The sequence below is a fragment of the Candidatus Erwinia haradaeae genome (genome assembly GCF_900698995.1).
GTDB lineage: Bacteria > Pseudomonadota > Gammaproteobacteria > Enterobacterales > Enterobacteriaceae > Erwinia_E > Erwinia_E haradaeae_C.
Genome location: NZ_LR217735.1, coordinates 288,357 through 1,040,040 on the forward strand (window position 1 = coordinate 288,357; position 751,684 = coordinate 1,040,040).

The 751,684-nt window shown below is 30.4% G+C and carries 438 protein-coding genes, 31 tRNA genes, 3 rRNA genes, 3 other RNA genes and 11 pseudogenes (1 of these 486 running past the window's edge); 262 read left to right on the forward strand and 224 right to left on the reverse strand.

What is annotated here, in order from left to right:
* The 7 genes from yfhb to thiL form a co-directional block, all read left to right on the forward strand.
* On the forward strand, positions 1 to 557 hold the 3' portion of the coding sequence (gene yfhb / locus ERCISPPA3004_RS00865) for a phosphatidylglycerophosphatase C (protein WP_157990669.1). Its footprint begins 82 nt before the window's first position; only the last 557 of its 639 coding nucleotides appear in the window; the start codon falls outside the window, past its left edge; it ends in the stop codon at positions 555 to 557.
* Between the two features lie 2,185 nt (positions 558 to 2,742).
* Positions 2,743 to 5,178 (forward strand): glycerol-3-phosphate 1-O-acyltransferase PlsB, encoded by a 2,436-nt coding sequence (gene plsB, locus ERCISPPA3004_RS00870; RefSeq protein WP_157990255.1) that lies wholly within the window; start codon positions 2,743 to 2,745, stop codon positions 5,176 to 5,178.
* Between the two features lie 212 nt (positions 5,179 to 5,390).
* Positions 5,391 to 6,404, forward strand: coding sequence for an NAD-dependent epimerase/dehydratase family protein (locus tag ERCISPPA3004_RS00875; protein WP_157990256.1), 1,014 nt, complete (start codon positions 5,391 to 5,393; stop codon positions 6,402 to 6,404).
* 1,523 nt (positions 6,405 to 7,927) lie between these two features.
* The gene (ribD, locus tag ERCISPPA3004_RS00880; protein WP_157990257.1) at positions 7,928 to 9,046 is read left to right on the forward strand and encodes a bifunctional diaminohydroxyphosphoribosylaminopyrimidine deaminase/5-amino-6-(5-phosphoribosylamino)uracil reductase RibD; all 1,119 of its coding nucleotides are present in this window, start codon (positions 7,928 to 7,930) and stop codon (positions 9,044 to 9,046) included.
* A gap of 72 nt (positions 9,047 to 9,118) precedes the next feature.
* On the forward strand, positions 9,119 to 9,589 hold the full coding sequence (ribH, locus tag ERCISPPA3004_RS00885; protein ID WP_157990258.1) for a 6,7-dimethyl-8-ribityllumazine synthase: 471 nt from the start codon (positions 9,119 to 9,121) through the stop codon (positions 9,587 to 9,589).
* A 20-nt stretch (positions 9,590 to 9,609) separates the two neighbouring features.
* Positions 9,610 to 10,029, forward strand: coding sequence for a transcription antitermination factor NusB (gene nusB / locus ERCISPPA3004_RS00890; protein WP_157990259.1), 420 nt, complete (start codon positions 9,610 to 9,612; stop codon positions 10,027 to 10,029).
* A 49-nt stretch (positions 10,030 to 10,078) separates the two neighbouring features.
* Complete coding sequence (thiL, locus tag ERCISPPA3004_RS00895) at positions 10,079 to 11,101, forward strand: thiamine-phosphate kinase (RefSeq protein WP_157990260.1); 1,023 nt, start codon at positions 10,079 to 10,081, stop codon at positions 11,099 to 11,101.
* 461 nt (positions 11,102 to 11,562) lie between these two features.
* Here thiL and serS read toward each other — a convergent pair whose 3' ends face one another.
* The 4 genes from serS to map form a co-directional block, all read right to left on the reverse strand.
* Positions 11,563 to 12,855, reverse strand: coding sequence for a serine--tRNA ligase (gene serS / locus ERCISPPA3004_RS00900; RefSeq protein WP_157990261.1), 1,293 nt, complete (start codon positions 12,853 to 12,855; stop codon positions 11,563 to 11,565).
* A 679-nt stretch (positions 12,856 to 13,534) separates the two neighbouring features.
* A complete protein-coding gene (gene asd / locus ERCISPPA3004_RS00905; RefSeq protein WP_157990262.1) occupies positions 13,535 to 14,641 on the reverse strand; it encodes an aspartate-semialdehyde dehydrogenase in 1,107 nt (368 codons plus the stop codon).
* 1,136 nt (positions 14,642 to 15,777) lie between these two features.
* The gene (gene gmhB / locus ERCISPPA3004_RS00910) at positions 15,778 to 16,341 is read right to left on the reverse strand and encodes a D-glycero-beta-D-manno-heptose 1,7-bisphosphate 7-phosphatase (protein WP_157990263.1); all 564 of its coding nucleotides are present in this window, start codon (positions 16,339 to 16,341) and stop codon (positions 15,778 to 15,780) included.
* Positions 16,342 to 19,088: 2,747 nt separating this feature from the next.
* Positions 19,089 to 19,877, reverse strand: coding sequence for a type I methionyl aminopeptidase (gene map, locus ERCISPPA3004_RS00915; RefSeq protein WP_157990264.1), 789 nt, complete (start codon positions 19,875 to 19,877; stop codon positions 19,089 to 19,091).
* A gap of 1,292 nt (positions 19,878 to 21,169) precedes the next feature.
* Here map and rpsB point away from each other — a divergent pair.
* The 16 genes from rpsB (at position 21,170) to tldD (ending at position 42,741) form a co-directional block, all read left to right on the forward strand.
* On the forward strand, positions 21,170 to 21,856 hold the full coding sequence (gene rpsB, locus ERCISPPA3004_RS00920) for a 30S ribosomal protein S2 (protein WP_157990265.1): 687 nt from the start codon (positions 21,170 to 21,172) through the stop codon (positions 21,854 to 21,856).
* Positions 21,857 to 22,110: 254 nt separating this feature from the next.
* Entirely contained in the window at positions 22,111 to 22,965 is an 855-nt protein-coding gene (tsf, locus tag ERCISPPA3004_RS00925; protein ID WP_157990266.1) for a translation elongation factor Ts, read from the forward strand.
* Positions 22,966 to 23,133: 168 nt separating this feature from the next.
* Complete coding sequence (pyrH, locus tag ERCISPPA3004_RS00930; protein ID WP_157990267.1) at positions 23,134 to 23,859, forward strand: UMP kinase; 726 nt, start codon at positions 23,134 to 23,136, stop codon at positions 23,857 to 23,859.
* Positions 23,860 to 24,001: 142 nt separating this feature from the next.
* Positions 24,002 to 24,559 (forward strand): ribosome recycling factor, encoded by a 558-nt coding sequence (frr, locus tag ERCISPPA3004_RS00935; protein ID WP_157990268.1) that lies wholly within the window; start codon positions 24,002 to 24,004, stop codon positions 24,557 to 24,559.
* Between the two features lie 109 nt (positions 24,560 to 24,668).
* The gene (gene ispC / locus ERCISPPA3004_RS00940) at positions 24,669 to 25,868 is read left to right on the forward strand and encodes a 1-deoxy-D-xylulose-5-phosphate reductoisomerase (RefSeq protein ID WP_157990269.1); all 1,200 of its coding nucleotides are present in this window, start codon (positions 24,669 to 24,671) and stop codon (positions 25,866 to 25,868) included.
* 166 nt (positions 25,869 to 26,034) lie between these two features.
* On the forward strand, positions 26,035 to 26,778 hold the full coding sequence (uppS, locus tag ERCISPPA3004_RS00945; RefSeq protein WP_157990270.1) for a polyprenyl diphosphate synthase: 744 nt from the start codon (positions 26,035 to 26,037) through the stop codon (positions 26,776 to 26,778).
* A 134-nt stretch (positions 26,779 to 26,912) separates the two neighbouring features.
* A complete protein-coding gene (locus ERCISPPA3004_RS00950) occupies positions 26,913 to 27,776 on the forward strand; it encodes a phosphatidate cytidylyltransferase (RefSeq protein ID WP_157990271.1) in 864 nt (287 codons plus the stop codon).
* A 1,433-nt stretch (positions 27,777 to 29,209) separates the two neighbouring features.
* On the forward strand, positions 29,210 to 31,621 hold the full coding sequence (gene bamA / locus ERCISPPA3004_RS00955) for an outer membrane protein assembly factor BamA (protein ID WP_157990272.1): 2,412 nt from the start codon (positions 29,210 to 29,212) through the stop codon (positions 31,619 to 31,621).
* A 189-nt stretch (positions 31,622 to 31,810) separates the two neighbouring features.
* On the forward strand, positions 31,811 to 32,308 hold the full coding sequence (locus ERCISPPA3004_RS00960; RefSeq protein ID WP_415017141.1) for an OmpH family outer membrane protein: 498 nt from the start codon (positions 31,811 to 31,813) through the stop codon (positions 32,306 to 32,308).
* A 3-nt stretch (positions 32,309 to 32,311) separates the two neighbouring features.
* Entirely contained in the window at positions 32,312 to 33,340 is a 1,029-nt protein-coding gene (lpxD, locus tag ERCISPPA3004_RS00965) for a UDP-3-O-(3-hydroxymyristoyl)glucosamine N-acyltransferase (RefSeq protein WP_157990274.1), read from the forward strand.
* Between the two features lie 161 nt (positions 33,341 to 33,501).
* Positions 33,502 to 33,957 (forward strand): 3-hydroxyacyl-ACP dehydratase FabZ, encoded by a 456-nt coding sequence (gene fabZ, locus ERCISPPA3004_RS00970; RefSeq protein ID WP_157990275.1) that lies wholly within the window; start codon positions 33,502 to 33,504, stop codon positions 33,955 to 33,957.
* A 3-nt stretch (positions 33,958 to 33,960) separates the two neighbouring features.
* Positions 33,961 to 34,749: an acyl-ACP--UDP-N-acetylglucosamine O-acyltransferase gene (gene lpxA / locus ERCISPPA3004_RS00975; protein ID WP_157990670.1), complete on the forward strand. Its 789-nt coding sequence runs from the start codon at positions 33,961 to 33,963 to the stop codon at positions 34,747 to 34,749.
* 3 nt (positions 34,750 to 34,752) lie between these two features.
* Positions 34,753 to 35,898: a lipid-A-disaccharide synthase gene (lpxB, locus tag ERCISPPA3004_RS00980; RefSeq protein ID WP_157990276.1), complete on the forward strand. Its 1,146-nt coding sequence runs from the start codon at positions 34,753 to 34,755 to the stop codon at positions 35,896 to 35,898.
* Positions 35,899 to 36,462: 564 nt separating this feature from the next.
* Positions 36,463 to 39,945 (forward strand): DNA polymerase III subunit alpha, encoded by a 3,483-nt coding sequence (gene dnaE / locus ERCISPPA3004_RS00985; RefSeq protein WP_157990277.1) that lies wholly within the window; start codon positions 36,463 to 36,465, stop codon positions 39,943 to 39,945.
* Between the two features lie 12 nt (positions 39,946 to 39,957).
* Complete coding sequence (gene accA / locus ERCISPPA3004_RS00990; protein WP_157990278.1) at positions 39,958 to 40,926, forward strand: acetyl-CoA carboxylase carboxyl transferase subunit alpha; 969 nt, start codon at positions 39,958 to 39,960, stop codon at positions 40,924 to 40,926.
* A gap of 369 nt (positions 40,927 to 41,295) precedes the next feature.
* Positions 41,296 to 42,741: a metalloprotease TldD gene (tldD, locus tag ERCISPPA3004_RS00995; protein WP_157990279.1), complete on the forward strand. Its 1,446-nt coding sequence runs from the start codon at positions 41,296 to 41,298 to the stop codon at positions 42,739 to 42,741.
* Positions 42,742 to 42,965: 224 nt separating this feature from the next.
* Here the strand turns inward: tldD and ERCISPPA3004_RS01000 are convergent, their stop codons facing one another.
* Positions 42,966 to 44,339, reverse strand: a complete 1,374-nt coding sequence (locus tag ERCISPPA3004_RS01000; protein WP_157990280.1) for a UDP-glucose dehydrogenase family protein — start codon at positions 44,337 to 44,339, stop codon at positions 42,966 to 42,968.
* 1,697 nt (positions 44,340 to 46,036) lie between these two features.
* On the opposite strand from ERCISPPA3004_RS01000, the gene rsmH reads away from it, so the two are divergent.
* The 5 genes from rsmH (at position 46,037) to dapD (ending at position 55,283) form a co-directional block, all read left to right on the forward strand.
* Positions 46,037 to 46,972, forward strand: a complete 936-nt coding sequence (rsmH, locus tag ERCISPPA3004_RS01005) for a 16S rRNA (cytosine(1402)-N(4))-methyltransferase RsmH (protein ID WP_157990281.1) — start codon at positions 46,037 to 46,039, stop codon at positions 46,970 to 46,972.
* A gap of 3 nt (positions 46,973 to 46,975) precedes the next feature.
* Entirely contained in the window at positions 46,976 to 47,272 is a 297-nt protein-coding gene (gene ftsL / locus ERCISPPA3004_RS01010; RefSeq protein ID WP_157990282.1) for a cell division protein FtsL, read from the forward strand.
* A 764-nt stretch (positions 47,273 to 48,036) separates the two neighbouring features.
* Positions 48,037 to 51,486, forward strand: coding sequence for a transcription-repair coupling factor (gene mfd / locus ERCISPPA3004_RS01015; RefSeq protein WP_157990283.1), 3,450 nt, complete (start codon positions 48,037 to 48,039; stop codon positions 51,484 to 51,486).
* 1,076 nt (positions 51,487 to 52,562) lie between these two features.
* Positions 52,563 to 52,650: transfer RNA gene (locus tag ERCISPPA3004_RS01020), tRNA-Ser, on the forward strand.
* A gap of 1,808 nt (positions 52,651 to 54,458) precedes the next feature.
* The gene (gene dapD / locus ERCISPPA3004_RS01025; protein WP_157990284.1) at positions 54,459 to 55,283 is read left to right on the forward strand and encodes a 2,3,4,5-tetrahydropyridine-2,6-dicarboxylate N-succinyltransferase; all 825 of its coding nucleotides are present in this window, start codon (positions 54,459 to 54,461) and stop codon (positions 55,281 to 55,283) included.
* Between the two features lie 903 nt (positions 55,284 to 56,186).
* Here dapD and murA read toward each other — a convergent pair.
* The 7 genes from murA to ERCISPPA3004_RS01060 form a co-directional block, all read right to left on the reverse strand.
* The gene (gene murA / locus ERCISPPA3004_RS01030) at positions 56,187 to 57,446 is read right to left on the reverse strand and encodes a UDP-N-acetylglucosamine 1-carboxyvinyltransferase (RefSeq protein ID WP_157990285.1); all 1,260 of its coding nucleotides are present in this window, start codon (positions 57,444 to 57,446) and stop codon (positions 56,187 to 56,189) included.
* Positions 57,447 to 57,527: 81 nt separating this feature from the next.
* Positions 57,528 to 57,797 carry a BolA family protein gene (locus tag ERCISPPA3004_RS01035; protein ID WP_157990286.1) on the reverse strand — a complete coding sequence of 90 codons (270 nt, stop codon included), beginning with the start codon at positions 57,795 to 57,797 and terminating at the stop codon, positions 57,528 to 57,530.
* 1,252 nt (positions 57,798 to 59,049) lie between these two features.
* On the reverse strand, positions 59,050 to 59,352 hold the full coding sequence (gene mlaB / locus ERCISPPA3004_RS01040; protein WP_157990287.1) for a lipid asymmetry maintenance protein MlaB: 303 nt from the start codon (positions 59,350 to 59,352) through the stop codon (positions 59,050 to 59,052).
* Positions 59,349 to 59,984: a phospholipid-binding protein MlaC gene (gene mlaC, locus ERCISPPA3004_RS01045; protein WP_157990288.1), complete on the reverse strand. Its 636-nt coding sequence runs from the start codon at positions 59,982 to 59,984 to the stop codon at positions 59,349 to 59,351. The genes mlaB and mlaC overlap by 4 nt, the downstream gene beginning before the upstream one ends.
* Positions 59,985 to 59,995: 11 nt before the next feature.
* Positions 59,996 to 60,547, reverse strand: coding sequence for an outer membrane lipid asymmetry maintenance protein MlaD (gene mlaD, locus ERCISPPA3004_RS01050; protein WP_157990289.1), 552 nt, complete (start codon positions 60,545 to 60,547; stop codon positions 59,996 to 59,998).
* Between the two features lie 6 nt (positions 60,548 to 60,553).
* Positions 60,554 to 61,336, reverse strand: coding sequence for a lipid asymmetry maintenance ABC transporter permease subunit MlaE (gene mlaE, locus ERCISPPA3004_RS01055; protein ID WP_157990290.1), 783 nt, complete (start codon positions 61,334 to 61,336; stop codon positions 60,554 to 60,556).
* Positions 61,337 to 61,338: 2 nt separating this feature from the next.
* On the reverse strand, positions 61,339 to 62,148 hold the full coding sequence (locus ERCISPPA3004_RS01060) for an ATP-binding cassette domain-containing protein (RefSeq protein ID WP_157990291.1): 810 nt from the start codon (positions 62,146 to 62,148) through the stop codon (positions 61,339 to 61,341).
* 686 nt (positions 62,149 to 62,834) lie between these two features.
* On the opposite strand from ERCISPPA3004_RS01060, the gene paeA reads away from it, so the two are divergent.
* From paeA to ruvX, 4 genes are all read left to right on the forward strand, one after another.
* Positions 62,835 to 64,148, forward strand: coding sequence for a polyamine export protein PaeA (paeA, locus tag ERCISPPA3004_RS01065; protein ID WP_157990292.1), 1,314 nt, complete (start codon positions 62,835 to 62,837; stop codon positions 64,146 to 64,148).
* Positions 64,149 to 65,245: 1,097 nt separating this feature from the next.
* Entirely contained in the window at positions 65,246 to 66,196 is a 951-nt protein-coding gene (gene gshB / locus ERCISPPA3004_RS01070) for a glutathione synthase (protein ID WP_157990293.1), read from the forward strand.
* A gap of 95 nt (positions 66,197 to 66,291) precedes the next feature.
* Complete coding sequence (locus ERCISPPA3004_RS01075) at positions 66,292 to 66,855, forward strand: YqgE/AlgH family protein (RefSeq protein WP_157989035.1); 564 nt, start codon at positions 66,292 to 66,294, stop codon at positions 66,853 to 66,855.
* Complete coding sequence (gene ruvX / locus ERCISPPA3004_RS01080; protein ID WP_415017144.1) at positions 66,855 to 67,286, forward strand: Holliday junction resolvase RuvX; 432 nt, start codon at positions 66,855 to 66,857, stop codon at positions 67,284 to 67,286. The genes ERCISPPA3004_RS01075 and ruvX overlap by 1 nt, the downstream gene beginning before the upstream one ends.
* A 159-nt stretch (positions 67,287 to 67,445) precedes the next feature.
* Here the strand turns inward: ruvX and htpX are convergent, their stop codons facing one another.
* The 7 genes from htpX to tamA form a co-directional block, all read right to left on the reverse strand.
* Positions 67,446 to 68,354, reverse strand: a complete 909-nt coding sequence (gene htpX, locus ERCISPPA3004_RS01085; protein WP_157990295.1) for a protease HtpX — start codon at positions 68,352 to 68,354, stop codon at positions 67,446 to 67,448.
* A gap of 2,533 nt (positions 68,355 to 70,887) precedes the next feature.
* Entirely contained in the window at positions 70,888 to 71,523 is a 636-nt protein-coding gene (gene grxB, locus ERCISPPA3004_RS01090; RefSeq protein WP_157990671.1) for a glutaredoxin 2, read from the reverse strand.
* A 582-nt stretch (positions 71,524 to 72,105) separates the two neighbouring features.
* On the reverse strand, positions 72,106 to 72,627 hold the full coding sequence (fldA, locus tag ERCISPPA3004_RS01095) for a flavodoxin FldA (RefSeq protein WP_157990296.1): 522 nt from the start codon (positions 72,625 to 72,627) through the stop codon (positions 72,106 to 72,108).
* A gap of 482 nt (positions 72,628 to 73,109) precedes the next feature.
* On the reverse strand, positions 73,110 to 73,328 hold the full coding sequence (gene infA / locus ERCISPPA3004_RS01100; protein WP_072666130.1) for a translation initiation factor IF-1: 219 nt from the start codon (positions 73,326 to 73,328) through the stop codon (positions 73,110 to 73,112).
* Positions 73,329 to 74,983: 1,655 nt separating this feature from the next.
* A complete protein-coding gene (gene hemE, locus ERCISPPA3004_RS01105) occupies positions 74,984 to 76,051 on the reverse strand; it encodes a uroporphyrinogen decarboxylase (RefSeq protein ID WP_157990297.1) in 1,068 nt (355 codons plus the stop codon).
* A gap of 1,167 nt (positions 76,052 to 77,218) precedes the next feature.
* Entirely contained in the window at positions 77,219 to 81,034 is a 3,816-nt protein-coding gene (gene tamB, locus ERCISPPA3004_RS01110) for an autotransporter assembly complex protein TamB (RefSeq protein WP_157990298.1), read from the reverse strand.
* Entirely contained in the window at positions 81,031 to 82,782 is a 1,752-nt protein-coding gene (gene tamA / locus ERCISPPA3004_RS01115; RefSeq protein ID WP_157990299.1) for an autotransporter assembly complex protein TamA, read from the reverse strand. The genes tamB and tamA overlap by 4 nt, the downstream gene beginning before the upstream one ends.
* 2,044 nt (positions 82,783 to 84,826) lie before the next feature.
* Between tamA and mrdA the strand changes: the two genes are divergently transcribed.
* The 3 genes and pseudogenes from mrdA (at position 84,827) to ychF (ending at position 90,147) form a co-directional block, all read left to right on the forward strand.
* Positions 84,827 to 86,686 carry a peptidoglycan DD-transpeptidase MrdA gene (gene mrdA, locus ERCISPPA3004_RS01120; RefSeq protein WP_157990300.1) on the forward strand — a complete coding sequence of 620 codons (1,860 nt, stop codon included), beginning with the start codon at positions 84,827 to 84,829 and terminating at the stop codon, positions 86,684 to 86,686.
* A 91-nt stretch (positions 86,687 to 86,777) separates the two neighbouring features.
* Positions 86,778 to 87,884: pseudogene (locus tag ERCISPPA3004_RS01125) on the forward strand (FtsW/RodA/SpoVE family cell cycle protein).
* Positions 87,885 to 89,052: 1,168 nt separating this feature from the next.
* Positions 89,053 to 90,147 (forward strand): redox-regulated ATPase YchF, encoded by a 1,095-nt coding sequence (ychF, locus tag ERCISPPA3004_RS01130; protein WP_157990301.1) that lies wholly within the window; start codon positions 89,053 to 89,055, stop codon positions 90,145 to 90,147.
* A gap of 793 nt (positions 90,148 to 90,940) precedes the next feature.
* On the opposite strand, the gene hemH is transcribed toward ychF, so the two are convergent.
* Both hemH and ERCISPPA3004_RS03400 read right to left on the reverse strand, forming a co-directional pair.
* The gene (gene hemH, locus ERCISPPA3004_RS01135; protein ID WP_157990302.1) at positions 90,941 to 91,903 is read right to left on the reverse strand and encodes a ferrochelatase; all 963 of its coding nucleotides are present in this window, start codon (positions 91,901 to 91,903) and stop codon (positions 90,941 to 90,943) included.
* 678 nt (positions 91,904 to 92,581) lie between these two features.
* Entirely contained in the window at positions 92,582 to 92,707 is a 126-nt protein-coding gene (locus ERCISPPA3004_RS03400; protein WP_269472393.1) for a hypothetical protein, read from the reverse strand.
* Here ERCISPPA3004_RS03400 and pgi point away from each other — a divergent pair.
* Entirely contained in the window at positions 92,706 to 94,355 is a 1,650-nt protein-coding gene (gene pgi, locus ERCISPPA3004_RS01140) for a glucose-6-phosphate isomerase (RefSeq protein ID WP_157990303.1), read from the forward strand. The genes ERCISPPA3004_RS03400 and pgi overlap by 2 nt on opposite strands.
* 301 nt (positions 94,356 to 94,656) lie before the next feature.
* Here the strand turns inward: pgi and ERCISPPA3004_RS01145 are convergent, their stop codons facing one another.
* On the reverse strand, positions 94,657 to 95,637 hold the full coding sequence (locus ERCISPPA3004_RS01145) for a polysaccharide deacetylase family protein (RefSeq protein WP_157990304.1): 981 nt from the start codon (positions 95,635 to 95,637) through the stop codon (positions 94,657 to 94,659).
* Between the two features lie 345 nt (positions 95,638 to 95,982).
* On the opposite strand from ERCISPPA3004_RS01145, the gene ispA reads away from it, so the two are divergent.
* The 7 genes from ispA (at position 95,983) to ERCISPPA3004_RS01180 (ending at position 105,319) form a co-directional block, all read left to right on the forward strand.
* The gene (ispA, locus tag ERCISPPA3004_RS01150; protein ID WP_157990305.1) at positions 95,983 to 96,882 is read left to right on the forward strand and encodes a (2E,6E)-farnesyl diphosphate synthase; all 900 of its coding nucleotides are present in this window, start codon (positions 95,983 to 95,985) and stop codon (positions 96,880 to 96,882) included.
* 17 nt (positions 96,883 to 96,899) lie between these two features.
* Positions 96,900 to 98,765 carry a 1-deoxy-D-xylulose-5-phosphate synthase gene (gene dxs, locus ERCISPPA3004_RS01155; protein WP_157990306.1) on the forward strand — a complete coding sequence of 622 codons (1,866 nt, stop codon included), beginning with the start codon at positions 96,900 to 96,902 and terminating at the stop codon, positions 98,763 to 98,765.
* A gap of 735 nt (positions 98,766 to 99,500) precedes the next feature.
* Positions 99,501 to 99,746 carry a ubiquinone biosynthesis accessory factor UbiK gene (ubiK, locus tag ERCISPPA3004_RS01160; protein ID WP_157990307.1) on the forward strand — a complete coding sequence of 82 codons (246 nt, stop codon included), beginning with the start codon at positions 99,501 to 99,503 and terminating at the stop codon, positions 99,744 to 99,746.
* Between the two features lie 507 nt (positions 99,747 to 100,253).
* Positions 100,254 to 100,745 carry a CvpA family protein gene (locus ERCISPPA3004_RS01165; protein ID WP_157990308.1) on the forward strand — a complete coding sequence of 164 codons (492 nt, stop codon included), beginning with the start codon at positions 100,254 to 100,256 and terminating at the stop codon, positions 100,743 to 100,745.
* Positions 100,746 to 100,780: 35 nt separating this feature from the next.
* Positions 100,781 to 102,298 (forward strand): amidophosphoribosyltransferase, encoded by a 1,518-nt coding sequence (gene purF, locus ERCISPPA3004_RS01170; protein WP_157990672.1) that lies wholly within the window; start codon positions 100,781 to 100,783, stop codon positions 102,296 to 102,298.
* A gap of 735 nt (positions 102,299 to 103,033) precedes the next feature.
* A complete protein-coding gene (locus ERCISPPA3004_RS01175; RefSeq protein WP_157990309.1) occupies positions 103,034 to 103,597 on the forward strand; it encodes a UbiX family flavin prenyltransferase in 564 nt (187 codons plus the stop codon).
* Between the two features lie 1,059 nt (positions 103,598 to 104,656).
* A complete protein-coding gene (locus ERCISPPA3004_RS01180; protein ID WP_331905061.1) occupies positions 104,657 to 105,319 on the forward strand; it encodes a DsbA family protein in 663 nt (220 codons plus the stop codon).
* Positions 105,320 to 106,025: 706 nt separating this feature from the next.
* Here the strand turns inward: ERCISPPA3004_RS01180 and folK are convergent.
* The gene (gene folK, locus ERCISPPA3004_RS01185) at positions 106,026 to 106,514 is read right to left on the reverse strand and encodes a 2-amino-4-hydroxy-6-hydroxymethyldihydropteridine diphosphokinase (protein ID WP_157990310.1); all 489 of its coding nucleotides are present in this window, start codon (positions 106,512 to 106,514) and stop codon (positions 106,026 to 106,028) included.
* A gap of 1 nt (position 106,515) precedes the next feature.
* Entirely contained in the window at positions 106,516 to 107,946 is a 1,431-nt protein-coding gene (pcnB, locus tag ERCISPPA3004_RS01190; protein ID WP_157990674.1) for a polynucleotide adenylyltransferase PcnB, read from the reverse strand.
* 6,307 nt (positions 107,947 to 114,253) lie between these two features.
* On the opposite strand from pcnB, the gene glmU reads away from it, so the two are divergent.
* Both glmU and glmS read left to right on the forward strand, forming a co-directional pair.
* Entirely contained in the window at positions 114,254 to 115,627 is a 1,374-nt protein-coding gene (gene glmU / locus ERCISPPA3004_RS01195; RefSeq protein ID WP_157990311.1) for a bifunctional UDP-N-acetylglucosamine diphosphorylase/glucosamine-1-phosphate N-acetyltransferase GlmU, read from the forward strand.
* A 153-nt stretch (positions 115,628 to 115,780) separates the two neighbouring features.
* Positions 115,781 to 117,610: a glutamine--fructose-6-phosphate transaminase (isomerizing) gene (glmS, locus tag ERCISPPA3004_RS01200; protein WP_157990312.1), complete on the forward strand. Its 1,830-nt coding sequence runs from the start codon at positions 115,781 to 115,783 to the stop codon at positions 117,608 to 117,610.
* A gap of 154 nt (positions 117,611 to 117,764) precedes the next feature.
* On the opposite strand, the gene fumC is transcribed toward glmS, so the two are convergent.
* On the reverse strand, positions 117,765 to 119,153 hold the full coding sequence (fumC, locus tag ERCISPPA3004_RS01205) for a class II fumarate hydratase (protein ID WP_157990313.1): 1,389 nt from the start codon (positions 119,151 to 119,153) through the stop codon (positions 117,765 to 117,767).
* 1,663 nt (positions 119,154 to 120,816) lie between these two features.
* Here fumC and ERCISPPA3004_RS01210 point away from each other — a divergent pair.
* From ERCISPPA3004_RS01210 to orn, 42 genes are all read left to right on the forward strand, one after another.
* Positions 120,817 to 121,419: a peroxiredoxin C gene (locus ERCISPPA3004_RS01210; protein ID WP_157990314.1), complete on the forward strand. Its 603-nt coding sequence runs from the start codon at positions 120,817 to 120,819 to the stop codon at positions 121,417 to 121,419.
* A gap of 365 nt (positions 121,420 to 121,784) precedes the next feature.
* Positions 121,785 to 122,714 carry a bifunctional riboflavin kinase/FAD synthetase gene (gene ribF, locus ERCISPPA3004_RS01215; protein WP_157990315.1) on the forward strand — a complete coding sequence of 310 codons (930 nt, stop codon included), beginning with the start codon at positions 121,785 to 121,787 and terminating at the stop codon, positions 122,712 to 122,714.
* A gap of 943 nt (positions 122,715 to 123,657) precedes the next feature.
* Positions 123,658 to 124,044: a sulfurtransferase complex subunit TusD gene (tusD, locus tag ERCISPPA3004_RS01220; RefSeq protein WP_157990316.1), complete on the forward strand. Its 387-nt coding sequence runs from the start codon at positions 123,658 to 123,660 to the stop codon at positions 124,042 to 124,044.
* A complete protein-coding gene (gene tusC / locus ERCISPPA3004_RS01225) occupies positions 124,044 to 124,403 on the forward strand; it encodes a sulfurtransferase complex subunit TusC (protein ID WP_157990317.1) in 360 nt (119 codons plus the stop codon). Before tusD ends, tusC begins: the two co-directional genes overlap by 1 nt.
* A gap of 7 nt (positions 124,404 to 124,410) precedes the next feature.
* Positions 124,411 to 124,698, forward strand: coding sequence for a sulfurtransferase complex subunit TusB (gene tusB / locus ERCISPPA3004_RS01230; protein ID WP_157990318.1), 288 nt, complete (start codon positions 124,411 to 124,413; stop codon positions 124,696 to 124,698).
* A 137-nt stretch (positions 124,699 to 124,835) separates the two neighbouring features.
* Entirely contained in the window at positions 124,836 to 125,210 is a 375-nt protein-coding gene (gene rpsL, locus ERCISPPA3004_RS01235) for a 30S ribosomal protein S12 (protein ID WP_157990319.1), read from the forward strand.
* 131 nt (positions 125,211 to 125,341) lie between these two features.
* The gene (rpsG, locus tag ERCISPPA3004_RS01240) at positions 125,342 to 125,812 is read left to right on the forward strand and encodes a 30S ribosomal protein S7 (RefSeq protein WP_157990320.1); all 471 of its coding nucleotides are present in this window, start codon (positions 125,342 to 125,344) and stop codon (positions 125,810 to 125,812) included.
* 81 nt (positions 125,813 to 125,893) lie between these two features.
* Positions 125,894 to 128,002 (forward strand): elongation factor G, encoded by a 2,109-nt coding sequence (gene fusA / locus ERCISPPA3004_RS01245; RefSeq protein WP_157990321.1) that lies wholly within the window; start codon positions 125,894 to 125,896, stop codon positions 128,000 to 128,002.
* Between the two features lie 81 nt (positions 128,003 to 128,083).
* On the forward strand, positions 128,084 to 129,268 hold the full coding sequence (tuf, locus tag ERCISPPA3004_RS01250; RefSeq protein WP_157990322.1) for an elongation factor Tu: 1,185 nt from the start codon (positions 128,084 to 128,086) through the stop codon (positions 129,266 to 129,268).
* Positions 129,269 to 129,597: 329 nt separating this feature from the next.
* Positions 129,598 to 129,909 carry a 30S ribosomal protein S10 gene (gene rpsJ / locus ERCISPPA3004_RS01255; RefSeq protein ID WP_072666160.1) on the forward strand — a complete coding sequence of 104 codons (312 nt, stop codon included), beginning with the start codon at positions 129,598 to 129,600 and terminating at the stop codon, positions 129,907 to 129,909.
* Between the two features lie 29 nt (positions 129,910 to 129,938).
* Complete coding sequence (gene rplC / locus ERCISPPA3004_RS01260; protein WP_157990323.1) at positions 129,939 to 130,574, forward strand: 50S ribosomal protein L3; 636 nt, start codon at positions 129,939 to 129,941, stop codon at positions 130,572 to 130,574.
* Positions 130,575 to 130,586: 12 nt separating this feature from the next.
* Entirely contained in the window at positions 130,587 to 131,192 is a 606-nt protein-coding gene (gene rplD, locus ERCISPPA3004_RS01265) for a 50S ribosomal protein L4 (RefSeq protein ID WP_157990324.1), read from the forward strand.
* A complete protein-coding gene (gene rplW, locus ERCISPPA3004_RS01270; RefSeq protein ID WP_157990325.1) occupies positions 131,189 to 131,491 on the forward strand; it encodes a 50S ribosomal protein L23 in 303 nt (100 codons plus the stop codon). The genes rplD and rplW overlap by 4 nt, the downstream gene beginning before the upstream one ends.
* A gap of 21 nt (positions 131,492 to 131,512) precedes the next feature.
* Complete coding sequence (gene rplB / locus ERCISPPA3004_RS01275) at positions 131,513 to 132,334, forward strand: 50S ribosomal protein L2 (protein ID WP_157990326.1); 822 nt, start codon at positions 131,513 to 131,515, stop codon at positions 132,332 to 132,334.
* A gap of 16 nt (positions 132,335 to 132,350) precedes the next feature.
* Entirely contained in the window at positions 132,351 to 132,629 is a 279-nt protein-coding gene (gene rpsS / locus ERCISPPA3004_RS01280; protein ID WP_157990327.1) for a 30S ribosomal protein S19, read from the forward strand.
* A gap of 15 nt (positions 132,630 to 132,644) precedes the next feature.
* The gene (rplV, locus tag ERCISPPA3004_RS01285) at positions 132,645 to 132,977 is read left to right on the forward strand and encodes a 50S ribosomal protein L22 (RefSeq protein WP_157990328.1); all 333 of its coding nucleotides are present in this window, start codon (positions 132,645 to 132,647) and stop codon (positions 132,975 to 132,977) included.
* Positions 132,978 to 132,995: 18 nt separating this feature from the next.
* Complete coding sequence (rpsC, locus tag ERCISPPA3004_RS01290; protein WP_157990329.1) at positions 132,996 to 133,694, forward strand: 30S ribosomal protein S3; 699 nt, start codon at positions 132,996 to 132,998, stop codon at positions 133,692 to 133,694.
* Between the two features lie 12 nt (positions 133,695 to 133,706).
* Positions 133,707 to 134,117: a 50S ribosomal protein L16 gene (gene rplP, locus ERCISPPA3004_RS01295; protein ID WP_157990330.1), complete on the forward strand. Its 411-nt coding sequence runs from the start codon at positions 133,707 to 133,709 to the stop codon at positions 134,115 to 134,117.
* The gene (gene rpmC / locus ERCISPPA3004_RS01300) at positions 134,117 to 134,311 is read left to right on the forward strand and encodes a 50S ribosomal protein L29 (RefSeq protein WP_157990331.1); all 195 of its coding nucleotides are present in this window, start codon (positions 134,117 to 134,119) and stop codon (positions 134,309 to 134,311) included. Before rplP ends, rpmC begins: the two co-directional genes overlap by 1 nt.
* Complete coding sequence (rpsQ, locus tag ERCISPPA3004_RS01305; protein WP_157990332.1) at positions 134,308 to 134,562, forward strand: 30S ribosomal protein S17; 255 nt, start codon at positions 134,308 to 134,310, stop codon at positions 134,560 to 134,562. Before rpmC ends, rpsQ begins: the two co-directional genes overlap by 4 nt.
* A 178-nt stretch (positions 134,563 to 134,740) precedes the next feature.
* A complete protein-coding gene (gene rplN / locus ERCISPPA3004_RS01310) occupies positions 134,741 to 135,112 on the forward strand; it encodes a 50S ribosomal protein L14 (protein ID WP_157990333.1) in 372 nt (123 codons plus the stop codon).
* Positions 135,113 to 135,122: 10 nt separating this feature from the next.
* A complete protein-coding gene (rplX, locus tag ERCISPPA3004_RS01315; protein WP_157990334.1) occupies positions 135,123 to 135,446 on the forward strand; it encodes a 50S ribosomal protein L24 in 324 nt (107 codons plus the stop codon).
* A 4-nt stretch (positions 135,447 to 135,450) separates the two neighbouring features.
* A complete protein-coding gene (rplE, locus tag ERCISPPA3004_RS01320; protein WP_157990335.1) occupies positions 135,451 to 135,990 on the forward strand; it encodes a 50S ribosomal protein L5 in 540 nt (179 codons plus the stop codon).
* Positions 135,991 to 136,005: 15 nt separating this feature from the next.
* Positions 136,006 to 136,311 (forward strand): 30S ribosomal protein S14, encoded by a 306-nt coding sequence (gene rpsN, locus ERCISPPA3004_RS01325; protein WP_157990336.1) that lies wholly within the window; start codon positions 136,006 to 136,008, stop codon positions 136,309 to 136,311.
* A gap of 28 nt (positions 136,312 to 136,339) precedes the next feature.
* Positions 136,340 to 136,732: a 30S ribosomal protein S8 gene (rpsH, locus tag ERCISPPA3004_RS01330; protein WP_157990337.1), complete on the forward strand. Its 393-nt coding sequence runs from the start codon at positions 136,340 to 136,342 to the stop codon at positions 136,730 to 136,732.
* Positions 136,733 to 136,768: 36 nt separating this feature from the next.
* Positions 136,769 to 137,302 carry a 50S ribosomal protein L6 gene (gene rplF / locus ERCISPPA3004_RS01335; protein ID WP_157990338.1) on the forward strand — a complete coding sequence of 178 codons (534 nt, stop codon included), beginning with the start codon at positions 136,769 to 136,771 and terminating at the stop codon, positions 137,300 to 137,302.
* A 9-nt stretch (positions 137,303 to 137,311) separates the two neighbouring features.
* A complete protein-coding gene (rplR, locus tag ERCISPPA3004_RS01340) occupies positions 137,312 to 137,665 on the forward strand; it encodes a 50S ribosomal protein L18 (RefSeq protein WP_157990339.1) in 354 nt (117 codons plus the stop codon).
* Positions 137,666 to 137,680: 15 nt separating this feature from the next.
* Complete coding sequence (gene rpsE / locus ERCISPPA3004_RS01345) at positions 137,681 to 138,199, forward strand: 30S ribosomal protein S5 (protein ID WP_157990340.1); 519 nt, start codon at positions 137,681 to 137,683, stop codon at positions 138,197 to 138,199.
* A complete protein-coding gene (rpmD, locus tag ERCISPPA3004_RS01350; protein ID WP_157990341.1) occupies positions 138,189 to 138,377 on the forward strand; it encodes a 50S ribosomal protein L30 in 189 nt (62 codons plus the stop codon). The genes rpsE and rpmD overlap by 11 nt, the downstream gene beginning before the upstream one ends.
* Positions 138,378 to 138,812, forward strand: a complete 435-nt coding sequence (gene rplO, locus ERCISPPA3004_RS01355) for a 50S ribosomal protein L15 (RefSeq protein WP_157990342.1) — start codon at positions 138,378 to 138,380, stop codon at positions 138,810 to 138,812.
* A gap of 7 nt (positions 138,813 to 138,819) precedes the next feature.
* A complete protein-coding gene (gene secY / locus ERCISPPA3004_RS01360; protein WP_157990343.1) occupies positions 138,820 to 140,151 on the forward strand; it encodes a preprotein translocase subunit SecY in 1,332 nt (443 codons plus the stop codon).
* Between the two features lie 9 nt (positions 140,152 to 140,160).
* Complete coding sequence (rpmJ, locus tag ERCISPPA3004_RS01365; protein ID WP_157990344.1) at positions 140,161 to 140,277, forward strand: 50S ribosomal protein L36; 117 nt, start codon at positions 140,161 to 140,163, stop codon at positions 140,275 to 140,277.
* Positions 140,278 to 140,409: 132 nt separating this feature from the next.
* Positions 140,410 to 140,766 (forward strand): 30S ribosomal protein S13, encoded by a 357-nt coding sequence (gene rpsM / locus ERCISPPA3004_RS01370; protein WP_157989088.1) that lies wholly within the window; start codon positions 140,410 to 140,412, stop codon positions 140,764 to 140,766.
* Positions 140,767 to 140,782: 16 nt separating this feature from the next.
* The gene (rpsK, locus tag ERCISPPA3004_RS01375) at positions 140,783 to 141,172 is read left to right on the forward strand and encodes a 30S ribosomal protein S11 (RefSeq protein ID WP_157990345.1); all 390 of its coding nucleotides are present in this window, start codon (positions 140,783 to 140,785) and stop codon (positions 141,170 to 141,172) included.
* A gap of 32 nt (positions 141,173 to 141,204) precedes the next feature.
* On the forward strand, positions 141,205 to 141,825 hold the full coding sequence (gene rpsD / locus ERCISPPA3004_RS01380) for a 30S ribosomal protein S4 (RefSeq protein ID WP_157990346.1): 621 nt from the start codon (positions 141,205 to 141,207) through the stop codon (positions 141,823 to 141,825).
* Positions 141,826 to 141,848: 23 nt separating this feature from the next.
* On the forward strand, positions 141,849 to 142,850 hold the full coding sequence (locus ERCISPPA3004_RS01385) for a DNA-directed RNA polymerase subunit alpha (protein WP_157990347.1): 1,002 nt from the start codon (positions 141,849 to 141,851) through the stop codon (positions 142,848 to 142,850).
* Between the two features lie 23 nt (positions 142,851 to 142,873).
* The gene (gene rplQ / locus ERCISPPA3004_RS01390) at positions 142,874 to 143,245 is read left to right on the forward strand and encodes a 50S ribosomal protein L17 (protein WP_157990348.1); all 372 of its coding nucleotides are present in this window, start codon (positions 142,874 to 142,876) and stop codon (positions 143,243 to 143,245) included.
* 115 nt (positions 143,246 to 143,360) lie between these two features.
* Entirely contained in the window at positions 143,361 to 143,702 is a 342-nt protein-coding gene (locus ERCISPPA3004_RS01395; RefSeq protein WP_157990349.1) for a TusE/DsrC/DsvC family sulfur relay protein, read from the forward strand.
* A 1,085-nt stretch (positions 143,703 to 144,787) separates the two neighbouring features.
* Entirely contained in the window at positions 144,788 to 146,224 is a 1,437-nt protein-coding gene (gene hldE / locus ERCISPPA3004_RS01400; protein ID WP_157990350.1) for a bifunctional D-glycero-beta-D-manno-heptose-7-phosphate kinase/D-glycero-beta-D-manno-heptose 1-phosphate adenylyltransferase HldE, read from the forward strand.
* 1,216 nt (positions 146,225 to 147,440) lie between these two features.
* Entirely contained in the window at positions 147,441 to 149,501 is a 2,061-nt protein-coding gene (gene prlC, locus ERCISPPA3004_RS01405; RefSeq protein ID WP_157990351.1) for an oligopeptidase A, read from the forward strand.
* A gap of 7 nt (positions 149,502 to 149,508) precedes the next feature.
* On the forward strand, positions 149,509 to 150,261 hold the full coding sequence (locus ERCISPPA3004_RS01410) for a class I SAM-dependent methyltransferase (protein ID WP_157990352.1): 753 nt from the start codon (positions 149,509 to 149,511) through the stop codon (positions 150,259 to 150,261).
* A gap of 688 nt (positions 150,262 to 150,949) precedes the next feature.
* On the forward strand, positions 150,950 to 151,495 hold the full coding sequence (gene orn / locus ERCISPPA3004_RS01415; protein WP_157990675.1) for an oligoribonuclease: 546 nt from the start codon (positions 150,950 to 150,952) through the stop codon (positions 151,493 to 151,495).
* A 527-nt stretch (positions 151,496 to 152,022) separates the two neighbouring features.
* Here the strand turns inward: orn and sohB are convergent.
* On the reverse strand, positions 152,023 to 153,054 hold the full coding sequence (gene sohB, locus ERCISPPA3004_RS01420) for a protease SohB (RefSeq protein ID WP_157990353.1): 1,032 nt from the start codon (positions 153,052 to 153,054) through the stop codon (positions 152,023 to 152,025).
* A gap of 1,101 nt (positions 153,055 to 154,155) precedes the next feature.
* Here sohB and ERCISPPA3004_RS01425 point away from each other — a divergent pair.
* Entirely contained in the window at positions 154,156 to 155,385 is a 1,230-nt protein-coding gene (locus tag ERCISPPA3004_RS01425; protein ID WP_157990354.1) for a multifunctional CCA addition/repair protein, read from the forward strand.
* 1,340 nt (positions 155,386 to 156,725) lie between these two features.
* Here the strand turns inward: ERCISPPA3004_RS01425 and rsmC are convergent.
* Complete coding sequence (gene rsmC, locus ERCISPPA3004_RS01430; RefSeq protein WP_157990355.1) at positions 156,726 to 157,742, reverse strand: 16S rRNA (guanine(1207)-N(2))-methyltransferase RsmC; 1,017 nt, start codon at positions 157,740 to 157,742, stop codon at positions 156,726 to 156,728.
* 353 nt (positions 157,743 to 158,095) lie between these two features.
* Between rsmC and ERCISPPA3004_RS01435 the strand changes: the two genes are divergently transcribed.
* The 4 genes from ERCISPPA3004_RS01435 to dapE all read left to right on the forward strand — a co-directional run bounded on the left by ERCISPPA3004_RS01435 (position 158,096) and on the right by dapE (position 167,661).
* The gene (locus tag ERCISPPA3004_RS01435; protein WP_157990356.1) at positions 158,096 to 158,497 is read left to right on the forward strand and encodes a DNA polymerase III subunit psi; all 402 of its coding nucleotides are present in this window, start codon (positions 158,096 to 158,098) and stop codon (positions 158,495 to 158,497) included.
* Positions 158,498 to 159,904: 1,407 nt separating this feature from the next.
* Positions 159,905 to 162,505 carry a type I DNA topoisomerase gene (topA, locus tag ERCISPPA3004_RS01440; protein ID WP_157990676.1) on the forward strand — a complete coding sequence of 867 codons (2,601 nt, stop codon included), beginning with the start codon at positions 159,905 to 159,907 and terminating at the stop codon, positions 162,503 to 162,505.
* Between the two features lie 2,544 nt (positions 162,506 to 165,049).
* Positions 165,050 to 166,024 (forward strand): lauroyl-Kdo(2)-lipid IV(A) myristoyltransferase, encoded by a 975-nt coding sequence (gene lpxM / locus ERCISPPA3004_RS01445; RefSeq protein ID WP_157990357.1) that lies wholly within the window; start codon positions 165,050 to 165,052, stop codon positions 166,022 to 166,024.
* A gap of 509 nt (positions 166,025 to 166,533) precedes the next feature.
* On the forward strand, positions 166,534 to 167,661 hold the full coding sequence (dapE, locus tag ERCISPPA3004_RS01450; protein WP_157990677.1) for a succinyl-diaminopimelate desuccinylase: 1,128 nt from the start codon (positions 166,534 to 166,536) through the stop codon (positions 167,659 to 167,661).
* Positions 167,662 to 168,438: 777 nt separating this feature from the next.
* Here the strand turns inward: dapE and holA are convergent.
* The 3 genes from holA to leuS form a co-directional block, all read right to left on the reverse strand.
* Complete coding sequence (gene holA, locus ERCISPPA3004_RS01455; protein ID WP_157990358.1) at positions 168,439 to 169,476, reverse strand: DNA polymerase III subunit delta; 1,038 nt, start codon at positions 169,474 to 169,476, stop codon at positions 168,439 to 168,441.
* A gap of 61 nt (positions 169,477 to 169,537) precedes the next feature.
* Positions 169,538 to 170,071 (reverse strand): LPS assembly lipoprotein LptE, encoded by a 534-nt coding sequence (gene lptE, locus ERCISPPA3004_RS01460; protein ID WP_157990359.1) that lies wholly within the window; start codon positions 170,069 to 170,071, stop codon positions 169,538 to 169,540.
* Between the two features lie 14 nt (positions 170,072 to 170,085).
* Complete coding sequence (leuS, locus tag ERCISPPA3004_RS01465) at positions 170,086 to 172,668, reverse strand: leucine--tRNA ligase (protein ID WP_157990360.1); 2,583 nt, start codon at positions 172,666 to 172,668, stop codon at positions 170,086 to 170,088.
* 795 nt (positions 172,669 to 173,463) lie between these two features.
* On the opposite strand from leuS, the gene ligA reads away from it, so the two are divergent.
* A complete protein-coding gene (gene ligA, locus ERCISPPA3004_RS01470; RefSeq protein WP_157990361.1) occupies positions 173,464 to 175,227 on the forward strand; it encodes an NAD-dependent DNA ligase LigA in 1,764 nt (587 codons plus the stop codon).
* 2,407 nt (positions 175,228 to 177,634) lie between these two features.
* The gene (gene lon / locus ERCISPPA3004_RS01475) at positions 177,635 to 179,983 is read left to right on the forward strand and encodes an endopeptidase La (RefSeq protein WP_157990362.1); all 2,349 of its coding nucleotides are present in this window, start codon (positions 177,635 to 177,637) and stop codon (positions 179,981 to 179,983) included.
* Between the two features lie 298 nt (positions 179,984 to 180,281).
* Here the strand turns inward: lon and rpoD are convergent, their stop codons facing one another.
* From rpoD to rpsU, 3 genes are all read right to left on the reverse strand, one after another.
* Positions 180,282 to 182,120 carry an RNA polymerase sigma factor RpoD gene (gene rpoD / locus ERCISPPA3004_RS01480; RefSeq protein WP_157990363.1) on the reverse strand — a complete coding sequence of 613 codons (1,839 nt, stop codon included), beginning with the start codon at positions 182,118 to 182,120 and terminating at the stop codon, positions 180,282 to 180,284.
* Between the two features lie 268 nt (positions 182,121 to 182,388).
* Complete coding sequence (dnaG, locus tag ERCISPPA3004_RS01485; RefSeq protein ID WP_157990364.1) at positions 182,389 to 184,143, reverse strand: DNA primase; 1,755 nt, start codon at positions 184,141 to 184,143, stop codon at positions 182,389 to 182,391.
* Between the two features lie 159 nt (positions 184,144 to 184,302).
* Positions 184,303 to 184,518, reverse strand: a complete 216-nt coding sequence (gene rpsU / locus ERCISPPA3004_RS01490; RefSeq protein WP_157989110.1) for a 30S ribosomal protein S21 — start codon at positions 184,516 to 184,518, stop codon at positions 184,303 to 184,305.
* A 366-nt stretch (positions 184,519 to 184,884) separates the two neighbouring features.
* Between rpsU and tsaD the strand changes: the two genes are divergently transcribed.
* On the forward strand, positions 184,885 to 185,883 hold the full coding sequence (gene tsaD / locus ERCISPPA3004_RS01495) for a tRNA (adenosine(37)-N6)-threonylcarbamoyltransferase complex transferase subunit TsaD (protein WP_157990678.1): 999 nt from the start codon (positions 184,885 to 184,887) through the stop codon (positions 185,881 to 185,883).
* Between the two features lie 718 nt (positions 185,884 to 186,601).
* On the forward strand, positions 186,602 to 187,012 hold the full coding sequence (folB, locus tag ERCISPPA3004_RS01500; protein WP_157990365.1) for a dihydroneopterin aldolase: 411 nt from the start codon (positions 186,602 to 186,604) through the stop codon (positions 187,010 to 187,012).
* A gap of 238 nt (positions 187,013 to 187,250) precedes the next feature.
* On the opposite strand, the gene argS is transcribed toward folB, so the two are convergent.
* The 5 genes from argS to aceE all read right to left on the reverse strand — a co-directional run bounded on the left by argS (position 187,251) and on the right by aceE (position 196,578).
* Entirely contained in the window at positions 187,251 to 188,984 is a 1,734-nt protein-coding gene (gene argS, locus ERCISPPA3004_RS01505) for an arginine--tRNA ligase (RefSeq protein ID WP_157990366.1), read from the reverse strand.
* 627 nt (positions 188,985 to 189,611) lie between these two features.
* Positions 189,612 to 190,565: a thioredoxin-disulfide reductase gene (gene trxB, locus ERCISPPA3004_RS01510; RefSeq protein WP_157990367.1), complete on the reverse strand. Its 954-nt coding sequence runs from the start codon at positions 190,563 to 190,565 to the stop codon at positions 189,612 to 189,614.
* Between the two features lie 190 nt (positions 190,566 to 190,755).
* On the reverse strand, positions 190,756 to 192,198 hold the full coding sequence (gene lpdA, locus ERCISPPA3004_RS01515; protein WP_157990368.1) for a dihydrolipoyl dehydrogenase: 1,443 nt from the start codon (positions 192,196 to 192,198) through the stop codon (positions 190,756 to 190,758).
* Positions 192,199 to 192,360: 162 nt separating this feature from the next.
* A complete protein-coding gene (locus tag ERCISPPA3004_RS01520; RefSeq protein WP_157990369.1) occupies positions 192,361 to 193,896 on the reverse strand; it encodes a 2-oxo acid dehydrogenase subunit E2 in 1,536 nt (511 codons plus the stop codon).
* A gap of 18 nt (positions 193,897 to 193,914) precedes the next feature.
* The gene (gene aceE / locus ERCISPPA3004_RS01525) at positions 193,915 to 196,578 is read right to left on the reverse strand and encodes a pyruvate dehydrogenase (acetyl-transferring), homodimeric type (protein WP_157990370.1); all 2,664 of its coding nucleotides are present in this window, start codon (positions 196,576 to 196,578) and stop codon (positions 193,915 to 193,917) included.
* A gap of 1,569 nt (positions 196,579 to 198,147) precedes the next feature.
* Between aceE and ubiD the strand changes: the two genes are divergently transcribed.
* Positions 198,148 to 199,632 (forward strand): 4-hydroxy-3-polyprenylbenzoate decarboxylase, encoded by a 1,485-nt coding sequence (gene ubiD / locus ERCISPPA3004_RS01530; RefSeq protein WP_157990371.1) that lies wholly within the window; start codon positions 198,148 to 198,150, stop codon positions 199,630 to 199,632.
* 42 nt (positions 199,633 to 199,674) lie between these two features.
* Positions 199,675 to 200,376, forward strand: a complete 702-nt coding sequence (fre, locus tag ERCISPPA3004_RS01535; RefSeq protein WP_157990372.1) for an NAD(P)H-flavin reductase — start codon at positions 199,675 to 199,677, stop codon at positions 200,374 to 200,376.
* 2,107 nt (positions 200,377 to 202,483) lie between these two features.
* Here fre and ERCISPPA3004_RS01540 read toward each other — a convergent pair.
* The 5 genes from ERCISPPA3004_RS01540 to tkt all read right to left on the reverse strand — a co-directional run bounded on the left by ERCISPPA3004_RS01540 (position 202,484) and on the right by tkt (position 213,646).
* Positions 202,484 to 203,236 (reverse strand): uroporphyrinogen-III synthase, encoded by a 753-nt coding sequence (locus ERCISPPA3004_RS01540; RefSeq protein ID WP_157990373.1) that lies wholly within the window; start codon positions 203,234 to 203,236, stop codon positions 202,484 to 202,486.
* Positions 203,233 to 204,174, reverse strand: coding sequence for a hydroxymethylbilane synthase (gene hemC / locus ERCISPPA3004_RS01545; protein ID WP_157990374.1), 942 nt, complete (start codon positions 204,172 to 204,174; stop codon positions 203,233 to 203,235). The genes ERCISPPA3004_RS01540 and hemC overlap by 4 nt, the downstream gene beginning before the upstream one ends.
* Positions 204,175 to 208,160: 3,986 nt before the next feature.
* A complete protein-coding gene (gene fbaA / locus ERCISPPA3004_RS01550) occupies positions 208,161 to 209,240 on the reverse strand; it encodes a class II fructose-bisphosphate aldolase (protein ID WP_157990375.1) in 1,080 nt (359 codons plus the stop codon).
* 91 nt (positions 209,241 to 209,331) lie between these two features.
* Positions 209,332 to 210,507, reverse strand: a complete 1,176-nt coding sequence (locus tag ERCISPPA3004_RS01555) for a phosphoglycerate kinase (RefSeq protein ID WP_157990376.1) — start codon at positions 210,505 to 210,507, stop codon at positions 209,332 to 209,334.
* A gap of 1,138 nt (positions 210,508 to 211,645) precedes the next feature.
* Complete coding sequence (gene tkt, locus ERCISPPA3004_RS01560; protein ID WP_157990377.1) at positions 211,646 to 213,646, reverse strand: transketolase; 2,001 nt, start codon at positions 213,644 to 213,646, stop codon at positions 211,646 to 211,648.
* An 867-nt stretch (positions 213,647 to 214,513) separates the two neighbouring features.
* On the opposite strand from tkt, the gene murB reads away from it, so the two are divergent.
* Positions 214,514 to 215,554: a UDP-N-acetylmuramate dehydrogenase gene (gene murB, locus ERCISPPA3004_RS01565; RefSeq protein WP_157990378.1), complete on the forward strand. Its 1,041-nt coding sequence runs from the start codon at positions 214,514 to 214,516 to the stop codon at positions 215,552 to 215,554.
* Positions 215,551 to 216,438, forward strand: a complete 888-nt coding sequence (locus ERCISPPA3004_RS01570) for a biotin--[acetyl-CoA-carboxylase] ligase (RefSeq protein ID WP_157990379.1) — start codon at positions 215,551 to 215,553, stop codon at positions 216,436 to 216,438. Before murB ends, ERCISPPA3004_RS01570 begins: the two co-directional genes overlap by 4 nt.
* Positions 216,439 to 219,690: 3,252 nt before the next feature.
* On the opposite strand, the gene ERCISPPA3004_RS01575 is transcribed toward ERCISPPA3004_RS01570, so the two are convergent.
* On the reverse strand, positions 219,691 to 219,825 hold the full coding sequence (locus tag ERCISPPA3004_RS01575; protein WP_157990679.1) for a rod shape-determining protein: 135 nt from the start codon (positions 219,823 to 219,825) through the stop codon (positions 219,691 to 219,693).
* A 201-nt stretch (positions 219,826 to 220,026) separates the two neighbouring features.
* The gene (locus ERCISPPA3004_RS01580) at positions 220,027 to 220,266 is read right to left on the reverse strand and encodes a rod shape-determining protein (protein ID WP_157990380.1); all 240 of its coding nucleotides are present in this window, start codon (positions 220,264 to 220,266) and stop codon (positions 220,027 to 220,029) included.
* Between the two features lie 1,219 nt (positions 220,267 to 221,485).
* Between ERCISPPA3004_RS01580 and ERCISPPA3004_RS01585 the strand changes: the two genes are divergently transcribed.
* Positions 221,486 to 221,562: transfer RNA gene (locus tag ERCISPPA3004_RS01585), tRNA-Val, on the forward strand.
* 527 nt (positions 221,563 to 222,089) lie between these two features.
* Here ERCISPPA3004_RS01585 and ERCISPPA3004_RS01590 read toward each other — a convergent pair.
* The 13 genes from ERCISPPA3004_RS01590 to ERCISPPA3004_RS01650 form a co-directional block, all read right to left on the reverse strand.
* Positions 222,090 to 222,896, reverse strand: coding sequence for a TatD family hydrolase (locus ERCISPPA3004_RS01590; RefSeq protein ID WP_157990381.1), 807 nt, complete (start codon positions 222,894 to 222,896; stop codon positions 222,090 to 222,092).
* 342 nt (positions 222,897 to 223,238) lie between these two features.
* Entirely contained in the window at positions 223,239 to 223,931 is a 693-nt protein-coding gene (gene mtnN, locus ERCISPPA3004_RS01595; RefSeq protein ID WP_157990382.1) for a 5'-methylthioadenosine/S-adenosylhomocysteine nucleosidase, read from the reverse strand.
* 250 nt (positions 223,932 to 224,181) lie between these two features.
* Positions 224,182 to 224,258, reverse strand: a tRNA-Pro gene (locus ERCISPPA3004_RS01600).
* Positions 224,259 to 224,313: 55 nt separating this feature from the next.
* Positions 224,314 to 224,401 (reverse strand) — tRNA-Leu (locus tag ERCISPPA3004_RS01605).
* 14 nt (positions 224,402 to 224,415) lie between these two features.
* Positions 224,416 to 224,491 (reverse strand) — tRNA-His (locus tag ERCISPPA3004_RS01610).
* A 70-nt stretch (positions 224,492 to 224,561) separates the two neighbouring features.
* A tRNA-Arg gene (locus ERCISPPA3004_RS01615) sits at positions 224,562 to 224,638 on the reverse strand.
* Positions 224,639 to 224,819: 181 nt separating this feature from the next.
* A complete protein-coding gene (gene minE / locus ERCISPPA3004_RS01620; protein ID WP_157990383.1) occupies positions 224,820 to 225,092 on the reverse strand; it encodes a cell division topological specificity factor MinE in 273 nt (90 codons plus the stop codon).
* A gap of 3 nt (positions 225,093 to 225,095) precedes the next feature.
* Complete coding sequence (gene minD, locus ERCISPPA3004_RS01625) at positions 225,096 to 225,908, reverse strand: septum site-determining protein MinD (protein ID WP_157990384.1); 813 nt, start codon at positions 225,906 to 225,908, stop codon at positions 225,096 to 225,098.
* Between the two features lie 48 nt (positions 225,909 to 225,956).
* Positions 225,957 to 226,637, reverse strand: coding sequence for a septum site-determining protein MinC (gene minC, locus ERCISPPA3004_RS01630; RefSeq protein WP_157990385.1), 681 nt, complete (start codon positions 226,635 to 226,637; stop codon positions 225,957 to 225,959).
* A gap of 796 nt (positions 226,638 to 227,433) precedes the next feature.
* A complete protein-coding gene (gene erpA, locus ERCISPPA3004_RS01635; RefSeq protein WP_157990386.1) occupies positions 227,434 to 227,778 on the reverse strand; it encodes an iron-sulfur cluster insertion protein ErpA in 345 nt (114 codons plus the stop codon).
* 1,286 nt (positions 227,779 to 229,064) lie between these two features.
* Positions 229,065 to 230,147, reverse strand: coding sequence for a 5-(carboxyamino)imidazole ribonucleotide synthase (purK, locus tag ERCISPPA3004_RS01640; protein ID WP_157990387.1), 1,083 nt, complete (start codon positions 230,145 to 230,147; stop codon positions 229,065 to 229,067).
* Between the two features lie 2 nt (positions 230,148 to 230,149).
* Positions 230,150 to 230,653, reverse strand: coding sequence for a 5-(carboxyamino)imidazole ribonucleotide mutase (purE, locus tag ERCISPPA3004_RS01645; RefSeq protein ID WP_157990388.1), 504 nt, complete (start codon positions 230,651 to 230,653; stop codon positions 230,150 to 230,152).
* 175 nt (positions 230,654 to 230,828) lie between these two features.
* Complete coding sequence (locus ERCISPPA3004_RS01650) at positions 230,829 to 231,545, reverse strand: UDP-2,3-diacylglucosamine diphosphatase (RefSeq protein ID WP_157990389.1); 717 nt, start codon at positions 231,543 to 231,545, stop codon at positions 230,829 to 230,831.
* A 597-nt stretch (positions 231,546 to 232,142) separates the two neighbouring features.
* Between ERCISPPA3004_RS01650 and cysS the strand changes: the two genes are divergently transcribed.
* Positions 232,143 to 233,537: a cysteine--tRNA ligase gene (gene cysS, locus ERCISPPA3004_RS01655; RefSeq protein ID WP_157990390.1), complete on the forward strand. Its 1,395-nt coding sequence runs from the start codon at positions 232,143 to 232,145 to the stop codon at positions 233,535 to 233,537.
* A 554-nt stretch (positions 233,538 to 234,091) separates the two neighbouring features.
* Here the strand turns inward: cysS and aspS are convergent.
* The 5 genes from aspS to cysP all read right to left on the reverse strand — a co-directional run bounded on the left by aspS (position 234,092) and on the right by cysP (position 240,682).
* Positions 234,092 to 235,843 carry an aspartate--tRNA ligase gene (aspS, locus tag ERCISPPA3004_RS01660; RefSeq protein WP_157990391.1) on the reverse strand — a complete coding sequence of 584 codons (1,752 nt, stop codon included), beginning with the start codon at positions 235,841 to 235,843 and terminating at the stop codon, positions 234,092 to 234,094.
* A gap of 1,039 nt (positions 235,844 to 236,882) precedes the next feature.
* Complete coding sequence (gene cysA, locus ERCISPPA3004_RS01665) at positions 236,883 to 237,962, reverse strand: sulfate/thiosulfate ABC transporter ATP-binding protein CysA (RefSeq protein ID WP_157990392.1); 1,080 nt, start codon at positions 237,960 to 237,962, stop codon at positions 236,883 to 236,885.
* 13 nt (positions 237,963 to 237,975) lie between these two features.
* Positions 237,976 to 238,833 carry a sulfate/thiosulfate ABC transporter permease CysW gene (gene cysW / locus ERCISPPA3004_RS01670; RefSeq protein WP_157990393.1) on the reverse strand — a complete coding sequence of 286 codons (858 nt, stop codon included), beginning with the start codon at positions 238,831 to 238,833 and terminating at the stop codon, positions 237,976 to 237,978.
* Positions 238,833 to 239,666, reverse strand: coding sequence for a sulfate/thiosulfate ABC transporter permease CysT (gene cysT, locus ERCISPPA3004_RS01675; RefSeq protein WP_157990394.1), 834 nt, complete (start codon positions 239,664 to 239,666; stop codon positions 238,833 to 238,835). The genes cysW and cysT overlap by 1 nt, the downstream gene beginning before the upstream one ends.
* Positions 239,667 to 239,668: 2 nt before the next feature.
* A complete protein-coding gene (gene cysP, locus ERCISPPA3004_RS01680) occupies positions 239,669 to 240,682 on the reverse strand; it encodes a thiosulfate ABC transporter substrate-binding protein CysP (protein ID WP_157990395.1) in 1,014 nt (337 codons plus the stop codon).
* Positions 240,683 to 242,456: 1,774 nt separating this feature from the next.
* Here cysP and accB point away from each other — a divergent pair.
* Entirely contained in the window at positions 242,457 to 242,927 is a 471-nt protein-coding gene (gene accB / locus ERCISPPA3004_RS01685) for an acetyl-CoA carboxylase biotin carboxyl carrier protein (RefSeq protein WP_157990396.1), read from the forward strand.
* 11 nt (positions 242,928 to 242,938) lie between these two features.
* On the forward strand, positions 242,939 to 244,285 hold the full coding sequence (accC, locus tag ERCISPPA3004_RS01690; RefSeq protein ID WP_157990397.1) for an acetyl-CoA carboxylase biotin carboxylase subunit: 1,347 nt from the start codon (positions 242,939 to 242,941) through the stop codon (positions 244,283 to 244,285).
* A 1,124-nt stretch (positions 244,286 to 245,409) separates the two neighbouring features.
* Here accC and ERCISPPA3004_RS01695 read toward each other — a convergent pair.
* The 11 genes and pseudogenes from ERCISPPA3004_RS01695 to recB form a co-directional block, all read right to left on the reverse strand.
* A tRNA-Gln gene (locus ERCISPPA3004_RS01695) sits at positions 245,410 to 245,484 on the reverse strand.
* Positions 245,485 to 245,491: 7 nt separating this feature from the next.
* Positions 245,492 to 245,568: transfer RNA gene (locus ERCISPPA3004_RS01700), tRNA-Met, on the reverse strand.
* 54 nt (positions 245,569 to 245,622) lie between these two features.
* Positions 245,623 to 245,694: transfer RNA gene (locus ERCISPPA3004_RS01705), tRNA-Gln, on the reverse strand.
* Between the two features lie 24 nt (positions 245,695 to 245,718).
* Positions 245,719 to 245,803: transfer RNA gene (locus ERCISPPA3004_RS01710), tRNA-Leu, on the reverse strand.
* A gap of 352 nt (positions 245,804 to 246,155) precedes the next feature.
* Complete coding sequence (gene yjjG, locus ERCISPPA3004_RS01715) at positions 246,156 to 246,842, reverse strand: pyrimidine 5'-nucleotidase (RefSeq protein ID WP_157990398.1); 687 nt, start codon at positions 246,840 to 246,842, stop codon at positions 246,156 to 246,158.
* A pseudogene (rimI, locus tag ERCISPPA3004_RS01720) lies at positions 246,836 to 247,297 on the reverse strand (ribosomal protein S18-alanine N-acetyltransferase). Before rimI ends, yjjG begins: the two are co-directional and overlap by 7 nt.
* Positions 247,298 to 248,607: 1,310 nt before the next feature.
* A complete protein-coding gene (lipA, locus tag ERCISPPA3004_RS01725) occupies positions 248,608 to 249,555 on the reverse strand; it encodes a lipoyl synthase (protein WP_157990399.1) in 948 nt (315 codons plus the stop codon).
* A gap of 615 nt (positions 249,556 to 250,170) precedes the next feature.
* A complete protein-coding gene (lipB, locus tag ERCISPPA3004_RS01730; RefSeq protein ID WP_157990400.1) occupies positions 250,171 to 250,842 on the reverse strand; it encodes a lipoyl(octanoyl) transferase LipB in 672 nt (223 codons plus the stop codon).
* A 135-nt stretch (positions 250,843 to 250,977) separates the two neighbouring features.
* Positions 250,978 to 251,241 carry a DUF493 family protein YbeD gene (gene ybeD, locus ERCISPPA3004_RS01735; RefSeq protein ID WP_157990401.1) on the reverse strand — a complete coding sequence of 88 codons (264 nt, stop codon included), beginning with the start codon at positions 251,239 to 251,241 and terminating at the stop codon, positions 250,978 to 250,980.
* Between the two features lie 1,030 nt (positions 251,242 to 252,271).
* The gene (gene glnS / locus ERCISPPA3004_RS01740) at positions 252,272 to 253,939 is read right to left on the reverse strand and encodes a glutamine--tRNA ligase (protein ID WP_157990402.1); all 1,668 of its coding nucleotides are present in this window, start codon (positions 253,937 to 253,939) and stop codon (positions 252,272 to 252,274) included.
* 228 nt (positions 253,940 to 254,167) lie between these two features.
* A complete protein-coding gene (gene recB / locus ERCISPPA3004_RS01745) occupies positions 254,168 to 257,713 on the reverse strand; it encodes an exodeoxyribonuclease V subunit beta (protein WP_157990403.1) in 3,546 nt (1,181 codons plus the stop codon).
* A 1,525-nt stretch (positions 257,714 to 259,238) separates the two neighbouring features.
* Here recB and ERCISPPA3004_RS01750 point away from each other — a divergent pair.
* The 3 genes from ERCISPPA3004_RS01750 (at position 259,239) to fabA (ending at position 263,416) form a co-directional block, all read left to right on the forward strand.
* Positions 259,239 to 259,571 (forward strand): BolA/IbaG family iron-sulfur metabolism protein, encoded by a 333-nt coding sequence (locus ERCISPPA3004_RS01750; RefSeq protein WP_157990404.1) that lies wholly within the window; start codon positions 259,239 to 259,241, stop codon positions 259,569 to 259,571.
* Positions 259,572 to 260,110: 539 nt separating this feature from the next.
* Positions 260,111 to 261,883, forward strand: coding sequence for an AAA family ATPase (locus ERCISPPA3004_RS01755; protein ID WP_232037592.1), 1,773 nt, complete (start codon positions 260,111 to 260,113; stop codon positions 261,881 to 261,883).
* Positions 261,884 to 262,897: 1,014 nt separating this feature from the next.
* Positions 262,898 to 263,416 (forward strand): bifunctional 3-hydroxydecanoyl-ACP dehydratase/trans-2-decenoyl-ACP isomerase, encoded by a 519-nt coding sequence (gene fabA / locus ERCISPPA3004_RS01760; protein ID WP_157990405.1) that lies wholly within the window; start codon positions 262,898 to 262,900, stop codon positions 263,414 to 263,416.
* Between the two features lie 1,491 nt (positions 263,417 to 264,907).
* Here the strand turns inward: fabA and rluD are convergent.
* Positions 264,908 to 265,882, reverse strand: a complete 975-nt coding sequence (gene rluD, locus ERCISPPA3004_RS01765) for a 23S rRNA pseudouridine(1911/1915/1917) synthase RluD (RefSeq protein WP_157990406.1) — start codon at positions 265,880 to 265,882, stop codon at positions 264,908 to 264,910.
* A gap of 135 nt (positions 265,883 to 266,017) precedes the next feature.
* On the opposite strand from rluD, the gene bamD reads away from it, so the two are divergent.
* Complete coding sequence (bamD, locus tag ERCISPPA3004_RS01770; RefSeq protein WP_157990407.1) at positions 266,018 to 266,749, forward strand: outer membrane protein assembly factor BamD; 732 nt, start codon at positions 266,018 to 266,020, stop codon at positions 266,747 to 266,749.
* Positions 266,750 to 267,987: 1,238 nt separating this feature from the next.
* A complete protein-coding gene (gene queF, locus ERCISPPA3004_RS01775) occupies positions 267,988 to 268,839 on the forward strand; it encodes an NADPH-dependent 7-cyano-7-deazaguanine reductase QueF (RefSeq protein ID WP_157990408.1) in 852 nt (283 codons plus the stop codon).
* 1,020 nt (positions 268,840 to 269,859) lie between these two features.
* On the opposite strand, the pseudogene acnB reads toward queF, so the two are convergent.
* Both acnB and lpcA read right to left on the reverse strand, forming a co-directional pair.
* Positions 269,860 to 272,474: pseudogene (gene acnB / locus ERCISPPA3004_RS01780) on the reverse strand (bifunctional aconitate hydratase 2/2-methylisocitrate dehydratase).
* 476 nt (positions 272,475 to 272,950) lie between these two features.
* Positions 272,951 to 273,550, reverse strand: a complete 600-nt coding sequence (gene lpcA / locus ERCISPPA3004_RS01785; RefSeq protein WP_157990410.1) for a D-sedoheptulose 7-phosphate isomerase — start codon at positions 273,548 to 273,550, stop codon at positions 272,951 to 272,953.
* A gap of 895 nt (positions 273,551 to 274,445) precedes the next feature.
* On the opposite strand from lpcA, the gene accD reads away from it, so the two are divergent.
* The 5 genes from accD to ERCISPPA3004_RS01810 all read left to right on the forward strand — a co-directional run bounded on the left by accD (position 274,446) and on the right by ERCISPPA3004_RS01810 (position 282,933).
* Positions 274,446 to 275,360: an acetyl-CoA carboxylase, carboxyltransferase subunit beta gene (gene accD, locus ERCISPPA3004_RS01790; protein WP_157990411.1), complete on the forward strand. Its 915-nt coding sequence runs from the start codon at positions 274,446 to 274,448 to the stop codon at positions 275,358 to 275,360.
* Between the two features lie 66 nt (positions 275,361 to 275,426).
* On the forward strand, positions 275,427 to 276,668 hold the full coding sequence (gene folC / locus ERCISPPA3004_RS01795) for a bifunctional tetrahydrofolate synthase/dihydrofolate synthase (protein WP_162297993.1): 1,242 nt from the start codon (positions 275,427 to 275,429) through the stop codon (positions 276,666 to 276,668).
* 704 nt (positions 276,669 to 277,372) lie between these two features.
* Entirely contained in the window at positions 277,373 to 278,017 is a 645-nt protein-coding gene (adk, locus tag ERCISPPA3004_RS01800; RefSeq protein ID WP_157990412.1) for an adenylate kinase, read from the forward strand.
* A 1,963-nt stretch (positions 278,018 to 279,980) separates the two neighbouring features.
* Positions 279,981 to 280,922, forward strand: coding sequence for a type I pantothenate kinase (coaA, locus tag ERCISPPA3004_RS01805; protein WP_157990413.1), 942 nt, complete (start codon positions 279,981 to 279,983; stop codon positions 280,920 to 280,922).
* A gap of 883 nt (positions 280,923 to 281,805) precedes the next feature.
* Positions 281,806 to 282,933: a class I SAM-dependent methyltransferase gene (locus tag ERCISPPA3004_RS01810; RefSeq protein ID WP_157990414.1), complete on the forward strand. Its 1,128-nt coding sequence runs from the start codon at positions 281,806 to 281,808 to the stop codon at positions 282,931 to 282,933.
* A gap of 705 nt (positions 282,934 to 283,638) precedes the next feature.
* Here the strand turns inward: ERCISPPA3004_RS01810 and lnt are convergent.
* The 3 genes from lnt to hemG form a co-directional block, all read right to left on the reverse strand.
* A complete protein-coding gene (gene lnt, locus ERCISPPA3004_RS01815) occupies positions 283,639 to 285,168 on the reverse strand; it encodes an apolipoprotein N-acyltransferase (RefSeq protein ID WP_157990415.1) in 1,530 nt (509 codons plus the stop codon).
* Positions 285,169 to 286,247: 1,079 nt separating this feature from the next.
* The gene (gene ybeY, locus ERCISPPA3004_RS01820; protein ID WP_157990416.1) at positions 286,248 to 286,715 is read right to left on the reverse strand and encodes an rRNA maturation RNase YbeY; all 468 of its coding nucleotides are present in this window, start codon (positions 286,713 to 286,715) and stop codon (positions 286,248 to 286,250) included.
* A gap of 1,670 nt (positions 286,716 to 288,385) precedes the next feature.
* Positions 288,386 to 288,937, reverse strand: coding sequence for a menaquinone-dependent protoporphyrinogen IX dehydrogenase (gene hemG / locus ERCISPPA3004_RS01825; RefSeq protein ID WP_157990417.1), 552 nt, complete (start codon positions 288,935 to 288,937; stop codon positions 288,386 to 288,388).
* 1,022 nt (positions 288,938 to 289,959) lie between these two features.
* Here hemG and fruB point away from each other — a divergent pair.
* From fruB to fruA, 3 genes are read left to right on the forward strand one after another with little or no spacing between them, the layout of a single operon-like run.
* Positions 289,960 to 291,099: a fused PTS fructose transporter subunit IIA/HPr protein gene (gene fruB / locus ERCISPPA3004_RS01830; protein WP_157990418.1), complete on the forward strand. Its 1,140-nt coding sequence runs from the start codon at positions 289,960 to 289,962 to the stop codon at positions 291,097 to 291,099.
* Positions 291,092 to 292,054, forward strand: coding sequence for a 1-phosphofructokinase (gene fruK / locus ERCISPPA3004_RS01835; RefSeq protein ID WP_157990419.1), 963 nt, complete (start codon positions 291,092 to 291,094; stop codon positions 292,052 to 292,054). The genes fruB and fruK overlap by 8 nt, the downstream gene beginning before the upstream one ends.
* Positions 292,054 to 293,745 (forward strand): PTS fructose transporter subunit IIBC, encoded by a 1,692-nt coding sequence (fruA, locus tag ERCISPPA3004_RS01840; protein WP_157990420.1) that lies wholly within the window; start codon positions 292,054 to 292,056, stop codon positions 293,743 to 293,745. Before fruK ends, fruA begins: the two co-directional genes overlap by 1 nt.
* Positions 293,746 to 293,810: 65 nt before the next feature.
* Here the strand turns inward: fruA and nfo are convergent, their stop codons facing one another.
* The 3 genes from nfo to znuA all read right to left on the reverse strand — a co-directional run bounded on the left by nfo (position 293,811) and on the right by znuA (position 297,590).
* Positions 293,811 to 294,665, reverse strand: a complete 855-nt coding sequence (gene nfo, locus ERCISPPA3004_RS01845) for a deoxyribonuclease IV (protein ID WP_157990421.1) — start codon at positions 294,663 to 294,665, stop codon at positions 293,811 to 293,813.
* Between the two features lie 609 nt (positions 294,666 to 295,274).
* Entirely contained in the window at positions 295,275 to 296,612 is a 1,338-nt protein-coding gene (mepM, locus tag ERCISPPA3004_RS01850; RefSeq protein ID WP_157990422.1) for a murein DD-endopeptidase MepM, read from the reverse strand.
* 9 nt (positions 296,613 to 296,621) lie between these two features.
* Positions 296,622 to 297,590, reverse strand: coding sequence for a zinc ABC transporter substrate-binding protein ZnuA (gene znuA / locus ERCISPPA3004_RS01855; protein ID WP_157990423.1), 969 nt, complete (start codon positions 297,588 to 297,590; stop codon positions 296,622 to 296,624).
* Between the two features lie 70 nt (positions 297,591 to 297,660).
* Here znuA and znuC point away from each other — a divergent pair, with 70 nt between their 5' ends.
* The 14 genes and pseudogenes from znuC to lpxC all read left to right on the forward strand — a co-directional run bounded on the left by znuC (position 297,661) and on the right by lpxC (position 318,010).
* Entirely contained in the window at positions 297,661 to 298,380 is a 720-nt protein-coding gene (gene znuC, locus ERCISPPA3004_RS01860) for a zinc ABC transporter ATP-binding protein ZnuC (protein ID WP_157990682.1), read from the forward strand.
* A 42-nt stretch (positions 298,381 to 298,422) separates the two neighbouring features.
* Positions 298,423 to 299,208 (forward strand): zinc ABC transporter permease subunit ZnuB, encoded by a 786-nt coding sequence (gene znuB / locus ERCISPPA3004_RS01865; protein WP_157990424.1) that lies wholly within the window; start codon positions 298,423 to 298,425, stop codon positions 299,206 to 299,208.
* Positions 299,209 to 301,875: 2,667 nt separating this feature from the next.
* Positions 301,876 to 303,621 carry a peptidoglycan glycosyltransferase FtsI gene (gene ftsI, locus ERCISPPA3004_RS01870; RefSeq protein ID WP_157990425.1) on the forward strand — a complete coding sequence of 582 codons (1,746 nt, stop codon included), beginning with the start codon at positions 301,876 to 301,878 and terminating at the stop codon, positions 303,619 to 303,621.
* Between the two features lie 16 nt (positions 303,622 to 303,637).
* The gene (murE, locus tag ERCISPPA3004_RS01875) at positions 303,638 to 305,116 is read left to right on the forward strand and encodes a UDP-N-acetylmuramoyl-L-alanyl-D-glutamate--2,6-diaminopimelate ligase (protein ID WP_157990426.1); all 1,479 of its coding nucleotides are present in this window, start codon (positions 303,638 to 303,640) and stop codon (positions 305,114 to 305,116) included.
* Positions 305,117 to 305,121: 5 nt separating this feature from the next.
* A complete protein-coding gene (murF, locus tag ERCISPPA3004_RS01880; protein WP_157990427.1) occupies positions 305,122 to 306,483 on the forward strand; it encodes a UDP-N-acetylmuramoyl-tripeptide--D-alanyl-D-alanine ligase in 1,362 nt (453 codons plus the stop codon).
* Positions 306,477 to 307,559 carry a phospho-N-acetylmuramoyl-pentapeptide-transferase gene (gene mraY, locus ERCISPPA3004_RS01885; RefSeq protein ID WP_157990428.1) on the forward strand — a complete coding sequence of 361 codons (1,083 nt, stop codon included), beginning with the start codon at positions 306,477 to 306,479 and terminating at the stop codon, positions 307,557 to 307,559. The genes murF and mraY overlap by 7 nt, the downstream gene beginning before the upstream one ends.
* A 2-nt stretch (positions 307,560 to 307,561) precedes the next feature.
* Positions 307,562 to 308,878, forward strand: a complete 1,317-nt coding sequence (gene murD, locus ERCISPPA3004_RS01890; RefSeq protein ID WP_157990683.1) for a UDP-N-acetylmuramoyl-L-alanine--D-glutamate ligase — start codon at positions 307,562 to 307,564, stop codon at positions 308,876 to 308,878.
* An 86-nt stretch (positions 308,879 to 308,964) separates the two neighbouring features.
* Positions 308,965 to 310,086 (forward strand): annotated as a pseudogene (gene ftsW / locus ERCISPPA3004_RS01895) (cell division protein FtsW); the annotation flags it as partial.
* 3 nt (positions 310,087 to 310,089) lie between these two features.
* Positions 310,090 to 311,147: pseudogene (gene murG, locus ERCISPPA3004_RS01900) on the forward strand (undecaprenyldiphospho-muramoylpentapeptide beta-N-acetylglucosaminyltransferase).
* Between the two features lie 81 nt (positions 311,148 to 311,228).
* Entirely contained in the window at positions 311,229 to 312,674 is a 1,446-nt protein-coding gene (gene murC, locus ERCISPPA3004_RS01905; protein ID WP_157990430.1) for a UDP-N-acetylmuramate--L-alanine ligase, read from the forward strand.
* Between the two features lie 36 nt (positions 312,675 to 312,710).
* Complete coding sequence (locus ERCISPPA3004_RS01910) at positions 312,711 to 313,631, forward strand: D-alanine--D-alanine ligase (protein ID WP_157990431.1); 921 nt, start codon at positions 312,711 to 312,713, stop codon at positions 313,629 to 313,631.
* An 886-nt stretch (positions 313,632 to 314,517) separates the two neighbouring features.
* Entirely contained in the window at positions 314,518 to 315,774 is a 1,257-nt protein-coding gene (gene ftsA, locus ERCISPPA3004_RS01915; RefSeq protein WP_157990432.1) for a cell division protein FtsA, read from the forward strand.
* Positions 315,775 to 315,842: 68 nt separating this feature from the next.
* Positions 315,843 to 316,884: pseudogene (gene ftsZ, locus ERCISPPA3004_RS01920) on the forward strand (cell division protein FtsZ); the annotation flags it as partial.
* A 229-nt stretch (positions 316,885 to 317,113) separates the two neighbouring features.
* Positions 317,114 to 318,010 carry a UDP-3-O-acyl-N-acetylglucosamine deacetylase gene (lpxC, locus tag ERCISPPA3004_RS01925; protein ID WP_157990434.1) on the forward strand — a complete coding sequence of 299 codons (897 nt, stop codon included), beginning with the start codon at positions 317,114 to 317,116 and terminating at the stop codon, positions 318,008 to 318,010.
* Between the two features lie 183 nt (positions 318,011 to 318,193).
* On the opposite strand, the gene ERCISPPA3004_RS01930 is transcribed toward lpxC, so the two are convergent.
* The gene (locus ERCISPPA3004_RS01930) at positions 318,194 to 318,568 is read right to left on the reverse strand and encodes a DciA family protein (protein ID WP_157990435.1); all 375 of its coding nucleotides are present in this window, start codon (positions 318,566 to 318,568) and stop codon (positions 318,194 to 318,196) included.
* 449 nt (positions 318,569 to 319,017) lie between these two features.
* On the opposite strand from ERCISPPA3004_RS01930, the gene secA reads away from it, so the two are divergent.
* Entirely contained in the window at positions 319,018 to 321,732 is a 2,715-nt protein-coding gene (gene secA, locus ERCISPPA3004_RS01935) for a preprotein translocase subunit SecA (protein ID WP_157990436.1), read from the forward strand.
* A gap of 956 nt (positions 321,733 to 322,688) precedes the next feature.
* Here the strand turns inward: secA and epmB are convergent.
* Entirely contained in the window at positions 322,689 to 323,726 is a 1,038-nt protein-coding gene (epmB, locus tag ERCISPPA3004_RS01940) for an EF-P beta-lysylation protein EpmB (RefSeq protein ID WP_157990437.1), read from the reverse strand.
* A gap of 61 nt (positions 323,727 to 323,787) precedes the next feature.
* Between epmB and efp the strand changes: the two genes are divergently transcribed.
* The 3 genes from efp to nth all read left to right on the forward strand — a co-directional run bounded on the left by efp (position 323,788) and on the right by nth (position 326,851).
* Positions 323,788 to 324,354, forward strand: a complete 567-nt coding sequence (efp, locus tag ERCISPPA3004_RS01945; RefSeq protein ID WP_157990438.1) for an elongation factor P — start codon at positions 323,788 to 323,790, stop codon at positions 324,352 to 324,354.
* 1,163 nt (positions 324,355 to 325,517) lie between these two features.
* A complete protein-coding gene (locus ERCISPPA3004_RS01950) occupies positions 325,518 to 326,168 on the forward strand; it encodes an electron transport complex subunit E (protein ID WP_157990439.1) in 651 nt (216 codons plus the stop codon).
* Positions 326,169 to 326,215: 47 nt separating this feature from the next.
* Positions 326,216 to 326,851 carry an endonuclease III gene (nth, locus tag ERCISPPA3004_RS01955; RefSeq protein ID WP_157990440.1) on the forward strand — a complete coding sequence of 212 codons (636 nt, stop codon included), beginning with the start codon at positions 326,216 to 326,218 and terminating at the stop codon, positions 326,849 to 326,851.
* Positions 326,852 to 327,330: 479 nt separating this feature from the next.
* Here nth and tpiA read toward each other — a convergent pair whose 3' ends face one another.
* A complete protein-coding gene (gene tpiA, locus ERCISPPA3004_RS01960; protein ID WP_157990441.1) occupies positions 327,331 to 328,101 on the reverse strand; it encodes a triose-phosphate isomerase in 771 nt (256 codons plus the stop codon).
* A gap of 1,134 nt (positions 328,102 to 329,235) precedes the next feature.
* Here tpiA and prfB point away from each other — a divergent pair.
* Positions 329,236 to 330,333: a peptide chain release factor 2 gene (gene prfB / locus ERCISPPA3004_RS01965; RefSeq protein WP_157990442.1), complete on the forward strand. Its 1,098-nt coding sequence runs from the start codon at positions 329,236 to 329,238 to the stop codon at positions 330,331 to 330,333.
* Positions 330,334 to 330,345: 12 nt separating this feature from the next.
* Positions 330,346 to 331,896 (forward strand): lysine--tRNA ligase, encoded by a 1,551-nt coding sequence (gene lysS, locus ERCISPPA3004_RS01970; protein WP_157990443.1) that lies wholly within the window; start codon positions 330,346 to 330,348, stop codon positions 331,894 to 331,896.
* A gap of 250 nt (positions 331,897 to 332,146) precedes the next feature.
* On the opposite strand, the gene kdsA is transcribed toward lysS, so the two are convergent.
* Positions 332,147 to 333,001, reverse strand: a complete 855-nt coding sequence (gene kdsA, locus ERCISPPA3004_RS01975; RefSeq protein WP_157990444.1) for a 3-deoxy-8-phosphooctulonate synthase — start codon at positions 332,999 to 333,001, stop codon at positions 332,147 to 332,149.
* A gap of 892 nt (positions 333,002 to 333,893) precedes the next feature.
* Between kdsA and tyrS the strand changes: the two genes are divergently transcribed.
* Positions 333,894 to 335,171 carry a tyrosine--tRNA ligase gene (gene tyrS, locus ERCISPPA3004_RS01980; protein ID WP_157990445.1) on the forward strand — a complete coding sequence of 426 codons (1,278 nt, stop codon included), beginning with the start codon at positions 333,894 to 333,896 and terminating at the stop codon, positions 335,169 to 335,171.
* Between the two features lie 846 nt (positions 335,172 to 336,017).
* Here tyrS and ERCISPPA3004_RS01985 read toward each other — a convergent pair.
* From ERCISPPA3004_RS01985 to ERCISPPA3004_RS02005, 5 genes are all read right to left on the reverse strand, one after another.
* Complete coding sequence (locus ERCISPPA3004_RS01985) at positions 336,018 to 336,779, reverse strand: MlaA family lipoprotein (RefSeq protein ID WP_157990684.1); 762 nt, start codon at positions 336,777 to 336,779, stop codon at positions 336,018 to 336,020.
* Between the two features lie 1,573 nt (positions 336,780 to 338,352).
* Positions 338,353 to 339,300, reverse strand: coding sequence for a ribose-phosphate pyrophosphokinase (locus ERCISPPA3004_RS01990; RefSeq protein WP_157990446.1), 948 nt, complete (start codon positions 339,298 to 339,300; stop codon positions 338,353 to 338,355).
* Positions 339,301 to 339,581: 281 nt separating this feature from the next.
* Positions 339,582 to 340,457 (reverse strand): 4-(cytidine 5'-diphospho)-2-C-methyl-D-erythritol kinase, encoded by an 876-nt coding sequence (gene ispE / locus ERCISPPA3004_RS01995; RefSeq protein WP_157990447.1) that lies wholly within the window; start codon positions 340,455 to 340,457, stop codon positions 339,582 to 339,584.
* Between the two features lie 9 nt (positions 340,458 to 340,466).
* Complete coding sequence (gene lolB / locus ERCISPPA3004_RS02000) at positions 340,467 to 341,051, reverse strand: lipoprotein insertase outer membrane protein LolB (RefSeq protein ID WP_157990448.1); 585 nt, start codon at positions 341,049 to 341,051, stop codon at positions 340,467 to 340,469.
* Positions 341,026 to 341,232 (reverse strand): hypothetical protein, encoded by a 207-nt coding sequence (locus ERCISPPA3004_RS02005; RefSeq protein ID WP_157990449.1) that lies wholly within the window; start codon positions 341,230 to 341,232, stop codon positions 341,026 to 341,028. The genes lolB and ERCISPPA3004_RS02005 overlap by 26 nt, the downstream gene beginning before the upstream one ends.
* A 1,600-nt stretch (positions 341,233 to 342,832) precedes the next feature.
* On the opposite strand from ERCISPPA3004_RS02005, the gene prfA reads away from it, so the two are divergent.
* Both prfA and prmC read left to right on the forward strand, forming a co-directional pair.
* Complete coding sequence (gene prfA / locus ERCISPPA3004_RS02010; protein ID WP_157990450.1) at positions 342,833 to 343,921, forward strand: peptide chain release factor 1; 1,089 nt, start codon at positions 342,833 to 342,835, stop codon at positions 343,919 to 343,921.
* A complete protein-coding gene (gene prmC, locus ERCISPPA3004_RS02015) occupies positions 343,918 to 344,748 on the forward strand; it encodes a peptide chain release factor N(5)-glutamine methyltransferase (RefSeq protein ID WP_157990451.1) in 831 nt (276 codons plus the stop codon). Before prfA ends, prmC begins: the two co-directional genes overlap by 4 nt.
* 37 nt (positions 344,749 to 344,785) lie before the next feature.
* Here prmC and secF read toward each other — a convergent pair whose 3' ends face one another.
* The 3 genes from secF to tgt form a co-directional block, all read right to left on the reverse strand.
* Complete coding sequence (gene secF, locus ERCISPPA3004_RS02020) at positions 344,786 to 345,742, reverse strand: protein translocase subunit SecF (protein WP_157990452.1); 957 nt, start codon at positions 345,740 to 345,742, stop codon at positions 344,786 to 344,788.
* A gap of 7 nt (positions 345,743 to 345,749) precedes the next feature.
* A complete protein-coding gene (gene secD, locus ERCISPPA3004_RS02025; RefSeq protein WP_157990453.1) occupies positions 345,750 to 347,585 on the reverse strand; it encodes a protein translocase subunit SecD in 1,836 nt (611 codons plus the stop codon).
* An 820-nt stretch (positions 347,586 to 348,405) separates the two neighbouring features.
* A complete protein-coding gene (gene tgt, locus ERCISPPA3004_RS02030) occupies positions 348,406 to 349,515 on the reverse strand; it encodes a tRNA guanosine(34) transglycosylase Tgt (protein WP_157990454.1) in 1,110 nt (369 codons plus the stop codon).
* A 593-nt stretch (positions 349,516 to 350,108) separates the two neighbouring features.
* On the opposite strand from tgt, the gene ydiK reads away from it, so the two are divergent.
* Complete coding sequence (ydiK, locus tag ERCISPPA3004_RS02035) at positions 350,109 to 351,158, forward strand: AI-2E family transporter YdiK (RefSeq protein ID WP_269472394.1); 1,050 nt, start codon at positions 350,109 to 350,111, stop codon at positions 351,156 to 351,158.
* Positions 351,159 to 351,413: 255 nt separating this feature from the next.
* Here ydiK and ERCISPPA3004_RS02040 read toward each other — a convergent pair whose 3' ends face one another.
* A complete protein-coding gene (locus ERCISPPA3004_RS02040; RefSeq protein ID WP_157990456.1) occupies positions 351,414 to 352,178 on the reverse strand; it encodes a phosphatase PAP2 family protein in 765 nt (254 codons plus the stop codon).
* 1,209 nt (positions 352,179 to 353,387) lie between these two features.
* Here ERCISPPA3004_RS02040 and ribA point away from each other — a divergent pair.
* Positions 353,388 to 353,978: a GTP cyclohydrolase II gene (gene ribA / locus ERCISPPA3004_RS02045; protein WP_157990457.1), complete on the forward strand. Its 591-nt coding sequence runs from the start codon at positions 353,388 to 353,390 to the stop codon at positions 353,976 to 353,978.
* Positions 353,979 to 355,964: 1,986 nt separating this feature from the next.
* On the forward strand, positions 355,965 to 358,241 hold the full coding sequence (gene mrcB, locus ERCISPPA3004_RS02050; RefSeq protein ID WP_232037594.1) for a bifunctional glycosyl transferase/transpeptidase: 2,277 nt from the start codon (positions 355,965 to 355,967) through the stop codon (positions 358,239 to 358,241).
* A 1,215-nt stretch (positions 358,242 to 359,456) separates the two neighbouring features.
* Here the strand turns inward: mrcB and ppk1 are convergent.
* The 3 genes from ppk1 to ptsI all read right to left on the reverse strand — a co-directional run bounded on the left by ppk1 (position 359,457) and on the right by ptsI (position 369,665).
* A complete protein-coding gene (gene ppk1, locus ERCISPPA3004_RS02055; RefSeq protein WP_157990459.1) occupies positions 359,457 to 361,523 on the reverse strand; it encodes a polyphosphate kinase 1 in 2,067 nt (688 codons plus the stop codon).
* Between the two features lie 4,142 nt (positions 361,524 to 365,665).
* Positions 365,666 to 366,313: a uridine kinase gene (gene udk, locus ERCISPPA3004_RS02060; protein WP_157990460.1), complete on the reverse strand. Its 648-nt coding sequence runs from the start codon at positions 366,311 to 366,313 to the stop codon at positions 365,666 to 365,668.
* 1,618 nt (positions 366,314 to 367,931) lie between these two features.
* Positions 367,932 to 369,665, reverse strand: coding sequence for a phosphoenolpyruvate-protein phosphotransferase PtsI (gene ptsI, locus ERCISPPA3004_RS02065; protein WP_157990461.1), 1,734 nt, complete (start codon positions 369,663 to 369,665; stop codon positions 367,932 to 367,934).
* Between the two features lie 1,639 nt (positions 369,666 to 371,304).
* On the opposite strand from ptsI, the gene secE reads away from it, so the two are divergent.
* The 9 genes from secE (at position 371,305) to dapB (ending at position 384,596) form a co-directional block, all read left to right on the forward strand.
* Positions 371,305 to 371,691 (forward strand): preprotein translocase subunit SecE, encoded by a 387-nt coding sequence (gene secE, locus ERCISPPA3004_RS02070; protein ID WP_157990462.1) that lies wholly within the window; start codon positions 371,305 to 371,307, stop codon positions 371,689 to 371,691.
* Position 371,692: 1 nt separating this feature from the next.
* Positions 371,693 to 372,238: a transcription termination/antitermination protein NusG gene (nusG, locus tag ERCISPPA3004_RS02075; protein WP_157990463.1), complete on the forward strand. Its 546-nt coding sequence runs from the start codon at positions 371,693 to 371,695 to the stop codon at positions 372,236 to 372,238.
* A gap of 227 nt (positions 372,239 to 372,465) precedes the next feature.
* Positions 372,466 to 372,894 (forward strand): 50S ribosomal protein L11, encoded by a 429-nt coding sequence (gene rplK, locus ERCISPPA3004_RS02080; protein ID WP_157990464.1) that lies wholly within the window; start codon positions 372,466 to 372,468, stop codon positions 372,892 to 372,894.
* 4 nt (positions 372,895 to 372,898) lie between these two features.
* Entirely contained in the window at positions 372,899 to 373,603 is a 705-nt protein-coding gene (gene rplA / locus ERCISPPA3004_RS02085; RefSeq protein ID WP_157990465.1) for a 50S ribosomal protein L1, read from the forward strand.
* 534 nt (positions 373,604 to 374,137) lie between these two features.
* Positions 374,138 to 374,638, forward strand: coding sequence for a 50S ribosomal protein L10 (gene rplJ / locus ERCISPPA3004_RS02090; RefSeq protein WP_157990466.1), 501 nt, complete (start codon positions 374,138 to 374,140; stop codon positions 374,636 to 374,638).
* 80 nt (positions 374,639 to 374,718) lie between these two features.
* Positions 374,719 to 375,087 carry a 50S ribosomal protein L7/L12 gene (gene rplL / locus ERCISPPA3004_RS02095; RefSeq protein ID WP_157990467.1) on the forward strand — a complete coding sequence of 123 codons (369 nt, stop codon included), beginning with the start codon at positions 374,719 to 374,721 and terminating at the stop codon, positions 375,085 to 375,087.
* Between the two features lie 300 nt (positions 375,088 to 375,387).
* A complete protein-coding gene (gene rpoB, locus ERCISPPA3004_RS02100) occupies positions 375,388 to 379,416 on the forward strand; it encodes a DNA-directed RNA polymerase subunit beta (protein WP_157990468.1) in 4,029 nt (1,342 codons plus the stop codon).
* Between the two features lie 86 nt (positions 379,417 to 379,502).
* Positions 379,503 to 383,729, forward strand: coding sequence for a DNA-directed RNA polymerase subunit beta' (gene rpoC / locus ERCISPPA3004_RS02105; protein WP_157990469.1), 4,227 nt, complete (start codon positions 379,503 to 379,505; stop codon positions 383,727 to 383,729).
* A 45-nt stretch (positions 383,730 to 383,774) separates the two neighbouring features.
* A complete protein-coding gene (gene dapB, locus ERCISPPA3004_RS02110; RefSeq protein ID WP_174232772.1) occupies positions 383,775 to 384,596 on the forward strand; it encodes a 4-hydroxy-tetrahydrodipicolinate reductase in 822 nt (273 codons plus the stop codon).
* Positions 384,597 to 384,668: 72 nt separating this feature from the next.
* Here the strand turns inward: dapB and hflC are convergent, their stop codons facing one another.
* From hflC to ERCISPPA3004_RS02130, 4 genes are all read right to left on the reverse strand, one after another.
* The gene (gene hflC / locus ERCISPPA3004_RS02115; protein WP_157990471.1) at positions 384,669 to 385,634 is read right to left on the reverse strand and encodes a protease modulator HflC; all 966 of its coding nucleotides are present in this window, start codon (positions 385,632 to 385,634) and stop codon (positions 384,669 to 384,671) included.
* A gap of 2 nt (positions 385,635 to 385,636) precedes the next feature.
* Positions 385,637 to 386,899 (reverse strand): FtsH protease activity modulator HflK, encoded by a 1,263-nt coding sequence (gene hflK / locus ERCISPPA3004_RS02120; protein WP_157990472.1) that lies wholly within the window; start codon positions 386,897 to 386,899, stop codon positions 385,637 to 385,639.
* 1,028 nt (positions 386,900 to 387,927) lie between these two features.
* On the reverse strand, positions 387,928 to 388,878 hold the full coding sequence (miaA, locus tag ERCISPPA3004_RS02125; protein ID WP_157990473.1) for a tRNA (adenosine(37)-N6)-dimethylallyltransferase MiaA: 951 nt from the start codon (positions 388,876 to 388,878) through the stop codon (positions 387,928 to 387,930).
* A gap of 2,231 nt (positions 388,879 to 391,109) precedes the next feature.
* Positions 391,110 to 392,339, reverse strand: coding sequence for an N-acetylmuramoyl-L-alanine amidase (locus ERCISPPA3004_RS02130; protein WP_157990474.1), 1,230 nt, complete (start codon positions 392,337 to 392,339; stop codon positions 391,110 to 391,112).
* 1,450 nt (positions 392,340 to 393,789) lie between these two features.
* Between ERCISPPA3004_RS02130 and epmA the strand changes: the two genes are divergently transcribed.
* Positions 393,790 to 394,776, forward strand: coding sequence for an elongation factor P--(R)-beta-lysine ligase (gene epmA, locus ERCISPPA3004_RS02135; RefSeq protein ID WP_157990475.1), 987 nt, complete (start codon positions 393,790 to 393,792; stop codon positions 394,774 to 394,776).
* Positions 394,777 to 394,936: 160 nt separating this feature from the next.
* Here epmA and mscM read toward each other — a convergent pair whose 3' ends face one another.
* Together mscM and asd (ERCISPPA3004_RS02145) are read right to left on the reverse strand one after the other, a co-directional pair.
* Complete coding sequence (gene mscM / locus ERCISPPA3004_RS02140; RefSeq protein WP_157990476.1) at positions 394,937 to 398,227, reverse strand: miniconductance mechanosensitive channel MscM; 3,291 nt, start codon at positions 398,225 to 398,227, stop codon at positions 394,937 to 394,939.
* 47 nt (positions 398,228 to 398,274) lie between these two features.
* Positions 398,275 to 399,144: an archaetidylserine decarboxylase gene (gene asd / locus ERCISPPA3004_RS02145; RefSeq protein WP_157990477.1), complete on the reverse strand. Its 870-nt coding sequence runs from the start codon at positions 399,142 to 399,144 to the stop codon at positions 398,275 to 398,277.
* Between the two features lie 1,622 nt (positions 399,145 to 400,766).
* Here asd (ERCISPPA3004_RS02145) and cysK point away from each other — a divergent pair.
* Positions 400,767 to 401,714: a cysteine synthase A gene (gene cysK / locus ERCISPPA3004_RS02150; RefSeq protein ID WP_157990478.1), complete on the forward strand. Its 948-nt coding sequence runs from the start codon at positions 400,767 to 400,769 to the stop codon at positions 401,712 to 401,714.
* A 549-nt stretch (positions 401,715 to 402,263) separates the two neighbouring features.
* Here cysK and ERCISPPA3004_RS02155 read toward each other — a convergent pair.
* From ERCISPPA3004_RS02155 to ERCISPPA3004_RS02175, 5 genes are all read right to left on the reverse strand, one after another.
* Positions 402,264 to 402,339, reverse strand: a tRNA-Thr gene (locus tag ERCISPPA3004_RS02155).
* Between the two features lie 5 nt (positions 402,340 to 402,344).
* Positions 402,345 to 402,418: transfer RNA gene (locus tag ERCISPPA3004_RS02160), tRNA-Gly, on the reverse strand.
* Between the two features lie 130 nt (positions 402,419 to 402,548).
* Positions 402,549 to 402,633 (reverse strand) — tRNA-Tyr (locus tag ERCISPPA3004_RS02165).
* A gap of 19 nt (positions 402,634 to 402,652) precedes the next feature.
* A tRNA-Thr gene (locus ERCISPPA3004_RS02170) sits at positions 402,653 to 402,728 on the reverse strand.
* Positions 402,729 to 402,924: 196 nt separating this feature from the next.
* Positions 402,925 to 404,094, reverse strand: a complete 1,170-nt coding sequence (locus tag ERCISPPA3004_RS02175; protein WP_157990479.1) for an FAD-dependent monooxygenase — start codon at positions 404,092 to 404,094, stop codon at positions 402,925 to 402,927.
* Between the two features lie 827 nt (positions 404,095 to 404,921).
* Between ERCISPPA3004_RS02175 and tmk the strand changes: the two genes are divergently transcribed.
* Positions 404,922 to 405,557 carry a dTMP kinase gene (gene tmk / locus ERCISPPA3004_RS02180; protein WP_157990480.1) on the forward strand — a complete coding sequence of 212 codons (636 nt, stop codon included), beginning with the start codon at positions 404,922 to 404,924 and terminating at the stop codon, positions 405,555 to 405,557.
* Positions 405,558 to 406,145: 588 nt separating this feature from the next.
* Positions 406,146 to 406,732, forward strand: a pseudogene (gene pth / locus ERCISPPA3004_RS02185) (aminoacyl-tRNA hydrolase).
* Positions 406,733 to 408,976: 2,244 nt separating this feature from the next.
* Here the strand turns inward: pth and acpS are convergent.
* Together acpS and lpxP are read right to left on the reverse strand one after the other, a co-directional pair.
* The gene (acpS, locus tag ERCISPPA3004_RS02190; RefSeq protein ID WP_157990481.1) at positions 408,977 to 409,357 is read right to left on the reverse strand and encodes a holo-ACP synthase; all 381 of its coding nucleotides are present in this window, start codon (positions 409,355 to 409,357) and stop codon (positions 408,977 to 408,979) included.
* Positions 409,358 to 410,541: 1,184 nt separating this feature from the next.
* Positions 410,542 to 411,462 carry a kdo(2)-lipid IV(A) palmitoleoyltransferase gene (gene lpxP / locus ERCISPPA3004_RS02195; protein WP_157990482.1) on the reverse strand — a complete coding sequence of 307 codons (921 nt, stop codon included), beginning with the start codon at positions 411,460 to 411,462 and terminating at the stop codon, positions 410,542 to 410,544.
* 3,374 nt (positions 411,463 to 414,836) lie between these two features.
* Here lpxP and nfuA point away from each other — a divergent pair.
* On the forward strand, positions 414,837 to 415,412 hold the full coding sequence (gene nfuA / locus ERCISPPA3004_RS02200) for a Fe-S biogenesis protein NfuA (RefSeq protein ID WP_157990483.1): 576 nt from the start codon (positions 414,837 to 414,839) through the stop codon (positions 415,410 to 415,412).
* Positions 415,413 to 415,846: 434 nt separating this feature from the next.
* On the opposite strand, the gene rplY is transcribed toward nfuA, so the two are convergent.
* The 6 genes from rplY to ERCISPPA3004_RS02230 form a co-directional block, all read right to left on the reverse strand.
* Positions 415,847 to 416,134, reverse strand: a complete 288-nt coding sequence (gene rplY / locus ERCISPPA3004_RS02205; RefSeq protein ID WP_157990484.1) for a 50S ribosomal protein L25 — start codon at positions 416,132 to 416,134, stop codon at positions 415,847 to 415,849.
* A gap of 550 nt (positions 416,135 to 416,684) precedes the next feature.
* A tRNA-Phe gene (locus ERCISPPA3004_RS02210) sits at positions 416,685 to 416,757 on the reverse strand.
* 844 nt (positions 416,758 to 417,601) lie between these two features.
* Positions 417,602 to 417,687, reverse strand: a tRNA-Leu gene (locus ERCISPPA3004_RS02215).
* Between the two features lie 21 nt (positions 417,688 to 417,708).
* A tRNA-Cys gene (locus tag ERCISPPA3004_RS02220) sits at positions 417,709 to 417,782 on the reverse strand.
* Positions 417,783 to 418,109: 327 nt separating this feature from the next.
* The gene (pgsA, locus tag ERCISPPA3004_RS02225; RefSeq protein WP_157990485.1) at positions 418,110 to 418,661 is read right to left on the reverse strand and encodes a CDP-diacylglycerol--glycerol-3-phosphate 3-phosphatidyltransferase; all 552 of its coding nucleotides are present in this window, start codon (positions 418,659 to 418,661) and stop codon (positions 418,110 to 418,112) included.
* A 1,687-nt stretch (positions 418,662 to 420,348) separates the two neighbouring features.
* Positions 420,349 to 420,615, reverse strand: a complete 267-nt coding sequence (locus ERCISPPA3004_RS02230; RefSeq protein WP_415017145.1) for an FAD assembly factor SdhE — start codon at positions 420,613 to 420,615, stop codon at positions 420,349 to 420,351.
* A gap of 457 nt (positions 420,616 to 421,072) precedes the next feature.
* On the opposite strand from ERCISPPA3004_RS02230, the gene folE reads away from it, so the two are divergent.
* On the forward strand, positions 421,073 to 421,738 hold the full coding sequence (gene folE / locus ERCISPPA3004_RS02235; protein ID WP_157990685.1) for a GTP cyclohydrolase I FolE: 666 nt from the start codon (positions 421,073 to 421,075) through the stop codon (positions 421,736 to 421,738).
* 844 nt (positions 421,739 to 422,582) lie between these two features.
* Here folE and dolP read toward each other — a convergent pair.
* Together dolP and pssA are read right to left on the reverse strand one after the other, a co-directional pair.
* Positions 422,583 to 423,131 (reverse strand): division/outer membrane stress-associated lipid-binding lipoprotein, encoded by a 549-nt coding sequence (dolP, locus tag ERCISPPA3004_RS02240; protein WP_157990686.1) that lies wholly within the window; start codon positions 423,129 to 423,131, stop codon positions 422,583 to 422,585.
* Positions 423,132 to 424,871: 1,740 nt separating this feature from the next.
* Positions 424,872 to 426,227 (reverse strand): CDP-diacylglycerol--serine O-phosphatidyltransferase, encoded by a 1,356-nt coding sequence (pssA, locus tag ERCISPPA3004_RS02245; RefSeq protein ID WP_157990487.1) that lies wholly within the window; start codon positions 426,225 to 426,227, stop codon positions 424,872 to 424,874.
* A 1,277-nt stretch (positions 426,228 to 427,504) separates the two neighbouring features.
* On the opposite strand from pssA, the gene gshA reads away from it, so the two are divergent.
* The gene (gene gshA, locus ERCISPPA3004_RS02250) at positions 427,505 to 429,070 is read left to right on the forward strand and encodes a glutamate--cysteine ligase (protein WP_157990488.1); all 1,566 of its coding nucleotides are present in this window, start codon (positions 427,505 to 427,507) and stop codon (positions 429,068 to 429,070) included.
* A gap of 822 nt (positions 429,071 to 429,892) precedes the next feature.
* Here the strand turns inward: gshA and ffs are convergent.
* Positions 429,893 to 429,989, reverse strand: an RNA gene (ffs, locus tag ERCISPPA3004_RS02255) — signal recognition particle sRNA small type.
* A gap of 3,359 nt (positions 429,990 to 433,348) precedes the next feature.
* On the opposite strand from ffs, the gene cls reads away from it, so the two are divergent.
* Positions 433,349 to 434,809, forward strand: coding sequence for a cardiolipin synthase (gene cls / locus ERCISPPA3004_RS02260; RefSeq protein WP_157990687.1), 1,461 nt, complete (start codon positions 433,349 to 433,351; stop codon positions 434,807 to 434,809).
* Positions 434,810 to 435,727: 918 nt separating this feature from the next.
* On the opposite strand, the gene ERCISPPA3004_RS02265 is transcribed toward cls, so the two are convergent.
* Positions 435,728 to 436,204, reverse strand: coding sequence for a single-stranded DNA-binding protein (locus ERCISPPA3004_RS02265; RefSeq protein WP_157990489.1), 477 nt, complete (start codon positions 436,202 to 436,204; stop codon positions 435,728 to 435,730).
* A 1,089-nt stretch (positions 436,205 to 437,293) separates the two neighbouring features.
* Positions 437,294 to 439,117 (reverse strand): translational GTPase TypA, encoded by a 1,824-nt coding sequence (gene typA, locus ERCISPPA3004_RS02270; protein WP_157990490.1) that lies wholly within the window; start codon positions 439,115 to 439,117, stop codon positions 437,294 to 437,296.
* Between the two features lie 1,208 nt (positions 439,118 to 440,325).
* On the opposite strand from typA, the gene glnA reads away from it, so the two are divergent.
* Positions 440,326 to 441,735: a glutamate--ammonia ligase gene (gene glnA, locus ERCISPPA3004_RS02275; protein WP_157990491.1), complete on the forward strand. Its 1,410-nt coding sequence runs from the start codon at positions 440,326 to 440,328 to the stop codon at positions 441,733 to 441,735.
* A gap of 300 nt (positions 441,736 to 442,035) precedes the next feature.
* Here the strand turns inward: glnA and recC are convergent, their stop codons facing one another.
* Positions 442,036 to 445,395: an exodeoxyribonuclease V subunit gamma gene (recC, locus tag ERCISPPA3004_RS02280; protein ID WP_157990492.1), complete on the reverse strand. Its 3,360-nt coding sequence runs from the start codon at positions 445,393 to 445,395 to the stop codon at positions 442,036 to 442,038.
* Positions 445,396 to 445,551: 156 nt separating this feature from the next.
* On the opposite strand from recC, the gene ERCISPPA3004_RS02285 reads away from it, so the two are divergent.
* Both ERCISPPA3004_RS02285 and ERCISPPA3004_RS02290 read left to right on the forward strand, forming a co-directional pair.
* Positions 445,552 to 445,627: transfer RNA gene (locus ERCISPPA3004_RS02285), tRNA-Gly, on the forward strand.
* A 983-nt stretch (positions 445,628 to 446,610) separates the two neighbouring features.
* Entirely contained in the window at positions 446,611 to 446,778 is a 168-nt protein-coding gene (locus tag ERCISPPA3004_RS02290) for a DNA gyrase inhibitor YacG (protein WP_157990493.1), read from the forward strand.
* 728 nt (positions 446,779 to 447,506) lie between these two features.
* Here the strand turns inward: ERCISPPA3004_RS02290 and rpsT are convergent.
* Positions 447,507 to 447,818 (reverse strand): 30S ribosomal protein S20, encoded by a 312-nt coding sequence (gene rpsT / locus ERCISPPA3004_RS02295; protein WP_157990494.1) that lies wholly within the window; start codon positions 447,816 to 447,818, stop codon positions 447,507 to 447,509.
* A gap of 825 nt (positions 447,819 to 448,643) precedes the next feature.
* On the opposite strand from rpsT, the gene ileS reads away from it, so the two are divergent.
* The 3 genes from ileS to ispH all read left to right on the forward strand — a co-directional run bounded on the left by ileS (position 448,644) and on the right by ispH (position 453,711).
* Entirely contained in the window at positions 448,644 to 451,460 is a 2,817-nt protein-coding gene (gene ileS, locus ERCISPPA3004_RS02300) for an isoleucine--tRNA ligase (RefSeq protein WP_157990495.1), read from the forward strand.
* On the forward strand, positions 451,457 to 451,945 hold the full coding sequence (lspA, locus tag ERCISPPA3004_RS02305) for a signal peptidase II (protein ID WP_157990496.1): 489 nt from the start codon (positions 451,457 to 451,459) through the stop codon (positions 451,943 to 451,945). Before ileS ends, lspA begins: the two co-directional genes overlap by 4 nt.
* Positions 451,946 to 452,760: 815 nt before the next feature.
* The gene (ispH, locus tag ERCISPPA3004_RS02310; protein WP_157990497.1) at positions 452,761 to 453,711 is read left to right on the forward strand and encodes a 4-hydroxy-3-methylbut-2-enyl diphosphate reductase; all 951 of its coding nucleotides are present in this window, start codon (positions 452,761 to 452,763) and stop codon (positions 453,709 to 453,711) included.
* Between the two features lie 178 nt (positions 453,712 to 453,889).
* Here the strand turns inward: ispH and corA are convergent, their stop codons facing one another.
* Positions 453,890 to 454,849, reverse strand: coding sequence for a magnesium/cobalt transporter CorA (gene corA / locus ERCISPPA3004_RS02315; RefSeq protein ID WP_157990498.1), 960 nt, complete (start codon positions 454,847 to 454,849; stop codon positions 453,890 to 453,892).
* 1,572 nt (positions 454,850 to 456,421) lie between these two features.
* Between corA and ompA the strand changes: the two genes are divergently transcribed.
* Complete coding sequence (ompA, locus tag ERCISPPA3004_RS02320; protein WP_157990499.1) at positions 456,422 to 457,471, forward strand: porin OmpA; 1,050 nt, start codon at positions 456,422 to 456,424, stop codon at positions 457,469 to 457,471.
* Between the two features lie 1,007 nt (positions 457,472 to 458,478).
* Complete coding sequence (gene tig / locus ERCISPPA3004_RS02325; RefSeq protein WP_157990500.1) at positions 458,479 to 459,783, forward strand: trigger factor; 1,305 nt, start codon at positions 458,479 to 458,481, stop codon at positions 459,781 to 459,783.
* A 125-nt stretch (positions 459,784 to 459,908) separates the two neighbouring features.
* Here the strand turns inward: tig and nadK are convergent, their stop codons facing one another.
* The gene (nadK, locus tag ERCISPPA3004_RS02330) at positions 459,909 to 460,790 is read right to left on the reverse strand and encodes an NAD(+) kinase (protein WP_157990501.1); all 882 of its coding nucleotides are present in this window, start codon (positions 460,788 to 460,790) and stop codon (positions 459,909 to 459,911) included.
* A gap of 121 nt (positions 460,791 to 460,911) precedes the next feature.
* On the opposite strand from nadK, the gene grpE reads away from it, so the two are divergent.
* Entirely contained in the window at positions 460,912 to 461,508 is a 597-nt protein-coding gene (gene grpE, locus ERCISPPA3004_RS02335; RefSeq protein WP_157990502.1) for a nucleotide exchange factor GrpE, read from the forward strand.
* Positions 461,509 to 461,926: 418 nt separating this feature from the next.
* Here the strand turns inward: grpE and ERCISPPA3004_RS03385 are convergent, their stop codons facing one another.
* From ERCISPPA3004_RS03385 to ERCISPPA3004_RS02360, 5 genes are all read right to left on the reverse strand, one after another.
* On the reverse strand, positions 461,927 to 462,064 hold the full coding sequence (locus ERCISPPA3004_RS03385) for a hypothetical protein (protein WP_232037595.1): 138 nt from the start codon (positions 462,062 to 462,064) through the stop codon (positions 461,927 to 461,929).
* Between the two features lie 1,444 nt (positions 462,065 to 463,508).
* The gene (gene pmbA, locus ERCISPPA3004_RS02345; RefSeq protein ID WP_157990688.1) at positions 463,509 to 464,849 is read right to left on the reverse strand and encodes a metalloprotease PmbA; all 1,341 of its coding nucleotides are present in this window, start codon (positions 464,847 to 464,849) and stop codon (positions 463,509 to 463,511) included.
* 1,835 nt (positions 464,850 to 466,684) lie between these two features.
* Positions 466,685 to 467,101 (reverse strand): acyl-CoA thioester hydrolase YciA, encoded by a 417-nt coding sequence (gene yciA, locus ERCISPPA3004_RS02350; RefSeq protein ID WP_157990503.1) that lies wholly within the window; start codon positions 467,099 to 467,101, stop codon positions 466,685 to 466,687.
* Between the two features lie 88 nt (positions 467,102 to 467,189).
* Positions 467,190 to 467,726 (reverse strand): septation protein A, encoded by a 537-nt coding sequence (locus tag ERCISPPA3004_RS02355; protein WP_157990504.1) that lies wholly within the window; start codon positions 467,724 to 467,726, stop codon positions 467,190 to 467,192.
* Positions 467,727 to 467,778: 52 nt separating this feature from the next.
* Positions 467,779 to 468,570, reverse strand: coding sequence for a YciC family protein (locus tag ERCISPPA3004_RS02360; protein ID WP_331905062.1), 792 nt, complete (start codon positions 468,568 to 468,570; stop codon positions 467,779 to 467,781).
* Positions 468,571 to 469,677: 1,107 nt separating this feature from the next.
* Between ERCISPPA3004_RS02360 and der the strand changes: the two genes are divergently transcribed.
* Together der and ygfZ are read left to right on the forward strand one after the other, a co-directional pair.
* Complete coding sequence (gene der / locus ERCISPPA3004_RS02365) at positions 469,678 to 471,174, forward strand: ribosome biogenesis GTPase Der (RefSeq protein WP_157990690.1); 1,497 nt, start codon at positions 469,678 to 469,680, stop codon at positions 471,172 to 471,174.
* 1,420 nt (positions 471,175 to 472,594) lie between these two features.
* Entirely contained in the window at positions 472,595 to 473,572 is a 978-nt protein-coding gene (gene ygfZ, locus ERCISPPA3004_RS02370) for a tRNA-modifying protein YgfZ (protein ID WP_157990505.1), read from the forward strand.
* A gap of 984 nt (positions 473,573 to 474,556) precedes the next feature.
* On the opposite strand, the pseudogene ERCISPPA3004_RS03390 reads toward ygfZ, so the two are convergent.
* The 3 genes and pseudogenes from ERCISPPA3004_RS03390 to rnhA form a co-directional block, all read right to left on the reverse strand.
* A pseudogene (locus ERCISPPA3004_RS03390) lies at positions 474,557 to 475,141 on the reverse strand (DUF1698 domain-containing protein); the annotation flags it as partial.
* Between the two features lie 1,840 nt (positions 475,142 to 476,981).
* A complete protein-coding gene (gloB, locus tag ERCISPPA3004_RS02395; protein WP_157990693.1) occupies positions 476,982 to 477,737 on the reverse strand; it encodes a hydroxyacylglutathione hydrolase in 756 nt (251 codons plus the stop codon).
* Positions 477,738 to 478,514: 777 nt separating this feature from the next.
* Positions 478,515 to 479,024, reverse strand: coding sequence for a ribonuclease HI (rnhA, locus tag ERCISPPA3004_RS02400; protein WP_157990508.1), 510 nt, complete (start codon positions 479,022 to 479,024; stop codon positions 478,515 to 478,517).
* A gap of 71 nt (positions 479,025 to 479,095) precedes the next feature.
* On the opposite strand from rnhA, the gene dnaQ reads away from it, so the two are divergent.
* Both dnaQ and ERCISPPA3004_RS02410 read left to right on the forward strand, forming a co-directional pair.
* Entirely contained in the window at positions 479,096 to 479,830 is a 735-nt protein-coding gene (gene dnaQ, locus ERCISPPA3004_RS02405; protein WP_157990509.1) for a DNA polymerase III subunit epsilon, read from the forward strand.
* Positions 479,831 to 479,924: 94 nt separating this feature from the next.
* Positions 479,925 to 480,001, forward strand: a tRNA-Asp gene (locus tag ERCISPPA3004_RS02410).
* 488 nt (positions 480,002 to 480,489) lie between these two features.
* On the opposite strand, the gene rplI is transcribed toward ERCISPPA3004_RS02410, so the two are convergent.
* From rplI to rpsF, 4 genes are read right to left on the reverse strand one after another with little or no spacing between them, the layout of a single operon-like run.
* Positions 480,490 to 480,942: a 50S ribosomal protein L9 gene (gene rplI, locus ERCISPPA3004_RS02415; RefSeq protein ID WP_157990510.1), complete on the reverse strand. Its 453-nt coding sequence runs from the start codon at positions 480,940 to 480,942 to the stop codon at positions 480,490 to 480,492.
* A gap of 42 nt (positions 480,943 to 480,984) precedes the next feature.
* Positions 480,985 to 481,212 (reverse strand): 30S ribosomal protein S18, encoded by a 228-nt coding sequence (rpsR, locus tag ERCISPPA3004_RS02420; protein ID WP_157990511.1) that lies wholly within the window; start codon positions 481,210 to 481,212, stop codon positions 480,985 to 480,987.
* 4 nt (positions 481,213 to 481,216) lie between these two features.
* Positions 481,217 to 481,540: a primosomal replication protein N gene (gene priB, locus ERCISPPA3004_RS02425; protein WP_157990512.1), complete on the reverse strand. Its 324-nt coding sequence runs from the start codon at positions 481,538 to 481,540 to the stop codon at positions 481,217 to 481,219.
* 2 nt (positions 481,541 to 481,542) lie between these two features.
* Positions 481,543 to 481,941 carry a 30S ribosomal protein S6 gene (gene rpsF, locus ERCISPPA3004_RS02430; RefSeq protein ID WP_157990513.1) on the reverse strand — a complete coding sequence of 133 codons (399 nt, stop codon included), beginning with the start codon at positions 481,939 to 481,941 and terminating at the stop codon, positions 481,543 to 481,545.
* A 1,487-nt stretch (positions 481,942 to 483,428) separates the two neighbouring features.
* Here rpsF and ERCISPPA3004_RS02435 point away from each other — a divergent pair.
* The 3 genes from ERCISPPA3004_RS02435 (at position 483,429) to speD (ending at position 488,055) form a co-directional block, all read left to right on the forward strand.
* On the forward strand, positions 483,429 to 485,381 hold the full coding sequence (locus ERCISPPA3004_RS02435) for an exoribonuclease II (protein WP_157990514.1): 1,953 nt from the start codon (positions 483,429 to 483,431) through the stop codon (positions 485,379 to 485,381).
* Positions 485,382 to 486,377: 996 nt separating this feature from the next.
* On the forward strand, positions 486,378 to 487,229 hold the full coding sequence (gene speE / locus ERCISPPA3004_RS02440; RefSeq protein WP_157990515.1) for a polyamine aminopropyltransferase: 852 nt from the start codon (positions 486,378 to 486,380) through the stop codon (positions 487,227 to 487,229).
* A 28-nt stretch (positions 487,230 to 487,257) separates the two neighbouring features.
* A complete protein-coding gene (gene speD / locus ERCISPPA3004_RS02445) occupies positions 487,258 to 488,055 on the forward strand; it encodes an adenosylmethionine decarboxylase (protein WP_157990516.1) in 798 nt (265 codons plus the stop codon).
* A gap of 1,848 nt (positions 488,056 to 489,903) precedes the next feature.
* Here the strand turns inward: speD and purD are convergent.
* The 4 genes from purD to fabB form a co-directional block, all read right to left on the reverse strand.
* Complete coding sequence (purD, locus tag ERCISPPA3004_RS02450; protein WP_157990517.1) at positions 489,904 to 491,172, reverse strand: phosphoribosylamine--glycine ligase; 1,269 nt, start codon at positions 491,170 to 491,172, stop codon at positions 489,904 to 489,906.
* 723 nt (positions 491,173 to 491,895) lie between these two features.
* Positions 491,896 to 493,482 carry a bifunctional phosphoribosylaminoimidazolecarboxamide formyltransferase/IMP cyclohydrolase gene (gene purH, locus ERCISPPA3004_RS02455; protein WP_157990518.1) on the reverse strand — a complete coding sequence of 529 codons (1,587 nt, stop codon included), beginning with the start codon at positions 493,480 to 493,482 and terminating at the stop codon, positions 491,896 to 491,898.
* Between the two features lie 1,169 nt (positions 493,483 to 494,651).
* Positions 494,652 to 495,404, reverse strand: a complete 753-nt coding sequence (locus ERCISPPA3004_RS02460) for a 1-acylglycerol-3-phosphate O-acyltransferase (protein ID WP_157990519.1) — start codon at positions 495,402 to 495,404, stop codon at positions 494,652 to 494,654.
* 1,150 nt (positions 495,405 to 496,554) lie between these two features.
* A complete protein-coding gene (gene fabB / locus ERCISPPA3004_RS02465; protein ID WP_157990520.1) occupies positions 496,555 to 497,787 on the reverse strand; it encodes a beta-ketoacyl-ACP synthase I in 1,233 nt (410 codons plus the stop codon).
* Positions 497,788 to 500,001: 2,214 nt separating this feature from the next.
* Here fabB and rnpB point away from each other — a divergent pair.
* From rnpB to acpP, 11 genes and pseudogenes are all read left to right on the forward strand, one after another.
* Positions 500,002 to 500,384: RNase P RNA component class A (rnpB, locus tag ERCISPPA3004_RS02470), an RNA gene on the forward strand.
* A gap of 819 nt (positions 500,385 to 501,203) precedes the next feature.
* A complete protein-coding gene (gene fabV, locus ERCISPPA3004_RS02475; RefSeq protein ID WP_157990521.1) occupies positions 501,204 to 502,403 on the forward strand; it encodes an enoyl-ACP reductase FabV in 1,200 nt (399 codons plus the stop codon).
* Positions 502,404 to 502,893: 490 nt separating this feature from the next.
* Entirely contained in the window at positions 502,894 to 503,331 is a 438-nt protein-coding gene (ndk, locus tag ERCISPPA3004_RS02480) for a nucleoside-diphosphate kinase (RefSeq protein ID WP_157990522.1), read from the forward strand.
* Positions 503,332 to 503,776: 445 nt separating this feature from the next.
* Entirely contained in the window at positions 503,777 to 504,910 is a 1,134-nt protein-coding gene (rlmN, locus tag ERCISPPA3004_RS02485; RefSeq protein WP_157990523.1) for a dual-specificity RNA methyltransferase RlmN, read from the forward strand.
* Positions 504,911 to 506,627: 1,717 nt separating this feature from the next.
* Positions 506,628 to 507,752 carry a flavodoxin-dependent (E)-4-hydroxy-3-methylbut-2-enyl-diphosphate synthase gene (ispG, locus tag ERCISPPA3004_RS02490; RefSeq protein WP_157990524.1) on the forward strand — a complete coding sequence of 375 codons (1,125 nt, stop codon included), beginning with the start codon at positions 506,628 to 506,630 and terminating at the stop codon, positions 507,750 to 507,752.
* Between the two features lie 172 nt (positions 507,753 to 507,924).
* Positions 507,925 to 509,232 (forward strand): histidine--tRNA ligase, encoded by a 1,308-nt coding sequence (hisS, locus tag ERCISPPA3004_RS02495; RefSeq protein WP_157990525.1) that lies wholly within the window; start codon positions 507,925 to 507,927, stop codon positions 509,230 to 509,232.
* 1,921 nt (positions 509,233 to 511,153) lie between these two features.
* Positions 511,154 to 511,324, forward strand: coding sequence for a 50S ribosomal protein L32 (gene rpmF / locus ERCISPPA3004_RS02500; protein ID WP_157990526.1), 171 nt, complete (start codon positions 511,154 to 511,156; stop codon positions 511,322 to 511,324).
* Between the two features lie 1,069 nt (positions 511,325 to 512,393).
* The gene (locus ERCISPPA3004_RS02505; RefSeq protein ID WP_157990527.1) at positions 512,394 to 513,347 is read left to right on the forward strand and encodes a beta-ketoacyl-ACP synthase III; all 954 of its coding nucleotides are present in this window, start codon (positions 512,394 to 512,396) and stop codon (positions 513,345 to 513,347) included.
* Positions 513,348 to 513,376: 29 nt separating this feature from the next.
* Positions 513,377 to 514,316, forward strand: a pseudogene (gene fabD / locus ERCISPPA3004_RS02510) (ACP S-malonyltransferase).
* A gap of 1 nt (position 514,317) precedes the next feature.
* Positions 514,318 to 515,052, forward strand: coding sequence for a 3-oxoacyl-ACP reductase FabG (gene fabG / locus ERCISPPA3004_RS02515; protein WP_157990528.1), 735 nt, complete (start codon positions 514,318 to 514,320; stop codon positions 515,050 to 515,052).
* Positions 515,053 to 515,198: 146 nt separating this feature from the next.
* Positions 515,199 to 515,429, forward strand: a complete 231-nt coding sequence (acpP, locus tag ERCISPPA3004_RS02520) for an acyl carrier protein (protein ID WP_157989273.1) — start codon at positions 515,199 to 515,201, stop codon at positions 515,427 to 515,429.
* A 77-nt stretch (positions 515,430 to 515,506) separates the two neighbouring features.
* Here the strand turns inward: acpP and ERCISPPA3004_RS02525 are convergent, their stop codons facing one another.
* From ERCISPPA3004_RS02525 to mnmE, 17 genes are all read right to left on the reverse strand, one after another.
* The gene (locus ERCISPPA3004_RS02525) at positions 515,507 to 517,369 is read right to left on the reverse strand and encodes a DEAD/DEAH family ATP-dependent RNA helicase (RefSeq protein WP_157990529.1); all 1,863 of its coding nucleotides are present in this window, start codon (positions 517,367 to 517,369) and stop codon (positions 515,507 to 515,509) included.
* 16 nt (positions 517,370 to 517,385) lie between these two features.
* Complete coding sequence (gene yrbN / locus ERCISPPA3004_RS03410) at positions 517,386 to 517,442, reverse strand: protein YrbN (RefSeq protein WP_157990694.1); 57 nt, start codon at positions 517,440 to 517,442, stop codon at positions 517,386 to 517,388.
* 922 nt (positions 517,443 to 518,364) lie between these two features.
* A complete protein-coding gene (pnp, locus tag ERCISPPA3004_RS02535; protein WP_157990530.1) occupies positions 518,365 to 520,449 on the reverse strand; it encodes a polyribonucleotide nucleotidyltransferase in 2,085 nt (694 codons plus the stop codon).
* 283 nt (positions 520,450 to 520,732) lie between these two features.
* Positions 520,733 to 521,002: a 30S ribosomal protein S15 gene (gene rpsO / locus ERCISPPA3004_RS02540; RefSeq protein ID WP_157990531.1), complete on the reverse strand. Its 270-nt coding sequence runs from the start codon at positions 521,000 to 521,002 to the stop codon at positions 520,733 to 520,735.
* 262 nt (positions 521,003 to 521,264) lie between these two features.
* Positions 521,265 to 522,251, reverse strand: coding sequence for a tRNA pseudouridine(55) synthase TruB (gene truB, locus ERCISPPA3004_RS02545; RefSeq protein WP_157990532.1), 987 nt, complete (start codon positions 522,249 to 522,251; stop codon positions 521,265 to 521,267).
* Positions 522,252 to 522,253: 2 nt separating this feature from the next.
* Entirely contained in the window at positions 522,254 to 522,664 is a 411-nt protein-coding gene (gene rbfA / locus ERCISPPA3004_RS02550; protein ID WP_157990533.1) for a 30S ribosome-binding factor RbfA, read from the reverse strand.
* A gap of 123 nt (positions 522,665 to 522,787) precedes the next feature.
* Positions 522,788 to 525,508, reverse strand: coding sequence for a translation initiation factor IF-2 (infB, locus tag ERCISPPA3004_RS02555; RefSeq protein WP_157990534.1), 2,721 nt, complete (start codon positions 525,506 to 525,508; stop codon positions 522,788 to 522,790).
* A 24-nt stretch (positions 525,509 to 525,532) separates the two neighbouring features.
* Entirely contained in the window at positions 525,533 to 527,041 is a 1,509-nt protein-coding gene (nusA, locus tag ERCISPPA3004_RS02560; protein WP_157990535.1) for a transcription termination factor NusA, read from the reverse strand.
* A gap of 685 nt (positions 527,042 to 527,726) precedes the next feature.
* Positions 527,727 to 527,803 (reverse strand) — tRNA-Met (locus ERCISPPA3004_RS02565).
* A 47-nt stretch (positions 527,804 to 527,850) separates the two neighbouring features.
* Positions 527,851 to 527,937, reverse strand: a tRNA-Leu gene (locus tag ERCISPPA3004_RS02570).
* Between the two features lie 85 nt (positions 527,938 to 528,022).
* Positions 528,023 to 528,349, reverse strand: coding sequence for a preprotein translocase subunit SecG (gene secG, locus ERCISPPA3004_RS02575; protein WP_157990536.1), 327 nt, complete (start codon positions 528,347 to 528,349; stop codon positions 528,023 to 528,025).
* Between the two features lie 940 nt (positions 528,350 to 529,289).
* A complete protein-coding gene (gene glmM, locus ERCISPPA3004_RS02580) occupies positions 529,290 to 530,645 on the reverse strand; it encodes a phosphoglucosamine mutase (protein ID WP_157990537.1) in 1,356 nt (451 codons plus the stop codon).
* 7 nt (positions 530,646 to 530,652) lie between these two features.
* A complete protein-coding gene (folP, locus tag ERCISPPA3004_RS02585; RefSeq protein ID WP_157990538.1) occupies positions 530,653 to 531,486 on the reverse strand; it encodes a dihydropteroate synthase in 834 nt (277 codons plus the stop codon).
* 143 nt (positions 531,487 to 531,629) lie between these two features.
* Complete coding sequence (ftsH, locus tag ERCISPPA3004_RS02590) at positions 531,630 to 533,516, reverse strand: ATP-dependent zinc metalloprotease FtsH (protein ID WP_157990695.1); 1,887 nt, start codon at positions 533,514 to 533,516, stop codon at positions 531,630 to 531,632.
* Between the two features lie 125 nt (positions 533,517 to 533,641).
* Positions 533,642 to 534,271: a 23S rRNA (uridine(2552)-2'-O)-methyltransferase RlmE gene (rlmE, locus tag ERCISPPA3004_RS02595; protein WP_157990539.1), complete on the reverse strand. Its 630-nt coding sequence runs from the start codon at positions 534,269 to 534,271 to the stop codon at positions 533,642 to 533,644.
* 876 nt (positions 534,272 to 535,147) lie between these two features.
* Positions 535,148 to 535,630 (reverse strand): transcription elongation factor GreA, encoded by a 483-nt coding sequence (gene greA / locus ERCISPPA3004_RS02600; protein WP_157990540.1) that lies wholly within the window; start codon positions 535,628 to 535,630, stop codon positions 535,148 to 535,150.
* A 430-nt stretch (positions 535,631 to 536,060) separates the two neighbouring features.
* Positions 536,061 to 537,425 (reverse strand): tRNA uridine-5-carboxymethylaminomethyl(34) synthesis GTPase MnmE, encoded by a 1,365-nt coding sequence (gene mnmE, locus ERCISPPA3004_RS02605; RefSeq protein ID WP_157990541.1) that lies wholly within the window; start codon positions 537,423 to 537,425, stop codon positions 536,061 to 536,063.
* A gap of 1,874 nt (positions 537,426 to 539,299) precedes the next feature.
* On the opposite strand from mnmE, the gene glyA reads away from it, so the two are divergent.
* Positions 539,300 to 540,553, forward strand: a complete 1,254-nt coding sequence (gene glyA, locus ERCISPPA3004_RS02610) for a serine hydroxymethyltransferase (protein WP_157990542.1) — start codon at positions 539,300 to 539,302, stop codon at positions 540,551 to 540,553.
* 428 nt (positions 540,554 to 540,981) lie between these two features.
* Here glyA and sufE read toward each other — a convergent pair whose 3' ends face one another.
* The 9 genes from sufE to lolC all read right to left on the reverse strand — a co-directional run bounded on the left by sufE (position 540,982) and on the right by lolC (position 551,222).
* The gene (gene sufE, locus ERCISPPA3004_RS02615) at positions 540,982 to 541,404 is read right to left on the reverse strand and encodes a cysteine desulfuration protein SufE (RefSeq protein WP_157990543.1); all 423 of its coding nucleotides are present in this window, start codon (positions 541,402 to 541,404) and stop codon (positions 540,982 to 540,984) included.
* A 689-nt stretch (positions 541,405 to 542,093) separates the two neighbouring features.
* Positions 542,094 to 543,314 carry a cysteine desulfurase SufS gene (gene sufS / locus ERCISPPA3004_RS02620; RefSeq protein WP_157990544.1) on the reverse strand — a complete coding sequence of 407 codons (1,221 nt, stop codon included), beginning with the start codon at positions 543,312 to 543,314 and terminating at the stop codon, positions 542,094 to 542,096.
* A 5-nt stretch (positions 543,315 to 543,319) separates the two neighbouring features.
* Positions 543,320 to 544,612: a Fe-S cluster assembly protein SufD gene (gene sufD, locus ERCISPPA3004_RS02625; protein WP_157990545.1), complete on the reverse strand. Its 1,293-nt coding sequence runs from the start codon at positions 544,610 to 544,612 to the stop codon at positions 543,320 to 543,322.
* Complete coding sequence (gene sufC / locus ERCISPPA3004_RS02630; protein ID WP_157990546.1) at positions 544,587 to 545,333, reverse strand: Fe-S cluster assembly ATPase SufC; 747 nt, start codon at positions 545,331 to 545,333, stop codon at positions 544,587 to 544,589. Before sufC ends, sufD begins: the two co-directional genes overlap by 26 nt.
* Before the next feature lie 36 nt (positions 545,334 to 545,369).
* Positions 545,370 to 546,863 carry a Fe-S cluster assembly protein SufB gene (gene sufB / locus ERCISPPA3004_RS02635; protein ID WP_157990547.1) on the reverse strand — a complete coding sequence of 498 codons (1,494 nt, stop codon included), beginning with the start codon at positions 546,861 to 546,863 and terminating at the stop codon, positions 545,370 to 545,372.
* Positions 546,864 to 546,869: 6 nt separating this feature from the next.
* Positions 546,870 to 547,244: a Fe-S cluster assembly scaffold SufA gene (sufA, locus tag ERCISPPA3004_RS02640; protein WP_157990548.1), complete on the reverse strand. Its 375-nt coding sequence runs from the start codon at positions 547,242 to 547,244 to the stop codon at positions 546,870 to 546,872.
* A gap of 817 nt (positions 547,245 to 548,061) precedes the next feature.
* Positions 548,062 to 549,309, reverse strand: coding sequence for a lipoprotein-releasing ABC transporter permease subunit LolE (gene lolE, locus ERCISPPA3004_RS02645; protein ID WP_157990696.1), 1,248 nt, complete (start codon positions 549,307 to 549,309; stop codon positions 548,062 to 548,064).
* Entirely contained in the window at positions 549,302 to 550,009 is a 708-nt protein-coding gene (gene lolD / locus ERCISPPA3004_RS02650) for a lipoprotein-releasing ABC transporter ATP-binding protein LolD (protein ID WP_157990549.1), read from the reverse strand. The genes lolE and lolD overlap by 8 nt, the downstream gene beginning before the upstream one ends.
* A complete protein-coding gene (gene lolC / locus ERCISPPA3004_RS02655) occupies positions 550,002 to 551,222 on the reverse strand; it encodes a lipoprotein-releasing ABC transporter permease subunit LolC (RefSeq protein ID WP_157990550.1) in 1,221 nt (406 codons plus the stop codon). Before lolC ends, lolD begins: the two co-directional genes overlap by 8 nt.
* Before the next feature lie 2,084 nt (positions 551,223 to 553,306).
* On the opposite strand from lolC, the gene cspE reads away from it, so the two are divergent.
* The 3 genes from cspE (at position 553,307) to sstT (ending at position 557,935) form a co-directional block, all read left to right on the forward strand.
* Positions 553,307 to 553,516 (forward strand): transcription antiterminator/RNA stability regulator CspE, encoded by a 210-nt coding sequence (gene cspE / locus ERCISPPA3004_RS02665; RefSeq protein ID WP_157990551.1) that lies wholly within the window; start codon positions 553,307 to 553,309, stop codon positions 553,514 to 553,516.
* A gap of 1,335 nt (positions 553,517 to 554,851) precedes the next feature.
* A complete protein-coding gene (hemF, locus tag ERCISPPA3004_RS02670; RefSeq protein WP_157990552.1) occupies positions 554,852 to 555,766 on the forward strand; it encodes an oxygen-dependent coproporphyrinogen oxidase in 915 nt (304 codons plus the stop codon).
* An 882-nt stretch (positions 555,767 to 556,648) separates the two neighbouring features.
* Positions 556,649 to 557,935: a serine/threonine transporter SstT gene (gene sstT / locus ERCISPPA3004_RS02675; RefSeq protein ID WP_157990553.1), complete on the forward strand. Its 1,287-nt coding sequence runs from the start codon at positions 556,649 to 556,651 to the stop codon at positions 557,933 to 557,935.
* 830 nt (positions 557,936 to 558,765) lie between these two features.
* Here the strand turns inward: sstT and ERCISPPA3004_RS02680 are convergent.
* Genes ERCISPPA3004_RS02680 through ERCISPPA3004_RS02690 form a run of 3 tightly spaced genes read right to left on the reverse strand, consistent with a single transcriptional unit; the run spans position 558,766 to position 562,793 of the window.
* Entirely contained in the window at positions 558,766 to 560,520 is a 1,755-nt protein-coding gene (locus ERCISPPA3004_RS02680) for a SmdB family multidrug efflux ABC transporter permease/ATP-binding protein (RefSeq protein WP_157990554.1), read from the reverse strand.
* A complete protein-coding gene (locus ERCISPPA3004_RS02685; protein WP_157990555.1) occupies positions 560,513 to 562,282 on the reverse strand; it encodes a SmdA family multidrug ABC transporter permease/ATP-binding protein in 1,770 nt (589 codons plus the stop codon). The genes ERCISPPA3004_RS02680 and ERCISPPA3004_RS02685 overlap by 8 nt, the downstream gene beginning before the upstream one ends.
* A gap of 49 nt (positions 562,283 to 562,331) precedes the next feature.
* On the reverse strand, positions 562,332 to 562,793 hold the full coding sequence (locus tag ERCISPPA3004_RS02690; RefSeq protein ID WP_157990697.1) for an Lrp/AsnC family transcriptional regulator: 462 nt from the start codon (positions 562,791 to 562,793) through the stop codon (positions 562,332 to 562,334).
* A 120-nt stretch (positions 562,794 to 562,913) separates the two neighbouring features.
* Here ERCISPPA3004_RS02690 and ERCISPPA3004_RS02695 point away from each other — a divergent pair, with 120 nt between their 5' ends.
* The 10 genes from ERCISPPA3004_RS02695 to kdsB all read left to right on the forward strand — a co-directional run bounded on the left by ERCISPPA3004_RS02695 (position 562,914) and on the right by kdsB (position 575,761).
* Positions 562,914 to 563,816, forward strand: coding sequence for a DMT family transporter (locus ERCISPPA3004_RS02695; RefSeq protein ID WP_174232770.1), 903 nt, complete (start codon positions 562,914 to 562,916; stop codon positions 563,814 to 563,816).
* 2,857 nt (positions 563,817 to 566,673) lie between these two features.
* Entirely contained in the window at positions 566,674 to 567,615 is a 942-nt protein-coding gene (gene cyoA / locus ERCISPPA3004_RS02700) for a ubiquinol oxidase subunit II (RefSeq protein WP_157990556.1), read from the forward strand.
* Positions 567,616 to 567,695: 80 nt separating this feature from the next.
* Positions 567,696 to 569,705, forward strand: coding sequence for a cytochrome o ubiquinol oxidase subunit I (gene cyoB / locus ERCISPPA3004_RS02705; RefSeq protein WP_157990557.1), 2,010 nt, complete (start codon positions 567,696 to 567,698; stop codon positions 569,703 to 569,705).
* Complete coding sequence (gene cyoC / locus ERCISPPA3004_RS02710; protein ID WP_157990558.1) at positions 569,695 to 570,282, forward strand: cytochrome o ubiquinol oxidase subunit III; 588 nt, start codon at positions 569,695 to 569,697, stop codon at positions 570,280 to 570,282. The genes cyoB and cyoC overlap by 11 nt, the downstream gene beginning before the upstream one ends.
* The gene (gene cyoD / locus ERCISPPA3004_RS02715) at positions 570,282 to 570,611 is read left to right on the forward strand and encodes a cytochrome o ubiquinol oxidase subunit IV (protein ID WP_157990559.1); all 330 of its coding nucleotides are present in this window, start codon (positions 570,282 to 570,284) and stop codon (positions 570,609 to 570,611) included. The genes cyoC and cyoD overlap by 1 nt, the downstream gene beginning before the upstream one ends.
* Before the next feature lie 34 nt (positions 570,612 to 570,645).
* The gene (gene cyoE, locus ERCISPPA3004_RS02720) at positions 570,646 to 571,533 is read left to right on the forward strand and encodes a heme o synthase (protein ID WP_157990560.1); all 888 of its coding nucleotides are present in this window, start codon (positions 570,646 to 570,648) and stop codon (positions 571,531 to 571,533) included.
* A gap of 119 nt (positions 571,534 to 571,652) precedes the next feature.
* A complete protein-coding gene (locus ERCISPPA3004_RS02725; protein WP_157990561.1) occupies positions 571,653 to 573,071 on the forward strand; it encodes an MFS transporter in 1,419 nt (472 codons plus the stop codon).
* A gap of 607 nt (positions 573,072 to 573,678) precedes the next feature.
* On the forward strand, positions 573,679 to 574,617 hold the full coding sequence (gene mdh / locus ERCISPPA3004_RS02730; protein ID WP_157990562.1) for a malate dehydrogenase: 939 nt from the start codon (positions 573,679 to 573,681) through the stop codon (positions 574,615 to 574,617).
* A gap of 209 nt (positions 574,618 to 574,826) precedes the next feature.
* On the forward strand, positions 574,827 to 575,015 hold the full coding sequence (locus tag ERCISPPA3004_RS02735; RefSeq protein WP_157990563.1) for a Trm112 family protein: 189 nt from the start codon (positions 574,827 to 574,829) through the stop codon (positions 575,013 to 575,015).
* Positions 575,012 to 575,761 (forward strand): 3-deoxy-manno-octulosonate cytidylyltransferase, encoded by a 750-nt coding sequence (gene kdsB, locus ERCISPPA3004_RS02740; RefSeq protein WP_157990564.1) that lies wholly within the window; start codon positions 575,012 to 575,014, stop codon positions 575,759 to 575,761. Before ERCISPPA3004_RS02735 ends, kdsB begins: the two co-directional genes overlap by 4 nt.
* 382 nt (positions 575,762 to 576,143) lie before the next feature.
* On the opposite strand, the gene ERCISPPA3004_RS02745 is transcribed toward kdsB, so the two are convergent.
* Positions 576,144 to 576,362, reverse strand: coding sequence for a hypothetical protein (locus ERCISPPA3004_RS02745; RefSeq protein ID WP_157990565.1), 219 nt, complete (start codon positions 576,360 to 576,362; stop codon positions 576,144 to 576,146).
* 601 nt (positions 576,363 to 576,963) lie between these two features.
* On the opposite strand from ERCISPPA3004_RS02745, the gene suhB reads away from it, so the two are divergent.
* Positions 576,964 to 577,749 (forward strand): inositol-1-monophosphatase, encoded by a 786-nt coding sequence (suhB, locus tag ERCISPPA3004_RS02750; RefSeq protein WP_157990566.1) that lies wholly within the window; start codon positions 576,964 to 576,966, stop codon positions 577,747 to 577,749.
* Positions 577,750 to 578,212: 463 nt separating this feature from the next.
* Here the strand turns inward: suhB and queC are convergent, their stop codons facing one another.
* Positions 578,213 to 578,944, reverse strand: coding sequence for a 7-cyano-7-deazaguanine synthase QueC (gene queC / locus ERCISPPA3004_RS02755; protein WP_157990567.1), 732 nt, complete (start codon positions 578,942 to 578,944; stop codon positions 578,213 to 578,215).
* A 1,142-nt stretch (positions 578,945 to 580,086) separates the two neighbouring features.
* Between queC and degP the strand changes: the two genes are divergently transcribed.
* The 4 genes from degP (at position 580,087) to rfaC (ending at position 584,746) form a co-directional block, all read left to right on the forward strand.
* Positions 580,087 to 581,532, forward strand: coding sequence for a serine endoprotease DegP (gene degP / locus ERCISPPA3004_RS02760; protein ID WP_157990699.1), 1,446 nt, complete (start codon positions 580,087 to 580,089; stop codon positions 581,530 to 581,532).
* A 251-nt stretch (positions 581,533 to 581,783) separates the two neighbouring features.
* The gene (gene rfaD, locus ERCISPPA3004_RS02765; RefSeq protein ID WP_157990568.1) at positions 581,784 to 582,719 is read left to right on the forward strand and encodes an ADP-glyceromanno-heptose 6-epimerase; all 936 of its coding nucleotides are present in this window, start codon (positions 581,784 to 581,786) and stop codon (positions 582,717 to 582,719) included.
* A complete protein-coding gene (gene waaF / locus ERCISPPA3004_RS02770; RefSeq protein ID WP_157990569.1) occupies positions 582,716 to 583,780 on the forward strand; it encodes a lipopolysaccharide heptosyltransferase II in 1,065 nt (354 codons plus the stop codon). The genes rfaD and waaF overlap by 4 nt, the downstream gene beginning before the upstream one ends.
* On the forward strand, positions 583,781 to 584,746 hold the full coding sequence (rfaC, locus tag ERCISPPA3004_RS02775) for a lipopolysaccharide heptosyltransferase RfaC (protein ID WP_157990570.1): 966 nt from the start codon (positions 583,781 to 583,783) through the stop codon (positions 584,744 to 584,746).
* A 1,051-nt stretch (positions 584,747 to 585,797) separates the two neighbouring features.
* Here the strand turns inward: rfaC and ERCISPPA3004_RS02780 are convergent.
* The 5 genes from ERCISPPA3004_RS02780 to smpB form a co-directional block, all read right to left on the reverse strand.
* Positions 585,798 to 585,870: transfer RNA gene (locus tag ERCISPPA3004_RS02780), tRNA-Lys, on the reverse strand.
* Between the two features lie 4 nt (positions 585,871 to 585,874).
* Positions 585,875 to 585,950, reverse strand: a tRNA-Val gene (locus ERCISPPA3004_RS02785).
* Positions 585,951 to 586,257: 307 nt separating this feature from the next.
* Complete coding sequence (purU, locus tag ERCISPPA3004_RS02790; RefSeq protein WP_157990571.1) at positions 586,258 to 587,109, reverse strand: formyltetrahydrofolate deformylase; 852 nt, start codon at positions 587,107 to 587,109, stop codon at positions 586,258 to 586,260.
* Between the two features lie 1,085 nt (positions 587,110 to 588,194).
* Positions 588,195 to 588,574, reverse strand: a transfer-messenger RNA (tmRNA) gene (gene ssrA / locus ERCISPPA3004_RS02795).
* A gap of 46 nt (positions 588,575 to 588,620) precedes the next feature.
* Positions 588,621 to 589,103, reverse strand: coding sequence for an SsrA-binding protein SmpB (smpB, locus tag ERCISPPA3004_RS02800; protein ID WP_415017142.1), 483 nt, complete (start codon positions 589,101 to 589,103; stop codon positions 588,621 to 588,623).
* Between the two features lie 898 nt (positions 589,104 to 590,001).
* On the opposite strand from smpB, the gene ERCISPPA3004_RS02805 reads away from it, so the two are divergent.
* Entirely contained in the window at positions 590,002 to 590,439 is a 438-nt protein-coding gene (locus ERCISPPA3004_RS02805; RefSeq protein WP_157990572.1) for an SRPBCC family protein, read from the forward strand.
* On the forward strand, positions 590,432 to 590,719 hold the full coding sequence (locus ERCISPPA3004_RS02810) for an RnfH family protein (RefSeq protein WP_157990573.1): 288 nt from the start codon (positions 590,432 to 590,434) through the stop codon (positions 590,717 to 590,719). Before ERCISPPA3004_RS02805 ends, ERCISPPA3004_RS02810 begins: the two co-directional genes overlap by 8 nt.
* A gap of 908 nt (positions 590,720 to 591,627) precedes the next feature.
* On the opposite strand, the gene prfC is transcribed toward ERCISPPA3004_RS02810, so the two are convergent.
* Positions 591,628 to 593,217, reverse strand: a complete 1,590-nt coding sequence (gene prfC, locus ERCISPPA3004_RS02815; RefSeq protein ID WP_157990574.1) for a peptide chain release factor 3 — start codon at positions 593,215 to 593,217, stop codon at positions 591,628 to 591,630.
* Positions 593,218 to 594,790: 1,573 nt separating this feature from the next.
* Between prfC and alaS the strand changes: the two genes are divergently transcribed.
* The 4 genes from alaS to lptG all read left to right on the forward strand — a co-directional run bounded on the left by alaS (position 594,791) and on the right by lptG (position 601,307).
* A complete protein-coding gene (gene alaS, locus ERCISPPA3004_RS02820; RefSeq protein ID WP_157990575.1) occupies positions 594,791 to 597,424 on the forward strand; it encodes an alanine--tRNA ligase in 2,634 nt (877 codons plus the stop codon).
* 484 nt (positions 597,425 to 597,908) lie between these two features.
* Positions 597,909 to 598,094 carry a carbon storage regulator CsrA gene (csrA, locus tag ERCISPPA3004_RS02825; RefSeq protein WP_157990576.1) on the forward strand — a complete coding sequence of 62 codons (186 nt, stop codon included), beginning with the start codon at positions 597,909 to 597,911 and terminating at the stop codon, positions 598,092 to 598,094.
* A 1,013-nt stretch (positions 598,095 to 599,107) separates the two neighbouring features.
* The gene (gene lptF / locus ERCISPPA3004_RS02830) at positions 599,108 to 600,223 is read left to right on the forward strand and encodes an LPS export ABC transporter permease LptF (RefSeq protein ID WP_157990577.1); all 1,116 of its coding nucleotides are present in this window, start codon (positions 599,108 to 599,110) and stop codon (positions 600,221 to 600,223) included.
* Positions 600,216 to 601,307 (forward strand): LPS export ABC transporter permease LptG, encoded by a 1,092-nt coding sequence (gene lptG, locus ERCISPPA3004_RS02835; protein ID WP_157990578.1) that lies wholly within the window; start codon positions 600,216 to 600,218, stop codon positions 601,305 to 601,307. The genes lptF and lptG overlap by 8 nt, the downstream gene beginning before the upstream one ends.
* Before the next feature lie 594 nt (positions 601,308 to 601,901).
* On the opposite strand, the gene ERCISPPA3004_RS02840 is transcribed toward lptG, so the two are convergent.
* The 4 genes from ERCISPPA3004_RS02840 to trpS all read right to left on the reverse strand — a co-directional run bounded on the left by ERCISPPA3004_RS02840 (position 601,902) and on the right by trpS (position 606,694).
* Complete coding sequence (locus ERCISPPA3004_RS02840) at positions 601,902 to 602,888, reverse strand: DNA polymerase III subunit delta' C-terminal domain-containing protein (protein WP_157990579.1); 987 nt, start codon at positions 602,886 to 602,888, stop codon at positions 601,902 to 601,904.
* A 1,011-nt stretch (positions 602,889 to 603,899) separates the two neighbouring features.
* Entirely contained in the window at positions 603,900 to 604,067 is a 168-nt protein-coding gene (gene rpmG, locus ERCISPPA3004_RS02845) for a 50S ribosomal protein L33 (RefSeq protein WP_157990580.1), read from the reverse strand.
* Positions 604,068 to 604,090: 23 nt separating this feature from the next.
* Entirely contained in the window at positions 604,091 to 604,327 is a 237-nt protein-coding gene (rpmB, locus tag ERCISPPA3004_RS02850) for a 50S ribosomal protein L28 (RefSeq protein WP_157990581.1), read from the reverse strand.
* Positions 604,328 to 605,689: 1,362 nt separating this feature from the next.
* Entirely contained in the window at positions 605,690 to 606,694 is a 1,005-nt protein-coding gene (gene trpS, locus ERCISPPA3004_RS02855; RefSeq protein WP_157990582.1) for a tryptophan--tRNA ligase, read from the reverse strand.
* 846 nt (positions 606,695 to 607,540) lie between these two features.
* Between trpS and metG the strand changes: the two are divergent.
* Positions 607,541 to 609,181 (forward strand): annotated as a pseudogene (gene metG, locus ERCISPPA3004_RS02860) (methionine--tRNA ligase); the annotation flags it as partial.
* Between the two features lie 1,459 nt (positions 609,182 to 610,640).
* Here the strand turns inward: metG and folA are convergent.
* Positions 610,641 to 611,120, reverse strand: a complete 480-nt coding sequence (gene folA, locus ERCISPPA3004_RS02865; protein ID WP_174232773.1) for a type 3 dihydrofolate reductase — start codon at positions 611,118 to 611,120, stop codon at positions 610,641 to 610,643.
* A gap of 1,592 nt (positions 611,121 to 612,712) precedes the next feature.
* Between folA and ERCISPPA3004_RS02870 the strand changes: the two genes are divergently transcribed.
* Positions 612,713 to 612,788 (forward strand) — tRNA-Ala (locus tag ERCISPPA3004_RS02870).
* 1,304 nt (positions 612,789 to 614,092) lie between these two features.
* On the opposite strand, the gene lpxK is transcribed toward ERCISPPA3004_RS02870, so the two are convergent.
* Both lpxK and msbA read right to left on the reverse strand, forming a co-directional pair.
* On the reverse strand, positions 614,093 to 615,076 hold the full coding sequence (lpxK, locus tag ERCISPPA3004_RS02875) for a tetraacyldisaccharide 4'-kinase (protein ID WP_157990585.1): 984 nt from the start codon (positions 615,074 to 615,076) through the stop codon (positions 614,093 to 614,095).
* Positions 615,076 to 616,821, reverse strand: a complete 1,746-nt coding sequence (gene msbA, locus ERCISPPA3004_RS02880) for a lipid A ABC transporter ATP-binding protein/permease MsbA (protein ID WP_157990586.1) — start codon at positions 616,819 to 616,821, stop codon at positions 615,076 to 615,078. The genes lpxK and msbA overlap by 1 nt, the downstream gene beginning before the upstream one ends.
* Positions 616,822 to 617,413: 592 nt before the next feature.
* On the opposite strand from msbA, the gene tsaB reads away from it, so the two are divergent.
* Positions 617,414 to 618,088 carry a tRNA (adenosine(37)-N6)-threonylcarbamoyltransferase complex dimerization subunit type 1 TsaB gene (gene tsaB, locus ERCISPPA3004_RS02885; protein ID WP_157990587.1) on the forward strand — a complete coding sequence of 225 codons (675 nt, stop codon included), beginning with the start codon at positions 617,414 to 617,416 and terminating at the stop codon, positions 618,086 to 618,088.
* A gap of 272 nt (positions 618,089 to 618,360) precedes the next feature.
* On the opposite strand, the gene ERCISPPA3004_RS02890 is transcribed toward tsaB, so the two are convergent.
* From ERCISPPA3004_RS02890 to proP, 6 genes are all read right to left on the reverse strand, one after another.
* Positions 618,361 to 618,436 (reverse strand) — tRNA-Trp (locus ERCISPPA3004_RS02890).
* A gap of 1,109 nt (positions 618,437 to 619,545) precedes the next feature.
* Positions 619,546 to 619,621: transfer RNA gene (locus ERCISPPA3004_RS02895), tRNA-Glu, on the reverse strand.
* An 896-nt stretch (positions 619,622 to 620,517) separates the two neighbouring features.
* Positions 620,518 to 621,366, reverse strand: a complete 849-nt coding sequence (gene murI / locus ERCISPPA3004_RS02900) for a glutamate racemase (protein ID WP_157990701.1) — start codon at positions 621,364 to 621,366, stop codon at positions 620,518 to 620,520.
* Between the two features lie 832 nt (positions 621,367 to 622,198).
* Positions 622,199 to 622,275, reverse strand: a tRNA-Arg gene (locus tag ERCISPPA3004_RS02905).
* Between the two features lie 4 nt (positions 622,276 to 622,279).
* Positions 622,280 to 622,372 (reverse strand) — tRNA-Ser (locus tag ERCISPPA3004_RS02910).
* A 349-nt stretch (positions 622,373 to 622,721) separates the two neighbouring features.
* A complete protein-coding gene (gene proP, locus ERCISPPA3004_RS02915; RefSeq protein ID WP_157990588.1) occupies positions 622,722 to 624,167 on the reverse strand; it encodes a glycine betaine/L-proline transporter ProP in 1,446 nt (481 codons plus the stop codon).
* Positions 624,168 to 625,713: 1,546 nt separating this feature from the next.
* Here proP and rpmE point away from each other — a divergent pair.
* The 5 genes from rpmE (at position 625,714) to ubiB (ending at position 632,605) form a co-directional block, all read left to right on the forward strand.
* A complete protein-coding gene (gene rpmE / locus ERCISPPA3004_RS02920) occupies positions 625,714 to 625,929 on the forward strand; it encodes a 50S ribosomal protein L31 (protein WP_157990589.1) in 216 nt (71 codons plus the stop codon).
* Between the two features lie 760 nt (positions 625,930 to 626,689).
* Positions 626,690 to 628,144, forward strand: coding sequence for a DNA recombination protein RmuC (rmuC, locus tag ERCISPPA3004_RS02925; protein WP_157990702.1), 1,455 nt, complete (start codon positions 626,690 to 626,692; stop codon positions 628,142 to 628,144).
* A gap of 1,447 nt (positions 628,145 to 629,591) precedes the next feature.
* Positions 629,592 to 630,347: a bifunctional demethylmenaquinone methyltransferase/2-methoxy-6-polyprenyl-1,4-benzoquinol methylase UbiE gene (gene ubiE, locus ERCISPPA3004_RS02930; protein ID WP_157990590.1), complete on the forward strand. Its 756-nt coding sequence runs from the start codon at positions 629,592 to 629,594 to the stop codon at positions 630,345 to 630,347.
* Positions 630,348 to 630,383: 36 nt separating this feature from the next.
* Complete coding sequence (locus ERCISPPA3004_RS02935; protein ID WP_157990591.1) at positions 630,384 to 630,977, forward strand: SCP2 sterol-binding domain-containing protein; 594 nt, start codon at positions 630,384 to 630,386, stop codon at positions 630,975 to 630,977.
* Positions 630,974 to 632,605: a ubiquinone biosynthesis regulatory protein kinase UbiB gene (gene ubiB / locus ERCISPPA3004_RS02940; protein WP_157990703.1), complete on the forward strand. Its 1,632-nt coding sequence runs from the start codon at positions 630,974 to 630,976 to the stop codon at positions 632,603 to 632,605. The genes ERCISPPA3004_RS02935 and ubiB overlap by 4 nt, the downstream gene beginning before the upstream one ends.
* Before the next feature lie 2,294 nt (positions 632,606 to 634,899).
* Here the strand turns inward: ubiB and bioD are convergent.
* Together bioD and ERCISPPA3004_RS02950 are read right to left on the reverse strand one after the other, a co-directional pair.
* The gene (gene bioD, locus ERCISPPA3004_RS02945; RefSeq protein ID WP_157990592.1) at positions 634,900 to 635,586 is read right to left on the reverse strand and encodes a dethiobiotin synthase; all 687 of its coding nucleotides are present in this window, start codon (positions 635,584 to 635,586) and stop codon (positions 634,900 to 634,902) included.
* Between the two features lie 2,334 nt (positions 635,587 to 637,920).
* On the reverse strand, positions 637,921 to 640,038 hold the full coding sequence (locus ERCISPPA3004_RS02950; protein ID WP_157990593.1) for a hypothetical protein: 2,118 nt from the start codon (positions 640,036 to 640,038) through the stop codon (positions 637,921 to 637,923).
* A 1,520-nt stretch (positions 640,039 to 641,558) separates the two neighbouring features.
* Here ERCISPPA3004_RS02950 and metK point away from each other — a divergent pair.
* The 4 genes from metK to queE all read left to right on the forward strand — a co-directional run bounded on the left by metK (position 641,559) and on the right by queE (position 646,198).
* Complete coding sequence (gene metK, locus ERCISPPA3004_RS02955) at positions 641,559 to 642,731, forward strand: methionine adenosyltransferase (protein ID WP_157990594.1); 1,173 nt, start codon at positions 641,559 to 641,561, stop codon at positions 642,729 to 642,731.
* Positions 642,732 to 643,116: 385 nt separating this feature from the next.
* Entirely contained in the window at positions 643,117 to 644,637 is a 1,521-nt protein-coding gene (locus ERCISPPA3004_RS02960) for a leucyl aminopeptidase (RefSeq protein ID WP_157990595.1), read from the forward strand.
* 208 nt (positions 644,638 to 644,845) lie between these two features.
* A complete protein-coding gene (locus ERCISPPA3004_RS02965) occupies positions 644,846 to 645,313 on the forward strand; it encodes a DNA polymerase III subunit chi (RefSeq protein ID WP_157990596.1) in 468 nt (155 codons plus the stop codon).
* Positions 645,314 to 645,526: 213 nt separating this feature from the next.
* On the forward strand, positions 645,527 to 646,198 hold the full coding sequence (gene queE, locus ERCISPPA3004_RS02970) for a 7-carboxy-7-deazaguanine synthase QueE (protein ID WP_157990597.1): 672 nt from the start codon (positions 645,527 to 645,529) through the stop codon (positions 646,196 to 646,198).
* Between the two features lie 440 nt (positions 646,199 to 646,638).
* Here the strand turns inward: queE and queD are convergent, their stop codons facing one another.
* A complete protein-coding gene (queD, locus tag ERCISPPA3004_RS02975) occupies positions 646,639 to 646,995 on the reverse strand; it encodes a 6-carboxytetrahydropterin synthase QueD (protein WP_415017143.1) in 357 nt (118 codons plus the stop codon).
* A 629-nt stretch (positions 646,996 to 647,624) separates the two neighbouring features.
* Here queD and cysJ point away from each other — a divergent pair.
* The 10 genes and pseudogenes from cysJ to ispF all read left to right on the forward strand — a co-directional run bounded on the left by cysJ (position 647,625) and on the right by ispF (position 659,100).
* Positions 647,625 to 649,430 carry an NADPH-dependent assimilatory sulfite reductase flavoprotein subunit gene (gene cysJ, locus ERCISPPA3004_RS02980; protein ID WP_157990598.1) on the forward strand — a complete coding sequence of 602 codons (1,806 nt, stop codon included), beginning with the start codon at positions 647,625 to 647,627 and terminating at the stop codon, positions 649,428 to 649,430.
* On the forward strand, positions 649,430 to 651,148 hold the full coding sequence (cysI, locus tag ERCISPPA3004_RS02985) for an assimilatory sulfite reductase (NADPH) hemoprotein subunit (RefSeq protein WP_157990599.1): 1,719 nt from the start codon (positions 649,430 to 649,432) through the stop codon (positions 651,146 to 651,148). Before cysJ ends, cysI begins: the two co-directional genes overlap by 1 nt.
* A gap of 11 nt (positions 651,149 to 651,159) precedes the next feature.
* The gene (locus ERCISPPA3004_RS02990; protein WP_157990600.1) at positions 651,160 to 651,894 is read left to right on the forward strand and encodes a phosphoadenylyl-sulfate reductase; all 735 of its coding nucleotides are present in this window, start codon (positions 651,160 to 651,162) and stop codon (positions 651,892 to 651,894) included.
* 1,013 nt (positions 651,895 to 652,907) lie between these two features.
* Positions 652,908 to 654,296, forward strand: coding sequence for a siroheme synthase CysG (gene cysG / locus ERCISPPA3004_RS02995; RefSeq protein WP_157990706.1), 1,389 nt, complete (start codon positions 652,908 to 652,910; stop codon positions 654,294 to 654,296).
* 37 nt (positions 654,297 to 654,333) lie between these two features.
* Positions 654,334 to 655,242, forward strand: a complete 909-nt coding sequence (cysD, locus tag ERCISPPA3004_RS03000) for a sulfate adenylyltransferase subunit CysD (RefSeq protein WP_157990705.1) — start codon at positions 654,334 to 654,336, stop codon at positions 655,240 to 655,242.
* 9 nt (positions 655,243 to 655,251) lie between these two features.
* Positions 655,252 to 656,652 carry a sulfate adenylyltransferase subunit CysN gene (cysN, locus tag ERCISPPA3004_RS03005; protein ID WP_157990601.1) on the forward strand — a complete coding sequence of 467 codons (1,401 nt, stop codon included), beginning with the start codon at positions 655,252 to 655,254 and terminating at the stop codon, positions 656,650 to 656,652.
* A 31-nt stretch (positions 656,653 to 656,683) separates the two neighbouring features.
* Positions 656,684 to 657,289: an adenylyl-sulfate kinase gene (cysC, locus tag ERCISPPA3004_RS03010; RefSeq protein WP_157990602.1), complete on the forward strand. Its 606-nt coding sequence runs from the start codon at positions 656,684 to 656,686 to the stop codon at positions 657,287 to 657,289.
* 200 nt (positions 657,290 to 657,489) lie between these two features.
* A complete protein-coding gene (locus tag ERCISPPA3004_RS03415; protein ID WP_157990603.1) occupies positions 657,490 to 657,711 on the forward strand; it encodes a septum formation initiator family protein in 222 nt (73 codons plus the stop codon).
* 189 nt (positions 657,712 to 657,900) lie between these two features.
* Positions 657,901 to 658,605, forward strand: a pseudogene (gene ispD / locus ERCISPPA3004_RS03020) (2-C-methyl-D-erythritol 4-phosphate cytidylyltransferase); the annotation flags it as partial.
* Between the two features lie 12 nt (positions 658,606 to 658,617).
* Positions 658,618 to 659,100, forward strand: a complete 483-nt coding sequence (gene ispF, locus ERCISPPA3004_RS03025; RefSeq protein WP_232037599.1) for a 2-C-methyl-D-erythritol 2,4-cyclodiphosphate synthase — start codon at positions 658,618 to 658,620, stop codon at positions 659,098 to 659,100.
* 693 nt (positions 659,101 to 659,793) lie between these two features.
* On the opposite strand, the gene surA is transcribed toward ispF, so the two are convergent.
* Both surA and lptD read right to left on the reverse strand, forming a co-directional pair.
* The gene (gene surA / locus ERCISPPA3004_RS03030; protein WP_157990604.1) at positions 659,794 to 661,071 is read right to left on the reverse strand and encodes a peptidylprolyl isomerase SurA; all 1,278 of its coding nucleotides are present in this window, start codon (positions 661,069 to 661,071) and stop codon (positions 659,794 to 659,796) included.
* 62 nt (positions 661,072 to 661,133) lie between these two features.
* Positions 661,134 to 663,476 (reverse strand): LPS assembly protein LptD, encoded by a 2,343-nt coding sequence (lptD, locus tag ERCISPPA3004_RS03035; RefSeq protein WP_157990708.1) that lies wholly within the window; start codon positions 663,474 to 663,476, stop codon positions 661,134 to 661,136.
* Between the two features lie 1,565 nt (positions 663,477 to 665,041).
* Between lptD and djlA the strand changes: the two genes are divergently transcribed.
* Positions 665,042 to 665,869, forward strand: coding sequence for a co-chaperone DjlA (djlA, locus tag ERCISPPA3004_RS03040; RefSeq protein ID WP_157990605.1), 828 nt, complete (start codon positions 665,042 to 665,044; stop codon positions 665,867 to 665,869).
* 818 nt (positions 665,870 to 666,687) lie between these two features.
* Here djlA and ERCISPPA3004_RS03045 read toward each other — a convergent pair.
* Entirely contained in the window at positions 666,688 to 667,437 is a 750-nt protein-coding gene (locus ERCISPPA3004_RS03045; RefSeq protein ID WP_157990709.1) for a Nif3-like dinuclear metal center hexameric protein, read from the reverse strand.
* Positions 667,438 to 668,286: 849 nt separating this feature from the next.
* The gene (pykF, locus tag ERCISPPA3004_RS03050) at positions 668,287 to 669,699 is read right to left on the reverse strand and encodes a pyruvate kinase PykF (RefSeq protein ID WP_157990606.1); all 1,413 of its coding nucleotides are present in this window, start codon (positions 669,697 to 669,699) and stop codon (positions 668,287 to 668,289) included.
* Between the two features lie 829 nt (positions 669,700 to 670,528).
* On the opposite strand from pykF, the gene aroK reads away from it, so the two are divergent.
* Together aroK and rpe are read left to right on the forward strand one after the other, a co-directional pair.
* On the forward strand, positions 670,529 to 671,059 hold the full coding sequence (gene aroK / locus ERCISPPA3004_RS03055; RefSeq protein WP_157990607.1) for a shikimate kinase AroK: 531 nt from the start codon (positions 670,529 to 670,531) through the stop codon (positions 671,057 to 671,059).
* A 1,326-nt stretch (positions 671,060 to 672,385) separates the two neighbouring features.
* On the forward strand, positions 672,386 to 673,099 hold the full coding sequence (gene rpe / locus ERCISPPA3004_RS03060) for a ribulose-phosphate 3-epimerase (RefSeq protein ID WP_157990608.1): 714 nt from the start codon (positions 672,386 to 672,388) through the stop codon (positions 673,097 to 673,099).
* Between the two features lie 977 nt (positions 673,100 to 674,076).
* Here rpe and ERCISPPA3004_RS03065 read toward each other — a convergent pair.
* A complete protein-coding gene (locus ERCISPPA3004_RS03065; protein WP_157990609.1) occupies positions 674,077 to 674,916 on the reverse strand; it encodes a Rossmann-fold NAD(P)-binding domain-containing protein in 840 nt (279 codons plus the stop codon).
* Between the two features lie 1,109 nt (positions 674,917 to 676,025).
* On the opposite strand from ERCISPPA3004_RS03065, the gene pitA reads away from it, so the two are divergent.
* The 3 genes from pitA (at position 676,026) to cysQ (ending at position 681,315) form a co-directional block, all read left to right on the forward strand.
* On the forward strand, positions 676,026 to 677,528 hold the full coding sequence (gene pitA / locus ERCISPPA3004_RS03070; protein WP_157990610.1) for an inorganic phosphate transporter PitA: 1,503 nt from the start codon (positions 676,026 to 676,028) through the stop codon (positions 677,526 to 677,528).
* A gap of 1,627 nt (positions 677,529 to 679,155) precedes the next feature.
* On the forward strand, positions 679,156 to 679,578 hold the full coding sequence (locus tag ERCISPPA3004_RS03075) for a SoxR reducing system RseC family protein (RefSeq protein ID WP_157990611.1): 423 nt from the start codon (positions 679,156 to 679,158) through the stop codon (positions 679,576 to 679,578).
* Between the two features lie 990 nt (positions 679,579 to 680,568).
* Complete coding sequence (gene cysQ / locus ERCISPPA3004_RS03080; RefSeq protein ID WP_157990612.1) at positions 680,569 to 681,315, forward strand: 3'(2'),5'-bisphosphate nucleotidase CysQ; 747 nt, start codon at positions 680,569 to 680,571, stop codon at positions 681,313 to 681,315.
* Positions 681,316 to 681,674: 359 nt separating this feature from the next.
* On the opposite strand, the gene purB is transcribed toward cysQ, so the two are convergent.
* From purB to ERCISPPA3004_RS03100, 4 genes are all read right to left on the reverse strand, one after another.
* A complete protein-coding gene (gene purB / locus ERCISPPA3004_RS03085) occupies positions 681,675 to 683,042 on the reverse strand; it encodes an adenylosuccinate lyase (protein ID WP_157990613.1) in 1,368 nt (455 codons plus the stop codon).
* Between the two features lie 38 nt (positions 683,043 to 683,080).
* On the reverse strand, positions 683,081 to 683,719 hold the full coding sequence (gene hflD / locus ERCISPPA3004_RS03090) for a high frequency lysogenization protein HflD (RefSeq protein WP_157990614.1): 639 nt from the start codon (positions 683,717 to 683,719) through the stop codon (positions 683,081 to 683,083).
* Positions 683,720 to 683,740: 21 nt separating this feature from the next.
* The gene (gene mnmA, locus ERCISPPA3004_RS03095) at positions 683,741 to 684,853 is read right to left on the reverse strand and encodes a tRNA 2-thiouridine(34) synthase MnmA (RefSeq protein ID WP_157990615.1); all 1,113 of its coding nucleotides are present in this window, start codon (positions 684,851 to 684,853) and stop codon (positions 683,741 to 683,743) included.
* Between the two features lie 1,901 nt (positions 684,854 to 686,754).
* Positions 686,755 to 687,363 carry a riboflavin synthase subunit alpha gene (locus ERCISPPA3004_RS03100; RefSeq protein WP_157990616.1) on the reverse strand — a complete coding sequence of 203 codons (609 nt, stop codon included), beginning with the start codon at positions 687,361 to 687,363 and terminating at the stop codon, positions 686,755 to 686,757.
* A 2,705-nt stretch (positions 687,364 to 690,068) separates the two neighbouring features.
* Here ERCISPPA3004_RS03100 and gmk point away from each other — a divergent pair.
* From gmk to ansP, 3 genes are all read left to right on the forward strand, one after another.
* Positions 690,069 to 690,692, forward strand: a complete 624-nt coding sequence (gene gmk / locus ERCISPPA3004_RS03105) for a guanylate kinase (protein ID WP_157990617.1) — start codon at positions 690,069 to 690,071, stop codon at positions 690,690 to 690,692.
* A gap of 101 nt (positions 690,693 to 690,793) precedes the next feature.
* Positions 690,794 to 691,003, forward strand: coding sequence for a DNA-directed RNA polymerase subunit omega (gene rpoZ, locus ERCISPPA3004_RS03110; protein ID WP_157990618.1), 210 nt, complete (start codon positions 690,794 to 690,796; stop codon positions 691,001 to 691,003).
* Positions 691,004 to 691,934: 931 nt separating this feature from the next.
* Positions 691,935 to 693,407, forward strand: a complete 1,473-nt coding sequence (ansP, locus tag ERCISPPA3004_RS03115) for an L-asparagine permease (RefSeq protein ID WP_157990619.1) — start codon at positions 691,935 to 691,937, stop codon at positions 693,405 to 693,407.
* A 691-nt stretch (positions 693,408 to 694,098) separates the two neighbouring features.
* Here the strand turns inward: ansP and recD are convergent.
* Positions 694,099 to 695,985 carry an exodeoxyribonuclease V subunit alpha gene (gene recD / locus ERCISPPA3004_RS03120; RefSeq protein WP_157990620.1) on the reverse strand — a complete coding sequence of 629 codons (1,887 nt, stop codon included), beginning with the start codon at positions 695,983 to 695,985 and terminating at the stop codon, positions 694,099 to 694,101.
* Between the two features lie 2,034 nt (positions 695,986 to 698,019).
* On the opposite strand from recD, the gene kdsD reads away from it, so the two are divergent.
* The 6 genes from kdsD (at position 698,020) to ptsN (ending at position 704,012) form a co-directional block, all read left to right on the forward strand.
* Positions 698,020 to 699,012 carry an arabinose-5-phosphate isomerase KdsD gene (gene kdsD, locus ERCISPPA3004_RS03125; RefSeq protein ID WP_157990621.1) on the forward strand — a complete coding sequence of 331 codons (993 nt, stop codon included), beginning with the start codon at positions 698,020 to 698,022 and terminating at the stop codon, positions 699,010 to 699,012.
* A 703-nt stretch (positions 699,013 to 699,715) separates the two neighbouring features.
* Entirely contained in the window at positions 699,716 to 700,279 is a 564-nt protein-coding gene (kdsC, locus tag ERCISPPA3004_RS03130; RefSeq protein WP_157990622.1) for a 3-deoxy-manno-octulosonate-8-phosphatase KdsC, read from the forward strand.
* Between the two features lie 2 nt (positions 700,280 to 700,281).
* Positions 700,282 to 700,899, forward strand: a complete 618-nt coding sequence (gene lptC / locus ERCISPPA3004_RS03135) for an LPS export ABC transporter periplasmic protein LptC (protein ID WP_157990623.1) — start codon at positions 700,282 to 700,284, stop codon at positions 700,897 to 700,899.
* A complete protein-coding gene (lptA, locus tag ERCISPPA3004_RS03140) occupies positions 700,835 to 701,362 on the forward strand; it encodes a lipopolysaccharide transport periplasmic protein LptA (RefSeq protein ID WP_157990624.1) in 528 nt (175 codons plus the stop codon). The genes lptC and lptA overlap by 65 nt, the downstream gene beginning before the upstream one ends.
* Positions 701,363 to 701,390: 28 nt before the next feature.
* On the forward strand, positions 701,391 to 702,119 hold the full coding sequence (gene lptB, locus ERCISPPA3004_RS03145) for an LPS export ABC transporter ATP-binding protein (protein WP_157990625.1): 729 nt from the start codon (positions 701,391 to 701,393) through the stop codon (positions 702,117 to 702,119).
* A gap of 1,407 nt (positions 702,120 to 703,526) precedes the next feature.
* The gene (ptsN, locus tag ERCISPPA3004_RS03150) at positions 703,527 to 704,012 is read left to right on the forward strand and encodes a PTS IIA-like nitrogen regulatory protein PtsN (protein ID WP_157990626.1); all 486 of its coding nucleotides are present in this window, start codon (positions 703,527 to 703,529) and stop codon (positions 704,010 to 704,012) included.
* A 490-nt stretch (positions 704,013 to 704,502) separates the two neighbouring features.
* On the opposite strand, the gene zapA is transcribed toward ptsN, so the two are convergent.
* Positions 704,503 to 704,814, reverse strand: a complete 312-nt coding sequence (gene zapA / locus ERCISPPA3004_RS03155; RefSeq protein ID WP_157990627.1) for a cell division protein ZapA — start codon at positions 704,812 to 704,814, stop codon at positions 704,503 to 704,505.
* A 1,223-nt stretch (positions 704,815 to 706,037) separates the two neighbouring features.
* On the opposite strand from zapA, the gene pepP reads away from it, so the two are divergent.
* The 3 genes from pepP to ERCISPPA3004_RS03170 are packed head-to-tail and all read left to right on the forward strand — an operon-like array spanning position 706,038 to position 709,756.
* Entirely contained in the window at positions 706,038 to 707,354 is a 1,317-nt protein-coding gene (pepP, locus tag ERCISPPA3004_RS03160) for a Xaa-Pro aminopeptidase (protein ID WP_157990710.1), read from the forward strand.
* Positions 707,351 to 708,529 (forward strand): 2-octaprenyl-6-methoxyphenyl hydroxylase, encoded by a 1,179-nt coding sequence (gene ubiH, locus ERCISPPA3004_RS03165; RefSeq protein WP_157990628.1) that lies wholly within the window; start codon positions 707,351 to 707,353, stop codon positions 708,527 to 708,529. Before pepP ends, ubiH begins: the two co-directional genes overlap by 4 nt.
* A 9-nt stretch (positions 708,530 to 708,538) precedes the next feature.
* Positions 708,539 to 709,756, forward strand: coding sequence for an FAD-dependent monooxygenase (locus ERCISPPA3004_RS03170; RefSeq protein ID WP_157990629.1), 1,218 nt, complete (start codon positions 708,539 to 708,541; stop codon positions 709,754 to 709,756).
* Between the two features lie 78 nt (positions 709,757 to 709,834).
* On the opposite strand, the gene rrf is transcribed toward ERCISPPA3004_RS03170, so the two are convergent.
* The 11 genes from rrf to ERCISPPA3004_RS03225 all read right to left on the reverse strand — a co-directional run bounded on the left by rrf (position 709,835) and on the right by ERCISPPA3004_RS03225 (position 723,079).
* A 5S ribosomal RNA gene (gene rrf / locus ERCISPPA3004_RS03175) occupies positions 709,835 to 709,950 on the reverse strand.
* 108 nt (positions 709,951 to 710,058) lie between these two features.
* Positions 710,059 to 712,996 (reverse strand): 23S ribosomal RNA (locus ERCISPPA3004_RS03180).
* A 175-nt stretch (positions 712,997 to 713,171) separates the two neighbouring features.
* A tRNA-Ala gene (locus ERCISPPA3004_RS03185) sits at positions 713,172 to 713,247 on the reverse strand.
* Between the two features lie 128 nt (positions 713,248 to 713,375).
* Positions 713,376 to 713,452, reverse strand: a tRNA-Ile gene (locus tag ERCISPPA3004_RS03190).
* Positions 713,453 to 713,528: 76 nt separating this feature from the next.
* A 16S ribosomal RNA gene (locus ERCISPPA3004_RS03195) occupies positions 713,529 to 715,070 on the reverse strand.
* The 16S, 23S and 5S rRNA genes sit together here with 2 tRNA genes alongside, the layout of an rRNA operon.
* A 652-nt stretch (positions 715,071 to 715,722) precedes the next feature.
* Complete coding sequence (gene groL, locus ERCISPPA3004_RS03200; RefSeq protein WP_157990630.1) at positions 715,723 to 717,369, reverse strand: chaperonin GroEL; 1,647 nt, start codon at positions 717,367 to 717,369, stop codon at positions 715,723 to 715,725.
* Between the two features lie 69 nt (positions 717,370 to 717,438).
* Positions 717,439 to 717,732, reverse strand: a complete 294-nt coding sequence (locus ERCISPPA3004_RS03205; protein WP_157990631.1) for a co-chaperone GroES — start codon at positions 717,730 to 717,732, stop codon at positions 717,439 to 717,441.
* Between the two features lie 439 nt (positions 717,733 to 718,171).
* Positions 718,172 to 718,711 (reverse strand): YggT family protein, encoded by a 540-nt coding sequence (locus ERCISPPA3004_RS03210; RefSeq protein WP_157990632.1) that lies wholly within the window; start codon positions 718,709 to 718,711, stop codon positions 718,172 to 718,174.
* Between the two features lie 54 nt (positions 718,712 to 718,765).
* Positions 718,766 to 719,449 (reverse strand): YggS family pyridoxal phosphate-dependent enzyme, encoded by a 684-nt coding sequence (locus tag ERCISPPA3004_RS03215; RefSeq protein WP_157990633.1) that lies wholly within the window; start codon positions 719,447 to 719,449, stop codon positions 718,766 to 718,768.
* A gap of 242 nt (positions 719,450 to 719,691) precedes the next feature.
* On the reverse strand, positions 719,692 to 720,504 hold the full coding sequence (truA, locus tag ERCISPPA3004_RS03220; protein ID WP_157990634.1) for a tRNA pseudouridine(38-40) synthase TruA: 813 nt from the start codon (positions 720,502 to 720,504) through the stop codon (positions 719,692 to 719,694).
* A gap of 1,291 nt (positions 720,505 to 721,795) precedes the next feature.
* The gene (locus ERCISPPA3004_RS03225; RefSeq protein ID WP_157990635.1) at positions 721,796 to 723,079 is read right to left on the reverse strand and encodes a citrate synthase; all 1,284 of its coding nucleotides are present in this window, start codon (positions 723,077 to 723,079) and stop codon (positions 721,796 to 721,798) included.
* Positions 723,080 to 724,192: 1,113 nt separating this feature from the next.
* Here ERCISPPA3004_RS03225 and sdhC point away from each other — a divergent pair.
* From sdhC to priA, 7 genes are all read left to right on the forward strand, one after another.
* Positions 724,193 to 724,570 (forward strand): succinate dehydrogenase cytochrome b556 subunit, encoded by a 378-nt coding sequence (gene sdhC / locus ERCISPPA3004_RS03230; protein ID WP_157990636.1) that lies wholly within the window; start codon positions 724,193 to 724,195, stop codon positions 724,568 to 724,570.
* On the forward strand, positions 724,564 to 724,911 hold the full coding sequence (gene sdhD, locus ERCISPPA3004_RS03235; RefSeq protein ID WP_157990637.1) for a succinate dehydrogenase, hydrophobic membrane anchor protein: 348 nt from the start codon (positions 724,564 to 724,566) through the stop codon (positions 724,909 to 724,911). Before sdhC ends, sdhD begins: the two co-directional genes overlap by 7 nt.
* Entirely contained in the window at positions 724,911 to 726,677 is a 1,767-nt protein-coding gene (sdhA, locus tag ERCISPPA3004_RS03240; protein WP_157990638.1) for a succinate dehydrogenase flavoprotein subunit, read from the forward strand. The genes sdhD and sdhA overlap by 1 nt, the downstream gene beginning before the upstream one ends.
* Before the next feature lie 26 nt (positions 726,678 to 726,703).
* Entirely contained in the window at positions 726,704 to 727,420 is a 717-nt protein-coding gene (locus tag ERCISPPA3004_RS03245) for a succinate dehydrogenase iron-sulfur subunit (RefSeq protein WP_157990639.1), read from the forward strand.
* Positions 727,421 to 727,680: 260 nt separating this feature from the next.
* A complete protein-coding gene (locus ERCISPPA3004_RS03250; protein ID WP_157990640.1) occupies positions 727,681 to 730,488 on the forward strand; it encodes a 2-oxoglutarate dehydrogenase E1 component in 2,808 nt (935 codons plus the stop codon).
* Between the two features lie 22 nt (positions 730,489 to 730,510).
* A complete protein-coding gene (gene sucB, locus ERCISPPA3004_RS03255; protein WP_157990641.1) occupies positions 730,511 to 731,728 on the forward strand; it encodes a dihydrolipoyllysine-residue succinyltransferase in 1,218 nt (405 codons plus the stop codon).
* A gap of 301 nt (positions 731,729 to 732,029) precedes the next feature.
* Positions 732,030 to 734,237: a primosomal protein N' gene (priA, locus tag ERCISPPA3004_RS03260; protein WP_157990642.1), complete on the forward strand. Its 2,208-nt coding sequence runs from the start codon at positions 732,030 to 732,032 to the stop codon at positions 734,235 to 734,237.
* Between the two features lie 451 nt (positions 734,238 to 734,688).
* Here the strand turns inward: priA and ffh are convergent, their stop codons facing one another.
* The 6 genes from ffh to serC form a co-directional block, all read right to left on the reverse strand.
* Complete coding sequence (ffh, locus tag ERCISPPA3004_RS03265; RefSeq protein WP_157990643.1) at positions 734,689 to 736,050, reverse strand: signal recognition particle protein; 1,362 nt, start codon at positions 736,048 to 736,050, stop codon at positions 734,689 to 734,691.
* A gap of 1,164 nt (positions 736,051 to 737,214) precedes the next feature.
* Positions 737,215 to 737,291 (reverse strand) — tRNA-Ile (locus ERCISPPA3004_RS03270).
* Between the two features lie 1,547 nt (positions 737,292 to 738,838).
* Positions 738,839 to 740,194, reverse strand: a complete 1,356-nt coding sequence (gene tilS, locus ERCISPPA3004_RS03275) for a tRNA lysidine(34) synthetase TilS (RefSeq protein ID WP_157990644.1) — start codon at positions 740,192 to 740,194, stop codon at positions 738,839 to 738,841.
* Positions 740,195 to 741,303: 1,109 nt separating this feature from the next.
* Positions 741,304 to 742,977: a 30S ribosomal protein S1 gene (gene rpsA / locus ERCISPPA3004_RS03280; protein ID WP_157990645.1), complete on the reverse strand. Its 1,674-nt coding sequence runs from the start codon at positions 742,975 to 742,977 to the stop codon at positions 741,304 to 741,306.
* A 169-nt stretch (positions 742,978 to 743,146) separates the two neighbouring features.
* Entirely contained in the window at positions 743,147 to 743,824 is a 678-nt protein-coding gene (gene cmk, locus ERCISPPA3004_RS03285) for a (d)CMP kinase (protein WP_157990646.1), read from the reverse strand.
* 1,225 nt (positions 743,825 to 745,049) lie between these two features.
* Positions 745,050 to 746,138, reverse strand: coding sequence for a 3-phosphoserine/phosphohydroxythreonine transaminase (serC, locus tag ERCISPPA3004_RS03290; protein WP_157990647.1), 1,089 nt, complete (start codon positions 746,136 to 746,138; stop codon positions 745,050 to 745,052).
* 560 nt (positions 746,139 to 746,698) lie between these two features.
* On the opposite strand from serC, the gene hemW reads away from it, so the two are divergent.
* The 3 genes from hemW to tsaC all read left to right on the forward strand — a co-directional run bounded on the left by hemW (position 746,699) and on the right by tsaC (position 750,847).
* Complete coding sequence (gene hemW, locus ERCISPPA3004_RS03295; RefSeq protein ID WP_157990648.1) at positions 746,699 to 747,835, forward strand: radical SAM family heme chaperone HemW; 1,137 nt, start codon at positions 746,699 to 746,701, stop codon at positions 747,833 to 747,835.
* Between the two features lie 1,226 nt (positions 747,836 to 749,061).
* The gene (locus ERCISPPA3004_RS03300; protein WP_157990649.1) at positions 749,062 to 749,535 is read left to right on the forward strand and encodes a DUF494 family protein; all 474 of its coding nucleotides are present in this window, start codon (positions 749,062 to 749,064) and stop codon (positions 749,533 to 749,535) included.
* A 751-nt stretch (positions 749,536 to 750,286) separates the two neighbouring features.
* Complete coding sequence (gene tsaC, locus ERCISPPA3004_RS03305) at positions 750,287 to 750,847, forward strand: L-threonylcarbamoyladenylate synthase type 1 TsaC (RefSeq protein ID WP_157990650.1); 561 nt, start codon at positions 750,287 to 750,289, stop codon at positions 750,845 to 750,847.
* Positions 750,848 to 751,684: the final 837 nt, after the last annotated feature.

Genomic DNA, 751,684 nt, shown 5'->3' on the forward strand with positions numbered 1-751,684 from the left:
GTTGGTTGCTACGTCGGAACTTGTTAAATATTCTCCCACTTTTAGTAGTATTGCCATTAATTTGTTTAGGGCTAATAATGAATGGTCGTGCTTCGTGCTGGCCAATTAGTTTGCTTTTGTGGTCAATAACTGTCGGACGTAGTGAGTCTTTACTATTACAACAGGAAGCAGAGTTCACTAATTGGTTTTTGCAGAGACAAACACCATTTTTAAAAATACATCAACGAGTTTCTGAATATATTAGCTCTCAAGACACTGACGTTTGGCTAATTACTGGATCACCGCAAGCATTAGTAGAGCGAATATATTGTAATGTTGATTTTTTTCCACATATTCGATTAATCGCTAGTCAGATGATCAGGGCTTATGGAGGGAGAGTGTTATCAAGACGATGTGTGGGGCGTGAAAAAGTAGCACAATTAACTAAGAGAATCGGTCAACCTTTAAAACTTGAAAGTGGTTATAGTGATAGTACATTAGATGATCCATTGTTGTTATTTTGTCGTAATCGATTTCGTGTTACTCCATCTGGGGATTTTTATAAGATTTTATCTTAAAAATTATAAAAGGTTTTTAGAGATATAATTTTATTAAAACTATTGTTATAAAATTTTCACAATATATACAAATACGATTTTTAGTAGTAGTTTTTCAAAAATTATATCTTATAGTTGATATGCAATATAAGATTATTAAGCTAAATCTAGTTTAGATATTGTAATGTATTATAAAATTTATAAACCCTGAGTTTAGTTTTACCACTTTTAAATGAATAAGTGTACTTTTTTAAAAAAACATCAGCGCACCAGATTATTTTACAAATATTCTATTTATATATCAAGCTAAAATATATTTAGCTTGCTAAATATTCTCAATAAATAAATTTTTTATAAAAGATAATAATTACTGCATATATATATTATATATAGAATCATAGGTAGAACCATAAATAGAACCATAGGTCAAAAAATATCTATAATATTATTATGGTAATAATAATATAAATTTTAACAGAGTCTATTTAATAAGAGCGTTTTAATAAAAATTGCATTTTATAATATTTTTATATTTTTATATTAAAATAATATATAGTATAATATTAATATAAATATTAATGATTTTGAGTTTAGTGAACATACTATCATTCCTGGTTATAAATATAATATTAATCTTTTATATGTATTTTATGTTTATTTATAACATAAAATGTATTACATAAAATTAAATGCCTGTCTTTAACTTTGATAATAAATAAAATATTTTATAGCGAGTAGTTGATTTTTATAATGAAATGATTTTAATAAATATTTTATTTTTTTATTCTTTTTTTTTATTATTTATTGCCTAATAAAGCGCGTAGTTATTTAATTGATTTTTTTACTATGTCTAATATTTAACAAATTTAATTCTTTGAAATGATATTGAGAAAGGATATTTACTAATTTAGTGAGGTTGATACAGTGAGAACATATAGCTTATATATTCTTATTTAGTCTAAAATAGAACTTAGATATATTGAATATATTGTATCTTACATTGAGCTATAAAGGAGTTAAATCAAAAGTATATCACAAATTTTTTATTTTATTTTATCTGATCATATTTCATTACTATTGCTTGATCTATTTTATGTACATATTGATTTACATTTTATAACACTAGATTATTTATATGAGTATTAAGCTTATTATGTAATTGGTATTTAACTTTTAATGCAATGCTTAAAATGATTGTATATTTTTATATTTTATGTTTTATATATTATATATATAATTTTACGTATGAAATCTAAGTAAATAAAGCGTTTATAAGAAGATAGAAATATATAATGAAATACATAATAAACTTGCATAGTTATCGCTTTATTCCAATAATGATAACCTGAAGATGAGTAAAATACTAATCAGTATTTTTTAAACTATCGATTGAATAATATGTATATTATCGTGGTTTAAATGTTTAAGAGAAGAAAAAACTTAGTAAAATAATATCATTAAGAGGATTTTCTAATATTTTTAAGATATTTAAAAATCGACAGAAATATCATCATAGATGAATTATGGTAGTATTTACAATGAATAATGTTTAGCATATCCCGCGTTAGGGAATATAATTACAATTCCAATGAAAAATAATATATCTTTAAGTTTTAGTAAATTTTTCTATAATATTTTTGATATATATCACACATTATAGATACAATATTTGTATAATACGTTGATTTTGTTGTGTATTTTCAATGCATTTCACCACAGTGCACATCATCGCTGTCATCTAAAATAAAATTTCGACATAATACCAAGATCAAAATAGTATTAGTATTTATTGAAAAGAAGTATTCATATACAAGAATATAGTTTTCACTATTATTTTTGCTTAATTAGTAGTAAAATTTTGTAGTATTTTATAGTTTGTATTATGAGTAAGAGGTTTATATATTCTTCTCAAGTAACAGTATACTGCTATAGATTTTTATTAATTTTTTTTATTCTTTTCATCCTATGCTAGGAGCATTAGCGACTTGTTTTGCCCTAAAAGAGATAATTATCGCATTAAGATCCTATATTGATATAGCATATACACAAGTACATTAACTATAATATTATACATCAAATGAAATAATATGAAAGATAATTCAATTATCTCAGAGTCTATTGATTAGATCTGGTATAAAAGTATTAATATAAAAATATTAGCTGTATAGTATTGCACTTACTCGCTTAAAGCGTTTTGGTTGGATCTATGTTTATTGGTGGTATAATAGATAATTTTTTATTGAAGATACTTATTAAAATATTTGTTCACAATCGAGTTATTTCAGATAATTTACAATCTATCGTGAATGCTGATAGAGAGAGTAATATTATATACATCCTTCCTGATAAATCACAAACTGACTTAATTACATTGCAAAATTGTTGTCAAAAAATAGGTTTATCTGACCCATTATTACCTATAAAAATTGCTGGTAATCTATTACCCCGTTACGTATTTCTTCAGGATAGCGCAAATTTTCGTTCTGCAATTATGTATAATCTACAATTAGTAGAATCACTTAATTTTATACTAGCATCACATCAGCGTAATTCTAAGCTAAATATGCACATTGTTCTTGTATCAATAGTTTTTAGATGGCCCATTAGTAAAAATCGTTATGGTAAAAACAAAATAACAAATTACAAGTGGTTTAGTAAAATTAATAAATTATTGAAGGTATGTTGTTTTGGACGTGACGGTTGTATATATTTTTCATCGATTATATCAATACGTGATATACAGGCTCAGTATGGATCTAATAAGAAAATTTTTACAAAACTGATTCGTGCAGCGCGCATACATTTTATCCGGCAACGTCGTGTAGCAACTGGTTCACAAATATCAACACGTAATAACTTATTGGGCACATTGTTGCAGTCTAAAGTGATCAAAAAAGCAATTTTAGAAGAGGCAAGTAGTAAACGTATTTCTCATCAGCAAGCACAAAAAAATACTATTACATTAATCCAAGAGATTTCTGCGAATTTTTCTTATATAGCAATCTATTTTACAGATCGCATTATGCGGTGGAGTTTAGGTAAACTTTATCAAAATATCAATGTCAGAGGAGGTCGGCGGATACTAGATATAGCTTATAAAGGGCATGCAATTGTATATTTGCCTTGTCATAGAAGTCATATGGATTATTTGTTAATCTCATATATCCTTTATCATAAAGGGCTGACTTTGCCTTATATTGCTGCTGGTATTAACTTAAATTTTTGGCCTATTGGAAAGATATTTCGTTATTTAGGTGCTTTTTTTATTCGTAGAACTTTTAATGGTAATAAACTATATTCTACAGTTGTTCGTGAATACGTAAGTGAATTGTTTTCTAACGGTTACCCAGTAGAATATTTTATTGAAGGTGGACGTTCACGCACCGGATACCTGAGACCTCCAAAAACGGGTATTCTCTTAATGACTTTACAAGCAATGTTACGTGAAAATCAACGTGTGATTACTATAATACCTATTTATATTGGTTATGAACATGTGATAGAAGTTGAATCTTATTCAAATGAATTAGCTGGAGCTATTAAAGAAAAAGAAGGATTGTTTTCTATATTACGTGGACTAAAAAATTTACGTAATTTTGGTCAAAGTTACGTTAACTTTGGAGAACCACTTTCTTTAATGAAGTATCTAGATACGCGAATACCAGAATGGCGAAAATCTATTGACCCAATTAAAACGCAGCATCCAGTCTGGTTAACTGCCGCTGTACATGATATTGCAAAAAATATAATGATAAGAATTAACAATGCTGCGGCAATAAATGCTGTTAACCTTTGTGTAATGGCTTTAATAGGTTCAGATCAATATTCTTTGCCACGTTACCAGCTTACTCAGCACCTTAATTGTTATTTGCAGCTTTTACGCAACGTACCGTATTCCTCTGATGCGATGGTGCCTAGAATAACTGCTGAAAAACTTTTAGAACATGCATTAAGTATGAATCATTTTGAGGTAAAACAAAATACAAGTGATGACATTATTATCTTACCAAAAAATAAGGTAAAATTTTTACTCTATTATCGTAATAACATTCATCATATGTTCATCATACCAGCATTAATCTCTTCTATCTTGATCAAGAACCGTAAAATAGATTGTAGTGAGTTATATTATCAAGTTAGCATGGTTTATCCGATCCTTGAAAGTGAGTTATTTTTGCATTGGTCACGGGATGAATTGCCTGGATTGCTAGATGCATTAGTATCCGAAATGGAGCGTCAAGGACTATTAAAAAAAGAAAAAAACTACATTTCTGTAAAAGAAGATTTGGTTTATATACTGCAACTTCTAGCGACAGGTGCGCAAGAAGCACTACAGCGTTATGCTATTATTTTTGCAATCTTAATGGCTAATCCGACGGTCACTCGAAAAATGATCTCAGACAAAAGTTGCTTTATAGCACAGCGTGTATCTGTTTTATATGGAGCTCATGCTTTAGAATTTTTTGATAAGACAATATTAAATACTTTAATCTTTACGATACGTCACCAAGGTTATATGCAAGAGTCTAACGATCTTCAGTATCCGCAGGATAAACACCTTAAGAATATCTACACAATCCTCTCGAACTTAATACCTCAAGATATACGAATAACTATTGAGCGTTTCGCTATAGATAAATAATTGATATAAGAGCTATCTTATTACTTAAACATCTATTTTTTAAACTTTAAAAAATTTTTTATAAAGCGTTTGCGATCTTTAAGCATTAAATAGTAATGGAGGTAGTTATTGTATGATGTATTTCATTTTATTTATAAGAGAGCAATCAGAATAGTTATGAGTATATCATAACTATGAGAGTATTATTTTAAATTTACATTTAGGAGAATGATATGAAGTTTTTAGTTACTGGTGTGGCGGGATTTATTGGTTTTCATGTGACACAGAGTCTTCTTAAAGCTGGTCATGAGGTGATTGGGTTAGATAATTTAAACAATGCTCATCAAGATATAAAATTAAAAGTAGCCCGTCTAAAGATGCACACTGATTATATAGCTTTTTCTTTTCATAAAGTGGATATTGCTGATTATACAGAAATGTCCAATGTATTTCAATCTAATGCTGTGCAGCGTGTCATACATTTAGCTGCCAAGACTGGAGTGCGCTATTCTTTGAAAAATCCTCTTTCTTATGCTAACGCGAATCTTATTGGTCATTTAAATATTTTAGAATGTTGTCGTCAAAGTAACATAGAGCATTTTTTGTATGCGTCTTCTAGCTCGGTATATGGTTTAAATCGTAAGATGCCATTTTCTATAAATGATGATACGACGCATCCAGTTTCAATCTATGCCGCTACTAAAAAAGCTAATGAGTTAATGTCTCATACCTATTCTCATTTATATGGAATTCCAACTACTGGTTTGCGTTTTTTTACTGTATACGGACCTTGGGGTCGTCAAGATATGGCATTATTTAAATTTACAGAAGCTATTTTATCTGGCAAGTCTATTAATATATATAATTATGGTAAAATGCAGCGTGATTTCACTTATATTGATGATATAGTTCAAGCTATTATGGTTTTGCATGATATTATTCCTGCGGTTAATTTAGATTGGACAGCAGAAGGGGGTAATATTTCTAGTAGCTCAGCAGCGTATCAACTTTTTAATATTGGTAATAGCCGTCCATGTGCATTAATGACTTACGTTAAAGCATTAGAAGACGCATTGGGAATGGTAGCAAAAAAAAATATGTTACCCGTACAGCCTGGCGATATGATTTCCACTGGTGCTGATATTAGTGACTTAGTTAAAATAATTGGATACCAACCATATACCGCAATACAAGAGGGTGTGCGTCGATTCGTAAAATGGTATAAAGAGTTTTATAAGATAATATAAAAATATTATGAGTATTTTACTCTGAATTCTATCTATAATAGTATAATGATGGCAAACTTTTACAGCAACTATTATGGGATTAAGGAGGCAGATGCTAAGAGAATACTTTCGAGTTTATATATTAGGCATGAATATAGCGCAGTATTTTTTTAAATTTTGCTAGCAGAATGTAAAAATTTTCTTTATTATATATAATAGGTATATAATTTTTCATAGAATTTTTATAAAAAATTGATTTTATCATGACTTTATCAATGACAATTTTCATTGTATGAATAATGTAGATGTTTCTATAATACATTATGATTTTTTTAATATTTTATTGTTCATATAATATATTTTTAGATAACATATAAATATAATCGGTTGATTATCATTGTAACGCGCATGAATTAAATAATTATTTTTATTTTAAACGATCTGTACGCATGTATACAGCATATTGTTATACTTATCCTTAGTATTTAAATTGTGTTTAGTTTTAAGAATATCTAATACATGCATAATATATTAAAAATTAATTAAAAAAATATAATAAAATATTATATAGAATATCTATTGATAGTCTAGAGATATTATATAAAAATATAAGAATATTTCTGTAATGAATAGATGTTTTATTTATTTTAAAATTTTTCCTATTATTAATAGAATCATTATTTTAATAAATTTTATTACAATTATACAAAAACAATAGGTTATATAAAATATAATACAACTATTAATTGAGAGTTGAACATCTTTATATCTACTTTATATTAAATAAAATTGTTTTGTTTATTTTTTTAAAAATAGAACAAATATTTTTTAATCTAAGAAGAAATACATAATATTGAATTTTTTGCTATGTTATGCAATTATTATGATTTTATCAGTAGTCACTATTGGTTATACTTGTCCGTTGATTAAAGTATGGATGATAGTTTTGTCTTATAATATTTTATATTCTTTATATTTAATATAAATATAAATTTAATGTATTTGCAAGATAGACTATTTTAGTTTTTAGTTGAAATGTTTATATATTTTTTTTAGTTTTTTATATGAGCGATATAATCATTTCAAAGTAATAATATTTAGATAGTATTTAGTAGTGTTTAATAAACCTTTAAATATATAAAATTATTTTGTAATAATATCTTATTTACTCAATACATTCAAGATACTAACAGATAGCTTTCAAAATAAAATCTATCATGCTTGATAAGCAGTGATTTTTATTATATTAACATGAAATTATTCTAAAAAAAGTTGTAGTGATATAGAAGATAAAAATTATTTAAATTAATAGAGATAAACACTAGAAACGCATCAGCTTTATTTATTGTCGAAGGTGATTAAATTTTTTAATTCTATTAAAAATTAACTAGCCTTTATTTTACTGAGATAGTTTTTGGTATTTATTTATGCAAGAAAAGTTTACTTAAAGAATAAGTAATATTAACCATTTATTAAAGACAATTCTTATATTAACCAGCTCATATCTCGCCAGTAATTCAATGTTAGTTTGCAGGATGTATCGAATGAGTAATAAATCTTATATGGCTCGTGCGCTAGAACTGGCCTATCGCGGTCGGTTTACTACTTCTCCTAATCCTAACGTTGGATGCGTATTGGTTCGTGATGGTCATATTGTAGGCGAGGGTTACCATCTAAGAGCTGGAGAATTACATGCAGAAATTTGTGCATTACGCATGGCAGGTGAAAAATCAAGAGGATCTACTGCTTATATTACATTAGAGCCATGCAGTTATTATGGGCGAACACCGCCGTGTTGTGACGCACTGATTGCTGCTGGGGTGAGATATGTTTTTATAGCTATGAAAGACCCCAATCCCCAAGTGTCTGGTCGCGGGGTGGAGTGCTTAAAGAACGCAGGAATTGAAGTTAACCACGGGTTAATGATGTCTGCGTCAGAAGCACTGAATCGCGGTTTTCTAAAGCGCATGCGTAGTGGTTTTCCTTGGATACAGTTAAAGATAGGTTCTTCTTTAGATGGAAGAACGGCTATGCCTAATGGAGAAAGTCAGTGGATTACTTCTGCAGAGGCAAGAAGAGACGTACAAAGACTACGAGCACAAAGTTCCGCTATTCTCAGTACTAGCGAAACTATACTCGCAGATAATCCATCTTTAACTGTGCGTTATAATCAGTTAGATAATGCTATTCAGGAGATGTATCCAGAAGATCTTTTAAGGCAGCCTATACGTATCATCATAGATAGCCAAAATCGTATCACTCCAGCGCATAAAGTAATTAATCAGCCTGGTGAAACTTGGTTAATGAGACATGTATGTGATAAAAAGCAATGGCCAGATAATGTAAAGCAATTTAACATACCTTATTATAATGGTTATCTTGATTTAGTCTCTATGTTAGTTTTTTTTGGACAAAAAGAAATTAATTCTATTTTAGTAGAAGCCGGATCACGGTTTTCTGGTGCTTTATTGAAAGCGAAAGCAGTGGATGAATTAATTATTTATTTTGCGCCTAAATTAATAGGAGATACTGGTCGCGGATTATGTCAGATATCAGGTATAGAAACATTGAATGATGTTTTTGTTTTAAGCTTTACTGATATTGTATCCATAGGTCCAGATGTCAGACTTACTTTACAGCCATCTAATATTATATATACGTAAAATAAAGCGGTTTTTGTATAAATGTGCTATCATTTTTCCTGTTAGTACATCATATAACTTGGAAGAAAGATTATGAATCTGATTGAAGCTACTACTACTGCTCCATGTGCGCGTATTGTGCTAGTTGTGGCACGTTTTAACAATTTTATTAGTGAATGTTTGCTAAGTGGCGCTATTGATGTGCTGAAACGTATTGGTCAAGTGAAAGATGATAATATTACGGTTATATGGGTACCTGGTGCTTATGAGCTTCCATTGATTGTTAAGTTATTAGCAAAAACTGAAAAATATGATGCAGTTATCGCTTTAGGGGCGGTAATTCAAGGTAGCACTCCTCATTTTGGGATTATAGCAGGAGAAGCGAGTTCTGGTTTGGCCAATATCTCCATGCACAGCAATATCCCGGTATCTTTTGGGGTTTTAACAACGAAAAATATTGAGCAAGCGATCAGTCGCGCTGGAGCAAAAAGGGGCAATAAAGGGGCTGAAGCTGCTCTTACTGCTCTAGAAATGATTAATATCTTAAAAGTCATTAAAGAATAACTCTATATAAAGGCTCCTTCATGAATCCTTCTTCTCGTCGTCGCGCTCGACAGTGCGCGGTACAGGCGTTGTATGCTTGGCAAATTTCTAAAAATAACATTGTGGATATTGTCAACTACTTTATATTAGAACAAGATATTTATAATGTTGATATTAGTTATTTTCGAGAGATCCTGAGTGGCATTTCCATGTATGTTGCCTATCTTGATACATTGATGCAACCATATCTTTTTCGTGATATTGAAGATCTTGGTCATATAGAAAAGGCCATCTTGCGTATCGCTCTGTTTGAGTTAAAGGAGCGTTTAGATGTACCCTATAAAGTAGCAATTAATGAAGGAATAGAGCTAGCAAAAGTATTTGGCTCTGAAGATAGCCATAAGTTTATTAATGGTGTCTTAGATAAAATTGCGTTGCAGATTCGGCCTAACCGTAAATAACCTTTATGGATTATAACACTTATCGTGATTGAAGTTTTAGGATATAACTATGGCATGTGGTGAATTTGAGCTGATCTCACGTTATTTTGGTCGTGGATCATGCTCTCGGCATGATGTAGAAAAAGGTATTGGTGATGATTGTGCGTTAGTGAATGTATCCGAAAAAACAACGTTAGCTATCAGCACTGATACTTTAGTAGAAGGTGTGCATTTTTTACGGGATATTCATCCGGCTGATCTTGCTTATAAAGCTTTAGCTGTAAATCTTAGTGATTTGGCCGCAATAGGAGCAGATCCTACATGGTTAACTTTGTCCTTAACTTTACCAAAAGTTAACAATCATTGGTTACAAGCTTTTAGTGATAGTTTATTTAATCTTTTAGATTACTATCAAATGCAGCTTATTGGCGGGGATATAACTCGCGGACCGCTAAGCATAACATTGGGTATTCATGGAACAGTTCCGCAAGGTCTAGCATTAAAACGAAGTGGTGCATGTGTTGGTGATTGGATATATGTAACCGGTACTCTAGGTGATAGTGTCGTTGGTTTTCAATTGCTGCGACATAAAATCAATATTCATGATGCGGTGTCTCGCGAAGCGCTGATTCAACGTCATTTAAGGCCTATACCTAGAGTTCCTCAGGGAAAATCGTTACGCGATGTAGCTAGTTCTGCTATTGACCTATCAGATGGCTTGATTTCAGATTTAGGTCATATTTTAAGTGCTAGTTCCTGTGGCGCTCAACTCAATCTTGATGCATTACCAATATCTTCAGTAATTACACAAAACTTTTCAGCACAACAAGCTTTACGCTGGGCATTGAGTAGCGGAGAAGATTATGAGCTATGTTTTACTGTACCAGAGATTAATCGCGCTAGTTTAGAAATTGCACTAGGACCTCACGGAGTATCATATACATGTATTGGAAAAGTGTGCCCAAAAGAACATGGATTAACTTTTTTAAAAAATCAAAAACCAGTTAAGATATTTCTTAAAGGATTTGATCATTTTAATATGCATGAAGGATGCACTGAGGCATTTTTTTATGATAATCTCACTAGTGTTTAGATCTTAGTGATTTTATCATTAACTCAGTGTATAGCGATACACAATAGAAATTGTAAATTATGTAAAATTAAATAAGAATTTTATTTTATTTATAATATTTTAATACTTAACGTATTGTATTTTTTATAATAAAATTATATAGATATATACTTATCTATAACATACCAATTTAGGTAAATATGTCTCTAATAGATGATCTTATCTTACAACACGATAAATTTTAAGAAGATAGACGACCATCTTTTCTATAGAGTGAGTGACTAATATTATCAAAATTTATTATATGCGATACTAATGACGACATAATATGAATAACATCAAAATATAGGAAATAAGATTTGAATTTATCCATTATACGGGTTTGGTTTATATATTAAAGTTATGAACTTATAAATAAGGTTTGTATTAAAAATTTTGTTTGTAATGATGATTATTATGAGGTATTAATGCAATCTTTTGTTTTATCCTATTACAGATGCTCCATGCATATATGGTCTTAAAACTTCCGGAACTGCAATACGGCCATCAGCTTGTTGATAATTTTCAAGAACCGCTATAAGAGTGCGGCCTACGGCTAATCCAGAACCATTTACTGTATGAACAAAATGAGTTTTTTTACTACCTATTTGGCGCCAGCGTGCTTTCATGCGACGAGCCTGAAAATCTCCCATATTTGAGCAAGAAGATATTTCTCGATAATTGTTTTGAGCGGGTAACCAAACTTCCAGGTCATAAGTTTTTTGTGCGCTAAAACTCATATCACCAGTACATAGCAGCATAGTGCGATATGGTATAGCTAAAAGTTGTAGAACTGTTTCAGCATGTTTAATTATTTCTTCTAAAGCATTTTGAGAATCCTGTGGACGAGTAATTTGTACTATTTCAACTTTATCAAATTGGTGCATGCGTATCAGTCCTCGTGTATCACGACCGTATGTTCCAGATTCAGATCTGAAACAGGGTGTGTGTGATGTTAGTTTTAATGGAAGAGATGCTTCCTCGAGAATTTCGTCGCGTATAAGGTTAGTCAGTGATACCTCGGCCGTTGGGATCAGAGCATAATGTTTCTTAGAAAATGCAGAATCTAAGGAATCTATATAGAATAGTTCTTGAGTAAATTTTGGTAACTGACCAGTACTGTATAAACTGATATTATTTACTATATATGGTACATATACTTCTTGGTATCCATGCTTTTTTGTATGAAGATTGAGCATAAACTGACTAAGTGCGCGATGCATTAGTGCTATTTGACCTTTCATTACGACAAAACGAGAACCAGTTAGTTTGACCCCAGCTCTGAAATCTAATCCTGCAGCACGCTCACCTAACTCAACATGATCACGTATGTTAAAATCAAACTCTCTGGGTTTTTTCCATCGGTTGATTTCTTGATTATCACTTTCATTTTGCCCAATAGGTACATCTTCATCTGGGATGTTTGGCATTGATACTAAAATAGTATGTATTTTAGTACATATCAAATCTAATTCTTTCTTAAGCCTATTAATTTGTTCAGAGAGTAATTTAACCGCTTCGCATAACCATTTAATTTCTTCTCCTCGTTCTTTAGCTTGTCCAATAGACTTGGAATATGCATTGCGCTGTGCTTGTAAGGTTTCTGTTGAAATTTGTAGTGATTTCCGCTGTGCCTCATATGTCTGTAGTTTTTTTATATCTAAAATATAACCTCGTCGTGATAGTTTTGCAGCAATAGAATCTGGTTCTTTGCGGAGTAGATTAAGATCAAGCATGCTAATCCTGTTAATAGTTATGAATTTAGTTATGAACTAAAATAAAAAATCGTGTAGATTTAGAAATTGATTAGATGTGTAGATTAAAATGTTAACCTTATAAAGTAAAAAGCATGAATATTAATGGCCTGAGTTTATTTTTAATATATAAATTAATAATTAAAGTTATTAATATCTATAGTTTTACTCAATATAATTTCAGATACTATAAAAAATAATCTAAGTAAGATTATAGTATATATGAAGCCTATCTTGAAGTTTACAAATCAATTGATTTAATAAAATTTAATAGTGAAATATATTTTTTTATAATTTAGAGTGAACAGAATTCTGTGATACACAAATGCTATTATATTAGGCAGTTGATTCAGATTTATATGACCATTAATAAAATCTCTCTTAATTGGCGTATTTTCTGTGTAAATTTTTGCATTATCTATTACTTAAAACCCTTACCGTTGAATATCTTTAACAATTAAGTGGAAGATTTTATTATGTCTAATGCAATAAAAATTAGATAGCCTAATCTGCTATATGTACTAATTAATTGAAGTTAATCGTCAATATTAAATAAATATTTTTCTATGTTTATAATATAGAAGCATCACAGTTTTTTCGTATTATCTGAATAAAAATAAAAATAAAAAAGATAAATGATAACATTAATTCTTTTATTTTGCTAGCTTAGTAACAGGCGAAGCATGCGGCGCAATGGTTCAGCGGCGCCCCATAATAACTGATCACCAACAGTGAAAGCAGAAATATATTGTGGCCCTATATTTAGTTTACGTAATCGACCAATAGGAATATCTAATGTACCTGATACCATCACTGGTGTTAATTGACGTAGAGTCATCTCTCGATCATTTGGTATTATCTTGACCCATGAATTATGCTCTAGTATATATTGTTCAATATCTAACAAAGGGATATTTTTTTTTAATTTTAGAGTTATCGCTTGACTATGACAGCGTAATGCGCCAATTCTTACGCATATTCCATCTATCGGGATAGTATGGGTGGTTTTTAAAATTTTATTTGTTTCGGCTTGCCCCTTCCATTCTTCAAGCGTTTGACCGTTATGCAAATGCTGATCAATCCATGGGATCAAGTTACCTGCCAATGGCACGGTAAAGCTATCTGTAGGGATACTGCTTTTTGTTATTCCATTAACCTTACGCTCAATATCCAAAATATTAGATGCTGGGTTTTTTAGGTCTTTCTTAACATGATGATGGATGATTCCCATCTGCGTCAATAGCTCACGCATATGACGTGAGCCACTACCAGAAGCCGCTTGATAGGTCGCTACAGAGACCCATTCCACCAGATTATTAGTAAATAAACCACCTAGTGACATCAACATCAGACTTACAGTACAATTACTTCCTACAAAAGTTTTTATTCCTCTGCTTAAACCATCATAAATAACCGGAGAATTTACTGGATCAAGAATTATTATTGCATCATCTTGCATTCGTAAGGTAGATGACGCATCAATCCAATAACCAGACCAGCCTGTATTACGAAGTTTCTGGTATATGCATTTAGTATATTCTATACCTTGGCAAGTTATGATGATATCAAGAGCCTGTAATGCATTAATATCTAGTGCATTTTGTAAGATTCCAATTGGTTTTCCATGTAATATCGGTGCAATTTGACCATATTTGGAAGTGGAAAAAAAAATAGGATGTACTATATCAAAATCACCCTCTTCCTTCATTCTCTGCATGAGCACAGAGCCTACCATCCCTCGCCATCCAATTAATCCTAAGGTTTTCATTTATAATCAGCTTAGTTAAATAATAGAAATTTTTATATGATCATCTCATCAGGTGATCTTGAATATGTATATAACATATGTGTATAATATTGTTCATTTATCATCTAGCATGCAACGTGATATCTCATGTTTTCTAATGTTACAGAAAGTTTTAAAAAAATATAACAAGTAAAATCGTATCTATATCAATTTTAGATATATATAGTTAAATCATATTAATTACAATAGCTTTATTTAAATATTATCTAATACTATTTATAGTTTTTCTAAATAGGTATTGATTTGATATATATACATTAAATATTGAGATAGATTGGGTATTTTAATCTGAGTTTAGCTCCTCTCTGGTATCAGATTAGTTTTTATGTTATTTATATTTTATTTATATTGTCTCCTGGATTCGTTTTTATTTAAAGCAAATTTTTAATCTAAATAAGACAAATAATTATAAATGAGGAGAGTTTTTAACATTACTAATTTTTTATGAATGATATAAAAATTAGTAATGTATTATAATAACTTATAATACGTAATAAATATTAATTTTTAGATAATTTATTTATTATTGATTCGTTTTGTTAGTGAGCAAGATTAATTTTTAATATTAACAGATTTTTATCACTCATAATTAGTAATTGTTGTCAATGTTAATTCACTTTAAATTATGGCAGTTAATCTTCTGATCTTGTTTAATTAAAAGAATCTGTTGTTTATTTAAAATTATCCAATTTATTTTAGAATATTTTTAAGAGAATGTAAATCAGCTATAATCAATAGAGATATATTTGATTATATTATATTTAATTAGAAAGCAGATTCAATTCAGTTTTTATAAGAATTATATTTATATAAATACGCACTAGTTTTACTAAGGTGATATAATTATAGAATTATGTGTTTGTTTTTTTTGTCGACTTGGATATAAGAGTATATATAATATTTTTTTAAAAAATATTCCTGAGTAGTATGAAGAATGTACTACTAGTTCATATATAGTATATGAAGAATATCAAGTTTAAAATTATATGTTAGAGATATTGGAGAATCAATGATAAAAGCAGACATTAGATTAATGTTTTGTTTATTGTGATAGGATTTTTAGTATTATATAATATAAATAATAAATTAATGGTAACTTAAGATTTCTGGATATATCTCGGTAAATCTTTAAGACTATCTAATACCCAATCAGCGTTATTTTGATATGAAGATTCAAGATGTCTACCGCTACGTACAAGTATTTTTTTTCCTACACCTGCTGCTTTTGCTGCTTGCATATCTTCAATTTTATCACCAACCATATAGGACGCTGACATGTTAATATTTAACTCTTTTTTAGCAGAAAGGAACATACCTGGTTTTGGTTTTCGGCAGTTACATAACTGACGTCGTAAGTGTATTACGCTTGAAGGATAATGAGGGCAAAAATAGATACCATGTAATTTGACATTTCTATCTGCAAGAAATTTTTCCATCCATTTAGTTAAGATCATAAATTGATTTATATTAAATATACCGCGTGCAATACCAGATTGATTTGTTATCAATATGAGAGAGAAACCCATACTCATTAGTTTTCGCATTGCATCAATGACACCATCGATAAACGTAAAGGCTTCAATTGTTGAGACGTATCCATAATCTAGATTAATAGTACCATCTCTATCTAAAAAAATCGCAGAAATGCGATTACGATACATTTACCCTCCTACACTACATATCTAGATTATAGATTTTTTGAATACATTAAGAAAAATATAAGAAAATATTAGAATGAGCACATGGATTCTAGTTATATTTTTTAATTTTTAATTTTTTTAGTTCAGCCATAAGCTGATACGTATCCAGGATGTGCAAGCAATACAGTTGCAGTAAATAATATGATAAATAACATATATATTAAAACTAAATATAAATATATTAGTAGATATTTTAGATCCTTTATGTACATTCTAGATATGTTAATTAAGAATAGATTCCTTAAAGTTCTGAAAGTATATAAATTAAAATAGACCCTGTTTGCTATTTATTGCAATTGTTAATGATTACTTCAATTATAGCAGGTGCTGCTGTATAGTGAGATGCTGATACATGTGTATACATTTTGATTGCTACAGCTTGCGATCACTGTGAAAATATTCAATATTTAATATTGTTTTTTTGATTTTTTATATGCTTGAATAATCATTCAATCATTCAATCATTAATTTTATCATTAATATGATAGGTAAGTATGTTTTCATGATCCATGAGCTAAGCATGATGTAAGATATATGCTATATGGATTTCTATTATTTTATCTACTTAATAGGAGAAATGTAGATATCTTAAAGTATCTGATATTAGAATACAAAAATCAATCTTAATTTTCACCTAAATTTATATACTAATTAATAAATTAAGAATAATAATATCACATAAAATATGAGCTAAAATGAAAATAATTTCTCAGTTAAATGAGTAATAAAGTATGGTATGTTACATCTTTTCTTTTGGTTTTACTAAGAGTTAGTCATATTTATTATTATAATTGCATAATATATACTTCATTAGTACTATATATTATATAGTATGTTTTAAAAGTTATTTTATTTATTTATTTGAGACACTTTACAGTGTCAATAATAAAAATATTTTGATGTTTATGGTATTATATAGATATACAGGCACTTTATAGTAGATAAATGTGATTTACGATTTATTTTTGCATTGTAATATTACACAATAGATTGTATCTGTTCATAGATAAGTTAGCGCTTGAATTGAAAATTATAATAATTAATTTATTGATATTTTTATATTGTATAATAAGTTTATTATTTATTAAAATAAATATAGTATAGTATATGCTTAATAAATATATGTATTTATATTTAGATCTATGCAAAATACAATACATTAGATAAGTTTTTTAGCTAGGGTTACGACTGATCGTTTGGATGTTAATTTGTACATTAAATTATTTCTATATGTATGAAAGACATCCTTAATTTTCCGATAAATAGCATATAAACAATATTATTGTATACTGGGTTAATTGTAAACATAATATTCATTGTAACATTACGGTAAAAAAGTCTACAATAGAAAAAATTTTTATATATATTTATCTCTATTATGTGTCAATCTCTAAAAATTTATAATGTAGGTTGATATACAGGGTTAATAAATATATTATTATTAGGTGTAGGTTTTTATATTCTTTTTTCACATAAAAAATTAAACAGATTGATAGAGATATTATTAATATATTTTATTGAATGAGTAACATTTTTATATTCACCGTCTCTATCAGAGCAGTACATAAATATTAATTTTATTTTTTTTGTATGTAGTATTTACAAAATTGATTTAAATGAAAATCTTGATTCATAATATCTTTTAATAATATCTTTTAATAACATTTTAGATAAAAGATGAAATCTAGAGCGAAAATGCTTTAAAATATTACACATACAAACATATAAATAGATCATATTTGATGTATTACTGGTTTAATCTTTCTAGACAGATGAATAAGTACTTAAGATTATACATGACGCTGAAGATATACCATGTCGATGTATATAGTGATTTTAGTGCTATTTCTAAGTAGTCGTGTTAATACAAATAATTGCCTTTTGTATTAATAAAAGCATCATTCAAGTCATCTCTACCTGACAAGAAAATTTATACAATTTAAGAGAAGATCATCATTGAATTAGATTATAACTGTCTCTACTTTAGTAGAGACATATTAATAATTTATAGTCTAAAATTTAGTGGTATCTTTTTAGTATAGGATGCGAAAAATAGAATAAATGGTGTCGTAGACATCGAAATAGTTACTAAAACTTTTAAGGAAAGTGTTAAGGTTTTTTTCATTTATTAATTATCATAACCTCAAAATATTTAAAATTAGGAAAGTATTGTTTGAAATTATCAATAGATAACAATGTATTTATGCTGCATAAAATTATAAAATTAAAATAATATATTAAAAATAGCACGTAATATACAATAATACAAAAGGATATAGGAGATTTTTTTAAAAAGATATGATTATTAACGAAAACCAGTGATATTCTTTGGTTAGATATAGAGCATTTAATTTTATTAAGGCTTTCTGTTTTTTTTTGACAAAAAGCTATTTGTGTTAATTCACTGTCTTATATTCTAGATTATTTTTTCAAATAAATTCATACAGATCAGTATTATAATTTTTTGGTGTTATGCTCATCTATTATGTAATTTTACTAGTTAAGGATAGAATATATTCAATTTTTCACATTTTACCAGTAATAAGAGATTCTATTTTAGAATGCTAAAATTATCTAGAAGCATGAGAAATATTTTATATTCTATTTATTTATATTATATAGGTATTATATTTAGTAATAGTTATATTTTTATTGATTTTTTAATCGATACATTATTTGGTATAAATTTCTCTATTAATATTTAAATACTAATGTGTAAATATTCGAGGAATTATTTCATTTTTACGCAGTGTTAGAACTTCGCATCCATTATTTGTTATGACAACAGTATGTTCATATTGAGCAGATAAACTAGAGTCTTTGGTTTTAACTGTCCATCCATCTTTTAGAGTGTAAACACTACACTTTCCAGCATTAATCATTGGTTCAATAGTAAATGTCATGCCTTTTTTTAATACTATGCCACCATCATCAGCATCGTAATGAAGAATTTGAGGTTCTTCATGAAATCCTTTTCCAATACCGTGTCCGCAGTATTCTCGTACTACGGAATAGTTTTCTTTTTCAACAAATTTTTGAATTTCTCTTCCGATAGTTCTGAGGCGAATTCCTGGTTTAATAAGTTGTATAGCAAGATAGAGGCTATTTTGTGCAATACGACAAAGTTTCTCACCTTGAGTAGTTGGCTTACCTACAAAAAACATAGCAGAAGTATCACCATGGTAGTGATTTTTTAGTACTGTGATATCGATATTAACAATATCGCCATTTTTTAGAATATCATTCTGACTTGGAATACCGTGGCATACCACATCATTAATTGATATACATACGGATTTTGGGTATCCACGATAACCTAGGCATGCAGGTATGGCATTTTGCTTTTTAGTAATATAATTATGACATAGGCGATCTAGTCTTTCTGTGTTAACATTAGGAGCAATATGATTCTTAATCATTTCAAGAGCATCAGCGGCTAAGCGACCAGCTTCTCTCATTTTAGTGATCTCTTTGCTAGATTTAATTGAAATAGCCATAAAATAAATATATCCGTATTAAGTAAGAAAAACAGACACTTTCTGATAAGAAGATGGAATGTAAGATAACATTATTATTAATACAAAATAATATTATAATAAAATATAGTAATATGTTATTTACTATTAGTAGTTTAAAGTTCGCAGTCTTTTTTAGTCTTTTTTATAATTAATCACAAATGTAAGAAAAATGAATATTAATATATCTTATAAACTAAAAAATTTTATTTATATTTTTTTTCTTTAATTTTGAAACACATCATAGTTTAGAGTAAGGTGATTGTCATTAATTTATTAGTCTTTTTATTTGATTTCTTGTATGATCAAAAGATCATAGTTAATATACATATATTGTTCGATTACAATGCTCTTTAATTATTCATTATTATTTGTTTAGTGGTATGTTTTGAATATTTTGGTTAAAGTATTAGCTCATTTATATTAGATAAGATATACATTATCTTATCTAAGAGATATATTTCAGAGATAGATATATTAAGACCAGATGATTTCTTGTACTGTTGGTTTTCTGATGTAAAATATGTCCAATGTTATTTTTAATGTAAATACTTTGAGCGGAGATCAGATAAAGTTTGATAATAAATACTCTAAATATGTATTTTATTTTAAATATATTCATGTCATGGTTATGTAAAGAACTATGCATACCATGGTTATGCTAGATAATAATTATACTAACATTATGCCAGGTATAGTTAATTACTTTTTTTATTATAAAAATAATTTATATTGTACTGTATAAATTGTCCTATGTGTATCGCAAGATCTGAACTTGTTTCTTAGTCTTTAATAGACTATGCTTTATTTAGACGATGAATAATCTATTATAATAATTATCTAGATTAATATAATAGAGGTTAATGCAATCGAGTAGCATTTTCACAGCTAACCCTTAAAATAAACAGTTAGTAACAGTCGGAGAACTATAGATAACAATATCTTAATTACCATATTTTATTCGATAATGATCAGAGTTTCATGGCGTCAGTATATAATGACAATATCAATATACAGTGTAATCACCTTATATTGCATTAATTAGTAAAACTCTACAGTAGATTATTATATGCACAAGACATTAGTTATTCTTTGTGATAAACACGCAATAATAAAATCTATGCGTATAGAACGTTCTGTGTTCTTAAAGATATTTTATTGATTTAACTATGATGAGCCTATTTAGTTTAAAACTAATAGGTTTTTTTATTATATATGTATAATTTTAACTACACAATCATATAATTAGTATTATATATTCTATGGGGATAATTATGGAAAATATTTCTATGCATGAAATGCTTCAAGCAGGTGTACACTTTGGTCACCAGACTCGATATTGGAATCCAAAAATGAAACCGTTTATTTTTGGGTCTCGTAATAAGGTTCATATTATTAATCTTGAAAAAACTGTTCTTATGTTTAATGAAGCTTTATCTGAAATTACAAAGATCTCTGCCCGTAAAGGCAAAATCTTGTTTGTTGGTACTAAGCGTTCGGCAAATTTAGCTATTAAAAAACACGCTTTAAGCTGTGATCAATTTTTTGTCAATCACCGTTGGTTAGGTGGTATGCTGACCAATTGGAAAACAGTGCGTCAATCTATTAAGCGATTAAAAGAGTTAGAAATTCAGTCTCAAGATGGAACTTTTGAGAAACTCACTAAAAAAGAAGCCCTGATTCGCATTGGTCAATTAGCTAAGCTAGAAAATAGTTTGGGCGGGATTAAGGATATGGGTGGCTTGCCAGATGCACTATTTGTTGTAGATGCTCATCATGAGCATATTGCGATTAAAGAAGCAAATAATTTAGGTATTCTGGTGTTTTCTATTGTAGATACCAATTCTGATCCAGCTGGCGTGGATTTTATTATTCCAGGAAATGATGACGCTATTCGTGCTGTTAATTTATATCTAACAATAGTAGAGGCTACTATTCGTGATGGGTTATCTAGAGCGTAATTTAGGTTAAATAATAGAATGTATAATACTACTGAGTTATTATTTAAGATATGTTAGGTATATTTTATTATTATTAATAAATAGTTTTTATGAAATAGTGATTTGAATAGGTTGTGAGATTTTGACTTTTTTTGGTATTTATTATATAATTTCTTTTAAAAAGAAATCGGTGTCTTTTTTTAAAAACATACTGTTGTATATTAGATTTATATATATATTTTAAATATAATGCGAGTTAATCGTAGGAGAAAAGAATGGTTCCAATTACCGCTGCTCTAGTAAAAGATTTACGAGAACGCACCGGTGCAGGTATTATGGATTGTAAAAAAGTACTTACTGATGCGCACGGTGATATTGATTTAGCCATAAGATATATGCGTCAATCTGGCATAATTAAAGGAGCAGAAAAAACGAAAAATATAGCTTCAGAAGGTTTAATTAGATGCAAAATTATAGGAAATAATGGCGTTATCTTGGAGATTAATTGTCAGACAGATTTTGTGGTTAAGGATGTTCGCTTTCAATTATTTGCTGATAAAGTACTTGATGCTGCCATTTTTAGTAACGTGATAGATGCAAAAAAACTAGAAGATAAATTTCAAGAGGAGCGTATGTCTCTAATTTCTCATTTTGGTGAAAATATTAATATTCGACGAATAGTTTCTCTAGAAGGTTCGGTTTTAGGGTCATATGTACATAATCAACGTATTGGTGTTTTAGTGTCTCTGACAAAATCAAGCACTAACTTTGCTAAAAAAATTGCTATGCATATCGCAGCAAGCAAACCCGAATTTATTTCACCACAAGATGTATCACCTAAAATTTTAGAAAAAGAGTATCAGGTTCAATTAGAAATTGCAATGCAATCTGGAAAAGCAAAAGAGATTGCTGAAAAAATAGTGAAAGGTAGAATGCAAAAATTTATTCGAGAAATATCTCTAACTAGTCAACCATTTATTTTAGATTTAAATAAAGATGTCGGCCAATGTCTTGCAGAAGAAGATGCAATTGTAAATAATTTTATACGCTTTGAGGTAGGTGAAGGGATTAAGAAAAAAGAATCAAATTTTGCAAAAGAAGTTTCAGTATTAGCTCAAATCACGAAGTAGTTTTATGAGCATCGCCATTTAGATAGTTGTTTTCAAAATTTAACTATTCAAAAATAATCTCAGCTGCGTTATATAGAACTCTTTGAGATTTGAAAGATGATTTTGATGAAAATATAATTCTAGTGAAAATTAGAATTCCTGATTACAGACATCGTCTAGGACATGACTATGGCGACTTATATAAAACCTGTATATCAACGTATCCTGCTAAAGTTGAGCGGTGAGGCATTCCAAGGTTCTGAAGGTTTTGGCATCAATCCAAGTTCGTTAAAGCGTTTGGCAAAAGAAGTGAAAGAGTTAGTAGCATTAGGTGTTCAGATAGGCATAGTTATTGGTGGTGGTAATTTATTTCGTGGGTCAGGTTTAGAACAGGCTGGTATGAATCGTGTAGTAGGAGATCATATGGGAATGTTAGCAACAGTAATGAACGGTTTAGCCATGAGAGATGCCATGTATCGTGCGAATATGCAGGTCACTCTTATGTCTGCTATCCCTTTAAATACTGTTTGCGATACTTATTGTTGGGACAAGGCTAATAGTCTTTTACAGAATAATCACGTAGTTATTTTTGCCGCAGGTATTGGTAACCCATTTTTTACTACTGACTCTGCAGCTTGTTTGCGTGGTATTGAAATTCAGGCTAACGCAGTACTAAAAGCTACTAAAGTAGATGGTGTTTATTCTGCGGATCCAGCAAGTTGCCCCAAGGCGGTGTTATATGAAAAACTTACTTACTCAGAAGTATTAAGTAGCGCTCTAAAAATCATGGATTTGGCGGCTTTTACTTTAGCGCGCGATCATGGGATACCTATTCGTGTATTTAATATGAATAAGTCAGGCGCTCTACGTCGTATACTTATGGGTAAAAAAGAAGGAACTTTAATTACAAATTAATGTTTGTCTTATTTTAACCAGATAAAAATAAAGAGAATTAAGGTAGGCGCTGCCAATCTAATGAAGGTGATAAGTTATTGACAGATTGTGTTTTAGTTCCTGAGAATAGTGATAATATCCATAGCATGTAAGGCTGTATAGAGTGATAAATGATATTCAGAATAACGCTGAAATTCGCATGACAAAATGCGTAGCAGTGTTTATACAAAACATTAGAAAAATTCATACCGGGCGCGCATCAGTATCTATACTTGACGGTATAGTTATTGATTATTATGGATCGTCTTCTCCTTTATCTCAGTTGGCTAATATTACTGTAGAAAATGCTTGCACATTAAAAATTAACGTATTTGATAGATCTATCATTCCTTTAGTTGAAAAAGCAATTATAACTTCAGGTTTAGGTTTTAATCCGCAGACAGTAGGTATAGATATCCGTATTCGACTTCCAACATTAACTGAAGAGCGTCGACATAAACTCATTAAACTGGTACGTAGTGAATCTGAACAGGGAAAAATTTCAGTTCGTAATATACGTCGCGATGCTAATGATCATATTAAGCTGCTTTTAAAACAAAAAAAAATTAGCCTAGAGGAAGACCGACGTGCACAAGAACTGGTACAGAAAATCACTGATATTTTCATTAAAAAAATAGATGGAATCCTGCTAGATAAAGAAAAGGACATATTAGATTTTTAAAAATTTTACCACAATATTTATATGTTAGTATTATATATGATGTCCTAAATTAGAACGATTGTTCGATTTTTTACAGTGACGCCTGAATTTTATTATTCTGAGTAAATGTATGAAGCAATTAACGATCCTCGGCTCAACTGGCTCTATCGGTAGTAGTACGCTATCTGTAGTTCGAGAAAACCGTAAGCTATTTTCTGTTAAAGCTTTAGTGGCGAGACGAAATGTCGAACGGATGATGTGGCAATGTTTAGAGTTTCGCCCGGATTTTGCTGTTATGTTAGATGAAAAAGCTGCGCGCGAATTACGTTTTCGATTACATTATTTTCATGTCTCTACTGAAGTCTTAAATGGTCAACAGGCAATCTGCGATATGGCTGCGCTAGATGATGTGGATCAGGTAGTGTCGGCAATTGTAGGGGTAGCAGCCCTGTTGCCTACTTTATCAGCTATTCAAGCTGGCAAACAAGTTTTGCTAGCTAATAAAGAATCATTAGTAACATGCGGGCGCCTTTTTTTAGAAGCGGTCATTTCTTCTCAAGCTCAGATTGTGCCTATTGATAGTGAACATAATGCCATTTTTCAAAGCTTACCTGTATCTTTACAGACTCAGTTAGGTTTTGCTGTTTTAGAAAACAATGGTGTTGAGAGTATTATTTTGACAGGGTCAGGAGGTCCGTTTCGCGACATTCCTTTATCAAAACTGCGTTATATGACACCAGATCAAGCATGTTTGCATCCAAATTGGATGATGGGACGTAAGATATCTGTTGATTCAGCCACGATGATGAATAAAGGTTTAGAATATATTGAGGCAAAATGGCTTTTTAATGCTTCAGATAAGCAGATGGAAGTGATTATTCATCCACAGTCTGTTATACACTCTATGGTGCGCTATCTAGATGGTGGTATTATGGCACAGTTAAGCTTCCCGGATATGCGATCGCCAATTGCTTATGGTATGGGTTGGCCTCAGAGAGTGAATTCAGGAGCTCCAAAGCTTAATTTTCAGAAACTTTCAGAAATGACTTTTTCAAAGCCTGATTATGTGCGTTATCCTTGCTTAAAGCTGGCTATTCAGGCTAGCCAAGCAGGACAGGCAGCTACCACGATATTGAACGCCTCTAATGAAATTGCGGTGGCAGCATTTTTAGCATCAAGAATAGCTTTTACTGATATTGTTTCACTCAATGCTGAGGTTTTAGACAGTTTGTCCTGCTGTGAGCCAGATAGCGTTGATGCGGTACTTGTTATCGACTGTGAAGCAAGATCTATAGCATGGGAGTTATTGTCACGATTTATTAGAAAATGATCTGTTATGATTTGCTTCATGATCATTGATGATAATTTCTGACTTTGAAGTTAGAGATTATTAATAATGTTAATAAAACAGCTAATTATATTATATCAGCTTAGCTTTAATAAAGAAAGATTCTCAGAAGCGATTTCATTCTGAACTAGGGGAATCATGACGCACGATGTCGCCCGAAGATCAATTACAATATCAGAACCAAAAGATGGTTAAGCCCCGTCATGTAGCAATTATTATGGATGGTAATGGTCGATGGGCAACAAAACAAGGAAAATTACGCATGTCTGGACATCAGGCAGGTGCAGAATCTGTTCGGCGCGCTATTAGTTTTGCAGTAAGTTATCAATTAGATGCACTGACGTTATATGCTTTTAGTAGTGACAATTGGAGTCGTCCTAATCAGGAAGTTATAGCCTTATTAGAGTTATTTGTCTTAGTTCTGGATGCAGAAGTTAAAAATTTAAATAAACATGATATTCGCTTGAATATTATTGGCGATACCACCCGTTTTAGCCATCGCTTACAAGACTGCATTCGATGCGCTGAAGAAAAAACTCAGAACAATCAAGGCTTAATATTAAATATTGCTGTAAATTATGGGGGGCGTTGGGATATTATTCATGGAGTGCGGGCGTTAGCAGAACAGGTGCGAGATGGGAGCCTTCTTCCAGAAGAAATCGAAGAAAAAACGTTAAGCGCACATTTGTGCTTAAGTGCAATAGTACCTGTTGATCTTGTAATAAGGACTGGGGGAGAATATCGTATTAGCAATTTTCTATTATGGCAAGCGGCTTACGCAGAGTTTTGGTTTACAGACATCTTGTGGCCTGATTTTGATGAAAATGTTTTTCAAGGCGCGCTACATGCATTTGCAAAACGAGAGCGTAGATTTGGTGGTATTGCTCTTTAAAAATTTACAGGAACTTAAATGTTTATAGAAACTTAAATGTTTATAGGAACTTAAATGTTTATGGGAACTTAAATGTTTATGGGAACTTAAATGTTTATGGGAACTTAAATGTTTATGGGAACTTAGGAGGCTTGATGTTACGAATGCGATGCATCACCTCATTAGTATTAATTCCAATTATTATTTTAGCATTATTTTATCTACCTATATTGTTATTTGGTATCACTATATTTTTAATAAGCATGCTAGCTGCATGGGAATGGTGTCCTTTGGCAGGTTTATCTTCTTGCTGTCATCGGGTATTCTTTATAATATTATGTGGATTGATTTTATTCATTAGCATGTTTGATATATTATCCGGTAATGCGCTGAAGGGAGCACATTGGTTAAGAATTCCTGATATGTTATGGGTTTCAATATGGTGGTGGATATTAGCAATACCTTTAGTATTATTTTATCCATCTTCAGCCTTATTGTGGAGAAATTCGCGTGTCTTGAGTATTTTATTTGGTTTATTAACTATTTGGTCGTTTTTTTGTGGTATGCTGGCGGTTCGTCAATATCACTATCAATTTGATCACATTGTTGGTGCGTGGCGTCTTCTATATTTATTAATATTAGTCTGGGGGATAGATTCTGGTGCCTACTTATTTGGAAAAGTTTTTGGAAAACATCAGTTAGTGCCAAAAATTTCATCAGGAAAAACATGGGAGGGTTTGTTAGGTGGTCTATTTAGTGCATTTATAATCTTTTTTTTATTTACCCAGCTAAAAATATTGAGTGTAGCGCCAATAAGTTTGTTTTTATGTTCTATATTTACCGTGCTCGCTTCTATTTTGGGTGATTTAAGTGAAAGCATTTTTAAACGTGCAGCTGGCATCAAAGATAGCGGTAAACTAATTCCTGGACATGGTGGTATATTAGATCGTATTGATAGTCTGACTTCTGCCGCTCCAATTTTCGCTAGTTTGCAGTTTATGATTACAGAAGTTCTCTAAGGGAGAATACTATTTAGCGAGAGTATACTATTTGGTGGTATACTTGGAAAATCTTTCTTAAAGTTTGTATAAAAAATATTAAGATCATTGTACATCAGTGTTGGTATTTTAGATGGTGTATTACTATAAAGTATAAATAATGCAATATTTTATTTCTTTTAAATATTAAATAGGTTTTATTTCATAAAATTGATAGTTTTGATAATTGAAATGTTAAATGAAGACGTAATTACTTTGAATCTCGTATGTCTTTATGAAATGAATCAATAATTAAAATTATTTAATAGATGTATGATCAAAACAAGATCTGCGTTAATTGTAAGTTTTGTTTGATCTTTAATTGAGAAAATAAATTTTATTCTGATAATTTTTTAAATGTGTTTATTCAAAAATTATTTTATTCATTATTTTGATTATAGTTAAGTAAATATTCTTTTAGTAGGTTAGTTCTTTAATAAGTAGTTGTAAGTAAATGTATTGATAGAGTAAATAAGTTAGGGTGGAATAATTTATTTAAAAGTTGTAGTGAAATGATTAGTGCAAATATTTTTATACAGTACCATATATTCAACTATATCTTTTTATGATACATAGAGCATTAAAAATTGCTACACCTGTTAACTACAAGTACAATCTAGATGACTTTTATTTTTCGTCCTATTTATACCTTATAAGTTGATCTATTGAGATGACAGATGCTAGAAGTATAAGTATTCTTTATAGAGAGCCGATAAGACTAAAAAAATAAAATATTTTTTGATAAAAATTATCATCGTCCTTATAGTATCTCGGTGTGCTATGGTCAAATTACTTTAACAAATCTGCTTTGTATAGAGCTTTAGTTAGTGGCTTTATAAGATAGAGCTTTTCTAAATGAAAAGAATTATATTTTACAAAAATTTTAAGCACATTACAGGTTTTTTCCTTGTATGCGTAGTACGTCTGCTTAATATAGAATAGTTTTCTAGTATGAGTCGTTGGTTATTATTTGTAAAAAAATTTTTATATCTAAAATATACTTAATTTTGATGTTAAAAATATTTAAAATGAATCATAATTGAAAGACAATGCCATAATTTTAATTGATATTTTTTATTTGACCAAGTGTTTGTTCTTTAGATGAATAGAATATTACGGCATTTACTACATCATGTTTCTGGCGCTCTTTCAGCGTTAATCTTTGGACGATCAACCCTTGTTCACTGTTAGTCTAGATAGTGATAACCTACTTTTTCTATAGTATTGAAGATAATAGGTAGCCTCATGCCTGAACAAATTCATAAACTTTTTTATTATTTTAATGTCATTGGTCCAGTATTTTGCAAAGGGCTATTATTTATAATGATTTATCATATTGTGGATTGCGTAAAATTACATAACTTTGTGCTATGTAATAAAATTTATAATAAAAGCCGGGATGCATTTACCAAAGGATGCCAATGAAAAATTTTCTCATAGCATCACTTTTTTTGAGTAGCGCTACTGTATGTAGTGCAGATAGATTTGTGGTCAAAAATATTTATTTTGATGGATTAAAACGGATCTCTGTTGAGTCTGTACTGCGAAGTATGCCTGTTCATGTTTCAGATGTAGCCTCTTATGAAGATATTAGAAGGACTATTCATGCATTATTTGCGACTGGAAAATTCGATGATGTGCACCTTATACGTAATGGTGATTCTCTAATTGTAAAACTCAAAGAGCGTCCAGTAATCGCTGGTATCACTTTTTCAGGAAATAAAATTCTTAAAGAAGAATTATTAAAAAAGAATTTAAACGCTTTTGGTATATTCATTGGAGAGGTATTAGATCATTCTTCTCTTGCTTCTATTGAGCAAGAATTAGAGGATTTTTACTATAGTATCGGTCATTATCGGTCAAGTGTGAATACTGTCTCAACTACATTACCAGGTAACCGTGTCGATTTAAATTTTGTTATCACTGAGGGGAGACCTGCCAAAATTCAACAAATTAACATCGTGGGTAACAAAATATTCAGCACAGATGAGCTTCTCTCTCATTTTAAATTAAGAGACAAAAATTCTTGGTTACATTTATTAAGTGATAGTAAATATCAGACACAAAAAGTCAATGAAGATTTAAACATCTTGCGAGGTTTTTATCTCGATCGTGGTTATGCACGTTTTAATATTAATTCTACTCAGATTAATTTGACGCCAGATAAAGAAGGTATTTATATTACTATTAATATCACAGAAGGTGATCAGTATCAATTATCTGATATTATGATTAATAGCAATATAAAACTCGATTCAAGAGAGATTCAGACTTTAAAAACAGAGCAAATTGGTAGTTTATATAACAGGACGCATGCTTTGCGTATAGAAGAAACTATTAAAAAAATCTTAGGACATCATGGGTATATATATCCGAAGATTCAGACGAATCTATATATTAATGATACTAAAAAAACCGTAAAGTTAAGCTTTATTATTAATTCAGGTATTCGATATTATGTACGTCAAGTACGTTTTGAAGGTAATCATGTATCTAAAGATGCCGTGATGCGTCGTGAAGCTCGGCAAATAGAAGGCACATGGTTACAAAGTGATCTGGTAGAACAAGGAAAAGAGCGTTTAAATCGTCTTGGTTACTTTATCTCAGTTAGCTCTAAAATTCAACGAGTGCCTGAATCTTTAGATCAAGTAGATGTAGTATATAGAGTACAAGAACGCAATACTGGAACGATTAACCTAGGTATAGGTTATGGGACGGAAAATGGTGTGAATTTTCAGATTGGACTCACTCAGGACAATTGGTTAGGAACGGGGAATGCTATTGGTATAAACAGCACAAAAAATGATTATATGACATACGCTGAACTCTCTTTAACTGATCCTTATTTTACTACTTTTGGCGTAAGTCTCGGTGGACGTTTTATTTATAATGATTTTAAAGCTCATGCCGCAGATTTGTCTGATTATACTAATAAATATTATGGAGGTGATAGTATGCTTGGTTTTCCATTAAATGAAGCTAACACCCTCCATATTGGTTTTGGTTATCTTCATCATAGTCTTTCTGATATGAAACCACAGGTTGCGATGTGGCGTTATTTGCGCACTCATGGTGAGAACCCTTCGGTTTCTGCTACTGAAGAGTTCTCTACAGATGATCTTACTTTAAATTATGGGTGGACTTATAATACATTAGACCGTAGCTTTTTTCCTACTAGAGGACATCATGCCAATCTTAATGGTAAGATAACTATACCTGGTTCAAAAAATACTTTTTATAGAATCATGATGAGTATGCAGCAATATTTTCCATTGAATGTCACCAGAGACTGGATTCTATTGTGTCGCGGTCGCTTAGGTTACGGAGACGGTTTTGATGGCCATGAGCTGCCGTTTTATGAAAACTTTTATGCTGGTGGTTTAACAACAGTGCGAGGTTTACGCACGAACACTATTGGACCAAAGGCTGTATATTATAATAATGCTTTATCTAAGTGCACTAGTGGTTCTCTGAGCAGCATATGTCAGTCTGCAGATTCGGTTGGTGGTAATGCTCTAGTAGTATTAAGTACTGAGTTAATTACACCAACGCCTTTTCTGAATGAAAAATATATTAATTTAATACGTACTTCTCTGTTTGTAGATGCTGGTATGTTATGGGATACGCGCTGGAAAGAAACTCAAGAGATGAGTTTTCTGCATATTCCAGATTATAGTAAACCTAAAAATATTCGTATCTCAGCAGGGGCTGCGCTACAATGGATGTCACCTATTGGGCCATTAGTATTTTCATATGCTTGCCCTTTTCATAAGTATCATGGAGACAAATCTGAACCATTTCAATTTTATATAGGAAAAACTTGGTAGCACAATATGAAGGCAGAGTTAATATTAAGGCAGAGTTAATATTAAGGCAGAGTTAATATTAAGGCAGAGTTAAATAATAAGCCATAATCTGCATTAGAATGAATCAGTTAGTGTGATACGATATTGTAGTGATATATTCTATTTACCGTAATGATAATCAATAACCTAAAAGTCTTAAGGAGCTCAAGAGTGAAACAGGTTTTTCGCATTATAAGTCTAAGTGTTATTTTAATTTTTTCTGTATCTGCTGCGGCCTCTGATAAAATCGCAATAGTAAATATTTCTGATATTTTTCAGCAATTACCACAACTTACTGTTGTAACGCATAAGTTAGAAAAAGAGTTTAAGGATCGAACGATTGCCTTGCAGAATATGGAGCATGATCTGCAAACCAAAATACAGAATATGCAGCGTAATAGATTAACCATGAAAGCAAGTGATCAGCTTCAAATAGAAAAAGAAATTATCAAAAAGCGCGAAGCATTTAATACTACCGTTCGAGTTTTTGATCAGGATACTCGTCGTCGTCAAATAGAAGAACGGGATAAAATTATATATCAAATTCAGAATGCTGTACAGAAAGTTGCTAAACTTCAAGGTTATGATTTAGTTTTGGATCGAGGTGCGGTCGCTTACGTTTCTTCAGTGAAAGATATTACTGCTGATGTTTTGAAGCAGGTAAAATAGTCTATGTTTTTTATTCGACTGGCTGATTTGGCTAAGGAGTTACATGCAGAATTGCATGGTGATGGAGAAATTGCTATCTCTGGTATTTCATCTATGCAATCTGCTCAAAAAGGTCAGATAACTTTTCTTTCTAATAAGCGCTATTCTAAAAAGCTTTTAGGCTGCCAAGCTTCAGCTGTGGTATTAACACGAGCAGATCTGCAGTTTTTTTATGGTTCTGCATTAATAGTGAGTGATCCGTACCTAGCATATGCTCGTATAGCGCAATTGTTTGATAGAACACCTAAACCAGCGATTAGGATTGCTCCAAGTGCGGTAATTGATTGTACAGCTTGTCTTGGACAACGTGTAGCTATTGGTGCTAATTCAGTCATTGAATCTGACGTTATATTAGGTGACGATGTAGTAATTGGTGCTGGATGTTTTATTGGAAAACAAACTAATATCGGTTCTAGGAGTCGACTATGGGCAAATGTTTCAATTTATCATAAAGTAGAAATTGGACAGGATTGTTTAATTCAATCTGGAGCAGTTATTGGTTCTGATGGTTTCGGTTACGTTCGGGGCTCGGGTAATTGGGTTAAGATTCCCCAGTTAGGTACGGTAATTATTGGGCATCGTGTTGAGATTGGTGCCTGTACTACGATTGATCGCGGTTCTCTCGATAATACACAAATTGGTAATGATGTTATCGTGGATAATCAATGCCAGATTGCACATAATGTTATTATTGGCAATAATACTGCAATAGCGGGCGGTGTTATTATGGCTGGCAGCCTCCAGATTGGGCAAGATTGTATGATTGGCGGTGCAAGTGTTATTAATGGACATATAGAAATCTGTGATAATGTTACTGTTACCGGGATGAGCATGGTCATGCGATCTATCACGGAACCTGGCATATACTCTTCAGGAATTCCGATTCAACCAAATAAAACCTGGCGTAAAATGGTAACATTAGTAATGAATATTGACGATATTAGAAAACGCTTAAAAAATATTGAACGTACATTCAAAAATATTGAAGCATAAGTAAACTACTGCATAACCTATATATAGTGTATATCAAATAATATGTGAACAAGAATAAGTATAGGGTCGCAAACAAATGATTTTTGGTTTGTGGAAAAATTGTAATTTTTTTTACAAGTCTCATTATTGATGCTATTAGCTTTTAGGACGGGAAGAGTATTTTGACTATTCACATGCATACCCTAAAAATTGAAGAGATCATTAATCTTTTACCGCATCGCTACCCATTTCTATTAGTTGATCGAGTTATTGCATTTGAAAAAAACAAATATTTGCGAGCAGTGAAGAATGTTTCAGTCAATGAACCGTTTTTTCAAGGTCATTTTCCTGGAAAACTTATTTTTCCAGGGGTTTTAATCTTAGAAGCTATGGCTCAAGCTACTGGTATTCTTGCATTCAAAAGCATGGGTAAATTAGAATCGGGTGAACTTTACTATTTTGCAGGTATTGATGAAGCACGTTTTAAGCGTCCAGTGGTTCCAGGTGATCAAATGATTATGGAAGTCAACTTTGAAAAAACCCGTCGTGGTTTAACACGTTTTAAAGGCGATGCGACCGTTGATGGTAAAATTGTTTGTGAAGCAAAAATGATGTGTGCCCGTAGCCGGGAGGTTTAATTGGTGATTGATGCTACCGCCGTTATTCACCCTAGTTCCATTGTTGAAGAAGGCGCTGTGATTGGTGCTGGCGTCCAGATTAATCCATTTTGTGTTGTGGGTTCTAATGTTAGAATTGGCGCTGGTACAGTTCTAAAATCACATGTGGTAGTTCATGGTCATACTTCTATCGGAAAAAACAATACTCTCTGGCCATTTGCCTCAGTTGGCGATGTTAATCAGGATCGAAAATATTCTGGCGAGCCAACACGAGTTGAGATCGGAGATCGTAATCACATACGTGAAAGTGTAACGATTCATCGCGGAACCGTACAAGCAGAGGGAATTACACGTATTGGTAATGATAATTTATTAATGGTAAATGCACATATTGCTCATGATTGTATTATTGGGAGCAATTGTATTTTATCTAATAATGCTACATTAGCTGGGCATGTCAATGTTGATGATTTCGCGATTATCGGTGGCATGACCGCAGTACATCAATTCTGTATTATCGGTTCTTATGTCATGGTAGGTGGATGCTCTGGTGTGACACAGGATGTACCTCCTTATATTATTGCGCAAGGAAATCATGCAAGGCCATTTGGGATTAATGTGGTAGGTTTACAGCGTCATGGCTTTAGTAAAGAGGCATTAAGTGCGATCCGTGCTGCCTACAAAATGCTATATCGTAGCGGAAAAACACTTGAAAAAGTAAAACTAGAGATCGCGAGCATTGCGAATTCACATCCAGAAGTGCAATTATTTTATGATTTTTTTGCTCGATCTACTAGAGGGATTATTCGTTAACCTATGGCTATACAATCTTTAATTATTGCATTAGTTGCTGGAGAAACTTCTGGTGATATACTTGGCGCTGGGCTTATTCGTGCGATAAAAAAAAAGCACCCCAATGCTTATTTTGTGGGAATCGCTGGACCCCTCATGCAGCTTGAGGGGTGTGTGGCGTGGTATGATCTGTCAGAGCTTTCTGTAATGGGGTTTTCTGAAGTATTGTTTTGTATACGACGCTTATGGTATATTCGCCGTGTTTTAACTCGTCGATTAATTAATTTAAAGCCAGACGTTTTTATTGGTATTGACTCTCCGGATTTTAATTTAACACTAGAAAAAAATCTTAGGCGTCAAGGTATACGAACTATTCATTATGTAAGCCCAGCATTATGGGCGTGGCGAAAAAATCGCATATATAAAATTAGACATGCCGTAGATCTTATCTTATTACTCTTTCCATTTGAAAAATTATTTTATGATCATTTTGATATCCCTTGTTGTTTTATTGGTCATGCTTTAGCGGATCTTATGCCAATTGTCCCAAATAAATCATTTGCGCGTTATGAGCTTGGGATTTCAGACAAAGCTTTATGTTTAGCTTTGCTGCCAGGAAGTCGTAGCGCTGAAATAAACATGTTAGGTGCAGATTTTTTAAAAACAGCAATGATTTTACGAGAAAAATATCCAGAATTAGAGATTTTAGTACCGTTAGTTAATGATAAACATCAAGCGCAGTTTAAAGCAATTCAATCTCGCGTTTCACCGAATTTATCGGTGCGTTATTTAGACGGAAAAAGTCGACAGGCTATGCAAGCGAGTGACGCTACTTTGCTTGCATCTGGCACAGCCACGCTAGAGTGTATGTTAGCGAGGTGCCCTATGGTAGTTACTTATCGCGTAAAACCGGTGACATTTTGGTTAGCTAGACGATTAGTTCGTACAGAGTATATATCATTACCTAATATTTTAGCAGGTTTTAAACTTGTTCCTGAATTATTACAGGATAACTGCCAACCATCACGGCTTGCTGCTGAATTAGAATTATTTTTAGATCAAGAACAAAGTTGCTATGCGTTATTTGATATTTTTTCTAATTTACACAAGCAATTGCGACAAAATGCAAATGAAAAGGCTGCAGAGGCAGTATTGGGGATTTGTAAATAAATGATTAAGTATAGTTACATAACGCATAAGAGCATCATAGTGATTTCCATAAAGATATTATGTTTATTCTTCTGTTAAGAAGCTATATGATAATAGATAATAGTATTTCTAATACTGTGCATTATGTTGGTGAATACTGTTTTCATTTTTTAGAAAATCTATATATTTAAAAAGGATTGGAGTTAAAAAATTATTTTTAATGTATAAAGATTTGATTTTTTCACGTCTCCGTACGCTATAGAGAATATATAATATTGGTATATTTATCTTTATATCTTGTGTCATATTTCTTTAATATATCTAAGAATTGTGATAATAATCACATTTACACCTTACTACTACATGTGTCTTAATACATTGCTTATACGGTGATTTATTCTATAAGTAAGATAGTTTTAGACTAAGTAATCTACATTAACTATATAGTCAATTCATTGGTGAAAGCATCGTTATAATCTAGATCTATCGTTGTAATTTTACTATAAAATATCCTTATTGGGTCTCATAAGGCTTACAATAATTTTCCTTTCTTTATTATTCTCTAACTCGCGCATAGGAATTCAGATGCCAGAGCCTCGTTTTATTCATTTACATGTGCGCAGTGACTACTCGATAACAGATGGTTTAACAAAAATAGCTTCATTAGTAATGCATGCAGCAAATATGGGGATGCCGGCTCTTGCTATTACAGATTTTACTAATCTATTTGGTCTTATTAAATTTTATAAAATAGCCCATGACTATGGTTTAAAACCAATTATCGGCGCTGATTTTAGGATAAGTTGTTGCATTCTAGGTAATGAATTACCTCATATTACTATACTAGCAGCTAATAATAAAGGCTATAGAAACCTAACGCTTTTAATTTCACGTGCCTATTTGCGTGGTTATGGATCGCATGGTCCAACGATAGATCGCGATTGGTTACGAGAGCATCAGGAGGGCCTGATATTACTTTCTGGTGGACATAAAGGGGATGTTGGCAAAATGTTATTACGTGGTAATCAAATACAAGCACACAAGTTCTTGAATTTTTATCAGAAACATTTTCCTAACCGATATTATCTTACGTTAAGCCGGACTGGCAGACTTAATGAAGAGATATATCTAAATGCAGCACTAGAGTTAGCAGGGTTATATACTATTCCTGTTGTTGCTACTAACAATGTATGTTTTCTTTCTAAGTCAGACTTTGAGGCGCATGAAATTCGCGTAGCAATACAAAATGGCTATACTTTAGGGGATCCTAAACGCCCAAAATCTTATAGCGCACAGCAATATTTACGTAGTGAAGAGGACATGTGTACACTTTTTGCAGATATTCCTGAAGCGTTAGAGAATAGTATAGAAATCACTCGTCGTTGTAATGTAACTATTCAACTTGGTAAGTATTTTTTGCCACAATTTCCTACGGGCAGAATATCTACAGAATATTATTTAATTCAAAAAGCTCAGCATGGCCTAAAGGTTCGTTTAGCGCACCGTTTTCCAGATAGAGATATGCGCATTCTCCATTATGAGCGCTATCAACAACGATTGAATAAAGAGTTACAGGTTATTAATCAAATGGGTTTTCCTGGTTATTTTTTAATCGTGATGGAATTTATTCAATGGGCAAAAGAGCAAGGTATTCCAGTAGGTCCTGGCCGCGGATCTGGGGCTGGCTCATTAGTAGCTTATGTTTTAAAAATTACAGATATAGATCCGTTGGAGTTTAATTTATTATTTGAGCGTTTTTTAAATCCAGAGCGTATATCAATGCCCGATTTTGATATTGATTTTTGCATGGAAAAACGTGACTTAGTAATTGAACATGTAGCAAATATATATGGTCGTCATTCAGTTTCACAAATTATTACTTTTGGTACCATGGCAGCAAAAGCTGTAATACGTGATGTAGGGCGTGTATTAGGGCACCCTTATGTTTTCGTTGATCGCATTGCTAAGGCAGTACCGTTAGATCCAGGTATGACACTAGAAAAAGCGTTGCAATGTTCTTCTAGTTTAATCGAGTTATATAACACAGATGAAGAAGTCAAATCTCTTATTGATATGGCGCGTAAGCTAGAAGGTGTTACACGAAATGCCGGTAAACATGCTGGCGGTGTGGTGATCTCGCCAACAAAAATTACTGATTTTTCACCATTATATTGTGATGAAAAGGGTCAAAACCCAGTTACTCAGTTTGACAAAAACGATGTCGAGTATACTGGTTTAGTTAAGTTTGATTTTCTTGGATTACGTACGCTAACTATTCTAGACTGGGCTCTGGAAATGATTAATGCTCGTCTTAAGAAAAATGGTCTTAAATTAATTGAAATTTGTGAGATCTCACTTTCGGATCCAAAAAGTTTTCAGATATTACAAAATGCTGAGACTACTGCAGTGTTCCAGTTGGAATCACGCGGTATGAAAGATTTAATTAAGAGATTAAAACCAGATTGTTTTGAAGATATTATTGCTTTAGTTGCATTATTTCGTCCTGGACCATTACAATCCGGTATGGTAGACAACTTTATTAATCGCAAGCAAGGAAGAGAAAAAATATCGTATCCAGATGCACAGTGGGAGCATAAGCTGCTTCGACCGGTTCTTGAGTCAACTTACGGTATAATCTTGTATCAAGAACAGGTTATGCAAATTGCTCAAGTTTTAGCTGGTTATAGTCTAGGCAGTGCAGATATTCTACGTAGGGCAATGGGAAAGAAAAACCTTATGGAAATGGTTAAACAACGGAGCATTTTTGAAAAAGGAGCTAAAGAAAAAGGCATAAATAGTGTGTTAGCAATGAAAATTTTTAATTTGGTTGAGAAATTTGCTGGTTATGGTTTTAATAAATCACATTCAGCTGCTTATGCATTAGTCTCTTATCAAACATTATGGGTAAAAGCTCACTATCCAGCTGAATTTATGGCGGCAGTGATGAATGCTGATATAGATAATACAGATAAAATAGTTATTTTAGTAGGTGAATGTTGGCGAATAGGTTTAACAGTTTTACCGCCAAATATCAATTCTGGATTGCATCACTTTTATGTTAATGATAAAGGAGAAATTGTTTATGGTCTTGGAGCTATTAAAGGAGTTGGTTTAGCTCCAATTTCAGAAATTATTCAATCAAGAAATCAAGGTGGTTGTTTTTATGAAATGTTTTCATTTTGTTCGCGCATTAATATTAAAAAAATTAACCGTCGAGTTTTAGAAAAATTAATTATATCTGGTGCTTTAGACTGTTTTGGACAACATCGGGCTGCATTAATAAGCGCGCTTCCTAATGCTATCAAGTCTTCTGCTCAATACAGTAAGGCAGGAGAGATGGGGCAGTCTGATATTTTTGGAGTACTGTTGGAGTCACAGGATTTAGTGCAGCAAACATATTCTAATGTAAAACCTTGGCCGGAAAATGTTCGATTAGAGAGAGAAAAAGAAACCTTAGGTTTTTACCTTACTGGGCATCCTATTAATCCATATTTAGAAGAAATTTCAAACTATACTAGCGGGCATCGCTTAAAAGATGTACGCCCAACTAAAAAAGGAGAAATGACTACTATTGCTGGTGTTGTTGTTGCGTCTCGGGTTATAGCAACAAAAAAAGGTCACCGTATGGGTGTATGTACATTAGATGATCGTTCGGGTAAAATTGAAGTAAAATTATTTAAAGATTTACTTGATAAATTTAAATATCTTTTAGATAGAGATCGTATTTTGATTGTCACTGGTCAAGTGAGTGTTGATAGATTTAATGGTGGCATGCAGATAATAGCTCAGAAGATTATTGATATAAATATGGCTCGTGAAAAGCATACGCATTATCTCTCTCTTTTTTTATTAAAAAGTAACACAGATGAGAGGATTATACAGAAATTACATGATTTATTGATACCATATTGTCCAGGAACTTCTCCTATTAGATTACACTATCAAGGTAATAATTACCGAGTTACATTGTGTTTTGGTGAATCATGGAGAGTTTCATTACATGACAGTTTACTAAATGATTTAAGATTCTTATTGGGATTTGATAAAGTAAAATTAGAATTTTATTAAAATAGGATAACTATGAGCCTCAATTATTTAGATTTTGAGCAACCTCTTATGGAGATTGAAGAAAAAATTAATTCTCTAAAAGCAATTCAGCGTCAAGCAGAGCCTGAGCATATTAATGTTGATAAGGAAATTCGCCGATTACGTGATAAGTGTACTTACATGACGCGTAAAATTTTTGCTAACTTAAGTGCTTGGCAAATTGCTCAATTAGCGCGACATCCTTTACGTCCTCACACATTAGATTATATTAATACTATATTTACTGATTTTGACGAGTTAGCAGGTGATCGCTCGTATGCAGATGATAAAGCCATTGTTGGTGGAATTGCGCGAATTTCTGGACGTCCTGTGATGATTATTGGACACCAAAAAGGTAGAGAAACTAAAGAAAAAATTCGCCGAAACTTTGGTATGCCAGCACCTGAAGGTTATCGTAAGGCATTACGTCTAATGGATTTAGCACAGCGCTTTAATATGCCGATTATTACACTGATTGACACACCAGGCGCTTACCCTGGTGTTGGAGCTGAAGAACGCGGGCAAGCAGAGGCGATTGCTTGTAACTTACGGGAGATGTCTAGACTTTCGGTTCCCATAATTTGCACTGTCATTGGTGAGGGGGGCTCTGGTGGCGCGCTAGCTATTGGTGTTGGTGATAAGGTTAATATGTTGCAATACAGCATATATGCAGTAATTTCTCCAGAAGGTTGCGCCTCTATTTTATGGAAGAGTATAGATAAGGCTTCTGTGGCTGCTGAGGCTATGGCCATCATTGCTACTCGTTTAAAAGCATTAAAATTAATTGATAGTGTTATTCCTGAGCCGCTGGGTGGAGCACATCGTGATTTATTGATCATTAGCAAAACAATGAAACAGCAAATTTTAAAAGATCTAGCAGATTTAGATACTCTACGTAAAGAAGAACTATTAGATCGTCGTTATCAACGATTAATGAGCTATAGTTCTATTACTATATTTTAGTTAAATATTTAATATTATTATTGATCTATATATTTGAAGTAAGTTGTATATATTTAAATATATTTTCATTACGTGTCAATGTTTATAAAGTTTATAGTAGATGAATATTAAAAATAGTAAAATCTCCAAATTAAGCAAAGAATTTTAGTAGTTAGTAACAGTCATGTTATTCATATATGTTTATAAAGCGATATTGACTTTATATTTATTGTATAAATTAGATATACTATAAATTTTTAAATGCGTTAAATTGTAAAATTGATTCATATAGGAATAATCTTCGCGGATTTAACATTCCAGTGATACCACTTATAGTATTTTTGGTGGTCATATTATTATTTTTAGTTTTATTATATAAAATGGACATTTATGAACGTAACCTTAATAAATGAGAAGCTCTTAACTGAAAATAATTTAACTCAAAGAGATTTATCTTCAACTTTAGATTTTTTGTCTGAGAGAAATATTACATATGGTGATCTTTATTTTCAGCATGTTTATTATGAATCGTGGACATTAGAAGATAAAATTATTCAAGATGTCTATTGCAATACTAATCATGGCGTAGGGGTTCGCGCTGTTATTGCTGAAAAAACTGGTTTTTCTTATTCTAATGATATTACACTACAAGCTTTGCGTCAGAGTTCTATTGCTGCACGAAGTATTGCGTTGGAGAGGGGTAATAGAAGAGTTGATTGTTTTAAGAAAGAGATGTCTTTCCAAAAATACTCACATCAGGATCCTTTTAAGGCTTTTACATCTGAAGATAAAATTGCATTACTTCATACAATTGATCAAGTAGCGCGCATGACTGATAAGCGCGTTCAGGATGTTTCAGTTCATTTAAGTACCTCATATGAACAGGTATTAGTTGCGGCAACTGATGGAACTTTAGTAGGTGATATTCGTCCTCTGATTGGATTATCGATTAACGTACAAGTAGAGGATAATGGTAAACTAGAAAAAGCCATAAGTGGCGGTGGTGGTCGTTTTAGTTATAAGTTTTTTTTGGATAAAGTATCCGGTGAAGTGCGAGCTGAATCATGGGCTCGTGATGCTGTTCGCATGGCTTTAGTTAATTTATATGCTACGTCCGCTCCTGCAGGATCCATTCCTGTTGTTTTAGGTTCTGGGTGGCCAGGTGTGCTCTTGCATGAAGCAGTTGGCCATGGCTTAGAAGGTGACGCTAATCGACGAAAAAACTCTATATTTAGTGGTCGGATCGGTGAGAAAGTGGCTTCTGAACTTTGTACTATAGTAGACGATGGCACGATGTATGGGCTGTCTGGCTCTCTGTCTATTGATGATGAGGGTGTACCAGGTCAATACAATGTATTAATTGAGAAAGGTATTGTAAAAAGTTATTTACAAGATAAATTGAATGCTCGACTTATGGGTGTGAGTTCTACCGGCAATGGTCGCCGTGAGTCCTATGCACATTTGCCGATGCCGCGTATGACTAATACTTACATGTTATCAGGATTATCAACGCCACTAGAAATTATTGAAAGTATCGATTATGGATTGTATATAACAAAATTAAATAGTGGACAGGTAGATATTATATCTGGAACATTTGCTTTTTCTGCTTCAGAAGCTTATTTAATAAAAAATGGTGCTGTGAGCACTCCTGTTAAAGGAGTCACACTCATTGGGTCTAGCATTGAAGCTATGCAGAATATTTCAATGGTAGGAAATGATCTTGCGTTAGACACGGGGGGTTCATTTTGTAGCAAGGAAGGGCAGACTGTCCCAGTTAGTGTTGGGCAACCTACTATAAAACTTGATAAGTTAACTGTAGGCGGTACTGATTAAGTGGTATATTTTTAATATATTTATTACTGTGGTATTTTTTTATTTGTTAAAGTAAATTATGATTTAGTTTTGTCATCGTTTAAAGAAATAATGTGATAATAAAAAAACAATTATCATTTTTATTTAACTTATGATTACATATTAGTAATGCTTCTATTAATATGGATCTGTATTTTTATAATCGTCGTATAAACACTAAAGTTTAGACTATATCTATGTAGTAATTAGTCATTTATATCTCTATCCAATGCGGTATTAAGGGATTTTTGAATGGATTCTCCACGGCCAATAGCATAATAAACAAATCCGCGTTGTTTCATTTGTTTAGGGTCATATAAATTACGTCCGTCAAAAATTACTGGTTCTTTTAATGTATTTTTTATTAGATTAAAATCTGGTACTCGAAAAGCATTCCATTCTGTGCATATGATAAGAGCATCTGCATGCTTTAGTGCTAGTTCTTTTTTGGCTATAAGTTTTAGATCTTTCCGAAAACCATAAATACGTCTTGTCTCTTGTATTGCTTCTGGATCATGAGCTTGTATGGTAGCTCCAAATTCCCATAATGTTTCCATTATAATTCTGCTAGAAGCTTCACGTATGTCGTTAGTATTAGGCTTAAAAGAGATACCCCATAGGGCAAACGTTTTTCCTTTTAGGTCATCTTTGTAATGATTTTTAATTAAGGTTAGTAGTTTATGTTTTTGTATTTCATTAATATTTTCTACTGCTTTTAATAAATATGACTGATATCCAAGTTTTTCAGCAATGCGTATTAAGGCGCGTATATCTTTTGGTAAGCAAGAACCACCGTAACCGCAGCCAGGATAAATAAACGAGTTTCCAATGCGTGAATCAGAGCCAATTCCTTGCCTTACTTTTTCAATATCAGCACCCAGGAGTTCTGCCAGATTAGCTATTTCATTCATAAAACTAATTTTAGTAGCAAGCATGCAATTTGCGGCATATTTAGTGAGCTCAGCACTGCGAATATCCATTAGGAGCATACGGTTGCAATGTTGGTTAAACGGCTTATAAAGTTCATATAAAAGTTTAACAGCGTTTGTGTTATTAGCCCCAATAATAATGCGATCTGGATTCATGCAGTCAGTAACTGCTGTACCTTCTTTCAGAAATTCAGGATTAAACATTACATCATATTTCAATTGTATACCACGTTGTTTTAAAATTTTTTTAATTAAACAACTAATATGCTCTGTAGTTCCAACTGGAACGGTTGATTTGTTTAGAATTACTTTGTAGTGGTCCATATATTTAGCAATTACACGCGCAACAGAGAGAACGTTTTTACAATCAGACATACCATCAGAATCGGATGGTGTGTCAACAGTAATAATTTGTATTAACCCATGACCCACTCCTTCCTCTGCATAAATGGAGAATTGTAAGCGTCCCGCTTCACAGTTTTGGATAATTAGCGGAGAAAGACCAGGTTCAAAAATAGGAATTTTTCCTTTTTTTAAACGCTGAATCTTTATAGCATCGATGTCAATACAAAGCACATCATGTCCAACTTCAGCTAAAATAGCAGCCTGAACTAAACCGACATAACCAACACCAAATACTGTAATTTTCATGGATCTTCCTAGTTAACAACGATATTTCTTCTTAATGATATAATCATCGTATTGTTTTTTTATTCATCAGGTTAGTTTTATGATATTAAGAGTTAATTTTAATAGAGATTTTTAGTTATTTATATTCTGTACAAGTCTATTTAGTGCGTTATCTATACTGTTAGTTCTATTTTGTAAAATTTAATATCTTAGTATTTTTATATTATCAATATAATGATCAATAGTGTTTGAAAATAAAAAGATTCCAGGTTTCTAGGTAACAAATATGATTATCTTTATTAATTATTAACTCATCTTATATGAAAAGTTTTATTTTGTGTAGCTTACTTATGTGAGGGGATAGAGAAAAAATTTACGTTTTCACCGTGATTTTTATTTAATTATTTGACACGGTAATCACATTTTTAATGTAATCTATCCGAAAAAATAACTGTTTTGGATTTTTTTAAGATGTTTTTCTTTTGGATGCATTAATTGAATGTGTTGTGTTAGATAAAATTATACCATGAGTGTTTCTTAAATAGATTTAAATATCATGATAATATCTATGATCGTAGAGATTTTATAAAAGATTAGTCTGTAATTAGTTGGTCATTCACTTAGTATTTGTTATTGTTTATAACAATCTGGATCTAAAATAAAAACGTTTTATGTGTAGATTTTTTTATAGACTACTTTAAAAATAAGATAGCAAGTGCTAATAGTTCTACTTTTATTAGAGGTATTTATGAGTAGTATGCTATACTTTTCTTAACTAATTATTAGTTTTAATAAATGCTTTTGTTTAAAAGTGTATTAATATATAATTAAATGTTATTATATACTTTATAATCAAGTTTAAATAAAAAAGTTTCGTTATATTTTTTGAAAACAAATCCCCTTATCTTACCTGAAAATTTCACGTTCAAGTTTATTTTATCAACATCTTTAGTAGGTAGAAGATTAGGATGTATGAAAAATCTAGCATGACTTATTTATTTGTTATGTGATGTCGTAAGTATAACTACTGATTATTTAATAAGTTATAAAAAAGATTATAGAAAATCAATGTAGAAAAAAGATAGGTGATTAAGTGACTTGATAATACCCATTATTATCAATTGATTAATATGGTGGTATTAGTTAATTTAATGGGGTTGTAGCAACTGATTTTTTTAATTAGAAAAAAATTACCTAATTTTATTTATTTTTTATCAGCAATATTTAAGAGAAGCATCCTATCCATTTAATATATTGAGTGATAACACAGTATAATTACACTAATTAATGATAGAGACATGATATTTATATTTTTATTTCAATAAAATTTTATGTAAAATGCATATTTTTATTAACTAATGGTATTAGTATCTATTGAAGATGCTTACCTAACTATGAGTGGAAAATCATTTAAATATATAGTTTTATATTTAAAGTAAGCGGGATTTTTGCTTGAGAAACATTCGGTTTATTTTGTACATTTTTATTAACATACTAAATTTTAATATTCATATAGAGTTTTTCTGGATTAAAAGAGTTGCGTTTAACTCATGGGTACATCCAGATTGAAGGTTTTGAACATAAGATATAATAATTTAAAAATATTATGGAATTAATAGAGAAAAATTAAATCACATTATTGAGGCAAACAATGGAGATGTAAAATTATTTAATATAATTATACATCTATAATAGGTTTTAAAAATTAACAAATTCGTATGCAAACTATTTTAAAACATATACCAGTGCTAGTAAATGAAGCAGTTAATGGGCTTAATATAAAATCGAATGGTATATACATTGATGGAACTTTTGGATGTGGTGGGCATTCACGTGTAATTTTATCGCACCTTGGAACGGAGGGGCGTCTATATGCCATGGATTGTGATCCGTGTGCAATTTCTATTGCATCTGAAATTACTGATCCTCGTTTTACTGCTGTTCACAGTTCTTTTTCTGAGATGGCTCAATATGTTTCAACGCATCAATTAAAGGGAAAAATTGATGGCATCATGCTAGATTTTGGCGTTTCCTCACCACAAATAGATGATGCTCAACGTGGTTTTTCCTTTATGAAGGACGGACCGTTGGATATGCGTATGGATCCTTCTCGTGGCCAATCAGCGGCAACATGGTTGTTGAGCACAAAAGAAAAAGATATTGCTTTTGTTTTACGGGCTTTCGGTCAGGAGCGTTTTGCGAAACGTATTGCTCGTGCAATTGCAAAAAGAAATCATAAGAATCCGATAACCCGCACTAAAGATTTGGCTGATGTAATTTATACAGCTATTCCATTTAGGGAAAAATGGAAACATCCAGCAACACGTAGCTTCCAAGCAATTCGCATGGTAATTAATAATGAAATCGAAGAGATTAAAGAAGTGCTTTCAGGTACGCTACAAATTTTAAAATCAGGCGGTCGTCTTTCAGTGATTACCTTTCATTCTTTAGAAGATCGTTTAGTAAAAAATTTTATCAGAGAGAACAGTAACAGACGACAGGTGCCATTTGGTTTTCCAATATCCGAAGCTCAACTTGATCATTTAGATGGGAGACGCCTAAAATCACTACATAAGATGATGCCAAATATAACTGAAATCTGTAATAATCCACGAGCTCGAAGTGCAACTTTGCGGATTGCAGAGCGCATCTAGATTATGAAAAATAAGCGATATAGTTTACCGCAGATTATTTTTATAGATTTAATGCATAATAGCAAGATAGCAATATCGCTTTTAATGATGATATTAATTTCTGCGATTTTTGTTGTATACATTACATATCAAACGCGATTATGTGTTGCTCAACGTGAACAGTTATTTTTGCAGCGTAATGCATTAGATATTGAGTGGCGTAATTTAATTCTTGAGGAAAATGCTCTAGTCACTAATAATGGAACCGGGAAGACAAAAGAAAAAAGTATGCAAATGAAAATATTCAATATTGGTGATTAATATATTTTTGTTTATTATATATTCTAAATTTTATTATAAGCATGTACCATTCAACTTAAATAGATATTTTAGAGTATATCTAGATAAACAAAATTTTTTTATGTAGGGAAGAATTTTTATACTTATCTGATGTATGTAATAGATGTAAGCTATATCATTTAATCTACTAATATTTATGTAATTCAATAAAAATCATTTAATCAATTTAATTAAAAATAAAATATATAGTATAATATTAACAGATAATATTAGATTTAAACAACAATGTTATGATTTAGTTTTTTTAATAAATAGATTACAGAAAAATTATTTAAAAATAGTTGCATTCATAATGTCTGATAAATTAGTCAAGACGGTGATATATATAACTCATAAATATAAAACATTCTTAAAAACTGAGATCTTATGACATAACATATATGAAAGTATGGTAATTACAGCTATAAGTTAAAATTAATAGGGGTTATTATGAATTTGGAGAATAATATGTATCTGCATATCTAATAAATTAAGATAAAATAATTTATTATAACATATAAAATAAATCTTTAATAAAAAATATTTTTAATTTTTATTTGATCGAAAAAATATAAAAAAAATCACCATCTTGAGCGATTAATCATATTTATGATATCAAAATAATTTTATTGATTATATATTGTTGATTATATTATAAAATATAAAAATGCATTTTACTAACTTACCTGAGGTCAGTATCTTTCCGGAACAATTGATGATTTTACATAAAAACTATATAACTAATTATGCTAGAACTTTATTGTTATGACCTGCCATTTAGAGCAGGTGATCAGCGTCATCTAGGACAGCTAACCGGCGCAGCCTATTCTATTGAGTGTTCTGAAATAGCTGAACGTCATAACGGTCCAGTAATGATTGTTACACAAGATGTAAAGAATGCACGACTTTTATTTGAAGAGATTAAAACATTTACTACCAGAATGGTTATGCGATTTTCTGATTGGGGGACGCTACCGTTTGATAGTTTTTCTCCAGATAAAGAGATTATATCGTCTCGTTTATCTATGCTATATGAGCTACCTACATTAAATCATGGCATTTTTATTGTATCTATTAATACTTTAATGCAGCGAGTTTGTCCATACAATTTTCTAGTAAATGCTGCATATATAATAAAAATAAGTCAAATATTAACTCATGATCAACTGTTAGCTCAACTAAAAAAAATAGGATATCGCGGTGTACATCGCGTAATGGAACATGGTGAGTTTTCTAATAATGGAGAATTTTGGTACATTTATCCTATGGGTAGTAACAAAATTTGTCGTATCAGTTTATTTAACAATCAGATTAATAGTTTGCATTTGTTAGATAGTGAAAATCAACTTTTATCGGAAGAAATTACAAAAATTAATTTACTGCCAGCTAATGAATTTCCTGTTAATGATAATGCTCTTGAGCTTTTTATTCAGAAATGGTTTAAAAATTTTAAAATTAATACAAAATCTAATCATATTTATGAACAGATTAAAAAAGGTATTTTACCTGCGGGTGTTGAATATTGGCAGCCATTATTTTTTGAAAAACCGTTACCTGGACTTTTTAATTATTTACCGACAAATACGCTCGTATTGATTACTGCTGATATAGAGTCTGCTTCACAGTGTTTCTGGGAAGATTTGCAGCGTCGTTATAGGGCTTGTCATGCTAATATAATGCAACCGCCACTAGATCCTAGGTTCTTATGGTTTAGTCGCGATGAATTTTTCAGTGAGCTTAAAAAATGGCCATCTATACGACTCAAGTCTGAGCGATTAAAAGAAAATTTCTATAATACCAACTTAGAGTATTCCCCTTTACCAGGTTTTAAAATTGAGACAACATCTAAAAAACCACTAGACAAATTACGCCAATTTTTAAATTCTTTCCCAGGACAGGTGGTATTTTCAGTACAAAGCGAAGGGCGTCTGGAAATCCTACAAGAGCGTTTGGCTTGTATTTCAGTCAGGTTAACAATTATTAATTCATTAGCGCAAGCACGAGATTCTGGTAAATATTTATTAATTTCTGCTAGTGAGGTAGGTTTTATTGATCATAGAAAAAAGCGCGCTTTAATTTGTGAAAGAGATCTTTTGGGTGATAATTTTGTGACCCCGTACTATCAAAAAACTCCTTATAATATTGATTCTAATATCTTTCTTCAGAATTTATCAGAGCTATATCTAGGTCAGCCTGTTGTACATATTGAGCATGGTATTGGGAGATATATGGGGTTAATTGTCTTAGAAACTAATGGAATTTCAGTTGAATACCTTATTCTTATGTACGCTGGAGACGCTAAGCTGTATGTACCGATATCATCATTACATTTAATTAGTCGCTATATAGGAGGCTCTGGATTAGATGCTCCATTGCATAAGTTAGGTAGGGATACTTGGTCTAGAGTGCGGCAAAAAGCCGTTGAACAAGTGCGAGATGTAGCGGTAGAACTTCTTGATATTTATGCGCAGCGTACAGCTAAGACTGGATTCGCGTTCAAAAAAGATTTAGAACAATATCAATTATTTTGTGAAAGCTTTCCATTTGTTGCCACTGTTGATCAAGCAGTAGCGATTAATGAAGTGTTGAGAGATATGTGTCAACCTGTATCCATGGATCGTTTAATTTGTGGAGATGTAGGTTTCGGTAAAACAGAAGTAGCTATGCGTGCTGCGTTTTTAGCGGTCATGAATCATAAACAAGTTGCTGTGTTGGTACCAACTACTCTTTTAGCTCAGCAGCATTATGATAATTTTTTGGATCGTTTTGCTCGCTGGCCGGTCTCTATTAAAATGTTATCCAGGTTTCGTACAGATAAAGAACAGTCTGAGATCTTAACAAATGTATTTATAGGAAAAGTAGATATTCTTATAGGAACTCATAAGTTGTTGCAAAATAAAATTAAATGGCATGATCTTGGTTTATTAATTATTGATGAAGAGCATCGCTTTGGTGTTCGTCATAAAGAGCGCATAAAATTAATACGATCTAATGTTGATGTCTTGACGTTAACTGCTACCCCTATTCCGCGTACTTTAAATATGGCAATGCATGGCATCCGTAATCTGTCAATAATTTCTACCCCTCCAGCTCGTCGCTTACCAGTAAAAACTTTTGTTCATGAATATGATAAAAGAATAGTATATGAGGCAATTTTACGTGAAGTGCTTCGTGGTGGTCAAGCGTATTATCTTTATAATGATGTGGAGAATATCGAAAAAGTCACACAACAATTGTCGGAATTAGTTCCGCAAGCTCGTATTGCATTAGGTCATGGGCAGATGCGTGAGCGTGAATTAGAAAAAGTAATGCATGATTTTTACCATCAGCGCTTTAATGTATTAGTGTGTACTACTATTATTGAAACCGGTATAGATATACCAAGTGCTAATACGATTATAATTGAGCGTGCAGATCGATTTGGTCTTGCACAACTACATCAACTACGTGGACGAGTTGGCCGCTCTCATCATCAGGCTTATGCATGGTTGCTCACCCCGAATCAAAAAGAAATGACTAGTAATGCGCATAAACGCCTAGAAGCCATTCTAGCTATAGAAGATCTAGGGGCAGGTCTTGCTCTTGCTACACATGATCTTGAGATTCGCGGAGCAGGAGAATTACTTGGTGAAGGGCAAAGTGGTCAGATAGAAGGGGTTGGGTTTTCCTTGTATGCTGAACTTCTCGAAAATACTGTTAATGCTTTGCAAATAGGGCGCGAACCATCTTTGGCAGATTTAATTAACAGTCAAACTGATATTGATCTTAGAATACCTGCACTAATCCCAAGCAATTTTATTTCTAATGTAAAGACTCGCTTGTCATTCTATCAACGTATTGCTAGTGCTAAAGAGTTAGATTTGATCGAAAATATTAAAATAGAATTAATTAATCGTTTTGGATTATTACCAGAGAGTACTCGTACACTTCTAGATATCTCAGCCTTGCGAATATTAGCCAAACAATTTGGAATACGAAAAGTCGAGGCGAATGAAAAAGGAGGGTGGATTGAATTAGAAAAAAATAATAGGATTAATACTAGATATTTTTTAGAGCTTTTAGAAAAAGAACCATGCTCTTGGTTTTTAGATAGTCCAGTACGAATTAGGTTTATTTACAACTTATCTAATCCTAAAGTACGACTACAATGGATTACTGCATTAATTTATAAAATATGCGATTATAAAATCACTTAATATTAGATATTTGTTAGGCCTGAAATAAAATATTATTTTTTGAAAAAAAATAAATAGATAGGTGTAAAAATTAATCACGTATTGTTTGTTTATAGAAATAAAGACAGTTATTGATATTGTGACGTATAGTATATTTAAGATAGAGAAGTTACTTTTATAATTGTAATAAATAGAATTTAAAAATTTGTTTTATGAGAACAACTCTATCTCTCCCCATGATGAATTTTTTATTCTAGATATATGAAAGAACGCAAGTATAGAGTGTATAGAGATAGAATTGGGAACTTCAATAATTATAGTCTCGTTGTTTAGGTGATTGATTGAGCGCATATTATTGTATATTAATATAATTATATATAACATTAGGTAATTAAGTTATATGATGTAAAAGTTATTAATTTTATATTTAAACATAGAGTTAATAACTTATTTTATTATTCAGATGTGTATAATAATGTATATCATGCAAGAAATTTTATAAATTTTATTTCTGGCAGACTGTATATAGGATGCGATATACAATCTACAGATGGTTTTATTATATCAATACATAAAATTACGTATTATTATATTTATTTTTAATAGAGCGTAAAAAATAGATTTTTGTGACATTATTATTAGTGATTATATATAATTGCAGTTATTCGATAACATAAGATTCAGATAGCGTATATAAAAAATGTAATAAAAATATAAGATATATTATATAATAAAATGAGACTGATGGTAAAAAAAATAGAAAATTACATTGAGATTTATTGTATTAAGAAGGTTTATTTAATAAAATTTTTAATTATCAAGAGTTTTTGATATTTAATCATAATTAAGTCATTAACTCTAAAAATAACATTGGCTAGTCTATTTTAGAAAAATATTAAAGCTTGTACTATTCATATAGTAAAGCATCTTTATTATATCATAGTGAATCAGTTCATCAAAATATGAAATAAAAGTTTACTATTAACTATCGGCACTATTATACATAAAATATTGTGTACATAAATAATTTTTGGATCTTATTGGGAAAAATCTCCTAATATTATAGGGTTTTTTGTAATTGGTGCCAAATAAATTTTGGTGAGATGTCTGAGTGGCCTAAAGAGCATGCCTGGAAAGCGTGTATATGGAAACGTATCGAGGGTTCGAATCCCTCTCTCACCACCAATAGCTCAAGTATGTAATATTTTATATTAAAATTTATATTTTTGGTTGTTTATAGAATTTAATTAATATAGAAGGTTATATAAATACATCAGATTATATTTTTATTACGATGTTAAATTTTTTTATTACTCTAATTCTAGACTTACAGATTAATTTCATAAGGTATTATGAAGTTAAGGTTATATTTTTCTGACGATCTAATTAATTTTAAATAATATCTTGAGTATATAAAGTATATGTAATGTTAATGATACTAATCATAGGATTTTTTAATTTTATATGGAATATATTACTGAATATTAATTATAATTTTTGATATTAATATTGATTAATATGATTTACGATATAATGTATATTGTTTACTTGGACAATGCTTGAGTTTTTTTAAACTATTATTAAATTATATTTGTTAATATTTATTATGTTTATGTTTGATCAGGGTGAATTTTATTTTAGCCGCTACCATGTTTTACTCGATATGCTTGATTTATCTGAGGTCTAAAATATAGTTATATAAAGAGTTATCCTTGCTTTTTGTATATTCATCTTTTTGAATAAAAAGAATCATTTTTTCTCATCGTTCAAAACTTTAGAATTAGTTTATTGTTCACTGATTATACATTATGCACCTAAATATTATCCGTATGATATCTTTGTAGGAGAGAATATTCATCTCTTATTGAAAAATACGCATTGGACGATAATATGTTTATATTAGCCTCTATAGTTTTTTAGAAACTGATCTTTTTATCTGCATGAAATAACAAAGATTTATAGTTAATCTTACCGAAAGCAGAGTCCTGTTATTAGTAATACTACCGTGCCATATACAGATGACTTATAAAACTACTATCGAATATTTTGTGTTAATTATTTTTATCATGTTATTTTTAAATCTCTTGTTCAGCGTATCAGGATTCATGAATGACTTAAAATGCTTAAAAGTGATGACAAGAGGTATATAATTTTTTCTTATGATCTATAGTCTATCTATTAATCTTAAATTTTTAGTAAATTTTTAATTCTTTTAAGTTTCCTTGCAATATGTAATTTTCATATAAGCAATCTACGCGTAAAAATGGGCTAGTTTTAATGTGGTGTTAATAGCAGATGTAATCATAAAATTCTAAAAATTTTTATTTATTAGAATAATTAAAAATTTTCTCAAAGGTTTATTTAAAAGATCTACTGATTGTTTGTATAAGATGTTTTTAATATACAAATTTTATTTTTGTTACTCAAGATAATGAATTCAACAAGCCAGTCCATGCTGTTAAAATTTTTCTAAATTTTTTGATATTGAAGAGGTAAGTTTTTCTAGTATATGCAATTATTAAACAAGCATCTGGCATGTAAGGTATTCACTATTTACACTGATACGGATTATTGATTTTTAATGTAAGGTACTATATATCTTTATAGATATACATTTAAATCTATTTTATTTAATATATATCAATGTATATTGCGCATTTTCTAATCATTAGGAATTTTATTAATATATATCATTAGATGATTTTATTTGAGCGTTGTAAAAAGTATATGTTTAATTTTTTATAGATCTTAGATCTATTTATGTAGGAATAATATTTATTTTTTAGTTTGTATCATTGCACAAATAGTGTAAGAGAATGGTTATATTATCTTTAATATTATTAAATAATTGGTTTTGTAGGTTTTGTTAGAATATAAAAGTAATTAAGTGTATATTATCACTTGACTTCAAAAAGTATAGGGTTTTGAGTAAAGTATTGAACAGCGATCTTTAAATGGTATGAATAAAAAGAACAAACTGAGCTAAAATATTTATGAAACAGTTAGAAAAAATCATTAACGATGCCTTTGATAGTTTATGTGTTACTAACATCCAAAGCTATGATCAGCGTACTCGTGAGGCAGTTTATGAGGTTATATCTCATCTAGATGATGGCAGTTTGCGTGTTACTGAAAAAATTAAAAGTGAGTGGATAATTTATGAGTGGGTAAAAAAAGCGATATTACTTTTTTTTTATATTAGAAATAATCAGATCATGGGTAGTTTAGATAATCCTTGTTATGATAAAATACCTATGAAATTTGCACGATATGATGAAAATTGCTTTAAAAAATCAGGATTACGCGTTGTTCCGCCGGCATCAGTACGATATGGTGCGTATATTGCTCGTAATACTGTTTTAATGCCTTCTTATGTTAATATTGGTGCATATATCGATGAAGGTACATTAATCGATACTTGGGCAACTGTTGGTTCATGTGCACAGATTGGCAAAAATGTACATTTATCTGGTGGTGTTGGTATTGGTGGAGTTCTAGAGCCATTGCAAAAAAAACCAACAATTATTGAGGATAATTGTTTTATCGGGGCACGCTCAGAAATTGTTGAAGGAGTGATCGTAGAAGCCGGTTCAGTAATATCTATGGGCGTATATATTGGGCAAAGTACAAAAATCTATGCACGTGATACTGATCAAGTATATTATGGACGTGTTCCAGCAGGTTCTGTTGTAGTTCCTGGCAGCCTTCCATCAAAAAATAAAAAATATAACCTTTATTGTGCAGTTATTGTTAAGACAGTAGATGCTCAAACTCTTTTAAAAACAAGTATCAACCAGTTATTACGTAGCGTTACATAATGTTATTTGTATGTTTATCAATAAAACATAGAATATTTGGGTAGTACTTAACAGAAGATAGTGTTTTTTTAGAGAATAGATCTATGTTTTAGAGTAAGGTATTTATTGGAATATAATATGGTTTATTGAAAATAGATAAAGATAGAGAATGTTGATTGACATTGCAATATTGTTTAATAATTTGTTGTAGTGTTATACATATAATTATAAAGTTTATTAATTTATGATTGATATTGATTGGGTCTTATTTTATATAGATAAGAGTTAACCTTTTAGAAATATATAACGAACGATCTATGTAGTTTGCTTATTAAGCATAATCAACTATTTTTTTGATAGCGTGCTTATAAGCGTCTATTTTTAACCTAGTGATAGCAAAAATTATATTCATAATTAACATATATGATATATAATATATGTTAATTAATAATAATTGCACCATTGGCATAATGCTATATCTTTATTTTATTTTTAATGTTTCACCGTTAGATTTTAAAGTCTTTAGTAAAATTTTTCTAAAGTAAGTTATTTTTAAATAAATATTGAAAAATATATTTTTATATTAAAAGAAAGTATTATAAAGTTGTATATTCAAAATAACCATGCATAGAATTTATATTCTACACAATAAACGTATTAATATAGGTTAATGTAAGGTTTGTTATCAGTTAATCTTAAAGAAAATTAAATGGAGAACGTCTTTTAATTAAATCTAGATATTCGATAATTTATTTAGATTATATAATTTTAAAAAATACACTAAATTCATATTTAGATCGATGACATTATAGATAGTTATAAAATAATGAGTATAAAAAGTAGTAACCAGAGTTTACTTATTTCTTTAGTAATGGCAACATTAGTTGTTTGATATCTGATAATATTGTTCGGGTATATTTAATGTTAATTTTTAATGCGCTGGATGTTTGCTCCTAATGCAATTAATTTTTTTTCAATTAGTTCATAGCCACGATCTATATGATAGATACAATCCACTAAGGTAATTCCGTCAGCAATGCACCCTGCTAACACAAGGCTAGCGGAAACACGTAAATCAGTAGCCATGACTGGCGCTGCAGATAGTTTTTTAACACCATGGCAAATCAGGGTATTCTTGTTTTCAATTGCAATTTTTGCACCCATGCGCAAAAGTTCTGGAACATGCATAAAGCGATTTTCAAAAATAGTCTCAGTAATCTGTGCAGACCCATCAGCAATTAAATTCAAAAGGCTAAATTGAGCTTGCATGTCAGTTGGAAATCCAGGATAAGGAGCGGTCGAAATGTTAACTGCTTTTGGTCGTCTTCCATGCATATCTATACTAATCCAATTTTTTCCTTCTTGGATGTCTGCTCCAGTTTCACGTAGTTTTTCAGATACTTTACATAATGTATTTGGTTGTGCGGCTCGACATATTACCTTGCCGCCAGAGATAGCGCCAGCAATTAGGAAGGTTCCAGTTTCAATGCGGTCGGGTAAAATGCGATAAACACCACCACCTAGTCTCTTTACACCTATAATCGTTATACAGTCACTACCTGTTCCGGTAATATTTGCTCCTAACATATTCAAGAAATTAGCAGTATCAACAATTTCTGGTTCTCGTGCTGCATTATCAATAACAGTGGTGCCTTTGGCGAGTGCGGCTGCAATCATGATAGTGACTGTAGCGCCAACACTAATTTTATCCATTATAATGTGAGCACCTACTAGACGATTTTGTGCAGAAGCATTAATATAACTACCTTTGAGTTTAACATGAGCACCTAGTTGTTTAAGACCAGTGATATGTAAATCAATTGGTCGATCACCAATAGCGCAACCTCCAGGTAGTGAGACTTGTCCTCGTCCAAAACGTGCCACTAATGGTCCTAAAACCCAAATTGAGGCTCGCATAGTGCTTACCAGATCGCAAGGAGCGGAATATACACTAACTTTACTAGAATCTAAATATACTGCATTATCGTGCTCAGCTTTCACGCCTAACTTTCTGAGTAATTTTATGGCAGTCTCTATATCTCTTAATTTCGGGACGTTATATATCTCTACTGGATCTTCAGCAAGTAAAGCAGCAAATAAAATAGGTAATGCAGCATTTTTAGCTCCAGAAATAGTAACCTCACCACTTAACCGGGTTGGACCTTTTATACGAAATTTATCCATTATCACTACTCGAAATTTCTAGAAATGGTTACCAGTAAGTTCTGCAAACTATTTTATATGGTCATAAAAATGATATTCTTATCATATTATGATTGAATGACCATTTAATTGCGAATCACGATCCCATTCTTCTGGGGTAAACGTTTTAATGGAAATAGCGTGTACATGATTATCGGTAATATAGGATACTAGAGGGGCATATACTATTTTTTGTTTTTGAACGCGACTAAGTCCATTAAAGATTGCACCAATCGCGATAATTTTCAAATGACTGTTATCACCACTAACATATACTTTTTGTAATGGTAATATCTTTAGCAGAACGGATTTAATAATACTATTATCAACCATTTTCTAAATCTCACTATATCATAAATAAGTAAATATCTTATTGAGAAGATAAAGGTTCTAAAAAAATACTTTTATCTTAGAATTTTACATAATTTCGTGATTCTGTAATAAAGTTAAGAGAATATTTTATGGATCACTCAACTTTTTTTGTTATATTGCTTTAATTATTACTTTTATCATCTATTGGTAATCTAACAAAGTTTTATTAAATGTAAATTTATATTATTCCTATAATTAATTGCTATGGTTCTTTTAAGAAAAATAGGTTCATAGAATTTTAAATTCCATGAGTGACATAAATTAGTAATACTTGAATAGATTACTATATAAAATTGTACAGGGTAATGTTTTATTTAACATTTTAGATAATTACTTTTATTGTTAAAAATTTGAATTTTTTAAAATTATTAAGCAGGATATTTAAATAACTTTTTAAATAGAGATCTTGTGTATATTTTTATGTAATATATCATCACCTAGGTCGAAAAAATTTGATATATCAGTATCTTTTTATATTCTTTAAAAATTAATCCCGTTATTAGTTCTTTTTATTTTAAGTAAAAATAACTAGTTGCTATATGTGTTGATGATACAGAACATGATATAGATCTCTTAGTATCCTCATGGAAGTTGTGCAACTATACATATAGTATATTGATACTATCAGTACATAAGGGCATGTATCTTTTTTAAATTGTACATAGAAGATTTTATCTATTTTAATAATTAAAAGTGATATGTATGCATAATAATTATAAATATATTTTTATTTAAATTTAATAAACAAAAAATTCATAGTGTATTTATATACATTAGCTGCATAATAAGTTATATAGACGATGATAGCAGAATTAGTCAGGCTTATAATTAAAGGCCTTATATATAAATTAGAAATTATAAAAAACATTTATGGCGTCTACACAATAAATGTTAATTATCTCATAAGATATTAAGGTAATTTGATTAATTAAGATTAAGTTTTGACTATGTTAAAATAATGCTTGGTAAAATAATATAGTTCTCTGTAAGTTATTAGATTTATAATAGGATCGATTAGAGTTTATAAGGTTCCATGGTGTTATAGATTGCTGAAAAACTATTTATAATATATATAACCTATAATTATATATTATTAAATAATACTATTATGGTATATAATATCAGATGTAAAAGTAATAAAAATTCTCTTGAAGGATTTTCTGAGTTATTAGTTAGTATTTTACTATGCTAAGCAGTATTATCGATTTTATCCTTAGTTATTATTCTTAATAATTGTTTGCAGGTTATAAAGTGTAATCAGAGCATGGATTTGACTCGTGATTCCAGAAATAGAAATACGTGGTTCTTTTTGATGATGTACATTCTTCATTTGTAAGTGAATTAGTAACGCAAGACCACCTGTATCGACTCGTGTTAATTTACAGACATCTATGTTCTCTACATATTTCATTACTAAATGACGTTGGTTCCATAAAGGTAGTAATGTTTTGTGTATTAATGCACCTCTAAGATAGAGATTTTTTTTCTCTATTGTCCACTTGAGTTGGTTATTCATTCTTGTTTTTTATTCAATATGATTGATTGATGAGTATAGGATTGTAGTTTTTTTGTTAAACCATTGATACCTTGTTGGCGCAAAATACAACTCCATTCATTTTGTTTAGTCATAATAATGCTCACGCCTTCTACAATAATATCACAGGCCTGCCAATGACCCGTGATACTGTTTTTTCGCCACTGAAAGTCTAATCGTGTTTTTGGTCCGCCAGTAGGATCTGCAATAGTTATACGGACAGGAACTATTGTTTCGGTATGAATTGGTTTTTCTTCTGTAATGTAAAAAGACTGTCCTTTATACATTGCTAACATTTGAGTAGTAATACGGGATACATATATGCTAAAAGCCTTATAATAGTTATTACGTTGAGCTTGGGTGGAGCTTTGGTAATAAGGCCCTAATACCGATGCGGCTATATATTTTATATGTACATAGGGCAAAAGTTCTTCCTCTATAATTTTTTGAAGATAGGATGGATTATGATTAATAATTGTCTGTTCATTTTTAATGCGATCAAAAGTATGCATGGCAACTATTGCCATAATTTTATAAGGATTGTTTTGTGTATTTTCTGTTGTTTTTACCTGTAAAGAGAATATTATTATCAAGATAAATACAAATTTGAACATATTAGCCTTTGTTATGGATTATTGATTGTTAACCGAGGTTGTGATTTTTTTGGGCTTGAAATATCAGCTATAGAAAGTCGATGCTTACTGTCAGTATGATCATTTTTATATAGAAATTGACCAATTATGTCCTCAAGTATGATTATGGATTTTGTATCCTGAATAGTTTCCCCATCTTTTAGCATATAAGTACCTATCTCTGGGTCACTAAAACCAATATTAAGTGCTAAATATTGTTCACCTAATAGACCGGAGGTTCGTATTGCGAGTGAGCTGGTATTTGGGATATTATTATATTGATTTTTAATCTCCATTTGAACCTTTGGTGCGTAATTATTTAGATCTAGTGTGATGTCGGTGACACGACCTATCATTACACCGCCAACTTTCACTGGTGAACCTGTTCGCAGGTTACCTACATTATCAAAAGTGGCATATAATTTCCATGTTGGCGTATTGAATGATGGACTGACACCGCTTACTTTAAGACATATAAAAAGAATTGCGCTTAGCGCAATGAGCAAGAATATACCTACTAAAACTTCATTTTTTTTTGTTTGCATTATATATTAGCGCCCTGACATTATCATTGTCAAAATAAGATCTAGACTGAGTACTGCTAGTGAGGCGTTCACTACAGTTTTCGTGGTAGCTTGACATATTCCTTCAGAGGTTGGAGCGGCATCATAGCCATTAAACAACGCTATCCATATGACAGTTATAGAAAATATCGCACTTTTAATTGCACAATTTGTAATATCTTGTTTTAAGTGAATGCCATCACGAATAGCAGTCCAAAAAAAACAAGAATCAATGCCATTCCAAGTGATACCTACTACCGCACAACCCAAAATTCCAACCGAGATAAAGATAAAAGTCAATAAAGGCATGCTAATACAGCTAGCCCAAAATCGAGGAGGAATAATGCGTTTTAATGGATCAACCGCCATCATTTCCATGCTTGCAAGTTGCTCCGTAGCTTTCATAAGACCTATTTCTGCAGTAATAGATGATCCAGCACGTCCGGCAAATAAAAGTGCTGTAACTACTGGCCCTAGATCGCGTAAAAGTGATAAGGTTACTATCATCCCAAGATTGCTTTCAGCACCATAAGTTCTCAATACTTGGTATCCTTGCATGCTTAAAATCATGCCAATGAATAATCCAGAAATCATAACAATTAATAGTGATAAAAATCCGATATTATATAGTTGTTTTACTAATAACGACATATGCAAGCGATAACGTGGAAGACTAAATAGTGCATGGAAGAGTATTAATCCAGCGCGCCCTAAGGAAGCGAAAAAGTTAATTATTTTACGACCTAGTAAAGCCAATAATTTTAGATACATTATTATATGCCTTTTCTTGATCCAATTAAATCTTGTAGATAATCTTTAGAAGGAAAGAAGCATGGTATATATTTATCAGTAATCCCGTTAATAAATTGATGGGCTCGGGTGTTATCATGTTTACGTAGTTCTTCTGTTGTGCCTTGCGCCAATACTGTTTTATCCGCTATAATATATGTATAGTCAACAAAACTGAGAATCTCAAAAACATCATGAGATACGATAATAAAAGTTATATTTAAAGAATGTTGAAGATTTTGAATTAGTTTAATTAAAGCACTTATAGTAACAGGATCTTGTCCAACAAAAGGCTCGTCAAACATAACTAAATCTGGCTCTAAAGCAATAGCACGTGCTAATGCAACTCTTCTCATCATACCACCTGACAATTCAGAAGGTTTTAAGTGTGCAGCCCCCCGCAATCCAACAGATTCGAGTTTCATTATTACTGTGCTTTCTAGTAATGGCGTTGGTAGATAAGAATGTTCTCGAAGCGGCCAAGCAACATTATCAAACACATTGAGATCTGTGAATAGAGCGCTAGTTTGAAATAACATGCTCATCTTTTTTCGCGCCTTATATAAACATGAACGAGAAAGCGCAGGGATATTTTTATCGTTAAACCATATTTCTCCGTTTTGAGGATGGATCTGTCCTGCAATTAATCGTAATAATGTGCTTTTTCCAATACCAGATGGTCCTATAATAGCTGTTATTTTTCCTCTAGGCACAGAAATAGAAATATTATCGAAAATTAATAAATTATTATAAGAAAAATTTAAGTTTTTGATTTCTACTATGTTTTTTTTCATATGATCTTTAAATATCTCTACTAGTATTATTGTTGTGAGATAATGATTGCACGGTAGTTAGATTTTCGGAGAATTCTGAGATATCATTCTGGCATATTATTTGTAGATATATAAAATATATTATGCATTTATATCATATGTTTAAGATATGTGAGTGTTATGGATAAAATATTATGTCGAATATCGTTTTTATCTATTAGGACTAGATAATTAATTGCTTACCTGGAATAACAATATAAGTCTTTTAGTTATTGTATAACTTATTTATGATGAATGTGGTTAAAAATATTTTTAGAGTTTTTTTTTATAAAAATAGTAATACTATTTTAGTATATCTGAATTTATCAAAATATAGTAGTTCCTATAAAAGTTATTTAGATTTGATTAGTAGCAATTAACAATTTATAAAATATTACTCCATAGTTAAATTATACAATGATCATGATTTTTTTTGAAATATATACTGATATTAGGTCATGATTATAACTGTAATGTTATTTTTTACAACGTATATAAAATTATAGATTTTTTAGTATATATAACATCATAATGTTAATGTTTTTATGAGTAAACGCGGAAATCTGCACATTTATGTTTTAGATTGAATATATTACGTTAATAATTTTGTTTTTAATTCAAATCATTGACCTACGATATGGATTGTTGAGATTCAATATGGATTTTTTATGTTAGATAGTATTCTTATAATAATACTACTTATTTTAGTTAGTTCATTTTTTTCGATTTCAGAAATTTCCCTGGCGGCAGCTCGAAAAATTAAGCTTAAGATGTTAGCTGATGATGGTAACATTAATGCTCAGCATGTTCTTAACATACAAGAAAATCCTGGTATGTTTTTTACTGTAATACAAATTGGTGTAAACGCGGTAGCAATTTTAGGTGGAATCGTTGGTGATACAGCTTTCTCTCCAGCTTTTTTTGCGCTTTTTGTGCATATAGTTCGCGCTGATGTTGCAGAACGTCTTAGTTTTATATGCTCATTTACTCTTACTACTAGTCTATTTATATTATTCGCTGACTTGTTTCCTAAGCGTTTAGGAATGAATGCTCCGGAGAAAATGTCACTCAAAATTATTCATATAATGCGTGTGTGTCTATTTATTTTTCGTCCGCTGGTTTGGTTGTTTAATGGCGGTGCTACTATTATATTTCGAATTTTTAAAATATCAATGGTGCGTCAGGATGAAATTACCTCTGATGATATATACGCTATAGTTGAAGCAGGAGCACTAGCTGGTGTATTGCGAAAACAAGAACATGAGCTGATTGAAAATGTGTTTGAATTAGAATTACGGACAGTGACTTCTGCCATGACTCCACGTGAAAATGTAGTTTGGTTTGACCTCGATGAAGACGAATGTAGTTTAAAAAAGAAGATTGCATGCCGTCCGCATTCAAAATTTTTAGTTTGTAATAATGATATTGATTATATAATTGGTTATATAGATTCGAAAGAGCTTTTAATGCGCGCTCTCAGTCACCAGCCCTTATCTTTAAATAGCAATATACAGATCTGCTCTGCGCTTATTATACCAGATACCCTTCGATTATCTGAAGCTTTGGAAAGTTTTAAGACTGTCGGAGAGGATTTTGCAGTTATCATCAATGAGTATTCACTAGTAGTTGGTATTATTACTCTTAATGATGTGATGACAACTTTAACAGGTAATTTAGCTGGACAAGGATTAGAAGATCAGATTATTGCGCGTGATGCGAGTTCATGGCTCATTGAAGGTAGTACTCCTATTGACGATGTTATGCGTGTATTGCAGATTGATTCTTTTCCTCATTCAGAAAATTATGAAACTATTGGTGGTTTTATGATGTTTATGTTGCGAAAAATCCCTAAACGTACTGATTTTATAAAATTAAAAGGATATAAATTTGAGGTAGTTGATATTGATAGTTACCGGATTGACCAGCTTCTAGTAACACGTGTAGATTTTACGCATGTAGCACCATCTACGTTAAGGTTATAAAACAAACTAAAATATTATATCATGTGTACGTAAATTATATTTCATCTATTATAAAAGATAATATCGTATTCTTTAAAAGATTAAAAGATTAAAAGATTAAAAGATTAATAGATTAAGATATCATAATTATTGATGCAAAAATTATATATGTAGAGAATATAGTATGGTATAAAATAAAAATTTTGGATTATTTTAAACATAAAGAGATGCAATAGTTATTTATTATAATATAGTTTTTAGTCACATCATGCAGCATTTTGCTTTTTAATAATAAAAATCTGTATATATGATTGGAATTGGAAATTAATATAATAAAAAGTCATGTCAAATGATATGACGCTAAAGTATTTCAATTAATTTAATCCTAACTGTTTTCATTATGGTGATAAGATTGAGTAAATTAAACATTTTCATGATCTAAAAGAATCTTTTTATCTAATAAGTGATTAAAAGATAATGTTAATGTATAAAAAGTTCATGTTTAAATTAAGAATTGTTTTCTTTAAAATTGTGAATTTTGTATTGATGTGCCTAGTGCAATCTGTTATTAATGATCATGTTAGAGACATAGAAGTGTAAAAATTTCCTAATTAATTAGTCATAGATGTCACGGTTATTGTTAATTTTAAATTATATTTTAGTAAAATATGTAAAATATTATATATCATATAAAATATAACTAAGTATATATAATACCATATAAAATAACAATCTATCTTGGGTGAACAGTTCTGATAATATTGTTATACAATGAATGATATATAAATTTGGTAAAAATTTAAATCTTGAGAATATAAAGTTGTAATGTATTTTACTGGTACAGTACATATTCATATTATAAATTAGATCTGAACATATATGCTATAATAGTATTAGGTATATCTTGATTGAGTTGTCAGATATTTAGAACCGTCCTTCACCTTTAACATACAATCTTTGCATAATAGTTAAAACTATTGATAACAATAGTCTGTTAGATGGAGACTTTAATTTTGCTTAAAAACTTAAAAATATAATATTATGCTTTATGTATATATGTATATATGAGGAATTTATGTACTCAAACATGAAGGAGATTGACAGGAGCAATAATAAGGATGATCAAGCTAGGTATAGTAATGGATCCAATTACCTCGATTAATTTAAAAAAAGATTCTAGTATAGCCATGTTAACAGAAGCAAGTTTTCGTGGTTATGAAGTGTATTATATGGAAATGTCTGACTTGTATTTATATAAGGGTGATGGACGTGCTCGTACGCGATTAATCAATATAATCATACAAAATAATAATTATCCTTATTTTTCCTTTAAAAATGAACAAGATATAGCGTTATCTAGTTTAGATGTAATACTTATGCGCAAAAATCCTCCGTTCGATACTGAGTTTTTATATTCTACTTATATTTTAGAACGGGCTGAGGAGCAAGGTGTTCTTATTATTAATAAACCGCAGAGTTTGCGCGATTGTAATGAAAAATTATTTACTTTATGGTTTTCTGATCTAATACCAGAGACACTAGTGACTAGGAATATTATAAAAATTCGTGAATTTTGGAAACGGCATCATGATATTATAGTTAAGCCATTAGACGGAATGGGAGGCTTATCGATTTTTCGTATTAAGCAGGATGATTTAAACATATCAGTGATTCTTGAGACTATGACTCAATATGGAAGTGTATATTGCATGTCACAAGAATATTTACCGTCAATTCTAGATGGTGATAAGCGTGTTCTGGTCATAGATGGTCAAGCTGTACCATATTGCTTAGCTCGTATACCACAAGCAGGTGAAATACGGGGTAATCTTGCAGCTGGTGGTTATGGAGAGGTTCGAGTGCTATCTGACAGTGATAGAAAAATCGTAGATCGCATCTCTCCAACATTGCAACAAAAAGGTCTTATTTTTGTCGGATTAGATATTATAGGTAACAAATTAACTGAAATTAATGTCACGAGCCCAACCTGTATTTGTGAGATCGAGGCCGCTTTATCAATATCCATTAGTGGATTATTGATGGATGTCATCGAAAAACGTTTAACTTAATGCTTTCTATAGCAGAGTGTTATCCTTTATTATAGAGAGATTTCTTTTAATAATACCTAAAACAATAGGTATTTAATAAATGTAGAATATTTAGTATGAATTTACAAAATCATTTTTTAATTGCTATGCCAACTTTAAAAACTCCGTTATTTAAGCGAGCAGTAGTCTATATTTTTGAACATAATGCTGATGGAGCTATGGGATTAATTGTTAACAAACCCATGGATAATCTTATGGTTTCAGGGATGTTGCAAAAATTAAAGATTGTTCACTCTTCTAAAGTAGCTAAAATTAAGTTAAATAAGCCAGTTTTTGCTGGAGGGCCGTTAGCAGAAGATCGAGGGTTTATTTTACACTCAGCACAACAAACCTTTTCTTCTAGTATGCGTGTTTCAGATGATACGATTATGACCACATCTCGCGACGTTCTAGAAACTTTAGGTACTGATGAGCAACCTGATGATGTGCTAGTTGCTTTAGGTTGCTGCGCATGGGGACAAGGTCCGTTAGAGCAAGAGCTCATGGAGAATGCATGGTTAACTACTACTGCAAATAGTAATGTGCTATTTCGTACCCCTATAGCATCGCGATGGAACGCAGCAGCTAAGAATCTCGGTATTGATATGTATAATATTGTTAGCGAAGCAGGCCACGCGTGATTCTTCATCAGACATTTTTATCATTTGATTTTGGTATGAAAAGTATTGGGGTTGCTATTGGTCAGCGCATTACTTGTACAGCATATCCGTTGAAAGCGCTCAAAGCACAATTTGGTATACCTGATTGGAAGCAAGTAGATTATCTTTTTCAAGAGTGGAAACCAACTCAGATTGTGGTAGGTTTACCACTTAATATGGACGGAAGCAAGCAGCCTTTTACAGAAAAAACATATTTTTTTGCACAGTGTCTTAATACGCGTTATAAAATAACGGTTGACCTACATGATGAGCGCTTAAGTACAATTGAAGCGCGAGCGGAAATATTTAAACGAGGAGGCTTTTCCGCTTTACTTCAAAAAGATTTTATTGATTCACTTTCTGCTGCAATTATTTTAGAAAGTTGGTTAGAACATTCACATTGTCAGATTTAACAATTTGTTAGAGCTACTTTAGCGCACCAAAGTGTACATTGTCAAAAAATTAAGAAATTTTTATTAATTTATGTTTGTATTATAGACATATAATTTTAGATAGACATCTATCTAAAATTTATAAAATTAATTTTCAAAATATATACAATGCATTAAAAGTTAGAAATTAGTAAGATTATTATCTTGCATGCGATTTTTTATTTTATTTAAAGCTTCAATACGTTTATCAAGTGACGGGTGTGACATAAAAAGTTCACTGATCCGTTTAGATTTACCATGAATACAAAATGCCATCAAATTACCAGGCTCTTCTGGTTCGTAACTAGTTTTCAAGCGCTGTAAGGCAGCAATCATTTTTTTACATCCAACTAAACGAGCTGCGTCTGCGTCAGCATAGAACTCACGATGACGTGAAAACCACATGGTAATAATGCTAGCAAGCATGCCAAAAACAAGCTCAAGTACTGTAGAAACAAGAAAATAAATCATTGGATGACCATTAGTTTTTTCTTCTGCATGGTCATCTGCATCTGAGGTAACACCTGATACTAGTTGAGCTATCATTCGCGATACAAAAATTACAAAAGTATTTACAACTCCCTGAATTAAAGTCATAGTGACCATATCACCATTAGCGATATGGCTAATCTCATGCGCCAAAACCGCTTCAGATTCATCACGGCTCATGTTTTGTAGTAGGCCAGAAGATACTGCAACTAATGAGGAGTTACGGCGTGCACCAGTAGCGAAAGCATTAATGTCTAGCGCATGATAGATAGCAATTTGTGGAGTGTCGATGCCTACTTTTTTTGATTGTAGAGTGATCGTTTCTACTAACCAGCGTTCAGTTTCATTACGAGCATTCTGAATTACTTCACCGCCAACCGAACGTAATGCCATCCATTTTGACATCAATAACGAGACAAGAGCCCCGCCAAAGCCAAATAGGCCGGACATGATTATAAGACCAGTCAAGCTGCTCGACCTTACTCCTGTTAAACTTAGGATAAATCCAAATACTAACATGACAGCAAGGTTAGTTAGGAGGAATAGAGCAATACGTATCATAGCAATTAATCTCCTTGATTAGTTATTTATTAATATGTTCTGTGTTTTTAATGTAGCTCATACTTATATTTTGAGATCTACAAATTATTTGTATGCTATTTCAGTGATTTTTATGTAAGATTCTTTGAGAGATAAAAATCATATAAAGTATACATCTAATTATGATTAGATAAAAGAAATAGCATAAGTTAGTAAAAAAATTTAGAATAATATGCTGATAGTTAAATATTCTCTCTGTATATAAGATGTTTAACTACGAGAATAGCATTTATTAAAAATTCATAATATACCAACCATTAAAATATTTTATTAATTAAAGAACTCTATTATATTAATAAGTTTCTTATAAGCGCTTAATATGAGAGTATTGTTATAAAATGAACAATCTTCATCCTTGTATTAATTGATATAATTATGTATTAAAAAATACATGAAGAATATGAAAAAATACATAATGAGTAATTATAAAAGAATTTATTTAAAATCTAATGTTAATATATTAACATTAGATGACTTTATTATATACTGAGATTAATATTTATATCTCTTACAAAAATTTATTGATAGATCTGTAATTTTTATAGGAATATTTTTTATATTCTGATAATCTTATATAGATTTTTGTTATCTATTGCCTTGAAATCAACTCTAAATTTCTGTATATATGCATGTATGCATATATGGAGTATTTCACGTAGAGAAAAATTTAGCAGTTATTTTGTTAGAGCAATATATCTAATATGAAGTGCTGGAAGTGTTTAAAAGAGACATCCTGCTATGATTTATATTTGTAATATAGTTCAAGTGACTTTTATAATATGACATATTAACATGATATAATAGATTGATCAAAATAATATTACTTTAATGATTTTTGCCAAACATATCATATAATATAAAATCAAGAATTAGTTAATAAAATAAAATGCATATATTAAAGTTAAACATATATTATTGTATGATATACAAAATTAGTATTGATTGTAAATTAGTTTTATAATTATATAAGTATGTAATAACTGAATCGTTAGGTAATTCACATGATTCTTGAAAATGGTGATAATATATCCAATGATTTTAATCATATCTTATTTTATGTTATTGTTTGTATGAAATTTAATTTATTAAATTAAATAATTAATTAGATAAAATTTTATCTATTATTAATTAAAAAATGAGATAATAATTAAATAGATTATTTAATTTTACCTATATTTATGAATTTAGGATATTGTGTCAAAAATTAAGATTAAAACATTTATTTGTTTCTTTTATCACCAATGATTAATAATTAATTACAGAATAATTATTTTGATTTTCTGTTTAAGATTTTTAAAAACCAGTGATTTTGTATCTATAAATATAAGATATTGAAATAATATTTATATTACTTTTATATTATTGATTATCACAAAAAAGACATGTTATGCATGTATAATGCAAGTATATGAATTAATGAATCGATAGTTTTTTATTTCATAAAAAGTTTTTAGTTTAATGTGGGGTTGATTGATTGTGAATATAATATAGATTTTAATAGTGCTAATGATAATTTATCGTATTCATAAAATTTTATGCATAGTTGAACTTTAAGATATATAGATATTTTAAATCTAATTCATCAATTAATTTGAATACTTTAGTGGATACTATATCATAATAAGATTATATTTTATCTTTAAGACAAGGCATCTGCAAAGTATGGATTACACGCATGTAATAGGAAAAATAATAAATATTTTTAACTATTAGTAATAATACAAAGATTGTATGGGAATCAAAAATTTTTCGTTTAAACCTATCTTTCATATTTTATAAGATGACAGTTTGCTTTATAATGATGATAAATCTTAATTATAGGCGCTTTTTTATTAAAAATTTTTTATAAACACACATATAAAGATTTATTAAATATTTTATTTTATATACAAACTATAGCTATAGTAATTATAACTATATATTAGTATAGTATTGTATAAATTGTTATAGATAATTATATATGAAGATTTTATTGATGTTATGTTTAAAAGGAGAAGCATATTCATCTATAGATTAGTTGTTGGTACTATTGAATAAATATTTCTAGTTGTCACTTAAATAAATAAATAGTATTAGATGGCAATCAATAGTGAAGGATGTTTTAGATATTATTTTTTTAATAATATTTGATAGGCATGATTTTTCACTAAAAATATAAAATTTATATTGCTTATAAAGCAATATAAATTAATGTACCTACCCTAGATCCTTAAAGAGATTCTTTAAATAAAAATTAATATATATTATATAGTATAAAATTTTTAAAATTTTTGTTGTTTTTTTATTTTTATTTCATTGAATCTTGCTAATTAAAAAATTTTATACAAATTATTTTAATATACTTCGATTAGATGATCAGAAATTGATATATATCTTATCGTGGGTTGGTATTAAGTAACAATATCTTGATATTAATAATATGTAAAATTTTAAAAATACATAGAAAATAGTTTTTATAAAAATATTTATCTGATGATTATGTGTTACATTTAATCTAAAAGATTAGAGGTATTTTTGACTTTTTACTTATATCATCACGATAGTGAGAAACCTGTGTTGGATATTTAATTTGTCTTACAAGGGATAATAGATATAGCAGAGGGAATAAGTGAAAGTCATCAAGAGAAAGTTGACTATTCGCTGAATCAGACTTAGAGATAAGGACAGCGAGTTGCTGTAAGTCGTCATTAATATTATTGATGAATTTTGGAAAATCTTTAGTCAGGCTTTCAAAATTGCCATAAGATTTTTCTTTTTTTATCTTAAAATAGTTACGCGCTTCAGGAGTAGATAGTTCAATAAATGGTGCGATGGCTATGTGTGGTATAAGCAAATGGTATATGTATTTATTGACATGATTTAACCAGTAATGTATTTCAGGATTAGTTTTACCTATTATCACAGGAGTTTGGTTTAAAGTATCAACATATTTAATGATATCAAGACTTTCTGACATATATCTATTATCTTCTCTCATTAAAATCGGTACCATTTTCTTATTGATCATTTTTTTAGGTGTAATTTCATCATTATTCATCAGTACAATAAGATTTACGGCAATATTTTTTAAACCAAAAATCATACGTGTTTTTATGCAAAACGGACAATGAGTATATATATATAATTTCATGTTGTTTGTATTTTTCTTTATCTGCATATATCTGCATATATAAGAGTATGGGCTGTATTCATTGATAGGTTAATAAGTTTTAATTATTATTAAGTAATACAGATGATATAAAATCGAGCAAACATATAACAGTATATATAACGGTATCTTTTGCAAAATTTTCTTCGTATATAAAAATATTTTTATACTAAAGATATTTAAGAGAATATTTGGATTGATACACAAATCTAAAAGTCTTTGTAATTGATATTTTAAAGTTATTATCAGTACTATTTTTAAATATAGTCATGTAATAAGAAGCAACTGTAACAGTTATAACTTTTCTACAAAATTTTTTAAATTTGGTTTAATTATACTTAACTATATCGTTAGTTAAACACATAGTGACATATATCAAAGGAATTTACTTGTTATTAATGGCATATGTTATAAAATTTTTATACAAACAATAATAATTCTAGAAAATATCATAACAATAATATATTCGAGTAATATTTGTGAATTTATAAAAATACTATCCTATCTTGAGTGATTATATCGAATATTTTTCAATATAAAACTTTAATAGTCTAATGATTGTTATTATGATAAGTTCAAATTAAGCTCATAACAAATTTGATCTACCCATTGATTAACCCGATCGTGAGTAAGTTCTGGTTGTCTGTCTTCATCAATCGCAAGGCCAATAAAATGAGTATCATCTAACATCCCTTTAGATTTTTCAAAGGTATAACCTTCAGAGGACCATTTGCCGATAATTACTGCAGACTTTAATATAATTATATCTCTAATAGCTCCCATTGCATCACAGAAATAATCAGAATAATCCATTTGGTCACCACAGCCAAATAAGGCTACTGATTTACCTGAAAAGTCTATTTCTGATAGAGTTGGGAAAAAATCATCCCAATCACATTGAGCTTCACCATAGTACCATGTTGGAATGCCTAATAATAGAATATCAAAACTTTCAAGATCTTCTTTGGTGCTATTCGCAATGTCAAACAGTCCTGCGATGTTATGCCCAAGTTTATTTTGAATCATTTTTGCAACTTTTTCAGTGTTCCCTGTATCGCTACCAAAAAAAATACCAACAAGTGCCATGCGTATAGTAACCTCTAAAAATTTGTTTTTATAATCAAAAATCTATGAAAAAATAATTAATAATCATAAATTAATTATTTTATTATAAATAATAAGAAAAATGTAAGCAATTTTAAAACTAGTTATATATGATCTGTATAAATTCATGTGTTTAGATTTTATCTGTATATATAAATATACTTTATAGAGCTAAATTAGCGAATAAATTTATTACATATATTTCACCATTAAATATACATCAAATATTAAAGAATAATTTTTATTTAGATTTTTATAATAACAGTATCACCTTATTTAATTTATTACCATTTATTAACATTACTAGGAGCTTATACTAGTCACGGATATGCTATGTTGATATATTAAGAGATTTTATACTATGTTTAGTATAAAATAATATGTATATACAGTAATTTTATTTATGATAAAAATCATTTTTTTGATAAAACGTTTTTATAAAATCAAGGAACTATAGAATCATATTATCGACTACGAAAAATAATTCGGCCTTTACTTAAGTCGTATGGGGTGATTTCTACTGTAACTTTATCACCAGTTAAAATACGAATATAATTTTTTCGCATTTTTCCAGATATATGCGCTATTACAGTGTGACCATTATCTAATTCAATGCGAAATGTTGTATTGGGTAGTGTTTCTAGTACTGTTCCCTGCATTTCAATATTATCTTCTTTAGCCATTAAATCCTCTGGGTGAATATTTTACTAGTGATAACACTTTTAACTCTACTCATGCACATGAATTTATCTACTTTACCTATTCTCTAAAAATCATCGCTCAAAAAGTAAACGATCGATAAAATTATTAATCATTTGGCTAAATAATATGAATTAATGATTTAGAGTCAACCATAATACTATTATTTTGCTACTAAAAGTGTTTTAAGATTTTTTTAGGTTACTGTCTATGTAAATCTATGTGATGTTTAATCTTAAGATTTTGCCGTATCCTGTATTATATTCTAGTTTTATATTTTAAGAAAAAAATTTTAAATAATAATAGCAGCATCTGTTAAATTTGTCAGTAATTTTTTACATAATAAGATCTCTAGGTAAATTAAATATTAGTATATTCGAACAATCTAGTATGAGTAACATGACATAATAGTGCGATCCTATTCGTGCATAAATACTGTCTGCATATGAAATGTAGTTCATTTTCCTTTTATTTTTTAATAAGAGTTTTTGAATATTCTATTTTGATAAATATTAACTAGATTTTAAAATTATGTAAAACACCAATATACTAAAATTGTTTCTCTATTTCATTATAAATGTGTTCTATATTTTTTTGGAATCTTCAGATAATTATAGAAGTTTTAGTACCTAAACTAGCATTATTTAAATAATTTTTACAGGTTAATTAGTTTTAATATAAATAAAAATAACAAGACTATTTTTATTACAAAATCATGTAAGTTACTTGTTAATAGGAGTATGTTTTTTCAAAATTATCTTTGCTAAAAAATTTGTATAGTATACTCTATAATTAGAGTTATAAAGTATACATGAAGTGGTAGATTGAAATAATAAAAATAAAATTCATTAATTATATTTAAAATTGATAAATAGTTATTTTATATTTAATTATAAAAGTATTATGAATAATAATATCATTTATGTATCATATTAAAATAAGATCTATAAAAATTATTTATATTTATTTTTTATGTTTTAATTAATATTGCCAATAACGCTAAAAAGTATTATTTATAAGTTATCTATTGAATAGATAACATTAGTTGAAGCTAAACTTATAAATATAAATAAAGTTAATAATGATATATAATAAAGTATATTTTCATATTTTAAATAGTTAGAACTATTATAGAACAAAGGTTGTGTATAATTATTAGTATTTTGTAAAAATTTTTAAAAATATATTACAATATAATATAAAAAATTTAGTAATATTCTCAAATACTATATATTGGGGTTACATGCGTCTCTATTTGATATTGAAAGAATTTGCAATATCAAATAGTGGTATATTAATCTACATAATTGTACTGATAGAGATGTTTCAACATCTAAAATAATTATTTTATTAATTACTCTATTAATTACTCTATTATAGTAGTAAAATAGTAGTCAAATAATTGATTAATAATTTGTTATTAATTATTGTCATATTTGAAAAAATTTTTACATATACATTCAAAAGTCTATCATATCCATATTAATATATATAATATTAGATATTTAACATGAATTTTTATTTTAGTATTATAAATATCGCTTATAGATCTGATGCGATTGCGATTGCGATAGTAGTGTACTCTTTGTAGAACTTTTTATGATGAGTGATAATGAATTAAAAATTGCACATAGACCTCTTACCTTAGATGATATTTTTTTGAAAGTTTATGTACAGATTCAACTAACTCATGTGCATTTTCTGGTAATACATCAGGATAAATTCCATGTCCTAGATTAAAAATATGCCCGCTACCATGACCATAATCTGCAAGTATTGTCGATACCTCTTGTCTGATACGAGAGGGAGAAGCATATAATATTGATGGGTCCATATTGCCCTGGATAGCTACTTTGTTACCTACACGCCGTCTAGCATCAGCAATATCTATAGTCCAGTCTATCCCAAGTGCATCACATCCGATATCAGCCATCGCTTCAAGCCACTGTCCCCCGCCTTTTGTAAATAATGTCACTGGTACGCGTTGCCAATCATGCTCATGGAATATACCATCAATAATTTTATGTATGTACTGAAGTGAAAATTCTTGGTAACTACGTTTTTCTAGAATGCCTCCCCATGTATCAAAGATCATGATGGCTTGTGCCCCAGCAAGTATTTGTGCATTTAGGTATAATATAATGCTATCTGCTAATTTATTGAGCATCAGATGCAGGGTATTGGGATCTGTGTACATCATTTTTTTTAATTTAGAGCAGATTTTACTAGTACCACCTTCAACCATATAAGTTGCTAAAGTCCATGGACTACCAGAAAAACCAACTACTGGCACCTGTCCATTTAAGCTCTTACGAATAGCGCGCACTGTATTCATAACATAACCAAGCTGTTGCTCCGGATCTGGAATGGATAATTTTTTAACATCAGCGCGACAGGTAATTGGATAAGCGAAGCGCGGGCCGCCCCCATCTAAAAAAGAAAGTTCTAAACCCATAGCATCAGGAATAGTAAGAATGTCAGAAAACAAAATCGCTGCATCTAAAGCATATCGCCGTAATGGCTGTAATGCAACCTCGCAAGCTAACTCTGGATTTTTGCATAATAACATAAAACCTCCTGCAATAGCACGAGTCGCTTTATATTCTGGTAAGTAACGTCCAGCCTGACGCATCATCCAGACAGGAGTGCTATCCACTGGTTTGCGCAATAAGGCGCGCAGATAACGATCGTTTTTTAGTGTACTCATTTCTTAATTATGTCTCTTAAATGAAATGCATGCATAAGATTCATTGACAATGTTATTAATGTAGCGCATAAAATTTATTTTTAATTGTTATTAAAAGAAAACTATTTGACATTTTTTAGCAATTAAGAAAATCTTATATTATCTAATGCTGAAAAATATTTTTTTTATTTCATCTTGACATGTCTTCGGTAAGTATGACTTGTTTATAATTGATAATTGATAATTGTCATGTAGATTTATTATAAAGTATTACCATGATACATCTACTTTTGTTGCTACTGTAAATGAATCGCATAACTAATCTTTGATATACAGCTCTATATAGTATAATGATGCATATATAAAATAATGTAAAAATTTAGAAATGAGGAAAGGGTTTTTTTGAACGAAATCTTTATCGAGAGATAACAGTAAATATATTTTTAAAAACTAGATAGATGCGCTGCTTGTTGTACAAAAATCATTTGTTAAGTAGAAAAATTTGATTAAAGAATTTTTATCATATAGACAAAAACGGGGGTTTGTTATTAATTATACCTTAATTACAATATCTATTAATATTTAAGATAGATGTAAATTTTTTTAAGAAAACTATATACTTATAAAAGTATTTTATTAATAAATAATATCTATTGATTATGCAAGGTCTATAAATTTAGCTTGATATATTAAGAATAATATCATGTTATAAGTCGATGCAATCGCTGCGGCATTAACTAATTTTTTTTTAGTAACGTCACCTATGTTATAATAAAAGTATATTTAAAATTAAAGTGTAATATACAGTAAAATAAAATTGCTTTCATTACGATAAGTTCACTAGGGTGAGAAGAATGGTTGCTTAGATAGCGAGATATTAAAAAGATAAGATCGTCAGTGCATAAAATATGTTTAACCTAAGATGATTAGGTGTTACGCAGAGCAGAAGATAAAAGGTAACAACTTTTATTATAAAGCGTAGCTTTAAGTGTTATTATGTGATAATGAGTTAGTCACACAAGGTTGTTATATTCTAGTTGTTGTAGAAATTGTTGTAGAAAATTTTTAGGTATTTTTGTATTTGTTATTAAAATAAACTGAAATAATTCTTTAAATTATTCTAGATTATTTTTATTTACATAGCTCAATGTAGTGTAGCATTTTATGTTTTTTCTGTGATATTAATTACTAAAATTCAAATTGATAAAGAATGTCAATAGCTTGATCCAGGCCGTATATCGCCTCTAAATATAGTTTTGGCATGAGCTGACAACGGAGGGTAAGTGTCTCTAGTGTATCGAAGATACCAAAACCATATTTTATTTGTAGACTAGGCAGGATATAAGCACTAACTTGTACTTGCTGTTTATCACCTGCTCCTATAGTGGCCATAGAGAGATTTTTGACTCTAACAATTTTACCAATCTTACTAATAATACTCTCGCTGTGCGCCAGACCTATGCTTATTAGTGTGGATGTTAATGCATAACTATCATTACTAGCAGAAGTTAATTTTTGACCCCGAAGAAGATAGGACAAAGCTGATTCTTGTGTTTGTTCTGGATCAGAAAAAACTTCAAATTTAGGATCATTTGCTAAGCCAGTGATTTTTACTCCAGCAACTACATCATCTGTAGTGGACTCTGGATTACGAATTGCTTCAATATTTAAATATGGTTGGTCAATTAATCCAGAAAATTGCAGTTCTCCTTTACGTATAGTAAGATCCTGAGCATAGGCATGGAAGCGACCAGCTAATATTTTTATTTGCCCATATAGGCCTAGACCTTTTTTATTTTGTGTAATTTTTAAATTACCGTGCAGTTTTCCCTGTAGGCCAAATGCCTTCAGAATAACATCATTACCAATATGGATCCTAAGGCGACTACTGATAGGTATTGTCATAGATCGTGGTGCTATAGGTTTTAGATCTGAATCCAGCAGAATTTCGTCAGAAGAAACTCTGCTAATAGTTAATGGGGCTGTTTGCAATAAGAAACGCGCCCATGGTATATATATATCCCCTACTAGAGTTAATGATTTTGGTGCGGCTTCAAATGTTAGATCTGGTATGATGTCCATCTTTAGTATGGGTGGTACTGTACATCTTACTCTGTTTCCTGTTACGGAGATACGTGTATGCCAATTATTTAGTTGACTCCAATCAGTAATCCCATGAAAAATGATTGTTCCCTGTTCAGTTTTCATGACTCCTCTTAGATTTGAGGTAACACCGTTAAATAATATATCCACTTTTGCAGTAGAGAGTTTCATGGGGATGAAACCAGTATCAAAACTAGCATTACTTAATAACATATTACCAAATACCTGTGGTTTTTTTAAGCTGCCTCCAAGGTGCAAATGTGTATTTATTATTCCAGAAATTGTTTCGCCTGGCATTAAAATTGCATTGAGGAGTCCTATAGATAGAGAATCAACATTAAGATCTCCGAGTAATATACGTTCTCCATTAAGATCAGAAACCTGAATGTTACCATATAACACGCCATTATGAATAATGCTAGCTCGCCATTTAAATTGCATACAATTATTTTTAAACGCTAAATATACTTGAAAACTATTTAATATAATGGGTATGTTATGTCCAGTAACATTGTGATTAATTATAATATGGTTACCTATTACGGACATAGTTCCGTTGAAAAGCAAGGTATGACGGTTCAATGTAATGTGCGCATATCCAGTATTGAGTGTTCCTGATAACTGAGTTGTAACTGGCATAAACATGTTAAAGATGGCTAGATTGACATGATTTAAAGAAATTTTAAGATCACCAAATGTATTAGATTTTATTATCTTTAGTCTGGATGATGCTATTTTAGGTTTGTCTACGCTAGAAGGTCCTATGCCAAATATTTGTTTCTCGTAAAGGTAATCAAGAGTAATATTATTGCTTGAGCGCCATGTCCCTAAGGTATTTGAAAAGTAGACATTAGGACATGTACCACTCCACCGGCCTGCTATTGGATCAAGAGATCCTTGAATAGTAATTTGACTTACGGCGTGATTTCCTTGTAGATTAATTGTGAGTATGTGTTTTTTGACAGTGCCAATAGCATGTAATTTGAAAAAGTTTATTAGCATGTTGTTTTGTTTGAGTTTTTCTGCGTATAGATTTATTTCGCTTTGTATTTTATTATTAGTAATAATAGATCCGTTCAGTTTCATGTGAACAATTTGCACTTTATGCCATTTTAGGTGATTAGCATTGAGATTTATTAAAAGACGCAGTTTTGTAAGATCACCTTGAGCATGGATATCCCCATGTGCACCACCAGACAATCCTGTAACAAAATGTTCTAAATATTTTGCATTAATATGCACATATACATTAACCTGTTTATTGAAAATACATTTAATGGTAATGGTATTGCCACCTAAATTTAATTTAATAACTGGGATATGGCACTGACCCACACTGTCAGTAGATAATGAGCCATAAATTTTTAATGGGTGATGTAATAAACTTCTTGTTATTGGAAAATATATCCCTAAATTTTTTGTTTGCCATATTTGATCTTTAAATATTTTGTTTTTTCTAGTATATAGACTACCATAAGTCATCGGTTCTTGACTTAGAGAAGGGGCTGTTATGGGGTTCTGCTTGTCACGAGCGATATCAAAAAACCTGAGTTCTCCACACCAGTTCATTGATTTTTTCCAGTTAATTTTTCCTTTAAATTCGGTTATATTTTTAGACGACTTTAACTGTAGTGTTTTAATAACTAGTTCATCTGCATTACCTTCACCATTAGCAATTAGCATGATAGATGGTATATATTGTCCGCCCAAATCTGCCGATAAAGATATAGAATAGTCATGGAGATTACCTCTAAAAATAAAATGAACATTATTCGCTCGGAGCGGTATTGCTCCATAAAGTGGCCAAAATAATTTAGAGCTTTGTAGTTGTATATATATTTGTTCTCCAGAAGGAGTTAATTGGGCATTGAGACTTACGAGTGCCTGTATCGATCCAGATAATTTGCACTTTAATTTTAGATGACCATATACATCTCCATTCAGATTAGCGTATATGTTCTCAGGTTGTAGTTTATTACGATGAATAATACTATGTAACATAAAGTTTAGTGGCCATGTGCCATGGAACGTTATGTGGCCATAGGATTGTACCATTCCTCCTGGAAAATTGACTGCTAGATTTTTTAGATATAACTTTTGATTCTTAATAGTAGCTTTAATTAAAACTTTATAAATAGAGATATGATGATCTCCTATAAAATGTAAATTTTCGCAGAAAATCGTCATGAGCTTTATATGAACCGGAAGATGAAATATTGGTAGATCTTGAATTAATATCTGTTTTTGTAGTGTTTGAATTATTTTGTTTATGTAAATACAGGATAATAGGTGTATAGATGGTTTTTTTATATTATATATTGACTCTTGTATGTTTAATTTTTTGGTTTTAGTTTTCGGTAATGAAACTGTGAGCCCTTGCATATGAGATGATGTTAATGTGAGCTCATGTGGCTGCCATTTAGCCCCGCCGATAAAAGATGCGAGATATATTCCGGTTTTCTTTATCTGTATATTTATTTTATAAAGAGCTAATTTTTTGAGTATTACAGGATAATAGGAGATATTATATTTATAATTCTTTTGTTTTATTAGATTAGCGATTTGCAATGATGGCCAATTATTATCGATCAATATATTAACCTTTTTTAGCATTAATTCATTCACATAGAGTTTTTTATGCATTAAGCACTTATAACTTAGTTTGAAGTGAACCTTGTCTATATTTATGCTGATACCTGGTGTGTTATAGAGGACTCCTGTTAAAACACCATCATGTAAAGTTCCGTTGATTGTGCTGATGTGGAGAGCAGAGATAGATTTTGTTGCTGTGTGCAATACCAGCTTCATGCCATTAGTAGTGTTTACTAAGAACGCAATAAAACACAATATTAATACGCTTAAGATAAAAAAGAAAGTCAGTCCCTTTTTAAACCATTTCATAGTTCCGGTCCAAGACCAATATACAATTGTATATTATGCGCATTGCCTTTACCTATTGGGCGTGCAATATCAAGTTTTAGCGGACCTAGAAGGGATTGCCAGCGTATTCCGACACCAATACCAGTATTAATGAGATTTTTTTGAAGATCTTGAAGAGCCGAGCCTGAGTCAATAAATACTGCTCCCCACCATTTCCCGGTCATATGATATTGATATTCTATTGATCCTATTGCTAACTTTGAGGCGCCAGTTAGTTTTCCCTGATTATCATGTGGAGATAGTCCTTTATATTTATAACCTCGAACACTTTGATCGCCACCAGCAAAAAAACGTAGATCCGGTGGAATTTTTGAGAAGTTTTTAGTACGGATCCAGCCTAGATTGATTCGTTCAATAAATCGAGATCTTTCTTGTACAGTTTGAATCCATACATTTTTTGCTTGTATTACGATAAAATCGATATATGAACCCCATAAGGAATTTGATATATCAACAGAATAATGCTGAGAATTACCATAATTTGGCATCATCAATGAACCATGTGAACGGGTTCGATCAAGAGTAATTCCTGGATAAATGAGCATTGTAGTATTAGTATTATTACCCTGAGTAAAATGGTCTAGTATCCAATGTATATGAGCGGCCCATTTCCAGCTATTGGATCGCTCCCAATATTGTGATATAGATAAAGTGGAAGCATCAGACTTAGTGTCATTTAAATGAGTGCGTTTCAGGCCGCCTTGTAATAGGTAATATTGCTCTAGTGGGTTTTGCAAAAGTGGTATTTTATATGTCCACTCGAGGTTTTTCTCAGGCGCTGAGATTTTTATGATAGTATGAAAGCTGTGCCCTCGGTTATTAACGCAGCTCTTCTTCCATTTTGTTTTTAGATGTGGCCCAATATCCGTTGAAGATCCAAAACCAGTTTCAATAATATTACGAGCGCGTGTTGTAACAATTCCTTTAAATTGTACCTTTTTATCTATGTTTTTTTTATCAAAACTTGGAATAACAGCTACTGAATTAAACCAGCCAGTTGCTGATAATCGCCGCGTTAGTTCTGCTACGTTATTAGCAGAATAGAAATCGCCTACGTGAAATGGTATTATGTTCTGCAAATATGCTTCACGGATATGTGAGCCTATAAAAGTGACTGCGCCAAAACAGTAACGTTCTCCACTATCATAGTCAATGTCCCAAAATGCTATATGACGAGAGACGGCCACTTGTAATTGACGTTTAAGATAAGTAGCATCAAAGTAACCTTTACGTAATGCTATTTTGTCTAAAGAATTTTTAAAGTTTTCGTATTTTTTGTGATTTAGGATGCTATATTTTAGAGGTTTTTCTTTTGAAACTAGCGCAAGATAATCGCCATCTCTGCATGCACTGCCTCTTAATTTTACTCTTGCTTGAAAAATTGTAATTGGCTTGCCTGGTATGATTTGTACGATAAGTAAGGGGGTTTGATTGGGTCTCTGAGGCTGTATAAGATAAAAAGTGATCTTCGGTTCATAATATCCTAATGCTTTAAGGGCCTCTTTAATCATTGCGCTAATATGAGAGCGACAACGGATATCTGTAAAAACTTCCTGATTAGTTAATGCAGATAAATGTGCTTGAACGTTAGTTTTTAAATTTTTCGGTAACCCGATGATTTTTAAATTAGCCTGATCTGCCCTGGCGATAGAAGAATAGATGCTGATAATAAATAAAACCGATAGAAGATAGATATAAATTTTCGGCAAAAGGACTCCTTTGTATTATTGTTATCTATAGTGTGATTATCGTGTCATTCTGTGTCATGGGATATAATTTCTCATATCTATATTTAATAGTTTTGCGCTATTTTATATTTTTTCTATGTATAATATTTAAGAGATAAAATCTGCTATATGATATAATAAAGCACTATTATGAGATGAATATACCATGAAAATATCGCTTAACAGCATAATTAGATAAACAATTTTGAGCCTCATAATTTTCATATGTTTATGAAAGTAATATATTAGAATTTATAATTTTAATGGTCTTTTTTTTAAAAAAAACTATCTTTAGTATATCTAGTTTTTTCAATTTTTTAGTTTAGTTATATGTACTACTAGTCATGTATAGATAATATTTACACATATAACTATAACTATCAAAAGTTATGTTTATTCTTGAGTTTTCATGGAGTATATTATATCTTTTAAGTTAAAGTTTTTCTCTTATAAATCGTTCATTGAAAAGTAAGATTAAATTTTCATTTATGTTTTGCTTGATATGATTAAAATTTAGTTTTTTAGAGATTAAGGTTTTATGGATTTTGATATAATTTTTTGTATATTCATGCCAGTAACGTTCATTTAGTAATCATTGTTATGAAATAACATACAAAGACAATTAATATATTTAGATAAAAGTTATCATATAAATGATAATCTTTGTGTTCTTTATACAATATGATTGTTTTATCAGTGATTATGAGTGGCGTTAAAAATATTTTATGTCCTTATGTCTTGATTGTAACATCTTTTGCGTTCATTCTGCAGCAGAAAAAAACTCGTAAAGCTGATAGTGGAAAGAAGTTATTCGTATTTTTTAACATTCTTACATTATGGAATATTTTTGCATTAATAATAATTGAATTAATTAAGTTTTTTTCTAAATCGTAACATACTGTTCTATATGAAAGAGGTAAAAAATAAATAAATTTACTATTTATACAGTACATACAATACGCATGTGTAATGAAAGTAAAAATTTTTTATATTATCGATCATATGGAGAGAGTACTATTAGTGTATAGAATATTTTTATGTTTAATGGAATATATTACTAATTATATTAGGATTATATTTTTTATAATAGTAATTACATTTTATATGTTTGCTTTCTAATTAACAGATAATATATTTCCATGGTAAAATAAGAAAATATTTATTTTAAGCTTTTATATTAATAACTAAAATTATTGAATATCTAAAAATTAATAGTGAGTTAGAGAATTATTATTCTAATAACCATGCGATCTTCAATTATAGTTATAAAGAATCATATAGTATGAGTTTTAATGACAAATCCTCGCAATTGCATTTATCGCTTTTCTGTTTAGCCACCTTAGTATAATTAATTAGTATATGCTTAATGTTAATTTGTAATATAATATTGAATTAAATTAAGGTTTCTTGTAGTTTTTTTATTTTAGAATATATAAAATAATATAAAAAAGATTAATCTACCATAATATTGAAATGGTTATTAGAAAATTAATAGCAGTATTATTTATACTGAGCATGTATTATGACAACAGGTCATGCTTTGTGATTTATGAATATTATTAGTATATTCATGATATATCCTTATATTGTAAAGAATGATGCTTATGTTAAAAAAAATTATTAAATTTTTTAAATTTACACTATAAATTTAGAGCATTTTAACTATGAGTGCAGATGTTTTAGTATAAATATATAATTTAAGGATATTTTAAGAAGCCAGTAAGATTTATGTTAGCAATATTTCTATATCACATAGTGATTGTTATTGATAGTTGTAAGGTAAGAATATCAGATTAAACTGACGTTATGTTTTTTCTGTATCACCAATGTATCGCTTTTATCGAATATGTAATAAAATGAAAATAGAGGAGAGTTGGCTAACTTTTAGTATTTTAATATAAATCAATGTCTTTAGTAAAAAGCTTTGATAGATAAAATCGTACGGAGTATTGCGATAAATAATTTTTATTATGATATAGAATGTTCATTATATTAGTTAATTAAATAATAAACGTTAAAGTATCAAATGAAATCAAAAGATAGCTTCTTCCATGATCATGGTGCTAAAAAAAAACTATTTGTTTATCACATATACATTCTTTTTGTAGGAATTTTGTTATTATTTGGAATATTACTCATTAATCTTTATTCTTTACAAATTATCCATTATAAAGATTATAATACGCATTCCAATAAAAATCGAATTAAATTAATACCAATTCCTCCCAAGAGAGGTCTTATTTGTGATAGAAATGGCGTACTTTTAGCGCTAAATAGAACTATATATCAGCTAAAAATTATACCAGAAAAAGTTGAAAACTTATCATTAATTTTGCAGCAACTCACGCCTATTGTCAATTTGACAACTAAAGAATTAAACGATTTTAACAAAGCGAGAAAACGAGTGAATCGCTTTGCTTCTATTGTTTTAAAAACCAATTTAAGCGATAGTCAAGTTTCCAGATTTTTAGTTAATCAGTATCGCTTTCGAGGGGCGATCATAAAAGGTTATCAGCAACGATTATATCCTTATGGATCAGTTCTTACTCATGTGCTTGGATATGTGTCAAAGATTAATCATCAAGATATACAACGATTGGCAATTAATGGTAGCTGGTCTAATTATATAGCGACCTGTAATATTGGCAAATTCGGTATTGAGCGTTATTATGAAAGTTTATTACATGGTAACACTGGATATGCATCAGTTGAGGTTAATGACCATGGGCGAGTTGTTCGTCAACTCGACAAAATGGCACCTCAGGCGGGTGGAAATATTTACCTGAGTATTGATTTAAAACTACAACAATATATTGAGACTCTCTTGCGGGGTAGCCGTTCGGCTGTTGTTGTAACTGATCCACGTAGCGGAGAAGTGTTAGCAATGGTATCTATGCCTAGTTATAATCCAAATCTATTTGCAGGTGGTATTTCAGAAGACCAGTATAAGCTTTTGCTAAATAATAGTAATCGTCCATTAATTAACCGTGCTATTCAAGGGACTTATCCGCCAGCTTCTACGGTTAAACCATATATTGCTGTTGCTGCATTAACATCTGGGGTAGTGACAAGTCATACTACTCTCTTGGATCCTGGGTGGTGGCAATTACCAAAGTCTGTTAAACGCTTTCGAGATTGGAAGCGATCTGGTCATGGCAATCTAGATGTAATAAAGGCGATAGAAGAATCTTCTGATACATTTTTTTATCAAATTGCATATGATATAGGCATTAATCGTTTAAGTAACTGGATGAAGCAGTTTGGTTATGGGTGTCCGACTGGAATTGATTTGGTAGGAGAAAATTCTGGTATTATGCCAACTCGTGAATGGAAAATAAATCGCTTTAAAAATCATTGGTATCAAGGGGATACTATTCCAGTTGGTATTGGGCAAGGTTACTGGACTGCTACCCCATTACAGATGAACAAGGCCCTTATGGTCCTGATTAATAATGGGACTATCAAAACACCACATTTTTTTCTCTATGTTACACAAGGGGATCACAAGGTATTATGGAATGAGACAAATACTACCTCTATTTATCAGGTAAATAGAGAATATTGGGAGATTGCTAAAAGAGGAATGTATGGTGTAGCTAATCACATCAACGGTACTGCTAGAAAAAATTTTGCAGATGCACCATATAAAATTGCTGCTAAATCAGGTACAGCTCAGGTTTTTGATTTAAAAGATACAGAAGTCTATAACGCTAATGTACTCAATGAGCGCCTCCGTGATCATAAATTGATGGTTGCGTATGCACCATATAATCATCCACGTATTGCAGTTTCTATAATTCTTGAGAATGCCGGGGATGGTATATCTGTTGGAAAAATTACACGTCAAATTTTAGATTATTACATGATGTCTGCGCATCATTACTAGAAGGTTTTTTGTATATGATTTTGTTGTCTTGTTTATGAGGATAATTAGCCAATAATGATTGACTATTAAGGATAGAAGTATTTTGAATCGCATGCATATAGATCTGTTCTTTTTTTTAATTATTAATATATTATTAGTTATGAGTCTATTAAGAATGTAGAGCTCCAGTGAACAGCATCTTGGTATTATGGTACATAAAGTGACTCAGGTTAGTATGGTATTGGTATAATGATACTTATGGTAAACATTTCACCACGTATTTGTGAGATATTGACTCCTTATATATATGCGATTTTTATTATCTTACTCATTTTTTTGACGCATCTAAACAAATAAGAAAAGAGGTTTATTATTGGCTAGATCTTTTTGTGATACATTTTTAACCATCGGAAATAGCTAAAATTTTTGTACCTTTAATTCTAGCTCGATGTGTAAATTGTGATATGTATCCACGAAACATAGATAGTTTTATAATCAAATTAATTCTCCTATCAATTCAGACTATTTTAGTTGCGTTTCAGCCTGATTTAGGTACTTTGATATGTATTGCTATTGCTGGTTTTTTTGTATGATTTTTATCAGGTATAAGCCGGATTTGGGTTGTAATAGCAAATATTGCTATTGCGGCGTTTGCGCCTATAGTATGGTGCTACTGCATGCGTGATTTTCAACGTAATCGCATGCGCATTTTGTTTTCTCTTTAAAGTAATTTATTTAGATCAGTTTATCATATTATTTAGTTAAAAATTACTATTGGTTCTGGCGGTATTCCCGGTAAAGGTTGGCTTTATGGAACTCAATCTCAGTTAGAGTTACTTCCTGAGAAGTATGCGGACTTTATTTTTTTATTATGGCTGAAGCGATAGAATTAGCAGGAATTACATTTCTTCTTATGCTGTATGTGTTACTTATTATATGTGGATTATTAATAGCAGTTTATTTATAGAATACTTTTGGCAGGGTTTTTCAGGTGGATTTATAATAGTTTTTTTATTTACTACGTATTCGTCAATATCGGCATGGTAAGTGGTTTTTTGCCAGTGGTAGGGGAGTTCTTTTAGTTATTATTAGTTATGGTTGGTGGGCATTGATAGTTTTTATGGCTGAATTTGGTATTATTATATCCATCCATACACATCAAAATGTTATCAAGGAGTCTTTTAGAAACTTTCAAGTCGTACCATGTATATGTAGTTAGATATAACTTTATCTGATTATTTGATCGCGCTATTACTAATGGTTACACTAGATTGCAAGATATTTCTTTAATTAAGAGTAAATTTTAAATTATTTTAGGTATCAGGATTATTTGATAAATTTATAAAATTATTCATTGTGCATAAGCTAAGGAATACATTAAAAATTAAAATAGAAAACTAAGCTAGATATTTTGTTCCATTGTAAGAATCAAAAGCAATGAGCGTCTTATTGAGAGAAAGCAGGCTGTAATCGAATCTTTTTTATTTTTACATGTATATACATATCTCGCTATATTTAATATGTATTAAATTTTAACATGCTCTCTCTAACTATTGCATTTAGGTAGTTTTCTTGTTGAGAGGCAAGTTAAAAAATATTATTTTAATAGATAATTTTACTAAATTTGTATAAAATTTTTAAGAATATTGTTTTCACTAGCGATTAATTATATTGATATACATTCTGACAAATCGTATTAAAAAATTTGATGCTAAAATGACATTTTTATGGCTATTTTTTTGAATACAAAATTTTTTGTCATTTAAATGACATAAATTTTATACTACATGCATAAGAAAGTAACAAGATTTATATATGCTTAATTATTGTTAAGATATTACTATTTATATAGTATAATCTTAGTATAATCTTAGATTAAGAATAGTAATCTTAAAAGTATTATAATTTCTATTATTTCCAAAAAATATATTCTATATTACATTTTAATCAATAATTGTATTATGTAAAGATTCTTTTGTGGTCTCGATTAATTTGTGTAGATAATAAATCTCAAAGTATTTTCTCTTGATTGATAATAACTCTATTAAGTAGTAGATAGAGATATATTATTAAGTAAAAATAGTTTTGATTATATGAATCTTATGTATTTCATAGATATATAAATTTTGTTAAAATAAAATATATTTTTTATATTTTTTTTTGGTTATGCGTCATCAGACGCTAATATGTTATTGATCTTTTTAAAAGAAGATTTTTGATAGTCTTGTAGACTAGATAATATGATGCGTTATTCGAAACATCATGGATAGAATTTTATTCTAATTTTGAGCATAGTTTAGTATAGCGTATTAATTTAGATTGATTTATTAGATTCATAGGTTAAAAGGTGACATTCTTATTATCATGGTATTATATAAGGTGTAGTAATGAGTTTAAAATGTGGAATTATTGGGATGCCAAATATTGGGAAATCTACTTTATTTAATGCGTTAACTGGTTCAAATGTACAGGCTGAAAATTTCCCATTTTGTACTATAAAACCTCATAGCAAGATTTTGGCGATTCGTGATATACGCTTAGAAAAATTAGCAGAGATTGTACAGCCTCAGAGGGTAATACCTGCTACTATAGAGTTTGTAGATATCGCAGGTCTTGTGAAAGGTGCGTCTAAAGGTGAAGGATTGGGAAGTCAATTTTTAACCCATATTCGAGAAACTGAAGCCATTATCCATGTTGTTCGCTGCTTTGAAGATAATAATATTATACATGTGAATAATACAGTAAATCCTTTAGATGATATTAGCACTGTGAAGAGTGAATTAATTTTATCTGATTTAGAAATTTGTGATCGCGCTTTACAGCGTATTATAAAAAAACAAGCATTCTACAAGGATGGAGATTTTAAAATTAAGCGAGGTATCTATGAACAGTGTTTGGCACATCTAGAAAACTTTTCTATGCTTTCTACTTTAAATTTAAGCGCTCAAGATCTTTACTTAATTCGTGATTTAAATTTTCTTACATTGAAGCCTAGTATGTATGTAGCTAATGTGCATGAAGATAGTTATAAAAATGACAGATATCTTGATCAATTATATAATCTTGCTACTACAGAATCTGCAGAAGTAGTAACAGTTTGTGCGCCGATGGAATTAGAACTTTCAAAGCTAGAAAATACTACACGCAAGGAGTTTATGAGTGCATTAGGTATTCCAAGAACTAGTTTGCAGCGTATCATTAAAACTGGGTATGATTTATTACGTTTACAAACTTACTTTACAGCGGGTATAAAAGAAGTTCGGGCATGGGCTGTTCCTATTGGAACAGTAGCATCAGAAGCGGCTGGTAAAATTCATAGTGATTTTAAGAAAGGTTTTATTCGATCACATACTATTTCTTTTGATGATTTTATAAATTATAATGGGGAAAAAGGAGCAAAAGAAGCTGGAAAAATCAGATCAGAAGGAAAAGAGTACATTGTGCAAGATGGTGATATTATGCATTTTCTTTTTAATGTATAGAGCTAAAGATAGAAATCAAATAAAAATTGATATATTATATTGATATGTTTATATATTAAAATTATTTATTTATATAACAATATATCTAGTGATAGATATATGATAAATTAAATATTTGAATATAATTTAATATAAATAATAGTAATATTTTATTTGCAGAATCTCTTCATAGTATATTAATTAAAATTCATACTATATTTTAGTATATAGTAACGAGGTTTAGTTATTAGAAAAACCTATATCAATATTAATAATATTATGTGATAAATAATATCAGTTTTAATGATTATTGTTCATTACGGTTAATCTTGTTTATCAATGGTTATAAAATTTTTAAAAATAAAATACTTAACTAGGTAGGTCATTATTAGTTTGATAAATGATTGTATATTTTTATAATTATAACAGTTTACTCAAATCATTTCATAATAAAATTTAAATTATTTAAACAATTCTCTTAATAACTTTATTCTTTTTTTTCATATGTTATAATTAAACTACCTATAAGATGAGCTATCTATATATATAAATTATTTCCTATTATACTACCTATAATAGCTTATTGCGTAGTATAATAAATATTTGATATTCTACCATAGAAATAAATATTTCTTTTAAATAAAGTTAAATAATAATATTAATTTTGCTTTTTTAGAATTTATTACGTTTGGCATCAAATTAGAAAAAATAAATATATATATTTTATATGTAAGCAAAAGAATTTAAATGTATAAAAAATACTAAAAATATATGATTTTAAATATTAGATAGAAAATCTCTATGTATCTAATCATTAAAAGAAAGGGGTTACTAGTTCTTTCATCATTTTAATGTGTGCTTCATTAACATTGAGTGCTTGAATATACTCAAAATGCGTGCCACCGGCATGAAGAAATATTTTTCTATTTTGTATGTTAATTTCCTCTAAAGTTTCAAGGCAATCAGCTGAAAACCCAGGGCTGATGACATGAACGTTTTTTATTCCTTTATCTGGTAATATTTTTAAGGTATTTTGAGTATATGGAGCCAACCAAGATTCATATCCAAAGCGAGATTGAAAGGTTAGCATCGCTGTATTTAGGTTCATACCTAAGGCATTGATAAGTAATTTAAAAGTTGCATAACAGCGCTCAGGGTAGTCGTCACCCTCATGAACAAAACGCTTTGGAATACCATGAAATGAAACAATTAAAAGATCTGGTGTACCATATCTTTGAAATGAATAAATTACTGAGGCTTTTAATGCAGCAATATAAGTCGGATTTTGCGCATAGTCACGTATAAAATAGACTGACGGTATACTTCGGTAACCAGAAAACACCTTATGTACTCCATCCCATACTGCTCCCGCGGTTGCACAAGAGAACTGCGGAAATAGGGGAAGAATGATCAGTCTTTTAACCTTTTTTTGCCTTACTAGTATATCCAGAGCACTCTTTAAGCTAGGGTTGCCATAGCTCATGCCAAGCGCTACAGGGATATCTAATTTTTTAGATAATTCATAGCATTGTCTTTGACTATACACTATTAATGGAGACCCTTGATTCATCCATATTGAGGTATATAGTTGTACCAAACGTCGCGATCGAGTAGGTAGTATGATTAGATGTAATAGGGGCAGCCACAGCCATCGTGGTATATCAATGATTCTTTGATCGCTCAAAAATTGTTTCAGATACTTTTTTATGGCTGTTTTAGTAGGAGCTTCAGGTGTACCAATATTTACCAGAAGAACTCCGGATTTATCTTGTAGCATGTGTTGATCTTTTCATATTTTCATTAAACATTGATAATCAGTATGATGATTGTATGCAATTATATTACAGTTATTTATATATAATTTTCTTTGTTGTAAATATACTATATGGTTATTACAGTCTTAATGACTCTATTTGACATTGTTCAGTAAGATTTTTATAGATTTAATTGCATAGCTATTGCTATGTTTAATATTTTATGATTGCATTATAGGTAAAGTACTTCATAAGGTTTTAGTTATCTGTTTATATATCAGTTATGTTCATATTATTAATATAAAGTAAAAATTATATAATATAGAGTGAAAATTATATATTAAAAATATACCATATTTAGTTTATTAAAACTCTAATAAACTGCATTATAACATTATTCATGTAGTTTTTAATACCCTTCTTCATTTAGTTTTATCAGTGAAACAAATAAGATATTGGAAATTTTTGCTTATTATGTCTGTAACGTTATGCCATGATCTAAAATAAAATGTTTTAGTGTTTTATTAGTATGAAATAGTTTTTTTGTTGCGCGCTATATCGCTTAAATATTTTAAATAAGATATTTTATAGTTTATTTTTAGGTTATTTCTATTGATGATGACATCATACAGTGGTAATTACATCATATAAATTTTATTTTTTATTTTTCTATATCTCTATAATGGCGCGCGATGATATGTTCAAATTATTAGAATGTTTCTATAGAATATCACATTAATAGCCATCATTTTGGTAACTATTAGGTTGTTTGGAAGCCATGTATTATCAACTTGTTTGGTACGTTCTGCATTAAGAGTAAGTTTCATGAAAAATTTTAATCCAACATATACTGCTGCCTGGCAGGCTTTAAAAGATCATTTTAAAAAAATGAAAAATGTAACAATTAGTGAACTTTTTTCTAATGATGCACAGCGATTTTCTAATTTCTCCATATCTTTTCAGAATCAGATGCTTGTAGATTTTTCTAAAAATATTATTACTAGCGAAACGCTAGACAAGTTACAAGAACTAGCAAGAGAAACTAATTTACATAATGCCATCAAGTCTATGTTTTCTAGTGAAAAAATTAATTACACTGAAGATCGTGCAGTGCTACATATTGCTTTGCGTAATCGTGAAAATATACCGATTATTATGGATGGGCAAGATGTTATGCCTCAAGTTAATGCGGTACTACAAAGAATGAAGGTGTTTGCTAAGGAAGTAATTCATGGTCAATGGAAAGGTTTTACCGGGAAAGCTATCACTGACGTGGTAAATATCGGAATTGGTGGATCAGATCTTGGACCATATATGGTTACAGAGGCGCTAAGACCATATAGAAATCATCTTAGAATGCATTTTGTTTCTAATATTGATTATAAGCATCTTGCTGAAGTATTAAGCATTGTAACTCCGGATACTACACTATTCTTAATTGCATCAAAAACATTTACTACTCAAGAAACCATAACAAATGCTCGTAGCGCGCGTACATGGTTTTTAACTTCAGGAAGACAGGTTGATATATCTAAGCATTTTATTGCTTTATCTAGTAATCAAAAAGCGGCTAATGATTTTGGGGTAAATACCAATAATATTTTTGAGCTCTGGGATTGGGTTGGGGGGCGTTATTCGGTATGGTCATCTATTGGTTTATCTATTGCGCTTTCTATTGGTTTTGAAAATTTTGAAGAATTACTGAGTGGAGCGCATGCTATGGATCGTCATTTTTATGAGGTTCCATCAAAAAAAAATTTACCAATACTATTGGCTTTGATTAGCATTTGGTACAGTAATTTTTTTCATTCAGAAACAGAAGCCATTTTACCATACGATCAATCTATGCATCGTTTTGTCGCTTATATTCAACAATGCAACATGGAGTCTAATGGAAAAGATATCGATCGTGCCGGGAGATTAATATCTTACCAGACTAGTCCCATCATTTGGGGGGAAGTGGGCACTAATGGGCAGCATTCTTTTTATCAGCTGTTACATCAAGGAACTAAGTTGATACCATGCGATTTTATTGCACCTGCAGTATCTTGGAATACGTTAAGCGAACATCATAACAAGTTAATAGCTAATTTTTTTGCTCAAACAGAGGTGTTAGCTTTTGGTAAAACCGGTGAAAAAATAAAAAAAGAATACGCTTATAATCAAAGTGATTTCTCGTTAGATCAAAAGGCAATTATTTATAAAGCACTGAGGGGAAATCGCCCAACTAATTCGATTTTTTTACGTTACATTACTCCATATACTCTTGGGTCGCTCATGGCGCTTTATGAGCATAAAATTTTTACACAAGGAGCTATTCTTAATATTTTTAGCTTTGATCAATGGGGCGTTGAGATGAGTAAAAAAGCAGCAAGCCGTATTCTTTTCGATCTATCTTACGCGGAAGATGTTAATGGTCATGACAGTTCTACTAATGGGCTCATTAATTGTTATAAATTATGGCGCAAGTTATAGAGAAAGATTTTTTTGCGTATTATAGAAAATGCTTTTCTATAGTTACCAATTATAGAATATTAGGGCATATATTTTGCACAGATTATTTATTTGAAGCAAACAAATTCTCTACTTATTTTGTTTGACATTTTTTGAATATTAATAATAAGTATATTAAATATTACATGTCAGCATGTAATATGGACAAATCAATTCTATGTAATATAGTGGGATAGATGCTTAATGTTGTATATGTAATTTATGTAAATATAATTTATGTAAAAATAGTAGTTACCCCTGCATTTAAGGAGAGAAAAATATTTTAGAGTGTTGGATCTGCACGATGTCTAAGAAGTTTTTTTGTATAATATTCTGACAATGTCATGCTAACCGTGCGTATATGTACATACTCAAATAATTGCTCTAAGTCGTCATATAACTCTTCGATTTCGTTTTTATTTTTGAATGTTGGGCTTCCTCCTGGCATTAATTCAGAGGAATGTAGCATAAATTCGACATAATCTTTACCGTTAGATAAAGTGTTTTTGACTAATTTTATCATTTGTTTTATATTCCCCTTTTTTGGTCGAAGCCAGTGCACTGATGGATGATGCCGTTTGCCATGTAATTTGTGTAAAAGTTTTTGCACCTGATTGATTAATAAACCATGTTTATATTGAGTAGTTATCGGTACTTCAAGAAGTGTCGAGCCGCCTGGTCTTGATACATCTTGTTCATCAATAAAATAGGCTTGATCAAGAAAATTTTGATAATTAACACCACCAGAACATTTTGGATCCCCAATAGAACACTCCCAATTAATTTTTGGGGTCACTGAGCAGTCTACTTTATAACCTTGTTCAATTAATAACTGAGCGTAAAATGTGTTAAATGCCCATCGACCTGCCCTATGGGAATGCATTTTAACTTGTAGCGCATCTTCTAATAAGTGCGTCAAATAAACGATTTTTTCCTTCATTTGCTTCTTTGGATACTCAATTAAGTAAGGTTTATAACGTAAGTCATCTCCAGTCAAATTATATATAGGGGGGTTATTATAAGCATGTAAATGAGCACCTATTTCACCACTTTTATTAGCAATAATGTTTTTGGCAAATTCAATATATTCTGGGTCAAGAGTCATTTCATAATTAGTCAACCAAGTCGTTTTAAGTTGATATGTCTCGCATAACTCTTGAAAACGTGGTAAAAAATAAGTATTTTTTGTTGTGATTTGATTGCAGTTATTCCAAAGATCATCACCTTCAGTATCAATAGTGATGATAAATGCAGGTTTATTCATTTCTTTACTCGAAACAATTATAATAGTGATGATTAGTGTTAGTGATAATAGTTAGATCACATGAAATACTATAAATTTTTATTTTCTCATATAGCGATGTTTAAGTCTACAGAATAGTTTTCTGTTTGTTACATAAGGTATATAATCTTCTGTTTATCTTTTATATTATATTGTATTTGTTGTCTTTTGATATTAAATTTCATTTAATGTGGATGGACAGAGTGCAAGATTGCAAAGTATATTAGTGTATATTAAATATAATGATGATATAGATATAAGCTGACGAAGAGGTATAATAGTACAGTGACGATATCATCTAAAGCTGTCTTAAGAACGGAAAACGTAATGAGATTCAATGTGTCACTAAATAGTCATTATGATCGTATCAACGTAGTGCTAAAAGACTACCTTTCTAAGTTACCTTTAAGAAAAACCCCTTTAGTTAAAGCTATGGAATATAGTGTATTGCTAGGCGGAAAACGTTTACGCCCTTTGCTAGTATACGCAACAGGTAACATGTTACATGTGCAAGACGTATCGCTTGATGCTTCAGCGGCAGCGATTGAATGCATGCATGCGTATTCTCTTATTCATGATGATTTGCCTGCGATAGATAATGAGGTCCTGCGTCGCGATCAAGCTACCTGTCATTATAAATTTGGAGAGGACATTGCTATTCTAGCTGGAGATGCTTTACAAACACTTGCTTTTTCTATATTGATCAACTCTCAAATGCCTGAGGTTACAATAGCAAACCGTCTTGCTATGCTTTCTGAGTTAGCGCATGCTAGCGGTGTAGCAGGGATGTGCGGTGGTCAGATTTTAGATTTAATTTCGGAAGACCAGACGATTACTATAGAGAATTTAGAGAGAATCCATCAATGCAAGACAGGAGCATTAATACGATCAGCAGTTCGTTTAGGCGCATTAACGGCTGGGGATATTGGTGTGGCCTTTATTCCAGATCTTGATAAATTTTCTGATGCAATTGGCTTAGCTTTTCAAGTTCAAGATGATATTTTAGATATTGCTAAGGATAGTAAGAGTTTGAAAAAACGAACTATTTCTAAAGGTCGTTTTAGAAAAAATACTTATCCCGAACTAATTGGACTAGATAATTCTCGAGCAAAAATAAAAGATCTTTATAATAAATCTTTAAGTGTATTAGAAATTCTTTCTAAACAGAAATATAATACAACCATGTTACAAGCTCTGGCAAGTTTTATCATTACACGTGATCAATAACATTACATGAGATGCTAATGAGCTTTGAATCTAAAAAGTATCCTACTCTTGCCTGGGTACGCACAGTACAAGAATTGCGTTTGCAACCAAAAGAGAACCTACCATTGCTTTGCAATGAGCTAAGACAGTACTTACTTTCAAGTGTTAGCGGTTCTAGTGGTCACTTAGCTTCTGGGTTAGGTGTGGTCGAACTCACTGTGGCATTACATTACGTTTATAACACGCCATTTGATCACTTAGTATGGGATGTCGGTCACCAGGCATACCCACATAAGATTTTAACAGGCCGCCGTGATCAGATAGGCACTATTCGACAGAAAAATGGACTTCATCCATTTCCATGGCGTGAAGAAAGTGAATTTGATGTTTTAAGTGTTGGTCATTCATCTACCTCAATTAGTGCTGGTTTAGGAATGGCTGTTGCAGCTGCAAAAGAGGACAAAGGTCGCCAAACAGTTTGCGTCATTGGCGATGGAGCAATCACTGCCGGTATGGCATTTGAAGCAATGAACCATGCAGGAGATATCAAGGCTAATTTATTAGTTGTTCTTAATGATAATGAAATGTCAATTTCTGAAAACGTAGGAGCATTAAATAATCGTCTTAATCAAATTTTACCTACGAAAACTTGTTCCCGTATTTGTGAAACTAGTAAAGACATTCTTCATGGGTTGTTATCTCTAAAAGAGATCTTCAAGAGAACTGATAGTAGTTGTGAAGCTATTCCTGTTTCGGGTACATTATTTGAGGAATTTGGGTTTCATTATATCGGTCCAGTAGATGGGCATGATGTTCGAGAGTTAATTCTTATGTTACGTAATATACGTACATTAGACGGTCCTCAGTTTTTACATGTGATTACGAAAAAAGGAAAAGGTTATGCGCCAGCAGAAGAAGATCCTATAAGTTGGCATGCTGTTCCTAGGTTTGATCTAGATATCGGTTTATTACCTCGGAATACTGAGAAATTACCTAGTTACTCAGAAATTTTTGGCCAATGGCTTAGTGAGATCGCAGAAACTGATGATAAGCTTATGGCAGTGACACCAGCTATGCGTGAAGGTTCTGGAATGCTGAATTTCTCACGTGAGTATCCAAAGCAATATTTTGATGTTGCCATTGCTGAGCAACATGCAGTGACTTTTGCTGCTGGATTAGCAATTGGCGGCTATCGCCCTGTAGTTGCAATTTATTCTACTTTTTTACAAAGAGCTTATGACCAGGTGATTCATGATGTTGCACTTCAAAAATTATCAGTATTATTTGCGATTGATCGTGGGGGGGTAGTGGGTGCTGATGGACAAACTCATCAAGGAGCATTTGACATCTCCTTTTTACGCTGCATTCCTAACATTATTATCATGACACCTAGCGATGAAAACGAATGTCGTCAGATGTTATACACTGGATACCATCATCAAGGAGGACCCAGTGCTGTGCGTTATCCACGAGGTTATGGAATTGGGGTGCCTATTAAGCCACTATCACTTCTCCCCATTGGGAGAGGTGTCATAAAACGAAAAGGAGAAAAATTAGCGATCTTAAATTTTGGCACGCTCCTTCAGCAAGCGGAAATGGTAGCAGAAAAAATCAATAGTACATTAATTGATATGCGTTTCGTCAAGCCTTTAGATGAGTCTTTAGTGTTGGGTTTATTAGAGAATCATCACTCAGTAGTGACTATTGAAGAGGGCGCGATTAAAGGTGGTGCTGGTAGTGGAATTAATGAACTTTTTATGGCTAAACGTAAATTAGTGCCAGTATTAAATATTGGTTTTCCGGATGAGTTTATTCCTCAAGGAACTCAAGACGAAATTCGTATTGATTATCAGTTAGATTGGGTAGGTATTCAGAAACAAATAGAAAATTGGTTAGCACAATAAAGCACTATCTTGATTAAATTAAAATTCTATATAAAGTATGTTTACTGACTATAATAGTCAGGATGTATAATGATAGATCAGATAAGAAGGATGGATGAGAGGATGATATGTTAAATGAATATTTCGTTACTTATTTCAAAATTTTTATAGAATAACACAGTCATACCTGATAGTGAATATATCTATATTTATGAGAAATAAGCATATGATTTAGTTAACCTGTCTTCGCTTGAAAAACAAAATATCTAAATATATTTAAAAATTTTAAAAATATTACTTATCGTAGTATATCCATTATAAACGGAATGTATGTGATGGTAGTATAGAAATAAATAAAAATATATTGCATGTTATAATAATATTATCTGTAGTACTAATGAATATTTTTCTCTGAATTAATATTAAGAATAATAATTAGCGTTTAGCATTGAGAGAAGGTTGCATGTTGTATTATAATATACAGGGAATTAGTCATGTATGCTTCTAAGAAGTTTTTGTATAATGTGGTAATATCATTAGGCGATATAATTATGCTAATAGTGAAACTAGATATTTGCATGGTATGTGATTTTAAATCATTAATATATACTTATATCATGTATTCGCTTAAAAATGTTTTTATCTGAAGGGTGTATTTTATACAATGTAAATGTTATCTATAATACTGATTGTTCTTTTTGATAGAACTAAGTATGTACGATAATTTATCCTTAAGAGATTTTTAGGTAAACGATAATGATTGATTTAAAAAAAATTGAAAGTTTAGCTCGTCAGGTTCATAGTGCAATGCCGATTAGTGTCAGAGATGTTGGGTATGATATGGAAAAGAAAATTCGGCAGATTCTTCAGTCACAATTAATGCAACTGGATTTAGTTAGCCGCACAGAGTTTGATGTTCAAGTGCAAGCTTTATTACGTATGAGAGAAAAACTCTCTATTCTAGAACAGCGTTTAGTGATATTGGAAAAACAATCATCATAATACCATTAAAGGTTTATGAAAACTTTTTAATGTTTTCTTATTTTTAGTTATATTAAGTAGGAAAGTATATTGTATGGAAAAGGTATCTTATTTGTAAAAAGACACTATTAGAGAGGCATGGTTTGAATAAACTATGTCTAGATAATTTTTTCTTGCTATAATATAAGTGAAAACATAACAAGATTGTTATTATTGATTTTAATGGTTTTGAATTAATAAAGATATCTAATGCTAAAATTTTATCTTATTTTTCATTATTTGCAAATAAAGTAGAGGTAACATGACATAATAAAATGATTCTAAAGGTTATCCTAGAAAAGCTAACTTAAAAATTAATACTGGTTATTTATAGATAATATCGTGGATATTCTTGTTTAATATCATATTTTAATGATGTTAGTATTAAGCACATATTGCCATATTTTTATATATTTTAAGCATGAAATATATAATTTTAAGAAAAAATACTGATATATTTTTAATTAAAAATTATAACGGAAGTGTGTAATGATCTGGATAGATTATACTATATTAGCGATTATTTCTTGCTCAACTTTTATAAGTTTGAAGCGTGGTTTAATTAAAGAAATGCTATCTCTCGTTATCTGGGGTCTGGCATTATTTATTACTTATTATTGTTATAATTTTTTATCAAATTGGTTAACAATAGCAGGATTACATAATACTTTGGTTTGCAATGGAATTGCTATAACATCTTTATTTGTTGGGGTGCTAACATTAGGAGCTATTGCAAGTTCTATTATGGGGCGTCTAGTATTAAAGACTGGATTCTCAGGAACAGATCAGGTCCTTGGAATGTGCTTTGGCGGATTGCGGGGTATAATAATTGTTTCATTAATGCTCTTTTTTTTAGATACATTTACTGATTTTAATACAATTCTAGATTGGGAAAAATCTCAACTTGCTCCGAAGTTTATATGTCTAATGCATTGGATTTTAAATTATTTTAAAGGCACATCAATTTTTATGCCACGGTAAGCGTGTTATTGTTTAGCTTATGAGGAATGATTAATATGTGCGGTATTGTTGGGATTGCAGGTTTTATGCCAGTAAACCAATCTATTTATGATGCATTAACAGTGTTACAACATCGCGGACAAGATGCTGCTGGTATCGTGACTCTTGATGATTTAAACTGCTTTCATATGAGAAAAGCAAATGGATTAGTAAGTTCTGTATTTAATGTTCGTCACATGCGACGCATGCAAGGCAATATGGGTATTGGGCATGTCCGTTACCCTACAGCTGGTAGCTGTAGTGCCTCTGAGGCGCAGCCTTTTTACGTAAATTCTCCCTATGGTATTACTCTTGCACATAACGGAAATATTACAAATGCGCATATATTGCGTAAAGAGTTGTTTGAAGATAGTCATCGTCATGTAAATACCACTTCAGATTCAGAAATTTTACTTAATATTTTTGCGCAAGAAATAAATCGTTTTGAATCGCACAGGCTTTCTTCAGAAAATATTTTTGCAGCTGTTTCTGAATTGCATGAGAAGGTTCGTGGCGCTTATGCATGTGTAGCGATGATTATTGGTCATGGGTTAGTTGCATTTCGTGATCCTAATGGAATTCGTTTATTGATTATTGGTGAACGTCAAAGAGCTGATGGTCGTGTTGAACATATAATAGCTTCTGAAAGCGTTGCGTTAGATATGCTTGGTTTTAAAATTTTACGTGACGTAGCACCTGGAGAAGCAGTGTATATTACAGTGAGCGGTCAATTATTTAGCCAGCAGTGCTCTAAGAATCCACAATGTAATCCATGTCTATTTGAGTATGTTTATTTTGCACGCCCAGACTCATTTCTTGATAAGATTTCTGTATATAGTGCCAGAGTACGTATGGGAACTAAACTTGGTCTTAAAATTGCTAGAGAATGGAAAGATCACACTATTGATGTAGTGATCCCAATTCCTGAAACATCTTGTGATATAGCACTAGAGATGGCACGCATTCTTAATAGACCATATAGACAGGGATTTGTAAAAAATCGTTATGTAGGTCGCACATTTATTATGCCAGGGCAGCATTTGCGTCGTGGTGCTGTAAGGCGTAAATTAAACACTAATCGTGCTGAATTTTTCGGTAAAAATGTACTCTTAGTCGATGATTCTATCGTGCGTGGAACTACCTCAGAACAAATCATTGAAATGGCACGTGAAGCGGGGGCAAATCAGGTTTACTTGGCTTCAGCGGCCCCGGAAATTCGTTTTCCAAATGTTTATGGTATTGATATACCAAATGCTAGCGAACTCATTGCTCACGGAAGAAATATAGAAGAAATTCGTCAGCTAATCGGTGCTGATGCATTGATTTTTCAAGACCTAAAAGATTTAATTGAAGCTGTTCGAGAAGATAATCTTGAAATTAAACGATTTGAATGCTCTGTGTTTGATGGTATTTACATTACTAAAGATATTGACAAAGAGTACCTTGAATATCTGCAATTACTACGTAATGATGATGCTAAGATATTACAGCGTCAAAATGATATGGAGAGCTTAGAAATATATAATGAAACATAAAATAGCATGATTATAACTACAATGTTGTGGTTCTATATGTTATTACATTTTTAGAATGAGTAACGGAGAATTAGTTAATTCTTGTGGAAGTTTTATGTTGTTTATAGTTAACATTTGAGATTATGATATTATTATTTTTAATTTTTTTGTCACAGATGTACCCAATATATCTGATTTCTATTGTTAAATTATGAGATAAAATTTGATTTTTTGTTTGTAGTTAATTTAATATTAAAATTTTCTTTAGTAGGTATGGTACTAATATAGTATATTCTATATATAATATGATAACTATCTATCAAAATGATTTATTTAATATGAATTTTTAATTCATATTAAAACTTAATTATTGCACGAAATAAATATATATATTTTTAAAATGTTTATCATTTTAGTTTTTTTATGATCAATCTAAAGTTAGTTTTTATAAGAATAGCCTGGTGATCAAAATAGTATTTATAACGTAGGTTTTATGACTATTTAGCTTTTATAAGACATCATTTATCAATCTATAAATAAATTAACTGTTTAGAACAATATACCAATAAATATGTTTAGATAAAAATTATTTCATTCAAGTATAGCTATTTTTAATAACGCTTACTTCTTTTAAAAATCATATAATCATGATTAATCAAGCATTCATTTGGTAGGCTTAATATGCGGGTTGATTAATAAGGTATTATTGCATCTGCTGCCTTATGTTGTTGTTCATGTTGTATAGGAGAATACGATATGAAAAGACTCATTCTTGGAATTTCTGGCGCTAGTGGAGTAATTTATGGTATACGAGCTTTACAAGTTTTACAGAAGGTTAATGATATTGAAACACATATTATAATCACTAAAGCAGCATCTAAAACTCTCCTTCTAGAGAGTGATTACTCAGTACAAGATATATATCAAATGGCTGATGTAGTACATGATATCAGTGATATCTCGGCTAGCATTTCTTCTGGTTCTTTTAAAACAATTGGCATGTTAGTTTTACCATGCTCTGTAAAAACTTTATCTGGTATTGTCTATAGTTCACAGGATGGATTGTTGATCCGTGCTGCCGATGTGGTATTAAAAGAAAAACGTCGATTAGTTTTAGGTGTTCGTGAAACCCCCTTACATCTTGGGCATCTACGTATGATGACTGCGGCAGCTGAAATGGGAGCAATTATTATGCCCCCAGTAGCAGCATTTTATCATCGTCCTGATAATTTAATGCATGTCATTAACCAAACGGTAAACCGCATATTAGATCAATTCGATATTCAATTAGAGAATGATCTTTTTATGCGCTGGAAATAAGTTTGGTAGCTGTGTTACATATACTATAATATAGATTATATATAGATATTATAGAAATGCGTTAAATGAAGTTTAAAATTTACTTAATGATATATAATCATTATCTTTAAAAGAATTTTAGATATATATCTAAAATTCTTTTTTTTCGTTTTGCATTAGATTATAATATAATATAAATTAAATAGAAGACAATTAAATAGATATTGCGGTGTTATTTTAGGTATTATATAAATATAATCTGTAATGGCTTTAATGAAAGTTGCCTATCTATAAAACATATAATGTATATTTAAGTTTAAACTTATTTGATGTAGAGTAGTATTATATAAAATATATAACTATATTAATTTTGTTGCAGGTTTAGTAAATAGAATTGTTACAAGTTATAAAATAATCTGAAAGAATATACTTCTCTTCAGAGAGTATAAGAAATGATTTTCTTTCTCATACTTTTAAAAGGAAATATGTTAATCACCATAATTTATTATCTAATTATGTAAATATAGAATGAACATATATGTTTAATGCGTTTTCTATAATCTTTATCATTTATATGATAATAAGAAATTATTGATTAGCATAAATTACCAACATTGATTTTTAGTTTTCTTATCGGAGTATCTATAGTAATCTAGATAATTTTTGTAAATGATTTATATAGAATTTATAGATTCTATGATTTTAGATGTATTATTGATGATAATCAAACCATGATGTCATAGTATTTCCATACTGACTATTTATGCGATTATTGGATATTTAAACGAATCCAAACTGATTTTATATACTTATGATATACTTATTATATAGACTGTAATAGAATGATGTCAAGAGACATGTCTAATAAGAGCTTTCCAAAATATTAATTTATCCACTATTCTATCTCTATTTTCATTAATAATCTTTTAAGAGTTCTTGTGGTTATGTAACATTGACATATAGAGATAGTGATCAAATATAAAAATTATTATACTGATATAGTATAGCAAGCATTTACGCATAATAGTGTAATTTAAAATCGTTTTTAACTTGTACATCTGATTGATAATGGATTTAATGATGCAATTTTTAAAGAAAAAAAGAGAGTATGCAATCAAAAATATTCTATTACTATTATTAGTTACTATGTTTACTTTTCATGCCAGCGCCTCTCTATTAAGAAACAGTCAAAAGTATATCAGTCTCGATCAACCTGTTACTAGTATGCCTCATGTTCTTGAATTTTTTTCATTTTATTGTCCTCATTGTTACGAATTTGAAAAAGAATGGTGTGTTAATCAGACCGTTCAGAAGAATTTTCCAAGACACGGCAAACTAATTAAGTATCATATTATTAATTTTGGTGGAGATATGGGTTATGCCCTCACTCGAGCATGGGCCATTGCTATGATGATGGGGGTAGAAGAGAAAGCAATCTTGCCTATTTTTGAAGGAGTTCTTGTTAACAAGAGCATTGTTGATCGAGTTTCCTTAAAAAAAGTGTTTATTCAATCAACTGGAATACAGGCAGAACAATATGATACTGCATGGAATAGCCAGGTAATTGATGCATTATGTGAACAACAAGGAAGAGTTGCACGAAATATTAATCTTAAAGGAGTACCGACAATCATCATACATGGAAAATATATGGTTAACGGTGATAAACTAGATACAAGCTCTATAGCTACCTATGTTCAGCAATACGCTGATGTGGTTCAATTTTTGTTGAATAAAAAGTAATATATCGCTGATACTAAGGGAATGGGAATATAATAATTCTTGTATGCATAATAAATATTATATTATTCTTTATTAAAAGCAGAATTTGCTAAATATTTTTAATATTTAATCAATAGAAATTATAATTTATAATCTATTTTATTTTTTATAGGATTTTCAGAAGAAACGCAACCCGTTCAGATTATTTTTAGTAGGGCTTTTATATGAGTTTTTTGTTTGCGGGTAGGTACAGATCGTTAATAAATCAGGCATTAATGCTTTTAAAATAAATATGATAAATTTATATGAGTTAGCTTATAGAAAACTGATATTCTAGCGCTGTATGTAACACAAGAGATATGTGTTAGACAATTCTAAGAAAAATCATATTTATACATCAATGGTGTAAGAATTTAATTTCATTATAAATAAGCTTAAAAGTTCGCTGAGTTTGGTCAATACATTATATATTTAGGTATTACATGTGTACGATATTCACTATCAGGGTTATGGATATTAGAGTCTATCTAAATTTTATAGATAAATATTTTTCTATTATCTCAAAAACATTCAATAATGCCATCACTTTTAGAGTAAGAGGTCTTGAAAAATCATCAAGTAGTATATTAATATTTTAATATGCATATCGACACTTGTTATTGATATCTTTATAAATATAGAGTCTTTAATTGGTTTATAGTTGAAATTTTGGCATAGGTCACAAAAATTAGATTTTTCTGACATCTTTTATTGTATTATAATCTAGATTATTTAGGATGGCTGATAATCTTTGGCCATTTGGCAAACAAATTTTTGGATTAATCTCAAGAAGAGGTATGATCATAAAAGCACGATTATGCATATCATAGTGTGGTATGGTTAATTGAGATGTTTTAATGGTTATATTATCGAATAGCATAATATCAATATCTATTATACGAGCCCCCCATTTAGGTTCCAATCGAATACGTCCTTGTTTGATTTCAATATATTGGGTGTGACTCAATAGCGTTTCAGGATTTAGATTCGTATCAAGAGCTACTGCTATATTAAAGAAATTAGGTTGATTTATTGGACCATAAGATACAGTCTCATAGAGTAGAGATTTGGAAACAATGTGAGATTTTTTAATAGATGCTATGCTCTTCAGAGCATTATTAATTTGTTGTGGTGGGTTGGCGAGATTGCTACCCAATGAGAGATATACGCGATGCATTTTAATAATCACTATTTTTAGTTATTTTTTTATGATGTAAATCAGTGATTGAATATGCACATATTGCTTGCTTTTTATATGAACGAATTAGGTGATGATCAAGTATTTGAATCATTATCTTTTGCTCGGGTATTTCGGATATTTGGAATTCAAGCCACCATGTACTTAGATTTTGCAAATCATGATTGTTTTCTATTTGAGCTCTCATTTTGAGAAGATCATATGCAGCGCGAAATGTTGGATGTGCCATAATTGTAAATGCTCGTTTACCTTGTCGGCGAGTTAAACGAAATTGTAATTGCCAAATTTCTCGCACTAATGTAGTAATACGCTTTGGTATGGTCAAAACTTGATTGGCTTTTTCTAAGATATTATTCATAGATAATATAAAAGCATCGTAATAGTTAAGATTGTTTTTTTTGGCAAGTTCTGTCGATATTATGAGCTGCGGGTACCAGTACATGGCGGCAAACAAAAACGCTGGATTAACGCGCATGTTATTATGGATGCGTATGTCAGTATTTGTTAATACTAGAAGAATCATTTTCTCCATGTAACTATTACCACTTTCAGTAAAGTATTGTGTAATAATCGGGAACAGGGGTTGGAATAATTGATGTTTGCATAGTTCAAGATATGTATTATATCCGTAACCAGTCTGAAAAAGTTTTAGTATTTCTTCAAAAAGACGGGCAGGAGGAATGTCATATAGCAGCGTAGCTAGACGTGGGATTGGTTCTTGAGTTTCATGGGCAATATCCATTCCTAATTTAGCGGAAAATCTTATAACTCGTAACATTCGAACTGGATCTTCACGATAACGAGTTTCAGCATTTCCAATTATACGAATAATTCCTGTCTTAAGATCATTTAGCCCACCCATATAATCACGGACTGTATAATCAGCTATATTATAATATAGACTGTTAATTGTCAGATCGCGACGCTGAGCGTCATCTTCAATAGATCCAAAAATATTATCACGTAATAGCATACCATTTTGAGCACATTGTGCATGATGACGATGATTAATATTTTTTGATTCTATTTTGTGGTGTCCGCGAAATGTAGCCACTTCAATAATTTCATCTCCAAACATGATATGGGCAAGACGGAATCTACGGCCAACTAAACGACAGTTACGGAATAACTGACGCATCTGATCGGGTGTTGCATTAGTAGTTATATCAAAATCTTTAGGTTGTTTACCAAGCAACAAATCACGTACTCCACCACCTACGAGGTAAGCTTCGTATCCAAATTTATGAAGACGGCATAATACTTTAAGAGCATTATCACTAATATTTTTATGCGAGATATTGTGATGATTTCTAGTAACAATAGCCACTGGATAGTTTTCTGCTATTTTAGTTGCGCTTACTTCTTCGCAACCACGGACTTTTCGACAAAAATTAGCCACTCTGGTAAAAATAGGGCACCTCTATACTAAAATTATCTGATCTATTAAAAGTTAACCATAATTTAAATGCAAGCCATTAATCATGTTAAAGATTTTCACTGCTACGTGTTGATAAATTTATGCATGATAGTCATAAAAACTTTTTATACTTATTTATAATTTTTACTTTGAAATGTGATTTTTCGTAATATAATTAAGCCACTAGGACTAGTTTGTTTTGAATGTTATTGATACCTATGAAAATCTTTCTATAAGAAAGTATCTAAACATTGTAGAATGCAATACGATAATTTTAAGATAAAACAGATCTATGAATCAATATTAAATTTTTCTATACAGGTATTTATTATATTATTATACAATAGATAATATTAATTACATAGTTGATATCTCTCATATTTTTATATGAGAAAGTAAGATTTAGTATTTTTATATCTATATCGCAGATGATCTATATATGTATATATTTTTAAGTATAATTTTCATTGCTTATAGTAGGAATTTAATGTTTTTTATTTAAATTTTATGTGTAAATTTTATATGTAAGTATGTTATTGATTAGGCTTTTTAAATATATATGAAGAACTTTTATATTAGCGATAATTATAGAACAATAGATTAGCTGACTGTATCTAGGCTGGTGGTATTTTTGTTTATTATTTTATTAATTATTATGTCACTATTATTAATGTGTTCTATGTAATATAAATACATATTTTATTATAGACTACAATAGTGTTATAGTATTTTTTGATACTTAAAAAGTATCACTGTATTGTGATATTGATCTGAATACCTCTATTGGTGAAAAAGTTATTTTATTAGTTCTGATAAAATTTCTGATAAAATAAAGAAATTAAAATAGCTTGAATTTTTATATAATTTTATATTTTTTTTATTGTATATACAAATATAAGAGACTTAATTATTTTATTTTTAAGCAAATTATAGATATATATAGTTAGTGATTTTTTTACAAAATATTTTAATTAGATTAAGTATGTTCAATCTATAGTTGGATACTAAATTATCCCCTAGAATAACGTACGATATATAACTCAACATGATTTATACATTTTTATTTTTAAGAATGTTTTATTTTAAATAAAATTGATCAATGCAGTTAGAATATGGTAAGACATATAAAAATATATAAAGGTATAAAAGGTATATTTTGATGATATTGCAAAGTTTATTAAAAATATTCAGCAAGAGATTGAAAGATAATGAAGTAAGATTATAAAGTTCATCGTATTTTATCAGTTAAATTTTTATTGTGAATTTTTGCGATATAATGTGTTGAGGTACATTATTATTAATGTAGCAAGATATTTTATAAAACATTATGTATAATATATAAAAATATTATACATAATGTTTTTAACAAATCACGTAGATTCTGTAAAATTATTAATTTTTAACGATTTATATAATTAGTACTTTTATTAAACCGAGTCAATTACTATGAAAATTAAATAAGATATAAGGATATGTTTAACGATGTGATCGGATAATATATTATTTTTATATTTTTATAGTGTTTTTAATACACTAAATATGTTAGATATTTCACATAATAACCAATTATAAAGCAATTATCCCTTTTATATTACATTATTATATTTTTAGAATTATATTCTATATTTTTAGAATTATATTCTGATTTTAGTTATAAAATAAATTCTTCAATTAAATAAATATTTTTAATCATTCTCCTGTTTTTGATTTTAATTTAATTATTATATTTATTTGTTTTATAATTACTGATTTTAAAAATATCTTTTTATTTTATTCATTGTTTTGTTGTATAGCTGACCTTTCCGGATATGATCAAGAGCAGTTTGATGATTTGCATTTAAGTAATATGCACTCCTATAATTATTTTACTAAAAAGTTAATAATATTAGAGATCGTTATGTTATCACTATTTATAGTGACGATAGTGTATTTCATATCTTAAGACTGTTGTGTATAAAATTAAATAGTTAATATATAAAACACATCAAAAAAAATGGTGATTTTAGAGTATTTCTATATATTTACAGTATTTATATCATGTTAAAGCAGAAAAATAAGTTGTATTCTCTGTTTTAATTAAATTCTTAGTGCAATTTTTATTATATGTCTGATAAGTATCATTTACAGAAAAATTTATGACTAATGACTCTCTAATTTTTTATAGTCAGCGTTACTGATTTGTCTTTATTATTGATCACACCGTCTATCTTTAGATAAGATAAAATTTATAAATTATATTATCTAGTTAATCATTATATTATCAAATATATTTGGGGTATGCCAGCTACAAATATTAGAAATAGCAAACAGTGTATAATAAAATATATGTAAATTTTTTAAAATTTTACTGGTCTGTTTTAAAAATTTAACAGTGAATAAAATCTATATTGTGTCAGAATCGTTTTATGTATTATGTTTTTATGATCAACAGACGCGATATGCTAAATAGTAACAGGAGATGTATCAATAGCTAAAAACTTTATGTTTTAGTAAGACATACAAAGTAAGATATGCAGAAGTCGATGATATGCGGTTTACTAGTTTAGATATATTTTTTATAATGTTATGTGTTCTTTTTAAATAGTTTTGTCCTATCATAACATATCATTTCTCTAATTTTTGAGCGCGTTTCTGATATTTCTTTATAGTTGTAGTTTTTAAAATTTTCTAAAGAATATGTTATAAATATGATTTATATAGAGCATGATTCTGAGATTAGATAATGTAATGGGTTATTGTTATTTATGTTGATTGTGTTTTAAGGACGTGAAAAATGAGAAGAGACAACATTCTATTTTTACCATGAAACTCTCCTTCTATAGAATTTTTCTGGTTTGAGTCTGGACTAAAAATATTTATAACTTTATAATAAATTATAAAATATAACTTATAAAAAATAATTTATAGCACAATCTTTATCGTCTCGCATAGATGTCAGAGATATTAATTTTTTAACAGAACACCTTAATAACTGTGCATACTGCATAAAATATGAAAAAATTATTCAATAGAGGTCTAAACGTCTTGGACTATAGACGGATTTTATCAGTGCAATAATAATACAAAGATATTTTTTAAAGATTTTTTAGTTGGAAATAAGTAAATTTTCTCTATATATGTATGTACTTCAACATATTTTTATCTTTGATTGGCAGTAAAATAATATATTGACAGAGGACGTAATTGTGATCTATTGCATAGTAGGTACTATTTTTTCTACGAATATTTAGTACATCAATAGAATGGCTTCAAAATTGAAGTAAAATGCAATATTATGTTAATAATAGAGAATCTTCACTAATTTGATAATATAAAGTAATATCTCATACAACACGTTTTGGAAAAATCTTATCTGATAAGTATTACATAATGTTTTCACTTACTAGGAATTTATTTAACATTGATATATAAATTAAAAATATTGAAAAACTATCTATAATGATTTTTTTAAATATTTATATAGATGTCAAATGTAAGTTGTTTAAGAAAGCTTTTATAATAAGAGATAGACTGGCATAAAAAAGATAAATTATTCTGATATATGAAAAAAATAACTTATAAAACATTTAATGACAGAGATCTGACTGATTTTGCTTATATTTATATTTATATTTGTTTTAAATAATTTAAAAATTTTTACATTTACTTTAGTAAAATTTTTTTATTCAAAAAAAATCTATTGATAGTAATTGATCTCAAGATATTTTTTCTTACCCGGAATGTCTGTTGATTTGTAAATATTAGATTTTGAAAAGAATAAAAGTTAAGGATTAAAATTTTTTTTGTTTTCCTAAAACTATAAAATATAAATTGTTATAGTACAATATTAATTGTTGTTAACAAGCCTGGTTATGAAAAGACATTAAATATGTGATGAGTAATAAATATTATAGGTGAAGATCAAAATAAGTCTTGATATAATATTTTGTTATTTTTACATATGAGACAGGCGCCTTGTGATCTTTACCTGATAGCAGGATAGTTATTTTTAGCAAAAATATCACTTAATTTATACTAATTTTATTAACAGTATTTTTTTTATAAAATATTTTATTGACGAAGATTTGAAATGAAAAGATACAATAATAAATTATCAGTAAATCAAATATTACGTGAACAGATAATCATCTCGTATATATTATACATAGTTTTATAAAAAGTACTTTGATTTATATATAATAAATACTAATATACAAGTAGTTATTGTAATCTTAATAATAGAATATTTCTTTTATATATTTAAAAATTTACACGCATATCTTATTATTTTGTTTAAATTTTATTAGAATTTTTTATTTTAAGCTATAGTCAATAAATATCATAAATAATGATATTATAGTAGACAATGATCCTAATTTTAAATTTAGCGCGCTAATTATGTAATTAACTTAAATCAAAATAGTAGATCACTGATCTTTATAGATAATAGATCAAAAATTTTTTATAGTTTAAATATTATCTTTTATTTTATAATAGAAGAGATTAGCTAAAGATTATTTTTTAAAAAGATTGTAATTTTATATTCTTACCTTATATCCTATTATATTTAATATGTTCATCTTGGAGCCAATAATTTTTGATGTGATGTCAGTATGCTACATATCTTGTTATTTAATGAAATGAGATGTATGGTTGTTATTTTATAATAAATCGTTTTATTTAATTTTGATCAAAAAATAAATATATTATCTATATTTTATAAAATTAGATCTATAAAGATATTAATAATCTAATTTTCTATAGAATATTTTTTATCTGCGCTCTTAGTTTATGATAATTTTTAAAAATCTTAAATTTATCATTTTCTAAATGTAGAATAGTGCTAAGAGAGGTCATTGTTTTTGATAGGTTCTACTTTTAATAAATATAGTTTTACCTCAAAGATCATGCCGCTGTTTAGGTTGAGCTTAAAAGTGATAATTTTTAGAAAATTTATCTTATATTTTTGATTTGGCAGATATTTCGTTCTTAGTGTATGTATAAAATTATTACTTTCAGTTTTAGATGCAATCTTTTAATGATTAATAATTATCATTAAATTTATTATATTTGCAATAATCATTAATAAATCAGTCTTAAAAGTATTACCACATTGAGTATTAATAGATTCTCAAATGTTGTTTACTGCTATCTTTTTATTAAGAGATGTATGAAAATTTTATGTGTCTGTTATTATTTGTTATAGAATACAATTCTATTTCTTGATTTATTATAGGATTAAATCTTTTATAATAAAGTGGATATGTTTTGTAGTTATACAAAAACATCATTTTGTTAAACATAATTAGAGTTATTGCTATTTTTGGGGAATTATTTATAGGTACTAATACTTGGTAGATTATCTTAAATTTAAGAGTAATGAGAGGAAGAATCTATCAATATAGATTAATATGTGTTATATATTTTTATATGTGTTTTATATGTGTTTTATCTTTTGCAGGAGATAAAATTGATTATTTATATATATTATAAAATATAATATATTTTATTTTATTATATTATAGGTTGCAAATAGGTTATAAAACGTAAAATAAAATTTATCAGTGTAGATGATATCTTTCTAATACTTTATTTTCTAATAGAATACTATAATTAGTAAAATTAGCATTTAGATAGCATATTTCAGCTAAATTATCTAAAAATTATAGATCACATAAATAGATCTTTATAATTGCCAATTATAACTCTAATCAATGGATATTTTTAAGTGATATGTTTTATAACTTAAAGTATAGTGATGGTTTTGTATTTTTACATATATAACAATTTATATATTTAATTAAATATAATTATAGCAATTTAATTTAAAAATCTAAAAAATAAAATGTTTTTAATTATTATTAGTTAAATGATCTTAATATGTACTTCTGTTATCTTTGCTATTGAAAAACAACTAGAGATATTCTGATTTATTGCTTTATATATAATAGCATCTAGATATTTTTATCGTATTTGATAGATTAAATATGAGCATGAGGTATGGTGTGAGGTATAGAACAGATAGGAAGACCGTAAGTTATAAAATCAAGAAAATTAAAATGGTTAAATTAGATAATACCGGATTAAATGCATATTGTAGAGTAATATATACTATAATATGTGGTTATTTAGCATAATTTATGAGAATATGACAATGCTTTTTCTATGTATAGCTATATAATAAGTATTTTTGTAATGGCATCTACTTTTTTTAATATATAAGTTTTATATGCCTACCCGTAGAGTAAACATAGTTTCACCTCATATAAAGTCTTACCGTTGCTCCGTTGCCACGTTGAATAAATAATTAGCTGAGATATTTATGTTCGACCATTCTATAAGCGTAGTAATTCTTGCTGCTGGTAAAGGTACCCGTATGCACTCCCATATACCAAAAGTGCTACATTTGCTTGCAGGAAAACCTATTGTTCAGTACGTTATAGATAGCGCTAAAGCAATTAATGCACGCAACATTCATTTAGTTTATGGCTATGGCGGTGATCTTTTAAAAACTACTCTCAAGGATGAATCATTAAATTGGATTTTTCAAGAAGAACAACTTGGTACAGGTCACGCCATGCAGAAATCTTCATCATATTTTGATGATAATGAAGATATTTTAATGTTATACGGTGATGTTCCTTTAATTTCAAGTGCAACATTGTCCCGTCTTCAAATGGCAAAGATAGAAGGTGGTATTGTTTTACTTACACGAAAATTGGATAACCCAGCTGGTTATGGTCGCATTCTCCGTCAAAAAGGGAGAATAGTTGGCATTATAGAACAACAAGATGCCACACCAGAACAACTACAAATCAATGAGATTAATACAGGTATCCTCTTGGCGAGTGGTGCCGATTTAAAGCGTTGGCTCGGTCAGCTGACTAGTCACAAAATAATCGGTGAATACTATATAACTGATATTATTGCAATAGCTCATAAGCAAGATTGTCCTATTGTTTCAGTGCATCCTGCAAGCAGTATTGAGGCAGGTGGAGTAAATACCCACCTTCAGCTTGCCCAGTTAGAACGTCTCTATCAAATTGAACAGGCAAAACAATTGCTTTTAGAGGGTGTGACGTTGCAAGACCTTAATCGTTTTGATTTACGTGGCACACTCAAACATGGTTATGACATAGTTATTGATTCTAATGTAATTATTGAAGGACATGTAGTTGTTGGAAATGGAGTTACTATTGGCAGTGGGTGTTTAATTAAAAACAGTATTATATCTGATAATAGTGTAATTTATCCTTATAGCGTTATTGAGGACTCTTACTTAGGGCCAAGGTCTGTCATTGGGCCATTTGCTCATTTACGTCCAGGAAGTAAATTAGAAGAGGGTTCCTGTGTCGGTAATTTTGTAGAATTGAAAAATTCACATCTCGGGATAGGTTCCAAAGCAGGACATCTAAGTTATATTGGTGATGCAGAGATCGGAAAAAATGTTAATATTGGAGCAGGAACTATTACTTGTAATTATGACGGTGTTAAAAAATCAAAGACTATAATCGGTGATGATGTTTTTATTGGTTCTGGGTCTCGTTTTGTCGCTCCGGTTCAAGTATCACCTGGCGTTACTATTGCTGCTGGTACTACTATTATAAGAGATATTCCAGATATTGGGTTGGTTTACGATCAAAAAAAACAAATTTTTAATTCTAATTGGAATCGGTTGAAGAAAAAAGAAGAATAATTTTAAAATTACATGTTTCATATCTAGAGAATATCTATTAAATATATTAACATCATTATCATTTATGATCATATTGAGGGCGCAATTAGATCTCCTGAGAATATCAGGTTAAAATATCTGGTTACTTAATAACACTATCAGGAACTCATAACTATGTGTGGAATTATTGGTGCTGTTTCCCAGCGGGATATTGCAAAAATTCTTCTTGAAGGGCTTCGTTGTCTTGAATATCGTGGTTATGATTCTGCTGGTCTTATGGTAGTTAACTCCACCGGAAAGGCAAACCGTTTGCGCTGTGTTGGAAAAGTGAACAATTTAATCTGCGCAGCAGAACATGCTGTACTTTTAGGAGAAACTGGTATTGCGCATACACGATGGGCTACGCATGGAAAACCAGAAGAAACTAATGCTCACCCACATATATCTACTAATATTGCAGTAGTGCATAATGGAATTATTGAGAATTATGAGCTATTACGTGACCAATTACGGGATCGGGGTTATACTTTTTTTTCAGAGACTGACACGGAAGTAGTGGCTCATTTAGTGCACTGGGAGCAACAAAGGGGCGGTTCATTACTTTCAGTAGTACAGCGTATTATTCCAGATCTTTGTGGTACTTATGGTATGGTAATATTAGACACTTACTCTCCTGATAGATTAATTGCTGCTCGCTCTGGCAGTCCTTTAGTGATTGGTTGTGGTATCGGTGAAAATTTTATTGTTTCGGATCCTATGGCATTACTGTCAGTGACCCGTCGTTTTATATATCTAGAAGAAGGAGATATTGCACAAATTAGCTCTTATGGTATTGAAATTATAGATCGCTGCAATAATATTGCGCAGCGTTGCGAAATAAAATTAGACACACATTATGATGCAGGAAATAAAGGTTTATATAATCATTATATGCAGAAAGAGATTTATGAACAACCTTTGGTATTAAAAAATACGCTAAGTGGTCGTTATAATAATAGTCTTGTTGAGTTTTCTGAGTTTAATGATCAGGCTTATTCTCTTCTAGAAAAAGTTGAGCATATACAGATTGTAGCATGTGGTACGTCTTATCACTCCGGAATGGTTGCTCGTTATTGGCTTGAGTCGCTAGCGAATATGCCTTGTGATGTTGAAATTGCTTCTGAATTTCGTTATCGAAAATTCGTAGTACGAGAAAACAGTTTATTTATTACTTTGTCTCAGTCTGGAGAGACGGCTGATACATTAGCAGCATTACGCTTATCTAAGAATTTAGGATATTTAGGATCTTTATCTATCTGTAATGTATCTTCTTCCTCTTTAGTACGTGAATCTGATTTTTCGCTTATGACGAAAGCGGGAATAGAAGTTGGTGTAGCATCAACTAAATCTTTTACTACTCAATTAGTGGTTTTATTAATTCTAGTAGCAAAAATTAGTAGTTTAAAAGGTGGAACCTCAAAAGTAGAGAGAGAGATTGTTAATGCTCTAAGGATATTGCCAGATTGTATTGAAAAGGTATTATTGCAAGATAAACTCATTGCTAAATTAGCAGAGAACTTTTCTAATAAAAATCATGCTTTATTTATTGGGCGAGGAGAACAATATCCAATAGCTATGGAGGGGGCTCTAAAATTAAAAGAAATCTCTTATATTCATGCTGAGGCTTATGCTGCTGGTGAATTAAAACATGGTCCATTAGCATTAATTGATTCTGAGATGCCAGTTATTGTAGTTGCGCCACAGAACACACTATTAGATAAACTCAAATCTAATATTGAAGAGGTACGTGCTAGAGGTGGTCTTCTGTATATTTTTACTGATTCTCTTTCTAATTTTTCAAGTAGTAATAACATGCATATTGTTCCTTTACCTCATATTCCAGCAGTACTTGAACCTATTGTTTATATTGTGCCATTACAGTTATTAAGCTATTATATTGCCCTTATACGAGGTACTGATTTAGATAAGCCTCGTAACTTAGCAAAATCAGTAACAGTAGAATAATTCTTCATCTTTTCTAAAATTAAATAAAACAATAGCATTAAGAGATAATTATTCGATACTCATAAGTTCAAACAATGAGTTGTTGTAGTATCTACAATACCTCAATTCTATTTTCTGTATAAATATACTATATTTATATTTGATAGTGATAATTTTAAATACCTGCCATTTTTTCAGGTTTAACCCAGGTATCAAATTGAGCTTCTGTTAAAAATCCCAGTTGTACTGCAGATTCTTTTAATGTTAACCCCTCTTTATGAGCTTTTTGAGCAATTTTTGCTGATTTATCATAACCGATATGTGAACTAAGAGCTGTTACAAGCATTAATGATTCATCAAGTAATTTACGAATACGATGATAATTAGGTTGTATACCCAGTGCACAATGTTGATTGAAACTATTTATGCCATCAGATAATATGCGCAAGGATTGTAAAAAATTATATATCACCATGGGTCTGTATACATTTAATTCAAAGTTACCCGATGCTCCACCTATATTAATTGCTACGTCATTTCCCATCACTTGGCAGCATATCATGGTTACCGCTTCACACTGAGTAGGATTTATCTTGCCTGGCATGATGGAGCTGCCAGGTTCATTTTCGGGAATATTAATCTCACCAATACCACATCTTGGACCAGAAGATAACCATCGAATGTCGTTAGAAATCTTCATTAAAGAAGCTGATAGATTTTTTAGGGAACCATGAGCATGGACTATAGCATCGCAAGTTGCTAATGCCTCAAACTTATTTGGCGCTGTAATAAATTTTATTTTGGTTAGCGCGACAATTTCATTGACCATACGAAAGGCATACTCAGGGTGAGCATTTAGACCATTACCTACAGCTGTTCCTCCTATCGCCAACTCTAATAAATGAGGTATACTTTGTTGAATGTGGACTAGATTATGCTTAAGCATTGATTTCCAACCTGAAATCTCCTGCCCAAGAGTTAACGGAGTGGCATCTTGTAAATGAGTGCGACCGATTTTGATAATATCTTTAAAGACTCTAGATTTATGGTATAGTGTTGTATGGAGTGCCTTTATTGCTGGGATTAGATTGTTTTTTATAGCTAAGACCGCTGCAATATGCATGGCAGTCGGAAAAACATCATTAGAGCTCTGACTGTTATTGACTTCATCGTTCGGATGAATTAAGCGAGACATTCCGCGCTCGCCTCCAAGAAGTTCACTGGCGCGATTAGCGAGAACTTCATTCATATTCATATTTGTTTGAGTACCAGATCCGGTTTGCCAGACCGAAAGTGGGAATTCTTTATAATGTTTTTTAGCTAGTACTTCATCAGCTGCTAATATAATCGCTTCTGCGTGAGTAGATTTTATTAAACCAAGCTCTTGATTAACTTTTGCAGCTGCACGTTTAGTGAGTGCTATTGCATATAAAAGCTCTTCTGGCATTTTTTCTGTGGAAATGCAAAAATATTTTAGAGAACGCTGTGTTTGTGCACCCCAGAGCTGATTTGCAGGAACCTCAATAGTACCCATAGAATCCTGCTCAATGCGGGTTTTATACATTTTTATCCTCGTCTAGGTAGTAGGCAGTAGGTAGTAGGCAGGGAAAATATAGTAATTATGATAAACGATTAGAATTATATATAGAGATATTCTATCTACTAGATGATAATGACTTTAAATAGGTCTATAAGTATATTTGGCATGCTATGTTATATTTTTGTATATATTACGAGCTAAAAAATGATATTTATCTTATGATGCTTTCATTGTATTCCGCTCTTTAGATAAGTATCTATTTATACTGATTGAAATAAATACTAGGATGTATAATTTATCTATTTAGTAGTTTTTTATGAATAATTAATTTTGATAAAAATTTTATTGAAATATAAATATATTATTATAATATATAATAAATTATTTATATAATAAAAGATAGATGATAAATAAATGTAGTAAGATTTAATTTTTATGAATAATATCTAGACATACTATGATAAAAATATATTAATATAATTATAGCGTATAATTTTAAAAATACAAATATATAGATATTTTTATTACAAATCGCTAATAAATTTGTATTTTTAGTTTTGTCTAAATTGCTTATCATCTTACATTTCAGATGTTAAGATTAGTGAATTATTTTTATATGAATTAGTTTGATTTGTTTAGTTTTTATTTTTAAGCGACATTTAAAAAAATATAGATCTATTATTGTTGATTTTTTGTTTAGAAAATATTTTTAAGAGCGCGTAATCGCTAAAAAGCTTACTAAAATATACATTGAGAACTAGTTTGATGTAAGTGGTGTGATATCTTTATTGTAAAGATAAATATCATCTATCAGAATAAGTTTTCAGAATGATGGGTTGATTAAAATTTTTTATTGACAATTTTTGGTAAATGCACACAAAATATAGTTTATAATATAAATATATTTTATTTATTAGTATGTTTACTAACTGAGACTGGACCTGAAAATATAGAATTTGCATATCATGTATGATGATATAATTATAACATCTCGCTAGGTAATGTCTTTTAAACAGATTTATATATTATCAATTGTAAGAAATTTCTATAATTATTTCTATGATTTATAAATATAATATTAGACTGAGAACATATGTAAAATCTATCGTATTCTAACATGAGTTTTGATTTTGTACTATGAAGTTTCTATATCGCTTAAATGCTATTTTTTACACTGTTTTGGATATAATTGGTTTTTTTTGAAAGTGTAGATTTTAGAATAAAATTATTTTTTGAGTAAGATGTATTATAAAATGATTAGTATGTGTTATTTAAATCTTTTTGTTAAAGTAATGTAATTATATTACAAGTACCGTGGAACATTTAAATCATTCTTGTAAAAATTGCTCTATAATAATTGCTGTCTTATAATAATTTGTATAGTTAAATATCATACATTAAGTACTAGAAGTGTTAGGCATAAATACTAGATATTTATGTTTATGTTATATATTGAATATTAAATAGAGTTAGAGCCGTGAGTGTAGTTTTGAATAAAATGATTGTGCTATGGTTGATTTTTTTGATTTTAACTTATTAATCATAATTAATGAGGCGTTTGATTGATAGTCAAAAGACTTAACAGTGTTTAAAATTAACACCATCTAAAAGATGATTTTGAATGTTAGTGAGATGTTAATGAGCTCTTTTACCTCTGAATTCTCAGAATTTTATTTAGGAGTTGATCATGGTTTTAGTGACACATCCCGCCCCTGATTTTACTGCTGCTGCTGTTTTGGGAAACGGTAATATCATAGAGAAATTTAACTTTATAGAACACGTTAATGGAAAAATGTGTGTGCTTTTCTTTTGGCCAATGGATTTTACGTTTGTGTGTCCATCTGAGCTGATTGCGTTTAATAAAAGATATCAAGAATTTCAGAAGCGTGATGTAGAGGTTATTGGCGTATCTTCTGACTCGCAGTTTGTTCATAACGCATGGCGTAAAACACCAATTAATCGCGGTGGAGTTGGTGATATTCAGTATACTATGGTTGCTGATATTAAGCATGAAATTCAGAAATCTTGGGGTATCGAGCACCCTCAAATCGGTGTAGCATTACGTGCCTCTTTCTTAATTGATCAAGTCGGTATAGTTCGACATCAAGTGGTAAATGATCTACCATTAGGTCGTAATATTAATGAAATGTTACGTATGGTTGATGCACTTAATTTTTATGAAAAGAATGGAGAGGTATGTCCAGCGCAATGGGAAAAAGGTAAAAATGGTATTATAGCATCGCCTGATGGGATTTCTCAATATTTAGATATGCATATAGATCAATTATAATGCATGCGTAATGTTGTAATTAAAGTGCGAGAAAACTTAATATTAATAATTAAACTATTTTTTTGACAAAAAAATCAACTTATAGGCGAAATGTTAGCATTTAAGATATTGTATTGTTAATTTTAATACTTAAGGATGATAATTGGTTATCTTTGATTATGTAATCCTAAAAGTTACTAGTTTTATTTTTGTTGAAAACTAGTAACTTTTTTAATATTTTTCAGTTAATTTAAATTTTATTTTGCCTAATAAAAGATCACATAATTAAAGATTTTATCTTGTGAAAGATAACAATAAGATTATAGTCTGTCAGATTTTTATAAAATGATCATTTTTTCTCTTTTTCTGCATTATTTGAGATAATTATGCGGTTGATACGTGGTATACATAACTTAAGGGCAAGAGATCGTGGTTGTGCATTAACTATTGGTAACTTTGATGGTGTACATCGAGGGCATCAGGCACTATTGGCACAATTATGCAGAAAAGGGCGTGAATGTAATGTTCCAGTAATGGTTATGTTGTTTGAGCCTCATCCATTAGAAAGATTCTCCCTAGGGTCAGCTCCTCCCCGTTTGACCAGATTACATGAAAAGTTGTGTTATTTGAAAAATTTTGGAGTAAATTTAGTATTATGTATTCGTTTTAGTCATAATTTTGCCTCACAAAGTGCACATAATTTTATTATTGATTTATTAATAAATAAATTAAGTATAACATTATTAGCAGTAGGGGATGATTTTCGCTTTGGGTCAGAACGAAGCGGTGATTTTTTTTTATTACAAAATGCTTCTATCCGTTATGGTTTTGAAATTTTTGGCGCAAAGACATTGTTGAATGATAAACAACGTATCAGCAGTACTGCAATACGTCAGGCATTAGCTACAAATAATTTATCTTTAGCTACAATATTATTAGGGCGCCCATTTAGTATATGTGGCAAAGTAGTGTCTGGAGACTCAATTGGTCGTGTTCTTGGGTTTCCTACTGCTAATATAGCATTACTGCATACTATATCGCCGATAATAGGAGTGTATGTTGTATATGTCAAAATATTGAATCATCAAATGTTTCATGGTGTAGCAAATATTGGAACGCGCCCAACATTAACACGATTGTATACACAATTAGAAGTGCATATATTAGATACATCCATTGATTTGTATGGTCATTATATTGAAGTAATTTTTCTTTATAAAATAAGAGATGAAAAGCGTTTTGATTCTCTGTCTTCGTTAAAAAAACAAATTCAAAATGATGTAACAGTTGCTAAAAACTTTTTTAATCAGAAGTAGCTTGTATTGATTACAATCGGATTATATAGAATTTTTATATAATCCAAATTAGTCAAGCACTTATTACTTATTTAAAAACAAGATCTTTATTAAAAAAATTAATAAGAAACTAAAAGCTTTGTATATGTTGTATATATAATATTTTTATATACAAACTATATAAAATATCAACTGAATATTAACTAATATTATGCTTTGTTAGAATATTATTCTATAATACAAATAAAGATAGATATTATATAATATAGAGGTTTGTGAAACAGTAGGAGGTAATTTTTACTTTAAATAACATCTTATTTGTTTATAGTTTAAATTTAATATTTAATATTGAATAATATGAATCTTTTTCTGTGAAAAAATTAATGAGAAAGTATAAATTTTTTAGTGAAATTCAAAATAAAGATTTATAATCTTCATCTAATTAGTAATCATACCACATTATTAAGAATTGTTATTAGATAACATCATAATTCTTAGAAAAGTAAAAATTTTGCTTTTATTTGAGATTACTAGACTCGAGTCATTCTCAAACATATCTATATAATATAAAGTTTATAGAAAAGATCGATATGCTTTATTAACCAAAACGCAATATTGTGAGATAGTTTTTCAATCTTTATAGTAAATAAAAATATTTTCAATATTAAATGCTGTATGCATAAACTCAGATGGTCATTTCGAATCTGTTCTATTTATTTTATAATATTAGATAGTAATATAGCGCTTTTAAGATAGCTCAAAACATTTTTAGTGTATTGTGTATGAGATATGATTTAGTCAATATGAAGCATCTCTTTTTATAGATACTTAGAGAGAAATTCTATTGATATCGCCTAAAGATGAAAAGTTGGTATGTGTACTTATTTAAGATTTTTAAAGATATTGGTCTATATATAGACTTTGAATATTTTAAATATGTATATATTTTAGCAAAGGATTAATTATGCGTTTTTGCCTTATAGTTACAGGGCCAGCTTATGGAACTCAAAATGCTAGTAGTGCTTGGTTATTTGCTAATGCAGTTATAGCTAATAATCATACTCTTAATAGTATTTTTTTTTATAGCGAGGGTGTTATGAATGCAAACGCATTACATTCGCCTGCTAGCGACGAAGTTAACTTAACTAATTTTTGGCAAAAATTACATCAGAAACATGGTGTTGTTCTAAATATTTGTATTTCTTCAGCATTACGACGTGGTGTTTGTAATCAAAAAGAATCATTAGCGCTGAATTTAGGAAAAGCTAATCTAGCTATAGGTTTTCGATGTACCGGTTTAGTCTCCTTAGCAGAAGCAGTGCTCACCTCTGATCGAGTAGTCAAATTTTAATGAATGATATTGCTTTTGTTTTTACACAGTGTCCACATGGCTCCAGTTCTGGACGTGAAGGTCTAGATGCAGTTTTAGCGGCATTAACGTTAACTAAAAAAATTGGCTTATTTTTTGTGAGTGATGGCGTTTTACAGTTATTGCCAGGACAAAATAGCAATGTTATTTTAGCACGTAATTACAGTGTTACATTTGGTGTTCTTCCTTTATATGATATCACACAGTTTTATGTTTGTGCAGCAGCGCTCGAAGAGCGTGGTATACCAACTAAGAACCAGTTTCTTATAAAAGTACATATATTATTTCCAAGAGATTTACGCATTAAATTAAATGACTATGATCAGATAATTACTTTTTAGGATTATCATGTTACATACTATCTCTCGCTCACCTTTTTATTGTGATTTCCCAGCTATTTTACGTCTTATCTCTACAGGGGATGATGTCTTATTATTAGAGGATGGTGTTCTTTCTGGAGTAAAGGGGTCTAACATTCTTCAAGAGCTTTTAAGCGCAAGGATTACCTTATACATTTTAAAGGAGGATCTTGTTGCTCGCGGTCTGCTAATATATATATCCTCGAAGGTACAAGTTATTAGTTATGATGAATTTATAAAACTAAGAATAAAAAATCTTCAGCAAATAGCATGGTAAATAACATGCGGCGGTTCTTTTTGTTATTTCTTGACTTTTGATAGTATTAAGTGTAATAATTTTAAATTAGTATTATTTTGCCAGTCACAAGGAAAAATTGCTGGTATCAGAAAAATCCAGAAGTCTAGGAGCGAGTTATGGCAACAGTTAACCAGTTGGTGCGAAAACCACGTGTACGAAAACTTGTAAAAAGCAATGTACCTGCGTTAGAGGGATGTCCTCAAAAACGTGGCGTATGTACTCGCGTTTATACGACTACCCCTAAAAAACCAAATTCAGCTTTGCGTAAAGTATGTCGTGTTCGTTTAACTAACGGGTTTGAAGTTACCTCTTATATTGGGGGGGAAGGTCATAATCTTCAAGAACATTCTGTGATCTTAATTCGTGGTGGTCGTGTAAAAGATCTGCCAGGTGTGCGGTATCATACTGTACGTGGTTCATTAGATTGCTCTGGTGTTAAAGATTGCAAGCAGGCACGTTCTAAATATGGCGTAAAAAAACCAAAATCTTAATTTGTAAATGATTTTCTGTAAGAGTTCAGAAAGTCTAAATTTTATTAATAAGGTCAAGGGTTATTTAATTGGTATAGTTTGAAAAGAACCTAAGAGTGTTTAAGTATTATGAATGAATAATGGAGTATCTTATGCCACGTCGTCGCATTATAGGTCAGCGTAAAATTTTACCTGATCCAAAATTTGGCTCTGAGTTACTAGCTAAGTTTGTCAATATCCTTATGGTTGATGGTAAAAAATCTATTGCTGAAACTATTGTCTATCGTGCGATAGAGACTGTGATCCAGCGTTCTGGTAGGCAGGGGCTAGAAATATTTGAAGTTGCTTTAGATCATGTTCGTCCGATTGTAGAGGTAAAATCTAGACGTGTTGGTGGGTCTACATATCAGGTTCCCGTAGAAGTTCGCCCTGTACGTCGGAATGCGCTTGCAATGCGTTGGATTGTTGAGGCGGCTCGTAAACGTAGTGATAAATCTATGGCGTTACGTTTAGCAAATGAACTAGCTGATGCTGCAGACAATAGAGGGAATGCAGTAAAAAAACGTGAAGACGTTCATCGTATGGCTGAGGCTAATAAGGCATTTGCACATTATCGTTGGTAAAATTAAATTATTAGAATAATTGAATAAATAACTGATTTGCTTTCCGTATTGACTAAAACAGCAGAGACTCAGAGGAATCACATGGCTCGTAATACACCTATAATGTGTTACCGTAATATTGGTATTAGCGCACACATCGATGCAGGTAAAACGACAACCACTGAACGTATTTTGTTTTACACTGGTGTTAACCATAAAATTGGTGAAGTTCATGACGGTGCGGCCACTATGGATTGGATGGCGCAGGAGCAAGAACGCGGTATTACTATTACCTCTGCAGCTACAACTGCTTTTTGGTCTGGTATGGCCAAACAATTCTCGTCTCATCGAATTAACATTATTGACACTCCAGGGCATGTTGACTTCACTATTGAAGTAGAACGTTCAATGCGTGTTCTAGATGGTGCAGTTATGATTTATTGTGCGGTAGGAGGCGTGCAACCACAATCTGAAACGGTTTGGCGTCAAGCTAATAAATATATAGTACCGCGTATTGCATTTATTAATAAAATGGATCGCATGGGCGCGAATTTTTTAAAAGTTGTTAATCAAATTAAAGTACGACTTTCAGCAAATCCAGTGCCAATTCAGTTAGCTATTGGTGCAGAAGAAACATTTATTGGTGTTATTGACTTGGTAAAAATGAAAGCTATTTATTGGAATGATGCTGATCAGGGTGTGACTTTTACATATGAGACAATCCCTTCGGACATGCAAGAACTGGCGGAAGAGTGGCATCAAAAATTACTTGAGTCTGCTGCTGAAGCTTCTGAAGAACTAATGGACAAATATCTTAGTGGTCAAAAATTAACTGAAAAAGAAATTAAGGATGCTTTGCGTCAACGTGTTCTTAATAATGAAGTGATTCCTGTAACATGTGGTTCAGCTTTTAAAAACAAAGGCGTTCAGGCAATGTTAGATGCTGTTATTGATTATCTTCCAGCACCAACTAATGTGCCGGCAATTAAAGGTGTTTTAGATGATGGAAGGAACACCTCAGTAGCACGTTATTCAGATGATAATGAGCCATTTTCGGCACTGGCTTTTAAAATTGCTACAGATCCATTTGTAGGTAATTTAACTTTTTTTCGTGTGTATTCCGGTGTTGTTAGGTCTGGTGATACAGTAATGAATCCAGTGAAATTACAGCGCGAACGTTTAGGTCGTATTGTTCAAATGCATGCCAATAAGCGTGAAGAAGTAAAAGAAGTATATGCGGGTGATATTGCTGCTGCTATCGGTTTGAAAGATGTTACGACCGGTGATACGTTATGTGACGTGAACAATGTGATTATTTTAGAGCGTATGGAGTTTCCTGACCCAGTTATCTCTGTAGCAGTGGAACCAAAAACTAAAGCTGATCAAGAAAAAATGGGTATAGCTTTAGGTCGTTTAGCAAAAGAAGACCCCTCATTTCGTGTATGGACCGATGAAGAATCATCGCAAACTATTATTGCCGGCATGGGAGAGTTACATTTAGAGATATTAGTTGATCGAATGAAGCGTGAATTTAATGTTTCAGCTAATATCGGCAAACCTCAAGTAGCTTATCGTGAAACTATTTGTCAAACAGTGACTGATATTGAAAGTAAGTATATTAAGCAGTCAGGTGGTCGCGGTCAATTTGCTCATATCGTAATTGATATGGGTCCTCTAGAAGAGAGTGGCCTAGGTTATGAGTTTGTTAATGATATTGTCGGTGGCTCTATTCCAAAGGAATTTATCCCAGCTGTAGACAAGGGTATTCAGGAACAACTAAAATCTGGTCCATTAGCTGGATATCCAGTGGTGAATGTTAAAGTGCGCCTGCATTACGGTTCATATCATGATGTTGATTCTTCTGAGCTAGCTTTTAAATTAGCTGCTGCTTTAGCTTTTAAATCTGCATTTAATCAAGCAAAACCGGTTCTACTAGAGCCAGTAATGAGAGTTGAAGTAGAAACTCCGGTAGAATATATGGGTGATGTTATTGGTGATTTGAATCGTCGTAGAGGACTTATTGAGGGCATGGAAGATACTAGTACTGGTAAGACTATTCGTGCTCAGGTACCTTTATCTGTAATGTTTGGTTATGCAACCGATTTACGCTCACAAACTCAAGGGCGTGCTTCGTACTCTATGGAGTTTTTAAAGTACTCTGAAGCCCCAAATTATGTTGCTCAAGCTGTTATCGAAGCTCGTGGTAAATAAATTGCTGGGTTTATATTATTGAATATTATTTCATTATCCCCACCAAGTATCGTGATGGTACAGAAAGTAAGGAATATTGTTGTGGCTAAAGAAAAATTTGAACGCTCTAAACCGCATGTCAATGTTGGAACTATTGGTCATGTTGATCACGGTAAAACCACCTTAACTGCAGCCATTACAACTGTATTAGCTAAAACGTATGGTGGTACTGCGCGTGCATTTGATCAGATAGATAACGCGCCAGAAGAAAAAGCGCGTGGTATTACTATTAATACTTCGCATGTGGAATATGATACTATAAAAAGACATTATGCGCATGTTGATTGCCCTGGGCACGCTGACTATATCAAAAATATGATTACTGGCGCTGCTCAGATGGATGGAGCAATTTTAGTAGTTGCTGCAACGGATGGCCCAATGCCTCAAACTCGTGAACATATTCTGCTTGGTCGTCAGGTAGGGGTTCCATATATTATTGTTTTTCTTAATAAATGTGATATGGTTGATGATGAAGAATTATTAGAGCTTGTTGAAATGGAAGTTCGAGATCTTTTATCTCAGTATGATTTTCCTGGTGATATCACTCCAATTATTTATGGTTCTGCGTTAAAAGCTCTAGAGGGTGATGCCGCATGGGAAGCGAAAATTATCGAATTAGCTAATCATTTAGATAATTACATTCCACAACCTCAGCGTGCTATTGATCAAGATTTTTTGCTTCCAATTGAAGATGTTTTTTCTATTTCTGGGCGTGGTACAGTAGTAACTGGTCGTGTAGAAAGAGGAGTTATTAAAGTCGGTGACGAAGTAGAGATTGTTGGTATTAAAAATACTGTAAAATCAATTTGTACGGGTGTGGAAATGTTTCGTAAGCTTTTAGATGAGGGCCGGGCAGGAGAAAATTGCGGAATTTTATTACGTGGTATCAAGAGAGAAGATATTCAGAGAGGGCAGGTTTTGGCTAAGCCAGGAACTATTAAACCTCATACTCAATTTGAATCAGAAGTTTATGTTTTATCTAAAGAAGAAGGTGGACGTCATACTCCATTTTTTCAAGGTTATCGACCGCAGTTTTATTTTCGAACAACTGATGTAACAGGTACCATAGATCTTCCAGATGGTGTTGAAATGGTTATGCCAGGTGATAATATCAATATAAAAGGCACTTTAATTCATCCAATTGCTATGGATGAAGGATTGCGTTTTGCTATCCGTGAAGGGGGTCGTACTGTTGGAGCTGGAATTGTCTCTAAAGTAATTTGTTAAATTTTATCTCTAATTAGCTTTTTAAATTTAATCAGAGATCTGTAGAGAATAAATATAATCCGCTGATCTCTGATGTAGCTTTATTAATGAGAGAGAATATATAGATAAAAAACATTGCAGTTGCTTTGTGTGTATACATAATATAATATGTTATTATTAAGAATATTATTCTACACTGATTAATATTAAAAATGGTGTTAATATAAATTATTATCACTCATATATATCACTCATAACCCGTATTTTTATAACTAAAGATTATACGCACATACTAATCAAAAAATAGATTAGTCATAGTGGTTTTTATAAATAATTGGAGTTCTGGTATAATGCAGAACCAAAGAATTCGTATCCGTCTGAAAGCTTTTGATCATCGTTTAATAGATCGATCTACCTTAGAGATCGTAGAGACGGCTAAAAGAACCGGCGCACAAGTACATGGTCCTATTCCATTACCAACACGTAAGGAGCGCTTTACTGTTCTGATTTCTCCTCATGTTAATAAAGACGCGAGAGATCAGTATGAGATTCGCACGCATAAGCGCTTAGTTGATATCGTCGAGCCTACTGAAAAAACAGTAGATGCATTGATGAGGCTAGATCTAGCTGCCGGTGTAGATGTGCAGATTAGTCTAGGTTAGTTTGCATATTCAGCAGGAAGAGGGTCAAAATGATTGGTTTCATTGGAAAAAAAGTTGGGATGACCCGAATCTTTACAGAAGAGGGTCTTGCTATACCTATTACTGTAATTGAGTTAGAAGAAAATCGTGTCACTCAAATTAAGAAAGTTGAAACAGATGGTTATACTGCTATTCAAGTAACTACTGGCATAAAGAAAATAAATCGCATTGCTAAACCACAAGCAGGTCATTTTGCAAAATCTGGCATCTTAGCTGGACGTGGTTTATGGGAATTTAAAACTTCTAAAGTTGAATTATTTAATATAGGACAGAGTATTGATATTCAGATTCTATCTAATTCTGGTGTAAAAAAAGTTGATGTATCCGGTTTTTCTAAAGGTAGAGGTTTTACTGGTACTGTTAAACGTTGGAATTTTCGTACGCAGGATGCAACACATGGTAATTCATTATCCCATCGAGTTCCTGGATCTATAGGACAAAATCAGACTCCAGGAAAAGTATTTAAAGGCAAAAAAATGGCAGGTCATATGGGAAATCAACGTGTAACTATTCAAAGCTTGAAAGTGATGCGTATTGACATTGATCGAAACCTGCTTCTAGTGAAAGGGGCGGTTCCTGGTGCCACTGGCAGTAATTTAATCATTAAACCAGCTGTAAAGGGGTGAAGAGGTATAGAAATGGAATTAGTATTAAAAGATGCACAAGAGGTGCTAACTGTTTCTGATACTGCCTTTAACTGCAATTTTAACGAAGCATTAGTGCACCAGGTAGTTGTTGCATATGCAGCGGGTTCTCGTCAGGGCACTCGCTCACAAAAAACTCGAGCCGAGGTAACTGGATCAGGTAAAAAACCATGGCGCCAAAAAGGAACAGGTCGTGCGCGTGCTGGTTCTGTTAAAAGTCCGATTTGGCGTTCTGGTGGTATAACTTTTGCTGCTAAATCTAAAGATTATAGCCAAAAAATTAATAAAAAGATGTATCGTGGCGCAATGAAAAGTATTTTTTCTGAGCTTATACGTCAGGATCGTTTATTTGTTGTTAAGAAATTTTTTATACAAGAACCTAAAACTAGACTGCTTCTTAATAAGCTTAAAGAGATGAGTTTAGACAATGTATTAATTATTCTTTGTTCTATAGAGGTACATTTACTTCTTGCTTCACGTAATTTATATACAGTTAAGGTATGTCATGCAGCAGGTATTGATCCAATTAGCTTGATTTCTTACAAAAAAATTATAATTACTGTTGATGCAATGAAGAAGATACAGGAGATGTTTGTATGAACTTTGAAGAGCGCTTATTAAAAATATTGCGTAGTCCTCATGTTTCTGAGAAAGCTTCTGCTGCAATGGAAAAAAATAATACTATTGTTCTTAAGGTCTCTATAGATGCGAGTAAATTAGAAATTAAATCAGCTATACAGAAGATTTTTTCAGTAGAAGTGGAATGTGTAAATACATTGTTAGTAAAAGGTAAATCTAAACGTCATAAACAGCGCATCGGTCATCGCAAAAACTGGAAAAAGGCTTATGTCACTATTAAATCAGGTCAAAATATAGCCTTGGTGGGTGGAGCTGAATAAAGAAGGAGTAGCAGAATAATAATGACAATTGTGCAATGTAAACCGACATCTCCTGGTCGTCGTCATGTGGTTAAGGTAATCAACTCGGAGCTACATAAAGGAAAACCATTTTCTTCTCTTGTAAAAAAACATACTAAAACTGGTGGTCGTAATAATACCGGTCGTATTACCACTAGACATATTGGTGGCGGGCACAAGCAGGCGTATCGCGTAATTGATTTTAAACGGAACAAAGATGGAATCCCAGCACTTGTTGAGCGTCTTGAATATGATCCAAACCGGTCCTCTAACATTGCGTTAGTGCTTTATCGAGATGGTGTTCGTCGTTATATTTTAGCACCTAAAGGGGTAAAATCTGGCGATCAAATACAATCTGGTATTGGAGCTATGATTAAAGTTGGTAACACATTACCCATGCGTTATATTCCAGTTGGATCTACTGTACATAATGTAGAAATGAAACCGGGGAAAGGTGGGCAGATTGCACGATCAGCTGGGTCTTATGTGCAAATCGTTGCTCGTGAAGGTTCTTACGTGACATTACGTTTGCGTTCTGGTGAAATGCGCAAAGTAGAGATAGATTGCCGTGCCACCTTAGGTGAAGTTGGTAATTCTGAACATATGCTGCGTGTTTTAGGTAAGTCAGGAGCTGCTCGCTGGAGAGGTATTCGTCCCACTGTTCGCGGTACAGCTATGAATCCTGTTGATCATCCTCATGGCGGTGGTGAAGGTCGCAACTTTGGTAAGCATCCCGTTTCTCCTTGGGGTTTGCAAACTAAGGGTAAAAAGACTAGAAGAAACAAACGTACTGATAAATTTATCGTGCGTCGCCGTATTAAATAAATTTAAAGGATAAACCATGCCACGTTCTCTTAAGAAGGGTCCATTTATTGACCTACATTTACTAAAGAAGGTAGAAAAAGCTTTAGTAACCGGAGAAAGAAAGCCTGTGCGCACTTGGTCACGTCGTTCGACAATTTTTCCAAAGATGATTGGTTTAACCATTGCAATTCATAATGGTCGTCAACATATTCCTGTATTTGTGTCTGATGAGATGGTTGGTCACAAATTAGGTGAGTTTTCTCCTACTCGTACCTATCGCGGTCATATTGCTGATAAAAAAATTAAAAAACGATAAAAGAGGAGGATAAAGATGGAAATTATTGCGCAACAACGACATGCTAGATCTTCTGCGCAAAAGATTCGTTTAATTGCTGATATTATACGAGGTAAAAAAGTTTCAAAAGCTTTGGATCTTTTAACCTATACCAACAAAAAGGCCGCGATTTTAGTTAAGAAAGTTTTAGAATCCGCCATTGCTAATGCTGAGCATAACGAGGGTGCTGATATTGATAATTTAATTATTACAAAAATATTTATTAATGAAGGTCCTAGTATGAAACGAATTATGCCTCGTGCAAAAGGTCGTGCGGATCGCGTTTTAAAGCGAACTAGCCATATTACTTTGGCCGTGTCCGATCGATAAGACTCTGGAGAGTAGGAAATGGGTCAAAAAGTACATCCTCATGGTATGCGATTGGGTATCGTGAAGTCTTGGAATTCTACTTGGTTCGCTAATACCAAGGAATTTGCTGATAATTTAGATAGTGACTTTAAAGTTCGTCAGTTTCTTATAAAAGAACTAGTTAAAGCATCAGTTTCTCGTGTTGTAATTGAGAGACCAACTAAAAGTATCCGAGTAACTATTCATACCGCTCGTCCTGGTATTGTTATAGGAAAAAAAGGTGAAGATGTAGAAAAAATTCGCCAAGTTATCGCAAAAATTGCTGGTGTTCCTGCACAGATTAATATTTCTGAAGTGCGCAAGCCAGAACTAGATGCCAAGTTAGTTTCTGACAATATCGCGGCACAATTAGAGCGTCGTGTAATATTTCGTCGCGCTATGAAACGAGCCGTGCAGAACGCAATGCGCTTAGGCGCAAAGGGGATCAAAGTTAAGGTAAGCGGTCGTCTAGGTGGTGCGGAAATTGCACGTACTGAGTGGTATCGCGAGGGTCGTGTGCCGCTACATACTTTACGGGCAGATATTGACTATAATACCTCCGAGGCTCACACTACTTATGGTGTTATTGGGGTTAAGGTATGGATTTTTAAAGGTGAGATTCTAGGTGGCATGACCGCGACTGAACAACCAGAACAAGCTGTCCCGCCTAAAAAGAAACAGCGTAAAATCCGTAAGTAAGGAGAATCGCCGATGTTGCAACCAAGGCGCACAAAATTCCGTAAGATGCAAAAAGGTCGAAATCGTGGTTTAGCGCAAGGTAGAGATATTAGCTTCGGTGTTTTTGGTCTAAAAGCTGTTGATCGTGGTCGTTTAACTGCCCGTCAGATCGAAGCGGCACGTCGCGCAATGACTCGCGCTATGAAGCGTCAGGGAAAAATTTGGATCCGTATTTTTCCAGATAAGCCAATTACTGAAAAGCCATTAGAAGTTCGTATGGGCAAGGGTAAAGGCAATGTAGAATATTGGGTGGCGATGATTCAACCAGGAAAGGTTCTATATGAAATGAGTGGTGTTTCAGAAGAGCTTGCTCGTGAGGCTTTCAAATTAGCAGCATCCAAACTATCCATTAAAACCACCTTTGTAACTAAAACGGTGATGTAATGAAAGCTATAGATCTATGTGAAAAAAGCATTGAAGATCTGCATATCCAACTTGTGATCCTTTTGCGTCGACAGTTTAATCTACGTATGCAATCAGGGTCCGGTCAGTTAAAAAAAACTCATGTTTTTAAGCAGATTCGCCGTGATATTGCACGCGTAAAGACTGAGCTGACTCACAAGGCTAAATTATCATGACTGAAAAAATTCGTACCTTGCAGGGTAGAGTAATAAGCAATAAAATGGACAAATCGATTGTCGTGGTTATTGAGAGGTTTGTAAAACACCCGATATATGGTAAATTCATAAAGCGTACAACTAAGTTACATGTGCATGATGAGAATGATGAATGTAAGATTGGCGATGTTGTGAGTATTCGTGAATGTCGTCCGTTATCTAAAACTAAGTCATGGACTCTCGTTCGCGTTGTAGAGAAAGCAATTATATAATAGGATGCCACTATATATCTCATATTTAAAGAGAAACGGCTCCGATAGAGAGCCGTTTATTATTTCTATATATATAATAGAAGCAGTGTTATACTATTCTAGTATTTTATAGAAAATTTAATAAAATTTGAGTGCGGTGGGTATGTAAGTATGTAGTTGAAATTAGCGGAGTACTAAAATGATCCAAGAACAGACGATGTTGCACGTTGCCGATAATTCTGGCGCGCGTCGTGTAATGTGTATCAAGGTTCTGGGTGGTTCGCGCCGACGCTATGCAGGTATAGGCGATATTATTAAAATTACCATTAAGGAAGCTATTCCTCGTGGTAAGGTTAAGAAAGGTGACGTTCTAAAAGCAGTAGTTGTTCGCACCAAAAAAGGTGTGCGACGCCCAGATGGTTCTATCATTCGATTCGATGGAAATGCATGCGTGATCTTAAATAATCACAATGAGCAACCAATTGGGACGCGAATCTTTGGACCCGTAACTCGTGAATTGCGAAGTGAAAAATTTATGAAGATTATCTCTTTAGCACCAGAGGTGCTCTAAGGAACCAAAAATGGCCGCTAAGATTCGGCGTAATGATGAAGTAATTGTGTTAAGTGGAAAGGATAAAGGAAAACGTGGTAAAGTAAAAAATGTATTAGTTTGTGGTAAAATTCTTGTCGAGGGTATTAATTTAGTTATCAAGCACCAAAAGCCTATTCCAGCCATTAATCATCCGGGTGGTATTATTAAAAAAGAAGCGGCCATACAGATATCTAATGTTGCACTTTTTAACTCAGATACCGGGAAAGCTGATCGAGTAGGTTTTAGATTTGAGGAAGGAAAAAAAGTTCGTTTCTTTAAATCTAACAGAAAAACCATAAGTAATATGGAGTAGTTCGATGGCAAGATTATATGCTGTTTACAAAAAGGAAGTAGTGAAAAAACTTATGACTGATTTGGGGTATCACTCTGTCATGCGTGTGCCACGAATTGAAAAAATTACTCTAAATATGGGTGTAGGTCAAGCAAGTTCAGATAAAAAATTATTAGATCATGCAGTGATTAACCTAACAGCTATATCTGGGCAAAAACCTTTGATTACTAAAGCACGTAAGTCTATTGCTAGTTTTAAAATTCGTCAGGGTTATCCTATTGGTTGTAAAGTAACTCTACGTGGTGAACGTATGTGGGAATTTTTTGAACGTTTAGTTTCTATTGTTATCCCGCGTATTCGTGATTTTAGAGGTTTATCAATTAAATCTTTTGACGGAAATGGTAATTATAGTATAGGTATCCGAGAGCAGATTATTTTTCCAGAAATTAATTATGATCAAATTGATCGAATTCGTGGTATGGATATAAGTATTACTACCACTGCACAATCTGATGCTGAAGGGGAAGCGCTTTTATCTGCATTTAATTTTCCATTTCGCAAGTAATAAGGGGGCGCTCTTGTGGCTAAAAAAGCATTAAAAGCACGCGAAGTTGTTCGCATAAAAATGGCCAAGAAATATCGCTCTAAACGTCAAGCACTAAAAGATATTATTTCTAGTGTTCATGCATCTGCGGAAGAGCGTTGGGATGCTATGTTAAAATTACAAAATATACCTCGTGATTCTAGTCCTTCTCGTCAACGTAATCGCTGTCGTCAGACTGGTCGGCCTCATGGTTATGTTGGTAAATTTGGTTTAAGTCGCATAAAATTGCGCGAGGCGGCAATGCGCGGTGAAGTGCCTGGTTTAAAAAAGGCTAGCTGGTAAGTGTCGGTTATATATTAGGAGTAAAAAGATGAGCATGCAGGATCCAATTGCAGATATGCTAACCCGTATCCGTAACGGCCAAGCAGCGAATAAAATTTCGGTTAGAATGCCTTCTTCTAAATTAAAATTAGCTATTGCTGGTGTTCTAAAAGAAGAAGGATATATTTTAACATATTCTATTATAAATGGTATTAAGGTAGAGTTAGAGTTAACTTTAAAGTATTTTCAAGGAAAATCTGTTATCGAAAGTATTCAACGCGTGAGTCGCCCAGGATTAAGGATTTATAAAAGAAAACATCAACTGCCAAAGGTTATGGCAGGATTGGGTGTTTCTGTTATTTCTACCTCCAAAGGGGTGATGACAGATCGTTCAGCTCGTCAATCAGGACTTGGCGGTGAAATTGTCTGCTATATAGCTTAATTGTGTGTAGCGTAAGCTTAATTGGAGGGGTTGAAAATGTCTCGTGTTGCTAAAGCACCTGTGAGTATTCCTATCCATGTACAGGTAAAACTTGATGGTCAGGTTATTACTATTACAGGAAGAAACGATGAATTAATTCATACGTTAAATAAAGCTGTATTAGTAAAAGAGATTAACAATACCCTAATTTTTTCGCCACAGCCAGGTTTTATTAGTGGTTGGACCCAAGCAGGCACTGCTCGTGCTCTAGTGAACGCGATGGTCATAGGCGTGACTCAAGGTTTTACTAAAAAGTTACAGCTTGTGGGTGTTGGTTATCGTGCTGCCTTAAAAGGAAATCGATTAAATTTATCATTAGGTTTATCTCATTCTATTGATCATGTGCTTCCGAAGGGTATTGTCGCTACATGTATTAGTCAAACTGACATTATATTACACAGCGCAAATAAACAGTTACTTGGTCAAGTTGCCGCCGATCTTCGTGCTTATCGTCCTCCTGAACCTTATAAGGGTAAGGGAATTCGTTACACTCATGAGATTATTCGTCGCAAAGAGGCTAAAAAGAAATAAGGTAATACTATGGATAAAAAATCTGCCCGTCTTCGACGAGCAACTCGCACGCGTTATCAATTAAAAAAGCTCAGTATTACTCGTTTAATGGTACATCGTACCTCGCGTCACATTTATGCACAAGTTATTTCTTCTAATGGTTCTGAAATTTTAGTATCTGCTTCTACAGTAGAAAAATCAGTTGGCAAAAAATTAAAATACACTGGAAACAAGGATGCTGCGGTTACTATTGGCGCACTAGTTGCCGAGCGTGCAATTAAGAAGGGTGTAACACGTGTAGCTTTTGATCGTTCTGGTTTTCAGTATCATGGTCGTGTTCAGGCATTAGCAGACGCTGCTCGCGAAGCTGGTTTGCAGTTTTAAGGCATAAGGTGTAAAATGGCACATATCGAAAAACAATCTAGTGAACTACAGGAAAAGCTCATCTCGGTAAATCGTGTTTCTAAAACTGTTCAAGGTGGGCGTATTTTTTCTTTTACAGCCCTCACTGTTGTTGGGGACGGTAATGGACGCATGGGGTTTGGTTATGGCAAGGCACGTGAAGTTCCGGCCGCAATTCAAAAAGCAATGGAAAAAGCTCGACGAAATATGAATTATTTTGCGTTATGCCATGGCACATTACAGCATCCTGTGAAAGGTTCTCACACAGGGTCTCGTGTATTTATGAAACCAGCATCAGAGGGGACAGGTATTATTGCTGGTGGTGCGATGCGTGCTGTTTTAGAGGTGGCTGGTATTCATAATGTGTTAGCTAAAGCTTATGGTTCTACAAATCCAATCAACGTAGTACGTGCTACTTTAGACGGTCTTATGAGAATGAGATCTCCAGAAATAGTTGCTGCTAAACGTGGCAAATCTATTGAAAATATTCTTGGAGATAGTTCAAATGGCAATTAAAATGATCAAAATTACTCAAACGCGTAGTGCGATTGGTTGCTTACCTAAACATAAGGCTACTTTGCTTGGTTTAGGTCTTCGGAGAATTCGTCATACTGTATATCGTGAAGATACGGTAGCTATTCGAGGTATGATTCGAGCTGTTTCCTACATGATTAAAGTGGCGGAGAGGATATAAATGTATTTAAATACTTTATCACCAGCCAAAGGTTCTAAACATGTAGCCAAGCGTTTAGGGCGAGGTATTGGATCTGGGTTTGGGAAAACTGCTGGGCGAGGTCATAAAGGGCAAAAATCACGCGCTGGTAGTGGTGCGCATCGCGGATTTGAGGGTGGCCAGACTCCTTTATATCGGCGTTTACCAAAATTTGGTTTTATATCTCGCAAAGCTAGATTTACCACACAAGTGCGTCTATCTGATTTAAATAGGATTAAAAGCACGATTATTGATCTTCATGCTTTAAAAGAAGCGCATTTAATTAGTATGCAGACTAAATTTGTAAAAGTAATACTTTGTGGTGGTATTGAGACGGCTATTATAATTCGTGGGTTACGTGTTACCCAAGGTGCTCGTTCTTTAATTTTTGCTGCTGGCGGAAAAATTGAGGCATAACTTATCGATGGTTAAGCAATCGCGACTTGGCTTTCAAAGTACAAAAGGTGGCTTGAGTGAGCTAAAGATTAGATTAGCGTTTCTTATAAGTTCGCTGATTATTTTTCGTATTGGTTCTTTTATTCCAATTCCAGGAATTGATGTTACTATTATCTCCAATCTTCTTGAGAGGCAGCGTGGAACTATTATTGATATGTTTAATATGTTTTCTGGAGGTTCGTTAAGTCGCGCTTCTATCTTTGCTTTAGGGATAATGCCATATATCTCTGCATCGATTATTATTCAGATATTAACAATAGTTAATCCTACTTTATCTGAATTAAAAAAAGAAGGAGAGGTTGGTCGTAGGAAAATTAGTCAGTATACCCGTTACGCTACTTTAGCGTTAGGTATACTTCAATCAATTGGCATTGCTATAGGTTTACCGAATATGCCAGGAATGAAGGGTCTAGTATTACATCCAGGACCTGGGTTTTTTATTACTGCTGTGATTAGTTTAGTCACAGGAACTATGTTTCTTATGTGGTTAGGTGAGCAAATTACAGAAAGAGGCATGGGTAATGGTATTTCTATGATAATTTTTGCAGGTATCGTAGCTGGCTTGCCATCTGCAGTTGGGCATACTCTTGAAGAAGTTAGACAAGGCGACCTGCATATTCTTGGGTTAATATTATTGGCAGTTTTAGTATTTTCTATTACCTTATTTGTTGTATTTATTGAGCGTGGTCAACGACGTATTGTTGTACATTATGCACAGCGTCAACAAGGTCGAAGAATTTACGCTGCACATAACACACACTTGCCCTTAAAAGTTAATATGTCCGGGGTTATTCCTGCTATCTTTGCTTCTAGTCTAATTTTGCTTCCAGCAACGTTGATATCATGGTTTGGTGATGGTATTGGTTCTGGTTTATTGATGAAAATTTCACTTTTTTTACAGCCTGGAGAGCCACTTTATGTGTTGCTTTATGCAACAGCAATTATTTTTTTCTCCTTTTTTTATACAGAATTAGTTTTTAATCCACGTGAAACAGCAGATAATTTAAAAAAATGTGGTGCATTTATTTTAGGCATTCGTCCAGGAGAACACACTGGAAAGTATATTCAAAAGGTTATGAGTCGATTAACACTAATTGGTTCTCTATATATTACATTTATTTGTCTAATTCCAGAGTTTTTGCGTAATTCAATGAAAGTTCCATTTTATTTTGGTGGTACGTCTTTATTGATTGTAGTAGTTGTCATCATGGATTTTATGGTGCAAGTACAAACTCTGTTAATGTCCAGTCGATACGAGTCTGTATTAAAAAAAGCAAACTTAAAAGGTTATAGTCGTTAAGAGGGTAAAATGAAAGTATGTGCTTCTGTTAGAAAATTATGTCGTAATTGTAAGATTGTCCGTCGTAATGGAGTGGTTCGTGTAATTTGCAGTACCGAGCCTAAACATAAACAGCGACAAGGGTAAACAATTCTTACATGTTTTAATTGGATTATACTGATTTAGATACTTGTGTGTTGACTATATGTTCTAATAGAAGTATTCTAAAATGGGCTTTTGGATAAAAATACACTAATTCGTAATTTATAGGAGTGCATAGTGGCCCGTATAGCAGGGATTAACATTCCTGATCAAAAACATACCGTAATTGCATTAACTGCGATATTTGGAATCGGCAAAAACCGTTCGCAGTTTATTTGCAGATCAACGGGTATTGCCGAACATGTTAAGATCAGTGATCTACCCGAAGAGAAACTTGACATGCTTCGTGATGCAGTGGCAAAATTTATTGTTGAAGGCGATCTGCGTCGAGAAGTTACCATCAGCATTAAGCGTCTTATGGATCTTGGGTGTTATCGTGGATTGCGTCATCGTCGCGGCCTTCCAGTTCGCGGCCAACGAACCAAAACTAACGCTAGGACGAGAAAAGGTCCGCGTAAACCGATCAAGAAATAATCTGGATAATTAAATAATGACTAAGGTACCAATTCGTTCACGTAAGCGAGCAAAAAAACAACTCTCTGATGGTGTGGCTCATATTCATGCCTCATTTAATAATACTATTGTTACTATTACAGATCGTCAGGGTAACGCACTAGGTTGGGCAACAGCTGGTGGGTCTGGTTTTCGTGGTTCTCGCAAGTCTACGCCATTTGCTGCACAAGTTGCTGCAGAACACTGTGCAGAATCTGTAAAAGATTATGGTATTAAAAATTTAGAGGTAATGGTTAAAGGACCTGGACCAGGTCGTGAATCAACTATTCGGGCTTTGAATGCCGCTGGTTTTCGTATTACAAATATTACCGATGTAACCCCAATCCCACATAACGGTTGTCGTCCACCCAAGAAACGTCGAGTATAAAATTTCTTTTTAAGAAAGATTGGAGAAAGAAAATGGCAAGATATTTGGGTCCGAAACTAAAGATTAGTCGTCGTGAGGGCACAGACTTATTTCTTAAGTCTGGTGTGCGTGCAATTGATACAAAATGTAATTTAGAGAAAGCCCCGGGTCAGCATGGGGCTCATAAAACACGTTTATCGGACTACGGAATTCAATTACGAGAAAAACAAAAAGTTCGTCGTATGTATGGGATACTAGAACGTCAATTTCGCAATTATTATAAAGAAGCCGCTCGATTGCGAGGTAACACTGGAGATATTTTATTATCTCTTTTAGAAGGTCGCTTGGATAATGTAGTGTATCGTATGGGTTTTGGTGCTACACGCTCTGAAGCACGACAATTAGTTAGTCATAAAGCAATTATGGTAAATCGCCGAGTAGTAAATATTTCGTCTTATCAGGTATCATTAAATGATGTTATTAGTATTCGAGATAAAGCAAAAAAACAATCTCGCATAAAAGCTGCGCTAGAGCTAGCAAATCAGCGTGAAAAGCCAACGTGGTTAGCGGTTGATATTACAAAAATGGAAGGGGTATTTAAACATGTTCCGGAACGTACTGATCTTACTGCAGATATTAATGAACACCTTATTGTAGAACTTTACTCTAAGTAAGGTAGTATTTAAGAGAGGACATAATGCATGGTTCTGTGACTAAATTTTTAAAACCGCGACTAGTAAATATTGAGCAAGTTAGCTTAACACGAGCTAAAGTTACCCTTGAACCATTAGAGCGTGGCTTTGGTCATACATTAGGTAATGCACTTCGTCGTATTTTATTATCATCAATGCCTGGTTGTGCGGTTACAGAGGTTGAAATTGATGGTGTATTACATGAATATAGTACAAAAGAAGGTGTCAAAGAAGATATTCTTGAGGTTCTCTTAAATTTAAAAGAACTAGCAATTATAGTATACGGAAAAGATGAGGTTATTCTTACGTTGTGTAAGTCCGGCATTGGTCCGGTCACGGCGGCTGATATTACTCGTCACGAAGATTTTAAAATTGTGCAACTGACACACTTAATTTGTAATTTAACTCATGAGAACGCTAGTATTAATATGCGCATGAAAGTACAACGTGGTCGTGGTTATGTTCCTGCTTCTTCTCGTATAAATATTGAAGAAAATGGGCGTATATTTGGCAAACTATTAGTTGACGCATGTTATAGTCCAGTGGATCGCATAGCTTATAATGTTGAATCAGCACGTGTAGAGCAGAGAACAGATTTGGATAAATTAGTAATAGATATTGAAACAAATGGAACTATTGATCCAGAAGAGGCTATTCGACGAGCAGCTACCATTTTATCAGAACAATTAGAAGCCTTTATTGATTTACGTGACGTACGTCATCCTGAAGTTAAAGAAGAAAAACCAGAATTTGATCCAATCCTATTAAGGCCAGTTGATGACTTAGAGTTAACAGTTCGTTCAGCTAATTGCCTCAAAGCAGAAGCTATTCATTATATTGGTGATTTAGTGCAGCGCACAGAGGTAGAACTTTTAAAAACGCCTAATCTCGGTAAGAAGTCTTTGACAGAGATTAAAGATGTGTTAGCAACTCGTAATTTGTCTTTAGGTATGCGATTAGAAAACTGGCCCCCAGAATTAATAATAAATAACTTAATTAAAAATTAAGCTCTTATTGAGAAGGAGAAGTTATGCGACACCGTAAGAGTGGTCGTCAACTGAATCGTAACAGAAGCCATCGTAAAGCTATGTTTCGAAATATTGCTATCTCTTTGATACAGCATGAGTTTATTAAAACAACTGTTCCAAAAGCAAAAGAGCTTCGCCGTATGCTCGAACCTCTGATTACTCTCTCCAAGAAAGATAGTATATCTAATCGTCGTTTAGCATTTTCTCGTATTCGACATCATGAGGTGGTTGCCAAATTATTTACTAAACTTGGTCCACGTTTTATAAATAGACCTGGTGGGTATACAAGAATCTTAAAGTGCGGTTTTCGATTAGGTGACAATGCTTCAATGGCATATATTGAGTTCATGGATCGTCCTAAGAGTGCAGACTGAATTATTTTTTTTATGTTATGGTTTATTTTTCAGATAATATTTTTTGATAAAAAGTTATTGTAATCTTACAAAGATGATAACATAAATTATTGATGCAAATAGTTGAGTATTTATTATGAAGCATAATCAGCTAAAAAATATTAATATCAAAGTTGCGCGTGATGAATATGGTTATTTAATATCTTTAGCAGATTGGAATCAGAATCTTGCAAAAGAGTTAGCAAAAGAGGAAAGCATTGATCTTAGTTTTGCGCATTGGGAGATTATTAATTTTGTGCACAGATTTTATTTAGAATTTAATATATCTCCAACAGTGCGTATGTTAGTTCAGGCTTTAACTAAACAGTATGGGCCAGAATACGGAAATAGTCGCTATCTTTTTCGGCTATTTCCGAAAGGTCCAGCAAAACAAGCAACTAAAATCGCTGGGCTCCCTAAACCTGTAAGGTGTCTATAATGATTAATCAGATGTTTGATAATTGAAAGGTGTTCATGTTCTAATAGAGCAAAATAATATTAGACAGTGTTTGCATCTTTACTGAGTGCATAAAACTAATAATATTTTTATTTGAATAAAAAAAATTTACAGAAAATATTAGAATGCATAGTAATCAAATTTTGTTGTGATAGATAAATTACAATTAATAGAATTAATAATACTATTAATATATAAAGCTCTTTTTCTAAAGGTTTTTAATTTTTTATTTTTATGTATTGGTGGAGATCATAGATCAATTAGATATTTAATTTTTTGAAATTATTCTAATAAAAGATAAAGAAATCTTAAGCATATAATATAAAAACGAGTCAATGATTTATTAATATAGCAGTTAAGTATATTAATTTATACTTAACTTAAAAATAATATTTAATAGGTCTTATAAACTTTTCAGAGAGTTTTTAATGTATCATTAGGTGTCACTTAACCTTAATGTGATGGTATAGATGAATAATTTGAAAAATTACTTAGTGAGCTATTAAATTACGCCAATTTTCCTTAAGAATTATCAAGTAAGTATAAAATTGATACGTTTTATGTAGTGTGAATTGATATAGTTTTATTAGAGGCAGTAATTCATTTATTTGTAGGTATGCATAAAGGCGTGCTCTTAATATAACTAATATCTTGATAAATTTCATTTTATTGTATTTTTATGAATAGATTCAAAACTATCATAATGTTAGTTTTTTGTGTTTTAGATGAATATTAGATTTTATAGAATAGTTCAGATTCTTTTAAAATAATAAAAATGTATAGAATTATAAAGTCTAGAGCTTTACCAGATATATCAGTTTAAATTTAGAAAATTATTCACCTAGAGTTGAAAAATTTTGTTCTTATATTATAAGAACAGTGTTATTTATTATATTCTATCCGTAATTTTTATACAGGTGGATTATTGATGAGTAATACTTTGAGTAGTTTTTGTCTCCGATGGGTCATGGTTATATTCTGTCTATTTTTCTAAAAGCACTTAGTTGGCTCACAGTTACTCTATTTATTGAAACGCAATCAATCTGAATCTAGCGTGGAGTTTCTAAATGAAAAATACTCTGCTTGGCTTTAACGATTCAAGCATATTAGTCGTTGGGGATGTAATGTTAGATCGTTATTGGTATGGTTCAACTCATCGAATCTCTCCTGAAGCACCGGTTCCAGTAGTCCAAGTTAATAATGTGAAAGAATTTCCAGGTGGTGCTGCGAATGTTGCTATGAATATAGCAACTCTGGGTGCTAAATCTTATTTGATTGGTTTAATTGGAGAAGATGATGCAGCTCAAGTTCTTAGGGAATCCTTAGTAAATAGAAATGTATATTGCAATCTAATCTCTAATGCTAATTATTCTACAATGATTAAATTACGCATACTCTCACGAAACCAGCAATTAATTCGTATAGATTTTGAAGAAGAATTTAAAGATATTAATCATTCTCTTATTGATGACTGCATTAAGGTGTTTTTACCACAGGTAAATGTATTAGTTTTATCTGACTACTCTAAAGGGGCGCTGACTAATGTAAAAAATATTATTAGTCTAGCACGGCAATTAAATATTCTGATTTTAGTAGATCCTAAAGGTAAAGATTTTTCCCGTTATTATGGTGCCACTCTTCTAACGCCTACTTTGCATGAATTTGAAAAAGTGGTTGGAAAATGCTCAAGTGAAGGCGATATTATTGCGCGAGGCATGACATTATTAAAACAGTATTCTATCTCTGCATTACTAATTACTCGTTCAGAACATGGAATGACCTTATTGCAACTTGAAAAATCACCTTGTTATATGCCCACTAAAGCGCAGGAAGTTTTTGATGTAACTGGTGCTGGAGATACAGTTATTGCTGTTATAGCAAGTGCTTTATCGGTTGGCAGAACTCTTGAAGAGAGTTGTTTTCTTGCTAATGAGGCAGCAGGCGTAGTAGTCGGTAAAATTGGTACATCAACGGTTTCTCCAGAAGAGCTTAATAGAGCAATGGTAAACAGATCTGAGAAGGGTTGTAGAGTAGTAAATGAAGAACAATTGATGATTGCAGTGAATCAAGCTAGGCAATATGGTGAAAAAATAGTAATGACTAATGGTGTTTTTGATATTTTACATGCTGGTCATATTTCTTATCTTATTAGTGCAAAAAAGCTAGGCAATCGACTTATTGTTGCAGTTAATAGTGACGCATCAACTAGTCGTCTTAAAGGAATCTCTCGACCAGTGAATACATTGGTGAATAGAATGAGTGTCTTAAGTGCTCTTGACATGGTAGATTGGGTTATTAGCTTTGAAGAGGATACTCCGCGGAGAATTATTAAAAGAATATTACCTGATTTTTTAGTTAAAGGGGGGGATTACGAACACAAATTGAAAGATATTGCAGGTAGTCAAGAAGTTTTGGCTAATGGTGGAGATGTACGAATTTTAAATTTAAAAGATGGTATTACTACCAGTAATATTATTAAAAAAATTATTTCACAATCTATATAGATAGATATAGTGTTGTTTTTAAAAAAATCTCATTAGCTAGAATTTTTCTATAGTCCTAATATATTTTATAGAGTCTTCCTATGTGTGGAGTATATAGATTATATTCGAACAAGTGAAGATATTTTTTCTTAATCTATAACAATCAGTTTTGTAGTTACTTAACATGTTTGTACTTATTAGTTACATAAGTTTAACCATAAAAAAGTTTATTAATAAATTGCAGGCATGTATTTTTTAATATTCTAAATATTAAAAAATTTTCCATTAATATGATATGTAGAAATGTTTATTGTTTATATATAGTATCTTAAATGATGATATACATCATACCGATCTAATTTAAATATTTTTAACTATATATAAGATATGTGTGTTTTAATAATTTATTTCATTGTCTATAATTGATTGATTGATTTATTGCTTAAATGTACAATAAGGTGTTATATATTCGTATAGAGGTATTAATATGCTCAACATAATTTCGTTTTGTTGAAGATAAAAATATCTGCTGCACATTAAATATGTTTATACACAATAAAAAAATTTAAATACTATAATAAGTATTTTAAATGTTAATATATTAATTGTTATATATTTCACAAATCAATCTACATTAAGTATTGGCAGAGCGTTTCTTATTTTATTTGTAGAGACCTTATTGAGAACATTAGTTAAATTTTTTATTTGATGAAGCTAAAGTATATATATCATAGTACAATTAAACAGATTATATTTATAGACAAATAAGAATAAAGTGTATCGATAATAGATATATTCTAAAGTATATATATCTGTAATTTTTTTATCATCTATCATATATTCTAAAGAATATATGATTAAAACAGACCGTTTATTAGGCATGTTATTAGATAATAAAATTCAAGCAGCATCAATAATATATATAATATTAGGTGATACAAATAAGAATCTATATTCATAACCGTAGAGATGTTATTGAAAAAAACAAAATCTATTTATATTAAATGTATTAAGTAGATTATTCATAAAAATTAATAGATTAATATTTATTAAATCACTATTAATAGTAGTGTAAAATGTTTGATTTATATAAAATAATAAGAATTATGTATAGTGCTAGAGCTTTAAAAAGATCATTTCAAAGTTATAGCTACGGCTTCTACTTGAATAATATTCATGATAATACTATTATGTATTATTGAATGCTGAATAATTTTCCTAACATCAGGGTTGTATAATGACTAATCCTTTGCTTGATTCTTTTATATTTCCTCCTTTTTGTTCTATTAAAGCCGAACACATAATTCCGGCTATCAAGTGTGCTCTGAGCCAGTGTCGAGAAGTAGCAAAAAAAATAATAGATCAATGTGGTCCCTATGATTGGGATAATTTAGTACAGCCTTTAATGGAAGCAGATAATTATCTCAGTCGTGTATTTTCTCCTATTAGCCATTTAAACTTAGTAAAAAATGATCCAGAATTGAGATTAGCTTATGAGCAAGTTTTATGTATGTTATCTGAATACAATTCCTGGGTTGGTCAAAATGAAGCGCTATATATAGCATATTGTAAACTGAAAGGTAATGCTTTTATCTATCAATCATTAAATATCGCACAAAAAAAATTTATAGATAATACTCTTCGAGATTTTCAGCTTTCTGGAATAGGTTTATCTAAAGCTCAAAAGAGTCGCTATAAAGAGATTTCTACGCGTTTGTCGGTACTTTCTGCAACTTATAGTAATAATGTGCTCGATTCTACTATGGGGTGGGAGAAGGTTATCACAGATAAGAATGATCTTACCGGTATACCAGACAGCATCTTAGCGACTATGAAGTTAAAGGAAAAAACTATAAACCAAAATGGATGGCGTTTAACATTAGATGTAACTAGCTATATACCCGTGATAACTTATTGTGATAATAGAGCCTTACGTGAAGAGATTTATTATGCTTACTTCACGCGCGCTTCCGATCAAGGCCCAAATGCCGGTAAGTGGGATAATGCATCAATTATGCATGAAACATTAACTTTACGTCATGAATTATCAAAAATACTTGGATTTTCTTCTTATGCTGAGAAGTCATTAGTTACAAAGATGGCAGAAAATTCAGATCAGGTTATTCTTTTTCTTAATGATTTAGCGCAACGCATACATTCAAAAGCAGAAGAAGAATTAGAGCAATTACGCATATTTGCAAAAAAAGAATATAACATTAATGATTTACAACCATGGGATATAGTTTTTTTCAGTGAAAAACAAAAACAGAGTCTGTATAATATTTCTGATGAACAATTACGTCCTTATTTTCCAGAGAATTTGGTTCTTAAGGGACTTTTTAAAATAGTTGAGAATGTCTATGGTATTACGACTATAGAGCGTAATGATGTTGAAGTATATCATGAGGATGTTCGATTTTTTGAATTATTTGATGAAAATCAAATTATGCGTGGTAGTTTTTTTCTTGACCTGTATGTAAGAGATCATAAATGCAGTGGGGCATGGATGGATGACTGTGTTAGTCGGATGCGTAAATCAGATGGTACTTTACAAAAACCAATAGCTTATATAACTTGTAATTTTAATCGTCCATATGATGGGGAAGTGGCACTTTTTACTCATCAGGAAGTAATTACGTTATTTCACGAATATGGTCATGGCTTGCATCACATGTTAACTAAAATTGAGACACGTGGTGTGTCTGGTATTCATGGTGTCCCATGGGATGCAGTTGAAATGCCCAGTCAATTAATGGAAAATTGGTGCTGGCAACCAGAATCTTTAATGTTAATTTCTGGTCATTATAGAACTGGCAAAGCATTACCACAAATATTTTTAAATAAATTATTAGCAACAAAAAACTATCAAATAGCATTATTTATACAAAAACAAATAGTGTTTTCTTTATTTGATTTTCATTTGCATTTGCAATGCGGTCAAGATAAAAGTGTAAAAATTATAGAGTTATTTCGAGATATAAAATATCAGATATCTGGTGTATTGGAACCAAAATGGAGTCGTTTTCCTAATACATTTAATCATATCTTTTCTGGGAGCTATGCGGCAGGTTACTATAGTTATTTATGGGCTAATGTTTTAGCGTCAGATGCTTGGTCGCGTTTTGAGACAGAAGGTATTTTTAATCGCGATACTGGGCAGTCTTTATTAGATAATGTTTTAACACGTGGTGGATCTGAACATCCCATGACTTTGTTTTATCGTTTTCGTGGCCGTCAACCAACAATAGATGCAATGTTAAAGCAATATGGAATAACATCTACAAATAGAACAATATAAGTTATTTATGCGTATTTGCTTATTAGATGAATCAGGTGTAATAAATAAAAATAATCTATCTGTCTTAGCCGCTCGATGGAATTTAGAGCATGATAATAATACAATAATGGCTTTAGTAATGAAGCCATCTCATCTTGAATTACAAAAACGAAATGAACCCTTGCTTGGCGGCATAGTAGTGAATTTTTCCTCTAAAGCGCGATTATATAGACGTAATTTTGGCGGAGGAATTGAAGAGGCCCTATCAAAAGCTGTAGGTATAAAGAAAAATTATTATCCAAACATATTAGATGCCACCGCAGGGTTAGCTCGTGATGCTTTTGTATTAGCAGCATGTGGCTGTCAAGTGCAGATGTTAGAGCGTCATCCAGTGATTTCACTACTATTAGAAGATGGTTTAAGGCGTGGTTATGCTAATTTAGAGATTGGATCATGGTTATGCGAGCGTTTGATTTTATTAAATTCCTCTAGTTTATTAGTTTCGAGCAAGATTTATCCAAAACCAGATGTGATATACATTGATCCAATGTACCCTAAAAAAAAGAAAAGTGCTCTAGTAAAAAAAGAAATGCGCATATTGCAATACTTAGTAGGTTTAGATGAAGATGCAGATAAGCTATTAGAACCTGCACGTGCTCTTGCAAAAAATCGTGTGGTAGTGAAGCGTCCGCATTATGCGCAATCATTAGCAGGAATTATAAGTGATAAGTCTATAAAAACTAAAAAACATCGTTTTGATATTTATTTTGCTACTAGTTGATAGCCAAGTATTCGATAAGTTAAGCGTTATATATTTATTAGCAAACTTATTGTCGAGTATTTTTTTTATTAACGATCAATCTTTAATTAATGTATCCATATATGTTGATGTATATATATTAACATAATTATCTGATTTTTAAATATCTTAATCTTTGATAGAAAAGATCTTAGTATAATAGCGTATCTATGGATTTTTGGATAATGATACAAGAAACACATCTTAATCTTATAAATTAAGATGTGTTTCTTGTATAAAATAAAGATATCTGCACAAAGATACATTATCGACGGATTTTTGAAAATATATACAATATAATAATTTATTTGATAAGATATGATCAAATCATTAAAAATGTGTTGTCTAATAATATTTCATCTATGTTCTGTATATTTATTGTATTTAGTTTGTTGATAGTATATATGCAACAATATTAGATATTTTATAAGCAGGAAGGATTTTATTTATAGAGAGCTCTATAGCTATAGTATGATCGAAGCATTCGTTTAAAATAAAAGCAATCTAGGCAGAGCAATAAATTATTAAATTATGATTTTTTTAGTTTTTCACATTTTTCAGAGACAGCTACACATGATCTATTTATAGTATTTTAAGCAATAAGTATAATGTTTAAAGAACATATATGCTTTATCTATTTAAGTAATTAACATGCTTTATGAGAGTACTTATAATTTTGAATATGAACAATCTAATATGGATTGATCTGGAAATGACTGGTTTAAATCCAGAAAGAGATCGCATTCTTGAAATTGCTATACTTGTAACAAATTCAGACCTACAAGTTCTTTCTCAAGGACTGGTTTGTGCGATATATCAATCAATGGAAGTTCTTAGCTTAATGGATGAATGGAATATAAAGACGCATACTGCTAGTGGTTTAATTTCTAGGGTACAGAATAGCCAAGAAAGTGAACGTTCTGCTGAGATTTTAATTTTAAAGTTTTTAAAAACATTGATACCAGCTAAATGTTCACCTATGTGTGGTAATAGTATAGCTCAAGATCGGCGTTTTTTATTTAAGTATATGCCAGATTTAGAAAATTATTTTCATTATCGTTATCTGGACGTAAGCACTCTTAAAGAATTAGCACGTCTTTGGAAACCGGAGCTTCTATTAGGATTTAAAAAACAAGGCACGCATCGAGCACTAGATGATATTTATGACTCTATTGCAGAATTAGTCTACTATCGACAGAATTTGATACAGCTCTAAAGATTTGGATCCTTATAATACTTCTAGTAAACATATCTAATCAGTATTAGTAGATTTTTTAAATTTTTTTATATGACCTAAAAATTTGATTTTCTTACAGTAGAATACATTTAAATATAAAAACGTTGATGTTTTATAAGTTTCAATATAAGAACAGAGATCATTAGATCAAATATTGTAGATAAAATTTAGTATGCAGTATCCTCATAACATAAATCTCAAATAGTTAATTATAATACCATAGAAAATTCATTGATAACCATAAATCCTCTTATGGTTATGGAGTATCTAGTAATACCATGATTATAAATAAATTATGTTATAAGATATATCATCTTGATGTTACTAGATAAATATTTTTTTGAAATAAATAACAGGCTAAATATTATATATAAATATATCCTTTTTCTCTAGCTTTTGTAAAAATAATCTTATTCTTTTCTAGATTGAATAAATTTTTACCATATTAAAAAATTTTTCAGTGAGAAAATATTAATATATTTTTATACGTAAAAATAATTACGTGATTATTTTCTTAAAAATTTTTCCAAGATCTGAGTCATGCTATGGTGTATACTATGATTAAAACGGTCTAGAATTCCTTTTTTTTGAGTATAGCAAAGACTTATGATGTTATATTCTGAGATTTTATCCATGATCCAATTATCGCTAGTAGTAATATGGTCTACTAATCCTTTTTCTAATGCTTGACTACCATACCAGTGCTCTCCAGTTGATACGATATCTATATTTAATTGTGGCCGCATTTGATGTACAAACTGCTTAAATAGTAAGTGTGTTTGATTTAAATCTTCACAGAACTTTTCTCTTCCCTCTGTGCTATTTTCACCAAATAACGTTAAAGTACGTTTATGCTCTCCAGCGGTATGGAGCTCCATGTCAATTTTGTTTCTTTTTAAAAGACGGTGAAAATTAGGGATTTGCGCTACCACACCAATTGATCCAATTAATGCAAACGGTGCGGCAACGATATAGTTAGCTACACATGCCATCATGTAACCTCCGCTAGTAGCAATTTTGTCTACAGAAATTGTTAGCGGAATAGATTTTTGTCGTAACCGTTGAAGTTGTGATGCGGCTAAACCATAGCCATGCACTACCCCACCAGGACTTTCAAGACGCAATAATACTTCATCACCTTTCTCAATAACAGATATAATTGCAGAGATTTCTTGTCGTAACGATGATACCTCTTTAGCATTTATACTACCTATAAAATCAAGTATATATAACGTTGGTTTTTTTTTGTTTGTAGAATGTCCTACCTTATTTTTTTGTTTTAGTTCTTTCTGTTTCTTTTTTTCTTTCTTTTTATATTCTTTTTTCCATAATTTTTTTTCTAAAGGAAGCATTTTTTCTAAATTTATTCTATCTTGTATTTCAAGATAATATGTATCTAATCGAGTTAATATTAGTTTTCCGGCTCTATTATTGCCACGTTTCGTAAGATTAGGAATCATAACTAATAATACTATTAATGTGATCACTATAGTAATAATTTTAGCAAGAAAGAGTCCATAAAAAGAAAGTAAATCCACTTGATCCGCCTCAAAATAAGATGTGAAAGATCTATCGAGTTTGTTGTATATTTGATAGTAAGTTTTGTTTTATAGTTTCTGTAAAAGATCTAAAATATTTTAGATTATAATCACTACATAACATAATAGGTATCTTTATATTTATATTTTTACTTTAAATCTTTATTTAATAGAGATATTAATCTATCTATTTAATAGATAGATTTTGTAGTTATAGATATCTAATCTGTCGCTAGGAAATATTTTGAAATTTTCATAGTTAGGTTTATTTTTTCATATAGATTAATATTTATCACATTAAATATCAATTATATGACGATAATTTTATTTATAAGTCAACAGGTTTTAAGTTTTGTATTTTATCACGTAAAGAATATGGATGTTAATATAAAATTAAATAAGAGTATGATTTTTATATACCAATTCTTTTTATTAGATTTTTTTCAAATAATTTATCAACTTATATTAAGTTGATTACATTTTTATTGATATATAATATATATACATGTGTTATGAATGATTCATGGAAATTATCATCTGTATGTTAACAGTTAACATAACTATCTATATGACATAATGAGTTATTATGTAAACTGATTGTAAAAATTTTTATATATTTTCACGTAGATGTAACAATTAGAGATTGTGTTATAATTTGATCAAAAAATAAAATTTTAAAAGAACTATTATATAAATAACTGTCAGTAGACTATTTGCATAATTACTATTATTGGTAGTAATTTAAGAAGCATTTAAGATTTACTCAGCATTAATTAAGTATGTAAAATGTTCATTTTGACATCAGATATGTTGCAGAGATAAAAATATGTTGCAGAGATAAAAATAAATAAAAAGGCACAAAACAGATAGTATAATAAGCCGTTTGTGATTTTTATATTAGATTCAGTTCTTATAATAAGATTATTTGCATGATCATTCCAGAAATTTCATATTATATGTAGAATATAAATCATTTACTTCTCTGTGAAAATCTTCATTTTATAAAAGAAAAATTCTGAATGTTATTAAATTAATAAAGTTCTTATTAATTTAATTAAGTTATTCTAAGAATAATTGATTTTATTTTTTTGGAGCAGAAGAATGGAAATATACCTAGTTGGTGGCGCTATTCGTGATGAACTATTAGATTTACCAGTGAAGGATAAAGATTGGGTAGTAGTAGGAGGTTCCCCCAAGCAAATGCTTCAATTAGGCTATAAAAAAGTTGGCCGTCATTTTCCAGTTTTTCTACATCCAATTAGTCGTGAAGAATATGCATTAGCTCGCACTGAGAAAAAATCAGGCAAAGGATATATCGGGTTTGTTTGTTATTCGAAACCTGATGTTACCCTTAAGGAAGATTTAGCTCGCCGTGATCTGACTATTAATGCTATTGCAAAGGATAAATATGGTGTATATTATGATCCATATGGTGGACGTATTGATCTTCAAAAGCGAAAATTGCGTCATATTTCTTCCGCTTTTTGTGAAGACCCGTTACGTGTATTACGTATAGCTCGTTTTTCTGCTTATTTTGCTAATTTACAGTTTCGAATTGCTCAAAAAACATGGAATCTCATGAAAAAGGTGGTAGATAGTGGAGAATTGTCTTCTCTTTCTCGAGAACGTATATGGAGAGAGATGGATCTTGCCCTTAAAACACATCATCCTCAGGTTTTTTTGCAGGTTTTAAAGGATTGCGGTGCTCTGAATAAACTATTCCCTGAATTAAATTTGGTATATTGTTCTTTTTTTTTCAAAAAAACACAAGGTCCCTTGATTACCACTAATAAAAAAAATATTTTTTTAACATTATCTACAGTGGCAAAACATTGCTTAGAAGTTGATGTTCGATTTGCTGCGTTGTGCTATGATCTGAAAAAATCTATAATAACACAAGATAATATCTCTAATAATGGCAAGGCTGATAAGATAGGCACTAGGATCATTTCAATTTTTTGTAACAGTCTGCAGATTCCAAAAAAATATCGTGATCTTGCATTATTAGTATCTGAATTTTATGGTGTATTGCATACCATTCATCTTTCTTCTCCTGAGGAGTTGATCACACTATTTAATCGTATAGATGCTTGGAGAAAGCCATATCGTGTAGAGAAGATCGCGTATATTATTGATGCTGATTCTAGTAAATGTAAAACATGTTCAGAGAATTTCTCCTCTAAGGGAGAGTATTTTTATCATACTTGGAAAATTGTCCAGAGTGTATCGACTCAGGAAATTATCTCTGCGGGATTTATAGGACAAAAAGTACGTGAGGAGCTTTGTAGACGTCGAATTTCTGCCTTAACTATCCGGCAAAATTCTCAGTAAAGTATTTAAAACTTTTTTAAATTTAGCAGTATATGCTAATACTATAGAATATGATGTTAATTTTTAAGCTATGGATACATACTCTTTACAAGATGTTTTTGATCTTTTTGATAATTATTTATTGAATGAATATAATCAAAACACCTAAGATTTAACATTTTATTTTTTAATTACTCACATATACTGAATAAATCTAGAATAATGAAAAATAAATAAATCATTTATGGTAATTTAAAAACTAAATAAAAATTATACTCTAAAATAGTCAATAGTTTTTTAAAAGAGTAAAATAAAATGTGATAATTTGAATTTATGTCTGTTTTGTAATGGGTTTTTTTTGTCTAATTTTAATTAGACTTAACGTTTATTTTACTCATTAGTTTTCTTTCAGGAGAGCTGTGTATATGGACATATTTAATGATTTTATGAAAAATGACGTTAATATATCAAGCATATTTGCTTACTTAGTTAGTAAGCGCAACAGTAACATTGTAGTAATTGTTTAAATTTTAGTAATCTGTCAGATAATCAAAGTTTTTACATATATTATTGTGTGTATTTTTGTATCAAAGAAACCTTTTTAAGATCTAATAAAGGTTATTCCTTTACTAAGTTGTCTTATGGGGTGTTTGAATATATTTATAGCATATTTTATATATATGATATATAAAATATCATATATTAACTTTAATATATATCAATTTAATATATTATAACATCTTGTATACTTATGTACATATTTTATGGAAAATTTTTAGTAAAATGATTAAAATTATAATTGAATAATTATTCTAGAATTTAATCAACTTTCACTATGTGTCTCTGCATGAATGTTTATAGAGTTTATAGTTATTTAGATTTTTAGTTTTTAGATAATTAAAATTAGACAGGTTATATTGTATTTTTATATGTCATAGATATATAAGAGATAATATATCTATGAGATTGAAAGAGATTCGTAATTTTATTAATATAATATTATTTATAATAATAAAAGGAATCTATTTTGTGTGTGAAACTATAAGTTTCTTATATAATAAGATATTTCAGGAACTTAATAATATTAAAGAACTAGATAATACAAAATGTAATAAGTTAAATCATTGAGTGCTATAGTGAGGCTAAGATTTGTATTACTTTCAAACAATTTGGCAATTGATAATAATTTAAGTCTTATTTTAGCAGAAAATCATGAATATTAAGTAATTATGCTAGATATAAGTTTTTTTCCTAAATTAGAGTTGTCATCATAATTTATGATTACAAAAGCATAGTTTTTTTAAGGATTATCTATTGTCTGTATATGAACTTGTATAAATAAGGTGTTTGTTGTAAGTGGTTTAATTATCTTTTATAGCACTATAAACTTTGAAATATTTATTACATATTATCACTGTATGATGACCGAATACTTTATTTAATATATGGTGGTAAGGAAGAAACGAGTTAGCAACAATTCTTAATTCACCTCCTTTATATAAAAAATTAGGCGCATCTTTGATCAATGTTCGTGCAATATCTAAGGTTACTTTTGGTCCATCATGGAACGGTGGATTTGCCACAATCATATCGAAGCATCCTGTGATTTTAGAGTAAATATTGCTAGCTAGGACAGCTCCTTTTAGGTTATTGCATAATAGTGTAGCTTTGCTGGCCACAAGGGCTGCTACATTTATATCAGCTAAGGTAATATTAGCTGATGGTGAGCGGTTAGCTATAACAGCGGAAATTATACCTGTACCACAACCAACATCTAGAATCTTTCCTTCCATGTCTTTCCTGAAAGTTGATAGTAAAAGCTCAGTTCCGTTATCTATACCATTATATCCGAATACCCCTGGTAAACTTTTAAGGGTTATTCCTTCTACTAAATGTTCATGCCAAAATTCACATAGATTAAAATATGATTTTTTGGCAAGAGATCCATAATATAGACCGCAACGATAAGCGCTATCAATCTTTATTAGATTGACCCAATTTTCAAGCATACCGTGAGCGCTGCGTATGCCACTAGAATACTCTCCAACTATAAAAATATCACTTCCACATGTTAGTAAGGATAATAAATTTTGTAACTGAAATTGCGCTTTTTTTTTATTATTTGGCCAATAATATATGAGAGTATCACAATTATCTAAGATGCTTGATATAGGTGATAGGCTAAAATAAACCTTAGTTTGTGGTATTTTTCTAAGAGTTTCCCATTGATGATATTGTTGGGTATGTATATAACTATTTTCTGTTTCTAGTTGAGCAGATAATGTGTCTTGTAGATGACCAGAAAATACTATACGTCGTTTATTAAATTTATTATGATGCCGTAATAGCATTGCGCTAGCTGGACTAAAAATGGACATTAATACGTCCTATTTCATCATAGCTGTAATTGTATAATTTTATATTTTACAGACTGGTTGATAGATTGATCATTATCATATACTTAATATATTATATATAATTATATTATATTATATTATATTATAAAATAATAGAATAATAGAATATTTTAGTATTGTCTAATACTAAATTTAATTTATAGTTTTACTAAACATTAATACAAGTCTGGTGATTTTCTAGAAAAATAGATAGGATATTTATTGTATTTCTACAGTTTTATAAAATTGCTATAAGCACAATTTTTCTCTTTATTTATTATGTATATACACTTAATGAGTAGTGTTAAGGTTTAATTACTAGATAGGTAATTAGTATGTCTATAAGATGTCGCGATCAGTTGTTACAAAAAATAGGTATCACTCAGTATATATTGAAGCGTCTTTATGTCTTGGCAGGGGATATAGTGATTAAGCTTCCGGTAGAAACTCGTCTAGTTATCGTTTCAGATAGACCGCCGATTTTAACAGATTCACTAATAGTGGATGTGTTGCGAACTTTACATATAAAATTAACACAAGTGCAGGTTTTAACTAAAAAACAATTACTATTGTTACCAAAAGATGCTAATCAGTACAGATGGCTTCTAGGTGTAAAATCTTCTAAACTTTTTACCGGAATTCAAATTACGTCACCTATATTATCAGAGCTGCATTATAATCCAAGCGCTAAACGAGCGCTTTGGAAGCAAATATATCAATATCAGTTAGATCTATAGAGTTTGATTTAAACATAATACACATAAGATTATGTCATTATAGAAATGGCGTATAGCCTGGATTGTCTGATAAAGAAGAAAAAGAGTAGTTATTAATAAAAAATAAAGACCTCTTCTTTGTATTTTCATATGCTAATAGAGTGGTAGGTGTTTTAATACAAGAGACACTATAAAGAAGAATATTAATTTATTAATAGATATCTTTTTATGAAATTATATAAATCTGATAGATTGTTATATAAATCTAATTTAGATATTCTTAATCAGTGTTAGATAATGTACATACAATACTTACATTATTATTACAAGGCTATATTGTACATCTACAAATAATATAATTTCTAATTATTTGGTGTATCTAGTAGTACTGTTACTAGATTATTAGTGCTTATTTGATTGTCAAAAAATATATACACACTTATTTAATGATTTATAATATTAGTACATTATTCTTATTTATCTCCTAATATAATTAAGCAATATATAGTTAGATCTATAATGTGGGTTTACTTTATAGTAATTAATGGCTTATTTTAAAGTATTTCTAAAAGATTATTAACGAATTTTTATATTAAAAAACTGTAGTTGTATAGAAATATCTATTATTGAATATGACGTATGATAATGCATTTCATAGGTAAAATTAATATAGCAATTTCTTTCTTTCATTTTGATCATTAGTATCTTTATATCAATGATATATTACATATATTATATGTACTATTTACTAATATAAATTTACTAAAATATGAATACTGTATAAATTTTTTATAAAAAATAAATTTTATTTTAAATAACTCTGAAATTGTTTTATCTATATTTTATCGATAGCAAATATTAAGTGTATGGCATTTACAATGTAAATATTTCATCCTTATTGATTATTTTTAGATTGCGCAACTGTCTTGCAGACAGAATGGGGATTTTATTCATTTTTATATGAATAAAATTCATGATAGATTGTACAATAGAGTTATACTAATGAGGTATATAAGATGAACTAAGATAGATACTATATTTTATTATATCGCATAAATAAATTATATTATATATTTTGTATGTATAAAAACTACAGAAAGAGAGTCTTTAATATTTTCTCTTAATATTAGTATATTTAAGTAGTATATTTTCAGATTCTGATTATTTAGGTTACTATAGCTGATATTTTAAACTGATGCTTCAAAAAACAGGACAGGCCAGAATAACTGTAATGTTTGTGCTGTATCAGATACGTAGATGCATTTCCTGCATAGTAAAGTGTATACATTAAAATTAAAAATTAAATCAAGTGATTTAAAATTATTCTATGTGGCATAGCTACTCTTAAAATAAACTATTTCACTGTATATTTAACTTTATACAATGGTATGCATAACTTTATAAGGTCATCATTGGGCGAAAATGACTATGGGTAAAGCTTTAGTAATAGTTGAGTCTCCGGCAAAAGCAAAAACCATTAATCAATATCTTGGCGGGGACTACATAGTGAAGTCCAGTGTAGGGCATATTCGTGATTTGCCTATTAATGGTTCGTCATTTTATAAAAGTACTGATTTAAACACTGCTGGCAATCATACAAAGATAAAAAGAAATGAGATAATGTGTCTAGTTAGTCGTATGGGAGTAAATCCTTTTAATAACTGGGAGGCTAATTATCACGTCTTGCCAGGTAAAGAAAAAGTTGTGTCAGAACTTAAGGAAATTGCTAAAAAGGTCGATCATATCTATCTTGCAACTGATTTGGATCGCGAAGGGGAAGCTATCGCATGGCATTTAAAAGAAGTTATTGGTGGTGAGCAATCACGTTATAGTCGCGTGGTGTTTAATGAAATAACTCAATCTTCTATTTCTGAAGCTTTTAGTCAGCCTGGTGTCGTGAATATGTATCGTGTCAACGCGCAGCAGGCGCGTCGTTTTATGGATCGCGTGGTTGGTTATATGATATCACCGATTCTTTGGAAAAAAATTTCACGAGGATTATCTGCTGGTCGTGTTCAGTCAGTAGCAGTGCGTCTGATTGTTGAGCGTGAACGTGAAATTAAAGCTTTTATCCCTGCAGCATATTGGACGCTTCATGCCTTTTTAAGAACCCCTGATGATATTGTTTTTCAAATGAAGGTAAAGAAATATCGCAAAAAATCTTTTTGTCCTATAAGTCTTTCTGAAATTCATAGTGCTAGCACTTTATTATCTAAATCTAACTTTATCGTTAAAGATTGTATAGATAAATTGATTACCATGAAACCAGGAGCTCCCTTTACTACTTCTACATTGCAACAGACTGCAAGCACACGTCTTGGTTTTAGCGTAAAACGCACAATGATGATGGCACAAACATTATATGAGGCAGGGTATATTACATATATACGAACTGACTCGACTAATCTCAGTCAGGATGCACTGGTTATGGTTCGAAGTTATATTAAAGAGAAATTTAGTACAAAATATCTCCCAAAAATAGCGAGAGTATATCGTATTCAAGGGAACAGGAATGAAGCTCATGAAGCTATTCGCCCATCAGATGTAAAAGTACTTAGTATACAACTGCAGAATATGTCAGCTGATGCAAAAAAGTTATATCAGCTCATTTGGCGTCAGTTTGTTGCTTGTCAAATGGTCTCTGCACAATATCATTCTCGAACTTTAATCGTAGAAGCGAAAGGTTTTAAATTGAGTACAAATGGACGCACTCTATTTTTTGATGGCTGGATGAAAGCAATACCTTCTTCAAGAAAGGATAATGAAGATCAGATTATTCCGAAATTGGTAGTCGGCAGTGAGTTAAGTTTAAATAAACTTTTGCCTAATGAACATTTTACGCAGCCTCCTGTTCGATTTAATGAAGCGTTACTTGTGCGTGAACTAGAAAAACGTGGTATTGGTCGTCCTTCAACTTATGCATCTATCATTGCCACTATTCAGGAGCGTGGATATGTGAAACTCGATTCTCGTCGTTTTTACGCTAATAAAATAGGTGAGATAGTCACTGATCGGCTAACAGAAAATTTTCCTGACTTAATGAATTATAACTTTACTGCGAATATGGAAGATAACTTAGATCAGGTGGCAAATAATACAGCAGAATGGAAAATAGTTTTAGATGATTTTTTTATAAAATTTAGAGAGCAATTAACAGCAGCAGAAAGAGACCCTACGCAAGGCGGGATGAGGCCTAATAAAATAGTAAACACTTCTATTAAATGCCCTGCATGTACACGATATATGAATATTCGTACCGCTAAAACTGGAGTCTTTCTTGGATGCTGTGCATATACTTTAGAACCACAATTACGCTGCAAGCAGACTATTCATCTTATTCAGGATAATTCTGCACTACTCAATATGTCAAGTGACAATCATAGCGATACAGATATATTATGCACAAGACGTCGTTGTAAGTTGTGCGGTGTAGCTATGGATATATACTTTATAGATCATGAACGTAAACTGCATATTTGTGGAGAAAATCCTGAATGCGATGGTTATGAGATTGAATACGGTAAATTTAACATAAAAAGTTATACTAAATCTGTTATAAAATGTGAGAAGTGTAACGCTGAAATGTTTATAAAACTAGGTCGTTTTGGGGAATATGTTGCTTGTGTTAATCATGATTGCAAAAATACACGAAAAATAATGCGCAATGGTGATATCGCTCCACCAAAAACAGACCCAGTGCCTTTGCCAGAGCTAATATGTGCAAAGTCAGATGCTTTTTTTGTTTTACGTGATGGGGCTTCTGGAATGTTCTTAGCGGCTAATACGTTTCCTAAATCACGTGAGACTAGAGCTCCTCAAGTGGTAGAACTTCAACGTTATCGTGATATTTTACCAGAAAAATGGTTATATTTAACTCATGCACCTACGATAGATTCAGATGGTAATATAGCAACAATACATTTTAGCAGAAAAACTAAAAAACAGTACGTGAGCACTAAAAAAGATGGTAAAAGTACTGGCTGGTTTGCATATTTTATTAATGGTAAATGGGAAGAGTTCCAAAGATAGTTACGCATCTTATGTGAATTTTACTCATTACTAAAAACACTTTTATTATTCTGTTAGTAATGAATTTATTCTAGCACAGAATAATATTAGATCCAATGAAACTTTAAAAAATACAAATGATGAGATTACTATTTAGCAGATGTTTTGATAGCTTACTAAGCGTTATATCAGATAATTTATAATGAACTTAATAACCTATAATGATTGACAGTACTCTGTATGTAAGTTATGAGGTTTTAGATAGATAGTAGATTGAAAATAAAGAATTTCTTTATAGAATAAAACGTTCTGACAGTTTGTTACATATAGATATTTTTAGTATATCTATCTTCATGGATGAGACTAATATATTAGTAAATAATATATATTATATATACAGTGATTTTATGATAAATAGTCATTAATCTTATATCTATTAATAGATATAAGATTAAATCTTTTGATGATATACTAGTTTTAGTATATCATTTTTGTAAGAAACATATTATATCATGACTGTAATCAGAGAACTAATATAGGCACATGCATAACATATTAAGTGTGATCAATTCATAGAGTGATATATTTAAAAAGTCCAATAATGATCATGATAAAATATCGTGATCAATAAAACACTGATAATAAAAATGAAAAATTTTTATTTAAATATTAGCTAAAGCTAGATAGACAAAGATTGTTAAAATTTAAATCACTAGAATTTAATTAATGAATGGGTAGATATACAATCAGCGCTCTTGTTAAAATTTAACTAAATAATCACATTATTATAAATAATATTTTAATAATAGCTTGGAAGAACATTTAATATCTAATATATAGATGACATCTATTCTAGATGTGACTAGAATTATCATTTTTAAAATGCTACGTATATCTTATAGATAGTACATGCAATAGAAGTGTCACTAGTGATGAGAATCAAAGCGTCTGAGATAATAAATTTTAAAAAAATAATCACCTTACATTGATTGGGCTATTCCTTATGTTGATAGTAGATTAATATTGATCATCAATTATATAGGAAAATTGATTTTTATAGAAAAGACTAAAAAATAAAATTATATAGTATCTATATTCTGTTAGTAATGTATGTATTGGTCAAGGTTATCTGAAATATTGCTACATACCTAGATGATACACGTGGATTGATACTATAATTATAGATCTCTTAATGACGCTATTATACTGTAATAATAAAAGATTCAGTGTTGTATACTATAACAATTATATTTACCGTATGGATCTTTGTAGATTTGCTTTTTAATGATGTTAAAAAATAAAATGTAATATCATAAATTACTTTATTTTATAAAAAAGAAAATTATAATTTTCTTTTTTATAAAATTATAGAGACTCTATATATTTCTTAACTTAAGAAAGAAAAAAATGTCTATGCTTTAGGAGATAAAGTTGATATATAAAACAGCATTTATAATAAAAATAATTAGTTTTTATTACTGTGATAGGGATAGACGCAATTTAAATAATAGCGATCTTTTCTAAAAATCTACGTTATAAAATTAGTAGATAATAAATATTATATATCATAATTCTAATGTAATGTTATTAATATAACATTAATGCATAATAAAAGACTATATATTATGAGTAACTATTAAAAATTTTCTAGATAAATATTTTGTCGAATCTTTACATATTCATCAGGGATTTCAAATTATAATATCTGAATCTATTTTATGAATCATATTCTGCCTTGCTATAGCTTCCTCAGATTTTCATTAGTATAATGACCGAATTATAATACTCTATTGCTACTCAAATCGAATGTTTATTATTACTTCAAACTTTTTTCTTTTGATAAAGTCAACTTATAAACATTATAGAATTAGCTGGATGTCTATTAATAACTAATATTTTTTTGGTTTATAGTGTGCTTAATGCTCGATATCAGCGATTATTTTTTACATTTTAACTTAAAATATTGTACTGATCGATGCCGATATTGATATATTTTAGATCTATATTAGAGTAAGTATAATTATTATAATGATTGATAGAATAATAATAGATCATTTTTGAATACAGGTTGGATTAGTTCCTTACTAAAAATATATGGATTATAAATATTACTCAAATTGGTTATTTGAGTTAGAATATTGACGTCATTACAAATGTAATTGTTTTTAGAGTTTTTCTCTATATTTTGACGAGATTGTATTAACTAATCTAAATCTTTGTGCTCCGATCAGCATATTGATATTTTCTTAAAAATTCTAATCTACTAGAAAACAGTAGGGTGTAGATTGATACAATATTTTTATTTTTAGAGTAGATATATATTTTTCAAAATAGGATATAATTTAAATTTTTTCAGAATTATAGATAAGCAAAAATTAGTATGTTATTTCTGATAGAATATTAACAAGATACAGAAAATCGTTCAATAACGATTTATCTAAATGATTTTGTTAATTAAATATAAGCATATTTTTTAAAAAGTTCTTTTATTATTCATTGTTGTCTTTTGATTGATTATGCGTCTTCTTTTACACGATCCATTGATTATTATTTTAGAGTCAGTGCATGGACAATAAAAAACAAAGTCACGCTCAGTTTATTCCTGTTTTTCATAAATCTTTTTTATTACCAAGATACTGGGGTATTTGGTTAGGCATCGCTGCGTTATCTATTTCCACTTTAATACCAGCATGTTTTCGTGATCCAATTTTAGGCATATTAGGACGGTTAACAGGCAGGCTAGCTCTAGGAGCTAGACGTCGGGCATTGATTAATTTACTTTATTGCCTTCCGGAAAAGTCTGAATCAGAACGTGAAAAAATTGTAGATTCTATGTTTTCTACTATGTCACAGGCAATGGCTATGATGGCTGAATTGGCGCTTAGACCAAATGTAGCAAAATCTCGTATTCATTGGCACAGAAGGCATATTATTGACGATTTACGTCAAAGTGGAAAAAATGTAATACTATTAGTACCTCATAGCTGGGCAGTAGATTTGCCAGCGATGTTATTGGCAGCTGAAGGTCAAAGAATAGCCGCTATGTTTCATCATCAGAGTAATCTAGTTATTGATTATATCTGGAATTTAGTGCGATGCAGATGTGGTGCACGCATGCATGCCCGTAATGATGGGATACGACCTTTTATTAATTCTATCCGTCAGGGATATTGGGGTTATTATTTGCCAGATCAGGATCATGGAGAGAAGAAGAGTGAATTTGTAGATTTTTTTGCAACATATAAAGCTACTTTACCCATTGTGGGTCGAATGATGAAAGTATGTCACGCGACAGTTGTACCACTTTTTCCAGTATATGATAGCAAGACACATTCTCTAGATATTTATTTAAGAGCGCCTTTAATAAAAGATCTTTTTGCGATTGATAATATTCAACAGGCGCGGCGATTAAATGCAGAAGTTGAAGTGTTAGTACGTCCTAATCCAGAGCAGTACACTTGGATATTAAAACTACTAAAAACACGTAAGCCAGGTGACCAAGAGCCATATAAGCGTCGCGATCTGTATCCTAAGAAATAAATTTTAATTTTTAGATATCGAGCATTGTATCAGTAATGATATTTTTATTTTTATTTTTTTAATTATAAATTAGATCTGGTTCTAGAAATAGATAGGGTACAAATTTGACCTTTGCGTATTACCCAATGCAGAAAAATTATTTCAATAATTACGAATGTAGTTTGAAAAAATAAGTATGAAAGATATTTGATAGTAGATATCTAGAGAAACTTTTTTCATCTATGCTATTAGGAGTATTGATTGCTAAGTGTTTTTCATTTTTAAGAGTTTCTTTCTAGAAAAAGATTAATAGATCCTATGCCAGAAAGAACTAATATATGTCGAATACAATTAGACAATAATTAAAAAATTTTTCTAAATATCATGAGTTTTTTATCAGGAAATAAGTTATATATATTTTATATGATGTAATATATCTTAAACTCCATTATGTGCATATAATTCCTTAATATGTCCAGATTTTAGATAAATTAACTAGTTAAGTTACTGTTTGGGGTATTTTATATATGATTAGTTGTCCAATTGTTGAGCTAACAAAACAATTGATTTCCTGTCCATCTATTAGTCCGGATGATGCTGGTTGTCAAGTCATTTTAATTTCTCGTCTCAAGAGGATAGGCTTTACAATTGAACCAATGAATATTGGGGATACAAAAAATTTTTGGGCATGGCGTGGTCATGGTAAAAGCTTAGTTTTCTCAGGTCATACTGATGTAGTACCAACTGGTGATCTAAAATATTGGATGTACCCTCCATTTGAGCTTACCATGCAGAATGGTATGTTATTTGGTCGTGGAGTTGCTGATATGAAAGGTGCCCTAGCAGCTATGATTATCGCGGCTGAACGTTTTTTAATGATATACCCAAGGCACAAAGGGCGGTTAGCATTTTTGATTACCTCAGATGAAGAAGGTAGTGGTAAGAATGGTACAATAAAGGTAGTTGAAAAATTAATAGCACGTCATGAAACTTTAGATTACTGTTTACTTGGGGAGCCAACTAGCATTCAGACAGTAGGTGATGTAATAAAAAATGGTCGTCGTGGATCAATTACTGCTAATCTTCATATACAAGGTCTCCAAGGGCATATTGCTTATCCACATCTTGCTGATAATCCAATACATCATGCTATCTCAATTCTTCACGAGTTACTTTTGACTCAATGGGATACAGGAAATGAATTTTTTTCACCAACTTGCATGCAAATTTCTAATATAAAGGCTGGAACTGGTGCAAGCAATATTATTCCAGGAGATTGTTTTATTAAATTAAATTTTCGATTTAGCCCGCAACTTACAGAAATATTAATTCAACAACGTGTTCAGGAATTGTGCAATCGACATGATTTTCATTATAATATTACATGGCAGAGTATTCGAAAACCATTTTTAACCATCAATGGTGATTTAATAGATGTAGTGGTTAAAACAATTGAACACTATACAAATTGTGCTCCAAAAATATTAACAACTGGTGGAACTTCTGATGGATATTTTTTTAAAAAAATTGGAGCCCAGGTTGTAGAGTTGGGGCTGGTAAATGCTACTATCCATCAAAGCAATGAATGTATTAGAGCATCAGACTTGCAAGTGTTAAGCAGAATGTATCAGCGTATCATGGAGAAGCTTATTATGTAATAAAGGTAATATGAGGATGTTAATAAAACAATATAGGTGGCTATAGCGATAATATTAATGATTGGTTTTTTTTATTATTCACAGAGACCTGACAAGGCTTAATCTAAAAAATATTAAAAGGACTAAATTTATATATTTATAGATCATTGTTAAGATTATGATTTTCTGAAGTAGTTAATTTTATAAAAATAAAATTTATATATTATATGAAGTTCTCATTATTCGCTAATTTTGATTAAAAATTGTTTTAGCGTATTCATGTTAATGATACTAGTGATACTAGTCTTCGTTTTGAGTATTGATATATATAAAAAATAGTGCAGGAAAGAAAAAAATAAAGTAATTAACTAAAATTATTGTGTGTATATTAATAATTAATTTTTTTAAATAATTTTTGAAACAGATTTGAAATACTTAAATATTTATAAATTCTCTTTATATTTGATCAATGTATATATTACAAATTTGTCTTATACGGATGAATTACATTTTTGTCCATAATGATTATATCATTTTTTTTAAAATACAAGGATTTATAAATTATTTTATCTCTTGTAAACAGATTATTTTAATGAGGGATCTGGATAAATATTGAGCGGTTTTGTTATTAACATTAATCTTAGCATCAGACCGAGTGTATATTTTTTTAAAGAGTAATTAATTTTGATTAATTTTTTATTTTTCGTAAACTGTATCTTAATTAGTAATAATTTTTTTTGTTATTGTTTATATTTTTTAGGTCACATCTGGTATAAATGACCACTTATTATTTAATAATTATAGTGAGTTTACGTCAATATTTAGTGGATAACGAAATCCACATAATATCATTGTTAACACTTCTATTTCTAACCATATTGCTTGATTAAAATTTTTTTTTAATTTTAGTTCTATTCTACTCATAAGATGAAATGCATATAGAAAATCTATATTGGAAAGACGTTTGACAGCAAGAGTTAAATAAGTACGGTGTTGTGGATATATTCGATGCTGATTTAATATAGTATGTAATGGAGTATTGTTTATTCTTCTTTTTATAATGAGAAGTAATATTAGATCACGCTGTAGCATACGTAGCAGAATCATTGGTTCAGTATTGTCTAAACTTATTTTATGCAGGATGTGGATGGCTCGTTTACCATCTCCTGCAAGAACAGAGTGTAACCAGTGAAATATAGTAAAATGTGCTGAATTATAAATAATTTTTTCAATATGTTTTTTAGTGATTAAAGTATTGGGCCATAATATTAAGGCTTGCTCTAGTACCTTTGATAATTCTAGTAAATTACCTTCATAAGCATAGCATAATAATTGTTGCACTTCATCATTTATTCTTAAATTTAAATTTTTTGCTCTAGATGATACCCAAAGAGATAACTTTTCTTGCTCTATTGTGTGACATGAAACTTCTAGTGCATCTATAGAGAGATTATTGTACCATATAGTATTTTTTTGTTTTTTAGAGAACGAGGAAGTTTGAAGTATTAGTAAGATATCACTGTGTATGAAGTTCGAAAGTTGTATTAGTTGTGTGTTTATAAAAGAATTAGGATCGCAATCTGGAAAAACAAGTAAAAATATTTGACGGGTCTTGAATAAACTAAATGATTGACAAATATTAAAAATATTTTGCCAATCTATACTATTATTTAATTCAATTTTTAGATAGGCTGTAAAGCCCTGTTTTTGAGCAGCCGCTCGAATAATATTTTTTGCTTCTTCCAATAAAAAAGGTTCCTTACCAATTAACATATAGCATGTTTTTAAGCTTTTAGCAAGTTGCGACTCAAGTTGTTCAGGATAAATTTTTTGCATCGATTGTAATTTTTCTGTGTTGATGATACTCAGTAGGCATCAAATAAACATTTTCTAATAATTAGCTATCATGTAATTTAATAGTAGTGTGATTTGCCGTATAGTAGGTTTTTAAAAATTGATGTATTAAGTTTTCTACTGCTTGCATTCTCATGTCACTAATAATAATACTTTGCTCTGTGTCTTTTGCCAAGGGGGCATATGGATGATCAAAAAATGAACGAGATACTGTTGATGTTATTGGATATATGCCTTTATGAGGTATAATCATCTGTATAAAAATAGTCATAGTAATTGAATATTCAGATGTTTTTCCATCTGAAAAAATAGACAGCGCATTACGACTAATCTCTTCTTTTTGTAATCGTATAGAGGATATTTTTATATTTTTTCTTTTTCTTTTAATCACATGTATATTATGTAGTTGAAGTGCTTCATGCAATGTCATAGCCAGAGGACCGTATGGATCTTCTGTGTCTAATACAAGTGTTTTCATTCCAAATGGTATTTCAATAGCGTGATATCGATGATATCCACATCCATTTGTACCCCATATAAAAATACCAAGAAATAAAGCAACCAGTAGTTTTTTCAAAGTACCTCTCTAATTTAAGTAAGTACAAAATTGAGTATTTTTCCTGGTACATAAATAATTTTTTTAATTTGAATGCCATGAAGATATTTTAGAACTATAGGATCTTGTTTGGCACGCTCTTGTATTTCTTTCTGTGTTAAGTTTTTTTCTAGTATAATCTTACTACGCATTTTACCATTAATCTGTATAACCACTACCTGGCTCTCTTCAATCGTGGCAATTTTATCCTCTTGAGGCCATGGCGCATAATCTATATCTTTTTTTTCTCCCAGAGCTTTCCATAAGATAAAGGTAATGTGAGGGGTAAAAGGGTGTAGCATGCGAACTATAGCGATAAGAGCTTCTTGCATTAATATGCGATCTGTTGCTGTTTTTTGTGGTGTGATTATCAGTTTTTTTGTTATTGCCATAATAGCAGAAATAGCTGTATTAAATGTTTGACGCTGTCCTATATCCCGAGATACTTTTCTAATTGTTTGATGCAAATGACGACGCAAGATTTTTTGTTCATAACAATATACCGGATGATCAAGCATCTGTGGAATGCCTAGCATAGTATGTTGCCAAACTAATTTCCATATCCGTTTTAAAAATCGTTGCATTCCTTCAACCCCTTTAATTTTCCATTCTAAGCTCATATCTACCGGTGCTGCAAACATAATAAATAATCGAATAGTATCAGCTCCGTAACGGTTTACCATTGTTGTTACGTTAATGCCGTTTTTTTTAGATTTTGACATTTTAATCATGCCAGCATAAACTAATTTTTTACCATCTGCATCTGTAGCGTGCAAGATTTTTCCGTTATGATCACGCTCAATGATAATATCACAAGATGATACCCAACGACGATCTCCTCGGTTACTGGTAAAATAAAAAGCATCAGATAGAACCATGCCTTGACACAAAAGACGCTTGACAGGCTCATTAGAATCTACTAGTCCTGCATCACGCAGAAGTTTATGAAAAAAACGGAAATAAAGAAGGTGCATAGTAGCATGTTCAATTCCTCCTATGTAGCAATCTACCGGTAACCAATAGTTAGCAGAGACGGGGTCTAACATTCCGTTTTGATAGTTAGCAGAAGTATAGCGCGCATAGTACCAAGAGGATTCCATAAAGGTATCAAAAGTATCAGTCTCACGAAAGGCTTTTTGGCCATTTACAATGGTTTTAGCCCATGTTTCATCAATTTTTATAGAATTAGCAATATAATTGGAGAAATTTTTTTTTGGTAAAAGAATTGGCAGTTGATTATTTGCAACGGGCAAAATCTCACCATCTTCTAGAGTAACCATTGGGATTGGCACGCCCCAATATCTTTGACGTGATACACTCCAATCTTTTAGGCGATAGTTTATTTTGCGCCTTCCTACGCCTTTTTGAGTTATGGCATGAACTATCATTATAATGGCTTCTTTATATGACAAACCATTAAATTCACCAGAATTAAATAACGTGCCTTTGTCTGTCATTGCACATTGAGTAAGATCGGGAATGCTATTATCAGTATATAGAATAACAGGTTTAATAGGTATATGATATTTTTGAGCAAACTCCCAGTCATTTTGACTATGACCTGGCACTCCCATAACAGCACCTGTTCCGTACTCCATTAGTACATAATTTGATATCCATACTGGTAGTGAGTCTCCCGTGAGAGGATGTTTTACCACCACTCTTGTCAGTATGCCGATCTGATCAATTTTTTTACTATCGGCTCTAGGTACTTTAGTTTTACAATATTTATTAATAAAGGTTGCTATAGATTGATCCTGCATAGCAGCTAAATTAGCTATTGAGTGATTTGGTGCTACGGCAATATATGTTACTCCCATTAAAGTATCTGCTCTCGTAGTATATATCTTGATTATTTCGATGCTATCTGCAATCTTAAAATCAATCTCTACCCCTTCAGAGCGCCCAATCCAATTTCTTTGCATAGTCTTAACATTTTCAGGCCACTCCTTTAAAGTATCAAGACTATTTAGTAATTCCTCCGCATAATTTGTGATTCTCATAAACCACTGTGGGATATTTTTATTTTCAACAATAGAATGACAGCGCCAACAACAACCATCAATAACTTGCTCATTAGCTAATACTGTCATATGGTGAGGGCACCAATTAACTGGTTCAGTTTTTTTATAAACTAAACCTTTTTTATAAAGTTGAATAAAAAACCATTGTTCCCAGCGGTAATAATCTGGCTGACAAGTAGTAATTTCACGACTCCAATCATAGCTTAATCCAAGTGATTTTAATTGATGCTTCATATGGTTAATGTTGGTATAAGTCCAAGATGATGGTAGTGCATTATTCTCCAGCGCTGCAGTTTCAGCTGGAAGCCCAAAAGCATCCCACCCAATTGGATGTAATACGTTTTTACCTAGCATACGATGATAACGTGATAAGACATCACCAATAGTATAATTTCGTACGTGCCCCATGTGTAAAGCGCCAGAAGGATAAGGAATCATAGAGAGACAGTAATATTTTTCTTTATTTTCAATCTCGGTTGCTTTAAATGTTTCTTGTTGATTCCAGTATTTTTGAACATAGGTCTCTATGTCTTGAGGGTTATATTGCTCTTTCATGGAGCTAGTGATCCTTTATGATAAAAATAATTGTTATTGCTCGATATAGATAATAGATCTTATTGACTCGAAAATTAGCGTGACTGATGTTTGTAAGTTCTTAAATTAAAATTTTAGTGCAAGCATGTCATTAGCAGATAAAGGTTATTTTAGGATATTAGAACTTAGTGGATATTTTTTATTGTTAGATAAATATTCATTATTCGTGTTAATATTTTTCTTTATGAGCTGTTTTATATTTTTTGCATCTTATTTGCAGTAATTTATTTAGTAAAATAAGATTTCCATATCAAAACTATCATTATTTTAAAAATTTATGATAGTATGACTAATTAATAAAATAATTCAAATACATTCAAATACCATTTAAATTATCTTTTTTCTGTCATCTGATTTTTAAAAAACAAAATAATATTATGTAATATTTAGTATCTGGCATGGACTAATAAGTTATAATTTTGTGTTTATAAAGCACAGAAATTAGATAACAGAGTAGTGATGTATGTTATAATATATTTATATAACTATTTAAGATTTTAGATAGGTAATATATTAGATAAGTAATATATAATATATATTATCATAATATGGTAGAATATTATTCTAGTATAGGTGATCATAATATCTTAATTAGGTTTGAAATAGTAGTTAGGTTATGACAATATAAAATATAAAATATAAAATATAAAATATAGCCTCTGCATGATAAATATTTATCAAATTGTATTATTAATATAAGTATTTTTTTTATTTTATTTCAATAATATGAATTGATACCTTTTAGGATGCTATTTTATGGAATCCGCACAAAAAACCATTGCTTATCTTAAAACTCTTCTCAGAAATTATCAATATCAATATTATGTGATAAATGAACCAGACATACCTGATGCAGAATATGATCGTCTGATGGAGAATCTTCGTCAATTAGAGACCGAAAATCCTAATCTTCTGACACAGGATTCCCCAACCCAATGTATAGGCGGATCTTGTTTAAGTAGCGTTTTTAAACAAGTTCATCATAAAATTCCGATGTTATCTCTAGATACTGTATCAGATGAGAGCAGTTTTCTCGCTTTCTATCAGCGGCTGAAAAAAAGATTAAACATTAGTAGTAACATTACATTATGTTGTGAGCTTAAGCTAGATGGTTTAGCAGTTAGCTTATTGTATCTCAATGGCAGGCTGGTTAGGGCGTCTACTCGCGGTGATGGACTGATTGGGGAAGATATTACTGCTAACGTTAGAACTATTAGTATTATTCCAAAACATCTCATAGGTAATAATATTCCAGATTATCTAGAGGTACGCGGAGAGGTATTTATGTCGCATGCAGGATTTAAAAAAATAAATCAGGCAGCCTATAGAGATGGACATAAAATCTTCTCCAATCCGCGTAATGCTGCTTCTGGTTCTTTGCGTCATTTAGATCCTTGTATTACAGCAAAACGTCCTCTAACCTTTATGTGTTATGGGTTGGGTTTTTCTAAAGGTAGAGCAATGCCATGTAGTCATATAGCTTGTTTGCAATATTTTAAGGTTTGGGGATTACCGGTGAGTAATTATATGCGCCTTTGTTACTCTTCTAGAGAAGTAATTAGATTTTATCATGATGCGGAAATAAATCGTCCATTTTTTGGTTTTGATATTGATGGGATAGTAATTAAGGTAGATAATTTGGAATTACAAAGAAAAATAGGTTCTTCTTCGCATGCTCCAAGATGGGCAATAGCTTTTAAGTTTTTAGCACAAGAAGTTATGACGAGAGTAAATAATGTAGAATTTCGAGTAGGTCGAACTGGAGTGATTACGCCGGTTGCACAATTAGAACCTATTCGAATCGCAGGAGTGCTTGTAAGTAGAGCAACCTTGCATAATATGCATGAAATTGATCGACTTGGATTAAAAATTGGAGATAACGTTGTCATTCGTAGGGCTGGTGATGTCATCCCGCAAATAATTAGTGTTGTAAAATCTGACATTGATGCTCATCCAATTTTAAAAAGTATTACTGTTCCAAAACAGTGCCCAGGATGTGGTTCTAAAATACAGTTTATATCAAGTGAATCAACTGTACGCTGTACAGGTGGTTTATCTTGTCCAGCGCAGCGTAAGAGTGCTATAAGGCATTTTGCTTCTCGTAAAGCATTAAATATTAATGGCATAGGTAAAAAAATAATTGATCAGTTAGTGGATAAAGAATATATAAATAATCCAGCTGATCTTTTTATGCTTACAATAGATCAACTTATCAGTTTAGAGGGTGTTGGACAAAAGTTAGCACAGAATATAATAGATGCATTGATTATCTCAAAAAAAACTACTTTTGCGCGTTTTATATACGCTTTAGGAATAAGCAAGATTGGATTAGTTGCAGCAGAAAATCTTGCATCTTATTTTGTTACATTAAATCTTCTTCTATCAGCTGATTTAAAGACATTAAGTTCAGCTCATGGTATTGGTCAAGCAGCTGCAAATCATTTAAAAGAGTTTTTTGATAACGCAAGTAATCGTGAGATCATTCGTGTTTTAGTAGTAGAAGTTGGGATTTACTGGTAGTAATTATATATTATATATAAAAAATACAGAAAAAGTAATAAAAAATTTTGCTATTAAACTATGATAATTAGCGTATTATTTGATGATTTTTAGAATATATTTCTTTATCGCGTAAGTGTATGCATAGCTACATTAAGTTATTTATTTTTTACAACCGTTTATCTCATTATTACTAGAAATATATCATAGGATCTTGGTATATAATTGATCAGTTTTTTAAAAAAATCTAAAAGATCAGAAAGCGATAAGTCTAGTTACATAGTATCTATTTTTTTATTTATAATATATAGATATTATATCTAACATCTACGATGGTGAAATCTTAATTGATTATTGCATATTAAAATAAAATTGATAGTTTATCAAAACTAGAATGCATGAAAATGCACTACATGCATATATATCTAAATTTATGCTTATTTATTAGAGATTAATCGATAAAGCTACAATATCATGCTTACTTGATGCTAAATATTGTCTTTAAAAATAAAATATAGTTTTAGTATATATTAAAAATAGATTAAATCATCAGGTTGTTCAAAAATGTTATATTTTTTCTGTATGCATGATACACGAAAATAATATGAAAAATATATATAGTGATTCACTGTGAATCTTCTAAACTTTTAATATTTTTTAGATTCTAATAAGAAGTTTTAATTCTTGATTTGGTAATTTAAAATAGGTTTCATTTATCATAATTTAGATTTTATTTTAAACTTAGAAGTATTATTTTGGTTTTTTTGTTTAACTTATGCCATTTTAAGAGATATGATATAAGTAAAATAAATGTGCATATAGTAATATTAACAATTCAAATCATCAAGGTGTTGATCTTAATATTTTTATATATTTATGAATATTATTCTTATTGTGATATCAAAAAATTAAGCAACTTCAGTCTAAATATTTTTAACGTGATTAACATATTGCATTAATAATTTTAATTTTAATGCAGTGTTATTCTGATTAATAAATATTAATAATCTTTATGAATTCTATTATGATAGTGATAGTCATATAGATAACTATCTATATAATAAGTTCTCATCAATATTCTAACAAAATTCTTCTTGTAGTGTATTAATGTGTATTAATGACATTTGATTTTTGCGTCATGTATTGTTTTATTTTAGATATGAGTATTACAGGGGGTTATTTAAGATTTAACAGTCCGCTGGTGATTTCAAACTAAAAAAATTATAACATAAACTATTAAAAATATAATGATATTGATAAAAATCATAGTATCTTGGCAAGAGGAATACTGTTTTATTTTCAATAAAACAGTATAATTTTTATAAAAAATTTAATATTTTTTTATAAAGCAATATAAAAGGATTAAATCTGATTTGCATCATTTTTAAAAATAACTTTAGATCAGTATAGATTGTTACTATATGAGTAACTTTGTTAGCTTTATGTTTTTTAAAAAACTTGCCTTATTTCACAAGTTATTATACGAAGCATAATGAAGCGGATAGACCTAAAAAATAATTTTTAAAAATTTTTATTTAATCCCTAAGGATTTAGATTTAATAGTCCCACATATTTTATGTAATACATAAACGTGCTATCTTTGATATATTTAAAGAGTAAATGCTGACTCTTTTTTCTAAAAGGTAGCACAGATTGTTTACATGTATAAAATGGAACTGCATTCCTTATTTAATATAGTTTGATAGGATGTAGTCGGTATTGAATACCATAAGCTAGTCGTTAATTTGATACAACAATCCATAAATAAACCCATGGAATCAAATTACTACTCAATATCTAACGATATGTCTAACTATATTTCTAACTATATTTCTAGCTATATTAAAGTAAAGTTTTTAATCTTGACTATAGTTGAATAGGTTTATAGCTTTTATTTTTTAGTAAAGAAAATAATAATTATAGATGTGATAGATGTATTTTCGCGTAATCTTTCTAAAAAATAAAATATTACTTTCAATTTTATTTTTGTAATTTATTTATATGATGTGTGTTATTGTAATCTATATTATGATATATAATAATAAAATGATTACTTGATAAAATATGGAATTATTCAATCAGATTATATTATACATAAATCGTATAGAAGAAAAATGATAGAAAGACATAGAATATACATAATATGTAATTAGATTTATATTACTAAAACTAAATAATTTCCTTAATTTATTTAGTTTATATAAGAATATAATTCTATAAACAATATCTGTATAATGAGTTGTCAATGAATTTTTTAATATCATATCTTTTATATAAAGATTATGATATGTATTTATTTTGATATAAATATTTATTTATATTATTTAGTTTTATTGTCTTACGTAATTTGCTATTTTATTTTACAATATTTATTAAAAATTATGAGGCCTAATTCACTTTGGCCAAAATGAAAATAAGAGAGAGCTTTATGAATCCTGAGTGTTCTGAATTCATCGAAATCCCTGTCTTACCGTTACGAGATGCAGTGGTTTATCCGCATATGGTTATCCCGTTATTTGTAGGACGTGAAAAAGCCATTTGTTGTATAGAAACTGCTATTAATCATGACAAAAAGATTATTCTCGTTGCTCAAAAAGAATCTGTAACGGATGAACCTAGCATTCAGGATCTTTTTTTGGTTGGAACCGTTTCCTCGATTTTACAGATACTAAAATTACCGGATGGCACTGTAAAAGTCTTAGTTGAAGGATTACAACGTGTTAAAATTACTACTTTATGTGATCATGGTGATTATTTTACAGCTAAAGCTAAGTATTTAGTATCTCCAGTAATGGAAGCGAAAGAGCAAGAAGCGCTAGTACGTTCCGCAATTGATCAATTTGCAGGGTATATAAAACTTAATAAAAAAATTCCACTTGAAGTGTTAACGTCACTTAATAATATTGATGATGCCGCGCGTCTTTCTGATACCGTGGCAGCTCATATGACATTAAAGCTTTCTGAAAAACAGTCTATTCTGGAGATGTCAGACGTTAGTAAACGTTTAGAATACTTGATGGCTCTGATGGAATCAGGGATGGAATTACTGCAAGTTGAAAAACGTATTCGTGCTCGTGTAAAAAAACAAATGGAAAAAAGTCAGCGAGAGTACTATTTAAATGAACAGATAAAGGCAATTCAAAAAGAATTAGGTGATATAGAGGATACACCTGATGAAAATGAAGCCTGGAGGCGCAAGATTGACCGAGCTAGAATGCCACAGGAAGCGCGAGAAAAAACCGAAGCTGAGTTAAACAAGTTAAAAATGATGTCACCTATGTCAGCAGAATCCACTGTTGTTCGTAGTTATATTGATTGGATGATACAAGTTCCATGGTATAATCGTAGCAAGATGAAAAAAGATTTACAAAAAGCACAAGAAACATTGGATACTGATCATTTTGGATTAACTGTTGTGAAAGACAGAATACTGGAGTATTTAGCTGTTCAGAGTCGAGCTAGTAAAATAAAAGGACCAATCCTTTGCTTAGTCGGTCCTCCAGGAGTAGGTAAAACTTCCTTGGGTCAGTCTGTTGCTAAAGCAACTGGAAGAAAATATGTGCGCATGGCATTAGGTGGGATGCGTGATGAAGCGGAGATTCGTGGCCATCGCCGTACTTATATTGGTTCTATGCCTGGAAAAATTATTCAAAAGATAACTAAAGCAGGAGTAAAAAATCCATTATTTTTACTAGATGAGATTGATAAAATGTCATCGGATATGCGTGGTGACCCATCTTCAGCTCTTCTTGAAGTACTAGATCCAGAACAAAATGTTGCTTTTAATGATCATTATCTAGAGGTTGATTATGACCTTTCGGATGTCATGTTTCTCGCAACCTCTAATTCAACGAATATCCCAGCAGCACTATTAGATCGAATGGAAGTGATTTGGTTATCTGGTTATACAGAAGATGAAAAACTTAATATTGCTAAACGGCATTTATTATCTAAGCAATTCGAGAGAAATGCATTAAAAAAAGATGAATTAATTATTGATGAAAGCGCACTGATTAGTATTATTCGGTACTATACACGTGAAGCTGGTGTAAGAAATTTAGAGAGAGAACTATCAAAATTATGTCGTAAGGCAGTTAAGACACTTCTTATAGATAAAACTATCAAGAAGATTGCAATTAACCCTGACAATTTAAAAGATTATCTTGGTGTCCAACGTTATGATTATACTCGTGTTGACTCTCATAATCGTGTAGGTCAGGTTACGGGGTTAGCATGGACTACATTTGGTGGTGGTGACCTGCTAACAATTGAAGCAGCTTGTGTACCTGGTAAAGGAAAGCTTACTTACACAGGATCATTGGGTGAAGTTATGCAAGAGTCGATTCAAGCTGCATTAACAGTAGTTCGCGCTCGGGCATCAAAATTAGGTATTAAAAATGATTTTTATGAAACAAAAGATATTCATGTGCATGTTCCAACTGGAGCAACGCCTAAAGATGGTCCTAGCGCAGGTATTGCAATGTGTACGTCGCTTGTTTCATGTCTAACTGGTAATCCAGTGCGTTCTGATGTTGCTATGACCGGTGAGATTACTTTACGCGGTCAAGTATTACCTATTGGCGGCTTAAAAGACAAACTATTAGCTGCCCGTCGTGGTGGCATTACAACCGTTTTAATTCCAGAGGAAAATAAACGCGATCTGGAGGATATTCCAGATAATATTGTTTCCAATTTAGCCATTCATCCTGTCACATGTATTGAAGAAGTACTAGATTTATCACTTCAGTTTAAAATACCTATTCCTTTATCTATATAATATATATATGGTATATTTCTATTTAACTATATCTTGTTGACAACTTTATATTTTACAACGCAGTTATAAATTATATCTTCACTTAGTACATAAGTCTATCAGGAATGATTCTGATCTTTTTTGAGGGACTAGAATTAGGATTTTTTTCTTTATCCTGACTCTAGTCTCTTTATAAGCTTATTAAGCATGCTAAATCAAATCATATATAAAACGTGAGTCATTTTAGAACTATATATGCACTTGTGATTCTAGATGATATCAACATATGATATATACTGGTGATTAAAATACCGTAAATCTAGTCGTCTAAAAAACTTTTTAAAACTTCTGATCGACTTGGATGACGTAACTTACGTAATGCTTTTGCTTCAATTTGACGAATACGTTCTCGAGTTACGTCAAATTGTTTTCCAACTTCTTCTAATGTGTGATCAGTATTCATATCGATCCCAAAACGCATGCGTAAAACTTTTGCTTCACGTGCAGTCAGTCCTTCTAGTACATCATATGTTGCAGCACGCAGACTCTCAGAAGTTGCGGAGTCCAGAGGAAGCTCTAACGCAGTATCTTCAATGAAATCACCAAGGTGTGAGTCTTCATCATCTCCAACCGGTGTTTCCATAGATATTGGTTCTTTAGCAATTTTCATTACTTTTCGAATTTTATCTTCAGGTATAAGCATTCGCTCAGCTAACTCTTCCGGTGTTGGTTCGCGACCTATTTCTTGTAGCATCTGTCGTGAAATACGGTTTAATTTATTAATGGTTTCAATCATGTGCACTGGAATACGAATTGTACGTGCCTGATCTGCGATAGATCTGGTAATCGCTTGGCGAATCCACCAAGTAGCATAGGTTGAAAATTTATAACCGCGACGATATTCAAATTTGTCCACTGCTTTCATTAAACCAATATTACCCTCTTGAATTAGATCTAAAAATTGCAGACCACGATTAGTGTATTTTTTAGCGATAGAAATTACTAACCTTAAATTCGCTTCCACCATCTCCTTTTTAGCTCGTCGTGCTTTTAATTCACCAATAGACATTCGACGGTTAATATCTTTTACTTGCTCAATAGTTAAGCCAGTTTCCTGTTCAATTTCTTGAAGTTTTTTAAGGCTATATACTACGTCATTTGAAACGTCTTTGAGTTTTTCTGACCATCGTTTATTCATGGTTATTGCAGTTTGTAGCCAATTATCATTGGTTTCATTACCGGTAAATAGAGTAATAAAGCTTTTTTTAGGCATTTTACACCATTCTACACATAGCTTCATAATAAGACGTTCTTGTGTTCGGACACGTTCCATCATGATACGCATGCTATTTACTAGTAATTCAAATTGCTTTGGAACCAGTCGAAACTGTTTAAATACATCAGAGAGATTTTTTATTTCTTCAAGAGCATTAATATGACTACGGCTCCTAGATTTAATCACAGTACGAGTTATTTCATATTGATTTCTCAAAGCACTAAATTTTTCATGTGCTAATTCAGCATCAATGTTATGCTCATCATCTGACGTTTCATCATTAGAGTCATCATCTTCGTTCTCGCTGACCGCTTCTAAAGGAAGATCCGTGCCAATATGAGTGATAGTAGGTGGTATATCTATCTCTGCATTGGGGTCAACAAACCCAGTAATTAAATCAGAGAGACGGGCTTCGTCTAATTGAACTTTTTCATACTGTTCTAAAAGGTATGTAATTGCTTCTGGGTATTCAGCAACAGAACATTGCACTTGATTAATGCCATCTTCAATTCGTTTAGCAATGTCAATCTCACCTTCACGTGTTAACAGTTCAACTGTGCCCATTTCACGCATGTACATACGCACTGGATCAGTTGTACGTCCAATTTCAGACTCTACACTAGATAGAACTTGAGCGGCTGCTTCCACGGCATCTTCATCAGTATCATTGCTGTTTTCGTTTAGTATTAATTCATCGGCATCAGGTGCTTCTTCTACAACCTGAATGCCCATGTTGTTAATCATTTGAATGATATCTTCAAGCTGATCGGAATCTACAATATCATCGGGAAGATGATCATTGATCTCAGAATAGGTTAGATATCCTTGCTCTTTACCACGTGTAACAAGTAATTTAAGCTGAGACTGTGGGTTTTGCTCCATAAGGCTGTATCCATACTTCTAAAAATTAGATTGATCTTGGACGGCCATCTGCCAAGAGTAATAGTATTAGGGTTGTGATGATGATCACAATACCCTATTCAAAAAATTATACATTTTTAATTCAATTGGTAAAAATACCAACGTTTTATGTTAGCAATGGCTAAATTATTCTTTGCGTTATCAATAGAATGAATATTAAGCAATACTATTATTAATCACTTGTGGAATGTTTCTTTTTTCTATTATAGAAAAGTATTTGATAAATTAATTATGTAGTATGTTTAATAGCTTGACTTAATGCCCATAATGCACGACGCTCCTGGCTGTTTAAACCATTGACACGATCACGGGCAATAAGGTTTTCCAGTTTTAATTGCTGAGATCGTTGATAAAGATTATCAAAAGCGTCTAAAAACATAGTTTTTATTTGTTCATCAACAATCATGTGGTTCCAGATTGCCAGTCTTTCAAGGTGTTTACTAAATTTTGTATTGCGGTATAGTTCTAACAGTTGCCCGGTTGTTAAAAAAGGACAATTACGGCAAGTTTTTAATAGGTGAAAAAAAAGATTTAAACCTGGTATTTTTGCTTTTTCTAGTCCATTTATTGGTGGTATGATATTAGATAGAGCAGGGTTTTGGACTAATAAACCAATTAATATACGCATAGTGGTGTTTCTTTCAAAAAATGAGTGTGTAAAAACAGGTTGTTTATTTTTGATTTTTTGTAATAAAAATTTATTCAACCGACCTTCATCGATTATTCCTAACTTATTACCTAGCTCTTGTAGTAGATATATGCGTAAAAGCTCTCCTGGTATCATTTGAATGAGAGGCAACACCAGAGTACTAAGTCTTGCTCGTCCTTCTGGATCGCATAGATTAACTTGTGAAATTAGTGTGGTAAAAATTAATGTTGACATAGGAACGGAATTTTGAATACGCATTTCAAATAATTTTTGGCCTTCTTTACGTATGATCGTATCAGGATCTTCTCGTTCAGGTAAAAACATAAACCGTAATTGATAGCCATCTTGCATATAAGGTAGTGCAATTTTTAGCATGCGCCATGCAGCATGACGTCCAGCATTATCTCCATCATAGCAACAGATTACTGTGTTTGTTATACGAAATAGTGTCTGAATGTGTTTATCTGTAATAGCAGTGCCTAAAGATGCTACCGCATAATCTACTCCAAACTGAGATAACGCCAAAACATCCATATATCCTTCTACAACTAGTAATTTTGACGGTTGAGAATTCTTCTTTAGTGTTTCGTACAAACCATATAATTGATTACCTTTATGAAAAATTATAGTTTCTGGTGAATTGAGATATTTTGGTATTCCATTGTTAAGGATTCGTCCTCCAAAACCAATTACACGACCTAGTTTATCATGAATAGGAAACATAATTCGTTCACGAAATCGATCATAAGTTTGTCCTTGAAGATTTTTAATAAGCATTCCAGTGTCAAGCAATAATTGACGATACAATGCGTTATTTCCAAAATATTTCAATAAATTATTCCATCCAGGTGGGGCATATCCAATAGAAAAACGTTGAATAACTATCTGACTAACTTCGCGTGCTTCAAGATAATTTTTTGCTACTGATGATAATGTTTGTTTTAAGATTTTTTGATAAAAAAGACATAGATCATGCATGAATTTATATAAATTTTTTTGGTGAGTATATGAAAAAACTTTTACACTATTATTTGTATTATATGGTATTGGTAGATTACAACTAACTGATAACTCTTCAATGCTTTCAATAAATGTTAAATGATCATATTTCATGAGAAAATCAATTATATTTCCATGTGCACCACAACCAAAACAGTGAAAAAATTGTTTTTCTCCATTGACAACAAAAGAAGGGTTTTTTTCTTTATGGAACGGACAGTGCGTATAGTAATTCTTACCTTGTTTTTTTAATGTAAGACGAGTATCGACAAGATCAACAATATCTGTACGTCCTAGAAGGTCCCTTATAAATTCAGGTGGAATACGTTGTAACATGATATCCTATTAATAGTTATAATGTTCTCATGTGAATTATGAAATCAATTGAAACTTCATAAGTATCAAACCAACAAAAACAAGCCGTGTTCTCCTATTAAAAACACGGCCAAATTAATAAGCAACTATTTTATCAAGCTGGTAAAATCATTTTATATGTCAATAAAGACGAGTGTGACGTGCATTTTCCCGTATTAATTTCTTTGCGTGGCGCTTAACAGCAGATGCTTTAGCACGTTTTCGTTCAGTTGTTGGTTTTTCATAAAATTCACGACGACGAACTTCAGCTAAAACTCCTGCTTTCTCACAGGAACGTTTAAAGCGGCGCAGTGCTACGTCGAATGGCTCATTTTCACGTACTTTTATTACTGGCATGCAACCCTCACATTAAAACATATAGTTTTTTGTTGTCTTTTTTGGCAATCAAAAATATGTTTTATATTAAAATATTTAAATTTACCTTAATGTCACCTGCATTGTAAAGCAAATATAGCATAAAATAAATAATAAATAGACTGGATTTTAATTCAACAGCTAAGTGAAATTCTATACCATTCATTAATTTTTAGTGATAATAGGTTAAAGACTTTGAGGTATTTTTTAATATGATTAATTATTAATTAATATAATTATATTATATAATAGCATACTTTTAAGTTATTGGCAGTATGTTCTAACTGACGTCATGTCTATAGGAGCATCTTTTTTAATATTATATATTGTAAGTATAAGGTGAAATTAATGCGCGTGCTTGGTATTGAAACATCCTGTGATGAAACTGGAATTGCTATTTATGACTCTTATGCAGGTTTAATAGCAAATCAAGTGCATACTCAATCAGAGGTTCATGAGGCTTACGGTGGTGTAGTTCCTGAGCTAGCTGCTCGTCATCATCTTCAACAAACTTTACCACTCATACAGGCTGCGCTACAAGAATCTAAATTAACAGTAAAGGATATCAATGCAGTTGCTTATACTGCAGGCCCTGGTTTAGTTAGTGCTTTACTAATAGGGGCATGTATTGGGAGATCGCTCGCATTTTCTTTAAATATTCCTTCTATTGCTATTAATCATATGGAAGGACATCTTCTTTCGCCAATGTTAGAAAAAAATCCCCCAGATTTTCCGTTTATCGCGTTATTAGTATCTGGTGGTCATACGCAGTTAATTAGTGTCACTGCAATGGGTTGCTATGAGTTACTAGGAGAGTCTCTTGATGACGCCGCAGGTGAGGCTTTTGATAAAATTGCTAAATTATTAGGATTAGGTTATCCTGGCGGTCGAGAACTATCTAAAATTTCTCAACATGGTGTACCTGGACGTTTTATTTTTCCAAGACCAATGACTAATCGACCTGGATTAGATTTTAGTTTTTCTGGTTTAAAAACCTTTGCAGCTCAGACTATCTATAATAATGCCAATACACAACAAGTTCGCGCTGATATTGCTTGCGCTTTTGAAGATGCGGTAATTGATACATTACTTATTAAATGTCGACGTGCTTTAGATCGAAGTGGCTTTAAACGATTAGTGGTTGCTGGAGGAGTTAGTGCTAACTGTTTATTACGAAACAAACTGGCAGATATGATGACAGGACGTAATGGAGAGGTCTTTTATGCTCGTCCTGAATTTTGTACAGACAATGGAGCAATGATTGCGTATGCTGGCGCGATTCGTCTGAAGGGGATAACACATGATTCACTTGATATTAAAGTGTATCCTCGTTGGCCATTATCTTAACTATTTTAGTATATGATGATACTGTTTATAGGTTCTTGTTATTTTGATTAAATTGCTTAAAAAGAAATCTGTATAATACACTTTTATTAAAGGTTTTTTATCTTTAGTATTACATATTAAAGAAAAAAGAAAAAAGAAAAAAGAAAAAAGAAAAAAACAAAAGATTATGTTATTGTGTGATTTGTTTAATTACTATTGAGTAATTAAAAACTGATAATTATATCATAGAATTATATATAATGTTACAATAAGGTGGTTTTAATATTAACTTTTTGAAATAAATCAATATATTAAGGAACAAAAGCGGTAAGACATAGATAAGATTTGATCTTAAATACGTCAAAGTAATAGATTTTATAAAAATATAGTGAAATTATTTATTTCAGTATTCAAGACATGAATAGCTTGTTTTTATTATTAATAATAAAGATAAGATTTTTATTTACAGAAAATTATAGTGTTAAATACATTATTTTATATAAAATTATATATACTATTCTTAATAGTCATTTATGTTTATTTTTTTGAGAATTTTAGAAATCCTTTTAGTATGCATCTGTGTTCTAATTTTATCTAATTTTTTACAATGATTTAAATTTTGATATATTATAATATATCAAAATAACAGATAGTAGCGTTTCTATATTTATGTAATACCATACCTGAAGATATACTAAACCTAATATAATTGGTTACTATATAATTAAAGAGAAATATTATGGATATAATATTTATTGATAAACTCAGTGTGATCACTATTATTGGTATTTATGATTGGGAAAAAATCGTCCCGCAAAAATTGTTGCTTGATCTTCAAATAGGATCAGATTCTAGCAAAGCGGGTATGAGTGATAACATAAAAGATTGTTTAAATTATACTAGTATAGTAGAAGCTGTTATAACTTTTGTGAGTAGCGGGCAATTTTCATTAATTGAACGTGTAGCAGAGGAAGTGGCAGCCTTATTACTTAATAAATTTTCGTCTTTATGGATTCGCGTTAAAGTTAGTAAACCAAGCGCAGTAGAACAGGCAGAACAAGTTGGCGTTATAATTGAGCGCGGATGTATTACAGAGCCCATCGCATGCATACATTGCAGTCATAGAAAATTTCATACAAGTGTATCATGATAAGTGAAGAATATTTATTCTATATCTTATAGAATTGGACCGCTTACCATATTAAATTATATCTTCGATAGGATTAGAAATACAAATTATAGATATGCTCTTACAACAATCAGAAACTTAATATAGTGCTCTTGTCATAGAGTCTGACATTATGATTGCTTATTAATAGGCGCTTTGGATCATTGATGGACCTATATTAAATCTAAAATTGACTATATTTGTTGATCAAGTTATTTATTTACATATGATCTAGAGTTTTAATACCTAAAAGAGTTAATCCTTGTTTTAAGGTTTTTGCTGTTAACTGCGCTAATTTTAAATAGCTTTGTTTAATTTTTTTATCTTTTTCTTCAAGGATCTGGCAAGTTTCATAAAATTGTGAAAATTTAGAAGATAAAGCATACAAATAAGCGCACATTATGTGAGGCATTCCATCATGAGCAACTTTTTTTACTGTTTCATCAAATTGTAATAGATTAAGAGCTAATTCTACTGAATGATTACTTGAAAGGTATGTAGATCCATTAAATCGTTTTTTTAAGTCGATGTTTGCTTTACGAAATATTGATAACACTCTAGTATAAGCATATTGTATATAAAGGGCAGTATTACCCTTTAAAGATAGCATGTTATCCCAATCAAAAATATAATTTGTAGTTCGATTTTTTGCTAAATCGGCATATTTCATTGAGCCAATACCAATAATTTCCGCGATGGTTTTTAATTTTTGTTTTGGTATATCTGGGTTTTTATCTAATACTAACCTAGTAGCACGATTTATGGCTTCATCTAGTAAATCAGATAATTTAATAGTATTACCGGTTCTAGTTTTAAAAGGTTTTCCATCTTTACCTAACATCATCCCAAACATATGATGTTCTAATTGGACGTTTTCTGGAACATAACCAGCCTTGTGAGCGATCTGCCACACTTGAGCTAAATGTTGTTTTTGACGTGAATCAATATAATAAAGGATGCGATCTGCATGTAGAGTTTCGCAACGATATTTCACGCAAGCAACATCAGTTGTAGTGTATAAATAAGCGCCATCCTTTTTTTGAATAATTACTCCTGTCAGCTCACTAGACTTATTGCACTCTGCATTCAGAAAGACTACTACTGCATCTTGACTTTGTACTGCAAGTTTTTTAGACCTGAGATCAGATACCATATCTGGCATCATGTTTTGATATAAACTTTCTCCCATTATATTATTAGATGTTAGTGTAATATTCATGCGATCATAAAGTATTTGATTTTGTTTCATGGTGATATGTACTAATTGTTTCCACAGTTTTCGGCAATAATCATCGCCATTTTGTAGTTTTACAACATAATCGCGAGCACGTTCAGCAAATTTTACATCTTTATCATATGCATGTTTGGCTTTACGGTACAGAATTTCTAAATAATTTAAAGTAATGTTTTCGTAATTTTTAATTTTCTTTTCTTCTAGAAAAGCAATCAACATGCCAAACTGAGTGCCCCAATCTCCAATATGATTGGCACGTATCACATTGTGCCCAAGAAACTCCAGTGTTCGTACCATAGCATCACCAATAATAGTGGAACGTAAGTGACCAACATGCATTTCTTTAGCTACATTTGGTGAGGAATAATCTACAACAATAGTCTGTTTTTTGATAGGTGTAACACCCAGTTTATTTTTTTCTAATATATTGTCAATTTGTAAGGCTAACCATTTTGGTTCAAGAAAAATATTCAAAAATCCTGGGCTTATGATTTCAACTTTTTTGGCGATCCCGTGAAGATCCAACTTTTCTAAAACTTGTTTTGCTAGTTTTATTGGTGATAGATTCAATTTTTTCGCTAATGCCATCATGCTATTTACTTGATAATGCCCGAACTTTGCTTGTTCCGACTGACAAACTTGCGGTCTATAATTTTCTGATAAACCTGATAAAAGCATAGCTTGACTAATTTTTTGTGAAAGAAAGTTCTGAATATTCACTATTTTACCTTCAGATATTGATCGGTTATAGTAGTTTTAATGTGCTTATTATAAACAAAAGCCATACGAAAAAGATTATTGTATTTTCCTGTTATTGGTCATTTTTTTAAAATATATTTTTCAAAAGTTATTAGATCAAAAGATTTACGAGATACTCTATAGCAGAGTTGCTATATAAACAATAAAAATCATTTTTATAGTCATCATATTCGTTTGTATATGTAATGTGTATTATTAATAGGGTTTTTAAAACTTGTAATAGTATATTACATATCTTCTTTTAGTATATTGCAAAAGTTAAGAAGTATGATTTAGACATTTTAAGTTAACCGACGTTCATGACTATAAAAATAAATATTGAAAATTATTTACTTCGCATCTTTTGGTATCGATTGTAAATAATATTTGCATAGGTTATAGTTTATTCAAATAATAAGTAATATGATTTATAATCATTATTCTTATAGTTATATATAATATAATATGTATACATTAGCAACTAATGTAACTATAAATATAGTTTATAAAAATTAGTGACTATAATATAATTAATAAATTAGAGAATTTTTATGCATTAAAATAGATCCTTGACCTTAAAAAATTAAAACTCGGATTACCCAATAAGTTTTATGTTATATTATCCAAATAACGCTCCGCATCACGTGCTGCCATGCATCCGCTTCCTGCTGCGGTAATAGCTTGCCTGTAAATATCATCTACCACATCACCAGCAGCAAATACGCCAGGTATACTGGTTTGTGTGGCATTACCATACATGCCAGATTGCACTTGAATATAACCGTTACGCAAGGAAAGTTGATTATAAAATATTTTTGTATTTGGGGTATGACCTATAGCAATAAATACACCGGAGATTGTTAAATTTTTTGTTAAAGTCTCTTGCGTTGAGCGCAATCGTAATGCATTGACGCCATTTTGGTCACCTGAAACTAAATCTAAAGTATAATTAGCATGCAGAATAATATTTTTTTGATTGATTTTTTTGTAGAGACGGTCTACAAGAATTTTTTCCGCACGAAAAGTATTTCGACGATGAATAAGGTGAACTTCAGAGGCAATATTAGTCAAATATAATGCTTCTTCTATCGCGGTATTGCCGCCACCAATGACTGCAACTTTTTTATCTCGATAAAAGAAACCATCACAAACCGCACAAGCGGATACGCCTCGTCCTTTAAATGCCTCTTCTGAGGGTAGTCCGAGATAACGAGCTGAAGACCCAGTCGCAATAATTAATGCATCAGCACTATACCTATTTTTCTCACCATATAATAAAAAAGGTTTTTTTTGAAGGTTAACGTTTATAATTTGGTCATTAATTATCTGAGTATTAAATTTCAGCGCATGCTCATGCATTCTATCCATCAAGGCTGGCCCCGTTAAATCATAAGCATTACCTGGCCAATTTTCGACATCGGTTGTAGTGGTTAATTGTCCACCCTTTTCTACACCTGTGATTAATACTGGATGTAAGTTAGCGCGTGCTGCATATATAGCGGCAGTATAACCAGCTGGACCTGAGCCTAAAATTAATAATTGACTATGCGTGAGATCACCCATATTATCCATCCTTTTTTTTCACTAGTACAATATTGGGGTTTATAAAAACCCCTTTAAAGTATAAGAATTCTGGGAAATTGATGTATTATTCACTTAGAGGTATATAAATATATGATATTTTTTAAGAAAATTATGCCATATAAGAACTTTGCTAGCATTATAGACACATAATGTATAATAGCTCACTACGTTAGCGTGATTCACTAAAGTTTTTACTGTATTTTAGATTCAGGATATCAGTGATACTACCTTCAAATACTTGTGCTGTTAAACCAATTGACTCGTGCAGAGTTGGATGAGCATGAATAGTTAGTGCGATATCTGCCGCGTCGCATCCCATTTCAATAGCCAAACCAATTTCACCTAAGAGCTCACCGCCATTGCTTCCAATAATTGCACCACCAATAACACGATGTGTTTTTTTATCAAAGATTAATTTGGTCATGCCATTTGTACAATTAGATGCAAGAGCTCGACCTGAAGCGGACCAAGGGAAAGTGGAGACTTCATAACAAATGTTTTGTTCTTTAGCATCTTTTTCAGTGACACCAACCCAAGCTATTTCTGGATCAGTGTAGGTAATACATGGAATAACTTTTGGATCAAAATAATATTTTTTTCCAAAAATTACTTCAGCTGCAATATGACCCTCATGCATTCCTTTATGTGCTAGCATTGGCTGTCCAACTACATCACCAATAGAAAAAATATGTGGAATATTAGTGCGCATTTGATTATTGACAGAAATGAAACCGACTTTATCCACTTGAATGCCAGCCTTTTCTGCTCCACAGTTTTTACCATTGGGTGAACGACCAACTGCTATTAAAACCGCATCATAACGCTGTACGTCTATAGGTGCTTGTTTACCTTTCATGGTTACATATATACCATCTTTTTCTGCTGTAACAGATGTCACTTTACTTTCCAACATAATCTTAAATTGTTTAGAAATATATCGAGTAAAAAACTGCATGACATCTGTATCTGCAGGAGGAATTAACTGCGCAGACATCTCAATAATTTCAATTTTTGAGCCAAGAGAATAATAAATTGAAGCAATTTCAAGACCTATAATTCCGCCGCCTATTATAAGAAGTCTCCCTGGTATTGAATTTAATTCAAGCGCAGAGGTGGAATCCCAAATCCGTTCATCATGATATGGAACACCTGATATTTTAATAGGCGATGAACCTGTCGCGATAATTGCGTGATTAAAAGTAATAGTAGTACACGAACCATTTTGTAGAATAACTTCTAATGTATTAGCGCTAGCAAACTTACCAACACCCTGTATTATAGGTACTTTACGCTTGATTGCAATACTAGATAATCCTCTACTTAATTTGTGAATAACTTTTTTTTTCCAATTACGTATTGCCTCAAGATTTATTTGTGGATCACTAAGAACTATATTGTTATTTTTAAGTTCTTTAATTTCCTTGAGTACTTTTACAACATGCAGTAAAGCTTTAGAGGGAATACAGCCTACATTTAGACAAACTCCACCTAAATTTTGTTGATGTTCTACTATAGTTGTCTGAAAACCCAAATCTGCTGCGCGAAATGCTGCAGAATAACCTGCAGGACCACCTCCGATAACAACAACTTGAGTTTGAATGCGATCAGTCATTAGAACCTCCTAATGTTCATGGATCATCTGATTATGATGTTATTATAAATAATTATTTTTTGTTTTTGTTATGCTTAATAATTATGAGATATTATCCAATAATTACATAATGTAATGTACAAGAAATGTATACTAATGATAGATATATATCTAATTATAGATTTACATTACTAGATAGCGAATATCAGATATTGTTTTATTTAGTATAGTAATAAATCGTGCACCATCAGCCCCATCAATGACGCGGTGATCAAAGGACAAAGAAATTGGCATAATTAAGCGTGGTATAAATTTATTGTCATGCCAGACAGGCTCTGTTACGAATTTAGAGATACCAAGGATAGCCACTTCTGGTGCATTGATAATAGGTGTAAAATGAGTTGTTCCCAAACGACCAATACTAGAAATAGTAAAACAACCGCCTTGCATTTCTTTTGTAGTTAATTGATTATTACGTGCTTTTGTAGAAATATTGCTTAATTCATGAGATAGTTCAATAATACCTTTTTTATTCACATCCTTAAGGACTGGGACTACTAAACCATTTATGGTATCGATAGCTATGCTGATATGGGTGTATTCTTTTAGGATCAGCTTCTGTTCATCTAAGGATAGTGAGCTATTAAAGCGTGGCATTTTTTTTAGTGCTATAGCAACAGCTTTTATAATAAATACTAGAGGGGTGAGTTTTATTTCTAGATTCTCGTTAAGTGCTATACTGTTTTGTTTTTTTCGGAATTTTTCTAAATCAGTGATATCTACTTTGTCAAAATGGGTAACATGTGGAATCATTAGCCAGTTTCTTTTTAGGTTTGCGCCAGATTTTTTTTGGATACGAGTCATGGATACTTCGTTAGTTTTGCCAAATGTTGTATAATCAATTATTGGCCATGGCGTTATGTTTTGTTCTATATTATTCCCTGTGATGATTTTATTGGCATTTGAAGTGTTATTTGTTGTATGTTGTATATGTGGCATTAAGTCTTCTTGTAAAATTCGTGATTTATATCCAGTGCCTGTTATATTATCAAGATTAACATTGAATATCCTCGCTAAACGTCGAATAAAAGGAGTGGCATGAATGTATGCTTGATTTTTAATAAATTTGGTTTTATGTATAGAGTGAGTTACCCCTTTTTCTGATGAAAAAGATTCTTCTATGCTTTTAATATGAACGATCATCATAAGCATACCAATTGAAATTATCTCTCCATGTTTGATTTTTATTTCATATACTCTGCCTGCAATAGGGGATTGGATTTCTATTAGATTTTGCTGCTTGCTTTCTACGAGAAGTATTGGTTCTTTTATGCTAATGTTATGATCTACGGCAACTAAGATTTTAATAACTTTAACTGAATCATTATGAAGTTCTGGTAAATGAAGACCTGTGTAGGAGCTTATTGTCGGTAAGAACTTTTCTTTTATGCAATGATCTGTTAAAAATTCCCCAGCGCTATCTTCTTCTGCAACATCAAAGATCATTATGACTTTTCCGGTATGTATTTTATCTCCTAGGTTGACTTGAATCTCTTTTACTACACCAGATTTTGGAGAAGGTATTTCCATAGAAGCTTTCTCACCTTCAACAACTAATAGCGGTTGCTCATATTCAATTACATCACCAATCTTTACTAAGATATCAGTAACTTCAACTAAATCAGTCCCAATATCAGGAACAGAAATTGCAATAGTCATTTTGTATTACCTCTTAAATTAAAGCAAATATGGATTGCTTTTATCAGCGTCAATTTTGAACCTTGTAATAGCTACTGATATCTCTTTTTTATCAATGGTATTATTTTTAGCTAATGCAGTTAATGCAGCAATTACTATATAAGCACTATCAATTTCAAAATGATAGCGTAGGTTTTTGCGACTATCTGATAAACCAAACCCATCTGTACCCAGTACTCGATAATTATTAGTTGGAATAAAGCTTCGAATTTGTTCAGCAAATAACTTCATATAGTCAGTTGATGCTATGGCAGGTTCATTATTCATGATTTTGGTGATATACGGGATTCGTGGTGTTTTAGATGGATGCAACATATTCCATCGCTCACAACGTTGACCATCACGAGCCAATTCAGTAAATGAAGTAACACTATAAACATCAGACCCTATATTATAGTCTCTCTCGAGAATATCTGCTGCTTGACATACGTATTGTAATATAGCACCTGATCCTAATAATTGTACTTTTCCTGCAGAGCCTTCTTTGCTATTTAGTTTATATATACCCTTGCAGATTCCATATTCAACTTCTGACGGCATACTGGGCATATGGTAATTTTCATTTAAAGTAGTAATATAATAGTAAATATTTTCTTGTGCATGGCCATACATACGAATTAAGCCATGATGAATGATTACCGCTACTTCATAAGCATATGCTGGATCCCAGGATATACAGTTTGGAATGGTCAGAGCATGGATGTGACTATGACCATCTGCATGTTGCAATCCTTCACCATTGAGAGTGGTGCGACCTGAAGTGCCACCAATTAGAAATCCGCGGGCCTGTTGGTCACCCGCTGCCCATAATAAGTCCCCAATACGTTGAAAACCAAACATGGAATAATAGATATAGAAGGGGATCATAGGTATATTATTTGTACTATAAGATGTTGCTGCTGCTAACCATGAGCAAGCTGCACCCATTTCGTTAATCCCCTCTTGAAGGATCTGCCCTTTTGCGTCCTCCCTGTAGTATGCTACTTGTTCGCGATCTGATGGATTATACTGTTGTCCATGTGGGTTATAGATCCCAATTTTCCGAAACAAACCTTCCATTCCAAATGTACGCGCTTCATCCGCAATAATGGGCACTATTTGTTCTTTAATGCTTACATTCTTTAATAAAAGATTCAAGACACGTACAAATGCTATAGTAGTTGATATTTCTTTATTTTGTTCAATCAATAAAGAGCGAAATTCTTCTAATGATGGTATTTCTAGTTCTTTATAAGCAGTTTCTTGACGCATAGGCAGATATCCACCTAGTTTTTTGCGTTGCTCGTGGAGGTATTTATACTCATCGGAGTCGTTTTTAAAGGTTATATAAGGTAAGTGTTTAATACTTTCGTCATCTACTGGAATTTGAAAACGATCTCGAATATAACGTAGTCTATCTAGGCTCATTTTTTTTACTTGATGGGCAATATTTTTTCCCTCAGCTGTTTCACCCATTCCATAACCTTTTACTGTATGAGCAAGAATAACAACTGGTTTATTTTTGTGGTCTTGTGCTTTTTTGAGTGCCGCGTAAATTTTTGTTGGATCATGACCACCTCGGCTAAGATTCCAGATTTCATCATCGGTCATATCCTCTACAAGTTTTGTTGTTTCAGGATACTTTCCGAAGAAATGTTTACGTATATAAGAACCATCTTTAGATTTTAAAGTTTGATAATCACCGTCAATAGTTTCATTCATCAGCTGGACTAATGTACCACTGGCATCCTTATGCAATAGCCGATCCCAGCCTCCTCCCCAAATGACTTTAATGACTTCCCAACCTGCTCCAGCAAAAATCCCTTCCAGCTCATTAATAATTTTGCTGTTTCCTGTTACTGGCCCATCTAATCGTTGTAAGTTGCAATTAATAATAAATATTAGGTTATTTAACTGTTCCCGACTTGCAATAGTAATAGCACCTTTAGATTCTGGCTCATCCATCTCACCGTCTCCTAAGAATGCATAAACAGTTTGCAAGGATGTATCTTTCAGGTTACGGTGGTGAAGATATTTTAAAAATTTAGCCTGATATATTGCCGCCACAGGACCGAGACCCATTGAAACAGTTGGAAATTGCCAAAAATTTGGCATGAGTTTAGGGTGGGGATAAGATGGTAACCCCTCTCCGTGAACTTCTTGCCGAAAGTTGTCCATTTGTTTTTCAGTGATCCGGCCTTCTAAAAAAGCACGAGCATATATTCCTGGAGATATGTGACCTTGAAAATAAACTAGATCACCTCCATCTTTTGTGTTGAGCGCACGGAAAAAATGATTAAAACATACTTCATATATAGTAGCTGCAGACTGGAAGGATGCAATGTGACCACCTAATTCTAGATTTTTTTGTGACGCACGTAGCACGATTATGATTGCATTCCAACGAATAGCAGCACAAATACGATCCTCTAAAATCATGTTACCTGGGTATTTTGGTTCATCCTCTAGAGCAATAGAATTAATGTAATTTTTTGCATATGTATGAGCATTGGTTTGAATTCCGCTCTTACTTGCAGCTTTTAGCACTTCATTGATTAGGTATTTAGCACGTTCTGTGCCTTCTTCATGAATCACTGACTCAATTGAATCTATCCATTCTTGGGTTTCAATTGGATCTAAATCATAATTAAAATGTTTTGACATAGATGTATTTCCTGTTATACCTCATCTGTTAAATAGTTAAACATCATAGTTTTGATTTTAACGTAGATTAACGCATGAACATAGGATGGATCCTGTATGATAATATTTAAAAAAATCTATTTTTAGAACAAGAGATAGTAAAAATCTCACCAGTGTTATTTTTTCAATTATTCATTGTGATCTTTAACAAGACTGAACTTGAAGTGGAATTATCTTTATCTTACTGCATATGAGGCTCTTTGGTGTTTATATAGTGTCTATATATGCTTTAACAGATACATTATTAAAGTAAAGATATACTCTATTTCATGATGCTGGTTATTATTTTATTATAATATATTGATGTAATCTGGCAGAATTACCAAGAAGATTATAGAATCGTGACAGAATCTATTCATCTAAAAATATTAGTCAATTACTCACCTTTGAGCTATACAAATAAATAATTTTATTTTAATGAATACTTATTCATTCTCTTATTTGTGATGTATGAAAATATTTAATTAACTTTTACGCTATATATTCCAAATGGCTTAGCAGAGTGTGATTTTATTTTTAAAACAGAAAAATTTCTCACTTTTTGAAGCAAAAAACAATAATGATAGCATCAACGAATAAGGAGAGTATTTATAGATTTCTCCAGGTTATATAAAATTGTTATATTAATGTTTTAATATATCATTTTACCTATATTCGCGCATTGAATGCATATGTTAGTGATGCAATTTACTATTAAGCTTGAATATGCTCTCTGAGAATTTTCTTGTTTTATTATGTATTTTATATATATCTATATAATAGCTAAAGGATGGATTTCTTTTCTGGTTATCCATAGTATAATATTTATTAATATTTTATTAAGCCTGGTTTAGCATTTTACACTCAAGCTGTCATATAAACTATATATTGTTTCTCAATAATTTTTTCTAAATTCCATAACTAAAATTTCATAATGAAGATTATATCAGTTTATATACATTGTGTACTATATTAAATCCTTGTGCTATATATAGATATTTTGATAGTTAATTTTTTATTAAAGAGCAACGTTTTTTTAATAATATTCTTTAGATGACAGTAGCTTTATAATTAAAAAAATTTTTTTAGATTTTTTTAAATTAGTTACCTATTCTCGATTATTTAAGATTTTTAAGATATATTTATATGTAAAGAAGGTTTAGTATAAAAATAAATTATTATCTATATTTAATTTGTTATTCTGTTCTTTGTAGATTGGTATACGCTTATTATAATTATTTAGTTAGTTACAGTAACATGGTTTTTTTTAAAAAAACTAGTATTATTATAATGCATCATTAATAAGCAATCTATGATGTCAGAGAGTAGTTTATAAAAGATTAGAGTTTTCTTCAATGAATAGCGTGCTATTGTAGGATTACAGGCATGTAATTACCTCATAAATGTAAGTATATACTGATGTATAAATTTTCTTAATAGATGGGATTTTGAATTACTTTTAAAATAAAAATTTTATAAATAACTAATGTATTTTGTGGCGGATGCTTTAATTTGTCACTGTTTAGTAAGCAGGTGCTTTATTGGAAAATTATGAAATATAAAGATTTAAGGAGTTTTCTTTCTCTATTGGAAGAACGTGGAGAATTGAAACGTATTCAAAAAGAAATTGATCCTAATCTCGAAATGACTGAAATTTCTGACCGTACCTTACGTATTAATGGCCCGGCATTGCTTTTTGAAAACCCAAAAGGATATAGCATGCCAGTGCTATGCAATTTATTTGGTACATTAGATCGCATAGCATTGGGAATGGGACAGGTTGATCAGCATTCTTTACGCGATATCGGAAAGCTTATGGCTTTTCTTAAAGAACCGGAGCCGCCGCAAGGGTTGAGTGATTTTTTAAAAAACATACCCCAATGGAAGCAAGTTCTCAATATGCCAACTAAACACGTTCAAAATGCACTGTGTCAACAACAGATTTTAAAAAATGAAGAAGTTGACTTAAGATGTCTTCCTGTTATGAGGTGTTGGCCGAATGACGTTGCGCCATTAGTAACTTGGGGGTTAACGATAACACGTGGCCCACATAAAACAAGACAAAATTTAGCTATTTATCGTCAACAAGTTCTTGAAAAGAATAAGCTAATTATGCGATGGTTACCGCATCGCAGTGGTGCATTAGACTTTCAAGCATGGTGTCATACTTATACTAAAAAACGCTTTCCAGTTTCTGTAGTGTTAGGTGCTGATCCGGCAACAACGCTGGGTGCTGTTATGCCAGTACCGGATAAGTTATCAGAATATGCCTTTGCTGGTTTGCTTCGTGGCAATAAAACTGAAGTTGTAAAGTGTATTTCAAATGATTTAGAAGTTCCAGCCAGATCAGAAATTGTATTAGAGGGATATATTCAACCAGGAGAGGTGGCTCTAGAAGGACCTCATGGAGATCATACTGGATACTATAATGAGGTAGATAGTTTTCCAGTTTTTACCGTGACTCATGTAACACAACGTTATAAAGCCATTTATCATTCCACCTACACTGGCCGCCCACCGGACGAGCCAGCTATTTTAGCTATAGCTTTTAATGAAATATTTATACCACTTCTTCAGCAACAATTTCCAGAAATTATTGATTTTTATATGCCATCAGAAGGATGTTCTTATAGATTAGCGATAGTGACTATTAAAAAGCAATATCCTGGACATGCAAAATTTATAATGATGGGCATTTGGTCATGCCTGCGCCAATTTATATATACTAAATGTATTATTGTATGTGATAATGATATTAATCCTCGAGACTGGAATGATGTTATTTGGGCAATAACCACTCGCATGGATCCGGCTCGTGATGTAGTTATTATAAATAATACGCCAATTGATTATCTTGATTTTTCTTCGCCTATATCAGGTCTTGGGTCAAAAATAGGAATAGATGCCACTAATAAATTAACAGGCGAAACTCAACGTAAATGGGGGTCTCCTATTAAACAAGACCCTTATGTAACTGCTCGTGTAGATGAACTTTGGGATGAATTAAATATAGTAAAAAATACTAATCTCTATTAAAATCAATAGTTATAATATTATTATTACTTGACAGAGGAATTAGTGCCAACTTTAAGGTGTGAAATTGCTTCAGTAGAAGCTATAACCAATACGATATATCGTGTTCGATTAACTCCAGAGGTTTATGTTGCTTTTCGTGCGGGTCAGTATTTAATACTAAAAATAAAAGATCATGCTCACTTATCATTCTCTATTGCCTCAACACCAATGGAAAAAGATATCATTGAATTGCATATTGGGGGTGCTGAGCTTAATTCTTATATTATATCAGCGATAGAGTATATACAGAATAATAAAAATATTATTGTTGATATACCCTATGGTCTTGCTTGGTTGAGAGAGGAAGATGATTCTCCATTGATATTGATTGCAGGCGGGACAGGTTTTTCTTATATTCGATCCATTTTATTTACAGCGCTAGCACGAAAGTCAGATAGGTGTATTTCTGTGTACTGGGGCGGACGTGAGATACAGCATCTTTATGACCTAGATAGTCTCAATAGATTGCTACACAAGCATTCTAATTTAAAGATTTTCCCTGTCCTTGAGAGGACTGAATATGGTTTTGGTGGTCGTAAAGGTACTGTTATAAGTGCTGTTATGAAGGATTATAATTGTTTATCTAGACATGCTATATATATTGCGGGGCCTGTGAATATGGTCAAAAAAGCACATATATGCCTTTGTACAGAACGAGGAGCTAATTCATCGCTCATTTTTGGAGATGCTTTGGCATTTATTTAATGCACATAACAGAAAAACCCTATATTTTTAATTAACCTATTAAATAGGTGCTTTATAAGATTGTAATGAATTACACACATTTTTATATAAAAAATTATTCTATATTTAGAAATACTTAATGTATAACTAGATGTATAGTTTTATCTAATAAGATTAGAATTATTTGTAAAGTCATATTATATGTTACTACTAGTATAGTATAAAGCATATTTTAATAAATGTGTTAAACATGTCATATGTATATAGAAAAGTAAGATGATATTAGCGATCAAATGAGATTAATTAGTGGAAACTACTAAATAAAGCTATCATCATTAGATGTTGTAAGAAGTATTGATCTCGACTAATAAGGGCTGATTGATGTATTTTGGGTAGATTGTCTCTATAAAGATAGATCGAACTTTCTCTATATATCAAGATAATAACATGTAATGGCGGCATCACTTCTTATCTTATCAAGAGTATTTGGTTTACTGAAGTGTAATTGTCATCCTAAGCTTAGAATGGGTATGTTACATATTTTATATATTGCATAATAAAAATTATTTTTAAGAATTATTATAAGATGTAATACTAATAAAATATTATTATGTTTAATTTTAGATTAATTGAGCTTTTTCTATTAAGAAAATGCACTTTAGTTTAGTTAGATTTAGTAAACTAAAATAATGATATGCAGCTACATAGACATGAGGTAGATTCATCTTTTTACGTATCGTAAATAAAAAATTAGTTAGTATACTAATAAACAGTGGGAAAAGGAATGTTTTTAATAACTTCTTGTGACATTATAATTTTACTATGTATAAAGATAGCTGCAATTTATTGCAATAATAGAAATGGTGACGTTAGTTCTGTTAGTAAAATTCTAAATTCATTAGAAATATTGAATATAAAATATTTAAAATATTACTTATATACTATCTGAAAAGCAAAACAAAATATAGGTATAAACAGGTATATTAGTGCATATTATAGATGATATTTAACTGAAAGCGCGTAGCAAAAATATTTTTATTTAAAAGTATTTTTAATTATAATAGCTTAAGCCATTATATATGGATTATTTAAGAGTTAAATAAATAAAGGTTAGCATGTTAGCTAAGAGTATTATTTTGTATAAAAACTAATTTTATATACATATAAAGAACAAAATTCACCATCGAAGAACAGTAATAATTAGGTGACAGTAGAAAATATAGAGTATTTAATAAATATATATACACAACAAGAGATGGCATGATATTAGATGTATAGTTTTGTATACTAATTTTTTAATTAATTCACTTGAGTAGTAATTATTCTAGTCAGTTTTAATGTAAAATGTATAAATAATTTTTTTATTTTTTATATAAAGTATAGTGTTAACACAAAAGTAAAAGTTGTGGTATTTTTAAAAGATCACATCTAGAAGCTCTAAGATGAGGGCATTGACTTCATAATAGTCAAGACCTGCACAGAATCATAGTAATTCTGTTAATGATTGTAACAACAAGATAACAACAATCTATTTTACTAATAATTTAATTTAATATTACATTTTATGGTTATATTAAGAGCAATAATCGATATTCATATAAAAATTTTATTTAGCTATTCTAAGAGCTAATTTTGCATGATCAACTCATTTGTTGAACATTTATTTTGTAATTCTAAGTTTGTTTAATAATTTATATTTATTAATTTTATATTTTTAATAAAAATTACTTGTGATGAGATACTATTAGAGATACAGGCTAGTATTTATATGCGCATATAGATAGAAATATATAGTCTCTTCATATATATTATGATGTTATAGTAGTCAAGTAAAATCAATTTGACTATTTTGGTTAAGTCAAAATAAAGAAATGAATCTATCGATAATAGTGCTATTGAATGGTTTAAATATTAAATTTTTGATATAATTTAATAAATAAAATGTTTTTATTTTATAATTGTATTGTGGTATCTACAGCAAATCTTTATAACTAGTTATAGTTAACCTTCTAAATAAGATTTATTCCTATGTTCTGGATAAGAAAATGCGAGATTTAGCGCGAATAAATAAAATTTTTAATCCTCTTTATGAAAAGATTTAGAGATTTTTAAAACTTTTTATAGATGTTCAATAAGTATAAGTTAAAATAAAATTTAATAGTGTATTATTATCTGAGCCATTAGAAACACAAACATTGCTCCATCCGAGCATCTTAGCTAAGCTCTTTAAGCGCTCACTGATAACTATAAGTCGACATTTTAATAACCATTCTTTTCGATCTATATCTGTAAATAAACAGTGTAATTGCATTAACATTTCACCACTAGTTACTATTATTGTATCTATTCCCTTTTGACGCCAACGTTTACCCTCTTTTTCACCGTGATAGAATTTTGCACAACGTTGATAGCATTCAATTAGCTCCACTTGCGCGCCATAACCTAGTAAGGTATCTCGGAGTAAATTTCTTCCTCCATTGCCACGTAAAATCAAAATATTTTTACCTTTTATAGTTTGTGTAGATAAAGCTTTAATAAGTGTTTCGCTAGTTTCTTGTTGATTTGGACAGAAAATTTTATATCCAGTGGCAGCATGAAATGCTATGGCCGTACTACGTCCAATGGCATAATAGTTTAATATTTTAGGCCATGATATATTTTTACTTGTTAAAATAAGTTCAGCATAATGAATAACATTTCGCGACAGAATTAAGACTAGATCTCCTTTGCCCAATTCTTGCAGTCGAATAGGAAGCGTTTTTAGCTGAGACCCAGGAAAAAACTCTATAAGTGGGAACGCCCAAGCTTTTCTTCCTAGTCTCCGAAGATATCCAACCAACTCATTTGCTGATGGTGTTGGGCGAGTAACTAAGATATTCATACTGATAAGGTTTCCCGAGTTATAGAATAAAGGATCTCGCGAGCACCACTGTTCAATAGATGCTCTGCTAATAGCGTACCGATTTTTTCAGCATCTACTCGAGATCCTCGATATTCTCCGCGTACTATCTGTGTACCATCTAATGAACTTACTAGCCCGCGTAACCAAAGAGTATCACCTTCTAATACAGCATAGCTACCTATAGGTACATGACAACCACCTGCTAGCCTAGCGTTCATGGCTCTCTCTGCTCTTATGCGGTCTTCTGTATCAGGGTGATTTAAAGCAGTAAGTAAATTGATTGTGCTTAAGTCATTCAGGCGGCATTCAATTCCTATTGCTCCCTGACCAACAGCAGGTAGAGATTCTTCTATCGGTATAGTTTGTCGAATACGATGAGTTAAGTTTAGTCTTTTTAATCCAGCTACAGCTAAAATAATAGCATCATATTGGCCAGCATCTAATTTGCTTAGACGGGTTCCTACATTTCCCCGTGCTATTTGTATTAATAGATCTGGGCGCCGCGAATGTAGTTGACACTGACGCCTCAAGCTTGATGTGCCGATAATTGCATTAGGCGGCAGTAAATTTATAGATGAATATTTATTTGATACAAATGCATCATGTGGCGCTTCACGCTCACAGATACTAACTAAGCCTAATCCCTTTGGAAAGCTCATCGGGACATCTTTAATTGAGTGTACAGCTATATCAGCATGGCCTGATAATATAGCACGCTCTAATTCTTTTACAAATATTGCCTTACCACCAATCCTAGTGAGTGCGGTTTCAAGCATGAGATCCCCACGTGTCATCACCGGAACTTGTTCTACGCACAGACCGGGATGATGTAAGAGTAAATTCTCTTGAACATATTGCGCTTGCCATAAGGCTAACGGACTCTGTCTTGTGATAATTTTAAAAATTTTATCTGACATGTTTGATACCATTAAAATTAAATACTTATGACATTACCAATTTTTAACAGAACTACTAGTTGATAACAGAGTAGAATGTGTGTATGCAATAAATTTGAAAGCGCTGATATTCAGCAGATGAAATGGATTTCACAGATAGCCTATGTATTCTTAAATAACTTTATATTAATATAAAAAGTTCAATCAACTATGATAGTCACATTAAAATCTAGAGTAAAAGAAAGGTAAAATAATCTGGACTAACAAAGATTGCTCATTATTCTTAAAACTAATCAAATAAGTTGAAATGTGATTTTTATTTATAACATATAGAAGTTTTATAACAATAGCAAAAAATCTAATCTATCTAATCTTGTTTAAATGAAAATCACAGTCATTATAAATGATAATGTAATATAAATGTCATTTACATATTATACTTTTCTTTTGTTGTTAGATGGGATGATGATTAGATTTTGTACCTCTATGAGTACTTTATTGGTTATTTTATCTAGTATAATATCATTAGTATATCCTCGCATGTTCATGCAATATTTTACTCAATAAATAATATTATTAATATGTTTTTAGAATAAGGTAAAATAGTAATAAGTATTATTATATTGAATAAGTTTGATTTTATCTCAATATTTTTATCTTTCTGTTATAGTAACAACACATTAATTAAGAGTTTCACTTAGTAGGTATTATTCAATACTCTATATTAAAAGAAATAGTTTGTGATCTTGTTTTATATTTTGCAATTTTTTATAAATTAACATTAAGAATAGTAACTAAAAGTTTGCTGATTGATTTTTTTATATAAAAAATTATATTTTTTAGATTTTTATAGAAGATTTTACCACAGGTAATATTCGATAGTTTAAGATGTAATCTTTGATTATCTAAGAATTATGATTATCTATATATTATTTAGTGATATTATCAATCACTTTTATAAGCTATTTTAATGCGAATTCTTATTCTTTACAGATTAATAATAGTTAAGTTTTATATTTATATATAAATAATAATGTGAGTATATGACATATATTTTTTTAGCACAATTTTAATTAAACTAAAAGATTTGAACTGAAAATTTCCAATTTTTTATGTTATAATTATTTTTTCTTAATAAATATTTAGAAAAATAGAAGTCTTGCGAACCTTTATAGTAATCTGTTGCATTTATAATGCATAATGTGCTTATTAGATGATCTTTCCTTTTATATCACTATCATTATCAATGTTTTTATTGTACCTATTATAGGTGTAATTTAGCTTAATATTTTAGGTATATATTATACTGATAATGTCAGTTAATTGAACATATTAAAACTTTTATTATTTTTTAGGATCAAAAAATGAATTTCATTGAAATGAAATTCATACGCTAAAATATTATTAATTTTTTTTTATATTATTAAAAATAAAATACGTAGAATATTTATTCATATTAGTTTTTAGAGAAAATTTTTAAAGAGTTATATATAATATTTTTTTCAAAAATTTTTATATTATATTCGTTATTGTAAAATATGAATTGAGTCTTTCTTTTGTCACAGGATTTTATTATTAATTTTATTAAGTTCTAAATATAACTTAAGAGTATTCAAATAATCTAAATATTAGACAGAGGAAGTCAATGAGATGATGGCGATAAAAATAATTAAAATACTATTTTTTTTTATTATAGTTATTGGTTTTATTGGGTGCGGTATGAAAGGTTCGCCTGATATTTCTAATAAACTTACCCAAAAATATTTTTTATAATTACATTAATTACATTAATTTATGTAAGGCTATCAATGATAGCGTGCTTTCGATTTCTATAACGAGAAAGATTTACTGTTTTCTGAGTAAATGATATGGCTTTGAAATATATCGAAAATTTATTGTTAAAAAATAAATAGCATTAGTAATGATTTTATAATCGTTGAAATGATTGTGCTACATATTTATTTTTACAAATTTACTACGCCGACTTTCTGAGCACTATCATAGCATAGAGTTTGATTAGTCATCAATCATGAATCCGTTCGCCGATCTTAATATGGATTTTTATTAACACATCTTGAATACTGATGGTAGTAAAGCAATACACTGTGCTAATCATTTTCATTTTTTCTTAGCTTCATGAAGTTACACAGTCTAACAAATAAGCACATTACTATATTAGTAAACAAATAGATTGCATGCTGTTACGCATAATTTTAGATAAAATAATATCTTTCTGTATTAAAAAATAAATCGCTCGTTAACATATCTCCTTCCATCTAAAGGAGCAAAATGTACGTGCTATTTGTAATTGGTATTTATGAGACTAATGTTTTATGTAGATCCGTGTTGATCAGTAATCCATATGGCATTCTATAAGTGGATAATGCAAAAATATCTGTTATGGATTAATTAAATGAAATGTAATCGTAATCTATTAGTTTTTTCGATACAAACGCGTGTTAGCTTTATAGTAATGATTATACTCTAAATATATTTTGCGCATTTTAAGTATGGATCAGGTAGAATTTTATCATGTTATAATAGAGTTTTGTATAGCAGGTTCTATTGGCATGTAACAAGAAATTTTAAAAGGTACAGTTCTAGCAAGTTTACCGTCTAAATCATTAAGAATTTCTGAGAAAAGGAAAGTAGATACTCTTTTGTATGTAATGGAATCGGTTACGCTTTTGTATAATAAGTCTGTTTTTATCTAAAAACATGATCTATAAGATTAAAAATAATTTTATGATGCATAAAAGATTGTAATATATATTAGGATAAAAATATATTTTGAATATCCAGTAATTTATTTTAAAGTATAGATTATATGATTGAGTTTTTGCTTGTAAATTTACATTTTAAAATATGATTAATGGAAATCTAGCTTATATTTATATCTTTTTATTAATATATACAATAAATTTATATAATATTGTTAATGTTAATATTGCTCTAGGTAATTGTAGAATTATATCAGCATATCACTATTCGTATAATACAAGATATCATAAAAGTTATTTGTAAATTAAAAAGTATAGATGAAGCCTAGATAAAGTTTTCAGCATTTTTTCTAGATTATGTTTGCAATCGACATTGCGCTTAATTTGAGTTTAATAATGAATCATACATACATAATAAACTTAATACCAAATATTTAAATACTATTTTATAGATAGGTTTTAAGATATTCTAAGTATATATATTCAGCGCGATTATGTTTATAATAGTTTAACTATGTTAAACTGCATTTTTTAATGATTAATCTAGATTGATCGCAATTTAATAGAAGCGTAAATTGATAGTATTCAATGCTATATAATAGTTATACTATGGCTTTTTAAGCTACTCGTTAGGTTTATAATTACTCCTATCAGATATGATGATTTTTAATTATTATTTGAGATTTAAGGATAAAAATTTTTATTATTTTTATTATCATTTTGTCGCAACATATATTACATTAATAGATTTTATGTACCACGCTTTTAAAGATAAACATTGATATTACGTAAATATGTTTATTGGATATATTGATAGTTTTATCAAAATTATAGAATATAAGTTTAAAATGATTCTGTATTTGACATATTAAGAATATAGATAAAATCTAATGTTTTATGTAAGTGGCATTGTTTTTATCTATGCGTGTTCTTTTAATGGGATGTGTTACGCGCTGAACTTATATTTAATATATGTATGTAGTTTTATAGATGTAGTGTAATCGATATATAATATGTTATTTATAATAATATAACATCAATAATGGGCGTTTAAAAAACTTTTATAAAAAATTATAACAATTGCTTATCCTAAACATAGGTTTATTGCGTTACAAGTGTTAAATTATATTAAGAGATTTTTGTGAACATAAAGTCATTAGATACTTTAGATACAGTTAATTTTTTATACGTATATATTTATATGCGTTCATTTTGTGAAATATTTTCAATGAAGCGCTATGTTTCATAATATAAAAATATATACGCATTTTTTGATTAATAATTAATTTATAGTACGTTAATAGAATTTACATCTTTAAATGTTTGCTCTAGTCTGCTAATTATAGAAGCTTGTGAAGCGCGCAACCACTTTCGTGGATCGTAAAATTTTTTATTCGGATGATCATTTCCTTCAGGGTTGCCAAGTTGTTTATTTAAGTAGTCTTTATGATCAGTATAATACTGAAGAACGCCTTGCCAAGACGCCCATTGCGTATCCGTGTCGATATTTATTTTTACTACCCCAAATCGGATAGATTCTTGAATATCAACAGTAGACGACCCAGAGCCACCATGAAATACAAAATTTAGTGGATTATGCTGTAAATTGTATTTTTTTTGAATAAATTCTTGGGAATCGCGAAGAATCATTGGTTTTAATGTTACATGACCAGGTTTATAAACACCATGGGTGTTACCAAATGAAGCTGCTATAGTAAAATTTGTGCTAATTTTTCTGAGCGCATTATAGGCATACTCAACATCTTCTGGGTGAGTGTATAGTGTAGAGTTATCTGTATAAGTATGATCAACCCCATCTTCTTCACCGCCAGTACATCCTAGTTCAATTTCTAAGGTCATAGAGATTTTTGACATACGTTCTAGGTATTTACTAGAAATATTAATATTTTTTTCTAAAGTTTCTTCAGACAAATCAATCATATGAGAAGAAAATAAGGGTTTTCCAGTGCGATTAAAATGACTCTCACCCGCTTCTAAGAGTCCATCTACCCATGGTAATAATTTTTTAGCACAGTGGTCAGTATGCAAAATAACTGGTATACCGTAGTGTTGAGCTACTAAATGTACATGATTTGCACCTGCAATAGCACCTAAAATAGCTGAACTGTGCGAGTTTTTTGATAAAAGTCCTTTTCCTGAGATAAATTTTGCGCCATTATAAGAAAACTGAATGATTACGGGAGCTTTTACTTTAGCAGCTGTTTCTAAAACTGCATTAATGGAGCATGTATCTATACAGTTAACAGCAGGTAATGCAAAGTTATTTTTTTTTGCTATTTGAAACACTGTTTGTACGTCATGACCATTGAGAACACCTGGTTTTACAAAATCCAAAATTTTATACATATTGATTTCTCCTAGTGCATGTCTTTTTTTAAGCATTAATAATATATTTTTACCATAAGGAAGATTACAATAAATTTTTTAAGTATATGTATTATCCATGAGAGAGATTATTTGCGCGTTTTTTTAAAATAGAAACTGCGGGGAGTGTTTTACCGGCCACAACTTGTAAAAATGCACCACCACCAGTTGATATGTATGAAATTTTATCTTGAATTTTAAATAAATCGATTGCTGCTAATGTGTCACCCCCGCCTGCAATAGAAAAAGCATTACTATTTGCAATAGTATGCGCAATTATTTCCGTTCCGTGGCGAAAATCAGGGTATTCAAATAAACCAATAGGACCATTCCATAGAATAGTTTTTGCACTTTTTAATAATTTAACTATTAAAAGTTCAGTTTTATCCCCACAATCTAAAATTTCTTCGTTTTGTTTCACTTCAGAGATTTTTTTTACGACAGATATAGAATCTTTAGAGGACCCTGTTTTTACGCGAACGTCTATAGGTATTGATATAGAAAAATTATCACGTAGTGTTTTAGCCATAGGTAGATAGTCTGGTTCATAGAGTGATTTTCCTACCTGATTATCTATAGCAATAAACGTATTAGCGATACCTCCGCCAACAATGATAGTATCTGAAATTTTAGCTAATACGCGTAATATATCAAACTTAGTAGATATTTTAGATCCACCAATTACAGCTACCATTGGACGTGCAGGCTTTGTAAGAACTTTTTCTAAAGATTTTAGTTCTTCTAATAATAGCGGCCCTGCGCAAGACGTTAATGCAAACTGACTAACCCCGCATGTGGATGCTTCTTCTCGATGCGCTGTACCAAAAGCATCCATCACAAATATATCGCATAGTGCAGCATATTTACGTGAAAGGTGTGGATCGTTGTTTTTTTCTCCTTTGTTAAATCGAACATTTTCTAGGACAATAATAGTTCCTTTTTTTGAATGGATACCATTCAAATAATCTGTATTAAGGGTAACCTGATTTTTTCCGAATTCTGACTTCAGGTAGTTTACTACTGGTAGCAAAGAGAAATTCTTATCATATTTTCCTTCAGCAGGACGACCAAGATGAGAGGCAATTATAACGTTAGCGCCTTGTTTTAATGCTAGCTGAATCGTTGGTAGTACTGCGCGAATACGCGCAGCAGATGTCACAATGCCTGACTGAATTGGTACGTTTAAATCAGCACGTATTAAAACGCGTTTACCCATCAGATTTAGTTCATTCATGGTAATTATGGACATAAAAACCTCTGTATAATGTTAATTACATGATTATAAATAACTATATTTGGTTAAAAAACCACTAGAGCTATTATGCAACATTATATATAAGAAATATGGTTAATTATTGTGTGATGCAGTAATAAAAAATTAGATATAAAGAGACTTAATCGTTTTTTCAAAATAATACTGATTTTTTTTATTTTTACCATTTTTTACATGAACCTATACTCCGATTAGCAATGGGTCATCTGACTATGCTATTTATGAGTAAATGTTATAAATTTTTAAAATAATTTCTTATCAATAGTATTGATGCTATTTTTATGATTTAAGTTGATAAAATATTACATTAATACAATTTAAGTCTTAAATATGACATGATAAAATATTAATATATAACATAATTTATCTAATATACGATGAAGATAACTACTAATTTTTATTTTAAAAATCATTGATTATGATAATTTATTTATAGTGCATTTAATAAATAGATCAAATCAAGAGATAGATTAGGTTTTTTTAATGTATTACTATAGTTTACAAAAAACAAATATTCGTAAAAAATAATCAATAATATTGATTATTTTTAAGAGGGGCATTTGATTTTTCCTGTTTTTGGTAGAATTAAACTATTGATATGTATCGATATATATATCGATGTAGAAATTAAAAATTTCTAATAAATCTACAAGGATATAGATCTCTTTTAAGTATGTGTGCTTTTATTAGAGAAGATTTAAAGCATATTAAAATCAGTAAGAGTATATTGTATCTTAAAAAACTCAGAATATTATTCATACTTTTGGTTTTATTTTCATTATGGATCAGATGTAATATATGGAAACATTTATTATGTATGTTGTGATTATAACAGTAATAGTTTCATTTTAAAAATAATACATAAACATACTATTAGTATTTATTAAATTTGTACTCTGGGCTAAGATCATATTAAGTAAGATCGATGGAATGTGTCACTTCATTAGGAGTGAGTTATAAATCTTTATAGAATAGTTTATTTTAGCATTCCAGTCTTAATATTTCTACAATTTTAATTGTACTATGCATGATTAAAAATAAAATAGAGAGAAAATTAAGATTATTTATAATTACAGATTCATTTAGATTAAGGCTATTCTGATTTATCTTATTATTAAGATAATGACAATAACTTTTTGGTTTTTGCGAGTATATTTTGAATATTAAAACCAAATAATGAAAATAATTTTACAGCTGGTCCTGATATACCAAATGTAGTCATAGCAATAATGACACCATCAAGTCCAGTATATTTTGACCAAAAACCTTCAATACCTGCTTCAATTGCTATACGTGCCGTGATATGTTTTGGTAATACCAGTTCGCGATAATTAGATTCTTGTATATCAAAGATGTCGGTAGATGGCATAGATACGACACGTACTTTATATCCTTCTTCTGTTAACTGTCTATAGGCCATTACCGCTAACTCTACTTCAGATCCAGTAGCTATAAAAATTATTTGTGGAGAACCAATACAATCTTTTAGTATATAACCACCGCGAAAAACATTAGATAACTGTACAGTTGTTCGTGTTTGCTGTGGTAGATTTTGACGTGATAAAATTAACGCTGTCGGTCCGTTACTACGTTCTACTGCATATTTCCATGCAATTGCACATTCTACTTGATCACAAGGTCGCCAGGTGCTCAGATTTGGCGTTAAACGTAAGCTTGCTAATTGCTCAATAGGTTGGTGCGTTGGACCATCTTCACCTACTCCAATTGAATCATGGGTGTAAATCATAATATGTTGGATTTTCATTAATGCCGCCATACGTACGGCGTTGCGAGCGTATTCAACAAACATAAGAAATGTAGCGGTATATGGTAAAAATCCACCATGTAAAGAAATTCCATTAGCAATAGCAGTCATGCCAAATTCACGCACTCCAAAATGAATGTAATTACCTGTCAGATGTTTATTAATAGATTTTGATCCAGACCACATTGTGAGGTTACTAGGTGTAAGATCAGCAGAACCGCCGAGATATTCTGGTAATAATGGCCCAAAAGCTTCAATAGTTTTTTGAGAAGCTGCACGACCAGAAATATTACTTGGGTTATTTTGTAAGTTCTTAATAAATTCTTGTGATTTACAATTCCAATTTACTGGTAACTTCTTATTTACTCGTCTTTTAAATTCTTTTGCTAATTCAGGAAAATCATCTGAATAAGCTAAAAATTTTTTATTCCATGCATCTTCTTTTTTTTGACCAGACTCTTTTGCATCCCAGGATTCATACATATATTGTGGTATTTTAAATGGTTTATATTTCCAATTTAATTGTCTACGAGTTAGTTCGATTTCTTCCTCTCCGATTGGCGATCCATGAACATGGTGTGTGTTACTTTTATTTGGAGAGCCAAACCCGATAATAGTTTTGCACATTAAAAGAGACGGTTGATCCTTAACTTCTCGAGCTTCTTTAATTGCCTGATGAATTATCTTGGGGTCGTGACCATCTATATTAGGTAGTACATGCCAACCATAAGATTTAAAGCGTTGCGCTGTATCATCAGTAAACCAGCCTGTGATCTTCCCATCAATGGAAATATTATTTTGGTCATAAATAACTATTAATTTTCCTAATTTTAAAGTACCTGCTAATGAACAAGATTCATGAGAAATGCCTTCCATCATACAACCATCACCCACAAAGACATAAGTATAATGGTCTACTATGTTATGATCAGGACGATTAAATTGAGCTCTTAGTGTATGCTCTGCAATTGCCATACCTATAGCATTAGCTATCCCTTGACCAAGAGGGCCAGTGGTAGTCTCCACGCCTATGGTACATCCATATTCAGGATGACCAGGAGTTTTTGAATGTACTTGACGAAAATTAGCTATCTCGCTCATTGGTAAGTTATAACCAGTAAGATGCAATAGACTATAAAGTAACATAGAAGCGTGCCCGTTAGAGAGAACAAATCGATCACGATCAACCCAGGATGGGTTACTGGGGTTATGATTTAAAAAATCACGCCATAAAACTTCTGCAATGTCAGCCATGCCCATCGGTGCGCCTGGATGGCCAGATTGAGCTTTTTGTATTGCATCTATACTTAATATACGAATAGCATTGGCCATTTCTTTACGAGAACACATTCTTACCCCAAATTACATTGAATATTATTTAGCACTGAAATTGATTGTGTATACTGCATAGATTACAGAAAGTTAACAACTAGAATAACTAAAAAAAACATAAAAAGAAACATGTAAAATATTAAGAATATAATAGATTTAATGATATTGCAATCTACCATCAATAGTATCAGTAAATTATTGTTACATACATGAATTTAGGATATATTTTTATCTATAAAATTTCACTTTATCCACGAATATTTTTAGTATTGTACATACAATAGATAAATTCTTTTAATCAAAAAAAAAGATCTATTTTATTTAAAATATTAATTACTAAATAATATTTATGTTATCTTAAAATAGATTGTTTAATTGGCTTAATTAGACTCTTAAATACTATTGTCTGTTTTTGTAAAATAATCCAATATAAGCATAAATATTTTTAAAAACATACGTGTATTTACTTCTAGTATAAAATAATTATTTTTTGCTAATATTCTGGTTCTAATAATTGCAGGATAGCAAAATGATAGTTAGGATCTTCCTTAAATATCATAAACTTTTCTTAAGATGATCAATGACAATTGACGTATTACGCAGTAATAATATTTTTATTTTTACAAAATATTTGGAAATTTTATATATTTATTTTTGTTTGTATGTATATAACATGTAGCATATCTGTAATATAAGTACTGTGATGCACAATAAAACTCTTAATTAATTAATCTTTATATTATTAGTAATATTATATATAGTATAATTTTCATATAGTAATATTACTAATATATTATTATAAGTTAATTATTTTAGAGAAAATAGCATTATCACTTTTTTAAAAAAGTGCATTTTTCTATTAGCTTAATTATAGAAAGGTTTGGCATGTTTTTTCAAAAAGCTTCACTAAAACCTTGGAATACATTCGGTATTGATGTTTATGCTAATAACGTAACTATTGTGCATAACGTAAGTTCTTTTTTGTGTAATAGTATGGAAAATAGCGTCAGACCAAATGAGCCTATATTGCTTTTAGGTGAAGGGAGTAATGTACTTTTTTTACAGGATTTTCAAGGAAAAGTTTTCATTAACCGTATAAAAGGTATCAGTTTTACAGAAACAACTAACACATGGTTACTACATGTGGGGGCCGGAGAAAACTGGCACCAACTAGTTAAAACAACGTTATATAAAGGTTTAGCTGGGTTAGAAAATTTAGCACTGATTCCAGGTTGTGTGGGTTCGGCGCCAATTCAAAATATTGGCGCTTATGGTGTTGAATTAAAACAAGTTTGTGAATATGTAGATATTATCTTTTTAAATGATGGATCACATCAACGACTGAAGGCTACTGAGTGCTGTTTTGGATATCGTGACAGTGTTTTTAAGCATCGCTATAAAAATCGCTATGCTATTACTGCTGTGGGTTTTAGGTTAATAAAACAGTGGCAGCCTGTATTAAGCCATGGTGCATTAAAAATGCTTAATCCAAAAACAGTCACACCGATGCAGATTTTTCATACTGTTTGTAAAATACGCCGCAGTAAGATACCTAATCCAAAATATGTGGGTAATGCTGGTAGTTTTTTTAAAAATCCTCTAGTAACATCTCCGACTGCTTGCGATTTATTAACACTATATCCAAAAATACCATACCGCTTAAGACATAATGGTGATGTAGTTCTATCAGCTGCTGGATTAATCGATCAATGTGAACTCAAAGGGTATCGCATTGGTGGTGCAGCTGTTCATGATCAGCAAGCGCTGATTCTTATTAACACTGGAACCGCCAGTAGTCAAGATATTGTGAACTTAGCTCGTATTATTCGTCGACGTGTAGGGGAAAAGTTTAATATTTGGTTAGAGCCAGAGGTTTGTTTTATCTCCGCTCAAGGAAAAATAGATTCTGTAGAGGTAATTACATGAAAGATGGCACTTTACCAATCAAGTTAATTAAAATTTTATCAGATGGTAAAGTGTATTCAAAAATCCAGCTTGCCTATTATGTGGGTATAAGCTGCTCGGAGGTTCCATACCTTATAGCAATGTTACGAGAGTGGAATATTCATATTTGTATATTAGATAATGAATATTATAGATTGGCATGTTCAATGCAACTTTTAAATGAACAAAAAATTAATAAAGAGTTACTAGGTGGTTGTTTATCAGTTATACCGGTTGTTAACTCAACTAATCAATATCTATTAGATACTGTATCTGATTTAAAATCAGGTGATACTTGTGCGGCTGAATACCAAAAGAATGGTCGAGGAAAACACGGAGCTCAATGGTTTTCACCTTTTGGATCTAATTTATATTTTTCAATGTACTGGCGTTTAGATCAGAGTTCAATAGCCCCAGCAATAGGTTTAAGTCGATTGATTAGCATTGTTATCGCAAAGATTCTTCGGCAAAAAGGTGTGTTAGATATTCAGGTAAAATGGCCTAATGATATTTATCTGTATGATCGTAAATTAGCTGGGATTTTAGTAGAAATTAAAACTAAAAATGAAAATGTGTTAGATGTAGTAATAGGTGCGGGTATTAATCTATCAATGAAAAAACTAGCAAATAGTATTTTAATTGCAGACAGCTGGATAGATTTACAAGAAACGGGAATATCTATAGATAAAAACTCCTTATTAGTGAGTATTCTGAATACTATGTATATAGCGTTAACAAAATTTGAACAATATGGGATGATTATGGGTTATGAGTCTGTTCTGTATATGGATAATTACATTAATGATTTTTTAGCGCACATTAAAAGTGATTACAAGCCACATAATATTATCCGCTCGCTTGAATAGAATAAGTTAGATATAAATATTATTATTTAATTTTAGCAGAATCATATAGATATTTTATGGGAAGCTTGATATTGAATTCTGTTTAGCTTTTTTTTTAAAAAAGCGTTTATAGCTCTGATAACTATCTTATGCGTTATATATTAAAAAATTTAGTTTATATAAAAGTGAATGAGTCACTAATAAAATTTTTTTATATTTCATACCATATTTTTATATTAAGGATATAGATTCTTTGTCCATTTGTCTACTTCAAGGATTATTTTTGCTTCTTTATAGTATTGCAAATTTTATTTTTGTTAATTTTTTGATTATCAAATAAATCATTTTACTTAAAGAGTGCTTTTGTACGTAGTACACTACGTATACCTTTTAATTGTAATATACTATAATAACAACATATATGGTTAATATATGGAAAATAAAAATAATTTAATTATTATTATTTACAGTATTTTAGCCATTATAAGCTCTTTTAAAAATATATAGTGTTAAACAAATCAACTGATGTTGACGTATCTACATGAGGTCTCTGTTGATTATTCTGATTTTGGAATAATTTTTATAAAAAAATTAAAAATAAACGCCTATCTATATATATTTATATATCAGTATATAATAAAGCATGAAAAAATTTGAATTATATATTTTCATTATTTTGCATAATCATATGATATATTATCATTCTATTATTTGTTAATATAATTAAATATAATATTATAAATATTTATTTATATTTCTTAATGTAATTGTAGTTTTTTAAGAAATGCCTTTTTATTTAGTCTGAAAAATATTAATGTTAGTTGAAAACTATAATTATAATTATACAAAACTATAATTATAAAATAAATTTAATAAGATTAAAGTGGCTAAAACTAATAAAAAATATCTTTTTATTTAAAGAACAGGCAACTAATAACAGATTTTGCATAAAAAAAGTAAAATCATGGTCAGACTATGCCATTGACGAGGTCACTTCAAATATGCTCTGAAAAATGCTAGACGAATTTTAAAAATTATATTGCAAAATTTTTATATCCAAAATCCAGCTAATCTTTATCATTAATATGGATTTTGGATATAGTTTTATTTTTTAAATTGATAAAAGTTTTAAGCGATTGTGTAAGTTATTATGCTTTAATCTAAAGAATGCACTCTGAGATTGGATTTTTAAAGAATCTTAATTATCAAACTTACCGTAAGTTCTATTCTAACATGAACTCGGCATGGACGTAATATAATCCAGTTAATCATCATCAATAATAATTATGATGGTTACAATAACAATAAGTGCTTATGCCAAGGACCAATTTACAATCATATGGCGCTAAAAAAGGTAAAAAAATTACTATATAGTCAGGACTTTAATGGTATCACAAGATAGACTTCTTCTATTTGACTTATTTTACAACTAAAATATTGGTAATATTTTATTATAAATTTAAAATTTTAAATATTTTTATCTAAAATTATGACGCATGCTATCGCCTGGTTTTTTATTTTTTATGCAGATACTAAGACTCTTAAATATCTTGATTTATTATGATAAGTCGTATTGAATATATTGTAAGATGTTTTATTATGATTTTTAGAGAATAATAAATGATACTGTAAATATTTCAACTTTATCAGTGAGTGTGTAAAAAAATTATAGAAGAATAGTTTTTTCTTTTGTAACGCAAGATGCTAAGGCGATAGGATACTTTTTAGAAAAACGATCAACTATGCAAAATGTTGCTCATATGCCACTACATTGGATGTCAACATGATCTTAAAATGTTTTATTTGAAGATTTTTTTAGCTATCTCCAGAAAAAATTGGTCAAAATCCATTATTTAATACTTTAACAGGTATTATGTGAAATAGATTGCGCAGATCAACAAAACTCAACCATTTTAATTTACCAACAATCTAAAAATTGTCTAAATATTTCCTTGCTTATTGATTAATACCTGCTCTATATATTATTTTGTCAATTATTATGTAATTACTACAAGAATCAACAGTAGTTGCAAGCATACTAATTAGTATTTTATTTTCGTTCTGGATCAGATGAGATTGCAATGGTTGTTTAAGGCATATATTTTCTTTATTTGATTAAGTATTCAGAAATATTTTTTATATCAAATAATTTGATATTATATAGCTTAATTCTCTAAGTATAATTTTTTGTGAGATGTTAAGAGTGAGAAAATCTAATCTAAATTTTTTGAAGTTATTTTATAAAAAATATAATATATTAACTGCAGTATGCATATACACGCAAAATTTTAAAAAATTTTAAGTCATGATCGGATAAAATAATTATTTTTGCTATAATAATAGAAAATAAGAACTCTAAGTTTAGAGGCAGATTTTTACTAAATATTGGTTTTATAAATTCAGAATATCTTAATGAAAATCATATTCGATATTTTAGAGTGCTTCAAAAAAGATATATGCTGGTATATATTAATAATAATTAGGATATAAGATCTTATAAATTAGATATGACTTTTCTACATTAAAATAGTTAGGAGAACATTTTATTAAAAATTAGTTATTATAATTATACCTTGTCTTATTTAAATCAGGAGAATGTATTTATTTCTTTTGTATTATAGAGCTAGCTAAATAGAATAACATTTTTAGTAATTCTTGACTTATTGAGAAATACTTAATGTTAATATTTGTTAGATTGTTCATTTAGTAACATATAGTTCTGAATACTACTAATATGAAGAAGTGTCTAGTGAAAAAACCATGATCAGTCATAGTGATACGAATTGGTATTGCCGTGTTGATATTCATTAAATAAGTTTTTATTATACATAGATATTAATAATTTCTGTAATTTTTCAGGTACCACGCACTACATAAGCTAGCAGATTTTTTACAATCACTACTGGAATCCCAGTTTTTTCTATTAATTCATAAGTGATGAAAATTATACAAATAGAACGCCTTGCCAGTTAGAGGGATATGCTTTGTTCAAAAATGTCCACTACTAGTTTAGGTGAGCACTGTTCTAAAGTAACCATGACGATTCTAACAATGCCAATTAACGGATTTTGTATGGATTCTCAAAATCTCTTTAGAGTGTAAGTAAAACTATCTCAAATACCTTAGATAGATTTCTTCCGCGTACTTTAATTTCTGGTGTATTGTCTCGCAGACAAGAAGAATCAATGCAGTGCTTAATATATTCTGCAGTAGTTTAGTTATTTAAGGAACCATAATAAAATCTAATATTATGGTAATTATTGCTTACTTAAATTAATCGCTACCAATATGAACAGCAGAAGAATATACTATACCATTTAATGAAATGCTTATAGCTTTATTAGTCCATTGACGAATATCAATTACCATTAAATCAGTTATCTTAGGAACTGGCAGTCCTGCACCAATAGCGGATAATGCGCGCTCTTAAATCAAGAGAACTCTACGTTTACCAGCACCTGAGGTATAAATATGAATCGTACGATGCTCTATCTGTAGCGCTCCTACTAGAACGCAGGCAAGTACGTTTAGATAGGACGTAAAAACTGTTACTGCATACTTGTTTAATAAAATATTAATACATTATTTTTAGTAATAACAAAATAACAATTACCTCATTTTCATGAGGTGAATAACGATAATATTGCTAGGAGTATAATTTAAAATCTTTCTTTTGTTATAACTAACTGCTTCTATGTTTTTAGGTGATTCAGTGCGATTATGATTGGTAGCAAAAATAGAGGATTTATTAAGTGTAATTCCTTCTTTGTTTATGTACAGTAGAATACTGTCAGTAACCAAATCAATGGATAAATTTTTAAAAAATGTGCCATAAAATTTTTCAGACATGTGATAAGAGATCTCCTTATAATGCGATAAGAAATTTCTTTAAAACTAAAGGTAATATTTAATATTACATTGTATTAAGTTAGGTTGTTGAATAAATTTATAGCTAGCATAAATTAATTTTTACGATAAAATTCCACTTATATTAAAAGTAAATTTTATCCTGTCATAAGTGATGATTTATTTAAAAATTTTACTACTATAGTAATTTATACTACTATAGTATTTTCAGTTGATTAATTAAAATTATGGTACAATACTTTATTTACTAGATGTCATCACGTTAAAAAAGTGTTAATCATTCTTATTTAATAATAATTAAATAGAATATAGTTATTATATTAATAGATATTAATATAATAAAATAGAGTTTTTAGTATTATTAGAATAATTGTAGTTTTATAGTATTGCATACAAGAATAAAGAATATTAAAATTATATAAAAATATTTTTAGAGCATCAAAAGATCTAGAATAACCATGAAGATCTATGCTCTATATATTATATTGAAAATTTCAGTTTGAAATATGGCTTAGTAAGTAGCATGTAATATACTGCGTGTTAATATAATTTATATTGCTTCAATATCATTAGCTATAGATGAGTTATGGTCTCTAAGCTAATACAGGATATACTGTAGGTTAGATGGATTGTATAGATATATTCTTTTTATTCAGCTCCAGGTTTCTATGTGATTAAGATTTTGTTAAAATCTTTCTATACTAGTTATTGGTATAAGCGATCGATAATTGATCATAAAGTTTTATTATAATTAAAAATATTTATGAAGTATTTTTTAAAATTATATGGTAATTAGATTACCATTTAATAATTTTATTTAGATAGGTAGTTTTATCTGAGTTGTTTATTATTTTATTAGGAATAGGACCTTTCTTGAGGTAGTATCATTTATTAATATAATTACTATTAGTCATTTCTACATAATATGAATTATATGTAATATAAATTTAATTATCTGTACTGTTGTGGTTTTAATCATATTTAATGATATATATAACACAAGATCTTAATTTAGCATAAAGCAGTGCTTTAGGTACAACATCTATTCTGTGGATTTTATAATCTAAAAATAATCAGGCATTTTTATAACAATACTTATAGCTAGATGGACATTGTAGCATTACATTAGATGTAATGCTTAGAAACAATATGTGAATAATGTTATTATTGAAATTTCTTAAGTATGTATTTTTGATCTAATGCGTCCGTAGCTCAGTTGGTTAGAGCACCACCTTGACATGGTGGGGGTCAGTGGTTCGAGTCTGCTCGGACGCACCAAAATTATGATATTAATTTTGTACATATATTACTAATGTCTATAATAAAATCATGATTTTCATGATTAATGATAGACTTTAATTGGTATTTTTAATACATAACGAGTATGACTAAAAGATAAATAGTTTTTTTATATACTAATAGTAAATAATTTGTTGTGTGCATAATTAAAATAGATCATTGTGCACAAATAAGCATGAAATATTTTAGGTTTAAGAAGGTATGGGCTGTTAATGTTTGGTAACAGTTATTATATAGTAGAATAATCGCAAGCATTTATTTTCAAATACTATGAAGATTACAAGTAAATCATATTTAGGTAACTTTTGATGGAAGTGCAGTTTAATACAAGATCGATCCTACACGGAACGATAGTAAATAACAGTTTAGGAAAATTATATGAGATATATTACATATACTTGTGTCAATAAAATGTATAATTATGAGTAATTATTACAAGTGTATTATTAGAATTGATAAAAATGTTGAAGCAAAGTTATTTGTTGGTTGTTTTTAAAAAAATAAAATTAAATTATGGTATTTCTAATGTTTGATGAAAGATTAAATAATTTACGAGCATTGAAAGTTGTTGTATTAGATAAATTTAAAATATTATCTCCACGCAACATGGCAATTTTTTGCACAATATGAGGTAAAAAGCTAGGCTCATTCCGTCTAGAAGATGGCAAAGGGAAAATATCCTTTGGTATTAACCAGGGTGAATCTGTTTCTATCACTAAACGATTAGATGGTATTAGTGGTATTAATTTACATAATTCTTTTCCTCTTTTTTTATCGCATATCCAACCTGTAATGCCAATATAAATATCGTACTCTAAATAAATTTCTAATTCTGATTGTGTTCCTGTAAAGCAATGCACCAAAGCTGCTTTGAGATTAGGAATCCAAGGTGTAAGAATGGACATAAAATCTTTATGAGCATCACGGCAGTGCAAGAAAACTGGCATATCAAGCTCTGTTGCCAGTTCAACTTGAGCCTGAAAGGCATACATTTGTTCTTTTTTTGTAGAAAAATTACGATAAAAATCTAGCCCGCATTCTCCTATAGCTACAATACGCGGATGAACTGCTAATTTGCGTATCTCAGAATAAATTTTTTTTGACCATTGGCTGGCATAATGAGGATGAATGCCAATCGTAGACCAGAAATATTTCGTATCTTTTTCGGCCAATACAATCGCTTGGCGACTATTTAAGATAGTCGTTCCAATAATGATCATCCCTATTACCCCAGCTTCTCGCGCGCGCTGTATTACTTTATCATAATCTCTTATAAATTCCTGACTTGTTAAATTAACTCCAACATCAAACATTATTATATCCTGTTTTTAAATATCACATATAAAAACTACTAGTGAATATATATATTAGAATTAATGATCATTTAACAACACGTAAATATGATATATTTAGACAGGCTATAAGATCAATAAGTAGATTATATATTTGATTTAGAAATGTAATAAAAGATAAATTGCATAAAAAAAATAAAAATTCATATTAATCAATTTTAATAATTTTTTATTATATAGTTAATTAGTTCATTATAGAGTAATATTCATTATGATTTTAACATAATTTTTCTGGAGTTTTATATAATAAAAATTGTTTTTTCATTGTAAAAAATAATACAAATAGTAAATTTACTATTTGTATTATATAAAATACGTTAATATATTTTCAACCACCAATGAGGATTTTTGCGCGGCTATATTTAAAAAACTATGAAAGTTGCTAGGTGAACTTCTATTGGAAAAATCAGAAATAGAACGTATAATAACAAAAGGAACATTACATTGATAGCATACATGACCAATAGCGGCAGATTCCATGTCGACTGCAATTGCTTCAGGAAAATAATATCGAATACGCTGAAGTGGTTCGTTTCCTTGAATAAAGGTGTCTCCAGTAACGATAATTCCTCGCATCGAAAAAATATTCAGTTTTTGAATGCAACATTTTGCTATAGTGATTAAATTATGATCAGCTTGAAATACACAGGGACAATTTGGCACTTGTCCTAATTGGAATCCATAAGTTGTGACATCTACATCATGATACTGGACTGCACTGGAAATAACAATATCTCCTATTTTAAATTTAGGATGAAGTCCTCCTGCTGAACCGATGTTGATAAGTATATTTATTTTATATAGGTTAATTAATAATGTAGCACTTAATGCTGCTAAAACTTTACCGATACCTGATTTTATAAGAAAAACCTCTACTCCACTTAATAGACCACTATCAATTTCTGCGCCGGATAAATATATCTTGCTTCTTTTTTTTATCTGATGACGAAGTATATTTACTTCTTCTTCCATGGCTCCAATTATGCCAACTTTCATAGCAAAACTTTGCTCCGGTTTATGAGTATAATGGGAAGATATCATGAAGATTTTGATATTTTATTGTAACATGAGAGCTGATGGTTTTTGTTACTTGGCATTGCTTCGTGAGATTTCTTTAAAATTATTACATTTAATTTAATATTATAAATATTATAGGTGATTTTTATTATTTAGAACATCTAAATGTTTTATTTTATAGATATAACATATCCATAAATAGATATTGTCAAGTGATAGATTCACTAATTGGTCGGCGAGAGAGGATTTGAACCTCCGACCCACTGGTCCCAAACCAGTTGCGCTACCAGGCTGCGCTACTCACCGTATATTAATTCTAATATAAGTCATTATCATAGGATAAAATATAATTTAGTTAAGGTGGTGCGAAGAGAGGGATTTGAACCCTCACGTCTTTTACAGACACTAACACCTGAAGCTAGCGCGTCTACCATTTTCGCCACCTTCGCATAAGATATAAGTCTGGGGTGGCTAATGGGACTCGAACCCATGACAACTGGAATCACAATCCAGGGCTCTACCAACTGAGCTATAGCCACCAGATAACTGGATTATTTTTAACCTTACTAGTACACAATAATTATCTTAAATACTTAATAATACTTTTGATGGTGCGCCCGACAGGATTTGAACCTGTAACCTTTGCCTCCGGAGGGCAGTGCTCTATCCAATTGAGCTACGAGTGCAAAATATACAAAATAATATTATACTTGCTAAAATTTATTTTGTCTACTTTTTTATAAAATTTCATAGTGTAGATTTTTGATAAATCATAAAAATGTTTTCTATTATAAAATATATATACTCTTTTCTAGATATGATGACGAGCAGAACTGCAATAAAAGGCCTAAAGATAAAAAATCGTAACTAAAGATTTTTTTTTATATCTGTTTCTGGAAATGTAATATTTAATTCCAAAATAGAGATATCTTCATATTTTTGATCTAACTTTACATTTAACATATGTGGATTAATTATAAAGTATTTATCAATGACTTTTAATAAATCTTTTTTTAATTGAGGTAAGTAATGTGGCTCGTTTTCTCCTTTTCTTCTCTCTGCTACAATAATTTGCAAACGCTGTTTCGCTATACTAGCGGTACTTTTTTTACGGGATATAAAATAATTAAGAAAGGCCATGGTTTACCCTCCAAACCAGCGCTTTAGAAAACTTTTTTTTTCTTCTGTAATAAACCGAAATGGGCGTGACTCTCCAAGTAAGCGAGCAACAGTGTCAGTATATGCTTGGCCTGCATTAGATTTAGGATCAAGTATCACTGACTTACCTTGATTAGAGGCGCGTAACACTGATTTATCTTCAGGAATCACTCCAGTTAGAGGGATACGTAGGATATCTAGAACATCTTCTATACTGAGCATATCACCACAGTTAACTCGCCTTGGGTTATAGCGCGTTATCAGTAGATGTTCTTTAATTGGTTCTATATTATTTTCTGCTCGCCTAGACTTAGATGAGAGAATTCCGAGGATTCGATCAGAATCACGCACAGAAGATACTTCTGGATTGGTAGTAATAATAGCTTCATCAGCAAAATATAGCGCCATTAGAGCACCAGTTTCAATGCCAGCTGGCGAGTCACAGATAATAAAGTCAAAGGCCATATTGTGTAGATCCTCTAGAACTTTTTCTACACCAGAACGACTTAGAACATCTTTATCACGGGTTTGTGAAGCAGGTAAAATAAAAAGATTTTTAGTGTTTTTATCTTTAATTAAAGCTTGATTTAAAGAGATATCACCGTGTATAACGTTTATGAAATCGTATACCACACGTCGCTCGCATCCCATGATTACATCAAGATTACGCAAACCAATATCAAAATCAATGACTATAATTTTTTTACCTTTCTTCGCTAAACCGGTTGCAATAGCAGCGCTGGATGTGGTTTTGCCTACACCGCCCTTGCCAGACGTAACAACAATTATACGTGACATATATAAGTTTTCCTTACAATCTTAAAAGATAAGGTAACTAAGAATTGCTTAGTTGAGTTTTTGAATAGTCAAAATGCCATCTTGTAGATATAGGCGTGAGGCGCAACCAATAGAATCATTGGGTATCTGTTCCATTATCCAGTAATGACCAGAAATAGATAATAATTCTGCAAATAAACTAGTACAAAAAATTTGACAACTGTCATCTCCGCTTGCCCCAGCCAGTGCACGACCGCGCATCACCCCATAAACATGAATATTGCCATCTGCAAGTACTTCCGCTCCCTCGCTAACACTATTAATGACAACTAAATCGGCATTTTCCGCATATACTTGTTGACCAGAGCGCACGGGAGATAAAATGATTCGGGTTTTTGCAAATGACCAAGTAGGAGTCACGTTCTCTTTAGCAGATGTATGTACTTGAATAGAATTCAATACAGGAAGACCAGAGCGTATTATAATATTTTTTAACTGTTCATCTTGGCAACCGCTAATACCAACAATAAAAAGACCAGTTGATAAAATAGCTTGTTGTATTTGATGCCAATTTACTTCTTTTGTCAAAATTGAAACATTTACTATCACTGCCGCATTGTTTAAAAAATGAGGAGCGCGACTAACTTTCTCCTTGAGTGCTTTTTGTATAGTAAAAGGGTCGGTGTGATGCAAATGCAGCACAGGCAATGTAAAACTGCTACCTTTTAAATCAATTGGTAATTGCGACATCAGAACTTTTGCTCTCATCATGATTATAGTATAATAATCTTTAATATAAAAGAAATGGCAGACTTTATTTTTATTGCATCTAATTATGATAGCTAATATTTATCGTACTGCTTAATATTATATAAAGCCAAACCAGAAAGATAAAAAAGAAAATTTTATAAAATTAATTCTTATTATGTAGTTGAGGAAGATATTTTTTTTTATTTAATTTTATCTAAATTTCATTATAAAATTATTAATTTTTCTCGGTTAACTTGTATTATTTAATAATCGTTAAGGATTATATATAATATAGTTTTATTAATATTAGAGATTTTACTTTCCTTTTATCAGTATATTATTATGGTTTTGCTAGAATTATTAAAAATAATTATATAAGGAAATGCAGACCTTTTTATGTATTATAAACTCTAATAGTTATTTTTATATGTATTGTAAAAATCTAATAGTTGTTTTTAGTTTTATCCTTAATTAAGACCGACTATATAGAATCATAAAATCATGTTTTATATTATGCTAATAAATTATCAATAATCTTGGTTTATTTAAATGGCAGTAGTTTTTAATAAAAAGAAATAATTCTATAGTTTTAGGATCTTTATTTTTAAAAGTTTTTATTTTGAAGTATATTATAAGATTTATAGTTCTCATGCACTCGGCGTAGCGTAATGGAATATTTATGACATTATATATTTCTTATAAGATACCACTATCTAGTTAGTAGGCTGGATAGTGATGGAGAAAATTTTATACGATCATATAATATGGTATAATAATATGATTTTTAATTATGACCTCAAATGTTAAAAGAGGAGCCACAACTACAAGTGATTTTTGCGTTTGGATTGCTTACTATAAAACGGGATCCTTCTATATTCTCTATATAATCTACTAGACCTCCAATTAGATATTGAAAGCTCATCGGGTCAACTATCAACATTACTCCAAATTTTTCCACTGTGATATCATCATCATGAACTTTATGATCTAGAGTAAACCCATATTGAAAGCCACTACATCCACCTCCAGTAATATACACGCGTAGTTTTAAATTTGAATTATTTTTATGAAAAATCAGATCTTTCACTTTATTTGCTGCAGAATCAGAAAAACACAAAGGTATAACTTGATCATGTATCATTGTTAAATCCAATATTAATTGAGATCTGTGATATTAAAGATAACGACTTTTTTATAATAGCTTGACCTCTAGAATAATAAAATTTTATAGCCCTTTATTGCTAGCTGCTAAAAACCTGATGGTTCAATTAATAGAATATATTACAATAGCTGGTTAACTCTATTATACAATGATTTGTTATATTTTTATCGCATCATACATGTATAGATCAGATCTATATTGTTTTATATTTTTAATATATTTGATATGATATTATCAATTTCAGCTATTTTTGTCCACGTTAGATATACCTATATATCAATAATAGTCTATATCACTTAGTTGATGATAAACTTTTAGTATCCTATATTAGGAAAATATTAACTATTTTGCTTAGATTTTATATGAAATTGATATTAATATTTTTATATTTATCCGTAATAATTTAGAGGTAAGATATATATTATCAGCCATATTTGAGATAGTATGGTGTAGCATAATAATATCAGTATTGATATAGTATGAGTCTAGTAATCTTGCAAAATGATTTAACGCTATAATAGGTATTATTCTTTAATTGCATTTACTAGAAATGTTTTTCTAATATAAAAAAATTATGCCTATTAATATTTACTAATAATTTTTAACATAATTTAAGTTCTTAGATATTCTAGATTAAATATCTAAATTTTATATTGTTAGCTTTTAATATATTTTTAGATCTATTTTAAAGCGATTATAGATCTTCATAATTTATAGATTTATGCATATTACATGTAAGTGCAGACATCTTATATGATATCAAAATGTCACGGAAGACTAAAATATCTAATTTAAATACTAGAAGATTTTATCTATTATTAAAACTTACATAAATTAGTAAGAATTCATGATTGAGATTAGCTCGAAGGCAATTAGACAATTGATTAGTAGACAGAAAACATGCACAAGAATCAAGCTATATCAATTTTTAGTATTAATGTTTTTCATTTTGAATCTTATGATGTACTTATCTATATGTTAGATAGCATAATCTGAAATAGAATATGTAAAGTATGAATTTTATACTTTTTAGTAAAAATTGATTTTTCTTATTCAATACAATTTAAAGTTAAGCTGCATATAAAAGTTAAATTATAAATTATAGAATGTATTCCGAATATTCGCAGGAATAGAAAGCAATAATTCTGCAAATATTTATTAAAATTGTATATGAAATTCTAAGATAGATGCTCAAAAAGAACAAACACTAATAATAAAATTATTGCAAGATTAACATATCAATGTTCTCTAATTATATATCGTGTTTAGATGTAGATCTGTTTTTGAGATAGTGTATTTTGTGCCCAGATAATATAGTCAGTATATTCTACCGGGAAGGTTGGTAGAAGGGAATTTAGTATTTGGCTAAGTATAACTGGGCTAAGATCTACTAGATTAATGTGACCAACTTTACGGCCATGGCAAACAGTTTTGTTATACCAATGCAAATGAAGTCGTGGTTCAGAAAGCCATGACATGCGAGAATTAATACCAATAAGATTCAGCATAACAGCGGGCATATATGTTATCGGTGTAGGTAAAGGAAGATTAAGAATAGCTCTTAAATGTAATTCAAATTGACTAATGGAAGCAGCATCCTGTGTCCAGTGTCCACTATTATGAACACGTGCTGATAATTCATTAATGAGAAGACCTTCTGATGACATAAAACATTCCATAGTCATGACGCCAATATAATCTAATTCATGCATGATCATAGATAACATATGTTCAGCTATATTTTGTTGTGTATTATGATTTAGTAGCACTACGCTTGCACGTAAAACACCATTCTGATGGAAGTTATAAGTAAGGGGATAAAAAGCTGTATCTCCATTGCGACCTCTAGCACCAATAAGAGATAATTCATTAGAAAAGTTAATTCTTTTTTCTACGATACACTGACCATACATATTTTTTGGTACTATTTCGATGTTATCAGGACATAAATTCCATTGACCATGTCCATTATAACCACCATTACGACATTTCACAATAACATGCCGATCAAGAGTAGAAAATATTTGAGGCCATTGTGTTTTGCAAGACAGTGGTTGCCATGGTGCAGTTGCTAAATTAAGATCGTTTAGTAATTTTTTTTGCCTCAGACGATCAGTTAATACTGGAAAGATATCGCGATTTACAAAGGAGATGCTTTTAGATAACTTTTGAGTTAACACTGTGTTTGGCCAGCATTCTATTTCCGTAGTAATCACACTATTATTAACTGAGAATATTCGAAGATCGCTATTTAATGCAATGAGATGAACAGTCACTCCAAGTGGCTCACCAGCTTGACGTAACATATGACCTAATTGACCATCTCCCAAGACATAAACTAGTTTCATCTTTACTTCCTCGGGTCTGGATGTTTGAGCACTTCATTTGTCTGACGTTGTCTCCATCTTGCTATCCTCACAGCTAATCGTGTATCGTTTAAAGCAAGAACTTGCACAGCTAAAATAGCTGCATTAGTAGCTCCAGCGGTTCCAATAGCTAACGTTCCAACTGGTACACCAGATGGCATCTGAAGAATAGAATACAAGCTATCTATTCCACCTAACATAGAATTATATATTGGCACACCAAATACTGGTATTAATGTTTTAGCTGCTAACATCCCTGGTAGATGTGCTGCCCCGCCTGCACCGGCAATAATAATTTGATAACCATCATCTTTAGCTTTTTCTGCAAAGTTAAATAGTTTTTCTGGTGTTCGATGAGCTGATATTACTTCGCAATGAAATGAAACTTCGAATTGATTTAGGATATCTGCAGAGTGTTTCATAGTGGGCCAGTCACTTTTAGAGCCCATAACAATTGCAATACAGTTAATATTAGATGTATATGGCATATATGATCATTCCCATGATTTTAAAATATTACTATTACTGACAAACATCATAATGAGGTTGTTTAATGCAAGAACACTTAATGCAAGAACACATAGAGGAGTTGTATAAGTAATAATAGTTAAAGGGCATGTCTCTATAGTTAAGGTGTGACTTACTGCATGAGAGTCCTTACGCTTATAAAGAAAAAGTAACAAGTTGAATGTCATTATGACTTACTCTAACCATAGACCCATATTGATGCCAATCCCCTAATACTAAACGCTGAGCTGGATATCCATGGATTTCTAATTGATGTACTGCTGGGCGATGAGTATGACCATGTATAAGTATTGACACCCGATATGCACGCATTATATCAGTGACTAATTGAGGATGCACGTCCATGGTTTCTATTTTTTTTTTATTGTTGATTTTTTTACTATAAACCCTAATGATGGATGCAATATGTTGTCGTGTATATATTGGTATAGTAAGAAATAAATTTTTCATCCATCGACATTGTACTATTTTTCGATATAATTGATAAAATATATCATTAACACATAATGTATCACCATGCATAATTAGTAATCTTTGACCATATATTTCGAGAACACATTCATTAGGTATCAAATTTATCCCTGCTCTGCATGCAAAATGTTTACCTAATAAAAAATCACGGTTTCCATGAAGAAAGTGACATGGAATAGATAATCGGCGAAGAAAGAAAGCCAAATATTCATACAGTGGATTTGGATCGTCGTCGCCAATCCAGTAATCAAATAAATCACCTAAAATATATAGCGCATCTACATATCGAGCTTCATTATTTAAGAATTTTAAAAAACCAGAAGTAATATTTGGCGATCGATTAGATAAATGCAAGTCAGAAATAAAAAGCGTATTTGGCATGATTAGTAAGTAGTTAACAGTATATAACGTATCAGTATCTATCTTCTCGTAGAATCTAAAAAGTAGAAAGTACTATGAAGTAAAATTAGTAATAATAGCACTAAGTTTTATGTTGACATAAAATTACCTAACAATGATGATTGTATATCATATAAAATTATATCATGCGATCTATTATTTTAATATTAAATATATCATAAACATGATTAGATATAAAAATATATGGATAGTGAACTATGTGGTTAACCTAGATCTTTAAAGATCTCTACGTATAATGTGATGATCAATGAAAGAATTAATTGCTATAACTCAGAATTTTACAAAATTCTGATAAGTTTATTTATTAACTTAATAATTATGCTCTGTCAGTCTAACTTTATTTAGAGTGTATATATTTTTAGGAAAGTGAAGAATTTGATGAAATAGTGCAGGCTTTGTATTGAATAATTATTCGATCTCTTTAATAAAAATATTTATTAACAATAAATAAAGTATTATTTACAGATATGTACTTGTATACTTATTGATAATGTCTTAATTGTATATTGTATCACATATCTATTTATATGCTACCCTGCTTTATCATGGAACATTAATATGCTAAAAATCTTTAATACCTTAAGTCAAACTAAAGAGGAGATGAAACCTATTAATGGTAGTATGATTGGTATGTATGTTTGTGGCATGACTGTTTATGATCTCTGTCATATTGGCCACGGAAGGACATTTTCGGCTTTTGATGTGATTGCACGTTATCTGCGATATCTTGGTTATGACCTAACTTACGTACGTAATATTACTGATATTGATGATAAAATCATTAAACGTGCTAATTATGAAGGAAAATCGATTACATGTCTGACTCAGTCTATGATTCATGAGATGCATCGGGATTTATCAGCGCTAAATATTTTACTGCCAAATTATGAACCACGTGCTACTGACTATATTTCAGAGATGATTTTACTAATAGAAAAACTTATAACACAAAAACATGCATATATTGCTCATAATGGCGATATAATGTTCTCCATTGAGAAAAGTCCGAGGTATGGATTGCTTTCACGGCAAAATTTGATTAACTTAAATATTGGTTCAAGAGTTACTCCTGTTAGCAACATAAAACAAAACCCTCTAGATTTTGTTTTATGGAAAAAATCAAAAAAAGATGAACCATCTTGGGACTCTCCGTGGGGACATGGTCGTCCAGGTTGGCATATTGAATGTTCTGCAATGAATCATAAACAATTAGGTCATCACTTTGATATTCATGGTGGTGGATCAGACTTGATGTTTCCACATCATGAAAATGAAATCGCTCAGTCTACTTGCGCTTATGACACGCCATACGTAAACTATTGGATGCATTCTGGTATGGTGATGATTGATCGTGAAAAGATGTCAAAATCTTTCAATAATTTCTTAACTGTACGTGAAATATTAAAATATCATGATGGAGAGACTTTGCGTTATTTTTTAATATCAAGCCACTATCGTAGTCCAATACATTACAGTACAGATAGCTTAATGCAAGCACGTTTTGCACTTGAGCGTCTTTATATAGCTTTGCAGAATACAGAGCGCAATACAGACAGATGCTCAGGTGAAGAATTTGAAAAGCGTTTTTGTCAAGCAATGAATGATGATTTTAATACTCCAGTAGCTTGCGCTGTTCTCTTTGATTTAGCACGAGAAATTAATCGTAAAAAAATAACTGATAAGAGATTAGCAAATAGCTTAGCAATGCGTTTACGTTTTCTTGGTGGTATTCTTGGTTTGCTAGAGCAAGATCCAGATCAGTTTTTAAAAAAAAATAACTTATATTGTAAGGATGGTCAGCTGTCAACAATCGAAAATCTTATCCAGGTTCGCACTAATGCTCGAAAAAATAAAAACTGGAGGAAAGCTGATTTTATACGCAATTACCTTGATAAATATATGAATATTATTTTAGAAGATAATATAGAAAGCACTTACTGGCGCAAGAAGTAGCCAGAATAAGACTTGAAGATTCTTAGATGTTAATGAGTTATTAAAATAAAGCTCTATATATAAATACATTATTTTGTCGGTTCAATAACATTAATTTAATATGCTTTAGTTTTTTCTAATATAGAAATATCATTAGTGGAATTCTTGATTATTTTTATATTTTTAATATTAGTTAAAATTTTAACCTGGGTATGAATTCTGTTTATATATTTGTTTATGTTATACAGTAAAAATATTTAGTAAAAAGTTCGTCTTAATAAGTAATTATTTCATAATTTTGTTTTTTTATTTTTAATAAATAAAGATATATTATCAGTATTAATATTAGACTGTTTTATTAAAAATAATATCATTTTATATATTGTACTTTATATTTTTTTATTAGATTATTTTATGTAATGATTTTAATCCGTGTTAAATATGGTGTTATTTTAATTAGGCAGTTTTTTTAAAAACGCACTATTTTTCGGAAATTTAGTAGTGATGTAAAACTCTTTATTAAATATTTTTTATTTCTATTTCTATTGTACCAATACTAATCTTATAGTATTTTTTTAAGTTTTGATACCCAATTCCATTAATAAAAATGGATGAGCAGTATAAGGAGCATTTGTCATCGGACAAATAGCAGAAGTAGTTTTAGGAAAAGCAATAACATCACGTATGTTATCTGAGTTGGTTAACAGCATTACCAGGCGATCCAGACCAAAAGCTAAACCAGCATGCGGAGGGGCGCCGAATTTTAGGGCTTCGAGAAAAAAACCAAATTTTTGATTTTGCTCATCTTCGGAAATACCTAAGAGGTCAAATATTGTTTTTTGCATTACCCATTCATTTATACGTACAGATCCACCACACACTTCATAACCATTAATTACCATATCATATGCATTAGCGATTGCATTTTCTGGCGCTTCTCTTAGTTTTTCCGCTGACATTGTCTTAGGGGCGGTAAAAGGATGATGCATTGACGTTAGATTACCCTTCGCATCCACTTCAAACATTGGGAAGTCTACTATCCATAAAGGCTCCCAAGAAGAGTTGTTGTTAATATTTAGCTCATGACCTAGTTTTGTGCGTAAAGCGCCTAGTGCATTAGTGACTAGATCTTTAAGGCCTGCAGCAAAAAAAATCATATCCCCATCAACTGCTTTAGTACGATCTAAGAGCCTGCTTATTATTTCTGAATCTAGATGCTTGACCAGAGGGCCGCTAATTCCAGAAAGAGCATTGTTTCGATGATAGATTTTAATCCAAGAGATTCTGTTTAAACCGCAGCTCTTGGAAAATTGTACATAAGACTCAATTTGTTTTCGTGTGAGTCTAGCTCCACCCGGGACACATAATACAGTTATGCGATCTGTAGTGTGATTGAATGGTTTAGAAAAACCTAAAAAATCAATTTTTTGTATCAAATCAGCTACATCTATTAACTCCATCGGGTTTCGTAAGTCTGGTTTATCTGAACCATAGCGCCGCTTTGATTCGGCAAAGGTCATCACTGGAAAACTATGTAATGATACAGATTTTATTTTTAACCATAAAGTATGCACTAAACTTTCCATGATTGTCATTACTTCTTTAGCATTCATAAATGAGGTTTCGACATCAATTTGCGTAAACTCTGGCTGACGATCAGCGCGCAAATCTTCATCACGAAAACATTTTACGATCTGATAATAACGATCAAATCCTGAGATCATCAACAATTGTTTAAATAATTGTGGTGATTGTGGCAGTGAATAGAATTTACCAATATGACAGCGACTAGGGACTAGATAGTTTCGAGCACCTTCTGGTGTAATTTTAGTTAACATTGGTGTCTCTATATCGATAAAACCTGCATTTTCCATAAATTGTCTTACTATGCTGGTAATGGTGGAGCGAACTTTTAGTCGACTAGCCATTTCTGGACGTCTTAAATCTAGATAGCGATACTTTAAACGTGCTTCTTCGCTATTATTTTTGCTAAAATCTAGAGGAACTGATTCAGAGCGATTAATGATAGATAGATTTGTTGCGCATACTTCAATATTACCAGTTGGCATGGATTTATTTTTATTTTTTTCAGTACGAATACAAACTGTACCAATAACCTGAATACAAAATTCATTACGTAATTCACTAGCAAGACGAAATGTTTGATAATAATCCTGGCTAAAAAAAACCTGTACAATACCTTCACGGTCGCGCATATCAATAAAAATAATGCTTCCTAAATTACGATAGCGGTGCACCCATCCACATAGTGTGATTTTTTTATCTATGTAGGTTTGATTAAGTTGTCCGCAATATGCCGTACGCATGATTATACCTCTTATTTTAATGCTGTGATTTAATGGTATTAAATATTACTATATAATATACATTAACAGTTGAGAAAAAATTTCTACATGCTGTAGGTGATTTAATAAGCGTACTAATTATAGATTATAAATCTAGTTTTATAGGTTTGATTATTAATTCCTTGATATTATCATCAGTTTTATTCATTATAGATTGTTATAGAATGTTTAGTGTATTTATGTCTTATTTTAAGATATCCGAAAATAGGTATATGTAATAATTTAAATAAGATTTCATATATATAGTAATTTTACATAAACTCATTGCGTAGAGTTAATTTTTTTCAATAAAGAATGTTTATAATTTCTTAAGATTTAATTACTATTATAGAAGTTGTGATGCGAGAAGTAACTTAACATTTTGCATAGTATAGCTAGCGATACGGTAAATTGCTATATTTACTACATAAACCAATTAATAGAGTTTATCTCTAGTAGCAACAGATAAAGATTTTTAAATGCATAGTATTTCATTAGGATTACAGTAATTTTATTTGAATATGTTAATTTATTAATTTTATTAACTCCTATAATATTTTATATATAATTATAGCAATTATTCTGCAATTTTTATTGCCAATAAAAATTTTTAAAAAGCGATATATATATGATATCTCTTTTGTTAAAAAAATATAATAGAGAATTAGAACATAGACCAAATGCTAGAGGGTATCTTAAATATAAATTTTGAACATTGCTCTAATGATATTAGTATCATAACCAATATGATTATAACCAGACTGATAGTGTATTAAAGAGTAATGTTGTCATTGTATTTTTAACTTTTAAGGTTAAATATTTAATTTTATATCAAATATTTAACCTTACTAATTAAATTAGTTATTTAAAAATTTTATTTAATCAGTTAGGTTGCATATGTGATAAATAACCAAAACTTATAGTTTTATAAGATTTTATTATCAGTGATATGAAAGAAAAATCATTTTATAATTAATTTTTAATAAGGTGGTTCAGTCAACAAAATTCATAACGTAAAGAGTTAAGTATCTGATAATGGATTTAGTGCTGTGTTACCGTGATAAAGACGTGCATTTTGTAAACCTATAAACAAACATTGACCGAGTTTCGGTATGATATTTTTACTCACTAGTACTACACTAAGAGAACCAGTGTTCCATCCGGTAGGTTTTAGGATTAGTTGCCAATAATGTCCGCGAGGACTAACTTCTAATATTGTTGTAGGAAAAGGTGTTTTTGGACTACTTTTAAAATTGATATCTATCTCCCATGGACGCAGAAATAGTTCAATAGCCCCTTGATATGAGGTTGTATTAGTAAGAGCCCAGTTATAATTGCCTACTTGTAGGTGAGCATTATTAATCCAGCCGTTTATACAGTTTACTTCTCCAAGAAATTCTAAAACAAATCTGGTTTTTGGCAAGCGCCATACTTCATCTGGCGTGCCAACTTGCTCGATATTACCATGGTTCATAACAACTACCCGTCCTGCAACCTCCATGGCTTCATCTTGATCATGTGTAACAAAAACACTAGTGAATTTTAACTCTTTATGTAGTTGTTTAACCCATATACGTAATTCTTTTCGTACTTGAGCATCAAGAGCACCAAAAGGTTCATCTAATAATAAAATTTTTGGCTCAACTGCTAACGCACGCGCTAAAGCAACACGCTGTTTTTGTCCACCGGATAACTGAGATGGAAAACGTTTTGCCAAGTGTCCTAATTGCACCATATCCAAAAGAGATTTAACTTTTTGATCAATTGCAGTTATAGGAGGGCGCTTATATTTTGGTAAGACCTGTAAGCCAAAAGCAACGTTATTGAAGACTGTCATATGTCGAAATAGCGCATAATGTTGAAATACGAAGCCTACTCGGCGATCTCGCGCATGTACCTGACTTACATCATAGCCATGAAAACTGATATGACCGCTGTTTTGAGTTTCTAGTCCAGCAATGATTCTAAGCAATGTGGTCTTTCCAGAGCCAGATGGACCCAATAATGCAACAAGTTCCCCGGAAGAGATATTAAGAAAGATATTGCTTAAAACCTGTACATGCCCAAAAAATTTATTGATATTAACAATCTCAATACTCATAATGCTCCTTTTTCTACCTACGCTGCTGAGTTCGATTCTCTAATTTCCACTGTAGCGCGCTTTTTAGCAATAGCATTAATATGGCCATCATAGTTAATAAGGTAGCAGCAGTGAATGCGCCTACATCATTGCAATCTTGATGTAAAACCTCAACTTGTAACGGCAGGGTATAAGTTTCACCACGTATAGCTCCGGATACTACTGAAACTGCACCGAATTCACCAATTGCTCTTGCATTGGTAAGTACCACACTATATAGAATCGCCCAGCGGATATTTGGTAGAGTCACACGAAAAAACATTTTCCATCCGCAAGCCCCTAAAAGCACTGCGGCTTCATCTTCCTGTCTGCCTTGACTTAGCATTACTGGTACTAATTCACGCACAACAAATGGACAAGTAATAAAAATTGTTACCAAAGCCATACCTTGCCATGAAAACATCAGTTGAATATTATGCGTATTGAGCCAGCCTCCAATTGGAGTATTTATACCCCAAAATAGTAGATACATTAACCCTGCTACTACAGGTGATACGGCAAATGGAATATCAAATAAAGTTAAAAGAAGTTGCCTACCAGGAAAAGTAAAACGAGTTACTAGCCAGGCTAGTAAGGTACCAAATATTAAATTAATCGGTACTACAATTAAGGTGATTAATAAAGTTAGTTTAATGGCATGAAGCATGTTATCATCACGTAAATTTCTGAGAAATGACCACGGCCCTTCAGAAAAAGCAATGCTGAAAATAGCTATTAACGGCATTACTAATAACAATAGAGAAAGAATTACCCCTGTACTAATTAATGCCCTCTGCCTCCATCGGTTTATGTATGCATAGTTAATGCTATGAGTTTTGCGCGCTTTAGGCATTATTGTCCTCCGATTCTTTGGCCAAAGCGGTTTTGTAATGTATTTATTACAAATAATAAAAATAGTGAAGTTATTAAAATTACTGAAGCAATTGCAGTAGCCGCTGGATAATCATATTCTTGTAAACGAACAAAAATCATTAAGGAAGTCACCTCAGTTTTCCATGCAATATTTCCAGCTATAAAAATTACCGCACCAAATTCACCTAAGCTGCGAGTGAATGATAGAACTGTGCCTGCTAGCAATGAAGGCCAGACCTCTGGTAGGATAACCCGAATGAAAGTCTGAAATTTAGAAGCTCCAAGTGTTTCTGCGGCTTCTTCATATTCCGGTCCTAGCTCTTCTAGTATTGGTTGTACTGTTCGTATCACAAAAGGGGCGCTAGTAAAAGCCATGGCAATCGCAATGCCTAACCAAGTGTAAGAAATTTTAATATCAAAGTAAGATAGCCAGTGCCCATACCAACCATTAATAGAAAATAACTTTGTTAAGGTAAGACCTGCAACGGCTGTAGGGAGAGCAAATGGTAGATCTATAAGACTATCTAAGAGCAGACGTCCAGTAAAATTATAGCGCGTTAATATCCATGCCATTAGCATTCCAAAGAATGTATTAAAAAGAGATGCAACTCCAGCAGAAAGTAAAGTAACTTTATATGCAGTAATTACTTGTGGATTGGTAATGATCTCCCAATATTGCGATAAGGTCATTTGTGATAACTGCATCAACAAGGCGCTTACAGGGAGTAGTAAAATAATACAAGTAAAAAATAAACTACTGCCTAAGCTAAGAGCAAATCCTGGTAGAACGTTTTTACTTTGTGTATCAAACATGATTACTCATGCCTCATTGCTAAAAGCTTATCTAGTTCACCACCACTAGCAAAATGCATCCGATTAATGCGATTCCAGCCACCAAAATCTTTTTCTACCGTCAAAAACTTTGTATATGGAAAGCGATCTTGATTTTTTTTCATTAACTGCACGTTATTTACACGATAGTAAAAATTAGTAATAATTTTTTGGGCAGATGGTGTAAAAAGGTAACGAAGATAGTCTTTTGCTGCTTTCTCTGTATGATTTTGACTAAGGTTTTTATCAATCCATGTTACTGGAAATCTTGCCAAAATATTATTCTTTGGAACAATTACTTGATAACCTTGTTGCGGGTATCGATTGCGAATAGTATTGACTTCGGATTCAAAACTGATTAATACGTCGCCTATCTTATTGCCGACGAAAGTTGTAGTAGCTCCTCGACCTCCTATATCCAATACTTCTACATTGTTTAGTAATTTTTTCATAAACTGCTCAGTTTTTAATATATTTTTACTATTGATACGCTGGGCAATACCCCATGCAGCTAACCAAGTATAGCGTCCGTTACCTGAGGTTTTTGGATTAGAAAAAATCAATTTTACATCTGTACGTATGAGATCGCTCCAATCTTGAATATGTTTTGGATTACCATTTCGTACTAAAAATGCCATTGTAGAATAAAATGGTGAACTACTGTTAGGTAAGCGATTTTGCCAATCAGAGGGGATTAGATGACCCTTGTCGTGCAAAATCTGAATATCAGTAACTTGATTATAGGTCACCACATCTGCCTTTAATCCTTGCAAAATAGATAATGCTTGCTTAGAGGAGCCTGCGTGAGATTGTTTGATAGTTAACACATCATTGGGATGTGTTTGTGCCCATTGTTTTTCAAATTCAGAATTCAAAGCTAAAAATAATTCACGTGATACATCGTAAGAACTATTAAGTAACACAGTAGCCTGCGCGCTACCACCTAGTGCAAACGAGCATATATAAGCTATTATTTTTTTTATCGTCGGCAATGTCATTACATCTCCTAAAAATCAATTACCTGATTATAGAAAAATTAGTTAAATGTATTAGTCAATCTAGTAAAATATAGCAGCTTTATATATCATCTTTGCACTTCTTAACGAGAAAAATTTTAAGTATATGAAAAAATTGATTTATAAAGTCATTGCCTAGTTAAATACATTAAACTTTTTCTAAAATGCTTTTTCTATAAAACTTCAAATGTTCAGTGGAATATCGCTAAATATTTTACTATGATATGTACTTTTGCCTCAACGATATTATTTGATAGATTATTTTCAATGGTATTATTTGATAGATTATTTTCAATAATCCTATATATTATTATAATGCCACACAACCTCTTTATCTATTACTTGTTATTATTAGTGTTCTAAATAATTTAGTATATTATCTCTTACACTTGCATGCGATCACTTATTATTTTATTGTTTTTAGTAAATTATTGCTTTATTCTTCGAATACTCCTAACTGTATTTATAAAGTAGATTCGACAGTAACAAGAAAATTTCTTGGTGTTATAAAACCTTAAAATACTTTTATATAAAAATAACAAAAACTATACACTACGTTAACTCATCCTTAAATCTAACAATGTATATCTTCTATTTTTTTAATAAATGTATTCAGAAAAAATGGTTCTTGAAATATTCAATTGTAATAAAATTTTATTATCTACTATAAACTAAAATATATCGTATCAATTTTATTCTGTTAAAGATTATATCTCTGATAATATGATAAGCAATATAGTCTTTTATATATAGTGGTATTTCAAGAGGTTTTTAAAAGGGAAGAATTAGTATATTTTATTTTCTATCTTTGTTAGTATTTTGGCATATTTCATCTATTTTTATGTATTGAATTTACTTTCTTTCGTAGAGATTGTGGCATGCAAGTAATACTAAGTAATACTAAGTAATACTAAGTAATACTAAGTAATACTATAGTTTGTAATAAAGTTTGGTAGATTACCATACCCTTCATATGGTATTATACTAACTCAATCTTACATTAGAATTTTATATTAGATGTATTACTATTGATGAGTTTTTATAATACTTCCTGTGTTTTTCTCCGCAGAACATTTTAAATCTGGCTTTACCAGTTTTTGAAATAGAGATATCTATAGTGTATGCTAATGATTTAGGGATTTTTAGAAAATTAAGTGGTAATGTATAAAAAAGTTATCTTCTTTAATGCCATAACTGAAATCTTATCTGAAAGGGTGACAAAATAGTTGTAGCCATGTATTTTGTATAATACTTGAATAATCTTAGATAATAGAGAAGAAATTATCAATAAGTTTTATATAATTATGGAAATGTCTAACATTAATCTCCGAAATATGTATGATAAGATATAAAAAAGTTGATCTTATCATGAGGTTTTGTGATATATCTAAAGTTACCGCATCACTGAGCTTTCTAAAATATCTCCAAGAAACCCCGGTTTAATCTAGATATAGTGTTTCTATATATTTTTATTTAGATAACAAGCTTGTAGATATAATAATAGATGATACATCATTAAGTTTATAAGCGAAATACTACATTTAAAAGATGTACATGATATTTAACAATTTAGTAGTGAATATTCATGTGTTTCTGTGAACATTGAGGCTTGCCAGCCTATATTTGATATCCAATATATATTCACTCGTCTCTAATAATGAGATCTGTATATTGATTATTAACAGACACTCCTAACTTAATCAAGCGTATTAAAACGCTGCCACCTTCTAATTGTACTAAGTACGGAATAACATTTATGGATATTCGTAAACTTAAAAAATTAATTACATTAGTTGAAGTATCCGGCATTGCTGAATTGGAGGTCTCTGAAGGAGAAGAGTCAGTGCGTATTATTCGCACGATAAATCAAACCGGTCATTCTGTTTTACATAACACTAATACAGCGCAAACGATCCGGCAATCCGTTACGAGCACTGAAGCTCCATCAATGATTACACCAATTCAAAAAAGATCTTATTTATCTGAAGCAGGAAGTTATATAGTTCGATCTCCTATGGTTGGTACTGTTTATCTTACTCCTAGCGCTAACGCATCAGCATTTGTAGAAGTTGGTCAGAAAGTGCATTCTGGTGATACTTTATGTATTGTAGAAGCAATGAAAATGATGAATCACATTGAAGCGGAGCAATCCGGTATTGTAAAAGCGATCTTAGTTGAAAATGGTCAACCTGTTGAATTTGATGAACCACTGCTCGTCATTGAATAACGAGGGCAACTATGCTGGATAAAATTATTATTGCTAACCGTGGTGAAATTGCACTACGTATTTTACGTGCTTGTAAAGAGCTTGGTATTAAGACTGTAGCGGTCCACTCTACAGTAGATCGAGACCTAAAACATGTTCTACTTGCTGATGAAACTGTCTGTATTGGCCCCCCTCCGTCAGTAAAAAGTTACTTAAATATTCCAGCTCTGATTTCAGCTGCAGAAATCACTGGTGCTGTTGGGGTTCATCCTGGATATGGCTTTCTTTCTGAAAATGCTGACTTTGCTGAGCAAATGGAGCGTTCAGGATTTATCTTTATTGGGCCCAGATCTGATACTATTCGTCTTATGGGTGATAAGGTATCAGCAATTGCTATCATGAAAAAAGCAGGCATTCCTACAGTTCCTGGTTCTGATGGGCCTTTAACAAAAGATATGGGAAAAAATAGAGAATTTGCAAATCGTATTGGTTATCCGGTGATGATTAAAGCTTCTGGAGGTGGAGGTGGTCGAGGTATGCATGTTGTGAGAAGTGATCAAGATTTAGAGCAATTAATACATATGACTCAAACAGAAGCACAGGCAGCTTTTAATAATAACATAGTTTATATGGAGAAGTATCTAGAAAATCCACGTCACATTGAGATTCAGGTTTTAGCTGATAATCATGGTAATGCTATTTATCTTGCTGAGCGGGACTGTTCCATGCAACGCCGACACCAGAAGGTAGTAGAAGAAGCGCCAGCTCCAGGTATTACTGATAAAATGCGTCGATATATAGGAGATTGCTGCTCTAAAGCATGCATTGATATCGGATATCGTGGTGCAGGGACTTTTGAGTTTTTATATGAAGATGGTGAATTTTATTTTATTGAGATGAATACACGTATTCAGGTTGAGCATACTGTTACTGAGATGATTACAGGTATTGATTTAATTAAAGAACAATTACGTATTGCCGCTGGACATCCATTGTCAGTTAAAGAAGAAGTTGTTATTCGTGGACATTCGATAGAATGTCGTATTAATGCTGAAGATGCTCATACTTTTGTGCCTAGTCCGGGGAAAATTACTCGTTTTCATGCTCCTGGTGGGTTTGGTGTACGCTGGGAATCACATGTATATGCTGGGTATAGCGTGCCATTATATTATGATTCAATGATTGGTAAACTCATAACGTTTGGAGAAAATCGTAATGTAGCCATTTCCCGCATGAAAAACGCATTAACCGAGTTAATTATTGATGGAATAAAGACTAACATTAAACTTCAGATGGATATTATGTCGGATGTTAACTTTCAGTTAGGCGGAACTAATATCCATTATCTAGAAAAAAAACTCGGCCTAATAGAAACATAATAATTATTATCTATATTTCAATAAAGTAATCGAAGTGCTGTTAATTAAATTTTAGAGCTAGACAATTATGATTAGTCGCTCAATATATAGTTAGAAACTATATATAATTTTATGATATATGATTAATTTATAGTATCAGATCTAGAATGTTGTTTATTTAATATCTGAACTATCACTATTTAGTAACACTAGTAAGCGACTGATCTAATATGTATGTATTCACTATTAGTGATAGTGGGCTATATAGGCTCATAGATTTTTATTCACATTCTATATAATAGATGGCATAAGATATAGAATAAAATCTTGGATAATCAATGTTAATATTATGTACATGCATGTTAATTTATACATTTATAAGAGATTGTTTATGCTCAATTAGGATTACTAATGCGCCACTATAACTATGATAGGTGGATATTTATAAAAGGTTATTTTTTTTATGCTTAGTAATAGTTGGCTCAATCAAGTTATTATTAGTATTTTTATAGAAATAGAAAAATTAGTATAGTTAGAATACTTAATAAGTATATTATATAATAGTGAAAATACTAATTAGATTAACTTCATGATAACTAACATTGAGCAATAATAATTATTACAGAAATTTGACTTAATATATATTTTACTTGATTAACAGTAAAAATAATTTTATCTAAGACTAAATAATTCAAGAGATATTAAAATAGTGCTTCACTGGTTTTTGTATACATATTTAAATTACTAAAAATGCTTTATATTCTTCATCGCTTAATCCTTAAAAAAATTAGATAATGTAATATCTGGTTTTTAATATTTGCAGAATTAGCAACATTATATAATATTAGCATTTTATATTAGGATAAGAATAATTATTAACAGAATAATTATTTATCAATATCTTAAAATTTAATAAATCTTATCTTGAAGTATTTATAATTAATCAATTAAAAGAAAATAAAAAAATTAAATAAAATATTTATTTATAAAAATTTATTTTGATAATAATAAAAATTATTCAGTAGAAGGATCTATATATGTTATATATAATTACTATCAATTTTTTTGATCATCATTCTTTCTTTGATATTACAAATTTTCTGTGTATTTTTTCAATGTAATTTTTATATTATATATATCTTATTTGGCTGGGGTGCAGGGATTCGAACCCCGGAATACTGGTATCAGAAACCAGCGCCTTACCGCTTGGCTACACCCCAGTATAATTGGTGGCTACTACGGGGATCGAACCTGTGACCTCAGCGTTATGAGTGCTGCGCTCTGACCGTCTGAGCTAAGTAGCCAAAAATGTATTTTACATTATCACCAGAAGTTACTGTATTTAATATTATAAATGACTGGGGTACCTGGATTCGAACCAGGGAATGCCGGTATCAAAAACCGGTGCCTTACCGCTTGGCTATACCCCATTCGTGCTTGACTATTCAGTGCTATGGTGCGGAAGGCGAGACTTGAACTCGCAGACCTTTCGGCGCCAGAACCTAAATCTGGTGCGTTTACCAATTTCGCCACTCCCGCTGACATAAGGTTATTATAGTATATATTAGAACTTATGAGATTTAATCTCAATTGATCAAAGATTAATACTTCTTTCATATTATGATAATTTATCTTTTCTACGTCAACTAATTTTTAGTATTGATAAGGGCTAAATATGATCTAAATACCCAGCGATTATTAATATAATTACATAGTTATTTGCATATGAACTGAGTTTTGAGAAGATTTTTATTTTTTTATTATTAATAGATAGCCATTATAATTTAATTAATACTACTTCAGTATCTACTCCTATTACGATAGGCGAATGTAATAAAATTTATCTTAAATCTGCTGAACTTTTAGAGGACTTTGTTTTAAAATTAGTATTTTACAATAATTTATTCAATAAATCCTGCAACTCCCTTAAACATGTAATCTGCCAGTTTGGGTTAATTCCATGTGGTTTTTTTCGACCATCATGATTCAACCAACAAGTTGAAAACCCAGCATTAATACCGCCAACAATGTCAGATTCTAAAGTATCGCCAACTATAAGAACTCTACGAGGCACAGGGTTAGACATTTTATTCAGTGCAAAATTAAAAATTTCAGGATGTGGTTTAGCATAACCAACTTGCTCAGACGCTATAAGAAGATTAAAATATTTTGAGAAACAATTACGTGTTATTCGTGCTTCTTGTAATGCAGTAAAACCATTTGTAATAATACCAATTTTTACTTTTCCATACAGATGACTTAGCAGATCTCTTGCACCAGGCATCGGAGTGCAAATTTCTCCCATCGCTTTTATAAAACCATTATTTAGCTCACAAGTAGTAACATCTAACCTATTAGCCCATTCTTTAAAACGATCATGTTGTAATGTCGAAAGACTAATAGAATTATTTTGATAATCTATCCACAGTTTTTTATTAACAAATTGATATTGATCATAATCATTACGAGTAAAGTAGATATCATATTTTCTAAAAAGTTTTTTTAACCCAGAAAAGGAATCAAAGTAAAATAGCGTATCATCAGCATCAAATAATATCCACTCCCATTTTGCTAACATGAAACCGCTTCCCATGATATTGTAAGAGCCATAATAACAGCATCTTCTGTTCCATTAGCTACTGGGTAATAATTTGAGCGAATAGTAACTTCATTAAAACCAAGACATCTGTATAGCATAATTGCAGGATAGTTTGAGCACCTAACTTCTAGTCATAATGTTTGAACGCCGCGCACCTTAAGCTGATCTATCAAATGTTGTAATAAAATTCTCCCTAAACCACGTCTCCTAAAGTTGGGGTCTACAGCTATATTAAATAGATTTGCCTCATCTATTACTAACTGAGTAATAGAAAAAGCAGCCATAACACCATGAACCATAAGGCAAAAATTCAAATACCTAACTCCTTGATTTTTAAAAAATGTTTTTTTTGTTGATGGATATGTGTGGCTTCTCTGCTCAATAATAAATGCAGCATCAAAATGATACGGATAAAGCAAGGAAATCTGATTCATATAAACTATCTATTAATTATAAGATACGTGCTATTGTGTATTGTAAGTGTGTTGTTGTTTTTTGATTTTTGATATTAAAATGTACAGCAGGTTCAGTCATCTCAGTATTACCTTACGTTTTTATGCATGTCTAATTAAAATCTGTAATACAGAATTCAGAAGTATTTAGAGATCATAAATTGAACTATCCTTTATCTGATTTCTTATATTTATATATTATTTAGAAATATGAAACTTTGTGTACTTTAATGTAAAAATAATTATTTCTCTTCTTTTTTTTATGTGACCAGTAATCATTATATTCAATAGATCTTTTTCAGTTAAAAATCAACAAAAAACTATAAATTGACCTATTGATTGCAAGTATAATCAATAAAACAAATTATAATATAACATATATTACATGATAAACAATAGATTGTATTTTAACTGATATGCAATACTAATCTTAAGATATTCACATAAGATATTTTATTTTAATGCTTTAGAGTATGTCTATTGATAATTTTTGATTATATAGAAAAAATTATTATCTATTTTTATAGATCACTTTATTTTCGGATAAATTTTATACATACAATATATATTGTAGAATTCTTAAATTTTTATTTGCTATATGCTATATATTTCATAATATGAGTAAAATATTTTAAAATTTAAAATTTAAAATAACTAAAAATAAATTATAATATTTTTATATTAAGTAATTAGTATATTTAATATGATCATTTTTACTGATTAATTGATTTTATTATATAAAATATTTTTTGTATAAGTATCTATCTCTATACAGATAAGTTACTATAAATTTTATCTATAATTTTCTATCTAATATAAAAAATATCTTAATATCTAAAGTAAACTGGAAAAATATTTGTTATTTCTTATAAAGAAAATGCATGATATTAGTCTAATATTTTTAATATTAGTATAATACTTAAACATGATCTAATTTCAAGCATAAGATATTATCTATAATTTCAATTATAATATTTAAAAGATTTTGCTATAGTTAATTCTGACTAAAACATTAATTAAGATATATTTTAATATTATGTATCTAGTGAAGTTTTTATAAAAATATTCTTTTGTATAAAAGCCTAATGAAAGCTTGAATATATAAAATATATATTTCTTGACCTTTCGATAAATGTTGCTAGAAAATGTATACTCTTAATTGAGATATCATCCAATACCATAAGGATTAACACCAGAAAGTACCATTAGCATTTAATTAAAAAATAATTATGTGTATATTACCGTTTAATCTTTTATAGGAAATACCAATTATAAATGAATTTATAGTAGTTTTATATATTTAATCCTTTTATTTGCATATCAGCATGGTAAGACGATCTAACTAAGGGCCCACAAGAAACATATAAAAACCCCATAGCAACGGCTATTTCCTTTAGTTTATTAAATTCAGATGGACTGAGATATCTTTGCACTGGCAAGTGTTGAGGACCTGGCTGCAAGTATTGTCCAATAGTTAGTATGGTAACTCCTTTACATCTAAGATCATGCATGACTTCTTCTACCTCAGAGTTATTTTCACCCAGGCCAACCATTAATCCAGATTTAGTAGGAATTTCTGGGCGATATGTTTTAAAAATTTGAAGTAATTTTAGTGAATTTTGATAATCTGCACCAGGACGTACCAGGTGGTAGATACGTGGGACACTCTCTAAATTATGGTTGAATACATTTGGGGGTGTAGCATTAAGGATCTTTAGTGCGCGACTCATGCATCCTCGAAAATCAGGAACTAAAATCTCAATTTTTATAGTTGGATTTGTTTTACGAATAACACTGATGCAATTGGAAAAATGTTGAGCACCTCCGTCATGTAAATCATCACGATTTACTGAAGTTATTACTACGTGTTGCAAATTCATTTCTTGGAGGCATTTTGCTATATTATTTGGTTCATTAATATTTGGCGGCATAGGACGCCCGTGTGTGACATCACAAAAAGGACAGCGACGAGTACAGGTTGCACCTAAAATCATAAAAGTAGCTGTGCCATTGCTAAAACATTCAAATAAATTAGGACAAGAAGCTTCTTCGCAAACAGAACAAAGATTGTGTTTACGTATGGCAGACTGTACACGTTGGACACGACTAGGGTCAGCCGGTAATGTAATTTTAATCCATTTTGGTTTAGGTAAAATATTGACATGATTGGCTTGATTTGTATCAAGTGGCACTGTGTTCAATATATTGAGAGTGCGATATTTTAGGGTATGTTTAATCATCAGTGACAGTTCGCCATTAATTAACTAGATAATAGACTCAGATCTATGATTTAAAGGTTATAGTATGTTGATTTTATTGTAAAAATTTTACTTACTCTTTTAATTAATATAATGAACAAAAAGTATATTATATCAGGTATGTCAATTAAGGGGCATTAGTCTAAAGATATTGAAATATATTCATTCGCTAATTTTTAGAGAAATTTATAATTTGAAGATATATTTACGTTAAATTCAAGTTTGTATTACTTTATCAAGATAAAAGAATAGTCTCCTTTAGGAGACGATAGAAACAATAACCATTGATTCTGTCAAATATAATAAATATTATCCATAATAAATATTCATGTATTATGTAAGTATAGCAAACAATAATATATAACATACTTTTCTTTAATGAATGATACGAATTTTCCATTTCGTGAGTATTATATTAGTATATTTAATCTGCATAGAATATAGATATAATTTAAGATCACGGTTATTGAATAATTAACATAATATCTCAAAATGCGTAGACTGTACTGTGATACAATAGTTAATCTGATTGTGCTCATCCATCTTTTCTTATAGATTTTATTACATACAACCCAAAGAATACACTATATATTGTGTTTAATCTAATGCGTTATATGCACATAGAGTACTATTTTTATCCCAATAAATCTTATTAATGGCTAACTGATGCGTTAAGCTACGTATTAATATTGGTTGAACTTCTAAGAGAGTTATCTCAGGTTTTTTCTGTTTTAACTGGGTCATTTCAAGTAAAGGGTCTCCACAAGGGTCAATATATAAAAAAGGGGTTAAATCCATATTAATATTAAAAGCTAAACCATGATATGAACAATTATTTCGTACACGTAATCCTAATGAGCATATTTTTTTGCCATCTACATATACACCTGGTGACCTAGGTTTTGTATATGCATTTACAGAGAATACTGCTAAAGTGTCAATTGCTGCTCGTTCAAGAGCCACTACTAATTGATGAATTCCAATGCACCGTCTCTTTAGGTTTATCATTACATATAACATTTGCTGACCTGGACCGTGATAAGTAATTTGCCCACCTCGATCACTGTTCATAACAGGAATATCTGTAGGTAATAAAAGAGGTTTATTTTTACTCGTTTGGCCTTGTGTAAATACTGGAAAGTGCTCTACCAACCAGATTTCATCTGGTGTTATACAATCTCTCTCATTGGTAAATTTCCGCATAGCGCACGCAATAGATAGCCAGTTATGTAAACCAAGTGATCGAATAATAAGTGTGTCTGGAGACAAAATATATCTTCCTATTCTATAGGTTATACTAGATTTATAATCTTTAATAAACGTTAGTACTATCAGATATAATTCATTATCATAACTATGTCTTCTAAGAAGAAACATCTTTTCAGATATTTTTGTATTAGATCATTATAAGACCATTAAAACTTTTTCAATATTACCCAATTTATCATATAGTGTATCCACCTGCTTAATATGAGTTACAGCAACGGTGATAGAGACTGAGGAATATTTTCCTTTTTGGCTAGTTTTCAGTTCTGGGTCATATTCACCAGGGGCATACATTTGTACTACTTTAACTATTTTTTCTACTAGACCAGGACATGATAGAGCTATAATTTTATAAGTAAATAATGTAGGAAATTTAAGAAAGCTTATAAGATTGCTTTTCATTGATACCTCCATTCTATAAGTTTATGGTCTGGAAGAGGTAATAAATTATTTAAATTTTCATCACGTAGATTATTTAATAAGATATATCAAGAATAATTACAGAAATCTCAAAAACCTGATCATATTATACTATCATTGAATATAAAATAATATATCAAATTATAGCTAATCAGATATTGGTATTTTTATTACACGCTGACAAAAATATCAATCGTTCAATAATTATTAAATCTATCTCAGTTATTATTGGAGCTTAATGTTCTATTATATATTGTTTGTACATATTACGTGCATGATAATTAAGATATGGTTTTGTTAGGTATACTAACCCTATGATTTTTGTAGAATCAATGAGCAGTGAGTAACTATATGCATCTGATGATTACTAATGATATTTTAAATATTATTTTATAATGCTTATTAATAAGTTTATAGAGAATCAATAGCTCTATATTTTACTTTTAGCTAGTATTGTATATCGTATTTAAATTTTAGCTATAGTATTATTATATTTTTGTTCTGAAGGAATATAATATGATGCTGATAGCTTAACGAGAGAATATTATAGAGAGCACAGATATAAATTAATTCTATGAAATAATTTAAAATTATTTTATAGTATGCACTGGTATAAATTTTCTTTTGGTATACATTCTAAAATAAAAAAATATTCATAGGATCATTAAATAATGATATAGGGAACGGCATATTTTTGAGAATATTTTCTTAGAATTGATTATAATATTTATATTATAGAATATTATCATGAAAATTATTTAAAAAGAAGAGTATTGATCTCTGGTGTATTAAAACAAGATTACTATCTAAAACATAAAATGATAATATATTATAACTAATATCAGTCTCTTGTATTAATGCGTTAACTAATGGTGATCCTTTGGCTAGTACTAAAATAGTATTTAGATTTTGAGATCTAATTTAAATCAGAAGCTTCATTTAAATATCTGATGTAGTGTGGGTAAAATAGTTCTCTAATAATTTAAAGTTTTATATTGCTAATTTTGAAAAATTATGCGTTAATTTTTACCCACGTATTCCGTAAACCCACAATACGATTAAAAACTAAATTAGTTGAAGAAGATTTGACGTTATCGGTACAAAAATATCCCTCTCTTTCGAATTGGTAAGGAAATGAGGTCTTTGCAGTGCGCATGCTGGGTTCAATAAAGCCATGTTTAACAACCAGTGAGTTTGGATTCAATTCGTTAATAAAATCATCTGATGCTAATGGGTTAGGTGAGTTAAATAACCTCTCGTACAAACGAAATTCCGCAATAAGCGCATATTTTGCTGATACCCAATGAATGACTCCTTTAATTTTACGACCATCGCTTGGATTTTTCTTCATCGTGCTCATATCACAGGAGCAAAACAAGACAATGATCTTACCTTGAGCATCTCTTTCTACACTTTCTGCTCTTATTACATAGGCATAACGTAAACGTACTTCTCCTCCTAAGCTTAAGCGTTTATAATTTTTTTGCTGCTCTTCTTGAAAATCAGAACTATCAATATAAATTTCTTGTGTCAATGGAACTGAACGTGTTCCAAGTTCATGTTTTTTTGGGTAATACGGTATATTGAGTATTTCTTCATAATTTGATGGCAGATTCCTAATAAGTACTTTGATTGGGTTAATTACAGCCATCACTCTTGGCGCATGAGCATTTAACTCTTCACGAATACAGCTTTCAAGCATTTCAATATTAATCATGTTTTCTTGTTTTGTAACACCAATACGACGGCAAAATTCACGTATAGATGCTGCCGTATAGCCTCGTCGACGCATGCCAGCAATAGTAAGCATTCTGGGGTCATCCCATCCTTCTACAATATTTTCAGTCACTAGACGGTTAAGATGTCTTTTAGAGGTGATAGTATATTGAAGATTGAGACGTGAAAATTCATACTGTCGTGGATGCACGGCGATATTGATATTATTTAAAATCCAATCATATAAACGACGATTATCTTGAAATTCTAGTGTGCATAAAGAGTGAGTAATTCCCTCTAGTGCATCAGAAATACAATGGGCAAAATCATACATTGGATATATGCACCATTTTCTTCCGGTTTGGTGATGTTCTTCAAATTTTATCCGATAAAGCACTGGGTCACGTAGGATAATAAAAGGCGATGTCATATTAATTTTCGCACGTAAACAGGCGTCGCCTTCAGCAATTTCACCATTACGCATTTGAGAAAATAATTGTAAATTATCGCATACACTACGATTACGATACGGACTGTTTTTTCCAGGTGTGGTTAGAGTTCCGCGATATATGCGAATTAAATGAGATGATAACTCATCAACATATGCTAAGTTTTTCTGAATGAGTTCAATAGCATATTGATAGTGTTTTTCGAAATAATCCGAAGAATATCGAACTTTACCATCCCACTGAAATCCTAACCAGGTAATATCACGCTTAATAGATTCAATAAATTCTGTATTTTCTTTTTCGGGATTTGTATCATCGAACCGTAGGTTACATTTTCCTTTGTAGTCCTGAGCTATGCTAAAGTTTAGACAAATAGATTTTGCATGACCAATATGTAGGTAACCATTAGGTTCTGGCGGAAATCGAGTACGCACTATTTTATGCATACCTTCTGCTAGATCTTTATTAATAATTTGTCGGATAAAGTTAGTTGGGTAGCTTGAGGTCTTACTCATTTTCATCTCCTCAGTCAAACTGATAAAATTTTATTTAAAAATATTTAAAGCATAGTGTTTTTATAGCAAAAATTTACTATTTATGCATCTCATATTATTTATTACTGCATTAGTAGGAGTAAGTATTGAATCTCCGTACCACAGTTACTGTAATATAGTACAAAGAGATTTTATTAATAGTGCACGACTTGTGTGTTTTCAGTATTCACATATCTTAATTCTATGGGTTCAGAGCTGATCCATAGAGGTAATGAAATCTGCATGTAGAAGAGTATTATAAACAGCGTTTTGATGTTCTAAATGATTTACGCCGCGTAAAAAAAGATAAATAATACCACCAAAGTGTCTTTGGTAATCATAATTTATTAAACGATGGCGTAAATATCGATGCAGTGCTAATGTGTATAATTGGTACTGCAAATCATAACGGTGCTCTTGCATTGCCTGCATAATTCTATCCTTGGTGTAATAATCGCCGCTCTCACCGAACCAATGAGTTTTATAATCTAATAGATAATATTTACCTTTCCAGAGAAATACTAGGTCAATTGAACCTTCTAGCATGCCTTTAATTTGATCAAATCTAAGCGGAGGGCAACCCGCCGATAATGGGTCTTGTTGCATAATTTTATTTAGTTTTTCAGATGTAAGTGGTTGTGAAAACGGTAAATAAAACTTTAGTTCTACCTGCTTATCTTTCATGGGTATATTGTACAAACTGACACCAGTTTCATTTAAAGTAGTATGAAGAATATTCTCAATCCATTCATGTATTACTGGAACCCATTCCTTATTTAACCCCTGATAGATAATCTGTTTCTCTAACCAAGAAATGTTCAATGGCGAGCTAAAATCCAGACTTGATAATAATCTATGAAGGAAGATCCCGGATCTAGTACCTTTTGGAAAAGTATGTTGTGTGTATTTCGTATGTTCCACTATGCTGCTGATTGATTGATTTATAGATAAATGAATATCAGGACTTTTGAGTGATAATCTATCTATATTATTAATATTGGCAGTGCTAGTATTATGATGTTTTTGCAAGAGATCTGAGTAACTTGTACTTTTCCAATTTTCTTTGATAGGATATGACAATGTTCGAAGATGAATTTTTTGGATATTGACATCATTACGATCGCTATCCTGCCATGGCTTCCCCTTTTGTCCTGATGCAATGGTAAAGGTAGTAATGTCTCCATGAAACACTTGCAGTGCAGATTTTAAACTACTAGCATTCATTGCTTGTCCTTTTTGGATTAAATAGCCTAATGCACTACGATGTATGTGGCTTTTATCGGTTTTTTTACGACCTATACATAGTGGCGCAATACCAATACTACAGTGAAATATAGAGCGTGTAACTGCCACATACAACAAGCGCAAATCTTCTGATAATCTTTCTTGATCGGCTAAGATCATATTTTTAGTATCTTGCTGTAAATCAAGCACGGTAGTAAAAGTTTGATGATCATAAAAAATTGCATTTTTTGCTTCACGAAAAGTAGCGGCAAATGGTATCCATACCAATGGATATTGCAATCCTTTAGATTTATGGATTGTGATAATTTGCACTAAATTATAATCACTCTCCAGGCGAATGCATTGATCCGGTTTATAGGAATACGGTTGCTGAATTTTTTTGATTAGCCAGTTTATTAAAATTTGTTCATTTGCACATATAAATGAGGCTTCTTGCAATACTTCACCTAAGTGTATTAGATTAGTTAAGTAATGTTTTGTATGCGAAGGTGATAATAAATTCTCAGCGATTTTTTCCTGCAGTATAAGCTTACGGAGCATAGATAATACACCATATTTTTTCCAACATTCTTGATAATCAAAAAATCTTCTTATTAGAGAACTCCATACCACTTCCTGGCTTTTTATTGAATAAACACTTGCTTTTTTTATACCTAAAAAGCTTGTTGATAGACTACTTCGTAAAATGGATTTTTTTTCTGGTTTTAATATTGCCTGTAAGAGATAGAGCATCTCTTGTGCTTCTAATGTAGAAAAGATACTGTCTCGATTAGAAAGGTATACCGATGGTATATTTAGCGCATAGAGAGCTTTTTTTACTATTTCCGCCTCGCTGCGTCTGCGTACTAATATGGTAATATCTGAAGCTCTCACTGGTTTTTGATTGTTCGTATAACAAAGGAAAGCTTTACTATTTATGCTTTGATGTAACCAATGACTAATTTCTGCGGCACACTCTTGTGCCATAAATTCTTGATAATCATTGATATTGACAGTATTACCTGGCTGTAACCAAAATTTTAGAGCAGGTTGTATCTTGCAGTTTAAACTAAAATGCAAATGATGATTAGGTGTGGCTGATTTAATTCGTATAAATGGTATTTCTCTAAAAATAAACGGATTATAATGATTTAAAAATAAAAGATTAACAGCATTAACCATGTCTTTTGATGAACGCCAATTTGTTTCTAATGTATAGTATTCCCTAATGTCAGAGCGTGCGCGCATATAGGTAAAAACATCTGCACCTCGAAATGCATAAATTGCCTGTTTAGGATCACCTATTAATAATAGCGCACTATGAGATGTGTTGTGATATATAGCATGAAAAATACGATATTGTTGTATATCAGTATCTTGAAATTCATCTATTAACGCTACTGGATAATTGTTTTGAATAATTTTAGCTAATATTTTACCATTTGGCATATATAATGATGAATGAAGTAGCGTTAATAGATCATGAAATCCGATTTTTGCATGTAAAGATTTTTCTCGCTTAATAGAGCATCGAATGTGTTGCAGTGCTAAGGCTATCACACAATCATACAGGGATAGGGGTTTGAGAAGAAAAAGATCAATCTCTAGAAAGATTAGATGATTTGGTGGTTCTCCATTTATGCTTTTATTTAGTAATGTACTTTGACTAAAATTTACTAGATATTTTACTATAAAGTAGTCTACTGTTTCAGTTTTGGCCCATTGCGTAATACTATCCAGCCAGTATGGAAGATTTTTTCTATTATAACTGCGGCGATCAATGCCAGATTTTTCAATTAGTTCTTGTATATTTTGTGCATTTAGCCATGATTTTTTAATATTTTTAATACGCTCTATGATATTGGCATGCTGTTGTTCTATGTTTTTATAGGTTGCATAGGTTGTTTTTAAAAAGATCTCTTCCCTATATAACCATGGTAATAATGTTTGAAGTAACTGTTCTGGCCCAGCCCAAAGTTTTCGCACAATGCGGGCAATTTGTTTGGGTAACGGATAGCAATATCGCCTCCAGAAGTCAAATGTTGCTTGACGTTGCAATGGGGTTTCATCTACCAGCAATTCTTGTTTGAAAAGCACACCAGACTCAATAGGTTGCGTATGTAAGATGCGTTGACAAAATCCATGTATAGTAAAAATAGCTGCTGCATGCATGTGACGCTCGGCTATTGATAAATGCAAGATAGCTTGAGGTAAATTTGTTATCTGAGAGATGAGTTGCTCAAGGATTGGGTTGGAGGTTTTTTCACGAATACAAGCAATGCGTAATTCATGTATATTGCTACGAATCCGTGTACGTAATTCAGCCGCAGAAGAATCAGTAAAAGTTACTACTAAAATTTCCTCAACTGACAATCGTCGTATAAAATCTAATTTTTTTCCTAAACCTAGAAGGAGACGTAAATAGATCAATCCAATTGTAAAGGTTTTTCCAGTCCCTGCAGAAGCCTCAATGATTACTTCACCTGTTATGGGTAGCGTTAGAGGTTCTAACTTAGAATAACCTTTTTGCATAAAAATAGATCCTCGCTAGGCGATAGAACATATCAAGGATATACCTGTCTTGTAGTATTATTCTCTTGTGCGTATCTACAAAAGATACCACTGCCGTGTAAAATTGCAGCACTCTAATTTTAAATATTGATTTTCTTTTGATTTTTTCAGATAGATCTATGATTTACTTTTGTAATATATAAGAATATTTACATATTTTTTATTTTTATAAAAACAGACATTTACCTATTAATAAAATTAAAACTATAAAATATATGATTATTGTATAGATGCAAATCTGATTTTTCATCATTAATATTATACTTTAATTTGTGCATAATAGAAATTATTAAAAATTTTTAAATTTGATATGTATCATACTTTATATTCTGTATGGATAATAGATATAAAAATTAAAGCACTGATTAATAATTTTATTATTATCTGCTTGTGATCTTCTGTCATTGATAAATAATAAAAAAATTGATTTATTTATTTTAAAAACATTTTAATTTAATGTTTTTAAAAATTTCTTCTTTTTATATGTAGAATTTTATATGTAAAATTAAATTTATCATATGAAATTAATATTTATTACAAAACTATTAGATAATTAATAAGACTTAAAATAATTATAGTATACATAAATATTACTATGATAATATATGGCATTTCAAGTGATAGTTGTAATTAAAAAACTAAATGGTAAAATATTTTTTTATATAATATTCTTTAGTGAGAGTGTATTCTTTTTTGAGAATCTGTATTAAAATAATAATATAGGATAAAGGTCTATAATTAAAGATTATTTTGATTAAATAAAATTTAATCTATTGTAACTATAAAATATAGTAATTTTTGAGATATTCTGTTAAATATTAGTTAAATATGATAAATAAGTAGTAGAGATAAAGATTTTTTGTATCATTTAAAAAAACAAATATTTATTAATATAATATCAAGTTTCATAAATATAATAATTGATAGTATTTTAAATGTTATTCTAATATTTTATATTTTATTGTATTATCAAGAATATTTTTATATCAGAAATACACTATAAATATGTTATTCTAATAACATTAGATAAATATTAATATAGTTCTTTTCTTGTTTGATTGATTTTAATATATTTGATTTTTATAAAAATGTAGAGATATAAAGTCATCTATATTATCATTTATATTAATATCTGCTGTGCAATAGAATGCAAAATAAAATAATATTAACTAATATGTTAGTTTTTTAATAGATAGATATTCTATATGCATATTATAGAAACATAAATATATTGGTTATAATAAACTATAATAAAAATTATAAGTTTTTTGGAAGTTAAACCTCTGTAACTATATTAGAAGCAGTGAGATTATTAAGTATAATTAATAATACTAATTGTCAGATATATCAAGTATAAATAATTTTATCAATTTAAGAGACTACATCTATATCTATATCATAGGTAATTTTTTAGATATTACTGAAACTTATGTACACTTTTGATTAATATAAGTTGTTATAAACATTATTTTTATTAAGAGGATTTATGAATAATATCTGTAACATTATAGAATATAAGTTATTTCAAGAGTTTGCTCCGGAGTATCTCAAGGTATCTGATGAAAGCCGATATCATTTGATGTATATAGGTTTAGAAAGTCACTTTAAAGTATTAATAGTAAGTAAGATGTTTCATGATCAAGAAGTAATTCAAAGACATCGTGCAATTTATAACGTACTAGCCAAAGAAATAGCAGGCAGTGTACATGCATTATCCTTAAAAATTTATTCCTGTTCAGAGTGGAATAGAGTCCAACATATTTCTTCTATACGCGTTGGATTTAAATCCCCACCTTGTTTACGGTGTAATAACAAATAATTGATGTATTTATGATTTGGTAGATTTCTCGAGAAAAATTATCTGCAAAATAGGGGGTTCTAAATAGATTAAATAATTACATTTTTTAAATTTCTATCATTACAGGTAACAATTCTAAAAATATTAGAGTTATTTTGTTATTGTTATCAAAGAGAATAATATATAGTAATCAGTTATGGTTTCCAGAAAATATATATAATAATGTAGATTTACATGCTTATATGTTCTTTATGTCTTTATTTTAGAAGATGTATTAACATGATTAGATTTCTACATCTAGTATTAATTACTTTTATCTTTGCAGGTAAAGCATTCTATCAAAAATATCAGGTAAAAAATTTTTACATCTTAGTAAGCAGATAAGGATTTTATATAATTTTAATATTTTATATTTTTAATATGTAAGATTTATTTAGTACAATAAAAGTTAATAGAATATCGTATAATTGATTAGTATAGGTGTACTTGTGTGATAGTATATATATAAAATTCTTAAATTATAGTTAGTTAATTAGTATGCTGTGCTCATTTAGAATGATATGATGATTTTGAAAAACGATCCATTAGAGTGGAATATTTTGCAGACTTCTATAGAACGATTTCAGCATCTATTCTTAAAGAACCCAATAGTTCATGCGGATTATTTTCGTATTATACAAGCACGCCTGTATAATGGGTTGGATCTATTGTCAAAAACTATGGCGCTAGAGCCGATAATGTTAATTAAAAGCCCAGAAAGTAGTATATATTTTACCTTGTTACAAAAAATTCTTTCGGAAATGAAGGAAAGAACAGAAAATAAAACAAAAATACTGTATGGTGGCCGTTACGAAATTATGAAACATACAGTGGAATGGTATCCAGCAAACACTATACAGGATAATTTTGCTACCTATGGTGGTGTGCATCAGGCGGATTGGATCGAAAATAATAATCTTTTTGGCTGTGTGCGTATATATAAAAATCAAGTCTCTCTATCGCCAGGTTTAGTACACCATGCTAATGGAGGTTTTCTGATATTATCTCTTCGTACTGTATTAGAACAACCATTAATGTGGTTTCGTTTAAAGCAAATACTTACTTGCAAGAAGTATGAATGGCACTCCAGTGATTATTCTAAACCCCTTCCATTAGATATTCCGTCGATGCCAATGTCTTTTCGTCTTCTTCTTATAGGTGGAAGAGAAGCTCTGGAAGATTTTAAGAACTTAGAGTGTGCATTAACAAACACGTCTTTATATGGTGAATTTGAGGATACAATTGCATTATCAGATGATATAGCGTTTATAAATTGGAGAATGTGGGTTCGCAGTGTGGCAGATTCCATGAAGTGTCCTCCTGCTGATTATAATTTTTGGCCGGTGTTAATTCACGAAGGTATGCGCTGGACTGGGGATCAAGGGTTGCTTCCGTTAGATTTAGATTGGATCAGGCATCAATTGCAAGAAGCTTTATCATATTGTTCAGATGGTGTAATAAATGGAGACCATCTAAGGAAAGCCATCAAAATGCGCGCATGGCGAGAAGGATTAATAGTAGAAAAAATTCTAAATAATATTGAGCAGAAGCAAATACAAATTGACACAAAAGGTGAAGTGATAGGGCAAATTAATGCTCTATCAGTAATAGAATTTTCTGGTCACCCAGGCGTTTTTGGCATCCCTGTTCGTATAAGTTGTGCAGTGCATGTTGGCGATGGTGAGTTCATTGACGTAGAACGTAAAGTAGATCTTGGCGGCAGCATTCACTCTAAAGGCCTAATGATCATGCAGTCGTGGCTAATGTCAACCTTAAAACTAGAGCAGAACATTCCATTTTCTGCATCATTAGTTTTTGAACAATCATATTCAGAGCTTGATGGTGATAGTGCCTCGTTAGCTGCACTGTGTGCACTAATTAGTGCATTAGCGTTAAAACCAATTAATCAAAAGATTGCAGTCACAGGTTCTATAGATCAACTAGGTAGTGTTCAATCTATCGGTGGAATTAATGAAAAAATTGAGGGATTTTTTCAGATCTGTAATCGACGGATTCTTGATGGTTGCCAAGGGGTTATTATACCTTCTTCAAATATTCGTCATCTTGCACTGCATCAAGATGTAATGCAGGCTATAGAAAATGGCACATTCTCTTTGTGGACAGTATCTAATGTTGATGAGGCCTTGTTATTATTAACTGGTATACCGTGGGAAAATAGATCAGGACCTTCTCTTTCGTGCTTTATAAAAGAGCGTATTGCAAAAATTAATTCACACGATATTCGGCGACGCACAGGGCCATTACGTTGGTTTAACTGGATAAGCTCAATTTAATTTATTATGCACTATATATTGTGTTTTGTTTATTTAGTTAAATCGATAGTTATAATTATTATTAGGTATTCAGATACAAAATCATCTCATCACACTTAATTAACTTATGCTGCATAAATCAGTATTAGACTGATCGGTCTAATACTGATTATTTAGCATAGAGGGTATATTATTTGATTGCCTCAGGACATTATATCAGTATAGATCTACTATCTATTAAGACACTTATGATATATGTTTTAATGATTAATATTATTAATCATTAAAACATATTAACAGAATCTAATATAAGTTGTTTGTTTAAAATTATAGATTTCATCTTATAGTATGAGTACAAATGATAAACTTTTACTAAAATGATTTTTATTTTAAATAAAAATATATATAGCAAGATCTAATTAAAAAAAAGCACATTGCTTAATAAAATCTCGCAGGATGTTTGCACAATATGTATTTCTGCATATATTAAAGATATTAAATAATATTGAATAATAAGAAAATAAAAAATACAGAATATATTAGAAATTTTTATATCAAAACTATATTTATGCCACGTTAGTGTTAAACATGTATATTAATTACTAATATACTAGAATTAATACCAATCACATTGCCTAAAAGTACTCATTTTAAATTATCCAAAACTAAAAATAAACTATGCTGATTTTATTTATGTCCTAACATTATATTTGTAGAGAAAGTTTATAACAGAAAAATAATCAATTAGGATATATAATTATGTGCAATACGGAATTACCTTTCATTCAGAAAGAGTAATTTAAATTTATAATATGTACTATGATAGTTTTTTCTCTAATTTTGAATAAATGAATTAAAATAATGATTCTTAAATAGAGAGATAAAGCACGTTAGGTTTTATCTAAAACTCTTGCGTATATTTCAGTCTATTTAGTCTTAATAGAAATTCTATAATTATGAGCACTATCGAGTGCAGCACGAACTGTATACCTTCAGATTTCCACACATAATTAGTCAATATAAGGTTTATGGAATATGCTAAATCAATCTATTTTTTATACAAAAGAAGATCTAATTGCCTCTGGACGTGCTGAACTTTTTGGTCTAGATGGTCCACCATTACCATCTGGCAACATGTTGATGATTGATCGTATAGTACATGTTACAGAAACTAATGGAAAATATCATAAAGGCTTTGTTTTGGCAGAATTAGATATTCATCCAGATTTATGGTTCTTTTCGTGCCATTTTATTGGTGATCCAGTGATGCCTGGCTGTTTAGGATTGGATGCTATGTGGCAACTAGTTGGTTTTTATCTTGGCTGGCTAGGAGGAAAAGGTAAAGGTCGTGCGCTAGGTGTTGGTTCAGTAAAATTTGCTGGACAGATTTTGCCAAGTGCTAACAAAGTGTCTTATCTTGTTCATATTAAACGCATTATTAAACGTAAACTCATCATGGGTGTAGCAGATGGTGAAGTTATAGTAGATGGTCAAATTATTTATACTGCTACTGATTTAAAAGTAGGTCTCTTTAAAGATTCCTCTTCCTTTTAATTAACTGGAATATAGATAAATATAATCTACAGATTAGTTAATTAAAAATTCAGTTAAAAACACTATACGATTCTTAAATATTTTCTAAGATAAGTCTATCAAGAGATATATTACGGTTTAATTTTATATTTTTCTAGTATTATGCAGTAAATTTTATATTTTATATTTTAACCATATATCTAAAAAAATTTTAGCATTCTATTTATAAGGTTATTGAATAATATAGCAAGCATCTCTTATTTAAATATTATTTAAATTAGTGTCTATTTATTATAGCGATTAAATTAAATATTTTTTCTGATTATATTAAAATTATAATTATTTTTCATATAACTGACGTTGAATATTGATCTGATAATGATTTAAAACTTTTTAATAAAAATACAATAATAATTATATTTATATTATTTTATTTAATTATAAATAAATATACTGAAGCTAAATTAATTTTTTAATCAAAAATTTTTATATAAAGTACTCTTGATATTGTATATAATAATAGATAGAAAAATTAGAAAAATTGATAGATAGCCTATAATATTTTTGAGTATAGAAAGCTGATGAATTTCTAAAAAATAAATATCGTATATGTAGATACTAAGCTAACGTGTTATATTCTTATTATGATAAAATAGTATAAAATACGATATGTATCATTTAGTAACTGTATAGAATATCACTATAGTGTAATGATGCAATTATAGTATAGTGATATTAGTATATAAAAATTATTTATATATCAAATAAATCTTAAGTATAAATTATTTCTATATGATAGATAACATTGAGCATGACAGTATCAATTGTCGTTCTTTATTAATATTTAGTGAGGTACTTAGAATATATAGTAATTGCATAATAAATATCTATAGTTCTTATCTATACCAAACCTATAAGGATAAACAGTTAATCTTTATAAAAAGATAAGTAAAACACCAAATTATCAATAATTGTTCTTAAATTTATTATTCAATCTATTATAGAAATTTAACTTAATATTATAAAATATAGTTCAGATTGTTATTTAGTGATTCTTGCTAGAAATTGGTAGAATTTACTATATATCTAAGCTAAATATATAGTATATTGCGCTATTCTATTAGTCTTAAAAGAATGCTATTTTATAATCATAATTGTCACTTTTAGTAACAGTTCACTAATATTTATTAGTAAACATTTTTTCGTAATATTATTATTTTTAACATGCTATAATATTTATAGTATCAGATCTCTAACAGTAGACTGCTTCTATTTTAATATGCTGTGAGGTTATAAAATATCTTTGCTTTCAGTATAAATAATTTTATTATATATTATATGTATAGTACATAATAAAATATATATTTGTGATGATTTTCAAGATGCGAGTCAATCAATAGATTATACCTATATTCTATATTGATATATTATTAATATATATTATACCTATGTCATTACAGTTGTTATTATTATACTTAGTAAGTTTCAATAACTATTCAATCTAATCAATCATTAATTATTTTTTTGTTGAAAATTTTCTGTATCAATTTGTATTTCATTAATTAATCCTACCATATCCATAGGTAGTTCAGTATGCCATTCCATAGCTATACCAGATACAGGATGCCTCATGCGTAACATAGTGGCATGTAATGCCTGACGATTAAAAGCAGATAAAGCAGCCATAAAAACTTCTGAAGACCCCTTTGGTAAGTTAGAATGACGAGAGTATATAGGATCACCAACTATTGGGTGCGAGATATGCGACATATGAACACGGATCTGATGTGTACGACCAGTTTCTAATTGTAACCTAAGCCAGGTATGATGGCGAAAATTTTTTATAATACGATAATGAGTTATCGCGGGTTTTCCCACAGAATTTACTGCCATATGGGTACGTTTTTTAATATGACGACCTATTGGTGCATCAACTTTCCCATTAGCAATTATTCGACCACTGACTATTGCTTCATATTCACGAATAATTTCTCTTTTTCGTAAATCTTGTAAAAGATGATTGTGCGCAGAAATAGTTTTTGCTATCACCATAAGGCCAGTTGTATCTTTATCTAAACGATGTACAATGCCTGCTCTAGGAATACAAGCACTTTCTGGAAAATGGTATAAAATAGCATTCATCACGGTATCGTCATCATGACCTGGACCAGGATGCACGACTAATTGACTAGGTTTATTAATAAGAAGAATCTCATTATCTTCATAAACAATATTCAATGGAATCTCTTTAGAGACCCAGCAGGTTCTTTCTTTGATTTCTGCGTCAATACTAATCAGTTCACCACCGGATACCTTTTTTTTTGCTTTATCAACAATACTTCCGTTAACAGAAACGCATTGATTAAGAATCCATGCTTTTAAAAAAGAACGTGAGTAGTTTGGAAATAATTCTTTTAATGTCTGATCTAAGCGTTGACCAAGTTGTAATAAAGACACTTTTGCGTTAAGTTTTATTTTTTTTCGCATAAATAAAAGTATTGTATTTTACGTTAGACTATCATGTAGTTTTAATTTCGGCTACTATTTAGGCAAAACTAAAATTATTACTACATATTAAGTGAGACAATTCTCGCATAAACCGCCAAGGATATAATAATCTTCATGATGCGTATAAAATATTTTTCAAGTATCGTACTATGCAGCTTTCTGCTATATGCGTGTACTGGCTCTAGTGGTATAGTGCCAAATCAGTCGCCTGTCATGATTTTGGCACATGCTGAAAAGGAACTACAGCGCGGAGGTTTTAAGAAAGCTATTTTACAGCTTACAACTTTTAATGCTAACTATCCACTAAGCCAATATTACGACCAGGTACAATTAGACCTGGTCTATGCATATTATAAAAATAATAATTTTTCTTTAGCACTAGAAACTATTGATCACTTTTTGCGACTATATCCAGATCACTTAAATCTTGATTACATTATGTACATGCGTGGTTTAATATATATGGAAAAAGACAATAATCCGATACAAACTTTTTTTGGTATTGATCGATCAGATCGAGATCCGATCCATAGATTGTCTGCATTTAATAGTTTCTCGCAAATGTTGCATAATTATCCGAATAGTCAATATGCTATTGATGCACGTAAACGTCTTATTTTTCTAAAAGAATGTCAAGCAAAATATGAATTATCCGTAGCTGAATTTTATGATAAACGCAGAGCTTATATAGCAGTAGTTAATCGTGTAGATAAAATGCTAATAGATTATCCAGATTCGAATGCAACTCATCAAGCTTTACATTTAATGGAAAATGCTTATCGTCAATTACATTTAAATGCACAAGCCGATCGTATTGCAAAGATTATTGCTACTAATCCAGTTTAAAGAATATTTAATTTTTATTAAAAAATAAAAATTATTTACAATATAAACACAATTAGATTTCAAACAGCATCTATAACGTATCATCAAGGTATTAATAATTTAATTTAGTGTAAACACATTGAGTTTTTACATGTTGTCAATCGACAGAATAAATCAAAGGTCTCTCATTGTTTTGTTATTTAAAAAGAATTATAGAAATCTATATGATCTGATTAAAACATCATATTGCTAAAATAATAATAGAACTAGTGTTATCTTTTTCTATATCTTAATATTTTAATAGAAGTTTTTTGCCTGTCATATTTATAAAGTCAAAGTAAAAAGAAGCTTATTTGATATAATATTTAATATTTATTAACTTTTATACTGTATAAATATTTCAGACTATATGCCATTATATAAGAGAATAAAAACAGATAAAGAAATAGTTTTATGTTTACATGGTATAAATAAGATAGATTATATATCTAATATTATATATATAATATTAGATATATGTAGAGTGATTGCAACCATTATTTTTATAATATACTACTTATAATATGTAACATCTAATTAATATTAAGTATAACATGTTAACAATGATAGATTATCTAGAATAATAAAACGATTTATTAGTTAACGATAAATGGATTTAAACCTTGTAGCATGCGGTTATCACTTTATGTATTACATTTCGAGTACTATACAGTGATGCTGATTAAATTTATTAAATCACTGAGTATTTAAATATAGGATCAGTAGAGAAATTTAATTATTATTTCTATCTTAATATAAAAACACAGATATGTTCTATATTTTTAGAGAGCTCTTAAATTAAATTAAGTATCAATTTAAGGTTATAACCTTCAAAGTAAAAATATATTTACTTAAACTGAGTATTGCTCTATTAATCGCTATTATTATAACCATGAGTAAATATATTTTTTGCTGTTTTTACTACAATAAATAAAACTATCTGTATGACTAAATGACTGATGATTGTTTTTAGAAAAAAGCAAATAGTTTATTAACTAAAGATGCTAAAACAAAAAGACTAAAATATTTTACATACATTTAATATGTGATACCTATGAAATTGATCGCGTATTGGTTTGTTATTGGTATAGTTAAGTTCAATAAGGATGATATTTTGTAGGCTATTACATCTCTTATTTTAGTTTAACAGTCTCACAAGTCACTAAACAGTGCGTAGATAATTTATTTTTAATGAGATGAGTAATACTCAGAGAACTATTATGTCCACATCTAACTATTTTAATTCACATATCTTGCCAGAACAATTTCTCGGCAAACCCACGACATATCATGATATTTATCAACCTATGTTGTTGCGAGCTATACCGCGTAGTCTTAACAGGGAATTGATAAATTTTGATCTAAATCACATAGGGCTAACTGGAGAAGATATTTGGACATTATATGAAATATCTTGGCTCAATCAAAAAGGGTTGCCACAAGTCTCGATTGGAGAGTTGGTGTTAGATATGCGAAGTACTAATTTGATCGAATCTAAAAGTTTAAAATTATACTTAAATAGCTTTAGTCAAACTCGATTTTTAAGTTTAGAGACAGTTCGTCAGACTATAGAGCATGATCTGAGTAATTGTGCCATAGGCCTTGTTACGGTTACTTTATTCCAACTTAAAGACGTACGTAAGACAACTATTGGTCATTTACCTGGTGTATGTATTGATGAGCAAGATATTCGTATTAATAATTACGAACTTAATTCTCATTATCTACATAATAGCACCGCTCAGGATATTGTTCAGGAGCAATTGGTCAGTCATCTTTTTAAATCTAACTGTTTAATCACTAGACAACCAGATTGGGCTACAATACAGATTAGCTATTATGGCTTACGAATTCATCATGAATCTTTACTGCGCTACCTTATTTCTTACAGAAAGCATTATGAATTCCATGAACAGTGCGCCGAAAGAATTTTTCATGATATTTTAACATATTGCAATCCAAATAAATTAAGCGTGTATATTCGTTATACACGGCGAGGTGGGATAGATATTAATCCTTGGCGTAGCAATACTGAGTATATACCATATCGTACTCGTCTAGTAAGACAGTAATATACTTTATCTTTAAAAAATTTTTTTAAAATGAAAATATTTTATAGTTTTGTGAGTATTTTAGCTAGATGTGTAGTATAAATATTAATAAAAATAGCATATGATTTAATATCTTTTTAAATATTGTATTATTAGTCACATGCATGTCTGGTCCTTAAATAAAAGGGATATTGTTTGTTACTTCTTTAAAAAAAATATAAAATTTTTAAGAGTGTTCTTGAAATCTTTATATGTAAAATAGTAAATTCATCAGCAGTAATATAGAAAAATAAAGTCTTTATTACATTTTTACTTGTTATGAAAAATATTAGCACTAGATGATAATCTATATAAAACCCTTATCAAATTTAATAGAACTATGGAACTGTATAGATTTATATCGTTTTAGTAATTCAGAAAAAATCTCATATTATAGGTCAAATTAGATAATAACTCTTATTTACTATATGCCAAATTTGATTAATTCTGATCTATTAGGGTTGTATAACATTTTAATGCTAAACAGAGATAATTTTAATATCTTATAATTTATAATTATAAGATAATATAATATATATATGCCATATATATCCTTAATAAAAATTTCTTGTCTAACGAACAGACTATATAGAGATTATATGCGCATTTAAAAAATACTTCAGTTTGGGTAACTACTTTTTAATGGTCACAGATGTATGATAGCTTTGCTATAGATGAATCGTAAACATATTTATAATTATAAAAATAGGTGATTAATATATTGAATAAATACTCTTAAAACAAATTGTTAATTAAGATTCTTAGTGTGAATTTTATTCAACAATATAATAATATTATATTGTTGAATAAAAGGAAATTAATAACTAAATATTAGAATTTCTTATTATTTTTGAATAGAATAAAGCTTCACAAGCAAAATATAAAAATATGCAAAAAAATTATAGAGTAATTGAGATTACATTTTTTATTGTTATATTTTTATATTAAAAATATACTTTATGCATTTATAATAAAAATTATAGAAGTTTTTATAATTTAAGATTAAAAATCTTCTTTATATACTGGTGTTTGAAAAGTTATGTATTTCTTTTATTAGAATACTCTTTTATCTCATTAAAATTTAAATAGCGATAGGTGTCTATAGAAGTGGAGTGAATTATTTTCATAAACATATAGTATTCAGATAAAGTAGGTAATTTGCCTAAAATTGCGGAAATAGTTGCAAGTTCAACAGAAGAAAGAAAGACCTTTGTGTTATTGCCAAGTCGGTTTGGAAAATTTCTCGTAGAAGTAGAAACCACTGTAGTACCATCAGACACACGAGCTTGGTTGCCCATGCACAGTGAACAACCAGGCATCTCAATGCGTGCGCCACTATTTTTAAAAATATTATAATAACCTTCGCGAATCAATTGTATCGCATCCATTTTTGTTGGGGGAGCTATCCATAAACGGGCTTTTAGAGAGCTTGTTGGTTTGCTTTTTAGTAATTTTCCGGCTGCACGAAAATGACCAATATTAGTCATACAGGAACCAATGAATACCTCATTAACAGGGGTCCCTGAAACGTCAGATAGAACGCAGGCATCATCTGGATCATTTGGAGCGCATAAAATCGGTTCTATAATATTAGATAGATTAATATCTAGCGTTTCAGTATATGACGCATCTACATCTCTTTCCAAAAGATGAGGAAAGCTTAGCCATTCTTCCATGCGATTGATGCGACGTTTGATAGTGCGTGCATTGCCATAACCTTCATTAATCATCCATCTTAACAGTATAATATTAGAATTTAAATATTCTATAACTGAATCTTTACTTAATTGAATCACACACCCTGCTGAAGAGCGTTCAGCGGATGCATCTGACAACTCAAATGCTTGTTCTACTTTGAGATCCGGCAGGCCTTCAATTTCCATGAGCCGACCAGAGAATATATTTTTCTTAATTGGTGTTTTAACAGTTAAAAGGCCTTCTTTAATAGCATAAAATGGAATAGAATGAACAACATCACGTAGAGTAATATTTGGCTGTATTTTTCCTGTGAAACGTATCAATACTGATTCTGGCATATCTAGTGGAATTTTTCCAGTAGCAGCGGCAAAGGCAACCAAACCAGAACCAGCTGGAAAAGAAAGACCAATAGGAAAGCGGGTATGTGAGTCACCACCAGTACCAATAGTATCCGGTAATAGCATACGGTTAAGCCAGCTATGAATAATTCCATCTCCAGGTCGTAGAGAAATACCACCACGATCCATTATAAAACTTGGCAACGTATCATGAGTTAATAGGTCTATGGGCTTGGGATAAGCTGAGGTGTGACAAAATGACTGCATAACTAAATCTGCAGAGAAGCTTAGACAGGCTAAATCTTGAAGCTCATCTTTAGTCATTGGCCCAGTAGTATCTTGCGAGCCAACGGAAGTTATTTTTGGTTCACAATATGTACCTGGATAAACTCCTTTAATACCACAGGCACGACCTACTATCTTTTGTGCTAAAGAAAAATTTGATTGACTATTTTCAAGAGTCTTTAATGCTAAAAATACATCTGAAGGTGGTAGTGATAATACAGCTCTAGCTTTTTCAGTTAAAGAACGTCCAACAATAAGCGCGATACGACCTCCTGCACGCACCTCGTCTAATAAAACCTGAGTTTTAAGTGAAAATTTAGCTAATATCTCATTAGTTTGATGGCTGCGAATCTCGCCTTTATATGGATAGATATCAATTATATCTCCCATTCTAAGATGTTCTACATGTACTTCGATAGGTAGTGCCCCTGCATCTTCCATGGTATTAAAAAAAATAGGAGCTATACTGCCACCAAGACATACTCCACCGCTTTTCTTGTTTGGAACATATGGGATATCCTCTCCTGTAAACCATAGTACTGAGTTTGTAGCTGATTTACGTGACGAGCCTGTACCCACAATATCACCTACATAAACCAATGGAAAACCTTTCTTTTTTAAATCTTCTATTTGTTTCATAGGACCAATGACACCTTCTTTATCTGGTTCTATGCCTTTACGAGGATATTTTAACATTGTTAGTGCATGTAATGGAATATCGGGTCGAGACCATGCATCCGTAGCAGGAGATAAATCATCAGTATTACTTTCGCCTTCTACTTTAAATACCGTTAATGTAATTTTTTTAGCTAACATTGGGCGCGTGAGAAACCATTCAGCATTAGCCCATGAATGTATAACTTTTTTAGCGTATATATTTCCTTTTTTTACTTTTTCTTCTACATCATTAAAATGATCAAAGATTAGCAAAGTATGAGATAGACAATCAGCGGCAAGCATGGAGAATCTATTATCGTCAAGTAGTCTGAGAAGAATATTGATGTTATAACCTCCTCGCATAGTACCTAAAAGTTTGACTGCTTTTTCTGGAGTAACACAAGAAGAAGTGGCATGACCTGTTATGATAGATTCTAAAAATGATGCTTTGATATGTGATGTTTCATCAACACCTGGTAGCACTCGATACATTAATAAATTAAGTAGAAATTCTTTTTTTTCTGATAAGGGATCTTGTAATAATTTAACTAACTGAGTTACTTGATTCACATTTAAGGGTTTTGGTAGAATCCCTTGAGTTTTACGTTCGGCAACATGCTTATGGTATTCTGCTAACATGATGCTCTCCTTGAGAGTTAGCATATTATAGGTAAAGGTGCTTTACCGTATATATTGTGTTATAAACAGTATCAGCATCAGGTAAATATTTTATTTATTCTAAAGAGAATATCTTTGAATATCATGTCAATAATCTCAGGTGAACGAGATAGTAGAATTGCAATTAAACATTGAGAATATAATCTATAAAGTAATCAAATTTATTAAGTTATATTAGTTGTTGAATAGATTGGTAATCTATAGATGCCGCGAAAAATTAATACTATAACCATAATACTTTTTATCTTAACATTTGAAATTATAAAATATCTTAAAACCTTTTATGATATAAATATCTTAATTGTTAAAATTCTGATTAATTATGATTTATTTTAAACCTTAAGATCATGAAAGAAAGTACAGAACAAATATATTTTATATCTTTTAACAGATATCATATTACTTATATCAAGAATCTTTAAAATATACAGAAATTATCATACGGTAATTATAGAGTGTTTTCTTGTCATTTCTTTTTCAATTAGTAATATAAGAATATGAATAATTTTAATATGAATTTCTTGGATACGATCAGAATAACCAATATGAGGAACACGGATCACTACATCTACCATATCATTGATTTGACTGATTTTATAACCTGTTAACATGATAATTTTCATACCTTGTAAATAAGCACATTGGACTGCTTTTATGATATTTTTTGAAGTACCTGAAGTTGATATTCCCATTAAAATATCCCCGGGTTTGCCTACAGCTTCAATATATCGAGAAAACACATGATCGTAACCAAAATCATTACTCACGCAAGAAAAATGACCAACATCAGAAATAGAGATCGCTGGATATCCTGGACGATTTTCGCGGTAACGACCAGTTAACTCTTCTGCAAAGTGTATTGAATCACAATGCGATCCTCCATTACCACAAGATAAGACTTTACCTCCAGATTTAAAAGTATCAGCCAATAATATACCTGCTAACTGAATTGCTTCAAGATTTTCTTTATGACTAAGAAATGCATTTAATGTTTTTGATGCTTGTTGCAATTCATTACGAATCATATCTTGATACATTTAACCCCCTTCCATTAGGAATAATTTCAGTAATATCAAACTATGATCACAAATATGATAATAACATTTTAATCATGCGCAGGAAATTCAATATATATAGGAGTTTTATAATGGGTTGTCTTACTTTAAGATAATTATCACAAGTATGACATTTAAAAAAATCTATATCAAATATATAAACTTACAAAGATTAGCGCCAGATAATATAAAATCTATTCCTTAATCTTACTTCTAATATTTTTATTAAAGATTATTTTGGATGTGAGATGATTATCTGTAGAAATAAACACGCTTGTATAATTTTTAAATAATATAGATAATGAGATCATAGAAGAATTCTTTCTCTATGCAGAGATGAGATTGATTTTTTTCTATATCGAAGGCAATATCTAGTTTGTTATTCAATATTTTAGATATTTTATTAGGTTAGTTAAAGGTTTGTTCTATGAATTTTTAAATCTGGAATATTAATGATTGTATTATTCTCTTTTTGTAAAAGCATTAATGCATTATCAAATATGTATATTTATAAAAAAGGTTATCTAGAATGTCACACTTCAATTACATTACGAGTATAATTAGAATTTTTTTCATTAAATTTTAGTATTGACATGAATATACAAGAATTAAGGATTTTAATTTTATTGATTTTACAGTTTTACAAAAAATATGCTATTTAAATAAATAGTTGTGGACATTTTAGTATTTAAAATACTAATTAATACAGTTATCTATTACTTTATTAAGTTAATTCAGGTATATATTTATTAAATCATAATATAATGTGTTATGTTATGTTAGGTTATGTTTCTTTATTTAAAACTAAATATGATAAATTCTATTCAAAAGATAGATGTTATTCAGAAAAAAATTACATAAAAGTAACAGGTCATTTATGAGCTGGATTGAGCGAATTTTTTCTACAAGGAGACTTACCCCGTCGCGTAAAGCGCATATCCCTGAAGGAGTATGGACTAAATGTCATAGCTGTAGTCAAGTTCTATACCGCGCTGAATTAGAACGTAATCTCAATGTTTGTCCAAAATGTGATCATCATATGAGAATGCATGCTCGAGATCGTCTGCATAGTCTATTAGATCCGGGCTCATTATGTGAGCTAGCGATAGAGCTAGAGCCTAAAGATATTCTAAAATTTAGAGATTCTAAAAAATATAAAGATCGTCTGATCTCTGCTCAGAAAGCTACTAGAGAAAAGGATGCCTTGATACTAATGAAGGGCACTATACATAGTATACCAGTTATTGCAGCAGCGTTTGAGTTTTTATTTATGGGTGGATCGATGGGTTCCGTAGTTGGTGAACGTTTTGTACGCGGAGTAGAGCAAGCTATAAAAGATCACTGTCCAATGATTTGTTTTTCTGCTTCTGGCGGAGCGAGAATGCAGGAGGCGCTAATATCTCTTATGCAAATGGCTAAAACTAGCGCAGCTCTTGCAAAATTACAAGAGAATAGTTTACCATATATTTCAGTTCTAACAGATCCAACCATGGGTGGAGTGTCCGCTAGTCTTGCAATGCTTGGAGATCTTAATATTGCTGAACCAAAAGCGTTAATTGGTTTTGCAGGTCCTCGTGTTATTGAGCAGACACTCCATGAAACCTTACCAGCTGGATTTCAAAGAAGCGAGTTTTTACTTGAGAAAGGTGCAATTGATATGATATTGCGTCGTCCAATTATGCGTTTTAAATTAGCATGTATTCTTGCGAAGATGATGAATCTTCCAGTGCCAGAGACCGAGAATAAGAACACTAGTGTGACTGAAAGGGTGAAACCAGGCGAAAGAGAGTGAAAAATTTATATAATATTATAAACATAATTTAGTTATTAATGTAATAAAAATATTAATGGACGCTTTTTGAAAACTAAATTAACACTAAATGAATGGTTACATTATATTCAAAATTTACATGCTCAACCAATTGATCTAAGGATTGAACGTGTTAAACATGTTGCTATTGTTCTAAATCTTCTAAATCCTGCTCCTATTGTATTTACTGTTGGCGGAACCAATGGAAAGGGTACTACTTGTCGGGCTATAGAGCTTGTTTTATTAGCCTCAGGTTATAAGGTAGGAGTCTATAATTCTCCACATCTTATGCATTATATTGAACGTATACGAATCTGCGGGAGGGAAGTAACAGAAGAAGAACTGATTACATCATTTTCAGTAGTTGAAATGGGACGTAAAAATATTTCGCTAACTTATTTTGAATTTGGAACGTTGTCCGCTCTATGGCTATTTAGAGAGGCAAAATTAGATATCATTATCCTAGAAGTTGGTCTGGGTGGTCGGTTAGATGCTACAAACATTATTGATTCAGATATAGCTATAATTACAAGTATTGCACTTGATCACACGACGTGGTTAGGGTCGGATCGTGAAAGTATTGGTCGAGAGAAGGCTGGTATATTTCGCACTGGTAAACCGGCGGTAGTTGGTGATCCAGATATGCCTAATTCTATTAGAAAAGTAGCGCAATATACAGGAGCAAAGCTACATCAAAGAAATCGTGACTGGTCTTATAGTGTCGCCGATAATCATTGGGAATTTGAAGATGTTAATGGAAAGATTAACTTGATTCCGTTACCAAAAATACCTATAGATAATGCAGCTACTGCTATTGCAGCAATACGTATATCACAGATAAAAGTTCATGACGTGATAATTTGTCATGTGTTTCGACAAGTTACTCTTCCGGGTAGATTTCAGATAGTATCCGAATCTCCTCGAGTTATTTTTGATGTAGCGCATAATCCTCACGCAGCACATTATTTATCTCAGCAACTTCAAAAAATAAAACAACACGCGAAAGTGCATGCAGTAGTAGGAATGCGCCAAGATAAAGATATTTCTAACACCTTGAATTGTTTGGTATCACAGGTAGATTACTGGTACTGCGCATCACTAATACAACCTTGTGGAAGTAGTGCTACTCATATCATGTCTTATCTTAAAAAAGCAACCTGTTTTAAATCAGTCTCCAGTGCATGGCGTCATGCGTTAGAAAATGCTAATCCACTGGATACTATCATTGTTTTTGGATCTTTTCATACTGTCTCTGAGGTAATGACTGCCCGTCTTATGACATATATCTAAATATTTCGCACTAAATAGCAATTAGAAATATGCGTAACGTATAACACCACAGAACTTATAATAAGTAATTTTTATATTGTCAGTATTAGAATAAGTATTCTAGATCATATCTACTTGCTGCATAAGTTTTTAATGCAGAATCTTATAATTAAAGATTAAGAGACTGGTAATTTTGTCATATCTAATCAGGTTAAATCAAGTATAGCATGTATGAAATAAATATTTTATAAAAATAAGAACATGATAATCTATTAAAGATCAATATAATATTGATCTAATCTTAAAATTAAGGTATTAAAATAAATATTTTGATACCTTATAAATCAACAGAGGATTTGTTTTCTCTATATGCTATATTAAATCCTTGGTAACATTAAAAGCTACTCAATTTTTAACTTAAAACATAAAATTTTATCATTACATTTATATAGTTTTAATATTTTGAACAAAATAAAAAACCTTTAAAATTTGTTATTTTTGGCCAATCAATAATGTAAAACCCATCAGTCAAGAACTATTAACATGCAATATGCTATTGAAGCATCTTATTAGTTTAGGTTATTAGTGCTTCAAGCTATACTGCTAGTATCTATCAAAACAGATTATCTCAAAACCCTTTGCTTTGTGATTATGATACCGAGATGGTAAATTTTCATTTATTGCAATAAAAGATTCATGGATTCATAAATGAGGAGAGTATTATAATGCGCATTATTCTACTTGGGCCACCTGGATCAGGAAAGGGAACTCAGGCTAATTTTATTACAAGTCAATATAGTATTCCAATTGTCTCGACAGGTGAGATATTACGTACTGCTGTAAAATATGACTTAAATCTTGGAAGACAGATTCAGAAAATTATGGATGCTGGAAGGTTGGTTACTGAAGACACTGTTATTACTTTAGTAAAGAAACGCCTAGCTCAAGTAGATTGTCGCACAGGTTTTTTATTAGATGGTTTTCCTCGTACTATTTTTCAAGCGCATGCTATGAAAGCATTAGGTATTAAGGTTGATTATATTTTAGAATTTCAGGTTCCAGATGCATTAATTATTGAAAGACTCACCGGTCGTCAAATACACGAAAGATCAGGTCGAATTTATCATACACAATTTAATCCACCAAAAACTTCAGGAAAAGATGACATAACTGGTGAGCCATTAATGATGCGTAACGATGATCAAAGAGAAACGATTTACCAACGATTAACTGAATATCATCAAAGAACCGCGCCTCTGATAAAATACTATACTGCAGAAACTTTAATGGATAATACGAGGTATCATCAACTTGATGGTACACTGCCAATGACGATACTAAAAGAAATAATTTCAAATATTCTTGATTGATTCAGTTAATTAAAGTAATTTAATATTTTTTATTATTTTGATAATTATTCAATATGATCACTGTATGTAAAAATCTAAATTTTTATAATATCTATTATTATTTATAAAAAATCTTCCTTTATTAATCATATCCTATAATTAAGTTTTATTATTTTTTGATAGAGAAAGTAAAATATCTTATTTATCATCACTTTATTATATATATATTATAAAAATAATATCATTTATGATGTTTTTATAGTAACTTATATTATTTGTTATATAAGTTAATTTTTGGAGTTTTTATAAAAAATATAGCTTAACTATACTATAGTATGTTACTTATTAAGTATAAGCATATAGCTAAATTGTACAAAATGCTAATCTAATAAATTTACTAAGATTTACTAAGTGAGTATTTAAAAAATTCAGTAAAATTATTATTTTTTGGTCAAAAATAGGTACATCAAAAATATTGTTAAACTATGTTTTTATTATTAATATGATAAATCTGATTTATTTTTATTTTTTTTGATCATAAAATATAAATAATATCACCTATAATTATATATTCCGCTTACTTATCATATATCGCTGATGTTTTCTTCTAAATATTCTATTCACCTTAGTTTTTGTACCTTATACTATATATGATAGGGTAAGTTATATTTAACATAAGATATATAAAAATTTGCTTTATTATTGATTGTGTTTCAAGATAGGATTAGAAATCAGGTTTTATTACTATCAGTTTTATAATAAAATATTACAGTTACAAGTTTCAATGAGAATTGGATATATAGCCGATATATTAGATATCAGTAATCATTTGTATATAGAGATAAAAGATTCATGATAATTGATATTTTTAAAAATATCTGCATATCTGAAGATAGTAATACAAATCTCTATATTAAATATATTTCGTAATTGATATGAATTTTTATCGAGTAAGAATATTCTTTAATATCTTTAGATAAATATTTAAAAAATAAAAGCTCTAAAAAATAATTATAAGATATCTTATCTTAAGATAAATATTGAATAATTTTATATAAAAATTTTAAATAGCGATCAATTTCATTAGTTACAATTTATAATTATTATATGCTAAGTTAAAAATAAAATAAAATAAAATAAAATTTTTATTTTATTTTACATAACCAAATTATTTATTTTAAATGCTATACTACATACAAGTTAATAAATTATACATTTTATGATAAATAATTTTATCAGTTCTTACGGCAATCGTCTTGTTTAAAAAAAAACAAAGAAAATACTTTATAATATATCTACCTATATAATCACATGAATACTAAAATTTATATTTTTGCTAGCTTTATTCAGTGTGTTATCTATTATCGGTATAAATATATTTATATTACTTCCGAAAGCAGAATGATCATCGCTTAAGAGTTAAAACAGTATAGATATAATCTAATTGCTGAAATTATGCATTAAAATAAATTAAAAATATTATATACATGGTATATATAAAATTTATATGATAATCATTGGATTTTCGCAGAAAAAATCTTGATAGATCATAAGAGTTTTAAAACTCCTGAACGATATGTATCTATATGTTTATCTTAATTGATATTAAATAACAAAGATCCTATTAATTTAATTAATAGTTACATATTATAGTCTTATTTTTTTATTTGATGTTTTATTAGTGATAATTTATATATATTTTTAAATAAAAATTTATATATATTATTTTTTTTGCAAAATAGCTTATTATTTTAAATAAATATAAAACCGTCTAAAAGACCGATATTTATCATGTCTTTTAGACCGATAGAGATTATGTCTTTTTAAAAAATTTTGTTCTTTATTCTGAATAATTTGTAACTTATTTTTTATAAAGTTATTTGTGTTATATAATTTATAGTGATTAGAACTAATATTTAGTTACTAAGTTGTTGGTAAAATTGTTTCAATTTATACTAGTAGCACATGTGAGAATAAAAACTCTATGCGAACCATACCTTATTGGTACTTTAATCGCACCCAATGGGCGGGATTACCTGATGCAGCGCCAGGAACCCTGAAAAAGAGCGAACTCATCCGTTTAAAAAGGGTAAACGCAGATCTTTCAATGCAAGAGGTTGTAGAGATTTATTTACCACTTGCTCGGTTAATACATTGCTATATAACTTCTAACTTAAAACGTGAAATGGTACTCAAGAAATGCTTTGGAGCGAATAGTAAAAAAATTCCCTATATTATTAGTATCGCTGGTGGCGTTTCAGTAGGTAAGAGTACTACAGCTCGTATATTGCAGGTACTGTTAAGTCGTTGGCCGGTGTATCAGTATGTTGAATTAATCGCAACTGATGGTTTTTTATACCCAAATTCTATTTTAACGGAACGCGGGTTAATAAAAGAAAAAGGTTTTCCCTCATCTTATGATATAAGTCGTTTAGTAAAATTTGTTTCAGATCTAAAATCAGGTGTTTCACAGGTTCAAGCGCCGGTGTATTCTCATTTGATATATGACATTGTCCCATCTTATCATAAAACTATCCGATACCCGGATATTCTTATATTAGAAGGTTTAAATGTTTTGCAACGTGATACAAATTATTCTGACAATTATCATGAGATTTTTATATCAGATTTTGTAGATTTTTCAATTTATATTGATGCGCCGAATGAACTACTAAAAAATTGGTACACTAATCGTTTTCTCAAGTTTTGTCGAAATTCCTATATTAATCCATCCTCCTTTTTCCATGATTATACAAAATTATCCTCTCGGGAAGTTATGTTAATCGCTAATAACACATGGAATGAGATTAACTATAGAAACTTAAGAGAAAATATTTTACCGACGCGAAAATATGCTAATTTAATTATGACAAAAACTTACAATCATGCCATTTCTTTAGTAAGATTAAAAAAAGAACAAAACTAAGAAAATTAGGTTATATATCTGTTAATATCTTTTAAGAGGGTTAATGTTAAAAATCGATTTTTAATATCATATGTAAAATACGTTATGTGAATTAGGATAGAATAACGTAAAATAATTTAAGAATATAAACTAGTAATAAAATATATTCGTGTTTTATTACACGCAAAAATTTCTACCTAAGCTCAGTCTGACTAATTAAATATATTATACTATATGGTTAATTATAAGTTAATTTAGTCTAAATTATAATCATCAAGGTTAATAGTTAATATATAACCTTGTTTTTATATAACATACATCAAGATTAGTATTTGATTATTTATATAATGTATTTGGTTCTTTGTATGGTGACAGTTAACTAGAATTAAATTAACTACTCAATGTAAAGCGTGTCACTGAACATTTTAAGAATTTATCTAGTTATGTTGATTAGCGCTGAAAATGATGTGAATTATATGTGATCTTAAAAATTAAACTAATTTTGCAAGAAGAAAATTTCTGGGTGACTAGAATTTTAAAACTAGAATATAATAATATTATTAATATAGATAATTAAATAAAATTCAGTCCATAAGATTAAAAATCTTTTCATACTATACATGTCCCCTCTAACTCATAGATGTTAGTAAACAAGTTATCTAAAATAACAACATAAATAATCATTTCATAATGCTATAGATTTTTTTGTAAAGATATAATCTTTTTATGATTTATAATATAAGCATTATTTGTCCAGCACCAGATATTGATAATAAGTTAATAATAATTCACTAAAGATTTTATCTGTTTATTAAAAGCTATTAATGTATATAACATCTAATGCAACTTCTGAAAAATAGTTTCAGAAAAAGAAATATTTATCTATTACTATTATTTGAGGTGCATGATGGAGATCTATAATGGACTTTATAACATGTCTTTACTAGATTCTATAACACAGGAATTTTCATATTACAAACAACAGATAAATAATGAGTTTAAAGATATTCATGGAATACAGGCGTATATTCGAACATATAACAAAATAATAGATCAAAAAACAGACATATATGCAAATCAATATATTGTCGATTACGCTAATCGCCTAAGAAAAAATATTAAAAAGTTAGATAAATGGGCCAGAATTCAGGGTATTGAATGTTATCGAATCTATGATCGAGACTTACCAGATTGCAAGGTTTCTGTAGATCGTTATGGTGCTTGGATCGTTATTCATGAGTACGTACCACCGATAACTATTAACACATTGAAAACGTTCCAACATTTTCTAAATATTATTTATACTACCTTGGAGGTGCTCCAACAACCAGTAAATAGAGTAGTATTAAAAACTCGACTTAAACAAAAAGGAAAGGATCAGCAGTATCAGAAAATAGATCAGAATGGCAATTATCTTTTAGTGACTGAATTTTATGCAAAGTTACTGGTTAATTTAACTGATTATATTGATACTGGACTTTTTCTAGATCATCGCATTACACGAAAAATGATAGGGAAGATCAGTAGGGGAAAAGACTTTTTAAATTTATTTGCCTATACTGGTAGCGCTAGTGTATATGCTGGCTTAGGAGGGGCTTTAAGCACTACAAGTATTGATATGTCTCACACATATCTTTCATGGGCAAAACGAAACATGTGCCTCAATGGCCTCTCTGGAAATAAACATTACTTTCTTAGAGCCAACTGCTTTCACTGGCTTCGCAATGCTAAGGAAAAATTTGATATAATTTTTGTTAATCCTCCAACTTTCTCTAATTCAAAAAAGATGAGAAGAAGTTTTGATGTGCAACGCGATTACTTAGAATTACTTTGGCACTTAAAACGCTTATTACGCATGCATGGAAAAATATTATTTTCTAATAATAAACATAGTTTTAAAATGAACTTATCTAGCTTGGGATCCATAGGGATGACAGCTACTGAGATCACTGATAAAACCCAACCTAAAGATTTCACTCATGCGCACTCTATAATAAAATGCTGGATTATAACGCATTCTTGTAAGGATTAAAAAATTTATAATTAGTGACATTGATTACTGACAGATAACTCTATAGTTAGGTATGATAAATAATCATTAATGATACTAGTTTTTAAGGTAATCGTTAACATTAAAGAGAAGCAATAATAAGATCATTTTTTAATTATATTATCATTTTTATATGCTATAAAATATAATTTTTAGAGATATTTTATAGCAGATAAGTCAAAAATCTGATAAGCCACATATAAATGTATAATATTATTAATAAGTATTTTGATACAAAAATTATGTTTTTAAAAAAAAATTATTTGATAATCTTTGATTAAAATAAATTAGACACTATAGTTTTTAGTAAAATATATGTATTGCTAACCTGCGTCAAAGATGATCAGTTTTATTAGTATCCAGATAATTGCAAATTATAAAAATAACTAAAAGCTATATTTTTACACTAATTGACTATTACTAGAATATATAAAATTAAATTTTTAACAAGGTTAAATAAAATTTATATTTTTATATTTTATTTATTTGTCTAGTATTTTTTATCTATAATAATTTGTAAATATTTAGTAACGCAATTCTACTCATTAAACAGTATATCTATAGCCGATTTACTGTTTAATGAGTAGAATTCTCAATAATAAAATTTATATTTAGTTAGTGGGCATATATAGTAAAATCGTGTTAACAATAAATTTTAGATTTTTTTAAAAATATTAATGGCATAATTTAAATATGTAAAAAAATACACAATAACCAAATAAGAGAAAATAATAATGTTAAACCCCATATTAAAAATTGCCCAAATCGTACATAAGGCGTTAATCCAGATGTTGGTGTTACCTGTGCCGTTAAAACCTTGGATTGAAATTGTGGAATTATATGAGAAATTTGACCGTTAGCATTAATAATAGCTGTTATACCATTATTTGTGGCATACAATAGAGGCCTTCCTAGTTCTAGTGCGCGCATTTGTGCCATTTGTAGGTGTTGCCACGGGCAAGTCGAACTTCCAAACCACGCATCATTTGATATAGTTAGTAAAAAATCAGTATTTGTATGCATATTATCGCGCATTTTTTGTCCTAATATTACTTCATAGCATAAAGCTGGGGTAATATTATAACCTGCCACTTGTAACTGAGGCTGAATGTATTTTCCCTGACTAAATTCAGATGGCAACAAATTAAAAAATGGTATAAAAAATCGTGCAATAGTTTTTAAGGGAAGATACTCACCAAAAGGTACTAAATGGTTTTTTTGATAACGATTTTCACTACAGTAACGATAAGGAATATCACCACCTACTACAATAATTGTATTATAAGTAGCATAGTTGTTCTTCTCAAAACGAGAATCTATAATTCCCGTGACTAAAGTAGTTCCAGATATTCGTAGATTTTTGTCACTAGATTGCAGAAAAACTTGCTGATTAGATTCAAAATCAGGTAGAGCAGATTCAGGCCATATGATAATTGATACTTTGCCAACATAAGGCTTACTGAGTCGTATATAGGTTGAGAGAATTTTTTTAATCTGATCAGGAGACCATATTATTGATGGAGAGATATTTCCTTGAACTAAAGCAACATTTACCGTACGCTCCTGTATCGGCAAATACCAGGTTATTTTGCTTAATACCACACCAATTGCAAAAATTATCGTGATGAAGACTATAACAATAAATCGATTTTTAAATAGCGCATATACAACTAATCCAGAAATCATCATTACGAAAAAAGTTATTGATTCTACTCCCATTAATGGAGCCAGACCTTTGAGTGGGCCATTGATCTGACTATAACCAAATTGTAACCATGGAAAGCCAGTTAACACCCAACTACGAAAAAATTCAGTAATTTGCCAAATTATTGGGGCTACTATTGTTAGCCGAAGAAATAAATTTGTAGTACATAGCTTATCTAGTAGTATAATAAACAAAAGAGGGTATAAAGCTAAATAAGAAGATAGTAAAAATAAAATAGAGACACTAAGTATACAAGGAATTCCGTAAAAAGTGTTAATGCTGATATAAACCCAATATAGTCCGCTACCAAAAAAACCTAAGCCCCATATAAATGAAATTGCGCTAGCTTGGCGAATAGTTTGATGCAAGGTTAAGCTTTGTAACCCACATAATGATGCAATTGCAGCCTGCCAAAAATTGTACGGAGAGAAACTGAGCGTACCAAGAGCACCGGTGAAAAATGCTGCAAATAAACGTAAATACTGATTATAAGAGTTGCTTAAGAGTTCCATGTGACAAATATATTATGTTGGATTATGATGATATTTATCTAGTTAATATATTTAGTTAATTGATTTACTATTATCTTTTTAATGTCATTACGATTTTGAATAGTTTTAGATGTATACACAAATGTTTTTAACATTAATTTTTTATTAAATAGAATATTTGAAATAAAACTAATACAATGACTAATAAAAGATTATGTTAAATATATATAAAATATTAATGATTGATAAAAATTATCATATAATTTTTAATTTTTTTAAAACATTTAGATATCGCATAAGTGTCTCATATTAAATATATTAATTTATATAAATAAAGAACTGTTTTTATATGATCAGTTTTCATTATTATTTATATGTAATTATATTATAATATACTGTAGATATACTTTATATTTTTAAAATTTAAAAAATTAAAAATAATAAATATTATAAAATTTAATAAAATATTTTAGATTTTATTGTTTTGTATTAATATTAAAATTTATCATTAAACTAAATAGAAATAATAGAATGCTTTTATTATCTAATATTTATCAGTTAGATACATATTAAGTATATGTATTATATATTTTATGAGAAATCTGTAATAACTTTGAAATATATATAATAATATTATTAATATTTTTTTTTAAAACACTAGACATTTTATTTTAAATCAATCATTGATTTTATAAATTATTAAAAATTTATATAATAATATGTATTATAGTATTATACATACTTCTGATTTTTTTAGAAGTAAGAAATCAATAATCAATATATATATTTAATTTACAACACTTGAGATGTTATCATATCTAATGATTAGAGTTATAACTCATTAAATCACTTATTACGTATAATATGCTATAAGATAAAACAGTAGTAAGTAATTACCAATTGATGATCTGCCTATTGTTTATTGATATAATATTAAAAATAATATACATCTAAATAATTTTTAGCACTATTAACTGAGTGAATGGTGATAGAAGTTTTTACGATAAAGAATAATTAACTGATTAAAATAGAATTACAAATCAGATCAGTAGAATACTAATCAAAATTTTTATTTTTTATTACTATTCGAACAAATAAATTTATTCTATATTTGCTATATAAGGGTCTGAATAACCAAGTAATATTATAATTTTAGTTTCTAATTTTTCCATTTCTTCTGCGGTAGACTGAGAAGAGTGATCATAACCTAATAAATGCAGACTGCCATGAATAGTCATATGTGCCCAATGTGCTTCAAGTGATTTATTCTGAGAAATTGCTTCTAACTCGACAATTTGACGACAAATCACTAAATCACCTAATAAAGGTATTTTTATATAAGAAGGCGCTATAAAGGGAAAAGAGAGAATATTAGTTGGTTGATTTTTTTTACAAAACATCCAATTTAATTCACGGCTTTCATTTTCATCGACTAAGCGAATAGTAATTTCTTTTTTTTGTTTGCCCTTTGGTAAAGCTGCCGATATCCATTTTAAAAAATTAGATTTTTTCGGTAAACCATGTGGAATGCTACAGGCAATCTGAAGATCTAAAATTATAACACTCATCAACTCTCCGGAACAATATGGATATGTTTAAATAAATTTCAAGTTATTATCTATTAAGAAACTTTTCCTAAAATAATCGTATAGGCATAATACTAAAGGTTCTTTTATGTTATCCATGTCTTACATTTATATAATATAATAATTAGATTATGCTTGGATGTAAAAATTTATTATGGATTAGCCTTGGTTAAGGCCATTTATTAGGAATTTTGCAATTATTATTAATAATATAAATATTATACAATGATTAAATATAATAAATAAAAATAAGATTAATTTTTATTTATATTTAACTGATTCAATAGTATTGAATCAATATTTGTAATCACTGATACCTAGTGCAGCACTGTTATTTACATTAAATGTAATAGTTACAATAAATATAAAAATTAAAAGATTTTTACTAGTTCTTATTATTTTCTATAATCGAGTTATTAAATATACTAAGTATATATAAATATATATACTTAGTATTAAGAAGATATAGTTATAAAAATATACTCTGTATAACAACGTGCAGTTTTGTAAAAATTCTATTAATTGCATAATTAGTAACATATTTTTATCATCAAAATATGTTATAAAACTTATGATTATCAATCATGATAATTATTTAAGGTAGTCACTATATTTTAACTACACATTAATTGCTTTTAATGTATCTTATGCTGCAATAATTAATGTTCTTTGTTATTATTAATTAAAGTATATTAAAACCTTTTATACATATTAGTTTATATTTGAAATATTATATTAGTTGAAAGATTTTATTAATATAATTTTGTATCTGATAAAATAATATTAGAAATCTATCATTTCTGTATGTTCTAAGTTTATACAATAGATATAATTATATTAATGCATTTATATCTAAGTAAGTATTTAATGTACGATATGATTTTAATGAAAAATTAAAATTAAAATTAAAAAATTTAATAAGTCTATGATCTAATTTTTTACAAAAGTTTATGTTATGTGTTTCTAATAATTTTTTATTTTTTTATTGCTATAATTTACCTATTATCACATAATGACAAAATATGTAATGAGGTTATAAATAGCCACAGTATTAATTATAAGTTTCTTACATTAATAATCAGCATTAATTAAATGAATTTAAATTTTTTAATGCGTTTTTATATTACTTGCATAATTTCTTGTCATTGAAAGATTATGTAATTCATGTAGTGAATGCGATTTTCACATAATTTATGAAATATAAACAATAAAAGAATATTGAATTTTTTAGATTCTACCATCAATGTGATATATAAATATAATTTTTATTATTTAACTATCAATCTATATAGATTAAAAAATCTAGTCCAATGCTAAGAATTAGATTGCTGGATCTCTCTAAAATTAATAAATAAAGAATTTAGGAAATAAACATTCAATTTATACACTCTGTATAATAAAAACTATAGTATATCGAAGATTATCATCTCAATAGTAAACCTGTAATAGTTGATAACTGAATGTTTTAACAAAAGTAGATAGTATTAAAGATTAATATAAAACAATCTACGAGTTATAATTGTTTCTTTTTTTAAAATAATATCTACTCTTAATTCATGTAATTATAGATAATTCAAGTATATCATGCAGACTTGCACAATGAATATACTGAAAACTTTACATAAAAATTAATATTTAAATATTTTTTAGATTTAGAGCAAGTTTTTATTGTAAAATTTTTGAAAATTTAAAAATTGATTAGCAAAATAACGGACCTGTTTCCAATCAGTATATTCAATAAATGGTTTTTTGCTATCAGTATCACCTTTCGTGATATACATGATCAGTTTGATCATAAAACGGTTCAAGAGGCTATAATCAGGATAACGTAATGCGCCAGAAAATACCGCACAACAATTAGGTTTCCACAGCGATTGCAATAAGAATTTGCGAGTATATGGATTTGTTTCTGGTGTGCGTTTTTCTGGCTTACGCGCAACAAGATTTACAGAAAAAAAACCGCTAATAACCTGATTTAATATATTTGCATTTTTTTTTATAAATTGTTCGAATGGTGGGTGAAAATGACCGTAGTAAACCGAGGCGCCAATGAGAATACGATCATACTGCAAGCAATTAATGTCACCAGCGCTTTCTATATTTTTAATACAACACTCCACTTTTTTTTGTAAAATGCCAGCAATATAATATGAAATTTTTCTCGTTTGACCATAACGACTAGAAAATAAGATAAGAGTTTTCATTTTATTTTAATGGGACTGTTTCTGGATATTAACAAAATTGCTTAAATTTTATTTTATGAATATAATAAATTTAAATTAAGATCCGCTGCTTTAATTATATAAAAATTTTTTAAAATTTCATGGCATAAAAGGCATCATAGTAAGTGACTAGTCTCTTAAATTGGTTTTTTCGATGGAAGCATTGCTGTTAAATTAAAAATAAATGGCATGTTTAAGAGCCAAATGAGAAATTATTTTTTGTACCGCACCACAATTAATTGCGCATTGCGTTACTTATAGTAAATAATTATGTATTATGATTACATGTAATAATGTTTTTGATTAATATTGAAATTACTTTTTTATTCATTATGTTATACTACATAAGTTATTTTAAAATAATAAATAGCGATTGATAATCATAATCCTTCAATTTGTATTGCTTTATTTTTAAAAAGTAATAATGATTTTTAACGTTATTTGATCTTATTTAATATCTTTCATGAAGTATCTATCAATGGTTAGACAATATATTTTATTCTAAAATTCTTTGTGATAACTCTTTCAGAGTTATAAATTATTTCATAGTGCATAAATTATGTCGTATCATTACAAATGCAAAGTGATATAGAATATAAAGTGATATAATGAAACATATATATTCTATCATATTTTTAGAACATCTGTAATAAAATTAATAGTTAATGTTTATCCATATAATATGATTCAACCAATCTCATGTCATGAGGCGTGAGATATTTTGTGATTTTTACAAATAATGCCAGTGAATATTTGGTATTATAGTGCTCATCGGATGATCTAGATAGCATTTTTATAGAAAATTTATAAAAAAATTTAAAGCATGGTCCTTGTATAGATATAGTTTGAACTTAATGATCCTTAATATCATACTAATTTTATTAATAATTAAAGATACCAAGCAATCTTAATATTATAATACTTGCGTTATGTTATCTCAAAAAAGTAAGATAGTAACAAGGAAGACCAGATAAAATGATTTATATTTCGCAACAGGGAGAACTATGTTGCAGCTAGCACTCAACGCCATCACGCCAGGAGCATGGGCGAGCGACAAAAAAGATGCAATTCGTCAAGTTTCCATTGCTTTGGCTGCAGCTGGAAATGTTAACGGTGACTATTTAGAGGCAATGCTGGAACGTGAAAAACAAACATCTACTTACTTAGGCAACGGCATTGCTATTCCACATGGAACGATTAATTCTCGTCATTTGGTACTAAAAACTGGCATACAGGTATTTCAATTTCCAGATGGAGTAGATTGGGGAGAGCAGCAGATTGCGTATATAGTAATTGGTATTGCTGCTAAATCTGATGAACACCTTGAGTTACTTCGACAGATAACTCATGCATTGCATGATGAAAGCTTGACCAAAAAACTTAAAAACACCCATTCAGCTAAAACTTTACGTAGTATATTAATTGGAGATCAAAATTCTACATCATTTTCCTTAGATGTTTCGCTAATTACTACCGACATAGAAAATTGTAATTTAATTACGTTACAAGCAGTAAATGCAGGCTTGCTGAAAAAAGCTGGTTTAGTAGACAGCTCGTTTCTTTCGCAGATCCTGTCAGATCCACCTCTTAATCTCGGGCAAGGAATTTGGCTTAATGAAAGTTCTCAAGGAAATTTAATTAATGGTATTGCAATTAGTCGTGCAACACGACCATTCAATGCTGAAGGTGAAAAAGTTTCACTATTAATAACTGTATCTATAATTGACGAGAAACCATTAGTGGTACTTAACTGCTTGAGTCGTCTTTTAATAAATAATGAATGCGATCAGCTACTTCATGGAGACGCCTATTATATTGTTGAATTATTAACCAATGAAACTTTAGATTCGAAAGAGTTGGTAATAACTAAGGAGTTTACAATTAATAACCAACATGGTTTACATGCACGCCCAGGCGCTGTATTGGTTAACTTAATTAAAGGGTTTAACTGTAAAGTCAGTGTTATTAATCTTGATGGTAATGGGCAGCCAGCTAATGGCAGAAGTTTAATGAAGATGGTCGCGCTTGGTGCCAAAAAGGGTCATCGTTTACGATTTATTGCTAGGGGGCAAGAAGCTCAAAAAATGATGTTGGCAGTTACAGAAGCGATTGCTGGTGGTTTAGGTGAAAATAAAAATGAGTAAACGCGTAGCTACTGTTACTTTTAATCCGGCCTATGATTTAGAGGGGCGTATTCCACATCTAGAGCGTGGAGAGTTAAACTTAGTCAATACAATTAGTATGCACGCTGCTGGTAAGGGGATTAATGTAGCTAAGATACTTAGAGACCTGAATATCGATGTAACAGTTTTTGGTTTTTTAGGAAAAAAAAACCAGGACGGATTTCTTTGTCTTTTTAAAAAAAAAGGTATCATTAATTGTTTTAACCTAGTAAATGGATACACCCGTACAAACATTAAGCTAACTGAATGCAATGGAGAACTGACAGAAATTAATTTTTCCGGATTTAAGGTCACTACCCAAGAATGGGAAAGTTTTTTTACTAAGTCTCGTATTATTTTTAACCAGTTCGATATACTCTGTATTAGTGGTAGTCTACCAGATGGTATTGATCTCTCTGCTTTTGCATATTGGATGAAACAAGCTCGCAAATATTGTCCATGCATCGTATTTGACAGTAGTCATGAAACATTTATTGCAGGTCTTACTGCAAAACCTTATCTTATTAAACCTAATCGTTGGGAGTTAGAAACATATATAGGACATTCTTTACCGACTAAAGAAGACGTGATTAATAGCGCACAAATTCTTCGCGGGAAAGGTGTTGAACATGTAGTTATCTCAATGGGAGCAGAAGGAGCAATACTAGTTAATTCTAATGGAGTATGGATATCAAAACCGCCATGCTGTGATGTCATTAGTACCGTAGGAGCGGGAGATTCTATGGTCGGTGGTTTAATCTATGGGCTACTTATGAACGAATCAAGTGAATATATTTTGCGTCTTGCTACTGCTATTTCTGCACTTTCTGTTAATCATAGTAGTGTTGGTGTCACTAACCATGCGCAATTATCTACGATGATGAAGCGTGTTGATCTATATCCTTATTCAACACTATCCTCTGGAGATATATTATAATGAAAACCTTACTGATCATGGACTCTTCTCTGGGACGATGCGCGCAGCATATTGTTCAACGTATTATCACCGAAGCGGCAAAATCTATTGATGTGGTATTAACAAAAAACATAAAAGAAGCTGATTTAATAATTGTTTTAGGTAATACACAACCAGCAGATAATCGGTTTATTGGTAAATCTATTTACTTAATAGATATCAAGCGCTTTATGCGTGCTCCAAAAAAATTTTTAACACAGGCCTTAACAGATGCTAAACTATATAACATGCCAATTTCTCAGTCACAATCTATCATAGATCCAAAAACGCCATGCAAGAGGGTTCTAGCAGTAACTGCATGTCCTACAGGCGTAGCGCATACTTTTATGGCTGCTGAAGCACTTAGTATTGAGGCAAAAAAACGAGGTTGGTGGATAAAAGTAGAAACACGAGGTTCGATAGGTACACAAAATATTATCACTAATGATGAAATTGCTTTAGCAGATTTTGTAATTGTTGCCGCTGATATTGAAGTAGATTTAATAAAGTTTTCCGGTAAAAGAATCTACAGAACTTCAACTTGTTTAGCACTGAAAAATACAAAACAGGAATTAGATAATGCTTTTCTCAAATCTATACCATATCATCCAATGATTAATCATGATGGAGAAAAAGAAAAGCATCATCAAGAAAAGACTGGATCTTATCGTCACTTGATGACTGGTATTTCTTATATGTTGCCAATGATTGTGTCTGGTGGTCTCATTACTGCTCTTTCTTTTGCAGTTGGTAATGCCATATGTGATGATTCAGATTTTTTTGTTACAGCGCTTAGTCAAATTGGAAATGGTGCTGCACTTATGCTTATAATGCCAATTTTATCAGGGTTTATTTCCTTTTCTATTGCTGATCGACCTGGGTTAACACCAGGCTTTATTGGTGGGATGCTGGCAACTAACATAAATTCAGGTTTTATTGGTGGCATAATTGCTGGTTTTATAGCTGGTTATACTGTTAAGTCTCTCAATTCTTATATCCATGTACCAAGTAGTATGGAATCATTAAAGCCACTCTTAATTCTTCCTGTAATATCTAGCCTTTTAACCGGTCTTGTAATGATATACATAATTGGTAAACCAGTGTCCGGGCTAATGTCTAGCCTTGCTAGTATTTTGGGTAATCTTGGTACCACTAATGCTATACTTTTAGGAAGTATTTTAGGCAGTATGATGTGTATTGATATGGGTGGACCACTAAATAAAGTAGCATATGCCTTTGGAATAGGGCTTCTCAGTTCAAAAACTTATGCACCAATGGCAGCTATTATGGCAGCTGGTATGGTTCCTCCGCTCTCAATGGGGATGGCAACATTAATTGTTCGTAAGAAATTTACTAAAAAACAAAGAGTTTTAGGTAAAACAGCCTTAGTATTAGGCATGTGTTTTATATCTGAAGGTGCTATTCCATTTGCTGCTCGAGACCCTATACGCGTACTGTCCTGCTGTGCTATTGGTGGTGCAGTGACAGGTGCAATTTCTATGGCTATTGGCGCTCAATTAATGGTACCACACGGTGGTTTATTTGTTCTTTTGATGCCTGGAGTAGTTACTCCAATAGTTGGTTATCTTTGTGCCATTATTATAGGTACTTTGTTAACAAGTATATCTTACGCAAAGATAAAACTACCAGAAAAAGAAGTTTCTGAATTCTAATGGAATTTATAACATTAGTGATATGTGAGAATAAATGTTAATTTTCTTTTATAGATAAAAATAGATTACGATCTGTTTTTATCTTGTTCGGATTTTAACCAATTAATTTCCTCTTTCCAGTAATCTTGGTTAACTGTCTCTAAAATCATTGGTATACGATTAAATCGTTCATTTTTCATTATCCAACTAAATGCTGTTCTCCCTATGGTTCCTTTACCTAAATTATGGTGACGATCTAGTCGACTATTAAATTGACTTTTAGAATCATTAAGATGTAACGCACATAAATATTTAAATCCTATAATTCTATCAAAATCAGAGAATGTTTGAACACAATCATGTTCAGTGCGCAGCTCATAACCACTAGAAAAAGCATGGCAAGTATCTATACATACGCCAACGCGAGACTTATCTTCCACATTATGAATAATAGTGGATAAATGTTCAAATAAAAACCCCACATTACTTCCTTGTCCCGCAGTATTTTCAAGGACAATAGTAACTCCTTTGGTTTTACTAAGGACAATATTAATTGATTCAGCGATACGTTTTAAACACTGATCCTCTGTTAACATTTTTAAATGACTACCTGGATGTATATTTAACAATGTTAAGTTTAATTGCTGACAGCGATTAACTTCATCCAGCAAAGAAAAACGAGATTTTTCTAATTTATCCGATATAGGGTGACCTAAGTTAATCAGATAGCTACCGTGGGGAATAATTTGCTCTGATGTATATTGATGTATCTCGCACGCGCGATGAAAAGCGCAAATTTTTTCAGAAGCAAGAGAAGTCGCGTGCCACTGACGCTGATTTTTAGTAAAAAAAGCAAAAGCTGTAGCTTGTAATTGCGCAGCACGTTCAACCGCTTTCTCTAAACCGCCAGCTATACTAACATGAGCACCAATATATTTCATTAAGTTCATCCTAATAAATTGAGAAACTTTCTTATAATAATAAAACCCTACTATTTTATGAAAAGCGCAACAAACATTGAAGGATAAATAATTCTATAGACATATTAGTATTAAGACTCAATCATTATTAAAAGTGTTTATTATATAATTATATAACCTTAAGCTATATAAAATAGCATCTATTCATGTAGATACAATAAAAATTGTATTTAATTGAGTTAACATAAAGAGTTTTTTGTAATTAAATTAAATTTTTTAAAGATTATATTATAGAAAATAATAAAAAATATTATTTAATGATAATGCAACTATAAAAAAATTTTTCTTTATATTAAAAAATCCATATAATAATTTTTATTATACACATCAATTTGTATATATTAAAGTCTAAACATTAATATATATAAGATTATAAGATATCGATGATGCATAATATAGATTAATGGTCTTGCGCTCAAACATTGGTAGATTGTTATGTTATTGATAAATCAAAATTGACAAAATAATAACGGATATTACTTATACTTGCATAGTAAGTAGTATATTTCTTAAATTAATAATGATTATATCTCTACTAATTTTGACATAGTTATATATTGTGTTTTAATATTACTTTTTATTTAACTGTAGTATTATTTTTTTTGCTTTATCTAAATAATTACGTCGATTTTTTCCAGTTAACTTCTCCATGCAGGGTAATCTAGCAGTAAGAGGGTTTACGGCTTGATTGTTTACCCAAATTTCAAAATGGACATGTGGTCCAGTAGAGCGTCCAGTATTTCCGGAAAGTGCGATATGTTCACCACGCTTTACTTTCTGCCCAACCTTTACTAGCAAGGTGTTTAAATGCATATAACGTGTCATATATTGATGCCCATGTCGTATGGCTACATATTTCCCAGCTGTGCTACTAAATCTAGAGACAATGATTTCTCCGTCTCCTATTGCCAACACAGGGGTTCCGATAGGAACTGCGAAATCGACACCTTTATGTGGTATAATTTTGCCCGTGATTGGATTAGGTCGTCTCAGATTAAACGAAGAAGAAACGCGATATTTTTTTACAGTAGGAAAACGCATAAATCTACTTGTTAAATCAGACCCACTACGATCATAAAACTTACCATTAACTGCTCGAATTGCATAATAATTCTTATTAGTATTATGCAACCTAACCCCTAACAATTCACTTTTTTGTTTTTTACCATTTAACATTGCATACATTGTTAATATTTCAAAACGATCACCATCACGAAGTTTACGAAAATCGATTTGCCATTGTAAAGATTTAATTACTGCTTGAATCTCTTTAGTGCTTAAACCTGCTAATCTAGCACTATTAATAAAGCTAGTATTAACTATGACTGTTGTAATTTTGCGTTGAAACAAATCCATTTTAAGCGATAAAGATACTTTAAAACCTTTTTTAGTTCGTTCATAGCATCTTATTTCACCATGTGAGCGCTCCCATGTTAAGTGTTGCAGTTGATGTTTATTATTTAGTGTCCATGATAGTTTTTGGCCAATATGTAAATTATGCAACCTACGATCACACCTGATTAATTGAATAATATCTGCTAACTCTACATCATACTGGTTTATTATGTTACTAAGCGTGTCTCCGTAAGTAACGATATAATCATGGACATTTGTTTCACTAGAGATAGCATTATCCATGTCATCTTTAAGTAAATCATCTTCAATAGATGAGCTTTCTTCATCAAGAGGTTCGCTATCTTTTGGAAGCGAAGCGCTAATTTGATTATTCTTAAATTGAGCACGGTTAATTGGTAGACTAGCGCTACTAGCATAGCTAATATGTAGCTTTGAACTAAAAATAGAAACAATTAATGGCGCCACCATAAATGCACTCAATATAATAGGGTGAAGACAAAATAAACCATAAAACGCTAAACTAATAGCGTTGAGTTTTTTCTGCGCATACACTCCCTTAATTTAATCCTCCTGTAAACAGCTACTATATTGAGTAGATAACTTTAAAAGAAACTTTATGTAACTGTCTTTACTTATAGATATTTCTGTGCCAAGAGGATCTAATGTACCAAAACGAACATTGGTTCCTCTAGAAATGGCTTTCACTACGATTGGTTGGAACTGTGGTTCAGTAAAGACGCATTGTGTTTTTTTTGAAAGCAGTTGCATTTTTATGTAATGTAAACGCTGTGCACCTGGTTGAATTTCTGGGTTAATAGTAAAATAACCAGTAGGAATTAGACTATAATACTTTTCAAAATAGGTGTAAGCATCATGAAAAACAAAATAGCTACGATCCTTTAATGGTAAAAGTTGTTGATTAATTGTTTTATTCATCGTTAAGATAGAAGCCTTAAAATACTGTAAATTCGCATTTAGTTGATCTTGATTTTCTGGCATGTACTCTAATAACTTAGAATGAATAGCGATTGCTATTTGAAGAGCAATATCTGGTGACATCCAAAGGTGCATATTATATTTACTATGATAATGACGATATTCATGATTTGTTAATTGTATATGATTCTCGATATTTGGTAATGGATTGATATATTTAGATCCTTTATATAATTTATTAAGTAGTAATAATGATTGTACTCCTGGCAACTGACTTATCTCGATAGTATTTTGTGTCGGTAATTTTTCTAAAGGTTTTTTCATAAATGATTCCATTTCAGGACCAACCCAAACTACTAAATCTGCTTCCTGAAGATGCTTTATATCTGATGGACGCAGTGCATAATTATGCACAGAGGCACCTTCCGGAAGAAGAATCTTTACTAGAGTAAGACCGTCAGCAATAGATGCGGCAATAAAACCTATTGGTTTTATTGATGCGATAATAGTAGCTCTAGTTGTAAATGACAGAAATGCTATAAATATTCCTAAAACTAACATGAGAACTCTTTTTAAGCTTTTCCATAAAATCATGATTCATTCCATTTCAATAGGCTATATATCATATGCCAATATGTAAAATATTACATCAATTACAATGAATATATCTACTTTAATATCTATTAAACAAATTACAGTAAAACTTGGTCAGTGTTTAGTATTAACTAATATTTCACTGAATCTAGAATCAGGACGCATACTAACGTTAGTAGGTCCAAATGGAGCCGGTAAATCAACATTGGTACGCGTAGTTCTTGGGTTGATTCGCCCTACTTTTGGCACTGTGTATCGCCTTTCAAAATTGTCTGTTGGTTATGTGCCTCAAAAAATGTTACTAGATATTACATTGCCTTTAAGTGTAGGTAGATTTATGCAATTGCGACCTAACGTTAAATTTGTAGATATTATACCTGCTTTAAAGCGTGTTCAAGCAGAACACTTAATAGAATTCCCTCTACAAAAATTATCCGGAGGGGAAATACAGAGAGTATTATTGGCACGCGCATTGCTCAACAAACCAAAACTACTAGTTCTCGATGAACCAATTCAAGGTGTTGATATTAATAGCCAAATTGCATTTTATGATTTAATCGACCAATTAAGATACGACCTTAATTGTGGTGTGTTAATGGTTTCACATGATCTACATTTTGTTATGGCTAAAACTGATGAAGTTTTATGTTTAAATCGTCATATCTGTTGTTCTGGTACTTCTGAATCTGTATCGCAACATCCAGAATTTATTTCGATGTTTGGTCCTGTTCGGGCGAAAAAACTAGCCATTTACCGACACAAAAATCATAAGAATAATCATAATCTTTAATAAGGTAGCCTCATATCTTATACGTAGGAGATTCACTACTTAATGACTGAAATATTGTTCCCCGGATGGTTGACGGGGGTATTGCTAGCATTAATAGCTGGTCCATTGGGCTCATTTATTATCTGGCGACGGATGTCCTATTTTGGTGATACTTTGGCGCATACCTCATTACTTGGAATTGCACTTGGATTATTACTTAATATTAATCCTTGTTATACAGTAATTATTGTCACATTATTTTTATCAATAATATTAGTCTGGCTTGAGCGTTATCCTCATTTGGAACTTGATACTCTACTAGGTATTCTAGCACATGGTGCATTATCATTAGGATTGATTCTGGTTAGTTTAATGTCCAATATTCGCATTGACTTAATGGTATACCTATTTGGTGATCTTCTGTCGGTTATGCCTAGTGATCTATGGATTATTTCAATTGGGGTTGTACTGATTTTATTTGTTATTATCTGGAATTGGCGTAACTTTCTCTCTTTAACAGTAAATGCAGAATTAGCGCAGGTTGATGGAATTAATATTCAGAGTACTAAAATGATTTTAATGATCATTACAGCTTTGACAATTGGAATATCTATGAAGTTTGTTGGTGCATTGATTATCAGTTCATTACTAATTATGCCAGCAGCTATTGCACGTAGATTTTCAAAATCCCCAGAAGAAATGGCTGTATTCGCTGTATTTATTGGTATATTAGCAGTAACATCTGGGCTGGGCTTCTCTGCATATTATGATACTCCAGCTGGACCTTCCGTGGTTTTGATGTTAACTTTTTTGTTTATTTTGAGTATTATTAAAAACCCAGGTATATAAACTTCTATTACTAAAAAGATCTATTACGTTAATAATATAATCTGAATAGGAATTACAATTATCTTATAACGTGCTACGGCAAATTCATATCACATGCCGCAGCTTGACTAGATAAGATTATAGGATGATAATGATACTAGTATCAAGGTAAACATGCCTGAATTTATCATGATCATATTCTACAATATCTTTAGAAAGATAAGGTGTGTTATAAAAATATCGGTTATTTTTTATCTATCATTTGGCGATAATATTAAAGGATTGATGTATTTTGATACATTAATCTAATATGATTAATAACGCTTTAACCTAATAAAATGAAAAAAAATTTAATGTATTTAAATATATATAACGCATTAGTATATCATGCTTGACGTATTTTTAACATCAGAAATAATATTTTTTGTAAAAGCTAAAATATTGATAATATATAATAGCATGATTGTATATCTTTATAATCTACAATTAGAGACAGTGTATTATTTATTTTTTTATTAAGTCATGCATGACAGTTTAGGTTAACCCCCCCGTTATTATTGTATTTATTTATCAAAAAAAATACTCATCTATAAATGAGTATGTATTTTTGTATTGTATAACACGAAGATTTTGTATTATACATATATTAATTCATTGGTTTTTGCATAAGTACTGTAAATAAATTGAGTTAATTTGATTTCAGAGTATTATTTATTATTTTTTACTTTATAATTCCAATAAATGAAATACGATAAATTTAATTATTAAAAATTTTTAATGATCTTAGTATAATAATACTATTTTTTATACTAAAAACATGGATTGATGTTTATATGTAAAGTTTTTTAAAAAATACAAAAATAATTTTTTTACAGTATGAATAAATCTTTTTCGAAGCATGTTACTAAATAACTAGTATGCTATGATAATTTTCTATTTCAAGCAAAACAACATCACTTTGAATGTAATCGATGAACTATATTTTTCTTAGCTTAAAGAGTTTTCAGTATCGTTGTGATAATGAGAGCTATACTATACTAAGTAGTTTATTCATCAGATATTTAAAAAATTTTTTAAATGTACATTATTATATCAATTACGTACAAAATCGGATTGATTACTATGAGATATTAGTTTACGTCCAAAAACGATTTGCTATGTCGCTATGTTTTAGTAAGTTATATTATATATACCGAATATTAAGAAAATTTAATACTAAAATAATTATAGCTATTAATTATACTCACACATATACTCAGAAAGTTATTATAAGTTATATTTAACTTTAAAATTTTTAAAAATTTATTTTTTATACCAGAGTTCTTGATTGCTCTTGGTTATTCAGAGACTATGTTTATCATCTGACCTTGGAATAGGCTGGTTTATATTTTTCTGTTGTATGGATTCATGTTGGCATATACAGTTTATTTATAACAGAATTTTTATATAGATAAACTATGAATTTCTAAGATTAGCATTATGTGCACATCGTAAATCTTTATTGTTGATGATCAAAATTTAAATAAATTTTTCTATTATTAAAAATGTAGTATTTTATTGCTCAAATTATATATAAATACACGTCTGGCATGAAAAACCGGAATAATAAAGAAAAAGAATTCTATAATTATTTATTCTTAATCTGAATAATAAATAATTATCAGTATTAAAAATATTATTTTATTTAATATCAAATAAACATCTTTTTTATTTAATATAATTAAATTTTCATACAATAGTTACCTCTAAAATTAAAATACTATTGTTCTTCTGTATCAAATAGGTAGAAATGTATAATACATCAATAATGAAAATACTGTGAAATACGTTAACATAACGATTTATGTATAATGTAATCATCAGATTAATTAAATATTTTAGATATTATCAATTAGATATTATCAATATTAAGATTTAATAGAAAATATTAAAATATGACTATAATCATAACTATAATATTTTATTTTAAATAATAAATTAATAGTATACTATATTAAAATATATGAAGATAGTGTTCTTATAGAAATCTATATACCTTTTGCATAACTACATTTATTTAATAATACGAAAGTGTATAAAGATGAATGTAGTGTATTTCTGAGGAAATATTCATTGTAACTAATACATAAGCGCATAACATTGTAATAACAATATACATTTTTATGTAAATACATCTCTATATAAATATATTAGAGATATTAAGGATATGCATGCATATATTTCAGGAAATAATAATAATCTTAAGCGTTTATCTAAAAACAACGCTATAATTATAACAGAACATACGCACATTATCCAGTGCATTTCATTTCTAATACTCCAATCCCATTATAATTATCTTATGAATGCATAACATAGTTTAATGAGTCACCATAATATGTCTCTTCATGACACTCCAAACGTTGATGCACTATAAAACTAAAATGCTCTATTTAATAACAGCTTAAAATGACTGTTCCTATAATGTAGAAAAGCAGTTAATGAAATATATATTAGGTCTTCTAAGATAGACTAAACACAAGAAGAGTCTCTATAGCATTTAGACTGAATATTTAGCAAAAATCTCTAATTTTATTAGAATCAACTTAGTGTATACGCAAGTGAATTACATCATTACTGTAAGCAGGATATAACACAATTATGTGTGTTTAGAAAATGATATTTTTCAGTAAAGGCAAAGTGTACGGGATGAGAAGAGTAAAAAATATATACAATCAGAGATTAAAAAACAGAGGACCACAGAGTAGTTTTTGTTACTGGCGTTTTACTTTGTTATGTAGTTTTATTTTTTTTGGAATGATTAGTTTACTCTTTCGTTTAGCTTGGTTACAAGTGATCTCTCCTGAGAGGTTGGTACATGAAGGTGATATGCGCTCACTGCGTGTACAAGTAATTCCGACAGCACGCGGTATTATCACAGATCGCAAGGGTCGCCCTTTAGCAGTGAGCGTACCTGTTTACTCTGTTTTAGCTGATTCTAAAGAACTGCATAAGCAGGGTGGCATTATTCTAGACGATCATTGGAGAGCCTTAGCTGATATATTATCCATTCCAATAAATAAGCTTATGGAACGGGTAAATGCTAGACCATCTAGCCAATTTATTTATCTAGCGCGTCAGGTGGATCCAGAAATTAGTGAGTATATTAAACAACTAAAACTACCAGGTATATTTCTACGGAATGAGTCGCGTCGCTATTATCCTTCTGGAAAAGTCACCTCACATCTAATTGGTATTACTAATATTGATGGAGAAGGCATTGAGGGTATTGAAAAAAGCTTTGATAAATGGCTTACGGGGCAACCTGGTTCGCGAATAGTCCGTCAAGACCGTCTGGGTCAGGTTATTGAAGACATTCCTTTAATTGATCGTCAGGAATCTAACAACCTTACTTTGAGTATTGATGTGCGTCTTCAAACACAGGTGTATCATGAGCTTCATAAAGCGGTATCTTTTCATAGAGCTGAATCCGGTACAGCAGTTCTTTTAGATATTCATACAGGGGAGGTTCTAGCAATGGTGAATAGTCCATCCTATAATCCAAATCACTTGAATGGAGTCAGTCAAGGTGCAATGCGTAATCGTGCAATTACTGACATGTTTGAACCAGGGTCAACGGTAAAACCTATGGTGATTTTAAGCGCACTTCAGGGTAAACTAGTAAGTGAAAATAGTATATTAAACACGGAGCCTTTACGAATTAATGGACATATAATTCGCGATGTAACATTATATCATGAACTGACACTTACTGGAATTCTACAAAAATCATCTAATGTTGGTGTTACTCGTTTAGCGTTAGCTATGCCATCACATGTATTAGTAGATACGTACTCGAGCTTTGGATTAGGAAAGACTACTAGCCTTGGTTTGATTGGAGAAAGCAGAGGGTTCTTTCCTCAAAAAAAACGCTGGTCTGATATAGAAAGAGCGGCATTTTCTTTTGGTTATGGCCTTATGGTAACGCCATTACAATTAGCACGAGTCTATGCAACATTCGGTAGTTATGGTATTTATCGCCCATTATCCATCATGAAAGTTTCTACTCCAATAGAAGGAAAGAGAATCTTCCCTGCTCAAACAGTGCGCACAGTGCTACACATGATGGAAAGTGTATCTCTACCGGGTGGTTGTGGCGTCAAAGCTTCTGTTAAAGATTATCGCATTGCTATTAAAACAGGTACCGTCAAAAAAGTAGGTAAAAATGGCAAATTTATTAATCGATATATTGCTTACACTGCTGGAGTAGCACCTGCTAGCAAGCCTCGTTTTGCGCTAGTTGTTGTAGTTAATGATCCACAATCTGGACAATATTATGGCGGTGCTGTCTCAGCTCCTGTTTTTAGTAATATTATGACTGAGGTTCTTCATATCATGAAAGTTAAACCTGATACATTATCTAGTTTTAGTTCACAAAAAATGCATAATCCATAAAAATGAGAAACAAACAGTGCTCTATCGTAATCTGAAAAACTTGTTAGCACCATGGGTATCTAATGCACCAAATTGTCTTTTGCGGGACATTACTTTAGATAGTCGTAAAGTAATGTCAGGAGATCTGTTTGTAGCTATTAATGGACACAAAGTAGATGGACGTAATTTTATTGCACAAGCTATCTCTCAAGGTGCAGCAGCAGTTATTGCTGAATCCAAGGGTTACACTAAACATGGAGACATTCGATATATTTGCAATATTCCAGTAACTTATATCGAGGACCTAGCTCAGTCTCTTTCGAAGATTGCAGGATATTTTTATCAGAATCCAGGTACACAATTAAAACTCATTGGTGTAACTGGTACTAATGGTAAAACTACTGTTACGCATTTATTAGCTCAATGGGTTCAGTTATTAGGTAACGTAAGTGCTATTATGGGTACACTTGGCAATGGTTTATATGGGCACTTAACTCCAACAAATAACACGACTGATTCTGCAATAGATGTACAAAATACTTTATTTACATTAGAAAAGCAGGGTGTCAGTTTAGTAGGTATAGAAGTTTCTTCGCATGCTCTTACTCAAGGTCGCGTATCAGCTTTACCTTTTTCTGCAGCGGTGTTTACTAATCTTAGTCGCGATCACCTAGATTATCATCATAACATGAATCATTATGAATATAGCAAATGGCAGCTATTTTCTAAATATCAGATAAAAAAAATCATTATTAACGCTGACGATGCAGTAGGGCGGAATTGGCTAAAAAAACTACCTAACGCAGTCTATGTCGGAATGGATCATAAGAATCACTGTAATCAGCATCAGCAATGGTTAATAGCTCAAAAAGTTACTTATAGCAATAGTGGCACTAGTATAGATTTTACCTCTAGCTGGGGGTCTGGATATATAGAGACTCATTTAATAGGTTCGTTTAATGTTATTAACCTTTTACTGAGTTTAGCAACCCTGCTATCGTTGCAATATCCCTTAGTAGTCTTAACACGTACCGCAAAACAACTAGAACCTGTTACTGGTCGCATGGAGATGTTTCGGATTGCTCAAAAACCTGAGGTAATAATAGATTATGCTCACACTCCTTGTGCATTAGAAAAAGTACTAATAGAAACACGCCGGTACTGTAAGGGTAGATTATGGTGTATTTTTGGTTGTGGTGGCGATCGTGACCCAGGTAAGCGTCCTATAATGGGTGAGCTTGCCGAACGTCTTTCTGATTTTTTAATTATTACTAACGATAATCCTCGTAATGAAGATCCTGTAATTATTATCAGAGATATATTAAGTGGATTGCTATATCCGCACGCTGCTTATGTGATTATTAATCGAGCTCAAGCAGTAATGTATGCGATACAACAAGCAAAAATAGATGATGTTGTACTCATTGCTGGTAAAGGTAGTGAAAATTATCAAACTTTCGGAAAAAATAATATAAATTACTCTGATAAAAATATAGTTTTAACCCTCTTAAGGTAATTAACATGATTCCTATAACTTTAAAAAAAGTAGCAGAAATTACTGGTGGGATTCTTTATGGGGCTAATATAACCATATCTGATATTAGTACTGATACGCGTCAACTGCGAACAGGGAATTTCTTTGTAGCTTTACAGGGAAAATATTATGATGCTCATGATTTTGCTTGGTTTGCTATAAAGGCAGGATGTTCTGGTCTTTTAGTTAGTAAATATTTACATTTTAACACTCCATGTGTAGTAGTAAAAAATACGCGTGTTGCGTTAGGTAAATTAGCTGCATGGGTGCGTCAACAATCTAATGCTAGAGTTGTAGCAATTACAGGATCTTCAGGAAAAACGTCTGTTAAAGACATGACCGATGCTATTTTATGTCACTGTGGTCAGACATTATCTACTGTTGGCACTCTTAATAATGATATTGGAGTACCAATTACACTTTTAGGTCTGCATTCAAGGCATAAGTATATCGTTGTTGAGCTTGGCGCTAGTCATATAGGAGAAATTGCCTATACTGTTCAGTTAGCACAGCCAGAAAGCGTACTTATTAATAATCTTTCAACGGCCCATTTAGAAGGCTTTGGTTCTCTATCTGGTTTAGCTAAGGCTAAAGGAGAGATTTTAAACCATTTACCAATACATGGCACTGCTATTATTAATAACGATAGTCATGATTTAGAGAATTGGAGGCATGCCATTAAAGGGAGAGCTCTGTGGCGATTTTCAATACATAAAAAGAGCACAAGTGATTTTTATGCATCTGATATTTCCTGTAATACATCTGGAACTCTATTTAACTTACATTCTCCTCAAGGCTCTATAGCGATTTCACTACCATTGCATGGAGATCATCAAATTGCTAATGCGCTTGCAGCTAGCGCATTAGCGCTTTCTATTGGTGCACCATTACATGCAATACCAAAGGGATTATGTCATATGAAAGAAATATCAGGGCGTTTATTTCCGATATATTTTAATAAAAATAAGTTGCTAATAGATGATAGCTATAACTCCAATATGGGCTCTATGATTGCTGCTATAAAAGTTTTATCCGAAAGACCTGGTTATCGCGTTATGATCGTTGGTGATATGGCAGAAATGGGGAAATATGCAATTAAATATCATTCTCAGGTAGGGGATTTAATTCATAGCTCAGGTATTAATAAAGTATTAAGTATAGGGTCATTAGGAATGCTTATCGCGCGTAAAAGCACTGTAGGTGAATACTTTAAAGAGCACAAAGAACTAGGAAATAGAGCACATGAATTGTTGATGCAACATCAATGTATTACGTTATTAGTAAAAGGTTCGCGTAGTTTATGTATGGAAAAAATAGTAAATATTTTACAGGAGAAAGGTGTATGTTAGTCTTTCTAAAAGAATATTTAGTTATCTTTTATGCTGGTTTTGGTGCTCTTTCTGATATAATTTTTCGTTTTATTTGCAGTTTTTTTACTTCCCTTTGTGTATCTTTTTTGATTGGTCGGCGTATGATTATTTATCTTAAAAAACTATCATGCCGTCAAATTGTACGTATAGATGGCCCAAAGACCCATTTTAATAAGAGCGGTACGCCAACAATGGGTGGTATTATAATCTTAGTAGCTATTATTATTTCAGTATTTTTTTGGGCTGATCCATGTAATATATATGTCTGGTTTGTAATGTTTGTTTTGGTAAGTTATGGTATTATTGGTTTTATAGATGATTATAAAAAAATAGTACATAAAAACACTGTAGGATTGCCCGCACGCTGGAAATACATTTGGCAATCGATTATTGCTTTATTAGTTGCTGTAGCGATGTACATGATAGGCAGGGAAACATATACTACTTTTTTAATTTTACCATTTATTAAAAGTATTATACCACAATTAGGTGTATTCTATCTTTTAATGACATATATTGTTATAGTAGGTACTAGTAATGCTGTTAACATTACTGATGGGTTAGATGGTTTAGCAATTATTCCTACTGTGTTTATTGCTATAGGCCTAGCTATAGTTGCTTTTGTAACAGGGACTGCAAAATATGCCGCTTATCTACATATTCCTTATATAGCACATACCAGTGAGTTAGCTATTATTTGTGCTGCAATTTTTGGATCTGGCTTAGGTTTTTTATGGTTTAACACCTATCCCGCGCAAATATTTATGGGTGATGTTGGCTCTCTTGCCTTAGGTTCTTCGCTTGGTGTAATCGCAATATTATTGCGCCAGGAGTTTCTGTTTCTTATCATGGGTGGAGTTTTTTTGATAGAAACAATATCGGTGATACTACAGATTGGATATTTTAAATGGTGTGGTCAGCGTATTTTTCGCATGGCCCCTATACATCACCATTATGAGTTAAATGGCTACCCAGAGCCTCGTATTATTGTTCGGTGTTGGATTATCTCACTTGTTTTACTTCTAATTAGTTTAGTTACCCTTAAGATACGATGAGCATAAATAACTATATAGGCGCAAAAGTCGTTATTATTGGCCTTGGTCTTACAGGTAGTGCATGTGTAGACTTTTTTCTGACACGCGGCGTAACGCCGCGTGTAATAGATATACGCATACAGCCTCCATTATTAAAGCTCTTACCAAAAGATATTGAATATTGTCTAGGTAAAATCAATAATGCTTGGTTATTAAATGCTGATTTAATTATCATTAGTCCTGGCGTTTCCCCTTTACAACCATCTCTTATAGCTGCCGCTCGGGCAGGAATTAAAATTATTAGTGACATTGAACTATTTTGTCGCGAAACACATATTCCAGTTGTTGCTATTACCGGATCTAATGGTAAAAGCACTGTTACATCTTGGGTCGGAAAGATCGCTAAATCTATGGGGTGGATAGTTGGAATAGGTGGTAATATTGGTATTCCTGCTCTTAGGTTACTAAAGAAACCTGCACAATTATATATTTTAGAATTATCTAGTTTTCAACTTGAAAAAACCTATAGTCTAAAAGCAGTAGCAGCAACTATCTTGAATGTAAGCGAAGATCATATGGACCGATATCCACTGGGTATGCAGCAATATCGTTCTACTAAATTACGTATTTATAAAAATGCTTCGCTTTGTCTGATGAATGCTGATGACGAAAAAACTATACCAATACATTATTCTCATTCATGTTATCGTAGTTTTGGTAAAAACACTGGCGATTATCATTTTAAGACTCAAAATAATAGCACTTGGTTGCATGCTTGTGGGGAAAATGTATTAAATATTAATGAAATGCGTATCATTGGTAAGCATAATTTTATTAATGCGCTAGCCACGCTAGCCTTAGCAGATGCGTTGCACATCCCGAGAGATATCAGCTTATCTTCACTTACCAGTTTTAAAGGTCTAGAACATCGATTTCAAATTATACATCAAAAAAATGGTGTTCAATGGATTAATGACTCCAAGTCTACCAATGTCAGCAGCACCTCTGCAGCACTAAATAGTGTAGAATCTGACGGGATCTTATGGTTATTGCTAGGCGGGGACAGCAAGTTATCTAATTTAAAACCACTAATCAAGCCCCTTCAGAGAAAAAATCTTCGTCTTTACTGCTTTGGTCGTGATAAGGATAAACTAGCGCGATTACGCCCAGACATTACAGTACAGACTGAAACTATGACTGAGGCTATGATCGAAATCGCTTCTAAAGTACAACCTGGAGATATAGTGCTTTTATCACCAGCCTGTTCTAGCCTAGATCAGTTTACTAATTTTGAAGAACGTGGCGCCTTATTTACTAAAATAGCACAAGAGGTCGGCTAGTGCCTGTAGCGTATATTAGATTAGTTCATTTTATAATTTTTTTATGCACAACTTGAATAAAAAGCCTTAGGAATTATAAAATGAATATACTATTACTATATGACCGCACCTTACTATGGTTAACACTTGGTTTAACAGTTATAGGTTTAATAATGGTGACATCAGCCTCAATGTCAATCAGTCAGCGCTTAGTAGAAGATCCACTACTTTTTGCTAAGCGTGATGCATTGTATTTATTATTATCTCTTGGGTTTTCTAGGATTACGTTATGTATCCCTATGAGTTTCTGGCAAAGATGTAGTAGTATTATGTTGCTCACGGCAATAGTACTGTTAATTTTAGTTCTATTGACAGGTAATTCAGTTAATGGAGCCATTCGCTGGATTTCACTAGGACCTGTTAGTATGCAACCTGCAGAATTATCTAAATTATCATTATTTTGTTATTTATCTAACTATCTAGCACGAAAAGCTCATGAAGTCCGGAATCATTTTTGGGGCTTTTTTAAACCTATGGGCGTTATGTTAATACTGGCAGTCTTATTATTAGCGCAACCAGATTTAGGAACTGTAGTAGTCCTCTTTATTACTACACTTTCTATATTATTTTTAGGAGGTGCGAAAGTATGGCAATTTTTAGCGATTATTAGTTCTGGTATTACTGCTATTAGTATCTTAATTTTGATGGAGCCATACCGCATACGACGAATCATTTCTGTCTGGAACCCATGGGGTGATCCGTTTGGAAGTGGTTATCAGCTTACTCAATCTTTAATGGCATTTGGCCGAGGTGAATTATTAGGGCAGGGGTTGGGTAACTCAATACAGAAACTGGAATATCTCCCTGAAGCTCATACAGATTTTATATTTTCAATTATTGGCGAAGAATTAGGTTATATTGGTGTTTTTTCTGGATTAGTTATGCTATTTTTTGTTTCGTTTCGTGCAATGATTATTGGTCGCGACGCATTAAAGGTTAATCAATGTTTTTCTGGTTTTCTTGCATGTGCGATTGGCATTTGGTTTAGTTTTCAAACGCTAGTGAATGTTGGAGCTACAGCTGGTATGTTACCAACTAAGGGTTTAACGCTACCATTGATTAGTTATGGCGGGTCAAGTCTGCTGATTATGTCAACAGCTATTGTGTTTTTATTACGAATCGATTACGAAATACGTTTAACAAAAACTCAGGCATTTAAACGAGGATAATGAATGACTAACAAAAAACTAATGGTGCTAGCTGGTGGTACTGGTGGGCATATTTTTCCAGGTTTAGCTGTTGCTAATTATCTCATAAAATTAGAATGGAAAATTCTTTGGTTGGGTACCTCTGAAAGAATGGAGTCACATTTAGTGCCTAAGCATGGTATTGATATTAAGTTTATCCGGATTAGAGGACTACGAAATCAAACAATTCTAAGCTTGCTATCCTCGCCAGTGAGAATTTTATATGCTTGGTATCAAGCTCGAAAAATTATTCAAGCATGGAAGCCAGATGTGGTGTTGGGTATGGGAGGTTATGTATCAGGCCCGGGTGCTTTAGCAGCCTGGAGTTGTGGTGTGCCTCTAATACTTCATGAGCAAAATGGTGTTGCCGGATTAACTAATAAATGGTTATCTAGATTACCAGTAAAGTCATACAAGCGTTTCCTGGAGCGCTTGCTGCTGCAGAAGTTGTGGGAAATCCAATACGTGAAGATCTTTTAGCGCTACCTGAACCATCCCTACGTTTTTTAGGGCGAAAAGGTTCAATCCGCGTACTAGTTCTGGGAGGCAGTCAAGGTGCAAGTATACTAAATCAGACTATGCCTCAAGTAGCAGCGGAGATGGGTGAAAAGATTAAGCTATGGCATCAAGTAGGAAAAGGGTCTTTAAATAAAGTGAACAAAGAGTACGCTAAATTTAACTATTTACCTTATATAGTGTCAGAATTTATTGATGATATAGCAGCTGCCTATTCTTGGGCGGATGTAGTCATTTGTCGATCTGGTGCTATGACTGTTAGCGAAATTTCTGCTGTGGGTCTTCCAGCGATCTTTGTGCCTTTTCAGCATAAGGATCGTCAGCAATACTGGAATGCATTACAATTAGCAAGAATTGGTGGCGCGATTATTTATGAACAGAAGGAATTTACTGCTGATATAGTGTCACAGACCTTAGCAGAATTGGATCGTGAAAAGCTTTTAATAATGGCTGAAAAATCTCGTTCTATAGCTATATTAGATGCAACTACGCGCGTGTTCTCTGCAATAAAAAATGCAGTACGTTAATATCCATAAAGAATATATATACGTTTATATAAATATGTTTATCTAAAAATCTAAAACACGAAAGACGACTGGTAGGTACAAATGACAAACGCTAAACCAGTGGGTATATTGCATGATATCACATTTAAAATGCGTTACTTTCGGCATGTTCATTTTGTTGGTATTGGTGGTTCTGGGATGGGCGGAATTGCTACAATTTTAGCACAAGATGGCTATACAATTAGTGGCTCGGAATTAATACCTAACGCAATCACACAATACCTAAAGACGCTTGGAGTAATAATTTTTTTTCATCATTGCGCAGAAAATATAAAAAATTCTAATCTAGTAGTGATATCAAGCGCTATATCAGAAGATAACCCAGAAGTAGTAGCGGCATACAAGGCAAATATTCCAGTCATTCGACGTGCAGAAATGCTATCAGAATTAATGCGATTTAGATATGGAATTATTATTTCAGGTACGCATGGAAAAACGACCACTACTGCGATGATTGCATGCATATATGAAGCAGGAGGCTTAGATCCTACATTAATTAACGGGGGGGTAGTAAAGACAATTGGCGCTAACGCTCGTCTTGGGAAAAGTTGCTATTTAGTCGCTGAAGCAGATGAGAGTGATGCATCATTGCTTTGTTTACAACCAATCTTAGCTGTAATCACAAATATTGAAGCTGATCATCTAGATACTTACCAGGGTAATTTTTGCAAACTTAAGCAGACTTTTATCAAATTTTTACATAATCTCCCATTTTATGGTAAGGCTATTTTATGCATTGATGATAAAGCTATCCGTAGTATTATACCACATATAAAACGTAACATTATAACCTACGGTTATAGAAAAGATGCTGATGTCAAAGTGCTAAACTATCAATATGATAGAGGAAAAAGTCACTTTACTTTGGTACGTCAGAACAAACCATTGATAGACATTACCTTAAATACTCCTGGATTACATCATTCACTTAACGCAGCTGCTGCGGTAGCTGTAGCCACTGAAGAGGGAATTTCCGATGCAGATATTATCTATGCATTGAAGAATTTTCAAGGGGTTAGTCGTCGTTTTGATATACTTGGTGAGTATCCATTAGATCAAGTAAATGGCTGTACAGGTACAGTTATACTCATTGATGATTATGGTCATCACCCAACAGAAATAAATGTTACTATTAAGACTATACGGTCTATGTGGCCAAAGAGAAAGTTGATTATGATTTTTCAGCCACATCGTTATACCCGTACTCGTGATTTATATTTTGATTTTGCTAATGTTTTATCTCAGGTGGATGAGTTGATAATGCTAGAAGTGTATTCTGCCGGTGAATCTCCAATTAATGGAGCAGATAGTCATTCATTATGCTGCGCTATCCGTGATCGTAAAAAATTAAATCCAATTTTAATATCTTATCATAATAGAGTATTGGAAAATCTTCTTCCGCGATTAACAGGCAATGATCTAATTTTAGTACAAGGTGCTGGAAATATAGAGACTATTGCCTATGAGATTTCTAGAGCGTTATTATAGATATGAGTTTGTGATTAATTTAGAAAGGAGATTATGATGGTTGGAAAAGTAGCAGTCTTAATGGGAGGTTGCTCTTCGGAGCGAGAGATCTCTCTGTTATCAGGGAAGGCGGTTTTAAATGGCCTACGAGACATCGGATTTGATGCTCATCCTATAGATACAAGCGATTTTCCAATTTGTCAATTAAAACAAGAGGGGTTTATTAAAGCTTTTATTGCATTGCATGGACGAGGTGGTGAAGACGGCACAATTCAAGCCATATTAGAATACCTTAGCATTCCTTATACCGGAAGCGGGGTATTAGCTTCATCTTTAAGTATAGATAAAATACAGAGTAAATATTTATGGAAAGGTTATGGTCTTTCCACATGTCCTTTTATTTCATTACATCAGTCACAAATGAATAGAAATTTATCTCACCAAGTAAAAAAAAATCTTAGTTATTTGGGACTGCCTTTGTTTGTCAAACCTAATCGCGCAGGATCTAGTCTAGGTGTTTCACGTGTCAACTATATGTTAGATTTGGAGCCGGCGTTAATAAAGGCTTTTCATTATGATCAAGAAATATTAATAGAGACGTTTTTAAGTGGTGATGAGTATACTATTGGCGTGATTGGTACAACAGTTCTACCATCAATTCGTATTCAATGCTCTAAAGAGTTTTATAGTTATCATTCAAAATATATTGCGAATGATACTAAATATTTCTGTCCATCAGGTCTAAGTATAGAAAAAGAAGAAGATTTAAAATCCTTGAGTCTTGCAGCATGGAATGCACTTGGCTGTACAGGTTGTGGTCGTATTGATGTGATGACAGATGCTGCTGGTCGTTTTTATTTGCTAGAGGTAAATACTTCTCCAGGAATGAGTAATCACAGTTTAGTACCCATAGCAGCTAAAAAAGCGGGGATAAATTTTTCAGAACTCGTAAGACGCATTATGGATTTAGTAAATTAGAATGATAGATGAAAATTTCAAGATTAATCTGTGAAATAGATTAATATGCATTCATACTTAATTAAGTCATTTTTAAACACTTTATAAAGCCTAGTGATACTATGTATCATTAATTAGGATAAAATGAATAGTACATACAGAAGTTGTATAGCAAACCCTTAATATCAATAAAAAACTAACGCTTAATTGATATTAAAAATATCACATATTTATTATTTCTATAACATAAAAAATAAATATAAAAACATAAAGTTTTTCTAATAATAAATCTGTGTAATATAACACCTATCATGTTATATGAGATAAATGCAAAATTTTCGAAAGAAAGTGGTATTTTTTAGGTTAAATAGATTCTTGATATATAAAATAAATCGATTCATTATATTTTATACCTTAATTAAAGAGTAATACACATGAGTTCAAATTTATTACAATTGTAGATTGATTCACCACAGAAACATTTTGTTCGGTACACTGAATAATAAATAATTAACAGTATTTATTAAGCTATCTTTATCATTTTAAACAACGCACAGAGCAGAGAAATTTTTGTATAAATTTTTAATCAAATCACTCTTGTAGCATCAAAAAATCTTTAATAAATAGCATAATAGTTTAGAAACGAAATGTTATTTTCTACATTATAAGATAATTATTGATTAGGAATAGACACTCTACATAATAACATCATCAAAACTATAAGAATATTGAGGTGTCGTCTTTAAATATATCTATTTCAGGTAGCACAGAGCAGCATGGAACATAAATATTTCATACATGTAATCTCTAGTTCTATGATTCTCCCCAGAAGTGAATTGCCTCATGGTTCTCGTGATTAAGTCACTCAGTAGTTTTTATTATATAGTGATGCATAGGTTAAAGAGCAATGATAAAATTAATAGATAAAAAACTGTTAGTAGGTTTAGAGATAGGTACTACAAAAATTGTAACCATAGTAGGAGAAGTTCTACCTGATGGCATGATAAATATTATTGGAATTGGGGAATCTGTATCTCGTGGCATGGATAAAGGCGGTGTCAATAACCTTGAGTTAGTAACGCAGTGTGTCAAAACAGCAATCAGTCAAGCTGAATTAATGGCAGACTGTCAAATTGAATCTGTTTATCTATCTTTATCAGGACAACACATCAGCTGTCAAAATGAGATAGGAATTGTTCCTATTTCTGAGGAAGAGGTGACACAAGAAGACGTAGACACTGTTGTCCATACCGCTCAATCTGTGCGCGTGCGTGATGAGCACCGTATCCTTCATGTTATTCCACAAGAATATGCTATTGATTATCAAGAGGGAATTAAAAATCCAATTGGCCTGTCTGGTGTACGCATGAAAGCTAAGGTACACCTCATTACATGCCATAATGATATGGCAAAGAATATTGCTAAAGTGGTAGCCCGTTGTGGATTAAAGGTAGACCAGTTAATTTTTGCTGGTTTAGCATCTAGCTTAGCAGTATTAACTGAAGACGAGAAAGAATTAGGAGTTTGTATAGTAGATATTGGCGGTGGCACTATGGATATAGCTATATATACTAATGGCGCCTTACGTTACAGTAAAGTGATCCCATATGCAGGGTATATTGTCACTAGCGATATTGCTTATGCTTTCGGAACTCCTCCCGCTGATGCAGAAGATATTAAATTAAGCAAAGGGTGCACAGTAGGATCTCTTACTATTGAAGATGAAACTGTTGAAATGCCAAGTGCAGGAGGACGCTTACCACAAAATCTTCAAATTAAAACACTTACGGAAATTGTTGAGCTACGTTATACAGAATTACTTAATTTAGTCAATGATGAAATTTTACAATTTCAAAATAGTTTACCTCAAAGCAATGCGAAGTATCATCTTGCAGCAGGTATTGTCCTCACTGGTGGAGCTTCACAAATTAACGGTTTAATGGCATGCGCGCAGCATGTATTTCATGCACAAGTGCGTATTGGACATCCTATTTACATTTCTGATTCAATAAAAACTATACAAGGACCATCTTATTCGACAGTAGTTGGTTTATTACATTACGGAAAAGAATATCGAATGAATAATCAAAAATCTATAAAGCAAAGATCTTCAGTCAGCGCCTGGCTAGCAAAAATCAATCGATGGTTAAAAAAAGAGTTTTAGTTTTTCCATAAGGATTATTTTTATCTTTTTAGTAACCTTAAAAAAATAGCATGTAATGGAGCGATATTATGTTTGAACCCTTAGAATTAACCAATGACGCTATAATTAAAGTCATTGGTGTGGGCGGAGGTGGCGGGAACGCTGTTGAACATATGATCCGGGAAAGTATTGCAGGGGTGGAGTTTTTTGCAGTAAACACAGATGCGCAAGCATTACGGAAAACAACTATTAGCCAAACTATCCAAATAGGTAATGCCATTACTAAGGGTCTTGGAGCTGGTGCCAATCCGGAGATAGGAAGACATGCCGCAGAAGAAGATCGTGAAGTATTACGTCAGATATTGACAGATACGGATATGGTTTTTATTGCCGCAGGCATGGGTGGTGGAACAGGTACTGGCGCTGCGCCAGTAGTTGCTGAAGTGGCTAAAGAATTTGGTATTCTAACTGTTTCTGTAGTCACAAAACCGTTTAATTTTGAAGGAAAAAAACGAATGTCATTTGCGGAGCAAGGTATTTCAGAATTATCTAAGTATGTTGATTCATTAATTACCATTCCTAACGACAAATTATTAAAAGTATTAGGTCGCGGTGTTTCCTTGCTCGACGCATTTGGCGCAGCTAATGATGTTTTAAAGGGGTCAGTACAAGGCATTGCCGAATTAATTACTAGACCGGGGCTTATTAATGTTGATTTTGCTGATGTTCGTACTGTAATGTCTGAAATGGGCTATGCAATGATGGGATCTGGTATTGCATGCGGCGAAGATCGCGCTGAAGAAGCATCTGAAATGGCGGTCTCCAGTCCATTACTCGAGGATATTGATCTTTCTGGTGCACGTGGTGTCTTGGTGAATATTACCGCTGGTTTTGATCTGCGTTTAGATGAATTTGAAACTATTGGTAACACTATTCGCGCATTTGCTTCTGATAGTGCCACAGTAGTTATCGGCACTTCTTTAGATCCTGAAATGCGCGATACATTACGTGTGACAGTCGTAGCCACCGGTATTGGTGCAAGCAAATGCCAGGATATAACATCAGTTACTAATAAACAATCTATGCATCATTCTATGAGAGATAATCTCTATCAACAGCACGGACTACCTGCCATGACGCTAGAATCAGAACCTATTGTAAAAACCGCACACGAACGAGAGGCAAAATTAACTCAATCCTCTAACTATCTAGATATCCCGGCATTTCTAAGAAAAAGAAAGACTCAAAAGGATGATCATCATTAGATATTAGATCGAGTCTTTTGTAAATAAAATATATTAGTATCTTTTTTTATTTAGTGTGTATTTAAGGTAAGAGCCCTCACGTGTGGGATCACAAAATGATTAAACAAAGGACATTAAAGCGTACTGTGCAGACAACTGGGGTTGGTCTACATACTGGGAAAAGAATTACCTTGACCCTGCGTTGTGCGCTGGCTAACACTGGAGTGATTTATCGTCGCACCGACTTAAGCCCTCCTGTGGACATTCCAGCTCAAGCGCAATCAGTACGCGATACTATGCTATGCACGTGCCTAGTGAATGAGCATAAAGTCAGAATTTCAACAGTGGAACATATTAACGCCGCTCTTGCGGGATTAGGTGTAGATAATATCATTGTAGAGGTAAATGCGCCTGAAATTCCAATTATGGATGGCAGCGCAGCGCCATTTATCTATTTACTGATGGATGCCGGTATTGTAGAATTAAATAGTGCCAAAACATTTGTACGTATTAAACAAGCAGTACGAGTTCAAGAAGGTGAGAAATGGGCAGAATTTTCTCCATATCATGGTTTTTCATTAGATTTTACAATTGATTTTAATCATCCAGCGATTGATGAAAGCACTCAGCGTTATTATATGGATTTTTCTACTGAAACTTTTACATCCCAAATTAGTCGAGCACGTACTTTTGGGTTTATACATGATATAGAAAATCTACAATGCCGAGGTCTATGTCTTGGGGGAAGCTTTGATTGCGCTATAGTAGTCGATAAATATCGCGTGTTGAATACAGAGGGTTTACGCTTTAAAGATGAATTCGTACGTCATAAAATACTTGATGCCATTGGTGATCTATATATGTGTGGCCATAGCATATTAGGTGCTTTTACTGCTTATAAATCAGGGCATTCATTAAATAATAAACTGTTACAAAAGATGTTATCCAAGAAAGAAGCATGGGAATTAGCAACTTTTGAACATGCAGATTTGCTACCAATTACATTTATATAAATAAACCTATTTTTTTACATAATCGAAAAGTACTAGTTATTATTCATGAATACATCTTTTATATCAATTATATCAATAAAAAATTAACCTTTCTAAGGTACTTTTAGGTTTTTTTCTGGTATTTATTTGAAATATTTAGAGAAATATTTCTTTTCTACTTATTCAAGGATCTTAATGGTTTTTTTATTCCGAATCTATATAAAATCGATCATGATGATCTTGTGTAATTTTTGCAGCTTGGGTTGTTATTGTAGGGTCAATTCTGATATGAATGAATTTTAATGATGGTAACAATTTTTCTTGTAGTGTTTTGAGCAAATTACTTTTCTCATAATGTAAGCACATTAAATAATTAGCATTTGCTGCATTAAGTATTAAAGTGTTTTGATGTATATTAGCTATATTATACCAAGGATGTAATGATTCAGGTATCACTTTATAAGATAAAAGACGAACTTCATTTAAGATTGTAATTCGCTGATAAATATATTGTAGTATGCTTTTTTTTTGAGCTTTCTCTAAAAAACTCTGAGCTAACTGCGGCTGGTGATCACGCATTAATAAACTCCAAAAATAATATGTTTGAGCTATGCCTCACAGAGTTATATGTGTAGCACTCTTAAATATCAAGCTATTAATTAATATACAGTTTATTATATGATATTTATCGTACTGAGATATAGAAGTATTATATAATATATTTAGAATGTAATAAGCTATATTTTGATAATATTTTATATATTTTAGCATTATTTTAATTTTATTCTTTAGAAGCGTCGTAAAATTATGGCTCAGAATTTTTGGTGTGAATCAAGTACATTACATATGACTGTGATAAGCTAAAATATATATTTTATATATAGTAATACACCTGTAATTAGTTCACTGTTCTAGTATTTTTTTTGACCAATTCTAAAACTATATCTCCTTAAATACGTATACTGATTGTTAAAATAAAATATGAAGAACGTATTGTCTTGAAAAGACACTTTGAGAGCTTATTTATTATGTTTAACAAACTCTTAACTAAATTTTTTGGTAGTAGTAATGATCGTACCTTACGACGTATGTATAAAATCGTAGATCGCATTAATCAAATGGAGCCGGATTTTATTAAGTTAACTGATAGACAGCTTAGGAAAAAAACAATTGAATTCCGTGAAAGAATTAAGGGTGGTGAGGCGTTAAATAGTCTTCTACCGGAATCTTTTGCTACTGTGCGTGAGGCAAGTAAACGTGTTTGTGGTCTTAGGCATTTTGATGTCCAATTGCTTGGTGGAATAGTGCTAAATAATCGATGTATTGCAGAGATGAGAACCGGTGAAGGAAAAACATTGACGGCCACACTACCTGCTTACTTAAACGCTCTATCTGGATATGGAGTACATATAGTTACAGTAAATGATTATTTAGCAAAGAGGGATGCAGAACATAATAAGTTAACATTTGAATTTCTTGGTCTTAGTGTAGGCATCAATCTACCGGGTATGCCTCATTCATTTAAGCATGAAGCTTATGCGGCTGATATCACTTATGGAACTAATCATGAGTATGGATTCGATTATTTACGTGATAACATGGTTTTTAATGTAGAAGATCGCGTGCAACGTAAGTTGCATTACGCTCTTGTTGATGAAGTGGATTCTATTCTTATTGATGAAGCACGCACTCCTCTGATTATTTCTGGCCCCACTGAAGACAACTCTGACTTATATATTAAAATTAATAAAATAATCCCACATCTTATTCGTCAGGAAAAAGAAGACTCTGAAAAGTTTCAGGGATCAGGTCATTTCTCAGTAGATGAAAAATCTCGTCAGGTACATCTGACTGAGCGTGGATTGGTAATTGTAGAAAAATTACTTGTTACTGCAGGAATACTAGCACATGGTGATTCTCTTTATTCACAAAGTAATATAATCATCATGCATCATGTTCTTGCTGCTTTACGTGCTCATGCTTTATTTATTTGTAATGTTGATTATATTGTAAAAAACAATGAAGTACTTATTGTAGATGAGCATACTGGACGAACTATGAAAGGACGTCGATGGTCAGATGGTTTACATCAAGCTATTGAGGCTAAAGAGGGCGTAGTTATTCAGAATGAAAACCAAACATTAGCATCCATCACTTTTCAAAACTATTTTCGGCTATATGAGAAATTATCCGGAATGACTGGAACAGCTGACACTGAAGCTTTTGAGTTTCACTCTATTTATAATTTAGATACTATTGTTATACCAACTAATCGCCCCATGATCCGTCAAGATTTACCTGATCTTGTCTATATGACCGAGAAAGAAAAAATTAAAGCGATTATTAACGATATCCATAAACGAAAATCCAATGGTCAGCCAGTCCTAGTAGGAACTATTTCTATTGAAAAATCTGAAATGCTTTCTCATGCATTAACTAGTGCTGGGATTCAGCATACTGTATTAAATGCAAAGTTTCATGCTCATGAGGCGGCTATTATATCACAAGCAGGCCAAGCAGGCTCTGTAACAATCGCCACTAATATGGCTGGACGTGGAACAGATATTTCACTTGGCGGAAAATGGTATACTGAACTTAATACTCCTTTAAAAAAAGATTATAAGCAAATTCAACAGATTAAAAAAGAATGGAAAAAGAGCCATAATCTAGTGTTAAAATCAGGAGGTTTGCACATTATTGGTACAGAACGTCATGAATCCCGTAGAATCGATAATCAACTTAGAGGTCGTTCAGGGCGCCAAGGTGATCCTGGTTCCTCTCGTTTTTATCTGTCTATGGAAGATACACTGATGCGTATTTTTACATCAGATCGTATGATCCATTTGATGCGAAAGTTAGGCATGAAACCAGATGAAGCGATCCAGCATCCATGGGTCACACAAGCTATTGCTAATGCACAACGTAAAGTGGAAAGTCGTAACTTTGATATACGAAAACAATTACTAGAATATGATGATGTGGCTAATGACCAGAGGCACGCAATTTATGCTCAACGTAATAAATTACTAGATGCATCTGAAATCTCAGATATTATTTCTAATATGCAAGAAGATGTTTACAGAATGATTATTAATCGTCATATTCCACAGAAGTCTATTGAAGACACTTGGGATATTTCTGGTCTACAGATATATTTTAAAAAAAATTTTGAGCTCATCATTCCTATTACTCAGTGGTTAACTGAAATGCCAGATATAGAGGATGATGCACTTCATCAGCGTATAATAGATACAGCAAAATCTCAATATCAGAGAAAAAGAGATCTAGTGAATTCTAAGATGATCTGTAACTTAGAAAAAAACATAATGTTGCAAACTATAGATACATTATGGACAGAACATCTTTCTGCCATGGACCGCTTACGACAAGGTATTCATCTACGCGGTTATGCTCAAAAAGATCCAAAACAAGAATATAAACGAGAATCTTTCATGATGTTTTCTCAAATGCTAGAATTGCTCAAATATGAAGCTGTTAAAACTCTTAATAAAGTTGATCAACTATATATCTTACAACAATATGGAAATAAAAAAACTGAGTTTTATAGTCAAAAGACATTACAAATTAAACCAGATCAACAATTTATTCATCAGGTGCATGTTGATACTGCAGTAGAACAATCTCCCGCTTTAAAGCAGACTCGATACCTTATCGGACGTAACCATTCTTGCTCATGTGGTTCAGAAAAAAAATATAAGAATTGCTGCGGTCGTATAGTATAAAAGGTTCTTAGGTGATTTAGTGAATCATGTAATATATTGTTATTTTATAAAGATTTTTCTATGTATTAGTTGATTTGTATTTTATGGCTGACTTGAGTAACAATCTAAATTTAGTTAATCTTTAGCTATTCTTGAAGTATTTTAATAACTTATTAGTTAGTTTATATTTTATAATTTGTATATTTTTGATCAAAAGATAGTGCATTCTTTAGTAGTTTTTAGATATGAAAAACTATTATATGATAGATTATTTGGTAATAAAATTACATATGATTCTAATCTGATAATTAGATTTTAATAAATGATCTTACATCACATAGTGATTGATGCTAAAGACATATTCTTCCTGATTCCTTATGTTTATATCTAAAATAGATTGTATATATGCTGCATAATTGTATTGATTAAAACTAAATAATTAAAATTACATAGTTTTTTGATAAAATGAACTAACGTTTATATATAAATCTTTTATTTCTCAAAAACTGATAATTTTTATTACGTATTTATTTTTATTCTCTAGATCGTTAAATATCTACGATAAAAACTAATACATCAATAAACTTTTAAATGTATATACTAAGATATATAATTTTTATTATTTTTGATGATAAAAATATAAAATAACATCTTATATATAAATGTTAGATAATATTAATTGCCTTTATAATTATCTTTAGTCGTATTTATCAATACATTTATTAAAACTATAGTCTTCATTTTCGTCAATACTTATAGTATTATTAAATTTTTATATAAAACATTCGATAGATATTTAAGTAAAAGATTTTTTATCTATTACATATCAGTCCTTCTTAAGTTTTTACAATCTAATTTAGTCACGAGCAATGTATGCTATTTATTATTAATTCAATTGATAATACATAAGTTATACAATTTTTAAAATATCAAAAATTGACACATAACAGATTATAAATCCTTTTTCTAAATTTTGATTATATTTTTTTATCTTGACGCATATGTAAATCTATTGGTGTTTTGCTTAATTTTCCAGGAATTTCTCGTACTAATTTTGGAACCATATAGCCTGAAACCCTCGTGATAAAATCACGAAAAATTATACGCGCACGATTATCACTAACATAAAAATGCGCTGAACCCTGTACTTTATCTAAAAGATGCAAATAATATGGGAGAATGCCAGCATCAAACAGCGCATTACTCAAAGCTGCAAGTGTTACTGCATTATCGTTAACATTACGCAAAAGAACGCTTTGATTAAGGCAAGTTACACCTGAACGTGTTAACATCAAGATGCCATTGGACAGCTGATCATTAATTTCCTGTTCGTGATTGATATGGGTCACTATTAACACTTTTAATCGTGACTTCTCTATACGCCGGCAAAATGCTGCAGTAATGCGCTGCGGGATAATGACTATAAGACGAGTATGTATTCTTATACGCTTCAGATGTGGAATTTTTTCAAGTTGCGTAAAAAGCCAGCTTAGCTCATCATCTGTTGCTATCAACGGATCACCTCCAGATAAAATAATCTCATCTATATCATTTTGTTTTTGGATATACTGCACAGATTTTTGCCAATTAACCTTATTTCCTTTATGCTCTTTGTAAGGAAAATAACGCCGAAAACAATAACGACAATGTATCGCACAGTGACCTTTTACTAAAAATAATGCACGATTATGATATTTATGCAATATGCCAGAGAACATATAACTTCTCTCACTTAACGGATCAGTATTATAACCAAGTGTGCTAATCAACTCGCTTTGTGAGGTAGCCACTTGTAAAAACAAAGGATCTTTAGGATCTCCTTTTCGCATTCTTTCGACAAAAGAACGTGGAACGCGTAAAGAGAAAGAGTCTTTTACAGTTTTTTGTGCCACGAGATCAGAATGATGAGATAATCCCAATAATTCTAATAACTCATTAAAATCAGTGATGACATTGGTGAGTTGCGATATCCAATCTTCTTGAATAAGAGTCTGATTATGTAAGGATGGTTTCATATTTTTAGATATATTAAAATTATTTAGCTTCATGCTAATTATTAATTATAGAGGACCAGTTATGCCAACTTATTCTGTTAACAATTTTCGTCCTGGCTTAAAAGTTCTATTTGACGGTGAACCATGTTCTATTGAATCCAGTGAGTTTGTTAAACCAGGAAAAGGGCAAGCCTTTGCACGAATTAAAATGCGCCGGTTATTAACAGGAGGGCGACTAGAAAAAACATTTAAAGCTACGGAGACACTCTGTAGAGCAGATATACAGGAGAAAAGCTTGCATTATTTATATAATGATAGTGTATTTTTTTATTTTATTCATCCAAAAACCTTTGAACAGCATGAAATTAACGTGACTATTGTAGGTAATACCGCTAAATGGTTATTTCGTAATGCTGAATGTATTATAACTCTATGGAATAATAAACCTATACAAGTTTTTCCACCAAATTTCGTAGAACTGGAGATTATTGACACAAACCCAGGTTTAAAAGGTGATACTACCAGTACAAGTACTAAATCGGCTCTTCTTTCTACCGGCACTATAGTAAAAGTACCACTATTTATCAAAATTGGTGAAATTATTAAAATAGATACTCGATCAGGTGAATATGTTTCACGAATAAAATAAAATTTATATCATAATACTATATAATATATTTAATATGAACATAAAATTTTTTTTAAACTTTGTAGAATATATTTAGGTTTATATAATAAAGATCAATCTATTTTTACTAGCAGATAAAAACAACTAATTGTATATTGTTCTATTTATTTTAACTGAAACTTTAAAAGTTCTATGATCATGCTTTTAAAATTGATCTATATATTACAATTTAAAACTAAAAAATCAAAATATAAATATCTTTATGAGTTACCTGATTTAAAGCATGTATATATATTTTATGCTACTTCAAAACTCTCTTATGTAGCTAAAATTTCCACTTTAAGTATATATTTAATATTTTATTTTACATTTGCTTCACAATAAAAACTGTCTATCACAAAGCGACATCAGACCAAACTTGATTAAGTCAATTGTTATGGTTGTAAGACGTTGTGAGCTTAAATTAATAAAATCACCTTTAATCATTTTTAATGATAAAATGCCTCTAGAGGTTCTGAGTTTAATTTATTGCAGTATTTAATATAATACCCTCTATAGATCTCACTATATATCTTATTGATAAAAATCAAGTATTACATATATTAGAGATACATGTTTTATTTTAAAATGAAGCTAATAAAAGAGAAAAAATCATTATGATTTATTTCTATCTACTTATCATCATACAAGAAATTATTGATTTTTAGAGTGCTGACTTTAATTTGCCTAAACGCTGTGCAATTTTTGTTAAATCATCAAGTTTACATAAATACACAAAAAAATTTTTATCTCTAAGGAATTCTGTAATAAAACAAGTAATGTATATCCTTAAGATATGCCCAATTTGTGATCTAATGTTTAATTATAAAAATTAATAGTATCATTAAATATTTTATTAGGTATATAAGTCTAACTTGATGCATTATATTTTTAGGCAGTTTTTGCTAAATAATTAAATTTATTCTTTTTCATTATCAATGTTGTTCTGTAAAGGCTTGACAATATGTAGTATAAGAATTTTCTTTTGCAGAATATTTACTAATACCTTATTGCAAGGAATTAGAGAAGATTTACCGCAAAATAAGAAAATAATAATGATATCACTATAGATGATAGTATCTTATTTTGATTTACACAAAAAATCATTCGAACATCTTCTATATACATCTTTGTTGGAGTGATTTATGAATAAAGCAAATAACATTATAAAAGACGGACTATGGAAGAATAATTCAGCACTAGTGCAGCTATTAGGACTCTGTCCACTACTGGCTGTTACTTCTAACGCTACCAATGCCCTTGGTCTTGGTATAGCAACCACAATAGTATTATTTCTTACTAATAGCACTATTTCCATATCGCGACATTGGATTCCTTATGAAATTCGCATTCCAATTTATGTAATAATTATTGCAGCAGTTGTGAGCTGTATAGAAATGCTAATAAATGCTTACGCTTATGATTTATATCAATCATTAGGTATTTTTATTCCACTTATTGTTACTAACTGTATAGTAGTTGGTCGCGCAGAAATGATAGCATCAAAAAATAATGTCTTTTTATCAGCCTTAGATGGGATAGTAATTGGTTTAGGTGCTACTAGCGTAATGCTATTCTTAGGATCAATGCGAGAAATTATTGGGAATGGAACTATTTTTAATGATGTGGATCATTTATTAGGTTTATGGGCTAAATCAATAAAAATAGAAATCATACATTTTGATTGGCCGCTATTATTAGCAATTTTACCACCCGGTGCCTTTATTGGTCTAGGATTAAGTTTAGCCTTAAAATATTTCATTGAGAAACAATTAAAACATCACAAAAACATTTAACATAGCAACATTTTGTTATTTTTGTGTGACAGTATAAGAGGTATAAATTGAATAATACAAAACGTAAAAAAATTCTAATGCGACTACAGGAAAATATACCAAAACCTATAATAGAATTAAATTATACTTCTCATTTTGAGCTGTTAATTGCTACTGTACTTTCTGCGCAAACTACTGATATTAGTGTTAATAAAATTACTGAGAAGTTATATCCGGTTGCAAATACTGCTTCATCGATGTTCGAACTTGGTATAGATAAAATAACAGAGTACATACGAACTATTGGTTTATGGAAGACAAAGGCTAATAATATTATAAATCTCTCTCGTATCTTACTGGAAGATTATAATGGCAATGTTCCTAATAACAGAGAGGCTCTAGAGTCTTTACCTGGCGTTGGTCGAAAAACTGCTAATTTGGTTCTAAATACTGCTTTCGGTTTTCCAACGATTGCTGTTGATAGGCATGTTTTTCGCGTATGTAACCGAACTAATTTTGCAGTAGGTCAAAATGTTAAGGTAGTAGAAAATAATCTATTGAAATTTGTACCTAAAAAACTTCAAGTGCATTGTCATTATTGGTTTATCTTACACGGTCGTTATACATGCTTAGCACGTAGACCTAAATGTTTTTTATGTAAAATAAAAGATTTATGTGAATTTGAGAAAAAAGTTGATCTTTGAGTTCTACATAAAAGATTAAATTTATCGATCTAATTAATCATATTGATAATATATCATCTCATGTATCTCTTAAAATAGTAAATATATTAAACATTATCTATTCGTTATTCTCAGCGATCACTATCTATAAAAATCATTGAAGTTATTAAGAATAGATATAACTATATATGATCTTCTATAAGAGTTATATTCATCAAATTCTTGATATAATATAGGTGAGCGCTATTTAGCTATGGTTGCAAAGATGCTCAAATAAGAGATTAAAATTAAAAAAGTAAGAGTTTGCAGGCTACTCATTTCAATTTAATAGATTTTAAAACTAATCAAATAAATATCATAATATATTTTTTATACTCAGTAATCAAGCATAATGAATAATCTCAAGATTATAAATTAATCAAAAAATTAGAATATTACAAAAGATCAAATAAAAAATATATATAATATCATTTTATCCTTTTTGAATTCAAGAATGGATTCTAAATTTTATGTTTTCTTGTAGAAATTAGTTTGATAATTTCTATAAAAGAATCGAGTCTTAAAGAGGAAGAACCCACTAAAACTCCGTCAATATCAGGCTGAGAAAATATTTCAGCTGCATTATTTTTTGTTACAGACCCGCCATATTGTATAATTAACTGATCAGCTACCTTAGAATCTTTCTGTGCAATATGATCACGGATAAATTTATGTATAGTTTGAATTTGTTCGGAAGTGGCGGCGCATCCTGTTCCGATAGCCCAAATTGGTTCATATGCAATAACTGTATTTTGAAATACGTTTGCGCCATGTAGTTGAAGAATAACATCAATCTGACGGGCACATATTGTTTTAGTTTTACCTGCCATTTTTTCAGCAGCTGTTTCACCAATACATAGTACTGGAATAAGATCTGTATTTTTTAATGCAAAAAATTTCTTTGCAACAACTTGATCATCTTCTAAATGCAGAGATCGACGCTCAGAATGACCAATAATAACATATTTTACGCCAATATCTTTTAACATACTAACAGAGATTTCACCAGTGAAAGCACCTAAATGATGCATGTCAACATTTTGAGCTCCGAGCAATAATGTACTATTATACATCGCTTTCTTAGCCTGATCAAGATATACCATTGGGGGCGCAATCACCACTTTACAACCTTCTATTCCATAAAGATTATGACATAAACCAGCAATAAATGTATCTATAAATTTTTTGCTTCCATTGAGTTTCCAATTGCCAATAACAAGTGGATGACGCATATTATTTATTCTCCATGACAAAATTTATACCCATGAATAAACTTACTAAGATATTTAGAAAAAATACTTTGGATTACTTAATTTTTGATAGAGATAACCCTCTATTTTAATATAAATTTTGATTAATGACTGACTATGACTATATATGCGACGTATAATAAATACTAGTATACAATATTAATAAAATGCTTCTATTAAAAGAAGATTTCATTTGGTTACAAAGAGCTTTGATAGTATCATGCACACTATTAAAAATCTCTGTTAATATAAAACACCTGAACGTTATAACTTTCTATTTTATACAAGAGTATAAAAAGGCACTCTATAATAACTTATTTAGATTTGAATTTTATTAAAAATCATATTGATTTTGTAGATAGCTAACTATTAAAGAACTATTAAAGATAGAGGTGATATATAACAATCTACATTGTAGACAACTTATTATTTTTAGTGTATTTATAAAATATAAAGCACGCATCTATATTTATGTCCTGTAATGTACAGATCATGATATAGTTGGTGTATTAAAAATACATTATAAAAATCTTTCACATAAAATAGACTTTAACTAATAATAAAATAAATTGTCAGAAATAGGATCTACTAAAAGCGCCTCATTGTTAAGTTATGATGATATTTCTTAGATAACAACCTAAATATTAAATCTAGTTATTTTGTAATATAAAAATATCTTTATCAAAATAATCATAACAATTATAATATCTAGAATAAAAATGCTATTAAGGTGCGTCATTCTAGCAGTGATTGACTGCTAGAATGATAAAGTTTTTTTATCACGTCAGAATTTATCGTAGTTATTATTCATGATATTATATAATGAGAATGTATATAAGTTCACTATAGATATAATGTATTTAAAGTATAGGTATAATGTATTTAAAGAAACATTCAATAGCAGCATACTTTCTAAATGGAATTTTTTTCAATTTTATATCATAAGTAGATATACCAATCATATTGGTAATTTTAATTAACATCAGTACAATACTAATATGTACATATTTAATATGTATACTAATAATGTTTATATATTGAAAATTATGCATATCTTTATTCAAAGATAGTATCATTTTTTAAAAATATTTACTTATCTAATAAGATTTTAATATTATGCTTGATCTCAATTTAGTTAATAATCGTATACAGAACCTTGTTCAGCGTTACGCTGTATTAAAAAATATCTCATGTTATAGCGTAAAAGTAGAACGTCTTCAAGAGATACACGAAGAGTTAGAAAAATCCAATCTTTGGAGCACACCTAATCGCGCTCAAGCACTCGGTAAAGAACGCTCTATATTAGAAGAAATTATTAAATCCTTGCATCATATGCAAAAAGAATTAGAAGAAGTTTCTAGCTTATACGGTTTAGCAAAAGAAATTTTCGATGAAGCAATATATGAAGAAATTTTAACTAAACTTCAAACTCTAGAAAAAAAAATTAATGAGCTGGAATTCCAAAAAATGTTTCAAGGAGAACATATCAATTCTGACTGCTATATGGATATTCAAGCTGGATCTGGAGGCACTGAGGCTCAAGATTGGGCTAGAATGCTACTTCGCATGTATTTACGTTGGGCGGAGCTAAAAGGTTTTAAAACTAAAATTATAGAAGAATCTTATGGTGATATCGCTGGTACTAAATCTGCGACACTTAAGATTAGCGGAAATTACGCATATGGATGGTGTCGGACTGAAACTGGTATTCATCGACTTGTTCGAAAAAGTCCTTTTGACTCTGGAGGGCGACGTCATACATCATTTAGTTCTGTATTTATTTATCCAGAAGTTGACGAAAAAATTGATTTAATAATTAACTCTGCAGATTTACGTATAGATGTGTATCGTGCTTCTGGCGCAGGTGGTCAGCATGTTAACAAAACTGAATCAGCAGTTCGCATTACTCATCTACCAACTAATATTGTTGTGCAGTGTCAAAGTGATCGTTCTCAACACAAAAACAAAGATCAAGCATTTCAGCAGCTACGAGCGAAACTATATGAATATACCATGCAACAGAAAAAAATAAATCAAAAAACGATGGAAGAAAACAAATCCAATATTACTTGGGGTAGTCAAATTCGTTCTTATGTTTTAGATGATTCACGCATTAAAGATTTGCGAACTAATCTAGAAACACGAAATATTCAAGAGGTTCTAGACGGTAATATTGATTTTTTTATTGAGGCTAGTTTAAAAGCTGGTTTATAATTAGGAGAATACATGCCACAAAGAGAGCCACAAACTAATGAAAAAGATCTTTATCAAAATAAAGAAATACAACAACGACGTGCAAAACTGGCTGCTATACGTACAGTAGGTCAGGCATTTCCTAATAATTTTCGCCAAAAGCATATTTCTGATCAGCTTCATAGACAGTATGATAAAGTAGACGCAAAAGAATTAGAATTACTAAACTTAATTGTAACAGTTGCTGGTCGTATTATAACACGACGCGTGATGGGAAAAGCTTCTTTTATAACGTTACAAGATACAGATGGTCGTATTCAACTATATATTTCTCATAATATCTTATTAGAATATCCGACTCAAGAAAACTTTAAAACATGGGATCTAGGAGATATTATTGGTGCACAGGGAAAATTATTTAAAACACAAACTTGTGAACTTTCAATTTACTGTAGTGAGCTGCGTCTATTGACCAAATCTTTGCGTCCATTACCAAATAAATTTCATGGACTTCTTGATCAAGAAGCTTGTTACAGGCAACGTTATTTAGATCTTATTACTAATCCAGACTCACGAAAGATCTTCCAAATTCGATCACAACTGATAGCTAGTATAAGAAAATTTATGGTAGAGCGTAATTTTTTAGAAGTAGAAACTCCAATGATGCAAGTTATTCCTGGAGGAGCATCTGCTCGTCCATTTATCACTCATCATAATGCTTTTAATATTGATATGTACTTACGAATTGCGCCAGAACTATATCTTAAGCGCCTGTTGGTAGGAGGGTTTGAACGTATATTTGAAATTAATAGAAATTTTCGTAACGAAGGTGTATCTACGCGACATAACCCAGAGTTTACTATGATGGAGATGTACGCAGCATATTGTGACTATAAAGATTTAATGAAATTAATCCAAACTTTATTTTGTGCGTTAGCAAAAGATATTTTAGGTAATCTTATTGTACCATATGGGCAATATTCTTTTAACTTTGGGGAAGCCTTTGAAGAACTTACAATGAAAGAAGCAATCACAAAGCATCATCCACAAATTAGTATTTTAGCGCTCAACAATTTTAATACCTCATTACAAATTGCTAATTCTTTAAATATACACATTGAAAAAAATTGGGGCCTAGGTCGTGTAGTCACAGAAATCTTTGAAAGAACAGTAGCAGAATTCTTAATTCAACCAACTTTTATCACAGAATACCCAGCGGAAGTATCTCCATTAGCACGCTGTAATGATATTCACCCAGACGTCACTGACCGTTTTGAATTTTTTATTTGTGGTCGTGAAATCGGTAATGGTTTTTCAGAACTCAATGACCCAGAGGATCAAGAAAAACGTCTGCTTAAGCAAGCTTATGCAAAAAATATGTTAGGTGATTATGAAGCGATGTTCTATGATAAAGATTATATTACTGCATTGGAGCATGGATTGCCTCCATGTGCTGGACTAGGGCTTGGCATTGACCGTATGGTTATGATTTTTACGAATAGCCAATCTATTCGGGATGTTATCTTATTTCCATTGCTTCGCCCACATAATAAATTAAAAAAAGATCTGAAAAAATCATTTTAATATAAGATTGACTTCTTAAACTATTACAGTTTACAAATTAACTGGTATCTATCAAAACTGATTGATTTTATTGTATTTTACACTCAGGATTTTAAAGATTAATTTAAAAAATTTTCATCGTTTATCAAAGATAAATACGATCTTTTTTGTAAAATTAATCAAAATATATCAAAAAAATCACTGCTTCCAAAAATTATTTAAAATATATATCATATAAATAATGATAAATTTTATTATAGTAGTTCGTTATTTAATGGCTAGTATCTATCTCATCAAAACTTTTAACTAAATCATCAATGGCTTTTATTTGTACTAAAAAAGGCTCTAGCTGATCAAGTGGTAAAGCAGAATCCCCATCACATTTTGCTTGTGATGGAGATGGATGAGCTTCAACAAAAAGACCTGCAATGCCAACTGCAAGTCCAGCGCGAGCTAGTTCACACACTTTAGATCGTCTTCCACTAGAGGTTTTACTCATTGGAGAGCGATATTGCAAGGAATGTGTAACATCAAATATAACTGGATTATTTTTAGATACTTGTTTCATAATGTTAAAACCTAACATATCAACCACAAGATTATCATAACCAAAACTTACGCCACGTTCGCATAGAATAACATTTTCATTCCCCATTTTAGAGAATTTGTTAACAATATTTCCTACTTGATCTGGACTAAGAAATTGTGGTTTTTTAATATTTATAACTGAGCCAGTTTTTGCCATTGCATTAATTAAGTCAGTTTGACGCGCAAGAAAGGCAGGTAACTGAAGGACATCTACTATGCTGGAAACTATCTTGACTTGATTTGCTTCATGTACGTCCGTCATAATTTCAACGCCAAAACTATTCTTAATATCTTGAAAAATTGTCATACTTTCATCAAAACCTAAACCACGATATGAAGAAATAGAAGAGCGATTAGCTTTATCAAAAGATGCTTTAAATATATATGGAATTCCAAGTTTCTCTGTTACTCTAAGATAATGTTCACAAACATACATCGCTAAATCGCGTGATTCTAGAATGTTCATTCCGCCAAACAATACACTTGGTAAGTTATTTGCCACCTGAATATTTCCAATATTCACTATTTTATGTTTCATCGTGCCACCTATTATATTCAGGAGGGGAAGAGAGTTATAATGTTAATTTGATGCCATTATATAAAAACTAAAGCAATTGTAGTATAATATACTACATATAACATACATACTTATAAAAACATGTATAGATATTATACAATTACCTGTTTTGATAAATTTAAAATCTTACAGTTTATTATATAATAATCTGTTGATGCAAATATCATTATAAGTTTTAATTGAGCTATCTATTTAACATAAGATTACATTCTAAATAATGAGGTTTAGATGTTTTTAAATAATTGAATGTATTGTTCATTCAGTAATAATAATTATTTTTAGATGCTTTTATTTAAGAAAATAACACAATTAATACTGTTACTTCATACATGAAACACTATACTTATCTTTATTTATAATCTACTTAAATATTTTTATTTATAAAAAAGCGATCATCTATATTTTTAAAATATGATCAATATCACTATAATATTAAGTTAATATTTATTATTAACCAAATATGATCTGATATTAGATAAATCGATGTCAGATTCCTTTATCAGCAAAGCACCGAGAGCACTGATTCATTATTTTATACATTCTATCATTCATTTATTTTAAAAGATTTAAGCTTCCTGAAGCTAGATCATTGCGGTATAGTATTTTTTAAGATTCGCATGTAATGGCAAGATTTGTAAATAAGACCTGATCGTTGAAGAATTCGAACGTAAATTAGTTTATATTTTTTTAAAACAATCATTACTGCCAAGTAGTCTACATTATAGATTCCTATTTTTATAAGGGATTTAATAGTTATATTTATTGAAGATGCATCATAGAAAAATAACATAAGACTAGTATTGATATTTATAAATAAGATCGGTTGAATATAGATTATTAAATGGAGTCTAACATGCCTAACAGTAATCTCATAAAAGAACTAGAAGAAAGAGGCTTAGTTCACCAGATCACTGATAAAAACAACTTACAAAAACAATTAGAACAAAAAACAATAACACTCTATTGCGGTTTAGACCCTACTGCTGATAGTTTACATGTTGGACATTTAGTGCCATTGTTATTTTTAAAAAAATTTCAAAATGAAGGTCACAAGCCTATCCTATTACTAGGAGGCGCCACCGGTCTGATTGGGGATCCAAGCTTTAAAGCAGATGAGCGTATGTTATGTAATGTACTAGATGTAGTTCGATGGACAGAAGTAATTCATCGTCAACTTGCTCATTTTTTAGATTTTTATTGTAAAAATAATAACGCTATTATAGTAAATAATTATGAATGGTTTCACACCATGAGCATGATAAAATTCCTACGTAATATTGGTAAATACTTTTCTATTAATCAAATGATTAACAAAGAGGCAGTAAAAAAACGATTACATCGCAATCACCAAGGTATTTCTTTTACTGAATTTTCCTATAACTTATTACAAGCATATGACTTTACTTACTTAAATAAACATCATAATGTAATTTTACAAATTGGTGGATCAGATCAATGGGGCAATATTATTTCAGGTATTGATCTTACTAGACGCATCAATCAGACACAAGTTTTTGGTATAACATTGCCGCTTCTTACAAAACCTGATGGAACTAAGTTTGGCAAAACTGAAGATGGAACTATATGGTTAGATGCAAAAAAAACTAGTCCATACAAATTTTATCAGTTCTGGATGAGCACTGCAGATTCTGATGTATATCGTTTTTTAAAAATTTTTACCTCTATGAGTATACATGATATACAAGCATTACAAAATGAAGATAAAAGTCGAGACCGTGCCCCCTCTGCTCAAAAAATACTAGCTGAACTAGTAACTGAATTAGTACATGGACATCAAGGCCTCTCGGCAGCGCGTAGGATTACACAAAGTTTATTTTCTGGACACATAACAGAACTAACAGAAGAGGATATTAAAAAAATACTGGAAGACGGTGCGCAAAATATTATCTTTAAGGAATCTAAAGATTTACAACAAGCATTAGTAAGCGCCTTACTCGCAACTTCGAGAGGTCATGCAAAAAAGTTAATTACTTCGCACGCTATTAATGTTAATGGTCATTTAAAGACTGATAGTGGATATATCTTCTGCCAATCAGATAAATTATTTGGTAAATATACTTTTTTGTGCCGGGGGAAGAAACATTATGTTGTAATCATTTGGTTAAAATAAATAATAACGGTATTTAGCACTCCGAACAATATTAATTGTTATAAAAAAATTTCCGAGTAAAGTAAAAATATTTACATAAATTTCAAGCTTATGATCCATATTTAATTATTTAATATTATTAAATCTCTGAAGAAAAACTTATCCTCTTCAAAAAAGATTAAGTAAATATTTTATGTAAAATTATGTCAGCTAGCAATTATAGTATGATATAAATCATTACATACTTACAGAGCATATATTCAATAAGATCTTCCTTTCTTTTTCTATGAAAGAACGAACTAATCACCACACAGTATATATTCCTCATCTAGTTTTATATTTAGTACTGTGTACATTAAGGCTGCAGCTTATTTTGAATAAAATTAATCTTATCTAGATAATACTAATTATCTCAACAGGATAGAGCAGTTGATACTTAAAAGCATTTTTAATATAAAGGTATATTTGTAGTCTTTTAACAGGGTACAAATAAGTTTTAAATGAAAAATTGATTAAACCGTAACATCTAGTTGTTACAGAATATACATTAATTCGATAAATTCAATTTATTCTATATTTTATAAATACCCATAATGTGTCTTATTTAGATTATCAGATCATCATCTATATTAAAACAACGTTTGTAGGTAAAGGTGACCTTTATAAAATACACAATAATATGTCTTTTATAATTTTTAAAAAAAATGATCGGAGCGTAAATAACATTCTACAAATGATACATATCTTTTTACATGTAAAGATTAAATTGCATAAAAACTTAATTCATTTCTTTTAAAAGAAAGATTACCTAGTTATTATGTCATTCAGTTTGTATGCATCTATGAATAACATTAAATTCTAATGATGTTATGAATCAATCTCATTTGCAATATTCTGTATAGATAATTCATCTAGATGGTCTATATGCGCTAGATTGGTATCTTTAGCTAAAAAATCATGATACTGGAAATAAGATTCCCTTACAAACACATAGGGATCTTTGGTTTCTTTTATAACATTGTCATAATCTAAAAGTTGAGCGCGAGTTTCAATACCCTCTAAAAACCACTTTCCAACAGACACCCACCATGTAAACCAATGATATGGTAGGTAGATATAATCTACAAGCCCCCCAAGATCTTCCCGAGGCGTAAAACTTCCGTAAATAGGTATGACAATATAAATCCCATAGCAAATTTTATAATGACCTAATATGCTACCAAATGCTCGATGTTCTTCTTGTTCTAATGCTAGATTGGTCATGCTAGCAACATCAATTAATCCGCCCATACCTAATAAGGTGTTTAAAAGTAATCTATTTAAATGTAATCCTGCCTTATATGGGTTACCTTCAAGTAAGTAGTTGACTATTGAGCTAGGCTCGCTAAGATTTTTGGTAACATTCCTCAGCCCATGACGAATAGGGATAGGTAAGGTATCTCGCCATAATAACGCTAATGGGCGTATGATATAAGGGTCTAAAATATTATAATTCCAATTAAAGATAACGCGATTAATACCTTCTAGTGGGTCTTTATGTTCTATAGGAATTCCACTCTTTACAGGCAAACTGATACAACCTGTCATGAGAATACCTGCAAACACTAATTTTGTGATCTGACGGCTCACAGAGTATTTTTCCTTTTCTAAAGTAATCAGTTTCGATGAATCATCCAAAACTAATGATTCTAGATTATACATGATAAAACCTAACCATACTAAACCTTATGATAATCTTATCTGTAAAAATATACTATTCTCTCTATCTCTTAACATATCCTATACATTTATGTATGTCTAAAACTAAATAATACTTTAGATCGTAAAACTTAATATGTAACTCGAACGCTAGTTATTTTAATGCATAAAAATTTTTTGATAATTAAGCAAAATTTTATTTTATAAAAACATTAATAATTTTTATCGTTTTTATCACTTTAAATATGTAATGTAGCTATAAAAAACACCGCTTTAAATATTTGAATTATATTCATACTACATAAGCTTTTCTATGCATAGCTGATGTTGTATTTTAGCTTAAAGAAATGATTGGCGTTACATTATTATAATGTTTGCCATATTTAGGATTTATAGCATAAAATAAATGAGTATCATTTGCCTTAAACTATGTTGTCTTTATAAGTTAATATTATTAATTATGTAAAAAAAAATAATAAATTGTTTAATGCAACCAATAAAATGATTCGTATTAGTAATCAATGCACGATTTACCTTAATAATATAAACAATTTTAAAAATAATATTAACGAAATTATCTAGTATGCTTTATTTAGGACAAATATAATGATTATCAGATTGATTTTTATTCTATTAATCATGGTTTTGTTATTTTTAATATAAATTCGTGTGGCTACATTAATGACATGGGTAAAATAAATTTTAATTAAATAAAATATTAATTTGAGCAATCTATAATAATAATTATAGTAATTATTAATTTATATATAACTTATTGTACATCAATACGCTAAATTTTATTCTGATATGCTAAATTATATGAAAAAAATAAGAATATTAATTTGAGGATATACGCAAGTTTTAAAAAGCAATATCAATGATTATAAATCATATCAACACATAAACGGTTTATATCTTTTATAGAAAAACAACATGCTAGTGCGTATAAAAGAACGCAAGAGCCTGGTAAAAAAATGAAACCCTGTCAAAAATAATCATATTTAAAATAAGATCAAGATAACCATGCAAGATAAAATAAATAATATTTTTATCGCTAATAATAGTGGTAAAAATTAATTTAGATATCGTAAAAATTTTAGATGAACAAGAGTTTTATTTTTATTTTTTACTATAGCCATCAAATTTACTTGATGCTTTAAATATTGTAATATAGCCTTGCATAAGGCTATATATAAAAGCCTATAATACCAAGCACTGCTCTGCAATGATTTACTAAATTCTACTTTGTCAGTAGAATTTAGTAAAATTATATAGGATAATATCCTACATGAAATAATACGCTCTTTATAACATAATTAATTTTATATAAACCTATGCAATATATCAGACAGCGATAATACAAGGCATATAAAAATATACTAAAAAATTGATATAGAGCGAAAGTACTAGACGCACATTACAAAAACCTCGCGCAAGTATATTTTCAAACACATGCTTACTCAGCATTCAAATTTATTACTAATTTAGTAATAATAAAACTCCATTAATACTCAAACATAGCTGAAATTGACTCCTCATTACTAATACGACGAATCGCTTCAGCTAGCATACCTGATAATGTAAGAGTACGTACAGTAGATAGAGCACGAATTTCTTTAGGTAATGGAATTGTATCACATACAACTACTTCATCAATCATTGAATTTCGTAAATTATTCACCGCATTTCCTGAAAAAATTGGATGCGTAGTATATGCAAAAACACGTTTTGCCCCTCGATATTTAAGAGCCTCTGCCGCTTTGCATAAAGTACTACCAGTATCAATCATATCATCTACTAATACACAATCACGCTCTGCTACATCACCAATGATATTCATTACTTGTGATATATTAGCACGTGGACGACGTTTATCAATGATTGCCATATCTGTATCATTAAGTAATTTAGCCATCGCCCGCGCTCTAACCACCCCGCCTATATCTGGAGAAACTACGATAGGGTTTTCTAAACCAATTTGTAACATATCTTCTAGAAGAATAGGACTTCCAAAGACATTATCCACTGGTACATCAAAAAACCCTTGGATCTGTTCAGCATGTAAATCCACAGTTAATACGCGATCTACTCCAACGCTAGATAAAAAGTCAGCGATCACTTTTGCAGTAATGGGAACACGCGACGATCGAACGCGACGATCTTGACGTGCATAACCAAAATATGGAATGACCGCGGTAATACGTCCGGCAGAGGCTCGCCGCAGAGCGTCAACCATAACTACTAATTCCATTAAATTATCATTGGTGGGGGCGCAAGTAGACTGGATAATAAAAATATCATCACCACGTACATTCTCATTAATTTGCACGCTCACCTCACCATCGCTAAAACGACCTACAGCAGCCTTACATAGTCTACTCTGAAGGCGATCCGCAACGCGTTGTGCTAATTCTGGAGTGGCATTACCAGCAAAAAGCTTCATATTAGGCACAAGAAGAACCTCAGGTTTTACATCTAGTAAAGAGACTAATCTAAGTAGAATATTGGTTTTTTACATTGTTTATATTTTAGATATAAATAGAGAATACATGCTATGTCAACGATAAAGGTATTTGCTTATTTATTTTGTCCTTATTTTTTCTATTTTCTCCTAAATCTAATAAAGAATCAATAATCAGAATTTATTACTTATCATGAGTTATTTTTTTGTCAATGAAAAATAGACAGCTATTATGCCACGAGGATGATGATAGAACTTGAACGTAATCATTATCATTTAACTTTTTTCTCGAAGCGCGGTACAGTAATATTGTATAATGGAGAAAGGTTGATTCCTCGAGCAATAAACCCTGCCCATCTTTTAGGAACTAAACTTAATACCTGGAAAGCTAATAATTTAGTAGAAAATTCTGCAAATACGCATGACCCTGTGCCAGTTAAATGAGGACGAGCGTGCGGTTTTACCCAAGAAATAAGCTGTTCAATTTCATTACAATGACTTCTAGCAACAATCTCGCAGTCATTATGAGATTCACCTAATAATAAGTCTCTAATCTGACGATAAGGTGTGTTCCTAGTAAGATTAGGATCATTAAAAATTTGAAAGGTGTTGATACCAACATTGGGGTAAATTACTAAATACCATTTGTTAGAAAGCACTATTGGGGTCAGAAGTTCACCAATCCCTGCAGAAAAAGAAGATAAACCGTAAATAAAAACTGGTACATCAGCACCAAGCTGTAAGCCTAAAGCTGCTAATCGCTCTACACTAAAATTTATATTCCATAAATAATTCAGTGCCACTAAGACAGTCGCCGCATTTGATGAACCACCACCTAGGCCGCCACCGATCGGTAATCTTTTTTTTATTTTTAAAGTAGCCCCCGCAAGATCAGGTAATTTGCCATATAATTTTGCCTGATCACGTAATAATTTTGCTGCACGGACAATAAGATTTTTTTCATATACCACACCAGGTAAAGATTTTAATAATATAATTTCACCACTTTGATTACTTTTTATCGAGAGAGTATCTCCATAATCGAGTAATTGAAATAAAGTTTGCAGATTATGATAACCATCAGAGCGCCGACCAATAATATGCAGAAATAAATTTAGCTTTCCTGGTGAAGGCCATTTAGTGATCATGATAATTTTCTATTGATCCAGTTTTAACTGAATGCATTGATTAGCCTGACGTAGCTCAATATAAGAAGGCATTTCTAGTTTATCGGGTGTTTTTCGATATCCTAAGTAAAAAATATGCAGTTGACTGCGTGATGCGCCAAAGCTTACTTCACGTAAATGAGACTCTGCATCAAGACTAAAATGAGTAGAATCTCCGGGTAGTCCCATGATCCACTGACTAAAATTTTTTAGTGAAATCATAATTCCAGTTAATTTATATATTATCTGTTCTGTATTGTTTTCATTAACAACATATTCACCTTCTCTATCATGAATATAGACCAATTTATCTTTTTTTTCTAATTCTAACTCTGTCATACCTAATAAATTGGTCAATAAAAATTTATAGTGATTAAGTGAAATTTGTTTCCAGTAGAAACGAGCTAATAGTTTTTGATTATTAGAGTAAAAGAATAATGTGCCATGAGTTTGATACTGAGTAAGCGCCTTAATTAATTTTTTGTGATGATTCCATTTTGAATTAATATTAATTACACTGACAACTTTTGTTGTTAAGTAATGATCTTGGCTACATGCTACTAATAATATCAACAAAATATAAATTAATTGCTTCAAGCGAAAATGGAGAAAAAATAATAACATTATAGGATAGGATCCTTAAGAGAACCAGTTCAGTTGTAGTGATGCGTCCGGCCTTAATGCTAATTAAGCGTGCTAACCCATAAACAAAAAAAAATTTTCTTAATAAACCTCTTATTATGTCTGCTATATCCATTCTATTAAGTCATCTAGTTTTTACCTATTGATTATGGTGATCTTATTCAGATTTAAAAATATATTAAAGATTTATTATTTTCATTATTATAAGATATGCATGATGATTTTATATAAAACTTGTAAAGATTAAAACTCTTCTGCTTTAATTTTAGAAGTATAAAGATAGCACCTAGCTTACATTTAATTACATTATACTTTAAAGTACTCCAAGAAGATAATAAAAATACCTGATTCAGGTATTTTGATAGATTTGGATTATCTCAACAGATATTTATTAATTGATAATAATATCATAAACATGATCGAATCTATTTTATAAAATATAAATAATTAGAGTATTAGGTGTATAATATTAAATTAAATAGATTTTGTCTTACTAAGAGGTCTAAATGAATTTAAAAAATAAAAGCATCATGTAGAAAAAGATATAATATAGATTGTAGAACTAATTTTCTATACAAAATTTTATATCAAAAGTAAAAATATATGGAATTTTATAACACGTTTAATCTCTATTCCACAATAAGTTATATTGACATGCCTATATCTTTAATAGGATTATACTGTTTTGATATATAAAAAATTATCTTGATCGAAAAAATAAAACTAATTATATCATCTCTTGTAAGCTACCAGAGATTCTATTAAATATAAAAGACAATATAAGATCATTATTAGTTTTTAACTATAGCTAATAATTTAAAAAGTTATTATTATACATATATAAAAATATTTAAAGTAAAGTAGTATATTTAATGACATAATCAATAGTATTGATATACTATATTGGATATAAATAATAGTTTTTATACTTGAGAATCTGATAAAAATTATCACAGCTTAATTATGGAAGGGGATAGAAATAATAATCATTTATCCCATCACAATAACTATATCTTCTTACGTGAAAATAATAGTTTTATAATAATCAAAGATTTATATTTTCATGACATTGATATAAAAATAACCATTCACACTAGTAAACCTCTTACAGGTTGATTTCATATAAAATTATGATATTTACTTGTAAATTGCAATAATTAATAATTAATTTTCAATAGATACACGCGGGTTGATTTATCAGATTATTCATTTTTATTCAATCTAAAAATATATCCACCTAAATAATATTTAATTATATAAAAAATGATATCTACAATTTTGAAATATAATTTTATCTCTAAAGACATATGGAGAATATATTGAAAATGAAGTGGAATAACAATGCCTAAAAATATTATCCTGTAGGAGCTAAACATTATGCTCTCGAATCCATAGAGGGCTTAATGATTAAATTCTTACTCTTACTAAGCATCGTTCAAGTAACTATCATTGACAATTTAAGAGTATTTCAAATTTATTCTATGACTTCTGTGGTCACTATTATAAATAAGATCTTTATGATAAATCAGCATCTGATTTTACTAAATTTTCTTTTATACTGACAAATACGCTATAGAGTGAAAAAGTTTAAAAAATGATAGATCTAAATCTTAAAAATGGTAGTGCGCGTTGTTTATTTTTGATATAAAATATTATTTTAATATTACCTGTTACCTTAATAGGATCAATTAGATTGATAAGGTATTCATATACATATGAAGCTCTCCATAATATCTAAATTAGAGTCCTTGCAAGAGCGTCATATAGAGCTTGAAACAATGCTAAGCGATTCTAGTGTAATTTTTAACCAAGAACGTTTTCGAATACTATCCCGTGAATATTCTCAGTTAATCACTATTAGTCAATATTTTGATAAATGGAAAAAAAACCAAGAAGATATTAAAAATTCTAGAGACATGATGAATGATGATGAAATGCGTGACATAGCACAGGAAGAGTTGAAAGCATTATATAAAATTAATAACTATTTAGAAAAAAAGCTACATCTTTTTCTTTTACCTAAAAATCAGGATGATCAACATAATTGCTATTTAGAGATACGTGCTGGCACAGGCGGTAATGAAGCAGCAATCTTTGCTGGTGATCTATTTCGCATGTATAGCCGATATGCTGATTCTCAATGTTGGAAAGTTGAAATTATGAACGCTCATGAAGGTGAAAGTGGTGGCTATAAAGAAATTATCACTAAGGTTATTGGAAAAGGCGCTTACGGACGTCTTAAGTTTGAATCCGGCGGGCATCGTGTACAACGTGTGCCTGATACTGAATCTCAAGGTCGTATTCATACTTCATCATGCACCATAGCGGTAATGCCAGAGCTTCCAGAAATTGAGCGTTCAGTAATTAATATTAATCAATTAAAAATTGACACTTTTCGTTCTTCTGGAGCTGGAGGGCAGCATGTTAATACGACCGACTCAGCAATTCGTATTACTCATCTTCCGACTGGAATAGTAGTTGAATGTCAAGATGAGCGATCTCAACATAAAAATAAAGCTAAAGCTCTTTCAGTTCTTGCTGCACGTATACATAACGCAGAAAAAATTCGTTGTCAGCAAACTACAGCGTTGACACGTCGTAATTTGCTAGGCAGCGGTGATCGATCGGATCGTCATCGTACCTATAACTTTCCGCAAGGAAGAATTACTGATCATCGTATCCAGCTAACTATATATCGTTTAGAGGAAGTAATGGAAGGAAAACTAGATGTCCTTATTAAACCGATTACTCAAGAATATCAAGCAGATCAACTAGCAGCTCTTTCTGCTGAGCAAGATGAATGAAGATACATGAATGGATGAAGATTGCAATAAAACAACTGCAATACAATGAAAATCCACATCGAGATGCAGAAATTCTATTAGAGTTTGTGACAGGTAAAGCTAGAAGCTGGTTGATTGGTTTTGATGATAGCGTTCTCTCATCCTATAGTCTCTCAAAGCTTAAAAAACTATTAGAACGACGCTCTTCTGGAGAGCCAATTGCATATCTTACAAAACAACGTGAATTTTGGTCTCTTCTATTACATCTTACGCCTGATGTAATGATCCCTCGTCCAGATAGTGAGATATTAGTAGAGCAAGCATTAACTCATCTGCCAACTCAAGGTTGTTGTATATTAGATTTGGGTACTGGTAGTGGTGCTATAGCACTAGCTATAGCTAGTGAGCGTATAGATTGTTCAGTTTTAGGAATTGACTATATCTGCTCTACCGTAAGATTAGCTAAATATAATGCTAGAAGACTAGGTTTAAAAAATGCTACTTTTATCTTAAGTAAATGGTTTTCTACTATAAAAGATCGGAAGTTTACTGTGATTGTTAGCAATCCACCTTATGTAGATATTACTGATCAGCACCTTTTAAAAGGAGATCTTCGTTTTGAACCAAAACATGCTCTCGTTTCTGGTGATAGTGGTCTTTCTGATATTAAGTTAATTATAACAGAATCAGGAAAACATTTAATACCCGGTGGATGGCTCCTGATAGAACATGGCTGGAAGCAAGCTAACATAATTCGATGCATTATGAATGAGAATCAATTCTGTGAAATATCGACATGTCAAGATTATGGTGGTAATGATCGTGTTACTTTAGGACGTTTTTTGTGAGATTAAAAGCATTGATATCAAATAAAAAAATTGAAAATTATTCTTCTGTTACTTTATCTTCTCTATTACTAATCAAGTGATCCCTCTGTATTCCTAACTGCAGAGCCAAGGAGGAAGATGTATAAATAGAGGAAATTGTGCCAATAATAATACCAATGAGCATGGTCAATGAAAACCCCCTTAACATAGACCCGCCAAAAATAAATAAAATTAATACCATCATTAAGGTTATAATTGAGGTAATAATTGTCCGCCGAAATGTTTGTGTTATAGAGAGATTAATAATACAAACAAAGGAAGAAGCAATAGTAGAGATTTTTCGGCAATTTTCACGAATACGATCTGAAACTACAATTTTATCATTCAAGGAATAACCTATTACTGACAACAAGGATGCAATAATGGTAAAATCTATCTCTATTTGAAATAGAGATAAAGCGCCAATAGTAATAATTAAATCATGTATTAAAGCTAGAACAATCCCTAAAGCTAGTCTCCATGCAAAACGGATAGTAATATATAAAAAAATTGCTATCAATGCTGAAAGTAAAGCTATTCCTCCTATTATTAATAGCTCGCTTCCAACACGAGGACCTACATATTCAATACGTTTTACATTAATTTTTTCTGGAATCGCATGTTGAATACTTCTGAGAATTTGACCTCCTAAATCAGTATTTAGATACTTTTTTTGTAAAGGTATATGTATTATATAATCATGACTGCTACCAAAATTTTGTACCTGTATTTTAGTAAAACCAAGTTCTTTTAATTTGCTGCGCATATGATCTAAATTAGCTTGTTTTTGAAGAACAACCTCAATGATTGTTCCGCCAGTAAAATCAAGGCCCCAATAAAAACCACGCATACTAATAATTATTAATGATAACATTAATAAAAGTGCTGAAACAGAGAAAGCTGTTGTCTTCCAATTCATAAATTGAACTACATTTTCTCTATAATTTATATCTGTATTATCATTTTTTTCAAACATATTACCCTCATATGGATAATTTATGTATTCGTTTCCCGCCATATATTAAATTAATTATAGCACGTGTTCCTATTAGTGAAGTCAACATAGAAGTCGCTATACCAATCCCAGTAGTAATTGCAAAACCTTTAATTGAGCCAGAACCGACTACATATAAAATAATTACTTTAATTAACGTTGTTATATTAGCATCTAAAATGCTTGAAAAAGCTGCTTTATAACCAATATAAATAGCCTTTTGTATAGAATGTCGCTTGCGTAGTTCTTCTTTAATTCGTTCGTTAATTAACACATTAGCGTCAACAGCTACTACTAAAGTTAACACAATACCTGCAATACCTGGCATGGTAAGAGTAGCGCCTGGCAATATTGACATGCATGCTACGATAAGTATTAAATTAGCCAAAAGTGCACAAGTAGCCGCTAATCCAAATATTTTATACCGCATGATCATAAAAGCAATAGATGCAAAAAGACCACATATGCAGGCCTCTATGCCTTGTTTAATATTTTGTGATGCCAGGCTTGGACCAATAATGCGTTCTTCTACAATTTGTACTGGAGCAATTAAAGCGCCGGCTCGTAGAAGTAATGCCAGTTGACGTGCTTCTTTTGGGTAACGCATTCCGGTAATGCGGAAATAATTACCAAATGAGGACTGAATATGTGCGAGATTAATAATTTCATCATGTTTTTCTAAAGAGAGCTGAGTGTTCATATTACTTGTACCGTGTTCTCTATATTCAGTAAAGAGAGTTGCTATTAATTGACCTATATGACCCCTAGTAAAGCTAGACATTATATTACCACCTGCATTATCTAGTGAAATATTAACCTCTGGCTCATTATATTCATTAGCACTATAAGTAGAATCTATAATGTGATCTCCAGTTAAAATAACTTTTTTATATAAAACTACTACTTGGCCATCACGTGTTTTTTTTAATTCTGAGTTATCAGGTATAGTTCCATGAGAATCGATCATAGAGTTAACTAAACGAAATTCTAACATCGCTGTAGCGCCAAGAATTTCTTTAGCACGCGCGGTATCTTGAATGCCTGGAATCTCTACTATGATATTATGATCCCCTTGTCTTTGTACAAGAGTATCCGCTAAGCCTAATTGAGTAACACGATTTCGTAAAATATGTATGTTTTGTTGTAATGCATATTCGCGAGCAATCTTTATGTTCCGATCGCTTGGCCTAACTGTTAAGAAACAATTAGAGTGTTTCCGAAAAACGATATCAGAAGGAAAAGAGACCAAATACTTAATAAATTTGTAATAAGATGCCTTGTCACGGAAGCGTACTAAAACTTCAAGTTGATTGCTTTTTTTGAGATCGATATAATGAATACCTTGTGTAGTTAGCCTTTGTTTCAATTTGTCTAGGGTATTTTCTTGTAATTTATGCATCACAGTATCCATATCCACTTTCATAAGAAAATGAACGCCACCGCGTAAATCCAGACCAAGTTTCATCGGGTTTGCAGATAACATGGCCAACCATTTAGGTGTTGCCGGTGCAAGATTTAGAGCTACTATGTAATTTTTGCCAAGAAATTTAGCAATGACTTCTTGTGCTTTCAACTGTAGATCAGTGTTTATAAAACGTATGAAAATATCTTCAGAACCAAAGATAAAAGATTTACTTTGAATATTGTTTTGTTTTAAAACGTTTTGAATATTAGCCAGAACATTTTTATTTACAATATTTTTGCTCGCGCTGGTAATTTGAATAGCTGGATCTTCGCCATATAGGTTTGGTAACGCATATAGCAGGCCAATAAGTAATATAAAAATTAGCATTAGATACTTCCATAAAGGATAACGATTTAACATGGAAGCGCCCTTAAGAAAAAATAATTAGGATGTTGTGATGACCTTTACAACAAAAATCAGGTTACATTGTACGTATGTTATATGATAATTATAGGTCAGTTATATATTACATAATAATACTATTTGCTTTCTTCGTTAGACTATCACATCTTGGGGTATATATAGTTTATATGTGAGATATATAAAATATTTTTTCTATGTTTTATATTTCTTCTGCTGTTTCTTAAAAATATAAAAGTTTTTTAGAACAGTTTTTATAAAAATATTTCTATAGAGCTATTTAATGCATATGTTCTAAATCGAACTTTTTTAATTATTAAATCTAATATATTTTTTATAAATTTTGGGCTTTTTTAAAAAAATAAACATTTCTGAAGGGTGTTAAATTTATTTTTTTAAAAAATAAATTTTATTTTTTTTTATTTTTACATACACCATCACAAGACAGATTAATTTTCGTCATTCTAACTTATTATATTCTGCAGCTTCAATAGCTCATTAAGTGTTATTTTTTTATTTGTACTTTTTTTATTTATTTGTTGTTTTTATACCTATTTCATGATACACATCATAAAGTGTTTGGCAGTCATATTTTGATTATTCTTACTCTATAATTATTATACTATATTTTTACATTAAAACTCTATTGATTCATCATTATACTAAGTAAAAATAGTATTTAATCATAACTGCTACTCGACTAGTAAATTTTTACCTTACTAGATAAATTATTTAAGCTCTATCTTAGAGATTAATATCAATTCTATATGTCACGCACCATAATTATTTATTAAATAAGTAAATTCATACTGTAATTATACTATATAGTGTAACCGGTCTTATTGTAAAACTGATTAATAAATGTTTTCAATGTACCTGCTGAAATCGCTTGTCGTATATTCAACATCAGATTCTGATAATAATGCAAGTTATGAATTGTGTTTAATCGCGCACCTAAAATGTCATGACAACGATCAAGATGATATAAATAAGAACGACTATAATTTTTACAAGTATAGCAATGACATTCAGGATCAAGTACTAATGTATCATCTTTATATCTTGCATTACGAATATTCACTATACCATTAGAAACAAAAATACATCCATTACGAGCATGACGGGTAGGAACTACACAGTCAAACATATCTACACCATAAGATACAGCTTGCACAATATCCTGAGGCTTGCCAACACCCATTAGATAACGAGGCTTTTTTTGAGGCAATATTGAACAGGCATGCTGGAGAATACGATGCATATCTTTTTTTGGTTCTCCAACCGCTAACCCCCCTATAGCATACCCGTCAAATCCAATATCTAATAAACCTTGCATGGATATCTCTCGTAAATCTTCGTACATTCCCCCTTGAGTAATACCAAATAATGCATTAAGATTACCTAAAGAATTAAAGTAACTCCGACTGCGTTGTGCCCAACGCAGTGACATTTCCATAGAGTTTTTGCTGTAGCTCCAAGAAGATGGATACGGGATGCATTCGTCAAAAATCATAGCAATGTCAGAATTTAGTGTATATTGTATTTCCATTGATTTCTCTGGATCAAGAAAAATAGAGTCACCATTAATTGGATTACGAAAATAAACTCCTTTTTCACTAATTTTATTAATTCCCCTCAAACTAAAAACTTGAAATCCTCCAGAGTCAGTAAGAATCGGGCCTTTCCAATGCATAAAGTTATGTAAATCTCCATTCATTTTGATAATTCTCAATCCAGGGCGTAACCATAAATGAAACGCATTGCTAAGAATTATATGAGTACCTGTCTCTTGCAGATCTTCTGACGTTATTCCTTTAATAGCTCCATAGGTTCCAACCGGCATGAATGCTGGTGTATCTACTATACCATTGTGAAAAATTACTTGACCACGACGAGCATATCCATCAGTAGTATCTAGCTTAAATTGCACCTGTCCTCCATTAAATTCTATTTATAAATAAACTATAATATACTTTTGATATATACCATAAAACATTAATACGTATATTATTAGTTTTGCATTTCTGAAATTTAATTATTAATACTAAGCGTTACATTTCTGTATTCATTTTTAATAAACATAAATTTATGTAAATATAGATATATATTTCAATCAACCTATAGTGTGAAAATTTGTATAATATACACATTAAACAATCTGTTCTGTAACAATTATTCAGTAAAAAAATGAAATAAAAAACACTCTTTTTATATTTACATCTTCGGTTAAGTGTTTTACTTGATGTATTTATTTTTTTAAAGAAAAAATTATTTTATGTTCAAGATTAATATTAAATTTTATATAATCAAACTATACTATCTATTAGTAATCAATGTGCATAAATAACTTGAGAGAAATTACAATACTTAATACAATTAATATTGGCAAATAAATATATTATTTTTATATATTTTTAAGTTTTATTTTATAAAAATATTTTTATAAAACATATATAATTTTTATTTTTAGTTAAAAATAAAATCTTACCTAAATACATAAACTCTTGGTTTGTAATAAAACACATGCAAAAAAATAGAGATCTGTTAAATATTATGTTCTCATTTTTATTTATCTCTTTTATGAGCATAATGTGTTTATGGATACTAAAACCATTTATTATAGGTTTTACCTGGGGTGGTATAATAGTTATCACTACATGGCCCATATTTCTTAAAATTCAGCGTGTGTTGTGGAATATAAAATTACTCGCCATTTTAGTTATGGCGTTAACTTTAATTTTAGTGTTTGTTATCCCCATTGTCTTATTTATTCAAAGTGTTATTAAAAATAGCAGTCTTCTTATAATTTGGTTAAGTACTGGTCATTTAAAAGGTCCTGAATTGTATTGGTTAAATACTATCCCAATAGTAGGGCCAAAATTTTATTTATATTATCATGACCTTATTAATACTAGCGGAAAAACACTGATTTCACAGTTACAACCATATATTGGTCGTACCACTAGCTTTGTTGTTAATCAAGCTGAGCATTTAGGCCATTTCATGATAAATTTAGGGCTTATGATAACTTCTAGTATATTTTTTTACTGGTTTGGTGATAAAATAGAGAACTATACCCAATGTCTTTCTGTTAGGGTTGCGCCATATTATGGCAAAACTACAATTTTACTCGGAATACAAGCAATAAGAGCTATAGCTTGTGGAGTGGTTGTTACTGGATGCGCACAAGGATTACTAGGTGGCATTGGATTAAGTATATCAGGTGTACCTTTTTCAACTATTTTAACTGTAGTAATTATTTTTTCATGTTTAATTCAGCTAGGGTCTCTGATTATATTAATTCCGGCAATTATTTGGTTATATTGGATAGGCAATCATACTGAGGGAACAATATTATTGATCTGGAGTATTCTAATATGTACTTTAGAAATTTTTCTACGTTCATTTTTAATTAAAAAAGGAATAGATTTGCCTATAATGTTAATTCTTATCGGTATCATTGGAGGTTTACTTTCTTTTGGTATGATTGGGTTATTTATAGGTCCTGTAGTTTTAGCGGTATCCTATCAACTAATTTTATCTTGGATAGAATTAAACCCTTACATCATGTGATAGAAATATCAATCTAATAAATCAGAGTAAGATTCAAAAGTAAGCTATTATTTAACTAATTTAAAAAATTATTTAACTACACCAACCTATTTTAAAAATAATAAAAAATCAATTAAGAAAATAACTACTAATTTTATTTATGAAAAGAAAAATATACTAATTAAGGTATATTAAAAAACTATATTTAAATATTTATATTTAATACGATAAAATGTGATAATCAAAAACAAAAAAAATAAAATAATTAGATGATAGTTAGAAATCTCTAGTTATTGACTTATTGCGCTTTTGTTTGTTAATACCACTAAGCAGTAAAGTTCTCGCATGATGTAATAAAAAAATTGCTAGAGTAACTATCAACCAACTAAGCATGATGGCAGCTAACAAATCTTTTGGCCAGTGCATACCTAACAAGAGTCGACTACCCATAACAGCTATAGCCCAGATTAATAAAAACAGAATAGAAAAATAACAACGACGTGACCAAAGAAGACCTGCCCCTAATAATGCCCAAGTGGCAACAAATAGCGTATGACCAGAAGGACAAGAAAATTTACTAGAAGAAAACCAATGGTGCATCAAGTGAGGCGAGATATTTTTGTTATGAGATAGAATTTTATATAATTCTTCCTGTGATTCTACATATTGTTGGTTATGATATTTATGTATTTTTGAAGAATAATTTTTTTCAATCCATACGTCATAAGGACGAAGTGATTGAATGCGATTCTTTAATAAACTTTTTACGCTTTGTCCAATTAACGTAATAGAAGCTAAAAAAACTAATAGTAATAATATTGAGTATGGGCGAGATTTTAAACACAAAGAAAAATAACCAAAAAGAAAGATATTAGTAAAAATAACCCAAGGATAGGTAGCAGATTCAGTAATCCAGAGCACTAACTTTATGTTGGAACTCATATTAACAGGCTCCCATTGCCATCCAGATAGAGCTGCTGCTATTGGTATAAGTAGTAATATCAATGTTGTGATAGTAATATATTTTAGAGTGTTTATCACAGAGACCTGATTTTATATAGATTTAGACGATAGTATCTCAATTGTTTAAGAATTTTTAAAACTACACAAAGACATCAATTTTAAATAGTCTGTATGTTGTGAGCATTACTAGATAAATATAATAATTCTATTTATAACATAAAATATATGCATAATTTTTCATATAATTTTATTATTTCATATCTACTGATCAAGCTTTATGAGTATGTGTCGTTAGTCTTATTCTTATGACATACAACGTAATCTTATCCTGAAGTTAATGATGTAATGAATACTATGATTTCTTGAATATTCTATCTTCTAATCGTAGAAGTAACATCTAAAATCAAAAAGAAGATCAATATTTTTTTAATTTTCTGATATACTATACCTTTTTAATATCTATCAGAAAAATATAGTAAAATTAAAATTAACCAGATTTTTTAGTTTTTCAAAAAACGATAGTCACGCCATTACATAATAAGAATTCTTCTTGTTTGAATCAATAATTAAAGTATAAAAACATATTTAATAGAAATATCTTTCTATATTAGATAATATTATTAATAAAAATAAAATTTTATGAATTTTATAATGATACAAACAAAATAAGTCAAAGTTTAAATATAATTATACTTTATTTATAAAAATATTTTAAGTAAAAAAATCATATGTTATTTGATAAATTTATAAATAAAAAATATAACCACTGAACCTATTCAATCTGTTTATAGAGAAAAATTCTAGGTCTACATAAAAATAATTTATTAATGCTTATCTATAATCTGTGCCGATATATGACATTAAGAAATATTTTTTAAAAAAATATACGAATTATTCTTCTTATTTTATAAACAAAAACGTAAGATCAGTGTTTAAAATTGCATTATTAATTTAATTATTTTGAATTACTCATAAAATGAGATAATTAATTCGCAATCTAAAAATGTTCTTAATATTAATGGTAAAATATAATATATTACTATTTGTTTTACTATATTATAGGGCGTGTATCACTATATTCCAATTACTATAAAAATATACTGATACTCATATAACATTAATTTTAATTGACTTAATAAGATCTCTCAATTATTAAGGTTATATGGTATAAACATTTTATGAAGCTAACAAGGCTGAAACAGAACGTGGTCTATTTATTATTGTGTATCATTTTATTATTATATATACAATCAATCCGCGTAACATTAAGATTTTATGGGGATTTATATGCAACTTAAGCAAGTAGCAGAAGCCAATCTCCCTACACCTTTTGGAGATTTTATTATAGTTGGCTTCGAGGAGCTCAGAACTAGCAGGGATCATATCGCTTTAGTATTTGGCGATATCTCTACTACAAGGTCTGTTCTAGCACGTGTGCACTCCGAATGTCTGACAGGCGATTCGTTATTTAGTCTCCGCTGTGATTGTGGCTTCCAACTAAAAGAAGCAATTAAGCAAATTGCTGCACAGAAAAGTGGTGTTTTGCTTTACCACCGCCAAGAAGGACGCAATATTGGACTCTTAAATAAAATACGCGCTTATACTCTCCAAGATGCAGGATACGATACAGTAGAAGCAAATCACAAATTAGGTTTTGCAGCTGATGAGCGTGATTTTACTGTATGTGCTGATATGTTTAAACTACTAGGAGTGAAAAATATCCGACTATTAACCAATAATCCACATAAAGTTAAAAAGCTTACTCAAGCTGGCATAAAGATTATTGAACGCGTACCTTTAATTGTTGGACGCAATCCTAGTAATACTCATTACTTAGATACTAAAGCGATTAAACTAGGGCACTTTTTTGCACAATAAACAGCAATCTTTACTAAAAGTAAAGATAATAATATCTTTCTATAAGATAAAAAATATCTATTTTCAATTGATTCTTATGTAATGTATTTGATATTGTGAATAGTATAATCTCAGTATAAGAGTGAGATATTATTATCTACGCTTCTATTATTAATGAGCTAATATTCATTCAGATATAAGTCCTATAAAAATAAAAATAGCATTTACTTTTTTTAAAGATTGCTAAGTTTTTTTTAATATTTGATTTTTAGCATTCCATTGAATATCAACCAGACTATTATTTTGTTTTATATCTATATATTCAAATAAACTATATATATTCAAATAAAAAATTTTCTGAAAAATATTAAAAATAAAAAAAGTAAAAAATGATAACAAGCTATTTCTTTTCTATATTTCAACCAACTAAATCTATCTAGGTATTTTTTAAAAAATAATTTTATGCTTAATAAAAATTAACTCAGTCTATAACTATTTAAACAGAATGGGGTTTTATTAAGTGTCATCTCTACTACAGATTCTTTTATGATGCTAAATATATATTATAAGAGCAATTGCGCTAGATCTAATCAAAATATTTATTTTATGTAAATTATATAAAGCTTGACCATAGGTCTTAAACTAACATTCAACGCATGTCTTAGTAAGACTACATTATAACTGCATACTGACATATAATAACCACTCTCTATCAAGCATTTAATCATATTTTTATGAATAGTTTTAAATAAGACTAACAATATACTATGACTGGTAAAATAAAGCTTACGTATGATGTAAACAACTAGTTTGTTTTTATAAGCTAAAAACAAACACACTATACGATGTTCAGGTTTTTATAGAAAAATCATCATTTATTATAGAAAAAATCTAACATAAAACATATGCATATCATACAAATGTCAATAATAAATGATCTGTTCAACTAACACATTACAAAACATTATAATCACTAAAGTGCCTAGATGACTAATTCTATTATAGATATGCATGTTATAATAGATAATGCTCAGCACCCAGATCAAATAATCTTAATCAAATACAAAAAATATGCAGTGTATCTCTAGCAGAAGTAGCTTCAAAATAAAATATATAAAAGCTCCTAGATTCAGCTATCTTAATATATTCGTAATTATTATCTATTATCATGTAACCTAATGAGACGCTCATAGTAAATTTTTCACATATCTTCTATATGTATATTTAAAATAAACGAATAGATTATATTTTATAATAAACAATTATATCAAATCTTATGCGCTGAATGATTTTATTTTTATAAAAATTTTCTTAAAATCATAACGGTAATTAATTATCTCAATATTTGAATGCTTAGAACCGGATCAGATTAATTTTCGAAATATGTCTATATCATCAATGTAATTATATAATACTATTATTTTAATAAAATAAAAAAAATCAAATCCAGCGCAAACAGTCAGTTGCATTGATAAGGTTATAAACAGTAAAATAGTTCTGGTATACAGTGTATACCTAATATTATGGCTTTATATTTCTGCAGTATATGTAGTCTAGATAAAGAATCATTTTATGAGGATTCTTGTTTTTATTTAGACATTAGAGATAATATTCCAAGATTTATCTCCTTACTTCCGTGAACAAATATATAGTAATCTATATGTTTTACATATATTTAAGATAAAATGATTACTTCACATAATATGAAGTAAGACATACAATAAATTTTACCTAAAATGCTTAAAAATATAAAAATACTATATGCATTAGTTTAAAAAATAATAGATGCATACTATATATACCTGATGCCTAAAGATTATCAATTGTTTTAAGAGAAAGTGAAAGTATTACACACTAAACGCACGGAAGACATAAAAATCTGAGAAATAAAAAATGAACGAAAATAATTATAGATTTAAACAAATACTGTAAAATATATAGGAAAAGTATGACATGCAATAAAAAAATAGAACAGCTTGTGCTTGAAATAAATATTTCATGAAAATCATGAAAAAATATTTATTTACAGGTTTTATTATGATCATAGTATATGGTTTTTGGCTAGATTATAAAATACAGCGTCGTATCAACGGAAAGATCTGGCGACTTCCGGCTGCAGTATATAGTCGAATAGTAACTCTTGAGCTAAATAAATTATACACTCAGCAAAATATGATCGACCTACTAGAAGGAGCACAATATCGCAAGGTGACACATTCTTTGCGTCTTGGTGAATTTACTATAAATAAAAATAGTATTGAAATGATTCGTCGTCCTTTTGCTTTTCCAGGAAGCCCAGAAGAAGCAAGGCATATTCGCCTTACTTTTAGCAATAGTTACTTACATAAAATACAGGACCTTGATAGTGGTTGTAATTTAAGTTTTTTCCGTCTTGACCCTCGTTTAATTACTTTTTTAAATGCCCCAAATAGAGAACAACGTCTCTTTTTAGCGCGATCTAGTTTTCCAGATTTTTTAGTTAAAACACTGCTAATTACTGAAGATCGTCATTTTTACCACCATGCTGGTATTAGTTTACATGCTATCGCCCGAGCTTTTTTAATGAATATTATTGCTGGACACACAATACAAGGTGGCAGCACCTTAACTCAACAGTTGGTTAAAAATTTATTTCTTACCAATCAGCGTTCACTATTGCGTAAGGTCAATGAAGCCTATATGGCTATAATTATGGACGCACGATATAATAAAGATCGAATTCTTGAGCTATATTTAAATGAAGTCTATCTCGGACAAATTGGAAATAATCAAATCCATGGGTTTCCTTTGGCAAGCCTTTATTATTTTGGACGTCCAGTTGATGAGCTTACTTTAGATCAGCAAGCATTGTTAGTGGCCATGGTAAAAGGTGCATCATTTTATAATCCATGGCGCAATCCAAGCGTAACATTAGAGCGTCGTAATTTGTTACTACGACTTGTAAGGCAGAAGAATATAATAGATTCAAAATGTTATAGAACATTAAGGACTCGAGCTTTAGGAGTTAATCATGAAAGTGATCTAATGGCTACACAAGCATCCTTTATGCAACTGGTTGATCATGAGTTACAAGCTAACTTAGGTAATATAATTCAAGATTTTTCTGGGTTTAAAATCTTTACTACACTTGATCCACTATCACAAGATTCAGCTGCAAAATCGATAAGAGAAGGTGTCGCAGTCCTACGTAAAGAAAAAAGCATTGATGATTTAGAAAGCGCAATGATAATAGTAGACCGTTTTACTGGGGAAATACGTGCAATGGTAAGCGGAAGTAATTCGAAATTTTTAGGATATAATCGCGCATTATACGTACATCGTCCCATTGGTTCTTTAGCGCAACCTGCAATTTATTTAACTGCATTTAGTCAGCCAGACACCTATCATTTAAATACTTGGATATCTGATAATCCCATCCAGTTAAGACAGCTCAATAAAAAAATACGGAGATCAAAGAATAATCCTCAATTATTTAGCGGCCATATTATGCTAATCGATGCACTGACTTACTCAATAAACGTTCCGATAATTAATCTTGGGGTCACATTAGGGCTCCATTCAATATTTCAGACATGGAGTAAACTTGGTGCACCAAAAGATCAATTAAAACCTCTATCTGCGGTCTTATCAGGAGATTTAAATCTGACTCCGATCGAGGTAGCTCAAGCATTTCAAACAATTGCAAGTGGTGGTAATTATTCAAAATTATCAACGCTATGTTCTGTTCTTTCTGAAAATGGCATAGTGCTTTATGAACGCTTACCAAAAATAATTCGTAGTTTTTCACCTCAGGCGGCATATCTAACATTGTATGCTATGCAGCATATAGTTGACCATGGTACTTCCGAGAGAACTCTTGGAGCTTTATATCCTGCAGCTCATTTAGCAGGAAAAATAGGTACCACTAATTATTTGATAGATAATTGGTTTTCAGGTATTGACGGAAAGGAAGTGGCTATCACTTGGGTTGGCTGTGATAATAATCAGACAACTAAATTATATGATGCAAATGAAGCCATGAAGATTTATCAACGCTATCTTAAAAAGCATAGCCCATGGCCATTAATACTCACTCCGCCCGAAGATATCACGCTAATGCCAATAAATCCTTCTGGTAACTTTTCCTGCAAAAATGACACAGTCAGTCAATACTTTCCAATATGGACAACTATGAATTTACATGGACTCTGTCAGAATCGCGACACATCTCAAAAAAAATATAGAAATAAATTCACTGCTAAAATCAAGAGCATATTTAACCGCTTCATGACAGGTATGCATTAATAATATTAAAAATATATTAATATATTTTATTGCATATGCTATGCATGTCAATGTTATTGCTTCTTTATATAAAATCATTATATTAAAATATAGTAATGATGTTTATGTAGATATACAACATTATAATAATTAAATTTTACTTATGATTAACAAATGCTAGTAATTACAAAATTAGAGGGATAGAGACATCAATAAATATTTTTCTCTTTTTAGAATTAAAAAAACTATGTTCTGATTTATCTCAATGAGTATCTATTATAGATGATAGAAATCAACATTATTAATATACTCAATACATTCTCAAAATCTAAATTTATTCCATCAATATAGAATACAAGAATAATCTTATTTTAGAGGATTGTTGTTATGGCCTTGAAGTATATAAATATATTAGATAAAAATATTTATCTGAATTCTCGTAGAGATCATTTGCTATAGAAAGCTTAATCCTTACCTATATAGATGATAATTCTATAGCCCATGTTATTTAATAAAAGTACGCCATTTAATAAAACAAGAATCATAAAATGAACAGTAATATAAAAATATAACAAAATAAACCTGCTTATAATTATAAGATTTTTGATATGATATATTATTAGATTCTTCTTTCTATATAGCGCATAATCTAAACATTGTCTATTGACAAGATTTATAGAGCTCATCATACAATTATATAATGTTTAAATAATTACTATTTAATTGTATTATTCATACCAGCATAATTATAAAAATCTTAGGAATTATTTTAATTAAACTAAATCGGAAATAGATGCTGTGTTGTAGAATTGATCTATCTGATTTTATGAATAAATTTATCACATAATTGATTCTTAATATCTCTTCTTCAGTAACATAATTTTAATTATCTAAAAATTTCTTTATTTTAGTATGGTGAACATACTAATGCTTATCTTATTTATCTAAAGATAAAATTATGAAACCATATTATTTAGTTCATACACTTACTTCTTGCATGTACTATAATACGTATTAACGTATGATCAATTTATATTAAATATTAATTATTTCTAGAACATATTATTTTTATTTCTAAAATTAGCTTAATCTATTATAGATGCCTCTTTAATCAAAACTAGTATATATAATATAAAATTTTTAAAATTAAGGTAATATTTTTAAAAAAAATAAAAAAATAATTAATAAAAACTCCAATACTTATGTATTTTTTTATATTTTTTATGATATAGATTATTAATCTAATTGTGCACAAGATTTTATATATTTATAAATCGCTATTTGAGAGTGAATTTTTCGTCGTCCACCTTGTGGTACATAACGATTACTTAAGTTTTTATCAATAAAACGAGCTTTGAAATTATCATTTATTAAAATCTGCATAATATCGATAATCCTTTTTTTAAGAACAGGATCGAGTATAGCTACTCCAACTTCTATGCGATCATTAATATTACGTGTCATCCAATCTGCTGAAGATAAGAATACTTTAGTCTTGAATCCATGACGAAAAATATAAACACGATCGTGTTCTAAATAACGATCAACAATACTGATCGCACGAATATTTTCACTAACCCCTCTTAGTTTTGGTATCAGAGTGCACATACCTCTAATTACTAGATCAATTCTTACACCAAAACCAGAAGCGGTATATAAACGGTCTACCAACCCTTTATCAACCAGATTATTTAATTTTAAGGAGATTGAAGTAGGTACACCTTTTTTTGCATGAGTAATTTCATTATCGATCAATCGATAGAGACTATATCTCGCATTTTGTGGTGAAACTATGAGATGCTTGAAGTTTACTGGACGATATGGATTAGCAATAAAATGAAATACTTGTCGCACTTCAGTGGTAATACGTGCATCAGAGGTTAGAAGAGAATAATCGGTATATAATCTTGCAGTTTTTTCATTAAAGTTTCCGGTGCCGATGTGTGCGTAACGGTTAATTTTGCCGTTTTCAAATCTTGAAATTAAAAATAATTTAGCGTGAATTTTTAAACCTGGTGCTGAAAAAACAACGTGAACCCCAGCCTCAGTCAATCGCTTAGCCCAATGAATATTAGCTTCTTCATTAAATCTAGCCTGCAATTCAACTACGACTGTAACTTTTTTTCCATTATACGCTGCATGAATCATTGCGTTAATAATACGTGAATCTTCAGCAACGCGATAAATATTAATTTTAATTTCTAGTACAACAGGGTCAAAAGATGCCTGATGAAGAAGATCTAGAACATGCTCAAATGTATGATATGGGTAATACAAAAGAATATCGCCAGTACGAATAGCATCAAAGCCATTTAAAAAACGATCAAATCGTAGATGTCGTAACTGTACTAAAGGTTTATGAAACAAATGAGCTTTACCAACATTTGGAAAATTCATAAAATCTTTAAAATTATGATACCGTCCTCCTGATAAAACAGAGTCATACTTAGAGAGCTTTAGTTTATTACGTAAAATATTAACCATGACATCTGGCATGTCGCTTTGATAAATAAAACGCACTGGTTTAGCGGTTAATCGTTGTTTTAGACTAGATGACATTAACTCTAATAAGCTTGATTCCATTTCAGTTACTAAGTCGTATTCTGCATCACGAGTCATTTTAATGGCATAGGCATTAATTACATCATATTTAAATAATCCATAAAAAATATCCTCTAAACAATAACGTAAAATATTATCTATTAAAATCATTGGTTTTCGACGACGAGGCAATGCTGGAGGTAAATGTACAAAGCGTGATACTTTATCAGAGGGTATCTCAAGTAAAGCGTATTTTATCTCCGCGCCATATATAATTTCAATAGATAAATAAGTGTAATTATCCTTTAAAAATCTCATCAAATCACTATCAGGATTAATTAAGATAGGAGTTATATGTTGTCGTAATTTATACTGAAAATAATGCCTTAACCAAATTTTTTGATTCTCAGCTAACTGACGTTCGTTAATTAAAAAAATTTCATTACGCGCCATTTCCAATAATAAATCATTATATAAAATATTTAATTGCTGATCAAATATTAACACTCGTTTCTGAATTTTTTTTAGTAACTCATATGAAGCGCCTGGAATATTTTGCTCTTCGCTGATTAAAATACGTCGCTTCAGATCTGAAAATTGAACCTTATAAAATTCTTCTAAATTGCTAGAATAAATACCAAGAAAACGCATACGTTCAATCAATGGATTGGTCTTATCAGAGGCTTCTTGTAATACTCTTTCATTAAAAGATAACCAACTTAATTCTTTGTCTATATATAGATGATCTTGATCTGTTGTCACTCTATTCCTCTCGGTAGGGTTCAAGTATGTTATTATTCGTCAATTATAATGAACCCAACATGTTAGCACTGTCTAACATATAATCTTAGTAATATAACTTATGCTAATGAATAATGATTAGTTAACTTATAATAGTTTGTTTATAAAAGCATAAATAGTATTTATGATCAAAATTATTCTTAATAACCAACTTACGGAGTAATATTTCATGTTCTTAATAATTATTAATTAAAACATAAAATAAATATTGATAAATGAGTTCCTTATCCTCAGAGTTGTTGAACTTCTCTATTATTGAATCTTTTCTAAATCGCTATTATCTATTTCATTTGTATAAATATATCCATATTTTTATACTATGATATATATAATAAAAATATTAAGATATTTTGTCTAAAAGTTAAAGATGTGAAGTTATTATATTATTTCCTTGTTATTTTATTACCTTTCTAAAATAGAAGTATCTTGTTTTTATTACAGAAATATTATTAATTATTAAATCTAATTTATAATTATAAAAAGATATAATAATATTATAAACTGATATGAGTGTCTTTATATGTTATCAATATATTAAGTCATTTGTATAGTATGTGCCGCGTCAATCCATACAATATTTATAATGAAGTCTATATTTCTATCGAAATAATTCATGAGGGATGTAGATTATTAAAACTAGTTAATCAGAAAAAGAAAAATCTGAATACTTATTATTCAGCATTCCACGTTAGATTTAAAAAGTGGCAAATTACTTTCAGAACTATTCACCATTAAACAATAATGTAATTATCATATATTACTAAACATCAAATTATTTTATTACGCTGCAGAAAATTAAAAACTTCACGAATACTATTGTATTTTTTAACAGTGAATTAAAAACATATAATTTATGATCCATCAGATTTACTCATCTTTTGTAGTATAAAAAAATAGTGCATTTTCTCTATCACTCACGTCATCTTCTTAAAGGTGAAAAAATCAAAAAAAATAATGGTAATATAAGCTATATGTCATACAACATCCAGGATAAAAGTCTCTTAATCATATTAGTACTATCAGCTTGTAAAGGTAGATAGATGTCAAAAAAAAGTCAAAAACCCACCCAATAAATACATCAAACTGAAACATAGATTAAGATCTAATATCTTACTAAATTACATCGTATGCATATAAGCTATATATGCTATAATGAATTATAATAATGCATCTATAAACTGACTGAAGAAAATATAGATAAATATTATATCGATTTAGATTTTAATTACTTAGCAATACATTAAAAAATATAAATAAATATTTCAAAATATTTATTTCTAAAATTTCTGTATCATTTTATTGTTATATTTTATATGTGATGTTTTATTAGCGCTTGATGTTTGGTAAATTTCAAAATGTTAGTGCGTATATTAAAATTAAAAGTTTTAAAATGTAACCTTAAATCGAAATCGTGATAATGTTAAAATAACTTACATATCACAAATAACATAAATATATATTTTAAGGTAAAAGTACTACATACCCTGCATCAAAATATAATATATATCACTTTATTTTATATTGGCAAAACCATAAGATTTTTATGTAATTCAAGTGATACTGCCAGCCAATATAGTAGAAAAACTACTAAGAATAACAAAAATTCAGTTACGCGGAGTTACTAAAAACATAGATTGTCATAATATAAAATTAGCTAGCCTGTACAGAATTAGAATAAGATCTTTTAAATTACTACTATCAACTTATCGTAACGTTAAGATTAATTTTTTAATTCTCCTATATCAGTTCATTAAGAATGAAAACATTATTAGTTACTAAAAACTATCTGAGTAAAATCTTTAGACAAAAAATAATATTTAGCATAATTTGTACAATAAAAATTTAGCCTAATATGTTTTAAGTGAATGCTTGATACTAATCATATCCTCAGTAGGCTGGATACTCTACTATCTATGTTATACCAAATTAAAATGTAATCCTATTAATAATATGAATATGCTATACAATAGAATATTGTATATAGTTTAACATTTTAAGTACAACCTGATATATATCACAATGTAAACATATTCAGAAAAATTTAAAAATATGTATTTATATTAAATAACATTAAAAACATATATTTACATCTAAAATAATTGTAGGTATTTCTATAAGTAGAAAATAATAATACTAATATCACTGCATGATTTTTTCAAAAAATACGGGTATATGTAAATTAATCTAAGAATATTTCTTCCTCTGTGTCTTTATCAGAATTCTATAATATTATATTATGTGCATATTTATCAAATTTGTTCATATCGATTGACATGATGTGAGAATATTCATTATATATATCAAAATCTGTATAAAATAGATTTTTTATCATCCCTAATTAAGACTACATTGTTAAAATAAAAACTTAGAAATACAAAAAAATTTGATCTATATCCTAATGCTGCCATTTAAGTCAATTAAGAATACAAATATCGCCTGAACTGCTCAGTAAAAATAAACACAGTTCCTGGTTTGTTCTTTAATTATCGAGTAAGCATACATTGCTAATTTTAAAATTACACTATAAACTACAGGCACCATTCAAATGTACATTTATAGAAAAAACTAGAAAAATTTTAATACTAACCTAAAGAAACTCATCAAACGTCTTATTAAATTTTTTTTATATTGATCGTTAAAGGTAAAAAATTATATCTGCGATAGTATTCTTCTTTACATCTAACATTCAAATATCAATTATTTATCAAAATTATTTAACAATTTCATGAATTAATTTCCTTTTGTATTTTAATCTCTATCAATTTTCTAAATTAAGATCACTATCTTAACTAAAGATTTCAAAAATACACACTCATGTATCACAATAAAATGTTACGTTCAAATAAAGAATACAAAACATTCTACCTCAATATAATATTTAATATCAACAATCAACTAGACATAATATTAAATTGTCTTAAAATTTTTAATTTAAACCACTATTTGAATACATTCATAAGATGATAATCTAGCTAGTATAAAATTTTAAACAGTCAACTAATGATTACATACAGGAATAGATGCAAAATATGTTTTATCTTTTTGCGTGTTATATTTTTAATAAATTAAAGAGAACTTTCATAATTTATACTGTAAGTAGGTGTACTTTTAAATGTTATATGATTTTATGTATAGCTTCTAAAATAATAACTTTATTATATTCTAAATATATATAAACTGACCATTAATCCTATCTGTTAAAACTAAAAAATGAACAAATCAATCGATAATAATACAAGTATATTCACATTAAGATATAAATTAAAAAATATATTAAATACTATCTATATTTATAAAAATATCAAAGCATCCAGATTTCGTTGAAACCGATAATAGATTACATGGCGCTTTCATAAATCTCCATATCAGCCCAAAAATAAAATTTTATTATTTAAATATTAATACAAATGAAAAATTCAATATCTTACTTTATTAATATTTGTTGATCTTTTAACAAACTAAATTAAATTAAATTTTAAGGAGAGAAGATAATTATTTAGAATAATGGGAAAAATATTTAATCTCTAATTTTACAGACTGCTAAAATAGTTTAGTTTTAATTTTAAATACTATTTTATAATAAATAAAAAAATTTACATTAAATTCTGCCTATAAAATTAATTATATTACTTATTGGTGCTATTAATTTTATAACAATATATTATTGTATACATCTATATTATTGTATGCATCATATTTATTTTATGATCAAATAATAGAATTATTTAATAATAATTAGATAAAACATATCTATAAAATTAATGACTAAAATATTTTAGTCCTTTTATTAGTTCTATGTAAACATATATATTGATAATATTAAATATATATGTTTTATAATTATTGCGAATTATATGTCCAATGTTACATTTACTATAAAAATGAATAAAAAATATTATTTTGAATTTTTTAGATTAAAAACATGACAACTTTATTTTCTATCTAATCCAATTCATATGATATCACATATAAAGTTATATATATTAATATTGATTTAGCGTATTCATATACATCCTTTTGGCTTGGTGCAGTTTTAATTTACCTACATAATAATCAATATTACATCAAAGCTGAAATATAAAAAAATTGAAAACATGTTTTCATTATTCAAAAAATTGATTAATTTTTGCTTTTAAAATATCAATCGCAATACGATTCTTTCCTCCACGCGGTACAATAATATCAGCATATTGCTTACAAGGTTCAATAAATTGAAAAAACATAGGCCGCACTGTCTTCTGATATTGATCCATAACAGAATCTATGGAACGCCCCCTCTCGTTTACATCACGCTTCATGCGTCGCATAAGACAAATATCGAGCGAGGTATCCACAAAAATAGAAAAATTCATCTCTTGACGTAATTTGGCGTTTGTTAATAACAAGATACCTTCTAAGATAATTACTTTTTTTGGTTTTAAATGTAATGTTTTTTTTGTACGTGTATGCTCAACATAACTATAAACTGGTAAATCAATTGAATATCCTGATTTGAGCATCTGTAAGTGTTGTAAAAGTAGACCATGATCCATAGCATTTGGATGGTCATAATTCGTTTTTACTCTTTCGGACATAGTTAGGTGTCCCTGATCTCTATAATAAGCGTCTTCAGGAATCACACCAATATTATCATCACCGAAACGATCTCTAACTTCATGATATAACGTGCTAGCAATCAAGCTTTTACCTGAGGCGGATGCGCCTGAGATACCTACAATAACACACTGATGATGAGATGAATTTTCAACCATATTTGAACGACCTGCACTGGGAACAGCATAAAAAGGCACTATGAATATTTATAGATTGTTCGATGCAGAAAATATCCATAAACCAGCCTAGGTGTAAAACCTAAGTGCAATTTGTCGCTATATTATACTAATGTGTAGTAGTAATATACTACTAATAGTGTTAATTTTTAATAATTATATCGTTGTTATTTAATAGAATTTATAGAGTAAAACCTATACCAGCTAGATAATAACATATATTCTAAGAATTTTATTTTTCTAGATTTAAATCTGCTAGCCTAAAATAAGTGCATGATAAAATATAAACGAAGATTCTATTTAATAAAAACAATTTAATGAGATACAATTATAATGCTTAGTTTTATATACTAATACAGCACTAAAAATATTTATTAATATTCATTTACTGAATTTTTAATCAAAAGTTATTGTGAACACTTGTTTTTATCAATTTCAATTTTCAGTGCAGATATTTTTTCATTCTCAACCTTTTTCAGTGAGCAACCTATTAGAGAATCACTAATAGTGAACCAGAATAAACATTACTAGTAGAGTTTGAATCATCAGTAAATTAACAAATTTTAATCTCTATCCACAATTAATTAATATTTTATCTTTAATCATTAGTAAATAAGAGAATTTTCTTGTTTCTTTTTTTTTGCAATCAAAATGAATAAAATATTAAAAGTAAGATATTAAAATCTAATTACCTTCTTTTTTTAAAAATCTATATTTTTCAGTATCTAGTAAAAAATTATCTAAAATTTTTTTATATAATTTTTATTAATACAGCCGCTAGTTTGTACTAATCCTGTTACTGGCAGGTATTCCTTAATCTAGAAAATTAAGCTATAGGCTATTAGTAATCTAAAATAAAAGTATATATATATTTATATACGAATTTACTTAAAGAGATTGCTCTAGCTAAAAGATAGCTAGCTTCTTGATTATGTATTAAGTCTTATGATGACCTACTCTAAACTAACTATATTATTTTATCAAAACTTTGACCGATGCTACAACTAAAGATATTCATTAAGTGCTACATTGATTAGTATAAATATAATTTGTGAGACGATTGATATTATTAATAGATAAAATATCTATTAATAAATTGCGAATATCTCGAATACTTTTAGAAAAAACTTAGTGAAATATTATTCATGGATAAATAACTATTCAGGGATGCTGCAATACTTAATGCTAGATATTAGAATAAAATTATCGAATAAAAATTATTCAACTTTCTTTTTGTGCCGTAATAGTCTGTGTTAGAATAAGATAAAATAAAATACAGATCGTATTCTCCATTATCTTCAGAATCTTTTAATGGCTTACCCATGTCTTATTGCTAACAATAATATGAGCAATAGTAAAACTTACTCTAAGTTAGATAAACACAATATGAACTCTATTACTAATAATATACGTCAATTTTGTTGATAAATTCTTAAACTTTTGAAGACTTTGTATCAATAGAGTCTTAATAATTTAATTTTTATTGTGTAATATTTAGATAATTTTATAAAATTTATGCAGCTCTAAAAGAGCTAGTTTGATATAAGTTCTTTTATGTATTTTATTTCTATTGATTTATATCATAGAATTAAAATATGCATTATTCTAAAGTCAAATGTTTTTCTTTAATAAAATCATTTACTATATTTGCTATTGCATCAGAAGTCGGCTCAATTAACGCTTGTTGTACTAATCTCTTGGTGTCCTGAAAATACACACTGCGAATAATTTTTTTTATACGTGGAATAGAAATAGCGCTCATGCTAAATTCATCTAATCCCATACCTAGTAATAATAGAGTTGCTCGCGGATCCCCTGCTAGCTCACCACACATACCAGTCCATTTACCTTCATGATGAGAAGCGTCAATTACTTGCTTAATTAACATTAGAACAGAAGGGCATATGGGGTTATACAGATGAGATATAAGATCATTGCCACGATCTACCGCTAAAGTATATTGAGTTAGGTCATTTGTTCCAATACTAAAGAAGTCCACTTCTTTCGCTAAGTGACATGAGATTATTGCAGAGGCAGGAGTTTCTACCATAATACCAATCTCAATTTTATTGTTGAACGGAATGGATTTGCTATATAGTTGTTTTTTTAAGGTTTGAAGCTCTTTTTTTAAAAAACGTACTTCTTCAACAGAAATGACCATAGGAAACATAATACGCAATTTACCAAAAACAGAAGCACGCAACATAGCACGTAACTGTGTATGAAGAATATCAGTTCGATCCATTGAAATGCGAATAGCGCGCCAACCAAGAAAAGGGTTTGCCTCTTTTGGTAGATTCATATACGGTAAATCTTTATCACCACCGATATCCATTGTTCGTATAATTACACCACAAGAACCAACCGCTTCTACTACCATTTTATAGACCTGAAACTGCTCCTCTTCACTAGGTAATGAATTACGATCCATGAATAAGCATTCAGTGCGGTACAATCCTACACCTTCTGCGCCATAACGCTTTACCCCTGCAACATCATATATCGTTCCAATATTAGCAGAAACTTGCACTTGATGATCATCAAGAGTAATAGCAGGTAATGAGTTCAGTTTTAATAACGCGTTTTTTTGGATATTGTATTGATTAGCTAATTTTTTTAGCTCTTTAATTTTTTCTGGGACTGGATTAATATATATTTTGTTGTTTATTCCATCTAAAATTAAGAAATCTCCATCTTTAACTCGACGAGTAATATCTCCAGTACCAACAATAGCTGGCAACTCTAATGAGCGCGCCATAATTGAAGTATGAGAAGTCTGCCCTCCAAGATCAGTAATAAAACCAAGTACCTTTTTTAAGTTGATCTGAGAAATATCCGAAGGTGTCAAATCTTTAGCGATAAGTATAACTTCTTCATTAATAGCACTAAGATCAGTAATCTGTAACCCTAGAATATTTTTTAATAAACGCTGACCTATATCTAGAACGTCAGATGCACGCTCTCTGAGATAAGCATCCTCAAGATCCTCCAAGGCTTTTGCTTGAGCGTTGATAACAGTATATACTGCAAAATCAGCAGTAACTAACTCATCTTTAATAAAAGAAGTAATTTCCTGTTCGAGCTCCTCATCCTCTAGAAGCATAGCGTGCCCTTCAAAAATCTCTGTTTTTCCTGATCCATGCACTTTATTAGCTTTGATTTTTATTACTTCAAGTTGCTCGTAAGATTTTTGTCGACCATAAATAAATCGCTGAATTTCACTATTAATTTGATCTAATGAGATAGTTTTTCTATGGATTATAATCTCTTCTTCTTTAAGGAGAAGGGCTTTCCCAAACGCTATCATTGGTGACGCAATAATACCTGAAATCATAACTCTACCTTAAATTTATAAAACTTTATAAAAAAGATGACTACATTAGTAATGCTGATGTTATATAAAGATACAGAAAGATAATCAATGAAAAATATTTAAAAATATCATTTTAATGATGCTTATTAGCAATCAAAATACTTATATTTGATAAGTATATAGCAAAGTATATAAAAGATTTTTAAATATTAATTTTATTTTTAAACTATTACTAGAAAAGTAAAGATCTGTGATCCATCGTGCCTAATTTTATCCAATTAGCCAACAGGACCTAATTTGTACATCGTAAAAAAATCATTGTTCTATACTATAATATATATAATTTTTTCAAATTAAACGATATATTCCTGTGAGATAAAATCTAAAACTTTAAAGATTTGTTGCATGTTGATAAAAATAATAAAATTTTTTTATATTATCATCACGTAAAAATTAAATACAATCTACCTCTATATAATTGACTTACTCAGGATATTAAGATCAAAGTTTTCGATATAAGCTATATTTTGTACACATTATAAACTGAAGCCATTAATGAAAGAAAGGAGAGCATTAAACTAAAATAATTTTTCTCAAATAAGAGTATACTAATCATACTTTGATAAATTTAAATCTTTATGATAGCAATGAGAAAATATAAATATATGTAAACTGGATCAAGGGGTATTGGATAAGAATCATTGCAAGCAATCATCATTTAACAGGCTATAGGAGAATATATAAAGAAAACATTTTATAAAAAAACTCCATTTTCATTACACCATATTACATGTTACATAATAATAAATTAATAAATATCATGATAATTTTATTTATAGAACAACTATTTTAATTTCTAGAGTAAATATTATATTATTTATATAATATATAAATTAATCTCAATCGTTAATAAGTATGAAGCATTTTATCTAATATTTTTAATCATCTAAGTGTAATGCTGTTATGCATACCTGTAAGTATAGCGAAAATATAAATAAAATTTTATATTATATTTATCGATAAAGTATATTATATATAATATACTCTGATACTTTGGTTGAATCTATTTTATAGTTTTTTAAAAAATAGATATAAGTTACATCTATTGTTTTTTATTGGAATTACCTTTATGTATCTACTAAATTAAGCACATACGGCAAAATACTGTTCTTTCCAGACAGTACATGAAATACATAAAGTATATGCAATATATAAATTTTATTCACTATACTGTTAAGGTAATTTTCTTTTTTCTCTTTTTTTTATCTAATCTTATATGTAAATTATTTTATTAATATATGTATATGTAACTCTAAAAATTGATACTAAATATCTTGATACTAAATATCAATAAGGCTACATCTATAATCTGTTCGAGTTCCGGGAGATATTACATTGATAAAATGATTAATTAATTATACAAGATGATGATATTGGATAAAAATTTGACGAACTGCTAATAAAAGAGCATTATTAGAATTATTTTTTTAACTACAATATTTGTCTACAATTATAAATATAGAAATAATCCTAACTTTATGCATTGATAGTCCTTTTATTTAAAATAAGACTAGTATCAAAAATAACATTAAAGGTATTCTGTATTTTATAAGTTCAATACTAGTTAAGTATTTTTATTTATTAAATGGTAGACTTATTTATGAATGATAGTATAGAAGATGCCCTACAAAAAAAAAAGAGGATAGAGATTTATAAGTGGTTAGGTGTAATACTGTTAGTAATGGCTGCTGTTATTGGAAATATTATATATCATAATGTACTATTTTCAGTTCGAGTATTTGTAATTATATTATTAATAATACCAGCAACTATCCTTGCACTATTGACTATAAAAGGTAAAGCAGCATTAAATTTTACATATCAAGCTCATACTGAGATTCGTAAAATTATCTGGCCTACTCGTCAGGAGACCTTCCATACTACATTTATTGTTAGTGCGGTGACTGCTATAATGTCATTTATTTTATGGGGACTAGATAGCATACTAGTTCGCTTGGTATCATTTATTACTGGCCTGAGGTTTTAAGATGTTGGAAGCCACACAAAAACGTTGGTACGTCATACAGGCGTTTTCCGGTTTTGAAAGTCGTGTAGCTCAATCATTACGTGAGCATATTAAGTTGAATAATATGGAAAAATTATTTGGCGATATTATGGTACCCACCGAAGAAGTAGTTGAGATTCGTCGAGGCCAGCGTCGAAAAAGTGAACGCAAGTTTTTCCCAGGATACGTTTTGGTTCAGATGATTATGCATGATGATAGCTGGCATCTTGTGAGAAAAATACCACGAGTTATGGGGTTTATCGGCGGAACGTCTGATCATCCAGCGCCAATTAGTAATAAAGAAGTAAAAGCTATTGCCACTCTCTTGCAGAAAATTGGAGATAAACCACGTCCTAAAACATTATTTGAACCTGGTGAGATTGTGCGCGTCAATGATGGTCCATTTTCTGATTTTAATGGCGTAGTAGAAGAAGTTGATTACGAAAAAAGTCGTTTGAAAGTATCTGTATCTATATTTGGCCGAGCAACACCAGTAGAGTTAGATTTTTCTCAAGTAGAAAAAGGGTAAGAATTATAATAACCTATATAATCCGATATATTGTTTAAGACGCTGTTTGCAAAATTTAATTATTGATTTTATCCCAAACGATGAGTATATCAACATTGCGAGAGTCATGTAATTATTATATTATTAGTATAATTTTACAAATTATTACATATAAATTATATATATTCAGAATAATTATAGGAAATTTACTAGGTTGAAAAAATTGTCACTCTATTCGAGGCATTACAATGGCTAAGAAAGTACAAGCCTACATTAAGCTGCAAGTTGCGGCTGGTATGGCAAATCCGAGCCCTCCAGTAGGTCCGGCTCTCGGTCAAAAAGGAGTTAACATTATGGAATTCTGTAAAGCATTTAATGCCAAAACAGAATCAATGGAAAAAGGGGTTCCGATTCCAGTTGTAATTACCGTTTACTCTGACCGTTCTTTTGTTTTTATTACTAAAACACCTCCCTCAGCAGTCTTGTTAAAAAAAGCAGCTGGTATAAAATCCGGATCCAGTCAACCGAAAAAAGATCAAGCTGGTACTTTATCATATGCCCAAATACGTCACATAGCAGAAACTAAATCAGCGGATATGACTGGTGCTAATATTGAAGCCATGAGCCGTTCAATTTTAGGAACTGCTTATTCTATGGGGTTAGTTGTGGAGGAATAATAAAATGACTAAGCTAACTAAACGTATGCGAATAATTCGTGAACAAATCCATTCTGCTCAATTATATGATATCCACCAAGCACTGATTTTAATAAAAGAATTAGCTACTGTGCGTTTTATCGAGAGTATTGATGTGGCGGTAAACCTAGGGATTGATGCACGAAGATCTGACCAAAATATAAGAGGATATGTTATACTGCCACACGGTACTGGTCGTTTTGTGCGAGTAGCAGTATTTGCTAATGGAGATAACGCTGTAGCTGCTAAATCTTCTGGTGCTGAATTTATTGGAATGGAAGATCTAGCAGAAAAAATCAAAAAAGGTGAATTAAACTTTGATGTTGTGATTGCATCTCCAGATTCGATGCATATCGTTAGTCAAGTAGGTCAGATTCTTGGGCCGCGCAATTTAATGCCAAATCCAAAAATAGGAACAGTCACACCTAATATTGGGGAAGCAGTAAAAAATGCTAAAACCGGTCAGGTTAGTTACCGTAATGACAAAAATGGCATAATACATCTTACGATTGGTAAAGTAAATTTTAGTTCAAAGCAATTAATTGATAACTTAGAATCTTTTCTTGTTTCGATAAAAAAATCCAAACCTCCTCAAGCAAAAGGAATTTTTATTAAAAAAATTAGTCTTTCTAGTACTATGGGTGCAAGTTTTACAATAAATCCAACAAGTTTTAAATCTTGCACAATTTAATATGTAGATTCTAATATATCTTATTATTTTAATTTTAAATAGTTCAATTTGTATTTGCATTATGTCCATGTGAAAATATAATCTTAAAAAAAGAGCTATCTATTTGAATAATTATTGCATATTTTAATTTATAGGAAGAAAATAGTTATTGAATCATATTCAATTTTATTATTAGGCATTCTAGGTACAATAACTCTAAAAAAAATCGACCGTATCAAAATCTCACTGATTCAACGGATCATGTAATTATAAATAAGTTAATCTTACTTATAAAACTATATTTTAATTTTTATTAAAACACAGGTGTTTTATTAAAATATTTTATATTTAAAAGCGAATGATATTTATACAAGATATTTAATACCTTAATTGTTTTTGAAATCTGTGACAGAGTCAAAAATAATTTTAACATATGTTTTTATCTTAAATTCTTCTCATCATAATATTTTCTGATCAATGTGTTATGATATGAACCAGTTAGGTAAAATATAAGTTTTCAAGGTAATTCTAGTTATCACCCAGGAGAACATACTAATGCCCTTGAATCTTCAAGACAAAAAAGAAATTGTTTCTGAAGTTACTAAAATAGCAAAAAGCGCATTATCTGCGGTAGTGGCCAATTCCCGTGGTGTGAGTGTAGACAAAATGACTGAACTACGGAAATCAGGCCGAGAAGCGGGGGTGCGTATGTGTGTTATCCGTAATACTTTGTTACATCGTGCCATTACAGGAACAAAATTTGAGTGTCTAAAGAACATCCTAATTGGGCCAACTTTAATTGCTTATTCGATGGATCATCCAGGGGCTGCGGCCCGTCTATTTAAAGATTTTTCTAAAACAAATATTAACTTTAAGATCAAAGCTGCAGCCTTTGATGGGGCGCTAATTAGTTCAGACCACATTGATCGACTTGCGACTTTACCAACTTATAATGAATCTATTCAGCAGCTTATGGCAACTATCCGAGAAGCGGCTGCCGGAAAGCTAGTCCGCACTTTAGTTGCCGTGTGCGACCAAAAAAAGCAACTACGATAGTTTAATAAAAAATGTCTTAATGAGCCTGTCGCAGTTTTATACATCATATAATAAATTACTTTTGAATCTAGGAATATGAGATGTCACTCACTAAAGAGCAAATTATTGAAGGCATTGCAGATTTATCTGTAATGGAAATTATTGATTTAATCTCTTCTATGGAAAAAAAATTTGGAGTATCGGCGGCTTCGTATACTGTTTCAGGGCCTTCTGATGAAGCAGAAGATGTAGAAGAAAAAACTGAATTTGATGTAATACTTAAATCTATGGGTAATAATAAAATTGCTGTCATAAAAGCAGTTAGAAGTGCCACTGGATTAGGCCTAAAAGAAGCTAAAGATCTAGTGGAGTCTGCACCTACTACATTAAAAGAAAGCATTAGCAAAGAAGATTCAGAATCTTTGCAAAAAATACTAGAATCAGCCGGTGCATTAGTAGAAGTTAAATAAATACTATTTTGGATTATAGCATAATACAGTCTAGTTACTAGTTATTTCTAAACTATCAAAATTTTTTATAGATACAGCATAACGTTTATTATATTTTGCATTTTAATCTAAAGTAAATTAATAGCTTGTGTTGATTAATAATTAGAGATTAGAGATTTTGCTTATAATGATAATCTCTAAAGTAGATAGACGGAAATACTATCAAAAGACTATCTACTATCCGAATCATTCAACAGCATTCAAGAACTGTCCCCATGGACGGAGAAAAAGGTTCTATTTTTCAGCGAGCTGAGGAACCCTATGGTTTACTCCTATACCGAAAAAAAACGTATTCGTAAGGATTTTGGTAAGCGTCCACAAGTTTTGGACATTCCTTATCTCCTTTCTATCCAACTTAACTCGTTTCAGAAATTTATCGAGAAAGACCCAAAAGGTCAATATGGTCTAGAGGCAGCATTTCGTTCCGTATTTCCAATTCAAAGCTATAGCGCTCATTCTGAACTACAGTACGTCAGTTACTGTTTAGGCGAACCTGTTTTTGATGTAAAAGAATGTCAAATTCGTGGTATTACCTTTTGTGCTCCACTACGCGTAAAATTACGACTGGTAATCTATGAGCGAGAAGCGCCAGTAAGTACCGTAAAAGACATAAAAGAGCAAGAGGTATACATGGGTGAGATTCCGCTTATGACTGCTAATGGTACTTTTATTATTAACGGTACAGAGAGAGTAATCGTATCCCAGCTTCATCGTAGCCCGGGTGTATTTTTCGATAGCGATAAAGGAAAAACACACTCTTCTGGTAAAGTATTGTACAATGCACGTATTATTCCATATCGTGGTTCTTGGTTAGATTTTGAATTTGATCCAAAAGATAATTTATTTGTTCGAATTGATCGACGCCGAAAACTTCCTGCAACTACTATTTTAAGAGCGCTAAATTATACTTCTGAACAGATTTTAGATTTATTTTTTGAAAAAGTAGTATATCACATTTACGATAATAAATTACGGATGGAGTTAATTCCTGAGCGACTACGTGGTGAAACGGCAACTTTTGATATCAAATCTCATAACACTGTATACGTTGAAAAAGGACGACGTATTACTGCACGTCATATTCGTCATTTAGAAAAAGACGGAATAACTGATATTCAAATCCCAATGGATTATATTAATAATAAAGTTGTTGCACAAGACTATATCGATAAAGATACTGGTGAGATCCTGATTACAGCAAATACACCCTTATCAATAGATTTATTGACAAAACTAAGAGCATCAGGACATAAAACTATTAAAACTATTTTTACTAATGATCTTGATCATGGTCCGTATATTTCCGAAGTTATGCGAATTGACCCAACAATTGATCGCCTAAGTTCTCTACTAGAGATATATCGCATGATGCGCCCTGGTGAACCACCCACTCATGAAGCAGCCGAAAATTTATTCGAGAACTTATTTTTTTCAGAAGAACGATATGACCTATCTAAAGTAGGTCGTATGAAATTTAATCGCTCTCTAAATCGTAAACATGTAGAGGGCCCAGGAATTCTAAGTAAAGAAGATATCGTTCAAGTCATGCAAAAACTTATTGGGATCCGTAATGGAATTGGTGAAGTAGATGATATCGACCATCTCGGTAATCGTCGCATTCGCTCTGTTGGAGAAATGGCTGAAAATCAATTTCGTGTCGGCTTAATCCGTGTAGAGCGAGCAGTAAAAGAACGACTATCTTTGGGTGATCTTGATACGCTGATGCCTCAAGACATGATTAATGCAAAACCTATTTCTGCATCAGTTAAAGAATTTTTTGGATCGAGTCAGCTATCTCAATTTATGGATCAAAATAATCCTTTGTCTGAAATTACACATAAACGTCGTATTTCTGCCTTAGGACCTGGCGGTTTGACACGTGAACGTGCAGGATTTGAAGTAAGAGATGTTCATCCAACTCATTACGGACGTGTATGTCCTATTGAGACACCAGAAGGGCCTAATATTGGCTTAATTAACTCTTTATCTGTATATGCACAAACAAATGAATACGGTTTCTTAGAAACCCCTTACCGACGTGTTCATAATGGAATTGTGACAAATGATATTCATTATCTCTCAGCTATTGAGGAAGGAAACTACGTTATTGCACAAGCCAACACAAACCTCAATAAATTTGGTAAAATTATTGATGATCTAGTAACTTGTCGTAATAATGGAGAATCAAGTTTATTTAGTTCTGATCAAATTAATTATATGGATGTTTCCACCCAACAAATCGTATCTGTTGGCGCCTCACTAATACCATTTTTGGAGCATGATGACGCAAATCGTGCATTAATGGGAGCAAACATGCAGCGTCAAGCAGTTCCTACTCTACGCGCTGAAAAACCACTAATAGGTACCGGCATGGAGCGCGCCGTTGCTGTCGATTCCGGTGTAACTGCTGTAGCAAAACGTGGCGGCCTTGTTCAATATGTAGATGCTTCACGTATTGTTATTAAAGTTAATGATAATTCAATCCATTCGGACGAAGCTGGAATAGATATCTATAATCTTACTAAATACACAAGATCTAATCAGAATACTTGTATTAATCAAATGCCATGTGTAAATCTTGGTGATACCATTGAACGTGGTGATGTACTTGCTGATGGCCCCTCAACTGATCTTGGCGAATTAGCTCTTGGTCAAAACATGCGTGTAGCGTTTATGCCATGGAACGGCTATAATTTCGAAGACTCCATATTAATCTCTGAACGTGTATTACAGGATGATTGTTTTACCAGTATCCACATCCAAGAGTTATCTTGTATATCACGTGATACAAAACTAGGAGCAGAAGAAATTAGTGCTGATATTCCAAATGTAGGTGAAGCTGCATTGTCTAAGCTAGATGAATCTGGTGTTGTTTATATTGGCGCCGAAGTCACTGGAGGTGATATTTTAGTCGGAAAAGTGACACCAAAAGGTGAAACTCAATTAACACCTGAAGAAAAGTTACTCCGTGCTATTTTTGGTGAAAAAGCATCTGATGTCAAAGACTCATCCTTAAGAGTACCTAACGGTGTATCAGGTACGGTAATTGACGTTCAAATTTTTACACGTGATGGAATAGAAAAAGATGAACGCACCTTAGATATTGAAGAAATACAAATCAGACAAGTAAAGAAAGACCTGGCTGAAAAATTAAAGATCCTTGAAAAAAATTTATTTAACCGAATTCACTCTCTGCTTCTTTCTAATGGCGTAGAGGCAGATAAACTTGATAGTCTTCCTCAAACAAGATGGTTAGAAATCAACTTGCCTAATAAAGAGAGCAATAGTCAATTAATAAATCTTACTGACCAGTATCATGAGTTAAAAAACGAGTTTGACAAAAGACTTAATCAAAAGCGTCGAAAAATCACACAAGGGGATGATTTGGCGCCAGGAATATTAAAAATAGTTAAAGTATACTTAGCCGTAAAACGTCAAATTCAACCTGGCGATAAAATGGCTGGCCGTCATGGAAACAAAGGTGTGATCTCAAAAATTAACCCAATTGAAGATATGCCTTATGATGAATATGGTATTCCGGTAGATATTGTTTTAAACCCATTGGGCGTACCATCGCGTATGAATATTGGTCAAATTCTTGAAACTCATCTGGGTATGGCTGCAAAAGGCATTGGAGAAAAAATTAATAAACTTTTAGAAAAAAAATCAGCAATCTCTAAATTACGTGAGTTTATGCAAATGGCCTACAATCTAGGTACCAATATACGCCAAACAGTCAACTTAAATAATTTTACAGACAACGAAATATTATCTTTAGCTAAAAATTTAAAAAAAGGCATGCCAATTGCTACCCCGGTGTTTGATGGCGCGCAAGAAAGCGAAATCAAGGATCTATTACAACTCGGTGGACTACCATCTTCCGGCCAGATTACTTTATTTGATGGTCGTACTGGTGAAAAATTTGAACGTAAGGTCACTGTAGGGTATATGTATATGCTCAAACTTAACCATTTAGTAGATGATAAAATGCACGCACGTTCAACTGGATCATACAGTCTTGTAACACAACAACCCTTAGGTGGTAAAGCGCAATTTGGTGGTCAACGCTTTGGCGAGATGGAAGTGTGGGCATTAGAAGCATATGGTGCAGCGTATACCTTACAGGAAATGCTAACTGTAAAATCTGACGATGTAAATGGTCGCACTAAAATGTATAGGAATATTGTCGATGGCAACCATCAGATGGAACCGGGTATGCCAGAATCATTCAATGTTCTCTTACAAGAAATCCGATCTTTAGGTATTAACATTGACCTAGAAGATGAGTAATTAACTGGCATCTGCTGTACTGTTTACAGTGCGCTCAGGGTTCTTAAAATAGTCCTTGAGCAGTCCTATCCGACCGGAGCTAATGCGTGAAAGACTTAATAAAATTGTTAAAAACACAACATCATGCTGAAGAATTTGATGCAATTAAGATTGCTCTGGCATCGCCAGATACGATTCGTTTATGGTCTTTTGGTGAAGTTAAAAAGCCAGAAACTATTAACTACCGAACCTTCAAGCCTGAACGTGATGGGCTTTTTTGTGCGCGAATCTTTGGCCCTGTTAAAGATTATGAATGCTTATGTGGCAAATATAAGCGCCTGAAGCATCGCGGCGTTATATGTGAGAAATGTGGTGTAGAAGTAACACAAACTAAAGTGCGTCGTGAAAGAATGGGGCATATCGAACTTGCATCTCCTATCGCCCATATCTGGTTCCTAAAATCACTACCATCACGTATTGGGTTACTGTTAGATATGCCATTGCGTGATATTGAAAGAGTACTATACTTCGAATCTTATATTGTTATTGAGAGCGGGATGACTACTCTTGAGAAATATCAGCTCCTAACGGAAGAGCAATACCTTGATGCTTTAGAAGAGTTTGGTGATGAATTTGAGGCAACAATCGGAGCTGCAGCTATTCAAACTCTTTTTAAAAATATCAACTTAGATCAAGAGTGCGAACAATTACGTGTTGAGTTAAATGAATCTAACTCTGAAACTAAGCGCAAAAAACTAACAAAACGTATAAAATTACTTGAAGCATTTATACAATCTGGTAATAAACCAGAATGGATGATCCTTAATGTTCTGCCAGTATTACCACCTGATTTGCGACCGCTTGTGCCATTAGATGGCGGTCGTTTTGCAACATCTGACTTAAATGATCTATATCGTCGTGTAATTAATCGTAATAATCGATTGAAGCGCTTACTAGATCTAGCAGCGCCAGATATTATTGTACGTAATGAAAAGCGTATGTTACAAGAAGCAGTAGATGCTCTATTAGATAACGGACGTCGAGGTCGTGCCATTACTGGTTCTAATAAACGTCCTTTGAAATCTTTAGCGGATATGATAAAAGGTAAGCAAGGTCGATTCCGTCAAAACCTTCTAGGAAAACGTGTTGATTATTCCGGTCGATCAGTTATTACAGTAGGACCATGCCTACATTTACATCAGTGTGGTCTGCCTAAAAAAATGGCATTAGAACTATTCAAACCATTTATTTACGGAACACTAGAACTTCGTGGTTTAGCGACAACGATTAAAGCAGCAAAAAAAATGGTTGAAAGAGAAGAATCGGTGGTCTGGGACATATTAGAGGAGGTTATCCATGAACATCCAGTACTACTCAATCGCGCCCCCACTCTACATCGTTTAGGTATCCAAGCCTTTGAACCAGTTCTAATTGAGGGGAAAGCAATACAATTGCACCCACTAGTCTGTGCAGCATATAATGCTGACTTTGATGGTGATCAGATGGCAGTTCATGTTCCTCTAACTATGGAAGCTCAGCTAGAGGCACGTGTTCTCATGATGTCAACTAATAATATCTTATCACCTGCAAATGGCGAGCCAATTATTGTTCCATCTCAAGACGTAGTGCTAGGTTTATATTACATGACTCGAGACTGTGTTAATGCCAAAGGTGAAGGCATGATATTAGGCAGTGCAAAAGAAGCTGAACGAATGTATCGCTCTGGTCTTGCTTCACTTCATGCTCGCGTTAAAGTACGCATTACAGAATACGAAAAAAATGAAAAGGATCAATGGAGCTCTAATACTCATATCATTAATACTACTATTGGTCGATCTGTGTTATGGATGATCGTACCAAAAGGTTTGCCTTTTTCGATAGTGAATCAAACATTAGGTAAACAAGCTATTTCTCAAATGTTAAATACTTGTTATCGTATTTTAGGATTAAAAGAAACTGTGATTTTTGCTGATCAAACTATGTATACTGGCTTTACATATGCAGCGCGTTCTGGTACGTCTGTAGGTATTGATGATATGGTTATTCCCCAGAAAAAAATAGATATTATTCGAGAGGCAGAGTCAGAAGTCACGGAAATACAAAAACAATTTCAATCTGGCCTAGTAACAGCTGGAGAACGATATAATAAAGTCATTGACATATGGGCCGCAGCAAATGAACGCGTTGCTCAAGCTATGATGGAAAATCTATCTACAGAAGTTGTAGTGAATTGTAGGGGTATCTCGGAACGTCAAATTTCTTTCAACAATATTTTTATGATGGCTGACTCTGGCGCTAGAGGCTCTGCTGCGCAGATTCGTCAACTAGCAGGTATGAGAGGATTGATGGCAAAACCAGATGGATCTATTATTGAAACACCCATTACCGCAAATTTCCGTGAAGGATTAAACGTTCTTCAATATTTTATTTCAACACATGGTGCACGCAAGGGACTCGCAGATACTGCATTAAAAACCGCCAACTCAGGTTATCTAACCCGTAGATTAGTGGATGTAGCACAGGATCTAATAGTTACTGAAGATGACTGTGGTACACACGAAGGAATTTTAATGACGCCCTTAATCGAAGGTGGAGATGTTAAAGAGCCACTACGAGAACGTGTATTAGGTCGTGTAACTTCAGAAGATGTCCTCAATCCAGGAACGCTTTCAATATTATTATTACGTAACACACTCTTACATGAGCAGGAGTGTGACATATTAGAAGAACATTCGGTAGACAGCTTAAAAGTGAGATCAGTAGTGAGTTGTGAAACTGACTTCGGTGTTTGTGCGCACTGTTATGGTCGAGATCTTGCACGGGGTCATATTATCAATAAAGGTGAGGCAATTGGAGTTATCGCTGCTCAATCTATAGGGGAGCCAGGTACTCAATTAACCATGCGTACCTTTCATATTGGTGGGGCAGCATCACGCGCAGCAGCTGAATCTAGCATTCAGGTTCAAAACAAAGGGACAGTAAAATTAATCAACGCTAAATCAGTTACTAATTCTGAAGGAAAGCTGGTAATTACTTCACGTCACACTGAACTAAAAATAATAGATGAATTTGGACGTACTAAGGAAAGCTATAAAATTCCTTATGGAACTACAATGCTAAAAAGCACGCAAGAAAATGTCTCAGCTGGGGAAACGGTTGCTTACTGGGATCCACATACTATGCCAGTAATTACTGAAGTTAGCGGCTTCATTCGATTTACAGATATTATTGACGGTTTAACTATCACTCGCCAAACTGATGAGTTAACTGGTCTTTCTTCTCTTGTGGTTCTTGATAGCGCTGAACGAACTGCTGTTGGAAAGGATCTTCGTCCAGCCCTTAAAATACTAGATGCCAACAATCAAGACGTCATGAATCCAGGATCTGAGATGCCTGTTCAGTATTTTCTTCCAGGGAAAGCCATTGTGCAACTAGAAGATGGCGCAAAAATTAGTGCTGGTGATACACTAGCCCGCGTTCCACAGGAATCTGTCGGCACTAAAGATATTACCGGTGGTCTTCCGCGCGTTGCTGATCTCTTTGAAGCTCGTCGTCCAAAAGAACCGGCTATTTTAGCTGAAATTAGTGGTATTATTTCCTTCGGTAAAGAAACAAAAGGTAAACGTAGACTTCTTATTACACCAATTAATGGTAATGATCCGTATGAAGAAATGATTCCAAAGTGGAGACAATTAAACGTATTTGAAGGTGAACATGTAGAACGGGGAGATGTTGTTTCTGATGGTCCTGAGTCACCACATGATATCCTGCGACTACGCGGCGTACATGCTGTTACTCGTTATATTACTAATGAAGTTCAAGAAGTGTATCGCTTACAAGGCGTAAAGATTAATGATAAACATATTGAGGTTATCATTCGTCAAATGCTACGAAAAGTTACAATTCAAAACGCAGGCGATTCTGACTTCCTTACTGGGGAACAAGCTGAATTTTCTCGCTTAAGGATAGCTAATCGTAACTTAGAAGAGCGTGGTAAGATTGAGGCAACTTTTGTGCGTAATCTTCTGGGTATCACAAAAGCCTCTCTAGCAACGGAATCGTTTATTTCTGCTGCTTCTTTTCAAGAAACAACCCGTGTTCTCACTGAAGCTGCAGTTTCAGGCAAGTATGACAAGCTACGCGGCTTAAAGGAGAATGTTATTGTTGGTCGATTAATTCCAGCTGGTACTGGTTACTCATACCATAAAGATCGCATTCGACAAAATAAATCAGATGAAAAATCTACTTTACATAACATAACTGCTGATTCAGCTGCTGCTAGCTTAACAGAGTTACTAAATTCTAGTTTTGATAAATTTACATCAGATTCATGATTTTATTATTACTCATAACTATTTATATAATAAATAAGTGTAACTATCATGCATAATAAAGTTCGCATTGGTGTTGTTGGATCAGATGGCCGCATGGGCAGACAATTAATACAGTCTATTATTCAGACTCCTGGGGTTCTTTTAGGGGCTGCAGTAGTAAACAGTTGCTCATCGTTGATAGGGCGTGATGCAGGTGAGTTAGTTAATCATTCAGTATTAGGTATTACTATTACTGATACTCTTGATAAAGTAATTAATAACTTTGATATCCTTATTGACTTTACTAGTCCGAAAGGAACCTTAACCTATCTATCATTTTGCAGAAAACATTATAAAAGTATGGTAATTGGTACGACTGGATTTAATGATTTAGAGGCAATTCTGATAAAAAATGCTTCTCAGGAAATACCTATTGTTTGTTCTTCTAACTTTAGTATCGGCGCTACTTTAACGCTTAAGGTAGTAGAAAAAATAGCGAAAATTATGGGCGAACACGCAGATATTGAAATAATTGAAACGCATCATCGAAAAAAAGTTGATTCACCATCTGGCACTGCATTAGCTATGGGAAAAGCTATCGCTAAAGTAATGAAATGGGACTTTAATCAACATGCGGTATATCCTAGAGATAGAGTTATTGGGCCGCGCTTAGAAAAAACTATTAGTTTTACTAGTATACGATGTGGAAATGTCATCGGGGAACATAAGGTTCTATTCGCAGATATTGATGAACATATTGAGATTAGCCATAAAACTTTAGATCGCTCTGTCTTTGCAAAAGGAGCAATTACAGCAGCTTTATGGTTACGCACGAAAAAAATAGGTCTTTTTAAAATGATCGATGTTCTAGAATTACAAGACATATAATATAGTGACAAGATATATAATATAGTGATATATTTATATATCTTGTATATCTGAAAAATAGTAATTTTTATCTTAGTGTTGTAAAAAATCAGGGCGCTTCATAAAACGAAAAAAGTCAGTTTCCGGACTCAAGACTACAATATCCTGATGATCACTAAAACTACTTTCATAAGCACGTAAACTACGCAAAAAAGCATAAAAATCTGGATCTTTGCTAAATGCATCAGAAAAGAGTTTTGCAGATTCCGCATCCCCTTCTCCTTTAGTAATTAGAGCTTGACGACGTGCTTCTGCAAGAGTACGTTCAACCGCATAATCTGCCTGAGCTCTAACTATTGCTGCTTCCTCCGCGCCCTGTGCACGTTGACTACGAGCAACTGATTCCCTTTCAGCACGCATGCGTGCATAGATAGCATCAGAAACCTCAGTTGGGAGATTAATTTGTTTAATACGTACATCGATAACCTTAATACCTAGCGCTTCCATACTGTTTTGATTAACAGGTAACGTTATAGAGCTCTCATTATGATGGTTGAATAAACCTAAAGCATTATCCTGGCTTGAACTACCAGTATTTAATGCATCACGCACATCAGTTGTAAGTCTACCATGAGAATCAGTTACAATATCCTGAACATCTAACCGACCGATTTCAGAACGCAAGCGATCACTAAATTTACGCTTTAACAACACTTCAGCCTGCGAAATATCACCACCACCAGTAGCAAGATAATAACGACTAAAATCACTTACACGCCATTTTATATATGAATCCACAATTAAATCTTTTTGCTCTTTAGTAACAAATCGATCTGCTTGATTATCCATAGTTTGAATGCGAGCATCAAGTAACTTAACTGATTCTAAACCAGGAATTTTAAGGTGAATACCAGGCATATATACTAATGGTTGATTTTCAGAATTACGCAACACTTTACCAAATCTCATGACAATCCCACGTTCACCTTCCTGAACGATATAAATTGACATACATATTATTCCTAGAACAACTAACACGAAAATAAATGGCTTACGCATTGTTACTCTCTCCCTTGGTTCATGGTGTTAGTGCGTTTAGAATTTATTCGTCTTGCTTCTATAATATCATTTGAGTTAAATGCAGTAATACTTTGATGGGTTTTTTCTTTACTATTAACATCTGATAAAGGAGTAAGATTTTGTATTTTTTTGACATTACATTGAGGCGCTTTATCAATTTTAGTAGACTGATGAGAAATGAGTTGCTCTATAGGTAAAACTATTAAATGATTAGTTTTTTCATTAACCAAAACTTTTCTTGTATGACCTAGAACACGTTCCATAGTTTCGATATATAAACGCTCACGAGTAATTTTTGGTGCAGCTTTATACTCAGGCAAAATACGCGAAAAACTATCTACCTCACCTTGTGCTTCTAAAATAACGCGCGTTTTATATGCACGTGCTTGCTCTAAAATACCCTGTGCATCACCACGAGCGCGTGGTAACCGATCATTAGCATAAGCTTCGGCTTCACGCACTACTTGTTCTCGATTCTCACGGGCAGCTATTGCATCATCAAAAGCTGCTTTGACATCTTCTGGTGGGCGCGCTGCTTGAAGATTCACATCTAACAATGTAATACCCATATCATATAAGCCAATTGTTTCTTCCAGCTCACTCTGTGTCTTGCTTCTAACTACTGTACGCCCTTCAGTGAGAATACGATCCATTGTTAAATGCCCAATAACACCACGCAAGGCACTATCAGTTGCCTGTCTTAGGCTATCATCGGCACTATTGACAGAGAACAAGTAACGCTCTGGATTAGTAACACGATATTGTACATTCATTTCTACCCGCACAACGTTTTCATCAGAAGTCAGCATGGTCCCGGAAGCTGATAATTCACGAACTGCTTCAACATTTACTGCTTGTACTTGATCAATAAAAGTTGGCTTCCAGTTTAAACCTGGGTATACTATATGACTAAATTTTCCCAATCTGGTAATTACACCTCTTTCAGCTTCCTTGATTGTATATAGTCCGCTAATACCCCAAACAAAAACTATAGAAAAAATAATAATATACATCAATCGTTCATTGGTGCTAGTAAAACGAGGAGGCTCGCCATGACTATTTTTTTTAGCACCACCTAATCCAAAAAATTGACGAATAATTTGAAGAAAAATATTGTCCCACTTAGTTTCTGTGTTGTTGCATGCTCCTTTGTTAGTATTACCTGTAGAATTGCCACCCGTATTATGGCTATCGCCCCACGGGTTATTATCCTGTCCATGATCTCCAGGGTGATTCCATGCCATATTTGTACTCCATTAATAATTTTATATTGTCATCCGGACAGGTATGACATATTAGGAAGTTTATAGAAACAATAATGTCATAAAATGTCATAGACCGTTTCTCTTGATGATTATTTGTACCATATACCAGTTAATAATTATTACTATTAATATATCTCATTTCTTTTAAAATACGATACACAAAAGGTTTTACAGATACTGTGTGATTATATTTTTATATGTAAAATTCAGGATACATACAATTTATCTGAAAATTAATTAAGATCGAATATATCAGATAATTTTATAAGCCCCTATATGAATTATAGTAACGATATATCACGCTATATTACTATATAATATATCTTTTAATAGTTTTAATAGTTATAAATTTGATATCTTATATATTATAAGATAATTTATTATGTTTAGAAAAACTAATAACAGATTAGTAAAACTCTTTCTAAATCATGTCATGTAAGAAAGTTTTGACAATATAAATTTTACCGCTATACAATCATACTATTTGTTAATACATCAGTAATGGTTTTTAATGGTTTTTATACTAACTCCCTAAATTCTATCTTAGTAGATTAAAGATCTCTATATCCAAAATCTTAATTATTTCCTGTTATTCAAAAACCTAAGATTTTTCAATAAGTGAATTTTTTAAACTCGGTATTTTTTGAGCCTCCAAAAATATTCTAACACTATTTTGTAGATTCTAATGCTAGCTCAAATGATATCACGATAGATATAGCGCACTTATAGAGATATTTTAGTTATAATATTGATTATAATTAAAACCGAATTCAATAATTAAATCTGATCATATCAGGTACATTTTTGATAAATGAAATGAGTAAAAATAAAAATACTTATATATTATTAATTAATAAAAATTGCTTTTTACAATAGATCCTATAATCAGTACACTTTTATCATTTGATCATTTACATATATTTTCTTAAGTTATATTTTTACTTGGACTTTCTGAAATCATCCTAATGTAACCTAATGTAACATGCTACATAAAAGCTTTATTATTCTTAATCCTGCATCAAAATGATCTGCAATATTTTTTTATAAGCGCAATCAAATTTGTCACTATCAAGCCAATATATATCATCCGACCAGCTACGAAGCCAGGTCATTTGGTTTTTTGCTAACCGTCGAGTTGCATAGATAGTTTGAGATACCATATTCTGATAATTTATTTGTCCAGATAAATAAGACCACATTTGTCGATATCCTACACATCGCATAGACGACATACCGGCATGTAAGTCACCACGCTCAAAAAACTCTTTTACCTCATATTCAAACCCTAATTTCATCATCTCATGCACACGTTTTTCAATCTTCTGGTTAATTAAATCCCGACTTAGAGGCGCAATTGCAAATGCAGAAATGTTATATGGTAAAGATCGTCCAGATTTTTTAGTTAAGTCAGTAATAGTTTGACCAGAAATTAAAAATACCTCTAATGCACGCGACAATCTTTGAGTATCATTAATATGAATATATTTTGCTGCAACAGGGTCAACAGAATATAGCTGCCGATGAACAGCATGCCAACTTTTTGTATATGCTATATCTTTTATATATTGACGTACTTCTGGACTGGATGGAGGAAGGGGCGATAATCCATTTTTGAGAGCCTTATAATAAAACATAGTCCCTCCAACTAATAGCGGAATACGTCCACTTTTAGTGATGCTATCCATTTCAATTAATGCATCATGACAAAACTCAGCCGCAGAGTAAGTCTCGGATGGATCTCGAATGTTTAATAAACGATGCGGTGCAAACAGAAGCTCTTCTAAAGAAGGTTTAGCGGTACCAATATCCATACCCCTGTAAATTAATGCTGAATCTACGCTAATCAGGTCTACTAACAATGCTTTCTGTAGAGCAAGAGCTAAATTAGTTTTACCTGATGCTGTGGGTCCCATTAAAAAAATTGCCCGCGGATAGTTAATATTTAATTGTTTACTCATCCTGCAATACTTTAATCTCTGTTGAGTCTATATCTTTTTAAAAAATTAGTATAATGCTCATTTTTTATACCAGGTTAATTTGTAATTTTCTTGCAAAAATAAATTTTTTAGTCTAGAACCTTTCATTATTAATATCTTTCAAACACGTAATGCGTCAGTGATTAGTACTTTAAATTTTTTACTATAAATATTCATCTGTAGAGTCAAAATTCTATATAAATATTATTAATTATACTATTCAGGTCTAGTGATAATCAATAATTTAATTGCTATAATTTACTGTTTGATCGTGAATAACTTAACTGAGTTCTCCTCATAATTCACGAGATCTAGATTTTTATTTAGCAGGAATACCCTTTGCACTGAATTTTATTGAAAAGAAATACTCTATAAAAAATAGAAATCATTTTCATACTATTTATTTTAATATTTATCTATTTATATAAAACTATTTGTTATGCAATGCATATTTATAACATTAAAAAAAATTAAAACCTGTGCTATTGATCAGATAATCTATAAGTTCTTATCATCATAAGTAAGTATTTTCTAATAATTAATATATAATACTGTTCTATTCTCATAGAGAATATCATTAATTTTTAATATTCATTACTTTGATAATAATCATCTAAAATAACAGTTGTAGTTATAACTAAAAATAGCATCTCATAATATTTCATTATATCACAATCCATTAATCTATTAATAATTTTATATGCTTGTAAAAAAATTAATATTATTCCTATTTTATAATAAATTATTTTATAGAAAATTTAATTTATTTTATATGTAACGATATAACTTAATAAAAGAATTTTACTTTTAAAAACTTTTATCCTTAACTGGCAAACTTATAATTGCACAAAAAATAATTGTTAAGTATATTCTAAATTAGTAGTAAAATTAATCTCTATTATCTGACTTTTTCTTATACTTGAAATACATCTTAATAGTAACTTTTTAATAAAAAAAACCACGTTTATTGTTCGTATTTTTTATTAATTTTTATTATGGTAAAGATAATCACACCTATAATGCAAAATATCAATATATCATTCAAATTATTTTAATCAAAATACATGATCTCCTATCAGGCGAAAAAACCTTAGATGAAATAATAACTGAATAAAATCTATATAATTTTATTATACAAAAACATGAACGATAATGCTGTTAGTATATCGTAAAAAAAAAATATAATTAAAGCAGTAGGTTTACTTTAGGGTGTTACTAGAATAAAAAATTAAAAATAAAAATTCGATTTATATCTTATATCTATAAATGATCATATGAATAAAACAATAATTAATTATATCATATTCTTAAATTAATCAAATCAAACTCTCTAAAAAGTTAAATTTTTATTGTTGCTACTAGCTGCTAAAGATTAAATAGTATCTATAAAATAGATTGATAATAATCAAATTATACTAGATATTTACTAATAAAAGTTATAGTATAAATTAAATTAATATTTAAGCTATTAGAATAAATCGTTAATGATTAACTTCTTTCGTATACCTTACTACATTGCATAATATTTTACTCGACTTAAATAGAATTCTGCGTTTAATTTTATAGGACTTTACCTTTAAAAGTATAAAAACTTTTCTAATCTCATATCGCTATATTATAACTATTTAAGATGAGAATTCACTTTTAATAGCAGAACTCTTACGAAAATTTAATAAATTAAAACCTTCATTTTTTTGCAGTTATAACTGCATCAAAACTTATTCAACTCTACTAATTTAAACTAAAAACTAGTTATTATTTATCGATACGAAGTATTCATGTCTATAACCACTAAATCATGATCATTATATATATTTTATTTTGTTTTATTTCATGCAAAAATAAAACAAATATAGCTGCATTTCTTATCTTCTGCAATAATATTATTGATGTAATCCATTGATTGTACAATCAAATTTTTATCTTATTTTACTGTCACATATACGTACTTCTTTTAATTTTAACGCAATGGACCCTTATAAGATTAATTGATAAAACTAATGTTATTTTTGAATTTTACCATACCATACCTAATAATTTAAAAGGGTGCATATAGTAATAATACAGAAGATATACTATCTTTTTAATGGTAGATGGTATTTTTATTATGCTAAAATGCAAAATAAAATCATGCCTTGTGATAAATTTTTTCTATTATTATGTTTAACTACTAGCATGCATAATGTTTATTAAATTTTCTGCGTAGATATCTATTACGGTGAATGCAACAAGAAATAGTTATGGAGACCTTGATACAATGACTTGCTAATTTTTTTTTGATAAAAATAAGTAGCAAGAAGTCTTTCATCTCTTGTGTTACTAATAAAACCGATTTCAATTAATAAAGAAGGAATATAAGGTGAGCGCAACACGCCAAAACTAGCATATGCCGGTTTAGATTTATGCAAAGCGCTCACATGCCTCAACTGACACAATACTTTAGTAGCTATCTCATAACCAACTCGCTGGGCATAGATAAACTGAAGATCTAATAGAGCTTGTCTTACATATCGATCAGTGTCACTACCTTCAGGCAAGCTATTTTTCTTTGTACGAAAAGCGTTCAATTGACCATCTTTTTTTCTTAATCTATTTACCAGTTCACGACTGGCTCGGCGATTAGACAAAACCCACGCTGAAGCTCCATATGCTCTGCAATTATGTGCAGAATCTACATGAATAGATATCAGTATATTAGCTTTTTTCTTATAAGCTATTAGTGAGCGTTCTGCAACAGAAATAAAATGGTCGCCATTACGAATCATTACCCCATGAAACATGGGATCAGAATTTAACCATACTTGAAGCTGACGCGCGATAATAAGAGTTATGTTTTTTTCTTTTAAGCCATGTTTGCTAACAGCACCTGGATCTTGCCCACCATGCCCGGCATCAATCGCAACTATAATCTTATTTTGAATATCATTAACACTAAAAGTCGCGTGTCTCTTAGTGTTTTTTCTAGTTTGATCAGCAGTGTATGTGTGTTTTAAGGTACTGATAGCAGATGAAACTATTAGCTTTTTCTTAAACTTGTGAAGATGAGCGAGGTGGTTTAAATCAATCTGCTTATTACGAATAATAGTAAATATAAGATTATAACGACAACCAGTATGATTCATGACAACTTTGATTTTTCCACAATTTGCTAATTGAAAAACTAAATGTAAATTGTGAGCATTACCTACCCTTACTCGGATAAATTGTACGATACCATCAGAACTAAATTTTCGGGGTAATCCGTTTAGAATAATACTGTCACGAACATTTAAAACTATACGATCAGGATTATGTAAAACAAAGAAAACATATGCCGGCTTATTAAAAAAACTCAGCGTAATATTTTCTGAGTTTTGCCTGTTAGTAATATTAATCTCTAACAAAGTAGATGCGTGAACAGAAAAAAAAAAGAATAATGGCATCAGGAATAACCAGTGTTTCATATTTTGTATCATGCTAGAATTTTTGACGCATTATCCACTATAAAATACTTAAACCATTAAAAATAGCCAAACATACCTAATTATAACATATTATAAAACTATTCAATTTCAAATATAATTTTACATTAGATGTATCCACAGCACATTAGAAAAGGTATGTAATAGCTTAGTTTGCATTGCTCTGTTTAGTCAAAAGTAATCAAAACATGTGTTTTCTGATTTTAGTTCAGATGCTCTATATCATTTAGATAAAAATATATCACAAAATTAAGCAATTAAATAAATTTAACTATAATATCAATATGATTGATAGTTTTTTATTGTAATCTATAATTTTATACTCTTTTTAAAAACAAAATTTTAGACATGCTCAATAAGTCAAACGATGCATTAATAATAGAACCAATATCCTAAACAATCGAATATTTATACTGTACTGAACATAAAGACTTTAAAGTGTGTCAATTAAAGAATCTAATACATGAACACCTTACGCAAGAAAATAACTAAGATCTAATAACATTAGATCTGTTTCATATATCATGAATAGTTAATAGAATATATAATCAAATTACAGATAATTAAGAAAATAATTAATACTACTCTTTTTAGTCATACTGTACCGATAAATTGTTTTATTTTCCCTAAAATAATAGGTAAGAATATTAACATAAATTAGACTGTTGCATATATATAACTATATACAGATAATTTAACTAAATGAAAACTAATGTTAATTATTATAAATATGCATAGATCAAAGAGAGAGAGGGCATCTCTTAATGATTTATAACTATACAGTATTTCTGGAAATTGTTTGAAAAACTCTAAATATTTAACTATAGAGCATCTATTCAATATAGTTATAGCTTTCTCTGTAAACTACAGTATGACTAATTCTCCACAAAAAGAAATACATATATCTTCTATCTTGGCAATAAGAATATTATTCTAGTGATGGAATAAGCATTGTTATAAATTCTACAGTCTACAGATAACTATCACAAAAAACACAAAGCTCACAATAATTATACAATATATAAATGATAATAATGTGAATACCACGTAAGTCAATAATAAAACAGAAAATTGTATGCATTATTAAGAGCTAAATGTTACATGTTAAATATGAAAACACTTTAAAACTAACTGATGTAATTAGTTTTTATAAATAATGCATTATTCTATATATCAAATGACTTATGGGTATATTATTTTTAGTAGAACTAATATACATTTTGTTTTTTATCATAACAGTAGATAACTCTCTTACTAAAACATTGATCTACAAAATATAGATTAAAATAGGCGCACAATTGTTCTTAAAACAAAAAAAGAAAGTAAAGTTTATAGAAAACCAGTTATCTATAAAAATGCAATATGATATGATTATATAATCAATCAACACCTAGAATATAATCAAAACTATATAGAATAATTAGGTGCAAAAATGAACACTATAAATCAATGGCGCCCGAGTGCGTCACTTGTTAATTTATTTCACCGTGCAAAAATTATCGCTAAAATAAGACGTTTTTTTTACGACCGAGAGATACTAGAAGTGGAAACGCCAGCCATGAGTCAGTTCACAGTAACTGATATAAATATCTCCTCATTCGAAACTTGCTTTTTTAAGCCTGAGAATCTTTACCATACAGATAGCCTGAAGCTCTGGTTAACAACCAGTCCTGAATATCACATGAAACGTTTACTAGCCGCAGGTAGCGGTCCTATTTATCAGTTATGCCGTAGTTTTCGAAACCAAGAATGCGGACGTTATCACAATCCAGAATTTACAATATTAGAATGGTATCAGCCAAACTACGACATGTACCGCTTAATGAATGAAGTCAATGATTTATTGAAAACTATATTATACGATCCAATAGTAGAAACTTATTCATATCAGGAAATCTTTTTGCGCTACTTAGATCTTGACCCACTAGCTGCAGATAATTCTCAGCTACGTATAGCCGCAGAAAAACTAGGCCTTAAAAATCTTACTCAAAACGAAAAAAATCGAGATACAATTTTGCAACTGCTCTTTATTAATGGCGTAGAGAAGGAAATTAGTACAGAAAAACTTGTATTTATCTACAACTTCCCTGCAACTCAGGCTGCTCTTGCTGTTCTCAGTAAAGAAGATGACCGTGTGGCTGAGCGTTTTGAGGTGTATTTTAAAGGAGTTGAGCTTGCAAATGGGTTTTGTGAGCTAACAGATGCCAATGAACAACGTCAACGTTTTGAAAGAGATAATCATAAACGATATTCTTCTGGTCTATCACAAAAACCTATTGATACCTACTTTTTAAGTGCCTTAGCTCATGGTATGCCAGAGAGCTCTGGCGTTGCATTAGGTGTTGATCGTCTAGTTATGTTGGCTCTAAAAGCAGAGAATTTAAGCGACGTTATTGCTTTTTCAGTAGATCGTTGTTAATTACAAATAGTAACAGTATGAGCATGCTAAGAATCGCTTATCTCAACTATTAAAAGTCTTCTTAATTCTGTGACAATTCTCTATAAAATAAGTATTACAGATTACATAAATGAACCTATAATATTAAATATATATACACCCTGCTAATTTTTAATACCATTTATCTTTTACGCTGACTGGATTGAGATGCAAATAAATCCATGCGTATCTCAAGCGCTGGACATGGCATTTCTAGACCGCTTGTTTTAAAGCCAAGTAATACTAATTGGTGCAGGTCATGACGTAATGGCATTCGATCTTCCATTTCAGCAGCATGTACACGTAATTCGAATAACTGCATACCTTGTTTAATATTGACTATAAAAGCTTCTGGAGGTGGATTTTTTAAGACAAAACGACAATGTTGTGCAGCATCAAGCAAAACTTTTGTTACCTGCTCACTATTAGCGGTTAAAGAAACAGGAATATTTAGCACCACACGCGTGACAGAGTCCGATAGCGACCAGTTAATCAACTGCTCAGTAATAAAGGACCTATTAGGTACAATGATCTCTTTTCGATCCCAATCAGTTATTGTTGTAGCGCGGGTGTTAATACGCGTAATAGTGCCAGTAAGGTCACGAATCGTCACAGTATCACCTATGCGAATTGGTTTTTCAAATAAAATAATCAATCCAGAAATAAAATTAGCAAAGATTTCCTGTAAACCAAAACCTAGCCCTAAGCTCAATCCAGCGACTAACCACTGTAATTTAGACCAATCTATACCAATTAAGGAAAAAGCTGTTAAACTACCAAGTACTATGATTAAATATTTAGTAGAAGTGATAATAGCATAACCTGTGCCAGGCGTGAGACTAAGGTGCTGCAATAGAGCCAGCTCCAATAAAGCCGGCATATTCCTCACTAATTGAGTAGTGACAATTAATACTAGTATAGCATTTATTACTGATCCAAGTGTCATTGCTTGTATAGTATCAACTCCTTTAATCGTAGCACTAACATCCCAAAGACGTATATTGGCTAAAAAACTAAAAGCAGCATGAATTTCTGACCACAAGGCAATCATAGAGATTAGGGCGATCCATGTAAGAAGTGATCGAACTAACTGTAAGGACTGCGCACTAATAGCATCTAAATTAATAGTTGCTTCTTCTGTGTCTATATTATCAGTAATGTGCTGATAAGATGTTAGTTTTTCTCCAGTCCGAACACGTTGAGAGAGGATTTCTGCACGTCGAGTACGCGCCCGATCAAAAGCAATTCGACGTCTTTGAATTAACATCCATCGACGAATGATATGATAAATTACCAGACAAAGAAAACCGATTGCTAATGAGGTTTCAAGCCTAGCTAATAAAGCTTGAGATGTTTCTAAATAACCAATGCAAGCAGCTAAAGCTGCTATTACAGGAATAATAATCATTATATTCCATAAAATTTTATTGATGACATTTGAATAATTTTCCTTATTATCAATATATAATGAAATACCAGCACGTTTTAAGCTTGCTGTTACTAGACTTAATACACCACAAATAAAGATAAAACATAAACGACCAAGAGTAGGGTAAAATTTACGATCTGAGAGAGTAGCAAAAGCTATTGACATCATAATTAATGGTACCACTACTCCGATGCATAATGTATAAAAACGCATAGCAAGAGCTACTCGATGTTTTGGCCAGCGAAAATGCACAATAAATAGGCCTTGTTGGCAAGCAAAGACATTGCAAATCATAAAACCCCATAATAGGGGTACGCTGGCACTGACACCATCACCAATCGATACTGCAATCGAGTAAGGCCAGGCGTGCTGCAGGCCATATCCTAAAGCTGCCCATAGTACTGGTAATGGCATTGCAACAAGAATAGACCAAAAAACAGTTCGTATAGTTAGATTAAATTGATCTTGTGTAACTTTTCCAACTTTACTAGCGGATCTATCAAGAAAAGAGCGGAAATGATGACGAGAGCTAACAGTAAAAGCAACAAACATAGTAGCTAAGAAAATTGGTAGGAGCGTATCACGACCAGTCACCATCATTACTATTGCTCTGCTTAATTGATCTAGTGTATCTAATGATAAAAATTGCTGTAGATCCTTTAATAGTTCAATTGGGTAGGTAATATTTAGCGCGCTAACATCAGCTGTCCAAAATAGATAACGATGAGTGGCATCTTTTACTTCATTTAATGCATCTACTAATTGACTATTGCTAACATTTAATTTGGTAAGCTCAAGAGTTAAAGCATCACAACCAGATAATAATGAAGTTAAGAGTTCGTACTGAGCTTTAAACTGTGAGGTAAGTATATGCTCATGTGCCTTGCTGATAAAATGATGGTTAGCATGTATTTCTAGCGCTTTTTGCTCTAATAAATCTGCATAATACAAGCGTTTTGCACGTAACTCAGCCATTTCACTACCTAATTGCTGTGGTTTTGGAATCTTAGGCAGACGAGCAACTAATGCGCGAAGCGCCTCGCCTAGGGCATTTGAAGCTCCAAGCCATTGAGATTGCTCACAAATAGTGCTTAATGCTTGACGAATTTGCATTGTCTGGATAATAGCTGTTCTTTGTTGAGCAGCCACTAAATCCATACGTAAAGCTTGCTTCTTTAGTTCCAATGATAGTTCACGATTAATGCGAAATTGTTCAGTAATGCTATTTGGGATCTCGCCATGAACTTTTATTAATTTCTCATTAATTTCTAGAGCATGATTTATAGAATGTTGCTTCTCTCTTTGTAATTGATTCCGCAATTCTTGCAATCTCTTGGTTAGTACCGTAGCTGTACGTTGATGTATCTCAGCCTGCATATGTGCAAGCTCTTGTCTATTATTTGCTGATAATTGCTCTAAAATAAGTTCCTTTAATCTAGCCTTGTGTGCAAAGAGCTCTGCCTGATATTGTATGTGTTTTAACTGTTCTATAGTAGTAGTTTGGGAGGGTAAAGCATGCAATTGACGCGATAAATTATGTAAAGAATTACGCAATACAGCCTGCCTATCTGGTAAACGGGGTAGAGAATCGTTAATCTCTTGAGCGCGATCATTCTCTATTTTAGCTTGATGGTATTCTCTTACGATTCGTTTGCTGATTTTTTGAATCTCTTTTTCAAGCTCAGCAACACTCATGTTAGTTAACACTGATTGAGAATGAAGTATTTGTTCATTGATTTTTTGACGAAATTCACGAGACTGTTTAGGAAAATTATCAATACTTTTCTGATAATCTTGAGAGCGATTGACAGATTTCTGATATTCTTTTAGCCAATATAGAGATGTAGAGAGTATAGAGTGATTACTCGTTTCTTGATAAGTTGTATTTTTTGAAGTCTCTAACTCCTCATATTTTTTAATAATTTGCGATGCACTCTGTACATGAGAACCATAAACTGGCTGGAAACAAATCAAATCTATAGTAATAATAAGTAAATATAACATGGCTATCTCGTAATCGGTTGATGATAACCACCTGTAGTTTAGCCTAGCTACCGTACGATAGCAATCGGATCACCAAGACGAATATGTTTGTCTTCTGCAAGATTTTGATTTAAGGTAACTGCATTAGGAGAAAATAAATTAATGACTGTTGAACCAAGCTTGAATCGACCCATCTCCTCCCCTTGCATTAAAGAAATAGTATTTTTCTCTGTTGTATTATTAGCAGACCAATTCCAACACCTGATAATTCCTTTACGTGGTGGAGTGATTGTGCCTAACCAAGTAGTTTCAATGCTTCCAACAATAGTAGCACCAACTAAAATTTGTACCATAGATCCAAAATCAGTATCAAAACGACAAATCACCCGCTCATTTCGCGCAAATATATTAGGAATATGTCGTGCTATAAATGGAGTTACCGCATAAAGCTGGCCAGGTATATACATCATTTCACGTAAAACACCATTACATGGCATATGAACACGATGATAATCTTTTGGGGATAGGTAGGTTGTAATAAAACAACCATTTTGGTATAAATTAGTCATAGCATAATTTCCAGCTAATAACGACAAAAGAGAATAAGAAAACCCTTTGGCTTGAAAGATCTGATCACCTTGAATAGTTCCTATTTGACTAATTTTTCCGTTAACAGGAGAGATCAATAATTCTGGTTTATTTATTTTAGGATAAAGATCATTACGAAGAGAACGTATAAAAAAATCATTAAAAGTATAATAGCTTGCTGTATCAGTAATATCAGATTCCTGCATGTCTACTTTATAATACCAAACAAAAGCATCAATGGCAGCTTTCGTGATCCATTTAATATGTTTATTTGCTCCCCATCCAAACAATTCAGTTATAGCGATTTTAGGCAACGCTTTATATAGGGCGAGTTTTATACAATCTAACATATACACCTCATGAGCTCAAAAGACTATAAATTTCATAAACTAGATACTACCAAACAGACACATGAAACACTAGAAATCTATAACGATATAATGTACGATGAATATGTTAACGATAGCCTATGAACTCTTTAATGATCTATCTATAGCTTAAAAGTTTTAAATTTTTCTATAATCGGTGACATAGCTAATGCAGGGGTCTTAAAACAAGAGAGAAATATCTAACACATATACTAGAGCCTATACGTAAAAATAAAAACAGAACATATTCTTATATTTAACGTCTCAAGTAGCCTGCTACTATTTTATATTGTTCTTTGTAAGCCATTGAAAATAGTTTGATGACCTAATAATACCTTGCATTATTGCTTACAAGCATTTCAATCTATTTCTCATATTATTTTGCATATTAGAATAGGAGACTCTTTAACTGTTTCTTATAAATATGCATCAAAAAATAAACTTTATCAATAATATTGATAAAGTTTATAACTAATGTCATTTTACATACATTTATAAGAAGATATTTATCTTGATAGTTGCTTTAATAAATCACATATTAATAGGTCATATAAAGGTAAACAGACTAATTACAAAAAAAAAGTTAAAATCTGATCTTCCGGTGCATTATTAAGTTAAAAATATCACTTTTAACCAGTTTAAATTTTGAATTAACTTAACTGTATACTAATAAATATAGATGAAAATCTTTTTAATTATATCATATTAAGTGCGCGAATACTTACATAAAAAAGAAATAGACCAATACTTAATTTTGCTAGTCATTTATCTCTTGAATCATGCTATCTATATACATATACTTACAAGTTTTATAAAAAAATACAACCTTTGTCACCTTATGAATATATAAAATATATTTAATAGTATATTTTAATAGTATATATTAAATAGTATACTAGAAAAACTTAACATCAATGATATTTCATGTCATTTATAGATCAAAGGATCAATAGTAGTTTTATATTAACAATAAAAATTAAAAAATAGATAATGAATCCTCGAATCCTAAAATGATACAAGTGGATATGTTCTTATAAAATACTCCTTTTATATCCAGAAGCATAGATAAGTAACTAAATATAATAGTATTATATACTTTTGTATGATACAGCATAATTACTAATACTAAATATTTAAGATGATATTTAGATATCAATCTTTAATTATAAATTAGTAAAATATAATTTTATGTTTTAGTATTTACTACTGATTGTCGTAAGTATTTTACGTATACTGGTTTACAATTAAACGATAATGCATGATAAGTCATTAATATTTAAATATTCGCTTATGATTCCGAAAGTATTCCTTGATAAGAATTCTTATCTTCTTAGATATATTAATCGTCTTAAATTATTGCTTATTAATGAAGGTGTTGATATTTATCATAAAAAGTGTGACTTATTAATTATTCTCTTTGATATATGATCATTTTAATATATGTACTCTTGATACTACACTAAAGTCATTATACTAATAATCACATCGTATCTACGATGGATAAAATAATTTAAACATAAAATATACAATTTATTTTTGATGATAGTGTATTTAGATACGCTAACTATTTAAAATCTATATATCGATATAGTTATGGATAAACTATGAGCAAAATATATTCCGACAACTCTTTTACCATCGGTCATACTCCATTAATTCGACTGAATCGTATTGGTAATAAACGAATTCTTGTAAAAGTTGAGTCACGAAATCCAAGTTTTAGTGTTAAATGTCGTATTGGTTCTAGTATGATTTGGGACGCAGAAAAACGTGGTATTCTCAAAAAAAATATTGAATTAGTTGAGCCAACTAGTGGAAATACTGGAATCGCCTTAGCATATGTAGCAGCAGCACGAGGATATCATTTAACACTGACTATGCCTGAAACAATGAGCATAGAGCGTCAAAAATTATTAAAAGCATTAGGAGCTCATGTAGTTCTCACTGAAGGTTTGCAGGGTATGAAAGGAGCCATTAAAAAATCAGAAGAAATTGTTGCCACCAATCCAAATAAATACCTTTTGCTACAGCAGTTTAATAATCCCGCAAATCCAGCGATTCATGAAAGCACAACTGGACCAGAAATTTGGAAAGATTGTGATGGAAATGTGGATGTATTTATCGCTGGTGTTGGTACTGGCGGGACTTTTACGGGGGTCAGCCGGTATCTCAAAAAAACTAAAGGACTAAAGAACCTTATTTCAATTGCAGTAGAACCAAGTGATTCTGCTGTTATCTCTCAAGTTCTTAATGGTAAGAAAATTAATCCGGGTCCACATAAAATCCAAGGTATTGGCGCTGGTTTTATTCCAAATAATCTCGATATGGATCTTATAGATCGCGTAATGGTTATTACAAATGAAGAAGCGATCTCCACCGCACGTCTTTTAATGCTACAAGAAGGTATTTTAGCAGGGATTTCTTCTGGAGCAGCTCTAGCTGCCGCCATAGCATTACAAAAGGAAAAATCGTTCTTAGAAAAAAATATCGTAGTTATTCTACCTTCATCTGCAGAACGTTATTTATCTACCAATTTATTTTCTGATCTTTAATTTTTAAATTTTACATAAGATACTTTACATTTGCAAAAAACTCCATTTAGGTTACGTATTTATTGAATATATTATATGCTTATTTTTTATGAAATTATTAAATAAAAACCTTTTTGATTGCTTTCCAAGTTTAATACATATTTGTATTGTAAAATATAAAATATATTTATTTTAATATTAGATATCATCTAGATAATTTCAAGATTTCGCATGATCCTATATTAGGAATAATTTTTCTAAAAAATTTTCTAAAAATCATTCGGTCTATAATAAAAAATAAAGCTTATAATTGATAAACGATGACTTTTTATGTTTTATTTTATCCAGTAGTAATCTTTATTTAGATAGTTTATGTTAAACAATATGGATTGGAAATACTTTTTATACTTTTTTTATTTTTATTATTTATTTTTATAATAGTAAAATATAGTAAAAATTTTTAGTTCTTTGGAGAGGTTATAAAATTATAGATATATCAAAAAAACTAATAACTTTATGTATCAAATTTCACAGTTTATTTTAAATATTTAAAATAGCGTGTATCTTTAATGGTGCTGATACCCAGATTCGGACTGGGGACCTCACCCTTACCAAGGGTGTGCTCTGCCTACTGAGCTATATCAGCATATTTGGAGCGGAAAACGGGAATCGAACCCGTATCATCAGCTTGGAAGGCTGAGGTAATCCCATTATACGATATCCGCTACTTAAAAGGCTTGTTATATCCAGGAGATATTTGTAATTTATATTCTATTACTTTACATCTTGTCATACTTTATAATTTATTTCATAAATAATCAGAAGAATATTTATTAATATTATCTTCTAAAATAATGGTGGTGGGAGAAGGATTCGAACCTTCGAAGTCGATGACGACAGATTTACAGTCTGCTCCCTTTGGCCACTCGGGAATCCCACCAATACCTTGACTTTTAAAATGGTGCCGGCTACCGGAATCGAACTGGTGACCTACTGATTACAAGTCAGTCGCTCTACCAACTGAGCTAAACCGGCATTAATTAATTATTAGTTTAAAAAGAGTGAGGCAGATATGCAACAAAAATTTACATATTTATTTAAAAAAATGCATATATGCACAAATAATCACATAAATAGTGCTCTATCAAAGAGCATTCTGTAATTTACAATTACTTTAATCTAGTGTACTATAAAATATAATGCTATTATTAGTGCATATGTAGCATATATCTCATAATCCTAACATATAAGTTAATACATCGTTTTTAGTTTTTCCTGCATGATTAGCTGCTATTAATCCTAAATTACGCATAATCTTTATTGATAGACACTGATTACTAAAGGTTCGGTATAATAAATCAATCCAATTTTGCATCAGAAGATTATCTTTTTGACGCTGATACTGATAGCGTTGCAAGACATTTATTGACCACCAATGATCCGACTGATAGCGAGCCTCTTTAAGAATTGTAATTAAGGCAGATACATCACGATAACCTAAGTTAACACCTTGTCCTGTGAGTGGATGAACGGTATGCGCTGCATCGCCAACTAATACTAATCCTGGTAATATATAATTCATAGCGTGACTACGATTTAGTACGAATGAACCAGCTATTATCGGCATGATGTTTCCAACACGATCCGGAAAATTTAGACGGATCTCACGTGTTAGCTGTAACATATTCATTAATTGTAGTTTTTTAATATAATCATGCTTTCCATACCATACTAACGATGCCCAATATCCAAATAATGGCAAAAAAGCACGAGGACCTTCAGGAGTTAATTGTTGCCAAGTAATGTTCCCGGGATGATCAAAACAACGGACGCTGATCAGCATACAGGATTGTGCATATTGCCCACTATAGGTTCTAATATTAGCTAATTTTTTTACCTGTGAATTCTCTCCATCTGCACCAACGACAAGATATGCCTGTAAGATTTTACCATTATCTAAAGAAATCTGCCAAATTCCATTTATTTTTTGTAAATTTTTTAAGCGTGTTTTATATAATACCAATACATTTTGATAATATAATCGTTTCGATAATGCATATTTTAATACATGATTTTCAACTATATAACCAAGCTCGGTTAAACCTAAAGACCTAGCATCTAATGTTACTCGCGCCATAGGACATTCCCAGATCTCTTGCACACGATATGGAGCACAACGCATACGAAGAACCTGTGGCCAAACTTCTAACTGCTTTAATAAATTAACTGAAGCTCTGCTGATAGCTGAAACTCGAAGACCTGGATTAGATAATGGATTAAAATTAGGCGCATCTTCCTGTTCAATGACCGCAACATCAAAACCATATCTTGTTAAACCATTGGCTAATGCTGCCCCTGTTAACCCGCCCCCAATTATCACCACCTCCACAGTCTGTTGCATCTGCAATATAATCCTGTCATTAAAGCATTTTTAATTATTATAACGCTATACCTAATAAAATCAGTTTTATATAAACATGATAGGTTTTATGTAACTATCGATCTATTAGTAGTGATAGAGTAGATTTTTAAGAAAAACTTTCTAAAATATTCCTTATTATACTCTTATAAATAATAATTTAATATTAAAAACTTTTTTTAAAAAAGTATTTCTATATACACTCCAGTGATAAAGATTGAAATAAAAATAAATTTATAAAACCCATTCAAAATTTTATTTTGCTTGATCGATACAGCAGAATGTAACATTGAGTTTGCATATTAAACTAATTATATCAGAATAATCTTTATCTAACAAAGAATATAATCAAACCTCTATTAAACAGACACTATATAAAAACTGATAGCTTAAATATAAAAATAGTATTGCAATCTATAACAATTCTTTAATTGCATGATTATAGAGAGGTTTGGAATAATTATGGCAACTATAATTAAAATAAAAATTAAAGTAAAAAACAAGAACTTACTTTAAAATTCTAACTTAGAACGCTTTTCTTAAAAATATATCGCTCCGAGAGGATGAATAAAAAAATCACATATCTTTTACTAAAAAATCATAATTGTATTTTTCTAGAGAAACAAATATATTTAATATTACAGATTAACCTAAAGATTATTGCATATCAAATTATCAAGAATTATATACAGATAAAAATAGTAGTTTACAGTATCTTGCATAAGCATAAATCCTTATATTCTAATAAACTTTTAGATATACCTATTAACTATAATCTAACTTGCAGAAGCCTTATCAATAGAGACCAAATGAATAGTAAATTTATTACAATCGAGGGATTAGAGGGGGCAGGGAAAACAACATCATGCCGTATAGTGGCGAAGATACTATATAAATATGGTATTGATGATATTATCCATACGCGCGAACCAGGTGGTACACCACTATCAGAGAAGTTGCGTCAATTACTCAAAAACGATATGCATAACAAAGAGAGCCTAACACATTACGCTGAGTTATTTGTCGTATCTGCGGCACGCGTTCAATTAGTAGAGAATGTAATAAAACCAGCATTAGCTCGAGGAACATGGGTGATAGGAGATCGTCATGAGCTATCCTCACAGGCATATCAAGGAGGGGGTCGTAAGATTAGTCATGATTTTATTCGTTGTTTAAAAGAAGAGACTCTTGGTAATTTTACACCAGACCTAACGTTATATTTAGATATTCCTCCTGAAACTAGTTTACAGCGAGTAAAAGAGCGCGGACAATTAGACCGAATTGAGAAAGAATCATTACATTTTTTTACTAGAATTCGCAACCAATATTTGGCTATAGCTCAATCCGATACAAGAATTTACACTATCGATGCAAATCGCTCAAAGGCAAAGGTTAAAACTGATATAGAAAACATTATTAATCGGTGGTTGCGAGAGATTAATTAAGTCCATAAGCCATCTTATATTAGATAATTTAAGATAGCTAAATCTTTTAAATATATCAAAATATTTAGGCACATCATGATATGAATCATATAAAACCATGTATCTTTTCAACAAACAAGAAATCAAATACTCAATAGTCATTTTTTAGAATAAATTTCTAGATTATAAAGCGCGTATGTAAATGATGATCAAGATATAATCTCATTCAATACTAATGACAATAGCCTAAAATTATCTAAGCAATAGATTTATTGATACATAAAAATAATAGAGATTTTGCAGTTAAAAATAAGTAAGATAAACAAAATAATTAACAGAAAATGTACATCTTCCTAAGTAAACTAATTATTTAATTGCATTAAATACCGTATAAGACAATTTTAGAAGCATATGCTAAATAAAATTTAGCATATAAAAGTATGTCATAATGCAGATTGATTGCTAACATATGATCAACTAATATTTTTAAATTTTTTTATGAATGAGAGATTCATAAAAAATATAATACATTTTAAATTATAACATAAGTTATTACTGCTATTGAATAATAGATATTATTTCATTGCAACACATAGGGTATTACACAATATGAGTTATATTAAATTAATAGTTGGACTTGCTAATCCCGGAGAGGAATACGCCAAGACTCGGCATAATGCCGGAGCATGGTATATTAATAAGTTAGCTAAACGTCATAATCAAATCTTACAAGAAAAAAAAAATTTTTTGGTTATACAGCACATTTAACGATAGATAATAAAGAAATATGGCTATTAATCCCAACAACGTTTATGAATCATAGCGGAAAATCGGTGATCGCTATTTCACTATATTATAAAATTCCTATTAGTAATATTCTCATAGTACACGATGAATTATATCTTCCACCGGGTGTTGCAAAATTTAAACAAAATGGTACTCACGGAGGGCATAATGGTCTAAAAGACATTATCAAAAATTTAGGTAATAATACACAGTTTCATCGCCTACGTATTGGTGTTGGATATCCAGAAGATCGTGATAAATTCATAGAATTTGTCTTAGGTAAACCAGAAATAACAGAAAAAAAACTCATTGACAGTGCAATTAATGAAGCAATTTTTTGTACGGAGCTCTGGTTAACAGAAAATCGAATAAAAGCAATTAATCGCCTACATTGTTTTAAAGCGATTTAATCTTTAAATCTGAGTTATTATAAACAAAAACCTCTGATAATTTTTAGATAATTAACATCCTTATTCAGAGAATACTTCTTAAATATTCTACATCTAGAATACTATAAAAATAAATTTCATTAAATTATCTATATACTAATCTTAACCCCTGCTTAATAAAATATTTAGAATCTATATTCTATACAATAGGTATTTTATATAATATATAAAATCTAAATAGTTAAGTGGTGCATTTTTAAAATTAAGATTTAATATCTATTAGACATACATTGATTAGAAAATCTAGATATGTACATGATCATAAAAACTATAAAATTTAACACCTATTTAAAACTTTTAATATATGCAAAGCTTTAATTATAATTACAAATTGTATATAATCTAATTATCTAAGCAGATATATACTATATAGTATATTGTATACAAAATTTATACTAATATAATAATAGTATATTATATTATAATTTTATAAAAATTGATTAATATTTTAATTGATCTCTACGTTAATAGCAAAGAAATATTATAGCAAAAAAATAAGTTAGTAGTTTCTATTTTTTTATGTATAAAAAATACTTATATCTATAAAAGATTGTATTGCATACTTCACATAATACATTTTTAATAAATTTTATGATTATATGTAAGATAGATAGAGGATAGGTTCTATTAAAGAGATAAATAATTATTTTGTTAATAGAATAATCTATATCTATATCTATATCTATATCTAGGAAGATAATGTAAGAAAAATAATAATTTTAATTTTTATAGTTATAGTAATAATCTCTTATCTGTATTTCAAGAAAATAATATTCGTTCACAAAGTTAACATAAAAGTAATGCTTTTAATTGTAGTTAGTTGATAAATAAATAAATCCTATTTTTCTTTCTGCGCCGAGAATATCATAGTAACTTTAAACATATTCTACAATACAAAGCAGTTCTACAAAATCCAGACAACTCTAAAATGGGAAATATACTTACTTACTTATATCTGTAGACAATTAATCTTCAACATATAAAAAAGATCCGGCTGCAAATGTAATATGTTTTTATTATTTCTATATCCGACTATCATTATGAGGCATGTGCTCTCATGGCTTGTATTAAGGCACAAGATAAACTAGAAATCTCATTAGTTTATTTAAAATACGCTCGTGCTTAAGCACATAAAAATTAAAGTGATAATTAGACTATTATATTTTTGATATTTTTTAAAAATAGATACAAGAATTTTTGATTTAATTTCTATGACTTGTGATAGAAGTATTAGTCTAAAATCTCTTTTAAAAAGAACTATATAATTATGTCAATTTTAACAATCTATTTTATGCTGAAATTATTCTATTACTGATATTTTTAATAAACACTAAAATGATGAATAGGTAAAATATAAACAATCTATAAGAAATAATGCTTATTATTTTATTACATTTATACGGAATAATATTGCTATTTTATAGATAAAATCTGTTTCGTGAAAATTATTTTACGCTTCTCAAAAGCTCTATAAATGTTATATAGACAACTCTTTCACTGTTTTTTGTCTCGCAAGGAATGACTAGTTATTTAGGTACAAGATTGTTATCTTTTTGAAATGAAAACTCACTTTAGCAAAATAATTCCAATTAAATCTTAAAATATTTAACTCTGTATAGTGAGGTTGAATAATGATTAACGTATTACAACTTTACTATCTTGTTGTAATATTAAAAACTTAATACAATTCTAAATTATTTTTTACAAGCTATTCATTCTCTATATGCAGAGTTTAATAAAGCACAGAGTACCATTTTTTAATACAAATTTTATATATTGGCGCTATAATAGTTTTTATATCAGATTCAAGTTAAACTACATACTATCTAAATTATAAAATGATATTAAGATCTTTATATATTAATAATAAAAGCTAATTACTTGATTAATATTAGCTCAACTAAGATAAAGCTTACTAAGCTATAAAATATAAAATATAAAATATAAAATGATTGCAAAATAAATTACAAATATAATCCAATAGACATGAGGAAAAATTTTGTTTACTGTATAAAAAATTAGAACTCAATTTTGACAATCTTAAATAAAATAAATATTTTATCTTCTGTCTTTCTAATTTGCTCTATTTTTTTTCTTTAATATCATATTAATAGCACTAATAACTGGATACCAAAAAATATTCTAAAAACAAAAATTCTGTAGTAAGAGTGACCAATGCAAGTGTTTTATAAGTGATTAGGAAAATTAATCCTCAAGAATCACCATAGCGCAAGCGTATTTTTTTTCATCAGATAACGTAACATGAATACGTGTTACACATAAAGTTTGTGCTATCATTTTTGCATTTTTTAAAAAACATAAGTAAGGTCTACCTAAATTGTCATGGAACGTTTCTATTTGATTGAACGCTAAACCATCTCTCATGCCAATGCCAAATGCCTTAACAGTTGCCTCTTTTACTGCAAAACGTTTAGCAAGAAAAAGTGATGGTTTGATATTTGTCTTATACTGCCCAAATTCAATATCACTTAATATACGCTCTGCAAATCGGTCACCTACCTTCTCGATTACCGCATCTATCCTGATAATCTCCACGATGTCAATTCCTATACCACGAATAGACATTATGAAGTAACACCAAGTAGTTTCTTCATATTTTATTTGACCCTATATATCCGATACACATAAAGTTATCTTTTTTCTGTTATTTTTTTGAAACTGCAGAAAAAATATGCCAATTCTGACTGATCTATCCACCATCTAGTTGCACTAATAATAATATTTATTTTAGATATTATTATTAGTGCAACTAGATGGAAATAAAATCTCTATGTAAAAATAGTTACATTTTTCTAATAATCTTCTATGATCAAAAAAATATTAACCAAAACAAAATGATAACACTGATTTTTTAGACACCATCACTAAAAAGTAACCATCTCTAACACAACATTATGCGTTTAGTTGAATATAATATTAATTTTATTATAAAACAGTTCCTATTTTAATTATAATTAAAAATTTAAATAATGTTTATGTATACGAATTACTAAATAAATTTCGTGCATTACAATGATCAATAAGGCCTATTAGATCGCTTATGTTACTTTCAGTTACCTTATAATATGAATAATAAGCACAAAAATATTAATGCTCCATTATTATCTAAAAATTATAAATCATTAACAGAAAATAAGATATTTACTGATTATTTATTTAATTTAATTAGGGTCAATCTTGACTTAACCTAAAGTGTTGTTCAGACTGATCACGATTATTCTCATTGTAAAAAGACATTCTACATTTTAAAAAGCCGCTACTTACTTATATACATTCCTAGATTCTGTATACGGTAGACATAGCATTTTATATATCAATTTTCATCTATCCTTTAATCTTGAAGCTTATCTCAGTAGATGCCTCTCAAAAAACAATTATAGATTTTCATTGAATAGATTTCTAGATTTACCACGATCATGAATCACGCGCAAAATAGTCTGATGAAGATGAGAATCTGACATTTTTCTATATACAATATTTTTATGCATTGATAATTTATATATCATAGCGTTATATACTATTTAAATATAGTAAAAATTTTTTTATAATATGTATTATTATACAGATAAAAATCACTAATGGCTTAATACTAATAGCGCATAATACGATCAATAACCTCAATCAATCCAAATGGATTGATGCATCTTTTGTTAATTCGGAATTAAGTAATTATTTATTGCTATATTAATATTATGTATTTACTTTAAATTACTATTTATGATCTTATAATATATAAGATTTAATTAATATTAGTATATTGATCTTAAACCATCTGGCCGCGTTTTAAATCGACGATGTAACCACATATATTGATTTGGAGCTCGCATAATTTCACGTTCAATAATTTGATTGATATATCTAGCTGCCTGCAGTTTATTTTCTATTGGATAATCTTTAAGCTCTTCGTGTATAATTAACTCATAACCACTGCAATCATTTTTCCGAACTAATACAACAGGCATGAGTATAGGTTTTGCTAAGCGTGCAAGCACCCAAGTCCCACTAGTTGTAGCCACATCAGGAACAGCAAACCACTGAACAAAAACACTACCATTTGGACCATAATCTTGATCTGGCGCAAACCAAACAGTATCACCATCTTTCAGTGCATGTACTATACCACGTAAGTTACGTCGGTCTATCATTGCCTTATTAGAACGCATTCTACCTCTAGTCTGGACCCATTCTATTACTTTATTATTATGTGGACGATAAATAGCTGTCATCGGATGACACAGACCCATGGTTCGACCACCCATTTCAAGCGACAAAAAATGCACACCAATCATAAGAATTCCTCGACCAGTTTCTTGTGCAGCGCGCAAATGATTAAGACCTTCAACGTTAAACCAATGCTTGATGCGTCGATCAGACCAGAACCAAGCCATACCTGTTTCTAATAACCCCATTCCTAGAGATTCAAAATTACTGCTGATTAGACTTTCTAATTCATCTCTATCCATATCCGGAAAGCAAAGTTCTAGATTACGACGTACAATATACATACGGCGATGCATAAAACGCATAGAAAAGCGACCCATCCAAGTGCCTATCCGATATAATAAAGGATATGGAAGCCGAACTAAAATAAACAAAATACTAATACCACACCAAGTTAGCCAATAACGAGGACGTATAAAATCTCTATGAAAATTTGATGCCTGATGCATATATACTCATATACATATTAGTTGGTTAACTTAGAATTTTTTAAAAACTAGTAGAATGTTTTTGGAATTAGAATATATAAAAACGAATATAATTATATTCGCAAAAGAAATTCTTATTATACCTGTTATAGATAATACTTATATTTATCTATAACAGGTATATAATAATTTCTGATCGAAGAATGCTACTTAAATTATCTACAAGCAATATAAAATAAGTATTTTGTTAATAATTTTTAAAAAATATCACCTTATGATCTATCATCATATAACATGACAATTCACTATGATTAATATTTATGTATATAAACTATTTTTAAAATATAAAATTACCTAATTATATTAAGCATGTCAAATTATTAGCGCATGTCCATCCTATGCGTGATGCTTAGAAATATTTATGCTCTGAATTATTTTTATCATATGTCGAGCAATAAAGTCAGATGATGCCTTTTGTAACTATTGTCTTAATTGAATATCTATAAAATTTTATATATATACTGTATCTAATATTTTGATACAGAAGTACAACTATTATCACGCTATTAACTAATAACCACTCCAAAATAATAAAAATAAAAAAGATATTTGTGGACTTCTTATTACAAATAAAAATAATTCTAAACCTCAATTAACATGATTAATCTAATAATCATGTTAATATAGAATATATATTTTTTTCCTTAAAATATTTCGCACTATCTGAATCTGATATTTTGGATCAAGTAGATATTAGATATTAAGTAAACTATAGATATTTTTATCTTTTGCTATATCCATACTATAACATCATGCATTAAATATAAAAAAAACAAAACCACTAAATTTAATAATGCAGCATATACTATTTTTATCTAAAGTAGAATAACAAAAATCTTTGACTATATATCTCGATTCTTTTTAGGTAAAATTTAGATAAATATATATATTTACTATAATATAAATATTATCAAATATTTATATTATAAGTTATGCATATAATTTGAGATGAAAACAAAAATACAAAAAAATGGTTATATACCGTGCAGCATATAACCATGTCATAGAAATTGTAATACACGCTACACATCTCACAAAATAATAATTTAGATATAAATTAGTCAGATCTCAGTCTATAGAAAAATTGTACATAAAACTAATTAGTAAATCTCTATAAATAGTGTGATAAGATAGTATCTTAAAGTATTATCTCATTAAAAATACAAATTGGTCCTCCTGATTGTTTGACTTTTTCATAAATCTGCATACCTATGTAGGTAGGTGATATTTTTTTAGATTTTTAAGAAAATTAAAGAATAATAATAGAATTTTATATACTTGTAATATTTTCTTAACATCTTTAGTATTGTTTGTTAAATTATAGATAGCCTAATCATAGCTTAACTATAAAAGATCAGAATAGTTTAATTATTTGTTTAATATATCTACATCAATAAAATATTATAACTACAACCTTCAAAATATTGTAATAACTTTTATTATACATAAAATTATATATCTATATAGTTAATCAAAATACTATCTGATGATTAATATATACTAAGAAACGATAATACATATAATGTTATATTTTTTGCTAGATATACTTTTTCTATATTAAATACAATCTATTTAGTATGTATTATCGTTTCTTTAGATACTAATATTGAAAATATTTAACTCAGTATTTTATTTTTTATAAAATAACAGAATAACAATTCGTTCTAATCAAATATTAGAAAAATTAAAAAAGTATAGCATACTACTACATCTAAAATAATGTACAAGCTAACAACAAAATACTTTCTCGCTATAAAATATATATACTATTAACATTATTTTATGATTCTAACATATGTTTGTTAGATGATATAAATTTTACAAATAAGCTAAAAATACTCTCAAGCAATTATTCTATATAAAACAAATGAGTAAATATCTATGTAAAAACAATCTAACTATATATTTTATTAACTTATATTTAGGATCTCTATTCTTACAAATAAGAATATTACAAATAAAATGCAAGAAAAAATACAACAGAATATATACAGACTTATTCTGCACTCTGCCAAATATTAACTAGATTAGTTAATCTAAAAAGCTCGCGAAGATCAAAACAGCGGATCATGAAAATAAAACACACTCAAACATTTTTGTCTGTAAACGACATCAATAACGGTAATTACAGTTTGTAATGAAGATAGCTCAATTATCTATTGTTTTATAAATTATTTTCTGCAAGTTTTTATATTAGTCAAATACAGAAATATAATTTAGAATATATAATTTTATTAAAATTACCTATTTATTATTTAATAATAAATAGGTAATAGCTGCATGCTGTGATATATAATATGAGCTATCTATTTTAGATTACACTAAATGTGCACTATATTATATCTAGGTTTAATGTCATTATAAATTTATAACCTCAATTCATAAACAATACATTGCATAAAAATATCTTCAAAAGATAAAATATCCAAATAAAAATTCGCGATAATCTATAAAATCTAAACATTAAAAAATTTTGTTTATTTAATACCTTGATGATTGAATAAACGCTAATTTTTTAAAATTTTAAAATTTTAAAAAAAATATATTTTATATTAACCTTAATTGCACTGTCTGCACTAAATAAATTTAAATTTTTTAAATTTGTTAATTTTAAATAACATATTGATACATGTAGACTTTTAAAACCTATAACAATATTATCAATAGATATTTGTATTACCTTCAGATTATTTTTACCTATAAAAAATTATATAAAACCTTTAAAAATAAAAATTTTCATATAAAAATAGACTGTATATTCTATCAAATTATAATGTATCTGTAATAATTCTATATTTTTTTATCTGACTAAAATCATTCACCGTATTGGAATTTTAGCGGTATAAAAAAATAAAATACTTGATTAATATAAAGATTATACAAATTATATCTTAATTGATTTAAAAAATACTCTGTCAAAAATATACTTTTTTACCAATCTAGATAAAAAGAATTATATCAAAAAATATTTCAATACTTTTCTGAGGATTCATTAATAATCAATTAATCATAAAATTATTTAATTGTTTCAATAATCTACCTAATACTTTGATACTCTTTTTATTATAGTATAAACTATATAAAATTACATATATTAAAAATCTAGTGTTCTATTTATATACTATTTTCTGATATGACGCCATATCATTATTAATTGTCCAATACACAATAAATACGCTTATCATATTCAGAATCTACTAAAAAGTGCTAAATTTTAGTTATGATAAATACTAATTAATCTGTAGTCTTTTACAGACTAATAAAGGTGCTTATTTTGTAGATCTAAGCGCATTTTTTCGTTATAATATAAACCAGCCAATTATTGAGCACTAGTCATGATTATAATTACAGAATCTGCCCAAAAACATTTTTCTAAACTGCTATCCAAACAACCTGATGGTACTCAAATTCGTGTATTCGTTCTCAATCCAGGAACCCCTGCTGCTGAGTGTGGCGTTTCTTACTGCGCAATAGATGAGATTAGTGCACATGATATCGAGTTAAAATTTGATAAATTATCAGCATTTATTGATAATAACAGCATCGCTTATCTCAAAGATGCTGAAATTGACTATATCGTGAATCAAATAGATGCTCAGTTAACATTAAAAGCGCCTTATGCTAGAGTAGGAAAAATTAGTGATGACGCCTCACTTTTTGATCGTGTAGAGTGGGTTTTACAAACACAAATCAATCCCCAGTTAGCAAGACATGGTGGGAGAGTGACTGTGGTTGATATTAATAATGAAGGATATGTTATCTTAAAATTTAGCGGAGGTTGTAATGGTTGTGCAATGGTTAATATAACCATCAAGGACAGTATTGAAAAAGAGCTATTATCTAAATTTTCAGAACTAAAAGGTGTAAAAGACCTTACTGAGCATCAGCATGGTAACCATTCATTTTATTAATGACATCAAGCATTGTGGCTGATAATAAGATTTAAGACACCTAAAAATATATCAGTTGATGAGTAAATTTAAGTAACAGTATTTTATGACATAAGTATATGATTTAATATAAAAATAAACTGCAGTCTAGTGATTCGACTATTTTTTATCAAATCATTTTCTTAATACTATTATTTTAGTTATCGTAATAACTGCTAAATATCTACATTTTAATATATAATTAATAAAAACATAAAAATTCAAAGAGTTATAATCGAATGATTATATGTATTATATATAATATATATAATAAGTTGTATTGATTTACCAAAATTAATATTTTAATAAATTATTAATAGCATTAAAATTGTTTTAAAAATAATTTTTTATTAAAAGACTTAATTTTATTTATTGATATTTTGTATCAATAAAAACCTATTTAACGGAATAATCAATTATTCTATACGAATAAAATCAATATGTTGAATTTTTTCTTTAAATGGATGACGTTGTATAGCGTGTACTTTAACTTGAATGCCTACACCTTCTATCATGATAGTTAAAATATCTTTATAAAAATGAGTCTTTAACTGCATATTCATAATTAATTCTTGATTAAGTATTATAGAATTAGGAGTTGTATGTCCACCGTAGATAATTGCAGGTAATTTATCCGCTTTACGTAAACGACGACTTGAGCCTTTGCCATATGTCTTACGGTTTTCAGCATGAATAATAAACATATAAATTCTCTTTAAGTGATATAATTGTTGTATTAGCAGCTTAGAATGTAGATTGTTTGTATGCAGATTTTATAGTCTTATAGAGATTAATCACTTTGTATTAATTTAGTTATAGATACACATATTTTAAATATCTATTTTATAATTATTTCAAAAAGTTCATGTAATATACATTAATATATTTCTACTATAATAATAGTCTTTATATGTCACTTTATTTATTTTATGTCTCTTTTATTATAAATGATAAATAGCTTTTATTTCTTATCAAAATTAACTGATAGTGTACATGCGATATAATATATAAAAATATTTTTATCACTATTGTATATATATAATATAATTACTTCAAAGATCTTTACTTAAAAATATAATTTCATGAAATAATTTTATTTATTTTAATATATATTAAAAACAATATCACATATATTAACAAGGTTTGAATCTGAAGATCACTAAAAATCTAAAAACCTAGCATATTTAATTATCTATTCTAAAGAAATGATCTATTCTAAAAGTCATTTTTTACCAAGAAACAATCTTTTAATGATGCCCGAACTTGGAATCGAACCAAGGACACGGGGATTTTCAGTCCCCTGCTCTACCGACTGAGCTATCCGGGCTATATAATTTATTACATCGTAAACGCTTGTAAGTGTCAATTCTTTTATTATGTAGCATGCCCACATAAATCCAATTCTAATATCATTATATTAATACTAGTTAATCATGTAATCATTACTATGATTTCACATCTCATAAAGGTTATCATAGAAGCATACACACATAAATATATATAATCTAACACAATTAATTAATGATGTTTTTATTATCTATCGAAAAAATGCAAACTACTTAATTTTTTATCTACAGATCATGATAAAAATTAAAAATTATATTACAATAATTATAATCTAATATGTAACTTATGTTATGATTTTATATATATTTTATATTTATACAATCTATCTACATTATTCTAATAGCACAAAAATCGGTAACTATAATACTAAGTAAATATTTGATATTTGTTAGCAACATCTTTGAATTTTATAATAATACCAGTAAAAATAGGAAATTTTTTTGATAAAATGTCTTTATAATGTTATTAACATATTATTAATATATAATATTTACATACTTTGATCAAATCATTAAGTGTCATCAAAGATCTTCAATGTTATCAATCTCACATATAATACCCACAATCCTCCAATCTATATTAACTGTATTAAGCACTTATTATTTTTTATAAAAATTTTTATATTTATATTTTTGATATATATCTAATAGTATATAATATACCACACTTATTAATGGTAAATATCAAAATTAAAAATATAATAATTACATGCTAGTATGTATTTTTAATTTTATTTTCGCCAAAAATAGACTCATCATTTATCTCATAAAATCTCTTACAAAAATATTCTATATATCTGATATAATTTTTATTTTTAGTAAAAATGGTGCCCGGAGCGGGACTTGAACCCGCATAGCTATAAGCCGAGGGATTTTAAGTCCCTTGTGTATACCAATTTCACCACCCGGGCTAGATATACTAAATATAAAAATGGAGGCGCATCTCGGAGTCGAACCGAGGTGGACGGATTTGCAGTCCGTAGCATAACCACTCTGCCAATGCGCCTGAATATCGATTATTATAATATAACTTTCTGAACATTTTGTTTTTGTGTTTGATAAAAGACAGATTTTTTTAATTTTATGTCAATTCTAAATACTACTAATAGTAGTTAAAATTCAATATCCTTCATCTCTACATATAGAAAGAAATATTTTTATTTTTATTCATTATGTATGATACTTTAACAAAATCTAGATAAACAAATACTGTTTATAAAAAATAATAAAGCATTAAAGATATAAAATCAATAAATAACATTTTATTAGTATATAAACACGAGTTAATTAAATTTTTTTTAATTATTTATTAATATTTTGTAAAAATTTTTGCTTATTCCTCTCTAAACCAGTAATGTCGTGAAATATAGAAATATTGTAACATAGACCACAATGTTAGAACTGCTGCAATGTATAATGCTATAATACCGACTACTTTTATAATACTATTTGGATGCCAAAGCAACACAAATAACGCCAGCATTTGTGTAGTTGTTTTAGCCTTGCCAGTCCATGATACTGCTACACTGTTACGTTTTCCTATTTCCGCCATCCATTCACGCAAAGCAGAAATAATAATTTCACGAGAAATGATAATAGATACTGGCAGAGTAATCCACCAAGAATGAAAGCATTCAGTTATCAATATTAATGCCATTACAACCATGATTTTATCTGCTACTGGATCAAGAAAAGCACCTAATTGTGTTGTCTGTTTCCATCGGCGCGCAAGAAAACCATCAAACCAATCCGTAACTGCCGCACAGATAAAGATTAACGCACAAACTAAATGACCCCATTTAAATGGCAAGTAAAAAACTAATACAAAAAATGGTATCAATACTATACGCAATAAAGTTATTAGGGTTGGAATATTCAGTAACATAGATACCCTAATTGGCTCTATTAAGTCAATTATCTTTAAGTACTATTCTGAGAATAATATATATTATATATGAAAATATAATTTTACTACCTATACTGCTAGGTGGCACTTATAAGCATTTCAGTCATAATTATTTTTGCACCCATTGATATTACATAATATACATTATTACTCTCCTGTAAAAGGATTGATAAATAGAATTATTGATTTAATTTTGAATATAATTCTCTAATAAACTTATTTTATCATAATCACATAATACTGACTTGTATTGTACTAACATACATAATATCTTAATTATGCATTTATTTTATTTTCCTTGATAAATTTCAAAGATCTATAATAATATTATTATACTATTTTTTAAAAAACTATGAATGATATGCACAGTAGGTAAGCTTTTGGGTAATATGATTTCTGTTTTTTGCGCATTGATTAATAATTTTCTAATTATAAGTGATATTGCAAATATTTAGCAGCCTTATGGTTAAGCGAACGAGTGCTTCAACATCTTTTCTGAGGACCCCAAAAAAGTTTTATCATATCTCAACTGATTTTTATTATTATCCATAAGAACAGAATATACATTCTATAATATTTTCTATCTTCTTTGAAATTATATCCTTAGGTTTTACTGTTTTTGTTGTATAATAATTTTCAAATCATTATATTAATAATAATCATATAAGAATGATATTTTCCTATAACAATTCTGATTTATCACATATTATAAATTCAAAAATTATTTATTGATCATCGTGTAAATGATATTATAAGATTTAATGCAATTAATGAGTTGTAATTATATAACCTGTATTAATTTCGTATATTATTACAATTTTTAACACAATACTGCAATATATATAAAACTTATAGAAATGCATTATTTTTATAAAACATAGATAATTGTAGTTAATTACTTTTAAAAATGTTTTCTAATGCAAATACATCTATGAATAATCTTTATGAAAAATAATCACTATGTGATATATAAAATATAAGATTAATAATAGCAATAGAGGGTAAATTATAATTTATATTACTTTATATGTAAAACTGTCCTATAAAGATCTAAACAATTTTAGAATAATTAATAACGGTAAAAATTATTAGAAATTATTATAGCTATCTAAAATAATTCATAGCACAATTAATAATATATTAATTGTGCTATACTAAAATTGAAATTCATCCAAAATTCCTCTAAATACTTGCCCTATCAAAAATAAATAAAACTTATAGCAAGAGAAAACCTAAATTTCATGCTATAAACGAACAACTGATAAAATCATAACAAACTAAAAGTTTTTTATGATTTTATCTAACAATCTCAACATCAAATAATGCGCACTATTTTAAAAAATTTATACAAAAAATTTAGAAAACTCTTTTTTCAGTAGTTAATTCTAATAAAAAATCTAAATAATAAATAGTAATTTTAATGGATACTGAACATAATAATGCAAGTAATTTTATTAAATTATTGTAATATATCTATTACACTAGGGATATTTTAACGAGAATCCTTTTTTTGCTGCGCTATAAAAATTACCAAAAATTTATAACCTTATCATATTTATTGGCAATCTTTATTTAGATCACTTTGTAATGATAATTTAGTCTAAACTCTATTATAGAGCACAGACATAAGAAAAACTTTATATAATTAAATAATAGTCTTATATATTTATAATCTTGAAAAATCTCTTTTTTTATTACTGTCTCGGATAATGCTAATTATTCTCTTAAAACGAGCATCATCTGGTTGTTTATAATTCATCAGCCAACTAAATAAGTCAGGATCATTATTCTCTAATAGTTCCGAAAAGAGTCTTTTATCTCTTTTATTGAGTAAGTGAAAATTATCATTAAAGAATGGAATAATTAACAAATCAAGCTCCCGCATGCCTCGATAGCATGCCCAATGAATACGCGCTTTATTTGTACTATTGATCTTCATTTTTATTTTTATACTTATTAATGGTTAGTAACTTATTTGATTATTACTGAGGTATGACACATATTTTTTGTTTAACATAACCTAGATTTATTTTTTGTTTTCTCTGAAGTTTTTTGCAGAATGGATCAAAACCATATCAACCTTGAGTTGCTAAACGCAGAAAATAATGCTTTCTTGTCTATTTTTTCAAGCATTATTATCCTAATTATATTTAAAATATTTCTAGTATAGAGGTTACATATAATTATATAAATAAAGAAGACTGCATTCGCTTTATGTATCACATTAAACTTTACGATATAAAAAGGCATAACCCTGTATATAATAGTTAAATCATTTAAATTATTTATTTTTACTACATCGTGCTCTAAATAAATAATTGCCTGATTTAAAACACAGAATTTTTATTTTCAAAAATACATCACTATTCTCAGGGAGATAAGATATGGAAATGCAAACATGGAGTCTAGAAGCTCAACGCATTCATAAAGCGTTAATAGCTTGTGGTCTTGAAACCCCCTTTCAATCATCTCAAAAAGAAACAGATAACACTAAACGAAAAAAAATCATTGCTCAGCATATAGCTTCAATCATGCAATCATTAGATCTAGACTTACAAGATCCTAGTCTTTCACAAACACCACAACGTATTGCTAAAATGTATGTTGATGAGATATTTTCTGGTTTAAATTACGCTAATTTTCCGAAAATTACTTTAATTGACAATATAGTAAAAACTGATGAAATCATAATTGTGCGTAACATTAACTTAACTAGTATCTGTGAACATCATTTTGTGATGATTGATGGTAAAGCCACAGTTTCATATATTCCACAAGATAAAGTTATTGGTTTATCTAAAATAAATCGTATTGTTCAATTTTTTTCACGTCGACCTCAGGTACAAGAAAGACTCATTCAGCAAATTTTTATAGCATTACAAATACTGCTCAATACTTCTCATGTAGCCGTCTCAATTGAGGCAACTCACTATTGCGTTAAGGGCCGAGGTGTTCGTGATATTACCAGCACTACAATAACCACTTCTCTTGGCGGATTATTCAAATCTAGTGATAACACCAGACAGGAGTTTTTACAATCAGTAAATCATACTTAACCCATTAGTCATAAGATCAACAAATATATAGCAATATTTACTATATATCAGTTACTATTTATATAATATTCTATAATAATGAATCATATAAAATAGTCTGCAGGTTATCTTAACGGTGATATAAAACAATTAATATTATCAATCCTATTATTTTTAGTTAAATTTAAAATAAAAGAAGAAAATAGGTATTAATAATATAATATAGATGTAATTAGTTATGTCGCAAAATAACCACCTAATAACATTTATTAGATATCACTTCTAAAAAAGCCTCATATGCTATTCATTGAGTTTTATTCTTAACATTAAAGATGATTCTAAGATTATTAAAGTAAATGTATATAAATTCAATTGTTATATTTTTAGTATCTACAGCGATAATTTCACCACTAAGTATAATATACAAGTCATTCGGTCTATGTAATGTTCGATAACAGAAGAGGCAACACTGTAGATGATAAGTATCATGTCTTTTACATAATGTTTAATTAAAATATAAATATATTAATATTTCTCATTCATCAGGAAAAATCATTAATGTTATCAAGAACAAATATTTATTTTTATATTTTTATGCGAGTAAAACCACCGATCGATAATCTTTCTGTTTCTAACCTTTCTGTTACGGATAATTGTACTGTATGCTAATTGCAAAAAACATTAATTTTCTTCAGAATACAGTACAATAGAAGATACTTTGTGATGAACTAAAAATATAAGCACAATATTATATATTATAAATAACAATCATAAGTAAAAGATTCTTATCTTTTTGAAAATTACAGGAAAAGTTAAAATAATATAAAAAATATAAAATAGATACATCAACATATATATCTGATTATCACAAAATATTAAAGGCAGTTGTAACATGGCTGACACCATGAACTTTGCGCGCAATTTCTACTGCAGTGATAGCTTCCATATTTGTTACGGCACCTAAAAGAAATACTTCACTATTTTCAGTATGAACTTTAATATGTGAAGATTTTACCTGATTATTGTAGAATAATTGAGAAAGAACCTTAGTAGTGATCCAAATATCAGAAGAGGTAGTATTTGAGTCTACCTGCTTTGTAAGACGAATCTCGTTATATACTTCACGCGTACCATTGAGAGCCATAGCAATCTTTTGAGCACACTGTGATAAAGTAATATCTGGCGTTTGACCAGTTAGTAAGACTCTGCCTTGATAAACAGTAGCAACTATGTGCGAAAATCGTTGAATTTGTTTGTTTTGATGCAAGTCATGCATTATACGAAATTCTAAAGTTGCGTCATCGATCTGAGTTCCTAAAGTCCTTGGATCACTGATCGCTTTAGTTGCTACTGCTGCGCTAACAATAATGCCAGCCATGCAACCTTGTAATATTAGTACTATAACAATAAGCATACATCTAGATAGTATCTGCACTTAGGCTCCTTTAATATATTATAACTTGCACTAAACATGTTTTATGAAAGAGTCAGAGATAGTAGATTTTTACATATCTACTATCTCTGACTCTTTCTCTACGATTCTTAGATCTTTATAGTAATATTCACCGAACCTAAAAATTCATAGTATTACTGCATACCAAGTTAAAATAATAATCATACTATATATATTAATTAATTTTTAAAAATTTTAATCATATGATCAAATATCATTTTAGCATACTAAAAAGTATGCTTTCATTCTATCAAATATACTTAATAGATATAGATTTATCAACCTATTCATAAGTTAATATCTTTAATAAAAAGCTTTCTCGAAACTTATAGATAAGGCATAGCATTTAGACATAACTATATTCTCTATAACAATATGCATATGTAATAAAATATTTCTTTAAAATCATCTATGACCTGATCACTTTTTTATATGATTTATTAATAATTTTCTCAATAAGAAGACATTTTATTAATATAAAAATACAGATCATAAGAATTACATATACTGATCTATACCAATAATATTCTGTATGATTTAAATATACTCTCATATTCTTTCATACACTAATGTACTATTCATTCATTATGATTCTATTTATATAAAAATAAAGAAGGACCTTGATAATATGTACTGAAATTAAAATAATCTTATATTAAATGATTATATTTTATATACATCTACTATTCTAGTAGACAAATATATACAAAGTATTCTTTCTTACATCATTATGATGTATTAATATCTTTAAATATAAAAAATATTTTTACTAAAAATTGTAATATTTAATAAAATTTTTTTAAAGTTATCTAAATAGACTACTAAGAAAAATTATTCTGATTATATACTATATTAAACTATTGAATGTTATAATTAGTGAACATGTTTAATAATTTAATAACTCAATAAGAAATTTTATATTAATTAAAAATAAAAAACTTTAATAATCCACATTAAGATTATATAAAAACAATAAATGGTACTTCTATTAAACTAGCGTTAATATGACACGTGACCAATTATACGATTAGTTATATAAAATATATAGTTTACAAAAAATATATTTACTGAAGGTATAATCAATTAACATCATGTTTTTATATATAAAAGACCTAATCAAGAGATCAAAAATATAATTATAAAATCACAGAGACACAATAATAATTATTGAACACAGGAAGGATTGATCATTAATGCATGTACTAAAAATTTCCACCACTATGCTACTAATATGCTTTAATAGATAAGATTAATGTATTGAATAAATATTCAATACATTTAATGAACTGACTCAAACAGAAATAAATTAAAAAATACTATTATTTACATTAAGAAAAAATATAACACACTCTTAAATTTCTGCAAAATTATAATTAATAATTAATATTAATCTTTATAGCAATTATTGTGATTTTAATATATTTTATCTTAATATAGTATATGTAACACATTTTGAGTAGTACATAATCAGGCTAAAAAATCATTTATGTAATCTGCAAAAGCACATATCATTATTTTTTTAAAATCATAAAAGAATGCACCCTATCTTTATAGCCTTGCATATTACATCTATAAATCGTTTATAATTCACTAATTTAGTCTATATAAAATAAGCGACCCCCAATTAAATATTTATAACTATATTTAGATTATATAGATTCCAAAAGAAAAAAATATCAAAAATATGCACCTAATAACTATTTATAAAAGACGTAGAATTAGTTGGTCTATATGTATACGCCGTAAGCGACGGATGCATTTACGCACCGGTTTTGGATAATCAGAGATACTTTCTAAATCTTGATAGTTTTTTATGAAAAAAGTATGTTGACGAATAACATTTAATTCATGAAAACGTTGTTGCGTTAATTGCTGTAATGGATCATGTACTAAGATAGCATTTTCTAAATCTAGACGCCAAGAACGTGGATTTAAATTACTTCCTGTTAGCATCATCCATTCGTTATCAACCCACAATCCCTTAAGGTGATAACTATTTTTACCGTGTATCCACACACGAACTATTAACTGTCCTATATTGATATAATTTTGTAATTGGCTAAGAAAAGAACGTAAATTAATCTCATATAAGTAAGGTAATACGCCAGTCAGAGTAAAAGGCTGATCTTCTGGAATATAAAAATCATTAGCAGTTTTATCACCAACAATGATCTCTATCATTTTTCCTTGTCGTAATAAAAACAGAATATTTCTTGCCAGAACTGCTGGTAAATTAAAATAAGGAGTACAAATCATTAAAACATGCTGAGTAGACAACATAAAATGATAAATTGTCTTGTTGAGAACACTATGTTTTCCTAAGCCTAGAAGAGGGGTTATAGAAAGAGCTTCATATTGTCCATTCGATTGAAATTTGTAATGACATTCACGTAAGGCCCGGCGCAACTTTCGAGTACAATTTTTTATATCTGATCGGGTAGCACGATCCCCTTGATCTAGTCTATAAACAGCTTTGTCTTGTAATAGATTGCTTTGAATCCATTGCAGCATTGTATCCGCTAATATCCGGTTATTCAGACATTGGTAACGATCATAGCGATAAGTATCTTTTTGATGTAGATAGGCATTGTTAAAGTTTGCACCACTATATAGCACAGTGTCATCGATAATAGACCCCTTGAGATGAAGCACACCCCATGCTTCCCTGTTATTTACAGGAATTCCATAAACAGGAACGGAATCATTTGGGTTTTTATTAGCCATTAAGTAATACCAATCAGCGTTAGTCATTCCAATATGAGCGCCAATACGACAACGTTTTGCGCGATGCCAATCTACTAATACACAAATATCTAAATGAGGTTTTTGTTTTTTAGCAGTATAGAGCGCAGAAAAAATTTCTTGACCTCCTTCATCATTCTCTAAATAGAGGGCAAGAATATAGATTCTCTGCGTAGCCGAAGAAATTTTTTCTAATAAAACAGATCGAAAGTCCAGTGGTGAAAATAACGTACTAAAACCAACCACTGATTGTGAAATTTTAGGTAATTGTATAAGGTATTGTTGATGCCTATTACGTTGAGATTTGAACAACATTACAGCGAGCTTCTGTCTTATTGAAATAATTAATGAGAAATTGGCAAACTGCGACGCCTAGTTATAAAAATTTTTTTTCATATACAGCGCAGTCCATTAAAAGCATCGAGCTATAAAACTAATCTAAATTATAGTTTATTTCTATTGCATGAATATATATCTGAAGTATTTTCAAGAACATTAATAATATTTAATCATAAATGATTTAACCTACATAACATCATCTATCTCATGAAACGATAATATATCAAAATTTTAATCAGTATAAACATACACATTCTAGATCTATTTTTGTACACACTCACTAAAAAAATTTTCTTTTCTATTATATACTTATTATATATTTTATATTAATTTGCTATAAAATGACTATATGACTAAAATATAAAGCATATTTTTTCTACAATGTTGTTAATCTATAAAAGTACACTGATATTATACACTGGAATTAATAAAATTTTATGATATCTTCTATTGATCAAGTTTTAAAAAATCATTAACACTACACATACTGTTATGCTTAAATCAAGTACATATATCGTACTCTAATCTAAGAATACTCTAGCACATACAGAGGGTTTATGTCATACGTTGCATCTATTTTTATAGTAGATATATTTTACTAATATGTATTGCATAACTATTAAATCTGTCATGTATGCTTAAAGATCTGGATCTTATCTCCCGCAGGAGATATCATAAATAAAATGGTGTATATATTTACATAAATACTCTCGCATTGTTTAATAATAGAAAAATTTGAAAAATTTCCGTTACAGATAATTTAACCAATAGCAGACTTTATATGTTTAAGTGCAGTAAAAGTTCAGAAAAGTATTGATAAATAAATATCTAAACAAATATTACGAGATTACCTAAATAAAACTAAAGAGGGATAGTATTTTTTATCTTTTGTTAAAATTATCTGAACTAAGATTTATATTGTTATAACCTAAAAACATATGCTTAAAGTATTAACTAATTTATAAAATATTTTTTGAAAAACTATAACCACTTAATTATGATCATTAACTAACGACCCAATAAACTCAGTCATAAGACAATATGATAAATTTATACTGTAACATAAGATAATTCCGAAATATATTGCATGATCACATCATACATACTCAACAGTTACATATTATTTATAGTAAAACTAGTTGTCCTAACTATCAAGATCAGTTGTCTTTTTTGGAAATATTCAATAACATCACCTCGGCGCATGAAATACATCATGCTTTATTATAAAAATTGCTCTTAATAGGAGGTAAATTGTGATCCCGGATGTATCGCAAGCTCTTTCTTGGTTGGAATCTCATCCTGATTCTATCAAAGGGATAAGAAGAGGTATTGAGAGAGAAACTCTACGTGTAAACCCTAATGGATTACTTGCTACCACTCCACACCCTAGATGTTTTGGATCACCGCTAACTCATAAATGGATTACTACAGATTTTGCAGAATCGCTTCTGGAATTAATCACACCAGCTGATGATGATATTGATCATTTATTAGCATTTCTTAGCGATCTTCATCGTCATACATCTAGAAACCTAGGAAAAGAGCTTATGTGGCCAATGAGCATGCCATGTAAAATACATCCAAACCAAAAAATACAACTTGCGCAATATGGATCTTCATCTCTCGGTCAAATGAAAACGCAGTATCGACAAGGATTAAAAAATCGCTATGGCGCGTTAATGCAAATTATTGCAGGGGTGCATTATAATTTTTCACTACCGTTATCTTTTTGGAAATCATGGGCAGATTTATATGACGAAAGATGTGAAAAAGAAATAATTTCCGCAGGTTACTTACAAATGATCCGCAACTATTATCGCCTTGGGTGGGTAATTCCCTATCTTTTTGGTGCATCGCCAGCTATTTGCTCTTCGTTTATGCAAGGTCAAACCAGTACGCTGCCGTTTGAGTATAGTGAAAATGGAATGCTTTTTTTACCTTATGCAACCTCATTACGCCTAAGTGAAATAGGTTATCTGAATAGATCTCAGAACGCTGTAGATATTACCTTCAACAATCTTGAAGATTATGTTTCTAGCTTAAAAAAAGCGACGCAAACTCCATCAAAGAGATTTGTTATGATGGGAGTAAAGGATAAAGAAGAAAATCGAATACAGTTAAATACGAACATTCTACAGATTGAAGATGAACTTTATATACCCATACGGCCTAAGCGAGTCACACGATGCGGAGAAGCTCAATCTGATGCGTTAAAACTCAGGGGGATTGAATATGTAGAAGTTCGCGCATTAGATATTAACCCATTTTCACCTATTGGTATCACATCTGAACAAATACGTTTTTTAGATATGTTTTTAATCTGGTGCGCAATTGCTGAGGCTCCCAATATAGATAGTTTTGGGTTACTGAATACACGTAAAAATTGGGATTTAATTATTACTGAAGGCCGTAAATGTGGGCAAACTATCAACATTGATTGTCAAAAAACTCAGCATTTAGTCTCTGAAATAGGAAAAAATCTTTTGTATGATTTAAATCGAATAGGAAAAATACTAGACAATTTCAATAAATATCCTAACTATCAAAAAGTTTGTCAAAATCTACAAAAATTTTTTGACAATCCTAATTTAACCTATTCCGGTCGTTTATTACCAATATTAAAATCTAATGGTATTAAAAATACCGGCCTTTCTTTAGCTTTGCAATATAAAGAAAAGTTCAATCGTGAGTCTCTAGAAGTGCTAAAAACTCATAGCTTTATTAATGAAGCAAAAAAATCTAAAATTAACCAAGAAAAACTTGAAGCTACTGATACAAAAATTCAAAAATTAGATACCATATATACTATATATAATTAATATTATGTTTAAATTCAAATATTATTTTTTCTAATATCCATATATAAATCTAATTATATAAATATAATTCATATCTATAATAATGAGATTAATCATATTTAATCTATGTATTATTATACATGAACAATATAGCTTAATAAAAAAAGTAGCTTTTTTTCTTTAATACTTATGACTTCTTTTAGATTAATTAACAGAGTAGATAAAAAATCACTATAAATATAACATATTAATGTTAAAAAAAATCAATCCTGATATTGCTCATTCTAACAAACAAATTATTTTATATGTTCTTTATGTAAATAAATTGAAATTTAGGTTTTATCTACCGTCTTCTCATACATTCATGACACTATTTCTGAAACTCAGAAAATATTACTTATTGTGATAGTTATCAGATAACTTGACATAAAATAATAAAAATATTTAAAACATATTTTTAATATAAAATATTAAAAATATTAAAGATAAAAAATGAGGTATTATATAAAAATACATAACAAAATTATATCTTATAGAGATTCATATAATAGTTTTTTTAAAATTCTTAACAAAGTATCTTTTGATAGATTTTATAATGTATCAAATCAATTTTCTCTCAATATTATTCAAAAGAAATCTATAATTATATTATTACAATTAGTCTAAGAAAATAATAAAAATATTATGACATACTTTTATATAAAATAAAAAATATATATCAATTAAAAACAATTTTTATGAATTATCTTTAAATATATAATTTATTAATAAGTTATATAAACATATATTGATAATATCACCAATAATAATTTTAGATATAAATAATCAGCTATGTTGGTGGGAACCATGCTAGCTGTATTCAGCACATGCATTATCTGTTACGGCTGCTTCCTTCCGAACCTGACCGAGTTGGCAAACTAGCATTGCAGATGACTAACAAAGTCCCCTTAGTAACATACTTATTGTATAATAAAAACATTATCTATTATTCTTATGTATAATACAAGCATTATATTAGAATATAGAGTATTATTTATAATAACATATGATGATTTACCTTTCTTCTAATAGTTAGTAGACAATATATTGAATATTTTCATTGTCATATATAATGTATGATAAAAGAGAATTTTTAACTAAAATCACAAGTATATTTATTATTACAAGATATATTTTATAAATTTTTTGCAATGATCACAAAGAGAACACAAGAAACATTACTTTATTAAAAAACATCTCAATATAATAATTACGATTGACTCAATAGAAAAAAGATATAAAAATAATTAATAGTTTAATTATTTCTATTTAATACATTAAGTAAAATTCAATTCTGTTAGATTCGTTATACATGTTTAGACTGAAACTTAATATTTAGCATCCTGTACTTAACTCCGACATAAATCTTACAGATCAAAATAATATCATGCAATCAATCAGTGCTTCTAAAGTAGAAGAAACATTAAGATTCTTGATTTTCCTAGAGATTTTTTTGATAAAACGAAAAAATACTACTATGATGTTAATTAGAAGACAGTCACAACACTCTATGAAGCGCCACGTTATTAATGAATAAAATTTTTATATAATGATAATGACTCTCACCTATGAATATTTTTTAATTAATAATTTTAAATCTATCTGAATAAAAGGTATTGGAATTATATTCCATAATAAATGAAATTTATTTTTTTATATAAAGTTAAAATTATTAGTAATAAAAACGTATAGAGATTACTCTTAGTATGCTAATAATAAAGAGATCATACTTTTTATAAATTTTATACTATATAAGCACAGTAAATACATATATAAATCTAACGGTCATTATATTTTAGATTCTTATAATATCTTCTGTATGCCATTCTATTTTTAAATTAAAATAACATATTATATATAGAATCTATTTACTCTATACAAAATAAATATAACTCACCCTGCATATTATCAGTAAAATACTATTTCAAATACAGTGAAAATACTTTATCCATTATACTCAAAAATAAATTTTACAATAAATAAACATTGCACAAAATGGTCATTCTGGGATAATTTTCTTTCAAAAAACTCAACTTACTAAACTGATTGTGTATACGTAAAAATCTTTTATCTATTAGATTAATATAAATTATATATATTTTTATATAAACATATATTTTCTATATCATAGTTTAAACCATGATAAATAAACAATATTAAAGAACCTTTATTCAAGACAAAATGACATTTTGCCATAAATGATGCTAACCATAATTTAAAAGATCTAATATTTGATATATAAACTCTTAATCTTTTTACATTGCATATTATAATTTCTATATTTTATATTAATATTTAAACTTCTATCTATAAATATAAGAAATAATTATTATTATGAAGTATCATGATAATTATACAACTTATATAATATAAAATATATATTTATCAATTACAATCTTTACTATCTGCTTTTGAAAGTTTTAATTTAAAATAAAATATTTAATTATTATTTTGAATAGACAATATCGAAAATAAATTTATTTTTTATCATATTAGTATATCTTACCGAATTTTTTATTTTGTATTTAATTAATCAACCCCCCCTGCAGTGAGTTAATAAAAGATACTAATTAATTATACTAACCTTCATCAATCTAATAATTACTTAGCTTTTAAGTTATAAAAAATCTCAACACAAGCTATTAAGGCTGTATACATCAAAAATTAGTGCATGTACATTGTGTCATCTAATATTCTATAAAAAAATTATCTTAGTTATTTAAACCATAACTACAATCGTTATTGATGATCTTTAAAATATCAACAGATTTATTTCTATCAATATATTAGTCATTCAGTGCATTTTTAGATTATTCTTTACGCCTTATCCTTCTATCCTTTTATTCTTTAAGGCGACTAGCAATCATTTATTATCATTAAATAAAGGCATCTAATATTACTCGTAATTATTTATATGATATTTTGTAAACTAATTCCATTATGATTTTTTAAATAACAAACCCTGTAAGCATTTTACATTATATTAAGCTTTAGCTAACAAACTATAAAACACACAATTAATACACGATAAAATAATTCCACTAACTAAAGGCTTTCACAAACAACACTAAGACTGCTTAAATTGACAATATTAAAAAATACCACACCCTATAAAATAAGTAAAAATTATTACTGAATTAGCATAAGATCCTCTCATCATAGATAAAGCCAAAGATTGTAAAAATAACCTTAAGAATAATAATATCATAAGAAAACTATCCTATTATTTAAAATAATCAGGTACATTGTAAAAAAATTAACATAATAATTACATATAATGATCTTTTATCTGAAACTAACAGTCAATGTGCTACTGTTTATAGAATAAACGAATAATATTTTAGCGTTATAATACACGCTCTTATAACCTAAAGCATAAATTTTATTATATTATGTTATAAAATCATTCACTATGATTATTTTATACACAACATATTAGAACGATTAAATGCATAAAATTAATACTACCATTAATATTGTTACATGTAGTTCAATGCACGTAACGCTTATATAGAATTACAATTTACAGGAATTACTGAGCCCTAATGATAAATGATAAAATAGAAAGCCTCCGCTGGAGTATAAAATACAGATTCTCTAATATACGCAATTTTAACTCTACCAAAATAATCAGATTCTGTCCGATAATAGATATTTTTTTATACAAGTCTGCACCTAATGCTGTTTAAACTAAGAAAAAATCCTTCTAATATATAACTCTTGATATTTTAGTGATTGAATATATAAATATTTTATATATTGGTTTACTCTAGTTAGGAGATATTCTTCTAATCTCTATTAGCTATTATTCTGATACCTGCAAATAAAGAAGTATAGATCACTATTTTTTCTAAAACAGATCTTTTAACGATATATAAATACGCATAACTACTACTACCAAGTCAGGAAATTACTATACAATCATCAGTCATGGTAAGAACTAATAGAGCTCTACATGTGCACAAAATATAAAACTCTTACCGCTTTTATATATCGTCATAAAGTATGTAATTATTCATATAGTAACTCTAACAGAGTTCTTATAATCTCTATTATCACGTATATCAAAACTTGATAGCTTAAAAGCTTGCAGCAAAAACTCTTTAATATATATAAACCATCACATGACATAATTTTAAAAAACTTTAACCAGTATTTATCAGACACTATAATTATCCCTGATACGAGCCTCCCCTTTTTATCTGGTCCAGATTTCTATAACAAGTTAAATATGCATCTGTACACAGGATGATTAATGTGATTAAAACTTTTTATACCACAATAAGCTGGTTACTAATATTTGGCTACTGGTTATTAATAGCCGTCATCACTTGTCGCATTTTAATTAAACGCCGATCAGTGCCATCTGCGATGACTTGGTTGCTAATTATTTATATTTTACCTCTTCTAGGAATTATTACCTACCTGTCTCTAGGAGAGTTACATTTAGGTCAATGCCGAGCTCAACGAGCGCGTAGAATGTGGCCTTTTATGACAGTCTGGTTTAAGACCTTACAGTCTTCTCCAAGCCTTTATCCTACAAAGAACAGTGAGATCGCTCAACCACTATTTGAACTTTGTGAGAATCGACAAGGAATTTCTGGAATCCAAGGAAACCAACTTCAGCTCATAACTAGTAGTTATGATACATTACGCGCATTGATTCACGATGTGCGCAAGGCATCTCATAATATTGAAATGGTATTTTATATTTGGCAGCCTGGTGGACAGGCTGATGAAGTTGCAGAAGCGCTCATCTCCTCTGCGCAACGCGGTGTATACTGCCGCCTTTTACTTGATTCTGCTGGTAGTGTAGAATTTTTTCGAACGGTTTGGCCAAATCGAATGCGCAATGCTGGAATAGATGTAGTAGAGGCGTTACCAGTAAGTTTACTTCGAATTTTTTTTAGACGTATGGATTTACGGCAACATCGTAAAATGGTCCTAATTGATAATTATATTGCTTATACTGGTAGTATGAATTTAGTAGACCCGAGATTTTTTAAAAAACACACAAGAATTGGTCAATGGATAGATTTAATGGCGCGTATGGAAGGCCCAATCGCCACTACTATGGGGATTATTTATTCTGGCGATTGGGAAATTGAAACTGGAAAACGAATTTTACCAATAAAACCAGATAATAATGTTATGTTTTTTGAGAAAAAAAATGATCATACTATTTTAGTAATTGCATCAGGTCCAGGTTTTCCAGAGAATATGATTCATCAAGCAATATTAACCGCGATTTTTTCAGCACGTAGAAAATTAATAATTACCACTCCCTATCTAATTCCAAGTGATGATCTATTACATGCTATCTGTATCGCTTCCTACCGTGGTGTTGATGTCAGTATTATTATTCCGCTTCATAATGATTCGTTACTAGTACGTTGGGCTAGTAGAGCATTTTTTAGTGAATTACTTGAGTCTGGAGTAAAAATCTATCAATTCGAAGGCGGGCTTTTGCATAGCAAAAGCATTCTTGTTGATGAACAACTCAGTCTGATTGGTACAGTAAATCTTGATATGAGAAGTTTATGGCTGAACTTTGAGATCACCTTGGTCATTGATAATCATCAATTTGGGAAAGACCTGGCGCATGTCCAAGAAAATTATATCTCTCAATCTCGCTTAATAGATATAAACTGTTGGGTTCAGCGTTCTTACTGGCAACGTATTTTAGAGCGGTTATTCTACTTCTTTAGTCCACTACTATAAATCAATAATTATAGTAGTGTAAAATCGTATAATTATTAGGGATAATAATCATGTTCTGATGATATTACTAATATTTAGAAAGTAATATATTCTAGATAAGCCGCTACTTACTGATAGCTTTATATGTACTTTTCTACTAAAATTTTAAAAATATTATGACTAATATTCGATGTTAACAGTATTTTTTTTTACAATTCAGAAAATTTTACTACAGAGCTCAAGTAAACTAATAAAAACCTAAAAATAATATAATATTCAAAATATATCACAGAATTTTAGAAAAATAAAATATCAAAGATACGATTAACTGAATCACGAATATAATATTTATTATCAAATAGTCACTATATTAAAGCCATTATCTAATAATCATATTAATGTTTAATAAGTCACTAAGTAATATTATTACAAATTTATGATTGAACTTTATCAACTGAACACAAACTGACTGTATATCACCTAATTCTAATGTAAAATAGAATCTAAGGTGCTTTTGTATAAATTCTTAAATTTTAATACATATTATATTATTTATTAACTTATATAAATTATGATTATTATCGTTGATATTGTATAAAATATTGAATATAGAATATTTCTATATTACGAGTTATGAATATATTTTTTATTATAATTATATATAATAATTAAATAGTGCATTTAATAAAATACTCAATAATATGCATACCTATTATGTCATAACTCACTAAGAACCATCTAAGTCTATACTGTATATTAGAAATATACATAAATCATTTCTATGATTCTAATCTTATCAATTTTTTTCTAACATTTTATTGATCCATATCAATTTCTTATACATAAAACATTTTAACTTACATATATAGTATATAAATAAAAAGATCTAATTTTAGCGAAGAACGAAAATATAAGAAGCAATAAATAAAGCATTTTTACTTAAAAAGGAATATCATCTTCGAAATCAACTATCGATTCAGCATGAGATGAGGTATTATCTAGTTGGGAAGGTTTTTGCGCAGAACGAGAGAGCTGGACTTCATTATTTAATGTATGATTTCCCTGTATACGCCCACCAAGCATCTGCATAGTTCCACCCACATTCACTACCACTTCGGTAGTGTATTTTTCAATTCCAGCTTGATCAGTCCATTTTCGTGTCTGAAGAGATCCTTCAATATATATTTGGGAGCCTTTACGAAGATATTCACAGGCTACTTCAGCAAGTTTTCCAAAAAGAACTACGCGGTGCCATTCGGTTTTTTCTTTTGTTTCTCCAGTCTGTTTATCACGCCAGCTTTCAGAAGTAGCTATAGCTATATTAGTAACAGCACTACCATTAGGTATATATCGTATTTCCGGATCCCGTCCCAAATTGCCAACTAAAATGACTTTATTAACACCTCTGCTAGCCATACCATTACCTCCAATAAATAATAATTTTAATAATTAATCTGGATATTACGCATAAACTCTAAATCTTTTTATCTATTGTTTCTTAGTGTTTTTAATAACATCAAATAAAAGTTTGATAAAAATAAATACGATATGCAAAACATATATTACTACATCTCCTATTTGCATCTAATGACTAGATGTATTATTTAGTCATCATGCAAAGTCAAAGATATCTTAAGTACTATAAATACAACCTATATTTTAAAAATCTGCAACATAAAAGTACTAATTAGCACTATACTCAATTCATTTGAGCTAACTACAAAAATCATATATGCTTTACTTTTATGCTTAAATATAATGGTGAATTCTATGATTGATTCACTAACTTAGTTTATTGATTAAGTTAAAGTATTTATTGCTAAATCACTGTAAACTAATGTACTCAAAGTACAGTTTTTAAAATTATTGCAAAAATCACTGAATATGTTTAAAAAACATTATTTTCTGAAAACATGTGTTGATAAAATAATTAATAAAATAAAATAACAGAGCAATGCTCTTTAGGTATCTTTACATGTATGATAGATTACGTATATATATGAAATTACTTAATTTTTTGATTAAATTTATTTAATTTTCTTATTCAAATAAAAATATTAATCTTATTCTATATCTTTAAGACACTTTCGACTTAGCAAAAGATTACTTCTTAAAATATTAAACTTCATATCTAAAAACTAATATTTTTCATTACTTATTCTCAACTGCAAGACTTACATCAATATTATATTTATATAATAGGTATATTTACATATAAATCTTATTATAGATGTTCTCAATGATATTCGTAAAGAGAGAATATAATATAACTAACAGCAAAGCACATAATATATGAAATCCAACTTCAAAACACTCATAGTTTTATTTAATGACGCTAAAAACTCACTTTTAGAAAAAATAGTACAATTTAGTATAATTTTTATATAATTAAAAATTACCTTTTATAATTATGTGATAATAAACTAAATAATGAGCTAACTATCACTATACTAATATTATGTAAGAGTTAATTAAATAGCTATTCTTAATTTATATTATCTAATTTTAAAATTTTAATAGTTTTCTGTGCGCTTGTTTGCGGTCATTCTCTTTTAAAAGACGTTTACGAATGCGAACTGACTGAGGCGTTACTTCAACTAACTCATCATCATCAATAAACGATAAGGCTTGTTCTAAAGACATTTTTATAGCTGGCACTAAAGTAGGTGCCTCATCAGTACCGGAAGCTCGCATATTAGTTAGTTTTTTTCCTGTTAAACAGTTTACTGTTAGATCATTGACCCGTGAGTGTAAACCTATAATCTGTCCTTCATATACTTCGGATCCATGTCCAAGAAATAACTTTCCCCTTTCTTGAAGAGAAAAAAGAGCAAACGCAACTGCTTTACCTTGGCCATTAGAAATCAGAACTCCATTTTGACGCTGTCCAATTGCACCTGAACGAATGTTATCATAATGACTAAAAGTTGAATATAATAACCCTGTTCCAGAAGTTAACGTCATAAACTCAGTACGAAAACCAATTAAACCACGAGAGGGAAGAAGATAATCAAGACGTACACGACCCATACCGTCAGGAACCATATCTTTTATATCCCCCTTTCGTTCACCGAGAGCTTTCATTACACCACCCTGATGCTGCACTTCAATATCTACAGCCACGCTCTCAAAAGGCTCTTGAATATGCCCATTTATTTTTCGATAGATCACTTTAGGGCGCGATACTGACAACTCAAATCCTTCTCGACGCATCGTTTCAATAAGTACGGATAAGTGTAACTCGCCTCGCCCTGATACTCGAAATGTATCAGCATCTTCAGTTTCTTCAACCTGTAATGCAACATTATGTACTAACTCTTTATTTAAACGATTTAAAATTTGTCGTGAAGTTAGAAACTTACCTTCTTTTCCGCAGAAAGGAGATGTATTAACGTTAAAATACATAGTTACAGTGGGTTTATCAACATTAAGTGCTGGTAATGCTACTATATTTTGTGGATCACAAAGAGTATCAGAAATATTAAGCTCACCTAATCCAGTAACTGCAATAATCTCACCTGCCTCGGATTTACTAGTTTCTATACGCTCCAAACCTAGATGAGTTAATACTTTGCTAACTTTACCGTTACGTATTTTTCCGTATCTATTAATAATAGAAATATTCTGGTTTGGCTGGATTGCCCCACGAGAAATACGACCAATGCCAATAACACCAACATAATGATTATAATCCAGTTGAGAAATTTGCATTTGAAATGGTTCGTCCACCTGAACTTGTGGTGGAGGAACATGTTTAATAATTGCTTCATACAAAGGAGTCATGTCATCTGCCATATTTTGATAATCTAGCGCTGAAGTACCATTTAAAGCAGAAGCATAAATAACTGGAAAATCAAGTTGCTCATCATGTGCGTTCAAGTTAACAAATAAATCAAATACTTGATCGACAACCCAGTCAGGACGAGCACCAGGACGATCAATTTTGTTAATGATTACAATAGGTCTTAGGCCATTTTCAAAAGCTTTCTTAGTTACAAAACGTGTTTGCGGCATCGGACCATCTATTGCATCAACCACCAGCAGAACAGAATCAACCATTGACAAGACACGCTCTACTTCGCCCCCAAAATCAGAATGCCCAGGAGTGTCAACAATATTAATGCGATATCCATTCCATTGAATAGCAGTATTTTTGGAAAGAATGGTAATCCCGCGTTCTTTTTCTAAAAAATTAGAATCCATGATGCGTTCAGAAAACTCAGTTCGCGCATCTAAAGTACCCGACTGCAAAAGTAACTTGTCAACCAAAGTAGTTTTTCCATGGTCAACATGAGCAATAATGGCAATATTACGCAAATTCTCGATCACAAATTATCCTCAAGTATCATAAGTATAACACTATCATAATACTTAGATTCGTGCAGTAGTAAAAATAGATTGCATCATGTAATATTAGTTGTTCAATTTTACTGATTAACAGATATTCACCTTCTATATAAGGATACATGAACAGCAATGTAACTTTTGATTTTTATCAGAAAAATAATGTAATAATCCATTACTTCATTATCTGATTATATAACAAATTTGTTAAATTATATAGTATATCAATCACTTTCTAGAATAATTATAACTCTTTTGAGGATATCCCTCAAATAAAAACATAACAACTTTTAATCATGCGATTAAAGTTATATTATGCCATAATCTAAATTATAGAGGGTATAAAGTTATATTTTTTACTATTTAATATTCTTTTAGGCTTTATAGATAAAGAAGTTAGAGTAAAATCAACGAATTATCATGCGCCACATAATGATACTGACCAATCATCAATAATAGCTATTAAGTATTGCTTAGGCGTAAGTGCTATAAGACGCTATGAAAAATAGATTAGTCCAGAAGCATTCAAATGCTACTCGAAACTGATAATCTAAAAAACTCTAGTGATACTATATTTCACTTAAAGAAATAACATTTCATGCTTCGCTCGTAAAGACATCAAGAAAACCAAGATCAGTTTAGACATACATATTATATAATGACACTATATAAAAACACAAAAGCATGTAGTCATTTCTTCTCTAATAAAATAAAAATTTTACAATTCTAGTGCATACTGCTACTAAATAATATATAGAGAATGTTTATCGCAGGTAAATCCATAAGTATAGAGAAAACAATATAATAATCATTGTTATTACTTACATTATAAGTATATTTACTTAAAAATTAAACTACAAGGCATTCTTTCGTAATATATAGTACATATTATATTGAATTCTCATAAGATAATCTTCATGATGAATTCTTCTTTAATATATACTAATTAATCTGAATTATAAATATCCTCTAAAGGTAAATTACTACTATTTACTTTTATAGGCTTACAGAAAAATCGCAAGGATACTCAAAAAATCAAACAAAAAAATATTAAAATTAATTGTTAAAAATATTTATAGAACTGTTTTTGTTACGAAAGTATCTATTGAATGCTCATTATAATAACACAAACACATGAAAAAAATCACAATTTTCAATGCAATAGTAATGACTAAGTCCAGGAGATGTTAAACATGTCAGCTGAATATGTTCTGTCAATGATTCATGATAATCAAGTGAAATTTGTTGATTTACGTTTTACCGATACGAAAGGTAAAGAACAACATATGAGCATCCCTGCTCACCAAGTAAATCACAGTTTTTTAAAAGAAGGTAAAATGTTTGATGGCTCTTCCATTAATGGTTGGAAAGATATCCATAAATCCGATATGCTTCTCATGCCAGATACTATTACTGCCGTCCTTGACCCTTTCTTTGTAGATACAACACTTCTTTTACGCTGTGACGTTTTAGAACCAGATACTATGACAGGATATGATCGGGATCCGCGTTCTATAGCTAAACGAGCAGAAGATTTTTTACACACATCTGGTATTGCAGATAATGCATTTTTTGGACCAGAGCCGGAATTCTTTATGTTTGACGATATTCGTTTTGGACACAGTACTTCCGGGTCACATGTTTTCATTGATGATATTGAAGCTCATTGGAATACTAGCAAAGAATATCAAGGCGGTAACAAAGGTCACCGACCAAAACTTAAAGGGGGGTACTTACCAGTACCTCCGGTTGATTCCTCACATGATATTCGAGCTAAAATGTGTTTGATGATGGAAAAGATGGGCATTACTATTGAAGCGCATCATCATGAGGTCGCTTCTGCAGGTCAAAATGAAATTGCTACTCGCTATAATACTATAATCAAAAAAGCTGATGAAATTCAAATGTATAAATATGTAGTGCATAATGTTGCTCATGCTTATGGTAAAACCGCTACTTTTATGCCTAAACCAATCTACGGTGATAATGGATCCGGTATGCATTGCCACATATCCTTATCTAAGATGAATACTAATTTATTCTCAGGCAATCAATACAGTGGATTATCTGAACTTGCATTATTTTACATAGGAGGAATAATTCAGCATGCAAAAGCACTTAATGCATTAACGAATCCTACTACCAACTCATATAAACGCTTGGTTCCAGGTTATGAGGCACCAGTTATGCTTGCTTACTCCTCTCGGAACCGTTCAGCTGCTATTAGAATTCCAATGGTTTCCAATCAAAAAAAATGCCGAATTGAAGTCCGATTTCCTGACCCGTCGGCTAATCCTTATCTATGTTTTTCTGCAATGCTCATGGCTGGTTTAGATGGTATTATTAATAAAATCAACCCAGGTGAAGCAAGAGATAAAAACTTGTACAAGTTATCCAAGTTAGAAAAGACCTCTACACCAAAAGTTGCAAGCTCCTTAGAGGAAGCTTTGTCTGCCTTAGATCAGGACCGTGATTTCTTAACTCAAGGTAATGTATTTACTGACCATGCCATCGACGCATATATTACATTACATAGAGAAGAAATAAAATGTCTCCGACAAATTCCCCATCCTGTTGAGTTTGAACTTTATTATAGTGTCTAGAGTTATATGTGTAATATTCTTTTATCCTGTTGTATCATTAAATTAAAATATTACTATATCGTGGCTAGAGCATATTGAAAGATATGCTCTAGCTTTAGCTTTAGCTTTAGCTTTAAGTCTAGTAAAGTTAGATTGTTCTATAATTTAGTACACATAAATTATATAATCTTTTTAAGATGCTTTTAAAAATTTTTAATTTTTATCAAAAAGCACTATATTCTTAATTGTTTTAGGTATTGAATGACTATTCATGGTCTCATAAAAAATAATTAAACACATCTAATAAAATTAGGTGCTTATTTATCCTATCTGATGAGAGCGCATTGCTGGCAGAAACCAGCTCTCTGCTGCTAATATCATAGTCTGCATCTCTGCGGTGTCTAAATCAGGTAATAATCGCTGCAAAAAATAATCATACTTCTCTCCATGCATATAATCAGATCCATTCCAGCACTCAAAAAATTTTTTATATGCTTTTTTTTGCATTATATCATTATAACAGATTATGCCTAATTTTTTATCAAAACATGCTTGTAACCAAGCACCTCCAGAATGTGTCAATAGTAAAGGATTAGACATGCCTAATAAATACCCATTCATATAATACTCTAAATACTGTTTTGCTTTTTCTGCTGATATTGGTAAAAAACGCCAAATACTATCCTGAAACCCTAACATAAGACTAATATATCGACCACCTATCGCACAATATATCAAATGTTCTAACCATAATATTAATCCATCTCGAACATTAAGCATACCAGCGCGCCAGCGTAATAACCCATCAGTTTGAACTTGATCAAGCGAGCCACTTAATGTCATATCTTTAATATTTAATAGTATTTCTTTGTTTTCTGTAGGCGCGCGAAATCGTAAAATCTGTTCAGCAAGGCCATGTATTTCTTTTTCTCTTTCCTGCCAAAACAATTCTCCCCATACACCATGAGCTAACTGCCCTGAAGATCTATAGTTTTTATACAGTAGTTCGGTATCACGTTTATTTATCAGCTCTTTTAATAACTTTTGATCAATCTTATAGCGAGTAAGACTATTTAAAACAAATGGTTCTGCATCAAATAACAGTGCTTGTTCTTTCTGAAAAATAATACCAAGTCTATATTTTAAAAAATAGCGCACTGGATGTCGCCAAAATTGCAGAAATTGATATAAAGTGAAATTTTTTTCATTTTCATGAGGTAATTCTTGAGGAATAGGTGACCAAATAAAACCCTGATGATAAATAGAAGGTGACCATTCTATTGTACTGTTAATAGACTTAGTTTTTGATATAAAAGACTTCTGTAAAAAATGGGGCGTGCAGGTATGTACATGCTGAAGATGTTGTAGGATCGATCGAGAGCTAGTGTCTACGTCTTTATTGCTATCTTTAGCCAGGCAGAAACTTTGGCTAATATATTGTGTTAACTCGCTTACTAAAATAGAAGGATAACGTACAGTATTATCTTGAATTGACTTAGCAAGATAGCTAATATAAAATTTTTTTTGAGCCGCATTTAAAGCTTCTAAAAAAAGGTAATGATCATTATAGTAATCATTATCCTTTTTAATTTTTTGATAAATTAAGTTAAAACTTAACGGCATTTGAATACGTGGAAAAACTCCTTCATTCATTCCTAATAAACACACTACTTTTACTGGAATGAATATCATTGGCATCAATGTACAAAAATTTATAGATCCAGGCAAGCAGTAACTTCTCGAGCATGTTTCTTTTAGATACAATAATAAATTTTCTCTAAGAGAAAAGAATGGAACAGTCTGATTATAAGAGGCTTGAATACCATGGTGTAATATATTATGCCAACGCTCCTCAATCATCGCCAATTCTTCTTCATTGTCTGAGGTTCTGATAAAAAAATCATCAAGAATCAGACGACACATTGGCATCCAGCTTTTTAAGTCATGCGGCTTGCGTATGCATTTTCTCCATCGATTGAGAGTTAGTATGAATTCAGATAGATAGCCTGTTAATTCTGCAATTAACCCATTGGATTCATCAAAAGGCAATACTCCTTTCCACTCACCTTCTGCGCTATCCATAGCGTAACCTAATAACATACGATTTAAACCAAAACGCCAAGTATTCTGGCCAGTCATGGGAAAATCAAGGTCTCGTATATTATCATCATCTAAACCCCATCTTATACCAGATTCTATTACCCAACGACGTAATACAATTAATCCTTTCTCATTAATAGAAAAACGGTTAGCAACTACAGGAACTTCCAAAATAGACCAAACTTCTTCTGCGCTAAATCGACCATCTAGCAAATTTAATAATGCGGAAAAAGTTTTAATAGAGAGATTTTTCTTAGAAATACGACTATCAGAAATAAAAAATGGTATATATCGATTAGATGGTACATTGCTAAAAATAGCTTGAATAAATGGTGTGTAAATATCAATATCTACCGCTGTTACAAGAATCTCATGAGCAGACAACTCTGGATCGTCTGCCATCATATTGAGTAACTGATCTTGCAAAATCTCAATTTCGCTCTGTATACTATAGCATAAATGAATCTCTACGGATCGATCACTGACTTCTACAATTCGCTTTCCTAAACTATTATTCCATTCACTTCCACTGAGACCTATCACTGAGTGATCTTCTAATTCTAATATGTCTTTCTGTAATGTGCATAAAAGGTTGATAGGTGCAATATCCACAAATGCACATATTTCTTTTGGTTCATTCTGCGCTAAAAGCAATAAATTCTCTCTCTCTGAACGCCCCCACGAATCTAAGAGTGGATTAGTAAGCTGTTGTTTTTCACAAGGTATACTAAATAACGAGGAATAATCTTTACGATCACGACATTGTGGAAGCCATCTTTCTTCTTTATAATGATAACAGCGATGAATTAATAATTCTCTCAAAAAAGAATCGCTCGGAATATCTCCCCAATAATATCGACATGGATTAGTAAAAAAAATATGTAGATCCATGTGTTTTTCTAAAACCTGAATGTAATAGTTGGGTAGCACTGAAAGACCAAAAATAAATAGACGCTCTGGAACAATAGATAAATTCTTATCGATATGTTGTAAAGTAAAAAGAAAACGCTGAAAAAGAGCAGAAAGACTCCATACCGGTTCTCCTAAAGATTTGGTATATTCTACTAATGCTAACCATAGCGGCCCTTGCCATAACTGACAATCTCCGCACTCTTCTACTATGCGACCCTCCTCCCAAGCATGAATCCAGTGTGGACGGTGCAGAATATACTGCTCAAAAACATGTGCAATATGTTCTGTTAATTGGAATAGCTTGTGATTATTACTATCATTATGCAGATAGTGACGTAGCGTACTAAAAGTATCATCTAGCAGCAAATTTGGAAGAACAACTCTAAGTTTCCAGCACATACTTAATCTATTAAATATTCTTTTTTTAAAAGAGCCTTGAAAACCTAGAGATAGAAAATCCCAAATAAAGTCAGAAGATGACAAAAAGTTAATATTAGCAGCAATACCAAACTCTATAGAAAAAGAAAGTTTTAACCATTGAATCATATTAGGGCTGTTGACTAACATAACTTCAGGGGATAATGGGTGACACAAGGGTTGTTTTTTAATCTCCCGGCAAACTAGTATTTTAAGCATTTCTAATTGATTAGAATGGTAAACAGTAATCATATATATATCCTATATATTGCACGAGATTATTTTATTAATTACTGAGTATTATTATTGAATCGCATAGAAAAGACTGTCAAGAAGATTATCTAGAACATAATCTATTGCATAATTAAAGTTATTATTATATAATAATTAATTATATGTTATATATTAGCGGGAATAGCTCAGTTGGTAGAGCACGACCTTGCCAAGGTCGGGGTCGCGAGTTCAAGTCTCGTTTCCCGCTCCAAATAAAATATATACTCAACTACTAGATTTTAGATGTTAAAGATTTATAGTCTAATTTACAAAAATCCAAGGTACATATATAATCAACTATAAGATATACAAAGATAACATTATAGAATATATATCCCATTCACTTGATTACATCAATAGCATACCTTTAATATAGCATACCTTTAATATAGTATATCTTTAATATTTTTATTAATCTTTTAAAAAAAAACAATATAGTATAAGATAGTCGTTTTATATAGTTATTTTACTCAGTTAAGTAAAAATACTGATAATATATTTTATAATATAAAACGAAAATTAAATATACATTATAGTAAGATAGAAAGATCTGCATAAAACATTAAAACACCTATCAAATAGATATTATTATATTAAGTAACACAAGAAACTTTTAAGAGCTATCTCAAAAAAATATGACAATTTTCTATATTTATAATATAAGTCATTAAATGTCTTTTAATATTTATTAAACAATTAGAAAGTAAAATTAGATTAATTATTCAAAAATTTTCAATGATATAAATAATGATATTATCTAATATTTAGATACACATGCGTACAACAAAAGATCATCTAACTTCTTAAGTAGTATGCCACTTAATCAGTTTGTAACAAATAAAATAGCACGTGATAATATAAGTATACTGCTTAATTAACATTAACATCTATTATCTATACCAAGTCGATGGATAAAAAATTAGATAAAAATATTTTACAAATTGTAAAATACATTAAATAAATAATAAATCAATAAACAATAAATTTTACATACTATCTTAGATAGTAAAAAGTTTTTATTACTTTTCGCAACATATAAATAATCATAAAAAATTATCAAATAATTACATTAACTAAATGAATTAACCTTTATAAAAATAATTTTATTTTTTAATAAAATTTAATCTGATCATGATCAATTTATTCACTATTTCTTCAAAGTTATTCTGTAATATATCAAAAAAGAGAAGCATTATGAGCTGCATAACTACAGTGAAGTGTCCTATTTGTAGTAAGCAAATAATATGGGATCAGTTCAATAAATGGCGTCCATTTTGCAGTAAACGTTGCCAGTTAATTGACCTAGGAGAATGGTTAATTGAAGAAAAAATTAATCAATCGCTGAAGTTTAATAAAAATTAAAAGAAAGATTCTTTACATTTATATTTATGTTTATTTTTTTGATATCTCTTTTAATGAGTGATGTTTATTGTCTGACAACATTTTGATATAAATTATCTTACATACCTGATTTTTTTAAAATTTTGCACTAAAACTTATTACTAAACTAATTACATATAAAATGACAATGTACGACTTATAAAATTTTAAATATATTATTTAGAAAATATTTATTTGTGTTGAATACAAATATAAATCAGACGTGATCTTTATTATATATATTTTAATAAAAATTAATGTTAATTTTATAAAAATTTTTATCAAAATATTTTCCCAAATCATCATCTTAAAGCTTGGTTCATTCTCCCTAAACTTAAATAAAAAACATATAAAACTATATTAAATTATCTGCTTTAGATCGTTCTAGATTTAAATCTTAGCTACATTTTAAAAATTTTTAATTACATAAATTTTATGAAATAAATATATTATAGAAAATAATATCATAATAATTATTACTGTTGTTTTTAGTATTGTTCATAATAATTAACAAAACTGTTAACTTTATATGCATTAGCGATGTTATATCTTTACATCAAAATAATAAAATATGAGCAATATTATCTATTTATGTATAGATACAATCTTTCAGAAAAAAAAATCTTAGGTTCTTAGTAAACATAACCTCTTCTCCATATTATTATCTTTTTTAATTCATATTGTTTTTAATTCATATTATAAGAATAGATTTATTCTAGATTAGATTCTATACTAGACAAATTATTATTAGCTTTAGATTTAGGCATCATTTTAATCTTTGCCATGAGATTAGATTTATAGCGTGCGGCCTTGTTTTTGTGAATTAAACCTTTAGAAGCTTGCCGATCTATTAATGGTTGCATAACACTAAATGCATGGTGTGCGATGATTTTATCACCAGTTGCAATAGCTACATATACTTTTTTAATAAAAGTACGTATCATAGATCTACGACTTGCATTATGTTTACGACGTCTTTCAGATGTTATGATCCGCTTCTTAGCTGATTGAATATTAGCCAAAATTTTACTCCTAAACTAAATAGTATTTTTTAACATTTCTATCTAAACTTTTGTCAAGTATTGTCTGTACTCCAATAATTGTCAATAAGTTTTGTAAGACAAAAATCAAATAAATATCATGCAAACAGGTATGATAATATATCTAGAATACAAATAACCCATAAGTGAACTTATAGATAGTTCAAGGACTGTAATAATTTCACTTATATTGCCATAACCCGCATGAACATGTTAACAACCTTAGTATTTTTTTTGATGCCTAGCTATTTGAGATAGTAGTTTTTAGAGAGTAGTATTTTTCTTTTTATGTCGATACTGTTATGATAATCAATCATAAAATATCGTGTTTTTTATAAAAAAATACAAGACATATATCCTATCACTAGCATAATGTTCTCTTTAATATAACTAATATTTAATTATATTTATATTTATGTTTATATTTATCAAAGTATTATGTTTATATTTATAAAAGTATACAAAGTTATTATAAGTAATACAGAATAAAAAGTTTAATAAAATTATTTATATTTTATTTTTGATTAATTTAATTTTATTAAGATTAAATAAATAATTAATATTATAATTTTAACTACTATATATTCTCATTACTATATAAAAGTAATCGGACTATATCAATCATCCATTATTTTTAATTTTATATGAGCGATTTAAAAGAATTAAAAAAAAACCGAAATAAATAAAAAATAGCATATTAGACATATTATAAATAACTTACATTAACTATTGCACTACAAGGTGTGATTGACATTAGTTACTATTTATTTATTAATACAACCAACAGAGATAAAATCGAGAATCTTAATGATTGACTATAAAGCTACCTTGAATTTACCAATGACAAATTTTCCAATGAGAGGTCATTTAGCAAAAAAAGAACCAAATATCTTGCAACGTTGGCACAATGACAAGCTATACAATATAATCCGAACAGCAAAAATAGGAAAAAAAATATTTTTGCTACACGATGGCCCGCCTTATGCCAATGGTAACATTCATATTGGTCATGCAGTTAATAAAATTCTGAAAGATATTATTATTAAATCAAAAAGCCTGTCAGGTTATAACGCACCTTATATTCCTGGCTGGGACTGTCATGGTCTACCAATTGAACATCAGGTTGAGAAGCTCCTCGGCAAACCTGGTGAAAAAATTAGCCCAGCAGAATTTCGCAGAGCCTGTAGAAAATATGCTAATAAACAAGTTGATGAACAAAAATCTGATTTTATACGTCTTGGCGTATTAGGAGATTGGGATAATCCTTATCAGACTATGCATTTTCAAACGGAAGCTAATATTATCCGAACATTGAGAAAAATCATTAAAAACGGTCATGTATATCAGGGCATCAAGCCAGTGCAATGGTGCTTAGATTGTCAATCTGCTATGGCAGATGCGGAAATTGAATATCTAAATAAAAAATCTCCGTCTATAACGGTTCTATTTAATGCTGTAGATAAGCAAGTAGTACAGAGAAAATTTACTACTACTTGCGTTCACGGTCCAATTTCTATAATAATATGGACAACAACTCCGTGGACTCTACCTGCAAATCGCGCTATTTCAGTACACCCAAAATTTAGCTATCAGCTGATCCAAATCATGGATAGAGCTATTATTCTTGCAGAAGATATGGTTAATATAGTCATGCCTCGTATTGGGGTAAGTCAGTGGACTGTATTAGGATCTTTACAAGGAAAATCCTTAGAAATGATGGGATTTCAACATCCATTTTTATCTCACACCATTCCAGTGATTCTTGGTGAACATATTACACTAGACGCGGGTACTGGTGCAGTACATACCGCCCCTGACCATGGCTTAGATGATTATACCGTCAGTCAAAAATATTCTATTCAAACTATTAATCCAATAGGACCAGATGGTTGTTATCTATCTGGAATTTGGCCAAAAATAGATGGTATCAATGTTTTTCAAGCTAACGACATTATTCTTGACGTATTAGATAAAAAAGGCGCCTTACTGCATATAGAAACTATTGATCATAGCTATCCACACTGCTGGCGTCATAAAACTCCTATTATCTTTCGTGCTACTCCGCAATGGTTTATTAGCATGGATCAAAAAGGATTGCGTACACAATGTTTAGAGAGCATAAAATCAGTATCTTGGATACCAAGATGGGGTGAAACGAGAATTCATAGCATGTTGTCTCATCGCCCAGATTGGTGTATCTCCCGTCAGAGAACCTGGGGTGTTCCCATACCTCTTTTTGTACATAAAAAGAACAATCAAATACACCCTAAATCGTTAGAGATAATGGAAAAAGTTGCGAAACGAGTAGAGAAAATTGGTATTCAAGCTTGGTGGGATTTAAATAGCTATGAGATGATCGATGTTGATACAGAACATTATAATAAAATATCTGATACATTAGACGTTTGGTTTGATTCGGGATCAACCATTCATTCAGTGATTAAAGATCATCCTGAATATTACGGTAATACACCAGATATGTATCTAGAAGGTTCAGATCAACACCGTGGATGGTTTATGTCTTCTTTATTAATATCCACAGCCACAAGAGGAGTAGCGCCATATCGACAAGTAATAACCCATGGATTTACTGTAGATGGCCAAGGTCGAAAAATGTCAAAATCTCAGGGAAATTCTATCAGACCACTAGATATTATTAATACACTTGGCGCAGATATTCTTCGTCTTTGGACAGCCTCAACTAATTATGCAGGAGAAATTGCTTTTTCTAATCAAATTCTAAAAGGATCTTCAGAGAGCTATCGTCGAATCCGAAATACTGCGCGTTTTCTAATAGCTAATCTAACAGGATTTTCTCCAGTCACAGACCAAATAAACAAAGAAAAGATGTTAATATTAGATCAGTGGGCAGTAGGTCGTGCCTTAGCAGCGCAAAATGCTATTATTGCCTCGTACGAAACTTATCAGTTTCATGAGGTAGTGCAACGTATAGTACATTTCTGCTCTATTGAGATGGGAGCTTTTTATTTAGATGTTATTAAAGATCGTCAGTATACTACTAAAACTAATAGCGTAGCTCGCCGAAGTTGTCAAACAGCATTATGGCATATTTCTGAAGCTTTAGTGCGCTGGATGGCACCTATTCTTTCCTTTACCGCGGATGAAATATGGCAATACTTACCTGGCAATAGGGCGAAATACGTTTTCACTGAAGAATGGTATGACAATTTATTCACTTTATCTGATCACGAAATAATGAATAACATGTATTGGGATCAAATTCTAAAAGTACGTGGAGCAGTTAACAAAATTATAGAGCAGGCTCGTATTGATCAACTCATTAGAAATTCACTAGAAGTTAACATAATGCTCTACGCGGATTCGGAGTTATCAGATAAGTTGCTTTGTCTAAATGAAGAATTGCGTTTTGTTTTACTTACATCTAAAGCAGTAGTTTTAGATATAAACCAAGCACCTACGTACGCCTATCAGAGCCCACTCTTAAAAAACCTTAAGATTATACTTCATAAATCTGACGATAAAAAATGCTTAAGATGCTGGCATCACACAAATGATATTGGCCAAAATACAATATATCCAGACATTTGTAATCGTTGTATTACTAATATAATTGGTGATGGTGAAGAGCGAAAATTTGCATGATCAATTTAAATTTACACTACCACAGATTGCGCTTAGTATGGCTGGCGTTTATTTTAATAGTTATTGACGTGAGTAGTAAAGAATGGATTATGAAGCACCTCATGCTGCATGAATCCATATCAATCATGCCACTTTTAAATTTTTATTATACTCGTAATTTTGGTGCAGCATTTAGTTTTTTGTCTAGTCAGGACGGATGGCATCGTTGGTTATTATCTAGTATTACTGGTATTCTAGTTATGGTCTTATTAGTTAAAGTATATTTAAACTGTACTGACGATAAATATAATAATATTTTCTATACTTTAATAATAGGTGGGGCATTAGGTAATCTTTATGATCGTATTTATCATGGTTTTGTTATTGATTTTATTGACTTTTATGTTGGTGAATGGCATTTTGCAACATTTAATATTGCAGATAGTGCAATCTGTATAGGATCTATTCTTCTTATATTAAGAAAAATAATAAAAAACAAAAAATAATATAAATTATAATTTATATTATAATAAGATATTTTCAAATATCTTTTATAATTAGATTACTAAATTCTTGTAACAAGCAATCTCAAGCGTGATCTCGAAAAATAAAATTATAGTCGTTTTCATATTATCTCTCATTAATCACTAATTAATGTGAGTTCTATCTTAATTTTAAAATTATTCACTATCATGCAAAAATTATCAAAAAAGGAAAACTTCACGATAAGCGAATCCTTAATAAGTAATTTACAGGGTGATTCTATAAGTTAATAATTTTTTGACCTATTTTGTTATATATACTCGAAATACTTAATAAAAATTTTTAATATATATTATATATAAGTGAATAAAATTATAATTGTAAAATTACACAAGAACTAATTCCCATTGGTAGCTTATAACACTCACAACTCAATGATAGTTTTTATACAGTTTCCCTAAAAAAATGAAAAAGGTAACATATATCTATCTATAAACTGAATAAAATCAATTAAAAATATGTCTATTCACTCTTCTTTTCTGACATAGAGTCAATTTTTAGGTTAATATAAATATATTAAATAATGTTATATATTTTTCTATCAGATATCTTAATCTTCAATAAAAAATTAAAAGCCTATTCTCATACGTCAATATATAAGAACTCCTAGGATCTAATTATGTCTAATATAATAGATTATAATTTCATAAAAGTTTTTTAATTCGGTTAAATCTCTTGATAAAAAATCTATCATTTTCCTATTCTGTGTTCTCAACATTAAAAATGTATCATAAGTTAATGTTAATTACTGCAATCTGATCGTAATTGGAGATCAGTTATGAAAATTTTACTAGCTAATCCACGCGGTTTTTGTGCTGGCGTTGATCGAGCGATTAATATTGTTGAGCGTGTTTTGGGTATATATGGCGCACCAATCTACGTGCGTCATGAAATAGTACATAATCGTTATGTCGTAAATAACTTGAGAAATCGAGGAGTTGTTTTTATTGAAGAAATAGATCAGATACCAGATAGATCTATTGTTATCTTTTCTGCTCACGGTGTCTCTAAATTAGTTTATGATAAAACAATAGCACGGGATTTAATAGTATATGATGCTACCTGTCCATTGGTAAAAAAGGTTCATCTAGAAGTATGGCGCGCTAGTCAGCAAGGTGTAGAGGCTATTTTTATTGGCCATGAAGGTCATCCAGAGGTAACGGGTACCATGGGTCAGTACACAAACGAATATGGTGGAATATATTTAGTTAGTACATTAAGTGATGTATTTAAGCTGCAGGTAAAAGATAAAGAGAATCTACGATTTATGATGCAAACCACTTTATCAATTGACGAAAGTCAAAAAATTATTAATGCTTTGCGTTCTCGTTTTCCTAAAATTATCGGATCACGTAAAAATGATATCTGTTACGCTACAACCAATCGACAGCAAGCAATTAAAGATCTTGCGCATTATGCCGATCTAATATTAGTCGTTGGTTCAAAAAATTCCTCTAATTCTAACCGATTAGCAGAGCTTTCTAGACAATTAGGATGTCAAGCGTATTTGATTGACTCTGATCTAGATATTCAGGAAGAATGGTTACACAGTATAAACTGTGTTGGTATTACTGCTGGAGCATCAGCGCCAGATATTCTTGTAAGACAGGTTATTCAAAAAATCATGGAACTTGGCGCCACACACAGCTTAGAACTTCTTGGTCATGCAGAAAATATAACATTTAAAATGCCAAAAGAATTACGAATAAAAACTGAAAATTCTTATTAATTATCCTATTCAGGGTCCCCATCACATAGAATAAAGATATAAATATAAATTATTTTTAATATTTAAAGCACCTAAAAGGCATTATAATATAATTATCTATTATATATACGCTTAATTAAGAAAAGTTTAAATCAATTCTTATTATTTACATAAGACCTATAAAACATAAAAAATAACTTTATAGCCATTTTTTCCGCTTGAAATAAGCATAAGGGGCCAGACCTGCTAATATCATTAGCAATATTGCTGATGGATATCCTAAACTCCATCTCAGTTCTGGCATAAAAGAAAAATTCATTCCATAGCTAGATGCTACTAATGTTGGAGGCAAAAACACTACTGATACTACCGAAAAAATTTTAATAATACGACTTTGTTCAATATTAATAAAACCCATTGCTGCTTGCATTAAAAAATTTACCTTCTGGAAAAGTGATTCAGTATGCGGTAATAACGATTCAACATCACGTAAAATTTCACGCGCTTGCGCTAACTGATTACAAGGTAACCGAGTTTTTCGTACTAAGAAATTTAATGCTCTTTGTGTATCCATTAAGCAAAGGCGTATTTTCCACCCTATATCCTCTTGACCTGCCAAAGCTAAAAGAGCATTATCAAATTCATCCCCCTGCTGACCTTCCATGATTACTCTGCTAAATTTTTCTAGATTACTGGAGATGTTTTCTATTTCATCAGCTAATTGCTCAATTTTTGTTTCAAACAAATCAAGTAAGATCTCATAAGCATTACCATCAATTAATACTTGATTTCTCGCTCGCATACGATATAAGCGAAAGGCTGGCAGCTCTCTTTCGCGTAAGGTATACAAACGACCTCCACGGATAGTAAATGCTACTGTTGAATTTCCAGCATGATCATCTATGTCCTCATATAGAAAAAAAGAATGAATATGCAAACCATCTTCATCTTCGAAAAAGCGAGCTGAAGCCTCTATATCTTCTAATTCTGGACTTGTAGCTAACACTTGACCTAGTACGCTGTGTACACGAGCACGTTGTGTTTCTTCTGGCCCAACGAGATCTACCCAAATTGATTCACTAAGATTATCGCTACTATTGGGATCCCCCAACACAAGTCGACGCAGATGACTGCTCTCTAGTTTAAATGCGTTCAACATAGCTATTTTCTCAAGTTAAGATGGTAAATTAGGTAAAGATCTGAATACAGCTTGATTTAATAAAGCAAGACTCATCATGGAATTTATCACACATCACCTTATGCTATTCAAAGTTTATTTTAAGTATCTACTATTAAGATGGTCAGAGTATAATACAGAATAAATTTTATTTAATCCTATGAATTTTAACTAGAATCATTGTACTGTTCTAGCCTGCTAGTAATTTTAATAACAACGAGTCTCTCTTTAAGACATTTAACTTATGCTAATTTACACAAAAGCTTAACATTCTTAATTAAACTATTTTTACTTATAGTCATGCGTTATGCGTATTCTTTAATTATAATTAATATTTCAAATACATAATATATTACCCTATATATGCATTTTATATATTTTATGATATTTTTTTCACTAAAGATCTACGGTAGTATAAAAAACTAATTAAGCATGTTGTCTGCTAACAACATCTGCACGAAATATACAAAGTTTAAATTATTATTTTTATCCTAATCTAACCGTCTGTATCAAAACTATACATCATAGATAATATCTATTATTGCTAACCAACCCACATGGACGTTTTTCCTGTACTAAAATCACTAAAAATATCTGTTTAATCTTCCTTCATTCTACAAAATACTAAAGCAAGAATTTAATATTTTTTATAAAAATACTAGATCGACTGTGCTTCTTCAGTGTATCCTGATCTGTATTGTTTTTATTATTAGAATATTTCATTTTTTTGCGTATGCAGTCTATTTATATTAGCACTATAATATTTACATTGATTTTTTTATTTATTACTAACTCTAGAAACATCATGGTTTTTTTACAATATAAAATACAGTATTTTACTGTATTATTAGATATTTTAACTATGAAATCGTTTCAGAAGATGTATAAAACATATATAACACTAGAAAGCCTGGTCTTCATAGAACCATGTATGCTATACATAGTATTCGTATGTTTTAATTTTATAGAAACATTATAGCTATCTATACAGATCTAGAAAAACTTATTTGTTATACTCTTAAAAATTTTACTCAATTTAGATGAGATTATATAATAATCATTATCGATTTCTTGTTCACTAACCTGGAGATAAGCGCATAATACAGAGCATATGATTACTAACCCCATATATAATATGGGATACATGCACTAAAAATATTTTGTGAGATGTCTGTCACATATCACAGAAAATGATCTTAAAAGATTTTTAATACTACATAGAACGATTTATCGTTCTCATTGTAATCATAGTATTAAGCATTACAACCTATGAGCCTAAATTAATATACTAAAATAGTATATTATTATTTCATACCCATTCCTCAAACACAGAAGCTTTGTTATAGTTTATGTTTCTGCTGATTATTATATTAAGGTATGTAATAACATGCTTGTAAGTTTTTCAGCACGTTGTAGACTTTAGTGCGTTAAGGTACCAAGTGTTTATATAATTATGGCAGAAAAATAAATAAACTGAATCACTTGGCAAGAAATAAACCGAAAGAGCTAACTTATGCTCATTGCTTATTTAAAATGATAACGAGGCCTAAAAACATGAAAAAAACAGCTATCGCAATTGCAGTAGCATTGGCTAGTGTTGCTACAGTAGCTCGAGCTACTCCTAAAGATAACAGTTGGTATAGTGGTATTAAATTGGGCTGGTCTCATTATAATGATATCGATTACTCTAATATCCCATATCAAAAAAATGAGGGCCCTAATCATCCAAACCAGATAGGTTCCGGTATATTTTTTGGTTATCAAGCGAATCCGCATTTAAGTTTTGATTTAGGATATGACTGGTTGGGTCGAATGCCAAACAAAGGCAAAACCACTCATGGTGCCTTTAAAGCACAAGGAGTCCAGCTAGCAGCAAAAATTAACTATCCAATTTCTAATAATCTTAATGCATATACCCGCTTGGGTAGCATGATGTGGCATGCAAATACAGCACAAACTAACCCAACCCATGCTAAATTGCGCTCTAAAGATAACGGTGTGTCACCACTTATAGCACTTGGAATGGAATATACTATCAATAAAAATTGGTCAACACGACTAGATTACCAATGGGTAAATAATATTGGAAATGCTAGAACTATTGGTGCACGTCCTGACAATAGCTTACTTAATATCGGTCTTGCTTATCATTTTGGTAAAAATGAAGAAGAAAGTATTGTTCCTTTATCACCTTCCACTCCAGACAATAATCATTTCACTTTAAAATCTGATGTACTATTTGCATTTAATCAAGCTAATCTAAATGCAGATGGTCAAAAGATCTTAGATCAATTATACACTAAAGTTAATAGTCTAGAAACCAAAGATGTTTCTATAGTAGTAGTAGGTTATAGTGACCGTATTGGTTCGGAGCAGTATAATCAGAAACTATCTGAAAAACGAACTCAAGCAGTTGTAGACTATTTAGTAAATAAGGGCGTACCTAATGATCAGATTTCTTCACATAGTGAAGGCAGTGCTAATCCAGCTTCCACACATACATGCGATGCAGTGCATAATCAACAAGAATTGATTGTCTGTTTAGCACCAGATCGACGTGTAGAAATTGAAGTTAAAGATATTCAAGATATCGAAAATCAGTAATTTAATAAAGCATTATGTCTATATATACCTCTAATTATAGGGGTATATATAGTATATCTAGTTAATTATTACATAACATTGTATTACTTAACGGAAAATTGTTTATTCTAAAAATAGAAAATACATTAATTTTTGGTATAGCATCATAAATAATAATAAAAAACTCTTAATAAGATTCATATCTTAAAAAATACAACATAAACATGTTAAAGATTATTTTAATATAACACCTGACCTAACATAAATGTAAAAGCAAATAATTACACATGCTTATTATTTTATAATAAATAATATTTTCAATGTTTCTACAACAAAACAGGTCAGCTCAAATAAGCATTTATGAGATATTATTTTTCACATGTTACTCTTCAATTGCTAATATATTATAATATAATATTATATATTTTTTTGTCTTATTCATAATTAAGGTGCACATGTAATAATTATAAATCAAAAAACTATAAAAAAAATAGAGTTATGTACTATACAGTATCTGAGCTACTTTGCATTAAACAATATTTGATAGATTTAAAGTATTATCTGTTTATGTTGTATAATAAGCGTACTTATTTAAGCACTAAGATAAAATAGTAGATAATAATATAAAAATATGATGATTTATGATTGCTATCGAGACAACTAGTAATATACTATTTATGTATAAAAATATTATGTAATAGAAGCATTATAAAAAAAATTTTAATCTCTTCTATATAATCATAATAATCTATAAAATCTTTTTATCCTCATAATTTATAATGATCCTATCATGAAGCTTAACTCATGCAAACAACTAAAATCATATAATCTTAATTATCGATTAAATCGATTGCACACTGCTTCAGATAACACAATAGGACTGTAGTTCATTATAATATAATTGATTCTCTCTAATGAAGAGACTTTATAAATAAAAGGTTAACTCAGTATCCTGATAATATAGTTATACTCTTAACAATATAAAATATTTTTCGAAAATAAAATCAGTAAGTTATTTAGGGGTAAAAATGAAAGTTTTAAAAAAAAATATACAGAATTTTAATAAGTCTATAACACTCACTATAAAAAAAATGGTGATTGAAGATACAGTGAAAAAAAAACTAGCACAAATAGCAAAAAAATCACAAATCGATGGTTTTCGTCCAGGAAAAGCTCCTCTTTATATTGTAGAACAACGTTATGGTCACTGCGTTCGACAAGAGGTGATTAACGAATTAATGCAGCGTTACTTTATGGATATGATGATACACAATCAATTTCACCTATTTAGCAATCCAGTATACATTGTACTGGAAAGCGAAAATGATACAGATTTCACTTTTTCTGTTCAATGTGATATGCATCCAGCTATCAAGATAAAAGGAATTGAAAACATAAAAATTGAAAAACCAATTATAACAGTGACTGACTCTGATGTTGATTCAATGATACAAATACTTCGTCAACAGCAAGCTATCTGGAAGGAGACTAATGCTCCTATTAGGACAAAAGACCGTGTTACAATAAAATTCAGTGACTCCAGAAATAATAATGCATTACCGAATCTAAAAGAATCAAATCTTGTATTGATCATCGGGAATGGACAGATGAGCTCTATTTTTGAAGAAGGCATTATTGGGCACAAAACAGGTGAATACTTTACAAATGAAGTATATTTTTCACAAAATTACAACAACTTAGAGTTACAGGGACAAACGATAAAATTTAACATTTTAGTAAAAAAAGTAGAAACACACACCCTTCCAGAAATTAACCCAGATTTTATTAAAAAATTCGGCGTTAAAGAAGGCTCTCTAGAAATACTGCGTGCAGAAGTACGTCAAAACATGCAACGTGAACTCAACAATGCTGTCCGTCATTTTATAAAGTCACAAGTTATTAACGCATTAGTACAAACAAATTACATAGAAATTCCAGATCAGTTAGTGAATAATAAGATGGCTCTTTGGAAAAACCAAACAGATAGTAATTATAATAACAAAGCCAAAAAAAAAGAGAATTCGTCTCACATGCTTTCGTTTGAGGAAACCAAGCATAACATGCTAGTAAATTTGCTTTTTACTCAAGTTATCTATAACTATAATATTACAGCTAATAAAGAGCGTGTTAGAATATTAATAGAAGATATAGCTTCTGCTTATGACGACCCAAAAGAGGTCGTAGCTCAATATCAAGCGAATACTAACCTAATGAAAAATATATACAATACTGATTTAGAAGAACAAGCAGTAGAAGCCATCCTCAGAAAAGCACAAATCATTGAAAAACGCACAACCTTTGAGAAATTTATGCATCCACCTATTAAACACTAAAGCGAACCCTACTCACGCATAATCTACCTATATCGTACATATCAGAAAATAGCTTCTCATTCATCAAGATAAATTCATGCTCTTCTTCTACACGAGACTATATAGAACGCGATATACATTAATTTTTAAAAAAATTTTTTTGACCATCCAAGTTTAGAATTCAGTATACTAAAATAGTTATAATTTTTAGGATGAATTAAATTAAGGGAATAATTCGTGCGACAAACTAAGATATCTCCATTATTTTGAACAGGTATGGATATTTGACCATCAAAACTAATCTTTAAGTCAGTACAAATACATGAGAAGCGTAAACAAATACTACTATTGTTACTAATTACTAGTGGTCGTGCTGATAATGTATGCGGAAACATCGGAACAAGAGCTATAACATCTAATGATGGCGTCAAAATAGGTCCCCCGGCAGAAAGTGCGTAGGCCGTAGAACCTGTAGGTGTAGAGACAATAAGACCATCAGAGCGCTCGGAAAAAGCAAACATTGCATCTATATATACTTCAAATTCAATCATGTGTGCCACTGTACCTGGATGGAGTACTACTTCATTCATAGCAGTGCCAATATAAGGTGATCCTAAATGACTCAATACGTGAGCTTCTAATAAAAAACGTCTTTCAATATCATAATGTCCCTCTAAAACGTCTGAGAGTTGTTTTTGTGAATGATCTGGATCAAGATCGGCTAAAAATCCTAATTTTCCACGATTAATACCTATTACTTTAATATCATATTGCGCTAGATCACGCGCGGCTCCTAACATACTGCCATCACCACCTACTACTATTGCAAGATCAGCAGCACAACCAATCTCCGACACAGTACCTGTCGCTATTCTTTCTAATATATTTAATTCATTCGCAATCTTGTTCTCAATGATAACCTGATAACCTGTATCAATTAACCAATGATATAGCATCTTACAAGTAGCAAGCATAGCAGGATAACGCGGATACCCAATGATCCCAATACAACTAAAGGGCTGATTCATTTTATTAATATTCCTTGAAAAGTAAATTTCTCTAATAATGACGCTTCTCTTGAAACTGTGATATAAACCCCCCATAATAAACAAAGCAGCGCAATGAATATGCACAAACGCGGAGAAATTTATGAGCAGTCAAGAACATAATATTCCTAATATACCAGTCTCAGAGACCATTGAGAGTCAAGAAATAGAAAAAAAGATCAAAGAGAAGGATGCAGGAGTAATAGAAGAGCGTGATAAACGTCTTGCTGAATTAGAGGTACAGTTATCTGAATCTAAAAATAGTGCACGCGATATACAACTTCGCGCTCAAGCTGAAATTGAAAATATTCGACGTCGAACGAAATCAGAGATAGAAAAGATACATAAGTTCACTTTAGAAAGATTTATTAACGAACTATTACCTGTCATTGACAATCTTGAACGAGCATTGGAACTAGCAGATAAAACTAATCCTGAACTAATGGTAATGATTGAAGGTATTGAACTAACAATGAAGTCATTTCTAAATGCAGTCAAAAAATTTGGAGTAGAAGCTATTGGTGAAATTAACATACCATTTAACCCAGAGATTCACCAAGCCATGACGATAATGGATTCTGCAGATATAGAACCAAACCATGTAATTATGGTAATGCAAAAAGGTTATACGCTCAATAATCGTCTCCTTCGTCCTGCTATGGTAGCTGTTTCTAAAAGCAAAACCATTCATACTGATTAATTTCAGATAATAGGATGTATGTAAAATACACAACTTATAAAAACAGTAGCTGCATTATATAGCTGCTGTTTTTATAAGATTTATGCTTTTTATTCTCTTAAATAAATATTTAACCACACATGATAATTTATAATCTTGTAGTTATCTATATTAATCATGCATAATTAATATTAAAATATAGAATAATATTATCAATACTCATCATAGAATCTAATTGATGGTTGTTTTTCTTATATCATTCAGCTATGGATTTACTTTGGAAAAGTAAGAATAACCAAAAAAATCCGCAATATGCAAAAAATAGAAAAGGATGTGGTAAAAGTAATATACAATGGCGATTACAATCAATTAAACTAAGTTTTTCTTGAGCATGAGAGCCCCACAAAAAAACTATCTTTTTACAATATTCATTGATGATTTAAATCATTTTATTGATAAAAATATCCAAACCGAAATGGGCATAAGAACGGGGTTTTTCAGATTTTACGATTAAAATACCATTCAATAATAACACCCCTTGATCTGCCAAGCTCCTTAGAAATCCGTAAGGTAGCACTTAAAATCCGGGCATATTACTAAGAAATTCTTTATATATATTCTTCAGAGACAGAGGGTTACAATATCAAGTAACATAGAAAAATCTAACCCATGCGCCTAATTAGGTCTAGAATAAGAATCTTGACCAAGAATAACTATTTTAAACTCTGATAGTTCCGGCAAATAAAAAGTATTAAATATAACATAATTAAAGGGGGGGCAGATAATCTTACCGAAATGTTCTTTCGCAAGATATTATATTTATAATATGCTTAAAATAGATTTTTTTCACCCAGAAAAATACTACGCTAGGTCATTTTAGAAATCACCGTGTTACTCTATAATTTGTGTATAAAGATATTATTTATCAAAATAATACTTGATCGATATATTCAGTTATTATATATAATAAAAAATTATTATCTTGATAGTTGTTAATATAACTAACATCGTTATATACTATATAATGATATCTACCAATTAGTAAAAGATAAAGCCTTTTACAATATAGTTTATTAATATAAATAGCAGAAAAACCTACAATACGCTTCATATTATATATTATATCGCAATGAAGAGTACTCTAATGCTTTGAAAAATAAGACCATGTGTTTATTTTTTTATAAAATATAAAAATATAATAAATACGAGACTTATACATGTTTTAATGAACTATAATTTAAGAGCCGCGCAGGTTCCATGCGCGATGATTAGAGCAATGTATATTTTTTTACTTAAAAATGTAATATAATAAAAATTATTGAATATATGTTTTTAAACTGCGGATTAAATAAATAATCAAAAAAAAGCATCAATCTATACTCTACTGTCTTTTTTGATAAAGCCAATATTCCTCTATAATTACTATAGATATAGCTGAATATCATTAGTAATGATTATCAAATAAGCGACCATATCGTGATGCATTATTTTTTATTTAAAAAATCCTCTATTCTTAGAAAATAGAAGTATCATTCTAAAAAAATATTTTCTACACATATAGTCTAAAATTTTAATAAATTATATTTTATTAAATATATTAAAATAGAAAAAATAGATTTTAAAATTTAAAACATGCTATTAATTAATAATTTCAATATTATTTTAATTATACAAAAAATCGATATAAATAATATTTAAATACTATTTAATAGCATTTAATTTAGTTTAACAATCTATTAAAATAAAAAATTTCTCATTTTTTTTATTAAAAGCTAAGGTTTAGTAATAAAAACTCATCTTATTCTAGAAATTTTAAAAAAATATTAAAAATATAGTTGATATATCTATAAAGCTAGATCAAATAATTAACCTATTTTTTCAACAATATTTTCATATACATCCTTCATATATAAGACAAATTGAGGAATTAAATTTTTTTAAATTATATAAAAAAAGTAAGATTACATTTATCTCACATAAAGAATTACAACTGCTTTACTTTTTGAGCTATATCGAATACATTACTCTCCAGATATCTGCATGTTAGATAACAATACAGATCCGCACTGAATATTTCTACGTTTTTCGATATCATTGCCCATAGATATTATGTTTCGCCACATATGCTTTAAGTTTCCAGCGATAGTAATTTTGTTCACTGGATATTTTACTATCCCATTTTCTACCCAAAAGCCTGAGGCACCACGTGAATAATCTCCTGTCATGTTATTCACACTTTGACCGATTAATTGATTAACCAAAAGACCTTTTCCCATTTGTTGTAACATATCGTTAAAATTAATTTTATGGCCAAGAACGATCCAATTATAGATTCCATCTGCATGCCCAGTGCTTTGCAGACCTAGTCTGCGTGCTGAATAACTACTAAGAAGCCAACTTTTTAATATGCCATCCTTAACAATATCACGTTTCTGAGTTCTAACACCTTCGCTATCGAATGGAGATGAGCCTAATCCTTTAAGTAAATGAGGATGTTCTTCAATACTAAGCCATTCAGGCAAAATTTGTCGGCCCATACTATTTAACAAAAATGTAGATTTACGATAGATCTGCCTACCATTAATGGCTACAGCTAATAATGCAAAAAGACCTGCGGCAACTTCTGCAGAAAAAATGACGGGTGATTGCATGGTAGATAATCTCCGAGGAGATAGACGCGATAACGTTCGAAGAGCACATTTCTTGCCAATATCTTCTGGTAATTGCAGATCTTTTATTGCTCGACTGACAGTATAAGAATAATCTTGTTCCATGCTACCATGCTCTTCTGCTATAACATGACTAGCCAATGAATACCAGCTATTACAGTAACTCTGCACCATCCCATGTGTATTGCCAAAAACTTTAATACCAATGCGACCATCAAAATGGCCACCTTCAGTACTAATGATACGTTGATCATATTGTAGCGCCGCCATTTCCGCCCGAGATGCTAAATTAATAAAATGATCTATATTGAACGCTGTCGGGTGGTATAAGTCTAAATCAAGACTATTAAAGGCTAATAATTCACGATCTGCCATACCGCGATGTAGATCTTGTGAGGTATAACGCGCTATATTAAAGGCAGATCTAACCGCCTGTTTAATGGCGTCTAAATTAAAGTCAGTAGAGGAAACCATACCTGCACAAGAGTTATAATAAATAGTAACATAAAACTCAGAATCATTATTGAATTGAATATTTTCTATAGCTCCATAATTAGTCCTAATGCTAATACCACTCATTTTAAGGACTGTAATCTCCATACCATCACAATTAGGTATAATGAACTGAAGCGATTGTCTTACTATCTCTTCTAAAGAATGTCGCTGTTCAGTAATATCGTCTTGTTCTGTCATATGGAATAATTCTTTCATTGATTCTGCCATATAATAATAAAAGTAATACTTAGGGCTATTACCTTACTTAAAGAATAAAATATACCACCTTGTTATAGATAAAATTTATTTTATCTATAACAAGGTATTTCGTATTTAGATAGAATCTAATGACAATGTGCAGATATTTGTTTATCTCAATCATTTGTATCTATAAACCATCTTCTAAAAACTCTCGAATCCTACAGAATATTTTAAATTTTCCAAAGAAAAAATACAAGTTTGTATACTATAAATGCTTATATATAAAAACCATCACTACGTACATCTTTTCTGTGCTTTCACAATTTTCAGAGCATGATTTTATCATGATGTTTTTGCTATCAAAATTTTATCTAAATATTGCTATTATAATACGCTATTTAACTTAAAATCAGGTCTAAAAAATGAAAATCATAAATTTCAATAATTTATCTCTGTTATATACAAGATTATTAGTGCGTGTTAATTAACAAATAACATGGGTTCTGTGTTTAATAAAAAATACACCTAATCTAATCTTATCTCTTCAAATATATTTAAAATATTCACATATGAAATTAATATAATATATTATCACTAATTCACGCAATAGTGCATCTTCTTTTTTATATTATAAATAATCTATATAATCTATCTTTCAATTTTTTCTATATTATCATAAACATCTTTAATGCAAACTTTATGATTAAGAATCTTAATGCATGTAACTTGCTAAAAAAATCTTTGTGGTCAAGAAGTGATTACTAATCATATCAAAACCTGACACTGATCACATCTAATAAAAATAGAAAAACATAAATTTTTATTTTTAGAATCTTATAATAAATTTCATCATGAATAAGTAAAATATAAATTTTTTATGTATAAATAAAAAACTTTCTATCTAGCTCTATTTTATATAAATGTCTTAATTTATAATTAATGTATATTATGCATATTGTTTATAGAGTATAACCATCTCATAATTCTATTATAATAAGACTTTTTAAATAATTTTACACTTTATTTATTTATGCTTAATATAAAATAAAGAAATATAAAAAAAATAGAAATCAATATCGACGGAATCATTAAAAAGGTTAATTATCATTTTAAATATAAATTAATTCATGCGTTGATCCTTAGAGAATGTTAAATTAATAAATCTAAAATAAATATTAAAACCATTTATTTTATTAAAAAAGTTTTTGGAACAAAATAAAATTGATTATCTATTTAAATCGTAAAAACTCCTACTAGTATAATAAAATTGTTATAATCTATAAAATGTTTTGGAAGAATGTATTTCTGTCTAAAAATTGGTCAACATGATTCTAAATTAAAACTAAAGAAGCAAATCATAATAATTAAAAAAGCATCAAATTCAATGCTCAAAAGCACTTTATTTTTTCGCAGTAAAATTGTATTTAACCTCTTTTTGAATAAAATAGATGATCATTATTATAATCAGGATATATTTTATTTAACTAAATATAATAACAAGAGCAATTAATAAAAGTAAAAACGCTATTTGTCAAAATCCCTTAGTTTTAGCTAATAATATAATTTACAGCATCCATGCATGATTCTCAGTAATATTAAAATTAAGCACAAAAGCGATTAAAAAAAATTTGAACTACACAATTCTAACATCTAGAAAAATTTTATATATTCTAGCCTTTGCTTATTGACCGTTTGTAATATTATTTAAAATAACAAACACTATTAAAGTATACTTAATTAGATTGATTACATATTAAGGTATAATATTGAGATTTTTCTAATATCTAAAGAATACCCTGTAAGCTTGAAATAATTTATTTCTTCCAGTTAACTTAAAGTACAAAATTCTGCTTATCTTTTAATAGAGATCGTGAATGACCATTATGATCCACTGAAACATATATAAATACTGCTTCAGTCGCACAATAATTCTGTCCAATTGGTTCTGATGATACTTTTTTGATCCATAACTCTACTTGAACGGTGATAGAACTTTTACCAGTTTTAATACAATTTGAATAACAAGTGACAACATCACCTACCATAACTGGCATTAAAAAAATCATGCCATCAACACGGACGGTAACTACACGTCCTCTTGCGATTTCTTTGGCTAAAATTGCACCACCCATGTCCATTTGTGACATAAGCCACCCGCCAAAAATATCCCCATTAGCATTAGTATCTGCTGGCATAGCAAGAGTTTTTAAAACAATTTGACCTAATGGTTGTCGTAAATCTTTTTGCATAATATACTCTTAATTAATTTTTTAGTGCAATGACTAGCATACATCTAAATTTAGAAAAAATTTTAAATTAAATATATTTAGCATATTATTAATGGTTTTCTCTAGAAATAAAACGGAATACATAAATTCCATTTATTAGTGTAAATAGCAATGTTAAGCCGCCCAACCCAAAGACTTTAAAATTTACCCAAGTATCTTGGGAGAAATAAAATATCCCATAGATATTAACTATACCGCAGAACAAAAAGAAAAAACCCCATGCAAGATCTAAACGACGCCAAATCATTTCTGGTAAGTAAATTTGTGTATTTAGCATTTTCTGCATCAGAGGTTTTGACGTAAAAAAGTGACTAAATAGTAATGCAATAGAAAAAACACCGTCAATAATAGTAACCTTCCATTTTATAAAATCAGGATTATGAAAAATAATAGTAAGGCCACCTAGCATAGCAACTAAAAAAAAAGTTAGTAATGATATTTTATCTAATGTCCGATATAAAAACCATTTTAATAATAACACAACCGCTGAAATAGCAATTAATGCACTGGATGCAATAAAAATATTATATATTTTATAAATTATAAAAAAAACAAAAAGTGGTAAAAAATCAAGAAATTGCTTCATGATAGTCATCCAGACAATAGTCAAAATCAATAATTATTACTACAGATTTATTTTATGACTTTAATAGCATGTACAAACGAGACAAATAAATAATAAGTATAGAAGAAAAAAAATTACTCAATATATCTAAAAAAACTATAGCTACATCTGGAGGAAGCATAACAAGTTTTGAAGCTATTAAAAGAACCAAGAGTTTTCCGAGAATCCAAAAACTAACAACCGGCGCTATCAACTTAATGTTGATCCAACCAAGTTGACCGCTGGTATATATCGCATTTACAAGCCCAACCTTTTCCGTAGTTATAACCATTGGCGATAAAGCTAAAGTAATAGCTAGAAGAACTCCTGGCACAACTAAAGACATAAATCCAATTTGTATACTAAGCATCATCACAAAAGTAAGAGATAATAAACGTAATAGGTTAGAACATGACGCACCAACTGCATGTAATGCAGTAACTGGTCTACCAGAGGAAGCAATAGAAATTAAGCTTAGCATTCCACCTAGCAATAATGCATGACCCACTAAAGAAGAAAGCGTCCCAGCTACTGATAGCCTTAACAGCACCTTCTGTTGCTCTGGCGGCATATTCTGTACCATCTCTATCAAACTTCTTGTAGCACCTGATAAAACATCTTCACCAAGAAGTTGAACCTCCTCAAAAGATGGCATGAAAATTTTACTAATCACCGCCATCACGCATGATGTAAAAAATACTATTAATACAATATTAGTTAACTGATGGCGTAAAAAATTTCCCGTGTCACGGTATAGAGTACTTGCCGTGATTAACATGTATACTCCTTGCAAAAATTCTTTAAAAATCTGAGACTCATTATGCATTGCATAATAAACTCTCCCTACTTACAATTCTATAATATATATTTATTTCTAGTATAAACAATTTTTCTTTTATATTAAGAAGAAATTTTTGGAGCACTAAAAATATCTAAATAAATCATATTTTTGACTAACATTAAGGCAGCATCAAGAAGCTACTAATTTAACCATACTAATTACATATATAACCTATAAGATAAATCAACTGATCAAATATCAAACAAATTATTATATTTACAATCCTTGAACATTTTTTAGAACCTGTTAACCCTTGTAGCTTTCTTTTGTATTTTTGACCACTGATGCATGAGCTTCTATAATTAGATATGCATGATCTAACACTCTTCTATTTTATTTCATGCTTTATTTTTTTAATAAAAGTATATTTTAGAGTGCGCAATCCTATCCTTAATTTAATTAATGACTAATCAACTGCTGCTTTTAAAGAAAAATATTGTTAAAATACGAGTAAATTATTTATTTTCTGGAAAATATCACTTTTATCTAAAAAAATAAATAGTTCTTTTGTATTTCTAAATAGACTATCGATTAAAAAGACTACGTCTTAATAATTTCTATAGATTAAACATGTTTAAATTATAAATATTTATCGAATACAGTAATATGAAGCTTTATATTACGTTATTTTAAAATAAATAAAAAATATGTACTATACACGATCCTAAAATATAACTGATTTAATCTTTTATCAAAAATTTATTTAAAGTAATATCATTTATTAATCCAGTGGTTTTTTATAAGGATTGATTCTTTTTTATCTAATTTTCTTTTGTGTACAGCACTAAATTCAGTAGACCTTATAATAAAAAATTACACTAAATTAAATTTTATTGACAAATATTATTATAAAATATCATAAAATGTAATAATTATCATTATGATGATCAACTAGATTTTATGTGCACCCTCATTGCATCTGTAATAAATTCTAATACTTTTAATGTCTTAGTATTCTTTTGCAAAAATATACTGATATAATAACTGATATGTTAATATAACTAAACAACAATCAAAATAATTTGTGACTTTTTAATATTGTGTTGGCGGAATAGCTAGGAATGCATCATGGTGAGTAATAATATGGTCAACATAGTACCTGTAGTCGCATTAATTGGGAGACCTAATGTAGGAAAGTCTACCCTTTTTAACCGCTTAACACAGAAAAGAGATGCTCTGGTAGCAAATTTTCCTGGGGTTACTCGAGATCGTCAATATGGTTATTGTTATATATCAGGATGCATATTTATTTGTATTGATACAAGTGGTATTGATACTAATAATATTAATGATGGAAATAAAGATATATCAAGTCAGATGCTTCAACAATCAAAAACAGCAGTTACAGAAGCACATATAATACTTTTTTTAGTCGATGCCCGCGCTGGGTTGATGCCAGAAGATATAATCGTTGCTCAGCATTTACGTTTAAGTCAAAAATCAACTTTTGTTGTTGCTAACAAGACAGCTGGTCTTGATGTACCCTCAGCGATAGCAGAATTCTGGTCACTTGGACTGGGAAAGGTATATCCTATTGACGCCTCTCATGGAGAAGGCGTTGCAAATCTTATCAAGCTAGCTCTTTTGCCTTATATCAATATAACGGAACAAACATCAAAAGACGAACCATATAATAGAACGATAAAAAAAAACTTAGTTAAAGCAGCTAATGTAAAAAAATTTAAAAATAATAATTATAAATATCCTTCAGGCACACAATCAATAAATACTGATTCCAATTCCATCAATCCACCTATTAAAATAGCAATCGTCGGTAGACCTAATGTAGGTAAATCAACATTAACTAATGCTCTTTTAGGTGAAAAACGAATGATTATTGGGAACCTTCCTGGCACTACCCGTGATAGTGTATATATTCCAATGGTGCACAAAAATCAGCAGTATATCTTAATTGATACGGCTGGAGTGCGGCAACGCGGAAAATTAACAGAAGCTATAGAAAAATTTTCTGTCATTAAAACGCTACAAGCAATTGAAAACGCTAACGTAGTACTTCTTGTACTTGATGCAAAAGAAGGTGTTTTAGATCAAGATCTGTCAATTCTAAGGTTTATTCTTAATAGCGGACGATCTTTAATTATTATAGTTAATAAATGGGATTTTCTATCAAACTCTTTTCGTAATGAAATAAAAAATATAATAGATGCTCGCATGAGCTTTGTTAACTATGTAAAAATTCACTTTATTTCCGCAATAACTGGCACTGGCCTATTACCTCTATTTAACTCTATTACCGAAGCTTATGCTTGTGCAACACGACAAATTCATACCTCTACGCTTACTCGCATTATGCAGCAAGCAACTAAAGATCACCAACCACCACTAGTGACTACTCGGCGAGCTAAGTTAAAATACGCTCATATTGGTGGGCACAATCCTCCTGTTGTCGTTATACACGGAAATCAAGTTACAAAGCTACCAGCTTCTTATGAACGGTACTTGGTAAACTATTTTAGACGTTTCTTAAATATAACAGGTACACCTATTCGTTTGCAATTTAAAGAAGCAAAAAATCCATACGCAGAAAAATCAAAAAATTTATTTTATCGTAAATATCAAAAAAAATAAAAATATAACCTCTACAAAAATCATAGAATGTTTAATGCTATAAACATGTACATCATTAAATGATATAGCCTACTTGCCTTTCTTTGGAAATTGTTTTATGAAATTTACAACGCATAATGCGTATAATATGTATAAATAAAAATATTTATACTATCTATTTGTATTAGATCAATATGATCAATATTCCATTTTAGGCTAGCTAAATTAATGTTTGGGATAACAATATGTTTATCTAATCTCTTGTGTTGATATAAAACAGAATAATACTAAAATTACCACCATGCACCCAGATAATATTTAACATATGATGATCTTGTAATCGCCGCATGCTAAAAATTAGATATATTATTGGATGATTTAATGCATCAAAAATGTCGCGCTCTTCTAGAATAGAACCCTATAAGATTTAAATATATAGTTATAGAATATAATATTCTTTTTCTTGTTTTTATTTTTTTATTTTATAAAAAATATTGTCTTAAAATTATCAACACATAACTGCGTACACATAACGTTTTGCAATATCTTTAATTTGATTAAATTTGATTAATCTGATCTATATCGCAATACAATGTGAAAAAGAGATGTTATAGAAAATACCCTTAAAATATTTCAATTTCTTCAATATGATAAAAATAATTATTCGAAAATAATTTTTATTATTTAGTCATCGATTCTTTATTACATAAATAAACTAGCAAAATTTTTACAAAATAAAAATAAAAATCCAAACATAATCTATTTTAGTGAAAATTATTATATCATAAGATTAATAATTAGAAGATTATACAGCATTACATGCATCCGGCATGAAATACTAGATCTTATTTTTTGTGTTAATAATATATGCATATCAATGATTAAAAGAATGTATTAAAAATTACATACCCTCTACTAGATTCTGTTATCCAATCACTTGATTTCTTAAAAAAATACTACAATGATTAATACTACACTTCTCATTTTTCTGGAGTATTTTAAAAAAAACCTTTGTTTTATACAAAATCTAAGAGACAATATTATTTTTAAGGTTCATGTGTAATTGTATTACAAACATAAAATAACCAAGTGTGTTGAGATTGTATATACACATTAGACTTATTATTTATTATATATTATATAGTTAATATTTTTGATATCTCTACTTAGAAAATATATAAAAAATACAATATCATCAGATTTAATCATTGATACCACTTATAAATTTTCTTAAAAATTATATGAATAACTCATGAATATTATTCATTCTTAATTTTTAGAGAAAATCAATATTATCTCATGCCCTATTATTTTAATAACATAGTGTATTACAAATAAAAACTTTGTAACAGCACTCATTTAAACCAATTATAACATATAAATATTACACATAAGTAATATAAAGAATATAAGGCAACATGAATTAATAAGGATCTAAATAATGCCAAGCATTACTTTTTTGCCTCAACCACTATTAGCTTCAGAAAAACTTCCGCTTACTGTGATATCTTTAGAACAATGGGTCGTAATAAATGTTATTGGTGATGAACGTATCAGATATTTGCAAAGTCAGTTAACACTAGATGTTAATTGCCTACGTCTAAACCAGCATCGCTATGCTGCTCATTGTAATCCTTATGGAAAAACATGGAGTAATTTATGCTTATTCCATCGAGGCAATAAAATAACGTACATAGTGCGCCGTAGCTTATATAAGCAACAATTAAATGAATTAAAAAAATATGCAATGTTCTCTAAAATTATGCTAGTTGTAGATGATCAAGCTATACTTTTGGGTATAGCTGGCATCCAAGCCAAAAACGCATTAGATGATTTTTTTTATACCCTTCCAAACATTTTATCACCAGTAATTCAGCAAGAACATAGTACGCTACTATGGTTTGAAAGACCAAAAGAACGATTTATCCTAGTAACAACAATAGAAAAAGCAGATATATTCATGAAATATATTAAAGACAAAGCACACTTCAATAATAGTCTACAATGGCTAGCTCTAGATATTGAGGCGGGCATACCCATTATTGAAAACCATACAACTGGAAAATTTATTCCTCAAGCTCTTAATTTACAAGCATTAAACGCCATCAGCTTTAAAAAAGGATGCTATATAGGACAGGAGGTAGTAGCGCGTGCTACATTTCGTAATTCTAATCAACGTGCATTATATTGGCTATCCGGAGTCTCTAGTAAAATTTTGACCCCTAATGATACATTAGAAATAAAAATCGGTAATTACTGGAGACGCTCTGGAATCATTCTTGCTGTCTGCCAACTCGAAAACAACATAATTTGGATACAAGCTATTTTAAATAAAAACCTAAAAAATACTACTTTATTACGTGCTTATAACGATGAAAAAAGTCAATTTAAAATTAATCAGATATCATATAAAATTTAAAAGGTATACATTTTAAATGTTTAAGTATCATTACTGAATCTGAATTTTATCTTGTAATATAATTCTATTAATAACATGTAATTTGATCTGCGTCTTATAAAGTATATCGCACAAGAATATATCCAAGTATTAATAAATATTATTAATAGTTATATATATTAAAAACACTAAAACTCTTGTTGCATAAAAATTCTATTATTCTATTTAAATAAAGATCCTTAGCTAAAATACCACCTAGTATACAATCAGTCATACATTAGCTAATCTCACAAGCTAATATAGAATTTATTCGTCTAAAATCTGGCAATTCATAGAAAACAAAGATCATATACAACAATTTTTAATTACACTCACAAGACTCTATATATCCAAAATATATCTACCATCTTATTAAAGATTACATATCTATAATGTGATTTAAAATATTTTCATATTCTAAAGCGTTACACGTTTCATGAGAGGCGGTTATAAACTAATTAATCATTGATATGTATCTTCTCTATATAATATAATTAACATATAATTTTAGATAAAAAGAGGAATCTGACGACGCTATATATAGATACAATGCATATTTAAATATGTTTTTAAATTAATTAAGAAATTTTATTTAAATTCATAACTTCTTGTAAAACATTGACAACATCAAATTTAATATATAAATATCAAGAGAAATTTTTTTATTAAAAACTATATATACCTATTAATCGAAACCAAACTTAAAGTAAAACGAAAATTTTTACCTTAATTCTATATACTATGCTAATATTATAATTATAATTATGTTAATTTTATACTTATTAAGATAATAGATAATAGATAATAGATATTAATCAGAATATTATTAGCAATATCCATTGATGTAATAAAAATCAAGCTATAGCAATTATCTGTTAGTGATAACTAAAAAGATAAAATTCCTTTAGTTAATGAAAAATTTCAGGTGTTGCCCTGAGGAATTTACTGTTGTAATCAATATAGCGCTCACGGAGCAGGATATTCTTCTACTATTTTTGTTTGATCTGTCGAATTAAAAAAATCAGACAAAGATGCGCTAGACATCCAGATAATGCTCCTGTGCTTTTTGTACCTCTGACAATATTAGAAATATTAAATACATTTTAAAAAAATCACAGTTTTCTATCTACTTCTTCAATGCTTTACTGGATGGAATAAAAAAAATACATTATTCATTCTAGAATAAAGTTTTGGAGGTAATAAAACACTACAATTATCACCTTCTATGACCAATGTTTCTAAAACCAATCCCCCTTCCGTGTACGAGAGTTGTGATTTCAATTAAAACAAATGATCAAACGGAGAACGACGATGATGAAGTGCCCCTATAGAGAATACCGTGTCAAATGCTTTAATAGAAGGTAGTTTTTCATACCTAGAGGTATTACTTGCAAGTTTCTTCTCATTACCTAATAATTTTCGCGTTGCTTCGAACTGATACACAAAAGAGGCACTAGATCAAGGCACACAACTAGATACGCGCCACATATAATAACCACTCCCATAACCTGCATCTAGCACAAAACGACCAAACAGAGGAAAAATGTGAAGAGAGAGTCTATCCTACTTAAAATCTAATCACCATTCACTTTGAATATGCACCTTAATATAGTATAAAAAAGACCTGTACGCTATAATATAAAATTTCATAATAACTTATTAATTCCTTTACGCTGGTGCTCTGTTATTTGATCCTTGTCCACTACAACATCATGCGATAAATTTAAAACTTCTAGCATTAAACTGAATAAAACTTGTATCGAGCGCTCCCAGCACTTTAAATGATGATACCGTAATTCACGCTGACAGAAAGAGATAAATACAGGTAAGGTGCTTAACTAATGTTTCCAAGAAGCTTTAGAGGTGATACGATAAAAAGCGTAAAAATTTATCATCAGGTAGACCTGATTTTCATACACATATAGAAACAAATTTAAAGCACTCAAACCAGAGCGTATTATGTTGAAAACCAGAATTCTTTGATCCCTGATTATAAGCTGAGAGGTTCTTATTTAGAATAACCTTATCCAATACGCAACTTTTTTGATAAATTTCTAAACCACTTTAACTATTCATATGCTTTAAATCATAGTGCATATCTAGCAAAATATGCTCAACCTTTATATCAGAAACACTAAACTTTTCGGATCAAACTCATATACCATATGGATTCAGCTCACTCCATATGGAATTTAGTAAATTTTAACGTAGTTCTTTTTTATCAAACTATAAAATAAAATTTTACATGATTAATAAAGCGTTATAAATTTCAATATTCTATAGATCATCCTCAATTATTTCAATTTTTGTTTCAGCGCTACAGAAAATATGTATATAAATAGGACAAAACTTAATCATTGCTTCCGAATTATCTACAGAAATAATTTTACAACCTCTGCCATGAATATTTTTCTCAATTTCAATAATAACTGTACCTGAGTTCTACTCTTTAACTAATACTTAGCTAGGCGTCTGATTATTAATAGGAGATCGAGATAACTTGACACAGAACGTTTAATAATACTAGAAAATACCTCAGAAACGTGATCATTCATGTCTATTGATCTAAATCTGCGATGGTTTTGATAATAAATTATCGAGTTTATGCTGGTTAATCATTCTAAATCAGAATCTCTCTTTTTCTAATAGCTTTAAATTGATCAACCTTATTTACGAGTTGAGTATTTCGATATATGTACATATTAGTACATATATCTTTAATATCACATATGTGGGATTAATAAGCCATTTGAGTGTTAAGTATACAATTTTTAAGTATATAAAATAACAGCCATTATGCTAATTTTAGTCCTTTTAAAAAACATCATAGTATAGAATACAAACTTCAGCGCATATATTAGCTAAAATTTAAAAAGTTAGGATAGCTACCTTTTATCTTAACATAATAACCTTAAGTCCTTACTCTAATGTTATATAAAACAATATAATTACAAATCCGTGTAACAATTCAACCATATTTATTTCTTTATAAAAAAATGGTTACCTATCTATATTTTAAGTTAAAATATAGATTTCGCTCAGTTCAGATCGAAAAACTAAAATACCTACACTAAGTTAGTATATATTAATGTCAAAATTATACACTAATCTTAAATTATTATAAGCATAGAATTAATTTCACATAAATTAATCTTAATTTATTTAATTTTAGGCTATTTTTGTCAGAAAAAAAATTATTTAGGCATTATGCTAGCTTATACAATATTTATACATTTAATAAAAAATCAAGCCTCTGTTCATAAACTTAATAAAGTATTACTTATGCTCTTTAATATAATAAATAAAAAATTTTTATTGATTTATTAAAATCATAACAAATGATTACGCATGCATAATTTAATATAATATGAACTTAATACAATATATTTTCTTAAAATTGATCTTTCTTGTAACGCAACCGTTTAAAAACCTGACTCTCATGTAAATATGATCCATTCCTGGTAACTTTTTTTTGCAATTCTATATCTTTAGTTCTAAGAAAAATATTGATTTTTCTCTCATGTGCTAATGTTGTTGGCAAGGTTCTAATATTTTTGGCACGTAACTCCTTTACGTGATAATAATACCTTCTTATGTCAGAATCTTCTGGATAAAGTGCGTGAGAAAAAGTCAAATTTGATAAAGTATACTCATGTGAGCCACATATTAATGTATCCTCTGGTAACTTATTTAAATTATTCAAAGACTCAAACATTTGCTGTGATGTCCCTTCGAAGATTTTTCCACAACCTGCAGAAAATAACGTATCTCCACAAAATAAGTAAGGATAGGAAAAATAAGAAACATGCCCCAAAGTATGTCCTGGTGTGCCAATTACTCTAAAATTCATATCTAAGATATTGATATTATCTCCATGTTGAATAATCATGTTGGCCCCATGACGCCTAGTTTCCATAGGCCCAAACACAACAAGATTAGGATAAATAGTTAACAATCTGAACACACCACCTATATGATCATAGTGATGATGTGTTAATAGAATTGCTTCAAGCTTCCAACGTTTTGTTATGATCAAATCTAAAACAGGGGCGGAATCACTTGGGTCAACAATTAAAAATTGACCATGATCGTTATTTAAAACCCAAATATAATTATCCCGAAGGGCAGTAATGCTTGTTAAGATTATTTTTTGTGAATCCATACTTGTACCATCACAAATTATAATGTGTTGTTATTACAACATCTAAAATACAGTACATAAACCAATTTTTAAAAATTAAAAATATCTTTAAAAAAATAATTTAGGTTTATCTATTAATTTTTTATATTGTAATTTTATGCAATATTCTTAGTGCAACCTATCTAAAAAAATCAGTTTCCGTAGTTTTTTTATAGAAGCAATAACTCTTTCTGCATAATAAATTGCTTAAAAGTAATCATGGTTGCAAAACTTATGTTTACTATATAAACATCACATACTTCAAGAGAATAAAAATTTAGTGTTATATATTCTATAAGAATATATAACACGTAAGTAATATACTCTATTATGTATAGTATCGATTAACTATTTTAAAAAAATAATTTATAAAAAAGTTTTTAACTTTTATGCAATATTAAATCTAAGCTGTCAGTATTATAATTTTCAGATCATTCTACGATAGACTTTCATAATTATATAATAGCGTCAATCTATAAAATAACTCTATTAATGCACAAGGTATAATCTAAATTCTTCCTGATTTATACTATAAACTCTATATTGTAGCTCTAAATTATATAACATTTACCATACAGTTATCCGTTGTTAATCCATGAATCTTTTTTATAATTAAGTACTTTAATACTAAAATTTTATATAAAATCTCATGACACATTACATGTCATGTTATGATATATTATTTGTACTATGTGCGCATCATCTGTCAATATCACTGTTTTTAAATCAAAACCTAATAAAAACTTATACAACATCGTTATCTATTCCAACACCTAATGCAGAAGATTCCGATTCCAATTGATAGCCAAAATCATATAAAGTTGGATTTTCTGCTGCATTTTTAGCTATTTCGTCACAACGCTCATTATCTATATGACCAATGTGCCCTTTAACCCATTTCCAAGTCATATGATGTTGAATTATGGCCTTCTCTAAGCGTTGCCAAAGATCAATATTTTTTACTTTTTGATTATCAACAGTTTTCCATCCCCGTTTTTTCCAATTATATATCCAAAGAGTGATACCCTGTCTTACATATTGACTATCCGTGCTAAGAACCACTATACAAGGTTTAGTTAATGCCTCTAACCCTGCTATTGCTGCCATAATTTCCATACGATTATTGGTTGTCAGATAGAACCCAGAACTAAAAGTTTTCTCATGTCTTCCGTAACGTACGATCGCACAATAACCTCCCTGACCTGGATTACCTAAGCATGAACCATCAGTAAAAACTTCTACCTTTTTAAGCATTGATCAAAGACTCCATTATAGTATAATACCAAACCTAACATAAATGAGCCTAATAAGAGAGAATAGATTCCATGCGTCAAATTATGCTTGATACTGAAACTACTGGAATGAATACTATTGGTCTGCCACATGAAGGACATCGTATCATTGAGATCGGAGCCGTAGAGGTAATTAATCGACGTTTAACCGGAAACAATTTTCATTTTTATATAAACCCAAATCGTTTAGTAGAGCCAGAGGCATTCCGTATACATGGAATTTCTGATGATTTTCTAAAAGATAAACCAACTTTTTCACAGATTGCTGATGATTTTTTGGCTTATATTAAAGGTGGAGAGCTAATTATCCATAACGCCTCATTCGATATTGGTTTTATTGACTATGAATTTTCTAAATTGTATCGAGAAATAGCGAAAATTGAAACTTTCTGCAAAATAACAGACAGTTTATCCATAGCTCATCAGTTATTCCCTGGTAAACGAAATAACCTAAATGCACTCTGTACACGTTACAAGATAGACAATAGTAAACGCACGCTGCACGGTGCGTTACTAGACGCAGAGATTTTAGCAGAAGTGTTTTTAATGATGACTGGAGGACAAATTGCTCTACCTTTATTCACGAAAATAACATCTAATTCAGCTGGAAATAGTCAAAACAGTCATCAAATACCTCATACTTCTGCAAAGCTTTGCGTAATTCGCGCAACTGAAGATGAACTGATAGCTCATGTAGAGCGTTTAAATTTTATAAAAGAAAAAAGTGGAATCTGTCTGTGGGATTTGGATTCCACTCCAAATGAATAATAATATGCTACTACTTTTCTATATAAAATTATTGACGAATATTCTAATCCCATTTATGATACATAAAATATTTAATAAATACATTAAATAGAATGGAGCGGTAGTTCAGTTGGTTAGAATACCTGCCTGTCACGCAGGGGGTCGCGGGTTCGAGTCCCGTCCGTTCCGCCATATATAATGATATACATATATCAATAATCGTTTATCTGTAAGAAATATTTATCTTAAAATATCATTTTTATATACATAATTATAAATAGAACATTAGATTCTAAGTTTCTTTATATTAAAGATAGTTAAATCTAATGTTCCATATATATAAAAATGCTAATATAATATAAAAATCAATACTCTATAAATAAAAAGCTCTTACTAAAAACACGTCTCGAAGATATCTATTATCTTACATAATCTATATAATCCGTGATATTAGCAATACATTACTCATTAAATCTTATTTTTATATTAACAAATCTTTTATTTAAATTAAAGGGAGTATCTTATCAAAAAATATTTCTTTGTGAAATTATCTGTAGCTTTGATTAAATAAAAAAAAATAAATTCATTAAATTTTTTAATAAAATGAAAATAGTTTTGCAATCTTTAAATCTTTAAATCTTTAAATCTTTAAATCTTTAAATCTTTAAATCTTTAAATCTTTAAATCTTAGGTATTATATTAACAATAATTTGAGCAAATACTTCAGTATGCACCTGAAATTTCACTACGTGCTCACCAATTGTTCTTAATACACCATGTGGTAGACGAACTTCACTTTTAATCACTTCTACACCAGCCTTAGTCACGGCTTCAGCAATATCTCGAATACCAATAGAGCCAAACAATTTTCCCTCATTACCTGCTTTAGAAAGAAGCGTGACCATTTTTAATTCATTAATTTTTTTAGCACGCTGATGAGCTATAAAAAGAATTCTGGTAACTTTAGCTTCTAATTCTGCACGCTGAATTTCAAAAAATTCAATATTTTTTTTCGTAGCAGGAACAGCCTTCCCATGTGGAATTAAAAAGTTACGAGCATACCCTGATTTCACATTAATATGCTCTCCTAAACTGCCTAAATTCACTATTTTATCAAGTAAAATTACTTGCATAACCCATAGCCTCTTCAAGTACTGAATAAATAGTTCCGTGATTTACTGATGGTGGTCAGTGTATGGCAGCAAGGATAAATAACGAGCTCGCTTTACTGCACGAGCTAGCTGGCGTTGATATTTTGCTCGTGTACCAGTAATACGGCTTGGTACAATCTTGCCACTTTCTGTAATATAATTTTTCAATATAGCAATATCCTTATAATCAATCTCTTGAATCCCTTCAGCAGTGAAACGGCAAAACTTACGACGACGGAAATAACGTGCCATATAGCTAGTCTCCAGACTCTATGAGTGCAATCTTCTTAGCATGTAATACAATTTTATATAATCCATGACGCCCTTTATAAGAACAAAGAAAACCCTGAATATTCAATGATACCCCAATTACTATACATTGAGCTATATTTTGCTCAATCTTACCATTAATAACTATTGGTATCCAGCACCAAACTCGTCGATTAAAACCAGCTTCTATATGCCTAGAATGGTGCTCAAGAATAAATTGACAATGCGGTATCCCTGATGGGCTTACTGATCTCCTGGGCTCCTTATACACAGTTCCAGAAAAAATTACCAAATTATCTCTACCTGGCATAATTATCCTTCAGTATTCCTAATCTCCAGATCATGAGATATTTCATGTGACACATCCTCTCCTCGGTGCTCCCGGCGGTCATCTTTCACTCTAACCATATGAGATGCTTCGGTGACTGCTTTTTTCATACGTATAACCATGGCGCGAATGATACAATCATTAAATCTAAATTGATTCTCTAACTGATCAACAACTTCCTGTGTGGCTTCTATGTTCATTAACACATAATGAGCCTTTTGTAATTTATAAATTGGGTACGCCAACTGACGACGCCCCCAGTCTTCTAATCGGTGCACAGTGCCTTTAACAGCACTGATGATAGCAGAGTATCGCTCAATCATTCCAGGAACTTGTTCGCTTTGATCAGGATGCACCATAAAAACAATTTCATAATGACGCATAAATTAGCTCCTTAAATAGATTTTTAACTTTGATAGGTCACACTTAACCTACATTAAAGAAAGAAGCAAGAGTGTTAGTAACATTACTATATATAATATATAATATTTGTCGCATTATTCTATATATATATCTTTTTTAATAGATAAATATCACAAGAATAAACATATATGATATAATAAAATTATATCTCATATTGATGAGGCACAAGAATAATTAACAGAAAGCTCTGATTTATAACAGCAAATTATTTTAAATTACTTTTATTTAACGTATATTTGTAAAAAGATATTCTCAATACTCTTCTTGATATAATCATATCATATATTATAAATAATAATCTTAAACCTTTAGTCTATATTTTTGGTACACAAAATTATATTTGATTCATTAATAATTATTTTCTAAAAACAGGAAGCAATGTAAAATTTATTATGTATGAGATATAAATCTAGAGACTAACTCATAGATAATTTAGAAAAAATCTAACCCCTATTTTATTATGATAAAGCAAATAGATGCTAGCATTTAAAATGCTAATGCTATCTGTTTATTTTACTTTTTTCTTTTTAATTACTTTTAATTAATTGTGAGGAACTTAAGTTTTTATCCATCCTCTACATATGTTTCTTTAATTTTTATCTATATTATCATCAGTCAGATCGTCAAGTGCTATTATTGCAACATATCACAGTAATATCATAGTATAGTATATTAATATTATTCAGAACAGTAACATCGAGCATCAATAAATCTACTTTCCTATATAATCTATAATCTTTTTTATAAAAACATTCTGTAACATGTAAACATATGAAACATCTAATTTTATGGTTTATGTAAGGTGAAACGATATAATGTTTACAAAATGTACATAGTAAACGTAAGATTTATATAGTATACTTACTAATATACTATATTTAATATATATATTCTATTGATTATTTTTGCAATATTTGACTTTATAATGTAAAGATAAAATTAATTTTGAGAAGATGATTAAATAAGATTTAATAAATATATACAAAAATTCATATAATAATTTAGTTATTTATCTTAATTAAGCTGTTTATCTTAAGGAAAAATCTACCCCCTTCGATCGAAATAATAATAAAAATATATAATAATAAAAATATATAAAAGATTTGTGATAACTAAAAGCTATCATTTAATTAAAAATATATCTTAAAAAGATTAACATATAATAGACAAACAATATATGAACCTATAAACACAATAACGAATCACAAAAAATTACTTTTCTAAAACAAGAGAGGATTTTGGAGTTATTATTGGTTATATAATATTAATATCTCTGCAAATATGAAAAATTATAAAATAGTTTAATCTCATTTTTAAATAAATCACCTTTTATCATATATATATTAAGTATGTACGTTCATTTATTGAGTTTATATCTTAATTTTAAAAGGATCTCACTTTATGATAGCTTATTTTCTTATAAAAACCCATAAGATCTATTTAAATTATGCTACAAAATAACCCATTATTAGTGCAGCTAAAAAAAACTCTCCAATCAAAAATTAGATATGTAGAGGGTGTAGTAAAAAGCACAGAAAAAGATTTTGGCTTTCTAGAAATTAATCAACAAAAAAGTTATTTTATTCCGCCACTATTTATGACAAAAGTAATGAATGGTGACCGTATAATAGCAAGTATTAAACATGAAAAAGATCGTCTTGTTGCATATCCGGAAAAACTTATACAACCTTTTCTAAAACGTTTTGTTGGACGAATAGAAAAAAAAAATAACCGTCTATTTATCATGCCAGAGCGTCCCTTGCTAAAGCAGTCTATCCAGTGTAAACCAAACATGCATTGTATGAGATATCCTTTACAGGAAGGTGACTGGACGATAGCAGAAATGCTCCATCATCCACTCACAGGAGGCGAAAACTTTTTCGCTGAAATTATTGAGCTTATAACCAATGAAAAAAATGACTTGGCGCCATGGTGGATCACCCTAGCACGTTATAATCTTGAGCGTAAATCACCAAATATAGACTCCAAGACAGAGATGTTAGACGAATCTCTAGACCGTAAAGATCTCACTCAAATGCCTTTTATCACTATCGATAGCGCTGGCACTGAGGATATCGATGATGCATTATATATAGAAGACATTGGCAATGGCAATCTCAAACTTATTGTCGCTATTGCTGATCCGACCGCCTATATATCTTCTGGTAGCCCAATTGATACTATAGCTGCAAAAAGATTATTTACTAATTACTTACCTGGTTTAAATATTGCAATGCTACCGCGCTATTTATCACATGATGTCTGTTCTTTACTCCCAAACAAACGGAGGCCGGTTCTTGCGTGTCAAGTTATAATTTCTCCTAATGGAACACCTGATCGCGATATCCAGTTCTTTGCTGCTTGGATTACCTCTAAAGATCAACTTATCTATAACAATGTTTCCGATTGGCTGGAAGATCCTCAAAAAAGTAACTGGAAACCAAAAGATGCAATAATTTCTCGACAAGTAAACCTGCTAAATAAGCTGCGATTATCACGAAACCAATGGCGACAAGAACATGCACTTTTATTTAAAGATCGTCCAGATTTTCGTTTTTTATTAAGTAAAAAAGGAGAGGTTCTAGATATTATTGCTGAACATCGACGCGTTGCAAACCGTATCGTTGAAGAATCTATGATTCTTGTAAATATTTGCGCCGCTAACTTACTGAGCGATCACTTTGGTTTTGGTATATATAATGTTCATCGTGGATTTGATCCAATTCATAGAGAGCAAGCAGCCACCATGCTAGTCAATCATGGTATTAATGTTAATCCAATAGAGATGGCAACATTAGAAGGGTTTCGCATGCTACGCCGACAACTAGACGCTCAACCAAATCATTTTCTTAGTACTCGCATTCAACGCTTTCAATTATTATCTGAAATTAAAACTACTCCAGGTCCGCACTTTGGTCTAGGCCTAGAAATGTATGCAACCTGGACCTCTCCTATTCGAAAATATGGAGATATGTTAAATCATCGCTTAATAAAAGCTATTATTAAAGGTGAAAATGGTGTACGCCCAAGTAATTCTCTAACAAGAAAAATGTCTGAGCGTCGCCGACAAAACCGTATGGCCGAAAGAGATATAAGCGATTTACTGTACTCACGTTTTTTACAAAAATCAATTGATAGCGCTAAAAAATTTAGCGCCGAAGTGATTGATATATCAAAAGGTGGTATGCGCGTCCGATTACAAGATAATGGTGCGACAGCATTTATTCCTGCTTATTTGATTGAAGAGGAGCATAATGATCTCGTATTTAGTCACGTTCATGGCCATATAAAAAATAATAACATTATACTTTACCGTATAACCGATATTATAGAGATAGTAATTATAGCGGTGAGGATAAAAACACGCAATATTATTGCTCGTCTAGCGAAAAATTATTAATAATTATTAATTATTACTTATAGTTTATCCGTGTCAAAATGTTATATATAAAAACTATTCATCAAGACACATTCAATTTTTTTCTTAATACATTCTTAGGTAAGAATAAGGTATTTTTGCATACTATCCTAAATTTTATAATTAATTTTTCTATTGTAGACTATTTTGCTACCATTGAGCAATCGATCTCCTTCTTGCATACTTAAGCACAAAAAAATAATACAAGTATTTTAAAAATATTTGCTCTTCATTCTTTCGTACAAACAAATATATTTCAAGGGTTTTTTTAAAAAACAGACATTATAATTTACTAAATATATAACATTTCCAACGCGCTTTGCATCACTTAATAGCTATTGTTTATATCGTTTAATCATACACAAAACTCCGTACCTTAAGACATAATATAACTATTATAAAATATATAGCATCTCGGATCATTAGGTACTCTAAATTTTCTTGATTGAATCGATTACTTTCTATTTTTAAAATCTCTACACTATTGCTGTTGTAGTTTTTTTTACTGAATTTTTTAGAAGACAGAGGTATATAAAACGTATATTACTAATCAATACTTCTACAACAATAGAACGGTAGTTGATAATACCCTTATACTACTCTAACAATAAAAATCTTCTGACTATCTATAATATAAGCATCATAGATTAAGCTTTACTATACATATATATAGTAAAAAAATAAAATAAAGTTATCAAGAAGACTAATTTTTATTTCTTAGTATTATTATACAGAAAATTTCTATAAAAACTATAATACTAGAAAAATATTCTACATTAGAATAATTACACTATAGTATAGTAAGATTTATATCTTTATGCAGATCTAGGAATTAACCTCAATGGCTGTTTTATATTATATAATTCAAAAATTTTCTAGAGACTCACTATTCTGCATAGCGCATATCTATTAATTTTTACTTATAGTTATACATAACTATTTAATACATACTCTGTTAGTAAATAGAGGAGAACTCTTATGGATATTAATAATACATGGTGCGAAACACTTTACTCTGGAATAGGACAGCATTTTTCTATTGACAAAATTCTCTATCATCAAAAGACTCATTATCAAGATTTGATGATTTTTGAAAATATGACCCTAGGTCGTATTATGGTGCTCAATGGAATAGTGCAGACTACTGAATATGATGAATTCATATATCATGAAATGATGTCACATGTTCCTTTGCTTGCTCATGACGCACCGCGTCATGTATTAATTATTGGCGGAGGAGATGGTGCTATACTGCGTGAAGTGAGCCGTTATAAAAACATCCAACAAATTACAATGGTCGAAATAGATAACAGGGTAGTAGAACTATGTAAACAGTACTTACCAAAACATAATGCTGGTGCCTATAAGGATTCTCGGTTAAAACTAATCATTGATGATGGAGCTCATTTTATTCAAACAACCCATGAAAAATTTGATATAATTATTTCTGACTCTACCGATCCTATCGGACCAGGGAAAAGCTTATATACTACAGATTTTTACCAAGGATGCCGAAACCACTTAAATGATAATGGTATTTTTGTAGCACAGAATGGTGTTTGTTTTTTACAATATGAAACAGCAATTGAGAGCTATACAGCACTCAAGAATTATTTTAGTGATGTTAGTTTCTATCAGGCCACTATACCAACTTATTATGGTGGTATCATGATCTTTTCTTGGGCAAGTAATAATTCTTTGCTTCGTAAGATAGATATGCATACGTTAATAAATCGCCATAAAAAATCAGGTATCCAATGCCGATATTATAATCCAAAAATCCATGCTCATAGCTTTGCTCTTCCACAATATTTATTAAATATGCTCTAATAATGGTTAGTATTTTAAGGAAAATCACTTGCAAAAGCTAAAACTACATGGTTTTAATAACCTAACAAAAAGCCTAAGTTTTTGTATTTATGATATTTGTTATGCTAATACTAACGCGGAACGTGACGGGTATATTGCATATATTGATGAACAATACAATGCCAATCGATTAACCGAAATTCTTAGTAAAACCTGCTCAATTATTGGTGCTAGCATATTAAATATTGCACGTCAAGATTATGAACCACAGGGTGCTAGTGTGACCATGTTAGTCAGCGAAGAGCTTATTGACCCACGTGATATTAACATCTCTGACTATCCTAGTCTTTTACCAAGTTCAGTCATTGCACATCTTGATACAAGTCATATATGTGTTCACACTTACCCAGAAAGTCATCCGGCAGGAGATTTGTGTACTTTTCGTGCTGATATTGAAGTATCTACCTGTGGCGTAATCTCACCATTGAAAGCCTTAAACTATTTAATTCACCAACTTGAATCTGATATTGTTACTATAGATTATCGGGTGCGTGGTTTTACTCGTGATATAAATGGGATTAAGCATTTTATCGATCATGAAATCAATTCAATACAAAATTTTATGTCAGAAGACATAAAAGCAATGCATGATATGTTAGATGTAAATGTTTACCAGGAAAATATATTCCACACGAAGATGCTTCTAAAAAAATTTGATCTTAGACATTATCTTTTTAATTCCAGACTAGAAGACTTAGGCGCACAAGAACATAAACGAATCACTAATCTTCTCTGGAAAGAAATGAGAGAGATTTATTATGGTCAGAATATTCCATCTATTGGTTAAAGTATCTTAATTTTTTATTAATAAAATATGTATAATAAATATACGTTTTATATTTATAAACTTATCATTATAATATGATCTTTTTCTAATTATATCCATAACAAAATTCATTGATAAAATCAATAGCAATAATCAATAAGTTTAATCACTAATTCACAACCTATAAAATTAGTATGTAACATAATTAATGATAAAAATCATTAAGATTTCATCTTAATGATTAATTCATCATACACATACTATTACCATATAGTAAACTATTATAATTTTTAACTTGTCATTGTTTCTATAGATTAATTTAGTTTTAAAATTTTAAAAAGATTTTTTTTGATAATTATTTTTATCCAGATTATTAAATGCATAAATAATTATATTATAGAAAAAATTTAAAAAAAATCAGAATTAATTTCATTAAAATATTTATCAATGAAATGTTATTTGATAAGTATCATATATATAGTTATTTTAATCCACTCATTAGCGCTATTCTATATTTATTTTAAATTTTACAAGATATACCTTTTATAATTCACACATAATACCCAGAGTATTTGATAGTGTTCAATATCAACTAAAAACAATACAATGACCATACCTTTGTGCAACAAAATATAATATTATTCTCATAATTATAAAATATGAAATACTTACGATATTTTCTTTATTTATATTGTTTGATATACTATATAATTAATACTTTTTTAATATAATTAATTGATTACTATTCTATAATTTTTTAAAAAATTCTTAAAATAAGAATAAAAATAAAAACAGATATTTGACTATAATCTATCTTTAGCGTTTAAAATATCTTAATTAGTTATATTAATTTTATCATTGCTTATCTAAAAAACTTATGTAACTATAACCACCATTTTAACAGAACTGCTTGAGTACTTCTTTTATATCAATCACACAGACATTCAAAAAAAACAACTTTTTAAGTGCTGTAAAGAATTTTTTAAATCAAGATTTAATTACATACGTTATGTATATCAAAATTTTTATTTAAGTGAAAATCAATTTTAAAAAAAATTTATTAAATAATAGATAGAGATATATATTCTTAATTTATGTCAATGATTGAAAAATACAGAATTATTTTTTATTAATATAATTAATATCTAGATTTAAAAAATAATTACACTATAATTTTAAGTAAATTAAATGACTGATAATAATCTTCTATATAAAAAACGTAATTCAATATATTAGTTATAACTAAACACATTTAATGATATTAAAACTAAAACTATCGATTTTGTTAAAAATAAAAATATCATAAATCATTTATTCATTCAGATTATATTTTACTATACTAATTTTAAAATAACATCAAAGTGATATAAAATCAATGATATCTAATATTTTTAATAAACTCTCTCATTGATACATAAAAATATCATTTTTCTCACTCAAAATTATTAAAATGATTCTATAATGGTTAGAATTACTGAACATCTCTCGTATAATTTCCTAATAATCCATAATATAAAAAATCATAAAAGTACTAATTTTTAAGATATATATAAAAATACTTCTTTATTTTAAACAACGTTGTATAAAATAATAACTTTGTTTAATTTTTAATTAATTACTCTAATCAAGTATATTTCACCAAATAATAAAAAAAAATTCCAAATAATCATAGATCATTAAAACCCATTAATTATCGAAATTATCTACTATGTTCGATAATTCACCATAACAAAACTTATAATCTTTATCGAAAGATATTGTATTGTGATTAAAATGCAATAGAACCATCTTTTAGAACAAGAGCTAATAAAAAAAAATACAAAATATTATAACAAACTATCTATATGTTTGTATTGATGATATTTTCTCTTAAACTCGATCAGCAATATCTGTACGAAAAATTTTATCCTTCCAGGAAATTAGACTAGCTACTTGATAAACATGATTCTTGGCTTCAGACATATTTTCTCCTAACGCGGCTACACATAACACACGACCACCATCAGTAATTATTGCACCATCTCGCAATGCGGTGCCAGCATGAAAAACTTTACAACCTAATTTCTCTGAGAGAGAAAGACCATTTATTTTGTAACCTTTAATATATTTTTCAGGATAACCCCCAGAGGCAAGAACTAGCCCGACTGCTGGACGAGGGTCCCAAATAATAGATTTCTGGTCCAATTCTCTATTTATTGCCGAAAGACACAAATCCACTAAATCAGATTTTAAACGCAACATAATTGGCTGGCTTTCTGGATCGCCTAAACGACAATTAAATTCAATAACTTTAATCTGCTTATAACAATCAATCATCAAACCTGCATATAAAAAGCCTGTATAAGGAGCTCCTTCTAACATCATCCCGCGCACAGTAGGACAAATGATTTCGGTCATAATACGCTGATGCATTTCATCCGTCACAGATCTTACCGGAGAATAAGCCCCCATGCCTCCAGTATTTAACCCCGTATTTTTATCACCTACTCGTTTATAATCTTGACTAGTTGCCATTGGTAAAATATTTTGACCATCTACCATAACTATAAAACTAATTTCTTCTCCTTCTAGAAATTCTTCTACTATAATATGATTACCCGCCGAACCAAATATATGCTCACATAAAATACTTCTTATCGCTAATTCTGCATCTTTCAGTGTATCAGCAATTATTACTCCTTTTCCAGAAGCCAATCCGTTAGCTTTAATTACAATAGGAGTACCTTTTTCACGCACATACTGAACCGCCGGTGCAACTTCAGTAAAGTCATTATATGAAGCTGTTGGAATGCCGTGACGTACTAGAAAACTCTTAGAAAATACCTTTGATCCTTCTAATACAGCTGCTGCCTGAGTAGGGCCAAAGATTTTAATACCAGCCTTACGAAATACATCTACTATACCAAGCAACAAAGGTGCTTCAGGACCAACAATTACTAAGTCAATCTCTTCAGAAACTGCAAAAGACAATAATTTTCGAAGATTGGTAGATTGAATAGATATATTCTTTAGCATAGGATCCAATGAGGTTCCAGCATTACCTGGTGCAACAAATATTTGAGTTGCTAATTTTGACTGCGATATTTTCCATGCCAGTGCGTGCTCACGAGCACCATTGCCGATTACTAGAATTTTCATCTTCAACTCATTTGCTTAAAACAATTATTTTCAGAAAAATTTACAGGATAACAGATGTGATTGTTGTCTGTTTAAAAATCCACTGTTACAATCTCACTATTTAATATAAAATTGCACTTTTCTTTTAAAATTGAGATTAGATAGCATGAAAATAATATTTAATCTCATATATAAGATATAAAATATAAGATAAATTTATTAGTTGATTGTGTTTAAAACGCTATCTTAATCTCTTGCAAAAAATAATAACTTTAATTTTAAAAAAAAGATTTTTATAATTCTGAACAGTTACATCTCTAAATATTATCAAAAACATCTGATTAAAAATATTTTAATGAACAATTTTACTCATAAAAACTCTATAATTAAAAAGTTATTAACATCTTATCCAAAATAAAAATATATAAATACATGCATCTAATTTTATCAAATTATTAAAAGATAATAATATATAAAAGAATTTTAAAAAACACTAAATTATCGATGCTGAGTATATCTTTTATACATTGATTATTGTTTTAGCGCCATATCCTTAAAAACATTTTTATTCGTACAATGATTATTATATAATATATTATTTTATAATTTTTAAAAAAAATAATATTTTTATATATAAATGATGATGTAATTTTACAATAATCAAATAATCAAATAATCAAATAATCAATATATGATGTAGTTAATATAATCAATTATTAATACTCTTACTAACAATAGCGACTATTAATGACAAAAATGACGAATATCAGTAAACATCATGACCATCTTATGTTCATCAGCTGCAGCGATAATTTGATCATCATGTATAGAGCCGCCTGGTTGAATTATACAGGTTACACCTTGATCAAAAGCAATATCAATACTATCACGGAACGGGAAAAACCCATCAGATGCCATAACTGATCCTTCTATGTTCAAACCTGCCTCCGCAGCCTTCATTGCAGCAATTTTTACTGAATAAACGCGGCTTGTTTGACCGGATCCTATACCGATAGTCCTGTGATTACATGCATAGACAATAGCATTAGACTTAACAAATTTTACTACCTTCCAGCAAAATAGTGCATCGCTTAACTCCTTTAGAGTAGCTGTACGCTGGCTTACAATACGTAATTTTTGTTTATCTATTAGATCAATATCATAATCTTGAACTAATAAACCACCATATACACTTTTTAAATCTAGACTTTTTTGTTGGGCATTCCATTTTCCAAAAGTTAAAATACGAAGGTTTTTTTTAGTAGCAGTGATTCTTAAAGCATCATCGTTAACAAATGGAGCAATTATAACTTCTACAAATTGTCGATTAATAATTTCTTTCGCGGTAGTGACATCTAAAGCGCGATTAAAAGCAATTACTCCGCCAAAAGCAGAATCTGGATCAGTTTGATAGGCGCGTATATATGCATTAGTAATATTATGACTTAATGCAGCACCACAAGGATTAGCATGTTTAATAATAACACAAGCAGGTTGTTCAAACCCTTTTATGCACTCTAATGCAGTATTGGAATCGTTAATGTTGTTGTATGAAAGCGCTTTTCCTTGAACTTGCTTTGCAGTAGATATTGACGGTTCTATACTTGTGTTTGCTACATAAAAAGCTGCTAATTGATGCTTATTTTCACCATAGCAAATATCCTGTTTTTTAGTGAAATTTAGATGCAAAATATTTGGAAAACGATTAGGCGGCTCACTTGTATTACTATTCGATCCAAGGGTTAATTTTTTAAAATAATTAGCAATTTGATTATCATACTCTGCAGAGTATTCAAATGCTTTTATTGCTAAACGAAACCTGGTATTCTCCGTAAGTGCATTATTGTTTGCATCTAATTCTCTTAGAATATTTTTATATTCACTGCTTTCTATCACAATGGTTACATTTCTATAGTTTTTAGCAGCAGAACGAACCATAGCTACACCACCGATATCAATATTCTCAATAGCAGTATCTAATGTGCTACCATTAGATGTTACCTTCTGAAAGGGATATAGATTAACCACTACCATATCAATAGGTAAAATTCCATATAAATTCATCAAACTATTATCTTGATCACGACGACCTAAAATTCCACCGTGAACTTTAGGATGCAGCGTTTTTAAACGTCCACCCATCATTTCTGGCACTCCAGTATAATCGGATACTTCAGTAACAGATAAACCGGCATCAGATAAAAAACGAGCAGTGCCTCCAGTAGAAAGTATCTCAATCTTTCTGTGACATAACGCTTGGGCAAATTCAAGAATGCCTACTTTATCTGACACGCTAAGTAATGCTCGACGTATGGGAAAATATTCTATCATATCATTTCAGGTCCTTATATTATATATAAGTTAGATGTTATCATAATAGTAAGATTTATCTTGCTATTGTTAATATTTAAAAAAATTAAAAAAAATATTAATTTCTATTATTATAAATAAGCACAAGATAACTCGAATACCGTATCAAGTATAAAAATTATAATTCTAAAATTCGTATCAGTAAGTATTAAGATTTTCATATAATGCTATTAACAATATACCTTTATTTAACAACAAACTATCTACCACGCTTTTGTATTAAATAGATCTTCTGTTATTGATTTATTAATTGTACTATATCTAATTTTAATTAGATTATTAATCTATCCTATCTCCTGTAGGTCGATATAAAAAAATCTATTGTCATTATAATAGATTTTTTTATTAGTAATCTGTTAACCAAAAAAATAAAGCTATTTAAGCAAACAAAGCACACTCTTATGCTATTGCATTTAATTTTAAAATTTATTTAATAAGGTGAATTTTTGATGGGTAAATATAACAGAGAGACTTTCATCTTGACTAAAAAATAAATAATCAATTCATCTAGATTCCAATCATAACCAAATAATATTCATAGTGCTTCTACATATAAAGCATGTATTATAAAATATAAAAATCTATTTAAATTTTATATTTAAAATCGCATCAAACACAATCAATCATCAAAAAATAAACATAATTATCACAAGAAAGTCTTCTAAAATAATTCAGACATCATCTGAATTATTTTAATTATTTTAATATTTTTATATTAAGATGAATTATTTATCTGAGATAATACCAATGTTAATAACACTAATATGATAATTATCACTTAAGATCAATTAAAAATTGATCTAAAAACTCTATTAAAATTAAGAAAAATAATTTTAATTGATCATAAAACCTTAAATATACTTTTTTAAAGTTGATAAATATTTAAGACTATGATCTCTTAATGGCTAATCAGCTATAGAAAAACCAAAAAATTATGTATTAGAACTTTTTTAGATACAAAAATAAAACAAAATATAATCTCTTTATAAGATACCTTAGTGATCACCAATACTTATGAATAAATGCCGCAGATATATATTTTATGTTTATAGAAAATTTCTAAGTAGCGCGATATATAAAAATTTTTATACAAAGCTTAATGAAGTATTTGTTCATATAAATAAATAAAATTAGTCAATATGACGTATTTTTCTAAAACTATCTTCTTTTATATCAACTTCAGTATTTAATTCATCTAACTTACAAAGCATTAAATCACGGCAATAATTAGCCAGTTTTCGTACAGATTGATTAGTATACTGACGCGTATCAATTGGGGTAAGCATTTCAACAATCGAAAAACCATTACTAAGTCGATTGAGCTTAATTTTCTGATGAGTATTGGACACTACTACTGGAATAATAGGTACACCAGCTTCTATAGCAGCATAAAATGCACCGATTTTAAAAGGCAATAAACCGCGACCATAACTACGTGTACCTTCTGGAAAAATCCAAAAAGAAATTTTCCTTTTTTTACACTGAGATACTAAGTCTATTATAGTATTATATGCCTTAATACTATTTTTTCTATCGATTAAAAGATTGCCACTCAACCAATAGAGAAGACCAAAGAATGGTATCCATAAAAGACTGGTTTTACCCACTGTCACAGTAGTTGGCTGTAGCATATTAGCTGCAGTGATCATATCAAAATTATTTTGATGATTACATATATAAATTGCATTCGGATAATGTTCAGCCCCTTTCGGTTTTCGCAATTGCACCTTAAGGCCAAATACTGGAGCAAGTCGTCCAAATAGACGACTAAAAATAGCTACGTGCCGCGGATTTCTTGGACTAATTGAGCAATAGATACAACCAAAAACACAAACAAATATCGAATATACTATCACTATAAAAGTACGCAGTACAGCAAGCATTGGATCTTATCCTTTAAGGTAATAACCCTATTATTTCGATATGAAAGATTTTCTGGGGTTATGCTTGAAAAATAGAAATAATTGTTACCAGGATCTTCCTGCCAAAAACAAATAATATTAACGAGATGTTGAAACCTATATTTTTTTATTTTAAATTAAAATCTGTACTTTTATAAAAATAAATAATCACATGACCAATGTATAAAAATTATTATTAATAAAAACGTTTAAATTATAAATAAAATATATTATTATATTTTATAGTATAAAAAATATTTTTTAAATTTTGCCAATAAGATCTACTATTTTTTGTATTTAGACATATTTAATCATGATAATAAAGCTCTTGATTATTATTAGTTGTTACAACATAATAACTTGACTTTTAATATAAAATTAATACAAATATTCATTCTAAAACAAATATATAACTAATAAAGTATTAATACTTGTTACATTAAAATCGTGAACTTTTTAAATTTTATCACCGTCAGTTTATATCACCATATCTCGCTTATCTAATTATTGCAATGTGCACTATATTCAAATTATTTCTTCAATCACTATTAAAAATAGCAAAATATATTTATTTTTATATAAACGAAATGTCATGCCAATATTCGCATATAATACAATAAAACTACAATATTAATAAAGCATATTATCTCCATAATTCCATAAGAATGCAAAGTCAGTATTCTATTTTCAGATACAATCTTAACCAGAGATCTAAGTGAGTTTAAAAATACAATTAAAGACTGATAGTTTTATAACTGAGGGTAGTTTTAATAGAATTAGCACACATATTCTTCCTGCTTTATTACAGCAAATAAAAAAATTAACTCGGTAATAAATAGTTTTCAAATTATAAATTATTGAAGGCTATCTGAACATATCTATAATCAAGTATTATTATATATAAAACAGAGTAAAATCTAAAAAATTATTATCAGTCCACCGGATATCTTTTAATGTATTATGTGTATTTTAGATATAATCTATTATGTATCACATAATATAACTCAAAACAAATCTAAAAAAATTCTTAAAAATAATTGTTCAACATATAAAATATTACATACCATCTATAATTCTTGTGGTCCTTTATAAATACAATTTACTGAGTTTTAGTTGTTTCCATGCAATTTACTTAAATACAGAGATCTAGCTTACTCATTACTAGCGTAGCGTTGGTCCCCCCAAAGCCAAAACTATTAGACATCACCGTTTGTAGGACTTGCTCTGAATACGAAGTTATGATATTAAAATCCTTGGCTTCTGGATCTAATTTATCAATATTAATGCTTGGAGCTATAAAACTATGTTCCATCATTAATAATGCATAAATTGCTTCTTGTACGCCTGCTGCACCAAGTGAATGACCGGTCATTGCCTTTGTTGCTGAGATTGCTGGCTGATAATCAGAGAAGACAGCACGAATAGCACTTAATTCTTTTAAATCACCAATTAATGTTGAGGTTCCGTGCGTATTTAAGTAATCAATAGGTCTATGAACACCTTTCATAGCCATTCGCATACAACGCATGGCACCCTCCCCGGATGGAGCCACCATGTCTAAACCATCAGACGTCGCTCCATATCCTACGATCTCAGCATAGATATGTGCATTGCGAATTATAGCATGATTCAATTCTTCGACCACGACCATACCTCCGCCACCAGCAATAACAAAACCATCACGTCCCACATCATAAGTGCGTGATGCTTGTTCTGGTATATGATTATATTTAGTCGATAGCGCTCCCATCGCATCAAATTCACAAGACATTTCCCAACATAACTCTTCTCCGCCACCTGCAAATACGATATCTTGTTTACCTAGTTGAATCTGCTCAAAGGCATGACCAATACAATGTGCAGATGTAGCACAAGCAGAGCTGATAGAATAATTTACACCATAAATTTTAAATGGAGTTGCTAAGCATGCTGAAACACCTGAAGCCATTGCTTTTGTTACCATATATGGACCAACACCTCTGAGACCTTTAGCTCGCATGCCATCCACACTAGCAACTTGATAAAACGGAGAGCCTCCGCCTGATCCAGCTACTAACCCAACACGTGCATTATTCTGATACTGTTCTTTCGTTAAACCAGAATCCTGAATTGCTTCCTGCATGGAAATAAAAGCATATACAGATGCATCACTCATGAATCGTAGCGTCTTTCGTTCAATACGTGACGCGATATCTTTTTTAGATAATTTTATGTTTCCCCACACATGACTACGCATACCGGAATTTTTTAATTCCTCTGAGAAAGTGATTCCGGAGCGCCCTGCACGTAAAGATACTAAAACTTCTTCTTGATTGTTGCCAATACTAGAAACAACTCCAAGACCAGTAATCACAGCCCGCTTCATTCTATACCTCTTTCGTCACTGTATTCTGTTAGAGTTTAAGTGGCACTTTCTCTTACCTCTGTACACTGAAAAAATCCAATGAGTATATTACTCTATATGTAATATAAAATACGTATGTTATATAAAATATATTCAAGTATAAAACATAATACCTAATAATGAATACACATATGATGACATATTTTCTTCTAATGCAACTACTAATAAAATTATTTATTCATATAATTTCATTTATGTGCTCTTTAAACTTATATTGAGAAAATTAACTTTTATGCGATTTCATGGATTATTTAATCACATACCATACCTAGATCTATTTTTTAGTTATACTAAAAAACATAAGTTTGTTGATACATATCAATTATCATATATCATATATCATATATATATAATTTACCTTTAAAAACTGAGGGTATCTTAATTTATATATTAATTTTAATTTCATGTTATGATATAGAAATAAAATATAATTATAACTTATCCCTTGTAATCGATTACGAGCACGAGAACAAATAACCTCACTAATTTTCTATATAATTTATTATATATATAATATATATAATAAATTTTGCATACATTAAAAATAATTCGTAATTAAAAGACACTGATTACACCTAATTATTAATTAATAATCCTATCTTTTTCTAGTATCTTTTCTATTTATCTTCTGTGTTTTTATAGTATTTCGGAGTGAGAAGAGTATACTTTTACAATATACAAATCACACATAATCAATTTAATATATAAGATTTTCTTTTTTAATTATAAATAATAAATCCAATGCTACCATATTCTTCATAAGGTGTATAAGCAATAAATCTATACCATCTATACTATCTATATCATAGTAATTTTATTGCAATTATTTTATATATTGATATATTCAATCATCTGAAAAACTTTTATTTTTAATCGTACCATAAATAATATATTCACTTAAAATATTATTTATATTCTGGACTGCATTAGCACATAAGATCAGAACAGGAGCTAGAAAATAACCATAATATATATAAGTGGTAATTGCTAAATAAAAAATGCTTTATGCTATTACTTTATGTAAAATTTTTAAGAGCACTTCATTTTTATAGTCTTTAATACTAAAAATCTCTTTTGTATAAACATTTAGCATTAATTATAGAGTAATTTTTTTAACAATCTATACTCTAAACTAATTCTAGATATATAAGTTAGTTTTTTTACTTTATAATAAAAATATTACTTTTTTTATAATTTATAATAATTATTGATAACATACTGCATTATGAAAATTTAGCTATATATACTATATATATTAATACTAAACTTTATATTCAATGCCTTAATATATTTTTAACATTAAAAATTGATCCTGGCAATCACCACAAGTACATTTAACGAAGATCAAAATTATCAGTCAAGATTTATTATGGTTTTGCTAATCTTACTTAGAGTAATCAAAAAATATAAGCTTATCCCAGAAAAGGAAACAAGACATAGATTAGATTTTTCTAAATGTAAATATTTTTCTAAAATTAAATGTAAATTAGGATATTTCTATTATTAAAAGATCTAATTTATCTAATGATCTGATATCTATAAGATAATAATGAGACTATAATAATTATATTGATTTAATACTATTTACCAAATGATGTAATACTATTTACTAAATATTACTAATTCTGATGTTTATCTCTTTAATTGAAATAAGACTCTTTTCAGTAAATCAATATCTTCACTAATATAGTCTTCACTGAAGAAATAACTCATCGCAATATATATATTTAATAAAAAATATAGTTTATTATGCATGTAACATGCTATGTAAATTTATAATGAATGTCTTCTATATGATTAAGTCATCTAATATTAGTAGATTAATATTAGTAGATTAATATTAGTAGATGTATCTAAATTTAATCATCCTAATCATATATTAAAGCTAATACTAAACCAGAGCATCATCGAGATTTCAAGTAATAATATATTTAATTCTGATAAAATTACATAACCAATTAGTGCTTCTATTAATTTTACGTTTTTATTACATCAAGAATAATTTCAAAATTAATGTGTGATTATGTCGTGATAGATATTGATGATTTTTTTTTGCGATATTTTCTTAACAGAAAAAATAAAATATAATTAATTACTAATCATCACTAACCATGTTAAGCTAAAAATTTAGAATAATCAGTGACAAATATCTATAAACTTGTCATACTTCTCTTTGAAGCTGACTAAACAGTCGCTGCCTGACTTATCTATTGTTAATCAGCATCGAAAATTCAGGGAGAGGAAAGTCCGGGCTCCATAGGGTGCGGTACCAGGTAACACCTGGGTGGTGAAAGCCAACGACTAGTGCAACAGAAAAAATACCGCCGATAACCGATTAAAAAACCGGTTAGGTAAGGGTGAAATGGTGCGGTAAGAGCGCACCACACAGCTGGTAACAGTGAGTGGTATGGTAAACTCTACCCGGAGAAAGGCCAAATAGGAGCTCGTTAAGCGCGACCCGCGCAGAGCTCGGGTAGGCTGCTTGAGCCAATAAGTAATTACTGGCCTAGATGAATGACTGTTCACGACAGAACCCGGCTTATCGGTCAGCTTCTTTAGTAAATGAAAATAAATTTTTAAAATAAATTTAAAAATAACAGAAATTTTATAAAACTATTATATAATTATAAAATTTCTACTAAAACATTAATATGCATTAATACAAATTTATATTATCACAGTAAATAAATAAATTAAGATTTTAATCATATTTATTGTTATGTGTATAATATTATCTTAATTTTTAATTATGTGTATTAAAATATATATTTTTGTAAATTAATAAATCAATAATACTGAAAAATATTCCAATCATTATATAAAAATATAAAATTATTATTTCTAAAATAAAATTAAATAAGCATTATTAATTTTGAAATATGTTCTAAAATTAAATATGTTTTAAAAATATCTTTCCAAATAGATGAATCTTAGTTATTGTATAATAAATTTGACGATAGATATTGGATAATTATTAAATAATAATTACATGTCATTTTACAAGATTAGTAGAAATTTTAACTATTTACTTATATAATGAACACTGATATATTATTTTTTATGTGATAAATTATATACTTTAGAAATAATCTCCATAAAACAATACCTTACTTCATGCACTGCATCTAAAAATTATAGAGGAACAAGGTATAAATCATAAACATAGCTCTCGAATTTAAAAAATTCTCTTAAATTATTCCATGCAATACACAACCTTCTCAGTATAATAAAAAAGAAAAAAAAGTATAATAATATAACCTCAACTTAAGTAATTTATTTTGATACCAAAATAATATATCGTACTCTAGATCAATGCTATACATTAAGACTATAAACACACCATAAAATTATTTAATATATTTATAACTGAGGTAAGAATGATTATTCAACCACGAATTCGTGGATTTATATGTGTAACATCTCACCCTGAAGGTTGCAAGTACAATGTAAAGCAACAAGTAAAATATGTCCTTTCTGAAGGATCTATAAAACCTGGACCTAAAAAAGCATTGATCATCGGCTCTTCAACAGGGTATGGATTAGCCGCTCGGATTGTTTCTGCTTTTGCCTGCTCAGCAAGCACATTAGGGATTTTTTTAGAACGCCCAGGTAAACAAAATAAACCAGGGAGCGCTGGTTGGTATAATACTGCTGCTTTTGAAGAATTAGCAAATTCGGAGGGGTTATACTCAAAAAGTATTAATGGTGATGCCTATTCAGATCTTATGAAAAGGAAAACTATTGAGCTTATTAGAAAAGATTTAGGACAAGTCGATTTAGTAGTATATAGCCTAGCTAGTTCTCGCTGTCTACATTCAAAAACTGGTAAAATTCATTACGCTACATTAAAACCAATCGGTAAAACATTAAAAACAAGAGGATTAAACACTGATACAGAAACTGTTGTAGATATCTCTTTAGATCCTGCTTCACAAAAAGAAATTAATAGCACCATAGCTGTTATGGGTGGAGAAAATTGGCAAATGTGGATTCAGGCACTGATAGAAGCCGATGTACTCGCAAAAGGTGCAAAAACTATCGCATTTACTTATTTAGGTGAAAAAATCACGCAAGATATCTACTGGAATGGATCAATCGGTGCGGCCAAAAAAGATCTAGAGCAACATAGCACGAAAATTCGTCAGATGTTAGTAACACATGGTAACGGTGATGCTCGCATTGCAGTACTCAGAGCAGTAGTAACTCAAGCAAGCTCTGCGATTCCAGTTATGCCTCTTTATTTATCTCTACTCTTAAAATTAGCAAAAGAACAAGGTACACATGAAGGTTGCATCGAACAAATATATGGGTTATATAAAAACGGCTTATATAATAATTTTCCTATATTAGATGCTATGGGGCGCTTAAGAGCAGATTATACAGAAATTCATCCTGATATTCAAGAAAAAATTATTCAACTCTGGTTTGCAGTGAACAATGACAACTTGCACAGCATGACTGACTTAGTTGGGTATAAGAAGGAATTTATACGCCTATTTGGGTTTGGTTCTAAAAACGTAAATTATAAAGAAAAAATCAATCCCATGATAAATATTAAAAACCTTACTCAGATATAGTTGACTAAACAAATAAAAGAGTTATTATTATTAAAATTATTTAATATTAATTAAAGAATTTAGTCAAATGCTAGAAATCTCGATACACCTAATCCAAAATATAATTTAAAATTGATTAAGATTTAAAAATATACAAAAAATATATTATATATATCTTATTGATTATATATATAATAGAAATATTTAAAGTATGTTTACTGTTTAATGTAACAATCAAAAATTTTACAAAGGATTAATTGTTAGATATTTAAAATTTTTCTATTTTAAATTCAGACAGCTTACGATAGAATCTCAATATGCTAATATTATTATTGTAATATGATATTTTTATAAAAACAATTAAATGTGATTGTTATAAGAATTAATTTTTAATGCCATACAGATTCATCATCGATAAAAAGTAATGTTAAATGTCTTTTTATAGATTATTCATTCCTCGCTAAAATACAAACATTTCTCTTAGGCTATTTTTTATAAACTAGAGCATGACATGACTATTGAACGTACTTTATCGATTATAAAACCACACGCAGTAGAAAAAAAGATTATTGGTAAAATTTTCGACCGTTTAGAATGCGCTGAACTAACCATTATTGGTTGCAAAATGTTACAATTAACTCTATGTCAAGCAAGAGAATTTTATGCAGAACACCAAGACAAAATTTTTTTTCAAAATCTTATTCAGTGCATGATTTCAGGACCATCTCTGATTTCTGTCCTTGAAGGAGAGAATGCTATTCAATCTTATCGTCAGTTAATGGGTGCAACGAACCCGATACATGCCATTTCTGGAACTATACGAGCAGATTATGCAGATAGCTTGACCGAAAATGCAATTCATGGTTCTGATTCATCTATATCTTCAACACGTGAAATCAATTTTTTCTTTAGTTGTTATGAGCTATTTTCAAAAAAATATCAATTATAAAATAATAAAAAACTAATAAGTATTTAGCAAAAAATATATAATATCATCTACCCTAAATTTCTTTTACAATGTTCAATATAAATTCTTTTTCATAATATATGACGGCATATGATAATATAGTTATATTAGTTAGTTTTAGTGATCTTTCGAAAAATTATGTCTATTAACTAAAATTTCTTTAAAAGAATCTTAACATGATTTAATAACTAATCAGCTTATCTTATAGAAAACTGCAAAGACTAAGTTACTAAAATGGCTCTAGATAACTGTTAGCAATGTAATTATTTATGCGTTTATTCAATAGGTTCCTAAACAATCTCACAGAATCTCACATAAATCATTGGAAAGAACCTCTACAATCAGTGAAATAACTTATCAATTCTGTGTTCTATCATATTATGTGGCACACCGCTCTAACTAATTAATAGAAGGTTAAACACTATTTATGAACACGTTAATGGTTAACCCATTATCTACATTACCTATCAAACTGATACAAAAAAAGACAAAAATAAATCTATTAGACTTAAATCGTCAACAAATACGTCAATTTTTTATTAGTATAGATGCACCACCATTCTATACTGAGCAAATGATGCGATGGATTTATCGATACTATTGTTCTGATTTTTCTCAAATGACAGATATCAAAAAAATATTTCGAGCTAAACTCCAAACTATCGCTGAGATTCGAGCACCCGAAATAACAAAAGAGCAAAAGTCATCAGATGGCACAATTAAGTGGGCTATGCAGGTCGGTAATCAAAATATTGAAACAGTATACATTCCAGAAAAAGATCGAAGTACACTATGTATATCTTCACAAGTTGGATGCGCGCTAGGATGCACATTCTGCTCAACAGCACAACAAGGCTTTAACCGAAACTTATTAGTATCTGAAATTATTGGTCAAGTATGGAGAGCTGCACAAAGATTGAGAATGGATGCTAATACTCGCCAACGTCCTTTTACAAATGTGGTGATGATGGGTATGGGGGAACCGCTTTTAAATCTCACTAATGTTATATCAGCAATCGAGCTCATGTTAGATGATTTTGGTTTTTGTCTATCTAAAAGACGCGTGACTATCTCAACCTCAGGGATAACGCCAGCGATAGACAAACTATGTAAAAAATTAGATGTTGCATTAGCAATTTCTCTGCATGCAGCAGAGAATAAACTACGTAATAAAATTATGCCTATTAATATTAAATATAATATTGAAGATTTATTAAGATCAGTGCGGCGTTACATTAGTACATCTAAAGCTAATCAAGGAAAAGTAATCATTGAATATGTCATGCTAGATAAAATCAATGACAAAATAAATCATGCATATAAACTAGCTGTCCTTCTTAAGGATACTCCATGTAAAATTAATTTAATTCCATGGAATCCTTTTCCTGGAGCATCATACAATCGTAGTTCAAATAGTTGTATTGATCGTTTTTCTAAGATTTTAATGGCACATGGTTTTACCACTATTGTTCGAAAAACTCGTGGAAAAGATATTAATGCAGCTTGTGGGCAATTAACTGGAAATGTTTTAAACCGTACCAAACGCATCAAACGCATATGAGATCATAATATAAAGAATAGATAAAATAATACGATGAATACTAATATAGCTCTCTTAAATAAAATATCCGCTTGCAAGTAAGTCTAGAATATATAAATATTGTCTCTAAGCTTTTCTAATAAAAAAACTTAAAATGAAAACTATATATTTATATATCAATACTACTCTCTTAAAAAACAACTATTTCGTAAATAGCGCATCACTTCAAGACTTTGCAAAAGCATTTAGTTACAACTTGCCTAAAATTAAAGGAAAAAGCACATATAAAAAAGTATTCTTGCATAATCTATGTTATGCGCATCCAGGTCCAATGTAAAATTCATTCTTAATAATTTTATATTGCAAAAAATTAATATAAAAAATTTACTATAATGTATATTATATTATTACTTTTATAAAATGTATATTGCTCTCACTTAAGTATACACTCACTGCATATGAAAATATGCAGTCTTATCCAAATAATATTGATTTACGCTAACTAACCAAAAGTATCAAGTCAAGTTTAAAAAAAATAATCAAGGATCCTTTATGATTTATGCGTGAAATCTATAACAATGTTAATCTGCTATGTTAATAAAAAAATCAAATATCACATATTATTTTTAATACGCCAACTAACGTAATTTGTTATTATTAATATAATAGTAGAATATTTTTGCTTATGAATACTGACAACACTCGAAATATATACACAATCACTTTAACTAAAGCGACTCTATATAGTGCCCGTAAACACCTAGGATTTACCCAATAACATATTACTGGACATCTTTAATTGAACATGGCTATTATTTAAGAAATTAAAGATAATCACATAACTGTCTCACTAGCATTAATCTTTCTTTTGAGTGTATATTAGACTATATGCTTGCCTAGTTCTCGCCCCCTGAAGAAGAATTAATTTCTATAATAGATTAGAGATCTGCAATAAAAGTTCACATATTTTAGTAATGAAAAGCTTCTCTCTAGAGCAGGATAAAAAAAGAAAAAATATTAATAATTTGTATATGATTAACAATATGTTGTGTTGTGGCAACAATTATCATAATTATTTGAGAAAATCACACAAATTTTTTAAAAAATATACTTTTTAATACATGACCAACATGTAGGAATTGCAGTCAATAATGATTAATTTTAAAAAATAAATGAACCTTTAGTAGATTAATACGACCTCAAATGATATTATATTTAGATATAAAATAAGTTCTAAAATCTTTCTTCTCTATTCTTAAAAATGCAGGATTTTCCTTGCATCATCGTGAAACACTATATAAATTACAGAAAATAATAATTAATTATTGATATAAGATATCATAAGTGTTTGTTCATATAATACGATTAAATAAAGATGATAATTCTGATGATAAGCTCTAATGCTTTTTAAAGATACGATTCAATTCGTATTAGTGATAGACCAAATTAAACTACACCCAATCAATCTTTATTATCAGCATCATATTATAGATGAAAGGATTTCTATCTGACAATATATATAACTATTAAAAGAAAAATTTAGAATTCAGTTAAAATATATTCTGTATTTATATTGATTTTATCGCCGGTTAATAATTATATATTAAAATTTCAGCAAAAATTAGCATAAAAGTTATTAACTATAGTATATATATTACTATATGAAATAACATACTTGTCTAATTTTTATTAATTTTACATATATCTTTCTCATGTGATAAGTAACTGTGGAAAAACCATGTCTCATGTCAAACACATCACACGTCGTAAGTCAACACGCATTTATGTTGGTAAAGTCCCTGTAGGTGACAATGCGCCAATTACAATTCAATCTATGACAAACACCTGTACGACTAATATTCCAGAAACTATTAACCAAATTAAAGCTCTAGAACGTATTGGTGTTGATATCGTGAGAGTTTCAGCGCCTACAATAGAATCTGCAGAAGCGATTCGTTTAATAAAAAAACAAGTTAATGTGCCAATAATTGCAGATATTCATTTTGACTATCGAATTGCTTTAAAAGTTGCTGAATATGGTGTAGATTGCTTACGTATTAATCCAGGTAATATTGGAAACAAATCACGTATTCGTTCTGTTGTTGAATGCGCTCGATATCACAATATTCCCATTAGAATTGGGATAAACAGTGGATCACTAGAACAAAATCTACAACAAAAATATAAAAAACCAAGTCCGCAAGCATTACTAGAATCCGCTTTGCGTCAGATTGAATATCTAGATAAATTAAACTTTAATTCATTTAAAGTTAGTGTCAAATCATCTGATGTTTTGATCGCTATGGAATCATATCGTCTTTTAGCTACACAGATTCAACAACCCCTTCATCTAGGTATTACAGAATCTGGTGGCGCACGGGCCGGCGCAGTAAAGTCAGCCATTGCTATAGGATCTCTTTTACTAGACGGTATTGGAGATACACTACGTATCTCTCTAGCGGCTAATCCACTAGAAGAAGTTAAAGTTGGCTTTGATATACTCAGATCTTTACGTATTCGTTCACGTGGTATTAATTTTATTGCGTGTCCAACCTGTTCACGACAAGAATTTGATGTAATTAGCATAGTAAATATCTTAGAAGAACGTTTGTCAGATATTATAACTCCCATGGATGTCGCTATTATAGGATGCATGGTAAATGGCCCTGGTGAAGCTAAGCTCGCAACTATAGCGGTATCTGGTAGAAAAAAAAGTAGCAGTCTCTACGAGGATGGTATTCAGTTACATGAGCGTCTAGATAATCAGATGATTGTCGACCAACTTGAGAAACACATTCGACGTAAATCGCATGAACTTAACACTACTTGTAATATTGATATAAAGACAATCACTAATCCATAAATAAAATAGTTTTTATTTTTTAGTGAACATAAAAATCAAATAAGATAGATAAAGAAAAGAGAAGAATAACTAAAAAAAAGTAAATAATCACATAAAGGTATAGACACAATGGCGGATCTCAATTAGATAAACTGATATAATTTAAAGTTTCTACTCTAAGAGAATATATACAGTGACAAAAACAATAAAAGCAATTCGCGGTATGAATGATGTGCTACCCACTGACATCTCTCTCTATCAACATGTAGAAACAGTTCTTGCTCAGATACTTTTTAATTACGGATTTAATGAAATTCGAACTCCACTTATCGAATGTACGCATTTATTTAAACGCGCCATTGGCGAAGATACTGACATTATTAATAGAGAGATGTACAACTTTAATGATCGTCACGGCGAGGGAATTACTTTACGACCAGAAGGAACAGCTGGCTGTGTTCGCGCGGGAATTGAACATAGTCTTTTTTATAATCAAGAACAACGTCTGTGGTATATGGGTCCTATGTTTCGTTATGAACGTCCCCAAAAAGGTCGATACAGACAATTTTATCAAATTGGCTCTGAAGTATTTGGACTCAAAGGTCCAGATATTGACGCAGAACTCATTATCATGACCGCTCGATGCTGGAAAATATTAGGTATAGATAATCATGTTCAATTAGAGATCAACTCTATAGGATCAATAGAAACACGAAAAAATTATCACCATATACTAGTCAATATGCTTGAAAAGAATATTAAAAAACTAGATAACGACTCAAAACGTCGCATATATTCTAATCCCATACGAATACTTGATAGCAAAAACCCTTCCATGCAAGCATTACTTGACGATATGCCATCACTTATAGATTATCTAGATAACGCCTCACGTGAACATTTCACTGAGCTATGCCGCTTATTAGATCTTGCCGGTGTTTCTTATCATATTAATCAGCGTCTTGTACGTGGCCTAGACTACTATAATAACACGGTGTTTGAATGGATTACCAATAGTCTTGGGTCTCAAGGTGCAATATGTGCTGGTGGACGATATGATTATCTAGTTAAACTACTGGGCGGGCCTGATATTCCAGCAGTTGGTTGTGCTATTGGACTAGAGAGATTAATATTGCTTGTTCGTTCAGTTTTTCCCTTATTAAAAACCCAAAAAGTTGTTGATATCTATCTTATATCTTCAGGTCAATGTGCAAAAAACTCTATGTTAACTTTTGCCGAGTATCTCCGAAACCAACTACCGGAATTTAAAATAATGAATCATTTTGGTGGTGGAAACTTTAGTGCACAATTTGCCAGAGCAAATAAATTAGCTGCACGCCTTGTTTTAGCTTTAGGTGAAAATGAAGTTGCCGATCATCAATGCACAATTAAAGATTTGTCTAATGGAATTCAAAAAACAGTATCTCAATATCATGCCGCTGGCACACTGCGAGCACTATTAACTAATACACCAGAAAAGAAAAATAAAATTTATGATTAATCTAATTTAAAATAAACTTCTGCTATGATCAATATCATGGAAAATAAAAATTTTATAAAATTATTAGTTAAATTTTTTCAAATAACCTAACAGGTATATTACCTAATATTATGCGATGTTTTAATCTAAACTTAAAAATATTTACATATTATAACATTTAGAGCATTATATAGAGAATTTATAAATACTGTTCAGATAATTGGCTTATCTGTTTTATACATAACAATATATTAATGATCAGGATGGGTTTAGTATTTTAAAAATCATTATAATAGTTCAGAAAAATTATATTTTTATGTATATATAATAGAATTATCACATTATAACATCTAACTAATAAACACTAAGTTTATACTAAATAATATTTCTCATATTTATTAAATAATATTGATATTTATAGAATACTTTTAATAGTTTTATATAACATACAAGTCATCTATTAATAGCTCTTAAAATAGATAAATTAAAATTTTCTATAATTTTTTGATACGATATATCTTTATTTCATCTAAATTATTTTATGTATGCTGATGTAAAATTCTAGCTTATTTTAACTATAATGAATCATTTATGATTCAATCGTTTTTAGGTTTTTTCTTGGTGAGAAATCTATTCAGACAGAAGATCTTTACAAGCTATAATAACTTATCAAAAAGATATGAGCATGATATAAAAATAAAATTCATTTAACACGCTAATTAATAGTAGTTCACTCAGTGTTGAAAAAATGTAATTGATTTAAACAATGTACTATAAAGATAGTATCTTTAAGCATCTTAATAAGCAGTATGTCTTAACAAACATAAAACCAACAGACGAAAATAATACACCTTCGCTATATAAACTCAATAATAGTTATACCCTAGAATAGTTAGCGAAAAAAGGTCAATATATAGTGATCTTATTCATTTAAACATATTAAATTCTCTTTGCATATGTTATAATAAAATTTTAGTTATTAAACTAACCTGCCTTAATTATAATACATAAACATATAATCAAAATCATATTCGTGCATGCGTATAAACATAGTCGAAGTGTAATAATGGTACATCTAAGGAAATTTTATATAAAGTTTAATGCATCAAATTTTATGTCAGATAAAGCAAATAACAGTAGCAATAATTAAAGGATAATATCCTAATAAGATATTATGAACAATCTTTGCATATTAAAAGAACATTATATTTTAACAACGCATAATAATGATCATTATCCATTATAATGTTGTATAAAATTTTAATAAATTAAATATTTTAGACTACTTAAAAAATTTATAGAGTCTCTCTAGTCATCATAAAAATACACAACATGCTCTATTAATATATTGACGATTAATCTATAATAAATTGAATTCTTTAACCTTAAGCATTACAACATGAATAGTAATACCTTCTCGATACACAAAAAAATCATTAGTTCATTAGAGAATGATCTCATGAGAATAACTAAAAAAAATAATAAAAATCTCAATAGATTTTTGAAAAAAATAAAAAATAGCGATTACCTATTAAGATAGTCAAAGTAAGTTATAATCTTATATATTAAATTTTAAACAAAACTTGGTGTGTAAATTAGCCGGCTGTCAACTATGCGAAACATTCTTTAAAATTTTAAGATTACATTACTAAAGGCAACTAAAATATTGTATGTATTTTTCATTCTACTTCATCATTAATAAGCAGTAATACATAAAATTCTCAGCCTTATAAATTTTTATATTCTTTTGTCGATTAAAAGTAAAATATCAGTGATTATGTAATAAACACTTTACTCATTCAATTTTTGTGTTTAATTTTAAAAATATTAACAAAACATATATAAATAAAAATACTATATTTTTCAAAATCTAAAACAATAGACTGAATAACAGACTTGTCCTGTATAATAGATATATATTTATATCACAAGGGGAAAATTGATGGCTGTACAAAAAAACAAACCTACGCGTTCTAAAAGAGGTATGCGTCGTTCTCATGATGTCTTAACTGAACCTCAACTTTCCGTAGATCAAACATCCAGAGAAATACATCGGCGCCACCATATTACTTCCGATGGTTATTACCGCGGAAAAAAAGTTATCTTTAAATAATTCCACTTTTTTTAAGGTATATTGAAAAATTTAACCTTAAACATAAAATACCATGGGTGGAAATTATGGTTCTTATATTATTTCATCGCCATTATTAATAAACGCTCTGGTATTCAATTTAAATTTAGATATTCTTTTGGTTGGTGATTACAATTTAATTTCATTATTATTTGTTAAATAGATACTTTTTTATAAAAAACCGAAAAAATTATTTCTAATCAATTAGATAATCTGCAAAACACTTGCCCTATGTAAAATTACTCAAAATATATGAAAATCATTCTGTACAACTAACGTCAAAACGGATCAAAAAGGAAAATCATCTGCATATGTAAGCATTAGCAATACTTAGAACAGAGCTACATTAGTCAAGTGTGTTATTAACATAACTTAACATGCTTTATAGATCAATATTAATGACTATTATGTTAGACAACAAAGAAAAAGTCGTACTGCTAACTGTAGGAATTTTGTTAATTAAGATACTATTTTCTAGTATAATATATCATTATAAATTTATTAGTAATATACAGAGACTCTAACTATGAACAGTCCCTGTATAAGCCTAATAAATATTGACATAAAAAAATGAAAAATGACAATCTATTAAAGGTGTTGTATTTTTACTACTCAAAAATCTACAAAAATTTATTCTATTTAGATATATCTAGGATACTTATTTCCTTGCTGATAAAATAAATATGCTTATATATGATGATTTTGCATAATCATTTGTCATATAAACTATAAAAAACACCACCCAAAGGATGTCTCTATTCAAATTAAAAATACTAGATATATCGCAACAATATTATACTAGTTCTTGCTAAAAAGGTTATATAATAAAACATTGAGTAATATAATTCGGACATGCAAATCCTGATTATTTTAATAGTGTCTATTTTTTAGGTTTTTAGAATGCAATAATAACAAGCCAATGGTTCCAAAAATTAAAATACATTAATCTCAGATATATAGAATATATAGCAAACTTTGCAGAAAAAAGCTTTTTAAAAATATTTTATACACATCTACAAGCTATCTCATTACCAAAGAGCGACTAAAGTACATGTATACAAAGATTATTGGTACAGGTAGCTATTTACCAAAGCAGATACGAACAAATGCCGATCTGGAAAAAATGGTAGACACGTCAGACGAATGGATTAGGTCTCGCACCGGTATTTGTGAGAGGCGCATTGCACACCCAAAAGAAAATGTAGCAACCATGGGTTTTCAGGCAGCACTTAATGCTTTAGAAATGTCTGGTATTAAAAAAACTGATATTAATCTAATTATAGTAGCTACTACATCTTCCAGCCATGCCTTTCCAAGTTCTGCCTGTATGATTCAAAAAATGCTAAAAATTAATGATGCAGTATCTTTTGATCTATCTGCAGCTTGCTCTGGTTTTACCTATGCACTAAGTGTAGCGGATCAATATATCAGGAGCCATTCCATAAAATATGCATTAGTAATTGGATCTGACGTTTTATCCCGTATGTTAGACCCTCATGATCGTGGAACACTAATTTTATTTGGAGATGGTGCTGGAGCGGTGGTTCTAGGCGCAAGCAAAGAGGAAGGAATTATTTCAACACATCTTCACGCAGATGGACAATATGCCCCTTTGTTAACGTTACTCCATCAGGATCATAAGAAACTACAGCATCCTTCTTATATTAATATGGTTGGACATGAAGTTTTTAAAATAGCTGTAACTAAATTAGCACATATTGTTGAGGAAACCCTAAAAGTCAACAATCTTATCTGTTCTGATATAGACTGGCTAATTCCACATCAAGCAAACCTACGTATTATTAATGCTACTGCGCGAAAATTAGGTTTAGATATGACTAAAATTATCATTACTCTTTACCGTCATGGTAATACTTCTGCAGCTTCTGTGCCTTCAGCGCTTGATACAGCAGTTCGTGATAATCGTATTCAGCGCGGTCAATTATTACTTCTTGAAGCCTTTGGAAGTGGGTTTACTTGGGGGTCGGCTTTAGTGCGTTTTTAATTATCAAAATATTAATGATAGGAAAAGTTATGAAATTTGCAATGATTTTCCCAGGACAGGGAGTGCAAAAAAAAGGCATGTTAAACGATTTAGCTGCAACCTATAATAAAGTGGAGCAAACTTTTACAGAAGCCTCAGATGTACTTGGGTACGATCTTTGGAAGTTAGTACAAAAAGGGCCAACCGAAAAATTAAATCAAACCCGGAGAACTCAGGCAGCTATATTAACGGCATCTGTTTCCATTTTTCGTATTTGGCAAGACGAAAGTAAAAATATGCCAACAATACTTGCAGGACATAGCTTAGGTGAATATAGCGCTTTAGTTTGCTCAGAAGCTCTATCATTTACTGAAGCCATTAAACTAGTAGATCTACGTGGAAAATTCATGCAAGAAGCTGTACCCTGAAAATGCAGGCGCGATGCAGGTGATTATTGGTCTAGACCCTGAAATAATAACTAGAGTTTGTCGAGAGTCCGCGCATAATCAGATTGTATCCTTAGTGAATTACAATTCACCTAATCAAGTAGTTATCGCTGGTCATAAAGCTGCAGTAGAACGTGCAGGTGTCGCTTGTAAGATTTCTGGGGCAAAAATTATACTTACTCTTCCGGTTAGCGTACCATCTCACTGCTCTCTTATGAAACCAGCGGCAGAAAAACTTGCGGTAATACTTGAGCAGATACATTTCCATACACCAATTTATCGAGTAATAAATAATGTTGATGTAATGATTCAAACCTCTCCAAACAAAATAAAAACAGCTTTAATCCGTCAATTATATAATCCAGTACGTTGGATGGAAAATATAGAATTTATTGCAAAACAAGGTCTAACGTTATTGTTAGAGATTGGTCCAGGTAAAACTCTTAGCGGCCTAACAAAACGTATTATGCCAACTTTGAAATCGATACCAATCAATGACCCAGAGAGCCTTATCGTAGCGTTGCAAAAGTCACGAGGAAAATAATATGAATTTCGAAGGCAAGATTGCAATGGTTACTGGTGCCAGTCGAGGCATCGGGCGTGCTATTACAGAAACACTAGCTGCGCATGGCGCTAAAGTTCTTGGCACAGCAACTAGTCAGTATGGTGCGGATTCTATTAGCAACTACTTAGGTGATCATGGTAAGGGCGTTCTATTAAATGTAAAAATTGTATCTTCCATTGAACATGTTTTAGAAAAAATTCGCAGTGATTTTGGTGAAATTGATATATTAGTTAATAACGCAGGAATTATACGTGATAATCTAATTATGCGAATGAAAGATGATGAATGGCATGATGTCTTAAACACCAATCTCACCCCTATATTCCGCTTATCAAGAGCAGTCATCAGAGCCATGATTAAGAAACGCACAGGACGAATTATTACTATTGGTTCTATAGTTGGAACTATGGGCAATATAGGTCAAGCAAATTATGCAGCGGCAAAAGCAGGGATAATTGGATTTAGCAAATCTTTAGCTAGAGAAATAGCCTCTCGTGGTATTACGGTTAATGTTGTGTCTCCAGGTTTTATTGATACTGAAATGACACGCTCTTTAAGTGCAAAAAGACAAGCAGATATGATATCAAAAGTGCCTATTGGTCGTTTTGGACTTGCAGAGGAAATTGCTCATGCTGTTGCATTTTTAGCTTCTGAAGAAGCTGCGTATATTACTGGAGAAACATTGCACGTTAATGGTGGAATGTTAATGATCTAACCTTATGATCATGATCATGTATCATAATTATATACAATAAGATACAATCATTAAGTAACTTATCGAAATTTAGTTGCATCTTTTTGAGCATTTTATACACTACAACAATCATCGCGAAAGCGAGTTGTGATAGGAAATAACACTATATGAGCACTATAGAAGAACGAGTTAAAAAAATTATTAGCGAGCAGCTCGGAGTCAAACAGGAAGAAGTTATTAATATTGCTTCTTTCGTAGAAGATTTAGGTGCAGATTCTCTAGATACTGTAGAGTTAGTCATGGCTCTAGAAGAAGAGTTTGATACTGAAATCCCAGATGAAGCAGCTGAAAAAATTACTACTGTTCAAGCTGCCATTGATTATATTAACTCTCGCTAGCAATTTAACACACTTACTAGATATACCTTTCAGGCGATTAAATTATTATCGCCTGAGTTTTAGCTCTAGTAAATCATTTATGCATCACGACGACGAAATATATGCTTTCCATCATGAACATTACCAAAACGACGTTCATATTTTTTCTCAGTAGTATAACGATTTCCTCCTTTATCAGAGAGTGCGCTTAACCCAGTACCTGAAGAAGCAGTACTGACACTGCGTTCACTAAATCGATCTTTACTGCGATTTATATAACGAGGTTGTACATCACCGATTAATTTTATATTAATTGGTTTATTAAGAATATGTGTTTTGGCAACATTCTGTAAAATCGTATGCGAGATATCTTTTGGTAGTTCAATAGTTGCATATGTACTAAACAGTTTAATATGACCAATATCACGACTGCTAATATTTCCTTCATTTACCATAGCGCCAACAATATGACGCACTTCTATACCATTTTCACGACCTAAGTCAATACGATATAATTGTGTGTTACTGTTTTCTCTGCGAAAACGACTTGTATGCCCTAAAGAACGCATGCCACGATCTAAACGATCACTACGTCGATCATTATTAACGTCTCGATACTCCCGACGTATACGCTGTTGTGGTGGATCTATAGCAACGATAAGTGGGCGCTCGCCTTGTGCCATTTTTAACAACGCTGTAGCCAAAGTTTCAATATCTATTGTATCTGCAGGTTGTATTTTATATAATAAAGCACGATATTCTTCCAGATCACCACCATCTAGCTGTTTTTTTACTTTTTTAGAGAAGTTAGCTAAACGACGCTGAGACAAAATTTGAGCATTCGGAAGCTCAACTTCAGGGATATGTAACTTCATATTACGCTCAATATTGCGTAATAAACGACGTTCTCTATATTCTACAAAGAGAAGAGCGCGACCTCTACGACCTGCACGACCAGTACGTCCAATTCGATGTACATAAGACTCTACATCCATCGGGATATCATAGTTAATCACAAAACTAATACGTTCAACATCTAAACCACGTGCAGCAACATCAGTCGCAATTAGAATATCTAATCGACCATCTTTTAAGCGTTCTAGTGTTTGCTCTCGTAACGCTTGATTCATATCACCATTTAATGCGGCACTGTTATAACCGCTGCGTTCAAGCGCTTCAGAAACCTCTAGTGTCGCACTTTTAGTGCGCACAAAAATAATGACAGCATCAAAATCTTCTACTTCTAAAAAACGGGTAAGCGCATCTGTTTTACGACCATAGACAGCCCAATAGCTCTGATTAATATCTGGCCTCGTAGTGATACTCGATTGAATACGTATTTCTTGTGGGTTTTTCATAAAACGCTTAGTAATGCGACGAATGGCCTCTGGCATCGTAGCAGAAAACAATGCAGTCTGATGAGCATCTGGAATCTTGGACATAATCGTTTCTACATCTTCAATAAAACCCATACGAAGCATTTCATCAGCCTCATCTAACACTAAGCCACGTAAATGCGATAAACTTAATGTGCCACGTTTTAGATGGTCAAGCAAACGACCTGGTGTTCCCACTACAACTTGCGGACCCTGTCGAAGAGCACGTAACTGAATATCATAACGCTGCCCCCCATAAAGCGCTACGGTATGAATACCTCTCATATGTTTAGAGAATTCTGCTATAGCTTCAGAGACTTGCATGGCTAATTCACGAGTAGGTGCCAATACTAAGATTTGAGGCATTTTTATGGTTTCATTAATATTATGTATCAGTGGTAATGCAAACGCTGCAGTTTTTCCACTACCAGTCTGCGCCATACCTAATACATCTCTCCCGGCTAAGAGATGAGGAATACATTCAGCTTGAATAGGAGATGGTTTAATATAACCCATACTGTTCAAAGACTTTAAGAGGTCATCTTTTAGACCCAAGGAAGAAAAAGTGGTATAGATATTCGTCATGTAGTAGATATGCCTCTTAGATTTCATCGGCCAGTCTACATAACTCGTCGTGAAAATTATTAGTTATTTTCAGTAAAAAGTGTGAACCGGCTTAAGTTAATGGTTTAAGTAAACTAAAAAAATCATTTATAAAATACTTATTATTCAGAATTTTAAAGACATGAATAATATAATAGAAGATTACTTTTATATCATTATCTGATATAAATATCCTATTTCTCTCTAATTCAAGATCTACTAGATCAGTTTATATCTGTAATAAAGCAAACATTAATCTAATAGTTAGGTTTTTAAGATAAATACCGTTTCCTGATAATCCTTATATTTTTAATTAGGGTGACGTATTTTATTTGAATACAGTACGGTATAATTAAGATATTTAGAATACTAGATATAATTTTTTTGTTTTTATTTAAATTAATTTCTATTCTATCATTAGCAGTGTAAACTTTATAAAAATAAAAGATTTTCAAATCGATTTCCGTTGAGATAAAATAATAATTTTTTCGGCTTTATCTTTCAAATTTTATAGAAAAAATTAAAGCTTTCTACTTGCTAAAAATAAATGAATATATTAATGCTGTGTAGAAATTTCGTAAAAAACCTTTAGCATCTTTTCTAAAAATATTATTATGCCATCATTCAATAATATATTCCTCTATATCATACCTGAGCTTAATGCGCCATACAATATCAGTAGAATTTTTACTTTCTCTGTCTCTCTATTTTTATAGAATCACTATAAGTATAATTAAGCCCCTAATTCCGTTTGAGGCCTAGCCCCCATGCCCCCCTCACCGTATATATCAATATTATCATCTAATGTCATGGAAAAATATCTTACAAATGTTCATGATCTATCCAAAAAAAATAAAGACATTTAATTATATTTTATCGACAAAAAAAATAAAAAAATTAGCATGAGACTGTCATAATTAATAAATTTTTTATTTATAATATAACTTGTGATTCTGCAGGGAAATCTATAACAATTATTATTGTACAGCGTCTTTTATGCTTAAACGAACACGACCTTGTCTGTCAACCTCTAATACTTTTACTGGAATCTCCTGACCGACTTTCACATAATCATTCACTTTTTCAATGCGCTTGTCGGCAATCTGAGAAATATGTACTAAGCCCTCTTTGCTACCACTAATCGCAACAAAAGCACCAAAATCTACAACGCGTGTAACCTTTCCGTTATAAATACGACCTACTATAATTTCTGCAGTAATCTCTTCAATACGACGAATAGCATATTTCGCTTTATCATCATTATTGGCTGCAATTTTTATCACACCATCATCTTTTATTTCAATACTAGTACCTGTTTCTTCGGTTAGCGCCCGAATCACTGAGCCTCCTTTACCGATTAAGTCTTTTATTTTGTCAACACTAATCTGAATAGTATGCATGCGAGGAGCAAACTCCGATAAGTTATCACGAGGCTTGCTAAGCGCTTGATCCATGACGCTAAGAATATGTAAACGCGCACCTTTGGCCTGAGCAAGCGCAACCTTCATAATTTCACGCGTGATCCCTTCAATTTTTATATCCATTTGCAGCGCAGTGATACCTTCTCTGCTACCTGCTACTTTGAAATCCATATCACCTAAATAATCTTCATCACCTAAAATATCAGACAGAACAACAAAATTAACATCATCTTTTACTAAACCCATGGCAATACCAGCTACTGCAGACTGAATAGGGACGCCAGCATCCATTAAAGCTAACGATGCACCACAAACAGATGCCATAGAAGAAGAACCGTTAGATTCAGTGATTTCAGAGACTACACGTACTGTATATGGAAAAGAATCTCCTTTTGGCATCACAGAAAGAATACCTCTCTTAGCTAAACGACCATGACCAACTTCACGCCGCTTAGGTGAACCGACAGCGCCAATTTCACCAACAGAATATGGAGGAAAATTATAGTGGAACAGGAAATTATCAGTACGATCTCCCATTAATTCATCAAGATTTTGCGCATCACGAGCAGTCCCAAGTGTAGCTGTAACCAATGCCTGGGTTTCACCACGAGTAAATAACGCTGATCCATGAGTACGCGGCAAGATACCCGTGCGTATATCTAAAGCACGAATCATGTCTTTTTCACGACCATCGATTCGTGGTTCACCACGCAAAATACGATTACGCACAATATTTTTTTCTAAGGAATGCAGATAATCAGTAATTCCATGCACATCTAACTCTGGATTTTCTGATAATATTTCTTCACTGACTTCAGACTTAATGCGGTTAACCTGTGCATACCGTTCCTGTTTTTGAGTAATATGGTAAGCCTCGCTTAAACGAGATTGAGCTAACTTATCTATCCGAACACGCAGTTTATCATTGAGAATTTCTGGATTCCAATCCCATTTTGGTTTGCCTGCTAAAGCTACTAGAGAATTAATATTCTCAATTACAATCTGCTGTTGATCATGCCCAAATACTATAGCATCTAAAATTTGATCTTCGTTTAATAACGAAGCTTCAGATTCAACCATTAAAACTGCTCTTTGAGTCCCAGAAACCACTAAATCTAGCGTACTTTTTTTTAATTCATCACTAGTTGGGTTTAAAATGTACTGGTTGTTGATATAACCAACGCGTGCAGCACCAACAGGCCCGTTAAATGGCAAACCAGATAACGCTAAAGCAGCAGATGAGCCAATCATAGCCACAATATCTGGATTCACTTGAGGATTAACAGAAACTACGGTAGCGATCACCTGAACTTCATTAAAAAATCCTACTGGAAATAACGGTCGAATTGGACGATCTATCAAACGTGAGGTTAACATTTCGTTTTCACTTGGGCGCCCCTCACGTCTAAAAAAACTACCTGGTATACGACCAGCAGAATAAGAGCGTTCCTGATAGTGCACAGTCAAAGGAAAGAAATTTTGACCTGATTTTTCTGTTTTTTCTCCAACTACAGTAACAAATACCGTAGTATCGTCCATGCTAATCATGACAGCTGCAGTGGCCTGACGCGCCATCATTCCAGTTTCAATGGATATCATATTTTGGCCATATTGAAATTTTTGTACAATCGGAATAAGCAAAATTAGTTCCTTAATATTAAGTCTTGAGTATAGTAACTACTGTAACTAGATCTACTTACATAGATTATCGTGTCACTGGTTTATATAAACACATTAATAACTGACTAATAGTCATTAGATGATTAAATTTTCCTTTAATTTTTAAAAGTCACATATTCAATAAAAATTGCACTGAATCATATAAAATGATATCTACCTCTAATCTTTATCACATTACAAAGAGTCAATTATCTCTCTGGGATAAGCATACAAACATCAATTACATAATCGAAAAGACCCTTTACTAGCGTCGTAAATCCAAGAGATCAATCAAACAAGTATAGCGAGAAATCTGTTGACGCTTAAGATAATCAAGTAACTTTCGACGCTTTGATACCATACGAAGCAATCCTCGCCGACTATGATGATCTTTTTTATGCTGAGAAAAATGACCTTGTAAATGATTAATCTGTGCGGTAAGAAGTGCAACTTGCACTTCTGTCACGCCACTATCATGAGAATGACGACCAAAATCAGAGATAATTTGTGCTTTCATTCTGGTGTTTAGAGACATAAAATAACTCCATTTTTCTAAAATCTATACAAACACTTCAACTACTCACTCCAATACTCTATACATTAAATAGATAGAGCATTTGATAGCATATAGTATTATAAAATAGCAATCTGCAAACATTTAGGTTTTTTAAAATGTTTGTAGCGTGAAATCACCGTTTTTCCTTAAGCTAACACTAACAAGTCTAATGATAGACATAACAATAAACCACGCAGATAGAGAGCAAATATTAATAATAAATTTTATAAAATATACATTTTTAATATGACACTGCTGCTTTTCTGTTAATCTTCGATGTACTATCTAAAAAAGATCTAGATAAAATTCTGCGTGGTACTAATAAATTGTTATTAATAATTTCCGCTATTCCAAGAAAATTAAACTCTACACCTTCAGTAACACGCACCAATCCATTAATTGATGAATTCAGTAATGATACTCTACAACCATTTATGAAATGTTGAGCCATCATGCTTGATAAATTAATCGACGGATAATGAGAAACAGGACTATCCATAGGCATCAATAAAGAATCAAGAAGGTTCTGTGACGAAAGACTGGTGTCTTTTGTATGATTAATAATCGACTTAAGAGATTGCATTGTAATCATATTGGTCATGAGATAATTAGAAACCTGTAAGCGACGCAAATAAGTTACATGTGCGCCACAGCCTAACTTTTCACCAAGATCGTCAATAATAGTTCGAATATATGTTCCTTTTGATACACGAAGATCTAGCTCTATTTCATTTCCATCACAACGTATACATTGTAGCATGCTCACTACAATCTTACGTGATTTACATGGTACGTGCACTCCTGAGCGTGCATATTCATATAATTTACGCCCCTGATATTTAATCGCTGAATACATTGAGGGAGTTTGCTCTGTTTCGCCACGAAAACTCTCTAGAGCCTCCTTCAATATTTTAGTGCTGAACATCACTTGGCGCTCGATTAATAGCGTACCACTGGAATCTGATGTGTCAGTTTTTTGTCCAAGTCTGGCGATCACGCGATAATATTTATCTGCATTTAATAAATATTTCGCGAACTTAGTAGACTCACCTAAGCAAATAGGCAACATACCTGTTGCTATGGGATCAAGCGATCCGGTGTGACCTGCCTTCCTTGCATGATATATATGCTTTACTTGTTGCAATGCCTGATTGGAAGAGATCCCGCAAGGTTTATCTAAAAGCAGAACTCCATGAACATTGCGCTGAAAGTCATAGGAATTTTTCATAACTATAATAAATCTAGTGTTAATAATTGTTTTGCTGCAATCTGACCCTTTTGATAACCTGGAGCAATATCAGAAACTAATTTAGAAATACGCATACCTATCAATAAGGAATTATCATGGTAAAAACTCAGCTTAGGTGTCATTCTAATATTTATCGCCTGACTCAATAAAGTACGTATATAACCAGAAGCCCTAGATAAATTTTGTAAATCAAATGCTATCTCTTCTTCATTTTTATCCTGTAGAAATGTCACAAATACCTTTGCATATGCTAAATCACGGGATACATCAACACTAGATACAGTCATCATGCCATCTAACCGTGGATCTCTTATTTTGTATTGTAAAATAATTGCGATCTCTTTTTGTATTTCTTGAGCAACACGTTGTAACCGACCAAATTCTTTTGCCATTTTTCAATCTCCATATATTGCACTTAGTGGTACACGATTCCCTTCGTGCATTAAGTTAATCAAAGACCAATCTTATACTGTAATGAAACTAATATTTTTACACTATCCACACCTGAGTGGTCATTAACCAAGAGTCCTCTGAATTTCAAAAATTTCAAATACTTCAATCATATCACCGATACGTACATCATTATAGTTCTTAACACCAATACCACATTCGATACCATTACGCACTTCGTTAACATCTTCTTTAAAACGACGTAAAGATTCTAATTCACCTTCATAAATTACTATATTATCACGCAAAACGCGGATGGGATTATGACGCTTAATAATTCCTTCAGTGACCATACAACCAGCAATAGCGCTAAATCGAGGAGATTTAAATACATTACGTACCTCTGCTAAACCTATAATCTGCTGTTTATACTCAGGGCTTAACATACCACTTATAGCTAGCTTCACTTCATCGATGAGATTATAGATTACGGAATAGTAACGAAGATCCAAATTTTCTTCATCAATTATTCTCCGTGCTGTGGCGTCAGCTCGAACATTAAAACCCACTAGAATAGCACTAGATGCAGCTGCTAATGTAGCATCAGTTTCAGTAATTCCACCTACACCAGAACCAATAATCTTAACTTGTACTTCATTGCTGGATAATTTTACTAAAGATTCTGAAATTGCTTCGACTGAACCTTGTACATCAGCCTTTAATACAATATTCATTTCAGATATCTTACCTTCTTCAATGTTAGCAAACATTTTTTCCAGCTGTACTTTTTGTTGTCGTGCTAATTTTACTTCACGGAATTTACCCTGTCGATAAAGCGCAACTTCACGTGCTTTTTTTTCGTCACGTACTACCGTAACTATATCACCAGAAACCGGTACACCAGACATACCAAGAACTGTAACCGGAATCGATGGACCAGCTGTTAACACTTCGCGGCCATTTTCATCTCTCATTCCACGAATACGCCCATACTCCAAACCACATAATACAATATCACCTTTTTTCAGTGTACCTTCTCTTACCAGAATAGTCGCTATTGGACCTCTCCCTTTATCCAAGAAAGACTCAATTACTATACCACCTGCCATACCTTGATGTGCCGCAGTAAGCTCCATAATTTCGGCTTGTAGTAAAATGGCTTTTAAAAGGTCATCAACACCAGTACCGTTTTTAGCAGAAACATTGATGAAAATATTATCACCCCCCCAATCCTCTGGGATAATTCCATGTTGTGTTAATTCCTTTTTAACGCGCTCTGGATCAGCGTCTCTTTTATCACATTTATTTACTGCAACCAAAACAGGTACGCTTGCTGCCTTTGCATGCTGAATTGCTTCTACAGTCTGAGGCATAACACCGTCATCTGCAGCTACTACTAGAATTACAATATCTGTAATTTCTGCGCCACGCGCCCTCATAGCAGTAAAAGCTGCATGGCCCGGTGTATCCAAAAAGGTTATCATGCCATTGACAGTTTCTACGTGATACGCACCGATATGCTGAGTAATACCACCTGCTTCACCTCGAGCTACTTTAGTAACCCGAATATAATCTAGCAATGAAGTTTTGCCGTGATCTACATGACCCATAATAGTGACAACTGGCGCCCTGGATTCCAGGATAACATTAGTATCGCGATCACTCATTAGCGCAGTTTCTAACGCATTTTCACAACGCAACGTCACTTTATGACCCATATCCTCTGCCACCAACTGTGCAGTATCCTGATCAATAAGCTGATTGATTGTTGCCATAGCACCTAATTTCATCATAGTTTTAATCACTTGAGAGCTCTTAACAGCCATCTTATTAGCTAATTCTGCTACGGTAATAGTTTCGCCAATGATCACATCTCGATTAATAATTTGAACCGGTTTATTAAAACTTTGATGTAATAAGCTTGGTTTGCGCTTGCCAAACTTTCCACCACGTATCTGGGCGCGTGCTTCTTCTCGATCTGTTTTGGCTTCTGCGTGCTTGTTGCCTTTTTTTCGAACATGAACCTTGCTTGTTCTTATAACGCGACTACGACGATCACCTTCAACTTGAGCATCGTTCTCATCCTCTGCTTCCCGCGCGTGTGTTGAAGTAGTTAGATGATAATCTCTAGCATCTTCAGTATCTTTAGTTACTGATGTCCATTCTTCACCTTTTTCTTCTGCCATTTGACGTGCCGCCGCTGCTACTTTCTTAGCAGCTTTTTCGATCTTACGGTGGACTTCTTCTTCAGACTTTCGTTTCAATTCAGCAGACTGCGCTTCGCGACGGGCTTTCTCAGTCTGAGAAAGACGTAATGCATCAGAAATCTCTTTTTTGTGACCTTGTGATTCATCTACTGCTTGATATGTAGATATATTAGCTTTTTCAGATTTTAATAGACTATTCTGTAAGTATTGTGCGCTATTTGAAAATTTAGAATGCACTTTTATTTTCGGATGGTTATTGCCTGACTCTATTGTGATACGTTTGCCTTCTGCTGGTGTATCTGTTTGTTTAGTACACAATATAGATTCTTCTCGAGCAACAGAAGACAAAACACTCTTTGTATATATCCTTTTTTTACGTACTTCAACATGGACAGATTTACTTTTCCCTCCAGTTCCAAGAATGCTTAAAGTACTACGCGTCTTACGCTGTAAGGTTAATTTACCAGATCTTTCATTATAATCGTGATTAAGGTAAGCGAGTAGCATCTCTTTTTCACGCTGACTTACAGAGTCATGTATAGACTTTTTTATCCCTGCGTCAGAAAATTTCTGCACTAGGCGTTCTACTGGCATTTGAATCTCTTCGGCTAATAATTTTATAGTTACGTCTGTTATCATACTATCCCTTCCTGCTACAGTTGATTACGCGTCGGAGCCGAACCAACATATATTGCGTGCAGCCATAATTAGTTCACCAGCGCGAAATGTATCGGTTAGTCCATCAATATCTGAGAGATCATCTACACCCTGTTCGGCAAGATCTTCCAAACTACATACCCCTTTCTCTGCTAGTTTAAAGGCTGTTTCTCGATCTAAACCAGTGAGATTAAGTAAGTCCTCAGAGGGTTGTGCTATCGCACAAGCTTCTGTTTTAGCAAGTGCAAGAGTGGTCAATACGTCTTTAGCTCGGTTTTGTAATTTTTCTACGCGACTTGTATCTAGATCATTAATCGCTAAGATCTCATGAATTGGTACATAAGCTAATTCTTCCAAAGAAGAGAATCCTTCCTCCACTAGAGCAGCAGCAAAGGCTTTATCAATATCAAGATACCTAGTAAAAACATCAATGGCAGCATGCTCTTCGGCTTGATGTTTAGCTTGTAAGTCTTCCATTTTCATAACATTTAGACTCCATCCGCTAAGCTGTGAAGCTAGGCGTACATTTTGTCCATTCCGACCAATAGCTTGGGCTAAATTTTCAGATTCTACAGCAATATCCATAGTGTGACTATCTTCATCTACCACAATAGAAGAGACATCCGCAGGCGCCATGGCATTAATCACAAACTGTGCAGGATTGTCATCCCAGAGTATAATATCAATACGCTCACCACCTAGTTCACTAGAAACTGCCTGAACACGTGCGCCACGCATACCTACACAAGCTCCCACAGGATCAATACGCTTATCATTAGTTTTTACAGCAATCTTGGCGCGCGAACCAGGATCTCTAACTGCAGCTTTAATTTCTAGTACTTCTTCAGCGATCTCTGGTACTTCAATACGAAATAGCTCAATAAGCATCTCAGGTCTAGATCTGCTAATAAATAATTGAGTACCACGTACCTCAGGGCGAATAGCATATAAAACCCCACGAATACGGTCACCAACGCGAAAATTTTCTCGAGGTAACATGTCTTCCCGAAGCACTAATGCTTCGGCAACGGTATTCGAACCATGATTTAAACGAACCTCTAGTGAAATATGATCACGAGTAACTTTTTTGACCGTGCTCGTAATAATTTTACCTTCTTTTTTTCGAAATTTATCAATAATCATTGCGCGCTCAGCTTCACGCACTTTTTGAACAATAACCTGCTTTGCGGTCTGAGTTGTAATGCGATCAAAAGTAACAGATGCAATTTGCTCTTCAATAAATTCACCTATAGAAAGAAGCGAATTATCATAGCGCGCTGCTTCTAGTGTAATTTCACAGGTAGGCTGTATAACCTTTTCAACAATTAACCAGCGACGGAATGTTTGAAAAGAACCACTTTTTCTATCAATACTGACGCGTACATCAATATCTTTTTCATATTTCTTCTTAGTAGCTGTTGCGAGCGCACTCTCTAGCGCTTCGAAAATCTTCTCACGTGGAAGCGACTTCTCATTAGAGACAGCTTCTACAACAGCTAAGATTTCTTTGTTCATCCTATTATGCCTCAATTTGGACTTTAAAAGGTGGACAGCCACGTTTTTTCTAGATATTACTCAACTCGCATATTCTCGTTTACTAGATATACAGTAATAGTCAGCATGTGACTCTTTAGCAACTGCATTCTATCTCTCCAATATCGAGATGTTACAGACCTCTTCTAAACAAAACTCATGCTAAATTTCATCTCTTAAAATATACATAACCTTTTTAAAAATCTTAAAAACAGGCAATCTATAAAAAAACAACCACATTATATACAATAATAGTTATATTTTCTTTCAAAGAACATGTGCCCCTGTTAGTTATACAATGCTTATATGGGCTGCCTTTATGTAAAAGCCTAATTCTATGCATGAAGATATTGGAATTTTTGACTACTATGCTTGAGCTCTGCCGACAAAATTAAGAATTAATATTATTTTCTATTGATATATCACAAGGCAAGGTTATATTTTTCATGTAATATACACTTGCAGATATAAAAAAAGGGCACCTAGCCCAATTATTCTTCTTTTTAATAAAAAAACCCCGAAATTTTTCGGGGTTGATTACAACTAAATATTTATAACCCGTTAACATACCTCTACACCGCCAACGACTTTATTCTTCTAAGTAAGATTTATATACCTAAATCCAATATATATCAAATCCTGTTTTCGAGGCGCTGATGTAAAAAAATGGTTGCGGGAGTCGGATTTGAACCGACGACCTTCGGGTTATGAGCCCGACGAGCTACCAAACTGCTCCACCCCGCTGTTTATTATAAACATTCTCCAAGAAAATTAGCAAGTAAAATTTAACTTGGTACCGAGGACGGGACTTGAACCCGTAAGCTCATAAGAGCACTACCACCTCAAGGTAGCGTGTCTACCAATTCCACCACCACGGCAATTTATTAGCATTACTTAAATAAAATTTTTATTAAAATAAAAACATATCCATATATTTTAAAAACAAAATACCTCTCTCAATCTTTAATTATTAACAACACTCTTTTTGACTGGTAAGTGTGCTAATGAAGATGATTTAGATTGAGAAAAACCTATCAATTCATCTACGTTTTGAGTCTTTCGACTATTAATGTTACCAAAAATTAAACTAAGAAAAAAAAATAATATTGCTAGAATAGGGATTACTCTACGAGTAATAAAGTTACCTGACCCATGCGAACCAAATAGAGTATTTGATGCGCCAGCTCCAAATGATGACAGCATAGAACCGCCATGATTATGTTGTGTTAATATTAAGCTTACTAAACTAATAGCGATAAATACATAAATTATCAAAAGAACTTCATACATAATAAGCCTTTTTATTTTATATTCAGATCGTTGATATATGAATTAAGAGATATTTTTATTATTCTTTTATGAAACGCTTAAAAATATATTTAAGAATTATAAGAATTTTATGCTAAGAAATAAAAATAGAACTCTACTGATTCTATCAATACATGTAGTATACATTATTATAAAATCAAATTAAATCAAATCAAAACAACGATTATGATCTATGATCATATATAAACATATTACTATCTAATATGTTGATATAAAACCATAAAAACCAACTTTGATTATCACTAGAATCCTTCTGCTAATACACTCAAATCCTAAATATCTATAAATTTATAACGGAATCTATAGATTTATTTCTTCAGCTCACAAAAAATAACACCTTCACAACACAACATCAGATTTTATAGATATTATTATATAAAATTTTTATCTACACTATTTAATTAATAATTATACAAAATTACTTTAAAATATCACGTAGTACTCTTAAATATTAAAAATCTATTTATATTAATCAATATCAGCTATACTATAAATAAGTACATAAAAAATATTATTTATTTTAAAAAATATTAAGAAATATTAATATAAAAATTATCTTTATACGAAAATATAATTGAGAATCACTGTACATATATTAAACGCACCTCTTAACATAATTAATAATAACGCTCTATAGAATATCTTTAATTACAAAATAGACTGATAACCAGTATTATATACTTTTTTAAAAAAACGAAATATATTATATATCATGTAATATAAATGAAAGTTTCCATTACATGCACAATCTTACAATATCAAATTTTAAGTGATGATAGTCTTTAACCCTCTATAAACACTCTCTAATGATGAAAATATATCTTGATATAATATCATCAACTCAATAAAAATAGATAACCTTTTCCTAATTAATAATAATTACTAAAATTCACGTATATCACTATAAGTTTTTTTTGTCTCTCATAATCTCTTCTACTGCATGAGAAATATAATTAGAGATCAAGCCTACCTGACACTCGTCTTCACCCTCTACCATAACACGCATTAATGGCTCAGTACCAGATACACGCAAAATAACACGTCCTTTTCCTTGTAGTTCCGCTTTAGCTTTATCCGTTACTAATTTGATATGGGCATTCTCTAATAGATTTTTACTACCAATAATCGGAATATTTACTAATTTTTGTGGAAATAATGTAATATCTCTACATAAATCACGCAAGCTTTTATTAGAATATAGCATAATAGCCAGCACCTGCAAGCCGGCTATGATTCCATCACCTGTCGTAGTTTTATCTAATAAAATAATATGACCAGAATTTTCTCCTCCTATCCGCCAACCCTTTATATTTAACATTTCTAATACATTCCGATCACCAACTTGTGCACGCAAAAATGGAATGCATAGCTCTTTAAGAGCTAACTCTAGCCCATTATTACTCATAAGAGTGCCGACAACGCCACCTGTGAGTAAATTTTTCCGTAACTGCTCACGGGCGATTAAATATAAAATTTGATCGCCATCCACTGCATATCCCATGTGATCAACCATAATAATTCGATCACCATCTCCATCATAGGCGATCCCAACATCAGCATGCTCTACCACTACACGTTTTTGCAATAAACAAAGATCAGTTGAACCACAGTCTTTATTAATGTTTACACCATTAGGTTCCACACCAATAGAAATTATGGTCGCCCCAAGTTCCTCTAAAACATTAGGTGCGATATTAAATGTTGAACCATGTGCGCAGTCTACTACAATCTTTAATGTATCCAGAGTAAGATGACTGGGGAAAGTTCTTTTACAAAATTCAATATATTGCAAAGCTGCATCAAAAATATAACCGGAACGTCCTAACGAATCTGAACCTACACAAATTAATGACTTTTCCATTTCACTTTCAATTGCGTCTTCTGCTATATCCGAGAGTTTAACCCCATTAGTTGAAAAAAATTTAATTCCATTATCATAAAATGGATTATGAGAAGCAGAAATAACAATACCTGCTGCAGCACGAAAAGTGCGTGTAAGATATGAAATAGCTGGCGTTGGCATCGGCCCAGTAAAGCATGGAGATAAGCCTGCTGCCAAAAGACCTGTTGCCAAGGCTAATTCTAACATATCACCAGATATTCGTGTATCTTTACCAATAATAACTTTTCTGGACCCGCATTGAGATAATACCCTGCCCACAGCAAAACCTAACTTTAAAAAAAAATCTGGAGTGATAAGTAAATCACCTACTTTACCGCGAATACCATCTGTACCAAAATATTTACATATTCTCATTATATTATTAATCCCTAGCAGAACGCACCTCAGAAACAATCCGTAGTGCCTCTACGGTTTCTCTCACATCATGTACACGCAGAATATGAGCGCCCTGTATAGCTGCAATAACAGCGCAAGCAAGACTACCAATTAAACATTGTGTTGCATTTGTATGCAAAATCTGACTAATCATACTTTTACGAGATAGACCTACTAATAATGGTAAATTAAATTGATGAAAATCCGCTAAATACGCTAGCAATTTATAATTATGTATAATATTTTTACCAAAGCCAAAACCAGGGTCTAATAATAACCGTGATCTTTTGATGCCCTGCTCCTCACAATGAGAAATTCGTTTTGTAAAAAAGTTTTTTACGTCATAGAGCACGTCATCGTAATAAGGTAAATTCTGCATATTATAAGGTTGACCTTGCATATGCATAAGACAGATTGGCAGACCCAATTCTTCTGCCGTGCATAACGCACCAGGTAATTGTAAAGCGTAGATATCATTAATCATATGAACACCAGCGCGAGCGGCCTCCCTCATTACTTCTGGTTTTGATGTATCCACGGATATCCAGATATCAAAACATTTTACAATTGATTGAATAATTGGTATGACACGCGTAAGCTCTTGATCTACGCTAACTGATACAGCAGAAGGATGAGTCGATTGACCTCCAATATCAATAATTGTAGCACCAGAATTAATCATTTCTTCTACATGAGCGCAGGCCTGATCTGGATTATAATACTTACCACCATCAAAAAAAGAATCGAGGGTAACGTTTAATACACCCATAACATGAGGATACGACAAATCAAGTATGGCATCTCTGGCGTATAACTTCATTACAGAGCACACCTTCTCGTAAGTAAGACAAATATATTCATGGTGTACTCAAAATAAATAAAAAGTTAAAAATTTAAAATAATAATATAATATATTATTTTTTACTAAATTGTTATAATATAGTATTATCTACATCTGATATATTAGTCTGATCCAACCACAGATGAAGCTTTTTGTGTTCCGTTGCTCTTAGAGTGATCCATGTCACCAGAATCCTCCCATCCTGCTGGAGGGCGTACCGTGCGTCGTGACATTAAATCATCAATTTGTAGTGCATCAATAGTTTCATATTTGATTAATGCATCTTTCATCGCATGTAGTATATCTATATTTTTATATAGGAGCATGCGCGCTCGCTGATAGTTAATTTCAATTAGAGATTTGACTTCCTGATCAATAATACGTGACGTTTCATCAGACATATGTTTAGTTTTTGCCACAGAACGACCCAGAAAAATCTCACCTTCCTCCTCTACATACAACAGAGGACCAAGTTTTTCTGAAAAGCCCCACTGTGTCACCATATTTCTAGCAATAGATGTAGCCATCTTGATATCATTAGAGGCGCCAGTAGAAACATACTTAATACCATAGATAATTTCTTCTGCTAAACGACCACCATATAAGGTTGATATCTGACTTTCTAGCTTTTGTCGACTAATGCTAATAACATCATCCTCTGGCAGGAAAAAGGTTACACCTAACGCGCGGCCACGAGGAATAATCGTTACTTTATGTACTGGATCATGCTCTGGGACCAAGCGACCAATGATTGCATGACCAGCTTCATGATATGCAGTAGACTCTTTTTGATTGTCTGTCATGACCATTGACCGCCGTTCTACACCCATCATAATTTTATCTTTAGCTTTTTCAAATTCAACCATAGAAACTGCATTCTTATCGCTACGCGCAGCAAAAAGAGCTGCTTCATTTACTAAATTCGCTAAGTCTGCACCAGAAAAACCAGGTGTACCTCTCGCAATAACAGTCGTATTAATATCATTTGATAAAGGAACACAACGCATATGCACTTTAAGAATCTGCTCACGACCCCGTACATCAGGTAATCCAACGACAACTTGTCGATCAAAACGACCAGGGCGAAGTAAAGCAGGATCTAATACATCAGGACGATTAGTTGCTGCAATTACAATAATACCCTCATTACCCTCAAAACCATCCATTTCTACGAGCATCTGATTAAGCGTCTGCTCACGCTCATCATGACCACCACCTAATCCAGCACCTCTTTGACGACCTACTGCATCAATCTCATCGATAAATATAATACATGGTGAAGATTTCTTGGCCTGATCAAACATATCACGAACACGAGAAGCACCTACACCAACAAACATTTCTACAAAATCAGATCCAGAAATTGTAAAAAATGGAACTTTAGCCTCACCGGCAATTGCTTTTGCTAATAATGTTTTACCAGTACCAGGCGGGCCGACCATTAGCAAGCCTTTTGGGATTTTACCACCAAGTTTTTGAAACCGACTTGGCTCACGTAGATAATCTACCAGTTCGCTAACTTCTTCTTTGGCTTCATCGCAACCAGCAATATCAGCAAAAGTAGTTTTTATTTGATCTTCAATTAACATGCGCGCCTTGCTCTTTCCAAAAGACATCGCACCCTTTCCGCCGCCAACCTGTACTTGACGCATAAAAAAGACCCAAATGCCAACGAGCAAAAGCATGGGAAACCATGAGATAAAAATTGATCCCAGAAAGCTGTGCTCTTCCAGTGGTTCCCCAACTACTTTTACGTTTTTACTTAATAAATTATCAAGTAGCTTTGGATCGTTGATGGGAATATAGGTAACATATCGATGATTATTTCTTTTGATAACATTAATCTCACGCCCATTAATACGCGCTTCACGAACTTGATCCTGATTAACTTCCGACAAAAAGGTCGAATAATCAACCCGACGGCCATTTGACTCACTTGGGCCAAAACTCTGAAAGACAGACATTAGAACAACTGCAATAACTAACCAGAGAATTAAGTTTTTTGCCATATCACTCAAGTGCTTAACCTCATATTACAACGGTATTAATAAATAGCGTCAGGCTCTAACTTCCAACTACGCACCCTTTATACTTGAAATGACTGAAGTACTCACAGGCATTTCATCTATTCTGATTATAGTTTTCGACCTGTAGCTACAATGTACACTTCACGTGAACGCACGCGCGAAGATTCCGGTTTACGAATTCTTACCTGCTTAAATTGACTGCGAATTTCTTTAAGATACTTTTCGAAGCCTTCTCCATGGAAAACCTTTACTAAAAAACACCCACCCCGATCTAACACTTTGCCACACATCTCTAACGCAAGTTCACACAAATGCATTGATCTTGCAATATCTATTAGCGGATGACCAGTCATCTTTGGAGCCATATCAGACATTACCATTTGAACTTTACGGTTCCCTGCACACTGCAGTATATTCATTATAACTGATGGCTCTCTAAAATCTCCTTGAAAAAAATCAACACCAATAATAGGAGACATACTCAAGATGTCACACGCAATAATATGACCAGTAGAACCAATTTTCATAGAAACATACTGTGACCAACCCCCAGGTGCCGCCCCTAAATCAATAATAGTCATTCCAGCTTTGAACAATTTATCACTTTTCTGTATAGAATCTAGTTTAAACCAAGATCGAGAACGTAATCCTTGTTTTTGCGCCTGACAAACATATTGATCAGTGAAATGTGCCTTCAGCCATTTTTTGGAACTAGAAGATCGTTTTTTACTAGTCATATCTTTTTTGATCACCGCATAACGGGAGAACTAAAAATGTAACAGCTCACAGTCAATAGTATGGATACAAAAAGATAATACAGATATATTCATGACTCGTGATATAATACACATAATGTCTATAACTCAAATATATTAATTTGCGTTATTTTGAAATTTTAAAATCTTTAGATTATCTTCCTTTTCGAGTACTCACTCTAGTTCTGGTCACGATAATTTATGGTCTTAATAAAATATAAATAATCAACACTTAAAAACATATGACAATCACTATGCTACTAATCACTAATTAAATTACTATCAAAACAAGTGCTTAATATTACCATCTACTTTCTCAATACCCTGATATTTAAAACTTTTTATTACAAGATTATTATTTTTATAACTCTAATTTTATATAAAAAATCATAAAATACTGTGTCACATCAGATCTAAAGATAAACACTCTCTCACACTAATCCTGGTTTACAATTTATAAATATTGCTTAACATAAAATACTTAAATCCATTTTCGTTAAAATATCAGCTCATTCAGCACTCTAACTATTATACTATTGATCTAGTATATTTATATAATTAAAAATTATTACTTAACCTAAAATTATTCTAATTAATATAGTCTGATTAATAACAATATATCAAAAAATATTAGTTACTCAGAAGATGATTTTTGTACATAGCACGATACGTGATCAGTATACCAAAACAGGTATTTAAATACATTAGTATACATATCTCTAACAATAAATAAGCACTGATTGTATTAATAATATACTGAAAGAATAAAATAATAACGCATATTTATAAATATTATTATATACATTTATTCTATCTATGATTTTATCAAGATCAAGTAAAATACATCAATACAAACTATCAAATGTACTCTACTTTTATAATGTCATACTCGACATTACCACCAGGAGCACATATCACTGTCACATCACCTGCAGTTTTTCCTATTAAACCACGCGCCATAGGGGAATTGATAGATATTAAGTTATTTTTTAAATCGGCTTCATCATCACCCACAATACAATATGTAGATTCTTTATGCATCTCTCTATGAAAAACAGTAACGGTAGACCCAAAAATAACTCGACCGTGAGCATTTCCAGACATTTTAATTACATCAATTATATTAGCATGTGATAATTTTGATTCTAACTCCTGAATGCGACCTTCACAAAAACTTTGCTCTTCACGAGCTGCATGGTACTCTGCATTTTCTTTCAAATCCCCATGCTCACGTGCAGAGGCAATAGCAGAAATCATGATAGGTCTTTTAATGGTTTTAAGCTCTTCTAGCTCTTTTCGTAGTTTATTCGCACCCCTTAATGTCATTGGAATCTGATTCATTAGTATACCTCGCAACACAGGATCAAATCTGAATAGATAATTTTATAAATTTTTTATGCTAGCATATCAAAAAATATTCTATAAACATCTACATATCATTTTTCTCAGAAATGCATACTTTTTATTTTTCTAATGTTCATGTTGTTACTTTTATTACTTAACATTTAATCGTAATAACCTATAATAACACCATGACTTCACATACTTACTATAATGATGTCTATAGAGTATTACATAAAAAAAACAAGACAAATAAGTATTTTATTCTATTTAACATCATACTACTGAAATAGACCAGGAATTTACAAAAACTATCATAAAACTACTTGTCTATTTAGACAGGGCTCACTAAAGCTCCTACTTTATAATATATATATATACTTATTTTATCAAATACAATAAATCAGTGATAAAACATGTATTACCAGTCCTACTTTCCTATACAAAAAGTAGAAAAAATGGATCCTAATAGATCGTCAGAGCTAAATTCACCAGTGATCTCACCTAATGCTTTGTGCGCTAAACGCAAATCTTCTGCCAAAATCTCTCCGGCTAATTTTTCTAGTAAATTACTCTGACAATTTTGAAGATGTATCGATGCTATTTCAAGAGCTTGTATATGGCGACGACGTGCAAAAAACCTACCTTCTATAGCTTCAGACCCGATCATGCTAACCTTTAAATGATTAAGCAAATCTTTAATGCCTACTCCAGTACGCGCTGACAAGCAGATTAATGAGCCGCCATGGATTTGTACGATTTCTTGCGATTCACCCGTGATATCTGCTTTATTACGTATAATAGTAAAAGGTGGTACTCGATCTAACTGCATGCTAAGATCTGGCCAAATTTCAAATAGATCTCTAGAATTTGTAGTGACTCCATCTACTACAAATAATATATGATCAGCTTGCTTCATTTCATGCCATGCGCGCTCAATTCCAATACGCTCTATTTTATCTCTAGTATCGCGTAATCCTGCAGTATCAACAATATGAAACGGCATACCATCGATATAAATATATTCATGCAATGCATCACGTGTTGTACCTTCAGTATCAGTAACGATAGCAGATTGTCGTCCAGACAATCTGTTTAATAAACTAGATTTTCCAGCATTAGGTTGGCCAGCAATAACTACTTTTCTTCCTTCACGCAGTAAATTTCCGAGATGAGCTTCTTTAGAAACACAATCTAACTGAGAAATTAACTGGTCTAACTGAGATTCTATTTTAGAATCTATTATAGGATTAATTTGTTCATCTGGAAAATTAATCATTCTTTCTATTTCGATTCGAAGACAAGTAAGTGCATCTGCAAGATCCTTAATATGCTTGGAAAATACCCCTTGTAATGAGCAAGCAGCTGAACGAGCTGCTTGCTCTGAATCAGCGCTAATTAAGTCAGAAATTGCCTCTGCTTGTGTTAAGTCTAACTTATTATTTAAAAATGCACGTTCTGAAAATTCACCAGGATTAGCCATTCTTAATCCTGGTACTAGCAAAATATTCTTAAGAAGAAGATCTAACGTTATAGGGCCACCATGACCCTGTAGTTCTAAAACGTCTTCACCAGTAAAAGAATATGGCGCAGGAAACCATAACGCTATTCCCTTATCCAGAACACGATCATCTTGATCATAAAATAAAAGATATTCAGCATAACGTGCTTGAGGTAGCTTCTTCAAAACTTTCCATGCAACACAAGCAGACTGATTACCAGAAATTCTCAAAATTCCAACGCTACCACGCCCTGGTGGCGTCGCCTCAGCGACAATAGTGTTACCGTGCTTCATATAAAAATACTCGCTCATCAGATATACTCAAATGTCTTATGTCAATAGAATTGTTACTTTAGTGATAGAATAATTAAGCCTTAGTAAAAATATTTTATTCACCTAAAGATCAGCACTATGTTAAATATCCCACCGACCATTACGCCACGTGCAAGATAGTGTTCTATATAGAATATGCTTACAAAAACGTACCAATGCTCATATAATGTATTTATATTCAGTTAATATATTTTTTTTCGAAAATACATATATAATATACTTTTTAATTTAATAGAATAGGCGCTATAACTAGAAATCTTTAGAAAAACATCAAGTATCAATGCAATGCTGAAGTATTTTTACTAAAGAACATTCACAATCTAAATGATCTAATTTATAAAAAATTATACAAATTATGCTCATACTATATATTAAACTGTATTATTAGTAATATCATGTATATTATATTAATTTCAGTGATCTCTGTTATTTTAAACTTACCAATGTATTGCAATAATTTTAACTTTTGATCTCTAAATTAACATCATGCTATACATGCTATAATATAATAGAGTTAAACGATTTTAAAAAATATCTTAGAAAAAATATTTATTACTTGCAATGAACAATGATCATCTAAAACATCATGGATTAATATTTAACATTTGATCACTTCATTCTATCTTTTTATTTTAAAGACTTGATACATTACGATAAGTTAAAATCATGAAAATATTATCCTCAACATTTGTAGACACCTTTTTGAAAAAAATAATTTTCAGTTTTTTCTGATTTTTTTTAAAAAATGCAATATGCAAGTGTGAATATCTGTATTCATAACATTTTACTGTATAGTTGTTCTTAAACTATCAAAAAAATTATTATGCACCTTTAATAAAATGTTTTTAATAGATTTACTACACTAGTATATGTAGATTTAGTCTGCATCCTATAATAATCTGATGCCATTGTTAATACTTATGAATTCTGACTCATAGAGTCGTAAAGTATATTACTAATAGAATCAATCTCTTAAAGAAAAAAATTGCGGAAAATTATAAATAATATATTTTCTTATGTTGTTCAACTATGTGACATGGAGTAAGACAATAAGTCTATGTTTATTCTGCTCTCATGAGGTCAAGCTAATATGGATAACAATATAATTAGAAGCTATTTCTAGAAAACTTTATCAAACAATTTACACACAATAATGAACGATAAAAGATCAAGAAATGTCGAAATTACACCTTGTAAAGTATTACGCAATTGTTAAAAGCATTATTAATATACAGGAAGGGTTATTTTCACCCTAAAAATTACTTAGAAACAATATGCAGTAATACAAGAAAAAATAACTAACTTAAATAACCAACCGACAAGCAAACTCTATATATACAATAGATAAAAGTATCTAAAAAATAAACATTATTTAATTTAATGGCTGAATGATTTCAATTACTATTGATGTAATTTGTTAAAACTTTTCCATACTCCAATTTATATTACTATGTATAATATTTTGCGTATCACTATGTATAATCTGATCTCTAAGTAGATAGTCATCAAATTAATATACTATACTAAGTTTTAATAAATATATTTATAGTAGGAATACGTGTTGCGTTTATGAAACTCTACCCAGAACTAGAAAACATACTCAAATAACCTATCATTATATGATATATAAGCTTATGTATAATATTACACATAATACATGATATATAGAGGCTATTATCGAGTAACAACTAAATCCTAGATTTATTTAATACATACAAACATAGTATTATACTTTTTATACTACTCTGTTTTGATGCTATCAAAACAAAAAAGAAATATTTATAAATTATAATTATGTCTTATTTATTTTAAATACCTAAAATCATGGAGATCAAATGTTTGAGCGAACAATGAATATTGCTAATTATGATCCTATTTTATGGCATGCTATAAACAAAGAAAAACAACGTCAAGAAGAACATATTGAGTTAATTGCTTCTGAAAATTACACTAGCCCGCGCGTAATGGAAGCGCAAGGATCTCACTTAACAAATAAATACGCTGAAGGATATCCTGGAAAACGCTATTATGGTGGATGCCAGTACATAGATATTATTGAGCAATTAGCTATTGATCGCGCTAAAAAATTATTTGGAGCTGATTATGCCAATGTGCAACCCCATTCAGGCTCACAAGCAAATTTTGCCGTTTACTCTGCGCTACTCAATTATGGTGATACTATTCTAAGTATGCATTTAACTCATGGAGGACACCTTAGCCATGGGTCCCCTGTAAATCTTTCAGGTAAACTCTATAATATAATTTCATATGGCACTGATAATACTGGTCAAATTAATTACAATGAGATAGATGAACTTGCTAGAAAATATCAACCAAAAATGATTATTGGTGGATTTTCCGCTTATTCTGGATTATGTGATTGGAAGACTATGCGTGAAATTGCTGACCATATTGGCGCATATCTTTTGATTGATATGGCACATGTTGCTGGATTAATTGCTGCTAATCTTTATCCAAATCCATTACCTCATGCACATATTGTAACTTCAACCACCCATAAAACGCTAGCTGGTCCTCGCGGAGGGATTATATTAGCATCAGGTGGCGATCACGCATTCTATCAAAAGATCAATGCTGCCGTCTTCCCTGGCGGACAAGGAGGACCCTTGCTGCATGTTATTGCGGGTAAAGCTGTTGCCTTCAAGGAGGCAATGGATCCTGAATTTAAAACCTATCAACAAAATATAATAAAAAACTCTAAAGCAATGGCCTCGGTATTTTTAAATCGAGGGTACAATGTAGTCTCTGGTGGTACGCATAATCACCTCTTTCTTTTAAATTTAATAAATAATAATCTTACTGGACAAGTCGTAGAAAATACTTTGAGTCATGCGAATATTACTATCAATAAAAACAGCATTCCTAATGATCCTCAAAATCCATTTATTACATCTGGAATCCGAATTGGATCTGCAGCCGTAACACGCCGCGGCTTACAAGAAGATAATGTATGCTTAATAGCAAACTGGATTAGCAATATTCTTGACAATATAAACAATCAAACAATTCTCTGGAATATAAAAAAGCAAGTAATAGAACTATGTTCTAAATTTCCTGTTTATGAATAAATAATTGCATCAAAAAATTATATTAGCTTTGATAAAATTTTATGTTTTTGACAATATATCTGCACCCTGAAGAACAAAATAAAATGTATTATTCTACTTAATATGGAATGCTATAATATTACTTTTTTATCTAAATATCTTATTTTAAAATAAAAATATGTCAGCATTCTAATATATTGATTAATGTTTTATAAGATTCTATAAGATATCTATTTTATAGAATTCTCTAAACATAGTGATTTTTTGATGCACGCTGCTTTTAAATAAAAATTTAAATTTTCATCATATTTATACAGATTAGAAAAATAATATTTATTAAATACTATAAATCGATTTATTATACTATAGATAAGCAGAATACTTAATTAAATAAAAATATGACTAGATTTATAGTATCTATATATAAAAATACATAATGCATTGAATTTTTAACGATGTATAAGGGATTTTGATTTTTTATGGATAGCACAAATCATAGCCCCAAGACCATTTGAACGAGAGGGCGTTAGTTGTTGCATAAGATCCAAATCTAACAACCACGATTGTACGTTAAAATATATAATATTTTTTGGTGTCATACGTTGATAACAACAAAAAACAATGGCCAATAATCCCTTGACAAGTACTGAATCACTATCTCCATCTAAAATTGCTAAACCTTTCTTATCAGTATCCACTGTAATCCAAACTTGACTTTGGCAACCAGGAACAATATTTTTTGGGTGATATAAATCTTTAGAAGCTGCCGGCAGAGCTGAGCCTAACTCAATAATATATAAGTACTTTTCTTCCTGGTTAACGCAGCGATGAAAATTACAAACTAGTATATCTCTATCCAGAAAAACAGACATGCTTCCTCGCTTGAGTAGTTATATTAGTAATTTTCTAGTGGATAATATTATTGCACAAATAATCTCTAATATATATCACCGACATGATGCTAGTAACCGTCTTAATTTCGAAAAAGTCATAGAAACAGATTACAATCAAAAATCATTAAAAATAAATTTTCAATCAAAAAAATTACTGAAATATATTGAAATCACATCTTTTGTCTTCTGTCTAATATCTCAAATAAAATAATCGTCACTACCTTCTGTTCTAGAGTATATTTTATAGATCTATTACATTATATTTGATAGAAACATAAATCTTACCTCTTACTGATCTATTATATTCCGCTATCATATAATTGCAGTATGCATCCATTATTAAATAATAAATCTATACAATGCTTCCTATCGTAACTACATTTTTTAAAAAAATAAAATAATGCTAGTGAAATTTATATGATAAGTAAGCATATACTATATGATTTGCTTAAAAATCCAAATCACTGATCAAGATTACAATATATAATCAATGCTATCAAAAAATACTAAACATTATTTATAACAACTATATATTTCCTGATATGTTTTTAAAAAATACCTTTATAATATATCTAATGCTCTATTTTACATTTGATGTATTATTAAATTACTATAATAAAAACATACTATCTTTACATTTACTGTTAATATATTAATGTAAAAATCATTTAACTTAATAAATGGTGAATACGCATTAAACTAGATGCTAGGCGATCGACTTCATCTTCGGTATTATAAAGAACCAAAGAAGCGCGACACATCGACGAAACACCATAATGCTTCATTAAAGGCATAGCACAATGATGACCAGTGCGAATGGCTATACCATATTGATCTAAAAAACTCCCCACGTCAAACGCATGATGAGATCCCAGATTAAAAGCTAGAACTCCGATAGCTTGAGGTGGGCTATAAATAATTATATCTGGAACGTCTGATAACTTATTTAACGCATAACTCATTAATTTCTTTTCACGCTGAAAAATACTATCCATCCCTAGATCACTCACCCATTGTAACGCAGCTCCCAAGCCAATAATCGACCCAATGTTTGGTGAACCAGCTTCAAACACCCAGGGGGCTGTAGTATATGTCGTCCCCTCGCTAAGACTAACGGTAGAAATCATTGATCCTCCACCTTCCCATGGTGGCATTAATTCTAAAATTTCTTTACGACCATATAAGATTCCAATACCGGAAGGCCCATAAATTTTGTGCCCAGAAAAAACATAAAAATCACAATCTAAATCCTGAACATCTACCGTATCATGCATGATTGCTTGAGCGCCATCAATTAATGTTACTATCCCCAATGCTTTAGCCTGAGAAATAATTTTTTTTACCGAATTTATAGTACCTAATACATTAGAAACATGAGTTATTGCTAATAAGCGCGTACGAGAATCTACTAATGATGATAAACACCTTACATCTAACGCCCCGGAAGATGTCAAGGGAATATAACGTAATTCAGCATTAATACGCTTCGCGAGCATTTGCCAAGGCACAATATTCGAGTGATGCTCCATTTCTGTAATAATGATATTATCACCAGGCTTTAATTGACTATCCCCCCAGCTCTGTGCTACTAAATTAATTGCTTCTGTTGCCCCTTTAACAAATACTATCTCTTCTGAACTCGTCGCATGTAAAAAACGGGCAACCTGTGTGCGAATATTCTCCATCCTAGTAGTAGCATTAGAACTTAAGGTATGAATACCACGATGCACTGCTGCATATTCATGCTGATAGAAATAAGTTTCAGCATTAAGAACAGCTTGTGGTTTTTGCGCGGTAGCTGCACTATCTAAATAAGCCAATGGATATCCATTTACTTCTTTAGCTAATAATGGAAATTCTAAACGAATACTAGCAATATCAAAACTCACTACATCTATCCTCCAACACGATCAGTAATGCGTTTTTGCACAGCTTCTTTAAGTAGAGAATTAGATAAGCACTCTGTAACTTCAGAAGAAAATGCATCTATAATCATACGCTGTGCGATAGATTTTTCAATTCCACGCGTTCTTAAATAAAAAATCTGCTCTTCGTTAATACATGCAATTGTTGCTCCATGCCCACATTTGACATCATCATGATAAATTTCTAACTGAGGTCGGGTATCAACTTCTGCTGCAGGACCTAACAACAGGTTTTTATTATTCATCTGCGCACAAGTTTTTGGTGCATGTAAAGATACTTTAAGTATACCATTAAATACTGCTTTTGCGCAGTCGTATACAATAGTTTTGTGTAGCTGCTGACTGTTACAAGAAGCATTAGCATGCTCCAACCAAGTTCGATTTTCAAATACTTCTGTACCAATCGGTATCATCAAACTATTTAATATCAACCTAGAATTATCTCCATGAAGTTTAACACTAGTCTGATGACGCGTTAACCTGGATCCTAATAAAAAATTATGACTTTCTGCGTGAGTATTAGACCCCACACTAAAATCATTATGAGAAAAGTGATAACCAATGGAATCTTCGAAAGAAAAATAATAATGCTTAAACTTGGCATTATTACCAATATTTGCAGTGAATCGTGCTACAGTAAAATAAGATGAGCTATTTATAGTAATAAAGTGCTCAATAACCACGACATCCGTAGAAGAATCTTGTTGTAGATGACAGCGGTATCCTGAAGTATATAATTTATCAGAAGTAATACAATGACTAGAATCATTACCAGTGGTAATATGCAACAAGTATAATGGACGCGTTGTTTTCTTGCCATCAGCAAGGTGAATAAACGTAACCTGGTCCGCAAAACTTTCTGTGAAATGCAGAAAAAATTCAGGGTGAATTGGATTACTAAACATCGTTTCTTGAAATCTACTAGGAATTACATGAACAGTAAAAGGATCACGATCAACATCACTTAATTCAGATGAAAATCGTCCATCTACAAAAACTAATCGTAACGCGTCAATTGGCAAAGCATGATCTATAATGATCTTTAAACTTAAAGTAATAGGGTTTGGCAAAACAAACTTCTGATCTAGTAACCAATCTAATGGTATATATTTCCACTCTTCTTGCGTTTGCTCTGGAAAACCTAGCCGCAATACCTCATGCCAATGTCGGCGTACTTTTAGACTATCAAAATTATCTCTTGTTTCTAACAAATGTTTCCATTGTCGTAAGATATCATCATTCTTGGTCAACAAGCCAGGCATAGCCGCGTTCCTCCAGTTTTTGTACCAGAGAAAAACCTCCTGATTTTACAATCTTTCCATGAGATAACACGTGGACAAAAGATGGTTTTATGTAATCTAATATCCGCTGATAATGCGTAATAATAATAAAAGCGCGCTTATTATTACGGAGACTATTAACACCATGGGAAATAATTCTTAACGCATCAATATCCAGTCCAGAATCAGTTTCATCTAAAATACATAAATGCGGCTCTAAAAGAGACATCTGCAATATATCATTACGTTTTTTTTCTCCCCCAGAAAATCCAACGTTCATAGAGCGAGTCATAAGCTCCTCGGAAATTTTTAATAAGCTCATTTTTTCTTTAATCATATCTTGAATATCAAATCTATCAAGGGCATCCTGATTACGATATTTACGTATAGAATTAACTGCTGTCTGTAAAAATACATTGTTACTGACCCCAGGAATCTCCACTGGATACTGAAAAGCCACAAAGATCCCTTCTCCCGCACGCTCTTCTGGACCTAACTCTAATAAATTCTTACCATTTAATGTCAAAATTCCTTGGTCTATTTCATAATCTTTATGTCCAGCTAAGGTAGCAGCGAGGGTGCTTTTTCCTGAACCGTTAGGACCCATAATGGCATGCACCTCACCTGGTTTTACCTTCAGATTTAAACCGATAAGGATTTTATGATCACCGACACTAACATGTAAATCTTGAATTTTTAACATACGTGTCCTTATGAGCTATGTCTTTAATATACAATACTAGCCCACACTATGTGAAAGACTAATAGCAAGCAATTTCTGTGCCTCAACTGCAAATTCTAGAGGAAGTTTGGAAAAAACATCTTTACAAAAACCATTTATGATCATTGAAATCGCATCATCCTCATTAATTCCGCGCTGTAAACAATAAAACAATTGGTCTTCACCGATACGCGATGTTGTTGCCTCATGCTCAAGATGGGTAGTGTTATTTTTTGCTTCAACATAGGGAAAAGTATGCGCACCACATTGGGAGCCAATTAACATGGAATCACATTGCGTGTAATTCCGCGCATACATAGCGCTTGGCGTGACCTTAACTAAGCCACGATAAGTATTTTGACTATTACCCGCAGAAATACCCTTAGAAATAATAGTTGAACGTGTATTTTTTCCAATATGAACCATCTTAGTACCTGTATCAGCCTGTTGAGATCCACTTGTCAATGCTACAGAAAAAAACTCACCAATAGAATTATCACCACGCAGAATAACGCTTGGATATTTCCAAGTAATAGCTGAACCAGTTTCTAACTGAGTCCAAGACATTTTACTTCTTTTTCCAACACAAAGAGCACGTTTTGTGACAAAATTTAGAATTCCACCTGAAGTGTCTCTACCAGAAAACCAATTTTGTACTGTCGAATATTTAACTGTAGCGCCTTGATGTAAGATAACTTCCACTACAGCTGCATGCAGCTGTTGAGTCTCACGTATAGGCGCAGAGCACCCCTCTAGATAACTAACAGAACTATCTACATCAGCAATAAGAAGCGTACGCTCAAACTGACCAGTTTTTTCTGCATTGATTCGAAAATAAGTTGAGAGTTCCATTGGGCAATGGACACCTTTGGAAACATAAATAAAAGTCCCATCAGAAGATACAGCCGCATTTAAAGCCGCAAAAAAATTATCATTAGAAGGAACTACACTACCAAGATACTTCTGAACTAAATTAGGGTAATTATGAACTGCTTCATTAAAAGAACAGAAAATAATACCTTCTTTTTTTAACTTATCACGATAAGTGGTAGCTACAGATACTGAATCAAAAATTGCATCGACCGCTACTTTACCATCTTCTTTTACAGGTATCCCAAGTTGCTTAAAGGTTTCTTCGATTTCCTGAGTAAGGTAGTTAGTCGCTTGTGCACCTGTGGATTCTATATCATCCTCTGATGGAGCGTAATGTGCACTACAGCTCTGACAAGACGGTACAGAGTAATAGCAATAATCTTGATAATTCAACTTTTGATAATAAGCGTTAAGCCAGTGCGGTTCTTTCATGGTTAGCCAGGCTGCGTATGCTTTTAGGCGAAATTCCAACATCCACGCAGGTTCGTGTCGTTTAGATGAAATTGCGCGCACAATATCTTCATTGATACCATCTTCAAACTTTTCAGTTTTTAGCTGAGTAAAAAAACCCTCTTTATATTTTGAATGAGCGTCTGCTAAACTCTGATTATTATTAGATCTATTATTATCATGCAACATTAGACTTTACTCAACACTAAAACTCTCACCACAGCCGCAGGCTTGATTAGCTAAAGGGTTATTAAATTTAAACACCTGATTCAAGCCTATATTTACATAGTCTACCTCTGTGCCATCAATATATGGCATAGCCTTCAATGGAACAAATACACACGCACGATTACGGCTAAACATTAAGACATCCTTTGATACCTCTTTTACTAAATTCATAGTATAACTCAATCCAGCACATCCAGAAGTTTTTACATCTAGCTGAACCCCTTTAATATTCGGTTCTTTTAATAAAAGATAACTAATTTGCTCTGCTGCTCTGTGCGTTAACGTTAATCCTTTCCAAATAGGTACACTTGAATGTGAGCTAACTAATTTTTCCGATGGCATAAGCAACCTCATAATACATTATCCAGATAGGGTGATAATTTTTTCTTCCAATAACCTATACTGACTATCAAGTTTTAATAAATATTTTACCATATATCTACAACAGTCGTACATTATGCTAAATACATTCCTTAACTACTTTAAAATGATAACTCTACACTAACTACAAATATTAATAAAATCTCAATACTTACCTGTATCATAGATAATCTTTCAGATATCTCTAATATATTGACTGCATAGCTTCATCATTATCTATAATAGGATTATTGATTATAAGAAAGCTCATATTTTTTATAATCAAGTTTAAAAAATAAAAACTAATAAATATCTTCAATACATGTTAAAACAACCTAACTCTTAAATCGCCTCAAGTAAATCATCTAATATGATATTATATTTTAATATGAAAATTAACATAAATATTAGAATGTATTATTACTATAGACTGTATTATTACTAATCTATTTTGATTTAATATACAATTATTAATATTACAAACATTTACTATTTTTTCATACGAATATGACTAATATGAAAAATAAGCTTAAGTTTATAAAATAAAAACTATTAAATACCTAAGTACATGTGCTTTTAAATTTAATCAATAAAACTATAATCAACAATAGAAATAACCATTCAATAGCATTGAATGCAATATAATATGATTATTTTACCTAAATAAATAAAGAGTAAAAATCTTATAATTTACATCCAATATAAGATTTTACATTGTATTTAAATATACTAATAAATTTTTATGTGTGTTTTTCATTGTGTAAACTGTCAATACAAATCATAAAGGTAGCTGCTTATCCTACTGCAGACTCAGTGCTTTTGCAGGGAGAAGACGACTAGCTTTTCTGGCTGGGTACCAACTAGCAAGCAAGCTAAGTGCTATAGATGTCATGAATATAATTGCCACATCAAAAATCTTCACCTCTGAAGGAAGAAAGTCAATGAAATAAACATCTCCAGAGAGAAAATGACAACCTGTTAATTTTTCGATAATCTTAACAATAGATGTTAATTTAAAAGCTATAAAACTCCCTATAATGGTGCCAGCCAAACTACCCAACACACCACCTAATAGCAATCCATACCAAATAAAAATAGATCGAATTAAAGAATTAGTGGCGCCAAAAGTTCGTAAGATAGCAATCTGACGACGTTTGTCTTGTACTGCTATAATTAGCGTGGAGACAATGTTAAAACAAGCAATACCAATTACTAGTACTATTGATAGATATATTATAGTACGAATCATCTGAATATCGTGATACATATAACCATAAGTTCCAATCCAACTGTGTAAATATACATATAAATTAGTTACCTCTCCCACTTGACGAATAAGAAGATCAGCCTCAAAAGGATTTTTTGCTTTAATCGCAATACCGGTAATATTACTACCAATACATAATAATTTTTGAGCATCTTCCATTGGAATATATGCAAGACTGTGATTAAGAATACCATTTACATTAAGAATACCGATCAACTGCAAGCGTATATACTTTGGGTGTAATATTTGATCTTCCATATGACAACTTGGTATCATTATGGTGATCCAGTCACCAAGTTTTAAACTTAAGCTATTAACTATCCCCTGCCCAACTAAAATCTGATGCTTGTTTGGTAAAAAATTCTTCCAGGCTTCTCTTTTGACATAAGATGATAAAGCGCTAACACGACTTTCTAATTTAGGATCAATACCTTTTATCTGCAGTGCTAGTACCTTGCTGCCATGTTCAATTAAACCAGTAAACCGAATATAAGGTGCCGCTGCTACTACACCAGATACTTTTTCTATTTTTGATAATAAAGCTATCCACTCAGTAAAATCTTGATTGACTGGCTCAAGTTCACCATGCGGAACCACTGAGAGAATTCGTTGATTAAGCTCACGCTCAAAACCATTCATAGCACTCAGGCTGATTATTAACACAGCAATACTGAGCGTAATACCAAAAGTAGATAGTATTGCAATAAGGGAGGCGATTCCACTTTGACTCTTTCCGTAACTAAACCGAAAACCAATAAAAAAGGCAAGGCCATTAATCATTAACCATTTTTGAAAGATTTTTTTCAAATAAATAACCATGACGCATCTCAAGATTTCGCGGTAAATTTTCTGCTAAATTCAAATCATGGGTAACTACTAAAAAAGCAGTACCTTTGTTTTGATTGATCTGAGTTAATAATCTTAAAAGATTATTAGTATTTCGTTCATCAAGATTGCCTGTAGGTTCATCAGCCAATACTATATATGGATTATTCACTAATGCACGCGCAATAGCTACTCGTTGCCTTTCCCCGCCAGAAAGTTGTGAAGGACGAAAAAAAGCTTTATGCTCTAACCCAAGTAATTTTAACATTTCGACTGATTGAATCTTCGCTTTCTTTATCGCAATCTTTGCAATAAGAAGCGGCATGCTTACATTTTCTAAGACATTAAAATCTGGCAAAAGATGATGAAATTGGTAGATAAATCCTAGATCTCTATTGCGCAACATAGATTTTTCTGTAGATGACATTGAACTTAAAGATTTCCCCTTAAAAAAAACATCACCAGTAGTTGGAACATCTAAACCGCCTAATAAATGCATTAAAGTACTTTTTCCTGAACCAGAACTACCAATGACCGCTATCATATCACCTTCTTGTACTTGAAATGAGATATTTCGTAAAACATCAGTTTTTATATTACCTTCCTGATAACTTTTACATAAATTCTGACATTGCAATACAATTTTTTTAGTCATAGCGTAAAGCCTCAGCTGGTTTAAAAGAAGCAGCACGATAAGATGGATATAAAACCGATAAAAATGCTATAATAGTAGAAAAAGAAGAAATTGCCGTAATTTGCGAGGCAGATACTGATACAGGCAATGATGAACCTGGACCAAATATACCCGTCCATACGATAATATCAGGTAATTGTTTAGCTAAAAATACCCCTAAAAAAGATCCAATTATAGACCCCAGCGCTCCAACCATTACCCCTTGTAAAATAAATATGATTAAGATTTGTTTACGATTAAGACCCTGGGTTTGTAAAATAGCCACTTCCCATTTTTTCTCTGCAATAAGTAAACAGAGTGATGTAAAAATATTAAACATAGCTATCAAAATAATTAAACAAAGCAATAATCTCATAATATTTTTTTCTATTTGTACCGCATGAAACAAAGCTCCTTTTGTTTCGCGCCAATCATGCCATACTAAACCATTTAGTAGCTCTCCTTGCTTGATGGCCTGTTGTTGTATAACATGTATCTGTAGCGGTTTCTTCAGCCATAATCGCCAACCAGTAATGTACCCTTTTGGATATCGCATGAGATGTGAAGCATCTTCCTGATTCAAAAGTACCTCATAACTATCAACATCACTATTAGCCAAAAAAGTACCAATTACATTAAATAATCTTTGGCTTGGAATATATCCTAATGGTGTCCACCAACTTCTAGTTGGCACAAGTAGACGTACTTTGGAGTTCAACCTTAAACCTAAATTATCTGCTAATACCGCGCCAATAATTATATTATATTTTCCAGCCTGCAGTTGTTTTTGCTTAACATTTAAGAAAAAAGGTGCTAAGGGGTCATCGTGATCAGGATCAACGCCTAAGATTACACCAGTAGCAATATTATGAGAACCATGTAAAATTACCTCACCTGTAGTCAGAGATGAAATTCGATCCACGCCTGAAAAGTGTAATTTACTAGCAGATATTTGTTGTGGGTTAATGGAACCGGATGGGCTAGTAACTAACGCATGCGGCATAAAACCAAGCATTTTATGTTCCAACTGCTCTTCTAATCCATTCATTACTGATGATACAGTCACAAGTACCATAACACCTAAAATTAATCCAATTATTGAAAGCCAAGATAGCGCACACCCAAAACGATTTGATCTAAAATTACGACTATTCATGTAACGTAAGGCGATAAATAAAAGGACAGGTTGATACATAGTATTTATCTTTAATATAACGTATATAATAGATATTAATTATTAAGAAATAGTAGTTATTCTACATTATAGAATAACTACATGTTGTATAGAACACTAAAGTACGAGCAGACAGAATTTACATTATTCTCTGCTTTAATAATAATCCGCGCTAAAAATATACAAATTTCATGATCCAAAGATTTTTTAAATCATAATCTATTTCAATACTATGAGCATTTTAAATACAACTAATATTCTTCTTCATAATCATTTAGCACCAATTCTTTATGAATAAGTAAAAACATATATTTTACTATAATTAAATTATTACCTATATTCTGAAATATTCAATCACTAATCTCACAAAAAACTCATCAAACTACTGTACTTATCTTATATAAATAAAATATCTTTAATTAATATTTTCAAAAAATCACACAATCAAAATCGTATAAAATATGCATTTTATACATCATAAAGATCTGAGACTTATCAATATTTTATGACTGAATATAAGTACACTGCTAAATTAAATTAAAAACCTATTTATACGTGGTATTACAGATCCTCATGAAGTTATGTTAGAAACTTAGTGTTTATTATCATAATACTAACACTAGAGCTTAATTAAAAATAGATTTACCATTATTACTATTTGATCACTATCTGTTTTATAAAATTCATGTTGAATCATCATTTGCTATATCTTTAATCAAGCTGCATTTTTAATGCAACAGTATTAATAATTCCGAAAAACAGTATTTAATAAAATTTTGAATTATTTTAAAAGAGTTAAATTTATGAAATAAAGTTATCTCATATTAGTAGCATTAATTGCGCATTTATCATCTTATGCAAAAAAATCTAGTTTATTCAAATCTTTTAAAATTTATAGATCATATGCAAAAGACTAATGAAAATTAGATAATATCTTCTCTAATAAAACGCATTTACTCAAATCCAAACATTCAGTAAAATACAAGCAATATATGACGACACGGCAACAATAGAAATGATCACTAAATTATAATTAAAGTTAGAATTTTACTTAGTAATAATTAAAGATTAACGCTAATATGATAAGTTCTGAGAACCAATTAAAATATAATATATTAGTTATAATTAAAATAATTCTTAAAATGATAAAAAAATCAGTTGGATTATGAAATAGCAGTATAGTATTTACTCAAACATACTGTAACCATGAGTATATATGACCTAATCTAATCAAATTTTTCTATCAAAAAAGATTTCCCCAATTAAAATAAGAATGTAGTATTTAATTTTAGTTGAGCATAAATATCTCTTGAAATTTATAGGAAAAGCACTTTATAAAGCTATAATAGTTATTATTATGCTGGAGATTGATACGAAACTAAAAGTAAATATCTATGGTATTTACTGGTATGTCTTTATTTTATTTAGACGATCTAGAGACATTTAAAAATAATTTTCTAAAAATTAAAAAAGATAGCTCCTAAATATTTTATTTATTTCTCATGTCTTTAAAGTAAAGATAACTGCACATCAAGTATGCATATCAAGAAAATTTTAAAAATACAGAGCATTTCATGTTATGAGTAAAATATACAAAAAAATATTATAATTTATGAAAAATAATATAACTTGTTATGATATATTATTATGGTCTTTGTTGTAATATATTAATATAATCTTTTTTAGTGAGAAATATTACATATATAAAAAAACTAAAGTAGTGCGCTTAATTTACAATGTTTCTGGTATATTTTAATCTCGCTCAAAACTCCAATATCAGAACATGACAGAATATATCGCTTGCTATTTAAGAACAAGAATACTTATTAGTACCTAAACATATCAGATGCATTATTTAGGATATAATCCTAACTGAATGAAAAATGACTTGCGATTAATCAACGGATATGTGATAAATATCCTAGCAAAACGAGATACAGCTCTGTGTGTGAGTAGCATCTTTCAGTAAAGAAGATCCGAGTAAAGACGTTCACGTTGCATACCGCTTCCTTGCCGAGCCTTAATTAATGCCTCATGCAGTAATGTTTCTAGTTTTTCTGAACGTAAAGCCCACGGGCGAATCATCTCTCTAAGGAATTTGTAAAATGGCAAAGATTAAAGGTCAGGTAAAGTGGTTTAACGAGTCTAAAGGTTTTGGTTTTATTACTCCTGCTGATGGAAGTAAAGATGTTTTTGTGCATTTTTCTGCTATTCAGGGTAACGGATTTAAGACTCTTGCTGAAGGTCAAAGCGTAGAATTTGAAATTCAAGATGGACAGAAAGGCCCCGCTGCCGTGAACGTTAGCGCGATCTGATATTGACTAGAGTTTGTTATTGATTTTGTTAGAGTAATCTAAACTGAAATCTTGATATAACCTTAATACCACATCTAGCTCCGTCAGAAATGACGGGGCTTTTATAATATTTTGAATAATTAATGTTATTATATATTAAATAACTTATCTGTTTTCATTAACTCTCTTTGAATTAAGCATTTTTAACTAAGCATGGTTTCAATGATAATTATTTTTTACTAATAAACCTATGCAAGATATGTGATTTTTTAACAAATTACATATTTCCGATTCATAGGTAATTGTTGGTTATATTTTACCGTTTTCCTGTATGTGTGGTACACCCCACTATTCAAAATCCAGTCACAATATTCACTTTATAATCAATTATTGTATCTTACAGACATGAGCGATAAATAAAATATTTAGAAACTATCTTTTTTAATTTTTAGAGAATTATTTTTAAATGTCTCTAGATCGTCTAAATAAGTAAAAAAATACCAGCAAATATCATAGATACTTATTTTAATCTTACATCGATCTCTTACTATATTGATTACTATGGTGGCTTCTATAGAGCTTTTATAATGCTGATATAATATTCATCTGCGTGTGATGAAAAAACCTTCTAATTTTAAAAATTTTTACTTTATATGTTAGAATATGTTAGAGAGAGAAAACTAACCTCACTAGAGATATTTGTGTAATTCTAATATCTCTAAATCAAATGTACTAGTCTAAATGCATCTAAAAAATTCGATGGTTAGACTTTGTACAATTGACAGAATTTAGCATATAAAACATATTATGCGCAGATTAGTTTATTACTACTTCAAAAAATAATAACATCATACTCTTTAAAAGATCATATACATTGCAAAGGATTTGAAAAAAAACTCACAAAAATATTTTCATTATATATTCTATTGTTAAAAATTTTATTTTTAACGTTAAATTATGATTCAAGTCTTTTATAGAAAAATAATAGATACAAAGCATTAAGCCTTCTAATAAATTTTTCAGACTTTCTATTGTAATTATGAAACAAGATACTAGAAGAATTTTGCTCATCTTAGCTATACTTAAAAAATAATTACATTATATATATCATAAAGAAAATACCTTCTAAAAAATCAAAATATCATATTTTTTGAAAAGCAGGACGCTTTAAAATATAAAGCGGATAAAAATATTATTATATCATGTCATGACATAGACTCAAAGTAAATGAATGCAAGACTGGTAGTCTTAAAAACTCATTAAAAATATGTATTCCAGTACTAATATTGTAAGTACTGTATTATATTGACATATCAAGATCATATCGTATGTACTATGTATTAGTAGGACACCATTATGGGAATACCGGATATCACTCTGGTTAAAAAATTCTTGCTTACTCTTCAAGAAGATATTTGCCAAAAACTAGAAAAAGCAGACTGCACTGGTATCTTTTTTAAAGATACCTGGCAATCACCAGGAAAAGGCACAGGGTGTAGTTGCATTCTTAAAAATGGAACAATATTTGAACAAATAGGCGTTAATTTTTCACACGTTTATGGAAATTCAATGCCTGTCTTTGCCACAGCAAACCGTCCTGATCTTACTGGTTGTCAATTCGAAGCAGTAGGTATTTCAGTGGTCATTCACCCTAATAATCCTTATGTACCAAGTAGCCATGCTAATATACGTTTCTTTATGGCAAAAAGATCAAAAAATACTCGCCCTATTTGGTGGTTTGGTGGTGGATTTGACTTAACACCATGTTATGGTTTTTCTGAAGATGTTGTTTTTTGGCATAAAACTGCCTATAATCTTTGTCAACCTTTTGGTGATGATTTATATGTGCGCTATAAAAAATGGTGCGATGACTATTTTTATCTTCAACATAGAAACGAGCAGCGTGGTGTTGGAGGATTATTCTTTGATGATCTACATGTAAATGGCTTTAATCACAGCTTTCAATTCGCGCAAGCTGTAGGTCATAGTTTTTGTGATGCCTATATACCAATTCTTGAAAAACGAAAAAAATTGAAGTGGGGTAATCGAGAGCGTAATTTTCAGCTTTATCGCCGTGGTCGCTATATTGAATTTAATCTTGTATATGATCGCGGCACATTATTTGGTCTGCATTCTGGAGGCCGTATAGAGTCAATTTTTATATCTATGCCACCGTTTGCTCGTTGGGAGTATGACTATAAACCTCAAAAAGGAAGTCCAGAAGAAATTCTTTATCGTGATTTTTTAATAGTTAAAGACTGGCTGAAGTAAATAAAAATGACATTGAAGATATCTGTATTATGTGATATATAATTATATAATATATAATTATTATAAAATTTCGTAATTTCTAAAATAGTTTTATGATATTTGGGAAATCATTTAAAACTCCAAAAATGTATTATCTAATATTTAATAGTGTAATTAAAATATTCTATACAACCCCAGCTGATCACGTGATGATTATATTGTATATGATAACCAACAATGTAAGGATAATAAAAGTATATATCAAATTTTATAGGTACCATAATACAATTAAATTAAATATTCAATAACATATATACTTCAATATCTTATAAAGTTCCAAATATTTCAATGTCTAGACAGTATTAATATTTATCATTTTAATGATTCTATTATTATATCATAATACAAACACTAATTATATAGGAAATCTAATCCTCTTCTCTAAAATAACTGGACTTTGCTATTTTAATTTTTTCTAATATTTTTAACATATACTTATTACAAGTCTAATTTTTATTAGTAAAATAGAAGTTTTATTGTTTTGATTAATGTTTAACACAGTATTTCGCTGTATACTATACTAAATTGTAATACATCAAAATCATGCAAAGTGCTATTACATACAGAGTATTACCTCATCTATAAACTATAAAAATATACCTCTGCAATAAAATTCTCGTAAGATTATGTTAAATTTATCAACTGGAGAAAAGAGTTCGTATCTATTTTAAAAAACACATTGAGTGATATAATATCATACCCTAATTTTATCTGTACTTAGTAGATAATTTTTAGGTAATCTACCGAACTACTGCTGCATACTTTTTGTCATATGCCTTTATCAATACATAGTATTGGCATATCAACATGAGAGTAAAAGCACCTTAAAAGTGATCTAGAATAATGAAAAAAGAGTATAATAGGCGTTTAAAATTAAGCTTAATCACGCAAATTATGATTGGATTAGCATGTGGCATTACTTTTGCTTGGTTATCAAAAAATTATGCAATAGCAGCTGGAATACTAGGAGAATTATTCATAAATGCATTAAAAGCAATTGCTCCTATATTAGTTTTAATGCTGATTCTTACCTCTATCTCTAATTATCATAAAAAAAAGAATAGTAACATTCGTCAAATTATAATATTGTACCTACTGAGTACATTTACTGCTTCAATAATAGCTTTAATCGCTAGCTATTTAGCTCCACAAAACCTAATATTAAAAACTTCTACTATTAATGTCACAACACCTCCTGCTAGTATTTTCGAGATTTTACATGGATTTGTGATTAGTATGATCACAAATCTCATTGAAGCATTAATGACTGCTAATTATATTAGTATTCTTATCTGGGGAATAGGATTAGGATTTGCATTTCGAAATAGCAGTGATCATACGCGCGCTTTTTTGAATGATATCTCACAAGCAATTACAAAATTAGTTTGTATCATTATGAAATTTGCACCGATTGGTATATTTGGTCTAATATCATCCAGCCTAGCCTCTACTGGATTTCATATAGTATGGCAATATGCCAATCTGATTAGTTTATTGATCGGATGCATGCTTGTAATTGCATTACTTCTCAACCCTATACTGGTATGGTGGCATATTCGTCGTAATCCTTATCCATTAGTTTTTACCTGTCTTCGCGAAAGCGGAATCACTGCCTTCTTTACTCGCAGCTCAGTTGCCAATATTCCAGTAAATATGGCTCTTGCAAAAAAACTAGGCTTAAGCCAAAATACCTACAAAGCATCTATTCCAATTGGAGCGAATATTAGTATGGCAGGAGCATCTATCACAATTACAGTGATGACATTAGCGGCCCTACATACTTTGCACATGAACTTACATATTTCTAGTGCGATGTTGCTCAGTATTGTAGCTTCTATCTGTGCATGTGGAGCATCTGCTATAGCAGGAGGCTCACTTCTTCTTATACCACTAGTTTGTCATATGTTTGGCATTCCCCATGAGGTGGCGATGCAAGTAATCGGGATTGGTTTTATTATTAGTATATTACAAGATTCCGCAGAAACCGCATTGAATTCATCAGCAGGTATTTTATTTACCGCTGCTGTTTGTATAGCCGAAGAAAATCAACGCGAGAGACGAATCCAATTTTCTACTACAGTATCACCTTTTTTAGATAAGCAAGATATTCATAAGAGAAAAAATTATTGATAATTTATATATACACGCAACATCATCAGAAAAATTGGATTGTGCTAAAATAATATATCTATACTAAAATATGCTTAAATAACCACTATAATAATATATTTATTATTTTATATAATCTTTTCTTGATTACTATATAGCACAAATAATTCATAATAATAATAAAAATTACTTAATAGTATATTAGTTAGATAATATTAATAAGAACTGATAACACTATATACATTCTATGATTAATAAAATAAAATTTTGATAAAATAGTTTATTTTTTGAAATGAAATACTAATACGCATTCAGAGTTTTTACGCGTATAGTATACGTTGTATTCTGTATACTTTATTTTAATCAAAACTATAGTTACAAATATTTTTTGGACCTTATAAAATATATATTACATAAATAAATCTGACTATGTTATAAATAGAGGTGTATATTTTTATACATTTTATTTAGTACAATCAAATCAATCAAGCAACACCTAATATATGATATAATATCATTATATAAATTAAAATTTTATATCCTTGCGTTATAAGCTCTATGATTAGATAGATCTTATATGCTAGAAAAACTACCATAAATATTATTATGCTTTACATTACACATAATTACATTATCACGTTCTGATTTGTATATCACAACAAAAGATTGTACAATAATTTTTATCTATTATAAAAAAGAAAAAGTTATACTTTTATTATCGCATACTTTGTCAATCTCACTAAATCAATATGCACAAAGAAAGAAATTCTTGATCACGTAATTTATATACTTGGCTAATGTTTTTGGAACAATTTGCTTTTTAAAAGAATCTTATTACGCATATATAACTCTCACGTAATTGCACACTCTGCACTGACTAACTGCAAACGATACATTTGCCAATATCTACCTCGCATTGCTAATAATGTTTGATGGTTACCTTTCTCGACTATCTGACCTCGATGTAATACAAGAATAGTATCTGCTTCAATAATCGTTGAAAGTCGATGAGCAATAACTACTAATGTAGTATGCTGTCGAACTAAACATAACGCTTTTTGAATCGCTTGTTCTGTTCCAGAATCAATATTAGCAGTCGCTTCATCTAAAATCAGTATCTGTGGGATAATAACTAACACCCTTGCTATCGCTAATAGTTGCTTTTGCCCAATAGATAAACAGTTACCTTGCTCTCCTAGCTCTGTAAAAATACCTTGAGGCATAGAACGTGCTAGGTCATCTAATTGCACTGCACTTAATACATCCCATACTGCCTGCTCAGTAATATCTCTACCTAAGCTCACATTAGAAAACAAAGTATCTGCTAGAACTACCGGATCCTGCTGAACCATTGCTATACTATTTCTTAATGCAGAATGACTTAACGAAGAAATCGATCTGCTATCAAGATATATCTCACCATCACTTAGAGGATAATACCCCATTAACAAATTGGCTAATGTACTTTTGCCGCTTCCAGTTTGTCCAACTAATGCCACAAAATGACGCTCTGGTATTGATATGTTAATTTTTTTTAACACAGGATAACCAGAACGATAACTAAATGTAAGATTAAAAATATCAATTTTTCCACCACTTAATGGCTGAATATCTTTACCATAAGGCTGACAAGGTGAATCCATTAGTTCAAAAATTCTCTCACCTGCTACAGCAGCCTGCTGCAAAATAGACTGCTGCGTAGTAATCTCAATTAGTGGCTCATTAAGACGAGACAAATAATTAATAAAAGCATATAGAATTCCAACTTCTATTGTACTATCTGAGGAACAGCCATATAACATCATTAACCCGCATAATATTAACGCAGAGAAAAGACTCAGAAGAGGTCTTAATAAAAACCCTTCTAATCGGATAATATCCATGCGTGCCCTGTAATGTAAGTGGCTAGCCTTACCCATGCGCTTACCAAAACGATCTTGTTGACGAAATTGCTGGATAATGCTCATGCCATTAATAACTTCATTAAAACCATTATTAATGTCCGCCAAACAACTCCGTAACCGTCGAACAATCGGTGTACTATGACGTTGATATATTAACATAACTGTTAGAACTGCTGGAAAAATAGTGATTGCCATTAAAGCCATGCGCCAATTAAGAGTAAACATTGCTATGAGCATAGATCCAACTAGAGCGGCACTACGCAGTGCAGTCGAAACCACAGTTACATACAGATCCCGTACTACCTCAGTATCATTAGTAACCCTAGAGATAATTTGACCAACAGGTTGTGTATCAAACGCACTTAGTGGCTGACGCAAAGCTGCATCCATAACATTAGTACGCAAATGTTGTACAACGCCCACTGCAATTTGGTTAAACCACAATGCCTGCCAATAATACAGCAATGCCGCAAATACCTGCAGCAAGAGATAACTTATAATAATTACGCCAGAAAAAAAATTAAAAGGCATATGACGTTCATCAATTTGATCAATAAAACAGCTAATTAACACTGATCCTAATACTTCAGATCCAGCTGCAACCCATAACATAACTACCGCCCAGCAAAGTGATTTTTTCCATGGGGCGCCATAAGACAAAAGGCGTTTAATAGTTGGCCAGAGCCGAATAGAATTACTCACGAGGTACTCTACATGTTATATTATCTTGACCCAGTTCTTCTTCTAACTGCTGATAACGATACATCTCTCGATACCAACCTTTTCTCGAGGTTAACTGTTGATGATCTCCACGCTGTATTACTGTGCCATTCTTTAATACTAAAATTTCACTCGCCTCAGATAAAACAGATAAACGGTGAGCTGTAATAATTACTGTACGTTTTTCTCCCCAATGTCGTAAGTTATGCATAATTTTATACTCAGTTCGACCATCTACAGCAGAGAGAGCATCATCTAATATAAGAATTTCAGCATTTAATAATAATGCTCGAGCAATAGCAATCCGTTGCTTTTGTCCGCCAGAAAGCATTATTCCACGCTCACCAACTTCTGTATCATACCCCTGAGGTAAATGTAATATATCTTCATGAACATGAGCAAGGCGAGCTACATACTCAATATCATACTGTGTAGCTGCAGGACTACCTAATGCAATATTCTGCGCCACACTGTCAGAAAATAAAAATGGGGTCTGACTGACTACTGCCAACCTACTACGCCAAATATCTAAACGTAACTCAGATAGGGAAGTATTATGAAACTGAATGTCACCGAAATCAATGTCGAAATGACGTTGAATTAAACTCAAAAAAGTGCTTTTTCCTGATCCGGTTGGCCCGCATAAACCAAGCATTTGTCCTGGCTGAATAGTGATACTTAAATCAAATAATGCAATTTTATTACAGTTAGGATAACAAAATCTCTGAATAGAAATTTTTAAAAAACCGCGCTCCTTTGGTAATGTTTTTTTACCATCAGGAACTACTGGCGCTTCTTCCAGCAAAGCATAAATCCGACTCCAAGCTGCACTACCACGTTCTACAATATTAAACATCCACGCAAATGCTAACATTGGCCAGATCATCAAACCAAGGTACATTATGAAACTAGTTAGCTGACCAAGAGTCATAGATCCATGCCAAACCATCCAGCTACCCCCAACAACCGCCAAAAGACTTGATATTGCCACAAAAAGATAAATTGTTGGATCAAAGCGCGCATCAATGCGGGCTGCTCGTAAATTTTGATCTCCTGTATCTTTCGCAATAATAGCAAATTTCTCTGATTGATGACCTTCTAGACCGAATGCTTTAATCATTCGGATACTACTTAGACTTTCTTGAGTTTGATCATTTAATGACGAAAAAGCAGCTTGCACCTTTTTAAAACGCTTATGTAATTGCTGTCCGTAACATTTTATTATACATGCCATGATAGGCATCGGAATCAAAGCTAATAAAGTAAGACTCAAGCTAATTTGATGAATCATAACTACCAAAACTGTGAACCCCATAACTACAGAATCCACCAAAGTTAAAAATCCCTCTCCAGCAGCAAACACCACACAATCTACATCATTAGTGGCCCGTGCAATCAAATCACCAGTTCTATGACGTAAATAAAAAGCAGGGTTCTGTCGACTGAGCTTCTGATAAAAACCATCACGCAGTTCTACCGCGAGATGATAAGAAGCTCCAAACAATAACACACGCCACATATAATGGAGAAAATATACAATAATCGCTGTAAGTAACATTACAACAATCCACTTTATGAGCTGGAAATTGCTAAAACCCCCTTGCTTAACACCATCTACAATTTTACCGACAATATGCGGTGGAAAAAGTTTAAGCACAGCAATTATAAGTAGAAGCAAAACAGCACCAAGATAACGGCGCCACTCTCGCAAAAAATACCAACTTAATTGGCTAAACAATTGCACTAGAAAAAATCCTGATTATCAACTGAATTAGCAAGATTAAAACCACCACTTAAATAGAAACCGGTAAAGCAGTAGTGTATTTTATTTCTTCCATAGCAAAACTTGAAGTTACATCAAGCAAAGCAGGAACTCCATTGAGTAGTTTTTTGTAAAAAAAATCATAACTTTTTATATTAGCCACTTGCACTCTCAAGAAATAATCGTACTCCCCAGCCATACGATACAAACCCATAACTTCTGGCATCGCTTTTACTACACTAACAAACTGATAAAACCAGTCTCGACTATGCTGATTAGTTTTAATTAAAACAAAAACAGTAACATCAAGACCTAACTTCTTGCTATCTAGAAGCGCTACTCGTGCCCGAATATAACCTTCATCCTCTAATCTTTTCAAACGTTTCCAACAAGGGGTTGTTGTAAGACAGATGCGCTCTGCTAAGACGTGTAAAGACAAAGTACAATCCTGTTGTAAAAAGTTTAACAATAAACGATCTTTTTTATCCAGCATTATCGGTAGCAAAATATTCTCCTTTTAATTATCTTAGAAGTGTGATTTTAGCAACCTTTTCTCCTAATATCTCGTTAGTCTAATCTATATACTAAACTTACTACACACATAGGAGGAAGGATGAACAGAAAAATTTATCATAACCTTTTAATAATAGGTTTATTTATAACTGTTTGTCTTACCTGGGGTACAACATGGATAGCCATGAAAATTATCGTCTCTACAGTACCACCTGTTTTTGCTACCGGACTAAGATTCCTTTGCGCTGCTCCATTATTATTGATTCTGGCTTACTATAAAAAAGCCCCATTATTATTTCCATCTGGTCAATTTGGTTTTCAGTTATGCGTTACATTGTTCTATTTTGCCATACCTTTTACTTTAATGCTTTATGGCGAACGTTATACTTCTTCTGGTCTAGCATCTATTATTTTTGCTACAATGCCAGCTGCTGTTTTAACATTATCCTTGATTATACTAAGAGAGCGCGCGACTGTACGACAAATACTTGGCTTAGCTATCAGCATTGTAACCTTAAGTATTATTTTATGGTATGAAGGCCATTCCAGCATACAAAATCAACGATATGGCATAATAGCACTCTTAATAGCAGTACTTATGCATGCTGTTATGTATGTCCAATGTAAAAAACGTTGTGTTGGAATTTCTATTCTTAGCTATAATGCCTTACCTTCTTTAGGTGCTGGTATACTACTAACAACGCTTGGATTAAGTGAATCACCTAATTTTCATGCATTTACTTTACAATCACTTTTATCAATAAGTTACCTAGGTATTGTTGCTGGTGTTGGAGGAGTTCTAGCATATTTTGCTTTACAACAAATTACTCAGCCCTTTAAAGCATCTTTAGTTTTTATGATTTTTCCAATAATTGCAGTAATACTAGACAATATAATTAACGGAAGTAGCATTAGTTATCAATCCATAATCTTGCTAATTCCTTTTCTACTTGGAATGATCCTTATATTACATCGTTATCCTCAAAGACCTAACGCTTTATGAGCTCATTAGGTCTAAAAAATATTCTCTTAACTTAACATAATTGCTCATACCTAAGTGCCTCCAACACAAAATAATCATACTAGGTAAATAGTTCATAATTTGTCTGCTTAAATCTTACCAGACCAACGCGTAAGATTTTATAGTTGTAGCATATAAAATTATTTATATCTCTCTATTATTCTACCTGCTTTAAATTTATGTAAAGTATGAACAATTAGGTAAAAATTATTGATGAGCTCGCGATAACGTTTATTTAACATGCTGCCTTTATTATCTAATTATTTATTTTATTTACTCTTTAAGTTAGATTAATAGTAAATAAAATAATAATCTTACTCATTAAATCGAGAAAAGCGTGCCTTAGAGAGGTGTTGATTGCATGTATTACACTAAATTATAATTAAAATTATACGGTAGACAGCAACCTATTACTTGTCTTTTATTATATTACAGAAAACAACCAAAACAAAAATAATATTGATTTATAATTGGTCAGTTGATATTAATTCAAATAATAAAGGTCTTAATGAAGATAATTAATAAAAAAATTATAAAAATTTTTTATATAATGCTTAAAGATACCAATTAAAAATAATTAAGAAAATAAAACGCTTAAAGAACAAAAAACACATCAGCTAAGCTCTTCCATAAAATTAGATAAACAATCATAATCAGTACAAAAACAACTATACTTCTCTACACCAAGGATCTGACGCACATATTTTTTAAAATAACACTATTTTCGCTTTTAATAAAATGTAAAAAATATCATTGCAATTCTTATCAAGAACTAAACTGTATTTTTTGGTTAATCAGAACTAGCATGATAATAAAAATTATAGTATGATTAAAATAATTTTCTTTTTCTTTAAAATATTTAATAAAAAAAATTTAATAATAAACGAATTTAGAAAATAAGATAACTGCTTAAAAAAACCATTTAAAAATGCAATAGAATTTTATTCTTACTAGCATTACCACTAATCACTGTATCATAAATTGTCTGCAATAATATTGCAGACATCATAGAGTCAATGAATAATATTTATTATAACGCTAGAACAGAAAATAATATTCAGTAATTTTTAGTAGAAAATATTATAATTCGAATATATGTAGACTACAGGGATAGCTAAAATTCTTAATTAATTATTATTCTAGCAATTTACCTATCTTAAATAAAACTAAAAAAGAACGGGATGCATCTATAATAAAGAAAATAATCAAATAGAAAAAATTTCTTTTAATTCTAATCCTGAGGATCTATTTAATTTAAAGAAAAACCTACGAGCTTACTGCTCTACTAAAAACTAGTCATGCATTCTTAAATGACATTATCGCAAGATATAAGCATAATATTATCGCATTATACCAACAATCATTATCAAATTAAATGCTTGCTATTTTCTTTTCTATTATTTTTCTATTATATTTAAAAATTTATTTTGTTTTTATGTAAATTAATAATTTTCTCTGCAAATCTATTCCACAAAATCACAAAATACTAGTTCACATTAAAAATCTTTACATACAAAATATAATTAAAAAATTAAAAGAATCGCTTTTCAGCGTATTAATTTTACAAATTTCTACAATAATCTAATAATAAATAACAAGGTATATTTTTATATAGATACATAACATAAATGATAAAAATATGAGAATATAATACCTTCTTTCTTTTCAACACTATTATATAATATAGAAAAATTCCTAACATGCAAAAATCATAATCATGCTAACGATTGTTATCATATGTAAGATATATCATCATATTTTATTTAATTGAATTATCTAAACGTTAAATAGTTGCAAATAAATTTTCTAATATGCAATTGAAGTAATATATAGCAGAATTTTATAATCTAATATTAGATTATATTTACACAGAAAGTATGTAAGTATATATATTTTGTATAATTTTATTTATAAGAATGGTTCATTTTTTATAAAAACCTCTCGTCACTTTTGTTACATGTTATTATATTATATATTATTATTCAATTTTATAATTATGATAAAAAGATAGCAATCATTGTATAAATTATTCAAGAAATAAGAAGTAATATTACATACGACATATGGGGTAGATATAAATATATAATGTTATAGACATATTGTATTCCACTATGTTATATGCAGAAATTATTTATAGTACATATAGACTAAATCTATCGATTGCACTTATCTTCGTCCTGAGTTAATCAAAAAAGTTATAAAATTTTTTCCAATATTCAGAACAACTAAAAACTTAATCTTGAAAAACTTTTTATATGCACCAATCACGAAAATGTTAACAAGAACAACAGTATACTCAATGGATATTGACATTGAAATAAAAATGACATAACAGTTCTAACATAATCTATCTAAATATATGTTACAAAGAACAACTTTATAGAGTTTTATTCTGAATAACAAAATCATTATAAATGTTCTATATTTTTTCTAAAAAATTCAATTTTTCTAAACAATTCAATATTAAAATCATTAAAATAGTTATCAAAATAAAAACTTATAATTAAGTGCATCATCTGGCAGTCCATAGAATGCAATAGATTTTATTACATCGAGTAGTAAAAACCAGCACAATTAATATTATCAATATAACTCATATTAATGAAAAATATTTCTAAATAAGTCCAAAAATACTTTTTATTATTATATTGTTAATACATTGTGAAAAAATTTAAAAATTTATATGATTTATCATGCCCAACTGGTAACGTTATATACAATCATGTATATCGACTCTCTGCTGGGTACATTAAAAATTAGATAACAACCTTCCAGAAGTAACGTTTTCTTAAGATAACTTTTAAAAATAAAATATAGCTATTATTATCAAGGTCATTCAATGAAACTTAGCGTATACAATAAAAAGATAAAAATTCTGTCATTAACCACAATGGTATTAATTTTTTTATTATCTAGTGGTTGCGATGTTACACTACTAAACCCTAAAGGGCAGATAGCTATAGAACAACGCTCGTTAATTATCACAGCTTTTTGTGTAATGATGATAGTTGTTATCCCAGCGATTATCTTATCTATAGTATTTGCCTATAGATATCGAGAATCTAATACAACTGCAATATATAACCCAGACTGGGAAAATTCCAAAACAATAGAAGCTGTAGTATGGATTGTACCTATTGTAATAATTATATTCCTTGGTATTCTTACATGGAAGTCTACTCATCTACTTGAGCCGAGAAATTCACTAAAATCACATATTAACCCTATCACTATTGAAGTAGTTGCGCTCGATTGGAAATGGTTATTTATTTATCCTAAACAAGGCATTGCCACTGTTAATGAAATAGTTTTTCCGGTAAATTGTCCTATACATTTCAAAATTACCTCAGATACTGTAATGAACTCTTTTTTTATCCCAACTCTTGGCAGTCAAATGTATGCAATGCCTGGAATGCAAACACAGTTACATTTAATTGCTAATGAAGTAGGCAAATTTAGTGGAATCTCTTCTAATTATAGCGGCAATGGATTCTCCAAGATGAAATTCCAAGCTATTGCTACTAATAATTTTAGTGAATTTAACCAGTGGATATCGAAAGCTAAGCAATCCTCGAAAACTTTAATGAACATAGATGATGTTAAGTATTTAGGTTCATTAAAAAATGATAATTCTGTTCAGTTTTTTTCACATGTAAAACCAGAACTGTTTAAAAATATCATTCATCAATTCGATTTAAAGAATAAAGGAGATATAACAATTCCTCCTAAAATAAATGTCAATCCTGTTAATATGAAATTATATAATACAAACCCTATTTAGAGCTTAAAGTTAAATTAACTTAGTAACATACCACAAATAATATCTACTCTATATCGCGCGAAATAATGAGGAAATACACGATGTTAGGCAAGTTAACCCTAGATGCAATCCCATTCCATGAACCAATTATCATGGTTACAGTTGCTGCTATTATTTGTATTGGTATTGCTATATCTGGGGTTATTACGTATTTTAGAAAATGGACATATTTATGGTCTGAATGGTTTACCTCTGTAGATCATAAAAAGCTTGGCATAATGTATATTATTATGGGATTTGTAATGTTATTACGAGGTTTTGCTGATGCAATCATGATGCGCACTCAGCAGGTTATTGCCTCCTCTGGACAAGAAGGTTTTTTATCAGCTCACCACTATGATCAAATTTTTACCGCACATGGTGTGATTATGATTTTTTTTGTAGCCATGCCATTTGTAGTAGGTTTGATCAATATCATAGTACCACTACAGATTGGTGCAAGAGACGTAGCATTTCCATTCCTAAATAACCTGAGCTTTTGGTTAACAGCCGCAGGTGTTATTTTGATTAACTTATCACTAGGTCTTGGTGAATTCGCGCAAACAGGTTGGTTAGCTTATCCACCACTATCTGAACCTGAATATAATCCAGGAGTTGGCGTTGATTATTGGATATGGAGCTTGCAAATTTCTGGTCTTGCTACAACACTCACAGGAATAAACTTTATAGTCACAATTCTAAAGATGCGCACAACAGGAATGACTATGTTTAAAATGCCGGTATTTACCTGGACATCTCTGTGTACTAGCGTTCTGATTGTAGCCGCATTCCCGGTGCTAACTGTGACACTTGCATTGCTCACTTTAGATCGCTACTTACACTTCCATTTCTTTAGTAATGAAATGGGCGGAAATATGATGATGTATGTTAATCTGATCTGGATTTGGGGTCATCCAGAAGTATATATCCTAGTTTTACCAGTCTTTGGAATATTTTCTGAAGTAGTGGCTACTTTTTCGCATAAAAGATTATTCGGTTACACATCACTAGTTTGGGCGACAATCGTCATTACAATTTTATCTTTTATTGTCTGGTTACACCATTTTTTCACGATGGGCGCAGGAGCAAATGTTAACGCTTTTTTTGGAATTATGACGATGATTATCGCCATTCCTACTGGTGTAAAAATATTTAACTGGTTATTCACAATGTATCAAGGTCGAATTACACTACATCCAGCAATGCTATGGACTATGGGTTTTTTAATTACTTTCTCTTTAGGAGGTATGGCAGGTGTTCTATTGGCCATACCTGGAGCAGATTTTGTTCTACATAATAGTTTATTTTTAGTAGCTCATTTTCATAACGTAATTATTGGTGGCGTAGTATTCGGGTGCTTTGCAGGCATAACCTACTGGTTTCCGAAAGCATTTGGATTTATTTTAGACGAAACTTGGGGGATTCGTGCATTTTGGTTCTGGATTGTCGGCTTCTTTTTTGCTTTTATGCCACTTTATGTCTTAGGTTTTATGGGAATGACACGTCGTCTTAGTCAGGATATCGATCCACAGTTTCATTCAATGTTAGTTGTTGCTGCAAGTGGTGCCGCCTTAATCAGCTGTGGTGTGATTTGTCAAATTATTCAATTTTATGTTACGATACGTGATCGCGCCAAGAACCGTGATCTCACTGGTGATCCGTGGAATGGACGTACTTTAGAGTGGTCTACTTCATCACCAGCTCCATTTTATAATTTTGCTGTTTTACCCAAAGTAGATACACGTGATGCTTTTTGGGCTATAAAAGAAAAAATGAACAGACAGAGTCAAAATAAGACCTTTGTGGCAAAAGTGGATTATATAGAAATTCATATGCCAAAAAATAGCAGCGCTGGAGTTATAATCGCATTTTTTAGTCTAATTTTTGGTTTTTCTATGATCTGGTATATTTGGTGGCTTGTTGTTATATCTTTATTAGCGATTCTCCTTTTTTGGGGGGCAAAAAGTTTTGATGATGACGCGCATTACTTGGTATCTATCGAAGAGATTTTAGCAACTGAAAATCATCATTTCGAGGAAAAAAAGCAAGATAGGATTAAAAATGTTAACTAAAGCCCTAATTAAAAACCAAAATATAGAAACACAAAAAATATTTGGGTTCTGGCTATATTTAATGAGTGACTGCATAATTTTTGCAACACTATTTGCTACATATGGCGTCATCGTCAATAATGTCGCTAATGGACCTACAGGTAAGGATTTTTTTAACCTACAATGCGTATTGCTTGAAACTATCCTTCTTTTATTGAGTTCTGTAATGCATGGTTTAGCTATTATTCAAATGAATTTAGGACGAAAAAATTCAGTAGTAGGCTATCTAGTACTAACTTTTTTATTTTCTGTTGGGTTTATTAGCATAGAGAGTGCTGAATTTTTAGATCTTTTTAACAGAGGCATCACCCCTCATCTTAGTGGATTCTTATCTGGATTTTTTACTCTAGTTGGTGCGCATGGCTTGCATGTAATTTTTGGTATGCTCTGGATGCTTCTATTGATATCGCAAATAATCAGCAAAGGTTTAACCAAAGTCAATCGTATACGTCTTACATGTCTAAGCCTTTTTTGGCACTTCCTAGATATTGTATGGATTTGTGTATTCACTATTGTATATCTTATAGGGGAGGTTTAATGAGATATCCGATAAAAAAAAATAGTGATACCTGTGCTAACCTTAAAACTTATCTAAGAGGTTTTATTTTTTCTGTTATTTTAACTGTTATTCCATTTTGGATGGTTATAACTAAAACAGGGTCAAAAAACGCAATCTTATCTCTCGTAATAATCTGTGCAATTATTCAAGTTTTTGTGCATTTGATATATTTTTTGCATTTAAACAGAAAATCAGAAGAAGGATGGAACTTAATTGCTCTTCTATTTTCAGCACTGATCGTTCTTATTATAATTATTGGCTCGCTATGGATTATGTGGAATCTCAATTGCAATATGATGGACTCTTAGTTTGAAATTGAAATACTATGAGATCATAGATCACTTGACTGCTAGATATATACAGGTAACTAAGCCAGGTATTGTTTGTGGAAATTTAATTTCTGTCATTGGAGGTTTTTTACTTTCCTCTCAAGATAACATTAATTACGTATTACTTCTTTTTACTGTTTTAGGCGTCGGGCTAGTAATTGCATCTAGCTGTGTATATAATAACTTTATAGATCGTGATATTGATAAAAAAACCAATCGAACTAAAAATCGAGTATTAGCTCAAGGATTAATCTCTGCAAAATGCAGCCTGATTTATGCGACTATATTAGGAATCATTGGTTTTACTATATTATATGTAGCAGTCAATTTTCTTTCGATGTTAATCGCTGCTATAGGCATGATAATCTATGTTGGTGTGTATAGTTTATATATGAAACGTAATTCCATTCATAGTACGTTAGTTGGAAGCCTTTCTGGTGCGACGCCACCAATAATTGGTTATTGTGCAATCTCTGGCCAACTACAGCCAGGCGCACTCATACTACTTATTATCTTTAGTTTGTGGCAGATTCCACATTCTTACGCCATAGCTATATATCAACTTCAGGATTATCAGTTAGCTAATATTCCTATTATGCCAGCAGTTAAAGGTATTTTTGCAACAAAAAATTATATCATTTTATATATTATATTATTTATTGTGGCAACTCTAATGTTAAAAATTTTTGGTTACACTGGATATAAATATCTAGCGGTGGTTTCTACAGTAAATGCTTGGTGGTTGATGACGGCTATATCAGGTTATTGGACAAAAAATAATTTTATGTGGGCTCGTAAACTGTTTCTTATTTCAATTGTAGTCATGATAACTTTAAGTATTATGATGTCTGTTGATGTAATAAAATTAAATCTAAAACTTACACCAATACTTCTAAGTTAAAACTTAGAAGTATTATCTTATATGCAACAAAGAACAACAATATGTTATTATTCTATTTTGTATCCTTTTCTAACATAACTAATTATATGAGCACGTGATCACTATAGAGATTAAAAAGCATGGCTAATAATCAAATGACTTTAGTTGAAAAAAATGCGAGCTGGGGTCTTGGGGTTGTTTTTTCATTACGAATGTTAGGACTCTTTATGGTTCTACCTATTCTCACAACTTATGGAGACACCTTAAATGGAGCCAATGAAACATTAACGGGGTTAGCGATTGGTATATACGGCATCACTCAAGCTTTTTTTCAAATTCCTTTCGGTTTACTTTCTGATCGATTTGGGCGAAAACCATTAATTATCAGCGGTCTATCTATCTTTACCATTGGTAGCATAATTGCCGCCATAACACACTCTATATGGGGCGTTATTTTCGGACGTGCTTTGCAAGGAGCTGGTGCAATATCTGGAACAATTATGGCGCTTTTGTCTGATCTTCTAAGTGAAGAAAACTATACTAAGGTCATCACTTTTCTCGGAATTAGTTTTGGCATTACCTTCTCTCTCGCTATAGTGCTTGGACCTGTTATTACGCAAGCGCTTGGCCTCCAAGAACTCTTTTGGATAATTGCGATACTAACCATAATTAGTATAACAATTATGCGATTTATTGTACCATCACCTTCAAAATGCACATTAAATCGCGAATCCTCACTAGTAACAAGTAGTATACGTCATGTTATTAGCAACGTTCATCTTATGAAGCTAAATGTTAGTGTTTTCTTTTTGCATGCTCTGCTAATGTCAAACTTCCTTGGAATACCTAAAAAATTTATAAAATCAGGATTATCTGCCGATGAACACTGGAAAATATACTTATTTACAATGTTAATAGCCTTAGCTATTACAGCGCCGTTACTAATCTATGCCGAACGAAAGCGTCAAATGAAAAAAGTTTTCATCTTGTCTATAGGATGCGTCTTAGGAGTTGAGAGCATTTTTTGGATAATAGAGCGCCCAATATGGCCGCTAATCGCTAGTCTTCAGATATTCTTTATTAGTTTTACTTTAATGGAGGCAATCTTACCTTCATTTATTAGTAAACAATCTCCTGCTGGGTATAAAGGAACAGCCATGGGAGTATATACTACTAGTCAGTGCATTGGTGTAGCAACTGGAGGTTTCGTAAGCGGATGGGTATTAGATAATATGGGTAGTAATATCCTATTCTTGTCTAACATGCTCATGACATTATCTTGGTTTATATTAAGCCTAAATATAAGTGAACCGCGTTATCTTAGCACTTTACGTTTTCACCTTAAAATTAAAGATTTCATGCAAGATCCCATGCAATTGCAACAATTTTTACAAAAGCAAGATGGTATATTTGATGCTTGGGTATTACCTCAAGAAGAAAGCATTTATGTAAAAATTGATCTCAAAATCACCAATCGAAGCGCAATAGAACAAACAATTTCACAACTAAAAATAAAAAGTATTATACATCACCCCGTCCAACCTAACAACTCCAAATAAAAAATTGTTTACTGTTAGATAAAAATTGTTCTATCTAAAATTCAAAGCCTATAATAATTAAGCCTCAATTTTAATTGTATGTGCCTGGAGCTATTAATTGATAATCTTAGTATCTAGTGATAATCTTAACTGATAGAAACCTAAAAAAATTAAACAACAATATAATAATTTATATCTTATGATATTGAATGTTTTACAATATTAAAGTATTCGAGATACTCGAACAATTTTTTATTATTTTTAATAAAAATAAAAATTATTAGTAAACATATAACTTAGACTCATAGTCACAAGTTTTTATGCATTATAAGTTTTTATATCTATAATGTAGATATCATTATTAAATCTAAAAAAAAGGTAACGTATTATATAATATAATTATATTAAAAATATAATCTGGTAATTTTGTATAATCTCATACAAACGTAAATTACGCTTTACAACAAATCTGCTTCTTTTAGTTCTACTAATAAATCTATTGAAAGTATTTTAAATAATAACAAATAGTATCTTACTATTCAGAACATTAATCATTTTAGATTAATCTGATTACAACACAATATAATTTAAATAGTTTAAATTGTAGATAAATTAAGGAGAGTATGCAATGAAAGTAACAATTCTTGGTGCAGCAGGCGGTATTGGTCAAGCTCTGTCTTTATTGCTCAAGACACGTCTCCCAAAGGGGTCTCAATTATCTTTATTTGATGTTTCGCCAATTACTCCAGGTATTGCAGTTGATTTAAGTCATATACCTACTGCTGTTGAAATCACAGGATTTACAGAAGATAATATTGCTTTAGCGATAAAAGATGCTGAAATAGTACTAGTCTCAGCTGGCTTTGCACGTAAACCTGGTATGGATCGATCCGATCTTCTGCATGTAAATGCAGGGATTATTAAAAATCTAATATCTCAAATAGCTATCAATAGTTCACATGCCATGATAGGAATCATAACTAACCCAATTAATACTATTGTTCCTATAGCTGCCCAGGTACTAAAAAAAATTGGAGTTTATAACAGAAAAAAACTCTTTGGTATTACTACTTTAGATATTATCCGAACTAATACTTTTCTTGCTTCATTGACTGGCCAACAACCAGAATCGTTCAACATTCCAGTTATTGGAGGTCACTCAGGTTCTACTATTCTGCCTCTCTTATCTCAAACTGAGAATAATATTCAATTAACTGAAAAAGACATTTACAATCTTACAAAATGCATTCAAAATGCAGGCACAACAGTGCTTGAATCAAAGTCTGGTGGCGGCTCTGCTACTCTTTCAATGGCATATGCAGCAACAAGTTTTTGTCTTTCGCTTGTGCGCGCCTTAAAAGGAGAAAGTAACATAATAGAATGCGCATATGTTGAAGGACCAGGGGAGTATGCTAAATTCTTCTCGCAGCCCCTTGTTTTGGGCAGGCATGGAATCACTAAGTATTGCTCAGTTCAGAATCTTAGTAAATTTGAAAAACATGCACTCATTAATATGCTTGATCAACTAAAGCATGATATTCAACTAGGAGAAGATCTTGCGAGATAATCTTTAAGATACTGCACGCCATCAATTGATATTGATAGTAGATGCTAAGAATACAATATATTATCATGGAATAATGTAAATATCACAACCAAGACTGATGAGTAAACTAGAACAACAGCTCTCCAATAGGATATGTTATATTACTGATTATGGTGCTAGAATGGTATATATGCATAAATTAAACATCTTATATCACTTGATGAAATATTATGGATCCTAATTTTCTAGATATCCTTGCTTGCCCTCATTGTTATCAAAGGTTAGAGCTATATAGTAATCAAAATGGCTTAGAACTTATCTGTCAGATAGACCAATTAATCTATCCGATCCAAGATGGAATTCCAGTTTTATTAAAAAAAACCGCTCGTCATTTAGACTCAAAGGAGAAAAATTCATGAATTTTATAACTATCATTCCAGCACGTTTTTCTTCTGAACGCATGCCAGGAAAGCCACTATTAAAATTACATGGACAACCGATGATTCTACATGTTGTAGAAAAAGCACTTAAATCTGGCGCACAAAAAGTTATTGTTGCAACTGATCATTCTGAAATAGCTAACGTAGTACGTTCTGCTAATATTGATGTTTTGATAACAAAAAAAAATCATCAGTCTGGAACGGAACGCCTATCCGAAGTAATTGAACACTATCAATTCCCTAATAAAACGGTAATCGTCAACGTTCAGGGTGATGAGCCTATGATACCCCCTATTTTTATACAACAGGTAGCACAAAACCTATCCTGTTACAACGTAAATATAGCTACATTAGCAACACCAATACATTCTTTACAAGAAGCACAAAATTCAAACTTAGTAAAAGTAGTCCGAGATATCCACGGTTATGCACTATATTTTTCTCGTGCAATGATCCCTTGGAGTAATGCAGACAATTCAATTACAAAAAATAACATCTACAACAGCTCACTTCTTCGTCATATCGGTATCTATAGCTATTATGCTGGCTTTATTCGCCGTTATGTTACTTGGCAATCCACTTTTTTAGAAAAGCAAGAATCTTTAGAGCAACTACGTGTATTATGGTATGGTGAAAAAATACACGTTGATATTATAAATACGCATCTTGCAAAGAGTATAGATACGCCAGAAGACTTGTTGCAACTTAACAAAATAATAACATAGTTTTATTAAAAATAAAATTATTGATCTATCAAATATTTTAAATACTATTTTAAAAAATTTACTATTTTTATGATATATATTAAAAATTTAATAGATTTTAATATATAAAAAACCTAGCATTAAACATTTTTGTATAGAATCAGAAGCCGAATACTTAGGATCTATTTTATATTTTATAATCTTAAATTAATTACCCACATAATATCTCTTTTTAAAATATACAAAAATATATTAATCTAACAACTATACATTAGAGATAGCATGTAAATATATATTACAAAATTTTTATTTTTAAGCGCCTCCTTGTGATCATTATCCTACCTCACGAGATTTCAGCATAAATAAATCCCCCTTCTATCCATCTATGTTGGCATAATCTCTATTATTGATATTGCCTGCCTAACCGTTGCTTCATTTCTCTCTGATATTTATTATAATCATCTCCGCACTCTGCTGAACAAAATGCTGTTCCTACAACAACATCCTCATCTTTGCACCAAATACATTTTCCGTCCGGACTTTGCAAGCTTTTTTCTCGGGATGATAGTGCTGCGTTAATAATATCTTGCTCGCGCTTTTGAGCCAAATCTGCTTCATCCATTATCAACTCCTACATAAGTTTTACATCTTAGGATTGTGCCAACTTTTTTTAAAACCAATACATTATACGCATAACCTCCTATATTTAAAAACAATGCCTGTATATTTTAAATAAAGTTAGGTAAACCTTACTAAAAAAATATTATTTGTAATATTTAATGCTATAAAAGAGCATAATCCTGTCAAGTAAAGACCCTTAATATCTATTGATAAATACTTAGTACACTTAATATAAATAATTATAATATATAGAGTTCTAGAAGATATGAATCTTTATTCAAATACTAAAAAAATTAAATACTCAGAACTCTTAATAGCATCTTTTATATATTAAATTCTACCCTTAATAGAATTAATAAATACTACATAGCGCTTAATGCAAATCAAACCTACATATTTATACAAAATATTTACTAGTAAGTTTCACTATACTAGCGAATACTATTTATTAATTTAAGAATTAATATATAAATTTTTATTACTATTCAGATAGAGAAATCTGATAATTTTCTAAAGGTGCTTATCACACCTTGTGTGATAAGCTTATATTAATCACACTCATTCTATTTTATTATTTAATACTTACGGAGATTATAACACTTATGAATCCAATGCTCAACATTGCTATCCGGGCTGCTCGACAGGCCGGGAACATCATTACCAAATATTATGACACAGCAGATGCTACTGAATTTAAACAAAAAGGCAATCATGACTTAACTAATTTTGTTGAAATGAAAGCGAAACGCAAAATAATTGATATTATATTCAAGTCCTATCCGAACCACATTATTTTTACAGAAAATGATAGTCAAATATATCAAAAGAACGAACAAGTGCAATGGATAATCAATGTGCTAGATGACAATGTTAACTATATTAAAAAGCTGCCACATTTTAGCATTACTATTGCGACACGCGTTAAAGGACGCAGTGAAATTGCTGTAGTATATGATCCAATGCGTAATGAATTATTTTGCGCCTGGAGAGGTCACGGAACGCAATTAAATGGTTATAGATTAAGAGGAAGCTCTATTCGGTATTTAGATGAGGCTATTTTGTCTACTAATGCTATGTTTACAGAACATGAAAGTAATGTTTCTACCATTGATACTTTTCAGAAACTCCTCTATAGATGCGCTGATTTTCGTCGTAGTGGTTCAGTTGCTTTGGATTTAGCTTATGTGGCTTCCGGTCGGCTTGATGGATATTATGCAATAAACCTAAAACCACATGATTTCACTGCCGGAGATTTATTAGTAAGAGAAGCTGGTGGACTAGTTACTGATTTTAGCGGTGATAATAATTATTTTTTTTCTGGAAATATTATAGCAGGTAACGCACGTATTGTACAATCAATGCTAACTCAGATACGTACAAAACAATGAAAAGTGATGATATAGATATATTTTATATATAATTTTTTACAAAAATATTTACACTGTTTGAAGTATTTATTTTATACAGTTTATGCAAAAAGAGATAGAATCAATCACTTAAAGAAAAATAATAAACACTATAAACAGGTAAGAATCTTACTATGATACATCTGATAAGTAAGATACTAATATTCGAAAATATGTAAAAAATGAAAATCTATGTAAACTATTAAAATACCTAATTTTTATTATCAGTAATTACCTACTTAAGGTATATCTAATACTTCAATATATCCACTAAAATTCTTTATTAATATAAAGTATTAGTTACTTTTTTGTATAAAGTATAAATAATAAATCAAAGCTTTCTGTATCACGGGGCTATAGTATATATATCAAATTATTTAACTTATACAACTGATACAACTTATGCAACTTATGTAATGTCAATATATTCCCTATATCTCATATTTTAAGCACTCGTATCAGTTCTTTTATCGGTTTCATATAAAATTTTCTTATTATATAAACTATTTTTTACAGCATCCTGATTACTTAAGTATTCTCTAAGGCCTTTATTGCGCAGGTTGCAGGCATTACATTGTCCGCAACCATCACTCTTAATCCCATTATAACATGTTATAGTCTCATTCATTACAAAATGCAATACACCTAATGTATCTGCCAATGCCCATATTTCAGATTTCGTAAGCCACATTAATGGAGTTTTAAAAAATAATTTTCTTGACATACCTAATGATATCGCGGTATTTAAAGCTATGATGAATTCATTTCGGCAATCAGGGTACCCTGAATAATCTGTTTGACAGACTCCTGTAATCACTGTCTCTACCTTTAACTGATAAGCATATACTGAAGCTAATATTAAAAACATAATATTACGTCCGGGTACAAAAGTATCAGGTAAATCCGTATTTTGTTGTTTACTAAAATTAGAAACAAGCAAATGCTTTCTTGTTAAGCTACAAGAAATCAAATCATTTAGAATAGAAACATTAATAAATTTATGTGAACTTACCCCTAGCTTCGTAGCAATATCCTGTGCTACATCTAACTCATAACTATGACGCTGACCATAATCAAAAGTGATACAATGAACGAACTTATATTTTCGCATGGCTTGTATCAAACATATAGTAGAATCTTGACCGCCACTAAAAAGCACTACAGTAGTATTTTGCATTACTTTATCCTTAATGCATAATCTCTGGAATTAAACATAAAATACCTCCTGCTAGAAAATTATTAATAATCTTATACAAGAAATCCGCATAGTTTATAAAACACTATAATGGTGATATTATTTTTGGTTCTATGCTGCTATTAGTAAAACTCATTAAGTAATCAACTTGAAAAATTTTATAATCATTTTTTTTGATATAAAAACTAATAAAAATAAAACATATCAATATATAATATACTAACACTTGACTTTTAAAAAGAATTGTTAATATTTATTGATAATTTATATACTTATTAATATAAAATAAATAAATAAATAATCCTCGGTTTATCTATCCTAAAAACACAAGTAATCTGCCTGTTCCTTCAAGCGTATTATGCAATATTACTATTTGCTCAATAAAATATAACTTTCAAATCAATATAAACTTTTAATAAAATACTAATTCTTTAGCCAAAACAGCTCTCTCTAACAATCTAATACATTTATAATTTCGTATTTATTTTTATAATTTAAAAGAGAATGCAGTAAATTTGCTACACTATAAAAATCATTGAAGTTCATGGTCTTGTATAAACATACAATTTTTTTTTACTTGATCTATGCAGCAATAATATAAAAATACTTTAAAAATAATATCTATCTTATTAAAAAATTTTTAATATACTCAACCATTATCAGGATCATAAGAAAATTTTGTTTTTTAATGCTAGAAAAATTATCTGCATAAGCATATATTACTAAATACAATATCATTGTTATCATTATTTTGTGAAGATGTCACATGTTAGCAATGTTACTTATAAAACAAAAAAATACTATGCAGTCTACTAAAACTTTTGAAGACTAAAATAAAAAGAATATTATTAATAATATTCTTTTTATTTTTAAATATTGAGAACTATCATGATAGAAAAGATACATATCACATTTATTTATACTACAACCAAAGAGTTTAGAAAAAATCTATTCAGTAACATATTACAGGCAATACTGGCTATGTTTAACTATGATCATACATAAATAGTACAAATATATTTATGCATATCATGCTAAAATATCCATTTATTATAAATATTAAATATCTGATCAAATAATACACTTTATTACTAATGACATAAAATCACTAGAGAATTATTATGATGAAAAAAAAGATTTTATTATTACATACATTAATTTTAGGTCTCAATTTAACTCTGCCAATTCTAGTGGAGGCTGATAATATTAAAAATATCTGTCATCCTGCCAATGCCGTGCCAGTAACAAGTCTAGCTCCCATGCTAGAGAAGGTTATGCCATCAGTTGTAAGCGTTAATGTTGAAGGTACAATGACACGCAAAACAGAATCTATGCAGCAATTTCAACCTTTCTTTGGTGGACCTTCATCGCCATTATGTCAAGAAGGATCTCCATTTCTTGGCTCCCCACTGTGCCAAGGAAGTAGTTCTAATGATAATTATAGCGTGGAAATTCCACAACAAAAATTTCGAGCTCTAGGTTCAGGAGTTATTATTGACTCCATAAAAGGCTACATCGTTACTAATAATCATGTACTAGAAAATGCCACAAAAATTCAAGTACAACTTAGTAATGGGGAAAAATATGATGCTAAAGTAATTGGTAAAGATCCTCGTTCTGATATTGCTTTAATTCAGATCCTAGCAGCCAAAAATTTAACGGCAATCATAATGTCAGACTCTGATGGTTTACGCGTTGGGGATTACACCGTCGCCATTGGTAATCCATATGGTCTGGGTGAAACTGTAACTTCGGGGATTATTTCTGCTCTCGGTCGAAGTGGACTAAATGCTGCAAATTACGAAAATTTTATTCAAACTGACGCTGCAATTAACCGTGGAAATTCAGGCGGTGCACTTGTAAATCTAGATGGCGAATTAATCGGAATTAATACTGCCATTCTAGCTCCAGACGGTGGTAATATTGGCATTGGATTTGCTATTCCATCAAATATGGTAAAGAATTTATGCAATCAAATGATTGCTTATGGACAAGTAAAAAGAGGAGAATTAGGTATTATTGGGACCGAGCTAAACTCGGAGCTAGCCAAAGCAATGAAAGTGAATATTCAGAGAGGTGCATTTGTTAGTCAAGTCCTGCCTCAATCTTCTGCAGATAGAGCTGGCATTCATGCAGGGGATGTAATTATATTAATCAATAATAAAACAATCTCTAGCTTTGCGGCTCTACGTGCTAAAATTGGATCTCTCCCAGTAGGGACCGCTATAGAGCTTGGGTTAATACGTAACGGAAAACTAATAAAAATAAACCTAGCTTTAGAAGAGAGCAACACAGAAAGAGCTTCTTCTGGTAGTATTTATGATGGAATCGAAGGAGCAAATCTTAGAAATTATAACAAAAAAGATATCAAGGGAGTACAAATTGAGACCCTAACACTAGGGTCAGCTGCGGCACGAATAGGATTAAAAAGGGATGATATCATTCTTGGAGTAAACCAACAGCCTATCAGCAACTTAACTGAACTAAAAAAAATGCTTGATAGTAAACCTACAGTAGTTGCGCTAAGGATTAAACGTGGTGAGAGTTTAATTTATTTATTGATGCAATAAATATATAAAATAAAAATTTTTTTTCAAACTCCAATGAGAATTATTTTTACTAAAAGTAATTTGATGATTAACTCGACAGTTTTTTTCATGATTTTATTCTCCGAATAATTTTAGAAAAATAATGTAATGTTGTTAAAAGAACACTAGATGCTACCTCAGGCTCTATCTTTAATCGTAAATTCAGAAAATTATATAACAATCATAAAAATAAAAAATTATTTAATGCCATGCTAATTCGTAAGGTAAAAGTAATGATAATTGTTACAGGCGGCGCAGGACTTATTGGAAGTAATATTATTGATGCTTTGAACCGACAGGGTCAAACTAATATTCTAGTCGTAGATAATCTAAAAAATGGTGCTAAATTTTTAAATTTATCAGATCTTGATATTTTTGATTATATCGATAAAATTGATTTTCGGATTGCTATTACAAAAAACACTAATTACTTTCTCAATATAGAAGCGGTGTTCCATGAAGGCGCATGCTCTTCTACTACTGAATGGGATGGTAAATACATGATGGACAATAACTATCAATACTCAAAAGAACTCCTACATTGGTGTCTTAAAAAAAATATTCCATTTTTATACGCTTCTTCTGCTGCAATCTACGGACAAAACACCTGCAACTTTCTTGAAGAACGCAAAAATGAGAGACCACTAAATATATACGGATATTCAAAAATGCTTTTTGACAATTATGTTCGTAAAATTTTACCAAAAGTATCATCACAGATATGTGGCTTACGGTATTTTAACGTCTATGGAGAACGTGAAACGCATAAAGGAGACATGGCTAGTATAGTGCTACATCTCTATCAACAGCTAAAAAACAACAACAACGCTCAATTATTCGTGGGAAGTAATGATTTTAAGCGAGATTTTGTTTATGTTAAAGATGTCGCATCAGTAAATCTATGGTGTTTAAAAAACTCCGTTTCAGGTATTTTTAATTGTGGATCTGGTCAAGCAGTATCTTTTGAAGAAGTAGCTCATGTTATGTTAAAATTTTATGAAAATAGTGTAATTGAGTACATTCCATTTCCAAAAAAACTTAAAGGATTCTATCAGGCTTTTACACAAGCTGATCTTAAGAAACTAAGAAAAATAGGTTATGACAGACCATTTCAAACTTTTTCTCAAGGTATTAGAAATTACATACAATGGCTACAATATAAAGCATGATTAGTTCTAAAAAGACAAAAATTCTAGTAATAGGCCCTTCTTGGATTGGTGATATGATGATGTCACAAAGTCTTTATCGTACCTTGAAAAGCCAAAATACTAACAGTATAATCGATGTGATAGCTCCTGCATGGTGCCATCCTTTGCTCTTGAGAATGCAAGAAGTTAATGAAGCGTTGCTTTTACCATTAAGGCATGATGCAGTCGGACTATCAATGCGTTGGCGTTTAGGTCAGATACTGCATCAGAAACATTATGATAAAGCCTTTGTTCTTCCAGGTTCTTTTAAGTCTGCACTTATTCCTTTTTTCGCTAAAATCCCTCATCGTATAGGATGGAGGGGTGAAATGCGCTATGGGTTACTTAATGACATACGTATATTGAATAATACTGCTTTTCCACTTATGGTTCAACGATATATAGCGCTATGTTATCATAGGTCACGCATAAGTAGTAGCAAAGATCTTCCGCAACCACTTTATATGCCGACTCTTAAAGTACAAGAAAAAGAAAAAAAGATCGCTCTTTACACTTATAAAATATATTCGAAACGACCTATTATTGGATTTTGCCCCGGAGCTGAATCTAATCTTCTTAAAAAATGGCCACATTATCATTATGCACAACTAGCAGAGTTTTTAATTAAAAATGGATATCAAATCCTCTTGTTTGGCTCTACTAAAGATCGTATTACTGGAGAACGCATTCTGCTAAATCTCTCTCAGGAAATCAAAAATTATTCTTTCAATCTTGCCGGTAAAACTAATCTACAACAAGCTGTAGTTCTACTATCTTGTTGTCATACTGTAATTAGTAATGATTCTGGACTTATGCATATTGCTGCTGCACTAAATCTTCCATTAATCGCACTATATGGACCCAGTAATCCTAACTTTACTCCTCCTTTATCAAAAAAATCTAAAATCATTTCTTTAGCTAGTAGCTGTGATTCATTACAAAACAGAAAAATCCATGAAGAATATCATCCTAGTCTTATCAAAATTACACCAGAAAGAGTCATTATGGAGCTAAAACTCTTGCATTACACTGTAGGAATATAAATGCTAGTTTTAATGATTAAAACTTCCTCTATGGGCGATGTAATACATTCACTACCTGCACTGACTGACGCTAGATTAGCTTTTCCTAATATGCATTGCGAATGGGTCATAGAAGAGAACTTTTCTGAAATTCCTACCTGGCACCCGGCAGTTTCTCACGTTATTCCAGTAGCAATTCGTCGCTGGCGAAAAAATTGGTTTAAAAACTTAATACGAAAAGAACGTATTAATTTTAAACATGCCTTACAATATCGTTCTTACGATGCAGTGATTGATGCTCAGGGCTTAATAAAAAGTGCTGCCTTAATAAGCCGTTTTGCTACAGGTACAAAACACGGAGGTGATATCTATAGCATAAGAGAACCTGTTGCTAGCTGGTGGTATGATAAGCGTTATGCTATCAACAAAAATCAACATGCTGTGCAACGAATACGAAGTCTCTTTGCAAAAAGCCTAAACTATACACTACCAACGACGATAGGTGATTATGGAATTCTACAACACTTTAAAAAAAATCAACCAATAAAAACCAATGACTATCTAGTTTTTTTGCACGCAACTACAAAAGATAAAAAACAATGGCCAGAGATGCATTGGAGGACACTCATTAACTCTTTACAACCTGAAAGGGTCATGATTAAACTACCCTGGGGAACGCATAATGAATTTTTGCGCGCTCAAAGACTAGCACAAGGTTTAAGCTATGTAGAAGTCTTGCCTAAATTAATGTTAAAAGAAATAGCGCATATACTTATAGGAGCCAAAGCAATAGTATCTGTAGATACAGGGTTAAGTCAGCTCGCTGCCGCTCTCAACTGTCCGAATATTACTTTGTATGGGCCAACTAATGTAGATTTGATTGGTGGTTATGGTCATAATCAAATTTCAGTGCTTTCCTTACAAAAAAACATGGCAGAAATAAGCCCTCAAAAAATTCAATTAATTCTTAAACAGCTCCTCATATGAAACAACCTCATCTCATGAATCTCAGGTAAATAAGAGAGCTAAGCGCTTATTACTACATATGTTGATTTTCCTTCTAATTAACAAAATATTATTCTATATATAATCAATAAAATTCCAGTGAGACTTAATGTCATCTCAAGAACAGAAAGTATGTTTTTTGAATAATTATTTAATAATCTGCTTATACATTGTCCATAATTTTTAAAAAATATTAACTATTATATAAAGTTTCTAAAATATCTACTGATTTTTTTATTGTTTAGGGTTTTTGTGCATAAATGTTCAATAAAAAAATATTTAGTTCTATATTATAATGATAGCTTATCATGGTACTTTACGATAAATGCTAAAATCAAGAATTTTTTGTGTACTCAATAGTATTATCTTAGCTTTTAAAACATCAAAAGATTATGGAGTTACACTTTGATCTTCCTTATTATGTTTATGATCTTTTATAATATTTTAATTCAAAAAAAATATTGTCACATATCAAATATATTAATGAAATAAAAGAGCCAATAGTGATCAAAACTATCATCAATTGGGCTATAATGCAAAATTATATACTATATATAACTTTGATTATGATTCATTTCAAGAAAAAATTAAAAATGTTATATGATTTGATGGCAAAAATTCTAAAATAAATAATATTTACTATGAGTATTTAATATTACACTACAATTTTTGTTACCAAAAACTCTCAAACGAGATCACATTAATGTATATCTGAGATTTTATAAAAAATTAAATTATTTTTAATTTACTAAAAAATATAAATTATGGTAATTAACAAAAGAAATATAAAAAATTCATTAAACACATCTATACTTAATAGTAATAATTTCTTGAATATGAATTTTTTTTAAGAAATGATAAATACTGTTAATTTTGTAAAATATTATAGCAAGTGAGTAAATATATAGATATTATCTATATATAACAATTTGGTATAGTAAATAATATATAAATTGTTTCGGTAAGATTTTACGATTTCTCTAGCAGATTTTAAATACAATTCTTAGCCAATTTTTCTTTAGATATATTATGATGGGTCGTGCAGGACTTGAACCTGCGACCAATTGATTAAAAGTCAACTGCTCTACCAACTGAGCTAACGACCCAATCTGGTGGGTAATGACGGACTCGAACCGCCGCCCCCCTCCGTGTAAAGGAGGTGCTCTACCAACTGAGCTAATCACCCATATTATATTAATATTATATTAATAACATAATTATTATATATCATTTACCAACTAAGTCAATAATTTTACAATATCTATCTTTTCTTTAACACAAACTTTTAAAAATCTTGTAAAATACATTTCGCATAATATGTTATATATTATCGTAATTAGATACATAGTTGTCTTCATATAAATTGCATAGATATCTATACCTTAAAAGTAAATAATTTATAATTATACATTAACATTATAAAAAAAATACTACTCTTAAATTTAAGAAATATAGTAAAAATTTATACTCCACCTGAAAGGATAATCTTTCTTTTATAATAAAACAGTACGATTACCATTTAAAAAGACCCGATGCGTTAAAATTTGATTTAATGCCTGACTAAGTACGTTTTTTTCTACATCATGACCGAGTCGAATCATATCTTCTACTGAATAACTATGATCAATATGAATAGCATCCTGCATGATAATTTGGCCAGCATCTAACTGATTAGTTACATAATGTGCAGTAGCTCCGATAATTTTCACGCCACGAGCATAAGCCTGGTGATATGGACGTGAACCAACAAATGCAGGAAGTAAAGAGTGATGAATATTAATAATCTTATTAGGATAACGACGCAAAAACTCTGGTGTCAGTACGCGCATATATTTAGCAAGCACTATATAATCAGGTTGATAAAGAGTAATACTATCAGTAATATTTTTTTCCTGCTCTAAACGCGTCAGGCCTTCATTTTTTAAAAAAATAAAAGGCACATCAAAACTATGAACTAACTGACTTAATCGCTTGTGATTACTAATTACTGCAGAAATCTCAACATCTAACTCACCATAAGCACTTTTTACTAATAGATCCCCTAAACAATGAGCCTCTTGACCGACCAAAATAACGATCTTACGGCGATCAATATCTTTTAAGAAATATTGTGAGCCAATTGGAAGCAAGATATCAAGATCTTTAAAAAAATTGTCTTGATGATAAAAACAACCAGCCAGTTCAGCACGCATAAAAAAATAAGAAGTTTTGTTGTCAGTAAATTGATTATTTTTTAAAATATTGAATTTATATTGACAACATATAGCAGTAATTTTTGTGATTAACCCTGCTACGTCAGGACATACAATTTTTAAAACTTTTTGTTGTTGTATGCTGTCTTGCATTGTGCTTATGGTCCTTATATATACAGTAACACCCTAATTAATCTTAATTAATATTATTCTTATAATCTATAGTAAAATTAAAATTTTATACTATACATATCTTGCTTAAAAATAATCGCTATGATTGAATCCATATGTTTATGAGTAAAAAAAGTTACTTTTAATGAATAACTATTAATAATATTGTAGAAAATTTTTGTATTATATCACTATACAGTCAACTAATATTTTGATATTGATCGGAGGGCTATTATTAGAGAAGAAAAATTGTTCATTTTAACAACTTAGCGCCATAAAAATTATATATTAAATCATATAAATTTTACTTAATAAATTAATGATCCATTAATAGTAATTACAAGTAGTATGGATTTTCTTAATATTGAAAAAAAAATAACCCCATGATTACTTAATATATAGATATAAACACGTTTATATCAATTATAACATAAAAAATGTCAATATAAATATGATATAAAATACCCTAAAGTTTAACTTTTAATTAGCATAAATGTATAATACTAAATCTATATTTTAATTTTTTACAACGGTAATATATAGAATATATATTCCATTATAATCTATTAAAATCTATTAAAATAATAGTCCTATCATATAATAATAAATAATAAAGAAATCTAACTTTTAAAATTGATTGTATTGCTAAAATAATTTTCCATATTTTGATAATTATTTTTCTTGATGTGTATTATTCAAGATATTATATGTAACATATCAATTTTTTAATGACATATTTAAAATGTGCTATGAAACAAAAAAATAAATTTCATACAAATTACAAATATACCATATTATGCGTATATATTTCTTAATTTTTAAACTCTTTTTCTATGTTTTAAACTTGCAATACTAAAACTGAATAAAATTCTATACGCTAAAATATTTAATATTTAAACGTAAATCAGTCATAGACATGAAAATTAAAAATAGTAGATAATTTTAAAAAAAGAATATAACAATATAAAATTATTTAATCTATTTTTTATGACTTATGTTATATAGGTTTACACTAAATTCAAATAGAGTAAATATTTTAGCAAATAATTAATATTTTAGGAAGATTTTGGTGGAGCTGGCGGGAGTTGAACCCGCGTCCAGAATTGTTCTGCTATCAGAACTACATGCTTAGTATAGTTATTGTTTTCATTAAATAGTCGCGAACTAACACGCCACTAAAAACTAGCTTAATTTTATTTAACACATTAACCAAAAGCAAAGCTGATGTGCGATCTCTTTATAAATATGACCTTTCTTGATCCCGTCCTCAAGAGAATAGGCTAGGAGAAAGGACGCCTTTAGTTTATTAGACTAATTACGCTGCTAAAGCGGCAGGCGAAAAACTATCGTCATTTGCAACTATTTTTTTACGGCTTTTAACGAGGCAAACCGCCCCTCGGCATGCTCCTAAAGTTTTACATATTCTGTCGAATCCATAATCAGCCCCATAGAATAATATTCTCTTATAATATATCTATTTTATTTATATTGCACTATTTAGTTAAAAATTTATTTTTTGTTATACGCATCTTCTCTATCCTCCAATTTCGTTCTTTGATTACTTCTCGCTTATCATGTTGTTTTTTACCTTTTCCGACACCAATCTTCAATTTAGCCCATGAATTTTTCCAGTACACTGATAATGAGATTATACTATATCCATGCCGCTGAACTATATTAGACAATATATTCAATTCGTGCTTGCCAAGAAGTAACTTCCGAGCACGCTTTGCGTCGCACTGCGTATCTGGTGAAGCAAAATGCAGAGCTGAAATATTTGAGTTAATTAAAAATGCTTCCTTGCTATTTAAAATTATATAACTTTCTTTGATATTTACTTGACCAGCGCGAAGAGCCTTTACCTCCCATCCTTTCAGTAATAATCCGGCCTCAAATTCTTTTTCAATACAATATGAATAATAAGCATATTTATTCATAGCAATTGAGATATAAACAGGTTGATTTGATTTATTCATAACAATAGAAGCACTAGTAATACCTATAATGAGCTTTTTAAAGATCAAGAAGCTAACAGAAAAACAATGAAATATATTCTATTTCATTACTATAATTATTTTACATATAGCATCTATAATAACATTTTAGATAAAACGCTTTGCGCTCTACTAGACTAGCTCCGAACTATAGCAATTTAACAATTTAACAATTTAGCAATTTAGCAATTTAGAAATTTAGCAATTTAGAAATTTAGCAATTTAGAAATTTAAAAATTTATTCTAAGCAAAATATATTATCTTGTCAATCATCGCTATACTATTAAAAGCAATAATTAATTTAATTTTGTCTGTTTACGCTGAACTAATAGTTATTACTTAATTCGAAAATAGCATAAAACTTATATTAAAGTTATCTATAAAATCAAGTCACAAAATATAATAAACAAAAATATTAATGCAGTGCTAACCTAAAAAGATTGAAAATGATATCCGATTTCTATAAAATAGAATAATTAATTTATTCAATACCTAAAAAAATTAAAATGAGATTCTCCTAACATAAATATAACTAAGATTATCATCTTTAGATAAAGAAGAGTTATTCTATACTATATTTATATTCAAATTCTAAAATAATTATTTTACATTAATATAATTAATACAGCATTAACCTCAATATTAAATATATTCCACATACTGTTATAGATAGACAGTGTTCGGAATGTTAAGAGAATTTTTCAAAAATCTAATCAACTGATATTAATAGTATAAAGCAAATCATTTTATGAGATAATTAACAAAAAATTTTTTAAAAAATAAAAATAAAAAATATACAATATTTTAAATAATCGCGCACAAGCTTCTGTGTTTATTAAGAAAAGATAACAAGACATTACTGGAATAAGCTGGAATAAGCATGACCCAGATAAATTGTTCTATATTTGTACCATTTAGCGTTACAAAAATGTATTCTCTAGTTAATGATATAGAGAGTTATCCGGAATTTGTATCAGGATGCGTTAGTAGTCAAATTCTAGATTCCAGCCCAATTGAAATGACTGCTTCTATGGATATTTTTACTACAGGCATTATGCGCCAAACCTTAGTGACTCGTAATACATTAATCAATAATCATAGCATTCAAATACAATTGATTAAAGGACCATTTCAAGAACTTAATGGTATCTGGCGTTTTAGCGCTGAAAATGCAGAGTCTTGCCGAATAACATTTAATTTATATATAGAGTTTAATCATATATTTATGGAGCTAGCTTTTAATAAGATATGTAAAACGATCAGTAAACACTTTTTAGAAGCATTTAGTCGGCGAGCAAAAGAGGTTTACTTTGTCTAATATTTTAGTTGATATTGTTTATGCTTTACCAAACAAGCAATATTTTTATCGTGTAGAATTACTTTCAGATAGCAGTGTAGAGAAAGCTATTATAGTCTCTGGTATCTTAGACTTGCGCCCAGAAATTAATTTACAAAAAAATAAAGTGGGAATTTTTAATCAATTCGTTACATTAAATGATAAACTTCATAATGGTGATCGTATTGAAATATATCGCCCTATAATAGCATTAAAAAGATCTTCTTTAGCATTACTAAATCACAATAATAATATAGAGTAGTAATCTATACATTATTACATTTTCAGTATGCATAATTACTTTCATTTATAATGATATCTATTTGTATTAGTATTTTCTATGTACCTATTGTAAATAGCACGTATCCTATTTTACATATAAGATAGTTTTCTATACATTTTTAAATGAAAAACTCTATATAACATATAACTTGTATTTGAAAAAAGATTTTTAAAACCTACGATAAAACAAATTTTCGTAGTTATTCGAACCTTATCATTTTAGATACACAATGCTCTCAATTTAATTTTAGATAACTAATTACAGTAAAGAGAATCTACTAATCTCTGAAAAAACTAAAAATACTCTCAAAGAGCATCTATCATTGAAGTATTTTTAGTTTTTATCCTTCTAATCTACATTAGTAGACAACAAAACATATAAACACACATCTGAATCAGATCAAGAAACAAACATTAAAAAAACAACAAAAATAAACTGCATGATATTAAGTCATATTGGATATACTATATATTATTCTATGCTTTATAACATATAAAGTATGATATAATTTAAACTTTATAGCTATAATAATGATCAAAACTCACATAAACTAAATAATTATTCAATTCATATCTATAAACTATAACTATATACATTAGTTAATAAATTACTAATTATTATATAGATTTATACGCTATAATTATACTAAGAATCGATTACTTGGTATCAAAATCATTTTTGATGATTATCAAATCACAACTTTATTCCGGCAAGTATTATTCTTATAATAAGTTCAAATAATATTTAATATTAACTCTATATAAATAACTTACCTTTTACTTTATTATATGTAACTATAAAGTACAATCATAATATTTACAGCGCATCAAGCCTATGAGGTTTATTTTAAAAGCCCGTGTCAAGATATAAAATAAAATATATCCTGTCTAATGCTCACGAATCTGCAAGAACATAATTTCTGGATAACGTTCTTGGATCATCTGTAATTTTACCATGCTGCTGACGAGATAAGTTAAGTTACCAGCACCGTCAATAGCCAAATTACTCTCATTATAATGCCGAAATTGTGTAAATGCCTTATTATTATCGCATACTACCCATCTTGCAGTAATGATATTTATCATCTTATACATGGCGTTAACATTATACTCACTTTTAAGGCGTGAAACAACTACATCAAATTGTAGCGCACCTATCGCTCCAACAATCAAATCATTGTTATATACCGGTCGAAATATTTGCACAGCACCTTCTTCTGATAACTGTATTAAACCCTTTAGAAGTTGTTTCTGCTTCATAGGATCGCAAAGAGAGATGCGACGAAACAGTTCTGGAGCAAAATTTGGAATACCAGTAAACTCTATTTTTTCACCTTCTGTAAAGGTATCCCCAATATGAATTGCACCATGATTATGTAATCCAATTATATCACCTGGATATGCTTCAGTAGCCTGTAAACGGTCATCAGCCATAAATGTTATCGCATAAGCAATCATCAGATCTTTTCCAGTTCTGACTTGATGTAATTTCATTCCTTTTGTATATTTTCCGGAGACTACTCGCATAAAAGCTACTCGATCACGATGTTTTGGATCCATGTTAGCTTGAATCTTAAATACAAAACCGCTAAATTTTTTATCATTCGCGGTTATAGTTCGCAAATTTGTACGCCGAGGCATCGGGGATGGCGCCCACTGAATAATCCCATCAAGCATGTGATCAACTCCAAAATTACCTAATGCAGTACCAAAAAATACTGGAGTTAATTCGCCACTTCTAAATGTCTGACAATTAAATGCATAAGACGCACCATGAATTAATTCCAGATCTCTTCTCAGTTGATCTGCAAGATTTTCACCAATGGCAATATCTAAATCTGGATTATATAAACCTTGAATTTTATTTACTTTTTGAATAATGTGGCCCTGACCAGATCGATACAGATATGTAATATCTTTATATAGATGGTAAATTCCTTTAAATAATTTTCCACAACCTATAGGCCAAGTTATCGGAGCGCAGATAATTTTAAGGTTGCTTTCTACTTCATCTAGAACTTCTATAGGATCACGAATATCACGATCTACTTTATTCATAAAAGTGATAATCGGTGTGTTTCGCAATCGAGTAACATTCATGAGCTGACGGGTTCGATCTTCTACACCTTTTACAGAATCTATCAACATAAGACAACAATCTACTGCTGTTAAAGTGCGATAAGTGTCTTCAGAAAAATCTTCATGTCCTGGGGTATCTAGAAGGTTAATTAAACTGCCTTGGTAAAAAAACTGCATTACGGACGTAGTTACAGAAATACCACGTTGTTTTTCTATAGTCATCCAATCAGATTTGCTGTATTTATTAGAAACAGAACCTTTAGCCGCAGCAGCAATTTGAAAAACTTGTCCGAATAATAGCAACTTTTCAGTAATAGTGGTTTTACCAGCATCTGGATGAGCAATAATAGCAAACGTACGTCGACGCAAGACCTCTTGCGTATAAGATAAATTGAGCATAAAATTCTTCTAATTTAACATAGAGATACTATGTAATACTGAATTGCAACGTAAAATTATTACTGACTTCATTAAACTGTAAATATTTTATTCATGCAAGTGAGAGCTATTATTTTATACACGCCTAATAAGCATTTAAAAAATCATAGAATATGTCAGCATACATAAAACAATAAGATAAAAAATTATCACTAACTCAAAATATTCACACAAGAAATGGTATTTTCTATAATATTAATAACTTTAGATAAACTAATCCGTACTATCTCCTATTCTCTAAAATTATTCTTAATATAATTAACTTGTTCAATATCTGAATTAAAAGGCCTATTTAACAAAAAAACTATAAATATAAAAAACTAAAATAATTTTTCAATACATCTCTGGGAATGTAGTTTATTTAGATACTGACAAATGATTTTCAGAAAACTATAGAGAAACACATGATTAATAAACCAATTATATAAATAAAATGGTAAATATACATAAGTATACGATATCTTACAATTCTCCATTCCGTTTCTTCTATACCAATCATTATTTTTAATAAGTAACCTTATAACATCTCTAAAAATGACCGTATGCACATCATATAATACCTCAAACTATTCGTCATTTTTAACCTAGCGTATACTAGGTCACATAATAGGATCTAATCAAAGACAATTACTTCTATAAAATTGCATCATCTGAATGCTGTAAATATTAAAAACCTACGCTATCGCACTTCTAATATCATAGTATAATACTATATCATCAAGATTTTATGAGGCATCTCGCCAAGAATGTAGGGGATATTTATCTGTATCTTACTATGAGATACAACTGGCTCATAATAATGTCGAACATACTAAAAATGATATCGAATATACATCGATCGCACACCCCCTTATACTGCATATGTTTTATATATAAAAACCCATGAACTTATTAGTATGATTTATATCATATTGAAAGTTAGTGAATGATGTACTATTATTCATATTTTACTTATTCTTTTATTGAAGTGGTACTTATTCTAGGCACATAAGGCACATAATTAATCAGTAAAGTATATTCTATCATTAGATCTCTAGTTCAATTTATACTGCTAGTATTATGAATTATTTCACTAATCACATGCAAGATATATCTAAATAACATTGTTGCTGTAAGGATATTCAAGTAATATTATTGCGTTCATCAACCCTAAAGCATAAGATATATAGATACAACCTGTCTGGAAGATTTTTTATACATCTATGCTATAGTATACAAGAAGATATATTATTCAGTTAATTTCATGCTCAACTAAAAATATTATTTATATTTTATATATAAAAACAATATTTTTTTTGCTTAACACATATATCTATCTTTTAAAAAAGACTCAAAAAATTTTATATAAAAAATATAAATTTTTACAAAACATATATTCATCTTATACAATATATTTACTATTTTAAACTTGTTAATGCTCTGATAAAATATTCTATATAATTTAAGTCACAATAATTCATTTCTAATCATATTTTTATTATTATATAATATACAATAAATTTCGCAGTATATATTGATGTCATCTAGGATAAATATGAGTAAAAGCACTGCACAGATTCGTCAAGAATTTCTTAATTTTTTTCATAGCAAAGGGCATCAGATTATAACTAGTAGCCCACTGATACTACCTAATGATACAACACTATTATTTACTAATGCTGGCATGAATCAGTTCAAAAGTATTTTTCTTGGACAAGAAGAACCAAAATATACTCGCGTAACTACTGCTCAACGTTGTTTAAGAGTCGGTGGTAAACATAATGACCTAGAAAAGGTAGGCTATACTGCGCGTCATCATACATTTTTTGAAATGCTTGGAAATTTTAGTTTTGGTGATTATTTTAAACAAGAAGCAATCTCATTTGCCTGGGAATTGCTCACTAGTCCAAAATGGTTTGGACTACCAAAACATAAACTATTAGTTACAGTATACGCAGAAGATAATGAAGCTTTTAACATTTGGGCAAAAAACATTGGGCTACCTCTTGATCGCATTATTCGAATCGGTAACAACAAAGGCGGCCCATATGCCTCGGATAACTTTTGGCAAATGAGCGAAACGGGGCCTTGTGGTCCATGCTCTGAAATATTCTTCGATCATGGTGATCATATTCCAGGAGGAGTACCAGGTAGCACAGAAGAAAATGGAGATCGTTATATTGAAATATGGAATCTTGTATTTATGCAGTTTAATCGTAAATCTGATGGCACAATGATACCTTTACCGACACCAGCAGTTGATACAGGGATGGGGCTAGAACGTATTGCAGCAGTTATTCAAAATGTTCATTCAAATTACAATATTGATCTATTTAAAGCACTAATTAAATCAATTATTCAAATTACAGGTACTACAAAAATTCATGATCAATCACTACACGTTATTGCCGATCATATTAGGTCATGTGCGTTTCTTATTGCAGATGGCGTGCTACCATCAAATGAGAACCGATCTTATGTGTTACGCCGTTTAATCCGCAGAGCTATACGTCACGGATACACATTAGGCGCACAAAAAGGTTTCTTTTTCAAACTAGTATCTCCATTAATTCATGCTATGAATGAAGGTGCAGAGATTCTTAAGAAAAATCAAGATAAAGTAGAAGAAGTTCTAAAAACTGAAGAAGAAAAATGCGTAAAAATACTAAAAAATGGACTTCTTCTATTAAATCAAGAACTGAGAAAAACACCAGGAAATATACTTAATGGTAAGGTAATATTCCGCTTATATGATACATTTGGGTTTCCCGTAGAATTAATTGAGGATATATGTAACGAGCGTCATATATCCATAGATAAAGTAGGCTTTACGCTTGCTATGCAAGAACAGCGCCAGAAAGCAAGAAATGCAAGTGGTTTTAATACTAATTATAACAATATACTTTATATCACTCATAAATCAAAATTTAAAGGTTATGATCGTTTACAACTAAATGCGATCATTTCTATGATCATTGTTAATGAAGAAATAGTAGACACTATCTATTCCGGGCAAGATGGAATCATAATTCTGGATTACACCCCCTTCTATCCTGAAGGAGGTGGGCAAATTGGCGATATCGGTACTCTCAAAGCTCATCATGATACTTGTTTTATAATAAAAAACACAAAAAAATACTCTCAAGCTATTGGGCATATTGGCACACTCAGTCATGGAAAACTCAGTACAGGTGACACTGTTTTAGCGCAAGTTGATGAACCAAATCAAACAAGTATTCGCCTCAATCATTCAGCGACTCATCTACTACAAGCTGCCTTACGCCTTATTCTTGGCCCAAAAGTTATGCAAAAAGGATCGCTAATTACTGCACAAAGTTTACGTTTTGATTTTTCATATGATCAGCCAATGACACAGCAAGAAATTCGTCAAGTAGAAATAATAATTAATAAACAAATCCGTCGAAACGTACCGATTGAAGTACACATCATGGAACTAAATAAAGCTATAAGTCTTGGAGCTATAGCTTTATTTAATGAAAAATATGACCAATATGTTCGAGTTTTAAAAATAGATGACTTTTCTATAGAGCTATGTGGAGGAACGCATGCTCATCGTACAGGCGATATCGGACTGTTTCATATAACTTCTGAATCAGGTAATGCATCAGGGATAAGACGTATTGAAGCGGTAACTGGAGAAGAAGCATTATTACATATATACTACCCATATGACACATTAGCAGAAATTGCTCAACTAGTAAAATCTAATCACCGTAATCTATATAAAAAAGTCAACTCTCTCATAGCATATACGCATACTTTAGAAAAACAATTACAGAAATTACAAAACCAACAGATTATACAAGAGAGTTTATTATTAAGAAAACAATCTATAACAATAAAAAATACTAAAATAATAATCAGCCATATAAACATTTTAGAGCCTAAAATGCTCCGCATCCTAGTTGATAATCTTAAGCATCACCTAGGATCAACAATTATTGTATTAGCAATGATTTCGAACGGCAAAATCTCTCTAATTACTGGTGTAACCAAGGATCTCATTCATCATATTACAGCTACTCATCTCTTAGAGTATCTAGCAAAACAGGTTCACGGCAAGGGCGGGGGAAGCCCATATCTAGCTCAAGCAACTGGTATAAATATAGAAGCTTTGCCTACAGCGTTAACTAACGTAAAATCATGGATCTCAGATAGATTAAACTAATCTTACGTGCAGGAAAGTTATTTTTACATTGACAAAGAAGTATGTTTGTTTTTATGCTTCAATAAGTTTTATTAATTATCATACAATTTTCTCTTACTTAGAGTGTAATGTTATCTAAAAAAATTCTATATTATTTCGAATACATGAATCAAATTACAAGAATATAAGCAATGTATTCATTAAAACAGAAAATTAACCTACAAAATATACTGTATAATAAATATGTTCTTATACAAACAAGCCTATCAAGGTACTCAGAAAAATCGTTCTTTAAATTATCTAAAGAAACTTAAGATTATAATATCTATGGTAAGAGTATCATATGGCTTTTTATCTATATTTGATCTTAATCAATAGAATAAGATAGTATAGTATATATTTAAGACTATAGTGTCTGAGCTAGCATATAACGTAGTATTCTAATATTTTTTTAGAACTCTCGAACCCAGTGCGACCACTATATTAATCTGTTTAGGAGACAACAATGCTTATTCTAACTCGTCGAGTTGGTGAAACCCTGATGATCGGTGACGAAGTAACTGTTACTGTATTAGGAGTCAAAGGTAATCAAATACGTATTGGTGTTAACGCTCCTCAAAAAATTTCAGTGCATCGTGAAGAAATTTATCAGCGTATACAAGCAGAAAAAACACAGCAAACAATTTACTAATATATCTTTTATTCAGTATCGGCATAATCTAAAACAAATCTGTATGTGTCATGCAGCTAGTTTCTTGATATCTATCATATGATTCATAGAATCTATATGATAGATATCATAATTTCGTCAAAATAATTTTATCAAACACTAAAATACAAATAATTTATAACAAGCATGCAATGACAATAAGATAAAAACTTAGTTATATGACTATAAAAATATCATTTTATAATCAAAACTTTATATACTAATTGTAAAATATAGTATAATATTAAATATAATTTATTATAGGATTATTTTATCATTTAAATTAATGATATTATATTATTATATACATATATTCTGCTCATAATATATAAATTCAATAAATTAAAAATTTTTTTTAATAAGAGATATACTTAATTAAGAGTATAAAAATCATTATTTATAATAATACCATTTATTCAGTTAAATATTAAAATAATTTAGAATTATAATATTAACTATTATCATATATAAGATACTTTTGTATATTATATGAATTGCAACATTCTATTTCTCGTATAAAGATATAATAAAAATATACACCAATTAGAATTAAAATATTAGAATTGTAAAGTAAAATTGCTAAAATAAAAATAATTTGTATTAAATTATAAAAATTTAATAAAAATTTTTTTATAGGGTATGCAGTAAACTATAGTTATCTATGTAAAAAAAATATGGCCAGCATGATCAAAATTATATGCAGCTACAATCCTGCTCAATAACACGATAAGATACTGGTCATTCTGATCAAACCTAAAACTAGCCTGGTCTGCTTTAATCTTAAACAATATTTATATCACGTAATCAATAGACACTTGTACTAGTGGTTTTATTAAAACCATCATTTCAATATCCAACCAATGCATCAAAAATTACACCTTACTAGGACATAGGAAAATTATAGAATTTTATTCTACAATAAGAGGTGCACAAAATACATCAAATGATGACTAAAATTTTTTCTAACAAAAATCAATTTTACAAGCACTATTCATGTGATTATTATTAGATACCTAGTTAGGGAAATACTTAAAACCCAAATAACTATCTTATTTATTCTGCTCTTAGTTTTCTTTTGTCAGAAACTAGTAAAAATATTAGGGTCCGCGGTAGAAAATGATATCCCGATTGATATAGTTATTACAGGACTGGCTCTTGGTATACCAATTATGACGCAGCTAATCCTGCCGTTGAGTTTAGTTTTAGCTATTTTAATTACACTAGGCAGGCTATACACTAACAACGAAATTATCGTGATGCATGCTTGTGGTCTAAATAAACACGTGTTAATGCAAGCCTCCATGGTAATCATACTTTTAAATATATTTATAGCATCTGTTAACAGTGGCTGGATAGGACCCTGGTCTGCAGGATATCAATATAGGCTCATACAAAATACAAAAATGACTCTTAGCGCAAAATCATTAATTCCAGGTCAATTTCAAAGATCAGCTGATGGAAACATAGTGTTCTTTGTTGAAAAAATCAAAGATAACATTTTTCAAAAAATCTTTCTTATACAATTACAGAAAAAGAGGCACAGTCAACCTTATATTATTACTGCAGAATATGGGCAAATTAATCGCAGAAAAGATGGCGCTCAAATCATTACATTAAATAACGGGGCACAATTCGAAGGAACTGCATTACTTTGTAATTTTCGGGTGACACATTTTAAAAACTATCAAGCAATAATTTACCCTCCACGCATCAACCAAACAATTTATCATGCCGAACAAATGAGCTTGCCTGTTCTGTGGTATTCTAATATAAAAAAACCTGACTACCACAGTGAATTGCACTGGCGTTTAACACTTATTTTCTCAGTGTTTGTTATGGGGCTGATCGTTATTCCACTGAGTGGGGTCAATTCTAAACATGGACGCTTACTTTCAATGTTACCAGCGATTCTTTTATATCTCATCTTCTTTTTGCTACAAAGCTTAATGCAGTCTAGTGGTAAAAAGGGTTTTATAAACCCCGCGATCTCAATGTGGTTAATTAACCTTACCTATTTATGTATAGGTATAATATTAAATGTGTGGGATACTATGCCAATGCGTCGACTTCGTGAGCGCTTTATCCGAAAAGATGTAATTTTAAATGCTTAATATACTTGATAAGTATATTTGTAAAACAATATTTTATAATATTCTTGCAACACTCTTTGTATTAGTATCTCTTTCTAGTGTAATTAAATTTGTCGATCAATTAAGAAAAATCGGACAAGGAACATATACTGCACTTGGTGCTATGATATATACAACCTTTAGTATACCTAAAGATATTGAGTTATTTTTTCCAATGGGGGCACTATTAGGAGCATTAATAGGATTGGGCACCCTTACGCAAAATAGAGAACTAATTGCAATGCAAGCATTGAGTTTTACTCGTGTAAAAATTGCAAAATCAGTAATGACAATTACTATTCCTCTTATATTTATTATGATGGTTATCAGTGAATTTATTGCTCCTATAGGAGAGCAAATAGCACATAACTATAGAGACAACAAGCTAATGAATACAACACTTAGCCTTAATCAAATGGGAGTATGGGCCAAAGATAATGAAAATTTTGTATTTATTAAACACATTTATAGATCTAATTATATTTTCGGCCTTACTATTTATTGCTTTGGTCAAAGTTTTGATAAAAACAGACCTCTTCAAATTATAAAATATGCAAAATCTGCTAAATATAACACAAATAAAAAATTTTGGATATTAGAACAAGTTGATCAAGCTGATTTTAGAAATATAAAACAAATTAAACATACTTATGCACTACATCAAAATTGGCGTACTTCTATCATACCTGAAAAACTACAAATAATTGCTCTTAATCCAGAGACATTATCAATTAGAGGGCTATATAGTTATACGAAGTACTTTCAGCAAACCGGCCAAGTCAGTATGCGTTATAGATTTAATCTATGGAGAAAAATTTTTGACCCCTTATCTTTAATGGTAATGATTTTAATGGCAATATCATTCCTTTTTGGCCCATTTCAAGATATAACAATAAACATTAAAATAGTTATAGGTGTTATTTTAGGTTTTGTATTTTACGTTCTAAATCAACTCTTTGGACTACTTAGTGTAATCTGTCACATCCATCCCCTTTTAGGTGCTTTGCTTCCAAGCATAATATTTTTTACTATTAGTCTTGTAATATTGGTGGCATGGAAACAATAAAAGAAATATCAAACATATAAAAACACTTTTTTTCTAACCTTATGAAATAGATTAATATTAATATAAAATATAACCTTACATAAGATCTCTAATATAAAACGCTCAGACTGATTAACTCCATAATATAATCATAATAAGCGGATAATGTTTTAGGCACTCTTAAGAATTTCTGATATAAATACAACTTATGATATATAATACTATTCATATTAAGAAGATACTATCTATGTTATTATAATAATAAAATTTTAGTATTACTTGGATATTAAGATTATTTTTGTTATTTTACTCATTATGGTAATCAGAAGTAAGATGCTGACTGTATAAATTTTTCTAATTACTGAAAATTTCTGTAATTATATTTACTGATCTGATGAGATAAAATTCTTTATAAATTAAGCGAGCTATCTCTCACAAGAGACTTATTTAGCATTGACGCTATAAAAATAAATATAATACATTTATATAAAAATATTTATTACTTATCTAGCTGAACAGGAGCATTATCAAAAAATTATTTGATATGTCATTCTTGCTATACTATTTTCTTTAGTTGAGATATCAAGCAATATATTTTTATAAAGATTAAAATCATTAATCTTTATAATGAGAAATATCATATTCCCACTGTAATAATTGTTCTGTTAACAATAACTCACAGTTGATTCCTGAAATTGTTAACAACCTATATCGACATATCATCCATTGGCGCATACTATCATTAAGTATATTTATTGGTAACCGTTTTGCAATATCAATCACTAACGATGTTTGATCTATATTACTAATAAACTGCATTGCACCTTGAGTCCACTTTGCTGCATCAAGCAATAAAGAGCATAACCATTCTATACATCTAATTGTATTATTCTGATATAGTATTGGTAATAAACTCAATATATCACCATCAATGGCTTTAAAAAAAGCATTGCATATTTGTAAGCGATGCTTCCAGCATGACTCTGATAATAATTCTAACGCTTTAACCGGCGCCCCAAAAGATAAACGAAGCGCTACATTATGTTTTTGCATATCCGAAGGATGATGACGATGTAACCACATCAGACTTAACTTTTTATCAGGAACAGATAATTTCCATACAACACAGCGATTACGTAATGTCTCTAACAAATAATCAGAGTCATGAAGATAAAGAACAAACCAAGTATTAGCAGGTGGCTCTTCTATGACTTTTAATAATGCATTAGAAGCAGAATCTGTTAATTGATGTGCTTCTAACAAACAACACACCTTAGCGCCACCTAAACTAGCATGATGATACAATTTTTCTTTAATTTTACGAACACTATCAATACCAATAGTATTCTGACCTTTTTGTGATTCTAGATGATATAAATCAGGATGATTTCCAGAAATCATTAACTGACAAGAATGACATTTTCTGCAACTTTTTATTTCTTGTGGTTGATGGCACATCAACCATCTCTCTATTGCTCGAACTAACAATTTAGAGCCTATGCCAGGTACAGATTGAATTAATAACGCATGATGTCCACGATTTAATATATATTGCGTAAGTATTTGACGATAACTATCATTCAACCAAGGGTACCAGTGCATTACTATTCCTATCTTTAACTAATTTATTTTTATATTTTGTAGATACAATTACATTACACAAACCTATGACTACAAAAGTAGTATATTAATCACTTGGACTGAAATTATAGCAATCGAAGAACACTAAACTCATATTTACTGATCAAATATTAAGTGTTCAAAAATACACAACTTTTTCTAGATTGACATAATTTTATGCTCATGTAATTTCTTTAAGGGTTGCAAGAAAAACCTAGAATACGCTATCTATCTACAATATTAGGCACTTACTGACTGATTAACATCTTTAAGTCTTCTGGCTTCTAGTGATGATCTACTATTTTCTTCATGCCTTAATGCATGAAAAATTTCTGTAATTTATAGATGAGCAATAAATTCTAAAATCTTTATGTTGATAAATTATAAGATGTATCATGCATGATGTAATGATGTAAACATTAAATATTTCTTACCATCTATATTAAATCTTAATACCTTAATAACACATCGGTGTCTCATGGAAAAATTGAGCCTTAAATAAAATGACAATCCAACATATGATAAAAGTTGGATTGTCCAAAATGACATACACTATAATTTATAATAAAAATTACCTTAAACGTTTAGTAAAACTAAACAACTAATTTTATCTCATTAGAAATTAACCTAATCGGAGATCTTTAACCTCCTGCTGTTCTATATCGAAAATATTAATTAAATTTTCTATCTAACACAAACTTACTGAGTTACATTAAATGCTATAACCTGTCATTTTATATACAAATTATACCTACAAACATACAATTTTATATTAATTAAATCATTTATAGCACCTATATATCACCCCTGTGATAATATTGCGATACAAAACATACATATATAAATATGTATGTTTTGTATAAGAAACATATATAATTAGCGTACTAATTTTAAGCATAAAGTATAGTATATATATATATTTAATAATACTTGATAAAATCAATCAATATTTGGTGAATATTATCAAAATATTTATGTGTTACGATGAATTCATTATTTAATCTTTGCCTCTTTATAAATCACATGTTGACGCACTATTGGATCAAATTTTTTTAATTCTAATTTTTCAGCTTTATTTCGTTTATTTTTTGTAGTTGTATAAAAATGGCCTGTACCAGCAGATGAAATCATCTTAATTATCTCGCGAACTCCTTTTGCCATATTAAAAATCCTTCTATTAATATTTAATGTTTATGACCATTTTGTCTTAAATTAGACAAAATTGTTTCGATGCCATTTTTATCGATAATACGAATACCTTTTGCGGATAAACGTAGTTTAATAAAGCGTTTTTCATTTTCAACCCAAAATCGATGCAAGTGCAGATTTGGAAGAAAGCGACGCTTTGTTGCATTCATTGCGTGCGAACGATTGTGTCCAGTCATGGGACGCTTTCCAGTAACTTGACAGACATTTGACATATTGATATCTCCATAGCTCTACATAAAACTTAATATAGATTCACTAATCTATATTAAGTTTTATAAATTTTACTATTTTTAATCGCAAGATATATATCTTCTGTTTCTTTAAAAGATTTGTAATATGTGTAATAAAAGCGTCTGTAAAAGACTGTTTATAAAATATTACTTTTAAGGCATTAAATAGAACCAAGAAAAGAAACTGCAATTGATTTAGTGTTGATTTTAATAGATTGAATGTTTAAAATATATTAATCTATATTTATTTGTAATGAATACTTACTCTATAAGTAATTTGTATAAAATCATTATAATTAATATACAAAATCATACAATAAAAAATAAAAAAATAATATTATTATTTCATTAATTTATTTATCTGTTTGTAATAATACTCTCTAAAAATACTATATGAAATATAGAAATAATATTCTCATATTACAATAAATATATATGATCACATAATAAAAATTAATATGAATTAAATTACGTTAAAATACGATAATAAATAAATATTTTATATTTTTAATAACATTACTAAAATATCAAAATAATTAAATATTTTCATGAATATAAAATATATAATATTTTTATATATAGAATTAAGATTCAAAATTTTTATAAAAAATAAACATATTGATTTATTAAAAGCTAAATACACCATACAGATTAACTGCAATCTCATTTAAGCGATCTTACTTAAAACTGATTAAATCAATTAAAATAAAGTCTTAACTAGACCCAATCCTTGACATTTGACTTTCAATTTTAGAACTATTTAGAATCAGCATATCTCTATATTGACTAGAGGTTAATCAATACCAAGCTAGGTATACTTTAATATTTTACAATATTACACAATCTATCAAAGAGAAAATATACGATTTAATATATTCTCTCTAACAATATCAGCAGTAAGTTACCAATAAACACTGTTATCTAACTTGACGTTACTGACTTTCTATAGAAAGATAATAATCAGTATGTATACCATCATTATAGAAAAATATTATGTAATAATGATAAAATTATTTAATAAAATTTAATCTTGTTAAGATAAATTGTCTTAATATAATAAAATCTTAGAATTATCTATACAAAAAAAATAAATAAGATAATAAGATTCATAAAAATTATCAAATTATATAATAATACCAGATATTACCGTAAAATAAATATAAAACATCAAATATATCAAATCAGCGTATATTCTGAGTTACGTTTCTGAGAAAACTTAATTTTGATCAGATATATAATTTACTACTCAACAATTATTTGAGATATGCATCTTAGATTACTAAAAATGTAGATAACTGTCACACAACTTAAAAAATTCAGGATTTTCATACAATAAAAGATTATTTAAAATTCCGTAATTAAACCAATACTATGATAAACCTTTTGTAATGTAATCTGAGCTTCACTTCGCGCTATCTGTGCCCCTTTTCGAATCACTTGTAAAAGAAAATCTTCATGGTTTCGATAATCATAGTATAATGCCTGAAATTTGATAAGCATATTAGAAACTGTTTCTGCTGTTACAGTCTTAAGATAACTATATTGCTTATTATGAAACATAATCTCTAACTCTGTGATAGGGGTTTGGCTTATAACCGATAAAATACTCAATAAATTAGAAACACCTGGCTTACCATTAAGATCATATCGCACTATTGGAGGATAGTCGTTATCAGTAATAGCGCGCTTAATTTTTTTTGTGACTGATTCAGGAGTTTCCAGAAGTGTAATAATATTACCTAGAACATGATCAGTTTTAGACATCTTTTTAGATGGTTCTAGTAACGACATAACACGTCCACCAAACTGTGGAAATATTGGTTCAGGTATTTGAAAAACATCACCATATAATCTATTAAAACGCTTAGCCACATGACGACTTAGTTCTAAGTGTTGCTTTTGGTCTTCTCCAATCGGCACTTTTGAGGCCTGATATAAGAGAATATCAGCTACCATTAGCACTGGATAATTAAATAAACCAGCATTAATATTCTCTTGATAGCTCACTAATTTATCTTTAAATTGCGTCATTCTTTTTAACTCACCAAAAGAAGTATAACAATTTAAAATCCAGCTAAGCTGAGCGTGCTCAGACACATGTGACTGAATAAAAATAATGCTTTTTTGTGGGTCAATACCACATGCCAAATAAAGTGCTATTGTATCTAATATAGCGTTACGCAACAATTCTGGATCTTTTCGCACAGTCAATGCATGCAGATCAACTATACAGTACATACACTGATACTTATCCTGCATCTTTACCCACTGACGCAGTGCCCCAATGTAATTTCCTAGAGTTAACTGACCGGACGGTTTTGCGCCGCTAAATACAATAGGTTTTTTCATATAACTACCTAATATTTATTAATGAATCACTGCTCTGTTAAATATAAAGACTACTGATTCTTACAAATCAAAAAACTCTTCCATAACAAACATAAAACTATACTTATATCTGCTATCAGAATGTCTTTATATTAGCTATATTAGCTTATAATTTTGTTTAACCCATATTGCTGGTAACTCATGCTGATTATAAATAATTCTAACTAATCTTTTCAAAAAACAACTAGTGATAGTATATACTAAACAAACTTTAACTCTTAATTTATAATAGTTATTATATATTTTGGCGTCACTGAACTATAGTATTGTTCTTTACAAAATTCTCATTTTGTAAAAGATTGAACATATGACTAAATATAGTATAAAATATTTTAGTAAAATTTTTTGAATAAAACCACTGTAAACAAAAACTTTTCTAATAATTTATTATACCTTAATTAAATGCGTCAAACCCAAAAAAATAACAATATCGTTACATTACTTACTTTAGTATAGTTACTATATTGCACATTTTACTATAATATTATTAGACACTATAATTTAAAATCTGTGATATATAGCTATCTTTTGCATTATTTTTGAATGCATCACAGAATTATTATATTATTTTTATAAATATCATTTAAGATCTTTTATGTTATTAACATTTTATAATACATGATCATCTAGATTACAATAGTTGAATACTGTATAAACAAGCTATATGAACAAACTGTATAATTACATTATAATAAGAAAATTTTAAAAACATATCTATTCATATAAGAGCTATAATATACGCATTACAATGTCGATAATTACTATTGAACCTTCTATTTATATTTTAAAATGGATAAAATTTTTACTATGACTACAGTGAAAAAGGATATATTAGTAACATGTGCTTTACCGTATGCGAATGGCTCCATCCATCTAGGTCACATGTTTGAGCATATACAGGCGGATATTTGGGTACGCTATCAAAGACTGCGAGGCAAAAATGTATATTTTATCTGCGCTGATGATGCACATGGAACACCGGTTATGCTAAAAGCTAAAGCATTAGGAATTCCAACAGAAGAAATGATTGCACATATACATCATGAACATCAAATAGATTTCTTGAATTTTGAAATTAGCCATGATAATTACTACTCTACTCATAGTCAGGAAAATCATGATTTTTCTAAATATATCTACACGCGTTTAAAAGATGGCGGATTTATCAAAACTCAAGTGATCTCTCAGCTATATGATAATGAAATAGGTATGTTTCTGCCTGATCGTTTTGTTCAAGGGACCTGTCCTTACTGTCAATCACTGGATCAATATGGTGATCATTGCGCAGTCTGTTCTGCAACATATAACTCTTCTGAATTAATTAATGCAAAATCTATATTATCTAATACTGTACCTATTTTGCGTTATTCAGAGCACTTTTTTTTTGATCTACCAAAATTTAGTAATTTTTTACAACAATGGATTCATTCAGGGGTTTTACAAGAAAAAGTCGCCCGTAAATTACAAGAGTGGTTTTGTGCTGGTCTTAAGCAATGGGATATTTCACGCGATGCACCATATTTTGGCGTTGAAATCCCAAATGCACCAGGTAAGTACTTTTATGTTTGGTTAGATGCACCGATTGGCTATATAGCTTCATTTAAAAACTTATGCCAAAAACGCACAGAGATTGACTTTGAGTCTTTTTGGAAAATCGATTCCAAAGCTAATCTTTATCATTTTATCGGTAAAGATATCATCTATTTTCATGGTCTATTTTGGCCAGCTATACTTGCTGGTAGTCAGCTACGTACTCCGACTAATCTCTTTGTGCACGGGCATATTACAGTGAATGGCACTAAAATGTCCAAGTCAAGGGGTACATTTATTACAGCTAAAGCATGGCTAAAATATTTTGACTCTGATAGTCTGAGATATTACTATGCATCCAAAATGTCATCAAATATTGAGGACGTGGATCTAAATCTTGAAGATATGATGCACCGTGTAAATAGCGATATTGTTAATAAGGTAGTTAATTTAGCTTCACGTACGGCATCTTTTATAAATCAACGCTTTTTAGGACAGTTATCTTCTGCTATTCCTGATCCTGAGCTTTATGAAACATTTGTTAATGCGTCTACTAGCATTGGTGATGCTTTTGATAAACGTGAATTTAGTCGTGCTATACGTAGCATCATGGCATTTACCGATATTGCAAATCGTTATATTGATGAACAAGCGCCATGGCATGTAGCAAAACAAATAGGTAGAGAGTCTGACTTGCACGATATTTGTTCAATGGGTATTAATCTATTCTACGTACTAATGAACTGGCTTAAACCAGTCACACCTACGCTTGCAAGACGCGCTGAACATTTTTTAAACTATTCACTGAGTTGGGAGAAAATCAAGCAACCCTTGTTAAATCATCATATTAATACATTTCAAATTTTATATTCTCGCATTGAGACTCAACAAATCCATAACCTAAATACTGATTTAAAAAGGGGGGAAATATAACTTATGCTATACAATATATATACACAGATTTTAAATAAAGTACAATATATTACATATACTAATTTAAAGTAAAGTATTATGCATCATACGTTATGTGTAACTAATAATGCACTGATATAGTATTATCTTGATAATAAGATTATAGCCAGTGTGATGTGATGAGGTATATTTTTTCTAAAATCTGCATTGAAATTAAGAATTATTTTTTATTAATAAAACTTTTTGAATAAAATACTCACAACAATATCTGAAATGCTGTTTTGAATATGTGAAAAATATCAAATTGCATAAACAAAAAAAAATTATTAGAATAATCTTACGACATGTATAAATTTTATTACATTATTGCAAGATAATACACAATATAACTTAACACGCCTACTATGAAATACTAAAAAATTACTGATTAATAACATCACGCAATCTCAAAATAAAACAAAATTTTGACAACTATAAATAGTCGACCTATAGTTGATGATCAACTTATACAGATATATTAGACTTAAAGTTTAATATATTGTATAAAAATAATAAATACTTTTATGCAATATAGTATCATGCTCAAATCATCTAATCCTTACACTTTTATCAAATCACTAAATATGCAAAATATATAAAAATAATCTTAAAATCTATTTTGTTCATAAATGATATAAATCATATTTGCTTACTAAAATCATATCTATGATTTATAGAAATCTTATACTTATCTTTATATTCTGAGTAATAAATATCTAAGTTGAAACTACTTACAAAATAAAATTTCTTGTCTATTCATTGAAGATTTACTCTTGTCTAAAACAGATGAGCTATTGAAACACTATTGATATTAAACGGAATTTTATTCAGAGTTTTTATCTCTCAAGCTCATAAATCATCACTCCTAATATATTAAACAAAATATGTTTTAACAAATAATAAAAAAAATAGTTGAATTTTATTTATCTAAGTGCTATTAAAAAAAATTTGTTGTTTATTTTTACTTCTAATCTAAATACATAACGTGTAAAATGTAAAAATGCCTCGATAAAAATAAAAAACCCTTATTATAACCTTCAGCATTGTTTTTTATGACCGCCAACTAACTGCCAAGATTTATCAATACTATATATTTAGATACTATCTAAAAAGATATTCGTATTTACAGATACGAATATAAGTCTAAATCATTTTGCCATATTAGAAATTATTTATAAAAAATAAAATATTTGCAAATATATTTTGATTTATTAAAAGATTAGTTATGTACTGTTCTTACACAATATTAGTTTTACTAGAAACATCCTGCATAATGTTTAAAACACGCAAGATTTATAAAAATGTTTTAGATACATTATTTTAACAAAGATTGACGCAGAGCAAACAAATAATATATAGATTGTACTCTATCCTGGTATTTTTATCTAAAGAGCGGACTCACTTGGATTCAAGATAATCAAAAATATTAGGAACGAACTAATATCTCAAAAAATAAATTATATTGGTTGTATTGATTAGCCTGATAATTTTTACTAAAAATCTGGCGCCATTCGTTATAATTATATTGCGGAAAATACGAATCACCTCTAATGACTGTATCAATATGAGTAAGATATAATCGATCGGCCAGTAATATAAACTGATTATAAACATCTGATCCACCAATCACCATAACCTCTTCTTCTCCTTTTGCTTCCCTTAATGCATCTTCAATACTAGTAACCCACCTAACTGTAGTACTTTTTCGTAAATGACGAGTCATGATAATGTTTAAACGCCCTGGTAAAGGCGCGCGCATCGTCTCCCATGTATAACGCCCCATAATAACAGGTTTAGTTAATGTATTTTTCCTAAACCACTCTAGATCAGCCGGTAAATGCCATGGTATAGAATTATTCTTACCAATCACACGATTCAGTGAAAAGGCTGCAATTAAACTAATAATCATTATCTCAAAACCTGATATCGCTGCCACTGAGAATAATAAAATAACTTAATAACAATATAGTCCAACTGCGAATAAAATAAATTTTTACATATCTTTATTTTAGAACTATACAGAGCACTCGAGAAGAAAAAACTGCTTTCATTTTATTATAAAACCTGTTAGTCTTTTTATTAGATTAATTACATTAACTAGTGAACACATTATAAAAACAATCTTTATTAATTTTTAAACTCCTTAAAATCATACTCTAGATACATAAGGCAATCCTCAAAAATAACAACTAAATATAATTTTATTATATTTAGTTGTTAAGAAATATGTGATTTTAGTGGAATTTAAAGATAAATAACATATTAATGTTACAGTTAATGCTTTTATATTCAATATGCATATAATATAAAAATATTATCGATATTATTCATTAGTAATGCAGACAAATAGTTATAAATATGTTAAGATTATAATCTTTTTAATATTTTTATACGTTAGTATACTAAAATAGAGTATGTTGCTTTTATTCAAAATATTTTATAAAAAAAGATATATCATGTAACATCAATTATTGAAAATACAATTTTTGTTAAATATTTTCTTAAATTAGAATATTAGATATGATCTATAATCATGCCTATAAAATTCTTATATTTATATTATAACTTACATAATAATTCCTAATTATGCTCTTAGAAAAAAACTAACTAATCAAATAAAAAAAATTATCATTCTATCATTTTTATCAGGTATGTTACCATTTTATATTAATAGGTTAATTTATGCTTCTAAACCTATAAAATTCTTAAGCTTTATAGGTTTAGAAATTGTTAACTAAATATCGGCACAACAAGATTCTGCAATAAAATAATATCTATTTTACTTTATATGAATGAAATTCAATAATACAGTGCTATATCGTCATAAATTTTTTTACTATTCATCTGATAATAAAAAACCATATCTTATCTTGATTAAGATAAGAATTAATATTTATTTTTAAGATTAATCTTCAGTTAAAATAGACTATTTACTAGGCCATTTTAAAAAACTTATCTTTTATTATAATTTTTTATATTGTCTTATTTTTAAGTATAAAGTTTAAAACATGACAATAAATCAATAAATATTGAAAAATATTAATTTTACATAATATTGATTCACAGAAAATTACACATATAAAACATGCTACAATGTTATGCTTACATCGAGAAATTTTATTTAAGTTTTCTCTAAAAACTGATTCTAAAAAATAATTACGTACATTTTTGATTAGTAAAGTTAAAGTTAATACTAAGTATTTTTATTTATTTTAAAGTAAAAATCTATGAAACAAAAGCATAAGATCAATAATTATTCATGCTTTATATATGTGTAAGATCCACTAATCTAAACATCTAAGATATTAAATAAAAAAATATACTATATATTTCTTTTAAAATATATAGATATTACTGTAAACATTTTAATACATACAGGATCAGAAAAAACATTACCCTCTAACAAAATACATCTTTAATAACAATTATTATCTCTAAATGTTATCTTTATATTACATAATAATGTGATGCTTCTTAAATATGTGCTCGATAAATAAAGGGGATATAGCTCAGCTGGTAGAGCGCTTGCATGGCATGCAAGAGGTCAGCGGTTCAATTCCGCTTATCTCCACCAATTTAAATTGATGAATTCTTATTTAAAAGAACACTATTCTTCCTAAAAATAATAAAAATAGTAAAAATAACATAGAAAAAAAATAAAAGATATAAATTTTTACAACTAAACAATCACAAAATTAATTATTCTAGTTATCTCATAAAATCCTTTAATCCAGATAACGAGACTAAAAAATATCAAACTATACTCAATGTGTCACATAAAAACATAAAACTTTTAAAAAATTAATTACAATAATGTCATTATGATTAATTTATATAACCTACCAACAGATGTTTCAGTGAATTGCACTCAGTCATCAAAACTAAAACATACATAAAAAATTTAAAACATAAATTATATGCAACAAAATTTTGAGAATTATTTTCTAAAGATTGCTCTTAACAAATATTTATGATGCAAAAAGCGCTTGTTTTCTCAAAAACTATAATGATTAAATAAATTAAAAATATTATAAATACGCCTTAATATTTTTACAGTAAGAATACAAGGTACATCTCCTGAAATTGTATTTGATTAACAATACAAATTTTAATCTATTTCGTTATGCTATTTTTTTAGTTAATGTTGCGATTTAGATTAAATTTAGTAAAACATAAGAAGAATTTTCTTAGCAAATAAATCTAAGATTTACTATCATTGAATAATCCTTTTAATAACACACTCCAGTATTATTTCATATTAATATTATACTTGCTACATCACTGTATAGCCCATGGTATGTTATGAAAAATCGTCTTTACTTGTTAAATATTTTTCTCTTATTTATAAGAAAAAGGGGTCAGTTTTGTGCTATAAATTTAGGTAAAAATTTTTTCAATATATCATATATATACTAAAAATAAATATTTAGAAAACCTTTAAGCTCCGATTGTTAACACGTTGATATAAACAAATAATATAGTTTATTTAACTTCAGAGATCCTTTGACATCGTGATATAATAAACATTAAATACTAGCATATTTCATTTCTATAAAAATACAATGCTAATTAAAATCACCTCCCCTATTTTAAATAGAGCGCAGATGAATAAACTTATCTAAACACATAAAATATATTCTTATGTTATAAACAAATAAGATATTCAAACCCTATAACTATATTGCAATATCACCTTCTAATTACTATCGTCACCCTTGTTGTTTATACTCTAAGATATATCTAAGGAAAAATAACCTGACCCATATAACAGATGCACTCAATATCAATCGAAACCGTAACCGCTAAAACAAGAAACTAATAATATATATGCATATACCTTTCATTTAAAGCAGACCATTTATCAAGTTATGAGATCTATTATGATACAGATAAAATAACTTTAAAAATAGTAGCGAGCAATTGTTTAGTCGCTACACTAGATAAAACGGCGTCTACTGGAAGATACCACCAATGCGCTTCAGAAAAACTACGAACTTTAACCGCATCTTTCTCGGTCATAAGAAGTGTTTGCCCGAAGGAAGTTAATGCATTTAAACTAAGTGAATCATAGATCTGATGATCAGAAAAAGATACTGTTTTAAGCGGCTTCACACCATGTTTGTAAAGAGTATTAAAAAAACGCTCCGGATTTCCAATTCCTGCTATCGCAACTATATTATCTAATTCTTTTATAGATTTTTGTTTTCCAGATTTTAGGTTCACCGCCAAACCTGGCATTAAATTCATCTTAAGCTCACCTGGTAAAGGTTGCCCTCCATTTGAAATAATTGCCGTCACATTATTTAAACGACTCTTGAGTTCGCGCATAGGACCAACAGGCAACCACCAACCATTTCCAAACCGCCTCTCACCATCAATAACTATAATTTCTATATCACGCGCTAATGCATAATGTTGCAACCCGTCGTCAGTAATAATCACATCTACTGCAGAATGACTTAGAACTGCTTCTACTGCTTTTTTTCTTGAAGGTGCTACTCCCACGATAGCGTTAGTTCGTTGATAAATTAATACCGCCTCATCACCTGCTTGATGAGCTTGAGTGTCCCTAGTTACTAAAAATGGATAAGTTACTCCCTTCCCTTTGTAGCCACGTAAAACTACACCAATCTGAAAACCATAGCGCTGTAAAGCTAATACAAGCCAAATAACCAAAGGAGTTTTGCCATTACCACCTACAGTAATATTACCAATTACCACAACCGGAACAGGAGCATGCCATACTTTTCTTAAACCAAGAAGATAACTCAGTCGCACAAGATTACTTATAAGGCCATATGCTAAACTAAGTGGAAATAATAAATAGCGAAGATAGCTTTCGCTCCAAAAATTTTTCATCATTATCCAAATTGCATTTTATAAAGTTGAGCATAAACACCTTGTGAAGCTAGCAACACCTTATGAGACCCTCTTTCTACAATCTGTCCATCCTCAACCACAATGATTTCATCTACTTTTTCAATACTAGATAAACGATGTGCGATAACTAAAGAAGTGCGGTTTTTCTGTAATTCATCTAACGCCGCTTGTATTGAACGTTCAGACTCCGTATCAAGTGCAGATGTAGCTTCGTCTAGAATTAAAATCGGGCAATCACGTAGCATTGCGCGCGCAATAGCAATACGTTGTCTTTGACCTCCAGAAAGAAATATACCATTTTCACCAATAATTGTATCTAAACCCTTCTCCATCTTGCTAATAAAATCCATTGCATGCGCTATTACAGCAACCTTTTCAATATCTGCTCGACTATACTTTTCATGACAAGCGTAAGCAATATTATTTGCTATAGTATCATTAAATAAATGTACATTCTGAGAAACTAAAGCTACCTGATGTCGAAGAGAGCTTAACTTATATTCGCGCAAATCATAATTATCTATAAAAATATTACCATGTTGAATATCATAAAACCGAGTTAATAAGCTAGCAATAGTAGACTTTCCTGACCCAGACCTCCCAACAAGCGCTACAGTTTTTCCAGACGGAATGCTAAGATTAATACCTTTTAAAGCTGGAATATCCCGACCTGGATAACTAAAAGTTACATCACGAAATTCAATATTTCCAATAGCACGTTTTACAATATATCTACCATGGTCTATCTCTTGCTCACTATCTAAAATGGAAAATAACGTTTGACATGCCGCCATACCTCTCTGGAACTGTGTGTTAACGTTTGTTAAAGATTTTAACGGTCGCATTAATCCTATCATACATGAAAACACTACTGTAATAATACCAGCAGTTAATGCTTTCATTACACTAGGGAAACTTGCAGCAAATAAAACAAGAGCTAATGCTAGCGAAGCAATTAACTGAATAATAGGATCAGAAATAGATGATGCTGAAACCATTTTCATAGCTTGCTGACGCATACAATTACTTACGCGATGAAAAGATTCATTCTCGATGCTCTGACCCCCAAAAATTAACACTTCTTTATGACCTTTAAGCATTTCTTCTGCACTTGAAGTTACCTCACCCATAGTATTTTGCATATTCTTACTAATAGTGCGAAAACGTTTAGATACAGTTCTAATAGATAACGATACGAAGGGAGATAACACAATTAAAATTAAAGATAATTGCCAACTATAATAAAACATAAGCATAAACAAACCAATAATAGATGCACTTTCTCGTACTATGGTTACTAACGCACTAGAACATGAAGAAGCAACTAGTTCAACGTCATAGGTCATACGAGATAATAAAACCCCAGTAGAGTGCTGATCAAAGAAAGCTACTGGCATCCCCATCATGTGATTAAACAAATTACGCCGTATTTTCATCACAACGTTACCAGAAACCCATGAAATACAGTAGCTCGAAGCATAACTAGTTACACCTCGTAATAGCATGAGGGTAATAATTACTACAGGCATCCACAATAGCACTGAACGACCTGATTTGCCAAAACCATCATCCAGTAACGGCTTGAGCAATGATAACATCACCGCATCTCCCACCGCATTTAAAATAAGTGCAATGGTGGCTACAATTAATCCTATTTTATAAGGTATAACAATTGGCCATAGTCGATGAAATGTTTTCCATGTAGAGATATCTTGATCAAAATGCATGGCTTAACCAGTATTAATCACAATACGATTATTAATCCTGACTGGAGTCATTAAATGTTTTGAATGACTAATCGCATCCTATCTTATTACGTTTTATATTATATATCTTATTATATATCTGTAATTTTAAAATACAGAAGCTAGTATAAAATACTAGGTAGAATAATATTCTTTATAACAAGAATATTTATGAATAAAATCAAATTATATAGAGAATTATAATTCTTTAAAACTTATTCCGGTATATAAGTAATACCTTAATCTTACGTGATCTATTTAATTATCTTTGAGTCTTGATAACTTGAAATATATTGCAATGTGTAAACATAATTCTATTATATTTGTAATATACAAAAACAACAAATGCATAAAAAATATCAAACTATAAAAAATATCTTATATATATGAGAATCGTCTAAAGATTGTTATTTTTGTCAAGTACAGTATTATATTAAAGATAATATAAATATATTTTAACGTTATACCCTTCTCGATCAGTATAATTTTCAAAATACTTAAAAAATCAAAAAATTAACAATAAATTGCGCTCCTATTATAAAAAGTTTTATTTTTACGTTGAGGTGACCAATTAGTGAAGATATTAGCCTTTAATACAAGCACAGAATATTGTTCTGTTGCATTACAGCAGGCGCATAAAAAACTATCTTATGTAGAACTATGCACTCATAAACATACTCAATATATTTTACCATTAATACAAAGAATTTTACAAAAAAGTAATATGTCACTACGCGAACTCGATTTCTTAGCCTTTAGTTATGGTCCTGGAAGTTTTGTTGGTATTCGCGTAGGAATTACTATCGCACAAGGTCTAGCACTGGGCTCTGATCTTCCATTGGTGGGTATCTCTACTTTTGAAATACTAGCACAAGCTGCCTGGAGCAGACTACTTTCACCACGTGTTCTCATTGCGATAAATACGAATATAGGTCATGTATACTGGTCTGTATATCAACGTAATCATCTTAGTAACTGGCAGCGCCAACAAAATGAAATTATTATAAAACCTACAGACATACTTGAACGGATGAAAACACTGACAGGTAAGTGGACCTGTGTTGGTACAGGATGGAAAACTTATCCAGAGTTAACAGAAAAAACTAATCTTGATCTTTTTATCTCTGACATAGAAATACCTCATGCAGAAGACATGTTACCTTTAGCAAAAAGCATGTTTTTGGCAGGTTCAACAATATTACCTGAAAATATAGAACCAAAATATTTAAGTAATGCATTTTTTAGTTAATTATTATATACATTATTTAATATAATAAAAATTATACTTATTTTAAAATAAGTTATACAAAATAAATAAATATATTTTCTACCTTACAGTAATAATCTTTATTACACTAAAGATATATTAACCTAAAATATTCTGTTTAATTTTTTAATTTATACCTATTTTCTTATATTAATTGATATATAAAATATATACTAATTTAGTATCAATGCTTTTAAAACTACAGAATATAGATATACTCCACACCTATATTATATAAGTATGATTTTCTCTATTGGCAGGGGCGGAGAGAGTCGAACTCACAACTTCCGGTTTTGGAGACCGGTGCTCTGCCAATTGAACTACGCCCCTAAATATCTCATTTTGAGACAAATCTTTATTGTAAAGATTATGTCAAACAACTTTTATTAAAAGATCCGTAAATATATAAGAAACTGATATGTCATAGTATAGCGAAACTTTTAATACTGGCAAAATTCTTTATTAAGAAGCATATGATTCTTACATAACGCATAAAAATTCATTTTTATATATACATGCCATTTAATTTGAAATGTTTTACTCTCAAGTAATTGATTAAAATTTTTCATAAAGCGCTTTTCTTTAGAGATATTATTATTTATATCTACAAAGCAGTAATGCTGAATAATAAGAAATACTTAAAAAAAATAAAAGACAATTTTTATAGCTAAATTATAAATATCTTGTTATATTATTATAAATAATATATGAATTCATTAATCAATAATGTTTATTATTTTTCTTTGATACATTATTTGATATATTTTTATAAGGCAGCTAACTCTATTTTGATAAATAATTATTAAATAACAATTACTAAAAATTAATTATTTCTGGCAGAATCCTCTTTAAAGTAATTAACAATTCTGATATTTTCATATTTCTTATATAATTATGATAAGATAAGAATATTTATATTTTTATGTTTATAATATGCATAAAGTTTTATTTTATTACTTATAGTACTATTATTAATAATAAAATTATAAATTATATCATGAACTAAATTTTTAGAAAAATAAAATATTTATATGTAATATATTATTACATATTATATTTGTTTTGGTACTGATACCATATACTATATAACTTGTTATATCTAATAAAAAATCATACTTTTAATGTAAAATTAAAAACATAATATAACTATTTAAAAGAAAAAATTATCAGACATAATCTGTTTGTCACAACAACATAACGATCGAAATATCTACTTAATTAAAAATAAAATATTTTACCTTTAGTTTATTTGCTATCAAGAATTGATATCCTTTATTTAGGATAAAGCTCAACTATACTAAAATAAATATTTTTATTATATTTTTAGTATTTTCTATTATATCTATTTATATGAATATATGAATAATTAATACTGTATTATTTATAATATATCAAACTCTTGTTACATAGTACATCTTATATGAATAAAATGGTCTATTTGGTGTCCCCAAGGGGATTTGAACCCCTGTTACTGCCGTGAAAGGGCAATGTCCTAGACCTCTAGACGATGGGGACTGTTATCATATTTTGATCAATGAGACTTATAGACTTATTTTAATCTAAAAAATCTTCCTACCAAAGTCTTTAAAGAGAACCTGTCATTATGACAATCTTTCAGTCTACAATAATCTATAATTAATAATACAAATAGTTTAAATTTTACATAAGATTAAATAAAAAAACTTATTACTCTATATGTTTCTTGCTTTTATGGCGTGACTGAGATATATTTAATACTAAATATCAATTTAGTAATAAAACTACAATTAATATTAATTTTTAAAAAATATTACAAATAAATATAGTGTTTCTCTATATAAATAATACACAATTTTTATATTATTTATTAATAATTAGAAGCGCTTATTCTTCTAATTATTTTAATTACTTTTATATTTTTCTCGAATCCATACTTTAATCTTAAAAACTTTTCATAATATTTATCAATCAAATCTACAAATCATATATAAAATCTATTATATACAGCCACTAACTTTAAATTTGCATAGTAATATTAAAATTATCTTTTTTCTTTATTCACAATGACTTTTTAATTCTATTATAATATCACATAAAAACTATACTGAATAGCTATTTTAAGTCATATCTTCAAGATCTTCTCTTTTTGCATAATCATAACATATTAAAAAATAGAAAAATAAACAATAAAATTATTATCTAAGATGCTATCTTATTATCTTAATACTGAGCACCTGATCAATACTATTTCTATATTCCACATTACGTTACAGTTATTATGTAGTTCTTGATTACCAGGAAACTTATAAAACATACTCTTTATCTTAAACCTATTACACTTAACATCTCATGAACTATCATAATAACTTTATGCTTATGGAGCAAGCACTAAATGTCAAGTTTGATATGATTTTAGCAGTCTTTACTATATTTCATAATTTTAATTCCTGAAGGGTTAAAAAGCCATAATCTTTAAGAGCTGGAACTAACTGAAGTGCTTTTTGATTGACATGCATACATAACGCTATGTTATGAGTCTTTGAGTTTATTTTATGATATGTATTACCCAGTAAAAATTCTATACGGCGTGCTATAGCTTCACCTGAATCAATTAATTGTGTCCCCCTAGGTAGTACGTTTTTTAGCTCTTCACGAATCAAAGGAAAATGAGTACACCCCAAGACTACTGTATCAGGAGGCACAGACATAATTAACCATGGTCGCAATATATGTTTAATAATTTTATTAGGTACTATACTACCACGCAGTTTACTTTCCGTTAACTCTACCAATTCATTAGAACCTAGCATAGTTATTGAGCACTCTGCAGCAAAACGAGCAAGTAACTTGTTCGTGTAAGAACGCCTAACTGTTCCACGAGTTGCTAAAATACCTAACACGCCATTACGCGTTAATTTAGCCGCTGGCTTAATTGCTGGAACTACTCCAACTATAGGGAACATAAAACGAGATCGAAGCGCTGGTAGGCTCACAATACTGGCAGAGTTACAAGCAATGACTACTAAAGATAGCTGATAAAAACGACTCACTGCTGTGATAATAGATACTACGCGCTGGATGGTTTTTTTTTCTGATTTTTCACCATAAGGAAATACGACATTGTCAAACACATATAAATAATGTAAATCTGGGAAGATTTTATAAATCTCACGATAAATAGATAATCCACCTACACCAGAGTCAAATATCACAACCTTAGAAGAAACCACAGAAGGACTAGAGATTAATGACGCCATAGTAGTATGTGATACATGCTCCATCACATCATACTCCATAAGATATTAGCTATCAATTTACATTACTGTAACTATTTAGGTCATTGTTTCTCTTTCAGTTATTGCACTATTAAAAATAGTATACTTATTGATATACATTATCAATAAAATATTTTTATAGATATCTAGTGTTTAGGTATATACTATTAATTCGCTCCCCTTACAAAAAATCAATCATATACAAACATACCCATACTGCTTCTATCATATCTGCTCGAGAAAACTTAAACAACACTACCTTTAATATTAACGCTAATTCTCTAATATATATTGAGTGATCACTTCAAATGATTATAACTTTAAAATGATTATAAAAATACTTATTTTTATGAAAAAAAACATTATAATTATGATATTTTATAAATAATTAACTCTCTGACAATATATAAATAATACATATTTTATATATAAACAAATAAATATTATCTATATCTGCTAGAATAGTTTCTAAAGACTATTCTTATATAAGAAACATTAACACCTCAATAATATTTAAATATTATCTAATAAATTTTTACAAAAATCAATAGAACAATAACAGATGAGTAAAGATAATCAAATAAAATTAATTTTATACAAAATTATAAAAACATTCTGAGATTAACGAAAAATATAATATAAAAAACTTTTAAAAGTTAATTTTTTACAACTTTTAAAAGTTTAAAATAAAATATAGATAAAAATAAATATATTCTATTATAGCAAATATGATAACAAAATGCATTATTTTTTTACGTTGTTATAAGAAGTACTTCTCGTTTCCTGAAGATCCTATAAAAAACTATAAAAATCAATAAGAAATATTACACAAATATTATGGTGCATCCAGGAGGATTCGAACCTCCGACCGCTCGGTTCGTAGCCGAGTACTCTATCCAACTGAGCTATGGATGCATTGTGGCGGTGAGACGGGGATTCGAACCCCGGATACAAATTTTCTCCGTATACTCCCTTAGCAGGGGAGCGCCTTCAACCTCTCGGCCATCTCACCAATAAAAATAACCTCAATTTATTCTTGTTTGAGAAGTCTTGCATTCATTCTTCTTTATTTTATATATTTTACTATTTACCGATGTAAAGTCAAATCCTTTCTCTTTCAGAAAGGACCTATATATAGTTTATTATGATTCATAATATCAAAGATCAGCACATTATTAAACGATATAGAATTTAAAATACACTATATTTTGTTCATTTTACCTTTCAAAAAAAAACTATGTTAAATATGTTATTATAATATTTTTTTTGGAAGATAACATTAAGAGTACATGTCTGTAAAACTTATTAGTGCATATAAAAATATTAGTTAATTAACTAAAAATATTAATTTTCTAAAAAAATTATCCATTATCTGATTTTTGTATTTTTTGTCTTATATAATCACAATTTTCTTTGATAATCGCTTTTGCTTCTATTATATCTGAAACTACAGGATTATCTCCATACAATGGTAAATTGGAAGTTTCCTGCATCTTGATCCCTGTTAAAACACCAATACTTCCTGCAATCATTAAATAATAAGCTGGGATATATAGGTTTTTAGTTTCCTCAACTAACCATGCAGCTATTGTTGGGGTTAAGCTAGCAATAAAGATAGAAATATTAAATGCAGTAGCCAATATACTACATCGAATATGTGATGGAAACATTGCCGGCAAACTTGATGCCATAACACCGGTAAAACTATTAAGAGTAAATGCCAATATAAGCAAACCTAAAAACATGAGTCCTGTTACATGAGCATTAATTAATAAGAAACAGGGAATGGAAAAAAATAGCAAAGAAAAACTACCTAAAATTACTAATGGGCGACAACCGAATTTATCACTCATTAAACCTATAGTAGGTTGTAAAAAAAGCATACCTATCATAATAGCTATTATAGCAATCATCCCATCATCTTCTGAAAAATGCAAATTCTTTGATAAATAGGTCGGCATATAAGCTAGCAACATATAATATGTAACATTAGTTGTTATGACTAATCCCATGCAAATAAGTAAGTTTCTCCGATACTGATTAATTAGTTGTATATATGAATCTTTTTTTCTTGAACGAACAGTACCATTATCACTAATGATGAATTTCTTGAGATTCCCTTGAAATGCAGGGCTTTCTTCTAACATACAGAGCAAATATAACCCAATAGCACCAAGCGGTAACGCCATAAAAAATAAAATACGCCACCCCCAGCTCAAAAAACACTCCGTACCAGTAACAAAAGAAACAATAAAAACTAAGACAGCTCCCAATAAAAAGCCAGCGATTGAGCCAAAATCCAACCAACTGCCCATTAATCCACGTTTACGATCTGGTGAATGTTCGGCTATAAAAATAGCAGAGCCGATATATTCCCCCCCTACCGAAAATCCTTGCATTATTTTACATATTAAAAGTAACACTGGAGACCAGATTCCTATAACAGAATAAGATGGAATGCAACTAATACACGCAGTACTAATTGACATCATCATAATAGTAATAGAAAGTATTTTTTTTCGACCATATTTATCTCCTAAAATCCCAAAAAAAACACCTCCTAATGGTCGAATTAAAAAAGGTAACGAAAATATTGCTAGAACAGCAATTCTTTGTGTTCTGAGATCAATTCCTGAAAAAAAAACTTGTCCTAATTCGCAAGCCATAAACCCGTATACACTAAAATCAAACCACTCTATCGCATTTCCTAACACAGTCGCTGTGATAACCTTTCGTAATCTAACCTCATTAATAATCGTCACATCCTGCAATCCTAAAAGACTTGCATGTGTTTTTTTAAATAGCATATATACAGTACCCTAATGCAATCTATTGACTAATTACAATCTAAGTTAGATTATTTTATTTTCTGTAACCCATAGCAATCTTTTTGATCTTTATTAAATCTCTTCGCTCGTACTAACTAGTATTTTGCTATATGCAGACAATTGTATAATCTTACTAAATACATAATAAAAAATCGTTTGTCAGTCCACATCCACCTCTTTATAAAGACTAAGTTGGCTCAAAATGATAAGATAGAGGTTTGGTATAAACTGTCATTATTATAAATACCAATAAATGTGAAAAATAAGCTGGATCGCGTAGACTTAATGAAACCAAATCGATTTACTCTTTAAATATGAAAAAATATAATAATTGCCTAGCTCATATATCTATATAATAATTTTACATATAATAATTAGTTATATTAAACTAAACTGTTGAATAAACTATTCTATAATCTATTTTGCATCTTAATAAAGATTTTTTTAAAATATCTCATAATATTATATCTATTCCATTTTATTTAAAAAATATTCTCACATTATATTCTAGTATACAAATTTATCTGATACTAAAATGAATATTTAAATTAAAATATTAATAGACTGATAACGCTCTAAAATAATTGTGTATATGAATATATTCTTAGAGCGTATCTTACTCATTTATCTAAAACATCTAATAAGCGACTATTATCAGAATTCCAAAAATAAGTATCACACCGATAACTAAACTAAACCTTAACTATATTATTTCTCAGTAAATCTGTAAGTATTAAGAAAAGCTCTCTTTATCATCAGTTCAAATAATACACACCAAATACTATAGACTATTTCAAAAAACCATATTGTTTTTTATGGAACTATTGTTTAAAGTGTTCACTTTAGACGCATTCTTCTCTTTAACTATATATACAGTATCTCAATAAAACCACTTAAAAATAAAACCATTAAACTAACAACGAAGTAAGATTTACAAATAACAATTTTTTAAGATCTCTTTTAAATAATTCTATCAAATATAAAAACTATAAAATACATATCAGCATATCAATTACATTGATGATTCTAATGTAAAAATTTTATACATACTATTTATCCCATTAGCATGATGAATAAGATGGAAAAACACAAAAAAAAACTAAAAAAAATAGTAATTTATGCTATTACTAAATAAACCTATATTTGTTATTCTTAGTATTATGGAATGAGGTTAAATATGTCAAGTGCTCGTTACTTTCATAAAGTATATTATGCTGTTATACTGATTTTATATTGGGTATTTAATAAATTTTAATTATCAATCAACATATCAAGCACATGTAAATGATCTAAAGTACCTAACTAATTCTTATATTATATATGTTTTTATTATATCAATAATATTGATATAAAATTAATAAGAAAATAATTTTATTTATGCTGAATTCTTTTCGTAGAGATAATCTCGATAATCTCATCATTATTATGATTATGCATTGTATCGCACTACGTAAACATTCCAATTAACTTCATAGTTGCGAATTATTATTTATCAGTTAATTACAAACTCAGATGAGGTCTTCTAGTGAAAAAAAATATTCACCCAAAATATACTCATATTACCGCTAAATGTTCTTGTGGTAATAAGATTCAAACTCGCTCTACTATCTGTCAAGATATACTGCTAGATGTGTGTAATCACTGTCATCCATTTTATACCGGTAAACAACGTGATGTGGCTAGCGGAGGCCGTATAGATCGCTTTAATAAACGATTCAGAATACCAAATAAAAACCAATAACATCATATAGTACATAATACTATTATTAAAAGAGAGCCTAAAAAGCAAGAAAGAACTTACTGCTTAATATTATCATATTTTTATGCTTAGCTTTAAATTAACAAACACATAAAAGTCTATATTATATTATATCATAGTAAATTCGCACTATTTAATGATATTAGTGCGATATCATTTTATCTAATTATGATAGATTTTTTCGATACAATATATAATATATAATAATACGTTTTAGAAATACAGACACTCCGAAATCTAACAAGAATCTCATTAAAGGCCTCACATCTACTGCATTTAAAAATAATATTACCTATAAAAGTTTTTTTGGAATTTAATGAAGCTGAATTTATATTCATTGAAATATACCTACATAAAAAGACATGATTAGTTAATCTTCTTTAATGATAATATAGAATATAAATAATATTTATGTTTGTGAGTTTAATAGTATTAACATAATAAGCATGCTGCTACACGAACTATCTATTAACTTGAATATAACTGTTTTCTTAATGGAAAATAAAATAGCCACTCTATTTTTAATAATTACTCAGAACATCCTTATCACTAGATTTCCTTATTTATTCTACCATGATCTCATAACAGTAAAAATTATTTCTCCATACTAATGCAGCACTATGAAATCACGTTAGCAATGTATATTTTCGAATTAAATATATATTTATATTATTTCATATAGGTCAATTTCTTTTTGTCTATATATAAGGAAAATAAGGTGAAAAACATAATAACATATTGTATGATTTTCTTCGTTATATTTGGTGTGCTAACCAGTTTTTTTGTTGTAATATTTTATTACCTGAATATAAAAAAAAATAAGCAATCTAAAAAACAAATAATTATTCAAGCGGAGAGATTAGCAAAAAATAAAATTCAAGACTTACAAAAACAATTAGAAAATTTATACTCTATCAATCAAGAGCATGAGAAAACAAATAAAAAATTAAATACCGCTGTAATCCTTGCTAAAGAGCAATTGCAAGACCGAGATTCTTGGCGCAGAAAAACCGAACAACTAATACACGATAATCAAATACAAATAAATATTAACAATACTCAAAAAATAGAATTACGTGAAATGACAATTCGCCTTGAAGAAGCAAGAATGGCCGCTATCAAACAACAACAGATAGTAATTAATAATGAGGAATATCTTAATATCAAATTTGAAAATCTAGCCAACCGAGTATTTGAAAATAGTGGACGTCGTATTGATGAAAAAAATCGCCAAATCTTACAAAGCCTCACAACTCCCATTCGTGAACAGCTTGAAAGACTTCATCATCAAGTTCAAGAAAACTTAGAAAAAGAAGCCCGCGAGCGCTACACTCTTTCACATGAGATTCGTCATCTACAAAAGCTCAACGAGAAAATGACTCAAGAAACCTCTAAACTAACTCAAACGTTAAAAGGTGATAATAAAACTCAAGGAAATTGGGGGGAAATAGTTCTTAATCGTGTTTTAGAAACTGCCGGTCTACGAGAGGGGCATGAATATCAAGCGCAAATGCATGTTCCGCTAGAAAACAATGGGTATGCGCAACCGGATATTATAATACGATTACCGCAGGGTAAAGATGTAATTATTGATTCAAAAATGACACTAGTAGCATATGAGCGTTATTTTAACGCTGTTGACGATATACAGAGAGAAACTGCCCTTAAAGAGCACATTGCTGCTATTCGCGGACATTTAAGAGAATTAAACAAAAAAGATTATCAAAAATTACCTAGCTTGCGATCTTTAGATTACATCTTAATGTTTATTCCAATAGAACCAGCATTTCTTCTTGCGCTAAACAAACAACCTGAACTGATTAATGAAGCTTTTAATAAAAATATTATGTTAGTCAGCCCAACTACTCTACTGGTGGCATTGCGCACTATTAACAATCTTTGGCATTTTGAAAACCAGACACGCTATGCACAGAGAATCGCTTATCGCGCTACTCAATTATATGATAAAATGCGATTATTTATAGACGATATGAGTCATATTGGACTTAGTCTTAATAAAGCTGAACATAGCTATCAGCAAGCAATGAAGAAGCTATCAGAAGGAAGAGGTAATTTAATATCCCAAGCCGAAAGTTTTCGTAAGATGGGCGTACAAATAACAAAACCGATCAACCCAGAGCTAACAAAAAAAGCTACACCAGAAGACTCTTTAGCAGATAAGATTTTTGAGGACTAATAAAGCTATGATTATAGTGAATCGTTTTCAAAAATATTACATTAAATCTCGTTCTAATACCTCTTTCTGTATTTTATTTATTTTTATTAACACTAATGCATCGCTAATGTATATTTTATCTTAAATATCTGATAAATAAGATTTTATTATGCAATAATATATCCATATGAACGTTGCTTTGCACGAGAAATTGCAAAAATATTCTATGATTTTACCTAGATCAGGTATTTACAAACATCTATTATAAAGACATTCCACTTTTGAAGTTTTTCAAAAATTACTATGAGATATTTTCTATAGATTTAGTCTATCTTCTCGATATATCCGATTACTCTTGGAATGCTTTAGCGCATGAATATTATAACAAATGATATTGCCTCTAACATTCTAGCAATATACTTTAAGTAATATTAAACAGAATACTACATAGGTTAGTAAACCTATATAACTATCTAAATTTACCTTTTATACAACTCTTTAGTAAAAATAGATCTTGATATTAACTTACAAAATTAGTTAATGGTATAAAAGAACCGTACCATTGCATCTATATCTATGATGTATTTTGTTATGCTCTCCTGAGATACAAGGCATAATATGATGTTACATTATATTAGAAGAAATAAACATATGAACTGATGCTAAACATACTATGCTGATCACTTCATATTTACTTAATAATTAGTAAAATAATAGTTTTATAAATACACCATAATACACAGCAATGTATCATACACATAAATATCTATTTTAGTAATTCTAGTGATTATATGTAAATATATTCTAAAGTTAAAAAATAAACAAAATGCATCAAAACTCTTATCAGTATACTAGGAATATCCTATATTGAGTATTAGCCTCATAATGAAAAATAAACCGGTATATAATTTTAGATACAATTACATTGTCACAATCTTCAAGGCATCCAATAAACACCACTCTAACATGGCTAATATGATCTGTTCTGATTTGATATTCTATGTAAGAATAATCTTTAAACTGAAGTAATAAACATATTTTCGAAAAATCTATGAGAATTATTCTTACACCAAGCTACGAATTTAATGAATCGCATTTAAATACGAATTTCATATGGCTAATACTATAAAAACTATAATACTGAATATAAAATAGATATAAGTAATATTAAGCATATATGATTGAAAGAATAACGCAATATCTCTAAAGATAAACAAGAGAATTTTAGATAATTTATTCTATTATAAATAGAATATACTTCTAAAAAATTTAAATTATAGATGTAAATAACCAAAATGATTTTACCTAATGATCCAGAAAGTTTATTAGTAAACCTAATGTATAATTACTGCAGTTACATTACATGTCTCAATTACATGTTAAATAAACGCGAAGATAGTCAGTTGATTACGTATTCGATTTATCTGTAAACGTATAAAATACAGAATGATTAGAGAGGGTTGAATAAATGTCAAATAAATTAAAGAATACTACCCATTTTGGGTACAAAACAGTCTATAAAGAAGAAAAAACTAATTTAGTCAGTAATGTTTTTCATTCTGTAGCGTCCAGATATGATCTTATGAACGATATAATGTCATTAGGCATGCATAGAATCTGGAAGTGTTTTACTATTCAGCACAGTGGTGTCAAGCCTGGGCATTATGTATTAGACTTAGCAGGCGGTACTGGTGACTTAACAGCACATTTTGCAAGTTTAGTAGGAGAGAGCGGATTAGTTGTTTTGGCTGATATTAATAATTCAATGTTAAAAGAAGGCCGCAAGAAATTGCGGAATAAAGGAATTCTTAAAAACGTGCGATATGTACAAGCAAATGCAGAAAACTTACCATTTCCGGATCAAGTATTCGATTGTATAACTATTGCATTTGGCTTACGCAATATTACTGAAAGTAATCAAGCGCTTACCTCTATGCTTCGAGTGCTCAAGAGAGGAGGACGTCTCCTCATTTTAGAATTCTCTAAACTAGAGTCTGCCTTATTGAATAAAATTTATAACATTTACTCTTTTAAGGTCTTACCATTCCTCGGAAAGCTCATAGCACAAGATCAACATAGTTATCGTTACTTGGCGGAATCTATTCATGTTCACCCTGATCAGGAAACTTTAAAAAGAATGATGATAGACGTTGGGTTTCATGAAACTAGCTATACAAATCTTACAGGTGGCATTGTTGCATTACACCGAGGGTTCAAGTTTTAATTTTAATTAAGGATAGATATAATCTTTCTCACAATCATGATGACAGCATTAGAAAAGATCATTAATACTATTATTTATCGCGAACAGGCCCTAGCATCTACACAAAAACACCTTTGTGGTCACAGCTTATTATTGATAATAAATGAGATAAATTTATCAATAGTATTTATTTTTGGTAAAAATAAAGTAAAAATCTTTCATCGCCACAATCGTATCGCAGATTGTACGCTGACTACTACTTTAACTACATTACTAAAACTATATAATTATCAAGAATTCATAAAACTATTGCATAGCGAAAAACTAGAGGTAAAGGGTGATCTAAAAATTATAGAAGTATTCTTGGCAACACTAGCATTAGATGGTATGGAATTCGATTTAGGAGAACATCTTTCCCCATGGATTGGAGACATTATCGCAGAGAGCATTAGTCAATTTGTTTGTAATCGTTATAAACTAATGAATTATGCAATAAAACGCAAAAAAGAATGTTTATCACAAACCATCATCGAGGAGTTGCGTTTATCACCAGGATCTCTTGAAATGTCCTGGTTGATTAAAGAGGTAGAGGAATGTCTAGATATTTTAGATATATTCGACAATCGTATTCGCCTTTTGGAGATATCATGACCTTTGGTGAGTTACATCGCTTTTATTATATTATCCATATTTTTCTGAGTTATAATCTGGATAATCTCATACCACAAACGCATTTATCGAAACCAATGAAGATACTCTGTAAATGCACATTTTGGATATCAAAAAAAAACACAAGAGAATCTTTGGGTTCTCGTTTGCGTTTTGCTTTAGAAAAATTAGGCCCTGTATGGATAAAATTTGGCCAGATGCTATCTACCCGTCGTGATATCCTTCCAATACAGATCATTAATCAACTAGAAATGCTGCAGAGCAATGTAACTCCTTTTGATGGAAAAGAAGCATTAAAATTAATTGAATCCTCACTAAATATGCTCATTTCAGATAAATTTGATAACTTTAATATCATTCCATTAGCTACAGCATCAATTGCACAAGTACATACTGCGATATTAAAAGAAAATGGACACGAAGTAATCATCAAAGTTATTCGGCCAAATATATCATCAGTAATAAAATCAGACTTAAAACTATTATATCGGCTAGCTAGATGGTTACCATATTTTTTTCCTGACACTAAACGCCTAAAACCTTTAGAAATCGTCTCAAACTACGAGAGCACATTACTTAACGAGCTTAATTTGTTACATGAAGCAGCTAATACGATTCAGATACGTCGTAATTTTGAGACAAGTTCTATATTATATGTACCGAAAATTTACCCACTTTATTGCAGTGAAAATGTTTTAGTAATGGAACGTATTTATGGTATTCCTGTTTCTAATATTGGAATGTTAAAACAACATGGTGTTAATTTACCACTCTTAGCTGAAAGGGGTGTGACAATCTTTTTAAATCAAGTTTTTCGGGATAGTTTTTTTCATGCAGATATGCACCCTGGTAATATCTTTATTAGCTATGAACATCCAGAAAACCCACAATATATAGGGATTGACTACGGCATTGTTAGTACTTTAAACAAATCAGATAAACATTATTTAGCAGAAAATTTTATTGCATTCTTTAATAGAGACTATCACAAAGTTGCCGAATTGCATATAGATTCAGGCTGGGTACCGCCTAATACCAACTTAATAGATTTTGAGTTCGCTATTCGTCGTGTCTGTGAACCGATTTTTCAGAAGCCTCTGATAGATATTTCTTTTGGAAATATCTTAGTTCAGCTTTTTCATACAGCTCGATGCTTTAATATGGAAATACAACCGCAGTTAGTTTTGCTTCAAAAAACATTACTTTATGTCGAAGGGTTAGGTCGACAGATTGATCCACAGCTAGATCTATGGAAAACAGCTAAGCCTTTTCTTGAAGACTGGATTCAAAATCAAATCGGTCTTTCTTCCGTTTTTCATGAATTAAAAAAATATACACCAACGTGGGCTATACGTTTATCTGAATTACCAGATCTATTATATGAAACTCTTCTGCAAAATAAAAAAATACAACTACAATATAATAAAGATAATTTAACTAAAAATTTAACTATTTCATCTCTAAATCAACATTCAGGTCATTATTGGCTAACGTTTAATCAAACTCTATTATTAAGTGGCACAGCTGTTCTTTTGTTTTGTCCAGAATGGGATCTCTTTGCTATTATGCTAATCTCTGCTAGTTGTCTAATATGGTTTATTGACTATTGAGTTAGCACAATGTCTAAATTATCATCAATAATAAAACAAAAGAAGAACTATTGCTACATTATGCGCGCCGCCAAAATATGTTGCATCAGTTTTAATTTATCTTCAATTCTATGATTTTATAAATCTACCATTAAATGCATATAAAGTATAATACCATTTTAAATATACCTATTAATAAAATATTGATAATTTATGTCTAAAAATACCTACTTTTACATTAATAAAATCTAACAATAATAATTAAATTTTATAAAAATTATTTTTTATAATATGCATACTATGAAATATATTTTAGAATATTTTCTATATATAATATTTTTCATGAAAAAAGATATCAAAAATATTACAGATATTAATGTCATATATCTGGGTTAAATTATACTCATTGATATTTATTGTTTTTATTAAAATAATATATTTTCCTTTTATATATATACGAATCTAGTAATAAAATCTATACAGTTTTATTATATTTTATATCTTATATTATAAAAATAATAATCAAATTATACTATAATTTTACACTCTTTAAAAAGTTTTAATATTATTAGAATAAATGCTATTTACATATAACTTTCGTACAAAATATATATCCTTAATATTTTCTCTTAAATTGATACTCAATATTATCTTAAACACTGTATTCTCATACAATACTTACTATGGATATTAATCTGAAAAGTGATCTCAATTATCAGCACACAACACAAAATCACAGCGCATAAATCAAATCAATAGTAAACGTTTTAAATATCAATATTATTGATTAATCTCATATTTTATAATAAACAGTTATATAATAAACAAATTAAGTTATGAGGGTAATTTTAAAAATTAATGATTTATTATAAAATATAAATTCAAATTATATATGCTGATTATAATTTTATGATGTAACAATCTTAATATTTCTGAATATTTTAGAATCATATAACATTATCTCTGGATTTAATTTCAAAAATAGTAATAAAAAATCAGTTACATACATAGTTCTAATAAAAAATACTATTAATGATGTACTATTCATTTAAAATATAAATCCAAAATAAATATTTTAAATAAATTCATTATAATAACAAGAATTATATACATAATAAAATTAAAACCAATACCTTATTGTTATATTTGCTTATAGGAGTATGTATAGAATCTTCTATTACAAAAGTAAATTTAAAAAATATTCTTTTAGATAACATAAAGTAATTTTTTTATTTACAACAACCTTATAATTATACTACTACAATCTTAATATTTATATATTATACTTTATATTCTCTTGCTGATAAAAATAAATAATACTTTTTTTGCCAAATAAAACTGAACAAACATAAAAGATAACCGATAAAATCGGAAATTTTATTTTTATATAAATAAAGATATATTGAGTATTAAATGACATATTATCTATTCAGATAATAATACGCTTATATTTTTATCTGACCTATGTACATACTAAGAATTTTCTACCAATATTACAAAAAGTATAGAATTTAAATACCATTTTAATTATTACTAATAAGTCTATTAATCAATGATACTTTCATTATGGAATTCAATTCCTTATAAATAAAAATTAATTATATTTAATCAGCAAATATCAAAATACCATAATTATCCAGATATATATATGACATTATATGATATATATAAACATACAGTGCTTTGGAAAAATATGTATTAATATTCTAATTAGAATGCAACATATCTCTTAAAATCAAATAAGTTCTCAGTAGTTTTTAAAAATCACGCGATCTTTTCAAATTGACTATATTTTCTATAAAAACTCACTATGTGTGTAATTTATATAAAAAATACTAAAATTATTCAACGTTTCTTATTATATTTACTTAAGGTAATCTAAATTCTATGGCATTTTATATATAATAAATAAAATCGAGTATCAAAAAATATATAAAAATTGAATATACATTAAAGAGCAAACAAATAATTATTGATAGTAAAAATAAAACGCTATATAAAAACTTTAATAAAATGATCCATATATAAGTCTAAAAAATAATTAAAAATATCCTAGAAAATAAAAAACATTTATTTTTTATTCGATGGTTTTTATAATTTTATTATTAAATTATATCAAACAAAATCATATAAAAATAATTTATTTTATCATAAAAGACTTGGATCAGAAAATATTTTATATATTGTCATTTATCTAAAATTAAAGATAACATTATTAATCAGTCTGTAAATAGAATTTTATTAAATAAAATCTTATATATAAGAAAATAAGCAAAACTTATATATTTTCACTATAAACAAAATTATTTTTACGCTCAATAAGATTTTTCCAAAATCGAGAGATTGAGATAGTTAAACAAAGGCGCATCTATTGCATTCTTTATCCACGGAATTACTCCGAGTAAAGGAAGATTTAAGCGTTTTTCTAGTGCTATCAGATAATCCTGAGCACGATAATTATTCTTGATAGGATGGTTAGCAATCCATCCAAGAAAGTTTAGCCCCGTTTGACGAATTGCGTTTGCTGTAAGCAACGCATGATTAATACAACCCAATTTCAGCCCAACAACTAAAATTACCGGAAGATTTTCCATAATAACCCAGTCAGAATAGCTATATTTCTCTCCTAATGGTGTTAACCAACCACCTGCTCCTTCTACTACAACCCAATTGGCGATCGATCCTAGCGATAGCAACCCTGCTGACAATATACTGAAATCAATTAATTTACCCTCGTCATGAATAGCTAGATGTGGCGCAGTTGGAGACCTTAATGGATATGGATTTACTTGATTATAGTTAATACATACATTACTATTATCCATTAATGCTAATCCATCACGATGACGAAATCCATCAGATGTAAATGTGCATCCTGATGCAACTGGTTTATATCCTACAGCAAGGTAACCGGAATGTATAGCAGCCTGCAATAGAGCACATGTTGCTATAGTTTTACCAATGTTAGTATCGGTGCCAGTAATAAAAAAATATTGAGTCATAATAAATGTACCCCGAAAAATAAAGCTTTGAACTATTTAAAATAATTATCTTACTTATCACTAGTTCTATAATTAAGCTCCTTAATCAGTCTTTGAAAACTATCTTTAAAAGTTTTATCATTAGCCAAATAAGAATAATTGAGAGACTTTATGTATCCGCTTAAGCATTAAACAATGTTTTATAAATATATTTTATTAATTTTACTGCATAATACATTTAACATAATTAATCACATCTCAAAAAACTCCTCAAGATATTAAAAAAAATTAAATCATGTAAGATTTATAATTCATAATAAAGAAATCAATAATATTTCATTATATTTTGAGACCTAAAAATAAGATATATACTCTTAGAAAATATAAGTACTTCAATTATGATAAATTATGTGATTTTAAAAATACCATAAAATTGTACTGGATAATTTACACAAAATAATACAATTAAAATATACCATATATTAATATAATCAAAACTAGACTAATTATTTTCTATAGCTTTTAACAATCAACTGCTGGATGATTTTTAACTATCTCAATACATTCAACACCGTGCCTATCTAATACTTTTAAATACTTTCAGATTTTGAAATACTTTCAGATAATTCATAAGATAATTAATGATTATATGTGTTTATTATTATTTAGATTATATCTAAATCATCTTTTATCTAAGATAGATTATCTCATGCTCTTTAATGACTTAATTATGATAAATCTCATTGATTTATCAAGCACTTTTTGATTTTATGGAATTATTCATATGCTATTTTATCTTTAAAAATCTTTAAGATTATCGAAACTAATCATATCATCATAAAAAATTAATAATATTTAGGAAAATCATAATTAATCCTGATTCTGTTTCGGTCAGAGATAAATTAAATATCTATCCTTAAATTTTATTTAATAATATGAACTACCCAAAAACCATTACATGCTGATTTTTATTATTATATGATTTTAAATAATCAATCTTTAACCTATGATAACAATATAACTTATTCTTCAATTAGTTTTTCAAACATTTTCCAAATAAAAAATAAATAACAGCACAATAAATAACAGCACTATGAAGCATGCAATATTATACCATTATAATAGAGTGTTTATATTATCATCACCCAATAATAATAATTTTTAACATGTAAAAACCCTATAAACATATAACTTCTCTAATAATTAATCAAAATATCATTATAATAAAAAATGCATTACTTCCACTCATAATAGGCGAGTAAGAATATGTTAATAACAATCGTGATCTAATTAAGAATCCAAGAATTTCAATAACTATTTTTATAAAAAACCACGTGATAAATAACTTTTAAATATAAAGGATACTACATGCCTTATGCTATCTCGAGTAATTGTTCATATAAATGAACAATGAATATTACACTGCGCTTCTCTAAAATAGAGAATACAGTATATTTAATCAAAAAAGATGAGACTAATCGTGCGTACTGCAACGAATTCTCATGAAAAAATTAATAAAAAACTACTTACACAGTATCTAAAATCTTTTTAAGAGTAACTATACTTATTAATACCATTTTACCTATTCCACCCACTTGAAAAATCAAGAAGCTATTAGTTTTGGCGGATAACTGTATAAATATTATACGCCTAGTGAAATATCAATAATATTGAATAATATTCATATCAAAACAGATTATTGTATAGTCTCAATGTCGACAAACTGTAATATATGATTATTAAACTATAATTAAATAATTAACTATAAAATCATATCATACTTAATTATTTTAATTTTAAATCACATGCGAATGCCATAAATGAACTAATAAACAATATTCTGCAAAAATGATTTGATTACATCCATATCCTATCTGCAACCTTTTATTAATCATTGTTAAATCTTAGGAAAAATAAATTAAAATGTATAAATTTTGCTATATCTCAAACGGTCGTCTAAAGAATCTGAGGTATTATCATATACACAAATAAAACTGTAAATAATAATGGAAAAATAATGGTATAATAAAAAAGTACCTCATGCTAAACATAACGATAATTTAGCTGCATGCTAAAAAACTAATACTAAATAAACTATTACTTATCATGATACAAATTCTAATTAACTTTAATACAAATCAGTCATATATTGATTTTATAACTTAGAATAACATTACACAGTACTTAAGTATCTTCTATGGGTTTATAGAGGTTTATAGAGAATTTTCATGTTATACCACTATCAATACATGAGTCATTGTAACTAAGCGATACAAAAATATATAAAGACAAGACAATGAGATATAATAATTATTATATCTCATTGTCTTGTCTTTCATACTAAATATTAAAATATTAAAATGTGCCGGTTAAGCTACAAGAAAATTTCCAATTTTCATGCCCAGAAGTGCTGGGAATAATTGATTCAAATACAGATACAGAAATATTATTACTCAGTGTGTATACCATCCCGTTCTTTAAAATAGTAGAAGTTTTTGGTGAGATATTACGAATACTAAGACGGCTGGTTTCATAAATACTAGAATTTGATATTAAATCATTCTCCTTCAGGATATGCTCTATTTTAATTCCACAGAGCCATATCAGGTGACGTACGATTGATACTCGAATATCAGCTCCAAGATCTCCTCTGGCATTGCCATGATTAATCTTATTATAAGATACAGGAAGAGTAATCATATTATCTTCCTGGTATGCATTACGAGAAAAATGGTTATAACGTAAACCTGTATGCCAGAAAAATAAAACAGATTGACCAAGAATAGGATTACCCCCTCCCCATTCTAAAGATGAACTAAATCCATTGAGCGTGCTATTACCTTGACCATATTCAGTATGAGGTAACGCAAATCGTTCAATATCAGCTTCATACTGGCTAAAAGATACAGCCGGACGAAAATAAAATTCTCCGAATCGCTTAAAAGCATGCCAATCAGCATATAACCCCAAGCCAAGATTGTTTCCATTCATTTTGTAACTATTAGGAAAATAATTAGATAGCGGACGTGTAATAACACCCCCTAGAGAAAATCTTTCTGTTACTCCATATCCTAAATTGACTACAGGTATGACGTTTTTCGCCATAAATGCTGCAGGTTTAGTATAGATTAACCAGCATAAGCGATTATTACCAGCAACACATCCTTGCTGTAAATTAGTTAACGTATGTTCTTGTGATTTAATTAATGTAAAAGCATCAGTAGAAACTTGGTTAATAGCAGAACGGGTATTAATTGCATCAACCAAAAATGGTTTCATCATATGCATATTTTTATCTTCAATTAATCTTTTAGAGCTTACAGAGTCAAGCTGTAAGAGATCAGAAGCCTCTCGCGGTACTCTAAATAAAAACGGATGTTTGACTATATCGTCTGCATCAGATTCTCCAAAAGCAATCTTTCCGTTAGGAGAAAAAGAAAAGATCTCAGAAGATCCAGAGAGATCATTTTTTAATGTACCTAAATCAATTTTATTTTTCCAATCCTTGCCAGACCAAATAATTGCATGACATACAGAACCATTTCCATTAATACTGGAGTATCCGCCTGCTATGAGACCATCAGGAGAAAGAGATAAGACTTTTGATTCTCCAGAGGCGCTACTACTTAGTGTGCCTAAATGAACTTGTTTTACCCAATTATCACCTAACCAAACAGTAGCTTGAGGAATGTTTTTTTCATTAATTCTGAACCCGCCTGCGACTTTTCCATCAAAAGATAAAGCCAATACCTCAGATACGGAATTATTAAATAATTTATCAAAAATACTATCAGAAGATGATCCATCCACAATAGTCTTTTTTCCCCAGTTAGCACCAGACCAGATAATCGCATGCGAAGCATGCCTATTGCGGCTCATATATCCACCAGCTACTTTTCCATCACCAGATAACACTGATACCCCAGAGTATATAGGATATTTGGCATGTTCTATATCCATTCCGACATTAGTATAAGTCCCCCAATGATCGCCAGACCAAATCGCGCCCGTGAGTAAATCTTTATCATTCGCACTAGAGTGACCTCCTGCTATTTTTCCATCAGCAGACAAAGATGATACTTCAGAAACTATAGCATGATTCGATCTCTGACTATCTATATCGGTTGCTATTTTCCAGTTATCTCCAGACCATATCACTGCATGGCGCGAATCTGTATTAACAGGAGTAGAATAACCTCCTGCTATTTTTCCATCAGTAGATAAAGCTAATATACTTGCCATGCCTGTATTATCAGATTTTAATGTGCCTAATTTAGTTGGATGAGCCCAGGACAAACCAGACCAAACAGACGCTTGCCTCTGGTACTCTTGAATAGAAGAGTACCCTCCTGCCACCTCTCCATTAGAAGAGATGGCATATACTACATGAGACTCAGGATCAGCATGAGATGCTAATTGTGTTTTTAATGCATCATCGACAGATTCCTCTTTAGGTAGTATGGGTATAGTCACAGCAAAAACTAAAGAAATTGTACTAAAAAAAAATAACACATAGAAAATATAATGAATGTACTTACAACATACACTGATTATCATATTGGAAAATTTCATAAAACATAATGCCCTTCGAGAAAGCCTAGTAAAATCTATATTACGTAGATTTATTAACTACTATTTAATAATCCCTATTTGATGTTCGTATATCAAATAAATAAAATGAAAATATATATGCTATTTTTATTCAAAAAATTCAGAATCTAATCTAAATTATTAAAAATTAACCAATAAAATCTAGTATGATCTAGTATCATACTAGATAAAATAATAGTGAAAAAATTAAATAAAATATATTAATTGAAATATGTACTAAATAGCTTTATATAACATATAATTAAAAATTTTATTTTAAATTTTTACTATATTAATTATTAATATTTTATCTTTATTATTACTGAAAAAAATTTAAGTAACCAGTACTATTAAATCTGTATGTTTCTTTTAATAAAAAACTAATATAATTTTAATATCAGATAATAATAGTACAATTTAAGTCATAGTCTTTATAATAACATCTATGTAAGAAATATTACCCTTATATCAGAAATATTGCCTATTCTATCTCATATAAATAAAATAAATAAAAATAAATATATTGCATTTAATAATCACAAATAGTAATTCTTATAAAATATATCATTGGTATTAGTAAAAACTACAAAGCCAAAGTGACTTATAAATAGTAATCTTTTAATGTTAGTTTTTAGGAAAATTTATAAAGTAGATACTAAAGTAGTAAATGTTAAACTAATCATTCAACATTTTAGAATACCCTCTAAGTCAAATCTAGTTGTAATAATCATTATACTTTATACTTTATATTGTATTTATAATTTCATTATAAATACAATATAAATAATTTATAGTTATAATATTTATTATAATTACTAGATGATAAATAATAGATAAGAATATTAAACATCATTTATAATTAAGATTATATTATTTACAATATAATCTTAATATGTTTAAATATCATATTCGGCCATATAATCTAAAAAATATATCACGCAGTTAATTCTATAATAATATTATATATCGCACATACAATATAAATATGACAAATATTTACTTATTTTAAAAATCAGATATATTATATAATAAAAGGATAGAGCTTAAAATGTTAATAACTATTAAAATCAAATTTTAACATATAATTATAGTGTTTCTTACAAAATTAATGATCTTGATAGCAATAATTGTCTCGTGATTATTAAAAATTAGTCAATCAAGTAGTTATGCATGTCGTATCCATTACGGTAATATAGTACAGATCACCAGATACCTTGCTATCTTAAATTTTAAAATTATTACACTTAAAATCAAACCAATTATATTCAAACTATCAATATAAATTATAAATATTATAGCCTAAATATACATATTATTCACGTCTCTAAGATCTATATGTTTTAATGTGTTATAATTTTTCTTTAATGTAACTACTACCGCACTAGTTCTTAGGTATACAAAACATGTCCACATATCTTTTTACGTCCGAATCAGTATCCGAAGGGCATCCTGATAAAATTGCTGATCAAATTTCTGATGCTATACTAGATGCCATCCTTGAACAAGATCCACAAGCCAAGGTAGCCTGTGAAACATATGTAAAAACAGGCATGGTTATGGTTGGCGGTGAAATATCTACTACCGCCTGGGTAGATATCGAGGAAATTACTCGACAAAGCATTCGAGATATTGGCTATATTCATTCTGATATGGGGTTTGATGCAAACTCCTGTTCTGTGCTAAACGCTATTGGTAAACAATCACCCGATATTAATCGAGCCATTAATCGATCCAATCCAATTGAACAGGGGGCTGGTGATCAGGGATTAATGTTTGGATATGCAACCAATGAGACGGATGTCCTGATGCCAGCACCAGTGACTTATGCGCATCGACTAGTGCAGCGACAATCTCAAGTTCGAAAAAATGGCACATTACCCTGGCTTCGTCCAGATGCAAAAAGTCAGCTCACATTTCAGTACGAAGATGGAAAGGTTGTTGGTATTGACACAGTTGTATTCTCCACTCAACATTCAGAAGACATCTCACAAAGAGATATTCAAGAGGCGGTACTAGAAGAAATCATCAAACCTGTCCTGCCAAAACAATGGCTTCACAACACTATAAAGTACTATATTAACCCCACTGGTCGCTTTGTTATCGGCGGCCCAATGGCTGACTGCGGATTAACTGGTCGTAAAATTATAGTAGACACTTATGGAGGCATGGCTCGTCATGGTGGTGGAGCGTTCTCTGGCAAGGACCCCTCCAAAGTTGATCGATCTGCTGCATATGCAGCAAGATATGTTGCAAAAAACATTATTGCTGCCGGACTTGCCAAAAAATGTGAGATTCAAATTTCTTATGCTATAGGTATCCCTGAACCAACCTCAATTATGATAGAAACATTTGGTACCGAAAAGATAAAAAATCAAACACTGATTCAATTAGTACGAAAAATCTTTGACTTAAGACCATACGGTCTTATTCAAATGTTAAACTTGCTTCGCCCAATTTATCGTGAAACCGCTACTTATGGTCACTTTGGTCGTGAACAGTTTCCATGGGAAAAAACTGATAAAGCTATTCAGCTACGAGAAGAAGCTGGTCTAAAAAGACTTACTTCAATAGAATAAATTGTTAAATTTCTGATACTTGTTAAAGTTAAAATTTATATACATTTTAGAAATTTTCAAACTTAAAAATATATCCATATCTAAATAGTGAACTCATTATTATATTTACAGTGTGTCACATAGAATATGTACAGCAGTGAATCTATATCTGAAATGAATAATAAAAATAATGAAGATAAACATTCTATTAAAAACACATTCTATCAAAAATATTAGAATGCTTTAGCATCTTACAATTACATAACAATTTCAGGGAATACACATATACCATAACATAAACTATACTGCGCATATATGTACATATAACGCAAAATTATTAATATAAAGACCATTATCCATTATACCTACATGGGCGTTTCTTTAAAAAGAACAAACAGGAGAGTACATGAAATGCACTGTTCGGATTGGTAACTTAGAAAAATATAAACATACCTGTATTGTTATAGGAATTTTTGCATCTCGACGACTATCCCCAATTGCTGAAAAATTAGATAAAATTAGTGACGGTTACATTCGTTCTGTAATAATAAATAGCTCAATGCAAGGAAAAATTGGACAAACTCTGTTATTACATCATGTGCCAAAAATTTTTTCTAAATGTATTTTATTAATTGGATGTGGTAAGAAACGAGACATCAACCAAGAAAATTATAAAAAAATCATTTACAAAACTATTCAAGAATTAAACAACTCAGGGTTCACAAAGGCCATCTGTTTTCTTACTGAAACACCAGTTCATATTAAAGGCTGTAACGTATACTGGAGAATACGTCATGCCACAGAAGTGACTCATGATGCAGTATATAGCTTTAATCAATTAAAAAATAAAAAAAAATTACCAACGTCCTCATTACATAGTGTCATCTTTAGTCTCTCTAAAAACAGTGAACTCAGTATTGGAACGCATGCTATAACACACGGTTTAGCTATCGCAGCTAGCATCAAAATAGCAAAAGATATTAGTAATATGCCACCAAATATCTGCAATGCTTCTTATCTTGCTACACAAGCGCGTCAGTTATCCGAAGAATGGAGTCAAAAAATTACTACTTATTCAGTTGGAGAGAAAGAGATGACCGAGTTAGGCATGAATGCTTATCTCGCTGTTGGTCATGGATCACGTAATGAGTCTATAATGTCAGTGATTAAATATTCCGGCGCTTTAGATCCAAAAACTAATCCTATCATCTTAATTGGAAAAGGGGTAACCTTCGATACTGGTGGCATTTCACTTAAACCAAGCGAAAATATGGATGAAATGAAATATGATATGTGTGGTGCAGCATCTGTGTATGGCGCTATGCGTGTAGCTGCTGAGCTTAATTTACCACTTAACATCATTGGCATTATGGCTGGCTGTGAAAACATGCCAGGTAGCTACGCTTATCGACCAGGAGATGTGGTGACTACCTTGTCCGGACAAACGGTGGAGGTATTAAATACTGATGCTGAAGGTCGATTAGTATTGTGTGATGTATTGACATACATTGAGCGTTTTCAGCCCAACACAGTAATCGATATAGCTACATTAACGGGTGCTTGTGTTGTGGCATTAGGGCATCACATGAGCGGATTATTTTCTAACTATAATCCACTAGCGAATGAACTAAGAGCTGCAGCAGAACAAACTGGAGATCACATTTGGAGACTGCCAATTACAGAACAATATCAACAACAATTAGACTCTAGTGTTGCTGATATAGCTAATATTGGCAAGAAATATGCTGGAGCTATTACCGCAGCTTGTTTTTTAGCACGTTTTGCTCATAAGTACCATTGGGCACACCTAGATATAGCCGGCACTGCATGGCACTCTGGGCGCACAAAAGGAGCTACCGGTCGACCAGTAGCTTTATTATCTCAGTTTTTAATCAATCGCGCCAATCGTGTAATCAGATCTTCCTAGGATTCTTTTAGAATGAATCTACAATACACACACGAGACATATGTAATCCATACAGTGAATTCTAGAACATTGTGATACTAGACAATTTCTTTTCTTCTAATCTAATTGTTTTTAGTTTTATAATCTAATTGTTTTAGATTGATTGAAAGATTTTACTCACTATCACCCTTGATAACTACATTATTGGACGTTTGAAGAATATATTCTGATGAAACATGCAAGCTTCTATCTTTTAGCACCCAATCAACAATTATCTACCATCACCACACAAGAAGAATTAATTTGTAGCTTAGTTTACAAAACATGGCATTATAAAAATAAACGTGTATTAATCGCCTGCAAAAACAAAAAACAAGCGATTCAGCTAGATGATATGCTCTGGGAAAACTTACCTTATTCTTTTATACCTCATAATATAGCAAATGCAGGACCAAAACATGGCGCACCGATAGAACTTACATGGGAAGATTTTTGCTCTAATAAAAAATACGATGTAGTCGTTAATCTACTCACAAAATGTTCTAATTATATACTATCTTTTTGTGAAATAATAGATTTTGTACCACTAGAGGAGTCATCTAAAAAATTAGCACGCGAGCGTTACAAACAATATCGAAACCAAGGGTTTAAATTAAATACTATAAAACTATCTCAGCCTCAAATTAAATATCATTAGATAACAAAGACTATATGTCTTTAATAAAGACCATGGTAAACCATCAAATATGATCGATTATAAATTATATACTAAGAGTACACTGTGTTTTTATGCGATTATTTTAATACAATCAATCAAAAATTATTCGCATGTAACACTAGTCAAATGTTACATACCAATATACTCTATCATTTTAAGTTTTAAACTATGTTTATAGTTATAGAGGAATAAATGCAATACCCAATTAATGCAATATTCCAAACTTTACAAGGAGAAGGTGTTTATGTGGGCGTTCCATCAATATTCATACGCCTGCAAGGATGCCCAATTGGCTGTCAGTGGTGTGATACTAAATATACGTGGGATAAAATATCTCATAAAGAAATACCATGGCAATCGATCCCCTTGAAAATTTCAAACAACAACTCATGGGGATCAGCTGATACCACGGAAATTCTAAATACTATAATCAGACTAGGCTGGACAGCAAAGCATGTTGTAATAACTGGTGGTGAGCCATGTCTTTATGATCTACGACCACTAAGTGCTGCTTTGCAAGCTACTGGATTAACTTGTCAAATAGAAACTAGCGGAACACATGTTGTGCTATGCTCTGTGGAAACTTGGGTTACAGTCTCTCCAAAAATCAAAAAAAATAAAAACTATAATCTATTATATCAAGCCTTAAAAAGAGCTGATGAAATTAAACACCCGGTTAGTCGCCAACGTGATATTGATGCATTAATTAACTACATTAAAAAAATTACAGATGAGAAAAAACGAATTATTTCGTTACAACCCATTAATCACATAGCCAGCGCTACCCAGCTCTGTATTAAAACTTGCATCCAGAAAAACTGGCGTCTATCAATGCAGACACATAAATATATAGATATTCCTTAATTTGATAATCTAAAAATCAAACCTAACTTTTTTATATTCTATGCAATAATTTTGCTTAAAGCTACGCAATAACCTAAAAAATCATCTGTAATGACGTTACATGTGTTATCTTTTTAAATATATTTAAGACTATGCGTTAAGCATATAATATCCTACATAATGTTTTTATACTATAGATTGATATCTAATGTTATTTTATAGCATCTAATTAAAATTAAATCATAGGAAAAAGCTAAAAAAACATGATTCAAAATCAGTAGCAAATACATTATTATTTTCACTATATTATATCTACTAAAATATCAAGAATAACAAACCTGAATTTTATAATAAAATGCTATAAACATAGGCTGGCAATTTTGTGTATGATATTATATAAAAAATAATAACCTTTAAATAGCTCAACTATTTGATCTTTTTCTTTAATATTATATACAATATTATATACGATATATACATCCAGAATTACAGGTTTCTTGCACTGTAACTGCACTAAGAGCAGGAAGTATTGGTTTAATTTTTTGACAAATCCAGACAGCTAATACTTCACTTGTTGGATTTTCAAGGCCTGATATCTGATTTAAATTAGCATGGTCCAGCTGAGTGTAGAGTGGGTGAAATGCAAGCTTGATATCAGAAAAATCCATTACCCAACCAGTACGCGGATTAATTTCTGCACTCACTTCTAGGCGAACTACAAAAGAATGCCCATGCAAATTACCGCACTTGTGACCATTTGGGACATAAGGTAAATAATGTGCAGCTTCAAATTTAAAATCTTTAAATAATGTTATCATTATACCACCTAACTTGATAAAAGTTTATTAATAACTATTAACAGATACAATGTTTTCTTAAGTATGCTTTAGAATATTTTACACAAACTATTTGCCTCACATAAGATAGAACGTGCTAACCTCATCATTTATAACTATAACTACTAATGCATTATCCATAAAATATTTATCTCCACTCTAATTAATATGTTACTAACTATATAATTTTATCATCTATTTAAATTGTTACATAATTAAACTATACATTTATCCACATACTTCATAAAGATTCTGACTAATAAGATAAAATCTTGTATCTCGATTCTTTTTTTTATCCTTTAAAAAATAACCTAAAGACATTAATCAGGACACTCCTAATAAAGGAAGATACTGATTTCTCGTAATCAGAAAGATATTTACTTGTAATATAAGTGCATTTATTTCAGAATAGGCATTCTGATAAAGCATAGTTTTACATAATACTCAAATAACTAATTTTTAAAAAAATCATCGCTTTGTTGATAGAACAATACTTTAAATAATTATTTAACTAATGTTTTATGTAAGTTTAAATAACCCCTATTTATCAGTTTTACGCATTCACCATTACCTTATCGATATCGATCTCTAACTCTGGGATTTTTGATATAATGACTACTAAAGCACCTGTAAAAAATATACTACCCATCGAAGCAGAAAAGCTATCTCATGTACAATCTGCTACAGATGATTGTACAGTGGCTCAACTAGCCTGGCTATCTGGCTATTTTTGGGGGAAGATGCACCAAGAAAAAAACAATTACTCTAACACCAAGTTAACACCCACCCAACCTCAATCTGTGACAATCATATCTGCCTCACAGACTGGAAATGCCCGTAATCTTGCCGAGAAATTACGTACTGAGTGTTTAATAGCAAAACTAAATGCAAATCACATTCATGCTTGTGATTATAAATTTAAACATATCAGCCGTGAAAAACTGTTGGTTCTAATCACGTGCACACAAGGAAATGGTGAGCCACCTGAAGAAGCAATTGCATTATATCGATTTTTGATATCTAAAAAAGCGCCTACAATGCATGCTCTTGCATTTTCGGTATTTGGATTAGGAGATAGCTCCTATGAACTATTTAGTCAAGCAGGTAAAGATTTTGATAAAAGGCTAGCTGAATTAGGCGGTGAGCGTCTTCTTGATCGCGTGGATGCTGATATAGAATATGCTGAACAAGCTCAGACATGGCGTGCTAAACTTATTCAGATACTAAAAAAACGAGTCCTTCTTAGATCTGACCAAAACGATTATGCGATAAAGGATAATACTAATAAAATTAATTGTATAACTTATACTAAAAATAAACCACTCAAAGCGCGTTTATTAGTTAATCAAAAAATTACCGGACGAGGATCAGAAAAAGATGTACGCCACATTGAAATAGATCTGATGAATTCTAACTTGCGTTATACACCAGGTGATGCCCTTGGTGTATGGTTTGAAAATAACACCTTATTAATACAAGAATTACTAACACTCTTATCGCTTACAGGAGAAGAGATAGTGTCAGTAAAAGGAGACAATCTTCCCATCGCAGAGGCGCTAAAAAAACATTTTGAACTTACCGTTAACACGCCCAAAATAGTCGAAAACTATGCTAAGCTTTCAAAAAGTGAAATCTTATTGAAACAGATTAATAATAAAAATACATCATTACAAAAGTATGCACAAAATACACCTATTGTTGATATGATTCGCGTTTCTAAAAGTCAGATAAGCGCAACAGAACTTATTAGCATACTACGCCCATGCACTCCGCGATTATACTCTATATCATCTTCGCAGGAAGAAAATAAAAATGAAGTACATATTACTGTTAGTGTAATACGCTTTCGTATAGATGGACGTGATAGAGCCGGAGGGGCTTCTAGTTATTTAGCAGACCGTTTAAATATAGGCGATGAAGTACGTATCTTTATTGAAAAAAATGATAATTTTCGTTTACCAAAAAACCCACAAACACCAATAATCATGATTGGAGCCGGAACAGGCATTGCACCATTTCGAGCCTTCATGCAGCAACGTGAATGTGAAGAGTCAACCGGTAAGAACTGGCTATTCTTTGGCAACCCATACTTCACAGAGGATTTTCTTTATCAAGTAGAATGGCAGAGATACATAAAAGATGGTCTACTCACTCGAATAGATTTATCTTGGTCACGTGATCAAAGTCAAAAAATTTACGTACAAGACAAAATCCGTGCTAATGGCAAAGAAGTATGGAGTTGGATTAAAAATGGTTCGCATCTCTATGTATGTGGTTCTGCACATTATATGGCGAAAGATGTAGAAAAAGCATTAATAGACATTATAACAAAATTTGGTTCCATGGATGCAGTGGAGGCTAGTGACTTATTAAGTAATTTACGTATTCAGCGCCGCTATCAGAGAGATATCTACTAATGAGTAATCAAAAATATTCTGGACCGCTATTAATTGAAGGTGAGCTGGTTGATGCTGAACGCATGAAGGCACAAAGTTGTTATTTACGTGGAAGTATTGCTGAAGATTTAAATAATAATGTCAGTGGTGGTTTTGATGGTGACAATTTTTTTCTAATTCGTTTTCATGGGATGTACCAACAAGATGATCGCGATCTTCGCGCGGAACGAGCAGAACAAAAGCTAGATGCAAAACATGCCATGATGTTACGTTGTCGCTTACCAGGTGGTGTTATTACCGCAGAGCAATGGTTAGCTATAGATAAATTTGCTACAGAAAATACTTTATATGGCAGCATTCGTTTAACTAATCGCCAAACTTTTCAATTTCATGGTATTTTAAAAAAAAACCTAAAATTAGCACATAAAATACTTAATAGCATGGGCTTAGATTCACTAGGTACTGCTAATGATGTAAATCGTAATGTGTTATGTAGCTCTAACCCAATGGAATCTATATTCCATCAAGAAGTCTATGAGTATGCAAAAAAGATATCTGAGCATCTACTACCACGCACTAAAGCTTATGCTGAGATATGGCTTGACAAAAAAAAATCAACTACTATTACTGACTCAGAACCCATTTTAGGTAAAACCTACTTACCTCGTAAATTTAAGACCACCTTTGTAATTCCACCGCATAATGAGGTTGATCTGCATGCAAATGATATGAATTTTATTGCCATTATTGAACAAGGAGTCTTAACTGGTTTTAACTTGTTAGTAGGCGGTGGTCTCTCAATAGATCATAATAATAAGACAACTTATCCGAGAACTGCAACTGAATTTGGTTATTTATCTAAACATAACGTTCTTAAAATAGCAGAAGCGGTTATTTCTGTTCAGCGTGACTGGGGAAATCGTACTAATCGCAAAAATGCTAAAACTAAGTACACCCTGGAGCGTGTTAGTCCTCATGTTTTTAAAACTGAGGTCGAAAATCGTTCCGGTGTAACTTTTGAGCCGATACGTCATTATCACTTCGAAAATCGCGGAGATCGTTTTGGGTGGGTACATGGTATAGATGATAAATGGAATCTAACCTTATTTATTGAAAATGGTCGGCTTTTAGATTACCCAAATCGCCCTTTAAAAACTGGTGTAGCAAAAATTGCTAACATTCATAAGGGTTTTTTTAGATTAACCGCGAATCAGAATTTAATTGTATCTGGAGTAACAAAATCAGAAAAAGAAAAAATTGAAACAATAGCGAGATTATATAGTCTAATGGGAAACACGAGCCATCAGCGTGAAAATTCAATGGCTTGCGTTTCATTTCCAACATGCCCTCTAGCCATGGCCGAAGCAGAGCGAATTCTACCAGAATTTGTTACGCATATAGAAACAATTATGACAAAATATGGCGTAGGAGATGAGTATATTGTTTTTCGCATTAGCGGATGTCCTAATGGATGCGCCCGCGCATTGCTAGCTGAAATTGGATTAATAGGAAGATCACCTGGACGCTACAATATGTACCTAGGTGGTAATCGTATTGGCACGCGAATTCCTCGTATATATCAAAAAAATATTAGCATCGAGGATACCTTAAAAATCCTTGATAAATTAATTTATCAATGGTCTAATTTAAGAGAAGCAAACGAAGGATTTGGTGATTTTGCTATTCGAAATAGCCTTATCAAACCAGTAGTAGACCCAGCCAGAGATTTTTGGCAATAACGGAGAAATAGATGGAAATACTTAACCTTATGGAGCTATGCCAGTTATCAAAGAAGGAACGTGCTACAGCACTCAAGAATATTAATCATGAGCTAACTCAGCTCCAATCTGAAGATCGTATTAAATGGGGGCTAGAAAACCTACCAGGAGAAGCTGTGTTAACATCTAGTTTTGGTATACAGTCAGTGGTTAGTTTACATCTAGTCACGCAACAAAAAACTGATATATCAGTAGTTCTTACTGATACTGGTTATTTATTTCCAGAAACCTATCAGTTTATTGATCATTTGACCGAAAAAATGCAACTAAAATTACATGTATTTCGGTGTTTGCAAAGTCCAGCTTGGCAAGAATCAAGATACGGTAAGTTGTGGGAGCAAGGCATAGAAGGCATTGAAAAATACAATCAAATCAACAAAATAGAACCTTTAAAACGTGCAATTAAAAAATTAAACGCAAAAACCTGGTTTGCAGGTCTGCGCCGTGCTCAAGCAAGTACTCGCGCAAATCTACCAATTCTAACGATTCAGCATGGTATTTTTAAGCTACTTCCGATTATTGACTGGGATGATCGAAAAATTTTTAATTATATTAAAAAATACAATCTCAATTACCATCCTTTATGGAATTGTGGTTATGTGTCCGTTGGAGATGTTCATACTACCAGAAAACTAGAAATAGGAATGAAAGAAGAAGAGACTCGATTTTTTGGTTTAAAAAGAGAATGCGGCTTGCATGAAGATTAAAAATTTATTGATGATGATTTAGGTAACATTAGACATAATACTTTCATAATAGTCTTGAGTGCGGTATATTATATTTAAAAATAATATATACACTCTGTTATATTACTTTAGATAGTTTAATATTTTCTAGCTAACAATTCCACGGTCAGCAATAGTTCAGTAAACTGAAATTTCTAAAAACATACTACAATTAACAAAAACATAGAGATCCATATTAGATATTGAATTTTTGAAAACTGTTTCTCCAAAATGCTTAGTATATCTCCAGGATGCTTGGTATAATAAAAATATATATTTATCACAGATTTATTATTGATACTCGATAAAGCAATAAATATCCGATATTATAAAGTAAATAAAAATGCTAAAATATAAATATTACACAATATTCTAGATCTATAAACAATACAAATAATACTAGTGTCATTAATGTTTAATACATTAAACTTTATGTCTTATTTTTAGACATTGTTTACATATAAATTATTAAATTAATATAAACTGCTTATATTAAAATTAATATTTTATTAATGCAAATAATATTGGCGTAACACTCCTTAATTATCTTTTCTATAAACGCTTATAAGTATGCTATCGATGATATGCATACTCAAGATAATGCTCAAAAAAATTTTATATATTGTTACAGTTTCTAACCTAAAACCACTCAAATGTCATAAAATAATTTCCAATAAGATAGATAATCATCCTATTAAATAAATATAATTTATTTCGTTATTTACGATAAATACTAAATTTATAAATATAATATTTTTATATTAATAAATTTTTAGTATTACTAGTATGCCCAAGATAACTATTCAACTATAAAATCACTATATTTAATACTTAATAACACTTAATGTTCTATGAAAATCTAAAATTAGAATACTTCTTTTTTACTACATTATGTTAAACTTATTTTATAATGACTTATTTTAAATAGTAATTTTATTACACTTTAAAATAGCACATATACTCCTGTATCAGCTTATGTTATTATGAAGGTTCATGTGGATTATTTACCTATTTTTGCTAATCTAAGACAAAAGCCAGTACTAGTAGTGGGCGGTGGTCAAACAGCGGCACGAAAAATTCAACTACTAACTCAGGCTGGAGCTAATGTACGGGTTGTGTCTTGGAAATTATCTAAAACGCTATTAGATATGTTAGCAACAAATCACCTACAATGGATAGCAAAAATTTATCATCCTAACCAACTTGAACAAGTTTTTCTAGTAATTGCTGCCACAAATGATTCTCAACTAAATAGCCGAATATATCAAGATGCTACTGATCGATATCTTCTAGCCAATGTAGTGGACGAACTGCCAAACTGTTCTTTTATTTTTCCTTCTATTATTGACCGCTCCCCGGTAGTTATAGCCATTTCATCTGGCGGAACAGCTCCTGTGCTATCACGATCATTACGTGAAAAAATAGAATCTTTACTACCAGCTCATATCGGGCAAATGGCAAAAATAGCAAATCAGTGGCGTAGTAAAGTTAAAAAACGTTTTTATATACTGTCGGACCGTCGTCATTTTTGGGATAAAGCTTTTAACGGTTTATTCTCTAGTTACATAGCCTCTGGCAATATAGATGAGGCTAAACGTGTCTTAGATCGCCAGTTAGGTGATATAAACGTATCACTAGGTGAAATCATTCTAGTAGGCGCTGGACCAGGTAGCAGCGGACTGCTAACTTTACGTGGATTACAGGTGATGCAGCTAGCTGATGTATTATTATATGACTATTTAGTCAGTGATGAAATCTTAAACTTAGGTCGACGAGATGCCGAGCGCATCTGCGTAGGAAAGCGTGCTAATGCTCATAGCATTTCGCAAGAAAATATTAACCATATGTTAATAAAATTAGCTAAACAAGGTAAAAGGGTAGTTCGTTTAAAAGGTGGCGACCCCTTCATCTTTGGTCGTGGTGGCGAAGAACTGCAAGCGGCAGCATTAGCTGGCATTCCATTTCAGGTTGTACCTGGCGTCACTGCTGCGATTGGCGTTACTGCATATGCTGGCATTCCATTGACACATAGGGACTATGCACAGAGTGTTTTATTTGTCACCGGACATTGCCGCGACAACGGGACAGTCATCGACTGGTCAACACTATCTAACTCTGATCAGACGTTAGTGATTTATATGGGCTCTATAACTGCAGATCAAATTTCTCACCAATTAATTAGACATGGTCGTGATCTAACAACACCTGTAGCTGTTATTAGCCGGGGAACGCATCCAGATCAGCAGGTTAAAACCGGAACATTACAAAACCTATTCGAACTCACACAACATACCTCCGCTCCAACGTTATTAGTTATAGGAGCGGTAGTTAATCTGCACCAACAACTAGCATGGTATCAAAATTCTAAAAAAATACATGGATAACATGTCTATATATTCTAACTTTTCTCAAGGGCATATTATGGATATAAAAAAACTAACCTATCTACGTCAATTAGAAGCGGAAAGTATTTATATTATCCGCGAGGTTGTAGCAGAGTTCGCTAATCCAGTAATGTTGTATTCTATCGGAAAAGATTCATCAGTTATGTTGCATTTAGCACGTAAAGCCTTCTACCCAGGTACCATATCATTTCCTCTGTTACATGTGGATACTGGATGGAAATTTCGCGAAATGTACGAGTTTCGTGATCATACTGTAAAAGAACTAGGTATAAAACTATTAGTTTATCGTAACCCAGCAGGAGAAAAAATAAAAATTAATCCATTTGAGCATAATAGTACACAATATACAGATATTATGAAAACTGAAGGCCTCAAACAAGCTATAGATAAATATAGCTTTGATGCAGCTTTCGGAGGGGCCCGCCGTGATGAAGAAAAATCACGCGCTAAAGAACGTATTTATTCTTTTCGCGATCGCTTTCATCGATGGGACCCTAAAAATCAACGCCCAGAGTTATGGAATAACTATAATGGAATCATTAATCAAGGTGAAAGCATTCGTGTATTTCCGCTCTCTAACTGGACTGAAATAGATATCTGGGAATATATTTTTATTGAGCATATCAAAATTGTTCCATTATATTTAGCAGCTCTTCGTCCAGTTCTACAACGTAATGGCATAATTATAGTAATTAATGATAATCGAATAAACTTAAAACCTAATGAGATCATTGAGAAACGCATGGTGCGGTTTCGAACCCTGGGCTGCTGGCCGCTAACTGGAGCAGTAGAATCAACAGCAAATACAGTACCTGATATCATCTCAGAAATGCTTCTTAGTAAGAGCAGCGAGCGAAAAGGTCGTATGATAGACTGCGATCAAACTAGCTCTATGGAACTAAAAAAACGACAGGGTTATTTTTAAGGAAATTTTATGACCAATTTTATTACAATAGATAACCTCACTCAAAAAAATTCAGAAACATACGTACATAAAGAAAAAAACCAAAGCCTATTGCGATTTCTTACATGTGGCAGTGTAGATGATGGTAAAAGTACACTTATCGGGCGATTATTACATGATACAAAACAAATTTATGACGATCAGTTACTATCATTAAAAAATGATAGCAAGCGCCATGGGTCTCAAGGAGATGAACTGGATCTAGCATTTTTGGTAGATGGATTACAGGCTGAGCGCGAACAAGGTATCACTATTGATGTTGCATATCGCTATTTTTCTACTAATCATCGTAAATTTATTATCGCTGATACTCCGGGACATGAGCAATACACGCGCAATATGGCAACTGGCGCTTCTACTTGTGATCTGGCTATCCTGCTGATTGATGCGCGCAAAGGAATTTTACAACAAACCCGACGACATAGTTTAATTGCTACACTTTTAGGCATTAAACACTTAATCGTGGCTATTAATAAAATGGACTTGGTCTATTACAAAGAAGATATTTTTCAGGCAATTCAGAGAGATTTTGTTAATTTTTCAACTAAACTGCCTTCTATCGTTGATATTCACTGTATACCTATATCTGCTTTAAAAGGTGTAAATGTAACTGGAGCCATTGGTCAAATACATTGGTATAAAGGCTTAACTCTTTTAAAGCTACTAGAGACTATTGAAGTTCATCGCGAAATCATAAAACAACCCATGCGATTTCCAGTACAATATATTAATCGTCCAAATTTTGATTTTCGTGGTTATTCTGGCACACTTTCTTCTGGAGTGTTGAAAGTCGGGCAATTAATAAAAGCCATGCCAAGTGGCATACAATCCAATATATCTCGTATAGTGACATTTGATGGTAATCTAGATTATGCTATTGCGGGAGAAGCGATTACCATAGTATTACAAAACGAAATTGATATTAGCCGCGGAGATCTTCTAATAGATGCAGATGATACATTAATACCAGTCCGATCTGCTAGTATAGATATAATCTGGATGGCAACAAAACCCCTTATTCCGGGCAATATTTTTAACATAAAAATCGCTAATAAATTAACTTCCATGCGTATTGATAAAATTTGTTACCAGATAAATATTAATAACTTTACGCAGCACGCTAGTAAAGAGCTTTCATTAAACTCGATAGGTCGTGTAGATGTTATATTTGACGAAATGCTTCCAGTTGATGTTTATGAAAAAAATCAAGTAACTGGTTCAATTATTATTATCGATCGTCTCAGTAACGCTACTGTAGGAGCCGGTATGATACGTCAAGTATTATCAGACAATATCAACACCAACGGCATCAACTATGAGTCTTTCGAGATAGAGCTAAAAGCTCTGATACGTCGTCACTTCCCACATTAGAACGCATCTTATATTACAACATGGGCGAAAAATGACACAGGATCAGAAAAATATAATATGGCATGATCATCCAATTAATCGCGTATCTCGAGAGATACTACATGGTCATCAAGGTATAGTTTTATGGTTTACTGGTCTATCTGGTTCTGGCAAATCTACCATAGCAGGATCAGTAGAAGAAAAACTATATCAGATAGGTGTTAGCAGTTATTTGCTTGATGGGGATAATTTAAGACATGGTTTATGCAGAGACCTTGGTTTTGATAAGCCTGATCGTTATGAAAATATCCGAAGAATTGGTGAAGTAGCTAAACTTATGGTAGATGCTGGGTTAATTGTCCTGACTGCGTTAATTTCCCCTTATCGCGCCGAACGTCAAATGGTGCGTGAAATGTTAACAGAAGAGAAATTTTTAGAGATTTTTGTCGATACACCTTTCGACATATGTGAGGCACGCGACCCAAAAGGTTTATATCAGAAAGCACGTAGTGGAGCAATACGATACTTTACTGGTATTCATTCAGAATATCAAATTCCACTCCAACCTGAAATACGACTAAATGGTGAATACAAGGTGTCACATCTATCTGAGCAAGTATTAGAGTTTTTGCGTTCAAAAAAGGTTCTCACAACTTAAAATAATAATTTATTATATATTTTTCGAGAGATTCAAAAAATAATTTCTTATGAGTTTTATCATACTTTAGTTGTATATCTCCTAGAGCGCAAAAATAAAAGATTTTATATTGTTAATTTTTACAATTTCGAAAGACAACAGCTATTGCTAAAAATAGTGACAATAATGCAATATAGAAAAATGTTGAATAGAGAGGCATTGTGGATAAATTAATATTATTATTACTAGTTCTGTTAAGTTGGCTACAATATTCTCTTTGGTTGGGAAAAAATGGAATAAATAGTTTTCATCATATTAACAGCGATCTAAAACTACAAAAAGAATACAATTCTCTGCTTAAAGAAAGGAATGAAAAACTCTTATCGAGAATCAATGATTTAAATAAATCTGATGACATTCTGAAAGATCCAAATACTAAATAAACGCTAGATATATAAAAATAAATTCTATATAACCTTATATTATATATTGAAAATATAACATTATTAACATAATTCTGAGACACTAAATTTAGTCTGCAAAAAAAATTACTATTTATGCTTTGATTAAAGATTAAAACTATAAATATGTCACACAATCAGATTAGATTTATATATTTTAAATGAGGCATCATGGAAAATAATACCTCATTAATGGATGTAGTCGCTGTAGTACCTGCTGCAGGAGTAGGTAGTCGCATGCAATCTAAGCGACCTAAGCAATATCTCGTTGTTGCTGGAAAAACAATTCTAGAGCATACTTTAAATGTATTGTTAAAAAATATAGAGATTAAAAAAATAATAGTTGCACTACATCCAGAAGATGTGTACTTTAATCATTTATCAGTAGCTCATAATTTACGCGTTACTACTGTCACAGGTGGCCAGTGGCGTGCGAATTCAGTGTTAGCAGCTCTTCAAGCCGCCCCGCCTGTTCAATGGGTATTGATACATGATGCTGCACGACCTTGTTTGCGATCAGAAGATTTAGAGCGCATTCTCAGTCTTACTTTAAGCAGCAAAATTGGTGGTATTCTAGCGATTCCAGTGCGTGACACCATTAAACAGGCTACAGATGGAAGTAATCAGATTTATGCCAGTATACAGCGTAATTCCTTATGGCATGCATTAACGCCGCAATTATTTCCGTTAAAATTACTATTAAATTGTTTAAAAAGAGCAATTAATTTAGGAAAAAATATTACTGATGAGGCATCCGCACTAGAATTCTGTGGCTATCAACCTGAATTAATTAAAGGACGCAGCGATAATTTAAAAGTGACGTACCCAGAAGATTTAGAACTGGCTGAATCCTATCTGTCTACAAACGTTAATCTACCAGGGAATATCATGCGCATTGGTCACGGTTTTGACATACATGCATTTGGTGGCATTAGGCCACTAATTTTATGTGGTGTTCTAATTCCTAATAGTCAAGGACTTTTGGCTCACTCTGATGGTGATGTGGCTCTTCATGCGCTCACTGATGCATTAATTGGCGCAGCAGCTCTTGGGGATATAGGTACTCTTTTTTCCGACAGCAATCCTCTTTATACAGGGATAGACAGTCGCTTTCTTTTACGTGAAGTTTTTCTACGTATTACAGAAAAAAACTATCAAATTGAAAATATTGATATTACAATCATTGCGCAAATTCCAAAAATTATGCCATATATAACACAAATGCGTATAAATATTTCCAAAGATTTATGTATCAATAGAGATAGCGTGAATATCAAAGCTACAACTACAGAAAAACTAGGATGTATTGGACGAAAAGAAGGCATTGCCTGTGAAGCTGTTTTATTGTTAAAAAAATCTTACACAATTTAAGCAAGATTTTCTACTATAGATCATAAAACCCTAGACTAAAACTATGTATAATATGTGTATACTAAAATTTAAATATTATTTAATCAGTATGGTTGATATTTTTTTAAAAAGATATTTATTAATGATAAAAACCAGAAGTTAGGCATTACAAAAAAATAAATTATCATAATGGATATTAACGATAATTTTATTATATTTATAACTAAAATTAATAATTCTGATCATGTTAGAATTTATGAACACCCAATACTATGCCGCCTTGTTAAGATCTAAAGACTGATTCTAATTTTATAAGATCAGGAAAATCATGTCCTACAGACCGTCTAATAAACATTAATTAATGTACATTGATCTGCTTCTGCCTTATATGTTAAATATTAAAATCACTTTAATTGAATTTTTTTACTTTAAATACTATTTATATATATCTTTCATCTATAATAGCATTAAATAAATACATCATATAATAAATATTTACTTATATATTAAATAAGTAAATATTTTAATTTTTATTGTTTAAATACAAATGACTTGAGTGAAAACTCATGTTTCTCAACATGATCAAAAATACATAACAAACCCAATCAATTAATCCAATCGTAACAGAAGAAAAAGAACAATTTAGTTATCATCTTGTAACGATTATCTATCTTTTTGATTAAAATCATCCAGTTAATTGCATACATTGGATTTTTAAGTAATAATTTTAACATAGGCAGAATTTCTCTCATCTTGCATCCAATTTTCCATTTCTTGGTAAAACTTACGATTAAATAATAAATGATAAGCTTGTTCTTTTTGGATTTCATATCGTTTGTCTATTGTACGAAGATCGAGAATGCGCATTAAATGCCATCCAAATACAGAATGAACAGGCTGACTAATCTGCCCGATTTTAAGATTCTTTAGAATATCTCGATACTCTACATCAAACTTTTCTACTGAGACCCAACCTAAATCATTGATATTACATGATGAGCCGCACTCTTTCAAAAATGTTTCCGCCATTTCATTAAAAGATCTTTTACTATTCACATGCATGGCAGCATGCAATAACTTTTTCTTTGCTTCAGAATTAGACATCATTACTGATGGTTTGAGCAAAATATGATCAGCATGTATCTCAGTTACTAATGACTTATTGTCATCACCACGTATATCATTAACTTTTAAAATATAACAACCTGTACTAGAGTTAATCGGACCGATAATGTCACCTTTATGAGAAAATGCTAAAGATTTAGAAAATAGAGACGGTAGTTCTTGCATTTTTTTCCAACCCATATCAATTTTTTGAATAGGATGTAAGGTGTTAAATTTGAAGATATCTATTTTATTTAAATCTAAACCATTATTAATACTCTGAATTAATTGTTGAATAATTTTTTTTTGGTTAGTCAGTTGTTCTTGTGTTAGATGTACTGGTAATGGAAGAAAAACGCTAGTAAGATTAAAATTAACCTGAGAACGTTTTTGCAAAGATATCTGCGTAGCTAGCGAGTCCACCTCCTGAGGCGGTATAATTAAACGATGTCGCACTTCGTTGTTAATAAATGCCCCTATTATCATATCCTGACGAACCTGTTCGCGATAAGCAACATAGTTTAACCCCTGCTCTACCACATAACTACGTAACTGAGTTATATTTAGTTGATTATTTTTAGCAATATTTAAAATCGCCTCTTCTAGTTGCTCATCATTGACATAAATACCAGACTCTTCTGCTTTTTGTAGTAAAATTGCGTCCATTATTAATTTTTCTAAAACCTGAGAATATAAAATATTTACATGAGGTAAATTTTTACCAGATTTTTGCGCCTGTATTTTTATAGATCGTATTACACTACCCACATCACTATCTAATATTATGTTTTGATTTACAATAGCTGTAATTCTATCTAAAACTTTTGGCGCTGAAAAAACAATTTCAGGCATTAACAATACACCAAGGATTAATAGTTTCCACTTCATCATACTTTATCCATTCTCACGTCTCCTGCTTTTAAGTTAGTGATATTTTAAAAATCATAATATTATATAATTTTTTGATAAGGTAAAATACCTTCAGATAACATTTGGTCAGAATCTAACTCATGATCGGAATTCATACCACGCAGTTCAATATGAAATGAAATTTTATTATCATACTGACTCTGATTCTGCTCCCAACTGTTAATTTTACGCTCATAACCTAAACGCACCGCATAACAACAGGAGGTATATTGCATACCTACTAATTGATCGGCTATTGACTCAGTATTTAGATCATAGTAACAAGCACCAACTAGAGACCATGTGTTCATGATAGGCCAGCTAGCAATAACACCTACTTGCGATATGCCTTTATCATATCGATCTTGATTACTATAATGCGCCAGAATATTCTTCATATACTCTGCATTCGTATACCGATAACTACACTGCAAAACATGTCCAGAATCATAACGCCATTCTATAATCGTATTTCCTTGAGAAATATTATCTACATGTACGTCATACTGAACGCCTCCGCGCATTGATAAATTATCAGTAATTTTCCAATAACTATCACTTGCTAATACTACAGAACCTCGAGCCTGATTCCGAAGAAAAGCTTGATGACCATGTACTGTATTAAATGAATAAATCTGTCCTACAGAAAAATTAAAACGCTCTAACAGATTTGGGTTAGTAATATGCATTATAAAACCAGTAGCTATTTGATTTGCAGAAGTGATACGATCTAGACCACTATGCGTGCTCTCTCGAAATAGACCATAATAATCTCTACGTAAAAGCGTAGAGTCATAAGCTTGAATAGAACTCTGATCACAATACGGAATATAGAGATACTGTGCTCTAGGCTCTATCATTTGCCTATAATCTGTAAACCAATTCATATTACGCTCAAATCGCATGCTACCATCAATTGTAAATTGTGGTAAAATTCTATTGACTGAATTTTGTAATTTAAGTGTATGTTGTTGCTTTAAATTATAATATTCAATATTATATTGTTCATAATGTGTAGCAAATAATTTTACTGAAGCGCGTATCGCATTCCAGTCCTTTATACGAGACCACTTGATATCTGGCTCTAAATGAAAACGCATTGCACTCGGCATATGTGAATCCACATTAACAAACCGTGAGATCTGAGCGTATAAGTGTCCATACAGCGGATAAAAATGGCGATAATAATAATTCAAATCAAATTGTGGTTCCGCACTATAAGTATCCTGTTGATCTTTGACTGATAAGCTTTGAAATTTTTTTATTGATAGCATTGCATCCCAATTATGTTCAGCATACCCAAAACTAAGCTTTTGAGTCATATAATCATCACTGGTTGTACCATAAATTGAATCTAAATCTGAAAAATAATACGGATCGCTCACTTTTGTATAATCAACTTTAAATCGCCAATTTTCTAAATATACGCTACTGTTCTGCCAGTGGAATAACCATCTATTAAAAGATCTATCAGCCTTAATGTGTTCCGTCTGATAAAGAAGATCATGATTTAAATAGTCAAACTCAATAGTACCACTGCCACCTATTAAGTAACGAAATTCGTTTTGCCACTGTATACCTCTTCGACTAATGTAATGTGCTATTAACGTAGCATCTGCCCCTGGCATAATCTTCCAATAATAAGGAAGAGAATATTGAAAACCGCCATTTTTATTATAATATGCGCGAGGAGTTAAAAAACCAGAACGACTTTTTTTACCTACTGGTATTTGAAAATAAGGACTATAAAAAATTGGTATAGATCCCAATTTAAAACGCGCACCCCAAACTTCAGCTAACTGCTCGTCGTGATCATAAACAATCTTTGATCCAGCAATATGCCAACTATTTTGCCCTATTGGACAAGAAGTAAAAGTTCCATTTTTTAAAATTGTATAACGATTAGAATTTCTTAACTGTATTTGATCAGCCACACCCCTTCCTTGGCGCCCAATCATCTGATAATCACCTCCCCAAATATTAGTATCTTTGGTATTGAGATTCGACCAAGCTCTCAAACCTTTTAACATTATCTTATTATCATAATAACACACCTTGCCTAATGCAAGAATAGTATGTATCGGGCTTTCTGTGCCTTTAGATGCAGAGCGACTAACTTGAACCCTCTCAGATTTAATATGTCTTCTTCCTTGCTGAATATCAACATGACCACTAAATATTACTTTATCTGGATAAGTGCCCTGAGCTGTGTCTGAGTGAACCACTACAGGTAACTGGTCTATCCTTTTTTTCTGAGTAAGAAAGTGATCATCTTGATGACCATTAATAATTGGTTCTGTTATTAAGTTATTCGCTAACGTTCTCTTATTAGCAAATACTAATGTAAGTAACGAAATCAACAATACAAATAGCCTTATATTCATGCGCCGCATTAAAATTCCATAAGAACTATAATTTTTCTCATGTATAGATAATATTTTATTATTGTCTATATATAGCTGATATATCTAAAATATTCGCTATATTATAATGAGATAAAATCAAGAAATAACCTATATTTTCAAAAAATACCACTGGTTCGAAAAAAATGCTCTGCAATTATAGATTGCATTATTATATGGTATTATGCAAATAATGATTCTAATAATCAAAGCATTTCAAGATCTTTGCTCAATCTAATGCCCACCTAAAATATACTCTAAAACTAATATGTGTCTCACTGCGAGCTGATAGAATAAAGATACATGATCTATATTAATATTAGGTGCATAGTTATAACAAAACTATATATACTTATATAAAAGTATTATTCTATAATACTATATACATCACCTGAGTGATAATAACATCTTCTATATAGAAGATATGCACACGTTAATCAGAAACTAGACATTCTTGCAGATAATGATATATGTTTGTTGTTATACTTTTCATCTTTACTAGCAATATAAAACTATAATTTTATATTTTTTTAAAATTTGTAGATTTTTCTATAACATCTTCGTGTGCGTATAAAAGATAATTATAATTATCTTTTAGTTATCTTTTAGTTATTTTATAACTATTTTAAATCAAGCCATAAAAATAGTGCATTATTTTAAGTAATAATGTTCTTTATTAATGCAAGAGAGCATATGTATAATATTGTTTTAAGAAATCGAAATATGCAATCAAACATACACATGTTACTATTAATACCGTATAATCAAAATATACAGATAAATAATATTTTTATATAAACATGGTTTATAAATAGACCATTATTCTCATTAAGAATGCTTATCTATTTTAGAAAACAATACAACTTAATTTTTATAATAAAACCTCTCCACCTAATAATGCGATTACTTAACCTGCAATTATTACACTATGGTAGATAATGAAATAAGAATATGCTATAGCATATTCTCAACTAAAAGAATCACATCACATGAAAGATTCTAAAAATAGTTATATAATAATTTAGGACTTACCCTGCACCTCTATAAGTTAATAATATAAGTAATAACATTAATTTTTAGAGATAATCTAGCCTACAGGTGAGAACAACTCTCGATAAATCTGTGATTATATTGTAGCAAAACACAGAACGCATTCTACTAATGGGGCTTACCAGAAAAATCTTATGTCGTTTAACTAACTACAAAACATGTCACGCTCAAATCAATTGATAACAAATAGAGAGAATACTTTATAAATGTAAATACACCTAATTAAACTTCAAAAATCTAAAATAAATTTAAGATTCCTATAATAGATAAGAGATTATTAAGATGAGAAATCTGGCAGTTTTCTCACAATACATTTATTTTGAAAATTATTAAAAACCTATATGAGACAATGTTTTAAAACATAGAAAAATCCGATATATATTATGTTTTGTAGAAAAATCACATTATGATGATATATATTAATTTTCTTTTACATTGAAAGTAAAAGTTAATATTTTCAAAAGATCTCAGAAATATGATGACCTAATGAGGAGTTTATGTACTATTGGGGAAGAATGTTAGGAATGGCTTGGGGTATACTGTCCGGTTTAGGATTCTGGGGTATCCTAATAGGTCTTCTTATGGGGTATATATTTGATAGAGCTCGCTCATCTACTTATCAAAACGATATGTCTGATAAAAAAATACGTCAATCTCTATTCTTTTGTACTACTTTTCAAGTTTTAGGGCATTTAACTAAATCAAAAGGGCGAGTCACAAACGCAGACATTCAAATAGTATCCCAATTAATGGATCGAATGAGATTAGATAGAGTGAGTCGTGCAGAAGCACAGCATGCTTTTCGTGAGGGAAAAAATGTAAACTACCCTATGCGAGACAAATTACGTGAACTGCGTATCGCCTGTATTCATCGTTTTGATCTACTACGTATGTTTCTTGAAATTCAAATGCAAGCAGCTTTTTCTGATGGCATTTTACATCCTAATGAACGCAAGATACTATATATTATTGCTGAAGAACTAGGAATATCACATGCACAATTCAATCAATTTTTACAAATGATGGAAAGCGGACAACAGTTTGGGGGCGGCTATCAAAATGAACAATCCTCAAAAAATACCAATAATTACACTCCAGAAACCACAGGCCCTACACTAGAGGATGCCTGCACCATGATGGGAGTCTCAAGTAATGACGATGCTACCACAATTAAAAGAGCCTATCGCAAAAGAATGAGTGAGCATCATCCAGATAAATTGGTAGCAAAAGGTTTACCGCCAGAGATGATGCAAATGGCAAAACAAAAAACACAAGCACTACAAGCAGCTTATAACCTCATTAAACGTAAAAAAGGTTTTAAATAATATTTAACCTAACTAAAAATAGAAAAAATTTTAGATAAAAAATATGTATATCAATGTATATTGTAGATAATTATTTTTAATGTACTACATAAAATTTATCACCTGAGTGATAAATCCATATCTATATTAGTTTAAATTTTAAAATACATACAACATATCTGTAAGTCTACAGTATGTGATTTGATATGAATAAAAATATAATAAACAGCTATTATGTTTATTTAATTAAGTTACAAAAATACCACAAAACCTATATGTGATACTTATATTTATTTATTATTATTGAGAAAGCGATTATGTTTATGAAAAACCTCGATAATTTTCATAAAAATAAATTTTAAAATATATTGTTATTGTTTGTAAGTGTGTATTATAATTTATTTTATTGTTCCCATTAAGTATTATTTTTTAATACTTGTACTGTTATACACAATGACAATTATAAACACTGATTATACTACTCTATTTAAAAACTACATTTATATTATACAACAAAAATTGTATATTATTGTATAGATAATAATTATTATATGTAGTATATAATGTATAAATTTTACTTTTTTTCGAATTAACTAAAATTATTTAAAATACTATTTATTAATATTTGACTACTATACAAAATCTATACAAAATTTAAATAACTATGCCTATAATGTACAATGATCTGTTAAGATTACTTACTCTAAGTCCTCAAACCCTATCTGGTAAAAATCAGATTATAAAAAATATTATACAAGCATCTTTAAAGAGATTGCTATTAAATAGCATGATTTTATCAAAAAAACTCAACTAATTGCTCTTTTTACACATAAAGAACATTAAACAGGATTATTAATATCAATAAATATAACCTCAATATTATATTGTCTTGACAACCAATCACCTAGTGCCTGAATCCCGCCACGTTCAGTAGCGTGATGCCCTGCAGCAAAAAAATGTAAGCCTTGCTCTCTTACACTATGTACTGTGTGTTCTGATATCTCACCAGTAATAAATGCATCAACGCCAAAATCAGCAGCTTGATCAATAAATCTCTGCCCACCTCCACTACAAAAAGCTATACATTCAATCAATAATGGTGCGTTCTGTGCATAATAATGTAAAGGCTCTCTCCCTAGTGCCACAGAGAGACACTTTTTAAATTTATCTGCACTTACTGGATTTTTAAGAGTTCCCCATAGAACTAGGGGATGTATTATATTCCCTTTTATTTTAATATTTAACAATTCCGCTAATTTTACATTATTTCCAAATTTTGGATGAATATCTAATGGCATATGCCAAGCAAAAAGATTAATATCATGTACTAGAAGTATTCTTAATCGTTGTCGTTTCATGCCCTTTATAACAGTAGGTTCATTTTTCCAGAAATAACCATGATGCACTATAATTGCATCTGCATCTAATCTAACAGCTTCATTTAATAAATCATAACAGGCAGTAACGCCAGTAATCACTTTCTTAATCTGCCTACGCCCCTCTACCTGAAGACCATTAATCACATTATCATTAAAAGTCTCGGTATGTAAAAGCTGATTGACCTTTTTTTCTAACTCAAAATTAGATATCATAACCATTCATCCTGTTATTTTATATCTTATCTTTAATTAATCTATATATTTTTATACTAAATTTCTAGAAAAATCATTAGATCTAATCTAGTAACACTAGAATGCTTGTCTTAATCAGATCATCTACAAATAAGTTAAAGATTATCACCATAATAATAAAAGTATCTATATATTATTGCATAATATCATATATAAAAAACACACCATACCACAAAACTCCTAATAATTTAAACTATATAGTGTGTATAAAACACACTAAACTAAGCAGATAATATTACATATTTAACAAAGCGCGACTATCCTTAATATACCTTTCTGATAAGTATAGTTATCGAACGATTTTCATATTACTTATGATGCATAGGCACGGCTCAATGCTATCATCATGTATTAAGCAAACTAACAGTAAATACATAAGTATACTTTAATATAACTAATGATTACTGGTTAATTAAGCTGTATACGAAGTAATATAATGGGGGGTATATCATGTTATGTCTAATATCTAGTATTCTAGCAAGAGTTGATCAATAATTCTCTTAAGATATAATTAATATTAGCTACCAAACCACTAAAAACCCTTACGCATCAAAAAAAATAACAAAATAAACTTTTATAATTGTATAGTTTGATTTTACACAGCTTTCTCAAGTACTCTCGATTCACTAATCTTTAATTAATAAAATTCTTTACTCATACTCAAATTACTACTTAAGGATTGTTAAAGATTGTAAAAAATAAAATATATTTAATTTTTAATTAATAATACTTTCTATAATTTCACTATAACAATAAAATTCATTAATCTAGTTGTGATAAGTCAGCTAATAAAAAAAACTACTCATGTTATAATACATGCACTGATGATGTATTAGTGGTACCACTAGGAACTAGCGCACCAGATACCATTATTAACGTATCACCTTTTTTAGCATAGCCATTAGCCGCAGCTGCTTCCTTACCTAGTCTATAAAAATCATCTGTAGAAGTGAATCTATCAACTAATAATGTTTCAACACCCTTGCTCAATTGCAACTGCCTTGCTGTTTTTTCATTAGTTGTGAGCGCTAAAATAGTAGCAGATGGACAATACTTACGTAAAGATTTAGCCGATTTTCCACCTTCAGTAGCTACAATAATTAATGGAGATTCAAGTTTTTCGGAAATTTCAACCGCACTACGACAAACTGCTTCAGTTATATGCATTGTACAATTATCGTTCTGGAAATCTAAAACGCTCCGCATAACACGATCAGTCCTCTGACAAATATTTGCCATGATATCAACAGATTCTATTGGATAATTTCCTTTTGCGCTTTCACCAGATAACATAACAGCATCCGTACCATCCAAGATAGCATTGGCTACATCTCCAGCTTCTGCGCGGGTTGGTCTTGGATTTTTCATCATCGAGTCAAGCATCTGAGTAGCAGTAATAATCACCTTACGTTCATAATTACACTTTTTAATCATCATCTTTTGCGCAAAAATTACCTCTTCAACTGGGATTTCTACACCGAGATCACCACGAGCAACCATAATACCATCAGACACATTAAGAATTTCTTCAAAATTATATAAACCTTCTTGATTTTCAATTTTAGAAATAATTTGAATGTGCTCGCCACCATGAGAATTTAGATGTTCTCGAATATGCAGAACATCAGAACAGCTACGAATAAAAGAAGCAGCAATAAAGTCAACATCCTGATTACATCCAAAAATCAGATCTAATTTATCTTGCTCTGCTAATGCTGGTAAATTAATTGAAACACCAGGCAAGTTAATGCCTTTATAAGAGCCAAGCTTTCCATTGTTTAGCACTTGACATGTAACTGTATTACTTGTTACTGAAATCACTCGCATACCAATTAAACCATCATCTACTAAAATAGTGTTACCAATATTTAAGTCTGTAGAAAAACCTGGATAAGTTACTGCTACCCCATCAGAAGTTCCGATAAAATTTGGATCTGTAGTAAAATGAAATACCTGCCCAGCTATTAAAGAAACATCCTTGCCATCTTTTAATTTCATAGTGCGAATTTCTGGACCTTTAGTGTCAAGAAGAATAGCTGCCTGATACCTACTAATATTCATAACATTACGCAACCTGGCAATACGTTGGGCGTGCTCCTGAGAATTACCATGAGAAAAGTTTAAACGCATAACGTTCATTCCAGCTTTTAAAAGTTTTAAAAGCATCTCTTCTGACTCAGTTTTTGGGCCGATCGTACAAACAATTTTTGTTTTTTTCATAATGATTTTTATCATATCCTAGATAAATTAATACATATACCAAAGAGATCAATTACGAGCACCTTTGTAACCTTGATGCTAATATATAATAGCTATAAAATTGTATCTATAATATATGCTATATTTATAATATAATAAAATACTGCGCAAGTGATTCTCTCTAGTTATCTGATTTAGCTTATAAACTGAAGATATAAAATCTGTGCTAGTTAAATTATAGATTTCAGTTCTTAGAATGAAATGCTTTTCTTTTACAAATAAAATACATACATATAGCTTTACTTATTGACTTGTAAGTCAACTGTAACATTTGAGTAAAATTGAGCATTTAATCAGGAGTTCTTTAGATGTAATCTTATGCTCCGATAGCTAGTAAGTTGTAAAATATAAATACAATATACATCTATAAACATAGATCATAAAAATACCTACAACTACAAAAGCATTATCACATAATCTATACTAATCTATTATTTTTTAAAAAATATATTGATATTCATGCATCAATATTACGTGATATGATATAATTATTTTTGGATCATAGAAAGGAATACTAAAAAATTATAAAATAAGAGAACTTTCCTAAAAACTAAAAATTACAGTTTAAAGAACCTAAACATTACAATTTCATGTATTATTCATGTTAAGGATGGTGTTTGTTTATCTGAAAATAGTATTATTTTTATAACTTATTAAAGATTATTATAAAAATAATTTACATTTAATATACTCTCTATTTTTAATAGCATACCAAAATATCATTTTCTATCCCTCATGAATGATGATGAATAGAGTATTATTTATGCATCCCATTTTGTAAGACTATAATATGACAAAAAAACATAACATCTTTTTAGTTGGCCCCGCTGGTTCAGGAAAAAGTACTATTGGACGTAATTTATCGCAACTGCTACAAATGGAATTTTTTGATTCAGACTATGAAATTGAACGCCGTAGTGGAGTAAATATAGATTGGATTATAGATGTCGAGGGAGAAATCGGATTTCGCACTCGCGAAGAAAAAATTATCGCTGAGCTCACAAAGAAACGAGGTATTGTGTTAGCAGCCGGAACAAGCTGCATACAATCACAAAATACATGCACTCATCTCTCTACTCGTGGCATGGTAATACATCTCGAAATAACCACTTTAAGTAAACTAGAACGTACTTATCATAACAAAAAATATCCACTTCCTATCACTACAAGTTATTTCAAAATGACCACACAAGCATTATTGGATGCACAAAATCTATTATATAAAGAAATTTCTGACGTCACCATACATACTAACAAGCAAAGTCCAAGGTTGATTGTAAAGAAAATTTTACAAATTCTAAAAACAAATATATCAAACTAACTATCTCGAGAATTGGTTAACTGTATAGAAAATACATTTCACAAAAAAAATAATAAAGACTTCTATTTATACTATACAAAAAAATCTTTATGAGTCATTAAAACTTTATGTGTTTAAATAAATACATAAAATTAAACTGAAAATTAATATCTTAAGCTCATGAGCAATATAGATAAAATAAACAACAAAATAAAAATATTACAAAGTATACTGATATTCTCACTAATAATTCCTAAAAAAATATAAGCTAGATATCATTTTTGCTAAATAATTCTAAAATCTGTCAGCTGTATGATAAAATTAGAAAAATGTAAAATTCAAATACAAAATAAAAACACATAATATCAGGCAATATACTTAATACCAACCCGAAGAGTCATAATTTATTTTAAATCTCTAGCAAGCAACTGCTAAAAAAATAAAAAATAACAATCCATGAGCTTTTATAGAATAAATATTCTATATTAAATGATTAATTTTTCGATGTATTCAATGCTCATTAGTATTATTGTCTTTTTTGATCTTAGTTATAAACGATTCAATATACAGACTTATTTTTCTCATCTTTTGCTACATATACATATTCCAAAAGAATTGTTTTTAATTTTATATTTGATACATAATATATTATAAAAATAATCTGATAATTTAATAATTATACGTTTAGAATAGCTACCAATGTACCATAACATATTACGTGAGAATTATTAAACATAAGACAGATAAACTGAGATTAATATTTTAGAAAAACCTACAATTCATATCAAGATTTCTACTATAAAACTAAAACGAATCTAATATAACCTTAAGCTTATAATATTGTTTTTATTATATTTTTATCATGTCATTCTTATGATGCTCATAAATAAAATATAGCACCTATATCAATCCTAGATAAAAACAATAATATTTACATAAACAAAACCAAAATCTACAGGTCATAAAAGTCTATATTTCAATGCTAAAAACATTTCAATGCTAAAAACAAAACTATTATAATTAAAATCAATCATATGATGATACACTATGCTTTACATATCTTAAAAATTAAGGTGTAGTATACACTACTATTTTTACCTCTACTTAAAGACAATTTTTATAAAATAATCAAAAGACTACCCCCTTCTGATCTCAACAATAACCTATCATAACTGTAATCTAGTATTATGAGATAGATCATACATACACGTTTCAACCAGTAAGTGAGCGATGCTAATAATTATTAATATTAAGTTGATAATCACTATAAGTCTTCATATAATATAATATTGCAGTAATACTATGATAACATTAAAAGGGCTGCGGAAATAAAAAGGAGACTCTTGAATGAAAAAATGTTTAATTGCTCCATCAATTCTCTCCGCAGACTGTGCCAGACTTGGAGAAGACATTTCAAAAGCACTAGATGCCGGAGGTGATTTAGTCCACTTTGATGTTATGGACAATCATTATGTGCCTAATCTTACCATGGGACCAATGGTTGTAAAAGCACTCCGTAATTATGGAATAACTGCACCCATTGATGTTCACTTAATGGTAGAGCCAGTTGACCACATCATCCCTTATTTTGCAGAAGCAGGTGCCAATTATATCACTTTTCACCCAGAAGCATCTAAGCATATTGATCGTACATTGCAACTAATTAAAACAAGCGGTTGTTATTCAGGTTTAGCATTAAATCCTGCTACACCTCTCAATATTCTTGATTATGTTATGCACAAACTAGACATAATTGTTGTCATGTCTGTTAACCCGGGATTTAGTAGTCAATTATTTATTCCAAATGCCTTACATAAAATACATCAAGTTAGACAACTTATTAATCAAAGTGGTTATGATATCTGCTTAGCAGTTGATGGGGGGATAACAATAAATAATTTTTCTGAAATTGCCGCCGCAGGCACCGATATGTTTGTAGTAGGTTCTGCCATTTTTAATCAAATTGATTATAAAAAGGCTATTGATGGTATGCGATATATAATAAGTAATTCGATACCTGAATCATATTGTAAAAACCATACGCTTATCATTAGCTCTTGAAAGATTTTACGTCATTAAAGATTCTGGTTAACAGTCTTAGTCTTGCTGCATTTGTATAGTATTTTAAAAGATCTTTATGATAAAATAAAAAACAATTTAGTTCTATAAAAATCATTAATCCGGCATACTCAAACAATGTAAACTTTTTAAAATATTCTATAAAAACAGAAATAACATTAAATCAACCAGAACTATCTAATAATTTTATAGAGCTTAATAATTTAAATAAGGATTCAGTTAATGATTAAATAATTTTATTAAAACCGTATGGATTTTCGTTAATAAATATTTTATCTATCAATAATTTTTAACAAATTACAATTAAAAATATATATATTTATATTTCAACCAAGACTAGAAAGAAGGATATTTTTATTTAAAGATTTACGATAAGATTTATGATAGAGAAATTATTATTACCTTGAATTTTTACAAGCGGCGTTCTCATTAGTTTTATTTTATAATTTTTAGACTATAGTTTTCAAAACTTCTTTTCGATTCTAACCTTCTAAATATGATTAATAGGATTTAATAGGTTTAATAGGTTTAATAGGTTTAATAGATTTAATAGATTTAATAGATTTAATGATTTAATGATTTAATGATTTTATCATTATGCTATATCAAAAATGATAGATCCACTAAAAATTATTTTATTTGAAAAATAAATTTACATGTAATTAATGTATTTATACTAATTGTGATCTCTATAATTAATGCAATACTGTATGATTTATTTTATATATACAATACCTTTTTTATATAAAGGTTACTTATCTATAATTACTCTATGTAATACTGTTCTATAAATTTCTGTTTTATTCCGCGTATATTCTGAAATTGTATACTAAAAATTTTCTGAATTACTTATACTATATATTCATATTTTTTTGTTTAACGTCCATACATCTAGTTATTACTCGATATTATACTCTATAAGACAAATACTTCTAATAACATGAGTGCCTGAATCATAATTATGCTATCATACACATTGGATCTGGATAACAATAAACAAATCCTAAATCTCGACAAATTTTACTACCATCAATTATCCTCCCAAATTCTCTACTGTCATTAACATTAAAATAAAAACTTGGCGGTGGTAAACCCAATTTTTTAGCCGCTTGAGGGTAAAACTTATTACGCGCTGGATGTTCTGGGGCGCTCAAGTTATAAATGTTCCCTCCAGAAGAACGGCTCAATAATAAGATTATAGCTGCAACAACATCATCAAGATGTACCAGATTAACACCATGATATCCATTTTTTAATACAGTTTTACCAACTAAAAAGGTACCTGGATGACGTTTTGGCCCTACTAGTCCAGCTAATCTTAAAATATCTACTGACACCATTTTTAAACAAGATAACCAGTTCTCCACCTCTAATAAAACACGTGCAGTAAAACTATGAGGTTTAACTGTTGTATTCTCATTAATGCTACAAGAACTCTTCTCATATACAGAAATTGAACTAGTAAAAATTATTTGAGTAATAGAAAAATTTAAAGCAACGTTTACTAAATTTTGTATAGCTAAAAGATAGTCACTACTCTGTGTGTTACTAGTAATTTTTTGAGTTAAAGGCAGTGTAATAACCATAGCATCTACATTTAGTAAATTTTTTAAATCCTGTTTGTTACACATTAGCTTTGGTGTAAGTTTTAAAAGATAACTATTAATCCCAGACATTCTAATCAATTCTACTCCGTCCTGAGTAGTCTTGCTGCCACTAACCTGCCAACTTCTTTCTATCAAAGACATGCCTAACGGTAAACCTAGCCATCCTAACCCAATAATTGCCACACGTTTCATCTTTTAGCTCCATGTAACCAATGAACTTATTAGTAATAAAAGATTGAGGATAAACATGGATTGCATCCAGAACGTGATTTTTACCACACTAGCCATAAACTTTTATATCACCTATCTCCTAAAATAATAAAAATTTTTATTCATTCATATTTTTATTTGTACATTCTGCTTCTTCTACTAGAAACCTCAAAGGTCCATGATCTCTTTTTTAGAGATAACTTCTTAAATAAAGTTATTCAACTAAATCAAACAACCAGGTTAACTAACGATGAGTATTATCTCTAATAATAGAAAATATAAAAAAATCATTTGATATATTACATTTTATTCCGCTCTTTTCTAATTTTAAACATTATCTTGCTATCTAATAAATCTATGAAGATAATCTTCAGCTATCCTAAGACTTAAAAATATTCATTGATCTAAAAAATGCTTCTAAATACAATACTTAAATGTAAAAACTTAAATACAAATATAATAGAAAATTATTTTATAGTAGATTTTATTTAAAAAATAGTTACTAAAATAATTATTAATAACTCTATAATAATTCTTTCTATTATGTTCCATTATTTTGGATAAGAATAAAACTAAATTAAATAACATTTAATATGTAAGATATAAAATGAAATCTTATAAAATTTTAATACCTCAAAATTTTATTTTTTCTAAAAAACATCTACACATCTAAACATATCAAAATCTAAACATGATATAGTTCTTGTGTATTAAATTAAACTAAATGAAATTTTATAGAATAAAATTAATGCTTTTATCGCTAAAATTATAACTATTAACAATCACAATAAAAACAATTCTTAAAATCTTAGATGACTTTTTCCCATTAATAAAAAACTTAATATTATATAGCATTAAATATGTTAGACATTTGCTAGTGACGAAGAACGTAAACAAACTTAAAATTTTTAGCTATAGTTAAAGCTAATGACAGATTGAACATAATCACTAAAAATTTTATAATTTTTAATTGCAATCCACTTGATACTGATATACAAGATACTAACGATCTATGTTTTGTACTTTTAGACATAATGCGTCTAAACAATACTTCTAGATTTTTCTCTAATATGTAAAATGGCAAAACTCTGATGTTACATTTATTTTCTGGCCTTGATTATTATACTGCATTTTTTTTGATACTAGCACTATTTTTTGTATTATTTTATGAAGCTATCAATGGTTTTCATGATACAGCTAATGCCATAGCTACTGTTATCTATACTCGGGCATTACGATCAAAATTAGCCGTAGTGATGTCCGGAGTATTCAATTTTATAGGTGTGTTGCTGGGCGGTTTAAGTGTGGCTTATGCGATTGTCCATTTACTGCCAGCTGATCTACTACGAAATGCTAGATCTACAGATGGACTTATCATGCTTAGCTCTATGTTAATTGCCTCTATCATTTGGAATCTAGGTACTTGGTATTATGGATTACCAGCTTCTAGTTCACATACACTCATTGGAGGTATTATTGGTATTAGTGTTACTAACGCCTATTTAACAGGGCATTCACTCTTAGAAGCGTTAAATATTTCAAAAATGCTTAATATTTTAACATCATTGATCATTTCACCAATTTTAGGTTTTGTACTTGCTGGCAGTTTAATTATCATTCTACGTAGATATTGGGATGGAAATAAAAAAAGAAAACGTATTCACATGACACCCAATGAAAGAGAAAAATTTGATGGCAAAAAAAAACCACCGTTTTGGACTAGAGTTGCCTTAATTCTTTCAGCAATAGGTGTTAGTTATTCACATGGCGCCAATGATGGTCAAAAAGGTATTGGTCTTATTATGTTAATTTTAATTGGTGTTGCTCCCTCTAGTTTTGCAGTCAATATTAATGCTAACGATTATGATATTTTTCGTACTCGTGATGCCGTGATTCATCTTGAACAGTATTATCAGAAGCTTATTCCTAATTTTTCACAACAGATAACTAAAGTATCACCTATTATATCAAGCATCCAGGTTCAAAATAATTATATAAATTCAGTCAAAAATTCTATTTTATCTCATACTTTACTATCATGTAAAGAAGCGCGGAAGTTATTAGATAATCTGGTAAGCTATGATGCACTTAATGTAGAAGAAAAAATACAGTTAAGAAGCTTGTTGATATATATTGCTGATACTATAGACAGGATCTCTCGCTTACCAACTACGACAAATTCAGATGTGTTATTTTTAAAAAAATTAAAAGTAGATTTACTCAATACCGTGGAATATGCCCCATTATGGATTATAATAGCAATTGCTTTTGCACTATCCCTAGGCACTATGGCAGGTTGGCGTCGTATAGCGCAAACTATTGGTGAAAAAGTTGGAAAACAGGGAATGACATATGCTCAAGGCATGTCGGCACAAATTACAGCGGCAGTATCTATTGGGGTAGCCAGTTACACGGGTATACCAGTATCAACCACACATATCCTTTCTTCATCTGTAGCAGGTGCTATGCTAGCAAGTGGCAGTGGTATTCAAGGTCGTACAGTTAAAAATATTTTAATAGCTTGGATGCTCACACTCCCTGTTGCAATTATATTATCTAGCGTCCTATATGCAATAGCAACCACATTGATCTAAAAACTGTATATATTTATAAATTAACCTCAACCTATGACTTTTATTAAAAAATTTATGATTATATAATAATAGAGATAATCTAAACATAGATAAATAGAAAAAATTAAATTAGATATCTTAAATATAAAAACTTTTAATATTCATTATTCTATACTATAATTATACTGTACTTAATCAGACTATCTCTATCGTAAAAAGGTGCTGATAGCGTTACTACCAGCTCTAAATATTTAATCAAGAGTAGTAATTGCTTTTAACTTACAAATATATTTAATAAAAATATTACATATATAAAATCATTAAAGTAATGTATTACAAAATGATAAAATAAAAGACTTAAAATATTATTAAGCAATCAATAATGAATTTTATTCTTTTAGTTATTATTTCTAAAATCAAGCACTATAGTGCTTGATTTTTTTTATGTTATTAAATTATCTCATTGATAATATTGTTCTTAATAATAGTACTGAAGATACTATTGGATAAACCACCTTTAAGAAGATTTTATTTCTTTAAAATACTCTAAAAATTTTAAATTTTTTAAATTCTGTTACAATTTTACCAGTCATAACATAACAATTCAAATATCTTTCTATAAAATGCCTCAATATTAATGAGACTATATACTAAGATATAAATATATATGATTTATCAAGATCTGATAATACATCTGAAGCCGCTACCACGCTACAAAAAGAAGCATATTCTGTCATATTATTATCATATAATGATGTTTAATACCGGGCAACTTCAACATAAATATCATATACATAAAAAATAATAATAAATCTATCTCTATTTTTTAGATTGCTTGTTAGTCGATAGAGAATCACAACTCAGTACAGAGATGTATTATATGACTCCAAGATCATAACTCGTAATATTAACAATAATTTCACAACTAATAATTAATGAAAGTAAAGATATTACGTATACTATACTAATCATTAACACTTAGTAATCTTAGATATTTTAGTTAGATCCACTATATATTTTATTTTCAAATAACAACAAAATAACAAATCAATACTCTATGCGCTTCTAAGTTACCCATTGGATTAATATAAAATTATAATAAAACTAAAATATCACTACAATTATAAATATTTTTATAATATTTTAGGTGGATTTTCTTCATAAACACCAAAAACATTAACACAAGAAAATCTCAAATAAACTTCTGTATGGTGAATTTTTCATATTAATTAATTAATTAAAAGAAATTGTATAACAATCGTGCTATATATTTAAAAGATAACATGAATTTACAACTAAAATAGTAAACAATCTATAATATTTTTTAATTTAGCTAAAAACATTACGTAACGTGATTAGCTTCAGGTTTTGTCTTTTTTAAGAGTGTATTATTAATATACTCATTATCATATATAAAAATGTATATACAATTCTATGTATCTCATGGTCTATATATTTACCTATTCAACATATAATCATGTTAGTTCATCTACTTACAACACGCATAAGCAAATAACATGATTGGCTATTTTTAAAAATTAATTAATGTAACAATTATTTATATCAAATATTAAATACTGCAGTAGATTAATATTTTTACATCTAATGCCAAAGACATCCATAAGAAGATAACGTTAGGAAGCATATTATGATCAAGGCATTAGCAACCGTAGCATCATATCAGAATAATATTTTAAAGCTATATGTCCAAAAGAATATAGCTTGCAACAACTGCTCTCTTGCTTTAAACTTATTAGAATCTATCTTGTGTTCTAATAATACGGGGAGTATATATAAAATTACAGTTTTTAATACACAAGAATTTTTTAAAGACCAACAAGTTGAGCTATCTATAAGTAAAAATATAATTCTTATAACAGCATTTTTTATATATATAACACCATTATTTGGATTATTTGTTGTAGGTGGAATTTTTCAAATATTTTTCTGTAACAACCAAGTAACAGTACTAGCTTCATTTTTAGGTGGAGCCATGGGTATGTTAATCATTAAAAAAATTTCAAAAATACTCATGCGATTAGAATTATTTCAAATAAAGATTCTTAAATAAAATATTAATTTCTGTAGTATAATTATTTTTATATTTGCTGAGATGAATGCTATGATTATTAATATTTTGACTATTAACATTTTTACTATTTCAGAACAAATAAATATTTTATTTTTATTTTCTAATAACATAAAAACTCACTAATTATATCATATGCAATTATATAAATTAAATTAAAAATTTATATATAAGCTGCGAGATACCATAAAAGTTAGTCATAAATTTTAAGCATATAATACAATATATAATTGTCATTATATATATACTACAAACATCATCATTATTATGCTCTTAATTACAGTACAGTCTAACTTAAAAAAGATCATCTTCAGTACTTTAATATAAGGTAGATTAAAAAAATCAAATAATATATGCGATATCGGTAATCTATTTAAAGCATAAGAAAGAATCACATTTTGATCACTAAAATGATGTGATTATATGAGTTCTGCATAAAATTTTTAAATACTATTTATATTACTCGTTTTTAAACATATAAATATAATGAGAATCTTTCTTAATAACTCTAAATCAAAAATTCATACTCAATTAAAATATAACATTATTACAAATTGTAGCATATACTCAAAAAACATTCCTATCATAGTAAATAAAATCTTATGTAAAATAAGATAATAAAATTATCACTGATTTTTTTTTAAAAAATTTATTTATTCTATATTAATATAAATATCTTTGATATTAATTAGTATCGCAGTTTATATTAGAATGTAAAATAATTACTCTATACAAAAAATAATATTTTTCATATAGATTGCGCGATATTATCCGTTAAAAATTTTTATCTGTATAAAATAGATACTTTAATTAAAAATTACCTCCTGCAATATTATTAGTATATTTATATTGCTACATTTATATTAATTAATATTAATTATACATATTCTAATATTTTAACCATCCGAGCTAAAAGCTCATAAGTACTCTTTTATCTATAAGACTTTTTAAATAAAAGCTTAGGGAGTTTCAGTGTTAAAAAAAATATGCTACCTAGCCCGTCAAGCCGGTGATGCTATTATGCAAGTATATGATGGAGAATATCCCCTTAATATTAGACAAAAGAAAAACCATTCTCCAGTAACGACTGCAGATATTAAGGCACACTACATCATCACTTCAGGGCTTCAAGAACTAACCCCTACAATACCAATTTTATCAGAAGAAGAGATGATATGCTGGGAGATTAGAAAAAACTGGGAAAAATATTGGTTAGTTGATCCATTGGACGGTACGAAAGAATTTATTAAACGTAATGGTGAATTTACAGTTAATATTGCTCTAATACATAAAGGCAAGCCAATCCTCGGCGTGGTGTATGCGCCAGTGTTTTCGATGCTTTATTCTGCTATAGACGGTAAAGCTTGGAAAGAAAATAGGAAGAACCGAATACAAATTAAAGTAAAACCTCTAAAGCCCCCAGTAGTAGTAATTAGTCGTTCACACTCAAAAGATTCTGAAATGTCTCATTACCTTGATATTATAGGTTACCATCATATATTAAAAATTGGCTCTTCATTAAAATTTTGTATGGTTGCCGAGGGAAAAGCTCAATTTTATTTACGATTAGAGCCTACAAATATTTGGGATACAGGCGCAGGACATGCAATAGCAGAAGCTGCCGGCGCTACGGTCAATGATTGGCAAGGCAAATCTATTAACTATCTACCAAAAACCTCATACCTCAACCCAGGATTTCTTGTGTCTTCTTTTAAGTAAAGTTTAGATTCTCTATTTATTGGAATTAACTATAAGAATGTCTTTAGAAAGCAAATAAAGTACATTAATTACTTTAAATCAATATAATTAATATTATTAGAATACCATTCTATCTGCTAAAAACAAACGATCAGCAAATTACTGTAGAACTTTACTTATTTTAAGCGATAATGATGTTTTATATAAAATTTTAATACTTTTAATCTAGATATTATTATTGACTTATGTTTTTTTACATAAATTACCTCTAACTTCTAAAATCTGTATATCCATGTATTAAGCATGTTTCTAAATTTTTATTTTTATTATAAAAAATCTTATTTAATCATCTATTATATCAAACTTCCTAAAATAGAACTTTATAAATTATCAACTAATTGTACAGCATAACCAAGATAGTTTGATGGTGTAATTTTCCGAAGGCGCTCTTTGGCTTCCTCTGGTAACGCTAAATTATCAATAAATATCTTGATGTCTTCAGAAGATACTGATTTTCCACGACTAAATTCTTTTAATATTTCATAAGAGTTTGCAATACCATATCTTCGCATCATCATCTGAATTGGCTCTGCTAAGATTTCCCAATGATTATTAAGTTCCTCAAGCAAGGAAGCGCGATTCACTTCTAACTGCAAAATTCCATTACAGGTAGCTTGATAAGCAGTCATTGAATGACCTAAACACACGCCTAAATTACGAAGAACAGTTGAATCGGTTAAATCACGTTGCCAACGAGAAATTGGTAATTTATTTGCAAGGTGCTGCATGATAATATTGGCTAATCCAAGATTACCTTCAGAATTTTCAAAGTTTATTGGATTAATCTTATGCGGCATGGTAGAAGAACCAATTTCTCCAGAAATTGTTTTTTGTTTAAAATGATTTAATGCTATATAACCCCACAAATCACGGTTAAAATCAATTAAAATTGTATTAAATCGCATTATGCAATGCAACATCTCTGAAATAAAATCGTGCGGCTCAATCTGCGTTGTATATGGGTTCCATGTAATACCTAATGACATGACAAACTTCTGGCTTAATTGATGCCAGTCAACTTCTGGATAAGCAATTTTATGTGCATTATAATTACCGACAGCACCATTTATTTTACCTAAAATCTTCAGATTATTAAACTGCTCTAATTGTCGTTGTAATCTATACGCTATATTGCCCATTTCCTTACCTAATGTCGTAGGTGTCGCCGGCTGTCCATGAGTACGGGAAAGAAGTGGAACATCTCGATACTGCTTGGCAAGGCCTCTAACTGCAGTAATCATATGCTGCCAATATGGAATAATAATTTTTTGACGTGAGTGCTCTAACATAAGGGCGTACGATAAATTATTGATATCCTCGGAAGTACAAGCAAAATGAATAAATTTGGATGCAGCATGCAGAGTCGGCACAGTACACATCTTTTCTTTTAAAAAATACTCTAGTGACTTAACATCATGATGCGTGGTTTTTTCAATAGTCTTAATACGTAGAGCATCCTCTTCAGTAAAAGTTATAAAAAGCGCATCAAGAAATTGATTATCAATCTTAGAGAATTTAGGGATTTCTGGAATATCTGGACAGGTAGATAACTTTTGTAACCAACGTATTTCAACTTGAAGACGAAATTTAAACAAACCATATTCGCTAAAAACAGACCGTAGTAGTATAAGGTTTTCGCCATATCGGCCATCTATCGGTGATATAGCAGTTAACGGGGATAATTCCATTATAACTTCTCTAAGATTAAGGTGATGGTATGTTATACTTAATTACTCGAAAGATCTTTTAATATTAGCTGCGCCTCATTCATTAAGCGATTACGAAACAACATAAATTGCCAACGAGATCCACCAACCTGTTTCCATAATACTGCGGAACGAATACCAGACAATAGCATTGCGCGAACTTTATTTTGTATATTAATATTTTTTAGTATTTCCGCAGAACCGCGAACTTGAATCCGCAAACCAAGTGGACTAATAATATCTACATAAATCTCTGCAATTAAACTTAAAAACTTCTCAGATTCCATGGCATAGTGCTCTAATTGTCTGTTTAAATCTCCAATACGATGAGTCAAATTTCCTAGAGCCAACTGATTTTTATTGAGCTTACGCTCTAATCCCATTAAACTCATAGTATAATGGGTAACCTCAATGACTAAACCTTGAGAACTTCTGCTGTTTAAAAGACCAAGAAGCGTTTCTAAACCGCATTTTATATTAGATTTTTTATTTCCAAATACAGCTAGTATGGAAGGCGGATGAAGGTTTAACAAACTACTTAAAGATATTTTAAAAATATCTACAGGACACTTTCCATAATGAGATAATTGTTGTACTAAATATGCTGATTGACAAATACCTGCTAATGCCAAAATAATATCATGATAATTCTTTGCCACAGAGACTCCTTGTGTATGCAGTTAGATATGATGTATCGGTATACGCTGATCAATAATACCACCACCAAGACATTTGTCATTAAGATAAAAAACTCCGGACTGCCCTGGTGTCACTGCTGCTACTGGATAGTTAAATATTACTTTAACAGAATTACTACCCAATGGAATCAACGTACAAGGTATATCTTTCTGACGATAACGGGTTTTTACGGTGCAACAGATAGGATCTACTGGAATATTACAATCTATCCAGTGCAGCTGATTAGTTATAAAGCCTCTTGAAAGTAACCGAGAATTATCTGAGCCTTGTGCAACAATAAGCATATTATTAGAAACATCTTTATCAACGACATACCAAGGAAGTTCATTACTATTTTTGCGACCACCAATACCTAAGCCTTTTCGTTGACCTATAGTATAATAACATACACCTTGATGCCAACCTACTGTGTCGCCATATACAGATAGAATCACCCCAGGCTTTTCAGGTAAAAAATTAGATAAAAATTGTATAAAATTTCGCTTTCCAATAAAACAAATACCAGCAGAATCTTTTTTATTTGCCGTGATAAGTCTTAACTGCGCAGCAATGCCCCGCACAACAGATTTAGATAAAACCCCAAGAGGAAATAAACTCTGTGAAATCTGTTTAGAATCTAGAGTATAAAGAAAATAACTTTGATCTTTATTGAGATCTAAGCCACGCAGTAAACAAATTTTTTCATAATCTCCCTGGCGACGCACATAATGACCAGTGGCGATATAATCTGCACCTAACTCTTCTACAGAAAACTCTAAAAAAACTTTAAACTTAATTTCTTTATTGCAGAGAATATCTGGATTTGGAGTACGACCTCTTTTATATTCTTCTAAACAATATGAAAAAACATTATTCCAGTATTCTGCAGAAAAATTAATAGTATGAAGAATAATTCCAAGTTGATCACATACAATTTCTGTATCAGATAAGTCTTTTGCCACACTACAGTAACCTATAGAACCCTCTGTCTCTTCCCAGTTACGCATAAATAAACCTTCCACATGGTAGCCTTGTTTTTTAAGTAAAAAAGCCGCCACAGAAGAATCTACTCCACCAGACATTCCAATAATGACTTTTTTTTTACTATTCGGCATGGATATTACCTAATGACAGTATGTTATTCAAAAATTACACAAATACTGAGTGCATAAGAGTTACTCTAATACCTATTGTTATCCGTTTTTATGAAAAGGACACCCTAATAAAGTAGTATTGATTCAGATCAAGCCTTATGATAAAAACATATCATAGTGTGTAATTGTATCCTCTCACTCTGATGAATATCTGAAAAATATTTGTGATTGACTATATATATTCCAATATAACAATCACTGATGGTATTCAGTATTTTCCACTTTATCAAAATGTCAAATTTTTACTACTAAAAGCAGAGTATATAAATTTTCTAAAAGAACACATTTTAACAATTTGCCCATACAAACAATATTATTTTACTCTACAGTAAAAAACTTACACTGATGAATCTAATAATTATCAGATATATAAATTTTCAAACCTCAATCCGATTATACTCTAAACTCAGGTTATCATGACATCACCAAAACCTGTTCTGTTGACTTAACAGGTCTTTAACTAAGTTACTGGTGTATTATAATTCGATATTAGTGATTATTATATCATAAAATTTTTTAGCAGAAGCACTATAGATACACACATATAATTTTTGAATTTTAGAAAAAATATATAAAATTGCTCATGATCTATACATACTCCAACACCAAATGATGTATACCACATAATAAAAATAAATCTAAATAATCACTCATGAAATCTGACATTGATCTTATTTAAGCTCACTCTAGTTAATAAATTATAGTGATACTAAAACTTACCAATATTTATCAAATAATCACGAGCCATATTTATCTTACTATTATCTTATTGCTCATTTATAATGAACAAAAATCTTAATATATAATATTCTTTCACATTGTCACCAACCGAAATTTCATGTATCACCTATAGAAAAACTATCAAATAATATTATATAATATATTCATAACCTCAGAACAATAATTGATTTATAGGTTTTACAATTAAACAAATTGATAATGTCTTCAGTATAGTTATCAGTCTAAATTATTAACCTGGGATATAGTTATTTTTTATGATAAAATTAATAACATTTATGAATAGATTTTAGAACTTAAAATAAAAATTTTATTAATATCAGTTATGGTTTTTTTATTGTAGAGTAGCTGGCATGTTATCCCAAGACTAGTTCAAATTACTCAAAATATACAATTAATAAAAATATTTGGCTAAATTATGATATACTTATAATATTCATGCATTTTTATAATGCATCCTATATTTATGCTTAGTAATTTTATTGCAAAAAAAAATTTTGAAGATTGCATCTATATTATATACATCTCATGATAATATCTCTTATCAGTCTATTTGTATATATTATCTAGAATATAGATCAAGTTTTTTTATTTTTTATGACTAAATTTCTTAAAATCATAAGCTGATAATTCACAACTAAATCTTATAATATCTATTTATAAAATATTGGTATATTTATTTTTTAATATAATTAAAAAACGTATCATTTGCTTATGTTTATAATTGTAGTCAATATTGCTCATATAGAACATGTCTGTAAATATTTTATGTTCTCTCGAAGAGCTCACTGTTTATTTTTAGAGTCTTCTAAATATATTTTCTATAAAATATTATATATAAAATGATCTTATAATCATTAATAAGCAAAAATTAAAAAATTATTTTTACATAATAATCATGAAATATTAACCTTATATAGTCTAATTTTGAGTAAATAAATAAAAATATCGCATTTTTTACTATATATGCCACATAATCTCTATTCTATAATACTTTGTCGCTAAGATAATTTAGTATATAACTCGATCAGCAAAGTTATCATTATCTGTAAATAGATATAATTCAAAAATACTTATGAATAATTGATACTAACAATAAGCTCTTATCTTAATAAAAACTAACTCTAACTTTTCGCTAATACTCTTTCTACTGTATCTACAATAACTTGAGTGTTAAGATCAAACTCAATATTTACCTTATGGCTGATATTTTTTTGACCCAATGTGGTACGCGATAAAGTCTCTGGAATAAGATGCACACAAAATTCTTTTTGTGTAACCTCCCCGACAGTTAAACTAATACCATCAATAGTGATAAATCCTTTATGAAAAATATATTTTTTTTTCTCAAACACATCTATATTCAACCAAATTGTGTAATTGTTTTTTTTATTACAGATTCGAGTAATGATTGCAGTTGCCATTATGTGACCAGATACAAAATGACCCCCAATTTCATCGCTAAATCTAGCTGCACGTTCTATATTAACCTTATCCCCTATATTAAGTATATCTAAATTCGTCTTTAAGAGTGTCTCTGTCACTAAATCAAAGCTAACATAATCATCTATTATTTTCGTAACCGTAAGACAACAACCATTATTTGCAACTGAATAACCTGTCTTAAGTCCTTCTAAGAAAGAGCTTGGCATTTTAAAAATATAAGTTCGTACATCTTTTGTTTTTTCAATATAATATAACTCCGCTATACCTTGCACGATACCGGTAAACATAAAAAACCTCAAAATAACTAATTTTATTACTACGCTTATTTTTACTTGAAAAATTTTACTTTAATACAGAAAAATATTCTGCATAATTAAGAAAAATATCCTCAGAAATTGTGAGTACACTGAATATTTCTACGGTATCTCTAAACTAGTATTTACACTGATACTGCACTGAAATTATAGTACATTGAGTATTTCACAAATCATTTATCTTAGGATAATACCATGCTAAAATAGATATGCAATCTTCTTCAAAATCTTGTAACTTGTAAATCTTTTACTAAAAAGCACATACATTCCAGTACATAACTTTATACATATACATTTTTCTAAGTCTTCTGATCTGAATCATAAAATATGAAATACTTGCCTTATATATCGCATTTTCAAAGTTATACAAACTAATGTGTTAAAATATGTTATTTAATGATCTATGACCTTGCAGAACTATTGTGGTATTTTAAAATCATCAACGGATAGAAAAAATACTATTTTAAATATAAATGGCTCGCTTGCGAAAAAACATACCAAAATCATATATTATCTACTTAAGATCATATATTATTTATTTAAGATTAATAACTAATATTCTACTAATTATCATAAATATCATTTATGAAATTTATGCTAATTAATAAAAAATTTTAGAGACAATTACTTGCTCCTGACAAGTAATTGTCTCTAAATACTAACACATTAAAAGACAATACTTGGTAATTAGTCAGACTAAGTGATAACGCACATTAAGGCTTTTATCCTAAATCAAACTTTTCTAATCTTTAGATTATTCTAAAATAATGTTTTGGCTTAACAAATCTCTTAATAGAACCGATAAAATCATATGTCAAACAACTGCTCATTTTAAATAACAATTTTAAAAAATATTCTTTTTAATATCTAGTCACATAAGAATACTTTATCAGTTTTTCAACTTAATAAGCGATATTGTGACTTGATGCATCCAATTAAACAATAGTGCAACGACTATATATATCTGGTAAATAGTAAATCTAACTATTTGTATTCTTCTTAAATTTTTTTATTTAATATTTACAACTTGAATCATTTTATGCAAGCTTCTGTTTTAATTTTTGTAAATAGCTTAATTAATAATTTTTAGACTGACTACTGCAGAAAAAATATTTTATCTCTATGACACTACTAATGAGCTCTTGGTCAGACATAAGAATAAACGCTGATTAGTCTAAGAATGCTAAAAATTTTTTTATTTAAAATTTCATATTTAATGAATCTATGATAAATTTTATAATTTTAATGCAATGATAGATATTTACCAATTAAAATCAAGATCAAACATTTTCTCTTAAATATCTAAGTATTTGTCGAAAAATACGAGTACATGATATAATGACTATATACGCGTTATAAATTTCTAATAATAGAAATACACTTTCTCATGATTATCGTAAATTAATTACATATTATATATTTATATAAATTAATTTTCTAAAAAAATAATAAAGCATTTTACACTTTACTGTAGCACAGATCACATAAAGCACAGATGATCTAATTTTGAAAACTATGCTAGAATTTGTTAACTGGACAATGTTTTGAATCACCGTATCTCTCGAGCAATATCTAGTGCTGATGATAGCATCAATTTTTACTCTATTTTTGCTTACTTAAATAAACTTACTAACATTTCACTTGCCATTGTTCAAAACATTACTGCTAAATTGTCTATATAGTAGGACCGATTTCCTGTGGATACAGAATAAAATTAGTAAAAATAGCGAAAATCAACTAATTATGGTATAAGTTTATATTTAAAAGATAATTGCAAAAATTCTCATATATAATGAAAGAATAAATTAAATTATTTCGTATTATTCGAAATAATTTAATTGAAATATCTTAGTTTATAATAACTATCCAATTATATAATACTAATAAGAAATATTAGATATTTAAATAAATTTCATTTGTATATATGAAATATCTGTATTAAAATTATAAAAAGATATGATTTAGCATATGAACACTCATGCAATACTCAAGAATATATTCATTATGAAGTTTATCAAAACGTATAAAGACAAACTAACAACATTAAAGATAATAAATAATAAATATTAAAATCATAGCAATAGATAAAAAATAAATATCTAATAATTTTCATCTTAAGGGGTTCATTACAAAATTATAGACTACAGTTATGGTTCTATCTCTATTTTTTATCTTATAATAAAAAAGATAACTCGACAGTATTAGACGAATACTAACAACACTTATTACATGTTCTTAAAATTCTATAGTTATGCATGGAATAGAGATTTATATTTAAATGAAAACTAAAAAAATCTATTTATTTATCATATCAACACTGCGTTACAATACAGAAAAAGTAAAATATTCAAGATAATTTAATTATAACACCCTATATATTATACATTTAATTATAACACTATAACACCCTGTATATTATAGAAGAACGTTAGATTTGACTTCGTATTAAAAATGCAAAATTCCAGATAAAATATATTATAGATCATATGACAATAATATTTATTATATGATTTAATATGATTCAAGATAAGTACATAAATAAATAGGTTATATGTCAAAAACATGGATAAAGAATAATATTTTCATATTCATCTACCTCTAATCTAACGCAAGTAACGTTCGAGTAAATACGCAGGATATTATATATTAAAAATATATATGCATTTTAAAGAAGCATCATGACTCCAGGAATACTATTCATTGTTTCCGCCCCTAGTGGAACAGGTAAATCTAGCCTGATTAAGGCTCTGTGTAAAACACAGGCATTATGTAACACACAAATATCCATTTCACATACTACACGTAAAAAAAGACCTGGAGAGAACCATGGTGAACATTATTATTTTATTAATCATAACCAGTTCCATAATATGATTCATCAGAGAAAATTTCTAGAATACGCTAAGGTATTTGGAAATTATTATGGTACTTCACGTAAAACCATCATGAATAAATTACAGAAAGGTATTAATATATTTCTTGATATAGACTGGCAAGGTGCTAGAAAAATTCAACAAATCATACCAACCTCGCGCAGTATATTTATTTTACCTCCATCAAAAGATGAGTTAAAACGTCGTTTGTGTAAACGTGACCAAGACAGTACAACTGTTATTATGCAACGTATGACTCAAGTTATCGCAGAAATGAAACATTATACAGAATACCACTACCTAATAATTAATGAAAATTTTGATCATGCACTTATAGACTTGCAAACCATTGTACGTTCCGAACGCTTAAGCGTTCATCACCAAGCAATATATCATTCTTCGTTAATTCGTAGATTATTGGAGAGCTAATACAATACACCTAAAAATAAGCCTACTAACTATATGAATTTGATAACAAAATCTAATCATGTATAGCTCTTTTATATTACTATCAGTGGAGTTAAATATTTATGGCACGAGTAACTGTTCAAAATGCAGTAAAAAATATTGGCAATCGCTTTGATCTAGTGCTAATAGCGGCACGGCGGGCACGTCAAATCCAGATAGGTGGTAAAAATCCTTTGGTTCCTAAAAGCAATGACAAATCTACCGTGATAGCTCTGCGGGAAATTGAGAATGGCTTAATCACTAATCAAAATCTTGATATTTTTGGTCGTTAAAAACTAAAAAATAAGGCATACTCAATTAAAAATATAAAACTCTCAAAAAGGGTCTGCAATAACTGAATTTAAAAAAAATATTAAAACAAATCCTGATCTAAGATATACTTGAAATACTATATATTAATTCATTATATCTATGCGTTATTAACATCATTATATGAGGAGGAAGAAGTAGTAAAAATTGTAATTACTCGTGAATTATCTTGGTTATGAAAAAATTAGATGATAAGAAAAATAATGTTTTACCTTTAATTTTTTATTCTAAATAACTATACCATAATCATTCATAGAATATAATAATCATTCTTCTTAAGCTTAACTTTATACCAAGAGCTCTATTTTATAATAGTATTGCTTGTTATATACATAAAGTTAACATTCAAGTTAAGTGTACTAACTATTAAGTAAGTCATGCCTTGTAATGCCTTACTAATATAAGTAATAAATTATATAATAATGTGAATACATAATAATTATACTATATCTATATATGCGTTACTGATATTCGCCAATTCTATCTGTAACTGCAATGCAGTGCAAGACTTGGTTTTGGTAAACCTAAGATCCCACATTATATTATGTAGAATACCATTCTAGTGAATAATAAAAAGATGAACAATATAGTAAAGTATGCTTAATAATTAATAATAAAGTGCAACATATCACGTATCAAAGATAATTTAATATTTTGTTTTTATTTATACGAGTAGATTAAAGTCATTCCCTAAATTTCTATAATATATAGAGATGTAAACTAAACACCAGTACATTACATAAAGGAATCAGTCGTGAGTATAAACATCATAAAAAAGGCTTTTAATCTTTTCATTTAGTAAATCATATCAGAAATTTATTCTGATCCTGTTAAGCACAAACATGCCTGAAGCGGTAACTAAAATATTCGTCTACAGAAGAATTAGGATTACATATGAACGCAGATAAAACAGCAGGCGCAGAAAAACGTGCTTCAAAAAGACGTTGGTTAAATGCACAAGATTCTGGTTATCATAAAGCCATGGATAATCGCCATGTACAGATGATTGCCATTGGCGGCGCAATTGGAACAGGTCTTTTTCTCGGCGCTGGTGCGCGCCTTCAAACTGCCGGACCGGCATTAGCTTTAGTCTATTTAGTATGTGGTATTTTTTCATTTTTTATTTTACGTGCGTTAGGTGAACTAGTTTTACATCGGCCTTCTAGTGGAAGTTTTGTCTCTTATGCTCGTGAATTCTTAGGAGAAAAAGCTTCATATGTTACTGGGTGGATGTATTTTATAAATTGGGCAATGACTGGTATTGTTGATATTACAGCCGTAGCATTATATATGCACTATTGGAATGCTTGTGGTGATATACCACAATGGGTATTTGCCCTTGGTGCTTTAGCTATTGTTGGCAGTATGAATATGGTTGGAGTGAGGTGGTTTGCAGAAATGGAATTTTGGTTTGCTATGGTCAAGGTTTTAGCTATTGTGGTCTTTTTAATTGTAGGAGTTATATTTCTAGGAAGTGGTCAGCCTTTAGCTGGAAATGCTACTGGTTTTTATCTAATTACTGATAATGGTGGGTTTTTCCCAAATGGTCTTTTACCAGCCCTTGTCTTAGTACAGGGCGTTGTATTTGCATTTGCATCAATTGAATTAGTAGGCACTGCTGCGGGAGAGTGTAAAGATCCTAAAAATATATTGCCGAAAGCTATTAACAGAGTTATCTGGCGTATTGGTTTATTTTATGTTGGATCAGTAGTATTATTAGTACTACTACTACCTTGGAATGCTTATCAAGCAGGACAGAGCCCATTTGTTACTTTCTTTTCAAAATTAGGCGTACCGTACGCTGGCAGCATTATGAATATAGTCGTACTCAGCGCAGCATTGTCCAGCTTAAATTCAGGACTATATGCTACTGGTCGAATTCTTCGATCCATGTCTATGGGTGGATCGGCCCCTCAATGCATGTCTAAAATGAGTAAACATCAAGTACCTTATGTTGGCATAATAATGACAGTAAGTGTGTATATAATTGGAGTATATCTAAACTATATTGTGCCTGCTAGCGTATTTGAGATTGTGCTCAATATTGCAACGCTTGGTATTATTTCATCTTGGGCTTTTATAGTAATATGCCAAATGCGCCTCCGAAAAGCCATCAAAGAGGGAAAAGCTGAAGATATTAGCTTTAAGCTACCAGGCGCTCCTTTTACATCATGGTTAACATTGCTATTTTTAGTAAGCGTTCTAGTTTTAATGGCGTTCGATTACCCAAATGGCACTTATACTATTGCATCAATCCCATTTCTTGGAATAGTACTTACACTAGGTTGGTTTCGTGTACGTAAACGGGTGAATACCTTGACAGAAGAAGAAAAAAATCCAATAAAAATTATCAAATCTCAATATTGATATATTTATCATTCAATGAACCCAGATTACTTTAAAAGTAAACACAAAATAATCGAGACCTATGTATAACATCTTGTCATCTGCTTTTAATAGCACAAAAATAACTGATAACTAAGTTAACAACTATATACATAATTTATGCATCAAACTAAACATGATATCACAAATAAATATCCACTAAGTTCGTGAGATGCTTTTACTTGCATCCCCTTTAAGGGGGATGCAAACCCCGATTAATCTGCGCAGTGATTTATAGCATATAGGCAATATTATTCAAATTATATATAATAAGCACATCTTTATACTGAATAAAGCTTTGTGATTAATAATGAAAAACACGAAGTAAATTCTGATCACTCTAAAATCCAATCAAAATATAAACGAGGATCTTATGGCCAAATTTATAAGAAATATCCGATATTTATTCTTTTATAATTACAAGTGAAACAACTTTGCGATATATTAGTATCAATTTGACAGTAATGTTATATATTTGATTTTTATGATGACTGTATTTTTATAATTAAAACTTGCAATTAGTTTACATAATAATTATCTAGTTATTACTGCATATATTATATATAATCAGATACGTTATCATAATACTATTATTAATATAAATTAACCAATACATGAACTCTGTCTATTAAGTAATTGCAAAAGATCTAAATGCTATATAATAAGTCAGCGCTTAGCAATCTCCATCTACTTTAGTAACTTTATGATTCATTATATCTTGAGAACTAGCAAAAATCCTATCTCTTAGGCCACTTTGGCGTGATACGCAAGCTCTTACTGCACTTTCAAAAATTAATTTCTTAGAATAAATAGTAAGCTTTTTTTTTGCACGAGTAATTGCTGTATATACTAATTGACGTGTTAAAATTGGTATAATCTGATTCGGTAAAATAACTACAGCATGATCAAACTCTGAACCCTGCGATTTATGTATTGTCATGGCAAAAGCTGTATCATGCAATGGTAAAAAACAAGTTTTCACCGCAGCAATGTTACCATTAGATAATAAGAACCATACTTTTATTTCGCGATCACAATCCTCCATTGCTATACCAACCTCACCATTAAATAATTGCATATCTTGGTCATTACTCATAATCATTACTGGGCGCCCAATATACCATTCTTGCATAACAGAGAGATCCTTTCTAATCAACCCAACCTGATGCAACATATTTTCAATATACTTATTTAATTCTATTGCACCAAATAACCCATTATGCACTGCACATAAAACCTGAAAACATCTAAAAGCAGTTAATACTTGATAAGGTTTCGCGCCAGCATGAATCAAAGATAAGTAAGCGCTGTATCCCTCAGAACAGCTTTCTAGTAGCTTCTGATAATCTGTTTTACATCTAATTGCAATACGACATACATCACTAAATTTACCATTTAATATCTTCTCGGTATGCTGAACCTGTCCATTATTTACTGCTAACGCTAATTGACCGATACCAGATGATCGTTTAAATCGATAATTTTTAGTAAGCACACAAATCATATCACCTATTAAATTATTTTGATTAGCTATCTGCTTGCTCAGTTTACAACCAGTTAACCGAGCAAGCTGCTCAGCTCTTGCAAAGCTATAATAATTCTCTGCATGATAACAAAAATCACTAAATACAGATCCAGCTTCTATAGAAGCTAATTGATTTCGATCTCCAAGAAACAAAACCCGTGCATGATGAGGTAATGCAGTAATTAAACGAGACATCATAGCTAAATCAATCATCGATGCTTCATCAATAACCAATACATCAATTTTAAGAGGATTTTCTGCACAAAATCTGCAATAATGACTATTTGGGATAATATCTAATAATCTATGAAGTGTAACAGCTTCTCGCGGAAAGCTCCTTAAAATATGATCACTTGCCTTTAGCTCCTTTATAGCATTGCCAAGCGCCTCACTTAACTTTAAGGCTGACTTACCAGTTGGAGAAACCACCTTGATAGATTGTGGTTTTGATGATAACTCAATAAAACTAGCTAAGAATTTAGTCACCGTAGTAGTTTTTCCTGTACCAGGCCCGCCAGATATAATTGCTATTTTTCGCGTCAGAGCTACTGCTACAGAAATTTTTTGAAAATTACACACATTCCGACCAAAATAACGATCTAAAATTTTGCGTGTCTTTTGCTCATCTATATAACATGAAGAGTTTTTTTCTTGTATAAATTTAGCGATAACTACTTCATTAAACCACATTCTATATAAATAAAGACGTTCTTTATCTAAAACTAGCGGCGCCACCAACCTTCCGTCGCTCACAGATGAATGTGCTAGTAGGATATCTTTAATATTTTCTGGAGCCCCAACCGATATCCATATCATCTGAGCTAAATCCTGATGTATATCAGAAAAAAAAATTTTAGAATTTAATTTATCGAGCAATAAACACACATGCCCCTCTCTAGTATTACGGCTCACTAATGCCGCAGATAGCATAAGCAAAGGCTCTTCTTCTCTCGAGATAGCTCGAGCAAAATGCAAATCAAGAGGATGCAACAATCCTTTTTTCTGCGCTATATATAATAGCTCTGACAATATCATTCACTGTTTCCTGAGTGTCAGATTCAACTATAAATATCATTAAATAGATATCAAATTCAGCATATTTCCCACTAAAATACAGAAGCAATAAATCTTATACAAATCATAGCTAAGATTTTTATATGCATTTAGTAAACATTTTACAAAACATAAATTTTTACCATTGCAGCTTAGAAAATTATAACATTAAAAATAGCAATTAGTTATGCGTAAAAATCTTAACACTATTGCAAAAACATGATAAATTAAAAAAATCAATAAAACTATTAACCACTTTATTATATCACCTTACCATTTTTTAGAATCATAAAATAATAAAAAAAACATCTAGTGTATAGAAAACTAGAAAACGATAGTAATAGTTTGTATGAGTTAGATTTAAGTGCCACTGTAAGACAAAAATATAAGATGAAAAGATAATTACATAACATATCTATGAACACTCTTACTAACAATTAATAAAATAATATCTATTTAAATCAGTTTAGATGCATTCCATATGATGGAATCATCAAACACAATTACTGATACTATATATATTACTTGAATGTAATTTGTTCACGTTAAACAAACAAGAATAAAAAGTGCAAATATATGACATGCACCGCCTTATCTAAAAAATAAAATAGTATAGTATATCATATCGCATACTATCTATAATAAAATTAGATAATATCTTGCATATTGGTACTTAGCGCATAATTAGTTTTAACAATTAATCAAAATCGGATAATTATTAGCATATTGCAGTAATATTTTTAATATTATCTATAATAATCTATTTTTATGTTTTCAAATAGATCTGGTACAATCTTAATTAATTCTACTATCTTAAAGATAAAAAATAAATCATATTGATCTAATATTGTGGGAATTTTGACGTTACAATTATATTGTATTGTGCAATATTAAGCACATACATATCTTTGCTTCTTTGCAAAAAATTAAAGATTTTTATAAATTTACATGATATAATCATTATACATTTTACTAAATAATCAGAATTAAAACTACTTAGTTAACATATAAGATATTTTTATTGCTTATATGTTTTTTTATAAAAACAAAAAAATCAGACCACAATAATAAATTAAGAATTCATCACTAAGAAATATGAATATTCCTTGAGATATTTGTAGATTTATAATAAATCATAAAAGAAATATTTATTTTTTATGGATCCTCATAAAAATACTTAGTATTAGTAATTAAAAATCCAATCACTTTTATGCATATCTAATATTATTCGCTACACAACATAATAAATTGTTTTTATAATGATTTTCATCTTAAAATAACTTGTATTGACTTTTATTGTTTAAAAACCCACTTTTTTAGAAAAAAAGCAAATATTCTTTAATTAAGGTAAAAATTAAAAACTAATTAAGAGAGAATATATATAATTATTACCAATATACCCTTATCATTTAAAAAATATTTCTCACTCATTACAAAAATTATCATAACACAAAGTGCATGCCATTCGATTGATTTATTGATCATGCAATATATAATTATCTGACATTTATAACATTTTTGATTCTTTTCTACATAATAAAAATATAATATATTATAGATTTAATTACGCCTTGTAAATTTAATTACGCCTTACTCAATATTCTCTGATAATATTTCTTTATTATAAAGACTAGAGTCTTTAATGTAATCATGCTCTCTTCTTTATATATAGTGAACATACTGACATTTTATTTACTAAATCAGTAATATAATAAAACCCCGCTGTATTTTATTAATTGTATGTATACAAAACTAATTTAGACAACAAGAATACTTTAAACTAATTCGTACTATAGAAACAATTTAAATGTCTATACGTAAAAAGACTCTATCTATCATTGTGATTATTTAAAACAAATTACATTAAAGATCTATTATATACTATATAACATTTAATTTAAGTATAAAATTATACCATCAAATGATGTATACTAATAATATATATTATATACATTATCTTCTATAATAATAAACTCTATCTAATTCATAATTTTCTAGCACAAGGATCTGAAATATATGACGCACCTAGTCACTGAAAGTCCTTGTAATTTTCAGAAAACTGGTAGGGCGGTATTGAAAATTGTACGTGAAGGACTACAACAACTAGATCAGTATATCAATAAAGATTTTGCTCATGCTTGCAAAATCATTTATCACTGTCGTGGAAAAGTAGTGGTAATGGGAATTGGAAAATCAGGTCATATTGGTAAAAAAATTGCCTCAACCTTTGCTAGTACTGGAACACCTTCTTTTTTTGTACATCCCGCTGAAGCAAATCATGGTGATCTAGGAATGGTTTGTACTAATGATATAGTTATCGCTATTTCTAATTCTGGTGAGACGTTAGAGATCTTAACATTGATCCCTGTCTTAAAACGTCGTAATATTGTATTAATTTGCATCACCAGCAGACCAGGAAGCACCATGGCATGTGCTGCCAAGATTCATATATGCGTTAAAGTACCACAAGAAGCCTGCTCTTTAGGTCTAGCGCCGACAAGTAGTACTACTGCTGCACTTGTCATGGGTGATGCATTAGCAATTGCATTATTAAATGCCAGAGGTTTCACGCAAGAAGATTTTGCTCTTTCTCATCCAGGTGGAGCATTAGGTCATAAGCTATTACTTCGTGTAGAAGATATTATGCATACTGGTAATGATATTCCTCAAATCCAACCAGAAGCATCTCTGGGTCAAGCGTTACTGCATATGACATCTAAAAAAATGGGGGTTATAGTAATTTGCAGTATCGAAGGTCTTATTAAAGGTATTTTTACAGATGGAGATCTGCGGCGTATATTAAATTTAAACATGAATATTAATGTAAGGAATCTTAGAATAGATAGCGTCATGACTCAATTTGGCATATGTATGCAACCTAGAACATTAGTAGCCGATGCGGTGAACGTGATGAAGAGTAAAAATGTTACCTGTGTTATGATCTCTAGAAACGATAAATTATTAGGTCTAGTTCACATTCGTGATATTCTGCGTGCTAACATAACTTAGAAAAAGTTATGCGTCATGAAAATCATAACCTAAAATAACAGCACGCTATCAGTAAATAAACTTATAAAATAATACAATACTTAGATATAATCAGATCAAAAATCTAAATACATCAGGATTGTGATCTTTGCATTATAAGAAAATAATTTTTATAATTAGGATATGTCTTATTATACGCTAGATCTTGTACCACTACACTAAAAACTACTGTAAAAAATGTGAGTATAAACCCACTCAACCTTAATCTGACAAATAGAAAGTAGAAAATTTTCATATAGCTACACATAAGATAATAATCAGACTAAATAGTCTGATTATTATCTTTAAATAAAATTTAATCATAAAAAATATTAATATCACAGATAAAATCTAAGAAATAATACATTAAGACAATATTATAATATACAGATATTATCGTCCGTGTGAATTTAAAACTTAAACCTTTAATTTTATATCATTTAACCTTTTAATTAAATAATATTATTTTCCCTTTGATTGATTTCAGGATACATTTGTTATAGTAGCTATATTAAAATTATATTATACACAAATAAAACTATACTAAAAAATTAAAACTGATTTAATACTCTCTTGTATTATAATATATTTGATAATATTACGTTATGTATAATATTTAGATCATTGATATATTCTCCATTCCCTGACTAATCCTAAATAATATTAACACAAGTGAATCATTATTATGAATAATAGACAAACTTTTATTTCAACTTGCTACGGACCGGTGAGTCACACAATAATTCAGAAAGCAGAACAGGTGAAATTATTAATTTGTGATGTAGATGGTGTCATGTCAAATGGAACGATTTACCAAGGAAATAATGGTGAAGAATTTAAAGGCTTTCATGTACGTGATGGATATGGTATCCAGTGCTTATTGACCTCTAAGATCGAAGTTGCAGTTATTACAGGGCGAAAATCAAAATTTCTTGCAGATCGTTGCACTACTTTAGGAATAAAATATCTATATGAAGATCAGTCTGATAAAATAAAACCATTCTATCTAATTTTAGACATACTCAAGCTAAATACAAACCAAGTAGCATATATTGGTGATGACCTAATGGACTGGCCAGTTATGGCGCAAGTAGGTTTAAGCATTACAGTGTCTGACGCACATCCAATCTTACTTTCTAAAGCTGACTATATCACACGAATTGCTGGAGGACGAGGAGCTGTACGAGAAATCTGTGATTTAATTTTGACATCAAAAGGAAAAATGACCATAGATTGTGTCTCTAATTAGTAATGAGTAAAATAAAAAACTGGGTAATAACATTAATAACTTTAATAGTTATCCTTTTAATCTTGGGAGCACTCATAACTCATCATAACATAGAAGATATCTTTAATGTGAGTGATCCTGCTAACGAACCAATGCATATAAGCACTAACTTACATGTACTACTATACAATAGTCAAGGTTTTATATCTTATCATATAATGGCTGAAAAAGCTCAATATTATTCTGATCATAAAATTAGCTATTTTATTTACCCTATCATAGAAATATATGACGATAAAAAACTTGCTACCTGGAAGATACGAGCCAATCAAGCTAAACTTACTCATGACAATATGTTATATTTATATGGTAACATTCTAGTAAATAGCCTGTCTAGCATGACAGAGATAAAACAAATTAAAACAAATAAAGCAATAGTAAACTTAACAACGCAAGATATTACTTCTAAGGATAGCGTTATACTTTATGGTCGAAACTTTCAATCTGCTTGTACAAAAATACATAGCAATTTACGTAATAAAACTGCAGAATTAATTGGTCAAGTAAAAACTTCTTATGAAATTAAAAATAGAAGCCGCAATCATAAAAATATGTATAAGCAGCCTGTTTCTGATGTATAATACACCTTCAATTGCACTACGTGGAGATTTTAGTCAACCTGTTTATATAAATTCAGAAAGACAGACAGTCAATTTGCAAAAAAATACCGCAATAGCTTTTGGTAATGTGCATATAACACAAGGTACCATCAAGATTTTAGCTAGCAAGGTTATCATGACGCGTCCAAATGGAGATAATAAAAAAATGATTATTGATGCTTATGGTAATCTCACGACCTTTTATCAAATGCAAGATAATAACACACCAGTTCAAGGGTCCGCGCAAAAAATTCATTATGACTTAGAAGACAATAAAGTAGAATTAATTGGTAATGCTTGTTTTAGGCAACTACATAGCAGAATACAATGTGATCGTCTTATCTACTTAATGCAAGAACAAAAAATACAAGCTAGTAGTAATAATGATCATCGCATTACTACAATTCTTATGCCTTCAGAATTACAAAATAACTATAAACCTTGAATGCCATTCAAGAACAAAAATTACTAACATGTCAACCTTATTTATAGATAATTTAATAAAAACCTACCAAGGTCGTATTGTAGTCAAAGGTGTCAGTCTACATGTAAGATCTGGCGAGATCATTGGTTTACTTGGGCCTAATGGTGCAGGAAAAACAACAACATTCTACATGGTAGCAGGAATTATAGCTCGTGATTCAGGACGAATTATTCTTGATCAAGAAGATATTAGTCTACTGCCGCTACATGCAAGAGCGCGACGTGGAATTGGGTATCTTCCGCAAGAAAGTTCTATTTTTAGACGTCTAAGTGTTTACGATAATTTAATGTCTGTGCTCGAGATACGTCATGATCTCACTAAAACACAGCGTAAAAATCGCGCTAATGAGTTATTAGATGAATTTCATATTGAAAATCATTTACGTAAAAGAATGGGGCACACATTATCTGGTGGTGAGCGACGACGTGTTGAAATTGCACGCGCGCTAGCAGCAAACCCAAAGTTTATTCTCTTAGATGAGCCTTTTGCTGGTATAGATCCAATTTCAGTAACAGATATCAAAAATATTATACAGCATCTTCGAAATAATGGTTTAGGTGTATTAATTACCGATCATAATGTTCGTGAAACATTAGCAGTATGTCAGCGTGCATATATTGTTAATCAAGGACATTTAATTTCTCATGGCATGCCAAAAAGTATCCTGGCAGATGAGCAGGTACAGCGTGTCTATCTAGGCTCAGAATTTAAATTATAAACAAATATTCTATATTACTATATATGATGGTATTATCTAATCTTTAGAAAACCTAAAAAATTTTACTTACAATTAAGATGACAATAAAATAATTTGATGTTTTTTATCTATTCTCAAAAAATTGTTTTATAAACAGAAATATTTAAATCTGCCCCCATAATGCTTTTTATTAGAAATAAAGTAAAAGTAAAAATTTTTAAGATAAAATTATGATTAAAAATATCAGAAATCTTATAGTACAGATACTGTTAAGTTCATTATATTAAAATAATATTAATCTTCTTTGCATTATAAGATCTTAATTGTTATATAATTAATAAAAATTATAATCTAAAGATTCAAATCTATTTTTCATAATAAATATTTGATATATATCATATTAATAATTATATCAAAATTAGAGTTTTACCTAAGTATTTTTTAGTAATGTACTATAGATATATATTCATTACTTATACGACTTACATGAATAGAAAAACAATTTACATATATATTATATTTATTTTATATATAAATTTATAGAACATATTTTTAATTTTATCACAAACCGTTGCGCTAAGTATATTTATTGTGATCAAATAATGAAAATTATTGAAGATACGCACGAAATGATTAATTCATCTTATCTTTATATAATATATGATAGATAGGTTTGTTATCATAAGTCAAAAACGTAAATATTATAATAGTTTCTATTTTATCAAATTATTTTTTATGTAGCTATTTTATTTTCTTTAAAATAAGTCAAAAATAAACTGCACTATTTCTTTTTGATTAATCTATCACTATAGATCTTATTTTTAACAATATATTTATATATTACTTAATATATATTAGAAGAATATTTTTTATTCATCATATTATCAGCGATAATTATAATAGCTATTGTACATAATAAAGTAGCAATATTTTTAGATATAAATAGAAATAATTGAAGTTAATATTTAGATATTTATATCTACTTTTTCTATGAGCATATTAAAAATAAAATCAATATTATTTTTTTAATATATAATTTTAAAAATCATATCATATAACAGACTTAGAATATAAGAAATGTATAATAATAATACTATTCACCTCACAATTTTTAAATTATTTATATTTATAATATTTTACAACACTTTAATAGAATGCAATCAGAAAATAAAAAATATCTATTATGATGAATATCACATAATTTTTTACTAAAACTTATGAAAAACATATTATTAATTAACTATCAAGTCTCTTAAACTTAGTCATAATTGAGTCACTTGAAATTCAAATATCATAATTTCTAAAAAAATTGCTAAATAAAAAGAGATTATTATTGCATGCATTATATACTCTAATAAAGTATTTGTATTTTTTACTAAAAAAATACAGAATTGTTCGCCTCTTAACAATATATAAGTAAGTAAAGATATGATAAATAATAATTCTCAACTAGAGCTTAGCGGATTACTGAGCATATCATGTACACGTCATGCTGTGTATTGCAACAACAAAAAAGGAGCCTTAAAAATTATTAGTAGGATTGCAGCTAGTCAGCTTAGCCTACCACAAAAAATTATTTTAGACGCAATAGAAACACGTGAGAAAATGGGAAGCACTGGTATCGGCAATGGCATTGCTATTCCGCATGGCACATTAAAAGAAGATACTTTACATACTATCGGTGTTTTTTTGCATCTTGAAAACCCTATAGTTTTCGATGCCATTGATAATCAGCCTGTTGATCTTTTATTTGCTTTATTAGCGCCAACGGATCAATGTAAAACTCACTTATATACGCTCTCTTTAGTAGCGAAGCGATTGGCAAATCAATCTATTTTACGCCGTCTTCGATCCGCACGTAGTGATGAGGATTTATATAGTATTTTTACTAAAGTAAATAATAAAATTGAATAATCATTAAATTATAGTTAGTGTTTTATAAAAATTCTTGATAATATACTACAATGTATTTTTATTTAATTTTTAATTAACAAAAATTCAAAGTTTAAAAGATTCTAATAATTTATTGAGTAAACTAGATTCAGCCTTTTATTGTTAAAAGATTCTGCCTTGGATTCTACAACTATAAAAAACAAATCAAATTTATTACTATATCAAATATCATTTGATTATTTAGCGTTAAAAATTAACCATTAGTTGATAAACTTTTCAATATATTCGATGTACATTAAAAATGATTATTTATACCATAAGCTATAATATTTTTATAAATTATAATCTATCCGCATATATTAAATCATCTTTATATTATATATCGAGCATGAAATAAATTTAGATAAAAATAATATGAATATATTACTTTTTCCCCTATTAGAAGCGGAATATATCAAATCATCTAAAAATAAAATCTACATAAATTCTATTTTATATTTCTAATATTTATTTAATTAGATAATACTTTTTTAGTATTATGTAGTGTTTTTTCTAGAACTGTGTATAATATTTTTATACGTTGCGCCAGATGTTCTTCATTATTGTTGTTTTTAAGTTTTTCCTGAGATAATGCATAACAAAGATTTAACGCAGTGCTAAAAATTAACTGATTAGTATTAGTGATCTTAGTACGATTTTTTAAATCAGTTAACTGTTTTGTTAAATCCTCTACAGCTACACTCAGCGCTTCTCTTTGTTCTAAAGGGCAGTGAACTCGTAATGCATTCCCAAAAATATACAAATCTACCGGTTTCTCAGGCATCTGATTATCCTAATTAACTTCTATATTTCAAGCTAATAGAAATAGTTTACATTATTCATAAAAAAATAATTAACTAAATTAACAATCATACATTGTTAATTTTATGAGTGATTTTTATATCATTTAAGATAATTATATTAGTAATAATAATAAAATTATTAATTTTATATATCTTCTGTTTTGATGATAAAACATGCTTTACAAACTTTAACTCTGAACTGTTCAATGTAAAATAACTACTCTAATTATCTTGTAAATAAAAATAAAAATTTCATCATTAGAACAAGTAATATTAACAATTAGAAAAAATGTAAAGATTATCAATCATTATGCTATAGTATAACATTAAAAGCTAACATTTTTTATGGTAGATATCTTATTAGATTACTTATAATTAAATATCAGAGATGCTTAATTATAAGTAAATAAACACAAGATTATATATAGATTTATGTAAAATCTTGTACACCATGTTCATCTACTTTAACAAAAGTACCATAATATTATACATTGATTCCTCATCAATTATTATATAAACCATGACAGTATCACCAAAAGCGCACATCTGACTATCTATTTACTAATTTTTCAATATAACATCTAATCCTATATACTTATATTATCTTTTAGAATACTCTGATTTTAGAATCACATTTTACAATTCAATATTTTTCTATGACAAACACATCAAGCAAGTAACCTGTTAATTATTTTAATAGTCGTTTTTCTATTTTATATTTTATATTTTAATCAATATGATTTATAATCAATGTGTCTAATCTAAAATCTATAACAATAAAAAATTATTCAATATAGTCTTGATGTAGTAAAAATGGAATTTATTTATTTATTTCTACTTAACTATACTTTAAGCTAAAAGGTGATTATATTCTTAGAATAAGTTATATGTATAACTTTTTTAAAAAAATCTATTTTTCTATTAAAATTGTTATACAGTATATGCATTTCCATCTCAAGCTTTTAATGCTAATACAAAAGATATCAATATTAATATTTTATATTGCATGCAACGTTTTAGTTTTGATTAAAATAATATGATCTGTAATTAATTATAGATGTATTAATTTATATGAAAAAACTGACTATCTTTTTTGTTTTAACTTTCTTATTAAGTAGTTATGTTTAACTAGAACACAATACACAACTTTACTAATATTACACTTCGTTAATCAACTTCCTTTAATATGTCTTCAGAATTCATTATAACTAAAAAAGAATTTTTACATCGTCGTCAAATGCTATTATCCAAAATGGCTCCGTCTAGTGGAGCGTTATTTTTTGCTGCATCAGTAGTTATGAGGAATAAAGATAACACATACCCTTATCGACAAAATAGTAACTTTTTATATTTTACTGGCTTTAATGAACCAGAAGCTGCTTTATTATTAATAAAAAGCACAACTTATCAAAATTATAGTATTCTTTTTAACCGTAGACCCACCTTACAAACAAAGACTTGGTCAGGTCCTTGTCTTGGTCAAGACGCTGCACCTTTTCAATTAGCAGTTGATTATTCTTTTCCATGGGACACTATTCACAATAATATATGCTACTTTCTGAATGGTTTAAACATTATCTATCATGCACAGGGACAGGATAATGCTTCAGATTCTATCGTTTTAGACGCCTTAAATAAACTACAAAACAGTGCACTACAAAATTTTTCTGCACCTAGTGTAATAGCTGACTGGCGACCATGGGTACATGAGCTTCGTTTGATAAAATCTAAAGCAGAACAAAATCTATTGCGAGCAGCGGGGCATATTAGCGCTTTAGGGCATCAGCGTGCTATTTCATGCTTGTCTCCAGGCATGTATGAATACCAATTAGAAGGTGAAATTCAGTATGAATTTAATAGAAACGGCGCGCGATTTACATCGTATAATACAATTATTGGCTCTGGTAAAAACGCCTGTATTTTACACTATAATAATAATGAAAACAAAATTAAATCTGGAGACTTAGTGCTTATAGATGCTGGTTGTGAATTACAAGGCTACGCTGGAGATATTACAAGAACTATTCCAGTAAATGGAATATTTAGTGCTCCTCAACGCGCTATTTATAGTATTGTACTAGATGCGATAAATTTAGGGCTTTCACTATATAAACCCGGCACTACTATTTTTCAAGTTACCAAAAAAGTAACACAAATGATAACAAGACGTCTTGTTCAGCTCAATATCCTGCATGGTAATTTAGAAACTTTAATTGAGGAGAATGCTACCCATCAATTTTTTATGCATAATCTAAGTCATTGGTTAGGTTTAGATGTACATGATGTAGGTAGTTATGGGGAAAACTATAACCGCGTACTAGAACCTGGCATGGTTCTTACAATTGAACCAGGTATCTATATCGCCCCTGACGCGCATGTACCTAAAGAATATCTCGGTATTGGTATTCGTATTGAGGATGATATTCTCATTACAAAGGATGGAAATGAAAACCTAACTATTCTTGCAGAAAAAGACATCGCCAAAATTGAAATTTTAATGATGAATAAAAAAAAATTATGAGTATTATTATCGCGGGAGGAGGAATAGTTGGTATCACATTAGCACTGGCTATTTCTCATGAAACACAAGGCAGGCAATTAGTAAATCTAATAGAAGCATCAGACCTTGATATGCGTTTTTCTTCAGATACTCCTGGGCGTAGTATTGCGCTATCTGAAGCGACTTGCACAACATTATCTGCTTTTAAAATTTGGTCATCTCTTGAACCGATTGCGACTAAAATTACTAATATTCATATCAGTGATCGTGGTTTTCCTGGCTCTATTATTATGAGGGCAACAGATTATAATGTCTCTTCATTAGGACATGTGATAGAATTAAAGAGCGCACTCAGAATATTGTTAATTCTCCTTAAAGATGCCCCTGGTATTTCCATATATTGTCCTAATAAAATTTCCCATATCGAACGTACAAAAGATTTTGTACGTGTTATTCTGGATAATCAAAGAACACTATGTGGCACTTTATTAGTGGCTGCCGATGGAACATCGTCTAATGTTGCTAAAATTTGCGGAATTAAACAATATCATATTCAGTATCCACAAAGAGCAGTTGTAGCTACTATTTCTACACAATTAGAACATAAAGGATGGGCTTTTGAACGATTCACCACTGATGGACCGCTTGCTATGTTACCAATAAAAAATGGATACAGTTCGGTTGTCTGGTGTCAATCAATATCAAACGCAGAAGCAACGTATCGTTTAAGTGATCAAGAATTTCTTATTCAATTACAAAAAACATTTGGTTGGCGTCTAGGACATCTTGAAAATACCGGAAAAAGAAAAATTTATCCATTAAAATTACAAATTGTTGGTCAAAACATATCTCATCGCCTAATTTTAATTGGAAATGCTGCACAAACTTTACATCCTGTTGCTGGACAAGGCTTTAACCTTGGTATTCGTGACGTTATGTCGTTAATAGATACCCTTAAAATTGTTTGGAAAAACAAAAAAGACAAAGGAGATAGTAGATCTCTACAGTACTATCAAAAATTAAGAGAGCGAGATGTACGAACAACTATTGCGATCACTAACGGGTTAATTAATATATTTTCTACAAAAAAAGCACTATTAGTAATTGGGCGCACTGTTGGGATGGCAGTAATAGATCACACACCACAGCTACGAAATATAATTGCTCAGTGGACTTTAGGCTGGTTGAAAAGTTAAGAGAAAATTATGGATCATTATGATATAGTTATTTTTGGAGCTGGCATCGTCGGATTATCAGTAGCTTGTGGTTTGCAAGATCTAGGCCTTCAAGTACTTATCATCGAATCAACTTTACCAAAGACCCCTATAAATACAGAGATTATATCTCCTCATGCAAAACATTTTTCAGTTCTAAATCAAGCAAGTAAATTCTTATTTCAACACTTTGGCATATGGAGTAATATATTAAATATCAATACTAGTACTTTCTATCGTATGGAAATGTGGGAGAGAGATAGTTTTGGAAACATTACTTTTGAGGAGTCCTTAAGGAGAAATCCTGCGCGCTCTCTGGGATATATAATTGAGAACAAAAAGGTACATGATTTTCTATGGCAATATGTAAAAAATTTACATAATATGACAATTATCACCTCAGAAAAAGTCATAAAAGTGTCCCTTAAAGATAAAAAGGCTCTAATTTTCCTTAAAAAAAATACTGTGATTTCCACTAATCTTATAATCGCAGCAGACGGAGCAGACTCATCACTTCGTCAGCATATTAAAATCCCTTTATTATCTTGGAATTATAAACATAATGCACTAATTTCTAATATTCGCACAGAAATACCTCATCAAAAGACAGCTTATCAGATATTCCATAATAATAGTATTCTCGTTTTTCTTCCTCTTATAGACCCTAATTTAGGTGCTATTATCTGGTCTCTTTTACCAGAAAAAGCTGAATATTTAGCAGGTACGTCTGAGGCACTATTTAATCAGCACTTATCAGTTAATTTTGATGTTAAACTTGGACTATGCAACGCAGAAGGTATGCGTCAAGTCTTGCCATTGCAAGGATGTTACACACATAAATTTATTTTTAATCGACTAGTTTTAGTCGGTAACTCCGCACATACCATTTATCCTTTATCAGACCAAGGTTTAAACCTTGGTCTGATGGATGCGGCTGAGCTTATTGGAGAGATTCGCCGCCTTCATCACCAAGGTAAAGATATTGGTCAACATCAGCATTTGCGTCGTTATGAGAGACGACGAAAATATAGTACATTTCAGACATTAATAGGCACCGAAGGTTGTTATAGAATTTTTATAGGTGAAAATTTAAGAAAAAAATTTTTACGTGATAGTTTGCTGACAATAATCAATCAACTACCAAGTATAAAATCTTATCTACTGAAAAATGCACAAGGCATGACCAATATACCAAACTGGCTGCGTTAATCATTTCATTTTTATCTTATTGAGATAATTAAAAAAAAACCACCTATTCTAAAAATAGGTGGTTTTTTTGAATTTGATGCCTAGCAGTTCCCTACTCTCACATGGGGAGACCCCACACTACCATCGGCACTACGGCGTTTCACTTCTGAGTTCGGCATGGGATCAGGTGGGGCCACCGCGCTATGGCCACTAGACAATATTCTTATATTTCCTCTTTAGTTCGTTTATAAAAAACGAACTTTTACGACAAGCTAAATGTATTTAATTATAAATTTCTATATTAAAGACGCTTCTGGTGTTGTAAGGTTAAGCCTCACGGGTCATTAGTATCGGTTAGCTCAACATATTGCTATGCTTACACACCCAACCTATCAACGTCGTAGTCTTCAACGTCCCTTTAGGACTCTTTAAGAGTCTGGGAAAACTCATCTTGAGGCAAGTTTCGCGCTTATATGCTTTCAGCGCTTATCTTTTCCGTACTTAGCTACCGGACAATGCCATTGGCATGACAACCCGAACACCAGCGGTACGTTCACCCCGGTCCTCTCGTACTAGGGGCAACCCCTCTCAATTTTCCAACGCCCACGGCAGATAGGGACCGAACTGTCTCACGACGTTCTAAACCCAGCTCGCGTACCACTTTAAACGGCGAACAACCGTACCCTTGGGACCTGCTTCAGCCCCGGGATGTGATGAGCCGACATCGAGGTGCCAAACACCGCCGTCGATATGAACTCTTGGGCGGTATCAGCCTGTTATCCCCGGAGTACCTTTTATTCGTTGAGCGATGGCCCTTCCATACAGAACCACCGGATCATTATGACCTGCTTTCGCACCTGCTCGAATCGTCACTCTCGCAGTCAAGCCAGCTTATGCCATTGCACTAACCTCACGATATCCGACCGTGATTAGCTGACCTTAGTGCTCCTCCGTTACTCTTTAGGAGGAGACCGCCCCAGTCAAACTACCCACCAGACACTGTCCCCACACCGGTTAACGGTGCCAGGTTAGAACAATAAAACTTAAAGGGTGGTATTTCAAGATTGGCTCCACGATAACTAGCGTTTTCGTTTCATAGCCTCCCACCTATCCTACACATTAAAAATCAGTGTTCAGTGTCAAGCTATAGTAAAGGTTCACGGGGTCTTTCCGTCTTGCCGCGGGTACACTGCATCTTCACAGCGATTTCAATTTCACTGAGTCCCGGGTGGAGACAGCCTAGCCATCATTACGCCATTCGTGCAGGTCGGAACTTACCCGACAAGGAATTTCGCTACCTTAGGACCGTTATAGTTACGGCCGCCGTTTACCGGGGCTTCGATCAAGAGCTTCTCCTTACAGATAACCCCATCAATTAACCTTCCGGCACCGGGCAGGCGTCACACCGTATACGTCCACTTTCGTGTTTGCACAGTGCTGTGTTTTTAATAAACAGTTGCAGCTAGCTGTTTTCTTCGACTGACTTTAGCTCGACGAGCATGTCGTTCTACCTTAATGTCAGCGTGCCTTCTCCCGAAGTTACGGCACCATTTTGCCTAGTTCCTTCACCCGGGTTCTCTCAAGCGCCTAGGTATGCTCTACCTGACCACCTGTGTCGGTTTGGAGTACGATTAACTATAACCTGATGCTTAGAGGCTTTTCCTGGAAGCATGGCATTTGTTACTTCAGCGCCTTAGCGCTTCGTCATTGCACCTCAGTCTTTATGAGTGAAAGGATTTATCTAACACTCGACTTACATACTTAAACCAGGACAACCGACGCCTGGCTAACATAGCCTTCTCCGTCCCCCCTTTGCAGTCATAGTAGTACAGGAATATTAACCTGTTGTCCATCGATTACGCCTTTCGGCCTCACCTTAGGTGTCGACTAACCCTGCCTCGATTAACGTTGGACAGGAACCCTTAGTCTTTCGGCGAGCGGGCATTTCACCCGCTTTATCGTTACTCATGTCAGCATTCGCACTTCTGATATCTCCAACATGCTTCACAGCATGCCTTCAGCGATTTACAGAACGCTCCCCTACCCATCGAATGCATCACTAAAAATGTCTTTTAATACATTTTTAGTGATGCATTCGATGCCGCAGCTTCGGTGCATGGTTTGAGCCCCGTTACATCTTCCGCGCAAGCCGACTCGACCAGTGAGCTTTTACGCTTTCTTTAAATGATGGCTGCTTCTAAGCCAACATCCTGGCTGTCTGAGCCTTCTCACATCGTTTCCCACTTAACCATGACTTTGGGACCTTAGCTGGCGGTCTGGGTTGTTTCCCTCTTCACGACGGACGTTAGCACCCGCCGTGTGTCTCCTGTAATTGCATTCTTCGGTATTCGTAGTTTGCATTGGCTTGGCAAACCGGTATGGCCCCCTGACCAAAACAGAGCTCTACCCCCGAAGATGAGATTACAAGGCGCTACCTAAATAGCTTTCGGGGAGAACCAGCTATCTCCCGGTTTGATTGGCCTTTCACCCCTAACCATAGGTCATCCGCTAATTTTTCAACATTAGTCGGTTCGGTCCTCCAGTTAGTGTTACCTAACCTTCAACCTGCCCGTGGCTAGATCACCGGGTTTCGGGTCTGTATCCTGCAACTTTCGCCCATTTAAGACTCGGTTTCCCTGCGGCTCCCCTATACGGTTAACCTTGCTACAAAATACAAGTCGCTGACCCATTATACAAAAGGTACGCAGTCACATAAAAAATGCTTCTACTGCTTGTACGTACACGGTTTCAGGTTCTTTTCACTCCCCTTATCGGGGTTCTTTTCGCCTTTCCCTCACGGTACTGGTTCACTATCGGTCAGTCAGTAGTATTTAGCCTTAGAGGATGGTCCCCCCATATTCAAACAAGATATCACGTGTCCCGTCCTACTCTTCGAACTCACAATTATCGTATTTTTGCATACGGGACTATCACCCTTTATTGTGCAACTTTCCAGTCACTTCTGCTAATTCGATAACTGATGATGGTTCTGGGCTATTTCCCCATTCGCTCGCCACTACTTAGGGAATCTCAATTGATTTCTTTTCCTCGAGGTACTTAGATGTTTCAGTTCCCCCGGTTCGCTTCATGTTACTATGAATTTATAACATGATGATACAATTTATTGTATCGGGTTTCCCCATTCGGGTATCGTCGGCTATAGCGGTTCATATCACCTTCCCGACGCTTTTCGCAGATTAGCACGCCCTTCATCGCCTCTGACTGCCTAGGCATCCACCGTGTACGCTTTTTCACTTAACCTTACAACCCACAAGCGTCTTACTACTTACTATTAAAATTAATTAATAATTTTCAACTTGTTCCAAATTTTTAAAGAGCACTGTTAATATTAAAACAAAAATATATTGATATATAATCTATACTATTGTAGTAGATAATATATTTTTATGCAACTTATATTTTATAATAAATCACATGGTGGAGTTAAGCGGGATCGAACCGCTGACCCCCTGCGTGCAAAGCAGGCGCTCTCCCAGCTGAGCTATAACCCCATAACAAAATAAATAAAATATAGAATATTTTATTTAATCACATTCTAAAAATTATGCTCAGGCAGTTTTTAATTTCATGATGCATCATAAACTGTTTAGTCTAACCTAACAGTAGAATTCATAAAATTTGGTAGGCCTGAGTGGACTTGAACCACCGACCTCACCCTTATCAGGGGTGCGCTCTAACCGCCTGAGCTACAAGCCTACAAAGATTTTGCTTGTTTATATTCTACTCATCAAAAAATCTGTGTGGACACTTCTCCAGATGCTATCCTTAAGTTTAAGGAGGTGATCCAACCGCAGGTTCCCCTACGGTTACCTTGTTACGACTTCACCCCAGTCATGAACCACAAAGTGGTAAGCGCCCTCTCGAAAGTTAAGCTACCTACTTCTTTTGCAATCCACTCCCATGGTGTGACGGGCGGTGTGTACAAGGCCCGGGAACGTATTCACCGTGGCATTCTAATCCACGATTACTAGCGATTCCGACTTCACGGAGTCGAGTTGCAGACTCCGATCCGGACTACGATGTATTTTATGAGGTCCGCTTGCTCTCGCGAGGTAGCTTCTCTTTGTATACACCATTGTAGCACGTGTGTAGCCCTAACCATAAGGGCCATGATGACTTGACGTCATCCCCACCTTCCTCCAGTTTATCACCGGCAGTCTCCTTTGAGTTCCCGACCGAATCGATGGCAAAAAAGGATAAGGGTTGCGCTCGTTGCGGGACTTAACCCAACATTTCACAACACGAGCTGACGACAGCCATGCAGCACCTGTCTCACGGTTCCCGAAGGCACTTTCATATTTCTATAAAATTCCATGGATGTCAAGGTTAGGTAAGGTTTTTCGCGTTGCATCGAATTAAACCACATGCTCCACCGCTTGTGCGGGCCCCCGTCAATTCATTTGAGTTTTAACCTTGCGGCCGTACTCCCCAGGCGGTCGACTTAACGCGTTAGCTACGGAAGCCACTCCACTCGGGAACAACCTCCAAGTCGACATTGTTTACGGCATGGACTACCAGGGTATCTAATCCTGTTTGCTCCCCACGCTTTCGCACCTGAGCGTCAGTTTTCGTCCAGGGGGACGCCTTCGCCATCGGTATTCCTCCAGATCTCTACGCATTTCACCGCTACACCTAGAATTCTACCCCCCTCTACGAAACTCTAGTCTACCAGTTTCGAATGCAGTTCCCAGGTTAAGCCCGGGGATTTCACATCCGACTTGATAGTCCGCCTGCGTGCCCTTTACGCCCAGTAATTCCGATTAACGCTCGCACCCTCCGTATTACCGCGGCTGCTGGCACGGAGTTAGCCGGTGCTTCTTTTGCGGGTAACGTCAATAATTAAAGTTATTAACTCTATTTATTTCTTTCCCGCTGAAAGTACTTTACAACCCGAAGGCCTTCTTCATACACGCGGCATGGCTGCATCAGGCTTTCGCCCATTGTGCAATATTCCCCACTGCTGCCTCCCGCAGGAGTCTGGACCGTGTCTCAGTTCCAGTGTGGCTGGCCATCCTCTCAGACCAGCTAGGGATCGTCGCCTAGGTGAGCCATTACCTCACCTATAAGCTAATCCCATCTGGGCACATCCGATGGTGTGAGGTCAAATGATCCCCCACTTTGGTCAGAAGACATTATGCGGTATTAGCCACCGTTTCCAGTAGTTATCCCCCTCCATCAGGCAGTTTCCCAGATATTACTCACCCGTTCGCCACTCGTCGTCAAAGAAGCAAGCTTCTTTTCGCTACCGTTCGACTTGCATGTGTTAGGCCTGCCGCCAGCGTTCAATCTGAGCCATGATCAAACTCTTCAATTAAATTCAATTTTAATTACTAAAAAATAAATTCTAGTAATACTTAAGTTTGAACGATATATTAAACAATATAATATAATTAAAATAATATACTATGTATATATATCAAACACTATAAACATAATATAATAGATGATATAAGTAGACATATCATCTAGATACATCTATATATACTAACTAAAATACAATAATAATAGAGTAAATACTAAAAATATTAAAATATTAATCATTAATTACTAATGCTTAACTAATACTAAATATTATATACTATTAGTAGCTCGCTCTTAAGAACGTGATGTATATATCTTAGCACCTTTCGGTGCTGATAGACATCCTTTGAGTGCCCACACAGATTTTCTGATAAATTTTTAAAGAACAATAAAAAATTTTTAATACTTTTAAACTACTTTTAAATACTTCCTGTTAATAAATATTAATATACACCTTTATTTTATCAAGTCAACTGATTTTTTATAAGATTTCATCTTTTTAGAAATAAAAAATCTATTACAATAAATATTAACAATATTACCATTTGTATAGACGATATTATTTTTAATATTTATTGTAATATACGCAATTTATCAAAGCACACTTATTTTATATTATTAACGCCTCCTACCTTTTAGTAGGAGGCAAAATCAAACAAACGACATTACATCATGCCGCCCATACCACCGCCCATACCACCGTTAGTGGCTGAACCAGCATCAGGCGCATCACCTTTAGGTAAATCGGTTACCATACATTCAGTGGTAATCATCAACCCAGCGACAGAAGATGCGTATTGCAACGCAGAACGAGTCACTTTAGTTGGATCCAGAATACCAAATCCAATCATGTCCCCATACTCTTCAGTTTGAGCATTATACCCGTAATTACCTTCACCTAATTTTACAGTGTTAGTCACGACAGAAGCCTCTGCGCCCGCATTAGAAACAATCTGACGCATTGGAGATTCCATTGCACGTAGGGCCACTTTAATTCCTACATTTTGATCCTCATTCTGACCACGCAAGTTTGAAAGTAAGGCAGCGACTCTTACTAAAGCAACACCACCTCCAGCTACTACGCCTTCATCAACTGCAGCACGAGTAGCGTTTAAGGCATCCTCGACACGTGCTTTTTTCTCTTTCATTTCAACTTCAGTTGCTGCACCCACTTTTACTACAGCTACACCACCTGCCAATTTGGCTACACGCTCTTGTAGTTTTTCTCGATCATAATCTGAAGTTGCTTCTTCTATCTGTTGACGAATTTGAGTTACACGACCAGAGATAGCTGATTCTTTACCTCTACCATCAATAATTGTAGTGGTATCTTTAGTAACAACAACACGTTTTGCTTGACCCATATCTTCTACAACTGCTTTTTCTAACTCCATGCCGAGCTCTTCTGAAATAACAGTACCACCAGTCAATACTGCTATATCCTGTAACATTGCTTTGCGACGATCTCCAAATCCTGGCGCTTTAACTGCAGCAACTTTAACAATACCACGCATAGTATTCACAACTAAAGTCGCTAAAGCTTCACCTTCAACATCTTCTGCAATAATTAATAATGACTTTCCAGCTTTAGCCACGGATTCCAATGTTGGTAAAAGTTCACGAATATTAGAAATTTTTTTATCTACAAGTAAAATAAAAGGAGATTCTAACTCTACAGAACCAGTGTCTGGCTTATTAATGAAATAAGGAGATAAATAACCACGATCAAACTGCATGCCTTCAACGACAGCTAGTTCATCTTGCAGACTGGTACCTTCTTCGACACTAATAACACCTTCTTTTCCTACTTTTTCCATTGCTTTAGCAATAAGCTCACCAACAGTTTCGTCAGCATTGGCTGAAATAGTACCTACTTGTGCAATACCTTTATAATCATTGCACGGAACTGATAGTTTTCTTAACTCTTCTACTGCAGCAATAACTGCTTTATCAATACCGCGTTTCAAATCCATTGGATTCATGCTCGCAGCTACTGCCTTAAGACCTTCATTTACAATGGACTGAGCTAATACAGTTGCGGTGGTTGTTCCATCACCAGCAGCTTCGTTAGCCTTGGATGCTACTTCTTTCACCATCTGAGCACCCATATTTTCAAACTTATCTTCAAGCTCTATTTCACGAGCTACAGACACACCGTCTTTAGTAATATTAGGCGCGCCAAAAGACTTATCAAGAATAACATTACGACCTTTTGGCCCTAAAGTTACTTTTACTGCATCAGCTAATATATTAACTCCACGCAACATTTTGACGCGCGCATCATTGCCGAACTTTACATCTTTAGCTGCCATTTGATATTTTCCTTATTACTTATTATATTAATATTCATTAAATATGATAGATATAATGTAATTAATTATTTATGCCTCGACAACTGCTAGAATATCACTTTCTGAAAGAATTAAAACTTCTTCATTATCAATTTTTTCGGTCTTAACGCCATACCCCTCATTAAAGATGACTACATCACTTACTTTTACATCCATAGGTCTTACTTGACCATTTTCTAGAACTCGACCATTACCAACTGCCATTACTTCACCACGAGTTGATTTTCCTGCCGCAGTACCAGTTAATACAATTCCACCGGATGACTTAGATTCAGCTGCTGCGCGCTTAACTATTACACGATCATGTAAAGGGCGAATTTTCATTGTTAGCTCTCCTTTGAGTAACCTTGCCACCTTGTTAGTTTCAGATAAAAGCCAACTATACAATAAATAGTAAGCGACCTCTAATTAATATAGATATGGCTAGATACCCCATCTTTCAAGGGGTAGGTAATATTTTTTTTAATTTAGATCACTGCAGCCATTTAACATAAACATATAAAACATGGTCTGAGATATGTGCTCACATCTGACTTTAATACATAAAAATATATTAACTCATTTATAATATTATAACTGCATGAAAAATCTATGAAGTTATCTATTATTATTGCCACAATAGAATGATAAAAAACTTAACAAACAAATCAGATATTACAATAAAACCAGCCACTATAACTAACATTATATGCAATCATAACGGTGGATGATACAAAAACCACTACTATTTTTAAAAAGATAACATACAACTTCGCTGAGATTTTTAAAAATTAATCCAGCCAGGAATATATTCTGCGCCAAGAAAATTTAGCATATAAAGTATCATCATAACGACCATTATAGAAAAATCGAAACCACTAACAGGTGACATCAGACGACGAATTGGTATCAGCAATGGCTCTGTCAGCTGTATCAATACATAATCAATCGCATTATTGCCATAATTAACCCAACCAGTTAATGATCTTGACATTATCACCCAAAATATTAGTGTCCCGCAAGCTTTAAGTAATATTACTAACCCGAAATAAAAGAAAACAGACTCTAAATGAAATAACTTTAATGTTACTGGCGCTGATATTACACTTATAATATATGCTATAAATAAAGCTATTATATCCCATGATCCACTATATTTAAAAATGCGGCGAAATGGGTCAAGTACAGGTCTGGTCATTTTTATTATTAACTGTGACAGTGGATTATAACAATCACAGTTTACCCACTGCAACCAGATATGCAATAACAAAACCTTAACATATGTTGTTATGATGATGGTTATTAAAAAAATTAATGCTAGCATGAGACTCCTGAAGTTAAATATTTATTAACGTATTTTATACAGAACTAACTTAATTTATTTTTGTACTCGGCTGCCAAAAATTGCAGTACCAATACGCACCATAGTACTACCTGCGATAATCGCAGCTTCCATATCGTTACTCATACCTAAAGATAAAGTATCAACGCTAGTATACACATTCTGTAACTCTTGAAACGCCTCTGACATTTTCTGATAGATTATCAATTGATGGTGATAAGTTTCTTTTAGTGCTGGAATTGCCATTAAACCTCGTAGTTTTAAATATGGCAATTGCGATACCTGTTCCGCTAATGTTGAAAGCTCTTTTAAAGATACACCAAATTTAGTTTGCTCATTATTAATATTAACTTGAATTAGTATATTTAACGGCTTTTGGAAACTTGTACGTTGATAATTAAGTCGATTAGCACAATTCAAAGAATTAACGCTTTGACACCAGTCAAAGTATTGAGCCACTAAACGACTTTTATTAGATTGAACTGAACCAATAAAATGCCACGTCAAACCAGGATTTGCCAAAAATTGAATTTTTTGCACTCCTTCCTGTATGTAGTTTTCACCAAAACAATCTTGACCTGCCGCTATTGCTTGCTTAATATCAGCAGTAGTTTTAGTTTTACTCACTGCTAATATAGTCACCTCTTTTGGATCACGCTGACATCTTTCTGTCGCTAATAAGATGCGCTGACGAATATTTTTTATATTGTTTTCAATCATGAAATGCACAACCAAAAAAATAGAGAAGAATTGAACATTTATTTATTACTTTAAAAAAAATAAAGATTAAATAAGATTAGATACATACATTAAAGACATAAATCAGATCATGTAATACCTGCTTGTGATTTGGTATCACTTCCTTAGAAAAACTCTAAAAAATATTATTTTGTGCTAAATTAATAAAAAATTTTACAGATTCTCTATACATCTTATTTACAAAAATAATTACTTTACATGTGTTATGATAGTAAAGAAATTAAAAAAAAGTCTTCTGCTAAAGACTGAGGAACTTCATAATGAATAGGATAGCGAACTAACATTAAATATAGCCCATGAGAATATGCAGTCCCAGCAGCTAATTGACGATCTTTGTGCAATAAAATATTACTAATCCAATTCTCAGGCTGATGACCGCACCCGACTTCTATTAAACTACCGACGATATTTCTCACCATATGATGAACAAATGAGTTAGCTTGAATATCAATCAGCACATATAAACCACGCCTTGTTACAGTAAGATCTATTACATATCTCTTAGAGCTCTTTGATTGGCATTGACTAGAACGGAATGATGTGAAATCATTTTCACCTAACAAGCACTGTGCCGAACGCTGCATTTTATCCGTGTCTAAGAAATCATTATAATATGCCACGCCGCCAGAAAAAATCGCGGGGCGATGATACGGATGGTTATAAATTATATAACGATAACTACGCGAAATAGCACTGAAACGTGCATGAAACCCATTTGGCATTACTTTTACCCAACACACAACAATATCAGTTGGCAAATAAGAATTAACGCCTCTTATCCAAGATATATTTTTACGTTCAGACGTAGTCTCAAAATGAATAACCTGCCCAATAGCATGAACCCCTGAATCTGTACGTCCTGCACAAACCACATCAATAACGTGATTGGCAACTTTGGATATTGCTCGCTCTAACTCTTCTTGCACACTGCTCGCTTCACGCTGTCGCTGCCACCCGCAATAATGAGTCCCATTATACTCAATACCGAATGCTAATTTTATAATAGAATTTAGCATAATTTTTTATAAAAAATAATAGGTGATTTTATTATTTAACAACCTCTAACATACCTCTGAGCTATAATTATACTTTATGCATAAAATAGAACCTCTAATAATTTTTTACACTGATCTAAATTTCCAGTTTAACGTAAAGTAAGTAATAATTGTAATTGCTATAACATATTACTGTATTATACATAATAACTCACTAAATCAAATTCACTTAATATATTTATTTTTATATCAATATATTCTGATATGTACAAAATTAATATTTGTCTAAAAATTAGGCTAACAGGTTAAACACTAAACATATTTATCTTTATCTAAAATAATTTTTAGCACCTTTTTTAGCACCTTATTAAGATGTATACATTTATCAAGGTATATATATCATCCAAGGTATGTATATATATCATTAATAGTGAATGTATATAAATTTTTAGCACATCGAAAAGGAGATAATTTGTAAAATATAAATACTTTTAACAATATAAAAAGATATTGCAAAATGCATTTATAACATATTAAATATGTTATAAGTAAAATTTACTAATATCAATAATTTTCTTAATTATAAAAATATAACATCACTAATCTATATCTCTTACAGAAAATAAAGCCCAATATATTCCAAATTCTTATTCCAAAAAATTTTAATATCTATTGATTAAATAGATTTATTGATAAATCTTCCGCTTATATTATACACCGTTCTTTTAAAAAACTTTAATATGACAAACCTAACATTAAATATCATCAATAATTTTCTAATACTAACTATATGCCTCTTGCCAATTAATTCACTGTGTGCTTGACAACAATACTGTTATAAATAAAATAAAATAAAAAAAATAAAATATACCGGCGTATAGGATTTTATTCTAGATTTATGCAGTTATTAATAATATAGATCCTATACAATTATCAATAATATATTACTATTTTTTAAATATAGTATAATAAAGTCTTATTTTTAATAGTATGCATTAGAAAATTTAATTTCTAATCACTTTGATTCTCTCAGCTCTATGATGAGAATTTACATTGGCCATGTCTCATATTTGTAAATAAGATTTTCACAAGATCATATTTTTTAGAGTTCTCTTTGTTACAATGAGCTCATCTTATTTTTTAATCTCATCAGCCTGAATAAATGTTCAGAGCATAATAAAACATAAACAATCACCAATTTATCAGCTTGCGGATTGAATTTTTTTACCTTAATTTATCTTAATCATTAAAGTAGATAATCTGCTCGACTTACAACAACTAAATAATAAATATAAATAAATTAGGTGATAACTTACTTATTAATTTTTGAAACAAATTTACGTTGATTATAACCAGTATACAGTTGACGAGGACGCGCAATTTTAATCCCATTATCATACATTTCTTTCCAATGTGCAATCCAACCAACAGTTCGAGCCATGGCAAAAATTACTGTAAACATACAAGAAGGAATGCCCATTGCCTTTAGAATAATCCCCGAATAAAAATCAACATTAGGATAAAGTTTACGCTCAATAAAATAAGGATCATTTAAAGCAATACGTTCTAGTTCCATGGCTACTTCCATCAAATCCTTTTCAAGACTTAATTCCTTTAGAATCTCATGACACGTTTCTCGCATCACAAGAGCTCTTGGATCATAGTTTTTATATACCCTATGCCCAAAACCCATTAAACGAAAGGCATCATTTTTATCCTTGGCTCGTCGTAAGAACTCGGGAATATGATCAACGCTACCAATCTCTTCTAGCATAAGCAAACAAGCTTCATTTGCTCCACCATGAGCCGGACCCCATAGTGAAGCGATCCCTGCTGCAATACAGGCAAACGGATTTGCGCCAGAAGAGCCGACAGTTCGCACAGTAGAAGTCGACGCATTTTGTTCATGATCAGCGTGTAACATCAGGATCCGATCCATAGCCTTTTCAACAATTGGATTCACTTCGTATTCATCACAGGGCGTAGAAAACATCATACGCAGAATATTCCCTGCATATGAAAAACCGTTACGAGGATAAACAAAAGGCTGACCAATAGAATATTTATAACACATTGCGGCCATAGTTGGCATTTTTGCTAATAAACGAATAGCCGCCACTTCACGATGCCATTTAATGTTTACATCTATAGTATCATGATAAAATGCAGATAAAGCTCCAGTAATACCACACATTAATGCCATGGGATGAGAATCACGACAAAAACCACGAAATAAATGATGAATCTGTTCATGTAACATGGTGTGTCGATTTATAGAAACCTTAAAATCTCGAAATTGTTTTTTACTAGGTATCTCACCATGTAAAAGTATATAACAAAGCTCTAGATAATTTGAGTGTAGTGCTAATTGATCAATCGGGAACCCTCGATGTAAAAGAATACCTTTTTCGCCATCAATATAAGTAATTTTAGACTCGCAAGATGCAGTAGAGGTAAATCCTGGATCAAAGGTAAAATACCCTCGAGAGCCAAGACTTCGAATGTCAATCTCTTCATATCCTAAAGTTCCTGTCAAAACATCCAACTCAATAGGTGGTTTTTTATCTATAATGATTGTTGCTGTTTTTTTTACCATGTAGTATAATCTCCTAATTAGATAATCCTAATAATTAATCAGCGTTCGTTTTTATTAAGATAACATTGCCTACTTTTAGTTGCCCCTTAAATACAATCAAGCAATAATCAATCTTTTTATAGTTTTTATCATCTTTTTTTTCTCTAAAATACACACTTAACTGTATCTGCTACAATCACTATATTTACTTATATATATTTATTATATTTTTATAATATTTTTAAACAGAACCTTCAATCTTAAGGGGAAGTTTTCATTCTTTATTCTATATTTTATAAAACTAACGATCATTCTATTTTACTATACAATCTAATTAATAAAGTAATTGTTGCTTCTCTTTAATTCCTTAAAATTCTATCTAAAAATTTTACTTATTGCTCTTATGTTTATTACTACGCAATAAAATTATTATTATAAAATAAAATGCTGATTATATATCTGTATGTTATTTTAGATGGTATATCAAAACGTTACAAAAACTATTAACAACACAGAATCAACATATCAATATCAGATATATTAATAGAATAATCTTTATTATCTATAATGCCACTTATAATGAAATAAGTGACTAATACTATTTTAGCATAAAATTTTAAATCTCTTAAAATACACAAATATTATTATAGGTCTTCCTTATATTATCTAAAAATTTAAAATTTATGTTTATCGCAATAATGATATATAATGGATAACTTATAACATAATGAGTGCATGAAAATTATTAGTTACTAAAAATTACTAATTACTGGTTACTAATTATTAGTTACTAATTATTAGTTACCAATTACTAATTAATAACTATGTTAGTGTTAATTATATTTGTATTCATCTTATGTTAGATTTATACTATTTAATTCAATTGAACGCTCTCTATACAGTACTATATCAAGATCAGACATTAAGGAATTCAAAGGTGCCGGAACAATCTGTGAGATGAAAAGTGATATTCAACGCCAACGTATATTAAAATAACACTATAATAACAACTAAAATAACACTATAATAATAATTGCAAACTCAATTTTCTTGGTGTCATGTAATTACGTATGAATATCATTGCTTCTTGATTCAGGTCCGGAAAATAAAATACGACAAAGCTGATGGAATGCTGTGAAAAAAACAAGACCGGTTAATTTAGATTTTTCTACAATACATTTTCCTTTAACTGCAATCGCTTCTATCCTGCATCGCATATCCGGAGTTATTGTGTTTGTATCGACCGGACTGCTTCTATGGTTACTTGGTTTATCCCTATCGTCACCTGAAGGTTTTTTACAGGTATCTAAAGTGATGGATAATTTTATGTTTAAATTTATTCTTTGGGGTATTTTGAGCGCACTAGCTTACCATATCTCCAGCGGCATTCGTCATATGATGATGGATTGTGACTTTCTGGGCGTTACTTTAAAAACAGGAAAATTCTCTGCACAAATCTCATTCTTAATTGCTATGCTGTTTTCTATTTTAGCCGGAGTTTTTATATGGTAAACAACGCTACTGCATTAGGGCGTAATGGTTTGCATGACTGGTTGCTTTTGCGCACTACTGCTATCATTATAACCTTCTACATAGTGTACATCCTAGTTATGCTAGCAATCACAGAAAAAATAACATACAACACTTGGCAAGCTTTATTTCAACTACCATTTACTAAAGTGTTCACTTGTTTAACACTGTTGTCCATACTGGTACATGGCTGGATTGGCATGTGGCAGGTCTTAACAGACTATATTAAAACATTAGCTATGCGTATGTTTCTGCAGCTGGCAGTAGTTATAATATTGTTTGCATATGCTATTTATGGCACCATTATTGTCTGGAGTGCATAATGAAATTACCAATAATAGAATTTGATGCTATTGTTATCGGCGCAGGTGGCGCAGGTATGCGCGCAGCTTTACAAATCACACAAGAAAAAATGTCTTGCGCCTTACTATCAAAAGTATTTCCAACACGCTCTCATACAGTATCTGCGCAAGGAGGTATCACAGTAGCGTTAGGTAATGCGCATACAGATAATTGGATATGGCATATGTATGATACTGTAAAAGGATCGGATTATATTGGTGATCAGCATGCCATTGAATATATGTGTGAAACAGGCCCACAAACTATTCTAGAATTAGAGCATATGGGGTTACCATTTTCTCGATTAGATGATGGTCGAATTTATCAACGCCCATTTGGCGGGCAATCGATAAATTTTGGTGACAAACAAGCATCTCGTACAGCCGCCTCAGCAGACCGTACTGGACATGCGCTACTTCATACTCTTTACCAGCAAAACTTAAAAAATAAAACCACTATTTTTTCAGAATGGTACGCGATCGACCTGGTAAAAAACGCCAATGGAAATATAGTAGGATGTACCGCGCTAAACATTGAAAACAGTGAAATAGTATATTTTAAAACACGTGCGACAGTGTTAGCTACTGGTGGAGCAGGACGTATTTATCACTCAACAACTAATGCACATATTAATACTGGCGATGGTATTGGCATGGCACTACGTGCAGGCGTTCCTGTGCAAGATATGGAGATGTGGCAATTTCACCCAACAGGTATTGTTGGTGTTGGTGTGTTAATCACTGAGGGATGTCGGGGTGAAGGAGGTTATTTAATCAATAAGCATGGCGAACGTTTTATGGAGCGTCATGCTCCAAACGCAAAAGACTTGGCTAGTCGGGACGTGGTAGCACGTTCAATTATGACTGAAATTCGTGAAAATCGTGGTTTTAATGGACCTTCTGGTCCATATGTTAAACTCAAGCTCAATCACCTTGCAAAAAACATACTAGAATCACGTCTTCCTGGTATTATGGAGATATCACGCACTTTTGCTCATATTGATCCAGCTCTGGATCCTATCCCAGTAATCCCAACCTGTCATTACATGATGGGTGGGATTCCAACTAAAATTACAGGCCAAGCATTAACCTTAAATGAAATAGGAGAAGATACTATCATTCCGGGATTATTTGCAGTAGGAGAAGTAGCATGTGTATCAGTGCACGGAGCGAATCGACTAGGAGGAAACTCTTTGCTTGACTTAGTAGTCTTTGGTAGAGCTGTTGGTTTGCATATGAAAAGCGCAATAGAAGAACAGGGTATATTATTAGAGGCTAAAAACGAAGAGGTTAAGTATTCTTTAACACGACTAGATCGTTGGCGTAACAACTTAACCGGAGAGAACCCAGTCAAAATACGAAAAGCTCTACAGTTTTGTATGCAGAAAAATTTCTCTGTTTTTCGAGAAGGTATAGATATGGCAAGTGGCATATCTGAATTACAGGCTCTCAGAGATCGCCTGCAGAATGCTCGCTTAGATGATAGATCTAGTAACTTTAATACTCAGCTCATAGAATGCCTAGAGTTAGATAACTTAATGGAAACAGCCTATGTTACTGCCTTATCAGCTCACTATCGGACTGAAAGCCGAGGTGCGCATAGCCGATTGGATTATCCTGAGCGTGATGATAAAAACTGGCTTTGCCATACTTTATACTTACCACAATATCAACGCATGACACGTCGTAATGTAAACATGCAGCCAAAATTACACCAAGCCTTTTCACCGCAAGAACGTATCTACTAATCTTAGTATTAGGAATTCACTCAAATATGAAACTTGAATTTTCTATTTACCGTTATAACCCAGATCTAGATAATCATCCACACATGGAGGATTACTGGATAGAACTAAAAGATAGTCAAGATATAATGTTGTTAGATGCATTAATGCTTATAAAAGAAATCGACCCAACGTTAGCATTTCGTCGTTCCTGTCGTGAAGGAGTGTGTGGCTCTGATGGTTTAAATATAAACGGTAAAAACGGTCTGGCATGTATTACTCCAGTTTCTTCATTAATTAATAAAAAAAAGAAAATTATTCTTCGACCATTACCATTATTACCAATTATTCGTGATTTAATAGTAGATATGACTCAATTTTATCAACAATATGAAAAAATTAAACCATATTTATTAAATACAAAGACAGACGCGCCAATAAGAGAGCGCCTTCAAACACAAGCAGAGCGTAAAAGATTAGATGGTCTCTATGAATGTATACTCTGCGCATGCTGCTCTACCGCCTGTCCGTCCTTTTGGTGGAATCCAGATAAATTTATCGGCCCTGCAGGTTTGCTCGCTGCCTATCGATTTCTTGTTGATAGTCGCGACACTGAGACAGATCAGCGCCTTAACGATCTTAGCGATGCCTTTAGCGTATTTCGTTGTCATAGTATTATGAATTGCGTTAGTGTATGCCCCAAAGAACTAAATCCAACCAGTGCTATTGCATCCATTAAAACTATGCTTCTACACAGAGGAGCTTAATATTTATATTTTTCAATTCTTATTATGTTTAAATTATTACAAACTATGTACATACTGCTAACCAGTGAATTCCTAATCGTATATTATTTAAAAAACCCATTTTTGGCAAATAGAATCAATTATTAAATATCCTCATTATCAAAAATTTATACATATACAAACTAACAATCAAAATAAAACTAGATAAAATGGCAGGCAATTAAATAAATCGCATAAACAAGAACTATTTACATTAATAAAATTATTCTGAAGGAATAAAAATGCAGAATATAAACATGAAACTCTGGCTAGACTCCTCTTGGTTGGGCGGAACCAGCCAATCCTATGTAGAGTCTCTCTATTCAGATTTTTTAAATAATTCCAATTCTGTTGAGATGGACTGGAGAGCTCGTTTTTTGAATATTTCTGATTTTGGAGAACAGCTAGAGTCATGTACAAAAACTAGCAAAAATAATCTTCACTTCTTAGACAGAAACTCTGAATATGTTTCTTCTGCTAAAGAAAACCCTAAAAAAAATATTGAACCAATTCAACTTTTGAATCTTGTTAATGCCTTTCGTTGTTTCGGACATCAACAAGCGCATCTTGATCCGCTACAACTACAAAAGCATGAAAAAATTGAAGAATTAGATCTTGCTTATCATGGTTTCAAAGATTCTGACTTTTATAACAGATTTGACATCAGCTCATTGAATCTTAATGAACAAACGATGAAACTAATCGATATACACGCCCTATTAAAAAAAATATACTGCGGCTCGATTGGGGCAGAGTTTATGCATATCACCAATAAAAATGAAAAACAATGGATACAGAAAAGACTAGAATTAGTAGACAGAGAAACTATATTTTCTATTAAAGAAAAAAGAGATTTTTTAAAAACACTAACTGCTGCAGAAGGTCTAGAACGTTATCTTGGTTCTAAATTTCCAGGTGCTAAACGTTTTTCTTTAGAAGGCGGGGATGCGCTACTACTAGTAGTGAATGAAATTATATATTATTCTCGAAAAAACAATACACATAAGGTAATTTTAGGCATGGCTCATCGTGGTCGGCTTAATGTTCTTGTTAATGTGTTAGGCAAAAAACCACAAGACCTCTTTAATGAATTTTTTGGAAAAGTTTCAGACAATACAAGAAGCGGGGATGTAAAATATCACATGGGCTTTTCTTCCAATATTCAAACTAAAGAGGGCATCATCCATGTAGTACTAGAATGCAATCCTTCGCATTTAGAAATTATTAATCCAGTAGTAATGGGTTCCGCACGGGCTTTAATAGATACTTTATATCAAACAGATAGCAATCAAGTATTACCAATTACGATTCACGGTGATGCGGCAATTATTGGACAAGGGGTAGTACAGGAAACTTTAAATATGTCTAAAGTACGCGGTTATCAAGTAGGAGGAACAGTACGAGTAGTTATTAATAATCAAGTTGGTTTTACTACATCCAATCTACAGGACGCCAGATCAAGTCAGTATTGCACAGATGTTGGAAAAATAGTAATGGCACCTATTTTTCATGTTATGGCAGACGACCCAGAAGCAGTGGCGTTTGTTACTCGCCTATCATTAGACTTTCGTCGTGCTTTTCAGCGTGATGTTTTTATCGATCTCGTTTGTTACCGTCGTCATGGACATAATGAAGCCGATGAGCCTAGTGTGACACAACCCCTAATGTATCAAAAAATTAAAAAACACCCAACTGTACGAGAAATCTATGCCAATCACCTAGAATGTACACAGGTTATTAACAAAAATGATGCAATAGAAATGGTAAATGCATATCGCAGTAAACTAGATAGCGGTGAATATATAATTCCAAATTGTCATCCTAATAGCCCTAATGTCTTTTCTCTGTCATCATCAAAATACTCTAATGTCAATCTTAAATATCAGAAACATCTTAACCTGAGTCACTTACAAGAATTAGCTACAAATATTAGCATAGTACCAACTACAGTAACCATGCAATCACGTGTTCAAAAAATCTATACAGATCGCTTTCAAATGGCAACCGGCAACAAACCATTTGACTGGGGGGCAGCAGAAAACCTTGCATATGCTACAATTTTAGAACAAGGAATTTCATGTCGTCTCTCTGGTGAAGATGTAGGGCGCGGTACCTTTTTTCACCGCCATGCTGTTATTCATGATCAGTCTAATGGGTCAATATATATCCCATTAAAAAACATAAATAAAAATCAAGGGTCCTTTTATGTATGGGATTCGGTACTGTCAGAAGAAGCCGTGTTAGCATTTGAATATGGTTATGCAATGGCATCACCTAAAACTTTAACCATCTGGGAAGCACAGTTCGGTGATTTTGCTAACACCGCTCAAATAGTGATTGACCAATTTATTAGTAGCGGTGAACAAAAATGGGGATACCAGTGTGGATTAGTGCTACTCTTACCTCACGGCTATGAAGGGCAGGGTCCAGAACACTCATCCGCTCGACTAGAGCGGTACCTACAACTTTCTGCCGAAAACAACATGCAAGTATGTGTTCTTTCAACGCCTTCACAATTATACCACATACTTCGAAGACAGGCGCAAGATGAACTTAAGCGCCCCTTAGTCATTATGTCGCCCAAATCATTACTACGTCACCCACAAGCGGTCTCATCTTTAGATGATTTAGCTACTGGAACCTTTCAATCAGTCATCGATGAAATTGATCAAGTTGATTATCAATCAGTACAGCGTGTAATATTTTGCACAGGTAAAGTTTACTACGACTTATTAAATAAGCGTCGACAAAATAATCAAAATTATATTGCTATTATTCGTATCGAAAAATTATACCCATTTCCTTATAAAGAACTAGAAAATATTTTTCAACAGTATAGTAACGCACATGATTTTATCTGGTGCCAAGAAGAACCACAGAACCAAGGTGCCTGGTATATTATCCAGCATCCTCTTCGAGAGATTTTAACACCAGGATCATTATTACGCTATGCTGGTCGTTCAGCTTCAGCATCACCAGCAGTTGGCCATACATCCATACACTATCAGCAACAGCAAGATTTGGTAAACGACGCACTAACGATTAAGTAATACATTCAGAAAAGGATAAACAATGAATAATATTCATATTATAGTTCCTGATCTACCAGAATCTGTGGTTGACGGCATTATTACGACGTGGCATAAAAAAATTGGTGATATACTTACACGAGATGAAATAGTGGTGGATATTGAGACTGATAAAGTAATCTTAGAAATTCCGGCATCTACTGATGGCATTTTGGAGACAATTTTAGCAACAGAAGGTGAAACAGTGACATCCGGTCAAATTTTAGGTTCTTTAAGATGCACTCCAACTAACACCGCACTCACTACCTCTTTCGGTCAACCAAAAAAAAACATATCATGTGAAAAGGAAGAGGTATTTAAAAAAACTGTCAATTTAGAAGCCATTGGGCCAGCCATGCGACGTTTTATATCTGAACATGACACAAAATCGAATATAATAAAAGAAAAAGATCTCAGTGAAAACCTGATAAAAGAAAATATAAAAAAAGATATTTTTCAAACTATAGAAACACAAGATAAATCAACACTACGTCAAGAATCAACTATACCTTCCTTAGAATCACGTAGCGAAACGCGTATACCCATGAGTCGTCTGCGAGTAAAAATGGCAGAACGATTGCTGAAAGTTAAAAATACCACCGCAATGTTAACTACATTTAACGAAGTTAATATGCAATCTGTGATATCTATTCGCAATAAACACGGTGCACTCTTCGAAAAACGCCATGGTGTTCGTTTAGGTTTTATGTCCTTCTATGTTAAAGCGGTAGTAGAAGCATTAAGACGCTACCCAGAAGTCAATGCATGTATTGATGGATTAGATATTGTGTATCATAACTATTTTGATATCAGTATCGCAATCTCTACACCCCGTGGTCTAATCACTCCTATATTAAAAAATGCTGATATGCTTAGTATGTCTGATATCGAAAAAAAAATTAAAGAACTCTCATTAAAAGGTCGCACTAATAAATTAACCATAAAAGACCTAACTGGTGGCACTTTTACTATCACTAACGGTGGAGTATTTGGCTCTCTTATGTCTACACCGCTTATAAATCCACCACAAAGTGCTATCTTAGGTGTGCATGTTATTAAAGAGCGCCCTTCAGCTCTTAATGGAACAGTGGCTCTATTACCTATGATGTACCTTGCGCTTTCCTATGATCACCGACTAATTGATGGGCGAGAATCAGTGGGATGTCTTGCAATAATTAAAGACTGCTTAGAAGATCCACATCGCATACTGATTGATATTTAAAAATCGATACTTGTTCTTCTTTCTGGAAAATAAGTATATATATAATATAAGATGCTGAATTTTGCGCATATTATAACTAAACTGAACTTCAACTCATGCTGTCCAGATGACACTGATCGTACAATACCCAGATACCTCTGGATATATATCCAAGCATGTTTCAAACAACTATCTATTAATTTTTATGCTTTATGCTTAGTTATTCAAATTCAACAATGATTCTTAACATAAGTTTGAATTCAATTTATATCAAGTCATTACATTTTAATTAATTCAGTAGCGTTAACTATTTGGTTTAAATATGTCTATTATACACGTAGCACTACCTCTTACTCGGGTCAATCAATTAACATATCTTACCCCTCCACATTTAAACAATATAGCCATTGGCGGGCGCGTAAGTGTACCTTTTTGTAACCGTATTATGATTGGTATTGTAATAAAAGTCGTTCACAACTATGATAATTTTCTGTATAATCAATTGCCAACTATAGAAAAATCATTAGACATATGTTCATTATATGATCCTGCTTTATGGCGCACATTGCACTGGGCTTCAAATTACTATCATTTTTCATTAGGTAAAATCTTGCTAAATGCTATCCCTATACTATTGCGTCGAGGATATGCAACAGAAAACATTCCCATTAATCAGAATAAAATTAATGATTTAGAATCAGATCCCAAACAATCAAATAATCTACAATATTGTGATAAAAAAAAAATAATCACTACCTTTTCGCATACAAAGGGCGTACAAGAAAAATCAAACTTAAAAGATACAGCAAACACTAAACTAAAACCTTCAGACACTAAACAGTTGAACAACGTAGCGCCACCATATATACAAAAACAAAAAAATTCTCTCTATAACAATGCTATAGTTAGTGGGATGGAACAATTAAACGCAGAACAAGCTACCGCTGTATCTACTATTCGAAATACAGATCATCAATTTTCCACCTGGATTCTTACTGGTATGGCCGGGTCTGGAAAAACTGCGGTATATCTACATTTTATAGGAGAAATTCTAAAAAAAGGTCAACAAGCTCTAATATTAGTACCAGAGATTCACTTAATATCTCACACTGTATCTCTTCTTCAGCAAAAACTACATGCCTCTATTGCTACTTTACATTCTCAATTACATCATGAAACACATCTTAAGACATGGCAACAAGCCCGTGATGGGAAAATAGCTATTATGATTGGAACCCGTTCTGTATTATTTTCACCATTAAAAAAACTTGGCGTAATTATTTTAGAGAATGAACATGACAGTTCTTACATACAGACCAATGGTTTTCGATATAATGCAAGAGACCTAGCAATAGTACGTGCAAAACAAGAAAAAATACCTATTATCATGATTTCTTCAACCCCCTCATTAGAAACATTATATAATATTCAATTAAGTAAATATCGTCATATTAATCTCAGTCAACCTAACCAAAATATTAAAATAACTGATCCTCTTTTAGTAGATCTAAAAGATACAAAATTGAATAATGGCCTCTCTATAACTTTAATTCAAAAAATAAACCAACATTTAACTCTTAATAATCAAGTTTTATTATTTCTTAATCGTCGAGGATTTTCTTCTTCTATATTGTGTCACGAATGCGGCTGGAAGAGTAAATGCTTACGATGTAATCGTAACTATACCTTTCATAAAATACAAAACAAACTATTATGTCATCATTGTGACAGCCAACGCAATATACCTAAACAGTGCTCACAATGCGGATCTACACATATTGTGCCAATCGGAATGGGGACAGAAAAACTAGAGAAAAACCTAAAAACTCTTTTTCCATTAACCCCATTAACACGTATCGATCGTGATACCACTCACGCATATAGCGCATTACAAACAAAGTTAGATAAAATAAAAAATGGCGGTGCACATATTTTAGTAGGTACACAAATGCTATCTAAAATTGATAATTTTCCATATGTTACATTAGTTTCACTAGTAAATGTAGATCAGGTACTGTTTTCTACAAACTTTCGAGCAGCAGAGCATTTTGCTCAGTTATACACGCAAGTTTTTGAGCGTGCGCTATCTAAAAATAAACAAATAGAAGTAATATTACAAACTCATCATCCTAAACATCCACTATTACAAACTTTATTATACAATGGGTATCATGAATTTGCTCAAAAAGAACTCAAAGAACGCAAAAACGCATTTCTACCGCCATGTTTTAGTTGCTTTCTCTTTTGTGCTGAAGACTATAACAAACAAAAAGCTTGTCAATTTTTAAAACAAATTCTAATTTTACTTCAATCAAGTCCTCTGTATGATCCGCTAATATATCAGATCTTAGGCCCAATTCCCTCTCTACAGGCTAAGCATAAAGGACGATATAGATGGAAAATACTTATACGACATCCTTCTCACTCTGCGCTTCATCGTCTAGTAAAAACTACTCTTCCGCTAGTTGAAGATTTACCTCAAGCCCATAAAATCATGTGGACGTTTGATATGAATCACATAGAAAATTAAAACAAAAAACATTATTAATCATAAGTAGTATATTATCCAAATCAAACAGCAACTGAAACTTATAGTACGCACACCTAAAAAATTATTTTTCATATATATTATATTGTCTAATATAGTCGATAACATAAAAAAAAACTTAGAAGGTGCAGTTTGATACTTAATGACCTATCTTCTACTGTTTTGTTATAGTTTATATAATAATCATTATATTATTTTCTTTTTTTCGGTAGCAGTTAAAATATATTATATCATTACATATAATTATAATTACTAATTAGTGTGAGCCAAAAATAGCATTGATGCATAAAATAATTATCTTAATATATACAGAAACTGTTATAATTGAATGGCACCTAATAAGCCTTTCAAAATATTATTATCTAACCTCTGCATCATCAAAAACATTGAGAATTATTTAGATTCTATCAGAAAAAAACCATGAACTAACCTCTTACTTGGGAAAAGCTCCAGGTGATATTAGATCTTTCATATTACGCATCATGTTTTTCATGCCACCTTTTTGTATTTTTTTCATCATAGTCTGCATCTCATTAAATTGTTTTAAAAACTGATTAACATCCTGCACTAACGTGCCTGAACCTAAAGCAATTCTTCTTTTACGTGAACTTTTAATAATTTCAGGATGTATACGTTCTAAACTTGTCATGGATTCTATGATAACTTCCATGCGCTTTAATGAAATATCATTCATTTGAGACCTAACATTTTCTGGCAGTCCTCCAATTCCTGGCAGCTTTTCAATCAAGCTATTAACACCTCCTATATTACGTAACTGTTGTAAATGATCTAGAAAATCATTCAGATTAAAATCATTACCTTTTTTCAAAGAAGAAGCTATTTTTTTAGCTTTTTTGCGATCTACCTTATTTTCAATAGCTTCAATTAACGATAATATATCACCCATGCCTAATATGCGTGAAGCAATACGATCAGGGTAAAAAGTCTCTAAAGCCTCATTTTTTTCCCCTGTCCCTATAAACTTAATAGGTTGACCTGTAATATAAGACATAGACAGAGCCGCCCCTCCACGGGTATCACTATCTACTTTGGTTAATACTATACCTGTTAATGGGAGTGCAATGTTAAATGCTTTTGCAATATTAGCTGCGTCCTGACCAGTCATTGCGTCAGAAACCAATAAAGTTTCTGTAGGTTGTGTGGCGAGATGGATTTGTTGAATTTCTTGCATCATAACATCATCAGTATGCAAACGACCTGCTGTATCTACCAACAATACGTCGTAGAATCTTATCTTAGCTTGCTGCAAAGCATCTTTAGCTATATTACTTGCGTGCTTATTAGATTCTGATGAATAAAAATCAATACCCACTTGTTCAGCTAAAATTTTTAACTGTTTTATTGCGGCTGGCCGATAAATATCAACAGAAGTTACTAGTATCTTTTTATTATACTTCTCACGTAAAAATTTACCAAGTTTTCCGACACTAGTTGTCTTACCAGCTCCTTGTTGTCCTACGACTAATATAACTACTGGTGGTACTGCTTGCAAATTAATAGTATAATTTTTTTCTCCCATAATCGAGACTAACTCGTTTTTTACAATCTTCAAAAACTCTTGCTCTGGAGTTAGGTTATTATTCACGGCATGATTTAACGCATTGGATTTAATTCGCGCTAAAAGTTCATTTACTACTATTAAAGACACATCTGCTTCTAATAATGATATACGTATTTTTTGTAAAATATCTTTAATATTATCTGCAGTTAGCTTACCACGACCGGTAATATTACGAAAAGCATTAGAAATGCTAGCGCTTAAGTTTTCAAACATAATCTTTTCTCATAAAAGAAATTCAGTAAAAAATTTTTACTTATCACTAATTAAGTATCAAATACCCTATAATAACATCTGAATATGCAAATATTAGTTATAAAACTATTCTATCTAGTGTTTACAGTAAATTATCCAATCTTCATCTTACTATCTCATCATTTTCAATGTTTTTTATTATCAGCTTATTAAAGTACATCTAGATTATCTAATCTAATCAGCAATATTAGATACTAACTTTTGATATCTTCAAGCATCTAATATACATATACATATTTAATACTATTAGCATTCTAAATACACAATATAAAAATATTCTTAATATAATTATATCAACCATCATCTAAAAAATGCTTTAATTAAAGTCTTTTTAAAGATTCTATTTTTGGAGTTAATCCGAAAGAATTAAATAATTAAATCACAATATAATATTCTAATTTTTTTGGTAAATAATAATTTATTTAGCAAATATTATTGATAATTCTATAGCATATTATAGAGTAAATTTTACACTAAAACTATTTAATATATAATATTAGCTCTTTTGATGCTTTAACTTATGCAATTATAATTCATAGTATATGTATATCGATATATATACTTCGACTTATTTTTTATATATATAGTAATGATATTAAAAGGAAAGTTTGATGTATCTTATAAAGATAGAAAAAATAAACTAAGAAAATCTATAAAATTATAATTTATACAAACTCTAAAATGCAGTATACAAAATTATTAACATCTTTCATAAAAAAAGATCACTAAACAAAATTATTACTAAGAAATAAATATAAATTTTTGATTGGTTAAAAGCGTACTACATTAAAGAAAATGATTCTATGAAATATTCTATAGTAAGATTTAAGATATGATTTCAATAATACTAACACAGAAAATCAATAAAAAAGAATCATTTAATTGTCTTATATTAATGATTATCTTTTTTTAATTTAAAAAAATCTAATTCTAACAGGCATCATTATGCGTATAATGTCATTAATTTACTAAACATAGCATTAACCCACATAAAAAACTTAATAAGAATAACTTCTATAAACGACCTACTACTTTATCTATTACATAGATAAATAAATAAATGTATAACTAAATTCATAAGCCTCTATACAAATTAAATATTTAAAAACTAACAGTACTATAAAATGGTGGCCCCTGCTGGACTTGAACCAGCGACCAAGCGATTATGAGTCGCCTGCTCTGACCGCCTGAGCTAAGGGGCCTAAATATAAAACATATAATCTCATAACAACCTATATATTGTTTCTTATAATTATTTCTTCACTCATTTTACTTAATAAGACTATATGACATTTTTAAGATGATTAAATCTTATTAAGAGAAAAGCCTTGATATTTTATTATATGTTACTTCTAATATGATATTAATAATGTAAAATAATAGCATTATTTTTCATAATTAATCTTAATATACCACATATCTAAAATTAATTACTGGGCATCTGTTTTTTATAAGCAACTATCTTCGAAGCAGTCTATTATAGATAATATAATACCATTAAATAAAAAAATTTTTTTAAATAATTCCTAATTAATACAGAATTTACTCTAAAAATTAAAAATATTACATATTAGCCTTTTCACTTAAAAAAAGGTTAATCTATTTACTATTCATAAGCACTTGCATAATAATAAGACACTTTAAAATATTTATCAAAGAACTGTACATAAATGATAATATATCATCACAATGCGTATGACATATATATTGAGTTTATGATGAATTATTTTTTATAAATTTAATGTTTATCAATCTTCATTAATTTTTTATACTCTATATATTTTAGCTATAGGTTAGTACTGTATTCAGCCTTCACCCCACTATTACAAATCAATCCTAAATACAACTAAACGCTGCCAGTAGAAACTAATGCTATTATATTTTTATAATAAAATATTTTTTCTATTTTAATATAATCAAAATAACTTTTTATAAATCACATCTCATCGTCATATGATTTATACAGAAGCTTTTTCAAAAGATTCGTAAATATTATCTAAAATCTATAATCTAAATTTAATAACTAATTCTTAATAAAAGATGATATTTCTACTCTTACTGTCTATATATTTAATACCTAGTAATCAGTTATATACAGTCTATTTTTTGAATAATACCCTAACTCTCTGCAAACATTTTATAACATCTTTTCTGAAATCTCTAGAAATAAAATACTTTTACCAGCAAGAAATTAGACATATTAGCGCTAATTAAACATACTATTTTTACTAATAGCAAAAATCTAAAATACAATCTAATAGAGCAACCCTATCGCGTCAATTATTCTTTTTGAATGTTTCTAACAAAATATCCTATAATATTTAAAATAATTAAATCTTATTATTTACATAAGCTTACATTTTATACGCCAACATGAATTCTAATACTGTCTGTTCAAGATATAACCACAATCTGATACAATATCTTCATATCTTATTATTTTCTTATTATTTCAATATTTGATTTTTAATAGACTTTTACAAAAATATATTTAAAGCAAAATATTTCATAAATTTTTCTAAAGAATTACAATGTACTATATATTTATATATATTCATCTAAGCTCAACCAATAAACAGCATAACTATTTGATTATATACAGCGAAAAACAAACTATTTAAAATAAAACATAATTAATGATTACGCTGTCAAAACAAATGATATTGATCCATTCAATGAAAAAAATTCTTATTCTATCTTCAATAAAAAATAATTATTGCCTGTAAAATTCTATGACATATAAATAATCTTAATTATTGTTAATCCCTTTACAACTATTATTGCTTGAAAGCAAAGCGTTGCTATTCTCCCAACTAATGCTCCATTTTTTTCCATCCGGTAACGGAACGCCATCAACAGTAACAAATACACTAAGAGCTGTTACCAAACAATCGTTGTAAAAAATTAATGGAATACGTTGACGCCTCCAGGGTGGAATACCATATTCTTGCCATAATTTTTTTAATGAACGCTTGCCAGAGCGGCCATGCACATAAAACTTACCTTCAGCCTGAAAGCGTACGCTCACTTTTGTATTAAACTGAGGACAACGCAAAATTATTCCCCTGGAAGACTGTCGTATTTCACCTAATCCATCAGGTAATAACAACGTCAACCAGGGAAAAGACCAGAATAATTGACAATTTCCTAATGGTTTTGTAATAGGCAGCCAATAAAGACGATTACGAAAACGTCGTACCTCATACTTCCAAATCTTTAATTTTGGATTAGCATCTAAACGACTACATGCAACCTCTGTCCATATTTTTTGTAGTACATTGCGAGATGGTAAGGTTCCGTTTTGATACAGAATCCAACGCCGAAAAATTGCAAATCGCCGAGCGACACTCATAGAATTTAATGGTAAAAAGTATAAAGCATTGGATCTATCCATTAATTTATAAAGTGATTCTTCAAGCATTTCATCTAGCACACTACCCTGCTCAGCACACAGCTGCGCGCTACGAGAAACAGTACGCGAAAAAGAAGGCCAGCGTTTATTTAATAATGGCATGATTTGTAATCGTAAAAAATTACGATCATAACGCATATCTTGATTGCTATTATCCGTAATCCAGGATAAATGATAATAGTTAGCCCACGCTTCTAGTTCAGATCGAGTCCGCATTAATAATGGTCGTATATGACGATGATTACCATGAGTCTTGATTTGAGCCATAGCTGATAGCCCAGCAGGTCCACTGCCACGCTTTAAGGCTAATAAAACTGTCTCACTCTGATCATCCTGATGGTGTGCAGTTAACAAAGTTTCTTCTTTGGTCATTGTTTTATACAATGCTTGATAGCGAACTTCCCGAGCTGCGGCTTCTAAACCTACTTTTTTATGGCAATAAATGTCAACCCGATCAAGAAAAAAAGAAATCTTCCACACCTTACATTGTTGTTCACAATGTGAAGCCCATACATCAGAAGAATCATTCAGTCCATGATTAATATGAATAGCCCTAAAATGAAAATCAAGACGTTCTTCTCTAAGCATAACTAATTGATGCAAAAGAACACTTGAATCCAAACCTCCACTATAGGCTATAACAACAGCATTCTCATCTTTCAATAAATATTTAAGGTAATTAATATCAAACATTATAGACTTTCCTGGTATAAAACCAAAATTAAAAAATTCTAACTCTATGCTTGATACAGTACAAATAACTAATTAGCGCTTGATGTCATCATATAGATTAAATAGGTATATTATGAATATATCTAGCATCTGTAAAGAATAGAAAATTTTAGGTCTAGTAATGTGTTGTTTACTAGCAAAATTATCAAATATTTGGTATATTATTTTATTTTAAAAAAAATTTCGAGTATTATGCGAGTAATATATAAAAATAAAAAATTTTAATCTAAATGAACATAAAAATAACTATCAACCTATTAAAATAACATCACTATCTGAATAATAAACATAACAATGAATATAACTTAAAAAAGACATTAAAATTAAATAATAGTATTTATTATAAAATAATAATAAATCTAACAATTCTATAAAAATCTCTATACCTAAAAACAAAAAAAACTAAAATATAAAATTTTCTTTACAAAATATAGAACATACATCTTCTCAAGATCTTATTAAAATCACTTAGTTGCGAATAAAATTTCTTTAAAACATATAAAATATATTAATATTATAATCCTTATGTTATTATAGTTCAGCATAAAATCTATATTGTTATATATAACTATTTAATATCTTTGAATGAAAAGTTTTAAATCAAATTTAATAAATATTTATAAAGATCTTATAGAAATTTTTTACTTCATACTCAAAGAATTATGAAATCTTTAATTTAAATAATCACACCATGTGATATTTTTTAAATATTAAAATTATCGCTATGCTATATAGAAACAAGAAAGATATAAACATCAATAATAGACTCAAAAATTTACTTACAACTTTACCTACTCTAAAAATATAATAGTATATATTTTTATACTAAACCGAAACTTATCCTTTTTTTACATTTGATTTATAATAAAAAATTCAAACAATATAAAAATTTGCTCATCTGTACAATATTTCAATATTTTACTAAATTTTATAATATTTAAAATAGACAAATGGTTAACTGTTAAACTTTAAACTTAGATTTTTTTAATAAGAAATCATATAAGCATGCCCTTATTATTATCTCGAGCAAGATAATTAACTAATAATTAATATCCTGACTCTCGTTATAATCAGTCACTTTTTGCAGCTTTAAAGGCTTCCGCCATAGCACCAGTAAAGGATTCATCTTCTTTCTTATATGGTGTAGGTGTTAAAACTTCCCTTGTATTAGATTGATCCTTAGAGCGGTTAGACAGTAGAAGAAGTCGATTTTTTCGATCAACACTAGTGAATTTAGCAGAAATATAATCCCCAATTTTAATAATAGGAGAAACATCGTCTGCATTGTTCTCTCCCTCTTCAGTAAATGCTAAATAACCATCTACTCCATCATTTAATTTCACCGTTAAACCCTTAGCATCGATTGAACTTACATGACCACAAACAATAGCGCCTTTTTTATTAGTAGCAAGATAAACACTGAATGGATCTTCCACTAACTGTTTCACACCTAGAGAAATTCTCTCTCTCTCTGCGTCAACTTGTAAAACAACTGTTGAAATCTCATCACCTTTTTTATAATCACGCACTACATCTTCTTCTGACGTACTCCAAGATATATCAGAAAGATGAACCAGGCCATCAATACCACCTTCTAAGCCAATAAAAATCCCAAAATCTGTAATAGATTTTATTTTACCTTCCACTCTATCATTTTTATTATAAGTTTCTGCAAACTTCTGCCAAGGATTAGATTTGCATTGCTTTAAACCTAGCGAAATACGACGGCGATCTTCATCAATATCTAATACCATAACTTCCACTACATCATGTACATTAACAATTTTAGATGGATGCACATTTTTATTTGTCCAGTCCATTTCTGAAACATGTACTAAACCTTCCACGCCCTCTTCAAGTTCAACAAAGCATCCATAATCTGCTAGATTGGTTACTCGACCATTTAGTTTTGCACCCTCTGGGTATCGTTTTGCAATAGCAACCCACGGGTCTTCACCTAACTGTTTTAACCCTAAAGACACGCGAATTCTCTCACGATCAAACTTGAGGATTTTTACAGTAATTTCATCACCAACTGTAACAATTTCTCCTGGATGCTTAACACGCTTCCAAGCCATATCAGTGATATGTAATAAACCATCTACACCACCTAAATCCACAAATGCCCCATAATCTGTTAGATTTTTTACAATACCTGGTACTGACAAACCTTCTTGTAGACTAGCTAATAAGTTATCACGTTCTGCACTATGTTCGGATTCGATAACTGCGCGACGAGAAACTACGACATTATTTCTTTTTTGATCTAGTTTTATTACCTTAAACTCTAATTCCTTACCTTCTAAATGACCTGTATCACGCACTGGACGTATATCTACTAATGATCCCGGTAAAAATGCTCGAATACCAGCTAGCTCAACTGTAAACCCTCCTTTCACTTTTCCATTAATAACACCCATAACATTTTTAGAACTTATATAAGCCGCCTCTAATACAACCCAAGCTTCATAACGTTTTGCTTTTTCACGAGATAAAACTGTCTCTCCAAAGCCATCTTCCACTGCGTCTAGAGCAACGTCTACTTGATCGCCTACACTAATTTCTAGCTTACCCGCAGCATTCTTAAATTGTTCTACAGAAATCGTAGACTCCGATTTTAAACCCGCATCTACCAAAACAACGTCTTTATCAATTGATATCACAATACCACGTATGATAGACCCTGGGCGAGTTTCAGTTGTTTTTAGAGATTCTTCAAATAATTGAGCAAAAGATTCAGTCATAATTAGTAATCTTCAAGATTCTTGAATTTAACGTCCACCTATCTTCCTAATAAAGTGGGTTGGTTCATATTATCTATGGCATCCATAACACAGAGTTAGATGTATCTTCTTATTGAGCTGTTAAGCATTCACCTCCGCTCGCTTAATTTAATTTACTATTTACTAACACTTAAATTAGTTTTTTGCGTACATAATCTAATGCTATTTCAGTGACTTTCTGTGCTGGAATATAGGTTGAATTAATTATCAAAACATCATCTTTTAGCATAAGAGGAGCAACAGAGCGATTACAATCACGCTCGTCTCGCTCTTTCATCTGAAATAAAAGTTCATTAAAATTAGCATTAACACCGTTTTTATGCAACTGTAACATGCGTCGATAAGTTCTCGCCTCTAAATTAGCATCTAAAAAAATTTTTAAAGGTGTATCTGGAAATACTACTGTCCCCATATCACGACCGTCCGCAATCAATCCAGGCCACTTACGAAAACTACGCTGAAGATTAAGTAATATTCCACGCACACAAGGAAGAGCAGCAATCCGAGATGCCAAGTCACTAACTATTTGACTACGAATCTTTACAGAAATATCTACTCTTTTTAGCATTACCTTGAGATCACCGTTTTGAAATAAAAACCACACATCAAGATTACTAGCCAGTGAAATAATAGCCTTTTCAGAACTTATATCTACTTGGTAATGTAATATTAATAATGCTAATATTCTATAAATAGCGCCAGAGTCTAAAATATTCCATTTCAACTCCTGAGACATAGCTTGACATAAGGTGCCTTTTCCTGATCCACTTGGTCCATCTATCGTAATGACGGGAGCGCAAATCATCATGGTAATTCTCTTATATAGCTCTCTAATCTAAGCAATAATTATATCATTATCTCTAAATAAACATCAATATTATTCTAATAAATCATAAATTTGAGTCATAAATTATTATGTAATGTCTATTTTTTAACTTCTAACTTTTACTCTGAATTTTATGAACATTATTAATAGACATTGAAAAATTCGTAAACAATAAAACTAAATTAAGAGATCATATTTTACATATATTTATTTACGTGATAAGATTATTTTTATTTATCTATTTATATATGTGATGATGAATATATTATAAAACCACAAACAATCTAATAACAAAATCATAAGCACAAAAAGTCAAAATTATACCAATTTATTGTGATCACAATTTTAATTGTAGATAAAATTCCTTTCATAATCATCTCGATAATAAATAAAATATCGGTTGATTAATATTAATCCATTACTATTTTTAAATTCATAAAATTAGTTTAAATTCGCATAATTAGTCTATTATTTACGTTTTCAATACTATTATCAATCTATAATGAAATATTTGAGAATGTTTGATTTTTGCATATACGTATTAAAATACGTATATGCAAAAATCAAACTAAAAATTATAGCCTATCACATAATTTTATTAGACTGATTATCTAATATATTTTTAATCTATTCTATTTAAGATATGATCAGATAATTTCTAATATTTCTCTATATTCATTATATTCTAAAAAAAATCTTATCTATATTTATTTAGATACAGATTCTAAGATTATATTTAAATACATATTCTAATATTATAAATAAGTGTCTGATTTTATATAAAAATTCCGCAAAAAAAATTCCGAAAAAAAATAAAATATAAAAAATAAACATTCTAGATATAGAACTACAATAATTTTTGTAATATTTACAAATATTATTTAGTTTATGCTATTTAGTTAATACATATAATTCATGCTAATTAAATTATATTGATATAATTATATAAATATATTTCATATTAAACTCAAGCCATCTTAAACTGAATTCATATACAATACATTACACACAGAACTTCTAGAAGTATCTGTCATACTTAACGTAGTTACGTCATTCTTGATAGTTATACTGAATATAATATTTCAAGATTGATGATACACTATTTGCTTATAATTTTGTAATGTTACATTTTTAAACTACATCTAAATATTATTAATATTCATCTACAATTTGTATATTATTATGATTTAGAGATAAAATTTAATTTTTATTTATAATAGCGATATTCAAAATCAATCATAAAATCAGTAAGCTTTTTTACTCCAGATAATGGCATAGCATTATATAATGACGCTCGCATGCCCCCTACTATCTTATGACCTTTTAAGGAATGTAATCCTTCAGCAACTGACTCTTCCAGAAAACGTATGTTTAATGTTTCGTCTGCAAGGTAAAATGGTATATTGATACGTGATCGATTATTATCTGCCACATTATTATGATATAAATTGCTGCTATCAATTGTCTGATACAAAAGATCTGCTTTGACTTTATTTAATTTGGATAACTCTTGAACCCCCCCTTGTTTTTTTAACCATTTAAATACTAGACCAGATAAATACCAGGCAAAGACAGGTGGGGTATTAAACATAGAATTACTCTCTGCTAGCACCTTATAATTTAAAACTGAAGGTAATTCATTACGTGCCTTACCAAGAAGATCCTCACTTATAACTACTAGTGTTAACCCAGCAGGTCCGATATTTTTTTGTGCTCCAGCATATAAAGCACCATATCTACTAATATCGATTGGCGTCGTAAGAATTGTTGAAGAAAGATCTGCTACAACAGTCTTTCCTATAAAATCTGGAACTTCATGAATCGCAACACCTTCGATGGTTTCGTTAGGGCAAAAATGAACATAAGCAGAATCATCTGAAAAACTCCAATTATGCATCGGAGTAATAGCTTGAAGGCCATTAATAGATATTTTAGCATTGGTAACATTAGGTTTACAATACTTTTTAGCTTCTTTTATAGCATTTATGGCCCAATATCCACTATTAATATAGTCTGCCTTAGTATGCTTACCTAATAAATTTAATGGAATTGCAGAGAATTGCGCGCGCGCCCCACCATGACAGAATAATACTTTATAGTTATTCGGAATCTTAAGAAGATCTCGAAAATCTGTTTCAGCCTCTTCAGCAACTTGTATAAATTCTTTACTACGGTGACTTATTTCCATTATAGAGATTCCTATACCCTTCCAGTTAAAAAACTCCATTTTGGCATGACGTAGAACGTCTATGGGTAGCATAGCAGGTCCCGCACTAAAGTTAAAAATTTGACTCATTTTTATGATAATCCTTGATATATTAATCATACTAATCAGATAATAAAATGTTTGTCAGATAAAATACCTGTCATACAATTTAGGATATAACAATTATCTATTTATGAACTTTTATTAAGTAAACACTATTTTGATTTTATAACCTTATGCATGATCCATTTCTTTAAGTTATGTGCTACATTTTTAATCTCTGTCATAATTTTTCAGTTAAAATTAAACAAGAATATCCTAAGATTCTATCTTTTCAATTAGTTATTAGTGCGGCATGGCTCACCAATGAACTTAATTTTGCGCTGATGTGGCTATATTATATAACTAAATATATATATAGCTATAAAAGCACTTAGCTCATAGTGCTAAGAAAATGATGTTTTAAATAAAATGTTTATATGCTCTTTACAGTATATTTATTTATTATGATAATATCATTATACATATAATAAAACTTATCAAAATCGCATCGTAAGCTATTAAATCAAAGGTTGATTTTTACTATTTTAATAGTATAAAATAATTATTTTGGTTTTATTTTTTTATTTATAATTTATAATTGTATACATATGCTAACTCTTCCTAATTTAAGTCTCTATATTCATATCCCTTGGTGTGTCAAAAAATGTCCATATTGTGACTTTAATGCACATGTATTACTTGACAACATCCCAGAAGATCAATATATATATCATCTTTTCAACGATCTCCAACTAGATATACCATTGATTTCCAACCGAAAGGTTGATACGATTTTTATCGGAGGAGGGACTCCTAGTCTTTTAAGTGTGAAAACTATACAACGTCTTCTACATGGCATACGTGAGCATTTAGAATTATCAAATAATGTAGAAATTACAATAGAAGCCAATCCTCAGGCATTAGAGATAGAACGATTTTATGGTTATGCAAATGCCGGTATAAACCGAATTTCAGTCGGTATACAAAGTTTTCAAGAAGATAGCTTAAAGCAATTAGGTCGTATGTATAGCGCACACGAAGCAAAAAAAGCAGTAAAAACCCTTTCTGCTCTTAATCTACATAGTTTTAATCTAGATCTTATGCATGGATTACCAAATCAATCTCCAGAAAATGCACTTAATGATCTTAATATCGCAATAGCTCTCAATACGCCACATCTATCATGGTATCAACTAATGATTGAGCCATGTACCCTTTTTTCTGCAAAAACTCCAGAATTACCAAATGAAGATGAACTATGGAAAATATTTGAAAAAGGTCATAAATTACTTGCAGTTTCCGGTTATCAACAATATGAAATATCATCATATTCCAAACCAAGTTATTTGTGCGCACATAATTTAAATTATTGGCGATTTGGTGATTATATAGGAATTGGTTGTGGTGCTCACGGAAAGCTAACTCAGCTTGATGGTTCTATTATCAGAACTAGTAAGACTCGTCATCCGCGAAAATTCATGTCTAGTAATTATCTATGCAAACGCTTTACAGTAAGCAATCATTCAAAACCATTGGAATTTTTCATGAATAGATTCCGTTTACTAGAAGAAATACCACGACATGAGTATATGTCTTATACCAGACTATCAGAAGATAGTATTCGAACCCCAATAGAGATAGCAATCAAAAAAGGTTTCTTAACAGAAACTACTGAATCCTGGAAAGTGACAAAAAAAGGGCATTTATTTCTCAATTGTATGCTAGAATTATTTTTAATGGATTAATATATTTTCATATGGTATAATTTAAAATGTCATTTTAAATTTAATAGGATATGCATTCTACATGCATTTTATCATTTTTATGGTACATCTATTCAGTGTTAGCTCATTTAAAACAATGACTATAAATTATTACTAGCATAAAAATATTTTACAAATATATATGCTTGTATACATTAAGATTTATATAAGATTTACATGATTGTTACAGTTTTTACTACATATCTCCTTTACATTTTTGACTTGGAGTATAAACATAACAAATAGTAACAATGATCATACCAAAATACATCCAGTTACAATAAATATAAATTAGTATATATTATATAAAAGTATTACTCTATATTTGAGATTTATTTTTTTAAAACTTATATATGATATATCTATAATAATTATTTTTTATTTATTTATTTATTTTATTTCTTTAAAATTATTTATATATAGATTTAACTATTCAATCATTATGAAATTCAAGATTAACAACATGAGGTGTTATCATTTTACCAAAAAACAAAAAATTAAATACTAGCAAAATTCTCTTTTATTAGTGCATATATATTCTGGTTAAATAATATAATTTAGAGATATTAATTTAATGTAACAGTGTATTAGTGCTAACTGAATATAATATGATATTTATAATTATATTATCAAATTACCACATAAAACAACATTTAAGATACTGTTAAAATATATGCTAATATTTGTAGTACGAAAAATCGCCAAATACTATTTTATATAAAAACGTATGATGATATCATATAATGTGATTATTCTGTAATTACTGCACCAGTTAACAAAACTGTAATCAAAAATTAATTTTAAAGCAAAGAGGTCATGTGAAGTAAAGTTATGTAATATGCTAGGTTTAGTTAATATTCTAGATAGTCTTTTTTTTGTTCTGCGCTAATAGTTATTCTTTTACATAAATATTTTTCTTAATTATTTAATGAATTTGGATATATTTGTATTTATAATTATGATAATATTATAAATTTATAATGATTTTAAAAAAAAAATTACTTTGCAATATATAGCATCATTATTTATCGCTATTTTCCTATCTTTATAATTAGGCAGGAAAGTGAGTTAATACTTATCAAAATTATCACTTAACATGCTAATAAATCTCTATCTAATTATACACATTAAGCTATCTGCGTTAAGCGCATATATAGATTTTATAACGATATGTAACGGCCATTTCCGATTTAAGGAGGGGCATACCCATGTTCGACGTGCTAATATACTTATTTGAAACATATATGCATAATCAAATGGCAGCACATATAGACCAAGATAAGCTAACTAACGATTTATCTAGCGCCGGTTTTCATCGTGATGACATTATTAATGCATTTAATTGGTTAGAAAAATTAGCAGATTATCAATCTGGGCGAGCATCTTCAATGTTTCTATCCTCTGACCCCCTATCTATGCGCATTTATACTATAGCTGAAAAGCAACAGCTTGATGTTAATTGTCGTGGCTTTATTCTATTTTTAGAACAAATTCACGTATTAAATTTAGAAACACGTGAAATGGTTATTGATCGTATCATGGCACTTGATACTTTTGAGTTTCAAATAGATGATCTAAAGTGGGTTGTTCTGATGGTACTTTTTAATATTCCTGGCTGTGAAAATGCTTACAAGAGAATGGAAGAACTAATTTTTGATTTAAATGAAGGGATTGTTCATTAATTATTCTTCTAGTGCTACAATTTGAGCAAATAAATTTATTAAATAGTTTTTTTACACACTGTTCTTAAAATCTTAACGTTAGTTATATTATGGATAACATTTGATACTACTCTATGAGTAGTATTCATTTGTAGATATAAATACGATCACATTTTTTTCAGTATTTGATTTTGTGAATAATATCTGCATTTTTAAAATTTAATGTAAAGCTTTTTTATTAAAAAAAATAAACAGTATTGAACAATTTATGGCTAGTTAAAATGTTAAGGATATTATTTTTATTCATAACCTCATAATTATATTGTTTTATGTTGCATCTTTCAGTAAAAAGTTATATTTAATTTTGTATCAAGAAACTCAGTACTTAATAAGTTAATAACTAAAAAATTTTTTATCCCCTCTAGTCAGAGGCATCACAGCTAACATGCATCGTGGTAAATCTATATATCTAACTTATCAATCTCTATTATCTTATATGATAATCATTTATAAAAAATTATAAAGAAAAATCACTTTAATGATAAAAACTCTAAAAAATACTACATTACATTATAATGCATTCATTTAAATAAAACTGCTATACAAATATTCTTATTAACTGAACTATATACCCTCTGTATAATCCTATTTCTGCTCATTTTCAACTACCAATCAACCTTTACATATATTATACATATGTATGTGCATGAATATAATATTACGCAAACAATCATATTATTATAAAAACTATCCAGATACCACCGGAGTAACCATGAACCTTTCGACACATTCCCTATTGCAATGCGCACACTATATAGGCAATGCCATGGTCATTGCATATCCGACTGAATCCATGTTTGGACTGGGTTGTCATCCTTCTTATAAACTAGCCATAATGCATTTACTATCCTTAAAAAAACGCTCTATTAAGAAAGGTTTTATTCTCGTTGCCGCTAACTATCAGCAATTAATTCCTTGGGTAGCTGACGAAAAATTGTCATTACAGCAAAAAAAACTAATGTTTTCTACCTGGCCAGGTCCAGTCACATGGATACTTCCTGCACGCAATATCACGCCATACTGGTTAACGGGAGAATTTACTACAATAGCAGTACGAGTCAGTAATCATCCTTCTATTATTGATTTGTGTCTTGCATGTAATACAGCGCTGGTTTCAACTAGCGCTAACATTACCACTCATCCCCCTTGTCGCTATTTAACAGAATTATTCGAGCAGTTTGGACATAACTTTCCAGTATTATCAGGTGAAATCGGTTGGCAAACGCACCCATCTGAGATGCGAAGCATATTTACTGGTGAGCGTATACGCTAATATGTATAATCATCTTCATTCAAGATTATGCTATCATTAATGTAATTGCATGCTTTAAAAGAAAGCAATCATCTGGTCAGCAATAGCAAGACTTAATAACAGTTAATTATTACCTATTTATTAAATATTGCTATTATTTGATATAATGTTATATAAATGTATGAGTATTTTTATACCATATTACTATTAATATTATTATTAATGTTACTAAATACTTTATTAAGTAAAAGATTAATACTTCTTGAGATACATATATACTACTTTGAGTGTAAAAAACTATATTTATATAAGAAGTGCATGTTATATTTTTTAAGAAAACTTTTCTTTAAAGATATCAGTCTACTTTTTAAAAATACGCAAACAAAACGCTAATGTCATCTTCTGATGAGTTATTGGATAATATAAATATCTGAACAATATGATTGTATAAAAATATATCATGTAAATTACTAATATTAATAACATTAATACATTAATATATTAAACTCTGCAGGTACATACATCAATATTACTCATATCTCAATGTTCTATGTTGTCATTTTTCATTAACGACACTTTTGGAGAATCACAAAGCATGCTGTATCTGCTGTATTAGTAATCTCTCATATCAGTCACATAAAATATTTCTAATATTTTATGTGACTGATCACTGGCCGCTATGTTTACGTTAAAATAGATACTATACGTAAATAAGAACAACTACTACTACAAAATATCAGGCATATTACCAAAATTAAGAATAAAATACATAGTCTGTTATTTCTAAAAAACACACTTAATACATAGTTAGTTGTGTTATATAAAACAAATCATTACTTAAATAACTTAAACGCATGC

What these genes read in the sequence shown, in the direction of transcription:
- plsB (WP_157990255.1), top strand. Translation starts at nt 2,743, where the DNA reads ATGTTTATTGGTGGTATAATAGATAATTTTTTATTGAAGATACTTATT.
- ERCISPPA3004_RS00875 (WP_157990256.1), top strand. Translation starts at nt 5,391, where the DNA reads ATGAAGTTTTTAGTTACTGGTGTGGCGGGATTTATTGGTTTTCATGTG.
- ribD (WP_157990257.1), top strand. Translation starts at nt 7,928, where the DNA reads ATGAGTAATAAATCTTATATGGCTCGTGCGCTAGAACTGGCCTATCGC.
- ribH (WP_157990258.1), top strand. Translation starts at nt 9,119, where the DNA reads ATGAATCTGATTGAAGCTACTACTACTGCTCCATGTGCGCGTATTGTG.
- nusB (WP_157990259.1), top strand. Translation starts at nt 9,610, where the DNA reads ATGAATCCTTCTTCTCGTCGTCGCGCTCGACAGTGCGCGGTACAGGCG.
- thiL (WP_157990260.1), top strand. Translation starts at nt 10,079, where the DNA reads ATGGCATGTGGTGAATTTGAGCTGATCTCACGTTATTTTGGTCGTGGA.
- serS (WP_157990261.1), bottom strand. Translation starts at nt 12,855, where the DNA reads ATGCTTGATCTTAATCTACTCCGCAAAGAACCAGATTCTATTGCTGCA.
- asd (WP_157990262.1), bottom strand. Translation starts at nt 14,641, where the DNA reads ATGAAAACCTTAGGATTAATTGGATGGCGAGGGATGGTAGGCTCTGTG.
- gmhB (WP_157990263.1), bottom strand. Translation starts at nt 16,341, where the DNA reads ATGTATCGTAATCGCATTTCTGCGATTTTTTTAGATAGAGATGGTACT.
- map (WP_157990264.1), bottom strand. Translation starts at nt 19,877, where the DNA reads ATGGCTATTTCAATTAAATCTAGCAAAGAGATCACTAAAATGAGAGAA.
- rpsB (WP_157990265.1), top strand. Translation starts at nt 21,170, where the DNA reads ATGGAAAATATTTCTATGCATGAAATGCTTCAAGCAGGTGTACACTTT.
- tsf (WP_157990266.1), top strand. Translation starts at nt 22,111, where the DNA reads ATGGTTCCAATTACCGCTGCTCTAGTAAAAGATTTACGAGAACGCACC.
- pyrH (WP_157990267.1), top strand. Translation starts at nt 23,134, where the DNA reads ATGGCGACTTATATAAAACCTGTATATCAACGTATCCTGCTAAAGTTG.
- ispC (WP_157990269.1), top strand. Translation starts at nt 24,669, where the DNA reads ATGAAGCAATTAACGATCCTCGGCTCAACTGGCTCTATCGGTAGTAGT.
- uppS (WP_157990270.1), top strand. Translation starts at nt 26,035, where the DNA reads ATGTCGCCCGAAGATCAATTACAATATCAGAACCAAAAGATGGTTAAG.
- ERCISPPA3004_RS00950 (WP_157990271.1), top strand. Translation starts at nt 26,913, where the DNA reads ATGTTACGAATGCGATGCATCACCTCATTAGTATTAATTCCAATTATT.
- bamA (WP_157990272.1), top strand. Translation starts at nt 29,210, where the DNA reads ATGCCAATGAAAAATTTTCTCATAGCATCACTTTTTTTGAGTAGCGCT.
- lpxD (WP_157990274.1), top strand. Translation starts at nt 32,312, where the DNA reads ATGTTTTTTATTCGACTGGCTGATTTGGCTAAGGAGTTACATGCAGAA.
- lpxB (WP_157990276.1), top strand. Translation starts at nt 34,753, where the DNA reads ATGGCTATACAATCTTTAATTATTGCATTAGTTGCTGGAGAAACTTCT.
- dnaE (WP_157990277.1), top strand. Translation starts at nt 36,463, where the DNA reads ATGCCAGAGCCTCGTTTTATTCATTTACATGTGCGCAGTGACTACTCG.
- accA (WP_157990278.1), top strand. Translation starts at nt 39,958, where the DNA reads ATGAGCCTCAATTATTTAGATTTTGAGCAACCTCTTATGGAGATTGAA.
- tldD (WP_157990279.1), top strand. Translation starts at nt 41,296, where the DNA reads ATGAACGTAACCTTAATAAATGAGAAGCTCTTAACTGAAAATAATTTA.
- ERCISPPA3004_RS01000 (WP_157990280.1), bottom strand. Translation starts at nt 44,339, where the DNA reads ATGAAAATTACAGTATTTGGTGTTGGTTATGTCGGTTTAGTTCAGGCT.
- rsmH (WP_157990281.1), top strand. Translation starts at nt 46,037, where the DNA reads ATGCAAACTATTTTAAAACATATACCAGTGCTAGTAAATGAAGCAGTT.
- ftsL (WP_157990282.1), top strand. Translation starts at nt 46,976, where the DNA reads ATGAAAAATAAGCGATATAGTTTACCGCAGATTATTTTTATAGATTTA.
- mfd (WP_157990283.1), top strand. Translation starts at nt 48,037, where the DNA reads ATGCTAGAACTTTATTGTTATGACCTGCCATTTAGAGCAGGTGATCAG.
- dapD (WP_157990284.1), top strand. Translation starts at nt 54,459, where the DNA reads ATGAAACAGTTAGAAAAAATCATTAACGATGCCTTTGATAGTTTATGT.
- murA (WP_157990285.1), bottom strand. Translation starts at nt 57,446, where the DNA reads ATGGATAAATTTCGTATAAAAGGTCCAACCCGGTTAAGTGGTGAGGTT.
- ERCISPPA3004_RS01035 (WP_157990286.1), bottom strand. Translation starts at nt 57,797, where the DNA reads ATGGTTGATAATAGTATTATTAAATCCGTTCTGCTAAAGATATTACCA.
- mlaB (WP_157990287.1), bottom strand. Translation starts at nt 59,352, where the DNA reads ATGAATAACCAACTCAAGTGGACAATAGAGAAAAAAAATCTCTATCTT.
- mlaC (WP_157990288.1), bottom strand. Translation starts at nt 59,984, where the DNA reads ATGTTCAAATTTGTATTTATCTTGATAATAATATTCTCTTTACAGGTA.
- mlaD (WP_157990289.1), bottom strand. Translation starts at nt 60,547, where the DNA reads ATGCAAACAAAAAAAAATGAAGTTTTAGTAGGTATATTCTTGCTCATT.
- mlaE (WP_157990290.1), bottom strand. Translation starts at nt 61,336, where the DNA reads ATGTATCTAAAATTATTGGCTTTACTAGGTCGTAAAATAATTAACTTT.
- ERCISPPA3004_RS01060 (WP_157990291.1), bottom strand. Translation starts at nt 62,148, where the DNA reads ATGAAAAAAAACATAGTAGAAATCAAAAACTTAAATTTTTCTTATAAT.
- paeA (WP_157990292.1), top strand. Translation starts at nt 62,835, where the DNA reads ATGTTAGATAGTATTCTTATAATAATACTACTTATTTTAGTTAGTTCA.
- gshB (WP_157990293.1), top strand. Translation starts at nt 65,246, where the DNA reads ATGATCAAGCTAGGTATAGTAATGGATCCAATTACCTCGATTAATTTA.
- ERCISPPA3004_RS01075 (WP_157989035.1), top strand. Translation starts at nt 66,292, where the DNA reads ATGAATTTACAAAATCATTTTTTAATTGCTATGCCAACTTTAAAAACT.
- htpX (WP_157990295.1), bottom strand. Translation starts at nt 68,354, where the DNA reads ATGATACGTATTGCTCTATTCCTCCTAACTAACCTTGCTGTCATGTTA.
- grxB (WP_157990671.1), bottom strand. Translation starts at nt 71,523, where the DNA reads ATGAAATTATATATATATACTCATTGTCCGTTTTGCATAAAAACACGT.
- fldA (WP_157990296.1), bottom strand. Translation starts at nt 72,627, where the DNA reads ATGGCACTTGTTGGTATTTTTTTTGGTAGCGATACAGGGAACACTGAA.
- infA (WP_072666130.1), bottom strand. Translation starts at nt 73,328, where the DNA reads ATGGCTAAAGAAGATAATATTGAAATGCAGGGAACAGTACTAGAAACA.
- hemE (WP_157990297.1), bottom strand. Translation starts at nt 76,051, where the DNA reads ATGAGTACACTAAAAAACGATCGTTATCTGCGCGCCTTATTGCGCAAA.
- tamB (WP_157990298.1), bottom strand. Translation starts at nt 81,034, where the DNA reads ATGAAATGGTTTAAAAAGGGACTGACTTTCTTTTTTATCTTAAGCGTA.
- mrdA (WP_157990300.1), top strand. Translation starts at nt 84,827, where the DNA reads ATGAAATCAAAAGATAGCTTCTTCCATGATCATGGTGCTAAAAAAAAA.
- ychF (WP_157990301.1), top strand. Translation starts at nt 89,053, where the DNA reads ATGAGTTTAAAATGTGGAATTATTGGGATGCCAAATATTGGGAAATCT.
- hemH (WP_157990302.1), bottom strand. Translation starts at nt 91,903, where the DNA reads ATGCTACAAGATAAATCCGGAGTTCTTCTGGTAAATATTGGTACACCT.
- pgi (WP_157990303.1), top strand. Translation starts at nt 92,706, where the DNA reads ATGAAAAATTTTAATCCAACATATACTGCTGCCTGGCAGGCTTTAAAA.
- ERCISPPA3004_RS03400 (WP_269472393.1), bottom strand. Translation starts at nt 92,707, where the DNA reads ATGAAACTTACTCTTAATGCAGAACGTACCAAACAAGTTGATAATACA.
- ERCISPPA3004_RS01145 (WP_157990304.1), bottom strand. Translation starts at nt 95,637, where the DNA reads ATGAATAAACCTGCATTTATCATCACTATTGATACTGAAGGTGATGAT.
- ispA (WP_157990305.1), top strand. Translation starts at nt 95,983, where the DNA reads ATGAGATTCAATGTGTCACTAAATAGTCATTATGATCGTATCAACGTA.
- dxs (WP_157990306.1), top strand. Translation starts at nt 96,900, where the DNA reads ATGAGCTTTGAATCTAAAAAGTATCCTACTCTTGCCTGGGTACGCACA.
- ubiK (WP_157990307.1), top strand. Translation starts at nt 99,501, where the DNA reads ATGATTGATTTAAAAAAAATTGAAAGTTTAGCTCGTCAGGTTCATAGT.
- ERCISPPA3004_RS01165 (WP_157990308.1), top strand. Translation starts at nt 100,254, where the DNA reads ATGATCTGGATAGATTATACTATATTAGCGATTATTTCTTGCTCAACT.
- purF (WP_157990672.1), top strand. Translation starts at nt 100,781, where the DNA reads ATGTGCGGTATTGTTGGGATTGCAGGTTTTATGCCAGTAAACCAATCT.
- ERCISPPA3004_RS01175 (WP_157990309.1), top strand. Translation starts at nt 103,034, where the DNA reads ATGAAAAGACTCATTCTTGGAATTTCTGGCGCTAGTGGAGTAATTTAT.
- ERCISPPA3004_RS01180 (WP_331905061.1), top strand. Translation starts at nt 104,657, where the DNA reads ATGCAATTTTTAAAGAAAAAAAGAGAGTATGCAATCAAAAATATTCTA.
- folK (WP_157990310.1), bottom strand. Translation starts at nt 106,514, where the DNA reads ATGCATCGCGTATATCTCTCATTGGGTAGCAATCTCGCCAACCCACCA.
- glmU (WP_157990311.1), top strand. Translation starts at nt 114,254, where the DNA reads ATGTTCGACCATTCTATAAGCGTAGTAATTCTTGCTGCTGGTAAAGGT.
- glmS (WP_157990312.1), top strand. Translation starts at nt 115,781, where the DNA reads ATGTGTGGAATTATTGGTGCTGTTTCCCAGCGGGATATTGCAAAAATT.
- fumC (WP_157990313.1), bottom strand. Translation starts at nt 119,153, where the DNA reads ATGTATAAAACCCGCATTGAGCAGGATTCTATGGGTACTATTGAGGTT.
- ERCISPPA3004_RS01210 (WP_157990314.1), top strand. Translation starts at nt 120,817, where the DNA reads ATGGTTTTAGTGACACATCCCGCCCCTGATTTTACTGCTGCTGCTGTT.
- ribF (WP_157990315.1), top strand. Translation starts at nt 121,785, where the DNA reads ATGCGGTTGATACGTGGTATACATAACTTAAGGGCAAGAGATCGTGGT.
- tusD (WP_157990316.1), top strand. Translation starts at nt 123,658, where the DNA reads ATGCGTTTTTGCCTTATAGTTACAGGGCCAGCTTATGGAACTCAAAAT.
- tusC (WP_157990317.1), top strand. Translation starts at nt 124,044, where the DNA reads ATGAATGATATTGCTTTTGTTTTTACACAGTGTCCACATGGCTCCAGT.
- tusB (WP_157990318.1), top strand. Translation starts at nt 124,411, where the DNA reads ATGTTACATACTATCTCTCGCTCACCTTTTTATTGTGATTTCCCAGCT.
- rpsL (WP_157990319.1), top strand. Translation starts at nt 124,836, where the DNA reads ATGGCAACAGTTAACCAGTTGGTGCGAAAACCACGTGTACGAAAACTT.
- rpsG (WP_157990320.1), top strand. Translation starts at nt 125,342, where the DNA reads ATGCCACGTCGTCGCATTATAGGTCAGCGTAAAATTTTACCTGATCCA.
- fusA (WP_157990321.1), top strand. Translation starts at nt 125,894, where the DNA reads ATGGCTCGTAATACACCTATAATGTGTTACCGTAATATTGGTATTAGC.
- rpsJ (WP_072666160.1), top strand. Translation starts at nt 129,598, where the DNA reads ATGCAGAACCAAAGAATTCGTATCCGTCTGAAAGCTTTTGATCATCGT.
- rplC (WP_157990323.1), top strand. Translation starts at nt 129,939, where the DNA reads ATGATTGGTTTCATTGGAAAAAAAGTTGGGATGACCCGAATCTTTACA.
- rplD (WP_157990324.1), top strand. Translation starts at nt 130,587, where the DNA reads ATGGAATTAGTATTAAAAGATGCACAAGAGGTGCTAACTGTTTCTGAT.
- rplW (WP_157990325.1), top strand. Translation starts at nt 131,189, where the DNA reads ATGAACTTTGAAGAGCGCTTATTAAAAATATTGCGTAGTCCTCATGTT.
- rplB (WP_157990326.1), top strand. Translation starts at nt 131,513, where the DNA reads ATGACAATTGTGCAATGTAAACCGACATCTCCTGGTCGTCGTCATGTG.
- rpsS (WP_157990327.1), top strand. Translation starts at nt 132,351, where the DNA reads ATGCCACGTTCTCTTAAGAAGGGTCCATTTATTGACCTACATTTACTA.
- rplV (WP_157990328.1), top strand. Translation starts at nt 132,645, where the DNA reads ATGGAAATTATTGCGCAACAACGACATGCTAGATCTTCTGCGCAAAAG.
- rpsC (WP_157990329.1), top strand. Translation starts at nt 132,996, where the DNA reads ATGGGTCAAAAAGTACATCCTCATGGTATGCGATTGGGTATCGTGAAG.
- rplP (WP_157990330.1), top strand. Translation starts at nt 133,707, where the DNA reads ATGTTGCAACCAAGGCGCACAAAATTCCGTAAGATGCAAAAAGGTCGA.
- rpmC (WP_157990331.1), top strand. Translation starts at nt 134,117, where the DNA reads ATGAAAGCTATAGATCTATGTGAAAAAAGCATTGAAGATCTGCATATC.
- rpsQ (WP_157990332.1), top strand. Translation starts at nt 134,308, where the DNA reads ATGACTGAAAAAATTCGTACCTTGCAGGGTAGAGTAATAAGCAATAAA.
- rplN (WP_157990333.1), top strand. Translation starts at nt 134,741, where the DNA reads ATGATCCAAGAACAGACGATGTTGCACGTTGCCGATAATTCTGGCGCG.
- rplX (WP_157990334.1), top strand. Translation starts at nt 135,123, where the DNA reads ATGGCCGCTAAGATTCGGCGTAATGATGAAGTAATTGTGTTAAGTGGA.
- rplE (WP_157990335.1), top strand. Translation starts at nt 135,451, where the DNA reads ATGGCAAGATTATATGCTGTTTACAAAAAGGAAGTAGTGAAAAAACTT.
- rpsH (WP_157990337.1), top strand. Translation starts at nt 136,340, where the DNA reads ATGAGCATGCAGGATCCAATTGCAGATATGCTAACCCGTATCCGTAAC.
- rplF (WP_157990338.1), top strand. Translation starts at nt 136,769, where the DNA reads ATGTCTCGTGTTGCTAAAGCACCTGTGAGTATTCCTATCCATGTACAG.
- rplR (WP_157990339.1), top strand. Translation starts at nt 137,312, where the DNA reads ATGGATAAAAAATCTGCCCGTCTTCGACGAGCAACTCGCACGCGTTAT.
- rpsE (WP_157990340.1), top strand. Translation starts at nt 137,681, where the DNA reads ATGGCACATATCGAAAAACAATCTAGTGAACTACAGGAAAAGCTCATC.
- rpmD (WP_157990341.1), top strand. Translation starts at nt 138,189, where the DNA reads ATGGCAATTAAAATGATCAAAATTACTCAAACGCGTAGTGCGATTGGT.
- rplO (WP_157990342.1), top strand. Translation starts at nt 138,378, where the DNA reads ATGTATTTAAATACTTTATCACCAGCCAAAGGTTCTAAACATGTAGCC.
- secY (WP_157990343.1), top strand. Translation starts at nt 138,820, where the DNA reads ATGGTTAAGCAATCGCGACTTGGCTTTCAAAGTACAAAAGGTGGCTTG.
- rpmJ (WP_157990344.1), top strand. Translation starts at nt 140,161, where the DNA reads ATGAAAGTATGTGCTTCTGTTAGAAAATTATGTCGTAATTGTAAGATT.
- rpsK (WP_157990345.1), top strand. Translation starts at nt 140,783, where the DNA reads ATGACTAAGGTACCAATTCGTTCACGTAAGCGAGCAAAAAAACAACTC.
- rpsD (WP_157990346.1), top strand. Translation starts at nt 141,205, where the DNA reads ATGGCAAGATATTTGGGTCCGAAACTAAAGATTAGTCGTCGTGAGGGC.
- ERCISPPA3004_RS01385 (WP_157990347.1), top strand. Translation starts at nt 141,849, where the DNA reads ATGCATGGTTCTGTGACTAAATTTTTAAAACCGCGACTAGTAAATATT.
- rplQ (WP_157990348.1), top strand. Translation starts at nt 142,874, where the DNA reads ATGCGACACCGTAAGAGTGGTCGTCAACTGAATCGTAACAGAAGCCAT.
- ERCISPPA3004_RS01395 (WP_157990349.1), top strand. Translation starts at nt 143,361, where the DNA reads ATGAAGCATAATCAGCTAAAAAATATTAATATCAAAGTTGCGCGTGAT.
- hldE (WP_157990350.1), top strand. Translation starts at nt 144,788, where the DNA reads ATGAAAAATACTCTGCTTGGCTTTAACGATTCAAGCATATTAGTCGTT.
- prlC (WP_157990351.1), top strand. Translation starts at nt 147,441, where the DNA reads ATGACTAATCCTTTGCTTGATTCTTTTATATTTCCTCCTTTTTGTTCT.
- ERCISPPA3004_RS01410 (WP_157990352.1), top strand. Translation starts at nt 149,509, where the DNA reads ATGCGTATTTGCTTATTAGATGAATCAGGTGTAATAAATAAAAATAAT.
- ERCISPPA3004_RS01425 (WP_157990354.1), top strand. Translation starts at nt 154,156, where the DNA reads ATGGAAATATACCTAGTTGGTGGCGCTATTCGTGATGAACTATTAGAT.
- rsmC (WP_157990355.1), bottom strand. Translation starts at nt 157,742, where the DNA reads ATGTCCATTTTTAGTCCAGCTAGCGCAATGCTATTACGGCATCATAAT.
- ERCISPPA3004_RS01435 (WP_157990356.1), top strand. Translation starts at nt 158,096, where the DNA reads ATGTCTATAAGATGTCGCGATCAGTTGTTACAAAAAATAGGTATCACT.
- topA (WP_157990676.1), top strand. Translation starts at nt 159,905, where the DNA reads ATGGGTAAAGCTTTAGTAATAGTTGAGTCTCCGGCAAAAGCAAAAACC.
- lpxM (WP_157990357.1), top strand. Translation starts at nt 165,050, where the DNA reads ATGGACAATAAAAAACAAAGTCACGCTCAGTTTATTCCTGTTTTTCAT.
- holA (WP_157990358.1), bottom strand. Translation starts at nt 169,476, where the DNA reads ATGCAAAAAATTTATCCTGAACAACTTGAGTCGCAACTTGCTAAAAGC.
- leuS (WP_157990360.1), bottom strand. Translation starts at nt 172,668, where the DNA reads ATGAAAGAGCAATATAACCCTCAAGACATAGAGACCTATGTTCAAAAA.
- ligA (WP_157990361.1), top strand. Translation starts at nt 173,464, where the DNA reads ATGGAATCCGCACAAAAAACCATTGCTTATCTTAAAACTCTTCTCAGA.
- lon (WP_157990362.1), top strand. Translation starts at nt 177,635, where the DNA reads ATGAATCCTGAGTGTTCTGAATTCATCGAAATCCCTGTCTTACCGTTA.
- rpoD (WP_157990363.1), bottom strand. Translation starts at nt 182,120, where the DNA reads ATGGAGCAAAACCCACAGTCTCAGCTTAAATTACTTGTTACACGTGGT.
- dnaG (WP_157990364.1), bottom strand. Translation starts at nt 184,143, where the DNA reads ATGTTACAACGTATTCCACCTGAATTTATAAGGGACCTTCTAGGACGT.
- rpsU (WP_157989110.1), bottom strand. Translation starts at nt 184,518, where the DNA reads ATGCCAGTAATAAAAGTACGTGAAAATGAGCCATTCGACGTAGCACTG.
- tsaD (WP_157990678.1), top strand. Translation starts at nt 184,885, where the DNA reads ATGCGCGTGCTTGGTATTGAAACATCCTGTGATGAAACTGGAATTGCT.
- folB (WP_157990365.1), top strand. Translation starts at nt 186,602, where the DNA reads ATGGATATAATATTTATTGATAAACTCAGTGTGATCACTATTATTGGT.
- trxB (WP_157990367.1), bottom strand. Translation starts at nt 190,565, where the DNA reads ATGGGTGATCTCACGCATAGTCAATTATTAATTTTAGGCTCAGGTCCA.
- lpdA (WP_157990368.1), bottom strand. Translation starts at nt 192,198, where the DNA reads ATGACTGATCGCATTCAAACTCAAGTTGTTGTTATCGGAGGTGGTCCT.
- ERCISPPA3004_RS01520 (WP_157990369.1), bottom strand. Translation starts at nt 193,896, where the DNA reads ATGACTATTGCAATTTCTGTTCCTGATATTGGGACTGATTTAGTTGAA.
- aceE (WP_157990370.1), bottom strand. Translation starts at nt 196,578, where the DNA reads ATGTCAAAACATTTTAATTATGATTTAGATCCAATTGAAACCCAAGAA.
- ubiD (WP_157990371.1), top strand. Translation starts at nt 198,148, where the DNA reads ATGAAATATAAAGATTTAAGGAGTTTTCTTTCTCTATTGGAAGAACGT.
- ERCISPPA3004_RS01540 (WP_157990373.1), bottom strand. Translation starts at nt 203,236, where the DNA reads ATGAATATCTTAGTTACTCGCCCAACACCATCAGCAAATGAGTTGGTT.
- hemC (WP_157990374.1), bottom strand. Translation starts at nt 204,174, where the DNA reads ATGTCAGATAAAATTTTTAAAATTATCACAAGACAGAGTCCGTTAGCC.
- fbaA (WP_157990375.1), bottom strand. Translation starts at nt 209,240, where the DNA reads ATGTATAAAATTTTGGATTTTGTAAAACCAGGTGTTCTCAATGGTCAT.
- ERCISPPA3004_RS01555 (WP_157990376.1), bottom strand. Translation starts at nt 210,507, where the DNA reads ATGTCCATAATTACCATGAATGAACTAAATCTGATGGGTAAACGCGTT.
- tkt (WP_157990377.1), bottom strand. Translation starts at nt 213,646, where the DNA reads ATGTGTTCTCGTAAAGAAATGGCCAATGCTATTCGTATATTAAGTATA.
- murB (WP_157990378.1), top strand. Translation starts at nt 214,514, where the DNA reads ATGTTTTTTCAAAAAGCTTCACTAAAACCTTGGAATACATTCGGTATT.
- ERCISPPA3004_RS01570 (WP_157990379.1), top strand. Translation starts at nt 215,551, where the DNA reads ATGAAAGATGGCACTTTACCAATCAAGTTAATTAAAATTTTATCAGAT.
- ERCISPPA3004_RS01580 (WP_157990380.1), bottom strand. Translation starts at nt 220,266, where the DNA reads ATGTCTGAAAAATTTTATGGCACATTTTTTAAAAATTTATCCATTGAT.
- ERCISPPA3004_RS01590 (WP_157990381.1), bottom strand. Translation starts at nt 222,896, where the DNA reads ATGTTTGATGTTGGAGTTAATTTAACAAGTCAGGAATTTATAAGAGAT.
- mtnN (WP_157990382.1), bottom strand. Translation starts at nt 223,931, where the DNA reads ATGAAAGTTGGCATAATTGGAGCCATGGAAGAAGAAGTAAATATACTT.
- minE (WP_157990383.1), bottom strand. Translation starts at nt 225,092, where the DNA reads ATGGCCTTTCTTAATTATTTTATATCCCGTAAAAAAAGTACCGCTAGT.
- minD (WP_157990384.1), bottom strand. Translation starts at nt 225,908, where the DNA reads ATGTCACGTATAATTGTTGTTACGTCTGGCAAGGGCGGTGTAGGCAAA.
- minC (WP_157990385.1), bottom strand. Translation starts at nt 226,637, where the DNA reads ATGTCGCAATTACCAATTGATTTAAAAGGTAGCAGTTTTACATTGCCT.
- erpA (WP_157990386.1), bottom strand. Translation starts at nt 227,778, where the DNA reads ATGATACATGATCAAGTTATACCTTTGTGTTTTTCTGATTCTGCAGCA.
- purK (WP_157990387.1), bottom strand. Translation starts at nt 230,147, where the DNA reads ATGAAACTAGTTTATGTCTTGGGAGATGGTCAATTAGGTCATATGTTA.
- purE (WP_157990388.1), bottom strand. Translation starts at nt 230,653, where the DNA reads ATGCCATATACATCTAATATTAACTGTATTGCAATTGTTATGGGCTCT.
- ERCISPPA3004_RS01650 (WP_157990389.1), bottom strand. Translation starts at nt 231,545, where the DNA reads ATGCCAAATACGCTTTTTATTTCTGACTTGCATTTATCTAATCGATCG.
- cysS (WP_157990390.1), top strand. Translation starts at nt 232,143, where the DNA reads ATGCTAAAAATCTTTAATACCTTAAGTCAAACTAAAGAGGAGATGAAA.
- aspS (WP_157990391.1), bottom strand. Translation starts at nt 235,843, where the DNA reads ATGCGTACGGCATATTGCGGACAACTTAATCAAACCTACATAGATAAA.
- cysA (WP_157990392.1), bottom strand. Translation starts at nt 237,962, where the DNA reads ATGAGTATTGAGATTGTTAATATCAATAAATTTTTTGGGCATGTACAG.
- cysW (WP_157990393.1), bottom strand. Translation starts at nt 238,833, where the DNA reads ATGCCTAAAGCGCGCAAAACTCATAGCATTAACTATGCATACATAAAC.
- cysT (WP_157990394.1), bottom strand. Translation starts at nt 239,666, where the DNA reads ATGTTTGATACACAAAGTAAAAACGTTCTACCAGGATTTGCTCTTAGC.
- cysP (WP_157990395.1), bottom strand. Translation starts at nt 240,682, where the DNA reads ATGACATTGCCGACGATAAAAAAAATAATAGCTTATATATGCTCGTTT.
- accB (WP_157990396.1), top strand. Translation starts at nt 242,457, where the DNA reads ATGGATATTCGTAAACTTAAAAAATTAATTACATTAGTTGAAGTATCC.
- accC (WP_157990397.1), top strand. Translation starts at nt 242,939, where the DNA reads ATGCTGGATAAAATTATTATTGCTAACCGTGGTGAAATTGCACTACGT.
- yjjG (WP_157990398.1), bottom strand. Translation starts at nt 246,842, where the DNA reads ATGTTAGCAAAATGGGAGTGGATATTATTTGATGCTGATGATACGCTA.
- lipA (WP_157990399.1), bottom strand. Translation starts at nt 249,555, where the DNA reads ATGATTAAACATACCCTAAAATATCGCACTCTCAATATATTGAACACA.
- ybeD (WP_157990401.1), bottom strand. Translation starts at nt 251,241, where the DNA reads ATGAAAAGCAATCTTATAAGCTTTCTTAAATTTCCTACATTATTTACT.
- glnS (WP_157990402.1), bottom strand. Translation starts at nt 253,939, where the DNA reads ATGAGTAAGACCTCAAGCTACCCAACTAACTTTATCCGACAAATTATT.
- recB (WP_157990403.1), bottom strand. Translation starts at nt 257,713, where the DNA reads ATGCAAAAAGGTTATTCTAAGTTAGAACCTCTAACGCTACCCATAACA.
- ERCISPPA3004_RS01750 (WP_157990404.1), top strand. Translation starts at nt 259,239, where the DNA reads ATGAATAATATCTGTAACATTATAGAATATAAGTTATTTCAAGAGTTT.
- ERCISPPA3004_RS01755 (WP_232037592.1), top strand. Translation starts at nt 260,111, where the DNA reads ATGATGATTTTGAAAAACGATCCATTAGAGTGGAATATTTTGCAGACT.
- fabA (WP_157990405.1), top strand. Translation starts at nt 262,898, where the DNA reads ATGCTAAATCAATCTATTTTTTATACAAAAGAAGATCTAATTGCCTCT.
- rluD (WP_157990406.1), bottom strand. Translation starts at nt 265,882, where the DNA reads ATGCGAAAAAAAATAAAACTTAACGCAAAAGTGTCTTTATTACAACTT.
- bamD (WP_157990407.1), top strand. Translation starts at nt 266,018, where the DNA reads ATGATGCGTATAAAATATTTTTCAAGTATCGTACTATGCAGCTTTCTG.
- queF (WP_157990408.1), top strand. Translation starts at nt 267,988, where the DNA reads ATGTCCACATCTAACTATTTTAATTCACATATCTTGCCAGAACAATTT.
- lpcA (WP_157990410.1), bottom strand. Translation starts at nt 273,550, where the DNA reads ATGTATCAAGATATGATTCGTAATGAATTGCAACAAGCATCAAAAACA.
- accD (WP_157990411.1), top strand. Translation starts at nt 274,446, where the DNA reads ATGAGCTGGATTGAGCGAATTTTTTCTACAAGGAGACTTACCCCGTCG.
- adk (WP_157990412.1), top strand. Translation starts at nt 277,373, where the DNA reads ATGCGCATTATTCTACTTGGGCCACCTGGATCAGGAAAGGGAACTCAG.
- coaA (WP_157990413.1), top strand. Translation starts at nt 279,981, where the DNA reads ATGCGAACCATACCTTATTGGTACTTTAATCGCACCCAATGGGCGGGA.
- ERCISPPA3004_RS01810 (WP_157990414.1), top strand. Translation starts at nt 281,806, where the DNA reads ATGATGGAGATCTATAATGGACTTTATAACATGTCTTTACTAGATTCT.
- lnt (WP_157990415.1), bottom strand. Translation starts at nt 285,168, where the DNA reads ATGGAACTCTTAAGCAACTCTTATAATCAGTATTTACGTTTATTTGCA.
- ybeY (WP_157990416.1), bottom strand. Translation starts at nt 286,715, where the DNA reads ATGAGTGTTATAATTTTAGATCTTCAGATTGCCTGTAGCATTCCACAT.
- hemG (WP_157990417.1), bottom strand. Translation starts at nt 288,937, where the DNA reads ATGAAAACTCTTATCTTATTTTCTAGTCGTTATGGTCAAACGAGAAAA.
- fruB (WP_157990418.1), top strand. Translation starts at nt 289,960, where the DNA reads ATGTTGCAGCTAGCACTCAACGCCATCACGCCAGGAGCATGGGCGAGC.
- fruK (WP_157990419.1), top strand. Translation starts at nt 291,092, where the DNA reads ATGAGTAAACGCGTAGCTACTGTTACTTTTAATCCGGCCTATGATTTA.
- fruA (WP_157990420.1), top strand. Translation starts at nt 292,054, where the DNA reads ATGAAAACCTTACTGATCATGGACTCTTCTCTGGGACGATGCGCGCAG.
- nfo (WP_157990421.1), bottom strand. Translation starts at nt 294,665, where the DNA reads ATGAAATATATTGGTGCTCATGTTAGTATAGCTGGCGGTTTAGAGAAA.
- znuA (WP_157990423.1), bottom strand. Translation starts at nt 297,590, where the DNA reads ATGATTTTATGGAAAAGCTTAAAAAGAGTTCTCATGTTAGTTTTAGGA.
- znuB (WP_157990424.1), top strand. Translation starts at nt 298,423, where the DNA reads ATGACTGAAATATTGTTCCCCGGATGGTTGACGGGGGTATTGCTAGCA.
- ftsI (WP_157990425.1), top strand. Translation starts at nt 301,876, where the DNA reads ATGAGAAGAGTAAAAAATATATACAATCAGAGATTAAAAAACAGAGGA.
- murF (WP_157990427.1), top strand. Translation starts at nt 305,122, where the DNA reads ATGATTCCTATAACTTTAAAAAAAGTAGCAGAAATTACTGGTGGGATT.
- mraY (WP_157990428.1), top strand. Translation starts at nt 306,477, where the DNA reads ATGTTAGTCTTTCTAAAAGAATATTTAGTTATCTTTTATGCTGGTTTT.
- murC (WP_157990430.1), top strand. Translation starts at nt 311,229, where the DNA reads ATGACAAACGCTAAACCAGTGGGTATATTGCATGATATCACATTTAAA.
- ERCISPPA3004_RS01910 (WP_157990431.1), top strand. Translation starts at nt 312,711, where the DNA reads ATGGTTGGAAAAGTAGCAGTCTTAATGGGAGGTTGCTCTTCGGAGCGA.
- ftsA (WP_157990432.1), top strand. Translation starts at nt 314,518, where the DNA reads ATGATAAAATTAATAGATAAAAAACTGTTAGTAGGTTTAGAGATAGGT.
- lpxC (WP_157990434.1), top strand. Translation starts at nt 317,114, where the DNA reads ATGATTAAACAAAGGACATTAAAGCGTACTGTGCAGACAACTGGGGTT.
- ERCISPPA3004_RS01930 (WP_157990435.1), bottom strand. Translation starts at nt 318,568, where the DNA reads ATGCGTGATCACCAGCCGCAGTTAGCTCAGAGTTTTTTAGAGAAAGCT.
- secA (WP_157990436.1), top strand. Translation starts at nt 319,018, where the DNA reads ATGTTTAACAAACTCTTAACTAAATTTTTTGGTAGTAGTAATGATCGT.
- epmB (WP_157990437.1), bottom strand. Translation starts at nt 323,726, where the DNA reads ATGAAACCATCCTTACATAATCAGACTCTTATTCAAGAAGATTGGATA.
- efp (WP_157990438.1), top strand. Translation starts at nt 323,788, where the DNA reads ATGCCAACTTATTCTGTTAACAATTTTCGTCCTGGCTTAAAAGTTCTA.
- ERCISPPA3004_RS01950 (WP_157990439.1), top strand. Translation starts at nt 325,518, where the DNA reads ATGAATAAAGCAAATAACATTATAAAAGACGGACTATGGAAGAATAAT.
- tpiA (WP_157990441.1), bottom strand. Translation starts at nt 328,101, where the DNA reads ATGCGTCATCCACTTGTTATTGGCAATTGGAAACTCAATGGAAGCAAA.
- prfB (WP_157990442.1), top strand. Translation starts at nt 329,236, where the DNA reads ATGCTTGATCTCAATTTAGTTAATAATCGTATACAGAACCTTGTTCAG.
- lysS (WP_157990443.1), top strand. Translation starts at nt 330,346, where the DNA reads ATGCCACAAAGAGAGCCACAAACTAATGAAAAAGATCTTTATCAAAAT.
- kdsA (WP_157990444.1), bottom strand. Translation starts at nt 333,001, where the DNA reads ATGAAACATAAAATAGTGAATATTGGAAATATTCAGGTGGCAAATAAC.
- tyrS (WP_157990445.1), top strand. Translation starts at nt 333,894, where the DNA reads ATGCCTAACAGTAATCTCATAAAAGAACTAGAAGAAAGAGGCTTAGTT.
- ispE (WP_157990447.1), bottom strand. Translation starts at nt 340,457, where the DNA reads ATGATCACTAAATGGCCTTCACCAGGAAAGCTAAATTTATTTCTGCAT.
- ERCISPPA3004_RS02005 (WP_157990449.1), bottom strand. Translation starts at nt 341,232, where the DNA reads ATGGATATAGCAGACATAATAAGAGGTTTATTAAGAAAATTTTTTTTT.
- prfA (WP_157990450.1), top strand. Translation starts at nt 342,833, where the DNA reads ATGAAGCTCTCCATAATATCTAAATTAGAGTCCTTGCAAGAGCGTCAT.
- prmC (WP_157990451.1), top strand. Translation starts at nt 343,918, where the DNA reads ATGAAGATACATGAATGGATGAAGATTGCAATAAAACAACTGCAATAC.
- secF (WP_157990452.1), bottom strand. Translation starts at nt 345,742, where the DNA reads ATGTTTGAAAAAAATGATAATACAGATATAAATTATAGAGAAAATGTA.
- secD (WP_157990453.1), bottom strand. Translation starts at nt 347,585, where the DNA reads ATGTTAAATCGTTATCCTTTATGGAAGTATCTAATGCTAATTTTTATA.
- ydiK (WP_269472394.1), top strand. Translation starts at nt 350,109, where the DNA reads ATGCAAAAAAATAGAGATCTGTTAAATATTATGTTCTCATTTTTATTT.
- ribA (WP_157990457.1), top strand. Translation starts at nt 353,388, where the DNA reads ATGCAACTTAAGCAAGTAGCAGAAGCCAATCTCCCTACACCTTTTGGA.
- mrcB (WP_232037594.1), top strand. Translation starts at nt 355,965, where the DNA reads ATGAAAAAATATTTATTTACAGGTTTTATTATGATCATAGTATATGGT.
- udk (WP_157990460.1), bottom strand. Translation starts at nt 366,313, where the DNA reads ATGGTTGAAAATTCATCTCATCATCAGTGTGTTATTGTAGGTATCTCA.
- ptsI (WP_157990461.1), bottom strand. Translation starts at nt 369,665, where the DNA reads ATGATTTCAGGTATTATTGCGTCACCAATGATAGCGTTTGGGAAAGCC.
- secE (WP_157990462.1), top strand. Translation starts at nt 371,305, where the DNA reads ATGAATGATAGTATAGAAGATGCCCTACAAAAAAAAAAGAGGATAGAG.
- nusG (WP_157990463.1), top strand. Translation starts at nt 371,693, where the DNA reads ATGTTGGAAGCCACACAAAAACGTTGGTACGTCATACAGGCGTTTTCC.
- rplK (WP_157990464.1), top strand. Translation starts at nt 372,466, where the DNA reads ATGGCTAAGAAAGTACAAGCCTACATTAAGCTGCAAGTTGCGGCTGGT.
- rplA (WP_157990465.1), top strand. Translation starts at nt 372,899, where the DNA reads ATGACTAAGCTAACTAAACGTATGCGAATAATTCGTGAACAAATCCAT.
- rplJ (WP_157990466.1), top strand. Translation starts at nt 374,138, where the DNA reads ATGCCCTTGAATCTTCAAGACAAAAAAGAAATTGTTTCTGAAGTTACT.
- rplL (WP_157990467.1), top strand. Translation starts at nt 374,719, where the DNA reads ATGTCACTCACTAAAGAGCAAATTATTGAAGGCATTGCAGATTTATCT.
- rpoB (WP_157990468.1), top strand. Translation starts at nt 375,388, where the DNA reads ATGGTTTACTCCTATACCGAAAAAAAACGTATTCGTAAGGATTTTGGT.
- hflC (WP_157990471.1), bottom strand. Translation starts at nt 385,634, where the DNA reads ATGCGTAAGCCATTTATTTTCGTGTTAGTTGTTCTAGGAATAATATGT.
- hflK (WP_157990472.1), bottom strand. Translation starts at nt 386,899, where the DNA reads ATGGCATGGAATCACCCTGGAGATCATGGACAGGATAATAACCCGTGG.
- miaA (WP_157990473.1), bottom strand. Translation starts at nt 388,878, where the DNA reads ATGAGTAAACAATTAAATATTAACTATCCGCGGGCAATTTTTTTAATG.
- ERCISPPA3004_RS02130 (WP_157990474.1), bottom strand. Translation starts at nt 392,339, where the DNA reads ATGAAACACTGGTTATTCCTGATGCCATTATTCTTTTTTTTTTCTGTT.
- epmA (WP_157990475.1), top strand. Translation starts at nt 393,790, where the DNA reads ATGAACACTATAAATCAATGGCGCCCGAGTGCGTCACTTGTTAATTTA.
- mscM (WP_157990476.1), bottom strand. Translation starts at nt 398,227, where the DNA reads ATGTTATATTTACTTATTATTACTATAGATTTGATTTGTTTCCAGCCA.
- asd (WP_157990477.1), bottom strand. Translation starts at nt 399,144, where the DNA reads ATGTTAGATTGTATAAAACTCGCCCTATATAAAGCGTTGCCTAAAATC.
- cysK (WP_157990478.1), top strand. Translation starts at nt 400,767, where the DNA reads ATGAGCAAAATATATTCCGACAACTCTTTTACCATCGGTCATACTCCA.
- ERCISPPA3004_RS02175 (WP_157990479.1), bottom strand. Translation starts at nt 404,094, where the DNA reads ATGCAACAGACTGTGGAGGTGGTGATAATTGGGGGCGGGTTAACAGGG.
- tmk (WP_157990480.1), top strand. Translation starts at nt 404,922, where the DNA reads ATGAATAGTAAATTTATTACAATCGAGGGATTAGAGGGGGCAGGGAAA.
- acpS (WP_157990481.1), bottom strand. Translation starts at nt 409,357, where the DNA reads ATGTCTATTCGTGGTATAGGAATTGACATCGTGGAGATTATCAGGATA.
- lpxP (WP_157990482.1), bottom strand. Translation starts at nt 411,462, where the DNA reads ATGCATCAGGCATCAAATTTTCATAGAGATTTTATACGTCCTCGTTAT.
- nfuA (WP_157990483.1), top strand. Translation starts at nt 414,837, where the DNA reads ATGATTATAATTACAGAATCTGCCCAAAAACATTTTTCTAAACTGCTA.
- rplY (WP_157990484.1), bottom strand. Translation starts at nt 416,134, where the DNA reads ATGTTTATTATTCATGCTGAAAACCGTAAGACATATGGCAAAGGCTCA.
- pgsA (WP_157990485.1), bottom strand. Translation starts at nt 418,661, where the DNA reads ATGTTACTGAATATTCCAACCCTAATAACTTTATTGCGTATAGTATTG.
- folE (WP_157990685.1), top strand. Translation starts at nt 421,073, where the DNA reads ATGCAAACATGGAGTCTAGAAGCTCAACGCATTCATAAAGCGTTAATA.
- dolP (WP_157990686.1), bottom strand. Translation starts at nt 423,131, where the DNA reads ATGCTTATTGTTATAGTACTAATATTACAAGGTTGCATGGCTGGCATT.
- pssA (WP_157990487.1), bottom strand. Translation starts at nt 426,227, where the DNA reads ATGTTGTTCAAATCTCAACGTAATAGGCATCAACAATACCTTATACAA.
- ERCISPPA3004_RS02265 (WP_157990489.1), bottom strand. Translation starts at nt 436,204, where the DNA reads ATGGCTAGCAGAGGTGTTAATAAAGTCATTTTAGTTGGCAATTTGGGA.
- glnA (WP_157990491.1), top strand. Translation starts at nt 440,326, where the DNA reads ATGTCAGCTGAATATGTTCTGTCAATGATTCATGATAATCAAGTGAAA.
- recC (WP_157990492.1), bottom strand. Translation starts at nt 445,395, where the DNA reads ATGATTACTGTTTACCATTCTAATCAATTAGAAATGCTTAAAATACTA.
- ERCISPPA3004_RS02290 (WP_157990493.1), top strand. Translation starts at nt 446,611, where the DNA reads ATGAGCTGCATAACTACAGTGAAGTGTCCTATTTGTAGTAAGCAAATA.
- ileS (WP_157990495.1), top strand. Translation starts at nt 448,644, where the DNA reads ATGATTGACTATAAAGCTACCTTGAATTTACCAATGACAAATTTTCCA.
- lspA (WP_157990496.1), top strand. Translation starts at nt 451,457, where the DNA reads ATGATCAATTTAAATTTACACTACCACAGATTGCGCTTAGTATGGCTG.
- ispH (WP_157990497.1), top strand. Translation starts at nt 452,761, where the DNA reads ATGAAAATTTTACTAGCTAATCCACGCGGTTTTTGTGCTGGCGTTGAT.
- corA (WP_157990498.1), bottom strand. Translation starts at nt 454,849, where the DNA reads ATGTTGAACGCATTTAAACTAGAGAGCAGTCATCTGCGTCGACTTGTG.
- ompA (WP_157990499.1), top strand. Translation starts at nt 456,422, where the DNA reads ATGAAAAAAACAGCTATCGCAATTGCAGTAGCATTGGCTAGTGTTGCT.
- tig (WP_157990500.1), top strand. Translation starts at nt 458,479, where the DNA reads ATGAAAGTTTTAAAAAAAAATATACAGAATTTTAATAAGTCTATAACA.
- nadK (WP_157990501.1), bottom strand. Translation starts at nt 460,790, where the DNA reads ATGAATCAGCCCTTTAGTTGTATTGGGATCATTGGGTATCCGCGTTAT.
- grpE (WP_157990502.1), top strand. Translation starts at nt 460,912, where the DNA reads ATGAGCAGTCAAGAACATAATATTCCTAATATACCAGTCTCAGAGACC.
- pmbA (WP_157990688.1), bottom strand. Translation starts at nt 464,849, where the DNA reads ATGACAGAACAAGACGATATTACTGAACAGCGACATTCTTTAGAAGAG.
- yciA (WP_157990503.1), bottom strand. Translation starts at nt 467,101, where the DNA reads ATGCAAAAAGATTTACGACAACCATTAGGTCAAATTGTTTTAAAAACT.
- ERCISPPA3004_RS02355 (WP_157990504.1), bottom strand. Translation starts at nt 467,726, where the DNA reads ATGAAGCAATTTCTTGATTTTTTACCACTTTTTGTTTTTTTTATAATT.
- ERCISPPA3004_RS02360 (WP_331905062.1), bottom strand. Translation starts at nt 468,570, where the DNA reads ATGCATAATGAGTCTCAGATTTTTAAAGAATTTTTGCAAGGAGTATAC.
- ygfZ (WP_157990505.1), top strand. Translation starts at nt 472,595, where the DNA reads ATGCCAAGCATTACTTTTTTGCCTCAACCACTATTAGCTTCAGAAAAA.
- rnhA (WP_157990508.1), bottom strand. Translation starts at nt 479,024, where the DNA reads ATGCTTAAAAAGGTAGAAGTTTTTACTGATGGTTCATGCTTAGGTAAT.
- dnaQ (WP_157990509.1), top strand. Translation starts at nt 479,096, where the DNA reads ATGCGTCAAATTATGCTTGATACTGAAACTACTGGAATGAATACTATT.
- rplI (WP_157990510.1), bottom strand. Translation starts at nt 480,942, where the DNA reads ATGCAAGTAATTTTACTTGATAAAATAGTGAATTTAGGCAGTTTAGGA.
- rpsR (WP_157990511.1), bottom strand. Translation starts at nt 481,212, where the DNA reads ATGGCACGTTATTTCCGTCGTCGTAAGTTTTGCCGTTTCACTGCTGAA.
- priB (WP_157990512.1), bottom strand. Translation starts at nt 481,540, where the DNA reads ATGCCAGGTAGAGATAATTTGGTAATTTTTTCTGGAACTGTGTATAAG.
- rpsF (WP_157990513.1), bottom strand. Translation starts at nt 481,941, where the DNA reads ATGCGTCATTATGAAATTGTTTTTATGGTGCATCCTGATCAAAGCGAA.
- ERCISPPA3004_RS02435 (WP_157990514.1), top strand. Translation starts at nt 483,429, where the DNA reads ATGCTACAAAATAACCCATTATTAGTGCAGCTAAAAAAAACTCTCCAA.
- speE (WP_157990515.1), top strand. Translation starts at nt 486,378, where the DNA reads ATGGATATTAATAATACATGGTGCGAAACACTTTACTCTGGAATAGGA.
- purD (WP_157990517.1), bottom strand. Translation starts at nt 491,172, where the DNA reads ATGAAAATTCTAGTAATCGGCAATGGTGCTCGTGAGCACGCACTGGCA.
- purH (WP_157990518.1), bottom strand. Translation starts at nt 493,482, where the DNA reads ATGATAGAATATTTTCCCATACGTCGAGCATTACTTAGCGTGTCAGAT.
- ERCISPPA3004_RS02460 (WP_157990519.1), bottom strand. Translation starts at nt 495,404, where the DNA reads ATGCTTGCTGTACTGCGTACTTTTATAGTGATAGTATATTCGATATTT.
- fabB (WP_157990520.1), bottom strand. Translation starts at nt 497,787, where the DNA reads ATGAAGCGGGCTGTGATTACTGGTCTTGGAGTTGTTTCTAGTATTGGC.
- fabV (WP_157990521.1), top strand. Translation starts at nt 501,204, where the DNA reads ATGATTATTCAACCACGAATTCGTGGATTTATATGTGTAACATCTCAC.
- ndk (WP_157990522.1), top strand. Translation starts at nt 502,894, where the DNA reads ATGACTATTGAACGTACTTTATCGATTATAAAACCACACGCAGTAGAA.
- rlmN (WP_157990523.1), top strand. Translation starts at nt 503,777, where the DNA reads ATGAACACGTTAATGGTTAACCCATTATCTACATTACCTATCAAACTG.
- ispG (WP_157990524.1), top strand. Translation starts at nt 506,628, where the DNA reads ATGTCTCATGTCAAACACATCACACGTCGTAAGTCAACACGCATTTAT.
- rpmF (WP_157990526.1), top strand. Translation starts at nt 511,154, where the DNA reads ATGGCTGTACAAAAAAACAAACCTACGCGTTCTAAAAGAGGTATGCGT.
- ERCISPPA3004_RS02505 (WP_157990527.1), top strand. Translation starts at nt 512,394, where the DNA reads ATGTATACAAAGATTATTGGTACAGGTAGCTATTTACCAAAGCAGATA.
- fabG (WP_157990528.1), top strand. Translation starts at nt 514,318, where the DNA reads ATGAATTTCGAAGGCAAGATTGCAATGGTTACTGGTGCCAGTCGAGGC.
- acpP (WP_157989273.1), top strand. Translation starts at nt 515,199, where the DNA reads ATGAGCACTATAGAAGAACGAGTTAAAAAAATTATTAGCGAGCAGCTC.
- ERCISPPA3004_RS02525 (WP_157990529.1), bottom strand. Translation starts at nt 517,369, where the DNA reads ATGACGAATATCTATACCACTTTTTCTTCCTTGGGTCTAAAAGATGAC.
- rpsO (WP_157990531.1), bottom strand. Translation starts at nt 521,002, where the DNA reads ATGTCTCTAAACACCAGAATGAAAGCACAAATTATCTCTGATTTTGGT.
- truB (WP_157990532.1), bottom strand. Translation starts at nt 522,251, where the DNA reads ATGAAAAATTCCTATGACTTTCAGCGCAATGTTCATGGAGTTCTGCTT.
- rbfA (WP_157990533.1), bottom strand. Translation starts at nt 522,664, where the DNA reads ATGGCAAAAGAATTTGGTCGGTTACAACGTGTTGCTCAAGAAATACAA.
- infB (WP_157990534.1), bottom strand. Translation starts at nt 525,508, where the DNA reads ATGATAACAGACGTAACTATAAAATTATTAGCCGAAGAGATTCAAATG.
- nusA (WP_157990535.1), bottom strand. Translation starts at nt 527,041, where the DNA reads ATGAACAAAGAAATCTTAGCTGTTGTAGAAGCTGTCTCTAATGAGAAG.
- secG (WP_157990536.1), bottom strand. Translation starts at nt 528,349, where the DNA reads ATGTATGAAGTTCTTTTGATAATTTATGTATTTATCGCTATTAGTTTA.
- glmM (WP_157990537.1), bottom strand. Translation starts at nt 530,645, where the DNA reads ATGAGAATATGTAAATATTTTGGTACAGATGGTATTCGCGGTAAAGTA.
- folP (WP_157990538.1), bottom strand. Translation starts at nt 531,486, where the DNA reads ATGAAGTTATACGCCAGAGATGCCATACTTGATTTGTCGTATCCTCAT.
- ftsH (WP_157990695.1), bottom strand. Translation starts at nt 533,516, where the DNA reads ATGGCAAAAAACTTAATTCTCTGGTTAGTTATTGCAGTTGTTCTAATG.
- rlmE (WP_157990539.1), bottom strand. Translation starts at nt 534,271, where the DNA reads ATGACTAGTAAAAAACGATCTTCTAGTTCCAAAAAATGGCTGAAGGCA.
- greA (WP_157990540.1), bottom strand. Translation starts at nt 535,630, where the DNA reads ATGAATCAGATTCCAATGACATTAAGGGGTGCGAATAAACTACGAAAA.
- mnmE (WP_157990541.1), bottom strand. Translation starts at nt 537,425, where the DNA reads ATGAAGCACGGTAACACTATTGTCGCTGAGGCGACGCCACCAGGGCGT.
- glyA (WP_157990542.1), top strand. Translation starts at nt 539,300, where the DNA reads ATGTTTGAGCGAACAATGAATATTGCTAATTATGATCCTATTTTATGG.
- sufE (WP_157990543.1), bottom strand. Translation starts at nt 541,404, where the DNA reads ATGTCTGTTTTTCTGGATAGAGATATACTAGTTTGTAATTTTCATCGC.
- sufD (WP_157990545.1), bottom strand. Translation starts at nt 544,612, where the DNA reads ATGCCTGGCTTGTTGACCAAGAATGATGATATCTTACGACAATGGAAA.
- sufC (WP_157990546.1), bottom strand. Translation starts at nt 545,333, where the DNA reads ATGTTAAAAATTCAAGATTTACATGTTAGTGTCGGTGATCATAAAATC.
- sufB (WP_157990547.1), bottom strand. Translation starts at nt 546,863, where the DNA reads ATGTTGCATGATAATAATAGATCTAATAATAATCAGAGTTTAGCAGAC.
- sufA (WP_157990548.1), bottom strand. Translation starts at nt 547,244, where the DNA reads ATGCCATCGGAAAAATTAGTTAGCTCACATTCAAGTGTACCTATTTGG.
- lolE (WP_157990696.1), bottom strand. Translation starts at nt 549,309, where the DNA reads ATGATTAATGGCCTTGCCTTTTTTATTGGTTTTCGGTTTAGTTACGGA.
- lolD (WP_157990549.1), bottom strand. Translation starts at nt 550,009, where the DNA reads ATGACTAAAAAAATTGTATTGCAATGTCAGAATTTATGTAAAAGTTAT.
- lolC (WP_157990550.1), bottom strand. Translation starts at nt 551,222, where the DNA reads ATGTATCAACCTGTCCTTTTATTTATCGCCTTACGTTACATGAATAGT.
- cspE (WP_157990551.1), top strand. Translation starts at nt 553,307, where the DNA reads ATGGCAAAGATTAAAGGTCAGGTAAAGTGGTTTAACGAGTCTAAAGGT.
- hemF (WP_157990552.1), top strand. Translation starts at nt 554,852, where the DNA reads ATGGGAATACCGGATATCACTCTGGTTAAAAAATTCTTGCTTACTCTT.
- sstT (WP_157990553.1), top strand. Translation starts at nt 556,649, where the DNA reads ATGAAAAAAGAGTATAATAGGCGTTTAAAATTAAGCTTAATCACGCAA.
- ERCISPPA3004_RS02690 (WP_157990697.1), bottom strand. Translation starts at nt 562,793, where the DNA reads ATGCTGGATAAAAAAGATCGTTTATTGTTAAACTTTTTACAACAGGAT.
- ERCISPPA3004_RS02695 (WP_174232770.1), top strand. Translation starts at nt 562,914, where the DNA reads ATGAACAGAAAAATTTATCATAACCTTTTAATAATAGGTTTATTTATA.
- cyoA (WP_157990556.1), top strand. Translation starts at nt 566,674, where the DNA reads ATGAAACTTAGCGTATACAATAAAAAGATAAAAATTCTGTCATTAACC.
- cyoB (WP_157990557.1), top strand. Translation starts at nt 567,696, where the DNA reads ATGTTAGGCAAGTTAACCCTAGATGCAATCCCATTCCATGAACCAATT.
- cyoC (WP_157990558.1), top strand. Translation starts at nt 569,695, where the DNA reads ATGTTAACTAAAGCCCTAATTAAAAACCAAAATATAGAAACACAAAAA.
- cyoD (WP_157990559.1), top strand. Translation starts at nt 570,282, where the DNA reads ATGAGATATCCGATAAAAAAAAATAGTGATACCTGTGCTAACCTTAAA.
- ERCISPPA3004_RS02725 (WP_157990561.1), top strand. Translation starts at nt 571,653, where the DNA reads ATGGCTAATAATCAAATGACTTTAGTTGAAAAAAATGCGAGCTGGGGT.
- mdh (WP_157990562.1), top strand. Translation starts at nt 573,679, where the DNA reads ATGAAAGTAACAATTCTTGGTGCAGCAGGCGGTATTGGTCAAGCTCTG.
- ERCISPPA3004_RS02735 (WP_157990563.1), top strand. Translation starts at nt 574,827, where the DNA reads ATGGATCCTAATTTTCTAGATATCCTTGCTTGCCCTCATTGTTATCAA.
- kdsB (WP_157990564.1), top strand. Translation starts at nt 575,012, where the DNA reads ATGAATTTTATAACTATCATTCCAGCACGTTTTTCTTCTGAACGCATG.
- ERCISPPA3004_RS02745 (WP_157990565.1), bottom strand. Translation starts at nt 576,362, where the DNA reads ATGGATGAAGCAGATTTGGCTCAAAAGCGCGAGCAAGATATTATTAAC.
- suhB (WP_157990566.1), top strand. Translation starts at nt 576,964, where the DNA reads ATGAATCCAATGCTCAACATTGCTATCCGGGCTGCTCGACAGGCCGGG.
- queC (WP_157990567.1), bottom strand. Translation starts at nt 578,944, where the DNA reads ATGCAAAATACTACTGTAGTGCTTTTTAGTGGCGGTCAAGATTCTACT.
- degP (WP_157990699.1), top strand. Translation starts at nt 580,087, where the DNA reads ATGAAAAAAAAGATTTTATTATTACATACATTAATTTTAGGTCTCAAT.
- rfaD (WP_157990568.1), top strand. Translation starts at nt 581,784, where the DNA reads ATGATAATTGTTACAGGCGGCGCAGGACTTATTGGAAGTAATATTATT.
- waaF (WP_157990569.1), top strand. Translation starts at nt 582,716, where the DNA reads ATGATTAGTTCTAAAAAGACAAAAATTCTAGTAATAGGCCCTTCTTGG.
- rfaC (WP_157990570.1), top strand. Translation starts at nt 583,781, where the DNA reads ATGCTAGTTTTAATGATTAAAACTTCCTCTATGGGCGATGTAATACAT.
- purU (WP_157990571.1), bottom strand. Translation starts at nt 587,109, where the DNA reads ATGCAAGACAGCATACAACAACAAAAAGTTTTAAAAATTGTATGTCCT.
- smpB (WP_415017142.1), bottom strand. Translation starts at nt 589,103, where the DNA reads ATGAATAAATCAAATCAACCTGTTTATATCTCAATTGCTATGAATAAA.
- ERCISPPA3004_RS02805 (WP_157990572.1), top strand. Translation starts at nt 590,002, where the DNA reads ATGACCCAGATAAATTGTTCTATATTTGTACCATTTAGCGTTACAAAA.
- prfC (WP_157990574.1), bottom strand. Translation starts at nt 593,217, where the DNA reads ATGCTCAATTTATCTTATACGCAAGAGGTCTTGCGTCGACGTACGTTT.
- alaS (WP_157990575.1), top strand. Translation starts at nt 594,791, where the DNA reads ATGAGTAAAAGCACTGCACAGATTCGTCAAGAATTTCTTAATTTTTTT.
- csrA (WP_157990576.1), top strand. Translation starts at nt 597,909, where the DNA reads ATGCTTATTCTAACTCGTCGAGTTGGTGAAACCCTGATGATCGGTGAC.
- lptG (WP_157990578.1), top strand. Translation starts at nt 600,216, where the DNA reads ATGCTTAATATACTTGATAAGTATATTTGTAAAACAATATTTTATAAT.
- ERCISPPA3004_RS02840 (WP_157990579.1), bottom strand. Translation starts at nt 602,888, where the DNA reads ATGCACTGGTACCCTTGGTTGAATGATAGTTATCGTCAAATACTTACG.
- rpmG (WP_157990580.1), bottom strand. Translation starts at nt 604,067, where the DNA reads ATGGCAAAAGGAGTTCGCGAGATAATTAAGATGATTTCATCTGCTGGT.
- rpmB (WP_157990581.1), bottom strand. Translation starts at nt 604,327, where the DNA reads ATGTCAAATGTCTGTCAAGTTACTGGAAAGCGTCCCATGACTGGACAC.
- trpS (WP_157990582.1), bottom strand. Translation starts at nt 606,694, where the DNA reads ATGAAAAAACCTATTGTATTTAGCGGCGCAAAACCGTCCGGTCAGTTA.
- lpxK (WP_157990585.1), bottom strand. Translation starts at nt 615,076, where the DNA reads ATGATGAAAAATTTTTGGAGCGAAAGCTATCTTCGCTATTTATTATTT.
- msbA (WP_157990586.1), bottom strand. Translation starts at nt 616,821, where the DNA reads ATGCATTTTGATCAAGATATCTCTACATGGAAAACATTTCATCGACTA.
- murI (WP_157990701.1), bottom strand. Translation starts at nt 621,366, where the DNA reads ATGGAGCATGTATCACATACTACTATGGCGTCATTAATCTCTAGTCCT.
- proP (WP_157990588.1), bottom strand. Translation starts at nt 624,167, where the DNA reads ATGCTATTTAAAAAAACACATGCAAGTCTTTTAGGATTGCAGGATGTG.
- rmuC (WP_157990702.1), top strand. Translation starts at nt 626,690, where the DNA reads ATGATTTTCTTCGTTATATTTGGTGTGCTAACCAGTTTTTTTGTTGTA.
- ubiE (WP_157990590.1), top strand. Translation starts at nt 629,592, where the DNA reads ATGTCAAATAAATTAAAGAATACTACCCATTTTGGGTACAAAACAGTC.
- ERCISPPA3004_RS02935 (WP_157990591.1), top strand. Translation starts at nt 630,384, where the DNA reads ATGATGACAGCATTAGAAAAGATCATTAATACTATTATTTATCGCGAA.
- ubiB (WP_157990703.1), top strand. Translation starts at nt 630,974, where the DNA reads ATGACCTTTGGTGAGTTACATCGCTTTTATTATATTATCCATATTTTT.
- bioD (WP_157990592.1), bottom strand. Translation starts at nt 635,586, where the DNA reads ATGACTCAATATTTTTTTATTACTGGCACCGATACTAACATTGGTAAA.
- metK (WP_157990594.1), top strand. Translation starts at nt 641,559, where the DNA reads ATGTCCACATATCTTTTTACGTCCGAATCAGTATCCGAAGGGCATCCT.
- ERCISPPA3004_RS02960 (WP_157990595.1), top strand. Translation starts at nt 643,117, where the DNA reads ATGAAATGCACTGTTCGGATTGGTAACTTAGAAAAATATAAACATACC.
- ERCISPPA3004_RS02965 (WP_157990596.1), top strand. Translation starts at nt 644,846, where the DNA reads ATGAAACATGCAAGCTTCTATCTTTTAGCACCCAATCAACAATTATCT.
- queE (WP_157990597.1), top strand. Translation starts at nt 645,527, where the DNA reads ATGCAATACCCAATTAATGCAATATTCCAAACTTTACAAGGAGAAGGT.
- queD (WP_415017143.1), bottom strand. Translation starts at nt 646,995, where the DNA reads ATGATAACATTATTTAAAGATTTTAAATTTGAAGCTGCACATTATTTA.
- cysJ (WP_157990598.1), top strand. Translation starts at nt 647,625, where the DNA reads ATGACTACTAAAGCACCTGTAAAAAATATACTACCCATCGAAGCAGAA.
- cysI (WP_157990599.1), top strand. Translation starts at nt 649,430, where the DNA reads ATGAGTAATCAAAAATATTCTGGACCGCTATTAATTGAAGGTGAGCTG.
- ERCISPPA3004_RS02990 (WP_157990600.1), top strand. Translation starts at nt 651,160, where the DNA reads ATGGAAATACTTAACCTTATGGAGCTATGCCAGTTATCAAAGAAGGAA.
- cysD (WP_157990705.1), top strand. Translation starts at nt 654,334, where the DNA reads ATGGATATAAAAAAACTAACCTATCTACGTCAATTAGAAGCGGAAAGT.
- cysN (WP_157990601.1), top strand. Translation starts at nt 655,252, where the DNA reads ATGACCAATTTTATTACAATAGATAACCTCACTCAAAAAAATTCAGAA.
- cysC (WP_157990602.1), top strand. Translation starts at nt 656,684, where the DNA reads ATGACACAGGATCAGAAAAATATAATATGGCATGATCATCCAATTAAT.
- ispF (WP_232037599.1), top strand. Translation starts at nt 658,618, where the DNA reads ATGCGCATTGGTCACGGTTTTGACATACATGCATTTGGTGGCATTAGG.
- surA (WP_157990604.1), bottom strand. Translation starts at nt 661,071, where the DNA reads ATGAAGTGGAAACTATTAATCCTTGGTGTATTGTTAATGCCTGAAATT.
- lptD (WP_157990708.1), bottom strand. Translation starts at nt 663,476, where the DNA reads ATGAATATAAGGCTATTTGTATTGTTGATTTCGTTACTTACATTAGTA.
- djlA (WP_157990605.1), top strand. Translation starts at nt 665,042, where the DNA reads ATGTACTATTGGGGAAGAATGTTAGGAATGGCTTGGGGTATACTGTCC.
- pykF (WP_157990606.1), bottom strand. Translation starts at nt 669,699, where the DNA reads ATGAAAAAAACAAAAATTGTTTGTACGATCGGCCCAAAAACTGAGTCA.
- aroK (WP_157990607.1), top strand. Translation starts at nt 670,529, where the DNA reads ATGACAAAAAAACATAACATCTTTTTAGTTGGCCCCGCTGGTTCAGGA.
- rpe (WP_157990608.1), top strand. Translation starts at nt 672,386, where the DNA reads ATGAAAAAATGTTTAATTGCTCCATCAATTCTCTCCGCAGACTGTGCC.
- ERCISPPA3004_RS03065 (WP_157990609.1), bottom strand. Translation starts at nt 674,916, where the DNA reads ATGAAACGTGTGGCAATTATTGGGTTAGGATGGCTAGGTTTACCGTTA.
- pitA (WP_157990610.1), top strand. Translation starts at nt 676,026, where the DNA reads ATGTTACATTTATTTTCTGGCCTTGATTATTATACTGCATTTTTTTTG.
- ERCISPPA3004_RS03075 (WP_157990611.1), top strand. Translation starts at nt 679,156, where the DNA reads ATGATCAAGGCATTAGCAACCGTAGCATCATATCAGAATAATATTTTA.
- purB (WP_157990613.1), bottom strand. Translation starts at nt 683,042, where the DNA reads ATGGAATTATCCCCGTTAACTGCTATATCACCGATAGATGGCCGATAT.
- mnmA (WP_157990615.1), bottom strand. Translation starts at nt 684,853, where the DNA reads ATGCCGAATAGTAAAAAAAAAGTCATTATTGGAATGTCTGGTGGAGTA.
- ERCISPPA3004_RS03100 (WP_157990616.1), bottom strand. Translation starts at nt 687,363, where the DNA reads ATGTTTACCGGTATCGTGCAAGGTATAGCGGAGTTATATTATATTGAA.
- gmk (WP_157990617.1), top strand. Translation starts at nt 690,069, where the DNA reads ATGACTCCAGGAATACTATTCATTGTTTCCGCCCCTAGTGGAACAGGT.
- rpoZ (WP_157990618.1), top strand. Translation starts at nt 690,794, where the DNA reads ATGGCACGAGTAACTGTTCAAAATGCAGTAAAAAATATTGGCAATCGC.
- ansP (WP_157990619.1), top strand. Translation starts at nt 691,935, where the DNA reads ATGAACGCAGATAAAACAGCAGGCGCAGAAAAACGTGCTTCAAAAAGA.
- recD (WP_157990620.1), bottom strand. Translation starts at nt 695,985, where the DNA reads ATGATATTGTCAGAGCTATTATATATAGCGCAGAAAAAAGGATTGTTG.
- kdsD (WP_157990621.1), top strand. Translation starts at nt 698,020, where the DNA reads ATGACGCACCTAGTCACTGAAAGTCCTTGTAATTTTCAGAAAACTGGT.
- kdsC (WP_157990622.1), top strand. Translation starts at nt 699,716, where the DNA reads ATGAATAATAGACAAACTTTTATTTCAACTTGCTACGGACCGGTGAGT.
- lptC (WP_157990623.1), top strand. Translation starts at nt 700,282, where the DNA reads ATGAGTAAAATAAAAAACTGGGTAATAACATTAATAACTTTAATAGTT.
- lptA (WP_157990624.1), top strand. Translation starts at nt 700,835, where the DNA reads ATGAAATTAAAAATAGAAGCCGCAATCATAAAAATATGTATAAGCAGC.
- lptB (WP_157990625.1), top strand. Translation starts at nt 701,391, where the DNA reads ATGTCAACCTTATTTATAGATAATTTAATAAAAACCTACCAAGGTCGT.
- ptsN (WP_157990626.1), top strand. Translation starts at nt 703,527, where the DNA reads ATGATAAATAATAATTCTCAACTAGAGCTTAGCGGATTACTGAGCATA.
- zapA (WP_157990627.1), bottom strand. Translation starts at nt 704,814, where the DNA reads ATGCCTGAGAAACCGGTAGATTTGTATATTTTTGGGAATGCATTACGA.
- ubiH (WP_157990628.1), top strand. Translation starts at nt 707,351, where the DNA reads ATGAGTATTATTATCGCGGGAGGAGGAATAGTTGGTATCACATTAGCA.
- ERCISPPA3004_RS03170 (WP_157990629.1), top strand. Translation starts at nt 708,539, where the DNA reads ATGGATCATTATGATATAGTTATTTTTGGAGCTGGCATCGTCGGATTA.
- groL (WP_157990630.1), bottom strand. Translation starts at nt 717,369, where the DNA reads ATGGCAGCTAAAGATGTAAAGTTCGGCAATGATGCGCGCGTCAAAATG.
- ERCISPPA3004_RS03205 (WP_157990631.1), bottom strand. Translation starts at nt 717,732, where the DNA reads ATGAAAATTCGCCCTTTACATGATCGTGTAATAGTTAAGCGCGCAGCA.
- ERCISPPA3004_RS03210 (WP_157990632.1), bottom strand. Translation starts at nt 718,711, where the DNA reads ATGCTAGCATTAATTTTTTTAATAACCATCATCATAACAACATATGTT.
- ERCISPPA3004_RS03215 (WP_157990633.1), bottom strand. Translation starts at nt 719,449, where the DNA reads ATGATTGAAAACAATATAAAAAATATTCGTCAGCGCATCTTATTAGCG.
- truA (WP_157990634.1), bottom strand. Translation starts at nt 720,504, where the DNA reads ATGCTAAATTCTATTATAAAATTAGCATTCGGTATTGAGTATAATGGG.
- ERCISPPA3004_RS03225 (WP_157990635.1), bottom strand. Translation starts at nt 723,079, where the DNA reads ATGGTAAAAAAAACAGCAACAATCATTATAGATAAAAAACCACCTATT.
- sdhD (WP_157990637.1), top strand. Translation starts at nt 724,564, where the DNA reads ATGGTAAACAACGCTACTGCATTAGGGCGTAATGGTTTGCATGACTGG.
- sdhA (WP_157990638.1), top strand. Translation starts at nt 724,911, where the DNA reads ATGAAATTACCAATAATAGAATTTGATGCTATTGTTATCGGCGCAGGT.
- ERCISPPA3004_RS03245 (WP_157990639.1), top strand. Translation starts at nt 726,704, where the DNA reads ATGAAACTTGAATTTTCTATTTACCGTTATAACCCAGATCTAGATAAT.
- ERCISPPA3004_RS03250 (WP_157990640.1), top strand. Translation starts at nt 727,681, where the DNA reads ATGCAGAATATAAACATGAAACTCTGGCTAGACTCCTCTTGGTTGGGC.
- sucB (WP_157990641.1), top strand. Translation starts at nt 730,511, where the DNA reads ATGAATAATATTCATATTATAGTTCCTGATCTACCAGAATCTGTGGTT.
- priA (WP_157990642.1), top strand. Translation starts at nt 732,030, where the DNA reads ATGTCTATTATACACGTAGCACTACCTCTTACTCGGGTCAATCAATTA.
- ffh (WP_157990643.1), bottom strand. Translation starts at nt 736,050, where the DNA reads ATGTTTGAAAACTTAAGCGCTAGCATTTCTAATGCTTTTCGTAATATT.
- tilS (WP_157990644.1), bottom strand. Translation starts at nt 740,194, where the DNA reads ATGTTTGATATTAATTACCTTAAATATTTATTGAAAGATGAGAATGCT.
- rpsA (WP_157990645.1), bottom strand. Translation starts at nt 742,977, where the DNA reads ATGACTGAATCTTTTGCTCAATTATTTGAAGAATCTCTAAAAACAACT.
- cmk (WP_157990646.1), bottom strand. Translation starts at nt 743,824, where the DNA reads ATGATGATTTGCGCTCCCGTCATTACGATAGATGGACCAAGTGGATCA.
- serC (WP_157990647.1), bottom strand. Translation starts at nt 746,138, where the DNA reads ATGAGTCAAATTTTTAACTTTAGTGCGGGACCTGCTATGCTACCCATA.
- hemW (WP_157990648.1), top strand. Translation starts at nt 746,699, where the DNA reads ATGCTAACTCTTCCTAATTTAAGTCTCTATATTCATATCCCTTGGTGT.
- ERCISPPA3004_RS03300 (WP_157990649.1), top strand. Translation starts at nt 749,062, where the DNA reads ATGTTCGACGTGCTAATATACTTATTTGAAACATATATGCATAATCAA.
- tsaC (WP_157990650.1), top strand. Translation starts at nt 750,287, where the DNA reads ATGAACCTTTCGACACATTCCCTATTGCAATGCGCACACTATATAGGC.